Here is a 922,746-nt window from a genome sequence, read left to right on the forward strand (position 1 = left end):
CGCCGACCATGCGGTTCGAAGCCGTGCCTGCGTCGAGACCGATCCATGCTCGGCGGGCAGATCGTCACCGGTGCTGCTGTACCGCGTAAGCGAGATAGATCGTTTCGCCGATCAACGCAGGCTTCTCGCGGCCGCGCACGTCGACGCGTATCGCGACCCGGTACTGTGCTCCGCCGTCGTCACGGAGTGCCGTGCCGGTCACCCGGGCGGACAAGCGGATCTCGGCGCCAATAGGTACCGGGCCGGTGAACCGGAGCCGGTCGATACCGTAGTTGGTGCCGCGCTGTTTGTCCTCGATGGTCAGCAGCTTGCTGAGCAGGCTGGGCACGAGTGACAGGGTGAGATAGCCGTGGGCGATCGTCGTCCCGAACGGGCCGGACGCGGCCCGATCCTGGTCCACATGGATCCACTGGTGGTCATCAGTGGCGTCGGCGAACAGGTCCACGCGGGTCTGATCGATGGTGACCCAATCGGTGACGCCGAGGTCGAACTCGCCCGCGGTCGCCAGTTGTGCCACGGTGATGGTCACTGGGGTCATGTCCGTCCCTTCCGCACGTCCGGCGGCGGTGCGTCACCGATCCGCCCGGCAGCCGCTCGCCAGTCTCACACACGGTGTTCGCTTGCCCCGTTCTCATCCCGGTGAGTTGAACGGCCCTGTCGATCGCTCGGTGAAGTAAGCGGTTCGTACCGCTGAATGGGATGGAGCGGCGACACGGTGCGACCTTGTGCGACGGTCTATTCCGCCCGCGATTGCCGTGTCGATCGCGGGGGTCGGGACCGTGCCTCATAGCCGGGGCGGCGGTGACAGTGCCGTCACCGCCTCGCAGGTGGGGGCAGCGTGACTGTACGCAACGGCGCTTACGGAATCGCGGCGTGGGCTGGTCCGGCGAGCGCCCGTTCGGCTGCCGCCGAGTCGTCTTGCGGATGAGGAGGACGACTCGGCGGCAGGCGCTCGGGATAATCCGGCCTGTCGATACGGCAATCCCGCGTCGCGGCGACTGGCGGCATCGCCGACGGTAGGCGCGTCCCCGCAGCAAGCCGGAGCGTTGCGGCTCGCAGCGTCTCGGCTGGGAAACTGGTGGACGGCGAGAGGAAACTGGTGTACGGCAAGACGACGACTTGGACGCCGCGTACTTCGATTCCCGCGGTCGCTTCGGTGAATTCTCTGTCTCCCTGAAAGTTCGGCGACGACGAGCAACCTCGGGTGGGTGTCGGTGACCGGGCTGCTGACGCTGGAGCCCGGGGTGTGCGAGCGACCCGTCTGTCTCGCTGAGCGGAAGGGGACGGTTCGGTCGAAGCCAGCCTGGCTAGCATCGCGCTCGAGGCGTGGTGCGGGCTGATCAGCTGCGGAGCCGGATGTCACGGTCTCCACGGCAGCGCCGATCTGGCGGACCCGATTATCGCGCAGAACCATCACAGCTATGGCTTCACAGGAGGTGACGTGCCATGACAGCGGGGAAGTGCCATCCGAGCGAAGGTGATGTGCAGGTGCGCATATGGCTGGCCGGGGAGGTCTTCGACTTCGTGGCGACGGCGTCGGCGGCTCGCAGCCTGTTCTGTGACAGCAGGCGGAAAGACTGGTGCGCGATGGAGTTGATCCACACGACCGCCGAAGACCTCCGACTGCTGCCGCGTCTACCCTGTGAACGACTGTTCGCCCCGGTTTGAGCCTTGAAGCGAAGTCGGCGATCTCGAACCGGTTCGACTATCGACCGACCCGTCAGAACAGCGCGCTGCGGAACGCAGCGTGATCCGGGCGACGAACCCGCATGTCCGCAACGCACGCCGCGCGAGCGTAAACCCGACCCGTGTGTAATCGGGTATGACCATCAACGAGTGACATGCCGTTGTAGCGGTTATCTCCGTCGACGGCGATAGGCGGGGCTGAGGAAATGAGCGGAGGCGCCCGCGATGAAGTCCGGTGTGAGGCGGACCGGACCATGTGCGCCACCTCGACACATCCGGACAGCAGTCTGCTGTCAAGGAAATACACGCCGTCTTCGGCCGACCACTTCGCCATCATCGACCAGCGGCCCGTACAAAGCGTTCAGCCGGGCTGACCTCTCGTTCGCCGTGCAATAGCCGCACACACGCTGTCAGTGCTGCGAGATGGTCACCGACTTCATCCCTTTTCGGGGCTGGGGAAATGGCGGGTGCGGATATCGGCGAGCGCAGCCAGTTGCTCGCAGTAGTGATCGGCTGACGTCGCGTTCAGTCCGACGCTGACGATGGTGGCTCCAGCCCGCGCTGCCCGCTCGAGTTGCTGCCTTGCCATGACGGGGTCTTGGAGCGGATCCAGATGCCCGGTGGACAACACCACCTCGAAGCCTTCCGGCAGTTGTCGTCGACTCAACAGGGCGCGCAGTTCATCGAACGCGAGGCCGAAGGGAACCCAGCCGTCGCCCAGCTCGCAGGCTCGGCGCAGCGATCGTGCCGAGCGCCCACCGATCCACAGAGGAACCTTCGGCTGGACCGCGTGCGGATCGACGATCATCTCAGCGAACCTGTAATACCGTCCGCTGTAGGACGGTTGCCGCCCGGAGAGAGCGGAGCGTAGGGCCAGCAGCGCATCGTCGGCGCGGAGACCGCGGTCGTCGAACGGCACATCGAGCAGTTCGAATTCCTCACGAAGGGATCCGACACCCAGGCCGAGAATCAATCGACCGGCACTGATGGCATCGAGAGTCCCATAACGCTTGGCGATCTCCAGCGGATGGTGATAGCCGAGAACCAGAACTTGTGTGGCCAGACGGATTCGGTCGGTCCGTGCTGCCAGATACCCCAGCGTCGACAACGGGTCCCAGTAGGTTCCGCCGCGCGCCTCCGCCAGCGGAGCGGGCACAGCGACGTGTTCGCTGCAGGTCAAGTGATGGAACTCGAGACGATCCGCCGCGGCGGCTATCTGGGCGATTTCCTCGATTCCCGCGCTCGCCTCCCACGGACTGTGGGATCCGGGGAAACGTGTCACCACGGGGGTGTTGATTCCGATTCGCATCGATCCGTCATCGCTCCTGTCGACCGGCGTGTCCCCGCGGTCGCCGCCTGTCTACGGCGTGGTGGTCCGGGTGGCGACGCGGTCTTTCGAATATGCCTCCGACGATCTTGCGTGACTCGAGACTGAAGTTCGTCCCACCGTCCCACTGGGTTGACCATCGACTTCCATTGGCGGTGGAGTTCGGGTGAGCAGATTTCGCGGAGGAGAAGGTGCGACCCACCTTCCCACCCCTGCCGTGCCGTCAAGGGGATTGGGCATTCCATACCCCGGGCAGGTGCTTCGATAGCAGGCGCTGTTCGAGTGGTCCGCTTGCTCCCGCTGAACGGGAAGGCGATACCCGGCACTTCAGGACACTCTTTATCTTCCGTTGTGCCAGCTGCTGGCGATCGAGATCACGAAGGGCCCGCACGGTCCGTCGTTGATGCCGGTGCGAGCGCTGGTGCAGTCATTTCCGCGGTGCCGCGGGTCCGCTGGTTCGACTGCCGAATCCCGACCGAGCAAGAACCGGATGTGCGGCTCGGGAACTCTGGCGAAGCTCCGGGACCCCTCTCGTCTCAGGAGGACAGTCGTGTCCGATCCCTCATCCCGGTTGGCCTCCGGGCTTTCCGGTGGCGAAACAGCCTTCAAATCGACGGCACTGATCGTCACGGCACTGGTCCTCGCCGAATCCGTCAGCGCCTTCGAAGCCGGCATGATCTTCATCGCGCTGCCGCGGCTCGGTGAGATCTTCGCGGCCCCCGCTTCCACCACCGGGTGGGCGGTCACGGCCTACATGCTCGTGGCGGCGACGACGGCCCTGGTGGGAGGCCGTCTCGGGGATATATACGGCCGCAAGAAGATCCTCATCATCGTCATGCTTGTATCGACGCTCGGCTCGCTCATCAGCGTACTCGGTGACTCGATGGCTGCGATCATCGCCGGTCGGGGCGTGCAGGGCGCCGCGGGCGCGATCCTGCCGCTGTGCTACGGCCTGGCTCGCGAGGCGTTGCCCGCTCAGAAGCTCTCGATCGCAGTCGGATTCATCGGCGGTGCCGCTCTGCTGGCCGGTTCGGGTGGCTCCCTGATCGCCGGTGTGCTGCTCGATGTCGCCGACTGGCACATGATCTTCGTCTTCGCCGCGGTGCTCGCTGTCGTGGCTTCCGCTGTGGCCGCACTCGCGCTTCCCGGTTCGCCGAGGTCGGCGGATCCGCCTCGTTTCGACTATGTGGGCGCGGCCCTGATGACGCCCGGACTGACCGCGCTCTTGTACGGCATCACGCAAGGTCCGCGGTGGGGGTGGACAAGTCTCGAGGTGGTCGGGCTGATCGTCGCTGGATTCGGGATCCTGGCGGTGTGGACCATCTGGGAGCTGGGCCGGCGCGAACCCCTGGTCGACTTGCGTGTCCTGGCGAGCAGGCGAATGTCCCTCAACCTGATCGCGGTGTCGGTACTCGCCCTCGGTCCCGTCGGGGCGATACAGATCATCACCCCGATGATTCTGCAGTCGCCGACCTCGTTACCGGTCGGCCTGGGGATCTCGGCGACGGTCACGGGCCTGGTGGCCGGTATCGGAGCTCTGATCGGTTTCGTCGCTTCCCCGATCGCGGGGTCGGTGGCAGGCCGGTGGGGCGGACGAACGGCCTTCCTCATCGGGGCGGCCCTGTTCGCCGTCGCCAACCTCATGATCTTGGTGGGCCATAAGTCGCTGCCGCTCATGATGGGGGTTTTCGCCGTCGGGGCCCTCGCCACGGCGTTCGCTTACACCGGCTATCCGAAAATTGTGATCGAATCCGTCCCCGACGGCGTCACCAGCGTGACGACGGGCGTTCTGAGCACCGCCCGGCAGGCGTTCTCAGCCGTGGGCGTCGCCATCGTATCGGTCATGCTCTCCCTGTGGACCGTTCCAGAAGGGACCGCACCTGCGTTGCCGTCGTTCGACCTCGCGGTGGGTTGGTTCATCGGATGCTCGCTGATCGTGGCAGCCATCTGCCTGTTCATCGGCAGGCCGCAGCTGGCGACGAACGACGACACCGTGCCCGACGAGAAGGGTACGGCGGCGTATGCCGGATAGCCGACAGGGCCGTCCGCGCGACGGCCTCTGGCGACGCTGCGGCGATTCGTTGTCATTCAGCGGGATAGGTCGCCCGGCGCGAGGCCCCGCCGCCTACGCTACGAGCTCGACCGCTCCGCCCAGTCCTCGAACATTGGGCCGGTGAACGGCGATCATGGGTCGCTAGCTCGACCCGGCAAACGGCGGGTGCTGCCTCGGCGGCCGTGGGCGTGCGACGTGAACGACTTCCGGAAAGGACCGGATTCATGACCTCCCAACACATCGGTGACGGCGGCAACGCAGTCCTGCGCAGCTACGGTTGGCCGATCGTCGAAATCGACGGACGGGAGGCGCTGCTGACGACCGAGGGCATCTGCGGCGTCAGCGTTCCCAAGCCTCTCGGTGAACGAGTTCGGGAAAGACTTGCGATCGTCGACAGTTGCGGGCCCATCGTCGGGCATCATCGTCCCTTGCCTCGCTATGTCCTTCTGGCCGAGTCCGACAGTTTCATCGCGCCTGCGGAATTCGCTCGGCGGGGGGCCGCATTGTTGCCGACCTCGACTCCAATCCTGCTTCCGCCGGTACAGAGTCGGGATGGATCACCCTACTGGGTGATCGCCCCGAGCCCTACGAGACGGTGGCTACCGAATCTCTCGACCGTTCTCTGGGCGGTGCTGAACCAACCGGTTCGCTGCTGACCGCCGGATCGGACATGCGTCCGCCGGGCAGCGAGACTCCTACGTGCCAGCAGATCGACCGGCGTAGCCGGGCGTCGTCGTGCCCTGCCCCCAGGGTGGATGGACCAGGCTGAGCTTTCGGTGAACGTAGACAGCGATCGTCCGGCAGGCAGGCGCCGCCGGTACCCGGATGAGTCGTCTCCCGTTCGACCGGGACGTACGTGTGCTCAGGCACGTACAAGGATTCGAAGCTCTTTGCTCGGCAGCAGCCCCCGAACGCTGGGGGCGATTCCTCGACCGCTGGTGAAGAGAATCAATCCGTGTCACCTGGGGCAAGATTGGCACTACGCCTTGGCAGGTCCCGTCGGTGATCCCGCTGAATGTGAGACAGCGACGGCACGCGGGAGGCTCAACGGCCGGAATTGCGGTGTCGGTGATGCTGTCGCTGTGTCGGTCCTGGCCTGAACTCTTCGAGACTGTCATCGGTCGATGCGATTCATCGCGAGGTCCACGCTTGTCCACTCAATGGCATTCCGTAGTCCACACCGCCGGTGCGGGCCTGATCCTGTGACCATGACCGATCATCGGACCTTTTCCGTCGGCGGGACGCGGTGGTAGCGGCCGAGGCGTCGGTTGTGGGCATCAACCCGCAGCAGGAGGTAAGCGGATCGGGTGCCAGAATCGTCGCCGTCCTCGCCGCTTGCGGGATCTTGATGTCGTTGCAGCAAACCATGATTCTGCCGTTGCTGCCCGCGCTGCCCGCCCTGCTGCACACCACGGCAGGCACCGCGTCCTGGCTGGTGACCGCCACCCTGTTGAGCGGTGCCGTCGTCACTCCGCTGATCGGACGCCTCGCCGACATGTACGGCAAGAAACGCCTGATTCTGGTGACCTTGGCGGTCGTGGTGGCCGCGTCGCTACTCGGCGCCCTCAGTGACGCACTGGTCCCGCTCGTCATCGCGCGTGCTGCGCAGGGTTGTGGCTTGTCGCTGATCCCGGTGGCGGTGGCGACTATGCGCGACGTGCTGCCACCGCACCGCATTCCCGGTGCGGTGGCGACCATGAGCGCTTCGCTGGCAATCGGCGCAGCCGCAGGTCTGCCCCTATCCGGGTTGATCGTCACCTTCCTGGACTGGCATTGCATCTTCTGGGTGATGGTGCTCAGTGGCGCGTTACTGGCGACCGCGGTCGCGACAGTGATCCCCACGCCGCCACCGGCGCACCCCGTTCGCGGTGGTTTCGACTACTTCGGTGCGCTGCTACTCGCCGCCGCCCTCACCGCGCTGCTGCTGCCGTTGTCCAAGGGCAGTCAATGGGGATGGACCACAGCTAGGACCCTGCTGTTCGCCGGTACCGGCGTACTCCTGTTCGGGCTGTGGGTGCCGCTGCAGTTGCGAAGCACGAAACCGTTGGTGAACCTGCGCGTCACCACGCGTCCGCCAGTACTGCTCGTCAACGCGTGTGCGCTGTTGATCGGGTTCGCCCTGTTCAGCAACATCCTGCTCACCACCCAGATGCTTCAGCTGCCCGTCGCAACGGGCTTCGGAGCGGGGATGAGCGCGCTGCAGGCCGGGTGGTCGCTGATGCCGATAGCGCTTGTCGGCATCATCGTCGCACCGCTGGCCGGGCGCGCCATCGCACGCTTCGGCGCATCGTCGGTCCTGCTGGTGGCCGCGGCCGAACTAGCCCTGGCGTTCGCTGTCCGGGTGCCGTTCAGCAGCGAACCATGGCACTTGCTCGCCGGCGCCGTCGTGGTGGGCGCCGGCTTGTCCTTCACTATCGCCGCGATTCCCACATCGATCATGACGATGGCACCGATCACCGAATCGGCGTCGGCGACCACCATCGGCGCGCTACTGCAATCGGTGGGAACCTCGACCGCCAGCGCGACCATGGCAGCCACCGCAACTACCTGGAATGTCACCATCGACGGCCACACCTACCCGTCGCTCACAGCGTTCACCGCCATGTTCTGGATCTCGGCGGGCACCACGCTGACTGCCGCGGTCCTGGCGCTGGCGCTCGTGGTGGGTGGCCGGTTGACCGTCGGTGGCGTCAGCGCACCACCGACTGCTCGGTGACCCGTGGTGCTGGTCCCACTCACTGGGCATCAGGAAACCACACGCGTCCGGGGCGGATACATTCCGGCGCTGTACCGCGGGGTTTCGGCTGTCTCGCAGCCGCCTGGAACGATATGGGAGAGGCTCTCATGATCTCGGCATTTGCGATACCGCTCGATCAGCTGTCGCAGGGGCCCGTCACGTCCTACCGGTGCCGGGTCGAAGAGTCCTGGATCGATTTCAACGATCACATGAACGCCATGTACTACGGCATCGTCGTCTACCAGGGGCAGGAGAAGTTCAGCGAGTTCATCGGCATGGGCGCGGACTACACCGACCGGACTGGGCTGGGGAAGGTCATCGTCCAGTCGACACTCGGGTTCGAGCACGAGGTGCGCGGCGACGACGAACTCGAGGTCCGTTCGTGGCTATTGGGGGTCGATGACAAACGCTTCCACGTATTGCACGAGGTGTTCAGCGTCGGGAACGGGCGCCGGGTTGCCGTGGGGGAGCAACTGGATCTGCATTTCGACCTCGAGTCCCGGCGCAGCTGCCCGATGCCTGCCGAACAGCGGGATTATCTGACCCAGTTCTCCCGTATTCAGACCGCGGGCGGGCTGCCGGGGGGGATCGGCCGGATCATCCGCGGCCCGGGACACGCGCCCGAGGCGCATGGCAAGAACTGACACCTGCGAACAGGGCCGCACGATGTCATCGAAGCGCCGTCGGGAGCCGGGAGCCCCTCCCGACGAGCCGCGATGATCGACCCGGGAACCATGTCTGCCACCGGGGTACGGAGGCCGACTTCGTCAGCGCAGGAGTTCGCTCGGGGTTGGCGGGGCAGCCGACGTAACGACGTGGTGCGACGGTCCAGGGAAAGTGTCGCACTATCTCTCGGCGGCACCCGACCGGTCCACCGTCTCCTTACCGCGGATGCCCTCCGACAGCAGACGGTGGGCGAATTCCCTGCCATCGAGTATCCGGCTCGTCCGTCGCTGCACTCGCCACCCGTCGACGGTGCGGATCAGTAACCAGTGGTGGGCAGTGGCCCGGTGGACGCGGAACACGCCGCTGTCGTGGATCACCATCAGGGAGTGGCACACCGCGGTGGCGCGCTCCTCGGTCACAGTGATGTGGGCGGGGCCGAGAAAATGGGCGCATCCCCCGGCGATGAAACCCTGGTGCATTTCCGACCTGACCATCGCGGATATCTGGTCGTGCCCGGCCAGATATCCGCTGTCGACGTCGTACACACCGTCTTCTGTCCACAGCGCGGCCACCTCGTCCGCCGCACCGTCGTCGACGAGCGGGCCGTAGGAAGCGATCAACCGCCGGATCTCGTGTTCGTCTTCGAGGACGCGCAGTCGAGCTTCGAGTTCCGCCAGGCGGTGTTCCATGAGTCCTCCTCGGTCGGCGCCCCACTGCCATTCGAACGATCGCAGCGCAGCAGCACGTCGGTGGGCGTCGGCGTGACGCGGGACCGGAGTTCGTAGTCCGCTCCGGATCTGGCGAGTCTGCACCCTGGCGCTTCCACCGGAGCGGCGGCGTCCCGATCTCCGGAACACCGAGCTGGCTGCCCTCTCACCGTTTTGGGTGACCATTCAGCGGGAGCAGTCGGCGAGGACCCCCTACAACCTTGGCATTGTGACCGCTGTCATCGTCCACCGACCGATCGGAAGGCCGAATGTTCTCGGAGCGAGCGTTCTTCTCCTTTGTCGAACTCACTGATTCCACCATGTACCGGGCATACAACGAGTGGCATCAGCTCGACCATCGGCCGGAGAATCTGTTGCTCCCTGGAGTTGCGTGGGGAGACCGGTGGGCTCGTCCTGCCGAGTACGCCGCTCTGAGCGAACCTCCGTCGGGCGAGTTGGGTGACTTCGACTACGCAGCTATGTACTGGTTCCGTCCGCCATACGAGAAAAGCGTCGCGGCGTGGACCAAGCTGGGCGAGGACTCTTTTCAGTGGGGGCGAGGTCCGCTGCTTCCCGGTGTCCGGCGTCGCCTGCTCGGATTCTTCACGCCTGTCAAAGGTTACGCGGCGCCGCGAATTCGAGTCTCGCCGGACGCGCTTGTCTTCCGGCCGAACCGCGGACTGCACATGTCGGTCACCCATTTCGGCGACTCGCATACCGCCGATGTCCACGAGTTGTTCGGCTGGGAGGACCGCGTCGGTATTCCGGACTTGCTGGAATGCCCAGGGGTGGCCGGTGCGTGGACCTTCTCCCTGTTGGCCCTGCAAAAACATCCGACCCTCCCCGGCCTTCACGACGATCGCCGTGAATTCGGGCCCGGCTCGCTGCGCATCCGGCTTCTCTACCTGGACGCGGATCCGGCTGAAGCCGGCCGTGCTGTCGCCGATGCCGAGCGGGAGCTGGCAGCGAACGGCAGCGGATGCCCGGTGGTGGGCGAGACGCTGTTCCACGGGCCGCTGCGTTCGATCATTCCCTTTCAGGACTGGTGACCCACAGCACGAGGTGATGCAGCTGGCGACGACCGCTATCACCTAAAAGATCATTCGGATCGACTTCGAGGAGCAAACACATATGGATATCGAAAAATACGGTCCCTGGGCCGTTATCGCCGGAGGATCCGAGGGCGTCGGCGCCGCATTCGCCGAACAACTCGCGGAGCGAGGCATGAACCTGGTGCTGCTCGCCCGCAAGGAGGCACCTCTGCAGCAGACCGCCGAGAAATGTCGCGCGCATGGGGTTGAGGTGCGGATCCTGTCGGTGGATCTGCTCGCCGCGGACGCGCTCGAGCGCATCCGGCGGCTGACCGATGACCTCACCGTCGGTTTGTTCATCTACAACGCAGGCGCCAACACGTACGGCCACGAGTTCGTCACCGGTGACCTCGAGCGCTTCCAGGCCGTCATCGATCTGAACATCACCGTACAGCTGAAACTGCTGCAGCATTTCGGCGCTCCCATGCGCGAGCGACGCCGCGGCGGAATCATTCTGGTGGGGTCGCTCAGCGGCTTCTTGGGCTCGGCACAGATCAGCATCTACTCCGCTGTCAAATCGTTCTGCCGCACCTTCGCCGAAGGGCTGTGGCTCGAGATGCGCGATTACGACGTCGATGTCCTCGAACTGGTGCTGGGACTCACCCGCACCCCGGCGATGGCCCGGGCCGGTTTGAAGATGGACACTCCCGGGCTGCTGATTTCCGAACCCGCCGACGTCGCCACACAGGGCCTCGCGAACATCACCAACGGTCCCGTCGTAGTAGTGAAGGAGTTCGAGGCAGCCGTCGTCAAGAACAGCGGCCACAACCGCGCCGAGCTGCTGCTGGAAGCTCGGGAGGCTGCGAAGAAGCTGCTTCCGCCCCCGTCGCAGTGACGCGTGCGCGGCCGCTGCTCTCACCGATTAGGAAGGATGCCCATGAACGACAGTGATCGTCTCGCCGCGCTCGAACGCCGCCTGAGCCATGTCGAAGACCAGTTGGCGATCGGCCGTCTGCTCGCCTCCTACGGCCCCCTCGTCGACAGCGGGGACGCGGATGCGACCGCGGCGCTGTGGGCAGAGGACGGTGAATATGACGTTCCCGGACTGCACATGCGCTCACGGGAGGATATCCGATCGATGGTGCAGTCGCCCGCGCACCGCCGGCTCATCGAGGGCGGCAGCGCGCACTTCATCGGTCCGGCGCAGATCGAACTCGACGGCGACCGAGCGGTGGCCGTGTGCGAATCGATCCTCGTGCTCCGCGACCAGGATTCCTACCGCATCCTGCTCTCCGGAAGCCACCGCATCACCCTCGTGCGAGTCGACGGAGAATGGAAGATCAGGCATCGGATCACCCGGGAGTTGAACGGTGACGCGCGGGCACGGGAATTACTGCGCATCGGGGCCGTCACCGGCGATTGAGGACCCGTCGGACCGGACCGGAACTCGATCTTCTGCGCTGACCGGAGATCAGCGGTCGCACGCACTCGTCGGCCGGGCTGACGCCAAGTGCGTGCTATCCGGGCTGAACGCCACACTCAATACGTGTCCTTGTGGCCGGAGAGGGGTTCACCGGCTGGCCGGCCGGTGGCGGGATTTCTTAGCCGGGATAGTGCCGTCGGCGCTGGCGGAGGCCAAGCGGCTGCGGGGCGCGCCGAGACGGTGTCCTCCCCGGTGGATCAAGCCGCCGCAGCTGCGTCGGTATATTCACAGCTGAATGATCCTGACGCTCACCACGTCACGAGGTGAACCATCCGGGGGGACGATGATGGACCTACACCAGATCGTTATGAGCTCATGGGATTTCACCCTCTGCCGGACCGACGAGGGTGCCCATGTCATGAAGGTCGTCTTCAGCGAGGGCGAGCACAAGATGGATGTCGAACGCTATTTCGCAATCGACAGCCCCTTGAATCCGATCTACCCGATGGACGAGTCGAAGGCACTGTCAGCCAGAATCCGGGCAGAATACCCCGGCACTCACCTGCGGCAACTGAGCAGAGCTGATCTGTCGGCCATCCACACGGCGAAGACGCGCCCCGCACCCGAAGCGGTCCCCATCCGAGTGACCAGACCGACCTCAAAGGTCAACTCGCCATGCCGCTGACAGACATGCCCGTGAACGACGCCGGCGTCCCTGCCGACCTTCGCCCGGGCACAGATCGAGTGGTCATCCTCGACGACACTCCCACTCCCGCCCTGAACCTGCGGGTGCACCCAGTCGGTGATCCCGACCCGCGTACATAGATCACGAGATATTGTCAAGACCTGTGGATCGGTGAGTTCGCCCGAGCCTGAGGTCAGATTCCTGCGAGTGTGGGAACTTGGGCAGGTATTCCCCAGGTGACTATGCGTGGCAGCATTGCCTTGAATTTCGCTAGATCGGTGTCGGGTACCTCGAATCGAACAAGGAGGTGTGCGCCCAGACCGAGGATCTGGGCGTCCTCGGGATCGATCTCGATGACTGCGGTGGAGTCGTCGGTGAACTCGACCTTTTTCAACCCGCCGTAGACGGTCTGGCCCGACCCGACGGTGATGCAGTAGGTGTTGTCGAACAGTTCGGTTTCGTTCGGGTCGCCCTGCCACGGGTCGGGGTCCGAGCGGGTGCGTTGGAACATCACGGCGATCCCCGAGCCGTCGGCGCCTTCGGCGAACCCTGCGCCCAGGTAATCGTCGTATTCGTCGTCCTCGCAGCCCGCTGCTCTGGCTACCAGGTCCATGTGGTTCTCCTATTGGCTGTGGGCCGTTTCGAAGCGATTATGTCGGGCAGGCTCAGGCAACGTCGGTGACGGTGTTGTTTGGTTCGGCTGACGGCGGGGTGATGTCGACGGGACGTTCGAGCACCTTGCCTCTGTGGAACAGAGCGCCGGCGCGGACGAGGGCGACGAGTTCGGGGGCGTTGACCTTGCGCCAGCGGGCTTGTGCGGCCTCGATCAGCTTGTAGGCCACGGCAATTCCCGCCGTGCGCGCACCAGGGCCTTTGGTGACCTTGGTGCGAAGGCGGACCGTGGCGAAGGTCGATTCGATCGGGTTGGTGGTGCGCAGGTGGATCCAGTGCTCGGCCGGGTATTTGAAGAACTCGAGCAGCACGTCGAGATCGTCGACGATCTTCGCGACGGCTTTGGGATACTTTGGCCGTAGTCGAAGTCGAACGCTTTCACCGCGAGTTGGGCCTTGTCGATGTCTTCGGCCATGTAGATGTCCTTCAAGGCCGCGGTCGCGCCCGGGTGTGCCGTTTTCGGTAGCGCGGCAAGCACATTCGCTGGTTTATGGAACCAGCAACGCTGCTCGCGGGTGGCGGGGAACACCTCACGCAACGCTTTCCAGAATCCGAGTGCGCCGTCGCCGACGGCCAGAACCGGGGCGGTCATGCCGCGGCGGCGGCAGTCCCGCAGCAGATCGGCCCAGGATTCGGTGGACTCGCGGTAGCCGTCGGTGACCGCGACGAGTTCCTTGCGGCCGTCCGCGCGCACGCCGATCATCACCAGCAGGCACAGCTTTTCACCTCCGCGCCCGCCACCGCGGCAAAAGCTTCGCGCATGGCGGGTATCACCGCCAACACGGCCACGTCGGTCACCGTGATCTCTCCGTCCGGGCAGGCACGGTCCCGGTGACCGTGACCACCCCGGGCGGGACGAGCAACCCGCTGTCATTCTTCTACGTGGGGGCGCCGTTCAAGGCCGCTTTGTCTCCGGTTTTCGGTGTCACCGCGGGCGGTGACACGGTGACCATCACCGGGACCGGCCTGTCCACGGCCACCGCGGTGGCGTTCGGCGCCAACTCCGCGACCCCGACGGTGGTCAACGACGGCACGTTGACGGTGACCGTGCCCGCGGGCGCGGCGGCCGGTCCGGTGGGTGTCAGCGTCACCACCGCGGGCGGCGCAACTCGCCCGAAGCGACTGACTAAGGCTCTGGAGTCTTTCCGCTCCCCGCGACGATCGAGGTCGGGAGCCGTTCAGCGGGTTCGTGGCTTCAGCAGCCGCCGGCACCGGGGAACCGCCTGGGCCGTGACCGGGGTCCGGTCGCTGCCTGCGTCGGTGTGCGGTTCGGTGGCCTGCCGTTCGGCCAGGACTCGGTCTTGGTGGCGCGGGTGGATCCTTCGCCCAGGACCCGGGTCGCGATCGTCCACACGGCGGGCGTGTCCTTCAGGCGGTCTCGTCGAGCTCGGCGCAGGCCTGTTCTGGGCTATGTCGCGTCGGCAAGGTCCTCGCCGAACCCGAATCCGATACGCCGCATTTTTCGGTCTCGGCAACGCGATGGACAGGCTGGATGGTATAGAGTTACCGGTTGCTCGGCCGTCTCAAAGCGATCCTTGGTCATCCGGATCTTTGCCGCGACTTGAACGATCGCTCCGATCGCGGTGGGCGGTCAGTCGCCGTAATGATCGTGTGTCTCGAACTCGCCGAAGTCGTCCTGTAGCCAGCCCAGGTCGCGCCAGGTCCCCGTGCCGTCGAGAGGGCCCGCGTAAACGATCTCCAGGTAGCTGCCAGGCTGGTCGTCGAGCCGCAGGCGGCGGCCTCGGCTGTACAGGAACACCGACACGCTGATGTCCGGCTGTCCATCGATGTACTGCATACCGAGTACTCCCTCCCACGACACCTGGAGGGACGGACCGGACGGCTCAGGACCTCGGACGAGACAGGAGAACCCGTCCTCGGCCTCGCTCGCGTTGACTACGGTCACCTGCTCACCGAGGTGAGTGGCGAGGCTGGCGGCGAGGACGTCGATCGTCGACCTCCACCGGTTGAATAATGGGTTGTCCTCCAGGCCATTCTCGACCGTCATGGCCAATCGCTCCTTTCCCCGCGCTCCAGTCGGAATTCACTACTTCGTTGCCGTCAGCTGTGCGGATCTCGACATGTTGCGGGCTGTCCGCCCATCGTTTCGGGTGACCGGTCTCGGATTCGGGTCCCTCTTTTCGATCAAACGCCGGTCCTAGGTCATCCGCTCCTCGAGTTGACCATCGACGATGCTGACGTCGATGCGCAGCTGATCGGATCGGTAGGTGCCCACGTGGTGCCGAAGTAATCGAATCGTCAGGCCACGTAGTTCAGAGAACGACGAGGCCCCTGCGTGGAGGCGTGAGCAGCCTGGTGGTGGCGTGGCGAGATGATCCGGATCGACTCATCGGTCATCCGATCCGGCTGATCACAGTAACGGAAGTGTGTGAGTCCGCTGGTGGACGTGTCCAGCATGACCGTTGCGTTCCGGCGGGGCCCAGCCGCAGCGCTGTGCTGCGGGGGCGACACGCCGCGCGGCCGGAGACATGAATCGTGTAGGTCATGGATCGCAGCCGGCCGCGTCCGCGGCCGATACCCTCGTACTCGACCAGTTCGGTATGGATTTCCAGGTCGGGTCGGGCCCAGCCTGTCTGCGTTGTCACCAGGATGGCCTCGTGACTTCGGATCCGAGCGAGCACAGCTCGCGTGCGGCTGGCTGCCGGGGTGATGGGACGGTCGAGCACGACGACGGGCAGGCCGTCGAGCAGGACGGCGGCGACGTCGAGGGGGTCGTCACCGGGGTCGGCGATGTGGGCCAGGCGGGCAAGATTTCCGCCCATTTCCGCGACCGCGAGCAATCCGAGCCGTGGGGATCCGAGGACGGCGGTCCATTCTCCGGCGGCGGTGGCCGCGGCGAGCAACCCGAGTAGGGGGCCGAGGCGTCCGGTGCACGCAATCAGTGATCCGCGTGGTAGCCCACCGGCGGGTAGCGCGTCACCGAGTGCTCCGGGGATACGCGTTCAACAGGTCATCGAAGCAGCGTTGCGCTGCTACCGGCAGCTGTGCGAGACCCTCGCCCCACGGTTCGGAGACACTCTCGGTCATCGTGCGCTCATGCCCGTGCAGTTCTACGGCAACATCGGCTACCACCCCGACCGCAAGAAGGGCCCCTTCGACTACCCAGGCCCTCCCGAGCCCGGACTCAGCTGGATGCTCAAACCCACTGGCACGATCACCAGAGATGGCCGCCGCCGCGGCAGCGACAGCGTCTCGCTCACCCTCAATAACGACAACCGTGTAAGCGAAATCCGCGACGACCGCGACACTCTCTATCGCGGCTACGTCGACTACTTCAAGGCCCAGCCGGCCCTGGAACCGTTCAAACCCTCCTTCTCCTTGCAGGGCGGTCGCTTCGGCATCCTCGACCCGCGGCCCGCCACGAACTTCGCGCTGCGATGGCTGCGCGAAGACCTCAAGAAACTAGGCTGGCTCCCGCGCTGATCCCAAGCTTTCACGCCAAGCTCAAGCCGACGATCCTCGACCTTGGAAGCGTCCGCCGCTCAGGGTGGCGGACGCTTCCCGGGCGAACCCGGCCTTGGCTCACACCAACGTGTTTCGGCCTCGAGTGTGGGTGCCGTAGTGGATCTCGTACACATCGTTTTCAATGTGTACGGAGTCCTCCTTGATCTATTCGCGCCAGCGGTCGGGCCATTGGGTGGTCTGCTCCGACCACCGCAGCCCTTCGAGCGGCACGCCTGCGAGCTCGACTTTCCGCAGGTCTGCGCCGATGAAGTCGTTGAGCATCTGTTCGAGGAAGACCAGATAGCTGGCCAGCTCGGTCAGTGATTCGCTGACACGAGCGGCCCAGTTGATCGACAGCCCGGCCATCACTTCGGCGTCCTGGTCCCCGGATTGCGCGAGCATCCCCTGATGCATCGAGTCGAATGACGCTTCCACGTAGTCGGCAACCGCGTCCCTCCATCGATGCATGGAGCCGAAGTCGAAGACGACGCTGTTGAGGACCTCGACTATTTCGAGCCCGAAGCCCTCGTGCACCTTCCGCATGTCGATGCCGAGGACGGGAAAGGTGACGTTCCCCCGGACGTCGGTGGCGTCCGTGACAGGGATAATCGCGGTCCTGTCCTCCTCTACTAGCAATTCGAAGACGCCTGTGGCCCTGAGAAACGCGTTCTTGTCGTTACCTCCGACAGCGTCAATCAGTGCCTCCTTCTGCTTCTCCGAAAGGCCGTCATCGTTGCGAATTTCTTCAGCAGTCGCGACGCGCCACCATTTTGCAGCAGTTCGGCAGGCCAGCTCGACTGCTCACTCCGCGACAACATGGCAGGGTGTCGATGTCGGTAAACTGCGGGTTCGCCATGTCGTCGCGGCCCGGTCCGGACCCTGGTGCCTGGGCCTGATCGGCGAATCCCGTGATGGTTGGCGCGGCGCTAACCCGGAGGGGACGGTGAGACGTGCCCGAGCCGGAGTTGGCAGCCGATCACCGAGGTCGGAACTGTGGTGCGGATGTCGTGTTCTATCCACTTCAGAGGACCCACGGCGGTGGCGTAGATGCTCGACGCTCGCGCCATTTCCCCGCGTTCGCGATGCGCTTTTATTATCGCGGCGATACTGGTGATCAGTGCGCCGACCAAATTCGATTCGGTGGATGGATCGTGCACTTCCCTGCACAGCTGCGCGAGGACGAACGCTGCTTGTCCCAGATCCGGCACGTGTGATCCGAAGCTGGGCGGTCGTATGCGGCTGCCGGCCGCGAGTGCCGACATCCCGACTTCGTGCGCGGCGTCGGCAAATGGTCCTCTCGCGTCCGGTTCGACCCGCCATGACCAGATCGCCAGCACTCCGGAGACCCGGCTTGCCGCCCACCGCCATGCCGCGCGATCGGTACTCGGAACACGTGCCAGCGTTTCGGTAAAACTACGAACATCAGCGAGGGCGTGTGTCCAGAACTCGGTGTCGCCCGACACCACCGTTTCTCTGGCCGACGGCGCCACCGAACGCGGATGTTTCCATTCGGTTTGTGCGTCGGCCACCGCGTGCGCGTCGGGTTCCCACCCGTCGCGCAGGTCGGGCAGGCTAAGGCCTGCCCCGACCTCGAGGTCGGTGATCGCAGGACCGAGGCGTGCGCTGCGGGGATCACGCCATTGGACGATGTAGCCGGCGACATAACCGTCGACGACACTGACCCGGGGTTGCAGGACGGATCCGGTCGCCCGCATCCGGCGTGTCCATTCGACCTCCGAGAGGCTGACCGCGGCCGTAGCGCGCAGCGTGCGCCGCAGCATCCGATGGTCCGAGCCGTCGCTGTCTTCGCGCCGCTCGATTCCCGCCAGCATCTGCTGCTCGAAACTCACACCAGGCCCGGGCAGCCCCGGCGTCACCGACCGATACAGGCAAAGGTCGCAACCGGTCAACGCGATATGATCCAATCAGTCGACGAACCGACGATCACCGTCGGCCGAGGGGGTGAACTTGCCACATCAAGCATCCAGTCAGCCGAGTTCGATCAGAGGCGCGAAGATCCTCTCGAACACCGGGAGCAGCGGGTCGGTGACCGGGTTCAATTTGAGCGCCACCACCCGGTTGTGCGCGATCAGCTCGTAGATCGTGTCGAGAGGCGCGATCGAGCTGATATGCCCGCCCCGAGCACCGCTGCTATCCCTCCGGTGCGTGTGGGGCCGAGCTGGGCAAGTCCCGCAGACGCCTTCGCAGAAGCCTCGGTGATGCGGGGCTGCAACCACACCTCGGCGCGGAATCCTCTGAGTAGAAGTTCGTCGTACAGGTTCGAGGGCAGCGCCTGCACGGTCACCCTGCCCCTGGCGAATCCGAAACTTCGCCTTCGCGAGTGGGCTGGTCCCCTGTTCGAGCGACTCGAGAGTGCATGAAACCGCCGCCAGACTCGCTGCGAAGACGTAGGGGCCGGACATCCATTCCTCACCGACGAGCGGGGAGGAGGGATCCAGTGCTTTGATACCCACCGCCGCGTCGACCCAGTCCTGCGCGTGCTGTCCGGTGAGCGCGCGCACCCGGTCGAGCAGGGCTCTTCTGCCGGTCAACGACTGACGTGACCATTTCTTCTCCCCCTCGGCGAGGGCTGCGAGGGCGGAATCGATGACCGCGTCTGCGGCGGCGGAATGTTCTGTCTGCACGTGGGCACACTCCCTGGTGAGAATTCGAGCGGAGATCCGCGTTGATGACGACGAGTTCAGGGTCGGTGGTGGCTTTGGCACACGTCGCCGCCAGCGATGTTGTCCCGAGAGCGGAGGGCCTGACCGACTTGACGGGACACGCTATGTGCTGGTATATCCGATTCGGAGTCGCATCCTTCACCTTGCCGCGGGCGCGCTGGCTTGCGCCGTCGGGCGCTGTTTCCGGAGAAGAACTGCTCCAGCACCCAGCGCTGCCAAACCTGCTACGTCGAATGCCGCCACGCGCGCCAATCCCGGGCCAACGGGTCCTCCGGCGAGCACGAGAATGAGAAAGCATCCGAAACTGACCGCATTGGCGCCTACGGCCACCGGGCGTCGCCCGGAACGAAACACCGCCAGCAGCAGGAGGACTCCGAGCACGGCGAATAGGACGGCCCGATGCCGCAAGACGACATCGAGATCGCGGCCCGCAGGAGCGAGCCCGTAGGCGGTGTACATTCCCCGCGGTGCCACCGCACCAAGAGCAGGCGCGGTTTGGAGTAGGCCCGCGAAAACCAACAGGGCTCGTCCGGCATTGCGTCGCATGATTCTCCTCGGGTCGGTGTCCTGCGATCCTCGCCCTGGCCGACACCCCGCGCTTCCGAGAACCTGCTGTAGGAACTAGCGGGTCATAGGGCGTCATTGCGGCGGCGGGCATGGACGGATGCGGAGTTGCTCGCGGCCGCGGTTTGGCGTTGTCGTCCACGACGGTGAGCAGGAGAGCCATAACCGGCAAACGCGCAGCATGTTTTCGGAAGCGGCGGGCGAAGGGATCGTCAACTCTCGACAGAGAGATCGATCTCAGGAGGAATATGAGGATCCGTCAGAGTCGGCGAAGCCCGCTCGTCCTGATGAGAGCGTGTAACAGCGTTCCGGTCGCGGAGGTTGTTGTACGTCATCGCTCGGATGCCGCGGGTGCAGCGTTTTCGAAGGCCGGATGGGGTCAGGAGTACAGCCGATGAGAGAGCTAGTGCTCGCGCTGGCGGCTGTCTTCTTCGCAGGGATGGGTCTCTACGCGCTCGCAGCGTTGGCTGGGCCGTTCGCTCTGACAGAGACGCTACCGCAAGCGCGTTCCGAGATCCGCGCGGTGTACGGCGGCTTCGGTCTGGCGGTCGCAGGCGTGCTGTGCGGGTCGGCATTCGGCGACGACAGACCGCGTAACGGGGCGGCATTGACGGTGGGTGTTGCATTGGCGGGCATGGCCGCCGGTCGTGTGATCTCACGGCTGGCCGACACACGCCAACGGCGTTCTATCCGATTTGGTTCTACTGTCTGGTCGAGGCTGTCGGTGCCGCGGTCATACTCGGTGTCGTGTGAGCGAGTGCGAGAATGACAGTTGTGACCATCGGCGCCGAACGTCGCATCGTGTACCTGTGGCCTGCGCAGGCGGCTTACCTAGGGCCGCCGTTTCACCTGGACAGGCATGCAACACCGGTTCACTGTCTGGCTCTCGGAGTCGACGCACCGTTCACGGTGTCGACCGCAGAAGGCTCCTGGCAGCGGCGTAGCGCCCTGATACCTGCGCGGACGGTGCACAAGGTCGAGGCAGGCGTGGGTCGCATGCTGTTCTACTACCTCGACCCGCGCTCCCGCGACGCTGTCGACGTACGGGTTCGCATGAACGAAGATTTGGGTACGATCACCACCACTCACCGTGACGAGCCTGCGTTACTCGACTACATTCACCACGCGGACACAATCGAGGCCGACCAACTGCGACGGATCGTCGTAGGGGACAGCCGCAGCGGCTTTCCCGATCCGAGGATTCGCACGGCGATGGAGTCGATTCTCGCCGAACCAGCACGAGATCTGGACGCGGCGACGCTCGCGGCTGCGGCCGGGCTCTCTACTTCACGGTTCCTACATTTGTTTTCGACCAACGCGGGAACCAGTTTTCGACGTTTCCGCCTGTGGGCGCGGCTGCTGCATCTGGCTGCTGCCTTGGCCGAGAATGCCTGCCTCACGGACGCGGCGGCCGACGCTGGGTTCGCTTCCGCCAGCCATTTCAGTGACACATTCCGGGCCATGTTCGGCCTCACCGCGACGACCGTGTTGAAACAGGGAACCGAAATCGTCGTGATTCGCAAGTAAACATCCCCTCCGCATGGTTTCACCGCAGGGGGTTGACCCGCAGGAGGCTTTGCGGCAAGGACCTCGCCCCAATGGCATGGATCCGACTCGGCGCCGGCCCCGTCGGTTCAGTGGCGCAACGGTGCGGGCCGTGTAGATCGTCGGCCATGCTGGCACAGCTGTCGCAGACCAGACCATTCCGGATCTCGCACCGCCTGGCTGTGACAGCCTGATTTGGCCCCGGTGTGACGGTCTGAGTCGGCCCCGCTTGCGACGCGCCGGGCGGGTTGTGATGGTTTGATCCGGCCCCACCTCAGGCTCGATTTCGACATGGTCGTTTCCGAGCTGGTGGAAGGGGTCCGGGATGGAGTGTCGGGTGGAGTTGTTTGCTGCCATTCGGCGTGATGCTCGTGTCGCGGGTCCTTCTCCCCGGTTGCCGGCTTGGCGGCAGCATCACTCGGGTCGGCGCAGCGCCGCTGTCCGGTGTCTCAGCGTTCACCTATCGGAGTAGTGAGGCCTGATTGAGCCACGGCCTGACCAAGGTCCTGGGCAGAATTGTGGAAGATCTGAAACGCATGACAAGGAGGGGAGCTGAGGGTGTTGCGGACATGCCCAGAGGCGCAGCTCGTTTTGTCAGGCACGATGTCGATGTGAAGGTGCAGGCCGATCAGCTCGGTGGGCGCGAGGTGGACAAAGCGGGTGAAACGCTGGCAGCGCCTGAACACAGGTGTCGGCTGCCAGGAGGAAGGGACCACTTCGGAGCCGTTTTGCCATGAGCATGGGACCACCCCTTTTGCCACGGATGGGACCGCCTGACTAGTGGTTTTGCCAGTTGTGGGACCACCGGCGTGGCATGCGGGGTGTCTGGTCGCTTGGCCGCTGTATTTGGCGGATGAGCTACCGGGAGACCTCCGATTCTGCTAACTGTCAAGCAGCGGCAGTATTTTGGGGTCAGGAACTGGATCGCCGAAGGCCTTCACCGCGTCGTAGGGCTGGTGGGTTTGCAGGCAGTAGTAGAGCTGTCCGAGCATCTTGTTGAACAGGTGCCGGATTGCGGGTGCGTGGCGGTCGCCGTGCTCGCGGCGACGCCGGTAGTGCTGTTGGCCGGGCCCGGGCAACACGACCATGGTGGTGCCCCAGACCCATCCGACCGCCGCCAGGCGGTCGTTCTTGATCCTCCTGTGGCTGATCGAGATCGTTTTGCCGGATGCTGCGGCTCGTAGGTGTCGAGTAGCTCCTCGCGGGCGCGGGGATCGAACCGATACGCAACCTCATCATCAACACCCTGCTCCTGATGCTAACCGACGACCGGTTCGGCGGCGGCCTGCCCAGCGGCGCCCTGATGACCCGAGACGCACTAGACGAAGTGCTGTTCACCGACCCGCCGATGGCGAACTTCTGCGCCACCTACCCCCGTCAGCCGACCATGGTCGACCGAACCTGGATACCCGCCGACCACCTCGTCCTCATCAGCTTCAGCGCCTGCCATCGCGACCCTGAGGTCGCCGGCGGTGACCTCACCGGCAACCGCTCCCATCTGGCGTTCGGCGCCGGACCACACCTCTGTCCAGCCAAGGACGTGGCCTACGTCGTCGCCGAGCACGCCATCAACCAACTCCTCGACGTTCTCGCCGACGTGCGACTGGCCGTGTCCGTACAACAGTTGACGTGGCGACCGGGTCCATTCCACCGCGCACTGCAGCAACTGCCGGTGACCTTCCCCAGCACAACGCCGCTGGACATCGGCAGTCGATCTGAACTGGACAGCTCACGCACAAGGTGTAGTGAGAGGCCGACGGGTCCCTGACCTGGCGAAGGACGGTTGAGACAACTAGCTCAACTAGCTGCCGTCGCGGCGGACGTTCTCGGCGAAGTCGCCCATCATGTTGCCCGCGGGATCGTAGTTGCACACCGTGTAGGTGCCGCCCTTCTTTCCGTTGAGCGCGCCGGCCTGCGCGCATCCCAGCTTGGTCGTGCCGCGCCACACCACCTGGGTGAAATGGCCGGTCCTGCTCCAGTTCCGCTCAGGATCGTCCCAGGCGACATCTTTGATTTCGTCGTACCAATTCTTGACCGGCGCCGCGCACGCAACCGGCGCGGCGCCGGCGCTGGACCAGTTCCAGGCCAAGTTCTCGCCGTAATTCCCGGCATCGTGAGCGAAGATCTCGGTGGTGGCAAGCTTGTGCGCACGCTTCTTCGCGAACGCGACGAGCGCCGGGTCGGTGACCAGCGCGGGGGCCCCGTGCCTCTTGCGGTAGCCGTTGTGGGCGTGCAGGCAGTCGCGTTGGAAGGCATCGGTCGTGTAATCCTGTGCAGTCGCTGCCCACGCTGGTCCGGGGGCAGTCAGCCCCAGCAAGACCGCGGTCGCCCCGATGAGCACCACCGCACAGCGGTGCTTCCTCGTTACGGCGATCTCCAGCATCGTCGCGGCCGCGGCGGCAGGATTGGTGTGCATGCGTTCCCCTTCGACGTAGGGCGGTCAGCAATTATTCGGAACGGTCGATCTTCCGGACGGCGACCACGGGCGTGGGTTGGCGTTCCAGTGCGCGATCCAGTCCATGACGTCTTTCTTCAGTGCCGCAACACTTTTGTGAACGCCACATCGGGTGAATCGAACGGATTTCAGGCGCGGAACACTAGAGCCTGTCTCGAAGTGATGCCGCAGGTGTGAGACTGATTGGTGGGGCTCAGGGTTTGAGATATGGCGAGGTCTCCGGCGCCGCCATCGACCAATGGCTGTGACCCCGACAGCTAGCGGGATCAGTTGCGGTACGGATGATCCGTTGTGGCTGGCTAATGTTGCCGCACGATCTGCCGTCCGGAGTTCGCGAGTTGCGTTGGTGCCCTGCGTCTTCCCACTGTTGGAGGAAGGTTCTCAGATTCTTCTGAGGTAGCCCCGATACGTTTTGTCCTGTTTGCCCTATGTCAGACAAGCAACTCGGGGAGCTGTATGCCTGCCATGAGCCTCACCGCGCCGCATCGCGCGCTCGTTCTCGCCTACGGATCATTGCTCGCAACTGTTGCGGGCTTCATCAACGCCGTGGCCATCTTGACTTTGGCCGTCCCGGTTGCCAATGTGACCGCGACGACAACGCAGCTGGGGATGGACGCTGCCAGCCCGTGGATGTTCGAAACAAGCCTGCTCGCCGCGATCATCATCGGATTTCTGGTGGGAGCGGCGTCGGCCGGTGCGGTGCTGGCGCCGGCGAAAACACATGCGGGAGCTCGGCACAGCGCCATCATGACCGGTGAGGCGTTGCTGCTGTTACTGGCCTTCACCTGGTCGGGAGACATGCTGTCGATCTTCCTCGCCGCGCTCGCCTGCGGGCTGCAGAACGGAACGAGTTCCAGTTTGCGGACGATGCAGATCCGCACCACCCATTTCACCGGCACCATCACCGACCTCGGCCTGCTGATCGGGCGTTCACGACGGCACCGTTTCGACAGTTGGCGGGCCGCCGTGTTGTCGGCCACGGTCATCACGTTCATCACCGGCAGCGTCGCGGGTACCGTCCTCGGCAGCCGGATCGGCGAGGCGGCACTGCTGTTGCCCGCCGCGGTCTGCGCCCTCATCGCCGTGGCCGGGCTCGCCTACGACCGTCAACGTCCCCTGCTCGCGCCGCCGACCGAATCCGGGCCACGAACCACCGCCGATCGCGACGAGCCGGAACTTCGACGAGCCGGAGTTTCATAACAGCGAACCGGACGATGGCCGGCGTGAAGGAGACGCAGGCCCCGTGTCCGGCGAAGCATGGACAGTGCGGCATGCCGCGATCGAAGCACGATCGCGGCATCCCGGACGAGCGGTTCCTGGGGTTCAATGGTCCGCAACGCTGTTGCCCCAGAGGGGTTAGGGCCGGTGGCAGGGTGGCGGTGCGGATGCCGACGCATCCGGTCGCCCTCGAGCTGCTCGCCGGGACCCGGCCCGGTGGCGGTGTCGAGTGCCGATCGTGTGGCTCACGCCTGAACAAGGTGGTCGATCGTCCGGGCCTCCGCCGACACCTGGCGGTCAGGATTACGCCGCCACGGCATTCGTGCCTCCAAGCACCATTGAAAGCGGACTGGCATCCATCGCGTTGCGAGTACACGATCGTTCGGCTTGGCGCTCGCCTGCGACCGCAGGATGGCTGGTGGTAGGCAACACGGGTGCACACGCTGTTCAAGCCGGCACCGTTGTCGTCATCACGGAAGGCGCGCGCGAGGTCGGCTACTTCCATGTGACCGAAGTCCTGGACACCTCCCTCGACGGGAGCCGAAGCCCACAATCCGCAGTGCTCAATCCGTCGACGCCATCGCTCGATATGCCCCGCTTCTCTCCATCGGTGTCCGTTCCACGGCAACCTTGCGAACCGCGCCCCGACCGGTCTGGGTGCGCCTGGACGCACTGCTGCTCCGCGACCCCGAGATGCCGCGGCACGCCAACGGCGCCGGGGTGGAGATGCGCGGCGAAACCGCCGGCACCCTGACGCACTGGATCCCGACCGTGGACGGCGATTGGCTCGGCCGGGTCAGCTACACCCTCCGCTATGCCGATGGCCGGACGCCGTTGCGGATGCGCGACCAGTTGGTACCCGCCTACGCACTCCGCCTCCGCGACAGCGATTGAGCCTTGCTTCGGCAGCTCCGCTCGCGGTGTGCTCCCGTTCATGGGTGGATTGTCGGACCCCTGAGCTAGCTCTATTCCGAATCGTCCGACTGTCCGCGCTTGTTGCGGATCACTATTGCCGCCACGGAGGTCGGTGGCAGGTCAATCCACCGGTCGTCGTTGGGGGCGATCGGCCGAACTCTGATCCAGCCGCTGTCCTTTGAGACGATACGGTCAATCTTGATGTACGACACATGCTCGTCGTAAGGGTCTTCTTGCGCCATCCCGGTCGGCAGTGCGAGGGAGGCGGGCTTCAGCAAATAGACCACATGCGGCTCTTTTGTCATGGACGTCACAATACGGAGCCCAGCGACATGGGTACGAAGCGTGCTGCAAGGCAAGCAGTTTGGATCATTTCGCAGGTTCATTCACCGGGGACAGGCCACCCCCGCCGAGTATCTGGGGGTGGGGCGTATCTACGGGTGCGGGAGGACTTCGGGTTGAGCCAGGGCTGTGATCGCCTCGACGATGCCGGTGTTGCGGCTGAAGACGGTGTCGAAGAAGGTACGTAGATAGCTTCGTTGCAGGTCGATCTAGCGCTGGGGGTCGATCTTGCCGACTGCTTTCGTTGTTGTTTCTGCCGGGAGCAGCCCGGCGGCGGTCAGCTGAGGCAGGATCGTCTGCTGATCGCAGAAGGACATGTGCTCGGTGCCCGACACCTGCAGGGGCAGCTTTACGCCGGTATTGCTGGGCCAGTAGGGCTCCCAGCCAGCATTGCCGTACCAGGGCGAGGCGCCACCGGCCAGCATGAGCAGCGGATGGTCGGTTCCCTCGGTGGCGACCGATCCCAGGATCGGCCCGTCCAGATTGATCCCGGCGCCGATCCTGGGATCGTCGTGCAGGGCTTGCACCGTGGTCGAGCCGCCGAGTGAGTGCCCGAACATCCCCACTTTCGTCAGGTCCAGGCTCGTAGCCAGCCCTGCGGGCAGGGCTCTGGTGGCTCGAGAGCCGTGCCCGGAGGCAGCGGCGGAGAGTTCGTCGAGCACGAAGCGTGTGTCGGCCACCCGTGTCGGGAGCAGGACATCGCGCAGAACTTCCGGAGGGGAATCCAGCGGAACCGCTGTGTGTTCGATCCGTCCGTCGGGGAAGTGGACCGAGAATGCCTCGTGCGTGTGGTTGATCGCGACCACGACATAGCCGTGGCTGGCGAGGTCCTCGGCTTGGGCAGTGCTCCAGCCGGTCGCGTCGCCCATACCGGGAGAGTTCAACAACACCGGGAACTTGCCGGCTTCTGCGCGTGCCGGTCGATCCGGGTAACTGTGACTCGGGCCGAGCGACCAGCTGCCTTGGGGGACGCCGAGCTCGGCGAGGTAGTCGGCTTGCTCCTGCCTCCCGCCCGGCGGCATCCAGGCCGCCGCCGCGGAAGCACCCGAATCCTGCGCTGGATACCAGATCTGCACCAGCAGCTGCCGATGGCCTCCGGTCCACAGGTCGTCTCGATCGGCGTCGGTGAGAGGAAGCTCGGTCAGCCCGACAGGGTTCTTGCCGGTAGGGGAAGGCAGAGAGATGACCATGGCATCGGCTGACAACGAAGCGGGCGCGGCTGCAGCCGCTGCCACGGTGGTCATGGTTGCTGTCCACGCCACCATGACCATGCCCGCGAATCGTCGTAAACCTCTGCGCGCCATCACAACCCCCGAGTTCAGTCCGCCAACGAACCGATACCCTACAAGACCTCTGTCACCGGGCCCCCGAGCCGCCGACCCCGACGCCGACGCTTTCACCGATCGCCCCGTCAGTCACAGGATTTGTGTGACTCGCAGCGATGAGTGGCGGCGGCGTTTCGCGCTATCGGATGGCACCGAGGTGTTTGAACGTCCGATAATGCCGAGAAGCGCTCGATCTGAGAACGCACGCTTCAGCTGAAGCCGAATTGTGAAGGGTTTGGGGATCTCGGAATCGTGCCTGCGGAACTGGCCGCGACGTGCCGATATCGATGAGGGCGCCCAGGAGGGCGTGACCAGCGCTGAACGTAAGGAACTGGCTGAGCTGCGGCGAAGGACTCGGCAACTCGAACTGGAGAACGAGATGCTGCGTAAGGCTGCGGCCTACTTCGCGCGGGAGAAAGTCCTCCCAAAATGGTGTTCCCGGTGGTCGCGCAACTGGCCGAAGCCGGCATTCCGGTCACGGTGTCATGCCGTGTGCTGCGGGTGTCGACCTCCGGGTACTACGAGTGGAAGCAGCGGGGCGAGTCTGCGCGTGCTCGCGCTGATCGTGAACTCACCGCCACGATCACCGAGGTCCACATCGCGTCGCGCGGTACCTACGGTGCTCCGCGGGTGCATGCCGAGTTGCGGCTCGGTCAGCGGATTCGAGTGGGTCGCGAACGTGTGGCCCGGCTGATGCGCAGCGCTGGGCTGGCCGGAATTTTCCGCCGCCGTCGCGGCTGCACCACGCGAGATCCGCTGGCCAGTCCGCACCCGGACCTGGTCAACCGCCGCTTCAGCGCCGATGATCCGGACCGGTTGTGGTGCATGGACTTGACTCAGCACCGCACCAGCGAAGGCCGGGTGTACTGCGCCGTCGTGCTCGATGCGTTCTCCCGGCGCGTCGTCGGCTGGTCGATTGCAGACCATCTACGCGCCGAACTGGTCGTGTCCGTCAGCGCATCGACCGGAGCAGAACCGCCACCGCGCCAAGGACGGTTGGCAGGCCGGAACGGTAGCCGCGATCCTGCAGAATCCCCGATACACCGGCTACGCGGTGTTCGGGCGTTGGACCAAGCACGAAGAACTCCTCGATCCCGACGACGCTGCCGCCGGTAACGTCACCCGGTTCCGGCGCTCGCCCACCCACCGCATCGTTCGCTCGAAAAGCCCTGCGCATCCAGCCATCATTTCGGTAGAAACCTTCACCCAGGCTCAACTGCTGCGACGCCAGCGTGCCGGCGGCGGCAACCGCACCCGCGCCAAGCTCGGACGCGACAGAGCATCCAGCGGTCTGCGCCCGTATCTGCTGAGCGGCCTCGTGCGCTGCGCTGGCTGTGGTCGAAAGATGCAGGCGGAGTTGGTTGGTGACGCCGTGTACTACCGATGCCGCGCCAAAACCATCGCCCCCGACAGTCCGGACTTGCAAGACCATCCCCGGACAGTGAACCTGCGCGAAGATGTCGTCGTCGGGCCGATCGACAGCTGGCTGGCGAGCCTGTTCGATCGCGAACACCGCGAGAAGACCATCGCGGCGCTCGCGGCCGCCCAAGACACCGATGACACCAACGTTCAGCGACGAACGCTTCGGCAACGGATCACTGACGCTGAGGCCAGACTCGCGCGTCACCTCGCCGCCATCGAGGCCGCAGTCGATCCGCAAGCCCTCGTCACGGCGATGAACACGGCACAGGCGGGCAAAGCGGCAGCTCAAGCCGAGTTGAAGAGCCTGCCCAAGATCAACCTGCTCACAGAAACCGAGATCCGGAAGTTGATCGAATCCCTCGGCGACATCCGCGCGGTGCTCGCTGCGGGAGATCCGGCCGATAAGGCCCGGTTGTACCGAGCCTTGGCCTTAGAAGTGCGCTACCAGCACCAACAGCAACTCGCAATCGTTGGTGCCACCCCCTGTGGGGTTAGCACTGGTGTCCGGAGGGGGAGTCGACCACTACGCACACGCGCTGTACCAGCGAAAAGTTCTGGTCGTGGGTGGCTGACTGTCCCAGGTTGGAGCCCTCGGCGGGGCACACAAAACATGGGCAACTGGAAAACGCCTGGTGATCGTGGGCACGTACTCAATGTGAGGGTTGCGATGATCGCGTCCGGAGAGCCGGTCATTTCCATGTTCACAGCGCCCTCGGCGGGGCGTTGTGAACATGGGAATGGGACGAGCTGCGGTTTCGGGCGGTCGGTTGGCGATCGAAGTCGACCGGCTCGATACCGACGATTGCGGTGAATCCCTGGATTCCTTGCGTGACAACGCAGGTGGCTCCGAGTAACGCTGGTGTGCCCAGATGCGGAGGTCGGCTTCGAACTGGTCGATGACGAAATCGGCCATCGTCTTGCCGTATTCGGTGAGCTCGGGGCTGTCGTCACCGGGTTTGCGGCCGATCCAGTTGCAGCGCTGGCCGGACGGGCCCGTGGTCTCGGGCGCGGGGGCCAGGGCCGCGGCGAGTCGCCGCCCGCGCTGGCTCCGGCGACGACGATACGGGCGGGGTCGGTTCCCGGCTGCTCGGCGATCCAATCCGTCGATGTACGCGAACAACGCGTTCTCCGCGTCTTCTCTTGTGCGCCAGGCATTCCCGTATGCAAGCTCGGTCCTATAGCCTGATCTACTGCCCGAAAACAGGAAGGACGCCCTGTGGCCGTGACCGACCAGCCACGAGCACGCTATGCATTATCGTTCACGAGTGGCGGCCTCTTGGTCCGTGAGGGCGAGGTGATCGCCGAGGTATATCTGGGTTGCCGTTCCTGGGACGAGACTCGCACCCGGATCGTAGAGGGTAACCGGCTACAAGCACGCACGTCCTCATCGAGCACTCGTGTCACCCGCGAGACCGTTCAACGTCTGTCCGTGCTGAGCGACAGTGAGCTCGAGCTGCTCATCGACGCAAGCCCCACCGAGCAGCGTCATCTCATGTGGGTTGCGGCCTGCCGTCGCTACGACTTCATCGGCGACTTCGCCGAAGAAGTTCTCCGCGAACGTTTCCTGCTGATGACCCCCACCTTGAGCACCGAGGACTTCGACCGTTTCCTGACCGGCAAGAGCCTGTGGCACCCGGAACTCGACGAGCTGAAATCTTCGACCAGTCAGAAGCTCCGCCAGACCCTGTTCCGGATGCTCCACGAGGCAGGACTGCGCACCACGAGTGGGGACATCATCCCTGCGGTGCTCTCCGCGCGTGTCGCCGAGCTACTCGGCCGCCGGGCCCCTAGTGACCTCCGGTTCTTCCCGACCACGGCGCCGATCAGCGAGTTCGACCACGAGGTGCAGCTATGAGGACCACCCAACGGGACCTCGTCAGCGACGAGAAGCACGTCTACGACGTGCTGCGCAGTGAGCGGTTCCTGAAGATGGAAGGCCTGTCCAAGGAAGTCCCGTTCTTCATCTACCACTTCCCGCCGTCATGGGCACTCGGCGTCGACGACATGCGTGACCGTGTGCAGACGAAGCTGCAAAGCGACGAGGGGCGCAGTGTCGTGGAAATCAATCTCTACGACCTTGCCGTGGAGCTGTTGAAGGCCCGCGGTGTCTGGGAACGCGTCCTCGACCTCGAGCCAACGATGGACAAGTCGGAGTTCCGTGGCGTGTTGCAGGGCATGCTCGATCCGCACGACCACCTCGCACCTGCCATACGGGCACGGCTCGATGAGCAGCCCAGCGACATGGTCTTCCTCACCGGCATCGGCGAGGTATTTCCCTTTATCCGCACCCACACGGTGCTGGAGAACCTGCAAAGCGTCGTGGTCGGGCGTCCGATGCTCGTCTGGTTCCCGGGCACCTATGAGTTCACTCAGACAGCCGGTCACCAGCTGCGCGCACTGAACCTCGGTGCCAGCGACAGCTACTACCGGGCCAAGGACATTCTGGAGCAAGAAGCATGAGCGTGCGCACGATCAACGAGATCTTCGCCAAGCGGATCGACCGAGCAATCGAGGGTGTCATCAAGGCCGATGACACCTCCCAGCTCGCCACCGAGGTGGAGGAGTATGTCCTCACGAACGAGGCCGCCAAGGGCGTAGAGCATGTGCTGGAGGCCTACACCAACTACACGAACACCAACGGCGTGTGGATCTCCGGCTTCTTCGGCTCCGGTAAGTCACACCTGTTGAAGATGCTCGCCCACCTGCTCGGTGATATCGACGGCCACGAGTATCCACGGGCCCGGGTCTCGGAACAATTCCGGGCCAAGGCCGATGACGCCTTCCTGCCTGCCCTGATCGCGAAGGCCGACCGGATCGCAGCCAAGAGTCTTCTGTTCAACATCGACCAGAAGGCCACGCTGATCTCGAAGGACCAGAACGACGCGTTGCTCAAGGTTTTCGTGAAGGTCTTCGACGAGTCCTGCAGCTACTACGGCAATCAAGGGCACATCGCCCGTTTCGAACGCGACCTGGACTCCCGTGGTCAGTACGCCGAGTTCAAGGCCGCCTTCGAGCGCATCGCAGGGATTCCGTGGTCGCAGGGCCGCGAACAGGCGGCACTGGAAACCGGGAACATCGACAAGGCATTCGCCGAGGTCAACGGCTCCGAGAGCCCGGGCATCATCCGCCAGTACAGCCAGACCTACAAGGTCTCGATCGAGGACTTCGCTGACGAGGTCGCCGCCTGGCTGGGTCGGCAGCCCGAGGGCTACCGACTGAACTTCTTCGTCGACGAGGCCGGCCAGTTCATCGGCACCAACACCCAGCTCATGCTGAACCTCCAGACCATCGCGGAGTCCCTTGCGACGAAGTGCAAGGGGCGCGCGTGGATCTTCGTCACCTCGCAGGAGGACATGGAGAAGGTCGGCGGAGACCGCACCAAGCAGCAGGCCAACGACTTTTCCAAGATCCAGGCCCGCTTCAAGAACCGGCTCAAGCTCACCAGTCAGGATGTCGAAGAAGTCATCCGGAAGCGACTACTCGCCAAGACCGCGTCCGCCACAGGTGAGATTGCGGCGATCTACAGCGCCGAGCACGCGAACTTCAAGACGCTTTTCGACTTCGTCGAGGGACGTCACTACCCGAACTACCGGGATGAGTCCCACTTCGTGGGCACTTACCCATTCGTGAGCTACCAGTTCCCGCTGTTCCAGTCCGCGATCGAAGGCATCAGCGACCACAACATCTTCGAAGGCCGCAACAGCTCCGTCGGTGAGCGCTCCATGCTCGGCGTTGTTCAGCAGGTCGCCACCGAACTGGCCGACAAACCCTTGGGGACGCTCGCTTCCTTCGACCAGATGTTCGAGGGCATCCGCGCCTCGTTGAAGTCCGCAAACCAGCGGGCCATCAACGACGCCGAGCGCAGCCCCTCGCTTCCTCCACTGGCCGTCCGGCTGCTGAAGGCCCTGTTCCTGGTCAAGTATGTGGACACCTTCAAAGCCACCGCCCGGAACCTCACCGTGCTCGTCTATGACCACTTCGGCACGGATCTCGGCCAGCTGGGCAAGGACGTCAACGCGGCCCTCAATGCACTGGAGGCGCAGACCTATATCCAGCGCAACGGCGACCTGTACGACTATCTGACCAATGAAGAGCAGAAAATCGAGCAGGAGATCAAGAATGTCGACATCGACAACTCCGAGGTCTCCGGAAAGCTCAACAAGCTGCTCGCCGAGTCCGTGGTCAAGCTGACCAAGAGCACCTACAAGAACGGGCAGAACTTCCCCTTCGGATACAAGCTCGACGGCACGCCGTATGGCAAGCAGTACGAGCTGTCACTCCACTTCACCAGCCCTGAAAGCGAGTTCAGTCTGGATCAGATCAAGGCCCACAGCGCCGGGCTCGACGAACTGCGCGTTGTTCTCCCGGCAGAGGCCAACCGCATCCTCGGCGACCTGCGCCTGCTGCTGAAGACGGAGAAGTACGTCAAGCGCGCCCAGGGGTCGAGCCGCACGGCGATCGAGCAAACGATCCTGCGAGCGAAGGGAACTCAGAACGCGGAACGGGAAAAGGAAATCGTCGAACGGTTGCGTACCGCGGTCGGCAACTCGACACTGATCCACAACGCCGGCGTCCTGGACGTCAGCTCATCCGACGCGCAAGCCCGGATCAACGAGGGGTTCCAGCGGGTCATCGCTGCGACGTACAAGAACCTCGGGATGCTCGCCGGCAAGACCTTCAATGAGCAGAGCCTGGGTGAATTCGTGAACCCCGCAGGTGACGGCTTGTTCCAGCAGACGGGGAGCATCCTGGAGGTTCCCGGCGGAGACGTGCTCGGTCACCTGGAGCTGCGCCGCAAGCGCCATGAGCAGGTCACCATGCGGCAGCTCATCGATCGATACACGGCGAAGCCGTTCGGCTGGGATCAGTGGTCTGTCGCCGCGGTGGTCGTATACCTTGCCGGGCAGTCGAAGATCGAGATCCAACTGAACGGGAAGGTCCTGGCTCGCACCGAGATCACCAGTGCGCTGCGGAACACACAAAGCTACTCGGCCATGGTCGTCGCGCCGCAGCGGGTGTTCGATGCCAAGATCGTGAATGCGTTCCGCAAGTTCGTCGTGGAATTCACCGATGACGGAGGGGTCACCAAAGACCCATTGGAACTAGCGCGGGCTGGCAAAGAACGCCTGGAAGCCAAACTCGCAGAATTGAAGACGCTGCGTACAGCTTCACCGTTCGCGTTCATCGATCAGCTGGACGAGCCGATCCAGATGCTCGCCGAGCTGTGTGAACACAAGGCGGACTGGTTCATCACCGACTTCAGTGACGCTGATGACCTGCTCGACGCGAAGGGCAACGTGATCGACCCGATCAAGGCCTTCCTGAACGGCAGCCAGTGCGGCATATTCGAAAAAGCCCTGGCCTTCATGCAGAGCAACCAGTCCAACATCGCCTACCTGGTCCCCGGCGCCACCGACGCCGTCGAATCCGCCCTGGAAGACCCACAGATCTTCCGTGGCAACAAGACCCGGCAGCTCGGTGCCGCGGTAGAGGACCTGGAACAGCAGTTGCACAGCTTGATCGACGCGGAACGTACCGCCGCCACCGACAAGATCAACGGCTACTGGCTTCAAGTGCCGCAAAGCAGGGCATACGCCGACGCAACCGATACCGCCCAGCATTCGGTGACGAGCAAAACGCAGGCCGTGCTCGACCGGGTGCGGCAGGAGACACAGATCCCGGCCATCAGGAACCTCGCAGCCCACTTCGCCGACACGATCTACCCGGAGATCATCGACGAACTGGAAGCCGCCAAGGCCGCGCCCGATCCGAGCTCCGAACCGAAACCCCAGCCCGGTACCGACCCCGCCCCGAAACCCGCACCGGCGCCGACCAAGCAGACCGTGTCGATCAAGAAGCTGACGCTGCCCGGCAACGGTCAGGTCCTCGAAACCGCGGACGACGTCGACGCCTACCTCGACAGGCTCCGTGCGACGCTGCTCGCCACGATCAACGACAACAAGCGCATCACGCTCTGAGGCGGAAGAGAAACACATGGATACCAAGCCCCTGGAGCGATTCGCCACCCGGGCCCGCCGAGAACTGCTCGCCGCCGTCGAAGCTCAGGCTTCAGCGGTGCTCGCTGCTGGCTCGGTCGCGCGGAGCGAGCGCGGGAAAACGGTGCAGCGACTCGAAAGGGAGATCGCCGAGCACGGTCGGAAGCACGTGATCGACAAGGTCGCATACACATGGTTCAACCGGCTCATCGCACTGCGCTACATGGATGCCCGCAGCTACACGAGCGCCGGAATCGTCTCGCCGGCACACGGCCACGACCACGGACAGCCGGAGATCCTTGCCGACGCCAAGCGGGGACACCTCGACACCGACGTAGTCACCAACGACCGCATGGCCGATGCGATCCTGGGGCTGCTCGACGGGACCCTTCGCAGTACGGACGCCGAAGGGGAGGCCTACGCGCTGCTCTTGACCGAGTACTGCCGGTACTGGAACAAGGCCATGCCCTTCATGTTCGAGCGTGAAGGCGATCACACCGAAATCCTCGTGCCGTCAGGGCTTCTCGCCGACGGTGGGATTCTGTCGCGTGCCCGCGAGGTGCTCACGGAGGACGTCTGCAAGGACGTCGAGGTGATCGGATGGCTCTACCAGTTCTACATCTCCGAGCGGAAAGACGAGGTCTTCGCCGGTTTCAAGAAGAACAAAAAGGCCGGCGCCGACGAGATCCCGGCGGCAACCCAGCTCTTCACGCCACACTGGATTGTTCGCTACCTGGTTGAGAACTCGCTCGGCAGGCTGTGGATGCTCAACCGGCCGACCTCGCGCCTCGTCGACCAGATGGATTATTACATAGCCCCGGTCGACAAAATAACCGACTTCCTCGAGATCAACGGCCCCGAGGAACTGACGGTGATCGACCCGGCCTGCGGGTCGGGCCATATGCTCACATACGCCTTCGACCTGCTCTACGCAATCTACGAAGAAGAAGGTTACGCCCCCTCGGAAATCCCGAGCCTGATCCTCGCCCACAACCTCCACGGCACCGAGATCGACCTCCGCGCAGGATCACTGGCAGCCTTTGCGCTCACAATGAAGGCACGCGACCGGGACCGGCGCTTCTTCACCCGATCGCAGGTGAAGCCCAAGATCTGCGTCATCGAACCGATCTCGTTCGGACCCGATGAACTGGACCTCCTGGTGACCGCGGACGGCGAGCGGCGCGCGGAGGAGGCGTTCTGGAATCAGTTCCGCGACGCCGACCGGCTCGGTGCACTGATTCAACCGGACGCCGAAGAGGCCAAGCGAGCAGCCAGCGTAGTGGAAGATTTGAAGGAGCAGGAAGGGACGCTCCTTTTCGAGACGCTGGACCAGGCACACAAGGTCGTCGCGCAGGCCGCGATCCTCAGTCGCAAGTACGCGATTGCGGTGGCAAACCCGCCCTACATGGGCAGCAAGAACATGGACGCTCGACTGGTGGATTTCGTTAAGAGCGAGTACGCCGATGGTAAACAAGATCTCTACGGTTGCTTCGTCCTCCGCGCGATGGATCTCGTCTCTCAAGGAGGCATGGTCGGGAAGGTAATCGGCGATACGTGGATGTCGATCGTGAGCTTTAAGGGCCTGCGAGAAGACATCCTCGCAGGCCACTCGTTTGACAGTTTTGTCCACCTTCGAGATGTCTCCAACCACCCTGACGTCTTTGGCGCAAACGCCGCCTTCATTCTCGCGATGACCAACTCGCCGGGACGGCAAGCTCCCTTCGTTCGCTTGACGTCGTTGAATGAAGAAGAGAAATGTCTGCGTCTCATCGAAGCAATCAAAGACCCCGAATGTGAGTGGCGATTTACGGCAACGTCCGAGGATTTCACCAAAGTACCTGGCTCACCGATCGCGTACTGGCTCTCCGACGCCATGCGTGCCGCTTTTGCCAAGGGGCGACCGTTGAAGGAAGTTGCAGCGCCTCGACAAGGTCTGTCGACCGCAGATAATGGTCGGTTTCTACGCTCCTGGTGGGAGGTAGAATTACGCCGAATATTGCTGGGGTGTGAGAGCAGAGCTGAGGCCAGAGAGTCTGCTGCGCGGTGGTTTCCTCACAACAAGGGTGGCGAGTTCCGAAAATGGTGGGGGAACCAAGAACATCTGGTGGACTGGGAAAATGATGGTCGAGAGCTGCTTTCGCTGCGACCAAAGTCGGTTATCCGTAATCCTTCCACCTATTTTCAACCATCTGTCTCATGGTCAAGGATTAGCTCAGGAGATCCCGCCTTTCGCGTGTATCCACATGGGTTCATATACAACGATGTTGGGCCATCGCTCTTCTTTGACGACGCCAGCACTCGGTACTCGTTTGTCTCGCTGGCTAATTCTAGTGTGGCTCACGCTATTTTGCAGGCAGTGGCGCCGACTCTGCATTTTGACGGAGGTCAGATTGCACAGTTGCCTGTATTTGACTCGGGCTCAGCACAACGGGCGAGAATTTCGGAAGGTGCAGTAAAGGTATCGCAGGCGGACTGGGACGATTTCGAGACGTCTTGGAGCTTCACAACTCCATCGTGGATGGCTACGAGGGTATCTGGACAGACGCTGTCCGAACACTACGCTGCGTGGTCGGTGAGACAATCTCAAATTGCTCGCGAGCAACGGGCACGCGAGACAGCGAACAACCGTGTCGTTGCCGAGGCATACGGACTGCAAGACGAGGTGCAGATCGAGGTGCCACTCCACCGCGTGTCCCTGAATCGCAATGTTGAATTCCGGTACGGCCCTGGTAAATCGGACACCGAGTACGAGGCCTTGGAACGTGCTGATTTCGTTAAAGAGTTGTTCTCCCACGCCGTGGGGTGCATGTTTGGTCGCTACAGCATCGACGCGCCGGGTCTGATCCTGGCGGACCAGGGCGCGACGCTTCAGGACTACCTCGCGAAGGTGCCGTCGCCCACGTTCCTGCCGGATGCCGACAATGTCATCCCGTTCGTTGACGACGGCTGGTTCGAGGACGACATCGTCGAGCGGATCCGGCAGTTTCTGCGTACAGCCTTCGGAGCGGAGCACTTCGAGAAGAACCTCCGTTTCGTGGAGGAATCCCTGGGCGTCAAGACGATTCGGGACTACTTCATCGCGAAGTCGAACCCAGCCGGTAAAAATGTCGCGAGGTCGAGGTTCTACGAGGATCACGTGCAACGCTATAAGAAGCGCCCGATCTATTGGATGTTCTCCTCTTCCAAGGGATCGTTCAACGCGCTGGTCTACATGCACCGCTACACCCCGTCAACGGTGTCGACGGTCCTGAACGAGTACCTCCGTGAATACCGAGCGAAGCTCGAGGTCGCGCTCCAGCGCGCTGAGGAAGCCTCTGCCGGTGGCGCATCGGCGAAAGCGCAGAAAGAAGCTGATCGCCTGCGCGCGATCCTCGCCGAGCTGCGCGACTACGAGCATGACGTCCTCTACCCGTTGGACATCCAGAGAGTAGAGATCGACCTCGACAACGGCGTGAGGGTGAACTACCCAAAGCTCTATCCAGCTTTGAGGAAGATCACCGGTCTGGAGGCATCGGATGGGTGACTTGAAGTCCGCCGGTGGACCGAGCGCGGCAGGCCCGTTCGAGCAGGGCTCTGCGCTGATCGAGACGGCCGGGTCGGCTGTCGCGCCGCCAGCGAACGCGGCGTTGGCGCTGATGAATTGGCAAATCAGACACCTGATCGACACCAAGAGGATCCAGCAGCAGCGCGCGGAGTACGGGCTTGCGCGTCGCCAATTCGGCAGCCGCCGAGATGACGAGGACCACGAATGAGCAAGACGCCCACGATCTCCAGCCATCTCGTGGACCGCTTCGCCGGGCAACGCATCGTCGTGTGGCACGACCCTGAGGGCGGATACGCGGCTGACCTTGAGAGCCACTTGCCGAGTGACGTCACCATGCTGCGCATCGAGGACAATGAGTTCGCCGTCAAGCATCGTGTGCTCCGCGAGGATACGACGACTCGATTTCTGCTCTACCGCTCTGGACCCGTCGCTGAAGGGGCAGGGAACTGGTTGCTGGACCTCGAGTTGGCCTATGGACCCGTGTTCACGGCAGATCGTGGTGAGCTCATGCGGGCCGGCCTGGGGCTGACCCAGCCTGGTGCCGACGCGCTCATCGCCGAGCATGCCTCGTTCTTCGCTGACGCCACGTTGGTCGACAAACTGAAGGCGTTGCTCGCTCCGAGTGATGATCTCGTGACGGTGCGGGCGAAGATGTGCGCTGTCGCGATCGGGCAGAAGGAGCACAGCTTCTCCGAGCTCACACGTACCCTGCTGGTTCAACAGGCACAGGACAGCTCGGACGGTTTCGACGCTCTCTCCCAGTATGGGCTCGCCGACTTCCACTGGACCGGCGCGAAGCACATCTATGGGTACCGATCGGAGTCACCGACAGTGCCGGGCTTCATTCTGTGGATGTTCCGGCAGGCTCGCGATGGCTTCGACGTCACCTCGTCGAAGCGTGCCCGCAACCTCGCAATCGATTTCCGTAGCTTCCGGGACTCCAAACGCAGCGCGACCGCGATCAAGGTACTCGCCCGCAAGGCCGAGGAGGACCTCGGCTACCAGGAGGGAGTCGCTGAAATCCCGTGGGACGCGCTCAGGGACGCCGATATCTTCGAAGCCGCTGAGCGGGAGACAATCCGCCGTCTGGTCGATGGGCTCGTCAACCAGACGATGCCGCAGCGCGATGTTCTCGAAGCCATCGGCACCCGCCGTCGTGACAGCTTCTGGTTCGAGGACTACGCCATCCTCTACGAGGCATTGGCGGCAGCCGCCGAGCTTCTGCCCGCGATCCGCACCGGCCGACTGGATTTCACCAGCTTCGACGAGGGGATCACGCGGTACCGTGACGAGCTGTTCCGTATCGATCAGCGCTACCGCCAGTTCACCCACGCGTACCTGACGGCCGAGTTCAAGCAGCCGCTCGATGAGTTGGCGGGCCGGGTCGAGGCTGCCTACGTCACGAACTTCCTGGCCCCGCTCGGCATATGCTGGCAGCAGCAGGTCGACGCGATCGAGCAGTGGCGTACGCCCGCCGTGACCTCTCAATCCTCGTTCTACGACCAGTACGTCGCGCAACTCACCAAAGGTGGTCACAAGAAGGCCGTCGTCGTGATCTCCGACGCGATGCGTTACGAGATCGCCGAGGAGTTGACCTCGAAGATCCGTGGTGAGAACAAGTTCGAAGCCAAGATCGAGGCACTGCTGGGTGTGCTGCCGAGCTACACACAGCTGGGCATGGCGGCGCTCCTACCGCACAAGACCCTGGCGCATTCTCCGGCGGGTGATCCGGTTCTGGTCGATGGGCTGAAATCCGACGGTTCGGCGAACCGCAACAAGATTCTGAACGCAGTGGGGGGCGTCGCTGTCCAAGCGAAAGACTTCGTGGAGATGAAGCCGGCCGAGCGGCGAGAACTGTATTCATCCCACCAGGTACTCTACGTCTATCACGACACGATCGACGCCACGGGAGACAGCGCGAAATCGGAACACCGCACCTTTTCAGCAGTGGCAGAAGCACTCGATCAGCTGGTCGATATCGTGAAGAAGCTCGCCAACGCGAACGCCACGAACATCTTTGTCACCGCGGATCACGGCTTCCTCTATCAGCGCTCCAAACTGGCGCCGCAGTTCAACCTCACCGTCGAGCCGCAAGGTGATGAGATCGTTGCAGAGAAGCGCCGTTACGTGCTGGGCCGTGGTCTGAAGGAGGATGCCGGATTCCGGACCTTCCAACCGGATCAGCTGGGGCTGTCCGGCGATCTCGAGGTGCAGATTCCGAATTCGATCCACCGGATCGTCAAGGCAGGTGCCGGGTTCCAGTTCGTGCACGGGGGAGCATCGCTCCAGGAGATCGTGGTGCCGGTCGTCTCGATCAACAAGAGACGCAACAACACAGTCGAGCCAGTCAACGTCGACATCCACCCTGAGTCCGACAAGATCACCACGGGTCAGATTGTTGTCAAGCTCTACCAGTCGATGAAGGTCGAACCGCACCGCACTGCACGACGGTTGCGTGCCGGGCTGTACTTCGGGGACCAGCTGATCTCGAACGAACAAGAGATGATGTTCGACTCGGCGAGCGACCAGGGGCGTGACCGATTCCAGAGCGTTCGGCTCCTGCTGAGCAAGGACGCGGACGATGCGAACAACCAAGGTGTGGAATTCCGCCTGTTGGAGCCGATTGAGGGCACCGATCAGTGGAAGAAGTACAAGAGCGTGCCGTACACGATCAAACGTTCCTTCACAACGGACTTCGACTTCTAAGGGAGCGACGGTGAGCGAAAACATCGACCTGGACCAGGCCGCGCCCATCGAGGACGTTCTGGAAGCCGAGGCGCCGCACGCAACGGGGCAGCCCAGCGATCTGGATCGCAAGATCAACGAGCATTTCGCTGGCGCCGTGGTCCGCAAGGACCTGGTCAAGGCGGTCAAGGGCAACGCGATCGTACCCTCCTACGTGTTGGAGTACCTGCTCGGTCAGTACGCGGCCTCCGACGATGAGGCCACGATCCGGGCAGGCATCGACAAGGTGCGAGAAATCCTGGCCCAGCATTACGTGCACCGCAACGAGTCCGAACTGGTCAAGTCGCGCATTCGTGAAAAGGGCCGCTTCCGGATCATCGACAAGGTGAGCGTCACCCTCAACGAGAAAGATGACGTCTACCAGGCATCCTTCGCCAACCTCGGAATCAGCGGAGTTCTCGTGGACCCGGGCACCGTCAACGCGAATCAGAAGCTGCTCGTCAGTGGCGTGTGGTGCCTGTGCGACATCGAATACTTCCACAGCGACGACCCCCGTGCCGTGCCATGGATTCTCGGCAGCTTGAAGCCGATCCAGATGTCGAACTTCGACTATCAGAATTACCTGGATGCGCGGGCGAAGTTCACCACGGACGAGTGGATAGATCTGCTGATCCAGTCGATCGGCTTCGACCCGGAGAAGTTCGGCCGTCGCGCCAAGCTACTCCAGCTCATTCGCCTCATCCCGTTCGTTGAGCGCAACTACAACCTTGTCGAGCTCGGCCCGAAGGGAACCGGCAAGTCGCACATCTACTCGGAGTTCTCGCCTCACGGCATGCTGATCTCCGGCGGAGAGGTCACCGTACCCAAGCTGTTCGTCAACAACGCCAACGGCCGCCTCGGGCTCGTCGGTTACTGGGACGTAGTTGCCTTCGACGAGTTCGCGGGCAAGAAGAAGCGCACCGACAGGGCGCTCGTCGACATCATGAAGAACTACATGGCGAACAAGTCGTTCTCCCGTGGAGTCGAGACCCTCGGCGCAGAGGCATCGATGGTGTTCGTGGGCAATACCTCGCACACCGTGCCGTACATGCTCAAGCACTCCGACCTTTTCGACGAGCTCCCCGAGAGCTACCACGACCCGGCCTACCTCGACCGGCTGCACTGCTACATCCCTGGCTGGGAATTCGACACGATCCGCGGCGACATGTTCTCCACCGGGTATGGATTTGTCGTCGACTACATCGCCGAGGTGCTCAAGTCGATGCGGGACCTCGACTATTCCGACCGCTACCAGCCGCATTTCACGCTTGGCTCAGACATCTCGAGCCGCGACCGCGACGGCATCCACAAGACCTTCTCCGGTCTCATGAAGCTGCTCTACCCGCATGAGAAAGCCACCGCTGAGGAGATCGAGGAGACCCTGCGCTTCGCGATCGAGGGACGTAAGCGTGTGAAAGACCAGATCCTGCGTATCGACGACACCATGGTCGCGGTGAATTTCGGCTACCGGCCGCTGGCCGGCGAATGGACGGCCGTCACCACGCTGGAGGAAGACGAGTACCCGGGGCATTATCACCGTGGACGACCGAGTACAGGGGACGTCGATGAGGAAGCTGCGGATCCGGCTACGCCGGCGACCGCGGCTGCTTCGGCTACGGTCAAGGAGGAGTTGTACCAAGGGCAGCGGGACTTCGTCGAGAACCAGCGCGGAGTCTCCTACGAGACCCTTCTCATGCCGTATCTGCGTGGTGCGACGGAGATCGAGTTGCACGACCCGTATATCCGGATGAGTCACCAAGGCCGGAACCTGGTCGAGTTGCTGGCGTTGATCGCGTCGGCGAAGGACCCTGCTGAGGAGGTGTTGTTCAAGCTGTTCACCCTCCTCGAAGATGATCCTGACAAACAGAAGAAGCAGTTGCAGATGCTCCACCAGATCGTTCAGGGATCCGCCCAGCAGGGGATAAAGGTAGAAGTGGCCAAGGACCCCGGGGGTCACGACCGCTGGATCCGCACCAACAATGGATGGCGCATCAACCTCGGTCGTGGTCTGGACATCTTCCAGAAGCAAGAAGGCGGCTGGTTCGACTTCGGTAGTACCCGTCAGGAGTTCCGCCAGGTTCGCGCCTTCGGAGTGACCTACATTCGAGATGAGGTGACGGGACCCCGTTGATAGGTCCATCGTGAGTGTGAGTCGGCTATCGGTGGATGCAGGCAGCAGCGTAGCCTGCGGGGGTTTGATAGCCCAGGGCTGAGTGCCTGCGGTAGTGGTTGTAGTCGTCCTTCCAGTCGCTGATCACGACGCGGGCTTGGGTCAGCGACCAGAAAGGGTTGATGTTGAGGCATTCGTCGCGCAGTCGGCCGTTGAACGATTCGATGTAGCCGCCTGCGCCAAGGCTGTCCGGGTGGGATGAACGCCAAGCCGACGCGTTCACCGGCCCAGTCCCGCATCGCCTGGCATGCCAGTTCCGGGCCGTTGTCGCTGCGCAGCGCGGCCGGGTATCCGCGGCCGGTGGCGATGCGGTCGAGTTCGTCGATGTGAACCGCCCCCGCTTTTCTGCCGCCCCGTTATGGGGTAGCAGGAAGGATATGGGCCATGCCCAAAAAGATCGACCCAGTGCTTCGGAGCCAGGCCGTCAGGCTTGTGCGGGAGCACCGCTCGGAGTACTCGACCGAGCGTGCCGTGCATGTCCAGGTCGCCGAGTCCCTCGGCGTGTCCCGGGAATCGGTGCGGCGCTGGGTGATGCAGGAAGAGATCGACGCGGGCCAGGTGCCGGGTGTGACCAGCGACGAACGCGACGAGTTGCGCCGGTTGCGGGCGGAGAACAAGCGGCTGCGTGAGGTCAACGACATCCTGAAATCGGCGACAATTTTCTTCGCGGGGGAACTCGACCCCCGAAACCGCTGATCGTGGCATTCACCGACCAGATGCGCGCTGCTGGTCACGCCGTCGAGTCGATCTTGATCGCCCTCAGCACCGCTGGGCTCAAGATCGCGGCACGAACCTTGCGGGCCTGGTGTGCCCCGGCTGGACCCGGGAACAGGCCGGCGGCCAGGACCGTGACCGACGCCCTGATCCAGGACGCGATCCGGACCCTGGCGTTCACCACCACCGCAGCCGGGCAGCGTGTGCTGACCCCGGAAGGGCTCTATGGCCGGCGCAAGATGCTGGCTCTCATCCGCCGGACCCTGTTCCCCGACGCCGGGTTCGGGGCCGTCGACCGAGCCATGCGCTCGCTCGGCTTGACCGGTGTCGTGCGTGGTAAACGAGCCAGGACCACGATCTCGAACCCGGCCGACACCAGAGCACCTGATCTACTTGACCGGGACTTCACCGCGGTCGCGCCGGACCGGAAGTGGGTGACAGATTTCACGTATGTGCGGACGTATCAGTCGTTTTCGTATGTCGCGTTCATTGTGGACTGCTTCTCCCAGAAGATCGTGGGCTGGCATGCCTCGATCAAACGGGACGTCGAGCTGGTCGATGTGCCGTTACGGATGGCGCTGTGGCGCCGTGGCCATGAAGGTAATCCGGTCGAAAGAGGTCAGTTGACATGCCATTCCGATGCGGGGTCTCAATACACCAGTATCCGCTTCACCGAGCATCTGCGGATCGAGGGCATCAGCCCATCGATCGGCAGCGTCGGCGACGCCTACGACAACGCCCTGATGGAGACCATAAACGGCCTCTATAAGGCCGAATGCATCCGCACGGCGGTGTTCCACGACGGTCCGTGGAAGACGATCGCCGATGTCGAGTACGCGACCGCGGCATGGGTCGAGTGGTACAACAACCGGCGCTTGCATTCGAGTCTGGGCATGATCTCACCGACCGAGTACGAGGCAGCGCACTACGCTGACACAGACCGATGGGCCGAGTGACTATCGGCTCGTAAAACACCGGCAGGAAAGCCGGGGCGGTTCAATGAGCCGGTCGGCGGTGATGGAGCGTTCGACCAGCCCGCCCAGGCATTCGCGGGTGTGCTCATCGACGATGGACACGATCTTGACTGGACGGCCGTCATCGGTGGCGTCGAACTGGAAATCGACTGCCCACACTCGATTCGGTGCGTCCGCGGTCACCGCCGTGACCGTCGAGTCACCGATTCGTTTACGGCGCCGTCGCTGCGGCACCCGTAACCCTTCCTGCCGCCACAGGCGTTGGATCTTCTTGTGATTCACCGTCCAGCCCTCGCCGCGGGCGTCGTGGTAGGCGCGGCGGAACCCTTGCCGTGGATGGTTGCGTGCCCAGTCACGCAACCATGCCCGCAACGGGGCATCGCGATCCGTGGGCTGCTGCGCGCCCGCAGGACGGCGCTGGGTACTGCGATGCTGCCCGGTCACCCGGCAGGCGAACCGTTCGCTGACGCCCATGAGGCGCATCAGATGCGCTACGGCCGCCCGCCGACGTTCCGGGTCTAGAAGTTTCCCTTGGCGATCTCCTTCAACGCCGCCTTCTCCAACTCCGCTTCGGCCAAAAGCCGCTTGAGCGTGGTGTTCTCGCGTTCGAGGTCTTTCAACCGCTTGGCGTCGTCGGCATTCAGTCCGCCGAACTGGTTACGCCACCGGTAGTAGGTGGCTTCGGTGATCTGCAACGCCCGGCACACATCCGCGACGTCCTGCCCTCGCCGAGCAGCCGATCGGCCTCGGTCAACTTGCGCACGACCTGCTCAGGGGTGTGCCTCTTCCTCGTGGTCATCGCCATCGAGCCTTCCCGTGGGCCGCAAGACCCACACAGCCGATGGACCGACCTCACGGGGTCAGGTCAGAGGGCTGACATCATTCCGAGATCGGAAACAGGACGGGCCTAACCGTGCAGGTTGGCCGTCATCGCTACCGGCTGTCTTTCAACAGATTTCTACAGAAGGCGCGTGATTTGCCGCGTGTTCGGGCTGTTGAGGCGGGTGCCCGGCTGGGCTGATCACGCTCGCCGAACCTCGTCGAGCGTGGTCACACCGGCGACCTCAAGGTGCTGGGCCGTCCCATAAATGAGACCGGACCGACCACCTGGTCCCGGCACGACGATTCGGCCGCTGCTGGTCACGGCGTAGCGCGTGTAGTTGACCGCGTCGGGGCGTGGTTGTCCGAACTCGGTGTCGAACCGGGTGAAGGCGTGTGGAGGTAGGTCCAGAATCGTCCTGGATTCATCGGCGGCCGGGTGGGCACGGCCCGCCAGCGCAGCTCGGCACGCATCTGTTGATCCCCGCGACCGGTACGCCGATCATCACCCTGACCGGCGGCAGTAGCGGATGTTCGGCTGGGCGCTGGGTATTGCGTCCTGCCAGCAGTTCCGGTCCGCACGAACAGCGCAGACATACGGCGCGTCCGTCCGGTCAATCTCCTTCAAGTGGGGCATTAATCTCGACTCGAGATCCGACCGGACCGTCAGGACCGAGATTCCACTCGTAAGCGTGTACGAGCGGTATAGCGCCGCACGCTGCGAGACTCTCACTCGCGGTGAGAATTCGTCTCGCTTGCCCATCATCTTCGACCTCGAATTCAATCCCAGCCGCTTCATGCAGCGAGTCGCACGTAACCAGTGTGTCCCGGAACAGTCGGGGAAGCTGATAGAGGGCGAAATCAGCTCGGTTACTCCGGAACTCGGGCTTGATGGTGGTGAGCACCCCCCGGGTCTCACCCCATCCGTTCCTCATGACTTCGCCCATCGAAAAATGCAGCGACCTACTCGTAGCGCTGTGAAGATAGCGATAGAGAGGCCCTCGGCCGGTTCGCTCCGCGACCCAGTCCGCAGGCGGAGACACACGTTTCCCCCACCCGAGAGCTTCGCCGCGCTTCTTCAGCTCACCCTTCAACTCGCTCTCCTGGTCCGCTACCGTGTCCAAGAATGCCACCGGGTACCAGAGTTGCTGCATCACTTGATCACCTACAAAGTCACGCTGGGCAACCAATGAGCGCACCGCGTCGTATCGACCCAAGTCGAGGAGTAGCTCGTGCGCTGCGGCCTTCGGGAGGTCTTTGATCCAGTCGATCCATAGCAGCTCGTCGAGGGCGGGCCGGATGAACCCCCCGGCCAGATGACCGAAGCCAGACTTCGCCAACACCACAGTGGCTTCAAGAGCTTCGAGTTGACGCCGAATGATGTAATTCACCGCAAGTAGACGAAGGTCTGACGCTACGGCCTCCCACGTCAAGTCGCCGACGACCAGGCCCTGGCGAAGTGACGCGAGCCATTCTTCGACCACTGCGAGCCGCGCCTCAGAGTCGGTTTTGTCACCCATTCGATCAATTTTGCACGCATACCCCTCATGAAGCAGCCAGTTTCTCGCCCCGTCGCGATCATGCCAGCCGCAACAACATGACGGATACCGGAACAGTATTCGGTCCTCTCCGTGCCGAGGCCGCGTGAAATGCACGAACCACGGCATTATGGTGTGTTCGTTGCGCCGCGGCAGTCCGACGTTCCCGCAGCCGCTGCCGGTGTGCAGGCGTCGGGGGAGCGGTCGGTCGCGGTCGGCGGGAACGCCGTTGTGGTCCATACCTACGACAACTCCCCTGCCCGGATCGTGCACCTGCTGGCGGAGATGTGGCAGCCCATAGCGGAGGTCGAAGCTCCACCTGGGATCTGACTGCCCCCGGCCGAGTGGTGCAGGCGGCGCACGGCCTGGGTGAGATGCAGCGCAGCAGTGAACGAGCGCCTGGACGTACTCGTACCCGACGAATCCACCCGCTCGCCGCACCACGGGACTACCTGCAGCTGCTGACATCGTCATTCGAGCCTCGCAATTCGCACGTCCTGTCGACGAGTACGCGGTAGGCGCCGGTCCGTGGGAATCCAAAACCGTAGTTTGAGGTCGACTGGATGCTGCTTGTTCTCGCCGATGAACAGCATCCTGTCTCCTCGCGCCACCACGGCGGAGCGCCATGCAGACTCCGGCGCGGACCCTGAGGCCAGCGCTCCGCCGCAAACGTAGCCCGCGTCCGCTATAAGCGCGAGTATCACCGGAGCTGCCGCTCGTCACCTCCGGGCGCGGCCCGAAACAAGCACCACCAGTGTGGCCAGCACCCCGGTTGCCGTGACCAGGTCGGGTTAGGCTGGTCAACGCCCATCCGCCCGGGGCACCGAATACCAGCATTGCAAGCTGGAACGATTGCCGCGAACACTGATTGTGATCTCCGTGGCGAGTTCCTCGATCGTGAGGGTCGTCCGGCGGCCGTGCTCGATTCAGAGTTGCAGCCAGCTCGATGTGCTGGGACAGATGCGCGGCCGCTCGGTCAAAGGGTCGCGAGGTTCATCCGTCATGCGGCTGGTACAGCAGGCGCACGACTCGACCGCCGCGCACGATCGTGATCGTTGACAAGAGAGTTGACTTGGCTTCCCGCAGGCTCCACGTCGGTACTTGACCGCTTCGCATCCAGTCGGCGAGTACGGCAGGAAGCGTGAAGCTGAGCCGGAAGCCAGCTTCCTCATCTACCGGAACGATCTCCCAGTCCCGGCTCAGTGGCCGGTTGTCGCGGCGGTTACGGGGATACTCAAGATACACCCGGATCTCGCTGTTGCGTGGGTTGTCGAAGTACTCGGCAAACGCGACGGGGTCGTCGACCAGCAGAACGAGAACGAATGGGGCAGAAGGGAAGCCGAGGATGAAGCTATCCAGCATGACCCCACTGAGTCTGGCCACGATCGCTGATAGCTGGTCGGTAGGCAGTTCGCGCATCGGCGGGAAATCGTCCTCGTCGCCTGGCTCAGCCCGTTCTTGCGGCACAGCCAGCCCAGCTTGCGCCCTCTCGTGGGCGACAGCAAGGCCGAAGGTGGGCGTCGGTAAACTCGATTCTCCGACGGATCCGCGCAGCTCGTGGAGGCGGCTGGCGAGGTCGTGGAAGTCCTCGTCATCAACGTTCGCTGGCCAGGTGCCGAGTGCGTGGCGGAGTGCATGCCGAACCTGGTTCAGCGGGAGTGAAGCGAGACCGGTCCGTCCCGCCAGGTCGACGAGCTGGATAGCAACTTCATCTGCTGCGGTCAAGAGCGCTCCGAAACCCGGATTGGACAAATCTATCAACGATATCTGCTGCGCCAGAGCATATTCCTGCGCTGGCCTGGTAAAGCCTGTAGCGGAGAACAGGGCGTACTGGTACTGGTAACGCTTCATCGGGATGCTGTACGCCCCCGGCGTCTGCGTGCCGTAGTGCTCGTTGACATCACGTATAGTTCCGTATGCATTTCGCGTGTGCTCGATGCCTGCTCGGCCATTGCGATATTTGGCCTCGACGAACAGGCGCATCGGCAGCGAGAACGGTAGCGGCAGATCCAGTTCGCCGAGCACATCGACTTGGTGGGTGGTTCCGCGCCCTCGAACCAGTAGGCCACGACCGCTGTCCTTCAGCGCCTCCCGGTCTTGATCGGCCGCAACGAGCAGCCGATAGCCATTGTCCTGAAGGAGCCGGGCAAGCAGTTCTTCAAGCACATAACCCCGCACCGTCGCCACCTTGATCGGCAGGATTCCCCCTCGGTCTCAGTCCATCTGTCCTGCATATGTCATTGCCTCAGTCACTGTACCGAGTCTGATAGAGCGGAGCCTTATTAAAAGTTGGCCTGCAGCAGCTAGTTGTATGAGGTTGAGGACATCGCGGCCGTGTCGATGGCCCGGGGCTTCCACGGTCGCGGCTGTAGGATTGCGAATCCATACCAGGTTCGCGGCGATCACGACCGATGCGGCGACGAGGTCGCCGCTTACCCCAGTGTTGATGTCCAAGCGGAGTCCGACTAGTGTGTCGCGCCTGAAATTCGTTGAAGATATTTAGCGAGTGATTCGAGGATCTCCTCCGCGGTCTTTCGCCAGACGAATGGTTTCGGGTCGGCGTTCCATTGCTCGATCCAGGCTGTGATGTCTTTGTCCAGTGCCGCAACGCTTTTGTGGACTCCGCGGCGCAGGAGTTGGTCGGTGAGGAACCCGAACCAGCGTTCGACCTGGTTGAGCCAGGACGAGCCGGTCGGGGTGAAATGCATGTGGAAGCGTGAATGTTTGGCCAGCCAGGCGTTGATCGTCGGTGTCTTGTGGGTGGACAAGTTGTCGCAGACCAGGTGCACGTCCAGTTCCGCGGGCACAGCCTTGTCGATCGCGATGAGGAATTTCTTGAACTCGGCCGCGCGGCGGCGGGAGTACAGTTTGGAGATCACGGCTCCGTCGGCGATGTCGAACGCCGCGAACAGGCTGGTCACGCCGTGGCGGACGTAGTCGTGGGAGTATCGCTCAGGCATGCCGGGCATCATCGGCAGCACCGGTTGCGAGCGGTCCAGTGCCTGGATCCCCGACTTCTCGTCCACACACAGCACGACCGCCTTTTCCGGCGGATTGTGATACAGCCCGACCACATCGACGACCTTGTCCACGAACAATGGATCGGTCGAGAGTTTGAAGCCGTCGGCCACATGCGGTTTCAGATCGAACTTGTTCCAGATCCGCCCGATCGTCGACGGCGACAAACCACTTCGTTTGGCCATCGAGGTCCGCGACCAATGCGTCGCGCCTGCCGGCTTCTGCTCCAGGGTCATCGTGACGACTTCTTCGACCTTATCCAGCAGGACCGACGGGGGCCGTCCAGGACGCGGCTCGTCGGAGAGCCCCTCGAGACGTTTCTGCGCGAAACGCCTCCGCCACTTACCAACAGTCTGGGCCGTGATACCCAACTCGGCTGCCACATCCTGATTGGATTTCCCTGCCGCACAACTCAATACGATCCGGCAGCGTTCCGCGAGGGCCTGCGACGACTTCGCTCGGCGCGCCCACCGCTGCAACGTCTCACGCTCATCGCCGGTCAACACGATCTCGGCCACCGGCCGCCCACCGCGATCGCGATCGCCCAGTCCCTCCAGACCCTCGGCAGCGAACTGCCCACGCCATCTCGCCGCCGACCCCACCGAGACACCGACAAGCCGCGCGGCACCCGCATTCGACATACCCTCAGCACAGGCCAGCACGATCCGAGCTCGTTGCGCCTCGCGCCGATCCAGCGATTCCGCCATGCGCGCAAGCTCCACACGCTCAGGCTCGGACACAACGATCTCAACAGCAGAAGGCCCACGATGCGACACAGAAACAGTCTAACAACTTAGAGGATGCATTTCAGGCGCGACACACTAGGGAGGTGGCGAGGAGGTGGTGGTCGACGTGGTGTCCTTGCCCGTGCAGCGTTTCGCGAGTAGTGCCGGGTATCGCGGACGCGAGGTGGTCGGCGGCGTCGAGGATGTATGGGGCGCTGGTGGTTCCGACGATCAGCCGGGTGGGCAGGGTGAGCGCGGCGTACTGGTCCACGGCGTGCGGCAGGCTCGCGAGGATCTGCATAGTGGGGATGAGGGTGGGGGCGTGCGCGACTTTCGACATCCACAGCGGGTCGCTGCGCAGGGCGGCGAGTTCGGCGGCGGAGAACCCACCGGCAGCGGGGGTGATGTCCAACAGGAGTTGTTCGTAATCGCCTGCACTGATGCGGTTTTCGAGATGGGTGATGTCCGGGATCGGGTAGGTGATCGGTAGGGGTGGTTCGTAGAGGGCGAGTCGGCTGAAGTGTTCAGGTGCGGCGAGGGCGGTTTCGAGGGCGATGACCGCGCCGTAGGAGTAGCCGAACAGGGTGGTGACCGGTCCGACGGCGGCGGTGACGGCTCGGATGTCGTCGATCATGTGGGTGATGCGCGGGGGTGAGTTGCCCCATCCGCTGGTGCCGTGCCCGCGCAGGTTGATCAAGACGACCTCGAAATCGGCCGCGAGGTGCTCGGCCAGCGGCAGCAGGCTGATCGCGCTGCCGAGCCCACCGTGCACACCGAGCACGACGGGGCCCTTACCGCGGGCGAGGTAGGTGATTGTGGTTCCGTCCGAGGATTTCACTCGACCGCCGCGTACCAGGGTCCGCGGGGACGGTGACCGGCCAGGTGGCGGCGCGGGCTGCAGAGTGCTGGTCATCGGTGAGGTTCTTTCGCAGGCGTGGTGGGGATGCTCGCGGCGGCCAGTAGCGCGGCAGCGGCGGCGAGGGCGCCGAGGATGAGGAACGCGGTGGCGTACCCACCGACCGCGGCGGCCAGGGCGGTGGCGCCGAAGGGGGCCAGGGCCATGGTGATGGTCAGGGGCGCGGACAGCAGGCCGGTGAGCTGGCCGTAGTGGGCGCTGCCCCAGCGGTCGGTGACTGCGGTGGCTTGCAGCAGCGTGAACACGCCGCGTGCCATACCGGCGGCGATCGCGGCCGCGATCAGCGCGGCGGCGGTGGTGAACACCCCGAGCAGGGCGGTAGTGGCGGCGATGGCGAGCAGAATTGCGACGGTGCGGGTGCGGACGCTGGTGCGGGCGGCGAGGGTCGCGTAGCCCAGGCGGCTGGCGACCTGCCCGGCGCCGCCCAATCCGAGCGCGATCGCGGCGACAGTGGTGTCGAGACCGCGTTCGGTCAGCAACGGCACCAGGGTGACCACCACGGCGAAGGAGGCGAACCCGCTGACGCTCAACGAGATCGCCAGCACCAGGAACGCGCGGCTGCGCGCCACCGGTCCGGGGTGGGTGAGATGGGCGTGTTCGGGTTCGGCGGGCGGGCGCGGCGGCCACGGCAGCCGCAGCCCGAACCAGTGCCCCGGCACAGTCACGACCGCAAGAATCACCGTCAGAACCAGATATGTTGCCCGCCAATCCATGTGCGCGACCAGGGCCGCGGTCAACGGGGCGAACACGGTGGAGGCCAAACCCGCGGCCAAGGTCAGCACTGTCAGCGCACGGATCCGGTTCGGGCCGTACCAGCGGGTAAGGGCGGCGAAGGCCGGGGGATACAGCACCGCCCCCATCGCGATCCCTGCCAGCAGCCAGCCCGCGACGAACCACACCAAGGTGGTTGCGGTCGCCACCAGGATCAAGGCGGGTATGGACAGCAGTGATCCGGTGGTCATGATCCCGCGGGGTCCGTGGCGGTCGAGCCAGCGGCCCACGGGGATGCCGGTGACGGCAGCGACGAGTTGCCCGGCGGAGAACGCGGCGGTCAGCGCGGTCGCCGACCAGCCGGTGTCGGTGGTGATGCGCCCGAGCAGCACAGGGAACGCGTAGAACAGGATTCCCCAGCTTGTGATCTCGGTGAGGCACAGCACCACCAGCACTCGTCGCAACCCGGACCCGGTGGCCACTGGCCGCGATGGCGCAGAAACAGCCTCCATCACAACGGGCCGCCTCAGCGGGCGGGCACGGCGGTCAACGGCAGTTCCTGCAACGCCACCGGCCCCGACGACAACACATCCGGCCCGGTCGGTGCGCCACCACCGCAGCCTCCACCAGCTGTGGATTCGGTGGGTTCTTCGGCCGGGGCGTCGAAGACTCCGGAGCCGCCGCAGACACCGGTGTCGGGCAGAGCGAGTTCGACGCGTTCAGCGGCTTCGTGGTCCCCGGCCAGCGCTGCGGCCAGCGAGCGGACCTGTTCGTAGCCGGTCATCGCCAAGAATGTCGGGGCGCGGCCGTAGCTTTTCATCCCGGCCAGGAACACCCCCGGCTCCGGATGCGACAACTCCTTCACCCCATGCGGATACACGGTGCCGCAGGAATGCACATTCGGGTCGATCAACGGCGCCAGCTCCACCGGCGCCTGCAACACCGGGTCCAGGCCGAGGCGGATCTCCGACAGCCACGACAACTCCGGCCGGAACCCGGTCAACACCACCACCCGATCAACGTCCTCGATCCGGCGACCGGTATCCGACACCACCGCGTGCCGGCCGTTGCCCGTGGGTTCGATTGCGTCGGTCCGGAATCCGGTCACCACGGTGAGCAGACCGGCGTCGACGGCGTGTTTGGCGCGCTGCCCGAGCGCGCCGCGAGCGGGTAGCTGATCGGCCTCGCCGCCACCGAAAGTGGACCCGACCTCCCCGCGGCGCAGCACCCATGTCAACCGGGTGCCCGGCTCGTTATTCGCGACCTCGGTCAGGGCGATGATTGCGGTCAACGCCGAATGCCCACTTCCGGCGATCACGGTGTGCTTGCCTGCGTAGCGGGCGCGGACGGTGTCGTCGTCGAGGTCGGGCACCCGGTAGTCGATCACCGCCGCGGCAGCGGTTTCGCCGAGCGCGGGCAGCCCTTCGCCGCCGAGGGGGTTGGGCGCGCCCCAGGTGCCGGAGGCGTCGATCACCGCTCGGGCCAGCACCCGCTCTTCGCTGCCGTCGCCGTAGCGCAGGTGCACCGACAACGGTTCGCTGTCGCGTCCGGCGTTCACGACCCGGTCGCGGCCGCGGCGGGCCACGCCCACGACCTCGGTGTCGAGGACGACCACGTCCTCGCCGAGGGCTTTCGCCAGCGGCATCAGGTAATCGTTCACCCATTCCTGACCGGTCGGGTAGGTGTTCTCGGCCGGGGCGGCCCAGCCGCTGGGCTCGAGCAGGCGGCGCGCGGCCGGGGCGATGAGTTCGGCCCAGCGGGAAAACAGCCGCACATGATTCCACTCGCCCACGGCCGCACCAGCGGTGGCGCCGCGTTCGAACACCAGCGGGTTCAGTCCTCGTTCACGCAGTTCAGCAGCAGCGGCCAGACCGATCGGCCCGGCTCCTACCACCACGACGGGGAGTTCGTTCACCATGAGGGTTCCTTTCATCGACGGTCATCGATCAACTTGATGCAGGACTCTATCGACGTCCGTCGATGAATGCAAGCATCGATGTTCGTCGATATAGTGGTGGTTATGACGTCGTTGGATATGCCGGTCGTGCGCGCCGCCGGTGCGGAGCGGGTGGACGCGCTGACGGTGGGTGATGCCACCACCTACGCGCAGTGGTTCGCCTGCCTGGCCGATCCGACGCGGGTGCGGCTACTGCATCAGGTCGCCACCCGCCCAGCCGGGATCACCGTCGGTGAACTCGCCGAAGCACTGGGGATCGGGCAGCCCACGGTGTCGCATCACGTCCGCAAGCTCGCCGATGTCGGGTTCGTCAGCGTCCACAAGGACCGCACTTCCACCGTGGTGATGGTCAACCCCGCCTGCTGCACCGGCCTTCCTCACGCCGCCGACGCGGTCATGGGTGTGTTGACCCCGCGCCCCTGCTGCCCCGAGGACCTGCCCGCCGACGTCACCGTCCGGCAGATGCGCGCAGACGATTGGGAGGCGGTGCGCCGCATCTACGGCGAGGGCATCGCCACCGGCACGGCGACTCCCGCCACCGAGGTTCCCAGCCGCGACACCCTCGAGGCGCGATGGTTACCGCAGCACCGGTGGGTGGCCGAGATCGACGGCGAAGTCATGGGCTGGGCCGCGCTTCGCGCCGCCTCCTGCGATGAGGGCTACGAGGGCGTGGCCGAGAGTTCGGTGTATGTGGCCGAGCAGATGCGCGGGCGTGGCATCGGGAAAGCCTTGCTGCACCGCCAGGTCATCGCGGCCGACGAAGCCGGGCTGTGGACCCTGCAGACCTCGATCTTTCCGGACAACCGCGCTGCGATCGCCCTGCACCACTCCGCTGGCTACCGCACCGTCGGCGTGCGGGAACGCATCGCGCAACTCGAGGGGCAGTGGCGCGACACGGTCTTTTTGGAGCGCCGCAGCGCGGTGTGCTGACGAGCCCACCGGCGGCCGCGAGTGACCAGTGTTCAGCGCTCGGTGCGAATGTACTGATCGCCGGGTGTGGAATCTTCGTCCGGAAGCTCGTTTTCCTCACCGAGTCGAAGCAATTCCCGAGTTTGGGCCTCGTAGCCCGGTTTGCCCATGTTCTGGAACGGGTTGGACCCCGGCGATGGAAGACGCAACCTATAGGCATCGTTGTTCAGGGTCATTCCGGGCCTGCCGTGCCGCAGAACGTCGAGCGTCGTTTCGTCGAAGCCATCATCACCCATCGCGTTCATGAGCAGCTTCCGGATCTCCTTGATGTTCTCCGGGGACGCCGGCGGGGTCGGCTCGGCGCATTCGGCCTGCTGTTTGGCTTCGATGTGCTCGCCGAGGCGCAGTTGCCAACCGATTTGATGAACACGACCGATGATGTCCCGCAAGCCTTGGTTGTCCACCTCGTCGGAGGGCGACACGATAATGCCTCCCTCGACATCGACGTAAAATCCCTTCTGCTTCATCACATTCTGGTTCTTCGACCATTCTTCGATAGTTCCGAGGATCGCAAGGTTGGCATCAGGGTCGGGAGGTTCGACATCGAACCAGTAGTCCTCCTGAACCAGGAATCTGTGCACGCGGCGCAACTTCTCCTCGTGCCGTCCCCACAGCTGTCGAAGAGGCTGGTCCACGAAGGGTGTGCCCTCCGGTTCGTAGGCCATTTCGACGCGCCGCTGGTGTATCGCGATCGCTTTGCCGGACTCCTCCAGGGCAAGAATAGCCAGCGATCGGGCCAAACCAGCATTGCCCAAGTCGAGCACGGCGATGGCCGACCTCAGCAGGTTGTCGGCGTTCTGCAACAGCGCATCCTGCACCTGGACGACCTGCGTGGGAGTGAGGTCCGATAGACGGGGCGTTGGCATCCGACCAGTGTGAGGCAACGCACCGGCCACGTCATGCCGTCTCCGTACCGCTGGCCGACCACGATGATCCCGCCTCGGACGAGGTGTTGCGACCGGTCGCCGACCGGCATTCACCAGATGTTCGCTTGGCCACTGATTCCATATCTGTCAATATCGATGCATGTCTAAGTCTCAGCTGCCGTTGACGCCGGTCCAGGCGTGCATTGCCGCACCGTTGGTGCGAGAGCCACTGACCGCGCAGGCCGCCGCCGATTTGGCGGGCGTGTTCAAGGCGCTGTCGGATCCGGTGCGGCTGCGGCTGCTGAGTGTGGTCGCCTCCCGCGCCAACCAGGAAGCCTGCGTGTGCGACCTGTCCGAAGGCATCGATGTCTCCCAGCCGACGATCTCCCATCACCTGAAGGTGCTGCGTGAGGCAGGGCTGTTGACCAGCGAACGCCGGGCCTCATGGGTGTACTACCGCGTGGTTCCCGAAGCGCTGCAACGCCTTTCGCATGTGCTGCTGATCAACAGCGGCGACACGTTGGGGGTGGGCGCGTGAGCGTGCGGACCGAACCCGACACTGCTGTCGTCGGCAAGCTGTCGACCCTGGACCGGTTCCTGCCGGTGTGGATCGGCGCCGCCATGGTCGCCGGGCTCCTACTCGGCCGCGTGATCCCCGGCCTCGGGGACGCGTTGAGCGCGGTAGAGATTGACGGCATCTCGCTGCCGATCGCGATCGGGTTGCTGATCATGATGTACCCGGTGCTGGCAAAAGTCCGCTACGACCGCCTCGACTCCGTCACCGGCGACCGCGGTCTTCTTCTCGGCTCCCTCATCCTGAACTGGGTGCTGGGCCCGGCGTTGATGTTCGCCCTGGCGTGGCTGCTGTTGCCGGATCTGCCGGAGTATCGCACCGGGTTGATCATCGTGGGGTTGGCGCGCTGCATCGCGATGGTCATCATCTGGAACGATTTGGCCTGCGGTGACCGCGAAGCCGCCGCGGTGCTGGTGGCACTGAATTCGATGTTCCAGGTGCTCATGTTCGCCGTGCTGGGCTGGTTCTACCTGTCGGTGCTGCCGGGCTGGCTCGGGTTGGAGCAGACCACGATCGACACCTCGCCGTGGCAGATCGCGAAGTCGGTGCTGATCTTCCTCGGGATTCCGCTGCTGGCGGGCTATCTGACCCGCCGTCTCGGCGAGCGCGGCAAGGGCCGCGACTGGTATGAATCCACGCTGCTGCCGCGGATCGGGCCGTGGGCGCTGTACGGGCTGCTGTTCACCATCGTCATCCTGTTCGCCCTGCAAGGCAAACAGATCACCTCCCAACCGCTGGATGTGGTGCGGATCGCGATCCCGCTGCTGGCCTACTTCGCCATCATGTGGGGCGGCGGCTACCTGCTGGGCGCCGTCCTCGGCCTTGGTTACGAGCGCACGACCACGTTGGCGTTCACCGCGGCGGGCAACAACTTCGAACTCGCGATCGCCGTCGCGATCGCTACCTACGGCGCCGCCTCCGGCCAAGCTCTCGCCGGAGTCGTCGGCCCGCTCATCGAAGTCCCCGTCTTGGTCGGGCTGGTGTACGTCTCACTGGCGCTGCGCACCCGCTTCGGCGCCTCCGGCACTGCCGCGACCGTCTCTTCGGGTGTGGCAGAGGAAAAGGTGCTCGAGCGGTGACCGCGAACCCTGCTGTGCTGTTCGTGTGCGTGAAGAACGGCGGCAAGTCCCAGATGGCCGCCGGGCTGATGCGCCACGCCGCCGAAGGACGCATCGAGGTGTACTCCGCGGGCACCGCCCCCGGCGCGAGTCTCAACGCGCTGTCGGTGCAGTCGCTGCTGGAAGTCGGCGTCGACATCCGCAAGGAGACCCCGAAACCGATCGACCCGCGACTGCTGCGCGCAGTCGACCTCGTCGTCACGCTGGGCCGCGAAGCGCACGTCGATCCCGTCGACGGGGTACGGGTCGTGAACTGGGACACCGACGAACCCTCCGAACGCGGTATCGACGGCCTCGAACGCATGCGCCTGATCCGCGACGACATCAACACCCGCGTGCAGCACCTGCTCACCGAACTCCAGCCCTCCGTCTGACCCTGTCACACCACTCAGCATCGGAACACCGCTATGAGCGACAGCCCCCTCGCCCACGCCACCTACGTTCGTGACGACCTGACCATCGACCAGCAACTCGCCCTCAAAACCGCCGCCTCCCGCCTGCAGCGAGAATTCGACGGCACCTTCGGCGTCGAGACCATCGAACGGTTCCTGCACTCCTCCTACGACCAATTCGCCGGCCGCGCCACCGTCATGAACTTCCTACCGCTACTGGCCGAACGCTTCGCCCGCCAACGCCTCAACGCCCTCGCCAAGGTCGAGGGCAAAGCCCACACCGGCAAACCCACCGTGCTGTTCCTGTGCACTCACAACGCCGGACGCTCGCAGATGGCGCTGGGATTCTTCACCCACCTCGCCGCAGACAACGCCGTCGCCTGGTCCGGCGGCAGCGAGCCCGGCGAGCAGATCAACCCCGCCGCTGTCGAAGCCATGGCCGAGGTAGGCATCGACATCACCACCGAATTCCCGAAGCCATGGACCGAGGAAATCTTGCAGGCAGCCGACGTGATCATCACCATGGGCTGCGGGGATGCCTGCCCCCTCTACCCGGGCCGCCGGTATGAGGAATGGGACCTCGACGACCCCGCCGGACTCGACGTCGCCGCCATCCGCCCCATCCGCGAGGAAATCGAAACCCGCGTCCGCCACCTGCTTGCCGAACTCGACATCCCCACCAGCTGAAAGGCCAACTCGCTCATGGCATCCAAGCCCAGCGTGCTGTTCGTCTGCGTCCACAACGCCGGACGCTCCCAGATGGCCGCCGGATTCCTCACCCACCTCGCCGGAGACGCCATCGAAGTCCGCTCCGCAGGCAGCGCGCCCGCCGAGTCCATCAACCCCGCCGCGGTCGAAGCCATGCGCGAGGTCGGCATCGACATCTCCGACCGGTCACCCAAAATCCTCACCTTCGACGCCGTCGAAGCCTCCGACGTCGTCATCACCATGGGCTGCGGCGACACCTGCCCAGTCTTCCCCGGAGTCAGCTACCGCGACTGGGTACTCGAGGACCCCGCAGGCAAAGGCGTCGAGTCGGTGCGCCCGATCCGCGACGAGATCAAGGTCCGTGTCGAGGAACTCGTCGCCGAACTGCTGCCCGCGCGCTTGAACTGAGGACATCGACACGATCAGTACATCTGGCGTCTACGAGAGCGCACCCGAGGCAACGGCGGCGGAGCCGTCGTTCCGGTAACCTGGGTGCGGGAGAATCGGCGGACAGGTCGTCAGGAGACTGTCATGTCCGTGCCTGGTTCATCGCTTCCCTCGTGCGTGCTGCCGAGCTGGTGTTGTTTCCTTCCGACCGAGCGAGTTCGGAGTACGACCATGGGGTCGCGGGCTGCGGTTTCCCGAATCGCAGGCATTGGCGCGGGATTCGAAACACCTTCAGGCGTAGCTGGCATTACCTTCAGCGGAGTGCGCCGCGAGTTCGTAGGCTCGCCACTGGTTGGTTCTGATATCCGCGCCCGTTCAGGTTATTCGAGAGCGCCTCTCAGTCGTGGAGACGGGGTTCGGCCGCATCGTCGGCCACCTTCCGTAATACACCGCAGGACAGAGTGTTTCGCGCTCGGTCGGCTGGCATCGGGTTTCGGTTTACGACCGTGCGCTGCTGCGGGTGGTCCGTACATCCTTTCCGCGGACATGCGCCGAGCCTTCCGCGGCGATCGCGCGCGTTCTGCCATCTTCAGCCCAGCGCAGGGGCTTGAAAGCTCGGGGTCCGAGCATGTCTACTGAAGCCAGCAATCGGGGGGTTAACCGAGAAGGCGATGAGCCTGGCATCATCGGAGTGGTTTGCCCCGACAGCCCACCCGCGCTGACCGACGACGCGGCCAGGGCACTGCTTGCGCTTCTGCTTCGACATTCCCGCGAACACTCCGGCGAGAGGGACGACGATGCCGACCGAACCCAACGAATGGGCCGTCCTCGACGAACTGCTGGGACTGGTCCCCGAAACCGTCGAAAGCACCGATGATCAACGGTTCGCGTTCTACGGGCGCTGCTCGACCGAGGACAATCAGGATCCGGAGACCTCGTATCGGTGGCAGCGAGGCAACGCGGAGAAGTTCGTGTCCGAAGCGTCGATCGTCGCCGATTACTTCGACATCGGCCAGTCGCGGTCGGTGCCCTGGCATCGCCGTCGGGAAGCCGCACGGCTGCTAGCCGACTTGAAGAATCCGGGCCGAGGGTGGACGGCCATCGTTGTCGGTGAGGGCACTCGGTCCTGGTTCGGTAACCAGTTCAGTTTGGTCGCACCACGCCTGCAAGCGCATGGAGTGGAGGTTTGGGTGCCGGAACTCGGCGGGCGTTTCGACCCGCGCAATGTCACGCACTCGATGATGATGAGCATGCTCGGCGGGCTGAGTGAGTCCGAACGCCAGCATGTTCAGCAACGCACCCGCGCCAGCATGGACGCTCAAGTGCTCAACGAAGGCCGACACCAAGGAGGCCGACCGCCCTACGGGTACATGGTGGTGGACGGTCCGCCGCATCCGAACCCTAATCGCGCTTCGGATGGGCTGAAGTTGCGGATCCTTTCGCTCGATGTGAGTACCGCCCCGGTGGTACAGCGGATCTTTCGTGACTACCTCGCTGGCCGTGGCGATAAGGCGATCGCGATCGCTCTGAATCGGGAGGGTGTGCCGTGTCCGTCAGCGCATCGACCAGAGCAGAACCGGCATCGCGCCAAGGACGGTTGGCAGGCCGGAACCGTTGCCGCGATCCTGCAGAATCCCCGCTACACCGGCTACGCGGTGTTCGGACGATGGACCAAGCACGAAGAACTTCTCGATCCCGACGACGCTGCCGCCGGTAACGTCACCCGGTTCCGGCGCTCGCCCACCCACCGCATCGTTCGCTCGAAAAGCCCCGCGCATCCACCCATCGTCTCGGTAGAAACCTTCACCCAGACTCAACTGCTGCGACGCCAGCGTGCCGGCGGCGGCAACCGCACCCGCGCCAAGCTCGAACGCAACAGAGCATCCAGCGGTCTGCGCCCGTATCTACTGAGCGGCCTCGTGCGCTGCGCTGGCTGTAGTCGAAAGATGCAGGCGGAGTTGGTTCGTGACGCCGTGTACTACCGATGCCGCGCCAAAACCATCGCCCCCGGCAGTCCGGCCTTACAAGACCATCCCCGGACAGTGAACCTGCGCGAAGACATCGTCGTCGGGCCGATCGACAGCTGGCTGGCGAGCCTGTTCGATCGCGAACACCGCGAGAACACCATCGCGGCTCTCGTGGCCGCCCAAGACACCGATGACACCGACACCCGTCGGCGAATGCTTCGACAACGCACCACCGACGCCGAGGCCAGACTCGCGCGTCACCTCGCCGCCATCGAGGCCGGAGTCGATCCGCAAGCCCTCGTCACGGCCATGAACGCGGCACAGGCGGACAAAGCGGCAGCTCAGGCCGAGTTGAAGAGTCTTCCCAAGATCAATCGACTCACCGACACCGAGATCCGGAAGTTGATCGACTCGCTGGGTGACATCCGCGCGGTGCTCGCTGCGGGAGATCCGGCCGATAAGGCCCAGTTGTACCGAGCCTTGGCCTTAGAAGTGCGCTACCAGCACCAACAGCAACTCGCAATCGTTGGTGCTACCCCCTGTGGGGTTAGCACTGGTGTCCGGAGGGGGACTTGAACCCCCACGCCCGATAAAGGGCACTAGCACCTCAAGCTAGCGCGTCTGCCATTCCGCCACCCGGACCGGTGTGCTCAGCAAGATTATCGGATCACTACGCGTGGACCAAATCGCGGTTGGACCTGCGGTTTCTCGAGCAGGTCGGGATGGGCGGCGGTATGGGCTCGCCGCGACGTCAACAACTAGATGATGCGTCATCTAGTTGCCCGCACAGGCATCGGTTGCACCCGGGTCGCTCACCAGCGCCCCAGCACGCGCGCCCGGCACCTTGCCCACACCGGCGTAGCCGCTCTTCCGGCCGAAAAGTACCGCCGGAACCAAGCCTTGACACCCCTGTAAGGCTGGGCTAGCCCCTGGTGTCCCAGATCACGATGAGGATCGGGCCGCCGGAACCGCACACGCTGCGGTGCGGCGTCGAATCAGTAGCAGCGCACCGACCGACGCCAGCGGGGTGGTGGCCTTTCCCGCGCCGTTCGGGCCGAGCAGTGCCAGAATCTCGCCCGGCCTGACCTGTGCGTGCAGTTCGCGCCCCGCGGGGACGCCGCCGTAACCGACGGTGAGCCCTTCGATACTCAGGGCGGGTGCCGTCTGCGAGCGCGCCGGACGGATCGCGGCGGGGCTGGTCATTCGTTCTCTCCTGCCCGTCGGTCGACCGTCGCCGGTGGTCGCGCGTCCGCGCCGTGTGCGGCGGTGCCGAGGTAGGCGGCGATCACGCGGTGATCCTCCTGGATCTCCAGTGGTGCGGAGGGACGAACTCGATTCGATCGCCAGGTCACAGGCGCGCAGGACGCTGGACGGTCTGCGCGAGAAGTAACGACCGGATGAGTCGAGCCCACAGGTGGGGGAGAGCGCCGACGACGGGCCCGGCTCGAATAGGATCGGGTCGACGTTGCGTTGGCCGAAGCCGGCGGCCGCGCCGCGCTGTCCACCGAAGAGTCGGCCGAACTCGCGTGCCTGAACATCACCTGGAGACGGTTCGGCTGGTGCGACAAGGCATTCGAGGAATACAGCCATAGGGGGCATGGTGGTACGGAATCGAAGCCTGGCCGGAACCGCGGTGTCGACCAGCTGGGCGGCAGCAATGCTCGCTGTGGGCATCGCGGCATTGCTGTTGCAGGCCGTGCTTGTGCCGTTCACTGCCGCACCGGAATTCGGTCTGCTGGTCAACCAGGGGGATCTGGCGATCTACCGCAACGCCGCGCGCGCAGTGCTCGACTCGCACGCGCTCTACACCGCACCCATACCCCCAGGTGGCTGGTTCACCTACCCGCCGTTCGCAGCCTTGTTCTTCATTCCGTTGGCGGTCGTGTCGTTCGGCACCGCGAAGGTCGTCTGGTTCGCGGTGTCGTGTACCGCTTTGTACGCCACGATCTGGCGCTGCTGGCGGGTGCTCGGTTACCGCGGCGATACCCGCCTCGCGGTGCTGTGCCTCGGGCTCGCGTTTCTCGCAGTCGACGTCGAGGCGGTCCGCGGCACCTTGTGGCAGGGCCAGATCAACCTGTTGCTGATGGCGATTCTGGTCTGGGATCTGACCCGTCCGGCCTCCGCCCGGCTGCGTGGCTATTCGATCGGTCTGGTCACCGGAATCAAGCTGACCGCGATCGTGCTCCTGCCTTACCTGCTGCTCACCCGGCAGTGGCGCGCAGCCGTCATCGCGATCGCCACAGGCATGGTCACCGTTGTCGTGGCCGGGCTGATCCTGCCGGGCGACACCCAGGACTTCTGGAGCGATGTGGCCGGTGATGTAGATCGCATCGGGCCGGTGACCCATCCCGGAAACCAGTCGATCAACGGTGTGCTGTCGAACCTGTGGGCACCGCAGCCCGCACCGAATTGGCTATGGCCGGCGTGCGTGGCTGGTTCAGCCTGCCTCGGCTATGCCGCCGCGGTCATCGGGCACCGGACCGGTCGGCCGTTGCTCGGTTTGGTCGTTGTCGGGTTGATCGGGTGCGCCGTGCCGCCGCTGGCGTGGGGACACCACTGGGTGTGGTCGGTGCCGTTGCTGATCGTCCTGCTGCACTGGACCGCCCGCGCGGACATGCACCGAGTCCCTCGGATCGTCACGACGACAGCCGTGTTCGCGGCCTTCTCGATGTGGCTGACCGGTTGGCTCTATGCCGAGATCCGCGACCTCGGGCTGATCGGGGCGCCCAGCTACGTGCCGGCCATGACCGCCGCGGCCGAACAGATCTCCCACCCGGCCCGGGTCATTGTCTGTGGTGTCCCCGTCGCGGTCTACCTCGCCGTCGTCATCGCGATCCTCACTCGGCACGCGGCCAGACGTCAACGACCGGACTTCGTCGCCGACCGGCCCCGCGTTCGGGCGCACAGCTGACACAACCGACATCGCACCGTGCCCACCCGCATGACATGACCGGACTTCTCGTCCCGGTCGTGCATCGGGTGAGGCCGTAGTGTCACCGACCGGTCGCCGCGTTGTGCGCTGACACCGGACGCCCCAACGCCTGAGCTTTCAGTTGCTCGAATTCCGCGTCGGTGATGACACCGGAGTCGTGGAGGGCTTTGGCGTCGGCGATGCTCTCGGCGGGGGACTTACCCGCCACCTCCCGGATGTACTGATCCGTGGCCTTCTGCGCCTCCGCCTGTGCGCGTTGGGCGCGCAGCGCCATGCCCCGCCCGCGAACGATCAGGTACACCAGGGCCGTGAGGTAGGGGAATATCACCAGGGCTATCACCCACAGCGCTTTGGCGACGCCGGACACGGAGTGGTCGCGGAACAGGTCCACGAGAATCTGGAACAGCACGATCAGGTACGCCACGAAGGCGAACACGAGGATCGTGTACCACACGTAATCCCAGAACGAATCCATGTTGCGAACCTCCTCGGCGGATCTTTCCTGTTTGGTATCAGGCGGTGGATTCCGGCTGTGAAGTAGATCGAACCGCCGGTCGGCCGCTGGGTCGAAAAACAAACTTTCGTTATGACGACAGCTTACGAGCGCAGTTCGAAAATAGGCAGCGAGGGACGTCGGCGCTACAGATCGACGAGATTGTTGAGATTCCGGTACACAAGTAGCGATTCTTGCCGAAATCCAGCGGTCCGGCTGTCCGACTCGGATCGGACATCGGGCAAAAGGGACGATCGTCGCCGAAGCGCCGCTGCTAAAATCGCCGGGTGATACCGGGCAGGTCTGTGGGGTCGGGACCGACTTGCGTCGGCTGGGCGCCACAATTGCAGCGCCGACGCTCACCGCAATCTCTCGATACCGAGTTTGTCTCGGTTCGAACAAGGAGGCCATGAGCCTGCCGGGCAACAGAGCTGAGTGGCCACCGGTCGGCGGTGCGGCCTTGTGGGTGGATCGACCGCCATAATCGCGGCACGGTTCGAGCGGCACCGCTGGAGACGGAGGCGCAGATGACCCAGAGTGAGGAGGATTGGCCCGGGCCGGCGGAGGCCATACCGAGAAAGGGTTTGCGAGCTGGAGCGGCGCCGATACAGGCCCATATTCCCCCGCGCACCGCCAAATTACGACTTCTCGCTCATCGCACGGGTCGAATTCGGTCGCGAGTAGGCGATCCGGACCCCGGAGTGCGGCAGGGAGTTCGAGACCGCGCCGGCCTGGCCCGCTGTGAGGACTGATGGAACGCAGCAGACACCAGCTCTTGCATGGGCCGCTGTTCACCCGCAGCGTTCCGCTCGACCGCCGGAACGCGGCGAGCCGGATCAGCGCATACGTCTACGGCAACGTCCTGATCCTCGCCGCGTTGATCCCGGTCACGCCGTCCGCCGAGCACGTCGGCATCTTGGTCGTCCTCGGGACAGCCCTCTCGACGTTCATCGCGCATGCTTTCGCCGAAGGCGTGGGTCAATCGGTGCGCCAGAGCCATGGCTTGTCGCCACAGGAGCGATGGGCGGACCTGCGGGACTCCGTGCCCATCCTCAGTTCGGCGGTGCTGCCCTGCGCGATCCTGGCTGCCGCGGCGGTCGGGTGGATCGAACCGCGTCTCGCCCAGGTGCTCGCGGAGTCGGCCATGCTGGTGCGGATCGGCGGGATCGTCTTCGTCATCGGCCGACTCCACGGCGAGCGACCCCAACGTTCGACGCTGCTGGGAGCGGTCCTGCTGGTTTGCACGGCCACGACCGTCGTGGCGGTCAAGATCATCCTGACCCACTGATCCCACCGGGGCGCGGAATCGGCACCGCAGCACAGCGGCGTCCACGTGTTCTTCGCCGGCTTCCTCCGGTTGGGTCGCGATCGAGCCGCAGTTACGCGATCCCGCGCACGCGGGGAGTGCGCCCGGTGCAGAATCGCGCATATCCGAGCGGCTCGTCGAGGAAGGGAGCGCATCATGTCCGAGAATTCATCGGTGAAACAGGGAGTCGCGGCAGGAACCTCGATCGGGGCCGCGATCATTCTTGTCACCGTCGGACTACTGCAGTTGTTCCAAGGCATTGCGGCGGTGGCGGAGGACGAGGTCTTCGTCGTAGGCGTCGAGTACACCTACAAGTTCGATTTCACCGCGTGGGGCTGGATCCACATCGCGCTCGGAGCGCTGATGCTGGCGGTAGGGCTCGCGTTGTTCACGGGAGCACGCTGGGCGAGAATTGCGACGATCGTCATCGCGTCGATTTCCATTCTCGCGAACTTTTTGTGGCTGCCGTATTACCCGTGGTGGTCGGTATTGATCATCGCCCTCGACATCGTTGTGATCTGGGCGGTTACCACCTGGAAGCCGGACGTCTCCAGCGAGCCGCGCTCGAGCGAGTTCTCCCACGGTGGGTCGCGGCCATGACCGATCGAGACGGCTCCGCCCGCCGCGGAGCCTGACGTGCGCACACACGCGCGCGACCGATGGACCAGGGCCGAGCGCGCCGAATACGGCAGATCGGCACGGCGCCGGACGCCCATCGACGGGATGGCCGAATTCGAGCGCAGCACCGATCGCGACCCGCTCGGACTCCTCGAAGCCCAGGCCGCGACCCGAATTCCCGAACTCGTTCCCGTGCGCTACGGGCGAATGGCCGCCGCGCCGTTCGCGTTCTACCGCGGCGCCGCCGTGGTCATGGCCGAGGATCTCGCCCGCGCCCCGGCCACCGGCTTGATCACTCAACTGTGCGGGGACGCCCACCTCGGCAACTTCGGCCTCTTCGCGACACCGGAACGCAACCTTGCCTTCGACCTGAACGACTTCGACGAAACCTACCCCGGCCCCTTCGAATGGGACGTTCGAAGACTCGTCGCGAGCCTCGCGGTCGCCGGGCGCGACAACGACCACAGCGGCAAACAACGCAGAAAGTACCTGCGGGCCTGCGCCGCCGAGTACCGCGAAGTCATGAACTCCCAATCCGCGCGCGGAGAACTCGCGGTCTGGTACTCCCATGTCGATGCCGAGACCCAATTCGAAGAATTGCGCGAAATTCTCGATTCCCCGACCAGGAAGCGCATCAAGAAGACGGTCGACAAGTCCTGGCGCCGAGACAGCGTCCAGGCCTTGGCCAAGCTGACCACCGTGGTGGACGGGCAGCCGAGGATCACGAGCATGCCGCCGCTGATCGTCCCTGTCGAGGAGATCTTCACCGGCGCCGACGCCGCACAGTTGAACCGGGCACTGATCGAACGGCTCGGCCACTACCGCGACACGCTGCCGCCCAACTGCCGGGCCCTGTTCGACCGATTCGAATACGTTCAGGCAGCACGAAAGGTCGTCGGCGTAGGCAGCGTGGGCACCCGGGCCTGGATCATCCTGCTCCGCGGGCCGGGCAACGACCCGCTGATCCTCCAGGTCAAGGAAGCCCAGCCGTCGGTTCTCGCGAAGCACCTCGACGGCCCGTCGTTCACCGGCCAGGGCGAACGGGTCGTGGCCGGGCAGCGGCTGATGCAAGCTGCCGGCGATATCTTCCTGGGCTGGCAGCAGGGTGTGGGCGAAGACGGAGCGGTGCGGGATTACTACGTTCGCCAACTGCGCGACGGCAAAGGATCCGCCGACATCCAGACCATGTCTCCCGAACTGATGACTCGCTACGGCAGGCTGTGCGCACGCGTTCTCGCCCACGCCCACGCCCGCGCCGGTGACCGATTCGCGATCGCCGGCTACCTCGGCACGGACGACGACTTCGAGGAAGCAATGTCCATGTTCGCCGAGAGTTACGCCGACCAGAACGCCCGCGATCACGCCGCGCTGCTCGAGGCGATCGATGACGGCACGGTAATCGCCCGACCGGGGGTATAGACCAGTGCACGGCGACCGAGCCGTTCCCGCCGCCGCGGTGCCCCGTTTCCGGCGTCGGTGGGGGCGGACGGCATTCCCCGCGGCCGTCCTCGTGGCGTCCGCAGCGGAGTCGCTATGGGCCACCGGTGAACCAGGATTTGTCCAGGAGAGGAGCGCCCGATGTCGTCGGCGCCGACAGTGAGGTCGAGCAAGCTCGTGCTGGCCGTCTTGGCGTCGGGGCAGTTCTTGATGACGCTCGACAGCTCCGTGATGAATGTCTCCATGGCCACCGTCGCCCAGGATCTCGGTACCACGATCACCGGCATCCAGACCGCGATCACCCTGTACACGCTGGTCATGGCTTCATTGATGATCACGGGCGGCAAAGTGGGCGCCATCCTCGGCCGCCGCCGGACGTTCGGGCTCGGCCTCGTCGTCTACGGCGCCGGTTCGTTCATCACCGGGCTCGCCCCGAACCTCACGACCCTCCTGCTGGGGTGGTCGCTCCTGGAGGGAATCGGCGCCGCCCTGATCATGCCCGCGATCGTCGCCCTCGTCGCCGGGAATTTCGCGCCCGAACGCCGTTCCGCGGCTTACGGTCTCATCGCGGCGGCAGGGGCGATGGCGGTCGCTGTCGGCCCGTTGCTCGGTGGCGCCGTGACGACGTTCGCGTCATGGCGGTACGTCTTCTTCGGCGAGGTCGTCATCGTCGTGTTGATCCTGCTGGTGCTGCGCCGGGTCGAGGACGCCCCCGCGAGCCGGGTCCGACTGGATGTCGTCGGGTCGCTTCTGTCGGTGATCGGTCTGGGCTCGGTCGTATACGGGGTGTTGCGGTCGAGCGAATGGGGGTGGGTGCGGACGGAGTCCGACGGACCGGCCGTGCTCGGTCTGTCGCCGGTCATCTGGCTGTTGATCGGTGGCCTGCTGACCTTGTACCTGTTCCTGCGCAGACAGACGTTTCTGGTGCGGCGGGGCCGCGATCCGCTCGTCGATCCGAGTCTGTTGCGGAACCGGCAACTCGTCGGCGGCTCGAGCATGTTCTTCGCGCAGTTCACCGTGCAAGCCGGCGTGTTCTTCGCCGTGCCGCTGTTCTTGTCGGTAGTGCTCGAACTCAGCGCGCTGGAGACCGGTGTGCGGATCCTTCCGTTGTCGGTCGCGCTCGTCGTGGCCGCGGCGGGCCTTCCCCGGTTCCTGCCACATGCCGACCCGCGCCGCGTCGTTCGGCTGGGTCTGATGGCGATGATCATCGGCGTTCTGATCCTGGCGGCCGGGATGGACCCGGGCGCCAACGCGGGCGTCGTGTCCATCCCGATGCTGCTGATGGGACTGGGTCTGGGCGCGTTGGCCTCGCAACTGGGCGCCGTCACGGTGTCGGCCGTGCCCGATTCGCGGAGCTCGGAGGTCGGGGGACTGCAGAACACCGCCACCACGCTCGGCGCGTCCCTGGGCACCGCGTTGATCGGGTCGATCCTGATCGCCACGCTCACTTCGAGCGTCGTCAGCGGCATCCAGAACAATCCGGCTGTCCCGGCGTCCGTGCGAGAACAAGCCACCACGGAGCTGGCTGCCGGGGTGCCGTTCCTGTCCGACAGCCAGTTGGTGGCCGCGCTCGACAGCGCCGGTATCGATGACGCCACCGCCGATACCGTCCTCGCCGTCAACTCCGACGCCCGCCTCGAGGCTTTGCAAGCGGCGTTCGCCGTTACCGCCCTGCTCGCGATCGCGGCGTTGTTCGGTACCGGCCTATTGCCTCGTCGGCCGGTAGCCCTGCGTGACGGGGAGGACCAGTTCTCGTCAGGGAAAGCCGAGCCGGATGCCGAGCGATGACTGGGGCGGCCTCGGACGTACGCGCCCAGCTAGCGTCGTTCGCCGTCGCCGTTGTCCCGGCCGCGCAGGTAGCGACCGATGGTGGTCTCGTCCAGAGCCAGTGCTTTGACGACCGATGCCGCGCCCACGATCACCACCGACAGCACGAAAAGCCAGCTCACCGACGTGAAAGCCAACCCCAACGGACCGAAATGCTCTTGGGCGTTCGTCGTGATCCGAGGCAGGAGGACCCGGCCCGCCGCGTGCACCGCGGTCAAGCCGATCGCGGTGAGCAACCCGGACGCCCACAACAGCCGCCCGGTCAGCGCTCCCTTCGTCAGCAGATAGGGAGCCAGCATCCAGACGAACACCCAGATGACCACCTCGCCCAGCAAGGCGAGCAACCGACCGGCGTAGCGGATTTGCTCGAGGTCGCGGATCTGCCCCACCAGCCCGGCGGCGAGCGCCACCGCGAGCAGCGCGACCAGCCACCGCCAAGCCTCTCGCGGACCGATCGCGGGAACCTTCCAGACCGCCTCGTACACCCGCGCGAGAGCCCGCGCGAACGAGGTACCGCCGAGCAGGACCATCAGCAGGCCGACCACACCGAACGCGGCTATCGCCGGATCGGCGGACAGGGACCCGCCGTCGGTATACAGCGATCTGGAGTCGAAACCGAACTGGTCGTTGATCGTCTTCGCCGGCGCATGCCAGCCACTGAAGACGGACGCGGCGATCATCACCGGCAATACCGAGGTGAATATCTGGGCGGCGAGCGCCAGCGAGCGATCCACCAGTTGGATCTCGGCCAGCACCTCGATCACGCGGCGCAGCGTCCGTCCGTACGGCGTTCCGCGCAGCCGGCCGGTCGCGGCCTGCGTACGCGCGATGGACACTTCGCGGGCCAATACCACCGACAACTTCACGGACCGCACCGCGCTCACTGTCCTTCTGCTCGTTCGGTCAGGATGTCGAATAGTGCGCAATGGTCTCGGTGGAGACGAAACGAACGCTACGCCGACATCCGGGCAAACACGTCGACTTAGTCGATTCCGATGGCAAGCCGAACCCACCCCGACGAGATCGCCGAGCGCCGCGGAAACGGCACACCGGATGGCCTACCTGTGCTCCGACTCCAGCTGGGCCGCGATGTTGTCGCCGCGGGCCTTCGCCAGCGATTTGGCGGCAGCAGCATTCGAGTCCTGGGCGTAAGTCGTGATCTGTATCTTCGTGTCGTTCCCTTTCAGGGGAATCGCGACTGCTTTGATGATGGAATCGGGGCTGTCCGGGACGGCGGCGCGGCCTCACAGGCCGAGTAGCACCGGACGGCGCGGAATACCGTCGGTGATCAGCGCCTGCAGCAGGGCCGCGAGATCGCGCGGTGCGAACAAATCGGCACCGCGATACCCAGAGATGTCCGGTAATCGCCACCAACGGAATGCCGTGATGTTCTCAGCCGCCAGTTGCTGGTCGGTCAGCGCGCCGCGCGGGGTGAACGACGTGGTCCGGACAAGGTAGAAGTCGTTGACCACGCCGTCGAAACCCGGTGCGTGGCCGGGCGCGTGGACCTCTTGATGCCAGATGTGCGGGGGTTCGGCCTCCACCGTGAGGCCGATCTCTTCGCTCAGCTCACGCCGCAGCGCGGCGAGCGGTTCCTCCGCGGGTTCGATGCCCCCGCCCGGAGCGGCCCACACCACCGTTGCCGCAGACTCCGTCACGGAGTGACCGCACAGGAGGATGCGGTCGTCGGCATCGAGAACGATCGCGCGCACCGCGTGACGCAGACGGGCCGAAGACATTACGACAGACTATCGAGCCCGACCGGTTGCTCCCGACCGCCTGCGGGAAGTCTTCTACCGGCTGCCGTCTCTGCCCTTTCGGCGTGGGTGATGGCCGCACATCGACAGCAGCCGGTCGGCGTCATCGACGACCGGCACCCGACGTGCGCCGCGGCTGACGTCGGCACCGTACTGGGCGAGCGGATCGCCCGGCGTCGGGTTCGTGGTGCGACGGTGTCGGATATCGGCACGCGCAGAACATGTTTCGGCGGCATCGTCCATCATGATGATGACCACGACCCAACACGAAGGTGCGGAGCGGTGAGCCGATGACCACGACGGATACCCTGCTGTACGGCGGCACCCGATGGGACGAGCGCGGCCGCTGGTGCTACGAGCTGATCCGCGCCGACGGCACGACCGAACGTGTGCCCGGTCCCGGCGCGCGCCTGGCATTCCGGGTCCGCGACGTGGCGCGATACTGCCTGGGATACAACGAGTTCGGCAGTTTTCCGGGACGGCGAGCGTGTCCGGATTCCGTGCGAGTCGCGAGCGGCCGACAGTGTCCGCAGTGCCGGGCGCGGGAGGGGTGGACGGCGGTGCACACGCACCGCGGGCCGATTTCCGCGCTGCCCGAGCAGATCCGTGACTACGTGTCGCAGCCGCACCACCTCTATATCGCCTATTTCGGTGACGGGTTGGCCAAGGTGGGCACGGCGTCGGCGGTACGCCGGCATCGCCGCCTGTACGAACAGGGCGCACTGGCCGCACGGTTCGTCGCCGACTCACCGGACGGCTTGCATGTGCGCGAACTGGAGCGGGTGGTGTCGGCACAAGCCGGTTTCCGGCAGGCCGTGGGCAGCGCCGCGAAAACACGCATCTTGACCAAGCCGATGGCTCCGTGGGCGGCAGTGGAGGCTGCGGTAGCCGCCGCAGCCGCCGAGGCGATCGCCGTGCTGCCCGCCGGGACGGCGCGGACCGACACCGCCTGGTCGGGCGGCAGCGAGTTCTACCGCATTGTGGCGCAGCGAGGCCGCTACGCGACCGTCGTCGACTTCGGCGGGGCGGGACTGGGGGAGTACGTCCTCGACGCGGTGACCGCGCACGGGCACACCATCGCTTGCCGGCACGGATCGGAGACCGGAGAACTATTGCTGGTCAACGATGCTCAGCTCATCGGGCGACGTGTCGAGCTCGACGACTCGATCACCGTCGCCCCCGTCGCCGCGCAGACCAGCTTGTTCTGATCCGCTCAGCCGGAGCGGCGGACACCGGTCAGCTTCTCGGACACCTTCAGCGGCCGACGCACCGCCGGACCACTTCGAACTCCGCGCTCGGCGACCGAGTCCTACACGTAGCTGGTACGCGAGCGTGCTCGGCCATGCGTCAGTGGCGAAATGTCGAGAATGCTGAACGATTGCCATTCATGCTCATGCAACAGTAGCCGGGCCGCGATCGGCAATGTGGCAGGTCGCGCTTCGGGCACCGCTAGCGCCAAACGATGATCCTGAGCTGGCCGAAGGTAGGGATTATGTTCAGTCGATACTCGGCGCAGCGACGATCTCGGTGCGATGCCGCAGGCAAGCGGGCCGGAAACGAGTAGTTAGCTACTCGCGTCGCGCAGGGCGGGAGGGGCGAGACTCGACTGGACCTCGAGAGGATGCCGGTCTCGGGGGGAGGCGATCATGAGAAACGACTCGCGAATACTACTGGTCGCGGCGGCCTTGGCAGGACTGCTGGGTGCCGCGCCGGTATCGGGCGCGGCACCGGAGCAGATACCCACCGCACCCGCCCCGCCGCCCAGCACGCCGGGACCGGCGTGGCCGATCACCACGCCGACGGATTTCCGGCTGCCCACCACCGAGGGGCATGATCCGCAAACGACCACGACCACGCAACCCGAGCCGACGACCACGACCACGAAACCCGAACCGACGAGCACGACCACAACGCCGGAGCCGACAACCACCACGACAAAGCCCGAGCCGACAACCACCACCGGGCAACCGCTCACGACAACTCCGCGACCGACAACTGCCGGTACGTCCATCGTTCCGAGCGGAAGTTCCGCCGTGCTTCCCGTACCCACTCTCGTCGCGCCGGCCACCGCCGAACGGGGCACAGTCATCACCGTGCACGGCGAGGGCTGGCCCTGCGACTCGGTGCGTGCTTTTCCGGATTGGTCTGAAACTGTGGACGCCCGGGTCCGTGGCGGTTCGTTCGATACACGCGTCGATGTTCCCGACGGAGTCGAGCTGGGTGTGCACTCCGTTCTCGGCGCCTGCCTGGGTAGCCCTCAGCGCATCGTCGTGAAGGCATCCGTCGAAGTGATCCCCGCGCGGCTGGTGCCGACTACCGGTGAACCCACGACCACTGAGCCGACCGGCGCGCGTCCGACCTTGTCGTCGCAAGCCGATGACCGTGACCAGGACACCGGCGCAGGCGGCATGCTCGGCCTCGGCGGGTTCCTCGTCGCACTCGGTGCCGCAGCGCTGGTCCTGCGCAGTCGCCGGAACCGCCCGAGTGAAGCGCCGCGCAACGAGGACCCGCGTCTACCGCGGGTGCATGTGCGCGTGGTTGCCGACGGCCCCCCATCGATCCACGTTCGCCAGGTCGCCCGCACTCCGGACGTGCGGGTCCGGCTGCGGGCCTGCGAACCGTGGCTGAGTGTCAAGGAGGTGCTCGGATGACGAGTCCAGCGTCGATCAGGGCTCGGACAGTTCTGTTCCAGAACGCCCCGCACGATGTCGGGGTGGGCGAACTGGCGGAGTGCCTACACGAAAGAGGTGCCGAACACTTGGCCCTGCGCCGGGCGCCGGGCGTGGCCCCGATACTGGCGTCGGCGGCGCTGCACGAGGTGGCCGAGACCATCGACGGGCTGCTCCAGGTCGATCTGGGGAGTGTCGCGATCGGAGGTTGGCGCCGCTACGACCTGCTGCGCAGGGCGGCGATGCGCACCCGTGCCGGAGGAGCTGAACAGGTCACGCTGTTGGAGCACGAGATCACCCAGACCTACCGTCCGTGCCTGGACGTCACCATCGACGAAAACCCGGTGGGGGAGTTCACGATAGAACTCTGCGTGGCGATACTGCTCCAGCCGCTCGCCGCCACCGTCCGCAACGGGATGCTGGTGGCGCTCGGCCCCGGCGACTGCACCGTGACCGTATCGATCGGTGCGCCGGACCTGGGCCCGATCATGAAACGCGAACGCACACTGCGTACGGCGACGATGATCGATTTGCGCTGGCCCATACCGCTCGTCGAACAGCCTTCGGCCGCGCCCGGCGGTGTGCCAAGGGTGCGGTCCCCGCAACCACGGTGGGCCGGTGGCTGACGGACTCACCGGCCGCGGAGCCTCCGTAAAAACCTCTTGGCGGAGCACGGCGACCACTGCTACTTTTCCGGGGGCCGTGCGAGAGACCGAGGAGGTGGTACCCGTGAACGCAGTATCGACATGGGTGCTCCACTCTGGGGTCACGGTCGGGCGATAGGTCGTCCGGGAGCGCCGCTCAACAGCACTCCCGAAAGGCACGACTGTGCAATTCACTTCCGAACAGCGCTTCGACGACGGTGTCCTCGAGCGCGAATTCACCCTCGGCGAGATTCCGGGCATCCTGTGGACGCCCGGATCCGCGCCCGCACCGGCGCCGCTGATCCTCATCGGCCACCCCGGCGGACTGCGCCAGATGTATCCCCGACTTGCGTCCCGGGCCCGGCACTCCGCGACGGAGGGCTTCGCCGCGGCCACCATCGAGCTGCCCGGCAGCGGTGACCGACCCCGGTCGGCCGCCGCCGAGCAGGCCCGCGCCGACCTGCGCCGGGCGGTGACGGCCGGGAAGCCGGTCGATGACGAGATCGTCGAGCGGCTCGTCCTCCCGCTGGTCGAGCAGGCGGTCCCGGAATGGCGGGCCGCTCTGGATGTCCTGCTTTCGTTGCCCGAGATCGGCGGCCCGGTCGGGTACTCGGGAGGCGTGATATCCATCGGCCTGCGGCTGGCGGTGGTCGAGCCGCGCATCTCGGCCGCCCTGCTGTTCGCCGGGAGTTACGTCCCCCGCCGTATGTTCGAGGAGGCCCGGCAGGTCACCATTCCGCTGCAGGTCCTGCTGCAGTGGGACGACGAGGGAAATGACCGGCAGATGGCTCTGGACCTGTTCGACGCCTTCGGCTCCAAGGAGAAGACGCTGCACGCCAATATGGGCGGGCACACCGGCGTCCCGCAGTTCGAAGGGGACGCCGGGAACCGGTTCTTCGCCCGGCACCTGAAGTGAGCCCGGCGTCCTGGCCGACAGCAGACGATAGGCGCTGTCGGCCAGGACGCCGCTCATCGAGGACAGCCCCGGCCCCTCGAAGGCGGTGGCCCAGAGGCACAACCGCCCCGAACGGCTACGAGACGGCGATCGTGACCGTCCTGGTCTGCGTCTTGGCGGGCAGCTTGGTGGTGTCGACCATCAGCACCTCGCCCGAGTCCTGCACGCCGTTGACGAGCAGTTTCGCTTTCAGCCCGAACGGTGGCTGGTCGCCGGTGGCTCCCTCGATGCCGAAGTCGCTGTCATTGGCGATGTAGAGGGTCTTGCCGCCATCACGGGTGGCGACACCCTCGATCTTGTCGTGGCCGAAGAACTTGCCGTCGGCGTTCAGACCGTCCAGCAGGCCGCCGAGGTCCAGACCGGCCTTCTTGGCGACGGGGGCGATGCCCGCCTTCCGCAACGCGGCGGCGCCGTCCGCCGTGGACACGGCACCGACGAGAAGTTCCAGCGGCTTGCCGTCGACCAGCAGGCCCAGCTCCCGATCGTATTGCGCGCCCGGGACCTTCGCTTGCGGGCCGATGTCGGTGGCGCCGGTGATGTCGATCGTCCACAGCTTCTTGTCGGCTTTGGGCGGTTTATTGCCGTCGCGCTCGTCGACCAGGAAAGTGGTGTTGCTGAGCGCCGTGATCTCGGAGACCGCGAGCTTCTGCTTCGGCTCCTCCAGCGGATACACGAATTCCTTGACGTCGCGGGTCTTCAGGTCCACGGTGACGATTCGGGTCATGGGCACCTCACGCGCCGAGGCGACACCCGGCGCGCTGAGCCCGCTCTGCACGATGCCGACCAGCGTGCTGCCGTCCGGCGTGACGGTCAGCCCTTCCATGCCCTGGTTGGGCGTACGCAGGGAAAGCTCCTTGGGCAGGCCGCGTCCCGGCGCCAGCCGCTCCAGCTCGGTGCCGTTGGCGTCGAAGTGAACGATGAACGGCCCGTACTCGTCGGATACCCAGAAGCTCCCGTCGGGCATGGCCACCAGACCCTCACTGTCGATGCCGTGATCGGTGGGCGGCAGGATGGCGCCGTCGAGGTCGCGGATGGTCTCGCCGGTGCTTGCGGAGGTGTCGACCAGGCCGTTGAACGGCTGGCCCATCGAATTCTTCAACAGGATGGTGCTTTCCAGCACCATCCTGTTGCCGGCTACTTTGAACTTGGCGATGGCGGGTGTGAAAGTCGGTATGGGATCGAGTTTTTCGTTCTTGCCCTTGCCGTCCACGTTCGGTCCGCGGTCGGTCAGACCGTAGAACTCGTCGGTCGAGCCGGGCACCGGCGTGAAGGCCGACCCGTACCCGCTGCCCTGCAGGCTCACCCCGCCGAACTCGCCGAGCGGTGGAATATCGGTGGTGTACACCTTGACGGCGTCGGTGGTCGTCACGGTGAGGCTGTCGGACCCGGTGTATCCGGCCGCCGACGTGTACACCACCGCACCGTCGGTGCGCCGGGTGATCGTGCCGTGCCGTGGATCGGCGATCCCGACCGCCGCGCTGCCGCCGGTCTCGGCGAGCAGATCATCCAGCGAGATCACCAAGGGCTGATCCCTGGCGGCGGTGAAGTCCGCCTCAGAACTCGATGACGAGCAAGCGGACAGGACGGCGGTCGCGCACACAGCGGCCATGACGAGTGCGCTTCGGGTGTTGCGGTGCGTTCTCACCAGCGATGGGTACCGCCCCCGCCCGACCATCGGCCGGCATCCAGCTGAACATGAACCGTCGATCCCGACAACCATCCGATGATTGTGCCGTGCCACCAGCGATGGTGAGGGTGGGTAGACACCTCTAGTCGCGCCAGACGGGTGGGCGCTTCGCCAGGAAAGCCGCCATCCCTTCCCTGGCACCGGGAAGTTGAGCGGCGGCGGCCATGACTTCCAGAGCGAGGGTGTAGGCATCCGCTTCGGGGCGGTCGATTTGGCGATAGAGGGTGCGTTTACCGAGTGCTTTGCTGGCCCGGCTGCCGCGGGTAGCGCGGGCGAGCAACTCGTCCACTGCGGTATCCAGGTCGGCGTCGGGCACGGCTCGGTTGATCAGACCCCATTGTTCGGCGGTGCGGGCATCGATCGGGTCGCCGGTGAGAGCCAGTTCCATCAGTCGTTTACGGCCCACGGCGCGGGCCACCGGCACCGCGGGGGTGTGGCAGAACCAGCCACCCTTGCCGCCGGGGAGCGCGAAACCGGCCGATTCGGCGGCGACGGCCAGATCGCATGAGGCCACCAGTTGGCAGCCGGCGGCCGTGGCCAGACCGTGCACCCGGGCGATCACCACCTGCGGCACCGACTGGATGGTCGACATGAGCTCGGTGCACAGCGTGAGCAGTTCCCGCACGCCGAGCAGGTCGCGCGCGGCGACGTCGGCGAAGTCGTGTCCCGCGGAGAACACCGGACCGTGCGCTCCGAGCACGATCCCGGTGGCGTCGGTCTCACCGGCGGCCCGGAACGAGGCGAGCAGTTCGGCGAGATGCTCGCCCGACAGCGCGTTGCGCCGCTCCGGCCGGTTCATGGTGATGCGCACCGTGTCGCCGTCCCGCACGACCAGCAAATGCCGATACTCCAAAGCGGTCATATCTCCACCGTAGAACGCGACGACACGTCATGTCGCGATCGCCGGTGGTAGGCGTTCGAGCACCGGACCGCGCCGCGCGAAATGGGACGGCACCCATGGCCGACTCTGCGGAACGTCGACCGAATCGCAGACGCGGGCTTTCCGCCTGGCATGGCTGGTTACGATCGGCAGCAGCCGCAACCGTACCGGTCCGGCACTGCTCTGAAGACCAGGCCGGCTCGCGGCTGTAGTCAGTCGCCGACGGACGAGGGGCGTGACCTCACAGGACGGTGAGGTCACGCCGGGAGCCGCGCCATCGGTCAGCCGCAACAAGTGGCGCCAGAGGCGATCGCTTCCTTCTTCGCCGTCGGGGTGCAGCACGCACCTTCGGCGGCGGCTTCCGCCGTCGTACCACAGCAAGCCTGAACCGCCTCGGCCTCGGCGGGCGTGGCCGCGCCGGTGAGTGCTGGTGCGGTGCCGAAGGTCTCACTGTCGGCCAGTACGGTGTAGACCTCCCAGCGTTCGTCGTTCGGGCCGGTGACCCAGACCTTGTCTTGGGTGGCGAAGCAGCAGGTCGTGGCGATCTGTTCTTCGGTGAACAGCCCCGCCTGCGACAGGCGGGCGATCTCCGCGTGCACCCGGTCGGAGCTTTCGACTTCGACGCCCAGATGGTTGAGGCCGCCGCCGTGGCCGGGGTTCTCGATCAGCACGAGTTTCAACGGCGGCTCGGCGATGGCGAAGTTGGCGTAGCCGGGCTTGCGCTTGGCGGGCTCGGTCCGGAACAGGGTCGAGTAGAACCGCACGGCCTGGTCGATGTCGTCGACGTCGAGGGCGAGCTGGATACGGGACATGACTACCTCCACTTGTGTGACATATATCGAAGAACCGGTTCGACGCCGAGTCTGCCACCTTTTCGACATATGTCAATGCAGCCGGTATGGTCGATCGCATGCCCAAGACGCTGCCCTTGATCGACATGTCCGCCCCGGTCTGCTGCCCGCCGGTCGCCGCCGGACCGGTCGACGACGACGCCGCGCTGGAAGTGGCGCTGCGGCTGAAAGCGATCGCCGACCCGGCGCGGGTGAAACTGCTGTCGCTGCTGTTGACCAGCGCGCCGGGCCAGGAGAACGGCGGCGACCTGGCCGCCGCGGTCGGGTTGTCGGAGTCGACGGTCAGCCACCACCTCGGCCAACTCCGCAAGGCCGGGCTCGTGGAATCCGAGCGACGTGGCATGAACACCTTCCACCGCGCCCGCCGCGACGCCCTCGCGGCATTGTGCGTGGTGCTGGACCCCAACTGCTGCCGCTGACCCGTGCGACCCGGGGCGGATCGCGTTCTCAGGCAGAGTTGGTGAAGCGGGTGGTCACCCTATGGCCTGCTGCATGGCGACTCCGTCGACGTAGGAGTGCTTCTCCTTGACCGCGCCGTCTTCGATCAGGACATAGTCCGCGAGATCGACGTGAACCTGCTTGCCGGTCGCGGAGGTTCCGGTCAGCTGCCACTGCACCACCCAGAAGTCCTCCCCGACACGCAGCGATACCAAGTGGAAGGTCAGGTCGGGAACCAGGGCGAAGGTCCCCGCCGCAGCCTCGCGGATGGCGCGCCTGCCTCGTGCGGGCTCCTGGCCCGAGTGCAGGTGGAAAACCGAGTCGACGGTGTGGAGTTCGGCGATTCGGGCCGGGTCGCGGTCCACCCAGCAGGCGTGGTAGCGCTCGAACAGTTCGCGCGTAGCAGTGGTCATGATGGTGGTCTCCGGTACTCCGTCGTGCGGACCATGTCACCTCAGTGTCGTCGGCGGCTGCCCGTCGCGGCGACAGGCGCATGCCTCCACTTCACCCACTTTCGTTGTGCCCACGCACAATGCACGCTAGTTTGACGGCAGTGACCCAGGACACCCGTCTCGCGCACCCGCGCCTGCTCCGCGAGCTGCGGGCGGACCTGGCTGCGATCTCCGAGATGATCACGGCGAGAATCGAACACGATGAGAAGGACTACGGCGACGCCGTCCTCGCTCACCACGAATTGGCCACGCTCGTCACCGACAGTCTCGCGGCATTGCTGGACGCGATCGCCGGCAGCCGGTACTCGCTCGAACCCGCGCACCGGGCCGGACGCCTCAAAGCCGAGCGAGGCATTCCGCTGGACAGTTTGCTGCACGCGTTCCGCGTCGCGGGCATGGCGTTCTGGGAGGTCATCGTCGAACGCGCTCGGCCCGACGACCGTTCCGCGCTGCCCCAGCTGTCCACCCGGGTATGGGCCACTGTCGACGAGTACTCCGTCGCGGCCGCCGACATCTATCGGCGCGTCGCGTTCACCGGGGGCGATCACCCCGATCAACGGCTGTTGCGAGCACTGCTCGATCCCGACCTCCCACCCGCGCAGCGCGAGGACTTGGGCACACGGATGCGGCTGCCCGCCCGAGGCACGTTCGTCATCCTGGTCGGCGACATTCGCTTGGCCGCGGCCGGAGTGACCACCGTGCGGACGCTGCTCGCCGACGACCGCGTCACCCTCGCCGCCGCGCACTCGCCGCTTTCGCTCGTCCAGGCACTCCACGGCGCGGCCACGCGCGCCGGCGCCAGTAGACCGTTCACCGACCTGGTCTCCGCCCCTGCCGCACTCGACCAGGCGCGCCTCGCGTTCCGGTGTCTGAGCCCCACGGACACCGAAATCCACACCTACGCTTCGTCGCCGGCGCGTGCTTTGATCGCGGCCCAACCCGCGCTTGCCGCCGACCTCTTCGCCGAGACGCTCACCGCATTAGACCGACTCCACCCCAGTGACGCCGCCGCTCTGGTGCAGACGGCTCTGGCCTGGTACGAGCTCGGCGGTTCGACATCGGCGGTGGGGGAGCGCCTGCACCTGCACCGCAACACGGTCTTGCACCGTCTCAAACGGATAGAGCGGCTCACCGGTTCAGCATTCACGGTGCCCGCCGATGCGGCGCTATTGTATCTGGCGCTGCAAGCACGGTTGCTCCGGGCACCGGGCGACCCGTGCTGACGGCAACGCTTCTCACCTTGCACGTCCGCGCGAAGGACGCACGATCAGCCGGATCGCCCGCTACGTCGCGGACGCCGCGATCGTCGGCTCAGTCAGCCGCTCGGTGAATGTCGAACACCGCGCAGAGGCCGTGTCACTGCTCCGGCACTTTCCGCCGGGTGGGTGACGTCCGCGCCGACCCGCGCGGGTCGGCGCGCGAGCGGTCCTCGTCACCCGCGCAGTCATCGGCCCAGCGGAGAAGCGCTCGGTAGAGCCAGAATTGGGCGGCTCCGGAGGTGGTGGCACCGGTGATCTCGGTGGTCAGCGTCCAATAACGGTGGATACCGTGGTGGTTGTCGGTGGCGTTGTCGAGGAGCCTGCGGCGCAGGCGTGGGGTGTCGCGTTCGCCTCGTGCGGTGGCGTGCGCCTCGATGAACCGGTCGAGTTCGGGGCCGGGACCGGGGCGGCGGTGTGCGGCGACGAGCGGATCCACGGTTTCGCAGACTTCGGCAACCGCCGTCACCAGTGCGCATTTGTCGCGAATTCCCCTGGGGTCTGTTCGCCACAGTTGACCTGCCATCGCGACGCTCAATGCGGGATCGGTGACGCGAGCTACGAGTTCGGCGTACGCCACGAGATGCTCGGGCGGCGGATCGGTCGGCAGGTGCGGAAGGTTCATCGCGACGAATCCGTCGAATATCGCCGTCGGCAGGGGAGCCAGCAGTCGCCGCCAGAACGCGATGAGACGGTCCTGCGCGTGGCGACGGTCCTGCACAGCGGCAAGCCATTCCAGCCGAGCGGCGTGTTGGGTGGGTGCCGCGTCCTCGACAGCGCGCAGCGACGCCCGCCGCCAGGCCAGCACGCCGAGTTCGGTGTCCAGCGCCGCCCGCTCGGCGGCGACCGCGTCGGTGATCGACGTGCGGCCGGCGAGGACGTCGACGATCGCCGGCAGTCCCAGGCCGAGCGCACGGAGTCGGCGCAGCAGCAGTACCCGGTCCACCGCGGTCGCCGGATCGAACAATCGGTGCCCGCCGGAGCTACGCCGTGACTCCAGAATCCCTTCGTCGCAATAGAAGCGGAGCGTACGGACGGGCACGCCGGTCGAGCGCGACAGGTCCCCGATGCCGACCAGGCCGTCACGGTGTGTGTTCTCGGTCACGATCGCTGGAACCTCCACCCCGGTGGAGTTCCTACCGTACTGGAACACCCACCAGGACAAGGAGTGACACCGATGACCGAGCACACGACGATGAACACCGAGCAGATCTGGCGGGCAGTTGCCGCGGAGCGGGCCGGTCTGGCCGAGCTGTTGGCGCGACTGCCCGAAGAAGACTGGGACCGCCCTTCGCTGTGCGCGGGCTGGCGTGTGCGTGAGGTAGTCGCGCACGTGGTGCTGTCGGCGCGCGCCGATATCGGCTGGATCCTCGTCAATCTGATCCGCGCCCGCGGCAGTCTGCACCGGGCCATCCGCGACACCGCTGTTCGCCACGCCGAGCGTCGCACGACCGGGCAGTTGCTCGGCGAGCTGCGCGACAGCATCGACGCGCGCGTCACGGTCATCGGCACGACACCGGCGGATCGGCTGATGGATCTGCTGGTGCACGGCCAAGACATCGCGCTGCCGCTCGGCATCTCCCGGCAGATGCCGGGCCCCGCCGCCCGGACCGCGATCGACCGAATCTGGACGACAGGCGCACCGTTCCACGCTCGCCGGAGGTTCGCCGGTTACCGCCTTGTCGCCAGCGACATCGATTGGGCGGCGGGCGAGGGAGCGGTCATCACCGGCCCGATCGCCGCCCTCCTACTGGTCGTGACCGGTCGCCGGGAAGGGTGGGACCGGCTCACCGGCGACGGGGCGGCCTCGGCGGCGGAACATGATCGAGTGTGATCACGGTCGGACCCGATAGCTGAACCGATGCTCCCGGACCCGACAGCGCCGGGGCGGGGAGCATCCGGCCGGACCGGAAGCAGGCGTGGCGGTTGCTCGGGCGACGCGGAGGCCGTCACCGCAGCCGGTGCCGAGCAAACGACAACCACGGGAAGCGAATTCGTGCAGCGCGAGTCAGAGAAGTTCTTCGAAAGTACGTTCGAACCCCAGCGCGCCGCGGCCGTCGGCCACCTGACGGTCGAGAAGGTTTTTCAAAGGCGCGACGAAATCGAGGGCGACATTCGCGTCCCGACTGGCGCGGTTGATCGCGTCGAGCGCGGCTTTGTGAAAGGCGATCGATTGGACGGGGTCGGCATAGGCGGCGGCGTCGATGACAGCGCCCTGATGCGGCAGCGACTCGGTCATCGCGGTGACCCACGCGGCGGCGCGCCGACCGAATTCGGCGGCGGAGACGCCGACGGAGCGCATCATGGCCGCACCGTGCAGGAAACCGCCGAACATGGCGTACATGGTGGCGAGCAGGGCGAAGTCGTAGGTCGAGGCCAAGCCCGCGTCGTCGCCGAAAAATTCTGCGGCGGAGAGGAATTCCAGGGTTTCGCGGTGCGCGTCGAAGATTGCCCGCGAGCCGCTGTAGAGGATCGCGGCGCCGGGCAGGCCGATCATCGGTGGCACCGCCATGATCCCGCCGTCCAGGTAGTCGCAGTCGAGTCCGGCCGCCCACGTGGCCAGTTCGCGCGCCTCGCCCGGGGCGGTGCTGGTCAGGTTGATCAGTTGCCGTCCGGCCAGTCGCTCGGCCACTGGGTCGAGGGTGGCGTGCACCGACGCGTGGTCGAGCAGGACGGCGATGATCGGACCGCCGGCCTCGATCGCCTCGGCGAGCGTCGCGGCCCGGACGGCTCCGGCGGCGAGGAGTTCGGCATCCTTCCCCTGGGTGCGGTTCCAGACGGTCGTCGGCACGCCGGCCTTCAGGAATGTCGCGGCAAGTGCGCGGCCCATCGCACCGAGGCCCAGGATGGTCACGGGGGTCTTCGTGGTCTCCGCCATGGCGGAATCAACTCCTTGGGGTAGAGGAACGTCCTGGTCAGCGCGCTGGGACCAAGATTGCTCGCTGCCCGGCAAGGAGGCAAGTACCTACTATTTTGTCCGGTACTTACCTATTGGTTGGTGAACAGGTGGAGAGGGTGGCGATGGGCGCGAAACGATCAGGGCCGTACTTCTGCGGCATCGACGCCGCGATGGATGTCGTCGGCGGCAAGTGGAAGGCGCTGATCCTGTGGGAGCTGGAGAACCATGGCGTACGGCGCTTCGGTGAGTTGCGCAAGGGACTGCCGGGGGTCTCGGAGAAGATGCTGATCCAGCAACTGCGCGAGCTGGAAGAGGACGGCATCGTCAGCCGGACCGTATACCGCGAAGTGCCGCCGCGGGTGGAATACCGGCTGACCGAGATCGGGGTGGCGCTCAACGCCGCACTGGAACCGCTGGGCGCCTGGGGACGCGCCCGGATCGATCGGATCGGGGCGGGACGCGTGCATCCCCAGCCGTGAGTGAATCCTTCAAAAGTGAATGTTTCACTCGGGCAACATCGTTGAGCGGAAGATCAAGCTACTAGTTGGTAACTTTAGTTACCTTTGTGCATCCGTCGTGTAATTGACGCATAACCGGGCCCGTCGTATGTTCCACGTCACAACTTTGGCAAGATGTGGGTGGCGGCGCGGATGTCGGATGATGGGTATGACCTACGGGTCTTGCTGACGCGGGCGCTCCGCCGAATTCAGGAGTTGGAGGCACGGTCTCAGCGTGAGCCGATCGCCGTCGTGGGTATCGGTTGCCGCTTTCCGGGCGGTGCGGAAACCCCGCAGCAGTACTGGGAACTGCTGTCCTCGGGCCGCGGCGCGATCGTCGAGGCACCCGAAAACCGTTGGCATGTCACGGATTCGGCGCCTCGGCGAGCGCGGCGGCGGGCCGGCCTGCTGACGGGGCCGATCGATGCCATGGATGCCGGGTTCTTCGGGATCGCGCCGCGCGAAGCGGCATCGATGGACCCGCAACAGCGGCTGGCACTCGAAATAGCCTGGGAAGCGATGGAAGACGCGGCACTGCTGCCGGACAGCCCGGCCGCAGCCCGCGCCGGGGTGTTCCTCGGCGTCAGCTGGCAGGAATACCAGCGCACCATCACCCCGGACTGGGTGAAGTCGGTGGACGCGCACACGCTCACCGGGACGATGTCGAGCATCGTTGCCGGGCGGGTGTCCTACGCGCTCGGGTTGCGCGGCCCGGCGGTGGCGATCGACACGGCGTGTTCGTCGTCGCTGGTGGCGGTGCATCAGGCGTGTCGCAGTCTGCGCGCGGGCGAGTGCGACGTCGCGTTGGCGGGTGGGGTGAATCTGCTGCAATCCGAACTCACCTCCGAGGCGCTGGCCCGTATGGGCGCGCTGTCACCGGACGGGCACTGTCGTCCCTTCGACGCCCGCGCGAACGGGTATGTGCGCGGCGAGGGCGCGGGTGTCGTTGTGCTCAAGACGCTTTCGCGGGCGATTGCCGACGGCGACGCGATCAGGGCGCTCATCCGAGGCTCGAGCGTGAACCACGACGGTCGTTCCATGGGCCTCACCGCACCGAATCCGACGGCACAGCGCGAGTTGCTGCGCGACGCGCTGGCCGACGCCGGCTGCACCGCCGACCGGGTCGGCTACGTCGAGACGCACGGCACCGGCACGCCACTGGGCGATCCGATCGAGATCGAAGCGCTGACCAGGGTTCTCGGTGGGCCGCGTCCGGATGGGTCGGTGTGCCTGCTGGGTTCGGTGAAGTCGCAGATCGGCCACCTGGAGGCGGCGGCGGGCATCGCCGGTCTGATCAAGGTGGTGCTGCAACTGCAACATGAACGAATTCCGCGCCAGCACGACTTCGCCACGATGAACCCGAAGATTTCGCTCGACGGCACGGCGCTGGCGCTTCCGACCCGCGATATCGACTGGCCGCGTACGGAGCGGCCCCGGCTGGCCGGGGTGAGTTCGTTCGGTTTCTCGGGCACCAACGCGCATGTGGTGCTGGAACAGGCGCCCGACCCGCGGCCGCGCGCGGTACCGGAAGGCCCTGCACTGCTGGTTGTTTCGGCGCGCACCCCGACTGCGCTCGACCTGGTGTCCCGCCGTTACGCAGAGCAGTTGAGCCGGTCGGAGGTGCCGCTCGCCGATGTCGCTGCCACTGCGGCGCTGGGGCGCACGCATTTCGCGCGTCGGCGCGCGGTGGTGGCGCGTACGGCCGAGGAAGCAGCCCGCGAACTCGCAACTCCATCAGGTCGGTCGACCGACCTCGATGCGGGGAAGCCGCGGGTCGCGATGCTGTTCACGGGGCAGGGCGCACAGTACGCGGGAATGGGCGCGGCACTCGACCGCAAGTATCCGGCCTTCCGCGCGGCGCTCGACCGCTGTGACGAGTCGCTCGGACCACTTCCCGGCGGCATGCGACTGCGATCGGTGCTGTTCGACGCCGACGACGAGTTGCTGACCCGCACCGAGTACGCGCAACCGGCGCTGTTCGCGATCGAATGGGCCTGCGCCGAACTGTGGTCGGCGTTCGGCGTGCGTCCCGACGTGGTGCTGGGGCACAGCCTCGGTGAACTGGTGGCGGCGACCGTCGCGGGAGTGTTCGACCTCGACACCGGGTTGCGTCTGGCTGCCGAGCGTGGCCGGCTGATGCAGGCGGTCGCGCAGCGCGGCGCCATGGCGGCGGTGTTCGCCGCGCCCGCGGAATTCGAGGCGCTGGTGGACGCGCTCGCGGCGACTGCGTCGGTAGCCGCGGTCAACGGTCCCGGACAGTTCGTGGTCTCCGGAGCGGTGGACGCGGTGGACCGGATCCTGCGCGCCGCCGAGGAACGGTCGATCCGCACGGTGCGACTTCCCGGCGCGACGGCCTTCCACTCGCCGCTGCTGGATCCGATGCTGGACGACTTCGAGACCCTGGTCGCCGAACTGGCGCCCGATCCGCGCGCGGCGGCGATTCCGCTGGTGTCGAACGTGACCGGCGCGCGGATCGAGACCCGCATGGATGCCGCGTACTGGCGGGCGCACGCCCGCGGCACCGTCCGTTTCGCCGACGGTGTGCGCTCGGTCGCCGAGCTGGGCGTGGACGCCTACCTCGAAGTGGGACCGCACCCGGTGCTGCTGGAATTCGGGCGGCATGCCGACACCGGCGCTCTGTGGCTGCCGAGTATGCGCCGACGTTCCAGCGACGACGAGGTGTTGCTGACCGCTCTGGGTGAGCTGTACTGCGCCGGTGCGGAAATCGCATGGACCGCGGTGGTGCCCGAAGGCGCACGGCGGCGCAACGACCTGCCCACCTATCCGTTCGAGCGGCAGCAGCTCACCGTGCCGAACGTGGGCACCTCGTCGAGCACCGGATATCTCGCCGAGCATCGGTTCCGGGACCGCGCGGTGGTGCCCGCGGCGGATCTCGCGCTGCGCGCTCTGCGCGCGGCCGGAAACGCAGACCATGAGCTGATCGACTTCGTCGCCGCGCGGCCGGTGCCGCTCGGGGAATTGGCCGAGCCGGTCGTGTCCGAGGCGGGGGATCGCACCGAAGTGCGGTTCCATGTCGAGAACGGCAGTGTCACCGCGGTGTCCGCGGCGGTCCGGGCCGCTTCGGCCCGGCCGCGCGAAGCCGGTGACCTGTCCGCGGCGCGGCGCGCGCTGGGCACCGAATGGGACGTCGCGGACTTCTACCGGCGGTGTGCCGACGCCGGATTGACCTTCGGTCCGCGATTCCGCTGGATCACGCGGTTGTGGGGCGGCGAGGGCAGCGTGCTCGCCGAATTGCGGCGTCCGGCCGAACTCGCCGGTGAACCGGACGCCTGGCTGCCGTGCCTGCTCGACGCCGCGGTGCAGACCGGCCTCGCGTTGGCCTCCAGGGACACCGACGCGGCTCGACTGCCGGTCGGTATCGGCCGTCTGCGGTTGGCCGGCGAAGACGCGGGCGCCGCCGCGTGGGCGCTGGCCGAGCGCACCGGCCGCACAGTTCGCATCACGGTCTTCGATACCGCGGGCGCCGTGTTCTGCGAGATGGAAGACGTATGGTTCGCCGAGTCCGGCATCGCCGGACAGTCGCAGGATCGGGATCGCATGTCCGGCCTCACGCATCGTCCGACCTGGGCGCCCGTCGTGGCGTCGCCGAGCGGACGGGGACCCGCCGCCGCGCTGGTGATCGGCGTCGGTCACCAGGCCGACCGGCTCGCCGCCGCCTTGCGCGCCGCCGGTACCGATGCCGTGGCGGTAGAACGCACAACGGATCTCGCTGTCCGGCCCGACGATGACCGGGCGGTGATCTACCTCGCCGACGTCGAGGCGGACGACAGCGCCGAGGCGGCGCGGCGGGAATCGCACTTCGCCCTGGGTGTGATCCAGCGGATGGCTCGGAGCGTCGCCGACGCACCCTTGTACTTGGTGACCATCGGGGCAACCGGAGCGCTGCCCGGGGAACCGGTGCGCGCTGCTGCCGCGGCGCTGTGGGGATTGGGCGCGGTCGCGCACACCGAACTGCCCGAAGTGCGCTGCCGCCTGATCGATCTGCCCGTGGGCGCACACTGCGACGACCACCGCCTGGTGAGCGAAATCCGCTCGGGGGCGGCGGATCAGGCGGTCGCGCTGCGCGGACACCACCGTTACACGCCGCGAATGCAGCCCTCCGACGACCTCGGCTCCCTGCCTCGGCTCGATCGTGGCGGCGCGTATCTGATCACCGGCGGGCGCGGAGCGCTGGGGTTGTCCGCTGCGCGAACTTTGGCCGAAGCCGGTGCGGGGACTGTCGTGCTGGCCGGTCGCAGTGTCCCCGCTCCGGGAGACGAGCGGGCGATGGCGCGAATCGCGGCCCTCGGCGCGCGCGTCGAGACCGTGGTGGTCGACGTCGGGGATCGAGCGGCGTTGTCGCGTCTGCTCGCTCGCTTCGGTGACGAGCTGCCGAGGCTGTCCGGGGTGGTGCACTGCGCGGGCGTCCTGGACGACGCCCTGCTCGTCGAGCAGACCGCGGGTCATATCGATCGGGTGTTCGCGGGGAAGGTCGCGGGGGCGTGGCACCTGCACGAGCTGACCGCTGACAGGTCGCTGGAGCTGTTCGTGCTGTTCTCGTCGGTCAGCGCCGTGGTGGGCACCGCCGGGCAGGGAAACTATGCCGCGGCGAACGCGTATCTCGATGCCCTCGCTCGCCTGCGCGCGGCGCGCGGGCTGCCCGCGGTGAGCATCGCGTGGGGCCCGTGGGCGAACACCGGCATGGCCGGCGGGCTCAGCGACGCGGCCCGCCGCGCTTGGTTGCGCCACGGCGTCGCCGAATTGGCCGCCGAGGACGGCGCTCGAGCGCTGCGCTCGCTGCTGTCGGCCGAGGGCGTCGTCGCGGTATTCCCGGCTGTCACAGCCGTTGCGGCGCAAGCGGAATCGATCGCCGAGGTGGACGCGCAGGACGCCCGAGCGCCGCGTGAGCCGGCGGAACTGCTCGAACTGGTGCGTGGCCACGCCATGACCGCACTGGGCCGCACGACGGCGATTTCCGATCGCATGCCGCTGCGCGAACTCGGACTGGATTCGATGATGGCCGTCGAACTGCGCGACGCGCTCTCCGCCGATCTGGGCGTGCGGCTGCCGGCGACCCTGCTGTTCGATCATCCGACCGTCGCCGCGGTGTCCGAGGAGATCGCCCGGCTCGGCGCGACGTCCGCCCCTCGCCGCACGGCAGGAGAGCAGGCCGGACCACGACCGATCACGCGCACCTCCGAGCAGCTCACCACCCCCGTGTACCCAACCGAACTCCCGGTTACACCTACTACATCGAACGTGTCGCAGCTCACAACGCACGAAACCGGTTCTGCCACGGACGAGGACGCCGAGGCGATCGCGATCATCGGCATGGGCTGCCGTTATCCCGGCGCGGTCCGCGGGCCTGCCGATTTGTGGCACGTGCTCGCCACCGAGACCGATGCGGTGACCGAGGTGCCCGCGACCCGCTGGGATGCGGACGCCTTCTTCGATCCGGACCCCGACGCCGAGGGCAAGACCTACACGCGCTGGGGCGGGTTCGTCGACGGTGTCGAGGACTTCGACGCCGGGTTCTTCGACATCTCCGTCGGCGAGGCGCGGATGCTGGACCCGCAGCAGCGGTTGCTGCTCGAGACAGCGTGGGAGGCGCTCGAACACGCCGGTTATCCGGCGAGTCGCCTGGAGGGCAGCCGGACCGGTGTCTTCGTCGGATTGATGTCCAATGACTATGCCGAACGGATGGCGCGGGCCGACCTCGCGCCCGATGCCTGGTTCGGTACCGGCAATCTCTCCAGCGTCGCCTCCGGGCGGCTGTCGTACTTCCTCGGCGTGCACGGTCCCAGCCTCACCATCGACACCGCGTGCTCGTCGTCCTTGGTGACGGTGCACACCGCGGTACGCAGCCTGCGCAGCGGCGAATGCGATCTCGCGCTGGCCGGTGGCGCCACCGTGGTGCTCACGCCCTCGCTCGACATCTATTTCGCGCGGGCGCGCGGCCTGGCTGCCGACGGTCGGTGCAAGAGCTTCGACGCGCGCGCCGACGGCGTGGTCTGGAGTGACGGCGCGGGGATGCTGGTGCTCAAACGACTGGCGGATGCCCGGCGCGACGGCGATCGGGTGCTGGGACTGGTGCGCGGATCGGCGGTCAATTCCGACGGCCGCAGTCAGGGACTGAGCGCGCCGAACGGTCCGGCGCAGGAACGGGTCATCCGCGCGGCGCTCGCGGACGCGGCACTCGCGGCGCAGGACATCGATTACGTCGAGACGCACGGCACCGGCACGGCGCTGGGCGATCCGATCGAAGTGAACGCGCTGGCCTCGGTGCTGGGGCAAGGTCGCACCGAAGCGACCCCGTTGTGGATCGGATCGGTGAAGTCGAACCTCGGGCACACCCAGGCCGCGGCGGGGATCGCGAACATCATCAAGGTGATCGAGTCTCTGCGGCACGAGCGCATTCCCGCCTCGCTGCACTTCCGGTCGGGCAATCCGCATATCGACTGGGATTCGGTCGCGATTCGCGTGGTCGCCGAGCAGCGCCCGTGGCCGCGTTCGCGGCGACCGCGGCGGGCGGGTGTGAGCGCGTTCGGTATCAGCGGGACGAACGCGCACGTGGTACTCGAGGAAGCGCCGCAGGCAGCCGAGCCCGCAACCGCTGACGACGCCGGACCCCATCTGCTGGTTCTGTCGGCCAAGAGCGCCGAGGCGCTGCGTGCGCTGGCGGCTCGCTACCGGGATCTGCTGGCCACCCGCCCGGAGACCGCGCTGGGGGATTTGTGCGCGTCCGCCGCGGTGGGCCGAACCCACTTCGGCGAGCGGGTGGCCATCGGCTTCGACACCGCCGCGCAATTGCGCGCCGCGCTCGGGAATGTCGCCTCGGGGACGATCGCGAGCGGGTCGGTCGTCGAGGAGTCGACCGGTTCGTCGGACCTCGCTCGCCGGTACGTCGATGGTTCCGATATCGACTGGGCCGCAGTGCATTCCGGTCGCCGGTGGCGTCATGTCGATTTGCCGACCTACCCGTTCCAGCGCAAACGGCACTGGCTGGAGTTGACGCCGCGTTCGGCGGACGCGCCCTCGTCGCGCACGCTGCGGCTCGCTCCGGAGATGTTCGAAGGACACCGCCTGCGCGGTGTGCCCACGGTGCCCGCGGCGTGGCTGTGCGCTCAGCTGAACGAGATCGGCGCTCGACTGCCCGGGGCGTGGGAGGTCACCGGGCTGCGACTGCTACAGCCGCTGGAGGTCACCGCAGAAACGGAACTGCGGGTCGAACTCGAGCCCGGCCCGGACGGTCATGGCGTGCGTTTCGTTCGCCGCGATGACGGCGTGACCTGCTATGCGCAGGCCACACTTACTGCGGCGGAATCGGATTCCATCGCCCCGCTCGAGGCTGTGGCGCGTGACCCGGAGCCACGGATATGGCCGGACTACTACGACACGGTGGCCGGGCTGGGCCTGGATCTGGGTGCCGAATACCGCTGTGCCCTCGAGTTCCGGCGGATCGGCGACAGCGAAGCCGAGGCCGTGTTCCGGCTGCCCGGTGACCGCGCGACGGCGCTCGATCCGATCCTGCTCGATGCCTGTCTGCACACCATCGTGGTGACCGCTCGGGCCGAGGGGTTGTTCCTGCCGTCCGCTGTGGGCAGAGCTCGATTCTTCGGCGGACCGTCGGCCGGGGATACGACTGTCCGGTGCCGGGTGCGGGTGACCGAACGCGGTGCGCGCGTCATCGTCGGTGACGCCACACTGCACTCGCTCTCCGGGCGACCGCTCGCCAGCGTGCACGGGGTCGAACTGATGGCTACGGGGCCAGGGTTTGCGCCGCACTTGTCTGCCGGCGAATCGGATTCGTCCCGGCTCACGCGTCTGCTGCACCACATGGAATGGGTTCCCGCCGAGAACGGCGCGTTCGAAGCAGGGGAGCCCCCGGGCCGCTGGTTGATCTTCGGTGACGGGCCGGTCGGTGACGCGGTCGCCGCCGAGCTGGCTGCGCGCGGCGCGGACACCGTGGTGGTACGCCCGGACGACGCGGCCGACCCGCTCTCGTCGCCGTTCCGAGGTGTCGTCTTCGCGTGGACCGCGGCGTCCGCCCGGACCCGCATCGAAGCCGTCCTGCGGTTGACGCGCGCGCTCGACGCGGCGGCGCACCGGCCGTCCGCGCTGTGGTTGCTGACCGTCGACGCCCAGCACGTCGCTCCCGCCGACCGGCCGGATCCCGACCAGGCGCTGTTGTGGGGTTTCGGGCGCACACTGAGGACCGAGCATCCGGAGTTCGGGTGCCGACTGCTGGATCTGCCCGCCGAATTCGCCGCCGACAGTATCGTCGACGGTTTGCTCAGCGGGCGCACCGGTGAGTTCGCGATTCGCGACAACCGCTGGCTGACCGCTCGTCTCGCCGACGGCCCCGCGCCGTCCGACGAGTACCAACTGGTCGCCGACCGCTCCGGCGAATTCGACCGGATGCGATTGGCCTCCGGTGTCCGGCGTGCGCCGGCGCCCGGGGAGGTCGAGATCGCCGTCGCCGCCGCCGGTCTCAATGCCCGTGACCTGTGGGTGGCCTCGGGCATACATCCGCAGGGTGTGCTGCCGTTGGGTGCGGAATGCGCGGGCCGGATCACCGCGGTCGGCGCCGGTGTCGACGGGCTCGCGGTCGGTGACCGTGTCGTGGCCTTGGCCAGCGAGAGTCTCGCCAGTCACGTGACGGTCGACCAGGGCATGGTGGCACTGCTGCCGGATCACCTGTCCTTCGCCGAAGGCGCCACCGTGCCCTACGCCTTCACCGCCGCATGGCATGCGCTGTTCGATCTCGGCGGTCTGCGTACCGGGGACCGCGTGCTCGTCCACGGCTCCGCCGACGGCATGGGTATGGCTCTGATCCAGCTGGCCGCGCACGCGGGCGCGCAGGTGTGCGCGCCCGCCGCGCTGCGTCGCTGGGCGGAGCACGCGGGCGTTCCGGTGACCCAGATCGATACCTGGCGTAGCCACGGGTTGGGCGAGAGCGTGCGGGCTGCGACCGCGGGGCATGGAGTGGATGTCGTCGTGCACACCCTGGGTGACGGATTCGCGGCGCACGCCTCCGAACTACTGCACGCCGGCGGCCGAGTCGTCGAGATCGTCGACCCGGTGCAGACCGGCGCGATCGACCGTCAGGGCGATGTCGGTCATCGGGCTTTCGATCCCGCCACCCTCGACCCACGGCAGCTCGGCGCTGCCCTCCGCGAGGTGATGGCGCTGTTCGACCAGCGTGCACTGACTGTGCTGCCGCACGCGGTGCACGGGATCGATCGTGCCGCCGAGGCGTTCCGCGCCATGGCGCAACGCGATCATCCCGGCCGCGTCGTGGTGCTGGCCCGAGACGCCGCCGGGCACGGTGACCGGTTGCCCGAAGGCACGTATCTGGTGACCGGAGGTTTCGGCGGCCTCGGTGCCGCGGCCGCGCGGTGGCTGGCCGGCCGCGGCGTCCGGCACATGGTGCTGGTGGGCAGGCGCGCACCGGACGCGGCGGGAGCGCGCCTGATGGAGTCGCTGCGCGCCGCCGGTGCGCGTGTGACGGCGCGGCAGGCGGATGTCGGTGACCGTGCGGCCGTCGCGGCGCTGCTGCAGGGCATCACGGAATCCGGGCTGCCGCCCCTGCGAGGCGTCATCCACTGCGCGGGAGTGCTCGACGACGGCGTGGTGACCGAGCAGACCTGGCCGAGGTTCCAGACCGTGCTCGGACCCAAATACCATGCGGCGCGCCACCTCGACGAACTCACCCGCGACCAGCCGCTGGCACTCTTCCTCACCTATTCGTCCGTGGCGGGCGTGCTCGGCACACCGGGCCAGTCCAACTACGCCGCGGCGAACGCGGCATTGGATGCGCTGGCCTGGCGGCGGCGTGCCGAGGGACTTCCCGCGCTGAGCATCGGGTGGGGGCCGTTCGCCGACGTGGGTATGGCCGCGGGCCGGGCCGACGTCACCGCGCGGCTCGTGCGACGTGGGCTGCCGCCGCTGTACGAGGGGGATGCGGCCACGGCGCTGGATCATCTCGTCCGGTCCGACAGCACCGCTCCGGGCGTCTTCGACTTCGCCCCCGAACGGTGGTACGCGCGGCGAGCGCCGCACGTCACGGCGGCCGCCCCGCTGCCGACTCGACCGGAGACCGCCGACGCCCCGGCAACACCCGATGATGTCGCGCCTTGGGAGGCGCTCGTCCAGCGCGTCGCGATGCGGGTACTGGATCGAGCCGGTGCGCTCGATCCCGAGGTGCCACTGCACGACACGGGCGTGGACTCGCTGACGGGGATGGAATTGCGTGCGGCACTGGCCGCCGAGGTCGGGATGCCGCTGCCCGCCGGGCTGGTCTTCGACTACCCGACCGTGCGTGAGATCGCGCGGTTCCTGCACCGCAAGGGTGGGTCCGCTCCCACGGCGGCGCAGAACGAGGTCGCCGACCAGGCGCCTGCGCGCGCGTTCGCACCGTCGGAAACGTCGTCCTCGGAACAGCCTGCCGAGCCACAGCTTTCGACCGACACGGACTCCGCAAGCGACCAGCCCGACGACGACCCCATCGTCATCGTCGGCATGAGTTGCCGCTTCCCGGGCGGGGTGCGCACGCCAGAGGATTTCTGGGATCTGCTGTGGCACGGCCGTGACGCGATCACCGAGGTGCCGCCGCAGCGTTGGGACATCGACGACTACTACGATCCCGACCCGGCGGCGCTGGGCACGATGTACACCCGTTGGGGCGGGTTCGTCGACGGCGCCGACGAATTCGATCCCGCGTTCTTCGGCATCGGCGCGGCGGAGGCGCGGGCGATGGACCCGCAGCAACGCCTCCTGCTGGAAACCAGCTGGGAGGCGCTGGAGCGCTCCGGCCGCGCGCCCGGTGCGCTGGCGGGCAGCCGCACCGGCGTGTTCGTGGGGCTGTGTTTCAGCGAGTATCCGGCGACGCCGATCCGGGCCGCCGACCCGACCGCGATCGGCGCCTATTCGGTGATCGGTTCGGCGCCGAGCGTCGCGGCCGGTCGCTTGGCCTATGTCCTCGGGCTGCAAGGTCCCGCGATGACGTTGGACACGGCATGCTCGTCGTCGCTGGTGGCGTTGCAGGCGGCCGCGGACGGGCTGCGCGCGGGCCGATGCGATCTGGCGCTGGTGGGTGGAGTCAACCTCCAGCTGGCCCCGGAGACCACCATCGGCTTCTGCCGTCTGGCCTCGCTGTCGCCCGACGGACGGTCACGGGCGTTCGACGCCGACGCCAACGGCTACGTCCGCGCCGACGGGTGCGGCGTGCTGGTGCTGACCCGATTGTCGCAGGCCCGCCGCCACGGTGATCGGGTGCTGGCCGTCGTTCGTGGCGTCGCGGTCAATCACGACGGACGATCCAATGGCCTCACCGCGCCCAACGGTCCGGCGCAGCAGCGGGTCATCAGCGACGCGCTGGAGCGGGCGGGGCTGCGGCCGGAAGTGGTGGACTACGTCGAGACCCACGGCACCGGCACTCCGCTCGGTGATCCGATCGAGGCCACCGCGCTGGCCGAGGTGTACGGCGCCGACCGTACGCGGCCGCTGCTCATCGGGTCGGTCAAGACCAACATCGGGCATACGGAGGCGGCGGCCGGTGTCGCGGGAGTCATCAAGGCCGTGCTCATGTTGCAGCACCGCCGGATTCCGCCGAGCCTGCACTTCCGGACACCGAACCCGCTGATCGACTGGGCCGGGCTGCCGTTGGAAGTCGTGCGCGAAGCCCGGGAATGGCCGCGCACCGATCACGATCCGGCGATCGGCATCAGCTCCTTCGGGATGAGCGGCACCAACGCGCACGTCGTACTGGCTCAGGGTGACCCGGCGCAGGCGCCGCGCACTGATGCACCGGGCGCGCAGCTGCTCGTCCTGTCCGCACGCGACCGGACCGCCCTCGCCGACACCGCCGAGAACTGGGCAGACGAAATCTCCTCGGAGCGTGCGTCGTTCGGCGATCTGGCCTACACCGCCGCGACCGCGCGGACCCATTTCGAAGAGCGGCTCGCGGTGGTCGCCGATACCGGCGCGGCGGCCGCGCGGCAGCTGCGGGACCACCCGCCGACGCTGATCCACGGCCGCGTGGAACGAACGGCACGGGCGAAGGTGGCGCTGCTGTTCACCGGACAGGGATCGCAGTACCCCCGCATGGCGCGCGAGCTGTTCGACTCCGAACCGGTCTTCCGGGACGCGCTGCGGAACTGCGACGCCGTGCTCGGACCGATCGCGGACGGGATCGGGCTGGTCGAGGCCCTCTACGGCGACCACGGTCCGGAGCTGCTGCGGCAGACGGCGTTCACCCAGCCGGTGCTGTTCGCCGTCGAGTGGGCGCTGTGGGAGCTGTGGCGGGGATGGGGGATCGCCCCGGCCGCGGTGCTCGGGCACAGCGTCGGGGAATACGTCGCCGCCTGCGCCGCGGGCGCGATGACCATGGCGGACGCCTTACAGCTCGTCGCCGTGCGCGGACGGCTGATGCAGCGGCTGCCGGACGGTGGCGCGATGATGGCCGTCGACGCTCCCGCCGAGCAGGTCTCGCCGTTGGTCGCGCGGTACGAGCCCGCGGTGTCGATCGCGGGTTACAACGGACCGGCCCAGGTGGTGATCGCCGGACCGCAAGCCGCGCTCGACCGGCTACGAGACGAACTGGCGGCCAGCGGTTTCCGGTCCGCCGCCCTCACCGTGTCGCATGCTTTCCACTCCGCGGCGATGGATCCGATCCTCGACGACCTCGCTCTCGCGGCGGCCAAGGCGACGATGACCGATCCAGCGATACCGCTCGTGTCCAATCTCACCGGTGCACCGCTGGGGGCGGGTGAACTCACCCCGGAGTACTGGGCACGGCACGCGCGCCAGCCGGTGCGGTTCGCCCAGGGGATGCGGGCCATGGCCGAGCTGGGCATCGGTGACTTCCTGGAAATCGGTCCGCAGCCGACGTTGTCGGCGCTCGGCGGGCGCGTGCTGGGCGACTCGGCACGGTTCGTCGCGTCGCTGCGCCGGGGCCGCGGTGACCGCGAGACGATGATGACCGCGCTCGGACAGCTGTATGTCGCGGGTGTGCCGGTGGATTGGGAGCAGGTGCACCGGCCGCACGAACGACGACGGGTGCTCGCCCCGACCTATCCGTTCCAGCGGCAAAGCTATTGGGTCGAGCAGGGATCCGCCGCCTTCGCGGTATCGGACGCTTCGGCTGCCGGGCGACCGGATCGTGCGATGCGTTCCGGAGACGCACATGCGGGCGTCGCACCCGCACGATCCGGTGGGGTTTCACCACGACCCCACGCTGCGTCGCTCGCTGATTCCAGCACCGTGCTCTCCGAGCACACGACTATCGCGGGTAGCACGCCGTCGGTGTCGGATGCGACGCTCGCCGCGCTGCCCGGAGGTCCGCTCTCGGACCACCGTGGGCAGCCGGGAGACCTCGGCACACTTTCGGAGGGCACTGCCGTCGCCGAGGCGTCCATTCCGGCGCGGCCGGGCGTTCTGCGTGTCCCGAGCGGCGCTGTCCCTCCGCACGGGGACGTTTCAGCGAGACCGGAAGGTGCTGCGGCTTCGACCGCCGACCGATTAGACAGCGGCGCATCGGTTTTCGATCTGACACTCGCCCCGGAGTACCCGAGTTACCTGGCCGACCACGTCGTGGACCGCGCTGTCGTCGTACCCGGCGCATGGTTCGTCGCGACCATCGTCGACAAGGCGCGCTCTCTCCTCACCGGTGAGGTAATCGCGATCGATGACCTCGTGATCACCCACGGACTCGCCCTGACCGGCCCGCAAACGGTGCGCGTGGGCTTCGAGCCGATCTCCAACGGGTTGGCGGTGCGGGTGACGACCGCAGGGTCCGGCACGCACGCGCGCGCTCAGGTCCGTACCGCGGCGCAGCGGATCCCGGACGGCGCGGGCTTGGCGGAGGTCCTCGGCAACTGCCGGGAACACCTCACCGCGGCGGCCTTCTACGAGCTGCTGGCCGGAGCGGGCCTGCCGTACGGACCGGCGTTCCGCCGCGTCACCGACGTGCGCTTCGGCCGGCAGGAGGCCCTGGTCACGTTGGCGGCCCCGGAGACCGAGCCCGGCACCGCGCCGGTGCATCCCGTGCTGCTGGACGCGGCGTTCCAAGCCACCTACGCGGCGATGTCACCGCGCGCCGAGCAGCAGACGTGGGTGCCGTTCGCGGTGGACCAAGTGCTCGTCTCGCTGGCCGCGGGCACCGTTCGATTCGGCCATGTGCGCGTCGTCGAGCAGACGCCACAGCTGTGCGTCGCCGATGTTCGACTGCTCGACGAGGAGGGTAACCCGGTGCTGGTCGCGAACGGATTGCGAGTGATGCCGACCCCTACACCGCACTCGGGCGGGCAGCCGTCCCGCGCGCTGCACGAGCGGTTCCTGGCGGACACCTATCGCGTCGACTGGCAGGAGGCCGACTCCGCGCTCCCGGCCTCGGCGGCCGGACGCTGGCTGATCATCGGCGCGTCCGGTGACTTCACCGACGGGCTGGCCGACGCCTTGCGGGCGCGCGGCGGGGAGTGCGTACTCGCCCGGCCCGGCCACGGTTTCGCGTTCCGCGCGGACGGCGAGTTCGAGGTCGACCTCGGCGTACCCGCGGCGGTGCGCGCCCTGCTGGGCGCGGTGCGCGACGGACGCGCACCGTTGCGCGGGATCGTCTCGGCGATCGCGCTCTCGGCCGACGACTCGCCCGCGCCGGTCGTCGCCGAACGCCTGGTGGTCGGCGCTGTACACCTCGTGCAGGCTGCGGCGGCGGCCGGGGAACCCGCGGTATGGCTGGTCACCCGGCACGGGCAGCGCGTCGGTTCCTCCGATCCGGTGGCGCCCCAGCAGTCCGCGCTGTGGGGCTTCGCCCGCAGTGCGCAGCTCGAGCACCGCGAAATGGGCTGTCGCGTCCTGGATCTCGACCAGATGACCGATGCCGGAACCGTCGCCGAGACACTCGTCGTACCCGACGCCCCACGCCAGCTCGCGCTGCGCCAGGGACGTCGTCGTGTGCCGCGGCTCGTGCCGGTGCGAGCCGTGCCGGACGAGTCGGCTTCCGGAGCGGGACAGACCGTGCTCATCACGGGTGGCCTGGGCGGGGTCGGCTTGCGACTGGCCCGCTGGTTCGTCGACCGGGGGTGGCCGGAGCTGGTGCTCGCGGGGCGCTCGGCGCCGGACGCGCGAGCCCGGTCGGTCATCGCCGAACTGCGGGAGCGTGGCGCCCGGATCCGGGTGCGGTCGCTCGACGTCGCCGATCGCGACGCCGTCGCGGCCACGCTGGCGTGGATCGACCGCGAGCTGCCGCCGCTGGCCGGCGTGGCGCATCTGGCCGGGGTGCTGGACGACGGCGTGATCGCCGAGCAGACGGCCGCGCGGGTCGGGCACGTCCTCGCCCCGAAGACGTTCGGGGCATGGCACCTGCACGAACTGACGGCGGGTCGCTCCCTGCGTTTCTTCCTGTTGTTCTCCTCGGCCGCGGCGGTGGTCGGCTTGCCCGGCCAGTCGAGCTACGGCGCCGCGAACGCCTTCCTCGACGGCTTGGCCGAGTCGCGCGACCTCTCGGGCTCGCCCGCGCTGTCGATCGCGTGGGGTCCCTGGGCGGACACCGGAATGGTCGAACAGCTCGACATCGGCGCCGTACAGCGGCTGGCCCGCCGTGGGTACGGAATGCTGCGCCCCGCGCAGGCTTTGGACACGCTCGCCCGACTGATCGGTTCCCCGGCGCCGGCGGTCACGGCGATGCCGCTCGTGCTCGCGGGAACGACCGGTGTCGACGCGCCGGACGTGCTGCTGGATTTCGCCGCGCCCGTCGAAAACGTCGCCGCGGCAATGCCTACCGCCGATCTGTCCGACAGGATGGAGGCTCTCGTGCGGCGCTGCCTGGGCTTGGCCCCCGGTGACGATCTGGATCGTCCGCTGCACGAACTCGGGCTGGACTCGGTGGCGGCGATCGAGGTCCGCGACGAACTGTCGCGCTCCAGCGGTCACCGCCTGCCCGCCACGCTGGCTTTCGAGTACCCCACCCCGCGCGCGGTGGTCGGCCTGCTGGTGCGGCTCGGCTCCGCCGACAAGCCGTCCGCGCCGCCGCCGGTCGAGAGCCGTGGCGATTCCTCCGATCGGACGGCGGCGCGGACGCCCGCGACGTACTCCGCGGGCACTTCGACCGCATCGAACGGAGCCGTAGCTGCTCGACCGCAGGCTGCGAGCAACGATCTCGCCGCGCACACCGACGGGCCGGGCGCCAATGGTGCGTCGATCGCGGTCGATCGCCCGCTCATGAACGACAGTCCGTCCGCACCCCAGCCGAGGACCCGGCACGCTTCGCACACCCCGGCGGCCCCTGCTGCGGCCGACGCCTCGTCCTCCGGCCACCCCACCGGCCCGGTAGGGGATATCGCGATCGTGGGCGTCAGCGGGCGCTACCCGGGTGCGAAGGGTCTCGACGAGTACTGGCGGGTGCTGGTCGAGGGACGCGACTGCGTGACCGAGATCCCGCGTGAGCGCTGGGATCACACCCGCTATTTCGTTCCCGACCGCAACAACCCGTTCACCGCCTACACCAAATGGGGCGGATTCCTGGACGACGTCGACTGCTTCGACCCGCTGTTCTTCGCGATCTCCCCGCGCGAGGCGGAGATCCTGGACCCGCAGGAGCGGCTGTTCTTGCAAACCGCCTGGGCCGCACTGGAAGACGCCGGGCACTCCCGCGCCGATCTGGCGCGCGGTGGCCTGCGCCCGGAACAGGCCGGTGTGTTCGTCGGCGTCATGTGGGGCACCTACCAGATGTTCGGGGCCGAAGAGTCCCGGCTCGGGCGCGGCACGCTGCCCGGATCGACGTTCTGGAGCATCCCCAACCGCGTCTCACACGCCCTGGACTTCCAAGGGCCGAGCATGGCGGTGGACACCGCCTGCTCGTCCTCGCTGACCGCGCTGCACCTGGCCTGCCAGAGCATCCGCACCGGCGAATGCAGGCTGGCGGTGGTCGGCGGCGTCAATCTGTCGCTGCACCCCTACAAATTCGTCGCCCTCAGCCAAGGGCAGTTCGCCTCCACCGACGGCCGCTGCCGCTCCTTCGGCGCGGGCGGCGACGGATATGTGGCCAGCGAGGGTGTCGGCGCGATGGTGCTGCGGCCACTGGCCGACGCCGAAGCCGACGGCGACACCATCTACGGGGTCATCAAGGGTTCGGCGATCAATCACGGCGGCCGCGTCAACGGGTTCACGGTGCCCAATCCCGACGTGCAGGCGGCGGTGATCCGTTCCGCGCTGCGCGCCGGCGGTGTGGATCCGGCGTCGGTGTCCTACATCGAAGCGCACGGCACCGGCACCGCCCTGGGCGATCCGATCGAAATAGCGGGTCTGGCCAAGGTTTTCGCTCATTCGGGAGTGTCCGAACTGCCGATCGGTTCGGTGAAGTCCAATGTCGGCCACCTCGAGGCGGCGGCCGGTGTCGCGGCGCTGACGAAGGTGCTGCTGCAAATGCGCCATCGGACCATCGCGCCGTCCTTGCACGCCACGCCGCCCAACCCGAATATCGACTTCGCGGCCACACCGTTCCGGATCCCGGCCCAGCCGCTGCCCTGGCCCGGCGGCGATCCGGCGCGACCGCGCCGGGCGACGGTGAGTTCGTTCGGCGCGGGCGGGGCGAACGCGAACGTGGTGATCGAAGAGTATGTCGACCGCAGGCCGGAGACCCGGTTCAGCGGCGGGCAGGTCGTCCCGGTCTCCGCACGCGATCGCGAGCGCCTCGCGGAGTACGTGGCCGCACTCGACGGTTACCTCGCCGCACAGCAGCCGAACCTCGCCGATCTGGCCTACACCATGCAGGTGGGCCGTCAGGCGGGCCGCGCTCGCGCCGCGTTCGTCGCACGGGACCTCGACCAGTTGCGCGCCGCCGTCCGCGCGTGGGTCGAGGACGCACCCGGCGCCAGGGCGTGCCGGGAAGCGGGGGAGGACTCCCGGATCGCGCGCTGGCTCGGCGGCGGCGACATCGACTGGGCGACCGTTCGCGACCCCGGACCTCGACGCCGCATTCCCGCGCCCACGTATCCGTTCGCGCGTGAGCGGTATTGGATTCCGGACGTCACGCCTGCGCCCGAGTCCGATTCCGCGCCGACCTGGCAGAGCGCTCCGAACACGGAATCCGTTGCCGCGCCGCAGGTCACGCCGAGTCGGCAGGCCGGAGCGGGCACCGACCCGGTGGCACAGTCCGCAGTCGAGCAGTCCACGTCCGGGTCCGACCTCACGTCGCTGCCACAACCATCAGCGGCGAATCTCGCCCTCGCGCCCCAGCCTGCTCTCGATCCGAGGTATGCGCGCACGCCGGAATCGCCGCAACTCGCGTCAGGGCAATGGTCCGACGCCGCGCTGCCGCCACTTCCGGCGGACCGGTCGGCAGCGGAACCCGGGTCGCCGCAATCCGCGTCGGCCGGGTGGCCCGCACCCGCTCAACAGCATGCGCCGACCCGGCGAGCCGCCTCGCCGGAACGTCGATTGCTGGTTCCGGTCTGGCGGGAAGCTCCGCTGCCCTCCGGTGACCTGCGCGATCGCCGCGCGTTGGTTGTATACGACACGCGCACCCCGCAGCCGCTGATCGAAGCACTCGTCGCCGCGGTGGGCGATCCCGGCCGTCTGGTGCGGCTGTCGGACTTTCCGGGAGCCCTGCACCGTGACGACTTCGGCGCGGGCGCCGCGCTCGGCCGGGAGCTGGCGGCGCGCTATCCCGGCACCGACTGCGTGCTCGACGTGTGTGACCTCGCCCCCGCGCCGGCGGGCCGGCCCACCGGCGACCTCGGCCGGATGGGGCTGTACCAGGGTGTGATCGAGGCGCGCACCGGTTCGCTCGTGCTGGTGCACGTCGCCGCGGGACATCCCGGCGCCGACGGACCGGAGTCGGCGCCGCTGGGCGGTCTGGTCGCGGCGCTCGCCGAGGAGATCCGGGACGTGCGCACCCGCAGCGTCCACGTGGTCGCCGAGCGCGCGGCGGTGTGCGCCGATCCCACCCGATTGCTGGCGATCCTCGGCGCGGAGTGCGGCGAGGACAGCGCCCCGCGGGTGCGGTACCGCAACGGAAGACGCGAAGCCGTCGAACTCGCCGACGCCACGCCACGCGCCGGTCTCGTGGTGGACCCCGCTCGCACCTATGTGGTGACCGGCGGTACCCGTGGGCTCGGCGCGGAGTTCGCGGCGGCGCTGGTCGAACGCGGAGCACGCCGCTTGGCCGTCCTCGGCCACGAAACGCTGCCGCCGGAACCGGACTGGGACCGGGTCGCCGCAGGTACCGGGCCCGTGGCCGACAAGGTGCGGCGGTTGGTCGCGTTGCGCGATCGCGGCGTCGCGGTGCGGACCTACTTCGGCAGCCTCGCCGACGACACGGCGTTGTCCGGCTTCTTCGACCGCGTGCGGCGCGAGCTGGGCCCGATCGCTGGCGTGCTGCACTGCGCGGGCAGCGTGTCGAGCGAGAGCCCGGCGTTCGTGCGCAAGACCGGACCCGCCGTCGCGACCGTGCTCGAACCCAAGCTGGCGGGCACGGCGGTTCTCGCCGACGTACTGGCCGCCGACCGTCCGGATTTCTTCGTGTTGTTCTCGTCGGTGTCGGCGGTGCTGCCCGGTCTGGCGGTGGGCCTGTCGGACTACGCGATGGCCAACGCGCACCTCGACCGCTTCGCCGAAGCGCAGCACGCCCTCGGACGGCCGTATTTCCGGTCGGTCGAATGGCCGTCGTTCCGCGACACCGGATTCGGCGAGGTGACCAGCGCGGCCTATCGGGCCACCGGGCTGCCTGCGCTGAGTGCCGCGGAGGGATTCGAACTGCTGGACGCGGTCCTCGGCCTGCCGGATCCGGTGGTGTTGCCGTATCGAGGTGCCGCACTGCGGCTTTCGACCCGCACGAGCCGTCCCGCGCCGCAGTCTGCCCCGGCGGCGCGGCCCACGGTGGCGAGCGGATCCGCGGCGGCGTACCAGGAACTGTTGCGGATCTTCTCCGACGAGTTGAAGCTCGCCCCGGCCCGCTTCGAGGGCGACAAGCGGTTCGAGGAGTACGGCGCGGACTCGGTGCTGATCGCCTCGGCGGTGCGCCGGATCGAGCAGGTCATCGGCCAGCCCTTCGACCCGGCGCTGGTGCTGGAATTCCCGACGCTGGACGCGCTGGCGGGCCTGTTGACCGAGCAGTACCCGGAACGTTTCGCGGCGGACCCGGCCGCGGATCCGCAGCGGACGCCGAGCGATCCGCCGCCCGCGGAACAACCACGGGAGTCGCGCCGCACCACGGCCGCGTGGGCCGCTGATGCCCGTCGCGGCCGGGCCGCCGAGCCGATCGCCGTGATCGGCATCGGTTGCCGCCTGCCGGGCGGGGACACTCCGGACGCGTTCTGGCGTCTGCTCGCCGCCGGCGCCTCCGGCATCCGCGAAGTGGACCCGGCTCGCTGGGACCCCGCCCGCTTCTACCGCCCGACCGGCGGGCCCGGACTGACCAACAGCAAATGGGGCGGGTTCGTCGACGGCATCGATCTGTTCGATCCGGAGTACTTCGGGGTCACCGACGAACTGGCCTGGCAGATGGACCCGTTGCAGCGGTTGCTGCTCGAGACCTCGGTGCTGGCCACCACCGACGCCGGATACCGGCGCGAGGAACTGGCGGGCAAGCGGGTCGGCGTCTACGCGGGCAGCCGGGCGGCGAACTACTTCCACCGGATACCGGTCCCGGACCGGCACACCGTCATCGGCATCGGCCAGAACTTCATCGCCGCGCGCATCTCCGACTATTTCGACTGGCACGCGGGCAACGTCGTGCTCGACAGCGCGTGTTCGTCGTCGCTGCTGTCGGTGCATCTGGCCTGCCAGGCGCTGCGTGCGGGTGAGGTGGACGCCGCGCTGGCCGGCGGGGTGGAGGTGCTGCTCGACGAGATGCCGTTCGTCACCCTGTCGGCGGCGGGCGTGCTGTCACCGCACGGACGGTGTGCGACGTTCTCCGAGAACGCCGACGGTTTCGTGCCGGGTGAGGGCGCGGCGCTGCTGCTGCTCAAGCGGCTCGACGACGCGCTCGCCGACGGCGATCGGATCTACGCGGTGCTGCGCGGTTCGGCGATCGGCAACGACGGGCACACGATGGGTATCACCACACCGAACATGCGGGCGCAGATCGAGGTGGTCACCGCGGCGCTCGAGGTGGCGGGCATGTCGCCGGACGCGCTGTCGTACCTGGAAGCGCACGGCACCGGCACCATGATCGGCGACCCCATCGAGCTGAAGGGGCTGGCGACCGTGCTGGGCGACCGGTCGCGCGGTCCGGAGCCGTGCGCGGTCGGCAGCGTGAAAACCAATATCGGACATCTGCTTTCCGCGGCGGGCATCGCCGGAGCGGTCAAGACCATCCTGGCCGTGCACCATGCGGCGCTGCCGCCGTCGCTGCACTGCGACAACCTCAATCCGCGTTTCAAGTTCACCGGTTCGCCCTTGCAGGTCAACCGGGAACTGCGCCCGTGGCGGCCTGCCGACGGCAGGCCCCGCGCGGCGGGCGTCAGCTCGTTCGGCTTCGGGGGCACCAATGCCCACCTCGTCGTCGAGCAGGCGCCCGACGGGTACCGGCCGACGCGCCGTCCCCTGGATCCACCCGCATTCCGCAAGAGGAGCTTCATGCTGCCGAGAACGGTTCCCAGCACATCGACGGAGCCCGCGCCGCGGATCGTGGTGCCGATGACGACGAGCGCCCCCGCACCGTCGTTCCTCCGTGTGGAGCCGCTGGTATGAGCGGGATCGACCTGAACAGCTTCGCCACCACCCTGCGGGCCGAGGACCCGGTGGTGCGCGACCACCGGGTGCACGGTGTACGGATCCTGCCGGGCGTGGTGTATCTCGACATGATCCTGCGCGCGGCGATGGCCGCCGGTTACCAGCCCGGCGACCTGACGATCCGGGAAGCGTTGTTCCAGCGTCCGGTCGCCCTCGCCGACGACGGCGCGGCACGCATCGCGTTCCGGGTCGATCGCCCGACCGGCCGGATCGCCATCGACGTACAGCGTTTGGATGCCGCGGGCGTGCCGGTCGGGGCGGTCGAGCCGGTAGCGGAATGCGTTGTCCAGCAGACGGAATCAGCGGACGAGCCGCAAGGAATCGATGTCACCGGATTCCGTGCGGCGCTGGCGCGCGGTATCGCCGAGATGTATGCCCAAAGCGGGAGCCGGGGTATCGAGCATCGCGCGTTCATGCGCGCCACCGGGCATTTCGCCCGCCGAGACGACGTGGTCACCGCGACGCTGGGTCTCGGCACCGAGGCGGCCGCGCATCTCCCCGGTTTCCTGCTGCATCCCACCTTCTTGGACGCCTCCACGATCGTGCCGTTCATCGACCCGCACCGGCTCGGCGTGGACGACGACAGCGCGTTCATCCCGATCTATTTCGGTGACGTGCGCGCCTGGCGGGCCACTCCTGAGGAGGTCTTCGTGCGGGCCTCGCTGCGCGGTGGGCACGGTGGGGATCTGCTCGAAGCCGAGGTGGCGCTCTACGATCCGGACGGGTCACCGGTGGCGCGGTATCGGCTGACGTCCAAGCGTGTGCGTGGCAGCGCCGACATCCAGCGGTTGCTGACCCAGCCGGAGGCGGCGTCCCCGCAGCGACCGGCCGCGCCCACCGCTGCGTCCGCGGCCGTCCCTCTGGGCGACGCGCGTGCGGTGATCACCGCCGACTTGGCCGCGCTCGTCGCGGGCGAACTCGGCGCCGAGCCCGCAGGCATCGCGACGGACGTGGGGTTCTACGAGCTCGGCTTGGATTCCGGTCGCCTGCTGCGGTTGACCGCGGAGCTGGAGGCGCGGGTCGGTGAGCCGCTCTACCCGACGTTGTTGTTCGAGTACCAGACCATCGAGGCGCTCGCCGGGCACCTCTCCGAGATCGTCGGCGCGAACTACCGGCCCGGTGACACCGCCGTCCCCTCGGCAACGCCTGTTCGAATAGATGCTCACCCAACTGAATCAGTTCCGAACGCAACACAATCGAGTACCAGCGCCAAGACATCGGAAGCAGTCGCCACGCCGGTGGTATCCGCCTCGGTCCCAGCCGTGGACGACCTGATCGCCTTCGGATTCGACTGGGAGCCCGACCCCGCCGCGCACCCACGTCGCGAACCGGCCGCTTTGCTCGTCTTCGATACCGCTGACCACCCTTACCCGCACGGCGCGGCCACGGCCGTCCGCGTTCGCCCCGGCAACGAGTTCGTGGCGGGAACAGACCGGTTCGACGTCGACCCGGCGAACCCAGAACACATGGAGCGGCTGGTCGCTCAACTGGCGTCGCGGCGAGTGCGCTTCGACGCCGCGTTGTATCTGTGGCCCGAAGCGGTGACCGACACCGACCCGCAAGGCTTGATCGAACGGGTGTACCTGCCGCTGCGTGATCTGCTGCGTGCCGCCGCGGCGGCGCCCGAACCGCCGATGCGCCGGATACTCGCTCTCACGCCCGCCACACCCGCAGGTGAATCGACCTGCGCGCTCCTGGGCGGTTTGGCGCGCACCCTGCGGCTCGAGCAGCCACAACCGATCCTGCGGGCCGTCCAGCGCGAGCCCGGCGGTGCGATCGAGGACATCGTGGCCACCGAACTCGGCGTCGACGAACGCGACTCAGCCACCGAGATCCGCTATCTCGGCGGGCGACGCCAGATCCGCCGGTCCCGGCTGCTCGCCGACACCACGCCGAGTTCCGGCGACGCGGTGCCGCGCCCGGGGTCGGTTGTCGTGATCACCGGCGGATTCGGCGGAATCGGCCGGCAGCTGGCCCGCCGCCTCGCCACCGAGTGCGGCGCCCGGATGGTGCTGGTATCGCGCCGCCCGCTCGACGCGGCGGCCGCCGCGCTGCTCGCCGAACTCGGCCATCTCGGCGCGGAAGCGGTGCACGTGCGCGCCGACGTGTCGGTCGCCGCGGATGCCGACCGCGTCGCCGCGATCGCCCACGCCACGTTCGGACCCGTCGAGGTGCTGTATCACGGTGCGGGACAACTGCGCGACGGACTGTTGGCGGGCACCGGCCGTGACGACGCGATATCCGTGCTGGCGCCGAAGGTCTACGGCGTCACGCATTTGACGCGGGCGCTGCCGGAGGTCCGCCTGACGGTGTTGTTCTCGTCGGTCTCCGCAGTGCTGGGCAACCCCGGGCAAGCGGATTACGCGGCGGCCAACCGCTATCTGGACGTCTTCGCCGAACAGCGCGATCAGTCCGGAAGCAGAACCATCAGTGTGGGCTGGCCGCTGTGGGCCGAGGGCGGCATGCGTCCACCCGCCGAACAGATCGCCGCGCTGCGGCGGGCCGGTGTGGGACTGCTGCCGACCGCGACCGGCCTGGACCTGCTGGTGTCCTGTGCCACGCTGAACCGCGCGCACTTGGCCACGGTGTGGGGTGAGCCCGAGGCGCTGCGCGCGCGACTGCAACCGGCAGCCGCACGGCCGACCGCCGCCGTCATCGAGCCCTCGCCGGCTGCACATCGCCGGTCCGTCGCGGAGCCCATCGCGATCGTCGGGATCAGCGGTCGCTACCCGGACGCGGAGGACATCGAGGAGTTCTGGCGGAATCTGCGCGACGGACACGACGCGGTCGGTCCCGTCCCCGCCGAACGCTGGTGGCTCACCGCCGCCGGGGACGCGCCCGGCGCGCCCCCGATGATCGGCGGATTCCTCCGTGACGTAGGCGGTTTCGACCCGCAGTTCTTCCGCATCCCGCCCGTCCAGGCGCCGCTGCTGGACCCCCAGGAGCGGCTGTTCCTGCAGCAGGCGTACGCGGCGCTGGAGCACGCAGGCTACCACCACACCGATCCGGCCGTGCGGGATCGCCGCGTCGGCGTGTTCGTGGGCTCCACCTGGAGCGACTACCGATTGCTCGGGGTCGCGGCCGCCCGCGAGGGCGATCCGGTCGCGGTGGCCTCGATCCCGTCGTCCATCGCCAACCGCACCTCCTACACCCTCGGGCTGCGCGGGCCCAGCCTCACCGTGGACACCGCCTGCTCGGCGTCGCTGACCGCGCTGCATCTGGCGCGGCGCAGCCTGCTCGACGGCGAATGCGACGCGGCGCTGGTGGGCGGGGTGAATCTGCTGCTGCACGAGGACAAATTCCGGCTGCTGCACAGCTTGGGCATGATGTCCGACACCGGACGGTGCCGGCCCTTCGCCGCCGCGGCCGACGGTTACGTGCCCGGCGAAGGAGTCGGCGCCTTGTATCTGAAACCGCTGTCGGCCGCCCGCGCCGACGGCGACACCATCCACGGACTGATTCTCGGCAGCGCGGTCAACCACGGTGGCCAGACCTCCGGATACAGCGTGCCGCACCCGGGCGCGCAGGCCGAGGTGATCGGTGAGGCCCTGCGCGCGGCCGGGGTCGACCCCACCGCGATCGACTACCTCGAGGCGCACGGCACGGGGACCCCGCTCGGCGACCCCATCGAAATCGCGGGGCTCGCTGCCGCTTTCGGGAGGTCCCCCGGAGCCGGGCACTCCCGCGCTCTGGGGTCGACGAAGTCGAACATCGGCCACTTGGAAGCGGCCGCCGGTGTCGCGGGCCTGACCCGGGTGCTGTTGCAGATGCGTCACGGCCGGATCGCGCCGACGCTGCACGCCGAACAGGCAAATCCGGCCATCGCGTTCAATTCGGTGCCGTTCCGCCTGCCGCGCGAAGTGCAGGAGTGGCCGCGCCGCACCATCGACGGCGTCGCCGTGGCGCGTCACGCCGGCATCAGCGCGTTCGGCGCGGGCGGCGCCAACGCCCATGTGGTGCTGGCCGAATACCTCGACGACCGCGTTCGCCCGGCCGCCACGGGTGAACCGGAGATCTTCGTGCTGTCGGCGCGCACTCCCGAGCGACTGCGCCGCTACGCCGAGACCATGGCCCGGCACTTCCGCACCCTCGATCCCGCGGATTTCCGCGACGCCGTGCGCACCTTGCAGGTGGGCAGGCCCGCGCTCGCGCATCGTCTGGCGGTCGTCGCGTCCGCACCCGCCGAGGTGGCCGACGCGCTCGACCAGTTCCGCACCGACCAGCTCGGTCCCGTGGTGACCGGCACCGTCGACGCGCAGACCCGGCCGACGCTCTCCGCGCCCACGTCCGACGACCAGGAGCTGGCCCGCCGGTGGGTCGCCGGCGCGGAGTTCGACTGGCGTGGGCGCGGCGGGCCGCTGCGCCGGATCCCGTTGCCCGGCTATCCCTTCGAGCGCACCGATTACTGGATCATCGCACCACCGCGCTCGGGGTTCGACGCCGCGGTGCAGCGGTTCGAGGCGGCCGTCGAGCCCGCGGGCGTCGTGGAGCCCGGCAAGGCCGAACTCGGCCGCTACGCGGCGATGCGGCTGTTCGCCACGCTCGCCGGCATGGGACTCACGCCGGGGGAGTGGACCGCGCGGTCGGTGGACGCGCGCCTGGGCATACGACCCGAGTTCGACCGGCTGCGCACCAGCTGCCTGGACATCCTGCGGCGACACGAGCTGGTGCGCTCGCAGGACGGCCGGATCGTGGTTCCCGGCCCGCCACCCGGGACCGGCGGGATGCGCGCCGACCTGCTCGCGCGCTTCCCGGAAACTCAGCCGTATGTGACATTGCTGGACGCCTGCCTGGCCGCGTATCCGCGCGTCCTACGCGGCGAGCTGTCCGCGACGGAGGTGCTGTTCCCCGGCGGCGACCTCGAACTGGTGGGCGCGATCTACCGTGGCAACGCAGCTTACGATTTCACCAACGGCTTGCTCGCCGGGTTGGTGTCGGCGGTAGCGCAGCCGCCGGGCCCGGCGCGGCCGCTGCGCATCATCGAAATCGGCGCGGGCACCGGCGGTTCCACGCACGCGGTACTCGACGCGCTCACCGAGCGCGCGATCGCGTTCGACTACCACTACACCGACGTGTCGCACAGTTTCGTCGCGCACGGACGACGCACCTTCGGTACGCGCGAGAACCTGCGTTTCACGGTGCTGGACATCGAAGCCGATCCGGTCGCGCAGGGATTCCCCGCGCATGAGGCCGACCTGGTGCTCTGCGCCAACGTCCTGCACGCGACGCGGTCGATCGGCACGACGCTGCGCAACGTCCGGCGGCTGCTGGCGCCCGGCGGCGTGCTCGCGTGCACGGAGGCGACCACCGACCTCGAGGTCCTCGCGCTGACCTTCGGGCTGCTGGAGGGCTGGCACGCCTACCGCGATCCGGAGGCGCGGCTTCCGCACTCGCCGTTGCTGTCCGAGTCCCAATGGAACACAGCGCTGGCCGCAGCGGGTTTCACCGGGATCCGCTCGTGGGGGCCCGGCCTGTCCACGGATCCGGAGCCGAGTTTCCGGCTGCTGGCCGCCGTCAGCGCCTCCGTGCCCGCCGTCGCGCAGTCTCAGCCGACGGTTGCCGCCGCCGCGAAGCTCCAGCCCGCGGCCGCCGCCGAATTGCACGTCGAGCCTGGGCTCGTCTCCGGTGCGCAGTCCCAGCCGACAGTCGCCGCCGATCCGCAGGTCCAACCCACGGTCGCCGCCGAATTGCAGGTCCAGCCCACGGCTGTCTCCGGTGCGCAGTCTCAGCCGACAGTCGCCGTCGATCCGCAGGTCCACCCCGCGCTCGCCGTGGAGTCGGCCCCCGTCGCGCCGCTCCACCCAGCAGACGCCGCCCGACCAGCGGCCGAGACGCGGACCGAACCCACGGTGGTGACCGTACTTTCACAGCCCGGCACTGCCCAGGCGCTCGAGGCCGAGCTCACCGCCATAGTCGCTGACGGACTCGGCGTGGCACGCAGCGAGGTGCGGGTGGATTTGTCGCTTTCGGAGTACGGGGTCGACTCCATACTCGCGGTGAAGATCATCGACCGGGTCAACGCCCGGTACGGCCTGGCGCTACGCCCGACGGTGGTGTTCGACCATCCGTCGGTACGGCTGCTCAGCGCTCGCCTGGCCCAAGAGGGCGCCGAGGCGACGAGCGCATCCGGGGCACCAGCGCGCGCCCGGACAGCGCCCGTCTCGAACCTGCCGACGCCCGGCACCCGAACCGCCGCCGAGCGGCCCAGCGAGAGGTCGGCATCGATGGACGTCGCCATCATCGGCATGTCCGGGCAGTTCCCGGGCGCGGCGAACCTCGACGAGTTCTGGCGCAATCTCGCCGCCGGGCACGACGCGGTGACCGAGATCCCCGCGACGCGCTGGCCGATCGCCGATCACTTCCGGCCGGCGCCGGCCACACCGGGCAAGACCTACTCCAAGTGGGGCGGCTTCCTCGACGGCGTCGAGCAGTTCGATCCGGCGTTCTTCGACCTGGTGCCCGCCGAAGCCGACTACATGGACCCGCAGCAGCGGTTGTTCCTGGAACACAGCTGGCTGGCCCTGGAAGACGCCGCCATCGACCCGAAGTCGTTGCGGCGCAGCCGGTGCGGTGTGTTCGCCGGGTCGCCGGGGTCGGACTACGCCACCCTGCTGCGCAACAGTGGAACGGTCGGGTCTCATCACCTGTTCACCGGCAACAGCCCGGCCATCCTGCCCGCCCGGGTGGCGTATCACCTGGATTTGACCGGTCCGTGTCTCGGGTTGGACACCGCGTGTTCCTCCGCGCTGGTCGCGCTGCACCAAGCCTGCCGCAGCCTCGCTTCGGGCGAGTCGGAACTCGCGCTGGCCGGTGGTGTCGCGGTGTTCGTGACGCCCGAATACCACCTGCTCGCCTCGTCGATGGGCATGCTGTCGCCGCGCGGGCGGTGCGCGAGCTTCGACGCCGACGCCGACGGTTTCGTGATCGCCGAGGGCGTCGGTGTGGTCGTGCTCAAGCCGCTGGCCGCCGCCGAACGCGACGGCGACCCGATCCACGGGGTGATCCGCGGGATCGGCGTCAATCACGACGGCCGCACCAATGGCATCACCGCGCCGAGTGTGCGCTCGCAAACCGAGCTGGAGCTGGCGGTATATCGCGACGGCGGGATCGATCCGTCCACCATCGGCTACGTCGAAACGCACGGCACGGGGACGCGTTTGGGCGATCCGATCGAAATCGAAGCGCTCACCGCCGCCTTCCGCCGCTACACCGGCGCGGTCGGCGCCATCCCGGTGGGATCGGTGAAATCCAATATCGGGCACGCCTCGCACGCCGCGGGCATGGCGAGTCTGTTCAAGGTGCTGCTGGCGATGCGCGCCCGACAGTTGCCGCCGTCGCTGCACGTCGCCGCGGTGAACCCGCTGCTCGGGCTGGCTGATTCACCGTTCTTCGTCAACACCGAACTGCGCGCATGGGACGGTTCACCCCGGCGAGCCGCGATCAGTTCCTTCGGATTCAGCGGCACCAACGCGCACCTGGTGGTCGACGACGCTCCGGCCGTGGCAGCCGCCGGGCCTGCCGCGCCGGGCGCACCGCAGGTCATCGTGCTCTCCGCGCGCAGTACGACCAGCTTGGCCCGGATGGCGCGCTCGCTGCGCAGGTATCTGTCCGCGCATCCGGATGCGGTGCTCGCGGATGTCGCGCGCACGCTGGCGTTCGGGCGCAGCGGCTTCGAGCATCGCCTCGCGGTGGTCGCGGACACGGTGGACGCCGTCGCGGCCCGGCTCGCCGCCTTCGCCGAGGGTGATCGGCCCGCCGGGGTCTTCACCGGCACGATCGACGCCCCCGCCGAGCGAACCGGAGCCACTGTGCTGAACGACCCGGCAGCGGCGGCACAGGCGTGGGTCGAAGGGGTTCAGGTCGAATACGCGGGCTGGACCGATCCCTCCGCGCGCCGTATTCACCTGCCCGGGTATGAGTTCGACCGGGAAAGGTGCTGGGCGCCGGAGGTGGGTGCGTCTTCGTCCACGCGGCCGGCTGCGGTCGGGCGCTCGCGGCAAGGGGTCTCCCAACCGGCCGACAGCGAAGCCCCGGGCCTCGCCGCGATGCGTGCAACGAGCCCGTCGACCGGCGCGGCACCGCGAAAGCTGCGGGCGTCCGACAGCGCCGAGGGAATGCTTCCCGCCCCGCCCATGGCCGAGCCGGTTCTCGATAACATCTCGGCACCCTCGGAGATTGCCGACAATACACTCGCGACGGCTGCTCCGCCCCACGACAGCGTGCTCCGCAACGAAGCCGACCACGCGGCTCACGGATTCACGCCTGATGCCGGATCCACCTCGCCGGGTTCCCTGCCTTTGCGGCAGTCCGCCGAGACCTACCTCAAAGGTCTGCTCGCCGAATACTGCCGACTCGGCCCGCAACGGATCCGCACCCGTATTCCGTTGCAGGACTATGGCATCGACTCGGTCCTCATCAGCAAGATGAACGACCGGCTGGAAACCGATTTCGGCCCGCTGCCCAGCACCCTGTTCTTCGAATACCAGACCGTCCGCGACCTCGCGGGCTATCTCGCCGACGAGCACGCGCCGCGCCTGGCCGCGCTCACCGATTCGAAGCCGGAGACGACCTCATCCGGCGACGTCGTCGCACCCGCGCACACGGCGGCCTCCACCTCCGCGCCCGACAGCGCGGACGACGCCGAGGACATCGCCGTCATCGGCATGGCGGGCAAGTTCCCGATGGCGGGGGACATCGACGAGTTCTGGGCCAACTTGGTCGCCGGCCGCGACTGCATCGTCGAGGTCCCACCGCAACGCTGGGACCACCGCGAATACCTCTCCGACGACCCGGACGAACCCGGCACCACCTACGCGCGCTGGGGCGGATTCCTCGGCGACGTGGACAAGTTCGACGCCCGCTTCTTCGGCATCACCCCCAAGGACGCCGAGGAGATGGACCCGCAGCAACGGCTGTTCCTGGAGACCTCCTGGGCCGCGCTGGAAGACGCGGGTTACTCACCGGATCGCGTGCGCCGCAGCGCCGCCGCACGCGGCCTGCCCGATGCCGGAGTCTTCGCCGGGGTGGGTTACGCCGAATACCAGGCGTTCGTCGGCGTGCCGATCTCGGGATACTTCGCGGTGGCGAACCGGGTCTCCTACCACCTCGGGTTCAACGGCCCCAGTCTCGCGGTGGACACGGCGTGCTCGGCGTCGCTGACCGCGCTGCATCTGGCATGCGAGAGCCTGCGCCGCGGCGAAGCGGCCTACGCCCTGGCCGGCGGGGTGAACGTGTCGATCCACCCCGGCAAATACCTGCTGCTGGGCTACGGCCGCTGGGCATCCACCGACGGCCGCTGCCGATCGTTCGGAGCGGGCGGTGACGGCTACGTGCCGGGCGAGGGGGTGGTCACCCTCGTGCTCAAACCGCTGCGGCATGCCCGCGCCGACGGTGACCGCATCCACGGGGTGATCCGGGGCAGCACGCTCAACCACGGCGGACGCACGAACGGTTTCACCGTCCCCAACCCCGTCGCCCAAGCTGATCTCATCGGCCGGGCGCTGACCGCGGCGCGCGTCGACGCGGGCGACATCGGCTATGTGGAGGCCCACGGCACCGGGACCGCGCTGGGCGATCCCATCGAGATCGCGGCGCTGACCAAGGCGTATCGCCGCTCGACGGCCGAGCGCGGCTACTGCGGCATCGGCTCGGCGAAATCCAGTGTGGGGCATCTGGAGGCAGCGGCGGGCGCGGCGGGCGTGGTCAAGGCGCTGCTACAACTGCGCCACGACACCATCGCACCCAACCTGCACAGCGACCCGCCGAACCCGGGAATCGACTTCGCGGCGACACCGTTCCGCGTCATCGATCGGCCCACGCCGTGGCCGCGCCCCGATGACGGGGGCCCGCGCGTCACCGCCGTCAGCTCGTTCGGCGCGGGCGGATCGAACGCCCACCTGATCCTCACCGACGCCGAGCCCATCGCACCGACCCCAGAGGACGGACGACCGAGGATCGTGGTGCTGTCGGCGCGCGACGCCGACCGGCTCGCGGAACTGGCCGCCCGCACCGCCGACCGGCTGCGCGACCACCCGCTGTCGCTGCCCGACGTGGCGTGGACGCTGGCCGTCGGCCGGGCCGCGTTCGACCATCGCCTCGCGGTGGTGGCCACCTCCACCGCCGAACTGGTCGCCTTGCTCGACAGCACCGCCGATTCCAGCGCGCCCGCACCCGCCGAGGGGCTGCTGGTCTTCCACGGCGTGGCCCGCACCCACCGCGACCTCGACGAACTGCCCGGCGAGTCGGACGCCGAGCGCGCCGAAGTGCGCGCGCTGCTGCGCTCGGGCAACCTGCCGCGGGTGGCCGAGCTGTGGGCCGGCGGATGGACCGTGGACTGGGAACAGGGCTACGAGCAGCCCTTCGGCCGGATCGTCGGCCTGCCCGGTTACCCGTTCGCGCGGCGCAGGTACTGGATCGTGCCCGAGGACTATCGCCGGCGCACGAACCCGACCGCGCAGGTGGTCGCGAAAACGGTCTTCGCGCAGGAGACGGAAGTGCCGCAGGCGCAGCTGCGCAACGGACATACCACCAATGGCAGTGCGCAGCAGGCTATTCCGAGTGAACCGGTCCAGACGCCTGCGGTCGTTTCCCCCGAACCGGCCGGCACCGAGCCGTCCGGCGACGAATCCGACAGCGCGTTGCGCGATCGGCTCGCCGAGCACATCCGCGACATCTTCGCCGATCTGACGAAGACCGACCCGGACGATCTCGATCTCGACGCCGAGTTCGCCGACTTCGGGTTCGACTCGGTGGCCACCGTCCGAATGCTCAACCGCCTGATGAAGCACTACGACGTCAAGATCCCGGCGGAGTCGACCGAGCTGTATCCGACCATCGCGTCGCTGTCGGGCTACCTGGTGGACGAAGGGATCATCACCGGCGCGGCGCAGGAGGGGCCGCGCCCCACCACGGTCGCCGCGGCCACGGCTGCGCAGCAGGACATCCCCGTAGTGACCATGGACGCCCCGATCCCGGTGCGGTCGGTGTTCATCACCGGCGTCACCGGTGTGCTGGGCGGCAAGCTGCTGCACGATCTGCTCACCCGCACCGATGTGCGGGTGACCTGCCTGGTGCGCGGCAAGACCGTGGCCGCGGCCGAGCGCCGGATCAAGCACTTCCTCGGCACCTACGATCCGGAAGCGACCCTGGACGAGGCGTTCGCCGAACGCGTCACCACGGTGCTGGGCGACGTCTCCAGTGAACGACTGGGCCTGGACGAGGTCACCTGGCGGCGCCTGGCCGACGACGTGGACCTGACCATCCACGCCGCGGGCCGCACCACCTTGGTCACCTTCTACGACGCGCTGGCCCCGATCAACGTCGAAGGCACCCGCCGCGCCGTGGAATTCGCGCTCAGTTCGCGCGGCAAGTACCTGCTGTACGTGTCGAGCTTCAGCGCGCTGGGCGACCGGCTCAACTTCAACAACCCGCCGTTCACCGAGCGCGACCTCGAACTGGGCCAGGGTTACGACCATCTGCCCTATCAGCAGACGAAGTACGAGTCGGAGAAACTGATCCGGGCGGCGAGCGAGCGCGGGCTGCTGTGGGACATCGTGCGCCCGGGCAACATCATGGGCGACAGCCGCACCGGCCGTTACCCGTTCTCCGAGGTCAGCGTCAAAGGCGCGTACTACGACATCCTCAAGACGATGATCGAGACCGGCGAGACGATGCTGACGCCGGTGCACTGGGACATCACCCCGGTCGACTACGTCAGCGCCGCGATGGTGCACATCGCCACGCGGCGTCCCACCTATCGCGAGACCTACCACCTGACCAATCCGGACATCCGCCGCTATTACGACGTGGTGCGCTATGTCCAGCGCGCCGGGTACGAGGTGGAGCTGGTGCCGCTCGAGGAATTCCACCGCAGGGCCACCGACCGGCAGATCTACCGGCTGGGCACCGACGACGTCTACGACAGCCAGACCTTGGAGATGTTCAAGTACGGCATCGAGTTGTTCGGCACGATCCACTACGAGGAGAGTTCCTACGCCGACTGCGCCTACACCCGGCGAGTACTCGGCGCGGCGGGCATCGACTGCCCGCCGACCGAGGAACTGGTGCGGACCTACCTCACGCACTGCGCCGAGGTGGGCTACATCCCCGCGCCGCGCGGGGCCGAGCCGACCGCGGAGGTGCTGCGATGAGCGCCGAGTGCACAGTCGTCTTCCCGGGGCAAGGCGCCCAGCGGACCGGGATGGGAGCGGACTTCTGCGCCGAATTCCGCGTCGCACGCGACACGTTCACCGAGGCGAGCGACGCGGTGGGCGAGGACCTGCTGCGGATCTGCACCGAGCGGGATCCGCGACTGCATCGCACGGAGTACACCCAGCCGTGCGTGCTGACGATGGAGATCGCCGCCTATCGAGTGCTGGCAACCGAATTCGACATCAAGGCAGTGGCTTTCGGCGGACACAGTCTCGGCGAGTATGCCGCGCTGGTCGCGGCGGGCGTCTTCGAACTCGCCGACGGGGTCCGGCTCGTGCGCACGCGGGGCGCGCTGATGCAACGCGCGGTGCCGGAGGGCGCGGGTGCGATGGCCGCCCTCATCCTGCCGGGCATCACCGGCGCCGGGGTGGCCGAACTGGTGGCCGAGGCGGGCGCCGAGGTGGCCAACGACAATTCGACCGACCAGCTGGTCATCAGCGGTACGCGCGACGCGATCGCCGCCGCGCGCATCCTGCTCGCCGAACGTCATCCGGATCTGCGGTTCGTTCCGCTGCGGGTGAGCGCGCCGTTCCATTCCCGCTGGATGCGCGGCATCGAGGCCGAATTCGCCGGGCACCTCGCCGACTGCGCGCCGCGCATGCGCGCCGAGCGCGCGGTCGCGGTGACCTCGAACTACACCGGGCAGTTCCACCAGCCCGAAACTCTCGCCGAGCATCTGGTCCGCCAGATCTCCGCGCCGGTGCGCTGGACCGCGAACATGCGCGCACTACTGCGCGCGAGCACACCGCGCTACGAGGTCGGTCCGTCCGCGCCGCTGTCGAAGTTCTTCGCGACGCTGGATGCGCCGGTGTCCCGGATCGCGACGGTCGGTGATCTGCGTGCCCTCCTCGAGGAATCGGCCCCGACCACCACTGGCGCCGCGACTCCTCCGGATTCGGCGGCACCACCGGCCGTCCCCGGACTCGGAAGCATCCCGGCCGACAACGTCGCCGCACCGGTGACACCTCCGGCCACCATCGAACCGGAACCCGCTGCGGTAGTGATCGCTCCGGCTGCGGTCGCAACGTCGGCCGCCCCCGTCGCATCGCACCCGGCCGAGACGGGCGGGCTGACCATCCACCGCAAGACCGCCGGCGCCCCGGCCCTGCGGTTGTTCTGCTGGCCGTTCGCCGGCGGCAAAGCCGCCGCCTACACCCCGTGGCGGCGCAGCCTGCCCGACTGGGTGGAGCTCTGCGTGATCGAACTGCCCGCCCGGCAGCGGCATCTGGCGCAGACACCGATCCGCCGCTTCGCCGACCTCGTCGACGTCGCGCTGGCCCAGGTGCTGCCCCTGACCGAGCTGCCGTTCGCATTCTTCGGCCACAGTCTCGGCGCGCTGACCGCCTACGAAGTCGCCCGCCGTCTGCCCGCGGGCGTCGCGCCGCGCGCGCTGTTCCTCGGCGGCGCGGTGGCCCCGCACCTACCGAGGCCCGGCCGTTTGTCGCAACTGCCGGATCACGAGTTCGCCGCCGCGGTGGGCCATTACGGCGGGATCCCGCCGGAAGTGCGTGAGACGCCGGAGGTGATGGCGCTGTTCCTGCCCGCGCTGCGCAGCGACTTCGAGATCTTCGACGACTACCGTTTCGCCCCCGCCGCCGCCCCGACGTGCCCGGCCCACCTGTTCGGCGGCCGCGACGACCGCCAGGTCGCGGTCACCCAATTGGAGGCATGGCGCGACGTCCTGCCGGGGCTGCGCTCCACCGAGCTGCTGCCCGGCGGCCATTTCTTTCTCGTCGAGCAGCGCGCCGCGCTGCTCGCCTCGCTCGCGGACAAGCTCGCCGCTGTCCGCCCCGACGCGGTATCCGCCTGATGAAGGGATGCAGTAAATGAAGGTCGAAGTCCTCACCCCGTCGTGCAACCTCGACACCGTCCGCGACGGGCGCGGCGGCATTTTCACCTGGGTCCCGCCCGAACCACTGCTCGAGTTCAACCTGATCTACATGCACCCCGGCAAGGTGCGCGGCCTGCACTACCACCCGCATTTCGTCGAGTACCTGCTGTTCGTCGAGGGCAACGGCGTGCTGGTGACCAAGGACGACCACGAGGACCCGGACTGCCCCGAGGAGTTCATCCACGTCGGCAAGGGCATCTGCACCCGCACGCCGATCGGGGTGATGCACACCGTGTACTCGATCACCCCGCTGACGTTCGTCGCCATGCTGACCAAGCCGTGGGACGAGTGCGATCCGCCGATCGTGCAGGTGGCGCCGCTGCCGCACACCTTGGAAGGCAACGGCGCGTGAACGCCGCGACCGGACAGCGAAGCCACGCAGGAGCATGCCGGCCCGGTATGCCCGGCCCCCGTGCGCGCCGATGGAGTCTCGTGACTCCTGGAAGGGACTCGAGGTGAGCCGGTTACGTGTGGCTGTGGCGGGCGCCGCCGGATACGTGGGCTCCGCGCTGGTGGAAGCGCTCGAGCGGAGCGGCCGGACGGAGGTGGTGCCGGTGCTGCGCGCCGACCACGAACGGCATCGCACGGCAGGTCGCTACGACGTGCTGATCAATGCCGCCTGCCCGTCGAAGAGGTTCTGGGCCGAACAGCATCCCGAGGAAGACCGGCGGGAGACGGTGGACAAAACGCGCTTGCTGCGTGAGCAGTGGCGCTGGGAGCGGTTCGTGCAGATCAGCAGCATCTCCGCGCGCGCCCAGCTGGACACGGTCTACGGCCGCCATCGCGCGGAGGCGGAGCAGCTGTGTTCTGGCCCCGACACGCTCGTCGTGCGGCTCGGCCCGATGTACGGCGGGGACTACCGCAAGGGCGTGCTGGCGGACATGGCCGCCGACCGTCCGGTGTTCGCCAGTGGCCGCTCACGGCAGAGCTTCGCCCCCGTGGACTGGTGCGCCGAGTGGATCACAGGCCACCTCGGCGACACCGGACTGCGCGAGGTCGGCGCACGCACCACCGTGACGCTGTCCGAGGTGCGCGACGCGGTGGGCTCGCACTCGCCCTTCGCCAAAGACTATGTCGACGACCAGTTCCCGATCACCGCCACCGGCCCGGACTGGCCGGAGGCGGCGGCGGTGATCGACTGGCTGGCCGGGCGGAGGGTCAGCGGTGCACCGGCGAGGTGACGCGATGCCTGCTGGGGCGCAGGTACTTCTCCGCGCACAGCGTGAGCAGGAAACGCACGCTGGTCGCCACGTCGCGGGTGCGCATCTTGGACGCGCCCGCGGTGCGGTTGAGGACGTGGATCGGCACCTGCTCGATCCGGAAGCCATTCGTGGCGAGAATGTAGAGACTTTCGAAGAAGAAGGAGTAGCCGGTCGATCGGACGCGATCGAAAACCGCCACCGGAACGGCGTCCAGCCGGTAGTATCGGAACGCGCCGGTGGCATCGTAGGGCATCCGCAACAGTGTCACGGTCAGAAAATGCCCGACCCGGGTGAGGATCTTGCGGAAGGGAGTCCAGTCGGCCAGGCTGTCCTCTTTCAGATACCGCGATCCGACCACGACGTCGAACCCCGCAGCGGCGGCGCGCAATGCCGGAAGATACGACGGCGGATGCGCGAAATCGGAATCCATCGTGATGATGTGCGCATATCCCTGCGCGTAAGCCCAGCGGATACCGGCCTGGTGTGCGGAGCCCACACCCTGGCGACCGGCCCGGTGCAGCACATGGATGCGGGGCGCGTGCTGTCGGGCCAGCTCATCGAGCAGATCTCCGGTGCCGTCCGGGGAATTGTCGTCGACGAACAGGACGTCGAAATCGGAGCCCTGTTCCAGGATCTGAGCGAGCAACGGGCCCACGTTGCGACGCTCGTTGTACGTCGGAATCATTACCAGAGTTTTTTCGGAGGCCGCGCTCATGCAATCGAATTCTAATACCGGCGGCGACCGAAAGATAGGTATTGCCCGCTTTTTTGCGACCCGATAGTCTCGGGGTTGGAGGTTTGATGAGAAAGGCGCTGATAACCGGCATCACGGGCCAGGACGGGTCTTATCTGACGGAATTCCTGTTGCAGCAAGGATATGAGGTGCACGGGATTATCCGGCGTGCCTCGAATTTCAATACCGATCGGATAGACCACCTGTATTCCGATACGCATTCCCAACGCCGGCTGTTTCTGCATTACGGGGATCTCATGGATTCCAGCAGTCTCAACCGGATCCTGGAGGACGTGCGGCCGGCCGAGATCTACAACCTGGGCGCGCAGTCGCACGTGCACATCTCGTTCCAGATCCCGGAGTTCACCGCGGAGACCAACGCGATCGGCACGCTGCGCATCCTGGACGCGATCCGCAAGACCGGCATCGCGACCCGGTTCTACCAGGCCTCGTCCTCCGAGCTGTACGGCGGGCTGCACGACGTGGCGCTGAGCGAGCAGACACCGTTCCATCCGCGCTCGCCGTACGCCGTGGCGAAGCTGTACGCGTACTGGATCACGGTGAACCACCGCGAGGCCTACGGCATGTACACGGTCAACGGCACCCTGTTCAACCACGAATCACCCCGGCGCGGAGAGGTTTTCGTGACCCGCAAGGTGACTCGCGGCGCGGTGCGCATCGCGCAGGGCAAACAGGACAAGCTCTATATCGGCAACCTGGACGCCCGCCGGGACTGGGGATACGCCAAGGAGTACGTCGAAGCGATGTGGCTCATGCTGCAACAGGCCGAACCCGACGATTACGTCATCGCCACCGGCGAGACACACAGCGTGCGTGAGCTGTGCGAGACCGCCTTCTCGGCCACCGGTGTCGAATTGGTCTGGGAAGGAACAGGTTTGGCGGAGAAGGGGATCGACCGGCGGACGTCGCGGGTGCTGGTCGAGGTCGATCCGACCTATTTCCGGCCCGCCGAGGTGCATCATCTCACCGGTGATCCGAGCAAGGCGCGCGAGAAGCTCGGATGGGAACCCCGTACGAGTTTCACCGAACTGGTCGAGTTGATGGTCGCCCACGATATGGAGAACGCGTGACGCAAGCAGTGGCGGTGCAGGCCTGCCGGGTGTGCGGGAACACCCGGCTCGAGTCGGTGGTCGATCTCGGCACCATGGCGTTGACCGGGGTGTTCCCGGCCACCGATCCGACCGAGGTGCCGCGCTACCCGTTGGAGTTGGTGCGCTGCGTGCCCGAGAGCAGCGCGGAGTGCGGGCTGGTGCAGTTGCGCCACACGGCCGATTTCGACGAAATGTATTCCCCCGGCTACGGATACCGCTCCGGGCTGAACCGCTCGATGATCGACCACCTCGCCCACCGGGTGGCCCGCATCCGGCAGCGGGTGCCGTTGTCGCCGCAGGATCTGGTGATCGACATCGGCAGCAACGACGCGACGCTGCTGCGCGCCTACCCCGAAGGGTCGGCGACGATTCTGGGCATCGACCCGCTGGGGGAGAAGTTCCGCCGGTTCTATCCGCCGCACGTGCGGCTGGTGACCGGCTACTTCACCCGCGAACTGGCCGAATCGGTGCTGGAGGGGCGACGGGCCAAGGTGATCACCTCGATCGCCATGTTCTACGACGTGCCGAATCCGCTGGAATTCATGGGCGCGGTGTACGACAGTCTCACCGACGACGGCGTCTGGGTGCTCGAGCAGAGCTATCTGCCCGCGATGCTGGCCACCACCTCCTACGACACGATCTGTCACGAGCACTTGGAGTACTACGCCCTCGACCAGATCGAGTGGATGGCGCGGCGGTGCGGATTCGTGGTGCTCGAGGTGGAACGCAATGCCGTCAACGGCGGCAGCTTCGCGCTCACGCTGGGCAAGCGAGGGGTCGCGTCGGCTGCCGATGCCGCGGTGCTGGACCGGATGCGGCAGGAGGAGTCCGCGCTCGGGCTGCACACCTCCCAGCCATACGCCGACTTCGCCAAACGGGTCGACCAGCACCGCGAGCAGGTGCGCGATTTCTTCGACCGCTCCCGCAAGGCCGGTCTGCGCACGCTCGGTTACGGCGCCTCCACCAAAGGCAACGTGGTGCTGCAGCACTGCGGGATCGGCCCGGAGGACCTGCCGTGCATCGCGGAGGTCAACGACGACAAGTTCGGCAAGTTCACCCCGGGCAGCGCGATCCCGATCGTCTCCGAGACACAGGCGCGGGAGCTGGCGCCCGACCAGTTCTTCGTGCTGCCCTGGCATTTCCGAACCATGATGCTGGAGCGGGAGAGCGCCTTCCGCGCGGCGGGCGGGCGGCTGGTGTTCCCGCTGCCGGAACTGGACGTGGTGTGAGATGACCGTCGTCGTCACGGGCGCGGCCGGGCAGGACGGCACGCTGCTGTCGGACCTGCTCGCCGCGCGCGGCGAACGTGTGCTGCGGATCGGCCGCGCCGGCCCCGTCGACATCACCGACGCGGCCGCGGTCGAGGAACTGATCGCCACCGAACGCCCCGCGCAGGTGTACCTGCTGGCGGCGGTGCAGCACTCCTCGCAGGACGACCACGGCGACCCGCGCGAACTGGCCCGCGCCTCGCACCGGGTGAACACGCTGCCGGTGCACCACTTCGCGGAGGCGATCGACCGGCACCGCACCGGCACCCGGCTGTTCTACGCGGCCTCGTCGCATATCTTCGGCTCCGACGCCGCCGCGGTGTGCGACGAGCGCAGCGGGCTGCGACCGGACTCGATCTACGGCGTGACCAAGGCGGCGGGCCTGCTGACCTGCCGCGCCTACCGCGCCCGGGGCGTCTTCGCGGCGGCGGGGATCATGTTCAACCACGAATCGCCCTTGCGCGCGGAGAAGTTCGTCACCCGCAAGATCGTGCGCGCCGTCGCCCGGATCCAGCGCGGCGAGACCGGCACGGTGGAGGTGGGCAAGGTGGACGCGGGCGCCGACTGGGGATACGCACCGGACTACGTCGAGGCGATGACACGGATCCTGGCCCTCGACGAGCCGGACGACTTCGTCGTCGCCACCGGCGAACACCACACGGTCGCGCAGTTCTGCGCGGCGGCGTTCGGCATGGCCGGACTGGACTGGAACGACCATGTCCGCGAACGTTCCTCGGTGCTCACCCGCGGCAGGCAACCGCTGGCGGGCGACGCGACGAGGCTGCGCGAGCGGACCGGGTGGCGTCCTTCGGTGGATTTCCACGGCATGGTGCGCGCCATGCTCGTCGCCGAGGGCGTGCGCCTGGTGGAGGAATCGAGGCCGGTGCGCACCGGCGGAACGGATGGATGACGTGACCTTGAACGACGAGAATGTCCTCGCCGCCCACTTGATCTCCGTCGCCGACGGCGTCTACGAGGAGACCGCCGCGCGGATCGGCGAGATCGGCACCGAGACCGTCGCCGACGCGGTGCTGAAAGAGATCGCCTGGCGTGCGAACTACGGACCCCGGCCCGGACAACCGGTGACGGCGGTATTCGAGCTGACCCACGAGGGCAAGCAGCTGGACTACCTGCTCACCGTCGGCGCCGACGACCCCGCCGTCGCTCCCGGCACGCTGGAGGATCCGTGGCTGGTGGTGCGGCAGGATCTGGTGGAACTGCTGCGCGCGGTCTACGGCCCGCCCGACGCCGCGCTCGGCACGCGCGCCATCGCGATCAAGGACGAGCCGGGGCCGGGCAGTTTCGCCCCGGACGATCCGTGGCGGCTGGCCCGCGACGCCGCGGCGGTCGCCGCCGACCGTATCGTCACCGCCTGCCGCCCGCACCACTACGACCTCAACGCGCTGTCGCTGCACTTCGGTTCGGACAAGTGGGGCGGGCACTGGTACACCCAGCACTACGAGCGCCACTTCGCACCCCTGCGCGACAGCCGCGTGCGCGTCCTCGAACTGGGCATCGGCGGATACACCGCGCCCGATGTCGGCGGCGCCTCACTGCGGATGTGGAAGCAGTACTTCCGCCGGGGCCTGATCTTCGGGCTGGACTTCTTCGACAAGTCCGGCATCGCCGAGCCGCGCTTGCAACCGCTGCGCGGCGATCAGGGCGATCCGGCGTTCCTCGACGGGCTCGGCAGCTCGCTCGGCCCGTTCGACATCATCATCGACGACGGCAGTCACATCAGCGGTGACGTCATCGCCTCGTTCCAGGCGCTGTTCGCGCACCTGCGGCCGGGCGGGCTGTACGTGGTGGAGGACACCCAGACCTCCTACTGGTCGGGCTGGGGCGGCAGCAGCACCGCCACCAACGATCCGGCCACCACCATCGGCTACCTGAAAACCCTGGTAGACGGTCTGCACCAACAGGAATTCGAGAAGGAATCCGGCCGCGTGGCAGGCGCTTTCGACGACTGGATCGGGGCGCTGCACTTCTACCACAACATCGTGGTGATCGAAAAACGCCGCAATGCCGAGCAATCGGCTCCATCATGGGTGCCTCGGCACACCAATCCGATGGAGTGGATGAAGCCGAAGGAGTGATCGGATGAAGTTTCTTGTCGTGCCGGTGCCCTCGTCGGGTCACCTGCTGGCGATGGTGCCGTTCTGCTGGGCGCTGCGGCTGGCCGGCCACGAAGTGCTGGTCGCCTCGCGCAACGACGTGACGGCCACGGCGCTGCGCTCCGGCCTCAACGCCGTCGAGCTGACCGCGCTGAACGTGCCGATGGACCAGTTGCGCACCCAGGTTAATCCGGGCATGTTCCCGCTTCCGCTGTTCGCCGACCGCGATCAGTCCAGCGGACAGGGCCTGTGGCAGGTCGCCGCGCAGAACTGGCACAACCATGCCCGCCGATACCTCGAGACGTTCGCGGAGGTGGCCACCGACTGGCAAGCCGACGTCGTCCTGACCGATCCGCTGGCCACCGTCGGCCGTGCGCTCGGCGCCGAACTGGATCTGCCGGTCCTGGTGCACCGCTGGGGAATCGACCCCACCGGCGGGCCCTTCACCGAACGCACCGCAGCGCTCGCCGCCGAGGCGGGCACGCGGCTGGCCGATCCGGTGGCGGTGCTCGACATCTGCCCGCCGAGGTTGCAGGCGCCCGACGCCGTGCCGGGCACGCCGCTGGGTTACGTACCGTTCAACGGCACCGGCGCGTTGCCGACGTGGCACCGCGCCGAGCGGGGCCGCAAGCGGATCGCGGTCTGTATGGGCGGCAGCACGCTGGGCCTGACCGGGCCGCGGCCACTGGAGTCGGTGCTCGCGGCGCTCGGCGACATCGACGACGCCGAGGTGGTCGTCGCGCTGTCGGCGCCCGACCGGGCCACGGTCGGTGAATTGCCCGGCCATGTGCGGGTCGTGGAAGAGGTTCCGCTGAACCTGTTCCTGCCCGGCTGCGATCTGCTGGTGCACCACGGTGGCTCGACCACCGGCCTCACCGCGGGGTGGTTCGGGTTGCCGCAACTGGTGCTGCCCCAGATGTTCGACCAGTTCGACTACGCCCGCGGCCTGGTGCGCAGCGGGGCCGGGCTGGCCGCCGAGACGCCCACCGGTCAAGGCGACATCCAAGCGCTGACCGCCTCGATCCGCGCGCTGCTGCGCGAACCCCGCTACCGCGCCGCCGCCGAGCAGATCGGCGCCGACCTGCGTGCCGCACCCGCCCCGGGCGAGGTGGTGGCGCAGGTCGTTCCGCTGCTGGCCGAGCACACCGCAGCAGCGACCAGATAGACCGTCCGCGCGGCCCGAACCGGGCGACGCGGGAACCGAAAGCCGTAGGTGCAGATGATATCCAGGACATGGACCCGGTTCCGGGGTTCACTCGACTACTTCGCCGCGATGTACGCGGTGTTCGTCGTCGGCATTCTCGTCCCCGTCGTGATGATCGCGCTCTCGCTCACCGGCCTACCGGGGCCGGTGACCGCGGTGCTCGGTATCGCGTGCGCGGCGGTGTTGTTCGTGCTGTTCGTGCCGACCGTGCCCGAGGAGTGGCGGCAGGTGATGCGCGGCAAACCGATCGTGGTGCGGGTGCTGTGGAGCGTGGTGATCCTGCTCGTGGTCGCGGTGCTGGCCCGGCTGACGCAGTTCATCCTCGACGCCGACAACGTGGACGCCTCGCTGTCGGCCGACGACGACTTCCTGGTCAAGAAGACCCACCTGTCCGGATACGTCAGCGGCGCGCTCATGGCCGAACACGACCCGGCCGGTCTCTACGACCGTCACCGCTACGAATCGCCCCAGGCGGATTCGGTGCTGCCCGCGGTGACCCCGCAGGATCGCGACGCCTACCTCTACCCGCCGCCGTTCCTGCTGCTGCCGCGGTTGCTGCTGCTGTTCAGCCACGATTTCGCGACGCTGCGCGCGCTGTACTACTCGCTGTACGTGGCGATCGTGCTGGTGGCCATGTTCGCCATCGCCCGCTGGATCGGCGGCAGGCAGGGCGGAGTGCTGGCGGCGCTGACCCCGGTCGTGTGGCTCAGCCTGCCGACGCTTGCGACCTTGCAGATCGGCAATATCCACGTGCTGGTGCTGTACGTCGGTGGCGCGGGGGCCATGGTCCTGTTCCAGCTGCGGCGCAACATCTTCGGCGGCGCGGCGCTTGCATTTGCGATCATCGCCAAGGTGTCCCCGGCGATCCTGCTCGTCTATCTGCTGGTCCAGCGACGGTGGCGGCCCGCGGTGTGGACCGCGGTGTTCGGTGGGCTGTATTCGCTGGCCACGCTGGCGATCTTCGGCTGGGAGCCGTGGCGGCAGTTCCTGTCCGACGGCACCTGGCAGCGGCTGGCCAGCGGGGAATTCCACCAGTTCGTGCTGGTGGAACGGGCCAACCAGCTGGTCAACTATTCGCCGTTCGGGCTGCCGTACAAAGCGAACATCATGGGCTGGGACATCGGCGACCCCGTCGGCCCCGCCCGCGTGATCACCAACGTCTACACCTTGCTGCTGCTGATTCTGGTGGCCGTCACGGCGATCCGCATCCACCGGCGGCTGTCCGCCGGGGCCGAGGGCCCTCGGGTTCGCGCGGAGCAGCTGGCCATCTGGCTGGCGGTGCTGACGCTGGCGTCGTTCCGCGCCCCGTTCGGGCCGTGGGTGTACATCGCCGTCGGCGCGGTGTGGATGCTGGCGGTGTACGCCGGGCTGATGCGCGGCGGCAAACGCACCGTCGCCCTGCTCACCGTGGCCTGGCTGATCATCGCGGTCTACAACGAGAACGTCTACTTCACGCTCGTGGCGCAAACGGTCATCTACGTCGCCTGCTTCGTTGTGGCCTGGCGGGCGAGCGCGGGCACCGAGCCGGAACCCGCGCCGCCGCAGGAAGACACTCCCCGAACCGAACGGGTCGGCGCGGCATGAGCACCTATTGCGTGATCGGCGCGGGCGCGGCCGGTTTGGCCACCGCACGCGAGTTCGCCGCGGCGGGTTTGGATTTCGAGGTGCTCGAAGCGGCCGACGGGATCGGCGGGATCTGGGACGCCCGACGGCCCGATTCACCGGTCAGCCGCAATACCCACGTGATCGCTTCCAAAGGGGTGCAAGCGTTCTCGGGTTTTCCGATGCCCGAGGACTATCCCGACTATCCCGGGCACGAACTGGTGCTGCGCTATCTGCACTCCTACGCCGACGCCTTCGATCTGTGGCCGCGTATCCGGTTGAACACCGCGGTGCGACGCGTCGAGCCGGGCGCGGACGGCTGGTCGGTGACGCTGGCCGACGGGTCGGAGCGACGCTACGCGGGTGTCGTCATCGCCACCGGGCACGACCGTACGCCGCGTCGCGTCGACATCCCCGGCTCGGGCACGGTGCCCGTGCTGCATTCGAGCGAGTACCGCACGCCCGAACAGGTGCTCGGCAAGCGGGTGCTGGTGATCGGGGCCGGGCAGTCGGCGGCCGACATCCTGTCCGACTGCGCGGTCAATGCCGCGCTGACCCTGCACAGCAGCAGGCGCGGGTTCTATTGCATGCCCAAGTACATGCTGGGCCGCCCGACCGACAGCATGCTCCAAGGCCGGATGTGGCGGCCGCTGCGCAAGCGGGCCTTCGAGCGGCTGTTCTCCTACCTGCGCGGCCGCTCCCGCTCGTTCGGGCTTCCGGTGCCCGATTTCGGTGCGGGCATCGTCATCCCGATGCTCGGCGACCAGCTGCACCATCACTACACCCACGGCGACATCACGCCCAAACCGGATGTCACCGCGATCGACGACGACCGGGTGACCTTCGCCGACGGCACCGAGGAGAAGGTCGACCTGGTGGTGCTGGCGACGGGGTTCGTGCCGAACTATCCCGTCGTCGACCGGGCCGAGCTGAACTGGCCGGAGGGCAGCTTGCGACCGGGCTTGTATCTGAACATCTTCCCGCCGCACCCTCGGAACCTTTTCGTGGTCGGGATGGTGCGCCCGATCGGCTCGCACTGGGACGTCTACGAGAAACAAGCCGGACTGGTCGCCGAGTACCTGCGCGCCAAGGCGAGCGATCCCCGCCGGGTCGAGCGTTTCGATCGCGCCGCCCGGGGCCCCCAGCCCGACCTGTATGCCGGGCTGCGGCTCTATCACGCCGACCAGTACCCGCTGGTGGTGGAGAAACAGGACTACGTGAACCAGCTGCGCAAGCACTCCAAGCTCTTGAAGTGAAAGGTCGGACCATGAAAGCACCCGGGCCCGGTCTGGTGGAAACCGGACGCATGCTCCCGAAACTGGCGAAGAACCCGCTGACTACGGTGGGCGCGCTGCTGGACGGCTACGGCGACGTCGTGCGGGTCAAGGCGGGCCCGATGCTGGTCTACCTCGTCGCGGACCCGGCGATGACCGAGTACGTCCTCAAGGACAACTACACCAACTACCGCAAGAGCCCGATCTACGACGAGTTCAGCATCCTGCTCGGCGACGGGCAGCTGACCACCAACAACCTGGAGTACTGGCGTAAACAGCGCAAACTCATCTCCCCGGCGTTCTCCCACTCGCACGTCAAGGGTTTCGCCGACGACATCACCGACAGCGCCGCGGCGATGCTCGACGACTGGGACGCCGCGTCCGGGCAGTTCCGCGACATCTACGACGACTTCGTCAAGCTGCTGCTCGCGGTGACCGGCCGCATCCTGTTCAGCATCGACCTGTCCACCGGCACCACCCAGGTGACCGACGCGATGCGCGCGGCGTTCGCGTTTATCATGAAGCGGGTGAACGCGCCGGTGAAACTGCCGCAGTCGTTCCCGACCCCGGAGGCGCGCCGGGTCGCGCGCAAGGTGGGCGAACTCGACGAGGTGGTGCGCCATCTCATCGATGAACGCCGCCGCGGCGGCGACACCACCGATGTGCTCACCGCGCTGGTGCGCGCCCGCGACGAAGGTGGGCAGGGCATGCGCGAGGAGGACCTGCTCAACGAGATCAAGACCTTGCTCGTGGCCGGGCACGAGTCCCCGGCCAACGCGCTGTCGTGGGCCTGCTACCTGCTGGCCACCCATCCCGAGATCCAGGAGAAACTGGCCGAGGAGGTGCGGACCGTACTCGGCGACCGCACCCCGTCCTTCGCGGATCTGGGACAGCTGAGCTATTGCCGCATGGTGATCGAGGAGACGATGCGGCTGTACCCGCCCGCGTGGATCGTCGAGCGCACGCCCATCGCCGATGACGAGATCGGCGGCTACCACGTGCCGGCGGGCGCGCGAGTCACGTTGTGCATGTACTACATCCACCGCGACAAGCGGCTGTGGGAGGACCCGGAGGAATTCCGTCCCGAGCGTTTCGCCGACGCCGCGGTGGCCGAGCGGCACAAGTTCGCGTTCTTCCCGTTTTCCGGCGGCCCGCGCATCTGCCTGGGCAAGGACATGTCCATGACGGAAATGGTGCTGATCCTCGCCATGACGGTGCAGCGGTTCCGGCTCGAACTCGACGCCACCCACCCGGTGGTGCCGCTGGCGTCGGTGAACCTGCGCCCGGAGTTCGGCATCCGCATCCGCCCGGTCCGCCGCGTCACCGAACCCGCGACGACCTGACGGTGCCGCTGGACGGAGTTCCCGCGCTTGTCCCGCAGCTACAGGTCCTCGAATGACGTCGGCGCCAGCTGGCGAGGAAAGCCGCAGTGCTCACAGCTCGGGGCCTCCGGCGGCGGACAGGATGTCCTCGATGAGGTCAGCGGCGCGCGGCGTGCCGCCCTCGGCCCGGACCGCGGCCTGCAACTGCTTGGATCGGCCGATCCGTTCCGAATCCGTGACCAGGTCGTTCAGCGCCGCGCGGAGGGTCTCGGCGGTCGCGTCGGCGGTGTCCACGCGGCGGGCGACGCCGAGTTCCACGAGCCGGTCGGCGTTCATGAACTGCTCGGCACCCTGCGGCACGGCGATCATGGGGACGCCGGCGTGGAGCCTTCGCCGCAGCCGCCCATGCCGGCGTGGGTGACGAAGGCGTCGGCCTGTTCCAGGATCGCCCGCTGCGGGACCCAGGAGCGCACCTCGACGTTGGGCGGAATGGCGCCGAGTTCCTCCGGGCCGGTGTACTTGCCGATCTGGAGTACGACATGCCAGCCGGGCAGGTCCCCGAAGGCGGCGATGCACTGGCGGTACAACGCCGGTCGGCGGGTGTACGCCGAACCGAGCGAGATCAGCAGCACATAATCTGCGGCCGCCGGACGGGTCCCGCCGCCGGTGTCCGCTCGGCTGTCGAAGCAGGGGCCGACGAAGGTCACCGTGCCGGTGTCGACTCGATCGGCGTGCGGCTGCATCGCGCGCGGGATGAGGGCGATGGCCCGGGCGGGCGGGCCGGAGAACGTGTCCACGTCCGTGGTGGCCGCCCCGCAGTCGGCGAGCCACCGCCCGAACCTGTCCCGGTATGTGTCGGCGCCCGGCAGCTTCCGCAGATGCGCCGCGACTTCCTCCTGGTAGCCGTCCCAGCCGACGAACGTCGGGGACAGCTGCACGAGGGGACGGCCCTGCGCTTCAGCGAGGGCGCGCGCGGCGTAGGCGCCGATGTCGTAGAGGTACAGGTCGGCCGGATCGTCGTCGTAGGCGGCGCGCAGTTGCGGCAGCGCCTGCACGGCGTCGTCGAGGAAGAGGGCCGCCGCGGCGATGGGATCGGTGGGCCAGTCGTTGTCCGCGACGGGCAGCGTGGAGGTGCACGCGACCAGTTCCGCGCCGGTGGACTCGATCCGGTCGGCCACGAACGGGTCGTTGGCGTAGGTGACCCGGTGCCCGCGCGCGACCAGCTCGCGGATGAGCGCGAGGCTGGGCAGGACATGGCTGACGATGGGGATGCCGACCATCGCGATATGGGCGCGGCGAGGGGACATGGGTGACACTCGTTTCTGGCGCGGGACGGGTGCGGGCTCGTTGTCAGGGCCGGTCGATCTCAGCGGCGGCGGCCTCCATGTCGGCGACGGTTCCCGACATGATCGTCCGTATGTGCCTGGTGATGTGCTGCAAAGGCCAGTCCCACCACGCCAGGGCGACGAGCCGGGCGATGTCCGCGGCGTCGTAACGGGTGCGGATGAGCCGGGCGGGGTTGCCCCCGACGATGCCGTAGTCGGGGACGTCGCCGGTGACCACGGCGCCGGCGGCGACGATCGCGCCGTGCCCGATGCGTACACCGGGCATGACCGTGACGCCGTGGCCGAACCACACGTCGTTGCCGACGACCGTGTCCCCCCGACCGGGCAGGTCGGTGATCAGATCGAAGTGCTCTGCCCAGGAGCCACCCATGGTGGGGAACGGAAAGGTGGAAGGGCCGTCCATGCGGTGGTTGGCGCCGTTCATGATGAACCGGGTGCCTGTCCCCAGCGCGCAGTATTTGCCGATGACGAGCCGCTCGGGACCGTAGTGGTACAGGACGTTGCGCGTCTCGAACGCGGTCGGGTCGTCGGGATCATCGTAGTAGGAGAAGTCGCCGACCTCGATCAGCGGCGACTTCACCAACGGCCGGAGCAGGACCACGCGCGGGTGCTCGGGCATCGGGTGCAGCACGGTGGGGTCGGCGGGAACGGGCGGCATCGCGAAGGCGGTTCCTCTCCACTGGATCCTAGAGCGACATCTGTCGCATTAAGATGCTGGCACAGCCATGCCGCCTTGATCAACCGGATACTGATTGCCGATGACAGACTCATGGGACACGACGACCGACCGCCGTCCGGGCGGTCGCACCGCCCGCATCCGCGCCCAGGTTCTCGATGCGGTGCGCGCCGAACTCGCCGAAGGCGGTCACGAACGACTCACGATGGAGGGTGTCGCGACGCGGGCCGGAGTACACCGCGCCACGGTCTATCGGCGTTGGCGCGATGTCGGCGGCCTGCTCGTGGACGTCATCGACGCCGCCGGCGAAATCGACTGGCAGCCGCCGGACACCGGCTCGCTGCGTGGCGATCTGACGGCCCTCAACCAGGAGATTCGGGAATCCCTCGTCGTACAACCGTCGCTCGCTGTCGCCTTGATGGCCGCCTCGTTCCATTCCGAACAGGCCGCGCGGGCCCAGACGCGGCTGTGGACGGACCGGTACGCCCAGTGCGAGATCCTCGTCGAGCGCGCCATCGAGCGCGGTGAACTCCCCGCACAGCACACGGACGCGCAGCGCCTGCTGATCGCCGCCACGGCGCCGCTCTACCACGAGATCGTGCTTCTGCGTGCCGATCCGGACCCGCAACTCCCGGAACGGGCCGCGCAGGCAGCGGTCCTGGCGGCTGCCGCAGGTGCCTTCTGCGTCCGCCGGGAAGGGAGCGTGTGACGGCGCGCCATGTCGTTCGCCGTCGCTCTACGGGAACAGGGCCCAGATGCGCCGACCGGTCATGGGGCGGCGCGGTGGCGGTGACCGGTGCGGTAGCGGCCCGGGGTGGTGCCGACGATCTGGGTGAACGCTGCGGTGAAGCTGCTGGGGTTGGCCCAGCCGCAGGCGTGCGCTACGCGGGTGGTGTCGTGGCCGTCGGCGAGCAACACCAGTGCGTGGTAGATGCGTAGCTGGGTGCGCCACTCGTAGAAGGTCATGCCGAGCTCGTGGTGGAACAGGCGGCTGAGGGTGCGGGCACTGGCTCCGATCGCGCGCCCGATCTCGGCCAGTGGCGTGTTGTCGGCGGGGTTGTCGTAGAGCATCCGCGCGACGGCTCGCAGTCGGTCGTCGCGGGGTTGCGGCAGCACGAGTGGCTGCTCGTGTGCTTCCTGGAGTTCATCGACGAGGACGCGATGCAGGCGAGCGCGTGCGGCGCGGTCGTGCTCGCGGGGGCCGGTGAGGGTGAGCAGAATTTCCCGGGCGAGGTCGGAGGCCAGGAACACGGCGGGATGGCCCGGTACGAGCCGGGCCAGGGAGGGGGTCAGGAAGACGATCCGCATATCGGTGTCGCCGTGCGCGCGGTGATAGTGCGTGAACTCGGCGGGAGTCCAGGCGATGCGATTGGCGGGAACGATCGATGTGCCCCGTTCGGTGTGCACGGACAGGACGCCACGGGCCGCGTACACCAGATGTCCACGGGCATGCGAATGCGCCGAAATCGTTCCCCCCGAAGGCCACAGATGCACCCCTGCCGACGGCATCAGCCGGGATGCCGGACCGGGCCGGGGAAGTTGGCGGCCAACGGGCATGAGTTGGCATTCTATCGGTGGTCGGCCGCACGGTCTTGCGGCGACAGTGGACGCATGCGTGATGTTCTTCGATCAGACGGCGCTGCCGACGCGATGCGGTACGCGACGAGTACGACGATGCGGGCGGCGGTCTGCCTGCGGGCGGGCGGCCCGGAGGTGCTCGAGATCCGTGAGCTGCCGGTACCGGCGGTGCGCGAGGGCTGGAGCCTGGTGCGGGTGCAGGGCGCGGGCTTGAACCGCTCGGAGCTGCGAACCCGTCAAGGGCATTCCCCGAACGTGCGGTTCCCCCGTGTGCTCGGGATCGAATGCGTGGGAATCGTGGCAGCCTCCACCGACCCCTCGTTGCCGGTCGGCGCGACCGTCGCGGCGGTGATGGGTGAGATGGGCCGGGCATTCGACGGCGGCTACGCCGAGTACGCGTTGTTGCCGAATTCGCTGCTGATGCCGGTCACCACCACGTTGCCGTGGGCGGTGCTGGCCGCGCTACCCGAGACATACCTGACCGCGCAGGGCGCACTGGATGCGCTGGGGGTCGCGCCGGATGCCCGGGGGCGGTTGCTGATCCGTGGCGTGACCTCGTCGGTGGGGATGGCGGCCGCGTCGATCGCCTCCGGGTGTGGCATCGAGATCGCGGCCACGACTCGGCGGCACGGCAAGATCGACACGGTGGCCGCGGCCGGTGTCGACCACGTGTTGCTCGACGACGATGGATCGCTCGCGGCGAGCGTGCACGCGGTCTGGCCCGAGGGTCCGGACTACGTGCTGGATCTCGTCGGGGCTCGCACGGCGACGGACTCGTTGCGCCTGGTCCGCCGCGGCGGGACGGTGTGCGTGGCCGGTTCGCTGAGTGGGTGGCTGATCTCGGACTTCGAACCGATAGCGATGATCCCGTCCGGGACGAAGCTCACGGCCTTCCACAGCGACACCATCAAGGGCAGCGCGGGCGCCACCGTGCTGCAGCGGGTGATCCACGCCGTCGAGGCCGGTGTCTATCGACCCAACCTCGACCGCGTTTTCGCTCTGGACGACATCGTCGCCGCCCACCGGTACATGGATGACAACCGAGCCACCGGAAAGGTCGTCGTGGCGCCCTGAGCACTCGCCGGGCTCATAGCCGGTTTCCGGCAGGTCTGTCGGCGAGCCAGCGCCTGGTCGCGGGGGACATGGTGCACAGCAACCCCGTGCAGGAGAACAGCAGGACTGTGCCGACGAAGATCAAGTCGCTGGCGCGGTTGTCGCCGGTCAGGCTCGCGCCCAAGCCGACCAGGCAGACGAGCGTGATGATCCCGGTGCCGAGTGCCACGGCGACGCGGCCCGCTCGCCTGCGCCGGAACAGTCCGATCGAGCCGCCGATCAGCAACAGCGCCATCGTGGTGGCGATGGCAATGGGGGGCAGAAGTTCGAGCGCGGTCTCACGTAGCGTCTGGCGGTGACCGTATTCGATGCGCGGGGTCATCAGCTCATGCACTCCGTTGGCGAGGATCAGGCAGAAGACCAACCCGAACGCGAACGCGATGACGGCGCCGATCCGGGGCACCACGCCGGAGGGCCGGACGGGATCGTGGACGGGCGTGAGCGGCTGCAGCGGCGGGAGCTGCTCGGCGCGCCACCGGGGCTCCGAAGGCTGGTTCAGCATGGTCGGGGCCGAACGCGGCCACGGGTCGATCGCCGTGGCCGGGTGGGCCGAGCGCTGGTTGACGAAAGTCGGCGCGGGTGCCGGGGCGGGAACCTCACCGTGCAGGGCCGCCGCCGCGGCCGCCGCGAAATCGCCGCAGCCGGCGAAGCGTTCGTCGCGGTGTTTGGCCATCGAGCGGGCGATCACCTCGTCGAGTCGCCGTGGCAGCTCCGGCCGGATGTCGCTGAGCCGCGGCACCGGCTTGGCGATGTGTCCGGCGACGATTTGACCGGGGTTGGTGGAGGGGAACGGCGGTTGCCCTGCCAGCATCGTGTAGAGGGTGCAGCCGAGGGAGTATTGATCGGCGCGGTGATCGACCGGCTCACCGGACAGTTGTTCCGGTGAGGCATAGGCCAGTGTGGCGGTGAACGTTCCGGTGGCCGTCAATTTGGTGTCGGCGTCGAGCAATCGCGCGATCCCGAAATCCGTGAGCAGAGCGCGTGTTTCGCGACCCGCTTCCGGCTCGGCGATCAGGATGTTGGCCGGTTTGATGTCACGATGCAGCACACCTCGGCTGTGTGCGTAGTCCAGCGCCTTCGCCGTATCGCCGACGATCTGCAGGACCTGTTCCGGGCGGGTGGACCGGGGATCGAGCCGGGCGGCGTCGGTGCCGCGGACGTACTGCATGGAAATCCACAGGTGCCCGTCGTGCGTGCCGCGATCGTACACGCCCACGATGCCCGGATGTTCCAGGCGGGCAACGACATTGGCTTCCTGCTCGAAACGTCTGCGCAGCTCCTCGTCCTCGGACACCGCGCGATTGAGCAGTTTGAGCGCCACCAGTCGTGGCAGGCGCGGGTGGCGGGCCAGATAGACGGTCCCCATGCCGCCTTGCCCGAGCACGCCCTCGATCAGGTACCCGGCGAACGACTCCTGCTGCCTCAACACCGATGGCCCCCTTCCGATCCCGGCCCACCCGGACCGCAGGCAGCATAACCCCCCGTTTCCGGATCAGCGGCGCTCAGACCGCGATCACGCGGCCGATCCATCGCGTGCGCCTTCTCGGCATACCGGCTCGTCTCGGTCGATCGCTTCCGGCACCCCGTCGGGTGTCGTCACCGGACGCCCGGATGGCCTGTCGACACCTCGACCCGGCGGCGGAGCAGGCAGAATTCGTTCCCCTCCGGATCGGCCAGTACGTGCCACGGTGCGTCGGCGGGCTGGCCGATGTCGACCTTGCGCGCGCCGGCGGCGAGTAGCCGCTCCAGTTCGGCGTCCTGCTCGCGGTCGGTGGGATTCACGTCGAAGTGGACCGGCAGTTTCCCGCGCTTCGGCTCGGTGCTGCGAAGGAACACCACTGTGGGCTGCGGCCCTCCGAACCCGGTTCCGGGTGGCCCGATCTCCAGAGCGTCGCCCTCCCAGCCGAGTTCGACGTAGCCGAGGACTTCGCACCAGAAGTCGGCGAGCCGTTGCGGATCGGCGCAGTCGATGACGAGTTCGGTGATCCTGCAAGCCATGCACGCGACACTACGCGCGCACGGCAGTTCCTTCGGGATGCCAGGCCCTCTCGGTGGCACAGAGCACGCCGGCTGCTCGAGCCCAACCGCCCATTCGAGCTGTCGCGCGACGGTAAGAGGGAGGAACGCCCGCTCACGGCCGCGTCGAGCGCGGCGGCGCTCGCGTGTCGGGCTCAGCCGAGCAGTTCCCGGCTCAACGCCAGCAGTTCCGCGGTCGAGAGGACTTCCTCCGCCCCCGGCGGTCGCTGATCCGCCTCCGGCGCGGCGGGGGCCGGGGACGGCGCCTCCGTCGCCGGGTTCGCCGGGGTGAGGCGGAGGTCGAGCTCAGCCGCCAACAACTCGACGGTGGGGCAGCCCCAGATGACGGCGGCGGGGACGTCGACACCGAGGCGGGCCCCGAGGCGCGCCGACAGCTCCACGGCGTGCACCGAGCCGATCCCGAGCTGCTCGAAGTTCTGCCGCACGGCCACCCGGTCGGGCGCGATGCCGACGACTTCGGCCAGTTCGGTGGTGACCAGGGTGGCGAGCGCCGCGAGACCAGGCGTAGTTCCGTGCTCTCCGGCCCCAGAGGGCGACGCGAGCGCTGCCGGGCGCGGTAGCGAGTCGGCAACCGTCGCGGTGGTCACGATCCTTTCCGGAGTCGTCACCGACGCCACCGCAGGCGACCTTCGAACCGATCCGTCAGGAGAAGCGATTTCGACGAGCGATTCATCCCGCGCAGGCGTCGCGGGCGCGGCGACGCCGAGTGCCTGGTCCTGGGCCTGCGGGTCCGCCCAGTGCCGTTCGCGCTGGAACGGATAGGTGGGCAGCGAGATCGTGCGGCCCGGCGGGTTCACCGCCGCCCAGTCGGGTTCCACGCCACGCTCGAACAGCGTGCCCGCCGCGCGCAGTAGGTCGCGACGAGCCACGGCGCCGGGACGCAGGGCCGCGCTCAGCACGAGGCCCAGCACCTCGTTCTCGTCTGCGTCGGCGTCCTCGGTGGCGCCGTCGAGATAGGCGTCGAGGAATTCCACAACTTGGTCGACATCGTCGGCTACCGTCGCAATGCGCTGCTGGAGAACGGCTCTCGTGGCGAGAGTATGCGCGAGGTCCCCCAAGCGGATATCCGGATGGTCCACGAGATACTCCCGCAGCCGACGTGCGTGCTCCCGCAGCGCGGCTTCGCTGCGTGCGGACAGCACCACCAGCCGCTCCGAGACGCCGCTGTCGCCGACCGGTTCCAACGCGGGCGCGGCTTCGACGAGGACGTGAGCGTTCGAGCCGCCGAAACCGAACGCGCTCACCGCGGCGCGCGCGGGGCCGTCGTGGCGCGGCCACGCCATCGCGGTGTCGGCCACCCGCACTCCGGTCGCGGCGGGATCGAACTCGGCGGGCACACGGTCGAAGTGGAGACTGCGCGGGATCCGCCGACGCGACACGGCAAGCGCGACTTTCACCAGTCCGGCCATGCCCGCGGCCGCCTCGGTGTGCCCGATGTTCGTCTTGACGGAGCCGACGATCAGCGGCTCGCCGAGAGCTCTGCCCGCGCCGTACACCGCGGCCAACGCGGAAAGTTCGGCACGGTCACCGACGGCGGTGCCGGTGCCGTGCGCCTCGACGTAGTCGATCGTCGAAGGGTCCACTCCCGCCCGCTCGCAGGCCCGCCGCAGCAGTTGCCGCTGCCCGTCGGCGCTGCTGGCGGGCATGGAGTGGTGCCTGCCGTTGTTGTTGGTGGCGCTGCCGAGCAGGGTGCAGTAGACGCGGTCGCCGTCACGCAGGGCCTGGCGCAGTGGTTTGAGCACGACGACCGCGCCGCCTTCACCGCGCACGTAGCCGTCGGCGGAGGCGTCGAAGGCGCGGGATCGGCCACCGGCGGACAGCACACCCAGCGCGGACAATCCGATCGCGGTCTCCGGTATCAGGTTCAGTTGCACGCCACCCGCGAGGGCCAGCGCGCTCTCCCCTGCCCGCAGGGCCTGGCAGGCCAGATGCACGGCGACCAGCGATCCGGCGCAGGAGGCGTTCACGGTCATGCTGGGTCCATCGAAACCCAGGACGTACGACACCCGGTTGGCGATCACGCCTTCGACATCTCCGGTGCTGGTGAACGGCGTGATCGCGGTGGCGCCCCTGGCGAGCTTGACGGCGCGATAATCGTTGAACTTGTTGGCGAAGTACACACCGGTGCGCGGCGCCCGATCGGGCCGGATCCCCGCGTCTTCGCATGCCTCCCAAGCCAATTCCAGTGCCAAGCGTTGCTGCGGATCCATGTCGGCGGCCTCGCGCGGGGTGATGCCGAAGAACTCGGCGTCGAAGCCGGCGACATCCGCCAGATACCCACCGGCGACCGACACCGTCTTGCCCGCGGCGGCTCGGTCGGAGCCGAGATGATCCCCCGGCCAGCGGCCGGGCGGGGGCGCGTCGGCGATCGCGTCGGTCTCCTCGATCAGCAACCGCCACAACGCTTCCGGTGAATCGGCGCCTCCGGCGAAGCGGCAACTCATGCCGATCACGGCGATGGGCTCCGCGGCACGCGCCGCGGCGTCGACCTCCGGCTGGGGACGGATGCGCCGCTTGGCCTTCTTCACGCTATTCACCTGCCCGCGATCCACCGGCCGCACACCCGCGCAGCGGGTGAGGCGGTGAATCCGCCGATCTTGTTGTGGGGTAGGGACATGTGCCGGAGACTCTACCTGTGCTGTTTTCCGAACGTCCCGTTTTCGCTCGGGTGACGTCCGCGCTGGGGGGCGAGGCACGGCGTCGAGAACTATTACGTTTCGCCTCTGTCGGTGTCGCCGCGTTCACGCTGGACACCGCGGTTTTCCTGACTTTGAAGAGCACTGTGCTCGAGGCGCATCCGGTCACGGCGAAAGTGGTCGCGGTGCTGGCGGCGATCACGCTGTCGTATGTGCTCAACAAGCAGTGGTCCTTCGACGGGCGCGGCGGGCGGCGCGGTCATCACGAGGCCGCGCTGTTCTATCTGGTCAGTTTCCTGGCCGTCGCGATCAACACCGCACCGCTGTGGGTGTCGCGGTATGTGCTGCATCTCGAGGTGCCCGAGGTCTCCCGCTTCACCCAGAACCTGGCCGACTTCGTCGCCGCGCAGCTCATCGGCACGGCGCTGGGCATGGTGTTCCGGTTCTGGGCATTCGTGCGGGTGGTGTTCCCGGACGAGGTGCAGGGGCCCGGCGCGGCGGGGGAGTTCCGCTCACCCTGACGGCAACCCTGCCATGCGTGATCGCGCACCGTACGGGCCGAATCGCCTCGCCGCGATACCCCGGCCGGACGTCCGCCCGGCCGCGCGGGTGGTAGGAAAGGGAGCGTGTCCGCAACTGGCGAAGGAATCGACCCGAACAGAAGCTCCCGCGCGGTATCGGAAGTGGTGGAGCTGGTCAGTACGCTGATCCGCTTCGACACCTCCAACACCGGCGATCTGGCCACCACCAAGGGGGAGCGCGAATGCGCGCAGTGGGTGGCCGACCAGCTGCATCAAGCGGGATACGTCACCGAATACGTCGAGTCCGGCGCGGACGGGCGCGGCAACGTCTTCGCGCGGCTGGAGGGAGCCGACCGCAGTCGTGGCGCGCTGATGATCCACGGGCACCTGGACGTGGTGCCCGCCCAAGCCGCGGACTGGAGCGTGCACCCGTTCTCCGGCGCGGTGCGCGACGGTTACGTGTGGGGTCGCGGCGCGATCGACATGAAGGACATGGTCGGGATGACGCTGGCGGTGGCGCGCCAGTTCAAGCTCGAGGGCACGGTGCCGCCGCGCGATCTGGTCTTCGCCTTCCTCGCCGACGAGGAGAACGGCGGCAAGTGGGGCTCGCAGTGGCTGGTGGACAACCGCCCCGATCTGTTCGACGGCGTCACCGAGGCGGTGGGGGAGGTCGGCGGGTTCTCGCTGACCGTACCGCGGCCCGACGGCACCGAGCGCAGGCTGTACCTGGTGGAGACCGCCGAGAAGGGCCTGGGCTGGATGCGATTGCGGGCCAAGGCCCGCGCCGGTCACGGCTCGTTCCTGCACGAGGACAACGCGGTCACCATCCTCGCCGAGGCGGTGGCCCGGCTGGGCAAACACACCTTCCCCCTGGTGCTCTCGGATTCGGTGGCCGCGTTCCTCGCCGCCGTCGCCGAGGAGACGGGCCTGGAGTTCGATCCGGCGAGCCCCGACATCGAGGGCCAGCTGGCGAAGCTGGGCACCATTTCCCGCATCATCGGCGCCACCCTGCGCGACACGGCGAACCCCACCATGCTGCAGGCCGGTTACAAGGCCAACGTGATCCCGCAGACCGCCGAAGCGGTGGTGGACTGCCGCGTGGTGCCCGGGCGGCAGGCGGCGTTCGAGCAGGAGGTGGACGAGCTGATCGGCCCCGACGTCGAACGCGAGTGGATCACCAAGCTCGACTCCTACGAGACGACCTTCGACGGCGATCTGGTCGACGCGATGAACAACGCCGTGCTGGCCCACGATCCGCGCGGCCGCACCGTGCCCTACATGCTCTCCGGCGGCACCGACGCGAAAGCGTTCGCCCGCTTGGGTATTCGCTGCTTCGGCTTCGCGCCGTTGCAGCTGCCCCCGGAGCTGGACTTCACCGCCCTGTTCCACGGCGTCGACGAGCGGGTGCCGGTGGAGGCCCTCGAATTCGGCACCCGCGTGCTGGAACACTTCCTACTGCACAGCTGATCCGATCCGGAAGAGAGGTTTCATGACCTACAACCCCTACGACGCGCTTCCGCAGGTGCCGTCGTTCACACTCACCTCCGACGACGTCACCGACGGGCAGCCGTTCAAGAACGAGCAGGTCAGCGGCATCTTCGGGGCGGGAGGCCAGGACATCTCCCCGCAGCTGTCCTGGTCGGGTTTCCCTGCGGAGACCAAGAGCTTCGCGGTGACGGTGTACGACCCCGACGCACCCACCGCCTCCGGCTTCTGGCACTGGGTCGTCGCCGACATTCCCGTCAGCGCGACCTCCCTGCCCGCGGGCGCGGGCAGCGGCGAAGAGGGCGGCGCGATGCCGACCGGTGCGATCACCCTGCGCAACGACGGCGGCTTCCACGGCTTCGTCGGCGCGGCCCCGCCGCCCGGCCACGGCCCCCACCGCTACTTCATCGTCGTGCACGCCGTCGACGTCGAAAGCCTCGGCATCGACGAGAACGCCAGCCCCGCCTACCTGGGCTTCAACTTGTTCTCCCACACGCTGGCTCGCGCCACCCTGGTCGCCACCTACGAGCAGAAGTAGCCCTTCGGCATGACTGTGGCCCTGAGCGAAACGCTCGGGGCCACGGTGCTTTCTCCAGCGCGGTTTCGACGCGGCTTCGGAGCGGGCGTGAACCTGGCGCGAGCCGTGGCCGCGGGATCCTCGCGGCCGAGCGCTGACCGCGACCGATCACGGCTGGCGGAGCACCGTGTGTCGCGCCTCTTTCGTTCCGTATGGCGAGCCCGTAGCCGAGTAGGACCGCATCCGATCCGACCGGTTGGTCTTCCCAGTATTGGTTCGTTTCTCCCGGGCCGCGACCGGCCGGAGGGGCTACGCTGCCGCTGGACAGCCGCCCAATAGGGCGTGCGAGGACTGATGAGGGTACGAACTTGATCATTCGCACGGAAACGGCCTGGGTGCTCTTCTTCGCCGGGCTCATCTTCCTGTGGGCACTGGTGCTCGGGGTATGGAAGTGGCAGGCGATGACCACCTCGCCGGACGGTCTGGCCCACCCCTACGTGGACATCGCTCACCGAGCCGCACTGCTGTACTCCTTCGCGACCGGATTGATCGCGTGGTTCGTCGAATTGTCCGGCTGGCCCACCGCGGTGAACGCCGTCGCGGCGGGGGCCATCATCCTGCTGTTCGTCGTGACGATCGCGAACTACATCCGGCTCGGCTTGCAGCGTGAGACCGACAACCAGATGCGCAATCCACCGCCGTCGATGCGTTTCGTTCTCGCCGCGTTGATCATCGGCGAGATCGGCGGATTCGCCGTGCTGCTGGCCGGCTTCGCCGTGGAACAGTTGGGGTAGCCCCGCCTCGGAGTGCACGGCTCGCGGCGCCGCGTCGAAGCGGGCGACCGCGAGATCGGTCGCTCATCCTCCTTCACTCGACAGGCGCTGGCGCAGGGTTGCCGCCCGCAGGGTGAGGTGGTTGCGCTCGGCCAGGTTGTGCGCCTGTGCGGCGGCCCGCGCGTAGAGCTGCGCTGCCGTGGCGAGGTCTCCCGTGCGCTCATGCAAGTAGGCGGATGAAGCGGTGTATCGCGGCAGCGCCGGGTCGAGGTCGGCGAGCGCGGCCAGCCCCGCCCGCGGTCCGTCCGCCTCACCCACCGCGACGGCGCGATTGAGCCGCACCACCGGGCTGTCGGTGAACCGGAGCAGTTCGTCGTACCACTCGACGATCTGCACCCAGTCGGTCTCCTCGGCGGTCTGCGCGTCGGCGTGCAGGGCCGCGATCGCGGCCTGCGCCTGGTATTCCCCGAGCCGGTCGCGGGCCAGCGCCGCTTGCAGCACCAGCACGCCTTCGGCGATCAGGTCGCGCCGCCAGAGGCTGCGGTCCTGCTCGGACAGCGGCACGAGACTGCCGTCGGCGCGCGTGCGGGCCGCGCGCCTGGCGTGGTGGAGCAGGAACAGGGCCAGCAGGCCCGCGACCTCCGGGTCGCCGGTGGTCGCGGCCAGCTGCCTGGCCAGCCGGATCGCCTCGGCGGCGAGGTCGACATCGCCGCTGTATCCCTCGTTGAACACCAGATACAGCACCCGCAGCACGGTGCGCAGGTCTCCGGGACGGTCCAGCCGGACGCCGGCGACGGTCCGTTTGGCGCGGCTGATCCGCTGGGCCATGGTCGCTTCGGGCACGAGGTAGGCCTGAGCGATCTGGCGGGTGGTGAGACCGCCGACGGCCCGCAATGTCAGGGCAACCGCCGACGCGGGGGTGAGGCTGGGGTGCGCGCACAGGAAGTAGAGCTGCAGCGTTTCATCCACCGCGGTGGTGGGTCCGGGCGGTGGCTCCTCGCAGTCCCGCAGCTCCCGGCGGTGCCGCGCGAGATCGGAGCGGGCGAGATCGAGGAAGCACCGCCACGCCGTGGTGATCAGCCACCCCTTCGGGTCGCCGGGGCGCTGCTTCGGCCAGGTCTCGACGGCCCGGATCAGCGCTTCCTGCACGGCGTCTTCGGCGGTCGCGAAATCCGCCCCGCGGTGGACGAGGGCTGTCAGGACGCCGGGGATCAGATCCCGCAGCTGGGCCTCGTCCACCGCGTCGGCGGCCGTCACTCGGTGACGGTCGGCGCGGCGGTCAGGAACGGCCGCACCTCGAGCCACTCGTGGATCGGCTTGCCGCCCGCGCCGGGCGCCGCGGACAACTCGCCGGCCAGCTCGACGGCGCGCTCGTAGGAGTCGACGTCGATGATCATCCACCCCGCGATCAGGTCCTTGGTCTCCGCGAACGGGCCGTCGGTCACCGGGGGCTTGCCCTCGCCGTCGTAGCGCACCCACGCCCCCTCCTGCGCCAGGGCTTGGCCGTCGACGAACTCGCCGGTGCCTTCCAGGCGGGCGGCGAAGTCGTTCATGTACTCGAGGTGCGCCTCGATCTCCGCGGGCGTCCACTGATCCATCGGCACGTCGTTGACCGCCGCCGGCGCGCCTCGGTAGTGCTTGAGAAGCAGGTACTTCGCCATGACATCCATCCTTCCGGAACCTGCGACCCCGGTTGGTCGCTCACCCCTGGGACGGAGCCGTCACGACGTTCTCGACATCCGCCGCCGAACTTTTTCGCGCCTTCTGGTTTGTGATTGTTCTACGACTGCTCGAGCGCCCCATCAGCCAACCCGGCGGTAAACGCGTCCCACGCCCTGGGGGTGAACACGAGGGCCGGACCGGACGGGTCCTTGGAGTCCCTCATGCCGATCGTCCCGTCCTCCAGATATGCCACCTCGACGCAATCCTGGTTGGGTCCGCTGCGACTGCTCTTGAACCACGCCGCCTCGGCCCGATCGGTACTCACTCGGCATACTCCTTAGCGATCTTCAACACCAGTTCCCTGGTTTCTTCTTCATCCAACGCGGCGGTCTGAATCGCCTTACATGCTGTCTTGTATTGGTCTATTTCACTGGGCTTGTCCAGGTAGAGCGCACCCGTATAGCCCTCAACGTACACCACTGGAGGCTCGGTGAAAGATTGCAGCTCTGGGAACTCCATCAGCGTGAAAGACCCTGTTACCAGCGGCAATACGCGCTCAGTTCGGAGTGGCACCACCCGCAGAGTGACGGTGGGCAGCCGCGAAACGGCCAAGAGATGGTGGAGTTGTTCCGACATAACCGCCGGTCCGCCGATCTGGTATCTCAGCCCTGCCTCTCCGAGAAATACGTTCATGGTGAAGCGGTGACGCGATTCCCGTAAGCGTTCCTGACGCTTGGTCGCAATCTCGATTCGACGCTCGACATCCGAGGTAGGCATACCGGGATACGCACCCCAAATCACTGAACGCCGGTAGCCAGGAGTCTGGAGCAGACCGGGCAGCAGCGTGAGATGGAAGGTCGTCAGCTTCCGGGCAGCTTCTTCGAGCCCGAGATAGAGATCGAAGTAGGTCGGCACCGCATCGCCGTAGGCATGCCACCATCCAGTCCTCTTGGTCTCACGGACAAGGCCCGTCAATGCTGCCGCGTCGTCCTCTGCTACTCCATACAGTTCGCAGAGGGCTTTGATGTAGATGTCCTTCAGTTTCACGCCCTGGCCGCCCTCCAGCCGCCACATGGTCTGCGGGGACACCTCGATGACCTTGCACGCTTGCGCGACGGTCACACCGGACGCCTCGCGTAGCTGACGCAGTCGGCGACCCAACATGCGACGGGGAACTGTGGAGCCCGGACTCTCAGTCATTAGCCAACCTCACGGCGTTGTGTGAATTTGGAAGGATCTGCGGAGCAAGCCTGGAAGATGGGGAGAAATCTAGGCTACTCGCGCCATGGAATATTCCAAAATGCTTGGCTCAGGCGTCTACTGGGAGTGCGCCAGACCGTAGGAGCGGAATGTGAGGTCTCCGTGGGCATCTCCTGCTTACAACGACGGCGGCTACCGCGAAGCTGGCGCACCGCAAACTATTGTGCGATTGAGCAGGGGGTTTGATGCTGGGCCGGACACCTTTCGGAAATACGCCGCTGGCGTGGTGCGCCTACTACCGGCAGGTGTGCGACCTGCCCGCGCAGGTCGATCCACCTCAGGTGGGGCGCATAGTCCTACGCATGGGGGTGGCGTGGGCGGTGATCATGCCCGCCACGTTGGGCCAGGACGTGAAGGTGTGGATGCAGCGGCATCACCACAGGGTCGGGCCGATCATGTCGCATCCCCGGTCGAAGCGGTGGACGTATCTGACGCAGCCCGACCTGCCCGGTGACATCACGTTGTTCGCGGAGATGTTCGGGCTCGACGTCTCGTTGGTGTGCGCGGGCGGAACCGTGGCGTTGCCGGGTCCGGCCGATCGGGGCACCGCCTTTCCCGCCTGGGTTACTCTGCCGGACAGCCCTTTTCGCCCATCCGGAAGCGTCGTCGTGGCCGCGATCCGTGGATGCGTAGCCGAGCGCATCGCCCGCCGGAAGCGTGGCATCGCGTATGCGTGAGACGCCCGAGGCCGAAGAATCACTGCCGCGCCGTGGATCTCCGCTGCCGTCCGAGCCGGATGTGCACTTGTCCGTGTTCTGGCACGGCCTCCGGATGGACTTCGTCGCCTGCGTGACCGCCGCGTGCCTGTTCGTCCAGGAGTGGCGTGCCCGGCACTGGCACGACGCGGTCGAGGTGTCGATGGAGGACACCGACGGGTATCCGCGACTGCCGTGCGAGCGGTTGTATCTGGAGCCGTGAGAGCCGGCAACCCGAACGCTCCGCGGTGGCGGTGGGTAGGCGAATCCGAATAGCGATCCACGCACGCCCGCGGCAGGCGCGGATACCCCGCGCGGTGGCGTGGGCTCAGCGGATGCGCTCGGGTGCGGTGAACGCGGCGACCAGGCCCTCGGCCGTGCCGTCGTATCGGTCTCCGAACAACTCGGCGGATTCGGTGGCGACCTTGGTGCTGCGGGCGAACATGGCTTGCTCGTATTCGGTGAGGGCGGTCTCGATGTCGTCGGGGTGCACGGCGAGGGCGTTGCCGAGTTCGGCGCCGTCGAGTAGGGCGAGGTTGGCGCCTTCACCGTTCGTGGGCATGAGATGGGCGGCGTCGCCGAGCAGGGTCACCCCCGGCACCCGATTCCACCGGTGCCCGACGGGCAGGGTGTAATGCGGGCGCCAGACCGGCGGGATGTCGGTGTCGGTGATCAGCGCGGTGAGTTCCGGCGCCCAGCCGTGGAATTCGTGCGCGATTCGTGCGGTGGCCGTGGCGGCGTCGGTGAAGTCGATGGCGGCGAACCAGTCGTGCGGTCTGGCGAGCACCACGTAGGCGTGCAGGGTGTCGCCCTTTTCGCGGTGTGCGTGGATCTCTCGGCCCGGCGAGGGCGCCGACATCGACCCGCCGCCGACCGCTGCCGCGGCGGCGGGGTGGCGGGTGTCGGCGTCGTACAGGTAGGTCTCGACGAACGACTCGCCGGTGTAGTCGGGTACGGCGGTGGACAGCAGCGGCCGGACCCGTGACCACGCGCCGTCGGCGCCGACCAGCAGGCTCGTGACGAGCGTGCCGCCGTCGGCGAAGGTCACCTCGTGGCGGCCCGCACCGAGAGTACGAACACCACTGAGCTTCTTGCCCCACCGGACGGTGCCGGTCGGCAGCGAGTCCAGCAGCAGTTGTCGTAGTTCGCCGCGCTGCACCTCGGGGCGTCCGCCGGTGCCGTCGTCGGGTTGGTCGAGCAGAACGGTCCCGTTCGGGTCGAGGATCCGCATCGCCTGGCGGCCTTCCAGGATGAGGCCGCGGAATTCGTCCGTCAGTCCGGCCGCCGCGAGGGCGAGTTGGCCGTTGTAGTCGTGGATGTCGAGCATGCCGCCCTGCGTGCGCGCCGTCGGGGTCGGTTCGGCCTCGTACACCGTGGCCGGGATGCCGTGGACGTGCAGGACGCGGGCCAGAGCGAGTCCGCCGAGTCCGGCGCCGATGATCGTTACTGGATTGGTCATGGTGACGAGGGTGCTGGGCAGGGGTTGCACAGCCCTTGCGCCTGGCTTGCACCCTCATGCGTCCATCCCCCAATGGGGTGAATGCCGGCTCGCGACAGAGCCGCCTCCGGCGTGACCTTGCCCCGCCTCCGGGAAACCGCAGCGGCCGGCAGCCGGTAAGTTCGGTGGACCGCCGATCCGAACAGGAGTCAGCAGTGCCCATCGAGCACGAAGCCAAGATCCTCGATATCGACCCGGACGCCATCGAACGGCACATCGTCGACAAGGGGGGCCGGAAGCTCGGCGAGCGGCTCATGCGCCGCTACGTGTACGACGTCACGCCCGGTGATGAATCGAAGTGGATCCGGTTGCGCGACAACGGCGACGGCACCACCCTCGCGGTCAAGCACATCACCAGCGACGCCATCGGCGGCACCCACGAAGTGGAGGTGGGCGTCGACGATTTCGCCGCCACCAACGCCCTGCTCGAGACGCTGGGGTTCACGGCGAAGTCGTACCAGGAGACCGAGCGGATCAGCTTCGTGCTCGACGGCGCGCAGCTCGAGATCGATACCTGGCCGCGGATCCCGCCGTACCTGGAGATCGAAGCCGCGACCAAGGACGAAGTAGTCCGCATCGCCGGACTGCTCGGCTACACCGAAGCCGATCTGACCGGCGAGAACACGATCAAGATCTACGCACGGCACGGCATCGACCTCAACACCGTGCGCGAACTCCGGTTCTGAGTAGTGATCACGGCTCCGCGCCGATGCCGATGCACCTGAGGGGCACGCCTCGGTGCGGTCGCCGGCCGAATACGCTCGCCTTCGTGTGGGCCCGGATGGGCTGGTAAGCCCGCGCACCGATGCGGCGGCGCGCCGCACCGCTGACGATTCGGTCCGGGTCGGTGGTCCGGGATTCGTCGAGCAGGCGACGGAAGCCGGGTCGGTCGATACGCACTACATGCCGGCTACGAGATGGTCCGCACGATTCCCTCGGCCGCGGACTGTTCGATGGCGGCGAGGAGCCGGTGGTGGCGCAGGGCGGTCTCGAAGCTGGGATGCGGTTGCCGGGCTTCGGCGATGGCCTGGGCGACTTCCTGGTAGAGGGCCGCGATGTTGGCCGGTGGGCCGGACCGGACGCCGGCGGGGACGGTGCGATAGGTGTCGGGCACGGGAAGGACCTCGTCGCCGATCCGGATGTCCCAGTCGCCCCAGTGGATGAATGTCCCGGGCTGGGCCGGGGTGGCGGTCAACGTTCCGTCGCTGCCGACGAGCTCGAGCCGGAACCCGTACCGGGCCGGACCGTTGCCGCCGTGCACGGCGACCGACGCGGTGGCGCCGCCGGCCAGCTGTCCGTGCAGCAGCACGTGGCTGGGCGTGGCGTTGGGCACGGTCCGCTCCGTCCCGGTGACGAGCACGTGGTCGTGCGTGCGGGGCAGCCGTGCGGAGACTTCGGTCAGTGGGCCCGCGACTCGTTCGAGTGCGGCCAGGAAGTGACCGGCCATGATGGTCAGGATGTTGGTTCCCTCCGACGGATCGAGGCCGAATACCAGGTTCGGCCATATTCGACTGCCGCCCCAGGGGGCGCCCTCCGCCACCAGCGCGACCGATTCCAGCGCGCCGATCCGGCCGTCGGCCACGAGGTCGGCGGCGAAACGGGCGCTCGGGGAGTGGTGGCCCTGGAGGACGACCGCGTGAACGACGCCCGCAGCGGTGGCGGCCTCGGTCAGCTCGCCCGCTTCGTCGGCGTCGACGCCCAGCGGCCACTCGGACACGACGTGCTTGCCCGCGGCGAGCGCGGCCCGGATCACGGCGGCATGCCCGGAAGCCTTCACCGAGACCACGACCAGGTCGACCTCAGGGTGTGCGATGAGTTCGTCGGCGTCGGCGAAGGCGTGCCGCGCGCCGTGGGCGGCGGCCGCGCGGTCCGCGCTGGCCTGGTTGGTCGTCGCGACCGCGGTCACGTCGAACTCCTCGAGCGCTGCGAGCGCGGGCAGGTGTGAGCTGTTGGCCCAACCGCTGGCCCCGACAACCCCGACTCGGATCATGTACGTCGCTCCTTAGTTATGTACCTTTCGGTATCAAACTAGGCGGCACACCGGGCTCACACAAGAGGTAATGTACCGATAGGTAAAAAACGTGGAGAGAGCATGGAGGGACGGCATGCCCGGAGGACGCCCACGCTCGTTCGACGCAGCCACGGCACTCGACCGCGCGCTGGAGGTGTTCTGGCGGCAGGGCTACGAGGGCACCTCGCTGGCCGACCTGACCGCCGCCATGGGCATCAACAAGCCCAGTCTCTATGCCGCCTTCGGGAACAAAGAGGAACTGTTCGGCAAGGTCCTTGCCCGCTACCTCGACGGTCCCGGCGCCTACGCCGCCGACGCGCTGGACGCGCCCACCGGCCGCGAGGTCATCGAGCGGCTGATCCACGGGGCCATCGACCTGACCGCAGGCGAGAACACGCCCCCCGGCTGTCTGTGCGTCAAAACCGTTCACGCCAGCGGACCCGACGCGCACGCCGCACGCCAGGACGCCGTCGCGGTACGCAAAGCCGGCGAGGCGGCGCTGCGCAGGCGGCTCGAGCAGGCCACCGACCTTCCGTCTCGCCACCAGCCGGCCGCCCTGGCCGCACTCGTGCACACGATCTCCGACGGCATCGCCGTCCAGGCCGCGGCCGGGCGCAGCCGCGACGAGCTGCGGCGGATCGGCACCTCGGCGCTGCGCACACTCCTGGACGAAGGCGCGTAGCCCGCGCCGGGAGCCGAGAAGCGCTGTGAACCCGAAAAGACTTGGGCCACAGCGCTTTCCGTCGGGCCTATTTGACGCTGATGACCTGTTCGGAGGGCTCCTCGGCGTACAGGGCCTCGATCTCGGCCTGATACTTGGCCGCGATGGGGGCGCGTTTGAGCGACATCTTCGGGGTCAGCTCGTCGCCGCCGGGTTCCCAGACCGCGCCGAGGATGGTGAAGCGCTTGATCTGTTCCACGCGCGAGAGTTTGGCGTTGCCCGCCTGGACCGCGGCGAGTACCTCGTCGACGATCTGCTTGCGCGTGGCCAGGGCGGCGATGTCCTCGCCGGTGGCGTCGAGTTCCTTCGCCCGCAGCGCGGCGACGTCGGGGTCGAGCACGATCAGGGCCGCGATGTAGGGCTTGGCGTCGCCGAGGGCGACGACCTGGCCGATCAGCGAGGAGACGGCCTTCACCGAGTTCTCGATATTGCTGGGGGCGATGTTCTTGCCCGCCTCGTTGATGATCAGTTCCTTCTTGCGGTCCACGATCCGCAGGTAACCGTCGGCGTCGAGGGTGCCGATGTCACCGGTGTGCAGCCAGCCGTCGGAGTCGATGGCCTCGGCGGTCTTGTCGGGCATGTTGCGGTAGCCGCGGGTGACGATCGCGCCGCGCACCAGCACCTCGCCGTCGGCGTCCAGCCGCAGTTCCACGCCGTCGGCGGCGCGCCCGACCGAGCCGGGACGCGGCTTGTCCAGTTCGGTATAGGTGCCCACGCCGGTGGTTTCCGACATACCCCACACCTCGCTGACGGTGAAGCCGAGGCCGAGGAAGTATTCCAGGGTCTCCGGCGGGATGGGGGCGGCGCCGGAGGAGGCGACTTTCAGTTGCTCCAGGCCCAGGGCGTGGCGCAGTTTGGACAACACCAGGGTCTCGGCGATCTTGTGCTGCGCGCTGAGCAGGGGACCGCGGCCCTTGCCCGCCAGATCGGCGCGAGCGGCGGCGACACCGGTGGCGATCGCCCAGTTGGCCAGCGCCTTCTTGACCGGGCTCGGTTCTTCGGCGAGTTTGCCCTCGACACCGGCCTTGATCTTCTGCCAGACGCGCGGGACACCGAAGAAGGTGGTCGGGCGCGCGTCGGGCAGGGCGGCGGCGACTTCGCGCGGGTCGGGCACGGTGGTGATCTGGATGCCGGTGAGCAGGTTCAGCGCATGGGCGGAGATCCGGTCGGCCACGTGAGCGGCAGGCAGGTAGGACACCACCCGGTCGTCGAGGCCGACCTGCAACGGGCCGTTGACCAGGACGATGATCTGGGCCAGCACGTTGCGGTGGGTGATCTCCACGCCCTTGGACGGGCCGGTGGTACCGGAGGTGTAGATCAGGGTGGCCAGGTCCTCGGCGCCGACGGCCTGCCAGGCGGCGTCGAAATCGAAGTCGGCGGCGGGTGCGGCCTCGACTTCCTCCAGCGTGACGGCGCCCTCGGCAGGTCCGTCGACCATGATGATGTGCTCGACCGGCACTCCGGCCGCGATGATGCGGTCGAGGAACAGCTGTTCGGTCACCACGACTTTGTTGCCCGCGTTGGTGAACAAGTGGGAGATCTGATCGGGGGAGCTGGTGTTGTAGATGGAGAACGGGGTGGCGCCCAGATGCAGCGCGGCGGTGTCGACGAGATTGAACTCGGGGCGGTTGGTGAGCATGATGCCGACGGTGTCGCCGTGGCCGACGCCGAGGCCGGCCAGGCCGGCGGCGATCGAACGCACCCGTTCGGCGTACTCGCGCCAGGTGTATTCCTGGGTGCCGCCCACTTTGCGCAAGGCGATCTGGTCGGGGCGCAGCCGCGCGGTCTCCTGGAATGCGGCGGGCACGGTGTACACCGTTTTGCCCGACTGGTGCGCGTATCCGATTTCTGTTGTCGTCATATCCCTGTTCCCGGTAGCGCTGGCGTGAACCGGAGGCCGGTCTGCGCCGGCGCCCGATCCGGGACTCGAAGCCCTGACACGGCGCGGCGATGGCGCTGTCAGCCTCTCACGAGTCGGCGCGCCACATGTGGCGCGGCTCACTCATGGTAGCCACAGGCGGGAGGCGGGGTGGGGCAAACTTCAACAATCCTTCAGGCACCGATCAGATCCGGCGCGGAGCCGGGGCCCGGACGGACGTGGTCACCGGGAGTGATCACGACCGGGTCGACGGCCGTCGGCTGTTCGGCCGCGGCGCGGTCGCCGTCGTCCAGTGCCCACGGCGCGGAATCCGTCGGGATCCAGTGCTTGCGCCGGGTGCGCTTGGCCTCCAGATACTCGCGGGCCCGCTCACTGAGCGCCCTGGTACGCAGCGGCACCGCGGTGACCTGTAACCCCTCCTGCCGCAGCGCGTCGACCTTCGCGGGATTGTTGGTCAGCAGCTGCACCGAACGCAGTCCGAGTTCGGCCAGCGCCCGGGCGGTGGCCGAATAGGTGCGGGCATCGGCGGGATAGCCGAGCGTCTCGTAACTGGTGAAGGTATCCGCGCCGGAGCGCTCGCTTTCCCGGTAACCCAGCGCCTTGGCGATCAGCCCCGCGCCGCGGCCCTCCTGCTCGAGGTAGACCAGCACCCCCGAGCCGGCGGCCTGGATGAGATCCAGCGCCTTGTCCAGTTCCGGCCCGCAGTCGCAGTCCTGCGACCGCAGCGCTTCCCCGTACAGGCAGCGCGAATGCACCCGCACCAGGCAGCCGTCGGTGACCGCCCCGAACAACAGCAGGTGCCCCTGCTCACCGCCCCCGCGTAACTCCACCACCCGAACTCGCAGATCTTGCCCGTTGCGACGGAACCGATGCTCGGTGTCGGCAGGATCCACAACGTTGGTCAATGCTCCTCCGTAGCGAGTTTGTAAATTCGCTCGACCTCACTCACCAGTGGCATTGCCCCGGGGACATCCCCGATCGATTGCGTCGCCACCATTGCGGCGGTCGCCCAGACGTAGTCCTTGCGTGCGGCGGGGCGGCGCGTCGAAACGAGACGATATACCAGGGCGGCGGAGAAGGCAGCGTGAGCGCCGACCGAGTCGTCCAGCGCCGTCGGGAACGGCTGGAATCGGTCGCTGAGCTGGTCCGACCACACGGCGCACCGGAAATCCTGGATCGCGCAGACCGCGCCGACCCCGAGTGCGCGCAGCCGGGTGGCGGTCTGCTCCCCGTTCGCGGGAACGCCGTCGGAGGCCATCGCCAGCGCGTGCAGGTCTTTGTCGCCACCGACGAGGTAATCGACCACGCCCAGGTGCTGATACAAGTACTGGGGCCGATCCAGCCGCGGCGCCGGATGCACGACCACCAGGGGCCGCCGCGGCAGGCTGCGCAGCTGCCCCATGACCTGCTCGATCACCCCGGTCGGTTGTTCGAAGGTCAGCAACACCGCCTCCGACGCCGCGATCGCCGAGCGGATCGCGTCGCTGCGTAGATCCTGGGCGCTCAATCGGATTCGCTCGTCCTTGCAGCCGATCGTGCTCGCCGCCCCGGTACCGGCCACGATCACCGCGGTCACCGGCGTTGGGGCGTAGGGCACCACTTTGACCAGTTCGGTGTCGACGCGTTCGCTGCGCAGGTATTCCAGGATGCGGCCGCCGGCGTCGTCGTCGCCGACCGCCGAGATCAGCCGCACCCGCAACCCGAGCCGGGCCGCCGCGACCGCACGGGCGAGCCCCTTACCGCCGGGATGTTCCCGATAACTGCCGCGCGTGGTGCCTCCCGGCCCGGGAATCCGGTCGACCACGTACATGTGGTCGATCACCGCGTCACCGATCACCGTGACCACACCGCGGGAATCCGCCGTAACAGCTTCGGCCGCAACGGTTCGCGCGGGCTCGCGGAAGTCGATGACGTGCGCGCCGTCGAACACCGAGGCCGTGGCCAGCTGCGCGGCCAGCTCGGTGAACGCCCGGCGCTCGGGAGCACCGCGCAGCGAGCGCACCGTCAGCGTGCTCGGAACCGGTTGCGCCCCAATGGCTTCGTGCAGCACCGCCCACCGCTCGGCGAGGTACTCCCGCCGCTCACCCAGATCCCCGGCGTAGAGCAGACCGGGATCCACACCGGCGGGCGGGTTTTCGCGCAACAACCCCAGCGACAATTCCGCGTCGACGACGAGCCGGTCGGTGGGGTCCAACCGCAGGGCCAGATCACGCACCAGCGGCAGCACCGCCTCTTCCCGATCGATGCCCGCGCGCCGCGCGTACTGCCGCACGGCCAGCAGATCCAGCAGGGGCAGCACGTCGATTTCGGTGCTGCGCAACCGATCCGAACTCAGCCCCGACCGTTTGCACAACCGGGTGAGGATATTGCGAACGGCAACCATTGCCGAATCCTGCGCGACCATGGCGATGCCACCCTCCTCTATCGGCGCGATACCGGGGCGTCGCGCGCATGTTGGCCACGCAAATCGGGTTTAGCCAGCGGGCAAATAGTCAATTACCAAACTACAACGGCAATTGCGCGCGGGGAACGGCAAATGCCACACTGGATGTGGCGATCCCCATCGCACCACCAGGCACATCGGGAGGGCTGGTGAGCAGAATGATTCTTCAGATACGGCAGCCGCGACGGCGACGGCGCCACCGCCCCGCCGGATCCGATACCGAGCTGGTGCCGAAGCCGGTGATGGACTAAACGAGCCGCCGCACACCCCGCACGGCAACGCACCCGTCATCGCCCGCTCCACGCCGGCGCGCGAGCACACACCGTCTCGGGCTCGCCCCCTCGGCGTCGCGCCCGCCACGCGGCGGGCTCCACGGATCCGGTCACCCTCATGGCGCCGGCCGTCACACCGATCCGACCGCGCACACCCCGGTCGCCCCTATCCACCCCGCTCGCCCCGCGCTGCGATTCCCCCGACCGCCGCACACCTGCGAGCCGCCCCCTGGACCACCAGGCCCGGCAGCGGAGTTCTCCGCCCGGCCGACCACACCGCCGGCCCCGGCGGAATGCACGATGCGGCGCCCCCACCGCGCCGCACCAGTGGAGGCACGACGCGAGGCATTCGTGACCATCAGACTCAGCGCCCTGGAGCCGGCCTCACTCCACCTGTCGCACCGGAGACCGCGATGACCATCCACACCACCGAATGGACGATGACCAGTGACATAACCCCGGAATCGGCCTACCGCGACACCGACGCGCCCGACAGCTGGCGGCTGAGCTGGCTACCGGACCGGCGGCTGACCCGCACTCAGGCCCTGGCCGGGATGTCGCTGGACGAACTGCTCAGCGACCCCCACGTCGTACACGACCGCATGACCCAGGCCCGCGTCGAGGTCCACGCCGACCAACTGGGCATCCTGCGCGACCACGCGGTGATCCTGCTCGCCAAGGCCATGGCCGCGCGGCTGGGCCGGGAACTGCGACCCAAGGGAGATCCGGCGCCGCCGGGGCACAGTCCGTGGACCCGGCGCGTGCGCACTCCCGAACCGCCGTTCGTGCACGGCTGAGCGCCGCAGTTCAGGCGTGCGCTGTGTGCTCCGCGCCGACGGCCTCACCGAGGCTGCGATACCCCCCGGCGCGCAACCGCTGCGCCAGGCCTCGATGGATGCGGCGCATCCAGAACGGGCCGCCGTAGATGAAACCGGTGTAGCCCTGCAACAGCGTCGCCCCGGCGAGAACGCGTTCCCACGCCTGGTCCACGGTCTCGATGCCGCCGACCGAGATCAGCACCAGCCGATCACCCACCCGCCGGTACAGCCGCCGCAACACCTCGAGTGAACGGTCGGCGACCGGCGGGCCGGACAACCCGCCCGCGCCCATGGCGGCCACCTCCTCCGGATCGGTGCGCAGACCGTCGCGGCGGATGGTGGTGTTGGTGGCCACGATGCCCGCCAACCCGAGTTCCACGGCCAGATCGGCGACCGCGTCGATGTCCTCGTCGGACAGATCCGGAGCGATCTTCACCAGCACCGGCACCCGCACACTGTCCAGTACCGCCCGCAGCAGCGGGCGCAGCGACTCCACCGCTTGCAGATCCCGCAGCCCCGGCGTGTTGGGGGAGCTGACGTTGACCACCACGAAATCGGCCAGCGGGCCCAGCAGGGCGGCACTGACGGCGTAGTCCGCGGCCGCGCCCTGCGGCTCGACGATCTTGGTCTTGCCGATGTTCGCGCCGATCGGCACTCCGCCGCGACGCGCGCGCAGCCGTTCGGCGGCCGCGGCCGCGCCGTGATTGTTGAAACCCATCCGGTTGATCAGGGCGCGGTCGGCGGGCAGCCGGAACAGCCGCGGTGCGGGATTGCCCGGCTGCGGTTGCGCGGTCACGGTGCCGATCTCGGCGAAACCGAACCCCAGCGGCGCCCAGGCGTCGACGCCGTCGGCGTTCTTGTCGAAACCGGCGGCCAGGCCCAGCGGCGCGGGGAACTCGACCCCGAACGCCTCGGCGCGCAGGATCGGATCCCGGGTGACGAGGAGTTTGCTCATCGTCCAGCGCAGCGGCGCGAACCAGGCGGCGAACCGCATGACGGCGAAGACGAGATGATGGATGCGTTCCGGCGCGACCAGGAACATCAGTCGGAGTAGCAGGGCGTACATCGGCTCACATTCCGGGTTCGGGCTGGGGTAGTAGGGCGGATTTTCGCCGCCGCAGCAGCACCCGCCTGCTGCCGTCGGTGTAGGCGCGCACCCGCGAGAGTTCCCAGCCGCCGAACTCGGCCTGGATGGCCAGCCGCATGGACGCGGTCACCCGCGTGACATCCGGCGGCAGCCGCAGCGGCACGTATTCGTAGTCGTCGCTGGTGGTCTCCCAGCCCGCGGGCAGTGCGCGCCCGCGCCCCCGGTGTGCTGCCGGATCGGCAGCTGCCGCGGAATCCTCGCCCGCGCGTGGTGTCCGAGCCATCAGTGCCCTCTCTTCCGATCCTCCGCACCGATCCGTTGCAGACCGTCGCCGGTCGCGGACCCCACGAACAGATCACCGGTGCGTTGCTCGACGGCCACCGAGTTCGGTTGCCGGACGGTGGCGTAGCGGCCCACTTCCTTCGGTATACCAGTCGACAGGTCGAATCCGACGACTTCGTTGCGCTGCGTACACGTCACCCACACGGTGTCGGACCGCTGATCGTAGGCGAGTGCGTAAGGCGAAGATCCTACCGGGAAACGCTGGCGCAACACGAGCGGTCCCGCGGTGTAGACCAGCAGTTCACCGCCCGCGGTGTCGGTGACCACGAACCGGCCGCGCGTGTCGCCGATCAGGCGTGTGGCCCCGTCACCGGCCCGCAACGCCAATCCCGGCCGCCGCTCGCCCGGGTCGAGCTCGAAGATCGCGGTCTGATGCCGGTCCAGCACGGTCACCTCGCCGCCGGCTTCGGCCAGCTCGTCGGCCGACACCAGCCCCGACACCGTGGCGGTGACCGCACCATCGGCCGCCACATCCAGCACCCGGCCGTCGGCGGTGCCGACCAGCAGCCCGCCGTCGGCGCGGGCCAGCACCGACCGCACCTCGCCGTCCACGGCCACCGCACCGACCGCGCCGGAGGACAGTTCCACCCGCAGCACCCGCCCCGGCGCGGCCGCCAGCATCTCACCCGGCCTGCCCGCGCTCAGACCGCGCGCGCGCTCGGGCAACGTCACCGTCCGCACCACCGGCTGGGCCGCGTCCGGGTCGACGACGGTGAGGGTGGCCCCGTCCAGAGCGGCCAGCAACCCGCCGGCGGAATCAGCGGCCAGCTCGGCGACCGGACCGGCGGGCAGCACGCGCCCGGCCGGCGTCGTCGACACCGCCGGCGCGACCGCCGCGGTGGCCGGCTCCCTGGTCGGCAGGTCGGGACCGCCGGCGCCGGAGGAGCATCCCGCCAGCAGCACCAGCACCGCCACACCCGCGAATGCCGAGACGAGCGAGCCGCGAGGGCGCATCGACCGAACTCCTTCTACCGACGAATCTTCCGCAACCTCACCATCTGACCATGATGACGCAACCAACCGACCGACCGGGGTGCCGGCTCGAGCGGAATGTCGGTAACCGGAGTTACGGTGGACACCACACCGTCCGATACAGGGAGATCCGGGTTGAAAGCCGACCATACGTCGGGATTTGTCATCGACGACATCACCGTCGGCGCGTACGCGCACGGCTTCGGCACCACCGCCGACGGCCACCCCTTCACCTTCCGCACCATCCGCGCCACCCTGACGCTCGAGATCTACCGCCGCGACCTCGGCGACGCCGTCCCCGGTCCCGAGGACGTGCTGGCGGTCGCCGAAGCCACGGTCGCCGACATCGACCTCGACGACGAACGCAGTGTCGCGGCCTTGGTGCGGGATATGATCCCCGACGCCGCGACGATCGACGCCGCCGCGGAACGGGACGTCACGACCGTGCGTGCCCTGCTGGGACGGATCAGCTCCGTCATCGAAGGTATGTAGGAAGCGATGACCCACACACGACTCGCCCGCACCGCGCTCGCCGTCGCGGGCCTGCTGACGGCGGTGGCCGCCGCCGCCTGCGACAGCGGCACCGACGAAGCCGCCGTCGACGCCGCCCGCTCCTCGGCGAACGCCTCGCTGTCGTCCTCGATCGCCGCCTCCTCCAGCGCAGCCCACCCGCCGCTGCCCACCGCCGCCGACCTCGACGCCCAGATCAAGCGGGCGCTGGACCCGGCGCTGCCCGACAGCGAACGCACCGCCCTCATCGAGGACGGCGACTCCTTCCGCCAGGCCATCCCCGACATGTACAAGGCGCTGCAGGACAATCCGCGCGCCGTCTACGGGGTGACCGACCCGGTGTTCGACAACCACGACGGCACGCTGACGGCCACCATGCGGCTGGACAAGGACGGCACCGGCGCCGCGGTCCGCACCACCGTCGTACATTTCGTGCTCATCGACGGCAAGTGGAAGATCTCACGCACCGACCTGTGCGGCATCCTGCGCTCGGCCGACTACCGCACCCCGGCCTGCGGCTGACCGGGCGCCGCGACGCGATGCACCGTTCCGGATCACTGCGGTGGGGGCGGTTCGTGCACCGCCACCGCGTCCTCGTGCTCGGCTTCTTCATCCTGTTCGTGCTGGTCTCCGGCTGGTACGGCCGCGACCTGGCCGGACGGCTGACCCAGGAGGGCTGGTTCGACGAGAGCAGCGAATCGGTGGCCGCCGCCGAACTGGCCGACCGCACCTTCGGCCGCGACACCGACAGCGACCTGATCCTGCTCTACACCGCCCCCGACGGCGCCACCGTCGACGACCCGGCCGTCCGCGGCCCGGTCACCCGGCACCTGGCCGGGCTGCTGGCCACCTATCCCGATCGCATCCAGAAGATCGACAGCTACTGGGACAGCCCGTTCTCCGCCCAGGCCACCGACGCCACCCACACCCATGCCTTCGCCAGCGTCGGGTTGCGCGGCTCGGGCACCGCGACGGTGGAGAACTACCTGGCGATCAAGGATCACCTCGGCGCCGGGCGCGCCGGCGGCGGCCCGGGCGGCACGACGGTGCAGCTGGCGGGGTTGCAGCCGATCGTGGAAGGCATCAACACCGGCATGCAGCGCGACATCAAGCGCGCGGAGATGATCGCGCTGCCGCTGGTGGCGATCCTGCTGTATTTCGTGTTCGGCGGCGTCGTCGGGGCGCTGCTGCCGGTGCTCATCGGCGGCATGACGATCCTGGGCACCCAGGGCGGACTGCGGGCGCTGACCGACCACATCGAGGTCAACGTGTTCGCCAGCGCCGTGATGACCTTGGTCAGCCTGGGCCTGGCGATCGACTACGGCCTGTTCACCGTCACCCGTTTCCGGGAGGAACTCGCCGCCGGACGCACCGTCGAGGAAGCCACCGCCCGCACCGTCGCCACCGCCGGGCGCACCGTGCTGTTCTCCGCGGCCATCATCGCCCTCAGCCTCGGCGCGCTGTTCATCTTCCCCAACGGCGTGCTGCGCTCGGTGCCGCTGGGCGGCATCAGCTCGGTGCTGCTGGCCGCGCTGCTGTCGGTCACCGCGCTGCCCGCGGCATTGAGCATCATCGGACGCCGCATCGACTTCCTGGGCTGGAAACGGTTCTCCCGCACCAGAACCGAAGCGCAGATCGACGCCGGATTCTTCTCCCGCCTCGCACTGTGGGCGATGCGCCGCCCCTGGGCGGTCGCGGTGCCGATCGTGCTGGCCCTGCTGGCCCTGAGCATCCCGATGCGCCACATCGAATTCGGCGGCCTGAGCGAACGCTACCTGTCCGACGACAACCCGGCGCGGGTGGCGCAGGAACGTTTCGACGCCCTGTTCCCCAGCTTCCGCACCGAACCGCTGAAACTGGTGGTCCTCGGCGCCGACCCGCAGCAGCTCGGCGACATCCGCTACGCCGCCAACCAGGTCCCCGGCCTGACCGGACGTTTCGAACCCGCCGCACCCACCAAAGACGGCCTCAACGTGCTCGCCGCCGGGCTCACCGACAAACGCGACGCCGACCGGGTGATCGCCGCGCTGCGCGCCATCCCCGAACCGCCCGGCGTGCAGGTGATGGTCGCCGGGGTGCCCGCCCTGGAACGCGACAGCATCAACGGACTGCTCGACGGCCTGCCCGTGCTGCTGGCCATCCTCGTCGCCGCGGCGCTGGCATTGATGTACGCGGCGTTCCGCTCTCTGATACTGGCAGTGAAGGCGGTGGCGATGAGCGCGCTCAGCCTCGTGTCCACCCTCGGCGTGCTGACCTGGGTGTTCGTCGAGGGCCACGGCGCGGGGATCTTCCACTTCACGCCGGGACCACTGATGTTCGCGGTGCTGGCGCTGATCGTGACGGTGGTGTTCGGGCTGTCCACCGACTACGAGGTCTTCCTGCTGTCACGCGTGTCCGAAGCGCGCGCCGCCGGCGCGGACGCGCCCGAGGCCATCCGCTACGGCATCGCCCACACCGGCGGCGTGATCACCTCCGCCGCCGCGATCCTCATCGTGGTCACCGGCGCGTTCGGCTTCTCCGATCTGGTGCTGATGAAATACATCGCCTACGGCATGATCGCCGCGCTGATCCTCGACGCGACCGTGATCCGCATGCTGCTGACCCCCGCGGTACTGAAACTGATCTGGCGGTAGGTCGCGCCGGTCCGCTTCCCCCTCTGCGCCGCCGGCGCCGGCCGCTGGAAGAACCGGCAGCCGAAGCTTCGGGTGCGCCGCGCCGCGAACGGGCGACGCCGACGATCGCCGGTCGGACCACCCGGGCCGCCCCACACCGGGCGGTCGCCGCGGCCTCGGGCACCGGCCCCACGCCCGAGCCGTGACGTCTCCACCGCCGTTCGGCACAGGTCCTCGGCCCGGAAGAGATGACCGGCGGGTCGACTCGATCAGCGGCGGACAGGCAGCACCAGTTGGGCGCCGGTGACCGGATGGTCGAGCACTTCCACCGGGTGCTGGTAGACCTTCGTGAGCAGCTCGGTGGTCAGCACTTCCCGGGGCGGCCCGTCCGCGGCGATACCACCGGCATCCAGGACGGCCACCCGATCGGCGTAGGCGGCCGCGACACCGAGGTCGTGCAGGACGACGACCACGGCCGCGCCCGCCGCGGCGCGCTCGGCGGCCAGACCCAGCACTGCCTCTTGGTGGCCGAGGTCCAAGGCGGCGGTCGGCTCGTCCAGCAGCAGGGTGGCGGTGTCCTGCGCCAGCACACGCGCCAACGCGACCCGGGCACGTTCACCGCCGGACAGGGTGGGGAACGAGCGCGTGGCCAGATGCGCGACGTCGGTGACGGCCATCGCGGCGGCGATCTGTTGCTCGTCGTGTTCGCGGCGTTCGGTGCGCACCCACGGCGCGCGACCCATCGCCACCACTTCCCGCGCGGTGAACGGGAACCCGACGGTGTGGGTCTGCGGCAGCACCGCCCGCCGCCGGGCCATGTCCAACGTCGTCCAGTGCGCCAACGGCCGCCCCTCGAGTTCCACCGTCCCCGCGCTCGGCGCCAGCTCCCCGGCCAGCACGGCCAGCAGCGTCGACTTACCGGCGCCGTTGGGCCCGACGAGCGCCACGACCTGCCCCGCGACCGCCTCGAAATCCACACCGTCGAGCACCCGCCGCGCCTGCCCGCCTCCGCGCCGCTGCACGCTCACCCCCGACGCACGCACGGTCACATCCCCCCGCACCGGCCAGCCGGGCACCTCGTGCACCATCCGCACCCTCACCCCACACCTCCGGTCGAGTGGCACACCACCGACAGCACTTCTCGGCAGTCACCGCAGCCATGTGCCACTCGACGATGCCCGATCACGCCCAGCCCCCGGAGCGGGCTCGGGTGCGGCGCAGCAGCCAGAAGAAGACCGGGCCGCCGATGAGGGAGGTCAGCATGCCCAACGGGAGGTCGGCGTTGTCGACCAGGGAACGGGCGGCGACATCGGCGGCCAGCAGCACCACCGCGCCGACGACGGCGCTGAGCGGGATCAGGATCCGGTGCGCGGGACCGACCAGCATCCGCACCAGGTGCGGCACGATGAGCCCGACGAACAGAATGATGCCGGTGAACGCGACACCGGCGGTGGCCAGCACCGCCACCACCACGATCACGTTGCGGCGCAACCGCTCCACATCCACGCCGAGATGACGAGCCGCCGACTCCCCGAGCGCCAGCAGATCCAGTCGCGGCGCCAGCAGCACCGCCGCGGCGACACCGACCGCGCTCAGCGGCGCCACCACACCCACCGACTCCCACGTGGCCCCGTTGAGCGACCCCAGCTGCCAGAACACGATCTGATCCCGCGCGGCGGGGGAGGCCACGAACAGCAGCAGCGCGATCAACCCGCCCGCGAACGCGTTGATCGCGACACCCGTCAACACCAGGGTGACGACCTCGGTGCGGCCGCCCGAGCGCGCCAGCAGATACACCAGCAACGTGGTCGCCAACCCCGCCACGAACGCCGCCGCCGCCACCGACCACGCCGCCACGAACGCCCCGCCCACCACGATGACCGTGCCCGCACCCACCGCCGCCCCCGCCGACACCCCGATCACACCGGGCTCGGCCAGCGGGTTGGCGAACACACCCTGCAACAACGCACCCGCTGTCGCCAGCGCCGCACCGACCAGCATCGCCAGCACCACCCGCGGGAACCGCACCTCCCACAGCGTCACCTCACCCGCCGGATGCGCGGGCATCGGCCCCAGATCCACCCCGATCCGATGCAGCACACTGCCGGCCACCTCGGCGGGCGTCGTCGGCACCTGCCCGATCGCCGCCGACGCCACCGCCAGCGCGACCAGCCCGGCCACCGCGACCACGAACACCAGCAGCACCCGCGAGCGGCCCCGCGACTTCGGCAGCGGCGGCACCGGCGGCCGCGCCGTCCGCGTCCCCGAAACACTCATGCGTGACCGGTGCCGTACACCGCCGCACTCAACGCCGCGATCACCCGGCCGGTGTTGGGCCCGAAACTCAGCAGCACCGCATCCGACATGTCCACCACCCGCCGGTCGCGCCCCGCCGGGGTCTGCGCGATCCCGGGCACCTTCTGCAAACCCTCCACACCGCCGACGGACTTCAACCCGTCCGACATCACCAGCAGCACATCCGGCGCCGCACCGATCATGGCCTCACTGGTGATCGCGGTGAACGGCTCTGTCAATCCCGCGACGGTGCCCGCGTCCCGCGCACGCAACGCCGCGATCAACGCATCCGCCCCCGACCCCGGCCCGGCCAGCATCGTGATCGCGGTGGACCGCAGATACAGGAACGCGATGGTCAGCTGCGGATCCTGGACGGGCACCGCGGCACTGGCGGCGGCGATCTCGTCGCGGGTGCGCTGCCCCAGCGCCTGCCCCCGCTCCGGCACCCCCAACGCGCCCGCCACCGCCTCGATCTGCGGCACCACACCATCCATGGTGCGCTCGGGATCGAAATACACCACCGTCACCCCGGCCGCGCGCAACTGCTCGCGCACCGCGGGCGCGGCGCTGGTGGTGTCGGTGAGGAACACCGACGGCCGCATCGCCAGCACCGACTCCACATTCAGTGACCCGTTGCCCCCGGCCACGTTCGGCACGTCCCGCACCGCGGGAAACGCCGCCGAGGTGCTGCGCCCCACCAGCTTGGGCCCCAGCCCCAGCGCGTACACGATCTGGGCGAGGGTGCCGTAGCGGTCCACGGCGATGATGCGCGAGGCGTCGGTGACGGTGACCTGCGCGCCGTCGAACGAGCGCACCGTCACCGGCAGCGCCGGGGTGGGCTCCGGCCCGATGGGCACCGGATCCAGATCGGTCAGCGTCGCCGTCGTCGGCCCGTGCCCGCCGTGCGAGGACCCGGCGTCGGCGCCACACGCGACCGTCGCCGCCAGCAGACCCACCGCGAACAACGCCGCGACGGCACGCCACCACCCGGCTCGGACTCCGTTCCCACGCCCACCCCCGGTCGCTGCAGTGCTCATGCGGGCAAGGCTAATCTGTCTCACTCGGCGCGTGCACTGACGTCGTCCAGGGCCGCGGCGATCGCCCGCGGCAACTCCAGCGTCTCCGCGGCCAGCACACCGGTGAGCTGCCCGATGTCGCGGGCGCCGACGATCATGCTCGCGATACCCGGCCGGTCCCGGATCCAGGCCAGCGCCACCGCCAGCGGCGAGGTACCCAACCCGTCCGCGGCGGTCACCAGCGCATCCACCACCCGGGTGGCGCGATCATCGAGACCACTGCGGATCTCCGCCGCGGTCGCCTCGTCGGCCCCGCGCGAATCGGCGGGCACACCGTCGCGGTACTTGCCGGTCAGGATGCCGCCCGCCAACGGCGCCGAGGCGATCACCCCGACCCCGTGGAACTGCGCCGCGGGCACCACATCGGCCTCCGCGTCCCGCGCCAGCAGCGAATACGGTGTCTGCGCCGCCGTCACCGGCGCCACCGCGGCCAGACTGGCCAGCTGCCAGGCCCCGAACCCGCGCACCCCCGCGTACCGCACCCGCCCCGACCGCACCGCCTGCTCCAACGTCGAGGCCACCTCCTCGAGCGGGGTGCGCGGATCCCACACCGCGACATTCCACACGTCGAGGTGATCGGTGCCGAACTCCAGCAGCGTGCGATCCAGTTGCCGCAGCAGCGCCCGCCGCGAGGTGTCCACCGTCACCCGCGCCGCCCCCGGCACCCCGGCATCGGGAAATCCCCACGGCGCGGTCCCCGCGCACCCGCTGAGCACCAGCTCGTCGCGCGAGACCAGATCCCCGAGCAACTCGGCCAGGATCCGCTGCGAAGCCCCGCCCGCGTAGGCGGGGGAGGTGTCCACCAGCGTGCCGCCCGCCTCGACGAACGCCACCAGCTGCCCCGCGGCGTCCTCGGCGTCGGTGTGCGAACCCCAGGTATGGGTCGCCAGGCCCATCCGCGACACCCGCAGGCCGCTACGGCCCACCGTCCGCTGTTCCATCACCGTGTCCGCGCATTCGTCACGGCGCCAAGCCTAGAGTGTGGAGACGCGACTCGACGCCCACCAGCACAGTGGGTCGCGCTCGGGTGCGCGGGAAACCCGCGGACCTGCGCGTCGGCGCAGGCGCAACAGCCGGGCACGCTGCCGGGGCCTCGACACTGTACTGTCGCTGCGTGATTGGGGCGCCAGGCACGACGACACGACCGGACGCCGCGTCAATGCCCAGGTAGCAACCCGTATTTCGGGCGGAAGTGGAGGATGGTTCGTGGTTGGCGAGTCGATGACCTGGGTGCAAGCCTTGGTGCTGGGTCTGGTGCAGGGGCTGACGGAGTTCCTGCCGATCTCCTCCTCGGCGCATCTGCGCATCGTGTCGTCGGTCTTCTTCGGCGACGACGCGGGCGCCTCCTTCACCGCGGTCACCCAGCTGGGCACCGAGGCCGCGGTACTGGTCTACTTCGCCAAGGACATCTGGCGGATCGTCTTGGCCTGGTTCGCGGGTCTGCGCGAACGGGCGACCGCGCGCGGTCGCCAACAGCTGCCCCTGCACGATCAGCCCACCACGAAACTTCCGGTCCTCACCGCCGACCACCGGCACCTGCTCGACGAGCAGGCCCAGCGCGAACTCGACTACCGCATCGGCTGGTATGTGATCATCGCCACCGTCCCCATCGGTGTGCTGGGCTTCTTGTTCAAAGACGAGATCCGCACCGGCGCCCGCAATCTGTGGCTGGTGTCGTTCATGCTGATCTTCTTCGCGCTGGTCATCGCCGCCGGTGAGCACTTCGGCCGCAAGGAACGCCCGATCGAGCAACTCACCACCCGCGACGGGCTGGTCATGGGTTTCGCCCAGTGCCTGGCGCTGATCCCCGGCGTCTCCCGCTCGGGCGCGACCTCCACCGCGGGCCTGTTCCTGGGATTGGAACGCGAAGCCGCCGTACGGTTCTCGTTCCTGCTGGCCATCCCCGCCGTGACCGCCTCGGGCCTGTTCAGCCTGCCGGACGCGTTCGAACCCGCCGGTGAGGGACTCAACGCCAGCGGCCCGCAACTGCTGGTGGCCACCGTGCTGGCCTTCGCGGTCGGTTACGCCTCGGTGGCGTGGCTGCTGCGTTTCGTGGCACGGCATTCGCTGTACTGGTTCGTCGGCTACCGCATCGTGCTCGGCGCGATCCTGCTGGGTCTGCTGGCGGGCGGGGTGGTCTCGGCGACATGATCGCTAGGCTGGCCGCATGACGGTGATCCTGTTGCGGCACGGTGTGTCGACCTCGAACACCGCCCGCACCCTGGCCGGTCGCAGCACCGGCGTCGAGCTCACCGAGCGCGGCGAGGAGCAGGCGAGGACCGTGGCCGAACGACTGGCCGGGCTGCCCATCGAACGCATCGTGCACTCCCCGCTGCTGCGCTGCCAGCGCACGGTCGCGCCGCTGGCGGAAAAGTTCGGGCTGGAACCGGTATTCGACGACCGGCTGCTCGAGGTGGATTACGGCGCGTGGACCGGCCGCCCCATCGCCGAACTACTGGAGGAACCGCTGTGGAAGGTCGTGCAGCGGCACGCCTCCGGCGCGGTGTTCCCCGGCGGTGAGGGCCTGGCGCAGGTGCAGGCGCGCGCGGTCGCCGCGATCCGCGAGCACGACCGCGCCCTCGCCGAACAGCACGGCCGCGACGCGCTGTGGGTGGCGTGCACCCACGGCGACGTGATCAAGTCGGTGCTGGCCGACGCGCTGGGCATCCACCTCGACGGCTTCCAGCGCATCGTCGTCGAGCCCGCCTCGATCAGCGTCGTGCGCTACACCCCGACCGCACCGTACGTCTGGCGACTCAACGACACCGGCGCCGACCTGTCGGCCCTCGCCGCGTCCGGCGGGCAACCCCGCGCGGCCGGGTCGGCGTCGCCGGAACCCGAAACCTCCGGACCAGTCCCCGGTGGCGAACTCGGCAATACCGGGAGTGCGGATAATGGGAATGCGGAGCGCCGAGATTCCTTGTAGACAACCGGACGGTCGTCGGATGGAATCCCCGCACCGCGGGTAGTCGTTCAGGGTCACGTATCAGGAGGTGCATGTGTCACGCGCAATCCATGTATTCCGCACCCCCGATCGTTTCGTCGCCGGGACCGTCGGTGAGCCGGGCGATCGCGCGTTCTATCTGCAGGCGGTGCAGGAGCCGCGCGTGGTCAGCGTGCTGCTGGAAAAGCAGCAGGTCAAGGTGCTCGCCGACCGGATGGGCCTGCTACTGGACGAGGTCGCGCGCCGCTTCGGCGCCGAAGTGCCCCCGCAGGCCGAGGACGTCAGCGACAACGCGCCGCTGGTCACCCCGATCGACGCCGAATTCCGGGTCGGCACCATGGGCCTGGGCTGGGACGCCGACGCGGGCGCGGTGGTGGTGGAACTGCTGGCGATCACCGAGACCGAGGTCGACGAGTCGGTGGTACTCGACGACACCGAGGAGGGCCCCGACGCGGTGCGGGTGTTCCTCACCCCGATCCAGGCCCGCGAATTCGCGTTGCGCTCCACCCGGGTGATCGCGGCGGGCCGCCCGCCGTGCCCGCTGTGCGGTGAGCCGCTCTCCGCGCGCGGGCACATGTGCGTGCGCACCAACGGCTACAAACGCGGTGACATCTTCGGCGCGGCCGAACTAGAGGAGTGATTCGGTGGCCGAGGCCGGGGACGGATTCCACAGCGGCGAGCTGACGGTGATCGGGCGGGTGAGCACCGCCAGCAACGTGACCCTGGTCTGCGACGTCGACGACACCGGCGCGACGCCGCTGCGGGTGGTCTACAAACCCATCCGCGGCGAACGACCGCTGTGGGACTTCCCCGACGGCACCCTCGCAGGCCGCGAGGTCGCCTCCTATCTGATCTCCGAGGCGATCGGCTGGGGCGTGATCCCCGAAACCATCCTGCGCGACGGCCCTTTCGGTGTCGGCATGGTGCAGCGCTGGGTCGTGAGCGTGGACAACCACACCGACCGAGGCGACCGGCTCGACCTGATCGACCTGTGCCCGGCGGGCGCGGTACCCGACGGATTCCGCGAGGTGCTGCGCGCGGTGGACGACGTCGGCAACGAGGTGTCGCTGATCCACGCCGACGATCCGCGGCTGCACCGGGTGGCGGTGCTGGACGTGCTGCTCAACAACGCCGACCGCAAGGGCGGCCACGCGCTGGAAGGGGTGGACGGGCAGGTCTACGGCGTCGACCACGGCATCTGCCTGCACGCCGAGCACAAACTGCGCACCGTGCTGTGGGGCTGGGCGGGTCAGCCCATCGACGACGCGCTCATCGCGGACATCACCGCGTTCGCCAAGCAGCTGCCGGGCGCGTTCGCCGACACCCTCAGCGAGCACCTCACCGACACCGAGATCGACGCGTTGATCGAACGCACCCAGCAGGTGCTCGACGAGCCGGTGATGCCGGTGCCGCGCACGTCGCGCCCGATCCCGTGGCCCGCGTTCTGACCGCGGACCCTGCCGCGGGCGGGGTTTCCTGACACAGTTGAAGCTTCCCGCAGCCGGCGCGACGAGGAGAACGCGATGCCCCACTCCACTCCCGACCGCGCGGCACCGACGGTGCGGATCGTCATCGGCGCACCGACCTACCGCATCGCGTTGCACTACGTGCACCTCTACGACAAGAAGCCCTATCCCGACACCGACCTGCACCTCTACGACAACGGCGTCTACTGGTTGAGTTCGGCGGGGGAGAACCACTTCGGGGTCTACGTCCTCACCGAGGGTTCGGTGGACTCCGGGCGGTTCACGATGCGGTTCATCTCGTTGCCTTCCGCGGACTGGGGCGATACGGTCGCTTATCACGAGCTCGAGTTCGACGTCGCGCGCGGCGCGTTCACCCAGATCGCGCTCGCCGACACCGATCCCGACATCCCGGAACTGGACGGCACCTTCGCGATCACGCCCAATACGATCGCCGATCCCACCGGCCGCGCCGACAGCTGATTCAGCGAAACCGTAAATATTGACATCCCACGATTTGCTGGAAGACGCAGGTCGCGGCGGGCGGCCGCCGCGGCGGGACGGTCGTGGTCACCGGGCCGGGCAACGATGATGTCCACCACACCTTTACCCTCGTAAGCATGCAGTCCTGGTCCGACACCGCCCTCCCCACCGTCCCCGGAGCAGGACCGCCGTTGCGGTTGTACGACACCGCCGACCGTCAGGTGCGCCCGGTCACCCCCGGCGCGACCGCCACCATGTACGTCTGCGGCATCACCCCCTACGACGCCACCCACCTCGGCCACGCCGCGACCTACCTGACCTTCGACCTGGTCAACCGGCTGTGGCGCGACGCGGGCCACGACGTGCACTACGTGCAGAACGTCACCGACGTCGACGACCCGCTGTTCGAACGCGCCGCCCGTGACGGCGTGGACTGGCGCGAGCTGGGCACCGCGGAAACCGATCTGTTCCGCGAGGACATGGCCGCGCTGCGGATCCTGCCGCCGCGCGATTACATCGGCGCGGTGGAATCCGTCGACGAGGTCGTGGAGGTCGTGCAGAAACTGCTCGCTTCCGGCGCGGCCTACGTCGTCGACGACGAGTACCCCGACGTCTACTTCCGCGCCGACGCCACCGAGCAGTTCGGTTACGAATCCGGCTACGACCGCGCCACCATGGAGCGCCTGTTCGCCGAGCGCGGCGGCGACCCGGACCGCCCCGGCAAACGCGACCCCATCGACGCGCTGCTGTGGCGCTCGGCGCGGCCCGGCGAACCGTCCTGGCCCGCCCCGTTCGGCCCGGGCCGTCCCGGCTGGCACGTGGAGTGTTGCGCGATCGCGTTGAACCGCATCGGCCCGGAATTCGACATCCAGGGCGGCGGCAGCGACCTGATCTACCCCCACCACGAATACTCCGCCGCGCACGCCGAGTCGCTCATCGCGGGCCGCCGCTTCGCCCGCCACTACGTGCACGCCGGCCTGATCGGGCTGGACGGGGAGAAGATGTCGAAATCCCGCGGCAACCTCGTGCTGGTGTCGGCGCTGCGCCGCCAGAGCGTCGACCCGGCCGCCATCCGCCTCGGCTTGCTGGCCGGCCACTACCGCCAGGACCGGATGTGGACCGACGCCCTGCTCGAGCAGGCGCAGCGGCGCCTGCGGTTGTGGCGTGACGCCGTCGCCCTGCAGGCGGGCCCCTCGGCCACCGACACCGTCACCCGGCTGCGCACGCATCTCGCCGACGACTTGAACACCCCCAAAGCGCTCGACGCGCTCGACAGCTGGGCCCGCCAGGCCCTCGACTACGGCGGCCGGGACACCGACGCGCCCGCGACGATCGCCACCGCCGTCGACGCGCTGCTCGGCATCCGCCTGTAACGACCCCTTGCCCGCGGCGGCGCACCCGTGATGAGGTTGCCGCGTGTGCGGCATCCCTCTCGGCACGGGCCTGTTCGGTTCCGGCGGCAAACTGGCGACCCTGGCGGCCGGGCGACTGCGGCCCGCCGCCGACTCCACCGATGCGCGCACGATCGCGGCGCGCACCCGATTCTTCGGCGCGGACACCGTCGACCCCGCCGACGGCTCCCTGCGCACCGACCGGGTCGTGCTGTCGTGGGTGGGTTGCACCACCTTCGCGCTGGCCATCGGTGGTTCGGTGTTCCTGCTCGACGCGTGGGTGCCGCGGCTGACCAGTACCGGTTACGTCCCGGCCACCCCGCAACAGCTGGTGGACCTGGCCCCGGCGGCGATCTTCATCGGTCACGGCCACTTCGACCACGCCGGGGACGCCGGCCGCATCGCGCAGGCCACCGGCGCCACCGTGCACGGCACCGCCGAGCACTGCGCCACGGTCGAAGCGCAGGTCACCGATCCCACCTTTCCCCTCGCCCCCCACGGTGACGCCGCCACCGCGATCGGCGCCCGGGAGGACCGCACCGTCGGCGCGGTCGAGGTGACCGTCATCCGGCACCGGCACTCCGCGCGCACCCCACCCGATCCCGTCGGCGGATCACCACGCTTCTTCCCCCGCCCCGAACCAGGCGTCGTGCTCACCCACCCGCCGACGCTCAGCGGTCTGCTGCAAGGCCTGCCGCGACTGCGAGACCCCGAGGGCGGGGTGCTGCTGTATCAATTCCGGGTACCCGGCTTCAGCCTGGTGTGGCACGACTCGACCGCACCGCTGACCGAACGCGCACCGCAGGTGTTCGACGCCTTCGCCGCGCTACCGGCCACCGACGTGCAGATCGGCGCCGTGCAGGGCTACAACCAGATCAGCAACGGCCTGCGCGATCCCCGCACCTACATCGAAGCGCTGCGCCCGGCGCTGTTCGTCCCGAGCCATCACGACAACTGGCTGCCCGGGCTCACCGCGAGCGCCGGGACCTACGACGCGCCGCTGCGCGCGGAACTGGACAAGATCCCCGCCGCGCGACGACCGGAACTGCGTCCCCTGCACGACCCGGCCGACTACATCCGGCCGCAGCGGCTCACGTTCCCGCTGTGAGCGAGTCCGCTCCGCCGACGCGGGACCGCCGCGGCTGGGGTTCGTGCACGGTCGCGGCGAGCTCCTCGGCGTAGAGCAGCGCGATCTGTTCGGCGTATTCGGCCGCGATCGGCCCGCGCCGCAATTTCATCGTCAACGTCACCTCGTCACCGCCGGGCTCCCAGAAGACCGGCAGCACGGTGAACCGTTTGATCTGCTCGACCCGCGACAAGGTGGCGTTGCCCGCGGCCACACCGCGCGCGATCTCGGCGATCACCCCGGCGTCGGCTGCCAGCGCCGCCGCCGAAGCGTCCGGCAGCGCGTGCTCGGCGGCATACAGTGCCGCGGTCTCGGCGTCGATGACGATCAGCGCCGTGTTGTACGGGCGCGCGTCCCCGATGGTGGCGATCGCGCCCACCAGCGGCGTCGCGGCCTTGATCGCGTTCTCGATGTTCGCCGGGGACATGTTCTTGCCCGCCGAGTTGATGATCAGCTCTTTCTTGCGATCGACCACCCGGAGATACCCGTCGGCGTCGACGGAGAGGATGTCGCCGGTGTGCAGCCACCCGTCCTCATCGAGCGCTTCGGCCGTCTGCTGCGGCTGTTTGCGGTAGCCCTTCATCACCAGCGGCCCGCGCACCAGGAATTCCCCGTCCTCGGCGATGCGCCACTGCATCCCGGGCAGCATCCGGCCCACCGAACCCAGCCGCGCCTGCTGCGGCGAGCAGGCGCTGGCCACGCAGGTCAGTTCGGACATGCCCCAGATCTCCGAGATCGGGATGCCGATGCCGAAGAAGAACGCGAGGGTCTGCGGCGGAATCGGCGCGGCGCCCGACATCGCCCACTTCAGTTCGTCCAGACCGATTCTCGCGCGCAACCCCGCCAGCACCAGTTCGTCGGCCCGCGCCCATTCGGCCGCCAGCCGCGTGTCGATCGGTTCGCCGCGCAGCTGGGCGGCGGCTTTGCGCGCCGCGACGCCCAGCGCCCACTCCAAGGCCACGCGGCGGGCGTGGTCGGGTTCGGCGGCGACGGAGAACTCGATGGCGGCCTTCAGCTTCTCCCACACCCGCGGCACCGCACCCCAGATGGTGGGGTGGACGTCGGCGAGCGCGGCGGGCAGCAGCGACCGGTCGGGCACCACGGTGATCTGTGTGCCGTACACCTGCTGCAGATACAGCGAGCAGAACCGGTCGGCCATGTGCGCCGAGGGCAGGTAGGAGGTCTGGCGGTCACCGAACTCGACCGGCAGCACCGCGTGGAACGCCCGCGCCTCGGCCATCAGGTTGGCGTGGGTGATCTCCACGCCCTTCGGGTTTCCGGTGGTGCCGGAGGTGTAGACGAGGGTGAGCACGTCCTGGGGCCGCACGGCCCGCCAGGTCGCCTCGAAGTCGAAATCGGCGCGGCCCATGGCTTTGAGCTCGTCGAGCCCCAGGATGCCCTCACCGGTGGCGTCGAGGCAGACGATGGTCTCGATCGGCGCGCCGCAGGCGCGGATCCGCTCCACGTACTGCTGTTCGCAGATCACCACCCGGTTGCCCGCGTTGGCGAACACGTAGGCCAGCTGCTCGGGGGCGAGGGTGTTGTACACCGAGAACGAGGTCGCGCCGGTGTGCTGCGCCCCGACTTCCACAGGGTAGAACTCCACCCGGTTGCCCATCATCAACGCCACCGTGTCGCCACGGCCGACACCCAGCGCGGCCAGACCCGCCGCGACCGCGCGGACCTGGTCGGCGTACTCGCGCCAGGTGAGCGTCTGCGTCCCGCCGATGGACCGGACGGCCACCGCGTCCGGGTCGATCGCCGCGCTGTGCTGGAATGCGGCGCAGGACGTGTTCGGTTCGGTCATCGCACAACCCCGTTCGGTACACCCGGCTTTGTCAGACCGTAAGTGCCCGAGTGTGCCGCGTGGGGCGTTTTCGCGCGTTTGCCGTGCACGGCCGACAACTCGATCGCGCGCGGAACCGCAACTCCGGCAACAGAATCGGCGGATTATGTCGTGCCGGGTCCCGCTCGCCTAGGCGACCGGGGCGAGCAGTGTGCTGGGGGAAACGAGCTGCTCGGCCCGCTGCGGTCGGTCGGGCGGCGCTGCCGCTACCGGCTCGCCGCACCGCCGTCCTCACACCTCGACGGGCGTCGAACCGTCTGGCGCACAACCCATTTCGATAGCCACCGGAACGGGATTCCTAGGCGGTCAATGCCGCGACGGCGGTGGCGTACATGGTGTTCTTGATCGCGGCGAGGGTGGCGGGGTCTTTGCCGCCCAGCGGGGTCAGCAGCGCGACGGCGGTGTCGGTGACGGCTCCCTCGGCGGCGGTGGCGTCGACGATGTCCAGGGCCGCGGCGTCGGTGCCGCCGAAGCGGCGGCCGGTGGTCATCGAGGCGACGGCGCTGGCGGGGGCGAGTTTGGCTTGGATCAGCGCGGCCATGCCGGGGGTGAAGGGGATGCGGATATCGACTTCGGGGAAGCAGAAGTAGCCGCGGTCGGCGCGCATCACCCGGTAGTCGTGCGCGATGGCGAGCATGGCGCCGGCGCCGAACGCGTGACCGGGCAGTGCGGCGGCCGTGGGCACGGGCAGGGTGAGCATCCGGGCCAGCAATGCCTGCACCCGCCCGACGTACCACTCGGCGCGCTCGGCGTGTGCGCCGAGCCAGTCCAGATCCAGCCCGTTGGAGTAGAACTTGCCGCTCGCGGTGGTGACCAGGCCCTGGGCGCCGTCGGCCAGGGCGGTGTCGAGGTGGGCGCCGACCTGGTCGAGGAACTCGGGGGAGAAACGGTTCTCCTCGCCGCCGAGGTCGAGGACGGCGATCTTGTCGTGGTAGTCGAGGGTGGGCATGGCGGGTCCTTTCGGGTTCGGGTGCCGGGGATCAGAGGGGCGGTGGGCCGACGGCGAGGACGGCGCGCACAGCGCCGCGCAGGTATTCCCGCGCGTGCGGATCGGCCAGCCGGTCGCGGCGCAGCAGCACGGCGGTGGGCAGGTCGACCAGGCACAGCGTCATGACGTCGACGGCGCGGCGGTCGCCGCGCTGCCACAGCCGGCGCGACAGCCGCACGAGCAGCTCGACCAGCACGGCGTCGGTGGCGGCCAGTTCGGCGGCGACGGCCTCGGGTACTTCGCCGAGCAATTCCTCGCGCCGCACGGCCAGCAGCAGCCGGGAGGAGTCCGGGTGACGCTCGGCGAACACCGCGGGCGCCTCGGCGGCCGCGACGACGGCCTCGACGCCGTCGCTTTGCCGCAGCGCCGCGTCGACCAGTGCGGTCTGCAGGTCCAGGAAGCGGCGGGCGGCGCGCAACCAGGTGCGGCCGAGCAGCTCCGCGCGGGATCCGAAGGTGTGGTAGATCGCGCCGTTGGAGATGCCGGTGGCGGCGGCGACCGCGCGTGTGGTGACCGCGGCGGGGCCGGAGCGGACGGCCAGCGCTTCGGCGGCGTCGAGCACGATGCCGGGGTCGTGCGTGCGAGGGCGGGGCATATCGCAACCATAACAGAGCGATTGCTCTGTTATGAATTGTCAGGGCCCCTGGAAGCCGGAACAGACTCGGCGGCTACGTATTTCAGCAGGTAACAGGTACCGAGGAGTCTTCTCGGGGTACGCATCGGTACTTCCCGTGCTCGGTCCGGGCGACGCTACGATGGGGTACTGTTCGGTCCCTTCCCCCTTGACCGAACGAAGAGAACGGCGCGCGTATGTCACGAGTGGTCACCAAGGAGCAGTACTACGACACCGGGTTGGAAGTGCTCGCCGAACTCGGCTTCAAAGGTCTGAACATCGGCGTACTGTGCCGGCAGCTCGGCGTCACCAGCGGGTCGTTCTATCACCACTTCGGCAGTTGGCAGGGCTTCGTCGACGCCCTGCTCGAACACTGGGAGAACCGCCAAGTGCGCATCCTGGGCACCATGCCGTTCAACCAGGGCAATCCCGACGACGACATCCGCGCCATGTCCGACCTCGCCGCCGGACTGCATCACGCCGCCGAAGCCGCCATCCGCGCCTGGGCGGCCAACGACGAATCGGTCAACCTCGCCCTCAAGCGCGTCGACGAATCCCGCAGACGCACCGTGCACAAAGCGATCAAAGGGGTCGTCGGCGACGACGACACCGCCGCCGTGGTCACCTCGTTGGGCATGGCCATGCTCGTCGGCTACCAGCAGATCGCCGCGGGCGGCGAGAACCTGTCACTGGACCAGCTGCTGGCCGAATACGCACGCCTGATCTACTCCCACGCCCAGCGCTGACCCGCCCTCACCCGAGCAGTTCATCGACGAAACACCAGCGCCACGCCTCACCCGGCTCCACACTGCGCATCACCGGATGGCCACTGACCCCGTGATGCTTCGTCGCGTGATTGCCCGGCGAGGAGTCGCAGCAGGCCACGTGCCCGCACGCCAGGCACATCCGCAGATGCACCCACGCCAGCCCCTCCGCGACGCACTCGGCGCATTCGTCGGGCCCGGCGTAGGCACGCACCAGCGGCGCCTCCCGCAGATGCGCGCACGCCTCCTGGGCCGCAGGCGCGGCCAGCGTTTCGACGCGCTCCTCCTCGGCCTCGTCGAAACGATCGATGATCGACTCCTCCAGATCCAATTGCGCCAGCACATGCTGCAGGATCTCGTAGTCGACATGGCCCGAATCGCGCACCCGCAACACCGTTTCGCGTTCGGCTTGCAACATCGCCAACCGCAGCCGCCGGTACTCCGCGGTGGGTGTCACCTGTTCGGACTCCGCCCGCCCGAGCCGCTCCCACGCCGCGTTCGCCTTCCACGAGACCCGATCACGCAACGTCTGCACCACCCCGGGCGGCGTATCCGGTGTGATCTGCTGTTCGAGCGCCGCCAAACCGGCCGCCGTCGCCTGCTGCAACACATTCGCCTTCTGCAACGCGTCCTCGGCGCGACTGGGCGCACGCAACCGCAGCCACCGCACCAGCCACGGCAGCGAGGTGCCCTGCACCAGCAGCGTCCCCGCCACCACCACCAGCGCCAGCAGCTTCAGCACCGCCAGCAACGGCGTGTCCGGCGCCAGCAGCAGCACCGCCGCCAGCGTCACCACACCGCGCATCCCCGCCCACGACACCACCACCAGCTCACGCACGCCCACCGCCGCGCCGCCGCCGAGGCTGCGCGACACCAGCGAGGAACCGAACACCCAGATCGGCCGCGCCAGCATCGTGGTGGCCAGCACCGCCAGCGCCGACCCCACCAGGGTGGCGTGATCGAGTTCGCTGTGCCACGCACCCTCCACGATCCCGCGCACCTGCAACCCGATCAGCACGAACACCGCGCTTTCCAGGATGAACTGGATCGTGCGCCAATTGATGCGCTCGGCGATGCGCGAGGCGGCGCTCTGCCAGGCCGGCGCGTTGTGCCCGAGGATCATGCCGCACACCACCACCGCGATCACCCCCGAGGCGTGGATGCCCTCGGCGGGCAGATACGCCGCGAACGGCGCCAGGAACGACAGCGTCGTGTCCATCACCGGATCGGTGATGCGTCGCCGCAGCATCGCCAGCAGATAGGCCACCACCACCCCGACCGCCGCGCCGCCACCGGCCGCGAGCAGGAAGTCCGCCCCGGCCGCCCACACCGACACCGTGCCCGCCGTCGCGGCCAGCGCGGTCCGCAACGCCACCAGCGCGGTCGCGTCGTTGAACAGCGACTCGTCCTCCAGGATCGTCACGATCCGCCGCGGCATCCCGATCCGGCGTGCCACCGCCGTCGCGGCCACCGCGTCCGGGGGAGCCACCACCGCACCCAACGCCACGGCGACCGCGAACGGCACCGGCAGCAGCCACCACACCACCACCGCCACCGCGAACGTCGTGAACAACACCAACCCCACCGACAACAACGCGATCGTGCGCGCATTCGCCCGGAAATCCACCAGCGACGTGCGGATCGCGGCGGTATACAGCAAAGGAGGCAGGAAACCGAGCAGAATGATCTCCGGCTCCAGGTGGATCTCCGGCACGAACGGCAGATACGACGCCGCGACCCCGCCCACCGTCAGTACCAGCGGTTCGGACACCCCGAACCGACGCGCCAGCGCCGCCAACGCGGCCGCCGACGCGACGAGAACAACCAGGCCGATCGCGACATGCACGGTGGAATTCTCGCAGAGCGCACGATCGGCAAATGGACCGCGCGGTAGATGACACGTGCGCGGTCCACCGAACTACTGTGCCCGGGCGCACCCACGCGCCATGCTTGTCGACGACAAGGAGGTAGATATGGAGGAGTTCGCGTCCTGGCGGGCGAACGGACGACGCCACACTCATCGCGGCCACCAGATCTTCTGGCGCGACGGAGGCGCAGGCGCCGACGGGACGCTGGTGTGCATCCACGGATTTCCCACCGCGTCCTGGGACTGGCATCGCATCTGGCCCGGTCTGTGCGAGCGTTTCGCTCGCGTCATCGCCCCCGACATGATCGGGTTCGGCTGGTCGGCCAAACCCCGCCACTACGACTACCGCATCACCGACCAAGCCGACATCCACGAGAACCTGCTCCGCGAACAGGGCATCGGCCGGTACCACATCCTCGCCCACGACTACGGCGACAGCGTCGCCCAGGAACTGCTGGCCCGCGACGCCGAACGCCGCGCGGCCGGCGACGAATCCCTGGTGATCGACTCGGTGTTCCTGCTCAACGGCGGCCTGTTCCCCGAAGCGCACCGCCCCCGCCCGGTGCAGCGGCTGCTGGCGAGCCCACTCGGCCCGCTGGTCGGTGTGCTGGGCAGCGAACGCACCTTCCACCGCAGCCTGGCCGCGGTGTTCGGGCCCGACACCAAACCCACCGGTGTCGAACTGCACCAATTCTGGCTGCTGTGGTGCAGCAAGCACGGAAAACGCAACGGCCACAAGCTCATTCGCTACATGGCCGAACGACGCAGGCAGCGGCAGCGCTGGGTGGGCGCCCTGCAGCAGGCCCAGATCCCCATCCGGTTCCTCAACGGCGTCACCGACCCGGTCTCCGGCGGCCATATGGCGCGCCGCTACCGCGAGCTGATCACCACCCCCGACGTGGTGGAACTGCCCCGCATCGGCCACTACCCGCAACTGGAAGCACCCGAGCAGACCCTGCAGGCGCTGCTGGAATTCCACGGCAACCGGGTGCACAAGCCCACCGCGTGACCCCTGGTGTTGCGGACCGGCCGAGCCGGTCCGCAACGACCACGCCACCTATGGTAGACGCCATAGTATGGCGGTATGGCAACCACACGTCGATCCCGCAACGCCCAAGCCCCACGTCCCCCCAGGGGCCAGGCACGGCAACGCATGATCGACGGCGCGATCGACTCCCTGCGCGTGCACGGCGCCAACGCCACCAGCGTCGACCGGGTCCTGGCCGCCACCGGCGCCCCACGCGGCTCGGTGTACCACCACTTTCCCGGCGGACGCACCGAGCTGATCACCGACGCCCTCGGCACCGCGGGCGAGCTGATGTCGACCTTCATCGAACGCCTGACCAGCGACAACGAACCCGCCGCCGCGCTGGACCGCTTCGCCGCGATGTGGCGGCGCACCCTGCTCGACAGCGATTTCCGCGCCGGCTGCCCGATCTTCGCGGTCGCCGTCGAAACCAACGACGAAGCCCCGGAGTTCGCCCGCCTCGCCGGGGAGATCTTCGGCCGCTGGCAGCAGGCCCTCACCGGGATGCTGACCCGCCACGACGTGCCCGCCGACCGCGCGCACCGCCTGGCCACGCTGACGGTCGCCGCGTTCGAAGGCGCCATCGCGCTGTGCCGCGTCCACCACGACATCACGCCGCTCGACGACGCTGTCGCCACGTTGCACGAGCTGATGCCCGCCGCGAGCTGAGCCACCCCGCCGCACGGCACGTCAGCCCTTGACACACCGACTATGGTGAATGCCATAGTCGGGAACAGGGCCGCGCCACCCCCGAATAAGCCTCGCGCGGACACGATCTCGCCTTCCGCCCGCTGACACGCGCACCGAAGGAGCCACCGATGCCCGCCGCCGACCTCCACCTGGAAACGATCGAACTCGAACACACCGGGCGGGTACTCACCGCACGCGTCGTCGCACCACCGTTGAATTTCGTCACCACCGCCGTCGTCCGCGACCTCGACACCCTCACCGCCGCCGTCGACACCGACGACACGATCGGCGCGGTCGTGCTCACCGGAGGACTGCCCGGCCGCTTCCTCACCCACGCCGACCCCGCCGCCCTCAGCGGCATGATCGAACGACCCCACCCCTTCGTCCCCGCCCGCGCCGCCGCCCCGTTCCTGCGCGCCGCCGCGGCCGCGCTACGCGTACCCGGCGCCGCCGGCCTGGTCGAACGCCACGGCGGAGGCCTCGGCGCCGGCCTGGTCTGGGGCCACCGCTGGAAACGCACCACCCTGCGGATGAACCGCTCCCGCGTCGCCTACCTCGCCGCCATCAACGGACCCGCACTCGGCGGCGGCCACGAGATCGCACTGGCCTGCGACCTGCGCTACGCCGCCGACGCCGACCACGTACGCCTCGGCCAGATCGAGACACTGGCCAACCTCATCCCCGGCGGCGGCGCCACCCAACGCCTCACCCGCCTGCTCGGCGCCGCCAAAGCCATCGAAATCACCCTCGAAGGCACACCCTTCACCGCCCGCGAAGCATTGCGCCTCGGCCTGGTCCACCGCCTGCTGCCCGCCGCCGACCTGCTCGCCCAGACCCAGGCCACCGCGGCGCGGCTGGCCGCCCGCAACCCCGTCGCCGTCGCCGAACTCAAACGCGCCGTCTACTTCGGACCCGACAAAACCCTGTCCCGCGGCCTGGACGCCGAACAAGCCGGATTCGTCTCCGTCGGCACCACCGCCGCGGCCGCCCGCACCACCCAAGCCTTCTTCCAAGACCTCGACCGTCTCGCCGACACCCCCTTCCTCGCCGACCCGCAACCCTGGCTGGACGGCACCCGCGTCGACCAGGTGAGCCGATGACCACCCCGCCCGCCACCGCCACGTGGCACAAGACCGCCTGCATCCTGTGCGAGAACAACTGCGGACTGCTCATCCAGCTCGACGACCGCCGCTTCGCCAAGATCCGCGGCGACAAAGACCACGTCGCCTCCGCCGGCTACACCTGCAACAAGGCGCTACGCCTGGACCACTACCAGAACGGCGCAACCAGGCTCACCACCCCGCTGCGCCGCGAACCCGACGGCACCTTCACCGAAATCGACTGGGACACCGCCATTTCCGAGATCGCAGCCCGCTTGACGGCGATCAAGGACACCTACGGCGGCGACAAGATCTTCTACTACGGCGGCGGGGGACAGGGCAACCACCTCGGCGGCGCCTACAGCACCGCCCTGCGCCGCGCCCTCGGCAGCCGCTACCGCTCCAGCGCCCTGGCCCAGGAGAAGACCGGCGAAGGATGGGTCGACGCCCACCTCACCGGCGGCCACACCACCGGCGACTTCGAACACGCCGAAGTCTCGATCTTCCTCGGCAAAAACCCCTGGCAGTCCCACGGCGTCCCCCGCGCCCGCACCGTCCTGCAACAGATCGCCAAAGACCCCGCCCGCACCATGATCGTCATCGACCCGGTGCGCACCGAAACCGCCGACCTCGCCGACATCCACCTGCAACTCCGCCCCGGCACCGACGCCTGGTGCCTGGCGGCCCTGCTGGCGATCCTCGTCCAAGACGACCTGCTCGACCACGCCTTCCTCACCGAACACACCACCGGATCCGACACCGTCCGCACCGACCTCGCCCACATCGACATCCCCGCCTACGCCGACATCTGCGGCGTCCCCGAAGATCTCCTGCGCAGCACCGCCCACCGCATCGCCGCCGCGACCAGCGTCGCCACCTACGAAGACCTCGGCGTCCAGCAGAGCCCCAACAGCACCCTCATCTCCTACCTCGACAAACTGCTGTGGCTGCTCACCGGCAACTTCGCCAAACCAGGCGCCATGCAACCGCATTCCTGGATGGCGCCCCTGGCCGGCTACAGCCGCGAAGTCAAACGCAGCCCGGTCACCGGCGCACCCCTGTTCGGCGGCATGCTGCCCTGCAACGCCATCGCCGAAGAAATCAGCACCGACCACCCCGACCGATTCCGCGCGATGATCATCGAATCCGCCAACCCCGCCCACTCCCTCGCCGACTCGACCGCGTTCCGCGACGCATTGCACGCCCTGGACCTGGTCGTCGTCATCGACATCGCCCGCACCGAAACCGCCCGCCACGCCGACTACGTCCTACCCGCCGCCAGCCAATTCGAGAAATGGGAAGCCACCTTCTTCAACCTCGAATTCCCGCACAACACCTTCCACCTGCGCGCCCCCGTCCTCGACCCACTACCCGGCACCCTGCCCGAACCCGAGATCTACGCCCGGCTGCTGCGCGAACTACACGCCGTCGGCCGCGGCACACTCACCCTGCTGCGCACCGCCGCGAAACTCGGACGACGCCCCTACGCCTGGACTTTCGCCGCCCTGCTGGCCACCGACAAATCCCTCGCCGGCCTCGCCCCCTACCTGCTGTACGAAACCCTCGGCCCCACCCTGCCCGACGGCGCGCGCTCCGCGGCCGTCCTGTGGGCACTGGCCCAGCGCGTCGCCAAGGTCTACCCGGCCGCGATGCGCCGCGCCGGACACCGCGACGCCGACGCACTGTTCGACGCCATCCTCACCAGCCGCTCCGGCGTCACCTTCACCCTCGACGACTACGACAACGCCTGGGACTACCTCCCACACCCCGACAAACGGATCCCACTGGCCATCCCCGAACTCCTGCACGCCCTACGCGACCTCGCCACCACACCAGCCACCCACACCACCGCGGAATTCCCGTTCGTGCTGGCAGCAGGGGAGCGTCGCTCCTTCACCGCCAACACCATCTTCCGCGACGACACCTGGCGGCGCCGCGACCCCGAAGGCGCACTACGCCTCAACCCCGGCGACGCCACCCGCCTCGGCCTCACCACCGGCGACCGAGCCCGCATCACCACCCGCCGCGGCAGCGCCGTCGCCACCGTGGAAACCAACGACCGCATGCAACCCGGCCACGCCTCCCTGCCCAACGGCCTCGGCCTGGACCTGCCCACCGGCGACGGCACCCGCCGCACCGGCGTCGCCCCCAACGACCTCACCGACCTCACCTGGCGCGACGCCATCGCAGGCACCCCCTGGCACAAACACGTCCCCGCCCGCATCGAACCCGCCTGACGACCCGGCACCGAATCGCGGTGTACACACCGCATTTCCGCTCGAGCCGCTACCCTGATCGGCCACGGCTACGTGCCCCGACCACCCCGGATGCACCACAATTCCGCACCCACCTGCCCGCACCACCGACGAGATCTGATCGCGCGCCGTCCTCTACCCGGGCACCCCGAGAACGGATGTCGGGTACGCCCGATCGCACAACACGGCATCCGCCTGCAACCCGCACACGGCGCACGCCAGGGGAGGGGAACAGCACAGTAGCAGCGCACCCCACGTCGGCTACCCGATCACCGCGCACACGCGGCACCGGCAGCCGGCGCAACACGGCATCACCCGCACCGCCTCAGACGGTCACCGCGGACACCTTCTCGCTCACCCCGGCGCCCTCGTCGTCGCCGGCAGCCGCACGCGTCACCGTCACCCACGTGTTGTTCACCGCCGCCGTCCCCGAGAACGTGTCCGTCAACGCCGGATCATGCAGCAGATTCACATTCGCCCCGGGCAGCGACGCCGCCACCGTCCACCCGACACCCGGCTCCTGATGCCCCCACCCATGCGGAATCGCCACCGTCCCGGCCCGGATATCGTCGCTGACCTCCAACGGCACCACGATCGAACCGGTCCGGGAACGCACCGTCACCGATTCACCGTCACGCAACCCACGCGCCGCCGCATCCTGCGGATGCATCAACGCCGTGCACCGATCCCGCCCCTTCACCATCGACGGCACATTGTGCAGCCACGAATTGTTACTGCGCAGATGACGACGACCGATCAACTTCAAGTCGTACCCGTCCACAGGCGCGGTCACCGCCTTACCCCGCCGCGCGTCCGCAAGAACCGCACGGGCCGCCGCCACGAAATCCTCCGGCGCCACATGCACCTTCCGATCCTTCGTCCCCAGCAACGACCGCAACCTCGGCCGCAACGGCCCCAGATCGATGCCGCCCACCGCCGCACGCGCCTTACCCACGGTCAAACCCTTACGGCCCCGCCGCAACACCCCATACGGCCCCGCCGCCACCCCGAGCGCCGCGATCCGCACGGGACTGACCCGATCGAACAACGCGTTCAGCACCCGCCCGGTCAACCGGCGCGCCGGCAACGGCACCACCTCGGTGACCAGCCGCGCCATGATCTGCCAATCCTCCAGCCCATCGGCAGGCGGCTCGAACACCCGCGCGTCGAAACGCAGATTGTTGCGCACACTGAACACCGGGAACAGGATGTTGACGTCCTCGCGCTCCAACGGCGAGATCGGCGGCAGGATGATGTCCGCGTGCCGCGTCGTCTCCGTGACGTACATGTCCACGGCCACATAGAAATCCAGCCCGTCCAGCGCCGCACCCAACCGGCCGCGCTGCGGCGTGGACAACACCGGATTACCCGCATACGTGATCATCGCGCGGATCCGGCCCGGCCCGTCGGTCAGCATCTCCTCCGCCAACGCCGCCACCGGCAACTCCGAACGGAACGACTTGTAGGTTCCGGAACTGTCGGTCCACGCCCCGTACCCCACCGGCAGATACTTCGCATACCGCGGCGCATCGATCGGCGGCGTCGCGAACATCTGACCACCCGCCCGATCCAAGTTGCCCGTCACCGCGTTGATCGTGTTCACCAGCCAATGCGTCAACGTGCCGGTCACCTGCTGACACACCCCGATCCGCGCGTACAGCACCGCCGAGGGCGCCGCCGCGTGCTCCCGGGCCAGCCCGCGAATCGTCTCCGCGTCCACCCCCGCGTACTGCGCCATCTGCTCCGGCGACGCCTCGGCCACCAACGCCCGCAACCGCTCCCAGCCCGTAGTCGACGCGCCAACAGCCCTCTCGTCACACAAGTCCTCGGCGACCAGCACATGCAACATCGCCAGCAGCAGATACACATCCCCACCCGGCGCCACCGCGACATGCTGATCGGCCAGCCGCGCCGTCTCGGTCCGCCGCGGATCGATCACCACGACCTTCCCACCACGCCGCCGCACGTCCCGAATCCGCTGCTTCGCATTCGGCATGGTCGTCACCGACCCGTTCGACACCGCCGGATTCGCCCCCAGGATCACCAGCCGATCGGTCCGATCGATATCGGTCACCGGCATCAGCACATTCGAGCCGAACATCCGCCACGCGACGAACTCCTGCGGGAACTGATCGATCGAGGAAGCCGAGAAGAAATTCCGCGTCAACAGCACCGAACGCAACAGCGCCGCGTACAGCACCGACGAACTGTGCGCGGCCGGATTCCCCAGATACATACCGATCGCACTGTTCCCGTGCTCCCGACGCACCTGCCGCAACCGCTGCCCGATCTCGCGAAACGCCTCATCCCAGCCGATCGGCTCGAACGACGACCCCACCCGCCGCACCGGCGTACGCAACCGATCCGGATCGTGGTGCAACCCGCCCATCGCCGTCGCCTTCGGGCAGATGTACCCCTTCGACAGCACGTCCTGCGGATTGCCCTCGATCCGCGTCACCTGATCACCGGAGACCGTGACAAGGATTCCGCAGTGCGCCTCACACAGGGTGCACTGGCGGGCAATGGTGGTAGCGCTCATCAATTTTCACCTTCTGCCGGATCGCTTCCCACAGGCTATCTGGGACAGCTCATTCCGTACAGGTCTCTATGTTGGACGGATGCGGGCATGCAGATGCATGTCATGCCAACCATCCGCGTGCAACCCCGCACTGCGCCGGACACTCTCCGGCGCGAACCCCGCCTTCACCGCCGCACGGCACGACGGCAGATTGCGCACCGAATGCGACACCTCCAACCGATGGAAACCCACCCCGAAAGCCCACCGGGTCACCGCCTCCACCGCCGCAGGCGTCACCCCACGCCCCCGCCATCCCGGAGCTGTCCAATAGGCGATCCCCGCCGACCCATCCGGCGGCGACATCCCCCGCAACCCCACCCGCGCCGCCACCACGTCACCGACCACGACCGCCCACTGCGGACCGTCACCATTGCACCACCCCGCCCGCCAGCGCGCGATCAACTCCAGCGCCTCGCCCTCGGACACGACATCGCGCACATGCCAGCGTTGGATCTCCGGATCCTCATAGACCGCCCGGATCACCGCCGCATCGGCGTTCACCCACGGCCGCAACAACACCGCCTCACTCCGCAGAACGGGTTGAGACCCCGCTGCGAACACGTCGGCGGCGACCACATCGGGCATCAGAGCGGACACACCCGGATTGTCACCCGCACACGCCGCCCGCCGTCACCGATTTCATCGGCACAGTCTTCGATGCCTCGGCGATCCGACCAACCGTTGTAATGATCCGCGATGAGGTCGAATTCAGGCTGCCGGTTACCAGCGGCCCCGTGCGAGCCGGTCGCAAAGTGCGTCTCGCACATCGGGGGTGCTGCGCACCCTCGCTCGGAGCACTCCCTTCCGGATCCGCAACCAGAAGCGTCACAGTGACAATAAGCGACGCGATGAGGGGGAGCAGGGGAGCCCCGGCTACGCGGTCGAGACCTCCACGTCCGCATCGACAACAGGCGCCGGCTGCGGCGCCGCGAATCCCGGCAGGAATCGGTTCACCGCGGGAATCATCATGTGGATCAGCGGGCCGATCCCGAAGGCGTACACCAGCGTTCCGATGCCGACACTGCCGCCGAGCACGAACCCCGTCGTCAACACTGTCAGCTCGATCGCCGTGCGAACCATCCACACCGATCGACCGGTCCGCCGAACCAGTCCAGTCATCAGTCCATCCCGCGGACCCGGGCCCATGCCCGCCCCAATGTACAACACACTCGCCACCGCGTTCAGCACGACCGCGGCCCCCATCGCGCCGACCCGCACCGCGAGCGCATCCCACGACGGCAACCACGCCAGCCCCGCGTCCACCGACACGGCGATCACCACGACATTGCTCACCGTGCCCAAGCCGGGCATCTGCCGCAACGGAATCCAGACCAACAGCACTACGACACCGGTAATCGCCGTCACCGCGCCAAAACTGAGCGGCACATGCCGCGCCACGCCCTGATGGAACACATCCCACGGATCCAGCCCGAGCCCAGCCCGCACCATCACCGCCATCGAAAACCCGTACAACCACAAACCCGCGTACAACGCGACCAACCGACGAACCAGCACCGCCCCAGCGTGCCCGCAACTGGCCACCACAACCAGAGCCAATCACCGATCACTGGACCGGACAGTAGAGCCGCAACCCAGGCTGCAATTCGTCACTGTGACGTTTTCATGCAATCAGATTCTAAGCCAGGGGAGATCAGTATAGAGAAATCCCAAGATTCACCAAGCAAGCCAACAATCACCGAAAAATTTTCACCAACCGGACAAACGCGCCGGGCGTCCCGCCAAATGCGGCAACGACATTCGACCGCCCGAACCTGAGACCGACCCGGGCGCACGGCGAAACAGGCTGCGAAGCAATGGCAAACCAGCAGTAAGCCGTCTCACCGACCCGCGCCGAAATCGCGCCGATAATCGACATTATGTCAACTAGAGACGCACCCGCCCTTCCGGGAAGCAACTCAGCCCTCCCCGGCCTCCAGGTGAGATGTGTCGGCAAGACTGACCATCGCACGATTGCGCCAGTAGTCGTCGTGCCGCAGGTGGGTGATCGCGCCGGGCGAGGTCGCGAACGACACGAAGCCGACCGCCTCCACCGGCAGCATCATCCAGGTGGTGACCACGAATGTCAGCGCGTAGCCGTGCGTGACGACGATATGGTCGTGCTCGGTGTCGGCCATCAACTCACGCACACACGCGCCCACCCGCGTCGCGACCTCACGCCGTGTCTCCGCACCACGGATCGGCCCTCGATGATCGAGCCGATCATGATCCGGTGCGGGAACCTGCCGCTGGGCGAGCCACGCGTTCGGCCGACCGCCCGCTTCCCCGAAACTGATCTCCCGCAGCCGCTGGTCCACCGTCACCGGAACACCGAACTCGGCCGCGACAAGCCGCGCGGTCTCTACACAACGGGCCAGATCCGACGTCGTGACCCGCACCGGCCGCACCACACCGGCACGTCGGCGCACCAACTCGGCCGCGACAAGACAGGCGTCGCGCCGACCCCGCGCCGTCAGTACCGAGTCATACCACCCACCGACGAGATCATGTTCGGTGTGCTCCGCATGCGGGTGACTCACCACGTAGAGGTCCTGCATCCCACTCCCCCCAGTCCACAGAGATCTGCTTGGTCCCCGCCGCGTCACCCTACCGTCGCGCGACTCGAGTCCGCGCCTCGGCGCCGGGCCCAACCCCGAAAACAGGCCCGGCGCCGCGGTCTGGGAACTCAACCCAGCATGTCGGCCAGTTCCGCGTGCAGATCGAGCAACGCGGGAATCTGCTCCGCAGGCCGACGTCCCATGCCGCACTCGGTGGCGATGCCGAAGTCGGCGACCGCGGAACGGGCCGCTTCGATGCGCTGAAGCGCGCCCGCACGGCCGTCCGTGGCATGGACCAAACCGAGGTAGAGATCCGTCTCCGCCGGAAGGGTGAGATCGGCAAGGGGCTTGAAATAGTCTGCGTCGGTCCGCGAACGCGGCACCGGCAAGTGAATCCAGTTCACCGACCGGTCCAGCCCGGCCAGAATCCGGTCGGCGACCGCCGCGAGCCGACCGGTGTCAGCGGGTTCGGCGAAGTGCTGGTGCCCGAAATCGCCGTAGCACAGGTGATAACCGAGCTCGACCGGTTCGGGCACCGCGGCGCCCAACCGGACGAGGCGCTGCCCCACTTCCGCGAGCTGTGTCGCATAGTCAGAACCGAACCAAGACGGGAAGATCCCCTCGAAGATGGCGAACTCGACCGCGGCATCCCATTGCACAGCAAGGTCTTCCGCCGGTATCGCCGCGACTATGGCGTCCAGCTCGTCGAGCAGACGCGCTTCGTATCTGCGTTCCAACTCCCCCTGCGGGCCCGCGACGAACGCCCCGATCACCGCGATCGGCGTCGGCAAGCTCACCTGGAACCGGATGCCCGCCGGGATCGTGCCGTCCGCCCGCAATTCCTGGAATACCTGCCAGGATTCCACCGCCGCCTCCGCGTACCCCAACGGACCGAAGTCGATCGACGCCGGGTCTACGCCGGGCTTGGGCTGCACCCGTTCGCTCGGCCCGTACTCCGGGCTCGGCGGAGGAACGGTTTCCAGGTCGGGATGTGCCTGCATCTTGGGCAGCTGCCACACCACCCAGTTGTCCCGCACCCCGGTCTCGCCGTCCGGAATGCGTTTCACATGCTTCCCGACGCGTATCGCCGCCTCGGAGAAGACAGTCCGCGCATCCGACAGCGGAACACTGCCGCACAAATGAACTCCACGACCCTCACCCACCGCAACCTCCTGCACATGGCCTACCGCTGGTCCAGCCCGCCCGGTATCGAAACCAGGTATTTGCCACACGTTCTGCCCAAGATTCCGACCAACGTGGGCAATCGATCAGCCGAGCTATGCGATGCAGCGTAGGTGGGAACTCGTCGCTCGGATCCCCAGCTTTGGGAAACAGTCAGCGATCTGTTTACTGGCCCGATTCTCGGCGCGCCTCGTCCTGTCCTCTCCGCCACCGGCTCGTGCTCGCGGCCTTGCCGAGCCCGCTGTTGAGCAACAAGAATCACGACACGACGGTCGAGAGGATCGCCGACCCGGTACCGCCGGCCGCTCTGGAGGTTTCGTCACATCTGCGAATTACTCATCATGGTCAACGGCCTACCCGGCTCCGGAAAATCGACGTCGGCTCCCCCGCTGGCACGAGAACTACGCGCCCACCTGATTCGCAAAGACCTCGTCAAGGAGGCACTGGGTTCCGGGCTGGACAGCACCGCTGTCTTGCCGAACATCGGGGCCATCGCGATGGAAGCGGTGTGGGCGCTCGCCGCCGCGTTACCCGGTGTCGTCGTGGTCGACTCCTGGTGGTTCAAGCCTCGTGACATGCGGTACGCCGCCGAAGGTATCGCGATCTCCGGCGCCACCCGCGCCGTGGAGGTCTGGTGCTCGGTCCCGTCCGACGTCGCTCTGGCGCGATTTCACAGCCGCGCCCGCGCGGATCTGTATCAGGACGACGCGCATCTGGCGCAGGACTGGGACCGGTGGGCACGACTGGCCGAACCCCTCGCACTCGCTCCGGTCGTCACCGTCGACACCACTACCCCGGTCGACTACCCCGAGCTCGCGCGCCGGGTGATGGCCGCGGCCACAGTCACCATCGGCGACGTCCTCTAACGGCTGGGTCATCTGCCGCCGATCTACTTGATCTTCTGGAGCCGCGCCGGATCCGCCCCCGGCCTCCATGCTTGTCTGGGTAGATAATCGGGCGGAGTTCGTATGCGGTGGAGAGGCGCTATATGCATATATACGCAAAGGGACGTATCCTAATATTTTCTTCCCCGGGGTCAGTTACATAAGGGTCGCAAAGACTTCGGCCACACCGCGGCACTCGTCCTGTTCGATCTCTATGCCCACGCCACGGATTCCGACCCGCCTGGCCCCGCTGGCCCTCCCCTACCCGCAGATCCACAACTACCCCGGGCGACAACGTTATTCGCAAACCGATAGCAAGCTGAACTAACGTTCGAACGGTGCTTGGACATTCACACGCGACCAGTGGCGCGCTGGCCTGGTCGGCGGCAGCGGCGACGTTGCCGGTCACGATCTTGACGTTTCCCGCCCTCCAGGATGCGACAGGGCACCTGGGCACCGTCGACCTGCTGCTGGGCGTCTTCCTGACCGCCGGGGCGGCACTGCTGCCCGACGCCGACCATCCCGACGGGACGATCTCACATGCCCTGGGTCCGATCACGCACACCGCATGCAAGGTGATCTCATGGGTCTCGGGCGGCCATCGCGGCGCCACCCACTCTTTGGCGTTCGTCGCGGCCGTCGCCTATGGGACGTGGGCCGGTGAGCATTGGCTCGGCCGCTGGTTCACCCTGAGCCTGGTCTTCTTCCTTCTCGCCCTGGCCGTGCGCGCCCTGCACCTGTGCCCGTCCGGCAATAACTTCAAGGCGTGGGGGCCGATCGTGGTCCTCGCCTCCGCGGGCACCTTCGCGATGGAGCATTGGATCGCCGACAAGCCCGTCTGGCTGCCGTTCGCGGTCGGGTTGGGTGCGCTCGCGCATCTCCTCGGCGACTGCCTCACCGAGCGCGGCTGCCGCCTGTTCTGGCCGTTCGGCCTTCGAGTCAGCCTTCCGGTCATCGATCGCACCGGGAACAAGGTCGAAACCTTCCTTGTAGCACCGTTGTTCACGCTCGGCACCCTGGCGATCCTTTGGTACACCATCACCCACCAGCCCTGACAACTCGACGCTGCCGCCGGGGCGTCCCCTACCCCGCCCCGGCGATCGCCGCGCCACAGCGCGTGGGGCCACTGGTGGCAGTAGCCGGGTCTTGGCGGTGACCCCCTCCCCTCCTTGCTGCATTGGTGTGGTGGCTTGTTAGTGAGGTTGCAGATTTTGGCCACATAGTGAGATGCGCATATCTACGTAAGGACATCTTATTCACTACATCGACTCATCGCTTTCGTCACCCATCATCTCCACCCAGCGGGGCCCCCTACCCCGAGCCGTTTCTTCCGAGAACTCCGCACTCCCCCGGCTACCCTGATGCCATGCTTGCCTCGACCATGCAGCCGCAGCGCTGGACGCCGCCGCCCTCCCCTGCTCGGGCGCGCCGAAAGCACAGCACGCCACCCCTTCCCCCGGTCCGGCGCCTCGAGTTGCCCGGCGCGGGGCCCGAGGATGTCGTGCTCTCCCCCGACGGCAGGATCATCGCAGGCATCGCGGACGGCGCGATTCTCAGCATCGATCCGGCTACCGGCGGTGTCCGCGAACTCGCGAACACCGGCGGTCGCCCGCTCGGTCTGCACGCCGACGCCGACGGGCGCGTGCTGATCTGCGATGTCGAGCGTGGGCTGCTGGAGTTGGACACCGACGGAACGCTGACCGTGCTGGTGGACGAGATCGATGGCGAGCCACTGCGGTTCGCCAGCAATGTGGTGCGGGACGCCGACGGCACGATCTACTTCTCGGCGTCGTCGCGCCGGTACTCCCTCGACGAGTACATGGGCGACATTCTGGAGCACTCCGGCACCGGCCGCCTGTTCCGCCGGGATCCCGCGGGCGAAGTGCGGACGCTCATGGACGATCTGCAGTTCGCCAACGGACTGGTGCTGGCGCCCGATCGTTCCAGCGTGGTCGTCGCGGAGACCGGCGGCTATCGGTTGACGCGCTATTGGCTGTCCGGCCCCAAGGCCGGCACGTGGGAGAGGTTGATCGAGAATCTGCCCGGATTCCCGGACAACTTGGGCCTCGGCAGCGACGGCCTGATCTGGATCACGCTGCCGTCGCCACGGAATCCTTTGCTGGATCGGCTTCTTCCGCTGCCTGGCATGCTGCGGCGCATCGTGTGGACGCTGCCCAGTTGGGTGCAGCCGAAACCGGCGCGGACGGTGTGGGTGATGGCGGTCGATTTCGCGGGCGAGGTCGTGCACGACCTGCAGGTGGAAGGCACCGATTATTCGATGGTGACCGGTGTGGTCGAACAGGACGGCGTGTTGTATCTCGGCAGCCTCACAGAGCGGGCGGTGGCTGTCTCGCGCGTGCCATAGGGTTTCGCGACCACTTTCAGTGCACACTTGTACACTGAGGCTATGACAGAGAGCGCACGCCAACGGCAAGCGGAGGTGAGGGCGCTGGCCCGGCTGGCCGGTGACGAACTGGGCGGAGCGGTGGATGGGATCGCGGCCGTGCACCGGGCGATCGCGCACCGGGTGTTCGCCGCGGTGCGGTGGGGTGTGGGACCGGCGGCGGCGCCGGTCGAGCTGATGCACGATGCGATCGCCGAGAGCGTCTACCGTGTGGTCAGCGGATCGGCGGTGGTGGCGGGCATGGTCGCCGAGCGGACGGCGGATCTGCCCGGCGAAGCGCCGTCACGCACGGTGTACGGTTCGGGGTTGCTCGCCGCGCTGCAGGGTCTGATCGGTGACGATCTCGAGCAGACGCGACCGATTCTGGCCGCTCCGATGACGTTCCGGATCGATGGCGCGCCCGTGCGAGCCGAGCTGGTCGGTGCGCGCGTTCAGCGGCCCAGCGCGCATGTCGTGGTCTTCCTGCACGGGTTGGTGGAGAGCGAGCACGCGTGGCGTCTGGGCGGTGGGCCGACTTATGCCGAGCGGCTGGAGGGCGATATCGGTTGTACGGCGCTGCAGGTCCGGTACAACTCCGGGCTGCATATCTCGGAGAACGCGGCGCAGCTCAGCGAGCTGATGCGGTGTTTGGTCGAGCGGTGGCCGGTGCCGATCGAGCGGGTGTCGCTGGTGGGTCATTCGATGGGCGGGCTGGTCGCGCGGGGTGCGTGCTTCGTGGCGAGTGAGGCCGGATTGCCGTGGGTGCGGCTGGTGCGGCAGGTGGTGTGCCTGGGTTCGCCTCATATGGGTGCGCCGCTGGAGCAGGTGGTGCATTTCGCGTCGGCGGCGTTGGTGCGGTTTCCCGAGACTCGTCCGTTCGGGCGTTTGTTGCGTCGGCGTAGCGCGGGGATCCGGGATCTTCGTGACGGCTCTCTGGTGGACGAGGATTGGCGTGGTCTGGACGCTGACGCTCTGCGTCGCCGGGTGGTGCGCGAGGTTCCGCTGTTGGTGGGCGCGGACCACTATTTCGTCACCGCTACCGTCACTCGCAGTCCGCGGCATCCGCTGGGGCGTGTGCTCGGTGATGGGCTGGTTCTCACTCCGAGTGGTTCGGGTCGTGCTCGGACTCGTCGCGTCGGGTTCGACGTAGAGAAGGGGATGCATCTGGCGTCGGCGCATCATTTCACGTTGCTGAATGACGAGGCGGTGTATCGCGCGTTGGGTACCTGGTTGACGTCGGAGGCTGCCGAAGTCTCCGGGTGAGCCCTTCGGGGGCGGGACCGGCGTGGCCGTGTCCCGCCCGGGGTTCAGAGGAGGTCTTCGGGGTCGGCGTCGGCTTCCAGGCGTACGTCTTCGGCGAAGTGGGCTTCGGGGTCGTCGTGGTCGGTGTGGGCGGCGTAGAGCAGCAGGCAGCCGCGGATGCCGTCGAGGAGGTCTTCGAGGAGGTCGAGGGCGGGGCGGGCGGGGTCGAGGCGGCTGATGCGGAAGCCGGTGAGCATTGCTTCGCGGGTGTCGGCGTCGACGCCGAATCGGTGGGCTTGGGTTTCGATTTCGGCGACGCGGGCGACGAGGCTCCAGGGCGCGGGGACGCGGCCTTCGTGCACGGCCATCGCTTCGGCGATGAGGTCGAGGACGACTTCGGTGGGGGTGTCGCCGGCGGCGAGTCGTTCGAGTACGAGGGTGGGGGTTTCCACTTGGAGGGCTTCGATGTCGTCGGCTTCGGCGACGACGTCGGTGGTGGGTACGTTCGCGGATTCTCCGGCGACTTCGGCGGCGGCGTAGAGCCAGTGTGCCGCGGCGACGGAGGCGGAGGCGGGGTCGAGTTCGGTGAACAGTTCGATGCTGCCGAGCGGGTCGGCGCGCAGGAGTGCGTCGGCGGCGTGGACCTGGGCCGGGGATACGTCGGGGCGGGACAGTTCGACGGCTTGGCGGGCGCGGCCGGAGAGGTCGCCGCGTTCGGCGGATTCGATGGCTTCTTGTTCGGTGCGGACTTCGGCGGCGACGGTGTCGAGCAGGGCGGCGTCGTCGATGTCGTGGAGGGTGCGTCCGATGCGGTGGGCGGATTCGACGACGCCGCTGTAGGAGACGAGCAGTCCTTCGTCGGTGGGCAGGTGGGGGGTGCGCAGGCCGGTTTCGACTTCTTTGAAGTTGCGGCGTTCCTCGGCGCGGCGCCATGCTTCGCTGTTGGGGACGTCGGGGTCGCCCGCGGCGCTGGCCGGGTGGGTGTAGGTGCGCCATTGGAATCGCGAGAGGGTGGTGAGGTTCGACGCCAGATCGGTTGCCTGGTCCCTGGTCACCTGCGGGGGCAGGGTGGCCACCGTCTGGGCGAGGTCGCCTCGTCCGGTCGCCCAGGTGGCGACGAGGGCGGCGCGGTCGGCATCGAATGCGTATCTGGTCACCTGGGCAAGTCTGGTCGATCGGCGGCGGTTGCGCTCGGTCAATTGCTTCGCTTGTGTGGGGTTGTGCGGCGTTTCCCGGGGGCGCGCTGGGTGGATGGGGTGGGGCGTGGATTGTGACGGTGGCGCAACCGGCGACACGCGGATTCCTTCGCAGCCGTCAGCAATCTCACAGCTACGCTACGGCGATGCGTATACGGACTCACCGGCGCGGGTTCGCCGCGTTGTCGGCCGCTGCGGCTGTGCTGATGGCTTCGGGTGTTTCCGCTGCTCAGCCGAGCCGGGAGCTGCCTGCGTTCGATGCGGATTTTCTGTGGGGTGTGGCGTCGTCGGGGTTTCAGTCGGAAGGTGATGCGCCGGACAGCAACTGGTCGCGTTTCATCGCATCGGGTGAGACGGCGGATCCGTATCTCGATTCGGTGGACTTCGCCCGCCGCTTTGGCTCCGATATCGATCTGGCGGCGCGTCTGGGTGTGCGGGTGTATCGGGTGGGGATCGAGTGGGCGCGGTTGCAGCCGGCGCCGCATGCGTGGGACGAGGCGGCGTTCGGGTTCTACGACAAGGTGATCGCGCGGATCGTGGCGGCGGGGATGCGGCCGATGCTGACCTTGGATCATTGGGTGTATCCGGGGTGGGCGTCGGACCGTGGTGGGTGGCGCAATCCGGGCATGGTCGAGGATTGGCTGGCGAACATGCGCAAGGTGGTGCAGCGGTATGCCGCGCGTGATCCGTTGTGGGTGACGTTCAACGAGCCCGCGGCGTATGTCGGCACCGAGTTGCGTACCGGGGGGATCAGCGTGGCGGAGGCTCCGGTGATGGTGGATCGGATCGCGCAGGCGCACAACGAGATCTACGACGTCATCCATGGTTATCGGCCGGGTGCGCAGGTGACCAGCAATCTGGGTTATGTGGCGGGCGCGGAGACGGAGGTGAATCAGCCGATCGTGGATCGGATCTCGGCGAAGCTGGATTTCATCGGGGTGGATTACTACTTCGCTCCGTTGCCGCAGACCGGGGAGGCGGCGCAGGGCGGCGCGGAGGGTGGTCCTGCGATGTGGGAGTTGCCGGTGCATCCGGAGGGTATCTACTACGCGTTGCGGCATTACGCGCGCCAGTTTCCGGGGCGTCCGCTGTATGTGGTGGAGAATGGTATTCCGACGGAGAACGGGCAGGCGCGGCCGGATGGCTATACGCGTGCGGATCATCTGCGGGACACGGTGTATTGGTTGCAGCGGGCGAAGGCCGATGGGATGAACGTGATCGGCTACAACTACTGGAGTCTGACGGACAATTACGAGTGGGGTTCGTATGCGCCGCGGTTCGGGCTCTACACGGTGGATGTGCTGACCGATCCGGCGTTGACGCGCCGTGCGACGGATGCGGTCGACGCGTATGCCCGGCTGATCCGTGCGGGTGGCGTGGCGCCGTCTTATCGGCCGACGCGGGCTCCGGTTCCCTGTCTGCAGATCGACGCGGTGGATACCTGCGCCGGGGACGACCCGGCTTAGTGGCGGGTGATGCCGGTTGTCGCCGCGTGGTGGTGGTGTTGCGGTAACGTCGGCGGCGAGCACGTGTCGCGTTCGGGGGTGGTGACGCTCCGCCCGGAAAGGTGATTCATGACCATCGATAGTCACCTGCCGCTCGGCTTGCAGTATCCGGCGGCGTCCTTCTCGGAGTTCCTGCGCCGGTACGCGCCGCAGTTGCTGCCGGCCATGGGTTTCGATGCGGGCGGCGCGGTCGATTTCGCGCCGCACGGTACGACGATCGTGGCGATCAGTTATCGGGGTGGTGTGCTGGTGGCGGGTGATCGCCGGGGCACGATGGCGCATCTGGTGGCGACGCGGGATATGCAGAAGGTGTTCGTCACCGACACGTATTCGGCGGCCGGTTTCGCGGGCACGGTGGGTATGGCGCTGGAGATGATCCGGTTGTTCGCGGTGGAGCTGGAGCATTACGAGAAGATCGAGGGGGCGTCGCTGACGTTCGACGGCAAGGCCACGAAGTTGTCGGCGATGGTGCGCGCGAATCTGCCTGCGGCGTTGCAGGACATGGCGGTGATTCCGGTGCTGGTCGGTTATGACGTGGATGCCGCCGATCCGGAGCGGGCGGGCCGGATCGTGTCGTATGACGCGGTGGGTGGGCGGCGGGAGGAGCGTTTCGGTTACACCGCGGTCGGTTCGGGGTCGGTGTTCGCGAAGTCGTCGTTGAAGAAGACGTATCACCGGGATATCGATGAGCAGGCGGCGTTGCGGCTGGCGGTGGAGGCGTTGTTCGACGCGGCCGACGACGATACCGCGACGGGTGGGCCGGATCTGGCGCGGGCGATCTATCCCACCGCGGTGCTGGTGGACGCCGAGGGTGCGGTGGAGGTTGCGGCGGAGCGTCTGGCGGAGATCGCCGGTGTGGTCGCCGACGCGCGTGCGGCGGCGGAGGGGCGTTGAGGAGAGCCGCTTCGTGCGGTTTCCGGGGAAATCCACTGGGGGGCCGCGGGTTAGCGGATTGCGCGGCCGTGGCGAGCGCGTGGGGTGCGGGTTTGTGACCGAAGTCCCACTGCGCACTTGTTAAGCCTGTCACAGCAATTGGGCGGTGCCCGGGTGCGGCGCCGGACGCTGAAATCGCGAACGCCGAGTTCAACGCCGTGCACGAAAAGTTACTCACCGGTTGGGTCACTCTCGGCTCGTAGGCCCCGGGAGCTGCGGCGATGTGTGGGAGATCGATCACGCTTGCCCGCTGCCGCCGCGCTGCTACGGTGAATTCCGTCGATGGCCGATGACGCCCGATCGAATTACATCTCATTGATGTGCCGCGATTTCCGATCTTCGGGCAATTCCACTGTTATTGCGTTGAGCGTCAGGGAATTCATGCGGCACCGGCGAAACTGGAGCAATGGTACAACCAACCCCTTGGCAGGTAAGCGAAGCGCGAGACGGCCGGAGCCGCGGCTCCGGAGGCAGGGCACGCGGCGCGAGGCCACCACGGGGTGTGGATTGGGGATTCTTGTTCGCTGCGGCCACGAGTGCGGCCGGCTTCGCGTTGCTGTTCCAGCCGTGGCTGTCGGCGTCGGGTTCGGGTGGTGAGGCTCGCGCCGACGCGTTCGGCCGGGTCACCGGGGTCACCCACGGTTTCGACGAGTGGTCGGTGTCGAAATTCCGTGACGTGAACATCAGCGGAGCCTGGGGTCTGCTGGCCGCGGCCGCGATGATGGTCACCGTGTTCGCGGTGGTGGCGCAGGCGCGGTCGCGTACCCGCGTGCTGGCTCACGTGATCATGGGTTCCAGTGTGGCCGCGGCGATGCTGGTGCTCGTCGCGCTGCTGTACCTGAATGCCAGGGCGCCGGAATTGCGGATCCTGGTCGATCCGGGTGAAGGTCTCGGTGCGGGGTTGATGCATCGCTTGTTCGGCGAGGGCGCGTCGGCCACTTCGGATAACGGTGATCGGCGCATGGCCGCTGCCGGGCTGACGCCTGTCGCGTTGATCGCCGGTGTGCTCAGCTGCTCCGCCGCGGTGGCCGCCGTCGCGCAGGGCAGTCGGCGCTACGGTTCGAGCCCGATGCGGGCGCTCGCGTGGTTGGTGACGCCGCTGCCCGCCGAGCCGGCGCAACCTCCGGCTGCCGCCGAGGCACCCCGCCCGGCCGTCGCCGAGGCGCCGCGTCCAGCCGCTGTCCAGCCGCCGCGTCCGGCGGCGCCCCCTGAACCGGACGCGGCCGAGCGGCTGCTGCTGTGGGACGAGTTGGTCTTCGATGACGATCTGGTCGCCAATGTCACCTGGGTGCGCAACACCGAACCACCGCGGCGCGCGACCTCCGGGCACCGGTCGAAGACCTCGACGCCGGTCCTCACCCGCTAGCGGCTGCGGGCTGATCCGGTCCCAGTACGCGTGCCCGCGTTTCGGGTGACCACTGGACGTATTCCAGCTGCGCCCCGTCGGCGTGCCGCACGTACACGAACGTTCCGGTGGCGCTGGTGAGCGGTCCGGCGATCAGTTCCGCCCCGTGTTCGGTCACCGTCCGCAGCAGGGCGTCGAGATCGTCGACGATCACCGGGCCGACCGTGGTCCGGTACCGCTCGACGTCTTGCGCCCGGCCCGCGATGAGCAGGAAATCGCCGACCGCGGCGAGCTCGGCGTCCTCGAAGCCGAAACGGAGATCCGCCTTCGCGCCGGCCAGCCGTTCGTAGATCGGCAGGGCGGTGTCGAGGTCGGTGACGAAGACTCGTGCATAGGTTTTCAGGATGCGCACAGCGTCACTCCGGGAGCGGGGGAAGCTCGAGGTTGTCGCGGAAGGTCGCGCCGACGTAGTCGGATCCGACGATGCCGCGGCGGCGCAGTTCCGGCAGCAGTCCGTTGACGACGAAGTCGCGGGTGCGTTCGTCGGCGAGCCCGCCGAGGGAGATCACGTCGAGAACGCCTGCCCGGTAGCGTTCTTCGACGGCGTCGGCGAGTTGTTCGGGGGTTCCGGCCGCAGCCCAGTGTCCGGTGTCTTTGGCGGCGATGATCAGCTCGCGCAATGTCTTTCCCGCTCGGGCGAAGTTGCTGAAGATCTCCACCCGGCCGCGCCTGCGGTGCACCGACGCCACGTCGGGCAGCAGGTGCTCCGGGAGAGGCTTGTCCAGCGGCAGGCCGGACAGGTCGACGCCGCCGCCGAGCATGTCGGCGAGGGCGGCGCGTCCGGCGTCGAAGTCGGTCGCCTCCGCCTGTTCCCGGGCCAGGCGTCTGGCCTCGGCTTCGGTGGCGCCGTAGGTGGCGTGGAACGAGCTCATGATCAACGGCAGGCCGGGGGCGCGGCCGAGTTCGCTCGCCCGGGCGCGGATGCGCTTGGTGTAGGTCACCGCGTCTTCCAGGGTGGGTAGCGAGGTGAACACCACCTCTGCGAAGCGCGCGCCCAGTTCGATGCCGCCCGCGGACTGCCCGGCCTGGAACTGGACCGGCCTGCGTTGCGGTAGGGGCGGGATGTTCAGCGGTCCGCGCACGGTGAAGTACCGGCCCGCGTGGTCGATGGGCCGGACACGGGTGGGGTCCAGGATCGCGCCGCCGTGCTCGTCGGGGGTCAGCGCGCCGGGCCGCCAGCTGTCGAACAGGGCGTTGACCACCTCGAGGGATTCGGTGGCGCGCGCGTAGCGTTCTTCGGGGCTGGGCAGGTCCTGGTCGCCGTAGTTCTCCTCCCCTACCGAGGAGGTCACCGCGTTCCAGGCGGCGCGGCCGTTGCTGATGTGGTCGAGGGTGCCGAAGAGCCGGGCGAGGTTGTAGGGATGGTGGAAGGTGGTGGTCACCGTCGCGATGAGCCCGACGTGCGAGGTGACGGCGCTCAGCGCGGACAGGAAGATCAACGGTTCTTGCGCGCCGATCGCGCCTTGGGCGCCGAAACTGAGCAGGTCGGCCGCGAAGAGGGCGTCGAATCCGTGTTGTTCGGCGATCTTCGCGACCTCGATCGATGACGCGACCGTGGTCGCGGTCGGATCGATGGCCGCCGCGTATACGCTGACCGCGCCGCTGACTCCCGTGACGGTTTTCAGCGGCCGCCGTCGTCCACCAGCATTGCCCATTGCGGCGACGCTACTGGCGCGCGGCTGCGGGGTAACGGGTTGCGATCAGCGAGATGTTTTCTGCTCGAGCGGGATTCGATGCGGGTGGGTGTGCCCGATCCGCTGCCGAACGGCGGGATGGGCGGCGGTTGCCGAGCTGGAGTGCGAAATCTGCTCGAGCCACCAGTGTCCGGGTGTTCGAACGACGGGGTGACGGTCCTAGGCTTCTCGCTCACGCTGGTCGCCGTGGTCGTCGGCGGTGGTGTGGTCCGTGCGCGGCACCCGCACCACTCCGCTGTCGAGGTCGATGTCGAATCGCGGCGCGTGGGTCTGTCCGTCGCTGTCTTCGCTGCCCTCGTGGGTCAGCTTCTTGCCCGGAAACAGCTCCCCGATGACGCCCATACGATCACGATACGCGTGCGCGGCGGCCTGGACGCCGCCGCGCCGAATGGCTGGTCGCCGCGCGATAGCCGAAGACGGTCCCATTTCGGCACCCGAGGGGCCGCGGCTCGGTTAGCATCATGTTCTGCTCCTGTCGGCTGAGGACCGCGGCACGGGGGGCACTGGGCGACCGACACTTGTATCGAACGACAGATCGGCCACCGCATGGAACAAGACGCCGACCTCGCCCAGGCTCGGGTCTTCTTGGAGTTGCTGACCCGGCAAGCCCGGACCTTGGCGCGGGACATCGAATTCTCCTACCGTGGCGATCCCGCCGTGCGGCACCAGTTGCACAGCGAACTGTGCGTCGTGCGCCGCTATATCGAGCGGCTGCACCGTAGGTTCCCGGAAACCGCCGGGCCACAGGGCGATCGGCGGCTGGTCGCGGTCCAGGGCGTCGGGGGACGCCGGACGCTGGGCTGAGCGGCCGGAACCGTGCCGATCTCAGCGTCCGGGCGCGGTGGCGGCGTGCTCGGGGACGGGCACGGTGAGCATGGCGACGATCATGTCCACGATTTCCGCGGCGTCCCCGGGATGGGCGGTGCGGACTCCCGATTCCAGGGTGCGCTCGTAGTCGGCGATCAAGGCGAACATGACGGTGGCCATGGTCTCCAGGCGCTGCCTGCGCAGCTGCCGCGGCAGGCCGGTCAGCGCCGCGTCCAGGCGGGTGGCGATGATGCGGACCGCGGCGCGGTCGGCGTCCGCGAGGCGGTGCGCGTCGGCCACCACGGGGTGGGTGCGCACGACTTCCAGGAACCGGCCCAGGTGGGTGACCCGGTCGTGGCCGAGCAGTTCGAGGATCGGTGTCGCGAGCATCGCGACGAGGGCGTGCACGTCGTTGGCGCGGCCGTCGGCTTCGTGGGCGGCCAGCAGTTGCATGCGCCGCTGTTCGAGCCAGTTCATCCGGCGTTCGACGATGGCCTCGATCAGGCCGGTGCGCGAATCGAAGTAGTAGTGGACCGCGGAGTTGTTGCGCTGGCCAGCGGCCGCGGCGATGTCGCGCAGCGGCACGTCGACGCCGCGTTCGGCGATGAGGCGTTCCCCGGCGTCGAGCAAGGCGGTGCGCGATGCGTCGCTCGGCATATCCGCACTGTACTAAACACTGGTATTGACGATGTTAAACACAGATGCTTAATTGAACGCGTGGTTGATGTGGCGGTGGTCACCGGTGCCGCGTCCGGTTTGGGCGCCGCGCTGTGCCGCCTGCTGGCCGCACGCGGCGTCGCGGTCGTGGCGGCCGATATCGACGCCGCCGGGCTGGTCGGGCTGGCCGCCGACACCGCGATCCACACCCAGGTCGTCGACGTCTCCGACGACGATCAGGTGCGCCACCTGATCCACGGCGCGGTGGCCGAACTGGGGCGCATCGACTTCCTGTTCAACAACGCGGCCATCCGACTCGGCGGCACCGTCGAGCACATGCCCTTGCCGCAGTGGCAGCGGATCGTGGACGTGAACCTGTGGGGTGTGGTGCACGGGACGCGGCACGCCTACCCGCTGATGCGCGCGCAAGGTTCCGGGCACATCGTCAACATGGCGTCGCTCGCGGGACTGACGCCGGTGTCTCCGTCGGCCGCCTACGCGATGACCGAGCACGCCGTGGTCGGACTGAGCACCGCGCTGCGCGCCGAAGCGGCAGCGTCCGGGGTCAAAGTGAGCGTGGCGGTGCAAGGCGGGGTCGCGACCGACATCGTCGATTCCGGGATCGACCTGCCCGGGTATTCCTATCGGCAGGCGGCGCGCCGGATGCCGATCGGGATGATCAGCGCCGAACGGGCCGCGCGGCACATCCTGCGCGGCATGCGCAAGAACAAACCCTACATCGTGTTCCCGCACTACAACAGGGCGGTGATCGCCGCGCACCGGTGGTGTCCGGGTCTGATGAGCCGTTTCCGGGGGCGCGGATGATCGCCTGCGGTCCGATCTTCCAACTGTGCTGGGTGGTAGCCGATCTGGCCGCGGCCTGCCAGGCGTTCACCACCCGGTACGGGGTGGGCGAGTGGTTCACCATCCCGGAGGTCCACTTCGGTCCCGACGCCGCCGAACTGCGCGGCGCCCCGGCGGAGTACACCATCGCCGTGGCGCTCGGCTATGCCGGTGGCCAGCAGTTGGAGCTGATCGAGCCGCGCGGCGGAGTGAGCCTGTATGCCGAGCATCTGGACCGTCTCGGTCCAGGGCTGCATCACGCCGCCTGGGTGCCCGATGACTACGACGCCGCGCTCGCGGAGGCCGCGGCGGCGGGGATCGAGATCGCCGCGCGCGGACGGTTCGAGGGCGTCGGGATGGAGTTCGCCTATCTCGAGGGCGGGCCGATCGGCTCGCACATCGAATTGCTGCGGTTGTCGCCGGAGATGAAGGCGCTGTTCGACCACTTGATTCCGGAAGGCTTCACCAACCCATGGCAGTAGGCGGTGATCTCCTGGGCGGCCTCGGCAACTGCCGGGGCGGCTCGGGTCCGCTTGCGGCCTTTTCCTCTCCCGTTCCGGTCACGGCCCGCTGCGGCGGGTACCGGCGCCGGGACCCGCGCGGCGCGCTGGACGCGCCAGGAAGGCGAGCATCATGCGTTTCACCTACGCCGAGACGATGACCGATCCGTCGTATTACCTCGCTCTCGCCAAAGCCGCCGAGGAGGCGGGCTACACCTCCATGGCCGTGGCCGACAGCGTGGCGTATCCGAAGGAATCCGACGCGAAGTACCCCTACACCCCCGACGGCAGCCGTGAATTCCTGGAGGACAAGCCGTTCGTGGAGGCGTTCGTGCTCAGCGCGGCGATGGCGGCGGTGACCACCACGTTGCGTTTCACGCCGTTCGTGCTGAAGCTGCCGATCCGGCCGCCCGTGCTGGTGGCCAAGCAGGCCGCCTCGGTGGCCGCGCTGAGCGGCAACCGGTTCGGGCTCGGCGTCGGCATCAGCCCGTGGCCGGACGACTTCGAGATCATGGGGGTGCCGTTCGACAAGCGCGGCGCGCGGATGGACGAGTGCATCGATATCGTGCGCGGGCTCTCGGCGGGCGGCTACTTCGAATACCACGGGCAGTTCTACGACATTCCGCCGATCAAGATCAGCCCGGTGCCGACCGAGCCGGTGCCGATCCTGGTCGGCGGGCACAGCAAACCCGCGTTGCGGCGGGCCGCGCAGCGTGGTGACGGGTGGATGCACGCGGGTGGCGACGGCGCCGAACTGGACCGGCTGCTGGCCGAACTGGACGCGCTGCGCGCGGAGTACGGCACCCGCAAGGATTTCGAGGTGCACGTCATCTCGCTGGACGGTTTCACCGTCGACGGCATCAAACGACTCGAGGACAAAGGGGTCACCGACGTGATCGTCGGCTTCCGGCTGCCTTACACCACCGAGCAGGACACCGAGCCGCTGGAGACGAAGATCGCCAACCTGTCGCGCTTCGCCGAGAAGGTCATCGCACGCGTCAACCGGTGAGGCCGGCCGCGGGTCACGACGCGAGCGCCGCGGCGGCCGCCGCGAGGGTCTGCGCCCGGTAACCGGCGCCGAACAGCACGACGTGCACCAGCAGCGGATGCAACTGATGCAGCGGCGTGCGGGCGCGCCACCCGTCGGCGAGCGGGCGGGTCTCGTGGTAGGCGGCCTGGATGCGGTCCAGGTGCGCGGCGCCGAAAAGGGCGAGCATGGCCAGGTCGGTCTCGCGGTGACCTGCGTGCGCGGCCGGGTCGACGAGCATGGCCCGTTCCGGGGTCCACAGGATGTTGCCCGACCACAGGTCGCCGTGGAGGCGGGCCGGTGGTTCGGGCGGCCCCGCCAGCTCGTCGATGCGGTCGATGACGCGCTCGATCAGGCGGGTTCCCTCGGCGCCGAGCGCACCGGCCGCCCGGGACAGGTAGGGCGCGAGGCGATGTTCGGCGTACCACCGCGACCATGGTCCGTCCGTCGGGGTGTTCGGCAGCGGCAGGCTCGCGATCCAGCCTTCCCACGGCGCCCCGAACTGCTCGGATCCGCCGGCGTGCAGCGCGGCCAGTTCCCGGCCCAGCCGCTCGGCGGCCGTGGGCGTGGGGCCGGTCTCCCGCAGCCATGGCAGCACCAGCATCCGCTCGTCGGCCGCCAGCACCTCCGGCAGTAAGGCGCCGTCGCCTGCCGGGCCCGGCGCGGCGCTGCGCAGCCAGGTCAGTCCCGCCGCTTCGGCCGCGAAGACGGGCGTCGGGCCGTCCGAGGCCTTCACGAAGACGATCCGGCCGTCGGTCAGTTCGGCGCGGTGCAGCGTCCAGGCATGGCTGGCGCCGAGATCGGTGACGGTGCGAATCGGCGCCGCCAGCAGGGCCGACAGGTGGGCGGCGCGGCTCACCGGACGCCCGCGGTGAGCCGTTTCATGGTGTCCTCGTCGGCGGGGAAGAACGATTCGATGGCCAGTTCGGCGACGGTGACGTTCATCGGGGTGCCGAACACCGTCGTGACACTGAGGAACGACAACTCGTCGCCGTCGTGGTCGATCCGCAGGGGAACCACCGCCTGGTCGGGTTCGGGGACGGCGAGTTCCACTTCGCCGCCGGGGTAGGACCGCAGTTCCTCGAGCAGGTCGGCCAGGTCCCGGGATCCGGTGACCTCGGCCTGGCGCGCCAGACGGGCGAAGATGTGGCCGCGCCATTCGGCGAGGTTGCGGATGCGCCCGGCCATGCCGTCGGGGTGCAGGCTCAGCCGCAGGGCGTTCACCGGCGGTTGCGTCAATGCCGGATCGATGCCGGCGATGAGGACGGCCACGCCGCTGTTGGCGTCGATCATCGTCCAGTTCTGGTCGATGGCCAGCGCGGGGTAGGGCTCGTGGCCGGCCAGGATCTGGCGCATCGCGCCGCGGACGGCGTCCATGGCCGGGGTGTCCAGGCCGGGCTGTGCGTAGGCCGGGGCGTAGCCCGCGGCCAGCAGGACGCGGTTGCGTTCGCGCAACGGGATCTCCAGATGCTCGGACAGATGCACGATCATCGTCCGGCTGGGGGTAGCGCGTCCGGTCTCGATGAAGCTGAGGTGCCGCGCCGAGGTGTCGGCTCGTCCGGCCAGCTCCAGCTGGCTCAGCCTGCGTTCCAGGCGCCAATGTCGCAGCAGGTCACCTGCCGTCGGGGTACTCACGCCCCGATCCTACGAACGGCCGCCCGGCGTGGCCATTACCTCGCGGGTAATCGACAGCGCTACCCGGCGGCGCCGTTCTCGACCACGCCGGGCAGGACGCGCGTCACCGGCCGGAATGCTGTTCCGGCCGGATCCACTGTGCGATCAGGCCATCTCGGGGACGCGCAGGTGCGCGAAGGCCAGATCGAACTCCCCCACCTCCAGGACGTTGGCCCCAACCCGCTGGGTCGCCGTCGCCCTGATCCGATTGGTCTGCTCGCGGCTGCCGTCCATCGCCTCCCGGTTCTCCCACACCGTCGCGCCGACGGCTCGGCCGCTGTCCCGGTCGATGAACAGGCTGGCGCTGCAGAACCCGTCGAGCATCTCCGTCTGCGGCAGCACTTCGTTCTTGAATGTGTCGGCCAGCCGATCGAGCTGGCCCGGATCCACCTGAACCCACGTGCACCGGGTGCAGGAGCCGTCGCCGGCCGGATGGTCGCGGTGCATCACCGCGATCTCCCACTCCTCCACCCGCTCGGCCCGCCCGCCGAGCCGCCGGGCCATGCCCTCGCGCAGTGGCTGGACGCGCCCTCTGCTGGCGTGCAGAGCCTCCTCGGTCTCCCACGAGGTCGTGGCGATGCAGCGTCCCGTCGACCGGTCGGCCATCAGGGACAAACCGACCCACCCCTGGATCTCGGGCAGATTCGGCATCAATTCATCGCGCAGATACGCGAGCCCGTCGTCGATCGATGACGGCTGGGCCGCGATGGTGCTGGAACGTGCGTACACGGGCCACCTCCCGCCCTGTCAGGGTGGCGCCCCGGTGGCGCCACCGGACATACTCACCTTCCTCCAGCCCGCGTCCGCACGCAATGCCCGCCTGCACCCGCGGATCGCCTGCCCGAGCCTGCCGTACCCTGGGGCGATGACCGACCCGGTGCCGCTCGAGGATTCCGAGTCGCTGCGGCTGGCGCGCCTGTTCCTCGATGCCACAGTGGATCTCGTGATCGACCGGCCCTACGGAAGCCATCACCCCCGGTGCGGATTCCGCTACCTCGCCAACTACGGCTACGTCCCGCTCACCCGCGCCCCCGATGGGCAGGAACTCGACGCGTACTTCCTCGGACCGGCCGAACCGATGGTCTTCGCACGGGGACGCTGCGTCGGGATCATCCACCGGTTCTACGACGATGACGACAAGCTTCTGATCGTCCCGAGCGCAGATCCGGTCCTGGACGACGCGGCGATCCATCAGGCCGTCGCGTTCCAGGAGACCCCAGGTCACTACGTCCTCGTACGGAGCTGACCGGTGCCGATTGGGCGCGCGGATACCGGGTAGGTCCCGGGCATGGAACTGTTGGTGATTCTCGGACTCGCGGTGCTCGTCGGCGCGGTGATCCTCTATCAAAAGAGGTCCGGCAAACGGCCCGGCGCACCCGAGGTACCCGGCAACGACGGCGAGTAGGGAGCGGCTATGAGCGCGATGGATCCCGATCCCGCGAAAACACCCGATCTGGAACCCGGCGGCGGAGTGCCGCCGGGCGCCACGCCCCCGGACACGCCGCAGACCTCCGGGCTGTCGGCGCCGGAGCCCAGCACCAGACACCACTTCCCCGTCACCGGGGTCGTGGCGATGCTCATCGGGGCGGTGGTGATCCTGCTCTTCGTCGCCGCGGCGGTCGGCATCGTGGTGTCGATGCTGTGACCGGTGCCCCGACGGTCGGCCGCTCGGACGTGCGGCCGACCGTGGGTCAGCGTGCGCGCACTCTCACAGGATCGGCCTGCCCCCGGTGACCGCGATGCGGGCGCCGGAGACGTAGCTGCCGTCGTCGGAGGCCAGCATGACGTAGGTGGGGGCCAGTTCGGCCGGCTGACCGGCACGACCCAGCGGGGTATCGTCGCCGAATTTCGCGACCTTCTCCACCGGCATCGTGGCCGGGATCAACGGGGTCCAGATCGGGCCCGGCGCGACGCTGTTGACCCGGATCCCGCGTTCGCCCAGCAGCTGCGCGAGGCTGGCGGAGAAATTCGCGATGGCGGCTTTGGTCGCCGCGTACGGAGCCAGGGTGGGTGAGGGCATGTCGGAGTTGACCGAGGAGCTGCCGATGATCGACGAGCCGGGGGGCATGTGCGGCAGCGCCGCCTTCACCAGATAGAAGTAGGCGTTGATGTTCAGTTTGACGGTGTGCTCGAATTCCTCGTCGCTGATCTCCTCGAGCGTCTCGTGCGTCATCTGGAACGCCGCGTTGCTCACCAGGACGTCGATCTTCCCGAATTCGCGCACCGCACGGTCGATGACGGCGCGGCAGTGCGCGGCCTCGGACAGGTCGCCGGGCACGAGCACGGCTTTGCGTCCGGCCTGCGTCACCAGGTCGGCGACCTGTTTGGCGTCCTCGTCCTCGTCGAGGTAGGAGATGAGCACATCCGCGCCCTCGCGCGCGTAGGCGATCGCCACCGCCCGTCCGATGCCGCTGTCGGCGCCGGTGATGACGGCGGCTTTGCCGGTCAACTTCCCGGAGCCGCGGTAGCTGTCCTCACCGCAGTCCGGGACCGGGGTCATCCTGGCCTGGATACCAGGGACGTCTTGCTGCTGTTCGGGAAAACCCATGTCGTCTCTTCCTCCTGTGCACTTCGGCGCTACGGGTGATCACGTGTCCTGCTGCTGCCGCCAGTCGCGCACCGCGTCGCGCGTGCGGTCGAACAGCGCCAACGGCGGGCCGGCCAGCAGGTTCGCCGGCGCGGACTCCCCCGCGTGCGGATGCGGGCGGGTGGGCGCCACCGCCTCGGCGGCCCGCACCGATCCGGCCATCCGCTTCAGTTGGCTGCTGGAGAACTGCGCGCGCAGCAGCGGGAACTCCTCGGCTTCCTCGTGCGTGGCGTGCTCGTCGACCGCGGCGGCGAACCGGGCCAGCCGGGCATCGAACTCCGGATGGTCCACACCGAGGTGGTAGAGGTCGGCCAGCGCGCGTTTGGCCGCGTTCTCCTCCGCCAACCGCGGTTGCACGATGTCGGCGTCGGCGCCGAAACGGGCTCGCCCGGCCACCGGGTGCACGACCTCCTCCTCGGCGCTCTCGTGCACGGCCAGCAACCGCACCAGGTCGGTGAACAGATCCTGTTTCGCGTCGGGACCCGCCTGTAGTCGCGCCAGCAGCTCGCGGATCTTCGCGTGCTGGGCGGTGAGCAGGTCGACGACATCCTGGTCGGTCATCGCAACACTCATTTCTGTCGCTACGGAATGAATTCCTGGACTTTGGCTTTCGCGCCCTGCGCGACCAGGTGCCAGGCGTCGGGGTCGCCGCGCAGCACGGCTTCGGCGGTGTCCTTCATCTGATCCCAGGTCGCGTGCGGCGGGATGGGCGGCACGTCGGGGTCGCAGTGCACGTCGAGCACGACCGGGCCGTCGGCGTGCAGGGCGCTGTCCCAGGCCGGGCCCAGCTCCTCGGGGGTCCGCACGGTGATGCCGGTCAGGCCGGCGCTGTGGGCGACCTCGGCGTAGGAGACGTCGGGAAGCGTTTGCGACTGCTCGAATTTCGGCGCGCCGCCCATGGCCCGCAGCTCCCAGGTGACCTGGTTGAGGTCGTTGTTGTGGAAGACGCAGACGACCAGGCGCTGGTCGCGCCAGCGGGGGCGGTAGCGGGCGATGGTCAGCAGTTCGGCCATGCCGTTCATCTGCATGGCGCCGTCGCCGACCAGCGCGATCACGGGCCGGTCGGGGTGGGCGAACTTGGCGCCGATGGCGTAGGGCACGCCGGGGCCCATGGTGGCCAAGGTGCCCGACAGCGATCCGCGCATCCGGCCGCGAAAGCGCAGGCAGCGGGCGTACCAGTTGGTCGAGGACCCGGAATCCGCGGTGACGATGGCATCCTCGGGAATGCGTTCGGACAGCTCCCACACCACCCGCATCGGGTTGACCGGTTCGGCGTCCAGCAGGGATTGGCGTTCGACGGTCTGCCACCAGCGGGCGACGTTCTTCTCGACCCGCTCCCGCCAGCTGCGGTCGCCCTTGCGCCGCACCAGCGGAATCAGCTCCGCCAGCGTCGATTTCGCGTCGCCGACCAGGTTCACCTCGGTGGGGTACCGCATGCCGATCATGGCGCCGTCGAGGTCGATCTGCACCGCGCGCGCCTGCCCCGGTTCGGGCAGGAACTGGCTGTAGGGGAAATTCGATCCGACGATCAGCAGCGTGTCGCAGTCGCGCATGAGCTCGTAACTGGGCCTGCTGCCGAGCAATCCGATCGCGCCCGTGACGAAAGGCAGGTCGTCGGGCAGCACGTCCTTGCCCAGCAGCGCCTTCGCCACGCCCGCGCCGGTGCGCTCGGCGAGCTCGATGACCTCCTCGGCGGCCGCGCGGGCGCCCTGACCGACGAGGATGGCGACCTTCGATCCGGCCTCGAGCACCTCCGCCGCGCGCCGGATGTCCTCGTGCGCGGGCACCACGCGTGTCGAGAGCGATCCCGGTGGGCTCGACGGCACCTGCTTGAAGGCGTGCTGCGGTGGATGGTATTGCTCTTCTTGCAGATCCGACGGGATGATCACCGCGGTCGGGGCCCGGCGCGCGGCCGCGATCCGGAAGGCGCGATCCAGCGCGTTGGGCAGCTGGCTGGCCACGTTCACCTCGACCAGATAGTCCGACGCCACGTCCTTGAACAGACTCTGCAGATCCACTTCCTGCTGATAGCTGCCGCCCATGGCGCTGCGGGCGGTCTGCCCGACGATCGCCACCACCGGGACGTGATCGAGCTTCGCGTCGTACAGCCCGTTGAGCAGGTGAATCGCCCCGGGCCCCGAGGTCGCGGTGCACACGCCCACCTTGCCGCTGAATTTGGCGTATCCGGTGGCCTGGAACGCCGACATCTCCTCGTGGCGGGCTTGGATGAACGCCGGCGTGTCCTCGGCGCGGCCGAAAGCGGCGATCAGGCCGTTGATCCCGTCGCCGGGATAACCGAAGACCTGCTCGACGCCCCACTCCCGCAGACGCTGCACGACGTAGTCACCGACCTGTTGAGCCATAGGGTTCCTCCTGTCCGTGTGCCGGTGGCAGGGTCCGTCGACGGGCGGGTACCCGGGCGGTCATGCGCCAATCAGCGCGGCCGCCGCCCTAGGCGGTCTCTTGCGGGGGCAGCAGCCGCGGGAGCAGCACGGCGGCGGCGGTGGCGGTCGTCGCGCACGTGGTCGCGATCCCCCATCCGACGGGATCCAGCGGGCGGCAACCGAAATAGCCGCACAGCCCCGGCGTCATCACCACCGCGCCGAGCACCGCGCCACTGGCCGCCGTGGTGAGCCACACCAGCGGGCTGCGGTATCCGGAGACCAGCGTCTGCCCGAGCTGCGTGCCGATCAGCGCGACCAGCCCGATGGTCGCCGCGCGCCGCTGCGTGCCGGTCATGCGGCCGAGGGTCCAGGCGACCGACGCGCTGGTAGCCGTCGCGACACCGCGGACGCCGAGCGTGCGCAGCAGGTCCGTGCCCAGGTCGGCGCGCGGGAGTCCGGCCAGCCGCTCTCCGGCCCGCTCCGCCTGCGCCCGCGGATCGTCGGCGTCGTCGGGATCGGCGGTGTCGCGCTCGCGCGACAGCGCCAGCGCCATGGCGGGGAACATGTCGGTGAGCATGTTCACCAGCAGGAATTGCCGGGTGCCCAGCGGCGCCCGGCCACTGACGGCGGTGCCGTACAGCGTGAAGGCCACTTCGCCCGCGTTGCCGCCGACCAGCACGCCGACGGCGTCGGTGACCCGCTGCCACATGCCGCGCCCTTCGACGAGGGCGTGCAACAGCACCAGCGGGTCGGGGTGGGTGAGCACCATGTCGGCGGCATTGCGGGCGGCGACCGAACCCTGTGCGGCCAAGCCGATTCCGACGTCGGCGGTGCGGATGGCGGCGGCGTCGTTGCTGCCGTCGCCGGTCATGCCGACCACGTGACCCGCGCGGCGCAGCGCCGCCACGATACGCACCTTCTGCTCCGGGTCGACGCGGGCGAAGACGGTACTCTGCTCGATCAGCTCCGTCTGCGCGGTCTCGTCCAGACGGTCGAGATCCGCGCCGGTCACCACCTGGCCGGCCTCGATACCGAGCTGGCGGGCCACCGCCGCGGCGGTCACCGGGTGGTCGCCGGTGATCATGCGCACGCTGATGCCGTTGCGTTGCAACGCGGTCACCAGCGGCAGCGTCTGGGGGCGCGGAGCGTCGGCGAGGCCGAGGAAACCGAGCAGGGTGAGCTCCTCGACGGCCGCCTCGACGTCGTCGGGTTCGCCGGGCAGATCGCGGCGGGCCACCACGAGCACCCGCAGGCCCTGCTCGGCGAGATCGCGCACCGCCTTGTCGGCGCGTTCGCGCATGTGCTCGTCGAAGGGATGGTCGGTGTCGTCGGTCCGCACCCGGGTGCAGCGCGACAGGACGACTTCCGGCGCGCCCTTGACGATCAACCGCAGTTTGTGGGCGGTGTGGCCGAGGGTGGCGGCGTAGCCGCGGTTGGATTCGAACGGGATCTCCTCGATCGGATCCCAGCGGCGGGCGTCGTCGCCGAGCGCCTCGGCCGCGGCGTCGACCACCGCACGGTCGGTGGCGTGCGCGATCGGGCCCTCGGCGGGGTCGGGGCAGGCGCGGGCCGCGGCGCGCAGCAGGCGGTGCGCGCTCTCCGAGCCGGCGTCCGGGGACCACTGGTCGTCGAGATCGGCGAGGGTGGTCAGCCGCAGCCGCCCTTCGGTGAGGGTGCCGGTCTTGTCGAAGCACAAGGTGTCCACCCGGCCGAGGGCCTCGACGGTGCGGCTGGCGCGCACCAGCACGCCGTGCCGCGACAGCCTGCGGGCGGCGGCCAGCTGAGCGACCGTGGCCACCAGCGGCAGTCCCTCGGGGACCGCGGCGACCGCGACGGCCACACCGTCGGCGATCGCGGTGCGCAGCGGCCTGCCGCGCAGCATGCCCAGCCCGGTCACGACGCCACCGCCGGTCAAGGTCAGCGGCAGGGCGCGGTCGGTCAAGCGGCGCAACTGCGCTTGCACGCCTGCCTTCTCCGGCGGGATGGCGCCGGCCGCGGCGCGGCCTGCCTGGGTGTCGGGGCCGACGGCCACGACGATCGCCCGCGCGGTGCCGTTGACCACGGTGCTGCCCTCGAACACCATGCAGGCGCGATCGGCCACCGACGTGCCCGGGGTGGCGGGCACCTGCTTGTCGACGGTGATCGACTCGCCGGTGAGGCCGGATTCGTCCATCTCGAGGTCGTCGGCGCGCAGCAGTCGCGCGTCGGCGGGGACCACATCCCCGCCGCGCAGCACGATCACGTCGCCGAGTGCGAGAACGGTGGCGGGCACCTTCCGTTCGCGTGGTTCGCGCGCGTCCAGCTCGGCGCGATCGATCACGCGGGCGGTGAGCCGTTCGCCCTCGAACAGGCGGTGCAGCGCGCCCTCGGCACGCTGCCGCTGCCAGGCCGACACCAGCGCGTTGACCCCGAGCACCGACGACAGCAGCACCGCGTCCGACGGCGCGCCGAGCACGGCGGTGGCGACCGCGCCCACCCCGAGAATCGGGGTGAGCGGATCGGCCAGCTCGCGGCGCAGTTGGCCCGCGAACGACACCGCCGAGGCGAGGACGCGCGCGCCGGGGATGCGGGCGGCGGGACTGGGCGCGGCACGCTCCTCGACGGGCGCGGGCCGCGGCAACCGGCTCAGCACCTCACCGGGTTCGAGGGCGTGCCACGGCAGCAGCGGGGCGAGGGTGGCCTGGGGCTCGGCGCGCGCTGCGCGCCAGCCGGTGTAGGCGCCGCTGAGCAGACCGGTGTAGTGGGCGGCGGTCATCGGCGAGGACCGGCCCGCGCTGTCCGGGGCGACGGCCAGCAGCAACCCGCCCAGCGCGGCCGCCGACAGGGCCAGTGAGCGGCCCCGTTCGCTCACCTGCCGGGCCGGGGCGATGGCGGCGAGCACCCGGTGGGCCTGCCCGAGATCGCGGCAGACCGCGTCGGCGGTCCAGGGCATCTGCAGCGCGTTGCCTTCCCGCACCGCCATCCCGATACCGACATCGGCGAAGGCCAGGGCCTTGTGCGCGCGGGGACTCAGCACCGCGACGACGTGGCCGTCCTGTTGCAGGGTGCGCACGCGTTCGCTGAGCGAACGCGACGGGGAGACGAATTCGTCGGCCATCGACCGCAGTTCGGCGGCGTCGGCGCCCGCGGCGAGGGTCACCCGCAGGCCCGCGCTGCGGGCCCTGCTCAGCAGGGCGTGCGCGCGCCGGTCGAGTTCGCGTCCGACCAGCACCCGTCCCACCGGTGTGCCGTTGTCGTGGAGTTCGCGCCATACCGCGCGGCGGGTGTCGCCGTCATCGGGCCTTCCGGTCGCGGGGTGCACCAGACGCCGGTGGCCGCCGGCCGACAGGTAGCGGTCGGTGTCGTCGGGCAGCAAGTCGTTCTGGGCGCCTTCGCCGGCCTCCTGTTCCCACAGCAGCCGCTGGCTCGCGCTCCATACTTCGGCGACCGACCACCGTGGATCGGTGGCTTCGGCGTCGAGGATCAACCGGCGCGCGGTCAACAGCGACTCTCCGTCGATGACCAGCGCCGACAATCGGTCCAGCCGCCGCCACACGCGCGGGTGCAGCGTCAGTACGCCCGCCCGGCCCAGCATCGTCGAGACCAGCGCCCCGTAGGCTTCGCGGCTGGCCCGCGCCGCCTTGGGCGCTCCCAGTTCCAGCGCGTCGGCGGCGCCGAACAGGCCGCGGCCGCCGAGCACGGAGGTGACCGCACCCACCAGCGCGCCCGCGGCCGTTTCGTCGGCGACCCGCTCGATCGGTCCCTGCGGCATCTCGACCACGCGGGCGCGCGGCGTCAGCGGATCGCAGACTTCCGCCGGGCGGCGGTCGATGTCGGCTTCCCAGTCGCGCCATTGCGCGTACCGGGTCAGCGACTCGGTCAGGGTGAGACCGCGGTGCACCGCGTCGATCACCAGGTTCGCCGTGCCCGCCGCGGCGGTGTTGCCCAGGGCGTTGCCGATGGCGTTGGCCGTGGTGAGCAGCAGGTCGGTGCGGGTACGGCCGAGCTGTTCCTCCAGTGGTTTGCGCAGGCGGGGCTGGGTGTCGACGAAGGCGGCCACCGCGCGCAGCACGCGGGCGGGCTTGCGCAACGGCAGCACCGCGGCCACCGTCGACAGCGCGATCGCGCCCACGTCGCCTGCGACCTGGATCCCGGCCGCCAGCAGCGGTTCCCGATCGCCGGGGTGCTCACAGCCGCGGCTCCAGTCCAGGTCGCCGACCGCGGTGTCGGCCTCGACGGACTCGATGGCCGACACCAGGGCGGGCAGGTCGGCCGCGCCGTGCTCGAGCGCGGCGACGACGCGCCCGGTCACCGCGTTCACCCGCCACCAGCGCACGTCGCGGCGCCGGTCCAGGGTCCGGTGCAGCGCTCGGGTGACGTCGCCGCTCTTGCCGGAGTCCAGTCCGCGCACTTCCACGGTGGCCCGGTCCTCGTAGAGGGCCACCCGGCGGCGGGTGCGCAGCGCATGCGGATCGATCAGCGCCGCCAGTTCGTCGCGCAACTCCTCGTCACGTCCCAGGTTGAGCAGCGACGCGCTCGCTCGCGCGCCCGCCACCACCGCCTGCACCGGCGCCTGTGCCGCTTTCGCGCCCAGACCGACGGCCTTCTCCACCCCTGCGCGGGCCATCTCGGCGGCGACGGAGGTCGGCGCCTCGAGCCACCACGGCGAGACGGCTGCGCGTAGTAAGAAGCTCATACACGGCAGCTACCCAGGCCCGAACAGAGCAAACCGTCCGCCGCCGCGGTCTCGGACGACCGCGGCGGGGTCCGCCGCGCCGGTCAGTTCGTGGCGGTCGGGTCGAGCACGACTTTTATCGCGCCGTCGGTTTTCTGTTGGAAGTCGGCGTAGCCCTGCGCTGCTGCGCTCAGCGGTAGCCGATGGGTGGCGAAGCCGTCCACGCCCAGTGGGTCGCCGTCACGCAGCAGCGGCATGATGTCCTCCACCCATCGTTTGACGTTCGCCTGGCCCATCCGCAGCTGGATCTGCTTGTCGAACAACACCCGCATCGGCAGCGGATCGCGCATGCCGCCGTAGACGCCGATCACCGAGATCGTGCCGCCGCGGCGGACGATGTCGATCGCGGAGTTCAGCGCCGCGAGCCGGTCGACGCCCGCGGTGTCCATCACCTTCTGGGCCACCGCGTCCGGCAGGAACGCCGCCGAACGCTGGGCCACCGACGCGATCGGCGACCCGTGGGCCTCCATCCCGACCGCGTCGATCACCGCGTCGGTGCCGCGGCCCTCGGTCCAGCCGCGGATGATGTCGCCGACCGGCTCGTCGGCGGCGGCGAGGTCGATCACTTCCACGCCGCGCCCGGCCACCCGCGCCAGCCGCTCGGGCACCCGGTCCACGCCGATGACGCGATAGCCGCGCTGCGCCGCGACCCGGCAGGCCATGTCCCCGATCGGGCCGAGACCGAGCACGGTCACCGAACCGCCGTCGGGCACCCCGGCGTACTCCACCGCCTGCCAAGCGGTGGGCAGCACGTCGGACAAATACAGGAAGCGGTCGTCGGCAGGTCCCTCGGGCACTTTGACATGGGTGGCGTCCGCGTGTGGCACCCGCAGATACTCCGCCTGACCGCCGGGCACCTGCCCGTAGAGTTTCGAGTAGCCGAACAGGGCCGCGCCGCAACCGTACCGGCGGACCTGGGTCGTCTCGCACTGGGTGGGCAGGCCGGTCCGGCACATGTAGCAGCCGCCGCAGCTGATCTGGAACGGGACCACGACACGGTCGCCGCGGGACAGCCCGGTGACCGCCGAGCCGGTCTCCACCACCCGTCCCATGGCTTCGTGACCGAGGACGTCGCCGGTGCTCATGTAGGCGCCGAGCAGCTCGTACAGGTGCAGGTCGGAACCGCAGATCCCAGTGGAGGTGACCTCGATGATCGCGTCCGTGGGGGCCTCGATGCGGGGATCGGGCACCGTCTCCACGGCGACTTTGCGTCGTCCTTGCCAGGTCACTGCCTTCATCCGGGCGCTCCTCCGGTCGGGGTCGATAACTGTCCCCGTCCTACCCGGCGGCCTGGCCCCGAAACGACCGCCGCCGGGTTTGCCCGCCCCCCTTCGGGTAGGTGGCGTCTCCCCTTCCATTACGGGTATCGGGATCGCGGGGACGGCACGCACGACCGGGCGGCGAACGAGCTGACCACCGATGTCGACCCCGCGTCCAAGCAGCCGCTGTTCAAGACCGCGGCGGCCCGTATACGACGGGCACCGTAAGCCGCAGGTGTGCCGGCGCCGTTTCGGGGTAGGCGGTAGCCGTGGACCATACACGAGCTCCTCTGCTGGAAGCGCTTGCCGACTATCACCGGCTGGGCCGGTACGGCTTCACGCCGCCCGGGCACCGGCAAGGACGCGGAACCGACGAACGCGTCCTGGACGTGATCGGCCGGGACGCCTTCGGCTCCGATGTGCTGGCCGTCGCAGGGCTGGACGACCGGCTCTCCCGCGGCGGCTATCTGGCCCGCGCCGAGGCGCTCATGGCCGACGCGGTGCGGGCGGAATCGGCGTTCTTCTCCACCTGCGGCAGTTCCCTGTCGGTCAAGGCGGCCATGATGACCGTAGCGGGCGGCCACGACGGCGGCCTGCTCGTGGCGCGGGACAGTCACAAATCGGTCGTCGCCGGGCTCATCTTCTCCGGCGTCCAGCCGCGGTGGATCACGCCGCGCTGGGATGCCGAGATGCACTTCGCGCACCCGCCCTCGCCACAAGAGGTCCGCGAAGCCTGGGATGCCCACCCCGACGCCGCGGGCGCGCTGATCGTGAGCCCCAGTCCGTACGGCACCTGCGCCGACATCGCCGGCATCGCCGAGGTCTGCCACGAGCGGGGCAAGCCGCTCATCGTGGACGAAGCGTGGGGCGCGCATCTGCCGTTCCACGACGACCTGCCGACCTGGGCCATGGACGCCGGCGCGGATCTGTGCGTGGTCAGCGTGCACAAGATGGGCGCCGGGTTCGAACAGGGTTCGGTGTTCCACCTGCAAGGTGATCTCGTCGACCCGATCCGGCTCAGCGAGTGCGCCGACCTGCTGATGACCACCAGCCCCAACGTCCTGGTCTACGCCGCGCTCGACGGCTGGCGCAGGCAGATGGTCGAACGTGGCCAGGAACTGCTCGGTGACGCGCTGCGGGTCGCCGAACAGGCCAGGCGGCAGCTCGCGGAGATCCCCGGTATCCAGGTGCTCGAAGACGAACTGCTCGGCACGGAAGCCTCACACGACCTCGACCGGCTCCAAGTCCTCATGGACGTGTCCGGCACCGGGGCCAGCGGCTATCAGGCCGCGGACTGGCTGCGTGAGCACCGGCGCATCGACATGGGTTTGAGCGATCACCGGCGTCTGCTCGCCACCCTGTCGCTCGCCGACGACAAGGACACCGTCGACACCCTGATCGACGGCATCGCCGCCTGGCGCGACCAACTCGACGACCCCGACCCGCCGAGCATCGACCTGCCCTCGCCGGAAGACCTGCAGCTGGAATCGGTGATGTTGCCACGCGACGCGTTCTTCGGCCCGGTGGAGACGGTGGACGCGCGCGACGCCGTCGGCCGGATCGCCGCCGAGCAGCTCACGCCCTACCCACCGGGCATACCGGTGGTCGTGCCCGGTGAACGCATCGACGGCGCCGTCGTCGACTACCTGCGCACCGGGCTGGACGCGGGCATGAACGTGCCGGACGCCGCGGACTCGCGGCTGCGCACGATCCGGGTCGTCGCCCGCGGCCGAACCGGAAGTTGATGTGGATCAGGAGGTTTCCTTCATGGCCGGACCGACCGCCCTCGCGCTGGTGTGCACGCTGAAGAAGTCACCTGCCGAATCCAGCAGCGACCTCATCGCCCGGCAGGTGCTCGACGAGCTGGCCCAGCACGACGTGCCGGGCACGGCGCTGCGCGTGGTGGACTACGAGGTACTGCCCGGCGTCACCACCGACGAGGGGCCCGGCGACCAGTGGCCGTCGATCCGCGAGCGGATCGCCGCGGCCGACATCCTGCTGATCTCGACCCCCACGTGGGTGGGGCACATGTCGTCGGTGGCGCAGCGAGTGCTCGAGCGCCTGGACGCCGAGCTGTCCGAGACCGACGACGAGGGGCGTCCCGCGATGGTCGGCAAGGTGGCCACGGTGGCGGTGGTCGGCAACGAGGACGGCGCGCACAAGATCGTCGCCGATCTGTACCAAGGGCTCAACGACATCGGATTCACCATCCCCGCGCAGGGCTGCACATACTGGAACGATCAAGCCATGGGCGGCACCGACTACCAGGATCTGGACTCGGTGCCCAAGGCCGTCGCCTCGGCCACCGCGGCGCTGGCCCGAAACGCCGCACACCTGGCCCGGGTGCTGAGCGCCCAGCAGTACCCGCCCGCCGGATGACTTCCGCCCGTGATCGCGCCGGCGCCCCCTCCGGGTGCCGGCGCGATCACGTGGTCAGGCGAGGACGGCGTCGACGGTCTTCTTCAAGGCCGACGGCTGCGCGGGCGAGGTCGGCGCCTTCTTCCTGAGTTCCTGCATGCGCGCGCCGATCTCCTGCAGTTGCTTGCGTCCCAGCTGCTCGCGCACCTTCGGGAACCACTCGTTCTCTTCCTCGTCGATGTGATGATCGACGTTCTCGATCAGCACGGTGGTCTTGGCGGTGAAGTGCTCGTCGTCGGGCTTCATCGTCGCCAGCTCGGTGACCAGCACGTCGGCGACGTGATGCTCCTCGTAGGACTCCAGGATGTCCTCCTCGAGGTCGGGAACGAGTTTTCGCACCTCGGGGTACATGCACTCGTTCTCGAGATAGGTGTGCACGGTGAGCGCCTCGATGATCTTCTTCACCACGTCGCCCTTGGTTTCGACGGCGTCGTCGCCCGCCTTCTCGAACTGGCGGAACAGCTTCCGGATCGCCTTGTGGTCGTCGCGAAGCAGCACGATCGCGTCGGTGGTCATCGCTTTCTCCTTGCATCGGGGGCCGAGTCTTCTGCCGACATTCCCGGCGCCACGCCGCCGAAACCGCGGTGTGCGCCGTGCGGCGCACCTCGTCGCCGGCCGTATGGTGAACAGGCAGCGAACACAGGAAAGGACGAAGATGCCCCACGCGGACGATTACGCACAGGAACTGGCCGAATTGGCGCAGGAGGCGGAGATCACCGTGGCGGTCGCCGAATCGCTCACCTCCGGACGGCTTTCGGCCACTCTGGGCGCCGCGCCGAATTCCTCCGACTGGTTCCGCGGCGGCCTCGTGGCCTACAGCACGGAGGTCAAGCAGACCGTTCTGGGAGTGCCCGACGTGCCGGTGGTGTCGCGAATCGCGGCCGAAGCGATGGCCACGGGTGTCCGGAAACTGCTGAAAGCAGGTGTGGCCGTGGCGGTCACCGGTGCGGGCGGCCCGGATCCGCAGGACGGCCAGCCGCCGGGGTCGGTGTGGTTCGCGATCGCAGGCGAGCAGGGCGTGCGGGCCTGGCACCGTCAGTTCGACGGCGAACCCGCGGACGTGGTGGAGCAGACCGTCGCCTGCGCCACCGAAACGCTGCTCGACACCGTCCGGTCGCTGGGCCGGGATGGCTCGCCGTCGTGACCCGCGGTCACGTCGAGCGGCGCCGCTTGCGGTGGCTGGTGTCGCAGAACGGGTAGTTCTTCGAGCGCTTGCACAAGCACAGCGCCACCACGAACCGGTCGGACCGGACCGTCCGGCCGTCCGCGGTCACGAACTCGACCGGGCCCTCGATCAACGCGGGGCCGTCGGCGGTGAGCGTCACCCGCCGCCACTGCTCATTGCCGGATGCGGTCGGCACGGATCACCACCAGGTCTTCCATTCGCTGACCGGGTCCGATCAACCCGGCCGATTCCAGCCATTCCGCGCGGCGGCGCAGCACCGGCCCGAACGGCACGGTCGCCCGTGCCACGATCGCGGCCTTGAGCTCCCGCTCCCGCAACTGGGCCAACGTCTTGTCGGGATCGCTCAACGCCGAATGCACGATCAACGCGACGCCCCGCGGTTTCAGCAGGGTGGGCAGCGACGCGCACAACTGGTCGAGGATCGCTCTCCCCCCGGCTCCGGCGTCCCACGCGCGGGCGAGGCCGCGGCTGTCGGTGCCCTCGGGAGCGGGCACGTAGGGCGGGTTGGCCAGCACCAGATCGAAACTGCGCCCGCCGAGGACCGCCGCGAAATCCCCGCGCAGCACCTCGGCGTCGATCCCGCGCAGCCGGCAGTTCAACCAGGCGGACACGACAGCGGCGCGGGAGACGTCCACCGCCGTCACCCGCGCGGCTCCCGTGTACGCGGCGGCGACGGCCAAAGCGCCGGTGCCGGTACACACGTCCAACGCATGCCCGCCGTGCGGCACGCCCGCCTCGGACAGGGCACGGACGAGCAACCAGGTGTCCAGCTGCGGCGGATAGACGCCGGGAGGTCGAATCAACATCACATTCAGCGGATAGCCCGCCGAGCGCTGCTTAATCCCGCGCGCCGCCCGGGCCGCCGCCGGTAGCCCGCAACGAGCTGCCACCGCAGCGCCACGCCGCCAGCACATGATCGGCGAATCGGTCCTCCAGCAGGTTCGTCACCTGGATGCCGAAGGCCACCGACTCCGTCAGCGCGGGTTCGCGCCGCAGCAGGTCACCGATCACACCGGTGCGCATGACCTGCTCGTGCACCGCGTCGGCTTCGACGTGTTCGCGATAGAACAGCAGACACGCCGGATCGGCGTCCAACCGCTCCAACGCCTCCACCAGGCGCTGAGCGCCGGGCGGGGAGGTGATCTCCACCGTCGCGAAATGACCGACCAGCGCGCCGCGCCACGAGCGATGCAGCCCGAACAGCGACATCATGTTCACCAGCGCGAGCATCGGCGCGGGAACCGCGTCCAGATAGTGCAGATAGTCCGGGTTCAGCCCGGCGCCGGCCAGCAGATCGGCATACAGCTGCGCGTGCACGCGTTCGCCGCGCCCGCCGCCGAACTCGTCGAACTCGACAGCGACCAGCGACGCCTTGGCTTGGCCCCGCAGCCGGGGAATCACCCAGGCGTAGGGGTCGGCCTCTTTGTGGTGATAGATCGAACGATGCACGAAGTATTCGCGCATCTGCCACCACTCGCCCTCCTCGCGCAGGAAACCGCTCAGTCCCTCCGGCTCGGCCGGGGTGACCAGCAACTGTTCGAGTTCCGCGTCCAGATCCGCTCCCCCCGGCACGTCGTCGCGCAGCGCCCCGAGGAACCGCTGCTCCATCGCGGCTCGCAGACCCAGCAGACCCGGGTCCCATTCCCACCCGGCATCGACCGGACCGAAACCGTGATAGTGCAGCTCGTAGCAGGTGTGCAGGGCCAGATGCAGGTCCTCGCCGTACGGGTCCACCGCACCCAGCCCCGGCACCGGCCCGCCCGGCCTGCCGCGCAGTAGCTCCACCACCGCCTCCGACAGCTCGCCGCGCGGGCGGGGCAGATCTTGCTGCTGGGGGTCGATCATCACCGTCATACCGGTCGCTTACCCCGGCCCGGCGACGTTATCGCTTATCCGTTCGCCTTCTTGTACGCCTCGACGACCTCGGCGGAGATCCGTCCCCGCGCCGACACATCGATGCCGTTCTTGCGCGCCCATTCCCGGATCACCGTGGCCTGTTCCCGATCGTTCGCCGACCGCAGGACCCCGCCGCGGCCGCGGCGCGCACGACCGACCTTGCGGGCATACGGAACCCACTGTTCGAAGAATCCGCGCAACTGGCCGGCATTCTCCGTCGACAAGTCCATCTCGTAGGCCACGCCGTCCACGGCGAAAGACACGGTTTCCTCGGCCTGAGACTTGCCGTCGTAGTCATCGACCAGTGTCACGACGACCTTGCGTGCCATAGAGATAATCCCTTCACGGTTACCGAGCGCGTGCAGTCGAAAAAACATTCGTAGCCAGTAGATAACAGATCAGTTCCGCCCACCGGACGGCGGGGGTCCCCCACCGCGGCACGGAGCGCGTCGCAACCGGCGACGCACCAGCGGCGACCGTCGAGCCTCCACATATTGCCCGCGCACCCGGCCCGGCCGCAAACGGCCCCTCGGCGAATTGCCGAATCCGGCCGCGTCGACGGAGCCGCATTTCACCGGAGCCGGTCCACACTGCTGCCGGTCGAATTCAGTCGGCGACCTTCTGCCACACCGAGACGTGCCCGCGGCTTTCGCCGGTGAACGGCTCCCGCGTCCATCCTTCCCAGCGTTCACGCAGCCGCAGACCGGCCGGCTCGGTCATCAGGTCCAGCTCGGCGGGCCACACATAGCGGAACGGGATCCCGCACCCGGGCACCGTAACGTGCCGAAATCGGTTGTGCCCCCCATTTTTCGGGGCATACCGGCTCCCACCGTTGAGAAGTTCACGACTCCTCTTCCGCCTAGTCTGGACGGCGCCCGGTCGAGGCGGAATACTGGCCTGCGCCGGTTTCGCAGGAACCGACCATGCCGGGTGCGGGTAGCCGGTCGGTTCACGGTTCGGACGAAAGGATCATCTCTCGATTCTGCAGGCAGGCAATCGGCCCGTTGAGGACGGCGGGGGGCCGAGTACCGTTCCGAACTCTGTCGAGCGAGTGGGACATCCGCGGGAGGCGGACCCCACAACGAACCAGATGTCGGCCGATTCACCGAACTCGGCCCGACGAGCCCAGTGCACGAGCGGAAGTCGATAGTATGCGTGTGGCCTTGTTGCCCGCAGGTACCAGGGGCGATCATCAACCGTATCTCGCTTTGGCGCACGAATTCCGCGCCCGCGGGCACGACGTGGCGATCACCGCCACCCGCAATCAGGCGCACATCGTGCGCAACGCGAATTTCGAACCGCAGGTGATTCCCTTCGACGCCGCGGAACTGCTCGAGACGACCGCGGCCAAACGCGCTTTGGCCTCCGGCAAGACACTGCCGTTCGTGCGCATCATGCTCGACACGGTGAAGATCATCGAAGGCGAGCGGGGCGTCGCGATGCACGAAGTGCTCGCGGAGACCTGCGCGGACGCCGATGTCGTCGTCGCCTGCGCGTCCACGCTGCCGTGGGCGATGGAGTTCCGCGAGAAGACCGGGACGCCGGTGCTCGGCTGCCTGCCCTATCCGCTGGAACGCACCGACGAGTTCCCGTCGTCGTTCATGGCGAAGAACATGACCTCCTCGCGGCTGCTGTCGCGGGCGACCTACAGTCTCTTCGAATTGTCCTACACGTTCCTGTACCGCAAGGTCGACCGGCAATTGCGGCAGCAGATGGGTCTGCCGGGCAGGCCGCGCAATCCGTTCCGGCGACTACGTGCCGAGCAGATACCGCTGGTCCACATGGTCAGTCCCGTGCTGTTGCCGAAGCCGCACGATTGGCCGGAACGCGCGACGATCGTCGGCGCCTCCGTTCTGCCGCCCGCGCTGCGGGACGCCTGGGGTGAAGCGGTCGTCGACCCGGAACTCGACGCGTGGCTCGACGAAGGGGAACCACCGATCTATTTCTGCATGACCGGAATGCCCGTGCTCGATCCGGTGGAATGCCGCGAGATGATCGCGACGGTCTGCGCGCGCTTGGGAGCGCGGGCGCTGGTCACGGTGAAAGGCGAGGGATTCCCGAAAGGATTCAGCGCCGACCGCTCCCTGTTGATCATCGATTCGTTCGACTACGACCGCGTGCTGCCGCGCTGCAGCGCCGTCGTGCACCACGGCGGCAGCGGGAACACCCACGACGTGGTGCGGGCGGGGATCCCGGCCGTGGTGATCCCGGTGCACAGCGATCAGTTCTTCTACGGGTGGCGCATCGCCGCGCTCGGCATCGGAGCGACCTTCCCGTATCGCACGATCACCACCGACCGCTTGCATCGAGCGCTGGCGCAGGCCCTGACGCCGCGGGTGCGGCAGCGTGCGGCGGAGATCGGCCGCACGGTCGCGGCGGAGAACGGTGTGCTCGCCGCGGTCGACGCCGTGGAGAAATCGGCTGCCGCGACCACCCGACCATGAGCCGCCGGTCGGCCCGCGGGCGATCCCGGCGTCGTCCGGCGCGCGCACGACAACCGTGACAGTCGAGTTCCGAAGGTTGAACCGCATGACCGAATACCGTTCGTTCGTCGATGTCCTGCTCAGCCGTGGCGACACCCACTCGGCGCGCACGGCTTACCGCTTCCTGCGGACGGGGGATGCCGACGGTCCCGTCGACGAGATCACCTACGCCGCCGTGTCGGTCCGCGCGCGGGCGATCGCCGCCACCTTGCAGGATCGCGGCATCCGCCGGGCGCTGCTGCTGTATCCGTCCGGATTGGATTTCATCGCGAGCTTTTTCGGCTGCCTGGCCGCGAATGTCGTCGCCGTGCCCGCACCGCTGCCGCAGCTGGACGCGCGGTCCCTGCGGCGGTTGCGGCACATGGTGACCGATGCCGGCGTCGACGCGGTGCTCACCACCGGGCAGATCCGCGCCGACGCGGCGGCGGCGGTCGAGCACCTTCCCGAGCTGGGCGCGCCGGCCTGGCTGGCCACCGACGAGATCCCCGACGACGCGGCGGCCGCGTGGCGCAGGCCCGCCGTCGGTCCGGACTCGGTCGCTTTCCTGCAATACACCTCGGGTTCGACGAGCGCGCCGCGCGGCGTCGTGGTCACCCACGCGAACCTGCTGCACAACGAACGCGCGATCGCCACGGCGCTGGGCCATACGCCGGAGGTGCTGGCGTCGCTGCCCGACGCACTGTTCGTCAGCTGGCTGCCGATGTACCACGACATGGGGCTCATCGCGCCCGTGCTGCAGACGATGTTCGTCGGGGCGAACGCGGTGCTGTTGTCGCCCAGGCACTTCCTGGAGCGCCCCGAGCGCTGGCCGCAGGCGGTGTCGGCGTTCGGCGCGCACACCAGCGGCGGACCCAACTTCGGCTACGAGCTGTGTCTGCGCCGGATGACGTCCGAGCAGATCGATCGGCTCGACCTACGAGGCTGGCAGGTGGCGTTCAACGGCTCGGAGACGGTGCGTCCGGCCACCGTGCGCCGGTTCGCCGACACCTTCGCGAGCGCGGGGTTCCGGGCGGAGTCGTTCCAGCCGGTCTACGGTCTGGCCGAGGCGACGCTCATCGTCAGTGCCGCCGAACTCGGCGCGCGGCCGACGGTGCTCCTGCCGCCGGGCCGCTCCGAATTGGTCGGCGTGGGGCGTCCGGCCGACGGACTGTCGATCGTCGTCGTGGACCCCGACCGCCGCACCGAGTGCGCCGACGGCGTCGAAGGCGAGATCTGGGTGTCCGGAACCAGTGTCGCTGCCGGCTATTTCGGCAACGAAGCGGCCACCGACGAGACTTTCCACGCCCGGCTCGACGGTGCTGATCGGGCCTTCCTGCGCACCGGGGATCTGGGTTTCCTGTCCGGCGGCGAGCTGTTCGTCACGGGCAGGCGCAAGGATCTGCTGATCATCGACGGCAAGAACCATTACCCGCAGGACCTGGAGCTGACGGCCGAAACGGCGCACGACGCCGTCCGCGCGGGCTGCGTGGCGGCGTTCTCCGTGGACGAGGGCATCGAGGGGGAGCTGCCCGTCGTCGTCGCGGAGGTGCGCACCGAGGACCCGGCCGAACTCGCCGACGCCGACGACGCGATCCGCGCGGCGATCGGCGCGGAGCACGGGCTCACGCTGCGATCGGTGGTCCTGATCCGGCCCGGCGCGCTGCTGAAGACCAGCAGCGGCAAGGTGCAGCGGCAAGCCTGCCGTGCGGCCTATCTCGACGGCGAGTTCTCCCCGGTGCTGCCCACGGGCGGTGAGTTCGACGAGCTCGGTGCGCCGGCGAGCACGTCCTCCGGCGGGGCGATGACCGCCGAGGAATTGCAGAACTCGCTGGTGGAGATCATCGCCCGGTTGGCGTATCTCGATCCGGCGCGGATCGATGTGCACCGTCCGCTGGTCGAATTCGGCCTGGGCTCCGCGGACCTCGTCGAGCTCGTCGTGGAGTTGTCCGACCGGGTCGGACGGACCCTGGACACCAATTTGTTCTTCGAGCACCCGACCATCGCGCAAGTGGTCGCGGCGCTGCACCGCACCGAAGCCGAGACCGCGCCCGTCGCACGCCAGGAGCGCACCGACGACGCCATCGCGATCATCGCGATGGCCTGTCGTTTCCCCGGCGGCGCCGACGATCCGGAATCGCTGTGGCGCCTGCTGGACGACGGACGCGACGGCCTGTCGGAGGTGCCGCCGGGGCGCTGGAGCGTCGACGGGCTCTACGACCCGGATCCGGCGGCGGAGGGCAAGGCGTACACCTTCCGCGGCGGGTACCTCACCCAGGTCGACGAGTTCGACGCCGCGTTCTTCGGCATCGGCCCGCGCGAGGCGGCGGTGATGGACCCGCAGCAACGGCTGATGCTCGAACTGAGCTGGGAGGCGATCGAACGCTCCGGGCGAGACCCGAGACAGCTGCAGGGCAGCATGACCGGCGTCTACTTCGGGGTGTACAGCACCGGATACCTCGCCGACCCGGCACCGCAGCAGCTGAACGGGCAGGTGGGCACCGGTCTCTCGCCGAGCGTGGCTTCCGGCCGGGTCGCCTACACCCTGGGCTTCCACGGACCCGCCGTCACCCTCGACACCGCGTGCTCCTCCTCGATCGTGGCCATGCATCTGGCCGCGCAGGGCTTGCGCGCGGGCGAGTGCGATCTCGCCCTGGCCGGTGGCGCGACACTGCTGATGGGCCCGACCGCGCACGTGGAGTTGTGCAAACTCGGTGTGCTGTCGCCGTCGGGACGGTGCGCGCCGTTCTCGGCGGGCGCGGACGGCACGGTCTGGGCCGAGGGCGCCGGGCTGGTGTTGTTGAAGCGGCTCGACGACGCCCGGCGCGACGGCGACAAGGTGCTCGCGGTGTTCCGCGGCTCCGCGATCAACCAGGACGGCCGCAGCCAAGGGATCAGCGCCCCCAACGGGTTCGCGCAGGAGCAGGTCATCAATGCGGCATTGCGCTCGGCGGGGCTGACGCCCGCGGACGTGGATTACGTGGAGGCGCACGGCACCGGCACCGCCCTCGGCGATCCGATCGAAGCGCGCGCGCTGGCCCGCGTCTTCGGTCCCGGCCGGGAGCCGGAGCGTCCGCTCGGGGTGGGCTCGCTGAAATCCAATGTCGGCCACACCCAGGCGGCGGCCGGCATCGGCGGGGTCATCAAGCTGATCCTCGGGCTCCAACACGAGCGGATACCGGGGATGGCCCACGATGGGCCGCCTACCGCGCAGATCGACTGGGACGGTAGCGGGTTGGCCGTGCGAACCGAGTCGATGCCGTGGCCTCGCGGCGCCCGGCCGCGCCGCGCCGGAGTCAGCGCGTTCGGGCTCAGCGGCACCAACGCCCATCTGATCCTGGAGGAGGCGCCCGCACTCGACGACAGCTCCGGCGAGTTCGACGACGCGCCGGAGGACATTCGGGTGGCCCTGCTGCCGATCTCGGCCCGCAACCGGGCCTCGTTGCAGGGTCAGGCGCGCCGTCTGCTCGAGCACGTCACCGATGACCCCGCTCTGACGCCCGCACCCGTATCGCGTTCCCTGGCGGTGCAGCGCACCCCGTTCGAATGGCGCGCCGTCGTCGTCGCGGGCGACCGCGACGACATGCTGTCCGGTCTCGGCGCTCTGGTCGAGCAGGGTGCTGCACCCGACGTCGTGGTCGCTGTGGACGCGGCGCTCACCGCGGGCAAGACGGCGTTCGTCTTCCCCGGCCAAGGCGTGCAGTGGGCGGGGATGGCGCGGGACATGCTGGCCCGGTCCGAAGTGTTCCGCGCCGAATTCGCCCGCTGCGACGAAGCGTTCCGCCATCGCACCGGATGGTCGCTGGCGACCGCGCTGTTCGGGCTCACCCCGGCGCAACTGGGCGACTTCACCCTCGTGCAGCCGCTGCTGTTCGCCACCATGGCCGCGCTCGCGGCCACCTGGCGTGCCGCGGGCGTCCTCCCGGATGCCGTGATCGGGCACAGCCAAGGCGAGATCGCCGCGGCCTACGTCGCGGGCGCGCTGACGCTCGACGAGGCGGCGCAGGTGGTCGTGGCCCGCAGCCGACTGATGGCGGGCATCGCCGAGGAGGGCGCGATGGCGATGGTCGGCCTGCCCGAGCAGCGGCTCGCGCAACGCCTGGCCGGGGCCGAGACGGTGTCGGTTGCGGCGGTCAACGTTCCCGGCTCGACGATCGTGGCCGGAGCCCGCCACGCGGTCGAGGCGCTGGTGCGGGATCTCGAAGACGAACAGGTCGAGGTGCGGGTGCTGGCCGCGGGACCGGCGCTGGCGGGACATTCGGCTCTGCTGGAACCGATCCGCGAGCGACTGCTGGACGAACTGGCCGGGTTGACCGCCGCGTCGCCAGTCGTTCCGTGGTACTCCACCGTGCTGGGTGAGCAGCTGACGGACGACTCCGCCGACGGCGGCTACTGGTACCGCAATGCCCGGGAACCTGTCCGGTTCGCCGACACGATCGAGCGCATGATCGGCGACGGGTTCCGGTATTTCATCGAACTGGGCGTGCATCCGCTGCTGACCACCGCCGTGCGGGCCGTCGCGGAGCAGACCGGTCGCGAGGTGGTCGCCGTCGGTTCGCTGGTGCGCGAGCAGGACGGGCCGCGCAGCCTGGCCCGCGCCCAAGCCGCGCTGTGGGTGGCGGGCCGCGACCTCGACTGGTCGCGTCTGGTGCCCGCGCGCGGCCGCGTCGACCTGCCGACCTATGCCTTCGACCGGCGGCGGTTCTGGACCGAATCGGCGTCCGAGGACGCCGCCGCGCTCGGGTTGCAGTCCGCGGGCCATCCCTTCGTCGGCGCCGTTGTGCCGCATCCTGATTCCGGTGGCGTGACGCTCACCGGCCGGATCTCGCTGCGGACCCATCCGTGGCTGGCCGAGCACGCCGCGCCCGCCGCGGTGCTCCTGCCCGGAACCGGTTTGGTGGAACTGGCGATCCGCGCCGGTGACGAAGTGGCCGCGGCAGACGTGCGCGAACTCGTCCTGCACGCCCCGCTGGTGCTTCCGGAGGATGCGGCGGTGCAGCTCCAGGTGACGGTCGGGGACGCCGACGCGACCGGCGGCCGTCCCGTTTCCATCCATTCGCGTCTGGAACGGGATCTGGACACCTCGTGGACGTTGCACGCCCGCGGGATGCTGGCGCAGGAACAGGAAGCCGATGCCGGTCACCTCGACGCCGCCGTATGGCCTCCGGCCGGTGCGGCGGTCGTCGACGTGGACGACATGTACGCGCGGCTGTCCGGGCGGGGGCATCGGTACGGGCCGATGTTCCGGTCGGTGCGAGCGGCGTGGCGGCGCGGCGCGGACGTCTTCGCGGAGGTGGCCCTTCCGCAGTCCGCCCACGGCGACGCCGCGCGGTTCGAGATCCATCCCGCGTTGCTCGACTCCGCGCTTCACGCGGCGCTGCTGCTGAGCGCGGACGAAAGCGATTCGGCCCTGCTGCCGTTCGCGTGGGCCGGGGTGAGTTTGCACGCCTCCGGTGCGACGGCTCTACGGGTCCGCATCTCGAACGACGGCTCCGAGGGGGTGCGCGTCTCGGCGAGTGATCCCAGCGGCCGCCCGGTCGTGTCGGTGCGATCGTTGGTGCTGCGGCCCGCGCCCGCGGCCCGGTTGCTCGACGGGGCGCTGTCCGCCGCGCACCGCACCTTGTTCCGGCCGGAATGGGCGGCCCTTCCGGCACCGGTGACGGTCCGGCCGGTCACCGCGGTGCCCTGGTCGGCGCTCGGCCCGGAACACCACGCCCCGGAGGCGGTGCTCATCGATGTCGCCGAGGGCGATTCGATCGACGCGGTGCACGCGGCGGTACGGCAGACACTCGAAGCCTTCCATGCGGCATTGGACGACCCGCGCCTGGCCGCGGCGACCATCGTGGTGCGCACCCGCCGGGCGATGGCGCTGCCCGGCGAGGACGTCCCGAACACCGCGGGAGCCGCGGTCTGGGGCTTGGCTCGGGTGGCGCAGTCGGAGAATCCGGACCGCATCGTGCTGGTCGACAGCGCTGACGCCGACCTCGATATCGCGACGGTGCTGGCCTCCGGTGCGGCACAGGTTCTCGTGCGCGACGGAGCCCTGTCCGCGCCGCGGCTGGCGCGGCCGCCGATGACCGGCGATGCGCCGGGACGCCCGGAGTTCGGCGACGGCTACGTGCTCGTCACCGGAGCGCCGGGACGGCTCGGTTCACTACTGGCCCGGCATCTGGTGCGGGCCTACGACGTCCGCAAACTGCTGCTGGTCAGCCGCCGCGGCGCCGACGGCCCGGGCGCCGACGAACTGCGCGCCGAACTGACCGGTCTCGGAACGGACGTGGTCTTCGCCCGCTGCGACGTCGCCGATCGCGCCGCGCTGGCGGAGGTGCTGCGTGGACGCACGCTCAGCGGTGTCGTGCACGCCGCGATGGTGCTCGACGACGGCACGCTGGGCTCGCTCACGCCCGAACGGCTCGCGGCGGTGCTGCGCCCGAAGGTGGACGCGGCGCACCATCTGCACGAGCTGACCGAGGACATGGATCTCGCGTGCTTCGTGCTGTTCTCGTCCGTCGCGGGCGTTCTCGGCAATCCCGGCCAGGCGAACTACGCCGCCGCCAACGCCTACCTCGACGCCCTGGCCACGCATCGCGTCGCACAAGGACGCACCGCGCAATCGCTGGCATGGGGTCCGTGGAGCCTGGACATGCACGAGGTGCTGGCGGCGGCCGACATCCGCCGCATGGAACGCTCCGGCGTGCGGGCGCTGTCCGCGCACGACGGGTTGGCCGCGTTCGACGCGGCGCTGCGGCGCACCGAGCCGGTGCTGGCGCCGATGCGGATCGACGCCGACGCGATGCGGCGCGCGCCGTCCGTTCCGGTGCTGCTGCGCGGGCTGATCCGTCCGCCGTCGCGCCGCGCTGCCGTCCATCGCGAGGCAGGCGATCCGTCGATGCGGTCGCGGTTCGCCGAGCGGCTGCGCGGCCTGCCGCCGGGCGAGGCGACCGCGCTCGCGGTGGAGGTGGTGGCGCGCCGGGCCGCCGACGTGCTGGGACATACCGGCGCGGACGCCATCACACCCGATCGGTCGTTGCAGGGGCTGGGCATGGACTCGCTGATGGCGGTGGAGTTGCGCAACCGGTTGCGCGACGACACCGGCATCCTCGTGCCGTTGAGCGAGATCTTCGCCCATCAGAGCCCGGTGGCGCTGGCGGAATACCTCATCGGCGAGGCAGCGCGCACGGACACCGCCGAGCCCCCCGCGCGCCCGCCCGAGCAAGATGTCCCCGAGGTCGTCACCCTGCCCGTTACCCGGGACCTGATGCGGCTGCTGCGCACCGCGCAGCAAGGCGTTCCGAGTGCCGCGCAGACCGGCGGGCTGGCCATGCGCCTGCACCGGGCCGTCGACCACGCCGAACTGGACGCGATCCTCGCCCGCCTCGCCGGGCGGCACGCGGCGCTGCGCACGGTCGTGGTGCCCAGCGCGGAGCACGGCACCCGGCTGCAGGTGCGGGCCAGGCCGGGCGGGCCGCTGCTGCGCTGCACGGCCGTCGATCGGCTCGACCACACCGTCGCGCGCACCAGGTTCGGCGAGCTGATGCGCGAGCCGTTCGACCTGGCGCAGGGGCCGCTGTGGCGGTTCGAGCTGCTGACCTCCGATACCGGCGAGCAGACGCTGATCTTCGGCGCGCACCACGGCATGTGCGACGTTCAATCGATGGCGCTGGTCGCCGCGGAGATCGACGCCGAACTGTCCGGCACGCCGTACCCGGACATCCCGTCCAACAAGGACATGCACGATCTGCTCGCCGCGCAGGCGCCGCAGACCGAGCCCGACGCCGAGTGGCGTGCAGAGTTCACGGGCTGCCGCCGCCTCGACCTCACCCTCGCCCGGCCCCGGCCCGCGCAGCGCAGTCACCGTGCCGGAGAAGTACTGCTGGACCTGCCCGCCGGGCTGGGGGACGACGTGGCGCGGCGCGCCCGCGAACTGGGCATCACGCCCGCGGCGCTGTTCCTCGGCACGCTGACGGTGCTGCTCGCCCGGCGGCAGGACACCGATCGTTTCGCGCTCGCCGTCCCCGTGGACACCCGCATCCACGCCGACGCGCCGACGGCCGTCGGCTATTTCGGTGTGCCGGTGCCCTATCCCGCCACCGTCGAGCCCGGCGAGTCGGTCGACGACCTGCTGCGCCGGACCGGCGACCGGCTGCGCAGGCTGCTGGTCCCCGGAGCCGGGTTCTCCGACGTGCTCGCCGCGCTCGCCGCGGAGGGCCTGTACCGGGACAACGCGCCGCTGGTCGAGGTGTACTTCAACTACCTGCGGGCCGCCGCGCCGAGCCGGCGCGCGGACATCGTCCCGGTGGGAACCGGGTACTCCGATCTCGACCTCATGGTGGCCGTGCTGGCCGACACCGGTCGGATCTGGTTGACCTACAACGCCGACATCATCGACGACGCGTCCTGCACCCGCCTCGGGCACGACTATCTGGCGCTGCTCGGCGAGGTCGTCGAGCAGGCCGGGTTGCCGGTGCGCCCGCAGTCGAGCGCATCGCGTCCCGCCGTACCGCACGGTGTCGCGTTCGGGGCCACGTTCGCGTTGGGCAAGTTGCCGGATCTGTACAGCGCGGCCTCCGCGCACGGCCACGGCGCGGACGGGCCGACCGTCCTCGAAGCGCCCTACCACCACGTCCTGGCCGGACTGCGCGACCCGTCGGGAGTGTTCGCCCAGCCGTCGACCGCGCTGGGCATCGTGCTGGTGCGGGCGGCGGACCTGGAGCGATTCGGCGCCCTGTCCGACGATGCGCTCACCGACCTGGCCGCGCAGTATCCCGCCGCCGTCCGGGAAGCGGCCGAGCGCGCCCGGGGGCCGATCATCGTCGGATTCCTTCCCGCGCCCGCCCTCGACGAGCGACTGGCCCGGTGGGAGCGGCGCACCGCCGAGCGGATGCGGGAGATCCCCGGCGTCGCGGTGCTCACCGAGTCCGACTGGACCCGCGATCACCGGGTGGCGAACCGTTTCGACGAGCGGACCGACGCGCTGGCGCACCTGCCGTTCACCGAGGAGTTCCAGGCCGCGGTGGCGCTGACGCTCGCCGACGTCGCCCGCGTCGCCCTGCTGCCCGCGCCGAAGGTCGTCGCCGTGGACGGCGACGACACGTTGTGGAGCGGCGTCGTGGGCGAGATCGGGCCCGAGGGCGTCACCTTCGACGCACCGCGGCTCGCGCTGGCGCGGCGGCTGCGGCAATGGCGCGCTGCGGGGACTCTGCTCGTGCTGATCAGCAACAACGACGAGGAATCCGTCCACGCGGTCCTGGACCGCTCCGACAGTCCGCTGCGCGCCGCCGATTTCACCGTCGTCTCCACCGGATGGGATGGCAAGGCCGAGCGGCTCGCGCAGGCCGCGCGCGCGTTGCGGCTCGCGCTGGACGACGTGGTCTATCTCGACGACAACCCGGTCGAGATCGCGAAGATGCGCTCGCGGCTGCCGGAAGTGCTCGCGGTGACCTGTCCGCCGGTCGGCGAACTGGAGGCGTTCCTGACCCGGTTGTGGCCGGTGACGCCGGTGGCGGTCACCGCGGAGGACGCCGGGCGGGCGGAGTTCTACCGGCACGAACGCGAGCGCGACATGGCCCGCGAGCAACTGGACTTCGCGCAGTTCCTCGACAGCCTGCAATTGGAGGTGACCGTCGAGCGGCTGACCGACCGCACGCGGGCGCGCGCCGCCCAACTGGTCCGGCGCACCAGCCAATTCGCGATGAGCGCCGGTACCGAGCAGGATGTGGACCACTGGCGCGCGGACGGCGAGGTGTGGACGGCCGCGGCGCGGGACCGGTTCGGTGACTACGGAACCATCGCCGTGCTGGCCCTGCACGCCGACGGGACCGTGCTGCGGGTGCTCGGCTGGCATCTCAGCTGCCGCGCCCTCGGCCGCGGCGTCGAAGAACGCCTGCTGAGCTGGCTGGCGGACCGTGCGGCGGCGCTGGGCTGCGCGACGGTGCGCATGACCGTCCACCGCACCGCCCGCAATGTGCCCGCCCGCCGGTTGGCCGCCGCGCTGGGCGGCGGTGACGTCGACGCCGAGCGGCTGGAGCCCGAGGTGCCGCTGGATCGCCTGCGGACGTTCCGATCCTGGGCGCAATGACCATGTCCGACAAGGAGTTTGCTATGCGCGGCGTGAACGGCGAGTACCCGCGAGCGGATCGGCGCGACCTCGCCGAGGCCATCGAACGCGGCGGCGGTCTGGACGTGGCCTCCTTGCTGGCGCGCGCCGGTGGCGCGGCGCGCACCGCGCCGCCGGCCGTCGAGCGTCCCCGGGAATGGGACGTCGAGTCGCTCACCGCGGCGGTCACCCGGGTGGCGAACCGGTTCACCGCCGAGACCGTCGGGCCGGACACGGACTTCTTCGACGGCGGCGGCACGTCCGTCGCCGCGGTGCAGTTCGTCGCGGCGCTGGCCGGCGAGCTCGGCGTGCACCTCGAGCTGGACGACGTGTTCGCCGACGCCCGTCCGCGCAGGCTGGCCGAGCGCTGGCTGGGCTCCCCGACGACCGGACAGGCCACCACCGTGGCGGCCCCGGAGACCGTGGACGAGCAGCTCGCGCAGATCATGTCCGATGTCGCCGGAGCCGACCGGCTGCCGTTCGTGGACCCGCCGCAGCGCGTCGTCCCGCGTCGCGTGCTGCTCACCGGCGCCACCGGCTTCCTCGGCAGCCATCTGCTGCTGGACCTGTTGCGCGGCAGCGACGCGCACGTCGTCTGCCTGATCCGCGCGCAGGACGAGGCGGCCGCCCTCGACCGGCTGGCCGCGGCGCTGACGCGGTTTCTGCTGCCGTGGTCGGCGGAGGTGCGCAGGCGCGTGACGGTGCTGACCGGCGATCTGCGCGAACCGTGTCTCGGGCTGTCCGAGGAACGCTGGGCCACGCTGGCGGAGGAGATCGACGCGATCGTCAACGTCGGCGCCGCGGTCGACTTCCTGCGCGGCTACCCGTCGCTGCGCAGCGGCAACGTCCTCGGCCCGCTGACCCTGGCGCGGCTGGCGGCGACCGGCAGACCGAAACCGCTGCACCACGTCTCCTCGATCGCGGTGTTCAACGAGCTCGGCATCGCCGCGATGGGCGAGGACGACCCGGTGGCGAACGTCGGCAAACTCGTGATCGGCTACGACCGGACGAAATGGGCCGCCGAGGCGGTGCTGCGGCGGGCACGCGAACACGGTGTGGTCGTCACGGTGCTGCGCCCCGGCGGCATCGGCGGACACCGCGAGACCGGCGCGCACAATCCCCGCGACCTCAACAGCGGCATCATCGCGGCGCTGTCGCGGTTCGGCACCGTCCCCGCGCTGCGCAATCTGCATGTGGCCCCGGTGGATTGGGTGAGCAAGGTCGCGGCGGCGATCGTGTGCGCACCGGACGCGTGGGGCCACAACTACCATCTCACCGGCACGCCGACCACGCTGGAGCAGATGCTCGGCGAGTCCGCGGCGATCGGCCTGGACATGCGGGTGCAGCACTGGGCGGCCTGGTGCGACGAGGTGGTGGAACGGATCCGCACCGAGCCGGTGCCGGAGCTGGAATCGCTGGCGCAGGTGCTGCAGAGCCCCGTCGCCCGGCACCCGCTGGAGACGATGGCCTCCGCGCCCGCCGCAGGGGACGAGCGCACCCGCGCTTTCCTGCGCGCCCACAATCTGCCCGAGCCGGTCCGCTACGGTGCGCAGTCACAACGCAAGACGCTGGAGATGCTCGCGGGCGCCGGCTTGGCGCGGCTGCCGCAGCCGGAGGACACACCCTACCTGTGGTTCACCGAGACGCTGGTGGGCACGCTCGGGCCCGTCGACGCGACCGCCGACACCTCCTGCGCGCTGACGCTGCGGCTGTCCATCGCGAGCACCCACCAGCTGGTGGCCGGACGCACGGTCGACATCAGCGGCGAGATGCGCTGCGCCCGGTTGCACGACGAACCGCTCACCGTGTCCGGAGCGCTGTCGGTGCGTCCGCACGACGGCATTCCGCTGCGGCACGGATGGCAGCATCCGCTGATGCACTACCGGCTGTCGCTGCGCGATGCCGAGGGCGGCGCGTGGTGGCTGTCCGGGTACAAATACGCCGAGGCGCGCCGCACCCTCGTCCGGCAGGCGCGCACGCTGACCGTGGAACTCGGCCGCGCGGGCGAACCGGCGAGCCTCGCCGGCGAGGTCGCCGTCCCGCTGGAGACCTACCTGCGCGATCAGATCGACGGCATCCAGGTGGATCCGCGCTTGTCCGAGCGGCAGCGGCGGACCGCGAAACTGTTGTGGCTGAGCTGGTTCGGATCCCAGCTCGGCAAGGGCCTGCTGGAGCCGGCGTTACGCGTGGGCACCGAGCTGCTGGATCTGCGCCGGAACGCGAAGGAGTCGCGCTGATGCTCACCCCCATCCGCCCGGGCGCCGCGCCCGCCGTGGAGGAGATCCCGTTCCAGGCCGCCGACGGCATCCGGCTGGGCTTGCGCCGTGTCGTCGTCGACGACCCCGACCGGCCCGCAGTCCTGCTGGTCCACGGCCACGGGGTGTCCTCGGACATGTTCCTGCTGCCCGAGATCCGCAACGTCGTCGACGCGCTGCTCGACGCCGGATACCAATCCTGGCTGCTGGATTGGCGCGGCAGCTGCCGCCTGCCCTACAACGCCGCCGGTCCGCGCTTCAGCTTCGACGACGTGGCCCTCTACGACCTGCCCGGCGCCGTCGAGCAGATCCGCGCGCGCATCGGCGACCGGCCGCTGTTCGTGGTCGCGCACTGCGTCGGCGCCCTGGCGCTGTCGATGAGCCTGGCCGCGGGACTGGTACCGGGCCTCGCCGGGGTCGTCGCCCAGGGTGTCTTCCTCACGCCCAAAGTGAGCAACTCGGTGCGGATGCGCGTGCTCGTGGGCGGCGAACTGCTCGGCTCCCGCGTCCACCACGTCGAGTCGGACTTCCGCAAAGTGGGGCTGTGGTCGCGCAAGACGCTGCTCTACGCCCTGCTCACCAGGAAAGGCGAATGCACCGATCCCACCTGCCGGATGGTCCACGGCGGCTGGGGCATGGGCGTGGAGCTGTTCGTGCACGACCATCTCGATCCGCGCACCCACGACCGGCTCGCGGAGCTGTTCGGGCCGATCCCGGTCCATGTCCTTCCGCAGTTGCGGCGGATGGAGCTGGCGCACGCGGTGCAACGCTGGAACGACAACGACGACCGCTACCGCGCGCTACCGGAGAACGCGCTCGACCATGCCGACCGGATCGACTGCCCGGTGCTGCTGCTGTCGGGCAGCCGCAACGAGGTCTGGCTCGATTCGAACAAGCTGTGCCACGACGTGCTCAACGCCCGGCATCCCCAGTTGGACGTCCGCTACGTGGAGGTCCCTTCCTACGGTCATCTCGACACCTTCCTCGGTCGCGGCGCGGCCCTGGACGTGTACGGGCACATCCTCGAATTCCTCGACGACTGTGGGCATCACCTCCCCCGATCGCAGGGCGCCGTGTGAGCGCACCGAACGGCGACGGCCGTGCCCTGCGCATCGCCATGTTCGCGGACTTCCACCCCGCCACCCTCGGTGGCATTCAGACGTCGATGCGCGCGCAGCGCACGGCGTTGGAACGGCTGGGGCATCACGTCACGGTATTCACTATTCCCGCACCGCGATCCATGCCGCCGGACCCGGATATCGTCCTGCTGGCGACCACGGCCGGATTGACGGTGAACGGCTATCCGGTCGCCCTGCCCACCCGCGGGAACGCACGTCTCGTCGACGCGGTGTTCGCCGAGCGCGGTTTCGACGTCGTGCACGCGCAGACCACCTACGGCGCGGGCGTCATCGGGTTGCGCGCCGCGCGCCGCCACGGCCTTCCGGTCGTGCAGTCCATGCACAGTCGCGACGACTCGTTCATCGAACGCAACGCCCCGTTCCCCTACCTCGCCGCGCTCACCACGCGCGTCCTGCACGGTGCGTTCGTCGGCCTGCGCGAGGCGATGCCGCGCCTGCCGGAGAGCCGCACCGCGCGGCACGCCTGGCGGCCGCTGGTCGCCCAGGCGCAAGCCGCGGACGAAGTCGTCGTGCCGACCAGGCATTTCGCCCGGCGGCTGGCCGCGCACGGCGTGGACCGGCCGATCCACGTGGTGTCCAACGGAGTCGACGACGATCTCGTGCGCGCTCTTCCCGAGCACTCCCGCGGCGGCGATCGTGAGCTGCGAGTGCTCTGGTGCGGCCGGTTCTCCGCGGAGAAGCGGCCACTGGACGCCGTCGAGGCGGTGCACCGGGCCGCGGGCTGCACCCTCGACATCTACGGTGCGGGAGCGCTGGAGGCGCGTCTGCGGGCGGCGGTCGACCGGCTCGGGCTGCGCGAGCGGGTGCGGCTGCACGGCGAGGTGAGCCAGGTGGAGTGCCTGGCCGCCATGCGCTCCCATGACGTGCTGCTGTTCCCGTCCGCCGGGTGTGACACACAGGGCATGGTGCTGCTCGAGGCGGTCGCGACCGGCATTCCCGTGCTGCACTGCGACCCCGACGTCACCGAAACCGTCCCCGAAGGCGGGGAATGGCGCGCCCGTGATTCCTCGACCGGCGCACTGGCCGAGGCGCTGCGCGTGCTGACGGAGCAGCCGGACCGGCTCGACGCCATGCGGGAAGTTCTCGCCCGCCACGCCGGCCGGACGCTGCAGTCCCGCTTCACCGAACGCCTGGTGGCGGTCTATACCGAGGCGATCACGGCGGCTTCGTCAGGCCGGTTGCCGTAGCGGCAGGCCCGCGGCCGCGTAGATGGCATCGATGACGGTCATCGTCGCCACCGCGTCCTCCGGCGCGGTGAGCACCGGCTCGCCGTCGCGCACCGCCGCGACGAAGGCGTCGAGCTGATACGCGTAGGTGCTGCGGCGTGAGATCTTCTCCGTACGCCTGCCACGCTCCGAACGCACCCACAGCCTGCGCGGCAATTGCGGCGCCACCGGGTTGAGCAACCGCAGTTCGCCGCGCTCACCCACCACGCGCGCGCCGATGCGCAGCACGTCCGACGACCACATCGAGCAACGCACCCGGCCGGTGTGACCGGAGGGGAAACGCAGCTCGGCGCTCATCGCGCGGTCGATGCGCGGGCCGCGCAGCTTCGCGGTGGCCGTGACGACCTCCGGTTCCTCGCCGCCGAACACCCTCGCCATGTGCACCGCGTAGCAGCCCGCGTCCATCAGCGCCCCGCCGGCGAGCGCGTAGTCGTAGCGGATGTCGGAGAATCGCGGCAGCGGAAAGCACATCGCGGCCTCCACCCGCACCAACTCGCCGAGTTCCCCGGAGGCGATGATCTGCTCGGCCCGCCTTGTCATCGGGTGATAGCGGTAGTGGAAGGCCTCCATGACCACCCGATCCGACCGCACTGCCAGCGCCGCGACCTCCTGTGCCTCGGCGGCGTTGGCGGTGAACGGCTTCTCGCACAGCACGTGTTTGCCCGCGCCGATGGCCTCTTTCGTCCACCGGCCGTGCAGGCCGTTCGGCAGCGGGTTGTAGACGGCGTCGATATCGGGCGCGGCGATCAGCGCGGCGTAGCTGTCGAAGACCTGCTCGATGCCGTGCTCGCGCGCGAACGCACGGCCGCGTTCCGGCTCGCGCGCGGCCACCGCGGCGACCACCACGTCCGGGTGCGCCCGCGCGGGGCGCACGACAGCGGCGGGGGCGATGCGGGCGGCGCCCAGGATGCCGATCCGCAGGGGTTGCGTCATGGGCGCGACTGTAGCAATGAATCCGGTTGTGCGGCCGGGAGTTCCGTCAGCGCTGCGGTGCGTCGCCGTACACCGTCAACCAGATCGCCCGGCCCAGCGCCTCGGCGAGCGCGTCGTCGGTGACGCCCGAGCCGGAGGAGAAGCCCGCGGCGATCGCGCGTTCCACCATCGAGGTCAGCACCACGGCGGTGGCGTGCGGGTCGATCGCCGGGCTGATCCGGCCCTCGGCCCGGTCGGTCTCCAGGCGCGATCGCACCACCCGCACGAACGATGCGACCCGCCCGCGCCAATACGCGCCGACGTCGCGGTCGTAGGCCGCCACCTCGCTCAGCGCCAGCAGCAGCGACCGGTGCTCGCGAAAACCCGCGATCATGGTCCGCACGGCCGCCACCACACCCGCCTCCCCTCCGGTGTGCTCGGCGATCCACCAGCGCTCGGCGGCCTCGAACAGATCCGCCGTGGCCAATTCGGCCATGCGGATCAGCAGTCGGCTCTTGTCCGGGAAATACCGGTAGAACGTCGACCGCGCCGACTGCGACGCGGCGGCGATCCGGTGCACGGCGATCTCGGTGTAGGGCGTGCCGTCGGCGAGCAGGTCCTCCACGGCGGCCAGGACGCGTCGCTCGAACTCCGCGCGCCGATCGTCGACCGGTTTGCGTGCGTTTCTGGGGACGCGGGTCAGCGAGGGCATCCGGCTCCTCTCTGCGGCGCGGGGCCGCGTTGCTCGGCTGTGCCGGGTCGGGTGCGTCTCCCCATTCTGCCGACACGGCACCGATATTGACATTCGGACGGCCACCGCTCACCATCGATCGGACACAGTGTCCGAGACTATGTGACCGAGGTGTTCGGGCATGCGCGGATCCCCCTCTCCGGCAATCGAGTACACCGATGTGGTGGTGGTCGGCGCCCGCTGCGCGGGCTCCGCGGCCGCCATCGCGTTCGCGCGGGCCGGGCGTGAGGTCCTCGCACTGGACTCCGCGCGCTTTCCCTCCGACACCCTCTCGACGCACCTGCTGTGGCCCGGCGGCCTTGCCGAACTGCGCCGCGCCGGCGCCCTCGAGCGTGTTTTCGGGCTCGGCGCGCCTCCGCTGACCACGGCCTTCGCCGACGGCGGCGGCTATCATGTCCGGTCGTCGTTCACGCCGGTGGACGGCGTCGACTACGCGATGTGCGTGCGGCGGACCGGGTTGGACGCCGCGCTCGTGGCCACCGCCGTGGACGCCGGCGCGCGGGTTCGCGAGGGCGTCCTGGTCACCGACCTGCTGTGGTCGGGCGATCGCTGCGTGGGCGTCCGCTATGCCGACGGGGGTGGCGCTCGTGAGGTGCGCGCCCGCCTGGTCGTCGGAGCCGACGGACGTCGCAGCACGGTGGCCCGGCTCGTCGGCGTCACCCGGCCCCGGTTGTCCGCGCCGAGCGGACGGGACTGCTACTTCGCGTACTGGCACGACGGCGCGCCCGACCAGCGCCACATCGCGGCCCAATGGCGGTCCGGTTCCGATCTCGGCACCGCGTTCCCCTGCGACGACGGCTTGCTGCTGAGCCTCGTCCAGCCGCCCGCGCACCCCGGCGAACCGGGCGCGGGGCGCGCCGAACGCCGCTATCAGGAGGCGATCGAGCGGCTGCCGGGGCTGCAGCGGCGCCTGCGGGACTGCCGCAGGGTCGGACGCGTGCGCTCGGCCACGCGCCTGGCCTCCTACTTCCGCCGCTCGACCGGCCCGGGCTGGGCGTTGCCCGGCGACGCGGGCCATTTCAAAGACCCGGTGACCGCGCAGGGCATCCGGGACGCGCTGCGCTACGGCCGGCTGCTCGGCGAACTCACCGCACCGGCCCTCGACGACACCGAGCACCTCGACACCGCATTGGCCGCGTGGGAACAGCTGCGCGATCGGGAATGCCTGGGCGTCTACCAGTGGACCAACCGGCTGGCCCGGGGCACGGCGATGCGCCCCCTGGAGATCGAGCTCTATCGCAGGGCCGCCTCCGACCCCGCGCTGGCCGACGCGGTCACCGAAATCTTCTCCCGCACCGTGACTCCCGCGGATGTCTTCACTCCCGCACGCGCGGCGACGTTCGCGGCGGGCGCGCTGCGCGCATCGTGGCGCGCTCCCTGGCCGGTTCTCGCGGACCTGGTGGGCGAATGCCGCGACGCGGTCGCCGAACGGAGGGAGGCCTGCGCCTTCACGCGCCCCGATCCTGCCGACGCCATCCAGTCCCGGCCGCCGCGGCGCGTTCTCGCGGCATCTTCAGGAGATCGACATGCATGACTCGCGTCCTCGGCCGACCATCGACCTCACCCGCCGCGACCTGCTGCGCGGCACGCTCGCGGCCGGAATGGCCGTCGCCGCCGCGCCGGCGCACGCCGCCCCCGCAGCACGCCGAACGCCAGGGTCGCGCACCGCAGGCAAATCGGTCGCGATCCTCGGCGGCGGAGTCGCCGGGCTGTCGGCGGCACACGAACTGATCGAGCGCGGCTACGCGGTCACCGTGTACGAACCGGCGTTCCTCGGCGGCAAGGCCCGCAGCATGGGCGTGCCGGGCACCGGCACCGGCGGCCGCGCGGACCTGCCCGGCGAGCACGGCTTCCGGTTCTTTCCCGGCTGCTATCAGAACCTTCCGGACACCATGCGGCGCATTCCCTTCCCGGGCAATCCCGATGGCGTCGCGGGCAACCTGGTCCGGGTCGAGGGCACCGTCGCGGGCTTCCGGGGCAGGCCGCCGATCTATGCGCCGGTCGAATTCGGTGGCCTCGACCAGCTCGACCCGCAGCGGTTGCAGAACACCCTGATCGGTGCCTTCGGCTTCGTTCCCGAACTGCCACCGGCCGAACTCGCCTTCTTCGCCAAACAGATGGTCGTCTGGTTCACCTCCTGTACCGAACGTCGATTCGGGCAGTGGGAATACGTGACGTGGGAGCAGATCCTGCGCGCCGAGGGCAAGTCACCGGCTTATCGCGAATACCTGGTCAGCGCCTTGACCCGGATCACCGTAGCGGCCAAACCCCAAGTGAGTTCGGCCCGCACGATCGGCACCATCGGCGAGGCGCTGGTGCTGGCGGGCAGCGGGGCGATCCCGCAGTATTCCGCCGGTATCGACCGTATTCTCAACCGCCCCACCAATGAGGCATGGATCGATCCGTGGGTGACATATCTGCGGTCGCGGGGCGTGCAGTTCGTGATGGGTCAGCGGGCGACGCGGCTGCGGTTGCGCGACGGCCGGATCGCCTCGGTGACGGTGACCGACCCCAGCGGCCGCGCCACCGCGGTCACCGCGGATTGGTATCTGTGCGCGATGCCGGTGGACAACGCGGTCCCGCTGCTGAGCGAGGACATCCTCGACGCCGACCCGCATCTGGCCGGCATGCGGGAGCTGCGTACCGATTGGATGGTCGGCATCCAGTACTACCTCGCCCGTCCCACCGAGCTGCCGGAAGGTCACATCGCGGCGCTCGGCTCGCCGTGGGCGCTCACCGCGTTGCGGCAAGCGCCGATGTGGGTGGGCGATTTCGCCGCCCGCTACGGCGACGGCACCGTGCGGGAATGCCTTTCGGTGGACATCTCCGACTGGGATTCCCCCGGCATCCGCTTCCGCCGTCCGGCCAAACAGTGCACCGCCGCCGAGATCGCCGAAGAGGTGTGGGCCCAGCTCGCCGAATGGCTCAACACCGGAACGGGCTGGCTGCGTCCCGAGGACATCCGCTCCTGGCATCTGGACCCCGGGATCAGCTGGAGCGCGAGCGGCATCCACAACGAGACCCCGCTGCTGGTCAACACGGTCGGCTCCTACGACCACCGCCCGCAGGCGCGCTGCGCCGTTCCGAACCTGTTCTTCGGCGGCGACCACGTGCGCAACAACATCGACCTCGCGACGATGGAGGGCGCCAACGAATCCGGACGCGCCGCGGCCAACGCGATCCTCGACGCCGCCGACGACCCGGCGCCCCGCGTGCCGATCTTTCCGTTGGTGTCCCTGCCGGTGTTCGAGCCGTGGAAACGCATCGACGCCGACCGCTACCGCGCCGGATTGCCCCACCTGCTCGACGTGTGACCGGGCGGCGCCGCGGAATGCCCGTCCGGTCTCGCTCAGGACGCCTCGGCGGCGGTGCTGCTCGTGGTGGCCAGGATCGTCTGCGCGACCAACCGCGGGTCATCGATCATCGGCACGTGACCGGTGTCGGGCAGCACGGAGAACACCGCCTCCGGCAGCCGCACCCGGGCGATCGGGCCGTGGACCGGTTCGGGCAGCACCCGGTCGTGTTCTGCCCAGGCCACGGTGATCGGGCACGGCAACGGGGTGAGCGGAGCGATCTGTTCGTCGGTGCCGAGCAAGTCTGCGGTGACGGTGCATCCCAGCAGGTCGCGTAAGCAGGTCATGGCCTGCGCCGCGCTGAGGCGATCACCGTGCACGGCGATGTTGCGCAACGCGATCCGCCGCACCACCGCGCTGCGCAGCCCCAGCGGGGCGAGGAAGCCGAACAGCTGCCCGGTGATCGCCTCGCGAGCGATGCGGCGAGTCGCGGCCGAGCGGCTGCGGTCCCCGGCCTCCCAGAACCCGGCGGGCGAGAGCGCGCAGACGGTCTCGGCTCGACCGCGACGGGCCAATTCGATCGCCATCCAGCCACCCAGCGAATTGCCCGCGATGTGCACCCGGCGCAGCCCCAGCCCGTCCAGCCGCCGTTCGATATCGTCCACCAGATGCTCGACCCGCGCCGGTCGCCGCAGGGCGGGCGGGCCGCCCCGGTGGCCCAGCGCGGTCGGTGTGATCACCTCGTGCCGGGCGGCGAGCAAGGGCGTGACGTCGTCCCACACCCGTTCGGACATCGTGACACCGTGCAGAAGAACGATCGGGGGCTTGCTGGGCATTGGCGTCCCTTCGATTTCGTAGTGCGGTCCGGAAGGTGGATACCACAACCTCGCCTACGGTGACAGCGGAAAGACCGACTTCACCGATCGATCGGCGATGTTTGCTCGCCGGAACGCTACTCGCCGCGCAGGTGTCGCCGGAACGCCGCGGCGGAGGCTCCGATTCCCGATCACCGGAGTAGGCAAGCGCCGCAAGGCTTTCCATGAAGCAAGCCGTCGGAACACACCGGAACCCGCTCATCGGATGCGCCGAACTCCAGCCGCGCGAGGATTTTTCCGGCCGCGGCGGCTTGCCGGTCAGCGCAGGATGCCCGCCTGCGCGGCGGCGCGCGTCCAAGACGGGAATTCCGACAGCAAGCGGTCGTAGAGCTCCGGATCCGGCACGTGCTCGATGTCGTCGACCGCGAAGAATCCGGTGTTGTCCACGCGCCTGCCGCCGAGGGTGTCGAGGCGTTCGAGCACCCCGAAGCCGCCCGCACTGCCCAGACCGACGAACTGCCAGAAGATGGGTTCGGCCACCGCCTCTCGCAATTGCTGTTCGATCTCACGGTTCTTGTAGATGCCGCCGTCGGAGAAGAACAGCACCAGCGTCGGGACCGGCGCCGGTTCGGCGCGCACGAACGCGCGGACCTCCGCGAGCACCTTCTGCTCCTCGTTGAGGATGCCGACCTTGCGCATGTCGACCTGGCCGTCACGCAAGCCCCTGGCCGGCCTGCGTCCGCCGAACAAGGACAACTGACCGCAGCGCACGTGCAGCTCCAGCCACTGCGGCAGCTCGCCGACGCGCAGATCGGGCAGGCGGGCGGGATTGCTGGCGAACGTCCACGCCTGCATCGCGCCGTTGTCGTCCAGCTGCGCCGCGACGGCGGCCATGCGCTCCACCACGCGGTGCACGACGCCGGACTGGTACAGGCCGGTCATCGACCCCGACGCGTCGAGCACCAGGACGACCCGTGCGGTCAGGCCGCCCAGCCCGTGCTTGTCCAGGCAGACGGCGACCTGTTGTTTGCGCAACGACAGCCGCTCGCGCATGTCGACCGGCAACCGGTTCTCGTCCTCGGTGAACCGGACACCGGGCATCGGCGGCGGGGGCGGGGGCACTTCCCGCACCGGCACCGGCGGTGCGACAGGTTCCGCGTCGTCGACGGTGATGCCGAAATCCGTTGCCAGTCCCGCCAATCCACTCGACCAGCCCTGCCCCACCGCACGGAACTTCCAGGCTCCGGCGCGCCGGTACAGTTCCCCGCACAGCAATGCCGTCTCCGGTCCCGCGGCGATGTCGTAACGCGCGATCTCGGCGCCGGTGGCCGTGTCCAGCAGCCGCAGACGCAAGCCCGCGATCCGCCCGAACGGCGCGCCGTCGGCGGACGCGCACACCACGACGCGGTCGACGCCGGGCTCGATTCGAGCCAAGTCGACCTCGACCGCGTCGGCCGCGCCCTGCCCGCCGAGGTACCGGACGGCGCCGCCGGGGTGTTCGGGTTGGTTGTAGAACACGAAGTCCGCGTCCGACCGGACGCGGCCCGCCGCGCTCAGCAACAGCGCCGACAAGTCGGGCGCGGGCACGCCGGGGCCGGCCGACCATTCCAGGACCGCGCGCACAGCCGGCACGGTGACGGGCGCGTTCGCCCCTTTGCTCAGGGTGGGCACGCCCTCCAGTGTGCCGTCCGCGGACGCGCGGCCGCGAATGTCCGCGCGGTCAGACGGCTTCCGGCCGCCACGTGGCCACCGCCCAGATCACGACGATGTTCAGCGCGATCACCAGGATCGACCACGCCGGGTAGTACGGCAGCCACATGAAGTTCGCGATGATCGACAGGGCCGCCAGGCAGATCGCCACCACCCGCGCCCACGTCGCGCCGGTCATCAAGCCCAGCGCCGCGATGACCAGGAGGATGCCGATCACGATGTGGATCCAGCCCCAGGTCGTGGTATCGAACTTGTAGACGTACTCGGCGCCGACGACGATGAGGTCGTCCTCGGCGACCGCCGAGATGCCCTCGAAGATCGACAGCACACCGACGGTCAGCAGCAGGATCGCGGCCGCTATGGACGTGCCCGCCGCGATGCCACGGCGGACGGGGTGTGGCTCCGGTTCGGTCATGTGCGTCATCGGTCGCCCCCTTTCTCGGGAAGTAGTGGACGGACGCCTTCCGAATCTCCACCAGTCACACCGTTCGGCACTTCACCCGTTTCGGGTGACTCCGATTTTTCGCGGGCTCGCGAAATGAAAATTCCATAACGACGACACATGAGGGGATCGAGCCGACTTCCCATTGGGTAAGTTCCGCTACCGAGGCGCGGTAGTGATCTGTCAGCACACGGCCCGGGAGGCACGGTGACCACCTCGCACGTCCCCGCTCTACGCCGCGTCCCCGCCGCGGCGCAATCCGCCGCCGAGATACCGGCGTTGCCGTTCACACCGATGCCCCGGCCCGAGCTCTACGCCGCCGCCGACCGGTTGTCGTCCGCTCGCGACGGACACGTGCTGCTGATCTGCGCGCCCGCCGGGACCGGGAAAACCGTACTGACGGCCGACTGGGCCGCCCGGCGCGCCGCGAGCGGATCCGACGTCGCCTGGCTGACGGTCACCGATCAGCTCGACGATGCGACGGCCCTGTGGACCGCGCTGCACGCACGCTTCGACATCGCGGTCACCGCATGCCCCGGACCGCCGAGCGCCCAGGCCGCGGCGCTCGTCGAAACCCTGGCGGCACGGACGACGCGGACGGTCCTCGTGCTCGACGACGCTCATATGCTCACCGACCCGCTCGCGCTCGCCGGCCTCGAACACTTCCTGCACCATGCCCCACCGACGGTCACGACGGTGCTGTGCGCCCGCTTCGCCCCGCCGATCCGCTGGCACGTCCTCGACCTGCACGCCCGGCTCACCCGGTGGGGTCCGGGCGAACTCGCCTTCAACCCGGCCGAGATCGACACGCTGTGCCGGGACCACGGTTGCGAACTCACCGGCGCGGAACTCGAGACGCTGTGCACCCTGACCGAGGGCTGGGCCGCACTAGTGCGCATCGCCGCGACCCAGGTGGCCGCCAGGACCGACGACCGCGCCGCGGCGCTCACCGTGCTCGCGCGCCCGGCCCGCGCGATCGCCGACTACCTGACAAGCGAACTCGTCACGGGACTGCCGCCCGCACTGCGCCAGTTCCTCACCTACACCAGCATTCCCGTCGCGTTCACCGAGCAACTCGCCGACGAACTCGTCGGCGGCGGTGCGGGGCATCATCTCTACGAGCTCGATCGCATCGACTTCCCGATCGCCTCCGTCGTCCGCGACGGCGACGTGTGGTTCTCCTGTCATCCGCTGGTGCGCGCACTCTTCCTCGCCGAGGCCCGCCGCCTGGGGCCGCAGCTGTGCGCGGAACTGCACCGCCAGTCGGCCCGCTGGTTGCGCTCGGCGGGGCTGCCCGCTTCCGCGCTGCCGCACGAGCTCGCGGGCGCGGACCCCGACCAGCTCCGCGAATTCCTGTCCACCTGCGCGTTGCGCATGGTCCTCGACGGAATGGGCGCGACGTTGTTCGATCAGCTCGCCCGCTCGGCGCCCGACCTGCTCGACGACCCGTTCCTGTGGCTGGTGCGGGTCGTCGACGCGTTGGTGGCGGGCAGCACCGCCGCCGCGGTGGCCTGCCTGGACACCGCGCGGGCGCGGCGCGCCGCGAAGGTCTCCTTCGCCTCCCCTGAGCGGCTCGACGCGCTCACGCTCGCCGCGACGATCGACGTCGCGGCGACCACCGGGACCGTTCCGTCCCGGATCCCGGACGACGTCGCGCCGACCGGCGACCCCGATCTGGACGCCTACACCGAGATCCAGATCGCCACCGCCTTCATCGCCGGCGGCGCGGTCGAACGCGGCGAACAGCTGCTGCATTCCGGACTCGCACTCGCCGAGCACGCGACCCGTCCCCGCCTGGTACTGCGGGCGCTGACCCGGTTGGCGTTCGCCGCCGACGCCGTCGACGCCGCCACCGCGATGCGTGATCGCGCGGCGCGCGCGCTGGCGATAGCGGAGGAACACGGGCTGCTGGAGACCACCGACGCCGTCCAGGCGACCGCCGTCGCCGCTTACGGCGCCTACCTGCAAGGCGAGACGCCCGACGCGGCTCAGGTCGCGTCCCTCCGCACCGAGCGTGTCGATCACGACGGCTCCTGCGGACCGGTCGCCGGTTGGCGCGGCCACGTCGTGGGCCGATTGCTGGAGCTCGAGCGGGCCGAGGGGCAGTCCGCCGCGGTCGACGCGCTGCGCCGCAGCCTGCTCGCCCTGCTGGAACACCGGGCGGTGCCCGCCGCGACGGGCAGCCTGATCCTGCCGGTGGTGTGGGCGCTGCTGCGCGTGCACGATGCCAGGACGGCGCAATTGCTGGTCGAACGCGCGCGCGGCATCGTCGGGGAAGTCCCCGAAGTGCGGTTGGCCGATGCGGCGCTGCACGCGGTGGCCGATCGTCGCAAGGCGACCTGCGCGGTTCTCGAACCGCTCCTGGATCGCGCCGGCGACCTGCGTCCGGTCAGCGCGGTGACCGGATGGCTGCTGTACTCCGCGGCGCAGCACGAGTCCCGGGCCCCGGCCAAAGCCCTCACCGCACTCGAGTACGCGCTCGGGTCCGCCACGCCGCACCGGCTCCTGCGGCCGTTTCTCGACGTGCCCGCCGCGATGCCGCTGCTGGACAGCTACGCGGGCCGTCTCGGCCGGGCGGAGAGCTTCGCGGAGTCGATCCGGCGGCATCCCGCCGCGCGCCGCAGGCCCGCCTATCCCGCCTTGACCCACACCGAGATGACCGTGCTCAAGCAGTTGCCGTCCGGCCGCACCGCCCAGCAGATCGCCGAGGACCTCGGTGTCTCGGTCAACACCGTCAAAACCCATCTGCGCGGCATCTACGGCAAGCTGGGCACGAATTCCCGGGTCGACGCGCTCGACCACGCGCGCCGCGGCGGCCTGCTCTGAGCTACCGGCGCCCGCGGCGCCTTCCCGCCGCTGAGCGCGGCCTTACGCTGGGATATGGCCCTCTCACGTCGCGAACTGTTCCGAGTCGGCGCCGCAGGGTCGATGGCGGTCCTGGCGGGCACCGCGGCGGCGAGCAGCGCCCGCTTTCCCGCCCCGCGCCGGCTCGGCGACCCGTTCTCCCTCGGCGTCGCATCCGGCGATCCCGCCCCTGACGGCGTGGTGCTGTGGACGCGGCTGGCGCCGGACCCGCTGGCGCCGGACGGTCTCGGCGGCATGCCGGTGGATCCGGTCACGGTCGACTACGAAGTGGCGCACGACGAGCACTTCCGCCAGGTGGTCGCCCGCGGATCCGCGGTGGCCACTCGCGCGCTCGGCCACAGCGTGCATCCGGAGGTGCACGGCTTGGCGCCGGACCGCTGGTATTTCTATCGATTCCGGGCGGGCTCGGCCGTGTCACCGGTGGGGCGCACGCGCACCGCCCCGGCACCCGGACAGGCTCTGGCGCGGCTACGGTTCGCGTTCGCCTCCTGCCAATCGTGGAGTTCCGGCTATTACACCGCCTACGAGCACATGAGCCGGGAAGACCTGGACCTGGTCGTGCATCTGGGCGACTACATCTACGAGCGGGCCTGGCTGCGCGGGCGAGCGGGCGTCGCCATGGGTCCGCATTTCCGCGACGAGGCCGTGGACCTGCCCGGCTACCGGCTGCGTTACGCGCTGTACAAATCGGAGCAACCGCTGCGCGCCGCGCACGCCGCGTTCCCGTGGCTGGTCACCATGGACGATCACGAGGTCGACAACAACTGGGCCGCCGACTCCCCCGGCATCGGCCTGGACATCTGGGGCGTCCCCGCCCTGTTCCGCCGTCGGCGGGCCGCCGCCTTCCAGGCCATGTACGAGCACCAGCCGCTGCGGCTGGCACAGCTGCCGTCGGCCGCGGGGGTCCGGCTGCATCGACGCTTCCGGTTCGGTGACCTCGCGGACATCACGATGCTCGACACCCGCCAATACCGCACACCGCAGGTGTGTTCGGACAGCGTGGTCAGCGGGTGCACCGAGCGGTTCGCGCCGGAACGCACGATTCTCGGTGCAGCGCAACGGGATTGGCTGGTCGACGGGCTGACCCACTCGCCGGCCCGCTGGCAGGTGCTCGGCAATCAGGTGGGCATGAGCCAGAACGACTCCGATCCGGGTCCTGGGGTCGCCGTCTCCACCGACGCCTGGGACGGCTATGTCGCCGACCGCAACGCGGTGCTGGGCGCCGCCGCGGCGCGCGGCGCCGGAAACCTGGTGGTGATCACCGGCGACCGGCACGAGAACCAGGCCGCCGACCTGCGGCGGGACTACTCCGATCCGGGGTCGCCGGTCGTCGCGGCGGAATTCACGGGCACCTCGATCACCAGCAACGGCGACGGAGCCGACTTCGGCGACAAAGGCCGCAGGCTGCTCGCGGCCAACCCGGACGTCAAATTCTTCAACGCCCAGCGCGGCTATGTCCGGGTGGAACTCGATCATCAGCTATGGCGCAACGACTTCCGCGTCGTGCCCTATGTGCGCCGTCCCGGCGCGCCCATCCACACTCGCGCAAGCTATGTCGTCCAGAACGGGATTCCCGGTGTGACCGAAGCATGGAGTTCCGGAAACCCGCCCGCCCCACCGCCCGCGCCCGATGCCGCCAGCCAGGCCGACGCCGATCGCGGCCACCGCTGACTCTAGGCTCGAGCGGCCGCCTGCTCCGAACGCAGGATCAGCACGGTGATCTCACTCGGTGCGAACACCCGCAGCTGCGGCCCCCAGAACCCGGTGCCGCGGCTGGTGTAGAGCTGAGTGCGGTCGCCGTGGCGGCTCAGCCCGGCGACGACGGGCTGTTCGAGGCGGACGAGATAGTGGAAAGGCCAGATCTGGCCACCGTGGGTGTGGCCGGAGATCTGCAGCGCCACACCCGCGGCGGCGGCGTCGGCGATCTGCTTGGGCTGGTGGGCGAGCAGGACGACCGGCGCCTCCGGGTCCGCCCCGGCGAGCGCGGCGGGCAGGTCGGGACCGTGGCCGGGCAAGGCGACGCCGGTGGGGTCATCGATGCCCGCGATCACCAGCCGATCCTCGCCGCGGCGCACGATCTCGTGCCGGTTGTGCAGCGGCTGCCAGCCGAGCGAGGCCATGTGATCGATCCAGCCCTGGGCGTCGCCGAAGTATTCGTGGTTGCCGGTGATGTAGAACCGGCCGAGTTCGGCCTCGACCTTGCCCAGCGGATCCACCTGCGCGTGCCGCTTCGCCACCGATCCGTCCGCGAGGTCGCCCGCGTGACAGGCGATATCGGGACGCTGCTCGTTCACCACCTCCACCACGCGTTCCGACCAGCGCAGCCGATCCAGCGCGGCGTAATGGGTGTCGGTCACCACGACCATGCGCAGTCCGTCCAGCGCGGCGCCGAGCCCGGGAATGCCTACCTCCACCGTGCGCACCCGCGGCACCCGGCGCGCCTCGACCACGCCCCACACCACCAGTACCGTCGTGGCCGCGAGCACGCCGACCGCGACGATCCCGGATCGCGCCGGATCGGCCACGCCCGCGACGGTCAATCCGGCGCGCGCGATATTGCCCAGCACCGACCAGCTGAACAGCACCCACATCACGCCGAGCAAAGTGTCGCCCACGATCGAGGCCGCATCCGATTGCGTGGACCCGTGCCCGAGGAACATCGCCGCGGGCAGGCTCACGAACCCGAGCAGGAACAGCGCCGAACCGAGCCAGAACAGCGGGCCGGATTCCGCGGTGGGCGCCGCCACCAGCGTCCACCAGGGCAGCAGGAACAAGACGGCGGGAATCGCCAGGAACAAGATCAGGCGGGGCACATACTTCAAGAGGGCTCGTCCTCGTGCGCGGGTGTAGCGCGCGGTCCCTCTCCGGCGCCATGGGCGATGTCGACCATAGCAGCGGTCACGCCACACCGAGCCGCTCGGCGGCCACGGTGAGATCCTTGTCCCCGCGACCGGACAGGCACAGCACGATCAGGGAGCCTTCGGGAATCTCGCCACGGTCGGCCATTTCCATCAGATGGCCGAGGGCGTGGGCGGATTCGAGTGCGGCGAGGATGCCTTCGGTGTGGCTGAGTGCCTGCATGCCACGCAGGGCGACCGCGTCGGTGGCGGCTCGATAGGTCACCCGGCCGCTGTCTTTCAGATGGCTGAGCTCGGGACCGACGCCGGGATAGTCCAGTCCCGCCGCGATGCTGTGGGTGCGTGCGATCTGGCCGTCCTCGTCCTGCAGCAGATAGCTGTAGGAGCCGTCGATCTCACCGGGGCTGCCCATGCACAGTGTGGCCGCGTGCTCGCCGGTGTCCACGCCGAGCCCGGCCGCTTCCACGCCGATCAGCCGCACCCGCGGGTCGTCGGCGAACGGGTGGAAGACACCGATGGCGTTGCTGCCGCCGCCCACGCAGGCCAGCACGTAGTCGGGCAGCCTGCCTTCGAGGCGTGCGATCTGGTCCCTGGTCTCCGCGCCGATCACCGTCTGGAAGTCCCGCACGATCCGCGGGTACGGCGCGGGCCCCGCCGCGGTCCCGAACAGGTAATAGGTGGTGTCCACGCTGGCCACCCAGTCGCGGACCGATTCGGTGATCGCCTCCTTCAGCCGCCGCGAACCGATGTCGACCGGACGCACCTCCGCGCCGAGCAGTTTCATCCGCAGCACGTTCGACGCCTGGCGCCGCATGTCCTCGGTCCCCATGTAGATCACGCAGGTCAAGCCGAGCATCGCCGACACGGTCGCCACCGCGACGCCGTGCTGGCCCGCGCCGGTCTCGGCGACGATCCGTTTCTTGCCCATCCGGCGGGCCAGCAACGCCTGCCCGATGGCGTTGTTGATCTTGTGGGCGCCGGTGTGGGCCATGTCCTCACGCTTGAGATACACCCGGACGCCCGGCACACCCAGCAACTCCCCGAAGCGCCGTACCTGATGCAGCAACGTGGGACGGCCGACCCGATCGCGCAGCAGCTCACGGTACTCGGTCACGAAGCCCGGGTCGGCGCAGGCGAGGTGGTAGGCGTCCTCCAGGTCCAGCAGCGCGGCCATCAGGCCCTCGGGGACGAATCTGCCGCCGAACACGCCGAACCGGCCGCGTTCGTCGGGGAACATCTCGTGCCGGGATCCGCGCACCGCCACGTCAAGGTCAATCCTCATCAACACCAACGCTTTCACCGCCAAAGAGCCGACGGGTCAGTCTGTTCCGCTAGCGCTAGCACAACCCCACGGGTTGGCAACGACCGAGTTAACAGACTAAATCGTTCGGATGGCTAAGGTGTTCTCACTGGTGGAGGCGATCCGCGCGGGGCGGCCGCCCGGCCCCTGGCTACCGGTCGGCAGGCATGGTGGCGGAGATCTGGGCCACCAGCCGCCACGGCCGTTCGGTATCGGTCGTGGCCTTGCCGCTGGTGAGGATCGCCCCGGACAGCCCGCGCGCCGGGTCGGCCCAGCCGTACTGGGTGGTCAATCCGCTGCGCCCGAAGTGCGCACCGGTGTCGCGGCCGAATTTCGACCTGCGGCCGCCCAGTTCGAACCCCGCTCGGCTGACGCGTCCGGCGACGCCGGGTATCCAGCGCGCCGGGCGCACCGCTTCCGCCAGCGTCTCCGGCCGGATGATGCGCCGTCCGTCCGGCGCGCCGCGCGTGAGGATCTCGTAGAACCGCGACAATTCCGACGCGGTGGTGATCAGATTGCCCGACGGCAGCTCGGCGGTGAGGAACCCGTCGGTCGCCGCACGCGACGCCCGGTCCATCCGCCCACCCACCGCCTTGCGCGCCAGAAAGCTCGCGGTGCGCGAGGGAGCCGGTCCGGTCTTCACGCTGGGCACGACCTTGTCCAGGTCCTCGGGTCGCACCCCGAAGTTGGTCCAGCGGAATCCGTACGGCTCGAGCACCTGTTCGGCGAGGTGCTCGCGCAGTGGCTTGCCGGTGGCGCGCCGCACCAGCGAGCGCACGATCAATCCGAGCGTCAGCGCGTGGTACACGCGGAACCGTCCCGGCTTCCAGCTCGGCACCAAGTCGGCCAGCGCTTGCACGGCCAGTTCCTCGTCGAGCACCAGATCGACGCCCTGATACGGCGGCGGGACGAAGGGAATCCCGGCCGAGTGCGAAAGCACGTCGCCGATCGTGATCGCCGCCTTGCCGTTGGCCGCGAACTCGGGGATGTAGCGCGACACCGGCTCGTCGAGGGTGAACGCGCCCTGTTCGACGAGCATGAACATCAACGCACCGGCCACGCCTTTCGCCGTCGAGAACCCGCAGAACGGCGTGTCCGGGGTGGCCAGGACCTTGGCCGCGTCCGGCCCGTCACCCGGGGCGTTGCCCCAGCCGTGGCCGATGGTGCGGTTCAGCGCGATCTTGCCGTTCCGGCGCAGGCAGACCTGGATCGCGGGGGTGGTGCCCAGGCGGTACCACGCCTGCACCGACTCCCACACCGCCTCCACGTCGGCGCGGCTGAGCCCCGAGGCCGCGGGATCGTCTTCGGGGCCCCGGGTCGTCACGGCCTCCAGGTCGTCGACGATCGGCACGGTTCCAGCGGTGGGTGCGCTCACCCGGTCAGCTTATCCACCGTCCGCGCCCTGCCGCCGCCGCGCTGCTCGGGCTCGTAGCCGGCCTCGCGTCATCGCCGTCCCGGTCAGCGTCTGGCTGATCGCCGCCCTCGCCTTCAACGCCGACTACCGCGCCGACAACATCTTCGCCCTACCCGACGCCGCCTTCTCCCTGCTGCTACTCATCGCCGCAGCATTACCCACCCGCCCAGCCGTCCCCACCCTCATCACCGGCTTCCTCTTCGGCGCGGGCGTCATCACGGTCGCCGCCCTCGTACTCCGTCGATGCTGCTGCGACAGCTCGGGATCATGGAAGGCACTCGCGAGTTCGATCCGTCACGAGGCCACGCTGCCGTACTTTGCCGCCACCCGATCATGGTTGCTCTGACCGGCTTTTCAACTCCGTTGATCAGGTAGGTAACAGAGCGCGAGGGCTCGGCGATTCCGACACAGTACCCAGAGACGCTCTCGCCGCGAGCAAGTCGTCATCGGAGAAGACTCACAGATGAGGTCAGATGCCCTACGAATCCGCTCCGTTCGTCCGACGACTCGCCGCAAGGCTTCTCGATCTTGTCTTCTGCCTGCTACTGACGTTTTTCGTCGCGATACCCGTCGGCATCCTGCTGGTCCCGGTCACCTTGCTGACGACCGAAGCTCACGAAGCGGTGATCTACGGAATAGCGGCGTGGTTGTGCTACTTCATCGCCTACGTCGGACTGGAGGTCTTCCTACTGATCCGCCGTGACGGACAGACCCTCGGCGATTCCCGCGGGAAAACGCCTAGCCCTGCATGATCTGGCAACTGGCAGCAGGGTGGTACGCGCGGCCGAGCGAAAGATCGACTGGAAGAACGACATCCCCATGGTACTGCCGGGCCGTGTGGACATGCGAAAGCGCCCGTAAGCCACTCTTTTTCGACTCTGCGAATCGCTGAACACAGGAGCGCAGGAAATTCCGTGCCCCAAGCGAAGAACCCGGCCGATCATTCCGGTACGGGCAGATCGGAACACACCTGCTGATACGGAATATCGGGCGAGACCCATTCTCGCCATTGCGCTTTCGTCATGTTCACGGTTAGTTTCGAGCAGAGCGCCTTGCTGATGTCGTCGAGCATTCGCCAGAGCCGCACGGTGTGGTCGCCGCCTGCCGACGCCAGGTACCGACCGTCGGGGCTGAACGCGACTCCGTTCACCGGACCTTGGTGACCGGTGAGTGGCGGACCGAAGGGTTGCATAGTCACTGAATCCCAGAGCTGGATGGTCCCCGACTCCGTGGCGCCGGCGACATAGCGACCGTCTGAGCTGAAAGCGACACCGTTGATCGGAATGTCCCCAGATATCAGAGCACCTATCGATTGTCCGGTCTCAGCGGCCCAGAGCCGCACCGTTTTGTCGACGCCGCTGGAAACGAGCAGTTTTCCGCCCGAATCGAACGCCAGCTGCAATACCGCATCCGTGTGTCCGACAACCGGCTGCCCTACCGGTTGTCCCGTCGCGGGATCCCAGAATCGGATGGTGGCGTCGGCACCGGCTGATGCGAGACGCTTTCCATCCGGACTGAACGCGATATCGAAGACGACCTTCGATCCGAAGCGGGCATCACTGCCGTGCCCCGGCACGGGTGGCCCGCTCGGTCGCAGTGTATCGGCTGCCCAGAAGCGGATCGTTCCATCGCGATTTCCGGTAGCGATGTGGCGTCCGTCCGGGCTGAACTTCACGCTGCCGGCGTCGACCGGGAGCAGACCGGCGAGTTCACCCGTTCCAGCGTCCCAGACCCGAATACTCCCGTCGAAGCCCGTGGAAGCGAGGCGAGCGCCGTCCGGGCTGAACGCCACCTGATCCACGGCACCGAAACCGACCAGCGGGCGACCGATCTCCTGACGCCTATCGACGTCCCATCGCCGCACCGTCTGATCGGCACCGGCGGTAGCGAGCTGCCGCCCGTCCGGGCTGAATCCGAGGTACAGCGCATGGCTGGTGTGCCCGACGAGCGACCGGCTGCCGTAGACGTCCCAAATCCACACCGCGTCACCGGCGGACGCAGCCAGGAAACGACCATCTCGGCCGATGGCTAACCCATCCACCTGTCCGGCGTGCGCCTCGAAGCGCTGGCCGACGGGGCGGCCGGTCGCGACTTCCCAGAACCGGATCGTCCCATCGCCACTCGCCGAGACCAGTTGTTCTCCATCCGGTGCGAATACGAGGCTATTCACGACGCCGTTGTGGCCGACCATCGATTGTCCGCGCAACCGGCCGGTGTGGACATCCCACAGCCAGATGATCCCGTCACCGCCAGCGGCGGCGAGTGTATGCCCATCCGGACTGAAAGCCACCGCGGACAGCATGCTCGTGAAGAGGCCGGGAAGAGGCTGCTCCAAGGCGCGGAGCGTATCCGCGACGAACAGCCAAACCACTCCCTTCCCATCGACGATCGCGACCTGCGCACTATCGGGGCCGAAGGCGATATCGCCCAGCGCCGCGTCACCGGGTATGCGGACCTGGGCGAGCTCCGCACCGGTGCCTTCGTCCCACAGGCGAACGGTGCGTTGGCCACCGATCGAGGCGAGCCGGCGACCATCCGGGCTGATCACGACACGCTCCGCGAACTTCGGATGACTCATCGGCGCCCGATCGAGTTGCGCCCCGGTCTCGGCATCCCAGAGCCGGACAGTGCCATCGGCCCCGGCCGAAGCGAGACGTAGGCCATCAGGGGTGAACCACACACTGTTCACCCCTCCTGATGACCGGTGAGCGAGCGACCGAACTGCCAGCCGGTGTCCACATCCCAGAGCCGGACGGTTCCATCGGCGCCGGCCGAAGCGACACGCCGCCCATCCGGACTGAACGCCGTGTCGCGGACCCCGTTCTGCGAAGCGTGAATGACCCGCTCCAAGGAAAGCCGGTCGTAGATCTCGCGCATGGCCGTCTCGGACCGCCCGCCTATCGCCTGGCCGACGAGCAACTGCTGCACCGCACGCTCCACACCACCGCCTTGTCTACCGTCGATCATCGCGCTCGCCTCGCTCACCAACCGCAATGCCGTGGCCTGGCGAAAACGGGTTTCCGCGACGTCGCGTTGGCGGCGTGCTTCCGCGCCCTGGACGACGGCGGTGACGGCGGTGACACACACCAGTACGAAAGCGGCCATCCGCAGCCGCATAGCAGTACGGTGTATCCGGACGTCGTCACTGTCGAGCCGGGCTTTCGGCACACCGCGGGGGCCCGCGGCAAGCGACGCCACCGCGCTCCGGAAGCCGCTGTGCCGCAACGAACGCTGATTCTCATCGCGCGCGAAGGTCAGATCTACCCAAATAGGCTCCGCGTCGAAATAACCACGCAGGGACCGTGGCAGCGCGGTTGTCTTCGGCCAGTCGAAATCGTCACCGGCCCACGCGATGACCCCATCGGTGAGTGCGATCAGAAAGGTGTCGGGGGCCTTGTTTTCGGTCCAGTACCGGATCTCCTTCCGCACCCACCGCGATGCGGCGGACTGCGGGGACGCGAGCAGCACGAAGTAGCGGGAGCGTCGGAGCGCGTCCTCGATCTCGGCGGTGAGGTTGTGCGCTGCGGACAGGTCGGTGCGATCCCGGAACACCCGCAGCGCGCTGGGCCGCGCCCACCCCTTGGCCAACCGCGACAGTCCGCGTTGCAGCGCGGGGGCGAGGGCGTCGTCGGAGGCGTGACTGTAGGAGATGAACACGTCGATGACATCGGCGGTGCCGAACGAGGGTCGCGGGCCCATCGTCAACGTACGGCGGCTGCGCACAGGAGTCCTTCCCCATCGAGCAACTGAACTGCTTCCCCCTGCTCCAGCGTTCCCCATCCGCCATCCGCAAGACAGCGTAGTGAGCTACCCATGACGCTTATCTCACGTCACACCGGCAACAGCGTGTAGCCGCGGCCACTCACACTCGGTACCGGTTTCATAGCACCGAGCGTCTCTCTACAGGCACCCTCCGCAGCGTGACGCGCCCGATCGACCGCTCGGAGATGATGTCGTCGGCGAGGGTCGAGCTCTCGCCGACATCTCAGTGCTTCGGCGCGGGGTTGATCGTGTCGCCGTCCCAGCTCAGATCCGATTCCTCGGCGATCTCGAAGGCCTCGAAACGATCGTCGGCCACAACCGCATCGATCAGAGCCCGTGAGCCGGCGACGATCGTGGAGTCGAAGTCGATCTCGCTGGCCACGACCCATGCGTGGTCGGCGGGCCAGAGCAGCTGGGGTGTCACTCCGGGGAAGTCGGTCGTCCATCCCAGGCCCGCCGCATGCACCCAGCTGGGATCGGCGAGTTCGGCGAGACTGGTGTCGAACAGCAGGAAGTCGCGCCCCGGCCACCGCAGGAAAGGCCCTGCCTCGACCGCCCGACTCACCTGCGGCGCAACAGAGGCAGCCAGCTCGGCGTCGATTCGAGCCCGCTCACGCTCGAGGTTCTGCGGATCGCCGTCGGTGGACGCGACGAACACCGCGCCCGAGGATGTGTTCAGCTCGCCGAATCCATTCCAAACTCCAGCCGTCACCTCTTCCGGTGCCTCGGTGGCTGCGCGAAGGTGGACAGTGAGCGCGGCCAGCAGGGATGGGTCGAACCATCCCTCGACGGTCTGGCCGACTGTCCAGCCGTCGTCGAACGACATCGCCGCTTCGTCCTCACCGTCGGTGAGGTTGCGCCACTGCACCAGCGGATGCATCACTCTGCCGTTGCGCATGGCGACCTCGGCCCACGGCCACATCGCCTCCGCCACGATCTCGGGATTTCCCCACTCGTCGGTGAGCGTGACGTCGCGGCGGGTCGCCTCGACCGGGTGCAGGATCCGCGCATAAGCCTCGAAGCCGGTACCGGCGACGCCGCCGACCCCGTGTTCGCCGACGCGCGCCAGCAGCCACCCACCACGCTCGACATCCGTTATGAACTCCACCCAGCCAGCCTAGTGAGCCGCGCCTGTCGGGCAGCTCTGTCTCCGTCGGGCTGCGGTAGCCGTTCGAGGATCGACCGCGTCTGCCGCGCGGTGCCGCACCGCCACCAGCAGCTGCACATGGGCTACGGGTTCATCGCCTCGCTACGCGTGAACCGAACCGCCGCGCGATCACCGCGTCCAGCGACCAGCGGCCGGGCCCGACCCACAGCAGGAAGATCAAACCGAGCAGCATCGCGAAATCGGTGCGCGCGTCGTGGGCCATCCCCCAGAAGCCCTGCACGCCACCGAAACCGCCCGGGCGCAGCTCACGCAATTTGGTCAGCACGATCGCCCCGCTGATGTCGATCAGCAGCGGCACCGCCGCCAGCCGGGTCAACAATCCGAGGACGATCAACGCGCCGCAGGCGATTTCGACGACACCGTCGAGATTGGCGAAAAACGTCGGCGCCGGTATCCCGAGCTTGTCGAACCGGCCCGGGCCCAGCGTGTCCGGGTAAAGAAACTTCTGGATCCCCTCGCTGAGGAACACCAGCCCCACCGCCACCCGGATACAGATCACCGCAGCCGGCCCGTCCGCGCCGAGCATCCGCGGCAACGACCCTGTTCCCGTCATCGGCCTTCGCCTCCCGATATCGTCACCCGATACGGCACCCGACCCTACTGGCGAGCGCGCCGCCGCGGACGGATCCCACGCCTGGACGCCACCCATGATCGACGGGCGCCCGATCCCTGTCACCAGCAGCATCGACGGCTGACCGATCGCCATCACCGCCAGCCGCACACTGCGAATATGGGATCTCACGACGATGACTGCCATCGCGGTGCTCGACTGCCCGTCCCGGGAATCGTTCGCTGCCGCCCCGAAAGCGGCGGTCATCGAACACACGCGCACGACCTGCATCGCACCGGAGCGAAAGGACACTCAGTGACTCTCGCGCTGGGGTTCCGTACGATCGAACACTCGAATCGACCCCCTGATGCGAAGGGCACGGTGGAGCGCGGTGAACCAGTCGAGAGCGGATGTGTTCGACGAGAAGTTCGGCGAGTTCCAGCGGTGGCAAGCCAGCCCGTGGGGCCGACTGCGATACACCACCGCAGCCGTGAACCTCACTGCTCATCTACCCGCTGGCCCGCTGACCATCTTGGATGTGGGCGGTGGTAACGGGCTTGACGCGCTCGAACTCGCCGCACGGGGCCATCACGTCACGATCGCCGACATCTCCGATCAGTCCCTCGCCGAGGCGCGCGCCGCGGCCGCACAACGCGGCCTGGAAGACCGTGTTTCTACCCGGCACGCGAGCCTCGATACCCTCGGTGCCGAGTTCGGTCGCGACTGTTTCGACGTTCTGCTGTGCCACAACGTAATCCAGTACCTACCCGACCCGGCCGGAGTGATCGCAGCACTGGCGGTGCCGCTGCGGGCAAGCGGCGTGCTGTCGGTGATCGCGCCCAACGCCGACGCCGACCCGGTGCTGACCGCAGTGCGGGGCCTGGACCCGGACCGGGCATTGCGAATGCTGGACACTGCCTCCCGCTACAGCGTCGCCTACGAAACCACCACCCGCGCCTGCTACCCCGACCACGTCAAAGCCGAACTGGCAGCTGCCGGATTCGAGGTCATTGCTCATCTTGGCATCCGGACCGTTTGCGACTACATCCTCGATGACGAACGCAAATCCGATCCCGAGTTCTACCGCCAGCTCGAACGCCTCGAATTGGTGCTGGCCGCCCGCACGCCCTACATCCATCTGGCCAGGTTCTTCCACTTCATCGCCAAGCGGTCATCCCCACGGTGAGGGGCCGAGCCGGTATCCGGACGATCACCCGCTGGTGACGTCGGGCGGTGCCACACGCTCCGGTGTGCTGTTACAGCGGGAGCATGGCACCGGGCGCCCTACCCCGACGATCTGGCCGACATCGGCCAAGGTTGTGTCTCCCAATGACTTGAGCCATTCGATGATCAGGGCCAGGACGACTCCGGCGCGGTAGGTGATGGCCGACTTGTCATAGCGGGTGGCCACGGCACGCCAGTGCTTGGCCTTGTTGAAGGCACGTTCGATGACGTTGCGACGCTTATAAGTTTCCCGATCCAAATCAGGTGCCCGCCCACCACGGCGACCTCTGCGTTTGCGGTGAGCGAGCTGGTCGGATCGTTCGGGAATGACGGTGCGGATACGTTTGCGCCGCAGCAAGGCGCGGTTGGGGCCGAGGAGTACGCCTTGTCGGCGATCATTGCCTGCGGTTGCGGTTGCGCCGTGGTGGGCCGCCGTCGAGGCGGGGCACCGCGACCGCCTCCAATAACGGCGCGAGCATCGGTGCATCGCCGGCCTGGCCGGTTGTGAGCAGCACCGCCAGGCCACGGCCGTGACCGTCGGCGACCAGATGGACTTTGGTCGTCACACCACCGCGTGAGCGCCCGATAGCGTGGTCAGCAGGTTCGTAACCCTGACACCGAGTCGTGTCTGGCGCCCGCGCCGTGCTGGTGCACCCGCACGATCGTGGAGTCGATCGAGGCCACGCAGTCCCACCCCACAGCATCTCCACACAACACCCACGGAGCCCCCACGACCGCGAGCTATCGTGAGTCGTCATGATCAAGATCCGCCCAATCCCCGCGGCGCTTCTCTATATCCTCGGCTCAATCCTCCTCGGCCCCACCATCTTCCTGACCGGCTTCCTCATCACCCCCGCAAACGGCGACTTCTGCGACGTAGGAGTCCATGGCTCCCGTGAACAACGCGACCGCGATTACACCCTGATCGACACAATCCAAACCACCGGCGCAATGGTCATGCTCCTGCTCGGCGCGCTCGCGCTCGCCTACCTGTGGCTCAACCGCCGAAGAGTAGGCCCGCTCCCCGTGGCAGTGCTCAGCGCCGGGATCCTGATCATGGCCTCGGGCTACGTCCTGATCCTGAGCGCCGCGCAATACGGACACCCGACCTGCTGACCGCAGTGCACCCTCGACTCGAACCCCCGGAAAAGGTCGCGGCGACCACCCTTCCCTCGTCGTCGCATGGCTCAAATCATTGGGAGACACGACCTAGCGCGTTCACCTGATAGGACGGCGGCACTCGCGAAATCCATCGGTTCCGGCGAGAATCGTTCCACCGCACCTTTCCTGCCCGTCCGGCTTGCGACGGCGACAGTTTGCTCGCCGATCGGACGAAGGTCACTCGGCACCACGCAGGCTCCGATACGAGCGTCGATCCTCGATGGCAGGATGCGGGTGTGGGTGACCATTTCGAACGAATCATCGATCTCGACGTAGCCTCGGCCGACGCGAGCGCACTGGCCGAGCACGTGGTGGATTGGATGGTGTCGCGGCGATGGCTGCTTCGGCAGACTTCGCGCGAGGCGATGTACAGCCTCCAGGTCGACGAAGGCTATGTGCCAGGCCCCGACTGGCCGCGGATCACCCAGGAATGGGGCGCCGACTGGATCCCCGGCCCCGTCGCCGTCATCGTCGGCCGCCACGACCACTATCCCGGGCAAGGCGGCATCGAACCGGCCTCCGCGGTATGCCCGCGCTGCCAGGCCACCACCGTGATCATCGACTACCCGCACCGATGGGAGGCCGATCCCGCTGTCTGGCAGCCGTTCTCGGACGCGATCGACGCCTGGAAGCAGACAGGCACCGGCGCAGCAATCTGCCCCACCTGCACCACACCGAGCCCCATCACCACCTGGCAATGGGCAGACGGCTTCGCCTTGGGTGCCCTCGCCTTCGACTTCTGGGGTTGGCCGCCCCTCACCGATGCCTTCGTCACCGATTTCGCCGCCCGACTCGGGCACCGAATCGAACACCACACCGGCAAGTTCTGAACCGAGGCTTCCGACAATCGAGCAGGCACTCCCCCATTCAATTCGTCCAGAATCGCGTTGATCGGCCGGCGTAGATAGCGAGGTCAGGGAAATTCGGCATGTGGGCTCCCCTGATCGAGAAGGTCGTCCTCGGGCGGCGGCGTGCTTCGGGTGCCAGGATGACGCGATGAGCAGCGTGTCGAGACAACCGGTCAGCGAGGAAACCGTTTATCTGTTCATGGATTACGGGCAGTTCCGCATCGACGGCGGCGTCGAGAGTCCGGTCGAGGAGCTCGAACTCCTCGACCGCGCGCTGGCGGCGCATCCGTTCGCCTCCGATGGGCTGGCGGTGGCGGTGTTGAGTCCGCACCAGAACAACTTTCATATGCCGGTGACGGTTCAGGTGTGGAACGAGCGGCCGCCCGGCGATCGTGCCGAGTGGCAGCAGGTGTGTGAGACGAAGTTGCGAGTCGGACCGGAGGGCATACTGTGCCTGTCGTCGCCGACCGACGGCGCGGTCGACTGCCCGGTTCCCGAGGGCCGGTATCTGATCGAGATCAGCGGCCGTGGATTCGTCAACTACGGCTGGCCTGGGTCGACCGAACCCGGCGATGTATGGCGTATCCGGCTCTGGCCGGACGACGGCAGTGAACCGCTACCGGCTGTGCAGTGGGACATGCCCGGATACGGTGTGCCTGAGAATATTCCACTTCCCGATGTCACCACACCGGTCGACGACGCGGAGGAATGGATCGTCGTAGTCGACGACAAAGGGTCTCGCCGCCAGCACATCGACGAACTGCAAGAACAAGCGGCCGCTTTCCAGAGGCGGCGCTGGGGCGGGGACCCCATACCCCGGCTCGAAGATCACCCCGGCGCGGAAGACCTCGCACGCCATGACCGCGCGATCGCCGAGGCGATCGCCACAATGGGTGATCCCGATTTGCGGCGATTGGCGCGCTGGTCGGCGACCCAAGCCTGCGCGAAAACCGGGCTCACCGACCGGCCGTGGGTGCGGCCCGCCTTGGCGGCGCTGCGGGACGGTCGACCGCTGCCGCCCCCGTTCGATGACGTGGACGCGGCCATGACCCGGCTGCACGACGAGGACTTCGGTCCACCGGACGGACACGTCGGCACCATCGAAGCAACGATCGTTCCCGGCTCCGCCGCTGCGGCGGCGAACCCCTTCGATCTGGGCCCGATCCACCGCCCGTCCTTCGCGCTGCCGACCATCATCGACGCCTACCAACCCGACGCCCTCGATGCCGCGATGACGACCCTGTACGCCACCGGATTGGTCTTCGGCCGCGAGGTGGACACACTGTTCGCCGCGGTCAGAGCCGAATTCGGGATCGGCTGAGCCGAAAGGCGGGGACGACCGCCAGGTCGGCGGCGACAAGGGCTACGACGGTGAAGGTCCCGTGCGTTCCGCCTGGGGAACGCTTGGGGTCGACAGCCTGATCAGCACCGAATTCGAAGGCCGGGCCCGCGACGCCAACGGCCAGTGGTGTGACAAGGGGCGCCCCCCACCAACCACCACGGCGACGCCAACCCCGGCAACTGAGCCGCAATCTGCGCTGCGACGGCCGCTTCCTCGCCACGGGCTATGACCACACTGTCCGACTGTGGACCACGAACACCGGTCAGCCCCTACCGAGACCGGGGCGAGCCGCGAAGAGCCCTTCGGCACTCCGGAATGTGCACTGACTACAAATACAACAGCCCCATCCGCCGAACCTCGACCGTCCGCACGCATCAGGTGCCTTCGTTACGCTCCCGGTCATGGCCATGGGCGAGTTCTCCGCGTTGACCGGACTCGAGATCGAACAGATCTGGATCTGGAACTCGTATCTGCGCCTCGTCTTCGATCTCGGAACACCCGACCAGCCCGGAGTTTACGTCGACCTGACCGACTTCTGGTTCAAAGACGCGGCGAACAAGAACTGGGAAGTGCGGGTCGAGGACGATCCGCTCACAGCAGGCCCGGTCCTGGGCCTGCTGAACCATCGGGTGACCACCGCGCAGGTCCGCAACTGGGAACTCACCCTCACCTTCGACACCAGCGCACACATCGTCTGCCCTCCACAAGCACCCCACGAAGCCTGGGCAGCCTGCCTTCCCGGCGAACGCTGGTACTGCCCGCCCGGCGGACCTGAAACCGACTGGCCCCACCCCTGAAACCCACCCCCGATCGACCAAATACCCGATACTCAGCCACCATCGACAACGGCCCCGCGACCGGAACCAACCCGGTCCATCCACATGGCAAACCGGTGGTCCCTTCAGCCTGGAAGGCGACAGCGACCAGCCGTTAGAGCTGGATCTTGTCGCGGGCGGGGCGCCGCGAGATGCCTAGTAGTTCGCGGTGTGCTGTCGGACGCTGAAGCGGTGTGTCGACGCTCTTCGAAATGTAGGCCGGTGGCGCTCGTTGAAGATCGGCCACTTGGTGGTTGTTTAGTCTGCCGTGTTGTCTGTCCGCATGGACGGGAGTGTGTCGATTTCGGTGTTGCGGAGTCGGTAGCTGTTTCCTTTCAAGGTCAGGACGTCGGCGTGGTGGACGATTCGGTCGATCATCGCCGCGGCAACGACGTGGTCGGAGAACACGTCGCCCCAGCGGGAGAACGGCAGGTTCGAGGTCAGGATCAGCGAGGCGTGTTCGTAGCGGCTGGAGACCAGTTGGAAGAACAGGTTCGCTGCGTCTTGTTCGAAGGGGATGTATCCGACCTCGTCGACGATCAGTAGTCCGTAGCGGCGGAGTTTGGCCAGTTCGGCGGCGAGGCGGCCGTGCTGGTGGGCGGTTTGTAGGCGGGTGACCCATTCGACGGCGGTGGCGAACAGGACGCGGTGGCCGTGGTGGGCGGCGGCGATACCCAGCCCGATCGACAGGTGGGTTTTGCCGGTTCCCGGTGGCCCGAGTAGCACCACGTTCTGGGCTTTGGTGATGAACTGGCCGGTGCCCAGATGTGCGATGGTGTCGCGCTTGAGGGCGGGCTGGTGGTCGAAGTTGAATTCCTCGATCGCTTTGCGGGCGGGGAATCCTGCTGCGCGGATCCGGATTTCGGCGCCGGAGGACTCTCGGGATGCCACTTCGCGGGACAGGACCGCGGCGAGGTATTCCTCATGCGTCCAGCCGGCGTCGCGGGCTTGGTCGGCCAGGCGGGCGGCGCTGTCGCGGATGCGGGGGGCCTTCAACGCGTTGGCGTAGTACTCGATCTGCTTGGCGGTATCGGCGGGTGCGGCCATCACGCGACACCCTCGCCGCCGAAGTCGACGCCGAAACAGGTGTCGTAGTCCGCGAGGTTACGCACCAACCCGCCGTCATCGACGCTGACGGTCCGAGATTGTTTGTGTCCGAATGCTTCCCGCAATTGCGCAGCGGTGTGGACATGGGTGGGGTCGGTGATGGTGACCGCTTTCGACCAGGCTCTGCGGTGGGTGGCCACCAGCAGCCCGTCGCAGCGGGCGGTGACGGTATCCAGATCGGCACGAATGTCGATAAACCGTCCGATCACCGTCGGGTCGATCGAGTAGTCGTTGCCCAAGACACGCAGGTAGTAGTCACGCGGCAGCCTCGCGCGGCTGGTGAACCCGACCGCCGGGGCGATCGGCGGCAGTGTCGTCATCGCGGCCCGGTCGATGCCGACCAGCTCCGCTGGGGAACCCGCGATGCGCCGGACGTGTCGAGCGTTGGCGATCGGCAGCCACTCGGCGAGCTGGGTGTTGAAATCTCCTGGTGAACTGAACGACCGGCCGGGCAGGAACGAGGTCTCGAGATAGCCGTTCACGCGTTCGACGATGCCCTTGGACTCCGGGTCGAACGGCTTGCACTGGACGATGCGGGTGGCCAGCATCCCGGTGAACGCCACCACCCCAACGGCCAGGTGTCCGCCCTTGCCGATCCCTGATTCGTTGTCCCACAACAGCCTGCGCGGGACTTTCCCCAACTGCCCCGACAGCAGCGACCACATCCCGGCCAGCAGATCCGCGGTGGTCCGGGTCGGAATCATCATCGCAGTGATGAACCTCGAGAACGAAGCCACCATCACCAGCACCGGGGGTGTCCCGACCTGCCCGGCGCCCAACGGGATCGGTGTCGGTGGGAACCACAGATCGCACTGCGCCTGATCCCCGGGCCGATACTCCAGCCGGTCCGCCGGATCCTTCGGTGCGTACTGCGGCCGCAGGGCCGCGACTTTCTTACGGAACCACGACGGTGACCCCGCCCAGCCCACCCGCTCGGCGATCACCGACGCCGGCATCGCCGGGAACTGCGCCAGCAGCTCCCGCACCAGCGGCTCGAACTCGTCGAACGCCGAGGGACCCGACACCCGCTGGTATCGCGGCGGCGACTCCGAGGCAATCGCCCTCGAGACCGTGTCCCGCGAGATGCCCAACCGGGACGCGATCGCCCGCATCGACAGGCCCTCACTCGCATGGAGATACCTGATCTGCGCCCATTCCTGCACTGAGATCACCCTTCCGATCGTGGGTGGGTGGCCGATTTTCAAAGAGCGCCGGTGGCCGGATTTTCGAAGAGCGCTGACACGGTGGCACCCTGCAGGTGTGCTCCGCTACGCGACAACCTTCTCGTCATCGTCAGCAGAGTCGTCGAGTCAACCCGGTTGACCACGTCTGCTACGGGGTGAGGCCACATTCGCAGGCACGGGCTACGACCAGTCGGCGGGTGCGGCCGCCGGGTGGGGTGATGCGCTGGAAGTGAGTCACTGTCCGGAGGGAACCGGGCACCTCACCTCGTCAGCGGCTTCGCCTGTGGGTGGGGATTTCGGCCAGGTCTGTGGCGCCGGTGATTTGGGCGATACTGGCGGTGTGAACGGGACGTGGGAGGTGTGGGGTCGGGTCGTGGTGGCCGCGGTCGCCGCGATACCGGTAGCCGGTCTCGTGGCCTGGTGGCTGGCTGGGCGGCGCGGGTGGCGGGCGGCGCTGTGCGATGTCGGGATGGTGACGGGTACCGCGCCGTGGTTGTGGATGATTCTCACGCCGACCGGAACGGGTCGTTCGCTGAATCTCGTGCCGCTGCGTGATCTGGCCGAGCAACTGGCCGCCGACCGGGTAATCGAGCAGTTCGGCGGGAATCTGTTGGTCTTCGCCGCACTCGGCTTCCTGTTGCCGGTGCGTCGACCCTGGTTCGCCCGCTCGTACCGCATCCTGTTGGTGGGAGCAGCAGCTTCGATCGCGGTGGAGACTGCACAGTTCGCCCTCGCTATCGGCCGTCACTCGTCCGTCGACGACGTACTGTTGAACGCGGCCGGTGCATACCTGGCGGGCCAGCTCTCACGACATCTGTGGGCGTCGGGCGCCGTCACCGACCGGTCCGAGCCGGCATTGCCCGAAGAGCCGACACCCGGCATCGTCTCCGAGCGAGACGGCGTCGGCCAGCCGACCTTCCCCGAGTAGGGAGATCATCGAGAAGTGCGTGGCGGCCAGGTCGATGCCAGCCATCCCCCACGACCTGCCCCGATCGACAGATCCACACTCGAGACCGATCCCGCTGGATACACGGAAATCGGCATGAACGGAGATCCTGCGCCGCAGTCGATCTCGTGACGCACGGCCACCCGCCCATCGGCACTACCGCGTGTCTCGGCACGTGATAGCTGCTGGGGCCGAGTCCTTGACCTGCTCTCTGCCGTCGGCATTCATGAACATTTCCGACGAGGTGTAGGGCGCGACACGCCGCCAGGATTGGCGAACAACTGACGTCACAGTTCGGATCTGGCCCACTTTTCGTGATGGGCGTGGCCTGAACTCGGAGCATGGTTGGGGTCTTGGGATCATGTCCGGCTGTGTGTTGATCATGGTGTGCAGTTGCTGCTGCCGCACCTGGCCGGGGTGGCGATCGAGAAGGTCGAAGAGGTCGGGGGCGTGATGTACGTCCGCCCTGGCGGCGGCGGTGGCCTGCGTACGCTGTGGGTGCGACGCGGCCAGGGTGCACAGCCGATACGAGCGTTACCTGGCCGACGCGCCGGTGGGCGGACGGCGGTTGGTGATCCGGCTGCGGGTACGGCGGTGGTTCTGCGACGAACCGTCTTGTGGGGTCAGCACTTTCGTGGAACAGGCCGCGGGGGTGAAGGTGCGGCTCGGGCGGCGAACACCACTGCTGCGGGCGATGCTGGGGGTAGCGCGGTCGCGCTGGCGGGGCGGGCCGGTGCGCGACTGGCCTCGGCGCCGCATGCGTCGGCAAGCCGGTCCACTCTGCTGCGGCTGCTCGCGGTGTTACCGGATCCCGCGGCGGTAACGCCACGGATGGTGGGGGTGGACGACTTCGCGTTGCGGCGCGGCCAGAACTACGGCACTGTGCTGATCGACTGCGAGACTGGTGCACCACTGGAGTTGTTGCCGGGCAGAGACGCTCAAACCCTGGCGAATTGGCTGGCCGCACACCCCGGGGTGGAGGTGGTATGCCCAGACCGCTCCGGGTCCTACGCCGAGGGAGCCCGTCTCGGCGCCCCCGACGCGATGCAGGTCGCGGATAGATTTCACCTCTGGCAGAACATGGGCAAGGCCGTCGAGCGCTGCGTGGCTCGCCACCGTGACTGCCTTCGCGCTACCGAGCCTCAGCCGACCGACCAGCTGAGCCTGCGACCTCAGGACGAGGAGCCCGGCGGGCGGTTCGCGCAGCGCGCCCGGCGGCACCACGAGAAGGTGCATGATCTGCTCGCTTCGGGGCACAGCATCCGCGGTATCGCTCGCGGCCTGGGTTGGGGCCAGCGCACAGTGCAGCGCTACGCCCACGCTGCCACCTGGCAGGAGTTGGTCGATGGCAAATGCAAAGGCGCGCGTCCCAGCAAACTCGACCCGTTCAAGCCCTACCTGCATCAGCGCTGGAATCCGGCTGTTGCAACGCCTTACAGCTCCACCGTGAGATCACGAGGGCCGCGTCAATCACATCAAGAGGATCAAAAGGCAGATGTTCGGCCGGGCCGGACTTCCACTGCTACGCAAAACGCGTGCTCCTCACCGCCGCGCGACGATGATGTGAGGCCCGGGGGCCTCCTCAACTCTTGTCCAGCCAGGGGACTTCTGCCCCAGGCTCGAAAAGGGCCGCGTAGAGGGTCACTTCTTCACGTCCTCGAACCAAGGCGATGGGAACACAGGTTTCCAGATGATGGGCGGGTACCAGCGTGAACCCATGGGCGGTGACAACCGAAACGACAGCAGCCTCAGCCGGGCGCATTTGTGGCTGTCCGGAACCGATCAACGCAGTCTTGCCGAAACCGTCCGCCCCGAATGACAAGATCACAGCATAGGGCCCCACCATGGACAGCCTTACGCTCAGAAATTGCTGCTCACCCCGCACAACGAATGTGAAACAGACATCACAGTTGGTGTCGGTATCATCGATCACCGGACCGATCGCTGAGAGGTCCTTCAAAACACCCCCGAAGGGCTGCTGGTCGGTAACGTCCCGGACGAAACGAAACTTGGGCGCAGCGAAGTCGCGATACGACTCCCGGAGCTGGTCTTCGTAGCTCGACACTGTCATTTTCCCGCGGCGCTTGCCCACCAACAGACCCTAACGCCCTCCGCCGTCCCCCAACCACCCACCGCGCTCAGACCACGCCTCTCACGAAAAGTGGGCCAGATCCCACAGTTCGCGGACAGAGCCAGGGAGATCATGACGACAGGTGACACACCGCTGCATGTGGTGCCGGAGGAAGTGAAGGCGGTCGGCAGGTTCGCCTAATGTCGTGGCCGAGCAGCTGAGGTCGGGCTCGGTGTCGTTGGACCGTGAAGTTCAGGCGCTGTTCGGTACCTGGAAGGGCAGCGCCGCCGATGCGTACCGCGCCGGGTGGGACGACATGCAGGACGGTGGGACGCACTCACCGACTTGGCGGGGTGTCGGAGAACCGAACGATTCTCAGACTTACGAGGGTGCCACCGGCACTGCGACGGTCGGTGGCCAATCCTGCGGTTCGACATTGGCCGGCTTCTGGCTGAGGTCCTGATCCCAGTCGAACACCGGTGCCGGCGGCCCCCATTGTTTTGGGGCAACGAACGAAGCAGTCCCGCTACCGAAGCTCACCTTCGTGAACCGGGCATCACCGGTGAAGGTCGCATCGTGGAACGAGACGTCGCCGGTGAAGGTCGCACCTTTGAACGAGACGTCGCAGGAAAAGGTCGCACTGTTGAACCAGGCGCTGTGCGCGAAGGTCACATAGTGGAACCAGATTTTGCCGGTGAAGGTCGCCTCTCCGAACTCGGCGGTGCGGGCGAAGGTCGCCTCTCCGAACTCAACGTCGCCGGTGAAAGTCGCATCGTGGAACCAGGCACCGCTCCTGAAGGTCGCATTCTGGAACCATGCACCGCCGGTGAAGGTCGCACCACCGAACTGGGCTTTGCGGGCGAAGGTCGCGTCGCCGAACTCAGCGACGCCGACGAAGGTCGCGCGGCTGAACTCTGCAGAGCCCTGAAGGTCGCATTGCTGAAATCGACACCTTCCAGGTAGGCATTGCGGAAGTCGAAATCGTTTGCCGACCAGTCGTATTCGGCGGGTGGGCGGAGGTGGTTGGCAATGACACGGAGGATGGTCGCGCGGACTTCCCGGTCGTTCTGCCGGTATTCGATGTGCTCTTCTGTCTCGCCACGGACTCGGCCATGTTCGATCCGGGGGGCTTTGACCACGAATTTGGTGCGCCCGCTGGCGCCGTGCTCGGTGTCGTAGGGCAGGCGGAGATATCCGCACAGCACGTCGATGCATTGCTGGCGGCGCAGACCTTCTGATTCGTCGGCGACGCCGGCCATGGCATAGACCCCAGCGATACGGACTGCGACATCGGGAGCACCGAGTTGGGCGGCTGCGGCGCCGAAGCGTTCGATGAACCGACTTTGCTCGAGGTCGCGCTGGCGGCGGTAGGCGATGACCAGCGCGACGACGCCACCCACGCCGCCGACGACGGTCAAGGCGATGCGGGTGACGTCGATCTCGGCAGCGGTCTTGCTCACGTCGACGGGTGTGATCCACCGTAGAAACCCGTAGGCGGCGACGGCCACGCCCAGGCCCGCAGCGAGGGCGAGTAGAACCGCCGGCAGCAACTGGATCCGTCCCGTGCGGCGCCCGAGCGACGAGCGGAAGTCTTTGATCGACCACCACGTGCGCAACGCGGTCATTCTTGAACCTACCTGCGCGTCAATGGCGCTCACCCGCCCGAACATTGCTCAATTCTGCTCGATACGACGTCGCCTCAACCACAGCGTCGGTCTACTACGCGTTTGTGAAGCGCAGGGCGGCAACGGTTCCACCCCACTCGAGCAGCGATGCGCGGATCTGACGGTGAAGACCCTGGACATGCACGCCGCCTCCGGCGGCACCCACGGTTCGCCGCGGGTCACCGCCGAGCTTCGCGACCGAGGCAAGCCGGTCAGCGCAAACGGTCCTGTCATCATAGCGCTGATCGGGATTCAAGGATTCAGCACGCGCGTTCAGGATGCGGCGACTTGGTCGATCCGGGCGGATCGGCTCGTCATCCCAGAACTCGTCGGGATCGTCGTAGTGGTTGAAGAATCCGCCGGTCATCCGATCACCGCGGTGGCCATGGTTAGCGTCTGGGAGCGTTGACCTGGAGCCTCGCCCACGACCGACTCGCTTCGGTCGTGCACAGCGATCCGAGTTGCTTCCTGGGATGATCGGATCGGCAACACGGGCCGAATCACCTTATGCAACGTCTGTCAGCTCAGCCAGCGGTCGATCGGCCGACGTACCGACCCGAACGGTTCGCAGCTGGGGCGCCGAAGCGAATTTCGTTGGGTCAGCACCCTGCATGTGCATCATGGTGTCGAGCGATCACCATCGGTCCAGATCTTGTATCGGGTCATGGGCGCCGACTATCTGGCCTATGATCGGACGGACTCGATCATGCGAGCTCTGGCTCGTCCCTATGTAGGGTTGGAACTGATGGTGAGTACCGAGCACTCACGGCCTGCTCGACGGCGACAAGCCAATGAGCGCGCAATATATCGTCAACTGCGCGAACAAGATACCGCATTCGGAGATGCAGTTGCATCTCCACATCGGTTGGTCGCAGTGGTCTTCGACAGTGAGCTATCGGAGACCGGGGACCTGACCAGGAAAATCCGAGTAGTGCTCCGGCTGGGAGATTTGCGAGGAGACCCGCCAGAATATCGCTGGCGTATACCACATCCACCGCAGCGTCCGCCGTTCGCTCTCGACATTCGAGTGCTGCCGAGTCCATTACCCTACCGTATCGATCAGGCAGAGGTATCGACCACCGTCGCGCGCACGACCGCCGTATTCGATCTGTCGAGCTGCATGGTCGGCGAAACCATCGAGTTGAATTTCTGCTACTCTCTCGAAAATTCGGTGGACACAACAAGTCGAGGCATCTTGTCGAGAAGGCACACGTTTGTGTGGACGTACACCTTCGTGTCTCGCACCGATTACTTCGAGACCAAATTGAGCTTTCCGAGAGGCGCGAGCCTGAGCGTGGACAGCAATGAAACATCACTGCATGCGTTCGAGCGGACAGCGGAGATAGATGGGCGCGCCGTGTACTCGTATACGACCTGGGAGCCGAGGCAAGGGCAGACGATCAGTGGTTGCGTCACCTACCGGCTCTGGTCGTCTACAATCGAGCCGATCATCGCGATTGCCGGCGGCGCCGTCGTAGCATTTCCGGCGGCATTTGCCACAGATGTGCTTACCGGGGTGACAACGTTCGCACTCGCTGTCTTGGTAACAGGATTTGCCCAGCTCGCAATCGGGCGACTGAAGTAGGCCGCATACGCTATTTCAACCGACTCTGCAACGTTATGGGAGAACATGTCGCGATCTGGGGCTCGGATATTCGACTGGACGACGCTCCCCGCTGCCTATCCGGCGCAGTATGAGCGTCTCAATGAGAGCTACGGGCAGATTTACACCGCCGCGGCGGAACGACTGGTCACGGTTGCGCGAATCCGCCGAGGCAACACTGTGGTCGATGTGGGCGCAGGTAGTGGCTTCTCCACCGAGATCATCGCGCGAGCGATAGGACGGTCGGGAAGCTTATTAGCCGTCGACCCGAGCATTCCGATGCTTGATCGAGCACGCGAAAGAATCTACCCGTGCCCGATCATTTTTCGCGAGGGTCGAGCATCCGATGTCCATTCGATCGCCTACAGCAATGGATTCTCAGGTTGTGATGCAGTTCTGTCGAGTTTTACCTACTATTATACGTTTCACAACAGGCACTCACTACATCGCGCCGTACACGGCGTTTTGAAGCCGGGCGGGAAATGGGCCTTCAACCTCACCAAATATCTCGGCGCGTTGAAGATAGCAGGGAACATATACAATAGGTTCGGTGACGTCTACGTCGACCATCTGAAGTCTATCGCAGTACGCCACGGAATACGTCACGGTGACCAAAATGATGAGGAATTCGACCAGTTCGCCGATACAGATCGGGAAGTGTCAGAGCTGCGGGCCGCCGGCTTCACTGATATCGAGGTCGAGGCCTGGGCGCTACCGATGACACCTAGCGCGGCTTTTCTTCTCACGCTGGACGGATTCTATAGCCACGGATCGCGAGTCACCTTTCTTCCGGCCCTCATGGACGTTCCGATCGGCAAACGCATCGAGATCATGCGGGAGGCGCTGAGCGAATGCTCCGAAGAACTCGACTCCTATCCTCGACCACACATAGCGAATCTCGTTGCGATGCGGCCTTGATTCCAGGTGAAGTTCTAACGATGCTTTCTCTGTAACAGAACGAGTTGTACCACCTGGCAGGCGGGAGGCCAGCTGGTATCAGTGAAAAGTGACGTAGTGGCCCCGGCTGCGTGGTTCATCTCGACCGAGTTCGGGGGATGTGATCGTAGAGTCGTTGGGGTGACGGAGCCCGATTGGTATTGCGATGAGGTGATTCCCCGGCTGGTCGAGGTGGATGTCGTGATCGAGACGGACCAGGTTCTGGCCTTTCGGCCACCGAATCCCGGTTTCGGCGCCGAGCACGTGATCGTGGTGCCGAAGAAGCACGTTCGTTCCCTGCTGGAGCTGGATCCGGTCTTGGGAGCGCGCTTGTTGGAGGTCGTCCAGGCCGTTGCTCAGCGGGTCGTCCATGAGCAAGGCGGTTGCCAGGTCCTGACGACTCTCGGCGACGAGCAGCACAACAGGCATCTTCATATGCATGTAGCTGCCGGAGCGGGCGTGGCCAGATTCGTGGCTCTCAGCAAGCCGCAGAGGTAAGCCCCGCTGGATTTCTGTAGCGGGCTATGGGCGGAACGCCGATCCACGGTATGGCGCGATCACATCGCGGGCGGTCATGCGGGATCGCCGGTCAACGCGGTGGGGGCCAGGGCCGCCCCGATCTCCCGGGCGACGCGGTGACCGGATTCGGCGGCGCCGTCGATGTAACCCGCCCAGCGGGTGGCGGTTTCGGTGCCCGCCCAGTGCAGCGGGCCGATCGCGGGGCGCAGGGCGTGCCCGAATCGGGTGAGGGTGCCCGGCGTGGTGAACGCGCCGTAGCAGCCGCGGCTGTATTCTTCTTCGGCCCAGTCCTTTTCGATGTAGTCGATCGGTGTGCGGGCGCGCGGACCGAAGTAGCCCGCGAGGTCTTCGATCACCTGAGCGCGTCGGTCGGCGAGGTCCGATCGCGAGCCGACGTCGGCGTGGCGGCCTTCCAGGAAACCGACGAGCACGCCGGGTGATCCGCCGGGTGGAGTGTTGTCGAACACTGTCCCCAGCGGTCGATGGTCGCTGTTGGCCTGGCCGCTCCACCCGTCTGCTCGCCAGAACGGTTCGTCGTAGACGACGTTGATCTTGATGACCCGGCCCATCGGCATCCGCTGGACGAGCTGGTCGCGGTCGCCGGGCAGGCCGGGGGTGAAGCGGATGCGCGCGGCCAGCGGCGGCGGCACCGCGATCACCGCGCGACGCGCCCGCACGACGGTCCCGCCGCTTCGTACACGGACACCGGCATCGTCCCAGTCCACCTCCGTGACAGGATTGTCGAGAACCACCCGATCACCGAGCTGCTCGGCCACAGCCAGCGCGATCGCCTGCGTGCCACCGACCACCCGATCCTGCTGGGCTCCGCCCTTGACACCGATCAAGGAGTCGAGCCCACCACCCGCACCGAAGTAGAAGCTCGCCCACAGCGCAGACATGTCCTCCGGTCCGGTGGAGAACACCGCCTCGGTGACCACCCGGAAGAACGCGCGCCCCTGCGCGGTGTGCGTGGCGCGGCGCAGCCAGGTGTCGAAAGTTTGCGAGTCCAGCGCTTCGGCTCGATCCGCCCGCCACGGCTCGGTCCGCGACACCTGCCGTCCGATGCGGTCCAGCCGCAGCTGCGCCTGGGCGATGTCGAGCAAGGCCAGCGGGTTCATCCGGGGAATTCGGCCGGTGTACTCCGAACGCGACGAGCCGAGTTCGGCGATATGGCGGCCGGCGGTATGCGTCGGATGAGTCTTCAAACCCAGCTCATCGATCAACGCCATCGCTTCATGCTGTGTCGGACCGACCCACTGTCCGCCGACCTCGATGGGCTCACCACCGGGCAACTCGGCGTTGAGCAGACGCCCGCCCACCCGGTCACGCGCTTCGAGCACCAGAACCTCGTGGCCGGTGCGCACCAGGTCGCGGGCGGCAACAAGGCCGGCTATGCCCGCGCCGACGATGACGACATCCACTGATTTACCCATCTCGATCCTTCAAGGTCATACGCTGTGAATCTAACATACATCGTGTATGTGATAAACGTACAGTATGGAGTCGCTGCGTGACAGGCACATCGAGAACACCCGCCGGACGCTGCTCGAGACCGCGGCCCGGCTGTTCGCCGAGCGGGAATACGCCGACCTGTCCGCCGAGGAGCTGGTGCGCGCCGCCGGGTTGACCCGAGGCGCGCTGTATCACCACTTCGACGGCAAGAAAGGACTGTTCGAAGCCGTCGTCGACGAGTTGGAAGACCGTGCGGCGCAACGCATCAGGGCTGCCATAGACTCCGCGACGGACCCCTTCGAACGCGTCGACCGCAGCCTGGAGGCTTTCCTCGACGTCTGCACGGAGCCCGACTACCGCCACATCGTGCTGCTGCAAGGCCCGATCGCGCTGGGCTGGCGCCGCTGGCGAGAAGTGGACCAGCGCCATCTCAGCAGCCTGGTGCTCGAGGGCGCCCGCAACCTGCTGGACGCCGGCCTCATCCAGCCCCATCCCCCGGAACTACTCGCCAGCGCCTTCTACGGCGCACTGACCGAGATGTCACTGATCATCGCGGAATCCGCCGACACCGAGAAAGGCCGCGCCGAGGCTGCCGCCTTGGCACGTGCACTCCTGAGCGGGCTCGCCGTCAACCGACGACAAGAATGACGATGCTCCGTCCACCGCAGTAACCGGCTCATCTCACCGTTCCAGAGCAGCCGACGACGACCACAGGCGGCGCAACGAAACGTCGACGACAATCCTCGACCGCGGCGACCGCCACGTCGAGCGCCGACACCGTCGGCAGGCTGCCCCGCCACAGGTCCCGATCGCTCATGTCGGCGATCAACCAGAGTGCCGACGACCTCGCCGATGCCGCCGCGATATCGCGCAGCGCCGACCGGCGGTCCAGCCATCCGCTGCCGGTCCACCTGCGGCAGCCAGGCACTGACCCACTGGTGCGTGAGCCCGCTGCGCGGGGCGTGTGGGCGGATCAGTGCCCGGGCGCGGCCTGTAGTTCGGGCGCGGCGGCGGCCAGCAATGCGTCGCGGTCGCGGCTCAACGGAGGGTAGATACGCCGGGTGTTGATGGCGCGCTTGGTGTTTTTGGCCTGCTCGCCGCACGCGACCACGTGGCGGTCCCAGCCCTCGGTATAGACGGCCCCTGCCGGCCCGAGATCGAGAACCGTGACGTACCAAGGGATCCGCAGCGGCTTCATGGGCTTGCCCAGAAGATCGCCGATGACGTTGTATCCCGCGTACCGGCCCATCGGGCGGCTGTGCTGGCAGGACATCACCGACCTGTGCTCGTCGTCCATTTTCGCGGCAGCGACGTCACCGGCGGCGAATACCCCGGCTACACCGCAGACCCGCAGGTAATCGTCTACGGGGAGTCGGCCCAGCCGGTCACGATCGACCCCGAAATCCGCGGCGAGCGGGTTGGCCCGCATGCCTGCACACCAGACGACGGTGGCGGCGGGCACCACTTCGCCTGACGAGAGCGTCACGCTGCGCTCGTCGACGGCGACGACCCCGACGCCCAACTCGGTCTCGATCCCGGCGTAGGCCAGCGCCGCCTCGATGACCGGTCGCGCCGATACGCCCATGTCCGAGCCGACGAACGGGTTGCGGTCGATCAAGACCACCCGCGGTGCGACGGCACGCGCGGCGAAGGTGTCGGCGAGCATCGCGGGCAGCTCGGTCGCCTCCTCGATCCCCGTCAAACCTGCTCCGACGACGACTACTGTCGCGGCCGCCGGATCGGCGGGGCCCTCGGCAAGCCGGCGCAGGTGGGCTTGCACTCGGGTCGCTGCGTCATAGGTGTCGATGTCGAAACCGAACTCCCGCAGGCCAGGGATATCGGGCTTGACCACCTGGCTGCCCAACGCGAGCACCAGCCGGTCGTAGCCGTGAGCGCCCGCGGTGGATTCCACGGTCCGGGCCGCAGTATTGATCGCCGTCACTTCGCCGATGATGTGCTCGACTCCGACCGGATCGAGTAGAGCGCTCAGCGGGATGCGGGAGGTGCTCAGATCGGTTTCGTAGTCGCGCACGCGAATGTCGTGATAAGGCGTAGCACTGATCATCGTGATATCCACGGTTCCGAGCCCCACCCCGAGTTCGTCGAGCCGCCTGGCAGCCGCGAGCGCCGCCCACAGACCCGCGAACCCGGACCCGAGAACCACGACACGCGGAGCATCGGTCACTGCAAGGCGCCGCACGTCGTCATTCTACGACCGCAGCCGGACTGCGCGCTTCTTGATGATGCTGGTCAGGGCGCTTTCAGGCCCGGGCCACACCGCACGAGATCGCCGGAGCCGAGCCCTTTGTGCCTTGACAAGCAGCGCGACGGCCCGGCACCGGTCGCCGGGCCGTCCGCCGTTTTACTCCGTGCTCGGCCGCCGACCTGCGCCCTACACAGGGTTCAGCGGCGGCGAGGGCGGAAAAACGACCGGCAGTGCGGCCGGTGCCCGATGGAAAGGTCCCGGACGCCGGACGAGTTCTTCGACCGGCACCGCCGGCTCCAGATCCGGGAACGCGTCGAGCAGCAGGTCGTACGGTGTGCCATCGAGGTGAGTGATGCGGAGTGTGGAGTCGAGTCGGCTACAGCATCGCTGCCGGGATGACCGAGATCAGTCCGCCGTCGACGAGGATGTCCTGCCCGTTGATGTAGGACGCTTCGTCCGACGCGAGGAAGGCGACCGCCGCCGCGACGTCCTCCGGGGTTCCGACCCGGCCGGCGGCGACCGTGGTGGCGATCGCGGACTTGACCTCGGCGGATGCTTCGGCTTGGAAGGCCGGGGTGTCGATGTACCCAGGGCTCACGGAGTTGACGCGGATGCGCCGGGGCGTCAGATCGGCGGCGAAGGTGCGGGCCAGACTCTGCACCGCGGCTTTGCTCGCGGTGTACAGGGCTGCGGCGGGTGCGCCGCGGTACGCGGCAAAGGATGCGTTGATGACGATCGCCGCGCCGTCCGGCAGGAGGGGCAGCGTCTTCTGGATGGTGAAGAACGCGGCCTTGAGATTGGTGTCGAGGACTCGGTAGAACTCACCTTCGGTGACCTCGTCGAGGGTCTGGAACGCGCCGATGCCCGCGTTCGCGAACACCACGTCCAGCCGGCCGAACCGCTCGCGGACAGTTGTGGCCAAGGTTTCCAGATCGGTGAGATCGGCTGCGTCACCGGCAATTCCGAGTGCCCGATCGCCGAGTTCGCCGACCGCCGCGTCGAGCCGGGCCTTGTCGCGCCCGGTGACGATCACCCGCGCTCCTTCGGCGATGAGCCGATGCGCGGTGGCCAGGCCCATGCCGCTGGTGCCACCGGTGATGAGTGCGATCTTGCCGTGGTATCGGGAACTGTCGTGCGTCATGGCTCCAGCGTGCCGACGCTGCCCCGGAACAAACAGTGCGCATTTATGGTGGGTGTGGCACCACCACCTTGCGACGTCAGGCGGGCGAGGCGACGCGCAGGCGGTGCAGCCGCTCCAGGCGCTGCGCGGTGGCGGTCTCCGGCCGCGGGTTGTACAGCACCAGTTGCCATTCGGGATGGTCGGCGACCGTCAGCGTCGTCGCGTCGAAGAACAATTCACCGAGGTCGGGATGACGCAGTGCGTTCACCGCCTGCGCCGGCACTCCGACTTCCTGCCGCTCCCAGAGTTCGGCGAATTCCGCGCTCACCGACCGGAGATCGTCCACCACTTTGCGGAAATCGGCGTCACCAGGACAAATGGCTGCGCTTGCCCGATAAGCGGCAACGATGGCCGGTGCGTTCTCCGCCCATATCTCGTCCATGGCGCGATAACGCGGATTGGTGAAATAGGTGAGCAGGCAATTGTGTTCGCCGTCGCCGTAGCCGAACACCACCCGCGCGGTCTCGTTGAAGGTCAGTACATTCCAGTACCGGTCGCGCAGCACCGCTGGCCGCCCGTCCCAGGCATCGATCAACTGCTGCACCTCGGGCGTGACGGCTGTTCCCGGCGCGCACTCGAGAGGAGGCGGATTGAGTCCTGCCAGCAGGTACAGATGGATCCGTTCCGGTTCGCTCAGCAGCAGGACTCGGGCGATCGCATCGAGCACCTCGTCGGAGACGGTGATGACGCGCCCCTGCTCCAGCCAGGTGTACCAGGAGACGCCGACCCCGGCCAGCACGGCGACCTCTTCCCGTCGCAATCCAGGCGTGCGCCGCCGGCCCGTCGCCGGAATACCGACGTCCTCCGGACTCAGCCGCGCCCGCCTGGCGCGCAGAAAGTCACGTAACAACTCGCGGCGTCGCGGCACGGCTTCGCTGGTCATAAGCCACGGTAACAAGCGAACTGCCCGGGGCGGGGCTCCGGCCGTCGCACCGGTCACTGCCGGGCCGCATCGCGACCTCGGCGACGCTCACCGCGCGGCGTCGCTCGATAGGCGCAGTGCGTCCATGAGGGCGAAGTCGGCGTGCAACATGCCCGACGAGCCCTCGTCGCGGTGGGAGGATTCCGCCGCGACACCAGTCGACCGACACGCAACGGGCGCTGGGCGTCGAACGCGGGCGGGCGTCGAACGCGGCTCACAGCGGCGCCGACTGCCACCACTGGTCGAAGAGGTCCTGGCCGGTGTGGTGGTCCCAGGACACGTCCACGACGACCCACGCTCGCGCCGGGTCGTCGAAACCGGCCGTGAGCAGTCCGGTGTTTCCGCCCGGGTAGTGGCTCCAACGCACCCGCCCGGATCCGGACGACCTGCGCCAGGTGTCCTGGCGGGTGGTGTCGTTGTCGATGTCGGTCTCGAACGTCGAGTCCCGTCGCGGGTCACCGCGCCGGAAAGACCATACATACCAGTGGATGCCGTTGTCCTGGTGGCATTCGACCGCAGGAGCTCCGCCGTTGTTGACCACGTCGATATCGGTGCAGCGGGCGCCCTGATATCCGACGCCATCGGGTGTCGCCGGTAGCAGGCCGGGGAACAACGCGACGAGTTCGGCATTGCGCCCCCAGGCAGACGTGGTGACCGCCGTGGTGGTGCTCGCGGGCACCGTCGTGGCAGCGGGTGTGGTAGACGGACTCGCACTGTTGGGCGTCGCCACTCCGGGAACGGTCCCCGCCCGCAGGAGCAGCGCACCGGCGAGCGCGAGCAGCGGCACCAGCACGGCGGCCGCGATCACCAGTGCGCGTGGAGATTTCCGCGCCGCCGGTGCGGGCTGCGGGGGCACGGCAGGCTGTGGGCGCGGCGGCGCGAGCGCCGCTGCCGCAGCGGCGGCCAGTGCGCGGCAACTGTCGTAGCGGTCCGCGGGACGTTTCGCCATCGCGGTGGCGATCACGTCGTCCAGCGCGGCGGGCAGGGCCGGGTCGGTCGCCGAGGGCCGCGGTGGCGGTTCGGCCAGGTGCGCGCGCAGCACCGCCGCGGGTGTCGTGCGCGCGAACGGCATACTGCCGGTGAGCATCTGGTAGAACGTCGCGCCGAGGGCGTACACGTCGCAGCGATGGTCGAGCGGCTCGCCCCGGATCTGTTCGGGGGCCACGTACCCGAGCGTCGCGATCAGGGCTCCGGCGGCGGTCAGCCCACTGGTGTCGTCGCGGCTGCGCGCGATGCCGAAATCGGTGACGAAGACGTGGTCGCGCCCGTCGTCTCCGGCGGTGACCAGCAAGTTGGCCGGTTTGACGTCCCGGTGCAGCAGGCCGCGCCGATGAGCGGCGTCGAGTCCTGCGGCGGCTTGGGCGAGGATATCCACCGCCCGGCGCGGCGGCAGCGCACCCGCGTGGTGCCCGAGCAGCCGTGCCACATCCGAACCGGCCACGTACCGCATCGACATCCACAGCTGGTCGTCCTCGCTGCCGCGGTCGTAGATCTCCACGATGTTCGGATGATCCAGCCGCGCGGCCAGTTCGGCTTCGCGCCGGAACCGGGCGCGGAATTCGGCGTCGGCGCCGGCCGACGGGTCCAGCACCTTCAGCGCGACCGAACGCGGCAGCCGCGGATGACGCGCCAGATACACCGTCCCCATGCCACCCGTGCCGAGCGTGCGCTCGATCCGGTACCCGGCGAACACCGAGCCCGACCGCAGCTTCATGCCCATCCCGTCCCCGGCTCAGATCGGCGCACCGCTCCACCATCTGTCGTACACATCCTGGCCCCCGGCGCCGCCGGAGGCGCTGACGACGCAGAAGCTCCGGTGGTCGGTGAACGCCACGTCCAGCAGTCCGAAACCGGCCAGCCGGTCGGTGGCCCAGCGGACGGTGCCCGTGCCCGACGACCGGCTCCATGGTTGTTCGCGCAGGTCGGCGCGGCCGAGGGTATCGGAGGTATAGGTCAGCGGACGCCGGGACGGGTCGCAGCGAATATTGACGTTGATCCCCTCGTCGGTGGCGGCGGGACAGTGCAACCAGGCGCCGCGGTCGTCGTTGAGGGCGCAGCGCATGCCCTGGTAGCCCACGCCTTCGGGATCGGCGGGCAGCAGGTTCGGAAACGTCTCGACGATGTAGGCGGCGGGTCCCCAGGCCGATGCGGCCGCGGCGGTAGCGGGCGCAGTGGTGGTGGTGGGCTGCGACGCGGTGGACGTGGGCGCGGCGGTCGGATGCCCGCCGGATCGTTCGCCGGTGCGCAGCAGGATCACCGCCGAGGAGGCGACGACGACCAATGCCACCGCCCCAGCGAGCAACGCCGGCCGTCCGGTCCTCGCGCGCGGAGGCGGTGGGCGCAGGGCAGGAGCGGGCGGGACAGGCTGAGGCTCGAGCGCGCGGATCGCCGCGGCCGCGAGCTCCCCGCAGCTGTCGTACCTGGCGGCGGGATTCTTCGCCATGGCCCTGGCGACCACCTCGTCGACGGCCGGGGGCAGCGCCGGGTTCGCCCGTGACGGGCGCGGCGGCGGTTCGTACAAGTGCGCCTGCAGGCTTGCCGCTGGGGTACGGGGACCGAAAGGTACTGTGCCGGTCAGCATTTCGTACAGGGTGCAGCCGAGGGAGTAGACGTCGGCGCGATGGTCGAGCGGAGCGCCGGTCAGTTGTTCGGGCGCGGCGTAGGCCCAGCTGGCCAGCACCGATCCCGTGGTGGTCAGCGACGCGCTCGCGTCCAGCGATCGCGCGATACCGAAATCGGTGATGCGCACCGCGTCGGATCCGTCGTCGGCCGTCGACACCAGGATGTTCGCGGGCTTCACGTCGCGATGCAACAACCCCCCGCGATGTGCGGCGTCCAGCCCGCGAGCCGCGGCGGCGATGATCCGTACCGCGCGCCGAGCGGTCAGCACGGCCGGACCGCGGCGCACCAGCTCCGCGGCGTCCACGCCGTCGACGTACCGCATGGCGATCCACAGCACCTCGCCCTCGGCGCCCCGGTCGTAGATGGACACGACATTCGGATGCTCCAGCCGGGCCGCCAGTTCGGCCTCGCGCTCGAAGCGAGCCCGGAACTCAACGTCCGCACCCAGATCAGGATCGAGGATCTTCAGCGCGTCGCGCCGCGGCAACCGCGGATGCTCGGCCAGGTACACCGCGCCCATACCGCCCGCGCCGATCCGGCGCACGATGCGATAACCAGCGAAGACCTCACCCGGCTGCACAGACACGGCCCGTCCTCCTCCCTGACCGAGGAGGATACCGGTCGATCGCCCAGGTACCCAGCGAGCCCACTTCCACCGCGCACGCGCGGCCGAGGCCAGACCACGGATCACCGCGTCGAGCTCGAGCGCGCGTCGAGCGGCCGAAGACGGACGGAGCGACTTTCCCTGTGCAGCGACATCGGCCTCAGCACCGCCGCCATCCACCAACTCCAGCCCGCTCGCCGACCTCCGCCACCGGCCCACGTCCCCGGATCGGTACAGCTGTGCGCCGTCGCGGTCGAACGGGTTGGCACGAATCCGCCCGCCGTCCGTGCCGGCGCTCCGATGCACGCCGGCTGGGCCACCGGTGCGTGGCCGACGGCGACGCCATGCACGGCGCCGTGGTGGGAGTGCCGTTCATATGCTCGCCGACGCAGGCGGGGTGCACGGACGGGCGCGGCACGGGTGTACCGGACCCGGTATGCGGACTCGCCGCGGGCGATGCCGAGCCGGTGTCAGCGGCCGTGCAGCCAGCTCTCCTTCAGTTTCCAGTGGTTGTCCCACCACGCCTGTACGGCCGCGGGGTCGGCGTTCCACGGCGGCGGCGGAGCTTCGCCCGGGAAGAGGTAGGTGTCGTCCGGAACTGCGGCCGTGGTCGGGGACGGGCCGGGCGGTTCGGGCGAATACGTGGTGGTGGGCGGCCGGTGCCGCTCCGGTGGTGGTTGCGGCTCGAACTGCGGTGGGGCCGGAGGCGGCGGCGGCAGGGGTTCCGCGGCCGGCGATCGAGCCTGGTCGTCGACGGGGTACGGCGCAGGCGCAGGCGGCACGGGCGGTCCCGGATACGGCTCGGGAAGGGCAGCCGGGCCGGGCAGTACGGCGATCGGAGCCTGCTCGCCCGCGGCGACCGGCGGAGCCTCCGCCGGATTGGGGACGACGGGCTGCGCGGCGGAGATCGGCGCTTCCACGGGGCCGCGGCCCTCGACGTCGGCCGGGCGACCCTCCCGTGCCTGCGCGACCGCGATCGCGGCTCCGCCCAGCACTGCGGCCGCGGCCGCCCCGGCCAGGATCACGCGGCCCGGATGTCGGCGATCCGACGCCGCCGGTGCCGCCGATGCGCTCCGGAACGGAGCCGCGGCGACCAAGGCCGCGCCGTAGGCGGCAGCGTCCGCAGGGTCGGGCGCCACGATGACCGGTACGGCGAGCCCGCGCCGCACCGCGGCCACGACGTCCGGGTTTCCCGCCGAGGAGCCACAGAGAACCACAGCATCCGGCGACAGCTCGGCCGCCGCCAGCGCGGGACGGATCCGGCCGATCGCCAGCTCCGCGGTATCGGCGTCGACGACACCGGACGACCACGCGCCGGAGGTGCGGATCTGGTGGCGATCCGGGCCGGTGACGAGATAGGACGTGTGGTATCCGACGACCTCCAAGACCAGCAGGGTGTCGTACCGCGCCAAGCCCGGGAAGTCCTGCAGCAGCGCCAGCAGTGCCGTTTTCGTCGAGACGAGCGACGATGATCGCCACGACACCGATGACAGTTGCGAAACGATAGCTCGCCGCTCGGCCACCGTTCGGTAGGCCACGGCTACGTCGTCGATTTCGGCGTCGGTTCCGGCCTCGTCCGTCAACGCGTCGAGCGCGGCGGCCACCGCGGCGGCGGTCGAGCGCTCGACCGGCTGCGCGATGTCCCGCAGCACTTCCGGCCGGGTACCCCGTGGCGCCGTCGACGTGAGCATCACGCCACGCACCACGGCCTGTTCAGCTGATATTCCGACTGTGGCCCTCATGAGATCACCTCTGCTCGACCGGTCTCGGACGGGATTCGTCACCGCGGCCGCCGACGATCGGCCCGGGTTCGGATCCGGGTCACACGCTCGCCGAACGCCCGCCGCACGAGATGACGCTGTCGAAGACCACGAGGGCAAGCCCTGACCGGTAGGTGCGGGCGTGCTCCGAGGTACCTGGCCTCCTCGGCGCCGCTGGTAGATGCCACGTGTTAGCTAACGATCAGAATACGTCTGTTCCCGCGGTCCGGATACGGCTTCGATGCCGCGTCGGGCGGGATGCGGGAACAATCTCGACGAAGGACTCATCGCCACCGTGCGACGACCGGCGAAGGTCCCGGCGCCATCGGCTCCGACAATCTCGGCGACCTTCCGCGGTCGGCCGCGAATGCCCCGGAATCGGATGCCGCTGCTGTTACCCGGTCGACGCCGCGGTGTGGGCGGCGGCGAGCGGCCCAGACACCGGGACCGTGCCGCCGCTTTCGGGTCTGCGCGGTGGTGAGCGGTGTGCATTCGTCGGCCGGATCGTAGGTCCTGGAGGACCGGACCGGCCACCCCCGTGCCGGGGCTCCGGGCGGCCACACTGCACCCGGATGGTCCTTCCGGAAAGTTGCACCACTATGCCCGCGACTCCGGTGGGACTGTGGTCGGTGTCGCGGCTCCGCAGTCCAGCCTGTACATGCGCCACCCTCGGTCCGCCCCTACGCCGAAACAGCAGCCCGAAGGCGAGACCCGGTTTACCGGCGCGATGGGTCAGCCCGCGGGAGGCGGTGGCGGTGGGGCCGGGAGCGGGATGACGATGCCGAACGGCAGGGTGATCCCGGGCTGAGGCGTCGGCGTGGGGACGGCGTCGGGTACTGGTTCGGGCTCGGGTTCCGGCGCTTGCGGCGTGGTGACGGCCGGTTCGGCGTCGCGCGGTTCGGGGTTGCGCGGTTCGGCGTACCGCTCCGGGGCGCCGGCTGCCGGGCCGGTGGCGGCGTCCGTCTCGGGTTGCGCGCACTCGGCCACGCGGGCGTCGGCGGGTCCAGCGCCGCTGCCTGGATCGCCGGACCCGGCGGGGCTGTTCGCGCCGGGGTTCGGTAGCTGCCCGGGCGCCGCGCCATAGGGTTGCCCCGGCGCGAGCGGGATGCGCGCGATGCCGGGCTGCCCCGGTTGCGGCATCGGTGCGGGAACGGGCTGCGCGACACAAGGATTCACCGGCGGTGGCGGCGGGCAGAAGATTCCGCACGGAATCGGTGGCAGGCCGGGGATCGTGATCATCACCTGCGTCGGCGCTTGCTGCTGCGGCACGGGCACGCGCGGTGACTCGACCGGCGCGGGCACCGCCGTGGTCACCGCCGTCATCTCCGAACCAGGACCCACCGGCGAGAGCGTGCCCGGCGCCACCAGATCCGGCGAGATCCGCACCTGCGTCGGCGAACCACCCGTCCGATACGCCGCCGACCAACTCAGCACATTGGCCGCGTACGCCATCGAGTTGTTGTACCGCAACACCGCCCGCAACTCCTGCGACCCATCCCGCAGATCCAGACCCCCCGAACACAGGTACTTCCCGGCCGCCAACGCCGCATCGAACACATTGTGCGGATCGGCCACCCCGTCCCCGTTCCCATCCGCCCCGTAGGCACTCCACGTGCCGGGCAGGAACTGCATCGGGCCCAACGCCCGCACATACCCCCCGTCCGCCGCCTTGATCACCTCGTTACCCGGCAGACTCCCATCCAACGCCGGACCGAAGATCGGCGCCACCGTCGTCCCCGCCGCATCCGTGCGCCCACCACGGGCGTGCCCCGACTCGATCCGCCCGATCCCCGCCAGCAAACTCCACGACAACCCACACCCCGGCGTCGAGGACGCCAACGCCAACTCCGCGTTCCGATACGCCGCCAACACCACCTCGGGAATCCCCAACGCACCGCCCACACCAGGTAGCGAAACCTCTTGCAAAGGAACCACACCCGCAAACGGCGCCACCCCCGGCGTCACCGCCCGCAACCGTCGCGGACCCTCCGCCGCCACCGGCAACAACCCCACCACCCGCGATTGTTCGCTCTCCACACCTTTGTTCGCCGCCGCCAGTACTTCTGGCGCCCGTGACGCCGACGGTGGCACCGACGCCTGCACCCCCGAACCACTCACCACCGCACCAGCAACAACCAAAGCCGAGACCGTTATCGGAGCAGATACACGCATTCGGCCACACCCAATCCTCGACGTCGTCCGCGTCTCGGGACGGATGCATCCGCACGGGACAACGGAGTCCTTCTGCGGGGCCGCACATTCGGCCCCTGCACGCTCCGGCAGGAGCGAACCTGCGATAACATACGGTACACAATACCGAGGACATCGCGGGTCAGATCAGGGAAACTCGCAGTAACTTAACACTTCTCGCGACAACCCTGAATCCAGGGTACCGGCCCACGCCGCCATCCGCCCGTGCCCGTTTCGCCCGTCGCTGTCTCCGATGACGACCTGCGGGTTTCCTTGACGCACGTCATCTTTCGGACGTGCGGGCTATTTCTTCGCGAAGTAGAGCAGCACCGACGAGGCCGGAACCACGCCGCCGCCCTCGTCGAGATGGCGGTCGGAGCCGTCCTGCGGCCGCAATCCAGGACCGAGCACCCACATTCCGCCCTCGGGAACGGTTCGGTCGAAAGCTTCCTGCCCGATCGGATGGGCCGGATACAGGACTCCGCCGTCGACGGGCGGCTTCCCGTCGACCAGGATCGGTGCTCCGGCGCCCGCGCAGGTGATGCGGTCGCCTTCCACCGCGATCACCAGGGCGATTCGATACTCCGAATCCACAGCGGCCCAACCCGCCCGGGTGCCGTCGAACATCACCGACTCACCGATCTTCGGCCGGTAGCCCTCCGGCGGCACCACACGAGTCACCAGGTCACCAGGTCTGACATGCACGGTCGGGGCGCACGAGAAGAGTTGCGTGCGACAGCCTTCGTGATGCGGATCAGGGCCGTAGACCAGGCAGTCGAACCAGACCCCGGAACGCAGCGTCCCGAACGAATGGCACAGCCGCCAATTGCGGACATCCGCATTGTTCGGCACAATCGCGCGGTCGGCCGGAGACGAGGCCATCAGTGCCATCGACGTGATGTCGGCGCCCGGCCAAGCAGCGGTATGGAACCCGTACCGGCCCAAGCTGTCCACCAACAAGAAGGCCGCGAACGCGCCCGCTCCCACAGTGGCTCGAAGGCCCGTCGGCGGCTGTGGCCACTTCTCTTCCGGCGATCCCGCCCAGGGCCGCGTCTCCCGGTTCCGGTTCACCCGCCGCAGTCGCGGCGCCACCAGCAGCACCGTGAGCGCGACGAGCGCGACCAGTCCCCAGCCGAACGACCACGGCGGAGGCTGGTGCCGCCGCATCAGCTCCTCGGTCACCCAGCTCGGTATGCCGGAGTCCGCCAACGGCAATCGCGCATAGAGGAAGTAGGCCCAGAGCAACGACGGCAACCAGGGCAGCATGAGCACGGCCGCGCCTACCGCGAGGGCGGCGACGGCGACCCGGGGCCGGTCCACCGTCGCGACGACCGGCAACCAGCTGCGTGCCGCCACGTGGAGACAGGCACTCACCGCGACGCAGCACACGGCCGTGACGTAAACCCACTGGGATAGAAATTCCGTGGTCGAGGACCACGTATGGCCGATGGAGCCGTGCGCTACCGGGTCCAATGCCAGCACCCGTCCCAGCGCCAAACCCACCGCCAGAGCCAGGCCGTCGGCGATCGCTACCAGCCAGATATGGGTTCCGGTCCTCCGCATTTCCAGGTTGTCGGGTTGCACACGGACCCACAACGCGGTGCGCAGCGCCGCCTGCGCGAGACCGGCGGTCGCCACCAGTGTGGTCAGTGTCATCCCCACCAGCGGGGCGATCGGTGTGCGCAGCCGGGCCACCGCGGTCACCGCATCGACCAGGTCGTAGGCGAGCATGGCGCTCGATCCGATGACGACCAGGGAAAGCGATCTCGGGGCGAGCAGTCTGCCGGGTTCGTCCAGCATTCGCCGCCTGCTCGCGGCAGACGGATGCAGGCCGAATCCGGCTCGCAGGCCGGAATACCAGGTCGACTCTGGCGGATCACCGAGCTGTCTGCGGAGCTCGACCGGGAACTTCCGCCCGGCCCGCAGATCGGCGTAGTACTCGCGCGCCCGCAGCAGTCCGTTGCGTATCACGAGCGTCGATCCCAGCAACGCGACGATGCGCCAGCCGTAGACGAGGACGCTACCCCGATCTCCGGTCACGAGTTCGACCAGCATCCAGCAACCGAACGGGATGCCACCGAGCAGCACCAGCAGCCGCCACGTCCAGACGGCGACATAGGCGGGATCGAGATCGCGATTGCGGATGTGGGCCAATTCGTGTGAGACCACCGCGTCCACCGCGCCGTCGTCGGCCCCGCGCTGCCATCGCCGCACGAGACCGCGGCTCAGGACGATATAGCGCCGCCCGTACCGGCCGAAGGCCCGGCCACCGACGCGGTAGTCGACCGGATCGAGCAGGAACCGCACGTCGGTGTCCGCGGCCAGAGAGGTCAGTTTCGAGGCCAGCGTGGGGAATTCGCCGACGGGGAACGCGATCAACCTGCGCCACCGGATATGCCGTGACGGCCACAGCCAGTAGGCCAGCGCCGTGCAGACTCCCAGCACGACGACGGCGAGCATCGCGATCAGCGCCGCGGTCGCGCCGACCCGGCTGGAGCAGGACCCGACCGTCGCGGCGAAGGTGGCGCCGTCGGCCGGGGCGGCCTGCACGGCGCTATCGATCTCCGCCTCCGCCCCGCCGAGGGCGGTGACCAGCGCACGGACGCACTGCTCGGTCGCGAGCCGGTACGGCGTGCCGAGCACGGCGCCCGCGATCACCTGCCAGCAGTTCCACATGGTCGCCGCGGCGGCGAGAGCCAGTACCGCGAAACGCAGGGTCGTACCGGAACCGAACGCTTCCGGGGCGGGCCGCATCAGCGCGGCGGATCCTCCGGCGCGGCCAGCTCGCCGATGATCGCGCCCGCCAACAGATTCGCCTGCTGATCGGTCATCCCGTAGGCGAGGATCGCGCGCCGCGCGGCGTCCCGGGTGGTGTTGAGCTGCTCGGCGGTCAGGGGCTCCGACGGCACCGCTTCGCGACGCCGCCGCCATGGCAGCCGGCTGCGCAGACCGCGCGCGGTGCGTTTGCCGGAATATTCCAGCAGCGCGTCCACCGCGCCCTTGGTGGCGGCCAGCACCGCGACCGTCACGACCGCCTCCACCGCACCGACCCCGAAGCCGAGCAACTCGTCGGGACTCGGGCCACGCCTGCGCGCCGCGTACGCCGCGGCGGTGGCGTCGAACAACGGCAACTCCTCCGGCGCGTGCTCGGCGACGACCGACCGCGACACCGCCACGACGTCGATCGGTTCCGCATCCGCGATACTCAACGCACTACCCCCTCGGCGTCGGCTGTTGGTCGAGAACCATTCTGCACGACGGCAGTACCCGATCCTCGTGGCACGCTGTTCTCGCGGCAGGAGAGTCTCCACGCGGCGACTTCCGATAGCCTGCGTCGTCGACGAGGGGTGTGGGGGACGGCAGTCCGAGCTCGAAGACCAACAGCGACAACAGGATGAGTGGGCGACTCGTGCTAATCGACAGTTCTACCGGCCGGATGGTGGCGAGATCCGCGACCGCGGGCACCAGCGGCGACCGACCGGCGCGCGGCAGCGAGTACGCGGTGTTGTTGCGCCGAGTGCGCCATGCCGGGCTGCTGGATCGGCAGTCGCGGTATTACCTCTGGAAGAGCGCGGTCACCGTGGGGGCGTACGTGGCCGGGTGGGCGGCGTTCCTCGTCATCGGCAACTCGTGGTGGCAACTGGGCGTCGCCGCGTTCTTGGCGGTGGTGTTCGCGCAGATCGCCTTCCTCGGGCATGACGCCGGGCACCGGCAGATCTTCGCCGGTCGGCGGGCCAATTATTGGTACGGTGTGATCGCGGGCAATCTCGGTATCGGGGTGAGCATCGGCTGGTGGGTCAGCAATCACAATCGCCACCACGCACACCCCAACACCGAGGGTTCCGACCCCGACGTGATGGGGGTGCTGGCCCATTCCGGCGATCGAGCGCGGACCGGCAGAGGTTTCCGGCGGGTGATCTTCCGCTATCAAGCCTGGCTGTTCTTTCCGATGCTGTTGCTCGAGGCCGGCAGTCTGCACTTCGCGAGTGTGCGTGCGGTGCTGCGCTGGAAGATCCCCCACCGCGGCTGGGAGGCTGCGCTGTTGGCCGCGCACGCCGCCGGGTACCTCGCCGCGGTCTTGCTGGTCTTGCCGCCCGGTAAAGCGGTCGTCTTCATCGCTGTGCAGCAGGGCCTGTTCGGGTTCTACATGGGCTGCACCTTCGCACCCAACCACAAGGGGATGGAAGTGCTGGCCGAAGGCTCATCGGTCGACTTCCTCCGCCGTCAAGTGCTCACCTCCCGCAACGTCCGCGGCGGCCGACTCGTCGACGCCGCCCTCGGCGGGTTGAACTACCAGATCGAGCACCACCTGTTCCCGTCCATGCCGCGACCCAACCTGCGCCGGGCCAAGCCGATGGTCGAACAGTTCTGCGTCGAGCTCGAGCTGCCCTACTGCGAGACCAGCCTCCTCGACTCCTACCGCCGAGCACTGCACCACCTCGACACCGTCGGCCGGCTCGCCCGCCCGCTGCCTGCTGCCGTAGCCGGCAGTGCGGCAGCTGAACAGCGACGTGGCGGCTGAGCCTGGCTACCGCAGCCGGGGGAAGCATGCGGCACCCGGTGATCCCGACGGCCGGACGACAATGGGCCTTGCCGGTGTCGGCAAGGCCCATTTTCCGACCGCTCGATCCGCTATTGCGTCGGCACCGGTCCGCATTCCTTGGCCATCAAGTCGGGCAGGTGAGCCCATCCGGACGTGCAGCTCACGACCTCGCCGCCGTTCACCACGAACGGCTGCGTGATCTCTCCGCTCATCGGCGCGCCATTGGCTGCCGTGCAGTCCATGGCGCTTACCCTGCCCTCCCATACCGGCGAATGGGACGAACAGTTGTAGCTCCACATCTCCTGCGCGGAGACGGTCGGCGGGCAGAACAACAGCGCCGCCGCGGCGGCGAGGAAGGGGGGAAGGCCGAGACGAACGAGGCGTGTGGCATTCATGACGATCTCCTTGTCCTGGTTCCGTGCGGTCTGAATCGGTCACCGTCCCGGACGGGCTGTCCGAGCGGTCGCGAGCAGAAACTGCGTGGTTGCTCAGGAGAGAACGTGCACACTGCGAGTGGAACGATACGCAGGGGTCGCGGGGCCGGGCGCGGAATGCCGACGGCTGTGATCATCCGGATATGCGGCCGCCCATGGACGCCTCGAGCGACGCTTTTCGAACTCTACGTGCGGGTAACACCCGCACGCTATGTAGATATCTGGGATAAAGGTGCACACTACGCGAGACCGGGGCTCACAAGCCTCGCCCGATCGGGCCACTGCTGAGGAGAGGAAGGAACCGGCGAGTGTTCAGCCGCATAGCCATCGTGAACCGAGGAGAGGCCGCCATGCGCCTCATCCACGCCGTCCGAGATCTGGCTGCGGAGACCGCGCTGCCGATCGAAACCGTCGCGCTGCACACCGATGTGGACCGCAGCGCGACGTTCGTGCGGGAAGCCGATATCGCCTATGACCTGGGACCGGCCTCCGAGCGCCCGTACCTGGACCTCAAGGCGCTCGAACGCGCGCTGGTCTCCACCGGCGCGGATGCCGCCTGGGTCGGCTGGGGCTTCGTCGCGGAGGACCCGGCGTTCGCGGAGCTGTGCGAACAGATCGGCGTCACCTTCATCGGTCCCAGCCCGGAGGCCATGCGCAAGCTCGGCGACAAGATCGGCGCCAAGCTGATCGCCGAGGAGGTCGGGGTGCCGGTCGCACCCTGGAGCCGCGGCCCGGTCGAGACCGTGGACGCCGCGCTGGCGTCGGCCGCCGAGATCGGCTACCCGCTGATGCTCAAGGCCACCGCGGGCGGCGGCGGGCGCGGTATCCGGGTGATCACGAACGAGGCCGAACTCGTCGACGCCTACGAGCGCACCCGGCAGGAGGCCGCCCGGGCCTTCGGCAGTGGCGTGGTCTTCCTGGAACGGCTGGTCACCGGCGCCCGGCACGTCGAGGTCCAGGTCATCGCCGACGGCCAGGGGACCGCGTGGGCGCTGGGCGTCCGGGACTGCTCGGTGCAGCGGCGCAATCAGAAGATCATCGAGGAGTCCGCGTCGCCGGTGCTGCGCCCGGAGCAGGCCGCCGAGCTCAAAGCCTCGGCCGAGCGGCTGGCGATCGCGGTGGGCTATCGCGGGGCGGCGACCGTCGAGTTCCTCTACCACCCCGGTGACGAGCTGTTCGCGTTTCTCGAGGTCAACACCCGCCTGCAGGTGGAGCACCCGATCACCGAGTACACGACCGGTTTCGACCTCGTCCGCGCCCAGTTGCTGGTGGCTTCCGGAGGGAAGCTCGAGGGCGAACCCCCGGCCGAGCGCGGGCACGCCATCGAGGCCCGGCTCAACGCCGAGGATCCCGACCGCGACTTCGCGCCCGCCCCGGGCCGCATCGCGCGCCTCGACCTGCCGGCCGGCCCGGGCATCCGCGTCGACACCGGCGTCAGCGAGGGCGACACGATTCCCGCCGACTTCGACTCGATGATCGCCAAGATCATCGCCTACGGCCGTGACCGTGACGAAGCGCTGGGCAGGCTGCGCCGGGCGGTGGCACAGACCAGGGTGGTCATCGAGGGCGGCGCGACGAACAAGAGTTTCGTGCTCGACCTGCTCAATCAGCCCGAGGTGATCGACGCCAGCGCCGACACCGGCTGGATCGACCGCGTCCGCGGCGAGGGCAGACTGGTCTCGCACCGCCACTCGGCCGTCGCGCTGGCCGCCGCCGCCATCGATGCCTACGAGGAGGAAGAGCGCGTCCAGCGGCACCGGTTGCTTTCCACGGCCTCCGGCGGACGTCCTCAGGTGCAGCACGAGAGCGGCAGGCCGCTCGACTTGAAGCTGCGCGGCGCGGGCTACCGCGTGCGCGTCGCGCGCATCGGCGCCCATCGGTTCCGGATCGGGATCGAGGCGGGCGGTGATCTCCGCACCGCCGACGTCGATCTCGAGCGCTTCGATCGGCACACCGGGCACATCGTGGTCAATGGCACCCGCTACCGCTTGACCACCGGCACCCACGGGCCGATCCACCTGATCGACGTCGACGGCGTGACCCACCGGATCAGCCGCGACGAGGGCGGTGTGGTCCGCTCCCCCGCTCCCGCGCTGGTCGTCGCGACACCGCTGGAAGTCGGCGCCGAAGTCGAGGCGGGTGCGCCGGTGCTCGTGCTGGAGAGCATGAAGATGGAGACGGTGCTGCGCGCGCCGTTCCGCGCTCGGTTGAAGGAGTGCAGTGTCTCCGTCGGCACCCAGGTGGAGACCGGTGCGCCGCTGCTGCGGCTGGAGCCGCTCGCCGAGGACGACGAGGCCGAGGACACCGCGGTGACCGAGTCCGTGGAGCTGGACCTGCCCGGCGAGCCCGCGCACACCCAGCCGCACGAGCGCACCGCCCGCGGTCAGCAGGACTTGCGCAGTCTGCTGCTCGGCTTCGACGTCGACCCGCACGACGAGCGCCGGGTGCTCGACGATTACCTCACCGCACGCCGGGCCGCCATCGCGGACAACCGCAGGCCGCTGGCCGAGGAACTCGAGCTCGTGCAGGTGTTCGCCGACCTCGCCGAACTGACCCACAACTGGTCGTGGGACGAGGACGGTGGCCAAGGCCACGTGCACAGCGCCCGCGAATACTTCCACACCTACCTGCAGAGCCTCGACGTGGAGCGGGCCGGGCTGCCGGAGTCGTATCGGACCAAACTCGCAAAGGCGCTCGAGCACTACGGGGTCACCGATCTGGAGCGCACCCCCGACCTCGAAGCCGCGGTCTTCCGGATCTTCCTCGCCCAGCAACGCCCGTCCGACACCGTCGAGGTCATCACCACACTGCTGCGCGAGTGGCTGCAGGAGCCGGTGCCGGACCGGGCGCTGCGCGAGCCCGTCGGTCTCGTGCTGGAGCGGCTCGTGGCCACGACGCAGGTGCGTTTCCCCGTCATCGCCGACCTCACCCGCGGTCTGGTGTTCGCCTGGTACGGCCAGCCGTTGCTGCGGCGCAATCGGGCCCGCGTCTACACCAACGTCCGCAGGCACCTGCGGCATCTGGACGCGAACCCGGGCGCCCCGGATCGGGCCGAGCGCATCTCCGACATGGTGCGCAGCACCGAACCGCTGGTGCGACTGCTCGGCCAGCGCCTGGAACGCGGCTACCCGGACCACACGGTCATGCTGGAGGTGCTCACCCGCCGGTACTACGGCAACAAGGGCCTCACCGACGTTCGCACCCATGAGGAGGGCGGCTGCACGTTCGTGATCGCCGAGCGGGGCGGCTCGAGCCTGGTGTCCACCGCGGTGCGCTTCGACGCGCTCGACACCGCACTGCGCGGGCTCGCCGAGCTGGCCGCCGGCGCCGTGTCCATCGACGCCGACATCTATCTCAGCTGGGAGAAGCAGCCCGGCGACTTCGACGCGATGGCGGCGGAGCTGCACGAGATCATCGGCACCCGCCAGTGGCCGAATCAGGTGCACCGCATCACCGCCACGGTCGCGGGCAGCGGCGGCGCGGTGATGCACCACCACTTCACCTTCCGCCCGTCGGCCACCGGCATGGTCGAGGAGCGGCTGATCCGCGGCCTGCACCCCTACATCGCGCAGCGGATGCAGATGGAGCGACTGCGCAAGTTCGACCTCACCCGGCTGCCGTCATCGGACGACGAGGAGGTCTACCTGTTCCGGTGCGTCGCGAAGGAGAACCCCGCCGACGACCGCCTCATCGCGTTCGCCCAGGTGCGCGACCTCGCGGCCTTGCGCGAGCACGACGGCAGGCTGCTCGCGCTGCCCACGGCGGAAAGCACCATCGCCACCTGCGTGGACTCGATCCGCCGGGCACAGTCGCGGCGACCGTCGGCGAAACGCTTCAACACCAACCGCATCGTGATGTACATCTGGCCGCCGATCGACGTCACCCGCGCCGAGCTGGAGATGCTCGGCGGGCACGTGCTGCCGACCGCCGCGGGCGCCGGGCTGGAGGAGATCCTGCTCATCGCGCGGCAGCGGGACCCGCAGACCGGCGAGCTGACCAAGATCGCCGTGCGCATCTCCTTCGGCGCCACCGGCGCCCCCGAGGTGAGTGTCGGCGAGCCGTCCGACGAGCCGGTCGAGCCGCTGGACGAGTACCGGCAGAAGGTGCTGCGGGCCAGCAGCCGCAACACGGTGTACCCCTACGAATTGACCGCGCGGCTCGGTGATTTCGCCGAGTACGACCTCGATGACGACCACACACTGGTGCCGGTCGACCGGCCCAAGGGGCGCAACACCGCGGCGATCGTCGCGGGCGTGGTCACCACGCCGACCGAGCGGCATCCGGAGGGTGTCACCCGGGTGGTGCTGCTCGGTGATCCGACGAAGTCGCTGGGCGCGCTGTCGGAACCCGAGTGCCGCCGCGTGATCGCCGCGCTGGACCTCGCCGAACGCATGCAGGTGCCGCTGGAGTGGTACGCGCTGTCGTCCGGCGCCCGCATCTCCATGAAGTCCGGCACGGAGAACATGGACTGGGTGGCGGCGGCGCTCAAGCGCATCGTCGAGTTCACCCAGGACGGCGGTGAGATCAACATCGTGGTCGCGGGCATCAATGTCGGTGCGCAGCCGTACTGGAACGCCGAGGCCACGATGCTCATGCACACCAAGGGCATCCTGGTGATGACGCCGGACTCCGCGATGGTGCTCACCGGCAAGCAGGCGCTCGACTTCTCCGGTGGCGTGTCGGCCGAGGACAACTTCGGCATCGGTGGCTACGACCGGGTGATGGGTCCCAATGGCCAGGCGCAGTACTGGGCGCCGAACCTGACCGCCGCGCAGGACGTGCTGATGTCGCACTACGACCACACCTACATCGCTCCCGGCGAGCAGGGGCCGCGGCGATCGCGGACCAGCGACCCGATCGATCGCGACGTCTCCGACTTCCCGCACGTCGCGGCGGACAGCGACTTCACGACGGTCGGCGAGATCTTCTCCGCCGCCAAGAACCGGGATCGCAAGAAGCCGTTCGACATCCGGACCGTGATGCGGGCGCTCTCCGACCAGGATCACCCGGTGCTGGAACGCTGGGCGGGCATGGCCGACGCCGAGACCGCGGTGGTGCAGGACGCGCACCTCGGCGGCATCCCGGTGTGCCTGCTCGGCATCGAGTCGCGGGGGGTGCCGCGGCGCGGCTTCCCGTCCACCGACGGCCCGGACACCTACACCGCGGGCACGCTGTTCCCGCGGTCGTCGAAGAAGGCCGCGCGGGCGATCAACGCGGCCAGCGGCAATCGGCCGCTGGTGGTCCTGGCGAATCTGTCCGGCTTCGACGGCTCGCCCGAGTCGATGCGGAAGCTGCAGCTCGAGTACGGCGCCGAGATCGGGCGTGCGGTCGTCAACTTCCGCGGCCCCATCGTGTTCTGCGTGATCTCCCGGTACCACGGCGGCGCGTTCGTGGTGTTCTCGAAGGCGCTGAACCCGAACATGACGGTGCTCGCGGTGGAAGGCTCGTTCGCCTCGGTGCTCGGCGGCGCCCCGGCCGCCGCGGTGGTGTTCGCCAGTGAGGTCGACACCCGCACCGCGGCCGATCCGCGGGTACGGGACCTGGAAGCGCGCGCCGCGAACGCGTCCGGCACCGAGCGCGCGTCCCTGACCGCGGAACTCGACGAGCTCCGGTCCTCGGTCCGGACGGAGAAGCTCGCCGATGTGGCCGCGGAATTCGACCGCGTGCACGATATCCGGCGGGCGGTCGAGGTCGGTTCGGTCGACGCTGTCATCCGCGCCTCCGAACTGCGCCCGCGCATCATCGAGGCTATCGAGGCGCATCTGGCGGGGTGATCCGCCCCGCCGCGGTCCGTCACGTCCGGCGAGTCCCCACCTTCTGCGTGGGGACTCGCCGGACGCACGGTCGGCGATGAGCGTTGTCAGCCCACGTAGCGGGCCGCCCGGCTACTGGTGCAGATTGCGGTCGAACAGGGCCAGCAGTTCGCGGTAATGCCGCTCGGCGGCCTCGGGGTCGTGGGCGGAGGTATCGGCCTGGGTGTAGCCGTGCTGAGCTCCCTCGTAGACCTCGGTGCGGTGGCGGACGCCCGCGGCCTCGAGTGCCTTGTCGAACTGGGCGATGTGTTCCGCGGTCATGTGGTGGTCCTCGCCCGCATGGGCGAAATACAGCTCCGCCGTGATGTTTCCGACGGTCAGGTGCGGACTGTCCGGAGTGTCGGTGACCAGCGGCCCGCCATGGAATCCGGCCACCGCCGCAACTCGGCCGGGGAACATGGCCGCGATCAGCACCGCCAGCCGCGCCCCCATGCAGTAGCCGGTGAGGCCGACTTTGCCCTCGGTGACCTGCGGTGACGCTGCCAGCCAGTCGAGGTACGCGCCGGCATCCGAACGCAGGAGTTCCGGTGTGAGCTCGCGGATCATCGGGAAGACCTGCTGGAAGATCTCCGGCCGCTCCGCCGGGTCGATGAAGTCCGGCAGCTCGATCACCGGCGCACGCCCGTGCCGGTAATACGCATTCGGCAACAGGACGGTGTAGCCGTGGGCGGCGATACGATCGGCCAGCGACCGCAGGCTGGGTCGCAGTCCGAAACCGTCCTGAATCACCAGCACTCCCGGATGGGCGGCGCCATCGTCGGGGTAGGCGACATACGCGTCGGCGACACCATCGGGCGTCGGGACGTCGACCGACATGCCGTGCACTGCGGTCATCGATGAATCCTCCTGTCGGGTCGAGCTTTTCGAACCTACCGCATGCGGCGTCGGCCGATCCCACGCACCGGTGGGCACGGACGATGCGCGAATCAGCGTGCGTCGGTCCCGGTCAGCACGCGGGAGTCGGCCGCGTCGTCCAGTCGCGCGACCTGCGGGTAGGTCGGATACTCGATGCCCGAGATGTACTGCACCGTCCGCACCACCTGGCACGAGTAACCGAATTCGTTGTCGTACCAGACATACAGAATCGCGGTGTCGTCCTCGACGATCGTGGCGTTGGCATCGATGATCGACGCCGCGCGCGAGCCGATGAAATCGCTGGAGACCACGTCGGTGGCGGCGGTGTAATCGAGGTTTCGGCTCAACGGCCCGGCGAGCGAAACGCGACGCAGGTACTCGAGCACGTCGCTCTTCGTCGTCTTGCGCTCGAGCTGCAGGTTCAGGATCGCGACCGATACGTCCGGGGTGGGCACGCGAATCGAGTTGCCGGTGATCTTGGCCTTCAGATCCGGCAGAGCCTTCGCCACCGCGGAGGCTGCGCCGGTCTCGGTCAGCACGAGATTGAACGGCGCGGAACGGCCGCGACGGTCCGCCTTGTGATAGTTGTCCAGCAGGTTCTGGTCGTTGGTGAACGAGTGCACCGTCTCCACGTGGCCCCGGATGATGCCGTATTCGTCGTCCATGGCCTTGAGTGGCGGGACGATCGCGTTGGTCGTGCACGAGGCGCACGAGAAGATCCGCTGCGACAGGTCCAGGCCGCGGTGGTTGACGCCGTGCACGATGTTCGGGACATCGCCCTTACCGGGCGCGGTGAGCACCACCTTCGCGATACCGGGGCGCAGATGCTGCGCGAGCCCCTCACGGTCACGCCACTTACCGGTGTTGTCGATCAGGATCGCGTCGGTTATCCCGTACGCGGTGTAGTCGATCGTCGTCGGATCGTCGCTGTAGATGAATTTGATCACGTTGCCGTTCGCGGTGATCGTGTCGTTGCCGGTGTCGACCTTGATCGTGCCGTTGAAGTGGCCGTGCACCGAATCCCTGCGAAGCAGCGACGCGCGCTTGGCCAGATCGTCGGGCCCTCCCCTGCGCACGACGACCGCACGCAGGTTCAGCCCGTTGCCGGACCCGGCCTTCTCGATGAGCAGGCGCGTGACCAGCCGACCGATGCGGCCGAAGCCGTAGAGCACGACGTCTCTCGGGCCCGGTGACTGCGCTTTGTTGCCGTCGGTCACGTCGGCCAGCACGGCCGCGGTGAACTCGCGGATCGAGAGGCCGCGATCGTCGGCGCGATAGGACATGACCAACTGACCGAGATCGATCTTGCACGGTCCGAGATCCAGTTCGCTGAGCACTTGCAGGAAGGGCAGGGTCTCGTCGACCGACAACTCTTCGCCCTCGATCTGCCGCGCGAAACGATGCGTCCGCAGGATGCTGATCACCGATTTGTTCACCAGCGACCGGCTGTGCAGCAGGATCGTGACGCCCTTCCTTCGATACAACGTGCCGATGATGGGAATCATCGCCTCAGCGGCGGCTTCCTGGGCGTTCCAGCGGTCAAGGTGTTCGGTAGCCAACGCACGTCCTCGCATTTTCTCGATTTGCTCGCGAATCGATGCTAGTGAGGGCCGTGATATCACCGAGGCCGGATACCCACCGGTGAGGTCGCGTCAGTTGGGGCGGCGGAACCGGATCAGGGCCGTGCCGCCGAGGACCATGCCGACCAGCCCGACCGTCATGGCCACGACGCCCCCGCCGAGACCGTTGCCGGTGCCGAGACCACCGTCGGCGGTGAGCACGACGAACCCGCCGACGACAATGCCGGTCAGACCGGCGACGGCGGCGATGACGGCGTCACTCGCCCGGGTGCCGAACCGACCGACGCGGGCCACGGCCAGCGCACCGACCACCACCCCCAGCACGGCGATCAATGCCGCTGCACTGCCTGCGAGACGACCGGCGCTCAGTGTTGTGACCGCGGCGGCAGCCGGCTGTGCCGATGCGTGCGCGGTCGCCGGGCTGACGAGTGCGAACGCTGCGAGCAGGGCTGCGGCGGAGAGAGGACGATGAACGGACACGAGGTGCTCCTTTTCCTGAATACCGACTTCGCCTCGATCATGTCCGTCGGAGCCGCCCGGGTCGTCCAGCGCAAGGAGACATTTCGTACTGCCCCCGATGTCGTATCCGACTACCTCGGACGTCGTGGCGGCCTGCCGGAGTACTGCGAACGCGGTAGGCGATAGATCATGCGTGCGTAGGAGTCCTCGGCGTGCGGATCCCGCTAGGGTGCACGCATGAGCAGGGAGCGGATCGCGGACTGGGCGATTGCCGTCGGCGTGGCCGCGATCCTGTTGTCCACCGGGCTGTCCCGGCAGCACTCACCCACGGATCTCGACCCGCTGGGCTACGCGTCGCTGGTCGGCGGCGGGCTGGCGCTGGCCGCGCGCCGATGGGCTCCGGTCGCCGTGCTGGTCATCACGGGGGCGTGCGCGCTGGGTTACCAAGCTGTCGGTTTCGACGTGCCTGCGGTCGCGTATCTGTTCGCCGTCTACGCCGCTGTGCGGGCGGGACATCGGATGATCGCGGCGGGGTCAGCGGTGATTTTGCTGGCGGGTCTGCCGCTCGCGGCGCTGGCCTCCCTGCACGACGTGGACGCGGCGTTCGCGCAAGCCAGAGGAGCCCTCGAACTGGCCTGGCTGATCGCGGCCGGTGCGGCGGGGGAAGCGCTGCGGCAAGCCGAACGGCGGGCCGACGAAGCCGAGCGCACCCGCGAGGAGACCGCGCGGCGGCGCGCCGGCGAAGAGCGACTGCACATCGCACGGGAACTGCACGATTCGCTCACCCATCAGATCTCGGTGATCAAGCTGCAGGCGGAGGTCGCCGTTCATCTGGCGCACAAGCGGGGGGAACCGGCGCCGGAGGCCCTGCTCGCGATCCGCGAGGCCGGTCGCGAGGCGGCGCGAGAACTCCGGGCGACGCTGCGGGCGCTGCGCGACGACGGTGAAACCCTCGGGCACGGACTCGATGACGTCCCGGACCTGGTGGACCGTTCCCGGCTGACCGGATTGGACGCCACGCTGACGGTCGAGGGACAACGGCCGGCCCTGCCTACGGCGGTCGACCGGACGGCCTACCGGATCGTTCAGGAGTCGCTGACCAACATCGCCCGGCACGCGGGCGCGGCGACGGCGTCGGTCCGGATCGGCTACCGCCCCGACGCGCTGGTCATCCAGGTCGACGACGACGGGAAAGCCACGCCCGGCGCCGCTGCGGTGCCGGGCGTCGGGCTGCTCGGCATGCACGAACGAGTCACCGCCCTCGGCGGGCGACTGCGGGCGTCGCCGCGCAGCGCGGGCGGGTTCACCGTCCACGCCGAACTTCCCGTGGACCGACCGTCATGATTCGTGTGCTGCTCGTCGACGACCAGCCGCTCATCCGCAGCGGATTCCGTGCGCTGCTGGACGCCGAGGACGACATCGAGGTGGTGGCCGAGGCCGCGGACGGCCGCGAGGGGGTGGCGCTGGCCGCACAGCATCTGCCCGACGTCGCGCTCATCGATGTCCGGATGCCGGTCGCCGACGGTATCGAAGCGACACGGCGCATCGCCGCGGACCCTGCGCTCGCCGGGGTGCACGTCGTCATCCTGACCAACTACGGCTCGGACGAACACGTCTTCCACGCGCTGCGAGCCGGGGCCGCTGGATTCCTCGTCAAGGACATCCAGCCGGAGGACTTCCTGCACGCCGTACGCGTCGCCGCACGCGGGGACGCCCTGCTCGCACCGTCGATCACCCGCAGGCTGATCGACCGCTACGTCACCCAGCCGCCGCAGACCAGCGCCGTCGCCGGATCGAGAGAACTCACCGACCGCGAGCGTGAAGCGGTCGTGCTGGTCGCCCAGGGTCTGTCCAACGACCAGATCGCCGGCCGCATGACGATCAGCCCGCTCACCGCCAAAACCCACGTCAATCGCGCCATGACGAAGCTGCACGCCCGCGACCGCGCCCAACTCGTCGTTTTCGCCTACGAATCCGGCCTGGTGACCCCGCGCGGCTCCGGACCGCTCTGACCGCGGCATCGGCTACCTGCTCGTTGTCGCCGCGCATCGGGAATCCTCTTGCGGTCCAACCGCTTCGAGGGCATGCGGTACTGTCCTGCGGACCCGTGCACCGGTGATCCCGCTGCGCGGGTGGTCATGTCGTACTCCGGAATCGAGGCAGGCTCATGAACCACAAGCTATGGTTGCTCGGCCGGTCGGTCACAGTTGGCGCTCACATCCTGGGCGAGAAGCTGATCCGGCCGAAAGCCCGGGACGTCGAGGACGTTCCGGTGTCCGGTGAAACCGTCACACCGCGGTGGCTGACGGCCGTCCTGTGCCGCGACGTCCCCGGAGCCGAAGTCGTCTCGTTCGAGACCTCGAACGGCAGCCGCGGAACGTCCACTCGCGTCGCGATTCGCGTCGGCTACAACGACGCCGGCACGCAGGCGGGCTTGCCCACCGAACTGTTCGCGAAGACCACGACCGCCTTCTCGCAGCGCATTCTGCTGGGTGGCGGGAAGATGATCGACGGCGAAACCCGCTTCTTCAGAGACTTCCGCCCGCAGGCCGACATCGAGGCTCCGTTCGGCTACTGGGGCGCCGCCGACCCGGCGTCCTGGCGATCGATCGCCCTCATGGAGGACATCGCCGCGACCCGCGGTGCGCAGTTCATCGAGCCGAACGCCCCGATCGCCCGCGATCAGATCGAAGATCTGGTCCGCAACCTCGCCCGGCTGCACCGCACCTTCTGGAACCATCCGTCGATCGCCGACCTCAAGACGACCACCGAGGCGCTGCAGGCATACCTTGCCGCCATCGACATGAAAAAACGTTGCGAAGTCGGTCTGCGCCGCGCCGCGGACGTGGTGCCTGCGACCCTCCACGGACAGGCCGAGCGGCTGTGGGCCGGTGTGGAGCGCGCGATCGACAAAGCGACGAGCGAACTGCCCCAGACCCTGCTGCACGGTGACCCGCACATCGGCCAGACCTACCGAACCGGCTCCGGGCGAATGGGATTCGTCGACTGGCAGGTGGTCATGCGGGGCGGGTGGGCGCACGATTTCGCCTATACCGTCAACTCGGGGTGCGAGCCCGAGGACCGACGCGCCTGGGACCGCGATCTGCTGGCGGCCTACCTGGACGAGCTCGGCAGCCTCGACGGTCACGCGCCCTCCTTCGACGACGCATGGCTGGCCTACCGGCAACAGTCGATGTTCGCCTACGCGGCTTGGGCGTTCACGATCGGCAGGGCGGCGTACCAACCGAAGATGCAGCCCGTGGAGACGTGCTTGACGCTGTTGAAGCGGATCACCACGGCTATCGACGACCACGATTCGTTGGACGCCCTCGGCGTCTGACGCCGGATTCTCGTGGCGGCGCGGCCGGGCAACAGTCCGGCCGCGCGTCCCGGACAGCGTGCCGCGAGGCGTATTCCCTCGCGCGGTGATGGATCGGATCCGTGCGCGCTATACCATCTACCGGTTCCGGCGCAGACCCGGAAACTCGCTCCGGTGCAGTGTCCGGGCAGGGAGCGGTGCTTCAGCAGTCAGCTAGTGCATACGAACCAGTTTGGAGTTTGCTCTTGAGTATGCTGGGATCTCAGGCTCCGGCGCAGTCGTGCCCGGTCGTCCACGGCTCGCCCGTCGATTCCGACGACCCACGGGTGCCCCTGTACTCGGCCGAGTTCGCGGCTGATCCCCACCATGTCTATCGCGAAATGCGCAGTCGCTACGGGTCATTGGCGCCGGTGGAGTTGGCGCCGGGCGTACCGGCCACGCTGGTGATCGGCTACAGCACCGCGGTGCGGATCCTCAACGACCCCGAGCACTTCCCCGCCGATCCACGCGCCTGGCAGCAGAACATTCCCGCCGACTGCCCCATCCTGCCCCTGCTGGAGTGGCGGCCCATGGCCAGTCGCAGCACCGGGACCGACTTCACTCGCTACCGCGGCGCGATCACCGCGGCCATCGATGAGGTCGACCTGTATGCCCTGCACGCCGTCGTGGAGGGCGTCGCCATCCCGCTGATCAACTCCTTCTGCCAGGACGGGTCCGCCGACCTGATCCGCCAGTACGTGTTCCCGCTGGTGTTCGAGGTGGTGAACTATCTGCTCGGCTGCCCCCCGGAGATCGGCGGGCAAGTGGCCGCCGGCACGGCTGCCCTCCTCGAGGGTGTCGACGCCGAGAAGGGCAACCAGATGCTCGGGGAGGCTCTGATGAGCCTCGTGACGCTCAAACGCGCCGAACCCGACCGCGACATCACCTCGGTCCTGCTGCAGCATCCCGCCCGGCTGAACGACGTAGAGGCCTCGCACCACGTGTCACAGGTCTACGGCACCGGGATCGAATTCCAGCTGAACCTGATCGTCAACACCCTGCTGCTGATCCTCACCGACGAGCGCTACGGCGACAGCATTCTCGGCGGCAACCTGTCGTCCCGCGACGCCATCGATGCGGTCTTGTTCGACGACCCGCCGCTGGCGAACCTGCTGATCACCTACCCCCGCCATCCGATCCTCATCGACGGCGTCTGGCTGCCCGCACACCAGCCCGTCGTCATCAGCATGGCCGCCTGCAACAACGATCCCGCGATCCGCGCAGGCGACCTGACCGGCAACCGCTCCCACCTGGCGTGGGGCCTCGGCCCGCATGCCTGCCCGGCGCGGTCCCTGGCCTACCTGATCGCGCAAGAGGCCATCGACCAGCTTCTCGACGCGCTGCCGGAGATCCGACCGAACCTGCCCAACGGGACACCCAGCTGGCGACCTGGGCCCTTCCACAGGGCCCTGACCGAACTGCCGGTCACCTTCCCGCCGACCGCTCCGCTGAACATCTGACGGTCCGCCCCGCAACCGGTCCGACCAGCCTGATGACCTTCTGCTCTGTCGGTGCCCCCGTCGCCGTCGAATGATGATCGACGTAGCGAGCACGCCGCCGGAGTGGAAGGAGACACATCATGACCACCGCGCGGACGATCATGCGGGCCGACGTGCAACACATCAGTGTGCGAGACACCATGGAGGCAGCCGCCCAGCGGATGCGGCTGCTCGATATCGGCGCGCTGCCGATCTGCGACGGCGAAGGCCGTCCCGTCGGCATCGTCACCGATCGCGACATCGTTGTGAAGGTCGTCGGCGTCGGCGCGAATCCGAAGACCACCACCGCCGGAGAATTGGCGCAGGGCGCCGATCGACTGCACACCGTCGAGATCGACACCGAGATGAACGACGCGCTGGTGCTCATGGAGCAGCACCGGGTCCGCCGGCTCCCGGTCACCGACCACGGCGTGCTGGTCGGCATCATCACCGAGGCCGATCTGGCCCGCCATCTGACCGGAGCCACCGTCGGTGAGTTCGTCGAGGCGGTCTGCGCCGCCAACCTGCCGGCGACCGGGAACGCATCGGGCAGCGAGGCTACCCGCTGATCCGCTGCTGCGGGCACAGCAGAGCCTAGGGCTCGTTGTCCTCGCACGGCTCCGGCCCGAGCGGCCCGGTGCGGTTGGCGGTCAGCATCCGCACGGCCGCCGTGCGCAGATCCGGACGCGCACGCCGGGACGTCAGCTCGGCCAAGCAGATCTCACCGACCATGGCGACCTTCATCCGCGAGGCGGCGTCCGGGTCGGGCCACCCGGCGGCGACCATGTCCGGCCGCCCCACCGCGATGAACAGCTCGTGACGGCGGCGGATCTCCTCGCGCAGATCCGGATCGGTGCGCGCCTGGACCATGAACGCCTCGGTGCCACGGGCATCGAGGCAGGCATCCAGGAACGCGTCCAGGCTGGGTGCGATCCGTTCGATGCCCGGCGGTATCCCGGCCAGCGCCGCGGCCACCGACTGTGACAGCGCGTCGAAGAAGCGGCGGTGCAGCGCGATGACGTAGCTGCGGCGGTTGACGAAGTGGTGGTAGAAGGTGCCCTTGGCCATCCCGGCCTCCTCGACCACCGCGTTGATCGAAAGACGGTGCAGCCCTTCGCGTTCCGCTACCACGGTGCCCGCGATGAGCAGTGCCGTGCGACCGGGGTCGGCAATGACTGTCATGTTTCCGAATTCTCCCCACTCTTTCTGAAAAGGCTAGTGTCGGGCACCGGCCGCACCTACGCTGTGACCGATCGGTCGGTCGAAGCCTAACCGGGTTCGGGATGGTCCATCGGGTCATCGAGGACCGATCTGATTCAGGGCGACCCTGGGGGTTCGAAATGTCCGCTGAGTTTAAATTGGCGAGCGGCGATGTGGTGCCACTGACGTCGAACGCGCGTTATCGCGTATCGATCGACGACCTGCTGCCCGCGGACTCGCCGCGGTCGAACGGAGAGGATCGCCGGCATATCGCGCGGCTGGCCGAGAGCGACACCGAATTGCCGCCGATTCTGGTGCACCGCAGCACGATGCGCGTCATCGACGGAATGCATCGGTTGCGCGCCGCGCAATGGCTCGGACGCGAGCACATCGAGGTCGTGTTCTTCGACGGAACACAGGCCGAGGCTTTCCTCCGTGGCGTCGAACTGAATACGACGCACGGGCTGCCGTTGACGCTCGCGGATCGGAAAGCGGCGGCCGAGCGGATCATCGAGACTCTGCCGGAATTGTCCGACCGCGCCATCGCGTCCACCACGGGGTTGTCGGCGCGCACGGTGGCCACGATTCGACAACGTTCGACTGCGGAAATTCCGCAGTCGAACATCCGCGTCGGCGCCGACGGCAGGCGCAGGCCGTTGGACCGCGCCCAGCGCAGACGCCGCGTCGCCGAGCTGCTGGCCACCTCGCCGGACATGCCGTTGCGCGCGCTGGCCGCCGCGGCGGAGGTGTCCATCAGCACGGCGCACGCGATCCGGAAACGTCTGCGCGAGACGGGGTCCCCCGAGCACGACAACGCCGCCGACCAGCCCGAGGGCAGCGCGCTGCTGCTGCAGCAGCTCACTCGCGACCCGGCCATGCGGCACAGTCAGCAAGGCCGCGACCTGCTGCGCTGGTTGCACACCCACTCGATGCAGCGCGAGGTGTGGACCGCGTTGGTGGCCACCGTCCCTCCGCATTGCATCCCGGCCGTCGCCGAACTCGCCAGCCGCAACGCCAAGGAATGGCGGGCGCTGGCCAGCTACATCGATTCCGGCGCCACCGAATAGCGCCGCCACAGCCGCGACGCACGGCCGGAATCCGAGAAGAGGTCATTCATCATGCTTGCTGGTCTCGCACGCCTGGCAGTCGGGCGACCGCGATCCATCCTCTATGGCGCGCTGCTCATCGGGATCGTCTGCGTCGGGCTGGGCTGGTCGGCGCCCGCCCACCTGAAATCCGGCGGCTACCTCCCGTCCGACACCGAATCCGCCGAGGTCGCGACGTTCCTCAGCCGCGAGTTCCCCGGCGCCGCACCGAATCTCGTGCTGCTGGTCACCGCTCCGGAAGGACTCGACGGCCCGGCGGCGCGCACGGTCGGCGAACGTCTGGCCGGGGACCTGCGTGGCCGCAGCGAGGTCGACGCGGTCCAGTCCTACTGGGAACTTCCACCGGATCTGCGGCAGGGCCTGCGCGGCAACGACGGCCGCGAGGGCCTGGTCCTGGCCCACGTCACCGGTGACGACACCGACGCGCCCACACGGGCCGGCGCCATCGCCGATCAGGTGAGCGGCGATTTCGACGGCGTCACCGTGCGGGCGGGCGGCCAGGCGGTGGCCTTCGACGAGATGAGCCATCAGATCGTCACCGACCTGCTGATCACCGAGGCGATCGCGATACCGCTGACGGGTCTGGCGTTGATCCTGGTCTTCGGCAGCCTGACCGCGGCGCTGATCCCGCTGGCGGTGGGCGTGTTCAACATCTTCGCGACCCTGCCGATCCTGCGGCTGCTCACCGAGGTCGGCGACGTATCGATCTTCGCGCTGAACATGATGAGCGCCCTCGGTTTCGCGGTCGCGATCGACTCCAGCCTGTTCATGGTCAGCCGGTTCCGCGAGGAACTCGCCGCCGGACACGACACCGGTTCCGCGGTCGCGCGCACGGCGCGGACGGCGGGTCGTACCGTCCTGTTCTCCGGGGTGGTGATCGCGCTGTCGCTGTCGACGTTGCTGGTCTTCCCGCTGTATTTCCTCCGGTCGCTGGCCTACGCGGGGCTGGCCGTGCTCGGGGCGGCCGTGTTCACCACGCTGCTGCTGGTGCCCGCCGCGCTGGCACTGCTCGGGCCCCGCGTCGACGCACTCGACGTGCGAGCATTGCTGCGCCGCCGGTCGCGTCCCGCTCCGGTGGAAGTCACCGAAACCCGCTGGTATCGCGCGGTGCTGCTGGTGATGCGCCGCCCGGTGGTGTCCGCGGTGGCGGTCGTCGCGCTGCTGCTGGTGCTGGGGTCGCCGTTCCTGTCCGTCCGGTTCGGCGCCGCCGACGACCGGGTCATCGCCGGGGCGTCCAGCCACGAGGTCGGCGACGCGTTGCGCACCGGCTTCCGGGAGAACGCCATGGCCGGAGTGCTCGTGGCCGTGCCCGCATTCCGGGGCGGCGACGCCGAGATCGCCGCCTACGCCGAGCGTTTGTCGCGCGTGCAGGACGTCACGTCGGTGCTGTCCGCGGCGGGCGTCTACACCGGCGGGCTGAAAGTGGCCTCGGCGCCGCCCGGTATGCGCGGCGACGCGGGCACGTATCTGCGCGTGGGCACCCGGCTCGACCCGTACTCCCCCGCCGCGATCGAGCAGCTCCACCAGGTGCGCGCGGTCCCCGCTCCGGGCCGGGCGCTGCTCGGTGGCGCGGCGGCCGAAAGCGTCGACGCGCTCGACGCGCTCGCGGCGAAGGTTCCCCTGGCGATCTTCGTGATCGCGCTCTCGACGGTGGTGGTGCTGTTCTTCTTCACCGGCAGTGTGCTGCTGCCGATCAAAGCGCTTCTGCTCAACACGCTTTCGCTGGCGGCGACCTTCGGCGCCATGGTCTGGGTCTTCCAGCAGGGGCATCTGTCGGATCTGCTCGGTTTCACCCCGACCGGATATCTCGTGCCGACCATGCCGATTCTGATGTTCTGCATCGCCTTCGGCGTCTCGATGGACTACGAGGTGTTCCTGCTGTCCCGGATCCGGGAAGAGTGGCTGGCCTCCGGCGACAACACGCGTGCGGTGGCGACCGGCGTCGCCCGCACCGCGCGCATCTTCACCGCGGCCGCCTGCCTGATGGCGATCGCTTTCGCGGGGATGGTGACCTCGCACGTGTCGTTCATCCAGCTGTTCGGTCTCGGCCTGACCCTGGCGGTGCTGAGCGACGCCACGTTGATCCGCGGCGTGCTCGCGCCCGCCTTGATGCGCATGCTCGGCGCGGCCAACTGGTGGGCGCCGCGCCGGCTCGCCCGCCTGCACGACCGTATCGAAATCCCCGAGACCAGCGCCGTTCTCGAACCAGTACCCAAGTAGTGCGATAGGACGAACATGGCGAAATTCCGCACAGGTGTGATGGATTCCGGTGTCTACACCCGGTTCTCGCCCGATCTGCAATTTCGCGGCAGCCGCTCGGTGGCGATGGCGGGCGGGGCGGACTCGCTCTGGGTGACCGACCATCTGCCCTCGATCCTGCCCGCCTCGATCTGGAAACCGCGGCACGTCGGCATCACCCGGCTCGCGCCGCACGCCGACGGCATCTACGAACCGTGGACGGCGCTGGGCTACCTCGCCGCGCAGAACCGCTTGGCGCGCCTGCGGCTCGGGGTCGGCGTCACCGACGCCGGCCGGCGCAATCCCGCGGTGACCGCGCAGGCCGCGGCCACCCTGCATCACTTGAGCCGGGGCAGGGCGATTCTGGGCATCGGCACCGGCATCCGGGACAACAACGAGCCCTACGGCGTGGACTGGACCGCTCCGGTCGGGCGGTTCGAAGAGGCGCTGGCCACCATCCGGGCGCTGTGGGACTCCCACGGCAGCCTGGTGAACAGGGACTCGCCGCACTTCCCGTTGCGTGACGCGGTCTTCGACGTGCCGCCGTACCGCGGCACCCGCCCGGAGATCTGGGTCGCCGCAGGGGGCCCGCGGATGCTGCGGGCCGCCGGGCGTTACGCCGACGTATGGTTCCCCGGCTTCGCGCAGCGCCCGCACGAGTACCGGCATCGCCTGGAGCTGGTCCGCGCGGCGGCCTCCGACGCGGGCCGCGACCCGTTGTCGGTCGCGCCCGCCGCCGTGTTCAGCGTGCTCACCGCGACCCGCCCCGCGGAGGTGGACGCCTTGGTCGAGAGCGTCGGCGCGCGGGCGCTGACCCTGTGCGCCCCGGGTGAGATGTGGACCAGGCACGGCGCGACCCATCCCCTGGGCGAGGATTTCACCGGCCTGCAGGACTACCTGCCGCAGACGTTGGACGAGCGCACGGTGCTGGACTACGTCGAGAAGGTCCCGCCGTCGCTGGTGCGCGAATTCTGCCTCACCGGGACGCCGGAGGAGATCGTCGAGCAGGTGGCGGACTGGCGCGACCACGGTCTGCGCTACGCCGTGCTCATGAATCTCAGCGCAATTCATCCGAACATCACGCACGGGATGATTTCGAACGCGCCCCTGGTGGCGACATTACGCAAATTGAAGAAACTGTAGTGCAACGCAATTGACGCCCGAGTGGCATGCGCAATAACATGACCATTCGAGCGAAGAAGCTCGTCAGATATTTTTGCTGCTGCGGTCGGGGGGCTCAGCAAGGTCCCGCATTTCAGGCCAGGAGAAACAATGGTCGACATTGCAATAGTGGGTATCGGCTGCCGTTTTCCAGGCGGCGTATTCGACCCGGACAGTTACTGGAATTTCCTGCTCGGCAAAGGCGACGGGATCGTCGATATACCGCCGGACCGATGGAGCGTCGAAAAGTACTACGACCCGGATCCGGATGCGCCGGGGCGTATGTACACCCGGCGCGGCGGATTTCTCACCCAGCCGCTGTGGGATTTCGACGCCGATTTCTTCGGCATCGCCCAGAAGGAGGCCGCCATCCTCGACCCGCAGCAGCGGCTGCTGCTGGAGGTGACCTGGGAGGCGCTCGACGACGCAGGCATGGCGGGCCGGGTCTCCGGTCACCGCGTCGGCGTCTACGTCGGCGGCTTCATCCTCGACAACGTGCTCGGGCGCAGCGGGCCGCTGGTCCGCTCGGCGATCACCAGCCACACCGCGATGAGCGCCTCGCACACCTTGCTGTCCAACCGGATCTCCTATCTGCTCGACCTGCACGGCCCCAGCCTGACCGTCGACACCGCGTGCTCGTCGTCGCTGGTGGCCACGCATCTCGCGGTGCAGGCGATCGCCAACGGCGAATGCGAGATCGCGCTGGCCGGCGGGGCGAACGCGATGCTGCAGCCGGAGACGTTCATCTCGATGTGCAAGGGCCGGTTCCTGTCGGTCGACGGCCGCTGCAAGACCTTCGACGCCGCCGCCGACGGGTACGGCCGCGCCGAGGGCGCGGGCGCGGTGCTGCTCAAGCCGCTGGATCTGGCGCAGCGCGACAACGACCGCGTCTACGCCGTCATCCGCGCGACGGGCGTCAACCAGGACGGCCGCACCATGGCCATCCCGGTGCCGAATCCCGTCGCGCAGGAACAGCTGGCCCGCCAGGTGCGCGACGACGCGGGCGTGGCGGCGCACGAGGTGAGCTATCTCGAGGCGCACGGCACCGGCACCGCGGTCGGCGACCCGATCGAACTGTCCGCGCTGGGCGCGGTGTACGGCGCGGTGGACGGCCGCGGCGAACCGGTGCCGGTCGGCTCGGTGAAGAACAACTTCGGGCACACCGAGGCCGCGGCCGGAGTCGCGAGCCTGATCAAAGCGGCGCTCACACTGCATCACCGCACGGTCGCGCCCCAATTCGAGCTCCGCACACCGAATCCCGAGATCAAGTTCGACGAGCTTCGACTACGGGTTCCGCTCCAGCCCGAACCGCTGGCCGCGGCGCCGGGCAAAGGCGTGGTCGCGGTCAACGGCTTCGGGTACGGCGGCACCAACGCCCACGTCATCCTGGTCGAAGCACCACCGAGGGCCGCCCGGGCCGAGGACGAGCGCCCGGTGCCGAAGGTGCTGCCGATCTCCGGCCGCCACGAGACCGCGGTCCGGGCGCTCGCCGACGAACTCGCGCACGCGCTCGACCGCCATCCCGCCGACGCGGTCACCGCGGCCGCGTGGACTCGGCGCGCCCATCACCCCCTGCGGGTCGGCTTCGCCTACGACGACGCCGACGATCTGCGCGGCCAGTTGCGCGCCTTCGCCGCGGGCGAGGGCCGGGTTCCGTCCCGGGTGATCGGCGACGGCGAGGTCGAGCCGGTCTTCGTCTTCAGCGGTATGGGCCCGCAGTGGTGGGGCATGGGCCGCGAACTGCTCACCACCGACAGCACGTTCGCGAAGGTCGCCAGAGAGATCGACCGCGAGTTCGTCTCCATCGCGGGCTGGTCGATCCTGGACGAGATGCTCGCCGACGAGGCCGGCTCGCGGATCATGCGCACCGCCTACGCCCAGCCGGCCAACTTCGTGCTGCAGGCCGCGCTGACCGCCGAATTGGCCGAGTACGGCGTGTATCCGGCGGTGGTGCTCGGGCACAGTGTCGGCGAAGTCACCGCCGCGTACGTGTCCGGCGCGCTGTCGCTGCGGGACGCGCTCACCGTCAGCTACCACCGCGCCCGGCTGCAGGCGACCACCGCGGGCACCGGCGGGATGCTGGCCCTCGGCATGTCCGAGAACGAAGCGCGGGAGCTGCTCGCCCGCACCGACAGCATCTCGATCGCCGCGGTCAACAGCCCCGGCGCGGTCACCCTCGCCGGCGACAGCGGGGACCTCGAGTTGCTGCGCGACACCTTGTCGGCCACCGGCACATTCGCGCGCAGCCTCCGGGTCGAGGTGCCCTACCACAGCCATTTGATGGACCCGATCCTCGACGATCTGCGCGCGGCGCTGAGCCAGCTCGCGCCGCGGGACGCGAAACTCACCACGTACTCCACGGTGACCGCCGCCGAGATCGCGGGCGCGGAATGGGACGCGGACTACTGGTGCCGCAACGTCCGGGAACCGGTCCGGTTCGCCGACGCCATCGGCGCGCTGGTCGACGCGGGCCACCGGGTCTTCCTCGAGGTGGGCCCGCACCCGGTGCTCAGCGGCAACATCCGCGAGATGCTGATCCATCGCGGCGTGATCGGCGCCGCGGTCACCACGCTCTCGCGCGATCTGCGCGACCGCAACAACGTGCTGCGCGCCGTCGCGGATCTGTATGTCGCCGGCTCGCTGGACGGTTCGACCGTGCCGGGCCGGCCGGACTCGGTCGTCGAGCACCTGGACCTGCCCGCGTACCCGTGGCAGCGCAAACGGGTCTGGCACGACGAACCGGTCACTTTGCTCGATCGCCTCGGCACGCCGGACGGCTACGCGCTGCTGGGCGACCGCACCGCCGCGGCGAACCCGGAATGGGAGGTGCAGCTGTCGGTCTCGCGGTTGCCGTGGCTGCGCGACCACGTCGTGGACGGGCATGTGGTGCTGCCCGGGGCGGCCTATCTCGACGCCGCGCTCAGCGCCGCCGTCGAGCGCACCGGGCGCACGAGCGTCGGCCTGGAGTCGGTGGAGTTCGTCGCGCCCCTGGTGATCGACGAGCACGACGTCCCGGTGCTGCGGGTGAGCGTCGAGGAGTCGACCAAGCGCTTCCAGATCCGCTCGCGCTCGGCCACCGCCGCCACCTGGACGCTCAACGCCCACGGCAGGCTCATCGAAGCCGACTTCGCCGCCGCCGTCGTGGAGGTCGAGGCCCCGGAGCACGCCGCCACCGTCGCGGGACCGGATCTCTATCGCGGCTTGGCGGCTCGCGGCCTGGACTACGGGCCTGCCTTCCAGCGCATCGTGTCGGCCGTCGTCGGCGCGGACGCGGTGGTCGCCTCGCTCGCACCGGTCGAGGAAGCCTCGCCGGTCCGGCACCTGGCCCATCCGGCCCTGGTCGACGCCGCGCTGCAATGCGTCGCCGCGCTGGCCGCGGATACCGACACCGGCGTGGCGATCGTGCCCGCCGCCATCGCCCGGGTGCGGCGGCTGGGCCCGCTGCCCGAACGCCCGCGGGTCGTGGTGACCCGGCGCGGGATGGACCCGCTGCGCGCCGACATCGCCGTCGTCGGGGAGGACGGCGAGGTGGCCATGCGACTGCTGGGCGTCGAATTCCGCCCGGTCAGCGCGACTGTCGATGCCATCCATCAGCTGGAACGCGTGTTCTACCAGCCCATCTGGGAGCTCGTCGAGGCGCCGTCCGGCGCGCGTCCGGCCGAGGCGGAGATCGTGGTCGCCGTGTGCGTCGGCGCCGACGCGGCCGACCGGGCGACCGCGCTGCTGGGCGACCGCGCCGACCGCACCGTCGTGCTCGGCGACCCCGACGCCGACGACAACGACGAGCGCCTGCGGCTGGCGTTGCGCTCCCCCGACGGCGAGCCGATCGCCGAACGCATCCGCGTGGTCAGCGTGTTCGGCGCGGCGTTCGACGCCGCGCGCAACGTCTACTGGCTCGCGCGCGTGGCGAACGCGATCGAGCATCTGCTCGCCGACGCGCCGCACGTCCACGTGCACGGCGTCGTGGTCACCGAGAACGCGCTGTGCACGCCCGCCGACAGCACCGCCCAGGTGTCACACGGCGCACTGGTGGGTGCGCGGCGCGCCCTGCTGAACGAGCAGCCCGCCGCGGGCTGGCGGCTGGTCGACGCGGACCCGCGGGCCACGACGCTCGCCGACCTCGTTCTCGCCGACGACGTGCTCGACGAGATCGGCGTGCGCGGAGCCGACCATTGGGCGGTGCGGCTGGACCGCAATTTCGGCACGCACCTCGAGCAGCGCAACCGGGCCACCCCGCTGCCGGACCCGGAAGCCTCGTTCACGGTGGAGATCCCCAAGTCGCGGCTGATGTCCGACCTGGCCTTGCGCGAAACCGAGCGCATCGCACCCGGTCCCGGCGAGATCGAGGTCCGGATGGAGACGGCCGGGCTCAACTACAAGGACGCGATGAAGGTCATCGGCGTGCTCACCGAAAAGGAGCTCGCGGGCACCTATTTCGGCACGACGGTCGGCATGGAGGGCTCCGGTGTGGTGGAGCGCGTCGGGCCCGGCGTCACCGGCGTCGCGGTCGGCGACCGGATGATGGTGTGCGCTCGCGACATCCTCCGCAAGTACGTGACGATGCCCGTTGACGCGGGGGCCACCATGCCGCACGACCTGCTGCCCGGAGCGGACTACGATCCGCTGACCTGCGGGTCCGGCTTGCCGTTCCTCACCGCCGAATTCGGCCTGCGCACGCTGGCTCGCCTGCGGCCCGGCGAGACCGTGCTCGTGCACGGCGCGGCGGGCGGCATGGGCATGGCCGCGGTGCAGGTCGCGCTGGACATCGGCGCCACGGTGATCGCGACCGCGGGCACGCCCGAGCGGCGGGCGCAGGTGCGCGGGCTCGGCGCGCAGCACGTGCTGAACTCGCGCTCGGCCGACTTCGTCGACGAGATCGCCGAGCTGACCGGCGGACGCGGCGTCGACGTCGTCTACAGTTCGGCGCCCGGCGAGATCCTGCGCCAGAACTTCCGGGTGGCCGCGGAATTCGGCCGCGTGGTCGACATCGGCAAGGCCGACATCTACACCGGCGGGGTCATCGATCTGGAGCCCTTCGACCGCAACCTGACGTTCTTCTCCGTCGACATGGACCGTGCGCTGGCCCACGACCCGGAACTGCTCCGCGCGCCGATGCGGGCCAGCCACGCGGCACTGCGCGCGGGACGGTACCAGTACCTGCCGTACACGGCCTATCCGGTGTCGGAGCTGGCCGCGGCATTCGAGTCGGTCGCCCGATCCGACCAGATCGGCCGAGTGGTGCTCGACCTGCGCGAGGAACGCCCGATGGTGCGCCCCGCGATCGCCCATCCGCGCATCGACCCGGACGGCTGCTACCTGGTGACCGGCGGTTTCGGCGGGTTCGGCTCGGCCACCGCCCGCTGGCTGGTCGCCGAGGGCGCCCGGAAACTGGTGCTCGTCGGCCGCAGCGGAGCCGCCACACCGCAGGCCCGCGAGCAGGTCGCGGCGTTCACCGCGGCGGGGGTGACGGTGATCGAGGAGCGGGTGGACGTCGCCGACTACGCCGCGACCGTCGCGCTGGTGGACCGCATCCGGTCCGTGGGGCCGCTGCGGGGCATCTTCCACGCCGCAGGGGTGGTGAACAACCTGCCCGTCCCGCAGATCACCCGGGAGTCGCTCGACGAGTTGTTCGCGAAAGTCCGCGGAGCGCAGCATCTGGACCGGGCGGTCGAGGCCGCGGGCATCGAGCTGGACATGTTCGTGCTGTACTCCTCGATCAGCGCGCTGGGCTGCATCACCCCGCAGGTCGGCTATGCCGCCGCCAACGCCGCGCTGGACGCGCTCGCGGCCCAGCGGCGGGCACGCGGCGCCGCGGCACTGGCGGTGAACTGGGGCTTCATGAGCGGCGGCGGCATGGCCGACAAGACCGAGGCGCTGGTGGACTACGTCAAGTCGATCGGGTTCCTGCCCATCGACATGGACCGCGCCACCGCCCTGCTGCGCGAATGCCTGACCCTCGACAGCGCCCAGGTCGCGGTGGCCGACATCGACTGGACGGTGTGGTCGCGGGTGGCACGGCCGTCCACCGACACCCGGCGCTTCCGCCAGTTGCTCGCCGATATCGGGGTGACCGGTGAGGCCGGCGGCACGCTGCGCGCGGAGATCCTCGCACTGCCCACCGAACAGCGCGCCGACTTCGTCGCCCAGCGCCTCGCCGACCAGCTCGCGGTGGTGCTCGGCGTGGACACCGACGCCATCAACATCGACGAGCCGGTCACCGACCTCGGCATGGACTCGCTCATGGCGATGGAATTCGGGGCCCGCACCGAGAAGGAGCTCGACGTCAAGATCTCCGCGCTCGAACTCAGCAGGGGCCTGTCGCTGCGCGGCATCGGCGCCAAGGTGGTCACCCAGTTCGCCGAGCCCGCCGACGCGCAGGCCGCGGCATGAAAGGAAGCGACATGTCCACCGAGTTGATCGCCTACGCCGACATCGACACCGTGCTGGGCCACCGGGACGGGCGGTTCTTCGGCGAGGGGTACAAGCGGATCACCCACCGCATCTTCGACATCACCGTCGACCGCGACGCGGAGGACCGTCCGCGGCTGACCGCGACGGCGGGGGTGCACTATCCGCTCGACTGGTCGCGCAAGAGCACCCGGGTGCTGGTCCCCCATGTCAGCAGCATCGACTGCTCGATCTTCGGCTACCGGCTGCTCGAGGTGATCCTGCGCGAGTGCTTCGGGCTCACCGACAGCGAGATCCGGTCGTGCTGGGTGCCTTTCGTCCAGTTCAGCAGCGGAACCATCGCGACGGAGTCGCTGGCGGAATTCGCGATCAGCGCGACGGTCGTCGCGGTGGAGGGCAACACGATCAGCATCACCGGCGCGCTGGGCGGCGGCATGAGCCTGGAAGCCACCGTGGCGCTCCCGGCGCCACCGCGCCCGCCGCAGACGGCGAGCCGCACGGTGCACGAGACCGGGCGGGGATATTTCCACGGCGGGGTGTACGCCCGCGGGCAGTATCTGCGCAACGTCGTCGTCTCCGACGGCGGCAGCCGCGCACAAGCCGATTTCGCTCTCGTGGAGGCGGATCCGGCGGGCCCCTGGCATGGTGTCGCCGACGCCTACCAGCCTTCCGTCACGCTGGTCGACGCGACGGTGATCCTGGCGCAGCTGTCCCAGGTCGTGCTGTACGAGCTGGACAACATCGCCCGCAAGGACAGCGAGACCTTGTGGATGCGCCGGATGACCGCGCGCGCGTCCGCTCCCCCGCCGCCGTCCACCTCCGGCACCGCGACCACGCGCATGGCCCGCTCGATGGTCCTCGCCTTCGGCGGCGGCGACTGGCGCATCTCCAGCTGGGCCTCGGACTTCGCGGGTTGCGAGATCCGCTACGACCTCGCGCACCGTCTGCCGGCCTGACCCGCGCATCCCCGAACACCGAGAAAGGCACTTCCATGTCGGGAAACAACTATCGACGCATCGTCATCTCCGGCACCTATTCGACCGGGAAGACAACGACCTCCACGGCGCTGTCCCTGCTCACCGGCATTCCCCGGGTGGACGCCTCGTCCGCTCGCGAGGTGGTCACCGAGCTCTATCCTGGCATGCGGTTCCAGGATCTGAGCACCACCGAACTGATGGCGCTCGGCTTCCGCAGGCTGGAGTTGCGCATCCAGGCCGAGGCGATCCTCGATGCCCAAGGCGGATTCATCGCCGACGGCTCGGTGCTCAACGAGTGGGTCTACGGCACCACGCGGCTCATCACCGGCCCCAACCCCGGCTCCGCCCGCTGGCACAAAGCCGTCAAGAACACCCTCACGCTGCCCGGCCGGCCGTTCTACCGCCGCTATCTCAACGCCTACGGCGACATGGCCCGGCAGCGGGCCCGGCAGAACTACGACATCTTCTTCCATCTTCCGGTGGAGGTGCCGATGGACCCCGACGGCCACCGGCCGGTCGACGAGCGCTATCGCGCCATCTCCGATCGGCAGCTGCTGCACGCGATCAGCGAACTCGGGCAGCCCGTGGTGACGGTGCGCGGCACCCCGGAACAGCGCCTGGAATCCATCGTCTCGATGCTCGACATCCCCACCGTCATGGACATCGATGTCGCGGTGAAGGAGGCGATGGAGATCGTGCGCAGCAGCCGTGAGCGCGTCCAGGAAACCATCGTCGCCCAGCAACAACCGCCCACTCTCGGCCGCAAGATCAAATTCGCCACTCGCGTTTAGGAGCACGCCATGACCGTCCTGCTGGACAAGACCAAGCGCTACAACCCGATCGACTCGTGGTTCTACGACAACTTCATCTCCGAGGCGGTGCGGGAGATGACCCCGACCCTGTTCGACGACATCGTCGCCCAGCTCGACGACGGTGCGCAGGTGCTCGACGTCGGTTGCGGCGGCGGGCAACTCGCGGTCGGCCTGGCCACCACGGGGACCGCGCTTCGGCTGACCGGTATCGACCTCTCCCCGCAACAGGTGCGCAGGGCGCGCAAGCGCGGCGCGGCGCTGGGCAGCCGCATCCAGTTCCGGGAAGGATCCGCGATGGACCTGCCGTTCCCGGACGGCGCCTACGACGCGGTGATCAGCTCGGGTTCGATCAAGCACTGGCCGAACCAGCGCAAGGGGCTCGCGGAGATGCTCCGCGTCTTGCGGCCCGGCGGCCTGTTGCTGGTGATCGAAGCCGATCGCGGCTGCACCTTCGAGGACGCGCGCGCCTTCGTCGACCGCTGGAAGCTGCCGCAGCCGATGGCGCGGGCCTGCCTGCCGTTCTTCCGCACCTACATCGCCGGCTACGGCCTCGATCTGGAGGACGGCCGCGACCTGGTGGCCGATCTCCCGGTCACCGACGCGACGGTGCGCCGCATCCCCGGCGAGCCGGGGATTCAGATCACCGCGCGCAAACGAGACGAGTGAGCACCGGCCGCCTCGGCGAATCCGGCCGGTAGCCGGCCGGGCGGTGGCACGGCCGAGACGCCGCCCGGCCCGGCTCGGCAGCCAGGACGAACGGATGAGCACCGGCGGGGTGGGCGCTCACGAGCGCCGCGGGCGCAGCGGTTTGCGCGCGGCCTCCTCCAGCACCTGGTCCTGCCGGTCGGCGGGCACGAGGGCGCGGATGTCCTCGCGCGAGCCGATCATCAGTTTCTGCAGGATCGAGGCCATCTGGGCGTCGACGGTCTTGTAGGAGCTGCCCCGCCGGGCGGCGATGGCGGTGTTGGTCCAGCCCGCCGCCGCCAGCACGGCCACGTCCTGTTCGGCCGCCGACAAGTCCTCCCAGTGCGAGGGCCGGTGGCGCCGGACCGGATGCTCGACGGGCAGCCGGTCCAGCGACAGGTTGCCCAGCGCCAGCTGCGCCACCTCGCCGAGTTCGGGACGCAGCAGCGCGCCCTCCCGCTCCGCCTCCGCGAAGACGGTTTCGCCCAGGACCGCGCGGGCGGTGGCGGCGGCGATGTCGGTCTCGACGGCGAACGGGCCGAGATTGGCGATGTCGACACCGATGCGCTCCCGCAGCGTCGCGCCGCCACCGAGCAGGCGCGCGACTTCGCGCGCCTGCTCCGTCACCCCGCCGGAACGTTCGCCGTCGGTGTCGCGGATCATGCGCGCTACCGCCCACGCGCGAACATGAACGGCCCAGACCACGCCCCATTGATCGCGGATCTCCAGCTGGGTGGTCAGCGCCGCCTGCGCCACGGCGAGCGCTTGCCGCGGGTCGCCGTGTTTGGTCAGCGCCATCGCCCGAGCCAGTCCGACCCAGGATGCCGCCCATCGCGCGCCGGAGCGCTCGGCGTGCTCCAGATGCCGCCGGGAGATCTCCAAGGCCTGCGCGGATTCGCCGAGCAACGCGGCGGTCAGCGCTTCGAAGAGTTCGCTCATCGCGGCCCCGCCACGATCCCCTGCGGCGGAGAACTTCTCGCGCGCGCGGGCCAGCACCGCCAGCGCGCGCACATCGCGGCGCACCAGCATCAGCTCGGCGCCTCTGGCGAATTCGACCGGGGCGGGCAGATCGAGATCGCGGTCGTGCTCCCGCCAGCCCGTCCGGGCGGCGGGGTCGGGCACGCACAGCGCGACGCACTCGTCGAGCATGCGATCCGCGTCGTGGTGCAGGCCCTGGCACAGGCTGATCCATGCGATCAGCGACATCGCCGTGACCTGCAGCGACACCGGCTGCGGATCGAGGGCGCGGCTGACGGCCAGCGTGCGCTCGGCCCAACGGCGCGGTTCGCGCAGCGAGCCGGTGAGAAACGGGCTGCGCAACGCGATCAGCCCGGCGGCGATCTCCAGCCCGACGGCGGCCTCCTCCGGCGTGGCGAGGCTGCCCGCCATGGCGCACAGCAGGTTGTCCCAGGCCGCGCGCGCCCAATCCAGCAGATCCTGTTCGCCGGGGCCGAACCATTCGGCTCGGGCCGCGACGACCTTGTCGCGGTAGTAGCGGCGGTGCCTGCGCACCAACCGGTCCCATTCGCCGTCGTGTTCGGCCAGCCGCTGCTGGGCGAACAGGCGGACGCTCTCCAGCAGCGAATACCGCACCGTGGTCGCGGTCAGGTGCACCGAGACCAGCGATTGATCCGCCAGGCGCTCGAGCAGGCCCTCGATCTCGGCGCGGGCCACACCGCCCGGCTCGTCGTCGGCGCAGACCGCTTCGATCGCCTCCAGCTCCGCGCCGACGTCCGCCGCCGCCGGGTCCGCGTTCTCGTGATCGACGTCGTAGCCTGCCGCGAACACCGACAGCCGGTCGAACAGCAGCCGCTCCTTGTCCCGGCACAGGTCATAGGACCAGGCGATGACGTCGCGGATGCCCTGGTGCCGCGCGTCCGCGCCGACCCGGGGACCGTGCGACCAGCGCAACCGCCGGTCGCTCGCCTCACCGCTGAGATCCCGCAGGATCATCGGCAGCGGCTGACGCAGCAGCCGCGCGGCGGCCAGCCGGATGTAGAGCGGATGGTTGTGCACGTGGCGGCAGACCGCCACCGCCAGCTCGGCCTCGTCGTCGGCGACGGTGTGCCCGGTCAGATCGGCGCGGGCGCGAAACAGGGCCAGCGCCTGGTCCCGCGACAGCGCGGGCACCGGCACCAATTGCTCGTCGACCCAGCCGATCGCCTCCCGGCTGGTGGCCAGCACGGTCAGACCCGGCGCCGCTTCCAGCAGATCGGCGATCACCCGCCCCGCGCCGTCCAGGACGTGTTCGCAGTTGTCCATCACCAGGATCGTCTGCAGGGTGCGCCCGACCGCGTCGCGGCGGCGCAGCGTGTCCAGCACCGCCTCCCACGCCGAGCGTCCGGAGAAATCGACGTCGATCAGCGACCGCGCGACCTGCTCCTCGACCGCCGCCGCGTCGGCGCCGCGCGACAGCACTGCCAGGCGCACCCAGTGCACCGGAACGCGCCGGGCCTTGTGAAACCGGTGCACGGCTTCGGTCGCCAGCCGGGTCTTGCCGATGCCGCCCGCGCCGATCAGGGTGACCAGGCGGGTTCCGCCCAGCAGCGCCATCCCGATCTTCTCCAGCTCACGCTCGCGCCCCACGAAATCATTGGCGGTCGCGGGTGGGAATCCCGGACTCGACGCACGTCCTACCGACACAACAGGGCAGCGTAGTCGGGTCGCCCGCGAAGATTCGCAAGTCTCTACCGATGTGCGGCACCCACCTATACGCGGAGCATTGCGCTGGCGCGGTAGTCGATGGCACGGCCGGAAGGACACGACGGTGGGACAGATACTCGTACTCGGGGCGGGCGAATGCGGATTACCCCTCGCCCATCGACTGCTGCGCGGCGGGCGGCCGGTCACCCTGGTGACCGACCGGGACGCCGAGGCGCTCCTCGCCGGCACCGTGACCAGCACTCAGGTCAAATTCTCGCCGACGCAGGACCTCGAAGCGGATCTGGGCCTGGGTTACTGGCGCTCGATCGCGCCGAATATCGAAGGCATCCGGTTCACCATGGCCGTCGACCGCACGACCGTGGTCACCTGGGCCGGACGGTTCACCCGTCCCGCGCAGAGCGTGGATCAGCGGACGGTGTTCGCCCGCTGGCTCGGCGAGTACCTGGCCGAAGGCGGCGACCTGCGCATCGCCGAGCCCTCCGTCGCGGAAATCGAGCAGAGCGCCGCCGACTACGACCTCACCGTCGTGACCCGCGCCGGTCGTGACCTCGCCGGCTGCTTCGAGGCCGACCCGGCGTGGCCGACGCCCGCCGTGCCGCTGCGCCGGCTTGCCGTGCTGTACCTGGACGGTGTCGAGCCGGACCCGGAGGGCCTCGGCTCCTACACCGCGCTCCCCGGACACGGTGAAGTGATCTCCTATCCCGGCCTGACGGGACGGCCGGGGCAGGAACGCCGTTGCGAGATCCTGCTTTTCGAGGCGCTGCCCGGCGGTGTGCTGGACGTGTTCGACCAGCACAGCACGCCCGCGCAGCGCTGGGCACAGGCCGAGCGGCTGCTGGAGGCGCACCTGCCCGCCGAACTCGCCGAGCGCTACCGGCGCGCCCAGCCGACGGATGCCGGGGCGACGCTGGTGGGCGCGGTGACGCCGGTCATGCGCCGTCCGGTCGGCGCGCTGCCGTCGGGCAGGCCGGTGCTGGGCGGAGGCGACGTCGTCTGCCGGATGGACCCGGGCGGCGCACAGGGCGCCAACAACGCCGTGCACTGCGCGATCCGCTACGGCGAGGCGATCCTGCACGACCCGGACGGCACCTATGACCGCGCGTGGATGGAGTGGGCGGCCGCGCCGTGGCTGACGGCCGTCGCCCACCCGGCCGCGCGGTGGACGGCGACGGTGCTCGATCCGCCGCCCGCCATGCAGGAGATGATGCTGGCGGCCCAGCACGAGCCGGCGCTGGCCGACGCTTTCGCCGATACCTTCGCGCGACCGGCGAACCTGGCCCGGCTCACGGCGAAAGCGGCGTCCTGACCGGTTCCCGGCTCAGGGCTACCAGGGCGCAGTCGCGGGGAATACGACCGGCAGCGCGGCCAGGGCGCGGTGGAAAGGCCCTGGCCGCCATGTCAACTCGTGCACCGGCGCGGCGGGCCGCAGTTCCGGCAGCGCGTCCAGCAACTGGTCGACCGCGTCCTGCGCGATGAGGTAGGCCGGGTCGCGGGCCGGGCAGGCGTGCGGTCCGGCGCCCCAGGCCAGATGCGACCGATTGCCGCTGTGGTTGTCGCCGCTGATCGCCGGATCGTTGTTACAGGCGGCGAAACTGATGACCACCGGTTGGTGAGCGGGCAGCCACACGTCGCCGATCAGAATCGGCTGGCGCGGATAGGTGACCGAGAAATTGGCCATCGGCGGGTCGGTGAACAACACTTCGTCCAGCGCGTCGCGGGTGGACAGGCTTCCGCCGAGGACGTCGCCGCCGAACCGGTCGTCGGTGAGGATCAGCAGCAGGGTGTTGACGATCAGGTTCTGCAGCGGTTCGATGCCCGCGCCGTATAGCACGACGAGCTGGTGGATCACCTCGGCGTCGTCCAGGGCCGCCGGATGCCGCAGCAGTCGTGTGGTGATGTCCCGGCCGGGCTCGGCGCGCTTCAGTTCGATCAGACGCAGCAGCGCGGCGCCGAGCATGCGGTTGCCCTCCTCGGCGTTCACCCCGTCGAACACGGCGGCGGTCGCGGCGGCGACCTCCCGGCCGATCTCCGGCGGGCAGCCCAGCAGGGCGTTGACCACCTCGAACGCCAGTGGAAGGGCGTACTGCGACACCAGATCCGCGCTGCCTGCCGCACAGAAGGTGTTGATCAGCTCCGCCGCGGTCCGCTCCACCGTCTCGTGCAGGGCGTGCAGGTCGACGGCATTGATGCTCGCGGTGTTGGCCTGGCGGTAGCGGGCATGCGCCTCGCCCGTGGCGCGCATGGCGTTGGGACGCCACTCCAGCACCGGCAGCACGGGGCAGTCGGCGGGGACGTTCGCCTGCCAGGTGCGCGGGTCTGCGGGAAAGTGCTCCGGGTCGTGCATGATGCGCACGGCGGTGTGATAGTCCAGCACCAACGTCGCGGACACGCCCGGGGCCAGTTCGACCGGCGCCATCGAGCCGTAGCGGGCGCGCATGTCCCGGTAGGCGCGATGCGGATCGGCGGCGAATTGCGGGGAGTACAGCGATACGCGCTCGCCCCGGTGTTCGATGGGCGAACCATGGTGAGCGCCGGGCTGGTTCGTGGTCTGGTCGAGGTTTCGGGGCGTGGTCAACGCGTGACTCCCACAGTAGAAGCGTATTCAGCGAGCGCTGCGCCGCGTCGGCTCGACCGCGCACCGGATCGACACACAGGATGGTCGTGTAGGTAGAGTGCGGACATCGGTAGTAGCGACCCGCCTGCGGTGATGCGGCGACGTGCGCGCTCCCGAACCCCGCTGTGATGCTGGGCATTCGCTATCGGCATCAGGCCGGGCGGGCAGGTCCGATGCACGACGACGGAGCCGACGGCGCGCTCGCATCCCTGGAGGCACAAGCACTTCCAGGTGCAGACGCCTGGTGTATAACTTCCATCGGCCCGGTCGACCTCCACCGACAAGCGATAGCGAGACACGATGCACGGTTACCTGAATCAGGTGTCCCAAGGCACGACCCCCTCCGGCTATCCCACGCGCGAGCCCGAAACCCGCGCGGTCGAGCCGCCCCGCACCGCGGATCTCCTCGTCAGCGCGCTGTTGTGGTTCCTGCCCGCGACGCTGGCCGCGATGTCGACCGTTCTCGCGCCGTGGTTCCTGATGGCGGGCGGCATCTGCGCGTCCAAGCCGGAGTGCCGGGTGGACACCAGCGCGGGCGTCTGGATCATGGTCGGTGGCGGGATCGCCGGATTCGCTGTGGGCGTGCTGCTTTCGGGTATGGCGGCCCGGCAGGGGCGCGCGTTGTTCCCGGGAGCGCTCGTCGGTGCGGTGCTGGTTCTGCTGGCCTGGTTCGCCGCCTCGTTCCTCATGGGTTGAGCCGGGCAGTGCCGGAACGACTGTGGTCGAACAGGTTCCGGAACCGCGCTCGGCGAGGTCGGTGCGCGTCGTAGATGCCCTGATAGTGGGCCAGGGCGGTGGCGCGCACCCGTTCATCGGTCCAGTCCTCGAAGCGTCCGGGGGCGGCGCGCCGGATCGACCGCGAGATCTCCGGTGCCGAGCAACAGATCGGTCCCTGTCACGGGAAACTGGCGCGGGTGTACTATTCGCCGGGATCACACCACCGCGGGAGCTCGGGCACGGCCGGGCTGAGAGGGCGAAACTATACGCGTCGCCGACCGCATGAACCTGTCCGGGTAATGCCGGCGTAGGGAGCGTTTCCGTCATGTCGTCGACCCGCGCGAGCGCGCCGCAGGAAGCGCCGCTGACCCTCGACCAGCCGGCGCCGAAGGTGCTCTCGTTCTGGGACCAGAGCGCGTTCTGGGCCAATCTCGGCGTCAGCCTCATCGCGTTCTCCGGCGCGTACACGGTGCTCGCGCCGAACGCCCAGGGCGCCGCGCAGATCTCGATCGCGGCCGGAATCCTGGCGACCGTCCTCGGCACGCTGGTGGGCGGACTGATGCTGGGCGCCGCCGCGCTGACCGGCGCGCGCACCGGACAACCCGCGATGGTCCTGCTGCGCGGGTTGTTCGGCGCGAAGCTCAGTTACCTGCCCACCGTGCTGAACATCGCCCAGTTGATCGGTTGGGGAACGTTCGAGCTGATCGTCATCGGCGACGCGGCCGAGGAACTGTTCGGCGGCGGCCCGCAGTGGCTCTACGTGGTGGTGGCGGGCGCGCTCACGACGGTGCTCACGATCTGGCCGCTCGGTTCGGTCCGGTTGCTGCGCAGGTTCGTGACCGCCGGCGTAGTGCTCGCGCTGGTCTGGTTCTATGCGCAGTTCTTCCGCGCCGGTCTGCCCGATCTGCGAACGAACCCGGGACCTGAGGGAAACGGGCCTTTCGGCGTCGACTGGAACCTCTTCTGGATCGCCACCGATGCCGCCTTGGCGGTCTCCATCTCGTGGGTGCCGGTCGCCGCAGACTACACCCGGCATGCCCGCACCGGCCGCTCGGCGTTCGGCGCGGCGGCGGGCGCCTACGCGCTCACCCAGATCGTCGCCTACGTCCTCGGTCTGTTCGCGCTGGCGCTCGCGGCAGGCGACGGCGGACCGTACGCACCGTTTTTGCAGGTGAGCCTCGGGGCGTTGTTCTTCTTCGTCTTCGTGCTGCGGGAGGCGGACCAATCGTTCGCGAATGTGTACTCCACCGCCGTGTCGATCCAGAATCTCGCGCCGCGCGTCGACCGCCGGGTGCTCTCGATCGGCCTCGGCGCCCTGATCACGATTCTGGCGCTGCGGTTGGACATGGCGAACTACTTCGGCTTCCTCGGGCTGATCGGTTCGGTGTTCGTCCCCTTGCTCGGCGTGCTGGTCGCCGATTTCTTCCTGCGTGCCCACCGGGAGTGGAACACCGCACCCGACGCGCCCGCGCGATGGGGAATGGTGGTTGCGTGGCTGACCGGATTCGCTGTGTATCAACTGATCAACCCGGGCGACGCCGGGGTGTGGACGGAGTTCTGGGAGCACGCGCGGCGGGCTCTGCACTTCACCCCGCAGGCGTGGATGAGCGCGTCGCTGCTGTCGTTCTCGGCGGCGCTGGCGGTGGCGTGGCTGATCGGGAAGGTGGCGGCGAAGCCCCCCTCCGCGTAGCGGATTTGCCACCATGGAGGGATGGGCCGGATCAGGATCGGGACATCGGGTTGGGTATACCCGCCCTGGCGCGGGACGTTCTACCCGCAGGGCTTGGCGCACAAGCGCGAGCTGGCCTATCTGTCGGAGCGACTCGACAGCGTCGAGATCAACGGCTCCTTCTATTCGTTGCAGCGCCCGTCCAGCTACCAGCGGTGGGCGGAGCAGACGCCGGACGATTTCCTGTTCGCGGTGAAAGGCAGCCGCTTCATCACCCACATGAAGCGGCTGCGTGACGGTGACGACCTGCTGGCCAACTTCTTGGCGTCCGGCCCGCTGGCGCTCGGGCCCAAGCTCGGGCCGATTCTCTGGCAGCTGCCGCCGACCTTCCGCTTCGACGCCGACGTCCTGGACGCCTTCTTGTCCCGGCTGCCCCGCAGCACCGAGCAGGCCGCCGAGATCGCGCGGCGGCACGATCACCGCGTCGACCCCGCGCACACGAGCACCGACGCCGACCGGCCGATGCGGCATGCGCTGGAGATCCGGCACGACAGCTTCGTGACCCCGGCGTTCACCGACCTGCTCGCCCGCCACGGCGTGGCACTCGTCGTCGCCGACGCCGCGGGCAAGTATCCCCTGCTGGAAGAGGTCACCGCGGATTTCGTCTATATCCGTTTGCACGGCCACGACGAGCTCTACGTCAGCGGATACACCGACGAGGGCCTGGACATGTGGGCGGAGAAGATCCGCTCGTGGGCCGGGTCCTGCGACGTCTACACCTATTTCGACAACGACGCGAAGGTGCGGGCGCCGCGCGATGCGATGGCGTTGCGGGAACGCCTGGCGCCGGTCGTGACACCGCGGCCCGCGAAATGAGGACAGAAAGGTGGCGACAGTGCGGCAGGTCGCGGTCTGCGGGCCGAGGGAGTGCACGCGGCAGGAAGCGGAATGGGCGCGCGCGATCGGCGGACTCTTGGCGCGAGCTGGAGTGACCGTGCTCTGCGGCGGCGGTTCCGGGGTGATGGCCGCGGTCGCCGCCGGGACCGCCGAGGCCGGTGGGCTCGTGATCGGCGTGCGTCCGGACACCGACCGCGGCGCGGTGTGTCCCGGGTTGTCGGCGGTGCTGTTCACGAATATGGGTGAGGCGCGCAACGCGATCCTCGTCGAGTCGGCGGACGCGGTGATCGTCGTCGGCGGCTCGTGGGGCACGCTGTCGGAGGTCGCGCTCGCGCGGCGGCGCGGCGGGATTCCGGTGATCTCCTTGGGCGGCTGGGAAGTTCGCGACGTGAACGGTCGATCGGTGACCGCGACGGACGTCGCGGCCGACCCGGCCGACGCGGTGCGGCGGGCGCTGGATGGGGTCGCTGAGGCGGAGCCGATCTGACGTCGCCGGTCGGCTCTGGTCGCCGAGCGCACCGGCCACGACCTCGACACGGACATGTTCCCCCGGATCATGGCGGGGGCCGTCGCAGCGGCACTGTCCGTGGCCATCGACGGATGGGTCGACGCCTCCCCCCGTTCCCGCGCTACCGGTCATCCGCGAGGCGCTGCGGCAATTGTCCCTTCTCCCAGGAGCATTCCCGATGGACGTACCCACTCAGCAGACCCTCGCCGTCCCCGGCGCCACCCTCTACTACGAGTTGCGCGGTGCCGGTCCACTGCTGTTGCTGATTCCCGGCGGCAACGGCGACGCCGGAACCTTCGACGCCATCGCCGAACGTCTCGCCGACCGTTACACCGTGGTCTCCTACGACCGGCGCGGCTTCTCCCGCAGCCCCCTCGACGAGCCACCGCACGATCGCGTGGTCACCGACGGACTGGACGCCGCGGCGCTGCTCACGCACCTCACCGATCAGCCCGCCCACGTGCTGGGCAGCAGTTCGGGCGCGATCGTCGCCCTGGAACTGCTTCGCACCCGGCCCGAACTCGTGCGCACGCTCGTCGCGCACGAACCGCCGCTGGCCACCCTGTTGCCCGAGGGTGAGAAGTGGCTTGCCTTCCTGGACGGCGTCCACGAACGGAGCAAGACCGAAGGCACGTCCGCGGCCATGGCGGAATTCGCCGCGGGCATCGGCCTGCGGGTCGCGGCGCCGCCGGCCGAGCAGCTGCCGCCGGAAGCCGTCGCCATGGTGGGCAGGATCCAGCAGAACCTGGTCTTCTGGATGGAGCACGAGTTGCGTCAGTATCCGCGATACGCGCCGGACCTCACGGCATTGCGTGCGTCGTCGGACCGGCTCGTGCTCGGCATCGGTCGCGAATCGCGTGACACCTTCCCCGCCCTCCCGAACACCGTGCTCGCGAAGGAACTCGACCTCGACCTCGTCGAGTTCCCGGGTGACCACGTCGGCTACCTCAGCGCACCCGACGAGTTCGTCGCCCGGCTCGACGACATACTCACCCGCGACGACAGCTGACGGCAGGCTAAGCCGACTGCCGCAAAGGATGCAGGGCGGCCAGCGCCCGCAGGGCATCGGCGCGCGAAATGGGCTGGTCGTTCTCCAAGGCGGCCAGCTCCAGTTCGATCCAGTCGCGAATGAGCGCCGACATGGTGACGCCCCGCTGCTCGGCGGCCTTCTTGACCCGCTGGTGCAACTCCAGCGGGATGCGCAGCGACGTGGTGACGGTGACCGTGTCCTCGGCCCGCAGCGGCGGGGGCAGCTCGGCCGGGGCGACGGGTGCGTCGGTGTACTCCAAACCGGACAGGAAGTCCCGGACGGCCTCCGGGTTCGTCGGATAGTCAGTCATCGGCGTGCTCCCAACGCTCGAGTTCGGCCACCTGGGCCTCGGTCATCTCGACCGCGCCCAGAATGTCCCACTGCCAGCCTTCGGCGCGGCGGACAGCGACGATGAGCGGCCGGCCCGCCTCGGTCCGGCCCCACACCGTCAGGACCGCGAGCTCGTTCCGGCCGCGCGCCTGCCGAGGCCATCGGCGGGCGCCCATGAGCACCTGCAGCACTTCCCGCGGGTCGATCCCCGCCAGCGACAACAGTGCCCACTCAGGCCAGTTATAACCCACGATCAGCGATAATACAAGTGTATTGCGTGGACGCTCACCGTGCTGCGGCGCGGGACAGATTCCAGCTCTGCCAGGTGTCCTCGTCGAGGTCGGCGCGCAGCCGGCTCCGCAGGTCCGACCGCAGCGGCTCGGGAAGCCGATCGGTCGCGGGCAGAACGTCCGGCGAGAGGGTGCCCAGGTAGTCGATGTCCAGCGCCTTACCGCGCTGCCAGCGATCGATGTTCTGCTGCGCGATCAGCCGCTCCGGATCGAGAACGGCCAGCGCCAGCAGCGTCACCATGGCGGTGCCCAGCACGGCGCGGGGCAGCCACGCCCGGCGCAGCCGCAGGACGGCCACCAAGACCAGCAGGTAGACCGAGCCGAGCCACAGCTCGCAGGCTTCCACGAGCAGGCGCAGCACCGTGAAGCCGTAGGCCTGCTGGTAGGTCCACATCCGGCCGAGCGCGGAGGCGACGATGACCAGCGCCAGCCCGCTCACCGCCGTGAGCAGACCGCGCAACCACCACCGGTCGGCGACGGTGTCCTGAGCCGCCCAGCGCAGCACCACCATCAGCACCGCGAGGGTCAGCACGGTGACGGCCGACAGCTGCCAGAACCCGCTGCGCGCGTACTCGGCGTAGGTCAGGCCCGATGTCTCCTGGACGTAGTCGTCACCGCCGAAGAGCACCACGAACTGGGTCGCGACGAACGCCGCGAACAGGATCGCGAGCGCACCGACCGGCAGCGCCCATTCCGTCCGGCGCAACGTCCGTCCGCCCGCCGCCGCGGTGGCGGGCGGCGGCGGGCCCGCGAGCACGAACAGCGCGCCGAGCGCGCCGAGACAGCCCACCGCGAACAGTGCGGCCCAGCGCAGCACCGTCGGCACGTCCACAGCCGGGGTCACGGTCTCGAGCAACGCGGCGAACATCGCGTCGGCACTGCCGAGCAGCGGCACGAACACCGCGAGCAGCGCGACGGTCACCGCCACCGACAATCCGAGCCGCCACGCCTGTGTCGCGTTCCCGCCGCGCGGCCGGGCGATGCCCGCGTACGCCCACGGCACGGCCGCGGCCGTCTCCAGCCAGACCGCGAGGGTGTCGTAGAGGATGCCGTTGACCGTGCGGCGTCCGACGACCGCCAGCGAAGCGGCTACGCAGGCCGCGACCACGCACAGGGCGAACAGCCACCCCGCCGCGCGAACGGCCCCTACCGCGAGCAAAGCCAGTGTCAGCGCTGCCCACCACGGCCGTCCCCCGTATCGCTTCCAGCGCGGGGAATTGGTGTCCGCCTGCTGCTCTGGCATCGATTTCTTCTGGCCCCCAACATCTTTCGTCGTGGCCGCCACACGCTTGCGGGCATTGCGGTCGACGAGGAAGACCGACGTCGCCGCGACGCAGGCCGCCAGGAGCCAGCCGATGCCCGGCCGGTCCCAGTGGATCAGGACGGCGGCGGCCAGGCCGGAGACGAGCGCGGCGAGCGCCACGCCCGGCGGGCGGGCCACCCGGCGCCATTTCGGCGGACGGGGCACGAACACCGGCCCGGCCACCGGCGCAACGGCGGTCTGCGCGTCGGCCACCGCCGTCCCGAACTGTCCGAGTAGCGCGCGTACCGATGCCCGAGCTGCCGCCTCGCTGGAATCGGCGGCGGATTCACCCCGCGGGGGACGGCCCCTTCCCTCGGCCGCCCGGGTTGACACCGGGTCGGCCGTCGAGGCGGATTCGGGTTCTGGAGACATGGTTCACTCCTTCGATAGGCGTGCGTAATCACCCGGCTCCGCTCTGACGGTCCGGTGGGTTGTGTGACAGGTCAGCGGCCGGGCAGAACCACCCGGATGCGGGAGCCGGGATCGGCGACGGCGATGGTGCCGCCGTGCAGGTCGACCACCCAGCGGGAGATGGCGAGGCCGAGCCCGGTGCCACCGCCCGCCGTGCGACCGCCTCTGGTGAACCGGTCGAATACCCGGGCGCGTTCGGCGAGGGGAATGCCGGGGCCGTCGTCCTCGACGTCGATCACGACTTCGCCCTGCGACGCCCGCACCGCCAGGCGGACTTCTCCGCCAGCGGGCCCGTGGCGAGCGGCGTTGTCGAGCAGATTGAGCAGCACTTGGTGCAGGCGCGCGCGGTCGGCGAACACGCGGGCGGTGCCGGGCAGCACGTCGGTGCGGAAGCGCACACCGCGTCCGAGCGCGGCGGTCATCACTTCCGCTTCGGCGACGACATCGGCCAGCAACGGCGCGATCGGCAACTCCTCGCGATCGAGCCGCAAGGCGCCCGCTTCGATGCTGGACAGGTCGAGCAGTTCGGAGACCAGCAGGGCGAGCCGCTCGGTCTGGGCCAGCGCGGTGCGCAGGGTGGCCGGGTCCGGTTCGGAGACGCCGTCGACCAGGTTCTCCAGCACCGCGTTCAAAGCAGTGATGGGCGTGCGCAATTCGTGCGAGACGTTGGCGATGAGGTCACGGCGTTGCTGATCGGCCGCCGCCAGGTCGGCGGCCATCTGGTTGAACGCCTCGGCCAGTTGCCCGACTTCGTCGCGCGAGCTCGCGCGCACCCGCAGGGTGTAGTCGCCGTGGGCCATCCGCTTCGCCGCCGCGGTCATCTCACGCAGCGGCCTGGTGATGCCGTGGGCGAGGAACTGCGAGGTGACCAACGCGATCACCACCGCGGTGATCGTGGTGCGCGGCGGCAGCCAGCCGATCTTGAATCGGAAGAATCCGAACGCGACACCGCCGGAACACAACATGAGGACGGCGAGCTTCAGCTTGATCGACTTCACCGGGTCCAGTGGCCGCGGCAACAGCTCGGCGACCCGGTCGCTCACCCGCCGCAACCGAGGCCACCCGCCGGGGTCGGGACCGGCGCTCATCGCGCCTCCAGGGCGTATCCGACGCCGCGAACGGTGCGGATCAGGTCGGCGCCGAGTTTGCGGCGCAGCGCCTTGATGTGACTGTCCACCGCGCGGGTGCCCGCCGCGTCGGACCAGTCCCAGACGTCTTCCAGCAACCGCTCGCGGGCCAGTACCGTGCGCGGGCGACGGGCCAGCCGGGCCAGCAGATCGAATTCCAGTGGCGTGAGCAGCGCCTCGACGTCCGCACGCCAGACCCGGCGCTGGTCGACGTCGATGCGCAGGTCGCCGACCAGGATCGTCGCGCCGTCGCGGTCGGCCGCCCGCTCCATCCGGCGCAGCAGCGCGTGCACCCGGGCGGTGAGCACGCGCAGCGAAAACGGTTTGGTGAGATAGTCGTCCGCGCCGACGCCCAAGCCGACGAGCTGGTCGGTTTCGTCGGCGCGCGCGGTGAGCATGAGCACGGGCACCGGCCTGCGGGCCTGAATCCGGCGGCACACCTCCAACCCGTCGAACCCGGGCAGCATGACGTCGAGCACCACCAAGTCGGGGTCGACGGCCTCGGCGGCGATGACGGCCGACGGGCCGTCGTGCGCCAAGTCGACGGTGAATCCCTCCGCCCGCAGGCGCGCCGCGACGGACTCGGCGATGGTCATCTCGTCGTCCACCACCAGGATCCGCCGTGCCGCCTGCGGTGCGCTGTGTTCCATGCACCGAACCCTAGCCACCGGTTGTGGAGGAATCCGGCGTCGATTGTGGAGATTCCGTGTGCATCCGCGCGGGCGGGCGGACGTTCACGGCCGGGGCCACGGACGCTTGTCGATGCGCTCGATGTCGGTGTTGAACCGCTTCAGGAATCCGGCGAACGCGGCGACGTCCTCGGACGACCACTGCGCCAGCACGCTTTCCAGGGCCCGGACGTTGTAGGCGCGTTCGGCGTCGAGCTGACGCCCGCCCTCCGCGGTGAGGCGGAACTTGCGCGCCATGCCCCCGTCCGGGTCCGGGATGCGTTCGATCAGGCCGGCCGCCCGCATGGCGGTCGTCTGGCGGTGCAGCGTAGAGGTATCCAGCCCGAAGGCGTCGCTGAGTTCGCCCACGGACATCGGCCCCTGCACCCGCAGCCTGCTCAGCACCGTGTAGGCGCTGCGGTCGAGGTGGCCGCTGCCCCGGCGGGCCTTGGCGCTGAGGCTGTGCCGCCCCAGCAGCATGGTCTCGAACTCCACCGAAGATACGGGCTTGTCCACACAACGCTCCTGCCGATATTCGCCAGCTACGGGCTCATCTCCGCACCTATATCACACCCATACGGCCCGACCTGCTCATTTGCATAGTGCAATTCTTGTGCATAGTGCAATTCATATGTACTGTGCACATCGATTGAACAGAGAGGGAGATCCGCGTGACAGCACCATCGGCAGCTCGGTCCGAGGGCATCGTCGGCGTACTCGCGGCGGCGGGCATCGTCGCCGCCCTGATGCAAACCCTGGTGGTGCCGCTGATCGGGGACCTGCCCCGGCTCCTGGACACCACCGCGTCCAACGCCTCCTGGGTGATCACGGCGACACTGCTCGCCGGTGCGGTGGCCACGCCGATCACCGGCCGCCTCGGCGATCTCTACGGCAAGCGGCGGATGCTGCTCGCCTGCACCGTTCCGCTCATCGGCGGATCGCTGGTCTGCGCGCTCGCGAGCTCGGTCGTGCCGATGATCGCGGGCCGCGGCCTGCAGGGCATCGGCATGGGCGTCGTCCCGCTCGGCATCAGCGCGTTGCGGGACGTCCTGCCCACCGAACGGCTCGGCACGTCCATCGCGGTGATGAGCGCCTCGATGGGAATCGGTGGCGCGCTGGGGCTTCCGTTGGCCGCGGCGGTCGCCGAGAACGCCAGCTGGCGGGTGCTGTTCTGGGGCTCGGCCGTGCTGAGCGCGGGCGTGGCCACGCTGATCTGGCTGCTGGTGCCCGCCATCCCGGCGCGCGGCGGGGGTGGCTTCGACGTGCTCGGCGCCCTCGGTCTCGGTACGGCGCTGGTGTGCCTGTTGCTCGCGGTCTCCAAGGGCGCCGACTGGGGCTGGACGAGCGGAACCGTCCTCGGCCTGTTCGCGATCGCGGTCCTGGTGCTGCCGGCCTGGGGCTGGTGGGAACTGCGCACCGCGGATCCGCTGGTCGACCTGCGGGTGACCGCGCGCAAGCAGGTGCTGCTGACCAACGCCGCCTCGATCGTGGTCGGGTTCGCCATGTACGCGCAGTCGTTGATCGTGCCGCAATTGCTGCAACTGCCGGTGGTCACCGGATACGGCCTCGGACAGTCCATGCTGGCGATGGGATTGTGGATGGCGCCCGCCGGGCTGGTGATGATGGCGGTCTCCCCCCTCGGCGCCCGGCTTTCGGCCGCGCGCGGCCCGAAGGTGACGCTCATCGTGGGCAGCTTGGTGATCGCCCTCGGCTACGGATCATCGATCCTGCTGATGGGGTCGACCTGGGGTCTGCTCATCGTGACCTCCGTATGCAGCGGTGGCGTCGGCCTCGCCTACGGCTCGATGCCCGCCCTCATCATGAGCGCGGTCCCGCTGTCGGAGACCGCGTCGGCCGACAGCTTCAACACCCTGATGCGCTCGATCGGGACCACGGTCTCGGCCGCGGTCGTCGGCGTCGTCCTGGCGCAGATGAGCACGAGCCTCGGCGGGCACACCATCCCCACCGAGGCAGGTTTCCGCACCGGATTGCTGATCGGGTGCGGCGTCTCGGTACTCGCCGCGCTGGTCGCGCTGGCCATTCCGGTCCGCAAGCCCGCCGTTCCGCCGGTCGGCACCGCCGAACCGGAGCCCGCGGTCGCGCGCGCTTGAGCACCCTGCCGGGCCGGGCGGCAACCCGGCCCGGCGTCGGGTCAGGAGAACAGGCGGGCGACGAACGGCATGCTGTCGGACAGTGAGGCGGCCATGGTGGCGCTGTGGTCCTTGCCCGGATACACGTGCACGTCCGGCCGGACGCCGCGCGATTCGAGATCGGCGACGAGCTTCGCGGTCAGCGGGGCGGGGACGTCGGTGTCGTTGGTGCCCTGCCCGATGAACAGCGGCCGGTCGTACCCCGCGAGCGGGACATCCATGACCGGCCGGGCGGTGGCGACGAACTCACCGTCGGCGAGCGGACGGGAGAACAACTGGCCGACCGAGATGCCTCGCGCGCGATCGGCCAGCGCTTGGAAGCACAACGACTCCGCGGCGGTCGCCAATTGCTTGCCGACGGGGCTGAGGTAGCCGTCGAGATCGAAGGCGGGCCGAGCCGCCTTCAACCCGTTCATCACATACGCGATATAGGCGGTGAGGTGCGCGTTGCCGATCGGCGGCACCGCGGGCCCGAGCAACGAGGCAGCCTCCACGATGTTCGAGGCCGGGCCGGTGGCGACCGCGCCGCGATAGTCGAGCTCGGGTGCGTACCGCGTGGCCAGTGACGCGGTGAACACCGCCGCGCCACCGCCCTGTGACTGCCCGATCGCCACCCATTCCGACGACAGCGAATCATCGACCGCGCGGGCCGCGCGCACCATGTCGATCGCGGCGTGCGCCTCGGCACGCCCGTCCAGATAGGCGTGCGGGCCGGGCGTGCCCAGACCGATGTAGTCGGTCGCGACGACCGCGTAGCCCTGGCGCAGCCAGGTCGCCAGGTAGTCCAGATCGCGTTTGCTGCGGCCTGCGGTCGAGGGCGCGCAGTCGTCGGCGAGGCCGACCGTGCCGTGCTCCCACGACAGCACCGGCCAGCCACCGCTCGGCGGCGTGCCCGCGGGCACGAAGACCGCGCCGCCGGCCAGCGCAGGCCGGTCGTCGGAGGTCCTGGACCAATACGTGAGGCGGCGGGCCGTGCCGGCGCCCTCGATCCAGAGGTGTTCGGGCAGCGCCTCGTCGGTGGCGACCGTGCCCGGCGCTCCCGCACCGGGGTCGGCCACCACCGAACCCATCGACGGCCCAGCGAAAAGCAGTGCCGCCATGGTCACGGTTATTGCTGCACGTCGCACCGACATGGGCGCCACCTCTCGATTCCAGGCTTGGTGTCTCGATGAGACACTGTAACCGGACTTCGGTTGAAGTGTCACTTTGAGACATCAATCAGGGATATCGCGCAGAGAAACGGTGGGCATGACGGGCGTGAACGGTCCGCGCGAACGCGAAAAGGCGCGGGTGCGGCGGGAATTGGTCGACGCGGCCCTGCGGCTGTTCGAATCACATGGGTTCGAGCAGACCACCGTGCAGCAGATCGCCGACGCCGTGCGGGTCTCCCGGCGCACCTTCCACCGCCACTTTCCGTCGAAGCTCGCGGTGGTCTTCAGCCACGAGGAAGATCTGATGGCCCAGCTGCTCGCCGCCCTCGACCGGCGCCCGCCGAGCGAATCGGTGCTGACCGCGCTGCGTGCGGCCCTGCGCGACTTCTTGCTCGACGAACAGGACGCCCCGTCCCGCGAACGCCAGGCGGACACGGCGCGCAGAGCCAGGCAACTGCTGATCGGCAACCCGGAATTGCGCCGGGAGAACTTCATCGGGGCACTGGGCCGCCAGCGCGCGATGGCGCTGAACTTCGCCGCCCGCGCCGGACTGCCCGCCGATGATCTGCGGCCGCAGCTCACCGCCGCGGCCTGTTTCGCGGCGTTCGGCGTCGGCCTCGACCACTGGATGCTGGGCGCGGACCATTCGATCGCCGCCTTGCACCGCATCCTCGATCGCGCGGTGGCCTCGCTCCAGCAGGGCATCGACATCCCGCGCGCGAGCTGAGCACACCGAGATCGGCACAGCCCGCGCCGCAACCTGTTTCACCCGGTCGCATACCATCGCGAAGGTGATCACGGTGGCCACTTGGAACGTTCTGCATCGCGTCCACGCCGAGAACTGGTACGAGGACGTCGCCACCCGCTGGCCGGACGAGGGCGCGCGGATCGCCGCGGTCACCGCGCGGGTGGCCGAACGCACCGAGCGGATCATCGCGTTACAGGAGGTCAGCGGCGATCAATTGGCCAGCCTGCGGATGGCACTGCCGGACCGGACATTCCACGCGATGCGGTACCAGCGGCTGCCGACCCCACGGCGCGTGCCCAGCTCCCTGCTCGACGGCGGCGAGTACCTCGTCGTGCTCACCGCCGAACCGAGCCGGGAAGTCACCGCCGAATCCTTCACCCAGGATCGCGGCAAAGGCGCGCTCGTCGTCGACGCGGGCGGACTGACCGTGATCGCCACCCACGTGACCGGCGATCGGCGGCGCGCCGACCAACTCGCCCGCCTGGCCGAACTCGCCACCGGCGCACCGGCGAACGCCACCGTCCTGCTGGGCGATTTCAACACCGACCGCGCCTCCGTCGCCACCGGACTGGGCGACGACTTCGTGGTCGCCGAATGCGTCGCCGACGCACTGCCGACCCGCCCCCGGGTCTCGGGCACGAAGTCGCAGCACATCGATCACGTGGTCGTGCACGGCGCGACCGTCACGACGGCATCGGTCGACGACGTCGGCGGCGTCTCCGACCACAATCTCGTGCACGCGGGCGTCACGATGTGAGCGTCGCGCCGAACAGGTTCCCCACCCTGCGTCCACCGCAACCGGTGCGCGTACCCCTCATCCGCAGTGATTTCCTCAGAGCCATCCGGCGTTCGGGATCGTCGACGTCGGGTTCCGGGACCCGCGGCCCGGGAATGCCGCCGTCGATGGCGAAACTGCTTCAGAGCGCGCCGATTCGGCCGCCTACCCGTGGCCGAGCAGTTCGAGTCGCGGTCGGCGCAAGGGCCACCGATGCGTTCGAACCGGTGCTCGTCGCCGCTACGACAGTCGGTAGTATGAGCCGGTGCGTAATCCGACGGTAATGGCGGCGCGGGTGCGCGGCGCGTTCGTCGGATCCGCCGCCGGTGCGGTGAGCATCGCCGCGCACGCGCTCGGCGGCGGTGCGCTGTCTCCCGGCGCCGCCCCGGTCGCCCTCTTGCTCGCCTCGTGCGCGGCGGTGGGCGTACTGGTCGGCACGCGACCGCACCGGCACGGGCTCGGCCGGATCATGGCCGCGCTGGCGGTCGGGCAAGCCGTGACGCACGTCGCCTCCTCTCTGTCGGCCGCGCATCACCACGATGCGGGCACGACCCCGGCGATGCTCGGCACGCATCTGGCGGCCGTTCCGCTCGGCGCGGTGCTCATCCGCGCCGCCGAACAAGCTGTGCTGCGCGCGGTTTCCGACGTCCGCCATACGGTGCGAGTACTCGCCGACGGGCCTGGCGCGCCGGTCCGGATCAGCACACCCGCTTTCGGTCATGCCCTCCACCAGCCTCGGCGCCTCCTGCTCGGTTCCGGCTCCGGCCTGCGCGGCCCACCGCTGCCACACTGACGCTTTCCGCGCGCGACGAGCATCGCCTTTCGCGCTCGACGATCCGACGGCCACAGCTCGTGCTCCGGTCGCCACAGACCCCTGCGGCTCGGAGTCGGCGTAGCGGCGGTTCATTCGGCGACGCCGCTTCGATCCACCGCTGCGTCGCGTCGGGCCTGTCGCTGCGCCGCTCGACAGCGCTCGATGCCAGACCGACACCGGTACACCCGTGGATCGGTCGACGCCGAGAGCTGCCCCACGCCCTCGTCGCCGGGGACCACCCCGAACCATACGAACGTCTGGAGTTTCCATGCCTGCCATTACTTTCACTCCGCCGCGCGCCGCTCGCATCCTGCGCGGTGCGATCGCCGCCGCGGCGGTGCCCCTGCTGCTCACCGCGTGCTCGTCGGCCGACAAGAAGGAAGCCGCCACCTCGGCCGCTGCCGTGACCATCGCCGACCAGTGGGTCAAGGCCGCCGACGGCGGGATGTCGGCCGCGTTCGGCGACCTGATCAACAGCGGCGACACCCCGCGCACCGTCGTCTCGGCGACCAGTCCCGCCTCCGGCCGGATCGAATTGCACGAAGTGGTCGCCGACGCGAACGGGACGAAGGCGATGCGGCCCAAGCGCGGCGGGTTCGTCATCCCCGCGCACGGCCGCACCCGGTTGCGGCCCGGCGGTGACCACATCATGTTCATGGACCTGCGCGGACCGCTGCGCACGGGATCGGAGACGTCGGTCACCCTGACCTTCGAGGATGGCTCGACCACCACCTTCACCGCGCAGGTGCGCGACTTCTCCGGCAACCAGGAGAATTACGTGCCCGATCACGCGGGCGGCGAATCCCATGCCGGCGCGCAGACCCCCGCGCACGGTGGCTGAACGGAACCGACCGCGCCCCGCACGGATCAACCGGCGGCGTCTGCTGGGCGGCGGCGCCGCCGCGGCCGGCGTCGCCGGGATCGGGCTCGGCGCGACCGTCCTGCGGGAACCCGATGCGTCGCCCGGGGAGGCGACGGTGCCGTTCTACGGACCGCATCAGGCCGGCATCGATACCGTCCCGCAAGGACACGCGGCCTTCGTCGCCTTCGATCTGAAGCCGGGTGTCGGACGCGACGACCTCGTCGGACTGCTGAAGATCTGGACCGGCGACGCCGCCCGGCTCACCCAGGGCCTGCCCGCCCTCGCTGACACCGAACCCGAACTCGCGCAGCGCCCGGCGCGGCTCACCGTCACAGTCGGTTTCGGGCCTGCGGTCTTCCCCGCCGCCGGTCTCGAGCACCGCAGGCCGTCCTGGCTGCGGCCGCTGCCACCGTTCGTCATCGACCGGCTCGAATCCGCCTGGACCGGCGGCGACTTGCTGCTGCAGGTGTGCGCCGACGAGACGACCACCGTGTCGCATACGGTGCGCGTGCTGTCCCGCAGCGTGTCCTCGCTGGTCACCGTGCGCTGGGTGCAACGCGGCTTCCGGAATGCCGCGCCGGGCAGGACGCCGCGCAATCTGATGGGCCAGGTCGACGGCACGGTGAACCTCACACCGGGCACACCGGAGTTCGCCCGCCTGGTGTGGGACGACGGCGCCACCCAGCCGTGGCTGGACGGCGGCACCTCCTGCGTGCTCCGCCGGATCGCGATGACGCTGGACACCTGGGACCAGATCGACCGGGAGGAAAGGGAACTCACCATCGGACGCACCATCGCCCACGGTGCGCCGCTGACCGGAACCGACGAGTTCGACGAGCCGGATTTCACGGCCGTCGACGCCCACGGCATCCCCGTCATCCCACCGTCGTCGCACATCGCTCGCGCTCATCACACGCACGACGGCGAGCGTTTCCTGCGACGCGGCTACAACTACGACGACACGCCCACGCCGGGCGGGATCTCCAACTCCGGTCTGCTGTTCACCGCCTATCAGCGTGACGTGGACACCCAATTCCTTCCGGTGCAGCGCCGGTTGGCGGAGTTCGACGCGCTCAATGTGTGGACTACGCCGATCGGTTCCGCGGTATTCGCGATCCCGCCCGGTGTCGCGACACCGGGCGGCTATCTCGGGCAACCGCTGTTCGAGGCGTGAGACGTGTTCGGCGCGCCGGGCGCCGGACACCTCACCACAGAGCGGCGACGAAGACGTTGACAATCGCCAGCACGCCCGCCGCATCGGTCAGCCACGGAACCGGCTTGCCGCGCTTCTCGTCGGCGTGCCCGATCTCGGCGAACGCGGCCACCGCGATCGCCACGATCAGCTTCACGCCGATCTTCACCATGTTCGGATCCTTGCCCAGCGCATCGATCGACTCGGCCATCCCGACCAGAATCAATCCCGTGACCACCTGCAACCGTGCGCCCCAGACCATGACCTCCGAGACCCGGGGCCGCCCCGCCGGGTAACCACCCACCACGGCGGCCATTCCGAGCAGATGCGCGACGACTACGACGTTGTAGGCCAACTCCGACACACTCACGTTCCAACTCCCCATCCTTCGGGGCGACAGCCCACGGTCGTGCCCCGAGATATTCGGACACGCCACTGTCGCACACCTCGGTGACGGTGGCCGACGTACGCCCCGTGCCGTTGTGCCGTGGGCCGCCCCAACCCCTGCCGCGTTGCCGCATGGCCGGCGGCCTCGGACCGACCGCGCGGTCGAGTTCGGCGATCAGCTGATCTCGACCTGCGCGCCGTCGGTGAAACTGTGGCCCTTGGAGGTACAGGCCACTCCGGCGCCCCTGGGGAGTCCGCCGATGCAGGTCACGCCCGCGTAGCTGATACGGGTGCCCTGATAGACCGTCCCCTCGGGACGCGGGACGTCGGTGATCCACCGGCTACCCGGACGACCGTGCGGGCCGCCCAGTCCGAACGTCGGATGCGCGGGCAGGAATGGGACATCGATAGCGACGTCGGAGATCGGGACGATGCCCCACAGTGTGCGTCCGGGCGGAAGGTCGCATCCCACATCGCCGTTCGGGTGGATCGCGCAAGTGGTCGACCCGAGCCACCCGGAGAAGTACACCGTGTCGCCGACCATGAAGTCCGCCGGGTCGGCCTGAATCAGATTGGGATTGTTCATATCCGGCGCAGCGGCGGCCACTGTGGTCCCGGTCATTGTGACTCCGACGGCGGCGACGACCGCGCCTAGGCAGATACGTGCGTTCATGATCGCGACCTTACGACGAACGGCAATCCGGGTCGGGCAAGGCACTCGCTCGCTCTGAGAAGACGAGAGAATCCGCCAGGTCGCCACCGCACCCCGGCCATCGCCGAGACCAGGGATTGCCATCGGAGCTATCGGTTCGGCACAGGCATGTGCGGATCCGACCAATACGCGGGATCCCGGCCGTAGTTCGGTGTCCGATAGGCCACGTCCCATGCCGCGCCGGGCGCGAGCAGTTCACGCCAGGGAGCGACTTCGACGTAGAGCACGCGCATCGCGTTGAGGGCCGCGAAGTGCAGGGCGGGCCCGTCGGTGGTGACCGCGTCCTCGGCCACGGCCACTTCGAAGTTGCGTTCCAGCGCCGCGCGGACGGTCGCTTCCACGCAGACGTTGGTCTGCAAACCGGCGACGACGAGCCGGCGGATGTTCATGCTGCGCAGGATCGGGTCGAGTTCGGTGTACGCGAAGAAGCTGTGCCGGGTCTTGTCGAGGACAAGGTCATCAGGCTGCGGAGCCACGGCGTCGATGATCTGCGACCGCCAGTGCCGGTCTTCGGCGGTCAGCTTCGGCACCAACGCGGCACGGGAACGCCTGTGCCGGGCGGACCGCGGGTTGAGGGCCAACATCTTCGCCGTGCTGGGTATCTGCCGTGAGTAGACCACCGGCAGGTGCGCCGTGCGGGCGGCTTCGGCCAGATCGCGGCACTCGGCCACAATCTGGTCGAGCCGCCAGATCGGGGGCCACCCCAGCGCGTCACGCACGTCTTGGACGAGGTAGCTGTTCTGCAGATCGATCAGCAACAGCGCGGTATCGGACATCGGTTCCCCCAACTGACAGCACGATCGGTTCTCGGCCAGCACAGCGTAGGACCTCCCCGACCGCGTGCGCGGCCGTTTGCCGCGCTGCCGAGCCACCACACCGATCCCGTGGCGGCCGATCCCCGTCGACCACACGGCGCTCACCGCGGCTCGACAGTCCCCTCGGTGCGCACGCCGTGCGGGCGTGGACCGATTTCGTGGTGCGCTTCACAAGACCCCCGCGGCACTTATTGGACATCGGCCCAGATTTACCGGAATTCCGAATAGTGGCTTTCGTCACCTCGATATGGTCACCACCGATCATCTTTCGGACTTCGGGCGGCAGGGGGCCACGATGTCGGACGCAGAATTCGCCCTGACGGCATACGATCGTCGCGACTTCCTCAAATACGCGGTGGGTTTCGCGGCAGGCGCGGGTATGGGTTCGGCGCTGCGCCCCGCTGTCGCGGTGGCCCAGCCCACCGGTCCGATCGACGTATTCGTGCTGGACACCATCCGCGCGGTGTGCGTGATGGTGTTCCCTGGCCCCGACGAGTGGTCACGCGTGCAGGGCACACCGCGGCCGGGGCCGGGACCGATCGAGGCAGGCGGCGGCGAGTTCATGGTGGAACTGTTCGATCGCTATCTGGCCGCGGGCGACCAGCTGACCAGGCCGCTGGCCTCGGCGCTCGCGGCGGGAATGAACGATCTGGGTATTCCCGCGCCGCTGCTGCTGGGCGTGTCCGCAGAACAGGGCCGAACCCTCGACCAGGCGCTCGGGTACGCCTATTCCGACCGGGTCCTGCCGTTGTCGGTGCTGGTCGCGCTCGTCCTGACCTTCGGTGCGCTGCTCATCGCGCCCGGAACCGTGATCGGGCCGCTCGGCTCTCCGTTCGCGCGATTGACCCTGCGCGACAAGTGCCGGGTGATCGAACTGATCGAACGGCCGCTGCCGGAGTTGGTCTCGCTCATCGACGGCGGCTTGCCGGGACCGTTGCGTGGCTCGGGTACCGGATTCCTCCGTTTCGCGGGCGGCATCCTGCTGGAGGGCACGGCTTTCGGCGTCCACTCGGAGTTGTCGATGTTCGACCCGGTGACGCGCACCGTCGCGCGGCGACCGCCGTCGTGGGAGCTCACCGGATACCGCCCGGGCGGATTGGTCGAAGGTCATCCGGAGCTGATCGGCTACTACCAGGGCCGCACGGAGGTGCCCGCGTATGCGTGATGTCATCGTGATCGGCGCCGGCGGAGGTGGTCCCGTCGTCGCCGCGGAGCTGGCCGGGCGCGGGCTGGACGTGCTGATGCTGGAGGCAGGGCCGCGGCACGCGGCACCGCGGGAGGAGTGGTCGCACGCGGAGAACGACGCGAACAATCCCAACGACGGCTTTCTGCGGTTCGGACCACAGGATCGCCGCAAACCGGCCTGGTTCCGGGAGTGGGCGAACAATATCTTCGTGTGGGAACTGTCCGGCGTCGGGGGCACCACCGCGCACTATTTCGGCAATTGTCCGCGACCTTTCCCCGGCGTGTTCCAGGGATATTCGGGCCCCGACGCCGCCGCCTACGATCGTCAGCACGAATTCCCTTTCAGCTTCGCGGAGTTCGTGCCGTACTTGGAGTGGGTGGAGGCAACGCTGCCCGTGCAGACGGCGGCGATGGGAACCAAGGAGAGCATCACGTTCCGTGGTTGCGAGAACGTCGGCCTTCCGGTGCAGACCTCGCGCACGACCACCGAGGCATCCTTCCGGCCGCAGCAGAACGCCATTCTGCAACCGGGCGGATACGCCGGGCGCAGCGACCGCACCGAGTTGCTGACCTACCCGGCCGCCACCGGCTGCACCTTCTGCGGGCACTGCTTCCAAGGCTGCTACGAGCCCGTCCACGCCCCGCGCAACCTGTTCGCCAAACGCTCGACCGACAACAGCTATGTGCCGCTGGGGTTGGCCGCCGATGCGGTCCGGCCCGGCGGCAGGCCGGTCGAATTACGCGCCGACTCGTTCGTGCGGTCGATCAACTGGGAGGAGCGCGGCGGCGAGGTGGTGGCGACCGGCGTCAGCTGGCGCGAGAACGGCACCGGCGCGGAATTCACCGAGGACGCGCACGTGGTGGTGCTGGCAGGCGGAACGACCCAGAGCCCGCGGCTGTGGCTCAACAGCGGGCTGCCCAACCCCAACGACTGGGTGGGACGCGGGCACACCGACCACTTCCTCGACTGGGTCATCGGCAGTTTCGACGACTACACCGGCAACTCCAAGGGAGCCAACTCCTCGGCCCGCATCGACTTTCCCGGGCGCGGCGGCATCGAGAACGTCGGCCTGACCCCCGCGATCCAGGCGTTCACGATGTGCCTGTCCGACAGCGGGATCAGAGGTGTGTACGACAACGGCCGCGGTCCGTCCGGCCCCTGGGACGGGCCCGCGGGCCGCATCGTCGGCGAGGAACTGATCGAATTGCTGACCGACGGCATCGACCATCTGCTCAACTTCCTCGTGCTCACCGATGACCACGTCGAGCCACGCAACCGGATCACCCTGTCGCTGTTTCCCGCCGACGAGAACGGCGCGCCCGCCAAGATCGACGTGGCACGGCGGCAGCGCAAGCCGCAGACCATCGCGAACCGGGAGTTCATGGCCGCGCGGGCGGCCGAGATCATGCGCGCGGCCGGCGCCAGGAAGGTGTATCGGATGGACTGGGCGCCGCTGCTGCTCCACGTGCACTCCTCGATGCGGATGGGCGCTTCCCCGACCGACTCCGTGCTCGACCCCGACGGGCAGGCGCGCTGGGTCAAGCGGCTGTTCGTCGCCGACAACTCCGCGCTGCCCAATTCCCTCGGCGGCCCCAATCCGACCTTGTCGTGCCAGGCGCTCGCCACTCGGACCGCCGAGAAGATCTTCAGCGCCTACTTCGGCGGGGACACCTGGGTCGACAAGGAGTCGCCGGTGGTGACCACCGACCCTCGTATCACGGCCCGCATGGACCGACTGGGGTTGTGAGAGCCGTCCTCAGTTGATGTCGATCGTGCCGTCGAACACCGCCGGGGTCGGGCCCGGCTGGCAGTCCCGGAACGTGTTCGTCGGCATGGGCGCGCCGTAGCCGATCATGTTCGGCGCACCGTTCCGGCCCTTCGTGACGGTGACCTGGATCGCCATCTCATCCGGCGCGAACAGCATGACCGGCTGCGAGGTCGTGATCGGGTAGACCAGGGACACCGTGTCGCCGACGACCCGCAGGCAGGTGACGGGGCCGGTGACCTTCAGCGGTAGCGGGGCGTTGCCGAACTGCCCGGTAGCGGCATAAGTGCCGGTCGCGGGACCGTCGCCCTGCGCCTGCGCCTCGACGTGCAGCACGCTGAGGCCCATCACCTGCATATTGCCGTTGATCGAGACACTGGCCGGCGCTGCCGCCGCCGGTCCGGCCGCCATAACCGCCGCCGCCCCGGCCAGCGCCACGCACGCGGCGATGCGAGTCGGTCCAGTCATTCATCCCACCTCCTACGGTCGTCGGACATGCCCGCCGATTACCCGATACGGGAGCGCTCACGCCAGACTGATCAGGACTTCCGCACGGTCCGCCCGTTCGATACCGCGCGCCGGCCGTCAGGCACCGGTGCGCGCCGCTAGGCGGCACCCAGCCCGACCAGCCGCCGGGTGTCACGTCGCTCGGTGAGCGGGTGAGTATGCGAAGTGCACGGCGGACCACTCGGCCGCCGCGCCCGGCCGGTGGCACCCGACGCCGAGGCGTGCGCTCGCCGACCACGTCCCGGCGCCCGGCCACGGGCTGACGATCTGGTCGCCGGGGCCGATCGTGCGCGAACGACAGTCTCGGCGTGCCCGACATCTGGGTTGTGCCACAGGGCAGAGCGTTCCGGTTTTGGGAACTCTCGTAAGCCGTTTCGCGGACGTTGACAGCCGATAGGGCCCACCATAAGTTTCATCGCGCCGACGTGGAAGTGTCGGCGATGCAGCTTGCTCCGCTGTCGTGCCGAGAGGTCGTCGATGTCGACACAATCGTTGGGGGGCCACGGTCGGTTCCTGAGACATCGTCACGATGTCCCCCGTTTCCTGAGATCCGCCCTTGTGACCACCGCCCTGGTCGTCGCGGCCGCCGCACCGAGCGCTACCGCGCAGCCGATCGACATGGAACGCACCGAGATCGCGGTGGTTTCCTCGTCGCCGATCTCTTCGGTGGCGGAATCCGTGGTGAGCCTGCGCATTCCGCTGCCGGAGTCCGCCGGGCCGCATCCGGCCGCTTGTGATCGGCTGTCGTACCTGCGTTACCGGGATGGCGCGGGCCCCGCGCGCTCGGCGGACGCCGACGCGGTTCTGGTGGCGCAGCCGGGGATCTTCGAAGGCGCCGGCGCGTTCGACAGCGTCGCGCGCAATACGGTCGCCGCGGCGGCGCAACTCGGCCGCCATGTCGAGTTCTGGGCCTTGGATCGCCGCTCCAACTGCTTGGAGGATCATCTCGGCAGGCGGGCCGGGTTGACCGCGAACGACGTGCACCTCGCCGTCGACTACTACTACCGCGGCGCGGATGTCGACGGCAGGCGCTTCGGCGGCGTGGTGCCGAACGACCAGCTCGGGTGGCTCGGTCATCTCGGTGTCGCGCAAACGGTGCAGGACCAATTCGATCTGCTGGCCGCCGAGCTGCCGGATCCGGCGCTGCGGAAGCGGAAGACGCTGTGCGGCGGCCATTCCCTGGGTGGAGTCCTCACCGCGTTCTTCGCCGAATGGGATTTCGGCGGCGCCGCGGGCGCCGACCAGTGCGCCGGCTATTTCGCCCTGGACTCCTCCATCGACACCTCGCTGTCCGCGCTCAACGGCATCCCCGACATCATCGACCTCTCCCTCGGCGGCATCGGCGCCACCGCGGTCGAGGCCGCGCTCGACGGAGGCGCGCTCCCCCGGGTGCTGGCTCTGCCCGCGGTCATCAACCCGGAGACGATGAATCTGCTCGGAATAGCCGGGCTGGCAGCCTATCTGGCGCCCGACGCCGAGTCCGATCTGGCGCGGTACGTGCCCGGCAGCCTCAACCAGGAAACCACCTACCGCGTCCTGCTGTCGCGCGATGCGGCGGCCGCCGCGACCGGCTCGCCGTCGGTCCGTGATTTCCGGATCACCAATGCCGCCGCGCTCGGAGCGTTCCTCGACGCCAACTCCCAGCCGCTGGCGTTGCTGCAAGCCGGATTCGGCTTCTTCGACGGGGGGACCGTGACGGGCAAGGACTTCCCGCTTCCCGGCGATGTCGCCGCTGTACCGGCGCTGCGCGGACTCACCGGCATGTTGTTCGGTCCCGACCGCAAAGCGATCCCGGATCAGCCGAACGGCCCGCTCTACACCTGGCGCAACTACGACGATCCGGCCGCGACGGCCCCAGCCGATCGCAACGGCGCGCCGTTCACCGACGCCGTCCACGAGGTCACCGATATCGCGGATCTCGCGCGCAGCCTGGCCGCGCAACCGCTGGACTTCACCGAATGGTACTTCCCGATGCGGCTCGCGTTCGACGTCTTCCAGTCCCAAGCGCCCGAACTCGCGCGGCACCGCACCCACCCCGGCGGCATCCTCGCCAATCCGACCATCAACCTCATCGGCGGCGCCGGAGTCGTCGTCGCCACCAGGTGGCGCGGCCACGGCGAGACTGTGACCGCCCCTGGCTATCACCACATCGACGTGCTCACCGCCGCGGCGAGACAACCCGGCGGGCGGCCGGAGATCGTCTCCACCAATCTGGCGCGCTTCGCCCTCGACCGGACCGCCCGGCCCTGACCGGAGACGTCCGTCCCCGGTCGGGGACGGCTACTCGCTGAGAGCGAAGGCGTGGCCGTCATACCGCCAGCATCTCGCTCGACACCTGCCACAGCCGGGCGGCGGCTTCGGGGTCGAGCGCGTATTCGGCGACTCCGTTCCGGGCGCTGAGCACGCCGACCTCGGCTTCGCCGCAGTCCTCGAAGTAGCGACCGCCGACGCCGTCGAGCAACGGCGACGCCGCGACCAGCACCGAGGTCGCCGCACCCTGCTGCGGCGTCTTCCACACCATGCCGGTCCCGCCCGCGGCCGCGCGGAGCCGCTCGAGTTCCTCGTCGGACACGTGCCGCTGCAGATTGGTGCGGATACCGCCGGGCATCACCGCGTTGACGGTGACGCCGTCGCCGGCCCAGCGCCGGGTCGCCTCGACCGCGAACAATACGTTGGCCGTCTTGGACTGGCCGTACGCCGACCACGGATCGTAGGGCCTGCGCTCGAAGTGGATGTCGTCGAAGACGACCGGTGACCGGTGATGCGCACTGGAACTGACCGATACGACGCGCGCCCCACCGGCCGCGGCCAGCGCCTCGCGCAAGCCGGTGGTCAGCGCGAAGTGGCCGAGATGGTTGGTGGCGAACTGCATCTCCCAGCCCTGCGGGGTGCGCGTCAGCGGCGATGCCATCACGCCCGCGTTGTTGATCAGCATGTGCAGCGGCCCGTCCCAATCTCCGGCGAACGCCGCGACGGACGCTCGGTCGGCGAGATCGAGCGCGGCGACCCGCACCCTCTCGTTCCCGGTCGTCGTGATGATGTCCGCCGCGGTGCGTTCCCCGGCCGCGAGGTCGCGAACGGCGAGGGTCACTTCGGCCCCGGCGGCGGCCAGTGCCCGGGCGGTCTCGACGCCGATGCCGGAAGCTCCGCCCGTGACGACGGCACGCCGTCCGGTGAGATCGATGCCGGCCAGCACCTCCGCCGCGGTCGACTCCGCGGTGAACGGGGTGGTGATGCGATCGGACATGACATGTCCCCTTCTCGGTAGACTAGAACCGGAGGATGCTCCGGTACCAGTGATAACCGGAGGACCCTCCGCTTTGTTCCCGGGAGGATTCGATGACCAACGCACGCCCGCTGCGCGCCGATGCCCGCCGCAACCGAGACCGGCTGCTCGAGGTCGCTGTGCGCGCGTTCTCGCAGGACGGATCGGACGTCACACTCGATGCCATCGCCAAGGAAGCGGGCGTCGGCATCGGGACGCTCTACCGCCACTTCCCCACCCGCGAGGCGCTCATCGACGCCGCCTACCGCAGCGAACTCACCCGGCTGTGCGACTCCGCCGACGACCTCCTGGCCGTCCAGCCGCCGGATCGCGCGTTGCGCACGTGGATGGACCGTTTCGTCGACTACACGACCACCAAACGCGGCATGGGCGACGCCCTGCGCGCACTGATCGCCTCCGGCGGCAACCCGTTCTCCGAAAGTCGCGATCGTCTGACCACCGCCGTCACCACGCTGCTCCGAGCGGGAGCCGAGGCAGGCACGCTGCGGTCGGACGTCGCACCCGACGACGTACTCGTCGGTCTCAGCGGAATCTCGCTCGCCACCGAGAGCCCGGAACGCCGGGGCCAGGCCGGCCGCCTGCTCGACCTGTTCGTGGACGGATTGCGACCCCGCCCCTGAGTTCCGCTCGGCATCCGCGAGCAGGCGGCCGAGAAGATCCGGCCGATCGCGCATTTCGATCTGGCTGACCGTAATACTGGGCGTGCCGGTGCGGGCGTGGTTTCCTTCGAGCCGATCGTCAGGTTCGAGCGAAGGGCCCTGGTATGTTCGCCGATCACCCGGCCGCTCCGAGGATTTGTCCTCCGCGCGCCATCGGGGAACGAACGCGCGGCTTCGATTACTCTTTGACGGCTCGCACGCCCGGGCGACTATGCGCGGACAGGCACCGACAGGTCTTCGGCTGACGAGGGGAATCCCGTGAATTTATGGAGCTACGTCCGCGGGCGGGGAGAGATTCTGGCGTTTCTCACCTATCAGCATGCCTCGCTGGCATTCCAGACAGTTCTGGTCGGGACCGTCGTCGCCGTGCTCATCGCGGTGGCGGTTTATCGGCTGCCCCTGGTGTCGGCGCTCTCCCTGACCTCCAGCCGCGTCGCGCTGACGATTCCTTCGCTGGCACTGCTGGCGATCCTGCTGGTCCCGTTCGGCCTCGGCGTGACCCCGTCGTTCGTGATGCTGGCGTTTTTCGCGGCGCTGCCGGTGATCGGTAACGCGATTGTCGGTTTGCGGTCGGTGCCCGCCGCGGTGGTCGAATCCGCGCGCGGCATCGGCTTTTCGCGATGGCGCATTCTGCTGACCGTCGAATTGCCGATCGCCTGGCCGGTGATCCTCACCGGCATCCGGGTGTCCACCCAGATGATCGTGGGCGTCGCCGCCATCGTCGCCTATGTCCTCGGGCCGGGATTGGGGTCGCTGATCTTCAACGGGCTTTCCCGTCTGGGTGGAGCGAACGCCTTGGAGATGGCTCTGACCGGCACCATCCTCATCGTCATCATCGCGCTGGTGTTCGACGCGCTGCTCGTCCTGCTCGGACGCCTCACGATCGCAAAGGGACTGTCATGACCGATGATGTGAGCAGTCAGCCCGCTTCCGCGCCGGCGGAGCGCAACGTCACCGGCGCCTCCATCAGGCTGGATTCGGTCGTCAAGCGCTACAAGGGCCAGGACAGACCGGCGGTGCGACGCCTCGACCTCGAGATCGAGGCGGGCGACATCGTCGCGTTCGTCGGCCCGTCCGGGTGCGGCAAGACGACCACACTGAAGATGATCAACCGCCTGATCGAGCCGACCGAGGGCCGGATCTTCATCGGAGGTCGCGACGTCACCAGGGAGGACCCCGACAAGCTGCGGCAGTCGATCGGGTACGTCATCCAGTCCGGCGGTCTGTTCCCGCATTGGACGGTCGCCAAGAACGTCGGCGCCATCCCGCGGGTGCTCGGGTGGGACAAGAAGCGGATCGCCGAACGCACCGAGTACCTGCTCGATCTCGTCGGGCTCGACCCGGGCACCTTCGCCGACCGGCTGCCGAAGGACATGTCCGGCGGCCAGCAGCAGCGCGTCGGCGTGGCGCGGGCGCTCGCGGCGGACCCGCCGGTCCTGCTCATGGACGAGCCGTTCGGCGCGGTCGACCCGATCACCCGGGTCCGCCTGCAGGACAGCCTGATCGCGATCCAGCAGGAACTCGGCAAGACCATCGTGATCGTCACACACGACTTCGAGGAGGCCACCAAGCTCGGCGACAAGGTGCTCATCCTGTCCGAAGGAGGTCACGTCGAGCAGTACGCGAGCCCGGAGGAAATCCTCACCGACCCCGCCACGCCGTTCGTGGAGGAGTTCGTCGGGTCCGGCGCGAAGCTGGCGTATCTGACCGTGTCGCGGGTACGTGACGTCGCCTACGACGAGGTGATCACCGCCCGGGTCGGTGAGCCGGCGCGGGAGGTGATCGACCGTGCGAAGGCCGCCGGGCACACCTGGGTCGTCGTCGTCGACCAGGCCGGACGGCCGCGGTCGTGGCCCTCGCTGACCGAGGTGGCGACCAAACCGGAGGTCTCCGACTACCTCGATCGCCGGTTGCCCGTCGTGGCGCGCTCCTCGACCCTCAACGACGCGCTCGACGCCATGCTCGCCACCAGCCAGGGCGCGGCGCTCGTCACCGACGGCCGCGGCGCGGTGCTCGGCTCGCTGAGCATCGGCACGGTCACCGACGTCATCCGGAACAAGCTCGCCGAGGGGCGCGCCGACGAAGCGGAGCTCTCCTACACGACCTATGTCGAGGGCAGCGACCCGGCGCCGACCCCGGTGGTCGCCGCCGACGAGGAACCCGGATCGGCCGAGCCGTCATGAGCCGCCTGCGCCGCGTTCCGCTCGACGTGTGGTTCGAGCCGATCATCATCCTCGTCATCGGCGCCGGATACGTCCTCTGGTACCGGTCGACGACGTTCACGGCCACGGAGAAGGCGTCCCTCGGATGGGACAACCTGCAGACCACGATCCTCCGGCACATCGAGCTCACCGTGGTGGCCACCGTGATCGTGGTCGTCGTGGCGATACCGCTGGGCATCGCCCTGACCCGCCCGGCGTTGCGACGACTCGAACCGATCGCCGTCAACATCGCCAATGTCGGCCAGGCCGCGCCCGCGGTCGGCCTGCTCGTCTTGTTCACCTTCTGGCTGGGAACCGGATTCCGTACGGCGATCGTCGGTCTCGTCGTGTACGCGGTGCTGCCGATCCTGCAGAACACGATCGTCGGGCTGCGGCAGGTCGATCAGCGCACCATCGAGGCGTCGCGCGGCATCGGCTATTCGGCCGCGCGGACGCTGGCGCAGGTCGAACTGCCGCTCGCGGTGCCGGTGATCCTCAACGGTGTGCGCACCGCGCTGGTGATCCTGGTCGGCACCGCGACGCTGAGCACGTTCATCGGGGCGACCAGCCTCGGCACCCTGATCACGACCGGCGTCACCCTCTTCCTCCCCAAACTGCTCGTCTCCGGCGCGATCCTGGTCGGCCTCCTGGCGTTGCTCATCGACTGGCTCGGCAGACTGGTCGAACTGGCCGCGACCCCGCGAGGTCTCTCATGAGATCGCCCCGAGCCCGCTCGGCCACGCTGGTTTCCGCCCTCGTCCTCGCCGCGGCGATGCTCGCCGGTTGCGGTCTGGTGAGCTCGTCCGGAACCTTCCACGACGCGCGCCTGCCGGATCGGGCGCGGCCGCTGGACGGCGCGAAGCTGACCGTCACCTCGAAGAGCTTCACCGAGGGCGTACTACTGGGCAAGATCACCGCGACCTACCTGGCCGCGGCAGGCGCGAACATCACCGACCTGACCGGGGCGCCGGGGTCGGCGTCGTCGCGGCAAGCTCAGCTCAACGGCGACGCCGATGTGCTCTGGGAGTACACCGGCACCGGCTGGGTCAACTATCACAACCAGACCGAGACCATCTCCGACCCGCACGAACTCTGGCAGCGCGTCCACGACATCGAGAAGCGCGACCACGACTTGGAATGGCTGCCGCCGGCCAACTTCAACGACACCTACGCGTTCGGCGCGTCCACACCGACCGCCGAACGCCTGGGAGTTCGGTCGCTGTCGGACGTCGCGGCGCTCCCGGTTCCCGACCGGACCTTCTGCGTCGACGACGAATTCTTCAGCCGCTCGGACGGTTTCATTCCGATGCTGCAGAAGTACGGGATTCCCTACAACGATCCGAACGGCGTTCCGTCCGGCAACGTCACGCGGATGGACGCCGGAGTCGTCTACACGGCCACGGCCAAGAGCGCCCCGTGCAATTTCGGCATGATCTACACCACCGACGGCCGGGTCAAGAACCTCGACCTGGTCGTCCTCGACGACGACGAGAAGTTCTTCCTGCCCTACAGCGGCACGGCGGTCGTGCGAGCGACTGTCCTGGATCGCTACCCGCAGTTGCGTACCCTGCTCGGCACGATCTCCGAGCGCCTCACCGACGAGTTGATGCAGGACCTCAACGGTCGCGTCGACATCGACGGCGAGGATCCCGCAGACGTCGCCTATGACTGGCTGAAGGGTCAGAACCTGATCGAATAGGCCGGATCGGAGGCCGAGAGGGCGACCGCCCGAACGGCCGCGTGGAGGCGCACGCCTCTTTCCACTCTCAATCTATAGCGCACCCCCGGGCTTGCGGCAAGACCCGGGTGATACCGCAGAATCGCTGGCTGCGGCGTTGCTGCTCGACGCGCTCAGGCGACAAACAGTATTCGCGTGACCCACGCGGGACCGTCGAGCCGGGAGAAGGAGGGGCTGTGTCCACTCAGGGGTACGAGGACGAATTGCGGTCCGAGCGGAGTCACGTGACCGGGCTCTACACGCGGCTCGACGCCGAGCGCACGCGGGTGCGGGCCCGCTACGCCGCGGCGTTGCGCGGGAACGGCGGGTCGCCGATGGAACGGGATGCCGAGGTGCGCGCACTGGCCAAGGAGGCGAAGCGGCTGGACGTGGCGGACAGCGGACTGTGCTTCGGCCGGTTGGACACCCTTACGGGCGAGCATTCCTACATCGGCCGGATCGGCATCTTCGACGAGGACGACGAGTACGAACCGCTGTTGCTCGATTGGCGTGCGCCCGCGGCGCGCGCGTTCTACGTCGCCACCGCCGCCAGTCCGGAGAACATGCGCAGGCGCCGCCAGTTCCACACCCGCGGACGGCACATCGTCGATTTCACCGACGAGGTCCTCGGCCGTCCCGGCGGAGGCGAGCGCGGCGACGCGGCGCTGCTCGCGGCGGTCGACGCCCCGCGCGGCGCGGGGATGCGCGACATCGTGGCCACGATCCAGGCCGAACAGGACGAGATCATCCGGCTCGAGCACCCCGGAGTGGTGGTGATCGAGGGCGGACCGGGTACCGGGAAGACCGTGGTGGCACTGCACCGCGTCGCGTACCTGCTCTACACGCAGCGGGAGCAAATGGAACGCAACGGTGTGCTCGTGATCGGCCCCAATCCGGCGTTCCTCGACCACATCGGCCGTGTTCTCCCGTCGCTGGGTGAGACGAACGTCGTGTTCATGACCACCGGCGACCTGGTGCCCGGTCTGCACGTCACCGCGGAGGACAACCCGGACGCCGCCCGGCTCAAGGGTTCTCGGAAGATCCTGGACGTGCTCGCGGCAGCGGTCGCCGATCGGCAGCGGCTGCCCGAGCACCCGCTGCCGATCGAGCTGACGGACGTCACGGTCCGCATCGACGCGGAGACCGCCGAATGGGCCAGGGACGAGGCGCGCGCGAGCGGCCTGCCGCACAACGAAGCCCGCGCGGTGTTCGCTGAGATCGTCACGTGGGTGCTCACCGAACGGGCGATCGCCCGGATCGGCCGGGGCTGGCTGACCCGGGAGGACCGCGGGGCGTGGGAGAACGTGCGGTCGGACCTGATCGCGGAACTCGCGGACAACGACCAGTTCACCGCGGCGCTCGACGAACTGTGGCCGATCCTGACACCGGAAGAACTCCTGGCGGAGCTCTACGTGTCCCCGGAGCGGTTGGCGGCGGCAGGCGCCGACCGGGCGCTGTGGCGCGCCGTCGGTGATGCCTGGACGGTGTCGGACGTGCCGCTGCTCGACGAATTGGTCGACCTGCTCGGCCGCGAGAAGCCGGACGACGGCGCCGCCGTGCGGGAACAGACGGCCCAGGCCGAGTACGCGGCGGGCGTGCTGGACATCCTGGTCAGCCGCGAGGACATGATGGACGACGAGGACCACCTGTTCGCCTACGACCTGCTCTACGCGGAGGATCTGGCGGATCGCTTCCTGGAGCGCGACACCCGTGAACTCGCCGAACGTGCCGCGGCGGACCGGGATTGGACCTACCGGCACGTGGTGGTCGACGAGGCGCAGGAATTGTCCGAGATGGATTGGCGCGTGCTGATGCGCCGCTGCCCCGGGCGATCGTTCACGGTCGTCGGCGATCTCGCGCAACGCCGGTCGGTCGCCGGAGCGACGTCGTGGGACGCGATGCTCGAGCCGTACGTGCCCGGCCGGTGGGTCTACCGGTCGCTGTCGGTGAACTACCGCACCCCGGCGGAGATCATGACCGTCGCCGCCGCGCTGCTGGCCGAGTTCGCGCCGGGCGCGCAGCCACCGGAATCGGTGCGCGCATGCGGTGTCCAGCCATGGTCGAGGCGGGTCGCCGAGCACGAGCTGTCCACCGCGATCGAAGAATTCGTCCGCGACGAAGCCGGTCGCGAAGGCACCAGCGTCGTGATCGGTCCGCCGGAGGTGCCGGGCACGGTGGCGGCGTCGGAGACGAAGGGCCTGGAGTACGACGCCGTCCTGGTCGTGGCGCCGGAACGGATCCTCGCGGGCGGACCACGCGGCGCGGCCGAGCTCTACGTCGCGCTCACCCGCGCCACCCAACGCCTCGGCGTCCTGCACCAGGGCCCGCTGCCGCAGGTCCTGACCGGACTCACCGAAATCGAGGCACCCGCCCGGGCGAAACTCGCGAGCGGATGCGACGAACAGCTCCCCCGGCGGCTTGCACGGCCGACGGTCGATCGGCCGGAAGAGGCGGTCGGGACCAACGACTGCCACTCGTCATCGACGGAGGTCCGCACACACCTCTGAGCGACTCGAACTGCCCGCGACCGCAATGCGGCTAGCGGCTGTGCGACACCGGCGAGATGACCGCCCGGCGAAGATTCACGGCTTCCTACCCTTCCGGATAGAAGACGAACAGCGTGCAGCCGGTCGTGGTGGCGGGCACGTGCCACGACCCCGCCGGGGCGTGCAGGAACGTCCCGGCCGGGTAGTCGCGCGCGCCGTCGTTGAACGTGCCCGCGACCACGTAGACCTCCTCCGGGCCGGGCTCGTGGACGTCGCGGCGCGGCCACGACGTACCCGGGTCCATCTCCAGCACGTTGGCCTGCGCCCCGGACGGCCCGCTCCAGAGTGGACGCAGCCGGATTCCGGGAAAGAGTTCACGGACGGGGGATTCGGTGACGGAGACGGCGGTGTAGCCCTCTTGGGTGAGGATCTCGGGATGCATGCCTCCTACGGTGCCGCGCGCGGGGAGGAGGAGAAAGTGTCCGGTCGGACATCGAAGGGTACTTTTGTGCCATGCATCGTGTGGTGGCCCTGGTGCGGCCGGTGCAGTCGACATTCGAACTCGGTTGCGCGGCCGAGGTGTTCGGCACGCGGCGGGCCGGGGTGCCGCAGTACTACGAATTCGAGGTGTGCACGGAGACGCCCGGCCCGGTGCCGACGACGTCCGGGTACGCACTGTCGGTGTCGCGGGGACTGTCCGCCCTCGCTTCCGCGGACACCGTGCTGATCCCGGGCTGGGCGCCGGTGGAGGCGCCGCTGTCCACCCGGGTGCGCCGCGCGCTGCTGCGGGCACACGCGCGCGGGGCGCGGCTGGTCACCATCTGCTCCGGGGTCTTCGCACTGGCCCGTACGGGCCTGCTGGACGGACGCTCGGCGACGACGCACTGGGCGCGCGCCGCACAGCTGGAGCGAGAGTTCCCCCAGGTGCGCGTGGAGCCGGACGTACTCTACGTGGACCACGGTGACGTCGCCACGAGCGCCGGAGCGGGCGCGGGCATCGACCTGTGCCTGCACCTGGTCCGGCGGGATCACGGGGCGGCGCACGCCGCGCTGATCGCGCGCCACATGGTGATGCCACCGCACCGCGAGGGCGGCCAGGCACAGTACGCGCCACCTCCGCCGCCCGCGGACGCGCTGGACGGGCTGCTCGAGTGGGCCGGCGCGCGCCTCGGGGCACCGCTGTCGGTGCGCGATCTGGCCGCGTATCTCAGCGTCTCGCCTCGCACGCTCACCCGGCGCTTCGCCGATCAGCTCGGCACGAGCCCGGGTGCGTGGCTGCTGTCGCGGCGGGTGGCCGAGGCCCGCACCCTCCTGGAGGAGACCGACCTGCCGGTGGAGACGATCGCGGCGCGCGTCGGCCTGACTTCGGCGGTCAACCTGCGCCGCCGCTTCCGCGCCCAGGTGGGCACGACGCCGGGCGCCTACCGGCGCGCGTTCCGGGGCTCGTGATCCCGGCTCCGGCTGCCGCGTCGATGTCCTCCCGAGCGGGCCGCCTTCCGAGACCGGAACCGTGCCGTCGCCTCGAACGCCGACCACCGGCCGCTCACCGAATTCTCGACCTCGGCCTCGTCCCGCCCCCGCGTGATCCCCGTTCTATGACGGACGGCGCGGAAGCGACCCGGCTCGATCCGCCATACCGTTTACCCAAATCGTAGATCCGCCGGTGCTCGGGCGGGGTGATCTGCCCGGTGGCGAGCAGGTCGCCGGATGCTCAGCCACCCGGCCGCTCGGGCAGGCGGCAGCCCACGGTAGCGGTGACGGTCATCGACCGGGCGTCGGCGAACACCGACAGCTGGGTGTTGCTGTCCCATTTCGCCGCATCCGACCCCTCGAAGGTGACGTGCCGGTCCGGTGACGAGCCGGCGGCGGGCAGCATGTCCGTCGCGCCGACGGACCAGGCCAGAACGCGGGCCGTTTCCTGGAAACCGGGCCATGCATCCGGCGGCAGCGAACCCTCGGCCCGGTGGCGCGGTAGGACGACACGCCTGCCGCCGGTGTGCTCGTATGGGCCGTAGCAGGAACCCAGCGCACGGTCCTCGCTCCGGCTCCACCGCAATCCCGGTTCGATCGCCGACGCGGCGGCGGTGATCCGCTCGACCACCGACTCCACGTCCCGCTCGGCCGCCTCAGAAGACGGCAAGCCAGCCAATTCGGCTGCTGCGGCGGCGATCTCCTCGGCCGAAGGCGGCGGGGCCGGTTCACCTAGGAGGGTCGCGCATCCCCCGGTCGAAGCCGCCACCGCGAGCACGGCAGACCAGCGCAGCGCGCCGCGCGGCCATCGCAAAACGGTCATCGGCGCCTCCCACGCTCCGGCGGCCGCACGGGTGCGAGCTCGCTTCGCGCGCAATCCTATTCGCCGCAAGTCCGGGATCGCGGCGCGTAACCCCCGCGTGCCAACGGACGCGGCCGACGGGATGTGGCGGCGAGCACCGCCGCAACATTGACTCAATGAAACAATCTTTCTAGTCTTGTTTCATGACGGAGCGGGCCGACGGCGTCGACGAGCGGATCATGGACGCCGCGCTGGACCGGATCCTGCAGTTCGGGATCCGCCGGGCCAGCCTCGAGGACATCGCCCGCATGGCCGGGCTCAGCCGGATCACCATCCACCGCCGGTTCGCGGGCAAGGACAACCTGATCGAGGCGGTACTCGCCCGGGAGACCCGCCGCATGCTCGCCGAGGTCACCGCGATCGCCGCCACCGCCGACAGCGTGGACGCCCAGATCGAGGACACGATGCTGTACGTCCTCTTGCAGACCCGCATCCACCGGCTGGTCACCCAATTGCTGCGGGTCGCGCCCGACGAAGCGCTGCGCTTCTCCACCGTGCAGGGCGAACGCTTGGTGTCCATCGGCATCGAGTACATCGTCGGCATCCTCACCCATGCCCGGTCCGCGGGCCTCATCGCGGCGTACGACCCGCACCCGGTCGCCGAACTCGTTGCCCGCCTCGCCCATTCGCTGCTGCTCACTCCAGGCGGAGGCAGCGTCGACTTCACCGACGACGAGCGCGCCCGCGCCTTCGTCCGCACCACCATCGTGCCGCTGATAAAACACGGCATCACCCGCCCCGACGAGGAGCTCACCCATGACCACGTCCGCGACCGTCCCGGCACGGCACCCCGCCCGGCCCCGTAAGGCGCCCGGCCTGGGTCCCTTCTCCGCGCTGCTGGGCATCGGGAAACCGTCTCCGCGGCGCTGGCAGCTGCTCGGCGAATCCCTGCTGGTCGGCGACGAGCCGATGGACCGTCTGGTCGAGTGGATGTACGCCGAAGGCATGGCCGTCACGCGGCCATTGTTCGAGCGAGCGCTCCGGTCGGGCATCGACAGCATCCCCGACGCTCCCGCGCCGCTGCGCGCATTCTTCGGCGTCGTCGAGGACACCCCGGCCTGGGTCGACCCGGCCCTGTTGCGCGAGGGCGAGCGGGTGTTCCGTTCCGGGGGCAACGACGGGCTGTATTTCGCTCGCGACGTCTCGTTCATCGGCGGCTATCTGGCCTCCGGATTCAACAAGACGCTGCTGCGCACCGGCGCCCTGGAGAAGGGCCCTGCCCGCCGGTTCGCCGAAACCCTGCAATGGGCGATGGACGTGTCCACCGAGAACGGCATGGACCGGTACGGCGTCGGCTACCGCTCCACTTTGCACGTGCGGCTCATCCACTCCCTGGTCCGGCGGCACGTCGGCGCCATGCCCGACTGGCGCACCGAGGATTGGGGCCTGCCGATCAACCAGACCGACATGGCCGCCACCTTGGTCGGCGCGCTGCTCGCGCCCGTCGTCGGCGGCATGGCGCTCGGTGTCATCCTGTCCCCCCGCGAACTGACGGCCGCCGCGCACCTAACCCGATACGTGGGCTGGCTCATCGGTGTCGAGGAACAATGGCTGCCCACCGGCTTCCGCGACGGCATCGCCATCCTCGACCACTGCCTGACCGCCATCACCAATCCCGACGAGACCAGCCGCCAGCTCGCCCGGCCCATGGCCGACGATCCGCTGAACTGGTCCTACCCCAATCTGCCCGCGCTGCGGGGCCGCCTGGCCCGCGCCCGGCATCTGTCCGTCAGCAGTGCCTTCCTCGGGCCGAAAGCGATGCGGACGCTCGGGCTGCCCGCCTACGTCCCGCCGTGGTACCCCGCCTTGCGCATTCCCGTCAATCTCGTCCGCACCGCCTACACCCACCTGACCCCCGGCGGGCTCGACCGCGCCGCCGTTCAGGGCCGGCGGCAGCAAGAAGCCTTCCTGCGACGCCTGATCGGCGAAACCAGCGCCACCATCGGCCAGTCCGCGCCGCCGCTGGAACGCACCGCCTGACCTCCCGGCCGGACCGGCGGTCAGTCCGAGAAATTCGCGATCGGCAAGGAGACGGTGGCGTCACGTCCTCATCGGCTCATCATCTGGGGCCCCGGCGACATGGGCGGACGCGCCTTGCGCACGGCCCTCGAGTCAAGCTGATCACGACGACCAAACGAGATCTCTCGATCACCCGTCTGATGCCCGACGACCGGCTTTCCGGCTGAGCGTTCGACGCCGCCGGGGTGGTCGCATCCCGGGCATTCCCGGTTGTCAACACGCCCTGATGCCGACGCCACAGGGAAGGTCCGAGCAGCCATGCCGCACAACCGGTTCACCGCATCGCCGACTGCTGGGTAGACCTGGACGAACAAGCCGCGGCACGCGGCCAGACGGTCATCACACCCAGCAACCCCCACCGGACATTCGGACTGCGGACCGCACGAGTATGCGCGGTTGTCGACAACGCCACCGGTCGCGCTATCTACACTGACAGCGCTGACTACCACCGGGTCGATGCCTTGTCCGAAACCACACTTCGACGGAGAAGCTTATGTCCGGCCGACGAAATCAGAAGCGCAACAGCAGCATACGTCGACCGGACACCGTACCGGCCATCCGGTATCCGGCCCGCTCCGTCCTCGACATGCTGCTGCCCGCGATGATCAGGCGCCGCAGCGGCGCGCCGAGCCTCGACACCGGGCTCGTGCACATCTGGGGTTTCACCGGCACCGGCGAGGACGACTCGGCGAGCGCGGCAGGTTTCGCGGAATTCTCACCCAATGACACCCCCACGGTCGCGGGTTCTCCCATCCTGGACATCGCCGGTCGGATGATGGCGGGTATGCACGGCCGGCTGTGGGGATTCGGGCTGGCGCACCAGGCGGCCGCGGACACCATCGTGCACGGGATCGACAACCAGCCCGATATGACGACCACTTCTCCGGACGGACCCGAGGAACCTGCCACCACCGAGGAAGTCTGGGCCGCCAGCATTTTCGACGCCCGCGGAAGAGAAATCACGCAGCTGCGCTATGTGCACCTGCCCGAGCTCGAGCCCATCACCTTCGACAGCGACACCCTGGACCGGCGCAGCACCATTCACGATTGGATCGACCGCGTCCAGACCGGAGTCATCTCCGCGCACGTCTGGGCCGCGGCGCTGGCCTTGGACGCGCAGCGCAACCGAGCCGTTCTCGCGCAACTGGAGCAGCGGCTGCTGAGCTGACCGCACCGGCGATGCCACCTCACAAAGCCTTCGGGCGGTACGCGACGGCTACGGCGGTCGTTCCGGAGCGGGACCGCAGCCGCCGCGCACTGCCCGGTAGGTGCCGACCTGACGGCGGCACGGTCCGAAACGAGCGTCAGGCGTGGGTGCGAGCGCCGAACCAACGGGCCAGCGATTCCTCCAGTCCGTCCAGGTCGCCGCCTTCGGCAGCCCAGGCAACGCAGCCGTCGGGACGGATCAGGAGGGCCGAGAGTTCGCGCGGCTGAGCCGGTTTCGCGGTGACGACCCGCACTCGCGCGGACCACCCCGCGGCGCGGGAGCGCAGGTCGGCCGAATCGGTGAGGTCGAGCAGGACGGCCTCGGGCCCGGTGAAATACTCGCCGAGGCGGGTGCCGTCGGCCAACTCGATGTCGGGAGTGGCCGATCCGACCAGCGGGTGTCCACCGCCGAGATCGTAACGATGCCGGACACCGGAGATGCTCTTGAACACGCTGGTAGCACCGTCCCGGGAGGCAAGCAGTTCGGCGGCGACGGCGCGCAGGGCGCGGCTGCGGGCATCGGTGCGCATCAGCGCGACCTGCGCCCGCGTCCATTCCAGCACCCATGCGCCGATCGGATGGCGTTCCGCGGTATAGGTGGCGAGCAGACCTTCCGGTGCCCAGCCGCGCACGACGGCGGCCAGCTTCCAGCCCAGATCGACAGCGTCGCCGATACCGAGGTTCAGACCCTGTCCTCCGAAAGGTGAGTGCACGTGCGCGGCGTCACCGGCCAGCAGCACCCGGCCCTTGCGGTAATCGGGGACCTGACGGGTGTTGTCGGTGAAGCGGGTAGCCGAATGCACCGCGGTGACGACCACCGGGACACCGCTCACGGCACGGATGCTGTGCTGCAGTTCGGCGGCTGTCACGGGGGTTTCGCGGTCGGCGGGCGGACCGTCCGGTTCGACGGTGAGAACACGGCCGGGCATCGGACCGTAGGCATAGAGGCCGGAAGCGGTGGTGTTCCAGCCCATCCGGAGATCCTCGGCGCCGGTCATGTCCACGATCGCCTGACGGCCGGTGATCTCCGGGCCCAAGCCAGGGAACTCGAATCCGGCGATCTTACGAACGCCGCTGCGCCCGCCGTCGCAACCGACCAGCCAGCCGGCGCGCACGGTGTGGTCACCGCAATCGACGGTGACGCCCGCACCGTCGTCGCGGAATCCGGTCACCTGCGTCCCGCGCCGGACCTCCACGCCGAGCTCGGCGGCGCGCCGGGCGAGTATCGCCTCGATGGACTGCTGGGCCACCAGGAAGACCTCGGCGGCCGGACCCGCATCGGCGAAATCGGGGTCGTCGAAGTCGACGGCGTCCACGTCCAGCATGATGCCCGCGAAATGCCCCACCGCGGGCCGCCGTCCGGCGCCGATCGGCGGCACACCGCTGTTGCGCCGGAACTCCGCGAACCGGGCAAGCGCGGCGTCCTGCTCGGCGCGCAGTTGCGGAAGCAGCCCGCGGCGATACAGGGCCTGAGCGGTCGGCACATTGATCGCCCCGGCCTTGATGGTGCGGTCCGGGTCCGTGCGGCGCTCCACCACCAGCACATCCACCCCCGCCAGCCCTAGCTCACAGGCCAGCATCAGCCCGACCGGCCCGGCTCCCACGACCACCACTTCACATGTCTCGTTCATGAAAGTCACTGTGCGAGGGACGTATTGCGCCGCCCTTGCAGCTCATTGCATGCCGCTTGCACCGGGCCTCGCGGCCGCTCCCATCGCCCTGTCACAACTGGGGAGGATCACGGCGGACGTCGGTGCCAGGTCATGTGAGAATCGCGAGATGGGCTCCCACTTCGATCCGTTGGAGGCGGATCCTTGGGGGCGGGCTCGATACGGTCTGCTCGCGCTACCGGCCAAGGTCCCGGGCCAGGCACCGGTGCCGGAATCCACCACGGCGGCTTCCTCGGCGATCGCCGATGCCAGGGAACAGATCGCGACTTTGATCGCCCCACCGCAAGCATCCGCCACGGTGCGCGGGGTCATCGAGGTCACCCGCGCCGCATTCGGCCTCATGGTCGATCAACTCGGCACCGGGCACACCCGAGACATACCGGACATGATCGCTCTGCTCGACGAGGCCGACCTGTACGACGTCGCGAACGAAGCCATCGTGACCACGCACTACAACGAGAAGTCCGCGAAGCTGGCGCGGCTCGCCACCGGTCTGAAGGCGCGGGAAAGGGAAATCTCCGGCAAGGTGGGAGACGCGGCCGAAGACAACATCGAGTTCGTCGGAACGATCAGGGACGAAGCGGCACGTCTCGCACCGGTCCTGCAAGCTGCCGCGGTGCTGGTCTCGGCTCGATCGGAGAAATTGACGCCGACCGAGGAGAAGGCGCTGCTGACCGAAGTCGTCGCCGCGCTCGTGCGGGTGGAGACGAAGTTCGCCGCGGTGGCCGGGCACAACGCCGACCGGGCGGGGACCATGGGCCCGATGACTCTGGAGCAGCTGGAGCGCATATTCCCCGGCACACCGCGCGCGACCTTGCGGAAATATCTTCCCTACCTCAACCAGGCAATGCGCGACTACGGGATAGACACCCCGAAACGCGAAGCCGCGTTCCTCGCCCAGCTCGGAGTGGAAACAGACGACCTGAAAACGCTTACCGAATACGGTGACTCGTCGTACTTCAACCGTAACTACGGGCCCGGGTCCAGCGTCGGCCCGAGCCTCGGCAACAAACATCCCGGCGATGGCGCCCGCTTTCACGGACGGGGCGGCATGCAGCTGACCGGCCGCAACAACTACCGGGACGCGGGCGAGGCCCTCGAAGTCGATCTCGTCGGCAACCCCGGACTGGCCGCCGACCCGAAGTACGCCTTCGCCACGGCGGGCTGGTTCTGGGACGCCAAGAATTTGAACGAGCAGGCCGACGAATCGGACTTCGACGCTATCACCAGAACGATCAACGGCGGTTCGAACGGCAGCTCGGAGCGCAATGAGACCTACAACCGGGCCCGCAAAGTGCTCGACGCCGATTGAACGGCATTCCTTCGGCGCGCGGACGTGTGCCGAACCGTGCCCGCGCCGAAGCACGGGATCAGGAGGTCGCCGATTGCGCGGCGACATCGCGAGACGCGGCGGTGACCGTCTACCACGGAGGGTTCACGCCTGTTCGCCGCTCGGGACCAGGCTCGCGGTCAGCACCCCGAACTGCCGGCCGCCGTTCAGGTCGGGTTCGGTCGTGATGAGCGCGAACGCGCCGACGATCTCGAGTACCCGGAAAGCCTGCTGACCGCCGGGGACCAGCCGCACTCTGTCACCGACACGTACACCCATACCGGACAGACTATTCTCCCCACCGGTCCGGAGAATAGTGATCGCCGGTCGTCGGTCACGGCTTATTGCCGTGACGTAAGCCACTGGAGTTTCTCGCCGAGCCGCACCGGGCGCCGAGCCGTCGCATGCGGGTGGTTCCGAGCGGTCAGCCGGTGAAGTCCCCCCTCGCCGGCCCGTGGCCGTGCAGCACCGCGGATTCGGCCCACAGCCATAGCGACACCGGGCCCGCCCAGATCTCCGCCGCCGTGGCGGCGCGTGTCCGCCGATCAGTCTGCGGATCGGCGGATCGGTGCGTTCTCCGGCCGCTGATCATCACGCGGCCTTCAGCGGGCCCGCGAAAGACTTACGCAGCGAGGACGGCCCGACCAGGGGCAGCAGCGCCGCGAGGATCTTGCCTTTGACCGTCCGCGGGGTGCGGGTCAGCTCGACGTCCACCCGGGTGCCGCCCTGGCCGGGGGTGGCCCGGAAGACCCAGCCGCCGCCGGCGCCGAAGAGTTTGGAGTCCAGCGTCGTGATGGTGACGGTGTCGCCCGCCGGATCCCACTGGTAGCGAGCGCGTTCCCACGCGGCCGCGGTGCCCTCGGTGACCTCCGCCCAGGTGTCGCCGCGTTCGTGAACGACGAAGTGCTCGGCGTCGATGGTCGGCCACACCTGGGTGCGGGTGGGTCCGAAATCGGTGAGCGCCTGTACTACCTCGGCCGGGGACAAGGTGGACAGCAGGTGGAAACGGACCGTCGTCATGGAAATGCTCCTCGGGATTCGGCGATGCGAGATGTGTCCGCGGTTCCGGTGCCGTGTTCTCCGGTTCCGGACGCTCATCGAGCATCGCCGCTGCGGGTATCCCGGCGAATCCGTCAGACGACGCTGCGTTGACGTAATCGGTCGCACCGTCCGGGACTACACCATCGGCCCCCGCGACTCAGGCCCCGCTCCATCCCTTGCTCCGGGACCCGGCGTCGAGACTGCGTCGATCTCGTCCGAACTCCTGCCGAGCGTCGGATGACGTAGTCCGTCGGTCGTGCGCGGCGGGAGGGCTGATCCGCATTCCGGTCCGCGGGCCGGTCCGCATCAGCCGGTCGCGTCCTCGTCGGCCGGTAGCAACGCCGCCAGATCGGTGCGCGAGCTGACGCCGAGTTTGGGGAAGATGCGATGCAGGTGGGTGCTGACCGTCCGATGCGACAGGTACAGCCGCTGCCCGATTTCCCGGTTGGTCAGTCCCCGCGCCGCCAGCCGGGCGATGCTCAGCTCGTGCGGGGTGAGCCGATCGCGGGCGTCGGGGTCACGGTTCGGGCTGGACTCCCCGGCACCGCGCAACTCCAGCCGGGCTCGTTCGCTCCACGCGGTGAACCCCAGGGCGTCGAAGATCTCCCGGGCGGTGCGCAGATGGGTGCGGGACTCGACGACCCGGCGCTGTCGCCGCAGCCATTCGCCGTAGGACAGGTGCAGCCGGCCGCGCTCGGCCGGCCAGGCGGTCAGGTCCGCGCCGAGCGCGCCGGTGAAGTGTGTTTCGGCGGCGTCGGTCGACAGGAGCGCGTGCGCGTATCGCCATCCGATGTGCAGAGCGGGCGAGGGCGTGGCAGCCGCGGCCTGCTCCAGGCCGCGTAGCAGTTCCCGCAGCGCATCGGGCTGTCCGGCACGGATCGCCGCGTCGGCGAGTTCGGCCAGGAAGTAGGCGCGCAGCGCCGGCGAGTGCGACGGGTCCCGCGAATCGTGCATGCGGCGCAGATCGGCGAACGCGTCGTCGTAGCGCCCCTCGCCCAGAGCCGCGAGCCCGCGTGCGAGCTGGACCGTCGCCAGCACGGGACGTGCGCCGGAGGCGAGTCCGATCCGTTCGGCCTCGGCCACGAGTGCGGCGGCGCGCGGATAATCCCCGCGCAGCGCGGCGATTTCGGCTTGGACGGCGGTGGCCAGCCCGTGCATGAAGGGCTGACCGGTTTCGCCGGCGAAGGCCGCGGCTTCGGCCGCGACCGGCGCCGCGGCGGCGAGATCGCCGAGCCGGGTCAGGCTCCACGCCTGGACGGTGAGCGCGCGCGGCAGCAGTCCGAGCTGCCCCTCGACGCGAAATCCAGGCGCGGCCGCGCCGGAGAAGTGGGCGGCGAGGTCGAAAGCGCCCACTTGCAGGGCCGCGCTGCCCAGGAATCGGTCGACTTCGGGGTCACGACCGGTGTCCGAGGCAAGGGCGCGCAAGTGGCCGAGGACCCGTTCGCCCCGTTCGAACGGGGCCACGTACGCGGAGACGGCGACCAGGCGCGGATCGTCGTCGGGAATGGGAAGGTCGTCGGCCACGGCGAGCAGCGCCTGGCGCACCCCGAGCCCGGGTTCGGACCAGAAGCAGCGCATCGCCGCACCCCACAGGATGCGCGTCGCCGCGTCGGGGTGCCTGTCGGCGGCGACAGACGCCGCGAGCGTGGCCAACTCGGCTATGCGCGAGGGGTTCTCGCGCACACCGTCGTCGAATCCACTGAGCAGCCAGGCCGCCGTGGCGCGGTGGCGGGGTGTGCTGGGGAGTGCGCGCGCGGCCACGACGAGTCGTTCGGCGATATCACGGCGGCCGGAATCGACGGCGAGTTCGGCCGCCCGCAGCAGCCGGTCCGCGCGCCGTTCCGGATGGTCGCTGAGGTCGGCGGCTCGTTCCCATGCCGCGATCGCGGCGCCGCGGTGCCGCGCCCGTTCGGCGACAGCCTCCAGTTCGCGCGCCACCTGCTCGTCGGGGCCCGCGGTGGCGGCGGCCCGCTGCCACGCCCGCCGATCCGGGTCGGTGAGGACGTCGGCGAGCGCCCCGTGGGCGCGGGCGCGTTCACCGGCCGTCGCCGTCGTGGTCAGGGCCGATCGCATCAGGGGGTGCCGGAAGGTGACGGTGCCGGGACCGAGGACGAGCAGCCGGGCCTCCACCGCGGGCGTGAAGATGTCGGGTTCGGCCCGCGTTCCCAGGAGAAGGCTCGCGGCGGCGAGTATTTCGGTGATCGAGTCGCTGTCGCCGAGTGCGGCGACGAGCAGCGCGGCACGGGTGGGGGCGGGCAGCGTCGTACCGCGCTCGGCGAAAACGCGTTCGAGCCGTTCGGTCAGCGGCAGCGTCGCGGGAAGGTCTTCGAGTTCGCCCACCGCGGTCGGCAGTTCGGTCAGCGCCAGCGGGTTGCCGTGGGCATCGGCCAGCAGCCGACGACGGACCGGTGCGGGCAGGCCGGGCGCGGTCAGGTCCAGCAGCGCGGCGGCATCGTCGTCGGACAGGGGTTCCAGACGCAGGAGGCTCAGTCCCGCGTCCGCGAGCGGCGAGCCGATCCCGTCGCGGAGGGTGACGATCAGCGCGATCGGCTCGGTGTCCACGCGGCGGGCGATGAACGCCAGGACCTGCGCGCTGGCGGCATCGAGTGCGTGCACGTCCTCAGCGACGATCAGGAGCGGTCGCGGGCTCGCCGTATCGGCGAGCAGCGTCAGCGCCGCGAGCCCGACCAGATAGATGGCGGGTTCATCGCCGGAGTCCGAGGTGCCGAAGGCGGCTGCCAGCGCGTCGCGCTGCTGGGGCGGCAACTCGTCGAGCCCTTTCCGCACCGGGTACAGCAGCCGATGCAGCCCCGCGTAGGCATAGTGCTGTTCGGCCTCCGCGCCCGCGGTGCGCAGGACTCGGGTTCCCGCGATGGCGGCTGCCGCGACCGCCTCGTTCACCAGTGCGGACTTCCCGATCCCGGCCTCACCCTGAATGAGAATCCCACTGCGATCCTCGGGTCCGTCGACGAGTGCACGCAGGTCCTTCAGCTCGGCTTCCCGCCCGAACAGCGGCATGGTGCGCACTCCTTCTCCGGCTCGGTCCCGATGGCGGGTCCCGGTGCGACCCTACCGAAGCGGGGTCACCGTGGACGGCGTCGAGCGCGCGGCTGTTATGGTCGACGGACAGTAATCGGAGCGAGGAAGTTCGAACATGGCGGGTGAACTCGACATCTCGGGATAACTCCCGGGTCTGACGGCCACCGGTAGGCGCTATCCGAGCGCCGCCGTCGTGGCCATTTCGTCGTTTCACCATCCTTCCTCGCGCGGCGCCGGTTTCGCGCGCCCGCACGACCTTCGAGGTAACAGCCATGTCCGATGCCTACATCGTTTGCTCGAACCTGTCGTTCTCCTGGCCGGACGACACCCCGGTCTTCGACGAACTGTCCTTCAGCGTGCCCGGCGGCCGGACCGGGTTGGTGGCTCCCAACGGCGCCGGAAAGAGCACCCTGCTGCGCCTGATCGCCGGTGAGCTACGGCCCCGCGGCGGCAGCGTGTCGGTCGAGGGGGTACTCGGATACCTCCCCCAGAACCTGCCGCTGACCGGCGATCTGACCGTCGCCGAGGTGCTCGGCATCGCCCCCGTGCTCGCGGCGCTGAACGCCATCGAGGCCGGGGACACCAGCGAGGAGCATTTCGCCACCATCGGCTCCGAGTGGGACATCGAGGAGCGCACCCGCGCCCAGCTGGAACGACTCGGCCTCGGCCACCTGTCCCCCACCAGGCGTCTGCACACGCTCAGTGGCGGGCAGGTCGTCGCACTGGGCCTCGCGGCGCAACTACTGCGCAGGCCGGAGGTGCTGGTACTCGACGAACCGACCAACAACCTCGACCTCGACGCCCGCCACCGGCTCTACGACCTGCTGGCGGACTGGAACGGCTGCCTGCTCCTGGTCAGCCATGATCGCGCCCTGCTCGAACGCATGGACCGCATCGCCGAACTCGACCGTGGCGAAGTGCGGTTCTACGGCGGCAATTTCACCGACTACGAAGCCGCCGTTCGTGCCGCGCGCGAGGTCGCCGAGAAGAATGTCCGCAACGCCGAGCAGGAGCTCGAGCGCGAGAAGCGAGAGCTGCAACGGGCGCGCGAACGCGCGGCGCGCCGTGCGAGCAACGCCGCACGCAACCTGGGCAACGCGGGCTTGCCGAAGATCTTCGCGGGAACGATGAAACGCAACGCCCAACAGTCGGCCGGAAAGGCGAACGAGACGCACACCGCCCGCGTGGGAGCGGCGAAAAGTAGGCTGGACCAGGCCGAACGCGCGATGCGCGAGGAACAGAGAATCGTGCTGGAACTGCCCGGCACCGACGTTCCGGCCGGACGCACGGTCTTCGCCGGTGAGCGCATCCAGTTCCGCTACGAGCAGCGGACGGTCTTCACCGGCGTCGACCTGGTGATCCGAGGGCCCGAGAGAATCGCGGTGACCGGCCCGAACGGCGTGGGGAAATCGACGCTGTTGCGGATCGTTCACGGTGACCTGGCGGCCGACGGTGGTGTGATCACCCGCGCCGAGGGCCGAGTAGCCTATCTCTCGCAACGGTTGGACCTGCTCGACCCCGAGCGGACAGTCGCGGAGAACTTGGCCGCGTTCGCGAAGACCATGCCCGAGGCCCAGCGGATGAATCTGCTGGCCCGCTTCCTGTTTCGTGGCTCGCGCGTCCATCTGCCGGTAGGCGCGCTCTCCGGTGGCGAGCGCCTGCGGGCCACGCTCGCCTGTATCTTGTTCGCCGAGCCTGCTCCGCAACTGTTGCTGCTCGACGAACCGACCAACAATCTCGACTTGACCGGTGTCGGCCAGCTGGAGAGTGCGCTGAACGCCTACCGGGGCGCCTTCGTGGTCGTCAGCCACGATGAACGCTTCCTCACCGAGGTCGGGGTGCAGCGCTGGCTGCGATTGTCCGAAGACGGGCTCCGCGAAGTCACCGCGCCCGGGCCGATCATCTGAACCGGCGAGATACGCAGCCGCTCGCCACGGGCAGGCGGCTGCGTATCTCCCCCAGGCGGCTTCGGGCGGGTCAGGCTCCCACCACTTCGCTCGGCGCGCCCTCGGCGGTCGCCACGGTGGCCACGGCAGCCCGCTCGGCCTCCTCGACGGTGCACCGGCCGAGCCCGCAGGCCGTCGCCACACCGTACGCGGCCCGCCCCGTGGCTGCTTCGAACAAGGCAAGGCCGCGGATACTGTCTTGCGCTCCCGTCGGCGACACGACCCCGGCGATCACGCGCCAGTCCGGGTCCAGCCGGCGCAACGGCCGGTAGAAGGCCGGGTCCAGCGGGGCCGGATGAGCACCGTAAGCGCACGGAATGTGCGCCGGTGGCAGCGGCACCGCGCGAGCGCGCAGGATTCGTGCGACGGCGTTCAACAGCTCGACCGCAGGCGCGAGGTTACGCGGCGCGAGCAACTCTTTGTGCTGGTAGTCGCCGTAGCAGAGGTGCAGAGTGGTCTGTGCGCCGATGCCGTGCGCCCGCGCGAGGAAGTCGGCCAACTGCCGCGCGACCAGCCGACCGACCGGAGCCCGCACCCCGAACCGCGCCGCCTTCACGAGTGCGAGCTGAGCGATCGGCGACTCGACCTGCCAGGTGATCACGTCGCCGTGATCCGCGACGACCTGGGCCATCTCGGCCAGCACGGCCTCGACGAAAACCGGCAGGTTGCGCAGCGCGGGAAGCACCGTCGGGAAGTGGCGCAGCGCGCGGCCGAGCGGAAGTCCGTCGGCCACCGCGGCGCCGCCGAACACGAACAGCGCCAGGTCGAGCGGATTCGGTTGACTGATCTGCAATCTCGTGTCGGCGAGTTCCGGGTGCCGATCCCGCAGCGCGCGAAAGGCCGCCACGACCGGGCCGATGCGGTCGACGCGGTCCATCGCCACGTGGCGAGGTTCGAGGATGGCGCCCCGGCGTAGGCCGTAGACGCGCATGTCGGCGTAGTCGGCGAAGTCACCACTGCGCACCACTTCGAAAACGTCGTCGTGTTCCTCCCGCGCCCGCAGGTAGTCCACGACCCAGCTGGGATCCAGATCCCGCGGTACACCGGTGAGCCGGTGGCCTCGGCTGCGCCGAACGAACCATTCCAGGACGTCACTGTCGTCGGTCGTCAATGCCGCGGGCAAGCTGCCCACGAAGTGCACCAGTCGCGTCATCGCCTGTCCAACACGTAGTTCTCCCGAACGGATCAGCCGTTCACCCGCTCGAAGCCCGAATCCGACGGCTCCCAAGCAGGATAGGCCGATCGATAGCCAGGAGTTCGCCACTACTGGGAACGTCGCGAGGCCCCTCGGATCGGCCGCTCGACGCCGTCCGCGCCTCGCGCTGCGGGCCGCGCCCGGCGTCGCCTACCTTTCCGGTGCGACCCATACCGTTCAGGCGCTGCGCCGCCGCTCGTCCATGAGCACCGCCGACCGCTGCGGCCGGTGCTCACCACCGAGCGCGCGGATGTCGTTTCATCGCGGCAGCACCGGCCAGTTCAGCTCCGTGCGCAACTGCGCGGGATCCATATCCGGTGCGGGCCGGGTGAGGTAGCCGGAATGAACGGCGGCGCCACGATCAAGATCAGCGCGGCGCCCGCGATCCATCGGTACGCGTGCCGGAAGCCCGGCTGGGCGCCGACACTCGTCTCCATCAGGAGCGCGACCATCGCGATGCCGAACCGGCAAGTTCAATCTAATGTGCGTGCTAGTCTATCGCAGATCAGTTCATGAAACTGAACCAGCCAGGAAAGACGCTGCGCCGGGTGCGCTACACTGCGAAAGTGGCAGAGGTGACATCGCCGGCCGCGCAGAGGGCTTCGCGCGGGCGGATCGACAAGCGGCAGGCGATACTCGACGCGGCGTTCGTGGTATTCGCGCGCCGGGGTTACGCGCAGGCGTGCGTCCAGGAGATCGCCGAGGAGGCCGGCGTCGCCAAGCCGACGATCTACAACCACCTCAACGACAAGGAGACGTTGTTCCGGCACGCGCTGACGGCCGCCGGCGACGCGGTGCTGGCCGAGAATCTGTCGGTGGTGGACCGGTTGCGCAATCCGGGCTCCGACTTACGCGCCACCTTGGCAGACGTGGCGTACCGGCTGATCCGGGCGTGCTGCGCCGAGCGATCCCGATCGCTGCGATGGCTGACCTACGGTCAGGTCGCGCAGTTCCCCGATTTGATCGACATCGTTGTCGGCCGCACGTCCGACCAACTGGCCGAAGCACTCGCCGACCGGCTGGCGCGCCTGTCGCTGTCCGGCCGCCTGCGCGCGTGCGACCCGGCGACCGCCGCGGAACAGTTCCTCGTGCTGATTACCGGCCCGATGGAAGGCCGTTCGCGGCTGGGCACCCGCAAGGTCTCCACCGCCGAGATGCACGCGGTGGCCACAGCGGCGGTCGATACCTTCCTGCGCGCCTACGAAGCGCCGGAAACCGGCTGAGCCCGCGCCGTTTCGCTTCGATGTGATCGCTCTCGCAAACCGGGCCGTCCGGACCCGGAGTGCGGCGGATCGCACCAGATCCGGTCACCCCGGACAGCACCGTTCCACCTTGGGGTGACCGCCCCTACGCCCGAGGCGTGCGTACCGCACGGCGGGATCTCGTCCGCGCGGCCGTCGGAACCAATTCGTTCACCGCCTGTCGCCGTTGGCGACCTTCCGGACGAGGACCAAGCGCACTTCTCGACATAAGGTACCGACTCGAAGCCCACCACACAGGCCGCGCGATCACCCCGTGGTGTCACATCCACCGACACTGCGAAATTCCATTCCGCGCAGGTCACGGAGGTGGGCAAATCGACCGCGCAGCAACATGATCCGCCACTCAGAACCGTCGCCCGGAGTTGGCCGGGGTGGAGACCAGCCCACCGGCAGGATAACTCTGGGTAAACGGCTCGTGGGGCGCGAAGGGCCCCCGTATCCTGAATCCGTAGGGAAAGAGGGGTGATGACCGGACGACAAAGCCCATCCCCGCCTACCTCAGACCTTCCACCTTCCCAGCCTCGGCTTCGATGAGCTGGCGAAATTTACTCCCCCGCAACGGTTCCCACGAATGGCGCGATGTCGGCACCCTCCGACGCCCGCCGTTCGCGCCGCGCGCCTGCGGTCAGCCGAAGTCGTGTCATGCGGGGAATTTGGCAACCCTTCAGCAACGCAGCTGCCCGAAGTCGTACGGTTGCCAAATAGCCTGTGACTATTGAGCTTTCGCTATGAATTGCTACAATCGGACCGTGCACCGTTAGCCTAGCTAATCAGCGGCAATATTTTTCCGGGCGCGCCGAAGACCGCGGCTCGCCCCGGGGGTTCTTCCGTCGCTGAAGCGGGCGCACGATCCTTGTCGGCAGTTCCAGGGAGTTCGCTATGGACAATCCACACGTTCTGGTCATCGGCGGCGGCCCAGCCGGGTCGACCACCGCAGCCCTGCTCGCCAAATCGGGGGTCCGGGTGACCCTCCTGGAACGAGATAAGTTCCCGCGCTACCACATCGGCGAGAGCCTCTTGGCGTCCGTCCTCTCCACCCTGCGCCTCTCCGGCGCCTACGACGCGGTGGCCGCGCACGGCTTCCAGATCAAACGGGGCGGCCACTTCCAGTGGCAGAACGACGACTGGCTGCTGGACTGGTCCAAGCTGGTGGACGCGGAAGCCTGGTCCTGGCAGGTGCAACGCGACGTCTTCGACGAATTGCTGCTGCGCAACGCCGCCGAGCAGGGCGCGCAGGTGATCGAGCAGGCCACGGTCACCAACGTCCTTTTCGAGGACGACCGGCCCACCGCCGTCGAATGGACCGTCGACGGTGACGACCGGACCCACACCACCGAGTTCGATTTCCTCGTCGACGCCTCGGGGCGGGCCGGCGTACTCGCCAAACACCAGGTCATCGATCGCCAGCAGCATCCGGCTTTCCGCAACGTGGCCGTCTGGTCGTATTGGGAAGGCGCACAACTACATCCGGACAGTCCGGAAGGCGCCATCAACGTGGTGTCCACGCCCGAGGGCGGCTGGTTCTGGAACATTCCGCTCTCGGACGGCCGCCACAGCGTCGGCTACGTCGTCTCCGCGCGCAAAGCCGCTCCGAAGCTTCGGGAACAAGGTCGAGAGGCGTACTACCTGGAGACCATCGGCGACAGCGCGGCGATGGGCAAGCTGCTCGCCGGTGCGCGACGGGTCGCGGAGGTCAAGGCGGAGCAGGACTACTCCTACAGCTCCGACCGGTTCTGCGGCCCCGGCTGGGTCGTCGTCGGCGACGCGGCGTGTTTCCTCGATCCGCTGTTGTCCAGCGGCGTGCATCTGGCGACGTACTCGGGCCTGGTCGCCGCGGCGGCGATCGCGACGATCCTGCGCGGCGAACTGAGCGAGTCCGACGCCCTCGGCTTCTATGAGCACGCGTATCGCCGGGCCTACACGCGATTCCTGGTCCTGGTTTCGCGCATGTACGAGCAGTACGTCGGCTCGGAGGAATACTTCGCGCACGCGGGCACCCTGACGACCGGGCACAGCGGCGACACCAAGCAGGCTCAGTTCACCGAGATCATGGCAGGTCTCACCGACATGGACGAGTCATCGGGAGTGCAAGAGCGCACCGCGACCGAGACCATCATGTCCGCGGCCGAACGCCTGCATGCGGAGTCGGCGAATCTCGAATACATGGGTCACCTGGACATGTCGGTCGTGTGGGACCACTGGCGTGATCCGCTGGCGGACACCACGACCGAGCAGCTGCGGATCACGACCGACCCGGTCCTCGGGCTGACCGGCCGGCCTCGGACGGACGCGGAGGTCGCAGCCGTGGCTCGCCCCGTTCTTCCCCCGACGGCTGCCGGCGCCACCACCTCCTAGCACCGGTATCCCAACGGGTTTCCCGTGACAGCCACCGCTCGGAGCCGGTCGTGACGATCACGCACACCGGCCCCGAGCCACCGGGTGATTGCTCGCCCGGTGGCTCGGGTTTCCCGAATCACGACGAAATCGGCCGGTTCGGCCACCCGCTGACCAGGGCGCTGCTGGCGAGCGACGGATTCACCACGCCCGCGCTCGCGGCCGTTCTCGGCACCGACTTGACGGTGCGGGTTCTGCGCCAAGACGAAATCGCCGCGGCCCGGCTGCCGGACACCGTCACCGACGTCTTGCGCGTGTCCGGTACCGATCGCCTCATCATCCGACGCTCGTGCCTGGTCAACGCCGACTTGGTCACCGCATCCGTCAACTACGTCGTCGCCGTGCGCGCGGGCGCGGCCGCTTCCGGCGTGGACGATGTGCGGGTACCGATCGGATCGGGCCTGATCTCCCGCGGGGTGTCCCAACGGCGGCGGCTGCTGCGGACCGGGGTGATCAGATGGCCGGACGGTCGCCTGTGCGCCACGCGGTCCTACGTCATGCTGCTCGGCGATCGACCGGTCTGCTACATCCGGGAATCGTTCAACCCTGACGTCATCCCGCCCGAGTACGCCGCTGCGCCCGATGACGATCCGACGTGGTCGGACGAACCGGAACACACACGGGCGGAATCATTCGATGTGCCGGGAGAGGTCTTCGCGGCGCACGAGCCCAGGGGCGACGACCAGATTGGCGGAGTATCCGCACCACTGCTCGACCGTGCCCAGCGTTCGAGGCTCTTGCCCGCACCGATCCATCCGGCCGAATGCGTCGCGCTCACAGCGGGGTTGGCGAAGGCAGCGCGCGGAGAGGGTTTCGTGCTGCACCTCGGTGGCCGCGACGACACCTCCTGCGGTGGCGAAACCCGGACACTCGCCAACCGCCGGGCGCTGATATATGCCACCGCCGCGGTCCTGGCGCACGGACTGGGAGAAGCGACCGTCACCATCGAACGAGCGCCCAAGCGACACCGCGGATCCGCGCGCGCCGCCGCGACGCTCGACGAGTGGCCCGGCGACCGCCTGCCGATCACGCTGTGCGTGACCATGCTCCGCCAAGCCGCGGATCGGTGCCCTGACCCGATGCGTCGTGATCTGCTCCGCGCGGTCGGCGGACTCTTGCCCGTCGCCGCGATCACGCCACCAGGGGCACACGAACTGCACACTTCGCTGGTGCCGCCGCGTATCTCGCGCGAACCGTCCGCACCGTATGAGGCCGCGCCGACCCGTCAGGAACCGCACGGGGAATGGTGGGACCGTTCGGCGCACATGCTGTGGATCGGCGACCACACCGGCAACCGTGCGCGCGACCGGATGCGGTTGGCCGCGCGTGTCGGCAACCCGGTCGCGGTGGCACTCGGTCCGGCGGCCACACCGTACGACGTCGAACTGCTGTGCCGAGCGCTGAATCCGCGCAAGCAGCCGGGCAAGCTCACTCTCGTCCCGAGGCTGGGCGTCGCGGGCACCCTGGACAGGCTTCCCGCGTTGTTCGCCGCGGCCGCCGCGTGTGGAACCCCGGTCTGCTGGGTGTGCGATCCGATGCCCACGACCCCCGGAATACGGCTCGGTCACCCGCCCTTCCGCATCGACGACGTCATCGACGGAATCCGCGCGTTCTTCCGAACATGCCGGGCCACCGGAACCGCTCCCGGCGGCCTGCATCTCGAATGCGAAGCCGACGTCGTCGAGCCATGGACCGAAAGGGATGCGGGCAAACAGTGCACGGATCGCCGGATTCGCCGCTCCCCCGGACTGGATCCCGTACAGACACTGCACTGTGTCGTCGCCGCGCTCGAGCAGCGGGTCGTCTGAGCGGTCTACCCCGTTGATCCGATCTCGATTGTGACCGGGCTCTGCGACTGCGGCCACAGATCCGGGTCTCGCCACCACGAGCGCGGAAGCGCCGCGGCGAAAAAACAGTTCGGCACCGACCGCCCGGGTGAAGAGCAACGACGCCCGATGCCGGGAAGCCACCGGACGACAGAATGTCGCCAACAGCGGGAAATCGATTTCGAAATCAGCGCTATATCATCACCCGGATCCCGCTCGCACAGGTGCCCTTCCGCTGCGTCGGCATCCAGGCGACCCGTGCGTCATGAGCCGGTCACCGCGCAGCGCGAGCCCGCAACTCATGACATCGAGCCACTTCGAAAAACCAGCAGAACAGGCGGTAAGTTAGCAATAGTGGATCGCTCTGACTCAGAGAGTCGCGAGCCGAACACCTCGCATATCACCAGTGCTGTGCGGGCGGTACGCCGGGAATTGCCCGTCACGCCGTTTCGGCCGCACTCCAGGATGTGCTATGTAACTCAGGAATAATTTCGGTTCACTTGTTGTGGGTCACCAATCCGTGTGATTCGCGATCGAACCGCTACACTTTCGTTATTCTTCGGACGGGTACAGGTGAGGTGCCGCCCGGGTCGGGCGGGGCCGTGTCAGAGGTAGGCATTTTCTAGCCGTGAGCAAGTGGTCTGAGCTACGCGAATCCGCTGTGGGAGTGGTTCGCTCGAGCCGGCGTGACGTCCGTGGCCGAGTGAGCGTCCGGGTGCGCCTGCTGGCGATCGTGTTGATATCGAGCGTCACGCTGCTCACGATCGGTGTGGGCGCCGCAGGTTACCTGGTGCGATCCGCGCGGGCGGCGAAGGAATGGGCGGAGCTGGCCAGCAGCACGACGGTACCGGCCATCCTCATGGTCCAGTCGTTCGAAGAGGAGCGCCGCCTGTCGCTGTTGTATCTGGCCGGCGACACCGAAGTCGCCCGCGGGCTCGCCGCCGCGCGCCAACGCTCGGATGCGGCGCTCGCGGCTGTGATCGCCAAAGGCGATGCCGCTCGCAAGCTGAACCCCGGCGGGTCCGCCTCCGAGATCGAGGGCTACAACAAGCTGTTCGCGCTGGTGCCGACGCTGCGCGGCGGGGTCGACTCGCGACAGGCCGTGCCGAGCGAGGTGTTCGGCGCCTTCAGCCAGATCATCGGCACGATCATCGCCGCGTCGACACTCGCCGCCCGGGTGGCGCCGGAAGCCGACATCGCCATGGAACTGAGCTACGGCGTGGAGCCACTGCGCGCGGCGGAAGCATTGTCGATGGCGGACACGTTGGGCGCGGTGGCGCTGACCGTGGAGGAGCACACGCCCGCGCAACTGACCGAATTCAGCCGCTTGGTCGGGGAATTCCGCAGTCAGGTCGCCTACTCCGCCCAAGTGTTGAAGGGCACCCGCCTCGCCCAGCTCCAAGAGATCACCGGCGGACCGGCCTACCAGAAGGTGATCGCGATGCAGGACGCGGTGCTGCTGCGGGGGCCGGTGGAGGCGGGCGGCGACTCCGACGAGTCCGGCAGGACCCAGAGCGGCCGCTCGACCTCGCGAACCACACCGTTGCCCATGAACGTCGCGGCTTGGCAGGAAGCTTCCGGCCAGGTCGGTTCGGCCCTGCTGAAGTTGTGGGACGACCAGAGCCACGACGCGCACGCCATCGCCCGCGAGCGCGGCGACGAGACCGCGCGGCAGTCCATGCTCGGCGGCGCGGCGGTGCTGCTGGTCGCGACGCTCGCGTTCGTCGCGGCGCTGGTGCTGGCCAATCGCTTCATCGCGCGCATGCGGCGCTTGCGGCGCGACACACTGGAACTGGCCGACCAACAGCTGCCCGAGCTCATGCAGAAACTCGGGCGCGGCGAGAGCCTCGAATCCGAGGCGGAAGTGGCGCGGCTCGATTTCGGTACCGACGAACTGGGCCAGGTGGCCGACGCCTTCAACCGCGCGCATGTCGCGGCTGTGTCGGCCGCGGTCGCGGAGGCGAAGACCCGCGCGGGCGTCAACGCGGTGTTCCTCAACATCGCGCATCGCAGCCAGGTGGTGGTGCACCGCCAGCTCGCCCTGCTGGACCAGGCCGAACGCCAGGAGGAGAACGCCGACCAGCTCGAGCTGCTGTTCCAGCTCGATCATCTGGCCACCCGGGCCCGGCGCAACGCCGAGAACCTCATCATCCTCGGTGGCGAGAAGCCGGGCCGGCGCTGGCGCAAGCCGGTTCCGCTGCTGGACTTGGTCCGCGCCGCCGTCGCGGAAAGTCTCGACTACACCAGGATCCAGACCGGCCGGCTGCCGGAAGCCCAGGTGTCGAGCAACGCGGTAGCCGATGTGATCCACTTGCTGGCCGAGCTGATGGACAACGCGACAGCTTTCTCGCCCCCGCAGGCGCGGGTCGAGGTGACCGGCGTCGTGGTCGGGCGCGGTGTGGCGATCGAAATCATCGACCAGGGTCTCGGCATGTCGGAGGCCGACTTCGCCGCGCGGAACGAAGTGCTCTCCAACCCGCCGGATTTCAGTGTCGTGACCTTGTCCAGCGACACCAGGCTCGGGTTGTTCGTGGTCGCGAAACTGGCTCACCGCCATGGCGTCTCGGTGCGTTTGGGGGAATCGGTCTACGGCGGGGTCCGGGCGGTGGTGCTTGTTCCGAGCGCCCTGCTGCAATCGGAGACGCCCTCGCGCGACCAGAACGACGGCGACCGTGTCGAGCCCGCACAGGCGCCGGCGCCCGACAGCACACCGCCTCGGCCGGCGACGGGACGGTCGGCGTGGTTCACTTCCCCCTCCGATCAGTCCCCGGCACCGATTCCGCACAGCGACACCCACGGATTCGACACGGGCTCCGCACCGCATCCCGACCCCGCTTCCGATACCCGGCCGCCGTTGCCCCGCCGCCGCCGCCAATCTGCCGAGGAGCAGCCGGAGACGGCGCAGCCCGCCGCGGCTCCGGTTCGGCAGCGGTCCGCCGACGAAGCACGCAATCTGATGAGTGCCATCGAGAACGGGACCCGCCAGGGGCGCCGGAAGCGTCCCGACCTCGACTAGTCCGCAATTCCACCCACCTTCGGAAGGCGACGATGACTACCTCCCAGGGAACCGGCATCGGTTGGCTGCTCGACGAGCTGGTCACCGGACTGGTCGGAGCCCAGTCCGCGGTGCTGCTGTCCTCGGACGGGCTGATGATCGGCCATTCGGCTCGATTGGACAAGGCCGATGCCGAGCGGTTCTGCGCGATGGCATCGGCTCTGCACAGTCTGTCCCGCAGCGTGGGCCACCATTTCGACGCGGGCGGGGTCTGCCAGACGGTGGTGGAACTCGACCGCGCGGTACTGTTCGTCACCACGGCGGGCGCCAACGCGTGCTTGGCGCTGCTGGCGTCGGAGACCGCCGATATGGGTATGGTGGCCTACGAGATGAACCAGACGGTGCAACGAGTCGGAACACACCTGTCGGTCGACACGCGCCCGCAGCCTTCGACACAGCCATGAGTGATCAGCACGATTCCTGGTACGAGGAGGACGCCGGACCGTTGGTCCGGCTCTTCGCCATCACCCGCGGCCGGGGTCGTGCGGTGCGCCGGGAACTGAACCTGGTCACCCTGGTGGTCGACGGAGCGCCCGGGACCGCGCTGCGGCGCACCGAACCGGAATACGCGGCCATCATCGAGTTGTGCCGCACTCCGCAGTCGGTGGCCGAAGTGTCCGCGCGACTGCGCCTGCCGCTGACGATGACGAAAGTCCTCATCGGCGACCTGCTCGACGACGGCAGGCTCATCGTCCGGTCGGCGCAGCCCCCGACCGGCCCCGAATCGGATCTGGGCCTGCTGCGCGCGGTGCTCGACGGCATCCGCGCGCTCTGACCGTCCCGCTACCGCTCAGACCAGCTGCGCGGCAAGCCGTTTCGCGTTCATGTAGGCGATCGCCTCGATCGAGACCATCGGGTTGACGCCCGAGGAGGTGGGGAAGCAGGAGGCGTCGGCGACGACGATGTTCGCCGCTTCCCAGGTGGCGCCGTCCGGGTTGGTGGCCGAGGTGTCCGGGGAACCGCCCATCCGGGCCGAACCCATGATGTGCAGCGCGCCGAGGGAGCATTGTCCCGGGCCGTATCCGGCGGCGCGGCACGCGGCGGCGAACTCGGCGTGCGAGCCGCGCCGGCCAGGCTCGTAGGAGACGCCGGCCTGGTGCCCGGAGAAGATGCGGTGAGCGCCCGCGGCCTCCAGAATGCTCGCCGCTCCTTCGAACCCGGTGTGCAGATGGGCGGCGTCGTAGTCGGACAACCGGTAGTCGACGACCGGCTCACCGCTGCGGTCGACCGACACCGTCCCCGAATCACGGTCGCGCGTGATGATGCCGATCGCGTTGGACCGCCCGAAATCGAGCATGGTGGTGCGGTGATTCGCGGCGCCGCGCCAGCTCATGAATCCGGTGGCGAGCCCGGGATGAATCGGGCCGGTCTCGTAGATCACGCCGTAGCCGTTGCCGTCCAGATCGCTGTGCTTCCGGCAGATCCGGGTCTGCAATCCGCCCTCCCACGGCCGGATCTCCTCCTCGAACACACCGAACACCGCGGCCGCCGGGTGCAGGCGCAGATGGCGGCCGATGTTGTCGTTGCGCAATCCCGAGCGCCGCAGCAACGCCGGAGTCTGGATCGCTCCGGCCGCCACCACCACCGCGCGAGCACGCACCTCGATCTCCACGCCGTCGGAGGTGACCGCTGACACTCCCTGCGCGCGTCCGCCTTGCACGGTGATCCGCCGTACGTCGGCGTCCACGACCAGTCGCGCGCCCCGCTCGGCCGCGTCGGCGAGCCAGGTCTTGGTCACCGACTGTTTGGCGCCCAGCCGGCAACCGTAGCCGCATCGACCGCACTCCACACCGGCGTCGCAGGCGTCGGTGACGTTGCGCGGCAGCGTGTCCACTTCCCAGCCCAGCGCTTTGGCGCCGCGCTCCAGCACGCCGTCGCGAGCCGACAACACCGACCGCCGATCGGTGACGCCGAGCCGCCGCTGCACCACCTCGAGGGCATCGTCGAACTCCGTCTCGGCGAACTGGGCGGCGCCCAGCCCGGCCCACTCCGCGCGCACGTCGGGCGGCGTCGGCAACGACGTGCTCCAGTTCACGACCGTCCCGCCGCCCAGGCAGGTGCCCGCGACGAGGGTGATCTGACCTTCGCTGGAGCCGGGCGGGCCCGGCGCGTACAGGTGCCGCAGCCCGCCGAGTTCGCCGGTGCCGAAATCGCGGTCGTCGTAGTAATTCCCGCGTTCCAGGACGACGACGTCGAGACCTGCTTCGGCCAGGACCGCGGCGGCGACACCGCCTCCGGCGCCGGAACCGACGACCACGACATCACACTGGAGTTCGGCGCTCTCGCTGTAGCGCAGCGGAGTCAGGGCGGGTGCGGGCGCCGTTTGCAGCGGGCCGGACGGCGCCGGATACCCGATCTCCTTCCACAGCGGGTTGGTGCCCGACGGGCCGGGGGTGATGTTGTAGGACAACAGCGACGCCTGCTTGAGCGCCTGGAAGATCACCCGCACCGACTCGAAGCGGGAATCGGCCAGCCGCAGCAACGCCCGTTCCCGTTCCTCCTGCGACAGGCGGGAGAAGCGCCGGGGACCGCTGCCGGTGAGCAAGCCGGTCAGCCGGGAATCCCACAGATTCAGCAGCGTGGCCAGTTGCTTCTGCTCGGCCTCGCGGGGGTTGCGGCCCAGCAGCTCGAAGACGGTGTCGACGGCCCCGAGCGCGCTCGCCGACGGTAGCGTCAACCCGTCGCCCGGGTTGAAGGTGTCGCAGATGCTGGTCATCGCCGCGCGTTGCTTGGCTGTTGGTTCCATGTGGAGCAGTCCCCTTCGTGTCGCCAGTGAGTTGTATCACAAGGGATGAACAACCACTAACTAAAGACATGTTTCGCCAGTTGACGGCGGCTTTGGTGAAAGAATGTGGGGCCACATAGCGCTGACCCGATGACGACTCGCCAGCGCCAGCGGCCCCGGCGCGTTCATGCCGGAATGACAACAGCCGCCGCGTGCCCGACCGCCAGGAACGCGTGGACGACCGAGACGAGCGCACCGCCGAGCCGGGCCGTCGGGTCCTCGCCACCGCGCGGCCGCGACAGCGACCACCGGGTGAACGTCCGCTCGGCGTGCACCGCAAGACGCAGCAGTTCGGCGCGATACGACCCGAGCAGCGGCTGGTCGCAGGCACTCAGCGCCGCGGCGGTGAGGTGCGCGCAGCGGCCGATCGTCACCACGATCTCGAGCACCTCGTCCGGCACCGCCGTGACGACGTAGGCGTCCGCGGCAGCCGCCCGCGTCCGCTCGACGACGCGGCCGAGGGCACGTCCGAGTTCGGCCAGTGGCGCGCGATCGGCGACCACGGGCTCGGACGCCAGAGCGGTGGACAGGTTGCCGATGACCACGCCGAGCGCGTCCTCGACCCGGCGCAGCCGATCGAGAATCCCGGGCACGTCGACCGGGGAGCACCCGAAATCCGCCAGGACCGTCGCGGCCTCGACCAGGGTCGCGGCCGCCGCGCGGAAGTAGATCCCGGTTGTCGCGCTCGCCGGTAGCGTGCCCATGCCCACTCCTCGGGTAGGTGACCCTCGATCAGCCGCCGTCGCCTGCCCGCGCCGACCGGACAGCTTCGGCCGGATGGCGTCGACAGACTTGCGCCGCTCCGGACAGCAATCAGCCCGTACTACAACGCTTGATCATAATAGCCCATAACATATCTCTTCAATCCACAGGTAGACAGATGAGCTGTATTGAAACGGTCATTTACTTATGGCTCAGTTGGATCGAAGTTGGACACGTCAGCTACGAGCAGGCACCGGATCCTTCCTGGCACCGCTTGCGGCGGACGGCCGCGGCGAGTCGCTCCCTCCGGCCGCGGTCGCGCGTCTTCGGGGACACCTGACGCGACCGCCGATCCGGCAGCCCGCCGGTCTCTTCCATGACCTCTCCGCGCAAGCGCGATGATGGAGCGAAGCCGATCACCATCGAGAGGACCGACGGATGTACCGTCTGACGCGCTGCCTAATCGCGGTGGTCGTCCTGCTGGGCGCCGCGGGGTGCGCTGACTCCGAACACGAATCGCCGCCTACTCGGGGGGAAGTCGTCTCGACCACGCCCCTGATGGGGCTGGCGGCCGAGGAGGCCGCGACGCTTCTGGGCAACGGCGGAATTCGCACCCCCGTCCGCAACGGTGTCGACGCATTCCGCATCGAATACCGGACAATCACCCCGCAGGGCGAACCGACCACCGCCAGTGGCCTGGTGGTTCTCCCGCGCACCGACTCCCGGCGGCTGCGCGTGGTCAGCTACGAGCACGGGACCATGACGCTCAAGAGCGACGCCCCGTCGGTCGACACCCGCAACCTCCCCGAACGGCTGCGGACGGTCGCCTTCGCGGCCGCGGGCTACGCGGCGACCGCACCGGACTACCTGGGTCTCGGCAACGGTCCGGGGCCGCATCCCTACACTCACGCGCCCTCGGAGGTCAGCGCGTCGGCCGACCTCTTGCGCGCGGCCGGCGCGCTGGCGGCCCAACAGGGCCGGGAGCTGGACCCGGACGTGCTGGTGACCGGCTTCTCCCAGGGCGGCCACGCGGCGATGGCCCTCGGCAAGGCGCTGCACGCCGGAACGATCCCGGGCTTCGGGGTCGCCGCCCTGGCCCCGATCAGCGGGCCTTACGACCTCCAGCACGTCCAGGCGCCCGCCGCGCTCGACGGGCGGGTGGTTCCGGGCGCCGCGGTACTGTTCCTCGCCTACTGGATCACCTCGATGAACCGGATCCACCACCTCTACGACGATCCGGCGGAAGCCTTCCAGCTGCCCTATGCCGACAAGGTCGAAGGACTCTTCGACGGCTTCCACAGCGAGATCACCATCGTGACCTCGCTGGCCACCACCCCCGCGCAACTACTGACCCCGCAGTTCCTCCAGTTGACGACCGAGCCGAGCGGCGCCGCCGCGAAGGCCGTGGCCGAGAGCGACGGCACCTGCGACTGGACGCCGCGGGTGCCCGTCCACCTCTACGCTTCCCGTGGCGACCGCGCCGTTCCCTATCCCAATGCCGAGCATTGCCTGCGAGCTCTCGGCAGCGGCAACGCCACGCTGAGCGACTTGGGCGACCTCGACCACGGCGGAACCGCGCGGGCCGCGCTGCCCGAGATCCTCGGCTGGTTCCAGCAGCAGTTCCCGCCGAGCTGACCGGCGGGCCCTCCCGTGCTCAGTGCGAGGCGGCCGACTCGGTTTTCGCCGCGAGGGGAGAGTTGCTCTTCGCCACGGCGATCCGGATGTCGAGGTGCGCGATCTGGCCGGAGGCGTCGAACTCGGCCTCTCCCGCGAGGCCGTGGCCACCGAATTCCAGCCACCGGTAGTCGTCGAGGAATTCGGTGACCAGGCCCCGCCGCGTCAGGTAGCTGTGCACGGCACGCCGGTGATCGGTCAGCGGCAGCGCCCCGAAACCATAGGCGAGCACGCGAGCGAGGCCGGACGCCGTGGGCGCGGGCAGCTCGAACGCCGGATGCTCGACGAGGAACGCGACGCACGCGCCATCGATGATCCCGCAGTAGGAATTCCAGCGCCCGCACACGATCTTCGCGGCATCCGCCATCAGCCCGGCGACCTGGTAGGGCTCCGGCGCCGCGCCCCCGTGTACCACCGGCAGTTCCGCCGAACACAATTCGGCCACGCGGTACCGCAGACCGAACTGGCGCACCGTCTCGGCGGCACGCAGCAACGACGGCGGGTAATCCCAGGGATTGACCCATCCCCACAGCCACGTCTCGGCGTCGGCCGTGCCGAGCAGGTGGACGTCGGTGCACACGAAGGAGCGCTCGTCGCCGAGGAATTCGAGCCGGCGTCCTTCCAGGTCGACCTCCCACACGTGTGCGCCGAGCACGTCTTCGAGGTGCAGCCGGTGCTCGAGCGACAACAAGCCCGCGTCATCGAGAAGTCTCGTCAGTGGCACGGATTGGGACACCGCGCCAGCGTAGTCAACGCGCGGCCACCGCTCCGCTTCCACTCGGACTTCCGCGGCGAGCGTGTCATCCGGAACGCGGCGACACCGCGCCTACGACGGCTGCCTGCTGGGCAACGGGATCGGCCATCGGCGGTGGGTAAGTTGCTGGTGCCCGGCGGGGTTGTGGTCGATCCCGGCGGCGTTGATCAGCCGCCAAAGCGGGCCCGGACTGCGCGGACACCTCCATGTCGCAGTGTCCACACCTCACCCGGACAGCCGCCACTGCCGTCGTGATCGCCTGCGGACAAGAAAAGCGTCACGGCCAGGTGGCTCCGGAGATCGGCCTGACCGAGGCCTGCTTGGCGGCGGGAGATCACTGCGGCGTCGCAGAGATCGGCAGCTGTCGGCGGAGCCGGCGCGGGCTACTTCAGATCGAGGGGTGCGGTCGGCTTCGTCGAACGACCCACGCTGCGGCGGCGAGCAGCGCTGACCGCCGAGCGGATCTGCACGGCGGGGCCGCTCCCGCGGTCAGTAGATTGGTGGGATGAGTGCCGACGCCTCGATGCAGGAGCGCGGACCCGTGGCCGTGCGATGGTCGGTCGCGGGTCGGCTACGGGCGCTGCCGGGAAGCATCGGCTATTTGCTGGTCGGCGGTGCTACCGGCGTGGCGGCCATGTTCGCCGCGGTCGGCTTGTTCGTGGTCGCGGCCACCAGCCTCGGTGGGGTGGGTATTCCGGCGATTCCCGAATACCTGCGGTTGATCCGGCCGCTGACCGAGTTCGAACGGCGGCGGGCCGGCAAGCGGCTGGGCGCGCCGATTGTGGTGGCGTATCGGCCGATGACCGGCGGCCTACGGCAACGACTGGTCAGCGCCTTCGGAGATCCGGCAAACGGCCGGGATATCGCGTGGCTGTGCGTGCACGGGGTGCCCGGCATGGTGGTGGCGTTGTTCTCGATCGGATTGCCATTGGGGGTACTGAACCAGCTGGCGATTCCGGTCTATTGGCAGATCGTACCGCCGGGCACCGTCGACAGCTTCGGCTTCGTGGTCGATTCCTGGCCGCTGGCCGGGCTCAGCGTGCTCATCGCGATTCCCTTGGCCGTCCTCGTTCTCCGGCTACCCACGGTGGCCCGCTGGCAGGCGCTGCTGGCGCGGACGCTTCTCGGTCCGGCGCCGGGCGCTGCGCTCGCGGTTCGGGTGGCGGAGCTGACCGCCACCCGGGCCGCCGCACTGGACGCGCATGGGGCGGAACTGCGACGCATCGAACGGGATCTGCACGATGGCGCGCAGGCGCGGATCGCGGCGGTCATCATGCAGCTCGGGCTGGCCGATCAATTGCGGGAACGGGACCCGGCCGCATCGTCCGACCTGGTCCGCAAGGCGCAGGACACCGCCGAGGCTGCGTTGGCCGAACTCCGCGATGTGGTGCGAACGGTGTATCCGCCGGTGCTCGCGGATCGCGGGCTGACGAGCGCGATTTCGGCGTTGGCCGCGCGCTCCCCGATTCCGGTCGAACTCGATCTCGACGGCGCCGTCGCAGCGCGCCAGAGCAGGACCGAGGCACCGGATTCGGGCAGATCGAAGACACGGTGGCCGGCGGCTGTCGAAGCGGCCGCCTATTTCGTCATCTCCGAGGCGATCACTAATGCGACTAAACATTCCGCGGCCGAAAATCTTAGGGTATCCCTCGGAGGCGATGCCGGGCTGCTGGCCGTCGAGGTGCGAGATGACGGGATGGGCGGGGCACGAGAGACCGAGGGTGGCGGGCTGGCCGGGATTCGGCGGCGGGCCGAGGCGCTGGACGGGCGGATGGTGCTGAGCAGTCCGGCGGGTGGGCCTACTGAGGTTCGGGTGGAGCTGCCGTGCGGGTTGTGATCGCCGAGGACGACGCGCTGTTGCGGGAAGGGCTGGCGCTGCTGTTGCAGACGGCGGGGATCGAGGTTGTCGCCGCGGTGGACGATGCGGAGGACTTTCTCTCGGTGGTGACCGCCGACCGGCCCGATGCCGTGGTCGTGGATGTGCGTCTGCCGCCCACCTTCACCGATGACGGATTGCGAGCGGCGGTTCGGGCTCGCGAGCTTCACCCCGGCCTCCCGGTGCTGGTGCTCTCGGCCTGGGTCGAGCGCAGCTATGCCGCCGAACTGCTCGGCGACGGCGCTGGCGGGATCGGATACCTGCTCAAGGAACGGGTCGGGAAGGTGGATCGGTTCCTGGATTCGCTGCGGCGGGTCGCCGAGGGCGGGACCGCCATGGATCCGGAAGTGATCTCACAGCTGCTGGTGTGGCGCAAGACCGACGATCCACTCTCCGCGCTCACCCCACGCGAACGCGAGGTGCTGGCGCTCATGGCCGAGGGGCTCGACAATGCGACCATTGCCGAGCGCCTCGTGGTAACCGAAGGTGCTGTGCTCAAACATATTCGGAGCATCTTCGCCAAACTGGGCCTCTTCGCCGACGAGGTGGGGCACCGGCGGGTGCTGGCCGTGCTGGCCTATCTGAATGCCGGATGATCAGTCGTCGCGACAGGTGAGGTCGGCGGCAGGCAGAGTGCCGTCAGCCAGGTAGGTGTTCACAGCGTCGTAGACGCAGGCATTCGGATAGCGGCCGAAGATCGAGTGAATGGCGACGTCTTGCAACGTGACCATACGAGAGCCGGTGAGCGCCCGGTGCATGGCGATGGCACCGCCGTAATTGGTCCGGGTGTCGCCGGTGGCCTGAACGATCAGGTTCGGCACTGAATTGCCGATGGCGGTGGGCGATTCGGCAGGCGGTGCCCAGAACGCGCACGGCGTGATGTTGTTCGCCAAGGCGCCGAAGACCGGCTGGGTGGCGCGGGATGCCTCGATATTGCGCCGGTACCAGTCCAGATCTCGGGGTGCGCCGATGTCCCCGCAGAGGATAGCCATCTGAGGCGACATGTCGCGAGGCTGGGCGCGCAGGATAATAGCGAGCTTGGCCGCCAAGTCCTCGTCCGGTCGTATCGGCTTACCTTCGGCGGCATCGGCGAGCTGCCGGATCTGTTGCACCGCAAGACCGTAGCCGTGGGGCGAATCGAAGGCGATGTACAACACCAGGGGAAGGGAATGCTCGTCGATGTCGTACTCGCCGATCCGGATCGGCTGGGCGGCGGCGCGTTCGACGAGCCGCTCGACCAGACCACGAACGGCCCCACCGGTGGTGCCGAGGTGGTATTCGTCGTCGCGTTGAGCGGTCCAGGCCGCCCAGTCGTCGAGCGCGGCCTCGTTGGGTGAGCCCATGTCCTGCACCATTCCGACCGCGCCGTAGCGGTACGGGTCCACAGCGCCGTCCAGCACCATGCGGTCGGAACGTTCCGGGAACATCTGCATATACACAGCACCCAGGTAGGTACCGTAGGAGGTGCCCAGATAACTGATCTTGCTTTCGCCGAGCGCGGTACGGATGACATCCATGTCGCGAGCGGTATTGCGAGTGGTGAAGTGCGGCAGCCGCTCACCCTCGGCGTCGGCGCAGCGCGCCGCCAGATCGGCTTGGTCGGCGACGGATTCGGCGAATCCCTCGGCATCGACACCAGCGGACTGCAGGCCGAAACCGTGCGGCCAATGACAGTTCACCGGCGAGGAGCGCCCGACACCGCGCGGGTCCATGCCGATCAGGTCAAAGCGGGCGCGGACCTCGGGGGTCATGGCCTGGCTCGTGTCGACGAAGTAGTCCAGGCCGGCACCGCCCGGACCGCCCGGGTTGGAGAGGATGACCCCACGCCGCTGGGCCGGGTCGGCCGCGGCGATGCGAGAGATGGCGACGGTAATCGTAGAGCTTTGCGGCTCAGCGTAATCCAGGGGCACCGTCACATCCGCGCACTGCGCGCCCATGCCATCGAGACCTGGCGCATCGCAGGACTTCCAGGTAAGCGGCTGGTGGTAGTAGCGGTCCAAGGGCTCGGCCGCACCCGCCCGATCGGCGACGGCGGTCGTCGTGAACGCCCCCGCGCCGACGAGCCCGGTGACGGCGAACGCTACCGGAACGCTCAATGCCCGAGGCAGCTTGTATCGAAACACGAATAATCTCCTCATCGTGCGCAGACAGCGGCATCGAACAGCTTCGACACCGCGTCAGAGGCGGCCGTATCGACCGGAAGCTGATTGACGGTCACCACGACGGCGGTGCCGTCGGACGCCACGCCGTTGCGGGTTGCGAAGCCCGGAATGCTGCCGCCGTGGCCCCACACCTCCTTGCCACAGGAGACCGGGTGGTGAATCAGGCCGAGTCCGTAACCGGAACCGGGTTCTCCGCGGTCCCAGGGGATGGTCTGTTTCATCTCGGCCAACTGCGCTGCGCGCAGTAACTTCCCGGTGAGCAAGGCGGTGAAGAAGCGGTTCAGGTCGTCGGGGGTGGAGACCATCGCGCCCGCGGTGCCGGCCCACGAGGAGTCCAGATCGGTGAAATCGATGCGGCGACCGCCGGTTTCGTGATATCCGCGCGGATGCGGCCCCCGGATGCCGATCTCGCGCGCGTCGGGGAAATAGGTGTCGCGCAAGCCCAGTGGTTCCAGGATGCGGCCGGCGATCTCGAGCTCGGCCGAGCGCCCGGTGATCTTCTCGATCAGCATGCCGAGCAGAATGTAATTGGTGTTCGTATAGACCGAACGCGCCCCCGGTTCGAATCGGGGCGGCATCGACAGGGCGATTCGCACCAAGTCCGCGGGTTCGTAATGAGCCCAGCGGATTTCGTCGGCATCGGCCCGCAGCTGCGGGGTGCTCGCGACAGCCGTCAGAGCCGGATCGCCGCCGGCAAGGTAGTCCGGCAGGCCGCTGGTGTGCTGGAGCAGTTGGCGGACCGTGATGCGACTGCCGTCATTGCCATTGCCCTGCACGACGCCCGGTAACAAGCGTTCGATCGGCGCCTCGAGATCGACCTTGCCGTCGGCGACCAGTTGCAGCACGACGGTGGCGACGAAGGTCTTGGTATTGCTGCCGATCCGGACCCGGGCATCGTCGGCGATGGGCACTCCGGTGGCCAGGTCGCCCGCGCCGGTGGTCAGCACCCGGTGGCCATCCGGGCCGTCGATGGTGACCTGCGCGCCTGGGAAGCCACTGCGAACCAGCATGTCGAGGGCCTGAGTGACGGGGCGGTACATCTCGTTTCGGGTTGGTTCACCGTCGCCGGTGTCGGTGCCGCATGCTTGGACTGCGAGCGCGCCCAGCAGCCCGACACCGGCCAGCGCGATCCTTCGGCGATGTCGCCGCATTGCGCTCATGAAGACATTTCTCCTTTTCAGGTCGGGTTTTCGGCCAAATCGAGCGTAGGAATCCGGAGGCGCGCGGCCCATACCCCGCACGCCCGAATCACAGTCGTGCGCGCTACCCGGGCGGAGGTAGCGCCAGCACCACCTACATGCAAGGTCAGTTCTGGGGCCACTGCGCGAGACGCGAGAGTCTTCTCTCCGGCCAGCTCAGCCCGGGCCGGATGCTAAAACTCGGGGCGACAAGGGGCAGGGACGCAACCAGCCTGAACATGTTGACGCCTCCGTAGAGTGAGTGTACAGTCACTCACATGAGCAGGAGCGGAGCCACACTCTCCCGATCGGACCAGCGTCGCGACGCCGTCATCGACGCCGCGATCACCGAGTTCGCCCGGGCCGGTTACCACGGCACACCGATCAGCACCGTGGCGGCGACCGCGCAGATCTCCCCGGCGTATGTCTTCAAACTCTTCCCCAGCAAGGTGACGCTGTTCGTCGCCGCGCTCGAACGATGCTTCGACTCCATCGAGCGGGCGATGTCCTCCGGGGCCGCCCACGTCGACGACGGCGCCGGTCCCGAGCAGATCCTGCACGCGATGGGCGGGGCTTACGCCGAACTCATCAGCGACAAGAGTTTGCTGATGCTGCAGGTTCATGCTCAGTCCGTGGCGGATGTCCCGGAGATCGGCGAGGCGCTGCGCCGCGGCCTGGCCGGCGTGACCGAGCTGGCCAAACGGCGCTCCGGCGCCGACGACGAACTCGTGCAACGATTCATCGCCTTCGGGCAGCTCTGCCACCTGATCACCACCCTCGGACTGGAGGGCGACACCAGCCCGTGGGCCACCATCCTCACAGCGGGCATTCGCCACCCGAACAATTACTGACCCGATCCCACCGCCCCTTCGGGGGCATTTCTTTCACCCATTCAGTGATTGATCAGTCACACACTAGGAGAACAGATGTCCACCATCACCGCCACCGAGATCGTCCTTCCCGGCCGCGTCGAGCCGCGGGGACTGCTGATCACCCACCGCGACCTGCCCGCAGCAGGGCCGGGCCAAGCCCTCGTCCGAGTGGAAGCCAGCGGCGTCTCCTTCGCCGAGCAGCAGATGCGGCGCGGCAAGTACTACGACCAGCCACCGTTTCCTTTCGTGCCCGGCTACGACTTGGTAGGGATCGTGACCGCGGTCGGAGCCGGTGTGGACCCGGCCCTGGTCGGCAGCCGCGTCGCCGCGCTGACCAAGACCGGCGGCTGGGTCAGCCACGCCCTGCTCGACGCCGCGGACCTCGTGCGGGTCCCCACCGGACTCGACGCCGCCGAGGCGGAAACCTTCGTCGTCAACGGCATCACGGCATGGCAGATGCTCTTCCGGACCGCGAAGGCGCGAACCGGACAGACCATCCTCGTGCACGGCGCGAACGGCGGCGTGGGCTCCACCCTCGTCCAACTGGCCCGCGCCCACGGAATCCACGTCATCGGGACCGCGTCGGCGCGCAACGCCGACGCCATCGAAGCCCTCGGCGCGACCTGGGTCGACTACCGAGGCGACGTGGCGCACCAGGTTCGCCTGCTCGCTCCCCACGGCGTGGACGCGGTCTTCGACCACATCGGCGGCCCCGGCATCCGCGACTCGTTCGCCCTGCTGGCACCGCACGGCACCCTGGTCTCCTACGGAACCGCGGCCACCAAGAACGACGAAGGCAACTCACGACTTCCAGTGCTGAAATTGCTCATCCAGCTGACGCTGTGGAACATGTTGCCCAACCACCGCAACGCGCACTTCTTCAACCTGTGGGCGGGCAAACGCAACCTCCCCCGCTTCCGCAGCCGCATCGCCGAGGACTTGGGCAACATCTTCGACCTCGCCGCCAAAGGCGCGCTCAGCGCACAGGTCGCTGCCCGCATCCCCCTGACCGAGGCCGCCCGCGCCATGGAACTCGCCGAGTCCGGCACGGTCGTCGGCAAGGTCGTGATCGTGGCCGACGCCCACCACTGAGCCACGCCTGCTGGCCTCTTCACCACCACGCCCGCCAGACCACGCGACCTGCCACTGCCCCCATAGACCACGTTCCGTCAGTGCGGCCCCGCCGCTGCTGCCGATAACCGAGCATGGTCGCAACCGTGTGCCCAGCCGCGGGGGGCCATGGGCGCCGCGGCCGATGGATGGCCGGGATCCGATTTCAGGCCGTTAGATGAGGCCGGCGACTTCTTGAGCGATGGCGGCGAGTCGGGTTTGCGCGGCGGAGACGACGCCGTGGCGGTTCTTGTGGGCCTCCTCGTAGGCGACGATCGCTCGGATGTCGGCGGGGTCGGTGAGTTCCTTCACCTCGGCGACGGCTTGGGAGACGTTCAGCTCGTCGTAGTCATCGATCGGCAACTCGCCGGGCTCGGGGACCCCGCTGGTGCGGATCGACCGCAGGGCATCGGCGGCGGCGTCGGCGCCTTCGCGGCGCGCGACCTGCTCGGCGGTTTCGAGCGCGGCGTCACGGGACGCGGAGAGGGTTTTGACGGCGACATCACCCGCCCGCGCGCCTTGGGCCAGTAATCCACCCAGCGCGGGTGGGGTGGCACGCACGGTGTCCAAGGCCCGGTCCAGGCCTCGAGCAGACCAGGTGACCGGGAGGTTGAACAGTTTCACCGCGGTCCCGGCCGCGGCCTGCAAAGGGGTGCGGCGCAGCGCGGCCGGGCCGCCGAGGGCGTCCTCGGCCAGGACGGTGGTCAGCCAGTCCACCGTCGCCGAATGCGCGGTGATCAACCGCTCCGCCAACTCCACCACCTCGGGCAACTGGGCGGTGGTCGCGAGAGCCTTGATGTAGCGGGCGCGGTCGACCAGTTGGTGTTCGAGAGTCAGGTCACCGAGCAGGGCCTCATCGAACGGCAGCGCCTGCTCGACCATCGCCTTGACCGCCGCGGCGGCCTGACCCAGGAATGGGCCGACCAACTCCGGGACTCCACCCAGGTCGCGGATGGCGGCCTCGATGGCCTGCGCGCGGGCGCGGGCGTTCTCGGCGTTTTCGGACAGCTCCCGGCGCACCGCTTCGGTGCGGGCTTGGGCGATGCGGGTCTCGGCGACCTGGAGCTCGGTATTGGTCAACGACAGCACCGCGCGCAACTGCGCCAGCAAAGTAGAGGTATCGGGTGTGCTCATGCGAATCTCGTCCCTCCGGTGTGTGACAGCATCGGGTCGGCGCAACGATGCACCACTCCCACGACTACCCACACCTACCGGTCGGTAACACGCTTCATCTCACGAAGAGCCGTCTTCGGCGGTTTCGTGGTGCGGCGGGGTAGGGCCAGATCGCATGCCCGCCCCTTGGAACGTTCGACGCTTACGGCTGCGGGACCAAGAGTGCCACGGTCACAATCGGAGCTCAGTGAACCCATGACTTTGTCGGTCCAGCCTCGCGGCTCCTGCTGAGGAATGCAGGAAACCATACGGCCAATCGAACAAATTTCCCCTAGCGGTTGCCTGGAGTCTTGGCATCTGCCAGAAGTTCGCTTATCCGATCCTCGTCAACCTCGGCCTCGTCAGCGGCGAACATCAGCCCCTCCAGCTAACCGGGGGTGCCTCTCTATGTTGTCAAGTCGCACAACATGGCTCGGCTGGGCTTCGGTGGCGGTTGGTGTCGTCGGCGATCATGATCCGCCAGATGACGTTGGACAGGTGTCGTTTCAGGCAGCGCATGGCCGCGCGTGGGGATGCTCCGGCAGCGATCCTGCGGTCGTAATAGGCGCGGCCAGCGCTGGCGGGCATGCGGACCTGGACCATGGCGATGGTGTGGAGGGCGGCGTCGAGTTGCCGGTCTCCGTAACGGCTGAGCCGATGTACCTGGCGGTCGGCGCTGGCGATCTCGATCGGCGCGGTGCCGTTGTAGGTGGCGTAGGCGACTGCGGTCGCGAACCGTGTCGCCGGACCGGTGCGTCCGATCAGCCGAGCAAGTCGTGGTCTGCCAGCGCCGCGCGGATCGTGGGATCGTCGAAGAAGTCGGCGGTGAGCGCGTGCTTGAACCCGGCAGCGCAGGCGCAATCGGCGCAGAGGTTTCCGGCGTGTTCGACAACTGGGTCAGCGCCCACCACCACCTACTCGCCATGAAAGTGCAGGTCAGATGAAAATCCTGGTCACCGGGGGTGCAGGATTCGTCGGAGCCACCGTCACACGACTGCTCCTCGACGCCGGACACAACGTCACCGTCATCGACGACCTCTCCCGCAACGACGACCGCCAAATCCCCCACGACGCCGAATTCATCAAACTCCGCGTCCACGACATCGCCCAAATCCTCACCCCCACCGCCGGCTACGACGCCGTCCTGCACTTCGCCGGCCTCATCGCCGCAGGCGAATCCATGCACCACCCCGAATGGCACTGGGACAACAACACCCGCGCCTCCCTCGCCCTGCTCGACGCCATACACACCGCCCACGTCAGCCGACTCGTCTTCTCCTCCACCGCCGCCGTCTACGGCGAACCCACCCACCTGCCCCTGCTCGAAACCTCACCCACCAACCCAGTCAACACCTACGGCGACACCAAACTCGCCATCGACAAAGCCATCACCACCTACACCCGCGCCTCCACACTCGGCGCGATCTCCCTGCGCTACTTCAACGTCGCAGGCGCCCACCACTGCGGCGACGGCACCATGATCGGCGAACGCCACAACCCCGAAACCCACCTCATCCCCCTCGCCCTCGACACCGCCCTCGGCCACCACGACAAACTCACCCTCTACGGCGACGACTACCCCACCCCCGACGGCACCTGCATCCGCGACTACATCCACATCACCGACCTCGCCCACGCCCACCTCCTCGCCCTCGACAACATCCACCCCGGCGAACACAAGATCTACAACCTCGGCAACGGCATCGGCTACTCCAACCACCAAGTCATCCAAGCAATCCAAGACGTCACCGGAATCCCGTTCGACATCGAGACAGCACCACGACGACCAGGCGACCCCGCAACCCTCTACGCCTCCTCCCAACTCGCCCAACGCGAACTCGGCTGGACACCACAGAAACCAGAGATCACCGACATCGTGCGGGACGCGTGGAAGTTTCATAGTCGGCGGTCCGCGCCCTGACTACGAGAAGTAGCGCAACGCACTCAAACGCCGGGCCGTAGCGCAGCGTGAGGAATTGCGTATTGCGTCGTCAGCTGGATCCAGCGGAGCCATGCCATCGGCGGCACACCGCACTCGGCCGTCTGGCGCCAGTCGAATACGAGACCATCGTGACCCCCTCCGACCAACCAGGCCGCGTGATCGAACCTGTCACCGGGGCGTGCCGCAGTACCAAGCGCTCGTCGGCTACTTGGGACACGTAGTCGATCCAATCCTCATTGTTCCATGCGGATTCCACGCGACTGGCTCGGCCCCGATATCACCGACGGGATGGACACTGACCATCCGTGCCCAGCTCCACTCGATGTGACGACGAATCCGTCTCGACGCAGTGACTTCCGAGGTGACGGATGCGCGGGGTCTCGCCGTCGGACCGGTAATTGGGCTCGGAATCAACCGGGTCGAAAAGAAGGACTACGAAGAGCGGTGCGGTTCAACCGGCAGGACCACCGGCGATCGGGCCGAGGCGAACCACAGGGGTGAGACCAACTGCGTTGAATACCCGAAACACAACCCGGGCCAACTCCGATAAGGCTGACAGTTCCCGAGTTGCGCACCACGCAGAATCTGCGGGACGGAACCAAAGCCGACAACGCAAGGTGCAATGAGATGACGGTGCGTCATGGCTGCACATCACCTTTCGTCGACGCGGCGGCATGCGCCTGCACTCGGAGATACACCCCTACCTCGGAAAGAGACCATGACATCAACACGACGACATGTTGCCGCCCTCCTTTCGTGCGCGGCAGTGACGCTCACAGCCGCCGCTTGTGGTGCCGAATCCGCATCAACCCCAACCACCACAACACTCGTCTCCACATCAGTCGTATCCGCCGGTCGCACGACACTCCTGCCGCCGACAACCACTGACGTACCACTGCCGCCGACCACACTGGAAACGACCAAAGCCTCCACCTCGCCGCCGGCTGCGGTCGCACCTGTCCCGCCCGCGGCAGTGGTACCGACACCTCCGGCGGCGGCCGTGCCGGTGCCACCTCGACCGGCAGCTCCCAGCGTCTACTACTCCAACTGCGCCGCCGCCAAGGCCGCGGGCGCCGCGCCGCTACGGCGGGGAGAACCCGGCTACAGATCAGAGCTGGACCGCGATAAGGATGGCATCGCCTGCGAATAGGCCGACGATGATGTGCTGGGCGGCACAGTAATTGCAGCGAGGCATCTACTCACCGTTCCGCAGGTCGATCTCTGTGGTTAACGCAGGTTCCGTCCGGACGCCAATGACACGGTGGCAGATTTGCCGCGGACCCGCGTACTCGAGACGACGTTCCGACCAGCGAGCAGCTGCGGGGACCAGACGTACAGTGATTCCACATACGCGACGACTGTTGTAACACCGGCTGCCGGTGACCCGACAAACCGGACATGTCTCTCAATCCCAAGCAGTCGCAACAATTTTCGGCTCGTGCCGGTGTCGTCGCAGCGGTGGCCGCCACCGGGATGGTCGGGTTCGCAGCGCCCTCTACCGCCATACCGCATGACCCAGGCTTTCCGTTCTCGCCGACTCTGACGCGCTTGGTGCCGACGAGTTGCTCCGCGATCATCGACGCGGTCACCGTGCGGCAGGAGAAGGTCGGCACATTCGGTGTGCGGGTGAACGTCACCCAGGCCGGAGAAGGCTGCTCGGACTGGAAGGTTGCGGTGCGCTTCAAGAACCTCGATACCGGGTATGCGGACGGGCAGCAGCACCGCGTCGTGAACGGTGTCGTCCAAGACACGGTGGACGGCGTGATCGTCGGTTTCGGCACGGCGCCGGGCGTCGGCCGGGTGGAGGCTCGAATCGTCGCGCTGGACTCGAACAACCGGGAGATGGAGCAGATCTCGGGTACGGCGACGTTCACACTGAGCTGAGCGCAAGTGCCGTCTCCAGCGATCGCTGGGCACGGCATGCTCGGCGGACCGTTACCGCCAACCGGTGGCGAGTTGCAGGGCCAGGCTGGATATGCCGAGGGTGAGGGCGAGGATCCCGCCGAAGAACAGGGGACGGTGGCCCGCGGTGCGTAGACGCTGCGGCGTGAGGGTGGTCCCGATGGCGGCCAGGACTACGGCGATCAACCAGGCACTGAGGTGGCTCAGGGGCGGCGTCCAGGACGAGGGAATCACGCCGGTGGCGGCCAGGGCCGACGCGGCGACGAACAGCACGACGAACAGCGGAATGGTGCGCCACAGCGGAGTGGCGCCGCCGCCGTCGCGGCGGACTCCGAGATACAGCCCGACACACATCGGAATGATCGCCAGGCTGCGGACCAGCTTGACGATGACAGCGAAATGCGCTGCGCCGGAACCGAAGGCCACTCCGGCGGCCAGGACCGAGGATGTGTCGTTGATGGCGGTGCCCGCCCACAGGCCGAACGCCTCTTCGGACATGCCGAGCAGGTGCCCCAGTGGCGGATAGACGAGCACGGCGACGACGTTGAAGACGAAGATGGTGCCGAGAGCGTAGGCGACGCGATCGCGATCGGGCTTCAGGACGGCGGTGGCGGCGGCGATGGCGGAGGCGCCGCAAATGGTGCTGCCCACCGCCACCAGGACGGCCGACTCCCGGTCCAGCGCGAGCAGCCTGCCGGCGACGACCGCTGCCAGCGCGCCGACGGCAAGTGTGCCGAGCAGCACGAGCATGCTGCTCCGGCCCACGCTGACGACGGCGCCGACGGGCAGGCCGAGCCCGATCATGACGATGGCGGCACCCAGCAATCGCTCCTGCGCGGAGGCCAGGCCCGGCGCAAAACGCTCGTCCCCTGCTCGGCGCGCGAACACCCCGAATATCGCGCCACCGGTCAACGCGAGCACTGGCGCGCCGAGGGCGGGCCACACCGTGCCCGCGTAGGTGGCGGCGGTGGCGATACCGGCCGCCGCGAGAAGACCGGGACCGTGCCGGCGAACAATCGTCATCTTCGAGACGATCGCGGCAAACCGCTCGTTCCGGTAGCTGTCGTGATGACAGCACCTCATAAGCCACGCTGATGGGGCGGCGGATCCCGGGCCGTCGCGACCGCTCATAATCTGCCCATGACGTTGCCGCCGGGGACACCCGATCTGGAGGTGCTGGACCTGCTCGTCTCCGTGGCGGAGCTGGGCAGCCTGGGCGCGGCCGGGCGCAGGCACGGCATCAGTCAGCCGGCGGCGAGTATGCGGATCAGCGCCTTGGAACGGCGGCTGCGGCTACGACTGCTGGATCGCGGGCCGACCGGATCGGCGCTCACCGACTCCGGGCGCTCGATCGTGGAATACGCACGAGCTGTGCTCGACGCGGCGCGGGCCTTCGGTGCGGGCGTGGCCGCCCTGCACGCGGCCCAGGTTCCGCACCTGCGCATCGCGGCGTCGAAAACCCTTGCGGATCATAGGATCCCGCAGTGGCTCGGCGTCCTGCGCGAATCGTATCCCGAGGTGGCGGTGTCCCTCGAAGTGGACAACTCCAGGCAGGTCGCGGAATCGGTCCGGAGCGGTCGGGCGGACGTCGGTTTCGTCGAGGGGCCGCATCCGCCACCCGGCATGGGCAGTCGGGTGCTCGGCGTGGACGAGTTGGTCGTGGTCGTCGCGCCCGGCCATCCGTGGGCCCGGCGCCGCCGTCCGGTGACGTTGCGCGAACTCGCCACCACTCCCCTGCTGTGGCGCGAGCCGGGTTCGGGCACCCGCGACACAGTCTGGGAGATCCTGGGCGCCGCATGCCAGCCTGCCCGTCCCGCCGCCGAACTGGGCTCGGCCGCGACCATCGTCGCGTCGGCCCGGGCCGGGGTCGCACCCGCGGTGCTGAGCCGGTTGATCGCGGCGTCCGATCTGGGCAATGGAACCCTCACAGAAGTGAGAGTGGACGACACCGTCGTACTCACGCGAAATTTCCGCGCTATCTGGCGCCGTCGAACGCCTCCGTCGGGACCGGCGGAAGTTCTGGTCCGATGCGCCTCGGGCGACGGCGACCATGGGGGGCGGTGTCTCTGAGCTTTCGTCTCGCGATGTGTTTCCGCGGATGAGGGGACCGCGAGGACATCGATAACCGGCGGTAGGGCCCGTGCGGCGTCGTTTCGCCGAAGGAACGTTCGACGCATCGCACCCGAGCGGCAACTCCTCACGTGATGGCGGCTCATCGGCCCGCCGCGTGAAGCGGCCGAAACTCGACCGAGTCGTTCGCGACCGGGCGGAGCCGCCCAGGCCGAATGCGCCGCGGCGCCGGTCGCGGCGATGACCGACAGTCATCCGTGTGGCAGCGGCAGTCACCGATTACGTCATCCGACAGACGCGGCGGGATACGGGCGCTGCCTAGCGTCGTCGGTGGTGACCGGATGCGGTCAGGAGCCGGAGCCTTGCGAAGGAGTTGCGATGACCATCAACAGACGATTGTTCGGCGGAGCCCTGGCGGTGGGCGCCGCAGGGGTGGCCGCCGGCTCACTCGCCGCCTGCTCGGCAGCGGAGCCGACGCCCGCCACGGCGCAGGCGGGCGCTGCTCTGCGGGCCGGGGCGGGCGCCCACACGACGCTCGGCCCGGTCCAGCAGATCGAGGCGGGGTTGCTGAACGTCGGATACGTCCAGTACGGCCCCGCCACCGGCACACCGGTGCTGCTGCTGCACGGCTGGCCATACGATCCCTTCAGCTACGCCGACGTCGGGCCGCTGCTCGCGACGGCGGGCTACCGAGTGATCGTGCCCTACCTGCGCGGTTACGGCCCGACAACGTTCCGATCCGAGCGGACCGTCCGCAACGCCCAGCAGTCGGCGATCGCCCGCGACGTGGTCGATCTCATGGACGCCCTCGGTATCGATGCGGCGATCCTCGGCGGATTCGACTGGGGTTCGCGCACCGCCGACATCGTCGCCGCGCTATGGCCGCAACGCTGCCGGGCCCTGGTCTCGGTGAGCGGATACCTGGTCACCTCACTGACCGGCAACCAGCAGCCGCTGCCCCCGCAAGCCGAACTCGGCTGGTGGTATCAGTACTACTTCGCCACCGAGCGCGGTCGCCAAGGCTACGCCCGCAACCGGCACGACTTCAACAAGCTGATCTGGCGCAACGCCTCCCCGCAGTGGGACTTCGACGACGCCACCTACGATCGCAGCGCGGCGGCGTTCGACAATCCCGACCACGTGGACATCGTCATCCACAACTACCGCTGGCGCCTGGGACTGGCGCCGGGCGAACCGCAGTACGACGGCTACGAGCAGCAACTCGCGGCCGCTCCGGCCATCGCGGTGCCGACCATCACCCTGGCCAGCGATTTCGACGGCGCGGCCAAGGACGGCGCCGCCTACCGCGGCAGGTTCACCGGTCGCTATCAGCACCGGGTGCTCGACGGCATCGGGCACAACGTGCCGCAGGAGGCCCCGAAGCCCTTCGCCCAGGCGATCATCGACGCCGACCACTTGTGAGATCCGCGCGTCGAACACCCGTGGTGTTGCTGCACGGCGCGTGGTTGCACGCGTCGTCGTGGCAAGGGTGGTCACGGTGTCTCACGAGCCGGGGGTACGCGGTGAGCGCTCCCCGGTGGCCCGGTGAGCCGGACACTGTGGCCGCGACCCGCGCCGATCCTTCCGGGTGGCGAGGTCTCGGACTGGCGGCACTGACGGCGCATTACGCGCGCGTCGCGCGCTCGTTCGACACTCCCCCGGTGCTCATCGGCCACTGTGTCGGCGGTCTGATCGCCCAGTATCTACTCGGCGTGAATCTGGCTCGGGCGGCCGTGGCACTGGCGCCGATCCCGCCGGGCGATCTCACCCGGCCGGTCCTCGCATGGCCCGCCGTACCGGAATCCCCAGGCACGCCGGCCAGCCTTTCCCGGCGCGAATTCCAGGAGTTTTTCGCCAACGCGGTCGAGGCGAGCGAGGCCGCCGCACTCTTCGACCGGCACGTCGTCCCTATGCCCCGGCGGCTGCTCGGTGACATCGGCGCGCGAAGCGAACCCGGGCAGCCGGACCTGCCGGTGGACACCGGCAACCGGACCCGCGGACCGTTGTTGTTGGTCTCCGGGCAGGAGGACCTCCTGGCGCCCGACTCGATGACGCGGGCGATGTACAAGCGCTATGGCGACTCCGTGGCGGTGAGCGACCTCGCGCAGTTCGCCGATCGCGGGCATTCCCTCGTGATCGACAGCGGGTGGCCCGCGATCGCCGATCACGTCCTCGGCTGGCTGACCGACCACGGCATCCGGGCCTGATCGGTCGGCGCTCAGTCCTGCGGGCTACCCGCCGCACGGACCTCCGGCACGCGGGTGAGCGCGTCGCGGAGTGCGGCGCGGGTCGTGATGCCCAGTTTCGGGAAAATGCGGTACAGGTGTGAGCCGACGGTCCGTGGCGACAGATGCAGCTGTACGCCGATCTCCTTGTTGGTCAGTCCGGCCGCCGCCAGATCGGCGATCCGGCGCTCCTGCCAGGTCAACGTGGCGGGCTCCGCCGCTGCCCCGGCCCCGCTCACACCGAGCGGGCGCAGTTCGGCCCGCGCGCGCTCGGCCCACGCGGGAGCGCCGAGCCGATCGAACGAATCCGCCGCCGCCGACAGATAGTGCCTGGCCGCCGTCTTGCTGTTGGCGTGCCGCAGGCGCAGCCCGTGCGCCGACCGGATCCGTGCCAGCTCGAAGGGGAAACGCGCCGCCGCGGGATGGCTCTCGGCACGAGCCACCATGTCGGCGGCGCGCGCGTCGTCGGCGGTGGTCATCGCCGTGGCGCCGAAGGTGAGGATCGCCAGGCGCGGTGAGATCGCGGGCAGACCGGCGTCCCACGCGGCGGCGGCATGTGCGCGCGCCTCCTCCGTGCGCCCGGTGTGCACGGCGGCTTCGACCAGGTCCAGCAGGCTGCGCGAGGCCTGATAGGCGTACGGCGCGAACTCGCCCGGCGGTGTGATGCCGATGGCGTGCAGATAGGCCGCCTCGAAATCGCCCGCGGTGAGCGCCGCTGTGGTGCCCGCGGCGTCGGCGGCCTGCGTGAGGAATCCGAGACCACGCGGCCTGGCCCAGGAATCGACCACCGCCTGCAGTTCGCGGGCCTCGTCGAGGCGCCCGCGCAGCGCCGCCAGCTGCGCCAGGTAGCCGCGGCTCTGCTGGGCGAACAGGTCGTAGCCCAGGTCGGCGGCCCGCTGCAGCGACCGCCGCCCGGTGTGCTCGGCCGCGTCCCATTCACCGGTCAGCGTCTGATCGAGCATGATCAGGTGCAGCATGACGATGCCGCTGGCCGCCGCACCGGTCTCCAGCTCCCGGTCGACGATCCGCTGCAGGTACGGGCGGTACTCCCCGGCGATGTCCAGATGATAGGACGAGACCGCCAGCCGGGTGACATCCCACGGTTCCAGGTCCGGCAGCCGCGCCGCGGCCGACTGCACCGGCTGCGCCACGCCGGCGCCGTGGCGCACCACATCGCTCCACGAGTCGCGGTAGATCCGCGAACGCGGCGGCAGTCGCTCGCCCAACCCGGCGAGCAGGTCACGGGTCCGGGCCCACATCGCGGCGTTGCCGGCGTACTGACTGATCGCCAGCAGCAAATTCACCAGCCGGACCAGCACCTCCGGATGCTCGCGCGCGCGGTGGGCGGACAACTCCTCGATCGCGGCCGATACCCGCCGGTGCGAGGTGCGTACGTCACCGTCCTCGTACAGCGCCGAGTACGCCGAGGCCAGCACCGCGGCTGGTGACTCGTTCCCGCCCGGGGCCGGATCCGACTGCACGATCCGCTGCGCTTGGCCCAGCCGGGCCGCGTGCCCGGCGACGAAGGCGGCGTCGCCGAGGCGGCGCGAACGGTCCTCGTGGTTCTCGCTGAGCTGGGCCGCGCGCGTAAGCCATGCCACCGCCGCCAGCGCCCCGCCGCGGCGGGTCGCCGATTCGGCCGCCGCCTCCAGCGCCGCCGCCACCTGCTCGTCAGGATCGATGGTGGCCGCCGCCAGATGCTTGGCGCGGCGCTCGACGTCGTCGCGGTGCACCAGCGCCAGTGCGGCATGCGCGGCCCGCCGCTGGTTGGGTGTGGCCTGCTGCACTACAGCCGAACGTACCAGCGGATGCCTGAACGTGAAATCACCTGTGCGCAAGTCTATTTCGAGTAGCCCGAGGCGCACCGCCTCCTCGGCGTCGCGCATCCGGTAGCGGCTCGCCGGCCCCGCGGTCGCGGTGGCGCGCGCGCCCACCCCGTCGAGCGCGCCTTTCAGCAGCTCCGCGCGCACGGTCTCGGGGAGCGCCGCGATCCGCCCGCTGTACAAGCGCTGCAACCGCTTCGGCAGGGGAACCGCGAGCTCGTCGATGACGTCGTCGGGGGTGTCCGCCGCGGCGGCGATGTAGGCGGGCAACTCCAGCAGAGCCAGTGCGTTGCCGCGCGCGTGCTCGAGGGTGAGGCGGCGAGTACGCGCGTTCAATCCCGGGTGGCGCTGATCGAGCAGGCAGGCGGCTGCCTGCTCGGACAACGGCGGAATCGTGGTCTCGGGCAAGGCGGCGGTATCCAGCCGGGCGGGGATGTCGGCACGCAGCGCGATCAGCATCTTCACCGCGCTGCCGGTGAGCCTGCGTCCGACGAAACCGCACACCTCGGCGCTGGCGGTGTCCAGCCACTGGCCGTCATCGAGGACCAGCAGCAGCGGCCGCTCCCGCGCGGCCGCGGCGAGCAGGTTGAGCACGGCGATGCCCAGCGTCATGACCGAGGGCGGATCCCCGGCCCGCTGCCCGAAGACGGCGTCGAATGCGGCGCGAGTCCCCTCGTCGAGGTCGTGCGTGTGCGCCAGTAGCGGATACAGGAACTGGTGCAGCCCCGCGTACGGCAATTCGGATTCGGCTTCGACGCCGGTCACGCGCAGGACCTGGTACTCGGCGCGCTCGGCCAGGTCGGCGGCGTGGGCGAGCAGCGCGCTCTTGCCGACACCGGTTTCGCCGCGCAGGATCAGCGACCGACCGCCCGGGGCTGTCACGAACGAGGAAAGTCGCGCCTGCTCGTCGTCGCGGCCCACCATCGCCGCGGCACATGACTCCATGTCGGGTCGCTCCTCTCGCGCCTGCGGCAAGACTAACCGGTCGGTTCCAGTGCGGCGACGCCTTCGCGCAGCCGCGATACCGAGGTCATTCGACCGCTCGCGCGCCCAGCGCGAACCGCCCAGGCACCGGGGAAGATACGTCACCGCTGCGTCATCCGACGGATTCGGTGCTGTGCCCTCGGCAGCGATGCTCGACAGGCAGCCGGCACCGTCGACCGGCGGCACGGCCCGCCCCACCGGGCCACCGGACCTCGGTGTCCCGCCGGTCCAGACCTCGTATCAACGCCCAGGAGCAACCTCATGACCACGGCCCGCACTGAACGGAGCTTCCGATGACTCGGACCCGCATCGAATTCGACAGCGCCGGAATCACTCTCGCCGGGCACCTGTACTCCCCGGAGACCGGCTCGACCGCACTGCCCGCGGTCGTCGTCGGCCATCCGGGCACCGCCGTCAAGGAACAATCGGCGGGCTTGTATGCCGCACGCCTCGCCGAACGGGGTTACCTGACGCTGGCCTTCGACGCCGCCTACCAGGGTGAGAGCGGTGGTGAGCCACGCGGCCTGGAGGATCCGGCGCACCGCGTCGAGGACATCAAGGCCGCCGTCTCCTACTTGACCACCCGTTCCGAGGTGGACGGCGAACGCATCGGCGTGCTCGGCATCTGCGCCTCCGGCGGCTACGCCCTCAGCGCGGCCGGTGGTGATCGCCGGATCAAGGCGATCGCGACCGTCAGCGGCGTGGACATCGCCCGGCAGTTCCGGCTCGGCGCCGACGGAACCCAGGACCCCGCCGTCTTCCAGGGCATGCTCGACGCCGCGGCGCGGGCGCGCACCATCGCCGCCGCAGGCGGCAGGCCTGATCCGCTCTACCTGTTCCCAGAAACCGTCGAGCAGGCGTACGCGATCGGCGGCGAGCACGGCGCGGAGGGCTTCGACTACTACCGCACCGCGCGCGGCGAGCATCCCCGGGCAGCGCGGTTCTTCGACTGGGCCAGCGTGGACCGGATGGCGTTCTTCGACGCCTTCACCGCGGTGCCGCTCATCGGCGCGCGCCCACTGCTGATGGTCGTCGGCCGCCGCGCCGTCACCGCGTGGATGGCGGTCGAGGCGTTCCAGGCAGCGGTGGGACCGAGACGCATCCACTGGGTGGAGGGCGCCAGCCACGTCGACCTGTACGACGACGAACGCTACGTCGGCCCGGTCGTCGATGAGCTCACCGCCTTCTTCGACCACAGCCTGCGCCTGCCCGCCTGACACATCCGAGAGAGGCCATCATGAAAGACACCCGACGCCGCGGCGTCCGTATCCACCGGGTCGCTCGCGTGGTGACCGCGCTGACGGCCGTCGTGGCCGGGGGCGCACTGGCCGTGGCGTGCACGGCGAGCACCACCACCCACGCCGGCCCCACGCCGGACGCGCCGAGACCGACCATCGTCCTCGAACACGGGGCCTTCGCCGACGGTTCGAGCTGGAACGAGGTCATCGAGCGCCTCACCCACGACCGGTATCACGTTGTGGCGGCGGCGAATCCGCTGCGCGGCCCCGCCGCCGACGCCGCCGCGCTCGAGGCCTTGCTCGGCACCATCGACGGACCCGTCGTCCTGGTCGGCCACTCCTACGGCGGCTCGGTGATCAGCGCGGCGGCAGCAGGCAATCCCCAGGTCGCGGCGCTCGTCTACGTAGCGGCATTCCTGCCCGCACCCGGGGAGACGGCGCTCGACCTGACCGGCCGCTTCCCCGGATCGACCCTGCCCGCCGCCCTGGGCCGGATTCCGATCACCGGGGCCGGCGGTACGCCGGGCGAGGACCTCTACATCCGGCAGGACGCGTTCCACGACCAGTTCGCCGCCGACGTCGACACCGATCGCGCGGCCCTCATGGCAGCTACCCAACGCCCCATCGCGCAGTCCGCGCTCGAGGAGCCCGCCACGGCGGCGGCCTGGACCGACAAGCCCACCTGGGACGTGATCACCACCGAGGACCGCAACATTCCCGTCGCGGCCCAGCGCTTCATGGCCGAACGCGCCCACGCCCACGTCACCGAAGTGGCCGCCTCGCATTCGGTGGCCGTCTCCCATCCCGGCGTCGTCGCCGACGTCATCGAACAGGCCGCCCAGGGTGCGCGCCGATAACCACGAGAACAGGAGAGCCGCAATCGTGGACATGAAACTGGAAGTCGTCGTGCTGCCCGTCGCCGACGTCGACCGCGCGAAGGACTTCTACACCGGGCTCGGGTTCCGCCTCGACGCCGACTTCACGGTGGACGAGGGGTACCGGGTCGTCCAAGTGACGCCGCCGGGTTCGGAAGCCTCGATCATCTTCGGCACCGGCGTGGCGGCCGCGTCGCCCGGCACGCTGCACGGGCTGCACTTGGTCGTCACCGATATCGAGCGGTCGATCGCGGAGTTGCGCGAACGCGGCGTCGAGGTCGAGGGGCCGTTCCGCGATGCCACCGGAGTGTTCCACCACGCGGGCACCGCGCAGCGTGTCCCCGGGGCGCACCCGCAACGCGCCAGCTACGGCTCCTTCGCAGCCTTCCACGACCCCGACGGCAACAGCTGGTTCCTGCAGGAAGTCACCCAGCGGGCACCCGGCCGCTGACGAGCGAGACGAAAGCACTGCCATGACAGACGAGAACTCTCGGACCTACGACGTCGTGGTCCTCGGGGCAGGCCCGGTCGGCGAGAACGTGGCCGACCGAACCAGCGCAGCCGGACTGCGCACCGTCATCGTCGAAGCCGAGCTGGTCGGCGGCGAATGCTCTTATTGGGCTTGCGAACCCAGCAAGGCGCTGCTGCGGCCCGCCTTGCTGCACGCGGAGGCCCGCCGGGTTCCCGGCGTCGCCGCGGCGCTCACCCGGCCCCTCGACGCCGCGGCCGTCTTGGCACACCGCGATCGCATGTCCGCCGACTGGGACGACCGCGACCAGGTCGGCTGGCTCGGCTCCGCGGGCATCGCCCTGGTGCGCGGGCACGGGCGGATCACCGGCGCGCGCCGGGTGACGGTCGAGACCTCGGGCGGCGCGACGCTGGACCTCGAGGCCCGGCACGCGGTGGCCGTCTGCACCGGCACCCGCGCGGCGTTGCCGCCGCTGCCAGGGCTGGACACGGTGCGCGCCTGGACGAGCCGGGAGGCCACCAGCGCCCGCGCGGTGCCCGGCCGGCTGGTCGTGCTGGGCGCGGGCGTGGTGGCTGCCGAGATGGCCACGGCGTGGCAGACGCTGGGGGCGCAGGTGACGGTCGTCGCCCGCGAGTCCCGGCTGCTCCCCCGCGTCGAGCCCTTCGCCGCGGAGCTGGTCGCCGACCGGCTGCGCGCGGCGGGCGCCGAGCTGCGGTTCGGCACCACCATCACGCACGCCGAACGGGCGGGCGGACCGGACGACGGTGTGCACCTCACGCTCGGCGACGGCAGCCGGATCATCGCCGACGAACTGCTGCTGGCGACGGGGCGCGCACCTCGCACCGAGGACATCGGACTCGAGACCGTCGGCCTCACGCCTGGGCAGTGGCTCGACACCGACGACACCTTCACCGTGACCGCGGCAGGCGGGGACTGGCTCTATGCGGTCGGCGATGTCAACCACCGCGCGCTGCTCACCCACCAGGGCAAGTACCAAGCACGGATCGCGGGCGCCGTCATCGCGGACCGGGCCCGCGGACTCGCCCTCGAGACAGGTCCATGGGGGCGGCACACGGGCACCGCCGACCGGGTGGCGGTACCGCAGGTGGTGTTCACCGACCCGGAGATCGCCGCCGTCGGCCTCACCACCGAGGACGCGGAGCGCTCCGGGCGGAAGGTCGACGTGGTCGACTACGACATCGGCCGCGTCGCCGGGGCGGTGCAGCACACTCCCGGCTATCGGGGCCGCGCGCGGATCCTCGTGGACCCGGACCGGCACGTGGTGGTCGGCGCCACGTTCGCCGGCGCGGGCGTGGCCGAACTGCTGCACTCGGCCACCGTCGCGATCACCGGCGAGATCCCGATCGACCGGCTCTGGCATGCCGTCCCGCCCTTCCCCACCATCAGCGAGGTGTGGTTGCGCCTGCTGGAGACCTATCGCGACCAGCGGCGCTGACCCGTTCTCCGCCACCACCGGCCGCGACATGTCCGCGGCCGGTGGTCGACGTTCGGACTCGAAATACCGGCGTGAGTCGCTCTATCGGTGGCCGATCCCACCGGCCCTCGAACCGCCCGCTGAGCCGTCCGAGCAGCAGCCGGGACGAAATGTGCCCTGTGTCACAGCTCGAATCGCCAGTGACGTATTGACCACCGCCGGTCCGTCCAGCATGGTGTCGGGAGGTTAACAAGCGCTCAGTAACTTGCTCGAGAGGTTCGCAGTCATGCCCGAAGCCGTCATCGTCTCTGTCGCCCGGTCACCGATCGGTCGCGCAGGCAAGGGTTCCCTGCGGGATCTCCGGCCCGACGACTTGGGGGCGCAGATCGTCCGGGCCGCGCTGGCGAAGGTGCCCGCACTCGGCCCGAACGGCATCGACGATTTGATGCTCGGGTGTGGCCAGCCCGCCGGCGAGTCGGGCTTCAATCTCGCTCGGGTGGTGGCGATTCTGGCCGGGCTGGATCGGGTGCCCGGCACAACGGTCAACCGGTACTGCTCGTCGAGTTTGCAGACGACCCGGATGGCGCTGCACGCGATCCGAGCCGGCGAGGGCGACGTGTTCCTCTCCGCCGGTGTGGAAACCGTGAGCCGCTACGTGAAGGGCAATGCCGACGGCGTGCCCGACACCCAGAACCCGGTATTCGCCGACGCGGGGCGCCGGACCGAGAAATTCGCCGCGGGAGGCGAGATCTGGACCGACCCGCGCACGGAAGGTCTCCTGCCCGACGTCTATATCGCGATGGGGCAGACCGCGGAGAACGTGGCGCAACTGTGCGGCGTGAGCCGTGCCGAACAGGACGCTTTCGGTGTCCGCAGCCAGAACCTCGCCGAAGCCGCCCTCGCCAACGGATTCTGGGAGCGCGACATCACCGCCGTCACCCTGCCCGACGGCAGTGTCGTCGCCAAGGACGATGGCCCGCGGCCCGGAGTCACCCTGGAGAAGGTCGCCGAACTGAAGCCGGTATTCCGGCCCGACGGGACGGTGACGGCCGCCAACTGCTGCCCGCTCAACGACGGCGCGGCCGCGGTCGTGATCATGTCCGACACCAAGGCCGCCGAACTCGGCGTGACGCCGCTGGCTCGGATCGTGGCGACCGGAGTCAGCGCGCTGTCGCCCGAGATCATGGGCCTGGGACCGGTGGAGGCGTCGAAGCAAGCGCTGGCCCGGGCCGGGATGACCATCGACGACGTCGACCTGGTCGAAATCAACGAAGCGTTCGCCGCCCAGGTCATTCCCTCGGCGCGTGAGCTGGGCGTCGACTTCGACAAGCTCAACATCAACGGCGGCTCGATCGCGGTCGGTCACCCGTTCGGCATGACCGGCGCCCGCATCACCAGCACCCTGATCAACTCCCTGCAGTTCCATGACAAGCAGATCGGTTTGGAAACGATGTGCGTCGGCGGCGGTCAGGGCATGGCGATGGTGCTCGAGCGCCTCTCGTAACCGCTGACTCCACGAAGGGACGCATTGATGAACAGATTCGACGGCAAGACAGCGATTGTCACCGGCGCGAGCCGAGGCATCGGGCTCGGCATCGCACAGCGCTTGGTGGACGAGGGGGCGAGAGTCGTGATCACCGCCCGCAAACAGGACGCCCTGGACGAAGCGGTGAAAACACTCGGTGGGCCGGACCGTGCGCTGGCCGTCGCGGGCCGTGCCGATGACGTCGATCACCAGGCGGAGACCGTGGCGCGCGCGATCGACACCTTCGGCAGCGCCGATCTCCTCGTCAACAACACCGGGATCAACCCTGCGTTCGGGCCGATGGTCGATCTGCCGCTGGACGTGGCCCGCAAGATCGTCGAGGTCAACTGCCTGGCCGCGCTGTCGTGGGTGCAGCAGACGTACCGGGCGTGGATGAAGGACTTCGGAGGCGCGATCGTGAACGTGTCGTCGGTCGCCGGCCTCAAGCCCGCGCCGGGCATCGGCTTCTACGGTTCGAGCAAGGCGATGCTCACGCACATCACCCAGGAACTCGCGGTCGAACTCGGCCCGCACCTGCGCGTCAACGCCGTCGCCCCGGCGGTGGTGAAGACGAAGTTCGCCACCGCTCTCTACGACGGCAGGGAGGATGAGGTCGCCGCGGCCTACCCGCTCAAGCGGCTCGGCGTGCCCGAGGACATCGGCAGTGTGGTGGCGTTCCTGCTCTCCGACGACGCGAGCTGGTTGACGGGGCAGTTGCTGGTCGTGGACGGCGGCGTCACGCTGACCGGTGGGGTCTGACATGGCGCGGATGAAGGCATGGCGAGTCCACTCGCTGGGCGAACCGGGCGCGGTGCTGCGGCTCGATGAGGTGGGAGTTCCGGAGCCCGGCCCGAGCCAGGTTGTCGTGCGGGTCTCCGGTGCCGCGGCGAACTTCCCCGACGTACTGATGTGCCGCGGCCGCTATCAGGTGCGGCCGCCGTTGCCGTTCACGCCAGGCGTCGAATTGTGCGGCGAAGTGGTGGCCCTCGGTGCCGACGTGACCGGGATCGCTGTCGGTGACCGGGTGCTCGGGGGCGCGGCGCTGCCCCACGGTGGTTTCGCGGAATTCGCCGTGCTGGAGGCCGCCCAGACCTTCCCCGCGCCGCCGTCGTTGGATGACGCGCAGGCGGCCTCGCTGTTCATCGGCTACCAGACCGGCTGGTTCGGGTTGCATCGGCGCGCCGGATTGTCAGCGGGCGAGACCCTGCTGGTGCATGCCGCGGCAGGTGGCGTGGGCAGCGCGGCTATCCAGCTCGGCAAGGCCGCCGGCGCCCGGGTGATCGGGGTCGTCGGCGGTGCCGAAAAAGCAGCCTACGCCGAGGAGTTGGGCGCCGACGTGGTCATCGATCGGCACCAGCGGGACTTCGTCGAGGTCGTCAAGGACGTGACCGGCGGTCGTGGTGCCGACGTGATCTACGACCCGGTCGGCGGCGAGGTGTACCAGCGATCCACGAAATGCGTCGCCTTCGAAGGCCGCATCGTAGTGGTCGGATTCGCCGGCGGCGAGATTCAGACCGCCGCATTGAATCACGCGCTGATCAAGAACTATTCGATCCTCGGTCTGCACTGGGGTTTGTACAACACCCAGGACCCGGCCGCCGTCGCCGAATGCCACCGCGCGCTGACCGCACTTGCCGCCGACGGTGCGATCCGTCCCCTGGTCAGTGCCCGGCTGGGACTGGCGGACATCGCCGACGCCGTGCAGCGACTCGCGGACGGCAAGACCGTCGGCCGCGTGGTCTACACGCCCTGAACTCCAGTAATTTCCGATCACATCTTCGAGGAGTATCCATGACCGATCCGACCCAGCGGACCGCGGTCGTCACCGGCGCCGCCCGCGGAATCGGCGCCGCTGTCGCCCGGCGGCTGGCCGCTGACGGTATGGCCGTAGCCGTGCTCGACCTGGACGAGACCGCCTGCACGACGGTCGTCGACGAGATCGAGTCGGCCGGTGGCCGCGCGCTCGCGGTCGGTGTCGATGTTTCCGACGAGGCCGCCGTCACCCGGGCGGTCGATCGGGTGGCCGCCGATCTCGGCGCACCGACGGTGCTGGTCAACAACGCCGGGATCCTGCGCGACAATCTGCTGTTCAAGATGAGTGTCGACGACTGGGATGCCGTCCTGAACGTGCACCTGCGGGGGTCGTTCCTGCTGGCTCGGGCGGTGCAGGCGCACATGATCGAGCAGAAGTGGGGTCGCATCGTGAATCTGTCCAGCACGTCGGCACTCGGCAACCGCGGCCAGGCCAACTACGCGGCCGCCAAGGCCGGGCTGCAGGGATTCACCAAGACGCTCGCGCTCGAACTCGGGAAGTTCGGCGTCACCGCGAACGCGGTCGCCCCGGGTTTCATCGAGACGGAGATGACCGCGGCCACGGCCGCCCGGATGAACATTCCCTTCGAGGAACTCGAGACGGCGATGGCCGCCCAGATTCCGGTCGCTCGTACCGGCACTCCCGCCGACATCGCGCACACCGTGTCGTTCCTGGTGAGCGAGGGCGCCGGATTCGTGTCCGGCCAGGTGATCTACGTGGCCGGCGGCCCGCGGAACTGAACCGAGGAAGGAGAGCTGTGCGGGTATTTCAGGGCCTGTCCGAGCTGGAGTCCGCAGTCGGGACCCACCTCGGATACAGCGATTGGCACGCGGTGACCCAGGAACAGATCGATCGCTTCGCCGATGCCACCGGGGATCATCAATGGATCCATGTGGATCCCGCGAAAGCCGCCGCCGGACCGTTCGGCACCACCGTCGCACACGGGTTTCTCACCCTCTCGATGGTGCCGATGCTGGCCGGACAGGTGTATGCGGTGCGGGGCTTGTCGATGGGCGTCAACTACGGCACCGACAAGGTGCGATTCCCGGCTCCGGTCCCGGCCGGCTCCCGGATCCGAGCCGGTGTCGAGCTGGTTTCGCTCGTGCCGGGCACGATCGGGTCGCAGGCGGTGATCCGAGTGACGGTGGAGCTCGAGGGCTCGGACAAGCCCGCGTGTGTGGCCGAGACGGTCGCGGTGCTGGTGCCGTGATGGCCGATCCGGAACTCGGCCCCAATCTGTTCGGCGAACAAGAGGAGATCACGTGACGACTACCCAGCAGGTGCGGCTGGCGAAACGGCCTTCGGGGCTGCCCGACGCGGGCACATGGAACCTGACAACCGAGGAACTGCCCGCGCTGTCCCCGGGCCAGATCCTGGTCAAGGTGGACTTCATCTCGCTCGATCCGGCCATGCGCGGGTGGCTGAACGACGTGCGCTCCTATGTCCCGCCGGTCGGTGTCGGGGAGGTCATGCGGGCGCTGGATATCGCGACCGTCGTCGAGTCGACGCATCCGGACTTCGCCGTCGGCGACGCCGTCAGCGGAACTTTCGGCGTGACCGAATACGCCATCCATGACGGCCGGGGGGTGCACAAGGTCGATTTGCGTTCGGCGGGCGGTCCGACCTGGCTGGGTACGCTCGGAATGCCGGGAATGACAGCCTATTTCGGCTTGCTCGAGGTCGGCGCACTGCGAGCCGGAGACACGGTGGTGGTCTCCGCGGCCGCAGGTGCCGTCGGCAGCATCGCCGGTCAGATCGCGAAGATCAAAGGTGCGAGAGTGATCGGGATCGCCGGCGGGGCTGAGAAGTGCCGGATGCTGACCGAGGAACTCGGCTTCGATGCGGCCGTCGACTATCGGAGTGAGAACGTCCTGCTGCGCCTGCGGGAGGTCGCTCCGCAGGGGATCGACCTCTATTTCGACAACGTCGGCGGTGACATCCTCGATGCCGCGCTCGCCAACCTCCGGCGTGGCGCCCGCATCGTCATCTGCGGTGCGATCTCGGCCTACAACGCGGAGAAGCTCCCTCCGGGGCCTTCGCGGTATATGTCGCTGCTGGTTCACCGGGCGTCTATGACGGGCTTCGTCGTTTTCGACTATGCGGATCGTTACGGTGAGGCGGTCGGGGAGATCTCCGGTTGGCTGGCCGAGGGCAGGATCAAGAGCAGGGAGCATGTCGTGGACGGCGGCGTCGCCCGCTTCGGTGAAACCTTGAACATGCTGTTCACAGGTGCCAACACCGGCAAACTCGTGCTCGCCGTGTAGCGCCATACTGTCCAGGTGACCGATACAGAGGACCGCTCGCGCGCGGACCAGACCCGTGCGCGGCTGCTCGAGGCGGCGGTGGTCGCCTTCGCCGAACGCGGCTTCCACGGCTCGACGACGCGCGACATCACATCGATCGCCGGAGTGAGCACGGGGGCGATCTACGTGTACCACCGTTCCAAGGAAGAGCTGCTCTACCAGATCTCGCACGCCGGTCACCTGGACACCCTGGAGCGCGTCCGCGCTGCCATCGCTTCGGCACAGGACCCCGCCGAGCAACTGGTCGCCGTGATGAGGGAGTTCACGATCCATCACGCACGCGCCCATACCGTCGCCCGGATCATCAACTACGAGCTCGCCGCTCTGAGCCCGGAACATCAACAGGAGATCAAGGAAACCCGGCGTGCGATCGAGGGAGAGGTCCGGAGCCTGATCGAGCGCGGGGCGGCCGCCGGGGTGTTCGAGAACTCGAACATCCATATGGCCGCGACCGCTCTGCTCTCGCTGGGAATTGATATCGCGCGCTGGTATCACGAGGGTGGTTCCTGGTCACCGGAGGACATCGGCGACTACTACGCGGACCTCGCGCTACGAATCGTGGGCGGTCGGCGGCCGGGTCACCCCGACTCCGCTCGATCGTGACGATCTCAGGATGATCACCTCCGGAGCGCAGCTACTGCCCACTAAATTTCTTCGGACGTCGGCTCGGAACCGGCCCCGAGGGGATTCGCCGCCATCCTGGCGGCGAGGCCGGACTGCATCGCACGGGCGGCGGAGCTGCCGGTCTTCCGGTCGGCTTGGGCCTGGAAGCAGGCAAGGAACTCGTCGGCGAGCCCGAGGCGGGGGTACCGCTGGAGTACTTCGGCACGGAACGCGGGGCTGAAATCATCGATGTTCATTCCCACGATGTCCACCGCAGCCGCCCGCGACAGCAAGTGACCCTCAGGGTCGTCGGCCACGTCCACGTCAGGCTCCATATGTCTGGCGATGACTTCGCCGAGGCGTTCGCGGCGCTCGCTCGGCCAACCGGCGCCGGCGGCGAACACCCGGGCGACATGGCCACCGGCCTCCTCGAAGGGGACGGTGTGGCTGTCGAACTCCGGCACCAGGCCGATGTCGTGGAGCATCGCGGCCGTGAACAGCAACTCGGCGTCGTATCGGATGCCCTGCCGGCTGCCGTAGGCAGCCGCCCAGACGTAGACGCGGCGCGAGTGGTTCAGCAAGGCGGCGGACTGGTAAGCGGAGACCACCTCCAAGGCAGCCGATGACGCGGCCGTGTCAGGCATCACGAGATCGTCCAGAACGCCCATGCTTCGACAATACGGCGTTTCACAACATCGGGCACGGCGGATTCGGGGGGTCGAATACCCCCGACAGCGGTGCCCGAATAGTGAAAACCGCAAAGAACTGCCTGATCGATATTCGACACAAAGGCAGCGAACTGGTCTTCTGGGCGGTTTTGTCGACAGCATATTCCGCCCGCCATTTCAGTTCCGGCGGTCGCTTGATCCCGGCATCCGAGGAGCGCATCATGGATCGTAGCGGACATGTTGCTGAACCGGCCGGGCTGAGGCCGCCTCGAGAAACAGCCCCAGCGATGGCCTTCGAATGAACGACGTCGGCAGCACAGAAGGGTGGAGACAATGGCATCCAAGCGTCAGCCCCGGAGCGAAGTGCACGAAATTGATCCCCGCTGGGCCGAAGCCCTGGAAGCGTCGGATGAGAGACGCCTGTTCCGCGAAGCGACCCCTGTTCCCATGCCACGGGTGTCGGAGGAAGAACTGGCCGAGATCACGAAAGAGGAGCCAGAGGAGCAGTCCGAGAACGAGAGTTCGAGTAGATCCTTCATCGGTCCACGCACGGCGCCGACAGAGGCCGATTTGGCGGTCTCCCCATATCGATATGGCGGGATACTCGTCTTCGAGGATTACAGTGACGGTCAGACACGCTACGGCACCGCACAGTTTGTCGCCGAACTGAATATACTGCTTACCGCCGCCCATAATGTACGAGACTTCAAGACCGGTGGGTGGAATAGTAATCTGGTTTTCTACCGTGGTTACAAGAACGGCAACTACGCAACGAAGTACGCGATCACCTACGCGGGCACTATGGATCTCTGGGTCGGTGGAACATCGCCCAGGCTTCAGTATGACTATGCATTTCTCAGGACAGCCGGTTCCAGCGAGGGGGCGTTGGGCATGAAGACGTTGGAGAGCGAGCCCGGCTGGACGAGTATGGGCTATCCCAAAGGATACGCCATGGGGCAAGTAATGCACCGGGTCGATGGCACGAGGGGCACGAAGTCGGGCGGCGTCATCCAGATGCTCGGTAATCCGATGGATGGCGGTAGCAGCGGTGGAGCCTGGACTGTCGGCAGTATCGTCATGGGCAACAATTCCGCCAGGTACGCAAGCAATCCGGACGCGCAATGGGGGCCGGTCTTCAACAATTACACATTCGATCTCTATAGAGCGGTGAAGAACGCCTGACGAGCTGCTACGCCTTATGTTCCAGGAATGAAGATGCTTCGGCATCCGCCGATCCCTGATAGAAACTGATCTGGAGTGGTTCATCACTTTGTAAAATTTTCAGCAGTGGGCCGAGGAGTTCCGGAAGCACATCCATGATGACATAACGGCTGTCTCCGAGAGCGGGACCGAACAGGGGACGCTGGATGTAGATGTAGCCTGCGGTCGTATTGCCATTCACTAGATGAATCCATCCAAGAAAGTCCGCGTCGCGGCCTGCTCGGTACAGCGAAGTACGGTAGCCGGTGACAGGATTGACTTGCCGGAGCGGGTAGTCGGCCGCCGAAACGTGCAGCCTGCGATCGGCACGCAATTCATCCGGCAGTAGCGCGGGATCCATCGCACAGTCCTTTCGTTGATTCACATCGCGGTCACGGACCGAGCCGTCGATCTGGTGAGTACGGTGCGTCCGCGGCCAGTCGAATGAGCGTGTGACTTGTGTCGGGATCGTTGCATTTGATCGTTTGCCGGGCGCTCGCACCATCTTCCGTAACGATCGCCCAAGTAAGCGTGCCGGTTCCGCCGGGCTCTACGCGATCAGGGTCGACATTTTCGAGCATGTACTTACCCTCGGCCCCTGGGGCATTGTCCTGATCGATGACAAGAGTTCCGGTGCCCCAGTTGCAGAAGTGGACGCTGACGCCGCTGGGAATCGACCGCTCGCAACTCTCTGCGATCCGAAACTCCTGCGACACTGCGATCCAAGGCCGCATCGCTTCATCATCGGTGCCCGCGGCTACCGCGTTCATACTGACTGGGGCGTCGCCGGTGTTGTCGACCGAAAATATCCACTGCCGGCCGGCGCGGTTGAGTTCTATGAAAATGCGGTGGACACCATGACTCTCGTCTTCAACGAACGCGGTCCCGGCTGGATTCTTTGTATCTGCGCCGTCGAACAGTTCGACAGGAGCGTCGGATAGCTCGACCAATCGGCCGCCGTCGGCCCGAACCGACATCGTCAGCGCCGACGAGCCCGCCGGCCGCACCGCCACCCGCACATGTAATGTGTCGCACCCCCGCGCGGTGAACGCGAACTCGGCGGTGCCTCTCGCCGGTATGCTCCACGGGGCGTTCCAGCCTTCTGGAAATAGTTCGACAGCCATGACAGATCTCCTACGTTGCCGCACCGCCGGTCGAATGACGGCGGTCTCACCGCAGCTTTGGGTCTTCGGGATCGCGGTGCAGCGCCGACTCCCACAGGCGGGGCCGGCGAACCACGGTCAAGAATGAGCGATCAGTTTGTGGCGGCAATACTCCCTCTCGCAAAGGCTATTCAAGCTGATGGGATCGCCGAGGAACGTGCTGCACTTCGGTTGCCCTGGGGGGCGTGAAATGCACGTATTACACGGGCCCCACGGCTGCGGAGGTGCTTTCGGTTCCTCTCGCTCGATTTGGATTCGTCTGTGACCGTCGTCTTTGTCATTACATTCGATTTTGTGGTCGAGCAGTCCCACTTTGCCGTCCAGCACTCGGAAGACGAGCTTCCCTTCCTCTCCGGGCTCGACAACATCGGGCTCGACGGATTCGAGCTCGAATATGTCGCCCGGTAGTGGCTGACCTGGACTCTGGGTAATCTTGAGCGTGGCGGTTCCGCAGTTGCGGAACCGAATCTCCGCACTCTCCGGCGCAGCCTGAAATCCGTGCGATTTCAGGATTATCTTCCCTTTGGGCAGATCGATCCATGGCCGTAGGGTGTCACTATCGGGATCGTCGGTGCCGGCAGCCGCGACATTGATGCTCGCGCTGGTGTCGGCAGAGTTTTCTACGAACAGCGTCCACTGCTGGTCTTGGACGTTGAAGATGATCTCGATGTGGTAGACCCCGTGCCCCTCATCGACCACGGAGGCCGTGCCCGCCGGCTGATCCGGATCTTCGTTCTCGTCGAGCACGTCGACGGTGGCTCCCGCACTCAACTCGAACAGTGCGCCCACGCCGGCCTGTAGGGAAAGCGTCATCAGCTCGGGATCGACGTCACGCACCCCGATCCGGATGTGGATTACTCCCATCGGTGCTCTTGCGGGGAAAACGACTGAAACACTGTCTCCGGCAGGTAATTCCTTGGGACTGCTCTGCCAGTCGTCGGGGAATAAGATGAACAAGATATCCATCGCTGGCCTCCCATGTCTCGGGGGATCATCAAGTCTTCGCGGTCACGATTCGATGCGGCAGCTCTGAGCGGGTTTCGGACAATCCGTCTGTTTCGTCGGAGCTTTCACAGGTGTTCGGTGCCTCCTCCTATTCACCGAAATGAGTGTGTGGGTCATGCCCACAGTTCCGGCACCTTGTGGGATCCCCCCAGACGCCACCTGGTTCATACTCGCGGCAGTCACACCCTGGAGCGTGGCATTTGTTGTGCGGCAGCTCTGGTTCTACCAGCAAGATCGTGAGTAGTGTGTGCTCCGGATCGGTGTCGTTGCACTGCAACTGGTGAGTGATCACCGGTGGTCCGTGGGGGTATGCGATTGTCGGGAAGCCGATAACGCATTCCACCTCGAGGCTGCCCACAGCGCCCGGCTTCAACTCGGAGGGCCGATCGCGTAGCACATACGGAGAGTCCGGCATGCCGAGAGGCGCTCCGATGGGCTCATCGATCCACAGAGTGGCGGTACCCGAATTGATGACCGTAGCGGGTGGCAGATTGGGGTTGATGAATCCGCGTTCGCCTACCAGGTGGAGCCAAGGCACCGACGTCGCGTGCTCGGAATCGCCTGCGACCGCACTGACCGAAACCACGTTTTGGTCGGTGTTATCGATCGTCAGGGTCCAGTCGAGTCCGGTGCTGTTGGGTTGGATCTCGATGAGGTGCAGTCCGTTGTCCTCGGCGGTGACCGAAGCCTCCCCCGCTGGTTCCGGGTATCCTTCCTCGAACACGTCGACCCACTGCCCTTCGCCCAGTTCCACCGGTTCCCCCGATCCGGCCTGTAAGCGGAATGTGAGGACGTCGCCCCGGTCAGGGCGCATCGCGACCCGGACGAAATGGGATCCCTCTTCGGCTGAGACGGTGAAGGTGAACCGAGCCGAATGCTGGCTTGCCAACTGGTGTGGTGTGGTCCAGCCGGCCGGGTAGAACTCAGTCGACATGGCTGATGTTCCTTGTGTCGAGTTGGCCGCTGGGGCCGATGGCGATGATGTCGGCGTAGATCAGCCGCGCCGGCCCGTCTACGGGGGATCCGGAATCCGGTGGGGGCGGATAGCTTTCGGCTTCGGTGAGCACGATGCGACGGGGCCGTCCGCCGGCGTCGGGGACGTGGATGCCGAAGGTGTTGTTCAATTTGTCGCTCGCGGTGACCACGGTGATCCACCCTGGGCTGCCGATCACCTCCGAGGCGGCTTGCCCGGACGGCGGTTGCCCGGAATCGTCGTCGTAGACCTGCACTTCGGCGGTGACGACGCTGCGGTCGCGTGGCGCCACCGGGCCCACCCCGGTAAGCCGAAGCTTCAACTGCTGGTTTGCGGTGTCCGGCGTGATCTCCAGCTGCCGATCGGGCAGCAATTGAATCGGCTCGGTTCGCGTCACCTCCGAAAGCGCCAGTTTCCTCGTGTCCGTGGTGCGGGCCTGGTAGCGGGCCAATGCCAATCGGACGAACGGGCAGTACGCTCGGCCCGGGTAGGGCGACAGGTCCACGTCGGCGTACCAGCGCCGGGCCGCGCTGTCGGACTCCACCGGGTAGGCCGCACCGGGGTGGGCAGGGCTCTGGGCGCTGTCGGCGGTAAAAGTCACAGGCGCGGAGAGGTGTTGCGCCATCAATAACGTCGGGATGGCACTTCCCAGCCACACCGGGTCACGGCCGACGAAACTACAGTCGGGGGGCACCTCGACGCCCGTCGTAGAAAACGGGCTGATCAGGACCGCCAGCATCTCCTCGGCGCCGGTCACATACCACGGTGGTCGCAGGTATACCCGTATACGCCCACCGCGGCGCAGCCGACGCACCTTGCCGTCGGCCGTGACATCGGTCGACCAGTGGAAGGAAGGCACACAGTGCGAGACATCCGGCGCCGGAGGGCGCGCGGTGCTCGGCACATCCACCTTGAATGGTGCGACCACCCGGCACGCCGCGGCGGATGCGCCGGGGTAGCAGTCTTCGAAACGCGACACCGCGGTCACCGTGTAGGTGATTTTGCGGCGCCGGGTATCGGCGAACTCGTGCCTGATCACCGGTAAAGCCTTGTCCCGCAGTGTTTGCCCGACGGTGAAGCTACCCAGCGCGACGGTGCGAGTCGTGCCGCCGGGGCCTTGGCCGGGGGTCTGGTCGGGGTCCGTCCAGGCGGCGCTGATCTCCAGGCGCCCGGTACTCGGGATATGCACGTTGAGGCCCGAGGTAACCAGCACGGCGTCGGTGCCCGCCGTGGTGCGCCGTGCGTCCAAGTTCCCGGTCGGTGCGGCGAGCGGCTTCTGTACCGCGTGCACCACAGTGAGTTCGCGGGGCGGGGTCACCAACGCGTTCCCGTTGTCTGCGATGCCGCGCGCCACGTCGTCCTCGGCAAGCCCGGCGCTGATCCAGCTCGCGATGCCGAACTTGCCGACGTCGTCCGGGTTCATCGTCGAGAGAATGTTCAATGTGAGCTGCTCTGCGCGGCCCAGCTCCACTCTGACAACCCTGTGGTCCGCTGAGGTTGTTGCCTTGCAGCCGGATTCGACGGCCACGAGATCCAACCGAATGGCCGGCCGATCGGGCCACGAAGCCCACACCGGCCGGGTGGGGATGCCGTGAATGACAGGCAGCGGATCGCCGTCCGGATCCGGCGGACGGCGTTTCACCGCGATGACCACGCGCTGGGCGCCCGGATCGGGCAGCCATGGAGCGTTCATCGTGTCGCTGGGGACCACGACGTAACGAGCATCTCCGGTTCCCTCCAGACGAGCGCCCGGGATATCTGTCGCCGTCTTATCCGCGCGCGTGGCGATCGCGAAGAATTCGTCGATTTGCTGGTCGGTGGCCTGCGGACCCAGCGCCGCATCGAAGACGGAATGCTGCAGCGCCAATTCCAGCGACGCGGACGGGCAGACCAGGTGACGGCGTGCGGTGGTACGAGTGACGTCGACGACCATCCTGTCCAGCGCCTCTCCAGCGGCCAGGCCGGCACCGGGAAGGATCTCCGGCGGTGGGATGGGTTCGAATCGCTGGTGTGGGAATTCCAGTGACTGTACGTTGTCCGCGGGCAGCAGCTCGTTCGGCCCGAGACCTCCGCCGGCGAGGTCGGCGATGCGCACGCGCATGTGGTACCTGCGGCCGAACCGCAGTCGCGGCAGGCTGCCCGGCTCGACCTTGTCGCTGACTCGGAAGGGCGGATCAGCCGGCGTGGGCGGCATCGAGTCGCCGGTAGGTACCGCGCGGCCGGGCCGCTGCACGGCAGTGCTGTATCCGTCCCATCGCGCCACCAGTTCATGGACGTACAACGCGTCGTGTGGACCGCCACCGGTGGTCAGCGCGTCAGGGCGGATGTAGCCTTCCTCCAGTACCGCTGAGCCCAGGGGTTGCCCGCCGACGGTGTAGCTCACGCGCCGCTGACAGGTGGACAACCACGTGGCGGCGTCCTGGATGTCGATGCGGTACCCGCCCACCAGGTCTCCGGCCAGCAGGGGCTGCGCAAGCAGATCCGCCGATGTTGCCGCGCTGCGACTCATTCGTTCGCGCATGGCGCTCGCACGGCCCCGGTCGACCAGCGCCACACCTGCCGATCGCAGGGCCGGCAGATTTCCTGCCACAGCGCGGGCGTCGCGGCGATCGGCGCGGCCCGCACCGACCATGCGCAGCGCGGCACCGTCGATGTCGAACGCCAGTGATGCGAAGCGGGCTCCGGCCTCCTCGGCGAGTCCGGCGCTTCCGATCGCCAACACTCCGTTGGCGATCGGGCTGCCGGTGGGGTCGGGGACGAAGCGCGTACCGGTCACGACGTATGCGGTGGACGGTGAGAGGTCCGGCCGTGTGGGATCGTCCGCAAGGCCGGTATTCGTCCACCCCGGAGGTTCGGCGGTCGACCACATCGGGCGGACGCTGAGAACCTTCTGCCCGTTTAGCACGGTCGCGTCGATGCCGAAGTCCAGTAGCAGACCCAGCGCCCGCAGCAGAACTGGATGGTCAGCTAATTGCGCCACTGTGGTGTGGAATTCGCGCTGGTCGTCGACCGTGTCCAGGCGCGGCTCCAACGGCGTTACGTCGCGATCACGCTGGTAGAAGGCGAATGCCTGATCGAGCGCCGAGGACCGCACTCTCCCGCCGTCCTCGGTCTCGTCGGCGGCCAGGCTGCCCTGCCATTCCGCCGTCGCTTCGGCCAGCGCGCGGTTCAGCTGCTCTTCGCTGCCGGGCGCCGAATACCGGGCATAGGCTCTGCCCGTGGCGCGGTAGGCATTCCGAACTTCCGTCACCGCAGCCGCCGCCGGGAAAACACGGATCGGCCTCCCGGCATAGGACGCGGCCCGATACGGTCTCACGGTCATACTCGCGCCGAACACCGCGGTCCACGCCGACAGCTGTTGCTGGAGGGTGAAGCCGTGCGGAATGCGTTGCACCTTCCCGGGCTCCACCTCAGCACCGCCGCAGGTGAACGCAAAGCCGGTGTTGTCGAGCCACTTCGGCCATGTGTCCAGCCCGAAGCTTTTCAATGTCAACGGTGCGCCACTCGGCCCGGACAAGCGCGGGGTGAGCAGCACTGACACCACCCCCACCTGTCGGCCCAGGCGTGGAATGATGCGGCCCGCAGGAATTGCGGTCCAGACGAACTGTCGACTCAGTACGACGGCAGGCTCCATGTCATTCTCCTGCGAACGCCCGGCAGTATGTCCGCCAGGGATAGGAATTTCCCACCGGACCCAGCGTGGCCGCCACTGACGACGCCGGTGACGCAGCAATGGCGACTCGCTCCGGCGCCAGCATGTCGGGGCCCGCGAAGCTCTTGCGGCAGGTGAGTTCGAAGCTTGCCGACCACAGTGTCAGGTCGATGACGACAACGAGTTTGGCGGATCCTTCCAGCCTGTTCGGGGTGTAGGTGAGGCTGAGGGTGAGTTCCACGGCCACCCTGGCCAGCCCGAGCAGGTCGATGCTGCCGCCGATGCGCAGGTATCCGGTGATGCTGACGCGACCGTCGTAGACGAACACGATCCCACCGAAGACGTGGACTTCGGCTGCCACTATGGCGAAGTCCACCGCGACACTGGCGCCGAACTCGATGCCTCCTACCAACTTGGTCAATCCATCTGGTTGACCACCGGCAGCCACTGCCAGCTCGAGGTAACCGCCGCCCCCGAGACCCGACACCGTGACCAGGAACGGCCGCTGCCGGGTAGCGAACTTGAAATCGATGGTGAGCGGCTTGTTGACCAAAGACAGCGTGACACCGGCCTCGATCGCCAGATTCGTCAAGTTGAAGACCCCGACCGAGACGGCAGGCACGGCCGCCACATAGCGCACCGCGACCGCTGTCGGCAGAACCGAAACTTGTGGTCCAGCACCGGATTTCAACATGAACGATTGCAGCGTCCGAACGAAGCGCAAAGCGCCGTCGAGGCTGACTCTACGCACGTCGACGGTGACGGTGGGTCGTGCGGTCGGACCAGCCGACCGGCTTGTGAAGGCTACTTCGTTCAGCTCGATGACCACGACCTGTCGTGCGCGATCGGGAATGTTCAGCGAGAAGTCCGTCACACGGCCCTTGGTCTCATCCGGGCCCGCGTCAAGGCTCAACGTCGAGGTAGGGCCCGGTACGAACGGGTCGACCGGTTTGGCCGCCGCGCCGTACAGCTGTTGGGACCAGTGCAGCCGGGGCGCCCCGTTGCGCCAGCTGATGGCGGGTTGATCGGTGACCGCCTGGATCAGCTTGTTCAATTTGATGACACCGAACAGGGTGGCGTCGTCGCTGAACAACGCGGCAGGGCTCGGATAAGGTTTACCGGACGGAGGCTTGACAATCGGTCCGCGGTCGCGGGCGACGCCGTTCACGGCGGGCATGGTTGGTGTGGCCACCGCACCGGTCGCCGCGCCGGCATCGGCGAAGTCGATCTTCGGGGTGTCCACAAGGTCGAGCAGGACGGTCGCATTGGGGTCGCTCAATACCTGTGCGCTCAACGTCGCGCGGATTTCTCCCGGCGCCTTGGCGCCGATCAGCTTCTGCAGAGCCGGCAGTGCCACCTTCAGCTGGGAGACCTTCGGATGGGTGCCGTTGGGTGCCTGGCCGATGCCGAACTCGGCAGTGAGCACATGCTGAATGGAGTCGCTCACCGGCTCATGGCCGTTGGCGCCGGAAGTCACCAGCAGCGGAATGGCGCGGTCGATGCGCGCCGCCGGTCGTCCTGGCACGTTCGGGGGTCCTTGCTTGTACTCGTCGTCCAATTTCTGGACTCCTGCCGGAGTCCCGTCGGTCACGAACAGCAGCGGCAACGTGGCCTCGACGGTCTCCCGCCCTGCCCGCAGGATCAGTGCGAAGTAGATCGGGTCGCCGTATTGCTGCGGCCAGAACATCTGTTTGCCCTCCGGCGGGCCGTCGACTTCCCATGTCAGCTGGCCGGCGAAGCTCACCTGCTGGAATGGGAACGCCCGCTCGTGGCTACCGCCCGCACCGCCGCCGAAGTCGCGCACCGGCTCGGTGATGACCAACGTATGCTTCACCTGCAGCGCCGCGGGGTGACTGGTCTGATCACCGAGCATGTCGGGTCTGAAGACACGCTCGAATGTCTCGATATGCACGACACGGTGCCCGAATGGGAACAGTCGCCCGCTTTTGACGACGCGGACGTAGTAGTCGCGGCCCATCGCCGCGCGGTGGCTCCATTTGAGTTCCGGAGCGCCGCCGAACTCTGCGGTCAGCGAGAACCAGGCGCCCAGACTACTGAGGATCAGCCGGTTCGCAGTGACCGGCAGTTGGGCTGCCCTCTCCACGATCCTGTCCACCGTCTCGTTACCCGCATCCAACGGCGTTTTCTGAAAGGTGTTCTGGCGGTGCAGGGCCCGGAACGGGCGCAGGGACACCACCGGACCTCCGGCTCGATTGAGGATCTGGCAGTGCCACAACCCGGTAACACCGCCTGCGCTTTTCACCGGCAGCGGTGCCGGGGCGCACCTACCTCCCGAGGGCAGCGTCATCAGCAACCGCCACGGCAGTTCCAGCACCGAACCAGAGTCCGGTTGACCCTCTGGGGGCGAGAGTTCGCGGGCGGTCATCGTGTCGAGCACGCCTTGCACAGACAGGGGTACGACTGTGCCTGGAGCAATTTTGAACCGCAGCCGTGACGGGCCGGCTGAGCGCGCTTGACTGGCCTCGCTGGCCTCTTCGGCCATGTGCTGCGGAGGGAAATCGACATCCAGACGGGCGTTTTCCTCTGCGATCAGCTCCGGCGCGCCGTGCCCGTTCACGCCGCGTCGGAAACCACTGTCTTCCACGCGGACATGCAGCAGGTCGTCGGGCCGCAGCAGCGTGTACCCGGCGAGTGGGCCTGCCCAGGTATCCACCAGCTGCCACGGCGACCAGGCACGCGAATCATGCAGATCCCCGAGCGCGGAATCGTAGCGGCGATGCACCAGACCCGCCGGGGCCCACAAGGCGAAGATGTCGGTGCGTGTACTACTGGTGGCCGCGGCGGCGAGGATGTCGTACCGATCGCCGTCGGAGGTGATGATGCCGCCCATGTCCCGCCACAGAGCGGTCGCAACCGTTCGAACCCACAGGCGCTGGTCTCGGCCTGGGGCCAGCATCAGTTGATTCGCCGACGCCGCGAAGGTGTCCGAGAACGGGCGATCCAACAGGGGAGGAGCGTCCAGATCCGACGGCGTCCCCCAAGACCCCGTGTACCGCCTACGACGGTAACGACTTCCGGGCGGATTGGCCGGATTCGTCACATACAGCTCGAATCCGCCCGAAATGGGTATCGTGCGCAGCCGCCGCGACGGTCCACCTTGCATCCGGATACGCGAATTGTTCTCGAGTCGCCAATGCACGACCTCCGCACCGACGGTGTAGATGATGTGAAGGTCGTCGGGATCCGTCGCTGCCGTCGCGAATCCGGACGTAACGTTGTTGTCTGGGAGAGTCCGGGATGTCCAGTTCGGGGTCCAGGCGCCGCCGGCGAATCGCCGGTGGTACACCTTCGCCCCGGAACGGGCGAACAGCTCGATGCGATCCGTGCCCGAGGAAGTGACGCTGAGCCAGTCGGCTCCGGGTGCCGCCGTGCCCGGCATCGGCGGCCGACCGAGCTGCACCCAACTACTCCAGATCGGTTGAGAGGTAGCTGCCTCGACACGCCCAGGGCGGTACCAGATCACGCCCTGCTCGTCGCCTACAAACAAGTCGACCGTACCCGGCTTGCGGCAGCAGGCGGCCAGTGCATCGATCGCGTGTTTCATCATGAGGCCCCACTGCTCCTAAATTGCAGCCCTACCGGCTACTAATCAGCAACAGTATGAGTCCGCTGATGCACGAGGCATCGAGAAGTCGCCTACTCGAATTCGCGATTGCCTACCGAACCCCACCTCGTTCGTCGACGACCGGCGCGGCTCGGCCGCACTACAACGGCTCGACGTCGACGTACGTATCATCCACCGCGGTGGCGGGGCTCTGCTGCCGGGCTGCGGTCGCAATCTTGGTGCTTGCGCAGTCACCGCTCGCCAGCACACGGATCCGCACATCGAGCAAGAAGCCGAGACGGCCAGTCAGTGAAGTGCCGAAATTTCACCTGAGTATCAGACTACTCATTTTGTCAGTAAGCAACGTTCTGGCAAATAGGGTAGCAAGCAGGCTGGCACCCGCGCTGGGCGCAGAGGAAGATGATAGTCGACGCGGATCATGGTCCGGCTATCCATGTGGACGCACCACTGGCGGAGAGACTGCGATGTCTGATATCTCGATCGGAGAGGGCACCCTCAGGATGCATGGCGCTTCGCCAGATGGTCGAAAAGGTGCTGGCCGATGTCCAGCACTGTGAAATCACGGTCCGCATGCTGGGCAGCGGATCCCTGTGGAAAAGGAGCACTGCGATGAGCGACGTTTACGCACCTGAAGAAAGCAAGCATTCTTCCGTGCAAGACGCGGTTGAAGAGAAGAAGCGCACAGTGGCACTGAGGCTCGCCAAGACTTGGCACGTATTGGGACCCTATAACGACTTGGGCCCTCTGGTTACTCTTGCAAACAGTGATCCGATCTCGCAAGCGGGAGAATTCGTAACCGCCGCACAGAATGGCAAGTTCTGGGGGTTGTTGTTCTACTGACCGACGATCGGAGTCGCTGCTGCCCGGTAGCCATCCGTTGCAGCGACGCGCGGTCGCAGGGCCAGGCGCGTTCGGCTGCAACACAGAGCGCTCCGAGTGACCGCGATGGTGCTTCATCCATGGCCGAACCGGCAGCAGCGGCCATTCCGACGCCTACAGCCATAGGCAATAGCGTGCGCCGCGGAGTGGTATCGAATCGCTACGAGCACCGCGCTTGCCGAACGCCGAGTCCGGCCAGGGACTTCGACCGGTGCCGATGGGGCAACCTCGGTGGAACCAGCCGATTCGGCATCCGAGGACGTAGGTGCCCGGAGAGCGGATCCGGTGCGGGGAGTGGTCAGGGTGACCGCCATGGCGGCTGCGATGGCCGCGGCGGCGAGGGCGGCGGTGGCGGGCCAACCGAACCAGCCGACGGCGGCTGCGCCGGACGCGGCGCCGAAGCTGCCGCCGATGAAGTAGACGATCATGTAGGCGCTGTTGAAGCGCGCTGGGGCGCCCGGGTCGATGGCGAGGACCGTGCTCTGGTTGGCTACCTGGGCCGCGAATAGTCCGGCGTCGAAAAGACCGAGGCAAACGAGGGTTACGACGGTATTCGACAGAAAAGCGCCCAGCGCTGCCGAGGCGGCGATGGCGAGCACGAGCCCGATAACGATCACTCGCCGCGCGCCGATGCGATCGGTCCACGCCCCCGAGATGCGAGTGGCGGCGACACCGAGCAGTCCGGCGAAGGCGTACAGGCCGATCCGTTCGGGTGAGTACGAGAACGGCGGCTGGGACAGCGCGACCGGGAGTCCGGCCCAGATCGTGCAGAAGGCGAAGAACCAGAGGGCACCGCGACCGGCCGCCAGGCGCAGCGTCGGATATCGGCCGTGTAACCCGGGAAGTCCGCGCACCGTCGCCAGATAACCCCCGGTCGCATTGCCCGCTACGGCGGGCAGCGTGAACCAGGCGGTGACCGCGACAACCGCGCATGCCACTGCGAACGCGAAAAGCGTTCCGCGCCAGCTGATCGCATCCGTCATCCACCCGCCGACGATCCGGCCCGCGAGGATCCCCGCCGAAATGCCCGCCGTCACGACTCCCAGAACCGAGGCCCGCCGCCGTGGTTGCGCGAGACGTCCGGCGATCGAGCTCAATTGCGCACCGACCGATGATCCCGCTCCGATCAGGCCGACTACCAAGCCGAGCAGCCAGGCCGAACCGACCATCGCGCCCGCCGCCAGAGCGATGGCAAGGGTACCGAACTGTGCCGACAACACCCTCCGCGGCGGGAACCGGTCGACCAGCGGTACCAGTAGCGCCAGTCCCACCAGATAGCCGAGCGACCCGCACGCCAGGGCCGTGCCGACCACCGTGAGTGAGGCGTGCAGCGAACCGGCGACTTCCGCGATGGCCGGTTGCAGCGGATAGATTGTGGCGGTGCCGAGCGCGGCCGCCAGCGCCATGAACCAAACGACGGGTGTCCGCAGCGCGGCGCCCTGTGCGTCTGGCGTCGGATCAGTTTCCATCGCACCGACGCTAGGAGCACCGCGCCCAAGAGTCCGGCGGGAAAACGACGCGATCGTCGCCGTCGTCGGGGGCATCCATGGTGCGGGCAAGCGCGAAAATTTGATCTCGCACCGTGTCGAGTGGGACCGCTCCGAGTGCTGGAGCGCGGCGCACGATCGTAGCTCTGGGTGCCGACGATCGCATGCGGCGCAGCGACCTCGATGGCGCGGCGCTGATTCCTACGCCGGGTGGCGCTGGTCGCGTCGGCGCACCGTGCGCAATCCGCAGGCTTGGCCTACGCTCGCGCCTTCGAGCAGGTACTGCAGCCCGATCACCACGAACCCGAACAACCATCGTGCGACCGTCTGCCATAAACGTGGACGCCGGCCGTCCTTCCATCGCACTACCCGCATTCCGAACAGCAGTTTCGCGAAACTGCCACGCAGCAGCAGTGTGCCGAGTACGTGGTTGGCGAACGACACCGCGAGCACGCACGGAACGAACGCGCCCAGGAATTCCGCGACACCGTCGAAAGCGTGAAAGACGCGTTGCGACAAGGCGAATCCGATGACCAGCGCTATCAAGGCGTCGGTCGTCGCGGCCAGGGCGAGGCGGTTCTCCCCCGCCTCGTCCGGAACAGCGGCCCGCGGCGCAGGCGCCTGGTCGCGGGATCGGCTTCGGTCAGGACCGGGGCGTGTTGCGTTCACGCGACGTATTGTGGCCCAGCTCGCCGACTGTCCCCAGTAGTGCGATGCCGCCCCTCCACAACGGGACTTCGTTGCGGTCCGTCGCATAAGCCGCCGATGTGGATCCCACCCTGGTGAATTACTACTTCACCAACAAGTCGGGACTGCTGAAGGCGGCGCTGGAGCCGCCGGAAGCCTTCGGTGCCGACATCCCCTCGGAGCAGGTCGTCCGCCTGATCGCGCCGACTCTGCAGCACTACCTCACCGGCGCCCTGGGCGAGGATCTCCCGGCGAACGCCTGATCGGCGGCGGCTCCAATCACGGCACCTCGCCGACCGCTCACCCCGCCAACTCCAGGACCTGGGCGCCCCCGCGGCCGTCATCGAGGCCTGCGCCAGCGACTTCCGGGCGCCGCGCGGTTACGCCCATGTCATCGCCGACCTGCGCGGCACGGTGGGCTCCGGCGGCGTCTACACCTATGCGGGAAGCGTTGCAGCCCATGCCTTGTCAGCGACTGTGGCGATGAACGACCGTCTCCGTAGATCGGCAACACAACGGCAGGTGATCTACCGGCGCGGCCTCTTACGGACGCCGAGGGGATTGTTCTTGGCATCGGAAAGGAGAGTTCCGCTTGGCGCGAACAAGCTCCTCGAGCACCCGGGGGGAGCACGCCGTTCTCCGGTACAGTGCATTCATGTTCTCTTCATATGACCGAGGACCGAGGCGCCCGTGACCAGCCTGGGCGAGAATCCGGCATGGAAGCAGCGCGCCGTCGAGCGCTCGCTACGCACCGCAAAGCTGCGCGCCGAGGAGCGTGTGCAGCGGTTCCTGGACGCCGCCCAGGCGATCATCACCGAGAAGGGCAGTACGGACTTCACGGTGCAGGAGGTCGTGGACCGCTCACGACAATCGCTGCGCAGCTTCTACTTGCAGTTCGACGGCAAGCACGAGCTGCTGCTCGCCCTTTTCGAGGACGCCCTGAGCCGCACGTCCGAACAGCTGCGCGCCGCCGCCGACGGGCGGACCGACCCGCTGGACAAGCTCCAGGTGGCCGTCGAGCTGCTGTTCGAGCTGTGCCGGCCGGACCCTTCCGCGCAGCGGCCGTTGTTCACCGATTTCACATCGCAGCTGCTGATCTCGCATCCCGACGATGTGAGGGTCGCGCACGCGCCGATGCTGGCACTGTTTACCGAGCTCATGGACGCGGCCGGGGAGGCAGGCCAACTGCGCCCCGAGGTCGACTCGCGCCGGACGGCGGCCATGGTCATCCAGACCGTCATGTGCACCGCGCAGTCCGCGGGAGCGTTCGACGAGGAGCCGCAGCATCCGATCACCGGGTCCGAAGTATGGAATTTCTGCGCACGTGGTTTCGCCCGCAGCTGACAGCGACAACGGCGCATTGCGCTTCCCGCCGTAGTAACCGGCGTCGCGGCGAGCGAACCCGACCGGCCGCCCGCCTCGCGCCATCGCTGCCCGGTTCGTCCGGCCCGGACGCGACACGTGACGACCCACTGCGCCGGGGATCGATTCCGCTGGTTCTACACTGACCCCGCTCGGTGAATGACGTTTAAGCTGGAATCGGACGGCTTATGCCCTGGCAATAGGGAGCGGATGAACATCGCCAAAGCGCCTCAGCCGGAATACCGGCAGGCCTGCTTCGCCGATCTCGACGACATCGCGGCCATCGAGGCCGAGGTGTTCGCCGAGCCGTACCTGTATCTGATGCTGCGCCAGCTGTTCGACCTGCACGGATCCGAATGGCTGGTCGCGGAGCTGGGCGGGACGGTGATCGGGTACGCGCTCACCTTGGAGAAGAAGGGCCGGGCACTGCTGTTCACCTTCGCGGTGGCCAAGCGGTACCAGGGCGGAGGATATGGGCGCGGCCTGCTGAGCCGCACGTTGCAGACCTGCCGGGAGGTGGGAGCCGAAGTGGTGTACCTGACCGTGCGGCCGGACAATCAGCACGCGAGCAACCTGTTCAAACGAGCGGGATTCGAATTCGTCGAGCACGACGACAGGTACTTCGGCCCTGGGGAGCCGCGGGACGTTTTCGAATACCGGCTGAGGAGCCGCCCGCTAGACTCGTGACATGGGGGAGCTCTCACCCTTCGTCGCATCCGTCTCGACCCGGATCACCAGGCGCGCAGACGAATACACCGCCGAGATCGATCGGGGCGGCCGTTCCGAGCAAGAAGAACTCGAGCAGTTCACCGCCCATGTCGAGGCCATCCTGGCCGACTACGACCCACCCAGTACCCGGCGGCACTCCGACTCCCTGGTCTTCCGGCACCTCTACACCGCCGCACGGCAACCGGCGCCCGACGAAGCGGGCTGGCGGGTGCCGAGCGCGATCCCGGCGGCACTGCTGGCGGCCGAGATCGAATTCCGTGGTCCGCTGCGGCTGAGCAGCAGGCAGAACACCATGCTGGCCGAGGAATACGAGCAGTTGGGCGCGCAGCTCTGGGCGGCGGGGTTGCCCGCGCACGCGGCGCTGGCCTACCGGAGAGGCGCCGCGCTGTATCGGATGAACGAGGACGACGAGGCTCAGGACCGCTGCGGTCTGCGCTTGGCCCGTGCCCGCACTCTCGCGCTGCCGTCCGGCCCGCGGCGCTGGACGGGACAACTGTCCTACGTGCTGTGCGGCCACGGTTACCGGCCGTCGTGGCTGCTCGGCTGGGTGGGCGTGCAGTTGCTGCTGTTCACGACCGCCGCTTTGATCTGGAGCGGCGATCCCTCCCCGGCCGCCACCGTCTACACCTGCGTGACCGCCTTCATCAATCCGCTGGGGCCCGGTGACACCGAGAGTCTGCGCCCGGCCGCCCGGCCGCTGTTCGCGGCGGAAGCGTGGATGGGCACCGTGTCGATGTCGGTGTTCTTCGCGCTGCTGGTGCGCAAATGGTTCCGGATGTAGCCTCGGCCGCTACCACTCGGTGTCGAAAGCTTTGTGCTGCAACGCGTGCAGGGTCGCGACCGCGATGCGATCCCGCAGCCGTGCGACCAGGGCGCTCCACTGGCGGGACAACCCGGGATCGACCTGCAGATCCCGCCACAACGCGCGCATCGATGCCGGAGTGTGGGCTCCCGGCATCCACAGCCCGGTGAGGTCTTCCAGCACCGGAGCCAGCAGGTCGGTGCGTTCCCGGCTGTGCGACGGGAAGCGGTCGGCCTCGGCCAGCGCGTCGGCGACCACGGTCAGCAACCAATCGTGCGCGGCCAAGTCCTCGCAGAACCGTTGCGCCGCATCCAGATCCGCTTCGTCGCGGACGATCATCCGGACCGTGCGGAGAGCGGCGTCGTCGAGGTACAGCGCGGCGGCGGGACCGGCGCTTCCCCCGATCCGCGCGGTCCAGCGCAGCCGGGTGGTCCCGGCTCGCACCGGCGGCTTCTGGTCCAGCCTGGTGTCGGCGCGCAGTCGAGCCAGCAGGCGTTCACTGATGGAGGCCAGGTCCAGCGTGTCGTCGCCGACCGGCCCGGTGAGATACCCCTCGGCCAAAGCCTCGGCGGCGGTGGCCCTTTCGGGAATGCGGCTGATCACCTCCGTCACGCCCTTCCGGCTGAGGTAGTGCGACCAGGTCTGTCTGCGCCGACTGCCCGCACGGATCACCTGAGTACGCGCGGTGGACTGCAGCACGCGTCCACCGCAGAGGACGGCACTGGTCGCCACCGTGCCGACGATGTGCGCGGTCCGCTCGCCCAACGACAGGTCGCAGTCGACGCCCACCGCGGTGGTCGGCGACACCGCCAGCGTGCCCGGCCGCTCCCGCCACCGCACCGTGCAGCCGGGCATCAGCGCCAGCAAATCGCAGGCCTCCGCGCCGGTCAGCGCGGTCGCCGACGGCAGCAGGCAGGTGCGCACCTCACCGAGGACGGCCAGAGGCGTGGTCGCGGCCATATCAGGTCCCGTCGAGCAGCAGGTGGGAGAGCCGTTCGCTGACCTGGCGCGGCACCGGCACCGGCGGAACCTCCTCGGCGCCGCGGCCGATGATCTGCTCGAGCACGTCGTCGTCGAGATCGAGGTGGTCGAGCACCAGCCGCACGGCGTGCTCGATACCGATGTATCGCTTGGGCAGCATCGACAGGGTCTTGTAGGCGGCGAAGGGCGCCGCGGCCGGGTTGAGCTGCACCACCGGCGGGATGTCGTGCCAGCGGCGCGGCGTGCGGTCTTCGCGGTGCCATGGTTGCGGATCCACCACGGCCTCACCGTGATAGCGCAGCATGCCGAGTCGCAGCAGATGCCAGACGGCGGCCAGGAAGGGGCACGACCACCTCGTCACGGTCACCCCGTCGACGACGTGCTTGCTCCACAATTCCACGTCGAGAAAGATCGAGTGCTCCCGGCGGCCGAACTCCTCCGGCGGCTGATAACTGCGCTGGCGCATGGCTTGGCCGCGTTCGTCCTCCGACGACCGGCGGCCGTTGCACAACCACCCCGATTCCGCGGTCGGCGGCCTGCGGCCGGTGCTCGGCGGCGCGGGCTCGGCGACGATGCGCGCGGCCACCAGCTCCGCCACCGGGATCGGCTCACCGAACGCCACACCGTCGACGAACCTGGCGGCGCGCCAGCAACCGGACTCGCGCGCCAGATAGTCGATGACCAGCCCGGACTCCTCCGCGGCGGCCAGCAGTTTGGCGAGGATGGCGGAGGGGTCGGTGTCGGGCTGGAAGTAGTCGTCGATCAGGTAGCAGGTGCTCACCCTGGCGTTCGGACCGTACTGCACCTTGGCCGACTCGACGAAGGCCGCGACCAGCGGGACGATGCGGCGGAACTCCGCGCCGACCCGCTCGATATCGGAGGTGATGTCGTTGGGATAGAAATGCCCGACCTCGATCGACAAGTGCGACAACGGGATGGAAGCGATTCGGGGCTCCTCGGTCGCCTCGCTGTAGCCCTGTGTATCCCGCATCTACAGCCTCTCCCACGTGGCGATGTCGATCAGCCGGCGAGCCAGTTCGGCATAGGCCAGGGCGGTGCCCTCGTTGGCGATCTGTGCGTTGACGTCGGCGTCGAGGATGAGCTGCTCGCGCCGCTGCAACACCGGCTCGATCGGGGTCGAGCCCAGGACCGCCGTGGTGCCGAGCCGTTTGGCGGTCGCCAGCCGCCGCAACGCGGTGTCCTGTTCTTGCAGCCACGCCGCCTGCGCCGGGCGCTGGGCGACTCCGTCCCAGTTGGCGTCGGGCACCGCGGTACGCACGTAACGCACCGAGCCGAGCAACTCCTCCGGGTCGTGTCCGCATTCGGCGCCGGCCTTCAGCAATCCGTGCGAGCCGTACACCAGGCCGGCGGCGGCCAGGATGTGCTGGCGAGTCCAGCGGTGGAAGATCAGCCAGCGCGCGGTGCGCTCGCGCAACTGCGGCAGGGCGGTGGCCTGCAGCGCGATCTGCAGCGCCGCGGAGCGTCCCGCGCTGAGATCCACGATCACGACGCGGAATTCCTGATCCAGCGCCACCAGCAGTTCGGCGCACCGCTGCACCACCGCGTCGTCGTCGGTGAGGAACTCGGCGCCGCCCTCGTCTCCGGGCAGCAGCACCAGCCGGCCCGAATTCGGGCCGATGCGCCGCAGTTCCGGCCGATCGGTGGCCGCGCCCACGTCGACGCGGGCCACGGTTCCGCTCTCTCCGAGCAGGTAGGAATGCACGCCGCCGCGCGGCACGCCGCGTTCGGTCGAGCTGATCTCGAACAGCGCACCGGCGGTGGGCGAGCCGAGGTCGAAGTCGGCGTAGGCGACGTTGAGACCGGAGCGGCACAGCCGGTAGGCGATGTTGCAACTGGTCACCGACCGCCCGGTGCCGCCCTTGTCGGAGGTGGAGAACACCAGCACCATGCCGCCCCTACCGTGTCGCGTCCCGGCGGGCGTACGCCAGTTCGTCGAGCTGGACCAACGCCTGTGTGGCCAGGCTGTACGCGGTGCCGGGGCGATCGCGCAGCACGCGCCGGGCCCGGTCCAGCGATTGCCGGATCCGGTTCACCGCGGCCTGTTTCGGCGACAGATCCTGGCCTTCGACCTCCAGTTCCTCCTGATTGAGCAGATGCTCGGCCTCGCTGAGCAGATCCACCGCGCGGGCGACCATCGCCTGGGGCGCCAGCGGGGGTTGCTCGAACGTGCTGTACGCGATGACCAGGCACTCCATCACGCGCTCGGTGACAAACCAGGACGGCCCTTCCGGCAAATCGTCCGCCGTGCCGACCACCCGGCCGATGTCGTCCCACAGCCCCACCACCGGCCCGTCTCGCAGCACGCGCTGGTCGAGGTGGTCCATCGCGGCTTCGGCCAGCGCCATCAGCTGGTCACGGGTGTCCACGTCGGTGCGCAGGCGTGCGGCTTGCAGGCAGCGTTTGAGCAGCAGAGTCGCGAAATCCGGGACGTACCAGACCAGTTGCACTCCTTCGGCGACCTCCTCGCTGCCCGTCAAGCCCAGCCGCACGCCCGGATAGTGCAGCGGCGCGGCCGGATCATCGACGGTGAACCGGCTGGTGATGCGCCCGCGGCGGCCGAGCTGGTCGAGCACGGCAACCGTGCGCGCCAGATCCTCGGTGCTGTCCCGGTAGACCAGGTCCTGGATGAGCATCGCGGTGATCACGAGACTGAAGTACTCCGATTCCTCGCCGTCCGCGGTGCGCCACGGGATGTCCTCCAGCGGCCAGCGGCCACTGCCGAAGCGGGCGACCCTCGACCAGTAGTTGCGCGTCAGCTCCAAACGCAGTTGCAGCGCGTCGGCGAGGACGCGCTGCTCGTCGGTGAGCAGATCGAGTTCCCGGATACGCTGCGAGGACAGGTCGAGGATGCCGTCCAGGGCGACGGCGGTGAAGTACAGGTAGGGACGGGATTCGGCGTGCCCGGCCACGCTGCTGGTTCTCCCGGGCACCAGGTCGATGGGTTCGGCGCTGCGCACGATGCCCCAGCTCCATCCGCATTCGAACAGCCGTCCGTCGTCGGCGATATCGATCTCGGTGGTCTGGCTGAGCCTGACCTCGTTGGCCGCCTGCACCCGCAGGCGTTCCAGCTGCGTGGACAGCCGTTCGATGATCTCGTCCGGCGACGTACGGGTCTGGTTGAGCATGTAGACGATCGACTGCCCGAACTCGGTGTGCGGCTCCGGGGTGTGGATGACGAAACTGCGGACCAAGCCCGCCATGGCGGCGGTGAGCCGCGCGCTGATCTGCTCGATCACCACCGGAATCCGCTCGCGCAGTTGCCGGGCCTCCCGGCGGACCTCGCCGCTGACGAATCGCAGGAATCCGCGCAGGAACCGCAGCGCCGCGATGCACAGGCTCAGCGACATCGAGTAGGAGTCGACCACCTCCACCGCCGATTGCGCCGCGCTGAGCGGGCTGCCGTCGCCGCAGCGGAGATAGGAGCCGCTGGCGAAGATCGGTTCGCCGTCGGGTCCGGTGTAGCGGCGCAGGTAGTCCTCCACCAGATCGACCAGCACACCGCCGATGCGGGTCTCCTCGCCGAACGGGGCGAGCGCGGCCTTGACGTCGGAACTCATGTCGTTCGGTTGGTCCAGCGCGAACGCTTCGATCTCGGTCGCCGGATACAGCAAGCACAGCAGTTGTTCGGCGTCACTGATGGAATTGGCGCCGTCGCGTCCGCCCCAGACCCACTTTCCGTCCGGGTAGGAACAGGCGAGCACCGCTCGCCACAGCTCGAGCAGCTGCTGCCTCGGCCGAATCCTCATGTGCTGTCGGACCTCGCCCCCGCGTTCGACCGGCTGCGCCGGACGTCGTTACTTAGAGTGTGCCCCGGGAAGGATCACTTAGCCAAGCACCGTTTACGACGCGGCGTTTGCTACGAGATATCCGGCCGCGCAGGCGCTTCCGCAATTCGAAGACGAGGTGCCGCCTCGGCGGTGACTGCGATGCGGCGCACGGAACTGCGGCGGGGCCGACCGTATTCGCGAAGCGTCGCTCAGGATGCTCTGTGCGCGGCTACAGAACTGTTCACGCGTCGGCCTGAGCGAACCGAAGATCCGCGCACTCGAGCCGGTGGCGTCGTCGGAGCAATTCGGGCAGTCACGCGGCCGCCGGCGAAATCCGAGCGCACCCCGAAATGACGTGCGCTCGGACTCGGAGGGCGACGGCTGCGTCAGTCCTGCCGCGAGAAGCGCCGCGAGGCGAACTCTGCCACATGATCGGAGGACAGAGAGCCGAACGCGGCAGGCGCCCGATCGTCTCTCCCGTGCTCGGCCCCGCCGTGTCCAGCTGTGGTCAATCGGCACTGACCGTCGGCGCACGACCGCTGCAGGCGGCCCCGCGAGACGGTCTGCATCAGTCCGATCAGCCAGCAGGTCGGGCATCCGCGCAAGGCGAGGAATCCGACCGGTGCGAGCAGCAAGCTGAACGCCCCGACGACCGGCATCAACGCGATGGCGCCGATCAGCGCGCCGAATCCGATGACGCCGCGGGCCAGGTGCCGTGGCACCGAGGCGCTGGCGAAACTTCGCTCGTCAGTCATGTACCTCGCTCCTTTCCGGAGTCGGCTGCGGTGTATTCCGCAGCTCGTGCTGGACCGCCGCTCGGGCGCGGTGCAGACGTGATTTCATCGCCGCGACGCTCGAGCCGAGCATGTGCGCGACCATCCGGCCGCTGTATCCCTGGACGTCGCGCATGATCAGCACCTGCCGCTGGTCGGCGGGCAGGGCGGCGATCACCGCCGCCACCCGGCGCGCTTCGAGCCGCCGCACGGCCTCCTCCTCGGCGGACGCCACGGCGGAATCCGGGATCGGTTGGAAGTTCCGGGTCACCATGCGCCACTGCCGCAGGCACTCGTTGCGGACGATGCGGAACATCCACGACGCCAGCGCGCCGGAGGCCCGCAACGTCCCGATCTTGCGGTAGAGGATGATCAGCGCCTCCTGCGCGGCGTCCTCCGCGTCTTCGGCGGACGCGCACAGGGTGTGGGCGAACCGGCGAACATGCGGGTAGGAACCCGACACCAGTGCGGTGATGGCCGCGACGTCGCCCTCTCGGGCGGCGGTGACCAATTGCTCGTCAGGCCAGACGCGGTCAGTCACGGGAACGGCTCCAGCGGCGGAACAGGGTGACGCTACACCAGCCGACCAGCAGAACGGCGACGGCGATGGCGGCAACGATCACGACAACCTCCTCGATCCGTGCCGGCCCGGTTGCCGGCACAACTATGAGAGGACCGGACGTCGTCAAAGGATTCACACCGAATCTCAGCACACCGCGCCGGGCTCGAAGCAGCGCTCCCCGAACCGGTCCTCGGCTCGGCACTCCCCCGGCGCGAAATATTCGGATGTTCCCTTCGATTCTCCGGTTGTAGCGTCGAGCGATGGTCGATATCGCCGAACGGCGACAAGTGCTCGGCGCGGTGTCGCGCGCGGCTCGGGCTCGGCCTCGGTCGGCGATGGCCGTCGGTGCGCTCGGCGTCGCCACATCAGGGATCTTCATCGGCTTGTCCGGCGCCTCGCCGGCCACCGCCACGTTGTTCCGATGTCTGCTCGCGCTGCCGTTGCTGTGGCCGCTCGCCCGCGCGGAACGTGCCACAGAAGGGGCGCTGCCCTGGCGGCGCGGTGCGATCGCGGCGGTCGCCGGGGTACTGTTCGCCGCCGACGCGCTGCTGTGGACGCAAGCGATCGCCGAGGTCGGCGCCGGGTTGACCGCGGTGCTGGTGAACGCGCAGGTCGTCATCGTTCCCGTGCTGGCCTTACTCATCGACCGCGAGCCGGTCCCGCGCGCGTTCCTCGTCGTGCTGCCGTTCATGGCGGCGGGCATTCTGCTCACCGGTGGCCTCTTCGAGACCGGAGCCACCGGCAGCGCCCCAGCCTGGGGCACGGCCCACGCCCTCCTCGCCGCCTTGTGCTATTCGGCGTTCCTCTTCCTCCTGCGGCGCGGTGGGCACGGCGGACAGGTGGCGCAGTCCTACCGGGTCGTGCTCGCCTCCGCGGCCGTCGTCGGGGCAGTGTGGCCGGGCGTCACCTACACGCCTGGCTGGGGGCCGCTGGGTTGGCTGGCCCTGACCGCGGTGTGCGGGCAGATCGGTGGCTGGCTCTTGATCGCCCTGGCCACCTCGCAGCTGAGCAGCACGGCGAGCGCGGCCATGCTGCTGCTGACCCCCGTCGGCGCGATCGGCCTGGCCGCTGTCGTCCTCGGCGAACACCCCACGATGCCGCAGCTGCTCGGCTGCGCCCTGATCCTCGCCTGCGCCTACGCGGCATCCACATCCGGCTCCGCGCGGCGCCGGATCGTCGTCACCGTCCGGAAACGGCTGAGCGTCCTTCGGGGCCACGCCATGTGAAAGCCCGCTTATTCGTCCGCCTTTCACGGCCGACGGCCGCGCTGGTGACCGGCCGCGATCACAGTGCCCTTGCCCCTTCGGGCGAGCCCGCGACCGGCTCGTCACGGGCGCGGGCTCGGCATGCAACATCAGGTTCCCTGCGGTCACGGTCGCGCTGCGGCCGGGCGGACGCGTGCAGCCGGTTCAGGAGGTGAACCCGCCGTCATTCGACAGCTGTCGAATGACGGCTCCGCTGGGCGTGGGCAGAACGATATTCAGTCGATGGTGCAGCCGGAGACAGGCTTTCCGGCGAGGCGATCCAGCAGATAGGTGATCGCGTTGTCGGGACCGAATCCGTCGATCATCTCGGGTCCGAAATGGTTCGGAACGGTGGCGCCCGGCAGGATCGGCGGCAGGTCGTTGGTGCGGAAGGTGACCGTAGCGCCCTTCGCGCACCAATCCTCGGCGAGCCGGCGCGCCTGGCCGTAGGGGACGGTGTCGTCGTTCAGGCCACTGGTGATCAGCACCGGCGTCACCGGAGTGCGGTTGCCGACGCGCATCTCGGCCAGAACGGGAGCGGCTTCGGGAATCGCGGCCAGATGCTCGGTCAGCGAACGGCCGTCGTTGGTCATCGCGCCGGTCCTCATGAAGGCGTGCCGGGTGATGATGTCGCCGATGCATTCGTCGCTGAGCGTCTCCAGCATCGCGCGCCCAGCGGGGCTGGTCACCCGGTCGACGGCCTTCTGCAGTTCGGGATAGCGGGCGAGCAGACCGTTGATCGCGAATCCGATGGCGCCACTGATGAGCGAGCCGTCGATGCGCTCGAGGATCGCGGCCAGGTCCGCGACCGGCCCGCCGGCCCAGGTCCCTTTCAGGGCGAGTTCGGGCGCGTACTCCGGTTGCAGCTCCGCCGCGGCCGCGGTGGCCCCGCCGCCTTGGGAATAACCCCACAACACCAGCGGTGTCTCGGGACCGACTCCAGCGAGGTTGTTGGCCGCGCGGGCGCCGTCGAGGACGGCATGCGCCGACTCGATCCGGTTGGCGTAGGTGTGGATTCCCGGTGTGCCCAGACCGATGTAATCGGTCACCAGCACCCGTGCGCCCAGACCGCTCCACACCACCGAGGCGGGCAGTTCCTGATTGGCCGACAGGCCCGGCGAGGGGTCGGTGAACACCGTGACCCCAGTGGAGAAGGCCACCGACATCGCGCAGCGGTCGCCCTGGCCGGAGGTGCCCGGGCCGATGACCACCGTCGGGCGCGGCCCCGGCCCCTGCCAGGGACCGGTGGCGTCGATGAAAGTTCCGGACACCGCGACCGGCGACCCGTCCTGCAGCCGCGAGGTGTACATGACGTGCTGCGCCTTGCCCGGCCATCCCTTGTCCGTGGGCAGCGTCGCGAACAGCGCCATCGGCGCGGTCTTGATGATCGCGCCCGGTTCCGGCGGGATCTGCGCGGGCGGGACGTAGAAATCGCCCACCGGGGCGGCCGCGGCCTCGCGCGTGTCCATCCCCACCCCGGTCACCACGGCGACGCACACCGCGGCCACCGCCACCGCCACCGGAGCGGCCCAGCGCCGCAACGCCGCCCGAGAACGCCCATGCTGTCGATACATCGATCAACTCTCCGTGAATTCCACCCGGCACCGTCGCCGGAGTGACCTCAGCCGCGATAGCCGCTGGACATGAGACATGTCACAACCGCAGGCCCACCGTAGAGTAACACGATTACTACGCCTATGAATCCAGTTGGTGTCAGATTTTCGCTCAGCGCGCCGACCTACCAGCTCGCCGGCAGCTCGTACAACCCGTAGGCCACCCGGTCGTGCTCGAGCTGCACTTCTTCGAAGGAATCGCCAAGCGCAGGACGGGAATTCGCCGCACCAGCGCCCGGCCGACGATTGGCGATTCCGCCCGGGCGATCCGCTGCCCCACACACTGCCGCGGCGCCCACGGCATCACCGGCGGGCATACCCCGACCCCGGTGGGAACCTGACCGCCGCGTACACCCCGGCAAGTCGGTGCGCATCGCGAACTCGCTGCTCACGGAATCGGGAGTAATTGTCGCGCAAAGCTTCTCGCCGGTCAGCGGCCTGGCGGCGCGTCGGCTCACCGGGTAAAGTGATCGTTGTACTCTTCTCGTGGCAGCCTGGTCGCCGCTTCGCGGCACCGCACACATGCAGGAGGAATGCCGGATGGTCCTCCCCGAAGTACCGATCCCACGACGCGAACCGGGCGACGCGGCAGCGCATCCGGGCGACTCGGCCGACCGATCGTGACGACCCGGGACGTGGCGGTGCACCGCCGGTTGCGTTCGGACAAGCGCGCTTCCATCTTGCGAGGAGCCCGCGCGGTGTTCTGCCGCGACGGCTATGCCCGCGCCTCTGTCGATGCCATCGCACGCGAATCCGCGGTTTCGACGCGAACCATCTACAAGCACTTCGCTGATAAGAAACAGCTGTTCACCGCGGTGATGGTCGACAGCGCGGCGCACGCGCGCGCCAGTCGATGCGCTGCGATCGAACACCACCTCGGCGAGATGGTGGACCTCGAGGCCGATTTGATCGCCCTGGGCCGGGCGTTTGTCGTCGGTGGCGACGAGCACCACTTCGCCCTTGTCCGCCAGATCCGCGCCGAGGCCGATCACATTCCCGGCGCGGTCCTCGACGTGTGGCTCGACTCCGGCCCGCGCGCGGTACATGCCGCGCTGGCCGAGAAATTCGCCCAGCTGGCCGCGCGGGGCGTGCTTCACCTCGATGATCCCCAGCGCGCGGCCGTCCACTTCGTCCTGCTCGCCGCGGGCGAGGCCAACGACCGAACCTTCTGGGGCGCCGTAACTGCCGAGCCCGGTGTCGTCGAAGCCGACGTGACCTCAGGCGTCCGTGCCTTTCTCCGCGCCTATGGAGCCGCTTCCACCCATTGAACCGGGCGCAGCGCGGCCGCCGGGGCGACGATGCCCTGCCACCTCGATCGCCGACGATACGAAAGGACCCGATCATGTCCCCAGTGGATCTGGCGTCCGCCAGAGTGCTGCTGACCGGCGCCACCGGCGGTCTCGGTCACGCGGTGGCGCGTGAACTCGCCTCCCGCGGTGCGGCTCTGGTGCTGACCGGCCGTCGCGCCGACACCCTGTGCGCGCTCGCCGCCGAGCTCGACGCCACGGTGATTCCCGCGGATCTGTCGCAACACGAGGACCTCTCGCGCCTGCTCGACCAGGCCGGGCCGGTGGACGTGCTCATCGCCAACGCCGGTCTACCGGCAGGCGGGCATCTTCTCGACTTCTCCGCAGCCGACATCGACCGTGTCCTCGAGGTCAACTTGCGCGCGCCGATGCTGCTCGCCCGTCAGTTCGCCGTGCAGACGACCACCCGCGGAAAGGGGCACATCGTCTTCATGGGCTCGGTCGCGGGCCTGCTGCCCGCACCGCGCGTGAGCCTCTACAACGCCACGAAATTCGGCCTGCGGGGCTTCGCGCTCGGCCTGCGGCACGATCTGCACGACGCCGGAATCGGCGTGTCCATCGTCGAGCCGGGATTCGTCCGTGACGCGGGGATGTTCGCCGAGAGCGGCAGTCGGCTTCCACCCGGAATGCGAACGGCCACGCCGCAGCAGGTCGCCGACGCTGTCGTCCGCGCCATCCGGGAGAACGTCGATGAGATCGTCGTCGCCCCGATCGAAACGCGACTGCTCGCCACGGTCGGATCCATCGCCCCGAGGTTGGTCGCTCCCGTACATCGCTTCCTCGACTCCGAACGCCTCGGCACCGATCTCGGCAGCCGATTCCACCACGAAAGCTGATTCTCACCACCATGTGGTGACTTCCGAGAAGGAGGTCGGGTGTGCGTCATCACCAGGTCGTCGTGGTCGGCGCGGGTCCGGTCGGATTGTGGCTGGCGGCGGAACTGCGCCTCGGCGGCGTCGACGTGCTCGTGCTGGAGGCGCGCGCCGAGCCGGACCCGAACTCGAAAGCGCTGGCGATCCACCCTCGCACTCTCGAAATGCTGGCGTCGCGAGGGCTGCTCGACCGATTTCTCGCCGAAGGCAGCCGGATTCCGAGCGGGCACTTCGCCGCGTTGGCCACTCGGCTGGATTTCCGGCTGCTCGACACCCCGTACCAGTTCACGCTGTCACTTCCGCAAGTGCGCACCGAACAACTCCTGGAAACGCACGCTCGCTCGGCCGGAGCCGACATCCGGCGCGGGCGTCGCGTCGCGGGATTGACCGCGCGAACCGAGTCGGTCGTCGTACACCTCGATGAGGGAGCCGCCATCGAAGCGGAATGGGTCGTGGGATGCGACGGGGTCCGCAGCACGGTACGGCAGGCCGCGGGCATCGCCTATCCGGGAACCGAATCCACGATGCTGGGCTGGCTCGGCGATGTGGAACTCGCCGACCCACCACCGCAGCCCGTCCTGAGCGAATGGACCGAGGCGGGCCTGCTCATGGTTGTGCGGCTGCCCGGTGGCTGTTATCGCCTGATCGGTATCACGCCCAAGGATCTGCGCACCGATCGGCCCGGCGCACTCACCCTCGACGAATTGCGGGCGAAGACCCTGGCGATCGCGGGCACCGAGTGGGGGATGCACTCCCCCACGTGGTTGTCCCGCTTCGGCAACGCCTCGCGGCAAGCCGAACGCTACCGAGCCGACCGGATATTGCTCGCCGGTGACGCGGCACACCAGCACATGCCCGCGGGCGGGGTCGGAATGAATCTCGGCCTCGCGGACGCGATGAATCTCGGCTGGAAGCTCGCCGCCACCGTATCGGGGCGAGCACCCGAAGGCTTGCTGGACACCTATCACACCGAGCGGCACCCGGTCGGCGCCCGGGCATTGCGCAGCACCCAAGCCCAGGCGGCGCTGATGACTTCCTTCTCGTCGGACGGCAGGCAGTTGCGCACCCTGTTGTCCGACCTCATCGGCAACCGACCCGAATTCGCTCGCACGCTCGCCGAGCAGCTGTCCGGACTGTCGGTGGCCTACCCCGCCGCACCCGGCGCGCACGCCCTGACCGGTCACCGCGCCCCGGACCTGCCGCTCGACGACGGCCGGTCGCTGTTCACGGCTCTCACCGACGCACGCCACGTCCTGGTCGACATCGCCGGCGGCCTGGGGCCGGTCGGTGAGCTACCGCTCGCGCGGGCGGTTCCGATCCACGACCGACCGGAGTGGGCAGGGGTGACAGCGGCGCTGGTGCGACCCGACGGCTACCTGGCCTGGGTCGGCAGCCACGACACCGGACCGGTCACCGCGGGCCTGGTCTGATGGCGACATAAACCACTGCACCACAATCCGTTTCGGCGGCGCGTGCTGCCAGGATGGAGGAGTGCTCGCGCAGAATACGCTGAACTCGGTACGGACGAGAGTGTCCTCGACCTACGTGCTCGCCGCGCTGATCGTCCTGGCGGTGGGCCTGCAAGCTCCCCTGGTCCGCGTAGTCGGGTCCTCGGCGCGGTGGCAGACCGCGGTGACGGTCTTCGCCGGCGTGTTCGTGCAGGCGGTGCCGTTCTTGGTGCTGGGGGTCCTGGTCAGCGGCGCGATCGCGGCGTTCGTCTCGCCCGCGATGCTGCGGAGGGTGCTGCCGCGCAACGAGTCCGCCGCGATCGGAGTGGCCGGCCTGGCCGGTATGGCGCTGCCGGGCTGTGAGTGCGGGGTGGTGCCGGTCGCGCGGCGGCTCACCGAGCAGGGAGCGCCGGGTTCGGTGGCTCTGGCCTTCATGTTGTCCGCGCCCGCGATCAACCCGGTCGTGCTGATCGCCACCGCGGTGGCGTTCCCCGGCGAGCCGGGTATGGTCGCGGCGCGGTTCACCGGCTCGCTGGCCACCGCGATGGTGATGGGACTGATCTGGTCGAGGATCGGACGGCCGGCGTGGCTGCTACCCGGCGGCAGGCACGACCACTGCGCGGTGGGCCGCACCCGCTGGGAGGTCTTCACCGAAGCCGCTCGCCATGACCTGTTGCAGGCGAGTGCGTTTCTGGTGCTCGGCGCCGCGACCGCCGCCGCGCTGCACGTGCTGGTTCCGCCCGCCTGGTACGAGCACCTGGCCGGTCGGATGGTCTTGGCGGTTGTGGTGCTGGCGGTGCTGGCGATCGCGCTCGCGCTCTGCTCGGAGGCCGACGCGTTCGTCGCGGCGAGCATGTCGGCGTTGCCGCTGCTGCCGCGACTGGTGTTCCTGGTGGTGGGCCCGGCGGTCGATGTGAAGTTGTTCGCCATGCAAGCGGGCGCGTTCGGGCGCTCGTTCGCGCTGCGGTTCGCTCCGTTGACTTTCGTGGTGGCCGTGCTGTGCGGCACGATCGCCGGATACGTTCTGCTGGGAGGCGCTCGATGAGGCGGGAGACGCAGAATCTGCTGTTGCTGTTGATCGGCGGCGCGGTCTTGTGGACCGCGCTCGACGGCTCGTACCTGCGCTATGTGAAGCCGAGCCTGTATCCGTTCCTGGTGGTCAGCGGCGTCGGATTCATCCTGCTGGGACTAGTGGCCATCGGGCGCGACATCAGGCACGGCGCAGCGGCGGCCGCCGACGAGCACGACCACGCGCACGGCAGCGGCCGGGTCCAGTGGCTGCTGTTGCTTCCGGCTGCCGCACTGCTGCTCATCGCTCCGCCCGCCCTGGGCGCCCAAGCGGCGGTGACCAGCAGCCGGGTCCAGGTCGTGTCACGCGAATCATCCAGCGCAGGACCGGAGCAGCGGTCGTTTCCGCCGCTGCCCGCGGACGCGGTGCCGACGCTGCGGCTCGTCGAGCTGGTGAACCGGGCGCTGCTCGACGCCGATCGCTCTCTGGACGGCAGGGAGGTGCTGGTCAGCGGATTCGTCATGCGGCCCGACGATCCCGGTCGGCAACGACCCGGCACGCCCGACGCCGACCTCGCCCGAGTAGTCATCACGTGCTGTGTCGGCGATGCCCGATACGTGCAGGTCCACTTGGCCGGGATGACCGAAACGATCGAGGACGACGCGTGGCTCGAGGTCCGCGGTTTCGTCGAGCCGGGGAGCGCACAACACGATCCCGACCTCGTACCGACCCTCCGCGTCACCGGCTATCAGAGGGTGGCCGCGCCGGAACACACCTACGAACAGGATCGATGAAGCGCCCGCGACAAGGATCACCTCGTGTACACGGTGGCGGTGGCGCCCGCGAAAACCGCGACATCGTCGCGCTGCGCGGTGAGCGATATGGTCGCCCGCCCGGTGGCGTCGTCGACGGATCGGACCACGCCGCCGATGGAGATCTCGGCCACGCTGTCGGACGCCACCGGAACCGGGCTCGCGAACCGCACGTAGTAGCCGACGACGCCGTCCGCGACGCCGAGCCATTCGCTCAGGCACGCGGCGCCGAGACCCATCGTCAGCATGCCGTGCGCGGTCACCATGCGCAGACCCGCGTGCCGGGCGGCCTCGTCGCTCCAATGAATCGGATTGACGTCGCCGGAGACCCCGGCGTAGTGCACGAGTTCACCGCGGGACAAGCGGAACACGCGGTCGGGGAATCGTCGTCCCACTGTCAATCCCGGCACGGCGATGCGGGCGTTCCCCTCCCTCGTGAGCGAGGTCGACCGCACGGCTTGCGGCGCGAGCCGGGCCGCCGCCGGTACCGGAAGGTCGAGCATCGCGAGGGCCCGCACGGTCGGTGCCAGTTCCTGAGCGCGCCCGGCCAGGGTGGTGTGCACGGTCTGCACCGGGTTCGCCATCCCGTCGCGGATGACGGTGGTGACGGCGATGAGGTCACCACTCGGTGTGGACCGCCGGGAATCGACGACGACCTCGTGCGTCAGCCGATCTCCCGCGACCACCGGGCGGTGACAGCGGATGTCCTGATCCACGTGGAGCAGCTGCGCCGGGTCGTAACCGTCGAGCGCGGCCCGCATCTGCGACCGTTGCGCGAGAGAGCCGACCGCCGACGCGAAGGTGATCGGCGCGACCAGGCCCCGATGACCGAGCGCGGCGGCGCTGGAATCGTCCCAGTGCGCGGGATGCGAATCCTGCACGGCGCGAGCGAATTCCCGGATCTTCTCCCGGGCCACCTCGTAATGGTCCGAAACGCCGTGATCATCGGTGACGGCATGGCGCGGGAACATGACGGACTCCTCGGGTCACCGTGGGGCGCGAGCGGCGAAGACCCGCTGGCCGTGCGCGGCCAACGCGTGTTCCGGCCCGGGCAGAACCAGCCGGGCGGGCAGATCGGCCGCGACGAGCGCGGCACGCCACTGGGTTTCGGTCAGAAAGATGCGGTCGGTCCCCGCACGCACGTCATCGCGACCGGGGCGTACACCGCCGGGACGGGCGGACATCAGGAAATGCATGGAGGTGAGCAACTGGCAGTGTTCACGGCAGGACTCGATGACGACGAGGTGCCCGCCGGGGCGCAACACCTCCCGCAGCCCTCCCAACATCGCGCCGCAGTGGTGGGCGTTGTGCAACACGTTCGCGGCCAGGATGACGTCGAAGGATCGCTTCGGCGGCAACTCGGCATTGAGATCGAGCAGGCCGAACCGTAGCCAGGGGTAGTGCGAGAAGCGCGCCCGGGCGGCATCGAGGAAGAACGACGACACATCGGTGAAGTGGTATTCGACGGGAAGACCGTCGAGCACCGGGAGAAGGTCGGCGGTGGTGCCTCCGACACCCGCGCCCAGTTCGAGGATGCGGACGGGGTGGCGATCGGCGGCGAGTGCGTCCACGGCGCGGGTGACGATCGCGCCTGCCGCCGCGTTCAGATATCGGTTCACCGGATTGTCCCGGTACGCGGCCTCGGCGGTGAGCAGGTCGGCGTCCGGGAACAACAGCTCCTGGGCGAGCACTCGGTCCCGTAACAGATCGAGCGCATGGCGATTGGCTGCCGCGAAGAAGCGCGCCAGCTGCGGGGAGAACCCCAGGTCGGCGCACACTCGATCCAGATCGGCGCGACGCGGGGCAGCGGCCTCCCGCAGGGACGAGTAGGTTTGTCCGTCCTGGTGTTCCAGCCATCCGTGCGCGGTGAGCACGCCGAGCCAGCGCCGCAGCAGCCACCGATGTCGTGGTGCGACGTCCAGTGCTGCCGCGATGTCGTCCTCGGTGCGCGCCGCACCGCCGGACAGCGCCGGTCGCAGTGCGGCGGCCATGGCGCGCAGGCCGAACAGATCGAGGTCGTCGCGGGCGGAAAGGCAATGCCGCGCATCGAAATCGGCGACCGCCGCGGCGGCGTGCGCAGCGATGTCGATGGCCTCGCCGGCGGTCATCGCGCCTCGTTCAGCGGCGGGATGTTGTGATTGCAACGAAACAGGTTGTCGGGATCGTAGCGGTGTTTGAGCTGTTGCAGTCGCGGATAGGAATCGCGATGGTAGGCGCGGCGCACCCGTTCCGGTGAGGCGGTGTCGTCGAGGATCCCGATATACGGCCCGCCCGCCGAACCGTCCTGCAGCGCGGCCACGACCTCGGCGATCCACCGGCGTGACGGGTCCAGATCCGTCCCGGCCGGCCCACCGGAGAACATGACCGCGTGGTAGGCGGCGTCGTGGTAGCCGAACGCGGTCGCGTCCACCGGCACACGGCGCAGCGCGCCGCCGAGTTGATGTACCGAGACCAGCGAATAGGGGGTGGGCATGTCGGCCGCGAGGTCGATGAGGGCGTCGATGGCGTCATCGTCGAACGCGCGCAGCCATTCCGTTCCGGTCGCGGTGCCGTGGCCTTCGTGGAATGCCTGCTCGGTATTGCGTTGCAGCTGCGGGTAATCCAGCCGCCGGATGAGGTCGAGCTCCGGTTCGCCCAGGCGCTTCAGTCCGGCCAATGCCGCGCGGGCCCGGTCGTCGGGCCCGAAGTACGCGACCGTCACCGCGGCCATCGCAGGCCCCTCGGGCGCGGTGGGCGGCCAGTGCAAGAGGGTCGCGCGCAACGCCAACTCGTCCGGGGCTTGGGCACAGAGCTCCCGGAACTCGCGGAACACGGCGCGCCCGGACTCCAGCCGGAACAGCAGCGTGCCCGCGTGCACGGAGCCGATCGGATGCAGTTCGAACTCGACCGACACGACGACACCGAAATTGCCGCCGCCGCCGCGCAGCGCCCACAGCAACTCGGGGTGATGGTCCTGGGTAGTGTGCACCAGTCGGCCGTCGGCCAGCACCACGTGAGCCGAGCGCACGCTGTCGCAGGTGAAGCCCGCCATCCGCTGCAGCCAGCCGCTGCCGCCGCACAGCGTCGAGCCGATCACGCCGACCGTGGACACGTCCGCTCCGGTCACGGCCAGGCCGTGCCGGTGGCAGGCGCGATCGAAATCCGCCCAGGTGACGCCCGCGCCGACGGTGGCACGCCGGGCGATCGGATCGATGGTGATCGTGCGCAGCCGCGACAGATCCAGCAGCAGCGCGCCGTTCGCCGCGGGGTGACGCGCGACTTCGTGGCCGCCCCCGCGCACCGAAACGACCATGCCGTGCCGCCGCGCACTCGTGACGGCGGCGCGGACGTCGGGAACCCCGGCGCAGCGTACGACGGCGGCGGGCCGCTGGTCGACGGCCGCATTCCAGCGCTGCCGGGCCAGGTCGTATCCCGCATCGCCCGGCGTCAGGACGGCGCCTCGACAGGTCGCGCGCAGGTCGGCGAGATGGTCCGTCGATCGGATAGCGGTCATGTGGCGGCGAACTCCTCGGATACGACGATGGAAGGCGATGCCGTTGCGCCGCGGAGCAATTCGAGATAGTCCGCGAGGACCTCCGGCATCCGACGGCGCACATAGCGTGTGAACGGGTCGTTGCAGGCGACCAGCGCTTCGGCGTCCATCTCGGCCTGGTGGTCGGGGCGGCCTGCGGCCAGCAGCCGCGCGTCGGCCGAGTCGAGCAGGACCGCGCATTCCGGCGGCAACGCCGCCGCGAGCGCAGCGGGCGCGACCGCGTCCGCGGCGTCGGGGACGAGCAGCGCGTTCGGTATGCCGGTGACCATGGTCGCCTCCCGGCGCACGGTGTCGGCGAGCGCGGCGATCCGGTCGGTGGCGTCGCGGCCGGGAAGCTCGCGCCAGGCGACGGTACGGTGCGGGCCCGGCGGTGGCGCGTCCACGGTGAGCACCACGTCGTAGCGGTATCGGGTCAGCTCGGTATCGTCTCGCATCGGTTTGGCGTAGCAGGCGACCCGCACCGATCGAGGATGCCGGCGGGCGATCCGGGTGAAGAGGCGAGGATCGCAGAGCAGTTCTTCGTCCGCGTCGAGCCGGGCGGCGGCCCGCCGCGCCAGATCGTCGGCACTCAGGCCGGGATCGCGAGCCAGTTCGAGCCAGCTAGCGAAATCCCGCGCCCCGAGGAGATTGCGGATGTCACCGACGACGACAGCGCCTCCGGGCGCAACCACGTCGAGCGCGTCGTCGAGTACGGCGGTGAGGTAGCGCTCGTCCGGGAAGCACTGGGTCACGCTGTTGAGCACCACGCAGTCCGGCCGCCCGCTCGCGTCCAGCGCACGCAATGCCGCGCGCACCCGGTCGGTGCCGAGCTCGTGCGCGGCGGCGCGCAGCACCGAGACGCCCGGCAGGCGTCGATCGCGCAGTCTTTCCACCACGGGCGCGGCCGGGTCCAGGCCCACGTAGCCGCGCGTGGACGGAGCCAGACGGTGGACGAGAAGCCCGCTGCCGCAGCCGATCTCCAGCACCGTCCGGGGCCGACCGCGCCGCATCAGCCCGACGGCGTGATCGATCCACTCCAGCATGTGCTCGCGCGGGAACGCCGCACCGGTGTCGGAGGCGCGCCATCCGGACAGATCGAGATCGTCGCCGTGGCGCAGCTCCTCGGAGGAGTAGACGAACTCGTACACGTGCCGCCAGTGCTCGAGATACTCGACGAGCAACGCGCCTGGCCCGGGTCGCACCGCGACGGCCTCCGGGGCGGGACGCACCACGAGCGCCGCGCGCCGCTCGTCCCACCGCGCCGAGTCGACCCACGGGTGCCGTCCGAGTACGGCGGCCAGCTCGTCGGTCACGGCTGGTGCGCCTGCGACACGGCCGCGAGCTCGGCCGCGGCGAACATACGGTACACGCGCTCGGGATCGTTGGCCGCATGCGCTCGGCCCCCGTGCACGTCGCGCCAGAAGCGCTGCACTGCGCTGTCGGGGCGCAACGCCCGGCCGCCGGAGCTTTCGAACAGCCGATCCATGGCGGCCACGGCGCGCTCGGTGCCGCGGACCTGATCGCGGCGCAACCGCAACCGATCACGCGGTCCGATGGGCCGGTCGGCCGCCGCCAGCGCGTACATGTCGTCGATGTTGCCGGTGAGCTGACGCCAGGCGGCATCGATCTCGGTCGCGGCGAACGCGATCCGCTCCAGTGTGGCCGGGTCGTCGCGGAACTGGTCACCACGGTAGCCGGTGTCCTTTCGCGCGTCGCCGGGCAGCGCCGCCCGCACCCGGCCGCTCTGCTGCTCGAGATACGCCCGGTAACCCCCGCGCGCCATGCCGACGATGGCCGCGGTGATGGCGCTGGTGTGCAGGCAGCCGAACGGGATCCGGTACAGCGCACCGCCGTTGACCTGCTGGCCCGGTGTTCGGCACGCGGTCACCGCATCCGAGGAGAGCGCCCGGTGGGCGGGCACGAACACCTCGTCGACATGGATGTCGTTACTTCCGGTGCCGCGCAGACCCACCGCATGCCATACATCCGATACGCGATAGTCACCGGCGGGCACCAGGAAGGTGCCCGAGTCGACCGGCTCGCCGTCGACGATCACCCGCGCGCCCAGCAACGCCCACCGCGCGTGGTCGCAGCCGGAAGCGAAACCCCACGTGCCGCTGAGCTGGTAGCCGCCCTCGACGGGAACGGCGGTGCCGGTCATGGCGTACGAGGAGCACAGGGGGACGTCGACGCCCGATCCCCACACCTCTTCCTGGGCGCGACCGTCGAACAGTGCCAGGTTCCACGGCGACACACCGAGGACAGCGGCGACCCATCCGCTCGAGCCACATGCGGAGGCCAGTTCGGCGGCCGCGGTGTAGAAGACGGCCGGATGCGCCTCGAGCCCGCTGTAGCGCCGCGGGCGCAGCAGGCCGAAGAATCCCGTAGCGGTGATCTCTTCCAACGATTCGATCGGAATCCGTCTGGCCAGCTCGGTGTCCTGGGCACGCTTGCGCAGCGTCGGCAGCAGGTCGCCGACCGCGGCCAGCACCGCGGCGGTGGCGTCGTCGGTCATTACGTTGTCCTCCATAACGGGTCGAGTGATCCGGTCGGCCGTCGCCGTTCGTTTGCGGGCGGCACGGATGCCGCGATCGGTCAGCGGGTGAAGCGCAGCAGCCCGGTCGCCGAGTCCACATCGGCGGGCCGCAGCCCGGCCGTGCGGGCCTCGGCGGTCAGGCGGTCGACGTCGGCCGGCCATACGCGGTGCTCGGTGCGCACCTCCTGCACCAGCTGGTCGCCGTCGTAGGCGCGGTAGGTCATCCGCCAGACGAGCGACTCCGCGTCCACCGGGTCGGCCCGGCTCCAGCCCTCGTACCGCAGGTCACCGGCCTTGGCGGTGGTGTATCGGCGTTCCGCCGACGGCTCGACGCGCCCGGGACGCTGCACCTCCACCACGGCGTCGGCGCCCGGGGCGAGGGCGTCCGCGACGGCGCTCCACACCCGGGGCCGGGTGGCGGGATCGAAGTGCCCGATGACGCCCAGCGCGACCACCGCCGCACACCCCCTCGGCAGTCGCGTATCGAGGAAACCGCGGGGCAGCACGGTGATCCGCTCGCGCAGGTCCTTGCGGGCGGCAAGTCGCGACAGCAGCACCGCGCGCATCGGCGCCGCCGGTTCCACCGCCACGATCCGCGCGTCGGGCAACGCGTCGGCGACCAGCATCGTGGACAGGCCGGTGCCCGCACCGATATCGACCACCGGTCCGGCGATGGTGTCCACCTCGGCCAGCAATCTCGCCAGCACGGGTTCCACGGTGGCCACATACGGTGTGGCCATGAGGTCGTAGAACTCCGCGGCGGCGGCATAGTCGTCGGTCACGGCTTCTCCGGATCGTCCAGGCTCGCGAGCAGTTCCGACACCAGATGGGCGACCGTCGAGACAGCGGGCGGGCGCAGCAGCGCATAGTGGTGGGCCGCGACCGGCCGGGTGTCGATGACGACGTCGGTGTGCGCTGCCCATCCGAGGTCCTGGAGATCGGAGCAGTCGTCGACTCCCATGCCGACCCCGGAGTTGTGCGGCGCGGGCAGTTCGGCGCGCACCAACAGGACCTCGAGCCCGTCGCCGTCGAGGTGACCCGTGTGATGCGCGCCGAGCGCGCGCAGATGACGCCGGAAGATGTCTTCCTTGACCCGCTGGTCGGCCGGGTCGCCGCGCTCGACGAGGCCCGCGTCGGCCAGCAGGCGCCGGATCTCGTCGCGCTGTTGCTCGTCCGGATGCCTGTCGAAATCAGCACCGGGCGTGCCGGTTTCGAGATCGAGGTAGGCGGCGAGCGAGCCGAGGTAGCGGGTCCAGAATCCCCGTCCGTCGACATGGTGGATGCGATCGGCGATGTTCGAGTCGAGGAGAATCAGCGCCTCGACGATGTCACCGGCCGCGCGCAGCCTGCGTGCCACCTCGTGCGCGATGATTCCGCCCATCGACCAGCCGCCGATCCGGTAGGGGCCGGTCGGCTGGTGCGCGCGCACGACGTCCTCGTACACCCGCGCCAGCTCGGCGATCGTCTCCGGGCCGGGAGCGCCGGCCAGTTGCGGGTCCTGTATCCCGATGATCGGTATGCCGGTGTCCAGCGTGCGCGCCAGATCGACATAACAGAGCACGTCGCCACCGGTCGGGTGGATGAGGAACAGCGGCCGTCCGGCGCCGTCGCGCAGCGGCACCAGACAGTCACCCGGGGCCGACGGCTCCGGGGCCTCGCGCCGCGCGGTCGCGGCGACCGCGGCCAGGGTGGGGTCGGCGAGGAATTCCCGGGGTGTCAACGTCAAGCCGAGCTCGGCGCGCAGCCGATTCAGCATCCGGATGGCCAGTACCGAGTCGCCGCCGAGGGCGAAGAAGTCGGTGCCGCGGTCGAGGTCACCGGCGACGTCCGTCATCCCCTGCCACAGCCCGGCGACGGCGCGCTCGGTGTCGGTGGCGGGCGGGCCGCTCGCCACCGCCCGGACCGGTGCGGCGACGATGCGCGCGGGTCGTTCGGCATCGGGCACGTCCACCGGCGCCGTCCAGGTGCCCGGCCGATCCACGAGCGCGGTGATCATGTCACACACCTGCGCGAACAGCGCGTCGAGCACACCCGGGGGAAACAGTTCCGCGACCGCGTCCAGGTTCACCACCACCGAGTCGTCCCAGTCCCACTGGAACACTTGCATGTCCAAGGCCACCTGCGGCGTGCGGACACGCTGATAGAAGTCGCGGACGACGACCGTGTCGGGGGTGCCGCCGGGCGGATTGAGCCCGAGGGTGCTGTGGAAGACGACGGGCGCCTGCGGCGCGGTGTCGCGCCTGCGCCGTGCCAGCTCGCGCAACACTTCGACGCCGGTGACCTGTCCGTGGTCCAGCATGGTGGCGACGGACTCCTGCACGGTCCGGGCGGCGGTCAGGAACGTCGGCCGCGCGGGCAGGGCGATGTCGAGCAGCACCGTCCCCGCGTAGGGACCGATGGCGTGATCGAGGTCGCGCGGCAGGTGCAGGCGGTTGAGATAGAGCACGTTGAGCAGGAAGCGGCGGTGCCCCGCCATCCGGGCCAGCGCCGCGGCCCAGCAGGTGGCGAACATCGTGGTGGGTGTGATGTTGTACTCGGCGCAGCGGTCGCGCAGGACCGCCATCTGCGCGCCGGATACGCGGAATTCCCGTCGTTCCAGCGTGTCCGGACGTACCTGATCGAACGGCACCGCCAGGGGTAACGCGGGAGCGGGCGGAAGATCATCGATGCGTTCCCACCACCAGTCGCGCTGTGCTCGCCATTCCGGTTCGCCGCGCTGGCGTCCGATGGTCTCCACGTAGTCGCCGAAGTGGGCGGTGAGCGCGGGCAGCACCGTATTCGGTTCGTCCAGGTAGGTGAACAACTCGGTGAACATCAGCTGCACCGACCACCCGTCGGCCACGAGCAGGCTGCACACGATGTGCAAGCTCAGCTCGTCGTCCGGAAGCCGGACGGCGGTGACGGCGAACGGCCACGGGTTCAGCCGTGGACCGGTGCGCTGCACATCCGCGCGGATGGCGGCCAGCCGCTGGTCGATGTCCTCGGCGTCGGCCGAGCTCAGGTCGAGATGGATGATCGGGAGCGCGGCCAGCCGCGGATCGTCGACGGGCAGCACCTGCTGGGTGCCGTCCGGCAGGAAGATCGCCCGCAGCATGGGCTGGCGTTCCACCTGCCGACGCACCGCCTCGTCCAGCACGGTCGGATCTATCCCGCTGAGCCGGAAGTCGACATAGTTGTGCGCCGAGTCGTAACTGAGTGCGTATCCGTGCTGCTGCCCCACCCAATAGGCCTGTTGCAGCGGGGTGAGCGGGAACGGCGCCGCCGGGTCGGCCTGCCGCGCCAGTTCGACAGCCGCCGCCGCGATCCCGGAACGGCGCTGCGCGATCAGCGCGACGAGATCGGCGAACGAGAGATCCCCGACCAGTTCCGCCACGGGCACCGCCACGCCCAGCCGTGTGCGGACCATGGTGGCCATGCGCACCGCCAGCACGGAATCGCCGCCCAGACCCACGAAGGTGGAATGGGGTTGCACGGCAGGGGTTTCGACGCCGAGGACCTGCGTCCAGATCTCGGTGACCGCGGCGGCCACGTCTTCGTCGCGATCACCGCCGCGCATCCCGGAATCCGCTGCGGTCCACGCTTCCGGATCACCGGCGAGGCGGCGCAGCCACGCCACGTAGGAAGCGAACGCCGTATCCGCGTCCGCGGGATCGAGCACGGTCTCCAGGACGTCCCACTGCAGCTGCACTCCCCCGGCATGGACGAACGCCTGATGGTCGAGCCATACCTGCGGTGTCTGGCTCACGCCGTGCGCTATTCTGCCCGCCCACTCCAGATCCGGGGCGCCGTCCACCAGGTGAGCCGCATCGAGGGCACTGGTGAACACCACCGGCAACAGCCGGCGCTGCCCTGTGCGGGTGGACAGCTCGGCGAGCACGTCCAGCGCCGAATACTCGCGGTGATCGATGTCGTCGAATAGTCGCCGCTGGGTGCGGGCGACGCGCTGAGCGAAGGCGCCGCCCTCGGTGCGATCGACTTCGTGAGCCAGCAGCGTGGTGAAATCCCCTACCGCGCGGTCGATTCCCGGCAGCGCCACCGGTCGGTCGATCAGGGTCAGCGACAGGGTGAACCGCTCGTCACCGGACCAGGCGGCGAGCACGTCGGAGTACGCGGTGAGCAGTACGGCGGACGGCGTGACCCCGTGTTCTGCTGCCAGCCGCCGCAGCCCCTCCCATTCTCCTGGCGCGAGCCGGGCTTCCCGGCGGGCGAACCACGGCTGGGCCTGGGTGCGGGTGCGGGTCGGCAGAGCGGGCGCGCCGGGCAGGCTGTCCATCCGGCTCTGCCAGTAGTCGATCGCTCGCCTGCGGTCGGCGGACTCGGCGCGGGCCTCGATATGCGCGACGTAATCGGCGAAGCGTGTCCGCAAGGGCGGCAACACGGCGGCCGGGTCGGTGTAGAGCAGCCGCAGATCGCGGTCGAGGACGAGGAAACTGCCCGCATCGCAGATCAGCGCATCGATGCCGACGAACAGCCGGGTGGTGGTGTCGTCCAGGAGCGCGGCCCGCACGTCGAACAGCGGCCACCGGTCCGGGCGGTGCACCCGGTGCGACAGACGACGCCGCAGGTCCGACAGCGTGCCCTCGCGGGCCTCGGCGGCCGAGCCGGTGAGGTCGTGGCGGCGGATCCGGAATCGCGGCACCTCGGGGAGGATGTGGTTGCGCCCGTCCTCGGTGATGACCGCGCGCAGCATCTCGTGCCGGTGGATCGCCTGGTTCCACGCCTGCTCGTAGCGATCCAGATCCAGCTTGTCACAGTCGTATTCGAGATAGATGTGGCACGACACGTCACTCAATCCGAATGCGCCCGACCGGCCGACCCAATACGCGTGCTGTACCCGGGTGAGCGGGAACGTCAAGTCCAGGTTCGCCTCGTCTCGCGGACGGACGATATCGGTCGCAGGTGGCTCGGGTGGCACCGATGCGGCGGCGGGCGCCGCCGGGCGGCGATCTCGCAGCAGCGCCGCGAAAGCGGCAACGGTCGAGTGAGTGAGCAACTCCCGCATGCGGATATCGGTGTGCTCGCCGTCGTTGAGGATGTCGAGCATCCTGGTCGCCAGCATGGAGGTGCCACCGAGTGCGAAGAAGTCGGCCTCGGCGTCGACGACCGGCTCGCCCAGCAACTCTTCCCAGAGTGCGGCGATCCGCTCCTCTTCCGCACCCGCGAACCTCGGCGACGCGGCAGGCTCCGGAAGGGGCGCCGTCGTCTCCGGCTTATTCTGCGCGACAACAGGATCAGCGGACAGAAGCCCCGTCGCCGGTTGCGTGCTGCCGTTGCGCGTCGGCGCTTCGGGACGGATCGACTCCGTCTGGACCGGCCGACCGTCGGGCATGACCGGTGCATGGGTGGGCGATACCGCCGACCGCTCGACGGCCGCGGGAGCCTGCGCTACGGACGGTGCGCGCACCACCGCGGGCGTCTCGATCCGTCCGGCCGGGCTGGGCTGCGGACCATCGCCGTTCGGTGCCACGGCCCGGGGCGCGGGCTCGGTCGGCACCGTCTCGGTGGGCGGGTCGATCCAGAGACTGCGGCGTTGAAAGGGGTAGGCGGGCAGGCGAGTGCGGCGGCGGCGACGATGCAGGGCCTCGACGTCCACAGCCGCGCCCGTACACCACAGCTGACCGACGGCCGTGAGCAGCGCCGCCCGATCCGGGGCCGGGCCATCGGCCCGCTCCCCGGGGTCCGCGAGGGTGGTCAGCGCGGCGGTCAGCGTAGGCGGCGCGTTGCGGCGCGCGAGCGCGGCGAGGGAACTGCCCGGACCGACCTGGACCACGGTTGTGGGGGCGGCGGCCGTCGCGGCCTGCAGCGCGGCCGCGAAGCGCACCGGTTCCCGCAGATGCCGTGCCCAGTGCTCGGCGTCCACGACACGAACCGGCCGACCGGTGCGGGTGCTGTAGAGCGGCAGCGCGGCCGGAGCCGACCGCACCTCCGCGGCCGCGGCGCGCAGCGGCGCGACCGCCGCGGCGACAGCGGGAGAATGCAGGGCGGCGTCGACCCGAAGCCTGCTCGCGGGGATCCCGGCGCGACCGAGAGCCGCCGACAGCGCCTCGATGGCGTCGACCGGTCCCGCGACCACACAGGCGTCCGGGCCGTTCACGGCGGCGAGCGCGATCTCGGGGTACCGGGACACAGCGGCGCGCACATCCTCCTCGCCGAGGGTGACCGCCAGCATCGCTCCGGGCGCGGTGTCCGCCAGCGCGCTGGACCGGACCGCCACCAACCGCGCGGCGTCCGGCGGACTCAGCACCCCCGCGACGACGGCGGCGGCGTATTCGCCCAGACTGTGGCCGATGACGCCGTCGGGCTCGATTCCGTAGTGGCGCAGGGTCGCCGCGGTCGCGAGCGACACCGCGAACAGGGCGGGCTGTCCGTAGCGCACACGGTCGACGTCGTGCCGCGCGGCGCGGCCGCTCACGATCTCGCGAATGTCGTAGTCCAGCAACGACCGCATCGCTTCGGAGCATTCGTCGATCTGAGCGGCGAACACCGGCTCGTCGCGATAGAGCCCGGCCCCCATGCCCGAATACTGTGCACCGGCACCTGGAAACGCGAAGACGATGTCCGGTCGCTGGGACGGTACCCGCCCGGCGGCGAGGGGCCGTGGCTTCGGATCGTCGCCCGACAACAGTGCGGCGGCACGCCACCCGGACTCCGGATGCGCCCCCCGCGAAACCGTGTAGGCGTAGTCGGCTCCGGTTTCGGCCGTCATATCGTCGGCCTGCGCGATCTGTTCCCGGCAACCGGCCTCCGTGACCGCCGAGACCAAGAGCAGTTGCGGGCGCGGATCGGGGTCGCTCGACTGGCTGCGCACGGGGGCTTGTTCCAGCACCACATGGCAATTGGCGCCGCCGATACCGAACGAGCTCACCCCGGCGATCCGGGTGCCGTCCCGTTCGGGCCAGTCCCGGGTGTGCTCGATGACCTCGAACAGGCCGCGGTGGCGTTCCAGATCCGGATGGGCCGGACGCGCGTGCAGCGTCGCCGGAATGCGCCGATGGTCCAGGGCGAGGGCGGTTTTGATCAGCGAGGCGATGCCTGCGGCACTGTTGGTGTGGCCAATGTTGCTCTTGACCGATCCCAGCGCGATCGGCTGGGGAGCCGTCCGGTCGGCGAACACCGCGGCCAGCGCCGACAGCTCGATCTGATCGCCCAGTGCGGTGGCCGTGCCGTGCGCCTCGATCAGGTCGACCGCGTCGATGCCGATATCGGCGACCGCCAGCGCCTCGGCGATCGCTCGCGCCTGCCCGGCCGCCGACGGCGCGGTGAATCCGGCCTTGCCGCCGCCGTCGTGGTTCACCGCGCTGCCGCGCACGATCGCGTAGATCGGATCGCCGTCGGCGAGCGCGTCCGCGAGCCGCCGCAGCACCACCAGGCCCACGCCCTGACTGTGCACCATGCCGGTACCGCCGGCTCCGAACGCCCGGGTCCGGCCGTCCGCGGAGAAGACCGCGTCGGGTACATGCAGGTAACCGCGTCCCTGGGGCACGATCAACGACGCGCCCCCGGCGAGGGCGGCATCGCATTCCTCCGACAACAGCGCCTGGGCGGCCAGATGTACCGCGACCAGCGAGGTCGCGCAGGCGGCCTGCACCGCCACAGCGGGGCCGGTGAGGTCGAGCCGGTAGGCGATCTGCTGGGGGAAATAGTCGGTGAGCGTGCCCGTCTCCGCCTGCAACCGGCCGATCGGATCCCGTTCGGCATTCAGGCGATAGGCCGCGAGGTTGTGTTCCAGATAGTCACTGCGCGAGGCCCCGGTGAAAACGCCGACCGCGCCCAGGCCCGCGCCCGCGCGGTATCCCGCGTCGCCGAGCGCGTCCCAGGAGCATTCCAGCAGCAGCCGCAGCTGTGGATCCATCAATTCGGCATCGCGCGCCAGGATGCCGAAATGCTCCGGTTCGAAACGGTCCTGCCCATCGATCACCGCGCCGACGGGCACGTAATTGCGGTGCGCGCGCAGTTCGGCGGACACGCCACGAGCGGCGAGCTCCGCGTCGTCGAACCGGGTGAGGCCTTCCCGGCCCGCGGCGATCAGGTCCCAGTAAGAGGCCAGATCCGGTGCGCCCGGAAACCGGCACGCCATTCCGATGACGGCTACGGCGTTGTCTTCGTTCACGATTCGATCTCCACTTCCGAGTCCACCGCCAGTTGTCCGCGCATCATCGCCAGCACCGGGCACGAGGCCTCGACGAGCCGATGCAGGTCCCGATATCGGTCCGGTGCGTCCGGGCCGTCGATCCGGACCCGCACGCCGATGCGTCCCGGCTGGGCCGGGTCCGTGAGCCCGAGGACGGGACCGAGGTCCACCTGGGCGGTGACGTCCACCGACAGCGAATCGATGGCGATGCCCAGCCGGGCCGCGTGGAAGCGGTAGGTGACCGCCTGACAGGTGCCCAGTGCGGCCAAGGCCGTTCCGATCGGGTCGGGGCCCGCGTCACCGCCCCCGGCCGCCACGGGTTCGTCGACCACGAGGCTGTGGCGTCCGATGCGCACCCGCATCTCGGTCGGCGTGCCCGAGCGGTGTTCGGTACGAACAGTGAACCGCTGTCTGCGGTCGGTTGCGCGGCTCGCAGCCGAACGCAACCGGAATACCGTGTCAGCGAACGACATCCGCGAGCCTCACTTTCGATCGATGCGCCCGCCTGCGGCGTCCCCGCGCCGCGGCGCCGGTGAGATCGATCGGCACGGCACCGGATCGGCTCCTCGACGGGTCCGGTGCAACGCGGTCGGCGATCCAGTCCGCCAGTCGCCGGACGGTGCCGAGCCGGAAGATGTCCGGGACCGTGAGCGCCGGGGTGAGGTGCCGCAGTCTGCGATGGGCGCGAACCAGGGTCAGGGAAGTCGCGCCGAGATCGTGGAACGGCGTGGTCATCGCGATGCCGGGGCCGAGCAGATCGCTGAACACCTCGACGATCACCGCCTCCACACGTGCGCGGGCGGCCGAGGCGGTCGAGGCCGGGGCAGTGAGGACGAGTTCGGCCGCATCGCCGTACTGCGTTTCGGCGGTGAGCCCGGCGGCCGTGGCCGAGGCGTGCAGTCGGCCGACCCACTCCGCGGCGTGGTCCGCGGCGGCGCCATCGATGGGTTCCACGCGCAGCGTCAGCGTCAGCCCGAGCGCTTCGGCCTGTCGCGCCGCGTGCAGCAGCCAGTCGTCGACCGGTGTCGACGCCTGCTCCCGGTCCGGAACTCCGGCCGACGCGGCTGCTACCTCGTCGGCCGCGACGACGGTTGACCGCACCAGACCTGTTGCCGGCGCGCGCTTCTCGACCGCGGATCGATCATCGTCCGCTGCTGATGCCGCTCGACGGTCTTCGGCGGGTATCCCGGACGCCGCACCGGTCGCGTCGCGACGGAACGGGTTCGGCAGCCGGGCATGGTCGACCTTGCCGTTGGACGTCAACGGCAAGGCGTCCAACGGCACCCACCGGGACGGCACCATGTATTGCGGCAGGTGCCGCGCCGCGTGGTCGGCGAGTCCCGTGGTGTCCACCGGTGCATCGGCGCCGGTTACGTACGCTACGAGCTGCGGCCGATCGTCCGCCCCCGGCACCGCCGCCGCCACACAGCGGCGCACGCCCGGATGCCGGGCCAGCACGGCCTCGATCTCTCCCAGTTCGATGCGGTGGCCGCGCACCTTGACCTGCCGGTCGACGCGGCCGAGAAACTCGATGGTCCCATCGGGACGCCACTTGCCCAGGTCGCCCGTTCGATACAGCCGGAGGCCGAGCCGGTCGTGGCGGACGAAACGACGCGCGGTCTGCTCGTCGTCGCCGACATACCCGCGCGCCAGACCGGCTCCTCCGATGTGCAGTTCACCGGGCACGCCGACCGGACAGGGCCGGCCCTCTTCGTCGAGCACGAGGAAGAACTGCGCGCGCAGTGCCGTGCCGTAGGGGATGCTGGTCCATTCGGGCCGCACCTGCCGGATCGGGTGGCAGATCGACCAGATCGCGGCTTCGGTCGCGCCGCCCAGACTGATGATGCGCACATGCTCGCCGATCACCGCGCGGAGCCGGTCGGGCAGCGACAGCGGAATCCAGTCACCGGACAACAGGAATACCCGCAACGAGCGCAACCGCGCCGCGGCCGCCACATCCGCCTCGGCGTATTCGACGAGCATCTCGGCGAGCGCGGGCGCGGTGTTCCACACCGTGACCTCGTGCGCGGCGACGAGGTCGCACCAGTGCCCCGGATCGCGCAGCCGCTCGGCGTCCGGCACGACCAGCGCCCCGCCCGCGCCGAGCACGCCGAAGATGTCGTACACGGACAGATCGAAACTCAGCGCCGAGAGGGCCAGGACGCGATCGCTCGGGCCGACGCCGAAGCGGTCGTTGATGTCGTCGATGGTCGTGCGCGCGGCGCGATGTTCGATCGCGACGCCCTTCGGCTCACCGGTCGATCCGGAGGTGAAGATGACGTAGGCCAGAGCGTCGTCCGCGGCCGCCATCGGCTGATCCACGCTCACCGCGCCGGACGTGGCCTCCAGCGGATGCGCGGTGACGTTCGAGGGCAGTTCGACGCCGGGCGCGGCCACGGCATGGGTGATTCCGGCACGGCGACAGACCGAGGCGATCCTCGCCGCGGGCCACTCGGGCTCGACCGGCACGAATGTCGCTCCCGCCCAGAGCACTCCGTAGACGGCGACGATCTGGGCCGCCGACTTCGGGGCTATGACCGCGACACGGTCGTCCGGACGGACCCCGGCCGCGATCAGCCGCCCGGCCAGCGTGCGCGCCCGCGCGGACACCTCGTCGTGCGTCAGCGTCTCCCGGCTGGACAGCACCGCCGCCGCCCCGGGCCGCGCCGCCGACTGCTCGCGCTGCGGGTCGATGAGCAGCCCGGCGCCGAGCCCGGATGGAAGCGGCTGCGTCTGCTCGAAATGCGGATTCCAACCCAGGTCGACGGCTTCCCACGCCTCGTCGTCCTCCGCCAGGCGACGCAACAGGCGGGCATGGGCGCACAGCATCCGGGCCACGAAGTCGGCCGGGAAGGCCGCTTCGACCGCGTCCCAGGCCAGCCGGAGCCCGCCCGCCTCGTCCCACACGATGTGGTCGAGGGTCACCTGCGGGGTCTGCGACACGCCGAAGATCTCGTCGCCCAGCCATCCCGCCGCCGCCCCGTCGGCCTGGCCCAGCCCGACACCGCTGGTGAAGACCACCGGGTAGCGCGGTGCCAGGTCGGGGACCTGCTCGCGCTGGACCTCGACACCGCTGTAGGAACGGTGCTCCAGATCGGCCCAGAACCGCGCGTTCACGCGGCGGGCGAAATCGGTGAAGCCCTGCCACGACTCCGGGTCCGGCGACGGCATCTCGACCAGCGCGGTGGTGCTGAAATCCCCCACCACCCCGTCGATGTCCACGTGGTCGGGACGATCGAAGAGGGTCGCGTTGAGGCAGAACGCGTCGGTGGCGCCCCAGCGGGACAGGGTCAGGCCGAAGGCGGCGAGCAGCACGGCGGTGGGACTGAGTCCGCGCCGCGCCGCGTGGGCGGTGAGCGCCGACCAGTGAGCTGGACTCAGCCGTTCCTCATGGCGGCGGAAACGGGCGGTGCGAATGGTTTCCGGCGCGGCGGCGTAGGGCAACCGGGGACCGGGCGGCAGCGCGGCCAGGCGGTGTCGCCAGTACGCCTTGTCCCGCTCTCGCCGCTCTGTTTCGGACGCCCGGCGTGCGCGCAGTACGCGAAGGAACGTGGTGGAAGGCGCGCGCAACGCGGCCTCGGGATCGGCGAGGAACAGTCCCCACTCGCGCATGAGCTGGATCCAGCTCGCCATGTCCAGCATCATGATGTCGAAGCCGACGAACAGCCGCATCGCACCGGACGGCAGGAGTGCTGCGTGGATGTCGAACAACGGTCCGGTCGTGGCATCGCGCACCTGATGCGACTTCTCCTGCCGCAGCCGCGCCAGTTCGGCGGAGGCGTCGCTTCCGTCCCGTAGATCGGTGATCCCGATGCGGTAAGGATCTCCCGCCGGTAGCACCCGTTGCCTGCCGTCGTCGGTGACGACGGCTCGCAGCATGTCGTGACGCGTGACGACCTTGTTCCACGCCGCCTCGAGGGTGGCGACCTCCGACCACGCGTCCGCCGCCACGAACCGTTCCGGATCGCGGTCGAACTCGAAGTAGTAGAACGTGGCCACCCCGCCCAGTGGCATGCCTTCCTCGCGGCCGACCCAGTAGGACGCCTGGATCGGAGTGAGCTCCTCCTCGTCGACGGCGTCGGGCACCTCGGCGGTCGGCGGCTCGGCATCGGGGCCGGGCGGGTGATCGGTTGTCCCGCCGCGCTTCTCGACTTCGGCGGTCAGGGTTTCGATCGTGGCTCCGACGAAGGAGGCGAGCGGAACGCGGACCCCCGTGCGTTCGGCCAGGCGCACATGCAGACGGGCGGCGAGGAACGAATCCAGTCCGAGCTCCTGCAACGGCCGCCGTGCCTCGATCTCGTGCGCGTCGATTCCCAGAACCGTTGCAGCGCAACGGCGAACTTCATCCACGGTGGTCGCCATCTCCAGCCCTTGCTCGGCAAATCCAACGCGCTTACACTAACCAGTAATGACAATCTTTTTCAACAATGCGTTGGACTGCTACCGGTTGCTGGGTCGGTCGGGACTGCGCGTATCACCGATGGCGTTGGGTACGTTGACCTTCGGATCCGCCTGGGGATGGGGAGCGGACAAAGGGGAAGCCCGGCGAATCTTCGACGCGTATGTCACCCGCGGCGGCAACTTCTTCGACACCGCGGGCAACTACACCGGCGGCACCGCCGAGGAATGGCTCGGCGAGTTCGCCTCGACCGACCGGGACGCCCTCGTCCTCGCGACCAAGTACTCCGCGCTGCGACGGCTCACCGACCCGAACTCCGGCGGCAACCATCGCAAGAACATGATCGCGTCGGTCGAGGCGAGCCTGCGCCGCCTGCGCACCGATTATCTCGACCTGCTCTATCTGCACCTGTGGGACGACCGGACACCGGCCGAGGAAATCCTGCGCGGCATGGACGATCTGGTGCGCACGGGCAAAGTGCTGTACGTCGGCATCTCGAACACCCCCGCCTGGCAGATCGCCCGCATGCAAACCATCGCCGATCTGCGCGGCTGGACGCCGATGATCGCCGTTCAGCTCGAGTACAACGTGGCCGAGCGCACCGCGGAGCACGACATGCTGCCGATGGCGCGGGAACTCGGCCTCGGCGTCGTCGCCTGGTCGCCACTGGCGGGTGGCGTCCTCACCGGCAAGTACACCCGCGCCGACCTGCCGCCGGACGCACGCAAGCCGACGCTGGGCACCTCCCGCAAGGACCTGATCGTCGCCGGCGAGGGTCTCACCGATCGAAGCTTGGCCATAGCCGATTCCGTGCGCCGCGTCGCCGCGGAACTCGGCCGCTCACCGGCGCAGGTGGCCCTCGCGTGGACGCTGCGGCACCCCGATGTCACCGCGCCCGTCCTCGGCGCACGCACCCTCGCGCAACTCGAGGACAATCTCGGCGCGTTGACGGTGCAGTTCGACGAGCACCATCTCGACCAGCTCCGGGAAGCGTCTGCCATCACCGCGGGCTATCCGCACAACGTCCTCGCGCGCCCCATGGCGCGCCGGACCCTTGTCGGAGACATGCGCGTCGAAACGCGCTCCAGGTCCTGACACCCAGCACCGACACCCCCGAGGAAACGATCTTGGCTCTCTTCGACCTGTTCGTCGACCACCTGCTGCGCCGACCGCGAGGGCCGCTGGCCCGGCGGATGTGGCGGGACATGAAGTCCCACCACGACATCTTCCGGGACACGCTGGCGGCGCTGCACCTCACCCCCGACGACCGGCTTCTCGAAATCGGCTGCGGCGGCGGCACCTTCGCCGCACGAGCGCTCGAGTCGGGCTGCCGGACGACCGCGGTGGATCACAGCGCCGACATGGTGGCGCTCACGAAGTCGGCGAACGCGGACGCCGTGCGCGAGGGCCGGCTCGAGGTCGTCGAGGCGGCCGCCGAATCGTTGCCTCTGCCGGATCGGCACTTCACCTGCGCCACCGCGATGAACGTGTTGTTCTTCGTCTCCGTGCCCGCCATGCTCGCCGAACTGCATCGCGTGCTCGCGCCCGGCGGACGCCTCGTCCTGCACACCGTCGCACCCGAGCCGCCGCGCTCGGTCATGCCCGCGCCGCTGGCGGGACGCGTGCGCTTGCACTCCGACACCGAACTCGTCGCCATGCTCGAGGCGGCAGGCTTTCACCAACCGCGCGTCGAGCGGGTCGACGGCGCCTACCAGCTCGTCACGGCCTCATGTCCGCCCTGAAGTCCCCGCGGGTCTCGGCGTGCTCCTTCACCGGGCGCGCCACAGCGAAACGGCGAGCGTCGAGACATCCAGCGCCGTCTCCGAGATCGAGATTCTCCCTATAGGAGAATACTTGTGCGGAAGGACCCCGCACACGACAGGGATTTCGGTGACCCCTTGCGGCGCGCACCGATGAGCGAGGTAATCGATGAGTGCGGGGTTCGTATCCCGCCCCGTCGCCGGATCGCTCGCTCCGGCGGCCTGAGCATCCGTCGACAACCGAAACGGCCGGGCAGGGAGGCGCCCGGCACGACGACAGCGAGGTTCGTCATGAACAAGAAGTTGCACGCCGGGGTGGTCGCGCTGGCGCTAGCTCCCGCCATCGCCGCCGCTTCCGGCACGGCCACCGCCGAATCCGCGCCCGCTCCCGGCACGGAGCAACGACACGAAGCCATGGCCGGGTTCTCCGCCCCGCCGTGTTTACCGTGGATCCTTCCGCCCGCAGTGAACGTCAACGCGTTCTTGATCTGTCTCGCGTGACCCCGGTATCAGCCGGAGGGCGGCGTGTCCGCACCCGCACGGCGCGCGCGGGCGCGCCGTTTACCCTCGTGCATCGCCTGCACCCGGGCCACCGGGATGGTGTGGCCCTCGGCGATCAAATCGTCCGGAAGCCGTTGCGGCGCGGGCATTTCGGTTCGCCAAGGATCGCGGTCCGCCAGCCGGGTCAGCGCGGGTCGCAGAGTGAAGTCCGTCGGCGTCACCTCGTCGAGCTGCGACCACGTGAGCGGGAAGGACACCGGCGTTCCGGGGCGGATACGGGGACTGTAGGCCGCGACCACAGTCGCGCCACCCGCGCGCGTCGAGTCGAGGAACACCTTCCCCGCACGGTCTTCTTTGATGAACGCCGTGGTGGCGAGGTCCGGGTCCAGCCGCTCGGCTCGGGCCGCGATCGCGCGAGTGGCCGCGGCGGCATCCTCGACCGGCGTGCCCGGCTCGACCGGGACGAACACGTGCACGCCTTTCGCGCCACTGGTCTTCACCGCACCCGCCAAACCGTCGTTCGCCAGCGCCGTACGGATCAACTTCGCCGCGTCCGCGGCGTGCCGGAAGGTCTGCCCGGGTGAGGGATCGAGGTCGAGCACCAGATGTGTCGGACCGAGAGCATGGTCGGCGGGCAGCAGCGTCGGGTGGTACTCCACCGCGCGCTGATTGCCGAACCACAACAGGGTGCGCACGTCGTCGCACAACGCATAGGAGATCTCGCGCCGGGAACTCTCTGCCCACACCGTCACCCGCCGGACCCACTCCGGCGTGTACTTCGGCAGGTTCTTCTGCATAAACGCGGGCTGACCAGGCCGGATTCGCACCACCGACAGCGGCCGGTCGCGCAATACAGCGACCAGCCGCTCCCCGACCGCCTCGAGATAGTCGATCAGATCCCGCTTGGTCGCCTCCGCACCGTCGAACAGCGGCTGATCGAGATTGGACATCGCCACACCGTGGCGCACCTCTTCCTGGCCCACCGGGCCACCATGCCCGCCCACGCCACCGAGGTCAACCCGCCACACGCGGCGATGACGCGGCCGCGATCTCCCGCGACCTATGCCCGCGCGGTATCGCCGTACTCCACCATTCCGGAAGTCGTCGGATAGAGCCCGAAATGCCGGTTTCTGCTCGACGCCGTATCCGTCGATCGAGCCACCGACACAGCCATGAGGGTGACGAGGACGGCCAGCACCACAGCGACTGCCACGCCGATCGCCCTGCGCGGGACCGGATCCGAGACGGGGACCGGCGGCGGCAAACCCCCGAACCCGCCATAGGGCCGGTAACGTTTCACCGACTCCAGCACATATTCGCTTCCGCCCGAATATCGGTCGGTGGTGAAGGAGATGGATCCGCCGTCTTTACCTGCGTTACGGTAGGCTTCCACTTTCAGATCGCAGATGAGCAGTTGTCCCGTTCCGCTGTCCCAGCGAGGCCAACCGCTGGCGTGGCTGTACTTCCGCTGTATCAGAGGGTCGACCATCCGCGCGACGAGGAAGACGCTTTTCCCGGTGGGATATATCGCCAACCTGTCGATATCGCGCCACGAGAAGCGATGGACGACGCCGACTTTGCGGACCTCGACGCCGCCCGCATCGATCGCCAGTTTGTCACCGCGGCTGATCATGTAGAAATGCCCGGAGACGACGGAGACGCCGAAGAGCACCGAGAGCAGATCGCGCAGTTCACCGTGCACTCGGAATACGAACCAGACGAACAGCGGGATCGCGATGCCAGCGATCGCCACGTTGAGATACGTGCTGGCGCTCTCGCCGGTGTCGGGAAACACGGTGCCGCTGTCGGTCCTGCGCTCGGGGACGGATTGCGCGACGAGACCATCGACGATGCGGACCAGCCTGTCCGTATCGTCGTCGTAAACCTCGGACCTGATCCGAACAGTGTTGTGCTCGAGCAAATTCCGGATGCTCGGTGGCAACTCGTCCGGGTGGGGCAGTCTGGCATCGTCCACCAGAAGCGGGAGTATCACCTTGCCCAGGCTCAGCGCCGTCTCGATCTCCATGCGTACCGGGTCGTCGGGTGCGTGCAATCGGCTCTTGTTGTGGGCGCTGAGCCACTCCGACCCGATGACCACGATGACCACAGCCGATCCGGCGATGGCTTGGACAATCGCCTGACGAAAGGGAACCCCGACGTCGATCGAGTCCCGGTCGAAGAAAGTCAGGTCGTCCGGGAGCTCCTTTTCGAAGGTGGCGCGCAGCCGACCGACGAAGTGGTGAGTGCCGTCCCGGCGATAGCTGAGAAATATCCGATAGCGATTCATGTACCCCCCTCTTTCCCCGAACGAGACTTCTGACGAGCCTCGATGCGTCGCGAGATCTTGAACGGCATTATCGCGTCGACTTCAGCGAAAAGTCAGCCGATGGAGATTCTCCTCGCCGATCCCCGGCAGCACGAAACCAGAACCGCGCTCCTCCCTTGCCGGGCGGTAAAAGTCCGGTTGCCACCCTTGCCAGTACCACAGACCAATAGGTCTATTCGTCGTTCCCGCCCTGGACGCCAAGCGCGACCCGCAGGAGATCAAGGACTACGTCAAAGCGAACCTCGCCCGCCACAAGGTTCCCCGTGATGTGGTGTTCCTCGATGAACTGCCACGCAACGCCACCGGCAAGCTGGTGCGCCGCCAACTGGAGCAGGCCGAGATCTAGCGTCGGGCGACGATCCGCCTCGACCCGGCCGTCGAGGCGGAGAACCGGCGGCGCACACCGCGCCTCGTCGCCCGGGGCCGGTCAGGGGCCGGTTGCTTCGATGAGGCGTTGCCGCAGCCAAGTCAAGGGCGTCGCGGCATCCGGGCCGATGGCGTACGAGGGATAGCTCTGGTGGATGCCGGATCGCAGGAAATCATCGATCTGCCGCTTCCTTTGTTCGTAAGCGGAGGCGTTGAGTTGATCGGACAAGAGGCCGAGCCCGCCCGCGGCCAGTGCGTCGCCGATGATTTCGGTCGCCTGTTGCTGGTAGCTGCCCAGCTGCGCGGGATCCGGATTCGACAACTGGACGAAGAAGCCCGCGATCCGTCCGGCGAAATCGCCATCCGGCATCGCGCAATACAGATCACCCGCGACGCAGAAGGTGTAGGTCCGCGCGGCGAGCCGGCCGAATCCGCCGATCCGGGGACCCGCCGCGCCCGCGCCGGGGACGGGCGGACCGATCAGCGTGTCACCGGGCGAGCGACGAGGGTCGGAGATCAGCCCCACCAGAACGACCCGATGCGGCGGCACCACGCCCCGCCCGGTACCGATCTCGGCAGCGAGATCACCTGCGGCATCGGCACCTTGGCTGTAGCCGAGCAACGCGATCCGGGTCACGTCACACGCTTGCGCCATGCCCGAGACCAAGCCACGCGCTTTGTCGATAGCCTCCTGTTTGGAGCGGCCGTACACTTCGCTCTCCCAAGGGAAGGCCGTCGCCGCGTAACCGACATAGTCGACCTCGACGTCACCGGGCAGATCGTTCAGGCTCACGGCGAGCATTCCTTTGCCCGCGCCGGTGCTGGACGTCTCCCATGTTCCGGGGATCGCTACGGCGTACAACGCCGGGCAATGGGGCGGTGCGCCCTCGGCAACGGATACGACACCGAGTTGGAGACTGGTGGTCACCGCCGCCGCAAGGCATACGGCGGCGATCGTCTTCCATGCTCCGCGCAGGACGAGTTCGTCCATATCTGCGCCACTCCTCATTGAGCCCGAGCACTGATCACGGAGACCGCGAGAGCGCTCATCACATCAGAACGATTATTAACATAACAGACGTTGCGCTTCCCGTTCCACCACTTCCGTCGTTATCGACAACCTTGGTCCACCGCCATGCCTCCAGCTGGGCATTTCTGAATACTGCTTACCAGCATGGCTTTCACGCTGACATCAACGCGGTGGAGCCACAGGCCCACCGAACAACCGGCCGAAGCAGACAGCAGGGCTCATGCCAAGGATTATCGGTGCATGAGAGAAATCAGCAGTCACATAGTGCAATTTCAGGCAGCCCTGCGACCGATTCGCGAGAGGCGGCCGCACACCTCCGGGAGCAGACTCGGACAGATTCATCGCTTCCAGATGTATCTCTCACAGATCATTTTGGTGCGGTGAGGCGCGTGAACGGCAGGCAGCTCTATCGCCTGGCTCGGCGGCTGACCGAGCTGTCGCGTCAGGCCGACATCGCTCCCGGCGACCGCCTTCCGTCCCCGGGAGAGATGGCGATCCTCGGCGAGGTCGCCGAGTATCCGGGCTGCTCCATCCGCCAGTTGTGTGAGCGCACGGGGTTCGTCCAGAGTCACGTCTCCACGATCGTGGCCGGGCTCGCCGAGCGGGGTCTGCTCGTCACCGACACCGATCCCGCCGACCGTCGCCGCACCTTGGTTCACCCGGGTGAGCAGCTCACGCGAGGTATCGACCGTCGCCGGCGGCCCATCGACGACACCCTCGCCAGCGCCCTCGGCGACCCCGCCGCCGCGCGGCGTGCCGCGGCACTACTCGAGGAACTCGCCACGCTGCTGCTCGACGAACATCGACCCACGGTGGCGCCACGGCCGTCCACCCCCACCGACCGAAAGGACCGTCCATGACCGACACCAGCGAGCAGCCGGTCACCGTCGTCACCGGCGCGGGCTCGGGCATCGGCCGCGCCATGGCTCAGGCTTTCGCCCGGGCCGGACACCGAGTCGTGGTCGCCGACGTCGACGCCGACCGCGCGAACCAGGCCGCCACCGAGATCGGCGAGCATGCCCGGCCGTCGCGGCCGACATCTTCGACGCCGAGGCCGTGGACCGGTTGGTCGAGCTCATCCTCGACGCCTACGGCCGCATCGACGTGCTGTGCAACAACGCCGGGATCATGGACAGCATGGCGCTGCCCGCCGACACCTCGCTCGAGCAATGGAACCGGGTCATCGACATCAATCTCACCGGCACCTTCCTGGTCACCAAAGCGGTGCTGCCCCACATGCTCGAACGCGGGAGCGGCGCGACCGTCAACACCGCCTCCGAAGCCGGAATCCGCGGCGGCGCGGCCGGAATCGCCTACACCGCGTCCAAGCACGGCGTCTCGGCATCACGCGCAACATCGCCTGGGCACACGCGGGCGACGGCACCCGCTGCAACGCCATCCTGCCCGGCCCCACGATGACCGGCATCGCTTCCGACTTCGACCCCGAAGGCGTCGCCCCGCTGCGACCGATCATCGAACTCAACCAGCAACGCCTCGCCACGCCCGAACAGATGGCCGCGGTCGCGGTGTTCCTCGCTTCCGACGCCGCCTCGTTCGTCAACGGCGCCATCGTGCCCGTCGACGCCGGATGGTCGGCCGGATGACCTGAGCCCGACGATCGCTGTCGACGGACGGCTCGATGTCTTCCGCGAGCAACTGGCCGAGGCCGCGACCGGTCTCGTTCTCGCCGTCGCGGTCGACCACCGAACGCGGCATGCTCGGTCACATCCCGATGGCGTCGGACGCCTCGAGCCGAGCGCGGCGGCTCGCCGTTCACCGGTTCTTCATCCGAGCGTGACCACCCGGCGGCAGGATGACACGATGCGGCGAATGTGCGTGGTGGGCGCGGTGGCGGGGATGCTGGCAGCCGGTGGTCTGACGGCAGGCGCGCAGCAGGCGGCGGCCGACGGTCCGGCCGCGTTCGATCTCGAAGCCCATCGCGGCGGGCTGGGGCTGGTGGCGGAGAACACGCTGCCCGCCTTCGCGAACGCGCTGGAACTCGGGGTGAGCACGCTGGAGCTGGACGTGCAGATCACCGCGGACGGGTACGCGGTGGTCACCCACGACCGCGATCCGAGTCCGGCGAAGTGCGTGGACACCGCGCCTGACGTTCCCGGCGACCCGAAGTTCCCCTATGTGCCGGGGAACATCTTCATTCGCGATCTGACGCTGGCTCAGGTGCGGACGATCGATTGTGGTTCGGTGCCCTCCACCGACCAACCCGGACAGCGCACCGCGCCGGGAGCGCGAATGCCTCTGCTATCGGAGGTTTTCGACCTCGTGCGCGCGTATCACGCCGATCAGGTGATGCTGAACATCGAGACCAAGGTCGAGGCCGCCGCCCCGGAACAAACCGCGCCGCGTGAACAGTTCGTCGACATCGTGGTAGCGGAGATCCGCCGGGCGGGCATCGCGCGGCAGGTCACCATCCAGAGTTTCGACTTCGCCACCCTGCGGCGGCTGCGCGAGGCGGCGCCCGACCTACCGGTCGTCGCGTTGACCGATGGCCAGCCGAAGTTGCGAGCCGGAGAAGCCGGCGCTTCCCCGTGGCTGGGCGGAATGGACATCGACGACTTCCCGGGAACGCTGCAGGAGAAATACGTCGCGGCCGCGGCCGCCATCGGCGCCGCGGCGGTCTCGCCGGTCCACGGCACGCCACAGAACGCCCCGATCACCGATCCGGCTTATCAGCCGTTCACCACCAGAGAACTCGTTCGCGCCGCGCACCGCCGCGGCATGCGGGTGGTGCCGTGGACGGTCGATGACCGTCCGACCATGACCGCGCTGCTCGACCTCGGGGTGGACGGTCTGATCACCAATCGCCCTGACGTGTTGCGTGCCCTGCTGTCCGACCGCGGTTACCGCCTGCCACCGTCGTATCACCGCCCCTGAGCTCGGCGGCCGAAGAAGCAAGACGCCATCGAGTCCCGTCGCGCCGCACCCGCTGACCTCGGGTTCGCGAATATTCCTGTTTCACTTTTGTCGCCCTGCGGCCGCCCAGGCGCGCCGCTGGTCGGCGAGGCGCCGGCCACACAAGGCCATCCTCCTCCTGACCTGCGCTTGCGCGCGGGCCATACTGGACCGGTGACTGAAATGGGACAACGGGAGCAGGAGACTGCATCCGAATTGCTGGGCGGTTGCCCCAACATCGGCAGCTTTCGCTTCCGGTTCGCCGACCAGCGGTGGGAATGGTCCGACGACGCTGCCGCGATCTACGGGTACGCACCGGGCGAGGTCGACCCGTCCGCCGAACTCCTGCAAAGCCACCTGCACCCCGACGACCGCGTGCGCGTCGCCGAGGCGCTCGCCCACGCCATCGAGACCGCCACGCCGTTCTGCACCCGCCAGCGGATCATCGACACCGAGGGCGAGACGCACGACGTGATCGTCATCGGCGATCAACTGTTCGACGACGACGGCACGGTGGTGGGCTCCGCCGGTTACCTCATCGATGTCACCGAGACGCTCGAGGACACTCTGCAGGAAGCCCTCGATGACGTGCTACCCGACGTGATCGACGCCCGCGCGGTGATCGAACAGGCCAAGGGCGTGGTGATGTTCGTCTACGGCGTCAACGCCGATCAGGCGTTCCGGGTGCTGCGCTGGCGCTCGCAGGAGACCAATATCAAGATCCGCGTGCTGGCCGAGCAACTGACCGCCGACGTCGTCGCGATGGGCGGCGCGCTGGTGCAGCAACGCACCCGTTTCGATCATCTCCTGCTGACCCTGCACGAGCGGGTGACGCCCTCGGAACCCGTCATGGACTAGCCGGCGGTGCGACCGCTGCGGCCGAACGAAGTAGCAAAAGGTGGTTGCGGACTCGAACTGCCTGCCCACCGTGTGCCCTGCGTCTACCGTCCGGCAACAGAAATCGCGCGGTAGACGAATACTTCCAGTTCTTCGGCTGCGGCCCGCAGATCGAACTCGGGTTCGGTCAGCCATCGGCCGACCAGACCGTCGATAGCGGCGCTGATCACCACCGCGGTCGTCTCGACGTCGAACGCGCGGAACCGGCCATCCGCCTGCCCCGCGGCCAACAGGTCCGCCAGTACTCGCCAGCGCGAGGAGTCCGCGCGGATCGTGCTACGGCCTGCGGCCTCGCCGATCGCGATGGCCTCGGTGAGCGCTCGGATATGGGACGGGTGGGCGCTCAGATGGCCGAGCATCGCCCGGATGTACGCGCCGACCGCGTCGGCGGGCGTGCCCGCGGCGCGCACCGCCGCCTCCACGTGCTCGACCAGGCCGCCGAGCACGCGGTCGAGCACCTGATCGAGCAGTTCCTCTTTGTTCTTGAAGTGGTACAGCACCGCGGCTTTCGAGACGCCCGCCTTCTCCGCGATCCGCGACAGCGAGGTACGAGCATGTCCTACCTCGGCGATAAGGGCGATCGCACTGTCGACGAGCTGCCCACGACGCACGTCGGCGGCCGATTCTGCGGGGTCGACTGTCACGATGTTCTCCTTCGTCTCCACTGAGATCAATACGGTCCCGCAACGCGTTCAGGACCGCGAAATGGCCACCGCAGGGGAGTACATGCCGGTCAGATCACGGGTGAACTCGAGGACGGTGTCGCTACCACGCCTGCGGACCGTCACCGAGCTGCCATCCGCCGCCAAGGTGCCGGTGGATCCCGGAAGCGACAGTGCCTTCAAGGTGACCTCGCGCCCCTTCGGATAGCCGACCACCAGGACATGGACGGCAGTGCTGTCGCACGTCAGCCGGACAGGCAGCCCCTCGGCCGTCTCGCCCGCCGCTTCGTTCCAGGGGCTGGTGCCGTAGATCGCCGAGCCGTTGACCCGCAGCCAGTCGCCGAACGCCGCGAGCCGATCGAGTTGCGCCGCGGGAATGACGCCCGCGCCACCGCTCGGGCCGACATCGAGCAGCAGATTGCCGTTCTTGGCGACCGTGTCGGCGAAAGCCGGGAAGAGATCGTCTTCGAAGGAGGCGTAGTCCGCGTCGGTCTCGTCGCGGTTGAAACCGAACGAGTTGCCGATACCCCGGGTCGCCTCCCATTCGACCGACTGAATCGTGTCGAATCGGGTGTACTCGCGAGTGGTGAAATCCGCGTGCGGAACCGCCTGCGGCGCCGCGTTGTGAAGGAGGTCCGGGCGCGCGGTGAGCAACTGCTTCATCAGCAGATCGAAACCGGCCCTGGCCGGTTTCCAGCGCATCACCTTCCTGACCCACGAGTCGATCTGCCAGCGATCGTTGACCACACCGTCGGGCACCACGTCGTAATAGTCGGCGAACAACGAGAGCAACTGTTCCCGGCCGGTCGGCCACGAGATGTCGTTCCACAAGATGTCCGGCCGATAGCGGGTCACGAGTTCACGCATCTGGGCGTCGGCGTAGGCGGGGTAATCGCGGCCGTGCGGGGAGTAGATGTAGTCCCCGAGGGTCTTCATCGTCTTCGGCTGGAAGGTCCAGTCGATTCCGCCGGAATAATAGACACCGAATCTCATCCCGCGCCCGCGCACCGCGTCCGCGAGTTCGCCGACCAGGTCGCGCTCGGTGCACCATCCGGCTTTGTGCGGGTTGCGTACACCGGTCGGCCACAACGCGAACCCGTCGTGGTGCTTGGTGACCATCACCACGTACCGGGCTCCTGCCTGCTGGAACGTCTCGGCCCACGCGTCCGGGCGCCAATCCTCCAGCCCCTGCTCGAACATCGTCTTGAAGCCGTCGTACGGCAGATCGCCGAAGTGCCGCCGATGGAACGCGGCGGTCGGCGAGCCGGGATCCTTCATCGCGTTCAGGTATTGCTCGGCGTAGGGATTCCTGGTCATGGCGTGCCGGTAATCGTCGCGCAGCACATCGGTATAACGGCCCCTCGGCGCGAAGCCGGGCACCGAGAACAATCCCCAATGGACGAAGATCCCGAACTTGGCCTCCCCGAACCACGTCGGTTTCGGGCGCGCCGGTGATCCCAGCGAAGGCTCGTTCACTCCACCCGCGAGCTGCTTCATCCTGCCCCTCTTCTCGTGTGCGTGCAGGCCAAGGGTAGCTGACCGATCGGTCAGCCGCTGCACGCCGGCGAGGACCGGATGCGGAACTCCCCGCCGCATTCACCCCGGACACTCATCTGGTCGCCCTTATGCTGTAGTAGTGAGCGTCGTTGTGGCTGAGCGCCTTTCCGGATGCGCACGTGTCGGGGTCTGATGTCGCAGCCGGTGCGTATGCCTGGTTTCGACGAGCGGTAGACGAGATAGATCCGCGGATCTGGGAGTCCTGGTGGACCTCGCTCGAGCGGCGGGTGAACGACGGAACCGACGTGATGTGGCACGAACCGTGGCCGCACGACTACTGGGTTGCCCAGGGGGTCCGGTACTCCGTGATCGGCTTCGCGATGCAAACCTGGAGTCAGCGCGGCCCCTTGGACGACTGGCCGCTACTGGAAGCCGAGCCGACGGGTTTGGTTCCACCCGGCCTCGGCCGGACATCGAACTCCGCTGCCCTCGACGAGGTGCTCACCGGCGCGGAGCCCCTCGCCGACCGGCGGGCGGAGTGCCTCACTCGGCTCATTCCGATCCTTCGCGAAGAGCCAGGTGCGGCCGGACAACCGTCACAGCGGCTGCTGCAAGCGGAGTTCGTTCGCGCCTGGCTGAGTTCGATCACCGGTAGTGCGCTCACAGGCCTCCTCTTCGCCGAGACCACCGACGCCGACCTGCTCTATCGAGCGACATTGCAACGACTCGAACAAGTGCTGGACATCGTGGAGTGGACAGACCAGCCGCAGATCGACCTCGCCCGCGCCGTCGAGGCCTGGTATGCGGCGGAATGGCGCGACCAGCAACCGAATCTCGTTCCCACGCAGCAGGGACAACCCATCTGGTGGCAGGACCACTGGTACTGGTTGGGTCAGACATGGGAGCACGACGCCCTGCGCGCGGCCATACGCCTCGTCGCCGAACTCCTGGTCTGTCCGCCGATCGTGGCCGCTGTCGGCTTCGTGGCCACCAGGGACGATCCCGTGCAGGCACTCGGCTTGTGCGTCCTGCGCCGTTACGCCCTGGGACTGCGGGCCCTGGCCTGGCTCGAGGAGGCGATCTCGCATCCGTGGCAAGACGTCCGGCCGGCAGACGTCGTCCTCTACGCATTCAGCGCTGTCGCCCCGTGGTGGCCGCGCCCCTCGCTAGCGCTCAGCCACAGATCCGGCGATGTCAAACCGACGCTGATGACGCTCGGCCTCTGGGGCGCCGCCCACGTGTCCATCGACGCGGTGACGGTCCCGGCGGGTGAAACCAACACCGCAATGGTGTGGCGCCTCTTCGCCGCAGCACCGGTGATCGCTCGCGTGCGCTCGGAGCGATACGCCGCGAGTCTGTGGTGCAGACGTGAGGCGGAGCTGACGCAATATCTCCGGGATCGTTCCGACTTCCTCCGCGGCCGTGTCGTCGCGGATCTCACCGTCTCCGGCTTGACGGCGGTCGATCGCGAATTCGCGGCCCGGCAACTGCTCTCGGTGCGGTCGGGGCGGCGAACGCCCGACTTCCCGCCCAACACCCTTGTACTGGATGTACCGAGTCTTCCGCGCGTGCTCATCGACGTATTCGCGGCAGTGAGCACCTTACGGCTGCTGATCGGCCTCCTCCGCGACGTGGATACGGTCAATCGCATCGCCGACGACTTGTTCACCGATCAGCTCATCACTCTTCCGGCGCCGACCAACCACCCGATGGGTTGGGCGATGCACCGCGCGGCTTTTCGGGCATTGCCGCGGTACGGACGCAAGCACCAGCGATCGCCGGTGCGTCTGACCCGGGGCTATCCTCCTTCGGAGTTCGCGCTGGACTTCGCCGAGGTCGTCGACCGAGTACCCGATCTGAGCCGGCGCCAGAACGCAGATACCGACCTGTTGGCCGCGTTGGAGTGGAACCGTGAGATCCGCCGCTGGTTTTCGGACCGTTGGCAATCGCAGCGCGTGGTCATCGACTGCCGACCGCTGGACGCGAGAACATTCGCCGACGACCCCAGCCACGCCATCAAACGCGGCATGCTGCAACTGCGCACCGAGGCCATCGTCTTCCTCACCCAGCACGCCGACCAGGCGGCGGACACCTGGCCCGCGATCAGGGATGTCGACCTACCGATCCTCACCGTCTACCTGCCCGACCAACTGAGATGGCTCGGCCAGGCATTCATGCTGCCGACATGGATCGCCGCCTACTGCTCCCTCCCCACCCTCGAGTTCGCGCCAAGCCTCGTCGACGCGATGTTCACCGCCCTTGCCGACCAGTTCGCGGCCAACCCCGGCCTGCCTGCGCCACAACACTATTCCGACGTCTTCGCGGTCGATGCCGGGCCGGGCAGCCCGCTGTACGAAACAGTGGAACTCGCTCGCGAACTCGACGAAGAGCCACCATCCTGACCGAAAATCGGGCACCCTCACCGACCCCGCAACCGGGTAACAGCTCCGGCTCAGGCGCACAGCGCCGAAGTGTGGCCCAGCAATACCGCACGTCCGACGCTTCACCTGAATCCCGCAATCGCTCTACGTGCGGCTCTGCACCAGGTGCGGGCTGAATACCGGCGGGAAGTTGTCACCGATGTCCGCGCGCTCAGCGAGCGGTCCGGAGGATCGGCCTTGATGCCGCCGCTGGTGCTGGGCCCGGCTTCGGTGTGGCACGTCTGCCGGTGGATCGATTTCGCCGCTCCGGTGTTCCCCACGGTGCGGGGCGTTTCGGGTGGATTCTCATGGTGCGTGGGGCGAGGCGGTCGGCGAACGCCCTGCCGGTGAGCGTGGTGTCAGTCGGCAGTGAAACGCGGGGCATTGTCGGCGGCCCAGCGGGCGAAGGTTGTCGCGGGTCGGCCGGTGACATCCTGGACGCTGGTGACGGGCAGGGCCTGAGGAGGCACGTCGAAACTGGTGAGGACGTTGTCGACGTACCACGTTGCGGTGTCGCCCATGGTGGGGGTAAGCGCAGCGATAGTGTCCTCGCGCGTGGATTGCCGGAACGTGATGTCGCGGCCCAGTGCCTCCGCGAGGTGTCGGACGAGATCGGTGCGGGTGAGGATCTCCGGTCCCGCCAGTGGGTAGGCCCGGCCGAGATGAGTGTCGCTCAGCAGGGTGGTGGCGGCGACGGCGGCGATGTCGTCCATGGCGATCGGTGCGCTCGCGGCGTCGGGCCGCGGCTCCAGCACCGCACCGGTCTCGCGGATCTGGCGCGACCAGATCAGCGTGTTCTCCATGAAATCGCCGGGCCATAGATGAGTCCAGGCCAGGCCGCTGTCCTCGACAGCCGTGCAGACGCTGCCCCACCAGCTCTCCGGTTCACCGGACAGGTCGACGACGTGCCGCACACCGGCCGCGCGGGCCAGCGCGAGCACCTCGGTGACGCTGTCGGGTGTGGGCGCCAGATACATCCGCTCTACCCCTGAAAGCGCGGCGGGCAAGGTGTCCGGTCGCCGCAAGTAACCCTCGGCCACCTGCACCGCGGCCGGAAGCGCGGCCTTCCGCGGGTTGTTGGTGAGCGCGCGAATATCGGTGGCTCCCAATTCGAGCAGGTGGTCGACAACCTTGCGGCCGATGTTTGCGGTGGCCCCGGTTACCAGGATGGTCATCTGCACCCTCTCCGGTGTGGATCGCTGAACAACCCATCCTGCACCCTGAGGCGCCCAGGAGCCGCGCCGCCGGCGTCGATGTCTGCCCGGGCTCCGGTTTCGGCACAGGCGGCTAGGCGCGTTGTTCGACATCCAGGACGTACTCGAGGTCGCGGATGCGGTCGGCGGCTTCCGACGAGCACAAGATGACGACGCGATCGGCGCCGCAGAGTTCGACGGGCTCGGCGTCGACGGTCTGCAGCCAGTCGAAGAACGCGCCTCGAACCCCCTTCGGTGTCGCACTTTCGTCGCGTAGGCAGGGGTCGAGACGAACGAGGTAGGTACGGTGTCGCGCCGCCATGACGCTCTCCTCCCATCCTCCGGGCCGCTGCCATGTCGCAGTGGCGTACCGCGATTTCCGAACGCTCGCCTTTTGCGCTGCGCAGACGTGATACCCAGTTCGGGCGGTCGCACGCCAAGAAAGCTGTCCTGGGCCTACTGCCGCTCGGTGTGGTGGTGCACCGCGGGCGCCACCCAGGTGGCGAGGTTGCGGCGTAACCCGGCACCGGAGCGGGGCGGACGGCCGGGGTCGATGACGAAGGACTGCACGATGCGCGGCATGTGTTCGACGAGTTCATCGAGGCGGTCGTCGTCGATGCCCGCCCTTGCCCAGTCCACGGCCATGTTCGAGCACGGCGCGGCACACTCGTCGCGGCCCCCGAACTGATCGCAACCGGGGGCACGTGGCCGACACGAGGGCGGAGGGCGGTCGCGCCGTGCCCGCTCGGTTGATCCATGGGTCACCGAGCCGGTCTCCCGGCGCTAACCGATCGGCAGCACGCTCAGGATCGGGTGGTAGGCCCAGTTCAACATGCGCTCGGCGTCGTCCTTCGCGGCGACGTCGCTGTCGGCCGAGCTGTGCAGAACCACACCGATCAGCGGTATTCCCGCCCTGACGGTCTCGAACAACAGGCACGTTCCCGCGGCGTCGGTCCATCCGGTTTTGATGCCGACTGTGCCGGGATAGTCGCGCAGCAGCCGGTTCGTGGTCTGCCAGAGGTGAGCGCGGTTGCCCGGTCCGGCGGGCACGTGATAGCTCTGCGCGCTGACGATCTCACGAAACACCGGCAGACTCATCGCGCGCAGGCCGAGTGCCAGCAGGTCCGCCGGGGTGGAGTAGGTGGAGTGGTCGGTGGGGATGGGAAGTCCGCTCGGATCGGTGAAATGTGTTCCTGCCAGGCCCATGTGAAGCGCGGTGTCGTTCATCTCGGCGATGAAGCCGTCTTGGCCGGGCCCGTAGGCTTCGGCGAGGGTGTAGGCGGCGTCACAGCCGGACGGCAGCAGCATCGCGTACAGGAGTTGTCGTGCGGTGAGCACCTCGCCGAGGACCAGGCCCGCGTTGCTTCCGTCGTGCTCGGTGCAATAGGCGATGGCTTCACGCGGCACGGTGATGACTCGGTCGAGGTCGCCGGCATTGATCACGACCAGTGCCGTCATCACCTTCGTGATACTGGCTATCGGGACCGAGGTGTGCGGCTGCCGGGACCACAGCACCGTGCCCGTGATCCCGTCCGCCAATATGGCTCCCGACGCCCGCACTCCGTCCGGCTCAGAAGTCAGCCAGGGCAACCGAAGATGGACCTCTCCTGCGGCGGGAGCGGCCACGACGCTGTGACCGGCCACCACGATCAGCGCCCCGAATACGACACACCGCAACAACCGGGCAAATGTACGCATAGCCGCATTCTGCCGTGTGCCTCCGCCGATCAGCGGGATTTCACCGTCCGAATTGAGGTGCCGCTCCAGCGACAGCATGCAACCGGCTAATCCAGCATCCTCGGGACCGGAGGGGTGTCGCGTGGGGCCGCTCCCTCGGCATGACGAGGTGTTCGCAGTACCCGTGCCGGGTGATGTTCCCGGCTTACCGGCAGGTGCTGGACTGCGCCGCGAATCCCCCTTCAGGTGGAGGAATTCGCGCGGCCAGGTTACCGGAGTTCATACCATCTCGGGCGCGCGTCGGCAGTGGAAGAATGTCTGGATCACCGTGCGCACCAGGCCGAATAGCGTCCACAAGCCGACCAACCGAGCGTCGCCGAGGAACGCGAACGGATCGCGCTGCGGGGGTGCTGGACCGGCAGCCCACCACAGACTGTTGGCCGGCCGCTCCGACACCCTGGTGTCCGCCTCGGATGCGTAGCCGCAGAAGCGGGGGTTGCCGGGCGCATCCGATCGACGAACTTCGGGCCGGGGCTTCGTTTCTCACGTAGGCATCGGTAGGCAGAGAGACCGCGGCGGCCGGTCGCGGGCCAACTTGGAGCAAATCCTGGTCGCCGACCGCCGCCGAGCTTTAGAGTTATCGGCTATGGGTGGTAGGCATCGGAAGGATCGGGAGCGGAGCAGCATCGACTTCGCGGCGGTCGCTCGTGTCGCCGCCGCGTCGCGGCGTGATCCGGAAAGCCCGACCGCGCGTGCAGGATTCGCTGTTCGTGCGCTGGCCGCACAGCCGGAGGTTCCGGGGTGGATCGTGTGGCTGTATGAACACGCGGGTGAGCAGTTGGCGCGGTTGGAATACCAATCGCATTACCCGCTGGACTACGGCGGTCCGGGAGTTCGCACGAGCGAGGAATGGCTGATCACGCAACGCGCCTATCTCGCCGAGCGGTCGGCTCGCGCGGTGGAGCGGGCGCGCCGCTTCCACGGGGACCGTCCCGGCGTCGTCTACGCCCATGGTCCGGAATTGCCCGATGACGAGGAGTTCTACGCAGCCCTCGAGGCAGGGCGGGAATGGACCGGGCATTGGTATTCCCGCGACCCGGTGGAAGCGTGGGACTGCGCGGGGGTGCCGGCCTGACCGAATCGGTGCAGGCCGAGCCCACATGAGCCCCTTTGGGGCCCCGGGGGGTGGAGGGCGCCCACCCCCCGGGTGGGTGGGCACCCGCAGGGGGTGGGCACCGTGCACCCAACTCGGACCGTAGCGCCTTCGGGTCGGCTACGAGGCGATTCGACAGCGGCGTCAAGCGGGGCACGACGTTGTCCTTACCTGATCTCACGAACGTAGGTCGCCACTGCCTGCGGAAACGACCTCCATCAGCCACATCCGCCCGTCGTACTCCACCACAGTGACCGGGTTGCGCCGAGCCAGGCCGGCTCGGCGCCCCCGCTCAGGCTCTCCACCACCGTTCACGCCGTCGATTTACCGCTGCTGCCAGTGGGCTGGAATCGGATACAGCCAAGTCAGTGCCGCGAGGCTCTTGTCGAGATACCTCCGCAGCCCGTGCTCGAGCCCGTAAGCCATATCCTCCAGCACGCTGCACCTGGCATAGAAAGCAGCACGCGCCCGGATCGCCCGCAAGGCGTGCGCACTGGTCCGGTAATTGTCCAATGCCATGTCCAGAGCGCGACGTTGTCCTCCCCCTCCCCGAGCAGCGCTACCGAGTCGATCCGATAGTCGGGCAGTTGCGCGGCCACAACGTCCCGGACGTCTACGGCACGATCGCCGTCGCGAATTCCCATGGCACGACTCTAGAACCCTCGAATCCGCCCTCCTCGGGCCCGGATGTTCCGCGATCCGCCAACCGGCACGGCTCGCCGAGCAACTGCCTCGGCTTCGAAGAACGACCGGCGGGGGCTGTCGGCCTCTCCAGCCGAGGGCTCCTGCATCCGTCCATCACCGGGAAGACGAGCACCGATGTTCGGTGTCGCGCGGCTCGGCGCAGACGGTGAACACGGGAAACCGGTCTTCCCGGGGATGCGGCTGGAAGTGGACGCGCACCGTGTCTCCCTGGATCGGGGGGATGTCCCCTTCGATGGAGGTGTAGACCCACGGGCCCTCGTCGAGTTCGACGATGGCGATCGTCAACGGCACCAGTTCGCCGCGCCGGTCGGACGGAGCCCGATCCACTACCCGCCACGACACGATGGAACCGCCGCCGGACGACGGTACGCGCACGAGGTCGTCGGATCCGCACGACGAGCACCCGGCCGTGATCGGCGCCAGCAGCTTGTCGCAGCTCGCGCAGCGGCGAATCATCAACGTGTCATTCGCGCGCTCGGCGATGCCGTCGCCGACGACGGTCGCGCCGTCCTTCGTATCGTGTGCGTACATTGCGATCCTCCGCGAAAGAGTGCCGGTAGGTTTCCCTCCAGAGTGGTCCGGTCGGCGCGTCGCGGCGACGGTCGAATTACCTACGACATACCTATTTTTTTCCGGGCGCCCGCCGCGGCACCTAGCGCGCGGGTGGCATTTCCGCCCACTGACCCGGGGTAATCATCTCGGCGCCCCGTCAGGGCTCGAGATCGACCACACCTTTGCCGCTCGGGATATCGAGCGGCACCGAGACCTGGTCGTGGGCGATCAACCAGGTGCCGTCGATCCTCCGCATGCCGTAGGTGACCCGGACCCACATACCGGTCGTTGCCGCTCCGTCTTGCAGTGTGCCGCTCAGACGAGCGAAGGCGTGCCCGAATGCCACGTCACCGCCCACGGTGAACGTCAGATCGCGAACCTCATAGGTCACACTCGCGAAGAACAAGAACACTCTCGCCCAGTTCTCCAGTTTCGCCGCTATTCCGACATGCTGGAGTGGCGGCTCGACATCGAAGGACACGACGTCGGCTGTGTAGCACTGCTTCAGTGTTTCGAGATCCTTGGCTCGCAGTGCTTCGACCACCTTGTCGATTTGCCGGCGGAGCTCGGCGTCATCCGCCTCGATGCGGTCGGCGGGTGATTGGAAGTCGTCGGATTCGGTCATGGTCGGCTCCTCAGGAATCGATGAGCGTGGTTTCGGCGCCCGCCCGCAGCGGCGCGAGCGCGGCGCTCCAGGCGAGGACCTGATCCAGCGTCTTGTGCAAGGCCGCGACATGGTGGTCGCGCGGTGTGAAGGTCGTGTGGTTCTCGAAATCGGTGAGCACCGAGAGCGCGACCTGATAGCCCACGTCGGCCATGCCCAGCGTGCCGCATACCGTCCGCAGCTGCACCACGGCGCGGGCGCCGCCGCTCACGCCGTAGGAAACGAAGCCGACCGCCTTGTCGGTCCATTCCGCGAACAGGTGGTCGATGGCGTTCTTCAGCACCCCGGGGGCGCCGCCGTTGTATTCCGGGGTCACCATCAAGAAGCCGTCGAACGGGGCGATCCGCTCGGCCCAGGCGCGGGTGTGGTCATGGGTCGATGGACCGAACATCGGCGGCACGGGCTCGTCCAGATGGGGCAGCGGGTGGTCGCGCAGATCGACCAGTTCGAACTCGGCGTCGCCGCGCTGCGATGCCGTATCCAGCACCCACTGCGCGACCTGCGGGCCTTTGCGGTTGGGCCGGGTGCTGCCGAGGATGATGCCGATTCTGGTCATTTTTCCCACTCCTGCTTTGCTGACAGTGTCACGACCTACCGACGACACAGCTGTCCGGAATGTCAGGCCGCCTCACAAATCGGGTCGCTGATTCGTCGATTTCGGTGAGCGCCCACAGACCGAAGGAGCCGAGCATGACCGACCCGCACCTGCCCGCGGTGATCAGCGAACGTCGTCAGCTGATCAATCTCGCCTACCGGCTGCTCGGCTCCCTGGCCGAGGCCGAGGATGTGGTGCAGGAGACCTACGCGCGCTGGTACGCATTGTCCGAGCGGCAGCGGCGGGAGGTGGCGGCGCCCGGCGCGTGGTTGACGACGGTCGCCGGCCGGATCTGCCTCGATCTGCTCGGCTCGGCGCGCGCCAGACGGGAACAGTACGTGGGCGAATGGATTCCGGAGCCGATACCCGGCCGGTCCGAATGGCTCGACGGTCCCGCCCCCGTCGATCCCGCCGACCGGATCACTCTCGACGAGTCGATCAGCATGGCCTTTCTCGTCGTGCTGGATTCCATGACGCCCGCCGAGCGGGTCGCGTTCGTCCTGCACGACGTGTTCCGCTACTCCTTCGCCGAGGTCGCCGAGGTCGTCGGACGTACCCCCGCGGCCTGCCGTCAGCTCGCCTCCTCCGCCCGCCGCCGCATCCGCACGGCACAGGGTCCGTCCGCAGTCCAGCGCGCCGAGGTGGTCAGGAACTTCAAACGGGCCTGGGAGACGAAAGACATCGAGGCGCTGATCGGCCTGCTCGATCCACGGGCGACCGCGACGGCCGACAGCGGCGGCCTGGCACCGGCGTTCCTCGCACCGATCGACGGCGGCGAGCAGATCGCCCGCGCCTGGATGGAAATCGCGGCGCGCGGCCCCGCGGTAACCCTGCTGGAGCGCACCGTGAACGGCCAGCCCGGCCTGGTAGCACAGCTCGACGGCACCATCGTCTCGGTCTACGCCTTCGACATCGCCGACGGCCGGATCACTCGCATCTGGGCGATCCGGAATCCGGAGAAACTGCGGCTATGGGTGGGCGCCACCGGATAGCCAGTCGGCCCACGGGATGCTCCAATCGCCGTTCTGCCAGATATCGAGGGGGTCGCCACCGGTGTTGCGGACCTCGACCACGTCGCCGGGGATGACGAAGTCGTAGAACCATGCGGCGTCGTCCGGGGAGAGGTTCAAGCAGCCGTGTGAGACGTTGGTGTTGCCTTGAGCCCACATGCTCGCGGCCAACGCGTGCACGAAGATCCCGTCGTGGCTGATGCGGACCGCGTGGTCGATGCTCGTGCGGTAGCCGAGCGCGGAGTTGGTGGGCAGGCCGTAGGTGGCGGAGTCCATGATCACCGGGTTTTTCTGGTCCAGCACGGTATAGATGCCGGGGCGAGTCCAGAACGACATGACTCTGCCGCCGACCACCGCGGTGCCGCCCATGCCCATCGAGGTCGGCATGGTGCGCACCAGGTTTCCGTTGTCGAAGACCTCGATCTGTTTGGAATTGTCGTCGGCGATCGCGACGTGCGCGGGCCCGATCATCACCGAAACCCGTCGGTCACGTGCGCCGTAGCGGCCCTCGCCGAGCGCGCGGCCGAACAGTTCGGCCTCGATCGTGATCCTGGTTCCGGGGGCGTGGTAGTGCTCCGGCCGCCAGTGCGCGTTCTGATCGTCGAGCCAGTACCAGGCACCGGTGACGGCAGGCTCGGTGGTGATCTTCAGGTGGCTTTCCACGGCGGCTCGATCGACGGGTTCGTCGAAATGCGCGACGAGCACGAAACCCACTCCGTAGGTGTCGTTTTCGGCCAGCTCGACGAGGTTCGCGGAGCGGAGGGAGACGTCGACCAGCTGTCGTGGTCGCACCGTTGTGCAGGTCGTCGTCGCGGTGACGTCGCCGGTGTCGCCGTGAGCCACGGCTTTCGCGGTGTAGGTGTGGCCGTAGCCGAGTGGTTCGGTACTGGTCCAGGTCCGATGGTCGGGTGCCGATGCGCCCGGCAGCGATCTGCCCGTCTCATCGATCCATTCGACCGACCGCAGCGTCCCGTCGGTGACGGTGATCGTGCCGGGGCTGCGCGCGTCGACATCGTGGGTCCCGGGTGGGGGATCGAATCGGATTGTGGCAGGTTCGGGTGGGGGCGCGACTTCTCGCGACCACCCCCATCCGGCCAGGGCGAGACCACCCGCACCCGCGAAGCCGATCAGCAGCCGACGACGTCCCAATGCCACCGTCCATCTCCCTTCGCCGGGTGCTGGGTCGACCTCCGTCCGTCAGCATGCGGCAGCTGCAAGTCCCCGTGACACCGACGACCAGCATCTCCACCGATCCGCCGCACAACCGATACCGTTCCTCGATCGATCCGGATGCTCCCGAAACGGCCGTCGGCGGTCGGCAAACCCGCGCGATCCGGTGACGCGACCGGCTGATTGTGATTTCCATCACACCCTGTCAGAAATCGGCGGCCCGAACTGTCTTATGGGCAGCCGTCGTCGTCGACCGGGAGGTCTTGCCAGTTATGAGCACCGTGCTACGGGGCGCAGATGCGGCGGATCAGCGTTACCGCGCTTCCGCCTTCGTCAAGCGCTCGATCAACAAGGTCTTCCCGACCCACTGGTCGTTCTTGCTCGGGGAGATCGCGCTGTACAGCTTCATCATCCTGCTGCTGTCGGGCGTGTATCTGACGTTGTTCTTCGACCCTTCGATGACCGAGGTCGTCTATGACGGCGCGTACCAGCCCCTGCGCGGGGTGACCATGTCGCGGGCCTACGAGTCGACGCTGAATCTCAGTTTCGAGGTCCGCGGCGGATTGTTCGTACGGCAGGTACATCATTGACCGCGTTGCTTTTCGTGGCGTCGATGATCGTGCATATGTGCCGGATATTCTTCACCGGCGCGTTCCGCCGCCCGCGCGAGATCACCTGGGTTATCGGCTCGCTGCTGCTGATCCTCGCGCTGTTCGAAGGCTTCTTCGGCTATTCGATGCCTGACGATCTGCTGTCGGGTACCGGTCTGCGCGCGGCCTTCTCGGGTATCACGATGTCCATTCCCGTAGTGGGCACGTGGCTGCACTGGCTGATCTTCGCGGGCGATTTCCCCGGCGACATCATCATCCCCCGTCTGTACATCACGCACGTCCTGCTGTTCCCGGCGATCATGGCCGCGCTGGTGGTCGCACACATCGGAATCGTCTGGTATCAGAAGCACACCCAGTTCCCCGGACCGGCCCGAACCGAGAACAACGTCGTCGGCACGCGGATCGTGCCGGTGTTCTCCCTCGACCAGGGCGCATTCTTCATGTTCACCCTCGCGACAGTGTCGTTCATGGGCGGGGTGTTCCAGATCAATCCGGTCTGGAACCTGGGTCCGTACAACCCGTCGCAGGTGTCGGCGGGTTCGCAGCCGGACTTCTACTTGATGTGGACCGACGGCATGGCCCGGCTGATGCCGCCCTGGGAGCTGTACATCGGCAACTACACCGTGCCCGCCGCCTTCTGGGTCGCGCTGGCGATGGGGTTGGTGCTCGTGGTGCTGATCGTGTACCCGTGGATCGAGAAGCGGCTGTCCAGGGACACCGCGCACCACAATCTGCTCCAGCGCCCGCGAGACGTGCCGGTGCGCACCGCGATCGGCGCCATGGCCCTCACTTTCTACGTGGTGCTGACGCTGGCGTGTGTCAACGACATCATCGCGTTGAACTTCCACATTTCGCTCAACGCGACGACCTGGTTCTTCCGCATCGCGGTGCTGCTGGGCCCGCCGATGGCCTACTTCCTGACCTACCGGATGTGCCTGGGCCTGCAGCGCAGCGATCGCGCGGTGCTCGCCCACGGCATCGAGACCGGTGTCGTCAAACGCCTACCGCACGGGGAATACATCGAGATGCACCAGCCCTTGGGTCCGGTCGACGACCACGGGCACCCGGTTCCGCTCGAGTACCAAGCCGCCCCGGTACCGAAGAAGATGAACAAATTGGGGTCGGCGGGCAAGCCCGGACCGGGCTCGTTCCTGCGACCGGATCCGGCGCCCGAAGCGGAACACCTCGTGACGACCGCGCACACCGAAGAACGCAGACAACTGGCCGTTCTCCGCGAATACCAGCGGCGCCGCGACGGCGAACGATGAGACGGCGCCCGGTCAGGCACGCCGACGACTACGGCCTGCTGGTCCCCGCGGCCACCGTTGCCAGCGATTACGCAGGTCACGTGGTCAGAGACACCCTGCGATCGAACGGGATCCGTTCGACTGTGGGATGGACCCACCGGCGCGGTCGGCGCCATCGCCTGCTTGTTCTGGTCTTCCCCGAGGACGCCGTCCGGGCCTACGAGGTGATCTGCGCCCACACGAGGCCGCCCGATCCGCGAGCCGGAAAGTAGGCGTTGTCGCGCCTGCCGATCGGCCGCTCATCGAACACAGCCATCGGTGGCTACAACGTTGCCGGCAGCCCGGCTCGGCGCTGGAATGCCGACCGTGGTCGGTACGGTGACCTGGGTTTCGTGTGAGAATCAGCCGGAGAACGGCCGTTCTCTTTCGAGAGGTTCAGCGGCCGGACCTGCGGTGTCGCCGACGCTGCAGCCGAGCGACACAGGTGATTCGATGGACGAGACACATGCCGATTTCACCCGCAGGGAGTCGTGGGAGCGGACGACCGGCATTCCCTTGATGGTGCTGGCCGTCGCGTTCCTCGGCGTCTACGCCTGGCAGGTTCTCGATACCGGGGCCTCACCTCGTCTGGACGCCTGGCTCACGCGGGTCGACGTGGTGATCTGGGCAGCCTTCGCGCTGGATTTCGCGGTGCGGTTGGGGCTGTCGGGCAACCGTTCGCGATTTCTGCGTACCCACCCGGTCGATTTGTTGATCGTGCTGTTGCCACCGCTTCGCCCACTGCGGCTGTTGCGGGCGGCCATGCTCGTGATCGGCACCTTGAACCGGAACACGACGACCAGAGCCAGGCTCGCGGTGTTCGTCGGGGCGAGTTCGCTGCTGCTTCTGCTGCTGTGCAGTCTGGCTTTCTTCGACGCCGAATTCGGGGCGCCCGACAGCAAGATTCACAATTTCGGTGACGCACTGTGGTGGTCGATGGTCTCGGTAACCACCGTCGGCTATGGCGATGTGTATCCGGTGACGACCGAAGGCCGTTTGATCTCGTTGATTCTGATGACCTTGGGCATCGGGCTGATCAGTTTCGCGATCGGCACCACCACCAGCTGGGTGATGGATCAGCTCAAAAGCGTCGAGACGAATGTGGAGAACACCGACCGCGAGATCACCGAACTCGTCGCGGAGATCAAAGCGTTGCGCGCCGAAGTGGCCGCTCTGCGCTCCACGGCGATCGGGCCGGAGACCGTGCCGGCCGAGTGAGCAGCGGATCACCGAGCCGGTTCACAGGGGTCCGGACCGCCGCGCTCGGCGCACTGTCGCACCGGCCTTCCTGCCCGGATCGCGAGGATCGTCCCGAAATTCCTCCGAGGTGAAGATCAAATTGTGTTACTTGCCCACAATATCTTGTTAGCTCATTATTAACGGTGATTATTCACACAAGGAGAGAAGTGGCTTTGCTGATTTCTTTTTCCTAACGTTGCTGGTGCACGTCGTGATGGCGTCGTTATCCAGCCGTGAAAGGAAGCTCCGCATATGTTCTCTCGCAAGGCCCTTGCCGCCGCAGGCACCATCTCCGCCGCCGCCCTGTTCTTCGGCCCGGTCGCGGTGGCCTCCGCCGCCCACTCCCCCGCCACCGGCTCCGCCGGCGTGGCCTCGGGTTCGGCCGACGGCGGCTCGTCCACGGGTTCGGCCGGCTCGTCCTCCGGTTCCGCCATGCTGGACTCCGGTAGCTCGGCCCTCGACGGTGGCACCTCCGCCATCGTCAACATCATCGATGCGATCACCGGCGTCCGGGACTTGAACCAGCCCCAGCCCGCCGCCTGATCCGGCCTCGAGAGATCACCGCTTCGCCCGATTCTCCCGGGTACGGATTTCTTCTGTGCCGCTGCGCAGTAGCGTGCTCTCGCTATTGCAGTGAAATTGCCGGATTCAACTATCCATTCGCTGTAGTGGGGTAGCTATGGCGATGAACCCTGATGATTCCGTCTATCTTTCTGCGAGGAGATAGCACGCCGCGCTCTGCGTGCGCGGCTTCCTCGAACACCAGCTTCGTGCCGTCCGGCGATCCCGCCGGACGGCACGACAGCCGGGCCCACCGCCTCCGGGACGGTGTATGGCCATGCCGCCGCGGACCGGGAGTGGCTGGCTTTCGGGCTGTTCGACCGCCACGGATGGTTTCCCCGGACGGCGGCTTCGCGCCCCGCCCGCTGAACCGGCTGGCCGACGACGAGCACAGGCCTCCCGGTTATGCGTTCGCCACCGCCTGTTCTTCTTCCGCCCGAAGGGCGGTGATCGTGGCGCGCACGGACTCCAGGGTGGGTGTGGGCTCGATGCCGAACGCCGCGGTCGCGGCGGACGAATCGATGACGAACGGGCGATCGAACTGGTAGCGCAACTCACGCATCTCGCGGGCGTTGGGCTCGAAAAGCCCCGCGGCCCACAGCACCGCGGCGGGCATCCGGCTCACTCGCGCGGGCGGCGCGCCCGCCACCGTCGCGGCCATCCCGGCAAGTTCGCGGATGGAGGTGGGCGGCGCGGTCGGCGTGTGCCACGCTCGCCCCCAGGCCGTCTCGTCGTCGGCGACCGCGACCAGCGTCCGGGCGGTGTCACCGACGTCGGTCCAGCTGTGCGCGGCGTCCGGATCCGCCGGGAACCACACTCGGCGACCTGAGAGCACGGCAGGCAACGCCACCATGGTGAAAGCCGATTTCGCCCCCGCGCCGAGGTAGTCCGATCCGCGCACTTCGGCGACGCACACGCGGCCTGCCTCGTGCGCGCCCAGCGCCTCAGCCCATATCCGCGCCCGGACCCGGCCCTTCACGCTGTTGGGCCGCAGCGGAAGACGCTCGCTGATCGGGTCGTCGACCTGTCCGTAGCCGTAGAGATTTCCGACGCTCAGCAGCACGGCGCCGGTCGCTTCCGCCGCTCGCAACGCGGCGGCGGCCAGCGGTGGAAAGTCGGTCGCCCAGCGGTGATAGGGAGGTTGGGCGCACTGGTAGACGACATCCGCGCCCGCACAATGCGAAATCAATGCCGCGGCGTCGGCCGCGTCGGCGGCGACGCGCTCGATCAGCGGGTGGTCTGGGCCGGATCCGCGCCGGGTGATCGTGCGCACCCGGATCCCCCGTGTGGCGAGCAGTTGGGCTGTGGCCGATCCGACCGGACCGGCTCCGACAACGACGTGCAGGGACATGGCAATCCAACCTGTTTGGCGCGACTTTTGGAGAACATTGCTCTCTTTCGAGACTCGAGCCTAAGCCAGAACACCTATCCGAGTCAAGAACACTGTTCACAAACGGGTACTTCGTTCTTGCACTCGTCGCCTGTTCCCTAAACTGGGAGACATGTCCGCCCAGTCACTGCGCGCCCGCGTCCGCTCCGAGATGATCGAGGAGATCAAGGCGGTCGCGCGCAAACGGTTGGCGGTGGATGGCGCGAATCTGTCCCTGCGCGGGGTCGCCCGCGATATGGGCATCGTCGCGTCCGCGCTCTACCGGTACTTCCCGAGCCGGGACGACCTGCTGACCGCGCTGATCATGGAGGCGTACCAGGCGCTCGCGGCCGAGGCCGAAGCCGCGGACGCGAAACCACCCGCCGCCGATCTGCGTGGCCGATGGATTGCGGTGTGCTCGTCCGTCCGGGAATGGGCGCTGTCCCATCCGGCCGAATACGGCTTGCTCTACGGCAGTCCGGTGCCCGGCTACGCCGCGCCGGAGGACACGATCGCCCCGGCCGCGGCCGTGGTCCTCCGGCTGGCCGCCATCGCGCGGGCAGGTGCGAAAGAACTGACCCCACTGCCGCTTTCGACGCCGCTCCCCGCGCCCGTCCACGCCGACTTGCGCCGGCTCATCGAGCAGCAGTCCTCCGACCTGCCCGAAGACGTGCTCGACCGGGTCTTCGTCGGCTGGACTCAACTGTTCGGCCTGATCAACTTCGAGATCTTCGGCCGCCTGCACGGCCTCATCGACGCACGCGCCGACTACTTCGGCCACCACATGAACGTCATGGCCGATCTGGTGGGCCTGCCGTAATCCGGCTTCCGGCCGTCACCGCCTGGTTACGGTCCGGCCGGCTCCTGCGTGACGTCGGCACGGCGGCGTGTCCGCACCGGAGTGCGGCTGCCGCGCGCCCGGCGGCGCTACGGTGACAGCACCGAGATTCTCCGCGTTCCATTCGCCCGACGGACATCACTCATTCGTGGAGGAACATTGCCGAGCTCGTTCACTCGCCGGGGATTTCTGACCAGTGCGGCCACCTCGGCGACAGCCGCGGCCGCCGTGTCCACCGGGGCCGCTCCGGGCCGGGCGCGGGCGGACACCGATCCGGACAAGCCCAACATCTTGGTGATCATCGTGGACGAGATGCGCACACCCGTCTGGTTCCCGGATCAGCAGACGCTGGACGCCGTTCTGCCGAACATCGCCCGGATCCGCCGGGGCAGTGTGTCGTTCGAGAATCACTACACGGCGGCCAACGATTGCACGCCCGCACGCGGCTGCCTGCTGACCGGCCTCTACGCACAGCAGACCGGGGTCATGGTCGTGTCGGAGTCGACATTGTCGCCCCTGTTCCCGACGTGGGGTTCCATGCTGCGCGACCACGGCTACGACACCACCTACTGGGGTAAGTGGCATCTCGGCAGCTATCCGGACCGCACACCCGGAGCCCTCGAAGCCTACGGTTTCCACGGTGGCACCTATCCCTCCCCGAACGGTGCGCCGGGGCAGGGCTTGCAAGCGGATCCGAAGATCGTCGATCAATTCGCCGATTGGTTCCACAACGACTCGGGCAACGCGCCATGGTGTACGACGGTGTCGCTGGTCAACCCGCACGATATCCAGTGGTGGCCGCGCTGGACCCGGCGCGACCAGTTCAACGCCGACATCCCGCGGTGGATGAACGAGTTGCCGCCCAATTTCGAATCGCTCGAACAACTGTCGCGCAAGCCGCGCTTGCAGATGGCGTTGGTGGAGGTCTCGGCGGTGGCGTTCGGCGCGGCGCCCTACGGGACGCCGGAGGCCTTGCAGGCCTGGATCGAGATGCGCAACCTCTACCTGTGGGCGCAGCAGCAGGTCGACATCCAGATCGGCCGGGTGCTCGACACCTTGCAGTCGCGTCCCGACGTCGCCGCCAACACCGTCGTCGTCTTCACCTCCGACCACGGCGACTACGCCGGTTCGCACGGCCTGCACGGTAAAGGCGGCGCGGCCTACGACGAGGCGCTGCGCGTCCCGCTCTATGTCCACGACCCGCGCGGCTACCTGAGCCCGGTGGACGGGACGAGCACCAGGGATCAACTCACCTCCAGCGTCGACTTCACACCCCTGCTGCTCACCATCGGCACCGGCGGCGATGACTGGCGCAGCGACGGACGGTACGAACATCTCAGCGGACGTCTGGACATCGCCGCGCTCTGCCGTAACCCGGGGGCGACCGGCAGGCCGTGGGTCGCCCACACGACCGACGAGGCTTCGATCGAAGAAGCCGCGATCCTGTTCAACCAGGACGCGCCCGGTCATGTCGCCATGGTGCGCACCGCCGACGCGAAGTTCGCGTCGTATTCCCATTGGGTGCACGGCCGGATCCAGATCGATCCGGCGCGACAACAGGAATTCGAACTCTACGACTACAGCACCGACGGCGGCCGGCTCGAACTCGACAACCAGGCCGCGACCGGAAATCCGCTGCGGGGCGAGATGGAGGCGCTGCTGGACAACGTCATCCGCACCGAGATCCAACAGCCGCTGCCGCCGTATCTGCAGGCGGCCCAGGAACAAGGCATCGGCGACTACATATCGGCGCAGACGAACATCCTGGTCCAAGCCGAACGCATCGCCAACGCCCTGCTGGATGCCGTGCCGCGACCGTCCTAGCTCCTACACCAAGCCGCGCAGCCGCAGATCCGTGACGTATTTCTCGATGAGTTCCCGGGAGATCTGCGGAATATCCTGTTCTGGACCGATTTTCGCGCTTCGGACCGCAGAGCGGAATTTCTCCGCGGGCAGGGCCGAGCCGCGTACGGCCGGGGCCGGTCGCCGATAGGCGTGCAGCAAGGGCAGGACGGATGCTTGGCGCTGTCGTTCCGGAAGCGCCCGCAGGGCGGTCTCGAACCGGGTGACCCACTCGTCGTAGTCGGCGATCCGCTCGATCCGATGGCCTGCGGCGATCAGCCAGTCGACGAACTCGTCGAGCGAGCGGCCGTCGTCGTGCGGGTTGAGCACATCGAAACTCTGGAAACCGGTCGCTGCCGAGGCGCCGAGCACGGTGATCGCCTCGGCGGTGAAATCGACGGGCAGGCCGTCGTAGTGGGCGCGCGAGCGGTTGCCGCCCGCGTCGGTGCGGTAGAAGGAGAACGGCGCGATACCCGTGACGATCAGACTCAACAGGAGCCGGGTGAAGATATCGGGCACGTTGAGCTGACCCGCGTAACGGCGGTCGGCGAGGATCATGTCCGACCGGAACACCGCGACCGGCAGCCCACACAGGTCGTTGGCCTGGCGCAGGAGCACTTCGCCCGCCCACTTGCTGTTGCCGTAGCCGTTGGCGTAGCTGTCGTCCACCGCCCGCACCGGGCTGATCCGGCGAATGTCGCCGTCCTCGGCGAAGACGGCCGGATCGATCTGCGCGGCCACGGCGACCGTGGACAGATATGTGAACGGCTTGAGCCGCGTGGTGAGGGCGAGCCGGATCAGTTCGGCGGTGCCGACCACGTTGGGGCCGAACAGTTGCCGGTAGGGCAGCACATGGTTGACCAGCGCGGCGGGATGCACGATCACATCGACGCGTTCGGCCAGCCGCTGCCACGTCGCGTCGTCCAGGCCCAGGTTCGGCTCTCCGATGTCACCGGGGATCACCTCGAGATGCTCGGCGGCCAGTGCTCGGAAATCGCGGAGCAGCGCGGGGTCTCCGGAGTCGAAGGCGCTGTCGAGGCGCCGGCGCGCCGCGCCCGCGTCCGAGCCGCGGACCAGGCAGACGAGGGTGCCCCCGCTGTCGTGCATGCGCCGCAGCCACTCCAGGCACAGGAAGCGCCCGAGGTAACCGTTCGCGCCGGTGAGCAGCACGGTGCGCGGGCTCGCGGACGGGCGTGGCAGAGCCGGTGCCTCGGCAAGTGTGCGGGCGTCGAGGAACTTGTCGAGCGTCAGGTCGGCGGCGCGGACCTGCGGGCCGTCGCCGTGCACCGCGGCGTAGGTAGCGCCCCGCCCGCTGGAAGCGCGCTCGGCCGCGATGTAGTCCGCCACCTCGCGCAAGCCGTTGGCCGGGCTGATCACCACCGACACCGGCACCTCGACCTGGAAGATCTCGTGCAGCAGGTTCGACAGCGACAGCGCCGAGAGCGAGTCGCCGCCGAGATCGGTGAAGTGCGCGTCCGGGCGCAGGTCGGCCTCCGCGCAGCCGAGGACGGCCTTCGCCGCGCGGCTCACCGTCTCCAGCACGGGCCGATCGAGCGCGGTGTGGCGCAGGTCGAGCAGCTCGTTCGCCTGCCCGGCGGCCAGCTCGTCGTACAGCTCCCGCAACCGCGGCTCGTAACGCTCTTTCAGCTTGGGACGCAGCAGTTTACCGATGCCCGAGAGCAATCCGTCGGCGGCGGTGAACGGCTCGGGCTCGATCAGGAAGTCCCGGGGGATCTCGTAGGACTGCAGTTCGGCGTCCTTGGCGAGCTGTCGCAGCGATTCGCTCAACGCCGTCTTCATCTTGTCGGTGTCACCCCAGCCCAGCACGTCCTCGGTCGGCACGATCACGGCGAGGAGGTAGGCGCGTTCACTGCTGCCGTACACGAAGATCTGCCGGATCAGCGGACTGGTCGCGTAGACCGCCTCCAGACGCGAGATCGCGACGAATTCGCCCTGGGACAGTTTCAGCACGTTGTTGCGGCGGTCGACGTAGACCAGGTGGTCCGGGGCGAGCTCGGCGACGATGTCGCCGGTCCGGTAGAAGCCCTCGGAGTCGAAGATCTCGGCCGTGAGCTCGGGCCGCTTGTAGTAGCCCGAGATCAAGGTGGTGCTCTTCAACAGCAGCTCGCCGCGCGGATGGGGTTTGTCGGTGCGGAAGTAGCCCAGCTCGGCGACGTCGGCGAGCTTGTAATCGAGCACCGGAGGACGCTGCACCCGTCCATCGATGACGACCACGCCACCCGCCTCGGTGGACCCGTAGCCGTCGTGCAGCTCCAGGTCGAGCACCGACTCGACGAACGATTTCATCTCCGCCGACACCGGAGCGCTTCCGCAGATCGCCACGACCATGCGCCCGCCCAGGAAATGCTCGCGCAGTTCGGTTCTCACCTCTGCCTCCAGCGCGGCCCGGTCGATGCCCGGTGCGTCGCGCCGCTCCACCTCGCTGCGGAAACGCTGGAAGATCATGTCGCACACGCGCGGAACGAAGAACAGCTCGGTCGGTCGCGCGAGCGCGATGTCGTCGAAGAGCGTCGACATGTCGCTCTTGGCCGCGAAGTACGCGGTGCCGCCGCGCGCCAGCACGCCGGTCAGCGATCCGCGACCGGCCACGTGGCTCATCGGCATGTAGTTGAGGTTGATCGCGGCGACCTCGGGCCGGTTCACCCAACTCCGGGCGACCAGCCGCTGGGTGTACATTGCCCCTTTGGGTGTTCCGGTGCTTCCCGAGGTGTAGATCAGCAGCGCCAGCGGGTCCTCGCCCGGCTCGGCGGCGAACAGCGGCGCCCGCGGCAGCGACCTGCCGCGCGCGAGCACCTCGTCGAGGGTGTCGACGACCACCGGGCTGCCCGCATCGGCCAGCCGGGCGCGAGCCGCGTCGAACGCCGCGCGCTGGTCGTCGTCTCCCGGGTGGTAGTCGAAGACGACCAGCCGTCGCGGTCCGGACTCCGCCAACGCACAGGTCACCGCGGCGTCGAGCAGTTCCGGTGTCGCGGCGAGCACGCGGGGCGCGGTCTCGCCGACGATCGCGGTCAGCTGAGCGACGGGCGCGCTCGCTTGCAGTGGAACCGCGACCAGGCCCAAGTGGATGCACGCCAGATCGAGTGTGGTGTAGTCGCTGCTGGTGAAACCGAGGATGGCCACGAAGTCGCCCGCCCGGAGCGGATGGCCGGCGTCACCGTGCCACGCCGCGGCCACCGCGCGTACGCGCTCCCACAGTTCGCCGTAGGTGATGGTGTCGAACTCGGGCAGCAGCGCCAGCGTCGTGCGGCCGGTCTCGCCGGTACGCAGTTCCGTCGCGCGCCGGCCGAGGGCGGGCCGGTCGGCGTAACCGACCATGACCGTCTCGATGATCTTCGCGAGCCCCACGCCGGATTCGCGAACCTTCTCGGTGACCTCCGCACGCGGTGTGGCGTTGCGGATGTCGTCGTATTCGGCGTACAGCCGCGCGATGCGGCGCAGGAGCCGCTCCCTGCGTGTCTCAGATGCCACGACGACCTCCTTTGGTCCGGGAACGCGCCTTCCCCAAACACGTTAGCTCGCCTAAGTACTTCGGTCAGGTGATAGCCGCCGCATGTGTCTGTGACACTGGACACAATGCCGGAAATGTCCCAAAGGTTCCGCAATTCCCTTGCGGGACACCCTCAGCCTGGTGCTGCCGGTACCAGTGTCATCGGGCTCCTGTTACCGGTGCCCGGCGCACCGCAGCCTCGATGCATGACACAGACCATATCGCCGGGGCCGGCGGCGGCAACGACGCCCGCCGCGACTCCGGCCGCTCCGCCCGCCGCGCTGGGAGCGCGGCGTTCGCTGGCCGTCCTCATCGTCATCCTCACCGGCCAGTTCATGGCGGTGCTCGACTCCTCCATCGTCAACGTCGCGATCCCCTCGATCCGCGGTTCGCTGCACACCAGCGGCGCGGCCCTGCAGCTGATCGTCGCCGGGTACGTCATCGCCTACGCCGTCCTGCTGGTCACCGGCGCACGGCTCGGTGACCGGTTCACCCAGCGGCGCGCGTTCGTCGCCGGGCTGGCGCTGTTCACCGTGGCCTCGCTGGCCTGCGGTCTGGCCTGGAACGAGACCGCGCTGATCGTCTTCCGTTTCGCCCAAGGCGTCGGCGCGGCGGCGATGGTGCCGCAGATCATGACGCTGATCCAGCGCACCTTCACCGGTGACGCCCGCGCGCGGGCCCTGAGCGTCTACTCGGCGATCATCTCCGGCGGCATGGTCGCCGGGCAGGTGCTGGGCGGTCTGATCGTCAACGCCGATCTGTTCGGCAGCGGCTGGCGCGGGGTGTTCCTGGTGAACGTGCCGATCGGGCTCGCGCTGCTCGTCGCCGCGCCGCGCATCCTGCCGTCCTCGGCCCAGCGCCTCGAGCGCAAGCTCGACCTGCCGGGACTGGCCACCCTCACCGCGTCGGTGTTGCTGCTGGTGCTGCCGCTGGTGCTCGGACGGGAGCTGGATTGGCCGTTGTGGTCGTGGATCGCGTTGGCCGTCAGCGTGCTCGGCTTCGCATCGTTCGTGGTGATCGAACGGATCGTCGCTTCCCGTGGCGGCGAACCCCTCTTCGCGCGGCCGGTACTCACCGCGCCCGGCCTGGTCCCCGCCGCGGTCGCGCTGTTCGTGATCATGGCGACCTTCGGCGGCTGGATGTTCGTCATGGCGATCCATCTGCAGAGCACGCTGGGCTACAGCGCGTTGCACGCGGGTCTGCTGTTCGTTCCGCTCGGTGTGGCCTTCGCCGTCGCCAGCCTCAACTGGGAGCGCGTCCCGGCCCGGTTCCACGCGACGATGATCCCGCTCGGGCTCGTACTCGGCGCGGTGAGCATGGTCGCTCTCGGCGCACTGCTGCGCGACGGCGCCGAGCTCGGGCCGCTGGCCCTGACCCTGCTCGGCCTGTGCGGCGCGGGCAACGGCATCGCCTTCAGTCCGCTCATGACCCGCACGCTGGCCAAGGTGCCGATGACCCTGGCGGCCGACGCCAGCGGCATCCTGGTGACCAACGTGCAACTCGGCATCGTGGTCGGGATCGCCACCTTCGGGTCGCTGTTCCTCGGACTGGCGGGCAGCACGGTGACCAGCGCGGCGCACGCCCTCGGCGGCACGGCGATCGCGGAAGGCGTCACCGTCCTCGTGGCCGCGGCGTTCGCGGCCCGCGCCGCGCGGTAGCCCGCCTGCCATTCGACAACCTTCGAATCATCGCGACGCAAACCATCGCGTATCGCCGCCCCGCCGCGCATGCTCGCCAGGGGTGCGCCACCGGTGGCCCGAGCCGGATCGTGCCCGGCTCGGACCACCGTTGTCGCGCATGGTTCGCGGGATGAAAGAAGGTGCGGGATGGGCGTTTTCGCGCTCGGCGTGGAACTCGACGGAGAGGGATTCCGCCCCGAGGCGTGGCGGCGGGCGGCGCACGCACCGGACCGCCTGCTCACCGGCGACACCGTGCGCAGGCGGGTGGCCGCCGCCGAGAACGCCGGATTCACCCTGGCCACTTTCGCCGACTCGATCCTGCCGGGACACGAGATATCCGGCCGCATCGACGCGGTGACCCGGGCGTCGTTCGTGGCGGCCACCACCAGCACGATCGGGCTGGTTCCCACCGTCGCCACCACCTACGCCGAACCGTTCCACACGGCATCGCAGGTGGCGTCGCTGGACTACGCCTCGCGCGGGCGGGCCGGCTGGATCGCCGAGCGCGTCGACGACGCGCGAGCCGCCGCCGCGTGGGGGCGTACGCCGGTCACTGGAGACGCCGAACTGGCCCGCGAGCAACGGGATTCGATCGAGGTGGCCCGTCGCCTCTGGGATTCCTGGGAGGACGACGCGGTCATCCGCGATTACCCCAGCGGCCGCTTCCTGGACCGGACCAAACTGCACTACATCGACTTCGAGGGCGAGACCTTCGCGGTGAAAGGACCGGCCATCGTGCCGCGCCCGCCCCAGGGCCAACCGGTGGTGTTCGGCGCGGAAGGGGAGGTCGACGTCCGGTTCGTCGCCGCCGATTCGGTCGCGGCGGCGGTCGAGGCCGGGACCGCGGTGCGCTCGGCGGAGGATGCGCTGGTCTTCGCCGAGGTCGAGGTCACCTTGGACGTCTCCGGTGTTCCGGCCGCGCGGCGATTCGGCGCGGCCGCTGATTCCCCCGGCCGGCTCGCGTTCTCCGGTGCGGCGCCGGAACTGACCGCTCTGCTGACCGAGCTCAGCGCCCACCTCGACGGGGTGCGGCTGCACCTGGCCGTGATCGATGAGGACCTGCCCGTGCTCGCGCGCGAGGTCCTGCCCGCCTTGTTGCGCACCGGGGTCGCGCACCGGCCCGTTCCCGGTTCCACACTGCGCGCCAATCTCGGTCTGCCCCGTCCCGCCAACCGCTACGCGACCACGCGCTGATCGTCAGGAGATCGTTTCCGTGACCGACTTCCCGCGTCCCGACGCCCAGGTCCACTTCGGCGTCTTCTTCCAGGGCGTGAACCACACCACGATCTGGTCCGACCCGGCCAGCGGCTCGCAGATCGACTTCGAAACCTTCCGCCGGGTGGCGCTGACCGCGGAGCGCGGGCTGTTCGACGCGTTCTTCCTCGGCGAGGGCCTGCGGCTGCGCGAGCAGGACGGCGCGATTCTGGAACTGGACATCGCGGGCCGCCCCGACGCGATCACCCAGCTCGCCGCGCTGGCGGGCATCACGCGGCACATCGGCCTGGTCGCGACCCAGAACACCACCTACAACGAGCCCGCCGACCTGGCGCGCAAACTGGGCAGCCTGGATGTGCTGTCCGGCGGCCGCGCGGGCTGGAACGCGGTCACCACCGACAACGCCTGGACCGGAGCGAACTTCCGGCGCGGCGGATTCCTCGACCACGCGTTGCGGTACGAGCGCGCCGCGGAGTTCGTCGCGACGGTGCGGGCGATCTGGGACGCCTGGGACGACGGCGCGATCGCGACGTCGCAGCAGAGCCCGGCGTGGGCGAGCGCCGAGGCGATCCACCCGGTCGTGCGCACCGGTCCCCACTTCGACGTGCGGATCACCCCCACGCTGCCGCGCAGCGCCCAAGGGCATCCGGTGATCTTCCAGGCGGGCGATTCACCGGCAGGTCGCGATTTCGCCGCGGCGCACGCCGATGTGATCTTCTCCCGGCACGGAACGCATTTCGACGACGCGCTCGCCTTCGCGACCGACATCCGCGCACGCCTGCGCGCGGCGGGCCGCCCGGAGGACGACATCCGGATCCTGCCCGGCACGCAGATCATCCTCGCCGAGAAGGAATCCGAGGTCGAGGAGAAGGTGCGCTGGGTGAAGAACGGCCAGTACACCGGCCAGACCGCGCTGTCGCTGGCCGGCCAGATCTGGGGCCGCGATCTGTCCGGCCTCGACCCGGACGGCCCCCTGCCCGCGGACGACCCGCAGCCGCGCCCGATCTCCGAAACCCGTGGCGCACCGCGCTCCGGCCAAGACCCGGCCGCCATCGCCCGCGACTGGCGAGCCAGGGCGGAGGCGGAGAATCTTTCCCTCCGCGAAGTAGTGATCGCCTCCACCGAACGCTCCGGCTTCGCCGGCACCCCCGCTCGAGTCGCCGACGAACTGGCCCGCTGGGTCCGCCACGGCGCGAGCGACGGTTTCAACATCTCCCCGTACCTGGTCCCGACCGGCCTGGACGAAATCGTGGACTGGCTCGTCCCCGAACTCCAGGAACGCGGTGTCTACCGCACCGAGTACACCGGCACCACCTTGCGCGAGCACCTCGGCCTCCGTGCTCCCCTCACCCACCGCTCCTGACGATCCCGCGAGTGGCACACCATCGAGAGGCTTACTCGCAATTCGCCGCAGCGATGTGCCCCCTCAACCACTTGGCGATCGAAGATGACGAGGTTCGTTGCCGGCATTCGCCGCTGAACAAAGCCGCCGTCTCGAGCGGACGGCGGCCCCGGCTGTTCGTCGTGACTACCTCAGAGCACGGATTCGATGGCGGCGACCAGTTCCGGCGCGTCCGGGGTGGTGCGCGGGCGGAAACGGCCTGCGATCTTGCCCTCGCGGTCGATGAGGAATTTCTCGAAGTTCCATTGGATGTCGCCCGCGCTACCTTCGGCGTCGGGGGTTTCCACCAGCTGCTGGTAGAGGGCGTGGCGCTGCTCGCCGTTGACGTCGGTCTTCTCCAGCAAGGGGAAATCGACGCCGTAGGTGGTGGAACAGAATTCCTGGATTTCCTCCGCCGTGCCCGGTTCCTGGCCCATGAACTGGTTGCACGGCACGCCGACCACGCTGAAACCGCGGGGGCCGAAGGACTTGTGCAGTTCGACCAGCCCGGAGTACTGCGGCGTCAGTCCGCATTTCGAGGCCACGTTGACCAGCAGGACGGCGCGGTCGCCGACCAGGTCGGCCAAGGTCGTCGGCTCGCCCGACAGCGTGCGCAGCGGAACTTCTCGAAGGCTCATAGGTATCCGTTCTCGATTCCGTGGACCCACCCCGGCGGCCACGCTACCGGATCGGCCGGGCCAGTGACCGTCGTCGGTCGGCGGCGGGAACCGGGCTCAGCGCAACCTGGTGCGGCGCATCAGCCGCAGCGACAGCAAGGTCATCTTCAGCTGCTTGTCGTAGGGCTGGCCCGCCCGTGCGGCGAGTACCTGCTTCTTGAGCACGCCGACGTTCACCGTGTCGGTGTACTTCAGCAGGCCCTGGTCGCCGTGCCGGGTGCCGACGCCGGACTGCTTCACGCCACCGGAGGGCGTGCCCTTGGCGGCGTAGGTTGCGACGAAACCGTCGTTGATGTTGATGTTGCCCGCCTGCAACTGCGCGGCGACACGCTCGCCGTGCGCCAGGTCGCGGGTCCACACGCTGGCGTTCAAGCCGTAATCGGTGGCGTTGGCCAGGCGCACCGCCTCCTGCTCGTCGTCGAACGGGTAGACGGTGACTACCGGGCCGAAGGTCTCCAGCGTCGCGTGGGTCATCTCCGGGGTCACGCCGGTGAGCACGGTGGCCTCGTAGAACGCCGGACCGACATCGGGACGCGCTTGCCCGCCCACGTGCACGGTGGCTCCCTTGGACCGCGCGTCCTCGACATGGGCGGCGACCCGTTCCAGCTGCTGCGGGGAGACGAGGGATCCGAATTCGGGGACGTAATCGTAGCTGCCGCCGATCTTTCCGTTCAGCTCCGCCGCCGCGGCGACCAACCGGCGCAGGAATTCGTCGTGGATGGAGCGGTGCACATAGATCCGCTCGATGTGCATGCACGCCTGCCCCGAGTTGGCGAACGCCGCGAACACCGCGCCGGGAATCACCTCGTCCAGGTTCGCGTCGGCGAGCACGATCATCGGATTCTTGCCGCCCAGCTCCAGGCTGCACCCGATGAGGTTGCGCCCGGCCTGCGCGCCGACGATCCGGCCGGTGGCGGTCGAGCCGGTGAACATGACGAAATCGACATTGTCGATCAGGGTCGGGCCGATATCGGGTCCCTCACCGCACACCACCTGGACCAGCCCGCGGGGCAGCCCGGCCCGGTGCAGCAACTCGACGCCGAAGAGCACGCACAGCGCGGTCTTGTTGTCGGGCTTCAGCACGACGCCGTTGCCCGCCATCAGCGCGGGCATGGCGTCGGACAGGGCGATGGCGAAGGGGAAGTTCCACGGGGCGATCACGGCGACGAGCCCTTTGGGCCGGTGCTGTTCGGTCGACGTGGTCAGCAGCGGCATCGGCCCGCCGCGCCGTTTCGGCCGCAGCACCCGGCGCGCGGTCTTGAGGTAGTGGCTGATCACCATGGGCACGTCGCAGGATTCCTCGACGGCCATCCGGCGGGTTTTGCCGCACCCGATCTGGATGAGGTCGGCGATGGTCTCCACTTCGCCGAGGATCAGCTCGTGCAGCCGCTCGAACACCCGCAGCCGTTGCCGAAGCGGCAGCGCGGCCCACTCGGCCTGCGCCGTCCGGGCGGCGGCGCACGCGTCCAGGACATCCTGCGGTGTCGATTGCGGAAGCGCACCGACCGGAGCGCCGGTGTAGACCTCGAGCATCTCGAACGGCGCCGCGCTGCCGTCGGCGGCGACCGCACCGGTCAGCCGGGTGATCAGCTCTGCGGTGATCCTGGCGGGCAGCGTGCCCGCCGCCTTCTCGGTGTGTGCTGTGCTCATCGGATCTTCTCCATGACGTCGGGCATCCCCGCAGGTACCGGGCCGGGCCGTGCGACTGAATTAGAACACGTTCCGGTTTTGGATTCATCGTATTCGCCCCGGCCCGCCCTGCCTACCGTGCCGCCGGTGCGGAATTCCGGTTCACTCGTCGGCTCACTCGTCGGCGACGATCGACAACGCCTGAGTCGGGCAGTAGCGGACGGCGCGCTGGACCTCGGTCTGCGCGGCGGGGTCGGCGGCCGCGTCGAGAATCTCCACTTTGCCGCGCTTGGGGACGTGGAACGCCTCGGGCGCCTCGTCCTGGCATACGGCATGCCCTTGACACAGATCCAGATCGGCCCGCACTCGCATCGTCGCTCCCTACTGTTCGTTCGATCCCGCCCCGTCGGCGAGGGGACGGATCGGCGCCTCGGGTTGCACCTCCACCAGCACCAGATGTGAACCCCGCGGCGTGGCCACCACCGCCACCACCGCCGCGGCGAGGTCGCTCGCCCGCAGCATGTACGGGTGCCTGGCGAATCCCCAGGCCTTCCAGTCCTCCAGGACCGGGCCGACGACCTCGGGCGTGGAGTTCATGCCCATACCGGTCAGGGTCGGGCCGGGGCGGACCAGCGACAGGCGGACGCCGCTGCCTTCTAGTTCCATGCGCATCTGCGCGGCCATCGCTTCCAACCCCGCCTTGGCGGCGCTGTAGGCGCCCGTGCGCGGCCGCGGTTCGGGCGCGCAGTCCGAGCTGATCAGCACGATGTCGCCGCGTTGCCTGCGCAGCATGCCGGGCAGCACCCGGTGCACGAGGCGCTGCGCACCCACGAGATGGACTTGCACCTGGCGCACGAACCGTTCCGGATCCATCGCGTGCGCCTGCCCGAATTCGATGTCGCCCGCGCTGGAGACCAGGATCTCGGTGGGGCCGAGCGCTTCTTCGGCCGCGCGCACGAATTCCTCGACCGAATCCGGTTCGGTGACGTCCAGGCGGTGCGCGAACGCCTCGCCGCCATCGGCGCGGATCTTGTCCGCCAGTTCGGCGCACTGCTCGACGCGGCGCGCGCCGAGCGCGACCGGGTGGCCGAGTTCGGCCAAGGCCACGGCGGTGGCCGCGCCGATCCCGGAGGAGGCGCCGGAGACCAGCGCGGGCCTGCGCTCCGGATGGGGTGTGAATCTGGGCATTATCGGCTCTCCACGGTACAGGCCGGCCGGGCGAAACCAGAGGAAATCGAGAACACGTTCCGCCGGACGCCATGACTGCGGCCTGCGCGTGAAGACAGATAGCTGGACATGTGTCCGGACACTACCACCGCCCCATCGCCTCCGACAATCATTCGCTCACCCTGTTTCGCCGATTCGATGCCGCCACATCGCAAGCATCCGACCGCCATGCCACTCCGGGCGCCGACGTCGGCGAGAATGGCAGAGTTAGAACCTGTTATTGCAACCGATCATCGCCCCGGACTATATTCCGTACACGTGTCCAGACAGTATCGGAGTAATCCATGAGCAGCCTCCTGCCCGCCGACGGGTCCCGCCTGCTGATCGGCGGCAAGCTGGTCGAGGGCGCCGACGGTGTCTTCGCGACGGTGAACCCCGCGACCGAGGAGGTCCTCGGCCTCGCCGCGGACGCGAACGCGGCCGATCTCGACGCGGCCGTCGAGGCCGCGCGCACCGCGTTCGACGAGACCGACTGGTCGCGCGATCACGCCTTCCGCGCCCGCTGCCTCGAGCAATTGCGTACCGCGCTGCAATCCCACGTCGAGGACCTGCGCGAGATCACGATCGCCGAGGTCGGCGCGCCGCGAATGCTCACCGGCGGCCCACAGCTGGAAGGCCCGGTCGCCGACCTCGCCTATGCGGCCGGGCTCGCCGGAACCTACGACTGGGAAACGGATCTGGGCGTCGCCGAGCCGATGGGCATCAAGACCCGCCGAGTCCTGCGCCGGGAACCGATCGGCGTGGTCGGGGCGATCACGCCGTGGAACTTCCCGCACCAGATCAACTTCGCGAAGCTGGGACCCGCGCTGGCCGCGGGGAACACCGTCGTGCTCAAACCCGCCCCCGACACTCCCTGGTGCGCGGCGGCGGTCGGCGCCGTCATCGCCGAGGAGACCGACATCCCGGCGGGCGTGGTGAACATCGTGACCTCCGCGGACCACGCGCTCGGCGCCCGGCTCACCGCGGACCCGCGCGTCGACATGATCAGTTTCACCGGGTCGACGGCCACCGGCCGCGCCGTCATGACCGGCGCCGCCACGACGCTGAAAAAGGCGTTCCTCGAACTCGGCGGCAAGTCGGCGTTCATCGTGCTCGACGACGCCGACATCGCGGCGGCCTGCTCGGTGGCGGCGTTCTCGGTGTGCGTGCACGCCGGGCAGGGATGCGCGCTGTCCACCCGGCTGCTGGTTCCCCGCGCCGCCTACGACCAAGCGGTGCAAGCGGCCGCGGCCACACTCGGCGGGATCCGGCCGGGCGATCCGGCCGACCCGCGCACGGTGTGCGGGCCGCTGATCTCCGAACGCCAGCGCGCCAGAGTGGAACGCTACATCGACATCGCGCGCGCCGAGGGCGGGCGCATCGTCGTCGGCGGCGGGCGGCCGGAGCGCGAGCGCGGATTCTTCGTCGAACCGACGTTGATCGCGGACGTCCCCAACAGCTCGACCGTCGCCCGCGAGGAGATCTTCGGCCCGGTGCTGGTGATCATTCCGCACGACGGCGACGAGGACGCGGTCCGCATCGCCAACGACTCCCCCTATGGCCTCTCCGGTTCGGTGTGGGGAACGGACCCCGAACGCATCCGGCGCGTCACCGAAGGCGTGCGCACCGGGACGCTGAGCGTGAACGGCGGCATCTGGTACTCCGCCGACGTTCCGTTCGGCGGATACAAGCAATCCGGCCTCGGCCGTGAGATGGGCATCGCCGGTTTCGAGGAGTACCTCGAGACCAAAGTCATCGCCACCGCGGCCTGACCGCCGCGGGACAACACAGAGGAGCTGAACTCCATGGCCCGTTTCACGGGAAGATCCGCCATCGTCACCGGCGCCGCCCAGGGCATCGGCGCCGCCTACGCGCAGGCGCTGGCCGCCGAAGGCGCGAACGTCGTCGTCGCCGACAAGAACGCCGAGAGCGGGGCGGCGGTGGTCGAGAAGATCGTCGCCGACGGCGGCACGGCGGTATTCGGTCAGGTCGACGTGGCCGATCCCGAATCCGCCACGGCGCTGGCCGATCTCGCCGTCGCCGAGTTCGGCGGCATCGACCACTTGGTGAACAACGCCGCCATCTACGGCGAGATGAAGCTGAACCTGCTGCTGACCGTGCCGTGGGACTACTACAAGAAGTTCATGAGCGTGAACATGGACGGCGCGCTGATCATGACCCGCGCCGTCTGGCCGCACATGTCCAAGCGGGGTAGCGGATCGATCGTCAACCAATCCTCCACTGCCGCATGGCTGTATTCCAGCTTCTACGGCCTGGCGAAAGTGGGCGTCAACGGGCTGACCCAGCAACTGGCCTTCGAGCTCGGCGGGTCGAACATCCGCGTCAACGCGATCGCGCCGGGTCCGATCGACACCGACGCCACCAAGGCCGTCACCCCGGAGGTGATCGTCGACGACATCGTCAAGCGTCTGCCGCTCAAGCGGATGGGCACGCCGCAGGACCTGGTCGGCGCCTGCCTGTACCTGCTGTCGGACGAGGCGAGCTGGGTCACCGGGCAGATCTTCAACGTCGACGGCGGACAGATCGTGCGGTCATGAGCGCTCGCATCGGATTCCTCGGCCTCGGCAACATGGGCGCGCCGATGGCCAAGCGCCTGCTGGACTGGCCGGGCGGGCTCGCGGTGTGCGACATGCGGCCGGAAGCGGTCGAGCCGTTCCTCGCGGCCGGCGCCGACGCGGTCGCCTCCGCCGCCGAACTGGCCAGGCAGGCGGCGATCATCTCGATCACCGTCGTGAACGACGCCCAGGTCCGCGACGTGATCACGGGCCCGGAAGGCGTGTTGCGGACCGCCGCGCCGGGCACCGTGGTCGCCGTGCACTCCACGATCAGCGACCGCACCGCCGAAGAACTCGCGGCGGTCTGCGGCGAGCGCGGCGTCGAACTGGTGGACGCGCCGATCAGCGGCGGCGCGCCCGGCGCGACCCGCGGCGCGCTCGCGGTCATGGTCGGCGGCAGCGCGGCGGCGTTCGAGCAGGTGCGCGAACCCTTCGGCTGCTTCGCCGATCTGATCGTGCACGCCGGGCCGATCGGCGCGGGCACGCGCATGAAATTGGCGCGCAACCTGCTGCACTTCGTCTCCTTCACCGCGGCCGCCGAGGCGCAACGGCTGGCCGAGGCGGCCGGTCTCGACCTCACCGCGCTCGGCAAGGTGGTGCGGCACTCCGACGCGGTCACCGGTGGGCCGGGCGCCATCATGCTGCGCGACACCACCGCCCCGATCCAGGACGGCGACTTCTGGCTGCCGATCCTGCGGCACGTGCGCGACCTCGGGGAGAAGGATCTGAGTCTCGCCCTGGAACTGGGTGAGCGGCTGGGCACCGCGCTGCCGCTGGCCGCACTCGCCCTCGACCGGCTCGGCCCCGGCCTCGGCGTCGGAACGGGCACCTTCGCAGCGGAAAGGCAACCCTCATGAGCGACAACGGATCCGGTGATACCGTGCGGCAGCGCGGTCTGGCCAGGATGGCCGAGGTCTACGGCACGGAATTCCAGGAGTACCCGGGCGCCCACTTCGCCGTCACCGCCGACCACCTCTTCGCCGACATCTGGTCGCGGCCCGGGCTCACCATCCGCGACCGCAGACTGCTGCTGCTCGGCGCACTGGCCGCACAAGGCGCGATCGACACCGCGGGCATCCAGATCGGGGCCGCGCTGCGCAACGGCGAACTCACCGAAGACCAGTTGCACGAGATCGCGGTGTTCCTGTGTCACTACGTGGGTTGGCCGAACGGCACCAAACTCGACATCCTGGTGGGCACGATCGTGGCACAGCAGAAGAAGGCCGCCCGCGCGCAATCCGCGTCCGCCGAGCAGTGAAGGATTCGTTGACCATGTCCGACGCCACCACCATTCGTCCCCTGCGCGCGAGCCGGGTCGAGACCTGGGATCACCGGGCCGACGTCGTCGTCGCCGGATACGGCATCGCCGGGATCTGCGCCGCCATCGAGGCCGCCCGCGCCGGTGCGGACGTGCTGGTCCTGGAGCGCACCGGCGGCTGGGGTGGCGCCGCCGCCCTGGCGGGCGGCTTCATCTACCTGGGCGGCGGCACACCGCTGCAACAGGCCCTCGGCTTCGAGGACACGCCCGAGAACATGGAGACCTTCCTGCTCGCCGCGCTCGGCCCCGGCGTGGACAAGGCGAAGATCGCCGACTACTGCCGCGGCAGTGTCGAGCACTTCACCTGGCTGGTGTCGTGCGGCGTGCCGTTCCGCGAGGCGTTCTGGGGCGAGCCGGGGTGGGAGCCGCCGCACGACGAGGGACTGATGTACTCCGGCGGTGAGAACGCCGCGCCGTTCAACGCGATCGCGAAACCCGCTCCGCGCGGGCATGTCCCGCAGATGGCCGACAAGCGCACCGGCGAGAAGGGCGGCGGCTACATGCTGATGAAGCCGCTGGCCGACACCGCGCAAGCGCTGGGCGTGCGCGCGGAGTACGACATGCGGATCGCGCGGCTGATCGTCGACGACGACGATCGAGTGGTCGGCGTGCTCGCCCGCCGGTACGGCAAACCGGTCGCCATCCGCGCCGAACGCGGCGTCGTGCTGGCCACCGGCAGCTTCGCCTATCACAAGGAGATGATCGAAGGCTACGCACCGCGGCTGATCGGCAGGCCCGCCGCGGCGATCGAGGAACACGACGGCATCGGCATCCGGCTGGCCCAGGCGCTCGGCGCGGAACTGGCGCACATGGACGCGACCGAGGTGGCGTTCTTCGGCGACCCGCAGCTGCTGGCCCGCGGCATCCTGGTCAACGGGCGCGGCCAGCGCTACGTCACCGAGGACACCTACCCCGGCCGGATCGGGCAGGCGACGCTGATCCAGCAGGACAACCAGGCGTACCTGGTGATCGACGAGGCGTCCTACGAGGAGGCGCTCACGACCGAGACCTCGACGCCGTTCTTCCGTCAGCCGCCCACGTGGGCGGCGGAGACCATCGCCGAACTGGAAGCCGAGATGGGCCTGCCCGGCCAGGCGCTGCAGGCCACCGTGGAGTGCTACAACCTGCACGCCGCCAACGGCGAGGACCCGTTGCTGGGCAAGAAGCCGGAATGGGTGCGCCCGTTGCGCGGACCGGTGGCGGCGTTCGACATGCGCGGCTTCACGGCGGGTTTCACCTTGGGCGGACTGCGCACCGACCTCGACTCCCGGGTGCTGCACGTGTCCGGGGAGCCGATTCCGGGGCTGTTCGCGGCGGGCCGGTGCACCTCCGGCCTGTGCGCGGGCGGGTACGTCAGCGGCGCGTCGCTGGGCGACGGCAGTTTCTACGGGCGCCGGGCCGGTATCGCGGCGGCCAAGAACTGAACCGTTCCAGTCCGCCTAGTAGGATCCAGACACATGTCCGAACCCGATTCCGTCATTCTCGAGGCGACCCGCCGCAGGCTCTCCGGCAAGCAGGCCGACACCGTCGACAAGCTGACCCGCGCGGCGGTGGAAGTGCTCGCGCGGGAAGGGTTCGCGGGCATGACCATCCGGATGGTCGCCGCGGCCGCCGGCGTCGGCACGGCCACGGCGTACACCTACTTCTCGTCGAAGGAGCATCTGGTCGCGGAGATCTTCTGGCGGCGGCTGGTCGCCTCGCCGTCGCCGGTCAGCGAGGACCCGGACCCGACCGTCCGGGTGGTCGCCGAACTGCGCAACATCGCGATGCTGGTGGCCGACGAGCAGGAGCTCTCCGGCGCGGTCACCAGCGCGTTGCTCGGCCGCGACCCCGATGTGGAGCATCTGCGCGGACGCATCGGCGCCGAGATCCGTAAACGCATCATCCGCGCGCTCGGTCCGGATCCGGACCCGGACGTGGTCGAGTCGCTGGAATTGCTCTACGCGGGCGCACTGGTGCGCGCGGGCATGGGTTACGGGTCGTACTCCGAGATCGCCGACCGTATCGAGGCCTCGGCGCTGCTGATCCTGCGGTAGCGCGGACAACGCCGGACGACTTCGGGCCGGTTACCCGAAACCGGACCGCACGGCGCGTGCTTGCTCGTATCTTTGCCGTAGTCGGTGCAGATCGGAGTGGGAAAAGTGCAACCTGGTGAGCTTTCCGCGGACTACGTCGTCGTCGGCTCGGGATCGGCGGGCGCGGTGGTGGCCAATCGGCTCAGCGCCGATCCGGGCACCACGGTGGCGTTGCTGGAAGCGGGCCCGCCGGACAAGAACAAGTTCGCGCACATCCCCGCCGGCTTCGCGAAACTGTTCCGCTCCGAAGTGGATTGGGACTACCTCACGCAGCCGCAGCCGGAACTGAAGAACCGCGAGATCTACTGGCCGCGCGGCAAGATGTTCGGCGGCTCGTCCTCGATGAACGCCATGATGTGGGTGCGCGGGTTCCGCGCGGACTACGACGAGTGGGCGCTGCTGGCGGGTGCGGAGTGGGGCTTCGCCGCGGCCGTCGAGCAGTTCCGGCGCATCGAACGCGTGGAGAACGCCCAGTATCCCGACGAGGGCACCGAAGGTCCGCTGCACGTCTCCCGCCAGCGCAGCCCGCGCGGCCTCACCGCCGCCTACCTGGCCGCGGTCCAGGAGGCGGGCTACCAGGTGGAGCCGCCGAACCGTCCGCAGCCGGACGGGTTCAGCGAGACCATGGTCACCCAGCGCGGCGGCCGCCGCTGGAGCACCGCGGACGCCTACCTGCGGCCCGCCCTGCGCCGGCCGAACCTCACCGTGCGCAGCGACGCGCTGGCCACCCGAGTGCTGTTCGACGGCACGCGCGCCGTCGGCGTGGAGTACCGCCGCGGCGGCGCCACCCACACGGTGACCGCGCGGCGCGAGGTCGTGCTGTGCGGCGGCGCGATCAACAGCCCGCAACTGCTGATGCTCTCCGGCATCGGCGACAGGGACGACCTGACCCGCCACGGCATCGAGGTCCGCCACCACGCGCCGGAGGTGGGCGCGAATCTGCAGGACCATCTGGTCGCCGGGCTCGGCTACAGCGTCGCGGGCGATTCGTTGTTCGGCGCCGAGAAGCCGCGCCAGCTGCTGGCCTACCTGATCCGCCATCGCGGCATGCTCACCTCGAACGTCGGCGAGGCGTACGGCTTCATCCGCAGCCGGGCCGATCTGGAGTTCCCCGATCTGGAGCTGGTCTTCGCGCCCGCGCCGTTCTACTACGAAGGACTGCAGGACCCGACCGAACACGGCGTCATCCTGGCGACGGTGCTGCTGCGCCCGCAGAGCCGGGGACGGATCGCCCTGTCCGGCGCCGACCCGGCCGCCAAACCCGTGATCGATCCGCGCTACCTGTCCGACAGCGCGGGCGCCGACCGCGCCGCCATCATGGCCGGACTGCGCGTGTGCGCCGCCATCGCCGCGGAACCCTCGATGAAGGCGGTGCTCGGCCCGCTGATCTATCCGCCGCAGGCGCCCGCGGAACCCGAAGCCGTACTCGAACTGACGCTCAACTCTTACGCGCACACGCTCTACCACCCCGTCGGCACCTGCCGCATGGGCACCGACGCCGCCAGCGTCGTCACGCCGCGGCTGGAAGTGCGTGGCGTGCAGGGACTTCGGGTGGCCGACGCCTCGGTGATGCCGCTCATCATCCGCGGGCACACGCACGCACCGGCGGTGTTCATCGGCGAGCAGGCGGCCAAGTTCATCCTTGCCGGGTAAGGGCGGTCCGCCGGCTCGCGTGCACCGGCGCGATGGCGGGACTGCCCCGCGCCGGTGTGCGACGGCAACGTTCATAGCGCCCGTCGATGCGCGTTCACGACGCGACGAACAGCCCGAGTGAAGCGGCGGCCAGCAGAAGATATGGCAGCGGGTATCCGATGTGCGTATAGAAACGCGCCCGGACGACGGTCAGCACCGCGCCGACGAAGTAGAGCACCAACCCGGCCGCCGCCGCCACGCCGATCGGCGGAAACGCCAGACCGGCAAGCAGCGCGGTCCCGCCGAGCGCCTTGACGACGGCCAGCGGCGTCAGCCACGACTCCGGAACCCCGTAGGCGCGCATATTCGTCCGCACCCACTCGGCGCGGACCACATCGATGCCCGCCGCGAGCAACGCGGCCGCGGCCGCCAGCACCGTGGTGACGACGTAGGCGATGTCCATGGCAATACCCTTTCGTCAGGTGCCGCACCCGGTCCGGATGCCGGTCACCTGTGAGCTGTCGAATCCGTCATCCCGATGACGGACCCCGGAGCGGAAAGGTGACCGATGCCCACCGACGACGGCTTGGCGCGAGAATTCGAGGCGCAGCGCGGCCACCTGCGCGCGGTCGCCTACCGCATGCTCGGCTCGCCTAGCGAGGCCGACGACGCGGTGCAGGAGACCTGGCTGCGGCTGGCCCGCCACGATGCCGAAGACGTACGCAACCTGCCGGGCTGGCTCACCACCGTCGTGTCCCGCATCTGCCTGGACATGCTGCGCGCCAGGTCGGCGCGGCGCGAGGAACCGCTCGGCCACCCATCCGGGCTGGAGGACGGCGCCGAGGAGAACGAACCGGAGCAGGAGGCGGTCCTGATCGAGTCGGTCGGCCGGGCGCTGCTGGTGGTGCTGGACCGGCTCGGCCCCGACGAGCGGGTGGCGTTCGTCCTGCACGACCTGTTCGCGGTGCCGTTCGACGAGATCGGGCCGATCGTCGGCCGCACGACACCGACCACCAAGAAACTGGCCAGCCGGGCCCGGCACCGCGTGCGGGGTGTCGATGCCGCGGCCGCACCGGCACTCACCGCGCAGCGGCATGTCGTCGACGCCTTTCTCGGCGCGGCGCGCAGTGGCGACCTCGATGGGCTCCTGGCGGTGCTCGCGCCGGATGTGGTCCGCACGGCCGACGCCGCCGCGCTTCCCGCCGGCATGGCCACGATCGTGCGCGGCGCGTCCTCGGTGGCCGGGGAAACCGTGCTGTTGCGGCGGCGGGCGCAGATGGCGGCGCTCGCGCTGGTGGACGGTCAGCCGGGCATCGTGGTCGCGCCGCACGGCCGACTGCGCCTGGCGCTCATCGTGACGGTGCGCGACGACCGGGTGGCGGGATACCGCGTGATCGCCGACTCGTCCCGGCTGCATGATCTCTCGATCACTGTGCTGCCCAACTAGTTTCGGGACACCCGTTCAGGGCGACGGCACGGGCTCCCGCGCCTCGCCCGGCTCGGCGCGCTCCGCTGATCTGCGCCGCCGGAACTCCCGCGGCGTCTCGCCGAAGCGCGCCTTGAACGCCGCGGAGAACCAGGCCGGGGTGAATCCGGCCCGGACCGCCAGCTCACGGATGGGATCGTCCTCCCGCGCCGGATCCTCGAGCAGAGCGCGCGCGGCCCGCAGCGCCTCCTCCCGGCGCACGTCGCGGTAGGTGGTGCCGGCCTGCTGCAGTACCGAGCGCAGTTGCCGAGGCGACCAGCCCAGCGCGTGCGCCACCGCGGGCAGCCGCACGTCGCCCCGGCCGACGTTGGCGCGCACGAACTGCCGGATCTGCGCGACGACGTGGGCGTGGTGGGTACGCTGCGGCTCGGTGTCGCCCAGCGACATCAGGCTCAGCAACTCGGCGATCCGGTCGCAGACCGCGTTGAACTCGCGATCCGACAGATTCGATTGCTCGGCGTGCGTGCTGCGGATCATCGCCTGGGTGATCCGGCCGAGTCCGGAATTCAGATCGATCGTCATGCCGCGCTCGGCGAGCGGTCCGGCGCGATGGTCGAGTTCGGCCCGGGGCAGCTGGATCGCGTAGGCCGACAACAGCGGGATATGGATCTGGCACAGGTCGTCGAGGGCGGTCACCGCCGCCTGATCGGGCTGCGCGCGCGTCTCCTCGCCGCGATAGCGCACCGAGTACACGCCCCGCTCGGGGATGACCACCCAATAGAAGTCGTCGCACGGACCACGGCGGATGTTCGTCCGGGTGCGGTAGGAGGTGCTCGTGCCACGCTGTTCCCAGCGCAACAACCGGTAGGAGGCCGATTCCTGCACCGTCAGGCCCGAATACCACCGTTCGGGATCGCCGTAGCGGTAGTCCATCGGAACGAAGCCGTTGGCGATCGCGGTCCACGAATCCGCATCGTTGGCGGTCACGCCGTAGCACTGCATGGTGACAACCTATCGCCGCCCGATTTCACCGACACCGTATTGTCCACCAGAACGATCCGGCTCCGGCGGGATACTCGCGCCGGTGGGAAGCCTCGGCCGCGGACCCGGCTCGGACGCCGGATTCCGCTGGTAGGAAGAACATTACGTGTTCACCCGGAAATCAGCGCGCGGGCACCCGGGCGAATCCGAGCGGCGGCGTGGGAGCGGGCCCCGTGCGCAACACGGGACGGAAATCGGGGAGCACCGGAAGGACGTCGGCATTACGTGCGGCGTAGCAGCGCACGGTGGGCAGCGCACGCGACACCTCGGCGCGCTCCACCGGCTCGTGGTCGATGAAACCCACGGTGTCGAAGCCGAGACCGAGCGTGCGCGCGATCCGCACGATCGCCGAAGACTTGGGACCCCAGCCGATCTCGACGGCCGAGAACATCTCGTAGACGCCGTACCGGTACAACTTGTCCAGCGTCCACTCGCGCTCGCCGCGGCTCGCCACGGCATGCCAGATCCCTCGCTCGCTGAGCACGCGCAGGGTGCGCAGCGCGGCAGGCCGCAACGCGCCGACGGTCGCGTCGCACACGGCGCCGTCCCACAAGGTGTTGTCCAGTTCCCAGACAAGACATCTCAGAGCCGGTGCCATCGCCTGCCCCTATCGTCGCGCCATCACTGCCTTCCGCCGTGGCGTGCGCGGCGGAAGGGCACTGCACACCATCCGGGACACGACACGTGCCGGACAAGACCCTCGTTACATGGCCATGGCCGGCGCGGGTGATCCTACCGGCATGTCGGCCGCGCCTCGCGGCGACAACGGACCCGACCCAGGACCCGAGGCCGACGACCTCGGCCTCGCGGTGTGCCGGCCGCCCCCGAGAATCGGTCATATGTCCAGCTGCTGTGAGCGCTCACAAGCGCGCCTCGACCGGTCTCACCTGCTCTCACAGAACCCGTCGATCGGGTCCGCGAAAGGGATCGACGGATTAGTGTAAATGCGCTGCACAGCAATCGTGGGCGGAAGGGAGTCGCCAATGTCCGTCGACAGTTCGGCCCGGCAGAGCCTGAGCCTGTCGGGGAAGCCGATGTCGTCCCCGCTGAAGGACGTTCGCGGGCTATCGCGTCAGATGGTCGGGCACTTCGTCGAGAACGTCATCCCGTGCGGCACCCTACCGGGTGACGCGATCGCCGGAGACGTCACCACCATCACCCGGGTCTGCCTGGAGCTGGCGGTGAGCATGCTCGACGGAAAGGACCTCCCGGAGAAACTCCAGCGACTCGGCGACGCCGCCGCGGGATGGGCGCGCGAGGGAGTGCCGATCGACACCATCCACCACTCGATCCACGAAGGCTTCAAGATGGGCCTGGAGCTGGTGGTGTCCGACGCGACGATGAAGGACTACGACGACCTCGTCGACGGCGCCAAGATGGTCGTCGAGATGCTCGACATGATCAACTCGGCGGTCTCCATGGCCTACGTCCGGGAACTGCGCGCGGTGGTCAGCGAGCACCACACCGCCGTGCACACGCTGACCTCCGCGCTGCTGGGCGGGCACAGCACCTCCACCATGGCCCGCGAATGCGGCATCGCCATCGCGTCCTCGTACGTCGTTCTGGCCGTGGCGATTCCGCCACACCGCGAGGAACGCAACCCGATGGTGGACGGCAAAGTCGTCGCCCGCCGGAAACTGCGCCGGGTCCAGGCCGAGCTCGCCACCCGTTGCGGCGAGGCCGCGCTGTCGCTGCTGAGCGTGGACGGCGGCACGGTGCTCATCCCGTCCGGCCACCTGGACAACGAGCAGCTGGACGCGCTGGTCACCCAGCTGTCGCACGCCGCGCAGGTGGGCGTCACCGCGACCATGGTCGAGGCGACTCCGGAGAAGATCCCCACCGCCGCCGACCAGGCTCACGAACTGCTCGACATGGTGCAGCGATTGCAGGCCGTGGCCGGGCTCTACCGCTTCGACGAGCTGGCGCTGGAATACCAGCTCACCAGACCGGGACCCGGCCGCGAGTACCTCGGCTCGCTGCTGGACCCGCTGGACGCGCACCCGGAACTGCTGGAGACACTGCAACGGCACATCGCCAACAACCTCAACCGGCAGCGCACGGCACGCGTGCTGCACGTGCACACCAATACCGTGGACTACCGGCTCAAGCGGATCGGACAGCTCACCGGATTCGACCCGTCCCAGCCCTCGGGCTTGTGGTATCTGCGCTCGGCACTGGTGGCCCGCACGTATCGCACGACCTGACCGCTCGCCGAGCAGGTCCCCGTCCCCTCGGCCCAGCGCGGCGGGACCGCGTGCCGCTCGTTCCCATGCCCGGGAACGGCGGCTGGTCATTGTGGCCGCCCACGCCGACGATTACCGTGAGCGGCGAGTCTCGACGGCCGGTAGCGGTGCAACGTCGGTCGTCGCGACCTGAGGTACCGAGGAGACAGCGATGACATGGGCGGGCGCGCCTGCGGCCGAGATCGCGGCGGGAGTCCAGAGCCGGACGGTGTCCCCGCTCGAGGTGGCCGACGAGCACCTGGCCCGCATCGCGGCCCTCGACCCACGGATCAACGCCTTCCGCATCGTGCGGCACGAACAGGTCCGCCACGAAGCTCGCGCGCTGGCCACCCGCGGCGATCTCCGCGACCTCCCGCTGGCCGGAGTTCCGGTGGCGGTGAAGGACAATCTCGACCTCGCCGGCTGCGTGACCGGCAACGGATCGCGCGCGGCGCGGCAGACCGCCGCCGACTCCGACAGCGAGCTGGTCGGCCGGTTGCGCGCCGCGGGCGCGTTGCTGATCGGCAAGACGAATGTGCCGGAGCTGTGCCAGTGGCCGGTCACCGAGAGCGCCGCGCACGGCGTCACCCGCAATCCGTGGCACCTCGCGTACACCCCCGGCGGCTCCACCGGTGGCGGCGCCGCGGCGGTGGCCGCCGGAATGGCCGCGCTGGCAATCGGTTCCGACGGCGGCGGGTCGATCCGCATCCCGTCGTCCTGCTGCGGGCTCGTCGGCCTGAAACCGGGTGACGGCGTGCTGCCACGTCCCGCCGAACTCGGCTCGAATTGGCTGGGCATCTCCACCTTCGGCCCGCTGGCGACCACGGTGTCCGACGCGGCCCTGCTCCTCGCCGCGCTAGCGGCCGACGACCGTTACCGCGCCCCCGCCGCGCCCGAGCGGCCGCTGCGGATCGGCATGACCACCCGGCCACCGGTACTCGGCGCGTCCGTCGACCCGCAGGTACGTTCGGCGATGCTGGCCGCGGCCGAGGCGCTGCGCGAAGCGGGCCATACCGTCACCGACGCGCCGCCGCCGTGGCGGCCGCAGGACGCGCTCGGCTTCCTGGCGCGCTACTTCGCCGGCGTCGCCGAGGACACCACGAATCTCAGCGCAGACCTGCTGGAACCGCTGACCCGCAAGGTGGCCAGGGCCGGACGGGTGCTCACCAGGGTGCGCCCGGTGCCCGACGCTCCCCCGGCACGGCAGGCCGAGCGATTCGCCGCCTGGTTCACCGAGCACGATCTTCTGCTCACGCCCACGCTGGCGACCCCGCCGGTGCCGGTCGGAGCCTTCGCCGGGCAAGGGTTTCTGCGGACCTTGCGCGACGTGCCCCGCTTCATCCCGTTCACCCCGCCGTTCAACACCGTCCGGTATCCGGCGATCTCCGTTCCCGCCGGGCTGTCCGACACCGGCCTGCCCATCGGCGTACAGCTCGCCGCGGCGCCCGGCGGCGAGACCACGCTGCTGGCGGTCGCCGCGCAACTGGAGCGGATCCGTCCCTGGCGACGGCACGCTCCCCTCGACGACGCGGCTCTTCGGTAACAGACCGCTACACCGGGCGGACGGCGACCGGGCGCGACGCGCGCACCGACCCGCGAGAACGTGTCGGCCTCGAATGAGTTCGGCTTATCCGGTGGTTTTCCGTGCCATCCGCCGCGGCAACGCTCGCTCGCCCATCTCCCCGTACATGCGCCGTTAATGCCGTGTTTACGATGTCTCGGTGCTTGTGAACGACGTGCGAGGAAGCTTGACCCCACCGGGCGAGCGAGTGGGTATCGAAGAGCTTCCGGAGCGTCGGTTCCGGCCGGTGACCGTATGGTGCGGCGTCGCGGCCATCGTGCTCGCGCTGGCCTGCGGCGAGCTCATGGCCGCGCACATCGGGGCGTTGGGGCCGCTGACCAGCCTGTTTCGGGACTATGCCGGTACGCCGAAGTCGGCGACCACACCGTGGGCCGGGTTCCTGCTGGCCTTGGTCGGGATCACGGTGCGCGCCCGCGTCGGCGCCGTCGCCGCGGCGATCGCCATCGACCTGCTGTTCGTGGTGATCAGGACGGCCGAAGGACGGCCGTTCACCGTCGGCAACGGTCCGACCATCGTGCTCACCGCGCTGGCGGTGCTGGCGTTCGTGCGGTGGGACGGGCAGCGCCGCCGTACGGCGTTGCGCACCATCGCCTTCGGCGCCCTGCTGATCTGCGCGACGAAGATCAGCGAGATCTGGTTGGACATCACCGCGTGGGCGTGCCCGATGGTGCTCGATCCGTACGTGCAAGTCGCCGATCGCGTCCTCGGCAGTCCGTCGTGGCTGGCCGGGCAGGCACTGGACGCGGCGGGGCCGGTGGCGTCGGGCGTGGTGCGCTGGGTCTACTTCGAGCTTCCGCTGGCGGCCGTCCTCGTCGCGGCCTGGCAGTTGCGCGGCGTGACGACCGGTGGGTGGCCACGGCACTACCTGGTGCGAACGTTCCTCACCCTGGGCCTGGTCGGGCCGATCTGGTACGTGGTCTTCCCGGTGGTGGGGCCGGTGCTCGCGTACGGACCGCAGGGACTGGGCTTCGAGATCACCGACGTCTGGCCGAATGTCGTTCCTGAGGTGCCCTCCTCGATCGAGGCGCTGCGCTTCGACGCCATCACCCCGCGCAACTGCATGCCGTCCCTGCACACCGCCTGGGCGCTGTCGCTGTTCATCCACTCGCGGCGCGGCCCGCTGTGGCTGCGCTGGGGCGGCGCGTTCTGGCTGGTGTGCACACTTGTCGCGACGCTCGGCCTGGGGGCCCACTACGGCGTCGACCTGGTCGTGGGCGCGGCGTTGTGCCTGACGGTCGAATCCGCGCTGCGCGATCCGGATCGCGGCTGGGATCGCTCGCGCGTCCGCCTCGTGGCCATGGGCGTCGCCGTCTGCGCCGGGGTCCTGCTGTGCATTCGCTTCTTCGCCCTGCAGATGGCCGCGCACCCGCTCCCGTCCGGCATCGTGCTCCTCGGAGCCCTCGGTGCGCTGGTGATCACGTTCTACGCCACGTGGTTCGGCTCGGCGTCGGTGGAGCCCACAGCGGCGAGTGCGGACTCGGCGGTCCAGCGAGAAGAAGACGACATCCAGCCGGAGCAGCTGACCCGCTCCGCGACGGGAGACCACAGTGACGACAGCGGGCATACCAGTTCCCTGCGCGCGATGCCGTAGCACCGAGTCGGCCGGCGCACGCGTGACGAATCCCGCGTGCGCCGACGACGAATCACTCGCCTTTCGTAGTCAGCGCCCGGCCCCGCCACGGCGCTGCGCGGCCAGCGTCTCGGCCAACGCCGACCGATCGAGCTTCCCCCGCGGTGTGCGCGGCAGGCTGCCCACGATCGCTACCTGCACCGGCATACTCGGGCTCGGCAGACTCGCGCGCAGCCGCCGCCAGATCTCCTCGAGAGCAGGGGCGCCCGCGTCTACCACGATCGCCGCCGCGGGCGCCTCCCCCATCCGCGCGTCGGGCACGCCGATGCAGGCGGCCTCGGCGACACCCGGAATCGCCGTGAGCGCCGCTTCGACCGCGGCGGGTTCCACGTTGAGACCCGCCCGAATCAACATCTCGCTCTCCCGGCCGACCAACCGGAGACGCCTGCCGGTCACCTCGCCGCGATCGCCGACGGTCATCCAGCCGTCGACCGGACCGCCGACCACACCGTCGGCGGTGAGGTAGCCGTCGAACAGCATGTCACTGCGCACGTATACCAGTCCGCCGCGAATATCGGCATCGACACCGTCGAAGAGTTCGCCCGCCGACTTCTCGTCGGTGCTGCCGAGCCCTCGGTCGAAGGACACGAAGCTCAACTCGGACGCACCGTAGAAGTGCACGAGCGAGGCGTTGGGCAGCGCCTCCTGCAACGCTCGCCGTCCCGGGCGCGGCCACCGGGCCGCCGAGGACAGCACTTCCCGGACGCTGCCGACCGGACCGATCCCCGCACGCACCACGTCCCACGCGATCGTCGGCACCGAATACAGCTGCGTCGCGCCATCGTTCAGCGCATCGGCCACCGGCCGCAGGTCGACCGTCGCGCCCCGGGTCAGGGCGTGCAACGCGCCGTACAGGAAATGCGTGTGGTCCAGCACGCCGGGTACCGACACCCGATCGCCGGCGCCGATGTCGAAGGTGTGGTCGGAGCGATCCAGCGTGGCGGCCCACGACCGGTGGTCGCGCACGAAGAGCTTCGGCTCGCCGGTGGTGCCGGAGGTGATCCCGACCAGCAGCTCGGCGCCCGGGTCCACCGGACGCACCGAGCCCGCGGATTCGAGGGCGGCGGCGGTCCGCACGGTCGCGTCGAATCCCAGGCGCCGCAACCGCCGATGCTGGTGCGGCGCGGCCACGACGGCTGCCGGCTCGGCCAGCGCGAGCACCCGGCTCAGCTGGGCGGGCAGCAGATGGCGATGCAGCAGGACGACGCTCACCCCGGCGTGCATCGCCGCCGTCACCACGACCAGCGATTCGACATCGGAGGTGGGGAGCACGGCCACCCGCCGCATGCCGTCGAGCCCGGCGGCGACACGAACGACCTTCGACCAGAACCGCTCGTAGCCGACCCGTTCGCGTCCCGAGATCACCGCGGTCACCGCCGGATTCGCCGCGGCCTGCCGGGCGATCCGCGCGGCGAGCAGTTCAGGCATCGTCCACTCCCCGCGCGGCGAGGGCGTCGCCCATCGCGTCGGCGGTCCGCAGCGCCCGTACCAGCACCGGCGTGACCAGCGCCGTCATCGACCATTGCAGGCCGCGAGCGCGCCGCGCCTCGGCGACGTCGTGCACGATCCCGGCCAGCAACGGGACACACCGGATGGCCAGTGCCAGCAGCAGTCCGATCCGCTCGGGATCGACACCCACGCGGCGCAGGGGCCGCAGCCACCGGGTGACCGCGTCCAGCATGTCGCTCACCCGCGTGGTGAGCGTGAACAGCGCCGCGAGCGCCACCGAGATCACCAGCACGCCGCACACCACCGCGGCCCGCGCAGGCGAGGTGACCAGCACCTGGAACACGGCTATGAGCAACAGCATCCACACCAACGGGCGCAGTTGCGCCAGCGCGACTCGCCACGGGATCCCGGCCACCGCGAACAGGCCCGCCACCACCCCAGCGGCGACGGCCACCTGCGGCGGAGTCCGCAGGAACACCGTGGCGGCCACGATCGACACCAGTAGCAGCACCAGCTTCACCCCGGCGGGCAGCCGGTGCAGCGGGGAATCGCCGGGACGGTAGAGGCCGATCATTCGACCGCCGCCCGGTAGGCCGCGACGGCGTCGCCGGGCGTCCCGTCGAACGCCACCGCGCCGTCATCGATCACGATGACGCGTTCGAAACTCTCCAGCAGCGACAGCTGATGGGTCACCACGATCACCTGCTGGTCCACGGCGTCCAGGGCGCCCGCGACGATCCTGGCGTTGCGCAGGTCCAGCAGCGTGGTCGGCTCGTCGGCGACGATCACCTCCGGCCGCCGGATCAGGACCGCGCCGAGGGCGAGCAACTGTTTCTGGCCGCCGGACAGCAGATGCGAAGGATGTTCGGCGTGGCCCGCGAGCCCGAATCGCTCCAGGATCTCCCCGACGCGCGCCGCGATCTCCGGCCTGCTCAACCCGCTGCGCCGCAGTGAGAACGCGAGATCCTCGGCGACCGTGGGCATCACGATCTGCGTATCGGGATCGGTGAAGACGAACCCCACCTTCCGCCGCACCAGCGCGCCCTTGCGGGAGGCGTCCACGCCGTCGACCGTGACCGTCCCGGAACTCGGCGCCAGCAGGCCGTTGATCATGCGCGCCATCGTCGATTTGCCGGAACCGTTGGACCCGATGACGCCGACGCGGCGTTCGGTGATCCGCAGGCTGATGTCGCGCAACACGTTTCGCTCACCGAAACGGTGGCTCACCGAGTCGAAGACGATCTCACTCACGACGGCACCTCGCTGAGGATCGGTCCGGCCGTGCGCGACGGCGCGCTGTGTTCACCGCTCACCCGCCGACGCTCGCTCACGACACGCGCTCCACCAGTACGGCGATCCCCTGGCCGCCGCCGATCGCGCAGGCCGCCAGCCCGAGTTCCGGGCCGTCCGCGCGGAGCATCTGGCTTGCCAGCCGCACCAGCAGGATGGCTCCCGACGCACCCCAAGGGTGCCCCATCGCGATGGCACCGCCCTGCGGGCAGATCATGGACTCGTCCAGGCCCAGTTCGTCCGCCACCGCCAGCACCACCGACGCGAACGCCTCGGTGATCTCGACGACGCCCAGGTCGGCTAGGCCGACGCCGGTGCGGCGCAGCAGTTTACGGATCGCGGGAACGGGACCGAGGCCGGGATACGCCGGGTCGGATCCGGCGACCGCGCAGCCGAGGATCCGCAACGCGGGCAGACCGGCGGCCATCGCCTCGGTGGTGACCGCCATGACCGCGGCTCCGTCGGAGATGCCGCAGGAATTTCCCGCGGTGGCGGTGCCGTCGACGCCGAAGCTGGGGCGCAGGCGCGCGAGCCGGGCCGCGGTCATCCCCGCCCGGATGCGTTCGTCCCGGTGCACGTCGCCGATCGGCACGATCTCCGCGGCGAAGTCGGCGGCCGCGGCGCGGGTGTGCGAGCGGGCCGCGTAGGCGTCCTGCCGCTCCCGGCTGATGCCCCGCGCTCGCGCGAGATCGTCGGCGGCCGCGCCCATATCCGGATCAGGAAAGCCGGGTGGCGCGAAGGGAGCGCGGGTGTAGCGCACCGGGTCGGCGTCGCCCACGGGCGGCCAGAATCGCCACGGGGCGGTGCTCGCCGATTCGACCCCTCCGGCGAGGACGAGGTCGTCCGCGCCGCTGCGCACGCGCAACGCCGCCTGCATCACCGCGTCGAGGCCCGAACCGCACTGCCGATCCACGGTGACGCCGGGAACGTGCACACCCAGTCCCGCCGCCAACGTGGCGACCCGGGCGGGATCGCCGCCGGGTCCGAGGCAGTTGCCGAGCACCACGTCGTCCACCTCGGCGTCGACGCCGGCGCCGCGCAGCGACGTCAGCACCGCGCGCAGCACGGGAGCGGCCAAGTCGGTGGTGGTCAGGTTCGCGAATCCGTGTCCCGCGTTGCCGATCGGCGTGCGGTACGGCGCTACCAGAACGGGGACCGGGTTCATGTCAGCAAGTCTTTCAGCCGCCCCCTGGCCACCTTCCCGGCCGCGGTCCGGGGCAGGGCGGGCAGTGGCACCCAGCGGCGCGGCATCGCCTCCTTGGCCAGCACGCGACGTGCTCGCGACCGGATCTCGTCGAGACCGGCACCGTGGTCCAATTGCACGGCGGCCGTGACGGTTTCGCCGAACACCGCATGCGGCGAGCCGATCACGGCCACCGCGACGACGCCGTCGAGCGATTCCAGCACGCGTTCCACTTCCTCGGCGACCACCACGGTGCCGCCGACGTTGATCGCGCAGTCACCCCTACCGAGCACGGTCAACTCGCGGCCCGGACCGAGCTCCGCGAGATCGCCGACGCCGAACCAGTCGGGCGCGCCCAGCACACGGTAGGGCGACCGGACGAAGAGCAGTCCGTCGCGCACTTCGGCCTCGACTCCGTCGAGCAGCCGCATCGGCTCGGGTACGCGCCGCGCCGCCACGAGCGAGACCTCCGCGGAGCCGTAGTACTCGACGACGTCGACGCCGGCGGCCGCCGCCAGCGCACCGTCGTCGAGCGCGATGCCCGCGACGATCGCGGTGCGCAGGCGCGGACAGGTCCGCACCACCTCGCGCAGTACCGCGGGCACCGCGTGCACGACGGTCGCGCGCGCCGGGTCGTCGGTGACGCACGCGCCGCGCCACAGCGCGTGCAGCGCGCCGAACAGGTGCATGGTCGCGTGCAGCGGCCCGGTGATCAGCACGCGGTCGGCCGGTGCGACGCCGGTGATCGCGGTGAACGCGGGAAAGCTGTCGTACCAGGAGGCGGCCGTCCGCGCGAGCGGCCGGGGACGACCGGTGGAGCCCGAGGTCGCCACCAGCAGAAACGCCCCGGGCGGGATGCCGGTCCGGTGCGGACGAGCGGCGGGGTCCTCGACGAGGACCGGGATGCCGCGCCGGGCCGCGGCGCAGACGCGGATCAGCGCGTCCGCGACCGGGAGGTCCGACGCGTCGTACACCGCCGCGTCCGGATCGCGGTCGATGCACTGCTCGATCGCGCGGTCGAGGTCACGGTAGGTGTAGCTCCTGCCGCCGACGTCGACGGCAGGCGCGTCGTCCGCGCCGCCGAGTTCGGGACTAGGCACGGATCAGACCGGGGTATGCGCGGTGCACTCCCTTGGCCACCACGCTCGCGACGACGACTTTGAGCAGGTCGCCGGGAATGAACGCCCAGTTGGTGGCGACGGCGGCCCCGACTCCGAGATCGGTGCGCAGCAGCAGGCCCACGGTGCCGAAGAGGTAGATGATCACCAGACCGCCGACGGCGTTGATCAGCAAGCCGAGCGCGATCGGGTATTTCGGCAGGACGCGAGCGGTGCACAGGCCGATGAACAGCGCCGCGGGAACCCAGCCGATCAGGTATCCGGCGCTGGGACCCGCCAGCGCCGTCAGGCCGGTGCGGCCGCCGGACAGCAGCGGCAGGCCGATCATCGTCAGCGCCAGGAAGACCAGGACCGCCGCCGTGCCCTTGCGCGCTCCCAGCACCGCACCGGCCAGGATGACACCGAGGGTCTGCACGGTGATCGGCACCCCGCTGAATCCGACGGTGATGGCGCCGGGCAGACCCAGCGCCGCGATCAGCGCCGCGAAGACGGCGATCTGCGCCATGTCCCGCGCCGAAACAGCGACCCTCGGCTTCCGAGAGTTCTCGACACCTTCCACGACAACCCTCCGCATAGAACTTGAACGACGTTCAAGGTAGCAGGCCGAATGCGGTACCGCGCGAGACGGCCTGCCCGGTGCACCGGGCGGCAGCCTGCGGCGGTCCCCGGCGACCTAGCGATGGGTCCAATCAGGTTGGGTGAAGTGCGCGACGCGGGCGGCGGAGGGGCTCGTGCCGAGCAGGACGACTTCGCGGAATTGCCACAGCAACGCGCCGGTCGGCGCGTGAATGGTCATCTTCGGGCCGAGCCGCATCTGCAACAGGCCGGCCGCATCGGCCGACGCGGCGTCGTCGCGCAACTCCGCCTGCCGCACCGCGTCCTCAGGCCGGACCCAGCGCGGGGTGTCCTCGGCGGCGAGCCGGGCGAGGTCGACGAAGTGGACGGAATGGACCTCGTCCGGGTTCGGCCGCAGCCGCGTGGCGTCGGTCAGCGCCAGGACCAGCGGCGTGATCGCGAAACCGGACGCGGCCGGGAAGTCGTCGAGCGCGCCGAGCAGATCTTCCGGCCGCGCGTGCAGGCCCAGTTCTTCGTGCAGTTCACGCAACGCGGCTCGCTCGGCGGTCTCGCCTTCGTCCAGGCGGCCGCCGGGCAGTCCCCACTGTCCGGCGTTGCGGCCCCGGTAGGCCCGCTTGATCACGATCACCGACAGCGGTCCATCCGGCTGCTCCACCACGCACAGCACGACCGCGGCGCGGCGCGTACCGGGCGCGCCGGCCACTTCGACGCGCGGGAATCCGGCCAGGCGGGAGTGCGCGAGCACGCGGAACTCATCGATGCTCGTGGGCAGCGGCACGCGCTGGGTCGGCTCCATGGCTTCGATCTTGCCCGACCGTCGCCGCCGACGTGCGCCGAGGGAAGTCGTTGACAGCGACTGTCGTACCTGCCACCGTATCGGGAACCTCGGGGCTCCGACCGTGGCCCCGGCGTTCTCGATCGGAGCGTGCTTGATGGGGTTTCTCGAGCCCGACCTGCCGGTGGTCGACATGGCCGAATGGAGCAAAGGCACACGCGGCGAACGCATCCGGCCCATGGCCCGGCACTGGGCCGAGGTGGGCTTCGGGACGCCCGTGGCGCTGCACCTGTTCTACGTCGGGAAGATCTGCCTCTATGTGCTCGGCGGCTGGCTCGTCGTGCTGACCACCGCGGGCATCGACGGATTCACCGACGTCGGAGCCTGGTGGTCGGAGCCGATCGTCTTCCAGAAGATCGTGCTGTACACGCTGCTGTTCGAAGTGGTGGGCCTGGGCTGCGGATTCGGCCCGCTCAACAATCGGTACTTCCCGCCGTTCGGCTCGATCCTGTATTGGTTGCGCCCCAACACCATTCGGCTACCACCATGGCCCGGACGGGTACCGTTCACCACCGGTGAAAACCGCACGCCGGTGGACGTCGCCCTGTACGCGGCGCTGCTGGCGATGACGATGGTCACCTTGCTGTCCGACGGCACGGGTCCCATCCCCGAACTGGACACCACCGTAGGATTGCTGCCGCACTGGCAGATCGCCACGATCCTCGGCCTGCTGGCGGTACTCGGCCTGCGCGACAAAGTCATCTTCCTTGCCGCCCGGGGCGAGGTCTACGCCACCCTCGCGGTTGCCTTCCTGCTCCCGGGAGCCGACTCGATCGTCGCCGCGAAGGTCGTCTTCGTCGTCATCTGGATGGGCGCGGCCACGTCGAAACTCAACAAGCACTTCCCGTTCGTGGTTTCCACGATGATGTCCAACAGTCCGGTGTTCCGGCCGAAACCACTCAAGCGCGCGTTCTTCGAACACTTTCCCGACGATCTGCGGCCGGGGCGATTGTCCCGCGTCTTCGCCCACGGCGGCACCGCCATCGAGCTGTGCGTTCCGCCGGTGCTGTTCTTCTCCCACGGTGGGTGGCCGACCGCGACCGCGGCACTGGTGATGGTGTGCTTCCATCTCGCGATCCTGACCGCCATACCCATGGGCGTGCCGTTGGAGTGGAACGTCTTCATGATCTTCGGGATCGCCGCGTTGTTCGTCGCTCACGCCGACCTCGGTCTGGGCAGCGTGCGCAACCCGGTGCCGGTGGCGGTGCTGTTCGTCGTGGTGGCGAGCATCGTGATCGCCGGAAACTTGTTCCCGCGCAAGATCTCCTTCCTGCCCGGCATGCGCTACTACGCCGGAAACTGGGACACCACGATGTGGTGCCTCAAACCCTCTGCCGCGGAGAAGATCGGCAAACACATCGTCGCTATCGCGAGCATGCCGCAGGCGCAACTGGAACGGTTCTACGGCAAGGATCGCGCGCAGATCCCCCTGTATCTCGGATACGCCTTCCGGGCCATGAACACCCACGGCCGCGCGCTGTTCACGCTCGTCCACCGCGCCATGCCGCCCGGTCGCGAACACGAGTACACCATCACCGACGGCGAACGCATCTGCAGCACCGCCATCGGCTGGAACTTCGGCGACGGCCATCTGCACAACGAACAACTCATCGCCGCCATGCACCGGCGCTGCCACTTCGAACCCGGTGAGGTACGCGTGGTGCTCCTCGACGCCCAGCCGATCCACCAGCAGACCCAGCAATACCGCCTCGTCGACGCCGCCACCGGCGAGTTCGAACGCGGAGAAGTGCGCGTCGCCGACATGGTGACCCGCCAGCCCTGGGCCGACGACGTCCCGGTGCGGGTGCACTACACAGCAGGCGGATCCTACTGACGGATCATCACCCCGGCGCCGAGGCAACTCACGCGTCGACCCGCGCAACGCCCTCGGCGTTGGACGGTTCGGGTTGTTTCGGCGCGGGCGGCACCCATCCGCGCAGAGGCTGCACCACCGATCCGTAGAAAGCATCGGTCGCCGCGGTCACGCTGGCGATGAAGGTGGCAGCGGTCCCGGAACCGGATCGTCGGTTGCCCATCGGAAAAGTCTTCTCCAGCGAGAACGACACGATCTCACCCGCACGTCCCTGCGTGAGCACCTTCGGATTCCCGCGCACCGTGTCCAGGTGCTCACACGCTTCGTTGCCGCGCACCGAGAAAACGGCCTCGACCTGCACGTCACCAGGAGCGTCCTCGAGTTGTCTGAGCAACCACGACAACCGACGACCCGCACCGCCCTCGCTAGGCGCATCGAGAGTGGTACGGCAGCGAATCCTGTTGGTTCGCACGTCCGCGATCACCATCAGGTCGCCGGCGGTATCAGGAATTTGCAGAACCGCCTCGAAGGTTCCCTCGCCTGCAAGCCTCTCCGCGACAGCGGCAGTGCGTGCGGAGGGATCGGTGCGGTGCCGACGGGGCAGGATGTGCTTGACGGTGACGCCGAGCTCGGCCGTCAGTCGCAGTGCGAGATGACGCGACAGCGACGTCCAGGCATCCGCGACAGTGAGGACCTTCTGGTCGCCGGCCCGAAGGGTACCTGCGACCACCGAGTCACGAACCGCTACCCAGTGACGACCCATGTCGACCAACTCGCTGGCCCCGGAGCGGGGATGGACCAGGTACCGCAGAAACTCACTCGAGATCCAGCTTTGCAGATCGTCGTCTATACCGCCGTGCGACAGAAGCATCCGCGCTTCGTGCATCACCTCGGCCCATGAGAGGTGCCGCAAGGCGACCTTCGCGAGCTTGCGGCGATCCACCTGGACGGGAAGCTCTCCCGGACCCGCAGGCACGTCGTTCGACAGGCTGACCACCGCGTCGTACTTGTTCCTGCGAGCAACTTCGAGGTAGCTCTCGAGCTGATCGCGTTTCAGCTTGGCGTTGCCCGTTTTCACTTCGAGCAAGCCGGTCCATACGCGACCTCCCCGAACAACTTTCAGCACCGCATCCGGAATGACGGTCGACTCCCCCTGGTGGTACTGCACCTCAACGTACCCCTCGAAAGCACCAGCAGGAGCCCCCATCCGGGCGCACAATGCCCGCGCGAACGGGCGCACGGCTTGCATCGTAGCGATCAAAGCCGATGTGGCGCGTCGTTCCTGTTCCTCTCCGGCGCCGACCCCGAACACCGAGAACAACCGTGCCGGCTGCCATGCCTCGTGTTCGGCGAGCTTGAATTCCATCGGTTTCGCTTTTCTCGCTACCCGTTCGCAGTACGCACCCCGCTACTCCGCCTCGTCGGCATATCCGCTCGGGCCGAGGCTTTGCCGTTGGCCTCCGGCACGTTGCTCTCGGCAGGGCTCACGGTTGCCGACACGATGACTTCCGGCTCCAGCATCGGTGCGTCCCGGAGTGGCTGCTCAACCGAATCCTGCTCGGCATCGTCGTCGACATCGACACCGAAATCCGTCGCCAACCCGGCCAGGCCGGATTCCCAGCCCTGACCTACAGCCCTGACCTTCCACTGGCCACCACGGCGGTAGACTTCGCCGAACACAAACGCCGACTCGGTCGTCGCATCCGCGGTGACATACTCCGCGAGCGAATGCCCCGCGCCATCGACGACACGAAACGCGAGTTTGCCGAGTTGCCCGAAAGTCCCGGTGCCGATGCTACCGGCCAGTGCGATCGCGTGAATGGTGTCGGAGACTACCGACAGGTCGATCGCGATTCGGGCTTGTGCCCCCTCCTCCGTCGCACTAGTGCCCAAGAAACGCACCGAGCCATCGGGCGATTCGGGCTGATTGTAGAAGACGAAATCGCCATCGGAGCTGACTTTTCCATCCGCCTTCAGCAATAAGGCAGATGCGTCGACTTCGATCTCCGCCTCCGTCCACCCGAGCACGACGTCGATCCGGACCACATCGTCCGGCAGCGACATGTTCTGCCCCTTGGCGAGAATCGACGACATCCAGGCTCCATCCTTCTCTATTCCGAGACGCGCAGTCACAGGCAAATCCGCGTTCAGCCGGTCGAGACCCGGCCCCCTAGTGCATCGCAGGCAAAGGAGATGCGACTCACTGCTATTCGGGGAGAGCGTTCTCGCTGTTACAGGTCTTGTCGGATGGCAACCGGGGCATCGAGTTAGATGCGCATATCCATATATCACCTTGGATCAGGTATCGTCTTCGAGGCCGCAGTGAGAACCACGCGGTGGGTGTCTACCTGCCTCTCGGGCGGACGCTCAAAACGAAGTGACTATTCGTCGCAACGTCCGAGATCACCGGCCGCTGGGCGGTTCGCCGCTTCGCCGACACGGTCCTCCACCCAGGACAGGAAGGCTCGGACGTCTGTGCTGGGCAGCGGAAGTGCCGCCGAGCGGGGGCGCTGGAAGCTGCGCAGCGCCGTTTCGATGAGGGGGCGGAACTCCGTCTCCTGCGCCGCGATCAGTTGTGCTGCGTGGCGTTTGGCCAGCCAGCGGTTCGTTCGGCTGAACGCTGCCGTCCGGCAGCCGTTGAGTACTCGATTGTCGCCGAGATGACCCTCTCCCCCGGCGTGCTCCCGGATCGATGCCTGCAGCGCGGCGTACAGGTCGCGCTGCGACGGGGCTGCCATGACCTCCCGCACGGGCTTGCCGTGCAGGAGACGGCCGGCCTGGTGAGCGATGGAACGATCGATGACATACCAGAAAGCCGAGGATTCCGACGGATCGAAGCTGACCCGGTTCGGCAACAACGGACCGGTGTTGAGGTCCATGAGGTAACCGGCCGCGCCGGACGGTTCGGCGACGAAATCCGCCCCGTACACCACCAGTTCCAGCCCGGCCGCGGGGCAGGCCAGGCCAGGGTGTGCGAGCGCCTCGGCCAGTTCACGCAGTGCCTGTGCGGGCAGTAGCGGGTCGGCGACCATCGCCACGTCGACGTCGCTGCGCCCGTGCCGGTAGTCCCCGAGCGCGATCGACCCCACGGCGAAGACACTGACCAGATGCGGTCCGCAGACCGCGCGGGCGCGTCGCGCGAGAGCGTCGAGGTACGGACGCAAATCAACCGGAAGGGATCGGGAGTCCACCAGCGCGTGGGTCATACGGGCCAGTATCCGCCCACGGCCGTTCCGACCGGCCGCGCGATTCAGTGCGGCAGGCGCAATCCGTCGGCCAGCACCGGCCACGAATTCTTCAGCGCTTCCTGCCAGTAGCCCCACGAATGGGTGCCGGTGGGCTGGAAGTCATAGGTGGCGGGAATGTCGAGCGCGTTCAAGCGGTCCCGCATGTTGTGGGTGCACCAGTTCACCGCCGCCTCGATGACGCCACCGAGCACCAGCTGGTTGAGGTAGCCGCGCGGCCCCGGCTGGGTGTAATCGCCGTTGTAGACGTCGTACATGCCCGGGACGCCGGTTCCGGTGGAGAGGAACAGGCGGATGCCGCGGAGTTGGTCGGCGTGCAGATAGGGGTCGTTCGCGGCCCACATCGGGTCCTCGGGTGGGCCGTACATGTTGTCGGTGTCGCCGCCGCCCCAGCTCTCGACGGCGAGCTTCACGAACTCCCGGCCGATCGGGTCGCTGACTTGCGCGCAACCGCTGTATGCCGCGACCGCCTGATACAGGCCAGGTTTGGCGATAGGCAGTTGCAAGACCGAGGTGCCCGAGGTCGACAGGCCCGCTATGGCGTTCACTCCAGTGGTGCCGAACTCCGCATCGATCAACGGCGGCAGCTCCTCGGTGAGGAACGTCTTCCACTTGTAGACACCGAGTTTCGGATCAGGTGCGCGCCAGTCGGTGTAATAACTCCAGCGCCCGCCCACCGGCTGCACCACATTCACGTCCTTGCCGGCGAGGAAGCCCAGCACGTCGGTGTTCTTCTGCCAGGTCGCGCTGTCCTGCCCGCCGCCACCACCGTTCAGCAGGTACAGCGTCGGCCGTGGCACCGAACGGTCGGCCGGGCGCAATACCTTCACCATGATGTCCTGGCCCATCGCCGCGGAATGCACCCGTAGCTGCACGGTCCGGTCGCCCTCCGCCCACGACCCGGTGATCGACGCAGCATCTGCCCTCGCGGGCGATGATGCCGTCACCACACCGGTGGTCACGGCGAACACCGCCGCCAGGACGACGAGCGCGCGCCCCATCGAGCGGCATAACAGTCCGGATCCGATGCGTACTCTTGCCGAATCGCCAACAGGCGCAAACGCACGTCCCGGACCGGCGTCGGAACTTCGTTTCATCGCTTGCACTCCTCCAACATCACGTTCGCCTACCCGGCACCGACTCACCTGCTCGACGCAAGTCCGCCAACGCTAAAACAGAAGAAGGCAGCGTACTTTCCCGGTCCGATGGGTCTGGACACCTCACGAATCGGCCCGGATGCCACTGAGGGCGCGACACAAGCAGAGGCAAGCCCACGCATCCGTTCCTGGATGGATCGCCCTACATCGAGGCAACCCAGAGTCCTGCTCGATCCGCGCCCCGCGCCAAGCTACCCGCCGGACCCCGCCGAGCGCATCGGCGTCTCGCGCCAGATCCTGTCCACCCCTTCGGCATGCCTGCGAGGGTGCGGTCCGGCCGTCGCGGTCCCCGGAAGCCCGACGCTCGCGCTACGAGCCGACCGGCGCCCGGGTCGGCTGCACCCGCGTCGGCCTGTGTCGAACCATGCCCACCCAAGCCCGGCGGCCTGGTGAAGTCGGCCGCACGCATTCATCGCCGCACCGGAGGCAGCGCCATCGCGAGTTCACCCCGCCGGGCAGCGCGCCACCACCGCTGCCCGGAGTCGATGCCACGCCGGATCTTGCGGACAGTGGGCGCCTGTGTGAGCAGGTGTAGCTGGTACCGCCACGGCACTTGTGGCCCGTGCCGAGCCGCCATCGCATAGGCGAACTGCACGGCGCTTCGGTCGAGATACCGGTCGGCGTGTTCGAACCAGATCATGCTGGTACGGGCGGCGGCCTGGATCGGGCGCAGCGCGGCCCGCCGCTGCGCATCGTAGTTCTCCAGCGCGTCGGCCACCTCCGCATGCTCGTACAGGTTCTGTGCGAGCACGACGGCGTCGACGATCGCCAACCGGGTGCCCGAACCGATGGTGAAGTGCGTCGTGTGCGCCGCATCGCCGAGCAGTACCACGTTGTCGTGATACCAGGTCTTGTTGGTGACTTCGGGAAAGCGGCTCCACCTCGCGGGCTCGCCTCGTGTCTTGCTGATCAAGGAATGACCGTCGAGAAAGCGCGTGAATATGTTCTCCAGAACACGCAAGTTCTCGAGGCTGTCCATGGAATCGAACCCCAGTCCCTGCCAAGTCCGCGATTGGCACTCAACGATGCAGGTGCTCATTTTCTCGGCAACCGACGGGTAGGCGTGGAACCAGATCCAACCGGCCGAGGTGTGTTCGAAGGCGAAGGTGAATCGGGTGAAGACCTTGTCCGTGCCGAGCCAGATATATCGATTCGCGCCGAGTGTGACGGACGTGCCGAAGCGGTGGTTACCCAGCTGCCGTACCCGGCTGTTCGCGCCGTCGGAGGCGACGATGAGATCGGTGTCGTCGAAGCCGGACAGATCGTGGACCTCTCGCCCGTGCTGGACATCGACGCCCAAGTCGCTCGACCGCCGGGATAGTACGTCGAGCAATGCCGCGCGCCCCATACTGAACCCGTAGCCCCCGAAATACGCGGTTTGGTCGTCGCGCACATGGATTGCCTGTTCACGCCATAGGACCGACCCAGCACGCACCGCCTGGGCGCTGTCGGGGTCATTCCGATACAAAATGTCGAGCAGGTCGTCCCAGTACACGACGCCCCAGCCATAGGTGGACCCGAGGGGATCACGGTCGATCACCGTGATCTCATGGGCCGGGTCGCGCCGCTTCATCGAAATAGCGAAATACAACCCGGCCGGCCCGCCACCGATACATACGATCTTCATCTCGTCACCAGCTCCAGCCCGGTGGGTCGAACCGGGATCGGTACTCGACGCGACCGAGCCCGGCACGCTGTGCGTGTCCGGGCTCGGTCACCAGCGCTAGAAGCTGCCCCAGCCACCCCAGCCGGGTGGGTTCCACCAATTCCACCAGCCGGGGTTCCCTCCCCAGCCGTTACCCCAACCGCCGCCGCGACCCCAGCCGTCGCCGCGACCCCAACCCCAACCGCCCCCACGACCCCAACCATCCCCACGACCCCAGCCGTCGCCGCCCCAACCGGGGTTGTCGACGAGTTGGGTTGCGGACGTGGGCGTCGTTGCGTGCGCACCAGGCGCTTGCGCCGCGGCTGCGACGACCGGAATCGCGGCAACAGCGGCTATACCGGTGGCGGCCGCCAACCGGGCGAACTTCGTGTGTGAATTCTTTCTCTCGAACATGATAGGGCTCCAGATACAGTCCCGACCTGCCCGAATTCTACGCGTTTTCGTCGAACTCCAGAAGTCGCCGCGTCGACTAATTTATCGTGCTTGCCACATTTCCTACCGCCGCCCGCTCCGAGGATGCCCGCGCACTCCGTGGCAGAGGCAGCAGGTGGCGAAGGTAGCCCACGCCGACGGCGGCGGGGTTAATCCTCTAATCCGCAAACTCGGCCCGGACAATCGGTGATACGAAAAACGTCGTCCGGATTTTCGATCGCAGGCCGAGGAATTCATCAGCCGCATTGTGCACCCGGAACGGACAGCCCGCCCGGCGTGGCGCACCGACAGCCACGGGGACTACATCTTCGCCGCAGGACCCCAACACCGGGATCCCCGTACCGGCGCCTCGACAACGAGCGCCGATTCTGTTGCCGCAGTGGCCGACTGGACCCGCTCAGCCCACCCGCGCCGGGGCTGCCGACTACCACCCCGCATACCCCTCCCTCCCGGCAGGACCATCGGACCTTCCGGCCGGGGTCATCGGACCCTAGGCGAGCCGCCGGCACCGGGACGACGCTGGTGTCATGTCCCCTACCTACCAGCGACTTACCCGCAGCGTCCGTGCGCATCGCGCGTTCGTGGCTGACCGCCGCCGCCCGGACCGTCACCGAGCTGCCGACACGCCTGCGCTCGGCGCTGCCCGGCGCCGACCGGATCGCGGACGCGGACGCCATCACCGAAAGACTCGACGACCTGGAACACCGGGTGCTGTTGCTCGGTGACACCATCGCGGTGCTCACCCGCGGGCTCGAACAGTTGCCGAGCAGTGAGATCGATGACCGACGCCGCGCCGATGCGGCCCAGCAGGCGCACCGCATTCTGATCGCCGAACACCTCACGACCGGGTCCGCGCCCCAGTAGCCCTGGCGTCGACGGCTCGCCCGGCGCGTTCGCGGCCACGCACCCAACCGATCGAGCGCGTCGACTTCGCGACAACCACGCCCTGCTTCTCCGGCAGTGGGCGCGAATCCGAATTTCCTTGCCGCCATTGATTGTACCGTCATGTAACGGTACATTGTAGGCGTGACGATTCGGGTAGCCGCGCCGCGGTCGGTTCATCCGGAAACCTCTCCGGCGCGGCGTTATCCGGGAGTCGCGCAGAGCGGCGGGCAGCACGAGGGAACGTTCCCGCGCCGCCGAGATGTTTCGTCCGGAATCTCACGACGCGTGGTCGGCGCGCTCCGCGCGCACGGCCGTTCACCAGGGACTGAGCATGCAGAACCACGAGGCCATCCAGATCAGATATGTCGTCCGACGACTCGTGCAGTGCCATCCGCAGGTTTCCCCCGATGCCGTGGCATTGGTGGTGCGACGAGCCCACGAGCGCTTCGGGCACGCGTCTGTGCGCGAGTTCGTGCCGTTACTCGTGGAACGCCGCGCGGGTAGAGAACTCTCCGAGACCGGGTGGGAGGAACCGGTGGTGCAGAACCACGCGGAGCGGGCTCAGGCGGAGAAGTTCGTCGACCTGCTCATCGCCGAGGCGGACGAACTGGACTCCTTCATCGCGGCCATGACGCGCACCGGGGCGTCGAGCCAGCTGGAACAGGCCACCGAGTTGCGCAGGCTCCGAAACGAACTGAACGAAGTGCTCCGCTGCATCACTCAGCTACGCCGCCGATTTCCCGGAGTCGCCCCCGGCGGCTCGCTGCCGGCAAAGGAAGCCACCGCCCGCGGTGGCAACGATCCGGTGCCCGCACCCGGCTGAAGGCCTATCCCGCCGCCCGGACAGATCCGGGCCCGGCCACCCGCCTCAACCGGAAGCGACCCCGAGGCGGCTGTCGTCCGGACGGACACGAAACATGTTCTCCCACTGCTGGTCCAGCCGCTGTTTGGCTTCGGTCAGCGGCACCGCGCCCAGCGTGCCGTGCTCGTGTTCGATGAGCAGATCGTATGCGCGGAGCCTGCGAAGCCCGTCGCGGATCCGGAAGTCGAAGGTCGTCCCCCACCACCGACTGAACCAGTCCTCGACCCGCTGATCGAGTTCGGCGGCGGTGAGCGGCCGGTCGGCCGTGCGCAGGAAGTGGTAGGCGAGAACGGCTTCCTTCACCTCCGATTCCTCGGCTGCGCCGAGCAGATGGTGGAACACTCCCGCGTCGTTGTCGAGATTGCGGAAGTAGAGATGTTCCGACAGCGTCTTCATCAACTTGATCTTGCGGTTCTTGAACTTGGAGAACTGCCGCACCAGGTAACCGCCGAAGGCCGCCAATCCGGCGCCCAGGGTGATCAGCGTGGCCTGATCCAGCCGTACGGATTCCTCGCGCAGCCCGGCCCAGAACGCCAGCAACAGGACAAGCGGCCCCAGCGAAGCCACCAGCTTGGTGACGACCACGACTATTCCGGAGGCCACTGCCGGCACCCCGATCAGCAGCTTGTCCACCGATCGCATCCGCACCCGAACGCTCGGATACAACATCTCGAGATCGTTGCTCGGAACGTTCCCGAACAGCTTCAGCAGCACACCGCCGTTGGGTCGATCCGCCACCGCATCCGGGCGCTCAGCGAACGCCACGTACACGAGAACCTTGCTATAGCTGGTGAATTCGACGCTGCGGCGTCGCAGACCGAACAGCCATCGGACCTGTTCGGTACGCTGCGCCACTCCGCGCCGGAAGAACATCGCCGTCTCGATGTCGTCCTCGTCGATCTCCAATCGCACCTTCACCAAGGAGTGCTCGGCGAACGCCCGCTCGATCTCGGTGGCATCGATGCGCGTGAAATCCGCCGCCTCGGCAAGCGCGACCAGTTCCCGCTCCACCCGCGCCCGCGCCGCGGCCCGGTCCTCGGGCGTAGCGGCACGGATCACCCGCTCATCCTCCGCGGGATCGACCACGTGATAGGCGTCGAGCACCGCCTCACCCCGCATATGGAACTCATGGTGCACCATGGCCGCCAGCAGACGCGCGAACTCGGCGAACGACGCGCGTTCCGCATCGGGAAGCTCGTCGGCACATAGCGAGATCACCGCGCTCTTGCGGAACGGCAGGAAGTGTTCGGCATCCATCGGCAACTCCTCTCGACGGACCGGCCCGTCGGCCCCAACCCTATGGGGCGGATGGGCACGCTCGACGCACCCGCATGCCGCTGCGCGAAGACCCCGGGCTGGGCAGAGGCTACCGCCCGCCGGCGAACGATTGCGTCGGAGTGATGGTTCGGATGCGCAGAACGATGTCGAACCAGTCACCCAGGCCGGCACCGGTGATGTGGTGATCGGTGTCGTGGGTCGGGTCGTAGGTTCCGATGACGAGGCGGAGTTTCCCGGGTCGACGCAGCCACCGCTGAACCGCGCCCGCGGGAGCGGTCCGTAGATCGAGCAGGTAGTTCCCGAGGCCGGGTTGGTCGAGCACGCTGTCGACGAAGTCCGCCGACGGCGCGGGCACGGCGAGCCCGGCACGGACGCTGCCGTGATGGAAGGTGATCGCGACGGACAGGTAGCCGGATCCGAAGTGTTGTCGCAGCAGGAATCCCGTGCTCGGAAAGCTCTGTGCCATGGCGGCCACGGTGAGCTGCCGCGCGACGGCGGTGTTGGACACCCCTTCCCAGAACACGACCCGCTGTCCGGTGCGGTCGTGCCAGTCCGCGATGCGGCGAGCGGCATCGGCGGACTCGGCGGCGAAGTCACGGCGGCCCGAGGCGGTGCTGTTCGCGTGGTATCGCACGATCAGGCGGGCCGCGTCCAGGACCCCGGGTGCGTCGGCGGCGCCAGGCAACGACTCGACCAGGGTCAGTGCTTCTGCGGCATGGTCGGAGAACGGGCGCCCGGGGTGGGTGCCGTTCGCGCGCTGGATGTGCTCACCCACCTGATGGGCCGTGACGATCGGATCGTAAGCGGAGCGCAGATCTTCGATCCGATGCGGTGCGACCGTTCCGACGAACCGTGCCACGTGCTCGTAGTGCGATGGCTTGGCGGCCTCGGGAACCAAGCCGAACAGGCGCAGCGGATCGTGCGGATGCGCGACGTTGAACCGACGCGCCCACTCCAGGACAGCGAGCGTCTCGGCGGTCCGCCACGGCACCCACGCCTCGCCCAGGATCGCCCGTGGGTCACCGGCACCCGTCCGCGCGTAGTCGTCCATGGCCGCGACGACGGATTCGTCATCCAGCAGGGCGAGCGCCCGGAATCCCAGTGTCTCTACCGACAATCGCAGTAGGCGATGCGCAGTCGCGGACAGTTCGTGCCCGGCGCGGGTGGTTGTTCCGATTCCGACGACGACAGCGTCACCGGCCCGGTCCGCCAACGCCGCCAGATCCGCGAGCGGCCCGTCGGCACCGACCGGCGCGAGCGGGTGCGCGAAGTCACGGATCCAGCGCGCCGCGTCCGCGGCGTCGTGCGACTCGTGCGACATGATTGCCCTTCGGTGAGCGACCGCCACTCGCCGAACCGGCGTGGGCGTCGGAGACGGTAAACTACCTTTGTAAACAAAGATAGTTTGCTTTGATCGCAAAAGTAATTGAGGGAGCGGCGCGTGTCAACCACAGCCGGACAGGGGAACCGGCTGCGCTCGGACCATGCAGGTTCCTGCAGCGCGGTGTGCAACCTCTGCTCTTCCTCGAACAGTGCGGCGACGGCCATTCTGTGCCGTATGGATCGCCTGGATGTCATCGAAACGTGCACGCGGATGGCGTGGTACGCCGATCTCCGCGAGTGGGACAAGCTCGCGGAGGTGTTCGCCGAGACGGTGACGCTGGACTACACCAGCCTCAACGGAGGCGAGCCGGTCGTACTCACTCCCGCGCGGATCGCGACCGCGTGGCAGCAAGCGCTCGGTGGTTTCGCGGCGACCCAGCACCTGCTCGGCAACCACCTGGTGAGCATCGAGGGCGACAGCGCGGTCTGCACCGCCTCCTTCCAAGCGACCCATCGCAAGTCGGCCCCCTATGGCGCGTCCCTGTGGACGCTGGGCGGTTCCTACCGTTTCGACCTCGTGCGATCCACCGATGGCTGGCGGATCACCGCGGTGGTGATGACGGCGCTATGGGGCGACGGCAACCGAGCGCTGCCGTGAGGGTTCGCGCAGCGGCCGGTGTGCCGGTGGGAGCCGATTCGAAACGCTACGAGGAGAGATCGAGGTTATGAAGGTCGAATTCGACAGTGCCGGAGTGCGACTCGTCGGCAACCTGTACTTGCCACCGGGCCAGGACCCGGCGCCGGGCGTCGCGGTGGCCGGGACCTGGACCAGCGTCAAGGAGTTGATGGCCGACCGGTACGCCGAGCGGTTGGCGGCACACGGTTACGCGGCGCTGTCGTTCGATTTCACCGGCTTCGGCGAATCGGCGGGCGAACCGCGGGACGTCGAATCGCCGGAGCGGAAGATCCGGGACATCCACAACGCGATGACCTTCCTGGCCGCACACCCGGCCGTCGACGCCACGCGGCTGGGCGCGCTGGGCATCTGCGCGGCGGCGATGTACATGTCCGCTGACGCGGCGGAAGACGCGCGGGTGAAGTCGCTCGCACTGGTGGCGCCTTGGCTGCACGACGCGGCCATCTGCGCACAGGTCTACGGCGGAGCCGAGGCGGTGGCGGCCAGAATCGCGCTCGGCGAGCTGGCGCGGTCACGATTCGAGGAGACGGGTGTGGTCGACTACGTGCCGGTGGTCAGCGCCACCGACGAGCGCGCGGCCATGCCCTACGACATCGACTTCTACCTCAACCCCGCCCGTGGCGGAATACCCGTCTGGCCCAACCGGTTCGCCGTCATGTCCTGGGTCGACTGGCTCACCTACGACGCCATCGCACTGGCGCCGAAGATCTCCCAGCCCACGGTGCTCGTGCACAGCGAGCAGGCCGCGATCCCCGACGGTGCGCGCCGCTTCCACGCCGGGCTGGCCGGACCCAAGGACATCGTCTGGACTCCGGGCACCCAATTCGACTTCTACGACCAGGAACCACAGGTCACCATCGCGGTCGAAGCCGTCGCCGCCCACTTCGCCCGGACGCTGTGATCCAGCGGGACACTCGCTTGGGCGCGGCAAGATGATGGACATTCGCCGATTCGAGTCGGTGTTCGTGGCGGTCGCGGAAGGCAAGCTGGTCGGATATCCGACAGGCTGAGGTCAGAGCCAGTTGCGTTCCTTGGCCAGCAGGGCGGCCTGGAATCGGGTTCGTGCGCCGAGCCGGTCCATCAGGTCGGCGACATGGGCGCGGAACTTGCGCACCGAGACATTGAGCGCACGCGCCGCCGATTCGTCGGTGTCGTAGCGGGTCAGCGCCCGCAGGACCCGCCGCTCGTCGGGTGAGACCGGGAGTTGGTCCAGGTCGCGGGCGCGGTCCCAGATGCCGTCGAAGACCTCCGCGAGTATCCGGACCACACCGGTACGCCGGATCTGGAGCACACCCGTCTCCGGTGCGGAGAGATCGGCCGGCACGAAGGCGACCGACCGGTTGACCAGGGTCAGCGGCCAGACCGGTTCCGCCGTCACCCGGTGCAGCTCGCCGAGCGCATGCTGTCGGCTCGCGTGGGCCGCCTGCCGGGGATCGTCCAACGCGTGCGCGGGAAATACGGTGCGACTGCGCAGCCCGGCGATCAGTAGGCGGCCGTGCCGGACGGAGGCGAGCCGCGATTCGTCGTGCAGCACGTCGGTCCGCAGCGCCGAGAATTCGCCGGGACGATCCGTCAGCAGTGCGTTGATGCGCCGCGCGGTCTCCGGCCCGTTCGACAGCAGCTCGATCAAGCCCGCGGGCCGGCCGGTGCGCTGTTCCTCGCTCAGTTCACGCACCGCGTCCCAGGCGGCGGCGATGCCCTCGAACTGTTTCTGCGCCTGTGTGATCCGCCGCCGCACCAGAAGATCCACCGCGGCCGCCGGTGGCACCGCGGACAGGTTCTCGTCCACCAGGCCCAGCAGACGCAGTTCGGTGAGCACGGGCCCGACTGCGCCCGCCCCGCCCGCGCGCGAGGAGACGCTGGGCCGGGTGCGCAGCAGCTCCCGGTAGACGCGCTCCTGTTCGGCGGTCAGCCCTAGTCCGGTCAGGCTCATGCTCGGCGCGCGCCGGTGGAGACGAGTTCCGCGCGCCGGGGCGAACGTCCGCGTTCGAGCCACGCTTCGGCGATCAGCAGCGAGAGGGTCCATCCCAGCCAGGTGCCGATGCCGGCGATGGTCTGCGTCAGCAGTGTCTCGTCGCCGTGGAAGGACGTCTCCAGTCGCGGGCTCAGCACAAGCAGCAGGACTCCACCGAGCAGCCGGTTGAGCACGATCGACAAGGTCAGCGCGAAACTGCGGATCATCCAGCGGCGATGCTCGGCGAAGCGGCGCCGTCGCGCCATGCGCCAGCCGATGAGCGTGGTGATCAGCCACAAGGCCGCCAGCATGACGTTGCTGACGCGCGCGACGGGACCGAACGGACTGGTCGCCCCGACCACCAATCCGGCGAGCCCGGCGGGCAGCACGCCGGCGAAGACATACCAGCGGCCCAGCCGCCGATGGGCCGCCGGATGCCTGCGGCGGAACCACGGCCACACTTGGAAACCGCAGACCAGGATGGCGACCGAGCCGCAGATCACGTGCACGACCAGCATCGGATAATGCGGGGCGAACCCCGGGTCCGGTACCCGCGACCGGCCCGGATCCAACGTGAGATACGGCGGCAGAGAGAAGGCGACGAACGCGAACGTGAGCACCAGCAGTGGCCCCACCCAGGGGCGCTGCCACCACCGTGGTCGATTCGGCTCGGACACGACGGAATTCGAAGGTCTGGCAGGAACTGCCATGGTGAACCACCCCGGACATCGGAGACGACGTAGTACTGCGTATCATATACGCATTGCGTAGGCGATACGCAATTAGATCGCTAGGAGCGAACATGGCTGACGAACTGCCGCCGGTGGCGCAGCTGCTGTGGGCCGGCGGCCGGCGGTCCGGCCGCGGCCCCCGGCCGGCACTGAGCCTGGACCGGATCGTCGGCGCCGCCATGGCCGTCGCGGACGCGGACGGCATCGGCGCGCTGTCGATGCAGCGGGTGGCCAAGGAGCTGGGCGCGGCCACCATGTCGCTGTACAGACACGTGCCGGGCAAGGACGAACTCGTCGCCCTGATGCTCGACGCGACCATGTCCGAACCGCCCGACCTGCCGCGCGGCGACTGGCGCGCGGCGCTGGAACTCTGGGCGCGCCGTACCCGTGAGCTGTACCTCCGTCACCCGTGGGTGCTGGCGGTCGGCACGAGCAATCGCTGCATGGGCCCGAACGAGGCCGCGTGGGGCGAGGCCGCGATGGCGGCGCTCATCGAGGCCGGGCTTCCCCCGCACGACATCTTCGAGATCACCCTGTCCATCAACGCTTTCGTCGGCGGCGCCGCCCGTCTGGCGATCGATCCGACCCGAGGACGCGACGCGGCCGGGCACATCGGCCCGATCCTCGACCCGGCGATGATCCACCGGTACGGGCAGCCCGAGCGCTACCCGGCCATGCTGGCCATGCTCGCCGCAGGTCCCCCCGACCACCGGGACACCGGCGATGTCGCGGAAGGCGTCTTCGAGTTCGGGCTGAGCAAACTACTCGACGGCATCGCCGCACATCTCACGGGGTGATTTCCCGCCGGCCGAAGGGCAGCGGCTGCACAGTGTGCTGCAGGAAGCTGCAATGGCCGGGCCAAACCGGCCGAGTACTGCAAAGATCGGCGAAATGATCCTCGTGACAGGAGCGACCGGCAATGTCGGCGCGGAAGTTGTGCAGGCCCTGGCCACAACGGGAGAACCGGTGCGCGCGCTGGTGCGCGATCCCGCGCACGCCGTCGTGCCACGAGGCGTGACAGCCGTGCCGGGCGATCTCACCTCACCCGATAGCCTGAGTTTCGACGGGGTGCGCGCGGTGTTCCTGCTGCCGGGTTATCCGGGGGTCGCCCAGGCGGCCGCGAAGGCGGGCGTCGAGCACATCGTGCAGCTCTCCGGCGTTTCCGCGGGTACCGGGGACACCTCCAACGCCATCACCCGCTACATGATGGCCTCCGAGCAGGAGACCACCGAATCCGGTGTGGCCTGGACGATTCTGCGCCCGTGCGCCTTCGCCTCCAACGCTCTGCGCTGGCTTCCCCAGCTTCGCGACGGAGACGTGATTCGCGCACCGTTCCCCGAGGTGCGCACGGCCGCTCTCGATCCGCAGGACCTCGGCGCGGTGGCCGCCGCCGTCCTGCGTGACAACGGCCGGCACGGCGAAATCCTCTGGCCTACCGGGCCGGAGCCGCTCACGCCCGCCGAGCAGGTGGCGATCCTGGCCGAGGCCACCGGCCGCGACCTGACCTGCCAGGGCCTCACCGACGAGGAGGCCCGCGCCGACATGCTCCGGACCACTCCCGTCGAGTACGTGGACGCCTTCTTCGACTTCTACGTGCACGGGGCGATCGACGAATCCATCGTCCGCCCGACGGTGGAAGAGATCATCGGCCGCGCGCCGCGCACCTTCGGGCAGTGGGCCACCGCGCACGCGGACGCCTTCCGCTGACGCCCAGCGCCGCGGACAGCCGGTGACGACGTCGCCACCGCTGTCCGCGCCGGTCGGCGTAACTATCTGGAAACCCGGCATTTCGCTGCCCGCAACCCCGCATTACGATGCTCGTCCACCCTGTTGACGATTCTTACCGGCAGCGTCGCCTACCAGAAAGAACGTGCGCAATGCGCAGTATGCAGGACCGTCTGGACGAGGTTCTCGAAGAATTGCAGCAGCTCGATCGCGCCGCCGACCTCGTCGTGATCGACCGGATCCGATGGCGGGTGGAACGACTCGAGGACGAGTTGCAGATCCAGGTCGCCGATCACACCCGCCGCTTCGAGTTGTTCGCGGTCATCCGGCAGGCGCGAGCGCTGATCGATGACGCGCAATTGCGCGCCGAACGCAGCCGGTGAGCAGCCGCGATCGGCGCGGGAGTCCCGCGATCAGTCGACCGGCAAGAGCAATCCGGTCTCCGGGTCGTACCAGCGGCATGCCGCGGGCGGCAGGTACAGACTCGCGGCCTCGCCCTCGGCGGCGCGGAATCCGGGTGGCGCTTGCACTTTCACCGTCTGCCCGCTGACGCGGGTGGTGAGCAGGGTGGACGAGCCGAGCGGCTCGAGCACTTCGAGTTCGCACCGCACGGTCGCGTCCGCGGGTCCCCGCTCCACCACGATGGCCTCGGGGCGGATGCCGAGCCGGATCGTGCGGCCCGCGAAGGATGACAGTGCCTCCGGCACGGCGAGCGATTGCCCGCCCAGGTCGATGCGCGGCCCGCTCGCTCCAGCGGAAACCGGGCCGGTGAGGAAGTTCATCGGTGGACTGCCGAGGAACCCGCCGACGAATTCCGTCGCCGGGTCGTCGTAGACCTCGGTGGGCGGGCCGCACTGGACGATCGCCCCGTCACGCAGCACGGCTACCCGGTCGCCCAGCGACAGCGCCTCGACCTGGTCGTGGGTGACGTAGATGGTCGTGGTGCCGAGTTCCGCGACGAGTTTTTTCAGCTCGGCCCGGAACGACAGCCGCAGCAGCGCGTCCAGGTTGGACAGCGGCTCGTCCATGAGCAGCACGTCGGCGTCCATCACGATCGCCCGCGCCACCGCCACCCGCTGACGCTGCCCGCCCGACAACCGCGCCGGATAGCGGTCCAGGTACGGCGTCAGCTGCAACAACTCCGCCGCCCAGGCGACTTTGCGACGGATCTCGTCGGACGGCACGCCGTGCACGCGCAGGCCGAAGCCGATGTTGTCGGCGACCTTCTTGTTGGGGAACACCGCGTAGGACTGGAACACCATCGACAGGTTGCGCCGTCGCGGCTCCAGATAGGTGACGTCCTTGCCGCCGATCACGATCTGTCCCGAGTCGGGTAGTTCCAATCCGGCGATCATGCGCAGCAGGGTCGTCTTGCCGCAGCCCGACGGCCCGAGCAGCACCATGAACTCGCCGTCGGCGATCTCCAGCGACACCTCGTCGGTGGCACGCGCCGTGCCGCCGGGATAGGTCTTCACCAGATCCCGGACCACCACCTCAGCCATCAGCCAACCCCTGTCATCGCAGCGTCGTCCCCCACATGTTCACCAGGTAGCGCCGCATCACGAAGATGAACGCCAGCGCCGGGATGATCAACGCGAAACCGCCGGCGAAGCGGTAGGCGGTCGACGCCTCGTCCAGCGCCGTCAGCACCTGCGCGGGCAGAGTGCGGTGCCCGAGGGTCACGATCGTCGCGCCGAGGATCTCGTTCCAGGACAGGACGAAGGTGAAGATCGACGACGCGGCCAGCCCCGGCAGCGCGAGCGGCACCACGACCCGGCGCGCGGCCTGCCATCGACCGCACCCGAAGACCCGCGCCGCCTCCTCCAGATCGGGCGGCACCGCGACGAAGATGCTCGCGGTGATGAGCACGGTGGTCGGCAACGCGAGTGTGGTGTGCACCAGCGTCACGGCGAAAACCGTGTCGTACACGTCGATGCGCAGGAACATCGTGGCCAGCGGCACCGAGAGCACCACGATCGGCAAGGCCCGGACGAACAGGATGAAGACCTGATAGGTGTCCTTGCCGCGAAAAGCGTGCCGGGCCAGCGCATATCCCGCGGGCGCGCCGATCACCAGGGACCAGAACACCGTGTAGAGGCCGACCAGCACCGAGTTGCCCAGTGCCGCGACGGTCCCCGTGGCGCGGAAGAAAGCGACCAAGGTCTCGGTGGAGAACTCCTTCGGCACGAGCGGCTTCGGGAACTCGTTGAGCGCTTCCCTCGAGGACACCGCGGCGAGTCCGATGAGAACGATCGGCAGCGCCATGAACAGGCTCACGGCAATGCAGGCGAGCTGCACCCACACGGCGCGCCTGCGGCGCCGGCGCAGTGGTGCGCGATCGATCGGCGGCAGCACGCGCTGCGCGGGCGCGTCGGTTCGGTTCATCGCGCTCCTCGCCTCCTGCGATGGCTCATCGGGCCTGCTCCGGCTGCCGGACCGCCCGCAGGTAGAACACGGCGGTGGCGAGCGAGATCGCCAGCACGATCAGCGAGACGGCGCTGGCGACCGCCGGGTTCTGCAGATTCGCGTACCACTCGTAGGTCTCGCCGACCAGCAGCGGGAAGTCCCGTCCGGTCAATGCCTGCGCTACGGCGAAAGCCTGCAACGCGAGGATCGTCCGCAGGATCAGCGCCACCTGCAGGCTGGGCCCCAGCAGCGGCAGCGTCACGTGCCGCAGCCGCTGCCAGAGATTCGCGCCGAACACCTGCGCGGCCTCGTCGTAGTCGCGCGGGATCATCTGCACGCCCGCCACCACGATCACGAACACCAGCGAGGTCGCGCGCCAGATCTCGGCGACCACCACGGCGAGCAGCATCGTGCCCGGGTTTTGATAGCCGAGCCACTGCACGCCGTCGTCGGAGAGCCCGAGGCCGACCAGCAGGGAGTTCAGATAGCCGCGGTTGTCGAAGATGGCCAGCCAGACCAGCCCCGCGGCCAGTTCGGAGATCGCCAGCGGCAGGCACCACAGGTAGAAGTGGCCGCCGGCGAACCGCGGCCGGGCCTGCATGAGCAGCGCCATGCCGACGGCGAGGACGAGCTGGACCGGTACGACGATCACGATCAGCAGCAGCGTGTTGCGCAGGGCGGTGAAGAGGTACGGATCGTCGAACAGCCGGTCCCAGTGGGCGAGGGTGAATCCGTCGTCGCCGCGGAACGCCGCGAGCACGCCCTGTACGAGCGGCCAGCCGAACAGCGCCGTCAGCAGGACGATCGAAGGCAGCAGCAGGATCCACGGGGAGCGCGGTCTCGACCTCACGGCTATCCCACCCGGCAGAGGTCGGCGGCCGGGTCGGGAGCCCAGCACGGCACTTTCAGGTCGTCGAGGATGCCTTGCAGCACCCGCGCCTGCTGGTCCAGCGTGGCGCGAATATCGGCCCGGTCGAGCACGATCGAGCGGAAGCTGTCTTTGAAGACCTTGCTCACCTCCCCTTCTCGCTGGCCGAGCCCCACCGGCGGCAGAGAGAGGATGGCGCCGGGCGCCTCCTGCTGCCTGCGCACCGCGTCGGCCTCGAGCCGGATGGCCGGCGGCAGGTCGTCCGGGATCGCCGTGTCGATCGCGGGGAAGAACCCGTTGGAACGCAGCAGCCGCAGCTGGGTTTCCGGGCGGGTGAGCGTGCTGATCGTGCGCTGCGCCAGTTCGGGATCCGGACCGCCCTTCGGAAGCGCGAGCCCGGCGAGCACAGCCATGTAGCCGAGGCCGTGCGAGCCGCGCGGCGCCGGAAGCATCCGCCAGTTCCGCGGGTCGCGCTCGGGCGCGTGGACCAGGCGCACGACGTGGTCCCACGCCAGACGCACTTCGCCGCTGTCGAGCGGCTCCTGCATGAAGTCGAAGTTCGTGCTCGACGGCACGCAGTTCGCCCACAGCTCACGCAGATACTGCCACGCCGTCACGGCCTCGTTCGAGCGGAAGGTGGTGATCTGGCCGCCGGTGAACGAGGGCAGCAGGAAGCCCTGCACGAACCGGTGCAGCAGACCCTTGGGACCAGCGGGCAGGCCCAGCACGGGGCGATTGCCATTGGCGCGGCGCGCGGCGATCGCCCAGTCGAGGAGCTGGTCATAGGACAGCGACGCGGCGTCGACGCCGGGCGGCAGATGCTCGAGCGCCTCCGCGTGTGCCGCGAGGACGTAACTCGCGGTGGCCCACGGGATATACCACGTGCGGTCGGTGCCCACCCTGGCCAGGTCCAGATAGGCGGCGGGCCAGCCACGGGAACCGAGGTCGGCGAGCAGGCCGGTGAGGTCCTGCAAGTAGCCGTCGGCGAGCGGCGCGAGGTCGCCGTGCAGGCCGCCGAGCAGGCCGATCCGGGTCGCGCCCGCGTCGACCTGGCTGCGCACCTGGCTCGCGAACGGGCTCTCCTCGATGGTCACGTAGCCGACGCCGGGTGCGGCGGCGGCGAGCAGGCCACGGAACCGCTCGGCCTCGTCGGCGGGACGGAACTGCGTGGACAGGAAGACCATGCCGCCGTTGCCGCTGGTGGCGAATCCGGTGCAGGCCGCGGCGGAAAGGGCCGCCGCGCCGGAGCCCACCGCACGCAAGAAGGACCTGCGCGTCGAACCGGATACCAGCATGCATGGCTCCTGTTCGCGCACAATGTGTTTCACATTCTGGTAAGGCTGGTCAACCTAGGTGCGCCGAGGAAGATTGTCAATACTCGTCATCCCGGTGCTGGGAACGACGCGGCCCGATCGCCGGAGCGGGGGCTGTTCGCGAAACCGGCGGCGAGGCCGGTCCCGGGAGGTGCGAGTTGCCGGCTTGTCGCCCCTGGCCCGGAGCGCTGCCGGCGTCAGCCGTGCACCGCTGATGGCATGGGCCGCCAGCGATTGCGGAGGCGGGTAGCTGCCGTTAGGTTCATCCCATGAGTTCCGCCTTTCCTCATTTGCTGTCGCCGATCGAACTGGGGAGGGTGCGACTGCGCAACCGAGTCGTGATGGGCTCCATGCACACCGGCCTCGAAGACCGGGCCTGGCACATCGACCGGCTGGCCGCGTTCTTCGCCGAACGCGCACGCGGCGGGGTGGGGCTGATCGTCACCGGCGGATACTCCCCCAGCCGCGACGGATGGCTGTGGCCGTTCGCGTGCGCCATGCTGGACGAGACCGACGCGGAGCGGCATCGCGTGATCACCCAGGCCGTCCACGAGGCGGGCGGCAAGATCGCCCTGCAGATCCTGCACGGGGGACGCGATTCGAACATCCCCACCAATCTGGCTCCCTCGGCGGTGGCGTCGCCGCTCACCGCGTTCGAGCCGCGTGCGTTCACCGAGCAGGAGATCGAGACCACGATCGCCGATCACGTGCGCTGCGCGCGGCTGGCGCGGCTGGCCGGTTACGACGGTGTCGAGATCATGGGCGGCGAAGGGTTCCTGATCAACCAGTTCCTCGCGCCGCGCACCAACACCCGCACCGATCGCTGGGGCGGATCGGCGGCGAACCGGCGGCGGTTCCCGGTCGAGGTCGCCGCCCGCACCAGGGCCGCCGTCGGGGACGACCTGCTCATCATGTTCCGGATGTCGCTGGCCGAATTCGTCGAGGACGGGCAGACCTACGCGGAGATCATCGATCTGGCCAAGGAATTGGAAGGCGCCGGGGTGGACGTCATCAACACCGATATCGGCTGGCACGAGTCGCGGGTGCCGACGATCGTCACCTCGGTGCCGCGGGCCGCGTTCGTCGGATACACCGCGGCGCTCAAAGAGCACATCTCGATTCCGGTGTGCGCGTCGAACCGGATCAACATGCCCGAGGTCGCCGAACAGATCCTGGAGCGCGGTGAAGCCGACCTCATCTCGCTGGCGCGGCCCTTGCTGGCCGATCCGGAGTGGGTGAACAAGGCCGCCGGATCCCGCGTGGACGAGATCAACACCTGCATCGCCTGCAACCAAGCCTGCCTGGACCACACCTTCACCCGGCAGACGGTGTCCTGCCTGGTGAACCCCCGCGCGTGCCACGAGACGCTGCTGCGACTGCTGCCCACCAGACGGGCCAAGCGGGTGGCGGTCGTCGGCGCCGGTCCGGCCGGGCTGTCGGCCGCGATCGGGCTGGCCGAGCGCGGGCACCGGGTGGAGCTCTTCGAAGCCGAGGATCGGATCGGCGGTCAGTTCGACCTCGCCCGCCGCATTCCCGGCAAGGAGGAGTTCGACGAGACGATCCGGTACTACCGGCGCAAGCTGGAACTCACCGGCGTCACCGTCCATTTGAACGCCCGCGTCACCGCCGCACAGCTCGCGGCGGGCGACTGGGACGACGTGGTGCTGGCCACCGGCGTGCGGCCCCGCGTGCCCGACATCCCGGGAATCGATCACCCGATGGTGCTGTCGTATCCGGAGCTGATCCGGCGGGAGAAGCCCGTCGGGGACCGGGTGGCCGTCATCGGCGCGGGCGGAATCGGATTCGACGTCGGCGAATTCCTCACCGCGGGTCATCAGGGGACGCTGCCGCTCGATCAATGGCGCGACGAGTGGGGTGTCACCGACGACATCCACGCTCCCGGCCAGTTGCGGACCCGCAGGCCCGCCCCCGGAATCCGGGAAGTCACCCTGTTGCAACGCAAGTCGGGGCCCTTCGGACTGACTCTGGGGAAGACGACCGGCTGGATCCATCGCGCCGCCCTGGAGGCACGCGGTGTCGAGCAGATCGGCGGAGTCAACTATGAGCGGATCGACGATCGCGGCCTGCACATCAGCTTCGGCCCGCAACGGCAGGGCCGCCGGGTGATCGAAGTCGACAACGTCGTGGTGTGCGCGGGCCAGGAATCGGTTCGCGACCTAGGCGACCAGCTCGAATCCCTGGGCGTGCGCGTGCATGTCATCGGCGGAGCGGACGAGGCGAAGGAACTCGACGCCAAACGCGCCATCCAGCAGGGCACCCAGCTGGCCGCGGAACTCTGATCCCGGACAACGGTGGGCCCGGGGACTCGATCCCCGGGCCCATCGGCAGTCACCCGTTCCCGCCGCCCATTCGCACGAAGGTCGCGGTGGCGGTCGCGTAGACCTTGCCGTGGGCATCGACGAGGCGGCTCTCGGCGGTGGCCGTGGTCCGGCCGACGTGCACCGCCTCCGCTACCGCCTGCAACGCACCCTGGTTGTGCGACACTCCGCGCACCAGATTGGAGGTCATGCTCACGGTCGTGAGCATGGACTTGTCGTCCACCGACAGCTGCACCGCGCCCCACATCGCGACGTCGAGCACCGTGCCGACAACACCGCCGCCGACCACGCCGAGGAAGTTCACATGCCGCTCGTCGGGGGTGAGGCTCAGCGTCATCCGCCCCGGCTCGGCGTCGACCACCTCGATATTGAGCAGTTTGGCCAGCGGCGGCAGCGGCAGGGCGCCGGTGCGGATGCGCTCGACGAGTTCGTCACGCGAGAGCTGGATCATGCCGAGCACGGCGATGCCGGGATCTTCCCACTCCAGGTGCAGCGAGCGCACGCCATCGGTCATCGCGATCGCCGACACGTCGTTGTGTGTCATGAGCTTTCCTCTACTTTCCGGAGATCTGCTGGTCGATGAGAGCGAACAGTTCGTCCGCGGTGGCGGCCGCCTCGACGGCGTCCCGGCCCTGCGCGGCGGCGGGTTCGGGCTCGGGTTCCTCCACGGCCTCGGTGAGCGCCGCGCGGATCCGTTCGGCCAGCCGGGCCTTGTCCTCCGCGGACGGCAGAGTCGCGAACAACGCGGTGAGCGCGTCGATCTGGTCGTCGATCGCCGAGGTGGTCGCGGTCGCCTCCCAGTGCGACCGCAGCAATTTCGCCACCGCGCTCACCGTCGGGTAGTTGAAGACCAGCGTCGAGGGCAGACGCGTACCCGTGCCCTCCGACAGCCGGTTCCGCAACTCGACGCCGCTCAATGAATCGAAACCCATTTCGTTGAACGGTGTTTCGGGATCGATGGCGGCCGCGGACCGGTATCCCAATACGGCCGCGGCGTGCTCGCGGACGAACCCGAGCACCAGCGCGTCGCGTTCGTCCTCCGGCGCCGCGGCGAGCCGGTCGGCCAGCAGACCGCCGGACGCGCGCGTGGCCGCGACTCGCCGCGCACGGCTGGGTACCAAGCCGCTCAGCACCTCGGGCAGCAGTCCGGCACGTGCCTGCGCGGCCAGAGCGGGCTGGTCGAATGCGACGCAGGCGACCACCGCCGCGTCCGTGGCGAGCGCCGCGTCGAACAGCGCCGTCCCGTCCGCGTCACCGAGGATCCGCAGACCCATGCGCTGCAGCCGCGCCAGCGTGGCGCGGTCCATCTCGGCGGTCATGCCCGTGCCCTGGTTCCACAGCCCCCAGGCGACCGACAAGGCGGGCAGCCCTTGTGCGCGGCGGGCATGCGCGAGCCCGTCGAGGAACGCGTTCGCGGCCGCGTAGTTGCCCTGCCCGGGCGATCCGAGAATCGCCGCCGCGGAGGAGAACACGACGAACGCGGCCAGCTCCTGGTCCCGGGTGAGCTCGTGCAGGTGCAGTGCGCCGTCGACCTTGGGCGCGAGCACACGATCGAGCTGTCGTTCGGTCAGCGTCTCGATGGTGGCGTCATCGATCAGGCCCGCGGAATGGATCACCGCCGTCAGCGGGTGCTCGTCCCCGATCGACTCCAGCACGGCGGCCAGACCGGCGCGATCGGCCACGTCACACGCGGCGACCCGGGTGCGCGCGCCCAGCCCGTCCAGCTCGGCGACCAGCTCCGCGACCCCGTCGGCGGTCGCGCCGCGGCGCGACACCAGCAACAGATGCCGGACGCCGTGCGCGGTGACCAGGTGCCGGGCGAGCACCGCGCCCAATCCGCTGGTACCGCCGGTGACGAGCACCGTTCCGTCACCGAAAAGCCCTGTGCTGAGGGTTGTTTCGGGCATATCGGTAGGGGCCAGGCGCGGCAGGTGGAGTTCTCCCCCGCGGACCGCCACTTGGGCGTGCCCGGATTCGATCACGCCGAGCACCGTCGTCGCGTCCAGGTCCCCGTCGTGGTCCAGGAGCACGACGCGGCCCGGTTGTTCCGACTGCGCGCTGCGGACCAGGCCGGTCACCGCCGCGGCGGCCAGATCGATCGGCTCCCCGGGCAGGCCCGCCGCCCGGCGGGTCGCCACCACGAGCCGAGTGTCCGCCAGCCGCTCGCTCGAAAGCCAGGACCGCAACAACTCCCATGCCGTGCGGGTAGCGCGCCGCACCGTCCCCGGCTCCACCGGGCCCGCGGGTCCGTCGCCGGGCGACCACACGACAACTTCCGGAAGTCGTTCGGACGCAGCCACTTCGGTGACATCGGCGTAGTGGCGATCGACGCCGGATACCCGTGTCCGCCCCATCGTCGCCACGCGGTCGGGCACGGCCCGCAGCGCGGGTAGCTCCGCGCGCGTCCAGCGCAGGTGCAGGGGCGCCGCACGACGTGCCGCGGCTATGGGCCCCAACGCGTCGGCCGCGATCGGGCGTGCGGAGACCGCATCGATGCGCGCCACGAGCGAGCCGGTCTCGTCGGCGATGTCGATCGCGACCTGTCCCTCGGCATCGCGGACGACGCGGACGCGCACGGCGGTGGTTCCCGATCGCCACAACCGCACACCGGCGAACGAGAAGGGCAACGGCACCTGCCCGGCGGGCAGGTCGTCGATCAGATCGCCGAGCGCCGCGTGCAGGCAGGCGTCCAGCAGCGCCGGGTGGATACCGAACGGGGCCGCCGCGACGGTGACGGATTCGTCCAGGGAGACTTCGGCGAACGTCTGCTCGCCGCGCGACCACAGCGCGGTCACGCCCTGGAACACCGGACCGTAGTCCAGGCCGCGCTCCGCCAGCCGGTCGTAGAGCGACCCGTCCGACGGCTCGGCATCGGAAGGCGGCCGGAACCGCTCCCCCCAGACCGGCGCGGGCTCGTCGTCGGCCGTGGTCAAGACCCCGCTCGCGTGCTGCACCCACGCGTTCGCGTCGGCCGCGTCCGGGTCCGCCGGGCGGGAATGGATGGCGAAACCGCGCCGCCCTTCCTGGTCCGGCACACCGACACTCAGCTGCACATCGATCTCGACGCCCGCGTCGAGCACGAGGGGAGCTTGCAACAGGAGTTCCTCGACCACCCCGGCGTCCAGATGCGCGCCCGCGGCCAGGGCCATCTCCGCGAAGGCCGTCCCGGGCAGCAATACCGAACCGAACACCGCGTGGTCGCCGATCCAAGGCTGGGTACGCGTGGAACACCGGCCGGTGAACAACCATTCGTCCTTCCCGGCCAGCGGCACCGCGCTGGTCAGCAGCGGATGCCCGAACGAACCCGGCACGGCCTCGGGCGCGGGCTGCACCCAGTAGCGGCGGCGCTGGAACGCGTACGTCGGCAGCGTCACCCGCGCGTCTCCCGCGGGCAGCAGGGACCGCAGGCGAACCGGCACGCCTGCCGCGTAGGACTGGGCGAGGAGGGTGACGACCTGGGTCACCTCCTCGACCGACCGCCGCGACGACGCCGCCACCAGCGACTTCGCCGCCACCTCCGGACGCTCGGCCAGGCATTCCCCGATCATCGCGGTGAGCGCGGCGTCCGGCCCGACCTCGACGAAACGACGCACTCCGGCGTCGAGGAGACTGCGCACGCCGGGAGCGAAACGCACACAGCTGCGCACCTGCGCCACCCAGTAGCCCGGATCGCACACCTCGTCACCGGCCTGCGCGCCGGAGACGTTCGACACGATCGGCACGGCGGGCTTGCGATAGGTCAGCCCCTCCGCCACCGCGCGGAATTCCTCCAGCACGGGCTCCATCAGCATCGAATGGGACGCGTGCGAGATACGCAGCAGGGTGTTCTTACGTCCCCCCTCGGTCAGCCGCCGCTGCATCTCGCCGACGGCGTCGGCGTACCCCGAGAACACCACCGACTCCGGCCCGTTCACCGCCCCGAGCGCGAGCCGGTCACCGAGGCCGGTCAGCAGTTCCTCCGCTTCCGTCTCCGACACCGCGGCCGCCAGCATCGCCCCACCGGAGGGCGCTGCTCCCATCAACCGTCCCCGCGCCGCCACCAGGACACAGGCGTCGGCGAGCGACCAGACCCCGGACACGTATGCCGCGACGAGTTCGCCGAGCGAGTGACCCGCCAGCACATCCGGTACGAGACCGTGCGATTCCAGCAGCCGGAACATCGCCACCTCGAACGCGAACAACGCGGGCTGCATCCGGTCCATCCGGTCCAGCACCCCGGCCGCGTCGGTGAACATCACCTCCCGCAGCGAACCGCCGAGATGCCGGTCGAACTCCGCGCAGACTTCGTCCAGCGCGGTCGCGAAGACCGGGAACGCCCGGTACAGGTCCGCGCCCATGCCGACGCGCTGCGCGCCGCCGCCGGTGAACAGGAAGGCCGTGGCACCCGGCACCGCCTGCGCCTCGACCGCGTGCGGCGACCCCGCGCCCGCCGCCAGCGCGGCCAGCCCGGCCAGCAGTTCCCGCCGATCGCGTCCGACCACCACGCCGCGGCGATCCAGCAGTGCGCGCGAGTCGAGCAGCGCACTCGCCACCCGCCGCGAGTCGATCTCCGGCGCACCGGCCAGCCAGGAGCGCAAGCGTTCGGCTTGACCGCGCAGCGCTTCGGAGGTTTTCGCGGAGACCACGAGCGGCACCGCGCCGCCCGCCACCGGATCGGTGTCCGCCGCCGAACGCTCGTCGCGCGCGGACGGGGGCGCTTCCTCGAGGATCACATGCGCGTTCGTGCCGCTGATGCCGAACGACGACACCCCCGCGCGCCGTACCCGGCTGCCGGCCGTCCACGGCTCGGCGTCGGTCAGCACCCGCACCGATCCGGCCGACCAGTCCACGTGCGGGGAGAGTTCGTCCACGTGCAGGGTTCTCGGCAGCACCTCGTGGCGCAGCGCCTGGACCATCTTGATCACGCCGCCGACACCGGCCGCCGCCTGGGTGTGGCCGATATTGGACTTGAGCGAACCGACCCGCAGCGGGCCTTCCGGACGTCCCTGCCCGTAGGTGGCGAGCAACGCCTGTGCCTCGATCGGGTCGCCCAAGGTCGTTCCGGTCCCGTGCGCTTCCACGGCATCCACGTCCGAGGGGCCGAGCCCGGCATCGGCCAGCGCCGCCGCGATCACCCGCTCCTGCGACGGGCCGTTCGGCGCGGTGAGGCCGTTGCTGGCGCCGTCCTGGTTCACCGCGCTGCCGCGCACCACAGCGAGCACGTTGTGGCCGAGTCGCCGTGCGTCCGAAAGTCGTTCGACCACCAGGACGGCCGCGCCCTCCGCCCAGGCCACCCCGTCGGCGGCGGCCGAGAACGATTTGCACCGCCCGTCCGCGGCCAGACCGCGCTGGCGGGAGAATTCCACGAACACCGTGGGCGTGGCCATCACCGTCGCACCGCCCACCAGGGCGAGCGAACTCTCCCCCTGCCGCAGCGCCCGGCACGCCACGTGCAGCGCCACCAGCGAGGACGAGCACGCCGTGTCCACCGTCATCGCGGGGCCTTCCAGGCCGAGCGAATACGCGATGCGTCCCGAGACCACACTCGCCGCCGAGCCGGTCCCCACGTAGCCTTCGGCCTCGGGCCCCGCTTTGCGGGTCAAGACCTCGTAGTCCTGATACATCACGCCCGTGTAGACGCCGGTGTCGGTGCCCCGCAGCGACATCGGATCGATACCGGCGTGCTCGAGCGCTTCCCACGACACCTCCAGCAGCAAACGCTGCTGCGGGTCCATCGCGTTCGCCTCCCGCGGGCCGATTCCGAAGAATCCGGCGTCGAATTCCGCCGCGTCCGTCAAGAACCCGCCCTCTTTGACGTAGGAGGTTCCCGGATGCTCGGGGTCCGGATGGATCAGGCGATCCAGATCCCAGCCGCGATCCGCCGGGAACTCGGTTATGGCATCCGTACCCGAGGCAACCAGATCCCAGAGTTCGTCCGGAGACGTGACTCCGCCGGGGTACCGGCAGGCCATGCCGACGATCGCGATCGGTTCGTCGGCTCGCGTGCGTTGCTGCGTCCGGCGGATTCCCGGCCCGGCGCCCTCGATCCGGGAACGCAGCAGCCGAGCGACGGCGGCCGAGGTCGGGTGATCGAAGGCGAGGGTCGACGGAAGACGCAGACCGGTGGCCTTGGTGAGGCGGTTGCGCAGGTCCACCGCGCCCAGCGAGTCGAATCCCAGCTCGCTGAACGGTTTGTCGGCCTCGATCAGGTCGCCCGTCGCGTGGCCCAATACCTCGGCGACCTGCCCGCGAACGAATTCCAGCACGATCGCGTCGTGCCGGTCCGGCGGCGCCGAGGCGAGCCGCTCCGCCAGCTCGCCGCCGCCCCCTGCGGCGCGGCGCGGCACCGCTACCAGCGAACGCAGCGGCGGCGGCAGCAAACCCGCGCGGGCCTGTGCGGACAATGCCGCGGTGTCGAAGTCCACGGCGGCGACCAGCGGCGTGTCCGCGCCGACGGCGCGGTCGAACAGCGCGAGCCCGTCGGACTCGGTCAGTGGCCGGAAACCCATGCGGGACAGACGTTCCAGACCCGCACGGCCCAGGTCGGCGGTCATCCCGCCGTGCTGGCTCCACGGACCCCAGGCCATCGAGACCGCGGGCAGTCCCGCCGCGACGCGGCGGCGGGCCAGCGCGTCCAGCACCGAGTTGGCGGCGGCGTAGTTGCCCTGACCCGCGGAGCCCAGAACCGCGGCGATCGACGAGAAGAGAACGAACGCCGACAGGTTCCGGTCGCGGGTTAGTTCGTCCAGGTGGAGGGCGGCGTCGACCTTCGGCGCGAAGACCCGTTCGATCCGGTCGGGGGTGAGTGCGTGGAGCGTCGCGTCATCCAAGACGCCCGCGGCGTGGACCACGGCGGTCAGCTCCGGACCGTCGGCCAACTCGTCGAGCAGGGCGCGCACCGCGGCACGGTCGGCGACGTCGCAGGCCAGCACCCGCGGCCGAGCACCGAGTCCGGTCAGTTCGGCGACCAGTTCACCCACACCGTCGGCCCGTTCGCCGCGGCGTGACACCAATACCAGGTCGCGCACACCGTGCGTCGCGGCCAGGTGCCGGGCCACCAGGGCGCCCAACCCGCCGGTGCCGCCGGTGATCAACACCGCGCCCGAACCCAGGGTGACCGGCCCGCCGGTCACCTGGCCGCGCCGGGTGAGCCGGGGCGCGAGCAGTTCGCCCCCGCGCGCCGCCAGCTGCGGTTCGTCGGTCGCGAGGGCCGCCGAGATCAGCTCGGGCCCGACGACCGCGTCACGCTCGGCGTCCACCAGGACGATCCGGCCGGGATGCTCCGATTGCGCGCTGCGCAGGAGTCCCCAGGTCGCCGCGGCCGCCAGGTCCTCGCCGTGCTGTCCGGCGCCGTTGCGGGTCACCACGACCAGCCGGGTGTCGCCGGACTCGGGCAGGCGCAACCAGGACTGCACCATCGCCAGCGCGGTGTTCGCGCTGCGGCGTACCCTGTCGGCCTCGGCGCCTTCGGTGTGCCCGGGTTCGGATTCCGCGAACCACACCACCGCGTCGGCCTGCCGGGCGTTCGAGGTCCCAGCGGCCGCGGTCAGCGCGGCCATGTCCGGATGGTGTTCGCCGAAAGCGGATCGCGCCGGTCCGCCGACCGCGGCCAGCCGCACCGCGCCGGACGGCGCACCGGATGCCACTGCCACCCACTGCACGTCGTAGAGACCGTGAGGTGCGGCCGAGCGCGTGTCGCGCACCGCGTCACTGTCGACCGGACGCGCCTGTAGCGCGTCGATCGTGAGCAGCAACGCGTCCATGTCGTCGCGCAACTCGACCCGCACTCCGTCCGCGCCCACGGGCCGGATCAGCGCCCGTGCCCCGCTCGCGCCACCGCGATACAACCGCACACCGGTGAAGGAGAACGGCAGCGGCGCGTGGTGCGCGGGCGCATCGGCGGCCAATACATCGACCGCGGCGTGCAGTGCGGCATCCAGCAGTGCGGGGTGCACACCGAAACGCGAGGCGTCCGGGGTCGTCTCGCCGAGGCGCACGTCGGCCAGGACGGAGTCGTCGCGGCGCCACAACCGGTGCACGCCTTGGAATGCGGGTCCGTAATCCAGGCCACGGGCGGCCAGGTGGTCGTACAGCGCGGCTCCGGTCGTCGCGTCCTCGTCCGGGGACGGTCCGTCCGTACCGCCGGATGCCCCCGCGCCATCCGTGGCGGGCGCGAGCACACCACGTGCGTGCGTGGATCCGGCGGTCCGGTCGCCGACCGTCCGCGAGGCGATGACGAAGCGCCTGCGTCCCGCGTCGTCGGGCGATTCGACGCTGATCTGGAGATCGACCTCGGTTCCCTCGTCCAGCCGCAGCGGCGCCTCCAGCACCAGTTCCTCGACCGTCGCGGCGTCCAGTCGCGCGCCGACCGCCAGCGCGAACTCCACGAACGCGGTGCCCGGCAACAGCACCGTGCCGAACACCGTGTGGTCGGCCAGCCACGGCTGCGACAGCGTGGACAGGCGGCCGGTGAACAGCCACTCGTCCGTACCGGCCAGGGCCAGCGCCGCGCCGAGCATCGGGTGGTCCATCGCGGTCAGACCGGCGCGGCTCACATCGCCGATCCCGTCGGCCGGCGGCAACCAGTACCGCTGACGCTGGAAAGCGTAGGTGGGCAACGGCACTCGGCGCGGCCGGGTGTCGGCGAACAGCGGGCGCCAGTCCACTTCGGCGCCCGCGGCGTGCGCGGCGGCCAGGAAAGCGGTGAGCTGCCCGGCCTCGTCCGCGCCACGCCGCACGGCGGCGACCACCGTGCAGCGGGCCTCGACATCGGGTTGTTCGGCGAGACATTCCCGGGTCATCGCGGTCAGCACCGCGTCGGGACCGACCTCCAGGAATCGCACCACCCCACTCGCGGCCAGTGCCCGGATGCCCGGTGCGAACCGCACCGCCGACCGCACCTGACGGACCCAGTACTCGGGATCGGTCAGCTCGTCGCCTGCCGGTGCGCCCGAGACATTCGAGACGATCGGGATCGTCGGCCGCCGGTAGGTGACGCCGGAAGCCACGGCCCGGAACTCCGACAGCATCGGTTCCATCCGCGCCGAATGGAAGGCGTGGCTGACGCGCAGCCGGTTCGTCCGGCGACCTCGCTCGGCGAAGAGCCCCTCGATCTCGGCGACAGCGTCGGCGTCACCGGACAGCACCACCGACGACGGGCCGTTCACCGCGGCCACGGAGACCCGGCCGTGGTACCCGTCGAGCGCGGCCGACGCCTCTTCTTCCGGGACCGCCACCGCCAGCATCGCGCCGCCCGCGGGCAGGCCGCCCATCAGCCGGCCCCGCGCCGCCACCAGCGCACACGCGTCCGGCAGCGACCACACTCCGGCGACATACGCCGCCGCCAGTTCACCGATGGAATGGCCCAGCAGCACGTCCGGTGTCAGACCGAAGGACTCGACGAGCCGGTACAGCGCCACTTCGAACGCGAACAGCGCGGGCTGGGTGAACTCGGTCCGATCCAGCGGTCCGGGCGCGCTGTCGCCGTCCGGCGACTCGGTATAAAGGAGGTCTTTCAGCGAACGTCCGAGCAGCGGATCGAATTCGGCGCACACCCGGTCCAGTTCCGCCGCGAACACCGGGAACGCCGCGGACAGTTCCCGTCCCATTCCGGCGCGCTGCGCGCCCTGACCGGTGAACAGGAACGCCGTGCGGCCCGAGCGCGCCCGGCCCTCGACCACGCCCGGCGTGGAACGCCCTTCGGCGAGGGCCGCCAAACCGGCCAGAAGGTCGTCCCGGTCACGACCGACGACCGCGCCGCGCCATTCCAGCCGGGCACGGGAGGTGAGCAGCGAATGCGCGATATCCCGCGGATCCGCCGCCGGGGTGTCGGTCATCCAGCGCCGCAAGCGGTCGGCCTGTTCCCGCAGTGCGGCGCCAGAACGCGCGGACAACAGCAACGGGAGCACCTGCGGCGAAGGATGATTCGCTGCGACAGGCTCGGTAGGACCGGGCTCGGATTCGGTCTCGGTGGGCGCATCGGCGGGCGCTTCCTCGAGGACGACGTGGGCGTTGGTACCGCTGGCGCCGAACGACGACACGCCCGCGCGCCGGACCCTGGCGCCGGTGGGCCACGGCTCGCTCTCCCGCAGCAGCCGCACGGTGCCCGCCGACCAGTCCACATGGGGAGTGGGCGCGTCGATGTGCAAGGTCTTCGGCAGCATCTCGTGCCGCATGGCCTGCACCATCTTGATCACGCCCCCGACGCCCGCCGCGGCCGAGGTGTGACCGATGTTGGATTTCAGCGATCCCAGCCGCAAAGGCGCCTCGGGTTCCCGAGCGCCGTAGGCGGCGATCAGGGCGCGGGCCTCGATCGGGTCGCCCAGCATCGTGCCCGTACCGTGCGCTTCCACCACGTCGACGTCGGCGGGCGCCAAGCCCGCGTCGCGCAACGCCTGCCCGATCACGGCTTCCTGCGACCGTCCGTTCGGCGCGGTCAGCCCGTTGCTCGCGCCGTCCTGGTTGATCGCGCTGCCGCGGACGACCGCCAGCACGGTGTGCCCGAGCCGCCGTGCGTCGGAGAGCCGTTCGAGCACCAGCACGCCGAGTCCCTCGGAGAAGCCGGTTCCGTCCGCCGCCGCCGCGAATGCCCGGCACCGGCCGTCGGGCGAGAGGGCGCGCTGCCGCGCGAACGCGATGAGCAGCGACGGATCCGACATCACGGTGACCCCGCCCGCCAGCGCGAGGGTGGCGTCGCCGTTGCGCAGCGCCCGGCACGCGAGATGCAGGGCGACCAGCGACGAGGAGCATGCCGTGTCGATCGAGACGGCCGGACCCTCCAGCCCGAGGGTGTAAGCGATCCGGCCCGACAGCACACTGCTGGAAACACCCAGATAGGCATGGCCTTCCGTTTCGGCCGTGATATCCGGGGAGCCGACGCGGGGCCCGTAGTTCTGGTGGGCCACCCCGGCGAACACGCCGGTGTCGCTCCCGCGCAGCGACAGCGGGTCGATGCCGGCGTCTTCCAGGGCCTCCCAGGCCGCCTCGAGCATCAGGCGCTGCTGCGGGTCCATCGCGGCGGCCTCGCGCGGGCTGATGCCGAAGAAGCCCGCGTCGAAATCGGCCACACTGTCGAGGAAACCGCCTTCCCGCGTGTAGACCGTCCCGGGGACGTCCGGATCGGGATCGAACAATCGCTCGAGGTCCCAGCCGCGGTCGGAGGGATACCCGCCGACGGCGTCCACGCCCTCGGCGGCGATGCGCCACAGGTCCTCGGCGGACCGGACGCCGCCGGGGTATCGGCAGGCCATCCCGACGATGGCGATGGGCTCCCGCGTCCGATCGGTGAGTTCGCGCAGGTGTTGTTTGGTCTCGTAGAGTTCTTTCGCGGTCTTCTTCAGATAGCGGCGTAGCTCGTCGGTGTCGGCCATCGGTGGGGCTCCTGATCGTGCGCGTTCAGCTGAGGTTGTCGATGAACTCGAAGAGTTCGTGATCGTCCGCGGTGTCGAGGTGGTCGGCGTCGCCGCCCGGATCGACGGCACCGGCGTCCCTGCCTTCGAGCTCACGCAGCAGGGCGGACAAGGTGGTCGCCAGCGACGACCGGTCGGCGGCCGACAGATCGGCGGAGGCGACGCTGCGGCCCAGCGCTTCGACGTCGGCGGCGATCCGTTTCGCGGGGTCCTCGATCGGAGCGATCTCCTGACGCAGGTAGCCGGCCAGTTCCCGCGGAGTCGGGTAGTCGAACATCGCTGTCGCGGGCACCGGGACGCCGGCGGCCGATTTCAACCGGTTGCGGAATTCCATGACACCGAGTGAGTCGAATCCGATATCGGTGAAAGGTTTGTCGGCGGGGATCGACTCGATGTCGCTTCCGAGCACGGCCGCGGCCTCGCCGCGAACCAGATCGAGGACGACGCGATCCTGCTCGGCGGTCGGCAGGCCCGCCAGGCGGTGCACCGGTTCCGGCGATGCGCTCCCCCTGGTCTCGGCTCGGCGCGGGGTGGGTCCCAGCAGGTCGCGCATGATCGGACGCGGGTCGTGATCGGCGATCTCCGTGAGCACGACCCGGGCCGCGACGAACGCCGCTCTACCGTCGGCCAGTGCGGCGTCGAACAGAGCCATCCCCTCTTCCTCGCCCAGCGGCGGGAAACCCTCCCGCCGCAACCGGGCGAAGTCGGCGTCGCCGAGCGCTCGCGTCATGCCGGTGTCCGCCTGCCACGGGCCCCAGGCGATCGAGGTCGCTGGTAGGCCGTGCACGTGCCGGTGCTGCGCCAGGGCGTCGAGGAACATATTCGCCGCCGCGTAATTCGCCTGTCCGGCATTGCCGATCACACCCGCGATCGACGAATACAACACGAACATCGACAGATCCATGTCCCGCGTCGCCGAATGCAGATTCCACGCCGCGTCCACCTTCGGCCGCAACACCTCCGCGATCCGCTCCGCCGTCAGGTTCTCCAGGAGCGCGTCGGCCAGCACCCCGGCGGCGTGCACGACGCCGGTCAACGGATGCTCCGGCGGGATCGCCGCCAGTACCGCGTCCAGCGACTCCCTGTCCGCCGCATCACAAGCGACCACGTCCACGTGGGCGCCGAGGGCGACGAACTCGTCGCGCAACTCCGCGGCACCGGGTGTGTCCGGGCCGCGTCTGCTGGCCAGCACCAGCCTGCGCACCCCGTACTCGGAGACCAGGTGCCGCGCCGCCAACGCACCCAAACCACCGGTACCACCGGTGATCAACACCGTGCCCTCCGGCCGCAACGGCCTCGGCACGGTGAGCACGTTCTTGCCGATATGCCGAGCCTGACTCATGAAGCGCAACGCCTCAGGGAGATCCCGCATGTCCCAGGCGGTCAGTGGAGACGCGGTGAGCACACCCGCCTCGAAGAGGTCGACTATGCGGGTCAAGATTTCGTGGAGCCGGTCGGGGTCCACGTCCATGAGCATGAAACCGCTGTAGGTGACCCCGGGGTATGCGGCGGCTACCTGGGCGGGGTCGCGCCGATCCAGCATCCCCATCTCGACGAACCGGCCACCAGGCCCCAGCAGCCGCAACGACGCGTCAACGAACTCCCCCGCCAACGAATCCAGCACCACATCCACACCACCGGTCAGCGCACCGAACTTCCCCTCGAACTCCAACGACCGCGAATCACCGATTTCCTCATCACCAAAACCCAAACCCCGCAACACACCCCACTTCGACCGGCTCGCCGTCACCAACAACCGCGCACCCAACCAACGCCCCACCTGCACCGCCGCCAACCCCACACCACCCGTCGCCGCATGCACCAACACCGTCTCCCCGGCACGTACCCCGGCCACATCGACCAACCCGTAGAACGCCGTCGCGAACACCGCAGGCACCGCCGCCGCCTCCGCGAACGACCACCCCGCGGGAATCGGCACCACCGACCGGGAATCAACCACCACCAACGACCCCACACCCGTCAAGAACCCGAAAACACGATCACCGGGCGCGAGTTCGGTCACTTCCGAACCCACCTCGACCACCACACCCGCACCCTCGACGCCCAGCACGGCGTCCGGGTCGGGGTAGGTGCCGAGCGCGACGAGCACGTCCCGGAAGTTCAGGCCGACCGCCATCGTGCGCACCCGCACCTGCCCCGGAGCCAGTGGCGCCCAGGCGGCCGGAAGTTCACGCAGCTCGAAGTTGTCCGCGCTGAGCGTGCCTTTCCCGATCGGCGCCAGTCCCCATTCGCGGTGGTCGGCGGACCCGGCGGCGCGCAGTAGCTCCGCGCCGCGCAGGCCGGTGTGCCCGGCACGGTGCAGTCGCGGTGCGTGCGGGACGCCGCCGCGGACGGCGAGTTGCGGTTCGACCTCCAGCGTCAGCGCCGATACGACGCTGCGCCGCAGGTGATCCCACTCGTCGACGTCGACGAGGACGAGCCGGTCCGGGTGTTCGCTCTGGGCGGTGCGCAACAACCCCCACGCCGCGGCCGCCGCCGGATCCACGGGCTCTCCGGTGTGGATCGCCACCGCCCGCCGGGTCACCACGACAACACGGCCGTCCCGTTCCAGCAACTCCCGCACGCGCGTAGCCGTCGCGGTCACCACCGCGCGCACGGTCACGGGCACCGCCACCCCGTCGACGGCGGTTTCGACCCGGGCCACCGTCACGTCCCGGCCCGCGACGTGCACGGTTTCGAGGTCACCGGCGACGTCCCAGATCCCGGTGGCGCTCGCTTCGACTGCGGGCAGCGCCGTCCAGTCGAGTCCGTAGCCGACCGTGCGGTGCCGCGCCGAGGCGAACGCGCCGGTCGCGAGACTGCGCAGGCTCAACGCCCCGATCTCGGCCACCGGCCGTCCCGAAGTGTCGGTGAGGGTCACCGCGATCCGGGTTTCTCCCGCCGCCGCGCCGGACACGGCGGCATGGACCCGCACCGTGGTGGCTCCGGCCGCATGCACTCCGATGTCTTCCCAGGAGAACGGCACAGTCACCGCACCGGCCACCGGCTCGGGCGCCAGCCCCCCGACCAGGACGGAGTGCAGCGCCGCGTCCAGCAGCGCCGGATGCAGGCCGTACCCGCCGGCCTGGGCGCGAGCGGACTCGGGCAGGACGACCTCGGCGAAGACTTCGCCGTCGCCGCGCCACAGCGCGGTCAGCCCCCGGAAGGCCGGGCCGTACTCGTAGCCGAGTTCCTCCAGATCCGCGTAGGCGCTCGTCAGTTCCCGTGCGGTCGCACCGGCCGGCGGCCAGCTCGCCGCCGTCGGGGCCGACGGGCCATCCGCCCGCGCGGTCACCGTCGCAGTCACGTGACGCACCCATGGAGCGTCGGCATCGGGCTCCTGGCGGTCACGCGACCGCGAATACACCGTGACCGCCCGTGCACCGGATTCCTCCGTCCCGCCGGCGACCACCCGCAGCTCGACCGCACCCGTCGCGGGCACCGGCAGGGGCGCTTCGATCACCAGCTCCGACACCGCTGGACAGGCCAGAACCGTACCGGCGTGCAGGACGAGTTCGACGAAAGCGGCGCCCGGGAACACGACCGCCCCGCCGACCGCGTGATCGGCCAGCCACGGATGATCCGCTGTGGACAATCGCCCGGTGAACACCACATCCGGCGAATCCGGCAACCGCACCAGGGCGCCCAGCAATGGATGACCCGCGTCGTCCAGACCCGAGTGCGCGACGTCCGCCACCCGGACCGACGGCAACCAGTACCGCCGACGCTCGAACGCGTACGTGGGCAACGCTACCCGCGCGCTCGCACGGCCCGCGAACAACGGCGTCCAGTCCACCGGCACACCTCCGGCGGCGGACTGCGCCAGCGCGGTCACGAACCGATCCGGCTCGTCGGTCGAGCGCCGAGCGGCCGCGACCACGATCGACTCCCCTTCGGCCGCGGGCATTTCGGCCAGACACTGCCGGACCATCGCCGCCAGCACGGCATCCGGGCCGACCTCCAGGAATCGCCGGACGCCGTCGTCGATCAGGGTCGCGATACCGGGCGCGAACCGGACACACCCGCGTACCTGGGCCACCCAGTAGTCCGGGTCGGTCACTTCGGCGTCGACCAGAGCGCCCGACACATTCGACACGATCGGGACGGACGGCCGGTGGTAGGTCAAACCTTCTGCCACGCCGCGGAATTCGCCGAGCATCGGATCCATCGCCGCCGAATGGAACGCATGGCTCACCCGCAGCCGCGAGGTCCGCACATTCGCCGTGGCCAGCCGACCGGCGATCGCGTCGATCGCGGGGGCCGCGCCGGAGAACACCACCGACTCCGGCCCGTTCACCGCGGCGATCGAAACCCGGTCCGCGAACTCGCCGAGCACGTCGACCGCCCGGTCCTCGGGCATCGCCGCGGCCAGCATCGCGCCGTCGCCGGGCAGTGCGCCCATCAACCGCCCGCGCGCCACCACCAGCGCGCACGCATCCGGCAGCGACCACACTCCGGCGAGGTAGGCGGCGGTCAGTTCGCCGATCGAATGTCCGATGAGCACATCCGGAACGACGCCGAACGATTCCAGCAGCCGGAACAGCGCCACCTCGAACGCGAACAACGCGGGCTGGGTGAACTCGGTCCGATCCAGCAGCCCGCCGCCGTCCGGGTCGAAGACCAGCTCCCGCAGCGACCGGCCGAGCAGCGGGTCGATGTGGGCGCACAGTTCGTCGAAGGCCGTGGCGAACACACCGAACGCCGCGTACAGACCGGCGCCCATCCCGGCGCGCTGCGCGCCCTGACCGGTGAACAGGAACGCGGTGCGGCCGGTCGTGTTCGCCTTCGCCGCGATCGCGCCCGGGGCACCGGCGGCCAATTCCGCCAGCCCCGAGAGCAATTCGTCCCGGTCATGTCCGACGACGACGCCACGCCACGGCAGCTGTGCGCGGGAGGTGATCAGCGCATGGGCGGTATCCCAAGGGGCGGCGTCGGGATGGTGGATCGACCACTGCCGTAGCCGCTCGGCCTGCGCCCGCAGACCTGACTCGGAGCCGGCCGACACCAGCCAGGGCACGACCGTCTCGAGGCGCGGCCCGGGCGCGGGCACGACCGGCGCCGGCGCGGGCGCCTCCTCCAGGATGGCGTGGGCGTTGGTGCCGCTGACACCGAACGACGAGACGCCGGCGCGACGCACCCGGTCACCGGCGGGCCAGGGCTCCGGCTCGGTCAGCAACCGCACGTCGCCCGCCGACCAGTCCACGTGCGGGCTCGGCTCGTCCGCGTGCAGTGTCTTCGGCAGGGTTTCGTGCCGCAGCGCCTGCACCATCTTGATCACGCCACCGACACCCGCGGCGGCGATGGTGTGGCCGAGATTGGATTTGACCGACCCGATGAACAGCGGGCGACCGGCGCGGTCGCGCCCGTAGGCATTGATCAGGGCCGTGGCCTCGATCGGATCGCCCAGCGTCGTACCGGTGCCGTGCGCCTCCACCGCGTCCACGTCCGCGGGTGTGAGCCCCGCGTCGGCCAGCGCCGCCGCGATCACCCGCTCCTGGGACGGACCGTTCGGCGCGGTCAAGCCATTGCTCGCGCCGTCCTGGTTGACCGCGCTACCGCGCACGAGAGCGAGAACAGGGTGCCCGAGGCGCTGGGCGTCGGACAGCCGTTCGAGCACGAGCACCCCGACGCCCTCGGCGAAACCGACGCCGTCGGCGGCGGCGGCGAACGATTTGCAGCGTCCGTCGGGCGCCAGGCCGCGCTGACGGGCGAAGTCGACGTAGAGATACGGCTCCGCCGCGACCGTCACACCGCTCGCCAGTGCCAGCGAGGTCTCTCCGTCGCGCAGCGCGCGGGTGGCCTGATGCAGGGCGACCAGCGACGACGAGCACGCGGTGTCCACGGTGACGGCGGGACCCTCGAAACCGAAGACGTAGGCGACCCGGCCGGAGATCACGCTGTGCGTGGTGCCGGTGAGACGGTAGCCCTCCAGGTCTCCGGTGATCCGGTCGCCGTAGCCGGACGAGCACGCTCCGGCGAACACGCCGGTATCGCTGCCGCGCAACGCGGCCGGGTCGATCCCGGCGTCCTCCAGTGCTTCCCAGGTCGCTTCCAGCAGCAGGCGCTGCTGGGGATCCATGGCGGACGCCTCCCGGGGACCGATGCCGAAGAATGCGGCATCGAAATCGCCCGCGTCGGGGAGGAAGCCGCCGCGCCGGGTGTAGGAGGTACCCGGTTTGTCGGGATCCGCGTCGAACAGTCGCGCGAGATCCCAGCCGCGGTCGGCGGGGAAATCGCCGCTGGCGTCCGTGCCCGCGGCCAGCAATTCCCAGAGGCTCTCCGGTGAGGTGACTCCGCCGGGGAAGCGGCAGCTCATGCCCACGATGGCGATCGGTTCGTCGACCGGGCGGCTGCGCGGCGCCTGCTCGGCGGGTTCGGGCGCGTCGCCGGGCATCGCCAGGGAGCGCACCAGCTTCGCCATCGCGGCGGCGGTCGGGTGGTCGAAGACCAGTGTCGACGGCAACTGGAGACCGGTGACTTCGGACAGCCTGTTGCGGAATTCCATGACACCGAGTGAGTCGAATCCGATCTCGCGGAACGGTGTGTCCGCCGGGATCGACTCCGCGCCGGTGTGCCCCAATACCGCCGCGGCTTGGGCGCGGATGAGTTCGAGCACGACGCGGTCCTGCTCGGCAGCCGAGCGACCCGCCAGCCGCGCGGCCAATTCCGGGCGTTGCGCCACGTCATCGGCGACGCGGCGGCGGGACGGACGCGCCAGATCGCGGGTCAGTGCGCGAGGTTTCGTTTCGGCCAAGGCGTCGCGGTCGACGCGGACGGCCACGAACCCGGACGCGCCGCTCGCGAGTGCGCCGTCGAACAGGGCCATCCCCTCTTCCTCACCCAGCGGCGGGAAACCCTCCCGCCGCAACCGGGCGATGTCGGCGTCACCGAGCGCACCCGTCATGCCGGTGCTGCGACCCCACAGTCCCCAGGCGATCGAGGTCGCGGGCAGACCTTGCACATGCCGGTGCTGGGCCAAGGCGTCGAGGAAGACGTTCGCCGCCGCGTAATTCGCCTGCCCCGCATTGCCGATCACACCCGCGATCGACGAATACAACACGAACATCGACAGCTCCATGTCCCGCGTCGCCGAATGCAGATTCCACGCCGCGTCCACCTTCGGCCGCATCACCTCCGCGATCCGCTCCGCCGTCAGGTCGGTGAACAGGCCATCCGCCAGCACGCCCGCGGCGTGGACGACGCCGGTCAGGGGATGCTCGGAGGGGATGGCCGCGAGCGTCGCCGCGAGGGCGTCCCGGTCCGCCGCGTCACAGGCGACGACCTCCACGTGCGCACCCGAGGCCACGAGTTCGTCACGCAGTTCGGTCGCACCGGGTGTGTCCGGGCCGCGTCTGCTGGCCAGCACCAGCCTGCGCACCCCGTACTCGGAGACCAGGTGCCGCGCCGCCAACGCACCCAAACCACCGGTACCACCGGTGATCAACACCGTGCCCTCCGGCCGCAACGGCCTCGGCACGGTGAGCACGTTCTTGCCGATATGCCGACCCTGACTCATCAGCCGCAACGCCTCCGGCGCCTGCCGCAGATCCCATGCGGTGAGCGGGGACGGCGTCAGGGTTCCGGCCTCGAACAGCTCCACGACCGTGGTCAGGATCTCCCGCAGCCGTTCCGGCGCCACATCCAGCAGGACGAAACTCTCGTACCGCACGCCGGGGTGTTCGGCGGCTACTCGCTCGGGGTCACGTCGATCCAGCAACCCCATCTCGACGAACCGCCCGCCAGGCCCCAGCAACCGCAACGACGCGTCAACGAACTCCCCCGCCAACGAATCCAGCACCACATCCACACCACCGATCAGCGCACCGAACTTCCCCTCGAACTCCAACGACCGCGAATCACCGATCTCCTCATCACCAAAACCCAAATCCCGCAACACACCCCACTTCGACCGGCTCGCCGTCACCAACAACCGCGCACCCAACCAACGCCCCACCTGCACCGCCGCCAACCCCACACCACCCGTCGCCGCATGCACCAACACCCTCTCCCCAGCACGCACCCCGGCCACATCGACCAACCCGTAAAACGCCGTCGCGAACACCGCAGGCACCGCCGCCGCCTCCGCAAACGACCACCCCGCAGGCATCCCCACCACCAACCGCGAATCAACCACCACCAACGACCCCACACCCGTCAAGAACCCGAAAACACGATCACCGGGCGCGAGTTCCGTCACTTCCGAACCCACCTCCACGACCACACCCGCACCTTCGACGCCCAGCACGGCGTCCGGGTCGGGGTACATCCCCAAGGCGATGAGGGCGTCGCGGAAGTTGAGACCGACCGCCCGCACCGCCACCCGGATCTCGCCGGGGCCGAGTGCCCGCAACGCCTCCGGCGTCTCGACCAACGTCAGGTTGTCGCCGGACAAGGTGCCCTTGCCGTGGTGGGTCAGCGCCCACGCCGGTGCCCGCGTCGCCACACTCGCGTTACCGACATCTCCTGCGGCCCGGTGCAGGCGCGGAACATGCGCAACGCCGCGGCGGACGGCGAACTGCGGTTCGGAGGTCGTGGTGATCGCGAGGGCGACGTCGTGCCGGTAACCTGCCCAGTCGTCGACGTCGACGAGGAGGATCCGGTCCGGATGCTCGCGCTGAACGCTGCGCAGCAACCCCCACGCCGCTCCCGCGGACAGATCGACCGGCTCGCCGGGATGCGCCGCCACGGCCCGGCGGGTGACCACGACGATGGTGTCTTCCCCATCCAGCAGTCGCTGAATCCGGGTGGTCAGCGCGGTCACCACATCCCGCGCCGATTCCGGCACAGCGCGGTCGGCGTCCTCGTCGAGCCGGATCACCGTCGCCGCCCGGCCCGCGAGACGCACGGTGTCGCCGTCCTCGCCTTCGCTCCAGACTCCGGTGTCCGCGATCGCGTCCATCTCGGGCAAGGCGACCCACTCCACGCGATAGCCGAGCCCCTCGCCGGGCGGCCGGGACCGTCCGAGTGCCTGGACCGGAATCGGACGCATGGTCAACGCGCCCACCTCGGCCACCGGCAGACCCGATGCATCGGTGAGCGTGACCGCGATCCGCCTGGCTGCGGCGGAGGCGCCGGATACGGTCGCGTGGACCCGCAGCGTGGTCGCTCCGGTCGCGGACAACTTGACGTTCTCCCAGGAGAACGGGACCGCGACCGTCCCTTCCGGCACGTCGGATATGAGTCCGCCCAGCAGGATCGGATGCAGTGCCGCGTCCAGCAGAGCAGGGTGCACCCCGAATCCGGCGACCCCGGCGCGGCCGGGCTCGGGCAGGGTCACTTCGGCGAAGACTTCGCCATCACCACGCCACAGCGCGGTCAACCCTTGGAACACCGGCCCGTAGTCGTAACCGCGTTCGGCCAGATCCGCGTAGGCACCGGCGATATCCACGGCGGGCACACCGGCCGGTGGCGCGACGGCCACGGCCGGGGCCACGGCGTCCGCTTCGGCGGTGATGGTGGCGGTGACGTGGCGGACCCACTGCGGTGCGCCCGCGCTCTGATCGACCGGACCGCGCTCGGCGCGAGACGCCCCGTCCGACCGCGAATACACCGACACGGAACGTGAGCCCTTCTCGTCCGGGGCACCGGCCACCACCCGTAGTTCGACGGCTGCTGTCGACGGCACCACCAAGGGCGCCTCGAGCACCAGTTCGGACAGCAGCGTGCACTCGACCACCGCACCGACATGAAGGACGAGTTCCACGAAGGCGGTTCCGGGCAGCACGGCCACGCCCGCGACCGCGTGATCGGACAGCCACGGATACGCCGAACGCGACAGCCTGCCGGTGAACACCGCCTCGTCGCCGTCCGGCAGACGCACCATCGCCGCCAGCAAGGGATGCGCCGCCTCGTCCAGGCCCGACTGCCGGATATCCGGCGCACCGCCCGGTATCAGCCAGTGCCGCCGGTGCTCGAACGCGTACCTCGGCAGGTCCACCCGGGTGGCGACGGGAGCCAATGCCCGCGCCGCGACGTCGACACCAGCGCAGTGGGCGCGCGCCAGCGCGAGCGACAGCTGCTGCGGCCCACCCTGATCGCGTTTCAAGGTGCCCAGGACGGCCACCCGGCCGGACGCGCCCACGGCGTCCGCCGTCAACTCGATCCCGACCGTGAGGACCGGGTGCGGGCTGACCTCGATGAAAGCGTTCACACCCGCTCGCCGCAGCGCGTCGACCGACTCGGCGAACCGGACGGGCTCACGCAGGCCGCGATACCAGTAGGCGGCGTCCAGCAGCGCGGTATCGACATAGTGCGCGGTCACCGTCGAGAAGAACGGCACCGAACCGGATCGCGGCGCGACCGCAGCCAGCTCCGCCAGTACCCGATCGCGGATGGCCTCCACCGCGGCCGAATGCGACGCGTAGTCCACCGGAATCCGTTTCGCCCACACGCCGTCGGCCGCGCAGGCCGCGAGGAATTCGTCCACGGCCGAGGTCTCCCCCGAGACCACGGTTTGCGCCGGACCGTTCACCGCCGCCACGGACAAACGGTTCCCGAACCCGGTCAACCGGTTCGTGACCGCGTCCACCGCCAGACCGACCGACGCCATGCCACCGGCTCCCGCCAGTTCTTCGGCGACGATCCGGGACCGCGCGGCGACCACGCGCGCACCGTCGGCGAGCGAAAGACCGCCCGCGACCACGGCCGCCGCGATCTCACCCTGCGAATGTCCCACGACCGCGGCGGGCTCCACCCCGCTCGCCCGCCACACTCGCGCCAGCGACACCAGCACCGCGAAGAGCGCGGGCTGCACCACGTCCACCCGGTCCAAGGACGCCGCGCCCGGTTCTCCGCGCAGCACCGCGGTCAGCGACCAGTCCACGAACGGCGCCAGCGCCGCCTCGCATTCCGCGATCGACGCCGCGAAAACCTCGTGTGTGGCGAGCAGTTCGGCGCCCATCGCGGGCCACTGACTGCCTTGACCTGGGAATACGAACGCCACCCTGCGTGCCGCGGCCCGGCCCGTGACCACGGCGTCGTCGTCGGCGCTCGCGGATCCGGCCAGACCAGCGAGCCCGGAGCGCAGATCGTCGAGGTCGCGCCCGACGATCGCGGCGCGGAATTCCAGCTGCGCGCGGTGCCGCAGCAGGGTGTGCGCCACATCGTCGGCGTGCAGGTCGTCTCGCGCCGTCAGCCATTCGGTGAGCCGAAGGGCCTGCGCGCGCAGCGCTTCCTGGGTGCGCGCCGACACGGTCCACGTCCGGACGCTCCGATCACCGGACTCGTCCGCGGCACCCGTGGTTGCGGCCGGAAGCACCGACGGCGGCGCCTCCTCCAGGATGAGGTGCGCGTTGGTCCCGCTCATCCCGAACGACGACACCCCGGCACGACGCACCCGGTCGCCGGCCGGCCAGGGCTCCGCCTCGCTCAGCAGCCGCACGGAACCCGCCGACCAGTCCACATGCGGGCTCGGCGCATCGAGATGCACAGTCTTCGGCAGTGTTTCGTGCCGTAACGCCTGCACCATCTTGATGACACCACCGACACCCGCGGCCGCGACGGCATGACCGATATTCGATTTCACCGATCCGATCCGCAGCGGTCGCGCCCGCTCGGCGCCGTAGGCCGCGATCAGCGCCTGCGCCTCGATCGGATCGCCCAGCGCGGTGCCGGTTCCGTGCGCCTCCACCGCGTCCACCTCGGTGGGCGTCAGTCCCGCGTCGGCCAGCGCCGCCGCGATCACCCGCTCCTGCGACGGACCGTTCGGCGCGGTCAGGCCATTGCTCGCGCCGTCCTGGTTGATCGCGCTGCCGCGCACGACCGCCAGAACCCGGTGCCCGAGGCGACGGGCGTCGGCGAGGCGCTCGACGACCAGCACGCCGACCCCCTCCGACCAGGTCACGCCGTCGGCCGCGGCGGAGAACGGCTTGCACCGCGCGTCCGCCGCCAACCCCCGCTGGCGCGCGAAGTCGACGAACAGCGCCGGACTCGCCGAGATGCTCACGCCACCGGCCAGCGCGAGGGAGGTCTCCCCCTGGCGCAGCGCCTGACACGCCAGATGCAGCGCGACCAGGGACGAGGAGCACGCGGTGTCGACCGTGACGGCGGGGCCTTCCAGGCCGAAGAGGTAGGCCACGCGGCCGGAGATCACGCTGTGCGATGTCCCGGTCAGCCGGAAGCCTTCGTACTCCCCGGTCACGCCCTCCGCGTAGCCCGAGGCGCAGGCGCCGACGTACACGCCGGTGTCCGTACCGCGGAGCGCGGCGGGATCGAGGCCCGCGTCCTCCAGGGCTTCCCAGGCGACCTCCAGCATCAGCCGCTGTTGCGGATCCATCGCCGCCGCCTCGCGTGGGCCGATCCCGAAGAACCCGGCGTCGAATTCCGCCGCGTCGGGGAGGAAGCCGCCCTCCCGGATGTAGAACGTGCCCGGCTGGTCCGGATCGGGGTGGAACAGCCGCTCCAGGTCCCAGCCACGGTCCTCGGGGAACGGCGAGATCGCGTCGGTTCCGGAAGCGACGAGACGCCACAGGTCCTCGGCCGATCCGACACCGCCGGGGAAGCGGCAGCCGATCCCGACGATGGCGATCGGCTCGTCGGATCGGCCGCGGCGCACCGCGCGCGGCGCGGCGGGATCCACGCCTTCGAGGCGCGCGCGCACCAGCCGCGCCACCGCGGTGGGCGTCGGATGGTCGAACATCAGCGTCGCGGGCAGCGTCAGCCCGGTGGCGGCGGCCAGCCGGTCGCGCAACTGGACGCCGCTCAGCGAGTCGAATCCGAAGGCCGTGAAGGGCAGGTCGGCGGGAACGGCCTCGGGCGACTCGTAGCCGAGTATCGCGGCGGTCTGCTCGGCGACGACCCGCCACACCAGCGCGTCTCGTTCCGGCTCCGGCACGGCGAACAGCCGCGGCGCCAGCGGGCCTTCCACGGTGGCACGCCTCCTGCGCACCGGAGCGGGCGCGGACGCCGTGGACTCCGCCACCCGCTCGACCATGCGCATTCCCAGCGAGCTGACCGTGAGCACCGGGTCGCCGTCCTCGGACACGGCCGTCACTCGCAGGGTGTCCGCACCGATCAGTTCGACCCGCACCCGGGCCGCGGCGGCCCCGGCGCGATACAGCCGAGCGCCCCTGGCGGACAGCGGCATCGGCGTCCGAGGGGCTGCGTCGTCGGCGAGCAGATCCGTCGCGGCGTGCGTCATGGCGTCGAGCAGCGCGGGATGGACGCCGAACCGGCCCGGATCGCCCACCGACTCATCCAGCGACACCTCGGCGAACACCTCGCGACCGCGCCGCCAGGACGCCGTGACTCCCTGGAAAGCCACGCCGTAGCCGAGCCCACGGCCGGCCAGCCGGTCGTACAGTTCTTCGGCGGCCACGCGCTCGGCCCCGGCGGGCGGCCATTCGATGCCCGGCCGGGCGGAGGTCTCGTCGCGGTCCACGGCCAGCACGCCCTGCGCGCACCGAGACCAGTCCGCAGCGGCGTCGGCGGTGGCGGGCCGGGCGTGGACGGTGAACGTCCGCCGCCCGCTCTCGTCGGCCGCCGCGACGCGCACCTGGATCGCCCACGGCAGGTTCGCCGGGAGCGGCGCCTCGATCCGGAGGTCCTCGATCTCCGGAGCGCCCACCCGAGCGCCCACGCTCCACGCGGTCTCGAGCCACACCGCCGCGGGCACGGCGAGAGCCCCGAAGACGAGGTGATCCGCCAGCCAGCGCTGGTCGTCCGGGGCCAGGAGCCCGGTGAACAGCCATTCGTCGCGCTCGGCCACCGGCACCGCCGCGCTCAGTACCGGATGGTCCGGCGCGAGCAGCCCGGCGCGGCGCAGATCCGCGGCGCCCGCGCCGACCTGCGGTGTCCAGCACCGGCTGCGCTGGAACGCGTAGACCGGAAGGTCGACCCGCGCGGCGGGGGGAGCCAATTCCGCCACCACCGCGTCGATACCCGCGCAGTAGGCCCGGGCCGACGCCACGGCGAACTCGTCGGGTCCCCCGTGGCCACGACGCAATGTGCCGCACACCGCCACCCGGTCGGCCGCGCCCAGCGCCTCGGCCACCAGTTCGATCGCCGAGGCGACCACCGGATGCGGGCTCGTCTCCACGAACGCGGTCAACTCCGCACGCAGCAACGCCTCGATCGACTCGGCGAAGCGCACCTGCTCGCGCAACCCGCGATACCAGTACGCCGCGTCCAGTCCGGCGGTGTCCACGAACTCGGCCGTCACCGTCGAGAAGAACGGAACAGCACCGGTTTTGGGCTGGATCGAGGCCAGGTCGGCAAGCACCCGGTCGCGAATGCGTTCCACCGCCGCCGAATGCGACGCGTAGTCCACCGGGATACGTTTCGCCCAGACCCCTTCGGCCGTGCAATCGGCGAGGAACTGCTCGATCGCGTCGGCCGCACCGGACACCACGGTCTGGCCGGGAGCGTTCACCGCCGCCACCGACAACCGGCCGCCGAAGGCCGCCAGCCGGTCCGCGACCGCCTCGCCCGGCAGACCGACCGACGCCATACCGCCCGAGCCCGCCAGCAGTTCCGCGACCGCGCGCGAGCGCAGGGCCACCACGCGCGCCCCGTCTTCCAGCGACAAGCCACCGGCCACCACCGCCGCCGCGATCTCGCCCTGCGAATGCCCCACCACGGCGGACGGTCGCACACCGGCGGCCTGCCACCGCCGCGCCAGCGATACCAGCATCGCGAACAGGACCGGCTGCACCACGTCGACGCGATCCAGCGAGGCCGCTCCCGGCGTCCCGCGCAGCACCTCGGTCAACGACCAGTCCACGAACGGCGCAAGCGCCGCCTCGCATTCCGCGATGGACGCCGCGAAGACCTCGTCGGACGCCAGCAGTCCGGCGCCCATGCCCACCCACTGGCTGCCCTGACCCGGGAACACGAACACCACCCGGCGCGACGCGGCACGGCCGGACACCACCGCGGGATCGCCGACGCCCGGATCGGGCGCCCGCTCGGCCAGGGCGGCGAGCCCGGCACTCATCCGCTCGGCGCCGGACCCCACCACGGCTGCCCGCCACTCCAGCGGCGTCCGGGTGTGGGCGAGCGAGTACGCCACGTCGGCGGTACCGGCTTCCGGGTTCTCCGCCAGCCACTCGCACAGACGAACGGCCTGCTCCCGCAATGCTTCTCGGCTCCGAGCCGACAGCACCCACACCGCGGGCCGGGGCTCGGCGGTCGCCGCCGCGGCCGCCGCCGCGGGCGCCTCCTCGAGGATCACGTGCGCGTTGGTTCCGCCCATCCCGAACGAGGACACACCGGCCCGGCGACGCGCGTCGCTCGTCCACGGCTGCGTGCTGGTCTGCACCCGCAGCCCCAGCTCGTCCAGCGGGATCCGGGGATTGGGGTTGCGGAAGTTCAAGCTGGGCGCCAGCTGCCCGTGCCGCAGGCACAGTGCGGTCTTGATCAACCCCGCGATTCCCGCGGCGCCTTCGAGATGCCCGATATTGGTCTTGACCGAACCCACGGCCAGCGGCTGACCCGCCGGACGCCCCGCGCCGTAGATTTCACCGAGCGCCGCCGCCTCCACCGGGTCGCCCGCCGGCGTACCCGTGCCGTGCAGCTCCACATACTGCACCGAGGGCCCGTCGACCCCGGCCGCCGTCAGGGCGGCCCGGATGACGGCGGCCTGGGCAGCGGCGCTGGGGGCGCTCAGCACCTGCCGTTCGTTGCCGTTGTTGACGGCGCTGCCACGGATCACGGCGTAGATCCGGTGTCCCGCGGCGATCGCTCGCTCCACCGGCTCGAGCACGATCATGCCGCCGCCCTCGCCGCGGACCGTACCGTCGGCCCGGTCGTCGAAGGTGTGGCATCGCCCCGTCGCCGAATGCGCGCCGAACTGTTCGTATCGTTCGCCGCTCAACGGGGACAGGATGAGATTCAGCCCGCCCGCCACGGCCACGTCGCACTCGCCGTCGCGGATCGCCGCGCAGGCCAGGTGCACCGCGACCAAGGAGGAGGACTGTCCGCTGTCGACGACCATGCTCGGCCCGGTGAACCCGTAGTAGTTCGAGATCCGGTTGGCGGTGACTCCTCGCCCGACGGCCCACAGCGAGTGCCTGCCGATGCCGGGTATGCCCTGGGTCGCCACGATTTCGGCGAAATCGGTGCCGGTGCAACCCAGGAACACGCCCGCCCGCGAGCCCGTCCCGGGACCGAGACCGGCGTCCTCCCACGCCTCCCAGCTGAGTTCGAGCCCGAGCAGCTGATGCGGGTCGAGAACGTTCGCCTCGTTCGGCGGGACACCGAAGAATCCGGCGTCGTATTCCGTAGCCGAGTCGAGGAATCCCGCGGTCTCCTCGACACCGGGCCGGTCGGCGGGCGCGGGCCCGACGGCATCGCGGCCCTCGCGCAGCAATCGCCAGAACTTCTCCAGGTCGGAGGCGCCCGGCATCCGGCACGACATTCCGACGATAGCGATGTCACTCGCTGCTTCGACCATGGGATTTCCTCTGTCTCGCCTCTTCGATGCCACGTGTCACGCCCGCCCGGCGGTCACCGCGGAGCACCGTCACTGCCTGCCGCCGAGCGCGCGAGCGCCGGCTCCGTTTCATCGAGTTCGCCCAGCCAGCGCCGTATCTCGGCCGCGACGGCCGAGGTGGCCGCGCCGATGATCGAGAAATGGTCGGCGTCGAGCTCGACCGTCTCGCCGGTGTGCAGCCAGGCCGGCACCGGCTCGGCGAGGTCCAGCCCCGGCAGCGGCGTCGCGGCCCGCAGGTCGAACGTCGGCGCGGTGATCGGCAGCGGCAGGCGTTGCTCGAACAGCCGCGCGTATTTCGCCATGGCGACCAGGCCGTGATCCCCGATCTCGGTGACCTCGTGTCCGAGGTCGAGCACCGAGCCGATCGCGCTCAGCAACACCCGGCGGTTCTGCTCCGGATCGTCGGGTGAATACGTGTCCAGCAGGATCACCGCGGCCGGGCCGCGCCCGTCCCGCTCCAGCCGATGCGCGAGCGCGTGCGCGATCGCGCCGCCTGCCGAATAGCCGAGGAGCACGACCGGCCGCTCGTCACCGCGGTTGCGCACCGCCGCCGCCAGGTGATCCAGCAGCACCTCCCAGGATTCGGGCAGCGCCTCGCCCGGCTGCGTGCCGGGCAGGCGCAGCGCCGCGATCGTCCGGTCGGCACCGAGTTCCCTGGCCAGCCGGGCGAACTGGTGCGGTCCGGTGCCGACCACGAACGACGGGACACAGAGCAGGGTCGCCCGTCCGGTCCCCCTGCTCAGCGGAATCGGCGCCGTGCCGGCCACATCGGTGAAGGTGTCCACGAGTTCCGCGCTCTCCAGCAGCATCGGTATCGCCGCGCCGACCCGGCCGCGCCGGTGCGCGGCCAGCACCAGTTCGGTGAGCGCGCCCCTCGCCCCGGTTTCCACGGGCACTACGGCCGCGGGCGCGTCGGTGGTCACGTCCGCGGGCGCCATCTCCGGGATCCGGGAAACCAGGTACGCCGCCAGGGCCTCGCCGGTGGGATGGTCGAAGACGAGGGTCGACGGCAGCGTCAGCCCGGTGGTCTCGGCCAAGCGATTGCGGAACTCGATGCCCGCCAGAGAGTCGAATCCCAGCTCCGTGAACGGAGCCCGTGGATCGATCGCCTCGCCCGAGGTGTGGCCGAGGCTCGCCGCGATGTGCTCGCGCACGGCGGCGAGCACCACGCCGGGGCGCTCCGCTTCGGCGGTCGCGGCCAGTTGCCGTGCCAGCGACCGCGCTCCGCCCGCCCGGCGCGGCGCCGCGGTGACCAGGGCGCCGAGCATCCTGGGCAACGCGCCCGCCGCGGCGAGGGCGTTCAGCACCGCGGGATCCAGACGCGCGCCGACACCGGTCGGCTCGCCTCCGGCTATGGCGCTGTCCAGCAAGGACATTCCGTAGTCGTCGTCGAGTGGCATCAGACCCTCGCGGCGCATCCGCGCGATGTCGGTGCCGGTGAGGGTGCTCGTCATTCCGCTCTCCGCGCGCCACGGTCCCCACGCGAGCGAGGTGGCGGGCAGTCCGCGGTGGTGCCGGTGCTGCGCGAGCGCGTCGAGGAAGGCGTTCGCCGCCGCGTAGTTGGCCTGTCCCGGGCTGCCGATCGTGCCCGCGAACGAGGAGAACAGCACGAACATCGACAACTCGAGATCGGCGGTGGCTTCGTGCAGGTACCAGGCCGCGTCCGCCTTGGGCCGGAGCACGGCGGCGAGGCGCGCCGGGGTGAGGTCGGCCAGGAGTCCATCGGCGAGTGTTCCCGCGGTGTGCACGACGGCGGTCAGCGGATGTTCCGGCGCGATGGTCGACAGCAGCCGGTCGACCGCCGCCCGGTCGCTCACATCACAGGCCACCACCTGCACGTGCGCGCCCAGTCCGGCCAGTTCCGCCGCCAGTTCCGCGGCGCCCGGCGCGTCCGGGCCGCGCCTGCTCGCCAGCAGCACCCTGCGCACACCGTGCGCGGCGACCAGATGCCGGGCCGTGAGCCCGCCGAGGCTTCCGGTGCCGCCGGTGATCAGCACCGTGCCGTCGGGATTCGGTCGAGGAGCGGGCCTTCCGTGCTCGCCGGCCGCGCTCCGGCTCAACCGGGGCACGTACACGGCACCGTCACGCACGGCCGCCTGGGATTCGTCGGCCATGGCCAGCAGCGTCGCGACGGCACGGCGGTACCCCGCCCAGGCCGCCACGTCGACGAGGAGGATCCGGCCCGGGTTCTCGTGCTGTCCGCTGCGCAGCAGCCCCCACACCGCCGCTCCGGCGAGGTCCACCGGTGCTGTGGGTGTCACGGCGACCGCTCCGCGGGTGACGACGACGACACGGTTGTGGCGGGTCAGGAGTTCGGTGATCCCTTGCGCCGTATCGGTGAGCCGGGTGCGCAGCACATCGGGCACATCGCTGTCCGCCGGTGTGTCCTCGATCCGGAGCACCGCGACGGAACCTCCGTCTACGCGCACGATCTCGTCGTCGCCGACAAACGCCCAGTCCTCATCCACGACGAGTCCGGCGCGCTCCCCGGCCGGCGCGGGCACCCACCGGAGCCGATACGGGTCGTGCCCGGTGCGGGCGGCGCCGGCGGTCCGCAGCGCGTCGATCGGGATCGGGCGCATGGTCAACGCCGCGACCCGGAAGATCTGCTCTCCGTGCGCGTCGGTGAGCGTCACCGCGATCGGCTGGTTGTCCCGGTCCCCGGATCGGGGCTCGGCCGCGGCCAACCGTACCCGCGCCGCGCCCGCACCCACGGCGTGCAGGTCCACGTCCTCCCACGAGTAGGGGACGTAGATCTCGTCCGCGGCGGGCTCCCCGGTGAGCCCGGTGAACCGGATCGCGTGCAGCGCCGCATCCAGCAACGCCGGATGCAGCCCGAATCGGTCGGCCGCCGAATGCTCTTGTCCGGGCAGGCGCACCTCCGCGAAGACCTCGTCGCCGCGCCGCCACAGTGCGGTCAGCCCCTGGAACAACGGCCCGTGCCCGTAGCCGCGGTCGGCGAACTCGGTGTACATATCGCTGACGTCCACCGGCAGCGCCCCGGCCGGCGGCCAGGGTTCCGTCATGGGGGTCGTCTCGGCCGTCGTCGTCTGCGGGACAAGGGATCCGGTGGCGTGCCGGATCCATTCCGCCTGTTCCGGCGTGCCGACGCGATGCGGACGCGAATACACCGACACCGCACGCGCGCCGGTGTCGTCGGGGCCGTCCGCCAGCACCCGCAATTCGACCGAGCCGTCGGCCGGGACCGCCAGGGGCGCCGTCACCACGAGCTCGGCCAGGCGCGGATTGCCGGTCATCGCGCCGAGGTACAGCGCCAGCTCGGCGAAGGCCGTCCCCGGCAACAGCACGGTTCCGCCGATCATGTGGTCGGCCAGCCACGGATGGCTCGCCAGCGACAGACGGCCGGTCGCCACCACACCGCGGGAGTCCGGCAGCCAGACGGCGGCGCCGAGCAGCGGATGGTCGACCTCGTCCAGACCGGAGGACCGCACGTCGGGGGTGTGTTCGGTGGCGGTGAGCCAATACCGCTGATGATCGAACGCGTACGTCGGCAACGAAACTCGGCGCGCCGCGCTGCCCTCCCACAGCGGTTGCCAGTCCACCGCCAGCCCGGCGACGTGCGCGCGGGCCAGGAAGGTCACGAAGTGCCGCGCTTCCGCACCCACGCGGCGGCTCGCGGCGGCGGTCAGCCATCCGTTCGCGGCCTCGTCCCCGAGGCAGCCGCGGGTCATGGCCGTGAGCACGGCGTCCGGACCTATCTCGAGGAACCGGCGCGCGCCGGTGTCGGCCAACGCCCGGATACCGGGCGCGAACCGGACCGCGGCGCGGATCTGCCCGACCCAGTACTCCGGGTCGGTGAAGGTATCCCCCACGGCCCCGGTCACATTCGACACGATCGGCACCAACGGTTGCCGGTAGGTCAGTTCTCCGGCGACGGCGCGGAACGCGGCCAGCGCGGGTTCCATCCGCGCGGAGTGGAACGCGTGGCTCACCTTCAGTCGCGTCGTCTTGTGCCCCTGCGCCGCGATGGTCCGTTCCAGTTCGCCGATCGCGTCCTCGTCACCGGAGAGCACCACCGCCTCCGGTCCGTTCACCGCGGCGATCGAGGCGCGATCCCCGAAGCCGGTGAGCAGTGGCAAGGCATCGGTTTCCGGAAGGGACACCGCCAGCATGGCGCCGTCCTCCGGCAGCGCACCCATCAACCGTCCGCGCGCCGCCACCAGAGCGCACGCGTCCGGCAGCGACCACACCCCCGCCGCATACGCCGCCACCAGCTCGCCGATGGAGTGCCCGATCAACACGTCCGGGAACACGCCGAACGACTCCACCAACCGGAACAACGCCACCTCGAACGCGAACAACGCGGGCTGCGTCCACTCCGTCCGATCCAGCACACCCGACGGATCGGCGAACATCACCTCCCGCAACGACGGCGCCGGATCGCCGGTCGGGGCCGTCTGCGCCGCACCGGCGGCGTTCTCCCGCAGCCGGTCGAATTCGGCGCACACTTCGTCGAGCGCCTGGGCGAAGACGGGGTAGGACGCGTACAGCTCGGCGCCCATGCCCACTCGCTGCGAGCCCTGGCCGGTGAACAGGAACGCGGTCCTGCCCGAGCCTGCCGTCCCCTCGATCACACCGGACCCAGGACCGGCCGCCAATTCCGCGAGTCCCGCCAGCAATTGCTGCCGATCATCGCCGACGACGGCGCCGCGCCACTCCAGCTGCGCGCGGGTCTGCACCAGCGAGCGTCCGATGGAACCGGCATCGGCGTCCGGATGCTCGACCGCCCACGCGCGCAGCCGCTCGGCCTGCGCCCGCAGACCGGCCTCCGATTTCGCCGAGACCACCCACGCGATCACGCGGTCCGGCTCGGATCCGCGGTCGCGCACGGCGGGCTGTCGGTCGCGTGCGGGCGCTTCTTCGACGACGACGTGCGCGTTCGTCCCGCTGATCCCGAACGACGACACCCCCGCACGCCGTACCCGCTCCCCGGCGGGCCAGGGCTCCGCCTCGGTCAGCAACCGCACCGACCCCGCCGACCAATCCACATGCGGCGAGGGGGCATCCACGTGCAGCGTCTTCGGCAGCATCTCGTGCCGCAGCGCCTGCACCATCTTGATCACGCCGCCCACGCCCGAGGCCGCGACCGAATGGCCGATATTCGACTTCAGCGAGCCGACCCGCACGGGTTCGCGCCGACCCTGACCGTAAGTCGCGATCAAGGCCTGCGCTTCGATGGGATCGCCCAGCGGCGTTCCCGTTCCGTGTGCCTCCACCGCGTCGACGTCGGCCGGTTCCAGGCCCGCCGCCGCCAGCGCCGCCGCGATCACCCGCTCCTGCGACGGACCGTTCGGCGCGGTCAGGCCGTTCGACGCGCCGTCCTGGTTCACCGCCGAACCCCGGATCACCGCCAGCACCTCGTGGCCCGACCGCCGGGCGTCCGAAAGCCGTTCCAGGGCCAGCACGCCGACCCCTTCCGACCAGCCGACACCGTCCGCGGCGGCGGCGAAGGATTTACACCGCCCGTCGGGGGCCAGCCCCCGCTGCCGCGCGAAGTCCACGTACAGCTCCGGGCTGCCCGACACGGTGACTCCGCCGGCCAGCGCCAGCGACGTCTCCCCGTTCCGCAGCGCCTGGCAGGCCAGGTGCAGGGCCACCAAGGAGGACGAGCACGCCGTGTCCACCGTCATGGCCGGACCCTGCAGGCCCAGGACATAGGCCACCCGTCCCGAGGTGACGCTGTCGGAGTTGCCGGTCATCCGGAAGCCCTCGTACGCGCCGACCACCCGCTCGGAATAGCCGGACGGGGTGGCGCCGACGAAGACTCCGGTGTCACTGCCGCGCAGCGCGGTCGGATCGATGCCCGCGTCTTCCAAGGCTTCCCAGGCGGCCTCCAGCATCAGCCGCTGCTGCGGGTCCATGGCCGTCGCCTCACGGGGGCCGATTCCGAAGAAGGCGGGGTCGAACGCGCCCGCGTCGGTGAGGAATCCGCCCTCGCGCACGTAGGTGGTGCCGGGCTGGTCCGGGTCCGGATGGTACAGCCGATCGAGGTCCCAGCCCCGGTCCGTGGGGAACGGCGTGATCGCGTCCGTACCCGAGACCAGAAGCTGCCACAGCTGCTCCGCCGAACTCACGCCGCCGGGATACCGGCAGCTCATTCCGACGATGGCGATCGGCTCGTCGACCCGGGTCCGTGGCGTCATCCGCGCCGGGCGTGGCCGCGCGGCCGGAGCGTCGCCGATCCTGGACACGAGGAACTCCGCCACCACGCGGGCGCTCGGGTGATCGAACACCAGGGTCGAGGGCAGCGATAGTCCGGTGGCCTTGGCGAGGCGGTTCCGGAATTCCACACCCGCCAGCGAGTCGAAACCCAGCTCGGTGAACGCGGTCTCGGGGTCGATCGCCTCCGCCGAGGCGTGTCCGAGTACCGCGGCCGCCTGTTCCCGGGTGACGGCGAGGGCCACTTCGGCGCGGTCGGCGGGCGTGGCCGCGGCCAGCCGTCCGACCGGCTCCCCGCCGGTGCGGCCCGGCCGCGCCGACGCGGGGGCCAGCGCACTCAGCAGTGCGGGCAAGGCTCCCGCCTCGGCCTGCTCCGCCAGCCCCGATCGATCGAATTCCGCGCCCACCACCAGCGCCGACCCCGCGGTGAGCGAAGCGTCGAACAGCGACAGCCCCGTTGTGTCGCCGAGCGGGCGGAAACCCAAGCGCCGCAGCCGTTCCAACCCCGCCGGACCGAGGTCGGCGGTCATCCCGGTGCCCGCGTTCCACGGACCCCAGGCCACCGATACGGCGGGCAGGCCCGCGGTACGGCGCATCCGGACCACCGCGTCGGCGAACGAGTTCGCCGCCGCGTAGTTGCCCTGCCCGGGGGATCCGGCCAGCCCGGCGACCGACGAGAACACCACGAAGGCCGAGACTTTCGCGTCCCGCGTCGCGTCGTGCAGCAGCCAGGTCCCGTCCACCTTCGGGCGCAGCACGCGGTCCACCTGCGCGGCGGTCAGGGTCTCGACCGTCCCGTCATCGACCACACCCGCGGCGTGCACGATGCCGGACAACGGGAATTCCTCCGGTACCGCCGCCAGGACCGCGGCGAGGTCGCCGCGATCCGCGATGTCACACGCCTGGACGTCCACCTGGGCGCCCAGCGCCGACAGGTCCGCGACGAGTTCGGTGACCCCCGCGGCGTCAGGACCACGTCGCGAGACCAGCAAGAGTCGCCGAATCCCGTGCTCGGACACCAGATGTCGCGCGATCAGCGCGCCCAGACCGCTGGTGCCGCCGGTCACCAGCACCGTGCCCGTCCCGAACGAGATCGTCCCCGTTCCCGGTGCCGCCGCGATCCGGCGCACCCGGGGCACCGACAACCGGCCGTCGCGCACCGCGACCTGCGGTTCGCCCGCGGCCAGCGCCGCCGACACCGCCCCGGCGTCGATGTCGCCGTCCCGATCGATGAGCACGATCCGGCCCGGATGTTCCGCCTGCACGCTGCGCAGCAGACCCGCGACGGCAGCGGCCGCCGGGTCGGGCGATTCACCCGGCAACCCGAGCGCGTTACGAGTGACCACGACCAGCCGGGCGCGGTCGTACCGCGTATCGGTGAGCCACGACCGCGCCAGTTCCACTGTCCGCGTGACCCAGTGCCGGGCCGCTTCAGCCGGATCGGCGTCCACCGCTTCGGCGGTCTCGACTGCCCAGACGATCGTCGCCGCGTCCGGATCGCCGCCGTCCGGTTCGCGCGGGTCGGTGACGCGCAGGTCGATTCCCGCCACGCTGCCCGCGCCCAGCATCGCCATCGTTCCCGCCGGCCCGGCGTGGCCGGTGGACACCGGCACCCACTCCAGCCCGTGCAGCGGCACCGGCGCCGTATTCGACCGGACCCGATCCACGGTGCGCCGCTCGACCGGATGCACCACCAAGGAGTCCACGCTCAGCACCGGTGCGCCGTTCTCGTCCACGACATCCATCCGGATCCGGTAACCGCCGGACAGCACCGCGCGAACCCGCACCGGCCCGGAGCCCGACCGGACCGTCCGCAGCCCACCGACCGTGACCGGCAGCGGCACCCGTCCGGCGGGCAGGTCGTTCATGACGAAGTCGAGCGCGGGGTGCAGACAGGCGTCGAACAACGCGGGGTGGATACCGTAGCCCGATGCCCGCGCGGCGGTGACGTCGTCCAGCGATACTTCCGCGAACACTTCGTCGCCGCGTCGCCACGCCGCGCGCATGCCGCGGAAGGCGGGACCGTATTCCATGCCCAGGTGCGCGATCCGGCGATAGATCGCCTCTTCGTCGAGCTGTTCCGCGCCTGCGGGCGGCCAGATCCGATCCCAGCCGGTGGAGTGGCCGGGGCCGGGGTCGGCGGCGAGCACGCCACCGGCATGGGGGACCCACGCCTCGGCGTCGTCGAGGTCCGCGGTGCGGGAGTAGAGGGTGAAACGCCGCCGTCCGTCGGCTTCGGCCGCACCGACCGCCACCTGCACGTCGACGGTGCGCTCAGCGAGGGCGAGCGGGATGTCCAGTTGCATCTCCTCGACCGAGCGCGCTCCGAGCCGGTCGCCGATCGCCGACATCAGTTCGAGGTAGGTGGTCGCCGGGACCACCGGTGTACCGAACACCACGTGGTCGGCGACCCACGGATGCCGGGCATCCGACAGCTGTCCGGTGAACAGCCATTCGTCCTTGCCCGCCACCGGCACCGCGTCCAGCAGGATCGGATGATCGATGGAGCCCGCCGCGACCGGCCGGACCACGTCCAGCCAATAGCGCCGTCGCTGGAAGGCGTAGGTGGGCAACGCGAGACGCTTCGAAGACCGGCCCGCGAGCAAGGGCTCCCAGTGCACCTCGATGCCGCTGTTGTGGGCGTGGGCGAGGAAGGTCAGGAAATGCCGCACCTCGTCGACGCCGCGCCGTCCGGCCGCCGCGACCAGTGATCGGGCCCCGACCTCCTCGGGCAGGCACTGCCGCGTCATCGCGGCCAGCACGGCGTCCGGCCCCAGCTCCAGGAATCGCCGGACACCCAGGTCCACCAGGGTGTCGACACCTCGGGCGTAACGGACGGTGTCGCGCACGTGACCTGCCCAGTACAGGGAGTCGGAGAACGCCTCGCCGCCGACGACCCCGAACACGTTGGAGATCACCGGCAACAGTGGACTGCCGTAGGTGATTCCGGCCGCCAACGCCTCGAATTCCGGCAGCATGGGTTCCATCAGCGCCGAGTGGAACGCGTGACTGACTCGCAACCGGGTTGTCTTGACCCCCTCGGCGGCGAGTTCGAGTTCGAGTTCGGCGATGGCGTCCTCCGTGCCGGAGAACACGATCGCCGACGGCCCGTTCACCGCCGCGATGGACAGCCGCCCGCGGAATCCGGCGATGGCTTCGGCCGCCCGCTCCTGTGGAAGCGCGGCGGCGAGCATGGCGCCGCCTTCGGGCAACCCACCCATCAACCGCCCCCGCGCCGCCACCAACGCACACGCATCAGCCCTCGACCACACCCCCGCCACATACGCCGCCACCAACTCACCGATCGAATGACCGATCACCACATCCGGAACGATCCCGAACGACTCCACCAACCGGAACAACGCCACCTCAAAGGCGAACAACGCAGGCTGCGTGAACTCCGTACGATCCACCAAACCCCCACCCCCCACCCCGAACACAACATCCCGCAACGAAACCCCCAACAGCGGATCGAACTCCCCACACAACTCATCGAAAACCGCAGCAAACACCGGAAACGCCGCATACAACCCCGCCCCCATACCCACCCGCTGCGCACCCTGACCCGTGAACAAGAACGCGATCTTGCCGCCGACCGAAGCGCCTTCCGCCACCCCCGGTGACGAAACACCCGCCGCCAGGTCCGCCAGTCCGGTCAGCATGGCCTCGCGGTCGCCCGCGATGACGACGCCGCGCCGATCGAACCGCGTGCGCGTGGTCAGCAGGGTGTGCGCGACATCCGCCGGGTCCGCCTCCGGATGCGCCGCCACCCACTCGCGCAGCCGGGCGGCCTGCGCACGCAGTCCCGCTTCGGTTTTCGCCGACACCACCAGCGGCACCATGCCCGCGCCCGCGGCGGGACCGTCCGTGGTGACCGGCGCGGCGGCGTGCTCCGCGCCCGCGGCGGCCTCCTCGAGGATCAGGTGCGCGTTGGTGCCGCTGATCCCGAACGAGGACACACCGGCCCGGCGCACCCGGTCCACCGACGCGGGCCACGGCCGTTCCTCGGTGAGCAGCCGCACCGCGCCCGCCGACCAATCCACGTGCGGCGACGGCGCGTCCACGTGCAAGGTCTTCGGCAACGTCTCGTGCCGCAGCGCCTGCACGATCTTGATCACGCCGCCGATCCCCGAGGCGGCTTGCGAATGACCGATATTCGATTTCAGGGATCCGACCCACAACGGTTCCGCGCGCCCTTGTCCGTAGGTCGCGATCAGCGCTTGTGCCTCGATCGGATCACCCAGCGGCGTCCCGGTGCCGTGTGCCTCCACCACATCCACATCCGCGGGCGCCAACCCCGCCGCGGCCAGCGCCGAAGCGATCACCCGCTCCTGCGACGGACCGTTCGGCGCGGTCAAACCATTGCTCGCGCCGTCCTGATTCACCGCCGAACCGCGAATCACCGCCAGCACCTCGTGCCCCGCGCGCCGCGCGTCCGACAAACGCTCCAGCACCAGCACACCGACACCCTCGGACCAGCCCACGCCGTCCGCCGACGCCGAGAACGCCTTACAGCGCCCGTCGCGCGACAACCCGCGCTGACGGGAGAATTCCAAGAACATGAACGGCGTCGACATCACCTGCGCGCCACTGGCCAGCACCAGCGAACTCTCCCCTTGGCGCAGTGCCTGACAGGCCAGATGGATGGCCACCAGAGACGACGAACACGCCGTATCCACGGTTACCGCCGGACCTTCCAGACCCAGCGTGTAGGCGACCCGGCCGGAGAGCACGCTGCTGGTCGAGCCGGTGCCGACATAACCTTCCGCGATCGCGCCCGCGGCTTTGGCGATCTCCTCGTAGTCCTGGTACGACACGCCGGTGAAAACGCCCGCGTCGCTGCCGCGCAACGACGCCGGGTCGATGCCGGCGTGCTCCAGCGCTTCCCAGGACGCCTCGAGCAGTAAGCGCTGCTGGGGATCCATGGCCGCCGCCTCCCGCGGCCCGATCCCGAAGAATCCCGCGTCGAACTCCGCGACGTCGGAGAGGAAGCCGCCGTACCGCAGATACGAGGTCCCGGAATGGTCGGGATCGGGATGGAACAGCCGGTCCAGATCCCAGCCGCGGTCGGCCGGGAACTCGCCGATCGCGTCCGTTCCGGCCGCCACCAGCTCCCACAGCCCGTCGGGTGAGCTGACGCCGCCCGGGTACCGGCAGCTCATGCCCACGATCGCGATGGGCTCGTCGGTGCGGACGCGGCGTTTGACGCGGGCGGCGCGGCCCGCGTCCGCCTCGTCCCCGTCACCGACCCGGGAGCGCACGAACGCGGCCACGGCCGCGGCGGTGGGATGGTCGAACACCAGCGTGGACGGCAGCTGCACGCCGGTGGCCTTGGCGAGGCGATTGCGGAACTCCACCCCGGCCAGCGAATCGAAGCCGAGCTCGGTGAACGGCGCGGCGGGGTCGATGGCGTCGCCGGAGATATGGCCGAGCACACCGGCGACCTGTTCGCGCACGACGTCCAGCACGATCGCCGCACGCTCCTGTTCCGGCGCGGTGGCCAAGCGCCGCGCCAACGTCCCGCTCGTGTCGGCGGCCCGCCGCACGGGCACCGCGACGATCGACTGCAGCAGCCGCGGCAGCGCCCCTTCGCGGGCCTGCACCGCCAGCGCCTCGGTATCGAACTCCGTCGCGATCAGGACCGGCGACGGCGCGGCGAGGGCGCGATCGAACAGCGCCAAGCCGTCCGCCGTCGTCAACGGCCGCACGCCGAGCCGGCCCATCCGCGCCATCGCCGCGCCGCCCAGACCGCTGGTCATGCCGATGCTCTGGTTCCACGAGCCCCACGCGATCGATACCGCGGGCAGGCCCGCCGCGCGCCGCCGGAACGCCAGCGCGTCCAGGAACGCGTTCGCCGCAGCGTAGTTGCCCTGGCCGGGAGCGCCGACCGCACCCGCGACCGAGGAGAACAGCACGAAGGCCGCGAGGTCGCGGGTCAGCTCGTGCAGATGCCACGCGGCGTCGGCCTTCGACGCCAGCACCCGATCGAGCTGCCCGGCGGTCAAGGTCTCGATGGTGGCGTCGTCGAGCACACCCGCGGAATGGATCACCGCGCTGGGCGCGAATTCGCCGGACAGTCCGGCCAGCAGCGCCGCGACCGCGGCCCGATCGCTCACGTCGCAGGCCGCCACGCGCACCCGCGCGCCCGCGGCGGTCAGCTCGCCGACCAGCGCGGCCACCCCGTCGGCGTGTTCACCGCGCCGCGACACCAGCACCAGTCGCCGCGCGCCGTGCGTGGCGACGACGTGCCGCGCCACCTCCGCTCCCAGTCCGCCGGTGCCGCCGGTGATCAGCACCGCGCCCGGGCCGAACGAATCGCCGTCCGCCGTCACCGCCGCGTGCTGCTTGCGCAGCCGAGGGACGCGCAGTCCACCGCCGCGCACGGCCAGCTGCGGTTCGTCCGACCGCACCGCCGCGGTGACCACCTCGGCGGTGACGTCGTCCTCCGGAGCGGCGTCCAGGAGAACGAACCGGCCGGGGTGCTCGGCCTGGGCACTGCGCACCAGGCCGCACACCGCCGCGCCCGCCGGGTCCGGCCGCTCGTCCGGCAGGCCGGCGGCTCCCCGCGTCAGGATCACCAGTCGCGCCTCGCGCCCGCGTTCCCCGGCCTGCCACGCCCGCAACAGCTCCAGCGTCGCCCGCAGCCAGGCTCGCGTCCGTGCCGGCGCGTCGCTCCCTGCCCCGGTGGGCGACCACACGACGATCTCCGGCGCCTGGTCGCCGAGCAGATCCGCGAGTTCCTCGCCGCGGCGCTCGGCACCGGCCACCTCGGCGTCGCCGAGCAGCGCGACCGTCGCGGCCGTCCCGCCCGGGGCCGCAGGCACCGGGACCCATTCGATGTCCGACAAGGAGGCGCGCCGCCCGGCCCCGCGGCCGAGCGCCTCGGCATCCACCGGGCGAGCGGTGAGCGATTCCAGGCTCAGCACGGGCGCACCGGTGTCGTCGACGGCGGTCACCCGAACGCGTCCGGCGCCCGAGCGCTCCAGCCGCACCCGGACGGCGGCCGTCCCCGCGCGGTACAGCCGGACCCCGCCGAACGAGAACGGCAGCGGCAGCCTGCCCGCGGGCATGTCCTGGGCCAGTTCGGTGATCGCGGTGTGGAAGGCGGCGTCCAGCAGGGCGGGGTGCATCCCGAAAGCCGGTGCCTGATCGCCCGATTCGGCTGGCAGCGACACCTCCGCGAGCAGGTCGTCACCGTCACGCCAGGCCGACGTGACGCCCTGGAACACCGGGCCGTAATCGAACCCGAGGCGCGCCAACCGGTCGTAGAGCCGGTCCACCGGCACGGGTTCGGCCTCGGCCGGCGGCCATTCCGCGTCCTCTGCCGAGGCGGACCAGCTCGATTCGACCCACGCGGGAACACCTTCCGTCCCGGGGGCGAGGACACCGTTGGCATGCGGCACCCACTCGCCCGCATCGGCATCCTCGGCCGCGACCGCGCGCGAATAGATGACGAACCGGCGCCCGCCCGCCTCGTCGGCGGGTTCGACGGTCAGCTGGACGTCGACCGCCGTGTCGTCGGCGAGCAGCAGCGGCGCCTCCAGCAGCAGTTCCTCGACGAGATCGGTGCCGAGCCGGGCGCCCGCGGTCAGCGCCAGTTCCACGAAGGCGGTGCCCGGCAGCAGCACCGACCCGAAGGCGACGTGGTCGGCCAGCCACGGATGCGTCCGCACCGACAGCCGGCCGGTGAACAGCCATTCGTCCCGCCCGGCCAACGGCACGGCGCCGGTGAGCATCGGATGATCCGATGACTTCAGTGACGCCTCGATCGCGAGCGGTTCCAACCAGTACCGCTGTCGTTGGAACGCATACGTCGGCAGGGCCACGCGGGTCAGCGGCCGGCCGGCGAACAGCGGCCGCCAGTGCACGTCGATACCGGCCGTGTGGGCGTGCGCGAGCATGGTGACGTACTGCGTCACCTCATCGGCCGAACGACGTGACGCGGCGGTCACCATCGACTCGGCTTCCACCTCCGGATGTTCGGCCAGGCACCGGCGTGTCGTCGCCGCGAGCACCGCGTCCGGGCCGATTTCGACGAAGCGGCGGACGCCGGCGGCCACCAGGGCGTCCACCCCCGGCGCGAACCGCACACAACCGCGCAACTGCTCGACCCAGTATCCCGGGTCGGTCAGTTCGGCCTCGGCGAGCACGCCGGAGACATTCGATACCACCGCGACCGTGGGCGTCCGGTACGTCAGCCGCTGGGCGACGGCGCGGAATTCGGCCAGCATGGGGTCCATCCGCGCGGAATGGAACGCATGGCTGACACGCAGCCGGGATGTCTTGACGCCCGCATCCGACAGCTGTCGCTCGACTTGATCGACGGCGTCCGCGTCACCGGAGATCACGACCGACGACGGGCCGTTCACGGCTGCCACCGACAGCGCGTTCCCGTGCGCGGCGATGAGCTCGACGGCGCGCTGCTCGGTCACCGCGGCGGCGAGCATGGCGCCGCCTTCGGGCAACCCACCCATCAACCGCCCCCGCGCCGCCACCAACGCACACGCATCAGCCCTCGACCACACCCCCGCCACATACGCCGCCACCAACTCACCGATCGAATGACCGATCACCACATCCGGAACGATCCCGAACGACTCCACCAACCGGAACAACGCCACCTCAAAGGCGAACAACGCAGGCTGCGTGAACTCCGTACGATCCACCAAACCCCCACCCCCCACCCCGAACACAACATCCCGCAACGAAACCCCCAACAGCGGATCGAACTCCCCACACAACTCATCGAAAACCGCAGCAAACACCGGAAACGCCGCATACAACCCCGCCCCCATACCCACCCGCTGCGCACCCTGACCCGTGAACAAGAACGCCGTCTTCCCCGGTAAGCCGACACCGTCGAGCGCACCATCTGCGGCGCCGGCCGCCAGCTCCGCCAATCCGGACAGCAACTGGTCTCGATCGCCGCCGACCACCGCGGCGCGGCGGTTCCATTGCGCCCTGGTCTCGATCAGCGCGGACGCCACGCTCCACGGGTCGGCGTCCGGATGTCCGAGCAGCCACTCGTGCAACCGGGCTGCCTGGGCGCGCAGCGCCTCCTCTGTCTTAGCCGACACGAGCAACGGCACGGCGTCGGCCGCGCAAGCGGGCCCGGCGTCGCGGTCCGCCGGCTCGTCGCCGGATACCGGCGCGGGCGCTTCCTCCACGATCACATGCGCGTTCGTCCCACTGATCCCGAACGACGAGACACCCGCCCGGCGCACCCGTTCTCCGGCAGGCCACCGCTCCGCCTGCGTCAACAACCGCACCGAACCCGCCGACCAATCCACGTGCGGCGACGGCGCGTCCACGTGCAAGGTCTTCGGCAACGTCTCGTGCCGCAGCGCCTGCACCATCTTGATCACGCCGCCGACACCCGCCGCCGCCTGCGAATGACCGATGTTCGACTTCAGCGAGCCGATGCGCAGCGGCTCGTCGCGCTGCTGTCCGTACGCGGCGATCAGTGCCTGCGCCTCGATCGGATCGCCGAGCGAGGTGCCCGTGCCGTGTGCCTCCACCGCGTCCACGTCCGTGGGCGTCAGCCCGGCCGCGGCCAGCGCGGCCGCGATCACCCGCTCCTGCGACGGACCGTTCGGCGCGGTCAATCCGTTGCTCGCGCCGTCCTGATTCACCGCAGATCCACGAATCACCGCCAGCACCTCGTGCCCCGCGCGCCGCGCGTCCGACAAACGCTCCAGCACCAGCACACCCACGCCCTCGCCCCAGCCCACGCCGTCCGCCGACGCCGAGAACGCCTTACAGCGCCCGTCCGCCGACAACCCACGCTGCCGGGAGAATTCGATGAACAGGAACGGCGTCGACATCACCGTGACGCCACCGGCCAGCACGAGGGATGTCTCGCCGCGGCGCAGGGCCTGGCAGGCCAGGTGGATGGCCACCAGCGACGACGAACACGCTGTATCCACCGACACGGCGGGGCCTTCCAGGCCCAGCGTGTAGGCCACCCGGCCGGAGACCACGCTGCCCGTCGAACCGATTCCCGCGTAGCCCTCCGCGATGGGTCCGGCCGCTCTGGCGGTGTGCTCGTAGTCCTCGTACATCACGCCCGCGAATACGCCGGTATCGCTGCCGCGCAGCGAGGTCGGGGCGATACCGGCGTTCTCCAGCGCTTCCCAGGAAGCCTCCAGCAGCAGCCGCTGCTGCGGGTCGGTCGCCGCCGCCTCCCGGGGACCGATGCCGAAGAATCCCGCGTCGAAGTCGCCCGCGTCCCGCAGGAAGCCACCCGAACGCGTGTACACCTTTCCGAACCGGTCCGGGTCCGGGTCGAACAGCCCCTCCAGATCCCAGCCCCGGTCGGCCGGGAACTCGCCCACGGCGTCCACTTCCGCCGCGACCAGCTCCCACAACTGCTCCGGCGACGCGGCCCCGCCCGGATACCGGCAGCTCATGCCGACGATCGCGATCGGTTCGTCGATCTTCTCCCGCAGCTGGGTCAGATCGTCGCGCGTCGTCATGAGTTCGACGGTGACCTTCTTCAGGTACTCCAACATGCGGTCGGACGAGTCGCCAGCGCCGTTGTCCACGTTTCACATCCCGGGTATCGCAGGGTCGACAAAGAAACCCGGCGGCGCGAGCAGCGGCGCGGGTTCGCAAGAACTACCGAGTGGTTCGGTCAGGTATCGGTGCCGAAGCAGCCGGTCGAGGCGCCCGCGAGCGGCAGACGAGGCCGGCGCGCGTCGCGACCGCGTATTTCCACGGAGGAATGTTTCTCCGCGGTTATCGAGATGGACATCTCGACGTCACCCTCAGTGACGGAAAAGCCGACACAGCGGAACATCCTGTGTACCACGGATCTTTATCCGAGGCGAGCACCTTACTTCCCAGAGCTGAGAAGACGAATCCATAGCACATTTGCAATCTTTCTTCGGCAGGCAAAGCGCCAGGACAAGCGTCCAGTCGCGTGCTGAGCGTTAGCCTGCCAGCCGTTCCGCTTTCCCGCAAGTGATCCGCGAACCGCTCGTTCGCGCAAAGATCCGGCGCGCGTTCCCAGGCCCCCGAGGTCGAATCAGGGAGGTCCCTGCGGCCTCGAAGCGGCCGCGCGAATGCACCGCACCGGACCGATTGCCGCCATGGCATGTGCGAACGCCGAGCGTGCACGCCACTTCACCGGACGAGCAAACCACGGACCAGAACCCCCGCGGCGCTGCGGATCAGCGGCCTGAGCCGTGCCGCGTCCGAGCGAAGCACACCGGCCGACTCCGGCCCGCGCCGCGCAGCGATGCGACAGAACCGTTTGCTGAAAACCTCGACTACTCGGCTCTCACCGAGGGCCCCGATAGGAAACACTGCGAAATCGACTTCTCGGCGAATACCTGAAAAACACGCCGCAATACGGTTGCGGCCGCCCGTCCGGGCGAAATTCGCCTGAGTGCAGATACCGGCGCAGCGAGATTCAACCCATCTCGACCGCACTTCGCGCTTGCAAACCGATCCGCAACGGATACAGCGCACAGTTCTCCACCTAGCCGGTTTACCGTCATTTTATAACGATCATTTTGTTCACGCCATTGAACAAAACTCGATTCGGCTTATTCTACGAATATTCGGCAGAGGCGAACGGTTGGCGTCCCGGAGAATTTCGGCAACGGGTCGGATGCCATACCGGACTACCGGGCGAGCCGGCAGTTCCGATCGAGGGCGTGCCTCTCGGCGGATGCCCTCACCCACCGGGGGCGCACCCGGCTAGAGAAGATCTCGGATCCAGCCGACCCACGCCGGACCAACTGCGGCCCCGAACTGTTCGGAGTCACGGCGCTGTGCAGGCAACGGCTGCGTGCAGGCGGAAACAACGCCGAGCGGATCGGCGGTGGCGGCGAAGCCACCGGAGCACTTCCTTCGGCTGCCCTCGAAAAAGTCTGAGCCGGTGGACTTCTCGGCTCGTCACAGCAGACAGCGCCGACATCCGGGACCGTGGCGGTCCCGGATGTCGGCACTGAAAAGGTCCAGAAACCCCGATGCCCACCGAGCAGCGGGTGCGAGGAGCCGCTCGGTGGGCATACCGCCCGCGCAGGGGACGTGCGCGCCGGACAGAGGCGGGTTGAGGGATCCCGTCCGGCGGGCAGCACGCGTGGCGGTCGGTGCTCCCGTCGAGCGGCGGACGGAGTCGGGGCACGAGCCACGCCGCTCGACGGGAGCAGGTCATTCGGTGATCACAGCGAGCCTCCGCCGCCGAGCAACCACGGGTTGAAGGTGCAATCCAGATTCGGATGTCCGGCCGGGTCCAGTGCGCGCAGCGCGATGGACAACGCCCGCGGCGAATACATCATCGTGAGGTGGTCGGACACGTCTTGTTCGCATCCGTCCTGCAGCGTGATGTTCTGCACCGTCACACCGGGCGCCGGCTTCAGGAAGGTCAAATCGTAGGGATTGGTGATTTCGTCATAACGGGTGCCGACGACGGTGTAGTCGACACCGGAAATGGTGTCGCCGCCCTCGTTGAGTTTGTTGACGAAGTCCGAGCCGATCGTCTGCTGGATGCCGGCGTGGCCGACGAAGATCTCGATGAAGCCGAGGATGTCGATACCGAAGTTGTTGATCGCCCGGCCCAGCGCACCGATGCCGTCCAGACTGGTGCCGTGATGCGTGGCGCCGTAGGTGATCAGGTTCTTCACCTTGGCCGCGCCGCCCTCGAACTTCGTGTACCAGTTCGACATCGACCCGCCCTGGGAATGCGCGACGAGGTCCACCTCCGACGCCCCGGTAGCGGCCAGCACCCGATCGACGAAGGTGGCCAGCTGCTTGGCCGAGTCCTGGATGTACCCGGTGCCCATCACGCCCGGCAGCACCGAGCCGAGACCACCGCCCTCGAGCAGGTTGGACCGGCCGTAGTTGAAGGTGAAGGTGCAGAAGCCCGCGTCCTTGATGGGCTGCCCCATGAAGGCGAAGCCGTTGTAGGCGTTCATCCAGGTGCCGTGCACCAGCACCACCGGGCGCGGATGCTCGGCAGTCGGCTTGCAGTTCCAGTCGTTGGCCCCCGGCGGCGCGACGTCCGGATGGGTGAGCCCGTAGCCGAACGCGGCCAGCCACGAGGTCATCGGCGGACCGTAGCCGACGGTGTCGCTGGCGTAACCGCCGGAGGACCCGGAGCTGCTGCCCGACCCGCCGTAGCAGTCGCCGGAACCGTTGCCCGAGCCCGCGCCACTGCCCGAGGTGCATGCCGAGCCGGTGCCCGCGCTGCCCGAATCCGCCACCGGCGCCACCTTGCGGCCCGCCGCGATGTAGTCGGCCAGCTGTTGTTCGGTGGGTTTCGCCTCCGGCGCCGCGTTGGCGCCCGAGGCGCCGACGGCGAGCACCGACACGCTCAACAGCACCGCCGCCAAAGACGAGCGCCCGTAGGTACTTCGTTTCATGAGTTGCCTTCCTGCAGAACCACGGTGTTCGACCACCGGCGCCGTTTTCGCTGGTCATCGGCACCGAAGCTGCGCCAACGCTAAAACCGCCGAACGCGGCGTCCTATGCGGAACGGCTGGGTCTGGAGAGCTCACGAATGCGATTTGTCCCGGCTAGGGATGCGACACAAAGGGCGCGTAAAGGGCGATCCCGCAATTCCTCCGATAGGGCAGACGGCACAAGCGGGCGGTGCGGGAACGGTGAATTATCCAGATCACCAGGCGATTACGGTTCCGCAACGACCGGCGGCCGCATCATGGATGGACGCTGCACCCCAGCCATCGGTGGCCATCCGATGGCTAACCGCTTGGAGATCCCTTGTCCGCCAATCCGGTTCCCCTCGCCCGCGCCGTGCTGGGCGCGCTCGCGGTCACCGCCGCGCTGATCCACCTGCCGCACGCCCACGCGGACAACTCGGGATCCGCCGACGCCGAGCCCGCGAGCGCCGCGCCCTTCGCCCTCCTCCCCGGGCCGTCGCCCACGGTGCACGGGCCGGTTACCGCCATCGTCGTGCTCGGCTACGGGCTGCTGCCCGACGGCGGCATGCGCCCGGAGCTGATCGACCGGCTGCGCGCCGGATACCTGCAGGCCCTGCTGGCCCCGGTCTCGCCCGTCATCGTCACCGGCGGCAACGCGCGCAACGGCATCACCGAGGCACGGGCCATGGCCGACTGGCTGATCGCCCGCGGCATCCCGGCGGCGCGGATCCACCTCGAGCCGGAGGCCGACACCACCGCGCAGAACGCGGCGCGCTCGGCCACGATCATGCGCGCGATCGGCGCGCACGACGCCGTGGTGATCACCTCCGCCGACCACGTCGACCGGGCGGTGGGCACCTTTCACGACGCCGGGGTGGACGTCGTCGGCACCGTCACTCCCGAGCAGCTGCCGTCCCGGATCTGGCGGTTCGGTCCCTTCGCGTGAGCGCGAGCCCACAGCGATCCACCGTTTTCGCAATACAGGAGCAATCATGAACGACATCGCGGTGCATCCGGCCGATCAGGCGAGGTCGCTGGTCGACCACCGTTACCGTTCCACCTTTCGCTATGAAGTGGAACGGGAAAAGATCCGCGAATTCGCCCGTGCCGTCCAGGATTCCCATCCGGCACACCGGAGCGAGGCCGCCGCGGCCGAACTCGGCTTTCCCGGACTGATCGCGCCCGCGACGTTCAGCGCGATCATCCTGACCAGAGTGCACCGCGAAATTCTGGACACGCTGATCACCGGTTACGACCCCACCCGGATCCTGCACGCGGACCAAGTTTTCGACTTCGGCAGGCCGTTGGTCGCGGGCGACCGCCTGACCTGTGACATCTACTTCGAATCGTTCCGGCACTTCGGCGATTACGACGTCCTCGCGATCAAGAGCGTGCTGATCGACCAGCACGGCGCGGTGGTGCAGACCGGCTCCAGCGCGCTGCTCGCGCGCGTCGGCGGGCGCGATCCGGGGTTGGCCGACGCCGTCCGGAAAGTCGCCATGGGACAGCGTTTCCCGGACGCGACGGCCCGCGGCAGCGCGGTGGTCCCGGCCGCGGCGGACCATCTCACGCCGTCACCGGCCCGCCGCACCCCACGGCCGCGCATAGCGTTCGCCGACTTGTCAGTCGGCACGGAACTGCCCGTCCGCACCATGCGCCTGTCCCGGGGCGACTTGGTGAACTATGCCGGAGTGACGGGCGAGTCCAATCCGGTGCTGTTCGACGAACGGGTCGCCGTCGCCAGCGGCCTGCCGACCGTGGTCGCGCCCGGCATGCTGAAACTCGGCATGGCCACCTCGTTCCTCAGTTCCTGGCTCGGTGACCCCGCCGCGGTCACCCGTTTCCGTGCGCAGTTCGCGCACAACACCCACCACCTGCGCATTCCACCGCTGGGGGTGGGCACGATCCAATTCCGCGGCCGGGTCACCTCGATCGATCCGCGCAAGCGGCGGGCGACCATCGCGGTCGACGCCCGCGCCGAGGGACGCAGGCTGTTCGGCTACGCCGCCGCCGAGGTACTTTTCCCGTAGCCGGCGGCCGTCAAGCGGCGGTACCGGCGCGCGCCCCGGCTCGATCGCCCGCGCCGCCACGCGGCAAGCCGGCGAGCAGTGCCAGGCGGCGATGCGATTCCAGCCGCGCGGCTCGATCGTAGGTGCTGGTGTGCACGAGGATCTCGTCGGCGCCGGTCCGGCGCACCAGCCGGGCCAGTTGTCCGGCGACCTCGTCCTCGGTGCCGTACAGTTGGCCGCGCAGCCCGTCATCGACGAGCCCGCGCTCCCGATCGGTCATGCCGTGCGCCTCGATCTCCGCGGGCGGCAGCAGGGGCGGGAACTCCCCACGGGTACGCGCGTACGCGGCCGACCACGCCTCCGGCAGCAAGAGCCGATAGGCCTGCGCGGTGGTGTCGGCGATGACGACCGAACCGGACACTACGACGTAAGGGGTGGCGCCCGCCGGACCGGGGCGGAACTCGGCACGATAGCGCTCGATGGCCTCGACCATGCGGTCCTCGCCGCCGACCGCGGCGATCACCAGCGGCAACCCGAACCGGGCCGCCCGCTCGGCGCCGGACCCGGTCGCCAGCAGGAAAGCGGGAACACGCAGCCCCTGCGCGGGCCAGGCGTGCACACCCCGCCTGCCTTCGCCGAAGTACGCCAGGAGTTCGGCGAGCTGGGCGTCGAAGTCCTCCGCGTCGCCCTTGTCGTGCCCGAGCGCGCGCCGCACCCCGTCGGTGAATCCGACCGAGCGGCCCAAGCCCATGTCGATGCGTCCCGGGTACAGCGATTCCAGCACGCCGAACTGTTCGGCGACCACCAAAGGCTGGTGGTTGGGCAGCATCACGCCGCCCGTGCCGACCCGGATCCGCGCGGTGGCCGCCGCCACCGCGGCCGCCAGCACGGTCGGCGCCGACCCGGCCACTCCCGGCACACTGTGATGCTCGGAGACCCAGAAGCGGTGATAACCCCATTCCTCGCTGAGCCGCGCGAACTCTACCGTCTCCCGCAATGCGGCCGGATGGCTCTGACCGCGCCGGACGCGCGAGCGATCGAGGACGGAGAACCGGACAGTGGACAGCGCCGAGGTCATATCGGTGTCAACGCGAGCGCGCCGCGCTGATTCCGCCCGCGGTCAGGAGGACGCGGGCACCCCCAGCGCCTGCGCCAGCACCCGCCACGCCCGCGGCAGCTGCGCCTGGAAATCCGGCCACGTGTGCATGCCCTCCGCGGTGTACTCCACGGTGGCGGGAATGCCCAGTTCCGACAGCCGGCCGGCGAACCGCTCGGTGCAGGCGCGAGCGCCCGCCTCCAGCGCCGCGCCGCCGCCCGCGGTGCGCAGCGCCTCCGCGACCGTCGGGGAATTCGCGATCGCCACCAGGTCGGCGCCGGTCGGCAGACCGGCGGCCGCCGAGAGGTAGATCGCGGTGTCGCGCAGGCGTTCGGCGTGCAGCAGGCTGTCGTGCGCGGCCCATTCCGGCGAGCTCGGCGGGCCCCAGAGGTTCTCGACGTTGCCGCCGCGTGAGGCGACCGTGATGGTGGTGACTGCGTGCCCGAGCGGGTCGGCCGTGGAATAGCACCCGCTCATCCCGGCGACGGCGCGATACCAGCCGGGGTGGCGCTGGGCGAGCATCATCGCCGCCTGCGCGCCCATCGAGACCCCCGCGATGGCCCGGCGCCCGTCGGTGCGCAGCAGCGATTCCACGATCGGCGGGAGCTCGGTGGTGAGAAAGGTCTCCCAGCGGTTGAGCCCCAGCGCGGCGTCCTGCCGCATCCAGTCGCTGTACATGCTGCCGGTACCGCCGCCGGTGAGCACCACGTCGACCGGTTTGCCCGCGAAGAATTCGGCGGCACCGCCCTTGGTCAGCCACGCCGACGTGGCGTCGCCGTCGACGCCGTCGAGCAGATACAGCACCGGACGCGGCCCGTCGCCGCTGCCGCGCAGCACATCGACGGTGATGATCCTGCGCATCGCCGCGGAGGCGATCGACAGGCGTTCATGACCGGCCCCGGCCTGCTCGATCGAGAGCAGCCCGGTCCGCGTCATGGCCGGGTCCACCGCGGGTGGCGGGGTCGCGGGCACCGGATCGGCGAGCACGGGCGCGGCGCCGACGGCGGCGATGAGGGCCATCGCCGCCGCGGTCATCGGCACACGCGGGCTCATCCTGCCGCGGCGGCCCGCTCCGCCTGTCTGGCCGCCGCGCGTTCGCGCTGCTCCTCGAACCGCCGCGCCCGGATCTCGAGCTCGGTGAGATAGGTGTGCAGTTCGTCGCGCGCGCGTTCGCCGTCGCCGGTCAGATCGGTGCGTTCGAAGACCTGCCACGCGCGCAGCACCGGACGCACCACCACGTCGAGATGCTGGCGCAGGTCGTAGATGCCGTGCTTGGCCAGCAGCACCGCGTTGCGCCGGAAGTTCGGCTGGGTCGCCCCGGGCATCTGGAAGCGGGTGACCACGGAGGTGATCGCGCGCAGCGCTTCGTTCGGCACCAGGTCCAAGGCCGCGGCGCTGATGTTCCGGTAGAAGATCATGTGCAGGTTCTCGTCGGCGGCAACTCGCTGCAGCATACGCTCGGCGAGCGGTTCCTCGCAGGCCGCTCCGGTATTCCGGTGGCTGATCCTGGTCGCCAGCTCCTGCAAGGTGACGTAAGCCACCGAACGCAGGAACTGCTGTTCGCTATCGGGTTTGGCGAACCCGGTCGTCATGTGCGCCATCCTCGCCTGCTCCAGCGACACCGGATCGACCGCGCGGGTGACCACCAGATAGTCGCGCATCACGATGGCGTGGCGGTTCTCTTCGGCGGTCCACCTGCCCACCCAGGTACCCCACACGCCGTCCCGCGAGAACGAGTCCGAGATCTCCCGGTGATACGACGGCAGATTGTCCTCGGTGAGCAAATTGGTGATCATCGCGGTCTGCGCGACCTCGGACAGACGGGATTGGCCCGGCTCCCAATCGATTCCGCCGAGGGCGGCGAAATTGCGGCCGTCGTCCCACGGCACGTAGTCATGGGGATTCCATGATTTCGCCTTGCGCAGATGGTCATTGAGCAGGCGTTCGGCAGTCGGCTCGAGTTCGCGCAGAATATCGCGATCGGACAATGCGGTGGTCACTCGCACTCCTTTGCTCACCCTCGACATCAGGGCACACTCGACGATAGCGGGGGAAAATCAGGCCGAACGACCGATCACGCGATCGTTGGGCGAGGTGACGATGGCCATATGGCCCGGCTGGGGCAGTTCACAACCCGGCGTCTCCCCTGCGTCGGCCACCCGATACAGCCCTGGAGCCCTGCCCGCCGCGCGCACCCGGTCCAGCAGGTCGTGGGCACGACCAGCCAGTTCCGGGATGCGCGCGGTGCGCCCGGTAGCCACCGCCGCGGTCAACGGCACCTCGGCGGCCGCACCGACGATGGCCAGCACATCGTCGGTCATGGTGAAGGTCCCAGTGCGGGCGGGCACGTCGTCGAGCGGGACCAGCACCGTGCCGCCCGCGGCGGAGAGCACCGACAACGCGCGTGAGCCGAGCGGATCGGCCAGCGCGGCCTGCACGCGGCGCAGCTTGCGCCGGGCCGCCTCGGTGCCCGTGTGGGGTCTTCGCTCGTCCGGATGCGCCGGAATGCCCAGCGCCACGACCTGGTAGGACCGGGCGATCGGAATACCGGTGGCCCGGGCGAGCTCGCCGACGGCGTGGCCGCCCAGCAGCGCGGAGACCAGCGTCTGCGCGGCGGTCTGATGTTCCCGCGCGACCGCGCGATGCTCGTCCACGTAAGCCGTGGACGCCGCGACGGTCACCATTTCCAGCACGTGGACCGCGAGCCGCGCACCCGCGAGAAAATGATCGGCCCGCTCGTCGGTGGCCTCGTCGGCGAGAAATTCCAAACCGTCGCGTATTTCGTCGTGATACGCGCCGAGCACCGTTTCCAGCGCAATGCCCTCCCGTGCCCAGCGCGAGGCGGAACCGGCGATTTCCGGGGGTCGCGACGCGGGGGTCGCCCGTCGCGGAACCAGCCGTTCGACGGCGGCCGCCAAACAGTTACGCGCGGTGGTCGCCACATCACCGGACGTGTCGTGACCGGAACGCTCGGCCAGATGTTCGACGAGTTTCGACGCCCACGTCTCGGTACTCGTTCTGGGCTGCCTGTCCATCATGCCTCCCAAAGGCTAGCGACGGATCGTGATGGAATCGAGATATGGCGCCCCGCATCGGGTAAGTCATCAGCGGCCGCCCGGCTCGTTGGGCGCGATCACAAGCGTTCGAAGGGATTTCGCGACAGCGGCAGGCTGCTACGGCGAGCACGGCCGCGCCATCCTGGGCGGAACCCGCCGGCGCCGGCGCGGGGCCGCCGATTTCCGGAATATGTGACGCAGCGCCGTCCGCGCATTTCCGGCGCTGCGTCGAGATCACCCTAGATCCGTGGGCGCCGCCTGAGAAGACCTCCTCGGTGCTGTGAGGACGGTTCAGCGCCGGCCGCGGCCACGATTGGGACGTCGCACAGTTCGTGTCGTCGCAGTGGACCGGACCGACGCGTGCTATGAACCCAGGAATCGAAACGCAAACCTGTGAGCTGTTCCATGACATATTCCGAACCGCTGTGCCGCGGATCGCGGCGCCGATAGCATCGAGCGCCGCGTTGCCGTACGGCGTCGCGACGAGTATCTAGGGGCTACACCACATATGAGCGGTACCCGAGAAAAACTGGACGAGCTGCGGGGGATCTTGGAGCTGGCCGAGGAGCCCGCAGGCGAGAACGGCATCGCGAAGCGCAAGAGCAAGGGCATTCCCAGCGCGCGGGAGCGGGTGCGGGCCCTTCTCGACCCTGGGAGTTTCGTCGAGATCGGCGCGCTGGTGCGCCAGCCGGGCACTCCCGGAGCGATGTACGGCGACGGCGTGATCACCGGGCGCGGCCGGATCGACGGCAGGCCGGTCGTGGTGATCGCGCATGATCAGACCGTCTTCGGTGGCTCGGTGGGTGAGATGTTCGGCCGCAAAGTCGCCGCCGCACTGGATTTCGCCACCACGAACGCCTGCCCGGTCGTCGCGATCAACGACTCCGGCGGCGCCCGCATCCAGGACGCGGTCACCTCGCTGGCCTGGTACGCGCTGATGAGCCGCCGCCAGGAACGGCTGTCGGGCTTCGTACCACAGGTCTCGATCATGCTGGGCAAATGCGCGGCGGGGGCGGTCTACGCACCGGTGAACACCGACGTCCTGATCGCGACCGAAAAGTCGTACATGTTCGTCACCGGTCCCGAGGTGATCAAGGAGGTCACCGGCGAGGAGGTGACCATGGAGGAACTGGGTGGCGCGCAGGCGCAGGCGGCCACCGGCACGGTCCACCATGTCTCCGCCACCGAGCAGGACGCCTTCGACTGGGCGAGGACCTATCTGAGCTATCTGCCGTCGAGTTGCCTGGAGCCGGGCCCGGTCGTCAACCCGGGCCTGGAGCCGCACATCACGCCGCACGATCTGGAGCTGGACACGATCGTTCCCGATTCCGATCGGCAGGGCTACGACATGCACGAGATCTTGCTGCGCCTGTTCGACGACGGCGACTTCCACGAGATCAGTGCGGCCACCGCGCAGAACCTGATCACCGGCTTCGCCAGGGTGGACGGGCGCAGCGTCGGGGTGATCGCGAACCAGCCCTTGGTGCTCGGCGGCGCGATCGACGCCAAATGCTCGGACAAGGCGACGCATTTCATCCGATTGTGCGATGTCTTCGGGTTGCCGCTGATCTTCGTCGTGGACACCCCCGGCGTGCTGCCCGGCGTGGAGGAGGAACGCAGCGGGGTGATCAAACGCGGCGGGCGGTTCTTCCGCGCGGTGATCGAGTCGACCGTCCCGATCGTCACCGTCGTGGTCCGCAAGGCTTACGGCGGCGGTTACGCCGTGATGGGCTGCAAGCAACTCGGCGCCGACGTCAGCCTGGCCTGGCCGACGGCGCGTATCGCCGTGATGGGCGCGGAGAGCGCGGTGAGCATCGTCGCCAAACGTCAGCTCGCCCAAGTGCCCCCGGAGCAACGGGCGGCGTTGCGCGACTCCATGATCGAGCAGTACAACGCCACGGTGGCCACGCCGTGGATCGCCGCCGAGCGCGGTTACATCGACGCGGTGATCGAGCCCTCGCGGACCAGACTGGAGATCCGCCGGGCGCTGCGCCTGCTGCGCGAGAAGGAGGCGAGCGCTGAGCCCAACCCGCGCAAGCACAGCCTGTTTCCGGTCTGAGGCGATCTCCGACTCCGGTTATGGTGTGTCACAACGTAACCGGATCTATGTGGTGGGATCTCCGGCGATCGGCGCCGAATCCGGCCGCCCGGCACGCCGATGCCTTACTCTCGGGTCAGTGCCGGGTCGCTTCGTTCGCCGCGTCGCGCCGGCACGCGACGTGCCCGCTGCGCCTGTTCCCTACCCTCGCCCGGCGGGCACGCCGCACCACTCGGCTCAGCCGTGGCCCCAGGTGAGATCCGCAGCGATCCATTCGGTCTCCCATCGGCGCAGCCGTCGGCGATCCAGTCCGCGCCGCACCAGCAAGTAGCTGCCCGCGAACACGACCGAGACGCCGAGCACCGCGCCCGCGGTGAGCATCACCGCCTTGCTGGCGGGCTGGCTCGCCGAGGGCGGCTCCACGATCGCACCGCGCTCGTTCAGCCAGATCGGCACGGTGGAGCCCGGCTCCACCACCGTGGTCGACTGATAATCGCCGGTGTGGGCTACGCCGTCGGCGTCCTTCCAGGACACCCGGGCCGGCACCACCGGCGCGTACAGCGGCGCCTTCCCGGTCTCGACGACGGTGGCGTCCACCTGACGCAATCGCGCCGTCTCGGCTTGCACCGCGGCCGTTTCGGTGCGGTACACCCGGCCGCCGACGGTCACCGCCAGCACGGGCACGACGATCAGGAAGACCAGGGCCAGCAGCACCGCGACTCCGGTCTGCACTCGGTCTTCCCTGCGGCGCAGCGGGTTTCGATCCAGGCCGACGCGTCGGCACGTCCGGTGGTACATGTTCACCGACCCGGTAGACATGACGGTGACTCCTCGGTGCGGAATTCGGTGGTGAGGGTGACGAGGGTGTCGAAGAACTCTTCGACGAGGCCGGGCAGGCCCATGGGATCCGGGCCCGCCGCCCAGCTCTGCAGCGCCGCGAGCAGCATGCCCGCGCCCGCGCCCACGGCGGCGGCCGGACGCGGATCGGTCAGTGGATCCACCCCCAGGCGCGCCGCGATGATCCGGACCGATTCGCGCTGCCCGTCGATGCGGATGCGCTGATAACCGGCGAACAGCCCGGGCTCGTCCTCGAAGCGCTGGAACAGGACCCAGCGGCGGGCCAGCAGTGCGGCGCGTGCGCCGCCGTACTCGGCGGCGAGCCAGTCGTGGACGGCGTTGCGGTAGGCGATCAGGGGCGACTCCGCGGGCGGGCGACGGCACAGCGCCTCGTTGAACAGGTGGACGTCCTGATCGACATCGCCCAGGATCGCCTCCTCGATGGAGGCGAAATGCCTGCTGAACGTGCGCCGGGTGACCCCGGCCCGCACCGCGATGTCCTCGACGGCCACCGCCTCGAGCCCCCGCTCGGTGAACAGGTCGAACGCCGCGCGCGACAACGCCTCGCGGCTGCGCCGAGTGCGCAGCCGACGGCCGTCCAGACCGACACCGTCGTCGCTCATACCCAGAGCATACGCCCTATTGTCCCAATGGGACAATACTTCGCCCTTCCCCGGCATACGGATCACCTCGCACAGGAGATGCCCGATTCGGGCGCACTGAATCGCCGTTCAGATCAGGCGGAGGGGAGCCGGGCCGCATGCCCGGTCCCCGGGGATGCGCGGCCGTGTCCAGCCGCGCGGGAGCCGGTCACCGGCTCGGGCGGTCCACCGGTTCGTCGACGGTCGGCGGGACGCCGTCGCGCAACACCTCGATCAGCCGGCGGGAATGCGCAGGCGAGGGAGCGAGCAGCGAGAGCTGGTTCAGCACCGCGTAGTACACGTCCAGGTCGGCGATTTTGTCCAGGTACAGCGCGCTGGTGAGCTGCTGGAGGTAGACGATGTCGGGCAGATCCGCTTCGGCGAAACGCAAGATCGTGAACGCACCATCGGTGAGCGCCGGGCCGCCCACCGGATCGGCCAACACCTGAATGGTGACGTTCGGCTGCGCCGCCACGCGCAGCACATGGTCGAGCTGGGCACGCCAGACGGTCGAGCCGCCGATCCTGCGGCGCAGCGCGGCTTCTTCGATGATCATCCACAACTGGGGCGGGCGCGGACCGGCGAGGATGTCCTGCCTGCGCATGCGCAGCGCGACACGGCGCTCGATCGCTTCCTCCGGCTCGCCCGGATGCGAGAGGGTGAGCAGCGCACGAGCGTACTCCGGGGTCTGCAGCAGTTCGGGGACGGCCCGCGGCTCGTAACTGCGGATCAGCCGCGCCGCCTGTTCCAGCCCGAGGTAGGTGTCGAACCACTTGGGCAGCCAGTCGTTGTCCCGCGCCCACCAGCCCGACGCACTGGCTTGCCTGGCCAATTCCAGATACCGCTCGCGTTCCGCGGGATCGGTCACCTCGTAGAGGTCGAGCAGGTCCACCAGGTCACGTTCCCGGCAGCCGGTGCGCCCGAGCTCCAACCGGCTGATCTTCGAATGCGACCCGCGGATGGCCTCGCCCGCCGCTTCGCGAGTGATACCACGGGCCTCCCGGAGACGACGAAGCTTGCCGCCGAGCACCATACGAAGGACCGTCGGACCGCCGCCGGACACCGGATCAGCACCGAGTCCGGGCGCGTCGGCAGGCTGTCGTACGTTCGAAGGACGCATGCCCCGAGTCTGCCATGACGACCCGATCGTGATCTACGGCCGAAAGTCCCTGTACACCCGGCTATTCATGGTCGCCCGGGTACGGCAGGGCGTCAGGCGGAACCCGAGGGCAGGTCCACGATCCGCGGCTCGCGCTCGCGCAGCGCCGCGACGAGGTCGCGGGTGTACTCGGGCGGCGCGGCGTGCACCGACAGCAGATTCGCCACCGCCCGGTAGGCCGCGAGATCGGCGTCCTTGTCCAGGTACAGCGCGCCGGTGAGCTGCTGGAGATACACGATGTCGGGCAGATCCGCCTCGGCGAAGCGCAGCATGGTGAACGCGCCGTCGGCCAGCGCCGGGCCGCCGACATGATCGGCGAGCACCTGCACCGTGATGTTCGGCGCGTCCGCGGCCCGCAGCATGTGCTCGAGCTGGTCCAGCCACACCTGCGATCCCCCGATCCTGCGCCGTAGCGCCGCCTCCTCGACGATCAGCCACATCTGCGGCGGATCGGGCCTGGTCAGTATTTCCTGGCGGCGCATCCGCAGGGCCACCCGCCGCTCGATCGCCTCCTCGTCCTCGTGCGGATGCGCGAGCACGAACAGCGCGCGGGCGTAGTCGGGCGTCTGCAGCAGCTCCGGGACGACTCGCGGCTCGTAAGAGCGGATCAGCTGCGCGGCCTGTTCCAGCCCGAGGTAGGTGTCGAACCACTTCGGCAGCCAGTCGGTGTCGTGATGCCACCACCCCGACGTGTTCGCCTGCTGGGCCAGCCGCTTGAACTCCGCGCACTCCGCCTCGTCCGTGACGCCGTACAGCGCGAGCAGATCCACCAGGTCTCGCTCGCGAAAGCCGGTCCGTCCCAATTCCAGACGGCTGATCTTGGAGTGCGACCCGCGGATGGCCTCGCCCGCTTCCTCGAGCGAGATGCCGCATGCCTCCCGCAGCCGCCGCATCCGCCCGCCGAGGATCATCCGCAAGGCGGTCGGGCCGCCCTCAGCGGCGGGAGCCGTTCCACGAGCGATGGATTCGTTGTGAGGCCGCACTACCGAAGCACGCATGCTCCGAGTCTCGCACGAGCATCCCGCACACTCCAGCACCGAGCCCCGCCCAGCGCCGCGAATGCGCAGGTGTAAGCACATCCGCAAGATCGTTCCCGGGGTAGCCGGGGGCCGCTCTTTCGAGCACAGGACGGCCGTCGCGCGAAACGACGCGGTTCAGGAGGGATCGGCGCACCGCGCCTGGCGGTACGCGGCTCCGGGATCGACCGCGACGAACGCCCCGCGACGCAAGCGAAAGCCGCAGTCGCGGGAACCTCCCGGCGACGAGGGGTCGCCGACGGCGGGGCACCGTTCGCGCCGTGAGCGGCGCTCGCTTCAGCGCAGCAGTACGTCCGCCGTCGCGCGACCGAACAGCTTGCGCTCCCCGCAGGTCGCCGTCAACGCGATGGTCGCGGCGCGGCGATCCGGATCCAATTGCTTGACCCGGCCCCGGAATTCGATCTCGCTCGCCTTGGTGGCCGGCACCGGGGCGAACCCGGCGAACCGTACCCCGTACCGGGTGACGGCGGCCGGATCACCGAGCCATGAGCTGAGATACCCGGCGCCGAGACCCATCGTCAGCAGTCCGTGCGACACCACGTCGGGCAATCCGGCGCTGCGCGCGACCACGTCGCTGAAGTGGATCGGATTCGAATCGCCCGACACACCGGCATAGTTCACCAGATCACCACGGGAGAGCAGCACCGTGCGCGGGGTGATCTCCATGCCGACGGACAAGTCCTCGAAAGCGGGAGCGGTGCGGGGTGTTCGGGGCTCGTCCGATGTGTCCGGCCGCAATTCCTCGTCGAAGCTCTCGACCAATCCGCCGTCGTCACCGGCCTCGCGCGCGGCCGCCGCGTCGGTGCGGTCGGCGGCCGACTGCCCGGTCATGATCACGCCCTCGACCGCCGCACGCAGATCGGCGGCGAGATCGACCCCGGTCTGCGCCACCGCCGTGGTGTGCGCGGTCTGCAGCACTTCCTTGTACTGGTTGCTCAGCACGTTCCTGGTGACCATGAAATCCTTGTCACCGAACTGCCGGAACGACTCGATGTACGAGTCGCACCGCACCTCGTCGCCGGCGACGATCGGCCGGTGCACCTGGATCGACTGCTCGGTCTGCAGCACCTGGCCGAGGTCGTAGCCGGTGAGCACGGACTCGAACATCTTGCGCTGCACCAACATCAAGACGATGGAGGAGAACGTCAGCGGCGCGACGAGCCCGTCGAAGCCGAGTCCCGCGGCCGCGTCCTCGTACCGGTGCGCCGGATGACCGTCCTGCAGCGCTCGCGCGAATTCCCGGATCTTCTCGCGCCCGACCTCGTACGAATCGGTCAGGCGGTAATGCCGTCCCACCAGCGCCTTGGCTTGCTCGGACGCGGTGGTGGTGATGTCGTTCATGTGCCTCTCTCGCAATACGGGCGTCACCCGCCCGGACCGGCCCACCGTACCGAAGCCACGACCACGCCGCGGGAAGGCCCTCGCCAACTCTGGGCATACGGTCCGAAGGGGACACCGTCTTGATCGCGAACGCAGGCACACCGCGTTACCGGATCCGTTCCGGCGCCGTCCCCTGGTCAGCACTCGTCGGGCGCCTGGAATCCCCGCAGCCGGTCGTCCAGCCAGATCATGGCGTCCGGATAACCGAGCGCACCGGCGATGATGTGCTCACCGAGCACACTGCGGTACACCGCGGGCACCCCTAGCCTGCACTGCTCCCGGTAGAGATTGCGCGCGCCCTCGGCCGGGATCCAGAACTCCTGTTCCCCGTTGTAGATGAACAGCGGCGTGGCCGACCTCATGCCGGCCATCTTGGTCACCCGATAGATGTCCGCGGCCAGCGCGGAATGCAGCGGATCGGGGAAATTCGCGGCGATGTCGATCGGGAGCATCAGCACGCCGATCGCTCCGAAGCTGCTGCCGCACATGTTCTTCACCGGTGACGTGGCCACCCACTGGGCCAGATTGTTCATCCCGGCCAGGATCTCCGGCCGCTCGCGTCCGATCCCGAACACCGCGCCCATGAATATCGCCGAGGCGAGGTTGCCGTTCATGCTGCGCGCCAGGATCTCGAAGTCGGCGGGCACGCCGCCCAGCGCGGCGCCGACGATCACGTCCGTCAATTCCGGTGCGTAGCCGTCGATCAGCTTCACCGCCCCGTGGGTGGCGATCGCGCCGCCGGAGTATCCCGCGAGCCCGAACCGCGCGGCGCCGAACTCCTCCGGCAGCAGGGCGCGCACCGCCCGGATCGAGTCGAGCACGGCGTGTCCGGCCACGATCGGTTCGGCGTAGGCCATCGAAGGGCCCTCGTGGTCCGGGATCAGCACGGCGTAACCGCGCAGCGCCGCCACGTGCGTCGTGGGCGGCAGGAAGTCGGTGGTGCTGGTGTCGGGGTTGAGGCCGTGCGCGAGGGTGTATCCCGGCGTGCAGGTACGGCCGAGGGCGTCGATGGGTAGGTTGTTCACCACCACCGGCCGCTGCCCTGGCCCCGGCCATGGTGCGGCGGGAACGATCAGCGTCGCAGTGGCGTACGACGGCGCACCGTGGGCGTCCGTCGTCCGGTACTTCACCAGCAGCGCGCGCTCGATGGGCAGCAGCATCAACGGCGCTGCGGTCGGGCGCACGTCGCGGACCTCGATGACCTCACCCGCGGCCAGTTCGCCGAGATTCGCGGGCCATAGGTCGAACATCGGGTCGCCGGCGGGCGCGGGCAGCGTGGCCGTGCGCAGCGCCGCCAGCGACGGCGACAGCGTGGTCGCCTCGTGCGCGGGGAAAGCCGGCTCCGGCAGCGGCGCGATCGGCGGCGGCGGGATCACCTGATCGATGAGTTGTTGCAGCCCGGGCAACAGTCCGCCGGGCGGGAAGACGCCGGACACGCTGGCCGGCGGCGGGGCGGGCGGTGGCTCCGCGGCGGCGGGGACGGCCAGCACGGAGCCGGCGGCGAGCAATGCCACAGCAATGGCAGGCGAGATTCTCATGGCACACGCCTTCGGGTGCGGAACGGCAACGTCGTCTGGCACCCGGGCGCACTGGCCTCGACCCCCGAAATGTCCCCTGTCAGACCGGGAGCCAGGACGTCAGGCTACGTCAGCGCCCCGGACTGGACGCAGTAAAGCGTCCGAGTTGTGTTGTCGTGTATCCATATCGCAACAACCGGACCGAGACCCGTATCCGGACAACGGGTCCCGGTTCGGCCGTCCGCGTATCGTCGCTCAGCAGTTGCTCGGCGCGGGCTCCCCTCGGAAACGGGCGTCCAGCCAGTTCAGTGCCGCGGGAATGCCGAGCACCGCCGCGGTCAAATGGTCCGGAACCGGGATCTCCTCGGTCTGCACCCTGGCGCCCGCGGCACACCACCGCTTGTCGGTGTTGACCACCGCGTCGATCGGGATGAGGCCGTCGATCGGCGAGTGCCATTCGAACACCGGTGTCTTCGGCACGCCGTCGTAGAGTTCGAGGCTGTTCTCCTCGACCACGGCGCGCGCGGTGTCGTCGTTGATCATCGAGGTGGTCTTGGCGAAGTCCAGCGCGCCGCGGCCCGCTCCCGTGGCGAGGATGTCGTTGGTGCAGCTGTTGGCGATCTGCGCGCGAGCGGCCAGACCCCGCTCGTTCAGTTGATCGCTCAGCGGGAACCGAGTCGGATACTCCCGCTCCAGCCCGAATCCGGCGGCGAACGCCAGACCGAACACCGGATGCGGATTCAACCCCAGTCCCTCGAGCATCTTCACCAGGTTCATCGGCACGCCGCCCATGGCCGCGCCCGCGATGTCGAGTTCCGGCGCGTACTTCGGCTGCAGAGCCGCCGCCCACGCGGTGGCCATTCCGCCGCCGGAGTATCCGACCATCGCCACCGGGCTGCGCTGCACACCGAGTTCTGCGACCTGCTTCACCGCGCGGATCCCGTCGAGCGTGATCTGCCCGCCGAGTTTCGCGGCGCCGTAGGCGAAGTTCGGGCCGAGGTGGTCGGGCAGCGCGACGCTCCAGCCGCGGGCCAGCAGGACGTTCCAGCCTGGCGCTTCCCGCACGACCAGATTCGGATCACCGGTGTAGAGTACCCGGGAGACCGAGCACTCCGAGCCGAGCCCGTTGATGATGTGCTGGAACGACAGCAGCGGGCCGTCGGCGCGATGCGCCTTCGGCGTCAGCACCGTGGTGGTGGCCGCGATCGGTTTCCCCTCCGAACTCGTCGACCGGAACCGGATGACGGTCACCGTGGTCTCCGGGAAGATCGCCAGCGGCGGCATCACCTTGGTCGCGATGACGTCGCCGGGTTTGCGGTCGGCGATATCCGCGGGTGTCGCATAGAAGGGATCCGGATCGGGCTCGGGGTACAACGGCGTGCCGACCGCCGCGCCGGCCATGCTCGCGACCAGCACCAGGCCCGCGGCCATCGCTCCGATCGCACGTGCGAGACGTCGTCGCCCCACTCCCCTACCCAACGAACGTGGGCCCTGACTCATCGACGTGTGCCTCCTGAATCATTCAACGCTGTGCTCATCCTCGGCAACATCACCGCACCGGAACACCGCCCGCCGCGAACATGTTGACAGTTCACAACTTTCGAGCGCCCGGACGGTGCCGGCCGTGCGCCTCGGCTGGTGACTGTACCCCACGGCGCGAGGTCCGTTCTGTGACATTTCCAGCCGATAACCTGGAACATGTTCTCAGCAGTGGCGGCCCCTTACCGTCAGACCTACCGGCGCGGCTGCCGCACCGGCAGGAAGGAGACGGTGGCATGGACGGCACTGCGCGCAGACTCGCCGACCGCGACGACATCCTGGATCCGCCGAACCAGCGGATCACCGTCTACTTCGACGGTCCCACCCCCGAGGACGCGCTGGTCCTCGAATACGCGGCGACCAGGACCGAGGCATGGGAGTTCACCTCGGCCGCTGCCCACGCCGGGCTCACCGTCACCGTCGACGGCCAGGTTCGTCCCGGCCTGCGCAGGCTACCGTGCCGATCGCTCTGGCGCTGAGTGAGCGGACTCAGGGCCGGTCGAGCACACCCTGGAGGAACGCGAGCGCGTCGGGGAACGCTTCCCGCGCCGCACCCAGATGATCGCCGGGATACCAGCCCACCCGCAGATCGGTGCCGGAAGAGCGCAGTTCCGCGATCAGCTCGAGCGTCAGGGGCGCGGGCACTTCCAGATCGGTGAGGCCTTGACCGAGATACAGCGGCACGGTGTAGCCGCTCGTCGGCACCTTCAACATCGCGCGCACCGCGGCCAGCAGGGCGGGGTCGTCCAGCGGCCGCGACAGCATGGCGCCGATGCCGATCCCGGACACCTGGGCGTCCGCCTCGGTGGCGCAGTCCTGCTCCACGACGCGCAGCACGTCCCGGCCCACCGGCGTCAGATAGCTGTCGATGTCCAGCTCGGGCGCGCCGGCCCGCAATCCGGCCAGCAGCATGGCGAAGTAAGTCGTCGTCTTCTGCAACGGCAGCCGCGGCAACCAGGGGCCGGCCAGCGGGAACACCGCGTCCAGATTCGACGGCGTGCCGGTCGCGGCAGCACCGCGCAGATCGAGTTCCGGGGCGTCGCCGGGTGCGAGGTGGGCAGTGAACAACGCCGCGTGCCCACCCTGCGACTGACCGAACACCGCCCAGCGCGTACCCAGTGTGGGGGCGACCGCCCGCGCGGCGCGCACGCCGTCGATGATGCTGCGGGCCTGGGCGGGGCCGTCCAGATAGGGATGCACGCCGGGGGTGCCGAGTCCGACATAGTCGGAGATCACGACCGCGTATCCGGCGCGCAGCAGGTCCGGGTACACCGATGTCAGGTAGTAGTCCCGTGGTCGCAGCGTGAACGCGCATTCGTCGGCGATCCCGGAGGTGCCGTGCGCGTAGGCGACGATCGGCCAACCGCCCTCCGGCGGAGTGCCTTCGGGCAGGTACAGCACCCCGGTGCTCTGCATCGGCCCGCGCGGGCCACGCGACCAATACGTCAGCCGTTCGGCGGTCGTGGCCCCCTCCACATGCAGCCGCCCCGCCAGCTCCATCAGATCCGTCACGGTGCCGGGCGCTTCGCCCACCCGGGCGCCCGCGGGCCCGGCCAAGGCGACCGTCACCGAGACCACGACGCCTGCCGCCCCCACCATGATCCGTCCACATCGCACCGACCGACTATCCCCACCCCGGGCCCCACCGGCAAGCCACCACAATCGGTGGCCTCGCCGGGGGAACCTCGCCGCGGCGGCGCGGGCTCGCTAGGCTCGGATGAGCACGCCGGAAAGCGGTGCCGAGGAGAACACAGGAGGTTCGACCGTGGCGCAGCGGTACCCGCAGGGCCTCCGCACCCGGCGGCGCGCGGCCGTTCTGCTCGCGGCCGGCCTGCTACCCGCGACGGTCGCCTGCGGAGCCGACGCGTCCGGGCCTCCGGCGGGCCCGACGACCACGACCTCCAGCGCGGCGCTGTCGCCGGTCTCCACGCCACTGGCCGCCATCCCGTCCGTCGACCCATACGCGGGGCAGCCGCTGATCGATCACGTCACCTGGACCGAGACGATCGACGGGCCGCGACTGCTCGTCTTTCCCACGCAGGCCGGTCGGCGGACCACCTTTCCCGGCTCGGACGAACGGGCGTGGCAGGAGGTCGTCGACCGGTCGGCGGACGCCGAGGCTCCCGGCATGCGCGATCAGTTCGTCTGCCATTGGGCGTGGGCGCGGCTGGTCCAGCCGGACAAGCCGAGCTGGAACCTGGAACCGTGGCGCCCTGCGGTCGGCTACCAGGCCACCGTCGAGGCGCGCTGTAATCCCGGCGGCCCCGAGCGCTGAGCGCGGGCGCCGCCCCGACCGGAAGGAGCGATCCATGCGCGTCGTCATCGCAGGCGGACATGGGAAGATCGCCTTGCTGCTGGCCCCCTCGCTCACCGGGAGCGGCCACGAGGTCGCCGCCCTGATCCGCAATCCCGAGCACGCGGACGACGTGCGCGCCACCGGTGCCGAGCCGGTGCTGTGCGATCTGGAGAATGCGGGCGCCGACGAAGTGGCGGACGTGGTAAAAGGCTGCGACGCGGCGATTTTCGCCGCGGGCGCCGGGCAGGGCAGCGGTGCCGACCGCAAATACACCGTCGACCTGGGCGGCTCCGTCCGGCTGGCCGAGACGGCGGAGCGAACCGGGGTGCGCCGCTTCTTGCAGATCTCCACGATGGGCGCAGGCCGGCCCCCCGCTCCCGGTACCGACGAGGTGTGGGCCGCGTATATCGACGCCAAGACGCAAGCCGAAAACGACGTGCGGAGCCGGGATCTCGACTGGACCATCCTGCGGCCCGGCCGGCTGATCGACTCCCCTGGCACCGGGCTGGTGACGCTCGCCCCGCCCCCGGTCGGGCGCAGCGATGTCCCCGCGCCGATGTCGCGGCGGTACTGGCCGGACTGCTGCCCGCCGTGCACACCTCCGGGCAGACCCTCGAACTTGTTTCGGGTCACACCCCGATTAGCCAGGCAATTGCGCAACTGGCCGACTGAGGCGCCGCGCAGCCCGTTACCACCCTTGCCGATCGACCGCAACGGTCACGATGGGAGAACAACCGTGTTCAGTCGAATCGTCTCGATGAAGATCCGCCCCGGCTCCCGCGCCGAGTTCCTGGCGGCCATATCCCGCAGCGCCGACGCCTCCGTACGGACCGAGCCCGGCTGTCTGCGCTTCGACGTCTGCGCAGATCGGGTGGACCCGCACCGCTTCTTCCTGTACCAGCTCTACACCGACGACGAGGCGGCGGAAGCGCATCGTTTCACCGAACATTTCCTCGCCTGGCGGGCCGCGGCGGACCAATTCGTCGAGCCCGGTACACAGATCGACTACAGCACGGACGTTCTCTTCGGCCGCGACTGAATATCCCGCGGCGGGCACCGCATCCGCAAACTTCCGGCCGCGAAATACGGCTTGCGCACGTGCAATCGATCGTGCAGATGTGCTTGCATGTGAAAGGTACAGCGGCATAAACTCGGTCCCGCAACGCTTTACAGGGGACCACCAGGGGAGGCCGCGTGGGCGAGCCGAAGGCCGAAGCCGCCATGGGTTTGCCGCCGCCAGACAAAGCAGGGGCGTTCGAATGGAACATCCACTTACCGGCGGTCGGTTCGGATCAACCGACACCGCACTGGCCGACCAGCCAGCGAACGGTAGACATATGAGCACATTACCGGCCCACAGCGGCCACACCGATACCGAATATTCCCGGGAAACCGCCGTGGCATACGTCATCGATGCCGTCGAATCCACCGGGGCGGCCACTCGGCACGATTTCGATATCGACCGGATCGTCACCACCGCGCACGCGATGGCCGACGACTGGGATTTCGAGGCATTGCAACCCGCTACATTCTGGCGAATCGCCTCCAGTTTCATCAAGCAGTAGACCGTCCCGCCGTCCGAGTCCGGCGGGGTCACTTAACACTTTGTGCCACGAGCACATTCTCCGCGTCATCCGACGCCGGTGGACAGCCACCACCATGTCGCCGACGTCGGGCGCCGACCGGAAAACCAGTATTTCCGGCGGTTACCCGCCGCCGAGCGATTAGACAGCAAAGTAAACCGAGCGGCCCCCTCCGATATCGGAGGGGGCCGCTCGGTTCGTATCACGCGATCTCAGTGCCCGTCGGCGTACTTCTGCATGATCTCGATCGACTTTTCCGGACGCTCGGCCTGCACGCTGAGCCGGTCCATCACCGACAGGTACAGCGCCAGATCCTGCCTCCGCTCGAGATACAGCGCGCTGGTCAATTGTTCGAGGTACACGATGTCCGGCAGTTCCTGCTCGGCGAAGCGCAGGATGCTGAAAGAACTCCCCGCCGCGGCGTGCTCACCCGCGGTGAACGGCAGCACCTGGATCGTCACGTTCGGGAGCTTCGCCAGCCGGACCAGGTGCAGCATCTGCTCTCGATGCACCTGCGGGCCGCCGACGGGCCGCACCAGCGCGGCTTCGTCGAGCACTGCCCAGACCACCGGCGGGTCCGGGCGGAAGAGGATCTCCTGCCTGCGCTGACGTACCGCGACCCGCCGATCCATGTCGCCGTCCTCGTACCCGAGCGCCACGACGGCCCTGGCGTATTCGGGTGTTTGCAGCAGGCCGGGAACAAGATGCGACTCGTAGGTGCGGATCTTGCTCGCGGCCTGCTCCAGACCCAGGTAAGTACCGAACCAGTGGGGCAGCAAGTCGCTGTAGCGATGCCACCAGCCGGGCTCGTTGGCCTGCCTGGCCAGTTCGAGGAACGACTCGCGCTCCTCCGGATCGTGGACGCCGTACAGGGTCAGCAGGTCGCGGATGTCACGTTCTTTGAAGCCGGTACGGCCCAGTTCGAGACGACTGATCTTGGCGTGCGATCCGCGGATCGCCTCGCCTGCCGCCTCGCGGGTGATGTTCCTCTTCTCCCGGAGCTTGCGCAGCTGGCCGCCCAATGCGATGCGTAGCACGGTCGGACCACGTTCCGCGACAACGGATTGCACATGACCATCGTCATCGGGTTCAGCGATCATCGAGTTCGTCTCCGATACTCCGGGGGTTGCCCACAGTGTGTCACAACCACCTGTTGCGAAACACACCGCACCGACCGCCAATGTTACCGCTCAGCTAGTCAAATAGTCGAACTCCCCGGCCTTCGCGCCACGGACGAACGCATCGATCTCCGGACGGGTGTAGATCAGGACCCCGCCTTCCGGGTCCCGCGAGTTACGCACTGCTACCTGGCCGTTGGCCGTTTCGGCCACCTCGACGCAGTTGCCGCTCGCATTACTGAAGGAACTCTTGCGCCAAGTTCCGACGATCTCGTTGGTGGATGTATCCGACATCTTCCCCACTCCTCGGTTACCGCAGTTAGGCGATTCGGTTCGTGCAGATGCACGTTCAAACGTTCTTGCATCTGCACCAACACCGGACGATAGCACGAAGTTCGCCCTCCGTGCGGCCGCCGATCACGACCGGCGGGCCGAGGATGTGAAACACGCCCGCCTCGCCTGGAGAACACCGAGATCAGCTCACCGATCCAGCCCGCTGGACACGAGTGAATCTTGTACTGTCACAGTGCACATCGGATGTACCAGTCATTCGCGACGCACCCACGCACCCACCAGCACGGCAGTGTCGCGGACACATTTTTGCCGAGGAGTACAACCCCATGCCCGAAGACCACAGCCCTCTCATCCGGACCGACATCCCCCACTCCGCGCGCATCTGGAACTACTGGATGGGCGGCAAGGACTACTACGAGATCGACCGCATCGCAGGCGATGCCGGCATCGAAGTCGATCCGGACATCACCACCATGGCCGTACAGTCGCGCCAGTTCCTGATCCGCGCCGTGCGCTACCTCGCCGGCGAGGTCGGCATCCGCCAGTTCCTCGATATCGGGACCGGCCTGCCCACCATGCAGAACACCCACGAGGTCGCCCAGAGCGTGGCGCCGGAGTCCCGGATCGTCTACGTGGACAACGACCCCTTGGTGCTCACGCACGCGCGTGCGCTGCTCACCTCCACCACACCGGAAGGCGTCACCACCTACATCGATGCCGACTACCACGATCCCGAGCGGATCATCAACGACGCCAAGCACGTGCTTAACTTCAACGAGCCGATCGCCGTGATGTTCATGGGCGTGCTCGGCCACGCCAAGAGCTACGACGAACTGCTGCGGATCGTGCACACGGTGCTCGACGCCGTGCCCTCGGGCAGCCATCTGGTGATGTGGGACGGCACCGACGACAGCAAGGCGTACGTCACCCTGTGCGAGAACTACACCGGCACCGGCGGCACTCCTTATGTCCCCCGCCCGCAAGCGCAGATCAAGGCGGTCTTCGACGGCCTGGAGCTGGTGGAGCCGGGCTTCGTGTCCATCACGCAGTGGCGCGCGGGCGACGCGGAGGTGGGCGAGTCCCGGCCGATCTCCGCCTACGGCGCGGTCGCTCGCAAGCCGTAAGGCCCCTGGACACCAAACCGCAAGCGGCACAGCGGCGGGCGCCGGTCTCGCACCGGCGACCGCCGCCGCGTTTTCTAGCGGCCGATCGTGCAGATGTACTTGCATTTGCAAGCGACGGAGGCATAGACTCGAACTCGAAATCGGGGAGGTACGCAGGGAGTTCGAGCTTGCGTCGCCAGCACGTCGACCTCCTCGCCGCACGTCGGACGCGAGGGGTTGTCGAATGATCGAGCCATTTCGAACTTCCCCCCGGGTTGCCGTCATCGATGGCGGCGGCGCCGAACCTTTGCGCCAGTACCCGGCACCGGAGTTCGCCATGTCCGATTGCGGGGTCGAGCCCCGCGGCCTCACCTACCGGCAGGCGCGCGACATTCTCTCCGCGCACGAGGTCCACGGCCCGCAGTGCAGGCAATGGCTGGCGGCCGCCGCCTACTTGTCAGCCGGGCTGGACGACGAGTAGATCCACCCTTCGCTCGGCACAGAAGCATTCGGCGCAGCGCGCATCCCCTTCATCGCAGTGACGGGACCGCGACATTTCGCCCCCTCGGCAGCTGCGCGAATCAGCTCGGTCGCGGCAAAGCGCCGAGTGCCGGACGATCTCACAGATCACTCCCCCTGCACACGCCCCTTTCGTATAGTGATCGATCGACCCGGGCGCGATATCTCGCACGCCTGGCGTGGCATTGGGAGCGAACTCGTAATGACCTACTCCGCGTTGGATCTGTCCACCGACTCGTCCGACCCGGTGCTGGAAATCGGCGGACAGCCGGCTTCGGTGCCCCTGCAGAACACCGACAGCGTGGCCTCGCACATGGTCGGATACTTCGAGAACGTCATGGCTCCCTGCCGCACCCTGCCCGGCGAGCAATTACGCGGGGACGTCACGAAACTCACCCGCAGCTGCCTGAACCTCGCCGCCGAGATGTTCGACCGCCGCACCGTGCCGGACGAACGCCAGCTCGGCCCGGTACGCGCGGCGGCCGCCCGCTGGGCGCGGGAAGGCGTGCCGCTGAGCACCATCCTGCGCGCCTACCACGAAGGACTGCGCATGGCCTTCGGTCTGGTCACCGCGCCGGCCGAGGCCGACGACGTGGAGGAGGTCCTGGTCGCCGCCGATCTACTGCTCGAACTGCTCGAGGCGATCACCGCGGCGGTGTCCGACGCCTACGTCGACGAGCAGCACCTGGTCGCCAAGGAGCACCAGACGGCGGCGCAGACGCTCGCCTCGGCGCTGCTCAGCGGTCGCGGCAGCTCGGCTCTGGCACGGCAGACCGGCATCCCGATCGCGGAGTCCTATCAGGTTGTCGCCCTGTCCATTCCGGAGCATCCGGACGAACGCGACCCGCGCGTCGACGGAAACGTCGCGGCACGCCGCAAGTTGCGACGGCTGCAGTCCGAGCTGGCCACCGTGTTCGCCTCCCGCGCGCTCGCCCTGCTCAGCGCCAAGGGCGGCACACTGCTCATCCCGCTGGGCGAGGAGGCCGAGACCACCCTCACGGCCGCGACGCTCGAGCTGCTGGCCGACGCCGCCGAGGTCCCGCTCACCGCGACCGTCGTGCCGACCGACACCGATCAGATCCCCGAATCCGCCGACCAGGCGCACGAGCTGCTCAACCTCGTGCGCGTCGGCGTCCGGCCACCCGGTCTCTACCAGATGTCGGATCTGGCGGTGGAATACCAGCTCACCCGCAGCGGCCCGGCCACCCGGCGGATCGCGACCATCCTCGACCCGCTCGACGCCCATCCCGAGCTGTTCGACACCATGCGCGCGTATCTCGGCAACGACATGAACCGGCAGCTCACCGCCCGCCAGCTCTACGTGCACCCGAACACCGTCGACTACCGCCTGCGCCGCATCGCCCAATTGACCTCGATCGATCTGGCGACCTCGGCGGGCATCTCCCAGGCGGCGATCGCCCTGCTGGCCCGGGATCTGGACCGCAGTGTCGCGCGCCGCCTCTGACCTCCGCCCCGTGACCGAACCGCGACCTGTAACGGATTCGTGCTGGTCACCGGAGCGCTGACTTGCGATCCTGGTAGTGCCGCGACGTCTGGATGGTGAAATATGCGAATTTCGGAGATCCTGCGCAGGAAGGGCAGCGACGTGGCCACGGTCGCGCCCGAGACTACGGTACGCGCGCTGCTGGCCACCCTGGCCGAGCGGAACATCGGCGCGGTCGTCGTCTCTCCCGATGGGGCCACGATCGCGGGCATCGTCTCCGAGCGCGACGTGGTGCGCAGTCTGCACGCCCGCGGCGCGGAGCTGCTGGACACGCCGGTCTCGGCGATCATGACCGCCGCGGTGCGCACCTGCGCGCCGGAGGACCGGGTCGACGGACTGCGCCGCACCATGACCGAGCACCGCATCCGGCATCTGCCGGTCGTGGACGCGGGCAGGCTGGTCGGCATCGTCAGCATCGGCGACGTGGTCAAGAGCGCGATCTCCGAATTGGCGACCGAGCGCGAACACCTCGTCGACTACCTGCAGGGCAGGTACTAGAGCGTGCTCGGGTCGCCCAGATCGGCCGACAGCCAGTGCTCCGGCCGCAGGTAGACGGCGACCTGCTCACCGTAGGCCTCGGCCGCCTTCAGGTAGGCGTCCACCGATTCGGCCGGCAGGTACCGCGCGGCCATCTCGCGGTGCAGCTCCTCGGTCATCGGGGCGGTCCGGACGACCGGGCCCTCCACGCTCACGTACCGCACCGTGGGCTCGACCTGCTGCACCATCAGACTGAAACGACCGGTCTCCCGGAGGTAGCGCATCTTCTGCGACTCCGGTCCGGTCAGGAGCCATACCTCGCCCCCGGGGCGGTACTGATACCAGATCGGGACGGTGAGCGGGCCGCGCGCGGGGCCGGCGGCCACCGAGAATGCCGCGACATGCGGCTGCGCGAGGAACTCTTGACGCTCTTGCACGGTCAGAGGCATACGTTCCAGGTTAGTCGTGAAAGACCTTGTCCGCGACAAGCGTTCGAAGTCCGTACCGATAATGCGTATCGTGGGTGACGTCCGAGTTACCCGGTGAAGGGAGCGTCACGTTGCGGTCCCCTGCCCCGAGATCGCCGGTGACGCGGACGGCGGAGCCTTCCCGGTTCGCCCCGGCCGCGGTGCGGTCGATGTTCCCGGCGCTGGCCGGCGCCGCCGAGGTCTACCTGGACAGCGCCGCCACCACCCAGAAGCCGCTGCCGGTCATCGAGACCATCCACCGCTATCACAGCAACGGCACGGCCAACGTCGGCCGCGGCACCTACCCCTGGGCCACCGGCCTCACCGCGCGGATCGCCCGGATCCGGGAACGCACCGCCGCGTTCATCGGCGCCGAGCACCCGGACGAGGTGGTCTTCACCGCGGGCGCCACCGCCGCGCTCAACGCCGTCGCGCTGTCGTGGGGCCTGGCGGCGCTCGCGGACGGCGACGAGATCTTGTACAACGCAAGCGATCACGCGTCCAACGTCTATCCGTGGCAGCATCTGCGCGGACTGCTCGCCCGCTTCGGCCGACGCATCCACCTGATCCCCTACCGGGTGACCGCCGCCGGCGAGGCGGACACCGACGACATCCTCGCCAAGATCACCCCGCGCACCCGGCTGATCACGACCGGGCACCTGCATCACGTCTTCGGCGGCCTCAGCACGCTGGAGGAATTGCGCGGCCGGATCGACCCCGCCATCCTGTTGTGCTTCGACTGCTCGCAGAGCGGCGGGCATCTCCCGGTCGACGTGACCGCGCTGGGCGCGGATTTCGCCGTCTTCGCCGCGCACAAGATGTTCGGTGCGCCGGGCACCGGCATCCTGTACTGCCACCGGCGCGTGCACGACCGATTGGCGCCGTTCCTGCCCGGCGGCAATTCCGGCGTCGAGCCGGATCCGGACGGATTGCGGCCGGGGCCGATGCCCGCGCTGCTGGAAGGCGGCACGCCCGACATCCCCGGCATCCTCGCCCTCGGCAGTGCCATGGACGTACTGGAATCCTTCGGCCTCGACGTCGTCGCCGCGCACAACCGCGCCCTGACCCTGCGCCTGATCGAGGGATTGCGGCCGGTCCCCGGCCTGGAGTTCCTGCCAGGCCCGGCGCACGCGACGTGCGAGGTCGGCTACGGCATCGTCTCCTTCACCCTGGACGGGATCTCGGCCACCGACGCGGGATTCGTCCTCAGCGAACTGGGTTTCCTGGTGCGCACCGGCGCGCACTGCGTCCCCGCCGATACCGACGACGCGGGCTCGGTGCGGGTCAGCACGCACATCTACAACACGCCCGACGAGATCGACCGATTCGTCGCGTGCGTGCGAACCATCGCCGAGGAGGTCACGTGAGCAACGACATCCCCCGCTACGACCGGCGGGCCGCGTCCAGGGTGCTGGCCGACTTGGCGCAGCCGGGGTTGTTCACCGAGCCGGTCCCTCCGCCCCCACATCGCCGATTCGAATTCACCTGTGCCGCTTTGCGACCCGAGCCAGGGAGCCATCTCACCTACTCGCAGCGGCTGTATCTGGAGCGGTTCATGCGCCCGTGCCGCGCGGATCAGGTGACCAGTGCGACGCACCGGATCGCGTGGACCGACAGCGACGGTATCCCGAATACCGGGCACTTCCGCGCCGGCGGGCTGGGCCCGGTGGTGCCGATCGCGATGCGCGAGACCGTCCTGGCCCTGTGGCGCCAGCTGGACACCGACACCACCTTCGCCGCGCGGATCGCGGCACTCGGAGCGGACGAACGCGCCGTTCTGGCGGGCACGACCACCGACCACGATCCACGCGACATCTTCCGGGTCGGCATCGAGGCGGCGGGACGCGTGCTTGCCCAGCACGCGCTGCTGGCCGGCCAGACCCCGCACCGCGATGCCGCCGCGTTCGCCGAGGCCCTGCGCGCGTCCGGGATCTTCGCCGCGGTGGCCACGCGATGGTTCTGGGAGTTGCAGGCCTCGACCTATCGGCGGGGCATGATCCCGGTGACCCTCGCCGCGCAGCCCGACGGCACGCTGCGCTATTCGGCGGAGACGGTGGCCACCCTGCGCGCGATGAAGGAGGCCACCATCGCCGACGCGCACACCGTGATGGAGCGCGCCACGACCACCGAAGGACTGACGGTCGCCGAGGCGATCGCCAAATACCACGACGATCTCGACCTGATCTCCCGGCAGTACGCGCTGCTGCCCGCGGGCAGCCATCCGGCCTGCCCGGCGGCCACACCCCATCAGCTCGACAACGGGCACTTCAGCATCCTCCCGCAGTTGGTGGACCGATTCGTCGCGACGTTCACCGCGATCGTGGGCCGCTGCGCGGTCGCCGAGGTGAGCGCCGCACTCGACGAAGCCACCGCCGACCGGGCCGCCACCGCCGAGGATCAGGTGTTCTACGTCCCCGATATGACCTGCAAGCACTGCGTCCGCACGATCGGCGGAGTGCTGGAGTCGATGGACATCCGCGTGGTCGAGATCGACCTGGACAGCAAGCGTGTGGTGGCCGAGTTCCGCAGCCCGCGCAACCGGGCCCGGGCCTTCGAGGCGATCCGGGACGGCGGCTACAACCCGGTCGCGGAACGCCCCGACGACGCGACGCGAGCCGAGGTCACCGAGTCGTCGGAAGCCGTCGTATGACGCCGTGGCCGCCTGCGCTGCCCGCGAAGGTGCATCCGGCCGTCCGCGCCTTTCTCGACACCCCCGGTCTGGCGACAGAGACGCTGACGCGCTTCGGATCCCCGGCGCATCTGGTGTTTCCCGAGGTCTACTCGGAGAATCTGCTGGGTCTGCGCGCGGTGCTGGAGCGACGGGTTCCCGGGCACCGCATCTGCTACGCGCACAAGGTGAATCAGTCCAGCGCGTTCGTCCGCACCGCCGCACGCGAGGGCATCGCCATCGACGTCGCCTCGCCGCACGAACTGACCGGCGCGCTCGCCGCCGGGTTCGGTCCGCCACGCATCGAGGTCACCGGTCCGAAAGGCGAGGCATTCCTGCGCGACCTCGTCTACCGCGGGGTGACCATCAACGTGGACAACCTGTGGGAATTGGGCCGCATCGCGGAACTGGCCGCACCGGGCGCGGAAGTTCCCGTGCTGCTGCGTCTTTCCGGTTTCGACGCCGGACAGGTGAGCAGGTTCGGAATGCCGCTCGCGCACGTGGGGCAGGCTTTCGATTTGTTGTCGGCACAGCGCGGGCGGGTCGCCTTCCTCGGGTTCGCCTTCCACCTCGACTCCGGTGACCTCGGCGAGCGCGTCCGGGCGATCGACTCCTGCCTGCGATTGATCGAGCGAGCCTACGAGCGCGGGCTCACCCCTTCGGTGCTCGACATCGGCGGCGGGTTCCGGCAGGTGTTCACCGCCGACGCCGAACGGTTCGACGCCTATGTGCTGGCGCTGCGCGAATCGCTGCTCGGCCGCGGCGAGTCGATGAGCTGGGGCAGCAACACCTTCGGCTATCACGTCGCGGGCGGCGCCGTGCACGGCACACCGGTGTTCCACAAGTACGGCAACACCGTCCCCGCCGACCGCATGCTCGCCGATCTGCTCGACGCCCCGCTGGAGCGGCACGGCGGGCGCACGGTGGCGCAGGTGACGGGCGACAATCTGCTGGAGTTGTGGCTGGAGCCGGGCAAGGCGCTGGTCGACCACGCGGGCATCACGCTGGCCACGGTCGAGTTCGTCAAGGAGGTCGCCGACGGCAGCGTGCTGGTGCACGTCGACCTCAGCCGCGATACGGTGACGCCCGCTGATCAAGAGGTCATGGTCGATCCGATCCTCCTGCCGTGCGCGGGCGACGGCCACGCGACCGGCCCGGTCGGCGTCTACCTGGCCGGACGGCTGTGCCTGGAACGCGACCTGATCACCAATCACAAGGTGTGGCTGCCCGCTCGACCCCAGCCGGGGGATACGGTGGTGTTTCCCAATACCGCCGCCTACCACATGGACCTGTCCGCGGCGACGGCATCCATGCATCCGCTCCTGGCGAAATTCGCGGTCACCCGGGGGCCGGACGGATTCCGGATCGTCCCCGACGCGGAGTACGAACCCGACTTCCCCGTCGCGCCGCACGCCGCCGATGCTGCCACCGGCCCGATCCGATCCGTCGAGGCGCACTGAATGCGATACGACCACATCACCGAACTCATCGGCAACACCCCGCTGCTGCGGCTCGATCCCGCGGTGCACGGACTGCCGAACGTCGAGCTGTACGCGAAACTGGAGTCGCACAACCCTTTCGGCTCGGTCAAGGACCGGGTGGCCTGGGCGATGCTGCGCGATGACCTCGCGGAGATCCGCGCGGGCGGGCAGACACTCATCGAAGCGTCCAGTGGGAACACGGCCAAAGCGCTGCGCGTCCTCGGCGCGGTGTACGGCATCGACCTGCGCGCGGTCACCAACCGCATCAAGGTGAGCGAAGTCCGTGATCTGTTGCAGCTGTTGGGGACCGAGATCGTCGAACTGCCCGGGCTGTCCGAGTGCCCCGACCCGACCACGCCGAACGACGTCTACTCGGTGATCGAGTCGACCATGGCGCAACAGCCCGGCGCGTACCGGCATCTGTCGCAGTACACCAACGAGAAGAATATCGAGGCGCACCATTACGGCACCGGACGCGAGATCCACGAGGACCTGGCCGCCGACGGCATCACCAGGATCGACTATCTGATCGGCGGGCTCGGCACCACCGGCTCCACCAGGGGGACCGCCACCTACCTGCGCAAGCACAATCCCGAAATGCGCACTGTCGCCGTGGTTTCGGAGCGGTCCGACTTCGTTCCCGGCATCCGGTCGGAGACCGAGATGTGGGACGTGGGGCTGTTCCAGCCCGACTTCTACGACCGGATCGTCACCGTGTCGGCGGGCGATGCCGTGGACGCGACGCTACGCCTGGCCACCGGGTACGGCGTGCTGGCCGGACCGACCAGCGGGGCGGGCTACGCCGCCGCGCTGGAGACGCTCGCCGCGCTGGATCTGTCCGCGATCGATCCGGACGACCCGATCGTCGCGGTGTTCATCGTCTGCGATCGGCTCGAGCCCTACCTGTCCTACATCAAGAAGCGCAGACCGGAATTGTTCGGCCGCGCCGAGCGCGACGCGGCGCCGACCGAGGCCGAGCTGGCCGCGGTGCCGCGGCTGTCGCCCGAGCAGCTCGACGAACTGGACCGGACCGGCCGGCCGACCATCGTGGACAGCCGTGGCGCGATGGCCTACCGGATCGGGCATGTGCCCGGCGCGTTGAACATCCGCGACGACCAGCTCGACGACATGTTCGGTCACGGCATCCCGTTCCCGCGCTCGCGCCCCGTCGTCTTCGTCTGCCCCGTCGGGGAGCTGTCGGTGCGGTTCGCCGCACGCGCCCGCCGAGCCGGATACGACGCCGCGAGTCTGGCCGGGGGCGTCGTCGCCTGGCGCGACGCGGGACTGCCGCTGGAACGAGGTTGACGCCGGGATGTGCCGTCAGGTCCCCGGCTCGGCGGGAAAGCCCGACAGCAACGGAGCGACCGGACCGCGATAGCCGGTGGCGAGCAACCGGCGATTACCACACCGTGACGGCGCGGGATCCATTTCGGCACGACCCCGGGGGCCGGAGCGGGCGGCGTCGGGGGTGCCGCCAGGCATTATCGTGGGGCCGTGCAGACAGGTCAGGAAGCAGACGACGACGGGGGCCCGCGGATCTGGGGTGGGACCACGCTCACCGAGCGCAGGGAGACGCGGCGGGCGACGCTGCTGGAAGCGGCGCTCGACCTGATCGGGGAGTCGGGCGCGAGCGGGGTCACCATGCGGGCGGTGTGCCGCAAGGCCGGCCTCACCGACCGTTACTTCTACGAGAGCTTCGCCAGCCGCGACGAGTTGCTGGACGTGCTCTACCGCCAGGTCGCCGACGAATTCCTGGAGCCCATGACGGCCTTCGCGGCCACCGACGACCCGTCCCGCGACCGCGCGCTGTCGGAGATCCTGGTGGACAAGGTGCTCGCCGACCCGCGCAAATCGCGGCTGTTCCTGGTCGAGCCGTATTCCAGCACCGGACTCGGGCAGACCACCTTCGCGGTGATGCCGGTCTTCACCCGGGTCATGCAGGACCATCTGTTCGGCCACATCGACGACCCGGTCAAGCGCAGGCTGGCGGCCGTGACCATGGCCAGCGGGAACGCGGGCATGTTCTCGGCGTGGCTGAACGGCTCGCTGCGCGCCACCCGCGAGCAGATCATCGAGCACTGCCTCGCGATGCTCACCGTGTATCGCTCGCTCTACCGGTCCTGACTCCCACCGCGCACGGCCGAGCGGTCAGTCCCCGGCCTGGCCGCGCCAGTACGCCAGAGTGTTCTTGGTGCGGATGGTGGCGGCGTGATTGGGGCCCAGCGCACGCAACTCGGCGACCAGCAAGACCTCCAGTTCCGCGACCGCGCGGGTGAGGTCGCCATGCCGGGCGCGACAGCCCGCGAGTTCGTTGCGGGTGGCGAAGGTATCGGGATGATCCGGGCCGAGCACCCGCAACCGGTCGGCGAGCAGTTTCTCCCAGTCGCCGATCGCGCCAGCGAGGTCGCCGCTGTCGGCGCGGTATCCGGCCAACCGCCCGCGGGTGAGCAGCGTGTCGGGGTGGTCCGGGCCGAGCACCCGCAGGCGGTCGGCGAGCAGCCGGGTGAACTCCGCGCCTGCCCCGGCCAGATCCCCGCTGTGCGCGCGGAACGCCGCGAGGTTGTTGCGCGCGCCGAGTGTGTTCGGGTGGTCGGGGCCGAAGACGCGCAGATAGTCGGCCACCAATTGTTCGAACTCGGCGCGGGCGCCGGCGAGATCACCGCTGTCGGCCCGCCAGTACGCCAGGCTGTTGCGGGTGCGCAGGGTGTCCGGATGGTCGGCGCCCAGCACACGGGCCCGGTCGATAAGCAGCCGCTCGAATCGGGTGATCGCCCCGGCGAAATCGCCGACGTCGCCGCGGTTGGACGCCAGATTGTTCCTGGTGCGCAGGGTTTCGGGATGGTCGGGGCCGAGCAGGCGCAGCTGGTCGGTGAGCAGTTGCTCGAATTCCGCGCCTGCGCCGGAGTAATCACCGCAGCGGGCTCGGTAGCCGGCCAGGTTCTCGCGGGTGGCCAAGGTGACCGGGTCGTCGGCACCGAACACCCGCAACCGGTCGGCGAGCAAGTGCTCGAAATCGGCGACGGCGCCGACCAGGTCGCCGCTCTCGGCGCGGTGATAGGCCCGCCGCTGCCGCGTGGTGAAGGTGTCGGGATGGTCCGGCCCCAGCGCCTCGACGAAGTCGGGCGCCCACGCGGCCCACAGATCGCGATCGTCGGCCGACCTGCCGGTTTCCAGTTTCATCAGGAAGTCGATCGCCAAGGCGGAGTCACCGTAGGCCAGGCAGTGGCGCACGGCCGCGCCCCGCGCGTAATCGGCGGCCCGGTCGGTGTCGTCGGCCTGGATCGCCGCGACCAAGGCGCGGTGCGCGTCCGCGATGCGCACGCCGAGACGGTGGCATTCCGCGGCCAGCGCGGCCAGGAACGCGCTGTGGGTCACGCCGAGCGACTCGCGAACGGTACCGGGATGACTGCGGGTGACCAACGCGCCGAGATTCACCGCGATGTCGCGGATCCGGGCGGCGCTCAGGTCGACGCCCAGCGACGACAGCGCCGAGTCCAGCAACTCCAGCGGCAGCACGGGGCCGACACCCGCCGCGACCAGTAGTCCGAGCAGAGCCGCCGTGTCACTCGCGGTCGCGGGGTCCACCCCGCGCAGCGCGGTCTCGACCCGCAGCGCGATGACCCGGTCCAGGCCGATCCCGGAGGCAACCGCGCCGTCGGTCAACCCGGACGCGACCTCCAGCAGGATGCGCGCCACCAGCCAGCCGCCGGAGACCACGCGCGAACCGCTCGCGTCGGTCGGCGTCTCGGCCAGCAGCCGTTGGATCCAGCCGATCCAGTCGACCGGGCCGACCGGCGCCGTTCCGCGCGCCGAGTCCACCACGGCGGCGATGTCGTCGGCCGCCGGTTCGGCGACATCGATGCGGTACATGTGCGCCAGCCCCGGGTCGTCCTCGACGCCGGTCCCGGGCCGGATGCCGACGATCACCCGCACGTGCCGGAGGTCTTCGCGGCGGGTCAGATCGGCGATCGCCGCCACGAGCAACCGCCTGGTCCCCTCCTGCGGCTGATTGAGTCCGTCGAATACGAGCGTGACCCGGCGTCCGGCCGTGGACAGGCGCGCCAGGGGGCGGCGGACCAGGATGTCGAAGATGTCGAACTCGTCGCGGGGCCGATGCGCCCGCGCCGCGCGCGCCGCTTCCGGGAAGCCGGGCAGGCGCGCGTCGAGCTGTGCGGCCAGTTCCGCGGCGACCGACTCCACCGAGCTGTTGACCGTCAGGAACACCGCGGCGGTGATGTAGTCGGGGGTGACGGCGAGCCCGTCGACCAGGCTGGGACGGATCAGCATCGCCAGCAGCGTGGACTTCCCCACGCCCGCCGAGCCAAGCACCGCCCGCAGCCGGTGGCTGCCCGCGTCGACGATCGCGTCCAGATGCTCCCGCACATCGGGCGTCAGCAGCAGGCTCCGGGTGAGCTGGTCGACGAACCCGGCCGCGGAACGCCCGCTCACCGCGTCGCGATGCCGCGCGGTGTTCGGCACCAGCCACAGGCCGGGGTCGACGCCCTGCGTGGTGGACACCGCGCCGGAACTGAAGGACAGATGCTGCGGCTGTTGGTGGGTGCACTGCGCGGCGATCGGATCGACCAGGTCCGACGGCAGCAGGTTCTCGCCGCGCAGCGGCAGGCCCAGGTCGAAGGTGGCCAGCATGGTCCGGGTGAAACATCCGGAGTAGGCGGGCCCGTCACCCGAGGCGACCAGCAGCTCCATCCGGCCGCCCGACTGCGCCAGCAGATCGGTCCACCGGCGCGCGGCCCCCTGCACGCCCTGTCCGGCCTCGCAGGCGTCGACGAGCAGCACCAGCCCGTCCAGCGCGGCGCGGTCGAGCCGCTCGCGGATCTCCTGGGTCAGATGAAAGGCGTTGTGCGAGGTGGGATCCGCGGGGGAATCGTGGCCGAGCAGGTAGAAGTCCTCGGAGGTCGTCGCGACGCCGTGCCCGATGAAGCCGAGCAGCAGGGTCGCCTGCCGCTGCGACGCCGCCTCGAACGCGGCGTCCACGGCGGCGATCAGTTGCGGGACAGTCGGATTGAGCACCGGTCCGTCGAGGTCGATCGCGGGCCGCCAGCCGCCCGCTTCGGTCAGGCTTCCGTACAGACCCTGGGCGAGTTCGTCGGTGAAACCCAATTTCCCCAGCGCTGCGCATTCCGACCCCACCACCAGCGCCAGCCGACCTCCCATGCAAGAAACATACCCGCGCCGTCGCGGCCGTCCTCCCCGGCCGATATCGAAAGACGCTGTGCGGGACGTAGGGTGACGGTCGGGGAGCCGGAAGAAGGAGATCGCGGGATGACCGACCCCGTGGTGGGTTTGACGGGTACGCTCACATCGCCGATCCGAGGTGCCGGGACGCTGAGCGAGGTCCTGGTCGCGATTCGCGGGGGAACCGAGCTGTACATCGCACAGTCCACCGAGCCGATTCCGGCCGGTGCGGCCGTGCTGGTCATCGCGGTCCATCCGGGGCGCGTCGTCGACGTCGTCCCGTGGATTCCGCTCACCCCGGATCCGGCCGGAGAAACCTGAGACAGTAAGGGAGACAGACGTGCTGGGTTACCATGTGCCGGACCCGGACGAGGCGATGCTGGTCAGCGGCGGCAAGAGCCGGGACAACGCGCCGTTCAAGGTGATCATCGGGCGCGGCGCCTGGGTGGTTCCACTGTTCCGCAAGGTGCGCTACCTGTCGCTGGCGATGTTCGAATCCGAGATCAAGGAGCGGTGCGTCACCAAGCAGGCCATCCAGCTCGACGTGCGCGCGGTGATCGCGTTCAAGGTGGCCAACGACACCCAGTCCATCGTGAACGCCGCCCAGCGGTTCCTCTCCGAGCAGGAGCGGGAGATGTCGGTGCTGACCGGGCGCATCTTCTCCGGGCACCTGCGCTCGATCGTCGGCTCGATGACGGTCGAGGAGATCATCCGGGAGCGCCAGAAACTGGCCGACGAAGTGCTCGTCGCGTCGAAAGTGGAGATGAGCAATATCGGCCTGTGGGTGGATTCCTTCCAGATCCAGTCCATCGACGACGGCAACCTCGGCTATATCGCCGCCCTGGCCGCGCCGCACAATGCCGCCGTGCAGCGCGACGCGCAGATCGCGCAATCGCAGGCCGCGCAGGCGGCGGCGCAGGCCGAGCAGGAATCCCAGCGCAGGCAGGCGGAATATCAGCGCGAGACGGCGATCCTGCGCGCGCAATACCAGCGCGATATCGACAAGGCCAACGCCGAGGCCGCGCAGGCGGGCCCGCTCGCCGAGGCGATGGCGCTGCAGGAGGTGCTCACCGCCCAGGCCGAGCAGGCGCGCAAGGAGGCCGAGCTGCGGGAGCAGCAATTGCAGGCCGAGGTCGTGAAACCCGCTCAGGCCGAAGCGGATCGGGTGCGCATCCTGGCCGAGGCGGAGGCCGACCGCACCCGCATCCAGGCCGCGGCGGCCGCGTCGAACAATCGGATCGCGCTGGATCAGTTGTTGATCGAACAACTTCCCGAAATCGTGCGGCAGGCGTCGAACGGGTTGGCGAACGCGAATCTGACCGTGCTGAACGGACCCGACGGAGTGAGCGAACTGGTGAACGGAATGGTCGGTCAGGGACTGACCGTTTTCCATTCGTTGCAAAAGGCTCTTTCCTCCGACGACGGCGAAAACGCGAGTTAAAGTTGCCGGGTAGCGACGGCGACGAGGAGCGGGTGTTGGTGTCCATCGGGAAATTGGTGTCGTTCGACAGCTCTCGCGGATTCGGATTCATTCGGCCGGAGGACGGTGGGCCCGACGTGTTCGTCCACGTCAACGACATCGGCCTGGACGAGGACGAGTTGCGGCAGGGGCGGGTGTTCGAATTCGAGGTGACCGAAGGCGACCGCGGTCCCAAGGCGGTGAACCTCACGGTGGTCGGCGGGTCGCCCGCGCCGCCCGCACGGCACAAGGGAAAGGACCGGACGGGTTCCGGACAGCTCACCGTCGCCGAGCATAAGCGCCTGATCACCGAGCTGCTGTTGGACGCCAGCCCCGCGCTCACCGCGGGCGAGATCCTCACCATTCGCGACCGGCTCACCGCGTTCGCCGACCAGCACGGCTGGCTGGAGAACTGAGCGGCGGGTTCCACGATCCTGTCGGGGCCCACGCCTACGATCGAGCCGCGGCCGCATACCGATGAGTTCGCTTCGCGCGCGCCGTCGGTATGGGTGAGGATCGAACCCGAGGAGGATCGCGTGGACCTACCGGTGATGCCGCCAGTGCGGCCGATGCTGGCCAAATCCGCGCCCGCGGTGCCCCGCGAGCCGGGCCTGAGCTACGAACCGAAATGGGACGGCTTCCGCTGCATCGTGTTCCGCGACGGCGACGAGGTGGAACTCGGCTCGCGCAACGACCGGCCCTTGACCAGGTATTTTCCCGAGGTCGCCGAGTTGCTGAAGCAGGCGCTGCCCGAGCGCTGCGTCGTGGACGGCGAGATCGTAGTGGTCACCGAGCAGGGCCTGGATTTCGACACCCTGCAGAACCGCCTGCACCCGGCCGCGTCCCGGGTCGCCAAGCTGGCCGCGGAGACGCCGGCCAGTTTCGTCGCCTTCGATCTGCTCGCGCTCGGCGACCAGGACCTCACCGGCGCGCCGTTCACCGAGCGCAGGCGGCTGTTGGAGACGATCCTGGACACCGCGCTCGCGCGCGTCCACCTCACCCCGCTCACCCACGACCCCGACGTGGCCGAGGACTGGTTCACCCGTTTCGAGGGCGCCGGATTCGACGGCGTGATGGTCAAGTCCGACGACCTCGCCTATCTCCAGGACAAGCGGGTCATGCTGAAGGTCAAGCACGAACGCACCGCCGACTGCGTGGTGGCGGGCTTCCGCTGGCACAAGGACGGGGCCGGGGTCGGTTCGCTGCTGCTCGGGCTCTTCGACGACGAGGGCCACCTGCATCACGTCGGCGTGGCCAGCAGTTTCACCGCGGCGCGGCGCACGGAACTGGTCGAGGAACTCGCGCCGCTGCGGGAGAACGCGCTGGACCACCACCCGTGGCGCGACTGGGCCGACGCCGCGGCGCAGGCCGCCGCGGACGGCAAGATGCCCGGCGGCGTCAGCCGCTGGACCGGCGGCAAGGATCTGTCCTGGGAGGCGCTGCGGCCCGAACTGGTCGCCGAGGTGCGCTACGAGCACGTGCAGTCGGGGCGGCTGCGCCACGGCGGCAGGCTGGTGCGGTTCCGGCCCGACCGGACCCCGGAGTCGTGCACCTACGCGCAGCTCGACGAAGTCGCGCCCGCGGAACTGAGCACGCTGTTCGGCGAAGGCGCGGCGCGATGACCGAGTCCGTCGACATCGAGACCGACGGCCGGACCGTCACGATCAGCAACCCGGGCAAGGTCTATTTCACCAAGCGCGGCGAGACGAAACTCGACCTGGTGCGGTATTACCAGGCGGTCGCCGAACCTTTCCTGAACGTGGTCGGCGGGCGGCCGCTGCTGCTGGAGCGCTACCCCGACGGGGCATCGGGCAAATCCTGGTTCCAGAAGCGGGTGCCGAAATCCGCGCCGCAGTGGCTGCGCACCGTGGAGGTGTCCACGCCCAACGGCACCACCAGCGACGCCCTCGTCGCCCACGATCTCGCCCATATCCTGTGGGCGGTGAACCAGGGGTGCCTCGGATTCCACGTCTGGCCCAACCGGGCCGACAATCTGGAGATCGCCGACGAGCTGCGCATCGACCTCGATCCCTCGCCGGGCATCACCTTCGCCGATCTGCGGCACGCCGCCGTCCGCACCAGGGATCTGCTCGCCGAACTCGGCATCGAATCCTGGATCAAGACTTCCGGCTCCCGCGGCCTGCATCTGTACTCCGCGCTGGAGCCGAAGTGGGACGGCTATCAGGTGCGGGCGGCCGCGGTGGCGCTGGCCCGTGAATTGGAGCGCCGGTATCCGGAGGACATCACCGCGCAGTGGTGGAAGGAAGAACGCGGCAACCGGGTTTTCATCGATTTCAATCAGAACGCCCCGCACAAGACGGTATTCGGGGCCTGGTGCGTGCGGCCGAAGGTCGGCGCGCAGGTGTCGACGCCGATCAGCTGGTCCGATCTGGATTCGGTGGTGCCCGACGAGCTGACCATCGCGACCGTACCCGCCCGCTACGCCGAATCAGGCGACCCGTGGGCCGACCGCGCGCCCCAGTCCATCGCCCCGCTGCTGGAGATGTCCGAACGAGACATGGCGGCCGGCCTCATGGACGCGCCGTGGCCGCCGCAGTATCCGAAGATGCCGAACGAACCGCCCAGAGTGCAGCCGAGCCGCGCCAAGAAGACCGAATAGCGCGCTACTCGGTCCACAACACCCAGGTGCCGCTGCGGCCGCTGAGTTCGCACACTAGGGCTCGGCCGTCGGCGGTGCGTCCGGTCTTCGGCCCGGATGCGTCGCACTTCGAACCCGCCTGCTGCACGGCGGTCGCGACGACGTGCGGTCCCGCCCACTGATAGCCGCCGGAGGTGGTGAGACAGATCAGGGTGCTCCCATCCGCGGCGCTGCCGATCTGGCCGAGCTGCGCCTCGGTGCACGACGAACCTTTCGTGACCGGTCCCTGCGGTGCCGAAGGGGTGGTGGTCACGGCAGGGCTCGGCGCTGCCGCCGTTGTCGTCGCCACCGGACGCTCGACGGTCGTGGGCACGGAGGCGACGGGCGTGGGCGCGATCACGGATTGGCGGTTCATCACGTCCGGCAGCCAATTGCCCGTCAGCAGGACGAACCCCGCCACCGCGGTGATCTCCGCGACGCCCAGCAGCAGCGCGAACATCGCCATGACCCGGCCGCGCGGGTGGCTGAAGGCGATGAAGCCGAACACGATGGCGACCGGGAACAACCCGAGCAGTGCCGCCACCAGGGCGACGATCGCGTACGGATTGACGATGGGCGGGACCTCGACCCGCAGGCGTCCGGTCCGGCGACGGCTCGGCGGCTGCTCGGGCCAGCGCTCGTCCTCGTCGTCCTCCCAGCGGCCGTCGGGCTCCGGCTCCGACCAGCGATCCCCCGGCTGCGCCTGCGGCCAGCGATCCGTATCACGCCGTTCTGCCCGTGTCATTCAGGTTCCCTCTCCACACCAACACACCGCGCAGGAACCTCGGACTGCCCGGACCCGCCCCGATATACCGACACAGAATAGGGCGCGCGACGCGAAAAGTTGATCCGAAGTATCCAATATTTGTGATCGGGCCGTGATAACAAACTCGGCGCAACGCTCGCGGATCTGTTAGCCGAGACGGATGCTGGTCCACAGGCGCCCCTGCGTGACCGCGGCCCTTCGGAGGAGGCGTCATGTCCGATACGGCGACGTCGAGCGGCCGGGACACCCGCACCGGCATGCCAGGGCCGGCGATTTGCTCGGCGACAACTTCGATCTGCCCGGCATCGTGTTGTGCGCGCTCGCGGTGGCGGCGGTGGCCACGGCCGCCACGGTCACGAACCAGGCGGCCTGCGCCCGGTCCGCTACAGCGGCGAGCGGTGATCCGTGGTGTCGGGCCACTGCCTGCTGTCGACCTTGGGCAGCGATTCGGTGACCAGTGTCAGCAACATGTCGCACAGCAGTTCGTGCACCTGCTCGCGGGTGAGCGTGCCGCGGGTGATCCATTCCCGGCCCGCGACCTTGACCAGCCCGCCGTAGGCGCGCACCATCGCGCGCAGTTCGGCGTCGTGTGCCGAATGGGCCAGTCCGACCATCAACAGCAGGCGTTCGGCGGCCGCGTCGTCGGCCGCGTCGAGGATCTGCTGCACCTCCGGATCGTCACCGACCCCTTCGTGGCTGGTCACCTTCACCCAGGTGCTGCCGTGTTCGGCGATGGTGTCCAGCAGCCAGCGCACACTGGCGTCGACACGCTCGCGCCAGGTGCCGGTCGGCACGATCATGTCGTCGAGCTTGGGCAGCGTCACCATGCGCCGCACCACCGCGAGGTAGAGATCGCGCTTGTTGCCGAAATAGTGGTTGATCAGACCGCGGGCCACGCCCGCCCGCTGCGCCAGCTCGGCGGTGGAGACGGCCGCGTACGGGCGTTCGCCGAACATGTCGATCGCGCAGGCGAGGATCTGCGCGCGCCGCTCGTCGGGTTCGAGCCTGCGGCGGCGCGGTAGCGCCGGATCGGCGCCACCGTCCGCGGTCGCGCTGGTGGTGTCAGAGAGACCGGGCAATGAGATCCTTCATCACCTCGTTGCTGCCCGCGAGGATGCGCAGGACGCGGGCGCCGGTGTAGAGCTGGGAAATCGGATACTCCGTCATGTAGCCGTAGCCGCCGAACAATTGCAGGCAGCGGTCAACCACGATACCGAGCTGATCGGTCAGCCAGTACTTCGACATGGCGGCGCTGGGAATATCGAGTTCACCGCGCAGGTGCTTGTCGATGCAGTCGTCGAGGAAGGTGCGGGAGACTTTGGTGATGGTCGCGCACTCGGCGAGCTCGAACTTCGTGTTCTGCATCGCGAACAGCGGCTTGCCGAACGCTTCGCGGCCCTTGGTGTAGTCGACGGTGAGCTGTACGGCCTTCTCCATCATGGCGACCGCGATGATCGCCGTGACCAGGCGCTCCTGCGCGAGCATCTGCATCATCTGGTAGAAGCCCTGGCCCTCGGCGGCGCCGAGCAGGTTGGACGCGGGCACCCGCAGGCCGTCGAAGAACAACTCGGCGGTGTCCTGGGCCTTGCCGCCGATCTTGTCGAGGATGCGTCCGCGCTTGAAGCCGGGGGTGTCGTCGCCGACTTCGGCGAAGATCAGCGAGACGCCGGCCGCGCCCTTGGTCGGGTCGGTCTTGGCGGCGATGATGATGCCGTCGCACAGCCAGCCGTTGGTGATGAAGATCTTCGAGCCGGTGATGACGTACTCGTCGCCCTCGCGCACCGCGCGGGTCTTGATGTTCTGCAGATCCGATCCGGTGCCGGGCTCCGTCATGCCGATCGAGAGCACGATCTCGCCGCCGGCCGCCTTGGGCAGCACGCGCCGCTTGAGTTCCTCGGAGCCGAACTCGTAGAGGTACGGCGCGATGATCGAACTGTGCACGGGGATGCCCATCGATCCGTCACCCGCGCGCGCCTGCTCCTCGATGATCGCGGCCTCGTGCGCGAAGGTACCGCCACCACCGCCGTATTCGGCCGGGATGGCGGGGCACAGCAGGCCGAGTTCACCCGCCCGGTTGTACAGCGCGCGATCGGGGTGCCCCTGGGCGACGAATTTCTCCTCGTGCGGCACGACCTCTTTCTCGAAGAAGGTCTTCGCCAGGTCGCGTACCGCCTCGACCTCGTCGTCACTCCACGCCGCGCGTGCCATCGCTGGATCCTTTGCTCGCTCCGGTCCGGCGCTGTCTGCCGGTTCCGCCCCAGGTTCCCGAACTATTGGCGAGTTGTCAACAAGTGGTCCGCGCCGCTGCCGGAGCCGCCCGGCGCCGAGCCGGATCGCCGGTGCCCGCGTGCGGATTTCGAGGCCCGGACCCAGGGCATCCGGCCGCCCACGGGCTCACTCGGCGGCGGTTCGGCATCCATCTCACGAGCCCGGTGGTGACCTGCGCCATATTCGGGCGTTTTACCTTTCCCTTGATGGGTCAATTCTTCGTACTGTCCGTATCGGAATTAATTACTGACGTCGGGCACGACGGCGACGTGCCATCGGATCGGTAGCCGGAGCGAACGAGGTAAGGACATGGCCGAACTGCTCGACACCACCGAAACGCCCAGCCCGGACCGCACCTGGACGGTCGACCGGGACGGCGCCGAGCTCGCCGTCTACGAATGGGGTGACGCCGCTGCCGACCCGCTGGTACTGGTGCACGGACTCACCGACACCCACCGCGTCTGGTCGACGGTCGCGGCCCTCTTGGCCGACGGCTTCCGGGTCATCACCTACGACGTGCGCGGCCACGGACGTTCGACCGCCCCCGCGGCGGTGTCGGACTACCGCCTGGGCCTGCTCGCGCAGGACTTCTACGCCGTTATCGATGCCGCCAGCCCGGGCAAGCCGGTGCACACGTGCGGCCACGGCTGGGGCGCGGTTCAGCTGTGGGAGGCCGTCTGTGACGAACGGGCCAACACCCGCATCGCCTCGTTCACCGCGATCTCCGGACCGAACCTCGATCATCTCGGCCTGTGGTTGCGTGCGCTGGCCCCCCGGGCCGGGCGCGAACTCCGCGACCTGGGCTGGTGGCTGCACGGCGCGCGCTGGGCGCTGACACCCGGTCCGATCGCCCGCAGGCTCTGTCCCCCGCGGGTGCGCGGGTTGATCGTCCATCGGCTCGGCGGCGTCACACCGCTGCCCGCGCGCGTGGCCCGCACGTGGCGTACCGATCTGGTCGCCGGAGCCCGCGTCGCACACGCCAATCTGCTGCACCATCTGGGCAAACCACGCGTGCGGCGGACGGCCGTCCCGGTCCAGTTGCTGGTCGACACCACCGATCCGTTCGTCCCGGCCGCCATCTACGACGCCTCGGCGCGCTGGGTCGACAAGCTGTGGCGCTGCGCCGTCCCGGGGAATCACTGGTTGCCGATCACCGAGCCGCTGCTGGTCGCCGAGGCGATCGCCAACTTCGTCGACGATCTGCGTGCCGATCGCGCGGCCATCACCCCGCGCAGCAGCTGACCGCGCCTCCCCGCCGGAGCGCGGGGTGGCGGGTTTGCGACAATGGGCCGGTCGTCTGCCCAGCTCGATGAAGGATGTCCCCTGCCGCGATGGCCGAAAGCATGATCGATCCCGAGGATCTCGCGACCTGTCTTCGGGTCCTGGAGCACGCCGGCGCGCTCGACAAGGATCATCCGGATTCGGTGGCCGTCCAGCGCGCGGTCGGGCACATGTTCAAACGGCTCAAGCAGCGCCGCCGCTCCGAAGCGCGCGCGGCGGTCTCGGCCGCCGACCGCGCGGTGGTCGCCGCCACCGCGACCGGCTCGCCGAACCGGATCGATGACGAGACCGCGGGCATTCCGATCAGCTCGACCACGAGCGGAGCCAGCGCGGGCACCCTGATCCGCCCGCGGCCCTGCTACATCTGCAAGCAGCGCTACACCCAGGTCGACGCCTTCTACCACCAGCTGTGCCCGGACTGCGCGGCGAGCAGCCACGCCAAGCGGGACGCCCGCACCGACCTGACCGGACGGCGGGCGCTGCTCACCGGCGGCCGCGCCAAGATCGGTATGTACATCGCGCTGCGGTTGCTGCGCGACGGCGCGCACACCACCATCACCACCCGCTTTCCCAACGACGCCATCCGGCGTTTCGCGGCGATGGACGACAGCGCCGACTGGCTGCACCGGCTGCGCATCGTCGGCATCGATCTGCGCGACCCCGCGCAGGTGGTCGCCTTGGCCGACGACGTCGCCGCGCAGGGCCCGCTGGACATCCTGATCAACAACGCCGCGCAGACGGTGCGCCGCTCCCCCGGCGCCTACAGCGCCCTGGTCGAGGCCGAATCGGGACCGCTGCCCGCGGGCGCGCTGCCGGAGGTGGTCAGTTTCGGCAAGACCATGCAGGCGCACCCCACCGCGCTGACCGCTTCGCTCACCCCCGCGCTGACCGCCGCCGACGTCGCGGAGCTGGCCTTGGTCGCGGGATCTGCGACGCCGGAACGCATCGCGCGCGGCGTGGCGATCGACGCGGGCGGCCTGGTGCCCGACCTCGCGCACACCAACAGCTGGGTGCAGACCGTCGCGGAGGTGGACCCGACCGAACTGCTCGAAGTGCAGCTGTGCAACTCGGTCGCGCCGTTCATCCTCGTCTCGCGCCTGCGTCCGGCGATGTCGGCCGCGCCGGCGCGCCGCAAGTACGTCGTGAACGTCTCGGCCATGGAGGGGCAGTTCTCCCGCGCCTACAAGGGCCCTGGGCATCCGCACACCAACATGGCCAAGGCGGCGCTGAACATGTTGACCCGCACGAGCGCCCGGGAGATGTTCGAGCAGGACGGCATTCTGATGACCGCGGTCGACACCGGCTGGATCACCGACGAACGCCCGCACTACACGAAACTGCGCCTCGCGGAGGAGGGCTTCCACGCGCCGCTGGACCTGGTCGACGGTGCGGCGCGGGTCTACGACCCCATCGTGCAGGGGGAGAACGGCACCGATCTGTTCGGCTGCTTCCTCAAGGACTATCAGCCCTCCCCCTGGTAGCGGCCGGGCCCCGATCCGCCGCGCGCCGGAAGGCTACTCTGGAAGCGTGCTCTACCGGCTGACGGCCGACGCCACCGCCGTCACGCATTTCGCCTTCGTGGCCTACGTGGTGGTCGGCGGGTTCCTGGCGTGGCGCTTCCCGCGCACCATCTGGCTGCACCTGCTCGCGGTCTGCTGGGGTTTCGGCACGATCGTGGTCGGCTTCGACTGCCCGCTCACGTATCTGGAGAATTGGGCGCGCGAGCGCGCCGGGCAGCAGCGGCTACCGTCGACCGGGTTCATCGACCACTACCTCACCGGCGTGATCTACCCCGAGGACGCGCTCGGATTGGTACGGGCGCTGGCGGCAGCGGTGGTGGTGGCGTCCTGGATCGGTTATGCGTGGGCGGTGCGCCGACGGAACGCCCCGGCCGCCGGTGTGCACGCGCCGCACTGACCCGCCGCGGATCCGTCAGACGCCAAGGTGGCGCGCGACGAAACCGGCGACCTCCGCGCCGCGCTCGTCGAGGTAGAAATGCCCGCCGGGGAACGTGGCCCGATCGAATCCGCCGCTGGTGTGCGCGCGCCATCCCTCGGCCTGCTCCGGTCGCATCGTCGGGTCCTCCGTGCCGACCAGCGCCGCGATATCGGCGCGCAGCGGCTCCCCGGCTCGGTGGCGATAGGTCTCGACCGCTTGGTAATCGGCACGCACGGCGGGCAGCACCAGTTCGGCGAGGCCCGGCTCGGCGCGCAGCAGTTCGAGCGGAGCGGGATCCGAGGCCAGCCGCACCAGGTCATCGATGAGGTCGTCGTCGGAAGCCAGGTGCAGCCGTTGCGTCTCCTCGAATTCCGGTGCGGGACGGCCGGAGACGAACAGCGTGGCCACCGGTTGCCCGGCACGCTCGAGCCGGCGGGCGGTCTCGAACGCCACGGTCGCGCCCATGCTGTGCCCGAACAACGACAGCCGCTCCAGCGGGCCCTGCGCGAGCACCTCGCGGGCGATCCGGTCCGCCAGTGTCACCAGGTCGGCGATCAGATCCTCGCCCACCCGGTCCTGCCGCCCCGGGTACTGCACCGCGAACACCGCGACGCCCGCCCCGAACCGCTGCGCGAGGTCCCGAAAGGCCGTCGCCGATCCTCCGCCGGGCGGAAAGCACAGCAAGTGGTGCCGCACGACCGCCTCGGATCGCAACGTCCGCAACCACGCCGAGTCGGTGATGCCGCCTGCCACGTCCACTCTCCCTTCGCCGCCGCCGTCCCGCCGCGCAGGGCGGACCAGACCACGGTAGTCGGCCGCGGTCGCCAGGTCCGGGCGACCGCCTCAGCCCTCGCACATCAGTCGCGACGATGTGGCCGGGTCGACGCGGCGGCGATGAACTCTCGACGGCGCAACCCGCCGATGATTCGCGGCCGGTTGCGGGCGAGCGAACGCGGTCGGCGCTCGTCCCGGATGTCCAGGGCTCGTAACCGGCCCGGTCCGATGGGGCGGGTTCCTGCTCGGCGGCTCAGTCGAGCCGAAACGCGCGTCCGCATCGGATTCGTAGCTCCCGGCCGGTGGATGGACCGGGCGTTACAGGGCCGAATCGGGATGCGCAGCATGGGTTCGCTGCACTCCGAGCGCACAGCGCCACCGAACGATCGGTGCGCGCGCACCGGGACCGGTCAAGGCGTGAAGGTCTGGAGATGATCCACGGTGACGAAGGTGCTGTGCGGAGCGGCCGCGGCCACCGCCGCCCGCAGCGGCTCGAGGCCGCCCCAGTCGCGAGCGGGTTCGGTGAGCGGGTGATCGAAGTCGTCCCAATGGGTGGGCAGCACGTAGCGCGGGTTCCCGGTGGCGCGCAGCAGGCGCGCGACGTAATCCTGGATCTTGCCGCCTCCGGCGGGCAGCAGCAGCACATCCGGGCGTAATCCCGCCACTTCCGACTCGATGTAGTTCGAGCCGCCGAAGTCCAGCACACTCACCCCACCGCCGCTCACCTCGTAGGCGAGCGTGCCACCCTCGACCAGATCGCGAATCACTCTCGGCTGCGGCAGATTTCCCGTCCCGAGGCCGGGCCGGGTGCCCGCGAAAGCCACCGTGGCGCGCGGCCCCGACGCGGAGTGCAGCGAACGCAGCACCCGGATGGTGTACCCGTCGAAGCGGAGGAACTCGCCGCCGGTGGCCAACGCGAGCTGCTGTTCGGGGGCGCCGAGCGCGGCCATCAGGTTCAGGTGCGTCTCGGTGCCGAGCACCGTCGCTCCCGTCTTCTTCGCCAGGTACGGCACGTCGGCGAGATGGTCGTAGTGGCCGTGGGTGACCAGGATGTGATCGGCCCGCAGTTCGCCGCTGTCGACGTAGCGGTCGATCAGCGCGGTGTCCACCGTGATCGGTGTCTGCGGGTCCGCGCCCTCGGCGGTGTAGGTTCCGGTATGGAACCTGGTCAGCCACGGATCGATGAGTACGACCTTGCCTCCGGGCAGGCGGATCTCCCAGCTGTTGTTCCCCCACCACCGCAGCGTCACCCCGCCGGACGACCCACCCGCCGACACCGGTGCCGCCGCCTTCTCGTTCGCGGAATCCTTTGTGCTGCAAGCAACTAGACCTGTAAGTGCGGCCGCACCCGCGGTCGCGCCGAAGAATTCCCGCCGTCCGAAACCTCTCATGCGGGCACCACACCATACGCGCGGCGTCCCTGTCCAAGACCGCAGTTCGCGGTCGGCGATATCGGAACGGATATCGTCGCAGCATGGACCAGCTGCGTCAGCTCCGGTACTTCGTCGCCGTCGCGGAGGAATTGCATTTCGGACGGGCCGCCGAACGCCTCGGCATCGCCCAGCCGCCGCTGAGCCAGCGCATCCGCCGACTCGAGACCGACCTCGGCGCGCGGCTGTTCGACCGCGACAGCCGCCGGGTCGAGCTCACCGAGGCCGGGCAGATCCTGCTCGCGGAGTCGAGGGACCTGCTCGCCCGCTGGGAACGGACGCGAACGCTGGTCGCCAAGGCGCATCGCGGCGAGATGGACGCCGTGCGAATCGGTGTGCCGCCCGAACTGGCCGGGCGAGTGCTCGCCGCGCTGCTCACCGCGTTCGAGACCAGGGACGTCCGGGTCGATCTGCAGGAGCTGACCACCGCCGAGCAGGTCCGGCTGCTCGCCGACCGGCAGCTCGACGCCGGGTTGCTGCAACACCCGGTCGACGTGGTCGGCCTCGAACTCGGGCCGGTGGTGGAGACCCCGCTCGGCGTGGTGCTGCCGCGCGATTCGCCGCTGGCCGCACGGTCGGCCCTCGCACTGGCCGACCTGGCCGGGCACGGCTTGGTGATCTTCCCGCGGGCCGCCGCGCCGGGACTCTACGACGCCACGCTGCGCCGGTGCTGGGAACACGGTTTTCGCCCGACCTCGGTACAGCACGCGCGCAATCCGGAATTCGTCCTCGGGATGGTGCTCTCCGGCCGCGGGGTGGCCTTCGACCAGGGCATGGTGGCGCAGAAAGAACCACGCGTGGTCTGGCGTCCGCTGCCGGAGGGAGCACTGAGCCATCGGCTGTCGCTGGCCTGGCCGGTGGGCGGGGCGCATCCGCTGGTGCGCGAACTGGCCGAACTGGTCGTGACGGTCGTGCAGGGCGACGGCGCGTCCCGGCCGAGCACGGTCGCCGAACCGCGACAACGGCCGTGGAACGTCGTCTACGGCTCGCCGTGAACGATGCGGTCGATCGCCTCGACGGCGGCGGCGCCGATGGCGCGGTCCACCTCCGGCAGCCGCTGCACCAGCGTCGCCGCCCGGGTGAAAACCGCCACGGCGTAACGCTTTCCGTCCGGATACTCGACGACGCCGATCTCGTTGCGTACCCCGGGCAGCGTCCCGGTTTTCGCCCAGACCTGCACCTCCGGCGGGAACGCGGCGGCGAGCCGATACCAGTTCACCTGCTGGCGCATCAGGTCACGGACCCACCGGCACGCCTCGGGCGCACCCGCCTGGTCCCGGGCGATCAGGGTGAGCAGCCGCACCATCTCACGCGGAGTGCTCGCGGTGGTGCGCCGCGGATCCAGCGCCCGGGTGCGCAGCACCTGCCCGGCGCTCAGCGCGGGGAACCGGCGGGCGAACTCGGCCGCGTCGGCGGCGCCGATGTCCTCGGCCATGGATTGCACGATCGCGCGCGGCGGACCAACGACCCGGGTGGCGGCGAGACCCAGTTCGCGCAGCAGGGAGCGCACGTTGTCCAGCCCCACGCGGTCGAACAGCAGGTCGGCGGCGGTGTTGTCACTGACGGTGAGCGCGAGATACGCCGCGTCGCGCAGGCTGAGCTCCACGTCGTCGGCGCAACCCGCGGTGCCGACGCCGCCCAGCCGATCCGCCGCCCCGGCTCGCACCCGGTCGGTCGGGTCCAGTTGTCCCGCCGCCACTTGCCTGGCGAACTCCAGGACCAGCGGCACCTTCACCACCGAGGCCAGCACCACCGGCTCGTCGGCCCGAGCGCCCGCCTCGGCGCCGCAGTCGACACAGCGGGCATGGATCCACCCCTCGACGCCCACCGCCCGGAAGATCTCCTGCACCGATGCAGCATCCCCGGCCCTGGCGGCGCGGGCGGCACCGGGGTCGCCCGGACGGATCCAGGCGGTTCAGGACTCGCCGGGACCGGTCTGCGCGAGCCGCTGTTCGAGTTCGGCCACCCGCCGCCGGTAGTCGGCCAATTCGTCCAGGCGAGAGTACATTTCGTCGGTCAACTGGGCGATGCGGCCGAGATAGCGGTGCGCGGGACGGTCGGCCCAGTAGGCGCCCGCGCGGCCGTATTCCACCGCCCGATCGACGTCCTCGGCCGCGACTCCGGCGGCGGCCGCGTCCGCGGTGGCCGCAACGAGGGCGGCCTCGAGCCGGTCCACGCGCAGTCGCGTCGCCTGGTCGTGACCGGCCGTTCCGAGTGACGCGCGCTCGGCGGCGAGGTCCTGGACCTCGCGCAGGTACCCGGCGTTCTGGGCGTCCTGCACCGCCAGCAACTCGTAGTCGTGTGTGATCGGGGCGCGGCGAACCCGGTCCGGCAGCAGAGCGGCGCGCGGCTGCATGTCGATACCGAAGACCGGAACGCGCTCCCGCGCTGCCCGGTCCTTCTTCGTCCGGGTCACGGGCACCGTGTATTCCGCGCTTCCGGGGTAGACGTCGGTCATCGTCGTTCGACCTCACATATCGTGCCGCCCGGTGTTCCAGTGCGGCCGGCCATGCTCTGCGCCGCCGTCCGCACGCGGCGGACCTGGCCATCGAATCCGCGCCGATCGCTGCGGTGCAGCACGAGGACATCCTCGCCAATTTCTCGGGTCGAGCGCGCGGCACTGTCCTCACTGGCGAGAAGGCTGCTCGGGCAGATAATTTCGCGCTCCGGGATACTCGGATGCGACGCCCCGGATCGTCCTTCGTGACAGGCCGAATCGGGGCGGGATCGTCAGCACTTCATCCGCAATCTCCGCGCGACGGCTCCACGCTCGCGCGGTCACCGCCCGAGCGCCCGCGATCGACCGATCCGGACGAACGCGATCTCCGGCCCGCGATCGCCCGCCGCGGCGAGCCCTGGCGTGCCCGCGCGCGGTCCGCGCTTCGCTCCGCGCCGAATCGGCGCAGGTGACGTCGGGGGACGGCCACACGGCCCGCAGCCGCGGACCGTTCCGCAGGGACCACGACACCCGACTTCTCCAGGCCGGCAACTAGGCTGAAGCGAGTGAACACGCACGCACGGCTCGTCCAGGACTACGAGGCCGGTATCGGTGTCACCGCCTCGCGCATCTCCCCCGCGCCCGATCCGGGTAGCAATCTCGCCGCGACATTACCGGTCTGGGCGCTGGCCGCCGGTTCGGTCGCGGCCCTGACCGCCGCCGCGAATCGCATGCGGACCGCGCGCGGTCTCCACCCGGTGGCACACCGCCTCGATCCGGCTCGCATCACCGCGGCCTTCTCCAGCGAGCGCCTGTTGAGTATCGCCGGCCGCGGGCCGACACCGTTCGCCGACCTCTCCGGATTCTTCCCCACCTTCGACGGATGGGTTCGCACGCACGCGAACTATCCGCACCACCGGGCCCGGCTGTTCGCCACGCTCGGCCTGCCCGACTCCGCGCCGGTCGATCTCCTCGTCGCCCAGATGGCCATGATCCGCGCCTCCGACCTGGAGGAGCGGGCCGCCGCGCAGGGCGCCATCGCCGTCCGAGTCCGCACCGAGGAGGAATGGGCCGCCAGCCCGGAGGGCCAGGCCGCGGCGTCCGGTCCGTTGGTCGCGATCGACGACCGCGCCGATCGCGGAGAGACCGGATTGCCCGCGGGCGCGACGCCACTGCAGCCGCTGCGGGGACTGCGCGTTCTCGATCTGACCAGGGTGATCGCGGGACCGGTCGCGACGCGGGCGCTGGCGTTGCTCGGCGCCGAGGTGCTGCGCGTCGACCCGCCGCAGCTGCCCGAGATCCCCTGGCAATTCGCCGACACCTGTCAGGGCAAACGATCGACCTTGGTAGACCTCCGCACCCGCGGCATCGATGATCTGGTCGCCGCCGCCGACGTGCTGATCACCGGGTACCGGCCGGGCGCGCTCGAACGCGCGGGAGTGCGGGCGGCCGCCCGTCCCGGGCTGATCCACGGGCGGGTGTCCGCATGGGGTGAAGCCGGTCCGTGGGGTGAGCGCCGCGGCTTCGACAGCATCGTGCAGGCCGCGTCCGGCATATCGACCATCGAGGGTGCGCCGTCCGTGCCGGGGGCATTGCCCGCGCAGGCACTGGATCACGCGTCGGGTTACCTCCTCGCCGCGGGCGTGATCGATGCCCTGGTCGCGCGCGCCGGCGACGGCGTCGGGCGGGACGTGCGGGTGGCTCTGGCCCGTACCGCCTCCTGGCTGCTCGACGCGCCGGACCGCACACCACGGCACGGCAAGGCCGCGGCGCCGAGCCCGGCGCAGGCGGTCCGCCACGGCCAGGTCGTCACCGCGCCGCCCGTGCTCGCCGAGTACCCGGACTACGCCTGGCCCGCGCCCGCCTACGGCGCGGACCGTCCGGCCTGGCCCCTGCCGACGCACTGACCGTCACGCCGGGACGCCGGGAGAATCCCCAGCGGCGTCCCGCGCTTCATCCCCCGGTGAGCTGTCGAGCGAGCACTAACCTTCGGTCCCGGCGAGCGCGGCGACCGCCTGCGCCAGGCGGTCGCCGTCCGGGAGGTCCGCCTCCGGAGCGACGGTCTGCAAGACGCCGAGACCCTGTACGAGCACGAAATACAGTTCGGCGATCGCCTCCGCCTGGTCGTCACTCAGCCGGGGATGCGCTTGCCGCAGCGCGTCCGCCATGTCCCGGTAGGCGCCGGGCAGGCTCTGGGCGAAGAATCGCTGCGACTCCGGCGAGCGCGCCACGCGCACCAGGTTCTCCAGGCTCGCCAGCATGCTGTCGCGGTTGTCGGTGAACACCGCGGGCATGCCGTTCCACATCGCGGCGAACGCCGCCAGCGGCGCGACACCGCTGCCCTCGCGGATCTTCGCCTCCATGCTGTCGCCGATCGCGGTACCGAGGGAGTCGGCCAGGGCCTCGGTGATCAGCTGATCCTTGGAGCCGAAGTGGTACCCGATCGCCGCCAGGCTCACGCCCGCCGCCGAGGCGATGTCGCGGGCGGTCGCCTTGGCGATGCCACGCTCGACGATCACTTTCCGTGCCCCCGCCAGCAGATCCTCGCGATTTCCCATGACCACAGGCTACAACGTCTCAGACAAATGTACTAGACGTATGTCCTACACGCTGCGACCACCGAGCTATCGGCACCTCGCCGTCGCCCCGGCATCCCGGCTCGCTAGTCTCGTGCCGTGCGGCAGAAGATCATCCTGGACGTCGACACCGGCATCGACGACTCCCTCGCGCTGCTGTACCTGCTCGGCTCGCCCGAGGCCGAGATCGCGGGCATCGCCGCCACGGCGGGCAACGTCGCGGCAGCACAGGTAGCGGCGAACAACCTCGCCTGGCTGGACGTCTGCCGCGCACCGGAGATCGAAGTGGCGCTCGGCGCCGCGGATCCCTTGGCCATCCCGCTGCGCACCACGGAGGACACGCACGGACCCCAGGGCATCGGATACGCCGAGCTCCCCACGTCGGCACGCCGTCTCTCCGCGCGATCGGCCGCGCGGATGTGGGCCGAGCTGGTGCGCGCGCATCCCGGCGAGATCGTCGGGCTGTGCACCGGACCGCTGACCAATCTCGCCCTCGCCCTGCGGATCGAACCGGAGCTGCCGCTGCTGCTGAAGCGTTTGGTCATCATGGGCGGGGCATTCAATCATCCGGGCAACACCACGCCGACCAACGAATGGAACGTGCACGTCGACCCGGAGGCCGCCAAGGAAGTCTTCGACGCGTTCGCCGCCGCACCCGCACAACGCAGGCCGATCGTCTGCGCGCTGGACATCACCGAGACCATCGAGATGCGGCCGGAGCATCTGGCGCGCCTGGCCGAGCGGGCGAAAAGCTTCCCGGTGGAGGTCGTCTCGCCGGACGATCCGCCCGGAACCCGCTCGGGCGCCGGCAATCCGATCGTCCGGCATGTCACCGATGCCGTGCGGTTCTATTTCGATTTCCATCACGCCTACGACCTGGGCTACCTGGCCCACATGCACGATCCGTTCGCGGCCGCGGTCGCGCTGGACCCGGCGCTGGCCCGCACCCGCCCGGCGACGGTGGACGTGGAGTTGGCGGGCACCATCACCCGCGCGACCACGGTCGCGGACTGGGCGGGCATGTGGGGGCGGGAACCGAATGCCGACATCGTGATCGGCACCGACCCCGAGCTGTTCTTCGAACGACTGATCACCCGGGTCGGCGACTTCGCGCGAGCCGTGCACCCGCCCGTGGCACAGGAGGCCCGGTGACCGGCGCCGACGACGCGACCTATCTGTCCGCCTTCCGTGCCGGGCTCGGGCTGGCCGGCATCATCGACGTCCACACCCATTTCATGCCCGACCAGGTGATGCGGAAAGTGTGGGCGTACTTCGACGCGGCCGGACCGCTGATCGGCCGCAGCTGGCCGATCACCTACCGCGCCGACGCGCAGGTGCGGTTGAAGACCTTGCGGGACTTCGGTGTTCGCGCGTTCACCGCTCTGGTGTATCCCCACAAACCGGACATGGCCGCGTGGCTCAACGAATGGACCGCCGATTTCGCCGCCCGCACCCCGGACTGCCTGCACACCGCCACGTTCTTCCCCGAGCCGCAGGCGGCGGACTATGTCCGGGAGGCCGTCGAGCGTGGAGCCCGCGTCTTCAAGGCGCATGTTCAAGTCGGCGGCTACCATCCGGGCGACCCGCTGCTGGACCCGGTATGGGGCCTGCTGGAGGACGCGCGCGTTCCGATCGTCATCCATTGCGGTTCCGGCCCGGCGACCGGAACGTACACCGGCCCGGAGCCGATCGCCGGTGTGCTGCGGCGCTTTCCGCGGCTGCGCCTGATAGTCGCGCACATGGGCACGCCCGAATACTCCGAATTCCTCGATCTCGCCGAGGAATACCCCGAGGTGCGGCTGGACACCACGATGGTGTGGACCGATTTCTCCGAGGCCGACGCCCCGTTTCCGGCGCACGAGCACGACCGGCTGCAAGCCTTCGCCGACCGCATCCTGTTCGGCAGCGACTTCCCGAACATTCCCCACTCTTATGGTCATTCGATCGAAGCGCTCGAACGACTCGATCTCGGTGACGACTGGTTGCGCCGGGTCTGCCACGACAACGCCGCGGAGCTGTTCGGCCTCCGGTGACCGGTCCGGTTCGGGATGCCTCGACTCCGAACCGCGCGCACCGTTGCGCCAACCGCTCCGGCTCGCACGAGCAGCGCTCCCACGAGATCCTCCATATCGGCCTCGCAGAACGTGATCTGATCCGCGCAAGCCCTGGACGATCGCGCGCAGTCCGAATCCGGCGTTTCGCGCGGGGTCGCGCCACCGGCCACCCCGGCACGGTCGAGCCGGCGGTTCCCCTGACGACCAGACGACGCACCCGGGCACGGCCTGAGCGACCAGCACCGCGGTGCGCGGGCATTTTCGCGCCCCGGGCGCAGGTCCGGCCGCGACACCACCCACCGCCTCGGAGCGGCTCACCGGCCGGAACACCCGCCCGACCGTCGCATGTAATGTGCGGCCGGTGTATTCGCGCGCGCTGTCGAAACCGGTTCGAGCCGGGGTGTATCTGCTCGCATGGATTGCGGTCCTCGTGGCAGCCATCGGCGTCACCTTGCACTACACCGGCTCCTCGGCTCGGGTGCTGGTGCTGGCGGCTTCGGGGGCGCCGTATCTGATGGGCTCCGCGCTGGTCGCGGCGGTGACTTTCCTCGCGATGCGGCGGTGGCGCGGTGTGGCGGTGGCGGTCGTCGTCCTGGCGACCGGGATCTGGACCCAAGCGCCGCTGTACGTCGGGCACTCCGGCCACGAGCACGGACCAACGATCACGGTGATGCAGGCCAATCTGCTCTTCGACGGAGCCGATCCGGCGGCGCTGATCGAGCAGCTGCGCGCGCGAGACGTCACCGTGCTCACCGTCGAGGAACTCACGCCCGCGGCGATCGAGGATCTCGGCCGGGCGGGCATCGACCGGTTGCTGCCGTACCGGTACCTCTCCCCGGGGAGGACGGCGGCCGGCACCGGCATCTGGAGCCGCCATCCCTTGTCGGAGACCGCCGAGTACGACGGCTACGTGCTGAACCAGCTCTCGGCGACCACCGACATCCCGGGCATCGGGCCGGTCGCGGTCTACGCCTTCCATCCGGTGCCGCCGGTGTACGGCACGCAGGTCTGGGCCGACGAATTGTCCCGCCTGCGGACGATTCTCGAACGATCACCCGCCGATCGACCGGCGATCGTGGGCGGAGACTTCAACGCGACCTACGATCACCGGCAGTTCCGCGCGCTGCTCTCCGGCCGCTTCGCCGACGCCGCCGAGCAGGCCGGGGCAGGACATCTGGTCACCTATCCGACCGACAAGCGCTGGCCACCTCTCGTCGGCATCGACCACATCCTCGTCGCGGCCGGTCACGCGGTCGCGGCGGAGACCGTAAGCCTCCCGGGAGCGGATCACCGCGCGCTGGTAGCGCAGGTCGGTTTGCACCGCGAGCAGCAGTAAGGCGCAGCGGGCCGACCGGATCCGAAACCGCCGCGGGCCCGCTGCTCGAACGCTTCGCGAAGAGTCGAAGTGTCCGGCGGGCGCGGCGAGGCCCGCGAGCACGCTGCCGCACGGCGCGGCGTTCGCCTGCGGCGGTGACGCCCGCATCAGCGTCCGTCGAAGGCGCGCAGCAGTTCCTCGGCGGCGAGCGCGGCGGTGAGGGTGCCGTCGCGAACCTGCTTCTCTACCTGCGCCCGAATGGCTTTCACCTGCGGGTTGTCCGCCAGCCTGCGCAGCAGCTGGTCGTGCACCATGGTCCAGGTCCAGTCGACCTGCTGCCGACGGCGCTTCTCGGCGAACTCGCCGGCGTCGGTGAGCACGCGGCGGTGCTCGAGCACCGTGTCCCAGAACCGGTCCAGCCCGACGCCTTCCAGACCGCTCATGGTCAGCACCGGCGGACGCCACAGCGCGTCGTGCGGATGGATCAGGCGCAGCGCACCCGCGAGTTCCCTCGCGGCGGACCGGGCCTCGACCTCGTGTTTGCCGTCGGCCTTGTTCACCGCGACCAGGTCGGCGAGTTCGAGCACGCCTTTCTTGATGCCTTGCAGCTGATCACCGGTCCGGGCCAGGGTCAGGAAGCAGAACACGTCGACCATGTTCGCGACGGTGACCTCCGATTGCCCCACCCCGACGGTCTCCACGAGGATGACGTCGTAGCCCGCCGCTTCCAGCAGCACGATGGTCTCGCGCGTCGCCTTGGCCACGCCGCCGAGCGTGCCCGCCGTGGGCGAAGGCCGGATGTAGGCGTCGCGTTGCACCGACAGCCGCGCCATCCTGGTCTTGTCGCCGAGGATCGAGCCGCCGGTTCTGGTCGAGGACGGGTCCACCGCCAGCACCGCGACGCGGTGCCCCTGCCCGATCAGGTACATGCCCAGCGCGTCGATGAAGGTCGACTTGCCGACGCCAGGAACGCCCGTGATGCCGACGCGGTTGGAGGGCGCGCTGCCCGCGCCCGCCTCCGGCGAAACCTTCAGCAGCAGTCGCTGCGCCAGCGCCCGGTGATCGGCCCTGGTCGACTCGACCAACGTGATCGCCCGCGCCAGGGCGGCCCGCTCGTTGGCGCGGACCGCCGCGGCGAGGGCGTCGACGTCGACGGTCCGGCGCGCGGCCGCCGCAGGGGTGGCACGCGCCGCGGAACCCGCTTCGCTCATTCCGTCGCGGCGGAATCCGCGGCGCCGCTGCCGAGTTCGTGGCCGAGTTCGGCGCCGAGCTTCTTCAGCAGGTCGATCGCCGCGTCCGCGATCACCGTTCCGGGCGGGAAGATCGCCGCCGCGCCCGCCTGATAGAGCTCGTCGAAGTCACCGGGCGGGATCACGCCGCCGACGATGACCATGATGTCGGGACGCCCGACATCGGCCAGCGCCTGCCGCAGGGCGGGCACCAGCGTGAGGTGGCCCGCCGCCAGCGACGACACACCGACGACGTGCACGTCGTTGTCGGCCGCCTGCTGCGCCACCTCTTCCGGGGTCTGGAACAGCGGGCCCACGTCGACGTCGAAGCCGAGGTCGGCGAAGGCCGTGGCGATCACCTTCTGGCCCCGGTCGTGGCCGTCCTGACCCATCTTCGCGACGAGGATGCGCGGCCTGCGGCCCTCGGCCTCGGCGAATTCTTCGACCAGTTCGCTCGCCTTGGTGATGTTGGTGACCTTCCCTGCCTCGTCGCGGTACACACCGGAGAGCGTACGGATCTCCGCCTGGTGCCGTCCGTACACCTGCTCCAGCGCGTCGGAGATCTCGCCGACGGTGGCCTTGGCCCTGGCCGCGTCGATGGCCAGCGCGAGCAGGTTGTTCGCCATGCCGCCCTCGGAAGAGGCCGCCGCACGGGTCAATTCGGCCAGCGCCCGGCGCACCGCGTCGGGGTCGCGCTCGGCGCGCAGGCGTTGCAGCTTCTCGATCTGCTCGGCGCGCACCCGCGAGTTCTCGACCTTGAGGACCTCGACCTGCTGGTCCTCCTCGACCTGGTACTTGTTGACGCCGATCACCGGCTGCTGGCCGGTGTCGATGCGCGCCTGGGTGCGCGCCGCGGCTTCCTCGATGCGCAGTTTCGGGATGCCCTCGCCGATCGCCTGCGCCATGCCGCCGTGCGCCTCGACCTCGGCGATGTGCGCGCGGGCGCGGTTGGCCAGCTGGTGGGTCAGCCACTCGACGTAGTAGGAGCCGCCCCACGGGTCGATCGGGCGGGTGGTGTTGGACTCCTGCTGGATCAGCAGCTGGGTGTTGCGGGCGATGCGCGCGGAGAAGTCCGTGGGCAGCGCCAGCGCCTCGTCGAGCGCGTTGGTGTGCAGCGACTGCGTGTGGCCCTGGGTGGCGGCCATCGCCTCGATGCAGGTGCGCGCGACGTTGTTGTAGGCGTCCTGCGCGGTCAGCGACCAACCGGAGGTCTGCGAGTGGGTGCGCAGCGACAGCGATTTCGCGCTCTTCGGGTTGAACTTCGCGACCAGCTCGCTCCACAGCAGACGCCCCGCGCGCAGCTTGGCGACCTCCATGAAGAAATTCATGCCGATCGCCCAGAAGAACGACAGCCGCGGCGCGAACTTGTCGACCTCCATGCCCGCGTCGATGCCGGCGCGGATGTACTCGACGCCGTCGGCGAGGGTGTAGGCCAGCTCCAGGTCGGCGGTCGCGCCGGCCTCCTGGATGTGGTAGCCGGAGATGGAGATCGAGTTGAACTTCGGCATCTTCGCGCTGGTGTAGGCGAAGATGTCGGAGATGATCCGCATCGAGGGCTTCGGCGGGTAGATGTAGGTGTTGCGGACCATGAACTCCTTCAGAATGTCGTTCTGAATGGTTCCGGCCAGCTGCTCGGGCGCGACACCCTGCTCCTCGGCGGCGACGACGTACAGCGCCAGGATCGGCAGCACCGCGCCGTTCATCGTCATCGAGACGCTGACCTGGTCCAGCGGGATGTGGTCGAACAGCTGGCGCATGTCCAGGATGGAGTCGATGGCCACGCCCGCCATGCCGACGTCACCTTGCACCCGCGGATGATCGGAGTCGTAGCCGCGGTGGGTCGCCAGGTCGAACGCGACCGACAGGCCCTTCTGGCCCGCCTGCAGATTGCGCCGGTAGAAGGCGTTCGAATCCGCGGCGGTGGAGAAGCCGGCGTACTGGCGGATGGTCCACGGCTGGTTGACGTACATCGTGGGGTACGGCCCGCGCACGAACGGCGCGACGCCGGGCACGCTGTCCAGCGGATACCCTTCGGCCGCGACCGCGTCCCGATCCGCCTTGGTGAACACCGGCGGCACGTCGATGCCTTCGGGCGTCGACCACACCAGCTGCTCGGGTGCGTACCGGTTGGCCGCCGCGGCCGCGCGCAGATACTCCGTCACCTGCGCCGCGTCGACGGCGGCGGGCTCCGGCGCCCGCTCGGCCAGCGGCACGTCGGCGAAACTGCCGATCACGTGCTTGATCTCACGAGTAGTCATCAGGCTCCCACCTTCTCCAGCAGGCCGGACAGCGCGGCGACGGCGTCGATGCGCGCGGCGAGGAATCCGTCCGGGCGCTGCGCGTCGTCCAGATCGGCGACGGCTTTCGCCGAGCCGGCCAGCAGCACCGTCGCCACGCCCGCGGCACGCAGTCGCTCCACCGCCGCACCGGCTTCGGATCCGTAGCGCGTATCCGATCCGCACAGCACCGCGATCGGCGCCCCGGCGTCGGTGGCCGTCGCGGCGATCGCGTCGACCGTGAGCGGTCCGGGATTGATCGACTCGATGCCGCCGGAAGCCAGCAGGTTCGCGATGAAGGTGACCCGGACGTTGTGCTCGGCCACCGAGCCGAGCGGCACCAGCAGCGCTTTCGGCCGCGTCCCGTGTGCGGCGAGGTAGGCGTCGGAGCGGTTGCGCAGCTCCTCGAACGCGGCGCCGTAGCGGGCGACCCGTCCGGACTGACGCGCCGCCTCCGAGAGCGGCTGCTCGGCCAGGTTCGGGAATTCGTTCACGCCGGTGACGGCCGTCTTGCGGTGCGCGACATCGGCGTCGCGGGCGGTCTTCGTCTCGGCGACGCGCTCGGCGAGCAGCCCGGACTCCAGCGCGGCGAGGTAACCACCCGCCGCCTCGATCTCCTGGAGGAATTCCCACGCCTTCGCCGCCAGCGCGGCGGTGAGGTCCTCGACGTACCAGGAGCCCGCACCCGGGTCCAGCACGTGGCCGAGATGCGATTCCTCGAGCAGCAGCAGCTGGGTGTTGCGGGCCATGCGGTCGGCGAACGACTTCGAGACGCCGAGTTCGCCGGGCGGCAGGGCGGAGTCGAACGGCAGCACGGTCACGGTGTCGGCGCCCCCGATGCCCGCGCCGAAGGCGGCGAGCGTGGTGCGCAGCATGTTCACCCAGGGATCGCGCTGACTCATCATGGCGGCCGAGGTGACGGCGTGCTGCGGCGCGCCGCCGAAATCCGGTGCGCCGCAGACCTGCGCGACCCGAGCCCACAGCTGCCTGGCGGCGCGGAACTTCGCGATGGTGGCGAACTGGTCGTCGGTGGCCGCGAAACGGAATTCCAGCTGGCTCAGCGCGTCGGCGAGATCCAGGCTCTCGGTCAGCGACCGCAGGTAGGCCAGGCCCGCGGCGACGGCCGCGCCCAGTTCCTGGGTGTCGGACGCGCCCGCGTCGTGGAAGACGGTGCCGTCCACGGTGATCGCGCGAACTGTTTCCGGCCGCCCCGCCGCCCGTCCGGCCAGCGCGACCGCCTCGGTGAGACCGATATCGGACAGATCGGCGAAACGGCTGGTCAAGGGGGCGGCACCCAAGGCGATCCAGATGTCCTCGCGAGCCGGTGCGGCGTAGCCGTCGAGCACCGCGAACACTTGCGCGGCCGCGTCGGCGACGTCGCCGCCCGCATCCAGCGTGAGCGGGGCCAATTCGAACAGCAGGCCGTTCAGCGCGGCGGGCAGGTCCGGCACCGGCACACCGCGTTCGCCCGCGCCGAGCCAGACGGCGCTGATCCCGTTCTCCAGTCCGGCCAGGATCTCCCGGTTGGCCGCGGCGGCGTCGCGCTGGGCGACCTGCGCGCTGACGAACCAGCCCCGGTGCACGTCCCGGGTGGCGTCCCGGCCACGCACGAAGGGAAAGGTTCCCGGCAGCGGCTGTTCCGGCAGCTCGTCGCGCCGAGTGTAGAGCGGGGCGATGGTCAGCCCGTCATAGGTGGTCTCGTCGAGCAGTCGCTCGGGCTCCTCGGGAAGTTCGCTGACCTCGACGCGGCGAGTCTTCGCCAGCACCCCGGCAACGCCCTTGCGCCATGCACCGTATTCGGGCACCGGGTCGGCCCCGGGATCTGAAGCAATCGGCATAGCTTGCTGTTCCTCTTCCTCACCACGGGCGCACCGCCAGTGCGCGCCCGATACCCTCACATTCGCCCAGCTCAGCGACTACTTCGGTTAACGGGCATTCGTCCCGCTTCCACTGATGCTAGCGGGCGCATTCCCAGCCGTTGACCCTGCCCGCCACTACCAACCGGTAACCTGTCGCGGTGATCGACCGCAGCACCGAGGGGCCCGAGGCAGCCGAGCGCAGGCGCGGCGGCGTCTCGGCCAGGCTGATCCGTGACCCGCGTTTCGTCGCGCTGCTCGTCGGCGCGGTGGCCTTGTTCGGCACGGCCCTGCTGATTCCGCTGCCCTCTCCCCGCCAGGTGCAGGAGTGGGCGACGTCGGTCGGCCCGGTCTTCCCGCTGGTGTTCTTCGTGGTGCACGCTCTGGTGACGGTGGCGCCGATTCCCCGCACCGTTTTCACCGTCAGCGCGGGGCTGCTGTTCGGCCCGCTGCTGGGCATCACGCTGGCGGTGAGTGCGACGACCGTGAGCGCGGTGCTGGCGATCCTGCTCGTGCGCGCACTGGACCGCGAGCAGGTCGCCGCCCGGCTCACCCATCCCGCGGTGCGCGCGATCGATGAGCGTCTCGCGCGCCGGGGCTGGCTGGCGGTCGGCTCACTCCGGCTCATCGCGGCGGTGCCGTTCTCGGTGATCAATTACTGTTGCGGGCTGTCCTCGATCCGGTTCTGGCCCTACCTCATCGCCACGGTGCTCGGCGTGCTGCCCGGCACGATCGGCACCGTCGTTCTCGGCGACGCGCTCACCGGCACGACCCATCCGGCGATGCTGGCGCTGTCCGGCGTCTGCCTGGCCATCGGCCTGGCGGGTCTGGTCGTCGACGCACGCTGGAGGACGGCACCGCCCGCCCCGGTGGGCATCCCCGAGCCCGTCCGGGCCGCCGACTGACGACGCTCAGTCGGCCACCAGTTCCACCGGAACCGCGATCACGTCCACCATCGCCCCGTTGCGCAGCACCGTGACGGGCAGCTGCACGCCGATCGCCTCGGCGAACAGCTGCCGCTGGATGCCCTGGGCGTCCCGCACTTCCGACCGCGCCACGCTCAGGACCAGATCACCGCGGCGCAGGCCCGCTTCCTCGGCGGGGCCGCCGCGGATCACCTCCACGATGCGCACCCCGGCCGCCTGCCCGGTCCGCGCGGCGACCGGCTCGGGCAGCGGCGCGGGCACGCCGACCAGGCCCAGGTACGCGCGCCGCACCCGTCCCTCGGTGTGCAGCGTGCCGATGATCCGGCGCGTCGTCGCGTTGATCGGGATGGCCAGGCCGAGACCGATCCCGGCGACCGCGGTGTTGATGCCGACCACCCGGCCCGCCGAATCCGACAGGGCACCGCCGGAATTGCCCGGATTGAGCGCCGCATCGGTTTGGATCACGTCTTCGATCACCCGCCCGGCGCGGCGCGACGCCACCGGAACCGCCCGTCCGAGCGCGCTGACCACGCCCGCGGTGACCGAGCCCGCCAGACCGAGCGGACTGCCGACCGCCACCACCAGCTGGCCGACCACCAATCGATCGGCGTCCCCGAGCGGCACCGCGTCCGGCGCGCCGTCGCGGGCGCGCAGCACCGCCAGATCCGACAGCGGATCCACCCCGATCACCTGGAATCGGGATTCCACCCCGTCGGCGAAGACCACCTCGCCCTCCCGCGCCGCGCCGAGGACGTGCGCGTTGGTGAGCAGGAATCCGTCGTCGGTGAAGACCACCGCCGATCCGCTCCCCCGCCTGGTCCGCACACTCGCAACGTGCGGCGTCACCGACGCCGCCACCGCGATCACCGTGCGGGAGTAGGCATCCATCGCGGCGTTGTCCACGCCGACCACCACCCTGTTCGCCAGAATCGCACTACTGCGTCCAGGATGCCCCCGCGGCGCCCACGACGCACCGTGTTCGCCGCAGGCGCAAACGGGCTCCGGTGCGCCGGGCTGTCGCGGACCGGCCGGCCGCTAGGCCGACGGCACCCGGTCGAGAAAGCCGTGCACACTCGTGATCCGGCCGTCGGACCCGAGGGTGATCACGTCCGAGCCCGCGACCGGGGCGCTGCCGTCGGCCGCCGAGACCAGCTCCCAGGAGAAGCGGGCGATGTCGTGGTGGCCGTCGACCGCGCCGAGGCGGCGGAACTCGAAGCCGGGGAACTGCGCCTGCACGCCCCCGATGGCCGCCGTCAGCTGGGCGTGCCCGCTCACCTCCGCGAGCGGATCGGTGTACGCGCCGTCCTCGGCCCAGGCGGCCGCGACCGCGGCGGCCCTGGCGTCCTCGTCGGTGGCGTTCCACGCGGCGAAGTACCGATCGACCGCTTCCTCGTAGCGCGACATGTTGAACCTCCTGTGCTGCAATGCTTTTCGTCAAGCCGAATCGCGTTCTCCGATCGGCTGTCCCCAACCTTGCCGTGCCGCGCGCCCCGCGTCGATTACGCGCGAGGTAATGATTGCCGGACCGGAGCGAGGGACTCAGCCCAGCAGGCCCTTGTTCTTCAGGTAGGCGAGTGGAATCAGCGCCGCCGCAAGCGTCAGCAGGCAGGTCACCAGAAGACCGGTCTGCCAGGACAACTCGGAAATCAGATCCACGGCGTAGCAGGTGGCGATGAGCGTGGGTGGCAGAGCAGCCGCGGTGACGGCGAACGCCTTGACGATCTCGTTCTGCCGGACATCCAGCCCGGCCAGCGCGGACTGCTGCCGGTACCGAACCTTGTCGTACGCCACGCCCGCGCGCTGTCCCACCCCGTCGATGTCCGCGAGCAGCACGCCGATCGCCCCGTCCAGCTCGCCGCGACCGGACCGTGCGTCGGCCCGCAGGTGGCGTGCCGCGCGGGCCAATTGCAGTTGCGTCTCCCGGGTGCGCGCGATGATTCGCTCGGTCGCGTTCATCCGCGACAGTGCGCCGCGCACGTCGGAAGTCGCGAACTCCCGCTCCCGCCGGTCGTGGGCGGAGATCGCGCGCTCGATTTCCTCGTGCGTCGCCTCCAGCGCGTCACCGGTGTGGTGGAGCACCCGCTCCGACGCCTCGTTCAGCGCCCACAGCAGCGCGTACATCACGCCGTGCGCGGAGCCGGCGAGTTCCGGGTTGCGGCGCATCTTCGCGACCGCCTTGTCGAACGGGACGAAATGCTCGGACGGCTGCAACGTCACGAGGAACTCCCCGCCCAGGGCGAAGACGATCGTCGCCCGTTCGATGGTCTCGCCGAGCTGATAGTTGGCGACCACCGGCAGATAGAGGAAGTTGCCCGCCTCCCAGACCTGGTTGTGCGCGGCGGTGAAGTCGATGCCGAGCCGTTCCCGGAGCACTGCCGCGGTGTCGGCGTCGTCGGCGGCGAGGGGAATCCAATGCTGCTGAAGCACTTCCGTGTCGAAGTGATCGGCGGTCACGGCGCTGAGAAAGGTCGTCATCGACTACCGCTGCCCGGAGAAGGGTCGCACGGGCGAGTCCGAGCGAAAGCCGGTCGGCTTGTGCTCCGGGCCCGGTGGGCGAGAGGATGTTTCGTCTTTCTCGGGCAGTGTGGCCATAGCGGGGGCTCCAATACTTACTATCGTGCGGGTGGTGGCGCACCCCTCCTGGACAGAGGAGGCGCACACGGGCGGGGCGGCGTCGATCCGCGACGAGACCATCGGCGCGGACAAGACCACGCATCGGTCGAACCCGCACGCGCGGCCTTACGCGTCGAAATAACGAAGGTGGAAATACGTGCCGTCGGCCGATCAGGGCGCCGTTGCCCGGTCGCCGATCACACACGCGGATCAACGACGCGGCGGCGCAACCCGTTTCTCGAGGGTGGCCCGGCTGTAGATGTCGATATTGTCATCCGGCATCTGCCGCTCACCTCGCTTCGTTGGTCGACCGGCGCACGAATTGCGCCATCCATCATTAGAAACCCGCCGATCGGGGTACGTCAATCAGTTGCGCAAGTATTCGACAGCGCGCCACCCGGTGGAAATCTCGCGGCACGAAACGAGCCGGACGCGCGTGCAGGACAGCGGTTTTCGGCCCGATGCCGCGCGGGCCGGTCACCGGCGGCCACATGGTTGCACAGCCGGACACGGCCGTGTCACCCTACCGACAGCTATGGAGGCGGACGTGACCCAGCAGGGCGAGCCGCCGGGCCCCATCCCGGCGGACCGATTACAGGACGCGGCGGCCGTTTTCGGCATGCTCGCGGCCACCGCGCGCCTGCAGATTCTCTGGCTCCTCGCGCAGGGCGAGCGCGACGTCGGCTCCCTCGCCTCCGCCGTCGGCCAGTCCGTGCCCGCCGTCAGCCAGCACCTGGCCAAACTGAAACTCGCCGGTCTGGTCCACGCCCACAAGGACGGCAGACGGCACGTCTACGCGATCGCCGACCCGGACATCGCCGACCTCGTCCGCCTGGCCTTCCGCCACCACCGCGCCCACCACGACTGACCCGGCCGCACTCCGCCGCGATCGCCGATTCCTGGTGCGGCTCACCGACTCCGGTAATAGTCGGCGAGGGCGTCGAACGCGGCCTTGGGCTCCCAGGGGAGATCGGGGTAGGTGTCGCCGGTACGGTCTTCGAGCACCTTGACCACGCCGTAGCTGGCCAGGTCCAGATCGTCGCGCGGGTCGCCGCCGGGGCGGTGCACATGGTCGTAGAGCGCGAGGACGAAGACGAATGCGCTGTCGACACCCTCGGCGTCGAAGATCTCCAGCAGCTCGCGCAGATACCGCGCCTGCCCGGCCTCGTCGCGCGCGTACTCGCCGTTCAACCGGAGTGGCCCGCGGGTGTCGTCGTATTCGACGATCTGCAGGCCGTGCGCTCCGAGATCACCCGCGCCCGCGAAGGTCGCCGCACCGAACTCGGTGATCGCGAGCGGCTTTCCCCCGGTGGCGAAGGTACGAACGCCCGCACCGAATCGGTCGGCGATCTCGGCCGTCCGGTACAGGTCCACCGACACGATGTCGAACGGCGTCCAATCGACGCGCTCGAGCGGGACGGACGCGTAGGTGACCGGGCCGCCGAAACGCTCGCGAACGGTCATCACGGCCTTGTCGAGGAAGTCGTTCACGCGCCTGCTCGCCTCGACGACGGATTCGCCCAGGTCATCCGGCCGGGCGGTCAGCCACCGCACGCGTTCGTCGATGCTGTCGCCCGGGAGGAACCCGGAGTGCATCAGGCTCAGCTCGGCGCCGGTCACGAAGACCACTTCGGCTCCGCGCCGCCGGATCCGCTCGGCCCGCTCGGCGCAATCCGCGAACAGGGCCAGCATCTCCGCCACAGTCGAATCAAGAGGGTACGGCGAGAACCATATCTCGAGGCCGAGATCGGCGGCGATGGCAGCCGCGAGTTCCAGCCGTCCCGGATCGCCCCCGATGACGCGAACCGCGTTGCAGTGCAGGTCGTCGCGGATGACGCTCAGTTCGCTGGCCACTGTTTTGGGGTCGAACTGAACGCGGGAGAATCGTCCGTCATGAACGAAACCAGTCTCGTAGCTGATGCCTTTGGCGCGCATCGACTCCGCCCTTCCATAATGAGATAGAGTACGTGTCGTATCTTATAGTTCCCCGGTTCGACCGAGCAAGCACGCCCGGCAAGTAGGATCGGCGGCGATTACGGGAAGGGGCCGAAGTGGAAGATGCGGTCCGGCAGCCGGGCGCCGGGCAGACGCGCCGACGTGGGGCCGCTCTCGAAGAGGCGATCCTGCGCGCCGCGGCGGACGAACTCCTCGAATCCGGATACGCCGCGCTGACCATGGACAAGGTCGCCGCCCGGGCCGGAACCAACAAGAACGCCATCTACCGCCGGTGGCCGAACCGCTTGGCACTCGGCATCGCCGCCTACCGCCAGCTGGCCACGACCACACCACCGCCGGACACCGGCAGCCTGCGCGAAGACGCGCTGGAACTGCTACGGCGCGTCAACCGCCATTGGAGTTCGTCCTCGGGCGCGATCCTGCGGGAACTCCTGGCGGCCTGCGGTGGCGCAGCCGAATTCCTGGCACAGCTGCCGGATCAGACCGGCGACGCCGCCGCGGCGCCGTGGCTCACCTTGCTGGGCCGCGCGGTCGCCCGGGGTGAAGCCGCTCCCGAGGCGCTGCATCCGCGCGTCGCCACCGTGGCCCTGATCCTGCTCCGCAACGAATTCGTCGTGCGCGGCGCGCCGACCGCGCCCGACGACGTCCTGATCGACATCGTGGACGAGGTCTACCTGCCGCTGATCCGCAGACGCGATCCGGCCGCGCGCTGAGCGCGCCACACCGCCGGCACGTTGCTGAAGTGGTCGCCTGTCCAACTCCGGTCACCGGGATCGGGCCGGTTCGCCGCGTCGAGCGGCCCCCTACCCGCTTCCCGCGCAGGTGGCAAGCAGATTCCCGTTAGCGCAGCACAGCGGACCAATAGGTACCGTTCGCACCGCACCGCCGGGCCGCCGGGACCGAACCCGCCAGTAGGGTTGACCATGGCGTTGCCAGGCCGGATGCTCTTGGTTGGCCGAACAACTCGAAACCGGACATTCGAACGATCCCCATCGTCGTAGCGTCGAGTTGTGGCGGCGACGACGCCGGCGCGGACCCGCCCCGGCGTCCGGAACTCGAGGGGAGATTTGCGTGACCTACCGCCTGACCGATATCGATTGCGTGAGTGCACGGGGGCACTCCGCGCTAGGGGGAACCCTGGCGATACAGGCGGTCTGGCGTTACGACCGTCCGGTGGACATCGCGGCGCTGGAGCGTTTCCACGAGACGTTGCGCCACGGCAGCCTGGGCAGGGCGGTCGCGCCCGCGATGATCCCCGCCGCCGGTGACCGCTGGACCACCCGAGTCGAATTCAGCCCGCTCGAGGTCGCGGACGAGCCCCTTCCCGCCGGCGCTCTGGAGGCCTGGATCGCCGAACAGGGGCATGCCGAGTTGCGTACCTTCGGCGGGCCCGCATGGCGGCTGGCGGCGACCCACCTCGACAACGGGGAAAGCGCGGTGTCGCTGCTGGTTTCGCACACTCTCGCCGATGGCCACGCGTTCTGCGCGGCGGTCACGGACGCGGTCGCGGGAAAGCGGCTCGACTTGGTGTATCCGAGCGACGGATTCGGCCGGATGCGCTTGCTCGCCGACGATCTTCGCTCTGCCGCGCGGCGAGCCCGGTCGTTCCCCTCGGCGGCCGGTTTGGCGCTGCGGTTGGCCACCGCAAGGCACGGCGGGCCCACCGGCGACGCACCGAACTTCCGCCTGCCGACGATCACCGCGACAGTCCCGGCGCAGCCCTGGCATGCGGCGGCCCGGGCGCGAGGCGGCACCGGCACCACCTTGGCGGTGGCGATGATGGCCGCCATCGCCACCGAGCTCGGCCGCATCGACGAGCAGGGCCGGGTCCGCATGATGATGCCGGTCAGCACCCGCACCGCCGATGATCTCCGCGCGAACGCTCTGACCTCGATCGCCTTCGAGCTGGACGCTCACGAGGGCGAGCCGGCCGATCTCGCCTCGCTGCGCGCGGTGATGAAGGAGAAGCTCACGGAGGCCGCGGCGAGCGGGCAGGACGTCCCGCCGCTGGTCCCGGTCGCGGTGGCGCTGCCGCGCGGGCGCTACGCCCACCTGGCGCGCCAAGCCGCCACCGACCCCATCTCCACGGTCTGTTCCAGCCTCGGCAAGCTCGACCCGGAGATCCTCCGCATCGACGGCCGCCCGGCCTCGGCGATGATGCTCGGCTTGGTCAATCAGAGCTTGAACTCGCGGACCGTCGTGACCGAACGCGGCGGCACCCTCTACGTCGCGCTGATCGAGGCCGCGGAGACGATCACGCTGCGCGTCATGGGTTACCACCCACCGACCCTGCTCGACGCCGAGCGGCTCACCGAGCTGGTGCGGTCCGCGCTCGCCGAGTACGAGCTCTCGGCGACCTTCTGGTAGCCCCGGGCATCCCGCGAGAGGCGCGGGCCGGGATCGGCCGCTTGTCACCGCGATGTGGCACCATCTGGTGAGTGACCAGTAGACCCGCCGCGGCGCAGCACCTGCACGACCTCGCGCGGCTACGCAGGGTCCGCGACCGCATCGATCGGGAGTACGCGCAGCCCCTGGACGTGGAGGCGCTCGCGCGCGACGCGCACATGTCGGCCGGGCACCTCAGCCGCCAGTTCCGGCTCGCGTATGGCGAGTCGCCGTACTCCTATCTGATGACCCGGCGCATCGAGCGTGCGATGTCACTGCTGCGCCGGGGCGACCTGAGCGTCACCGAGGTCTGTTTCGAGGTCGGCTGCTCCTCGCTGGGCACGTTCAGCACGCGCTTCACCGAGCTGGTCGGCGTGCCGCCCAGCGTCTACCGGCGCGAGGCGGCGCGCGCGACGGCGGGGATGCCGTCCTGCGTGGCGAAACAGGTGACCAGACCGATCAGGAATCGAGAAGCGCCGGTTACCGAGCCGCAATTAGCCTGACTGCCATGGACATCACCATTCACGCGAGCTTCCTGCCGCACGACGATCCGGACGCGGCGCTGGCCTTCTACCGTGACCTCCTCGGCTTCGAGGTCCGCAACGACGTCGGATACGAAGGGATGCGCTGGCTCACCGTCGGCCCCGTCGGACAGCCCGGGACCTCCATCGTGCTGCACCCCCCGGGCGCCGACCCCGGCATCACCGACGACGAGCGCCGCACCATCGCCGAGATGATGGCCAAGGGCACCTACGGCGGCATCCTGCTGGCAACCAAGGACCTCGACAGCGCCTTCGAGCGGCTGGTGGCCGGCGACGCGGAGATCGTCCAGGAACCCACCGAGCAACCGTACGGGGTGCGCGACTGCGCCGTCCGCGATCCCGCGGGCAACCTGATCCGCATCCAGCAGCTGCGCTGAACCACCCGGCGCGCTCAGCCGCGACCGCGCACCGGTCCGATAGCCATCGCCGGCCACGGCAGAAGCGGCTGGCCGCCGGGCGGCCCGCAGACAAGTCGACCTGGTTGGATCGAGCCAGGCGACGCCGACCCAGGACCGCCCACGCGGCCCCGCCCGACAGAGGGAGACCCCATGAGCACGGCCACGACGACGGACACGCAGTCGCCCGCGCTGCACGCTGCCGACAGCCACGATCTGATCCGCGTGCACGGCGCGCGCGAGAACAACCTGAAGGATGTCAGCATCGAGATCCCGAAGCGGCGGCTGACGGTGTTCACCGGCGTCTCCGGCTCGGGCAAGAGTTCGCTGGTGTTCAGCACCATCGCCGCGGAGTCGCAGCGGCTGATCAACGAGACCTACAGCGCCTTCGTCCAGGGCTTCATGCCGACGCTGGCCCGGCCCGAGGTCGACGTGCTCGAGGGCCTGACGACCGCGATCATCGTCGACCAGCAACGCATGGGTTCCGACCCGCGTTCCACGGTCGGCACCGCCACCGATGCCAACGCCATGCTGCGGATTCTCTTCAGCCGGCTCGGTAAACCGCACATCGGCTCGCCGCAGGCGTACTCCTTCAACGTCGCCTCGATCAGCGGGGCGGGTGCGGTCACGACCGACCGCGCCGGGAGGACGGTGAAGGAGCGACGCACCTTCAGCATCACCGGCGGCATGTGCCCGCGCTGCGAAGGCAGGGGCTCGGTCTCCGATATCGACCTGACCCAGCTCTACGACGACTCCAAGTCGATCGCCGAGGGCGCGTTCACCATCCCCGGCTGGAAGTCGGACAGCTTCTGGACGGTTCGGGTCTACGCGGAGTCGGGCTTCGTCGACCCGAACAAGCCGATCCGCGAGTACACCAAGAAGGAGATGCGGGACTTCCTCTACAAAGAGCCCACCAAGGTGAAGGTCGAGGGCGTCAACCTCACCTACGAGGGGCTGGTCCCCAAAATCCAGAAGTCGTTCCTGGCCAAGGACCGGGAGGCGATGCAGCCGCACATTCGGGCGTTCGTGGATCGAGCGGTCACCTTCACCACCTGTCCCGAGTGCGACGGCACCCGGCTCACCGAGGCGGCCCGCTCCTCGAAGATCGCGGGCATCAGCATCGCCGACGCCTGCGCGATGCAGATCAGCGACCTGGCCGAGTGGGTGTCCGGTCTCGACGAGCCGTCGGTCGCGCCGCTGCTGGCCGCGCTGCGGCACACCCTCGACTCGTTCGTGGAGATCGGCCTGGGCTACCTCTCGCTCGACCGGCCGTCCGGCACGCTGTCGGGCGGCGAGGCGCAGCGCACGAAGATGATCCGTCATCTCGGCTCGTCGCTCACCGACGTCACCTATGTCTTCGACGAACCGACCATCGGCCTGCACCCGCACGACATCCAGCGGATGAACAACCTGCTGCTGCGGCTACGGGACAAGGGCAACACGGTGCTCGTCGTGGAGCACAAACCGGAGGCCATCGTGATCGCCGACCACGTCGTCGACCTCGGCCCCGGGGCCGGCGCGGCGGGCGGCACCGTGTGCTTCGAGGGCAGCGTCGAAGGGCTGCGGGCCAGCGGCACCGTGACCGGCCGCCATTTCGACGACCGTGCCGCGCTCGAGGAGACGGTGCGCAAGCCCCGAGGCAAGCTGGAGATCCGGGGCGCGAACGCGAACAACCTGCGCGACGTCGACGTCGACATTCCGCTGGGAGTGCTCGTCGCCGTCACCGGTGTGGCCGGGTCGGGCAAGAGTTCCCTGCTGCACGGGTCGATTCCCGCGAGCGAAGGCGTGGTGTCGGTGGACCAGGCGCCCATCCGTGGCTCACGGCGCAGCAACCCGGCGACCTACACCGGCCTGCTCGAACCCATCCGCAAGGCGTTCGCGAAGGTCAACGGCGTCAAGCCCGCGCTGTTCAGCGCCAACTCGGAGGGGGCCTGCCCCACCTGCAACGGCGCGGGCGTCGTCTACACCGACCTGGGGATGATGGCCGGCGTCGCCACCACCTGCGAGGAGTGCGAGGGGAAGCGGTACCAGGCCTCGGTGCTGGAATACCACCTGGGCGGACGCGACATCAGCGAGGTGCTCGCGATGTCGGTGCTCGAGGCGCGGGAGTTCTTCGGCGACGGCGAGGCGCGCACGCCGGCCGCGCACGCCGTCCTGGGCCGGCTCGCCGACGTCGGACTGGGCTATCTCAGCCTGGGCCAGCCGCTCACCACGCTGTCCGGCGGCGAGCGGCAGCGGCTCAAGCTGGCCACGCACATGGCCGACAAGGGCGGCGTCTACATCCTCGACGAGCCGACCACCGGCCTGCATCTCGCCGACGTCGAGCAGCTGCTCGGTCTGCTGGACCGGCTCGTCGACTCCGGCAAGTCGGTCATCGTCATCGAACACCACCAAGCGGTGATGGCGCATGCCGACTGGATCATCGACCTGGGCCCCGGCGCGGGGCACGACGGCGGCCGGGTCGTCTTCGAAGGCACACCCGCCGACCTCGTCGCCGCACGCTCCACCCTCACCGGCGAGCATCTCGCGGCCTACGTCGGCGCCTGATCCGCACGTCGCGCCGACAGCATCGTCACCCGTGGTAACGATGCTGTCCACGGCCCGTGCCGCCGCGAGCGGTGCGGAGTCCGATGTGCCAAGCGTCAATTCCAGTTGTCGATCTTGACGTCGTAGGGGTCCGGCGCGCCTTTCCCGGTCTCGACCAGCGACTTCAAGCTCAGCAGAAAGACCGCCCACTTCGTGCTGCAGTGGTGCATGAACTCCACCGGCTCCTTCCAGCCCCGGTGCGCGAAGAGCACGACGGTGTAGTCGCCCGCCTGATCGAGGGTCCAGTCCACCTCGGTGCCGATCCACTCGTCGGGCCCGCCGACCACCTCCCACAGCACGCGCTTGCCCGGGTCGAGCGCGCGCACTCGCATATCGAATCCGCCCGCGCCGAACCGGAACTCGATCAGTCCGCCGAGTTCGTCGCTCGTGCCGCGCGTGTCGCTCGCCCACCAGCCGGCCAGCCCCTCGGTGGTGGTCAGGGCGGCGTAGACCTCGTCCACCGGCGCTTCGATGCCGACTCTGTGCAGGATGTCCACCATTGTCGATTCCTTTCCTCGGTTGCTTTCGATTCACTGCTGGTCTCGACCACGCTCGATCGCCTCGGCGATCCGCTTGATACGGCGGAGCCTGGCGTCCCACGCCGCGCCCACGGAAGACAGCTGGGCGACCGCTCGGGCGAGTTGCGCCTCGTCCACGCGGTACCGCCGCTCCCGCCCGGCAGGCGTGGCGTGCACCAAGCCGACGCGATCGAGCACGCCGAGATGTTTCGCGACCGCCTGCCGTGTCACGGGCAGCTGCTCGCTGAGACTGGTGGCGGTGCCCCCGCCGTCCACCAGGAGCAGGTCGAGCATCCGCCGACGGGTCGGATCCCCGATGGCGGACCACAGGTCGTCGTCGACCGCCGCGGTCACGGGGCCGACACCAGCCGGGCGATGTATTCCCCCAGCCGGGGAACGTAGGTGTCCCATCCCACGGTGTGCTCGCGGTATTGCTCGGCCAGCTTCGCGGCCTCCCAGCCCGTCTCCCGGAAACCGGTCTCGGTGAGCCGGATCCGGGTCCCCGCACCCGAGGCAACGAGTTCGAAGGTGACCAGCAGCGAGCCCGCGGAGTCATCGACCTCGCCGTCGGGGTAGCACCAGCGGAAGGAGAACACCCGAGGCCGCTCGGCCCGCACCACAGTGATCGGAGCGACCTGCGCGCGGTCTCCCCAGACGAGTTCACCGACCGCACCGGGAGTCACGTCGAAGTCGGCGTCGTCGCTCCACCACTGCGAGATGTGCTCCGGGCTGCTGACAACCTCGAACACCACCTCGGGAGAGGCGTCGACGTAGATCTCCCGTTCGATGCTGCCGTACTCCATACTCGTCGCCCTTCCATCATATGCAACATTTGGTTGCACATCACGCTAGCCCGCCACCGGCCGAAGCGCAACCATTAGTTGCATATTCGCCTGCGGACCGTCGTCGGCGCGCGATCTCCACGCCCGCCCGCCGGTTTACCGAGATCACTGCCCGTCAGCCGGATCGCCGGTCGCTCACCGGTCCGGGCGACCGATCGCGCGGCATGCGCCGCACGCTGGAGCATGCCGTGGAGGAACAACGGCGCGGGACAGCCGGTCCACTCAGCCCGCCACAATTCGTAGGCGTTGGCCGCCTCCGCGATATCCCGGGCGCGAGCGACGTTGTCCCGGGCGGCGGCCGCGAAGTTCGCGTCGGCACGGGCGAGACCGCACGCACCGGCCGCCGCGTCCGCCCGTGCCGAATCGGCCAGACCGCGGGCAACGACAGAGCTATTGCAACGGAACACCTTTCGCGACCGGCGAACCGCCGGGTTACCCGCCGGGGTTGCCGACCTGATCCGGAATGGCCGGACTCGGTGTCACCGTGCGGCGTCGTCGCCGAGTGTGAAGGTGATCACGACCGGTCCGCCCGAGGGGCAGCGGTTGGCGTCGCGCCCTTTCGAATTCCCGACAATTGGATGTCGGCGCTACGAGAACGGCGTTACGCCCGGGATTTCGGGGCTCTGTCCGGGCCCCGGTGCACCGCCCCGGAGAGCCACGTCACGGTAAGGCGCCGGAATGGCATGGGAGGGCACGTTTCGCGACGTTCGCGATCGGTAATGTCGGACGGGTGAGTAGCTGGGTGCGCCGGAAGTTCCACGGCATCGGACGAATCGATCGGGCGATCGGCGGCGCGGTCGCCGAACTGCCGGCCTCGGTGGTCGACCACGGCCTCTTGCGGCTCACCAACAGTGCCGATTTCAGCGGCTTGTGGCTGGCTCTCGCGACACTGCTCGCCACCCGCCAGGGCGCACCGCGCCGGGCCGCGCTGCGCGGTGTCGCCTCCGTCGCAGGAGCCAGCCTCGTCGTCAATGTGGGCCTCAAGTCGCTCATCGCACGACGCAGGCCCGCCGCCGAACTGCTGCCGGTGTACCGGCGGCTCACCCCCGCCCCGAGGTCGTCGTCGTTCCCCTCGGGACACAGCGCCTGCGCCGCCGCGTTCGCCACGGCCGTGGCCATGGAAAGCCCGCGCACCGCGCTGGTGGTCGCCCCGCTGGCCGCCACCGTCGCCTACTCGCGGGTGCACACCGGCGTGCACTGGAGTTCCGATGTGGTCATCGGCGCGGCCGTCGGTTCCGGTGTCGCCTTGGCCACGCGACGCTGGTGGCCGGTGCGCGAATCCGATGAGGCGCAGGCCAGCCCGGTCCCCGCGGTGCCGACGCTGGTGGAGGGCAAAGGCCTCGTGGTCATGGTCAATCCGATTTCCGGCGATCCGAATTACGACCCCACCGACGACGTCGTCGAGGCCCTGCCCGCCGCCACCGTGCTGCGCACGCAGCCCGATGTCGACTGCGCCGACCAGCTCGAGCGGGCCATCGCCGACCACGGCGAACCGGTGCTGGCGGTCGGTGTCGCCGGTGGCGACGGCACGGTGGCGGCCGTGGCCGCGGTCGCGTTGCGCCACGAACTGCCGCTGGTCGTCATCCCCACCGGCACGCTCAACCACTTCGCCCGCGACCTCGGCGTCTACGACCTGCGCGAAGTGATCGATGCGACCGGCGAGGGCGAGGCGGTCGCGGTCGACATCGCCAGCGTCGAATGCGAGGACGAGACCGGTTCGCGCACCAGGCATCTGATCAACACGGCCAGCCTCGGCGCCTATCCGGATCTGGTGCAGCTGCGCGAACAATGGCAGTCACGCTGGGGCAAATGGCCGGCGTTCGCCGCCGCGCTCGTGGTCACCCTGCGCCGGGCCGAGCCGATCGAGATCTGCCTGGACGGACGCTGGCAGCGGGTCTGGTTCCTCTTCGTCGGCAACGGTCCCTACCATCCGCACGGCGCGGTGCCCGCTTTCCGCGACCGGCTCGACGCCGGACTGCTCGACGTGCGCTGGCTGCGCGCCGATCTGCGCTGGTCGCGCACCCGTGCCGTGCTGGCACTGCTGCTGGCGGCGATCGGCCACAGCAAGGTCTACGGCGAGCGGCAGCTGCCCGAACTCTTCGTGCACCTGCCCACGCCGGAGGCGCTGGCCACCGACGGTGAGGTGATCGGCAAGGCCACCCGGCTGCACTTCGCCATCGCGGGTCAGCTCGCCGTCTACCGCCGGGACGAATCGAATCCCCTCTGGGCCGACCGCAGCCGCCCCCACCACCGCCGATCGCCCTGGCTCCGCGACGCCTTCCGTGCCCGCCGACCGTTTCAGCGACGTGCGGGCGAAGACTGACCCACGGCCGCGCCCTACTTCATGTAGCGCAGCAACCCGAGGTCCGGCTCGAGCGCGCCGTCCTGGCCCAGGGACAGGAAGTCCGCCTCGACGGCGTCGCGCTCCAGCACCCCGGCCCGCACCGCGTGGTAACGCACGACCGACCAGAGGAAGATATCGAGATCGTCGAAACGAGTGCCGCCCTCGACGACTTCCTCCTCGTGGAACCAGATCGCGACCTGTCCGTTGGTGAGCACCAGGTACAGGTTGCCGCCGCCGTCCGCGCCGATCGAGTACACGTCGTCGTCGGTCAACTCGGTCTCGTAGTCGGAGTCCATCAGCCCGCAGTCGTTGCCGGCGAAATCGAAACCGTAGGACCAGGAATGGATGTCCAGGAACTGCGGCATGCGCCCGGATCGCACCCGGCGGTCGAAGGCCGCCAGAGCCGCCGCGGCCGCGGGCGCCAACCGGTCCAGAAAGGGCGCCACGGGCCGGGTTTCTTCCGGCACGATGACCGGCGGCCGGTCGGCGAACCATCTCGCCAGATCGGCGTCCAGGTCGCGCTCGACATAGCCGGCCAAGTCGTCACGAGTAAGTGTCACCGCCGAATCCTAGACGGGGGCAGACGCATTCGCCGGCTTGCGCACGTCGTACTGCACCTGTCGCAGCCGCACTGCACGTCCGCCGCCGTCCCTGCGCGGCCGCATCCGGTAGCCCAGCGTTAAGCTGCTGCACCTATGGCACTCAGCGCGACACTGCACAGCTTCGCCGTCCACTTGGCCGACGTCGACCGCGGCGTCTATCAGGAGCTGGAGTTGCGGGTGGCGTGTCACCCGTCGGAATCCGCGGAGTTCATGCTGACCCGCGTGCTGGCCTACTGCCTCGAGTACGAGGAGGGGATCGCCTTCAGCGACGGCGGAGTCTCGTCCACCGACGAGCCCGCGGTGCTGGTCCGCGACCTCACCGGACGGCTGACCGCGTGGATCGAAGTCGGCGCGCCGGACGCCGAGCGGGTGCACCGGGGCAGCAAGCTGGCCGAACGCGTCGCCGTCTACACCCATCGCGACCCGGTGAAAGTACTGGCGCAACTCACCGGCAAACGCATTCATCGCGCCGACGCGATACCGCTGTACAGCTTCGATCGCGACTTCATCGATGCCGCCGTCGCCGCGGTCGAACGACGCAACGCTGTCACCCTGTCCGTCACCGAGCGTTTGCTGTATCTGGACCTCAACGGCACCGGACTGAGCACTTCCGTGCACGAGCACCGGCTCACGTAGCGTTCTTCGATCCGGACCGTTCGCGATAGGCCGGCGACGCCGGTCGTCATGTTGCGCACGGGGTGTTGTCCCTGGCCGACCGAAGCGGTTTTTCGACCTCCCCCACGGAACCGGCGCGGCGTTCGAGTCCCAGCGGAACCACCCGAACGGCGACCCACCGTCTACTGCGAGGTGGGGAAGGTTCGTGACGCGCGGCTCACCGCATCCGGCGTTCGCACTCCTCGAATTCGGCTCCCGTTGCGAAGCAGTCGTCGAGGCCGCTCTGCACGTCGCCACTGGTGGGCGGCTCACCGCAGAGGATTCCGCAGCGCTCGTAGTTCGGGACGGCAGTGCCGTCGGGCCGATGGCAGGCGTCGCTGTCACAGGCGTAGCCGCGCGTGTGGGGATCGCGCGGGATCGGGTTCCGGCTATAGGACCACACGAACGCGTCGGTGTTCTGTACCTGTGTGCAGTAGACGGTCCGACCGTCGGCGAGGTGGCCAACCGCGCCGGGATCCTGGCAATAGTCGTTCAAGGTGACCGTGGAACCGTTCGACGGTCCGGCCGACCCACTGCCCGACGGCAGCGGCGCGGCCGCCGAGGTCGCGAACATCGCCGCCAGGAACGTCACCCCGCCGACAACCCCCACGACAATCCTGTGCACCACCCCTCCCTCAGCGAGCCCACCCATACTTCCCTCCCTACTACTTCACGACCGAGCCCCGGACTATACGCTTTCCACCAACACGAGTGGCACATGAGCGTGAACCCTTCTCGCGCTCCGCCACGACCATGTGCCACTCGCAGAGTTGGCCTGTTTGCCCGTGTTCGGCCTCGGAGGGTAGGGCCGTTGCACTCGCCGTGCATGTGCGGCTTCCGGTCCACGAGTGTCCATGGTTGCGAGCTGGCACGCTCAGGCGAATCGCCGGCGCTCAGAACAGGAAATAGCGCTGCGCCATGGGCAATTCGGCAGCTGGTTGTTCGCGCCAGACCTCGCCGTCGATGCGGACGGTGAAGGTGTCCGGGTCGACCTCGATGCGCGGCATGGCGTCGTTGTGCGGCAGATCCGTCTTCGTCACGCCCCGCACGTTGCGGACCGGCACCAGCCTGCGCCGCACCCGCAGCCGGTCGGCGAGGCCGTCCTCGATCGCCTGCTCGGAGACGAAATGCAGCGAGGTGGCGGCGGCGGTCGCCGGGGCGGCGCCGAACATGGGGCGCGGTAGCACCGGCTGCGGTGTCGGGATGGAGGCGTTGGCGTCGCCCATCGCGGCCCAGGCGATCGCGCCGCCCTTGAGCACGGCGTGCGGGCGAACGCCGAAGAACGCGGGCTCCCACAGCACCAGATCGGCGAGCTTGCCCACTTCGACCGAACCGATCTCGTGGTCCAGGCCGTGCGCGATAGCCGGGCAGATGGTGTATTTCGCGACGTACCGCCGCACCCGTGCGTTGTCGGCGGCGCCGTCGCCCGGCAGGGCGCCGCGGCGGCGCTTCATCACGTGCGCGGTCTGCCAGGTGCGCAGTACGACCTCACCGATGCGGCCCATGGCCTGCGAGTCGCTGCCGATCATCGAGATGGCGCCCAGATCGTGCAGCAGGTCCTCGGCCGCGATGGTGGACGGGCGGATGCGGCTCTCGGCGAAGGCCAGGTCCTCGGGGATCGACGCGCTCAGGTGGTGGCACACCATGAGCATGTCCAGGTGCTCGTCGAGCGTGTTGATCGTGTGCGGGCGAGTCGGGTTGGTCGAGCTGGGCAGCACGTTGGGATGGGCGGCGACGGTGATGATGTCGGGCGCGTGCCCGCCGCCCGCGCCCTCGGTGTGGTAGGCGTGGATGCCGCGCCCGGCGATCGCCGCGAGGGTGTCCTCGACGAAACCCGCCTCGTTCAAGGTGTCCGAGTGCAGCGCGACCTGGACCCCGGCCGCGTCGGCCACGGTGAGGCAGGCATCGATCGCGGCCGGTGTGGAGCCCCAATCCTCGTGCAACTTGAATCCCGCCGCCCCGGCTCGCAATTGCTCCCACATGGCCTCGGCGCTGACGGTGTTGCCCTTGCCGAGCAGCACGATGTTCACCGGCCAGCCGTCGGTGGCCTCGAGCATCCGCGCCAGATGCCACGCGCCGGGCGTCACGGTGGTCGCCTTGCTGCCCTCGGCCGGGCCGGTGCCCCCGCCGATGAGGGTGGTGATGCCGCCGCCGAGCGCCTCCTCCAGGAGCTGCGGGCAGATGAAGTGCACGTGGCAGTCGATCGCGCCCGCGGTGAGGATGCGGCCGTTGCCCGCGATGATCTCGGTGGACGGGCCGACGACGAGATCGGGGTGCACCCCGGTCATGGTGTCGGGATTGCCCGCCTTGCCGATCGCGCTGATCCGTCCGTCACGAATACCCACGTCCGCCTTGACGATTCCCCAATGGTCGACGATCACCACGCCCGTGATCACGGTGTCGGGAGCGCCTTCGGCGCGCGTCGCCCGGGATTGGCCCATCGATTCGCGCAGCACCTTGCCACCGCCGAACACGGCCTCGTCGCCCGCGCGCCCCGGTCCCCCGCTGCGGTCCTCGGTGATCTCGATCAGCAGATCGGTGTCCGCCAATCGAATCCGGTCGCCCGTCGTCGGCCCGAACAGTTCGGCGTACCGGGCCCGGCTCAGCTCACTCATCGCGTCCTCCTGCCCGGCACTTCCCGGGGATCGGCCGGGCCCATGCACTAGTCATCGAGACGCCCGGGTGGGGTGCGGCTGATCCCGTGGACCTCGCGTGCGCCGCCCAGCGGCACGAGCCGCACGCGTTGCCCGAGACCGGGTTCGAAGCGCACCGCGGTCCCGGCCGGGATGTCCAGGCGGTGTCCGTGCGCGGCCGCCCGGTCGAACCGCAGCGCCGCGTTCGCTTGCGGGAAGTGCACATGGCTGCCGACCTGCACCGGCCGATCACCGGTGTTCAGCACGTCCAGTTCGAGGCGCTCAGCGCCGGGATTCAGCTCGATGACGCCCTCGGCGCAGAAGTATTCGCCCGGGATCACGCCGGGCCTCGCTTCGCCTGGGCGGCGTTCGAATACCGCATGCCGCCCGCCTAGCCGATCGGATGGTGCACGGTGACGAGTTTGGTGCCGTCCGGGAAGGTCGCCTCGACCTGGACATCGGGAATCATCTCCGGCACGCCTTCCATCACGTCGTCGCGGGCCAGGACCGTGCGCCCCGAGGACATCAGCTCGGCGACGGTACGGCCGTCCCGTGCGCCTTCCAGCACGTGATCGGTGATCAGCGCGACCGCCTCGGGATGGTTCAGCTTGAGTCCGCGCGCCCGCCTGCGCCGGGCCAGCTCGGCGGCGTAGCTCAGCAGCAGGCGCTCCTGCTCGTGCGGTGACAGTCGCATCCGGGCTCCTCACCGGTTCACAGAGGCGGGTGACGGCCATTCTGGCACGCCCGTTCCGCCCTCGCCGGGCGACGGTCAGGAACGATGGGGCAGATTCTGCAAGCGCACCTGGCCGCGGGCCACGGTGCGGTTCTGCTCGTCGGTGATGACGACCTGCCACAGCTGCTGCAGTCTGCCCCGGTGCAGCGGCGTCGCCTCGCCCGACAGCGTGCCCTCGCGCACCGCGCGCAGGAAATCGGTGTTGTTGTTCACGCCGACCACCGTGCCCTGGTCGCCGAACCAGATGCCGCCTGCGATGCTGGCGAGCGTCTCGATGACGGTGCAGTACACACCGCCGTTCTGGATGCCCGCGGGCTGGTAGAGATGCGGTTTGACGACCCACTCGCCGCGCACGCGGTCGGGGCTCAGCTCGGTGTAGCGCAGGCCGATCAGGTCGGCGAAGGTGCCTTCGCTGTAGGCGTTCATCTGCTCCGGCGTGACGCCCGCCAGCGAGCCGAACCGCTGCGTTTCCTGCTGTGTCATGTATTCACTGTCGCACAGCCCCCACCGCCCGCCGGCGCGGCCTCATCCGCCGGCCAGCGTGACCGACCGGCCGTTCAGCGGCTGGGTCGGCCGGTTGCTGTGGGCGAACAACGCCCGGTAGCGGTCGGCGTCGGCGGGGGCCACCGCGACCGGACTGCCGAGCACCGTCCACGAGACACCCTCGCTGCACGGCGGGGTGGTGAGTGAACCCTGATAACGGTACTGATCGGTGGCACCCGGCAACATCGAGCGCAAGTCGATCGGGCCCGGCACGACCGTCTCGGCGTCCACCGCCCGCGGCGCGACCGAGAGGATCGGCGCGAAGCCCGACGGCCCCGGTGCGGCCCGCAGCAGCACACCGAGCACAGCCACCTGACCTGTCGCGCTCTTGTGCACGAAGTGCGCTTCCATCGTGGTACCCACGCCGTCCACGGTGTGCTCGCTCGGCAGGTGGAAATGGAATTGCACGAGCTCGAACGGCACGTCGTCGACCACGATCCGATTTCCGTTGTGCGGCGGGAGATTCGCCTGCACGGTGTGCCCGTTGTTCCGCAGCGTCACCGTGGGCACCGAGTGGTAGTCGACGGTGGTGTGCTCGTGCGGCTCGAGGCGGGCGTGACCGGGCAGATCGACGGGTGACTGCTGATGGCCGCTCTTGCAGGTCAGGAAGTCCCGGTCCAGGTCGGCCCAATGGTCGGGGCCCTCGGCGTCGTAATCCCAGTGCGGCGCGTGGTGCGTCGACGGTTCGCCCGTCGGTCCCCGCTGCCCGCCCGAGCCGCAGGCGGGCAGCACGAGTACCGCGACCGCGGCCAGGACCGCGGCGATCGATCGGGGACGGAACGGTGTGCTGGTGGGCAAGCTGACAACCCCTCGAACTTCCGGAGAGCCACCGTGAAAGCCTGTGCGGGAGGGCAAGCGGGCGTCATCGACGACTCGGACCAGGCGCGCGACGGTGCGCACCGATGACCGCGACACGGCACCGGGCCGAATCCGCGACGCGGCGGTGACCCGCCGAGGACGGCCGGACCACGAATAACCCTGTCGTGCAGCGGGTTCGGGCGTTCGTGTCGGCGTCAGACTAGATCCGTGCCCCGGCGGCACGCCAGAGCGGGCGACGCAGGTCACAGGGAACAGAGCGGCGGGCCCCACCGGAGGTGGAGCCCGCCGCGGCACGGGATCGGGGGTCACCGCAGCCCTCGGGACTCTCGCGCGATCCGTACGCCGAGATAAGTATAGGTCAGGCTTACCTAACTAAGCAAGATCCCGACCGTCGCACGGGGAGCCCGCGCTCGGCCATCGCCGCCAGCAACGCCTGGCCGCGCCGCGCGCCGGTCGCCGAATCGGTTCGCGCGAGGTCGGGCACGTAAGTCGAAGCGCCCGCGACCGATTCGCCCACGAGGGACCAGAACCGCCGGGCACTCAGACCGGAGCAGCGGGCCAAGCTCTGCTGGACGACCGTCAGCGCGGACTCGCAGCGATGCGCGAGCCAGACGTACATCGCTTCCGGGCACGGCAAGGCGACCACACCCCGTCCACCGGCCAGCGGATCCCCGTCGACCACGCGAATCGTCGTGTCCGACAGGCCCGCCCAGTCGATCCCGCCGTCGTTGTCGGTATGGATCCAAAGGTTCTCCAAGCCCGGATCCCAGGCCCGCCCCTCCGCGACGAGCAGCGCGACCACGCGTCCGACGATCGCGTGGATCAGCGCGGTGGCAACGACTTCCGCCGCGATATCGGCGCTGATCATCTCCGCGGCGTGCCGCCGGTACATGAGTTCGACGCGTCCCTCGCGCACGCCGTCGGCCAGTCGCCACCAGCGCCGCTTGCCCTGCTCCGCCATCGACGCCACGGCGTAGACCCGCGGATGTTCCGGTTGCAGCGCGCGAAGCCGGGCACAGGCGCGTCCGAACGCCGTCGGCGAGCGATGTGGCGTGGTGATGAGCTCGGTCATCGAACCTCCTCGGGGATCGGCTCCGTCGCGCGGCGCGGCGGACACTCGGCCATGCCCGTCTGTACCGAAAGATAGGTTAGGCTTACCAGACCTAGCAACCGTATCGCTGATTTCAGGAGCAGCTCGTCGCCGTGACCTTTCTTTCCACCGTGAGGCGGCGCCGTCTTTCCGGACTGCTCCTCTCGACCGCCCTGCTCATGCTCGCCGCGCTCGCCGGTGTCGCGGTCGGCGCTCGATCGCTCCCGCCCGGCACCGTCTACGACGCCGTGCACCATGCGCTCACCTGCCCCGGCGGACCCTTCACCTGCGCCGCCGGATCCACGGAGGAACAGATCGTGCGCGGCCTACGGCTGCCGCGCACCGCGTTGGCACTGGTCTGCGGGGCGGCTCTGGGCATCGCGGGCGCGCTCATCCAGGGCTACACCCGCAATCCGCTCGCCGACGCCGGATTGCTCGGGCTCAACGCGGGCGCGGCATTCCTCGCGGCCCTGAGCGTGTACCTGTTCTCCTACAGCGCGCCGGAACAATACATCTGGTTCGCGCTCGTCGGAGCGCTGGTCGCCGGGCTGGTGGTGTTCGCGACCTCGTCCGTGGGCGGCGGCAAAGCCAGTCCGCTGAGCCTGGTGCTCGCGGGCGCGGCGATCACCGCGTTCCTGCAGGCGATGACGAACGCCGTCGTGCTGTTCGACGCCGCCGCGCTGGACACCTACCGCTTCTGGGTGATCGGCACGGTCGCGGGCCGGGACGCCGAGGTGTTCTGGCAGGTGCTGCCGTTCCTGGCGGCGGGCATACTGCTGGCGGTGTCGGCCGCGCCCGGACTGAACCTGATCGGCCTCGGCGACGATGTCGCGCGCGGGCTCGGCGTGCACGTGGGCCGCAACCGCGCGCTCGGGCTCGCGGCCGTCGTGCTGCTGGCGGGCGCGGCGACGGCGGCGGTCGGACCGATCGCCTTCCTCGGCTTGGTCGTCCCGCATCTCGCGCGCACGATCACCGGACCGGACCATCGCTGGCTGATCCCCTATTCCGGGCTGTTCGGCGCGTTGCTGCTGCTCATCGCCGATATCGCAGGCCGGGTGGTGGCCCGGCCCGGCGAGCTGGAGGTCGGGGCGATGCTGGCCGTGCTCGGGGTCCCGTTCTTCCTGGCGTTCGTGCGTCGGCGAAAGCTGGTGAATCTGTGACGATTTCGCTGCGAACCACGACCGGGCGACCCGCGCTGCGCGTCGGGCCGGTGTCGACGGTGCTGCGACCGCGGATGGTGGTGCTCGTCGCGCTCCTGATCGCGCTGGCCCTCGGACTGTTCTGTCTGGACATCGCGGTGGGCGAGTCGCATCTGCCGCTCGGGCGCGTGCTCGACGTGCTGACCGGCGGCGGCACCAAGGCGCAGCGGTTCATCGTGCTGGAATCCCGGCTGCCGCGCGCGCTCACCGCGCTCGTGGTCGGCCTCGCGCTCGGGCTCTCCGGCGCGATCACCCAGTCCATCCTGCACAACCCCCTGGCCGCGCCGGACATGCTCGGCATCACGTCGGGGGCGAGCCTCGGCGCGGTCGCCGTGCTGGTCGGCACGGGCGGCGCGAGCACCGGCCTGGCCGCCTCGGTCGGCGCGCCGATGGCGGCGCTCGCGGGCGGCCTGCTCACCGCCCTCGCCATCTACGTGCTCGCCTGGGGACGCACTGCCACCGGCACGTACGGCGCTACCGGTCTTCGGCTGGTCCTGATCGGCGTAGGTGTGAACGCCTTGTTGACCGCGGGCATCGGCTGGCTGCTCACCCGCGCCAGCCTGGTGGACGCCCAGCGCGTGCAGCTGTGGCTGACCGGGTCGCTCAACGCGGCCGACGCCGCGCACCTCGTTCCCGCGACGATCGCCGCGGGAGTCGCCGCCCTCGTCGCGCTCGCCTCGGCCCGCACGCTCGCCGCGCTGCGCCTCGGCTCCGACACCACGCGCGCGCTCGGCGTGCGCATCCAGACCCAGCAGGCCATCCTGATCGGAGCGGCCGTGGTGTCCGCCTCGGTGGCCACCGCCGCCGTCGGGCCGGTGGGATTCGTCGCCCTCGCCGCGCCGCAGATCGCACGGCGCGTATTGCGCACGCCGGGCGAACCACTCGTCGGCTCCGCGCTGGCCGGGGCCATCCTGGTGGTCGGCGCGGATGTCGCGTCCCGCACGGTGTTCCCGGTCGACCTGCCCGTCGGCGTCGTCACCGCGGCATTCGGCGGGCCGTTCCTGCTGTACCTGCTCGTGCGTATGAACCGGAAGGCGACGCTGTCATGACGATCGCAGACATCACCACTCCCGACGCCACGGAGCGGGCGAGCGCTCCGGGGCACCGGCTCGGCGCCGAGAACGTCACGCTCGGCTACGGCGACCGGGTGATCGTCGACGGGCTGAGTGTGGCCATCACCCCCGGCGTGGTGACTACCGTCATCGGACCGAACGGCTGCGGAAAGTCCACCCTGCTGCGTTCACTCGGCCGGTTGCTGCGACCGCGGGACGGCCGAGTCCTGTTGGACGGCAAGGCGATATCGACGATGAGGACGAAGGACGTCGCCCGCATCGTCGGCATGCTGCCGCAGTCGCCGGTGGCTCCGGAAGGACTCACCGTCGCCGATCTGGTCGCGCGCGGACGCCACCCCCACCAGTCCTGGTTCCGGCAGTGGTCGGGCACGGACGAGACCGAGGTGACGTCCGCGCTGGAACAGACCGGGATCGCCGACCTCGCCGACCGACCGCTCGACGAGTTGTCCGGCGGACAGCGGCAACGCGCCTGGATCTCGATGGCGCTGGCCCAGGGCACCGACATCCTGTTGCTCGACGAGCCGACCACGTATCTCGACCTGGCACACTCCATCGAGGTGCTGGACCTGGTGGACCGGTTGCACGCCGATCTCGGGCGCACCGTCGTGATGGTGCTGCACGATCTCAATCTCGCGATCCGCTACAGCGACCAGCTGGTCGTCATGCGCGACGGGCGTGTCGTGGCGGCGGGGGCGCCGGGCGAAGTCGTGTCGGTGGAGCTGCTGCGCGAGGTGTTCGACCTGGACGCCACGGTGCTCGAGGACCCGGTGTCGGGACGGCCGATGATCGTGCCGATCGGCGCCAGGCACGTGCGCGGAAAAGTGGGCGGACCCGCTGCCGGGGAGCCCGAATCCGCGCCCTATGAGAAATGACACACCAGCTACTTCATGGTTACGACACCCTGTAGTACGCATCTTCGTCGTTGAGTACCTAAAATTGTGGAATGGCAGGTCTTGGTGAACTCGAGAAAGCGGTCATGGACCAGTTGTGGTCGGCCGACGAACCACAAACGGTCCGGCAGGTGCACGAGGCTCTCGCCGCACGCCGCGAGCTCGCGTACACCACGGTGATGACCGTGCTGCAACGCCTCGCGAAGAAGAACCTGGTGGTGCAGCGCCGCGACGACCGCGCGCACCGTTACGCGCCCGTGCACACCCGCGACGAACTCGTCGCCAGCCTGATGGTCGACGCGCTGCAACAGGCCGACGCGGCGGGCAGCCGCGCCGCCGCGCTGGTGCACTTCGTGGAGCAGGTCGGCAAGGACGAGGCTGCCGCCCTGCGCGAAGCACTCGCTAAGCTCGAAGCTACCGAGGACGAGGACTCGGCGCCGCCGCCGCAGTAGACTCCTCGGGCGCCCTGGCCCCACAACGCAGTGAGCTGAGTCGATGAACGCAACCGCGCCGGTCTTCGCCGGACTCGCATTGCTTCTCGCGGGGCCTGCCCCGGCCTTGCTCAGCCGGGCGACCTGGACCTACCGGACGCCCCGAGCAGCGCTGGTGCTCTGGCAGGCCATCGCGCTCGCCGCCGTGCTCAGCGCGTTCGGCTCCGGGCTGGCCATCGCCGCCGAGCTGCTCGTGCCCGGCCCCGACGGCCGCCCGACCACCGCACCGACCAGGGAGATCGACGCGCTCGGCCTGCCGCTGTGGCTGGCCTACGTCTTCGTCTTCGCGCTCACGCTGCTGGTCGGCGCCCGGCTGATCTACGCGATCATCCGGGTCGGCGTGCATACCCGCAGGCGGCGGGCGCGTCACCGGATGCTGGTCGACCTGCTGGACCAGAGCGGTCCGCATCGGCGCGCGGCGGACATCCGGGTGCTGGCCGCGACCGAGCCGATCGCCTACTGCCTGCCCGGCCTGCGCCAGCGCGTTGTGCTCAGCGAAGGCACCCTGACCAGTCTCGCGGACGCCGAGATCACCGCCATCGTCAGCCACGAACGTTCGCATCTGCGGGCCAGGCACGATCTCGTGCTGGAAGCGTTCACGGCGGTGCACGAGGCGTTCCCGCGGGTGGTGCGCAGCAAGGCCGCGCTCGGCTCGGTCAAACTGCTCATCGAGTTGCTCGCGGACGACTCGGCGGTCAAGGTCACCGGGCCCAAGCCCCTGGCCCGCGCCCTCGTCGCGTGTGCGAAATCCACCGCGCCGCAAGGCGCGCTGGCGGCGGGCGGCCCGACCACGCTCATCCGCATCCAGCGGCTCAGCGAGCGGATCGGTGACATTCGCATCGCCACGGCCGCCTATCTCGGCTCCGCCGCCATCCTGGTGGTGCCGACGCAGGCCGTGGCCGTACCCTGGCTCGTGGAACTGAGCCGGCTGTTCCACGGCTGAGTCCCCGGCCCGTATCCTGGAGGTTCGGCCCGCCTCCGGTCGGCCGCACCCTCTCGTTCCACCCGGCGCGCGTCATCGCCCGCGCCGCAGCGCGGTGAACCGCATCGTGCACCGCCCTCCACCCCACCGAACAGCGCGTTCCGCTGGAACGCGCCGTGCGACGAAAGGCACATCTTCCTCGTGACCCCCTCGACCCCCGTCGCCGCGGCGCCCACCGCGACCTTCGCGGATCTGGGCCTGCCCGCCGTGCTCGTACAGGCACTGCGACGCGACGGCATCGAGACGCCGTTCCCGATCCAGGCCGCCACGGCGCCGGATGTCCTGGCCGGTAAGGACGTGCTCGGCCGCGGACCCACCGGTTCCGGGAAGACGCTCGCCTTCGGCCTCCCGATGCTCACCCGGCTGACGGGCGCCTCGGCCAAGCCGGGCCGCCCGCGCGGGCTCGTCCTGGTGCCGACCCGCGAACTCGCCGCGCAGATCGAGCGGGCGCTCGACGAACCGGCGCTCGCGCTCGGCTTGCGGGTCACCTCGGTGGTCGGCGGCGCGCCGATCAAGCGCCAGGCCGACCGGCTCGCCCGCGGCGTCGACCTGCTCATCGCCACGCCGGGACGGCTCGCCGACCTGCTCGCACAGGGGTCCGCCGATCTGTCCGACGTGCTGATCACCGCCCTGGACGAGGCCGACCACATGGCCGACATGGGGTTTCTGCCGCAGGTGACCAAGCTGCTGGACCGCACCCCCCGTGACGGACAGCGCCTGCTGTTCTCGGCCACGCTCGACGGCGAGGTCGACAAGCTGGTCAAGCGCTACCTGCGCGCCCCCGTCACGCATTCCACCGCACCGCCGTCGGCGTCGGTCACCACGATGTCGCATCACCTGCTGTACGTCGGTGACAAAGTGGCCAAACGGGCGGTCGCCACCGAGATCGCCGCCCGCGAGGGACTGACCATCATGTTCGTCCGCACCAAGCACGGCGCCGACCGGCTCGCCAAGCAGTTGCGCGGGGCGGGCGTCCCCGCGGGCGCGTTGCACGGCGGCAAGGCGCAGAACAACCGCACGCGCACCCTCGCGGCGTTCGCCGACGGCTCGGTGCCGGTGCTGGTCACCACCGACGTCGCGGCGCGTGGCATCCACGTCGACGGGATCTCCCTCGTCGTGCACGTCGATCCGCCGCCGGAGCCGAAGGCCTATCTGCACCGGGCCGGGCGCACCGCCCGCGCGGGCGAGGACGGCGTGGTCGTCACGCTGGTGATGGACGAAGAGCGCCGCGACGTCGAGGCCATGGCCCGCAAGGCGGGTGTCGAGGTCGACGGGGTCGCGGTCCGTCCCGGTGACCGCACGCTGATCGAGATCACCGGCGCGCGCCGCCCGTCCGGCGTTCCCGTCGCCGCTGCCGCACCGGTGGCCGCGCCTGCCGCTGCCCCCGCGAAACCCGCACGACGCAAGACCGGCAGGCGCGATACGCCCGCGGCGGCCGGTGGCCGGGGCGCGGCCAAGCAATCCAGGAGCCGGTCGGCCGCCGGGGCCGGCCGCGGCAGCGAATCGGTCGCCGCGCCCGCGCGCCGCCGCGGCGACGCGAAACCCGTCGCGAACAACACCGTCGGCCGCGGCGCGGGTTCGGGCAAGGGCACGCCCGCTCGCACCGGGGGCACCGCGGGCGGGTTCTCCGGCCGCGCCGCCGCGTCCGCATCCGGCGACACGGCGGGCCGGCCGCGGCGACGCGCCGTGCGAGCCCAGCAGTCCCCCACTCGAGGCAATCGGGCAGCAAACTAATCGGGTGTCGACCCACTGGGCAGCCGCCGTCCTCTGCGCCTTGCTCGCCGCGCTGCTGTTCGCGGTCGCCGCGGTCGCGCAGCAGAGCGCGGCGGCCGCGGTGCCGGAGAGCGAGTCGCTGATCCGCTCGCTGCTGCGCACACCCCGCTGGTGGGCGGGCGTCGTCGGAGACGCGGGCGGTTACGCCATGCAGGTGGCCGCGCTCGCGCTGGGCGCGGTGCTGCTGGTGCAGCCGATCCTGGTGAGCGCGCTGGTGTTCGCCCTGCCGCTGTCCGCCCGCCTCAACGATCGCCGCGTGGCCCCGAGCACGTGGGCGACCGCGCTCGCGTTGACCGCCGCGCTGGCCTGTTTCGTGCTCGTCGGCGATCCGACCGAAGGTGATGCCGGTGCGCCGCTGCGCGATTGGCTGCTGCCGCTCGGCCTGCTGGTCGGCCTGATCGCCGCCGCCACGGCCGCGGGAATCGCCGCACGCGAGCCCGCATGGCGCGCGCTGTTGCTGGGCGCCGCGAGCGGCTCGCTGTACGGGCTGGCCGCCGCACTCACCGACTACGTCACGGGGTTGTTCGAACACGGTGTGGCAGACGTGCTGGGCGGCTGGCAGACCTGGGCGCTGGTCGCGGCCGGCGTCACCGGCGTCTACCTGCAACAACGCGCCTATCAAGTGGGCCCGCTGACCGCTTCGCTGCCCGCCGTCACGGTCGCCGAGCCACTGGCCGCCGCGTTCATCGGCATCGCCGTGCTCGACGAGCGGTTGCGCGCGGGCACCGCCGGGCTGGTGGTCACCGCGGGTGCGGTGGTCGTCATGGTCGCCACCACGATCGTGCTCTCCCGCTCCGAAGCCGTCGCCTGAAACCACAACCGGACCAGCCGGCGCGGGGGACACCGGCAGGACCGGCATCGGCGATCCGTCGGGCCCGACGGACGTCGGCATCGCCCGGCCGCGGTTACGCGGTCACGGTGCGAGCGTCCCGCGCGGCCGGCCATCGCTACGGCGCAGCCGTGCTCGGCGCCCGAAGCCGCGCGGGCGGCGTTCGCACGAGGTAGCGGGGGAAATGCGGCAGCACCTCCGAGAGAACGGCGCGCACCGGTCGGCGCCCGGATATCATCGGTCGAGTGCGCTTTCTCCCCGGTCATCAGCCGCCGTACGACCTGACCTACGACGACATCTTCCTCGTCCCGAATCGGACGGACGTCGCGTCGCGCTTCGACGTCGATCTCTCGACGGCCGACGGGTCAGGCACCACCATCCCGATCGTCGTCGCGAACATGACCGCCGTCGCCGGGCGCAGAATGGCCGAGACCGTGGCCCGTCGCGGCGGTCTCGTCGTCCTCCCGCAGGACCTGCCGATCACCGCGGCCGCCGACACCATCGCCTTCGTGAAGAGTCGTTCGCTCACCGCCGACACGCCGGTCACCCTCGACCCCGACCGCTCGGTCTCCGAGGCCGTGGCCCTGATGCACAAGCGCGCGCACGGCGCGGTCGTGGTAGTCGACGACGGCCGCCCGGTCGGTGTGGTGACCGAGGCCGCCTGCGCCGACGTCGACCGCTTCGCCCGGCTCCGTGAGGTCGCGGCCACCGATTTCGTCCGGGCCCCCGCCACCACCACGCCGCGCGACCTGTTCGACCTGCTGCACGCCGAGCACGCCGACTTCGCCGTGCTCACCGCCGAAGACGGCACGCTGGCGGGGGTGCTGACCCGCACCGGCGCGGTGCGCGCCGGCATCTATCAGCCCGCCGTGGACGCCGCGGGCAAACTGCGCGTCGCCGCCGCGGTGGGCATCAACGGCGACGTGGCCGCCAAGGCCAAGTCCCTCGTGGATTCGGGCGCCGACCTGCTGGTCATCGACACCGCCCACGGTCACCAGACCAAGATGCTCGAAACCCTCACCGCGGTGCGCGATCTCGGGCTCGGTGTCCCGCTGGTCGCGGGCAACGTCGTCTCCGCCGAAGGCACGAGGGAACTCGCCGAGGCGGGCGCGGACATCGTCAAGGTCGGTGTCGGGCCCGGCGCGATGTGCACCACCCGCATGATGACCGGCGTCGGCCGCCCGCAGTTCTCCGCGGTGGCCGAATGCGCTGCCGCCGCCAGGGAAATCGGCGTGCACGTCTGGGCCGACGGCGGCGTGCGCCATCCCCGCGACGTGGCGCTCGCGCTCGCCGCCGGCGCGTCCAACGTGATGATCGGCTCCTGGTTCGCCGGCACCTACGAGTCCCCCGGCGACCTGCGCGTCGACCGCGACGGCAACGCCTACAAGGAGAGCTTCGGCATGGCGTCCAAGCGGGCCGTCGCCGCCCGCACCGCCTCCGACAGCGAATTCGACCGCGCGCGCAAGGCGCTGTTCGAAGAGGGCATCTCCAGCTCCCGGATGCGGCTGGACCCGGAGCGCCCCGGCGTCGAGGACCTCCTCGACCACATCTGCTCCGGCGTGCGCAGCGCGTGCACCTACGCGGGAGCGCGGACGCTCACCGAGTTCCACGAGAAGGCCGTGCTCGGCGTGCAGTCCGCGGCCGGGTTCGCCGAAGGTCGCCCGCTGCCCAGCGGTTGGTGAGCGCCGACACGCGCCCCGAACCGGCACCGGCCCACGCCGCTCGGCGCGTGGGCCGGTAGCATGGTGGTTGCCGGATATCGGCACCACGACTCATTTGCGAAAGGATCCAGTTGTCACCCGCGTCCGAGGGCGCCACTCAGGAGGGCTCCTCTACCGAGCCGGGTGACCGACCCGGCGTCCTCCTCCCCGCAGCAGTCCCACTCCGCACAGGCCGTTCCGCAGCACCGTCCAGGTGGTGCTGACCATGTCCGTCGCGCTCACCGCGCTCAGCCTGATCGGGTTCATCGCACTCACCGTCGGCACGGCCCTGTTCGTCGCCGCGGAATTCTCCCTCACCGCCCTCGAGCGCAGCACCGTGGAGGCGCACGCCCGCTCCGGTGACGTCCGCGCTCGCATGGTCCGCAGGGCGCACCGCACCCTGTCGTTCCAGTTGTCCGGCGCTCAGCTCGGCATCACCATCACCACGCTGATCACCGGTTACATCGCCGAGCCGGTGCTGGCCCGGCTGCTGGATCCGGTGTTCACCGGACTCGGGCTGAGCGACGCCGCCGCGAGCGGCGTCGCCCTGACCCTGGCGCTGATCCTGGCCACCTCGCTGTCGATGATCTACGGCGAGCTGGTGCCCAAGAACATCGCCATCGCCAAACCGCTGGCCACCGCCCGCGTCACGGCCGGACCGATGATCGCGTTCTCGGTGGTCTTCAAGTGGATGATCCACTTCCTCAACGGCACCGCCAACTGGGTGGTCCGCAGGCTCGGCGTCGAGCCCGCCGAGGAGTTGCGCTCGGCCCGCTCACCGCAGGAGCTCGGCTCCCTGGTGCGCACGTCCGCCTTGCGCGGCGCGCTGGACCAGCCCACCGCCCAGGTGATGGACCGTTCGCTGCAATTCGGCGAGCGCAGCGCCGAGGAACTGATGACGCCGCGGGTGAAGATCGAATCGCTCGACAAGGACGACACCATCGCCGATCTGATCGACGCGGCGGGCCGCACCGGCTACTCCCGCTTCCCGGTGATCGACGGCGACCTCGACAACACCCTCGGCTTCGTGCACGTCAAGCAGGCGTTCACCCGCCCGGTACACGCGCGCCGGACCCTCCCGCTGCACCGGCTCGCCCAGCCGGTCCCGATCGTGCCCGCCAGCCTGGACGGCGACGAGCTGCTCGAACGCGTCCGCGCCGACGGCATGCAGGTCGCCTTGGTCGTGGACGAGTACGGCGGTACCGCGGGCCTGGTCACCATGGAGGACATCATCGAGGAGATCCTCGGTGACGTCCGCGACGAGCACGACGAGGAGGAGCGCGACGTACGGCGCGTCTCCGACGGCTGGGACTGCTCGGGGCTACTGCGCATCGACGAGGTCTCCCGGGCGACCGGATACGACGCGCCCGAGGGCGAGTACGAGACACTGGGCGGCCTCGTGCTGACCAGGCTCGGGCGCATCCCGGTGACGGGCGACGAAGTCGTGCTGCCGAATCCCCGCTCACAGCAGTGGACGGCGCCCGAGAGCCATGGCACGGGCGGCTGGATCGCGCGCGTGGAGCGCATGGACGGACGGCGCATCGATCGGGTCCGGCTGATCCCGGTCGACGCCGACGCCCTCGCGACCAAGGAGCACAGCCATGGGTGACCTGTTCGGCGTCCTGCTCACGGTCGTGCTGCTGGGCGGCAACGCCTTCTTCGTCGCCGCCGAGTTCGCGCTCATCTCCGCCCGCCGCGACCGGCTGGAAGCGCTCGCCGCGCAAGGCAAGCGCAATGCGAACACCGTCATCCGGGCGGGCGAGAACCTCTCGATGATGCTCGCGGCCGCGCAGCTGGGCATCACCATCTGCTCGATCCTGCTCGGCCGGGTCGGCGAGCCCGCCGTCGCGCACCTGCTGGAAGGCCCGTTCGAGCTGCTCGGCCTGCCCGAACAGCTGCTGCACCCGGTGGCGTTCGCCCTCGCGCTGACCATCGTGGTGATCCTGCACATCCTGTTCGGCGAGATGATCCCGAAGAACATCGCGCTGGCCGGGCCGGAGCGCAGCGCGCTGCTGCTGGTGCCGGCACACCTGATGTGGCTGCGGCTGGCCCGTCCGCTGATCGCGCTCTACAACCTGGCCGCCAACCTGTCGCTGCGCCTGCTGCGGATCGAGCCGAAGGACGAGCTCGAGGCCACCGTCTCGACGGTCGAGCTGGCCGAGATGATCGGCGAGTCCCGCTCGGAGGGGCTGCTCGACGAGGAAGAACACCGCCGCCTGACGCAGGCGCTCGGCACCAGCGACCGGGTGGTCGCCGACGTGATGGTGCCACGGGACGCCACCCGATCGATCCCGCTGCGCGGCAACGGGACCACGCTCGGCGACATCGAGTCGGCTGTCGCCGAGACCGGCTTCTCCCGGTTCCCGGTGCGGGCCGACGACGGCTCGCTGGTCGGCTACCTGCACGTCAAGGACGTGCTCGACAAGGTCGCCGACGAGAGCGCCGGCCCCGGCACGCCGATCCCGCGCACCGATATCCGCCCGCTGCCGACGGTCGGCATGAACACCACGCTCTACGAGGCGCTGGCGCGGCTGCGGCGCACGAACAGCCACCTCGGGCGCGTGGTCGACGACCGGGGCAACACCACCGGCATCGTCGCGCTGGAGGACCTGGTGGAGGAATTCGTCGGCACCGTCCGAGACGGAACGCACCGGGTGGGCGAATGACGACCTGGGCCGCGCGTAACACCGAACCGCCCGGAGCGCGGTGAGCATGCGGGTGTTGTCCGGCGCGCAGTGGCGGGCAGCCGCCGCCACGCACCGGGCCCGGCTGGACGGACTGGTCGGGCCCTATCTCGAACGGCGGGCGCAGGGTTCGTCGCACCCGGTGATCGACTTCTTGTTCACCTATTACGGGCACAAACCCGCCCAGTTGCGGCGCTGGCATCCGGGGTACGGCCTCGCGCTGGCGGACGCCGCCGAGTACCAGGGCGCCCATGGGTATCACCGCGTCCGCGCCGACCAGTCGAATACCGGACAACGGGCGGCGGACGTCTACACCGCCGATCCCGCCTACCTGGAAAAACGCCGCGATACCCTCGTTTTCGTCGCGGACCTGTTGCGTGCCACCGCTGCCCGGCCGGCCCAGCTCTCCTGCTTCGGCCTGCACGAATGGGCAATGGTGTATCGCACCGACGACGTCCGCCACCAGAAGGTGCCGCTGCGGCTCGGGCGAGCGGGCACGGATGCCGTGGTCGACTCGATGTCGCTGCGCTGCACGCATTTCGACGCCTACCGCTTCTTCACCCCGGATGCCGTCGGACGCAATGCCGAACCACTCACCCGCGCCGATCAGCTGCACCGCGAGCAGCCGGGCTGCCTGCACGCGAACATGGATTTGTACAAGTGGGGCTTCAAGCTCGTGCCGTTGATCTCCTCGCAGTTGCTGCTGGATTGTTTCGAGCTGGCTTGCGCCGCCCGCGAACTCGACATGCGCGCCAGCCCCTACGATCTGTCCGCGCTGGGCTACGAGCCGGTGCGCATCGAGACGCCCGCCGGACGCGCGGAATACGTTCGCGCCCAGTCCGCGCTCGCCCAGCGCGCCGCCGAACTGCGACGCACGTTCCTCGGCGTCTGCGACGATCTGCTGGCCTCACATACCGGTGGGGACGCGGCTCGACGCACCGAACCGACCCATCCACGCTGACGCCTTCGGCTGGAAAACTTCGCGAATCCGGCTGTGATTCGGCGAAACTCCCCCTCGCGACGCCGGGAAATCACTACCATGCAGTGACTGTCCCAGTCACCCTGGACAGCCAAGCTCGACGACGAAGTTGGGGGTCGCGACGATGCGCCCACTGGCCGGACTGTGCCGCACCAAACCGCTGGCTCTGCTCACCATCGGCGTGGTCACGGCCATGCTGCTGCCCGCGAGTGCGTCGGCCGATCAGCAATCGGATCTGCCGAGCGCCGTGCGGGAGTTCCTCGACGTCGGGCGCACCTCGGTCCCGCGCGCCGACTGCGGGCCCGGCGCCGCACCCGAGAACGGCCTGCAAGGCGATGTCACCGCCGCCGACCGCGACAGCGGGCGCAGCACCCTGGGCTACCGGTGCAACATCTCCTTCGTCGGCGGCTACGCGGGGCGGGGGGCGGGCATCACCTCCACCAGCTTCGAGCACTGCGCCTACCTCGGGTCGTTCTTCCCCGGCGACCTGCTCGGCGAGGGGCGCGGCGTCCAAGTGCTCGACGTGTCCGATCCGGCGCATCCGCGCCCCACGGTGACCTTGACCGAGCCCGCCATGCTCGCGGGCACCTGGGAGAGCCTGAAGGTCAACACCGAGCGCAAGCTGCTGGTCGGCACCGGCGTTCCGGTCGGTGAAGGCGTGGGCTACCTGTCGGTCTACGACGTCTCCGATTGCGCGCATCCGCGACTGCTCAATCCCGGCCCGGGGTCGAATCTGCTGATGCCGCTGCCGATCACCACTCACGAGGGCGGCTTCTCCCCGGACGGCAACACATATTGGGCCTCGGGGATCGCACCCGGTTTCGTGAGCGCCGTCGATTTGACCGATCCGGCGAACCCGCACGTGATCTGGCAGGGAGTGACCGGCATCGAGGCGCACGGCTTCGGGATCAGCCCCGACGGCAACCGGATGTACCTCTCCGCACTCGGCGGATTCACCGTCCTCGACATCAGCGCGGTGCAGCGCCGCGACCCGAATCCGCAGGTGCACCACCTCGGCCGGGTGTTCTGGACGGACGGCTGGGCCACCCAGCACAGTGTCCCGGTCAGTTACGACGGCAAGCCCTACCTCTACACCGTCGACGAGGGCGGCTCCGGCGGCGTCAAACTCATCGACATCTCCGACGAGACGGCGCCCAAGGTCGCCAACAAGATCAAGCTCGAGATCAACCTGCCTCAGCACATCGACAGCAATATCGGCTCCTCCATGGGCGGTTCCGCCTTCGCCTACGAATCGCACTACTGCGCCGCCGACCGCCGGGTGAACCCGACCGCCCTGGCCTGCGGGTGGATCTCCTCCGGCATCCGGGTGTTCGACATCCGCGATCCCTACGGCATCCGCGAGATCGCCTACTACAACCCGCCCGCCCGCACCGGTCAGAACCTGAGCCTGTGGAACTCGCCGCACGCGCTCGCCTCCCTCATCGGTGTTCCGCTGATGAGCGCGCCCTCCGCGGTGCGCGCCGTGCTGGAGGGACAGTTCGACCCGTTGGATGCCACCACCCCGCGCACCGGCAGGCTGGCCTTCGGCGACGTGTCCACCGATTGGTGTCTCTCGCCGCCGGAATGGCGCGGGTCGCAACTCTACGTCGCGTGCTCGGACAACGGATTCATGGTGCTGCGATTGGACGACGAGGTGTACTCGCCGCCGGCGGACCAGCGATCGATCGTCGGGTCGTAGCGATGCCGCACTGGATGCGCGTCGCGGCCCTGACGTCGGCGGCCTTCGCGCTGCTCGTGCTCGGCGCCGCGCTGCGGCCGCTGGTTTTTCCCGAAAGCCGTTCCGCCGATCCCGTTCTCACCGAGGTGGAAATCGCTTTCGCCCAGGACATGACCACCCATCACCAGCAAGCACTGCTCATGGTGCAGCGGCTCGATCGCTCGATCGATCCGGCGATCGCCCGGCTGGCCGAGCAACTCGACCGGACCCAGCGGCTGGAGATCGGCACCATGCTCGGCTGGCTGCGCCTGGCGGACGCGCCGCCCGGTGCCGCACACCCGATGGCGTGGATGCACAGCCGGGACGCGTCGCATCGGCATGCGACAGCGGTCGCGCAGGCCCCGCCCCCGATGCCAGGGATGGCGAGCACGGCGGAGCTGGACGATCTGGCGGCGGCGCGCGGCCGGCCTGCGGAAATCCTGTTCCTGCAGTTGATGTTCCGCCACCACCAGGGCGGAATCGCGATGGCCGAGGCGGCCGACGGCCTGCTGCGCTCCGGACCGGTCAAGGAGATCGCCCGTGCCATGATCCACGGGCAGAGTCAGGAAGCTGGGGTGATGGGCATGCTGCTCACCCAGCGCGGAGCCGCGCCCTTGCCGTGACCACTCGGTCACGACGCCACATGCAGCGCGAATCCGCTCGCTCCCCGCTCCTCGCGACCCGGCACCAGACGCAGGCTGCGGTCGTAGTCGCCGCCGCCCTGCGGCCGGTATCGAATGGGCTCCAGTTCCGGCAGTTCGGACATCCGCCGCCGCAACTCGTGTGCGACGTCGTCGAAGCGCTCGGCGCCGAGCCGGATCGTGTCGTGCACCACGAACGGCGGCAGCACGTCCATGCCGGTGTAGTACAGGATGCCGTGGTGAATCGGGAACAGCAGGTCGTCGACGGGGCCGTTGATCCCGCGATCGGAATACGACGGCTGCTTGCCCCCGACGGAGACCACGAGCATCGCCCGCCGCCCGGCCAGGACGCCCGCCCCGTACCTGGGCAGCGCCTTGCCCCCGGCCCCGTAGGCGAAATCGCAGGTGAGAACCCGGTCCACCCAGCCCTTCATGATCGCGGGCATGCCGAACCACCAGAGCGGGAAATGCAGGACCACGGCATCGGCCCACAGCAATTTCTCCTGCTCGGCGCGGATGTCGGGACTCAGCGTCCCGGCGCGGTAGGCCACGCCCGAGGCCAGCATGAAATTGGGTTCGGCGACCGGGCCGAAATCGTCGGTGTCGGCAGCGGCCTTCCAACCCATCGCGTAGAGGTCGGTGATCCGCACCTCGTGCCCGTCCGCCCGCAACTGCCGCACGGCCACGTCTTTCAAAGCGCCGGTGAGTGAGTCCGGCTTCGGGTGGGCGTACACGACCAGTACGTTCATTCCTGCTTTCGTCACGTCTCGGCGCAACAGCGTTCGCAGGAAGAGATATTCCGCCATCGCCTCGACCTGCGCGGAGCTCGCGGCACACGGCTGCCTCGCGGGCGTGCGATGCCCGGGGTACGCCACGTCGCCCACGAGGCCACCGATCCGGCGGTGCAGGGCGTCACACAGTGGAGGACCAGCGCGTGAAGTCATCACCGGCCGAGGTACCCGATGGGCCGCAATCCGCGCTCGCGGTCGCCGAGCCGGGGCGGCGAGCGTTGTGTCGCCGCCTGCGCGTCGCCGGGCGAGGTCACCCGACCGGCGCCTGGTCGCGGCAAGCGTGCGCGCCGAGGTGACCACCGAGACGGGGCGCTGCCGTTGTCCGGGGCGATCGGCCACGGCAGCGGCAGGCGGATGACCGGCGGCCCGGCGACGGTCCGGCGATGGGGCGGCGGGTATGGTCGGCTGAGCCGGTCATCAGCGTCGGCCGGGAGAGGTTCAGCGACAGATGATTCGGACCGATTCGCTCACGGTGCCGGGGCACGTGCGTGGTTATCCGGGCGTGGCCTTCGGCGGGTACGTGGCCGGGCTGCTCGCCGCCGCCAGTGGTGCCGCGCAGGTCCGCGTCGACTTCCGGCGCGCGGTTTCCGTGGACACGCCGGTGGTGCTCGCCGCCGACGGCTCCGGCGGCGCGTCGCTCACCGACCTCGACGGCGCGGTGCTCGCCGAAGCATCCGCGTCGGCGCTCACGGTGACGCCGCGGCCCGCGCCCACGTGGGCAGCGGCACGAGCGGCGAGTGCGACCGCCGACGTGCTGCGCAAGATGAGCCACTGCTACGGCTGCGGCGCGGCGTGCGCGCCCGGTCGCGGGTTGCGCTTGTCGCCCTGGGCGATGTCCGCCGACGACATGGTCGTCGCCGCATGGACACCGGATCCGCTCCTCGCCGGACCCGACGGCTTCCTCACCACCGAAAACGTCTGGGCCGCCCTGGATTGCCCCGGCGGCTGGGCCGCGATGGCCCTACGCGATCTGCGGCCCGGAGCAGTCACCGCCGCCCTCACCGCCACGCAGTTCGAACCGGTCCGCGCCGGCGACTCCTACCTCTCCTACGGCTGGCCGGTCTCCGCGCAGGGCCGCAAACACACGGTCGGCGTCGCCTTGGCCCGCCCCGACGGAACGCTCTGCGCCCTCGCCGAAGCCCTCTGGATCGAGCCCCGCCAACCACTGCCGTTCGAGTGGTGATCCGCCTCACCCGGACTTGTCGGTGGCTATAGGTAGGCCTGCACCGATCATGCGCGCCGCACGGAATGGATAACCCGAGCCGCGACGGCGACCGCACTCGACGAGGTCTTCGGTATCAGAGGCACAGTGACCGAAGCCGTTCGCGACCGCGGTCAGTGCGTGTCGACGAAGCGGTACCACTGCCCGTCGAAGGCGGAGTATTCGATGCCGTTGGTGGCGGGTGGGCCGAGGTGGGGTGGGGTGGCCGGGTCGCGGAAGAAGGCGAAGCCTTCGGTATTCGAGTCGCCCTTCTGCGTATAGAACAGGCAGCCGCCATCCCGGGGCGTGACGAAGGTGATGGTGTAGACGCCGAGCCGGTGGCGCTGGCCGGGGTGGGCGCACTCGGCGGCCTGGTCTTCGAGGATGCCTCGGGAGAGCCGCCAGCCGGTGTCCTGCGGAACGTCGTAGAGCGTCAGCGCCACCAGGACACCGATGAGCACGGGCGAGGCGAGACTGTGGAAGAAGGCGCGGTAGCGCAGCAGGCCGAGCAGTCCGAACAGGACGGCGATGCCGCCCAGCACGCCGAGGACGGCCCAGAGCACGACGAGGGTCGGGAACGAGCCCTCGGCGGCGAGTTGCCAGAACAGCGCCGCGCAGCAGATCGCGACCAGCGCGGCCACCAGCCCCATCCACAGTACGAACCAACGAGGAACACGAGACCGTGTGCGCGAGGACCCTGCGGAGTTCACGTGTTCAAGATACGAGGCGCAGGAGCTTCGCGCTCGGGATCGACAGCGAAAACGCCCTGCTCCCCGGCGATCACGACGACGCGCTATAGCACTGCGAACCGCGACTGGACGTCCACGTAACCGGTGTACGGGCTAATTTCGCAAGCCGCGCCCCGAAGTTCCCATACGCCGAATCCGGCAAGGTCCTCCGAATTCCGGCGCACCAGGCGCGCGTACGCGCCCCGGAGCGCGGGCCGCCGGTGTGAAAACAAACATTTCGGAACGTTTCTCGATTCCGCGCCGAACCGCAAAATCCCCCGGCCAGTAGGACTGACCAGGGGATTCGCTACTCGAAACAGCTCGTGCACCGCACGCTCACAGCGGCGGGAAGCCCGCCGATCCGGTGGCCATCCAATTCCAGAACATCGCCGCGCGATTGGCGAGCAATGCCACGATGTCGAGCACAACGCTTCCCATGAATCTTCCTCACAAATCGACCGATTCCGTGCGGCACCCAGGGTAACGGACCGATAAACGGGAGTCGAAACTCGCGTTGCCCAGAAAGCGCGAATCCCCCGGCCGACGGGACCGGGGGATTCGCGACACGCGCAGGCTAGACGCAGGCCAGCGCCTTCGCCTCGCGGCGACGGCGGTGCAGGATCGGCTCGGTGTACCCGTTGGGCTGCTTGGTGCCCTCGAGGATCAGCTCCTTGGCCGCCTGGAACGCGATGCTGCCCGCGAAGTCCGGCGCCATCGCCCGGTAGTTCGGGTCACCCGCGTTCTGCCGGTCCACGACCGGGGCCATCCGCTCCAGGCTGGCCACCACCTCGTCGGCGGTGACGATGCCGTGGCGCAGCCAGTTGGCCATCAGCTGGCTGGAGATGCGCAGAGTCGCCCGGTCTTCCATCAGCGCGACGTCCTTGATGTCCGGCACCTTGGAGCAGCCGACGCCCTGGTCGATCCAGCGCACCACGTAGCCGAGGATGGACTGCGAGTTGTTGTCCAGCTCCTGGCGCTTCTCCTCGTCGGTCCAGTTCGGCGCGGCGGCCAGCGGGATCTCCAGGATCTCGTCGACGGTGGCGCGACGGCCGCCCTTGGCGATCTCCTGCTGCCGCTTGAACACGTCGACGAGGTGGTAGTGCGTCGCGTGCAAGGTGGCGGCGGTCGGCGAGGGCACCCACGCGGTGTTGGCGCCCGCGCGCGGATGGCCGATCTTCTGGGCGAGCATGTCGGCCATCAGGTCCGGCATGGCCCACATGCCCTTACCGATCTGCGCCTTGCCGGGCAGGCCCGCCGCGAGGCCGGTGTCGACGTTCCAGTCCTCGTAGGACAGGATCCACTGCTGGGACTTCATATCCGCCTTGCGGACCATCGGCCCGGCCTCCATGGAGGTGTGGATCTCGTCGCCGGTGCGGTCCAGGAAGCCGGTGTTGATGAACACCACCCGCTCGGCGGCGGCCTGGATGCAGGCCTTGAGGTTCACCGTGGTCCGGCGCTCCTCGTCCATGATGCCGACCTTGAGCGTGTTGCGCTCCAGCCCGAGCACGTCCTCGATCCGGCCGAACAGCTCGTTGGTGAAGGCGACTTCGTCGGGGCCGTGCATCTTCGGCTTCACGATGTAGACGGAGCCGGTGCGGCTGTTCTTCAGCTTCGCGTCGTCGGCCAGGCTGTGCTTGGCGATCAGCGAGGTGATCAGCCCGTCCATGATGCCCTCGGGCACCTCGTTGCCCTCGGCGTCGAGGATCGCGTCGGAGGTCATCAGGTGGCCGACGTTGCGCACGAACAGCAGCGAACGGCCGTGCAGCACCAGTTCGCCGCCGTCCAGCGCGGTGTACACGCGGTCGGGGTTCATGGTGCGGGTGAAAGTCTTCTCGCCCTTGCTGACCTTCTCCGCGAGGTCGCCCTTCATCAGGCCGAGCCAGTTGTGGTAGCAGAGCACCTTGTCCTCGGCGTCGACCGCGGCGACCGAGTCCTCGAAGTCCATGATCGTGGTGACCGCGGACTCCAGCACGACGTCCTTGACGCCCGCGGTGTCGGTGCTGCCGATCGGGGACTGCGGGTCGATCTGGATCTCGATGTGCAGGCCGTTGTGCTTCAGCAGCACCGAGCTCGGCGCCTCCGGGTCGCCCAGATAGCCGACCAGTTGCGAGGCGTCGGCCAGGCCGATGCTGGTGCCGTCCTCCAGGCCGACCTCGAGCTCGCCGTCGACGATCTTGTAGGACGTCGAGCCGATGTGCGAACCGGTGATCAGGGTGACCGAGTCGTCGAGGAAGTTGCGCGCCCACTCGATGACCTTGTCGCCGCGCACCTTGTTGTAGCCGGTGCCCTTCTCCGCGCCGCCCGCCTCGGAGATGGCGTCGGTGCCGTAGAGCGCGTCGTACAGCGAGCCCCAGCGCGCGTTGGCGGCGTTGATCGCGAAGCGGGCGTTCATCACCGGCACCACCAGCTGCGGGCCCGCGGTGGCGGCGATCTCCTCGTCCACGTTCTGGGTGGTGATCTGGAAATCGGTGGGCTCGGGGCGCAGGTAGCCGATCTCGGTCAGGAAGTTCTTGTAGGCGGCCTTGTCGTAGTTCGCGCCAGGGTGCTCCGCGTGCCAGGCGTCGACCTTGCCCTGGATCTCGTCGCGTTCGGCGAGCAGAGCGCGGTTGCGCGGAGCGAGATCGTTGATGACCTGCTCGGCGCCGGCCCAGAACGCGGCGGAGTCCACGCCGGAACCGGGGAGCGCCTCGTTCTCGACGAACTCGTGGAGAACGCGTGCCACCTGGAGCCCGCCGACCTGAATCCGCTCTGTCATCTACTGCCTCACTTCCGAGAAAGCCGAGTGGGAAAACAGTGCCATGTTACCCGCGGGTAGTGGGGTTGCCGCGCGCCGGGTCGTCCAGGGCCTGTGCCCGAATCCGTCCGCCACGCCGGTGTGCGCTGGTCTTTCACCCGGCGGGTCCTCGCGCCGTCGACGGTCGGCCGGACAGCCCCTTGATCCTAACCCCCGGCCGATTTAATGTACTGATCGGAACATTTCTAGACATGCAGGAGTTCAGGTGCCACTCACCGACAAGGTCGCCGTCGTCACCGGGGGAAGCCGAGGGCTGGGCAAGCAGATGGTGCTCGCGTTCGCCGGAGCCGGCGCGGACGTGGTGATCGCCAGCCGCAAACTGGACGGCTGCGCCGCCCTGGCCGAGGAGGTGACCGAGCGGTTCGGCCGCCGCGCCTTGCCGGTGGCCTGCAACGTCAGCGACTGGTCGCAGTGCGACGCTCTGGTGGAGACCGTCTACGACGCGTTCGGCCGGGTGGACGTGCTGGTCAACAACGCGGGCCTGTCGCCGCTGTACCCGAGCTTGGACCAGGTCACCGAGGCGTTGTTCGACAAGGTCATGGGAGTGAACCTCAAGGGACCGTTCCGGCTGTCTGCCCTGATCGGCAGCCGCATGGCGGCCGACGGCGGCGGCTCGATCATCAACGTCTCCTCGATCGAGGCGAGCAGGCCGGAGCCCTTCGCGGTCCCGTACTCGGCGGCCAAGGCGGGACTCAACGCCCTGACCGGCGGGCTGGCCCAGACGTTCGCGCCGAACGTCCGCGTCAACACCATCCAGTGCGGCCCCTTCGACACCGACATCGCCACCGCGTGGCCCGACGAGTTGCGCGCGGCACTCACCGAACACAACGCCCTGCGCCGGGTCGGCAAGCCGGCGGAGATCGTCGGTGCGGCGCTGTTCTTCGCCACCGACGCCTCGGCGTTCTGCACCGGCGCCACCCTCGCGGTCGACGGAGGCTGGCGATGAAGGCGCTGACTTACGAAGGCCCGCGGCAGATCTCGTACCAGGATCGGCCGGACCCGGCCCTGCCCGGACCGGACGGCGCGATCGTCCGGGTCACCGCGGCCGGCATCTGCGGCAGCGATCTGCACATCTACGCCGGGCACGGATTCGTCCCGGGCGCCGGCTACGGCGTCGGGCACGAAGCGGTCGGCGAGATCGTGGAGCTGGGCCCGCAGGCGCGCGGGTTCGCCGTCGGTGACCGCGTGCTGGTCGCCGCCTCAGCGGGCTGCGACAGCTGTGCGCAGTGCCGCGCCGGGATCGTCACCGCGTGCGCGCGCCATCCGCTGCCCGTCGACGCCTGCTATGGGCTCGGGGGCTCGCTGGCGGGATGCCAGGCCCAGTTGCTCGCCGTCCCGCACGCCGCGGGCAACCTGGCGAAGTTGCCCGACGAGGTGAGCGACACCGCCGCCGTCGTGCTCACCGACAACGCGCCCACCGGGTGGTACGGCGCCCGGCGCGCTCGGATCGCGCCGGGCGACACCGTGGTGGTGATCGGACTCGGCCCGGTCGGTCTCATGGCGGTGCAGTCCGCCTTCGCGATGGGAGCGGCACGCGTGCTCGGCGTGGACCTGCTCGCCGAACGCCGCGAACGCGCCGCCGAGCTGGGCGCGGAGCCGGTCGACGCGGACGATCCCAAGCAGGCGATCCGCGACATGCTGCACGGCGGAGCGGATGTCGCGATCGAGGCGGTCGGGGCCGACGCGACCGTCAAGCTGGCGATCAGCGCCGTCGGGCACGGCGGCCGGGTCAGCGTGATCGGCGTGAGCCACAACCGCGCCTATCCGTTCCATTTGATGGCGGCGCAGGTCAAGGACCTCGAATTCCACATCGGGCTGTGCTCGATCCAGTACGAGCTGCCGGCCCTGCTGAAACTCACCGCGGGCGGCAGGCTGCGGCCCGAGGCGGTGGTCACCCATCACCTGCCGATGTCCGAAGGGCCCGACGCCTACCGGATGTTCGCCGAGCGAGCCGACGGGGTGGGCAAAATCGTCCTGGACCCGTCGCGATGAGCGCGCCGTCCCGCAGGCGCGGCCGCCCGCCCGCCGCCGAGTCGACGGCGAGCGACACCAGGGCGCGCATCGTGCGGGCGGCGATCGACCTGTTCGCCGAACAGGGCTTCCACGGCACCGGCGTGGCCGAGATCGGCGAGCGCGCCGATGTGCAGCGCGGCGCCCTGTACTACCACATCGGTTCGAAAGAGGAACTGCTCTGGCAGATCCTGCGCGACTACATCCAGCCGATGCTGGCCGAGGCCGAAGCGATCGCCGACGGCTCCGACGATCCGGTCACCAAGCTGCGCAAGATGATTCACAGTCACGTCCGGCTGATCATCCGTCATCAGCGCGAGGTGGCCATCCAGCTGCGCGACGTCGGCGCGCTCACCGGCGAGCGCGCCGCGCAGTTGCAGGAGCTGCGCGACCGGGTGCAGCACTGCTGGCAACGCGTCATCGACGCCGGTCACGCCGAGGGGCTGTTGCGCACCGACGACCACGTGGTGACCAACAGCATGCTCGGCATGGTGAACATGGTCTCGTTCTGGTATCGCCCGCACGGCGACCGCTCTCCCGGCGAGATCGCCGACATCCTCGCGACCACATTGCTCGACGGCGTGGTGACCGGCACCGCGCGGGATACGAAAGGCTGACCATGGCTTGGGATTTCGAGACCGATCCGGAGTACCAGCGGAAACTGGACTGGGCGGCGGAGTTCGTCCGCACCGAGGTGGAGCCGCTGGACCTGCTCTACCCCAATCCGTACGACCGCACCGACCGCGAGGCCACGGCGCTGCTGCGGCCGCTGCAGGAGCAGGTCAAGGACCAGGGCCTGTGGGCCTGCCACCTCGGACCCGAACTGGGTGGTCCCGGCTACGGTCAGATGAAGCTGGCCCTGCTCAACGAGGTGCTCGGCACGTCGGTGTGGGCGCCGTCGGTATTCGGTTGCCAGGCACCGGATTCCGGCAACGCCGAGATCCTCGCGCACTACGGCACGCCGGAGCAGAAGAAGACCTACCTCGAGCCGCTGCTGGCCGGTGAGATCGGTTCCTGCTACGTGATGACCGAGCCGACCGGCGGTTCGGACCCGACGCTGTTCCGGACCCGCGCGGTGCGCGACGGCGACCACTGGGTGATCAACGGGGAGAAGTGGTTCAACTCCAACGCGCAGTTCGCCGCCTTCCACATCGTCATGGTGGTGACCGACCCCGAGGTGAGTCCGTATCGGGGCATGTCGATGTTCATCGTGCCCGCCGACGCTCCCGGCCTGGAGATCGTGAAGAACTATCACGTCGCCGGATTCAGCGAGCACGAGGGCCATCTGCGGTTCACCGACGTCCGCGTCCCCGCCGATCACCTGCTCGGCGCGGAAGGCGACGGCTTCGTCGTCGCGCAGACGCGGCTGGGCGGCGGCCGCGTGCATCACGCGATGCGCACGGTCGCCATGGTCCGCAAGGCGTTCGACATGATGGCCGAGCGAGCGGTCTCTCGTCCGATGCGCGGCGGGCCACTGGCCGGGTTGCAGATGACCCAGGAACGCATCGCCGACAGCTGGATCGAGATGGAGCAGTTCCGGCTGCTGGTGCTGCGTACGGCGTGGCGCATCGACAAGGAGCAGGACTACAAGAAGGTGCGCAAGGACATCGCCGCCATCAAGGTCGCCATGCCCAAGGTGATGCACGACATCGCCCAGCGCGCGCTGCACCTGCACGGCGCACTGGGCGTCAGCCAGGATCTGCCGTTTGTCGACATGCTCACCTACGCCGAGGTGATGGCCATCGCGGACGGCCCCACCGAGGTGCACAAGATCACGCTCGCGAAAGAGGTGCTGAAGGACTACGCCCCGGCCGACCCGGTGTATCCGAGCGGATACCGGCCTGCGCTGCGGGAGAAGGCGCGCGAGCTGGTCGCCCGGCGCCTCGAGCACGTCGTCGGGAACCTCTGAAGTCGGCGCGCGGGTTCAGGACGCGCGTCGGGCCGTCGCGCCCTTGTGCGAGGTGTCCACGTACCCGGCCACCGGGCTGAGCCGCAGCACCGACGGCATCCGGCGGGTGAGCGCGGGCGGGCCGGTGAACGTCACCCGGCCCGTCCGCAGCGCGTGCGCCAGCGGCAGCCGCCCCAGCCACACCTGGTAGAGCGAGGCGACGTCGGCACCGATCGCGACGTCCACGGGATAGCCGGGGTCGGACTCGCACACCGAGGGCACGCCCGCCTCGACCACGATCCAGAAGCGCCGCGAGTCGTCGGTGAAGCGCACCAGCAGGACGTGCCGACGCCCGGGGAACGACGAGGTGTCCACTCGTGTGTGCATCCACCACGCCAGCAGGGCGGGGTCGCGCTCGTCCGCGCGCGGCGCGCCGAAACTCCAGCGCGCGCCCCATTCGCCGAGGCCGAACAGGATCGGCTCGAGCTCCCGCCCCGCGTCGGTGAGCAGGTATTCCCCCGCCGGCCTTTCCACCAGCCCGGCCCGTTCGAACTGCCGCAGGCGTTTGGCGAGCAGGCTGCGCGACAGACCGGGCAGGCCGCGCGCGAGGTCGTTGAACCGGGTGGTGCCCAGCAGCAGGTCGCGCAGGATCAGCAGCGACCAGCGCTCGCCCACCAGGTCGAGCGCGCGCGAAATCGGGCAGTACTGGCCGTAACTCGGCGGCGGAGTCGTCATGGCACCTCGCGGACGGGGTCTCGTTTCTGGACCGGCGAGGTCCACTTTCTGCACTATCCGGTTATCGCGGCCGTTCTTAGTTTCGAAACATGACCGCTACAGCTCCTGCCAGCACCGACACCACCGCCATCGACTGGATCGCCCGCGCACGCCGCGTCGGCGAGACCCTTCGTCCTGGGGTCGCCGAACGCGACCGCTCCGGGGAGATCTCGCTCGCCGCGTTCGACCTGCTGCGCGACAGCGGACTGTCCGCGGCCCTCGTGCCCGCCGAGTTCGGCGGTGGCGGCGTCACCCACCGCGAGATGGGCGAGATCCTGCGCGAACTGGGTCGTCACGACCCCTCCACCGCGGTCGCCTTCGCGATGCACACCCACTTGGTCGCCGCCCAGGTGTGGCGGCACAACCACGGCATCGACGCCGCACCGCTGTTCGCCAAGGTGCTCGCGGGCGCGATCCTGGTCAGCACCGGCGCCTCCGACTGGGTCGGCTCCAACGGCCGCGCCGAGCGCGTCGACGGCGGCTACCGGGTGCACGCGCGCAAAGCCCCGGCCAGCGGATGCGAGGCGGGCACCGTCTTGGTGACCAGCGTGCGCTGGGACGACGCACCGGAAGGCCCGCAGGTGCTGCACTGCGCCGTACCGTTCGCCGCCGACGGCGTGCGGATCGAGCGCACCTGGGACACCCTCGGCCTGCGTGCGTCCGGTTCGCATACCGTCGTGCTGGAGGACGTGTTCGTGCCCGACGCGGCGGTGTCACTGGCCCGTCCCGCCACCGTCTGGCCGCCACTGCTGAACGTCGTGCTCGGCGCCGCCATGCCGCTGGTGATGGCGGCCTATCTCGGCATCGCCGACGGCGCGGTCGACCTCGCGACCACGCTGGCGGCGGGGCGGGCCGACGCGCCGACCGTCCAGCTGGCGGGTGAGATGGCCACCGCGCACACCGCCGCGGGCGACATCGTCGACGCGATGTTCGCCGCGTCGGAGAACCTGCGTTTCGCCGATACCGATCAGCACGCGAGCCGGACGCTCAGCCGGAAGACCGCCGCGGCGGACGCGCTCGTGCGCACCGTGCGCTCGGCCATCGAAACCGTCGGCGGCCTGGGTTATTCCCGCACCTGCGAACTCGAGATGCGCTACCGCGACGTGCACGGCTGTCTGTTCCACCCGTTGCCCCGTGCCAAGCAGACCCACTTCACCGGCCGCGTCCTGCTCGGCCGGTCCCCGCTCGGATGACGCCGATCCGTTCCGTCGACGCCGCCACCGCTTCGCCCCCATAATCGGACGGGGGCGAGCACCGGCCCTTTCGACGACGCTCCGAGGAGAAGCCATGGCGTCCGCACGCGGAATCGCTCGATCGCCGATCACGTGGGTCTTCGCGGTGCTGCTGGTGGCGGCGCTGGGCGTCGGACTGGCCGTGTTCCAGCCCTGGCGGCTGTTCACCGACACCACCGTCGAGGAGGCCGCGCCGTCGGTCGCCGCGACGCCCGCGCCGGGCGGCGCTGACGCACAGCCCCGCACGCTCGCCCAGGGCACGTTCGTCTCGCACGAGCACGCGACCTCCGGCGGCGTGGTGATCCTGCGGCTGCCCGACGGCAGCAGAGTGCTGCGCGTGGAGAACCTCGACACCTCCGACGGACCCGACCTGCACGTGTGGCTCACCGACGCGCCGGTGCGCGAGGGCCGCGACGGCTGGTTCGTCTTCGACGACGGCCTCCACACCGACCTGGGCAAGCTCAAAGGCAACCGGGGAAGCCAGAACTACGCCATCCCCGCCGACGCCGACCTGGCCCGGCTGACCAGCGTCGCGATCTGGTGCGACCGGTTCAACGTCTCCTTCGGCGCCGCCGAGCTGCGACCGGCCTGACCCCGCGTACCCCTGCCGCGCACTGCCGAAAAATGACCCGACAACGGCGGGTGCGCTGTGCCACCATGTGTTTCGGCACCGGCCACCGCCTCGAGGTGGCCCCCGAGCAGTGAGAGGAGGGCGGCAGTGAATTCGAAGACGACCAAGCGAACGGCGAGCTGGGCGGCGCAAGCGTCGGCCACGGGCGGCACGTTCGGCAGGCCGATGCGCGCACGGCACGGCGAATCGGATCACAGCCGCCTCCAGGCCATCGGCTGATCGCCGTATCCCGTTCTCCTTCGCTCGATTCCGCATGAAACATGGTGATTCCCATGACGTTCCTCCGTGCCGCCGACCAGGCGGCGATAACCGCCGACAACTGGATACACACCGGGGTCCTCGTCCTCAATGCCTCCTACGAGGCGCTCGACGAGGTCAAGGCCGACCGGGCCGTGGTGCTGCTGGTCGCCGGAGCCGCGGAGTCGGTGGCCGACCGGGAGCCGCACTTCCCCATCCGGTCGCGACACATGGAAATCGCGCTGCCGCAGACGATTCGGCTGCTGCGCTACGTCTACCTGGAGCACACCGTGCTGGTACACGACGAGAGCAGGGCCACGCTGGCGGGTGTGCTGCGCCGCGACCGGAACCGGTGCGGCTACTGCGCCGGGTGGGCACGCACCGTGGACCACATCCGGCCCCGGTCGCGGGGCGGCCCGAACACCTGGAGCAATCTCGTGGCCTGCTGCGCGCCGTGCAACGCGGCCAAGGCCGACCGCACCCCGGAAGAGGCGGGCATGCGCCTGCTCTGGGAACCGAAGGCCCCCACCCATCAGGTCAGGCAGCAGCGCCGGATCTGGAAGCAACTCGCCGCGACCTGACCACGACCCGAGAAAGGAGACGATCGCGATGACGCGCACCGAGACCACCGCCGTCGCGGAGCTGACCCTGGCCGACCTGCTCCCGCTCTCGGATTCCCGAGGGTGGCACCGGGCGGCCTGCCGCGGCGACCCCAACCACGAAGCCTGGTTCCCGTACCCGTCACAAGACTTCGATTACGCCCGCGAAGTGTGCGCACGCTGTCCGATCCGGGACGCGTGCGGTGACTTCGCCGCGCGCACCGGGCAGTCGGGTGTCTGGGGAGGGCACGAGTTCGACCGCGGACGAGTGATCCGCCACTGAAGTCCCGCCGTCGCGCCGTTCCGGGTGCGACGGCGGCACTCCCGGATGCGGTTCCCGCGCGTGCCGGTCGGGGGAAGCCTCGCGGAATTCGCGCCGAGCGGGTGACCATACACTGAGCGCGTGGGCACTCATCGCAGCGGAACCAGGTCCCGGGGCGTCAGCAAAGGTCCGGTTATCGCGGTGGTTGCCATTGCGTTACTGGCCGCGATCGTCGTCGGCTGGTTCCAGCTGCGTGATCGCGCGGCGGATCAGGACAGCGCGGCGGCAGCCGAATGCGTGGAGGGTCCCGCGACGCTCTACGTGACGGCCGATCCCAGCATCGCGGCGCAGGTGCGGGCCGCCGCGGACGGCTACAACGCCACCCAGCCGAAAGTGCGCGACCACTGCGCCAAGGTCGAGGTGACCGCGCGGCCCTCCGCGGCGGTCGTCGCGGCGTTCACCAGCGGCAAGCCGTGGGACCAGGCGCTCGGCCCGCAGCCGGCGCTGTGGATCGCCGATTCGACCCGCTCGATCGAGTCCATGCGCGTCCCCGGCCTGATCGAGGGCACGCCGGTGTCCATCGCCGCCAGCCCGATCGTGCTCGCGGTGCCGGAAGACCTGCGGCGCGCGCTGGAGCAGGCCGACGTGTCGTGGGCGGATCTGCCGCAATTGCAGCAGGGCTCACTCGGCGAGATCGGGCTCAGCGGGTGGGGCGGACTGCGGATGGCTCTTCCCTCGGGTGACGCCACGCTGGCCGCGGCCGCGGCGGTCGGATCCGCGGTCTCGGGCGCCGAGCCGCTGAGCGAGCAGGCCGCACAGTCCGGTCAGGTGGTCGCCGCGATCTCCGGACTCGCCGCCGACGCCCCCGAGTCCGCCGACACCGCGGCCGCGCTGGCGGAGATCACGACACAGGACGCGCCAGTGCACGCGATTGCGGCAACCGAACAGCAACTGAATGGTGTCGCCGGCGTCGCCGCCTTCCACCCCGCCGGGTCCGCACCCGTGGCCGACTACCCGGCCGCGCTGATGTCCGGCGCCTGGGTGGACAAGACGCAGAACCTCATCGCCGGACGGTTCACCGACTACCTGCGCAAGCCCGAGCAGGCGCAGGCCTTCCTCGCGGCGGGCTTCGGCAGTGCGCCGCCGGCCGCCGCGGCCGCCCCGGCGCGTGGCGCACTCGACAAAGTGCGCGCCACGCTGGCGAATCCCGTGCTCGGTGTGCAATCGACCGTCCTCGTCGACGTGTCCGCGTCGATGGGAACCGCCGAGGGAACGACGACGCGCTTGGCGAACGTCCTCGCCGCCCTGAACTCCACGATGACGGTGATGCCGCCCGACTTCGGCCTCGGCGTGTGGACCTTCGGCAAGAACCTCGACGGCAACACCCCGTACCGGGTGGCGGCCGCCACCGCCCCGCTCGGTGCCGACCAGCGGACGAAGATCAGTACCGCGCTGACCTCGGTGCGCCCGAGCGAAACCAAGGCCGACCAGGCGTATCCTTCCCTGATCGCGGCGTACAAGAGCGCGGTGGCCGGGTACACGCGGGGCCGCACCAATTCGGTGCTGCTGATCACCGATGGACCCGACGACGATTCCACGGTCACCGGCACCCAACTCGCCGCGGACATCACCGCCGCGACCGACAGCGCCCGCCCCGTCCGCGTCGACGTGATCGTGCTCGGCGGCAGCGGCACCCAGACACTCCAGGCCCTGGCGCAGCAGACCGGTGGCCACTACACCCGGCTGGCCACCTCCGATGACATCGGCTTCGGCAACGCCGTGGTTCAAGCGCTCACCACACCGTAGTCCCGGCCCTTTCGACCGCTACCGCCGGAATTCACATACGTCACTCGCCCGGCGTCGTAGACATTCCGCATTGGTAAGTTTAGACTTACGGTTCGTGGGGACTTACCGAGATGCGGCACTGGACGCACTGGGCGATCCGACGAGGCGGGCGATCTTCGAACGCCTCGGCAAGGGGCCGTGCGCGGTAGGACAGCTGGCCGAGAGCCTGCCGGTGAGCAGGCCCGCCGTCTCCCAGCACCTCAAGGTGCTGGAACAGGCCGGATTGGTGACCCACGAGGCGGTCGGCACGCGCCGGGTCTATCGCTTGAATCCCACCGGCATCGACGCGCTGCGCGCGTATTTCACGCACTTCTGGACGGCCGCCATGTCGGCTTTTCAGGACGAAGCGAACCGGCGGGCCACCGAAAAACGAGCCACCAGCGAGGAGCAGTCATGACACAGCAGGCCAGCGAGAAGGACGTGCGCGTCGAACTCGTCATCGACGCACCCATCGAGACCGCGTACGAGGTGTTCACCGCCGGCATCGACAGCTGGTGGCCGCGCGAGCACCACATCGGCACCGGCCGGCTCACCGAGGAGGTGATCGAGCCGCGTGTGGGCGGCCGCTGCCTCGGCCGTGAGGAGGACGGCACCGAATGCCCGTGGGGAACCGTGCTCGTGTGGCAGCCGCCCACCCATTTCGCGTTCTCCTGGGAGATCGGGTTGGACTGGAAGCACGAGCCCGATCCGGAGCGCGCCAGCCGCGTCGATGTCACTTTCTCGGCCCTCGCTCCCGAGCGAACCGCCGTCACGCTGGTGCACTCAGGTTTCGACAAGCACGGCCCCGGCTGGGAATCCATGCACGACGCGGTCGGCAGCGCGGGCGGTTGGCCGGACCTGGTGAACACCTACGCGAAGGCGGCTGCCGCGGGATGACCGCGGGGTACGCCCCGAGCCGGCGGTTCAGCCCGCGTAAGCCTCCAGCGGCGGGCAGGCGCACACGAGGTTCCGGTCGCCGTAGGCGCCGTCGATCCGGCGCACCGGCGGCCACACCTTCGCCCGGGCATGCGCGAGCCCGCGCGGATACACGGCGACTTCCCGGCTGTAGGGGTGCTCCCACTCCCCCACCAGCGACGCCGCCGTGTGCGGCGCGCCGCGCAACGGATTGTCGGTCACCGGCCACACGCCCGCGGCGACCTGGTCGATCTCGGCGCGGATGGCGATCATCGCCTCGATGAAGTCGTCCAGCTCGGCGAGGTTCTCGCTCTCGGTGGGCTCGACCATCAGGGTTCCGGCGACCGGGAAGCTCATGGTCGGCGCGTGGAATCCGTAGTCCGCGAGGCGTTTCGCCACATCGTCGACGGTGACGCCGGTCTGCTTGGTGATCTCGCGCAGGTCCAGGATGCACTCGTGGGCCACCATGCCGTGCTCGCCGGTGTAGAGCACCGGGAAGTACTCGTCGAGCCGCCGCGCGATGTAGTTCGCCGAGGCGATCGCCGACAGCGTGGCGCGGCGCAACCCGTCGGCGCCCATCATGCGAATGTAGGCCCAGGTGATCGGCAGAATCGAGGCCGAGCCGTACTTCGCCGCCGACACCGCGTGCGATCCCGCTTCCAGCGGATCGCCGGGCAGGTAGCGTGCCAGGTGCGCACGCACCGCGACCGGCCCGACGCCGGGACCGCCGCCGCCGTGCGGGATGCAGAAGGTCTTGTGCAGGTTCAAGTGGCTCACGTCGCCGCCGAACCGGCCCGGCCGGGCCAGGCCGACCAAGGCGTTCAGATTGGCGCCGTCCACGTAGACCTGGCCACCCGCGTCGTGCACCAGCGCGCACAACTCGGCCACCTCGTGCTCGTAGACGCCGTGCGTGGACGGGTAGGTGATCATGATGCAGGCCAGCCGATCGGCGTGATCGGCGATCTTGGCCCGCAGGTCGTCGAGATCGACGTCGCCGTTGGCGCGGCACTTGACCACCTCCACGCGCAGCCCGGCCATGGCCGCCGACGCCGCGTTGGTGCCGTGCGCGCTGGACGGGATCAGGCAGGTGTCGCGATGGGTGTCACCGCGGTCGAGGTGATAGCGGCGGATGGCCAGCAGCCCGGCGTACTCGCCCTGGCTGCCCGCGTTCGGTTGCAGGCTCACCGAGTCGTACCCGGTGATGTCCGACAGCCAGCGTTCCAGGTCGGCGATCACCTTCAGCAGGCCGGGCGCGTCCTCGACCGGCGCGTAGGGATGCACGCGCGCGAAGCCCGGCCAGGTGATGGCCTCCATCTCCGCGGCGGCGTTGAGCTTCATGGTGCACGAGCCGAGCGGGATCATGCTGCGATCCAGCGCGATGTCCTTGTCCGACAGCGCGCGCAGATACCGCAGCATCGCCGTCTCGGTCCGGTACTTCGTGAACGCGGGGTGGTTCAGGAACTCCGAGGTGCGGTTCTCGATCGCCGCGACCGGCGCGGACGCACCGGACTCGGTCGACACCGCGGTGCCGAAAGACTCGAGCACGGCCGCCACATGCGCCTCGGTGGTCGCCTCGTCGCAGGCGATGCCGACGTGGTCGGCGTCTACCAGGCGTAGATTGATGCCGCGCGACTTGGCTTTGGCCACAACGGCTTCCGCGCCTCCTGGCACATGCGCGAGCACGGTGTCGAAGAAGCTGTCGTGCACAACCGCGCCGTCCAGCCCGGCCGCGATCGCCGCGGCGTGCCCATGCACCCGGCGGGCGATCGCCCGCAATCCGCCGGCGCCGTGGTAGGAGGCGTACATCGCGGCCACGATGGCCAGCAGCACCTGCGCGGTGCAGATGTTGGAGGTCGCCTTCTCCCGGCGGATGTGCTGCTCGCGGGTCTGCAGCGCCAGCCGGTAGGCGACCGCGCCGTCCGCGTCCACCGAGACGCCGACCAAGCGGCCGGGCAGCTGGCGGGCCTGCGCCTGCCGCACCGCGAGGTATCCGGCGTGCGGGCCGCCGAAGCCGAGCGGGACGCCGAAGCGCTGGGTGGTGCCGAAGCACACGTCGGCGCCCTGCTCACCGGGCGGCGTGATCAGGGTCATGGCCAGCAGATCCGCGCCGATCGCCACCAGCGCGCCGCGCTCGTGCGCCGCCGCGATCAGACCGGTCCGGTCCAGGACGCGACCGGAGGCTCCCGGCGTCTGCGCCAGGACACCGAAGAACTCGCCGTCGGGCAACTCGCCGGTGGACAGGTCCGCCTCCACGATCTCCAGGTCGAGCGGCTCGGCCCGGGTGTAGAGCACCGTTCTGGTCTGCGGGAACAGATCCGTGTCGATCAGCAGTCGCCGGGACTTCGCCTTGCTCGCCCGACGCAGCAGCGTCATCGCCTCGGCGGCGGCGGTGGCCTCGTCCAGCATGGACGCGTTGGCGACGTCCATGCCGGTCAGCTCCGACACCATCGTCTGGAAGTTCAGCAGCGCCTCGAGCCTGCCCTGGCTGATCTCGGGCTGATACGGCGTGTATGCGGTGTACCAGGCGGGATTCTCCAGCAGGTTGCGCACCAGCACCGGCGGGGTCAGCGTGTCGTAGTAGCCGAGCCCGATCATCGAGGTGGCCACGGTGTTGGAGTGCGCCAGTTCCGCGAGTTCGGCGAGCACCTCGTGCTCCGAACCCGCCGCGGGCAGCCCGGCCAGGCCCGTACCGTCCAAGATGCTCGCGGGCAGCGCCGCCGCGGCCAGGTCGTCCAGCGACGCCACGCCGACGACGTCCAGGATCCGGGCCAGTTCCTCCCGGTCGGGTCCGATATGGCGGTCGGCGAATGAGCGAGTCACAACAGCTCCCAAGGTCGGGCGGGGTCGGCCAGGCGGTCGACGGGTACCGGCCCTCCCCCTCTGTCGTGGCGCCTGAGAGATTCGGGTGCCGCGACCGGTGGCCGAGACCCTTTCCCCATGGGCGGGCAGCTCGAAGCCACCGCTTTCCAGAGGCGCCGAAGCCCGCACGGTCCTTTTGCCTGAGAGATTGACGGGGAGGTGCTGCTCCTTCGGCGCTCGGGCTCTTTTCGAGACCGAGACTCTCCCGCACGGCGGCGACGCACCGTCAGTTTATGCCGACGCCACGCCGCAGCGCGCCACGGGACCCCGCCCGCGCCGTGTTGTTCTGGTCACTCGAGCGACCAGCGCCGTCAGATCGCCAACCCCGCCCGCAGCCTCGTCGCGGCCAGCATGATCGACTCCGCTTGAATGCCCACCAGACGAGCCAGCGGCACCGCGACACCTGGTGCGTTCTGCTCCACGTCCGCGCACCATTGCTCGAAGATCGCGGCGAACCGGTCCCGTTCGGCTGCCAGCACCGGCGCCGCGCCGCGCGCGTATTCGTCCTCCAGCAGGCGCAGCAGCATGCCGCCCAGCCGCAGACGCAGCATCGCGGTCCAGTCGTACTGCCCGACGAAGATCTCGCCCCTGGTCGCGATCCGATCCCGTTCCGGCACAGTCTGTCTGCTCACCGCGAGACCCGGCAGCCCGGCGACCAGCGCGCGCACCGACCGCTCGAACGGGCTGCGGCCGCTCAACTCGCCCTCGACGCGGGCGAGCACCTCCGAGGCGACCTCGGCCATGGCTCGATAATCGGCGGCCGTGGCGTCGAGCAGGTCGCCCAGCACGCGGTCGCCCGCCGAACCGTCGCCGATCCGCGCGTCGACCCACAGCGGCAGTTCGCACACCAGGATCGCCGTGCCGTAGCGCGCCGCGTAGTCCCGGCAGCCGCCCCCGCCCAGCGCGGTGACCGCGTCCAGGCCCTGGGCCGCGAGCAGATCGGCCATCGCCTCGAAGCGCGGCAGTTCGAAGACGCCGGGGGCCAGTGTCCTGGCGCCCGGCGCATCGGGTTCGCCCTGGTAGATCGGCACATCGGCGGCGGAGAGGCGGGCCGTCAGCGCGGACCAGTACCCGGGGTCGCCGCCGGAGGTATAGAAGAAACCACCGCCGAATTCCGCGTTGTGCAGCGAGGCGATCAACGCCGGCCGGGTCCGATCGATCAGCGACATCATCGCCTCGGTCTCGGGAAGCGGCACCCCGACGCGCCGGCCGTGCCACTCGGTCGGGAAGCACCATTCGGGCTGTTCGACGGCGGGCGGCCGGTAGAAGCCGCGCGCGACGCGGGTCCTGGTGTGCGGCCCGGGAAACCAGCCCTCGTTCAACCGCGTTCCGTCCGGGTCGACGCACAGCAGGAAATGCCACGTGGCGCCCACGGTCACCGATTCGTCGGCGGCCATCCGGCCCAGCAGGTGGCGAATGGTGGCCATGCCGATGGGCTCGTTCGGGTGCGGATTGCCGAAGACCAGGATGTGGCGGTCGCCCGATCCGACGGTCACCTCGCGGATCGGACCGCCGCCACGAGACCGGCCGAGTTCGGTGATCGAGACCCGGTCGGGATGACCCGCGGCGAGCGCGTCAGCGAACGCGTCGAGTTCGTCGACGGTCGGAAACGCGTCGATCCGGCCGATCGGCCCGACCAATCCGGTGATGTCGCCTGCCTGCACGGCGCCCCCCTTCTCGCTGCCCGCCCCTCGTCCCGCCGCCAACGGCGCTGTCGCACACCACGGCCGGGGCGGCTGCCCGCCTCACCCGGCCGTGGAAGCGTTCGTTCCCGGTGTTTCCCGCTGGACTGGGCGAATTCTAGCCCGTCTTGCGGTTCATCCGCGCCTTCCGACGGAACGACAGCTCGTCCTCCGGGCGTTCGGTGATCGCCGACGCGCGCTCCGCGGGGAAATTGGCGATGGCGCCCGTCAGTTCGCGCATGGCGCCGCTGACCGCGATTCCGAAGACTCCCTGCCCGCCCTGCAGTAAATCGACGACCTCCTCGGCCGAGGTGCACTCGTAGACCGAGGTGCCGTCGGAGAACAGGGTGATGCCCGCGAGATCCTGGACGCCGCGGCTGCGCAGATGATCGACCGCGATCCGGATGTTCTGCAGCGAGATGCCCGCGTCGAGCAACCGCTTGACGATCTTCAGGACCAGGATGTCCTTGAACGAGTACAGCCGCTGACTCCCCGAACCCGCGGCGCTCCGGATGGAGGGCACCACCAGACCGGTGCGCGCCCAGTAATCGAGCTGCCGGTAGGTGATTCCGGCCACCTGGCACGCACTGGGAACGCGATAGCCGACCAGATCGTCAGGTACCGAATCGTCGGGGAACAGGCCTGGCTGTACCACATCCTGCGATTGCTCTGCCACTGACCACTCCCTTGCTTCGCCGACGCATTCCCAGCCTCATCGATGACCCGGCTCCGTCACCGACCGAATCGGTGCGGATTCGGCCGAAACGGTCGTGGCCCAACTGTCGAGATTACTCCCCACGATTGTCCAGGGAGCGGCGTCATCGAGCCAAACGCGACGCGCGGGGAAAGTCTCGACCTCTACTTCAGCTATCGGTCGCCTTGAAGTCGTCGGGGGACACCGACTCGAGAAACTCCTTGAACTTCTCCACCTCGTCCTCGCGCTCATCCGGCATCACGAGGCCGGCTTCCTCGAGCACCGACTCCTCGGCATGGATCGGGCAACCCACCCGCAAGGCAATCGCAACCGAATCCGACGGCCGCGCCGAAATCCGCAGATCGTTCTCGAAGACGAGATCGGCGTAGAAGGTGCCCTCCTGCAGATCCACGATCCGCACCTCCTTGAGGGTGTGCCCCAGCTCGGTGATCAGGATCTTGATCAAGTCGTGCGTCAGCGGGCGGATCGGGGTCACCCCCTCCTGTTCCAGCACGATCGCCGTCGCCTCGGCCTGCCCGATCCAGATCGGCAGATACCGGTCACCCGCCACTTCCCGGAGCAACAGCACGGGCTGGTTCTGTGGCTGCTCGACACGGATGCCGATCACGCGCATTTCGCTCATCGCACTGCCTCCCATACTCGCCGCCGGCCCGGCATGACCGCTGCAGAGCTCGCCGTACCACGAGTCTAGGCGAACCCGCACCGGTCCAGCGATCCGTCTGCACAGCCGAAATCACCGTGTTGGGTCGCCGAAACCTCCGGACCGGAGGCCCGCCGGGAGTCAGCCCCCGAGCGAGCCCCGGACCGAGGACTTCACCAGACAGGTGTGCAAGGTCAGCGACAGCGCGGCCAGTTCGCGCACCGTCTCCTCGGCACGGGCGCGCGCATCCGCGTCCCGGCTCTTCGCGATCGGAGCGACGATCTGCGCCACGAGCGCGGCCTCCCGGTCGGCGGCCAGCTTGAACGCACGCAGATGCCGTGCCTCCAAACCGAATTCGGCCATCGCCCGGGCGGTCTTGGCCAGCGTGACCGCGTCCGCGTCGAAGTACCCCGCCGGACCGGGCGTGATCAGGCCGGCCCGGATGAGGTCGTTGAGGAACTTCTCCTCGATCCCGGCCTGATCGAGCAGATCGGCCCGGGTGATCCGGATTTCGTGATCGAACCGCAGATCATCCGGGGAGATCTCGCTCGGCACGACGCCGAGCCGGCGAGGCGCGGCCACCGGGCGCACGCCACGATCGGAATCCGGTGCGGCCGGTCCGGCCTCCGGCGTGCCGCGCCCGGAATCCGGCGCCCCGGACCGGACGGAATGCGCTCGGGCGCGGGCTTCCCGCACGCCGAGCGTCGCCGCACCGCTGTCGATTGCCTCGAGCTGTTCCTTGATCACCTTCAACGGCAGGTACTGATCGCGTTGCGCGGTCAGTACGAAGCGCAGCCGTTCCACATCGGCCACGGAGAACCTGCGGTAGCCCGAAGGCGTCCGCTCCGGCCGGATCAGGCCCTCCGCTTCCAGGAAGCGGATCTTGGAGATGGTGACGTCGGGAAAGTCGGGGCGCAGCAGGTCGAGCACGGAGCCGATCGACATTCCTCCGCGTGCCCACTGCGCCGCACCGGTCACAGCGCTGGGTCCTTCATGACTCCGAGCCTTTCATGAGTGGGCGCGACCCGGCGCCGACGCTGTCATAGACTCCCCGCGCCCGCCGACGAGTCGGTCACCTGGGCGCGCGGCCCGGTGAGGAACACCAGCCGGAACTTGCCGATCTGGACCTCGTCACCGTTCTGCAGTTCCGAGGAGTCCACCGGCTCCCGGTTCACATACGTGCCGTTCAGGCTGCCCACATCGACGACCTGGAACGAATCGTCGTCCTGACGGAACTCGGCGTGCCGACGGCTGACGGTGACGTCGTCGAGAAAGATGTCACTGTCGGGGTGGCGCCCCGCCGACGTGGTCGGCTGATCCAGCAGGAACCGCGAGCCCGCGTTCGGGCCGCGCTTGACGACCAGGAGGGCCGCGCCAACGGGCAGACCCTCGACCCCTTGGACCGGCTGCTCGCCGGTCGGCTCTCCGGAGCGCGACGCGTCGACCTCGTTCAGGAAATCCGCGCGGAAGACCGACGTCGTCTCGGCCGCGGTCTCCCCGTAACCCGGGTCTTTGTTCTCGCTCACCGTTTCTCTCCTCCTCGAACCTGATTATCCCTGCAAGCAGGTGATACCTCTGGTACCACGACCTGCCGTCGAGTCTCTAGATTCCCGGCACGACCGCCGGGTGCATCTGTTGGCATTGACCGTACCCTGCCGGGCCGCACCCGTGCAGGTAGAACTGGGAAGGCTGCTTCAGCCCCCGATAACTCCTTGATAACCTGCGGCATCCAGCAGTTCACCGAGTGTCACGTCGAGACTCGCCGCGTCAGCCACCTCCAACTCGAACAGCCACCCGTCACCGTAGGGATCGGTGTTCAACGTCTCCGGCTCCGAGTTCAGCAAGTCGTTCACCGCAACGACTTTCGCGCTCAGCGGGGCGTAGATGTCGGACACGCTCTTGGTCGACTCGACCTCCGCGATACTGTCCGCGGCGGCCACGTCCGCGTCCGCCTCGGGCAGCTGCACGAACACAACGTCACCGAGTTGAGACTGGGCGTAGTCGGTGATGCCCACCCGCACCCGGGTCGGTGCGATCCGGCGTACCCACTCGTGCTCCTCGGTGTAGCGCAGATCGTCGGGGGTCTGGGTCACAGGCCGTCCTTTCGTTTGAACGTTGCACGCAAACTCTATCGGCTACGCCGTCCGGTGCCCCACAGCCGGTATCGCTCTTGCGATCGCGATGGCTCTGCCGGTATAGAGCACGCCGGTCCAGAGATAGACCGCGGTGCCCCAGATCAGCAGTGCCCCGCCGAAAGCCCGCCCGAAACCGGCGGCCGCCCAATCCATCTGCCCGGCCAGCAGCCAGGGCAGCGCGGACATCAGCGCGAAAGTGGCCGCCTTGCCCAGATAGATCACCTCCGGCGGGGGCAGTTCGCGGCGTTTGTACACCGAGAGCGTGGCGGTGAGCACGAGGTCGCGGACGACCAGCAGCGCCGCCACCCACCACGGCATCAGGCCACGGATCACGAAGGCCGCCAGCGTGGTGACCAGATACAGCCGGTCCACGAACGGATCCAGCAGCGCCCCCAGCCGCGAGGACTGGTCGAGCAGCCGGGCGAGCTTGCCGTCCAGGAAGTCGGTGACGCCGCTGGCGACCAGTAGGGCGAACGCCCAGCCATCGGCCCGCTGGATCAGCAGCAACCACAGGAACAGCGGAACGCCGAGCAGCCGCAGCACGCTGAGCACGTTCGGCACGGTCAGGACGCGGTCGGCGAACACGCCTCGCCCCGCGCCGTCGGCGGCGCTCTCCTCCGGTTGCGCTGTGCCCGAGTCGGTTGTCACGACCCGTGCATACCCCACCGACCCCGGTTCCCGCCATCTCCACGCGCCGATTTTCCGCACAGCGGCGCGGCGCGCCCATGCGAGGATGGTTTCCGCCACAGCGCGGCGGTGACAGAATGATATGAAGAATTTCTCACCGTGTGGCCGGTGAGCGAGAGGAAGTCATGTCCGCATTCGACTACGACGTGGTGGTGATCGGTTCCGGCTTCGGCGGCAGCGTCAGCGCCCTGCGGCTCACCGAGAAGGGTTACCGGGTCGGCGTGCTCGAGGCAGGCCGCCGATGGCGCCCCGAGGACATCCCGCGCACCAATTGGAATGTGCGCAAATCGATCTGGGCTCCACGCCTCGGCCTGACCGGGCCGCAGCGGATCAGCCTGCTCGGCAAGTGCGCCGTGTTCTCCGGCGCCGGCGTCGGCGGCGGCTCGCTGATCTACGGGAACACGCTCTACGAACCGCTGCCGAACTTCTACACCGATCGGCAGTGGGCCCACATCACCGACTGGCGCGCGGAGCTGGCGCCGTACTACGACCAGGCCAAGCGGATGCTCGGTGTCGCGCCGAATCCGCGCACGACCCCGGCCGACGAGGTGATCCGGGAGATCGCCGAGGACCTGGGCGTGGCCGACACCTACCACCCGACCGAGGTCGGCGTGTTCTTCAACGAGAGTGATCCCGGCACGGAAGTCGACGACCCGTACTTCGGCGGCGCGGGCCCGCGCCGCACCGGCTGCGTGCACTGCGCGCGCTGCTTCACCGGCTGCCCGCACAACGCCAAGAACACCACCACCACGAACTATCTCCACCTGGCCGAGCAGGCGGGTGCGCAGGTGCACCCGCTGACCACCGCCACCGCCGTGCGGCCGCTGCCCGGCGGCGGGTACGCCGTGGACACCCAGCGGCCGGATCGCTGGATCCGCAAGCAGAGCAGAACCTTCACCGCCGAGCAGGTGGTGTTCGCCGGGGCCGCGCTGGGCACCCAGAAGCTGCTGCACAAGATGCGGGACGACGGTGCGCTGCCGCACTTGTCGCCCCGGCTCGGCGAACTGACCCGGAGCAACTCCGAGGCCATCTTGAACGTGGTCAGCCGCGCCCGCCGTGATTTCGCCGAGGGCATCGCGATCACCTCCTCGATCCACCCGGAGCCGGACACCCACGTCGAGGTGTGTCACTACGGCAAGGGCCAGAACGCCCTGTTCCCGATGTCGGTGCCCATCGTGGACGGCGGCGCGTTCCGCTTCCTGCGGTTCCTGCTGGCGATCGTGCTGCACCCCCTGGTGTTCCTGCGCAGTCTCGACGCGCGGCACGCCTCGGAGAAGTCGGTCATCCTGCTGATCATGCAGTCGCTGGACAACTCGCTGACTTCGTACCGCCGGCGCGGGCGGCTGCGCACCAGGCAGGGCACCGGCGAGCCGAACCCGACCTGGATCCCGCTGGCCCACGACATCGGCCGGCGCTTCGGCGCGAAGGTCGACGGCGACACCCACGGGCTGATCATGGACGTGTTCGACATTCCAGCCACCGCCCACTACATCGGCGGCTGCGTGATCGGCGACAGCCCGCAGACCGGCGTGGTCGACCCGTACCAGCGGGTCTACGGCCATCCCGGCCTGCATGTGGCGGACGGCTCGGCGGTGACCGCCAATCTCGGCGTGAACCCGTCGCTGACGATCACCGCGCAGGCCGAGCGCGCGATGGCGTTCTGGCCCAACCGCGGCGAACCCGATCCCAGGCCGGAACCGGGGTCGCCCTACCGGCGCATCGCTCCGGTGGCCCCGGCGCATCCCACGGTGCCCGCGGCGGCGCCGGGCGCGCTGCGCCTGCCGATCGAGCCGGCGCCGCCCCGCATTCCCGCGCAGTGAGTGCGAGACCACACCGCGAGACGGGACCGCACCGGCTAGCCTGAGCCGTTGTGTCAGACAGTGGTATCGACCTGCGCTCCTACGTGCCGGCGGAGGAGATCCTGGCCCGCGGACGGGCCTTGCGTCAGCGGGTTCCGGTCATCGTCAGGGACCGGGAGGCCACGAGCGTGCGGCGCCCCGGGGTGCTCGACTTCGTCGCGGCGAGCAACGCAGGCCGGCTACCGCACCTGATCCCGCTGCGGATCGGGCGGATGATCGCCTCGCCGTTCACCTTCTACCGGGGCGCGGCGGGTCTCATGGCGGCCGATCTGGCCGGTGGCCCGGACAGTGGGCTCACCGCCCAGCTGTGTGGTGACGCGCACGCGGCGAACTTCGGCCTGTACGGCACCGCACGCGGCGAGATCATCATGGACATCAACGATTTCGACGAGACCGTGCCCGGCCCGTGGGAGTGGGATCTGGAGCGCCTCGCGGCCGGCCTGGTGCTGGCCGGGCGCGAGGCGGGCGCCGACGAGGACGAATGCCGCACCGCGGCGCGCGACGCCGCCCGCTCCTACCGCCTCGCCGTGGACGAACTGGCCGCGATGCCGTTCATGGCGTCCTGGTGCGCGCTGCCCGACGAGTCGGTGATCGCCCGCGCCAAGGCCGACGCCCTGCTCGACGACTTCAAGAAGGCCGCCAAGAAGGCGCGCAAGAACACCAGCGCCAAAGTGGTCGCCAAGTGGACCGAGCACCTCGAGGATCACCAGACCGGAATCCGCAAGCACCGCTTCGTCAGCGATCCCCCGATTCTCACCGCGGTGGACGAGCACGTCGCGGAAGCGGTGATCGGCGGGCTCGAGCGCTACGCGGGCACCCTGCCCGAGTCGCGGCGCACCCTGCTGACTCGATTCGCGGTGTCCGACGTCGCCTTCCGGATCGTCGGGACCGGCAGCGTCGGCCTGCACAGCTACCTCGCGCTGCTGCACGGCAACGACGGCGAGGCACTGGTCCTGCAGGTGAAGCAGGCCGCCCCGGCGGCGCTCGCCCCGTTCCTGCCCGCCCCCACCGTGCGGCACGAGGGTGAGCGAATCGTGCAGGGCGCCAGGCTGGTCCAGGCCGAGTCGGACATCCTGCTGGGCTGGACCTCCCTCGATCCGACCGGCGACGGCACCGAACTGCCGTTCATCGTCCGGCAATTCCGCAATATGAAGGGCAGCATCGATCCCGCCGAACTACCCGCCGACGATCTCGACGACTACGGACGGCTGGCCGGCGCACTGCTGGCCCGGGCCCACTCCCGTTCGCTGGATCCGCGGCTGCTCTCGGGATACCTGGGCGGCGACGAGCGCTTCGACGCCGCGGTGGCCGCGTTCGCGGTGCGCTACGCCGACCGCACCGAGGCCGACCATGCCGAACTGGTCGAGGCGGTGCGGGCGGGCCGGATCGAAGCCGCGGACTCGGAGTAGCGCGTCCGCCGGGCCGCGTCCGACACGCCGCCGCTCGGCACGGGCGCGGCGAATCCGTTGCGGCACCTCGTATCCTGTCCACTGTCGAGTGTCGACGTGAAGGGTGGCCGCCAATGCTCGTGCGAGTCCAGAACGCCGCGGGAACGAATGCCGAGCGCACGCTGATCGATTGGCTGCGCACCTGGAAGGACTCCTCGAGTCCGCACGGTGTCGCGACGATCACCTGCGGCCTGTTCCACAAGGATCGGCTGCACCAGTTCGACGCGGTGATCTGGACGCCGACCAGCTGCGTGGTGATCGAAGCCGACGCGCTGGTCGCCCGCCAGGACGGGGTCCTCGAGGTCCCCTTGAACGGCGAGTGGACCATCAACGGCGAGCCGGTCGCGACCGAGAGCCGTGATCGCCGCACACCGCTGGACAAGTCGCGCGAGCACACCTTCGCGTTGCAGGAATGGCTGGCCGCCCGTGGTCTGGGGCAGCGCGTCGTGCACGGCGTCGCGCTGCTCGTCCCGTTGCCGGGCGCCCAGCTGCAGCTCGAGCAGCGGTGGGCCGATCCGAGTTTCGACGTCATCATCGGCGACGATCCGGGTCGGCTGCGGCACTACTTCGACGCGCTCGCCACCGAGGAGAAGTTTCTCTGGACGGCCAACGACGTCGCCGTCGCGTTCCGCGGCCTGGGTATCCTGCCCTATCTGCCCGCGCCGCAGGAACTGCTCAACGAGGGCTTCCTCGGCCCGATCGACATCACGCTCTGGCACGGCGGCCCCAACCAGGCCCAAGCGGAGGCCTACGCGGAGGAACTCGCGCAGGCCGAGCGCGAGGCGCAGGCGTCCCGCTTCGTCGTCCGCGCGCCGTGGTACAGCCCGTGGAAGCTGTATCCGCGGGAGTCCGGCGACCTCGACTTGGGCCGCGCGGTGATGCGCACCGTCCTGGCCATCGGCATGGTTATCGCCTTCGTGTGGGTGCTGTGGTTCCTGGTCACCGCGCTCGGGGCGTACGGACCGGGCTGATCGGCCGCGAACGCGTGCGACGGCCCGGCCGCTACGACGAGGCCGGGATGGGCTGGGCCCGCTGGAAGACGCTCGCGTCATCGAGCATGGCCGCGCGCAGCATCGGCTCCGGCACGCCCATGGCCTCTACCAGCGTCAGCGCGTGCGGGCGCAGCCGGTCGACCAGCTCGTTCACGCCGCGGCGCACTGCCTTCGCCCGATCCACCGACATGAACCGGTGCATGATGTACCAGGCCTGGTTCTCCTCGATGGTGGTGTAGACGAACAAGTCGCACATCCAGTCGGCGAGTTCGCGCGCGTCCGGATCCTCGATGTCGGCGATGCCCTCGATGAACGCCTCGAGCACCAGCCGGTCGATGTGCGCGGAGCCGGCGGCCAGGATGTGGTCCTGGGCGTTGTTGAAGGCCTCGAACGGACCGGTCTCCTCCGCCCTGGCGCGCAGCCGGTGCGCCGCGGTGCGGACCAGGTAATCCTCGCGGTCGGCGAACAACTGCAGCTGGACCGCCCGGCGCGACAGGTCGCCCTCGTCGATGGAGTCGTCGCCGCGGTCGCGCAGGGTCTGGATCAGCTGGCGCACGCCGGACCGCTTGCGCACGACGTCTCCGGCCATGGTCGCGGCGAAACGCACCCAGCCCAGTGCGTCCAGGTCACGCACCTCGTCGGCGTAGGACGTGAGCAGTTCCTTGGCGACCAACTGGGTGAGCACGACGTTGTCGCCCTCGAAGGTGGTGAACACGTCGGTGTCCGCCTTCAACGTGACCAGCCGGTTCTCGGTCAGATAACCCGCGCCGCCGCACGCCTCGCGGCATTCCTGTATCGCGCGGGTGGCGTGGGCGGTCTGCGCGACCTTCAGACCCGCGGCGCGCTTCTCCAGCGCGCGTTGCGCGCCCGCCTCGAGGTTCTGACCGGTCTGCACCAGATGCATCCGGCGCACCAGGTCGTTCTGCGCGAACGCGAGCGCGTAGGACTTCGCGACCAGCGGCAGCAGACGGCGCTGATGGCTGCGGTAATCCAGCAGCACGGTCTCCACACCGGTGTCCGGGTCGGAGAACTGGCGGCGCTGCAGCGCGTAGCGCACCGCGATGCTCAGGGCGACTCGCGCCCCCGCGGCCGCGGCGCCGCCGACGCTGACCCGCCCGCGCACCAGGGTGCCCAGCGTGGTGAAGAACCGGCGGCTGGGGTTCTCGATCTCGGAGCTGTAGGTGCCGTCCGGTGCGACGTCGGCGTAGCGGTTGAGCAGGTTCTCCCGCGGCACCCGCACGTGATCGAACACGATGCGCCCGTTGTCCACTCCGGGCAGGCCGCCCTTGAGGCCGTCGTCATAGGTGGTGACGCCGGGCAGGTCGGCGCCGTTCTCGTCGCGGATCGGCACCAGCAGGCAGTGCACGCCCTTGTTCTCGCCGCGCGTGATCAGCTGCGCGAACACCGCGGCCATCCGGGCGTGCTCGGCCGCGCCACCGATGTAGTCCTTGCGCGCCGACGGCGTCGGCGAGTGCACCACGAACTCCTGGGTGTCCGGGTCGTAGGTCGCCGTGGTCTCCAGGTTCGCGACGTCGCTGCCGTGGCCCGACTCGGTCATGGCGAAGCAGCCGAGCAGATCCAGCGAGATCAAGCGCTCGATGTACTCCCGGTGCCGTTCGGTGCCGAGGTTCTCCACGGCGCCACCGAACAGCCCCCACTGCACCCCGGATTTCACCCACAGCGACAGGTCGGCGTACGCCAGCATCTCCAAACCGACCACCGCGGCGCCAGGCTCACTGGTACCGCCGTTCTCCCGGCGGAAGCCACGCTCGGCGAACCCCATCGTGGAGATCGCCTTCATCTGCTCGAGCACCCGCGCCCGAGCGGCCTTGTAGTCCTGATAGGGATCGGCGGTGAACTCGTCCCCGGCCAGCAGCGTCCGGGCTTCCTCCCGGACGGCCGCCCAGGGTCCGTCGAGTGCTGCGCGCAGATGGTCCGCCGTCGTTGCCGTGCCGCTAGTCATGTCTCGACGATAGCCCCGTACACGCGCGGCAAACCGTGACGCAGGACAAGTCGGCGTGCGGGTCTTGCTCGACCGCTGAACGAGTGTTTAATATACTGAACATGTGTTTAACCAACAGCCCGTTCCGCAAGGATCCGCCGAGGATCTGACCACCGCGGCGCGCATTCGCGATACCGCGATCGAGGTGTTCGGCGAACACGGATTCCAGGTCGGAGTCCGCAAGATCGCCGCCGCCGCCGGCGTCTCCCCCGGGCTGGTCAACCATCACTTCGGTTCCAAGGACGGCCTGCGCGCCGCCTGCGACGACCGAGTGTTGCAGTTGATCCGCGACGAGAAGGTCAAGGCGATCACCGCGTCGTCGGTGAAGGCGGGCATGCTCGACGCCCTGGCCGAAGTGGAGGCGTACGGGCCACTGGTCGCCTATATGGTGCGCAGCCTGCAGGCGGGCGGACCGATGGCGGAATCATTGTTCGAGCACCTGGTCGCCGATGCCGAGGGTTATCTCGAGAAGGCGGTCGAGGCGGGCAGAATCAAGCCGAGCCGCGATCCGGCGGCACGCGCCCGCTATCTGATGATGCTGAACGTCGGCGCGACCATGCTGTACATGCAGATGCGCCAGCACCGCGACGAGACGATCGACTATCGCAAGGCGATCCGCGAGCTCACCGAAGAACTCACCCCACCGGCCCTGGAGTTCTACACCCAAGGGCTGTTCACCGATCCCACGATCTTGGACACATTCACCAAGGAGAAGTGATGTCCGACATCATCGAAGTCCGCGATCTTCGCAAGACTTTCGGTCACGTCAACGCTCTGGACGGCCTCGACCTCACCGTCGCCGAGGGCGAGATCCACGGCTTCCTCGGCCCCAACGGAGCGGGCAAGTCCACCACCATCCGGGTCCTGCTGGGGATTCTGCGCGCCACCGGCGGGCAGGCCCGGCTGTTCGGCCGTGACCCGTGGGCGGACGCGGTCGCCCTGCACCGCGAATTGGCCTATGTGCCAGGCGATGTCACGCTGTGGCCGTCGCTGTCGGGTGGCGAGACCATCGATCTGCTGTCCCGGATGCGAGGTGGTCTCGACGAGCAACGGCGCGACGAGCTGATCGAGCGCTTCGACCTCGACCCGCGCAAGAAGGCGCGCACCTATTCCAAGGGCAACCGCCAGAAGGTCGCGCTGGTCGCGGCGCTGGCCTCCGACGCCCGGCTGCTGCTGCTCGACGAGCCGACCTCGGGCCTGGATCCGTTGATGGAGCAGGTCTTCCGGGAGTGCGTGCAAGAGGCGCAAGAGCGCGGCGCGACCGTCCTGCTGTCGAGCCACATCCTGTCGGAGGTCGAGGTGCTCTGCGATCGGGTGACCATCATCCGCGCCGGGCGGACGGTGGAGAGCGGGTCGCTGGCCGACCTGCGCCACCTGTCGCGCACCTCGATCACGGCCGAATTGACCGGCGACGCGGGCGATCTGAGCCGCATCCCGGGCGTGGAGGACATCGAGCTCGACGACCACACGCTGCGCTGCCAGGTCGACAACGAACACTTGGGCGAGCTGATCCGGGTACTCGGCGACGCCGGCGTGCGCAGCCTGACCAGCACGCCGCCGACGCTCGAGGAACTGTTCCTGCGGCACTACCACGTCGACGGTCACGGCGCCGAGTCCGCCGCGGACACCGGGGAGAAGGTGCGAGCATGACCACCGCCATCGCCGGCCGCGCCGCGGCGGCGCCGGCGTTCGCCGTATCCGGCGACTTCGCGGGCACCGGGCAATTGCTCCGGCTGTACCTGCGGCGCGACCGGATCGTGCTGCCGCTGTGGACGCTGCTCATCGGCCTCATGCCCGCGTTCCAAGTCGTCAGCATCAAAGATCTCTACGACAACCAAGCGTCCCTGGACAGCTTCGCGCGCACGACGGCCGACAGCCCCGCGCTCATCGCCATGTACGGCCCGGTGTTCAGTTCGGCTCTGGGTTCGATCGGCACCTGGAAAGCCGGCGCCATGTACACCATGATCGCCATCGCCACGGTGCTCACGGTGATCCGGCACACCCGGGTCGAGGAGGAGACCGGGCGCGCGGAACTGGTGGGCGCCACCAGCATCGGGCGTTTCGCCGGTCTCACCGCCACCCTGATCATGACCTATGCGGGGGCGTTGCTCGCCGGCGTCGTGTGCGCCTTGTCGCTCTATGGCACCGATCTTCCGCTCGCGGGATCGATCGCCTTCGGCTCCGCGCTCGCCGCGTCGGGCCTCGTCTGGGCGGCCGTCGCGGCGGTCGCCGCGCAAGTCAGCGCCGGTGCGCGGGTGGCGCGCGGCGTGGCGTTCGGCGCCCTCGGGGCGGCCTTCGCCCTGCGTGCGGTCGGCGACGCCGGAAACAGCGTGCTGTCCTGGTTCTCGCCGATCGGATGGTCGCTACAGATCCGCCCGTACGCCGAGGAACGCTGGTGGGTGCTGCTGCCCTTCGCCGCGCTCGCGGTGGGAGGCACCGTGCTGGCGTACGCGTTGCTCGGTAACCGCGACGTCGGTTCCGGACTCATCGCGGAGCGTCCCGGGCCGCCCACGGCGGCGGGCTTCCTGTCCGGCCCGGTCGGGTTGGCCTGGCGATTGCAGCGCGGCACCCTGCTGGCGTGGACGGTCGGCTTCGCCCTGTACGGCCTGCTGATCGGCGGCGCGGTGAACAGCGTCGGCGACATGCTCGACGGCAGCGCGTCCATCCGGGACATGGTCACCCGGATGGGCGGCTCCGAGCAGTTGCAGCAGTCGTTCATCACCTACGCGATCACGATGCTGGCCGCGGCCGCGTCGGCCTACTCGATCTCCGCCGCCCTGCGGCTGCACGACGAGGAGACCAGCGCCCGGGTCGAGGCCACGCTGTCCGGCGCTGTCGGCCGCGTCCGCTACGCGCTCAGCCACATCGGCTTCGCGCTGCTCGGCCCCGCCGCGGCACTGCTGATCTCCGGTGTGGCGATCGGCATCGTGTACGGCGCCACCGGCGGCGACGTCGGCACGAGACTCGGCCAGTCGATCGGCGCCGCCGCCGTCCAGGTGCCCGCGATCTGGGTCGTCACGGGCATCGCGGTCGCCCTCTACGGTGTCGCACCGCGGTTCGCCCCGGTCGCGTGGGGCGTGCTCAGCGCCATGGTGGTGATCTTCTTCGTAGGTTCCCTGGACGGGCTGCCGCAGGGGGTGGTCGATCTGGTGCCGTTCGTGCACCCGCCGAAGGTGCCCGGCGCCGAATTCCAGGCACAGCCCCTGCTGTGGCTGCTCGCGATCGCCGCACTGCTGCTCGCCATCGGCGTCACCGCCTTCCGCAGACGCGACCTGCGCTGACACCGCCCTCCGGCCCGCGCGAATCCGCTTCGCGCGGGCCGCTTCTCGTTCGGAGGGCAGCTCGGCCCGGTCGTAGCAGGCATGCTCGCGCGTCCGCTGGTCACCCGATTCGTCGCCGCACCCGATGGCGCGCCGAACGGGTCAGCCGCTGTGCTCGATCCCGAGCTTCCCGGCCAATCGCGCGAGGTAGGCCCGCACGTCCTCGGTGGGACGATCGGGCAATCCGAAGACCGCCTCGGTGACACCGGCTTCGGCCCAGCGCGCCAGCTGTGCCGCGTCGTGCCGACCGGCGAGGGCGACGACCTCGGGACTGTCCGCGCGCCCGTGCTCGCGCCAGATCCGGCGCAGCAGCGCGAGCTTCTCGTCGAGGCCGTCCTCGGTCGGCGTGGTGATCCATCCGTCGGCGTGCTTCGCCAGCCAGATGAAATTCTTCTCGGTGCCCGCCGCGCCGAGCAGCACCGGAATGCGTTTCTGCACCGGCTTCGGCCACGACCAGCTGGCGCCGAAGGTGACGAACTCGCCGTCGAAACCGGCTTCCTCTTCGGTCCACAGCACCCGCATGGCCTCCAGATGCTCGCGCAGCACCGTCCTGCGCTTTCCCGCGGGCACGCCGTGGTGGGCCAGTTCGTCGGTGTTCCAGCCGAATCCGACACCGAGACTCACCCGGCCGCCGGACAGGTGGTCCAGCGAGGCGATGGTCTTGGCCAAGGTGATCGGATGGTGTTCGGCGGGCAGTGCCACCGCGGTGGACAACCCGATGCGCTCGGTCACGGACGCCGCGGTCCCGAGCGCGACCCACGGGTCGAGCGTCCGCAGGTACCGGTCGTCGGGCAGGCTCGCATCGCCGGTGCGCGGGTGCGCCGCGGCCCGCACCACCGGGATGTGAGTGTGCTCTGGCACGTAGAACGTGTCGAATCCGGCACGTTCGGCGGCCAGCGCCGCATCCGCGGGGGTGATGCCCCGATCGCTGGTGAACAACACGATTCCGTACCGCACCGCACGCGCTCCCATCGCCAAAATTAGAACAAGTTCTATCACGATTCCTTCGCGCCACCAAGGGCGCGGCGCAGCCGGCACGCCCGTCGCGACCCGCGCGGATGCCGAGCAGTCATCGGATGACTAGGTTCGCGTCCATGAGTCCTGACGCAACTTCCGTTCGAGATGTCACCACCGCACGGGTGGACCACCTCGGCTGGCGTCGCGGGCTTCGCCTGCGGCGCGCCCGGCCCATTCCCGTCGTCACCCAGGCCGTCGGCCTGCTGGTGGCCGACCGGCAGGCGACCGCGGACACCATCGTCACCGCGCCGACGCCGTTGCAGCCGATCGACCTCACCGACGACGCCAGGGTCGCCGAAGTCCTCGAGCTCGCGGTGCGCGTCGGCGAGGTGGTGCTCGCCTCCGGCACCGGCGTGGTGGACACCACCACGACGGTGCGCTTCATCGCCGCCACCTACGGACTGTCCCGCTGCAGCATCGACGTCACCTACGACGCCATTCGCATCTGGGCCGACCGCGGACCCGCGCTGCCGCCCGCCAGCACCATGCGGATCGTGCACTACCGCGCCCTGGACTTCACCCGGCTCGCCGCCGTGGACCGGCTGACCCGCCGGATCCGCAACGAGGTGGTCCCGCCGGACCAGGCCCGCGCCGCACTGGACGCGATCACCTCGGCGCCGCACCCGTATCACCGGTGGACCGCCACCGCCGCGTGGTCACTGATGGCGGCGGCGATCGCCGCGCTGCTCGGCGCGGGCGCTCTGGTGGCCGCGGTCAGTTTCGCGACCACCGCGGCGATCGACCGCACCAATCGCATCCTCAATCGCTACGGGCTGCCGTTCTTCTTCCAGCACATGGTGGGCGGCGCCATCGCGGCGATCCCGGCCATCGTGCTGGCGAGCCTGGCCGCGCGCCTGGGGATCGACGCCGACCCCACGCTGATCATCGCGGCCGGAATCACCGTCCTGCTCAGCGGCTTGCAACTGGTCGGCTCGGTGCAGGACGCGATCACCGGCGCCCCCATCACCGCCACGGCCCGCATGCTCGAGGTGATGATGATGACCGGCGGCATCATCGCGGGCATCGCGCTCACCCTGCGCATCGCCGACCTCCTCGACGCCACGGTGCCGCCGGTCTATCTGACCTCCGCCCGCGACATCACCGACCTGCCGGTGCAGATCCTGGCCGGTGCGGTGGCGGCCCTGGCGTTCGCGCTCGCCTGCTACGCCGAACGCCGGGCGCTGGCCGCCGCCGCGGGCAGCGGCGCCGCGGGCATCATCTGCTTCCTCCTGGTCCAGGAGGCGGGTTTCGGCCCGGTGATCTCCTCCGGCGCCGCCGCGACGCTGGTCGGCCTGGCCGGTGGCCTCATGGCTCGCCGCGCGCTGACTCCCCCGCTGGTCGTCGCCGTCGCGGGCATCACCCCGCTGCTGCCGGGGCTCAAGGTCTATCGCGGGCTGTACGCCTTGCTCAACGACGAACTGCTGATCGGAGGCAACCAGTTGCTGTCGGCGTTCGGCATCGGCTGCGCGCTGGCGGCCGGAGTGACCCTCGGCGAGTGGTGCGACCGCACCGTGCGCAGGCCGCGGATCCTGCGCCGGTTCGGATCCCTGCGCCGCCCGATCGTCCGGCGTCGCCGCCGATCGTCGCCCGCCCACTGAGCCGCGAGGCGCATGCGCGCCGCACGGCCGCCCGGTAACCTCTTATCGGACTGGTCAGGGCGCCGCGCTCGGTGGCGGCCCCGGTGTGAGGTGAGGTGGTTCGGACATGTCGGAAGCAGTGCCGTTCTCGACGCAGATCCGCAGCGCCACCGCGCAACAGCATGCGGAGGCGGAGAACTCCCGCTTCATGAGTGAGATGCTCGGCGGGTCCCTCGGCGTCGACTCGTATCACCGCTACACCGGTCAGCTGTGGTTCATCTACCGCGCTCTCGAACAGCGCTGGGAAACGTTGTCCGACGACCCGGTCGCCGGGCCGTTCATCCGGCCCGAACTCGCCCGCACCGCCGAACTCGAGCGCGATCTCGCGCATCTGCTCGGTCCGGACTGGCGCGCCGGACTGGAACCGCTGCCAGCCACCGCGGCCTACGCCGACCGCATCGACGAGTGCGCGCGCGACTGGCCGGCCGGGTACATCGCCCACCACTACACCCGCTACCTCGGAGACCTCTCCGGCGGGCAGGTCATCCGCGGCACCGCCGAGAAGCTGTGGAACCTGCCGCATCGCGGCGACGGCGTCCGCTTCTACGTCTTCGACGGCGTCGGCAACCCCGCGGCTTTCAAGCGGGAATACCGCGGCCTGCTCGATCGGCTGCCGCTCGACGATCTGGAGCGCCGCCGCGTGCTCGACGAAGGCAAGCGCGCCTTCACGATGAACACCGCGGTCTTCGAGGAACTGGCCGAGGAATTCCCCGCCGCGCAATAGCCGGATCGAACACCACGCATCGCCTGCCGCACGCGGCATTTCGGCCGTCGTGCGCGAGCGCCGCGGACATGGGACAGTCATGGTATGAGAGCGCGCCGTCGCATCGCCGTGGTTCTTGCCGGTCTCGTCGGTGCCGGGCTGGTGGGAGGTTGCGGCACGACGTCCGATCCCGGCACCGGACCCGGCTCATCGACCGCGGCCCGGATCGTGCCCTTGATCTCGACGAACGACCTGCGTCCGGCGCAACCGGACGAAGTGCACCTGTTCGGCTTCAACGATCTGCACGGAAACCTGCAGCCGCCGAGCGGGTCCAACGGCAAGATCGCCAATTACGACGCGGGCGGAGCCGCGTATCTCGCCACTCATCTGGCACGACTGAAGGCCGCCTATCCCGCCAGCGCCGTGCTCGCGGCGGGGGACAACATCGGGGCCAGCCCGTTGATCTCCAGCCTGTTCCACGACGAGCCGACGATCACCTTTCTCGATAATGTCGGAGTCGCCGCATCCGCGGTCGGCAATCACGAATTCGACGACGGCGTAGTGGAATTGGCACGCCTGCAACAAGGCGGATGCGCGGTCGACGGATGTTCGCCCGGCGCCCCGTTCGCCGGCGCGAAATTCCCCTATCTGGCGGCCAACGTCACCGACGCGCAGGGCAACTTGCCGCCCGCGCTGCGCCCGTGGACGATGCTGGAAGTGGGCGGGCACCGGATCGGCGTGGTCGGCACGGTCACGCCCGACACCGCGAATATCGTGCTGCCCGAAGGCATCCGGGGCTATCTCTTCGGTGACCAAGCCGCCGCGATCAATCGCCATGTGCCGGAATTGAAGGCGGCCGGCGCGGAAGCGATCGTGGCACTGGTGCACGACGGCGGCTCCCAGCGGCCCGAGCGGGGCGCGCCGGTGGACTACAACGGATGCGCGAACGTCACGCCGAACGTGACGGGGCTGGCCGAGCGGATCGACCCCGCCGTCCGGGCGGTGTTCACCGCGCACAGCCATCAGCCCTATGTGTGCACCGTCGCGGGCAAGGTGATCACCCAGGCATCCTCGTATGGACGGCTCATCACCGACGTCACGCTGCGTTTCGGTGGCGACGGCGTGCAGGCGTCGGCGGTCAATCGCGTCGTGACCCGCGAGGTGACGCCGGACGCCCCGACGACCGCGCTGATCGACTTCTACACCGAGCAATCGCGGCCGCGCGCGGGCCGCGTCGTCGGCGCGACCGCGAACGCCCTGCCGCACGATCCCGGCCCGGCGGGCACCTCACCGCTGGGAGACGTGATCGCCGATTCCATGCTGTCGGTCACCGCGGGCCCGGCCGCCGCCGTCGCCGCCTTCATGAACCCCGGCGGCGTGCGCGCCGATCTGAAACAGGGGCCGATCACCTACGGCGACCTGTTCACCGTTCAACCGTTCGGCAACCAGGTCGTCACGCTCACCCTGACCGGCAGCCAGATCCTGCGCCTGCTGGAACAGCAGTGGACCATCGCCGCGGGCAAACCGACGATCCTGTCTCTCGCGGGCATCAGCTACGCCTACTCCGACACCGCCCCCACGGGCGCGAAGGTGATCGCCGACAGCGTCCGCATCGCAGGTCAGCCGCTGAATCCGGTCGCCACGTATCGCGTGACGACCAACAACTTCCTGGCTTCGGGCGGCGACGGATTCACCGTGTTCACCGAGGGCGCCGATACTGCGGTGGGCCCGACCGACCTGGACGCCTTCGAGGCGTTCTTGCGCGACAAGCCCCCGCTGCAGGCGCCGCCCGCCCGGGTCGAGAAGAAGTAGCGAGACCGGACGCTGCCAAGTTGCTGGACACCCGACCAGAACGCGGGTAACTGGAAATCTTTGTAACACATACCGTTTGACCTGCACAGACGGTGACCAGCCCCACAGCCCGAACGGGTCATGATCGCTTGCCGGGCCCACGCACGGTCGGTTACTGTTCAGTAATAAGTCAGGACGAAGGTGTTCCTACTTTCGGCCCGACGTCTGTCGCTGGGGGCCGAATCACGCTGTCCGCATCCATTGCCGCATGCCGGATGACTTGTGCGACAACAGGTTCGAGTGAACAGCAGGAGTATGCGATGGCCACTTACATCGTGACGGGCGGAACCGGATTCTTGGGCAGGCGGGTCGTGCAGGACCTGCTGGATCGCGACGCGGACGCGATCGTCCATGTGCTGGTGCGCGAGACGTCGCTGGCGAAATTCACCGACATCGCGGCGGGCTGGCGCGGCGCCGAACGGGTCTTCGCGCTGATCGGCGATCTCACCGCCGAGGGCCTCGGGCTGGCGTGCGAGCCGCCGCAGGCCGACCACATCGTCCATCTGGGCGCCGTCTACGACATGACGGCCGACGAGGACACCGCGCACGCGGCGAACGTCAGCGGCACCCGCTCGGTGCTGGCCCTGGCCCGCGAGGTCGGCGCGGTGCTGCACCACGTCTCCTCCGTGGCGGTGGCGGGCGACCACAAAGGCAAGTTCTTCGAGGAGGACTTCGACCTCGGGCAGCGGCTGACCTCGCCGTATCACCGCACCAAGTTCGCCGCCGAGAAGCTCGTCCGCGAGTCGCGCGGCGTGCGCTGGCGGGTGTACCGGCCCGCGATCATCGTGGGCGATTCCCGCACCGGCGAGATGGACAAGGTCGACGGGCCGTACTACTTCTTCGGTGCGATCGCGAAGCTCGCCGCGCTGCCGTCGGATCTGCCCTTGCCGCTGCCCGATCTCGGCGCCACGAATATCGTTCCCGTCGACTATGTTTCGGCCGCCATGGTGGAACTCATCCGCCGACCCGGCCTGAACGGACGCACTTTCCACCTGGTCAACCCGGAGCCACAGCCGTTCGGCGAGGTGTACCGCGCGCTCGCCGCCGCGGCGGGCGCGCCGACCGGCGTGGGCACGGTGCCCGGCAGCGGGCTCGCGCTCAGCGGCCTCGCGCACCTGCCTGGGGTGACCTCCGTGCGCGATTTCCTGCTCGAACAGGTGGGCATCCCGGCCGAGGTCGCTCCGCACACCTCGTTCTCCGCAGAGTTCATCAGCGACTCCACCCGCGCCCAGCTGCGCGGCACCGGGCTGACCGTGCCGTCGTTCGACAGCTACGCCGAGCGGCTGTGGCAGTACTGGCGCGACCACCTCGACCCGCAGCGCGGACGAGTGTCCGTCACCGGCGACCCGCTCGCCGGCCGGGTCGTGCTGATCACCGGAGCGTCCTCCGGCATCGGGCTGGCCACCGCGCACGCCGTCGCCCGGCGCGGCGCCACCGTTCTGATGGTGGCCCGCGGTCACGACGACCTGGCGGCCGCCGCCGAGGCCGTGCGCGCGGAAGGCGGTGTCGCGCATACCTATCCGTGCGACATCACCGACTCCGAAGCGGTCGAGAAGCTCGTGCAGTGCGTCCTCGACGACCACGGTCGCGTCGACTACCTGGTGAACAACGCCGGCCGTTCGATCCGTCGCTCCGTGCTCAACTCGACCGACCGCATGCACGATTTCGAGCGCACCATGGCGGTCAACTACTTCGGCGCCGTGCGGCTCATCCTCGGATTGCTGCCGTCGATGCGGGCGAACCGATTCGGCCACGTGGTCAACATCTCCTCGATCGCGGTGCAGACGAAGGTGCCCCGGTTCGCGGCGTATGTGGCCAGCAAGTCGGCGCTGGACAACTTCAGCGAGATCGCGGCGGTGGAGAACCGGGATGCCGGAATCACCTTCACCTCGGTGCGGATGCCGCTGGTGCGGACCCCGATGATCGCCCCGACCGACCTGTACCGCTCGCTTCCGGTGCCCGATCCGGAGCAGGCCGCCGCGATCGTGGTGCGCGCGCTCGAAGACCGGCCGCATCGCATCGACACGCCGGTCGGCACCTTCGCCCAGGCGGTGGAACTGCTGATGCCGTCGGTGAAGCGTCAGATCATGCACCAGGGCTTCCGGCTGTTCGGGGAGTCGCACGCGGCGCGCGCCGATTCGGAGCGTCGTCCGGCCGATTCGTCGCCCGCCCCGGCTCCGGCGCCGGGCGGCCCGTTGTCCGTTCTGGCCCCGGTGATCATGCCGCTCATGGCGCTGCCCACGCCCGCAGCGCGCATCGCCCGCGTCGTCCCGGGCTTGCAGTGGTAGCTGCGCACGACCAGGGGTGGGCCGAACTGTCGGCCCACCCCTGGGTTTCCCGGTCTCGCGACCTCACACCCGGTTCACCGTGAACTCCACCGCGGGCCACATGGCCCACCGGTAGTCCGTGTGCGCGGCCGGTCGGATGCCGCCTTCGCAGACGGGATCGCCGCTCGCGCAGTAGTTTCCGGTTCGCCAGGCGTAATGGTCCGGCACATTCCAGCCGATCAGCCGGATCGGGTCACCGAACAACAGCACCGCGGCCACCCGGGAGGACAGATCGGCGGGCAAGGTGTACATGCCACCGAGCGCGGTGACGATGCCGGTGCCGAGCACCCCGTGCGTCACGATGGCTCCCTGCGAAAAGCCGACCAGGATGAACCGCTGGTCCGGGCACCTCGCCGCTTGCCACAGCACATGAGCGGTCATGTCCTGGGTGCCGCGGCTGATCGAGGACGGATCGAGCAGATCGGCCGGATAGTCCACCCGGTAGGCCTGCGAATCGACCGGAAGCGCCTGCCACAGCGCGTCGTACAGCGGATCGCCCACCACCGAACCCAGGTACCCGGGTTCATGGGTGCCTCTGGCGACGACGACGTCGACTGCCGCACAGGACGTCGCCCATGCGTTCAACCCCGTCGCCGCCCCGAATCCCGCGACGAGCAGTAGCACGGCGAATGCCCTTACTACACGCCACTTTTCGAAGTGAATTACCTTCCGGTTGGCCATCGTACTCACCTACTCACGCCGTTGTGAGACAGCCGAGCGACACTTGTCAGTGACAATTCTCGGCTATATCCGCGAAGGTAAGAACGGCTCCGAGGGCCGTCAAGGAACTCCATCCGACCGATACGGAGTCAGCGCCGAATCGTGTTCTACGGCAGGAGAACCGCCGCGCCGGCAAATCGTCCGTGCGCGAGATCGGCCAGCGCACGATCGGCCATGTCCAGGGAATACCCGTGCGTGGTCAGATGTATTCGGTGCTCCCCGGCGAAAGCCAGGAATTCGCGGGCGTCCGCGCGGGTATTGGCGGTCACCGAGCGAATCTCCCGCTCCTGGAACAGGTGCCGCTGGTAGTTCAGCGCGGGAATGTCGCTGAGATGAATACCGGCGACGGCCAGGATTCCGCCGCGATCGAGGGCCGCCAGGGCGGGCGGCACGAGGTCACCGACCGGTGCGAACAGGATCGCCGAATCCAGCAGTACCGGAGGCGGATCCACCGCGCCCTGCACCGAGGCGGCACCGAGCGCGGTCGCGAGTTCGCGCGCCGCCGGATCCCGGGTCATCACGTGGACTTCCGCTCCGCGGGCTGCGGCTACCTGGGCGGCGATGTGGGCGCTGCCGCCGAAGCCGTAGATCCCCAGCCGCCCGCCCGGCGGCACGGAAGCCCGCAGCAGCGCCCGGTACCCGATGATGCCCGCGCACAGCAGCGGAGCGGTGTCGGCATCGGCGTAACCGGTGGGCAGGCGTAGCGCGTACGCCGCTGGCACACAGGCGAATTCGGCGTAGCCGCCGTCGGCGTCCCAACCGGTGTAGGCCGAGTACGGGCAGAGGTTCTCCGCTCCGCGCAGGCAGAACTTGCACTGCCCGCACGTGTGCCGGAGCCAGGCGATGCCCACCCGGTCCCCTACCCCGAAACCCGCCCCCTCCGCACCCTGGCCGATCGCGACGACCGCACCGACGACCTCGTGTCCCGGCACCACCCCGGCGCGATGCACCGGAAGATCGCCTTCGGCCACGTGCAAGTCGGTCCGGCACACGCCGCAGGCGAGGACACGCACGGTCAACTCGCCGGGGCCGGGTTCCGGGACCGGTGCGCGCTCCGCGTCCAGCGGCCCGCCGTCGATCGGGCCCGGCCTGCGCACCCGCCAGCACCGCATCGAATTACCACCGCCGCGGATCTCGCTCATCGTCGGATCACCTCGCACCGGTCGGATCGACACGCACCGGGCATCCCGATCGCGTCGTGTGTGCCGGGATCACCCTACTCGGTCATTTCGGCCACGCCGCGCACCGCGTTCTGATACGTTTCTGTATCCAGTACATTTCTGTATCCGGAAATGATCGAGGCGAACCGAGGAGGCGCCCCTTGGCACACGATGCCGCGCAGGCCGCGCCCGCCCGGGTCACCCGCCGTCGTGCCGAGACCAGGAACCGGCTGCTGACCGCCGCCTACGAGGCGTTCGCCGAAGAAGGCTTCGGGCGCGCCACCGTGGAGCGGGTGTGCGAGCGCGCCGGATTCACCCGCGGGGCGTTCTACTCGAACTTCAGCTCGCTGGACGAGCTGTTCCTGGCCATGTGGGAGCAGCGTTCGACGGCGATGCTCACCCAGGCGAGCGCCATCCTCGACGACATCGCGGCCGACGGCGCCGAGGACGTCCGCAGCGCGGTCCGGCGACTGGAACGGGCGGTCCCGGTCGACGAGGGCTGGTACCGGATCACCGCCGAATTCACCGCCCACGCGCTGCGCACCCCCGCGCTGCGCCGGGTGATGGCCGCCCGCGAGGAGGCCATCGTCGCGGCGCTCATGCCCACCATCGTCGCGGCGCTCGCGCGCGGCGGCCGCACCGTGCCGGACCCGGAGGCGTTCGGCCAAGCGCTCATCGCCGTCCACGACGGCACCAGCGTGCAGGTCCTCATGGAGCCGGACAGCCCCGCCGTGCGCGAGCGCCGCACCGAACTCTTCCACCACGTCGTGCTGGCCTACAGCACCGCAACCGAAGGATGAACATGTCCCACAGCAGCCCCGAGGCGGACGTCCTCGTCGTCGGCGCCGGGCTGGCCGGCCTGGTCGCCACGCACGAACTGGTCAAGGCCGGCCGCACCGTGCACGTACTGGACCAGGAGAACCGCAACAATCTGGGCGGCCAGGCGTTCTGGTCGCTGGGCGGCCTCTTCTTCGTCGACAGCCCGGAGCAGCGGCGCCTGGGCATCAAGGACTCCTACGAACTGGCCCTGCAGGACTGGCTCGGCTCGGCCGGGTTCGACCGCGACGACGAGGACAAGTGGGCCCGGCAGTGGGCGCAGGCATATGTGCGGTTCGCGGCCACCGAGAAGCGCGAGTACCTGCGCGAGCTCGGCTTGCGGGTGACGCCGCTGGTCGGTTGGGCCGAACGCGGCGGCGACCGCGCCGACGGACACGGCAACTCGGTGCCGCGTTTCCACCTCACCTGGGGCACCGGACCCGAAGTGGTCCGGGTCTTCGCCGAGCCGGTTCTGGAAGGTGAACGGCGCGGACTGGTCCATTTCGGGTTCCGCCACCGGGTGGACGAACTGATCGTGGAAGACGACGCGGTGGTCGGCGTGCGCGGCGTCGTGCTCGAGGACACCGACCTCGACCGTGGACGCGCGTCGTCCCGGACCGTCGTCGGCGAGTTCGAATACCGTGCCCAGGCCGTCATCGTGGCCTCCGGCGGCATCGGCCACAACCACGAGCTGATCCGCCGCAACTGGCCCACCGAACGGCTCGGTCCGTGCCCGCAGACCATGATCTCCGGCGTGCCCGCGCACGTCGACGGCCGGATGCTCGCCATCACCGAGGCCGCGGGCGGCGCCATCGTCAACCGGGACCGCATGTGGCACTACACCGAGGGCATCGTCAACTGGGATCCGATCTGGCCCGACCATGCCATCCGGATCATCCCCGGGCCGTCCTCGATGTGGTTCGACGCGAACGGAAAGCGCCTTCCCGCACCGTGTTTCCCCGGATTCGACACCAACACGACGATGAAGGAGATCCTGAAGACCGGCTACGACTACTCCTGGTTCGTGCTCACGCAGTCGATCATCGAGAAGGAATTCGCGCTGTCGGGCTCCGAGCAGAACCCGGACATCACCGGCAAGGACCTCAAGCTCACCCTGAAAAGCCGCGTCGCCAAGGGCGCGCCGGGGCCGGTCGAAGCGTTCAAACAGCACGGCGTCGATTTCGTGGTGGCGGACACGCTGCGGGAGCTCGTCGCGGGCATGAACAAGATCGCGCGCGGGCCGGAGCTGGACTACGACGACCTGGAACGCCAGATCGTCGCGCGCGACCGGGAACTCGCGAACAAGTACAGCAAGGACAGCCAGCTGATGGCGATCGACAACGCGCGCCGGTATTTCGGCGACAAGGCGGGCCGGGTCGCCAAACCGCACCGGATCCTCGATCCGGACGCGGGCCCGCTCATCGCCGTGCGACTCAACATCCTCACCCGCAAGACGCTGGGCGGCTTGCAGACCGACCTGAACTCCCAAGTCATCCGGCCGGACGGCACGCCGTTCCCCGGCCTGTACGCCGCGGGCGAGGTCGCCGGATTCGGTGGCGGCGGCGTGCACGGGTACAACGCGCTGGAGGGCACCTTCCTCGGCGGGTGTATCTTCTCCGGCCGGGCGGCCGGGCGTGCGCTGGCCGCGAAACGGAGCTGATCGCTACCGCCTGCACCCCGACGCGACGGTGGCGGGCTCCGTCGCCGTGACGAGCGACGGCGACGACGTGAACGACGGAGCGCCGGAGTAGAGCCGGGTACCCGCCGCGTACCGGCCCGGCTCGACCTGCACCCCGGTGATCTCGGCCTCGTTGCCGAAGACATCCGTCACCCGCGCGGTGAACGGGCCCCGCCCGACGCCGGAGAGGGTCCAGTAGTTGTCGGCCCGTCGGGCGAGCGGTCGCCATGGCCCACCCCCCGCGGGGCGGACAGCCGCCTCGCGCAACGGATTGCCCGTGCCGCCGAACAGGATGCCGAACCAGGACGCGGACGAATCCGGCTGCACCTCGTAAGTCAGCTCCTGCGCCGGCTGCGGATCGCGGACCAGGCGGTAACCGACCCGCGCCACCCCGTCGTGCGGTTCGGCGATCCGCTCGAACGCCGCCGCGCTCAGAGCCAGTTGTCCCGAAGCGCAGGCCGGGCAGTGTTCGACCACCAGCGCCCGGACCGTCCCGCGCGGACCCGTGATGTCCAGATACGCGCCGCAGAGGTCGGCGCGGCCGTAGTCGGGAGTCGACAGCCCCGCGTAGTAGCCATCCGCCGCCAGCTCGCGGAAGGAACACGACACCTGGGCGCCGAACACGAAATAACGTGCCTCGGCCGACGTGTCCGGCCCGAGAGGCGCGAAAGTCACGACGGAAACCGGTAATCGGGACGGCGCGGGCGCCTGGGGAAGCGGGTTGGCCGCACCGCAGGTAGGCGCGGACGGCCGCACCAGCCAGACGACCACCGCGACGGTGGCCAGCACGCCTGCCGCAAACCATAGCCATTCGGAACGGAATGGCCGCTCTCGGATCGGTACCCGGTGCATCGCTTCCCCGACTCCGGCTCGCCGACTGTCCATCCTGACCTCATCAGGAAAGCAGCCCAGCCGCTCGCGCGCAGCGCGAACGGAAATTCTTCACGTCAACGTCGGCGCGCCTGCCGAGGGAAGAGGTTTCGTCCCGCCTCCTGAGCGACCTCGGCCAGCGCGCGGGCCAGCCGCGCGGTGTCCGGCACCACACGATCGGCACCGGCCCGGCCCGACAGCGACACCGCGGCGACCGCCACGCCACGTCCGCGGATCGGCACGGCCACGCACGCGAGACCGGGCACGGACTCCTCGTTGTCGACGGCGACGCCTTGGCGGTTACGGATGCGGCCGAGTTCGCGATGCAGTTCGGCCCGGTCGGCGAGCGTGCGCGCGGTCAGCTGCGGCAGGCGATCCCGGAAGGACGCCTCCACGACGCTCGGGTCCAACGTGGCCAGCAGCGCTTTGCCGAGCGCCGTGCTGTGCGCGGGCATCCGGCCGCCGAGCCGCGTGGGCACGCTCGCGGCGACCCGGCCGCCCACCTTGTCCAGATACAGCACGTCGCGCCCATCCAGCACGCCGAGATGGCCGACCATTCCGGTCTGCTGGCACACGTCGTGCAGGAGCGGGCTCACCGCGTCCCGGATCTCGTTGTGGTCGGCGGCGAGCCCACCCAGCTCCAGCGTGCGCAGGCCGAGCCGGTAGCCGCCGGGGGCGTGCGCCAGCCAGCGCAGCCGGATCAGCTGGTCGAGGATGCGGTGCACGGTGGAGCGCGGCAGCCCGGTGCGCTCGGACAGTTCGATGAGGGTGAGCGCAGGCGTCGCGCCGTCGAACGCCTCCAGGATCAGCGTCATCCGCTCGATCATCGACGCCGGGGGCCGGCCCGGCCGTGTTGCCTGTCCGGATCCGGTGGATAACTCCCCCGGCTCGGGATCGGTCATCACCTCGACCGTCAATTCCAACCTCCACGCGTGCTCGCGTAGAGCTTAGAGGTCGCTACGCGGACCCGTGCGCGGAATCCGCGAGGCCGGCCAGCCACTCGCGGGTGTACCGCTCGGCCAGCAGCGGCAAGAAGTTCGCGATGGTGGCGTTGTCGGCGACATGGTCGTACGACGACTGCAGATGGTCCTCGATCGCGGCTTCGCTTGCCACGCCGTCGAATTCGTTCTCCAAGCGCTGCGCCGCCGCTTTCAAGGCGAGTTCCTGGTCGAGTGCTGTTTCCTGATTCGGCTCGTGGGTGGCGGGACGGTCGGTCATCGCAGATTCCCCTGGTCGTGACGAGATCGGTACCCGGGCGCCGTCGTGGCCGCACGTCGGCGCCCGTCCTCCGGGTACCCGGTCGAGCCGGTTCGACACCCACCGAGGGCTCCGGTCGGACAGCCGCGCCTGCCCGCCACCCGCTCGGATCACCGGGCCAGGCCGAAAGTAGAACACGTTCTTGTATGTCGCCGCCGGGCGTGCCAGGCTCTATCAATGGATCTCGACGCCATCGAAGCCGTCCGCCAGCTCAAGTACCGGTACTTCCGGACACTCGACCTCAAAGCGTGGGACGAGTTCGCCGACACCCTCGCCGTCGACGCTCGGGGACGCTACGGCACCCACGCCATGGGCGAGCCGCTGCACCTGGACGGGCGCGACGCCATCACCGCGTTCATGCGGGAGAATCTCGGTCCCACACTCGTCACGGTCCACATCGCCAACCACCCGGAGATACGCGTCGAGGGCGACACGGCCACGGGGTCGTGGGCCTTCGAGGACACCGTGCTCGCGACCGAATACGGGGTGCTGATTCGTGGGGCCGGATACTACACCGACACCTACCGCCGTGACGCCGACGGCGATTGGCGTATCGCGTCCACCGGGTACCGCCGCATCTACGAGTCCATGCAGTCGCTGGCGGACACCCCCAGCTTCAAATTGCTGTCGAACATGTGGACGCCGGAGACGTGATCGCGGGGCGCCGGGTCCGAAATCGGTCCACTATCGGCCCGGTGGCGCTGGACGATCCGGCGCGGCCCGGCGGATGCTGCGACCATGCCCTCCCTAGCGCCTGACGAATTCACGCCCGAGACCACCTACCTGAACACCGCTTCCTTCGGCCTGCCATCCGCCCGGGCCCTGGCCGCGGTGCGCGACGCGAGTGCGAGCTGGGCGTCCGGCCGCGGCGCGCCGACATCCGAGGTGGATCGACTGGCACCGACCCTCCGCGCCGGATTCGCCCGCCTGCTCGATGGCGCGACCGCCGACGACATCGCGCTCGGAAGCGGTGTGGCGGGCCTGATCGCCCCCGTGGCCAACGCATTGCCGTCCGGCGCGGAGGTCCTGTTGCCGGAAGGCGAATTCGCCTCGGTCTCCATGCCTTTCGTCTACCGGGACGACCTCGTCGTGCGCTTCGTTCCGTTGGCGGAACTGGCCGCGCAGGTGCGCCCGGAGACGGCGCTGGTAGCGGTGAGCGTGGTCCAATCCGCGGACGGCCGCGTCACCGATCTGGCCGAACTACGCGCGGTCACCCGGGCCAACGGCGCGCGCCTGCTCGTGGACGCCACCCAGGCCGCGGGCTGGCTGCCCCTGCGCTTCGCCGACGCGGACTATTGGGTCTGCGCCACCTTCAAATGGCTCATCGGCGCGCGCAGTGTCGCGTTCCTCGCCACGCCGCGCGAGTTCGTTCCACTGCTGCGTCCGATCGGGTCCAGCTGGTACGCCGCCGAGGACCGCTGGGCCGAGCTGTACCGCCCCACCGCGTTGCCCACCACAGCCCGCCGCTTCGACACCACACCCGATTGGCTCGGCGTCGTGGCGGCGCTGCGAGGACTGTCGCTGATCGAGGAACTGACGGTCGACAAGATCGGCGCGCACGACCTCGAACTCGCCGACCGATTCCGCGACGGACTGCGCGAATTGGGTTTCGAACCCGTCTCGGCGCGCTCCCCGATCGTCTCCGTCCCGGGCGCGGCGGACCTGGCGCCCCGCCTCGAGCAAGCCGAGGTGATCGCCTCGGCGCGCGGCGGCGGTCTGCGCTTCGCCTTCCACCTCTACAACAGCGCCGAGGACGTCGAACGGGCGTTGTCGGCGCTGCGGTCCGGATAGTCCGTCGCGGCCGCACGCCCGGCCAGAACAGGGCGGGGGCGTGACGACCACCGGAACGCCGAGCACGCACTGTCAGCACACCGAGCCGACTCCCTTCCGGCCCCCGCACGGGCAGCGGATCGTTCGGAACGTGTACCCACACGAATCGGTCGCTGATGAGCGCCGATCTGGTACCCACGCCATCGAGGCGCGGTCGGTTCACCGACCGGGCCGTTGCGCGGGTGCGGTGATCAGCGGCAGATCGAGCGCGGTGAGAATTCCGGCGGGAGCGGAGACCACCGCGGGAACCGCGTTGACGATGCGCATACCGGTCGCCAGCAGGGTCGCGTGGTTGTGGTCTCCGTTGCGGCTCGAGGTCACCAGGTCCATCGCGTAGCTGGGCTCGCCGGTGATCTCGACCCGGTAGGACCCCTCGGGGTGCGCGGGCTGCGGCCACTCCGGGCACAGGTCCTGGCGCAACCGCGTCACGTGCTCGAGCACCGTGACGGGCACATCGCCGACCATGCCCCGCACTTCGAAACGCAATGCCGCCGCGGTTCCCTCGGCGATGTGCCCGGTCGCGATGTCGAACGACTCCGGCGCCGGGACCCGCTCGTAGGTCTCGGTGACCGCATCCAGGGTGACCCCGATCCCCGCCGCGAGCTGGCGGACCGTGCCGCCCCAGGCGAGGGAGAGCACCCCGGGCTGCAACAACATGGGGATCTCGTCGAGGGGCTTGCCGAAGCCCATGATGTCGAACATGACCTCCCGGTTGTCGTAGCTGGCGTAGTCCACGATCTCCAGGCAGCGCACTTCGTCGATGCGCAGACACGTCCCCGCGAGTGCGAGCGGCAGCAGGTCGTTGGCGAAACCCGGGTCGATGCCGTTCACCCACAGCGACGAATTCCCTTGCGCGGCCGCCTCCTGCACCGGCTTCAGCAGGTCGTCGGGCAGCACGCCGTAGGGGTACTGGAAGAACACCGGCGCGCAGGCGACGACATTGATTCCGGCGGCCAGGATGCGCTGGAGGTCCTGCACGGCCTCGAAGAGCCGGTTGTCGGTCATCGAGCAATAGACGACGCAGTCCGGGCGCGCCGCGAGCAACGCGTCGGCGTCGGTCGTCGCGGTGACCCCGACCGGATCGAGTCCTGCGAGGGTTCCCGCGTCCTTTCCGTCTTTGGCTGGGCCCGAGACCCACACGCCGGTCAGCTCCAATTCGGGATGGGCGATGACGCCGGCCAGGGCATGCCTGCCCACATTGCCGGTGCCCCAGTGCACTACGCGATATGTCATGTCACAGATCCGGGATCGGGAGGTCGAGATTCGGGATGATCAAGCCGCCGTCGGGCTCGAGAATCTTGCCGGTGAGGTATTTGCCCGCGGGCGACACCAGGTAGAGCGCGGCCGCGGCGATGTCCTCGGGTTCTCCGATGTGGTGCAGCGGCGTCTTCGACTCCAATTCGGCACGCATGGCGTCGTTTCCGGCGACGATCTCCAGAGCGGAGGTCAGGATGGAGCCGGGCGCGATCGCGTTCACCCGGATACGCGGATTCAGGTCGAGAGCGGCGAGTTTGGTGTAGTGGGCCAGCGCAGCCTTGGCGGTGCCGTATGCCGCGAACGCGCGCCCCGGCAGCCGCCCCATCGTGGACGTGATGTTCAGAATCGAACCGCCACCGGCGGTCTCGAGCATGCGCGGCACCGCGGCCCGGACGAGGGCGTGCGCGTTGGTGACATTGAAGTCGAACGCGTCCCGCAGCGCCTGCGGCGTCGTGTCCAGCAACGGGCACGGCAGCGCTCCGCCTACGTTGTTGACCACGATGTCGAGTCGCCCGAAGCGGTCGACCGCCGCCGCGGCCAGCGCCGCCGTCGCCTCGGCGTCGCTCAGGTCGGCAGGCACCACGTGCGCCTGGCGTCCGGCGGCGGCGACGCGCTCGGCGACCTCGTCGAGCTGACTCTTGGTCCGTGCGGCGATCACGACGTCCGCGCCCGCCTCCGCGAACGCGACGGCGATGGCCGCGCCGAGGCCGCGCCCTGCGCCGGTGACTATCGCGACCTGATCGTCTATCCGGAACCGATCCAGAATCATTCGGGCTCCCTACCCGTCGACCGTCGAATATTCGACAGTGTCTGATGTAATATTCGTCATCGTAAGTCGCTCACCCGAGCCGGGACAAGGGGTTGCCGCCATGCCGGACCGATCCGCGTCGCCGCCCACGCGGCGCGTCGTCGACATCGTGTCGCTGCTGGCGACGTCAGGGGAGCCGATCAGCGTCGCCGGCATCGCCGAGCGGCTCGGCATCGCCCGCGCGACCGCGACCGCCATCCTCGCCGAACTGGACGGGGCGGGGTGGGTCGTCCGTGATTCGGCTCGTGGCTACGGCATCGGGCCTGCGCTCGCCGGACTGCACGGCGCCGCGCTTCCCCAAGGGGTGGGCGAGCTCCTCGTCGGCCTGGCCGCGCGGACCGGGTACGGCGCCACCTTCAGCCGCATCGAGCCGGACCGGCTCACCGTGCTCGACGTCCGGCACGGCGTCGACCGGGTCGTGCCCGGAATCCCGGTGGGGCATCGCATTCCGCTGCAGTTCCCCGCCGGTGCGAGCGTGATGCCGTGGCGGTCCGCGCAGGAGCAGAACACTTGGCTGGCTACCGCGACCGACGCCGACCAGCGCATCGCCGGTGCGCTGCTGGCGCTGGTGCGGGAGCGGGGGGTCGCGGTTTTCCGTCCACGGGCCGACGACGCGGGCATGGTCGATCTGCTCGCCGATCTGCTCGGCGCGGTCGGATCCGAACTGCTGCGACCGCATCTGCGTACGCGCGCGCTTCGCCAGCTCGCCGCGCTCACGTCCCGGCCTTTCACCCGGGCGGAGCTGGATTCGGACGAGATATTGCCGCTGAGTTATCTGGCGGCGCCGGTTTTCGACGCGAGCGGCACCGCGGCCTACGAAATTCAGCTGGGACCGTTGCGCGCCGCGACGACGCGCGTGGAACGCGAGGAATTCGTAGATGCGACGCGTAGCGCGGCGCGTGAATTGACGACCGCGCTCACCGCGGGCCGGCACGGCAAATAATTGTCCGAATGAATGGCGTCAGCCATCGACGATGATTGTCGAGCAGGTGCTCAAATGCCGATAGGGGACCCAGTAACTGGGTCCCCTATCGGAAAGGATGTTCCGGCGGTGTCCTACTCTCCCACACCCTGTCGAGTGCAGTACCATCGGCGCTGGCAGGCTTAGCTTCCGGGTTCGGAATGGGACCGGGCGTTTCCCCACCGCTATGGCCGCCGTAACTCTATGAAACTATCCACACCACCAACTCCCGACCACACCACCCCGAACACGGGATCATGCCGTCGATCATCAGCAGTCTCTGTGTGTTGTTTCAGATACCGCACAGTGGACGCGTAGCAACCTTTGTTGGTAAGTCCTCGGCCGATTAGTACCGGTCACCTCCACACGTTACCGTGCTTCCAGTTCCGGCCTATCAACCCCATGGTCTATAGGGGGCCTTAACCACTCGAAGGTGGTGAGAAACCTCATCTTGGAACAGGCTTCCCGCTTAGATGCTTTCAGCGGTTATCCCTTCCGAACGTAGCCAACCAGCAGTGCCCTTGGCAGGACAACTGGCACACCAGAGGTTCGTCCGTCCCGGTCCTCTCGTACTAGGGACAGCCTTCCTCAAGTTTCTGACGCGCGCGGCGGATAGAGACCGAACTGTCTCACGACGTTCTAAACCCAGCTCGCGTGCCGCTTTAATGGGCGAACAGCCCAACCCTTGGGACCTACTCCAGCCCCAGGATGCGACGAGCCGACATCGAGGTGCCAAACCATCCCGTCGATATGGACTCTTGGGGAAGATCAGCCTGTTATCCCCGGGGTACCTTTTATCCGTTGAGCGACACCGCTTCCACATGCCGGTGCCGGATCACTAGTCCCGACTTTCGTCCCTGCTCGACCCGTCAGTCTCACAGTCAAGCTCCCTTGTGCACTTGCACTCGACACCTGATTGCCAACCAGGCTGAGGGAACCTTTGGGCGCCTCCGTTACATTTTGGGAGGCAACCGCCCCAGTTAAACTACCCACCAGGCACTGTCCCTGAACCCGATCAGGGTCCGAGGTTAGAAGTCCAATACGACCAGAGTGGTATTTCAACGACGACTCCACGAACACTGGCGTGCCCGCTTCACAGTCTCCCACCTATCCTACACAAACCGTACCGAACACCAATACCAAGCTATAGTGAAGGTCCCGGGGTCTTTTCGTCCTGCCGCGCGTAACGAGCATCTTTACTCGTAATGCAATTTCGCCGAGTCTGTGGTTGAGACAGCAGAGAAGTCGTTACGCCATTCGTGCAGGTCGGAACTTACCCGACAAGGAATTTCGCTACCTTAGGATGGTTATAGTTACCACCGCCGTTTACCGGGGCTTAAATTCTCAGCTTCGCCACCGAAGTGGCTAACCGGTCCTCTTAACCTTCCGGCACCGGGCAGGCGTCAGTCCGTATACATCGTCTTACGACTTCGCACGGACCTGTGTTTTTAGTAAACAGTCGCTTCTCTCTGGTCTCTGCGACCACACCCAGCTCAGACCGCAAGGATCGTCACCAGACGTGGTCCCCCTTCTCCCGAAGTTACGGGGGCATTTTGCCGAGTTCCTTAACCACAGTTCTCTCGATCGCCTCGGTATTCTCTACCTGACCACCTGTGTCGGTTTGGGGTACGGGCCGTGTACCAACTCACTAGAGGCTTTTCTCGGCAGCATAGGATCACTGAATTCGCCTCAATCGGCTACGCATCACGTCTCAGGCACATGAGTGACGGATTTGCCTACCACTCGCCCTACACGCTTACACCAGGTACTCCATCACCTGGCCCAGCTACCTTCCTGCGTCACCCCATCGCTTGACTACTACAGCAGGGGTCGTGCGCAGCCGCTTCAAGCTTCCCGAAGGAAGTCCATCCACATTTGGGCACTTAGCACCACTGATTCGCCACTGGGCGCGGATACACGGGTACGGGAATATCAACCCGTTGTCCATCGACTACGCCTGTCGGCCTCGCCTTAGGTCCCGACTCACCCTGGGCGGATTAACCTGGCCCAGGAACCCTTGGTCATTCGGCGGACGAGTTTCTCACTCGTCTTTCGCTACTCATGCCTGCATTCTCACTCGCACAGCCTCCACCACTAGGTCACCCTGTGACTTCCACGGCTGCACGACGCTCCCCTACCCACCCCAACACCTGGCTCGAAAGCAGGCGCATGTTGGAGTGCCGCGGCTTCGGCGGTGTACTTGAGCCCCGCTACATTGTCGGCGCAGGATCACTTGACCAGTGAGCTATTACGCACTCTTTCAAGGGTGGCTGCTTCTAAGCCAACCTCCTGGTTGTCTTCGCGACCCCACATCCTTTTCCACTTAGTACACGCTTAGGGGCCTTAGCCGGCGATCTGGGCTGTTTCCCTCTCGACTACGAAGCTTATCCCCCGCAGTCTCACTGCCACGCTCTCACACACCGGCATTCGGAGTTTGGCTGACTTCGGTAAGCTTGTGGGCCCCCTAGGCCATCCAGTAGCTCTACCTCCGATGTGAAACACGTGACGCTGCACCTAAATGCATTTCGGGGAGAACCAGCTATCACGGAGTTTGATTGGCCTTTCACCCCTACCCACAGCTCATCCCCTCAGTTTTCAACCTAAGTGGGTTCGGGCCTCCACGACGTCTTACCGTCGCTTCACCCTGGCCATGGGTAGATCACTCCGCTTCGGGTCCATGACATGCGACTCAAAACGCCCTATTCGGACTCGCTTTCGCTACGGCTACCCCACACGGGTTAACCTCGCCACACACCGATGACTCGCAGGCTCATTCTTCAAAAGGCACGCCATCACCCCACCCCAAAGGGAAGGCTCTGACGGATTGTAAGCGTCCGGTTTCAGGTACTATTTCACTCCCCTCCCGGGGTACTTTTCACCTTTCCCTCACGGTACTAGTCCGCTATCGGTCACCAGGGAGTATTCAGGCTTACCGGGTGGTCCCGGCAGATTCACAGCAGATTTCACGGGCCCGCTGCTACTCGGGCACCCACTACAACAGAGCACGCATTTTCGCCTACGGGATTCTCACCCTCTACGACAGGCCGTTCCAGACCACTTCGACTAACACGCACTTTTCTGACTGTTGCCTACCACGGCAGTGATAGGAAAGTGAGCCCCACTACCCCACACGTGCAACACCTGCCGGCTATCACACACGCATGGTTTAGCCTCATCCGCTTTCGCTCGCCACTACTCACGGAATCACAATTGTTTTCTCTTCCTGTGGGTACTGAGATGTTTCACTTCCCCACGTTCCCTCCCAACCGCCTATATATTCAGCGGCAGGTGACACGACATCACTCGTGCCGGGTTTCCCCATTCGGAAATCCTCGGATCTCAGCTCGGTTGACAGCTCCCCGAGGCTTATCGCAGCCTCCTACGTCCTTCATCGGCTCCTGGTGCCAAGGCATCCACCGAACGCTCTTAAACACTTACAAACAAAGATGCTCGCGTCCACTGTGCAGTTCTCAAACAACACACCCACCCGAACCCTCACGCAAGACCAGCACCCTCCCAAGAAGGCCGGTATCAAGCAGATCCGAGCAGATCGTTATCTCTTGCCTGGAAAGAACGTCTGTTCTTTCAGGACCCAACAGTGTGTCGACTACATCCCCGAACCAGAAGCACTGAAGACTCCCAGCATCACGAGGCACATGTCAGCGTTCCACCCATGAGCTCCACCGGACTACATTCGAGTCCGTAATGGCTCTGCCAACCCCGAACCACCTGCGTGGCACAAGAATTGGAGAATGCTCCTTAGAAAGGAGGTGATCCAGCCGCACCTTCCGGTACGGCTACCTTGTTACGACTTCGTCCCAATCGCCGATCCCACCTTCGACGGCTCCCTCCCACAAGGGGTTAGGCCACCGGCTTCGGGTGTTACCGACTTTCATGACGTGACGGGCGGTGTGTACAAGGCCCGGGAACGTATTCACCGCAGCGTTGCTGATCTGCGATTACTAGCGACTCCAACTTCACGGGGTCGAGTTGCAGACCCCGATCCGAACTGAGACCGGCTTTAAGGGATTCGCTCCACCTCACGGTATCGCAGCCCTCTGTACCGGCCATTGTAGCATGTGTGAAGCCCTGGACATAAGGGGCATGATGACTTGACGTCGTCCCCACCTTCCTCCGAGTTGACCCCGGCAGTCTCCTGCGAGTCCCCGGCATAATCCGCTGGCAACACAGGACAAGGGTTGCGCTCGTTGCGGGACTTAACCCAACATCTCACGACACGAGCTGACGACAGCCATGCACCACCTGTACACCGACCACAAGGGGGCCTACATCTCTGCAGGTTTCCGGTGTATGTCAAACCCAGGTAAGGTTCTTCGCGTTGCATCGAATTAATCCACATGCTCCGCCGCTTGTGCGGGCCCCCGTCAATTCCTTTGAGTTTTAGCCTTGCGGCCGTACTCCCCAGGCGGGGCGCTTAATGCGTTAGCTACGGCACGGATCCCGTGGAAGGAAACCCACACCTAGCGCCCACCGTTTACGGCGTGGACTACCAGGGTATCTAATCCTGTTCGCTACCCACGCTTTCGCTTCTCAGCGTCAGTTACTGCCCAGAGACCCGCCTTCGCCACCGGTGTTCCTCCTGATATCTGCGCATTTCACCGCTACACCAGGAATTCCAGTCTCCCCTGCAGTACTCAAGTCTGCCCGTATCGCCTGCAAGCTCACAGTTGAGCTGTGAGTTTTCACAGACGACGCGACAAACCGCCTACAAGCTCTTTACGCCCAGTAATTCCGGACAACGCTCGCACCCTACGTATTACCGCGGCTGCTGGCACGTAGTTGGCCGGTGCTTCTTCTACAGGTACCGTCACTCACGCTTCGTCCCTGTCGAAAGAGGTTTACAACCCGAAGGCCGTCATCCCTCACGCGGCGTCGCTGCATCAGGCTTTCGCCCATTGTGCAATATTCCCCACTGCTGCCTCCCGTAGGAGTCTGGGCCGTGTCTCAGTCCCAGTGTGGCCGGTCGCCCTCTCAGGCCGGCTACCCGTCGTCGCCTTGGTAGGCCATTACCCCACCAACAAGCTGATAGGCCGCGGGCCCATCTCGCACCGATAAATCTTTCCACCACCAACCATGCGACCAGTGGTCATATCCGGTATTAGACCCAGTTTCCCAGGCTTATCCCGAAGTGCGAGGCAGATCACCCACGTGTTACTCACCCGTTCGCCGCTCGTGTACCCCGAAGGGCCTTACCGCTCGACTTGCATGTGTTAAGCACGCCGCCAGCGTTCGTCCTGAGCCAGGATCAAACTCTCCGTTGAAGACTCACGAAACACCCCCGAAGAGGTGAATCAGAAATATCTAAACTAGAGTCCGAAAACCTAGCAAAACAATCGCCAGCCGGAAAATTAGCTGACAAAAAATGCCCGACCCTCCACACGGGGAGCGGAAGAGCCGGAACCAAAAAAATTTGGCACTGACATTCATCGACACACTATTGAGTTCTCAAAGAACACACGCACACACCATCGCCCCGGATTCTCCGGAACTTCAGTGAGGCAACTTTTCCAGCCTAGCCCATTCGTTCACCCGATCAAAACCGGGCTCCCGATCGAGCCAGTGTGATCGTCAGGCGCTCCTCGTCCTACCTCGTTTCCCGGTCCTTCCGCTCAGCGTCTCCGCCTTGCTTCTCGGCTCCGGGTCGGTGTCCGTGTCGCTCTGACCTGGAATAAGTTACGCGGCGTCGAACGCTTCGTCAAATCGCCTGCCCAGCGCGCGAATTCGCAGGTCAAAGGCGTGCGATCCGCGTGATCACGACCCGAATGACACAAGTGTGATTCAGACCACGACAAGATCGATTCGGGCCTAGCCGGCGTTCCCCGATGCCCGGAGCAATTTGGCGCCGAGTCTTGCGAGGAGGTCTTTCATTTCGGTGGGTTCGACGACCTCGAAGTCCAGGTTCAGGTGCGCGATGCGAAGGGCGGTCCACTCCAGTGAATCCGCGGAGGTGCGCAGGAGACAGGTCCGCTCGTCCAGCGGTTCGATCTCCTCCGAGCGCACACGGAACGCCTCCACCAAGACCTCCGCGGAGGCATGGACCCGCAGGACCACGTGGCGAACCGGCCTGGAGCGCGCCAACTGGCTGGTCACGAAACTCGCCGCGTCTTCGGCGGGCAGGGGCCGGGGCGCGCAGCGTATGCCGGTCGGCTGCGGTGAGGTCAACCGGTCCACGCGGAAAGTGCGCCAATCGGCGCGGTCGACGTCCCAGGCCACCAGATACCAGCGGCGGCCCGCGGAGACGAGACTGTGCGGTTCGGCCAGACGGCTGCTGTCCGCGTCGGTCTTGTCGCGGTATCGGAATCGGATTCGTTCGCTGTCGCGCGCGGCGGCGGCCAGGGTGACGAGCACCTCGGGATCGATCATCGGGCCGGCGGCCGGTCCGCCGAGGGACACGGTGGTGGCGTCTATCGCGTCGACCCTGCGGCGCAACCGGGACGGCAGGACTTGCTGCAACTTCACCAGGGCGCGGGCGGCCGATTCCTCGATCCCGATGACCGCACCCTGGGCCGCGCCGCGCAGTCCGAGTGTGATCGCGACCGCCTCCTCGTCGTCGAGCAGCAGCGGTGGCAGCGCCGCACCCGCTTCGAGGCGGTATCCGCCGAGGGCACCGAGGCCGGCCACCACCGGATATTCCAGCTCGCGCAGGCGCTCGACATCCCGCCGCACCGTTCGCACCGTGACCCCGAGCCGCGCCGCCAGTTCGGGGCCGCTCCACTCGCGGCGGGTCTGCAAGAGCGAGAGCAGTTGCAGCAGGCGCGCGGCGGTCTGGGTCACGGTCCCAGTATGGCCGCGAAGGAGGACAGATCCCGACCTCATCGGCCCCTAGCGTGACGGTCGTGCAAGCTCATCGAGACTCCATCACGATCGTCGGCGCGCGCGAGAACAACCTCCGCGACGTGTCACTGACGATCCCCAAAGGCAAGATCGTGGTCTTCACCGGCGTCTCCGGATCGGGTAAGTCGTCGCTCGTCTTCGGCACCGTCGCGGTGGAGTCGCAGCGGCAGCTCAATGAGACCTTCACCTGGTTCATCCGCAACCGGCTGCCCAAATACGAGCGGCCGGAGGCCGATGCGATCGACAATCTGGCGCCCGCCGTGGTCGTCGACCAGAAGCCCATCGGCGGCAACTCCCGGTCGACGGTGGGAACCATGACCGATATCCAGTCGATCATCCGGGTGCTGTTCTCCCGGCACAGCGTGCCGAGCGCGGGTGAGGCGACTCGCTACTCGTTCAACGATCCGCTGGGCATGTGCCCCGCGTGCGGCGGCCTGGGCCAGGTGGTGCGCCCGGATCTGGACAAACTCCTCGATACCGGCAAGTCGCTCAACGAGGGCGCGATCACCTTCGGGCCCTTCGCGGTCGGAACATTCCAGTGGCAGCTCTACGCCGAGTCGGGGCTATTCGATCCCGACAAGCCACTGCGGGACTTCGATCCGGAAGAGTGGCAGTTGTTCCTGCACGGCAAGGGATTCCGGGTGCCGCGCAAGAACCGGAACGGCTCGGCGGGGAACAACGCCTACGAAGGTCTGCTGGAGCGGTTCGATCGCCTGTATATCAAGCGCGACCTCGCCGCGTTGTCGGACAAGAATCGGGCAGCCGCCCGCGCGGTGGTCACCGAGGAGGTCTGCCCGGACTGCGGGGGCGCCCGGCTCAACGCCGCCGCGCTGGCGAGCCGGATCGATGGACTCGGCATCGCCGACTACGGCAGGCTGGAGGTCACCGACCTCATCGAGGTGCTCGCCGGCCTGGATGATCCGGTGGCTCGACCGATCGCACAGGCGGCCATCGCCCGGCTGCGCCGGATCGAGGAGGTGGGGCTCGGCTATCTGTCGCTCGATCGGGAGACCGCGACCCTGTCCGGCGGCGAGGCGCAGCGGCTGAAAGTCGTCCGGCATCTGGGCTCCAGCCTCACCGGCATGACCTACATCTTCGACGAGCCGAGCGTCGGCATGCACCCCCGCGATGTGGGACGCCTCAACACACTGTTGCGGCGGCTCCGGGACAAGGGGAACACCGTGCTGGTGGTGGAGCACTCCCCCGATGTGATCGCCGTCGCCGACCACGTGGTCGACATGGGGCCTGGCGCTGGTTCGCACGGCGGACAGGTCGTGTTCCAAGGCACGGTCGATCAGCTGCGGGTCGCACGGACACCCACCGGTGCGGGATTGCGCCGCGTGCGGCGGGTGAAGGAAGACGTCCGTGAGCCGACCGGTTGGCTCACCGTCACCGATGCCGACGCCTACAACCTCAAGAGTCTGACCGCACGGTTCCCGACCGGCGTGCTCACGGCGGTGACCGGCGTGGCCGGGTCCGGCAAGAGCACGCTGGTCTCGGGCGCGTTCGTCACCGCGCACCCACAGGTCATCGCGGTGAACCAGTCCGCGATCGCCGCCTCGCGACGTTCCAGCCCCGCCACCTATCTCGGCATCATGGACCCGCTGCGTCAGCTCTTCGCCAAGCGACACGGCGTCCGGCCGGGCTTGTTCAGTTTCAACTCGGACGGCGCCTGCGGGGAATGCGACGGCGCGGGAGCGATCTTCACCGACTTGGCATACATGGACCCGGTCACCACGGTCTGTCAGGCCTGTCACGGGCGCAGGTACCGGCCGGAAGCGCTCGCCTACGAGATCCGCGGAGCGTCGATCGCCGACGTCCTGGAGATGTCCGCCGAGGACGCGCTGGATTTCTGGGCGGAAGACGGGGACCGGCGCATTCGCACACCGTTGCGGGCGCTGCTCGACGTCGGTCTCGGCTACCTCACCCTCGGTCGCGCGCTCTCCTCGCTGTCCGGCGGCGAACGCCAGCGCGTCAAGCTGGCCGATCATCTCCAGCGGCGCGACGGCGCCGGGGTATACGTGCTGGACGAGCCGACCACCGGGCTGCACATGGCCGACGTCGACACGCTGGTGGGGCTGCTGGATCGGCTGGTCGACGCGGGCAACACGGTGATCGTCATCGAGCACGACCTGGACGTCGTCGCGCGCGCGGATTGGGTGATCGATCTCGGCCCCGACGGTGGAAAGCACGGCGGCGAGATAGTTTTCGCCGGGACCCCGGCGGCCTTGCTGGCAGATCACCGGTCGCTGACCGCGGAGTACCTGCGGCGCAGTGTCGCCGCCCGAGTATGACCGCCCGCAAGCAGCTATCTCGCCGTTTCCGGCGGACGATGTCCAATGCCGAGATCCACTGATGTCCGCAGGACGGCACAGGGGCGCATGCCGCGGCGCATGATGAACCTATGACGACACGGGAGGTGGTTCGGGCGGGAGCTTTCGCACGGATCTACGACCCGAGCGCCGGTGAAACGGAACAGTGGTACATCAACGACCACACGATTCTTCGCGACGACGCCGGACGGTGGCATCTTTTCGGAATCACCCATCCGGAACCCGCGGACCCGTTCGACGAGACCGAGTTCGCCCACGCCGTCGCGGACCGGCTGCACGGGCCGTGGACCAAGCACGATTGCGCCCTGCGAGTGGACCGGGACTACGGCGAAACGCATCTGTGGGCGCCTTACGTGGTCGGCGCCCGTGGGCAGTACTACATGTTCTACGCGGCGGGCGGCGCCGACCGCACCGGCGCGGCGATGAACCTGGCGACCTCGCCGGACCTGTTCCGCTGGACCAGATCGCCGGCGGGCCCCCTGTTCCACGACGGCTACGACGCGCGCGACCCCATGGTGGTGCGCGTGGGCGACCAGTGGGTGCTGTACTACTGCGCGACCAGCGCCCCGGCGGGGGGTCATCACGTCGTCGCCTACCGCACCAGCACCGACCTCGTACACTGGGGCGAGCGGCACATCGCCTACACGGACCCGGCCAAAGGCACCGAAGCGGGCAATACCGAATCTCCTTACGTCGTCCGGCATGACGGATGGTGGTACCTGTTCATCGGCCCTCGCCCGGGTTATGTCGGCACCGATGTCTTTCGCAGCGACAGCCCTTTTCGCTTCCGCATCGGAGACAAGGTCGGCCACATCGCCGCGCACGCCGCCGAAGTGATCCACGACGACGGCCGGTGGTGGATCACCAGCGCGGGCTGGGGTCAGGGCGGGGTCCATCTGGCGCCGCTGCGCTTTCCGCAGTCGCGCGTCGTCAAAACGGTTCCGCGCTAGGCGGACCGGCGAGCGCGATTTCGGCGAAACGCGTCTCCGGTCCGGCCGCGGCTGGTATCTGTTGATCGAGTCGAACTCTCCGATCACCCCACCTACGGGAGGGACCGGCATGGCCCGTATCGGCGTTATCAGCATTTCCGATGGCCGCGACTATGTGCATGCGGGCATCGCCGATTTCATCGCCTCCAGCGAGGACCGGCTGGTGGCCGCGCTGGAGCAGGCGGGCCACGACGTGGTCCGCGGCGCGGCGCCGGTCAGCGACAACGCGCTGGCGAGTTCGGTGGCGCGCACGGTCGCGGCGGCGGGCGTCGATCTGACCGTCCTGCACTACGCGGTGTGGGCGTTCCCGCACTTCACCATGCTCGCTGCGGGCGCGATACCCGGGCCGCTGCTGTTGCTGTCGAATATCGACCCGGTGCAACCGGGCATGGTGGGCATGCTCGCCGCGGGTGGCGCGTTGGATCAGATCGGACGCAAGCACAGCAGACTGTGGGGTGACCCGTCCGATCCCGAGCTCATCGAGGCCATCGGCGTGCGCGCGCGAGCCGCGGCGGCCGTATCCGGCTTGCGCGGTTCGACGTTCGGGCGCTTCGGTGGGCGGCCGATGGGCATGAACACCGCGGTCGCCAATACCGATCAGTGGCAGCGGCAGTTCGGCATCGACGTCGAGGAAATCGATCAGTGGGAGATCGTGCGGCGCGCCGAGCTGGCCGACGCCGGCGAGGCGAGGGCCGCGCGGGAGTGGCTGGAGCGGCACACCGCGGGCGTGCACTACGACGGCGTGAAACTCACTCCGCAGCTGCTGGAACGCCAGATCCGCTCCTATCTAGCGGTCCGTGAACTGATCGCCGAATGGCGGCTGGATTTCTCGGGGATCAAGGGGCAGCCCGAACTCACCCAGTATTTCGCCACCATGGACGTCACCGAGGCGTTCCTCAACGATCCCTACGACTGGAACGGCCCGAAGGAACCGCACGTCTGCGCCACCGAAGCGGACATGGACGGCGCGCTGACCATGCAACTGCTCAAGCGGATCGCGGGCACCCCGGTGCTGTTCGCCGACGTCCGGCACTACCACGCCGATCGCGACATCTGGGATCTGTGCAATTCCGGCCAGCACGCCACCTGGTTCGCCGCGCGCAGCGCCGATCCCGCGGAGAACCTCGCGAAGGTGCACCTTTATCCGGAGGTGTTCTTCTTCCCCGCGGGCGGAGCCTCGGTGCACCATCTGGCCGCGCCGGGACAGATGACCCTGGCGCGGCTCACCCGTCTGGACGGCGCCTACCGCATGCAGCTGATGCTCGGCGAGTTCGAGCACTACGACCAGCAGACCAACGACGCGCTGATGAAGCAGTCGACCTGGGAGTGGCCGCACGCGTTCGCCCGGCTGGACGCGCGCGCCGAGGACTTCCTGAACCGCTTCGGCGCCAACCACATCCACGCGGTGCCCGGTGACCACCGGGCCGTCCTGCGCGCGACGTGCGAGCTGCTCGACGTCACGCTGGACGAGTTCACGCGGTGACGATGTTCCTCGGCATCGACATCGGGACTTCGAGTTCCAAGGGCGTGCTCACCGATGCCCGCGGCAGCATCGTCGCCAGGGCCGAGCGGGCGCACGAGGTGTCCATGCCGCATCCCGGCTGGGTGGAGCACGACGCGGAGACGGTCTGGTGGGCCGACTTCGTCGCGCTCGCCCGCGAGTTGACGACGGCTACCGGCGGCGTCGCGCTGGAGGGTCTCGCGGTGTCCGGGATCGGCCCGTGCCTGCTGCCCGCCGATGCGCAGGGCAGGCCGTTGCGCCCGGCCATCCTCTACGGCGTCGACACCAGGGCCGGCGCCGAGATCGGTGAACTGAACGCCGAATTCGGCGCACGGGCCGTGCTCGACCGCGCCGGGTCACCACTGACCAGCCAGGCGGTCGGCCCGAAGGCCCGCTGGCTGGCCCGGCACGAGCCGGACGTCGCCGCACGCACCGCGATGCTGCTGATGGCGAGCTCTTTCCTGGTGTACCGGCTCACCGGTCGCTACGTTCTCGACCACCAATCGGCCAGTCAGTGCGTACCCCTGTACGACCTGCGCGCACGTGCGTGGGCGGCGGACTGGGCAGAGCGGATCGTGCCGGGCTGGGCATTGCCGGAGCTGGCGTGGCCCACCGAGATCGTCGGCCGGGTGAGCGCCGACGCGGCGGCCGCCACGGGGCTTCCGGCGGGGCTGCCGGTCACCACCGGGACCATCGATGCCTGGGCCGAGGCGGCCAGCGTGGGCGTCCGCGCTCCGGGCGACGCCATGATCATGTACGGCACCACGATGTTCCTGGTGCAGGTGCTCACCGACCCGCGCCCGCATCCCGGTCTCTGGGGCACCTGCGGCACCTGGCCGGATACGTACACACTCGCCGCGGGTATGGCCACCTCCGGCGCGGTGACCGACTGGCTGCGCAAGCTCGTGGGCGGGGAGTTCACCGACCTGGTCGCGGCGGCGGCGGACGTGCCCGCGGGCAGCCGAGGGCTGCTCGCACTGCCGTATTTCGCCGGGGAGCGCACTCCGTTGTTCGACCCGGACGCGCGCGGCGTCGTCGCGGGACTCACCCTGGGGCACGGACGGGCCGAGCTCTACCGGGCGGTTCTGGAGGGCATCGCGTACGGGGTACGGCACAACCTGGAGGCCATGACCGAAGCCGGCGGGCGGGCGGGGCGTCTGGTGGCGGTGGGCGGCGGCACCAAAGGCGGGCTGTGGACCCGGATCGTCTCCGATGTCACCGGGCTGCCGCAGCAATTGCCCGCCGACACCGTCGGCGCGAGCCTGGGCGACGCTCTGCTCGCGGCCGAGGCGGCCGGGGTCGACACCTCGGGGTGGAATCCCGTCGTCGATACCGTGCGGCCGCACCCGGAACACGTCGCGAAATATGAGGAGTACTACCGGCACTACCGAGATCTGTACGATCGCACGACGGATATCGCGCATTTCCTTGCGGCCGAACAGCACCGTGCCGGCGCGTCTTCCTGATCGCGGATGCCCGTGCGACGATGCAGAGTCGGTTCGCGGAACGATACGAGGATTGCATGCCCACGATCACTCTGACCCAGGACAATTTCGACTCCGTCGTCGCCTCTCATCCGATCGTGCTCGGTGATTGGTGGGCCGGCTGGTGTGGGCGACTGGCCGCGGCGGGCGGGACGGAGACCGCGCGGCGAGTCGGGCTCGCGCCGACCGCGCCCCGATACGGGTGGCCGGGATTGTGACCGCGCCGGGCGGTGAGCTGTGGCGGCTGGACGGCACGCGAACCCGGTCGGTCAGCGCCGAGAATCCGACGGGCGCGCCGGGCGCGGGCGCGCGGGCGACCGACGGCACCGGAGCGCATGCGGCGCGGCTGTTGGGCCCGGGCTGGAAGGTCTCGCCCTCCATCGCGCTCGCGCACGGCGAGACCGCCACACTGGCCGACGTTTCCGGCCCCGGAGTGTTCCGGCATTTCTGGTTGACCACCGAGCGTTCCGTCCTCCGCGGGCTGACGCTGCGCATGACCTGGGACGACGCACCAGCGCCCGCGATCGAGTCGCCACTCGGCGACTTCTTCTGCAACGGCTGGGGCGAGACGGCCCTGCTCGGTTCGGAGATGGTGGTCGTCGCGCCCGCCGGTGGCTTGAACAGCTATTGGCCCATGCCGTTTCGGCACCGTGCGCGCATCACGCTGGAGAATCGTTGCGGGCGCGAAGTTCCCGTGTACTACCAGGCGACCTACACCGAAGAGGACGTGCCGGACGACGCGGGGTATCTGCACACACGATGGACGCATACGACCGGCGTGGGGACTCCGGCGGTTCACACGATTCTCGACACGGTGCCAGGACCGGGCCGTTACGTCGGCACCTACCTCGCCATCCGCCCGTGCGCCCCGGGATGGTGGGGCGAAGGCGAAGTGAAGTTCTTTCTCGACGGGGACACCGACCATCCCACGATTTGCGGCACGGGTACCGAGGACTATTTCGGCGGGGCCTGGAATTTCGACCTCGACGGGACATACCGCACGTATTCCACGCCCTATCTCGGGCTGCACCAGGTACTGCCGCCGGAGCAGATCTATCGTCCGGAGCAGCGGTTCGGCATGTACCGCTGGCATGTGCGCGACCCCATCTGTTACGAGCGCGAGCTGCGCGTCACCGTGCAGGCTCTCGGATGGCAGGACGCGGCGACCTATCTCCCGCTGGCGGACGCGGAGGTGGCGACCACCGCCTGGTGGTATCAGGGCTGATCGAGGTCGTCCGCATCCGGCGGCAAGTCCGATGCGAGCAGTTCGTCGGCGCGCGCCAGTACGGCGTCCATGCCGGCGGTGAGATCATCCATCACGGTGAGGCCGTCCAGCAGTCCGGTGAGCTCGTCCTGCACGGCGCGCAGTTCCGCGATCGCCGGGTCGACCGGAAACCACGCGACCGCGTCGCGCCACCACGGATCCTCGGAGAGCCAAGCCCACAGCACGTCGCGCACCAGCACCGGGTCGGAGGTGTACATCTGGAAGGACTCCGTCGCCGAACCGGCCTGGTGCTCCAGCTCGTAGACGCCGTCGGGCAGCAACCGGGCCCGGATCTCGTGCAGGTCGGCGCGGCTGAGCTCGAGCACGGCGTGTCCAGGCGCGGCCGGTTCGTCGAGCAGGTCGCCGAGCGCTTCCTCGGTGAGTTCCGGAAGCTGCGTCCCGTCTCCCGTGCGGATGCGCACGTCGGTGGGGTCGATGCTCATCGCGCCAGTCTGCCCCATGCGGCGGACGCATACGCGATATGCGCCGGTGCGGGGCGGTCCGGGTGCAAGGTGGTCGGTATGGGTGTGCTCGGAAGGATCGGACGGTTCGCCGCATCACACGGCGGGTCCGTCTTCGGCAAGCGGCAGGCTTCGTGCGAGGCCGCCTTCATCGGCCCGCGTCCACCGCGCCATGGCTGCCGTGGCGGCGATATCGGCCGGATCCGCCGGGGGTGGGCGGGATGACGACGGTCGCGGGAATCGACAGCTCCACCCAGTCGTGCAAGGTGGTGGTCTGCGACGCCGACAGCGGTGCGGTTCTCGGACGCGCGCAGGCCCCGCACCCGGAGGGGACCGAGGTGGACCCGGCCGCCTGGTGGGACGCGCTGCGGATGGCCGGTGCGGGATGGCTCGACGACGTCGACGCGATCGCCGTCGCGGGGCAGCAGCACGGCTTGGTCGCGTTGGACGCCGCGGGTGTGCCGGTGCGAAAGGCTCTGTTGTGGAACGATATTCGCTCCGCAGGCGCGGCGGAGGATCTGATCGATGAATTCGGCGGGCGGCAAGCCTGCGCCGATGCGGTGGGCAGCGTGCCGGTAGCGGCCTTCACCGTCACCAAACTGCGCTGGCTGGCCGACCACGAGCCGGAACTCGCCGACCGCACCGCGCACGTCGTGTTGCCGCACGACTATCTGACCTGGCGGCTATGCGGCGGTGGACCGGGACGCATGCTCGAGCCGACCACCGACCGGGGCGACGCCTCCGGCACCGGCTATTGGTCGCCCGCCGACGGCGGCTATCGCGAAGACTTGCTCGCCCTGGCCTTTCGTGGACGTCGCCCCGCCCTGCCCCAGGTACTCGGACCGGCCCAGCCCGCCGGGCGCACCCCGTCGGGCGCACTGGTCGCCGCCGGAACCGGGGACAATGCCGGGGCCGCGCTGGGCTTGGGCATCACGGAGGGCGACGTGGTGGTCTCGCTCGGCACCAGCGGGACGGTCTTCGCTCGTGCCGACCGGCCCGCCGCCGACGCGACCGGCGCGGTCGCCGGGTTCGCGGACGCCACCGGCGCGTTCCTGCCGCTGGTCTGCACGCTGAACGCCGCCCGCGTCCTGACCTCGGCCGCCGATCTGCTCGGCGTGGATCTGCCGACGCTCGAATCGCTGGCCGCGCAGGAGCCTCCGGGCGCGGACGGCGTGGTCCTGCTGCCCTATCTCGCCGGTGAACGCACGCCCAACCTGCCGCACGCCGCGGGCAGCTTGCACGGATTGCGGCCGGGGGCGATGCGCCCGGGCACGGTGGCGCGCGCCGCCTTCGAGGGTCTGCTGTGCCATCTCGCCGACGCGCTCGACCACCTCACCGCGAGTGGGGTGACACCGCGGCGCGTGCTGCTCATCGGCGGCGCCGCGCGCTCACTGTTGGTCGCGGAGACCGCCGCGCAGGTGTTCGGCGTCACGGTGACGATCCCGGAACCCGACGAGCACGTCGCGCTCGGCGCTGCCCGCCAAGCGGCCTGGGCTCTGGCGGGCGCGCCCCGGCCACCCTCCTGGCCGGGGCGCTCAGTGGCGGAGATTCCGGCCCCGGCCGATGCCGCGCTCGGGCGAGAGATCCGTGACCGATACCGGAGCACGCGCCAGGCACTGTATGGCTGACCACGGACTTCGGGCCCGGCGGCGCGCCCCGCGCGCCGGGACCGGGATCCTCGTCGGCCACTTCCCGGGCCGCTGATTTTCGTCGCCGGGTGGCGCCTCGACGGCGTGCGGGGTTGGATCACCCTCGTCGAAGAGAGGTGGACGAATGACCGATACCCAGGTGCGAAGGGCGGTGGCGGCGGAACGGACGGAACTCGCCGAACTCTTGGCCGGGCTGGATGCCGCGGGCTGGGACGCGCCGACGCTGTGCGCGGGCTGGCGAGTACGCGAAGTGGTCGCGCACATCACCATGCCGTATCGCCTGTCGAGTGCACGCTTCACGCTGGGGATGCTCGCGGCGTTCGGGAATTTCAACCGCATGGCCGACCGCACCGCCCGCATGGACGCCGCCACGCTCAGCACCTCGGATCTGCTGAAATCGCTGTGGGACAACGTCGATCACCCGTGGCGGCCACCGGGCGGCGGACTGTCCAACGCGTTGAGCCACGACGTCATCCACGGGCTGGACATCACCGTGGCGCTGGGGCTGGATCGCCGCGTGCCCGAGGACCGGATGCGTCTGGTGCTGGACACGATCGAACCCAGGACCGTCAAGCTGTTCGGCGCCAAACTCGGCGGCGTCGAATTGCGCGCCGACGACCTGGACTTTCGCTACGGCTCCGGCACGGTGCTCTCCGGCAGCGCCCAAGACCTGCTGCTGGTCCTATGCGGGCGCAAGCTGCCGCCCGGACACCTGACGGGCGAACCCGCCGAGCGGTTCACCGTGCCGGGATGACCTGGGGAAGGAGCGGCACTCACTTGTCTGCCGCTGGCTTGCGCAGGTAGGCGGCCGTTTCGTCCACCTGATGCGGTCGAGGCACCGGACCCGCCGGCGCCTAGACCGCATCTGTCGTCCCGATCCGAGCCGCCGGACCGGCCGCCTTCGAAGGGCATCAATCCGCGGTGGGCTGATCCCGATACTGGTCGACGAGATGCTGGTAGAAGCTGTTCTCCGGCGATTCCAACGAGATGGCCCGCAGACCGACGGTGACCGTCCGGCCGACGACTGTCGAGTATCCGTCCTCATCGATGCCGAGATCGGCTACGACTGCCGGTACCAGTTCGTCCAGTTCCTCATCGGTCACATAGACGGCGAGACGGCATTCGACCGGGACGCGCGCCGGGTCGTACGCGTCCCCCCACGCGCGCTGAGCGAACTCATCGACCGCAGTGACCGGTCCGAAGCTGGTAAAGCACGGGATACGGTTCACCCCGCGGATCCGATGGGTGCTCTCTTCGAGCGCCAGCGCGACCGGGTGGATTCCCTCACCGTGGAGGGCGCCGGGCCTGGTCGCGTCCGGCAATCCGAGTCCTACCGCGAACTCCCATACTTCGTGTTCGTCGTCGTCCACGTACAACCTTCCTGTTATTTCTTCGACGAGCTCTCGACGCGGCAGTGCTGTCACCGAGGCCGCCGGACCGGCCACGTCAGACGTTCATCGGTGCGCCGGACGTGCGGCGGCGCGCACGACCGCGGCCAGTGCGGCCGCCACGGCGGAATCCGCTCGGCCGCAGGACCAGCCGGTGTGTTCGCCGCTGCGGTACTCCAAGTAGGCGATCTCGGATCTGTCGTCGTCTCGCCCGATCGACTGCGGGGTCAGTCCCAGCACCTCGATCGGATATCCGGCCTCGGCCAGCGCCTCGGTCAGCACTTCGAGCGGACCGCCCGTGCGCCGCGTGCGGTGGGTGACCCCGTCGACGATCAACGTGAGCTCGGTGCTCGGCTCGTCGCCGCTGGTGCGCCAGTCCTTCAGGGCCAACCCCGAGGGGTCCTCGAAATAGACCGCCTCGAAAAGATCGCGCAGTTCGGCGGCGGTGATCTCGGCTCCGGTGTCGTCGGCGAGCGCCTGCACGTGCCGGGCGAAATCGATCTGCAGGCGCCGCGGCAGGTCCATGCCGTATTCGGTGTGCAGCAGATAGGCGATGCCGCCTTTGCCGGACTGGGAATTGACCCGGATCACCGCGTCGTAGCTGCGGCCGAGGTCGGCGGGATCGATGGGCAGATACGGCACGTGCCAGTCCAGTACGCGCTGCGCCTTGCCCGTCGCGGCCGCCCGAGCCCGGTGCTCGGCCATGCCCTTCTTGATCGCGTCTTGATGGGTACCGGAGAACGCGGTGTGCACCAGGTCGCCGACGTACGGGTGGCGTTCGTGGATCGGCATGCGGGTGCAGTACTCGACGGTGCGCCGGATCTCGTCGATGTCGGAGAAGTCGATCATCGGATCCACACCCTGCGCGTGCAGGTTCAAGGCCAGCGTGGCGATGTCGACGTTGCCGGTGCGCTCGCCGTTGCCGAACACGCAGCCCTCCACGCGTTGCGCGCCCGCGAGAATTGCCAGCTCGGCGCACGCGATGCCGGTGCCGCGATCGTTGTGCGGGTGCACCGACAGGATGACGCTGTCGCGCCGGGCGAGATTGCGGTGCATGTACTCGATCTGGTCGGCGTAGACATTCGGGGTGGCGACCTCGACGGTGGCGGGCAGGTTCAGGATGACCGGCCGCTGCGCGGTGGCGTCCCACAGGGTCGTCATCCGGTCGCAGATATCGAGCACGTAGTCGGGCTCGGTCAGGTTGAACACCTCGGGCGAGAACTCGAACCGCACGTTAGGCAGGTCCGCGGCGCAGTCGAGCACGGCGCGGCCGCCGTCGAGGATCAGCTCGCGCAGCGCCGTGCGGTCCTTGCCGAGCACGATGTCACGCCATGCGGGCGCGGTGGCGGTGTACATGTGGATCACGACGTCGTTGGGGAGGCCGCGGATCGAGGCGACGGTGCGCTCGATGAGATCCCGCCGTGCCGGGGTGAAGACGGCGATCGTCACGTCCTCGGGTGCGAGATCGTCCTCGGCGAGGAGCCGGACGAAGTCGAAGTCGGTCTGGGAGGCCGACGGGTAGCCGACCTCGATCTCCTTGTAGCCCATAGCGACCAGCAGCTCGAAGAACCGCCGTTTGCGCGCCGGGTCCATCGGTTCGGCGAGCGCCTGGTTGCCGTCGCGCAGGTCGACCGGCACCCACAGGGGCGCCTGCGTGATCCTGGCTTCGGGCCACTTCCGTTGCGTGAGCGGGACATCTACGCGCTGGTGGATGTCGCGGTAACGATACGAGGGCATCTGCGAGCGCCGCTGGCGATTCCACGCCGGAGCCTTGTCCGGTATCTCGCCCGCGGGAGTGTCGATGCTGGGAAAAGCGGTGCTCATGGGTCTGCTTCCTGGCCATTGCGGCCGTCACGACGAACGGTGACCGGCCACGACGCAGCCCCACGGCGGGCGGCCGGTCGTTCAGGCCCCGCCGTGGCGGCTAAGCAGAAGCATGGTGCGCATGATGGCTAGACTGTACACCACTCCTCAGACAAGCAGAGAGGTATCGGATGATCTCGCAGGTACGGCGCCATCCGCTGGCCGCGCAGGCGGCCGAAGTGCTGCTCGCCCGGATCAAGGCGGGCGAATGGCCGCTGGGTCATCGCCTGCCCGGTGAGACGACGCTGGCCGCACAGCTCGGCGTCGGCCGCTCGACGCTGCGGGAAGCCATCCGCGAGCTCGCCGGGAAAGGCGTGCTCGACAGCCGCCAAGGCGCGGGCGTCTTCGTGACGGCGCTGGAGGTGACCGAGGAGTGGGACGCGGTGCTGCGCCGCGCCACCATCGCTTCGGTGATCGAAGCGCGCATCGCGATCGAGGCCGAGGCCGCCGCCCTGGCCGCGCAGCGGCGGACCGCCGCCGACCTGCGGGCGATTCGCCGGGCACTGGCCGCCCGGGAGGCCCACGGCGAACCGGTGGCCGAGCATGTCGACGCGGACATGGCGTTCCACCGGGCGGTCATCGTGGCCGCCCACAACGACGTGCTGACCCAGCTTTTCGACACCTTCCTCCCCCGGCTGCGCCTGGCGATGATCGACATGCTGAAGATCCGGCCGGTGCCGTCGGAATCCGCCGATCACGCCGCGCACCAGCGGCTGGCCGACGCGATCGCCGCCCGCGACCCCGCCGCCGCGGCGGAGTACAGCCGCGCCCACCTCACCACTCTGAAAGAGGCTTTCACGTGACCGATCCGGTCTTGCAACTGACCGACGTGACGTTCCGCCGCGACGGCAAGAAGATCATCGACGGAATCTCGCTGACCGTGCGCGCGGGCGAACGCTGGGCGCTGCTGGGCCCCAACGGCGCGGGCAAGAGCACGCTGCTCGGCTTCTGCGGCGCGGTCACCTTCCCCACGTCCGGCTCGGTCCGCGTGCTCGGCGCGGAACTCGGCCGCGTCGAATTGCAGCGCTTGCGCCGGGGCATCGGTCAGGTGAACCCGCGCCACCCGCTGCGCTCTCCGCTGACCATTCGCGAGGTCGTGCTGACCGGCCTGACCGCGACGATCGACACCCCCATGCGCTGGACACCGACGCCCGACCAGCTCGACCGGGCCGACGCGATGATCGACACCGTCGGCTTGACCGGGAAGGCGAAGGAGGTGTGGCCCACGCTGAGCCAGGGCGAGCGCGGCCGGGCACTCATCGCCCGAGCGCTGATCGCCGAACCGCGGCTGCTGCTGTTCGACGAGCCGTCCACCGGGCTGGACGTCGCCGCGCGCGAGCAGTTGCTGGACACCCTCGACACCTTGGACCGGACCCACCCCGACGTCGCCTCCATCCTGGTCACCCACCACTTGGAGGAACTGCCCAGCACGACGACGCACGCGTTGCTGATCGCGGACGGTCACGCCGTCGCGGCGGGCCCCGCGCCGGAAACGATCACCACCGAGAACGTCACCGCCGCCTTCGCACACCCCGTGGAGGTCCGGCACGACGACGGTCGCTGGACCGCGCGGGCGGCCCGCAAACCCTCCGCGTGGCCGTCGATGCCACGACCAGCGTCCTCGTAACCGACCGCGCCGAGGTAGGACTTCGGCGCACTTCCTTCGCCGGTGACCGGCTGCACCGCACCACGGTGGTAACGCCGCTGTAATCGCCACACCGCAAACGCGTGTGAGTATGCAGCGAAATCGACTACCACCGAAGGGAATACGGCTACGTGTGGCAGCTCTACCGAGCGGTACTCCGCACCGACGACCATCGTGTACTCGGCTATGTGGACGTGGGCCCGAGGCTCATGGAACACGCCAGGATCGGCCACCACCTGGTCCAAGGGATCGAACGACTGCTCACCGAGCCCACTCGGGTCACCTGGGCCAGTCGCGACGCGCCACTGCCCCGCCGCGGCGAGAACCTCTATCGCGCAGCGGGTTCGGTTGCCGCCTTGGTGCCACCCGAGCACGGCGCGGTCGGCCGCTACGTCCTCAATCACGACCTGCGGCTTTTCGTGGACAAAGCGACCGTGCTCGAGAACGAGAACCGCCACCGCATCCACCCGCTGCCCATACTCACCGCCGAACCGACGCCCAGACCCGGTCGCACGGCGGGCGACCGGACACTGCTCGGCTCGTGGGCGCACGCACTGATCTCGGTGCGCGACACCGTGCCGAGGGGATTCGACCAACGCAAGTTCGATCTGGTGGAGCGATGGCCCTGAACGAACCACGCCACCGGGCGGGCTCCACCTTCGAATACCGACCGGGCGCGCACGAAACTGTCCAACGGCTGGCCTACCGAGCCGCACGCGGAAGACTCAGCATTTCGACGAGGGCGGCCCCGCGGATCCGCGACTCGAATCTCGCTCCCGGGCAGAGATGACGATCCCACTTCATGCTTCCTTCGGGATGTCGAACATGCTCAGGATCGTTTTACGATGGCGAGAGAGGCCGCGGGAGTTCGAGATATCGGTTCCGCTCACGAAATCAGCCGACTGAACCTCCCTGCGAACCGGCGTGATGTTCGGCTTCGGCGAGTTCTTTCAGCGTCAGCAGTTGCTTGCGCATCATGAGCAGGTCGCCGAGAGCGAGCGCCACGGCGACGAGTTTCGGTGCGCTACAGCGGATCCGGGCCAGGAGCCGGGTTCCGGCGCCTTCGGGACGGACCGCGTAGGTGACGCACACCTTGTTCGCGAGCAGGGTGATGTGCCTGCCCAGAACGAAGGAGACGAGTTCGAACTGGGACATGAACCGCTGTCCCACCGCGAGTTCGGTGAGCACCGGGTCGCGACGGCGCGGACTGCGCCGGCCGAAGTTGTCCAGCAGGTCGTAGCTGTAGGGAGCGACGCGCAGTTGGCACAGCCAGGCGTAGACGAGGGCGGGCGGCGCGTCGATGCTGATCGCGCGATCGGCCTGTAGACCGCCGGGCTGCCGGTCGTCGCACGGCAGGGGCGCTTCGCGCTCGGCCTCGGTGGCGCCCCACACCGTCCCGAGGATCATGCCGCCGCCGCGATTCGGCGCAGCATCCGGCGCACCACCAAGCGGTGACCGCCTGTCCCCACAACCAGCGCACGGTAGATCCGGCCGTGGAGACCGGGAAAGTCGCCATAACTGCGGGCGCGGACGCGGGTCCGGCTCGGCCCTTCCTCGTCCAATTCGAAGATCAGCGCGTACTTCGAGAACCAGTGCTGTCCGTGCAGCGCCAGACGCTGCGGTTCGACCACGGAATCGAAATCGAAGCCGGTCGGCGCGGTCGGCTCGTGCGGGTCACGGCAGACGACTCTCAGCAGCGCTTTCCACGCCCGGTCGCGGTTCGCGTCGATCGATCTGGCATGCTCATCTATATAGGACAAACGCTCCATATAGAAGGAACGTACTAGTACATGGCGCCACCCCGCAAGCACGACACCGACGTGATCCTCGACGCAGCGCGCACCCTCGTGCTCGCCGAGGGACCCCGCGCGGCCAGCGTGTCGGCCATCGCCGAGGCCAGCGGAGCCCCCGTCGGCACCCTGTACCACCGCTTCGGCAACCGCAACGGCGTGCTCACCGCGGCATGGCTGCGCGCGCTGCGCCGCTTCCAGGACGGCACCCTCGCGGCCGCGGACCAGCCGGACCCGGTGGAGGCGGGCGTCGGGATGGTCCGAGCGGCCCTGCGGTTCGGGCGCGAACTACCCGACGACGCCAAACTCCTGCTCCAGTTGCGCCCCAGCGACTTGCTCGACGGCGGTCCGGACGCCGAGTTCCGTGCGACCCTGGCCGCCATGAACGCGCCGCTGATCGACCATCTGCGGCGCATCGCGCACGCTCTGTTCGGCCGGGACGGCGAGCGGGAGATCGATGCGGTCAGCCGCGCGATCGTCGATCTGCCCTATGCGGCGCTACGCCGCCACGCCAACGCTCCGGAGTTACCCGGCTGGCTCGAGGACGACCTGACCGGCGCCGCCCGCACCCTGCTGACCTCTTACCACGCCTGAGCCAGGAGTCACCCGGTGATCAGCGCAGGAGTGAGTTCGTCCAGTCCGGAGATGACTTTGGCGGCCAGGCCCAGCGCATCGGCGGCGGGCGGGTACTCCGGACGCGGCGCCGCGATCACCCGCATCCCCGCCGCGTGGGCCGAGCGCAGGCCGTTGCTGGAATCCTCCACGGCCACGCAGTCGGACGGCCGTCGACGCAGGAACGTCGCGACCGTCACGTAGACGTCCGGCGCCGGTTTACCGCGATCGACCTCCTCGGTGGAGAAGGTGACGGAGAAGTACTCGATCAGCCCCGTGCGGCCCAGCACCGTGTCGATGAGTTCGCGTGGCGACGAGCTGGCCAGCCCCAACGGCCACTGCTCGCTGATCCGCTGCACGGCCTCGATCGCACCCGGCAGCAGCGGCACACCCGCGTCGTAGCGCTCGGCCATCCGCTCGATCACGTCCCGGGCGACGGTCTCCGGTGGCTCGCCGACCCCGAGTTCGCCGCTGAGATAGGCCGACCACTCACCGGTGCTCATCCCCATCAGCCGCTGCTGGGTGTCGGGCAGCCACCGGCCGCCCTTCTCCGCGACGTAGCCGCGCCGCACCGCTTCCCAGACCGGCTCGGAATCGATCAGTACGCCGTCCATGTCGAACACGACCGCGGTGATACCCATGCGCACAGAGCCTTTCGCCAGCCGAAACGGTCAGAGGTCGCTCAGGGCCGGGTCGCGCGCCCGGCCGCCGGAACCGTGCCGGTACCGCCCGGAAGCAGGCGATATTCGGTCGCGCCCCAGCCTAGGCGGTGACGGTCCGTGACGACGGACACAGCACCCGCGCGGCGAGCATTCGCCGGGCAACCGATAACTTGTTCTTATGAACGAACCGCAGGCCGGCGACTCGCTGCCGAGCAAGGAGCACCACGAGGGCGGGTTCCGGCCGATGACCGAGCTGGTCGCCGCCCACGAGGCCGCCAAGGACGACATCTCCCGCGGCGGGCCGCACTACGGGCAGTTCATCGAGCAGGTGCGCGGCCTGATGGACCGGGTCCGGCTCGCCTCGCCCTCCGACGAGCTGGCGGTGGAGGCGATCGGCATTCTGAAGGAGCTGAACGACAAGCTCGACGCCGCCCGGGTGGACGAGTGGTCGACGCCCAACTGGACCCGCTTCGACCTGCCTGCCCGCGGCAACATCACCCTGCCGCCGTTCTTGATCGATCACGTCGACCCGGAGCGGGGCGTCGACGCGCGCCTCACCTTCCGCACGTTCCATCTCGGCGGCAACAGCGCCGCTCACGGCGGCCAGATCGCCATCGCCTTCGACGACCTGCTCGGCATGGCGGCGGCGGTGCGTTCGGGCTCGGTGACCAGGACGGCGTCGCTGACCGTGGACTACCGCTCGATCACGCCGCTGAACACCGAGCTGAAGGTGCGGGCGTGGGCCGAACGGCAGGAGGGGCGCAAGGTCTACGTGCGGGCCACCCTGCACGACGGCGACCGGCTGTGCGCGGAGGCCAACGGCCTGTTCATCGTGCTCAAGCCGGGGCAACCCTGACCCACGGCGCTCGCCCCCGAACGAGGAGCATCGGCCGGTCCGGCGCCCCGGCCGCTGAAGTTCGATTGATGGCGTCGAGTCGGAACGGGCAGGCGTGTGAGCCGAATGGCGGCCGCCTGAGCGCACGAAATGCCTTCGCCGCCAGGGCAGCCCGGTGCTCGCCGGCGCACTTGCGACCGGCGAGCGCCGACCGATCACCGCCCCGGGAAATGCGCTTCCCGGTACGCGCCGAACCGGGCGTCCACCTGCTCGGCCGTCAGCCCGAAATCGTCGAGGGTGTAGCGGTGCGCCGGACGCGCGGCGCCCGAGGTGCTCTCCGCGTGCAACGCGGTCATCGCCGCACTCGCCTCGCCGGTCAGCGGCAGTCCGAAGTGCCGGTAGATCGACTCCACCGTGCCGATCGGGTCGGCGACGAACTCGTCGTAGTCGACGTCGCAGAACTGCGCCGCGTCGTGGCGCTTGCGATCGACGAGGAACCGCTCCGCGCCGCGCGCCCACAGATCCAGCTGGGCCGCGCCGACCACCGGGCCGCGGAACTTCTCCGACCAGCCCGCCGACGCCTGCTCGTTCAAGCTGCACACCGACGCGATGATGGTGCGCGGATCGCGGTGCATCTGGATGATCAGCGCGTCCGGATACACCTCGAAAATGGCGTCCAGCGCGAACAAGTGGCTCGGGTTCTTCAGCACCCATCGCTTCTGCGCGTCCGGCAGCCCGATCAGCTGGAGGTTGCGGCGGTGCCTGCGGTAGGCGGGCGTCCAGTCCCGGTCGCGCAGCCACTCGGAATAGGTGGGCAGGTAGGCCAGGCACTCGTAGGACACCGACATGGCCGACTGCCGCAGCAACTGCCAGCACTCCTCGACCTGATCGGCCGAGATATGGTGGACACCCATGAATTCCGGGTGCTCCACGTGGTGCTTGTCGTAGGCGGCCGCGAGCCGCTGGTAGATCGGGTTGCTCGCCCAGGTCTCGCGCGGCGGGCGCGGTTGCGGCATCTCGGTCAGCCACATCTCCAGCCCCTGGTGCGCCGGGTCGGCGTTGAGCAGGCGGTGCACCGCCGTCGTGCCCGAGCGCGGCAGGCCGGTCACGAAGATCGGCCGTTCGATCGCCACGTCGGCGTGCTCCGGAAACTGCCGCCAGGCGGACTCGCTGAGCAACCGGGCGATCAAAGCGCCACGCAGGAAGGCGCGATTCACCTTGTTGCCGAACGGGGTGAGTTCGGCGTCTTTGGCATAGGACTCCAGCAGCACCCCGAGTCCCTCGCGGTAGTCGTCGGTGCCGAAATCGTCCAGCCCGACCACCTTCGTGGCCGACGCGTGCAGATCGTCGATGGTTCCGACGTCGTCCCTACCGATCACGGTCATCTCCTAGTGGTGGAATTCGCCGGCGTTGACGTCCAGGCACGCGCCGGTGATCGCGCGCGCCATGGCGGACGCGAAGAACACGACCGCGTCGGCGATCTCGTCGGGTTCGGGCAGCTTGCGCAGGTCGGTGGTCTTCGCGGTCTCGGCGTAGACCTCCTCCGGGGTGATCCCGCGTTGCTGCGCCAGGTAGTTGAAGTACCACTTCAGGTTGTCGGCCCAGATATAGCCCGGCGCAACGGAATTCACCCGAATACCCTGCGGCCCCAGTTCGGTGGCCAGGCTCTGGGCCAGCGCGAGCAGGCTGGCCTTGGCCATCTTGTACGGGCCGAAGGTCCGCCGCGAGTGGTGCAGCACCGCCGAGTTGATCATCACCACCGACCCCTTGGCCTCGGCGAGGGCGGGCACGAAAAGTCTGGTCAGGCGCAACGCGGCCAGCACGTTCGTCTCGAAGCCGGCGCGCACCTGGTCCAGGTCGACGTCGGCGAGATCCACGATGGGCGGGATGGCGAAGGCATTGTTCACCAGCGTGTCCACCTTGCCGAACGCGCTGTGCGCCGTCTCCACCAGGTTGGCGGCCGCGGCCTCGTCGTTGATGTCGGTCGGCACGACCACCGCGCGCCTGCCGAGCTCGGTGATCTCCTTGGCCACCTCGGTCAGCCGCGACTCGGTCCGGGAGGCGAGCACCACGTCCGCGCCCGCCTTCGCGCTCTGCACGGCGATCGCGCGCCCGAGCCCCGGCCCCACGCCGGAGACGACGACTACCCTGTCCTGCAACAACATCAGCCGAGCATCCTCTCCGCGACGGCGATCTGCCGGGCCGCGATCCGGTCGCGCCACTGCTGCGGCGTGACCCTGGCCTGGTCGTAGAACGGCAGGCGATTCGGCAGGTCCGCGACGGAGACGAGTTCCACGGTCGGCCCGTCGTCGGGCTTCATCTCCCGCGACAGCCGCTGCCAGCGGAACTGCAGGTAGCCCCTGGCGTGCCCCGTCCGCTCGATCCAGTTCGCCAGCCCCGGGTCGCGCTCGCTGACCACCAGCCGGATCATCCCGTCCGGGTCCACGTGCGCCTGGTCGGCCGTGAGGCTGGTCTGGTGGTTGATGTAGTCCAGCGACAGGTACCACATGCTGCCGAGCTGGAAGCCCTGGTAAGGCGCGTCCGACTTGGGCACCGTGATGATCATGGCCTGGTCGTCGTCCAGGTCGTAGTGACCCACCGAGGAGAACTGGGTGCTGAGCCCGCCCGGTGTCTGCCTCGGCTCGGTCAGCGTGTTCACCGGCAGATTGAGATAGAACCACTCCGGGAAGGCGAGGAAGGTCTGCAACCGCGACACCAGCATCTTGCCCGCCACGCCGTACCGCTTGGCCAGCAGGTCCTTGGTCGGCGGCGGCGGCGCGTCGCCGATCCGGTCCACGCGCTGGATGCGGATCGTGCCCGCCTTCTCGGTCGCCCAATCGCTGTGCACTTCGCGCACCACGAGCATCGCCGCGTCGCCGCCGAGGTGGACGTAGCCGGGGCCCGCCTCGCCCGGTCCGAAGCGGATCTCATAGGTGCCGTCCGGCCGGATATCGAGCTCGCGGTCGTCGAAGGCGGTGAGGCTGTCGGGCACGTCCACCGGCGAGTAATTGCCGTTGAGCACCTGGAAGCTCAGGTCGCGGGTGGTGCCGCGGGTGCCGGTCACCACGTATTCCGCGTCCGGCCGCAGATAGGAGTGGTAGTAGAGGGTGTCGGGGTTGTCCAGGCCCATCTTGGTGTACGGCCCGGTGGACATGACGAAGAACGGGAAGTCCCGCTCATAGGCCCAGGCCATCTGCAACGACGCGCGGATGCTGCCCGCCAGATAGTCGTAGCCCTCGACGAGGTCCTGTTCGGTGCGGATGTGCGCGGCTCCGGTGATGATCTGCTCGGCGGCGGCGATGGCGTCCGCGAACGGCTGTGTCAGCAAGAGGCTCTCTCCGGTGTTCCAAATATGTACCACTCTGGTACATTTCGATAGGACAAAGATTAGAACGTGTTCTAGGAGTGGTCAATGGTCGGCCGTCGGTCCGCGCCCACCGCACGCGTGGTGCAGGTCCTGGATTTCTTCGTCGAACAGCGCGGGAAACGCTTCGGGCTCTCCGAGCTCGCCCGCGAACTCGACCTGGCCAAACCCACCTGCCTGGGCATCCTCACCGAGCTGACCGCGGGCGGTTACCTGATGCGCGACGCCCAGACCCGCACCTACGGACTCGGACCGGCGCTGATCGCGGCGGGCCGGGTGGCACAGGACAGCTTCGCCATCTCCGCGCTCGCCCGCGTCGAGCTGGAGAAACTCTCCGCGCGCTACCACACGACCTGCACCGCGTCGGCGGTGGTCGGCGAGCAGATCATGGTGCTGGAGAGCACCGGGCCCGGCCTGGTGAAGGTGGGGGCGGCCTACCACTTCGCACCTCCGGTCGGCTTGATGTACGTGCTCTGGGACACCGACGCGGCTTTCGACGCCTGGCTGGCCAAGCCGCCGGCGGTGCCGCTGCGACAGGACGAGGCGCGCCTGCGCCAGGTCGTCGCCGAATGCCGCGAGCGCGGATTCCTGGTGGAGAGCATGACCACGGCCGGGCGGCGGCTGTACTCACTGCTGGCCGGTGTCGCCGACCGCGATTTACCTCCCGAGCTGCGCGAACTGGTCGCCGAACTGGTGACAAGCCTGGGCGAGCGGGTGTACCTCGGCGCGGATCTGCGGCCCCGCAAAGAGCACGCCGTGAGCCTGCTCGCCGCACCGACCTACGACGGCGACGGCAGGCAGAACATGGTGCTCACGATGTACGTCGGCCGCTCCATCACCGGGGCCGAGATCGCCCGCCGCGGGGGCGCGCTGGTGGCCGCCGCCGATGCCGTGACGGCGAACTCGGGCGGCCGCAGACCATTGACCGACGACCGAAACGTGTTCTAGTTTTGCGGTGTGAGCCAGTACGCGAAGTCGACGGCGAGCACCTACGAGCTGCCCCATTTGGACGCGCTCGAGGCCGAGTCGGCGCACATATTCCGTGAAGTGGCAGCGACATTCGAGCGCCCGGTGTTGCTGTTCTCCGGCGGCAAGGATTCGGTGGTGATGCTGCACTTGGCGGCCAAGGCCTTCTGGCCCGCGCCGCTACCGTTCCCCGTGCTGCACATCGACACCGGGCACAATTTCGACGAGGTGATCGCCTACCGCGACGAGACGGTGGCGCGCCTGGGGTTGCGCCTGGTGGTCGGGCGGGTGCAGGACGACATCGATGCCGGACGCGCGGTCGAGGAGACCGGGCCGCGCGCCTCCCGCAACCGGTTGCAGACCACGACGCTGCTGCGCTCGATCCAAGAGGGATCCTTCGACGCGGTCTTCGGCGGTGCCCGCCGCGACGAGGAGAAGGCCCGCGCCAAGGAGCGAGTGTTCAGCTTCCGCGACGAGTACGGCCAGTGGGATCCGCGCAGACAGCGCCCCGAGCTGTGGAACCTGTACAACGGCAGGCACCGGGCCGGCGAGCACATCCGGGTGTTCCCGCTGTCGAACTGGACCGAGCTGGACATCTGGAGCTACATCGCCGCCGAAGACATCGAACTGCCGCCGCTGTATTACGCACACCGCAGGCCGGTGGTGCAGCGCGATGGAATGCTGCTGGCACACACGCGTTTTCTCCAGCTGCTCGACGGCGAGGAGCCGTACGAGGCCACGGTGCGTTTCCGCACGGTGGGCGACGCGACCTGCACCGGCTGCGTGGAGTCCACCGCGGCCACGCCCGCGGAGGTGGTCGCCGAGGTCGCCGCGGCGCGGGTCACCGAGCGCGGCGCCACCCGAGCCGACGACCGCATCTCCGAGGCGGGGATGGAAGACCGCAAACGCGAAGGCTACTTCTGATGACGACCACACTGTTGCGCCTGGCCACCGCGGGCAGCGTCGACGACGGCAAATCCACGCTGATCGGCAGGCTGCTGTTCGACTCCAAGACGCTGTTCACCGATCAGCTCGCCGCGGTGGAGCGGACCAGCCGCGACCGCGGCGACGACTATCCCAACTTGGCACTGCTCACCGACGGCCTGCGCGCCGAACGCGAACAGGGCATCACCATCGACGTGGCGCATCGCTATTTCGCCACGCCCAAAAGGAAATTCATTATCGCCGACACCCCGGGGCACGTGCAGTACACCCGGAACATGGTGACCGGCGCGTCCACCGCCGACCTGGCGCTGATCCTGGTGGACGCCCGCAAAGGCGTGGTGGAGCAGACCCGCAGGCACGCGTTCCTGGCCAGTTTGCTCGGCATCCCACACCTGGTGTTGTGCGTGAACAAGATGGACCTGGCGGACTGGTCGCAGGACCGGTTCGAAGAGATCCGCGAGGAATTCGCGCGTTTCGCCTCCAAACTGGACGTCTCCGATCTGACCTTCGTGCCCGTGTCGGCGCTGCACGGTGACAACATCGTGCACCGGGGCGCGAGCATGCCGTGGTATGAGGGCACTCCCCTGCTGCACCATCTCGAGGAGGTGCACATCGCCTCGGACCGCAACCTGATCGACTCGCGCTTCCCGGTGCAGTACGTCACGCGCAGCCACGCGCAGGATTTCCGCGGGTACGCGGGCACGGTGGCGGGTGGCGTCTTCAAGCCGGGCGACGAAGTGGCGGTGCTGCCGTCCGGCTTCACCACCACGGTCGAGGCGATCTGGGGTCCTGGCGGCGCGCCCGTCGCGGAAGCTTTCCCACCGCAGGCGGTCACCATCCAGCTCGCCGACGAACTGGACATCTCCCGCGGCGATCTGATCTGCCGCCCGAACAACCGCCCGACCGCGGGGCGCGATCTCGACGCGATGGTGTGCTGGTTCGCCGAGGACACCCAGCTCACGCCCGGCGCGACCTACACCATCCGGCACACCACCCGCGCGGCCACCGCAGAGGTGCGCTCCCTGGACTACCGGCTGGACGTCAACACGCTGCACCGCGACGAGCACGCGGAGTCGTTGTCGCTCAACGAGATCGGCCGCGTCCAGCTGCGCACCCGCCAACCCTTGCTGTTCGACCCGTACCGCCGCAACCGCGCCACCGGCAGCTTCATCCTCGTCGACGACACGACGAACAACACCGTCGCCGCGGGCATGATCACCGGCCCCAGCCTGCCGTCCTCCCGGGTGGTCTGGCACTCCACCGCCGTCGAGCGCGACGAGCGCGCCACCCGCGGCCTCACGGTCTGGCTGACGGGGTTGTCCGGCTCCGGGAAATCCACCGTCGCTGTCGAATTGGAGCGCAGGTTGGTCGCCGCGGGCCGTCCGGCGTTCCTCCTCGACGGGGACAACCTGCGCCACGGCCTCAACTCGGATCTCGGGTTCAGCGCGGCCGACCGCGAAGAGAACGTCCGCCGCGTCGGCGAAGTGGCGAAATTGTTCGCCGAAGCCGGTGTGGTGGCGGTCGTTTCGCTGATCAGCCCCTACCGCGCCGACCGCGATCGCGTTCGCGCCGCCCACGAGGCGGCGGGCATCCCCTTCCTGGAGGTTTTCGTGGACACGCCACTGGCGGTCTGCGAGGCCCGCGACCCCAAGGGCATGTACGCCAAAGCCCGCGCGGGCGAGATCCGCGGTTTCACCGGCATCGACGACCCGTACGAAGCGCCGACCGAAGCCGAGATCGTGCTACGGCCCGACCACGGGGATCCGGCGTCGATGGCAGCGACGATCATCGCGCGGTTGAGCCGAATGGACTGAGCCCCGCACCTCGAAGGGCAGACGGCGCTCGTCCGTCTGCCCTTCGACTTCCCCGAATCGGTCGCGCCCGTTCGAGCCCGGCTTCGTGGATCGGCTATCCCCTCCACAGTCGATACACCGAAGCCGGTTCGTGGCGACATCGCCGTAGTCGGTTCGGATACGAGCGTAGAGCGATAGGATCTGATTGTAAAGCGCTAGATACCTAGCCCATGCGCTCTGATCCTGTACCGCCGGATACCATGTTTCCACGGTGTGGGGCTGAATCGGGAGGTTGGTGGCACAGGTCGTGTCTGGGGACGGAGAGGACGTCACCGAGGAGCCGACGGAGGACGCCGGTCCCATCGCGCGGCACCTCAATCGGGTGATCGCCGCTGCCCAGCAGCGGGATGCACGGGGCTACTCCAATAAGGACATCGCCGAACGCTCGACCGCGCTCGGCTATCCACTCAGCCCGGCTCAGGTCTCGCATATCCGGCTCGGACGTGTCCGCAATCCCAGTTTCCGCACCATCGAGGGCATTTCCGTTGCGCTGGGCGTGGACGTGCGCGAGTTCCTCGACGGCGCCGCCGCACAGCAAGCCGACATCGACTCACGGCTGGCCGCGCAGCTTTCCGAGGCGGGCGTCGAGGCGATCGGCTTCCGCCTGTCCGAACTCAGCACACTGAACGAACTGGGCAGGTCGACCTTCGGGGCCATAGTCGGCAACATCCTGCGCGATCTCCAGCAGCACGAACTCTATCGCCGACCGGCCGCTACGGGGGAAGACGAGGGGACCTCCGGCTGAGCGATCGGCTGTCGCCATCAGAGCCGCAGATCCGCCGCCGAGATCCGCGGCGCAGCGCCAGGCCGGAAGGTCGCTTGCGCTATCGGGCGGCGCACTTCGGTATACGAATCCAGCGCAGCGGCAATGGAGTTCGCACTGCGCAGGGTCTTCGCCAAGACGATCGCGTCCTCGATGGCAGAAGTCGCCCCTCGTCCCGCCGCCGGTGAAACAGCGTGCGCAGCGTCGCCGATCAGCACGGTGTCCGCGTTGTGCCAGCTTCCCTCGGGTTCGAGTTCGTACAGTGCGATCGGCGCGCTCACTTCGGAGCGCTCCAGCACTTCCACGACCGGCGTGACCCGCAGCGCCTCGAGGAACACGTCGGGATCGATCGTCGTGGCCGCGGACGCGACGTTTCGTCTGCTGAACCAGAACGATCCGTCGCGATCGTCCCCCACGTACCCCACCACTCCTTCCGGATGCGACCAGAAGTGCAGCACGTTCGTCGGCAGCCCACGCACCGGAGCCGGGAAGTGCCCGTACCGGATCACCTGGCCGGTGTAGGTGGGCTCGCGGCAATCACCGAGCATGCGCCGGGTAGCCGAACGAGCGCCGTCCGCGCCGACCAGCAGATCACCCGTGCGCTCACCGGGCTCGGCCCGAGTTCCGTACGCGCAAGGAATATCCGCTCGGTCCAGGCCTTCGCGCAACACGGCCAAGAGATCCCTGCGCCACACATGGGTACTGGACCAGCGATGACCGGGCTCGGTACGGGCGAAGGAACTCGTCCGTCCGGTGACCGTGTCGACGGTGCTGACGCTGACCACCGGGAATCCGGCCGCCCTGACCTGCTCCCCCAGTCCGATCTGGTCCAGCGCGGTCGACGCCGCGGGGCCGAGCGTGACCCATCCGCCCACATCGGCCGTGCGCGTCGCGCTCTCGTAGACCTGCACCGTCGCACCGACTTTCGCCAGCGCGAGCGCGGCACATGCCCCTCCGATACCGCAACCCACGACTTCGGCTCGAAACATCAGCTCACACCTTCGCGGCGGGGCGGAACCATCGACGACGCACCCGAATCATGTCTTCCCCCAGGCTGGCCGCCAAGGCCACGAGCAGTTTACGGTCGGCGTCGAACGTATCAGCCTTGTCCACGGCCGCGCGGTGCGGCTCGCCGTACAGCACCGGCCGCTCGCGATTGGCCGTGGCGACGCGCTGGAGTTCGCGCGCGTACCCGGAAAGGGTCGCGGTGGATGTCGGGTCGACTTGGGGACTGAGCAGCATCAGGGCATCGCGAATGTCGACCATCATCGCTTGACGCCGCTCGAGGACGGCCGCCAGGGGTTGCCGGAGACGGAAACCGGGGTTCGGCCGTTCCGGAAGGAACCGGGTGATCACACCGACCGCGAAACGCCACAGCCGCCAGAGCAGCAGAACGTCACGCAGCGCCCCGAGGCCGACGACCACGGCTCGGATCCGCATCACCAAGCCATACCACGACACACCCAGAAGGAAGATGAACTGCCCCAGATAGACCTCCCATCGACCGAGCACGACGAGCGCTCGCGGTGGCTTCGCCGATGCGGCGTAATACCCGAGCTGAATCGTGAACGCCACGGTCGCGGCGAGCATCAACACCGCGCCTATCACTGCCAGCATGATCCCGTGCGCGGGCGTCCCCGACAGCAGGCGCAGGTATGCGACACAGTAGAAAACGATCAACACCCCGATCGGCACGGTGATCACTTTCTCCCCGAGCGAGAAACCGATCACGGCAGGGTCGGTGAACCCATAGGGCTTCGCGTCCGGGCCTGCGGCGACAGCACACACCGCCAGCACGGCGATGGAGGCGAGCAGCGGAACGGCGATGGCGATCAGGATCTTCTTCGTCTGCGCGGTGTGCCGCGCGGCCAGTACGAAGAACGCCACGATGCAGACCTTGCCGCCCACCAGCAGCACGGTGCCGATGAACTCGTATTCCATCGCGGTCAGCAACCACGGGTCCGAGCGATCCTGGACGTACTCTCCGAAGGAATATCCCGACGCGAGGAAGAAGAACGCCCCGACCACCGCGAGCAGAGCGACGTCCTTGTTGCGGCGGTACTGATTCGCCTTCCAGATCATGGCCACGGTGAATGCCGCGATGAGCCACCCGTGCGGTATGTAGATCACAGCCAGCCCATTCTCTCCTGCAGCGGCAGGGACAGATCTTCGGTCCGCTGCAGCGGACGCAGGGCGCGTTGCCGATCGAGTACCCGGCCCACCTGGTACGCCCACCGCGCGAGCAGGTTCGCCGTGTACTCCGCTTCCCATTCCCGCTCCGGGGACATCGCCGAATGTCTATGCACGCTTCCGGTCTCGTAGTGCCCGGCGATGATGTGCCCGAACTCGTGCCCGATGCCGTGGTCCTGATGCCAGGCGGGTGTCGCCTTCTGGTACGCGATGACGTACGTGTCGGGCGGCGCGGAGAGTTTCAGCGTCATCGCGAAGAAGCAATCGACCGGCAGCAGCCTTTCTTGCAGAAGCACCGTCGCGCCGGTGAATTCGCAGTAGCGCTCGATCAGCTGGCGCATGGTCAGCAGTTCACGCACCTCCATGCGCTGGAGCAGCAGCCGGGTGCGATGTTCGATCTCGCGCACCATCGCGGGGTTCGGGACGAAGCGCGATCCCGCGTCCTGTCCGTTTCCGGCCATCGCCGCCGTATCGGCAGTCGCGCGTCTCACGCGCCCGCGCCACACGGGAATCATCAGACGTCACACTCCGCAGCCCCCACCGCCCGACCTTCGGCAACCGGTGCGTCGAACGGTACGAATACGATGCCGAGCGCCGCGCCTGATCGACCGATGTCGTCCCAGAGCCCCCGTGCCCGGCGGTTCGGCGTTCAAAGTACCACCACCGCGACCGGACAGCATCAACCCGAATCGTCTGTGGCAAACGTCGCATTGGCGGTGGATCGGTCGTCATCGCACGGCTCGGCGCGAGACTGTTTCGCTCGGCCGGACGGGACTAGTGCCGCGTCAAGCAACCTTCGGTAGGTAATCAGGGTGCCGGATCTTGGAGTTGACGGCGAAGTCGCGTTTGGGTCGGGCGTGCTGGTTGTACCAGCGGATGTAGGCGCCGATCGCGGCGTCTTGTTCGTCGTGGCTGCGGTGATCGGTGCCGTTCAACGCGAAGTAGCGTAGAGCCGCGAATTCGGACTCGATCCAGTTCAACCACGACGAATAGGTCGGTAGGAACACCAGTTCCACGTCGTTGACCGCGGCCCAGGCGCGCACCTCGGCTCGCTTGTGCGGGGAGAAGTTGTCGACGATGACGTAGAGCCTTTCGCCAGGCCAGCGCGCCCGCAGCGACTTCAGCAACGACAGGAACTCTTGCCACCGTTTACGGTCCCGGATCCGATAGTGGAGCTTGCCGGTCGACAGGTCCAAAGCACCGAGCAGGTGCCGCACGCCCTGGGTGCGCCGGTAGGTCGCCCGCAACCGCCTCGGGATCCGTCGCGGGAACCAGCCACGACCAGCGCGGGGTTGCAGGTTCAGCGGCCCGAACTCGTCCACACAGACCACCCGCCCATCGGTGGGCCGATGGTCGTAGAGGTCCAGGACGCGGTTCATCTTCGCGGTGAACTCCGGATCGGTGCCCGCCTTCCAAGTCTTGACCGCTTGCCACGACACCCCCTCGGCTTTGAGGATCTTGCGCAGAGTTTCGCGGCTGATCTCAACGATTCCGTTGGTGAGCAACACTTCTCGCAGTTTCGACAGACTCCACACCGAGAACGGCCAGCCCAGATCCCGCGGGCAGCACCGAGCGATGCAGGCGATGCGTTCACGCGTCGCCCGATCCACCTTCTTCGGCCTGCCCGCGCTCCATTTTGGGTCCAGCGCGTCGAACCCCCGCTCGTTGAACTCGTGGATCACCTGCCGCACATACGCCTCGCTGACCTGCATCAACCTCGCGATCGCGGGCACCGGCTGCCGCTGCGCCGAGGCCATCACCACGATCGCTCGTCGCGTCCTGATCGGCTGTTTGCTCGTCTTGGTGATCTTCTGCAACCGGCGCCCCTCCTCCGGGGTCACCGCCCGCACAAACACTTCCGGCCTCCGGGCCACCGACACCACCTCCACCGGCAGCATCACCGGACACGCGCCCACGATCAACCCGACACCCGGTTACCGAGGCAACCTACTTAGACGAGGCACTAGCCCGTGTTCTCCCCGCGCGGCGGGCCAAGAGCGGCGCGGACCGTGTCACGTAACCAGCGCTGAGCCGGGTCGGTGTTGTGGGCCTCCGTCCCGAGGTCGATCACCGTCGCGTCACCGAGTTGTTCGATGAGGGTCACACCGATCTCCACCGGCGCCGGATAGGCCGAATCCGGACCGAGGTCGTCAGTTGCGCCGAAGATCGGCAGCTTGTCGATCAAGCTGTGCGTCACGCCGTCGATGTCGGTGAATTCCACCTCGATGATGCCCGGCTGGTAGTCCGACACCCATCGGACGGCTTTCCCCCAAATAATCGCCATTACGTCAATATGCCAGCCGACTCGACGCTCTGCCCAACGCGCAGCCACCGGTCGCGCTGGCACCACCGGCAGCCCACCAGCGGAGACCGGTGCTTCTACCGCTGACACTCCGCCATGCCGAGGAAGTCACCGGCCCGTCGCGACGATGGGCCGGTGTTCCGGCGATTCCAAACGCTCGTGACGATTGCGACCGACAGGTCAATGGCGGCCTGGTCGGCGCGGGTACGTGGAAGGACGCATCCGGCCGGTGATCCGGAGTGTCTCTTTCGCCGCGCATTTCCACGAGCATTCGTTCGCATCGCACTCCAAATGCACCTGCATGAGCGCGTGCGCATCACCGAGAGCGAATTCCGGGCCGTCCGTCGGCTCTACCGCAGGCCAACCCAGCGGCGGCCAGCCCAGCAGGCACAGTTGCTCATGACCGACACGTTCGGCGATGTGATAGACGCTCGGGCCGCGCAGCGGTTTTCGCCACCATCTGCTCGCGGCGAAGAAGACCGTCAGCAGTACCGCGACCGCTGCCGCCCCCACCATCAGGGCCGCGCTGAACTCGGACCAGCCGGACATCAAACGCCCACCCCGCTCTCCGATGACCCGAACGGCGGCCAGCGGTGCCCGCGCTCCCACATCTGCTCGGGCGCGACGACGATGAGCGCCACCTCCTCGGTGAGCCCACGCCGGGCGGTCCAGATGTGCTCCCGAGTCGGAGCGATGACGGCCGAAGCGCCCACCCGGCGGATCGCCTGTACGAGCAGCAGTGTCGGCATCAGCGCATCGCGATCCACGACCAACACTTCCGGCTCGGGATACCCTTTTCGCGCGGCTAGCGCCCGAATCGCGCGCTCCTCACCTGCGTGATCGTTGCCGGACTGATCCAGCCTGATGTAACCGAGCGCGATTTCCGCCATGTCCGCCCCTTATCCGTCGATGTGGTGTGGCAACCGGCGCCGGGGATCCCTGGATCCTGGGAACGCAATCGGTGCCGGGATGAGAGATGTACTCACCCGGTGCCGAGGCCGGAACAGACTGTGACCGACGGACAAGACAGCGAATCGGCAAAACATTTGTCACCCTGGGGATAACGAAGTCTGTGGAATGGAACCCGTGATGACGATGACCCAGGAATCCGGTGTCGGCGACAAAGTACGTGTCGCAAGGAAGCTAGCGGGATGGAGCCAGGAGAAACTCGCGCGGGAAGCGAACTTCTCGGCGAGCTTGGTCCGCAAGGTCGAACGCGGCCGGGCGCCCGCGTCTCCGGCTTTCGTCGCGGCCTGCGCCCGCGCGCTGCGGGTGAACCTCGCCGACCTCCTCGAGCAGCCCTACCCGCGCCAGACTCGCGACGAACAGCAAGTGCACGCCGGAGTACCCGAGATCCGCCGTGAACTGGCCGCGTACAAGATCGAGCCGGACGGCACGATGAACTCCCGACCCGAAGCCGAACTCGCCGCCGACGTCGCAAAGGCGTCCGCAATGCGTCACTCGGTCAGCCTCGGTGATCTCGGCACGCTTCTGCCCGGCCTGCTCGCGGACCTGCGCGTCGCCTGGCACTCCGCGACCGGAGCGGAGCGCGAGCGCCTCTTCGGGCTGCTCGCCGAAGCGTTCGCCGCGACCGGGCAACTCGTGTACAAACTCGGCTATATCGATCTTTCCTCGCTGTGTGTCGAGCGGTACGAATGGGCAGCCGCGCGATCCGGTGATCAACTGGCCGTGCTCGCGGGCGATTATCAGCGCGCGGGCGAGCTGATCTGCACGGCCGAGTGGTCGACCGCCCTCCGCTTCCTGGAAGCCAGCCGGTCCACCATCGAATCCGAGATCGGCGGCAACGATCCGGCCGTCCTCAGTATGTGGGGCAATTTGCACTTGAAATCCGGTCTCGCCGCAGCTCGTGCGGGTCGGCGCGACGTAGCCGACCAACACCTCGCCGAAGCGCGGGAGACTGCCCGCCGCCTCGGTGGCGACCGAGACGATTACCGGCTTTGCTTCGGCGTCACGAATGTCGACATCTGGTCGGTCGGGCTGGCCGTAGAGATGATGGATGGCACCGAGGCGGTGAAACGTGCCGAGCACGTGCGTCTTCCGGTCACGACGCCCCGGGAGCGCGCAGGCCACCATTACATCGACCTGGCCCGCGGATTCCTGCTCCACGGCGACCGCACAAAAGCCCTTACCTCGCTACGGAAGGCCAAGGAGATCGCACCGACGCAAACCCGCTACCACCCCATGGTGCACGAGACCATCCGCGTCCTCGCCCGCGACGACGCACGAAGCAACGAGAGCGTGCGAGGCTTCGCCGCTTGGTGCGGGATCAATCGCGGTTGAGGAGTTCGACCGTACGGCGATACGTTCACTCCTTGCTCAGCTGGCTCCCCAGCGGCCCTGCGCTGCTCGAGGACCTGCACAGCGGGTGCTCCTACAGCTGACGTTCGACCCGATGGCAGGGATCGGGTCACATCGCGGCAAGCCGCTGGTCGAGTCGGCGTAACTCCATGCGCCACAGGACGAATCCGGTGAGCAGCAGTAGAACACCGAGGACGACGCAGATGTGGGCCAGCGGTTCCGTGTAGCGGCCTCCGGCGGCGGTGATGCCTACTCCCGTCGCTGCTGTCCCGGCGAGGATCGGCGCGAATCCCGACGACACTCCGGCACGGCGTGCGACCACGCATCTGAGGAAGATTGCGATACCCGCGACGATGCCGACCGTTGCGATCGCCGTCGAGCTGGGCGCGAACACCGAGCAGATGCCGACGACGATCAGCCCGACGCCGGGCGTCACCATTGTGTCGGTGAGCAATTTCCCGTACGCCCGGGATCGATTGCCGATCGCGCGGACTCGGCTCTCGATCTCCTGCGATTCCGCGTGTGCATCCGCTACGAGTTCGCGGACCTCGGCGTGCAGGTCCAGGAACCTTTTACCGAGCGCCTCCACTTCGGCCATGATCTCCGCGGAGTCGGCGACGTCTTGGTCTCCGCGCTGCGGGAACCAGGGCACGAACTCGGCGGGGGCTTGGCGAAGCCTCCGGCCGAGTTCCGCTGTCACCGTGATCGGCTGACTGTGCAGGACGACGAAGATGCTGTCGCCGCCCGAGACCACTTCGATGTCGTATCCACCGTTGCTTCCCTCGACGAGCGCGATACGTTCGGCCACCCGCTGCGTTTTCCCCACGGTGAAGCCTTCGGCGGTGAGGACTTCCGGGACGGCGTCCAAGAAGGCCGGTGGCGTGGCGGCTTGGCCCGCGATGAGAACAACCCTCGCCCGTACGCGGTCGCCGTTTCGCTCGGTGTACCAATGGCGCCAGACCTTCGACGGATTCGGCAGGTTACCGGTAAGACGTGGCCACATCGCGGACAGCACTGCGGCGACAGCCTGGGCGGCGATTCCGGGAGTGACTCCAGGATGGTCGTAAGAGTCGTTCATGGCCCTCGAAAATCTTTGTGTCCGGCCAGTTTAGCCGAATCCACAGAGCAGGGCAGACGGCGTCGACCGTCCGCCCTACGGTGGCGAATCAGACAAGCGACCGGAAGAACTCGCGGACGTCGCCGATCATCAGCTCGGGCACCTCCAGTGCCGGGAAATGGCCGCCGGAGTAGAACTCCGACCAGTGGGTGACGTTGTGGGTGCGTTCGGCGAAGCGGCGGATGGCATAGTCGCCGTCCTTGAAGACCGCGACACCGGTCGGCACGGTGCCCTTGGGTTTCGGGGCGAACATGGCCGCGTCGTGGAAGCGCTCGTAGTACAGGTTGGCGACGCTGCGGGCGGTATCGGTGAACCAGTAGATGCTCACGGTGGTGAGCAGGCGGTCGAGGTCGACGGCCTGTTCGGGCAGGTCGTGCGATCGGTCGGTCCACTCCTGGTACTTCTCGACGATCCAGCCGAGCTGGCCGGCCGGAGAGTCGGCGAGCAACTGGGCGATGGTGTTCGGGCGCGAGCCCTGCAGATTCATGTAGGCCGAGCCGTCGTCCTGGAATTTCTTCATCGCGGCGAGCCGCGCCTTCTCCGCGTCGGTGAGGGAGGCCATGTCGGCTGGGTCGCCGGTCGGGAAGGTGACCAGCGCGTTCACGTGCACCCCGAGCACGTGATCGGTGTCTATCCGCGCCAGGGCCGGGGCGATGAACGCACCGTGGTCGCCGCCCTGCACGCCGTAGCGGTCATAACCGAGGCGGGCCATGAGTTCGGCCAGCGCCGCCGCGATCCGGCCGTCGTTCCAGCCCGTCTCGGTGATCGGCCCGGAGAAACCGTGGCCGGGCAGCGACGGGATGACCAGGTGGAAGGCGGGTGCGTCCGGGGCGCCGTGCGCGGCGGGGTCGGTGAGCGGTCCGATCACGTCGCGAAAGTCGGCCACCGAGCTGGGCCAGCCGTGCAGCAGCAGCAACGGGGTGGCGTTCTGCCGGGCCGAACGCACGTGCAGGAAGTGCACGTTCTGGCCGGTGATGGTGGTGGTGAACTGCGGGTAGGCGTTCAACTCCGCCTCGGCCACGCGCCAGTCGAACTTCTCGACCCAGTACCCGGCCAGCTCCTTCAGGTAGGCGGTCGGCACGCCGCGTTCCCAGCCGGCACCGGGCACATCGTCGATCCACCGAGTGCGGGCCAAGCGCAAGCGAAGGTCATCCAGGTCGGCTTGCGGAACGTCGATACGGAAGGGGCGAATCTCTGTGTTCGTCATGCCATTGATACTTCGGGTAAAGAGGCGCCCCCCGAATCACTCGAATTCGTTATTCCCCGATTCACGCATCCCCCGACAAATATCGAACACCACCGACTCCACCCCACCTCCTGAAGTCCGCGAGTGGCACACCACTGCGGCATCGGCCGAGAAGACCTCACGCTGGTGTGCCACTCGCGAACTTCAGGTCGGTGGTTGGCGCCGAGCGCGCGGGGCGGGCATGATCGCGCCGTGGTCAGCCTTCCGGTACGCGGCGCCTTCGTGGGGCGGGCCGCCGAACTCACGGCGTTGCAGGATGCTCACCGGGATCCGGCGGTGCATACCGTGCTGGTCGGGGGTGAAGCGGGCATCGGCAAGTCGCGATTGGTGGCGGAGTTCGGGACGCGGCTCGATGCTCGCACGGCGGTGGTGTCGGGACGGTGCCCGGAATTCGGTGCGAAGGGAGTTCCGTTCGCTCCGTTCATCGCGGTCATGCGCGCACTGCTGCGCGACAAAGGTGTGGAGGCTCTCGCGGCGCTGCTTCCGGCGCGACCGGCCCTGGCGCGCTGGCTTCCCGGACTGGCGGCGCGGTCTGACGGGGCGGAGGTCGACACCGACAGGATCCGGTTGTTCGGCGAGATCTTGACCGTGCTGGAACAGTTCGCCATGACCGAGCCGCTGGTGGTGGTGCTGGAAGATCTTCACTGGTCCGACGACGCCGGCCTGGACTTGCTCGCCTTCCTGGTGGCCAACATCGCCGAAGGGGATCTGTTCTTGGTCGGCACTTACCGGCCCGCCGATTCCGGGCCGCTGCGCAAGCTGGTCACCGGCCTGCGCCGAGACCCGAGCGTCCGCCTGCTCTCGACGGCGCCGCTGACCAAGCACGAGGTCGGCAGGCAGCTGGCCGCGCTGCGCGGCAGAGAACCGGAACCGGGGACGATCACGCGCGTCTTCGAACGCAGCAGAGGAATCCCGCTGTTCGTGGAGGCGCTCGGCCCCGCACCCGAGGACACGCCCGCCGAGCTGTCCGAGCTGTTGCTCGGTCCTCTGTCGGACCTGCCCGCTCAGGCAGCATCGGTGCTGCGGCTCGCGGCGGCGGCCGGGTCACCGGTCCGGCACACCGTGCTGGCGGCGGCTTCCGACCTCGCCGAGGACGCGCTGACCACAGCGTTGCGGCTGCTGGTCGACCAGCAGCTGCTGGTGCCCGACGACACCGGTTACGCGTTCCGGCACGTCCTCATCCGCGACGCCGTCTACGCCGACTTGCTGCCGGCCGAACGAAAACGATTGCACAGAAGCATTTCTCGTGCACTGATCGCGCTCCGCGAACGCGATGCGGGCCAATGCCCCTCCGGCGAGCTGGCCTCTCACGCGTATGCCGCCGGAGAATTCACCTCCGCAATCCAGGCCGCCTGGGAAGCGGCGGCGGAAGCGAGAAGTGTCGGGGCGCACCGTGTCGAGGTGCGCCATCTGGACCGAGTGCTCGAATCGTGGGATCAGGTGGCGGAAGCGGCGAGCCGAGTGGACGCCGAGCGGATCGAGGTCGTGGAAGCGGTCGTGGCGGCATGCTATCGGGGCGGCGTCATCGAGCGCGGGATCGCGGCGGCCGACGAGGCGCTGGCCGCCATCGATGCGGGGACCGAGCCGGAGCGTGTCGCCCGGCTGCGCTACTACCGCGCCGGACTGCGCAATCAGAGCAGTGGCGGCGGCGAAGACGACCTGCGCGCGGCATTGGCATGTCTTCCGTCGAACCGTCCGACTCTGCTACGCGGCGAGGTGCTCGCCGAGCTCGCCGCGGCACGGGCGTTCAGCGGCGCGGCGGCCGCGGCCGAGCACGACGCGCGTGCCGCCGTCGAGGTAGCCGAACAGTTGCGTGATGTCCCCACCGCCCACGACACCTCATCGGTCACGGCTACGGCACTCCGCCCGCCGGGCGTGATCGAGGAGGCGGCCGGTGCGGATGTCGCGACCGCAGTGAGCCACTGGCGGCGTTCGAGCGTCCTTCGCGAGGACCGGAGCGCCGCGTCACTGGCCGCGCGTGCCCACGCCTATCTCGGGCTGGCCACCGCGGACCGTCCGGACGTCGCCATGGCCCATTTCGAGCAGGCGCATGCCGCCGCGAAGGCCGCGGGAGATCCGGGCACCTTGGTGACCGTGGTGCTGTGGGAAACAGCGCTGCTGGTGTCTGCGGGCGCCGACGAGGCGGCCATCGCGGCGATCCAACAGGGGTTGCGTGCCGCGCACGAGAGCTACCGATTCGCCGAGGCCGCGCCGATTCTGCTGGTCAAATGGGCGCAGGCGCTCACCGCCCTGGGCCGCTGGAACGAAGCGCTCGATCTGATCGACGAATCGCTCACCGAGCAGTTGCCCCCGTTGAGCACCGCCGCGCTGCTGCTGTGTCACGCGCGGATCATGCTGGCGCGTGGCGACGACGAGGCCGCGACGACGAGCGCTGCGAACGCCCAGCCCTTGCTCGGAGATCGGCGCTGGGCCAGGCAATATCAGATCCAGCTGCACACCGTGCAGACCGAGATCGCGCTCGCAACGGGCAATCCGCAGCGCGCCGCCGAGATCGGCGCAGCGACGCTCACCGCGGACGATCTGGCCGCGCACCATCACGAGGCATGGGCGCTGGCCGATGCTGTCGCCCGAACTCGCTGCGCCCCATTGGTTCTCCACTCCGTAACGGAAAGGCTGCCGGTGACCACCGCGGTCGACGCCGCATACCGGAATTCCTGCCACGCCGTGCGCAGTGGCCGTCCCGCCGACTGGACCGCGGTAGCTTCTTCCTGGCGAACCCTGCGCCGGCCATTCGAGCTGGCCCGCAGCCTGCTCGAATCCGGCACAGCGGAATTGGCCGCGGGTGATCGTGTGGCAGCGCGCAGCGCCCTGCGGTCCGTTCTCCGGCTCGCGGACGAGGTGGCGGCGGCGCCACTCGCCGAGCAGGCCAGGCAGCTGGCCGATCGCGCCGGGATCGAACTCGCCGACTCCGGTAGCCAGCCTGCCACGGCCCGGCCGGCGAACACCTCTGGCCTGACCCCGCGTGAACTCGACGTGCTACGCCTGGTGGCCACGGGCGCGAGCAACCGTCGGATCGCGGCCGAGTTGTTCATCAGCGCCAACACCGCGGGCGTGCACGTCTCGCGGATTCTCACCAAGCTCGATGCGTCCAGCCGCACCGAGGCGGCCGCGATCGCGCGAGAACGCGGATTGCTCGTCTCCGGGTGAGGACGCGCGGCGACTGCCTGCCTCCGCGCATGAACCGACGCCGCAGAGCGGCGAACGCGGCCGGGCAGCGGGCGGCGAGACTGCCGAAGCCGAGGCGGGGACTACCGGCCCCCTGTCTCACCGCCGCATCGTAAGATACAGTAAGTCGAACATGTCTCGAAAGGACTGGTTGATGCGGTCGACCCTGCTGTCCCGGCGCGATCTCGATTTCCTGCTCTACGAGTGGTTGGACGTCGAGGGACTGACCAAGCGCGCGCGGTACGCCGAGCACTCGCGGGAGACCTTCGACGCCGTGCTCGAGCTCAGCGAGCAGCTCGCCACCAAGTACTTCGCGCCGCACAACAAGCTCAACGACGCCAACGAGCCCACCTTCGACGGCGAACGCGTGACCATCATCCCGGAGGTGGGCCAGGCGCTGGCCGCCTTCGCCAAGGCCGGACTGCCCTCGGCGGCAATGGATTACGAACTGGGCGGCGCACAGCTGCCCGCGACCGTCGCGCAGGCGAGCTACGCCTGGTTCCAGGCGGCCAACCCCGGCACCGCGGGCTACCCGTTCCTCACCGTCGCCAACGCGAATCTGCTCATCGCGCATGGACCCGAGCACGTCGAGAAGTTCGTCGAGCCCATGCTCGAGGGCCGCTTCTTCGGCACCATGTGCCTGTCGGAGCCGCAGGCCGGGTCGTCGCTGGCCGACATCGTCACCCGCGCCGAACCGCAGGACGACGGTACGTACCGCCTCTTCGGCACCAAGATGTGGATCTCGGGCGGCGATCACGAACTCGGCGAGAACATCGTCCACCTGGTGCTGGCCAAGATCCCCGGCGGGCCCGCGGGCACCAAGGGCATCTCGCTGTTCGTGGTGCCCCGGTTCCTGGTCGGCGACGACGGTTCGATCGGCGAGCGCAACGACGTCGCGCTGGCCGGGCTCAACCACAAGATGGGCTTTCGCGGCACGGTCAACACCGTGCTGAATTTCGGCGAGGGTCGCTGGACGCCGGGCGGCGCGCCCGGCGCGGTCGGCTACCTGGTCGGCGAGCCGCATCGCGGATTGACCTACATGTTCCACATGATGAACGAGGCGCGCATCGGCGTCGGCTTGGTCGCCACGGCGCTCGGCTACACCGGGTATCTCGAGTCGCTGGACTACGCGCGCACGCGCACGCAGGGCCGGGCCAAGCTCCCCGCCGACCCGTCCTCGCCGCAGCGGCCGATCATCGAGCACGCCGACGTCAAGCGCATGCTGCTGGCACAGAAGTCCTATGCCGAAGGCGCTCTGGCGCTGGTGCTCTACTGCGCGCGACTGGTCGACGACCAGCGCACCGCCGAATCCGAGGACGAACGCCGCGCGGTCACCCTGCTGCTGGACATCCTCACCCCGATCGCGAAGAGCTGGCCCTCGCAGTGGTGCCTGGAGGCCAACAGCCTCGCCATCCAGGTGCTCGGCGGCTACGGCTACACCCGCGAATACAACGTCGAACAGCATTACCGGGACAACCGGCTCAACCCGATCCACGAGGGCACGCACGGCATCCAGGGCTTGGACCTGCTGGGACGCAAGGTCACTCAGCAGGGCGGCGCCAGCCTGCTCGCGCTCGGTTCGCGCGTCGACGCGACCATCACGGCCGCACGCGCGTCGGGCGGCGAAGCGGCCGAGCTCGCCGCTGAGCTGGATTCGGCATGGCGGCGGTTGGTCGAGGTGACCGCCGGACTGTTCGCCACCGGTGATGTCGAGGCCGCGCTGGCCAACAGCTCGGTGTATCTGGAAGCGTTCGGGCACACCGTGCTGGCCTGGATCTGGCTCGAACAGTTCCTCGCCGCTGGGGAGCGTTCCGGTGATTTCTACGATGGGAAGCGGCACGCGGCCCGGTTCTTCTATCGTTTCGAATTGCCGAAGACCGCACCGGCGCTGGATCTGCTCGCCAGGCTGGACCGGACTACTCTGCAGATGCGCGACGCCTGGTTCTGAACGCGGCCCGTTTCGATACACTCTCTCGAAGATGTATCATTCCGCGGTGATCGATTCCAGCCAGCGGACCACTCGCCCTCCCGGCCGACCGGCCTCCGCGACCAGGGAACAGGTCATCGAGCACGCTCGCCGGGCGTTCCTGGCCGGTGAACGCGTGGACATCCAGGCGATCGCCGGACAACTCGGGCTCAGCCGCGCGTCGGTCTACCGCTGGTTCGGCTCCCGCGACGGGGTGCTCGGTGCGGTCCTGGCCGGGGAGTTCGAGGCGCTGCTCACCCGCGCCGACGCCCGCCGCCGCTCCACCGGAGCGCGGCGCATCCTGGACGTGCTGTACCGGGTCAACCGGTGGATGACCGACAACGAACCGTTCCGGCGCTACTTCGAGAACGAGCCGCTGTCCGGGCTGCGCATCCTCACCGCGGGCGACGGACCGGTGCAACCGCTGGTCGTCGGCACCGTCCGCGAGCTGATCATCCGCGCCACGGAGGAGGACGGCTACACCCCGCCGCTGGAACCGGCGCTGCTGGCCTACGCGCTGGTCCGGCTCGGCGAGGCATTCCTGTACAACGACAGCGTCGCGGGCATCCGCGGGGACGTCGACCGGCTGCACGAGGTCCAGGCGGCGCTGCTGGGCATCCCCGAGGCCATCACGCCGTAGCGCACCGCGACCCCGAGGCGCATCCCGAGACCTTCCGGGTTCCGGATCCGCTGATCCGCGGCGGCACGACGGGCGTCCGGCCGGGCGCGCGAGCACCCGGCTCGACCGGGCGGGCAGCGCAGGACGACGCTCGCTCCGGCGTGCATCACCGTCCCCGGCCGATGAACGGACTATCTACGGTTCGCCTCCGTAGATTTCGGCCCGCACCTGCCCCGACGGCGTAATTCGAATCGGCCTGATCGAAATGCGCTCCGCGTCGCGCGGGTGGCGTAATGCCCGAGCGTTGCCGCATATCGCCAGGTCGGGCCGGGAAGCGCCCGGCGCAATAACATCCCCTGATTTCCGTCGGCGGTCAGCGTGGCGCCGACCCGCCCGCGACCCCGTTATCGTCGCTATTCGTGCAGGTCAGCGATGGAAAGGCGGAGACGGTGGCAGCGGAACCCACGCCGGTGCGGCAGTTGCGCGCCGATCAAGCGCGGCGGGTGGCCGACATCTTGCGCCACCAACTGCACGCGGGCGCGTTCGACGGCGCGCTGCCGAGCGAACAGGAGCTCGCCGCCGAGTACGGCTCCTCCCGCAACACCGTCCGCGACGCGTTGGCACTGTTGAAGGACGAGGGCTTGATCGACCGGGCGCCCAAAGTGGGCACCCGGGTGGCCACCCGCAAGTACGACCATGGCCTGGACGCGCTGCTCGGCTTGCAGGAGACGTTCAAGGGCCACGGCACCGTACGTAACGAGGTGCGCGCGGCGATGCACGTCGCCGCTCCGCCCGCCGTCGCCCGCAGGCTCGGCCTGGCGCCGGGCGAGCGCGTGGTCTACCTGGAGCGGCTGCGCTACCTCGCGGATCTGCCGCTGAGCCTCGACCTCACCTACCTCGTGCCCGACATCGGCACCGAGGTGCTCGGCCACGACCTCGAGCACACCGACGTCTTCGTGCTGCTCGAACGCATCAGCGGCCACTCGCTCGGCTCGGCCGACCTCGCCCTGGAGGCGGTGCCCGCCGACCCGCACACCGCCTCCACCCTCGACGTCCCCGGCGGCGCGCCGCTGCTGATGCTGGAACGACTGACCCGGCTCGACGACGGCCGCCCGGTGGATCTGGAGTACATCCGCATGCGCGGCGACCGCATCACCATGCGCGGCAGCCTGACCCGCAGCACCCCCGAATGGAAGGTCCTCTAGATGGCACTCGTGAACCAGCGCGCCGACATCCCCGTCACCATCGATGAGTCGCTGTGCATCCAGGGCTGCACGCTGTGCGTCGAGATCTGCCCCCTCGACTCCCTGGCCATCAACCCCGAGAACGGCAAGGCCTTCATGCACGTGGACGAGTGCTGGTACTGCGGTCCCTGCGCGGCCCGCTGCCCCACCGGCGCCGTCACCGTCAACATGCCCTACCTGCTCCGCTGATCTGGAAGACCGATGAAAGTGAAATTCGCCCCCGTCCTGCTCGCCGCCGCGCTCGCGCTCGCCGGGTGCTCGCTGGAGCAGAGCGACGACACACCGGCGGGCACCGTCAAGGTGGTCGTCGGCTACCAGTCCAAGACCATCAACACCGTCACCGCGGGCACTCTGCTCCGCGCGCAGGGTTACCTCGAGCAGCGGCTGCAGAAGATCACCGAAAGCGGCGGGGCCAAGTACCAGGTCGAGTGGCAGGACTACGACACGGGCGCGCCGATCACCGCGCAGATGGTGGCCGAAAAGATCGACATCGGGTCGATGGGTGACTACCCGCTGCTGATCAACGGCTCCCGCACCCAGGTCAACGAGCGCTCGCGCACCGAGCTGGTGTCGGTCACCGGGTACAACCCCAAGGGCGCGCTGAACATGGTCGTGGTGCCGAACGATTCGGCGGCCACCGGCATCGCCGACCTGGCCGGACAGAAGATCTCGGCCAGCGTCGGCTCGGCCGGGCACGGCACGCTGGTGCAGGCGCTGTCGCGGGCCGGGATCGATCCGGCCAAGGGCGTGGAGGTGCTCAACCAGCAGCCGCAGGTCGGCGCGACGGCCTTGGAATCCCGTCAGGTGGGCGCGCTGTCCCAGTTCGTGGCGTGGCCGGGGCTGGTCGTCTTCCAGAACAAGGCCAAGCTGCTCTACGACGGCGCCGAACTCGGCGTGCCGACCTTCCACGGCGTGGTCGCCCGGCGCGCCTACGCCGCCGAGCACCCGGAGGTGCTGCAGGCGTTCCTGGCCGCGCAACTGGACGCCACCCGGTTCCTGCGGGAGAAGCCGTTCGAGGCCGCGAAGATCGTCGCCGACGGGTCCGGACTGCCGCCGGAGGTGGTGTACCTCTACAACGGCCCCGGCGGAACGAGTTTCGACACCACGCTCAAGCCGAGCCTGATCAACGCGCTCAAAGGCGATGTGGCATATCTGAAGTCGATCGGCGACTTCGCGGACCTGGACATCGACCGGTTCGTCGACGACGGGCCGCTGCGCAAGGCGTACGCGGAGACCGGCGGCGGCGACTACGACCGTGACCTGGCGTCCACCGCCAACCCGGCCCGGGTGAGCGGCGCCGACCCCGTTTGCGGCAAAGCGGCGGAGAATCCCGCGCTGGCCGGCGAGCTGTGGGTGGACGGTGCATCCCAGCCGCAACCGGCCGCGGATCCGACCTGCCTGCTGCGCGCCGTCCAGGCCGCGAAGGCGCAGGGCAAGACGATCCGGGCGGCCTATGTCCCGGACACCGAACTGGGCACCCGCTGGTTCGCCGACAAGTCGATCTGGCTGCGCGACGGCGCCGCCTACCTGCCTTTCACCACCCCCGCGGCCGCGCAGCGCTACCGGCAGGCGCATCCGTCCGCCGCGCCGGTCACCTACGACCAGGCCGTCACGGAAGTACGCGGATGACCAGCGAACTCGCCGCACCGGCGGTGCCGGTCACGGCCGAACCCACCGTCACCCGAGCGGCGGCCACACCGACGCCGCGCTCGGCTTGGCGCTCGCGCCTGCTGCGGGTGGCCTCCGTCGCCGTCGCGGTCGGTCTGTGGCAGCTGCTCACGGTCAACAACGTGCGGGCGGGCCTGCGTTTCGACACGCTGCCGACCGTCACCGAGATCGTCGCCGAATTCGGCACGCAGCTGCGCGCCGACCAGTACTACCTGGACATCGCGCAGTCGCTGATCCGGATCGTCACCGGCTTCGGGCTGGCGGCGGTGATCGGCGTCATCGCGGGCATCGGCCTGGGCCGGTCGCGGCTGCTGGCCGACACCTTCGGCCCGTTGGCCGAACTGGTCCGGCCGATCCCGGCCATCGCCCTGGTCCCGGTCGCGATCCTGCTGTTCCCCAGCGACGAATCCGGCATCGTGTTCATCACCTTCACCGCGTCACTGTTCCCGGTGCTGGTGAGCACCAGGCATGCGGTGCGCGCCCTGCCGACGATCTGGGAGGACGCGGTGCGCACGCTCGGCGCGTCCCGGCTGGACGTGCTCGCGCGCGTGGTGTTCCCCGGCATCCTGCCCGGCGTCTTCAGCGGACTGTCCGTCGGTGTCGGCGTGGCGTGGATCTGTCTCATCTCCGCGGAGATGATCTCCGGCCGCCTCGGCGTCGGCTACCGCACCTGGCAGGCCTACACCATCGTGGACTATCCGGCGGTGTTCGTCGGCATGATCACCATCGGCGTCCTCGGTTTCGCGACTTCGGGGCTGGTCGAACTGGCCGGCCGCCGCATCACCCGCTGGCTGCCCAGGGAGGTCGAAGCATGACCACAGTGATCGAAGCACCGGCATCGACCGGAATGCGCCTGAGCCTGACCGGCGTCCGGATCGCCTACGGCGGCGAACCGGTGCTCGACGGCCTCGACCTGTCGATCGCGCCGGGGGAAATCCTCGTCGTGGTCGGCAAATCCGGCTGCGGCAAGTCGACGTTGCTGCGCGCGATCGCCGGACTGCGCGCGCCGGAAGGCGGAGCCGTGCTGGCCGACGGCGACCCCGTCACCGGACCCGCGGCCGACCGCGCCCTGGTGTTCCAGGACGACGCGCTGTTGCCGTGGCGCACCGTACGCCAGAACATCGAACTCGCCCTGCGCCTGCGCGGAACCCCCCGGGCCGAGCGCAGAGCCACCGCGCTGCACTGGGTGGACGAGGTCGGGCTCACCGGGTACGCCGACTACCTGCCGCGCGACCTGTCCGGCGGCATGCGCCAGCGCGTGCAGCTGGCGCGCAGCCTGGCCGCCGCGCCGCGCGCTGTGCTGATGGACGAGCCGTTCGGCGCGCTGGACACCCAGACGAGGGAGACCATGCAGCGCCTGCTGATCCAGACCTGGCGAGCCCACCCCACCACCATCGTCTTCGTCACCCACGACCTCGATGAAGCCCTGCTGCTCGGCGACCGCATCGCCGTACTCGGCGGCGGCACGCTGCGCGCGCTGGTCCCCGTGCCCAGCCCGCGCGAGGCGATCGACCGGTCCGCGACGAAGGCCGAGATCCTGGAGAGACTGTGAACATTCCGCCCCTGTCGGAACGGATTCGGCTGGATTGCGACGTGCTCGTCATCGGCGGCGGCACGGCGGGCACGATGGCCGCGCTCACCGCCGCCGAGCAGAGCGCGAACGTGCTGCTGCTGGAGAAGGCGCACGTGCGGCACTCCGGTGCGCTGGCCATGGGCATGGACGGCGTGAACAACGCCGTGATCCCGGGCAAGGCCGAACCGGAGGACTACGTCGCCGAGATCACCCGGGCCAACGACGGCATCGTCGACCAGCGCACCATCTATCAGACCGCGACGCGCGGCTTCGCCATGGTGCAGCGGCTGGAGCGCTACGGGGTGAAGTTCGAGAAGGACGAGTACGGCGAGTACGCGGTGCGCCGGGTGCATCGCTCCGGCTCGTACGTGCTGCCGATGCCCGAGGGCAAGGACGTCAAGAAGGCGCTGTATCGCGTGCTGCGCCAGCGCAAGATGCGCGAGAAGATCCGCATCGAGAACCGGCTGATGCCGGTGCGCGTGCTCACCGACAACGGGCGCGCGGTCGGCGCCGCCGCCCTGCACACCCGCACCGGCGAATTCGTGGCCGTCGGCGCGAAAGCGGTGATCCTGGCCACCGGACCGTGCGGCAGGCTCGGGCTGCCCTCCAGCGGATACCTCTACGGCACCTACGAGAACCCCACGAACGCGGGCGACGGCTACTCGATGGCCTACCACGCGGGCGCCGAACTCAGCGGCATCGAATGCTTCCAGATCAACCCGCTGATCAAGGATTACAACGGCCCGGCCTGCGCGTACGTGGCCAATCCGTTCGGCGGCTACCAGGTCAACGCCGAAGGCGAACGCTTCGTCGACTCCGACTACTGGTCGGGCCAGATGATGGCCGAGGTCAAACGCGAGATCGAATCCGCGCGCGGCCCGATCTATCTCAAGGTGTCGCACCTGCCCGACGAGACGCTCAGCACACTCGAAGGCATCCTGCACACGACCGAGCGCCCGACCCGCGGCACCTTCCACGCCAACCGCGGCCACGACTACCGCACCCACGACATCGAGATGCACATCTCCGAGATCGGCCTGTGCGGTGGGCATTCCGCCTCCGGCGTGTGGGTCGACGAGCACGCGCGCACCACGGTGCCCGGCCTGTACGCGGCGGGCGATCTGGCGTGCGTGCCGCACAACTACATGATCGGCGCGTTCGTCTTCGGTGATCTGGCCGGCACGCACGCCGCGTCCACCCTGGCCGAGGTCACCGCGCCGGACGAGCTGCCCGAGGACCAGCTGGCCGCGGCCCACGAGCTGATCTACCGGCCGCTGCGTCAGCCGGACGGGCCGCCGCAACCGCAGGTCGAATACAAACTGCGGCGTTTCGTGAACGACTATGTCGCGCCGCCCAAGACGGCGACCAAGCTGGCCATCGCGGTGGAGACCTTCGACCGGATGCGCGCGGAGGTCGACGGCATCGGCGCGCGCACCCCGCACGAGCTGATGCGCGCGGTGGAGGTGTCGTTCATCCGCGACTGCGCCGAGATGGCCGCGCGCAGTTCACTGACCAGGACCGAATCCCGTTGGGGCCTCTACCACGAGCGCGCCGACCTACCCGAACGCGACGATGTCGAATGGCGATACCACCTCAACCTGCGCAAGAACCCCGACGGAACCATGGCGTTCCTGAAGCGGCCGGTGGCGCCGTACCTGGTTCCCGTGCCCGGGCTCGACGACCTGCCCTCGGCCGATGCCGAGGCGGTGCCGGTGCACCAGCCGCACCAGCCCGTCGGCCGTGCGCCGCACACCGGCGTCGGCGCTGAGCACGACCGGACCGAAGCCGGTACCGCGCAGCCCGCCACTCCCCCGTCACCGCGCATCGTCGCACTGCTCGCGCTCGACGAGCCCACGGTGACGCAATTGTCGGCCTACCTGACTGATCCGGACGCGGGCGTACGGGCCGCGGCGATCTCGGTGCTGACCGAGCACACACCGGAGGGCTTCGCCACCGCCCTGGGCGGGGCGTTGGACGACGAGGCGGCTTCGGTCCGCCGCGCCGCCGCGGCCAGCCTGCGCGAACTCGTCGAGGTGCTGCCCTCGGCCGCGGGACTCGCCGACCGGCTCGGTTCGCCGGATCCCGTCGTGCGGTCCACCGTGATCGATCTGTTGCGCGCGCTGCGGGCGGGCGAGGCCGCGCAGTATCGCGCCGCGCTCGCGGATGGGGATCATCGCGTCCGCATCGAGGCGGTTCGCGCGCTCGTCTCGCTGAACGATCGCGACGGTGTCGCCACTCTGGCCACCGACGAGAACCGGGAGGTGCGGATCGCGGTCGCTCAGGGCCTGGCCGCCATCGGCGACGGCGGAACCGAGGTGATCCGCCGCCTCGGCGACGACCAGGACCCGCTGGTCCGCGCCGCGGCGCTGACCGCGTTCGCCCAGCTCGGCGCCGAGCCCGCGGACGTCGCCGCGCTGGACGCCGCCCTGCGCCACTCGGCCTGGCAGATCCGGCAGGGCGCGGCGCGCGGACTCGCGGGCGCCGACCCGGACCTCGCGGTGCCGATTCTGGCTGCGGCGCTGCACGACCCGCATCTGGACGTCCGCAAGGCGGCGGTGCTGTCGCTGTCGGCATGGCCGGACCTGCCCGCCGCGCACGACGCGCTGCGCGCCGCGATCGACGACACCGATGCCGACGTGCGCGCGTATGCCCGGCGGGCGCTGGCCACCCAGCCCACGGCGTAGAGCGACATGGTTGCCGCAGCTCGAATCGCTGATTAAATTAGCGGCTCGACCGTTGCCGACGCGCTAACCAGGGTATAGCCGGGTGACGGGGCGGCCGACGACGAGTCCGTCGCCGTTCTCCATCAGCAGCGACGGGAGTGTGGCGTTGACCGTGCCGAACGGGCTGGATCTCGCCGTGCTCGCCGCTCTCGCGGTCGCCGCGGTGCTCGGCTGGCGCCGCGGCGCGATCGTAGGACTGCCCGGGTTCGCGGGTGGTCTGGCGGGGGCGATCCTCGGCGCGGCGCTCTCGGCCGCGACGCTCGGCCAGTTCGCCCCGGGCCCCGTGCGGCTTCTGCTCGCGCTGACGGTGATCGCCGGAATGGTCGCGTTCGGCGCGATCGCCGGGCATCGGGCCGGACGAGCCGCGCGCGCCGCGGTTTCCGGTCCGGTCACGCGACGCGCCGACGCCCTCTGCGGGTGCCTCGTCCACGCCCTCGCGGTCCCGCTGGTGGTGTGGTTGTTCGCCGCACCGCTGGAATCCGCCGCCTTGGTACGTGATTCGACGACCGTGCGAACCGTCGACGGCGTCGCGCCGTTCTGGCTGTCCGGACTGTCCGAGGTGCTCACCGGGCCGATCGTGGACGCGGGCATCGGCCGCCCGCTCGCGCCGCCCGATCCGGGCATCACCGAGGGTCCGATGCCCGCAGCACTGCGGCCGAGCGTCCTGCGTGTCCAGGATCTCGCGCCGACCTGCGGGGTGCGCCAGTCCGGTTCCGGATTCGTCATCGCGCCGGAGCGCGTGCTGACCAACGCGCACGTCGTCGCCGGATCGAGCAAAGTCTCCGTCGACACCGCGACCGGAGCGCTCGCCGCGACGGTCGTGCAGTTCGATCCGACCATGGACATCGCGGTGCTCGCCGTCCCCGGTCTCGCCGCGCCCGCCCTCACCGTCGCCCCCGAACCCGCCGGTCCCGGCACCGACGCCATCGCGCTCGGCTATCCCAGGGGCGGGTCCTACACCGCGTCCGCCACCCGGGTGCGCAGCCGCGCCGCGCGCCAGGTGCGCGACATCTACCGCACCGGTCTCGGCGAACGTGAGATCTATACCCTGGACGGCGCTATCCAGCACGGCAATTCGGGCGGCCCGCTGGTCGACCGCGACGGCCGTGTGCTGGCCATCGTGTTCGGTGTCGACGAGAACAACAGCAACGTCGGGTTCGCCACGAGCCTGCCCGAGGTTCTCGACCGGCTCGACCACGCCTGGCGTTCGGACCGGCCGGTCGACACCGGCCCCTGCGCCGCCTGACCGCCGTCAGGAGGCGTCGGCGACGATCACCACACCGCTCGAGGCGTCCAACAGCGGAATCGTCCGCTCCGCGGCATCATCGACGTGCACGCGCGGGTGCGTGGGCAGTTCGGTCTCGTAATAGGTGCCCGGCCCGTAGAACTGGCCGTACTTCACCACCACGCCGTCGACGCCCAGCACGGCCGCTTCGTGCTCCTGGATCACCGCGCCCCGGCCCGCGGGCGGTTCCCACGCGATGCTCTGCGCCAGAAAACGTTTCGCACCGGCCGCCCGCGCGGCGGCGATCAAGTTGCGGGTGCCCTCGGTGCGAATGCGCGCGTTCGCCTCGGCTCGCTCCGGCAGCAGCGCGGCGTCGTCCGGCAGGTCGGTGAGCTGGTGCATCACCATGTCGGCTCCGAACCGCACCACGGCGGCGGTCAGCGCGTCGGCGTCGTAGACATCGCACACCACCGGCTCGGCGCCCGCCGCCCGCACCCGGTCGGCCTTGGCCGCCGAGCGGGTCATCCCCGCGACCTCGTGCCCCGCCTCGACGAGCAGCGGAAGCAAGCGGACTCCGATCACGCCGGTGGCACCGGCCAGGAAGATGCGCATGGTGTCGATTTTCCAGCGCCTGCGGCGCCGGGTGTGCGCGGCCCCTTCATCGCTCGCGTTTGCGCGACTGTGGCGTAGGCGACGAAGTTCGGTCGCAGCGCACCCAGGCGGTGGCCGCGTCGCCGTTCACGGTCCATTCGATGCCGCGTGCGGCCAGGAGGCGCAGGACGGCGGCGTTGTCCGTCGTCGTACTCACGAAGAGTTTCGTGTAGCCCTCGGCGGCCGCCCGATCGATCAATCCGGCGAAAACCGCGGTGCCGATGCCCTCGCCCCGGCGGGAGCGGCCGATCCAGACTCCCGCCTCGGCAGCGTCCGGCGCGTCGGGAAGCGGACACAGTCGTGCCGCTCCGACCACCTCGCCGTCCACTCGGATGCCGTAGGTCGACTCGATCGGCGGACTGGCCAGGGCGCGGTGGCGGTGGAACGCCCGGAAGCGCTCTTGCTGGTCGGTATTCCAGCCGCCCGGCCCGTCGACCGGCATCACCTCGCCCGGCTCCGCATCCGCCACCGCCGCATGGAGCAGATCGGTGAGGCATCGCTCGTCGAGCGGTTCCAGGGTGACATGGGTGGGCACAGCGCCGATCGTGTCACCCGGACCGTCCCCGGCGCGACCGTATTTCCTCCTGCTCAGACCGGAGTGATGGGCAGTCGCAGCGCGCCCGGCGCGGCGACCGGGACCGCCGGGTTCTTCGGTTCGATCGGCGCGAGCCTGCGGTAGGCCGTCCCGAGGGGCGGGCGCGGGTCGTCCTCGCCCTTGTTCGGCCACAACGCCATGGCCCGTTCGGCTTGGGCGGTGATGGTCAGGGAGGGATTCACGCCCAGGTTCGCCGAAATGGTCGAGCCGTCGGTGATGTGCAGGCCGGGGTATCCGTAGACCCGGTGATACGGGTCTACGACGCCGGTCTCGGCCGAGTCGCCGATCGCGCAGCCGCCGATGAAGTGGCCGGTGATCGGGATGTTCGCCAGTTCGGTCCAACCGCCCTGCGGGAGGCCGTCGATCTTCTCGGCGATCCGCCTGGTCACCTCGTGGCCCTCCGGGATCCAGGTGGGCGGGGCGGCGCCGTCGCCGAGCCTGGTCGTCATCCGCCTGCCGAAGAAGCCGCGCTTGGTGTAGGTCACGATCGAGTTGTCCACGTTCTGCATGACGAGCACGCCGATGACGCGCTCGGACCAGCGTCGCGGATTGTGCAGGCGCAGCAGGTGACGGCGCTGGGCCACCAGCGCCCGCACGCCCAGCCGCCAGCGGGCCCGGCCTTCCTGACCGTCCACGAGCACGGTGGCCAGCAGACTCATCGCATTGCTGCCCTTGCCGTAGCGCACCGGCTCGATGTGGGTGTGCTCGTTGGGATGGATCGACGAGGTGATCGCGACGCCCTTGGTGAAATCGGTGTCCTTGCGCAGCGAGCGCGCGGCGAGCACAGCCTCGGAGTTGGTGCGGGCCAAGTGTCCCAGCCGCGCGGAGACCTGCGGCAGACTGCCGCTGTCGCGCAACCGGTGCAGCAACTTCTGGGTGCCGAGCGCGGCCGCCGCGAAGATCACCTGGTCGGCGGTGAAGGTCTGCTCCGCCTTGCGCACCCACCGCCCGGTGCGCACCGTCCGCACTTCGTAGCCGCCCTCGGCCCGTGGGCGCACGTCCGTGACGGTGGTCAGCGGATGGACCGTGGCCCCGGCCTGTTCGGCCAGGTAGAGGTAGTTCTTCACCAAGGTGTTCTTCGCGCCGTGCCGGCAGCCGGTCATGCATTCACCGCAGTGGGTGCAGGTCGAGCGTGCCGGTCCGGCGCCGCCGAAGAACGGGTCGGCGACCTGCCGGCCCGGCCGGGAGTCGTTGTCCGCGAAGAGCACTCCCACCGGCGTGCGGCAGTAGGTGTGGCCGATGCCCATGTCCTCCGCGACTTCGCGCAGAATCCGGTCGGTCGGGGTGGTCGCCGGATTCTCGGTGACTCCGAGCATCCGTTTGGCCTGGTCGTAGTACGGCGCCAGCTCGTCCCGCCAATCGGTGATGTGCGCCCACTGCTTGTCGCGGTAGAACTTCTCCGGCGGCTCGTAGAGCGTGTTGGCGTACACCAGCGAACCGCCCCCGACTCCGGTCCCGCTCATGATGAAGGTGTCGTTGAGCAAGGTCATCCGCTGGATGCCATAGCAGCCGAGTTTCGGCGCCCACAGGTACTCGCGCAGATGCCAGGAGTTCTTCGCGTACTCGTGGTCGGCGAAGCGCCGGCCCGCCTCGAGCACGCCGACCCGGTATCCCTTCTCGGTCGCGCGCAGCGCGGCGACGCTGCCGCCGAAGCCGGAGCCGATGACGAGCACGTCGTAGTGGCTGTCCATGCGCTCGAGCGTATGGCGGCAAACGCGCAGGCCGGACGAGAGATACGGACGCGATATCGATATTTCCGGCCATCTTCCCGCCCGCTTCCCCGAGCAACCGCCGGAAACCCTGCGGTTACTCGTGAGCACACCGGTCAGGAATCGAGAAGCGCTGCTCATCGCCCCGGACTTAGCGTCACTGGCATGAACCTCACCACTGATCGAACCGCTATCGAATCCGTCATCCTCGAGGCGCCCGACCCCGCCGCCGCGGAGGCTTTCTACGCCGCCGCGTTCGACCTCGGCGACCGAGTGCGCGTCCGCGCGACCGAGACGCCGACCACCGGATTCCGTGGCTACATCCTGTCGCTGGTGGTGTCTCAGCCGAGCACCGTCGACAGCATCGTCGGCAGCGCGCTCGACGCGGGCGCGACGACGCTGAAGCCCGCCAAGAAGAGCTTCTGGGGCTACGGCGGGGTCGTCCAGGCACCGGACGGGGCGATCTGGAAGGTCGCGACATCATCGAAGAAGGACACCGGCCCGGCCACCCGGGAGGTCGACGATTTCGTGGTGCTCCTCGGGGTCGACAGCGTCAAGGCGACCAAGCGGTTCTACGTCGATCGCGGCCTGACCGTGGCGAAGAGCTTCGGCAGCAAATACGTCGAGTTCGCCGCCCCGCCTGCGTCGGTCAAGCTGGCGCTCTACGGGCGCCGTGCCGCCGCCAAGGATGCCGGCGTCGCTCCGGAAGGCACCGGGGCGCATCGGATCGCCTTCAACGGCACCCTCGGGTCCTTCTCCGATCCGGACGGGTTCGCCTGGGAGACCGCGGTCTGAGCCGATCCGGCGACCGGTCGGTCCGCCCCGGACAACGCCGTTCCGAGCCGGCCACCGCACCGGCCGGCTCGGCGTCGCGGGGAGGCGGTTGACAAGGAGCCACACCCTCCATATTCTCTTCTTTAACGAAGAGACATCTTCTGAGCAGATAAGTCTTTCGAGAAGATAAATAGGGAAAGGGTTCCCCATGACATCGGCCATCGCCGACACCGAACCGACCATGCCGCGCCAGAAGCGACGCCGCACCGCCGTGCGAGCGCTCGGGGTCGCCACACTGACGCTGGGCGTGGTCGCCGGCGGCGGATATCTGTGGCTGGATCGGACCTCCGGCGTCCGCGACGCAGGCGTCGCCGAGTGCACGCAGCTCACCCCCGACGGCGGCAATGCCGACGACCTGCGCGCAGTGTGCGGAACCATCGCCGCGATGACCGCGGCGTGGGACCGCAACGACGCCGACGCGTTCGGCGCGACCTTCACCGAGAACGCCACCTACACCACTTTTCTCGGCACCCACTACGCGGGCCGCCGGGATCTCACCGAGGCGCACCGCGCCTTGTTCGCGGGATTCCTGAAGGGCACCGAACTCGCCGACTCCTTCCTCGGCGTGCGCTTCTTCGGCGACGACGTCGCCATCGTCACCAGCCGGGGCGACCGCTACGAGGACGACCGCCCGGCGGAGCTGTCCAAGACACAGACCTACACGCTGGTCCGGGAAGCCGACGATCAGTGGCGGATAGCGAGTTTCCACAACACCAAGCGGCAGCCGGTCATGGAGCGCGTCTCGTTTCTGTTCGACCCGGCGACGAAGCCGGAAGCCGAACGGTGAAGGCACTGGTGACCGGCGCCAGCGCGGGAATCGGGCGCGCCATGGCGACAACTCTCGCCGCACACGGCTATTCGGTGACCGCCGTGGCGCGCGGCGCCGAAGGGCTCGAGACCTTGCTCGCCGAACTCGGCGACGGCCACGACTATCTCACCGCCGACCTGGGCACCGAAGAAGGGCTGCGGGCGGTCGCGGAGCGGCTCCGCCGGGGCGGATACACGCTGCTGATCAACAATGCCGGAACCGCCGAGCACGGCGATTTCGCCGCGCTCCCGATCGAATCATCGCTGGCCACTGTGGATCTCAACTGCCGGGCGGTGCTCGTCTTGGCTCGCGCCTTCCTCGGCGCGGCCACGCCCGGGTGCGTGCTGGTGAACGTGTCCTCGACGCTCGGTCACATACCGAAACCCGGCCTCGCCGTCTACAGCGCGACGAAGGCTTTCGTCACGGCATTGTCCGAAACCCTCTGGCACGAACACCGCTCACGCGGCGTCCGGGTACTGGCCCTGTGTCCCGGCGTCACCGCCACCGCCGCGCAGACCGCCACCGACGTGCCGCCCTGGCTGATCCAGACGCCCGAGCAGGTAGCCGAACGCGCGCGGAAAGCGCTGTCCGGCGACACCGGCCCCGTCGTACTCACCAGCCCGCTCAACCGGGCATTCATCGCCGCCGCGCGACTGCTCCCGCGCCGGGCCGCCCTGGCCCTGCTGGCCGACCGAAGGAGATCGCAATGACCACCACCGACACCGCCGCCATCCGCGCCCTCCTCGAGCGCAGCCGGGAGGCCTGGAACGCCGGCGACGGCGCCGCCTACGGCGCCTGCTTCACCGCGGATGCCACCGACGTCACCTATGTCGGCACCGTCTACCGAGGCGGCGCGGAGATCGGCCGCGCGCACCAGGCCTTGTTCGACAGCTTCCTGAAAGGCACGCGGTTGACCCTCGATATTCTCGACATCCGCTACTACGGCATGGATACCGCGGTCGTCGTGACGCGCGGAGAATCATCGAAGCGAGCGCCGAAGAAACTGGGCAAACTCGCGACTTACACCGTGGTTCGCGACACCGACGGGCAGTGGCGCATCGCGGCCGTGCAGAAGACCCAGCGCAAACCGGTCATGGAAGCGGTGTCGTTCCGGTCCCAGCCCGCCACCCGTCCCGCCGCGCACTGATGGCCGCCATCGCGGTGCTCGGCGCCACCGGACGCACCGGGCGCATCGTGGTCGACCGGGCCCTGGCCCGAGGGCATCGCGTCACCGCGATCGTCCGCCGGGCCACCACCGCGGCTCCCGCGCAGGGCGCGACCGTCGTCACGGCCGACCCGTGCGCTCCGGGTGCGCTCACCGGACTGCTCGACGACCACGACGCGGTGATCTCCGCACTCGGCGCGACCGGACGCGGCCCCACCGCCGTCTACTCCACCACCACCGCCGAGCTCGTCGCCGCGCTGCGGCCGGACGCGCGGCTTCTGGTGATCTCCTCGGCGGCGCTGGACGTCCCGGCGGAGGCGGGAGCGAGCACCAGACTCCTCGCCGCCGCGTTGCGCAAGGTCATGCGGTACACCTACGCCGATATGGCCCGCATGGAACACCTTCTGGCGCAGAGTGATCTGCGCTGGACAGTCGTCCGCCCCACCCGATTGACCGATGCGCCCGCCGGCGGCGGTCCGCGCGTCTCGCCGGGCGCGCGCCGGAAGGTCGGCCCGCGCACCGCACGGGCGGACTTGGCAGACTACCTCCTGGACGCCGTCGACGACCCGCACACCTATCAATCCGTAGTCGCCGTCTCGTCCTGATCCGACCGGGCGTCCGAGTCCGGACGATGCCCGTTCGCCGGATGACAGGAGCCGGTCGGCGACACGCCGTGGTGCCGGTCGGTCCCGGAGGCGGGTCGCGGACAGTTGTTCGGGCTACTATCTGGCAAGGTCGCTCACCAACGTTTCCGGCCGGCATCCCGGGACGGCAGCATCGATCACCCGGTACCAGGAGCCACCGGCACATCGGGCCCGGGCTTCCCATGCCTGACTGCGACGACGCCGGGGCCCTGCCGTGGCGCAGCTAGGATGTGCTTTCCGATCCCGGGTGCGGCGGGCCCGAGTGTGGAGAGTGCGAATTGCTCTCGAGGACAAGCGAATCGGAATTTCCCGGTGACCGAACACGGTAGGAGGTATGCGGGTGGGCGCGCCAGCGCGATCCGGAAAGCAGCGAATCATGGAGAAGGCGGGCGCTGCCGTGGCGACGATTGTGCTCATGTCGTCGATCGGCGCGACCGTGGCCACCGCCGCGCCGATCCACGCACCGATCTCGCGCGCCAGGGCAGGCGGGTACACGGATCTCTTCGTGCCCTCCAGCATGGGACCGATCAAAGTGCAGGTGCAGTGGGCGGCGCGCGGCGGGAGCGCGGCGCTCTACGTGCTCGACGGCCTGCGCGCGCCGGCCGATCACAGTCAGTGGACGACCGATACCGACGCCCTGCGCCAATTCGCGGACGACAACGTCACCCTGGTGTTCCCGGTCGGCGGGCATTCGAGCTTCTACACCGACTGGTACCGGCCGAGCAGTACGAACGGTCAAGAGACGACGTACAAATGGGAGACCTTTCTCACCCGGGAACTGCCTGCCTATCTGCAGCGGTACGGCGTATCGCGCACGAACAACGCCATCGTCGGCCCCTCCATGGGAGGCAATGCCGCCCTGACGCTGGCCGCCCATCACCGCGACCAGTTCAAGTTCGCCGGCTCCTTCTCCGGATTCCTGCACCCGACTTTCCCGCTCTGGAACGAAGCAATGCGCGCCGCCATGTGGGACGAGGGCAAATTCAATGTCGACGACATGTGGGGGCCGGCCGGTGACCCCGCCTGGAGCCGCAACGACGCCACCGAGCAAGCGGAACTGCTGCGCGGACTGCCGATGTACGTCTCCACCGGCAACGGCCTGCCCGGCCCGCTCGACCTGCCGTTCGGCCTCGGCAACACGGTGAACGCGATGGGCCTCGAGACGATGACGATCGCATCCGCGCAGATGTTCCGTGATCGGCTCGCGGCACTGGGAATCACCGCCCGCATCGACGTCCTCGACGGAACGCACACCTGGCCCTACTGGCAGCAATCGCTCGCGACGGCGCGTCCGATGATCCTCGACGCGCTCGGCGCACACTGACCTTCCGTCCCAACAGCGTTGCGGCTTCTCGGCGAAACGCGTCCGGGCCCGTCCCGGGCGTGTGGTCCCGGACATCGGCTGCGGCACCCGCACGCCACGACCCGCAAGTGCCTCGTTTCCGCTCCGGCAGGCGCGGGTAGCTCCGACAGGTGGCCGGCCGACGATCCGACCGGCCGACGTGTTCCGAGCAGTGAGGAGACGGTCGGGTGTCAGAGTTGTGGGCTGCGGGCGGGTGGGGATTGCTGGCCGGATCCGCCTTGCTGATCGGGGCTTTGGTGGGGTTCTTCGCCCGGATCCCGGCGAAGATCGTGGCCGCCGTGATGGGCTTCGGCAGCGGAGTGCTGCTCTCGGCGGTGTCGTTCGAGTTGATCGCCGAGGCGCACGAACGTGCCGGATTGCCGCCCACCGCCTTCGGCGCGGTGGGCGGTGCGGTGATCTACACCCTGGCCAACATCGCCCTGGCCCGCCGCGGCGCCCGTCATCGCAAGCGCTCGGGAGACCAGCAGCCCAGCGAATCCGAACAAGCCGGCTCCGGTATGGCCATCGCGCTGGGCGCTCTGCTCGACGGTGTACCGGAATCCATCGTCATCGGCTCGAGCCTGCTGGGCGGCAAAGCCGTCAGCGCCGTCACGGTGGCCGCGGTATTCATCAGCAACATCCCGGAGGGCTTGTCCAGCGCGGCCGGTATGCGCCGCGCGCAGCGCCACCCCCGCTACGTGTTCGGCTTGTGGGGCGGTATCGCGCTGATCAGTGGTGTGGCGGCGATGGCGGGTTACGGACTGCTCGGTGACGCCGCGCCCGCCGTACTGGCCGCCATCACCGCCTTGGCCGCCGGCGCGATCCTGGCCATGATCACCGACACGATGATCCCGGAGGCGTTCGAGAACGCCCATCTGTGGGTGGGGTTGATCACGGTGTCCGGTTTCCTCACCGCGTTCGCCCTGTCCCAGCTCGATCACTAGCGCTGTCCCCCAACGCTTTTCGGCGCGGCTCACACGACGGGAGGGACCGGATCCGCTCCGGTTGACTTCGAGCGCGCTCCAGGTCTTAGCGTCCGTCGTCATGACAGCAACATTGATCACCGGTGCGAACAAGGGTCTCGGCTTCGAATCCGCTCGCCGACTCGTCGCCGCGGGCCACACCGTCTACCTCGGAAGCCGGGACGCCGACCGCGGTCGCCGGGCCGCGACGGAACTCGGCGCGCGGCCGGTCCAGCTCGACGTCACCGACGACAACTCCGTGGCGGCCGCGGTCGAGGCCATCGAGGCGGACGGCGGGCTGGACGTACTGGTCAACAACGCCGGTATCGCGCCGGAGTGGGGTGTCGCCGACGCTGTGATCGGTGCCGCGGACCTGACCGCCGAGCTGATGCGCCGGACATTCGAGACGAATGTCTTCGGCATGGTGCGGGTCCTACACGCGTTCCTTCCGCTGCTGCGGCGTTCCGCCGCTCCGGTCGTGGTCAACGTCAGCAGCGGGCTCGCCTCATTGGCCCGGATCGCCGACCCGGGCACCCCGGCGCATGCCTACCCGGGCGTCGCCTATCCGGCGTCGAAAACGGCGGTGAACGTGCTGACCGTGCAGTACGCGAAGGCGTTTCCGGCCATGCGGATCAACGCGGTGGAGCCCGGATTCACCCGGACCGACCTGAACGGGAACAGCGGCAGGCAAACCGTGGAGCAAGGCGCCGAAATCATCGTGCGAATGGCGCAGGTGGGGCCCGACGGCCCTACCGGAGGCTTCTTCGACGCCGAAGGCGTCCTGCCCTGGTGATCACGGGGCACGCTCCGTCCAGCTGCGACGCCGACCGGGGCCGGGACTATCTGCTGCTCGGTTGCTGCTCTGTCGCTGCCGGTGAACGGATCGCGTGCGCTCGCGCGATGACCTCGCGCAGCCCGTACCCGTTGATGACGGGTATCCCGTAACGGTGCTGGAACCTGCTGCGCAGTTCGATGCGGGCAGGGGCCACGCAGCAGAGGGCGAAGCGTACCGACGAGGCGTCCGTCCGCATCCGGCCGGGCAGCTCGGACAGCGCCGCGTACAGACCGGGGACCGCGGAGAAATAGGTCGGCCGGATTCGCTCGATCCGATCCAGGAACGACCGCGGGCCGAGGTGGCTCGCCATGGTGGCGCGGCCCCCCACGGCCAGCGGCGACAAGGCGCCCAGCAAAATGCCGCTGATCTGCCGCATCGGCAAGGTCGACAGACTGTGGTCGGCATCGGTGAGGGCGAGCACCTTGATCACCAATTGGCACATGGCCCCGAGGTGGCGGTGGTCGAGCATCGCCCGGTCACCGCCGCAGTAGGTGATCAGCGCCAATTCCTCCGCACCGGGCCGCGCCGGATCGACGACTTCGCGTTCCGCCGCGGTGAGCGTGACGACCGGAACCGAAAGGCCGGCCCCCGCGGGGCGGGCGGCGGCGATGATGACTGTCGAACCGGAGTCGGATATCCGTCGGCCCGCTTCCGCGTCGTTCACCATCGGGTCGATCACGGCGGCCGCGGCCCCCAGACGCCACGTCGCGAACAGCGACACCACGAGTTCGACGGCGCTGGGCAGCATGATCGCGACCACGTCGCCGGTCGTGACGCCCACGGCCTGCAGACCGGAGGCGGTCCGCTGGACGGCGGCCAGGAATTCGCTGTTGTTCAGTTCGGTGCCGTCATCGGCAAGGGCGGGTGCGTGCGGGGCGGCTTCGGCGCGGCGGTCCGGGAGGGTCGAAAGCGTCATTGCGATCTCCTCGGCAACGGCGTTGGGATTCGATGACAACGGTAGAAAGCGTGGCTGGGCTGCACACCGTCGTTCAACGCTCAATTTCTTCACCCGTTTTGTCGCCCGAGGACAATATCGACCTCGCGATCGGCCGCGATCGCGCAGGCCAGGCAACTACGATCGGCTGGTGACGAATTCTCGTCGCGACCACGCTGTCGAGATAGAGCGTTTTGTCGGGAAAATCGCCGCCCGCATGAACGAGCAGGTGACGGATATCAGCGCGAGCATCCATCGCGGCCTCGAGGAGGAAATAGCCGAATTACGCGCGGATGTCCATACCGTCGACCTGCTCGGGGCCAGTGTGCAGGGCAATGTCGATACCGTGCTGCACGCACTGCGCCACGACATTCCCGCCGCGCGCATCCACCTCCCCGCCGCGGCCAGCGAGTACACCAGGCGGCTGGCCCAGCACGGTGTCCCGCTCAACGCCCTGGTGCGGGCCTATCATGTCGGCCAGCGGCTGGCGACCGAACGATTCTTCGCCGAACTGGCGGTCGCCGACCTCGCACCGGCGGATCGTTTCCTCGTGGCCCGGACCATCGCCACCCGGCTGTTCGGGTACCTCGACCGGATGATCCAGCAAGTCGTCGCGGTGTACGAAGGCGAGCGCGAGCAGTGGCTGGAAACGCGCAACAGTGTCCGCGCGCTGGGCGTGCGCGAGATTCTGGAGGGCAAGAGCGCCGTCGATGTCGACGCCACCACCGAGAAGATTCGTTATCCGCTGCGGTGGCACCATCTGGCGCTCATCGTCTGGTATCCGGATTCCGGCACGCACGGCGACGCACTGGGCCGGCTGCAGCGGTTCGTCCGCGGCTCGGCGGAGCCCGCACGAGCCGACGCGACTCCCCTGTTCGTCGCCGACGATCAACTGAGCGGCTGGGCCTGGCTCCCGTACCGCTCGGCGCGGCCCGACGCGATCGCGGGCCTCCGCGGTTTCACGGCCGCGCTGAGCGACGCGCCGCGGGTGGCGATCGGCGCGATGGCCCCCGGCGTCGCGGGATTTCGCCGGTCGCATCGCCTGGCCCGGAGCGCGCGATCGGTCGCGCTGGCGCGAGGAGACGCCGGGGACCGAGTCGTCGCGGCCGACGATCCCGGGCTACCGGTGGCGGCCCTGCTCGGCGGACACGGGACCGAAGTCCGGGAATGGGTCGGCGAGGTGCTCGGCGACCTGGCCTCCGACACCGGTAACGACGCCCGCCTGCGCGAGACACTCCAGGTGTTCCTGCGCACCGGATCGAGTTACAAAGCGGCCGCCGAGGAACTGGACTTGCACGCCAACTCGGTCAAATACCGTGTCGGGCGCGCTATTTCGCGACGCGGCAGGCCCATCGCCGACGATCGGCTCGACGTCGAACTCGCCCTGCTGATCTGCCACTGGTACGGCCCTCCGGATCCGCGGCCGGAAACGGCGTGAGTTCGCCGCGCGCCGGATTCGGCCGTTCCTGGGCTGCGTGCCCATATGTCACAGCCCTGCACATCTCTCTCGGCCTGACCCACCGGACACACCGCGGATCGAGCGCAGCAGGCGCGGTCGTACAACCGGCACAGCAGATCCGCACTGCCGCCGCTCGACGTCGAACGCACCTCCGGTGGCGCCCCTTCGGAACGATCAGGAATCGAGAAGTACTGGTGACCGGACCTCGCTAGCGTCTTCACCACCGACGTCCACCCGGCGATCACCGGGGGTGCTCATACGTAGAGGAGGACTCATGGATTGGAACAAGCGGATCCGGCAGACCCACCGGTGGCTGGCCGTCATCTTCACGGTGACTTTGCTCGTCACGGTCGCCGCCTTGGCGTTGCAGGGCCCGGTCTGGTTGTCCTACGTGCCACTGCCCCCGCTCGCCCTGCTTCTGTTCTCCGGTCTCGGCCTACTCGTGTTGTGGTACACCGCGAGGCGGCGCGACCGAGCAGCCGCGAACACCGCACCCCGGCAGGGCGTGGCAGCACAGGTCCCCGGACCCGCACCGCGAGTCCGGCGGCTGCACCGTTGGTCGGGCATCGTTTTCCTCTTGACCGTGCTCGCCACATTCGTCGCCTTGGCACCGGAGGATCCGGTCGTCTGGGTGTCATACCTGCCGCTTCTACCGCTCGCCGTGCTGCTGTTCTCCGGGCTGTACATGCTGGCACTGCCGTTCGCCGCCAAGCGCCGCGCCGCGGCGACCGACCCACGGCCGGGATTGCGCACCACGTCGTAGTCCCCGTGCGGGCGGCGCCGAGCCCGGCCATCGCGGGGCGGGTTCGCCGGTACGGCAGAGGGCGATATGGTCGGAGCATGCGATCCCGGCCGCTGACTTTGATCCAGGACGACCTCATCGACTACGACAAGGCCATGGAGCGCATGGGCGAGCTGGTCGACGAACGCCATAGCGGCGCGCGGCCGGATACGCTGTGGCTGCTGAGCCATCCGCCGGTCTACACCGTCGGGCGCAGGACGCCGCTGGAGCACCTGCCCGATCCGGCTCACCACATCCCGGTCGTGGAAACCACTCGTGGGGGCCAGCTCACCTATCACGGCCCCGGCCAGCTGGTCGGCTATCTCATCGTCCGGCTCGACTCCGGCGAAGGGGTTGTCGACTACATCCGGGAGGTCGAGTTCCGCCTGATCGAGGCACTCGGCCGACTGAACGTCCCTGCGGAACGCCGCGACACCCCACCGGGCTCGGAACTGCTCACCGGGGTGTGGACCACCCGCACCGCCCGCAAAATCGTCTCCATCGGGATGCGCCAGAGCCGCGGGATCACCAGTCACGGCTTCGCGCTCAACGTGAACGGCGACCTCGAACCGTGGCACTGGGCCGTCGCCTGCGGGCTTCCCGACGTCGACATGACCTCCGTGGCCCGCGAGACCGGGGCGGCCACCATGGAACAGGTGCGCCCGATCGTGGCCGCCGCGTTCGAGGCCGGCTGATCGTTCGGCACGCCGGGCGATCAGGCACCGCCACCGCCGATCCGGAGCGACTCAGGACGGCGCGCGAATGCCGTCGAGCACAAGCGCGACCACCGAATCCAGCGATGGCGGGTCCGCGACGGGCCGCGCCGCCAGCAGGGCGGACAAGACCTGGTCGTGGCAGATGCCCGCCAGCACGGCGACCGCGGCGTCGACCCGGGCGTCCGGCGCGAGGCGGCCGAGATCGCGTTCGGCGTGCAGATAGCCGGCCAGCCGATGCCGCCAGTCTCGCCGGGCATCCGATTCGGCGAAGCGGGCGAGTGCCGCGGGTTGGGCGAGCAGTCCGGCGATCACCGGCACGATCGCCCGGTGCAGGGCCAGCCCTCGGTCGAGGTAGACGCGCAAATTCGCTGCTACCGCACCGGTTCCTGCCTGCGGCAGCAGACCGAGTCCGCGTTGCACCTCGTCGACGTGCGCGCGCAGCGCGGCGGCGAGCAGTTCCTCCTTGTCGGCGAAATGGTTGTAGAGAACCCCGGTGGCGACCCCGGCCGCCCGCGCGATGGCACGGACGGTGAGACCGGCCGAACCCTGCTCCACCATCATCCGCTCAGCGGTCGCGATCAGATGAGCGCGTAGATCGCGGTCGTCGTCGCGATCGCTGAGGGCTGCGGCCTTTCTCGGTGCCATTCGGCCTACAGTAGCGGCGCCGACGCCGTGACCAGCCAGGCGGTGCCGCGCAGCCGGACGCCATCGGGTCGGTCGAACGGCCGCAATGCCTCGCGCAACGTACGCCGGGCATCCGCCTCGACCGTGGGGTCCACGAGGCTCAGCTGATGACGGATCGGGCCCCAGCCCAAGAGGAACTCGGCCGCGTCCGCGATGTCGCGGCCCCAGATGCCGTCCGCCTCGACGCGCGCGCAGCCGATGTCGTCGAACCCCGCGGCCGACAGCACCTCGCGAACCCGCCCCGGATCGGAGAACGAGGTGGGGCCGTGGCCGTCCTCCGGCCCGGCGTACGGGAAATGCGTGGCGAGCGCACCGAATACGGTGCCGAGATCCGTTCCGCCCAGTGCGGTCATGGCCACGAACGCGAGGCGGCCCCCGGGTCGCAGCGCGCGGGCGATGTTGGTGAAGGCGGCGATCGGGTCGGCGAAGAACATGATCCCGAACCGGCTCATCACCACGTCGAACGCGGCGGCGGGGAACGGGTGCACCTGCGCGTCGCCTTGCCGGAACGACACATTCGCGATGCCCTCTGCCCGCGCGCGGTCGCGGGCGCGGGCGAGCATCGGACCGGACAGGTCGAGACCGGTCGCCGATCCGGAGCCTGCCCGTGCGGCGGCCAATCGCGTCAATTGGCCGTTCCCGCAACCGATGTCCAGCACCCGATCGCCGTCCCGGATGTCCGCGGCGGCCAGCAGCGGCTCGTTGAACCCACTGTTGACCGCGTCGTATCGGCCGTCGTGCTCGGCCCAGTGCGCGCCTTCGTAACCGTTCCACGCCTGCGCCTGCGCGATGTTGACGATCTCGGTCATCGAACCTCCTCGAACATTATGAACACACGTTCATGAACATGCGTTCATAATGACTCCTAGCGCCGCCGAGGTCAATGCGCTGGCCCTATCTCGGGGCGGGCGGCAGGTTCTCGGAAACGAAAACGGTCACCTCGAGCGCGTGCCGCGGGCCCCGAACGCGCGCGCGGCGCCAAGGCGCGCATGCCCGCCTTCACGACGTTCGCGTAGGCGGTGGTCGCGGCCCGATCCGTGCGCCCGCACTGATCCCTCGACCACATCCTCGCTTTCGCGCATCGACATCCGAGCCTTGCCGCCCCTCCGTTCGCGACACTATGCGTTACCAGACGTATCCCAAACGCAGGAGCCAGTGGTGCTGGCCCAGCACAGAATCCGCGCGTCGATTCGCGCGGGCCGCACGGCGTGTGAAGAATGCTCGCAATCGCGAAAGTAATTGTCCGCCTGGGGATAACGTGCCATATGGAGCGGACGGGAATGACTGGAGAAATATCGGTGGTATTGCTGTGGGTGGCGATCGTCGGCATCGTCGTGGTTCTGCTCGGCGGTGCGGCCGCGGCCATGGTGTGGGATCCGGATTCCCGCCGCAGAGCCCGGGCAACCCGCAAGGGCGTCGCCCTGCCGTTGACGAGCATGCCGTCAGCGGGCGACAGGTGGCCGCGCAGGCCCTGAGACATCGTCGGCCGACCCCGGGCATGCCTTTCCGCCGGGTCCGGCCAGTTGAGCGGCCCGCAGCGGAGCCAGGCAATGTTGCCGGACAGTTGCCAATTCTGTCGCATGTCAGGCTTCCGAGGGCATGTGCACCAGGTACGGTGCGGGATACGAGCACTGCGCTGGTCATTCGCGAGCACCTGCGCGCGGCACCGAGTACCCCGAACGAGACGGAGGCGCGGCAGTGACAGAAGCCACGACCGGGCCGTGGCCGGCGTTGCGGGTGGACGACTGGACGCCCACGCGAGAGACGCTGCACATGTGGACGCAGATCGTCGGCAAAATCCGGCTCTCGCACGCTCCGCTGGTCAACCATTGGTGGCAGGTCACCTTCTACGTCAGCCCGAGGGGACTGACCACCTCCGCCATCCCGCACCCCACCGGGTGCTTCGACATCGAATTCGACTTCCTCGATCATCGACTGCACATCCGGTCCAGCGACGGCCGGAACCGGCAGGTCGCGCTCGAACCCAAGCCGGTCGCGGCCTTCTACGCCGAAACCGTCGAGGCGCTCGGCGAACTCGGCGTGCCGGTGCACATCCAGGCCAGGCCCAACGAGGTCGAACCCGCCATCCCGTTCGCCGAGGACTACGAGCATCGCTCCTATGACGCGGCGGCCGCCACGTTGTTCTGGCGGCAACTGCTCGCCGCCGATCGCGTCATGCACGAGTTCCGTTCGCGCTTCATCGGCAAAGTGAGCCCGGTGCACTTCTTCTGGGGAGCGATGGATTTGGCGTGCACCAGATTCTCCGGGCGAGCAGCTCCTCGGCACCCAGGGGGCGCACCCAACTGCGGCGACTGGGTCATGGTCGAGGGCTACTCGCACGAACTGAGCAGTTGCGGCTTCTGGCCTGGCGGCGGAGCGGAAGGCGCCTTCTACGCCTACGCGTATCCGGAGCCCGAGGGATTCGCCGAGTACCCGGTCGGTCCGCCGGACGCCTTCTACAGCCGGGAGAACGGCCAATTCCTCCTGCCCTACGAGGCGGTTCGCACGTCCGCGGCGCCTGAGCGCGCACTGCTCGAGTTCCTCGACACGACGTATGCGGCCGCCGCCGAACTCGGCCACTGGGACCGCGCCGCGTTGGAGGCCGACCCGGACCGCTGGCAGCGCGAACGCGGGTCGCGCGGCCCAGCCGAGACGCGACGGTAACCGGCTCAGCCGGGTGAACGATGCGGCCTCGACGGTCGCGCGTCGCCAATCCAACAGGCCGGTCGCCCTCTTCGCATGCGTGGCACGCGGACCGGATGCGCTCCGCATGGTTTGAGGCGCACACTCTCCGGTTACCTGAACAACGGCACGTTGCACAGGTCAAGATCGAGCGCGCAGCCATGTAGTACTCGATTGACGCAGGTAGAGCGCCTTTGTTCCCATGAGTGGGAAAAATCAGTGCCAACGACTCACTGATCAATGTATCGTTATATGACGGCACGTTAATCGACGGGATGAAACTAATGCACAACACGAGGAAGCGCGTGACAGTGCGTCGAGTGGTGGCCTCGGCGCTGATCGGTGGGTCGGTCTTCACGGCGGCGGCGGTCGCTTCGCCCGAACCTTTTGTCACCACCACAGCGGACCGGTACTCGCACAACCCCGCCGACAAGCGCGGTTCCGGTGTCGGCGAGCGGTCCAGGAGCAGCAACCACGGCGGATACCGTGGACGCAACGAGCGTCCGTGCCAGTACACCCCGGAGGGTTACTGCACCGGCGGGCGCTGATTCCGGCCCACTCGCCCTCCCCGCGGCGAGCCGGGATCGCTCGGGCGGCCCGAACGGGCCGCCCTTCCGCGTGGCATCAGACCTCGGCGGGACCGTAGTCCAAGTGGACGACGCCGTTGGCGTAGACCTCCTGCTCTTTGAGCGCGAGCTTGGTCGCCTCGACGCCGTCGCCCCACAGCCGCTTGCCCTTGCCGAGCGCTATCGGGTACACGAACAGGTGCAGGTCGTCGACCAAGCCGTCCGCGAGCAGCGCCCGCACCAGCGTGCCGCTGCCACTGACATAGATGACGCCGTCGACCTCGTCCTTCAGCTTGCGGATGACATCCGGGTCGTAAGCGCCCAGACGGGTGCTGTTGGCCCATTCCACCTGCGGCTCCCGCGCACCCACCACATACTTGATCGTGTCGTTGAAGAACGGCGCGCCCGGGTCGTCCTCGGCGGTGCGGGTCGACCAGGCCGGGGCGAACATCTCGAACGTGGTGCGGCCCAGCAGGATCGCCTTCGACGCCGAGGTGATCGCGCCCAGGGTCTCCCCCATCTTCGGGTCGAACCCGTATTCGAAGGTCCAGGACGGATCCTCGTACACCCCGTCGAGGGCGATGAATTCGTGCACTGCGATGGTGCCCATCGGTTTCCTTTCACGTGCGGCGGTCGCCGGGTGCGGCCGGTCTCGGTGTCGAGAACGACTCTGCTGGCACCGCCATACGATTTGTTTACGGTCGGTCCGTCACCGGCGCACCGACTCGGTTCGCGGTTGCTTTCTACCGCACGAACGGCGATTCGGCCCGTTCCGCGCGCAAGGCGCACGCCCACCACAAGAGCTGGGTGGCCAGCTTCCGTCGCTCGCGAAGCGCTGCCGGGCCTTGGTGATGGTCACGGTACGCCGGATGGGCACGGCGTTCAGTTCGCCGAAAACGTGCGGTATGAGCGGCGGCGTGACCGCCCGTGGCGAGCTCTCTTTCCGGCACTGGAACGGCACGCGCGCACGGCCGCGCGGCTGTTCGCCGAGCGATCCCGCGCGATCCTGCGGCCGAGGCCGTACTGAGCATCGCCGCCACCTGACGCACACGTGGAGCGCCGCTGTCCGGCGGCGCAGTCGGCGCGGACAGAAGAACACCGGCCCGACGGTGAGCGTCGAGCCGGTGCGTCACGAATCCGCGCCGTGGGTCAGCCGATGATCGCGTTCATGATCGTGCCCGCACTCGTCGCCACCGCGCCGCCGGCCATCGCGCTGGCGACCATCTTCGGCGACTGGAGAGTGCCGCCGTTCCATTTCTCCCACGCGAACCTGCCGCCCCCGTAGGTGATCGCCGTGATTCCGGACAACTGGACCAACCAGGTGAAGTAACGGCCCATCTGCATCAGTTTGTCCGCGAGCGGCGGCTCTTCCGCGGTCGGATTTTCGAACTGCGCGATCACGGTGTCGTGCAGCGCGGCGAGAATCATGCTCACGTTCGTGCTCCTTTTCGCATGCCGAGGTGATGCCGGAGACAGATTCGAGCGAAAGAACCGCGCCACCGAAGAAGTCCGGCGCGCGACGGGCACTGCGACGCCCACGGCCGCCGATTCGGCGGTCCCGTGTCGTGTCCTGCTTTCCTGCCGGGAAAGTGGAGACAAGATCAATTAGACCGCACGGCGCGAATGTATTCCCCGCGACACACCGCGCCACGCATGATCGAACTCACAGCCGACTGCCCTGCCGGAGGAGGCTGCGACGACTACGATTTCACTAGGTGCGGGACCGACATGTCGGTGCAGTGCGGCGCCGAACCTTCCGCTGAGATCACCGTGACCGCGGGGAGGGCACAATGCACACCGCTTTCTTGATTCCACTGCTCATCACGCTGTTGATCGTCACCGCGACGGCCGTCGTGGCCGGTTACGCCACCGCTGTCGCCGCCTATTGGTGCGAGCTGCGCTCCACCGAAAGGCACGGCGGCCGGCCGAATATTTCGCCGCGCTGACGTTTCCTCGAACACGCCGAACGGGCCGGGTATCCCGCGGCACCCCGGCCCGCCGTTCGTCCGATCAGACCGTTACGCCGGATTTCGCGGTGACCGTCTCGCCGATCCACGGCAGCACCGCGTCCCGCACCCGCACCGTCCGCGGCAGCAGGCCATTGGCGGCCAGCAGATCGGCCGCGTGCTGCTGTTCGTCGAGGAATTCCGCGGAGACGGGTTCGACGCCGAAGGGCCTGCCGCGCAGCGCGGCCTCCCACGCGTCCAGGCTCGCGGTCCCGCCGCGAGCTGTCACGTCGTCGACGAAGTACCTGGCGGCCGCGCGCGGGTTGTCCTTGATCCACGCGTCCGACTGCTGCAAAGCGGTGATGATCGCCGTGAGCGCCGCGGGATCGCCTTCGGCGAAGTCCCGGCGGGTGAACCACAGCGAGGGGTGGCTGAACAGCGACTCGGTGTCCACGAGCGTCCGCAGGTCGGCGGCCGCCTCGATCGCGGCCAGACCCGGATAGGCGCCGACCCAGGCGTCCAGATCGCCGCGCAGCAGCGCCGCGCCGCCGTCGTGCACGTCGGTGTCCACCGGCTCGACGTCCTTCCACGCCAGGCCCGCGCGGTCCAGTGCGAGCAGGGCGAGGGTGGTCTGCCAGGAACCGTGCGCGATGCCGACCCGCTTGCCCTTCAGATCCAGCACCGTCTCGATGCCGGAATCGGCCCTGGTGACCAGGCGGCCGTTCTCCACCCGCGGCCCGGAGATGCCGACGTAGACGATGTCGCGTCCGTTCGCGAGCGCGGTCAGCGGCGGCGTGAAGCCCGTGCCGATGAAGTCGTAACCGCCGTCGAACAGATGATCGGAATGCAGCGACGGAAGTCCCGACCGCGGGTCGACCGGCGCGGGGCGTGGCAGGTCGCGCAGGTCGACCCATTCCACGTCGGGCAGCAGGTTCTCCAGGATGCCGCGGTGGCGCAGGACGAACAGGGAATTGTTGTGCGGGAAGTAGCCGACACGAATGGTCATGATCGCTCCTCGATTCGGATGTGCGGCGCCGGTCAGATCAGGCCGCGGCGGCGGGCCTCGTCGGCGAGGCCGGTGCGGCTCCACTGCACCGCGAGGTTGGACGGATCGAAATCGACCGAGCCGCCGAGCGTTTCGGCGATCGCCTGATACTGCGCGCCCTCCTCGAGCAGCACGACGAACTTTGCCAGCTCCAACAGCCCAGCCCGCCCGATGACGTTCGCACCACCGTTGGCCTCGAAGATCGCGACCAGGTCCGGGTCCTCGACCAGCTGGGACAGGATGAAATCGCCCGCGCCGACGCTGCGGTCGATGTGCGGCGGGACCGCCCGGGACAGGGTGAGCCGCTGCGCGGCCGCGTAGCGGATCGGGAGCGTGCGATGGGTTTGCGCCCACCCGCCCAGCCACGGGGTGTGGATGTGCACCACGGAAGTGATCTCCGGATGCGCGCGGAACACCTTCGCGTAACCGGTGACGAATCCGGCGGAGCCCGTCCCGGACAGCACCTCGCCGTCGAAGGTGGCGACCACCGGCGCGATGGTGCGGTCGTCGGCCCACGGCCCCGGCTCGTTCAGGGCGACGGCGATCTCCTCGCCGGGCACGCGTTCGACGAAGTTGACGGTGCCGTTGCCGGAGACGGTGCCGGTCTCCCGGAACACTCGGAAGGCTTTCTCGGCGTCGCGGGTCGCGGCGGCCACGAACGCGGTGACGGACTCCGGCAACCGGGTCTCGGTGGTGGTCATGGTCTCTCCTGAATCAGCGTGCGGGGGAAAGGGATGCGGCGGGAGTGGAGGCGGTGAGCCGGGATCGGCCCAGCAGCGGGAGCACTTCTTCGCCGACGCGGTACGCCTCCTCCAGATGCGGGTTGCCCGCGAGGATGAACGCGTCGACACCGAGGTCGATCAGCTCGTCGAGCCGCTGCGCGACCTGCTCGTAGCTGCCGACCAGGCCGAATGCCGGGCCGCCGCGGATCAGGCTGAAGCCGCACCAGACGTTGGGCTGGACTTCCAGGTCGCGGTAGCCGGTGATGGTCTCCGGCACCCACCCCTGGATGCGGGCGGCGCCGACCGAGTCGCCCTTGGCGGCCCGCTCGGCGGCGCCGCGGTCGACGAAGGCCCAGCCCTTCTCGATCTCCGCCCAGGCCGCCTCCTCGGTGTGCCGGGCCAGGATGTCGATGCGGACGGCGAACTTCGGTGTGCGGCCGATCGTTCCGGCGTGGGCGCGGACGCCGTCGAACTTGGCGCGCAGGTCGGCGAACGGCTCCAGCCAGGACAGGTAGTAGTCGGCGTGCCTGCCCGCCGCCCGCACCGCGGCGGCCGAGGACCCGGAGAAGTACACCTCGGGAAACGGCTGGCCGGCGATGCCCGGGGCGAGCGCGGCGCCCTCGGTCCGGAAGAACCGGCCGTCGTGGTCGTAGGGGTCGCCGTCCCACACGCCGCGCAGCACGTCGAGGAACTCGCTGGTGCGGGCGTAGCGATCGTCGTGCGCGACCTTGTCGCCCCACCAGAGCTGGGCGGGCCCGCCGCCGCCGCTGATGATGTTGTAGACCAGCCTGCCGCCGGTCGCCCGCTGCAGGCTCGCCGACATCCGCGCCGCCTGTACCGGGTGCAGGAAGCCGGGCTGGAAGGCGACCATGAAACGGTAGGTGGTGGTCTCCCTGGCCAGCGCCGCCGCGACCGCCCACGGGTCGTCGGTCACCGGGAACGACGGCAGCAGACCGCCGAGGAAACCGGCTGATTCGGAGGCCCTCGCCACCGCCGCCATGTGGTCGATGTAGCCGTAGCCGTCGAGGGCGCCGCCACGGATGGCGGGGGCGATATTGCCCGGTCCGTAGCCGTTGGCGTGGCCGCGGTTGTAACGGCGTGGCGTGCGCAGCGACGCGTGGTCGCCCTCCATGCCGATGCGCCAGTAGATGTCGATGGTCATGCGGTTGCCTCCTGCGCGGTCATGGTGCGGCCGACCGGGTCGGCGAGGAACAAGAGGTGCTCGCCCGCGCGGTGCAATTCCTCGATGTGCGGGTGTCCGGACAGCACCACGCTGTCGATGCCCGCTTCGGCATAACGCGAAAGCTGCTGCGCCACTTGTGCGTAGCTGCCGACGAGGCCGATGGCTGCGGCGTAGCCGAGGTCGGCGAATCCAGCCCAGCGGCCGTCGCCCAGATCGTGCTCGCGTGCGTCCGGGCCGTCCGGGTGCACCTCGCGCCACTGCCGATCGACGCGGGCCCAGGCCTCCTCCTCGGTTTCCCGCGCGATCACCGGCAGTTCCAGCCCGGCGCGTACCGTCCGTCCCACCGCCGTCGCGCGTTCCCGCAAGGCGGCGATCGCGGCGCCGACGCCCGCCGCGGTCTCGGTGAACACGTGGACGTCGCCGTGTGCGGCCGACAGTTCGAGCGCGGCGGCGGAATCGCCGGTCAGGTAGACCGCCGGGAACGGCAGCCCGGACAGGATGCCGCGGAAGCCGCCGTCGATCACGTCGTAGTGCGCGCCTTCGTAGTGGAACCCCGTGCCGGCGAATCCCGCCGAGGGCACCGGGGCCTCGTTCCATACGCCCCGGGCGACGGTGAGGAACTCCGCGGCCCTGGCGTAGCGGTCGTCTCCGGTGACGCGATCGCCGCGTGCCCGCGCGTCGGCGGGATCGGTGTCCACGGCCAGTTGCCAGGCCAGGCGTCCGCCCGAGATGCGTTGCAGGGTGGCGGAGATCTTCGCCGCGTAGACGGGGGTGCCGAACGCGGGCTGGAATTCGACGACGACGCGGGAGTGCCGGGTGCCGCGCAGCGCGCCGCCCGCCACGATCCACGATTCCTCACCCTGCGGGTCGTAGGGGGCGAGCACCCCGTCCAGCCCGGCCAGCTCGGCGGCATCGATGATCTGAGCGAGGTCGTCGAACGGACCGAAGTGTCCCGGCCGCAGGTCGGTCGCCGGCGTCAGCGGCGCGGGTCCGCCGAATCCGCCGCGATTGCGTCGTCCAGCAGGGGCATGACGGCCGTCACCACGGGAAGGCAAGCGCCACAGGAACTCCGTCATGCGGGGACCTTTCCCGACTCGACGAGCTCCCTGGCCCGGGCCAGCGGCTCGTGCGTGACCCACGAGGCCAGGTCGAAGTCGGCGGCGAGGAAACCGTGCGTGTAGAGGAATTGCTTCTGCACGCCGAGCAGCTCGATCCGCTCCTCCGACAACGACGGATGCAGATCGCGGTGGAAGTTCTCGCCGTACGCCGCGACCACGCCCTCCGGGCCGGACAATGTCTCCCGCTGGAGCACGTCGCGGACACCGGCCAGGTTGCCCGCGGCCCAGTCGGCGGCGCGCAGGCTCTGCGCGAGGAATTCGACGACCAGCTCGGGGCGCGACTCCAAGAGCTCGGAGTGCACGGTGATCGGTCGCGGCGTGCCGTTGTTGACCCGGAAGCGTTTTGCTTCGGTGGTATCCAGGTCCACCGCGACGCGCAGGCCGTGTTCCCGCGCGACCTCTTGGGCCCGAGCGCCTTTGACATAGATGGCGTCCACCTCGCCGCGCAGCAGTTCCTCGACACCCCAGGTAACGACGCGGCGGTTCACCTGGACCTCCGTGCGCACCTGCGGATCGCGCTCCACACCGATCTCGACCACGCGCACGTCGGCGAGCGTGTGGCCACCGAGCCGCAGGGCGTTCGCGAAACCGTGCAGGGCCATCGCGCGGGGGAAGCTGCGCGCCTGGTCCTGCGCCCACGCCGGCACGCCGACGCGCAGCCCGGCCAGCTCGGCGGGGCCGCCGACGGAGGAATGCGGACCCACCAGGATGGCCTGCGCCTCATCGACCCAGGTCAATCCGATCAACCGGGTCGGCGAGCCCTGGGCGCGCGCCGCCAGGGCCGGGACGTTGCCGCCCTCCCGGATCAGTCCGGACAGATCGTGCAGGAAGTGGTGGCCGGCCAGCTCCGGCCCCGCGTCCTGGAGGACGCCGAACTCCAGCCCGGCTCGCGCCGCGGCGTCGCCGAGCCAGCCGAGGCTGTGCGCGAGCCCGCTCGCGGTGGGCACCGGGCAGCGGGTGTACCAGAGGGTGTCGGTCATGAGGCACTCCTTGGAGCGGGCGTGGTGCGGTCCACGCCGAGCTGGGTGAGGAAAAGGGACTGAAAGCGCAAGGTTTCGGGGTCGGCGCGGTCGCGCGGGCGGGCCACGTCGATGGCGACGTCCACGGCGAAGCGCCCGTGGTCCAGGATCAGCACGCGGTCGGCCAGGCGGATCGCCTCGTCGACGTCGTGGGTCACCATGAGCACCGCCGGACGATGCCGGGCGACCAGGTCGCCGACCAGATCCTGCATCTGCAGGCGGGTCAGTGCGTCTAGCGCCGCGAAAGGCTCGTCCAGCAGCAGTAATTCGGGTTCCCGGACGAGGGCGCGGGCCAGCGCCGCGCGCTGCGCCTCGCCACCGGAGAGCGTGGCGGGCCATTGCCGGGCTTTGCCGTCGAGGTTGACCTCGGCCAGCGCGCGCAACCCGGCTTCGCGGTGCTGCCGGGAACGGCGCTGCCCCACGATGACGTTCGCCAGCACCCGTTTCGAGGGAATCAGCCGCGGTTCCTGGTAGACGGTGGTGCGACGGCCGGGCACGAGGATCCGCCCCGCGTCCGGCGCTTCGAGGCCGGTGAGCAGGCGAAGCAAGGTGGTCTTGCCGGTGCCGCTCGGCCCGAGCAGGACGACGAACTCGCCGCGCCGGATGGTCAGGTCCACGCCGTCGAGCACCGTCTTCGCGCCGAACGACTTGCGCAGGCCCGAGATCGAGACGGCGACCGGTTGCTCCGTCGCCGGCGCGGTGGTCACCTCGGCTCCGGGTTCGGTGACGGCGGTCATCGGATCGCCACCTGCCCGCGCCAGGGCATCGCGAACCGCTCCGCAACCCGCACCAGTCCGTCGAAGACCAATCCGAGCAGCGCGTACAACACGACGCACAGCACCATGTAGTCGGTGCGGTTGTACTCCTGGGCCAGCGTGACCAGGTAGCCCACGCCTTCCCTGGTGCCGACCTGCTCGGCCGCGATGAGACCGGTGATGCTGATCGACAGGCACACCCGCAGCGCCATCAGCACGCCGGGCAGGGCCGAGGGCAGGATGACCTCCAGCACCAGCCGCGGGCCGGTGAGCCCGAAACTGCGCGCGGCCTCGACCATCTTGCGATCGACGTTGCGCACGCCGAGATAGGTGTAGGCGTACATCGGCGCCACCGTCGCGACGGCGATGAGCAGCACCTTGTACAGCTCGTCGATGCCGAACCAGGCGATGAACAGCGGCACCAGCGCCAGGAACGGCACCGCGCGCAAAATCTGCATCGTCGAATCGACCAGTTCCTCACCGAGACTCGACAGCCCCGACAGGAGGCCGAGCGTCAACCCGATGGCCACACCGATGCCGACGCCGAAGGCGGCGCGCGCGAACGACGCGACCGCGAAGTCGAGCAACTGGCCGGTGCCGAGCAGTTCGGTGAACGCCGTCCACACCGCGGGCGGGCCCGCCAGCACGCGTTCGGAGAGCGCTCCGGTCGCCGAGCCCACCCACCAGCCCGCGACGATCAGGGCGGGAAGCAGGAACCGCAGCGGCACCGAAAACCAAGTGGACCTGCGCTTTCCGGCGCGACTACGGGGCGGGGCGAGTTCCGTGGGCCCCGCCGCGGGGATCACCGCCATCTCAGCTGCCCGCCTGGAGCGAGGCCAGCTGCTCGGGCGTCAGCCGGGACTTCAAGTCGTAGAAGATGTCGGCGGCGGTGATCTTGCGGGTGATGACGCCGTTGTCGAAGAAGGTGTTCACCACGTCGGCCAGGGCGGTGGCGTCCGCCTCGTTCGGCAGGTGCGGCACCGTGGCCTCGCCGCCCACCCGGTAGGCGTCGGCGAGTCGCGCGCCCGACAGTGCGCGCGGGCCGGTCTTCTCGAAGACGTTCTCGAAGTCGGTGGGGTCGGCGCGCTGCTTCGCCGTGAGATCCTGCAGCACGTCGAGGTACTTCGCCGCCACGTCCGGGCGCTTTTCGAGCACCTCGGTGCGGAACACGACGACCGTGTTGTCGTTGGAGCCGATGCTCTTCTCGGTGGCGATCTCGACGCCGCCGTTGGCCTTCGCCTCCTGGTAGGGCACCAGGAACGACGCCCAGCCGTCCACCTTGCCGGTGGCGAACGCCGAGGCGGCGTCCTTCTGCTGGAGCGGCACCCGGGTCACCTTGTCGGCCGGGACGCCCGCCTGCGCCAGCGCTTTCAGCAGGATGTACTCGCCCTTGGCGGCGGGATTCACCGCGACGCGCTTACCGGCCAGGTCGGCCACCGAGTGCACGCCCGATTCCGGGGTGACGATGATGCCGCTCTGATCCTTGCCCGCCGGATCCTGCACCGCGACGATCCGCACACCGACGTCCTTGGACAGCGCGCCTACCACGGGGCTGAACGCCGCGCCGGAGACGTCGAGTTCCTTGGTGTTGAACAACTTCAGGTTGGAGCTGAAGCCGGGGGTGATGGTGACCCACTCGATCTTCGCGCCGAGCGGCGCCAGCGCCGCGTCGAAGGTGCCGTCGCGCTTGCCGACCGCCAGCGGACCGGAGTTCCCCGGGTCGGCGACCTTCAGCACGAAGGAGGCGCCCGCGCCGGTGTCGCCGCCGGTGTCCGAACCACACGCGGCGACGAGTGCGACGAGGGGAACGATCGCTAGCGCGATGCGCATGAGGGCTTGCCGCCACATCGTGAGGACTCCTTGTCCGTTGTCGATCAATGCCCTCGGAGAGTAGGGACGGCGGCGCGGCGTCACGAGGTAATGCTTTCCGTAGATCGGAAAGCTTGACATATCGAGTTCGCCGTACTGTGCGACTTCGATGCGCGATCAACAGCCTCCAGCCTTGAAGGACAAAGTCACTGTCCGCATCATTTTCCGCATATTGGAAAGTCCAAACCTTATGGCCCACACCGCTGTGTTACCGTCACAGTCGTGGAACCCTCCGGCGTGCAGACCGTCACCCGCGCCCTGTCGGTCTTGGACTGCTTCCGCGACGGCCGGGAGCGCGGCGTCTCGGAGGTGGCGCGACAGCAGGGTCTCGCGGTCAGCACCACCCACCGGCTGCTGGCCACGCTCGTGCAGGCGGGGTTCCTGGAGAAGAACGCCGAATCCAGCCGGTACAGCATGGGCGGGGCATTGGCGGAGTGGGGGCAGATCGCCTACCGCCAGCACCGGATCTACCTCGCCGAGCCTTGTCTGGAACAGCTCGCGGGCACCACCGGGGCCAGCTGCTCGGTCGCCACCCGCCACGGCATCCACGCCGTCCTGCTCGGCACCAGCCGGTGGCGGGAGACCGACGGGCACGCACTGCAGGGCGTGCGACTGCCGTTGCACGCCAGCGCGCTCGGCAAGGCCCTGCTCGCCTGGTCCGAGACCACCGATGAGCAGCTGCGCGAACTCCCCTACGACGAGGGCACCGAGCGCTCGGTGTCCGGGCCCGGCGAGCTGCGCACCGAACTGGTGATCACGCGCGAGCGCGGATACGCCTACAACGACGAGGAACTCGATCCCGGTTTCCGCACCATCGGCCTGCCCATCCTGGATCCGGCAGGCCGGTGCCGGTTCGCGCTCGGCCTGCGCGGCCCCACGACGCTGATGATCCCCGAACGCGTGCCGTTCTTCGTCGAACTCGCGAAGGTCACCGCGCAGGAGATCGCGGCCAGGTTCGCCGCTGCGGAGTAGCTGTCCGGAAAAGGGACGATCCGGTCGAAAGGCCCCAGGCGCGAATACGCCACCCTATTCTTGACGCGTAATGCACAGGGCGGGTCCTCATTCGGGGGCGACAGCAGCCCACGCCGGTGACGGCCGGCGTTACCGGGGAAGGGAGTCGCATGCCGAACGGTCAGGCGCGGGCGCGCGCCGGGGTCTCCAGCAAGCTCGACACCAGCCTCGCGCACGAAGCGCGGGTCTACGACTACTGGCTCGGCGGCAAGGACAACTACCCCGCCGATCGCGCGCTCGGCGACACCGTCGCCATGCACATCCCCGCCATCCGCGACATGGCCCGCGCCAATCGCGCGTTCCTCGGCCGGGCGGTGCGGCATCTCGCCCGCGACGCGGGCATCGTCCAGTTCCTCGACATCGGCACCGGCCTCCCCGCCGCGGGCAACACGCACGAAGTGGCCCAGCGGATCGATCCGGCCGCGCGCGTGGTCTACGTCGACAACGACCCGCTCGTGCTCGCCCATGCCCGGGCCCTGATGGCGAGCACCCCGCAGGGCAGAATCGACTTCCTCGACGCCGATCTGCGGGATCCGCACGCCATCCTGGACGCGCCGGCACTGGCCGACACCTTCGACCCGCAACAGCCCATCGCGATCCTGCTGGTCGCGGTCATGATGTTCTTCGACGACAGCGAGGATCCGCGAGGTGTCATCGGCCGGCTGCTGGACGCGGCGCCGTCCGGCAGTTATCTGGTGCTCACCCATTTCACGGAAGATTTCGACGCCCGGGCCACGGCGCGCGCGGTGGCCGCCGCCCGGCAGGCCGGGATCGCGTTCCGCGCCCGCAGCCGTGCGGAGACCGAATCCTTCTTCGCCGGAACCGAACTCGTCGAGCCGGGTGTCGTTCCGGTCGACGCTTGGCGTCCGGACGCGGACGCGACCCCGGCCCAGGAACGCTCCGCCTGGTACTGGGCCGGCGTCGGGCGCAAACCCTGAGGGGCGTTTGAGCCGACGTCGTTCGGCAATCACGTTGGGGAACCGGCGGACGGCGAGGTGGTGGACACATGGTCGAAGACGTCGAGAAGCGCTGGCGCGATCCGCGTGGATTCCGCCGCGCGGCGACCTACGTCGCCTCCGTGCTCGCCACCGCCGGGCTGGTCTTCCTGCTGAGCGTGCTGTGGGCCGCGCAGCGGGAGTGCGCGGACGCGGACCGGTTGCTGTGCGACAGCGCCGCGCAGCTCGCCGTGGTGCTCGGTCCGGCGGTGGTGCTGCTGATCGGCGGCATCGGCGCCTTCGTCGAGACCTACGTGCAGTGGCGCCGGGGCCGGACCTGGCCCATCTGGCAGGGCGCAGGCTGGTTCCTGTTCGTCCTGATGGTCATCTACCTGGGCATCGGCGGCGGCGCGGCCGCCGGTTGATCAGTCGGCGACCCGCACGACCACCTTGCCGAAATTGCGGCCCTCCAACATGCCGATGAACGCCTCGGGCGCGGCGGCCAAGCCGGACACGACGTCCTCGAGATAGCGCACCCGACCGTCGGCGACCCACTCCCCCATCTCGCGCAGGAACTCCGGGTAGAGCTCGCGGACGAATTCGGTCTGGATGAAGCCGCGCACGGTGAGGCTCTTGGTCAGGATGCGGCCGTAGAAGGCGGGCAGCCGGTCGGGGCCGTCCGGGGCGCCGGTCGCGTTGTAGTTGGCGATCAGCCCGCAGACGGGCACGCGCGCGTAGGAGTTCAGCAGCGGGAAGACCGCGTCGGCCACCGCGCCGCCGACGTTCTCGAAGTAGACGTCGATGCCGTCGGGAACCGCCGCCGCCAGCTGGTCGGCGAAATCGGGGGCGCGGTGGTCGAGCGCGACGTCGAAGCCGAGTTCGTTCAGATAGGCGACCTTGCGCGGGCCGCCCGCGATGCCCACCGTGCGCGTGCCGCCGATCTTCGCGATCTGGCCGACGGCCGAGCCGACCGGCCCGGTGGCCGCGGCGACCACCAGCGTCTCGCCCGGCTGCGGTTTGCCGATCTTGCGCAGTCCCGCGTAGGCGGTGAAACCGGGCATGCCGAGCACCCCCAGCGCGGTGGAGACCGGAGCATTGCCCGTGTCGAGCTTGCGGACCCCGCGCGCCGGGGTGACGTCATGGGTCTGCCACCCCGAATAGGCCAGGACCACATCGCCTTTCGCGACCGACGGGTCCCGGGATTCGAGCACCTCGGCGACGGTGCCGCCGACCATCACCCCGCCGATCTCCACCGGATCGGCGTAGGACTCGGCCGTGCTCATCCGGCCGCGCATGTACGGGTCCAGCGACAGGTACAGGGTGCGCAACAGCACGTCGCCCTCGGCCGGAGCGGGGAGTTCCGCGGTCTCGGTCCGGAAATTGTCGGGGGTGGGAGCACCCACCGGCCGGGAAGCAAGCACGATTCGCGTCGACTCGACCATGCGCCCACCCTAGCCGCGGGTGCGGGCGCCGGACGCCCGCACCCGCCCGTGTCCGGCGATCACCAGGACGGCGATTTCGGCCCGAGGAACAGGCCGCCGTTCACCTCCAGGGTCTGACCGGTGACCCAGCGTCCGTCCTCGGAGGCGAAGAAGGCCACCGCGTCGGCGATATCCGAGCCGCGGCCGACGCGCTCGAGCGCGGTCATGTCCGCCACACCGGAGATCGCGCCGTCGTTGGTGTGCAGCCAGGAATTCATGTCGGTGTCGGTGATGCCGGGCGAGACCGTGTTCACCGTGATCCCGCGCGGTCCCAGGGTGTTGGCCAGTGATCGGCCGAGCACGTTGAGCGCGCCCTTGGTCATGCCGTAGACGACCTCCGGCGTGGCGAACCAGGTGACGCCGGAGGAGATGTTAACGATGCGTCCGCCGTCGCGCAGCAACGGCAACGCCCGCTGGACGATGAACAACGGCGCCCGCACGTTGACCGCGAACAACCGGTCGAAGTGCTCGGGCGTGGCCTGCTCGACCGTTGCGTCGTAGGCGATGATCGCGGCGTTGTTGACCAGGATGTCCAGCGGCCGGTCACCGAGTCCTGCGGTGAGTTCGCCGAACAGTTGGTCGACGTCCCCGTCGACGCCCAGTTCGGCGCGCACCGGAAACGCCCGGCCGCCCGCGCGCCGGATCGCCGACACCGTGGCTTCCGCCGCCTCCACGTTCGTGCCGTAATGCACGGCGACTTCGGCGCCGTCGGCGGCCAAACGCTCGGCGATGGCCCGGCCTATCCCCCGCGAGGCGCCGGTCACCAGGGCGGTCTTTCCGTTCAAGTCGGTCATTCTGTACTCCCGCATTGTTGTTATGTAACGTTCCCTAACATCGCTGGAGCGCGCTACGGTATTCCCGTGGGATCGAAACGCCGCGCCGCCGCGGACACCAAGGAGCACATCCTCGCCGTCGCGCGGGAGCTGTTCTATCAGCACGGAATCCGCGCGACCGGCGTGGACCGCGTCGCCGCCGAGGCGAACGTCGCACCGCCCACCCTCTACCGCATCTTCGGCTCCAAGGACGATCTGGTCGCCGCGTATCTCGAGCGAGAGGACCACCGGTACCGGGAGTGGTTCCGCGCGGCGGCGGCCGGGAACGGGTCACGCGAGCGCATCCTCGCCCTGTTCGACGCGCTGGCCGAACAGGTGCGCCCCGACTCCTGCCGCGGCTGCCCCTTCCTCATCGCACTCGGGGAATTGCCCGACCACGACGCGCTCGGTCACCGGCGCGCTGTCGCGATGAAGCACTGGGTGCGGGCGCAGCTCGGCGCACTGGCCGATGAGTTCGCGGCCACCGCGCCGATGGATGATCCGCAGGCACTCGCCGACCAGCTGATGCTGGTGATGGAAGGCGTCTACGCGACGACACAGGCGTTCGGCCCGACCGGCCCGGCCGCTCGGGCCCGCTCGCTGGTCGAGGCACTGCTGCCCCGCCAGCCGGCCTGATCCCGCGACACGCTTGCCACGCCCGCGCGCAGGCGACCGCCGGTGGAACTACACGCCGCGGTCGCGCGCGATTCGGCGCCGACCGTCGGCCATTCGTGCCGAGTGACGGAAACCGCTATCCGAGAACACCTTCGCGACGAGCGTACGGAACATCGACTCGAGCGAGCGGGACATTGGCGCGGACGCCGCGGATTCGTAGCGTCGGAACCATGACCTTGGACATCGGCATCATCCTGCCCACTTCGACGCCCGATCCCGCGCAGCCCATCCTGGGTGACGTGCGCGCCGCCGCCCGCCTCGCCGAGCAGAGCGGTCTCGACTCGGTGTGGTCCACCGACCATCTCGTCGCCAGCGCGCCGATCCTGGACAGCACCGTGGTGCTGGCCACCGCCGCCGCCGCGACCGACCGGATCCGCATCGGGTACGGCGTGCTGCTGCTGGCGTTGCGGCCGGTCGCCTTGGCCGCGAAGCAGATCGCCACACTGCAGTACGTCTCCGGCGACCGGCTGATCCTCGGTGTCGGCACCGGCAACCCCGCACACGGGGATGTCGGTTGGCGCGCGGCCGGTGCGTCTTTCGCCGAGCGCGGCCGTCGCACGGACGAGGCGCTGCGCGTACTGCCGGACCTGGTCACCGGGCGGCCCGCCACCCTCGCGGACGGCACCGAGGTCACCCTGGCACCCGGTGCGACCATGCCGCCAGTGCTGGTCGCGGGCGACGGCGAACGGGCGCGGCGCCGTGCCGCCGCCTTCGCCGACGGCTGGGTCGCCATCGGACTCGAGCCGCACCGGATCGGCGCCAGGGTGGACGAATTGGCTTCGCTCGCCGAGGAATACGGACGACCGCCGCTCACCGTGACGGTCGTGGCGCCCGCGCTGGCGGCCGATCCCGGCCAGGCGGCCGAGCAGCTGGCCGCCTACGCCGAGGCCGGCGCGGCGCGCGTCGTCCTCGCCCCATCCGGGCCGCAGTGGGAGGCGGGCTACGAGTTCGCCGCGAAGATCAAGGCGCAGCTCTGATCGCGGTGCTCATCCGCCGCACAACAGTCCCACTCCGAGGCCGAGCAGCACCGCCGCGATCGCCGAATCCAGCACCCGCCAAGCCCGTGGACGGGTGAACAGCGGACCGAGCAGGCGCGCACCGAAGCCGAGAACGGTGAACCAGAGCACGCTGGCCAGCATCGCCCCCGCGCCGAGAAACCAGCGATCCGGGCTCGCATAGGTGCTGGCGAAGGAACCCAGCAACACCACGGTGTCCAGGTAGACGTGCGGATTGAGCCAGGTCAATGCCAGGGAGGTTGCCACCGTCGCGCCGAGCGCCGCGGTTGCCCGCCCCGCTTCGGTGCGCAGCGCCGCGGCGCCGAACGCCCGCCGGACCGCCAGGACCGCGTAGCCGATCAGAAATGCCGCGCCCGCGTAGCGGGCCACCACGAGCACCGCGGGAGCCGACTCGACAACCACGCCGAAGCCGCCGACCCCGGCCGCGATCAGCACGATGTCGGACACCGCGCACACCGCCACGACCGCGGGCACATGCCTGCCGCTGATCCCTTGACGCAGCACGAACGCGTTCTGCGCGCCGATCGCCACGATCAGCGACAAACCGAAGCCCAAACCCGAGGCGGCGGCCAGCGCCGCGGAGGAAACGCTCACGTCCAGCGACGCTAAGGGCGCGGATCATACCCAGGCAAGCTAAAGATTCTTAAGTATCATTAGAGTTTCTTGATATGGATCTGCAACTCGACCAGCTTCGCGCACTCGACGCCGTGATCACCGAGGGCACTTTCGACGCCGCGGCGCGGCGCTTGAGCGTGACGGCGTCGGCGGTCAGCCAGCGCATCAAGGCGCTGGAAGACGCCGCGGGCCGGATCCTCGTGCAACGTACGAAGCCGGTGCGCGCCACCGAATCCGGGCTGGCCGTGCTCCGTTTGGCCAGGCAGATCCAGCTGCTGTCGGGGGACGCCGCGCGCGAACTCGGCGGCGAGGCCGCCTACGGTCCGATCCGGGTGCCGATCGCGGTCAACGCCGACTCGCTGGAGACGTGGGTGCTGCCCGCTCTCGGCCGCGCGCCGCGCGGCGTGTGCTTCGAGATCCACCGCGAGGACGAGGAACACACCACGCGCCTGCTGCGCGACGGCACCGTGATGGCGGCGATCACCTCGACCGCGCAACCGGTGCAGGGCTGCAAGGTCGAGCGGCTCGGCGCGATCCGCTACCGGCCGATGGCCAGTCCGGAGTTCGCCGCCACCTGGTTCGCCGACGGCGCGACCGCGAAAGCCTACGCCGCCGCTCCGGTCGTGCTGTTCGACCGCAAGGACGACCTACAGGATCGCCTGTTGCGCAGACGCAGTCGGAAACCGCTGGATCCGCCGCGCCATTACGTACCGTCCTCCACGGGATTCGCCGAGGCGGTCCGGCTGGGGCTCGGCTGGGGCATGCTGCCCGACCTACAGACCCGCGAGGACCAAGCGACCGGCCGTTTGGTCTGCATCGATCCCCGCGCCGTCATCGACGTCCCGCTGTACTGGCAGCAGTGGCGGCTGGACTCCCCCGCCCTCGGCGCCGTCGCCGCCACCATCGCGGCCGAGGCGGCGGACGTGCTGCGCTGAACACGAGGCGCCTTGCGCCGCAGCACATTCCGGTTCGTGACTCCGCCGGGCCAGTGGTGTGAGCACCCTGACCCGGCGGCGCCGTATCCGAGAAGGTGCGACCGTGGGCACGGTAGCACCGCCTGTTTGTTCGGAGCATCGAGCGAGTTGGATGGGCCACTCTCCGCAACCCGTCTCACGCGGCGCATCCGACGCGGCGATTCGCTGCCGCGCGTTGCCGAACGATTCGGCTCCGAGACTGCGAAGGCGCGGTGCAGTCCCGCGAAGATGCTTCGGCCCATACCGACCCGTGCGCCGACGATGGCCCCGGGCGCTGTCCGCGGACAGCGCATCGCACGACATCAGGACATCCGGGTACCTCGTATCCCTCCGCATCGGGACGAGGGGAGGTAATTTGATCTTCGCAGGCCGACCACAGCTTCAGCTCCATCCCGCACCCACCCGAGATGCACAGGAGTTCACTTTGGCACGGCACCGTCGCCCGAACCGCTCGCGCACCCGCGGGGCATTCGCCATCGCGGCCGCACTCGGCACCCTGCTCACCGGCATCGGACCCGATGCGGCCGCACGCCCGATCGGCCCCTACGACGTCGGCGGGCAGATCGAAGCCGAGTACGACCAGGCCGGTGGACCGGGGTTCTTCGGCGACCCCGTCACGCCCGAGTCCCCCGCCGCCCGCGGTGGCCGCTACCAAGCGTTCGAGCGCGGCTCCTCCATCTACTGGCACCCCGACACCGGCGCCCACCAAGTCGGCGGCGCGATCCGCGACAAATGGGGCGACCTCGGTTACGAGGGCGGCGCACTCGGCTACCCCGTGGCGCGGGAAGGGGCGACACCGTCGAAACCGGGCAGCTACAGCGTCTTCCAGAACGGTTCGATCTACTGGTCCGTCGGCACCGCCGCGCATCAGATCAGTGGCGTGATCCGCGACAAGTGGGGCTCCTACGGCTGGGAGAGCAGCCCGCTGGGGTTCCCCATCACCGACGAATCGGCGGGCCGCGCGGGCAACGGGCGTTACAACCTCTTCGGCGGCGGAGCCATCTACTGGTCTTCGCGCACCGGCGCCCACGTCGTCTGGGGCTCCATCCGGGAGTCCTGGGAAGCCGCGGCGGGCGAAGCCGGACGCTACGGCTATCCCACCAGCGACGAATACGACTTCGAGAACGGCAAAGCCCAGGACTTCGAGGGGGGCCGCATCACCTGGTCCCCGTAGCCGGACCACCGATCGCCGCCGCACGCGCTGCACCCGAATCGACCGACACCGTGAACTTTCGGCAATCCGGATATCGTCGCGGTGTGTGACGGCTCCGCCGGCGACCCCAACTCGCGTTGGGGCCGCCGCGGCCGAACCAGCCTGTGCCCGAGTCGATCCTCAGACCCCGACCTCGACAGGGATCCTGCCACATCACAGCCGCCCCGTCGCATCGGTGATCGTCCATCGGTACGTACATGCGCGTGTGCATGTGCATTGGCGCCACCGGTCGTGAAAACCTCGAAAATCGAGGTGACCGAGCGCCAGTTGGTAACAAATGCGCATCGGCCACTGCTCTGCGATATAGAACTGTTACCTAATGGGCCGTGCGTTTTGCCGAGTTATTCGTGCTGCCAACGACTTTCACGACTCGCAAAGCAGATTCGATTCGCAGGCTTCGAGCCGGACCTCGATCGAGCCGGCCGTCCGGTTCCCGCCCGCTCCGCGGCAGGTCCGCCCCCGCAGCGGGCGACACCGCCGATACGGTGGCGTGCCACCTGTTCGGCAAACTCTTCGCACGGAAAGATGGGCACGCCCGTCGAGTACGGGCACCGCACTTCGCCGCCCGGACGCGTCCTATTCTCCCGGGTGCATCTCGGTGAGTAGATCGTGCAGGAAATCCACGCTGTCGGCCGGCGACAGCGCCTCCACGCTGAGCCGGTTCATGACCGACATGTACAGCTCGACATCGCGCTGCTTGTCGAAGTACAGCGAGCTGGCGAGCTGTTCGGTGTAGACGATGTCGGGCAGCTCGGGTTCCGGGAAACGAAGGATGCTGAACGGGCCGCCCGCGGCGGAGTGCCCGCCCGCCGCGTACGGCAGGACTTGGATCCTGATGCTGGGCCGGTCGGCCATCGCCGCCAGATGCTCGATCTGCTCGCGCAGGACCACCATCCCGCCGACCGGTCTGCGCAGCGCGTTCTCATCGATGACCGCCCACAGCGTAGGAGCGGCGGCACGGTAGAGGATCCGCTGGCGGCGCATCCGGATGGCGACGCGGCGTTCGGTCTCGTCGGTGTTGCCCAGCTGGATCACCGCGCGCGCGTAATCGGCGGTCTGCAGCAGACCAGGGACGAACTGCGCCTCGTAGGTGCGGATGGTGGTGGCCGCCTGCTCGAGACCGATGTAGGTCTCGAACCATGCCGGAAGCAGATCGCTGTAGTGCTGCCACCAGCCCGGGTCGTTGGCCCGGCGAGCCAATTCGAAGTACGTTTCCCGTTCAGCGGGGTCGACAACGCTATAGAGATTCAGCAGGTCGTGCAGATCGCGTTCCTTGAACCCGGTCCGGCCCAGTTCCAACCGGCTGATCTTGGCGTGCGATCCCCGAATGGCGTCGCCCGCGGCCTCCCTGCTGATCCCGCAGCCCTCGCGCAGCTGACGCAACCGGCTGCCCAGCGCGATCCGCAGGACGGTCGGACCGCGTTCCGCCGCAGGGAATTCCGCGTTGTCGCCACTGTCCTCGTCGTTGGTCATGCCTGCCTCCGGCCGATCGGGGGTGAGACCGCGGGGCCCAGTGCCTCCACCATCACAGCTGTCTGAAACGTCGGCTGAAGATCCTACTCGGCCGTACCTCGACACCGGCCCCGACGCGGACGCGTGCCGCGAATCGCGCGCGCAAGTATGGATTCGCAAGAGCGCCAACGCAATATCTCGACCGCATTCCCGAGCGCGGCCGGGCGGCTGTGCGTAGAGTCGCCCCCGACGGTGGCCATGCGGAGGAGGAGCGCCATGACGTCGGCAGAGGCATCGACCCGACTAGCGGGTGTGGATCCGGACGTACCCAGCATCGCACGCGTGTACGACTATGCCCTCGGCGGGACGGACTGGTTCGAGTCCGACCGGCAGGTGTACCAGCACCTGAAGAAGGCGGTGCCGCATCAGGACGACGTCGGCGCCGCAAACCGGCGCTGGCTCGAGCGCGCGGTCCGGTACGTCACCCGGTCGGCGGGCGTCGACCAGGTCCTCGATCTGGGCAGCGGCCTGCCCACGCGGAAGAACACCCACGAGATCGCCCAGGAACTCGGCGCCGAGGTCGCGGTGGTGTACGTGGACAACGACCCGGTGTGCGTCGCACGCGGACGGGAACTGCTCGAAGCCAACGAACGCACCCACTTCCTCGACCTGGACCTCACCCGGCCCGCCGAGGTGCTGGACGACCCCGCCGTCAACCACTATCTCGATCTGACCCGGCCGGTGTTGCTGATGCAGTGCGGCACCTTGCATCACGTCGACGACGAGCAGGACCCCGCGGGCATCATGCGGCGGTACATCGACCGGCTCGCGCCGGGGTCCTACGTGATGATCAGCCACTTCTACGATCCGGCCGACGAGAACGAACACCTGCACGCGCTGGCCAGACTGGCCGAGCGGGCACTGCACGACGAGGGCCTCGGCACCGGGCGGTGGCGCACCCGCGCGGAGATCCAATCGTTCTTCGACGGGCTGGACATGGTTCCACCGGGATTGGTCGAGCTGCACGAATGGTGGCCCGGCGGCCCCGCGCTGCGCACGCCGTGGCCCGACGAACGTCTCATCCTCGGCGGCGTCGGCCGCAAAGCATGAGACCTCTTCCACCACGGAGCCCGACATGACCTCGAACGAAGTGCAGATCACCGATCAGGACATCCGAGACGCCCGTGATCCCCCCGTGAACACCGCCCGGTCCCCATGCTCGGCCCTGGCCGAGCACACCCGCGCTGGATCCACGAAAACAGCACTGGCCGAACGCATCCGCACGGATTGCTCGCCGATTCGGCGGTCTCTAGGCTGGTGAGCCAGGCGACGGAAACTAGAGAGAGGTCTCCATGTCCGATCCCGCTCCCCAGACCGGTGTCCGCGCGCCGGTAGGCGTGGACACGACACGCGCGAGCATCGCCCGAGTCTACGACGCCACCCTCGGTGGCAAGGACAATTACGAGGTCGATCGCTACGTGCGCGACAAGGTCGCCGAAGTCGCGCCGCGGCAGAGTGATGTGGCCCGGATGAATCGCCGCTGGCTGCATCGCGTGGTGCGCTACCTGGCCGGTACCGCCGGCATCGACCAGTTCCTCGATATCGGCGCCGGACTGCCGACCGTCGGCAACACCCACGAGATCGCGCAACAGCAGAATCCCCACGCGCGCGTGGTGTACGTCGACAACGACCCGGTGTGCAACATCCACGGCCGCGTCCTGCTCGAGCGCAACGCGTACACGCATTTCGTGCCCGCGGACCTGACCGAGCCCGACACTCTGCTGGCTCACTCGGAGGTCACCCCGCACCTCGATCTCACCCGCCCGCTGGCGCTGATCCTGTGCGGCATCCTGCACCACGTCGACGACGACCTCGATCCGGCCGGGATCATGCGCCGGTACATCGATGCGCTCCCGGCCGGGTCCTACGTCGCGATCACGCATTTCTACGATCCCGCCGACGGCGGCGAGGCGCACGAGATGGCCATCGAGCTGCAACGGCGTTTCACCGAGATGGGTCTGGGTTCGGGCTGGTACCGCACTCGCGAGCAGATCGCCTCGTACTTCGGTGATCTGGACCTGATCGAGCCGGGGCTGGTCGAACTCGACGACTGGTGGCCGATGGGGCCCGCGCTCCGTCCGCGGCTGACCGAGGAGCGCCTGCTGCTCGGCGGCGTCGGCTACAAGTCCGGATCGTCGAACGGCGTCGTGACCCCCCTGCGCCGCCGGGCGACCGAGCCCGGCCTCCCGGAATCCGCCGTGCGCGACACGGCTGAAAGGTGACTCCCGCGATGACCTACGACGACCTGAACGGCCCCGATCTGCGCGCAGATCGGTGGCGCTTCCTGGAAGTCCCGCTCGGCCCGGACCAGACCTGGCGCTACGCCGACCCGGCCGCCCGCACCGAGGTCGGCGAGGGCGCCGTGTCGGTCCGGATCGACGCCTTCACCCGGTCGCACGCCGAGGTCCAGATCCTGGACAACCCGAAGCATCTGCTGGTGTCGACCGAGACGTTCGATCTCACCGGTGGGCCACGGACTTTCGCGGTGGAGATGGCGGCGGAGAACATCGGCGCCACCGGCGAGGACTACCGGGACGGCTTCGCCGCGTTCAACGTCCTCGACATGAGCAGCGCGCAGGTCTTCGACCTGATCGCGACGAGTAAGCACGCGTACGCGATCCACGAACGGTTGTTCGTGCCGGGCGTCGTCCCCGCGGCGGAGGCGTTCACGCACGTGGTGCACGCGCCGCTGGCCGGGGTGGGCATCAAGCCGGGCGAGTTCCACCGTTACAGCGTCACCATCGACCGGGCCGCGGGCACCGCGGGCTGGTACGTCGACGACGCACCGGTATACACCACCAGTGCGCCACAACTGCCGGAGACGGTGCAGATCGGTTTCGGCATCATCACCCTGCATCCGATCGAAGACGGGCGCAGCACGTCGCTGCGCGGGCAGGGCCTGCACGCGGCGTGGCGCAACTTCACCGTGGTGTGACCGAGCGCGGCGAAAGCCGTCGAAAACACCGATGCCCAGCCGCATTCGGCTGGGCATCCGGTTCGTTCACCGCCCGCGGGCGGCCGGTTCGCGCCGGTCAGACGCTCTCCTTGCGCGGCCACTCGACGCTGCGCGAGCGCGCGTACTCGTCCGGCGCGGCGTCATCTCCGTCCATGCCGTACTCGTAGTCGTACTCGTCCAACTCGGTACGACGGCGCGGATCCCACACCATCGCCACGGCCGACAGGGCCAGCAGTGCGATGACAATGGCCGCGATGACTACATAGAGCAACGACTTCCACCCTCCTGAAGGAAAAAACCGAACAGCACACAGCCGTGCCGGATACTCAACGCGCACAGCTTCTTTCACGCCGCAGGCATAGTACGGCGCGGCACTGGAAATCGGACATCCCGGCGCGGGTTACCGACGGGTCGGCATCGGATCCGGCCCCGGCGGCAGCGCCGACCGATTCGACGGAAACTCCCCCGCGAACCCTCAGCGTCGCATAGGCTCAGCACCGTCCCGGTGGCTCCGGGACTTCCAGCGCGGCACCGGCATGCCCAAGCCGACCGCGATCGCTGGTGGTAGCGGTGGGGTTCACCCGATTCGATGAACCTCGCCGTCCCCCATTTCCGGTGAAATCGTAGGGACATTCGCGCGGAATCACCCGCATCCGGCATCCTTCGAGCTACCGTCTTCGGTCATGGACGACATCGAACTGCAGCCACCGACCGTCGCCTCCGCCAAGCAGACCGGACTGGTCCTGGACATCGCCGCGCTCGACATCCACAACCCGCTCGCCCAGCCGGGCGAGATCACCTACCCGTACGTTCGCTGCACCGACCATCGGATCCTGCGGCTACCCGAGCCGTTGCACCGATGGGCCACCGAAACCATCGCGCTCAATCACAGCAAGCACGCCACCGGCGCCCTGCCGCTGTTCCCCGGGCAGGTCGAATTCGGCATCCTCGACGGCACCATGTACGCCGAAGTGCTCTGATCCGGATCCGCGACGAAAGCCCGGTCGACCCGGCCGGGCTCACCCGCGTTGTGGTGCCTCGCCGCCCCGGACGGATGCGAGGCCGCCGCGCCGCATCGCCAGTTCGTCGCCGGCATCGCCGAGGAGCGGCAGAGTCGCGGTATCGGACCGGCGGCGCCTGCCGCGACAGAGGCACCGTCACCGACGTGATCGGGTATGGGGATGATGCGCCTCCCAGCCCGGCGATCACGGCACGAAGCCCCTGGTGACTGCGTGGACCCGGTACGCCTGTGGCGCGGGTTGCGGGCACACGACACACTGGAGCCCGTGAATCGCATGTCAACCCGACGACGCCGCCGCGGATCGGACGGCCTGCCGTGACCGACCTCGCCCGCGGTGAGAACCGCCCCGCGCCCGGCGATCGGCTGACGGTGACCGTCACCTGCTCGGCTCCCGTCGACGTATCGGCGCTGTTGCTGAACGCGGCGGGGCGGGTGCGCTCCGACGCCGACTTCGTCTTCTTCAATCAACCGGTCGCCCCCGGCGTCACCTACCGGCACGGCCAGGGCGCGGGCGATGTGGTGGACATCCAGACCACGGCGCTGCCGGGCGACGTGGACCGCGTCGTCGTCACCGCGAGCCTGGACGGCAACGGCCCGCCCACCTTCGCGGCCGCGGGTTCGCTGCGCGCGACCATCGCCGCATCCTCCGGCACGCTGGCCTTCCCGATGACGGGCCTGAGCACCGAGACCGCCGTGGTGTGCGTGGAGATCTACCGTCGCGGCGGCGGATGGAAGGTGCGTGCGGTCGGTCAGGGGTACGACAACGGACTGGCCGGCATCGCAACGGCTTTCGGCGTGAACATCGATGACGAGCCGTCCCCGCCGCCCGCTCCGGCTCCGCCACCGGCACATCAACCGCCTCCGGCGTACCCACCAGCTCCCCCGCCGGCACATCAACCACCCCAGGCGTACCCATCGGCTCCGCCACCGGCGTACCAGTCCGCGCCCCCGCCTTCCTACCCACCGCAACCGGCCTATTCCGCGCAGCCCGCCGCGGTGCCGCCACCACCGATGCCCTCACCTCAGCAAGGAGCACTGCCGATGCAGAGCGATCTGTTCGCCCCCAGCCACGCCGAAGTCACCGGCGCGGGCATCCAGAAGCAGGGCGGCAAGATGATCAAGGTGGCCGTCAGCGGCGAGGTCATGGCCCGCGCCGGATCGATGGTCGCCTACCAGGGCGATCTGCATTTCCAGGCGCTCGGTGCGGGCGGGATCGGCCGGGCGATCCAGCAGCGGTTGACCGGCGAGGGCGTGCCGCTGATGAAGGTGTCCGGGCACGGCGACCTGTTCGTCGCCAACGGCGCCGCCGACGTGCACACGATCGACTTGGACGGCACCGACGGCCTCACCATCAACGGCGCCAACGTACTGGCCTTCGATTCCACCTTGCGTTACGACATCCGGATGGTGCAGGGAGCCGCCGGCTTCGCCAGCAACGCCGGATTGTTCAACTGCGTCTTCACCGGCCGCGGCCGCATCGCCATCACCACGCACGGCACGCCGGTGGTACTCAATGTCGACCAGCCCACCTATGCCGACCCGCAGGCGGCGGTCGCGTGGTCGTCGAGCCTGCAGACCGGCATCAAGCGCAACGATTCGTTCGGACTCGGCCGGCTGATGGGCCGCAGCACCGGCGAGGGCATGACGCTGTCGTTCTCCGGACGCGGTTTCGTCATCGTGCAGCCGTCGGAGCTGCCGCCCGGCGGGTTCGTCGGAGGCACCGGCGGCGGACAGGAAGCCGGCCAGAGCGGTGGCGTGCTGGGCGGTTTGTTCGGGTGAGGTGACGGCGACCGGCGCGGTCACGCCTGGAGCGAGACGAGTTCCACGACGGTGATGTCCGACGGTGCGCCCACCCGCACCGGCGGACCCCACGCCCCGGCCCCCCGGGAGACGTACAACTGGGTGTCGCCGTACCGCTCCAACCCGGCGACGGTCGGATTCGCCAGGCCCGCAAGGTAATTGCCGGGCCAGAGCTGGCCGCCGTGGGTGTGGCCGGACAGCTGCAGGTCGACGCCGTGCGCGACCGCGTCATCGATCAGCACGGGCTGGTGCGCCAGCAGCACGGCGGCGCGGGCGCGGTCGCGGTCACCGAGCGCCTTGCCGAAGTCCGGGCCCTGCCCGGTTCGTTCGCCCTGCACGTCGTTGACGCCCGCGAGATCGAATCCGGGCAGTTCGGTGCGCGCGTTCGCGAGTAGGTGCATGCCGAGTTCCTGGACGTGCTGCACCCACTGCTCGGCGCCGGAGAAGTACTCGTGGTTGCCGGTCACGAAGAACGCGCCGTAGCGGGCGCGCAGCCCGGCCAGCGGCTCGACGGCCGAGCGGAGATGCTCCACGCTGCCGTCCACCAGATCACCGACGACCGCGATGAGGTCTGGCCCGGTGTCGTTGACGGTCGCCACCACGCGCTCCGCGAAACCGCGTCCCAGGATCGGGCCGAGATGCACGTCGCTGACCACCGCGATACGGAATCCGTCGGCCCCGCGCGGCAGCTTCGCCAGCGGCACCGCGACGCGCTTGACACTGGGTCCGTTCAGGACTCCGTGAGCGCCGACGCCGACGGTAGTCGCCGCGGCGGCGACAGCCGCGCCGCCGATCACCCGCGAGACGAAGACGCGACGCGGTAGCCGAGCGGGCGAGGACGCGGCCGTATCCGGCGAGCTCTCGGGTGTGAACCCGGTCCCCGCCCGGGACTCCGCCGCGGAACCGCCTCCCGCCGGCGACTCCGGCCCGGACCTGTCTCCTCTGGGGGCCTCCTGCACGCCCTCGCTTTCGACGGCAGGCTCCGCCCCGGAACCGCTTCCCACGCGAGACTCCTGGACGACAGCACTTTCGAGGGCAGACTCCGAGGGGAAACCGATATCCGCACGAGAGTCCGGCTGCCGTACCGCTCGGCCCCGAACCGACCTGCGCAGCGCCAGGATCCGGATCGGCTCGCCGATCGCCAGCGCCAGCAGGAGGTACACGAACAGCGCGCCCCACAGATAGCCGGGCCAGGCGATGATCCGGACCACCGCGAACGGCGCCGACGCCAGCTCCGCCACCGTCGTCCCCAACAGCAGCAACGGACCCGCCAGCATGGTGGCGGTGCCGACCCGTCGCGCGCGTGTTCCCGCCGCGGTCGTGTCCCGCACGAGTCGCCGCCAGACATACCAGTGGGCGCCGACCACCGTGAGCACGACGACTCCCACGAGAACGAGCACGGCGACACCGATCAAAACAATTTTCACGACCACGCGGCACTCTCTGTGAACATTCGGCTTGCGCCGCATCAACTTACGTCACGGCGCAGGCCGCGCACGGGATACGGACTTCCCGCGGCCGGTTATTCCGTCCGTTCCAGCACGCCGCGCAGAAACGCGGCTTGACCCGCGTGCTGCAGATCGTCGGAGATCACGCTGACCAGCCGCACACCCAGCGTCACCGGTGGGTCCCATCGGGTGTCGACGACGCGGTCCAGGTCGCCGTCCCGCAGTGCCCGGACGAAGCGCAGCGTCTGGTCGTGCACCGCGTCGTAGTACCCCGCGAGCAACTCGGCCGAGGCCTGGACGACCGCCACATCGGCGGGGCGGTCACCGTAACCGGTCGCCCCTTTGTCGAGCGGCAGGCCGAAGCGCTCGTACCAGCCCTGCGCGGTCCAGACCTGCTCGAGGCCGGCCACATCCGCGATGTGATCGTCCTGCACGCGGGTCAAGTGCCAGATCAGCCAGGCGATCGAGTTGGCGCCCGGATCGACCCGGTGGGCGAGGGCGTCCTCCCCCAGCCCGTCGACGGCTTCGTGCACCACCTCCTTGATCCGCTCGTAGGCGTCGGTCAGCACATCGGCACTGGTAGCCATCGGTCGACTCCTTTTCGAATGGTCCGCTGCCCAGACGCTACCGAGCACGCCTGCCCGGCACGAGCGGCGACGTGCCGACCGGAGAAATCTCGCACGATCGAACCACATTGAATGTGCCGTTATTCAACGGTACGATATGCATCGGTGAGATTGGTCGATGGCCATCGAATCGGTCACCGACCGGACGAAGACGTACCGAAGTGAGGAAGTACCGATGATGCACGACGCCGACACCGGCCGCGCCCGGCAGGCGGTTGTCCGCCTGGCGATGATCGCCGCACTCGCACTGACGCCCGTCGCCGCGGTCGCCGCGCCCGCGGTCGCCGCTCCTGCGGTGGCCCAGCAGCCTGCCGTCACTCAGACGAGCCAGGCAGAGGAGATCCACGGCGGCTGGCACCGCCACGGCGGGTGGGGCCGCCACGGTTACGGCGGCTGGGGCGGCTACGGCGGCTGGGGCGGCTACGGCTACTGGGGTAGTCCGTTCGGCTACTGGGGCGGCCCGTTCGGCGCCTGGCCGGGCATCGCCTGGCTGCTGCCCGGCACCGGAAGCGCGTTCTGACCAGAAAGGTTCTCGCACAGTCCGCCAGGTGATCTCCGGCTCCGCGCGATCGTTCCGGCACGCGATCGCGGTTGCGCCCACACGCGGGGCGATCCCGGAATCACCTGGCTTCTGGCGGGTTCCGGTACCGAGGTAGGAACCGGAACCGACCCCCGTCACGAGTGCCGCAACCCCACAGCGGTCGCTGATCACCTTCCCGCGCAAAGCGACCCCCAGCAGGAGAGCCGAGCGCCCTCCGCCCGAATCGAGCCGGGGCGCTCTCAGCGTCCCCACAGCGCTGGTCTATCGAAGACGCGCCGATTCGTACCGCCGTCCTGGCAATTTGGATAATTCCGTGCGCACTGCCGGTCTAATTCCGGGATCAGCTAACGCAATTCAGCACACATTCCGCAATCCGCTGGAATCGGACAACGAAACTACCGCTGCGAGTGCGCAATTCAGCCATGTCCGCAGCGCTATTTTCCGTGAAATTCGCAGAACGATTGCTTCGAGAAAGCGCTGCGGCCAGAATGGGTGGGGCCGACAACCGGCATCTTGGGGATCCGTCGGCACTCGTGGCCGACACGACTAAGTGGGGAAATACGATGAGAGTCAACAGATTCGCCGCAACCGCCCTGCTCGCGGTCGGGGCCACCGGAATAGCGACGGGCGTCGCGCACGCCCAGCCCGCGGCACCCGCGCAGGTCAGCGTGCACGGCGTCGAGCAGGGACTCGGTTTCACCTCGGCTCCCGCCGCCGACGGCACCGGGGTGGTCACCACCCTGGACGCGGGCAGCTTCGCGTTGACGACCGACGCGACGGCGGTCGAGCTGCGCAACGAAGCGGGACAGGTCGTCGCGACCCTGCCCCTGGCGTTCCAGGCCTCCGGCGCGGCGCACGGGCTGGCGCCGGCCATCTCCGATTCCGGACGCACCCTCACGGTGACGCCGGTGGGCTCGCCCGCCGCGACCGAGCGCCTGAACCAGTTCGTCGGCGAGGACGACACGCTCGCGCGCAAGCAGTACAACGCCGGTATCGGCGCGCTCATCGGCGCGGGGATCGGCGCCGTGATCGGCTTCTTCCTCGGCGGGGTCGGCGCGCTGGTCACCATTCCGATCGGCGCGGGCATCGGGGCGCTGATCGGGTTCTCCACGCCGTAATCGGCCGGGGCGGTGTGCGGCCGCCGCGAGACGACCGCACACCGCTCGCCGGTCGCACGGCCGTTGCTTCCGGGCAGGTACACGCTTCCTACGCCTCGCGGCCGCGACGGACGCGGCGATCCGACCGTCTTCGGCCGATTCGTCCAGGCCCGTAGCGCGCACGCCGAAACGGAATGCCCGGCCGTGCGCTGGGGCATGATGAGAGGGCACGAAGACGATCGGAGCGAAGACACAGGATCCGCGAGATGGCACAGCGTAGTTCCCTCTCGCAGCGACGCGCTGCACTGGAACAAGAGTGGTCCCGATGGATACCCGCCGGGACACCGCAGGGTGATTCCGCGCTGCGCAGCGAGGTGGCGCAATCGTGGCTGCGGTCGCTGCGCACCGTCGACCCGGCCTGCGAGCACGCGCCTCTCGCCGAAGCCGACGTGGCCGCCCGCTGGGCCGAATCCCCCTTGCGCACCCCGGTTTCAGAGCTGACCGATCAATTGCGCGACATCACCGAAGGCGCGGGCTACGTCGCGGCGATCACCGACGAGACCGGCACCATCCTGTGGTCGCACGGCGGTCCGGTCATGCGGCGCCGCGCCGAACAGGTGAACTTCGCGCCGGGCGGCCGCTGGGACGAGGCGCACATGGGCACCAACGCGCTGTCGCTGGCGTTGCGCACCGAACGGCCGCACACCGTGTTCTCCGCCGAACACTTGGTCGCGGCTCTGCACGGCTGGGTCTGTTACTGCGCCCCGATCCGCGCCGCGAACGGCCGCCAACTGGGCGTGCTCGACCTGTCCACCACCTGGGACCGCGCGCACCCGCTGGCCATGTCCACCGCACGCACGCTGGTCACCGCCATCGAAACCAAGCTGCAGCACCGCATGACCGCGCCGGGAGTCCGGCTGACCTGCCTCGGCGCCGCCCGCCTCGTCCGCGACGGCGCGCCCGTGCGGCTGCGCCCCAGACAACTCGAGATCCTGACGCTGCTGGCACTCGAGCCCGAGGGATTCACCCACGAACGCCTGCATTTCGCGGTGTACGGCGACCGGCCGGTCGGCGCGAGCACGCTCAAATCGGAGATGTCCTACCTGCGGCGCGCCACCGGCGGCGACATCACCAGCCGGGTCTATCAGCTGGTGAGCCCGCTGTCCTGCGACGCCGTGGACGTGCTCGCGGCGCTCGAAGCGGGCGACACCGCCACGGCCGTCGAGTTGTATCGCGGGCCACTGCTGCCGGACTCGGATACGCCGGGGATCGTGCAATGGCGCGAGTATCTGGAGGTCGGCGTGCGCACCGCGGTGCTGGCCGGCGGGAACGTCGAGCACGCGCTGCGCTACGGCGAGCGTGCGCCGCACGACGTCGAGGTGCACGAACACGCGCTGGGCCTGCTCCCCGCGGGCGACGGTCGGCGTGCGCTCGCGGCCGCGCGGCTGCACGCCGCGCTGCGTGACTGAGCGCGCGCGCCTCAACGTTTCGTCAACCCTCGCCCGGCATAGTGACCCGCATCACGGCCGTCGCGCCGTGTGCATCAGGTCCGCAACCAGCGAGGAGTCACCCGCCATGAGCTACGCGAAGCCGGGAACCGAGGGCAGCGTCGTCGAATTCGCCACGCGCTACGACAACTTCATCGGCGGTGCGTGGACCGCCCCGGTCGAAGGCCGCTATTTCGAGAATCCCTCCCCGGTGGACGGCCAGACCTTCTGCGAGGTGGCGCGGTCCTCCGCCGCCGACATCGAGCTGGCCTTGGACGCCGCGCACCGGGCGGCCGACGCGTGGGGCGCCACATCGACCACCGAGCGCGCCAACATCCTCAACAAGATCGCCGACCGGATCGAGGACAACCTCGAGGCACTGGCGGTGGCCGAGACCTGGGAGAACGGCAAGCCGGTCCGCGAGACGCTGGCCGCCGACCTGCCGCTGGCCGTCGATCACTTCCGCTATTTCGCCGGGGCGGTCCGCGCCCAGGAAGGCGGCATCAGCGAGATCGATGCCGACACCATCGCCTATCACTTCCACGAACCACTCGGCGTCGTCGGGCAGATCATCCCCTGGAACTTCCCGATCCTGATGGCCGCATGGAAGCTCGCGCCCGCCCTCGCCGCGGGAAACGCGGTGGTGCTCAAGCCCGCCGAGCAGACCCCGGCCTCGATCCTGAAGGTCGTCGAACTCATCGCCGATCTGCTGCCCGCGGGTGTGCTCAACGTGGTCAACGGCTTCGGCGTCGAGGCGGGCAAGCCGCTGGCGGCCAGCCCGCGCGTGGCCAAGGTCGCCTTCACCGGCGAGACCACCACCGGCAGGCTGATCATGCAGTACGCCAGCGAGAACATCATCCCGGTGACGCTCGAGCTGGGCGGCAAGAGCCCGAACATCTTCCTGCCCGACGTGATGGCCGCCGACGACGCCTTCCTCGACAAGGCGGTGGAGGGCTTCGTGATGTTCGCGCTCAACCAGGGCGAGGTGTGCACCTGTCCGTCCCGCGCGTTGATCCATTCCTCCATCTACGACGAGTTCATCGCCCGGTGCGTCGAACGGACCAAAGCCATCCGCAGCGGCAACCCGCTCGACGAGGCCACCATGATCGGCGCGCAGGCCAGCAACGACCAGTTCGAGAAAATCCTGTCCTACATCGATATCGGCCGCCAGGAAGGCGCCGAGGTGCTCACCGGCGGCGGCCCGCGCAAGGTCGACGAGTTCCCCGGCGGCTTCTACGTCGAGCCGACGATCTTCTCCGGCCGCAACGACATGCGCATCTTCCAGGAGGAGATCTTCGGACCGGTGGTGTCGGTGACCACGTTCGACTCCGTCGACGAGGCGCTGAAGATCGCCAACGACACCCTCTACGGGCTCGGCGCCGGCGTGTGGACCCGCGACATCAACGCCGCCTATCGCCTGGGCCGCCAGATCAAGGCGGGGCGGGTGTGGACCAACTGCTACCACGCCTACCCCGCGCACGCGGCCTTCGGCGGCTACAAGAAGTCCGGCATCGGACGCGAGAACCACCGCATGATGCTCGACCACTACCAGCAGACGAAGAACCTGCTCGTCAGCTACTCGCCGGACAAGCTCGGATTCTTCTGATGCCGGATCCGGTCCAGCGCGTCGAGTTCACCGGGCCCGCGGAAGAACTGCTGCGCAGGCTGATCGAACAGCACGGTCCGGTCATGTTCCATCAGTCCGGTGGCTGCTGCGACGGCAGCTCGCCGATGTGTTATCCGCGCGGCGAATTCCGGGTGGGCGCCTCGGACGTGCTGCTGGGGCATCCCGCGGCGGACACGCCGTTCTGGATGAGCGCCGACCAATACGAGTACTGGCGCCACACCCACCTCACCGTCGACGTGGTGCCGGGCCGGGGCAGCGGATTCTCTCTGGAAGCGCCCGAAGGAGTGCGGTTCCTGATCCGGTCGCGACTGCTCACCGACCAGGAACTCGCCGTCCTCGATGCCGAACCGCCACCCACGGGGGCGGAGCTGTCCCACTGACCCGGAGCATGGGCTGCGCACCGGAGCACCGGTGCGCAGCCCTTTCCCGATTCGGTGACGAAAAAAATTCCATGCGGGAATAGCTGCGCGGCGGATACGGTCGTTCGAGGTGGTTAGACAGGCGAACGAGAGGGGCCGCGGTGGCGACCGAGACTGTGCCGGCGTCCGTTGGATTCCGCTCCGAGCGCGGCGCCATCCTCGGCTCGCTGATGCTGGCCACCGCGCTGGTCGCGCTCGATTCGACGGTCATCGCCACGGCGGTGCTCACCATCACCGGCAGTCTCGGCGGCTTCGCGCAGTTCCCCTGGCTGTTCTCCATCTATCTGCTGGCGCAGGCGGTGACGGTGCCGATCTACGGCAAGCTCGCCGACACCGTGGGGCGCAAACCCGTGATCCTATTCGGAATCGCGATGTTCGCGCTGGGTTCGCTGCTGTGCGGCGTGGCGACCAACATGCTCGGCTTGATCATCTTCCGCGCCGTGCAGGGCATCGGCGCGGGAGCGATCCAGCCGATGACGATGACGATCGCGGGCGACTTGTACACGCTGTCGGAGCGTGCCAGGGTCCAGGGCTATCTGGCCAGCGTGTGGGCCATGTCGAGTGTGGCGGGCCCGCTGCTGGGCGGCCTGTTCGCCGAGTACGTCAGCTGGCGCTGGATCTTCCTGATCAATCTTCCGCTCGCCGCGCTGGCCGGCTGGATGCTGGTGCGCCATTTCACCGAGAGCGCGCCCCGGCGCAGGCAGCGCGTCGACTACCTGGGCGCGGCCCTGCTGACGGTCGGCGCGGGCGCGTTGATCCTCGGGCTGCTCGAAGGCGGCCAGGCGTGGGCCTGGTCCTCGCCGGTGAGCATCGGCATCTTCGCGGGCGGCGTCGTCCTGCTCGTGCTGTTCGGCCTGGTGGAACGCCGGGTACGGAATCCGATCCTGCCGCTGTGGGTGTTCGGCCGGCGCGTGGTGATCGCCAGCAGCCTGGTGTCGGTCCTGATCGGCGCGGTCGTGCTGGGCGCGACCTCCTACGTGCCGACCTTTACCCAGGGTGTACTCGGCACCGGCGCGCTCGTCGCGGGCCTGACGGTCGGCGCGCTGACGCTGGGCTGGCCGCTGGCCGCCTCCCAAGCCGGAAAGGTGTATCTGCGGTTCGGTTTTCGCGCGACGGCTCTGCTCGGTAGCGGTCTGGCGACGGCCGGCGCCGCGAGCACCCTGCTGATCACGCAGCACTCGGCGCTGTGGCAGATCGCCGCGTCCTGCTTCGTGATCGGCACCGGCATGGGCCTGGTCGCCACACCGACCCTGATCGCCGCGCAGACCAGCGCCGAATGGTCCGAGCGGGGTGTGGTCACCTCGGCCAATATGTTCGCGCGCTCGATCGGCAGCGCGGTGGGCGTCGCGGTGTTCGGCGCGATCGTCAACGCACGGGTCGGGCACACCGATCACCCGTTGCCCACCACCCTGGCCTCGGCGGTGCATCTGGTCTTCGTCGCCATCGCCGCGATGGCCGCGGCCATGGTCGTCGCCGCGGCCATGATGCCGCGGCGGGCGGCCACCGACTGACCCTCCTGCCAGGCGGAGTTCGCGGCGGCGCACGAACCAGCCACACCGGCGGGCTTCCGGTGAGTGTTCAGCCGCCGGTGCGAGGCTGTCCCGGCGGACACAGCGACGCTCGAACACCCGGTGCCCGGCGCGGCTCGCTGACGCCCGAGGCGGTCCGGACGACGACGCGATGCAGCGGGTTTTCGGAAGCGTCCGGTACCGGACGTGCCACAAGCTGGGCTTCCCAACCGAACCGGAATATGGAGGTCGCAATGGCACAGGCCGTATGCGGGATCGTCGGCGTTTTCTTCCTGGCTATGGGTGTGTACGCCCTCGCCGCACCCACAGCCCTGATCCGGCCGTTCGGCATCCGGCTCACCGAAGCGAGCGCCCGATACGAAGTGCGCGCCGTCTACGGCGGATTCGGGCTGGCGATGGCGGCCGTGCTCACGGTGGCCGCGCTGGACCTCGGATCCCTTCGCGGCGGAATCATGGTCGCGGTCGGCGCGGCCCTGGCGGGTATGGCGTTCGGACGGGTGGTGTCGGCCGTGCTCGACGAGCGAGCGGCTTTCTATCCCACCTGGTTCTACGGCGCGGTCGAGGTCGCCGGCGCCGCCGCGCTCGTCCTCGCCGCTTAGCGGAAAGCGCTTGTCAGCTGGTGTGCACGGTGCCGGACGCCGCGCCGAGTTTGCGCAGCGCGAAGTACCCGGCCGACACCAGCGCCGCCCACACCACGCCGACGACGATCGCGGTGCGCCCGCTGTCGGTGAACAGCAGCAGCACGACCACCAATCCCAGGAACGCGAGCGCCAGCACGGTGGTGTAGGGAGCGGCGGGCAGCCGGTAGTCGCTCGCGGGGAGCTCACCGCGGGCGACCTTGGCCCGGTAGATCAGGTGGCAGACGAGGATGACGCCCCAGACGAAGATGATGCCGATGGTCGACACCGAGGTGATGTAGGCGAAGGCCTTGTCCGGCGAGATGATGTTGACCACCACGCCGATCACCATCGCCGCCGCCGACGCGGTGATCCCGGTGTAGGGCACCGCGTTCGCGCTCAGCTTGTTCAGCCGGGCGGGCGCCTCACCGCGCAGCGACAGCGTGCGCAGCATCCGGCCGGTCGAGTAGATCCCCGAGTTGCACGACGACAGTGCCGCGGTGAGCAGCACGAAGTTGACGATGCCCGCCGCGCCGGGGATGCCGATCTGCTCGAAGACCTCCACGAACGGGCTCTTGCCCGCGTGGAAGTTGCGCCAGCTGGACACCGCCATGATCACCACGAGCGCGCCGACGTAGAACAGGCCGATCCGGAACGGCAACGTGTTGATCGCCTTGCGCAGGGTCGTGCGGGGTTCGCGCGCCTCCCCGGCCGTGACGCCGACCAATTCGACGCCGACGTAGGCGAACAGCACGATCTGCAGCACCAGCAGCGACTGGCCGATGCCGTTGGGGAACACGCCGCCGTCGGCCCACAGATTGGTGACGGTGGGATCGGGCGCGTGACCGAATCCGAACAGCAGCACGCCGATGCCGAGCAGGATCATGCCGACGATCGCGGTCACCTTGATGGTGGAGAACCAGAACTCGCCCTCGCCGAACAGCCGCACCGAGATCAGGTTGGCGCCGAACATCACCGCGAGCACCACCAGCGCGGTGACCCACGGCGCGATGTCGAACCAGTACTCCACGTACTTGCCCGCCACGGTGATCTCGGCCATGCAGGTGGCCACCCATACCGCCCAATACGACCAGCCGGTCGCGAATCCGGCGAAGCGACCGAGGAACTCGTGCGCGTACTCGGCGAAGCTGCCGGAGATCGGCCGGTAGGTCAGCAGTTCGCCGAGCGCGCGCATGATCACGAAGATGGCCAGGCCCGCCGCCAGGTAGGCGAGGATGAGACCGGGGCCCGCCTGCTCGATCGCGCCGCCCGCACCGTAGAACAGGCCCGTGCCGATCGCTCCGCCGATGGCGATCATCTGGATGGTGCGCGGGCTGAGGCCCCGGGCGTATCCCTCCGAGTCCCCGCCGTCCGCCGGAGCCGACGGTTCCGCGTCCTGCAGGTGCCGATCAGAGGCTGTCATACTGCGGTCCTTCCCTCGCTGGGCAGCGGCGCCGGTCGCCCGCCGGTGCGCCGTGCACACGATGTCGGATCGTCGCACGGCCGCCCGGCTCAGGGCGTCACGCTACCGCCCCGCCCGCACGCGCGTCGTCTCCGGGCCGATCCCGGCTACCGGTCCGGCGCCGGGCATGCCATCATCGGAACCCCTACCGATCGGCTTGCGTCATGACCGAACTCTCCCCCCGCCGCAGACGACCCGCACGTGCCGCGCTGCGCGCTCTCGTGGTCCTGCTCGCGGTCGTCGCCGTCCTGGTCGGCGCGGCGTTCGCGACGACGGCGGTCTTGCACATCCCCGGGCCGCCGACGCTGCTGCGGCTGCTGACCGATCCGCCGTCGGCGCAGGGCGCGCTGTTCGAGAGCCGGACGGTGGCCGCCTCCCCTGTCCCGCGCCCCCTGCCGAGGACGCCGCGGCCGCTGCCCGGCCAGGTGCCGTGGAAGGGCTCGACCGTGTCGATCGCCGAGTTCCTCGACACCACGCACACCAATTCGTTCCTCGTCCTGCGCGGCGGCGCCCTGACCCACGAGTGGTATCGCGACGGCTTCACCGCGACCACCCGGCAGTCCTCCTGGTCGGTGGTGAAGTCCATCGTGTCGCTGCTGACCGGCCGAGCCGTCGCCGCGGGGAAACTCGCCGAGGACGACCGCCTGGTGCGGATCCTGCCCGAGCTGGCCACCGGCGGCGCGTACGACACCGTCACCATCCGCGACCTGCTCGACATGGCCTCCGGCGTCGACGTCGCGGAGAACTACAACAAGTACCTGCCGCTGACCGGCACGGCCCGCATGTACCTCACCGAGGACCTCGACGGATTCGTCCGGGCGCACCGCGGCCTGCGGTTCCCGCCGGGCAGCGCGGGCGAGTACCGCAGCGTGGACACCCAATTGCTGGGGATGGCCCTGGCGCGGGTCGAGGGCCTGCCGCTGGCCCAACTGCTGGAGCGTGAACTCTGGGCGCCGATCGGCGCCGAGGACGAGGCGCTGTGGAATCTGGATCGCGCCGGTGGCCAGGAGAAGGGTTTCTGCTGCCTGAACGCGACCGCCCGCGACTTCGCCAAGATCGGCGAGCTGGTGCTGGACGGCGGACGCGTGGGCGAGGCGCAGATCGTGCCACCGACCTGGATCGATCGCATCCGCACCCCGGCCCCGCACCGGGTGGGCGAGTGGCCCTACGGGGCGCAATGGTGGCATCCGACCGGTGGCGACGGCGCGGACCTCACCGCCGTCGGCGTCTACGGCCAGTACGTCTACGTCGACCCGCCCAGCGGCACCGTCATCGTCAAACTCAGTGACCACGGCACCACCCAGGACGAGCAGGACACCATCGAGGTGTTCCGGGCGATCGCGCGCGGCTGAGCCGGTCGCGAAATACCGCGGGCACGCGTGGCGTTGGCAGTGGAGATCGCCACTGTGGAGGAGACCCATGATCGACGTCCCGCTGTCCGTCCTGGATCTGGCGCCGGTGCAGTCCGGCCGCACCGTCGGCGAGGGGCTGGAGGCGACCACCGAATTGGCCAGGCGCACCGAGGCTTTGGGCTATCACCGGTTCTGGGTGGCCGAACACCACAACATGCCCGGCATCGCCAGCTCGGCGCCGAGCGTGCTGCTGGCGCATCTGGCGGCCGCCACCTCGACCATCCGGGTCGGCTCCGGCGGGGTGATGCTGCCCAATCACGCGCCGCTGGTGGTCGCCGAGCAGTTCGGCACCCTGCACGCGCTGCATCCCGGACGGATCGACCTGGGCATCGGGCGCGCGCCGGGCACCGACCAAGCGACCGCCCGCGCGCTGCGGCGGACCGCGGACGGACTGTCGGCGGAATCGTTCCCCCAGGAACTCGCCGCTCTGCTGGGCTACTTCCGGGGCAGCGATCCCGGCGGCATCGCCGCGACGCCGGGCCGCGGCGAGGAGCCGGACATCTGGCTGCTGGGGTCCAGCGGCTACAGCGCCCAGGTGGCCGCGGTGCTCGGGCTTCCGTTCGCGTTCGCCCACCACATCAGCCCCGACAACACCGAGCCCGCGCTCGCGCTCTACCGCGAGCACTTCCGGCCTTCGCCGCGCCTGGAGCGTCCGCACGCGATGGTGGCGGTCGCGGCGATCTGCGCGGACACCGACGAGCGCGCCGAGGTCCTCGCCGGTCCGCGCGACCTGGCCTTCCTGAACCTGGTGCGCGGCACGCCGCAGGCGCTGGCCACCCCGGAGGAGGCGGCCGCGTTCCGTCCGTCGGAGCAGGAACGCGCGTTCATCCGGCAGCGCCGCGCCGGGCAGTTGCTCGGCTCGCCGGAGACGGTGCGCGGGCAGCTCGCGGACCTGCTCGAGCGCACCCGTGCCGACGAGCTGATGATCAACACGCTGGTCTACGACATCGACGACCGTGCCCGATCGTTCGAACTGCTCACCGAGAAGGTCGCGGCCTGAGGCGGCGGATCAGTGCAACCGGAAGCCGTGGTTGGTCAGCGATTCACGCAGCCGATGCCGACCGTCGAGCGCTGCCGCCGAGGCCAGCCGGGCCAGGACACGTTCGGTCCAGGAATGCGAAAGCTGTTGCTCGGCATAGAATTCGGCGATGCGGGTCTCGTACGCGGCCACATGCGCCCGCTGCGCGTCCAGATCGTAGGTCTCCCGGTGCAGGACGGCGTCCTGCGGCAGGCGCGGCTTCACTCGCGCGTCCTCGGCGGGGTCGGGGTGGCCGACCACCAAGCCGAATACGGCGAAGACCTGCGGCGGCAGGCCGAGTTCGGCGGCGACTTTCTCCGGCTTGTTGCGCAACGCGCCGATGTAGACGGTGCCGAGCCCGAGCGATTCCGCCGCCACGACCGCGTTCTGCGCCGCGAGCGCGGCGTCGATGAAGCCGACGTAGCTGGATTCGAGATAGTCCGCGCCTTCCAGCGGCGCGCTCCGGTCGTCGGCGAGCTGGCGCAGACGCGCGAAGTCGGCCGTCCAGACCAGCAGCACCGGTGCCTGCACGATGTGGGCCTGGTCGCCCGCGAGCGCGGCCAAGCGGGCTTTGCGCTGCGGGTCGCGCACCGCGATGACGCTCCAGACCTGCAGGTTCGACGAGGTGGGCGCGGACTGCGCCGCCGAGATCAGCAGGCGCAGGGTGGCGTCGGGTACCGGGTCGGACAGGTAGCGGCGCACCGAGCGATGCTCGTGCAGCACCTGCAGGACCTGGTTCCACTGCGCGGGCTCGACCGGTCGAGGGTCGCGGTAGCGCTGTTGCACGGCGTGGGTCGGTGTCGGCACGGACTGCGTCATGGACATCATCCTCTCGGCCGCCCGGCGCGCCGTCAGCGGTTGACCGCAGGCTGAGCCGAACACGGGTAGGGTAAGTAAGGCAATCCTAATAACATTTATCGGAGGTTCCCTTGGCACGTCCCCGCACCACCCTCACGGTGCAGCGCACCGAATGGCTCACCCCGCACCTGATCCGCGTGCACCTCGGTGGTCCCGGCTTCACCGCGTTCCGGCCCAGCGAGTTCACCGACTCGTATGTGAAGTTCATCTTCGCGCAGGACGGGAACGAGGTGCTGCGGACCTACACCGTCCGTTCGGTCGACCCAGTCGCCGGAGAGATCGCGGTGGACTTCGTCTACCACGGAGCGGAGGGCATCGCGGGACCGTGGGCGGCCGCGGTCGAGCCCGGCGCGACCATCGACGTGTACGGTCCCGGCGGCGCCTACTCGCCGCGCGCGGATGCCGATTGGCATCTGCTGGCCGGTGACGAGGCGGCGCTACCCGCCATCGCCGCCGCGCTCGAGGCGCTGCCCGCCGACGCGACCGGGCTGGCGTTCGTGGAGGTCACCGGTCCGGACGACGAACTGCCGGTGCGGAAACCCGACGGCATCGAGCTGACCTGGCTGCACCGGGGCGTCCGGTCCCCGGGCGAGGTGCTCGCCGAGACCGTCCGCTCCGCGCCGTGGTCGCCGGGGCAGGTGCAGGTCTTCATTCACGGGGAAGCCGATGCGGTCATGAAGGATCTGCGCCGCTACATCCGTAAGGATCGCGGTGTCTCCGCCGAGTGGGCCGCATCGATCTCCGGGTACTGGCGTCGCGGCCGCACCGAGGAAGGCTTCCGGCAATGGAAGGCCGAACTGCGGGCGACCGAGGAGGCCAATGCCTGACCGTCAATCACCCCACCCGCTCATCGCCACGATCGCGTCCCAGGTGAGCGTCGGGTATTCGGGGTGACGCTGCTGCAGGATGGCGCCGGCCAAGCTCGCGGGTGGCGCCTTCCGCGGGTTCGCCGCCGCTTGGGCTTCGATCGCCGCACCGAGCGCGCGGCTGCCGCCCAGCCGCGGATAGGCGGTGTGCACCAGGGCGGCGAAGCCGGGCGGCAGGTCGGTCGGCGCGCCGCCCACGTCGACGCCGATGCCGTCCACGGCGATCCACGTCTCCGGCGGCCTGCGGCGGCGCCAGACCGGCGAGTCGGTGTATCCCGCGGTGTGCGCGGCGATGGCGTCCCAGATCGCGTCCACCCTGGCGTCGGTGACGCCGTTGTCCTCGAGGAATCGCGCGGCACGATCGGCGCCGTCGATCTCGAACTTCTGGTCACCGGTCGCGCCGTCGGCCAGACCGAGGTCGTGCAGCGCGCAGATGAGGTACATCGTCTCCTCGTCGTAGTCGGAGCCGGGCCGCAGACCTTGCCGCTCGGCGACCGCGCGTCCGAAGAGGAAGCCCCGCACGCTGTGGTTGCGCAGCATGGGCGAGAGTTCGGCGGCGATGAGTTCGTCTGCTTTGCCGGTCAACAAGGTCTGCGGGTGTTGTAGTGAAAATTGCTGCGCCCCGGCAGTTTTCGATGCGACAGCGAATACGCTCGCGGCGATCCCCGCGCTCAGCGCGGCACGACGAGACAGCGACATGGTCGAACTCCTGGTGAGTGTGCGAGGTGTGATCAGCGCGCGGGCGCGCGGAAGCGCCTGCGGTAGTCGCTCGGCGAGACGCCGAGCAGTTCGAGAAAGGTCCGCCGCATCGTCTCCTCGGAGCCGAAGCCGCTGCGGCGGGCGATCGCCGACATCGGTTCGTCGCCGGATTCGAGCAGCGCTTGCGCAGCTTCCAGTCGCGCCTGTTTGACGTAACGTCCCGGCGTCATCCCGATCTCCTGCCGGAACAAGCGACTGAAGTGGCGTTCGCTCAGCGCGGCACGGGCGGCCATGGCCGCCAGGCTGTGATCGGCGCACAGGTCGGCGATCACCGCGTCCACGGCGTGCCGCAGACCGGCGGTGCGCGGCGCCGGAATGCTCGTGCGCAGGCTGAACTGCGACTGGCCGCCGGGCCGGTGCAAGAACACGACGAGGTGTTTGGCCAGTGAGCGCGCGAGATCCGCGCCGTGCTCCTCTTCCACCAGCGCCAAGGCCATGTCGATGCCCGCGGTGACTCCAGCGGAGGTGATGATCGGGCCGTCGCGCAGATAGATGGCGTCGGCTTCGACGCGGATGCTCGGAAAGCGTTGAGCCAGAACGGAACACGCCAGCCAATGCGTGGTGGCGCGCCGCCCGTCCAGCAAACCGGCCTCGGCCAGCACGAACGCGCCGGTGCACACCGAGGCCACCCGCCGCGCCGCGCCACCGGCCACCCGCACCGCGTCCACGAGCTCGCCGGGCACGCGATCTTCCGGGGGGTAGCCGGGAACCAAGAGCGTATCCACCGTTGCGCTCAGCTCGCTCAGCGTCCCGTCGACACCCAGGGGGACGCCCACATCGGTGCGGACCGGGGCGCCGTCCGGCGAGGCGAATCGAATGCGGCGCCCGGCCCAGTGCAGCACCTGCGCGGGTCCGGCGACGTCGAGCATCAGCACTCCGTCCGCCACCGCCACCACGACGTCACCGCTTGCCCGCATGCACCCAGTCTCGAGCCGGCGCGACGGGTCCGCAAGGACACGTAACCCACAGAACCGGACACGCTCGGGCGGTCCAGCCGGCGCGCCCCACCGTCAATGCTCGGCGTTCCAGAAGCCGATGAAGACAGCTCCCCACCAGCAGATCTGGGAGATCACGCCGGTAGCGGCCGCCCAGACCAGCACCCCCGTGGACAGCTGGGCAGAAGGGCGGCGACCGAGTCGTTTACTCAGCATCATGGCTTGGATTCCGTTGACTGTGAGGACGAGAACCAAGACCAGTTTGGTTCGGGTCAGCGTCGATGCGAGATTTGGTTCCAGGACGCAGCCGCTGACGATCAGCCCCACCAGCCCGGCCCAGATCGGCGCGTGCAGCCGGTCGGCGCCGTCCAGCGCTTCCGCGAAGGTACTACGTCCCACGAGCCAGCGCAGCGCCAGATAGTCCGCCATCAGCACACCGCCGAAGCCGATTACCAGCGCGGACAGGTGCACGAACAGCCCGGCGGTGTGCAGGACCGGATGGACGGCCAGGTGGCCGGAGATCCAGACGGCCACCGCCAGTGCCGCCGCCGCCAGCACGCCGGCGGCGGCGACGGTCCACCACGAATCGTGCACGCGCAGGGGCTTTTCGGGTTCCGCCACCGGCCACCGCCTGCTACCGCGGACCGACCATCCGCCGGGATGGTGCTCGCCCCACCGCACGGTATCGGCACGCGGACCCGGCAGCACCACGATGACGGGCGCGACGGCCATGGGGCCGGGAGCGTCGGCGAGCGGGATACCGGTCACGGATTCCTCCGAACAACGTGATGCGAATAAATAAGTTAGGTCAGGCTAAACTATCTTGTCGGGTCGGTAAAGGTCGTGCCGGATGAGGGACGGCACGACCTGAACACGATGGGAATGGGTTATGTCATGTGGTGTTGGTTTGAGCGTCGGCACGGTGAACTCGGTGGCGGCCGTTGTATCCGGCGGAGTCGAGCAGAGGATACGAATTTGCCGCACCCGGTCCGCGCCACCCGGCACCGACGATAATTTGCCGTTCACGGCCAGCATCCATGATTCCGCTGCTGAAAGCAGTGCGCAGCCGATAGCCGGGCCGCCCATCCTGCCCGACGCCGAAGTCATCGCGACGATGACGAGTTATTTGACCGATGCGATGGATTCGGACGCCGATATCGTATTGGCCTGTCCTGCAATATATTCCGTTCAGGAATTATCCGGGCTGCGGGAGCTGCTCGATGCCGCCGGGTTGGCGCGAATCGCGTTGACACCGGAACCGGTCGCCGCTGCGGCTTGGCTCGAAATGCACTGCGAGTCGGCGAAATCCGCTTCTATCCTGGTCTACGACCTGGGTGGCGGCGGTCTCGACGTCACGGTGCTCCGGTCTGGATCCGATGGCGGCGCCCGGATCGTCGGCCGTCCGGTGCGCTCGTCGGCGTTCGGCGGACGGGCATTCAGCGCGCTGCTGGCCCACTACACCCACGATCTGACCGCCGACACCACCTCACCCGGCCTGCCCGGGGCGCTTCCGGACGCGGAGGTGGCCGGGTTACGGGCCGGATTCGTCCGGTCATCGGTACCGCTGCTGCACGAGTGCATCCGGGCCGCGGGACTGACCGCTGCGGATATCGACCGAATCCTGCTGGTAGGCGGGGCGTCCCGGCCGGCGGAGGTCGCCCAGGTGCTCACGGACGAACTCCGCTGCCCGGTCGTCACCGCGCCCCATCCAGCACACTGCGTCGCCATCGGCGCCGCGGCCCTGGCCGCGCGCGGCCTCGGCGGGGCCGAGTTCGTGATGCCGCCACCACGGACCGGACATCCGGCAAAGCGCATCGCGGCGCTGGCCGGAGCCGCTGCCGTTCTGGCGGCGGTGGGCGTGTCGGCGATGTACGGGGACCTCGGCGAACAGCCCGCGACGCAGGCGCAGGCGCCGGGTGTGGGAACTGTGGCCCCGCTCGGACCGCTCCTTCCCAACCGCGCGGAAGAAGGAAGTGAGCATGCGGACCGCCCCGGCTCGCCCCAGCCGCATGCCGCGCGCTGGAGCACCACCGATCATCCTGGCGGAGATCGGAATTCGACACTCTTTGCGGCGGATGTCGCAGCCTCTCCACGAGCGGACGCGACGCTCGGACCGCCGCATTCGATGCCGGGCACGACCATCGTGGAATCATCCCCTTCTCATCCACCGCGGATGCCGGTCCAGCGGGTGGACACATCGGGATCCGGGGGATCGCGACCGAGAACCGGTGAAGCCGTTGCACTCCCCTCCGACCTCGCCGTACCGACGGCCGGGAGTCTTCGTCCACCAGATGCACCCAACACGTTCGACTACGGAACGATGAGCGGCACAGGGGCATCGATCGATTCCACGACGAACCCGTCCGGTCGGATCGGGGTTGGTGAACCCGTGAGCGCATCGAGCACTGCCGGGGCGGGGGCCTGGAGCCACCCCGCCGTGAGCGCATCGCGCCGATCCGGGCCGAGCACGGGAAACGACTCCGCCGCACGGGCATCGAGCCGAACCAGCGGCAGCACAGCAAGCGACTCCCGCGCAGGAACATCGAACCGGCCCACCGGGAGCACAGCACGCGGCCCCCACGCTGACGCAGCGAACCGGACCGGGGACGGCACGAAAACCGATTCCGACGCGAGCACCGGCAGCCGCTGCGGCCCGGGTGCGGCGAGCCGGGCGGGCGGAAATACGGGCAGCCATGTCGGCGACCGCGCCGGAAGCGATTCAGCGGGAAGTACCGGGTCCCGCCCTGGGTCTTGACGAGCGGGTCGTCCTAGCTCAGGAGACCGACGATGGTGGCGGACAGGAAGCTGACCAAGGTGGCGCCGTAGAGCAGGCGAAGGCCGTTGCGCGCGATCACTGTTCCTTGCTTCTCGCTGAGGCTGCGGACCGCGCCGGTGACGATGGCGATGGTGGAGAAGTTCGCGAACGACACCAGATAGGTGGACACGATCGCGACGGTGCGGTCGGACAGTCCGCCGTGCTGCCGGTTCAGCTCCTGCATGGCGACCACTTCGTTGGACACCAGCTTGGTGCCCATGAATCGGCCCGCGGCCGCCGCCTCGTCCCACGGGATGCCGGTGAGCCAGGCGGCGGGGGCGAAGATGTGCCCCATCACATCCTGGAACGTGGTGCCGTGGAACAGCGCGGCGAAGATTCCGTTGACCATGGCCAGCAGGGCGATGAATCCGATCAGCATGGCCGCGACGGTGAAGGCGACTTTGAAGCCGACCAGGATGTACTCGGTGAGCATCTCGAAGAACGATTGCGGCTTGCGGCTGTCGGCGATCTCCTCGCCGAGCAGCCGGGCGTCGTCGGCGGCGGTGACCGCGTACGGGTTGATCAGCGAGCACACCACGAAGGCGCCCAGCATGTTCAGCATGATGGCCGCGATCACGTACTTCGGGTCGATGAGCTGCATGTAGGCGCCGAGGATGCCCGCCGAGACCGTCGACATCGCCGAGGCCGCCAAGGTGTACATCCGCTGTGCCGGGATGTCGTCGAGCATGGCGCGCAGCGAGATGAACACCTCGGACTGGCCGAGGATGGCGGAGGCGACCGCGTTGAACGATTCGATCTTGCCGAAGCCGCTCACCCACGCCAGCAGCAGGCCGAGATATTTGATGATCCAGGGCAACACCCGCAGGTGCTGCAAGATGCCGATCAAGGCGGAGACGAGCACGATCGGCATCAGCACCGCGAAGAGGAAGGCGGGCCCGCTGCTGCCGACTCGGGGCAGGTCGCCGAACACGAACGCCGTCCCCTGGGCGGCGTAGCCGAGGATGTGTTCGAAGGTGTCGCTGATCCCCCCGATCACGGTGCGCCCGATCCCGGTCTTCAGCAGCAGGAAACCGAGCGCCACCTGCAGGATCAGCAATATGCCTATGCGCGGCAGCCGGGCGGCGGCGGCGCGGCGGTCGGTACTGGGCAACCATGCCAGCAGCAAAAAGCACACCAGCCCGAGGAACCCGATCAGATAGTGCACGCGCACCTCGGCTGCGGCGGCGTGCATCGGCTTGTGGGAGCACCTCTCATGTCGGTTTATGGTGCGGTGTCTCCAGAGTTGAGAAGATCGACGGCGGCTCCGGAACTTAGGTACGCGAAGAAGCAGTGACATCGCGCAGGTGACAAGGAATGATCGGTGTGCAGACCGGTCGCCACAATCTCATCCTGATGACCTTCCCGATCGACCCCGGGGTCGGCGCACCCCTCCGAATCGAAGGTGAGGTGGCGGCGGTGGCGCGAGCTTCGGCAGACCAGGCCGACGAGGATTCCGTCGAAATCGGCGGCTACCGGCAGGAGCTGAAACGAACGCTCGGCTCCTTCCAGGTGTTCGCGATCTCGTTCGCGTTCATCTCGGTGGCGGTCGGCATCTTCGCGACCTACGACGACGTGCTGCGCAACGCGGGTCCGGTCGGTATCTGGCTGTGGATCCTCGCGGCGGTGGGCCAGGCCCTGGTGGCGCTGGTGGTGGCGCAGTTCGCGGCGCGCATCCCGCTCAGCGGCTCCGCCTACCAGTGGGCCTCACGACTGGCGAACCCCAAGATCGGTTGGTGGTTCGGCTGGGTGACTTTCTGCTATCTGGCGATCGCGGTGGTGGCGGTCGACAACGCGCTCGCGAGCCAGGCGTTCATGCCGCTCGCGGGCCTCGAGCGGGACGAGGAGACCGCCCGGGTCATCACGCTCGTGGTGCTGTTCGTCCAAGCCGTGCTGGCCATCGCCTCGACGCGCATCGTCAGCATGATCAACACCGCCGCGGTGGGACTGGAACTGGCGCTCGTCGTGGTGCTGGCGATCGCGCTCGTCGTCGCCGTGGTGATCACCGGCCGTGGGGCGACCGGCAATCTCACCTCGCGCGGTATCACCGAGAACGCCTCCGGCTATTTCGCCGTCGGCGGTGGGTTGATGCTGGCGATGATCATGGGCCTCGGCACGCTGGTCGGCTTCGACGCGGCGGCCAACCTGGCCGAGGAGGCGAAGGACCCGCATCGCAGCGTCCCTCGCGCGATCGTGGGATCGGTCGTGGCGGCCGGCGTGCTGGGGTTGCTGTTCCTGATCGCGCTCACCGTGGCGATCGATGACATCCCCGGGGTCAGCGCCAGCGGCTCGCCGGTCGCGGCGATCATGCGCGACCAACTCGGCCCTGTGATGGAAAGGGTCCTGCTCGCGGCGATCACGTTCGCGTTCTTCGGCGCGGGGATGGTGGTGCTGGCCGCCTGCTCGCGGCTGGTTTTCGCGATGTCGCGCGACGCGCGCTTCCCCGCCCACAAGCTGATGCGGCGGGTCGACCCGCGCACGCGCACCCCGGTGCCGGCGACGATCCTGATCTTGCTGCTCGGCGTCGTCCTGATGGTCGCGCTACCAGGTGACGCTCTGCTGGAACTGATCACGGCCTCGACCATCCTGCCCGCCCTCATCTACGGCGCGACGATCGTTCTCTACCTGGCGGTGCGCAGGCGGTTGGACCGCAGGAAAGGCGCGTTCGATCTCGGGCGCTTCGAGTTGCCGATCGCCGTCGCAGCGCTGGTGTGGTCGGCCGTCGCACTGTTCGTGCTGGTCACGCCCGCGGACGCGACGGTTCCCGTCGTGATCGTGGCCGGTTTGCTGCTCGTGGGCGGGCTGTTCTTCCTCGCCGTGCTGACCTTCGACCGGCAGGCGCTGGAAACGGAACCCGGTGACGTGAGCGTCTTCGAACACTGACCGGGAGACGCCGCGCCGCCCGGAAGCGTCGTGGCTTCCGGGCGGCGCGTAACGGGTACCGGGCACTGCTACTGGCGCGGCGCGCGCAACACCTCCTCGACGAACTGCGTGGTGTAGGTCTTCGACAGATCGATGCGATCGCGCACGGGACGCACGTTCCTCGAGTACTTGCCGAGAATGTCCAGCACGTTCTGCGCGCCTTCGGGTTTCATCAGGCCGTCGCCGTTGAACATGCCGATGGAGTCGCGGATCGACTGGACGTAGAGGTCCTTGCCCGCGCTCGCGTACTGCGGCGGCATCTTCGCGGCGATCTCCTCGGGCGTGTGCGTCTGGATCCACTGCAGCGTCTGCACGAACGCGGCGGCGAGTTTGCGCACGATCTCCGGGTGGGCGTCGATCGTCGCGCAACTCATGTACAGCGACGTCGCCGGATACAGCCCGCCGAGCGCGGCCCGGGTGCCCGCCTCGGTGCGCAGGTCGACCAGAATCCGCGCATCGCCGGAGTTCACCATCTGGGCCACGGTGGGGTCGGTGGTCATGCCCGCGTCGATGCCGTCGTGGTTCATGCCCGCGATGAACGTCTGTCCCGCACCGACTTTCACCCGGGTGTAGTCGGCGGTGCTCATGCCGACCTGGCCGGTGAGCGCCTGGGTGAGGAAGTCGGTGGAGGAACCGAGCGAGGTCACGCCCAGTTTCCTGCCGCGCAGATCGGCGACCGAGGTGATGTCCGGGTCCGCCCTCGACACCAGTTCCACCTCACCGGGCACGTCGGACATCTGCACCACCGAACGGATGCACTGATCCTTGGCCTGCAGGTCGATGGTGTGGTCGTAGAACCCGACCACGCCCTGCACGTCGCCGGTGAGCAACGCGGTCTCGGCGGTGGCGCCGGACTGCTCGCCCAGCAGTTTCACATCGATGTCGTTGCGCTCGAAGAATCCGAGTTGCTGCGTGAGCATGGCAGGCAGATAGATCACCTTTTCCAGCCCGCCCACCATGATGGTGATCTGCGGCCTGCCGTCGGCCATCGGAATGGTGCGCGAATCCCGGCATCCGGTGGCCGTCAGCAGCGCCGCGATCGCGACGGCGACGAGCGCCAAGTGCTTGCGATACCTCATGATCAGATCCCGTGGTTCGACGACGCTTGCGAGGGCCGCCACTTCAGCAACCGGTTCTCCGCCATGCCGATCCCCCATTCGGCGATCAGCGCGATCACGGTGATGACGATCATGCCCGCGTAAATGCCCGCCGAGTCGAAGGTGCCTTGCGCGTTGCTGATCAACAACCCCAAACCTTTACTCGCTCCCGCGTATTCGCCCACGACCGCGCCGATCAGCGCGAAGCCGAAGGCGGTGTGCAGGCTGGACAGGATCCAGGTGGTCGCGCTCGGCAGCACGATCGACACCAGCACCTGCCCACGGCTCGCGCCGAGGATGCGGGCGTTGTTGATCACATTGCCGTCCACCTCGCGCGCGCCGGTGAACGCGTTGAAGAACACCGCGAAGAACACCAGCACCACCACGGTCGCGACCTTGGAGCTCAGCCCGAGTCCGAACCAGATGATGAACAGCGAGGCCAGCACGATGCGCGGCACGGCGTTGAGCGCCTTGATGAACGGCGCGAGCACCTCGGCCCAGTACCGGCTGCGACCCAGCAGCACGCCCAGCACGACGCCGGCCACCGTGCCGATCACGAAGCCGAGCACGGCCTCCTGCACGGTGGTGTAGATCTGCAGCCAGATGGAGCCGAACTGCGTGCCGTCCGTGAACCATTCGATCAGCCGAGCCCAGATCAGCGACGGCTTGGAGTAGAAGAACGGGTCGATCCAGACCGTGGCGGTGAGTTCCCACGCGCCCAGCCACAGCGCCACCAGAGCGGCGCGCAGGCCCCAGGTGCGGATCCGTGCGCGCCGCGCGGTGGTGCGCACTCTGGCCAGGATCTGCTCTTCGGTCTCGTTCTCCACCACGGGCGCGGCGGCGTCGGGCACCAGCACGTCATGCGACACGGGAGACTCCCTTCGCGCGCGCCGCCTCGACCTGGTCGCGCAGCGTCTCCCAGATCTCCTGGTAGATGTCGCGGAACTCGGCGGTCAACCGCACTTCCTCGACACTGCGCGGCCGCGCCAAGCCGACGGGGAAGTCCCCGCAGACGGTGGCCGGGCTCGCGGTCATGACGACCACCCGGTCGGCGAGCACGATCGCCTCCTCCAGATCGTGGGTGACGAAGATGACCGCCGCGTTGGTGCCCGCCCAGACCCGCAGCAGTTCGTCCTGCATGAGCTGGCGGGTCTGCACGTCCAGCGCGCTGAACGGCTCGTCCATCAGCAGGATCTCCGGCTCGTTGACCAGCGTCTGCGCCAGCGCCACGCGCTTGCGCATGCCGCCGGACAGCTGGTGCGGGTAGTACTTCTCGAACCCGGCCAGACCGACCTTGCGCACCCAGCCCGACGCCTGCGCGCGCGCCTCGGCTTTCGACGCGCCGCGCAGGCGCGGGCCGAGCGCGACGTTGTCCAGCACGCTCTTCCACGGCAGCACGGCGTCCTGCTGGAACATGTAGCCGATGCCGTCCGGGATGCCGTCGACATCTTTCCCGCGCACCAGCGTCCGCCCGGCCGACGCCGGTTCCAGACCGGACACCAGCGACAACGTGGTCGACTTGCCGCATCCGGTCGGGCCGACGACGGCGACGAATTCGCCGGGGGCCACCGTGAGGTTCAGATTGCGCACGGCGGTGTGGATGCCGCCGCCGGTGCCGGGGAAGCGCTTGGTCGCGCTCCGCAGCTCGATGAGTGATTGCGTCATTGCTTCCTACTCCTGCGAGATCGGGTAGGGCGAACGTACGTGGCGCCGGTCACATGCCGGAGCTTGTGCGCACAACCGCCACAAACGCGGGATTCGCAGGTTTTGCGCATTCTGCTCATGCACCGTGCGCGGTGGTCTACGCCTATGCTGCGGCCATGGCCACTGAGGGCGCGCGGGCCGTGCGGTTGCGGACCCAGGTTCTGCTGTCGCAGATCCTGGTCGTCGCGCTGACGCTCGGTGTGGCGTTCGCGGTGTTCGGCTACCTCAGCGATCAGCGGCTGCGCGACGCCTACGGCCAGCGGGCGCTGGCCATCGCGCGCACCGTCGCGGCCGACCCGGTGGTGCGCGCCGAGGTGGCCAGATACGCGCCGGGCGCGGTCGCCGACGATCCCGGCGTGCGCCGCGACCTCGCCGCGGGTCCCCTGGAACGGCTCGCGGTGGACGCCACGCAGCACAACGGCGCGTTGTTCGTCGTCATCACCGACGACGCGGGCATCCGCCTCGCACACCCGGACGCCGGACGGCTCGCCGAACACGTCAGCACCGATCCGTCCGAGGCGCTGGCGGGCCGCGAGTCGATCACCGAGGAACGCGGCACGCTCGGCGACTCGGTGCGCGCGAAAGTGCCGGTGCTCGCGCCCGGCGCCGATCGTGTGGTCGGCGCGGTCAGCGTCGGCATCGCCACCGACGCGGTGCACGAGCAACTGCTCGGCGATCTGCGCACCGCGGGCGGGCTGGTCGCGGTGGCGCTCGCGGTCGGCATCGCCGGATCGATCCTGCTCGCCCGCCGGTGGCGCGGGCTGACGCTCGGGCTGGAACCGGACGAACTGGCCGAGCTGGTGCGCGGCCAGGCGGCGGTGCTGCACGGCATCGGCGGCGGCGTGCTCGCGGTCGACGCCTCGGGGCGCACGACGTTCGTCAACGACGAGGCGCGCCGGTTGCTCGGCATCGCCCCCGACATCGGTCGCCCGGTGGACGAGATCGGCCTGACGCCGCGGGTGCTGGAGGTATTGCGCGAACCCGACCAACCGCCCGCCTCGGCGACGGTCGGCGCGAACATCGTCATCGTCTCGGCGCGGCGGGTGAGTCGCGACGGGCACGATCTCGGCGCGGTGCTCACGGTGCGCGACCGCACCGACGTGGAATCGCTGACCCGGCAGCTGGACGCGGTGCAGTCGATGAGCACGGTGCTGCGCGCGCAGCGCCACGAGTTCTCCAACAAGATGCACCTGGTCAGCGGGCTGCTGCACAGCGGGCGCGTCGAGGAGGCGGCGCGCTCGGTCGACGAACTGGTCGGGGCGGGCCCGCTCGGTCCCGCGACGCCGGGCATCGACGCCATCCACGACGCGTACCTGCAAGCCTTCCTGGCCGCCAAGGCCGCGCACGCCAGGGAGAACGGGGTCGAACTCGCGCTCGGGCCCAACACCTGGGTCGAGGGCGACCTCACCGATCCGGTGGACGTGACCACCGTGCTCGGCAACCTCCTGGACAATGCCATGGAGGCGGTCCGCGACCGGGACCGGCCGGTGCGCCAGGTGGAAGTCGAACTGGTGCAGGAAGATTCGACACTGCACATCACCGTCGCCGACAGCGGCGACGGCGTCGCCCCCGACCTGGTCGACACACTGTTCGCCGAAGGTGTCTCGACCCGCGACGATCGCGGTGTCCCCGGCGGGCGCGGGGTGGGCTTGGCCTTGATCCGCCAGATCGCCCGCGCCCATGGCGGCGATGTGCGCCTGTCGAGTCCCGGCGGCGGCCGTCCGCCGCTCACCGGCGCGGAGTTCATCGCCCGCATCCCGGGGGTGCTCATGGAAAGCGAGGTGTCGTGGCCACGCCGACCTTGACCGTCCTGGTCGTCGACGACGACTTCCGGGTGGCGAACCTGCACGCCGGGATCGTGCAGGCCATCCCGGGTTTCACGGTGGCGGGTACCGCCAACACCCTCGCGGCCGCGCGGGAACTCGTCGCGGCGGCGCCGATCGACTTGGCGTTGGTGGACGTCTACCTCCCGGATGGATCCGGCATCGACTTCCTCCGCGAGATCCGCTGCGACGCGATGATGCTCACCGCGTCGACGGAGAGCGACGCCGTGCGAGCCGCCGTCGCGGCGGGTGCGCTGGCCTACCTCGTCAAGCCGTTCCCGCACACCGAACTGGCCGCCCGGCTGGCCGCCTACGCCCGCTACCGGCGCATTCTCGCGGTGCCGCAGGTCGACAACGCCCGGGTGTCCGCAGCGCTGCACGCGCTGCGTCCCGCGGTCACCGCGAGCCCGGCGGCGACGGTGTCCTCCCCGACCAAAGAGGCTGTCCTGCAAGCGATCATCGATGCGGGTGCGCCGCTGTCCGCGGGCGAGGTGGCGAGCGCCATCGGCGTCTCGCGCGCCACCGCCCAGCGCTACCTGGCCGGGCTCGTGGCGAGCGGCACGGTGCGCATGAGCCTGCGCTACGGCACCACGGGACGGCCGGAACAGGAGTACTCCGCCGGACCGCAACGCTGAGCAGGCGGTGCCGACCGCGCCCGGCGGGATGCGGCCCCCGCGCGGCACCTCCGCGCGCGCCGGGATGTGGCCCCGCCCGCGCTGCCTCTTGCGACTACCGGGCCGCCCCTTCCGCGCGCGATAATATGCCGCCTCGGCGAGCTGACGCCTCCGACCGAGCTCGCCAGTATGCCGCCTCGGCGAGCCGGCTATTCCGCGCTCGGCGGCGTGCGATCTCGACGGGCAGGCTATCCCGCGCCCGCCGGGATGCGGCCCTGGCGAAGTGACCCCTTTCGATCGCGCTGACCGGTATGCAGCCCCGGCGGCATGCCCTTCCGCGCCCGGCAGCATGCGGCCCTGGCGGTCTCCTCCTCCCGCACTCGGCGATGCACAGTCCACAGTCCCAGCGGCTGCCCCTCCCCAGCCGGCGGTACACAGACCCAGCAAGCTGCCTGCCACGCCCGGCGGCGTGCAGTCCCGGCGAGGTGACGAGTCTGCGCCCGGCGTCGGCAGGCCGACCCTCCTGCACCCGCGGTACGCGGTCCCACCGGGGGCCTGACTATTCCAGCGCGGACCACTACGAACGTGGCGATGCCTGCCGCGGTCGCCGGGCGGTAGCGTCGGGGCATGAGCATCGTCGAGGTCGCCGTTCTCGGGTACGGCCTGGCCGGGTCGGTCTTCCACGCTCCGCTGATCGCGGCCGAGCCTCGGATGCGGGTCGCGGCCGTGGTCACCTCCTCGGAAGAACGCGCGGGCCAGGCGCGCGCCGAACACCCCGGCGTGCGCGTGGTACCGCGAGCCGAGGAACTGTTCGCCGCGCCGGACGGCATCGATCTGGTCGTGATCGCGACGCCGAACCGCACGCACGCGCCGCTGGCCGGGCAGGCGCTCGCGGCCGGGCTGCCGGTGGTGGTCGACAAGCCGTTCGCGGTCGCGGTGGACGACGCCGAAGACCTCGTCGCACGTTCGGAACGGACCGGCCTGGCGTTGTCGGTCTTCCAGAACCGGCGCTGGGACGGCGACTTCCGGACCGTGCGCGAACTCGTCGAGACCGGGAAGCTGGGGCAGGTGCGGCGTTTCGAGTCGCGGTTCGAACGGTGGCGTCCGGTGCCGAAGGGCGGCTGGCGGGAGATCGGCACCGACGAGGAAGGCGCGGGGATCCTGCTGGATCTCGGCAGCCACCTGGTCGACCAAGCCGTCACCCTGTTCGGCCCGGTGGCCTCGGTCTATTGCGAACTGGACCGGCGGCGCGCGGGGATCACCACCGACGACGACGCGTTCGTCGCGCTCACCCACACCGGCGGCGTCCGCTCCCATCTGTGGATGAGCGCCGTCGCGCCGCAGCTCGGACCGCGCTTCCGGGTGCTCGGGTCGGAAGCCGGGTACGTCACCTACGGACTGGACCCGCAGGAAGACGCGCTCCGGTCCGGCCGCCGTCCGGGCGATTCAGCTTGGGGCACCGTTGATTCCGACCGCTGGGGCATGCTGGGCGCGGAGCCCGGATTCGCCCCTGTGCCGACCCTGCCCGGCGCGTATCCCGCGTTCTACGCGGCGATGGCCGCGGCGCTGCTCGACGGCGCACCCGTGCCGGTCGACCCGCGCGATGCCGTCACCACCCTGCGCCTGCTGACGAAAGCGCGAGAGTCGGCGGCCCGCGGTGTGACCGTCACCGCCTGACCCGGGGCTGGCCACCTCCGCCGCGACTCGATAACGTCGGAGCCCGGGATCGGCCGGTCCGGTCGCTCGGCGGAGAGGAGACCCGAATGGGTGCAACGGTTTTCGCGGTACTGCTGCCGCTGGCGCTGGCCTTGGTGATGTTCGGGCTCGGATTGACCCTGACCACCGAGGATTTCGCCCGCGTACTGCGGTATCCGAAAGCCGCGATGATCGCGCTGGTGTGCCAGATGGTCGTGCTTCCTGCCCTGTGCCTGGGCCTGATCTACCTGTTCGGCTTGGAAGGCGCCCTCGCCGCGGGCATGCTGCTGCTCGCCGCGTCCCCGGGCGGAGCGTCGGCGAACCTGTTCAGTCACATCGCCGGAGGCAATGTGGCGCTGAACATCACGCTCACCGCGATCAATTCGGTGCTAGCCGTGTTCACCATGCCGGTGGTGGTGGCGCTGTCCTACGCCTTGTTCCTTGACAGCGAGGGCTCGGTCGGACTGCGGCCGGAGAAATTCGCGCAGGTCTTCGCCATCGTGCTCGTGCCCGTCGCGATCGGCATGGTGGTGCACCGGCGGTTCGCGGAGTGGTCGCGCCGGATGCGCGGCGCGGTGAAGATCCTCTCCGTCGTAGTGCTGGCGCTGGTGGTCGCGGCCGGGGTGGGCTCGAACCTGGACACGCTGTCGGAGCACATCGGCGAACTGTCCGCGATCTGCTTGTCCTTCGCCGTGATCAGCCTCGCGGTCGGCTATTTCGTGCCCAGGGTCTTGCGCGTGGAAGCCGATCAGGCGATCGCCTCGGCCATGGAGATCGGCGTGCACAACGCGGCGCTCGCGATCGCGGTCGCCGCTTCGGTGCTGGACAACGAGACCATGGCCGTGCCGGGCGCGGTGTACGGGGTCCTGATGAACATCCCGGCCGCGATCGCGGCGTATCTGCTGGCCAGGCGGGCGCGGCGGGAGCAGCCCGAGGCCGAGCCGAGCGTCGCGGGTTAGCGGGGCAGTGAGCTGCGCGGACAGGGACGCCGGGCGATGAGTAGCCTCTCGGAGGATCGACCTGATTCGAAGGGAGCCAGCTGCGCGATGCAACCGCTCGGCACGAACGATCCGGCCCGGATCGGGGACTACCGTCTGCTCGGCGTGCTCGGTGCGGGCGGCATGGGCCGGGTCTACCTCGGCCGGAACGCGGGCGGGCGCACCGTCGCGGTCAAGGTCATCCGGCCCGACATGATCGATGCCGAGTTCCGTCAGCGCTTCCGGCGCGAGGTCGCCGCGGCGCGCCGGGTCGGCGGACAGTTCACCGCGCCGGTCATCGACGCCGACGTGGACGCCGATCCGCCGTGGCTGGCCACCGGGTACGTGGCCGGATTCGCGCTGGCCGACGCGGTCGACCGGTACGGGCCGCTCACCGAGAACGCGCTGCTCGTGCTGGCGCACGGACTTATCGAGGCGTTGACCGCGGTCCACCGGGCCGGGGTGGTGCATCGCGACCTGAAACCGTCCAATGTCCTGCTGGCCCTGGACGGCCCGAAGGTGATCGATTTCGGCATCGCCCGCGCCGCCGACGACAGCCGGCTCACCACCACCGGAAAAGTCATCGGCTCCCCGGGATTCATGTGCCCGGAGCAGGTGACCGGCGATCCGGTCGGCCCACCCGCCGACGTCTTCGCCCTCGGTGGCGTCCTCGTGTTCGCCGCGACCGGCCACGGACCGTTCGGCGTGGGCGAGACGATGCAGATGCTGTGGCGGGTGGTGTACGAGGAGCCGCAGCTCGACGGCGTGCCCGAACGGCTGCGCCCGCTGGTGGCGGCCTGCCTGACCAAGGACGCCGCCGCACGTCCGACCGCCGACCAACTGCTCACCCAGCTCACCGCCCTCGGCATCCCCGACCGCGGCGGCTGGCTGCCCGCCCCGGTGCTCGAGGAGGTCAGCCGCCGCGCGGTGGAGCTGCTGAACCTGGATTCCGGCGCGTTCGACCACGTGACTCGGCCCGCACCGGCCGATCCGGCGCGCACCGCCGACACGATGGTCGGCCCCGCCGCCTATCCGAACACGCACAGCGACCCCGGGCGATCGGTGCCCACGCGGATGCAGTACCTGGGCTCGCCGCAGTCGTCTCCCACCTTCGTGGGACACCAGACGTACCCGCCCGCGCATCAGAGTTCGCCCCGGCTCGGCGCGGTCGCCGCTCCACCTCCCGCGCCCCGCCCCGGCCGCGCCCTGCTCGTCGTGGGCGCCCTGGTCGTCGCCGTCGCCGTCGCCGTAGCGGCGTTCGTGGTCGGCGCACAGTTACGGAACGACGACGCGGACCGTTCGATCGCCCAGACCACCCGAATCGACAGCGCTCCTTCGACGGCTACCGCCACGCAGGCCGGTGACGCGATCACCACCACCAGCGGTCCCTCCGGCACAAGTGTTCCGAAGGCGTTTGTCGGCGAATGGAAAGGCGTGGCCCGTGACGTGCTCGCGTCCTTCGACATCGTGCTGACCATCAGAGACGGCACGGTCGGCGAGGAAGTCGCGCAGTCGTCGAACACCGGCAAACTGGGGGGCGAGCGCTGCGAGCGCACGGAGACTCTCACCGGCGCCACCGACAACGAGCTGTCTTTCGTCGCGCGCCTCTCCGGCGGCTCGCCCACCTGCTTCGACAACGGCTCCACGTCGACGGTCAGATTGCAACCGGACGGCTCGGTGGCCTACCGCCTTTCCGGCGTTCTCGGCAACATCGAAGGGGTCCTGCACAAGAGCTGAAGGCCGGACGCCGGCGTCGCGCCGGGTGCCGTGCGCGGGAACGCACGCCCGAGCGCGGTCGGCGGCGGGCGGTTAAGGTGCGGCGGTGGACAGAGCGGAATTCTTCGAGCGCGGCGCCTCCATCGCCGATCGTCTGACGACGACGCAAGCGCAACCGCCGTGGTGGCTGGTGGTGGCGGCCGCCGTGGTGGCGCTCGCGCTGGTGGGTTACACACCCGTCTGGCGGCTGACCCGCAATATCGTCACCATCGCGCACGAAGGCGGGCACGCCCTGGTCGCGTTGCTGACCGGCCGGAAGCTCAACAGCATTCGCTTGCATTCGGACACCTCGGGTCTCACGGTGTCGAGCGGAAAACCGTACGGGCTCGGGATGATCCTCACCACGATGGCGGGCTATCCCGCCCCGCCGCTGCTCGGTCTCGGCTTCGCCGCGCTGCTGGGCGCGAGCCGGATCACGCTGATGCTGTGGACCGCCATCGCCCTGCTCGCCGCGCTGTTGATCAAGATCAGGAATGTCTACGGCGGCATCACGGTGCTCGGCCTGGGCGCGGTGGTCTTCGTCGTCTCCTGGTTCGGCACGGACACGCTGCAAGCGGGATTCGCGTATCTGGGCGCCTGGTTCCTGCTGTTCGCCGGGGCGCGGCCGGTGCTCGAGCTGCAGCGCAGCCGCTCCCGGCAGCAACGTGCCCGCTATCAGGAGGTCGATTCCGACGCCGATCAGCTCGCCCGGCTCACCCGGCTGCCCGGCCTGCTCTGGGTTCTCGTGTTCGGCGCCGTCGCCGTGGGTTCACTGCTACTCGGCGCGTGGCTGCTCGTCTCCGCCATCGCCGAGGTCTGCCTGCCCGGCACGCCCTCCGGCTCCTGCTTCGAGGCACGCTGACCGCCGCACCGCCGGATCGGCTCGGTTAGGCTTCGATCCCGACCTGCGCCATCGCCTCACCCGCGGCCGCGGCGCATCGCCGAGCTCACCCCTATCGGCTATCCCGACACCAGATCGCGATTCACGACCTTCGGAGCCAGCATGGCGGACATTCTCGCGCGCCCATCGCATGCCCTTGCCCGGCACAGTTTTTCGGCATTGACGTCGGCCGTCGCAGTGCTGCTCGCCGCAATAACGCTCTCCCCGACCGCCTTCGCCGCACCGGCTGGCACGGCCTGCGGCACACCGTTGACTCCGGCCGAGACGGCCACGATCACGGAACTGTCCGACACCGGGACGCTGACCGGTTCCTCGCTGACACAACTAGAGCAGGCAGTCGACCGGCACCGGCGAATCACCGAGATCCTGGTCGCCCACCGCGACCTGCGCGGTGTGTTCGCCCTCGGCCTCGACGCGGTCGAGCATGCCGCCGTGCTGCCGCTGCAACGCGATCCCGCGTCGTTCGACGACCCGGAATGGGCGCACCGGATCAGCCTCGAGCTGCTCTCGCGCTTCCTGCACACGGTGCATGCCGAATTCACCGGGGCGCCCGCCGACCCGCACTGGGCGCACTACTTCGCACTGACCCGTCGCTGCGAACTGTCCCCCGCGCGCGTCGCGATGGCCGGTTACAACGCGCATCTGACCGTCGACCTGTCCTACTCGGTCGCCGCGGTAGGCAGCACGACCGCCAACGCGCGCGACTATTACCGCATCGTCGACGCGATCGCCCAGCACGGCGCGCTGATCGTCGAGGCGACCAAAGCCGTCTACGGCGGCGACCTCGGGCCGCTGTGGCGCTTCTACTTCGTCGGCGAGGGCTTGGACCTGCTGCTGGGCCGGGGCGTGGCGACCGGTCCGTTGCTCCGGCTGGCCGACGCGGGCGCCAACGTCGTCATCTTCGCCAACGGCTTGGCGCTACAGGATCCAGCCGCGGCGCCCGCCGCCGTCGCCGAGATCGACGCGTTGTGGCGCGCACTCGATCCGGCTTTCCAAGCCCTTTCGGATATCGGCGCGCTCTAGCGAACGCCTCCGGAGGCAGCGCTCACTCGTGCAGCGCCGCCACGGCTTGCCGGATCACTTCCCGGTGCGGTCGGGTCGCATCGACGGTGCGGCCGTACTCGTCGGGATCCAGCGGCTCCAGGGTGGCCAGTTGCGAAGCGAGCAGGCCCGGCGGCATAAAATGTCCCCGGCGCGCGGCCACGCGACGCTGGAGTTCGTCCCGGGGCACGTCCAGGTGCAGGAAGAACGCGTAGGAAGCGGACGCGCGCAGCCGGTCGCGATAGGCCCGTTTGAGGGCGGAGCAAGCGACGACGCCTCCCTGTCCGGATCGCTCGGCCATCCACGCGGCCAGCGCGTCGAGCCAGGGTTCCCGGTCGGCGTCGTCCAACGGGATCCCCGCCGCCATCTTCGCGACGTTCGCGGGCGAGTGGAAATCGTCGCCCTCGGCGTACTCGACCCCGAGCGCCTCGGCCAAGGCGGTGCCGACCGTCGTCTTTCCCGAACCCGTCACGCCCATCACGACGATCACCGGCACCTCGTGCACTGGAACCTCCTTCCCGTACGGCGGCGGATCAGTTCTGCGCGTGGACTTGTCCCCGGCGACAACCTACCCGCAGGCCACTTCGTCCACCCGTGCGGTGACGATCGCCGCACCCGCCCGACAGATTTCGAATGCCGAGACAGTGCGATCTCGCAGAACTCCAAAAATATTCTGCGACAAGTGTTTCGAGATAGCACGGACGACTGGACAGGAATTACCGAATGTTTGCGACGACGCCAGACACGGACCTGGTCCGACATCCGGACCGCGACCGCGGGCACGCCCCAGGCGCGGCCGGGCGCGGAATCTGAGCAGCGGCATGCCCCGCACACGGAGCGCCGCCCCCGCCTCCGGCGAACTCGTCCCGGCCACCGAGCACATCGTGCGCCACCTGCTCGGCATCATCCCCCGGCGGCACGTCGAGCGCGGGAACCTGCTGCGGGAGGAGATCCGCGCCACCGTCGCGCACTGCCTGTCGACCATCGGCTCGAGCGCATCGGCCGCCTCACCGGCCTGGACACCGCCGCTCCGCACGCGCTCTACCGGTTGCGGGCCGCGCTCATCGCGCGGACCTACACGCGGCCGGAGCCCCAAGCGCCGCCGGACGAGCGCCGATCTCCGCACCGCGCGTGAGGCCCGGCCCACCGGCTAGGGTCGTCGACATGGAACTACGCATCTTCACCGAGCCGCAGCAGGGTGCCAGCTACGACACCCTGCTCACCGTTGCCAAGGCCACCGAGGACTTGGGATTCGACGCGTTCTTCCGCTCCGACCACTACCTGAGCATGGGCGGCGCCGACGGACTGCCCGGCCCCACCGACGCCTGGATCACCCTCGCCGGACTGGCCAGGGAGACCAAGCGCATCCGCCTGGGCACCCTGGTCACCGCCGCCACCTTCCGGCTGCCAGGACCGCTGGCGATCCAGGTGGCGCAGGTGGACCAGATGTCCGGCGGCCGGGTCGAATTCGGCTTGGGCAGTGGATGGTTCGCCGAGGAGCACGCCGCGTACGGCATCCCGTTCCCCGCCGACAAGTTCGCCCGGCTGGAGGAACAGCTGGCCGTGATCACCGGGCTGTGGGCCACCAAACCCGGCGACACCTTCAGCTACGACGGCAAGCACTATCAGCTCACCGACTCCCCCGCGCTGCCCAAACCGGTGCAGGACCCGATCCCGGTGCTGATCGGCGGGCAGGGCGCCACCCGCACCCCGCGGCTGGCCGCGCAGTACGCGAGCGAATTCAACATGCCGTTCTCCTCGCTCGAGGACAGCGCGCGGCAGTTCGACCGGGTGCGCGCCGCCGCGGAGGCATATGGCCGCGCCGCCGACGACCTGGTCTACTCCAACGCGCTGGTGGTCTGCGTCGGCGCGAACGACGCCGAGGTGGCGCGCCGCGCCGCGGCGATCGGACGCGAAGTGGACGAGCTGAAGGCCAACGGCCTGGCCGGTTCGCCGGCCGAGGTGGTGGACAAGATCGGCCGGTACGCCGAGATCGGCACCGGCCGCGTCTACTTGCAGGTGCTGGACCTGAGCGATCTCGCCCATCTGGAGCTGATCTCCGCGCAGGTGCAGTCGCAACTGTGAACTCGTGTGGGTCGCCTGTCCGGCGACCCACGTCAGGGTTCAGCCCAGCGGGCGGTTGGTCGGCACGATGGCGAAGCTCGGCGCCGACGGATCCAGCTTCAGGTGCTGCGGCTTCAGTTGGGTGTTGTTGAGCATGGGCCGGAAGGCCAGCGCCTTCGGCGAGTTGCCCGCGAAGACGTCGATCCGCAGCCGGTGGCCGGGTCGCAGCACCGCCTGGGTGGGAATGACCGCGATGTCCAGCGCCACCGGCTCCCCGGGCACGACCGGCTGCACACTGTCCAGGGTGAGCGGATTGAACGGTTCGGTCAGGTCGCCGGCCGGGGTGCGGCTGCTCTTCTGCTCGTCGACGGCGCGCAGCGAGGCGGTCAGCTGCCCGGTGGTCAGCACCTTCGAGGACCCGTCGGGCGCGACGTCGTTCAGCGTGACGCTCCAGTAGCCGTCGGTGGCGTCGTGCACCGTGTTCAGGTGCACGTTCACCGGCCCCGAGATGACAGTGGACTCGGTAGTCGGGGCACTGGTGAAGGTCAAAGCGTTGCGCTCGGCGATGCGTGAGTCCTTCGCGCACACGTCCACCACCGCGGCCATCCCGGCCGAGCCCTGCGCGGTGTCGCGGGAGCACGCCGCGGCGAGGCCGGGGGCCACGGTCAAGGTCTGCCGCTCGCCGGGGACGACCATCGTCAGCGACCCGTCGTACACAGCCTTCCCGGCGGTGCCGCTCGGTTCGGCCGACAGATACACGCGGCGATGGTTGAGGTCCTGCTGCGGGAACTGCCCGAGGGTGATCCAGCCGCCGCCCTGTTCCCACACCGTGATCGGGCCGAAATCGCCCAAGCCGTGATCGACGTCCTTCAACCACTTGTCGAACCACACGCGCTGCAACACGTCCAGTCGCGGCGGTGCGCCCGGAATCCCGGTCCCGGCACCGGGATTCGCGTGGTAGGTGTCGCCGACGATCAACTGCTTGCGGCCCGCCGGCAGCGGGATCGCGTTGTACAGCTTGGTCGCGCTGTTGGCGAAGATGTCGTGCCAGCCGCCGTAGACGAAGGTGGGGACGGTGATGCGCTCCGGATGACCTTCGATGCCGCGCCGGAAATAGCTGTCCTCGTCCAGCGCGTCGGCCAGCGCGGGCGGCACGTGGTCGAGCGAGGGCGTGAGCAGCGCCTGGGCCAGCAGATCGACGTTGCTGGCCGGATCGGACATCCGTTCCTGCAGCCACGCCCAGTCGAAGGTGCCCCGCAACATCGACTGCACGTCGGGAATCAGCTTCAGCTGGTTGACCGTGCTGAGCCACAGCGGAAGGAACGTCGTCCCCACGCCGCCGCCCGGCGCGACGACGTCACGCATGAGATCGCTGCCCGGTTCCACCGGGAAGATCGCCTGCAACGGCGCCGGAGCGTTCTCGGCGGCGCGCAACTGGTTGATGCCCGAATACGAGCCGCCGCTCATGCCGATCCGGCCGTTCGACCACGGCTGCGCGGCCGCCCACTCGATCACCTCGCGGGTGTCGAGTTGTTCCCGCTCGCCGAGGGTGTCCCAGGCGCCCTGGGAGAAACCGGTGCCGCGCACGTCGGCGATGACTTGCGTGTAGCCGGCCCGGATCAGGTTGCGATCGAGCCCGAGCACGGTCTGCATGGTGCCGCCGTCCACGGCGTGCAGCAGATCACCGAAACCGCTGACCGGCGTGCGGGCCAGATTCACGCGGTTGACCAGGCGCACGGTCAACGGCTGCAAGCCGGGCACCGCGAGCGCCGTATCGATGAGATTGGTCATGAGCTTGGTGTAGGGCGTGAGGTTCACGACGGTCGGCAGCGGCTGCTGCTCCACCTCGCCGCCCTGCTTCACCGGCCGGTAGACGTTGGCCTTCAGGACGACGCCATCGCTCATCCGGATCGGGACGTCCCAGTCGATGTGCACGTCGGCGTACGGCTGGGGACCGTCGTGCAACGCGGTCCATCGCACGCTGTGCGCGTCCACCGACGGCTCCGCGGCCGCCGGCGCCGACACGAATCCCGTCGCCGCCAGTACCGCGACCAAGGTGGCCATCCGGATCGCCCTGATCGTCGTTCGTCTCACGCCACGCCCCGCTGCCATCTCGCTCCCTCGACCGGTGTGCGGACCGACCATCGATCGCCCGATTGAGCGCCAACGTAGCAATCGTCCGGCGAACGTCGTGGGAGGTGCGGTCGGGCCGGTTTGTCGCGGGCGAACAGGCGGTGAACGCCGCGCGCCCGCCGACGATCCGGCTTATCGTGGGGCTCATGACGCCGTTGCAGCGCTACATCGCCGAGGAGATCGCGGCGGATCACGCCGACGGCCTGCTCACCCGGCGGGAGGCGCTGCGCAGGCTGGGCCTGCTCGGGCTCGGCGCCACCGCCGCCGCTACGTTGCTGGCCGCTTGCGCGAGCACGGGCACCGAAAGCTCGGATTCCGCGCCGTCGCCCACGGCGCCCTCGACGCCACCGGGTTCCGCGGCCGCCCTTCCGACCACCGCCGTCACCTTCGACAGTCCCGGCGGGGCGCCGCTGCAAGCGGCGTGGGCCGCGGCGCCGCAGCCACGGGGAGGGGTGCTGGTCGTGCACGAGAACAAGGGCCTCACCGATCACATCCGTTCGGTCGCGGGACGTTTCGCGGGCGCGGGCTACTCCGCGCTCGCGGTCGACCTGCTGTCCGCGCATGGCGGCACCAGCGCGTTCACCGATCCGGCCGCGGCGACCGCCGAGCTGAGCCGCATTCCACCGGAACAACTCGTCGCCGATTTGCGCGCCGGGCTCGACGAACTGCAGCGTCGAGTGCCGGGAAAGAAGCTCGGTGCCACCGGTTTCTGCTTCGGCGGCGGCCTCACCTGGCTGCTACTGGCCTCCGGCCCGTCGCCGCTGGCCGCCGCGACGCCCTTCTACGGGCCGTTCCCGGACAACGGCGATCTGTCCGCGTCGAAAGCCGCGGTGCTCGGCGTCTACGCGGCGGCCGACGCCCGGGTGAACGCCTCCCGGCCCGCCGCGGAAGCGGCACTGGCGCGCTCGGGCAATCCGCATCAGATCTTCACCGCTCCCGATGCGGACCACGCTTTCTTCAACGACACCGGTCAGCGGTACAACGCGACGGCGGCCACCGAGGCGTGGCGTCGCGTAACCGACTGGTATGGAACGTATCTCGGCTGATGCCGACCGAATCCTGCCGTCGCAGCGGAATCCGGAAGCCTCCCCGGGGCTCGGATTCCGACCGGCGGTCCCGATCGGCCGTTCGACGTCCACGCACTCGCGAGGTCGGGCGCGGGGAATCGACTCGGTCGCACGGGCAGCGCTCGGCGATCGCGGCGTTCCTGCTCGCGGTGGTGCTGACAGCCTGCGGAGCCGAGAACTCGACCGGGCCGGATAGCACACCTCCGGCGGCGGGCACCGTCGCACCGAGCGATCCCGCCGGTCGGCCCGACCTCGATGCCGCCGAGGGCGTGGCCGAGGATCTCGACGTGCCGTGGGGGCTGGCCTTCCTGCCCGACGGCGCGGCACTGGTCGCCGAGCGCGACTCCGGACGGATTCTGCGAGTCGGCGCGGGCGGTGCGCAGGAACAGGTGTATCAGGTGCCCGGCGTCGCCGCGCGGGGCGAAGGCGGACTCCTCGGGCTCGCCGTCGCGCCGGACTACGCCGAAAGTGGCTACGTCTACGCCTATTTCACCTCGGAGACGGACAATCGCATCGTCCGGTTCCGGCTCGACGGTCCGCCGGAGGTGCTGGTCAGCGGAATCGCCGAGGCAGGCAACCACAACGGCGGACGGATCGCGTTCGGGCCGGACGGCATGCTGTACGCCGGAACCGGTGACGCCGGGGAATCCGGACGATCGCAGGATCCGGCGAGCCGCAATGGAAAGATCCTCCGGTTGACCCCGGAAGGCCATGCGGCTCCGGGCAATCCGTTTCCCGGCTCACCGGTCTACAGTCTCGGCCACCGCAACGTGCAGGGACTGGCGTGGGATCGGGCCGGTCGCCTGTTCGCGGCGGAGTTCGGGCAGAACCGGTTCGACGAGATCAATCTGATCGAACCCGGCCGCAACTACGGCTGGCCCGGCGTCGAGGGCACGGGCGGCGCCGGCCGCGGCTTCACCGATCCGCTACTGACCTGGACCACCGCGGAAGCCTCACCGTCGGGCATCGCCATCGCCGGGGACACCTTGTACGTCGCGGCGCTGCGCGGCGAGCGGCTGTGGACGGTGCCACTCGAAGACGGCCGCGTGGGGGCGCCGCGCGCCGAATTGCGCGACCGGTACGGCCGCTTGCGCACCGTGGAGGTCGCGCCGGACGGGGCGTTGTGGCTCACCACCTCCAACACCGACGGCCGCGGCGACCCCCGTGGCGGCGATGACCGCGTCCTGCGTTTCCCGGTTCGCTAGCCCGGCCGAACCCCTGCGGCCGGTCGGCATCGCCGCCTCCCGACACTGTGACGAGCACGACCACACGTTTATGTTGTGCACAACCAAATTGCCCACTACATTGTTGCTCATGACCGATCACCTCACCCTCGACGAGCAGCTCTGCTTCCCGCTCTACGCGGCGTCCCGGGCGATGACCGCGGTCTACCGCCCGAAGCTGGAACGACTCGGGCTCACCTACCCGCAGTACCTGGTGATGCTGGCGCTGTGGGAACGCGACGAACGCAGCGTCGGCGACGTCTGCCAGGCGCTCGATCTGGATTCCGGCACGCTCTCCCCGCTGCTCAAGCGGCTGGAGGCGGCGGGCCTGCTCGAGCGGCGGAGATCGGCCGCCGACGAACGCCGCGTCGATATCCGGCTCACCGACCGCGGACGCGCCCTGCGCGCCGAAGCGGGCGACATCCCGGCCCAGATGGCCGAGGCCAGCGGCCTGTCCATGGACGACGTCACCGCGTTGCGCGACATCCTGCACCGACTGACCGACGCACTGAAGTCACAGCTGAACGAAGGAGAGTAGACATGCAGATCCTCTACACCGCCGAGGCCCTGGCCACCGGCGACGGACGCAACGGCCGCGCGCGCAGTACCGACGGCAAGATCGACGTCGACCTGTCGGCGCCCAAGGAGTTGGGCGGCAACGGCGAGGGCACCAACCCCGAGCAGCTGTTCGCGGCCGGCTACGCGGCGTGCTTCCATTCGGCGCTGCGCCTGGTCGGCAAGCAGGCCGAGGCGAACATCGACGACTCCGCGGTCGGAGCCAAAGTCGGCATCGGGCCGAACGGCGCGGGCGGCTTCGGCCTTGCGGTTACCCTGGAGGTGTCGCTCCCCCACCTGTCCAGGGAGGACGCGCAGGCGCTCGCCGACAAAGCACACCAGGTGTGCCCGTATTCCAACGCGACCCGCGGCAACATCGACGTCCAGGTCCTTGTCGCCGACGACTGATCGAGAAGGAGCGGATATGCGTGCCGTAGTCATCGAACGATTCGGTGAACCGAAGGACGTGCTGGCCACGGCCGACCGCCCGATCCCGGAACCGGGGCCGGGTGAGGTGCGGCTCGCGCTGATCCTGTCGCCGATCCACAACCATGATCTGGCCATCGTGCGCGGCGTGTACGGCTACCGGCCCGAGTTGCCCGCCATTCCGGGCAGCGAAGCGGTCGCGCGTGTCGACGCCGTGGGTCCCGGAGTCACCGAGATGTCGGTCGGACGGCGCGTGACGGTGTCCGGTGCGATCAACGTGTGGGCGGAGTACTTCGTGGTCCCGGCCCGTCAGGTCATCCCGCTGCCCGACACGGTCTCCGACGAGACCGCGGCCCAGTTGCTGGCCATGCCGTTGAGCGCGCTGATGCTCATCGACGACCTCGGGCTGCGGCCCGGCGAGTGGCTGGCGATCAATGCCGCCAACGGCGCTGTCGGCAGGCTGGTGAACGTCTTCGCCCGGCAACGCGGGCTGCACGTGCTGAATCTGGTTCGCGGTCCCGGCTCCGTGGCGGCACTGCGCGAACTCGGCTACGAGCCGGTGCTCGATACCGAGAGCGAGGGCTGGCGCGAGCAGGTCGAAGCCGCCACCTCGGGTGCGCCCATCGTCCGGGCCGTCGATCAGGTCGGCGGGCGCGCCGCGGCCGACGAATTGGCGTTGCTCGCGCCGGGCGGGCAGCTGATCTCCTTCGGCGCGCTCTCGGGTAAGCCGCTGTCGCTCGACGCGGGCAGTCTCATCTTCGGCCAAGTCGCGGTGAAGGGCTTCTGGGGCGCCAAGCGGATCGAGGAGATCGGCGCCGACCAGCGCGGACGGCTCATCGGCGAACTGATCGATCTCGCGGCCCGCGGCGAGCTGCGGCTCGACATCGAAGCCGCCTACCCCCTCGAGGCCGCGGCCGACGCCGCTGTCGCCACCGAGACGCCGGGGCGCGCCGCGAAGATCGCGCTGCGGGCTCAGCCCGCCTGACCGGCGGCGAGCACGGCCATCGCGGCGTTGTGCCCGGGAATCCCACTGACGCCGCCGCCCCGGATGGCGCCCGCGCCGCACAGGAACACGTTGCGGTGGCCGGTCGCCACGCCCCACCGGACGGCGGGGTCGGCCGGGTCGGCGTCCTCCGGGAGGTAGGGGAAGGCCAGATCCCGGTGGAAGATGTGTCCACCGGGCAGGCCGACCTCGCGCTCGAGTTCGATCGGCGTCTTCGCCTCCAGGCAGGGCGCGCCGTTCTCGTCTTTCGCCAAGCAGTCGGCGATCGGCTCGGCTAGTACCGAGTCCAATTGGGCCAGGGTGGCTTTCACGAACTCGGCTTTGACCGACGCGTGGTCGGCGGCGAAAAGCTTCGCGCGAGCATGCAGGCCGAACAGGGTGAGGGTGTGCGCACCCTGCGCAGCCAGATCCGGTGACAGGATCGTCGGATCGGTCAGCGTGTGGCAATAGATCTCGGCCGGCGGCGCGGACGGGATCCGGCCGATCGCGGCCTCGCCGTAGGCTCGGTCGAGCTGGGCGTACGACTCGCCGATGTGGAAAGTCCCGGCGAATGCTTCCCGGGGATCGACTTCGGCGTCGCGCAATCGTGGGAGGCGGCGCAGCAGCATATTGATCTTCACCTGCGCGCCCTCGGGCTTCGGCGGCGGGGACTCGCCGAGCAACCCGGCAAGGGTGTACGGTGCCACATTCGCCAGGACGTACCGCGCTCCGATCTTGCCGTCCGCGTAACCGACTTCCGCTGTCCCGCCGTCGGTTTCGATGCTCGTCACCTCGCGCCCGGTGACGATCTCCGCGCCTGCCGCGCGCGCGGCCTCGGCCAGCGCGTCGGTGAGCGCGCCCATGCCGCCGATCGGCACATCCCAGTCGCCGGTCCCGCCGCCGATCACGTGATACAGGAAGCAGCGATTCTGCCGCAGCGACGGATCGTGCGCGTGGGTGAACGTGCCGATCAGCGCATCGGTGAGCACCACGCCGCGCACCGTGTCGTCGGCGAAGGTCGACTCGATCGTCTCGCCGAGCGGCCGCTCGAACAGCGCCTCCCAGGTGGCCGCATCGTCCACGATGTGCCGCAACGCCTCTTTCGACGGAAGCGGCAGGGTCAGCGTCGGGAAGACCCGCCGGGCCAGCTGCCCAGTGGACGCGTAGAACCGCCGCCATGCCCGGTATTCGCTCTCCGAGCCGGTCGCCCGCGCGAAACTCGCCTCCGTCCGCGCGGGCGCCGACGAGACCAGCAAACCCCCTGCCCCGACCGGTGTGTAGGACGAGACCGCCCGCCGCCGCGTCTCGAACCGTAAGCCCAGATCCGTCACGATCGACCGCGGCAACAGGCTCACCAGATACGAGTACCGCGACAACCGGGCGTCGACGCCCGCGAACACCCGCTCGGACACCGCCGCACCACCGACATGCGGTTGCCGCTCCAGCACCAGCACCGACCGCCCGGCCCGCGCCAGATACGCGGCGGCCACCAAACCGTTGTGCCCGCCGCCGACGATCACGACATCGTAGAAGGAGCGCGTCGGCGTCATCCGTTCTCGATAGCACGAATCGGCGCCGGATGGACAGCGACGCCGCCGACAACGGCGAGGAATCGATTCCGAACCGACCACGGCCGTTGCGACGGCGATCGGATGACGCGGCCCTCCACCCTGGCCGCCGATGGCCTCTTCCGGGCGTCCGACCGGCGCGGTACAGGTAAACGGTCGGCGGAATATCGATGGTGGCCTGGGCGGATGAGAAATTCGGGCTGCTGCACCGACAAGGCGTGATAGCTTATGCGGCAAGGGGAGTCTTGATTGTGGGGGGTACTCAATTGGTTACCGACCATGCTCGACCGGGGCTAGTCGATGTGCGCGCGCCAGCGGCGGATGCGGTGAATCGCCGGTCTCGAAGGAACGCCGACGAACCGGTGTTGCGGCTTCGGAGGAACGCTTTCTACACAGCTGCCGATGACCGGCTCGCGGTTCTGTCGCACCGCGGATTCGTCACGAGAACCGTTCCCGATGCCGAAGGGTGGATGACCCTTCTCGCCCCACTGCTGGACGGGCACAACACCTTGCGTGATATCACTCAGCCGTTCCCGCAGCAGCATCGATGTTTCGCGGAGAAGCTGATATCCCTGTTGGTCGATCTGGGCGTGGTTCAGCAGAAGTCGGCCGACGATCCCTACCCGGATGACCCGGAAGCCGATCTCATCGGCTACTCCGTCGCGGACCCAACTGCCGCGCTCGCTGTGCTACGGGGCGCGCCGACGGTCGTCATCGGCACCAGCCCGCTGGCCGAGGCAGCCGCTGCGGCCCTTCGGGACTCCGATATCGAGACGACATGCATCGACCCCGCCGCCCTGGAAACGGTCCAATTCTCGGCCTGCAACGCGGTCGCGTGCCTGGCGATCACCGATGTCGGCCGCATCGCCGCGGTCGAGCAGTGGTGTCTACGCAGAAACGCGCCCTTGGTGCTGGCGGCACTCGGGCAGTCGTCCGTGTGGATCGCGCCGCCGGGCGTCACCTTCACCGAAGTGCGTCCACGCTTGGATGCCATCGACTCGGCAGCTCCTTTGGCCGATTACGCGGCCGCTGCCCTTGCGGCGGTTGCCGCCTATCTGGCCCGAACCTTGATCCAGTGCGCGACCACGATCGATGACGGCAGTACCGATCGACGACTTGCGCGCATAGACACCGAAACCTTGGCGACGACCACACATCGTTACCTACCCTTCCGGCGAACGCCGCGACCACCTGATCCGGAATCATTTCTGCGGCGTCTGGCTACCGCACGATCGACGGCTTCGTTGCAAGATGCAGACTTTGCTCGCCGAGCCGTCGGAATCACGGATGACCGAGTGGGCGTCATCAGCACGGTCAGCGAGGGACCATACGCGCAGCTGCCGCTACGCGTCGCCGAGTCGGTGGTTGCCGATCCGGCCGGCGAAATCCAAACGAAGATCCGGGCCTTCGGGGTCGGCAAGAACACCGCCTCTGCACGGCTGTCCGCGGCGCGTGCCGCGTTGCGCACATCCGCGGCGCTCGCGGCTCCACGCGACGGATCCGTGTTCGGCTACAGCCTCGATGATCGCACGCCAGTCGCGATGAGCGCGGCCACTGCTTTCGAGATAGCAGCGATGAAAACTACGTATGGGCTGCCGGTCGGCACCGCCTACGGTGACAGCCTCGACCAGGCGGTCCTGGCCGGCCTGCTCGATCATTGTCGTTCGATCACCGTCTCGACGGTGCGAGGTCGAGCCGGGTACCTGTTCCCGGAGATCGATGCTGCGGCATTCGTCGGCGCGCTCGGCCGTTACTGTCTGTCGGCGCTGGAGGCGATGCGTGTCACGGTGCAGCTGTTCGCCCTCACCGAGGTTCTGGGCGCACCGGTCGTTGCTGTCTTGGTCGACGGGGTCACCCTGGCCTACGGGTGCGGGGTCGACCTCGCGGGTGCGGTCGAGGACGGAATCATCACCGCGACCGTGTGCCAGCAGTCGCTGTACCACGACGAACCGGACTACCGTCCTGCCCCGGTGCCCGAACTTCCCACCAGCGTACGTGGAACTCGTGGCGAACCCCCGAGGGCAGCCGTGCGGCAGGGAGAATTGGTTCGGTCTTTGCATGCGCGGGGCTATACGTCGTCGTTCGTGTTGCTCGATGATGATCCGTGGATCAGCGCGATCATGCCTCATGTGGTTCGCGTCATCGTAAGGAAGCGTTCGTGAAGAGGGCGGATCGAGCCGAGGAACCTGCCCTTTGCGACGAGTCGGCTTACTGGGCAGCGATATTGCTGCAGTACGCCTTGTGCGCCCCGGCCTGGTTGGTCCGATCATCCGAACCGGATCCGGCTGAGTACGTCGATACGTTCGTGTGGTCGCCTCGTGAACAGGACACGCCGGGGTGGCGAGCACCGTTGACGGCGTTGACGATGGCGATCGTGCGAGCTCGGCCTGCGCGTGGAGGGGAAGGGCCCGCGGAGGCATCCATCGTGCTGAACATCCCGACTGCGGACGACCTCCGCACCGCCGATACGGCCGCTCGGTTCGGCGATGTCACCACGTTTCCGGCGAACCTGGTCTTGGAAGGTCTGGATGTCGCCGCGGCCTTCCGAGGTCGCCTGCATGCGGTCCGCTCGGTGATCGACGAGGTCGACCGCCAACTCGACAAGGTTCCAGCCGCGGGCGCTCGGTACCGGCGATTGCGGGATGCCGATACCGCGACGGGTCCGATCCTGCGATCGTTGCCGGAGCCCCCGGTGTCGTACACGTACCAGCACAAGCAGGTGCCGCACGAGCGCGCACGGAATGCGGCGGACAAAGGCGGCCACGCGGAAAAACCCGCCCCCGTCATCGACTTGAGCGTGACGATGAACAGCCGGGTCCAGGAGATGACCGCGCGTTGGACGATCGACCGAAATGTAATCTCCGAGAACGACATCGCCGCGATCAGGTCGGCGTGGCGGCTGGCGCTGTCGCGGATCGTCTTCGAGAACTCGAGCACGCACGAACCGGCAATCGGAGGATGACCCACAGCGATGATCAAGGCACGTGAACTCGAACAGATCTTCCATTCTCGACGGCGTCGCGGGCGTACCGCTGAGCGGGTGCACGCGGTGAAAGGGGTCACCTTCGATGTTGCGGAGGGGGAGATCGTGTCCTGTCTCGGCCCGAACGGCGCCGGGAAGACGACGACGTTGCGGATGCTGACCACGCTGCTGCCGCCGACATCGGGGGAGGCGCTCGTCGCCGGATTCGATATCGCGACCGATTCCCGGCAGGTCCGCCGCAACATCGGGTACGTATCCCAAGCCGGATCGACAAACGCCGCGGCGACGGCGCTCGACGAGGTCACCGATCACGGGATGCTGTACGGGCTTTCGAAGAAGGAGGCGCGCCACCGCGCAGGGATTTTGTTCGAGCAACTGGACCTGATGGGGCTGGAGAGACGGCAGTGCAAGAGCATGTCCGGCGGGCAGCGCCGTCGGCTCGACCTCGCCATCGGGATGGTGCACGATCCCCGGTTGCTGATTCTCGATGAACCGTCGGTCGGGCTCGACCCGCAATCGCGTGCCAACCTGTGGGACCACATCCGCCGGCTGCGCGCTGATCGCCAAGCCACCGTGTTGTTGACAACCCATTACTTGGACGAGGCGGACGCACTCAGTGATCGCGTGATCGTCATCGACGATGGTCGAATCATCGCTGATGACACACCGGAATCGCTGAAGGCCCGCTATGGGGAAGAGACGTTGGACATGGAGGTGACCGACGTGGCGATGGTTGCGAGCACCGTCGGGGAGATACGCATACTCACCGAATCCGGCGATGACATCCGGGTCGACGGGTGTCGGGTGCGGGCCAGTGTCGGTCACGGCAAAACGAATATGCAGCAGCTGATGCGGCAATTGGAGCGCGCCGAAGTCGAGTTGCGGTCGGTCTCGATCCACTCGCCGTCCTTGGATAACGTCTTCCTCGAGCTCACCGGCCGCTCCCTGCGGGAGGACCGTAGCGGAAGTGGTGCGGTATGAGGTTCGCGCGTGAATGCTTCATCGTCTACCGGCGGCAGATGCGGATCATGTTGCGCTATCCAGGGTGGCTGTTGGTCACCATGAGCAATCCCGCGTTGTACCTCGTTGCGTACGGGCCGTTGCTGTCACCATTGGCCGATCGGATCGGGACAACCGACACAAACGCGTTCTTCGTGCCCGGGATGCTTGTCATGCAAGCGCTGTTCGGCGCTACCTTCGCAGGCTTCCTCGTGATAACGGAATTGCATGACGGTGTCATCGAGGCCGAACGGGTGACGCCTGCCAGCCGTACGGCTCTGCTGGTCGGACGGATACTGCGGGTAGTCACACTGGTGGCTGCCCAAGCGTTGGCGCTGATCGCGATCGGCTATGTGATGGGTATGCGACCGGCCTTCGGTGGTGTCCTCGCGGGGCTCACCCTGGTGCTGTTGCTGGCTGGAGCGCTCACCGCGGCCTCCTGCGCTCTCGGGCTCACGATGAAGGACGCCAACGCGATGTCCCCGATCACCCAGGGCCTCAATATGGTTCTCCTGCTTCTGTCCGGCATCTTCCTGCCGATGACGATCGCTCCGACCTGGCTGCAGGTGATCTCCGACTTCGTGCCCACCAGGCACATAGTCGATGCCGTCCGTACCTGTTTCGACGGGTCCTTCGATCTCGCAGTGATCGCCCGAGGGGGCACGTTCGCCGTGGTGATCATGGCCGCCGCGTTGTGGTGGGGAACGCACACGTTCCGTAAAGCGGCTGCTTGAAACGTCAATCGTCACTCTTCAAGACTGATGGGGCCGTTGTGCGCGGCACCAACCCCAACAGCGGCAACTCCGTCGGATCGTTACCGCCGAACACCGTGGTCTCGACGTCGAGCCAGCCGGTGGAGAAGTGCGGCGGCACCCCGATCGGGCCGGTTTTGCCGTTCGGAAGTCGCGGCAACTTGTCCATGCTTACGGCTTCTGGGTCGTCAACGATATAGATTGCCCCCCACACACCGGTGCTCTCGTAAGACACCCACGTCTTCAAGCGAACGCCTGGGAATCCGGTGAAGTCACTCCGCGCTTTGTCCGCCACCCACTTTCGGAGTTCATCGAAAGTGACGGTGTGGTCGAGTTTGTGCAGCTTCCAGCCGAGAAACATGAAATACATCGCGGTCCTTCTGTCATGCGAACGGGTGCGGGTCCTGGTTAAGTTCGGCCGTCGTGAGGGGGCGTGCGGTGTACCCGAGGCGATGCGGGACCGAAAGAAGCCGCGGGATGCCCTCGACTCGTCGATTGGCGTGGCCGAACGCGAGGGGGACGGCACCGGTGACGACGGCTCGCACACAGCACAGGTCGGCGGCGGTGTGCTCCGGCCCGGTGAGATCGACGATGACTGATTCCATCCCACTATCCCCGAGCATCGACACGATGGTGGTGAGCGCTTCGCTGATGTCGGTGATGGCGTCGAACCGTGCGGGCGTTTCCGGCACACGGCGTAGCGCGGCGCGAGTTTCGGTCAGGAAGCGCAGCCGGTCGAACGCTTCAGGCGCGAAGTACATGTTGGCGTGATCGATCAGCAGACGCACCGAAGAGGGGTTTGCAGCCAGATCTGCGCACCGCTGCCGGTACTCGGGCTGCTCGCTCGATTCTGAGTTGTGCGCGAGCATCGCACTGACTTCGGCTAGTGCGGCTAGTACGGCCGTACCAGGCACAGGATGTGCCGCGGCGGCGACCGCGGCCTTGGGCCAGTCTGTCTCGACGTTGACGCCGAGTGCGCAGACGCTCGGTACGCCGTGCTCCATGGTGGTGTCGAATACCCGGGCGTCGAAGCCGCGCTCTCGCAAGCCGGCGACGATCAGGCGTGCATCGGTGGAAAACGTGTCGACATCCAGTTCCGGCACGGGTAAGGAGCCGTACCACGTGATCAGGAACGCGTCGCGTTCGATCACTTCGAGCAAGGCGTGCAGCGCGGCTTCTTCTTTGCTGGCTCCGAGCGCGGTGCCATTGGACGTTTCGTGGACGAAACGGGTGTGCGTCGCCGGTGGTAAGCCGAAGTAGACAAGAGTCTCGGGGACCAGAATCGGCCGACGCTGGATCATCGAGAATCCCCAGACCCAAGTACAAGGGGTGTCCGGCGTGAAGGGCTGCAGCTTGTCGTCGGCGTCGTACGCGGCCTGCGCGGGAAGGCCGGTGCTGCGGGGGTCGAGAGCCACTGACGCCAGCTCGGCGTAGCTGCCGCGAACGGTGGTGCGCCTGCCGCGCGGACACAGGTTGGCGTACCGCTCGAGGGCCTCGAGAATGGCGACTACTTCGGTATCCGGGAATCGCCTGCCGCGACCGGCAGCAGACTCCAAGGCTCCGTTGGGGCGGCGGAACTGTGCGCTGGTGCGAGGCAGCACGTCGGTGTAGGTGCGGCGTAGTACAGCTATGAGACCGGTCTCGCTGTCGACGTAGGTGGACTTCAATCGCTCCCTGTCAGTCATGATGTTGCGCGTCCGGAAAGCGCCAAGCCCGACGAAGGGCTCCGATCGCGCGGTTATTTGTGTCACCTCTGGGGTGTCGACAGGAAGCGGATGGCATGCGCAGCCGGGCACCGGCAGGAACGGGTGGCGGGAGACCGTGAGGTCGGCCAAATCGATGATGAGCAAGGCACGGACGGTTCTCGGCTGTCGCCCGGTCGCGCAGCGTTGGTACTCGTCTGCCACGAGGACCGCCACGAGCTTGCCTGCTTGCCGCGTCAGCCATCGCGAGGGCTGGTCTTCCAGCGCGGCTCGGTGTTCCCGGATCAGACGCGCATAGATATCGCGCTCGACCCTGGCTTCGGTCCGGCGCACGTCCGCACAACGCGGACACCCCGGTTCACCGGGCAGCTTCATTGGGCCGATGATGACCCGGCCGAGTTCGGTGTGAACCCCGAGTTGGGGTCGGTCGCCGGCAGCGTCGAGGTGTGTGCTCGCCCATTTGTCGCTGACTGTGAACAAGACCGAGGGCGATGCGACGTTCATCAAATCGGCGAGCTCTGCGCGGACCGCATCGGCGAGCACCCCGTCGCCGCGGACCTCCGCTACGAGCGGTGAATTTTCCGTGGTAACAGGGTTCTTCATGTCGAATTCTCCCGAGATCGTTGTGCGGTGCCGACGACCATGGAACCGATGCCGCACAACTGCCATGGAGCGCGGCGCGTGGCTTCGGCGAGCGCAGCGATGTCGACCGGACCCCATGCCAAGGCCCCCAGCCCGAGCGCTGTCGCTACGAGATACAGGTTCTGTGTCAGAACACCGGCATTGCGGAGCATCAGGGAGTAGCCGATCTGCGCGTATTTGCGCAGTACGGAATCCTCTGCGGCGACGATCAGCAGCGCCTGCGGCGTGGCCCCACCGATCGTGGGGCCGATCGGCCGGAGAAACTGCGCGAGCGCAGGGTGCTCGCCCGTTGTGACCGGACACAATGTGTGATCGACCGGACGGTAGTGATAGATGCCTTGCTCAATACCGGTGACCGCACGCGCCACCAGGTAGATCTCGATCTCGTAAGCCGCGCCGCCGGACGGGTAGGGGCGGCTGAGCTGAGCCGTCCGCGTGCGGTCGCGGGCTCCTGCAGCTCGAAACAGTAGTTCGCCGAGCTGGGTCACCGTGACCGGGTGCGCGTCATCGAATCGGCGGCACGATCGGCGATCCTCGAGTGCTTCGGTCAGCGTCATATCGAGCTCTCGCAAGGACCGTAGATCCGGTTCGTGCAGCTTGATCGACTTATCCGTGGCGGGCGGTGGCCGAACCGGCTCCTCGCGTGCCGACGTGGTCGCGGCGAATGCTTCGGCATGCCAACCACGCCCGCTCAAGGAACTGCGGTGATGGAACCACAGTTCGTGAGCGCTCCACGGGGGCTCGTCCGAGGACGCGTCCGCCTCTGATAGCCGCGGACGGAGATGCTTCGACCAGGCGAGGTCGGCGCGGACATGATCGGCGACCGGAGCCGGGATCCCTGCCCGCGACGGAAGGAGCAGCAGTGCCGCGATCCGTACATCGTGTAGTCGGATATCGCACCAGGACGTCGGATTCTCCGAGACCAGATGCTCATGGTGGCGTCGCACGATGGTGTATTTCGACAGCTCGAGTTCTTCGGCCCGGGGCCGGAATGCGGAGGGCCGATCGAACGGCACCATGGTGTACAGCGGTGCACCCTCCCAGTCGACGGTGACGGCGAGAAGCCCTCGTGCCCAAAACGACCGGAGGACTGCTCGGACCTCCGCACCGTGCATGCGGGTGAGTTCGTCCACTGTGTGCGCGCCATGGGCGAGGGTGCGCAGCACTTCGGTTCGTGCGCGGACCCCAAGCGGAAGTGGGTGGATTCGTGGCCACGCGATCAGCGCAACAATATCTCCGCTCTTGTTGCCGGCGGACAACCCGGGGCGCAAGCAGTAGCGCTCACGGAGCTCAGCGGCGAACGGGCGGTCGGTGGCTGTCCATCCCGGAGAAGGTGCCGTCACGAGCGAACTCCCACCAATTCGCCGAGCAACCGCTGGACCAGATGTCGCAGATAATGTTCCTCGTGGGGTGCCACGCCGATGCGGTTGCAAAACAGGTGCGCGCAGACATCGAGGATCGGCAAGGCTGCGCATGACGTGGTCGCGGACACCGGAAGTTCCAGTGGTGCAGCGGCTTCTATCGCGGTCAGGTCGGCGGCGAGTTCGGTGACGGTGTCCCACCAGCGAGGAAGGGTGGAGCCGGGGGCAGCGATGACGTCGCGAACCACCTCGATGAGCCTGCCCCGCTGTCCGGTGTACCGTTCGTGGAGCAGTGCGTCATAGTCGGCGGCGACAGGGCGGAAGCTATCCCACGGATGGTTCACCGCCCATGCGTGCAGGCTGGTGGCGTCGCGGGTCGCGGCGAGCCACGACTGCAGAATCGCGACCAAGGCGACCGCGTTGAGCTGCCCATCGGACGGAGCGGCGCTCACGATTGCTGTCGCGATTCGGCTGGATCGGCCGAAATGCTGCTCGACCGCGACGATGGCTCGTCCGGTGCCGTACCTGTCGTGTTCTCGTGCGTACTCGATGAACCGCACCGATTGATTGGGAAACAGTGTGTCCGAGAAGGTTTGCGCGCCTTCACGGGCCGCGAGCCGGTGCGCGTACGAGCGGTAGTCGCGCTGGGACAAGTGAGTGCGCGACGGGTTGACTTCGAAGAAGGTAGTCGCAGCGGAGAGAACGCCGCGGCGTATCGGGCCGGCAGCGACGCCGTGGGCAGGCAACAGCCGCAAGCGCACATGCGGACCGCCATCCCAGTAGCGGAGATAGAACCAATCCCTGATCGAGCCACCGCTCGAAAGCTCCTGGGTGAGTGGAGCGACGAGATCGGTGAGAACCGTGGTCAACGAGCCGTGATAGAAGATGTGCGCACTGACCCACGATGACGCCGCGGTTCGATCTGCCGAGAACAGTCGGCTTGTCATGGCCGGGGCCCAGCGGTAGGGAGTTCGATGACGTACTCCATGACGTGCCGCAGTTGAGAGTTCGCCAGGGGCAGGGGATCTGGAAGGGCTTCCTCGAGAACGATCTGCGGCGAATCGGGAAGATTCCGGAAGGCGTCGAGGGCGGCGATGATATTGCGGACGTCGATGTACAACGGTTTGCGGCGCTTGTCGAATACCTGCTCGGTCGTGAGATATGCCCGTACGAAGAACCGCTCGGGAAGCGCCAGTTCGTGCAGCCAACCGGACAGACGGAGCAGGAATTGCGCGTCGGTTTCGGTGCGGTGGGGGCGCGGCACGAGGCCGGTATCGATGACCCACGCCTGCCGGCAAAGGACCACTGATCCGATGCTGACTCGAGGATGCCGGCGCACGCCGGGAGCGATCTCCCGGCCGAAGGGAGCGAACGGCGTGACGACGGATGCCCGAAAGGAGTGGAAGGCGCCGAACCACAAACACAATGTCCGCGCTGCGGACGGCAGCAGCCGCGTGTCCATCATGCCGTTGTGGACCGGAAGCACCTGAGTGCGCAGCGCAGCGGAGTGCAGGGTCAACCGGCGGGCGTCCAACCGAATCTGCAGATCGGACATCGGGATGCACTGCTCGGCACTGCGGCGCGGCGTCACGCCGGGGTAGGCGATCGCGTACGGAGCCGCTGGAGTGCACTGATTGAATGCTGCTCCGAATATTCCTTCGATTTCCGCGAAGACGACGCCGTCCGGGTTCTCGGGGCTGACCAGCGGCCGCGGATGGTGCCCGGCGCGCTCACGGAGGTGGTGGATACGCGAGCGGTTCCGCCCCCACCCGGGGTGGATTGCGTTCAGCACGAATCGGCACTTGCCTCCCGTGTGGTCCGGCTGGACGTAGTAGGCCACTGACGCCGATCCAGCCATCTCTTCAGGCCATTGGGACGCGGAGGCGTACACCGTCTCCGGCGAGAGTTCGATGCCGCCGGGAGTCTGCCCGGCGCGCAGTGCGGCGAGCATCTGCTGGCGCACTGAATGCATATGACGCAGCCTCGGATGCTGCCAGGGTGTATCGGGGCGGAGCAGCAGGTCGACCTGACTGCGTATCGACGGCGCTGTGACCATCAGCCGGAGGTCCGCCTCGGCGGCACTGTCGATGTCACCTCGCTGCAGGATCTGTTGCAGGTGCAGGTGCGCTTCGACGAAGGGAACACTGCGATCATCACCGAAGGCATCGCACAACAGCTCATGTACGCAGACCCGGGTGACAGTCAGCGGATCAAGAGCGGTGACAACGCGGTTCACCGCTAGGAGATCGTGCAACGGTTCGTCCCACTCCGCTGACGACGCCGGTACGGCCGTTGCGAGCACCGCTGTTTCGTGCACCGGGGACGAGGTGAGCACCGGCTCGATCGGCGGCAGGTGTAATCGGTTGCGGATTGCTTCCACACACTGGGCGGTCCGGTATGACCATCGCCGATGACCGATTACGTCACCCGAGGCCGGTGGACTGGCGAGCAGCCGCGCCAGCGCTTGCAACTCAGCGGTCAAATCCCAAGTGGGATGATGTACCGACAACCACGACGACAGAGCCGTGACCGGGTCCACTGTGGTATCGGCTGCCGGGCCGTCCAGTATCAGCACATCGGCATCGATGAGCTTGCCGAAGAGCGCGGCTGCGCTGGAGCGGTCGATGCCGAGATGGTTCGACATATCCCGCACTGCCGCGTCGAGCGGACGTGCGGGGCGCGTCGCACCGAGTTCGGATACCACGGCGTCCACCAGCGGAGTCACCCGAACGGAGACGACCGCCTCCCGCTGTGTGACAAGGAGGATGTGCTCGCCGACCCGGGTCGCTGTGGGGTTGACCCGCACAGTCAGGTGCGGCCTGACCCGCGGGTGATCCGCTACTCTTGCCGCGATCGAGCCGATCAGCCGGGCTTCCAGGTCGACGACGAAAGCCGGTGCGAGGTTTTGGACTGGAGATGCTGTGGCGTCGCCGGTCCAATCGACCTCCGCCGCAATGGTGAAACCACTGTAGAGTGTTGTTTTCGTCGCCGCACGGACGACGAATTTGCAAACGCGTTCCAGTTTACGGCGTTTGGGCGCTATGCCTCTGGCAAGCCAGAGTTCGACCTCGGCGGCAAGGGGCTCGCTGCTGGCCGCGATACCGCGGCGAACACAGTCGTAGCCGGCCAGTCGAGCAAGCACCGTGCTCAGCCGCTCCCGCTCCGCCGCGACGGTGTTTTCCAGTTTCGAGAGGGCATCATGCAGCTCACCGAGCGTTTGCTGCCAGAGCTCGACCTCGGCCACGAGTCGCGCCGGAATCGCAGTCCGAAGCTCCGGATTCCATTCGTCCCCGCTGAGTCGTCGCTGATTGTGAATCGACCGTCTCAGGCCGATGAGTCGGCGACGACGAATGTCGCTCGGGGGCAGCACGCCTATGACCTCGTACAGCTGGTCGCCCAGCACTACACCTCGGCCGGTGAGCGCCCTTTGCAAGCCGTGAATCTGTGCGAGCGCAGCGTAGGTGGCGTTCGAGCGGAGGCCGGTGAGCGCCTCGGCAGGCAATGCCGCGATCCTGGCGATCGCCAGTGGGCGAAGCGTCGCGGTTCCGCCTCGAGTGGACCTCGAAGGTTGTTCGCGCACCTGGAAAGACATGATCGCCCCGTCCTCATCGCTCAGATGGAATTCGTACTCGGTGCCGTGACGAAGAAGTAGCAAGTCGGCAGACCCGGTCCCGCTTCGCGAGCGGGACCGGGCTTCGATCTCGGCTGCTCTTACGAGCTGCAGCCGCCACCGGTGTTTCCATCGACCGAGGCGACCGGCTGGCTGCCGTGCGGCGCGGCGTCGCTGGTCAGGGTCTCCACCTGAAGCTCGTCGAGGAGATCGACATCGGCGGACAGGCGGCTGAGGTTGTTGTGTGCGGGCATGATTTCACCCCCTCTTGCGTCTACCGCAGCGGTGACACACGGCAGGGCCGTGAGTGGGCATTGGCTACGTCATGCTGCAGATCTTCTGCCGCCCCCGCTGCTATTCGATAGCATGACATTTCATATGCTATAGCATAGAGCGCCGATTGGGAACCCCCGGCGATGCAGGACCGGACATCACTTCGGGCACCCATGCGGTCACTCGCCTAGGATTCGACCGCGGCGAACGCTTCCGCTGTCGAACTCCGACCGATGCGCCCACGTCTCGGGAATCACAGGCCCTGCGCAAGAATGGACATGACATGCCGGTCAACGAACATCCGACAGAGAGACCCGGTTTCGCCGAGCGACTGAGAGTGCTCCTCGATCAGTCGGCCACCGACCCCGAGGCGCGGATCACCGTGAAGGAACTGTCGCGACGCACGAGAGCGGCAGGCGCTCCCGTGTCGGAGCCGTATCTGTATCAGCTTCTGGACGGCCGTCGTAAGAACCCATCGCTGGCCGCTGTGCGCGCGATCGCAGCGGCGCTCGGGGTGCCGGCCGCTTACTTCGTCGACAGCGCCGAGCCCGAGTCGTTACCCCGCCAACCCGCGAGTAGCGACCTGGCCGATCTGGAGGATGAACTCCGACAGTTGAACCCCGAAAACTTCCGTCAGGTACGCGAATTCGTCGCTTTCCTCCTCGCCAGGCAGCGACTTCGAGACTGAGCTGGCCGAGGTGCGGATTCGAGGTTGCATGCCGAACTACGCCGCGGCAGTGGCGGCCGTTCGCGTCCGCTCGCCCTAGGCTCCGATCAGCGGCTCGCCATCCGGCGCACCGGACAGGTTCGGCCGCCCCGGACAGGACTCGGCAGCGCCTATCGGGAGCCGCGCCGAGGCGGGGAGACTCCGGTTCATGTTCTGTCGAGGGACGCGCGGGCGCGGAGGTGCGCGACAGCGGATTCCGGGTCCTCGGCGAAGTAGCGGAAGGTGCGAGCCTGCGCCGGCTTGCCCAACGGCCGGCTGAAGGTGACCGGTTCGGTCAGTGACACGGTGACCGTTGTCTGGCCGGACACGGCGAGATCCGCCGCGTCGCCGTCCACGGCCGCCAGCCGGGTGTCGGGGTAGCGGCGGTGGACGCGGACGGACGCGATGCGCTCAGCGGGGATGTGGATGTCGAGAAGCGCTCCGTAACGCAGCCGCAGCGAGCCGTCGGCGCCGACGACGTGCGGGCGCACGACACAGGAGGCATGCAACGCGACGACGAAGAAGACGCCCCATACGTCGACGACGAGGACGATCGCGTGCACCGGCGGCCAAGGGATGACGTACGCGAGAGCCGCTGTCTCCACGACACAGACGACGAGGAAGCCGTACATGACGGCCGCCTGCCCAGAGGCGTACGGCACCGCCACGTCGCCGTCGCGCACACCGTGGGGCCCGCGACGAATCACCCAGCGCAGAAAGCTGGTGACGAGAGCGAACTCGTGCGCGATGAGCTTGCGTACGACCGCGGGAACCAGATCCGCGACGGCAGCCGAGACCGCCTGACGCCAGGTCAGTGCGGCGCGGCGGTGCCGGTAGGAGTCCAGGACCAGCAGCGCGGCCGCGGCCGTCAGCACGGCGAACACCGACAGCTCCACGGCCACCCGCACGGGCGGTGCGAGGGAGATCCCCGACACCAGGCAAACGACAAGCGCCGATTCGCCGGGCAGCACCGCCGCGAACGACCACCGCACGGCCCGGCGCAGGGCCCGCAACTCCTTCATCGTCCCCGCTCCTGCAGCAATGCGATGACGCGACGCATCGCCGCCGCCTGCGCCGGTGCGAAGTCCGCGAAAAACGCTTCCGCGAAACCATTTCCGCCTGTCGTCTCCGGCTGCTGATCGCCAGGAACACGCAGCGCCTCCAGCATCCCGTCCGGCATGCTGCCGACAACGGCCCGGGCTGCCTCCTCCACCCGAGGATCGTCCTCGGGTACTCCCGACAGCTCGTCGAGCTGGGCATAGATCTCGTACGCGCGCGTCATGGCCGCCGGATCGGACCTCAGCGCGCGCACCATCCCGTCGAGCCAACCGTCACCGATCGGTGCGCTGGTCTCCAGCAGCGCCAACAGTTCACGTTCCTTGACCGCCATCGCGGGCTCCGGCCCGGGACGCCCGGCGCAGGCACGGGCCATGTCGTCGAACAGCGCGGCGAGCGCCGGGGAGACCGGCGCGTCGGCGGACAGCCCGCCGCCCTCCTCCGCCTGCCGCAGCAGCTGCGCCAAGCGGGCGCGCCGCTGCCGGAGGGACGCCTCTTGGCGCGCCAGGTCGGCGTCCAGTTCGACGAGCACCTCCACCAAGTCCTTGCCCGCGTCCTCGGCCAGGACGTCGCGGACCTCGTCCAGGCTCAATCCCAGCTCGGTGAGCCTGCGGATGCGGGCGAGCTCGACCGCGTCGCGCAGGGAGTACCGACGGTAGCCGTTGGGTTGGCGCGGGGGTTCCGGAAGCAGTCCGATGCGGTGGTAGTGCCGCACGGCGCGGGTGGTGATGCCGACCGTGTCGGCGAGTTCTCTGATCCGCATGGCATCAGTGAAAACGTTGTCGTCGCGACAATGTCAAGCGAAGGTGCGCGCACCGGTGCACCGCCGTGCGATCCGGCGTGCAGAGGACGGCGGGTGCCCGTTCAGACGACCTCGAAGACTCGATAGGCGATGCCGCCCTCGACCGGATATCCCGAGCCGACGCACACGACATCGTTGAGCCACCGATAGTCTCGAGCGCCGGTTTCGAACACCGGGGTGGTGCGGAAGTAGTAGCTTCCGGGATCGACGAGATGTCGCGTGGCCGGATTCCCCATCCGGTCGCGCACCGATTCCGGAATGGTCCACCGTCCACCGTAGGTCATCTGCACCAGGGCGTCGTCGTCGGTGCGCAAGGTCAGCCGGACATCGAGCGTCATGCTCCCGTCCTGCCGGAACGTCGCCCAATCGCCGCCGCCCGGCAACACCGCGCCGCGTAGCTTCGGACCTTCGAAGGACCCGCCTACCGCACCGAACAGTACCCGGCCCCGTCCGATGTTCAGCGGCGGCGCCAGATCCACCACGACGTCGAACAGCTGCCTGGTCTCGATCCCGGCGATGTCCTCGACCCGTGCGTCCATGTCATCTCCCTCCGAACAGCTTCTGCCGTACCGCGTCGGTGGAGACGCCCGATTGGGCGCACAGCTCCGACAGGTCGAAATGGAAGTACTCTCCTGCGATCAGCCCGTCGGCGAACGCGAAGCGAAGGAACACCGGTAGCTCCGCCCGCCGGCCGTTCGGCTCGACGCCGAATCTGTTGCCCGTCATGGTCATTCGCACCGTGCCCCAGCAGGCCAGCGTCTCCCCGTCGGCTGCGTTCCCGCCCAGCTGGACGTCGTAGTCCGGAAACGAGGCGAAGAAGGTTCGTAACGCCGCCTCGTTCGCGTCCAGCCCGCGCGCCACCGTCCCGAACGCCGGTGCTTCCAAGACCATTTCGTCGTGCATGAGCCGCAACGCCGCAGTGACGTCCTGCCTGCTTTTGACCACCGCGAGTTCCGTCGCCAGGTCCATCATCCAACCACCGCCCATGACTTAACTATACGTTCGACCGTATTTATTGTCTACATGCGAGCACGACCCGAGCGTTCGGCTCGGAGACGAGCGTTGGCCCGGAAATCCCGAAGACGGCGACTACTCCGCGCCGAAGCACCTGTGCCAGGGGTGAGTTCGGCGATCAGCTCGAAGTGCTCGGTGAACTCGACGTGCGGCGAGGTCGCGCAGAACACCGAGATATGGCACGCTGATAATTCGACTCGATTCTTTTCGCGCAGGGGGAATTTCGGTGAACGAGCCGTCGCGGACGCAGGCCGTCGTCCTGGACCCGTGGGATGTGCCGTCGGCTCGCGCGCTGGCAGCGGCCCACGGCGTCGAGGTGCAGGAGTTCCCGCGCCGCGGGATCGAGCCGGTCACGACCGTGACCCTGCTGCTGATCGGTGCGGCGGCCGCCGTCGGCGCGGTCTTGCACATCTTGGAGCAGCGCAAAGGCGGTCAGGTGATCGACCTGCGGCCGGG

General features: G+C 68.9%; 749 protein-coding genes, 1 tRNA gene, 3 rRNA genes, 20 pseudogenes and 2 riboswitches (1 of these 775 cut by a window edge). Of the genes and pseudogenes, 418 read left to right on the forward strand and 355 right to left on the reverse strand.

The features are described 5' to 3' along the window. Positions 1-64: 64 nt before the first annotated feature. Positions 65-538: a MaoC family dehydratase gene (locus QMG86_RS15455; RefSeq protein ID WP_281880329.1), complete on the reverse strand. Its 474-nt coding sequence runs from the start codon at positions 536-538 to the stop codon at positions 65-67. Between the two features lie 908 nt (positions 539-1,446). Between QMG86_RS15455 and QMG86_RS15460 the strand changes: the two genes are divergently transcribed. Continuing rightward, positions 1,447-1,668, forward strand: coding sequence for a hypothetical protein (locus QMG86_RS15460; RefSeq protein WP_281880330.1), 222 nt, complete (start codon positions 1,447-1,449; stop codon positions 1,666-1,668). A 454-nt stretch (positions 1,669-2,122) separates the two neighbouring features. On the opposite strand, the gene QMG86_RS15465 is transcribed toward QMG86_RS15460, so the two are convergent. Then, positions 2,123-2,995, reverse strand: coding sequence for an LLM class F420-dependent oxidoreductase (locus QMG86_RS15465; RefSeq protein ID WP_281880331.1), 873 nt, complete (start codon positions 2,993-2,995; stop codon positions 2,123-2,125). A gap of 568 nt (positions 2,996-3,563) precedes the next feature. Between QMG86_RS15465 and QMG86_RS15470 the strand changes: the two genes are divergently transcribed. The 4 genes from QMG86_RS15470 to QMG86_RS15485 all read left to right on the forward strand — a co-directional run bounded on the left by QMG86_RS15470 (position 3,564) and on the right by QMG86_RS15485 (position 8,447). After that, positions 3,564-5,045, forward strand: coding sequence for an MFS transporter (locus QMG86_RS15470; protein ID WP_281880333.1), 1,482 nt, complete (start codon positions 3,564-3,566; stop codon positions 5,043-5,045). A 245-nt stretch (positions 5,046-5,290) separates the two neighbouring features. After that, complete coding sequence (locus tag QMG86_RS15475) at positions 5,291-5,722, forward strand: hypothetical protein (RefSeq protein WP_281880334.1); 432 nt, start codon at positions 5,291-5,293, stop codon at positions 5,720-5,722. A 692-nt stretch (positions 5,723-6,414) separates the two neighbouring features. Next, on the forward strand, positions 6,415-7,782 hold the full coding sequence (locus QMG86_RS15480) for an MFS transporter (protein WP_281880335.1): 1,368 nt from the start codon (positions 6,415-6,417) through the stop codon (positions 7,780-7,782). A 128-nt stretch (positions 7,783-7,910) separates the two neighbouring features. Beyond that, positions 7,911-8,447, forward strand: a complete 537-nt coding sequence (locus tag QMG86_RS15485; protein ID WP_281880336.1) for a thioesterase family protein — start codon at positions 7,911-7,913, stop codon at positions 8,445-8,447. A gap of 201 nt (positions 8,448-8,648) precedes the next feature. Here the strand turns inward: QMG86_RS15485 and QMG86_RS15490 are convergent, their stop codons facing one another. Then, the gene (locus QMG86_RS15490; protein WP_281880338.1) at positions 8,649-9,158 is read right to left on the reverse strand and encodes a nuclear transport factor 2 family protein; all 510 of its coding nucleotides are present in this window, start codon (positions 9,156-9,158) and stop codon (positions 8,649-8,651) included. Positions 9,159-9,631: 473 nt separating this feature from the next. Here QMG86_RS15490 and QMG86_RS15495 point away from each other — a divergent pair, with 473 nt between their 5' ends. From QMG86_RS15495 to QMG86_RS33720, 5 genes are all read left to right on the forward strand, one after another. Continuing rightward, positions 9,632-10,225: a hypothetical protein gene (locus QMG86_RS15495; protein WP_281880339.1), complete on the forward strand. Its 594-nt coding sequence runs from the start codon at positions 9,632-9,634 to the stop codon at positions 10,223-10,225. An 82-nt stretch (positions 10,226-10,307) separates the two neighbouring features. Next, on the forward strand, positions 10,308-11,102 hold the full coding sequence (locus tag QMG86_RS15500; protein WP_281880340.1) for an SDR family NAD(P)-dependent oxidoreductase: 795 nt from the start codon (positions 10,308-10,310) through the stop codon (positions 11,100-11,102). A gap of 42 nt (positions 11,103-11,144) precedes the next feature. Beyond that, entirely contained in the window at positions 11,145-11,630 is a 486-nt protein-coding gene (locus QMG86_RS15505) for a nuclear transport factor 2 family protein (protein ID WP_281880341.1), read from the forward strand. Positions 11,631-11,925: 295 nt separating this feature from the next. Then, the gene (locus tag QMG86_RS15510) at positions 11,926-12,315 is read left to right on the forward strand and encodes a hypothetical protein (protein ID WP_281880343.1); all 390 of its coding nucleotides are present in this window, start codon (positions 11,926-11,928) and stop codon (positions 12,313-12,315) included. 5 nt (positions 12,316-12,320) lie between these two features. Next, complete coding sequence (locus QMG86_RS33720) at positions 12,321-12,455, forward strand: DUF7161 family protein (RefSeq protein ID WP_434086206.1); 135 nt, start codon at positions 12,321-12,323, stop codon at positions 12,453-12,455. 53 nt (positions 12,456-12,508) lie between these two features. On the opposite strand, the gene QMG86_RS15515 is transcribed toward QMG86_RS33720, so the two are convergent. Then, a complete protein-coding gene (locus QMG86_RS15515; protein WP_281880344.1) occupies positions 12,509-12,928 on the reverse strand; it encodes an Imm10 family immunity protein in 420 nt (139 codons plus the stop codon). A gap of 52 nt (positions 12,929-12,980) precedes the next feature. Continuing rightward, positions 12,981-13,711 (reverse strand): annotated as a pseudogene (locus QMG86_RS15520) (IS256 family transposase); the annotation flags it as partial. A gap of 221 nt (positions 13,712-13,932) precedes the next feature. On the opposite strand from QMG86_RS15520, the pseudogene QMG86_RS33565 reads away from it, so the two are divergent. Next, a pseudogene (locus QMG86_RS33565) lies at positions 13,933-14,037 on the forward strand (IPT/TIG domain-containing protein); the annotation flags it as partial. A 541-nt stretch (positions 14,038-14,578) separates the two neighbouring features. On the opposite strand, the gene QMG86_RS15530 reads toward QMG86_RS33565, so the two are convergent. Both QMG86_RS15530 and imuA' read right to left on the reverse strand, forming a co-directional pair. Next, positions 14,579-14,995: a hypothetical protein gene (locus QMG86_RS15530; protein WP_281880346.1), complete on the reverse strand. Its 417-nt coding sequence runs from the start codon at positions 14,993-14,995 to the stop codon at positions 14,579-14,581. Positions 14,996-15,341: 346 nt separating this feature from the next. Beyond that, a complete protein-coding gene (imuA', locus tag QMG86_RS33785; protein WP_491565757.1) occupies positions 15,342-15,944 on the reverse strand; it encodes a DnaE2-dependent mutagenesis accessory factor ImuA' in 603 nt (200 codons plus the stop codon). Positions 15,945-16,044: 100 nt separating this feature from the next. Here imuA' and QMG86_RS15540 point away from each other — a divergent pair, with 100 nt between their 5' ends. Further along, positions 16,045-16,431, forward strand: coding sequence for a hypothetical protein (locus tag QMG86_RS15540; RefSeq protein WP_281880348.1), 387 nt, complete (start codon positions 16,045-16,047; stop codon positions 16,429-16,431). A 186-nt stretch (positions 16,432-16,617) separates the two neighbouring features. Here QMG86_RS15540 and QMG86_RS15545 read toward each other — a convergent pair whose 3' ends face one another. The 3 genes and pseudogenes from QMG86_RS15545 to QMG86_RS15555 all read right to left on the reverse strand — a co-directional run. After that, entirely contained in the window at positions 16,618-16,995 is a 378-nt protein-coding gene (locus QMG86_RS15545) for a hypothetical protein (RefSeq protein ID WP_281880350.1), read from the reverse strand. A 383-nt stretch (positions 16,996-17,378) separates the two neighbouring features. Continuing rightward, positions 17,379-18,362 (reverse strand): hypothetical protein, encoded by a 984-nt coding sequence (locus QMG86_RS15550; RefSeq protein WP_281880352.1) that lies wholly within the window; start codon positions 18,360-18,362, stop codon positions 17,379-17,381. Positions 18,363-18,443: 81 nt separating this feature from the next. After that, positions 18,444-19,097, reverse strand: a pseudogene (locus tag QMG86_RS15555) (aldehyde dehydrogenase family protein); the annotation flags it as partial. Positions 19,098-20,139: 1,042 nt separating this feature from the next. Here QMG86_RS15555 and QMG86_RS15560 point away from each other — a divergent pair. Further along, positions 20,140-20,469, forward strand: a complete 330-nt coding sequence (locus QMG86_RS15560) for a DUF4345 family protein (protein ID WP_350356409.1) — start codon at positions 20,140-20,142, stop codon at positions 20,467-20,469. 5 nt (positions 20,470-20,474) lie between these two features. Then, positions 20,475-21,227 (forward strand): helix-turn-helix domain-containing protein, encoded by a 753-nt coding sequence (locus QMG86_RS15565; RefSeq protein ID WP_281880354.1) that lies wholly within the window; start codon positions 20,475-20,477, stop codon positions 21,225-21,227. An 899-nt stretch (positions 21,228-22,126) separates the two neighbouring features. Here QMG86_RS15565 and QMG86_RS15570 read toward each other — a convergent pair. Continuing rightward, positions 22,127-22,333: a hypothetical protein gene (locus QMG86_RS15570; RefSeq protein ID WP_281880356.1), complete on the reverse strand. Its 207-nt coding sequence runs from the start codon at positions 22,331-22,333 to the stop codon at positions 22,127-22,129. A 167-nt stretch (positions 22,334-22,500) separates the two neighbouring features. On the opposite strand from QMG86_RS15570, the gene QMG86_RS15575 reads away from it, so the two are divergent. Continuing rightward, on the forward strand, positions 22,501-23,013 hold the full coding sequence (locus tag QMG86_RS15575; RefSeq protein ID WP_350356393.1) for a cytochrome P450 family protein: 513 nt from the start codon (positions 22,501-22,503) through the stop codon (positions 23,011-23,013). 33 nt (positions 23,014-23,046) lie between these two features. Here the strand turns inward: QMG86_RS15575 and QMG86_RS15580 are convergent, their stop codons facing one another. Next, a complete protein-coding gene (locus QMG86_RS15580) occupies positions 23,047-23,661 on the reverse strand; it encodes a CAP family protein (protein ID WP_281880358.1) in 615 nt (204 codons plus the stop codon). Between the two features lie 495 nt (positions 23,662-24,156). Between QMG86_RS15580 and QMG86_RS15585 the strand changes: the two genes are divergently transcribed. Beyond that, positions 24,157-24,900 carry a YoaK family protein gene (locus tag QMG86_RS15585; RefSeq protein WP_281880359.1) on the forward strand — a complete coding sequence of 248 codons (744 nt, stop codon included), beginning with the start codon at positions 24,157-24,159 and terminating at the stop codon, positions 24,898-24,900. A gap of 648 nt (positions 24,901-25,548) precedes the next feature. Further along, positions 25,549-25,812, forward strand: a complete 264-nt coding sequence (locus tag QMG86_RS15590) for a hypothetical protein (protein WP_281880362.1) — start codon at positions 25,549-25,551, stop codon at positions 25,810-25,812. Between the two features lie 71 nt (positions 25,813-25,883). Here QMG86_RS15590 and QMG86_RS15595 read toward each other — a convergent pair whose 3' ends face one another. Together QMG86_RS15595 and QMG86_RS15600 are read right to left on the reverse strand one after the other, a co-directional pair. Beyond that, the gene (locus QMG86_RS15595) at positions 25,884-26,138 is read right to left on the reverse strand and encodes a hypothetical protein (protein WP_281880363.1); all 255 of its coding nucleotides are present in this window, start codon (positions 26,136-26,138) and stop codon (positions 25,884-25,886) included. A 246-nt stretch (positions 26,139-26,384) separates the two neighbouring features. Then, positions 26,385-27,446: an alpha/beta hydrolase family protein gene (locus QMG86_RS15600; protein ID WP_281880365.1), complete on the reverse strand. Its 1,062-nt coding sequence runs from the start codon at positions 27,444-27,446 to the stop codon at positions 26,385-26,387. 483 nt (positions 27,447-27,929) lie between these two features. On the opposite strand from QMG86_RS15600, the pseudogene QMG86_RS33570 reads away from it, so the two are divergent. Both QMG86_RS33570 and QMG86_RS15605 read left to right on the forward strand, forming a co-directional pair. Next, positions 27,930-28,391 (forward strand): annotated as a pseudogene (locus QMG86_RS33570) (IS3 family transposase); the annotation flags it as partial. A gap of 25 nt (positions 28,392-28,416) precedes the next feature. After that, positions 28,417-29,733: a recombinase family protein gene (locus tag QMG86_RS15605; protein ID WP_281880367.1), complete on the forward strand. Its 1,317-nt coding sequence runs from the start codon at positions 28,417-28,419 to the stop codon at positions 29,731-29,733. 9 nt (positions 29,734-29,742) lie between these two features. Here the strand turns inward: QMG86_RS15605 and QMG86_RS33725 are convergent. Continuing rightward, positions 29,743-29,892 (reverse strand): annotated as a pseudogene (locus QMG86_RS33725) (Rieske 2Fe-2S domain-containing protein); the annotation flags it as partial. Positions 29,893-30,138: 246 nt separating this feature from the next. Between QMG86_RS33725 and QMG86_RS15615 the strand changes: the two are divergent. The 7 genes from QMG86_RS15615 to brxL are packed head-to-tail and all read left to right on the forward strand — an operon-like array spanning position 30,139 to position 43,317. Then, complete coding sequence (locus QMG86_RS15615; RefSeq protein WP_281880369.1) at positions 30,139-30,777, forward strand: DUF1819 family protein; 639 nt, start codon at positions 30,139-30,141, stop codon at positions 30,775-30,777. After that, entirely contained in the window at positions 30,774-31,382 is a 609-nt protein-coding gene (locus QMG86_RS15620) for a DUF1788 domain-containing protein (RefSeq protein WP_281880371.1), read from the forward strand. Before QMG86_RS15615 ends, QMG86_RS15620 begins: the two co-directional genes overlap by 4 nt. Continuing rightward, positions 31,379-34,900 (forward strand): BREX system P-loop protein BrxC, encoded by a 3,522-nt coding sequence (gene brxC / locus QMG86_RS15625; protein ID WP_281880373.1) that lies wholly within the window; start codon positions 31,379-31,381, stop codon positions 34,898-34,900. Before QMG86_RS15620 ends, brxC begins: the two co-directional genes overlap by 4 nt. Positions 34,901-34,916: 16 nt before the next feature. Then, complete coding sequence (pglX, locus tag QMG86_RS15630) at positions 34,917-38,441, forward strand: BREX-1 system adenine-specific DNA-methyltransferase PglX (RefSeq protein WP_281880375.1); 3,525 nt, start codon at positions 34,917-34,919, stop codon at positions 38,439-38,441. A 1-nt stretch (position 38,442) separates the two neighbouring features. Further along, the gene (locus QMG86_RS15635; RefSeq protein WP_281880376.1) at positions 38,443-38,670 is read left to right on the forward strand and encodes a hypothetical protein; all 228 of its coding nucleotides are present in this window, start codon (positions 38,443-38,445) and stop codon (positions 38,668-38,670) included. Continuing rightward, the gene (pglZ, locus tag QMG86_RS15640) at positions 38,667-41,168 is read left to right on the forward strand and encodes a BREX-1 system phosphatase PglZ type A (protein WP_281880378.1); all 2,502 of its coding nucleotides are present in this window, start codon (positions 38,667-38,669) and stop codon (positions 41,166-41,168) included. The genes QMG86_RS15635 and pglZ overlap by 4 nt, the downstream gene beginning before the upstream one ends. A gap of 10 nt (positions 41,169-41,178) precedes the next feature. After that, entirely contained in the window at positions 41,179-43,317 is a 2,139-nt protein-coding gene (gene brxL, locus QMG86_RS15645) for a BREX system Lon protease-like protein BrxL (protein ID WP_281880380.1), read from the forward strand. Positions 43,318-43,342: 25 nt separating this feature from the next. Here brxL and QMG86_RS15650 read toward each other — a convergent pair. Continuing rightward, positions 43,343-43,679: pseudogene (locus QMG86_RS15650) on the reverse strand (integrase core domain-containing protein); the annotation flags it as partial. A 61-nt stretch (positions 43,680-43,740) separates the two neighbouring features. On the opposite strand from QMG86_RS15650, the gene QMG86_RS15655 reads away from it, so the two are divergent. After that, a protein-coding gene (locus tag QMG86_RS15655) for an IS3 family transposase (protein ID WP_281873976.1) occupies positions 43,741-45,026 on the forward strand; the annotation gives its coding sequence in 2 pieces (ribosomal slippage) (positions 43,741-44,014 and positions 44,014-45,026; 1,287 coding nt in all). Between the two features lie 45 nt (positions 45,027-45,071). Here the strand turns inward: QMG86_RS15655 and QMG86_RS15660 are convergent. From QMG86_RS15660 to QMG86_RS15690, 7 genes and pseudogenes are all read right to left on the reverse strand, one after another. Continuing rightward, a pseudogene (locus QMG86_RS15660) lies at positions 45,072-45,843 on the reverse strand (IS3 family transposase); the annotation flags it as partial. Between the two features lie 634 nt (positions 45,844-46,477). Continuing rightward, positions 46,478-47,383 (reverse strand): hypothetical protein, encoded by a 906-nt coding sequence (locus tag QMG86_RS15665; RefSeq protein ID WP_281880381.1) that lies wholly within the window; start codon positions 47,381-47,383, stop codon positions 46,478-46,480. Positions 47,384-48,394: 1,011 nt separating this feature from the next. Next, positions 48,395-49,579: a PDDEXK family nuclease gene (locus tag QMG86_RS15670; protein WP_281880382.1), complete on the reverse strand. Its 1,185-nt coding sequence runs from the start codon at positions 49,577-49,579 to the stop codon at positions 48,395-48,397. Positions 49,580-49,866: 287 nt separating this feature from the next. Beyond that, positions 49,867-51,195: an IS630 family transposase gene (locus tag QMG86_RS15675; RefSeq protein ID WP_281880383.1), complete on the reverse strand. Its 1,329-nt coding sequence runs from the start codon at positions 51,193-51,195 to the stop codon at positions 49,867-49,869. A gap of 31 nt (positions 51,196-51,226) precedes the next feature. Further along, entirely contained in the window at positions 51,227-52,057 is an 831-nt protein-coding gene (locus QMG86_RS15680; RefSeq protein WP_281880384.1) for an alpha/beta fold hydrolase, read from the reverse strand. Next, positions 52,054-53,283, reverse strand: a complete 1,230-nt coding sequence (locus QMG86_RS15685; RefSeq protein ID WP_174377918.1) for an MFS transporter — start codon at positions 53,281-53,283, stop codon at positions 52,054-52,056. Before QMG86_RS15685 ends, QMG86_RS15680 begins: the two co-directional genes overlap by 4 nt. A gap of 14 nt (positions 53,284-53,297) precedes the next feature. Then, on the reverse strand, positions 53,298-54,686 hold the full coding sequence (locus tag QMG86_RS15690) for an FAD-dependent oxidoreductase (RefSeq protein ID WP_281880977.1): 1,389 nt from the start codon (positions 54,684-54,686) through the stop codon (positions 53,298-53,300). A 105-nt stretch (positions 54,687-54,791) separates the two neighbouring features. On the opposite strand from QMG86_RS15690, the gene QMG86_RS15695 reads away from it, so the two are divergent. After that, complete coding sequence (locus tag QMG86_RS15695) at positions 54,792-55,658, forward strand: metalloregulator ArsR/SmtB family transcription factor (protein WP_043737618.1); 867 nt, start codon at positions 54,792-54,794, stop codon at positions 55,656-55,658. Positions 55,659-55,690: 32 nt separating this feature from the next. Here the strand turns inward: QMG86_RS15695 and QMG86_RS15700 are convergent, their stop codons facing one another. Further along, complete coding sequence (locus QMG86_RS15700; RefSeq protein WP_281880386.1) at positions 55,691-56,563, reverse strand: AbiV family abortive infection protein; 873 nt, start codon at positions 56,561-56,563, stop codon at positions 55,691-55,693. 160 nt (positions 56,564-56,723) lie between these two features. On the opposite strand from QMG86_RS15700, the gene QMG86_RS15705 reads away from it, so the two are divergent. The 6 genes from QMG86_RS15705 (at position 56,724) to QMG86_RS15730 (ending at position 62,285) form a co-directional block, all read left to right on the forward strand. Next, the gene (locus tag QMG86_RS15705) at positions 56,724-57,101 is read left to right on the forward strand and encodes an ArsR/SmtB family transcription factor (RefSeq protein ID WP_043737611.1); all 378 of its coding nucleotides are present in this window, start codon (positions 56,724-56,726) and stop codon (positions 57,099-57,101) included. After that, positions 57,098-58,216 carry an ACR3 family arsenite efflux transporter gene (gene arsB, locus QMG86_RS15710; RefSeq protein WP_281880388.1) on the forward strand — a complete coding sequence of 373 codons (1,119 nt, stop codon included), beginning with the start codon at positions 57,098-57,100 and terminating at the stop codon, positions 58,214-58,216. Before QMG86_RS15705 ends, arsB begins: the two co-directional genes overlap by 4 nt. A 53-nt stretch (positions 58,217-58,269) precedes the next feature. Beyond that, a complete protein-coding gene (locus QMG86_RS15715) occupies positions 58,270-58,629 on the forward strand; it encodes an arsenate-mycothiol transferase ArsC (protein WP_280410882.1) in 360 nt (119 codons plus the stop codon). Positions 58,630-58,662: 33 nt separating this feature from the next. Beyond that, positions 58,663-59,334, forward strand: coding sequence for an arsenate reductase ArsC (locus QMG86_RS15720; RefSeq protein WP_281880390.1), 672 nt, complete (start codon positions 58,663-58,665; stop codon positions 59,332-59,334). Positions 59,335-59,349: 15 nt separating this feature from the next. Beyond that, the gene (locus QMG86_RS15725) at positions 59,350-59,763 is read left to right on the forward strand and encodes an arsenate reductase ArsC (RefSeq protein WP_281880391.1); all 414 of its coding nucleotides are present in this window, start codon (positions 59,350-59,352) and stop codon (positions 59,761-59,763) included. 776 nt (positions 59,764-60,539) lie between these two features. Then, a complete protein-coding gene (locus tag QMG86_RS15730; RefSeq protein WP_281880392.1) occupies positions 60,540-62,285 on the forward strand; it encodes a recombinase family protein in 1,746 nt (581 codons plus the stop codon). On the opposite strand, the gene QMG86_RS15735 is transcribed toward QMG86_RS15730, so the two are convergent. After that, positions 62,264-62,351 (reverse strand) — tRNA-Leu (locus tag QMG86_RS15735). The two genes, QMG86_RS15730 and QMG86_RS15735, sit on opposite strands and share 22 nt — an antisense overlap. A 300-nt stretch (positions 62,352-62,651) precedes the next feature. Further along, positions 62,652-62,912, reverse strand: a complete 261-nt coding sequence (locus tag QMG86_RS15740; RefSeq protein WP_434086184.1) for a hypothetical protein — start codon at positions 62,910-62,912, stop codon at positions 62,652-62,654. Positions 62,913-63,342: 430 nt separating this feature from the next. On the opposite strand from QMG86_RS15740, the gene QMG86_RS15745 reads away from it, so the two are divergent. Beyond that, positions 63,343-64,620 carry a glycosyltransferase 87 family protein gene (locus QMG86_RS15745; protein WP_281880394.1) on the forward strand — a complete coding sequence of 426 codons (1,278 nt, stop codon included), beginning with the start codon at positions 63,343-63,345 and terminating at the stop codon, positions 64,618-64,620. Positions 64,621-64,702: 82 nt separating this feature from the next. On the opposite strand, the gene QMG86_RS15750 is transcribed toward QMG86_RS15745, so the two are convergent. Beyond that, positions 64,703-65,116 carry an SHOCT domain-containing protein gene (locus tag QMG86_RS15750; protein WP_281880395.1) on the reverse strand — a complete coding sequence of 138 codons (414 nt, stop codon included), beginning with the start codon at positions 65,114-65,116 and terminating at the stop codon, positions 64,703-64,705. A gap of 769 nt (positions 65,117-65,885) precedes the next feature. Here QMG86_RS15750 and QMG86_RS15755 point away from each other — a divergent pair. The 4 genes from QMG86_RS15755 to QMG86_RS15770 all read left to right on the forward strand — a co-directional run bounded on the left by QMG86_RS15755 (position 65,886) and on the right by QMG86_RS15770 (position 70,283). Further along, complete coding sequence (locus QMG86_RS15755) at positions 65,886-66,422, forward strand: hypothetical protein (RefSeq protein ID WP_281880396.1); 537 nt, start codon at positions 65,886-65,888, stop codon at positions 66,420-66,422. A gap of 174 nt (positions 66,423-66,596) precedes the next feature. Continuing rightward, positions 66,597-67,040: a DUF7144 family membrane protein gene (locus QMG86_RS15760; protein WP_281880397.1), complete on the forward strand. Its 444-nt coding sequence runs from the start codon at positions 66,597-66,599 to the stop codon at positions 67,038-67,040. 36 nt (positions 67,041-67,076) lie between these two features. Further along, positions 67,077-68,477: a DUF2252 domain-containing protein gene (locus QMG86_RS15765; protein ID WP_281880398.1), complete on the forward strand. Its 1,401-nt coding sequence runs from the start codon at positions 67,077-67,079 to the stop codon at positions 68,475-68,477. A gap of 159 nt (positions 68,478-68,636) precedes the next feature. Further along, a complete protein-coding gene (locus QMG86_RS15770) occupies positions 68,637-70,283 on the forward strand; it encodes an MFS transporter (RefSeq protein WP_281880399.1) in 1,647 nt (548 codons plus the stop codon). A 29-nt stretch (positions 70,284-70,312) separates the two neighbouring features. On the opposite strand, the gene QMG86_RS15775 is transcribed toward QMG86_RS15770, so the two are convergent. The 3 genes from QMG86_RS15775 to QMG86_RS15785 all read right to left on the reverse strand — a co-directional run bounded on the left by QMG86_RS15775 (position 70,313) and on the right by QMG86_RS15785 (position 72,337). After that, positions 70,313-71,197, reverse strand: a complete 885-nt coding sequence (locus QMG86_RS15775; RefSeq protein WP_281880400.1) for a hypothetical protein — start codon at positions 71,195-71,197, stop codon at positions 70,313-70,315. A 369-nt stretch (positions 71,198-71,566) separates the two neighbouring features. Then, positions 71,567-72,061 (reverse strand): NUDIX domain-containing protein, encoded by a 495-nt coding sequence (locus QMG86_RS15780; protein WP_281880402.1) that lies wholly within the window; start codon positions 72,059-72,061, stop codon positions 71,567-71,569. A gap of 54 nt (positions 72,062-72,115) precedes the next feature. After that, a complete protein-coding gene (locus QMG86_RS15785; RefSeq protein WP_281880403.1) occupies positions 72,116-72,337 on the reverse strand; it encodes a hypothetical protein in 222 nt (73 codons plus the stop codon). 32 nt (positions 72,338-72,369) lie between these two features. Between QMG86_RS15785 and QMG86_RS15790 the strand changes: the two genes are divergently transcribed. After that, the gene (locus tag QMG86_RS15790; protein ID WP_281880404.1) at positions 72,370-73,287 is read left to right on the forward strand and encodes a hypothetical protein; all 918 of its coding nucleotides are present in this window, start codon (positions 72,370-72,372) and stop codon (positions 73,285-73,287) included. 356 nt (positions 73,288-73,643) lie between these two features. Here the strand turns inward: QMG86_RS15790 and QMG86_RS15795 are convergent, their stop codons facing one another. After that, entirely contained in the window at positions 73,644-74,090 is a 447-nt protein-coding gene (locus QMG86_RS15795; protein ID WP_281880405.1) for a hypothetical protein, read from the reverse strand. Between the two features lie 82 nt (positions 74,091-74,172). Here QMG86_RS15795 and QMG86_RS15800 point away from each other — a divergent pair, with 82 nt between their 5' ends. The 3 genes from QMG86_RS15800 (at position 74,173) to QMG86_RS15810 (ending at position 76,308) form a co-directional block, all read left to right on the forward strand. Next, positions 74,173-74,730 carry a hypothetical protein gene (locus QMG86_RS15800; RefSeq protein WP_281880406.1) on the forward strand — a complete coding sequence of 186 codons (558 nt, stop codon included), beginning with the start codon at positions 74,173-74,175 and terminating at the stop codon, positions 74,728-74,730. After that, positions 74,727-75,374 (forward strand): hypothetical protein, encoded by a 648-nt coding sequence (locus QMG86_RS15805; protein ID WP_281880407.1) that lies wholly within the window; start codon positions 74,727-74,729, stop codon positions 75,372-75,374. Before QMG86_RS15800 ends, QMG86_RS15805 begins: the two co-directional genes overlap by 4 nt. A gap of 202 nt (positions 75,375-75,576) precedes the next feature. Further along, entirely contained in the window at positions 75,577-76,308 is a 732-nt protein-coding gene (locus QMG86_RS15810; protein ID WP_281880408.1) for an alpha/beta hydrolase, read from the forward strand. Positions 76,309-76,423: 115 nt separating this feature from the next. Here QMG86_RS15810 and QMG86_RS15815 read toward each other — a convergent pair whose 3' ends face one another. The 3 genes from QMG86_RS15815 to QMG86_RS15825 form a co-directional block, all read right to left on the reverse strand. After that, positions 76,424-77,992, reverse strand: coding sequence for an esterase-like activity of phytase family protein (locus QMG86_RS15815; RefSeq protein ID WP_350356394.1), 1,569 nt, complete (start codon positions 77,990-77,992; stop codon positions 76,424-76,426). 124 nt (positions 77,993-78,116) lie between these two features. After that, entirely contained in the window at positions 78,117-78,896 is a 780-nt protein-coding gene (locus QMG86_RS15820; protein WP_281880409.1) for an enoyl-CoA hydratase-related protein, read from the reverse strand. A 299-nt stretch (positions 78,897-79,195) separates the two neighbouring features. Further along, entirely contained in the window at positions 79,196-79,726 is a 531-nt protein-coding gene (locus QMG86_RS15825; protein ID WP_281880410.1) for an ArsI/CadI family heavy metal resistance metalloenzyme, read from the reverse strand. Positions 79,727-79,824: 98 nt separating this feature from the next. Here QMG86_RS15825 and QMG86_RS15830 point away from each other — a divergent pair, with 98 nt between their 5' ends. Beyond that, positions 79,825-80,184, forward strand: a complete 360-nt coding sequence (locus QMG86_RS15830; protein WP_281880413.1) for an Rv2640c family ArsR-like transcriptional regulator — start codon at positions 79,825-79,827, stop codon at positions 80,182-80,184. 54 nt (positions 80,185-80,238) lie between these two features. Here the strand turns inward: QMG86_RS15830 and QMG86_RS15835 are convergent, their stop codons facing one another. Beyond that, positions 80,239-80,616 (reverse strand): ester cyclase, encoded by a 378-nt coding sequence (locus QMG86_RS15835; RefSeq protein ID WP_281880415.1) that lies wholly within the window; start codon positions 80,614-80,616, stop codon positions 80,239-80,241. A gap of 140 nt (positions 80,617-80,756) precedes the next feature. Here QMG86_RS15835 and QMG86_RS15840 point away from each other — a divergent pair, with 140 nt between their 5' ends. Further along, positions 80,757-81,878, forward strand: a complete 1,122-nt coding sequence (locus QMG86_RS15840) for a PucR family transcriptional regulator (RefSeq protein ID WP_281880417.1) — start codon at positions 80,757-80,759, stop codon at positions 81,876-81,878. 133 nt (positions 81,879-82,011) lie between these two features. On the opposite strand, the gene QMG86_RS15845 is transcribed toward QMG86_RS15840, so the two are convergent. After that, the gene (locus QMG86_RS15845) at positions 82,012-83,016 is read right to left on the reverse strand and encodes a MerR family transcriptional regulator (RefSeq protein ID WP_281880419.1); all 1,005 of its coding nucleotides are present in this window, start codon (positions 83,014-83,016) and stop codon (positions 82,012-82,014) included. A 72-nt stretch (positions 83,017-83,088) separates the two neighbouring features. Between QMG86_RS15845 and QMG86_RS15850 the strand changes: the two genes are divergently transcribed. Beyond that, positions 83,089-83,745, forward strand: coding sequence for a maleylpyruvate isomerase family mycothiol-dependent enzyme (locus QMG86_RS15850; RefSeq protein ID WP_281880421.1), 657 nt, complete (start codon positions 83,089-83,091; stop codon positions 83,743-83,745). 174 nt (positions 83,746-83,919) lie between these two features. Here the strand turns inward: QMG86_RS15850 and QMG86_RS15855 are convergent, their stop codons facing one another. Next, positions 83,920-84,789 (reverse strand): NAD(P)-dependent oxidoreductase, encoded by an 870-nt coding sequence (locus QMG86_RS15855; protein ID WP_281880422.1) that lies wholly within the window; start codon positions 84,787-84,789, stop codon positions 83,920-83,922. 143 nt (positions 84,790-84,932) lie between these two features. On the opposite strand from QMG86_RS15855, the gene QMG86_RS15860 reads away from it, so the two are divergent. The 6 genes from QMG86_RS15860 (at position 84,933) to QMG86_RS15885 (ending at position 122,321) form a co-directional block, all read left to right on the forward strand. Beyond that, the gene (locus tag QMG86_RS15860; protein ID WP_281880980.1) at positions 84,933-85,289 is read left to right on the forward strand and encodes a winged helix-turn-helix transcriptional regulator; all 357 of its coding nucleotides are present in this window, start codon (positions 84,933-84,935) and stop codon (positions 85,287-85,289) included. 234 nt (positions 85,290-85,523) lie between these two features. Further along, the gene (locus QMG86_RS15865; protein WP_281880424.1) at positions 85,524-106,997 is read left to right on the forward strand and encodes a type I polyketide synthase; all 21,474 of its coding nucleotides are present in this window, start codon (positions 85,524-85,526) and stop codon (positions 106,995-106,997) included. Next, positions 106,994-119,188 carry a thioester reductase domain-containing protein gene (locus QMG86_RS15870; protein WP_281880426.1) on the forward strand — a complete coding sequence of 4,065 codons (12,195 nt, stop codon included), beginning with the start codon at positions 106,994-106,996 and terminating at the stop codon, positions 119,186-119,188. Before QMG86_RS15865 ends, QMG86_RS15870 begins: the two co-directional genes overlap by 4 nt. Further along, entirely contained in the window at positions 119,185-121,059 is a 1,875-nt protein-coding gene (locus QMG86_RS15875; RefSeq protein WP_281880428.1) for a thioesterase domain-containing protein, read from the forward strand. Before QMG86_RS15870 ends, QMG86_RS15875 begins: the two co-directional genes overlap by 4 nt. A 16-nt stretch (positions 121,060-121,075) precedes the next feature. Further along, a complete protein-coding gene (locus QMG86_RS15880; protein ID WP_039798180.1) occupies positions 121,076-121,492 on the forward strand; it encodes a cupin domain-containing protein in 417 nt (138 codons plus the stop codon). A gap of 103 nt (positions 121,493-121,595) precedes the next feature. Continuing rightward, positions 121,596-122,321, forward strand: a complete 726-nt coding sequence (locus QMG86_RS15885) for an NAD-dependent epimerase/dehydratase family protein (RefSeq protein ID WP_281880431.1) — start codon at positions 121,596-121,598, stop codon at positions 122,319-122,321. Here the strand turns inward: QMG86_RS15885 and QMG86_RS15890 are convergent. Next, positions 122,299-123,027 (reverse strand): polyprenol monophosphomannose synthase, encoded by a 729-nt coding sequence (locus QMG86_RS15890; protein ID WP_281880432.1) that lies wholly within the window; start codon positions 123,025-123,027, stop codon positions 122,299-122,301. The two genes, QMG86_RS15885 and QMG86_RS15890, sit on opposite strands and share 23 nt — an antisense overlap. A gap of 116 nt (positions 123,028-123,143) precedes the next feature. On the opposite strand from QMG86_RS15890, the gene gmd reads away from it, so the two are divergent. From gmd to QMG86_RS15930, 8 genes are read left to right on the forward strand one after another with little or no spacing between them, the layout of a single operon-like run. Then, positions 123,144-124,166, forward strand: coding sequence for a GDP-mannose 4,6-dehydratase (gene gmd / locus QMG86_RS15895; protein ID WP_350356395.1), 1,023 nt, complete (start codon positions 123,144-123,146; stop codon positions 124,164-124,166). Next, positions 124,163-125,416, forward strand: coding sequence for a class I SAM-dependent methyltransferase (locus QMG86_RS15900; RefSeq protein ID WP_281880433.1), 1,254 nt, complete (start codon positions 124,163-124,165; stop codon positions 125,414-125,416). The genes gmd and QMG86_RS15900 overlap by 4 nt, the downstream gene beginning before the upstream one ends. A gap of 1 nt (position 125,417) precedes the next feature. Beyond that, positions 125,418-126,365 (forward strand): GDP-mannose 4,6-dehydratase, encoded by a 948-nt coding sequence (locus QMG86_RS15905; RefSeq protein ID WP_281880435.1) that lies wholly within the window; start codon positions 125,418-125,420, stop codon positions 126,363-126,365. 1 nt (position 126,366) lies between these two features. Then, complete coding sequence (locus tag QMG86_RS15910; protein WP_281880437.1) at positions 126,367-127,551, forward strand: class I SAM-dependent methyltransferase; 1,185 nt, start codon at positions 126,367-126,369, stop codon at positions 127,549-127,551. Positions 127,552-127,555: 4 nt separating this feature from the next. Beyond that, the gene (locus tag QMG86_RS15915; RefSeq protein ID WP_281880438.1) at positions 127,556-128,734 is read left to right on the forward strand and encodes a nucleotide disphospho-sugar-binding domain-containing protein; all 1,179 of its coding nucleotides are present in this window, start codon (positions 127,556-127,558) and stop codon (positions 128,732-128,734) included. Positions 128,735-128,788: 54 nt separating this feature from the next. Then, a complete protein-coding gene (locus tag QMG86_RS15920; protein WP_281880440.1) occupies positions 128,789-130,357 on the forward strand; it encodes a glycosyltransferase family 87 protein in 1,569 nt (522 codons plus the stop codon). Continuing rightward, entirely contained in the window at positions 130,354-131,631 is a 1,278-nt protein-coding gene (locus tag QMG86_RS15925) for a flavin-containing monooxygenase (protein WP_281880441.1), read from the forward strand. Before QMG86_RS15920 ends, QMG86_RS15925 begins: the two co-directional genes overlap by 4 nt. A gap of 11 nt (positions 131,632-131,642) precedes the next feature. Next, complete coding sequence (locus QMG86_RS15930) at positions 131,643-132,992, forward strand: cytochrome P450 (protein WP_281880442.1); 1,350 nt, start codon at positions 131,643-131,645, stop codon at positions 132,990-132,992. Positions 132,993-133,082: 90 nt separating this feature from the next. Here QMG86_RS15930 and QMG86_RS15940 read toward each other — a convergent pair. Together QMG86_RS15940 and QMG86_RS15945 are read right to left on the reverse strand one after the other, a co-directional pair. After that, positions 133,083-134,278, reverse strand: a pseudogene (locus tag QMG86_RS15940) (macrolide family glycosyltransferase). Between the two features lie 43 nt (positions 134,279-134,321). Continuing rightward, the gene (locus QMG86_RS15945) at positions 134,322-134,975 is read right to left on the reverse strand and encodes a CatB-related O-acetyltransferase (protein WP_281880446.1); all 654 of its coding nucleotides are present in this window, start codon (positions 134,973-134,975) and stop codon (positions 134,322-134,324) included. Between the two features lie 100 nt (positions 134,976-135,075). Between QMG86_RS15945 and QMG86_RS15950 the strand changes: the two genes are divergently transcribed. After that, positions 135,076-135,702 (forward strand): TetR/AcrR family transcriptional regulator, encoded by a 627-nt coding sequence (locus QMG86_RS15950; RefSeq protein ID WP_281880448.1) that lies wholly within the window; start codon positions 135,076-135,078, stop codon positions 135,700-135,702. A gap of 59 nt (positions 135,703-135,761) precedes the next feature. Here QMG86_RS15950 and QMG86_RS15955 read toward each other — a convergent pair whose 3' ends face one another. Then, positions 135,762-136,550 (reverse strand): helix-turn-helix transcriptional regulator, encoded by a 789-nt coding sequence (locus QMG86_RS15955; protein ID WP_281880450.1) that lies wholly within the window; start codon positions 136,548-136,550, stop codon positions 135,762-135,764. 54 nt (positions 136,551-136,604) lie between these two features. Here QMG86_RS15955 and QMG86_RS15960 point away from each other — a divergent pair, with 54 nt between their 5' ends. Then, positions 136,605-137,645, forward strand: a complete 1,041-nt coding sequence (locus QMG86_RS15960) for a zinc-binding dehydrogenase (RefSeq protein WP_281880452.1) — start codon at positions 136,605-136,607, stop codon at positions 137,643-137,645. A 13-nt stretch (positions 137,646-137,658) separates the two neighbouring features. On the opposite strand, the gene QMG86_RS15965 is transcribed toward QMG86_RS15960, so the two are convergent. The 3 genes from QMG86_RS15965 to QMG86_RS15975 all read right to left on the reverse strand — a co-directional run bounded on the left by QMG86_RS15965 (position 137,659) and on the right by QMG86_RS15975 (position 142,249). Beyond that, entirely contained in the window at positions 137,659-139,113 is a 1,455-nt protein-coding gene (locus QMG86_RS15965) for a serine/threonine-protein kinase (protein WP_281880453.1), read from the reverse strand. Positions 139,114-139,280: 167 nt separating this feature from the next. After that, on the reverse strand, positions 139,281-139,682 hold the full coding sequence (locus QMG86_RS15970; RefSeq protein ID WP_281880455.1) for a VOC family protein: 402 nt from the start codon (positions 139,680-139,682) through the stop codon (positions 139,281-139,283). Between the two features lie 173 nt (positions 139,683-139,855). Next, on the reverse strand, positions 139,856-142,249 hold the full coding sequence (locus QMG86_RS15975) for a beta-ketoacyl synthase N-terminal-like domain-containing protein (RefSeq protein ID WP_281880457.1): 2,394 nt from the start codon (positions 142,247-142,249) through the stop codon (positions 139,856-139,858). A gap of 107 nt (positions 142,250-142,356) precedes the next feature. Here QMG86_RS15975 and QMG86_RS15980 point away from each other — a divergent pair, with 107 nt between their 5' ends. From QMG86_RS15980 to QMG86_RS15995, 4 genes are all read left to right on the forward strand, one after another. Then, complete coding sequence (locus QMG86_RS15980) at positions 142,357-142,878, forward strand: GtrA family protein (protein WP_281880459.1); 522 nt, start codon at positions 142,357-142,359, stop codon at positions 142,876-142,878. A gap of 105 nt (positions 142,879-142,983) precedes the next feature. Beyond that, positions 142,984-144,345 carry a M20/M25/M40 family metallo-hydrolase gene (locus tag QMG86_RS15985; protein ID WP_281880460.1) on the forward strand — a complete coding sequence of 454 codons (1,362 nt, stop codon included), beginning with the start codon at positions 142,984-142,986 and terminating at the stop codon, positions 144,343-144,345. A gap of 22 nt (positions 144,346-144,367) precedes the next feature. After that, positions 144,368-144,901 carry a YbhB/YbcL family Raf kinase inhibitor-like protein gene (locus QMG86_RS15990; protein ID WP_281880461.1) on the forward strand — a complete coding sequence of 178 codons (534 nt, stop codon included), beginning with the start codon at positions 144,368-144,370 and terminating at the stop codon, positions 144,899-144,901. 353 nt (positions 144,902-145,254) lie between these two features. After that, the gene (locus tag QMG86_RS15995; protein WP_281880982.1) at positions 145,255-145,674 is read left to right on the forward strand and encodes a hypothetical protein; all 420 of its coding nucleotides are present in this window, start codon (positions 145,255-145,257) and stop codon (positions 145,672-145,674) included. 63 nt (positions 145,675-145,737) lie between these two features. Here the strand turns inward: QMG86_RS15995 and QMG86_RS16000 are convergent, their stop codons facing one another. From QMG86_RS16000 to QMG86_RS16015, 4 genes are all read right to left on the reverse strand, one after another. Further along, on the reverse strand, positions 145,738-146,910 hold the full coding sequence (locus QMG86_RS16000) for an RNA polymerase sigma factor (RefSeq protein ID WP_281880463.1): 1,173 nt from the start codon (positions 146,908-146,910) through the stop codon (positions 145,738-145,740). Further along, complete coding sequence (locus QMG86_RS16005; protein ID WP_281880464.1) at positions 146,907-147,314, reverse strand: YciI family protein; 408 nt, start codon at positions 147,312-147,314, stop codon at positions 146,907-146,909. The genes QMG86_RS16000 and QMG86_RS16005 overlap by 4 nt, the downstream gene beginning before the upstream one ends. Before the next feature lie 119 nt (positions 147,315-147,433). Continuing rightward, positions 147,434-147,640 (reverse strand): DUF397 domain-containing protein, encoded by a 207-nt coding sequence (locus QMG86_RS16010; protein WP_281880466.1) that lies wholly within the window; start codon positions 147,638-147,640, stop codon positions 147,434-147,436. Then, on the reverse strand, positions 147,637-148,437 hold the full coding sequence (locus QMG86_RS16015) for a helix-turn-helix domain-containing protein (RefSeq protein ID WP_281880467.1): 801 nt from the start codon (positions 148,435-148,437) through the stop codon (positions 147,637-147,639). The genes QMG86_RS16010 and QMG86_RS16015 overlap by 4 nt, the downstream gene beginning before the upstream one ends. A 323-nt stretch (positions 148,438-148,760) precedes the next feature. Here QMG86_RS16015 and QMG86_RS16020 point away from each other — a divergent pair, with 323 nt between their 5' ends. Both QMG86_RS16020 and QMG86_RS16025 read left to right on the forward strand, forming a co-directional pair. Next, positions 148,761-149,252, forward strand: coding sequence for a DNA-directed RNA polymerase subunit beta (locus QMG86_RS16020; protein WP_281880469.1), 492 nt, complete (start codon positions 148,761-148,763; stop codon positions 149,250-149,252). Then, positions 149,245-149,493, forward strand: a complete 249-nt coding sequence (locus QMG86_RS16025; RefSeq protein ID WP_281880470.1) for a hypothetical protein — start codon at positions 149,245-149,247, stop codon at positions 149,491-149,493. Before QMG86_RS16020 ends, QMG86_RS16025 begins: the two co-directional genes overlap by 8 nt. Before the next feature lie 105 nt (positions 149,494-149,598). Here the strand turns inward: QMG86_RS16025 and QMG86_RS16030 are convergent, their stop codons facing one another. Then, on the reverse strand, positions 149,599-150,729 hold the full coding sequence (locus QMG86_RS16030; protein ID WP_281880472.1) for an FAD-dependent oxidoreductase: 1,131 nt from the start codon (positions 150,727-150,729) through the stop codon (positions 149,599-149,601). A 194-nt stretch (positions 150,730-150,923) separates the two neighbouring features. On the opposite strand from QMG86_RS16030, the gene QMG86_RS16035 reads away from it, so the two are divergent. Then, positions 150,924-151,454, forward strand: coding sequence for a class IV adenylate cyclase (locus tag QMG86_RS16035; RefSeq protein WP_281880474.1), 531 nt, complete (start codon positions 150,924-150,926; stop codon positions 151,452-151,454). Between the two features lie 224 nt (positions 151,455-151,678). Here QMG86_RS16035 and QMG86_RS16040 read toward each other — a convergent pair whose 3' ends face one another. Continuing rightward, positions 151,679-152,758 carry a Gfo/Idh/MocA family protein gene (locus QMG86_RS16040; protein ID WP_281880476.1) on the reverse strand — a complete coding sequence of 360 codons (1,080 nt, stop codon included), beginning with the start codon at positions 152,756-152,758 and terminating at the stop codon, positions 151,679-151,681. Positions 152,759-152,873: 115 nt separating this feature from the next. Here QMG86_RS16040 and QMG86_RS16045 point away from each other — a divergent pair, with 115 nt between their 5' ends. Further along, positions 152,874-153,461 (forward strand): TetR/AcrR family transcriptional regulator, encoded by a 588-nt coding sequence (locus QMG86_RS16045; RefSeq protein WP_281880477.1) that lies wholly within the window; start codon positions 152,874-152,876, stop codon positions 153,459-153,461. 67 nt (positions 153,462-153,528) lie between these two features. Here the strand turns inward: QMG86_RS16045 and QMG86_RS16050 are convergent, their stop codons facing one another. From QMG86_RS16050 to QMG86_RS16060, 3 genes are all read right to left on the reverse strand, one after another. Further along, positions 153,529-155,361 (reverse strand): AMP-dependent synthetase/ligase, encoded by a 1,833-nt coding sequence (locus tag QMG86_RS16050; RefSeq protein WP_281880478.1) that lies wholly within the window; start codon positions 155,359-155,361, stop codon positions 153,529-153,531. A 191-nt stretch (positions 155,362-155,552) separates the two neighbouring features. Next, entirely contained in the window at positions 155,553-156,284 is a 732-nt protein-coding gene (locus QMG86_RS16055) for a GTP cyclohydrolase II (protein WP_281880480.1), read from the reverse strand. Continuing rightward, complete coding sequence (locus QMG86_RS16060) at positions 156,281-157,762, reverse strand: carbohydrate kinase family protein (RefSeq protein ID WP_281880482.1); 1,482 nt, start codon at positions 157,760-157,762, stop codon at positions 156,281-156,283. The genes QMG86_RS16055 and QMG86_RS16060 overlap by 4 nt, the downstream gene beginning before the upstream one ends. Before the next feature lie 745 nt (positions 157,763-158,507). On the opposite strand from QMG86_RS16060, the gene QMG86_RS16065 reads away from it, so the two are divergent. After that, on the forward strand, positions 158,508-158,891 hold the full coding sequence (locus QMG86_RS16065) for a hypothetical protein (protein WP_281880483.1): 384 nt from the start codon (positions 158,508-158,510) through the stop codon (positions 158,889-158,891). Between the two features lie 10 nt (positions 158,892-158,901). Here QMG86_RS16065 and QMG86_RS16070 read toward each other — a convergent pair whose 3' ends face one another. From QMG86_RS16070 to QMG86_RS16080, 3 genes are read right to left on the reverse strand one after another with little or no spacing between them, the layout of a single operon-like run. Then, a complete protein-coding gene (locus QMG86_RS16070) occupies positions 158,902-159,978 on the reverse strand; it encodes a quinone-dependent dihydroorotate dehydrogenase (protein WP_281880485.1) in 1,077 nt (358 codons plus the stop codon). 4 nt (positions 159,979-159,982) lie between these two features. Next, the gene (locus tag QMG86_RS16075) at positions 159,983-160,282 is read right to left on the reverse strand and encodes a DUF5703 family protein (protein WP_245676123.1); all 300 of its coding nucleotides are present in this window, start codon (positions 160,280-160,282) and stop codon (positions 159,983-159,985) included. Next, positions 160,282-161,295 (reverse strand): YncE family protein, encoded by a 1,014-nt coding sequence (locus QMG86_RS16080; protein ID WP_281880488.1) that lies wholly within the window; start codon positions 161,293-161,295, stop codon positions 160,282-160,284. Before QMG86_RS16080 ends, QMG86_RS16075 begins: the two co-directional genes overlap by 1 nt. A gap of 153 nt (positions 161,296-161,448) precedes the next feature. Between QMG86_RS16080 and QMG86_RS16085 the strand changes: the two genes are divergently transcribed. From QMG86_RS16085 to QMG86_RS16095, 3 genes are read left to right on the forward strand one after another with little or no spacing between them, the layout of a single operon-like run. Next, the gene (locus QMG86_RS16085) at positions 161,449-161,805 is read left to right on the forward strand and encodes a hypothetical protein (RefSeq protein ID WP_281880490.1); all 357 of its coding nucleotides are present in this window, start codon (positions 161,449-161,451) and stop codon (positions 161,803-161,805) included. A gap of 6 nt (positions 161,806-161,811) precedes the next feature. Continuing rightward, positions 161,812-162,345 (forward strand): WKL family lipoprotein, encoded by a 534-nt coding sequence (locus QMG86_RS16090; protein WP_281880491.1) that lies wholly within the window; start codon positions 161,812-161,814, stop codon positions 162,343-162,345. Next, positions 162,297-164,456, forward strand: a complete 2,160-nt coding sequence (locus tag QMG86_RS16095; RefSeq protein ID WP_281880492.1) for an MMPL family transporter — start codon at positions 162,297-162,299, stop codon at positions 164,454-164,456. Before QMG86_RS16090 ends, QMG86_RS16095 begins: the two co-directional genes overlap by 49 nt. Positions 164,457-164,704: 248 nt before the next feature. On the opposite strand, the gene QMG86_RS16100 is transcribed toward QMG86_RS16095, so the two are convergent. The 4 genes from QMG86_RS16100 to QMG86_RS16115 form a co-directional block, all read right to left on the reverse strand. Further along, positions 164,705-165,523: a heme ABC transporter ATP-binding protein gene (locus QMG86_RS16100; protein ID WP_281880984.1), complete on the reverse strand. Its 819-nt coding sequence runs from the start codon at positions 165,521-165,523 to the stop codon at positions 164,705-164,707. 94 nt (positions 165,524-165,617) lie between these two features. Then, positions 165,618-166,712, reverse strand: a complete 1,095-nt coding sequence (locus QMG86_RS16105; protein WP_281880493.1) for a FecCD family ABC transporter permease — start codon at positions 166,710-166,712, stop codon at positions 165,618-165,620. Then, entirely contained in the window at positions 166,709-167,767 is a 1,059-nt protein-coding gene (locus tag QMG86_RS16110; RefSeq protein WP_281880494.1) for a heme/hemin ABC transporter substrate-binding protein, read from the reverse strand. The genes QMG86_RS16105 and QMG86_RS16110 overlap by 4 nt, the downstream gene beginning before the upstream one ends. Before the next feature lie 20 nt (positions 167,768-167,787). Then, the gene (locus tag QMG86_RS16115; protein WP_281880496.1) at positions 167,788-168,747 is read right to left on the reverse strand and encodes an aldo/keto reductase; all 960 of its coding nucleotides are present in this window, start codon (positions 168,745-168,747) and stop codon (positions 167,788-167,790) included. A gap of 280 nt (positions 168,748-169,027) precedes the next feature. On the opposite strand from QMG86_RS16115, the gene QMG86_RS16120 reads away from it, so the two are divergent. The 7 genes from QMG86_RS16120 to QMG86_RS16150 all read left to right on the forward strand — a co-directional run bounded on the left by QMG86_RS16120 (position 169,028) and on the right by QMG86_RS16150 (position 175,195). Further along, complete coding sequence (locus QMG86_RS16120; RefSeq protein WP_281880986.1) at positions 169,028-169,957, forward strand: undecaprenyl-diphosphate phosphatase; 930 nt, start codon at positions 169,028-169,030, stop codon at positions 169,955-169,957. Between the two features lie 16 nt (positions 169,958-169,973). Further along, the gene (locus tag QMG86_RS16125; RefSeq protein WP_281880498.1) at positions 169,974-170,732 is read left to right on the forward strand and encodes a histidine phosphatase family protein; all 759 of its coding nucleotides are present in this window, start codon (positions 169,974-169,976) and stop codon (positions 170,730-170,732) included. Between the two features lie 73 nt (positions 170,733-170,805). After that, positions 170,806-171,390, forward strand: coding sequence for a DUF3090 domain-containing protein (locus QMG86_RS16130; RefSeq protein ID WP_039798216.1), 585 nt, complete (start codon positions 170,806-170,808; stop codon positions 171,388-171,390). A gap of 4 nt (positions 171,391-171,394) precedes the next feature. Continuing rightward, entirely contained in the window at positions 171,395-172,198 is an 804-nt protein-coding gene (locus QMG86_RS16135) for an SCO1664 family protein (protein ID WP_281880500.1), read from the forward strand. Positions 172,199-172,273: 75 nt separating this feature from the next. Continuing rightward, complete coding sequence (locus tag QMG86_RS16140; protein ID WP_281880501.1) at positions 172,274-172,696, forward strand: hypothetical protein; 423 nt, start codon at positions 172,274-172,276, stop codon at positions 172,694-172,696. Positions 172,697-172,833: 137 nt separating this feature from the next. Then, positions 172,834-174,069 (forward strand): cysteine--1-D-myo-inosityl 2-amino-2-deoxy-alpha-D-glucopyranoside ligase, encoded by a 1,236-nt coding sequence (gene mshC / locus QMG86_RS16145; RefSeq protein ID WP_281880502.1) that lies wholly within the window; start codon positions 172,834-172,836, stop codon positions 174,067-174,069. Between the two features lie 43 nt (positions 174,070-174,112). Continuing rightward, positions 174,113-175,195, forward strand: coding sequence for an MBL fold metallo-hydrolase (locus QMG86_RS16150; protein ID WP_281880504.1), 1,083 nt, complete (start codon positions 174,113-174,115; stop codon positions 175,193-175,195). On the opposite strand, the gene fadD11 is transcribed toward QMG86_RS16150, so the two are convergent. The 3 genes from fadD11 to QMG86_RS16165 all read right to left on the reverse strand — a co-directional run bounded on the left by fadD11 (position 175,179) and on the right by QMG86_RS16165 (position 178,642). Beyond that, entirely contained in the window at positions 175,179-177,020 is a 1,842-nt protein-coding gene (gene fadD11 / locus QMG86_RS16155) for a fatty acid--CoA ligase FadD11 (RefSeq protein ID WP_281880506.1), read from the reverse strand. The genes QMG86_RS16150 and fadD11 overlap by 17 nt on opposite strands. A gap of 337 nt (positions 177,021-177,357) precedes the next feature. After that, positions 177,358-178,008, reverse strand: coding sequence for an enoyl-CoA hydratase-related protein (locus QMG86_RS16160; RefSeq protein WP_281880507.1), 651 nt, complete (start codon positions 178,006-178,008; stop codon positions 177,358-177,360). A 31-nt stretch (positions 178,009-178,039) separates the two neighbouring features. Beyond that, positions 178,040-178,642 carry a TetR/AcrR family transcriptional regulator gene (locus tag QMG86_RS16165; protein WP_281880509.1) on the reverse strand — a complete coding sequence of 201 codons (603 nt, stop codon included), beginning with the start codon at positions 178,640-178,642 and terminating at the stop codon, positions 178,040-178,042. A gap of 215 nt (positions 178,643-178,857) precedes the next feature. Here QMG86_RS16165 and QMG86_RS16170 point away from each other — a divergent pair, with 215 nt between their 5' ends. Further along, positions 178,858-179,406: a TetR/AcrR family transcriptional regulator gene (locus QMG86_RS16170; protein ID WP_281880511.1), complete on the forward strand. Its 549-nt coding sequence runs from the start codon at positions 178,858-178,860 to the stop codon at positions 179,404-179,406. Between the two features lie 7 nt (positions 179,407-179,413). On the opposite strand, the gene QMG86_RS16175 is transcribed toward QMG86_RS16170, so the two are convergent. Then, a complete protein-coding gene (locus QMG86_RS16175; RefSeq protein ID WP_281880513.1) occupies positions 179,414-181,270 on the reverse strand; it encodes a Na+/H+ antiporter in 1,857 nt (618 codons plus the stop codon). 127 nt (positions 181,271-181,397) lie between these two features. Here QMG86_RS16175 and QMG86_RS16180 point away from each other — a divergent pair, with 127 nt between their 5' ends. From QMG86_RS16180 to QMG86_RS16195, 4 genes are all read left to right on the forward strand, one after another. Then, entirely contained in the window at positions 181,398-182,300 is a 903-nt protein-coding gene (locus QMG86_RS16180) for an alpha/beta fold hydrolase (protein ID WP_281880515.1), read from the forward strand. 75 nt (positions 182,301-182,375) lie between these two features. Continuing rightward, the gene (locus QMG86_RS16185; protein WP_281880516.1) at positions 182,376-182,987 is read left to right on the forward strand and encodes a TetR/AcrR family transcriptional regulator; all 612 of its coding nucleotides are present in this window, start codon (positions 182,376-182,378) and stop codon (positions 182,985-182,987) included. Positions 182,988-183,136: 149 nt separating this feature from the next. Further along, the gene (locus tag QMG86_RS16190; protein WP_281880517.1) at positions 183,137-184,108 is read left to right on the forward strand and encodes an enoyl-CoA hydratase/isomerase family protein; all 972 of its coding nucleotides are present in this window, start codon (positions 183,137-183,139) and stop codon (positions 184,106-184,108) included. Next, positions 184,105-186,345, forward strand: a complete 2,241-nt coding sequence (locus QMG86_RS16195) for a molybdopterin-dependent oxidoreductase (RefSeq protein WP_281880520.1) — start codon at positions 184,105-184,107, stop codon at positions 186,343-186,345. The genes QMG86_RS16190 and QMG86_RS16195 overlap by 4 nt, the downstream gene beginning before the upstream one ends. A gap of 343 nt (positions 186,346-186,688) precedes the next feature. On the opposite strand, the gene QMG86_RS16200 is transcribed toward QMG86_RS16195, so the two are convergent. From QMG86_RS16200 to QMG86_RS16220, 5 genes are all read right to left on the reverse strand, one after another. Further along, on the reverse strand, positions 186,689-188,902 hold the full coding sequence (locus tag QMG86_RS16200; protein ID WP_281880522.1) for a molybdopterin oxidoreductase family protein: 2,214 nt from the start codon (positions 188,900-188,902) through the stop codon (positions 186,689-186,691). 66 nt (positions 188,903-188,968) lie between these two features. Continuing rightward, positions 188,969-189,538, reverse strand: coding sequence for a GNAT family N-acetyltransferase (locus QMG86_RS16205; RefSeq protein ID WP_281880523.1), 570 nt, complete (start codon positions 189,536-189,538; stop codon positions 188,969-188,971). Between the two features lie 276 nt (positions 189,539-189,814). Continuing rightward, on the reverse strand, positions 189,815-190,399 hold the full coding sequence (gene yczE / locus QMG86_RS16210; protein WP_281880987.1) for a membrane protein YczE: 585 nt from the start codon (positions 190,397-190,399) through the stop codon (positions 189,815-189,817). A gap of 458 nt (positions 190,400-190,857) precedes the next feature. Beyond that, complete coding sequence (locus QMG86_RS16215; RefSeq protein ID WP_281880524.1) at positions 190,858-191,496, reverse strand: histidine phosphatase family protein; 639 nt, start codon at positions 191,494-191,496, stop codon at positions 190,858-190,860. Between the two features lie 128 nt (positions 191,497-191,624). Next, entirely contained in the window at positions 191,625-192,563 is a 939-nt protein-coding gene (locus QMG86_RS16220) for a uroporphyrinogen decarboxylase/cobalamine-independent methonine synthase family protein (RefSeq protein ID WP_281880525.1), read from the reverse strand. A 456-nt stretch (positions 192,564-193,019) separates the two neighbouring features. Between QMG86_RS16220 and QMG86_RS16225 the strand changes: the two genes are divergently transcribed. The 4 genes from QMG86_RS16225 to QMG86_RS16240 all read left to right on the forward strand — a co-directional run bounded on the left by QMG86_RS16225 (position 193,020) and on the right by QMG86_RS16240 (position 197,208). Next, on the forward strand, positions 193,020-193,544 hold the full coding sequence (locus QMG86_RS16225) for a P-loop nucleotide/nucleoside kinase family protein (RefSeq protein ID WP_281880526.1): 525 nt from the start codon (positions 193,020-193,022) through the stop codon (positions 193,542-193,544). A 356-nt stretch (positions 193,545-193,900) separates the two neighbouring features. Beyond that, a complete protein-coding gene (locus QMG86_RS16230; protein WP_281880529.1) occupies positions 193,901-194,617 on the forward strand; it encodes a metal-dependent hydrolase in 717 nt (238 codons plus the stop codon). Between the two features lie 311 nt (positions 194,618-194,928). Next, positions 194,929-195,927 (forward strand): SMP-30/gluconolactonase/LRE family protein, encoded by a 999-nt coding sequence (locus tag QMG86_RS16235; protein ID WP_281880532.1) that lies wholly within the window; start codon positions 194,929-194,931, stop codon positions 195,925-195,927. Positions 195,928-195,969: 42 nt separating this feature from the next. Beyond that, positions 195,970-197,208 (forward strand): lipase family alpha/beta hydrolase, encoded by a 1,239-nt coding sequence (locus QMG86_RS16240; protein ID WP_281880534.1) that lies wholly within the window; start codon positions 195,970-195,972, stop codon positions 197,206-197,208. Positions 197,209-197,252: 44 nt separating this feature from the next. Here QMG86_RS16240 and QMG86_RS16245 read toward each other — a convergent pair whose 3' ends face one another. Then, a complete protein-coding gene (locus QMG86_RS16245) occupies positions 197,253-198,344 on the reverse strand; it encodes a hypothetical protein (protein WP_281880536.1) in 1,092 nt (363 codons plus the stop codon). 185 nt (positions 198,345-198,529) lie between these two features. Here QMG86_RS16245 and QMG86_RS16250 point away from each other — a divergent pair, with 185 nt between their 5' ends. The 3 genes from QMG86_RS16250 (at position 198,530) to QMG86_RS16260 (ending at position 202,187) form a co-directional block, all read left to right on the forward strand. Further along, positions 198,530-199,849: a family 1 glycosylhydrolase gene (locus QMG86_RS16250; RefSeq protein ID WP_281880537.1), complete on the forward strand. Its 1,320-nt coding sequence runs from the start codon at positions 198,530-198,532 to the stop codon at positions 199,847-199,849. Positions 199,850-199,957: 108 nt separating this feature from the next. Beyond that, positions 199,958-200,782, forward strand: coding sequence for a proteasome subunit beta (prcB, locus tag QMG86_RS16255; RefSeq protein ID WP_281880538.1), 825 nt, complete (start codon positions 199,958-199,960; stop codon positions 200,780-200,782). A 556-nt stretch (positions 200,783-201,338) separates the two neighbouring features. Beyond that, the gene (locus QMG86_RS16260; RefSeq protein ID WP_281880540.1) at positions 201,339-202,187 is read left to right on the forward strand and encodes a hypothetical protein; all 849 of its coding nucleotides are present in this window, start codon (positions 201,339-201,341) and stop codon (positions 202,185-202,187) included. On the opposite strand, the gene QMG86_RS16265 is transcribed toward QMG86_RS16260, so the two are convergent. The 3 genes from QMG86_RS16265 to QMG86_RS16275 all read right to left on the reverse strand — a co-directional run bounded on the left by QMG86_RS16265 (position 202,177) and on the right by QMG86_RS16275 (position 204,262). Continuing rightward, positions 202,177-202,578 (reverse strand): VOC family protein, encoded by a 402-nt coding sequence (locus tag QMG86_RS16265; RefSeq protein ID WP_281880541.1) that lies wholly within the window; start codon positions 202,576-202,578, stop codon positions 202,177-202,179. The genes QMG86_RS16260 and QMG86_RS16265 overlap by 11 nt on opposite strands. A 4-nt stretch (positions 202,579-202,582) precedes the next feature. Beyond that, positions 202,583-203,881: an NtaA/DmoA family FMN-dependent monooxygenase gene (locus QMG86_RS16270; protein ID WP_281880542.1), complete on the reverse strand. Its 1,299-nt coding sequence runs from the start codon at positions 203,879-203,881 to the stop codon at positions 202,583-202,585. Positions 203,882-204,079: 198 nt separating this feature from the next. Next, positions 204,080-204,262, reverse strand: coding sequence for a hypothetical protein (locus QMG86_RS16275; protein ID WP_281880543.1), 183 nt, complete (start codon positions 204,260-204,262; stop codon positions 204,080-204,082). Positions 204,263-204,466: 204 nt separating this feature from the next. Here QMG86_RS16275 and QMG86_RS16280 point away from each other — a divergent pair, with 204 nt between their 5' ends. Beyond that, a complete protein-coding gene (locus QMG86_RS16280) occupies positions 204,467-204,724 on the forward strand; it encodes a hypothetical protein (RefSeq protein ID WP_281880552.1) in 258 nt (85 codons plus the stop codon). Positions 204,725-204,745: 21 nt separating this feature from the next. Here QMG86_RS16280 and QMG86_RS16285 read toward each other — a convergent pair whose 3' ends face one another. After that, a complete protein-coding gene (locus QMG86_RS16285) occupies positions 204,746-205,384 on the reverse strand; it encodes a TetR/AcrR family transcriptional regulator (protein WP_281880553.1) in 639 nt (212 codons plus the stop codon). Between the two features lie 60 nt (positions 205,385-205,444). Here QMG86_RS16285 and QMG86_RS16290 point away from each other — a divergent pair, with 60 nt between their 5' ends. The 3 genes from QMG86_RS16290 to QMG86_RS16300 all read left to right on the forward strand — a co-directional run bounded on the left by QMG86_RS16290 (position 205,445) and on the right by QMG86_RS16300 (position 207,736). Next, positions 205,445-206,209 carry an SDR family NAD(P)-dependent oxidoreductase gene (locus QMG86_RS16290; protein ID WP_281880554.1) on the forward strand — a complete coding sequence of 255 codons (765 nt, stop codon included), beginning with the start codon at positions 205,445-205,447 and terminating at the stop codon, positions 206,207-206,209. Then, on the forward strand, positions 206,206-206,709 hold the full coding sequence (locus QMG86_RS16295; RefSeq protein WP_281880556.1) for a VOC family protein: 504 nt from the start codon (positions 206,206-206,208) through the stop codon (positions 206,707-206,709). The genes QMG86_RS16290 and QMG86_RS16295 overlap by 4 nt, the downstream gene beginning before the upstream one ends. Positions 206,710-206,860: 151 nt before the next feature. Beyond that, the gene (locus tag QMG86_RS16300; protein ID WP_281880557.1) at positions 206,861-207,736 is read left to right on the forward strand and encodes a TIGR03619 family F420-dependent LLM class oxidoreductase; all 876 of its coding nucleotides are present in this window, start codon (positions 206,861-206,863) and stop codon (positions 207,734-207,736) included. A gap of 13 nt (positions 207,737-207,749) precedes the next feature. Here the strand turns inward: QMG86_RS16300 and QMG86_RS16305 are convergent, their stop codons facing one another. The 3 genes from QMG86_RS16305 to QMG86_RS16315 all read right to left on the reverse strand — a co-directional run bounded on the left by QMG86_RS16305 (position 207,750) and on the right by QMG86_RS16315 (position 210,157). After that, the gene (locus QMG86_RS16305; RefSeq protein WP_281880558.1) at positions 207,750-208,613 is read right to left on the reverse strand and encodes a fructosamine kinase family protein; all 864 of its coding nucleotides are present in this window, start codon (positions 208,611-208,613) and stop codon (positions 207,750-207,752) included. Continuing rightward, entirely contained in the window at positions 208,610-209,389 is a 780-nt protein-coding gene (locus tag QMG86_RS16310; protein ID WP_281880560.1) for a helix-turn-helix domain-containing protein, read from the reverse strand. Before QMG86_RS16310 ends, QMG86_RS16305 begins: the two co-directional genes overlap by 4 nt. 144 nt (positions 209,390-209,533) lie before the next feature. Next, positions 209,534-210,157 carry an antibiotic biosynthesis monooxygenase gene (locus QMG86_RS16315; protein ID WP_281880562.1) on the reverse strand — a complete coding sequence of 208 codons (624 nt, stop codon included), beginning with the start codon at positions 210,155-210,157 and terminating at the stop codon, positions 209,534-209,536. 136 nt (positions 210,158-210,293) lie between these two features. Between QMG86_RS16315 and QMG86_RS16320 the strand changes: the two genes are divergently transcribed. Next, positions 210,294-210,674 carry an inorganic diphosphatase gene (locus tag QMG86_RS16320; protein ID WP_281880564.1) on the forward strand — a complete coding sequence of 127 codons (381 nt, stop codon included), beginning with the start codon at positions 210,294-210,296 and terminating at the stop codon, positions 210,672-210,674. 168 nt (positions 210,675-210,842) lie between these two features. After that, on the forward strand, positions 210,843-211,073 hold the full coding sequence (locus QMG86_RS16325; RefSeq protein ID WP_281880565.1) for a DUF6480 family protein: 231 nt from the start codon (positions 210,843-210,845) through the stop codon (positions 211,071-211,073). Positions 211,074-211,136: 63 nt separating this feature from the next. Here QMG86_RS16325 and QMG86_RS16330 read toward each other — a convergent pair whose 3' ends face one another. The 5 genes from QMG86_RS16330 to QMG86_RS16350 form a co-directional block, all read right to left on the reverse strand. After that, positions 211,137-211,976 carry an SDR family oxidoreductase gene (locus QMG86_RS16330; protein ID WP_281880567.1) on the reverse strand — a complete coding sequence of 280 codons (840 nt, stop codon included), beginning with the start codon at positions 211,974-211,976 and terminating at the stop codon, positions 211,137-211,139. 39 nt (positions 211,977-212,015) lie between these two features. After that, positions 212,016-212,576 (reverse strand): hemerythrin domain-containing protein, encoded by a 561-nt coding sequence (locus tag QMG86_RS16335; protein ID WP_281880568.1) that lies wholly within the window; start codon positions 212,574-212,576, stop codon positions 212,016-212,018. A gap of 20 nt (positions 212,577-212,596) precedes the next feature. Next, entirely contained in the window at positions 212,597-214,378 is a 1,782-nt protein-coding gene (locus tag QMG86_RS16340; RefSeq protein WP_281880569.1) for a thiamine pyrophosphate-requiring protein, read from the reverse strand. Positions 214,379-214,466: 88 nt separating this feature from the next. After that, on the reverse strand, positions 214,467-219,074 hold the full coding sequence (locus QMG86_RS16345; protein WP_281880570.1) for a cation-translocating P-type ATPase: 4,608 nt from the start codon (positions 219,072-219,074) through the stop codon (positions 214,467-214,469). An 83-nt stretch (positions 219,075-219,157) separates the two neighbouring features. Then, positions 219,158-220,351, reverse strand: coding sequence for an alcohol dehydrogenase catalytic domain-containing protein (locus tag QMG86_RS16350; RefSeq protein WP_281880572.1), 1,194 nt, complete (start codon positions 220,349-220,351; stop codon positions 219,158-219,160). Between the two features lie 290 nt (positions 220,352-220,641). On the opposite strand from QMG86_RS16350, the gene QMG86_RS16355 reads away from it, so the two are divergent. Beyond that, a complete protein-coding gene (locus QMG86_RS16355; protein ID WP_281880573.1) occupies positions 220,642-222,117 on the forward strand; it encodes an aminotransferase class I/II-fold pyridoxal phosphate-dependent enzyme in 1,476 nt (491 codons plus the stop codon). A 22-nt stretch (positions 222,118-222,139) separates the two neighbouring features. Beyond that, a complete protein-coding gene (locus QMG86_RS16360) occupies positions 222,140-222,751 on the forward strand; it encodes a flavodoxin family protein (protein ID WP_281880574.1) in 612 nt (203 codons plus the stop codon). A 54-nt stretch (positions 222,752-222,805) separates the two neighbouring features. Here the strand turns inward: QMG86_RS16360 and QMG86_RS16365 are convergent, their stop codons facing one another. Further along, the gene (locus tag QMG86_RS16365; protein ID WP_281880575.1) at positions 222,806-223,306 is read right to left on the reverse strand and encodes a hemerythrin domain-containing protein; all 501 of its coding nucleotides are present in this window, start codon (positions 223,304-223,306) and stop codon (positions 222,806-222,808) included. Positions 223,307-223,445: 139 nt separating this feature from the next. Between QMG86_RS16365 and QMG86_RS16370 the strand changes: the two genes are divergently transcribed. Then, positions 223,446-223,934, forward strand: coding sequence for a CinA family protein (locus QMG86_RS16370; protein ID WP_281880576.1), 489 nt, complete (start codon positions 223,446-223,448; stop codon positions 223,932-223,934). A gap of 7 nt (positions 223,935-223,941) precedes the next feature. Here QMG86_RS16370 and QMG86_RS16375 read toward each other — a convergent pair whose 3' ends face one another. Genes QMG86_RS16375 through QMG86_RS16390 form a run of 4 tightly spaced genes read right to left on the reverse strand, consistent with a single transcriptional unit; the run spans position 223,942 to position 226,201 of the window. Beyond that, the gene (locus QMG86_RS16375) at positions 223,942-224,151 is read right to left on the reverse strand and encodes a CDGSH iron-sulfur domain-containing protein (protein ID WP_281880578.1); all 210 of its coding nucleotides are present in this window, start codon (positions 224,149-224,151) and stop codon (positions 223,942-223,944) included. Next, positions 224,129-224,782 (reverse strand): HemK2/MTQ2 family protein methyltransferase, encoded by a 654-nt coding sequence (locus tag QMG86_RS16380; protein WP_281880580.1) that lies wholly within the window; start codon positions 224,780-224,782, stop codon positions 224,129-224,131. Before QMG86_RS16380 ends, QMG86_RS16375 begins: the two co-directional genes overlap by 23 nt. Before the next feature lie 31 nt (positions 224,783-224,813). After that, complete coding sequence (locus QMG86_RS16385) at positions 224,814-225,830, reverse strand: iron-containing redox enzyme family protein (protein ID WP_281880581.1); 1,017 nt, start codon at positions 225,828-225,830, stop codon at positions 224,814-224,816. A 35-nt stretch (positions 225,831-225,865) separates the two neighbouring features. Continuing rightward, on the reverse strand, positions 225,866-226,201 hold the full coding sequence (locus QMG86_RS16390; protein ID WP_281880583.1) for a histone-like nucleoid-structuring protein Lsr2: 336 nt from the start codon (positions 226,199-226,201) through the stop codon (positions 225,866-225,868). Between the two features lie 822 nt (positions 226,202-227,023). Here QMG86_RS16390 and QMG86_RS16395 point away from each other — a divergent pair. From QMG86_RS16395 to QMG86_RS16415, 5 genes are all read left to right on the forward strand, one after another. Then, a complete protein-coding gene (locus QMG86_RS16395; protein WP_281880584.1) occupies positions 227,024-228,316 on the forward strand; it encodes a glycosyltransferase in 1,293 nt (430 codons plus the stop codon). 85 nt (positions 228,317-228,401) lie between these two features. Beyond that, positions 228,402-238,409, forward strand: coding sequence for a hybrid fatty acyl-AMP ligase/type I polyketide synthase (locus QMG86_RS16400; protein ID WP_281880585.1), 10,008 nt, complete (start codon positions 228,402-228,404; stop codon positions 238,407-238,409). Then, positions 238,406-240,664: a thioester reductase domain-containing protein gene (locus QMG86_RS16405; protein WP_281880586.1), complete on the forward strand. Its 2,259-nt coding sequence runs from the start codon at positions 238,406-238,408 to the stop codon at positions 240,662-240,664. The genes QMG86_RS16400 and QMG86_RS16405 overlap by 4 nt, the downstream gene beginning before the upstream one ends. Further along, entirely contained in the window at positions 240,664-241,761 is a 1,098-nt protein-coding gene (locus tag QMG86_RS16410; protein WP_281880588.1) for an alpha/beta hydrolase, read from the forward strand. Before QMG86_RS16405 ends, QMG86_RS16410 begins: the two co-directional genes overlap by 1 nt. Beyond that, positions 241,758-243,008 carry a glycosyltransferase gene (locus tag QMG86_RS16415; RefSeq protein ID WP_281880589.1) on the forward strand — a complete coding sequence of 417 codons (1,251 nt, stop codon included), beginning with the start codon at positions 241,758-241,760 and terminating at the stop codon, positions 243,006-243,008. Before QMG86_RS16410 ends, QMG86_RS16415 begins: the two co-directional genes overlap by 4 nt. Here the strand turns inward: QMG86_RS16415 and QMG86_RS16420 are convergent. Together QMG86_RS16420 and QMG86_RS16425 are read right to left on the reverse strand one after the other, a co-directional pair. Continuing rightward, a complete protein-coding gene (locus tag QMG86_RS16420) occupies positions 242,991-243,980 on the reverse strand; it encodes a Gfo/Idh/MocA family protein (protein WP_281880591.1) in 990 nt (329 codons plus the stop codon). The genes QMG86_RS16415 and QMG86_RS16420 overlap by 18 nt on opposite strands. 46 nt (positions 243,981-244,026) lie before the next feature. Continuing rightward, positions 244,027-244,671 (reverse strand): TetR/AcrR family transcriptional regulator, encoded by a 645-nt coding sequence (locus tag QMG86_RS16425; RefSeq protein WP_281880593.1) that lies wholly within the window; start codon positions 244,669-244,671, stop codon positions 244,027-244,029. 160 nt (positions 244,672-244,831) lie between these two features. Here QMG86_RS16425 and QMG86_RS16430 point away from each other — a divergent pair, with 160 nt between their 5' ends. Beyond that, a complete protein-coding gene (locus tag QMG86_RS16430; RefSeq protein ID WP_281880595.1) occupies positions 244,832-246,244 on the forward strand; it encodes an NAD(P)/FAD-dependent oxidoreductase in 1,413 nt (470 codons plus the stop codon). After that, positions 246,237-248,024 (forward strand): hydroxysqualene dehydroxylase, encoded by a 1,788-nt coding sequence (locus tag QMG86_RS16435; RefSeq protein WP_281880596.1) that lies wholly within the window; start codon positions 246,237-246,239, stop codon positions 248,022-248,024. The genes QMG86_RS16430 and QMG86_RS16435 overlap by 8 nt, the downstream gene beginning before the upstream one ends. A gap of 35 nt (positions 248,025-248,059) precedes the next feature. On the opposite strand, the gene QMG86_RS16440 is transcribed toward QMG86_RS16435, so the two are convergent. The 3 genes from QMG86_RS16440 to QMG86_RS16450 all read right to left on the reverse strand — a co-directional run bounded on the left by QMG86_RS16440 (position 248,060) and on the right by QMG86_RS16450 (position 250,952). Further along, positions 248,060-248,797, reverse strand: coding sequence for an alpha/beta fold hydrolase (locus QMG86_RS16440; protein ID WP_434086185.1), 738 nt, complete (start codon positions 248,795-248,797; stop codon positions 248,060-248,062). A gap of 339 nt (positions 248,798-249,136) precedes the next feature. After that, positions 249,137-250,489, reverse strand: coding sequence for a VWA domain-containing protein (locus QMG86_RS16445; protein ID WP_281880599.1), 1,353 nt, complete (start codon positions 250,487-250,489; stop codon positions 249,137-249,139). 49 nt (positions 250,490-250,538) lie between these two features. Next, the gene (locus tag QMG86_RS16450) at positions 250,539-250,952 is read right to left on the reverse strand and encodes a DUF7144 family membrane protein (RefSeq protein WP_281880600.1); all 414 of its coding nucleotides are present in this window, start codon (positions 250,950-250,952) and stop codon (positions 250,539-250,541) included. 225 nt (positions 250,953-251,177) lie between these two features. On the opposite strand from QMG86_RS16450, the gene QMG86_RS16455 reads away from it, so the two are divergent. Beyond that, positions 251,178-253,796, forward strand: a complete 2,619-nt coding sequence (locus QMG86_RS16455) for a LuxR C-terminal-related transcriptional regulator (protein ID WP_281880601.1) — start codon at positions 251,178-251,180, stop codon at positions 253,794-253,796. 54 nt (positions 253,797-253,850) lie between these two features. Beyond that, a complete protein-coding gene (locus QMG86_RS16460) occupies positions 253,851-255,506 on the forward strand; it encodes an alkaline phosphatase D family protein (RefSeq protein WP_281880602.1) in 1,656 nt (551 codons plus the stop codon). A gap of 2 nt (positions 255,507-255,508) precedes the next feature. Here QMG86_RS16460 and QMG86_RS16465 read toward each other — a convergent pair whose 3' ends face one another. The 3 genes from QMG86_RS16465 to QMG86_RS16475 all read right to left on the reverse strand — a co-directional run bounded on the left by QMG86_RS16465 (position 255,509) and on the right by QMG86_RS16475 (position 259,368). Further along, the gene (locus QMG86_RS16465) at positions 255,509-256,657 is read right to left on the reverse strand and encodes a metallophosphoesterase (protein WP_281880603.1); all 1,149 of its coding nucleotides are present in this window, start codon (positions 256,655-256,657) and stop codon (positions 255,509-255,511) included. 76 nt (positions 256,658-256,733) lie between these two features. Next, positions 256,734-257,975 carry a tryptophan synthase subunit beta gene (trpB, locus tag QMG86_RS16470; protein WP_281880604.1) on the reverse strand — a complete coding sequence of 414 codons (1,242 nt, stop codon included), beginning with the start codon at positions 257,973-257,975 and terminating at the stop codon, positions 256,734-256,736. 169 nt (positions 257,976-258,144) lie between these two features. Then, entirely contained in the window at positions 258,145-259,368 is a 1,224-nt protein-coding gene (locus QMG86_RS16475) for a serine hydrolase (RefSeq protein WP_281880606.1), read from the reverse strand. On the opposite strand from QMG86_RS16475, the gene QMG86_RS16480 reads away from it, so the two are divergent. Together QMG86_RS16480 and QMG86_RS16485 are read left to right on the forward strand one after the other, a co-directional pair. Next, on the forward strand, positions 259,355-259,753 hold the full coding sequence (locus QMG86_RS16480) for a hypothetical protein (RefSeq protein ID WP_281880608.1): 399 nt from the start codon (positions 259,355-259,357) through the stop codon (positions 259,751-259,753). The genes QMG86_RS16475 and QMG86_RS16480 overlap by 14 nt on opposite strands. 127 nt (positions 259,754-259,880) lie before the next feature. Beyond that, on the forward strand, positions 259,881-260,159 hold the full coding sequence (locus QMG86_RS16485; protein WP_281880610.1) for an RDD family protein: 279 nt from the start codon (positions 259,881-259,883) through the stop codon (positions 260,157-260,159). A 188-nt stretch (positions 260,160-260,347) separates the two neighbouring features. On the opposite strand, the gene QMG86_RS16490 is transcribed toward QMG86_RS16485, so the two are convergent. The 4 genes from QMG86_RS16490 to QMG86_RS16505 all read right to left on the reverse strand — a co-directional run bounded on the left by QMG86_RS16490 (position 260,348) and on the right by QMG86_RS16505 (position 264,863). Next, positions 260,348-262,096, reverse strand: a complete 1,749-nt coding sequence (locus QMG86_RS16490; RefSeq protein ID WP_281880611.1) for a WD40 repeat domain-containing protein — start codon at positions 262,094-262,096, stop codon at positions 260,348-260,350. Beyond that, on the reverse strand, positions 262,093-263,130 hold the full coding sequence (locus QMG86_RS16495) for a toll/interleukin-1 receptor domain-containing protein (RefSeq protein ID WP_281880613.1): 1,038 nt from the start codon (positions 263,128-263,130) through the stop codon (positions 262,093-262,095). Before QMG86_RS16495 ends, QMG86_RS16490 begins: the two co-directional genes overlap by 4 nt. Before the next feature lie 262 nt (positions 263,131-263,392). Then, positions 263,393-264,277, reverse strand: a complete 885-nt coding sequence (locus tag QMG86_RS16500; protein WP_281880614.1) for a hypothetical protein — start codon at positions 264,275-264,277, stop codon at positions 263,393-263,395. Positions 264,278-264,407: 130 nt separating this feature from the next. Continuing rightward, positions 264,408-264,863 carry a DoxX family protein gene (locus QMG86_RS16505; protein WP_281880989.1) on the reverse strand — a complete coding sequence of 152 codons (456 nt, stop codon included), beginning with the start codon at positions 264,861-264,863 and terminating at the stop codon, positions 264,408-264,410. A 436-nt stretch (positions 264,864-265,299) separates the two neighbouring features. Here QMG86_RS16505 and QMG86_RS16510 point away from each other — a divergent pair, with 436 nt between their 5' ends. Next, on the forward strand, positions 265,300-266,073 hold the full coding sequence (locus tag QMG86_RS16510) for a methyltransferase domain-containing protein (RefSeq protein WP_281880615.1): 774 nt from the start codon (positions 265,300-265,302) through the stop codon (positions 266,071-266,073). 24 nt (positions 266,074-266,097) lie between these two features. On the opposite strand, the gene QMG86_RS33730 is transcribed toward QMG86_RS16510, so the two are convergent. Both QMG86_RS33730 and QMG86_RS33735 read right to left on the reverse strand, forming a co-directional pair. Next, a complete protein-coding gene (locus QMG86_RS33730; protein WP_434086186.1) occupies positions 266,098-266,469 on the reverse strand; it encodes a hypothetical protein in 372 nt (123 codons plus the stop codon). Between the two features lie 37 nt (positions 266,470-266,506). Beyond that, positions 266,507-266,677: a hypothetical protein gene (locus tag QMG86_RS33735; RefSeq protein ID WP_434086187.1), complete on the reverse strand. Its 171-nt coding sequence runs from the start codon at positions 266,675-266,677 to the stop codon at positions 266,507-266,509. Between the two features lie 190 nt (positions 266,678-266,867). Here QMG86_RS33735 and QMG86_RS16525 point away from each other — a divergent pair, with 190 nt between their 5' ends. The 4 genes from QMG86_RS16525 (at position 266,868) to QMG86_RS16540 (ending at position 270,259) form a co-directional block, all read left to right on the forward strand. Further along, on the forward strand, positions 266,868-267,227 hold the full coding sequence (locus QMG86_RS16525; protein ID WP_281880616.1) for a hypothetical protein: 360 nt from the start codon (positions 266,868-266,870) through the stop codon (positions 267,225-267,227). 281 nt (positions 267,228-267,508) lie between these two features. Then, complete coding sequence (locus tag QMG86_RS16530) at positions 267,509-268,102, forward strand: hypothetical protein (RefSeq protein ID WP_281880617.1); 594 nt, start codon at positions 267,509-267,511, stop codon at positions 268,100-268,102. A gap of 166 nt (positions 268,103-268,268) precedes the next feature. After that, positions 268,269-269,441 (forward strand): hypothetical protein, encoded by a 1,173-nt coding sequence (locus tag QMG86_RS16535; RefSeq protein WP_281880618.1) that lies wholly within the window; start codon positions 268,269-268,271, stop codon positions 269,439-269,441. 422 nt (positions 269,442-269,863) lie between these two features. Beyond that, a complete protein-coding gene (locus QMG86_RS16540) occupies positions 269,864-270,259 on the forward strand; it encodes a DUF6188 family protein (protein WP_281880620.1) in 396 nt (131 codons plus the stop codon). Between the two features lie 276 nt (positions 270,260-270,535). Here QMG86_RS16540 and istB read toward each other — a convergent pair whose 3' ends face one another. Next, a complete protein-coding gene (gene istB / locus QMG86_RS16545) occupies positions 270,536-271,324 on the reverse strand; it encodes an IS21-like element helper ATPase IstB (RefSeq protein WP_281873984.1) in 789 nt (262 codons plus the stop codon). Further along, a complete protein-coding gene (gene istA, locus QMG86_RS16550; protein ID WP_434086196.1) occupies positions 271,324-272,547 on the reverse strand; it encodes an IS21 family transposase in 1,224 nt (407 codons plus the stop codon). Before istA ends, istB begins: the two co-directional genes overlap by 1 nt. 361 nt (positions 272,548-272,908) lie before the next feature. Between istA and QMG86_RS16555 the strand changes: the two genes are divergently transcribed. The 3 genes and pseudogenes from QMG86_RS16555 to QMG86_RS33585 form a co-directional block, all read left to right on the forward strand. Then, positions 272,909-273,496, forward strand: a complete 588-nt coding sequence (locus QMG86_RS16555) for a VanZ family protein (RefSeq protein ID WP_281880621.1) — start codon at positions 272,909-272,911, stop codon at positions 273,494-273,496. A 532-nt stretch (positions 273,497-274,028) separates the two neighbouring features. After that, positions 274,029-274,337, forward strand: a complete 309-nt coding sequence (locus QMG86_RS33580) for a transposase family protein (RefSeq protein ID WP_350356396.1) — start codon at positions 274,029-274,031, stop codon at positions 274,335-274,337. Positions 274,338-274,345: 8 nt separating this feature from the next. Beyond that, a pseudogene (locus QMG86_RS33585) lies at positions 274,346-274,588 on the forward strand (ISL3 family transposase); the annotation flags it as partial. Positions 274,589-275,096: 508 nt separating this feature from the next. Here the strand turns inward: QMG86_RS33585 and QMG86_RS16560 are convergent. Beyond that, positions 275,097-275,606 (reverse strand): hypothetical protein, encoded by a 510-nt coding sequence (locus QMG86_RS16560; RefSeq protein ID WP_281880623.1) that lies wholly within the window; start codon positions 275,604-275,606, stop codon positions 275,097-275,099. A gap of 211 nt (positions 275,607-275,817) precedes the next feature. Here QMG86_RS16560 and QMG86_RS16565 point away from each other — a divergent pair, with 211 nt between their 5' ends. Continuing rightward, positions 275,818-276,048, forward strand: coding sequence for a WXG100 family type VII secretion target (locus QMG86_RS16565; RefSeq protein ID WP_281880990.1), 231 nt, complete (start codon positions 275,818-275,820; stop codon positions 276,046-276,048). Here the strand turns inward: QMG86_RS16565 and QMG86_RS33740 are convergent. Further along, positions 275,967-276,257 carry a pentapeptide repeat-containing protein gene (locus QMG86_RS33740; protein ID WP_434086207.1) on the reverse strand — a complete coding sequence of 97 codons (291 nt, stop codon included), beginning with the start codon at positions 276,255-276,257 and terminating at the stop codon, positions 275,967-275,969. The two genes, QMG86_RS16565 and QMG86_RS33740, sit on opposite strands and share 82 nt — an antisense overlap. A 54-nt stretch (positions 276,258-276,311) precedes the next feature. Continuing rightward, positions 276,312-276,800, reverse strand: a pseudogene (locus tag QMG86_RS33745) (pentapeptide repeat-containing protein); the annotation flags it as partial. Between the two features lie 89 nt (positions 276,801-276,889). Here QMG86_RS33745 and QMG86_RS33595 point away from each other — a divergent pair. The 5 genes from QMG86_RS33595 to QMG86_RS16595 all read left to right on the forward strand — a co-directional run bounded on the left by QMG86_RS33595 (position 276,890) and on the right by QMG86_RS16595 (position 280,286). Then, the gene (locus QMG86_RS33595; protein WP_350356398.1) at positions 276,890-277,069 is read left to right on the forward strand and encodes a hypothetical protein; all 180 of its coding nucleotides are present in this window, start codon (positions 276,890-276,892) and stop codon (positions 277,067-277,069) included. 109 nt (positions 277,070-277,178) lie between these two features. Further along, the gene (locus tag QMG86_RS16580; protein WP_281880624.1) at positions 277,179-277,658 is read left to right on the forward strand and encodes a hypothetical protein; all 480 of its coding nucleotides are present in this window, start codon (positions 277,179-277,181) and stop codon (positions 277,656-277,658) included. Positions 277,659-277,913: 255 nt separating this feature from the next. Beyond that, the gene (locus QMG86_RS16585; RefSeq protein ID WP_281880625.1) at positions 277,914-278,834 is read left to right on the forward strand and encodes a hypothetical protein; all 921 of its coding nucleotides are present in this window, start codon (positions 277,914-277,916) and stop codon (positions 278,832-278,834) included. A gap of 45 nt (positions 278,835-278,879) precedes the next feature. Next, positions 278,880-279,770 carry a class I SAM-dependent methyltransferase gene (locus tag QMG86_RS16590; protein WP_281880627.1) on the forward strand — a complete coding sequence of 297 codons (891 nt, stop codon included), beginning with the start codon at positions 278,880-278,882 and terminating at the stop codon, positions 279,768-279,770. Positions 279,771-279,929: 159 nt separating this feature from the next. Further along, a complete protein-coding gene (locus QMG86_RS16595) occupies positions 279,930-280,286 on the forward strand; it encodes an HIT family protein (RefSeq protein ID WP_281880629.1) in 357 nt (118 codons plus the stop codon). 74 nt (positions 280,287-280,360) lie between these two features. Here QMG86_RS16595 and QMG86_RS16600 read toward each other — a convergent pair whose 3' ends face one another. Further along, entirely contained in the window at positions 280,361-281,740 is a 1,380-nt protein-coding gene (locus QMG86_RS16600; RefSeq protein ID WP_281880630.1) for a flavin monoamine oxidase family protein, read from the reverse strand. 64 nt (positions 281,741-281,804) lie between these two features. Here QMG86_RS16600 and QMG86_RS16605 point away from each other — a divergent pair, with 64 nt between their 5' ends. After that, the gene (locus QMG86_RS16605; protein ID WP_281880631.1) at positions 281,805-282,407 is read left to right on the forward strand and encodes a TetR/AcrR family transcriptional regulator; all 603 of its coding nucleotides are present in this window, start codon (positions 281,805-281,807) and stop codon (positions 282,405-282,407) included. Between the two features lie 28 nt (positions 282,408-282,435). Here the strand turns inward: QMG86_RS16605 and QMG86_RS16610 are convergent, their stop codons facing one another. The 10 genes from QMG86_RS16610 to QMG86_RS16660 all read right to left on the reverse strand — a co-directional run bounded on the left by QMG86_RS16610 (position 282,436) and on the right by QMG86_RS16660 (position 296,452). Further along, positions 282,436-282,576, reverse strand: coding sequence for a hypothetical protein (locus tag QMG86_RS16610; RefSeq protein ID WP_281880632.1), 141 nt, complete (start codon positions 282,574-282,576; stop codon positions 282,436-282,438). Positions 282,577-282,732: 156 nt separating this feature from the next. Further along, positions 282,733-283,944, reverse strand: a complete 1,212-nt coding sequence (locus QMG86_RS16615; protein ID WP_281880992.1) for an NAD(P)/FAD-dependent oxidoreductase — start codon at positions 283,942-283,944, stop codon at positions 282,733-282,735. 397 nt (positions 283,945-284,341) lie between these two features. After that, positions 284,342-285,106 carry a glucose 1-dehydrogenase gene (locus QMG86_RS16625; protein WP_281880633.1) on the reverse strand — a complete coding sequence of 255 codons (765 nt, stop codon included), beginning with the start codon at positions 285,104-285,106 and terminating at the stop codon, positions 284,342-284,344. Positions 285,107-285,182: 76 nt separating this feature from the next. Then, on the reverse strand, positions 285,183-286,028 hold the full coding sequence (locus tag QMG86_RS16630) for a helix-turn-helix transcriptional regulator (protein WP_281880635.1): 846 nt from the start codon (positions 286,026-286,028) through the stop codon (positions 285,183-285,185). 253 nt (positions 286,029-286,281) lie between these two features. Next, positions 286,282-287,781 carry a serine/threonine-protein kinase gene (locus QMG86_RS16635; protein WP_281880636.1) on the reverse strand — a complete coding sequence of 500 codons (1,500 nt, stop codon included), beginning with the start codon at positions 287,779-287,781 and terminating at the stop codon, positions 286,282-286,284. Positions 287,782-287,799: 18 nt separating this feature from the next. Then, on the reverse strand, positions 287,800-289,275 hold the full coding sequence (locus QMG86_RS16640) for a serine/threonine-protein kinase (protein ID WP_281880637.1): 1,476 nt from the start codon (positions 289,273-289,275) through the stop codon (positions 287,800-287,802). 488 nt (positions 289,276-289,763) lie between these two features. Beyond that, entirely contained in the window at positions 289,764-291,035 is a 1,272-nt protein-coding gene (locus QMG86_RS16645) for a DUF7159 family protein (protein ID WP_281880638.1), read from the reverse strand. A 750-nt stretch (positions 291,036-291,785) separates the two neighbouring features. After that, entirely contained in the window at positions 291,786-293,171 is a 1,386-nt protein-coding gene (locus QMG86_RS16650) for a lytic murein transglycosylase (protein ID WP_350356399.1), read from the reverse strand. 375 nt (positions 293,172-293,546) lie between these two features. Continuing rightward, entirely contained in the window at positions 293,547-295,997 is a 2,451-nt protein-coding gene (locus QMG86_RS16655; RefSeq protein ID WP_281880641.1) for a M48 family metalloprotease, read from the reverse strand. Next, the gene (locus tag QMG86_RS16660) at positions 295,997-296,452 is read right to left on the reverse strand and encodes a hypothetical protein (protein WP_281880643.1); all 456 of its coding nucleotides are present in this window, start codon (positions 296,450-296,452) and stop codon (positions 295,997-295,999) included. Before QMG86_RS16660 ends, QMG86_RS16655 begins: the two co-directional genes overlap by 1 nt. Positions 296,453-296,682: 230 nt before the next feature. Between QMG86_RS16660 and QMG86_RS16665 the strand changes: the two genes are divergently transcribed. Then, entirely contained in the window at positions 296,683-297,765 is a 1,083-nt protein-coding gene (locus QMG86_RS16665; RefSeq protein WP_281880644.1) for a fatty acid desaturase family protein, read from the forward strand. A 110-nt stretch (positions 297,766-297,875) separates the two neighbouring features. Here QMG86_RS16665 and QMG86_RS16670 read toward each other — a convergent pair whose 3' ends face one another. Then, a complete protein-coding gene (locus tag QMG86_RS16670) occupies positions 297,876-298,181 on the reverse strand; it encodes a hypothetical protein (protein ID WP_281880645.1) in 306 nt (101 codons plus the stop codon). Between the two features lie 347 nt (positions 298,182-298,528). Here QMG86_RS16670 and QMG86_RS16675 point away from each other — a divergent pair, with 347 nt between their 5' ends. After that, entirely contained in the window at positions 298,529-303,994 is a 5,466-nt protein-coding gene (locus tag QMG86_RS16675) for an ATP-binding protein (RefSeq protein WP_281880646.1), read from the forward strand. A gap of 111 nt (positions 303,995-304,105) precedes the next feature. Here the strand turns inward: QMG86_RS16675 and QMG86_RS16680 are convergent, their stop codons facing one another. The 3 genes from QMG86_RS16680 to QMG86_RS16690 all read right to left on the reverse strand — a co-directional run bounded on the left by QMG86_RS16680 (position 304,106) and on the right by QMG86_RS16690 (position 306,948). Beyond that, positions 304,106-304,867 (reverse strand): dienelactone hydrolase family protein, encoded by a 762-nt coding sequence (locus tag QMG86_RS16680; RefSeq protein ID WP_281880647.1) that lies wholly within the window; start codon positions 304,865-304,867, stop codon positions 304,106-304,108. 92 nt (positions 304,868-304,959) lie between these two features. Then, positions 304,960-306,393, reverse strand: a complete 1,434-nt coding sequence (locus tag QMG86_RS16685; protein WP_434085691.1) for a glyceraldehyde-3-phosphate dehydrogenase — start codon at positions 306,391-306,393, stop codon at positions 304,960-304,962. A 147-nt stretch (positions 306,394-306,540) separates the two neighbouring features. After that, the gene (locus QMG86_RS16690) at positions 306,541-306,948 is read right to left on the reverse strand and encodes a DUF6223 family protein (RefSeq protein ID WP_281880649.1); all 408 of its coding nucleotides are present in this window, start codon (positions 306,946-306,948) and stop codon (positions 306,541-306,543) included. On the opposite strand from QMG86_RS16690, the gene QMG86_RS16695 reads away from it, so the two are divergent. The 6 genes from QMG86_RS16695 to QMG86_RS16720 all read left to right on the forward strand — a co-directional run bounded on the left by QMG86_RS16695 (position 306,937) and on the right by QMG86_RS16720 (position 312,332). Then, entirely contained in the window at positions 306,937-307,113 is a 177-nt protein-coding gene (locus tag QMG86_RS16695) for a hypothetical protein (RefSeq protein WP_281880650.1), read from the forward strand. The two genes, QMG86_RS16690 and QMG86_RS16695, sit on opposite strands and share 12 nt — an antisense overlap. A 51-nt stretch (positions 307,114-307,164) precedes the next feature. Continuing rightward, positions 307,165-308,271, forward strand: coding sequence for a sensor histidine kinase (locus QMG86_RS16700; protein WP_281880651.1), 1,107 nt, complete (start codon positions 307,165-307,167; stop codon positions 308,269-308,271). After that, positions 308,268-308,939 (forward strand): response regulator, encoded by a 672-nt coding sequence (locus tag QMG86_RS16705; RefSeq protein WP_281880652.1) that lies wholly within the window; start codon positions 308,268-308,270, stop codon positions 308,937-308,939. The genes QMG86_RS16700 and QMG86_RS16705 overlap by 4 nt, the downstream gene beginning before the upstream one ends. Before the next feature lie 155 nt (positions 308,940-309,094). Beyond that, complete coding sequence (locus tag QMG86_RS16710) at positions 309,095-310,267, forward strand: aminoglycoside phosphotransferase family protein (protein ID WP_281880653.1); 1,173 nt, start codon at positions 309,095-309,097, stop codon at positions 310,265-310,267. Between the two features lie 230 nt (positions 310,268-310,497). Then, the gene (locus QMG86_RS16715; protein ID WP_281880654.1) at positions 310,498-311,745 is read left to right on the forward strand and encodes a cytochrome P450 family protein; all 1,248 of its coding nucleotides are present in this window, start codon (positions 310,498-310,500) and stop codon (positions 311,743-311,745) included. Positions 311,746-311,864: 119 nt separating this feature from the next. After that, a complete protein-coding gene (locus QMG86_RS16720; protein ID WP_281880655.1) occupies positions 311,865-312,332 on the forward strand; it encodes a CBS domain-containing protein in 468 nt (155 codons plus the stop codon). Between the two features lie 25 nt (positions 312,333-312,357). Here QMG86_RS16720 and QMG86_RS16725 read toward each other — a convergent pair whose 3' ends face one another. Then, positions 312,358-312,945, reverse strand: a complete 588-nt coding sequence (locus tag QMG86_RS16725; RefSeq protein ID WP_281880656.1) for a TetR/AcrR family transcriptional regulator — start codon at positions 312,943-312,945, stop codon at positions 312,358-312,360. Between the two features lie 158 nt (positions 312,946-313,103). On the opposite strand from QMG86_RS16725, the gene QMG86_RS16730 reads away from it, so the two are divergent. The 7 genes from QMG86_RS16730 (at position 313,104) to QMG86_RS16760 (ending at position 326,331) form a co-directional block, all read left to right on the forward strand. Then, a complete protein-coding gene (locus QMG86_RS16730; RefSeq protein ID WP_281880657.1) occupies positions 313,104-314,030 on the forward strand; it encodes a ParB/RepB/Spo0J family partition protein in 927 nt (308 codons plus the stop codon). A 51-nt stretch (positions 314,031-314,081) separates the two neighbouring features. After that, positions 314,082-316,289, forward strand: a complete 2,208-nt coding sequence (locus tag QMG86_RS16735) for an MMPL family transporter (protein ID WP_281880658.1) — start codon at positions 314,082-314,084, stop codon at positions 316,287-316,289. 15 nt (positions 316,290-316,304) lie between these two features. Continuing rightward, the gene (locus QMG86_RS16740) at positions 316,305-317,450 is read left to right on the forward strand and encodes an LLM class flavin-dependent oxidoreductase (RefSeq protein ID WP_281880659.1); all 1,146 of its coding nucleotides are present in this window, start codon (positions 316,305-316,307) and stop codon (positions 317,448-317,450) included. Positions 317,451-317,579: 129 nt separating this feature from the next. Further along, the gene (locus QMG86_RS16745) at positions 317,580-323,858 is read left to right on the forward strand and encodes a type I polyketide synthase (protein ID WP_281880660.1); all 6,279 of its coding nucleotides are present in this window, start codon (positions 317,580-317,582) and stop codon (positions 323,856-323,858) included. A gap of 11 nt (positions 323,859-323,869) precedes the next feature. After that, entirely contained in the window at positions 323,870-324,832 is a 963-nt protein-coding gene (locus QMG86_RS16750) for an AvrD family protein (protein WP_281880661.1), read from the forward strand. Positions 324,833-324,867: 35 nt separating this feature from the next. After that, positions 324,868-325,644, forward strand: a complete 777-nt coding sequence (locus tag QMG86_RS16755) for an ATP/GTP-binding protein (RefSeq protein ID WP_281880662.1) — start codon at positions 324,868-324,870, stop codon at positions 325,642-325,644. Between the two features lie 9 nt (positions 325,645-325,653). Further along, positions 325,654-326,331, forward strand: a complete 678-nt coding sequence (locus QMG86_RS16760; RefSeq protein ID WP_281880663.1) for a class I SAM-dependent methyltransferase — start codon at positions 325,654-325,656, stop codon at positions 326,329-326,331. Positions 326,332-326,448: 117 nt separating this feature from the next. Here the strand turns inward: QMG86_RS16760 and QMG86_RS16765 are convergent, their stop codons facing one another. After that, positions 326,449-328,992, reverse strand: a complete 2,544-nt coding sequence (locus tag QMG86_RS16765; protein ID WP_281880664.1) for a helix-turn-helix transcriptional regulator — start codon at positions 328,990-328,992, stop codon at positions 326,449-326,451. A 124-nt stretch (positions 328,993-329,116) separates the two neighbouring features. On the opposite strand from QMG86_RS16765, the gene QMG86_RS16770 reads away from it, so the two are divergent. After that, a complete protein-coding gene (locus QMG86_RS16770; protein WP_281880665.1) occupies positions 329,117-330,319 on the forward strand; it encodes a styrene monooxygenase/indole monooxygenase family protein in 1,203 nt (400 codons plus the stop codon). A gap of 18 nt (positions 330,320-330,337) precedes the next feature. Here QMG86_RS16770 and QMG86_RS16775 read toward each other — a convergent pair whose 3' ends face one another. Beyond that, on the reverse strand, positions 330,338-331,588 hold the full coding sequence (locus tag QMG86_RS16775) for a cytochrome P450 (RefSeq protein ID WP_281880666.1): 1,251 nt from the start codon (positions 331,586-331,588) through the stop codon (positions 330,338-330,340). Between the two features lie 339 nt (positions 331,589-331,927). Between QMG86_RS16775 and QMG86_RS16780 the strand changes: the two genes are divergently transcribed. From QMG86_RS16780 to QMG86_RS16800, 5 genes are all read left to right on the forward strand, one after another. Beyond that, the gene (locus tag QMG86_RS16780) at positions 331,928-332,323 is read left to right on the forward strand and encodes a hypothetical protein (RefSeq protein WP_281880667.1); all 396 of its coding nucleotides are present in this window, start codon (positions 331,928-331,930) and stop codon (positions 332,321-332,323) included. Between the two features lie 236 nt (positions 332,324-332,559). Next, positions 332,560-332,676, forward strand: a riboswitch (TPP riboswitch). Next, complete coding sequence (locus QMG86_RS16785) at positions 332,670-334,034, forward strand: purine-cytosine permease family protein (protein WP_281880668.1); 1,365 nt, start codon at positions 332,670-332,672, stop codon at positions 334,032-334,034. Its footprint overlaps the riboswitch before it by 7 nt. Positions 334,035-334,055: 21 nt before the next feature. Then, positions 334,056-334,889, forward strand: coding sequence for a DUF72 domain-containing protein (locus QMG86_RS16790; RefSeq protein WP_281880669.1), 834 nt, complete (start codon positions 334,056-334,058; stop codon positions 334,887-334,889). Positions 334,890-334,899: 10 nt separating this feature from the next. Next, entirely contained in the window at positions 334,900-335,397 is a 498-nt protein-coding gene (locus QMG86_RS16795; RefSeq protein WP_281880671.1) for an SLOG cluster 4 domain-containing protein, read from the forward strand. A 199-nt stretch (positions 335,398-335,596) separates the two neighbouring features. Continuing rightward, entirely contained in the window at positions 335,597-336,427 is an 831-nt protein-coding gene (locus tag QMG86_RS16800) for an alpha/beta hydrolase (protein WP_281880673.1), read from the forward strand. 7 nt (positions 336,428-336,434) lie between these two features. Here QMG86_RS16800 and QMG86_RS16805 read toward each other — a convergent pair whose 3' ends face one another. The 6 genes from QMG86_RS16805 to QMG86_RS16830 form a co-directional block, all read right to left on the reverse strand. Further along, positions 336,435-336,758, reverse strand: a complete 324-nt coding sequence (locus QMG86_RS16805) for a ribbon-helix-helix domain-containing protein (RefSeq protein ID WP_063022683.1) — start codon at positions 336,756-336,758, stop codon at positions 336,435-336,437. Further along, positions 336,751-337,029, reverse strand: coding sequence for a hypothetical protein (locus QMG86_RS16810; RefSeq protein WP_159846910.1), 279 nt, complete (start codon positions 337,027-337,029; stop codon positions 336,751-336,753). The genes QMG86_RS16805 and QMG86_RS16810 overlap by 8 nt, the downstream gene beginning before the upstream one ends. 34 nt (positions 337,030-337,063) lie before the next feature. Beyond that, positions 337,064-338,743, reverse strand: a complete 1,680-nt coding sequence (locus QMG86_RS16815) for a DUF4153 domain-containing protein (protein ID WP_281880674.1) — start codon at positions 338,741-338,743, stop codon at positions 337,064-337,066. 71 nt (positions 338,744-338,814) lie between these two features. Beyond that, the gene (locus tag QMG86_RS16820; protein WP_281880675.1) at positions 338,815-339,870 is read right to left on the reverse strand and encodes a HAMP domain-containing sensor histidine kinase; all 1,056 of its coding nucleotides are present in this window, start codon (positions 339,868-339,870) and stop codon (positions 338,815-338,817) included. Further along, a complete protein-coding gene (locus QMG86_RS16825; RefSeq protein WP_281880676.1) occupies positions 339,867-340,559 on the reverse strand; it encodes a response regulator transcription factor in 693 nt (230 codons plus the stop codon). The genes QMG86_RS16820 and QMG86_RS16825 overlap by 4 nt, the downstream gene beginning before the upstream one ends. Before the next feature lie 84 nt (positions 340,560-340,643). Continuing rightward, positions 340,644-341,093 carry a MarR family winged helix-turn-helix transcriptional regulator gene (locus QMG86_RS16830; RefSeq protein ID WP_281880678.1) on the reverse strand — a complete coding sequence of 150 codons (450 nt, stop codon included), beginning with the start codon at positions 341,091-341,093 and terminating at the stop codon, positions 340,644-340,646. Between the two features lie 155 nt (positions 341,094-341,248). Between QMG86_RS16830 and QMG86_RS16835 the strand changes: the two genes are divergently transcribed. Then, complete coding sequence (locus QMG86_RS16835) at positions 341,249-342,688, forward strand: MFS transporter (RefSeq protein WP_281880680.1); 1,440 nt, start codon at positions 341,249-341,251, stop codon at positions 342,686-342,688. Positions 342,689-342,729: 41 nt separating this feature from the next. Here QMG86_RS16835 and QMG86_RS16840 read toward each other — a convergent pair whose 3' ends face one another. Next, positions 342,730-343,860, reverse strand: coding sequence for a lipase family protein (locus QMG86_RS16840; RefSeq protein ID WP_281880681.1), 1,131 nt, complete (start codon positions 343,858-343,860; stop codon positions 342,730-342,732). A gap of 115 nt (positions 343,861-343,975) precedes the next feature. Here QMG86_RS16840 and QMG86_RS16845 point away from each other — a divergent pair, with 115 nt between their 5' ends. From QMG86_RS16845 to QMG86_RS16865, 5 genes are all read left to right on the forward strand, one after another. Then, positions 343,976-344,605: a TetR/AcrR family transcriptional regulator gene (locus QMG86_RS16845; RefSeq protein WP_281880682.1), complete on the forward strand. Its 630-nt coding sequence runs from the start codon at positions 343,976-343,978 to the stop codon at positions 344,603-344,605. A gap of 73 nt (positions 344,606-344,678) precedes the next feature. After that, positions 344,679-345,383 carry an endonuclease/exonuclease/phosphatase family protein gene (locus QMG86_RS16850; protein ID WP_281880683.1) on the forward strand — a complete coding sequence of 235 codons (705 nt, stop codon included), beginning with the start codon at positions 344,679-344,681 and terminating at the stop codon, positions 345,381-345,383. 283 nt (positions 345,384-345,666) lie between these two features. Then, a complete protein-coding gene (locus tag QMG86_RS16855) occupies positions 345,667-346,194 on the forward strand; it encodes a hypothetical protein (protein ID WP_281880685.1) in 528 nt (175 codons plus the stop codon). Between the two features lie 289 nt (positions 346,195-346,483). Continuing rightward, complete coding sequence (locus tag QMG86_RS16860) at positions 346,484-347,056, forward strand: copper chaperone PCu(A)C (protein ID WP_281880686.1); 573 nt, start codon at positions 346,484-346,486, stop codon at positions 347,054-347,056. Continuing rightward, a complete protein-coding gene (locus tag QMG86_RS16865; RefSeq protein WP_281880688.1) occupies positions 347,022-348,251 on the forward strand; it encodes a Dyp-type peroxidase in 1,230 nt (409 codons plus the stop codon). Before QMG86_RS16860 ends, QMG86_RS16865 begins: the two co-directional genes overlap by 35 nt. A gap of 31 nt (positions 348,252-348,282) precedes the next feature. On the opposite strand, the gene QMG86_RS16870 is transcribed toward QMG86_RS16865, so the two are convergent. The 3 genes from QMG86_RS16870 to QMG86_RS16880 form a co-directional block, all read right to left on the reverse strand. Further along, on the reverse strand, positions 348,283-348,585 hold the full coding sequence (locus tag QMG86_RS16870; protein WP_281880994.1) for a hypothetical protein: 303 nt from the start codon (positions 348,583-348,585) through the stop codon (positions 348,283-348,285). A 246-nt stretch (positions 348,586-348,831) separates the two neighbouring features. After that, on the reverse strand, positions 348,832-349,278 hold the full coding sequence (locus tag QMG86_RS16875) for a hypothetical protein (RefSeq protein ID WP_281880690.1): 447 nt from the start codon (positions 349,276-349,278) through the stop codon (positions 348,832-348,834). A 179-nt stretch (positions 349,279-349,457) separates the two neighbouring features. After that, complete coding sequence (locus tag QMG86_RS16880) at positions 349,458-350,144, reverse strand: cysteine hydrolase family protein (protein ID WP_281880692.1); 687 nt, start codon at positions 350,142-350,144, stop codon at positions 349,458-349,460. A 334-nt stretch (positions 350,145-350,478) separates the two neighbouring features. Here QMG86_RS16880 and QMG86_RS16885 point away from each other — a divergent pair, with 334 nt between their 5' ends. Together QMG86_RS16885 and QMG86_RS16890 are read left to right on the forward strand one after the other, a co-directional pair. Beyond that, positions 350,479-351,348: a hypothetical protein gene (locus QMG86_RS16885; protein WP_281873164.1), complete on the forward strand. Its 870-nt coding sequence runs from the start codon at positions 350,479-350,481 to the stop codon at positions 351,346-351,348. Further along, positions 351,341-353,116: a GMC oxidoreductase gene (locus tag QMG86_RS16890; RefSeq protein WP_281873169.1), complete on the forward strand. Its 1,776-nt coding sequence runs from the start codon at positions 351,341-351,343 to the stop codon at positions 353,114-353,116. Before QMG86_RS16885 ends, QMG86_RS16890 begins: the two co-directional genes overlap by 8 nt. A 9-nt stretch (positions 353,117-353,125) precedes the next feature. On the opposite strand, the gene QMG86_RS16895 is transcribed toward QMG86_RS16890, so the two are convergent. Next, positions 353,126-353,602, reverse strand: a complete 477-nt coding sequence (locus QMG86_RS16895) for a hypothetical protein (protein ID WP_281873172.1) — start codon at positions 353,600-353,602, stop codon at positions 353,126-353,128. 597 nt (positions 353,603-354,199) lie between these two features. On the opposite strand from QMG86_RS16895, the gene QMG86_RS16900 reads away from it, so the two are divergent. Further along, positions 354,200-355,891, forward strand: a complete 1,692-nt coding sequence (locus tag QMG86_RS16900; protein ID WP_281873175.1) for a hypothetical protein — start codon at positions 354,200-354,202, stop codon at positions 355,889-355,891. A gap of 58 nt (positions 355,892-355,949) precedes the next feature. Here the strand turns inward: QMG86_RS16900 and QMG86_RS16905 are convergent, their stop codons facing one another. Continuing rightward, positions 355,950-356,888 carry an SDR family NAD(P)-dependent oxidoreductase gene (locus QMG86_RS16905; RefSeq protein ID WP_281873178.1) on the reverse strand — a complete coding sequence of 313 codons (939 nt, stop codon included), beginning with the start codon at positions 356,886-356,888 and terminating at the stop codon, positions 355,950-355,952. Between the two features lie 92 nt (positions 356,889-356,980). Between QMG86_RS16905 and QMG86_RS16910 the strand changes: the two genes are divergently transcribed. The 6 genes and pseudogenes from QMG86_RS16910 to helR form a co-directional block, all read left to right on the forward strand. Next, the gene (locus QMG86_RS16910; RefSeq protein WP_281873180.1) at positions 356,981-357,547 is read left to right on the forward strand and encodes a TetR/AcrR family transcriptional regulator; all 567 of its coding nucleotides are present in this window, start codon (positions 356,981-356,983) and stop codon (positions 357,545-357,547) included. 297 nt (positions 357,548-357,844) lie between these two features. Then, positions 357,845-358,489 (forward strand): ABC transporter permease, encoded by a 645-nt coding sequence (locus QMG86_RS16915; RefSeq protein ID WP_281873183.1) that lies wholly within the window; start codon positions 357,845-357,847, stop codon positions 358,487-358,489. Continuing rightward, entirely contained in the window at positions 358,486-359,769 is a 1,284-nt protein-coding gene (locus QMG86_RS16920) for an ATP-binding cassette domain-containing protein (protein ID WP_281873186.1), read from the forward strand. Before QMG86_RS16915 ends, QMG86_RS16920 begins: the two co-directional genes overlap by 4 nt. Next, entirely contained in the window at positions 359,766-360,503 is a 738-nt protein-coding gene (locus QMG86_RS16925; RefSeq protein ID WP_281873188.1) for an ABC transporter permease, read from the forward strand. Before QMG86_RS16920 ends, QMG86_RS16925 begins: the two co-directional genes overlap by 4 nt. Next, positions 360,500-361,486 (forward strand): glycine betaine ABC transporter substrate-binding protein, encoded by a 987-nt coding sequence (locus tag QMG86_RS16930; RefSeq protein WP_281873191.1) that lies wholly within the window; start codon positions 360,500-360,502, stop codon positions 361,484-361,486. Before QMG86_RS16925 ends, QMG86_RS16930 begins: the two co-directional genes overlap by 4 nt. A 215-nt stretch (positions 361,487-361,701) precedes the next feature. Next, a pseudogene (helR, locus tag QMG86_RS16935) lies at positions 361,702-363,861 on the forward strand (RNA polymerase recycling motor ATPase HelR); the annotation flags it as partial. A gap of 235 nt (positions 363,862-364,096) precedes the next feature. Here the strand turns inward: helR and QMG86_RS16940 are convergent. Next, positions 364,097-364,432 carry a cupin domain-containing protein gene (locus QMG86_RS16940; protein WP_281873193.1) on the reverse strand — a complete coding sequence of 112 codons (336 nt, stop codon included), beginning with the start codon at positions 364,430-364,432 and terminating at the stop codon, positions 364,097-364,099. Between the two features lie 71 nt (positions 364,433-364,503). On the opposite strand from QMG86_RS16940, the gene QMG86_RS16945 reads away from it, so the two are divergent. Then, positions 364,504-365,439: a GlxA family transcriptional regulator gene (locus QMG86_RS16945; RefSeq protein ID WP_281873194.1), complete on the forward strand. Its 936-nt coding sequence runs from the start codon at positions 364,504-364,506 to the stop codon at positions 365,437-365,439. A gap of 262 nt (positions 365,440-365,701) precedes the next feature. Here QMG86_RS16945 and QMG86_RS16950 read toward each other — a convergent pair whose 3' ends face one another. Then, positions 365,702-366,283, reverse strand: a complete 582-nt coding sequence (locus tag QMG86_RS16950) for an LppA family lipoprotein (RefSeq protein ID WP_281873196.1) — start codon at positions 366,281-366,283, stop codon at positions 365,702-365,704. Positions 366,284-366,465: 182 nt separating this feature from the next. Between QMG86_RS16950 and QMG86_RS16955 the strand changes: the two genes are divergently transcribed. The 3 genes from QMG86_RS16955 to QMG86_RS16965 all read left to right on the forward strand — a co-directional run bounded on the left by QMG86_RS16955 (position 366,466) and on the right by QMG86_RS16965 (position 369,509). Then, entirely contained in the window at positions 366,466-367,128 is a 663-nt protein-coding gene (locus tag QMG86_RS16955; RefSeq protein WP_281873198.1) for a TetR/AcrR family transcriptional regulator, read from the forward strand. Further along, complete coding sequence (locus QMG86_RS16960; RefSeq protein WP_281873200.1) at positions 367,079-368,302, forward strand: oxygenase MpaB family protein; 1,224 nt, start codon at positions 367,079-367,081, stop codon at positions 368,300-368,302. The genes QMG86_RS16955 and QMG86_RS16960 overlap by 50 nt, the downstream gene beginning before the upstream one ends. A 532-nt stretch (positions 368,303-368,834) precedes the next feature. After that, positions 368,835-369,509, forward strand: a complete 675-nt coding sequence (locus tag QMG86_RS16965) for a hypothetical protein (RefSeq protein ID WP_281873201.1) — start codon at positions 368,835-368,837, stop codon at positions 369,507-369,509. Between the two features lie 136 nt (positions 369,510-369,645). On the opposite strand, the gene QMG86_RS16970 is transcribed toward QMG86_RS16965, so the two are convergent. Further along, positions 369,646-371,178 carry an FAD-dependent monooxygenase gene (locus QMG86_RS16970; protein WP_281873203.1) on the reverse strand — a complete coding sequence of 511 codons (1,533 nt, stop codon included), beginning with the start codon at positions 371,176-371,178 and terminating at the stop codon, positions 369,646-369,648. 148 nt (positions 371,179-371,326) lie between these two features. Between QMG86_RS16970 and QMG86_RS16975 the strand changes: the two genes are divergently transcribed. Then, positions 371,327-372,529, forward strand: a complete 1,203-nt coding sequence (locus QMG86_RS16975; RefSeq protein WP_281873208.1) for a glycoside hydrolase family 19 protein — start codon at positions 371,327-371,329, stop codon at positions 372,527-372,529. 123 nt (positions 372,530-372,652) lie between these two features. On the opposite strand, the gene QMG86_RS16980 is transcribed toward QMG86_RS16975, so the two are convergent. From QMG86_RS16980 to QMG86_RS16990, 3 genes are all read right to left on the reverse strand, one after another. After that, positions 372,653-372,826: a hypothetical protein gene (locus tag QMG86_RS16980; protein WP_281873209.1), complete on the reverse strand. Its 174-nt coding sequence runs from the start codon at positions 372,824-372,826 to the stop codon at positions 372,653-372,655. A gap of 312 nt (positions 372,827-373,138) precedes the next feature. Beyond that, complete coding sequence (locus QMG86_RS16985) at positions 373,139-373,567, reverse strand: hypothetical protein (RefSeq protein ID WP_281873212.1); 429 nt, start codon at positions 373,565-373,567, stop codon at positions 373,139-373,141. A gap of 327 nt (positions 373,568-373,894) precedes the next feature. Next, on the reverse strand, positions 373,895-376,606 hold the full coding sequence (locus QMG86_RS16990) for an ATP-binding protein (RefSeq protein WP_281873214.1): 2,712 nt from the start codon (positions 376,604-376,606) through the stop codon (positions 373,895-373,897). A gap of 293 nt (positions 376,607-376,899) precedes the next feature. On the opposite strand from QMG86_RS16990, the gene abc-f reads away from it, so the two are divergent. After that, on the forward strand, positions 376,900-378,534 hold the full coding sequence (gene abc-f / locus QMG86_RS16995) for a ribosomal protection-like ABC-F family protein (protein ID WP_281873217.1): 1,635 nt from the start codon (positions 376,900-376,902) through the stop codon (positions 378,532-378,534). Between the two features lie 70 nt (positions 378,535-378,604). On the opposite strand, the gene QMG86_RS17000 is transcribed toward abc-f, so the two are convergent. Next, positions 378,605-379,726 (reverse strand): P-loop NTPase family protein, encoded by a 1,122-nt coding sequence (locus tag QMG86_RS17000; RefSeq protein ID WP_281873219.1) that lies wholly within the window; start codon positions 379,724-379,726, stop codon positions 378,605-378,607. A gap of 608 nt (positions 379,727-380,334) precedes the next feature. On the opposite strand from QMG86_RS17000, the gene QMG86_RS17005 reads away from it, so the two are divergent. The 6 genes from QMG86_RS17005 to QMG86_RS17030 all read left to right on the forward strand — a co-directional run bounded on the left by QMG86_RS17005 (position 380,335) and on the right by QMG86_RS17030 (position 389,080). After that, positions 380,335-380,991: a TetR/AcrR family transcriptional regulator gene (locus QMG86_RS17005; RefSeq protein ID WP_281873221.1), complete on the forward strand. Its 657-nt coding sequence runs from the start codon at positions 380,335-380,337 to the stop codon at positions 380,989-380,991. A gap of 918 nt (positions 380,992-381,909) precedes the next feature. Beyond that, positions 381,910-383,385 (forward strand): NAD(P)/FAD-dependent oxidoreductase, encoded by a 1,476-nt coding sequence (locus QMG86_RS17010; protein WP_281873223.1) that lies wholly within the window; start codon positions 381,910-381,912, stop codon positions 383,383-383,385. A gap of 50 nt (positions 383,386-383,435) precedes the next feature. Further along, complete coding sequence (locus tag QMG86_RS17015) at positions 383,436-385,232, forward strand: 3-deoxy-7-phosphoheptulonate synthase (RefSeq protein ID WP_281873224.1); 1,797 nt, start codon at positions 383,436-383,438, stop codon at positions 385,230-385,232. Between the two features lie 721 nt (positions 385,233-385,953). Beyond that, the gene (locus QMG86_RS17020) at positions 385,954-388,266 is read left to right on the forward strand and encodes a sensor histidine kinase (RefSeq protein ID WP_281873226.1); all 2,313 of its coding nucleotides are present in this window, start codon (positions 385,954-385,956) and stop codon (positions 388,264-388,266) included. Between the two features lie 32 nt (positions 388,267-388,298). Continuing rightward, positions 388,299-388,709, forward strand: a complete 411-nt coding sequence (locus QMG86_RS17025; RefSeq protein WP_195089227.1) for a roadblock/LC7 domain-containing protein — start codon at positions 388,299-388,301, stop codon at positions 388,707-388,709. Beyond that, on the forward strand, positions 388,706-389,080 hold the full coding sequence (locus QMG86_RS17030) for a DUF742 domain-containing protein (protein ID WP_281873231.1): 375 nt from the start codon (positions 388,706-388,708) through the stop codon (positions 389,078-389,080). Before QMG86_RS17025 ends, QMG86_RS17030 begins: the two co-directional genes overlap by 4 nt. A gap of 15 nt (positions 389,081-389,095) precedes the next feature. On the opposite strand, the gene QMG86_RS17035 is transcribed toward QMG86_RS17030, so the two are convergent. Continuing rightward, positions 389,096-391,051, reverse strand: a complete 1,956-nt coding sequence (locus QMG86_RS17035; protein WP_281873233.1) for a GMC family oxidoreductase — start codon at positions 391,049-391,051, stop codon at positions 389,096-389,098. A 164-nt stretch (positions 391,052-391,215) separates the two neighbouring features. Beyond that, positions 391,216-391,794: a hypothetical protein gene (locus tag QMG86_RS17040; RefSeq protein ID WP_281873235.1), complete on the reverse strand. Its 579-nt coding sequence runs from the start codon at positions 391,792-391,794 to the stop codon at positions 391,216-391,218. A 436-nt stretch (positions 391,795-392,230) separates the two neighbouring features. On the opposite strand from QMG86_RS17040, the gene QMG86_RS17045 reads away from it, so the two are divergent. Continuing rightward, entirely contained in the window at positions 392,231-393,427 is a 1,197-nt protein-coding gene (locus tag QMG86_RS17045) for a hypothetical protein (protein WP_281873238.1), read from the forward strand. Between the two features lie 19 nt (positions 393,428-393,446). Here QMG86_RS17045 and QMG86_RS17050 read toward each other — a convergent pair whose 3' ends face one another. Next, positions 393,447-394,202, reverse strand: coding sequence for a DUF6882 domain-containing protein (locus tag QMG86_RS17050; RefSeq protein ID WP_281873240.1), 756 nt, complete (start codon positions 394,200-394,202; stop codon positions 393,447-393,449). 523 nt (positions 394,203-394,725) lie between these two features. On the opposite strand from QMG86_RS17050, the gene QMG86_RS17055 reads away from it, so the two are divergent. Together QMG86_RS17055 and QMG86_RS17060 are read left to right on the forward strand one after the other, a co-directional pair. Next, positions 394,726-396,057 (forward strand): sensor histidine kinase, encoded by a 1,332-nt coding sequence (locus tag QMG86_RS17055; RefSeq protein ID WP_281873242.1) that lies wholly within the window; start codon positions 394,726-394,728, stop codon positions 396,055-396,057. After that, on the forward strand, positions 396,045-396,692 hold the full coding sequence (locus QMG86_RS17060) for a response regulator (protein ID WP_281873244.1): 648 nt from the start codon (positions 396,045-396,047) through the stop codon (positions 396,690-396,692). Before QMG86_RS17055 ends, QMG86_RS17060 begins: the two co-directional genes overlap by 13 nt. Here the strand turns inward: QMG86_RS17060 and QMG86_RS17065 are convergent, their stop codons facing one another. Then, positions 396,693-398,096 carry an alpha/beta hydrolase gene (locus QMG86_RS17065; protein ID WP_281873245.1) on the reverse strand — a complete coding sequence of 468 codons (1,404 nt, stop codon included), beginning with the start codon at positions 398,094-398,096 and terminating at the stop codon, positions 396,693-396,695. It lies immediately after the preceding gene. A gap of 134 nt (positions 398,097-398,230) precedes the next feature. Continuing rightward, positions 398,231-399,418 carry a serine hydrolase domain-containing protein gene (locus tag QMG86_RS17070; protein ID WP_281873246.1) on the reverse strand — a complete coding sequence of 396 codons (1,188 nt, stop codon included), beginning with the start codon at positions 399,416-399,418 and terminating at the stop codon, positions 398,231-398,233. 296 nt (positions 399,419-399,714) lie between these two features. Here QMG86_RS17070 and QMG86_RS17075 point away from each other — a divergent pair, with 296 nt between their 5' ends. Together QMG86_RS17075 and QMG86_RS17080 are read left to right on the forward strand one after the other, a co-directional pair. Next, positions 399,715-400,287 carry a TetR/AcrR family transcriptional regulator gene (locus tag QMG86_RS17075; RefSeq protein ID WP_281873248.1) on the forward strand — a complete coding sequence of 191 codons (573 nt, stop codon included), beginning with the start codon at positions 399,715-399,717 and terminating at the stop codon, positions 400,285-400,287. A 75-nt stretch (positions 400,288-400,362) separates the two neighbouring features. Next, complete coding sequence (locus QMG86_RS17080) at positions 400,363-401,400, forward strand: medium chain dehydrogenase/reductase family protein (protein ID WP_281873249.1); 1,038 nt, start codon at positions 400,363-400,365, stop codon at positions 401,398-401,400. A gap of 192 nt (positions 401,401-401,592) precedes the next feature. Here the strand turns inward: QMG86_RS17080 and QMG86_RS17085 are convergent, their stop codons facing one another. From QMG86_RS17085 to QMG86_RS17095, 3 genes are all read right to left on the reverse strand, one after another. Next, positions 401,593-402,552: a ferritin-like domain-containing protein gene (locus tag QMG86_RS17085; RefSeq protein ID WP_281873251.1), complete on the reverse strand. Its 960-nt coding sequence runs from the start codon at positions 402,550-402,552 to the stop codon at positions 401,593-401,595. Positions 402,553-402,984: 432 nt separating this feature from the next. After that, a complete protein-coding gene (locus tag QMG86_RS17090) occupies positions 402,985-403,335 on the reverse strand; it encodes a transposase (RefSeq protein ID WP_281880996.1) in 351 nt (116 codons plus the stop codon). After that, complete coding sequence (locus QMG86_RS17095; RefSeq protein ID WP_281881289.1) at positions 403,332-403,478, reverse strand: hypothetical protein; 147 nt, start codon at positions 403,476-403,478, stop codon at positions 403,332-403,334. Before QMG86_RS17095 ends, QMG86_RS17090 begins: the two co-directional genes overlap by 4 nt. A 32-nt stretch (positions 403,479-403,510) precedes the next feature. Here QMG86_RS17095 and galE point away from each other — a divergent pair, with 32 nt between their 5' ends. The 3 genes from galE to QMG86_RS17110 all read left to right on the forward strand — a co-directional run bounded on the left by galE (position 403,511) and on the right by QMG86_RS17110 (position 406,396). Next, positions 403,511-404,491, forward strand: a complete 981-nt coding sequence (gene galE / locus QMG86_RS17100; protein ID WP_281873254.1) for a UDP-glucose 4-epimerase GalE — start codon at positions 403,511-403,513, stop codon at positions 404,489-404,491. Between the two features lie 739 nt (positions 404,492-405,230). Next, positions 405,231-405,662: an excalibur calcium-binding domain-containing protein gene (locus QMG86_RS17105; protein WP_281873256.1), complete on the forward strand. Its 432-nt coding sequence runs from the start codon at positions 405,231-405,233 to the stop codon at positions 405,660-405,662. Between the two features lie 398 nt (positions 405,663-406,060). Beyond that, positions 406,061-406,396 carry a hypothetical protein gene (locus QMG86_RS17110; RefSeq protein WP_281873258.1) on the forward strand — a complete coding sequence of 112 codons (336 nt, stop codon included), beginning with the start codon at positions 406,061-406,063 and terminating at the stop codon, positions 406,394-406,396. 51 nt (positions 406,397-406,447) lie between these two features. Here the strand turns inward: QMG86_RS17110 and QMG86_RS17115 are convergent, their stop codons facing one another. After that, a complete protein-coding gene (locus tag QMG86_RS17115; protein WP_281873260.1) occupies positions 406,448-407,437 on the reverse strand; it encodes a YeiH family protein in 990 nt (329 codons plus the stop codon). Positions 407,438-407,554: 117 nt separating this feature from the next. On the opposite strand from QMG86_RS17115, the gene QMG86_RS17120 reads away from it, so the two are divergent. The 3 genes from QMG86_RS17120 (at position 407,555) to QMG86_RS17130 (ending at position 410,691) form a co-directional block, all read left to right on the forward strand. Further along, positions 407,555-408,484, forward strand: a complete 930-nt coding sequence (locus QMG86_RS17120; protein WP_281873261.1) for a LysR substrate-binding domain-containing protein — start codon at positions 407,555-407,557, stop codon at positions 408,482-408,484. A gap of 378 nt (positions 408,485-408,862) precedes the next feature. After that, the gene (locus tag QMG86_RS17125) at positions 408,863-409,906 is read left to right on the forward strand and encodes an alpha/beta fold hydrolase (protein ID WP_281873262.1); all 1,044 of its coding nucleotides are present in this window, start codon (positions 408,863-408,865) and stop codon (positions 409,904-409,906) included. A gap of 23 nt (positions 409,907-409,929) precedes the next feature. Next, positions 409,930-410,691, forward strand: a complete 762-nt coding sequence (locus QMG86_RS17130) for an alpha/beta hydrolase (RefSeq protein WP_281880997.1) — start codon at positions 409,930-409,932, stop codon at positions 410,689-410,691. Positions 410,692-410,702: 11 nt separating this feature from the next. On the opposite strand, the gene QMG86_RS17135 is transcribed toward QMG86_RS17130, so the two are convergent. Beyond that, on the reverse strand, positions 410,703-413,477 hold the full coding sequence (locus tag QMG86_RS17135; RefSeq protein WP_281873264.1) for a helix-turn-helix transcriptional regulator: 2,775 nt from the start codon (positions 413,475-413,477) through the stop codon (positions 410,703-410,705). Positions 413,478-413,809: 332 nt separating this feature from the next. Here QMG86_RS17135 and QMG86_RS17140 point away from each other — a divergent pair, with 332 nt between their 5' ends. From QMG86_RS17140 to QMG86_RS17190, 11 genes are all read left to right on the forward strand, one after another. Further along, positions 413,810-414,733 carry an alpha/beta hydrolase gene (locus tag QMG86_RS17140; protein WP_281873265.1) on the forward strand — a complete coding sequence of 308 codons (924 nt, stop codon included), beginning with the start codon at positions 413,810-413,812 and terminating at the stop codon, positions 414,731-414,733. Between the two features lie 20 nt (positions 414,734-414,753). Then, a complete protein-coding gene (locus QMG86_RS17145; RefSeq protein ID WP_281873268.1) occupies positions 414,754-415,611 on the forward strand; it encodes an alpha/beta fold hydrolase in 858 nt (285 codons plus the stop codon). A 31-nt stretch (positions 415,612-415,642) separates the two neighbouring features. Beyond that, positions 415,643-416,080 carry a VOC family protein gene (locus QMG86_RS17150; RefSeq protein ID WP_281880999.1) on the forward strand — a complete coding sequence of 146 codons (438 nt, stop codon included), beginning with the start codon at positions 415,643-415,645 and terminating at the stop codon, positions 416,078-416,080. Between the two features lie 22 nt (positions 416,081-416,102). Further along, positions 416,103-417,554, forward strand: coding sequence for a dihydrolipoyl dehydrogenase family protein (locus QMG86_RS17155; protein WP_281873271.1), 1,452 nt, complete (start codon positions 416,103-416,105; stop codon positions 417,552-417,554). Positions 417,555-417,819: 265 nt separating this feature from the next. Next, positions 417,820-419,037: an acetyl-CoA C-acetyltransferase gene (locus QMG86_RS17160; RefSeq protein WP_281873273.1), complete on the forward strand. Its 1,218-nt coding sequence runs from the start codon at positions 417,820-417,822 to the stop codon at positions 419,035-419,037. 24 nt (positions 419,038-419,061) lie between these two features. Continuing rightward, on the forward strand, positions 419,062-419,817 hold the full coding sequence (locus tag QMG86_RS17165) for an SDR family oxidoreductase (RefSeq protein ID WP_281873274.1): 756 nt from the start codon (positions 419,062-419,064) through the stop codon (positions 419,815-419,817). A 10-nt stretch (positions 419,818-419,827) separates the two neighbouring features. Next, positions 419,828-420,811 (forward strand): NADPH:quinone oxidoreductase family protein, encoded by a 984-nt coding sequence (locus QMG86_RS17170; RefSeq protein WP_281873275.1) that lies wholly within the window; start codon positions 419,828-419,830, stop codon positions 420,809-420,811. 38 nt (positions 420,812-420,849) lie between these two features. After that, positions 420,850-421,611, forward strand: coding sequence for a 3-oxoacyl-ACP reductase FabG (gene fabG, locus QMG86_RS17175; RefSeq protein WP_281873277.1), 762 nt, complete (start codon positions 420,850-420,852; stop codon positions 421,609-421,611). Between the two features lie 17 nt (positions 421,612-421,628). After that, positions 421,629-422,081, forward strand: a complete 453-nt coding sequence (locus QMG86_RS17180) for a MaoC family dehydratase (RefSeq protein ID WP_281873279.1) — start codon at positions 421,629-421,631, stop codon at positions 422,079-422,081. A 52-nt stretch (positions 422,082-422,133) separates the two neighbouring features. Continuing rightward, on the forward strand, positions 422,134-423,135 hold the full coding sequence (locus QMG86_RS17185; protein ID WP_281873280.1) for an NADP-dependent oxidoreductase: 1,002 nt from the start codon (positions 422,134-422,136) through the stop codon (positions 423,133-423,135). 15 nt (positions 423,136-423,150) lie between these two features. Continuing rightward, positions 423,151-423,777 (forward strand): TetR/AcrR family transcriptional regulator, encoded by a 627-nt coding sequence (locus QMG86_RS17190; protein WP_281873282.1) that lies wholly within the window; start codon positions 423,151-423,153, stop codon positions 423,775-423,777. A gap of 41 nt (positions 423,778-423,818) precedes the next feature. Here QMG86_RS17190 and QMG86_RS17195 read toward each other — a convergent pair whose 3' ends face one another. Next, positions 423,819-424,445, reverse strand: coding sequence for an HD domain-containing protein (locus QMG86_RS17195; RefSeq protein WP_281873284.1), 627 nt, complete (start codon positions 424,443-424,445; stop codon positions 423,819-423,821). A 333-nt stretch (positions 424,446-424,778) separates the two neighbouring features. Between QMG86_RS17195 and QMG86_RS17200 the strand changes: the two genes are divergently transcribed. After that, positions 424,779-425,627: a trypsin-like serine peptidase gene (locus QMG86_RS17200; protein WP_281873286.1), complete on the forward strand. Its 849-nt coding sequence runs from the start codon at positions 424,779-424,781 to the stop codon at positions 425,625-425,627. Between the two features lie 7 nt (positions 425,628-425,634). Here the strand turns inward: QMG86_RS17200 and QMG86_RS17205 are convergent, their stop codons facing one another. From QMG86_RS17205 to QMG86_RS17230, 6 genes are all read right to left on the reverse strand, one after another. Then, positions 425,635-426,006, reverse strand: coding sequence for a hypothetical protein (locus QMG86_RS17205; RefSeq protein WP_281873288.1), 372 nt, complete (start codon positions 426,004-426,006; stop codon positions 425,635-425,637). 31 nt (positions 426,007-426,037) lie between these two features. Continuing rightward, the gene (locus tag QMG86_RS17210) at positions 426,038-426,769 is read right to left on the reverse strand and encodes a hypothetical protein (protein ID WP_281873290.1); all 732 of its coding nucleotides are present in this window, start codon (positions 426,767-426,769) and stop codon (positions 426,038-426,040) included. A gap of 117 nt (positions 426,770-426,886) precedes the next feature. Beyond that, positions 426,887-427,774 carry a hypothetical protein gene (locus tag QMG86_RS17215; protein WP_281873292.1) on the reverse strand — a complete coding sequence of 296 codons (888 nt, stop codon included), beginning with the start codon at positions 427,772-427,774 and terminating at the stop codon, positions 426,887-426,889. 127 nt (positions 427,775-427,901) lie between these two features. After that, positions 427,902-428,747 (reverse strand): hypothetical protein, encoded by an 846-nt coding sequence (locus QMG86_RS17220; RefSeq protein WP_281873294.1) that lies wholly within the window; start codon positions 428,745-428,747, stop codon positions 427,902-427,904. Then, positions 428,737-432,327 carry a hypothetical protein gene (locus tag QMG86_RS17225; RefSeq protein WP_281873296.1) on the reverse strand — a complete coding sequence of 1,197 codons (3,591 nt, stop codon included), beginning with the start codon at positions 432,325-432,327 and terminating at the stop codon, positions 428,737-428,739. Before QMG86_RS17225 ends, QMG86_RS17220 begins: the two co-directional genes overlap by 11 nt. Before the next feature lie 94 nt (positions 432,328-432,421). Then, a complete protein-coding gene (locus tag QMG86_RS17230; protein ID WP_281873297.1) occupies positions 432,422-436,006 on the reverse strand; it encodes a PLL family lectin in 3,585 nt (1,194 codons plus the stop codon). Positions 436,007-436,528: 522 nt separating this feature from the next. Between QMG86_RS17230 and QMG86_RS17235 the strand changes: the two genes are divergently transcribed. Further along, positions 436,529-436,864: a hypothetical protein gene (locus QMG86_RS17235; protein ID WP_281873298.1), complete on the forward strand. Its 336-nt coding sequence runs from the start codon at positions 436,529-436,531 to the stop codon at positions 436,862-436,864. 113 nt (positions 436,865-436,977) lie between these two features. Here QMG86_RS17235 and QMG86_RS17240 read toward each other — a convergent pair whose 3' ends face one another. Both QMG86_RS17240 and QMG86_RS17245 read right to left on the reverse strand, forming a co-directional pair. Further along, the gene (locus QMG86_RS17240) at positions 436,978-438,372 is read right to left on the reverse strand and encodes an MFS transporter (RefSeq protein ID WP_281873299.1); all 1,395 of its coding nucleotides are present in this window, start codon (positions 438,370-438,372) and stop codon (positions 436,978-436,980) included. A gap of 219 nt (positions 438,373-438,591) precedes the next feature. Then, on the reverse strand, positions 438,592-439,059 hold the full coding sequence (locus QMG86_RS17245) for an RDD family protein (protein ID WP_281873301.1): 468 nt from the start codon (positions 439,057-439,059) through the stop codon (positions 438,592-438,594). 98 nt (positions 439,060-439,157) lie between these two features. Between QMG86_RS17245 and QMG86_RS17250 the strand changes: the two genes are divergently transcribed. The 5 genes and pseudogenes from QMG86_RS17250 (at position 439,158) to QMG86_RS17270 (ending at position 441,949) form a co-directional block, all read left to right on the forward strand. Beyond that, a complete protein-coding gene (locus QMG86_RS17250; protein ID WP_281873303.1) occupies positions 439,158-439,340 on the forward strand; it encodes a hypothetical protein in 183 nt (60 codons plus the stop codon). A 40-nt stretch (positions 439,341-439,380) separates the two neighbouring features. Continuing rightward, positions 439,381-439,518, forward strand: a pseudogene (locus QMG86_RS17255) (hypothetical protein); the annotation flags it as partial. Between the two features lie 249 nt (positions 439,519-439,767). Continuing rightward, the gene (locus tag QMG86_RS17260) at positions 439,768-440,421 is read left to right on the forward strand and encodes a TetR/AcrR family transcriptional regulator (protein WP_281873304.1); all 654 of its coding nucleotides are present in this window, start codon (positions 439,768-439,770) and stop codon (positions 440,419-440,421) included. Positions 440,422-440,649: 228 nt separating this feature from the next. Beyond that, positions 440,650-441,126 carry a GNAT family N-acetyltransferase gene (locus tag QMG86_RS17265; protein WP_281873305.1) on the forward strand — a complete coding sequence of 159 codons (477 nt, stop codon included), beginning with the start codon at positions 440,650-440,652 and terminating at the stop codon, positions 441,124-441,126. Position 441,127: 1 nt separating this feature from the next. Continuing rightward, positions 441,128-441,949, forward strand: a complete 822-nt coding sequence (locus QMG86_RS17270; RefSeq protein WP_281873306.1) for a hypothetical protein — start codon at positions 441,128-441,130, stop codon at positions 441,947-441,949. A 9-nt stretch (positions 441,950-441,958) separates the two neighbouring features. On the opposite strand, the gene QMG86_RS17275 is transcribed toward QMG86_RS17270, so the two are convergent. From QMG86_RS17275 to QMG86_RS17300, 6 genes are all read right to left on the reverse strand, one after another. Next, the gene (locus QMG86_RS17275) at positions 441,959-442,930 is read right to left on the reverse strand and encodes an SCO2521 family protein (protein WP_281873307.1); all 972 of its coding nucleotides are present in this window, start codon (positions 442,928-442,930) and stop codon (positions 441,959-441,961) included. Between the two features lies 1 nt (position 442,931). Further along, entirely contained in the window at positions 442,932-443,942 is a 1,011-nt protein-coding gene (locus tag QMG86_RS17280) for an SCO2522 family protein (protein WP_281873308.1), read from the reverse strand. Next, positions 443,943-444,860, reverse strand: a complete 918-nt coding sequence (locus QMG86_RS17285; protein WP_281873309.1) for an SCO2523 family variant P-loop protein — start codon at positions 444,858-444,860, stop codon at positions 443,943-443,945. Between the two features lie 7 nt (positions 444,861-444,867). Beyond that, positions 444,868-446,718, reverse strand: coding sequence for an SCO2524 family protein (locus QMG86_RS17290; protein ID WP_281873310.1), 1,851 nt, complete (start codon positions 446,716-446,718; stop codon positions 444,868-444,870). A gap of 407 nt (positions 446,719-447,125) precedes the next feature. Continuing rightward, positions 447,126-447,494, reverse strand: coding sequence for a hypothetical protein (locus QMG86_RS17295; protein ID WP_281873311.1), 369 nt, complete (start codon positions 447,492-447,494; stop codon positions 447,126-447,128). Beyond that, entirely contained in the window at positions 447,487-448,053 is a 567-nt protein-coding gene (locus QMG86_RS17300; protein WP_281873312.1) for an RNA polymerase sigma factor, read from the reverse strand. The genes QMG86_RS17295 and QMG86_RS17300 overlap by 8 nt, the downstream gene beginning before the upstream one ends. A 281-nt stretch (positions 448,054-448,334) precedes the next feature. On the opposite strand from QMG86_RS17300, the gene QMG86_RS17305 reads away from it, so the two are divergent. Next, a complete protein-coding gene (locus QMG86_RS17305; protein WP_281873313.1) occupies positions 448,335-449,300 on the forward strand; it encodes a DMT family transporter in 966 nt (321 codons plus the stop codon). 254 nt (positions 449,301-449,554) lie between these two features. Here QMG86_RS17305 and QMG86_RS17310 read toward each other — a convergent pair whose 3' ends face one another. Then, complete coding sequence (locus QMG86_RS17310) at positions 449,555-450,892, reverse strand: lipase family protein (RefSeq protein ID WP_281873314.1); 1,338 nt, start codon at positions 450,890-450,892, stop codon at positions 449,555-449,557. A gap of 164 nt (positions 450,893-451,056) precedes the next feature. Further along, positions 451,057-451,217 (reverse strand): annotated as a pseudogene (locus QMG86_RS17315) (cytochrome P450); the annotation flags it as partial. A 349-nt stretch (positions 451,218-451,566) separates the two neighbouring features. Between QMG86_RS17315 and QMG86_RS17320 the strand changes: the two are divergent. The 5 genes from QMG86_RS17320 to QMG86_RS17340 all read left to right on the forward strand — a co-directional run bounded on the left by QMG86_RS17320 (position 451,567) and on the right by QMG86_RS17340 (position 456,361). Beyond that, the gene (locus QMG86_RS17320; protein ID WP_281873315.1) at positions 451,567-452,199 is read left to right on the forward strand and encodes a TetR/AcrR family transcriptional regulator; all 633 of its coding nucleotides are present in this window, start codon (positions 451,567-451,569) and stop codon (positions 452,197-452,199) included. A 74-nt stretch (positions 452,200-452,273) separates the two neighbouring features. Continuing rightward, positions 452,274-453,074 carry an SDR family NAD(P)-dependent oxidoreductase gene (locus QMG86_RS17325; RefSeq protein WP_281873316.1) on the forward strand — a complete coding sequence of 267 codons (801 nt, stop codon included), beginning with the start codon at positions 452,274-452,276 and terminating at the stop codon, positions 453,072-453,074. 41 nt (positions 453,075-453,115) lie between these two features. Next, on the forward strand, positions 453,116-454,540 hold the full coding sequence (locus QMG86_RS17330) for an FAD-dependent monooxygenase (protein WP_281873317.1): 1,425 nt from the start codon (positions 453,116-453,118) through the stop codon (positions 454,538-454,540). A gap of 61 nt (positions 454,541-454,601) precedes the next feature. Further along, positions 454,602-455,603 carry a permease gene (locus QMG86_RS17335; RefSeq protein ID WP_281873318.1) on the forward strand — a complete coding sequence of 334 codons (1,002 nt, stop codon included), beginning with the start codon at positions 454,602-454,604 and terminating at the stop codon, positions 455,601-455,603. After that, complete coding sequence (locus QMG86_RS17340; protein ID WP_281873319.1) at positions 455,600-456,361, forward strand: TIGR03943 family putative permease subunit; 762 nt, start codon at positions 455,600-455,602, stop codon at positions 456,359-456,361. The genes QMG86_RS17335 and QMG86_RS17340 overlap by 4 nt, the downstream gene beginning before the upstream one ends. A 17-nt stretch (positions 456,362-456,378) precedes the next feature. On the opposite strand, the gene QMG86_RS17345 is transcribed toward QMG86_RS17340, so the two are convergent. The 9 genes from QMG86_RS17345 to QMG86_RS17385 form a co-directional block, all read right to left on the reverse strand. Next, on the reverse strand, positions 456,379-457,350 hold the full coding sequence (locus QMG86_RS17345; RefSeq protein ID WP_281873320.1) for an FAS1-like dehydratase domain-containing protein: 972 nt from the start codon (positions 457,348-457,350) through the stop codon (positions 456,379-456,381). Positions 457,351-457,365: 15 nt separating this feature from the next. Next, on the reverse strand, positions 457,366-458,487 hold the full coding sequence (locus QMG86_RS17350; protein ID WP_281873321.1) for a class I SAM-dependent methyltransferase: 1,122 nt from the start codon (positions 458,485-458,487) through the stop codon (positions 457,366-457,368). Next, positions 458,484-459,872, reverse strand: a complete 1,389-nt coding sequence (locus QMG86_RS17355) for an FAD-binding oxidoreductase (RefSeq protein WP_281873322.1) — start codon at positions 459,870-459,872, stop codon at positions 458,484-458,486. The genes QMG86_RS17350 and QMG86_RS17355 overlap by 4 nt, the downstream gene beginning before the upstream one ends. After that, positions 459,869-461,203: a class I SAM-dependent methyltransferase gene (locus QMG86_RS17360; RefSeq protein WP_281873323.1), complete on the reverse strand. Its 1,335-nt coding sequence runs from the start codon at positions 461,201-461,203 to the stop codon at positions 459,869-459,871. The genes QMG86_RS17355 and QMG86_RS17360 overlap by 4 nt, the downstream gene beginning before the upstream one ends. Beyond that, positions 461,200-462,405 (reverse strand): 3-hydroxy-9,10-secoandrosta-1,3,5(10)-triene-9,17-dione monooxygenase oxygenase subunit, encoded by a 1,206-nt coding sequence (gene hsaA, locus QMG86_RS17365; RefSeq protein WP_281873324.1) that lies wholly within the window; start codon positions 462,403-462,405, stop codon positions 461,200-461,202. The genes QMG86_RS17360 and hsaA overlap by 4 nt, the downstream gene beginning before the upstream one ends. 80 nt (positions 462,406-462,485) lie before the next feature. Then, positions 462,486-463,208: a class I SAM-dependent methyltransferase gene (locus tag QMG86_RS17370; protein ID WP_281873325.1), complete on the reverse strand. Its 723-nt coding sequence runs from the start codon at positions 463,206-463,208 to the stop codon at positions 462,486-462,488. Beyond that, entirely contained in the window at positions 463,205-470,536 is a 7,332-nt protein-coding gene (locus QMG86_RS17375) for a type I polyketide synthase (RefSeq protein WP_281873326.1), read from the reverse strand. The genes QMG86_RS17370 and QMG86_RS17375 overlap by 4 nt, the downstream gene beginning before the upstream one ends. Then, the gene (locus QMG86_RS17380; RefSeq protein WP_281873327.1) at positions 470,533-471,030 is read right to left on the reverse strand and encodes an OsmC family protein; all 498 of its coding nucleotides are present in this window, start codon (positions 471,028-471,030) and stop codon (positions 470,533-470,535) included. The genes QMG86_RS17375 and QMG86_RS17380 overlap by 4 nt, the downstream gene beginning before the upstream one ends. Continuing rightward, a complete protein-coding gene (locus QMG86_RS17385; protein ID WP_281873328.1) occupies positions 471,017-474,919 on the reverse strand; it encodes a non-ribosomal peptide synthetase in 3,903 nt (1,300 codons plus the stop codon). The genes QMG86_RS17380 and QMG86_RS17385 overlap by 14 nt, the downstream gene beginning before the upstream one ends. A gap of 46 nt (positions 474,920-474,965) precedes the next feature. Between QMG86_RS17385 and QMG86_RS17390 the strand changes: the two genes are divergently transcribed. From QMG86_RS17390 to QMG86_RS17400, 3 genes are all read left to right on the forward strand, one after another. Beyond that, positions 474,966-476,051: an aldo/keto reductase gene (locus tag QMG86_RS17390; protein ID WP_281873329.1), complete on the forward strand. Its 1,086-nt coding sequence runs from the start codon at positions 474,966-474,968 to the stop codon at positions 476,049-476,051. Positions 476,052-476,083: 32 nt separating this feature from the next. After that, a complete protein-coding gene (locus QMG86_RS17395) occupies positions 476,084-476,698 on the forward strand; it encodes a class I SAM-dependent methyltransferase (protein ID WP_281873330.1) in 615 nt (204 codons plus the stop codon). A gap of 309 nt (positions 476,699-477,007) precedes the next feature. Beyond that, on the forward strand, positions 477,008-477,217 hold the full coding sequence (locus tag QMG86_RS17400; RefSeq protein WP_281873331.1) for a hypothetical protein: 210 nt from the start codon (positions 477,008-477,010) through the stop codon (positions 477,215-477,217). A gap of 8 nt (positions 477,218-477,225) precedes the next feature. On the opposite strand, the gene QMG86_RS17405 is transcribed toward QMG86_RS17400, so the two are convergent. Next, positions 477,226-478,167 (reverse strand): DNA polymerase domain-containing protein, encoded by a 942-nt coding sequence (locus QMG86_RS17405; RefSeq protein ID WP_434086106.1) that lies wholly within the window; start codon positions 478,165-478,167, stop codon positions 477,226-477,228. Positions 478,168-478,277: 110 nt separating this feature from the next. Then, positions 478,278-479,504: a toll/interleukin-1 receptor domain-containing protein gene (locus tag QMG86_RS17410; protein ID WP_281873333.1), complete on the reverse strand. Its 1,227-nt coding sequence runs from the start codon at positions 479,502-479,504 to the stop codon at positions 478,278-478,280. Between the two features lie 214 nt (positions 479,505-479,718). Here QMG86_RS17410 and QMG86_RS17415 point away from each other — a divergent pair. Then, positions 479,719-479,889, forward strand: a pseudogene (locus QMG86_RS17415) (AMP-binding enzyme); the annotation flags it as partial. An 81-nt stretch (positions 479,890-479,970) separates the two neighbouring features. On the opposite strand, the gene QMG86_RS17420 reads toward QMG86_RS17415, so the two are convergent. Continuing rightward, a complete protein-coding gene (locus QMG86_RS17420; RefSeq protein ID WP_281873334.1) occupies positions 479,971-480,900 on the reverse strand; it encodes a cutinase family protein in 930 nt (309 codons plus the stop codon). 419 nt (positions 480,901-481,319) lie between these two features. Here QMG86_RS17420 and QMG86_RS17425 point away from each other — a divergent pair, with 419 nt between their 5' ends. The 4 genes and pseudogenes from QMG86_RS17425 to QMG86_RS17440 all read left to right on the forward strand — a co-directional run bounded on the left by QMG86_RS17425 (position 481,320) and on the right by QMG86_RS17440 (position 484,707). Beyond that, positions 481,320-481,799: a MarR family winged helix-turn-helix transcriptional regulator gene (locus QMG86_RS17425; protein ID WP_281873335.1), complete on the forward strand. Its 480-nt coding sequence runs from the start codon at positions 481,320-481,322 to the stop codon at positions 481,797-481,799. A 62-nt stretch (positions 481,800-481,861) separates the two neighbouring features. Beyond that, positions 481,862-482,543 (forward strand): annotated as a pseudogene (locus tag QMG86_RS17430) (SDR family NAD(P)-dependent oxidoreductase). Between the two features lie 190 nt (positions 482,544-482,733). Beyond that, complete coding sequence (locus QMG86_RS17435; protein WP_281873336.1) at positions 482,734-483,831, forward strand: glycerophosphodiester phosphodiesterase family protein; 1,098 nt, start codon at positions 482,734-482,736, stop codon at positions 483,829-483,831. Between the two features lie 201 nt (positions 483,832-484,032). Further along, positions 484,033-484,707: a PAS and ANTAR domain-containing protein gene (locus QMG86_RS17440; protein ID WP_281881001.1), complete on the forward strand. Its 675-nt coding sequence runs from the start codon at positions 484,033-484,035 to the stop codon at positions 484,705-484,707. A gap of 83 nt (positions 484,708-484,790) precedes the next feature. On the opposite strand, the gene QMG86_RS17445 is transcribed toward QMG86_RS17440, so the two are convergent. Continuing rightward, positions 484,791-485,390: a TetR/AcrR family transcriptional regulator gene (locus tag QMG86_RS17445; protein WP_281873337.1), complete on the reverse strand. Its 600-nt coding sequence runs from the start codon at positions 485,388-485,390 to the stop codon at positions 484,791-484,793. A 48-nt stretch (positions 485,391-485,438) separates the two neighbouring features. Beyond that, on the reverse strand, positions 485,439-486,905 hold the full coding sequence (locus QMG86_RS17450; RefSeq protein WP_281873338.1) for an alpha-L-fucosidase: 1,467 nt from the start codon (positions 486,903-486,905) through the stop codon (positions 485,439-485,441). A 287-nt stretch (positions 486,906-487,192) separates the two neighbouring features. On the opposite strand from QMG86_RS17450, the gene QMG86_RS17455 reads away from it, so the two are divergent. Beyond that, positions 487,193-489,307, forward strand: coding sequence for a hypothetical protein (locus QMG86_RS17455; protein ID WP_281873339.1), 2,115 nt, complete (start codon positions 487,193-487,195; stop codon positions 489,305-489,307). Positions 489,308-489,684: 377 nt separating this feature from the next. Here the strand turns inward: QMG86_RS17455 and QMG86_RS17460 are convergent, their stop codons facing one another. From QMG86_RS17460 to QMG86_RS17475, 4 genes and pseudogenes are all read right to left on the reverse strand, one after another. Further along, the gene (locus QMG86_RS17460; RefSeq protein ID WP_281873340.1) at positions 489,685-490,500 is read right to left on the reverse strand and encodes an NAD(P)H-binding protein; all 816 of its coding nucleotides are present in this window, start codon (positions 490,498-490,500) and stop codon (positions 489,685-489,687) included. Between the two features lie 112 nt (positions 490,501-490,612). Next, complete coding sequence (locus QMG86_RS17465; RefSeq protein WP_281873341.1) at positions 490,613-490,840, reverse strand: hypothetical protein; 228 nt, start codon at positions 490,838-490,840, stop codon at positions 490,613-490,615. Positions 490,841-490,974: 134 nt separating this feature from the next. Beyond that, positions 490,975-491,157 (reverse strand): annotated as a pseudogene (locus QMG86_RS17470) (TetR family transcriptional regulator); the annotation flags it as partial. A 144-nt stretch (positions 491,158-491,301) separates the two neighbouring features. Then, positions 491,302-492,216 carry a D-alanyl-D-alanine carboxypeptidase family protein gene (locus QMG86_RS17475; RefSeq protein ID WP_281873342.1) on the reverse strand — a complete coding sequence of 305 codons (915 nt, stop codon included), beginning with the start codon at positions 492,214-492,216 and terminating at the stop codon, positions 491,302-491,304. Between the two features lie 625 nt (positions 492,217-492,841). Here QMG86_RS17475 and QMG86_RS17480 point away from each other — a divergent pair. Continuing rightward, positions 492,842-493,330: a hypothetical protein gene (locus QMG86_RS17480; protein WP_281873343.1), complete on the forward strand. Its 489-nt coding sequence runs from the start codon at positions 492,842-492,844 to the stop codon at positions 493,328-493,330. Positions 493,331-494,146: 816 nt separating this feature from the next. Here QMG86_RS17480 and QMG86_RS17485 read toward each other — a convergent pair. The 3 genes from QMG86_RS17485 to QMG86_RS17495 form a co-directional block, all read right to left on the reverse strand. Further along, entirely contained in the window at positions 494,147-494,584 is a 438-nt protein-coding gene (locus QMG86_RS17485) for a Zn-ribbon domain-containing OB-fold protein (RefSeq protein ID WP_281873344.1), read from the reverse strand. 178 nt (positions 494,585-494,762) lie between these two features. After that, on the reverse strand, positions 494,763-495,230 hold the full coding sequence (locus tag QMG86_RS17490; RefSeq protein ID WP_281873345.1) for a YybH family protein: 468 nt from the start codon (positions 495,228-495,230) through the stop codon (positions 494,763-494,765). A 10-nt stretch (positions 495,231-495,240) separates the two neighbouring features. Beyond that, the gene (locus QMG86_RS17495; protein ID WP_281873346.1) at positions 495,241-495,825 is read right to left on the reverse strand and encodes an NADPH-dependent FMN reductase; all 585 of its coding nucleotides are present in this window, start codon (positions 495,823-495,825) and stop codon (positions 495,241-495,243) included. Between the two features lie 134 nt (positions 495,826-495,959). Here QMG86_RS17495 and sigJ point away from each other — a divergent pair, with 134 nt between their 5' ends. After that, entirely contained in the window at positions 495,960-496,856 is an 897-nt protein-coding gene (gene sigJ / locus QMG86_RS17500; protein WP_281873347.1) for an RNA polymerase sigma factor SigJ, read from the forward strand. On the opposite strand, the gene QMG86_RS17505 is transcribed toward sigJ, so the two are convergent. Continuing rightward, a complete protein-coding gene (locus QMG86_RS17505; RefSeq protein ID WP_281873349.1) occupies positions 496,833-498,029 on the reverse strand; it encodes a L,D-transpeptidase in 1,197 nt (398 codons plus the stop codon). The two genes, sigJ and QMG86_RS17505, sit on opposite strands and share 24 nt — an antisense overlap. Before the next feature lie 287 nt (positions 498,030-498,316). Between QMG86_RS17505 and qcrB the strand changes: the two are divergent. From qcrB to QMG86_RS17520, 3 genes and pseudogenes are all read left to right on the forward strand, one after another. Beyond that, positions 498,317-499,923, forward strand: a pseudogene (gene qcrB / locus QMG86_RS17510) (cytochrome bc1 complex cytochrome b subunit). 471 nt (positions 499,924-500,394) lie between these two features. Further along, positions 500,395-501,159, forward strand: a complete 765-nt coding sequence (locus QMG86_RS17515) for a potassium channel family protein (protein WP_281873350.1) — start codon at positions 500,395-500,397, stop codon at positions 501,157-501,159. Between the two features lie 273 nt (positions 501,160-501,432). After that, positions 501,433-501,723 (forward strand): hypothetical protein, encoded by a 291-nt coding sequence (locus QMG86_RS17520; protein ID WP_281873351.1) that lies wholly within the window; start codon positions 501,433-501,435, stop codon positions 501,721-501,723. Between the two features lie 421 nt (positions 501,724-502,144). On the opposite strand, the gene QMG86_RS17525 is transcribed toward QMG86_RS17520, so the two are convergent. Beyond that, on the reverse strand, positions 502,145-503,092 hold the full coding sequence (locus tag QMG86_RS17525) for an NAD-dependent epimerase/dehydratase family protein (protein ID WP_281873352.1): 948 nt from the start codon (positions 503,090-503,092) through the stop codon (positions 502,145-502,147). Positions 503,093-503,243: 151 nt separating this feature from the next. On the opposite strand from QMG86_RS17525, the gene QMG86_RS17530 reads away from it, so the two are divergent. Together QMG86_RS17530 and QMG86_RS17535 are read left to right on the forward strand one after the other, a co-directional pair. Continuing rightward, a complete protein-coding gene (locus QMG86_RS17530; protein ID WP_281873353.1) occupies positions 503,244-503,930 on the forward strand; it encodes a TetR/AcrR family transcriptional regulator in 687 nt (228 codons plus the stop codon). A 330-nt stretch (positions 503,931-504,260) separates the two neighbouring features. Beyond that, a complete protein-coding gene (locus QMG86_RS17535; RefSeq protein WP_350356411.1) occupies positions 504,261-505,772 on the forward strand; it encodes a sulfatase-like hydrolase/transferase in 1,512 nt (503 codons plus the stop codon). Positions 505,773-505,775: 3 nt separating this feature from the next. On the opposite strand, the gene car is transcribed toward QMG86_RS17535, so the two are convergent. Continuing rightward, positions 505,776-509,279, reverse strand: coding sequence for a carboxylic acid reductase (gene car, locus QMG86_RS17540; protein ID WP_281873355.1), 3,504 nt, complete (start codon positions 509,277-509,279; stop codon positions 505,776-505,778). Between the two features lie 225 nt (positions 509,280-509,504). Between car and QMG86_RS17545 the strand changes: the two genes are divergently transcribed. The 3 genes from QMG86_RS17545 (at position 509,505) to QMG86_RS17555 (ending at position 513,555) form a co-directional block, all read left to right on the forward strand. Further along, positions 509,505-510,956, forward strand: a complete 1,452-nt coding sequence (locus tag QMG86_RS17545) for an MFS transporter (RefSeq protein ID WP_281873356.1) — start codon at positions 509,505-509,507, stop codon at positions 510,954-510,956. Between the two features lie 168 nt (positions 510,957-511,124). Continuing rightward, positions 511,125-512,171, forward strand: coding sequence for an LLM class flavin-dependent oxidoreductase (locus tag QMG86_RS17550; RefSeq protein ID WP_281873357.1), 1,047 nt, complete (start codon positions 511,125-511,127; stop codon positions 512,169-512,171). Between the two features lie 19 nt (positions 512,172-512,190). Next, positions 512,191-513,555 carry an NtaA/DmoA family FMN-dependent monooxygenase gene (locus QMG86_RS17555; RefSeq protein WP_281873358.1) on the forward strand — a complete coding sequence of 455 codons (1,365 nt, stop codon included), beginning with the start codon at positions 512,191-512,193 and terminating at the stop codon, positions 513,553-513,555. Between the two features lie 170 nt (positions 513,556-513,725). On the opposite strand, the gene QMG86_RS17560 is transcribed toward QMG86_RS17555, so the two are convergent. From QMG86_RS17560 to QMG86_RS17575, 4 genes are all read right to left on the reverse strand, one after another. After that, positions 513,726-514,211 carry a glutathione peroxidase gene (locus QMG86_RS17560; protein WP_281873359.1) on the reverse strand — a complete coding sequence of 162 codons (486 nt, stop codon included), beginning with the start codon at positions 514,209-514,211 and terminating at the stop codon, positions 513,726-513,728. 96 nt (positions 514,212-514,307) lie between these two features. After that, positions 514,308-515,900, reverse strand: coding sequence for a succinic semialdehyde dehydrogenase (locus tag QMG86_RS17565; RefSeq protein ID WP_281873360.1), 1,593 nt, complete (start codon positions 515,898-515,900; stop codon positions 514,308-514,310). A gap of 153 nt (positions 515,901-516,053) precedes the next feature. Further along, positions 516,054-516,251: a ferredoxin gene (locus QMG86_RS17570; protein ID WP_281873361.1), complete on the reverse strand. Its 198-nt coding sequence runs from the start codon at positions 516,249-516,251 to the stop codon at positions 516,054-516,056. Between the two features lie 9 nt (positions 516,252-516,260). Next, positions 516,261-517,067 carry an SDR family oxidoreductase gene (locus QMG86_RS17575; protein WP_281873362.1) on the reverse strand — a complete coding sequence of 269 codons (807 nt, stop codon included), beginning with the start codon at positions 517,065-517,067 and terminating at the stop codon, positions 516,261-516,263. Between the two features lie 323 nt (positions 517,068-517,390). Here QMG86_RS17575 and QMG86_RS17580 point away from each other — a divergent pair, with 323 nt between their 5' ends. The 7 genes from QMG86_RS17580 (at position 517,391) to QMG86_RS17610 (ending at position 524,707) form a co-directional block, all read left to right on the forward strand. Beyond that, positions 517,391-518,857, forward strand: a complete 1,467-nt coding sequence (locus QMG86_RS17580) for an aldehyde dehydrogenase (RefSeq protein WP_281873363.1) — start codon at positions 517,391-517,393, stop codon at positions 518,855-518,857. A gap of 33 nt (positions 518,858-518,890) precedes the next feature. Beyond that, positions 518,891-519,643 (forward strand): SDR family oxidoreductase, encoded by a 753-nt coding sequence (locus QMG86_RS17585; protein ID WP_281873364.1) that lies wholly within the window; start codon positions 518,891-518,893, stop codon positions 519,641-519,643. Then, entirely contained in the window at positions 519,640-520,518 is an 879-nt protein-coding gene (locus tag QMG86_RS17590; protein WP_281873365.1) for an NAD(P)-dependent oxidoreductase, read from the forward strand. The genes QMG86_RS17585 and QMG86_RS17590 overlap by 4 nt, the downstream gene beginning before the upstream one ends. Then, positions 520,515-520,919, forward strand: a complete 405-nt coding sequence (locus tag QMG86_RS17595) for a carboxymuconolactone decarboxylase family protein (protein WP_281873366.1) — start codon at positions 520,515-520,517, stop codon at positions 520,917-520,919. The genes QMG86_RS17590 and QMG86_RS17595 overlap by 4 nt, the downstream gene beginning before the upstream one ends. A gap of 14 nt (positions 520,920-520,933) precedes the next feature. Further along, a complete protein-coding gene (locus QMG86_RS17600) occupies positions 520,934-522,403 on the forward strand; it encodes an FAD-dependent oxidoreductase (RefSeq protein WP_281873367.1) in 1,470 nt (489 codons plus the stop codon). 33 nt (positions 522,404-522,436) lie between these two features. After that, a complete protein-coding gene (locus tag QMG86_RS17605; RefSeq protein ID WP_159849259.1) occupies positions 522,437-523,015 on the forward strand; it encodes a TetR/AcrR family transcriptional regulator in 579 nt (192 codons plus the stop codon). Between the two features lie 105 nt (positions 523,016-523,120). Then, positions 523,121-524,707 (forward strand): GMC family oxidoreductase, encoded by a 1,587-nt coding sequence (locus QMG86_RS17610; protein ID WP_281873368.1) that lies wholly within the window; start codon positions 523,121-523,123, stop codon positions 524,705-524,707. A 94-nt stretch (positions 524,708-524,801) separates the two neighbouring features. On the opposite strand, the gene QMG86_RS17615 is transcribed toward QMG86_RS17610, so the two are convergent. Continuing rightward, positions 524,802-525,149 (reverse strand): DoxX family protein, encoded by a 348-nt coding sequence (locus tag QMG86_RS17615; RefSeq protein WP_281873369.1) that lies wholly within the window; start codon positions 525,147-525,149, stop codon positions 524,802-524,804. 105 nt (positions 525,150-525,254) lie between these two features. Here QMG86_RS17615 and QMG86_RS17620 point away from each other — a divergent pair, with 105 nt between their 5' ends. Next, the gene (locus QMG86_RS17620) at positions 525,255-526,133 is read left to right on the forward strand and encodes a sigma-70 family RNA polymerase sigma factor (RefSeq protein ID WP_281873370.1); all 879 of its coding nucleotides are present in this window, start codon (positions 525,255-525,257) and stop codon (positions 526,131-526,133) included. 15 nt (positions 526,134-526,148) lie between these two features. Here the strand turns inward: QMG86_RS17620 and QMG86_RS17625 are convergent, their stop codons facing one another. Together QMG86_RS17625 and QMG86_RS17630 are read right to left on the reverse strand one after the other, a co-directional pair. Then, positions 526,149-527,099, reverse strand: coding sequence for a helix-turn-helix transcriptional regulator (locus QMG86_RS17625; protein WP_281873371.1), 951 nt, complete (start codon positions 527,097-527,099; stop codon positions 526,149-526,151). Between the two features lie 175 nt (positions 527,100-527,274). Further along, positions 527,275-527,751 carry an HAD-IIIC family phosphatase gene (locus QMG86_RS17630; RefSeq protein ID WP_281873372.1) on the reverse strand — a complete coding sequence of 159 codons (477 nt, stop codon included), beginning with the start codon at positions 527,749-527,751 and terminating at the stop codon, positions 527,275-527,277. 385 nt (positions 527,752-528,136) lie between these two features. Between QMG86_RS17630 and QMG86_RS17635 the strand changes: the two genes are divergently transcribed. The 3 genes from QMG86_RS17635 to QMG86_RS17645 all read left to right on the forward strand — a co-directional run bounded on the left by QMG86_RS17635 (position 528,137) and on the right by QMG86_RS17645 (position 532,548). Continuing rightward, positions 528,137-529,357: a PucR family transcriptional regulator gene (locus tag QMG86_RS17635; RefSeq protein ID WP_281873373.1), complete on the forward strand. Its 1,221-nt coding sequence runs from the start codon at positions 528,137-528,139 to the stop codon at positions 529,355-529,357. A gap of 190 nt (positions 529,358-529,547) precedes the next feature. Beyond that, complete coding sequence (locus QMG86_RS17640; RefSeq protein ID WP_281873374.1) at positions 529,548-530,918, forward strand: amidase; 1,371 nt, start codon at positions 529,548-529,550, stop codon at positions 530,916-530,918. 178 nt (positions 530,919-531,096) lie between these two features. Beyond that, positions 531,097-532,548, forward strand: a complete 1,452-nt coding sequence (locus QMG86_RS17645; RefSeq protein ID WP_281873375.1) for a phosphatase PAP2 family protein — start codon at positions 531,097-531,099, stop codon at positions 532,546-532,548. Positions 532,549-532,617: 69 nt separating this feature from the next. Here QMG86_RS17645 and QMG86_RS17650 read toward each other — a convergent pair whose 3' ends face one another. From QMG86_RS17650 to QMG86_RS17680, 7 genes are all read right to left on the reverse strand, one after another. Further along, entirely contained in the window at positions 532,618-534,015 is a 1,398-nt protein-coding gene (locus QMG86_RS17650; protein WP_281873376.1) for an AMP-binding protein, read from the reverse strand. Continuing rightward, positions 534,008-534,610, reverse strand: coding sequence for an energy-coupling factor transporter transmembrane component T family protein (locus tag QMG86_RS17655; RefSeq protein WP_281873377.1), 603 nt, complete (start codon positions 534,608-534,610; stop codon positions 534,008-534,010). The genes QMG86_RS17650 and QMG86_RS17655 overlap by 8 nt, the downstream gene beginning before the upstream one ends. Beyond that, positions 534,607-535,287 (reverse strand): energy-coupling factor ABC transporter ATP-binding protein, encoded by a 681-nt coding sequence (locus QMG86_RS17660; protein ID WP_281873378.1) that lies wholly within the window; start codon positions 535,285-535,287, stop codon positions 534,607-534,609. Before QMG86_RS17660 ends, QMG86_RS17655 begins: the two co-directional genes overlap by 4 nt. Positions 535,288-535,363: 76 nt before the next feature. Then, entirely contained in the window at positions 535,364-536,491 is a 1,128-nt protein-coding gene (locus QMG86_RS17665; RefSeq protein WP_281873379.1) for a thiolase family protein, read from the reverse strand. Next, positions 536,488-537,609: an AMP-binding enzyme gene (locus QMG86_RS17670; protein WP_281873380.1), complete on the reverse strand. Its 1,122-nt coding sequence runs from the start codon at positions 537,607-537,609 to the stop codon at positions 536,488-536,490. Before QMG86_RS17670 ends, QMG86_RS17665 begins: the two co-directional genes overlap by 4 nt. Then, positions 537,602-538,186, reverse strand: a complete 585-nt coding sequence (locus QMG86_RS17675) for a biotin transporter BioY (protein ID WP_281873381.1) — start codon at positions 538,184-538,186, stop codon at positions 537,602-537,604. Before QMG86_RS17675 ends, QMG86_RS17670 begins: the two co-directional genes overlap by 8 nt. Positions 538,187-538,300: 114 nt before the next feature. Beyond that, a complete protein-coding gene (locus QMG86_RS17680; protein WP_281873382.1) occupies positions 538,301-538,999 on the reverse strand; it encodes an NUDIX hydrolase in 699 nt (232 codons plus the stop codon). Positions 539,000-539,135: 136 nt separating this feature from the next. Between QMG86_RS17680 and QMG86_RS17685 the strand changes: the two genes are divergently transcribed. Next, positions 539,136-540,872, forward strand: coding sequence for a DUF3556 domain-containing protein (locus tag QMG86_RS17685; protein ID WP_281873383.1), 1,737 nt, complete (start codon positions 539,136-539,138; stop codon positions 540,870-540,872). Positions 540,873-540,900: 28 nt separating this feature from the next. Here QMG86_RS17685 and QMG86_RS17690 read toward each other — a convergent pair. From QMG86_RS17690 to QMG86_RS17710, 4 genes and pseudogenes are all read right to left on the reverse strand, one after another. Next, positions 540,901-542,945, reverse strand: a pseudogene (locus QMG86_RS17690) (TerD family protein). 287 nt (positions 542,946-543,232) lie between these two features. Continuing rightward, positions 543,233-544,057, reverse strand: a complete 825-nt coding sequence (locus QMG86_RS17695) for an aminoglycoside adenylyltransferase domain-containing protein (RefSeq protein WP_281873384.1) — start codon at positions 544,055-544,057, stop codon at positions 543,233-543,235. Between the two features lie 44 nt (positions 544,058-544,101). Then, a complete protein-coding gene (locus QMG86_RS17700) occupies positions 544,102-545,097 on the reverse strand; it encodes an alpha/beta hydrolase (RefSeq protein ID WP_281881002.1) in 996 nt (331 codons plus the stop codon). Between the two features lie 565 nt (positions 545,098-545,662). Continuing rightward, positions 545,663-546,880, reverse strand: a complete 1,218-nt coding sequence (locus QMG86_RS17710) for an FAD-dependent monooxygenase (RefSeq protein WP_281873385.1) — start codon at positions 546,878-546,880, stop codon at positions 545,663-545,665. Positions 546,881-547,915: 1,035 nt separating this feature from the next. Here QMG86_RS17710 and QMG86_RS17715 point away from each other — a divergent pair. Together QMG86_RS17715 and QMG86_RS17720 are read left to right on the forward strand one after the other, a co-directional pair. Continuing rightward, the gene (locus tag QMG86_RS17715) at positions 547,916-548,215 is read left to right on the forward strand and encodes a hypothetical protein (protein WP_281873386.1); all 300 of its coding nucleotides are present in this window, start codon (positions 547,916-547,918) and stop codon (positions 548,213-548,215) included. Between the two features lie 352 nt (positions 548,216-548,567). Further along, complete coding sequence (locus QMG86_RS17720) at positions 548,568-549,059, forward strand: three-helix bundle dimerization domain-containing protein (protein WP_281873387.1); 492 nt, start codon at positions 548,568-548,570, stop codon at positions 549,057-549,059. Between the two features lie 45 nt (positions 549,060-549,104). Here the strand turns inward: QMG86_RS17720 and QMG86_RS17725 are convergent, their stop codons facing one another. Together QMG86_RS17725 and QMG86_RS17730 are read right to left on the reverse strand one after the other, a co-directional pair. Then, positions 549,105-550,355 carry a TMEM143 family protein gene (locus QMG86_RS17725; RefSeq protein WP_281873388.1) on the reverse strand — a complete coding sequence of 417 codons (1,251 nt, stop codon included), beginning with the start codon at positions 550,353-550,355 and terminating at the stop codon, positions 549,105-549,107. A 109-nt stretch (positions 550,356-550,464) separates the two neighbouring features. Further along, on the reverse strand, positions 550,465-551,697 hold the full coding sequence (locus QMG86_RS17730) for an erythromycin esterase family protein (RefSeq protein WP_281873390.1): 1,233 nt from the start codon (positions 551,695-551,697) through the stop codon (positions 550,465-550,467). 237 nt (positions 551,698-551,934) lie between these two features. On the opposite strand from QMG86_RS17730, the gene QMG86_RS17735 reads away from it, so the two are divergent. Further along, positions 551,935-552,357, forward strand: coding sequence for a nuclear transport factor 2 family protein (locus tag QMG86_RS17735; protein WP_281873392.1), 423 nt, complete (start codon positions 551,935-551,937; stop codon positions 552,355-552,357). Between the two features lie 67 nt (positions 552,358-552,424). Further along, positions 552,425-553,297 carry an alpha/beta hydrolase gene (locus tag QMG86_RS17740; protein ID WP_281873394.1) on the forward strand — a complete coding sequence of 291 codons (873 nt, stop codon included), beginning with the start codon at positions 552,425-552,427 and terminating at the stop codon, positions 553,295-553,297. Between the two features lie 111 nt (positions 553,298-553,408). On the opposite strand, the gene QMG86_RS17745 is transcribed toward QMG86_RS17740, so the two are convergent. Next, on the reverse strand, positions 553,409-554,329 hold the full coding sequence (locus tag QMG86_RS17745) for a helix-turn-helix domain-containing protein (RefSeq protein WP_281873396.1): 921 nt from the start codon (positions 554,327-554,329) through the stop codon (positions 553,409-553,411). Beyond that, positions 554,326-555,027, reverse strand: coding sequence for a DUF2306 domain-containing protein (locus QMG86_RS17750; RefSeq protein ID WP_281873397.1), 702 nt, complete (start codon positions 555,025-555,027; stop codon positions 554,326-554,328). Before QMG86_RS17750 ends, QMG86_RS17745 begins: the two co-directional genes overlap by 4 nt. A gap of 125 nt (positions 555,028-555,152) precedes the next feature. On the opposite strand from QMG86_RS17750, the gene QMG86_RS17755 reads away from it, so the two are divergent. The 3 genes from QMG86_RS17755 (at position 555,153) to QMG86_RS17765 (ending at position 557,189) form a co-directional block, all read left to right on the forward strand. Then, on the forward strand, positions 555,153-555,878 hold the full coding sequence (locus QMG86_RS17755; RefSeq protein WP_281873399.1) for a TetR/AcrR family transcriptional regulator: 726 nt from the start codon (positions 555,153-555,155) through the stop codon (positions 555,876-555,878). 94 nt (positions 555,879-555,972) lie between these two features. Beyond that, positions 555,973-556,788: an NAD(P)H-binding protein gene (locus QMG86_RS17760; RefSeq protein WP_281873401.1), complete on the forward strand. Its 816-nt coding sequence runs from the start codon at positions 555,973-555,975 to the stop codon at positions 556,786-556,788. 170 nt (positions 556,789-556,958) lie between these two features. Continuing rightward, positions 556,959-557,189 carry a hypothetical protein gene (locus QMG86_RS17765; protein WP_281873403.1) on the forward strand — a complete coding sequence of 77 codons (231 nt, stop codon included), beginning with the start codon at positions 556,959-556,961 and terminating at the stop codon, positions 557,187-557,189. A gap of 30 nt (positions 557,190-557,219) precedes the next feature. Here QMG86_RS17765 and QMG86_RS17770 read toward each other — a convergent pair whose 3' ends face one another. The 4 genes from QMG86_RS17770 to QMG86_RS17785 are packed head-to-tail and all read right to left on the reverse strand — an operon-like array spanning position 557,220 to position 561,375. Beyond that, positions 557,220-558,308, reverse strand: a complete 1,089-nt coding sequence (locus QMG86_RS17770; RefSeq protein ID WP_281873405.1) for an ABC transporter ATP-binding protein — start codon at positions 558,306-558,308, stop codon at positions 557,220-557,222. Between the two features lie 13 nt (positions 558,309-558,321). After that, positions 558,322-559,191, reverse strand: coding sequence for a carbohydrate ABC transporter permease (locus tag QMG86_RS17775; RefSeq protein ID WP_281873406.1), 870 nt, complete (start codon positions 559,189-559,191; stop codon positions 558,322-558,324). A gap of 25 nt (positions 559,192-559,216) precedes the next feature. Continuing rightward, positions 559,217-560,062: a carbohydrate ABC transporter permease gene (locus tag QMG86_RS17780; protein ID WP_281873408.1), complete on the reverse strand. Its 846-nt coding sequence runs from the start codon at positions 560,060-560,062 to the stop codon at positions 559,217-559,219. 2 nt (positions 560,063-560,064) lie between these two features. Beyond that, the gene (locus QMG86_RS17785; protein ID WP_281873409.1) at positions 560,065-561,375 is read right to left on the reverse strand and encodes an ABC transporter substrate-binding protein; all 1,311 of its coding nucleotides are present in this window, start codon (positions 561,373-561,375) and stop codon (positions 560,065-560,067) included. A gap of 287 nt (positions 561,376-561,662) precedes the next feature. Here QMG86_RS17785 and QMG86_RS17790 point away from each other — a divergent pair, with 287 nt between their 5' ends. Further along, positions 561,663-563,693 carry an NADPH-dependent 2,4-dienoyl-CoA reductase gene (locus tag QMG86_RS17790; protein WP_281873411.1) on the forward strand — a complete coding sequence of 677 codons (2,031 nt, stop codon included), beginning with the start codon at positions 561,663-561,665 and terminating at the stop codon, positions 563,691-563,693. A 49-nt stretch (positions 563,694-563,742) separates the two neighbouring features. Here QMG86_RS17790 and QMG86_RS17795 read toward each other — a convergent pair whose 3' ends face one another. The 5 genes and pseudogenes from QMG86_RS17795 to QMG86_RS17815 all read right to left on the reverse strand — a co-directional run bounded on the left by QMG86_RS17795 (position 563,743) and on the right by QMG86_RS17815 (position 611,098). Then, complete coding sequence (locus QMG86_RS17795) at positions 563,743-564,276, reverse strand: PaaI family thioesterase (protein WP_281873413.1); 534 nt, start codon at positions 564,274-564,276, stop codon at positions 563,743-563,745. A gap of 10 nt (positions 564,277-564,286) precedes the next feature. Further along, positions 564,287-575,068, reverse strand: a pseudogene (locus tag QMG86_RS17800) (type I polyketide synthase); the annotation flags it as partial. A gap of 37 nt (positions 575,069-575,105) precedes the next feature. Further along, positions 575,106-591,509, reverse strand: coding sequence for a type I polyketide synthase (locus tag QMG86_RS17805; protein WP_281873417.1), 16,404 nt, complete (start codon positions 591,507-591,509; stop codon positions 575,106-575,108). Positions 591,510-591,562: 53 nt separating this feature from the next. Continuing rightward, complete coding sequence (locus tag QMG86_RS17810; protein ID WP_281873419.1) at positions 591,563-608,272, reverse strand: type I polyketide synthase; 16,710 nt, start codon at positions 608,270-608,272, stop codon at positions 591,563-591,565. A gap of 1,626 nt (positions 608,273-609,898) precedes the next feature. Then, positions 609,899-611,098, reverse strand: a complete 1,200-nt coding sequence (locus tag QMG86_RS17815) for an esterase/lipase family protein (protein ID WP_281873420.1) — start codon at positions 611,096-611,098, stop codon at positions 609,899-609,901. A 358-nt stretch (positions 611,099-611,456) separates the two neighbouring features. On the opposite strand from QMG86_RS17815, the gene QMG86_RS17820 reads away from it, so the two are divergent. Both QMG86_RS17820 and QMG86_RS17825 read left to right on the forward strand, forming a co-directional pair. Continuing rightward, positions 611,457-612,062, forward strand: coding sequence for a YdcF family protein (locus QMG86_RS17820; protein WP_281873421.1), 606 nt, complete (start codon positions 611,457-611,459; stop codon positions 612,060-612,062). 46 nt (positions 612,063-612,108) lie between these two features. Beyond that, positions 612,109-613,146: a fused (3R)-hydroxyacyl-ACP dehydratase subunits HadA/HadB gene (locus tag QMG86_RS17825; protein ID WP_281873422.1), complete on the forward strand. Its 1,038-nt coding sequence runs from the start codon at positions 612,109-612,111 to the stop codon at positions 613,144-613,146. A gap of 10 nt (positions 613,147-613,156) precedes the next feature. On the opposite strand, the gene QMG86_RS17830 is transcribed toward QMG86_RS17825, so the two are convergent. From QMG86_RS17830 to QMG86_RS17845, 4 genes are read right to left on the reverse strand one after another with little or no spacing between them, the layout of a single operon-like run. Continuing rightward, entirely contained in the window at positions 613,157-614,203 is a 1,047-nt protein-coding gene (locus QMG86_RS17830) for an LLM class flavin-dependent oxidoreductase (protein ID WP_281873424.1), read from the reverse strand. Between the two features lie 42 nt (positions 614,204-614,245). After that, the gene (locus QMG86_RS17835) at positions 614,246-615,256 is read right to left on the reverse strand and encodes an alpha/beta hydrolase (RefSeq protein WP_281881003.1); all 1,011 of its coding nucleotides are present in this window, start codon (positions 615,254-615,256) and stop codon (positions 614,246-614,248) included. Between the two features lie 14 nt (positions 615,257-615,270). Continuing rightward, on the reverse strand, positions 615,271-616,221 hold the full coding sequence (locus QMG86_RS17840) for an acyl-ACP desaturase (protein ID WP_281873427.1): 951 nt from the start codon (positions 616,219-616,221) through the stop codon (positions 615,271-615,273). A gap of 57 nt (positions 616,222-616,278) precedes the next feature. Next, positions 616,279-617,259, reverse strand: coding sequence for an RsbRD N-terminal domain-containing protein (locus QMG86_RS17845; protein WP_281873429.1), 981 nt, complete (start codon positions 617,257-617,259; stop codon positions 616,279-616,281). A 526-nt stretch (positions 617,260-617,785) separates the two neighbouring features. On the opposite strand from QMG86_RS17845, the gene QMG86_RS17850 reads away from it, so the two are divergent. Next, on the forward strand, positions 617,786-619,336 hold the full coding sequence (locus QMG86_RS17850) for an acyl-CoA carboxylase subunit beta (protein ID WP_281873430.1): 1,551 nt from the start codon (positions 617,786-617,788) through the stop codon (positions 619,334-619,336). A gap of 216 nt (positions 619,337-619,552) precedes the next feature. Here QMG86_RS17850 and QMG86_RS17855 read toward each other — a convergent pair whose 3' ends face one another. The 7 genes from QMG86_RS17855 to QMG86_RS17885 all read right to left on the reverse strand — a co-directional run bounded on the left by QMG86_RS17855 (position 619,553) and on the right by QMG86_RS17885 (position 627,317). Next, positions 619,553-620,134 (reverse strand): Rv1733c family protein, encoded by a 582-nt coding sequence (locus QMG86_RS17855; protein ID WP_281873432.1) that lies wholly within the window; start codon positions 620,132-620,134, stop codon positions 619,553-619,555. Continuing rightward, positions 620,116-620,775, reverse strand: coding sequence for a TetR/AcrR family transcriptional regulator (locus QMG86_RS17860; RefSeq protein ID WP_281873433.1), 660 nt, complete (start codon positions 620,773-620,775; stop codon positions 620,116-620,118). The genes QMG86_RS17855 and QMG86_RS17860 overlap by 19 nt, the downstream gene beginning before the upstream one ends. 187 nt (positions 620,776-620,962) lie before the next feature. After that, the gene (locus QMG86_RS17865; protein ID WP_281873435.1) at positions 620,963-621,913 is read right to left on the reverse strand and encodes a Sco1979 family transcriptional regulator; all 951 of its coding nucleotides are present in this window, start codon (positions 621,911-621,913) and stop codon (positions 620,963-620,965) included. Between the two features lie 92 nt (positions 621,914-622,005). Continuing rightward, positions 622,006-622,950 carry a Sco1979 family transcriptional regulator gene (locus tag QMG86_RS17870; protein ID WP_281873437.1) on the reverse strand — a complete coding sequence of 315 codons (945 nt, stop codon included), beginning with the start codon at positions 622,948-622,950 and terminating at the stop codon, positions 622,006-622,008. A gap of 315 nt (positions 622,951-623,265) precedes the next feature. Beyond that, the gene (locus QMG86_RS17875; protein ID WP_281873439.1) at positions 623,266-624,330 is read right to left on the reverse strand and encodes a fused (3R)-hydroxyacyl-ACP dehydratase subunits HadA/HadB; all 1,065 of its coding nucleotides are present in this window, start codon (positions 624,328-624,330) and stop codon (positions 623,266-623,268) included. Between the two features lie 176 nt (positions 624,331-624,506). Beyond that, on the reverse strand, positions 624,507-625,907 hold the full coding sequence (locus QMG86_RS17880; protein ID WP_281873441.1) for a lipase family protein: 1,401 nt from the start codon (positions 625,905-625,907) through the stop codon (positions 624,507-624,509). Between the two features lie 234 nt (positions 625,908-626,141). Further along, a complete protein-coding gene (locus tag QMG86_RS17885) occupies positions 626,142-627,317 on the reverse strand; it encodes a lipase family protein (protein WP_281873442.1) in 1,176 nt (391 codons plus the stop codon). 344 nt (positions 627,318-627,661) lie between these two features. On the opposite strand from QMG86_RS17885, the gene QMG86_RS17890 reads away from it, so the two are divergent. After that, positions 627,662-627,904 carry a hypothetical protein gene (locus tag QMG86_RS17890; RefSeq protein WP_159849641.1) on the forward strand — a complete coding sequence of 81 codons (243 nt, stop codon included), beginning with the start codon at positions 627,662-627,664 and terminating at the stop codon, positions 627,902-627,904. Positions 627,905-627,914: 10 nt separating this feature from the next. On the opposite strand, the gene QMG86_RS17895 is transcribed toward QMG86_RS17890, so the two are convergent. Continuing rightward, positions 627,915-629,024: a lipase family protein gene (locus tag QMG86_RS17895; RefSeq protein WP_281873445.1), complete on the reverse strand. Its 1,110-nt coding sequence runs from the start codon at positions 629,022-629,024 to the stop codon at positions 627,915-627,917. A 166-nt stretch (positions 629,025-629,190) separates the two neighbouring features. On the opposite strand from QMG86_RS17895, the gene QMG86_RS17900 reads away from it, so the two are divergent. The 4 genes and pseudogenes from QMG86_RS17900 to QMG86_RS17915 all read left to right on the forward strand — a co-directional run bounded on the left by QMG86_RS17900 (position 629,191) and on the right by QMG86_RS17915 (position 631,286). After that, positions 629,191-629,700: a DUF2599 domain-containing protein gene (locus QMG86_RS17900; protein ID WP_281873446.1), complete on the forward strand. Its 510-nt coding sequence runs from the start codon at positions 629,191-629,193 to the stop codon at positions 629,698-629,700. 34 nt (positions 629,701-629,734) lie between these two features. Then, a pseudogene (locus QMG86_RS17905) lies at positions 629,735-630,393 on the forward strand (SDR family oxidoreductase). Positions 630,394-630,478: 85 nt separating this feature from the next. Next, positions 630,479-630,760 carry a putative quinol monooxygenase gene (locus QMG86_RS17910; RefSeq protein WP_281881004.1) on the forward strand — a complete coding sequence of 94 codons (282 nt, stop codon included), beginning with the start codon at positions 630,479-630,481 and terminating at the stop codon, positions 630,758-630,760. A 298-nt stretch (positions 630,761-631,058) separates the two neighbouring features. After that, on the forward strand, positions 631,059-631,286 hold the full coding sequence (locus QMG86_RS17915) for a hypothetical protein (RefSeq protein WP_281873447.1): 228 nt from the start codon (positions 631,059-631,061) through the stop codon (positions 631,284-631,286). Between the two features lie 230 nt (positions 631,287-631,516). Here the strand turns inward: QMG86_RS17915 and QMG86_RS17920 are convergent, their stop codons facing one another. Then, positions 631,517-632,404 carry a Sco1979 family transcriptional regulator gene (locus QMG86_RS17920; RefSeq protein WP_281873448.1) on the reverse strand — a complete coding sequence of 296 codons (888 nt, stop codon included), beginning with the start codon at positions 632,402-632,404 and terminating at the stop codon, positions 631,517-631,519. A gap of 90 nt (positions 632,405-632,494) precedes the next feature. Beyond that, positions 632,495-632,716, reverse strand: coding sequence for a DUF397 domain-containing protein (locus QMG86_RS17925; RefSeq protein ID WP_063019990.1), 222 nt, complete (start codon positions 632,714-632,716; stop codon positions 632,495-632,497). Positions 632,717-633,042: 326 nt separating this feature from the next. On the opposite strand from QMG86_RS17925, the gene QMG86_RS17930 reads away from it, so the two are divergent. From QMG86_RS17930 to QMG86_RS17945, 4 genes are all read left to right on the forward strand, one after another. After that, complete coding sequence (locus QMG86_RS17930; protein WP_281873452.1) at positions 633,043-633,840, forward strand: SAM-dependent methyltransferase; 798 nt, start codon at positions 633,043-633,045, stop codon at positions 633,838-633,840. Positions 633,841-634,063: 223 nt separating this feature from the next. Further along, on the forward strand, positions 634,064-634,300 hold the full coding sequence (locus QMG86_RS17935; RefSeq protein WP_281873454.1) for a hypothetical protein: 237 nt from the start codon (positions 634,064-634,066) through the stop codon (positions 634,298-634,300). 240 nt (positions 634,301-634,540) lie between these two features. Then, positions 634,541-635,803 carry a PucR family transcriptional regulator gene (locus QMG86_RS17940; protein ID WP_281873456.1) on the forward strand — a complete coding sequence of 421 codons (1,263 nt, stop codon included), beginning with the start codon at positions 634,541-634,543 and terminating at the stop codon, positions 635,801-635,803. 102 nt (positions 635,804-635,905) lie between these two features. Further along, positions 635,906-636,340: a CBS domain-containing protein gene (locus tag QMG86_RS17945; protein ID WP_281873458.1), complete on the forward strand. Its 435-nt coding sequence runs from the start codon at positions 635,906-635,908 to the stop codon at positions 636,338-636,340. Here the strand turns inward: QMG86_RS17945 and QMG86_RS17950 are convergent. Continuing rightward, complete coding sequence (locus QMG86_RS17950; RefSeq protein ID WP_281873460.1) at positions 636,337-636,768, reverse strand: pyridoxamine 5'-phosphate oxidase family protein; 432 nt, start codon at positions 636,766-636,768, stop codon at positions 636,337-636,339. The two genes, QMG86_RS17945 and QMG86_RS17950, sit on opposite strands and share 4 nt — an antisense overlap. A gap of 137 nt (positions 636,769-636,905) precedes the next feature. Here QMG86_RS17950 and QMG86_RS17955 point away from each other — a divergent pair, with 137 nt between their 5' ends. The 5 genes from QMG86_RS17955 (at position 636,906) to QMG86_RS17975 (ending at position 643,059) form a co-directional block, all read left to right on the forward strand. After that, the gene (locus QMG86_RS17955) at positions 636,906-638,153 is read left to right on the forward strand and encodes an aminotransferase class V-fold PLP-dependent enzyme (RefSeq protein ID WP_281873462.1); all 1,248 of its coding nucleotides are present in this window, start codon (positions 636,906-636,908) and stop codon (positions 638,151-638,153) included. Next, positions 638,150-639,436: a heavy-metal-associated domain-containing protein gene (locus tag QMG86_RS17960; RefSeq protein WP_281873464.1), complete on the forward strand. Its 1,287-nt coding sequence runs from the start codon at positions 638,150-638,152 to the stop codon at positions 639,434-639,436. The genes QMG86_RS17955 and QMG86_RS17960 overlap by 4 nt, the downstream gene beginning before the upstream one ends. Continuing rightward, on the forward strand, positions 639,433-640,914 hold the full coding sequence (locus tag QMG86_RS17965; RefSeq protein ID WP_281873466.1) for a type III PLP-dependent enzyme domain-containing protein: 1,482 nt from the start codon (positions 639,433-639,435) through the stop codon (positions 640,912-640,914). The genes QMG86_RS17960 and QMG86_RS17965 overlap by 4 nt, the downstream gene beginning before the upstream one ends. Next, a complete protein-coding gene (locus QMG86_RS17970) occupies positions 640,915-642,240 on the forward strand; it encodes a pyridoxal-phosphate dependent enzyme (protein WP_281873468.1) in 1,326 nt (441 codons plus the stop codon). 189 nt (positions 642,241-642,429) lie between these two features. Continuing rightward, the gene (locus QMG86_RS17975) at positions 642,430-643,059 is read left to right on the forward strand and encodes a TetR/AcrR family transcriptional regulator (protein ID WP_281873470.1); all 630 of its coding nucleotides are present in this window, start codon (positions 642,430-642,432) and stop codon (positions 643,057-643,059) included. A gap of 24 nt (positions 643,060-643,083) precedes the next feature. Here the strand turns inward: QMG86_RS17975 and QMG86_RS17980 are convergent, their stop codons facing one another. Then, the gene (locus tag QMG86_RS17980; RefSeq protein WP_281873471.1) at positions 643,084-646,110 is read right to left on the reverse strand and encodes a tetratricopeptide repeat protein; all 3,027 of its coding nucleotides are present in this window, start codon (positions 646,108-646,110) and stop codon (positions 643,084-643,086) included. Positions 646,111-646,218: 108 nt separating this feature from the next. On the opposite strand from QMG86_RS17980, the gene QMG86_RS17985 reads away from it, so the two are divergent. From QMG86_RS17985 to ligD, 5 genes are all read left to right on the forward strand, one after another. After that, a complete protein-coding gene (locus QMG86_RS17985) occupies positions 646,219-646,452 on the forward strand; it encodes an NfeD C-terminal domain-containing protein (RefSeq protein WP_063020111.1) in 234 nt (77 codons plus the stop codon). A gap of 19 nt (positions 646,453-646,471) precedes the next feature. Further along, a complete protein-coding gene (locus QMG86_RS17990) occupies positions 646,472-647,572 on the forward strand; it encodes an SPFH domain-containing protein (RefSeq protein ID WP_281873475.1) in 1,101 nt (366 codons plus the stop codon). A gap of 32 nt (positions 647,573-647,604) precedes the next feature. After that, positions 647,605-648,006 (forward strand): cold-shock protein, encoded by a 402-nt coding sequence (locus QMG86_RS17995; protein WP_159849674.1) that lies wholly within the window; start codon positions 647,605-647,607, stop codon positions 648,004-648,006. 120 nt (positions 648,007-648,126) lie between these two features. Beyond that, entirely contained in the window at positions 648,127-649,212 is a 1,086-nt protein-coding gene (locus QMG86_RS18000; RefSeq protein WP_281873477.1) for an ATP-dependent DNA ligase, read from the forward strand. Then, the gene (ligD, locus tag QMG86_RS18005; RefSeq protein WP_281873479.1) at positions 649,209-650,210 is read left to right on the forward strand and encodes a non-homologous end-joining DNA ligase; all 1,002 of its coding nucleotides are present in this window, start codon (positions 649,209-649,211) and stop codon (positions 650,208-650,210) included. Before QMG86_RS18000 ends, ligD begins: the two co-directional genes overlap by 4 nt. Before the next feature lie 4 nt (positions 650,211-650,214). Here ligD and QMG86_RS18010 read toward each other — a convergent pair whose 3' ends face one another. The 3 genes from QMG86_RS18010 to QMG86_RS18020 form a co-directional block, all read right to left on the reverse strand. After that, a complete protein-coding gene (locus tag QMG86_RS18010; protein ID WP_281873481.1) occupies positions 650,215-650,973 on the reverse strand; it encodes a DUF4190 domain-containing protein in 759 nt (252 codons plus the stop codon). A 404-nt stretch (positions 650,974-651,377) separates the two neighbouring features. Beyond that, on the reverse strand, positions 651,378-652,073 hold the full coding sequence (locus tag QMG86_RS18015) for a TetR/AcrR family transcriptional regulator (protein WP_281873483.1): 696 nt from the start codon (positions 652,071-652,073) through the stop codon (positions 651,378-651,380). Then, positions 652,057-653,202 (reverse strand): acyl-CoA dehydrogenase family protein, encoded by a 1,146-nt coding sequence (locus QMG86_RS18020; RefSeq protein ID WP_281873484.1) that lies wholly within the window; start codon positions 653,200-653,202, stop codon positions 652,057-652,059. The genes QMG86_RS18015 and QMG86_RS18020 overlap by 17 nt, the downstream gene beginning before the upstream one ends. Before the next feature lie 369 nt (positions 653,203-653,571). On the opposite strand from QMG86_RS18020, the gene QMG86_RS18025 reads away from it, so the two are divergent. From QMG86_RS18025 to QMG86_RS18035, 3 genes are all read left to right on the forward strand, one after another. Beyond that, positions 653,572-654,504, forward strand: a complete 933-nt coding sequence (locus QMG86_RS18025; protein WP_281873485.1) for an alpha/beta fold hydrolase — start codon at positions 653,572-653,574, stop codon at positions 654,502-654,504. 89 nt (positions 654,505-654,593) lie between these two features. Beyond that, positions 654,594-656,024 carry an SDR family NAD(P)-dependent oxidoreductase gene (locus QMG86_RS18030; protein WP_281873487.1) on the forward strand — a complete coding sequence of 477 codons (1,431 nt, stop codon included), beginning with the start codon at positions 654,594-654,596 and terminating at the stop codon, positions 656,022-656,024. Positions 656,025-656,070: 46 nt separating this feature from the next. Then, the gene (locus QMG86_RS18035; protein ID WP_281873488.1) at positions 656,071-656,460 is read left to right on the forward strand and encodes a DUF2784 domain-containing protein; all 390 of its coding nucleotides are present in this window, start codon (positions 656,071-656,073) and stop codon (positions 656,458-656,460) included. Between the two features lie 15 nt (positions 656,461-656,475). Here QMG86_RS18035 and QMG86_RS18040 read toward each other — a convergent pair whose 3' ends face one another. Then, positions 656,476-657,234: a thioesterase II family protein gene (locus QMG86_RS18040; protein WP_281873489.1), complete on the reverse strand. Its 759-nt coding sequence runs from the start codon at positions 657,232-657,234 to the stop codon at positions 656,476-656,478. 431 nt (positions 657,235-657,665) lie between these two features. Continuing rightward, positions 657,666-658,646: an MBL fold metallo-hydrolase gene (locus QMG86_RS18045; RefSeq protein ID WP_281873491.1), complete on the reverse strand. Its 981-nt coding sequence runs from the start codon at positions 658,644-658,646 to the stop codon at positions 657,666-657,668. Between the two features lie 83 nt (positions 658,647-658,729). On the opposite strand from QMG86_RS18045, the gene QMG86_RS18050 reads away from it, so the two are divergent. After that, positions 658,730-659,680 carry a LysR family transcriptional regulator gene (locus tag QMG86_RS18050; RefSeq protein WP_281873492.1) on the forward strand — a complete coding sequence of 317 codons (951 nt, stop codon included), beginning with the start codon at positions 658,730-658,732 and terminating at the stop codon, positions 659,678-659,680. Here QMG86_RS18050 and QMG86_RS18055 read toward each other — a convergent pair. Together QMG86_RS18055 and QMG86_RS18060 are read right to left on the reverse strand one after the other, a co-directional pair. After that, positions 659,665-660,534 (reverse strand): serine hydrolase, encoded by an 870-nt coding sequence (locus QMG86_RS18055; RefSeq protein ID WP_281873494.1) that lies wholly within the window; start codon positions 660,532-660,534, stop codon positions 659,665-659,667. The genes QMG86_RS18050 and QMG86_RS18055 overlap by 16 nt on opposite strands. A gap of 66 nt (positions 660,535-660,600) precedes the next feature. After that, positions 660,601-661,143 carry a hypothetical protein gene (locus QMG86_RS18060; RefSeq protein WP_281873496.1) on the reverse strand — a complete coding sequence of 181 codons (543 nt, stop codon included), beginning with the start codon at positions 661,141-661,143 and terminating at the stop codon, positions 660,601-660,603. 545 nt (positions 661,144-661,688) lie between these two features. Here QMG86_RS18060 and QMG86_RS18065 point away from each other — a divergent pair. Then, positions 661,689-663,029, forward strand: a complete 1,341-nt coding sequence (locus QMG86_RS18065; RefSeq protein WP_281873497.1) for a CoA transferase — start codon at positions 661,689-661,691, stop codon at positions 663,027-663,029. A 75-nt stretch (positions 663,030-663,104) separates the two neighbouring features. Here the strand turns inward: QMG86_RS18065 and QMG86_RS18070 are convergent, their stop codons facing one another. Beyond that, positions 663,105-663,680: a TetR/AcrR family transcriptional regulator gene (locus QMG86_RS18070; protein ID WP_281873498.1), complete on the reverse strand. Its 576-nt coding sequence runs from the start codon at positions 663,678-663,680 to the stop codon at positions 663,105-663,107. 117 nt (positions 663,681-663,797) lie between these two features. On the opposite strand from QMG86_RS18070, the gene QMG86_RS18075 reads away from it, so the two are divergent. The 3 genes from QMG86_RS18075 to QMG86_RS18085 all read left to right on the forward strand — a co-directional run bounded on the left by QMG86_RS18075 (position 663,798) and on the right by QMG86_RS18085 (position 667,088). Next, positions 663,798-664,850 carry a nucleoside hydrolase gene (locus tag QMG86_RS18075; protein ID WP_281873499.1) on the forward strand — a complete coding sequence of 351 codons (1,053 nt, stop codon included), beginning with the start codon at positions 663,798-663,800 and terminating at the stop codon, positions 664,848-664,850. Further along, positions 664,847-665,731, forward strand: coding sequence for an amidohydrolase family protein (locus QMG86_RS18080; protein ID WP_281873501.1), 885 nt, complete (start codon positions 664,847-664,849; stop codon positions 665,729-665,731). Before QMG86_RS18075 ends, QMG86_RS18080 begins: the two co-directional genes overlap by 4 nt. A 451-nt stretch (positions 665,732-666,182) precedes the next feature. After that, entirely contained in the window at positions 666,183-667,088 is a 906-nt protein-coding gene (locus QMG86_RS18085) for an endonuclease/exonuclease/phosphatase family protein (RefSeq protein ID WP_281873503.1), read from the forward strand. Between the two features lie 146 nt (positions 667,089-667,234). Here QMG86_RS18085 and meaB read toward each other — a convergent pair whose 3' ends face one another. The 3 genes from meaB to QMG86_RS18100 are packed head-to-tail and all read right to left on the reverse strand — an operon-like array spanning position 667,235 to position 672,410. Next, positions 667,235-668,278, reverse strand: a complete 1,044-nt coding sequence (gene meaB, locus QMG86_RS18090) for a methylmalonyl Co-A mutase-associated GTPase MeaB (protein ID WP_281873504.1) — start codon at positions 668,276-668,278, stop codon at positions 667,235-667,237. Further along, on the reverse strand, positions 668,275-670,554 hold the full coding sequence (gene scpA, locus QMG86_RS18095) for a methylmalonyl-CoA mutase (RefSeq protein ID WP_281873505.1): 2,280 nt from the start codon (positions 670,552-670,554) through the stop codon (positions 668,275-668,277). The genes meaB and scpA overlap by 4 nt, the downstream gene beginning before the upstream one ends. Then, a complete protein-coding gene (locus QMG86_RS18100; RefSeq protein WP_281873507.1) occupies positions 670,554-672,410 on the reverse strand; it encodes a methylmalonyl-CoA mutase family protein in 1,857 nt (618 codons plus the stop codon). Before QMG86_RS18100 ends, scpA begins: the two co-directional genes overlap by 1 nt. 245 nt (positions 672,411-672,655) lie before the next feature. Between QMG86_RS18100 and QMG86_RS18105 the strand changes: the two genes are divergently transcribed. Beyond that, on the forward strand, positions 672,656-673,333 hold the full coding sequence (locus tag QMG86_RS18105; RefSeq protein WP_281881006.1) for a TVP38/TMEM64 family protein: 678 nt from the start codon (positions 672,656-672,658) through the stop codon (positions 673,331-673,333). 6 nt (positions 673,334-673,339) lie between these two features. On the opposite strand, the gene QMG86_RS18110 is transcribed toward QMG86_RS18105, so the two are convergent. From QMG86_RS18110 to QMG86_RS18120, 3 genes are all read right to left on the reverse strand, one after another. After that, positions 673,340-674,242 carry a S1C family serine protease gene (locus tag QMG86_RS18110; protein ID WP_281881008.1) on the reverse strand — a complete coding sequence of 301 codons (903 nt, stop codon included), beginning with the start codon at positions 674,240-674,242 and terminating at the stop codon, positions 673,340-673,342. Between the two features lie 147 nt (positions 674,243-674,389). After that, positions 674,390-674,758, reverse strand: a complete 369-nt coding sequence (locus QMG86_RS18115; RefSeq protein WP_281873509.1) for a nuclear transport factor 2 family protein — start codon at positions 674,756-674,758, stop codon at positions 674,390-674,392. 135 nt (positions 674,759-674,893) lie between these two features. Continuing rightward, positions 674,894-675,829 (reverse strand): CorA family divalent cation transporter, encoded by a 936-nt coding sequence (locus QMG86_RS18120; protein ID WP_281873511.1) that lies wholly within the window; start codon positions 675,827-675,829, stop codon positions 674,894-674,896. Between the two features lie 148 nt (positions 675,830-675,977). Here QMG86_RS18120 and QMG86_RS18125 point away from each other — a divergent pair, with 148 nt between their 5' ends. After that, positions 675,978-676,109 (forward strand): hypothetical protein, encoded by a 132-nt coding sequence (locus QMG86_RS18125; RefSeq protein WP_281873513.1) that lies wholly within the window; start codon positions 675,978-675,980, stop codon positions 676,107-676,109. Positions 676,110-676,514: 405 nt separating this feature from the next. Then, entirely contained in the window at positions 676,515-676,835 is a 321-nt protein-coding gene (locus QMG86_RS18130) for an ArsR/SmtB family transcription factor (protein WP_281873515.1), read from the forward strand. Between the two features lie 41 nt (positions 676,836-676,876). Here the strand turns inward: QMG86_RS18130 and QMG86_RS18135 are convergent, their stop codons facing one another. Further along, entirely contained in the window at positions 676,877-677,902 is a 1,026-nt protein-coding gene (locus QMG86_RS18135) for a glycoside hydrolase family 113 protein (protein WP_281873516.1), read from the reverse strand. Positions 677,903-678,018: 116 nt separating this feature from the next. Between QMG86_RS18135 and QMG86_RS18140 the strand changes: the two genes are divergently transcribed. The 5 genes from QMG86_RS18140 (at position 678,019) to QMG86_RS18160 (ending at position 683,792) form a co-directional block, all read left to right on the forward strand. Continuing rightward, a complete protein-coding gene (locus QMG86_RS18140) occupies positions 678,019-678,636 on the forward strand; it encodes a TetR/AcrR family transcriptional regulator (RefSeq protein ID WP_281873519.1) in 618 nt (205 codons plus the stop codon). Positions 678,637-678,994: 358 nt separating this feature from the next. Next, on the forward strand, positions 678,995-680,290 hold the full coding sequence (locus tag QMG86_RS18145) for a hypothetical protein (protein ID WP_281873520.1): 1,296 nt from the start codon (positions 678,995-678,997) through the stop codon (positions 680,288-680,290). Positions 680,291-680,361: 71 nt separating this feature from the next. Beyond that, the gene (locus QMG86_RS18150; protein ID WP_281873522.1) at positions 680,362-680,811 is read left to right on the forward strand and encodes a helix-turn-helix transcriptional regulator; all 450 of its coding nucleotides are present in this window, start codon (positions 680,362-680,364) and stop codon (positions 680,809-680,811) included. A gap of 5 nt (positions 680,812-680,816) precedes the next feature. After that, positions 680,817-681,227 (forward strand): VOC family protein, encoded by a 411-nt coding sequence (locus tag QMG86_RS18155; protein ID WP_281873523.1) that lies wholly within the window; start codon positions 680,817-680,819, stop codon positions 681,225-681,227. Positions 681,228-681,398: 171 nt separating this feature from the next. Continuing rightward, positions 681,399-683,792: an ATP-binding cassette domain-containing protein gene (locus QMG86_RS18160; RefSeq protein WP_281873524.1), complete on the forward strand. Its 2,394-nt coding sequence runs from the start codon at positions 681,399-681,401 to the stop codon at positions 683,790-683,792. 95 nt (positions 683,793-683,887) lie between these two features. Here the strand turns inward: QMG86_RS18160 and QMG86_RS18165 are convergent, their stop codons facing one another. From QMG86_RS18165 to QMG86_RS18175, 3 genes are read right to left on the reverse strand one after another with little or no spacing between them, the layout of a single operon-like run. Then, a complete protein-coding gene (locus tag QMG86_RS18165; RefSeq protein ID WP_281873525.1) occupies positions 683,888-684,331 on the reverse strand; it encodes an SRPBCC family protein in 444 nt (147 codons plus the stop codon). Positions 684,332-684,361: 30 nt separating this feature from the next. Then, entirely contained in the window at positions 684,362-684,703 is a 342-nt protein-coding gene (locus tag QMG86_RS18170; protein ID WP_281873527.1) for an ArsR/SmtB family transcription factor, read from the reverse strand. After that, a complete protein-coding gene (locus QMG86_RS18175) occupies positions 684,700-685,152 on the reverse strand; it encodes an SRPBCC family protein (RefSeq protein WP_281873528.1) in 453 nt (150 codons plus the stop codon). Before QMG86_RS18175 ends, QMG86_RS18170 begins: the two co-directional genes overlap by 4 nt. Before the next feature lie 769 nt (positions 685,153-685,921). On the opposite strand from QMG86_RS18175, the gene QMG86_RS18180 reads away from it, so the two are divergent. Next, entirely contained in the window at positions 685,922-687,514 is a 1,593-nt protein-coding gene (locus tag QMG86_RS18180) for a bifunctional phosphatase PAP2/diacylglycerol kinase family protein (protein ID WP_281873530.1), read from the forward strand. Between the two features lie 14 nt (positions 687,515-687,528). On the opposite strand, the gene QMG86_RS18185 is transcribed toward QMG86_RS18180, so the two are convergent. Continuing rightward, a complete protein-coding gene (locus QMG86_RS18185; RefSeq protein ID WP_281873532.1) occupies positions 687,529-688,095 on the reverse strand; it encodes a hypothetical protein in 567 nt (188 codons plus the stop codon). Positions 688,096-688,230: 135 nt separating this feature from the next. On the opposite strand from QMG86_RS18185, the gene QMG86_RS18190 reads away from it, so the two are divergent. Beyond that, positions 688,231-688,773, forward strand: coding sequence for a YaeQ family protein (locus tag QMG86_RS18190; protein WP_281873533.1), 543 nt, complete (start codon positions 688,231-688,233; stop codon positions 688,771-688,773). 196 nt (positions 688,774-688,969) lie between these two features. On the opposite strand, the gene QMG86_RS18195 is transcribed toward QMG86_RS18190, so the two are convergent. The 7 genes from QMG86_RS18195 to QMG86_RS18225 form a co-directional block, all read right to left on the reverse strand. Next, positions 688,970-689,416, reverse strand: a complete 447-nt coding sequence (locus QMG86_RS18195) for a hypothetical protein (protein WP_281873535.1) — start codon at positions 689,414-689,416, stop codon at positions 688,970-688,972. A gap of 268 nt (positions 689,417-689,684) precedes the next feature. Beyond that, on the reverse strand, positions 689,685-691,406 hold the full coding sequence (locus tag QMG86_RS18200; RefSeq protein ID WP_281873537.1) for an urease subunit alpha: 1,722 nt from the start codon (positions 691,404-691,406) through the stop codon (positions 689,685-689,687). A 47-nt stretch (positions 691,407-691,453) separates the two neighbouring features. Next, on the reverse strand, positions 691,454-691,765 hold the full coding sequence (locus QMG86_RS18205; RefSeq protein ID WP_281873539.1) for an urease subunit beta: 312 nt from the start codon (positions 691,763-691,765) through the stop codon (positions 691,454-691,456). 50 nt (positions 691,766-691,815) lie between these two features. Then, complete coding sequence (locus tag QMG86_RS18210; protein WP_195090954.1) at positions 691,816-692,118, reverse strand: urease subunit gamma; 303 nt, start codon at positions 692,116-692,118, stop codon at positions 691,816-691,818. 75 nt (positions 692,119-692,193) lie between these two features. Continuing rightward, positions 692,194-692,640 (reverse strand): PaaI family thioesterase, encoded by a 447-nt coding sequence (locus QMG86_RS18215; RefSeq protein WP_434086107.1) that lies wholly within the window; start codon positions 692,638-692,640, stop codon positions 692,194-692,196. Between the two features lie 42 nt (positions 692,641-692,682). Continuing rightward, positions 692,683-693,498 (reverse strand): carbonic anhydrase, encoded by an 816-nt coding sequence (locus tag QMG86_RS18220; protein WP_281873542.1) that lies wholly within the window; start codon positions 693,496-693,498, stop codon positions 692,683-692,685. Between the two features lie 385 nt (positions 693,499-693,883). Then, on the reverse strand, positions 693,884-694,591 hold the full coding sequence (locus QMG86_RS18225; RefSeq protein ID WP_281873543.1) for a hypothetical protein: 708 nt from the start codon (positions 694,589-694,591) through the stop codon (positions 693,884-693,886). Between the two features lie 149 nt (positions 694,592-694,740). On the opposite strand from QMG86_RS18225, the gene QMG86_RS18230 reads away from it, so the two are divergent. The 13 genes from QMG86_RS18230 (at position 694,741) to QMG86_RS18290 (ending at position 709,549) form a co-directional block, all read left to right on the forward strand. Beyond that, on the forward strand, positions 694,741-695,769 hold the full coding sequence (locus QMG86_RS18230; RefSeq protein WP_350356330.1) for a FecCD family ABC transporter permease: 1,029 nt from the start codon (positions 694,741-694,743) through the stop codon (positions 695,767-695,769). After that, positions 695,766-696,857 (forward strand): FecCD family ABC transporter permease, encoded by a 1,092-nt coding sequence (locus QMG86_RS18235; protein WP_281873545.1) that lies wholly within the window; start codon positions 695,766-695,768, stop codon positions 696,855-696,857. The genes QMG86_RS18230 and QMG86_RS18235 overlap by 4 nt, the downstream gene beginning before the upstream one ends. Beyond that, the gene (locus tag QMG86_RS18240) at positions 696,854-697,753 is read left to right on the forward strand and encodes an ABC transporter ATP-binding protein (protein ID WP_281873547.1); all 900 of its coding nucleotides are present in this window, start codon (positions 696,854-696,856) and stop codon (positions 697,751-697,753) included. Before QMG86_RS18235 ends, QMG86_RS18240 begins: the two co-directional genes overlap by 4 nt. Positions 697,754-697,824: 71 nt before the next feature. After that, complete coding sequence (locus tag QMG86_RS18245) at positions 697,825-698,223, forward strand: BlaI/MecI/CopY family transcriptional regulator (protein WP_040866505.1); 399 nt, start codon at positions 697,825-697,827, stop codon at positions 698,221-698,223. Positions 698,224-698,266: 43 nt separating this feature from the next. Further along, a complete protein-coding gene (locus QMG86_RS18250) occupies positions 698,267-699,205 on the forward strand; it encodes a M56 family metallopeptidase (protein ID WP_281873548.1) in 939 nt (312 codons plus the stop codon). A gap of 180 nt (positions 699,206-699,385) precedes the next feature. Continuing rightward, positions 699,386-700,978, forward strand: a complete 1,593-nt coding sequence (locus QMG86_RS18255; RefSeq protein WP_281873550.1) for a DEAD/DEAH box helicase — start codon at positions 699,386-699,388, stop codon at positions 700,976-700,978. A gap of 4 nt (positions 700,979-700,982) precedes the next feature. Further along, positions 700,983-701,828, forward strand: a complete 846-nt coding sequence (locus QMG86_RS18260) for a DMT family transporter (RefSeq protein WP_281873552.1) — start codon at positions 700,983-700,985, stop codon at positions 701,826-701,828. 263 nt (positions 701,829-702,091) lie between these two features. Then, positions 702,092-703,528: a GuaB1 family IMP dehydrogenase-related protein gene (locus QMG86_RS18265; RefSeq protein WP_281873554.1), complete on the forward strand. Its 1,437-nt coding sequence runs from the start codon at positions 702,092-702,094 to the stop codon at positions 703,526-703,528. A gap of 244 nt (positions 703,529-703,772) precedes the next feature. Further along, the gene (locus tag QMG86_RS18270) at positions 703,773-705,155 is read left to right on the forward strand and encodes a hemolysin family protein (protein ID WP_281881010.1); all 1,383 of its coding nucleotides are present in this window, start codon (positions 703,773-703,775) and stop codon (positions 705,153-705,155) included. After that, positions 705,148-706,212, forward strand: a complete 1,065-nt coding sequence (locus tag QMG86_RS18275) for a hemolysin family protein (RefSeq protein WP_281873555.1) — start codon at positions 705,148-705,150, stop codon at positions 706,210-706,212. The genes QMG86_RS18270 and QMG86_RS18275 overlap by 8 nt, the downstream gene beginning before the upstream one ends. Positions 706,213-706,258: 46 nt before the next feature. Further along, on the forward strand, positions 706,259-707,191 hold the full coding sequence (locus tag QMG86_RS18280; protein WP_281881012.1) for a 3-methyladenine DNA glycosylase: 933 nt from the start codon (positions 706,259-706,261) through the stop codon (positions 707,189-707,191). Between the two features lie 142 nt (positions 707,192-707,333). Next, complete coding sequence (locus tag QMG86_RS18285; RefSeq protein ID WP_281873557.1) at positions 707,334-708,908, forward strand: LVIVD repeat-containing protein; 1,575 nt, start codon at positions 707,334-707,336, stop codon at positions 708,906-708,908. Between the two features lie 2 nt (positions 708,909-708,910). Beyond that, positions 708,911-709,549 carry a DUF305 domain-containing protein gene (locus tag QMG86_RS18290; RefSeq protein WP_281873559.1) on the forward strand — a complete coding sequence of 213 codons (639 nt, stop codon included), beginning with the start codon at positions 708,911-708,913 and terminating at the stop codon, positions 709,547-709,549. Positions 709,550-709,557: 8 nt separating this feature from the next. Here QMG86_RS18290 and QMG86_RS18295 read toward each other — a convergent pair whose 3' ends face one another. Then, complete coding sequence (locus QMG86_RS18295; protein ID WP_281881014.1) at positions 709,558-710,316, reverse strand: NAD(P)H-dependent oxidoreductase; 759 nt, start codon at positions 710,314-710,316, stop codon at positions 709,558-709,560. Between the two features lie 490 nt (positions 710,317-710,806). Between QMG86_RS18295 and QMG86_RS18300 the strand changes: the two genes are divergently transcribed. Then, the gene (locus QMG86_RS18300) at positions 710,807-711,541 is read left to right on the forward strand and encodes a PaaI family thioesterase (protein WP_281873562.1); all 735 of its coding nucleotides are present in this window, start codon (positions 710,807-710,809) and stop codon (positions 711,539-711,541) included. Between the two features lie 152 nt (positions 711,542-711,693). Here QMG86_RS18300 and QMG86_RS18305 read toward each other — a convergent pair whose 3' ends face one another. Together QMG86_RS18305 and QMG86_RS18310 are read right to left on the reverse strand one after the other, a co-directional pair. Beyond that, a complete protein-coding gene (locus QMG86_RS18305; protein ID WP_281873564.1) occupies positions 711,694-712,209 on the reverse strand; it encodes a hypothetical protein in 516 nt (171 codons plus the stop codon). 652 nt (positions 712,210-712,861) lie between these two features. Beyond that, positions 712,862-715,042 carry a malate synthase G gene (locus tag QMG86_RS18310; protein WP_281873566.1) on the reverse strand — a complete coding sequence of 727 codons (2,181 nt, stop codon included), beginning with the start codon at positions 715,040-715,042 and terminating at the stop codon, positions 712,862-712,864. A 304-nt stretch (positions 715,043-715,346) separates the two neighbouring features. Here QMG86_RS18310 and QMG86_RS18315 point away from each other — a divergent pair, with 304 nt between their 5' ends. Genes QMG86_RS18315 through QMG86_RS18330 form a run of 4 tightly spaced genes read left to right on the forward strand, consistent with a single transcriptional unit; the run spans position 715,347 to position 719,000 of the window. Beyond that, on the forward strand, positions 715,347-716,027 hold the full coding sequence (locus QMG86_RS18315) for an SDR family NAD(P)-dependent oxidoreductase (RefSeq protein WP_281881016.1): 681 nt from the start codon (positions 715,347-715,349) through the stop codon (positions 716,025-716,027). Beyond that, positions 716,024-717,073, forward strand: a complete 1,050-nt coding sequence (locus QMG86_RS18320) for a zinc-binding dehydrogenase (RefSeq protein ID WP_281873568.1) — start codon at positions 716,024-716,026, stop codon at positions 717,071-717,073. Before QMG86_RS18315 ends, QMG86_RS18320 begins: the two co-directional genes overlap by 4 nt. Continuing rightward, the gene (locus QMG86_RS18325) at positions 717,070-717,708 is read left to right on the forward strand and encodes a TetR/AcrR family transcriptional regulator (RefSeq protein ID WP_281873569.1); all 639 of its coding nucleotides are present in this window, start codon (positions 717,070-717,072) and stop codon (positions 717,706-717,708) included. The genes QMG86_RS18320 and QMG86_RS18325 overlap by 4 nt, the downstream gene beginning before the upstream one ends. Before the next feature lie 2 nt (positions 717,709-717,710). Further along, positions 717,711-719,000, forward strand: coding sequence for an acyl-CoA dehydrogenase family protein (locus QMG86_RS18330; protein ID WP_281873571.1), 1,290 nt, complete (start codon positions 717,711-717,713; stop codon positions 718,998-719,000). A 15-nt stretch (positions 719,001-719,015) separates the two neighbouring features. Here the strand turns inward: QMG86_RS18330 and QMG86_RS18335 are convergent, their stop codons facing one another. After that, positions 719,016-719,714: a winged helix-turn-helix transcriptional regulator gene (locus QMG86_RS18335; protein ID WP_281873572.1), complete on the reverse strand. Its 699-nt coding sequence runs from the start codon at positions 719,712-719,714 to the stop codon at positions 719,016-719,018. Between the two features lie 89 nt (positions 719,715-719,803). On the opposite strand from QMG86_RS18335, the gene QMG86_RS18340 reads away from it, so the two are divergent. The 8 genes from QMG86_RS18340 (at position 719,804) to QMG86_RS18375 (ending at position 725,435) form a co-directional block, all read left to right on the forward strand. Beyond that, positions 719,804-720,946, forward strand: a complete 1,143-nt coding sequence (locus QMG86_RS18340; RefSeq protein WP_281873574.1) for an acyl-CoA dehydrogenase family protein — start codon at positions 719,804-719,806, stop codon at positions 720,944-720,946. A 94-nt stretch (positions 720,947-721,040) separates the two neighbouring features. Beyond that, the gene (locus tag QMG86_RS18345) at positions 721,041-721,577 is read left to right on the forward strand and encodes a DM13 domain-containing protein (protein WP_281873575.1); all 537 of its coding nucleotides are present in this window, start codon (positions 721,041-721,043) and stop codon (positions 721,575-721,577) included. A gap of 126 nt (positions 721,578-721,703) precedes the next feature. Next, on the forward strand, positions 721,704-721,835 hold the full coding sequence (locus tag QMG86_RS18350) for a hypothetical protein (RefSeq protein WP_281873576.1): 132 nt from the start codon (positions 721,704-721,706) through the stop codon (positions 721,833-721,835). Between the two features lie 53 nt (positions 721,836-721,888). Beyond that, the gene (locus tag QMG86_RS18355) at positions 721,889-722,434 is read left to right on the forward strand and encodes an HNH endonuclease (RefSeq protein WP_281873577.1); all 546 of its coding nucleotides are present in this window, start codon (positions 721,889-721,891) and stop codon (positions 722,432-722,434) included. A gap of 28 nt (positions 722,435-722,462) precedes the next feature. Continuing rightward, the gene (locus QMG86_RS18360) at positions 722,463-722,735 is read left to right on the forward strand and encodes a WhiB family transcriptional regulator (RefSeq protein ID WP_063019924.1); all 273 of its coding nucleotides are present in this window, start codon (positions 722,463-722,465) and stop codon (positions 722,733-722,735) included. Positions 722,736-722,915: 180 nt separating this feature from the next. Further along, positions 722,916-724,520 carry a VWA domain-containing protein gene (locus QMG86_RS18365; protein WP_281873579.1) on the forward strand — a complete coding sequence of 535 codons (1,605 nt, stop codon included), beginning with the start codon at positions 722,916-722,918 and terminating at the stop codon, positions 724,518-724,520. Positions 724,521-724,614: 94 nt separating this feature from the next. Then, positions 724,615-724,956 (forward strand): ArsR/SmtB family transcription factor, encoded by a 342-nt coding sequence (locus QMG86_RS18370; RefSeq protein ID WP_281873580.1) that lies wholly within the window; start codon positions 724,615-724,617, stop codon positions 724,954-724,956. Then, on the forward strand, positions 724,953-725,435 hold the full coding sequence (locus tag QMG86_RS18375; protein WP_281873582.1) for an SRPBCC family protein: 483 nt from the start codon (positions 724,953-724,955) through the stop codon (positions 725,433-725,435). Before QMG86_RS18370 ends, QMG86_RS18375 begins: the two co-directional genes overlap by 4 nt. A 27-nt stretch (positions 725,436-725,462) precedes the next feature. On the opposite strand, the gene gcvP is transcribed toward QMG86_RS18375, so the two are convergent. The 8 genes from gcvP to QMG86_RS18415 all read right to left on the reverse strand — a co-directional run bounded on the left by gcvP (position 725,463) and on the right by QMG86_RS18415 (position 734,132). Next, positions 725,463-728,273 carry an aminomethyl-transferring glycine dehydrogenase gene (gcvP, locus tag QMG86_RS18380; protein WP_281873583.1) on the reverse strand — a complete coding sequence of 937 codons (2,811 nt, stop codon included), beginning with the start codon at positions 728,271-728,273 and terminating at the stop codon, positions 725,463-725,465. A 157-nt stretch (positions 728,274-728,430) separates the two neighbouring features. Then, positions 728,431-728,530, reverse strand: a riboswitch (glycine riboswitch). 93 nt (positions 728,531-728,623) lie between these two features. After that, complete coding sequence (locus QMG86_RS18385; protein ID WP_281873585.1) at positions 728,624-729,976, reverse strand: M14 family zinc carboxypeptidase; 1,353 nt, start codon at positions 729,974-729,976, stop codon at positions 728,624-728,626. 136 nt (positions 729,977-730,112) lie between these two features. Beyond that, entirely contained in the window at positions 730,113-730,670 is a 558-nt protein-coding gene (locus tag QMG86_RS18390) for a MerR family transcriptional regulator (protein ID WP_039797830.1), read from the reverse strand. A gap of 187 nt (positions 730,671-730,857) precedes the next feature. Continuing rightward, a complete protein-coding gene (locus QMG86_RS18395) occupies positions 730,858-731,331 on the reverse strand; it encodes a bifunctional nuclease family protein (RefSeq protein ID WP_040866482.1) in 474 nt (157 codons plus the stop codon). A 159-nt stretch (positions 731,332-731,490) separates the two neighbouring features. Next, positions 731,491-732,294, reverse strand: a complete 804-nt coding sequence (ftsR, locus tag QMG86_RS18400) for a transcriptional regulator FtsR (RefSeq protein WP_281873589.1) — start codon at positions 732,292-732,294, stop codon at positions 731,491-731,493. 95 nt (positions 732,295-732,389) lie between these two features. Then, positions 732,390-732,875 (reverse strand): oxoglutarate dehydrogenase inhibitor Odhl, encoded by a 486-nt coding sequence (gene odhI / locus QMG86_RS18405; protein ID WP_043690204.1) that lies wholly within the window; start codon positions 732,873-732,875, stop codon positions 732,390-732,392. Between the two features lie 168 nt (positions 732,876-733,043). Then, on the reverse strand, positions 733,044-733,442 hold the full coding sequence (gene gcvH / locus QMG86_RS18410) for a glycine cleavage system protein GcvH (RefSeq protein WP_281873591.1): 399 nt from the start codon (positions 733,440-733,442) through the stop codon (positions 733,044-733,046). A 42-nt stretch (positions 733,443-733,484) separates the two neighbouring features. Then, positions 733,485-734,132 carry a CDP-alcohol phosphatidyltransferase family protein gene (locus tag QMG86_RS18415; protein ID WP_281873592.1) on the reverse strand — a complete coding sequence of 216 codons (648 nt, stop codon included), beginning with the start codon at positions 734,130-734,132 and terminating at the stop codon, positions 733,485-733,487. Positions 734,133-734,296: 164 nt separating this feature from the next. Between QMG86_RS18415 and QMG86_RS18420 the strand changes: the two genes are divergently transcribed. From QMG86_RS18420 to QMG86_RS18430, 3 genes are all read left to right on the forward strand, one after another. Further along, on the forward strand, positions 734,297-735,991 hold the full coding sequence (locus QMG86_RS18420; protein ID WP_281873594.1) for a GMC oxidoreductase: 1,695 nt from the start codon (positions 734,297-734,299) through the stop codon (positions 735,989-735,991). 50 nt (positions 735,992-736,041) lie between these two features. After that, the gene (locus QMG86_RS18425; RefSeq protein ID WP_281873596.1) at positions 736,042-737,439 is read left to right on the forward strand and encodes a DUF2252 domain-containing protein; all 1,398 of its coding nucleotides are present in this window, start codon (positions 736,042-736,044) and stop codon (positions 737,437-737,439) included. Between the two features lie 113 nt (positions 737,440-737,552). Then, a complete protein-coding gene (locus QMG86_RS18430) occupies positions 737,553-738,449 on the forward strand; it encodes a nuclease-related domain-containing protein (RefSeq protein ID WP_281873598.1) in 897 nt (298 codons plus the stop codon). Positions 738,450-738,480: 31 nt separating this feature from the next. On the opposite strand, the gene QMG86_RS18435 is transcribed toward QMG86_RS18430, so the two are convergent. Continuing rightward, positions 738,481-740,433, reverse strand: a complete 1,953-nt coding sequence (locus QMG86_RS18435; RefSeq protein ID WP_281873600.1) for an acyl-CoA dehydrogenase family protein — start codon at positions 740,431-740,433, stop codon at positions 738,481-738,483. A 103-nt stretch (positions 740,434-740,536) separates the two neighbouring features. Here QMG86_RS18435 and QMG86_RS18440 point away from each other — a divergent pair, with 103 nt between their 5' ends. Genes QMG86_RS18440 through QMG86_RS18450 form a run of 3 tightly spaced genes read left to right on the forward strand, consistent with a single transcriptional unit; the run spans position 740,537 to position 743,753 of the window. After that, positions 740,537-741,190, forward strand: coding sequence for a TetR/AcrR family transcriptional regulator (locus QMG86_RS18440; protein ID WP_281873601.1), 654 nt, complete (start codon positions 740,537-740,539; stop codon positions 741,188-741,190). Beyond that, positions 741,190-742,122 carry an ABC transporter ATP-binding protein gene (locus tag QMG86_RS18445; RefSeq protein WP_281873602.1) on the forward strand — a complete coding sequence of 311 codons (933 nt, stop codon included), beginning with the start codon at positions 741,190-741,192 and terminating at the stop codon, positions 742,120-742,122. Before QMG86_RS18440 ends, QMG86_RS18445 begins: the two co-directional genes overlap by 1 nt. After that, positions 742,119-743,753 (forward strand): ABC transporter permease, encoded by a 1,635-nt coding sequence (locus QMG86_RS18450; RefSeq protein WP_281873604.1) that lies wholly within the window; start codon positions 742,119-742,121, stop codon positions 743,751-743,753. Before QMG86_RS18445 ends, QMG86_RS18450 begins: the two co-directional genes overlap by 4 nt. 141 nt (positions 743,754-743,894) lie before the next feature. Here the strand turns inward: QMG86_RS18450 and QMG86_RS18455 are convergent, their stop codons facing one another. Next, positions 743,895-744,749, reverse strand: coding sequence for an LLM class F420-dependent oxidoreductase (locus QMG86_RS18455; RefSeq protein ID WP_281881017.1), 855 nt, complete (start codon positions 744,747-744,749; stop codon positions 743,895-743,897). Between the two features lie 137 nt (positions 744,750-744,886). Here QMG86_RS18455 and QMG86_RS18460 point away from each other — a divergent pair, with 137 nt between their 5' ends. The 4 genes from QMG86_RS18460 to QMG86_RS18475 all read left to right on the forward strand — a co-directional run bounded on the left by QMG86_RS18460 (position 744,887) and on the right by QMG86_RS18475 (position 751,288). After that, positions 744,887-746,407: a threonine/serine exporter family protein gene (locus QMG86_RS18460; protein ID WP_434085592.1), complete on the forward strand. Its 1,521-nt coding sequence runs from the start codon at positions 744,887-744,889 to the stop codon at positions 746,405-746,407. A 106-nt stretch (positions 746,408-746,513) separates the two neighbouring features. Then, the gene (locus QMG86_RS18465; protein ID WP_281873606.1) at positions 746,514-747,170 is read left to right on the forward strand and encodes a biliverdin-producing heme oxygenase; all 657 of its coding nucleotides are present in this window, start codon (positions 746,514-746,516) and stop codon (positions 747,168-747,170) included. Positions 747,171-747,254: 84 nt separating this feature from the next. Further along, entirely contained in the window at positions 747,255-748,961 is a 1,707-nt protein-coding gene (locus tag QMG86_RS18470; protein WP_281873608.1) for a bifunctional metallophosphatase/5'-nucleotidase, read from the forward strand. A 299-nt stretch (positions 748,962-749,260) separates the two neighbouring features. Beyond that, entirely contained in the window at positions 749,261-751,288 is a 2,028-nt protein-coding gene (locus QMG86_RS18475; protein ID WP_281873610.1) for an SDR family oxidoreductase, read from the forward strand. Positions 751,289-751,351: 63 nt separating this feature from the next. Here QMG86_RS18475 and QMG86_RS18480 read toward each other — a convergent pair whose 3' ends face one another. Beyond that, entirely contained in the window at positions 751,352-751,951 is a 600-nt protein-coding gene (locus QMG86_RS18480; RefSeq protein WP_281873612.1) for a cutinase family protein, read from the reverse strand. A 203-nt stretch (positions 751,952-752,154) separates the two neighbouring features. Continuing rightward, positions 752,155-753,159, reverse strand: coding sequence for a zinc-binding alcohol dehydrogenase family protein (locus QMG86_RS18485; RefSeq protein ID WP_281881019.1), 1,005 nt, complete (start codon positions 753,157-753,159; stop codon positions 752,155-752,157). Positions 753,160-753,368: 209 nt separating this feature from the next. Here QMG86_RS18485 and QMG86_RS18490 point away from each other — a divergent pair, with 209 nt between their 5' ends. Both QMG86_RS18490 and QMG86_RS18495 read left to right on the forward strand, forming a co-directional pair. Further along, on the forward strand, positions 753,369-754,007 hold the full coding sequence (locus QMG86_RS18490; RefSeq protein WP_281873614.1) for a TetR/AcrR family transcriptional regulator: 639 nt from the start codon (positions 753,369-753,371) through the stop codon (positions 754,005-754,007). Further along, the gene (locus tag QMG86_RS18495) at positions 754,004-755,683 is read left to right on the forward strand and encodes an FAD-binding dehydrogenase (protein WP_281873615.1); all 1,680 of its coding nucleotides are present in this window, start codon (positions 754,004-754,006) and stop codon (positions 755,681-755,683) included. Before QMG86_RS18490 ends, QMG86_RS18495 begins: the two co-directional genes overlap by 4 nt. A gap of 3 nt (positions 755,684-755,686) precedes the next feature. Here QMG86_RS18495 and QMG86_RS18500 read toward each other — a convergent pair whose 3' ends face one another. The 3 genes from QMG86_RS18500 to QMG86_RS18510 form a co-directional block, all read right to left on the reverse strand. Then, on the reverse strand, positions 755,687-756,490 hold the full coding sequence (locus QMG86_RS18500; RefSeq protein ID WP_281873616.1) for an expansin EXLX1 family cellulose-binding protein: 804 nt from the start codon (positions 756,488-756,490) through the stop codon (positions 755,687-755,689). 158 nt (positions 756,491-756,648) lie between these two features. Then, positions 756,649-757,386 carry an IclR family transcriptional regulator gene (locus QMG86_RS18505; RefSeq protein ID WP_350356332.1) on the reverse strand — a complete coding sequence of 246 codons (738 nt, stop codon included), beginning with the start codon at positions 757,384-757,386 and terminating at the stop codon, positions 756,649-756,651. A 142-nt stretch (positions 757,387-757,528) separates the two neighbouring features. Beyond that, entirely contained in the window at positions 757,529-757,789 is a 261-nt protein-coding gene (locus QMG86_RS18510) for a three-helix bundle dimerization domain-containing protein (RefSeq protein ID WP_281873619.1), read from the reverse strand. A gap of 216 nt (positions 757,790-758,005) precedes the next feature. Here QMG86_RS18510 and QMG86_RS18515 point away from each other — a divergent pair, with 216 nt between their 5' ends. Both QMG86_RS18515 and QMG86_RS18520 read left to right on the forward strand, forming a co-directional pair. Continuing rightward, entirely contained in the window at positions 758,006-758,482 is a 477-nt protein-coding gene (locus QMG86_RS18515) for a nuclear transport factor 2 family protein (protein ID WP_281873621.1), read from the forward strand. An 84-nt stretch (positions 758,483-758,566) separates the two neighbouring features. Further along, positions 758,567-759,619 carry an aminotransferase class V-fold PLP-dependent enzyme gene (locus QMG86_RS18520; protein WP_281873622.1) on the forward strand — a complete coding sequence of 351 codons (1,053 nt, stop codon included), beginning with the start codon at positions 758,567-758,569 and terminating at the stop codon, positions 759,617-759,619. Positions 759,620-759,817: 198 nt separating this feature from the next. Here the strand turns inward: QMG86_RS18520 and QMG86_RS18525 are convergent, their stop codons facing one another. Continuing rightward, positions 759,818-760,891 carry an NAD(P)H-dependent amine dehydrogenase family protein gene (locus QMG86_RS18525; protein ID WP_281873623.1) on the reverse strand — a complete coding sequence of 358 codons (1,074 nt, stop codon included), beginning with the start codon at positions 760,889-760,891 and terminating at the stop codon, positions 759,818-759,820. A 1-nt stretch (position 760,892) separates the two neighbouring features. Further along, the gene (locus QMG86_RS18530; protein ID WP_281873624.1) at positions 760,893-761,684 is read right to left on the reverse strand and encodes an SDR family oxidoreductase; all 792 of its coding nucleotides are present in this window, start codon (positions 761,682-761,684) and stop codon (positions 760,893-760,895) included. A gap of 100 nt (positions 761,685-761,784) precedes the next feature. Between QMG86_RS18530 and QMG86_RS18535 the strand changes: the two genes are divergently transcribed. Then, positions 761,785-762,666 (forward strand): helix-turn-helix domain-containing protein, encoded by an 882-nt coding sequence (locus QMG86_RS18535; protein ID WP_281873625.1) that lies wholly within the window; start codon positions 761,785-761,787, stop codon positions 762,664-762,666. A 100-nt stretch (positions 762,667-762,766) separates the two neighbouring features. Here QMG86_RS18535 and rrf read toward each other — a convergent pair. The 4 genes from rrf to QMG86_RS18555 form a co-directional block, all read right to left on the reverse strand. Continuing rightward, a 5S ribosomal RNA gene (gene rrf / locus QMG86_RS18540) occupies positions 762,767-762,883 on the reverse strand. A 127-nt stretch (positions 762,884-763,010) separates the two neighbouring features. Further along, positions 763,011-766,124: ribosomal RNA gene (locus tag QMG86_RS18545) — 23S ribosomal RNA — on the reverse strand. A 323-nt stretch (positions 766,125-766,447) separates the two neighbouring features. After that, positions 766,448-767,966, reverse strand: a 16S ribosomal RNA gene (locus QMG86_RS18550). The 16S, 23S and 5S rRNA genes sit together here, the layout of an rRNA operon. A gap of 544 nt (positions 767,967-768,510) precedes the next feature. Further along, entirely contained in the window at positions 768,511-769,479 is a 969-nt protein-coding gene (locus QMG86_RS18555) for a helix-turn-helix transcriptional regulator (RefSeq protein WP_281873626.1), read from the reverse strand. 53 nt (positions 769,480-769,532) lie between these two features. Between QMG86_RS18555 and QMG86_RS18560 the strand changes: the two genes are divergently transcribed. The 6 genes from QMG86_RS18560 (at position 769,533) to QMG86_RS18585 (ending at position 777,071) form a co-directional block, all read left to right on the forward strand. Then, positions 769,533-771,833 (forward strand): ATP-binding cassette domain-containing protein, encoded by a 2,301-nt coding sequence (locus tag QMG86_RS18560; protein WP_434086108.1) that lies wholly within the window; start codon positions 769,533-769,535, stop codon positions 771,831-771,833. A gap of 110 nt (positions 771,834-771,943) precedes the next feature. Further along, positions 771,944-772,822 (forward strand): glycoside hydrolase family protein, encoded by an 879-nt coding sequence (locus QMG86_RS18565; RefSeq protein WP_281873630.1) that lies wholly within the window; start codon positions 771,944-771,946, stop codon positions 772,820-772,822. Between the two features lie 109 nt (positions 772,823-772,931). After that, on the forward strand, positions 772,932-774,344 hold the full coding sequence (locus QMG86_RS18570; protein ID WP_281873632.1) for an L-fucose/L-arabinose isomerase family protein: 1,413 nt from the start codon (positions 772,932-772,934) through the stop codon (positions 774,342-774,344). A gap of 2 nt (positions 774,345-774,346) precedes the next feature. Further along, a complete protein-coding gene (locus tag QMG86_RS18575) occupies positions 774,347-775,828 on the forward strand; it encodes an FGGY-family carbohydrate kinase (RefSeq protein ID WP_281881020.1) in 1,482 nt (493 codons plus the stop codon). 56 nt (positions 775,829-775,884) lie between these two features. Then, on the forward strand, positions 775,885-776,064 hold the full coding sequence (locus tag QMG86_RS18580; protein WP_281873634.1) for a YbbN family protein: 180 nt from the start codon (positions 775,885-775,887) through the stop codon (positions 776,062-776,064). Beyond that, on the forward strand, positions 776,061-777,071 hold the full coding sequence (locus tag QMG86_RS18585) for a glycoside hydrolase family 172 protein (protein WP_281873636.1): 1,011 nt from the start codon (positions 776,061-776,063) through the stop codon (positions 777,069-777,071). Before QMG86_RS18580 ends, QMG86_RS18585 begins: the two co-directional genes overlap by 4 nt. On the opposite strand, the gene QMG86_RS18590 is transcribed toward QMG86_RS18585, so the two are convergent. Beyond that, positions 777,062-777,553 carry a hypothetical protein gene (locus QMG86_RS18590; RefSeq protein WP_281873638.1) on the reverse strand — a complete coding sequence of 164 codons (492 nt, stop codon included), beginning with the start codon at positions 777,551-777,553 and terminating at the stop codon, positions 777,062-777,064. The genes QMG86_RS18585 and QMG86_RS18590 overlap by 10 nt on opposite strands. 239 nt (positions 777,554-777,792) lie before the next feature. Between QMG86_RS18590 and xylB the strand changes: the two genes are divergently transcribed. After that, positions 777,793-779,199, forward strand: coding sequence for a xylulokinase (xylB, locus tag QMG86_RS18595; RefSeq protein ID WP_281873640.1), 1,407 nt, complete (start codon positions 777,793-777,795; stop codon positions 779,197-779,199). Positions 779,200-779,344: 145 nt separating this feature from the next. Then, positions 779,345-779,974, forward strand: coding sequence for a maleylpyruvate isomerase family mycothiol-dependent enzyme (locus QMG86_RS18600; protein ID WP_281873643.1), 630 nt, complete (start codon positions 779,345-779,347; stop codon positions 779,972-779,974). A 157-nt stretch (positions 779,975-780,131) separates the two neighbouring features. Here QMG86_RS18600 and QMG86_RS18605 read toward each other — a convergent pair whose 3' ends face one another. Both QMG86_RS18605 and QMG86_RS18610 read right to left on the reverse strand, forming a co-directional pair. Further along, positions 780,132-780,590, reverse strand: coding sequence for a hypothetical protein (locus tag QMG86_RS18605; protein WP_281873645.1), 459 nt, complete (start codon positions 780,588-780,590; stop codon positions 780,132-780,134). 84 nt (positions 780,591-780,674) lie between these two features. Continuing rightward, on the reverse strand, positions 780,675-782,345 hold the full coding sequence (locus QMG86_RS18610; RefSeq protein ID WP_281881022.1) for a 2-isopropylmalate synthase: 1,671 nt from the start codon (positions 782,343-782,345) through the stop codon (positions 780,675-780,677). A gap of 257 nt (positions 782,346-782,602) precedes the next feature. Here QMG86_RS18610 and QMG86_RS18615 point away from each other — a divergent pair, with 257 nt between their 5' ends. The 3 genes from QMG86_RS18615 to QMG86_RS18625 all read left to right on the forward strand — a co-directional run bounded on the left by QMG86_RS18615 (position 782,603) and on the right by QMG86_RS18625 (position 784,745). Beyond that, entirely contained in the window at positions 782,603-783,274 is a 672-nt protein-coding gene (locus tag QMG86_RS18615; protein WP_281873647.1) for a FadR/GntR family transcriptional regulator, read from the forward strand. Continuing rightward, complete coding sequence (locus QMG86_RS18620) at positions 783,271-784,098, forward strand: ABC transporter ATP-binding protein (protein WP_281873648.1); 828 nt, start codon at positions 783,271-783,273, stop codon at positions 784,096-784,098. Before QMG86_RS18615 ends, QMG86_RS18620 begins: the two co-directional genes overlap by 4 nt. Before the next feature lie 149 nt (positions 784,099-784,247). Beyond that, the gene (locus QMG86_RS18625) at positions 784,248-784,745 is read left to right on the forward strand and encodes a hypothetical protein (protein WP_281873649.1); all 498 of its coding nucleotides are present in this window, start codon (positions 784,248-784,250) and stop codon (positions 784,743-784,745) included. 265 nt (positions 784,746-785,010) lie between these two features. On the opposite strand, the gene QMG86_RS18630 is transcribed toward QMG86_RS18625, so the two are convergent. Further along, entirely contained in the window at positions 785,011-785,523 is a 513-nt protein-coding gene (locus QMG86_RS18630; RefSeq protein ID WP_281873651.1) for a hypothetical protein, read from the reverse strand. Then, entirely contained in the window at positions 785,520-785,885 is a 366-nt protein-coding gene (locus tag QMG86_RS18635) for a hypothetical protein (RefSeq protein WP_281873653.1), read from the reverse strand. Before QMG86_RS18635 ends, QMG86_RS18630 begins: the two co-directional genes overlap by 4 nt. Positions 785,886-785,906: 21 nt before the next feature. Here QMG86_RS18635 and QMG86_RS18640 point away from each other — a divergent pair, with 21 nt between their 5' ends. Further along, positions 785,907-786,500 (forward strand): TetR/AcrR family transcriptional regulator, encoded by a 594-nt coding sequence (locus QMG86_RS18640; protein ID WP_281873654.1) that lies wholly within the window; start codon positions 785,907-785,909, stop codon positions 786,498-786,500. A gap of 8 nt (positions 786,501-786,508) precedes the next feature. Here the strand turns inward: QMG86_RS18640 and QMG86_RS18645 are convergent, their stop codons facing one another. After that, positions 786,509-787,159, reverse strand: coding sequence for an HAD family hydrolase (locus QMG86_RS18645; protein WP_281873656.1), 651 nt, complete (start codon positions 787,157-787,159; stop codon positions 786,509-786,511). A gap of 199 nt (positions 787,160-787,358) precedes the next feature. On the opposite strand from QMG86_RS18645, the gene QMG86_RS18650 reads away from it, so the two are divergent. Continuing rightward, entirely contained in the window at positions 787,359-788,036 is a 678-nt protein-coding gene (locus QMG86_RS18650; RefSeq protein WP_281873658.1) for a PaaI family thioesterase, read from the forward strand. Positions 788,037-788,230: 194 nt separating this feature from the next. On the opposite strand, the gene QMG86_RS18655 is transcribed toward QMG86_RS18650, so the two are convergent. The 3 genes from QMG86_RS18655 to QMG86_RS18665 are packed head-to-tail and all read right to left on the reverse strand — an operon-like array spanning position 788,231 to position 791,343. Further along, positions 788,231-789,394, reverse strand: a complete 1,164-nt coding sequence (locus QMG86_RS18655) for a sulfotransferase family protein (RefSeq protein WP_281873660.1) — start codon at positions 789,392-789,394, stop codon at positions 788,231-788,233. Between the two features lie 9 nt (positions 789,395-789,403). After that, entirely contained in the window at positions 789,404-790,180 is a 777-nt protein-coding gene (locus tag QMG86_RS18660) for an SDR family oxidoreductase (protein WP_281873662.1), read from the reverse strand. Continuing rightward, the gene (locus QMG86_RS18665) at positions 790,180-791,343 is read right to left on the reverse strand and encodes a hypothetical protein (protein ID WP_281873664.1); all 1,164 of its coding nucleotides are present in this window, start codon (positions 791,341-791,343) and stop codon (positions 790,180-790,182) included. Before QMG86_RS18665 ends, QMG86_RS18660 begins: the two co-directional genes overlap by 1 nt. Before the next feature lie 84 nt (positions 791,344-791,427). Between QMG86_RS18665 and QMG86_RS18670 the strand changes: the two genes are divergently transcribed. From QMG86_RS18670 to QMG86_RS18685, 4 genes are all read left to right on the forward strand, one after another. Beyond that, positions 791,428-792,327: a helix-turn-helix domain-containing protein gene (locus QMG86_RS18670; protein WP_281873665.1), complete on the forward strand. Its 900-nt coding sequence runs from the start codon at positions 791,428-791,430 to the stop codon at positions 792,325-792,327. Between the two features lie 9 nt (positions 792,328-792,336). Beyond that, positions 792,337-793,269 (forward strand): sulfate adenylyltransferase subunit CysD, encoded by a 933-nt coding sequence (gene cysD, locus QMG86_RS18675; RefSeq protein ID WP_281873667.1) that lies wholly within the window; start codon positions 792,337-792,339, stop codon positions 793,267-793,269. Next, entirely contained in the window at positions 793,269-795,104 is a 1,836-nt protein-coding gene (gene cysC / locus QMG86_RS18680) for an adenylyl-sulfate kinase (RefSeq protein ID WP_281873669.1), read from the forward strand. The genes cysD and cysC overlap by 1 nt, the downstream gene beginning before the upstream one ends. Positions 795,105-795,390: 286 nt before the next feature. Further along, positions 795,391-795,888 (forward strand): helix-turn-helix domain-containing protein, encoded by a 498-nt coding sequence (locus QMG86_RS18685; RefSeq protein WP_281873671.1) that lies wholly within the window; start codon positions 795,391-795,393, stop codon positions 795,886-795,888. A gap of 17 nt (positions 795,889-795,905) precedes the next feature. On the opposite strand, the gene QMG86_RS18690 is transcribed toward QMG86_RS18685, so the two are convergent. From QMG86_RS18690 to QMG86_RS18720, 7 genes are all read right to left on the reverse strand, one after another. Next, the gene (locus QMG86_RS18690; protein WP_281873673.1) at positions 795,906-796,895 is read right to left on the reverse strand and encodes an FAD-dependent oxidoreductase; all 990 of its coding nucleotides are present in this window, start codon (positions 796,893-796,895) and stop codon (positions 795,906-795,908) included. A gap of 4 nt (positions 796,896-796,899) precedes the next feature. Next, positions 796,900-798,036: a hypothetical protein gene (locus QMG86_RS18695; protein ID WP_281873675.1), complete on the reverse strand. Its 1,137-nt coding sequence runs from the start codon at positions 798,034-798,036 to the stop codon at positions 796,900-796,902. Continuing rightward, positions 798,033-798,587: a hypothetical protein gene (locus QMG86_RS18700; RefSeq protein ID WP_281873677.1), complete on the reverse strand. Its 555-nt coding sequence runs from the start codon at positions 798,585-798,587 to the stop codon at positions 798,033-798,035. The genes QMG86_RS18695 and QMG86_RS18700 overlap by 4 nt, the downstream gene beginning before the upstream one ends. 294 nt (positions 798,588-798,881) lie before the next feature. After that, positions 798,882-800,012, reverse strand: coding sequence for an IS630 family transposase (locus QMG86_RS18705; RefSeq protein WP_281873679.1), 1,131 nt, complete (start codon positions 800,010-800,012; stop codon positions 798,882-798,884). 47 nt (positions 800,013-800,059) lie between these two features. Then, positions 800,060-800,380, reverse strand: coding sequence for a hypothetical protein (locus tag QMG86_RS18710; RefSeq protein WP_281873681.1), 321 nt, complete (start codon positions 800,378-800,380; stop codon positions 800,060-800,062). A gap of 198 nt (positions 800,381-800,578) precedes the next feature. Then, positions 800,579-800,947, reverse strand: a complete 369-nt coding sequence (locus QMG86_RS18715) for a hypothetical protein (protein ID WP_281873682.1) — start codon at positions 800,945-800,947, stop codon at positions 800,579-800,581. Then, positions 800,947-801,288 (reverse strand): hypothetical protein, encoded by a 342-nt coding sequence (locus QMG86_RS18720; protein ID WP_281873683.1) that lies wholly within the window; start codon positions 801,286-801,288, stop codon positions 800,947-800,949. The genes QMG86_RS18715 and QMG86_RS18720 overlap by 1 nt, the downstream gene beginning before the upstream one ends. A 199-nt stretch (positions 801,289-801,487) precedes the next feature. Here QMG86_RS18720 and QMG86_RS18725 point away from each other — a divergent pair, with 199 nt between their 5' ends. Continuing rightward, entirely contained in the window at positions 801,488-802,699 is a 1,212-nt protein-coding gene (locus tag QMG86_RS18725) for a helix-turn-helix domain-containing protein (RefSeq protein ID WP_281873684.1), read from the forward strand. Between the two features lie 127 nt (positions 802,700-802,826). Here the strand turns inward: QMG86_RS18725 and QMG86_RS18730 are convergent, their stop codons facing one another. Next, a complete protein-coding gene (locus QMG86_RS18730) occupies positions 802,827-803,795 on the reverse strand; it encodes a spectrin repeat-containing protein (RefSeq protein ID WP_281873685.1) in 969 nt (322 codons plus the stop codon). A gap of 88 nt (positions 803,796-803,883) precedes the next feature. Beyond that, positions 803,884-805,041, reverse strand: a complete 1,158-nt coding sequence (locus tag QMG86_RS18735) for an epoxide hydrolase family protein (protein ID WP_281873686.1) — start codon at positions 805,039-805,041, stop codon at positions 803,884-803,886. Positions 805,042-805,272: 231 nt separating this feature from the next. Here QMG86_RS18735 and QMG86_RS18740 point away from each other — a divergent pair, with 231 nt between their 5' ends. The 10 genes from QMG86_RS18740 (at position 805,273) to QMG86_RS18785 (ending at position 819,305) form a co-directional block, all read left to right on the forward strand. Continuing rightward, the gene (locus QMG86_RS18740; protein ID WP_281873687.1) at positions 805,273-808,248 is read left to right on the forward strand and encodes an ATP-binding protein; all 2,976 of its coding nucleotides are present in this window, start codon (positions 805,273-805,275) and stop codon (positions 808,246-808,248) included. Positions 808,249-808,420: 172 nt separating this feature from the next. Continuing rightward, complete coding sequence (locus QMG86_RS18745) at positions 808,421-810,214, forward strand: acyl-CoA dehydrogenase (RefSeq protein ID WP_281873688.1); 1,794 nt, start codon at positions 808,421-808,423, stop codon at positions 810,212-810,214. Between the two features lie 46 nt (positions 810,215-810,260). Further along, positions 810,261-810,872 carry a QsdR family transcriptional regulator gene (locus QMG86_RS18750; protein WP_281873689.1) on the forward strand — a complete coding sequence of 204 codons (612 nt, stop codon included), beginning with the start codon at positions 810,261-810,263 and terminating at the stop codon, positions 810,870-810,872. 428 nt (positions 810,873-811,300) lie between these two features. Next, the gene (locus QMG86_RS18755) at positions 811,301-812,056 is read left to right on the forward strand and encodes a GntR family transcriptional regulator (RefSeq protein WP_434085594.1); all 756 of its coding nucleotides are present in this window, start codon (positions 811,301-811,303) and stop codon (positions 812,054-812,056) included. After that, positions 812,057-812,284: a 4Fe-4S dicluster domain-containing protein gene (locus tag QMG86_RS18760; RefSeq protein WP_039797742.1), complete on the forward strand. Its 228-nt coding sequence runs from the start codon at positions 812,057-812,059 to the stop codon at positions 812,282-812,284. A gap of 12 nt (positions 812,285-812,296) precedes the next feature. Continuing rightward, positions 812,297-813,724, forward strand: coding sequence for an ABC transporter substrate-binding protein (locus tag QMG86_RS18765; RefSeq protein ID WP_281873691.1), 1,428 nt, complete (start codon positions 812,297-812,299; stop codon positions 813,722-813,724). Continuing rightward, complete coding sequence (locus QMG86_RS18770) at positions 813,721-814,578, forward strand: ABC transporter permease (protein ID WP_281873692.1); 858 nt, start codon at positions 813,721-813,723, stop codon at positions 814,576-814,578. Before QMG86_RS18765 ends, QMG86_RS18770 begins: the two co-directional genes overlap by 4 nt. Next, entirely contained in the window at positions 814,575-815,315 is a 741-nt protein-coding gene (locus QMG86_RS18775) for an ABC transporter ATP-binding protein (RefSeq protein ID WP_281873693.1), read from the forward strand. Before QMG86_RS18770 ends, QMG86_RS18775 begins: the two co-directional genes overlap by 4 nt. Next, positions 815,312-818,020 (forward strand): fumarate reductase/succinate dehydrogenase flavoprotein subunit, encoded by a 2,709-nt coding sequence (locus QMG86_RS18780; RefSeq protein WP_281873694.1) that lies wholly within the window; start codon positions 815,312-815,314, stop codon positions 818,018-818,020. Before QMG86_RS18775 ends, QMG86_RS18780 begins: the two co-directional genes overlap by 4 nt. A gap of 151 nt (positions 818,021-818,171) precedes the next feature. Next, positions 818,172-819,305 carry a MarP family serine protease gene (locus tag QMG86_RS18785; RefSeq protein ID WP_281881024.1) on the forward strand — a complete coding sequence of 378 codons (1,134 nt, stop codon included), beginning with the start codon at positions 818,172-818,174 and terminating at the stop codon, positions 819,303-819,305. A 6-nt stretch (positions 819,306-819,311) separates the two neighbouring features. Here the strand turns inward: QMG86_RS18785 and QMG86_RS18790 are convergent, their stop codons facing one another. The 3 genes from QMG86_RS18790 to QMG86_RS18800 are packed head-to-tail and all read right to left on the reverse strand — an operon-like array spanning position 819,312 to position 822,221. Further along, a complete protein-coding gene (locus QMG86_RS18790) occupies positions 819,312-819,896 on the reverse strand; it encodes an NAD-dependent epimerase/dehydratase family protein (RefSeq protein ID WP_281873695.1) in 585 nt (194 codons plus the stop codon). A gap of 46 nt (positions 819,897-819,942) precedes the next feature. Next, positions 819,943-820,470, reverse strand: a complete 528-nt coding sequence (locus tag QMG86_RS18795; RefSeq protein WP_281873696.1) for a GNAT family N-acetyltransferase — start codon at positions 820,468-820,470, stop codon at positions 819,943-819,945. Positions 820,471-820,523: 53 nt separating this feature from the next. Then, a complete protein-coding gene (locus QMG86_RS18800; RefSeq protein ID WP_281873697.1) occupies positions 820,524-822,221 on the reverse strand; it encodes a GMC family oxidoreductase N-terminal domain-containing protein in 1,698 nt (565 codons plus the stop codon). A gap of 183 nt (positions 822,222-822,404) precedes the next feature. On the opposite strand from QMG86_RS18800, the gene QMG86_RS18805 reads away from it, so the two are divergent. The 8 genes from QMG86_RS18805 to QMG86_RS18840 all read left to right on the forward strand — a co-directional run bounded on the left by QMG86_RS18805 (position 822,405) and on the right by QMG86_RS18840 (position 828,787). Next, a complete protein-coding gene (locus tag QMG86_RS18805) occupies positions 822,405-823,034 on the forward strand; it encodes a VOC family protein (protein ID WP_281873698.1) in 630 nt (209 codons plus the stop codon). A gap of 187 nt (positions 823,035-823,221) precedes the next feature. Then, positions 823,222-823,860: an SgcJ/EcaC family oxidoreductase gene (locus QMG86_RS18810; RefSeq protein ID WP_281873699.1), complete on the forward strand. Its 639-nt coding sequence runs from the start codon at positions 823,222-823,224 to the stop codon at positions 823,858-823,860. Then, positions 823,857-824,591 (forward strand): SDR family NAD(P)-dependent oxidoreductase, encoded by a 735-nt coding sequence (locus tag QMG86_RS18815; RefSeq protein ID WP_281873700.1) that lies wholly within the window; start codon positions 823,857-823,859, stop codon positions 824,589-824,591. The genes QMG86_RS18810 and QMG86_RS18815 overlap by 4 nt, the downstream gene beginning before the upstream one ends. Further along, the gene (locus QMG86_RS18820) at positions 824,588-825,028 is read left to right on the forward strand and encodes an SgcJ/EcaC family oxidoreductase (RefSeq protein WP_281873701.1); all 441 of its coding nucleotides are present in this window, start codon (positions 824,588-824,590) and stop codon (positions 825,026-825,028) included. The genes QMG86_RS18815 and QMG86_RS18820 overlap by 4 nt, the downstream gene beginning before the upstream one ends. Next, entirely contained in the window at positions 825,028-825,651 is a 624-nt protein-coding gene (locus tag QMG86_RS18825) for an NAD(P)-dependent oxidoreductase (protein WP_281873702.1), read from the forward strand. Before QMG86_RS18820 ends, QMG86_RS18825 begins: the two co-directional genes overlap by 1 nt. A gap of 373 nt (positions 825,652-826,024) precedes the next feature. Continuing rightward, positions 826,025-827,014 (forward strand): alpha/beta hydrolase, encoded by a 990-nt coding sequence (locus tag QMG86_RS18830; protein ID WP_434086109.1) that lies wholly within the window; start codon positions 826,025-826,027, stop codon positions 827,012-827,014. Positions 827,015-827,220: 206 nt separating this feature from the next. Further along, positions 827,221-827,976, forward strand: a complete 756-nt coding sequence (locus QMG86_RS18835; RefSeq protein ID WP_281873704.1) for a ZIP family metal transporter — start codon at positions 827,221-827,223, stop codon at positions 827,974-827,976. A gap of 100 nt (positions 827,977-828,076) precedes the next feature. Further along, a complete protein-coding gene (locus tag QMG86_RS18840) occupies positions 828,077-828,787 on the forward strand; it encodes an SDR family NAD(P)-dependent oxidoreductase (RefSeq protein WP_281873705.1) in 711 nt (236 codons plus the stop codon). Between the two features lie 46 nt (positions 828,788-828,833). On the opposite strand, the gene QMG86_RS18845 is transcribed toward QMG86_RS18840, so the two are convergent. Beyond that, complete coding sequence (locus QMG86_RS18845; RefSeq protein WP_281873706.1) at positions 828,834-829,745, reverse strand: class I adenylate-forming enzyme family protein; 912 nt, start codon at positions 829,743-829,745, stop codon at positions 828,834-828,836. A 169-nt stretch (positions 829,746-829,914) separates the two neighbouring features. Between QMG86_RS18845 and QMG86_RS18850 the strand changes: the two genes are divergently transcribed. From QMG86_RS18850 to lipB, 3 genes are all read left to right on the forward strand, one after another. Continuing rightward, positions 829,915-831,201: a PucR family transcriptional regulator gene (locus QMG86_RS18850; RefSeq protein ID WP_434086208.1), complete on the forward strand. Its 1,287-nt coding sequence runs from the start codon at positions 829,915-829,917 to the stop codon at positions 831,199-831,201. Between the two features lie 295 nt (positions 831,202-831,496). Beyond that, a complete protein-coding gene (locus QMG86_RS18855; RefSeq protein WP_281873707.1) occupies positions 831,497-831,985 on the forward strand; it encodes a hypothetical protein in 489 nt (162 codons plus the stop codon). A gap of 77 nt (positions 831,986-832,062) precedes the next feature. Further along, positions 832,063-832,698, forward strand: a complete 636-nt coding sequence (gene lipB, locus QMG86_RS18860) for a lipoyl(octanoyl) transferase LipB (protein ID WP_281873708.1) — start codon at positions 832,063-832,065, stop codon at positions 832,696-832,698. 51 nt (positions 832,699-832,749) lie between these two features. On the opposite strand, the gene QMG86_RS18865 is transcribed toward lipB, so the two are convergent. Together QMG86_RS18865 and QMG86_RS18870 are read right to left on the reverse strand one after the other, a co-directional pair. Further along, complete coding sequence (locus QMG86_RS18865; RefSeq protein ID WP_281873709.1) at positions 832,750-833,364, reverse strand: TetR/AcrR family transcriptional regulator; 615 nt, start codon at positions 833,362-833,364, stop codon at positions 832,750-832,752. 5 nt (positions 833,365-833,369) lie between these two features. Next, the gene (locus tag QMG86_RS18870) at positions 833,370-834,212 is read right to left on the reverse strand and encodes a class I SAM-dependent methyltransferase (protein ID WP_281873710.1); all 843 of its coding nucleotides are present in this window, start codon (positions 834,210-834,212) and stop codon (positions 833,370-833,372) included. Positions 834,213-834,683: 471 nt separating this feature from the next. On the opposite strand from QMG86_RS18870, the gene QMG86_RS18875 reads away from it, so the two are divergent. The 3 genes from QMG86_RS18875 to QMG86_RS18885 all read left to right on the forward strand — a co-directional run bounded on the left by QMG86_RS18875 (position 834,684) and on the right by QMG86_RS18885 (position 836,633). After that, the gene (locus tag QMG86_RS18875) at positions 834,684-834,878 is read left to right on the forward strand and encodes a hypothetical protein (protein WP_281873711.1); all 195 of its coding nucleotides are present in this window, start codon (positions 834,684-834,686) and stop codon (positions 834,876-834,878) included. A 298-nt stretch (positions 834,879-835,176) separates the two neighbouring features. Then, on the forward strand, positions 835,177-836,067 hold the full coding sequence (locus QMG86_RS18880) for a DUF5996 family protein (protein ID WP_281881027.1): 891 nt from the start codon (positions 835,177-835,179) through the stop codon (positions 836,065-836,067). Positions 836,068-836,390: 323 nt separating this feature from the next. Next, the gene (locus QMG86_RS18885) at positions 836,391-836,633 is read left to right on the forward strand and encodes a hypothetical protein (protein ID WP_281873712.1); all 243 of its coding nucleotides are present in this window, start codon (positions 836,391-836,393) and stop codon (positions 836,631-836,633) included. Positions 836,634-836,709: 76 nt separating this feature from the next. On the opposite strand, the gene QMG86_RS18890 is transcribed toward QMG86_RS18885, so the two are convergent. After that, positions 836,710-837,261 (reverse strand): dihydrofolate reductase family protein, encoded by a 552-nt coding sequence (locus QMG86_RS18890; protein ID WP_281873713.1) that lies wholly within the window; start codon positions 837,259-837,261, stop codon positions 836,710-836,712. 539 nt (positions 837,262-837,800) lie between these two features. Next, positions 837,801-838,079, reverse strand: a complete 279-nt coding sequence (locus tag QMG86_RS18895; protein ID WP_043736702.1) for a hypothetical protein — start codon at positions 838,077-838,079, stop codon at positions 837,801-837,803. Between the two features lie 362 nt (positions 838,080-838,441). On the opposite strand from QMG86_RS18895, the gene QMG86_RS18900 reads away from it, so the two are divergent. Then, on the forward strand, positions 838,442-838,597 hold the full coding sequence (locus QMG86_RS18900; protein ID WP_281873714.1) for a hypothetical protein: 156 nt from the start codon (positions 838,442-838,444) through the stop codon (positions 838,595-838,597). Between the two features lie 64 nt (positions 838,598-838,661). Here the strand turns inward: QMG86_RS18900 and QMG86_RS18905 are convergent, their stop codons facing one another. Genes QMG86_RS18905 through QMG86_RS18940 form a run of 8 tightly spaced genes read right to left on the reverse strand, consistent with a single transcriptional unit; the run spans position 838,662 to position 846,287 of the window. Next, positions 838,662-839,603, reverse strand: coding sequence for an ABC transporter substrate-binding protein (locus QMG86_RS18905; protein ID WP_281873715.1), 942 nt, complete (start codon positions 839,601-839,603; stop codon positions 838,662-838,664). 32 nt (positions 839,604-839,635) lie between these two features. Beyond that, complete coding sequence (locus QMG86_RS18910) at positions 839,636-840,343, reverse strand: class II aldolase/adducin family protein (RefSeq protein ID WP_281873716.1); 708 nt, start codon at positions 840,341-840,343, stop codon at positions 839,636-839,638. Between the two features lie 13 nt (positions 840,344-840,356). Beyond that, the gene (locus tag QMG86_RS18915) at positions 840,357-841,526 is read right to left on the reverse strand and encodes an LLM class flavin-dependent oxidoreductase (protein ID WP_281873717.1); all 1,170 of its coding nucleotides are present in this window, start codon (positions 841,524-841,526) and stop codon (positions 840,357-840,359) included. Next, a complete protein-coding gene (locus QMG86_RS18920) occupies positions 841,523-842,623 on the reverse strand; it encodes an LLM class flavin-dependent oxidoreductase (protein ID WP_281873718.1) in 1,101 nt (366 codons plus the stop codon). Before QMG86_RS18920 ends, QMG86_RS18915 begins: the two co-directional genes overlap by 4 nt. Next, positions 842,620-843,645 (reverse strand): ABC transporter substrate-binding protein, encoded by a 1,026-nt coding sequence (locus tag QMG86_RS18925; RefSeq protein WP_281873719.1) that lies wholly within the window; start codon positions 843,643-843,645, stop codon positions 842,620-842,622. The genes QMG86_RS18920 and QMG86_RS18925 overlap by 4 nt, the downstream gene beginning before the upstream one ends. After that, positions 843,642-844,421: an ABC transporter ATP-binding protein gene (locus tag QMG86_RS18930; RefSeq protein WP_281873720.1), complete on the reverse strand. Its 780-nt coding sequence runs from the start codon at positions 844,419-844,421 to the stop codon at positions 843,642-843,644. The genes QMG86_RS18925 and QMG86_RS18930 overlap by 4 nt, the downstream gene beginning before the upstream one ends. Then, positions 844,418-845,251 (reverse strand): ABC transporter permease, encoded by an 834-nt coding sequence (locus tag QMG86_RS18935; RefSeq protein WP_281873721.1) that lies wholly within the window; start codon positions 845,249-845,251, stop codon positions 844,418-844,420. The genes QMG86_RS18930 and QMG86_RS18935 overlap by 4 nt, the downstream gene beginning before the upstream one ends. A 1-nt stretch (position 845,252) precedes the next feature. Beyond that, the gene (locus QMG86_RS18940) at positions 845,253-846,287 is read right to left on the reverse strand and encodes an NrtA/SsuA/CpmA family ABC transporter substrate-binding protein (protein WP_281873722.1); all 1,035 of its coding nucleotides are present in this window, start codon (positions 846,285-846,287) and stop codon (positions 845,253-845,255) included. A gap of 243 nt (positions 846,288-846,530) precedes the next feature. Here QMG86_RS18940 and QMG86_RS18945 point away from each other — a divergent pair, with 243 nt between their 5' ends. From QMG86_RS18945 to QMG86_RS18955, 3 genes are all read left to right on the forward strand, one after another. Then, a complete protein-coding gene (locus tag QMG86_RS18945) occupies positions 846,531-847,280 on the forward strand; it encodes an IclR family transcriptional regulator (protein WP_281873723.1) in 750 nt (249 codons plus the stop codon). 149 nt (positions 847,281-847,429) lie between these two features. Then, positions 847,430-848,257 carry an SAM-dependent methyltransferase gene (locus tag QMG86_RS18950; protein WP_281873724.1) on the forward strand — a complete coding sequence of 276 codons (828 nt, stop codon included), beginning with the start codon at positions 847,430-847,432 and terminating at the stop codon, positions 848,255-848,257. Positions 848,258-848,325: 68 nt separating this feature from the next. After that, on the forward strand, positions 848,326-848,679 hold the full coding sequence (locus QMG86_RS18955; protein WP_281873725.1) for a hypothetical protein: 354 nt from the start codon (positions 848,326-848,328) through the stop codon (positions 848,677-848,679). Here QMG86_RS18955 and curA read toward each other — a convergent pair whose 3' ends face one another. Beyond that, complete coding sequence (curA, locus tag QMG86_RS18960) at positions 848,680-849,696, reverse strand: NADPH-dependent curcumin/dihydrocurcumin reductase (protein ID WP_281873726.1); 1,017 nt, start codon at positions 849,694-849,696, stop codon at positions 848,680-848,682. Between the two features lie 59 nt (positions 849,697-849,755). Further along, positions 849,756-850,529: an SDR family NAD(P)-dependent oxidoreductase gene (locus QMG86_RS18965; RefSeq protein ID WP_281873727.1), complete on the reverse strand. Its 774-nt coding sequence runs from the start codon at positions 850,527-850,529 to the stop codon at positions 849,756-849,758. Between the two features lie 66 nt (positions 850,530-850,595). Here QMG86_RS18965 and QMG86_RS18970 point away from each other — a divergent pair, with 66 nt between their 5' ends. Both QMG86_RS18970 and QMG86_RS18975 read left to right on the forward strand, forming a co-directional pair. Beyond that, a complete protein-coding gene (locus QMG86_RS18970; RefSeq protein ID WP_281873728.1) occupies positions 850,596-851,183 on the forward strand; it encodes a TetR/AcrR family transcriptional regulator in 588 nt (195 codons plus the stop codon). A 209-nt stretch (positions 851,184-851,392) separates the two neighbouring features. After that, entirely contained in the window at positions 851,393-852,199 is an 807-nt protein-coding gene (locus QMG86_RS18975; protein ID WP_281873729.1) for an LLM class flavin-dependent oxidoreductase, read from the forward strand. Between the two features lie 9 nt (positions 852,200-852,208). On the opposite strand, the gene QMG86_RS18980 is transcribed toward QMG86_RS18975, so the two are convergent. Further along, positions 852,209-852,832 carry a LysE/ArgO family amino acid transporter gene (locus tag QMG86_RS18980; RefSeq protein ID WP_281873730.1) on the reverse strand — a complete coding sequence of 208 codons (624 nt, stop codon included), beginning with the start codon at positions 852,830-852,832 and terminating at the stop codon, positions 852,209-852,211. A 74-nt stretch (positions 852,833-852,906) separates the two neighbouring features. On the opposite strand from QMG86_RS18980, the gene QMG86_RS18985 reads away from it, so the two are divergent. Continuing rightward, positions 852,907-853,788, forward strand: coding sequence for a LysR family transcriptional regulator ArgP (locus tag QMG86_RS18985; RefSeq protein ID WP_281873731.1), 882 nt, complete (start codon positions 852,907-852,909; stop codon positions 853,786-853,788). A 463-nt stretch (positions 853,789-854,251) separates the two neighbouring features. Continuing rightward, on the forward strand, positions 854,252-855,001 hold the full coding sequence (locus QMG86_RS18990; RefSeq protein ID WP_281873732.1) for an LGFP repeat-containing protein: 750 nt from the start codon (positions 854,252-854,254) through the stop codon (positions 854,999-855,001). Between the two features lie 615 nt (positions 855,002-855,616). Here QMG86_RS18990 and QMG86_RS18995 read toward each other — a convergent pair. Beyond that, complete coding sequence (locus QMG86_RS18995; protein ID WP_281873733.1) at positions 855,617-856,513, reverse strand: Sco1979 family transcriptional regulator; 897 nt, start codon at positions 856,511-856,513, stop codon at positions 855,617-855,619. Between the two features lie 255 nt (positions 856,514-856,768). Between QMG86_RS18995 and QMG86_RS19000 the strand changes: the two genes are divergently transcribed. The 3 genes from QMG86_RS19000 to QMG86_RS19010 all read left to right on the forward strand — a co-directional run bounded on the left by QMG86_RS19000 (position 856,769) and on the right by QMG86_RS19010 (position 859,487). Beyond that, positions 856,769-857,602, forward strand: a complete 834-nt coding sequence (locus tag QMG86_RS19000; protein WP_281873734.1) for an SAM-dependent methyltransferase — start codon at positions 856,769-856,771, stop codon at positions 857,600-857,602. A 242-nt stretch (positions 857,603-857,844) separates the two neighbouring features. Beyond that, positions 857,845-858,774, forward strand: a complete 930-nt coding sequence (locus tag QMG86_RS19005) for an SAM-dependent methyltransferase (RefSeq protein WP_281873735.1) — start codon at positions 857,845-857,847, stop codon at positions 858,772-858,774. An 8-nt stretch (positions 858,775-858,782) separates the two neighbouring features. Continuing rightward, positions 858,783-859,487 (forward strand): DUF6081 family protein, encoded by a 705-nt coding sequence (locus QMG86_RS19010; protein ID WP_281873736.1) that lies wholly within the window; start codon positions 858,783-858,785, stop codon positions 859,485-859,487. A gap of 97 nt (positions 859,488-859,584) precedes the next feature. On the opposite strand, the gene QMG86_RS19015 is transcribed toward QMG86_RS19010, so the two are convergent. Beyond that, positions 859,585-859,779 (reverse strand): hypothetical protein, encoded by a 195-nt coding sequence (locus QMG86_RS19015; RefSeq protein ID WP_281873737.1) that lies wholly within the window; start codon positions 859,777-859,779, stop codon positions 859,585-859,587. A gap of 412 nt (positions 859,780-860,191) precedes the next feature. Between QMG86_RS19015 and QMG86_RS19020 the strand changes: the two genes are divergently transcribed. Together QMG86_RS19020 and QMG86_RS19025 are read left to right on the forward strand one after the other, a co-directional pair. Further along, positions 860,192-860,488 carry a hypothetical protein gene (locus tag QMG86_RS19020; RefSeq protein ID WP_281873738.1) on the forward strand — a complete coding sequence of 99 codons (297 nt, stop codon included), beginning with the start codon at positions 860,192-860,194 and terminating at the stop codon, positions 860,486-860,488. 356 nt (positions 860,489-860,844) lie between these two features. Continuing rightward, positions 860,845-862,308, forward strand: coding sequence for an AIM24 family protein (locus QMG86_RS19025; RefSeq protein WP_281873739.1), 1,464 nt, complete (start codon positions 860,845-860,847; stop codon positions 862,306-862,308). 20 nt (positions 862,309-862,328) lie between these two features. Here QMG86_RS19025 and QMG86_RS19030 read toward each other — a convergent pair whose 3' ends face one another. Next, positions 862,329-863,762 carry a metallophosphoesterase gene (locus QMG86_RS19030; protein WP_281873740.1) on the reverse strand — a complete coding sequence of 478 codons (1,434 nt, stop codon included), beginning with the start codon at positions 863,760-863,762 and terminating at the stop codon, positions 862,329-862,331. An 89-nt stretch (positions 863,763-863,851) separates the two neighbouring features. Next, positions 863,852-864,364, reverse strand: a complete 513-nt coding sequence (locus tag QMG86_RS19035; RefSeq protein WP_281873741.1) for a mycothiol transferase — start codon at positions 864,362-864,364, stop codon at positions 863,852-863,854. Positions 864,365-864,578: 214 nt separating this feature from the next. Between QMG86_RS19035 and QMG86_RS19040 the strand changes: the two genes are divergently transcribed. The 7 genes from QMG86_RS19040 (at position 864,579) to QMG86_RS19070 (ending at position 871,702) form a co-directional block, all read left to right on the forward strand. After that, entirely contained in the window at positions 864,579-864,923 is a 345-nt protein-coding gene (locus QMG86_RS19040; protein WP_281873742.1) for a hypothetical protein, read from the forward strand. Between the two features lie 584 nt (positions 864,924-865,507). Then, on the forward strand, positions 865,508-866,062 hold the full coding sequence (locus QMG86_RS19045; RefSeq protein WP_281873743.1) for a DUF8020 domain-containing protein: 555 nt from the start codon (positions 865,508-865,510) through the stop codon (positions 866,060-866,062). 245 nt (positions 866,063-866,307) lie between these two features. Next, complete coding sequence (locus tag QMG86_RS19050; RefSeq protein WP_281873744.1) at positions 866,308-867,510, forward strand: helix-turn-helix domain-containing protein; 1,203 nt, start codon at positions 866,308-866,310, stop codon at positions 867,508-867,510. A 106-nt stretch (positions 867,511-867,616) separates the two neighbouring features. Beyond that, positions 867,617-869,134: an acetaldehyde dehydrogenase ExaC gene (gene exaC / locus QMG86_RS19055; protein WP_281873745.1), complete on the forward strand. Its 1,518-nt coding sequence runs from the start codon at positions 867,617-867,619 to the stop codon at positions 869,132-869,134. Further along, positions 869,134-869,535: a DUF779 domain-containing protein gene (locus tag QMG86_RS19060; RefSeq protein WP_281873746.1), complete on the forward strand. Its 402-nt coding sequence runs from the start codon at positions 869,134-869,136 to the stop codon at positions 869,533-869,535. The genes exaC and QMG86_RS19060 overlap by 1 nt, the downstream gene beginning before the upstream one ends. Before the next feature lie 140 nt (positions 869,536-869,675). Next, on the forward strand, positions 869,676-871,085 hold the full coding sequence (locus tag QMG86_RS19065) for an MDR family MFS transporter (protein WP_281873747.1): 1,410 nt from the start codon (positions 869,676-869,678) through the stop codon (positions 871,083-871,085). Between the two features lie 251 nt (positions 871,086-871,336). Further along, on the forward strand, positions 871,337-871,702 hold the full coding sequence (locus tag QMG86_RS19070; RefSeq protein WP_281873748.1) for a DUF4345 family protein: 366 nt from the start codon (positions 871,337-871,339) through the stop codon (positions 871,700-871,702). A gap of 13 nt (positions 871,703-871,715) precedes the next feature. Here the strand turns inward: QMG86_RS19070 and QMG86_RS19075 are convergent, their stop codons facing one another. Then, a complete protein-coding gene (locus QMG86_RS19075; RefSeq protein WP_281873749.1) occupies positions 871,716-873,143 on the reverse strand; it encodes an amino acid permease in 1,428 nt (475 codons plus the stop codon). Between the two features lie 203 nt (positions 873,144-873,346). On the opposite strand from QMG86_RS19075, the gene QMG86_RS19080 reads away from it, so the two are divergent. Both QMG86_RS19080 and QMG86_RS19085 read left to right on the forward strand, forming a co-directional pair. Continuing rightward, positions 873,347-874,534, forward strand: coding sequence for a serine hydrolase domain-containing protein (locus QMG86_RS19080; protein WP_281873750.1), 1,188 nt, complete (start codon positions 873,347-873,349; stop codon positions 874,532-874,534). Between the two features lie 67 nt (positions 874,535-874,601). After that, complete coding sequence (locus tag QMG86_RS19085; protein WP_281873751.1) at positions 874,602-875,594, forward strand: LLM class flavin-dependent oxidoreductase; 993 nt, start codon at positions 874,602-874,604, stop codon at positions 875,592-875,594. A 9-nt stretch (positions 875,595-875,603) separates the two neighbouring features. Here QMG86_RS19085 and QMG86_RS19090 read toward each other — a convergent pair whose 3' ends face one another. Continuing rightward, positions 875,604-876,431 (reverse strand): NADPH-dependent oxidoreductase, encoded by an 828-nt coding sequence (locus tag QMG86_RS19090; RefSeq protein ID WP_281873753.1) that lies wholly within the window; start codon positions 876,429-876,431, stop codon positions 875,604-875,606. A gap of 110 nt (positions 876,432-876,541) precedes the next feature. Between QMG86_RS19090 and QMG86_RS19095 the strand changes: the two genes are divergently transcribed. Continuing rightward, complete coding sequence (locus QMG86_RS19095; RefSeq protein WP_281873754.1) at positions 876,542-877,297, forward strand: siderophore-interacting protein; 756 nt, start codon at positions 876,542-876,544, stop codon at positions 877,295-877,297. A 3-nt stretch (positions 877,298-877,300) separates the two neighbouring features. On the opposite strand, the gene QMG86_RS19100 is transcribed toward QMG86_RS19095, so the two are convergent. The 3 genes from QMG86_RS19100 to QMG86_RS19110 all read right to left on the reverse strand — a co-directional run bounded on the left by QMG86_RS19100 (position 877,301) and on the right by QMG86_RS19110 (position 879,798). Further along, the gene (locus QMG86_RS19100; protein WP_281873756.1) at positions 877,301-877,921 is read right to left on the reverse strand and encodes an HD domain-containing protein; all 621 of its coding nucleotides are present in this window, start codon (positions 877,919-877,921) and stop codon (positions 877,301-877,303) included. Positions 877,922-878,067: 146 nt separating this feature from the next. Continuing rightward, on the reverse strand, positions 878,068-879,012 hold the full coding sequence (locus QMG86_RS19105; protein WP_281873757.1) for a GlxA family transcriptional regulator: 945 nt from the start codon (positions 879,010-879,012) through the stop codon (positions 878,068-878,070). A 93-nt stretch (positions 879,013-879,105) separates the two neighbouring features. Further along, entirely contained in the window at positions 879,106-879,798 is a 693-nt protein-coding gene (locus QMG86_RS19110; RefSeq protein ID WP_281873759.1) for a hypothetical protein, read from the reverse strand. Between the two features lie 139 nt (positions 879,799-879,937). On the opposite strand from QMG86_RS19110, the gene QMG86_RS19115 reads away from it, so the two are divergent. After that, positions 879,938-881,785: an Hsp70 family protein gene (locus QMG86_RS19115; RefSeq protein ID WP_281873760.1), complete on the forward strand. Its 1,848-nt coding sequence runs from the start codon at positions 879,938-879,940 to the stop codon at positions 881,783-881,785. Positions 881,786-881,798: 13 nt separating this feature from the next. Here the strand turns inward: QMG86_RS19115 and QMG86_RS19120 are convergent, their stop codons facing one another. After that, on the reverse strand, positions 881,799-883,037 hold the full coding sequence (locus tag QMG86_RS19120; protein ID WP_434086110.1) for a NupC/NupG family nucleoside CNT transporter: 1,239 nt from the start codon (positions 883,035-883,037) through the stop codon (positions 881,799-881,801). Between the two features lie 224 nt (positions 883,038-883,261). Here QMG86_RS19120 and QMG86_RS19125 point away from each other — a divergent pair, with 224 nt between their 5' ends. After that, on the forward strand, positions 883,262-884,725 hold the full coding sequence (locus tag QMG86_RS19125; protein ID WP_434086209.1) for an APC family permease: 1,464 nt from the start codon (positions 883,262-883,264) through the stop codon (positions 884,723-884,725). A 68-nt stretch (positions 884,726-884,793) separates the two neighbouring features. Here the strand turns inward: QMG86_RS19125 and QMG86_RS19130 are convergent, their stop codons facing one another. From QMG86_RS19130 to QMG86_RS19140, 3 genes are read right to left on the reverse strand one after another with little or no spacing between them, the layout of a single operon-like run. After that, positions 884,794-885,843 carry an ABC transporter substrate-binding protein gene (locus QMG86_RS19130; protein ID WP_281873764.1) on the reverse strand — a complete coding sequence of 350 codons (1,050 nt, stop codon included), beginning with the start codon at positions 885,841-885,843 and terminating at the stop codon, positions 884,794-884,796. A gap of 2 nt (positions 885,844-885,845) precedes the next feature. Beyond that, entirely contained in the window at positions 885,846-886,730 is an 885-nt protein-coding gene (locus tag QMG86_RS19135; protein ID WP_281873765.1) for an ABC transporter permease, read from the reverse strand. After that, positions 886,720-887,526 carry an ABC transporter ATP-binding protein gene (locus QMG86_RS19140; RefSeq protein WP_281873767.1) on the reverse strand — a complete coding sequence of 269 codons (807 nt, stop codon included), beginning with the start codon at positions 887,524-887,526 and terminating at the stop codon, positions 886,720-886,722. The genes QMG86_RS19135 and QMG86_RS19140 overlap by 11 nt, the downstream gene beginning before the upstream one ends. A 155-nt stretch (positions 887,527-887,681) precedes the next feature. Between QMG86_RS19140 and QMG86_RS19145 the strand changes: the two genes are divergently transcribed. From QMG86_RS19145 to QMG86_RS19175, 7 genes are all read left to right on the forward strand, one after another. Continuing rightward, the gene (locus tag QMG86_RS19145; protein WP_281873769.1) at positions 887,682-889,370 is read left to right on the forward strand and encodes an ATP-binding protein; all 1,689 of its coding nucleotides are present in this window, start codon (positions 887,682-887,684) and stop codon (positions 889,368-889,370) included. Beyond that, positions 889,352-890,023 (forward strand): response regulator, encoded by a 672-nt coding sequence (locus QMG86_RS19150; protein WP_281873770.1) that lies wholly within the window; start codon positions 889,352-889,354, stop codon positions 890,021-890,023. Before QMG86_RS19145 ends, QMG86_RS19150 begins: the two co-directional genes overlap by 19 nt. A gap of 606 nt (positions 890,024-890,629) precedes the next feature. Beyond that, positions 890,630-891,679: a Gfo/Idh/MocA family oxidoreductase gene (locus QMG86_RS19155; protein ID WP_281873772.1), complete on the forward strand. Its 1,050-nt coding sequence runs from the start codon at positions 890,630-890,632 to the stop codon at positions 891,677-891,679. Positions 891,680-891,765: 86 nt separating this feature from the next. Next, entirely contained in the window at positions 891,766-892,656 is an 891-nt protein-coding gene (locus QMG86_RS19160; RefSeq protein WP_281873774.1) for a bile acid:sodium symporter family protein, read from the forward strand. 87 nt (positions 892,657-892,743) lie between these two features. Then, positions 892,744-894,411: a serine/threonine-protein kinase gene (locus QMG86_RS19165; RefSeq protein WP_281873775.1), complete on the forward strand. Its 1,668-nt coding sequence runs from the start codon at positions 892,744-892,746 to the stop codon at positions 894,409-894,411. Positions 894,412-894,496: 85 nt separating this feature from the next. After that, positions 894,497-895,291 carry a M50 family metallopeptidase gene (locus QMG86_RS19170; protein WP_281873777.1) on the forward strand — a complete coding sequence of 265 codons (795 nt, stop codon included), beginning with the start codon at positions 894,497-894,499 and terminating at the stop codon, positions 895,289-895,291. 141 nt (positions 895,292-895,432) lie between these two features. Then, a complete protein-coding gene (locus QMG86_RS19175) occupies positions 895,433-896,353 on the forward strand; it encodes a DUF5995 family protein (RefSeq protein ID WP_281873779.1) in 921 nt (306 codons plus the stop codon). Positions 896,354-896,375: 22 nt separating this feature from the next. On the opposite strand, the gene QMG86_RS19180 is transcribed toward QMG86_RS19175, so the two are convergent. Next, positions 896,376-896,849, reverse strand: coding sequence for a gluconokinase (locus tag QMG86_RS19180; RefSeq protein WP_281881029.1), 474 nt, complete (start codon positions 896,847-896,849; stop codon positions 896,376-896,378). Positions 896,850-897,192: 343 nt separating this feature from the next. Here QMG86_RS19180 and QMG86_RS19185 point away from each other — a divergent pair, with 343 nt between their 5' ends. Together QMG86_RS19185 and QMG86_RS19190 are read left to right on the forward strand one after the other, a co-directional pair. After that, positions 897,193-897,525: a hypothetical protein gene (locus QMG86_RS19185; RefSeq protein ID WP_281873780.1), complete on the forward strand. Its 333-nt coding sequence runs from the start codon at positions 897,193-897,195 to the stop codon at positions 897,523-897,525. A gap of 10 nt (positions 897,526-897,535) precedes the next feature. After that, positions 897,536-898,456 carry an LLM class F420-dependent oxidoreductase gene (locus QMG86_RS19190; protein ID WP_281873781.1) on the forward strand — a complete coding sequence of 307 codons (921 nt, stop codon included), beginning with the start codon at positions 897,536-897,538 and terminating at the stop codon, positions 898,454-898,456. Positions 898,457-898,495: 39 nt separating this feature from the next. Here QMG86_RS19190 and QMG86_RS19195 read toward each other — a convergent pair whose 3' ends face one another. Next, positions 898,496-900,499 (reverse strand): CocE/NonD family hydrolase, encoded by a 2,004-nt coding sequence (locus tag QMG86_RS19195; protein WP_281873783.1) that lies wholly within the window; start codon positions 900,497-900,499, stop codon positions 898,496-898,498. A 215-nt stretch (positions 900,500-900,714) separates the two neighbouring features. Between QMG86_RS19195 and QMG86_RS19200 the strand changes: the two genes are divergently transcribed. The 5 genes from QMG86_RS19200 (at position 900,715) to QMG86_RS19220 (ending at position 904,824) form a co-directional block, all read left to right on the forward strand. Beyond that, complete coding sequence (locus QMG86_RS19200; RefSeq protein WP_281873784.1) at positions 900,715-901,614, forward strand: dienelactone hydrolase family protein; 900 nt, start codon at positions 900,715-900,717, stop codon at positions 901,612-901,614. A gap of 170 nt (positions 901,615-901,784) precedes the next feature. Continuing rightward, on the forward strand, positions 901,785-902,840 hold the full coding sequence (locus tag QMG86_RS19205; RefSeq protein ID WP_434086111.1) for a PQQ-dependent sugar dehydrogenase: 1,056 nt from the start codon (positions 901,785-901,787) through the stop codon (positions 902,838-902,840). A 109-nt stretch (positions 902,841-902,949) separates the two neighbouring features. Further along, positions 902,950-903,396, forward strand: coding sequence for a MarR family winged helix-turn-helix transcriptional regulator (locus QMG86_RS19210; RefSeq protein WP_281873786.1), 447 nt, complete (start codon positions 902,950-902,952; stop codon positions 903,394-903,396). Positions 903,397-903,398: 2 nt separating this feature from the next. Next, positions 903,399-903,821, forward strand: coding sequence for an organic hydroperoxide resistance protein (locus QMG86_RS19215; RefSeq protein WP_281873787.1), 423 nt, complete (start codon positions 903,399-903,401; stop codon positions 903,819-903,821). 16 nt (positions 903,822-903,837) lie between these two features. Then, on the forward strand, positions 903,838-904,824 hold the full coding sequence (locus QMG86_RS19220) for a zinc-binding dehydrogenase (protein ID WP_281873789.1): 987 nt from the start codon (positions 903,838-903,840) through the stop codon (positions 904,822-904,824). Here the strand turns inward: QMG86_RS19220 and QMG86_RS19225 are convergent. Next, the gene (locus QMG86_RS19225) at positions 904,812-906,371 is read right to left on the reverse strand and encodes a phytoene desaturase family protein (RefSeq protein WP_281873790.1); all 1,560 of its coding nucleotides are present in this window, start codon (positions 906,369-906,371) and stop codon (positions 904,812-904,814) included. The two genes, QMG86_RS19220 and QMG86_RS19225, sit on opposite strands and share 13 nt — an antisense overlap. A 188-nt stretch (positions 906,372-906,559) precedes the next feature. Here QMG86_RS19225 and QMG86_RS19230 point away from each other — a divergent pair, with 188 nt between their 5' ends. From QMG86_RS19230 to QMG86_RS19245, 4 genes are all read left to right on the forward strand, one after another. After that, positions 906,560-908,551, forward strand: coding sequence for a YcaO-like family protein (locus QMG86_RS19230; protein ID WP_281873791.1), 1,992 nt, complete (start codon positions 906,560-906,562; stop codon positions 908,549-908,551). Positions 908,552-908,763: 212 nt separating this feature from the next. Then, positions 908,764-909,351, forward strand: a complete 588-nt coding sequence (locus QMG86_RS19235) for a hypothetical protein (protein WP_281873792.1) — start codon at positions 908,764-908,766, stop codon at positions 909,349-909,351. 9 nt (positions 909,352-909,360) lie between these two features. Further along, positions 909,361-910,353 carry an ATP-binding cassette domain-containing protein gene (locus QMG86_RS19240; protein WP_281873794.1) on the forward strand — a complete coding sequence of 331 codons (993 nt, stop codon included), beginning with the start codon at positions 909,361-909,363 and terminating at the stop codon, positions 910,351-910,353. Further along, the gene (locus tag QMG86_RS19245) at positions 910,350-911,105 is read left to right on the forward strand and encodes an ABC transporter permease (RefSeq protein WP_281873795.1); all 756 of its coding nucleotides are present in this window, start codon (positions 910,350-910,352) and stop codon (positions 911,103-911,105) included. Before QMG86_RS19240 ends, QMG86_RS19245 begins: the two co-directional genes overlap by 4 nt. Before the next feature lie 4 nt (positions 911,106-911,109). Here QMG86_RS19245 and QMG86_RS19250 read toward each other — a convergent pair whose 3' ends face one another. The 6 genes from QMG86_RS19250 to QMG86_RS19275 form a co-directional block, all read right to left on the reverse strand. Next, a complete protein-coding gene (locus QMG86_RS19250; protein WP_281873796.1) occupies positions 911,110-911,493 on the reverse strand; it encodes a hypothetical protein in 384 nt (127 codons plus the stop codon). Between the two features lie 13 nt (positions 911,494-911,506). Continuing rightward, the gene (locus QMG86_RS19255) at positions 911,507-913,429 is read right to left on the reverse strand and encodes a TOMM precursor leader peptide-binding protein (RefSeq protein WP_281873798.1); all 1,923 of its coding nucleotides are present in this window, start codon (positions 913,427-913,429) and stop codon (positions 911,507-911,509) included. After that, entirely contained in the window at positions 913,426-914,025 is a 600-nt protein-coding gene (locus QMG86_RS19260) for a SagB family peptide dehydrogenase (protein WP_281873800.1), read from the reverse strand. The genes QMG86_RS19255 and QMG86_RS19260 overlap by 4 nt, the downstream gene beginning before the upstream one ends. Positions 914,026-914,807: 782 nt before the next feature. Continuing rightward, entirely contained in the window at positions 914,808-915,776 is a 969-nt protein-coding gene (locus tag QMG86_RS19265) for a lantibiotic dehydratase C-terminal domain-containing protein (RefSeq protein WP_281873802.1), read from the reverse strand. Continuing rightward, entirely contained in the window at positions 915,773-918,421 is a 2,649-nt protein-coding gene (locus tag QMG86_RS19270; RefSeq protein WP_281873804.1) for a lantibiotic dehydratase, read from the reverse strand. Before QMG86_RS19270 ends, QMG86_RS19265 begins: the two co-directional genes overlap by 4 nt. Positions 918,422-918,540: 119 nt before the next feature. Beyond that, positions 918,541-918,693 (reverse strand): hypothetical protein, encoded by a 153-nt coding sequence (locus tag QMG86_RS19275; protein ID WP_159839920.1) that lies wholly within the window; start codon positions 918,691-918,693, stop codon positions 918,541-918,543. A 302-nt stretch (positions 918,694-918,995) separates the two neighbouring features. On the opposite strand from QMG86_RS19275, the gene QMG86_RS19280 reads away from it, so the two are divergent. Next, the gene (locus QMG86_RS19280) at positions 918,996-919,400 is read left to right on the forward strand and encodes a helix-turn-helix domain-containing protein (protein ID WP_281873806.1); all 405 of its coding nucleotides are present in this window, start codon (positions 918,996-918,998) and stop codon (positions 919,398-919,400) included. 185 nt (positions 919,401-919,585) lie between these two features. Here QMG86_RS19280 and QMG86_RS19285 read toward each other — a convergent pair whose 3' ends face one another. The 4 genes from QMG86_RS19285 to QMG86_RS19300 all read right to left on the reverse strand — a co-directional run bounded on the left by QMG86_RS19285 (position 919,586) and on the right by QMG86_RS19300 (position 922,263). Next, entirely contained in the window at positions 919,586-920,440 is an 855-nt protein-coding gene (locus QMG86_RS19285) for a hypothetical protein (protein ID WP_281873807.1), read from the reverse strand. Next, on the reverse strand, positions 920,437-921,237 hold the full coding sequence (locus QMG86_RS19290) for a MerR family transcriptional regulator (protein ID WP_281873808.1): 801 nt from the start codon (positions 921,235-921,237) through the stop codon (positions 920,437-920,439). The genes QMG86_RS19285 and QMG86_RS19290 overlap by 4 nt, the downstream gene beginning before the upstream one ends. 101 nt (positions 921,238-921,338) lie before the next feature. After that, positions 921,339-921,815: a DUF3237 domain-containing protein gene (locus QMG86_RS19295; RefSeq protein WP_281873809.1), complete on the reverse strand. Its 477-nt coding sequence runs from the start codon at positions 921,813-921,815 to the stop codon at positions 921,339-921,341. A 1-nt stretch (position 921,816) separates the two neighbouring features. After that, the gene (locus QMG86_RS19300; RefSeq protein WP_281873811.1) at positions 921,817-922,263 is read right to left on the reverse strand and encodes an ester cyclase; all 447 of its coding nucleotides are present in this window, start codon (positions 922,261-922,263) and stop codon (positions 921,817-921,819) included. A gap of 253 nt (positions 922,264-922,516) precedes the next feature. Here QMG86_RS19300 and QMG86_RS19305 point away from each other — a divergent pair, with 253 nt between their 5' ends. Next, positions 922,517-922,746, forward strand: partial view of a hypothetical protein gene (locus QMG86_RS19305; RefSeq protein WP_281873812.1) — the start only. The gene runs 274 nt beyond the window's last position; the window shows 230 of its 504 coding nt (coding positions 1-230); it begins with the start codon at positions 922,517-922,519; the stop codon falls past the right edge of the window.

This window comes from Nocardia sputorum, assembly GCF_027924405.1.
Classification (GTDB): Bacteria; Actinomycetota; Actinomycetes; order Mycobacteriales; family Mycobacteriaceae; genus Nocardia; species Nocardia sputorum.

Excerpts from the sequence above, each read along its gene's own strand:
- QMG86_RS15805 (WP_281880407.1), top strand. The coding sequence starts at position 74,727 with ATGACGAGTCCAGCGTCGATCAGGGCTCGGACAGTTCTGTTCCAGAAC.
- QMG86_RS18720 (WP_281873683.1), bottom strand. The coding sequence starts at position 801,288 with ATGGCGGAAATCGCGCTCGGTTACATCAGGCTGGATCAGTCCGGCAAC.
- QMG86_RS18470 (WP_281873608.1), top strand. The coding sequence starts at position 747,255 with ATGAGAGCGCGCCGTCGCATCGCCGTGGTTCTTGCCGGTCTCGTCGGT.
- QMG86_RS17620 (WP_281873370.1), top strand. The coding sequence starts at position 525,255 with ATGCCCACCGACGACGGCTTGGCGCGAGAATTCGAGGCGCAGCGCGGC.
- QMG86_RS16395 (WP_281880584.1), top strand. The coding sequence starts at position 227,024 with ATGCGTGTGGCCTTGTTGCCCGCAGGTACCAGGGGCGATCATCAACCG.
- QMG86_RS17720 (WP_281873387.1), top strand. The coding sequence starts at position 548,568 with ATGCAGAACCACGAGGCCATCCAGATCAGATATGTCGTCCGACGACTC.
- QMG86_RS18315 (WP_281881016.1), top strand. The coding sequence starts at position 715,347 with ATGGTGCTCGCGTTCGCCGGAGCCGGCGCGGACGTGGTGATCGCCAGC.
- QMG86_RS18210 (WP_195090954.1), bottom strand. The coding sequence starts at position 692,118 with ATGCGACTGTCACCGCACGAGCAGGAGCGCCTGCTGCTGAGCTACGCC.
- QMG86_RS18465 (WP_281873606.1), top strand. The coding sequence starts at position 746,514 with ATGTCGGAAGCAGTGCCGTTCTCGACGCAGATCCGCAGCGCCACCGCG.
- QMG86_RS18025 (WP_281873485.1), top strand. The coding sequence starts at position 653,572 with ATGGCCGAACTGCTCGACACCACCGAAACGCCCAGCCCGGACCGCACC.
- QMG86_RS15930 (WP_281880442.1), top strand. The coding sequence starts at position 131,643 with ATGAAAGCACCCGGGCCCGGTCTGGTGGAAACCGGACGCATGCTCCCG.
- QMG86_RS18615 (WP_281873647.1), top strand. The coding sequence starts at position 782,603 with ATGATCTCGCAGGTACGGCGCCATCCGCTGGCCGCGCAGGCGGCCGAA.
- QMG86_RS15665 (WP_281880381.1), bottom strand. The coding sequence starts at position 47,383 with ATGGGTGACAAAACCGACTCTGAGGCGCGGCTCGCAGTGGTCGAAGAA.
- QMG86_RS18610 (WP_281881022.1), bottom strand. The coding sequence starts at position 782,345 with ATGCCCTCGTATCGTTACCGCGACATCCACCAGCGCGTAGATGTCCCG.
- QMG86_RS17785 (WP_281873409.1), bottom strand. The coding sequence starts at position 561,375 with ATGCTGGTATCCGGTTCGACGCGCAGGTCCTTCTTGCGTGCGGTGGGC.
- QMG86_RS16390 (WP_281880583.1), bottom strand. The coding sequence starts at position 226,201 with ATGGCACGCAAGGTCGTCGTGACACTGGTCGATGACTACGACGGCAAG.
- QMG86_RS17585 (WP_281873364.1), top strand. The coding sequence starts at position 518,891 with ATGGCCCGTTTCACGGGAAGATCCGCCATCGTCACCGGCGCCGCCCAG.
- QMG86_RS16840 (WP_281880681.1), bottom strand. The coding sequence starts at position 343,860 with ATGTCGGTGCGACGTGCAGCAATAACCGTGACCATGGCGGCACTGCTT.
- QMG86_RS15825 (WP_281880410.1), bottom strand. The coding sequence starts at position 79,726 with ATGTCCCGTATCCAGCTCGCCCTCGACGTCGACGACATCGACCAGGCC.
- QMG86_RS19090 (WP_281873753.1), bottom strand. The coding sequence starts at position 876,431 with ATGACGCAGTCCGTGCCGACACCGACCCACGCCGTGCAACAGCGCTAC.
- QMG86_RS17940 (WP_281873456.1), top strand. The coding sequence starts at position 634,541 with ATGACCTACTCCGCGTTGGATCTGTCCACCGACTCGTCCGACCCGGTG.
- QMG86_RS17275 (WP_281873307.1), bottom strand. The coding sequence starts at position 442,930 with ATGGCCGCGACCACGCCTCTGGCCGTCCTCGGTGAGGTGCGCACCTGC.
- QMG86_RS17490 (WP_281873345.1), bottom strand. The coding sequence starts at position 495,230 with ATGACCGAATCCGACGACTTCCAATCACCCGCCGACCGCATCGAGGCG.
- QMG86_RS17795 (WP_281873413.1), bottom strand. The coding sequence starts at position 564,276 with ATGACACACAACGACGTGTCGGCGATCGCGATGACCGATGGCGTGCGC.
- QMG86_RS17405 (WP_434086106.1), bottom strand. The coding sequence starts at position 478,167 with ATGTCCAATCTCGATCAGCCGCTGTTCGACGGTGCGGAGGCGACCAAG.
- QMG86_RS16655 (WP_281880641.1), bottom strand. The coding sequence starts at position 295,997 with ATGCGGCCCGCCCCGGAAGCGTTCGGTTCCGGTACGACCCTGCGTTTC.
- QMG86_RS18810 (WP_281873699.1), top strand. The coding sequence starts at position 823,222 with ATGACATCGGCCATCGCCGACACCGAACCGACCATGCCGCGCCAGAAG.
- QMG86_RS18895 (WP_043736702.1), bottom strand. The coding sequence starts at position 838,079 with ATGATTCTCGCCGCGCTGCACGACACCGTGATCGCGCAGTTCGAAAAT.
- QMG86_RS17495 (WP_281873346.1), bottom strand. The coding sequence starts at position 495,825 with ATGACCAGAATCGGCATCATCCTCGGCAGCACCCGGCCCAACCGCAAA.
- QMG86_RS17525 (WP_281873352.1), bottom strand. The coding sequence starts at position 503,092 with ATGTCCCTGCACGTCGTTGTCGGAGCCGGTCCGGTCGGATCGGCCACA.
- QMG86_RS17465 (WP_281873341.1), bottom strand. The coding sequence starts at position 490,840 with ATGGCGGCGCGACACCGTACCTACCTCGTTCGTCTCGACCCCTGCCTA.
- QMG86_RS16090 (WP_281880491.1), top strand. The coding sequence starts at position 161,812 with ATGACCCACACACGACTCGCCCGCACCGCGCTCGCCGTCGCGGGCCTG.
- QMG86_RS17755 (WP_281873399.1), top strand. The coding sequence starts at position 555,153 with ATGGCTGACGAACTGCCGCCGGTGGCGCAGCTGCTGTGGGCCGGCGGC.
- QMG86_RS16300 (WP_281880557.1), top strand. The coding sequence starts at position 206,861 with ATGCGTTTCACCTACGCCGAGACGATGACCGATCCGTCGTATTACCTC.
- QMG86_RS17070 (WP_281873246.1), bottom strand. The coding sequence starts at position 399,418 with ATGAGCGCAATGCGGCGACATCGCCGAAGGATCGCGCTGGCCGGTGTC.
- QMG86_RS16345 (WP_281880570.1), bottom strand. The coding sequence starts at position 219,074 with ATGAGCTTCTTACTACGCGCAGCCGTCTCGCCGTGGTGGCTCGAGGCG.
- QMG86_RS17965 (WP_281873466.1), top strand. The coding sequence starts at position 639,433 with ATGACGCCGTGGCCGCCTGCGCTGCCCGCGAAGGTGCATCCGGCCGTC.
- QMG86_RS15870 (WP_281880426.1), top strand. The coding sequence starts at position 106,994 with ATGAGCGGGATCGACCTGAACAGCTTCGCCACCACCCTGCGGGCCGAG.
- QMG86_RS15925 (WP_281880441.1), top strand. The coding sequence starts at position 130,354 with ATGAGCACCTATTGCGTGATCGGCGCGGGCGCGGCCGGTTTGGCCACC.
- QMG86_RS17740 (WP_281873394.1), top strand. The coding sequence starts at position 552,425 with ATGAAGGTCGAATTCGACAGTGCCGGAGTGCGACTCGTCGGCAACCTG.
- QMG86_RS17270 (WP_281873306.1), top strand. The coding sequence starts at position 441,128 with ATGGGGGAGCTCTCACCCTTCGTCGCATCCGTCTCGACCCGGATCACC.
- QMG86_RS18910 (WP_281873716.1), bottom strand. The coding sequence starts at position 840,343 with ATGACCACCACCGAGACCCGGTTGCCGGAGTCCGTCACCGCGTTCGTG.
- QMG86_RS17985 (WP_063020111.1), top strand. The coding sequence starts at position 646,219 with ATGACCGACCCCGTGGTGGGTTTGACGGGTACGCTCACATCGCCGATC.
- QMG86_RS19080 (WP_281873750.1), top strand. The coding sequence starts at position 873,347 with ATGACCGAACTCTCCCCCCGCCGCAGACGACCCGCACGTGCCGCGCTG.
- QMG86_RS16140 (WP_281880501.1), top strand. The coding sequence starts at position 172,274 with ATGCCCCACTCCACTCCCGACCGCGCGGCACCGACGGTGCGGATCGTC.
- QMG86_RS18520 (WP_281873622.1), top strand. The coding sequence starts at position 758,567 with ATGCCCTCCCTAGCGCCTGACGAATTCACGCCCGAGACCACCTACCTG.
- QMG86_RS17685 (WP_281873383.1), top strand. The coding sequence starts at position 539,136 with ATGGGGTTTCTCGAGCCCGACCTGCCGGTGGTCGACATGGCCGAATGG.
- QMG86_RS18325 (WP_281873569.1), top strand. The coding sequence starts at position 717,070 with ATGAGCGCGCCGTCCCGCAGGCGCGGCCGCCCGCCCGCCGCCGAGTCG.
- QMG86_RS19175 (WP_281873779.1), top strand. The coding sequence starts at position 895,433 with ATGGCGGACATTCTCGCGCGCCCATCGCATGCCCTTGCCCGGCACAGT.
- QMG86_RS17770 (WP_281873405.1), bottom strand. The coding sequence starts at position 558,308 with ATGGCTGAGGTGGTGGTCCGGGATCTGGTGAAGACCTATCCCGGCGGC.
- QMG86_RS16440 (WP_434086185.1), bottom strand. The coding sequence starts at position 248,797 with ATGTCCGAACGGGTGTGGGACGACGTCACGCCCTTGCTCGCCGCCCGG.
- QMG86_RS17345 (WP_281873320.1), bottom strand. The coding sequence starts at position 457,350 with ATGTTCCCGCGCCATGCCGTCACCGATGATCACGGCGTTTCGGACCAT.
- QMG86_RS17160 (WP_281873273.1), top strand. The coding sequence starts at position 417,820 with ATGCCCGAAGCCGTCATCGTCTCTGTCGCCCGGTCACCGATCGGTCGC.
- QMG86_RS18530 (WP_281873624.1), bottom strand. The coding sequence starts at position 761,684 with ATGATTCTGGATCGGTTCCGGATAGACGATCAGGTCGCGATAGTCACC.
- QMG86_RS17945 (WP_281873458.1), top strand. The coding sequence starts at position 635,906 with ATGCGAATTTCGGAGATCCTGCGCAGGAAGGGCAGCGACGTGGCCACG.
- QMG86_RS17440 (WP_281881001.1), top strand. The coding sequence starts at position 484,033 with ATGGGACAACGGGAGCAGGAGACTGCATCCGAATTGCTGGGCGGTTGC.
- pglZ (WP_281880378.1), top strand. The coding sequence starts at position 38,667 with ATGAGCAAGACGCCCACGATCTCCAGCCATCTCGTGGACCGCTTCGCC.
- QMG86_RS17290 (WP_281873310.1), bottom strand. The coding sequence starts at position 446,718 with ATGAGGATTCGGCCGAGGCAGCAGCTGCTCGAGCTGTGGCGAGCGGTG.
- QMG86_RS18355 (WP_281873577.1), top strand. The coding sequence starts at position 721,889 with ATGACGTTCCTCCGTGCCGCCGACCAGGCGGCGATAACCGCCGACAAC.
- QMG86_RS19005 (WP_281873735.1), top strand. The coding sequence starts at position 857,845 with ATGTCCGATCCCGCTCCCCAGACCGGTGTCCGCGCGCCGGTAGGCGTG.
- xylB (WP_281873640.1), top strand. The coding sequence starts at position 777,793 with ATGACGACGGTCGCGGGAATCGACAGCTCCACCCAGTCGTGCAAGGTG.
- QMG86_RS17920 (WP_281873448.1), bottom strand. The coding sequence starts at position 632,404 with ATGATCGCTGAACCCGATGACGATGGTCATGTGCAATCCGTTGTCGCG.
- QMG86_RS15830 (WP_281880413.1), top strand. The coding sequence starts at position 79,825 with ATGCCCAAGACGCTGCCCTTGATCGACATGTCCGCCCCGGTCTGCTGC.
- QMG86_RS15920 (WP_281880440.1), top strand. The coding sequence starts at position 128,789 with ATGATATCCAGGACATGGACCCGGTTCCGGGGTTCACTCGACTACTTC.
- QMG86_RS18245 (WP_040866505.1), top strand. The coding sequence starts at position 697,825 with ATGGCAGGTCTTGGTGAACTCGAGAAAGCGGTCATGGACCAGTTGTGG.
- QMG86_RS17930 (WP_281873452.1), top strand. The coding sequence starts at position 633,043 with ATGCCCGAAGACCACAGCCCTCTCATCCGGACCGACATCCCCCACTCC.
- QMG86_RS15955 (WP_281880450.1), bottom strand. The coding sequence starts at position 136,550 with ATGCCCGTTGGCCGCCAACTTCCCCGGCCCGGTCCGGCATCCCGGCTG.
- QMG86_RS17135 (WP_281873264.1), bottom strand. The coding sequence starts at position 413,477 with ATGGAGTCATGTGCCGCGGCGATGGTGGGCCGCGACGACGAGCAGGCG.
- QMG86_RS16740 (WP_281880659.1), top strand. The coding sequence starts at position 316,305 with ATGGCGAAATTCCGCACAGGTGTGATGGATTCCGGTGTCTACACCCGG.
- QMG86_RS17000 (WP_281873219.1), bottom strand. The coding sequence starts at position 379,726 with ATGACGCGACTGGTGCACTTCGTGGGCAGCTTGCCCGCGGCATTGACG.
- QMG86_RS15705 (WP_043737611.1), top strand. The coding sequence starts at position 56,724 with ATGTCTAAGTCTCAGCTGCCGTTGACGCCGGTCCAGGCGTGCATTGCC.
- QMG86_RS19045 (WP_281873743.1), top strand. The coding sequence starts at position 865,508 with ATGAGAGTCAACAGATTCGCCGCAACCGCCCTGCTCGCGGTCGGGGCC.
- lipB (WP_281873708.1), top strand. The coding sequence starts at position 832,063 with ATGCGATCCCGGCCGCTGACTTTGATCCAGGACGACCTCATCGACTAC.
- QMG86_RS16910 (WP_281873180.1), top strand. The coding sequence starts at position 356,981 with ATGACCAACGCACGCCCGCTGCGCGCCGATGCCCGCCGCAACCGAGAC.
- QMG86_RS17700 (WP_281881002.1), bottom strand. The coding sequence starts at position 545,097 with ATGGGGCGCGCGCTCGTCGTCCTGGCGGCGGTGTTCGCCGTGACCACC.
- QMG86_RS16240 (WP_281880534.1), top strand. The coding sequence starts at position 195,970 with ATGACAGAGAGCGCACGCCAACGGCAAGCGGAGGTGAGGGCGCTGGCC.
- QMG86_RS18915 (WP_281873717.1), bottom strand. The coding sequence starts at position 841,526 with ATGACCATCGACATCTACTGGCGCATCGGCATGGAGGGCGACCACGCG.
- QMG86_RS16670 (WP_281880645.1), bottom strand. The coding sequence starts at position 298,181 with ATGAATGCCACACGCCTCGTTCGTCTCGGCCTTCCCCCCTTCCTCGCC.
- QMG86_RS17125 (WP_281873262.1), top strand. The coding sequence starts at position 408,863 with ATGACCATCAACAGACGATTGTTCGGCGGAGCCCTGGCGGTGGGCGCC.
- QMG86_RS18460 (WP_434085592.1), top strand. The coding sequence starts at position 744,887 with ATGAGTCCTGACGCAACTTCCGTTCGAGATGTCACCACCGCACGGGTG.
- QMG86_RS17980 (WP_281873471.1), bottom strand. The coding sequence starts at position 646,110 with ATGGGAGGTCGGCTGGCGCTGGTGGTGGGGTCGGAATGCGCAGCGCTG.
- QMG86_RS15570 (WP_281880356.1), bottom strand. The coding sequence starts at position 22,333 with ATGGTCGTGTTGCCCGGGCCCGGCCAACAGCACTACCGGCGTCGCCGC.
- QMG86_RS16285 (WP_281880553.1), bottom strand. The coding sequence starts at position 205,384 with ATGCCGAGCGACGCATCGCGCACCGCCTTGCTCGACGCCGGGGAACGC.
- QMG86_RS17450 (WP_281873338.1), bottom strand. The coding sequence starts at position 486,905 with ATGAAGCAGCTCGCGGGTGGAGTGAACGAGCCTTCGCTGGGATCACCG.
- QMG86_RS17590 (WP_281873365.1), top strand. The coding sequence starts at position 519,640 with ATGAGCGCTCGCATCGGATTCCTCGGCCTCGGCAACATGGGCGCGCCG.
- curA (WP_281873726.1), bottom strand. The coding sequence starts at position 849,696 with ATGGTCGAGTCGACGCGAATCGTGCTTGCTTCCCGGCCGGTGGGTGCT.
- QMG86_RS18690 (WP_281873673.1), bottom strand. The coding sequence starts at position 796,895 with ATGTTTCGAGCCGAAGTCGTGGGTTGCGGTATCGGAGGGGCATGTGCC.
- QMG86_RS19050 (WP_281873744.1), top strand. The coding sequence starts at position 866,308 with ATGGCACAGCGTAGTTCCCTCTCGCAGCGACGCGCTGCACTGGAACAA.
- QMG86_RS19085 (WP_281873751.1), top strand. The coding sequence starts at position 874,602 with ATGATCGACGTCCCGCTGTCCGTCCTGGATCTGGCGCCGGTGCAGTCC.
- QMG86_RS18905 (WP_281873715.1), bottom strand. The coding sequence starts at position 839,603 with ATGACCATTCGTGTCGGCTACTTCCCGCACAACAATTCCCTGTTCGTC.
- QMG86_RS15545 (WP_281880350.1), bottom strand. The coding sequence starts at position 16,995 with ATGCGGAAGGTGCACGAGGGCTTCGGGCTCGAAATAGTCGAGGTCCTC.
- QMG86_RS16295 (WP_281880556.1), top strand. The coding sequence starts at position 206,206 with ATGATCGCCTGCGGTCCGATCTTCCAACTGTGCTGGGTGGTAGCCGAT.
- QMG86_RS16270 (WP_281880542.1), bottom strand. The coding sequence starts at position 203,881 with ATGGGCAATGCTGGTGGACGACGGCGGCCGCTGAAAACCGTCACGGGA.
- QMG86_RS18855 (WP_281873707.1), top strand. The coding sequence starts at position 831,497 with ATGGATTGGAACAAGCGGATCCGGCAGACCCACCGGTGGCTGGCCGTC.
- QMG86_RS17665 (WP_281873379.1), bottom strand. The coding sequence starts at position 536,491 with ATGAACCCGGTCCCCGTTCTGGTAGCGCCGTACCGCACGCCGATCGGC.
- QMG86_RS15600 (WP_281880365.1), bottom strand. The coding sequence starts at position 27,446 with ATGGTCATGGTGGCGTGGACAGCAACCATGACCACCGTGGCAGCGGCT.
- QMG86_RS18340 (WP_281873574.1), top strand. The coding sequence starts at position 719,804 with ATGACCGCTACAGCTCCTGCCAGCACCGACACCACCGCCATCGACTGG.
- fabG (WP_281873277.1), top strand. The coding sequence starts at position 420,850 with ATGACCGATCCGACCCAGCGGACCGCGGTCGTCACCGGCGCCGCCCGC.
- QMG86_RS17635 (WP_281873373.1), top strand. The coding sequence starts at position 528,137 with ATGTCCGTCGACAGTTCGGCCCGGCAGAGCCTGAGCCTGTCGGGGAAG.
- QMG86_RS18890 (WP_281873713.1), bottom strand. The coding sequence starts at position 837,261 with ATGGGCACCATCGCAGTGCACGAATTCATCGCCCTCGACGGGGTGTAC.
- QMG86_RS18285 (WP_281873557.1), top strand. The coding sequence starts at position 707,334 with ATGCGCCCACTGGCCGGACTGTGCCGCACCAAACCGCTGGCTCTGCTC.
- QMG86_RS17350 (WP_281873321.1), bottom strand. The coding sequence starts at position 458,487 with ATGACCGCCGGCGAGGCCATCGACATCGCTGCGCACGCCGCCGCGGCG.
- QMG86_RS18900 (WP_281873714.1), top strand. The coding sequence starts at position 838,442 with ATGCACACCGCTTTCTTGATTCCACTGCTCATCACGCTGTTGATCGTC.
- QMG86_RS16040 (WP_281880476.1), bottom strand. The coding sequence starts at position 152,758 with ATGATCCGAGTCGGGGTTGTCGGGGCCAGCGGTTGGGCCAACAGCTCA.
- QMG86_RS17280 (WP_281873308.1), bottom strand. The coding sequence starts at position 443,942 with ATGCGGGATACACAGGGCTACAGCGAGGCGACCGAGGAGCCCCGAATC.
- QMG86_RS16805 (WP_063022683.1), bottom strand. The coding sequence starts at position 336,758 with ATGACTGACTATCCGACGAACCCGGAGGCCGTCCGGGACTTCCTGTCC.
- QMG86_RS15455 (WP_281880329.1), bottom strand. The coding sequence starts at position 538 with ATGACCCCAGTGACCATCACCGTGGCACAACTGGCGACCGCGGGCGAG.
- QMG86_RS16700 (WP_281880651.1), top strand. The coding sequence starts at position 307,165 with ATGAGCAGGGAGCGGATCGCGGACTGGGCGATTGCCGTCGGCGTGGCC.
- QMG86_RS15685 (WP_174377918.1), bottom strand. The coding sequence starts at position 53,283 with ATGGAGGCTGTTTCTGCGCCATCGCGGCCAGTGGCCACCGGGTCCGGG.
- QMG86_RS16065 (WP_281880483.1), top strand. The coding sequence starts at position 158,508 with ATGACCATCCACACCACCGAATGGACGATGACCAGTGACATAACCCCG.
- QMG86_RS18985 (WP_281873731.1), top strand. The coding sequence starts at position 852,907 with ATGGATCTGCAACTCGACCAGCTTCGCGCACTCGACGCCGTGATCACC.
- QMG86_RS16100 (WP_281880984.1), bottom strand. The coding sequence starts at position 165,523 with ATGGTGCACGAGGTGCCCGGCTGGCCGGTGCGGGGGGATGTGACCGTG.
- prcB (WP_281880538.1), top strand. The coding sequence starts at position 199,958 with ATGACCATCGATAGTCACCTGCCGCTCGGCTTGCAGTATCCGGCGGCG.
- QMG86_RS16050 (WP_281880478.1), bottom strand. The coding sequence starts at position 155,361 with ATGACGACAACAGAAATCGGATACGCGCACCAGTCGGGCAAAACGGTG.
- QMG86_RS16360 (WP_281880574.1), top strand. The coding sequence starts at position 222,140 with ATGGCCGGACCGACCGCCCTCGCGCTGGTGTGCACGCTGAAGAAGTCA.
- QMG86_RS17520 (WP_281873351.1), top strand. The coding sequence starts at position 501,433 with ATGTTCTCTCGCAAGGCCCTTGCCGCCGCAGGCACCATCTCCGCCGCC.
- QMG86_RS16645 (WP_281880638.1), bottom strand. The coding sequence starts at position 291,035 with ATGAGGGCCACAGTCGGAATATCAGCTGAACAGGCCGTGGTGCGTGGC.
- QMG86_RS17850 (WP_281873430.1), top strand. The coding sequence starts at position 617,786 with ATGAGCGGTACCCGAGAAAAACTGGACGAGCTGCGGGGGATCTTGGAG.
- QMG86_RS15620 (WP_281880371.1), top strand. The coding sequence starts at position 30,774 with ATGAGGACCACCCAACGGGACCTCGTCAGCGACGAGAAGCACGTCTAC.
- QMG86_RS17615 (WP_281873369.1), bottom strand. The coding sequence starts at position 525,149 with ATGGACATCGCCTACGTCGTCACCACGGTGCTGGCGGCCGCGGCCGCG.
- QMG86_RS18935 (WP_281873721.1), bottom strand. The coding sequence starts at position 845,251 with ATGGCGGTGATCCCCGCGGCGGGGCCCACGGAACTCGCCCCGCCCCGT.
- QMG86_RS17080 (WP_281873249.1), top strand. The coding sequence starts at position 400,363 with ATGTCCACCATCACCGCCACCGAGATCGTCCTTCCCGGCCGCGTCGAG.
- QMG86_RS18800 (WP_281873697.1), bottom strand. The coding sequence starts at position 822,221 with ATGGACAGCCACTACGACGTGCTCGTCATCGGCTCCGGCTTCGGCGGC.
- QMG86_RS18190 (WP_281873533.1), top strand. The coding sequence starts at position 688,231 with ATGGCACTCAGCGCGACACTGCACAGCTTCGCCGTCCACTTGGCCGAC.
- QMG86_RS16680 (WP_281880647.1), bottom strand. The coding sequence starts at position 304,867 with ATGACCGCAGTGCACGGCATGTCGGTCGACGTCCCGACGCCCGATGGT.
- QMG86_RS17235 (WP_281873298.1), top strand. The coding sequence starts at position 436,529 with ATGGCGCTTCGCCAGATGGTCGAAAAGGTGCTGGCCGATGTCCAGCAC.
- QMG86_RS18635 (WP_281873653.1), bottom strand. The coding sequence starts at position 785,885 with ATGGAGCGTTTGTCCTATATAGATGAGCATGCCAGATCGATCGACGCG.
- QMG86_RS17970 (WP_281873468.1), top strand. The coding sequence starts at position 640,915 with ATGCGATACGACCACATCACCGAACTCATCGGCAACACCCCGCTGCTG.
- QMG86_RS18930 (WP_281873720.1), bottom strand. The coding sequence starts at position 844,421 with ATGACCGCCGTCACCGAACCCGGAGCCGAGGTGACCACCGCGCCGGCG.
- QMG86_RS18215 (WP_434086107.1), bottom strand. The coding sequence starts at position 692,640 with ATGACACAGCAGGAAACGCAGCGGTTCGGCTCGCTGGCGGGCGTCACG.
- QMG86_RS17220 (WP_281873294.1), bottom strand. The coding sequence starts at position 428,747 with ATGTCGACTGAGTTCTACCCGGCCGGCTGGACCACACCACACCAGTTG.
- QMG86_RS19230 (WP_281873791.1), top strand. The coding sequence starts at position 906,560 with ATGGTGGCCTGGGCGGATGAGAAATTCGGGCTGCTGCACCGACAAGGC.
- QMG86_RS18600 (WP_281873643.1), top strand. The coding sequence starts at position 779,345 with ATGACCGATACCCAGGTGCGAAGGGCGGTGGCGGCGGAACGGACGGAA.
- QMG86_RS15950 (WP_281880448.1), top strand. The coding sequence starts at position 135,076 with ATGACAGACTCATGGGACACGACGACCGACCGCCGTCCGGGCGGTCGC.
- QMG86_RS15855 (WP_281880422.1), bottom strand. The coding sequence starts at position 84,789 with ATGGCGGAGACCACGAAGACCCCCGTGACCATCCTGGGCCTCGGTGCG.
- QMG86_RS18115 (WP_281873509.1), bottom strand. The coding sequence starts at position 674,758 with ATGTCGCGCTACGAGGAAGCGGTCGATCGGTACTTCGCCGCGTGGAAC.
- QMG86_RS16340 (WP_281880569.1), bottom strand. The coding sequence starts at position 214,378 with ATGGCTCAACAGGTCGGTGACTACGTCGTGCAGCGTCTGCGGGAGTGG.
- QMG86_RS16925 (WP_281873188.1), top strand. The coding sequence starts at position 359,766 with ATGAGCCGCCTGCGCCGCGTTCCGCTCGACGTGTGGTTCGAGCCGATC.
- QMG86_RS16420 (WP_281880591.1), bottom strand. The coding sequence starts at position 243,980 with ATGACGCAACCCCTGCGGATCGGCATCCTGGGCGCCGCCCGCATCGCC.
- QMG86_RS17915 (WP_281873447.1), top strand. The coding sequence starts at position 631,059 with ATGAGCACATTACCGGCCCACAGCGGCCACACCGATACCGAATATTCC.
- QMG86_RS17855 (WP_281873432.1), bottom strand. The coding sequence starts at position 620,134 with ATGTCTACCGGGTCGGTGAACATGTACCACCGGACGTGCCGACGCGTC.
- fadD11 (WP_281880506.1), bottom strand. The coding sequence starts at position 177,020 with ATGACCGAACCGAACACGTCCTGCGCCGCATTCCAGCACAGCGCGGCG.
- QMG86_RS17340 (WP_281873319.1), top strand. The coding sequence starts at position 455,600 with ATGAGGCGGGAGACGCAGAATCTGCTGTTGCTGTTGATCGGCGGCGCG.
- QMG86_RS16020 (WP_281880469.1), top strand. The coding sequence starts at position 148,761 with ATGCTGGGCCGGACACCTTTCGGAAATACGCCGCTGGCGTGGTGCGCC.
- QMG86_RS16880 (WP_281880692.1), bottom strand. The coding sequence starts at position 350,144 with ATGTCCGATACCGCGCTGTTGCTGATCGATCTGCAGAACAGCTACCTC.
- QMG86_RS17485 (WP_281873344.1), bottom strand. The coding sequence starts at position 494,584 with ATGTACGCACACGATACGAAGGACGGCGCGACCGTCGTCGGCGACGGC.
- QMG86_RS15720 (WP_281880390.1), top strand. The coding sequence starts at position 58,663 with ATGAGCGACAGCCCCCTCGCCCACGCCACCTACGTTCGTGACGACCTG.
- QMG86_RS18320 (WP_281873568.1), top strand. The coding sequence starts at position 716,024 with ATGAAGGCGCTGACTTACGAAGGCCCGCGGCAGATCTCGTACCAGGAT.
- QMG86_RS18290 (WP_281873559.1), top strand. The coding sequence starts at position 708,911 with ATGCCGCACTGGATGCGCGTCGCGGCCCTGACGTCGGCGGCCTTCGCG.
- meaB (WP_281873504.1), bottom strand. The coding sequence starts at position 668,278 with ATGAGCGAAGCGGGTTCCGCGGCGCGTGCCACCCCTGCGGCGGCCGCG.
- QMG86_RS18710 (WP_281873681.1), bottom strand. The coding sequence starts at position 800,380 with ATGGCGATTATTTGGGGGAAAGCCGTCCGATGGGTGTCGGACTACCAG.
- QMG86_RS15835 (WP_281880415.1), bottom strand. The coding sequence starts at position 80,616 with ATGACCACTGCTACGCGCGAACTGTTCGAGCGCTACCACGCCTGCTGG.
- QMG86_RS17145 (WP_281873268.1), top strand. The coding sequence starts at position 414,754 with ATGAAAGACACCCGACGCCGCGGCGTCCGTATCCACCGGGTCGCTCGC.
- QMG86_RS16635 (WP_281880636.1), bottom strand. The coding sequence starts at position 287,781 with ATGAAGCTGCGGTCGGGCTCGGTGTTCGCCGGGTACCGGATCGAGCGC.
- QMG86_RS18725 (WP_281873684.1), top strand. The coding sequence starts at position 801,488 with ATGACGATGACCCAGGAATCCGGTGTCGGCGACAAAGTACGTGTCGCA.
- QMG86_RS15890 (WP_281880432.1), bottom strand. The coding sequence starts at position 123,027 with ATGATTCCGACGTACAACGAGCGTCGCAACGTGGGCCCGTTGCTCGCT.
- QMG86_RS17380 (WP_281873327.1), bottom strand. The coding sequence starts at position 471,030 with ATGTCGTTCGCTGACACGGTATTCCGGTTGCGTTCGGCTGCGAGCCGC.
- QMG86_RS17115 (WP_281873260.1), bottom strand. The coding sequence starts at position 407,437 with ATGACGATTGTTCGCCGGCACGGTCCCGGTCTTCTCGCGGCGGCCGGT.
- QMG86_RS19240 (WP_281873794.1), top strand. The coding sequence starts at position 909,361 with ATGATCAAGGCACGTGAACTCGAACAGATCTTCCATTCTCGACGGCGT.
- cysC (WP_281873669.1), top strand. The coding sequence starts at position 793,269 with ATGACGACCACACTGTTGCGCCTGGCCACCGCGGGCAGCGTCGACGAC.
- QMG86_RS16430 (WP_281880595.1), top strand. The coding sequence starts at position 244,832 with ATGCGCGGATCCCCCTCTCCGGCAATCGAGTACACCGATGTGGTGGTG.
- QMG86_RS16400 (WP_281880585.1), top strand. The coding sequence starts at position 228,402 with ATGACCGAATACCGTTCGTTCGTCGATGTCCTGCTCAGCCGTGGCGAC.
- QMG86_RS18120 (WP_281873511.1), bottom strand. The coding sequence starts at position 675,829 with ATGACGACCTTTCTCAGCGCCGTGACCGCCGATCACTTCGACACGGAA.
- QMG86_RS18225 (WP_281873543.1), bottom strand. The coding sequence starts at position 694,591 with ATGACCGAGCTCATCACCACGCCACATCGCTCGCCGACGGCGTTCGGA.
- gmd (WP_350356395.1), top strand. The coding sequence starts at position 123,144 with ATGAGAAAGGCGCTGATAACCGGCATCACGGGCCAGGACGGGTCTTAT.
- QMG86_RS17730 (WP_281873390.1), bottom strand. The coding sequence starts at position 551,697 with ATGTCGCACGAGTCGCACGACGCCGCGGACGCGGCGCGCTGGATCCGT.
- QMG86_RS15695 (WP_043737618.1), top strand. The coding sequence starts at position 54,792 with ATGACGTCGTTGGATATGCCGGTCGTGCGCGCCGCCGGTGCGGAGCGG.
- QMG86_RS18875 (WP_281873711.1), top strand. The coding sequence starts at position 834,684 with ATGACTGGAGAAATATCGGTGGTATTGCTGTGGGTGGCGATCGTCGGC.
- QMG86_RS19255 (WP_281873798.1), bottom strand. The coding sequence starts at position 913,429 with ATGAAGAACCCTGTTACCACGGAAAATTCACCGCTCGTAGCGGAGGTC.
- QMG86_RS19280 (WP_281873806.1), top strand. The coding sequence starts at position 918,996 with ATGCCGGTCAACGAACATCCGACAGAGAGACCCGGTTTCGCCGAGCGA.
- QMG86_RS17205 (WP_281873288.1), bottom strand. The coding sequence starts at position 426,006 with ATGGATCCCGCGCTACTGCCGGATGAATTGCGTGCCGATCGCAGGCTG.
- ligD (WP_281873479.1), top strand. The coding sequence starts at position 649,209 with ATGACCGAGTCCGTCGACATCGAGACCGACGGCCGGACCGTCACGATC.
- QMG86_RS17480 (WP_281873343.1), top strand. The coding sequence starts at position 492,842 with ATGGGTGGTAGGCATCGGAAGGATCGGGAGCGGAGCAGCATCGACTTC.
- QMG86_RS19225 (WP_281873790.1), bottom strand. The coding sequence starts at position 906,371 with ATGACGCCGACGCGCTCCTTCTACGATGTCGTGATCGTCGGCGGCGGG.
- QMG86_RS19035 (WP_281873741.1), bottom strand. The coding sequence starts at position 864,364 with ATGGCTACCAGTGCCGATGTGCTGACCGACGCCTACGAGCGGATCAAG.
- QMG86_RS19185 (WP_281873780.1), top strand. The coding sequence starts at position 897,193 with ATGCCCCGCACACGGAGCGCCGCCCCCGCCTCCGGCGAACTCGTCCCG.
- QMG86_RS16170 (WP_281880511.1), top strand. The coding sequence starts at position 178,858 with ATGTCACGAGTGGTCACCAAGGAGCAGTACTACGACACCGGGTTGGAA.
- QMG86_RS17310 (WP_281873314.1), bottom strand. The coding sequence starts at position 450,892 with ATGTATCGACAGCATGGGCGTTCTCGGGCGGCGTTGCGGCGCTGGGCC.
- QMG86_RS15945 (WP_281880446.1), bottom strand. The coding sequence starts at position 134,975 with ATGCCGCCCGTTCCCGCCGACCCCACCGTGCTGCACCCGATGCCCGAG.
- QMG86_RS17950 (WP_281873460.1), bottom strand. The coding sequence starts at position 636,768 with ATGCCTCTGACCGTGCAAGAGCGTCAAGAGTTCCTCGCGCAGCCGCAT.
- QMG86_RS19245 (WP_281873795.1), top strand. The coding sequence starts at position 910,350 with ATGAGGTTCGCGCGTGAATGCTTCATCGTCTACCGGCGGCAGATGCGG.
- QMG86_RS19220 (WP_281873789.1), top strand. The coding sequence starts at position 903,838 with ATGCGTGCCGTAGTCATCGAACGATTCGGTGAACCGAAGGACGTGCTG.
- QMG86_RS16980 (WP_281873209.1), bottom strand. The coding sequence starts at position 372,826 with ATGGGTGTACGTGTCGGTGACAGAGTGCGGCTGGTCCCCGGCGGTCAG.
- QMG86_RS16025 (WP_281880470.1), top strand. The coding sequence starts at position 149,245 with ATGCGTGAGACGCCCGAGGCCGAAGAATCACTGCCGCGCCGTGGATCT.
- QMG86_RS18375 (WP_281873582.1), top strand. The coding sequence starts at position 724,953 with ATGACACAGCAGGCCAGCGAGAAGGACGTGCGCGTCGAACTCGTCATC.
- QMG86_RS19140 (WP_281873767.1), bottom strand. The coding sequence starts at position 887,526 with ATGACGCAATCACTCATCGAGCTGCGGAGCGCGACCAAGCGCTTCCCC.
- QMG86_RS19155 (WP_281873772.1), top strand. The coding sequence starts at position 890,630 with ATGAGCATCGTCGAGGTCGCCGTTCTCGGGTACGGCCTGGCCGGGTCG.
- QMG86_RS18880 (WP_281881027.1), top strand. The coding sequence starts at position 835,177 with ATGTGGACGCAGATCGTCGGCAAAATCCGGCTCTCGCACGCTCCGCTG.
- QMG86_RS18505 (WP_350356332.1), bottom strand. The coding sequence starts at position 757,386 with ATGACGCTGATCCTGGAGGCGTTCGACGGCGCGACGCCTGCGCTCACC.
- QMG86_RS18565 (WP_281873630.1), top strand. The coding sequence starts at position 771,944 with ATGACGACACGGGAGGTGGTTCGGGCGGGAGCTTTCGCACGGATCTAC.
- QMG86_RS18770 (WP_281873692.1), top strand. The coding sequence starts at position 813,721 with ATGACCAGCGAACTCGCCGCACCGGCGGTGCCGGTCACGGCCGAACCC.
- QMG86_RS19075 (WP_281873749.1), bottom strand. The coding sequence starts at position 873,143 with ATGACAGCCTCTGATCGGCACCTGCAGGACGCGGAACCGTCGGCTCCG.
- QMG86_RS17630 (WP_281873372.1), bottom strand. The coding sequence starts at position 527,751 with ATGGCACCGGCTCTGAGATGTCTTGTCTGGGAACTGGACAACACCTTG.
- QMG86_RS15680 (WP_281880384.1), bottom strand. The coding sequence starts at position 52,057 with ATGACCAGCACTCTGCAGCCCGCGCCGCCACCTGGCCGGTCACCGTCC.
- QMG86_RS16005 (WP_281880464.1), bottom strand. The coding sequence starts at position 147,314 with ATGGCGAAGTACCTGCTTCTCAAGCACTACCGAGGCGCGCCGGCGGCG.
- QMG86_RS18060 (WP_281873496.1), bottom strand. The coding sequence starts at position 661,143 with ATGACCGACGTCTACCCCGGAAGCGCGGAATACACGGTGCCCGTGACC.
- QMG86_RS16335 (WP_281880568.1), bottom strand. The coding sequence starts at position 212,576 with ATGACCGACCAGGATGTCGTCGACCTGCTCACCGCCCAGCACGCGAAG.
- QMG86_RS16960 (WP_281873200.1), top strand. The coding sequence starts at position 367,079 with ATGACCACGTCCGCGACCGTCCCGGCACGGCACCCCGCCCGGCCCCGT.
- QMG86_RS15575 (WP_350356393.1), top strand. The coding sequence starts at position 22,501 with ATGCTAACCGACGACCGGTTCGGCGGCGGCCTGCCCAGCGGCGCCCTG.
- QMG86_RS15585 (WP_281880359.1), top strand. The coding sequence starts at position 24,157 with ATGCCTGCCATGAGCCTCACCGCGCCGCATCGCGCGCTCGTTCTCGCC.
- QMG86_RS15500 (WP_281880340.1), top strand. The coding sequence starts at position 10,308 with ATGGATATCGAAAAATACGGTCCCTGGGCCGTTATCGCCGGAGGATCC.
- QMG86_RS15990 (WP_281880461.1), top strand. The coding sequence starts at position 144,368 with ATGACCTACAACCCCTACGACGCGCTTCCGCAGGTGCCGTCGTTCACA.
- QMG86_RS18820 (WP_281873701.1), top strand. The coding sequence starts at position 824,588 with ATGACCACCACCGACACCGCCGCCATCCGCGCCCTCCTCGAGCGCAGC.
- QMG86_RS15725 (WP_281880391.1), top strand. The coding sequence starts at position 59,350 with ATGGCATCCAAGCCCAGCGTGCTGTTCGTCTGCGTCCACAACGCCGGA.
- QMG86_RS17600 (WP_281873367.1), top strand. The coding sequence starts at position 520,934 with ATGTCCGACGCCACCACCATTCGTCCCCTGCGCGCGAGCCGGGTCGAG.
- QMG86_RS16600 (WP_281880630.1), bottom strand. The coding sequence starts at position 281,740 with ATGGGTAAATCAGTGGATGTCGTCATCGTCGGCGCGGGCATAGCCGGC.
- QMG86_RS17120 (WP_281873261.1), top strand. The coding sequence starts at position 407,555 with ATGACGTTGCCGCCGGGGACACCCGATCTGGAGGTGCTGGACCTGCTC.
- QMG86_RS16125 (WP_281880498.1), top strand. The coding sequence starts at position 169,974 with ATGACGGTGATCCTGTTGCGGCACGGTGTGTCGACCTCGAACACCGCC.
- QMG86_RS17150 (WP_281880999.1), top strand. The coding sequence starts at position 415,643 with ATGAAACTGGAAGTCGTCGTGCTGCCCGTCGCCGACGTCGACCGCGCG.
- QMG86_RS18310 (WP_281873566.1), bottom strand. The coding sequence starts at position 715,042 with ATGACAGAGCGGATTCAGGTCGGCGGGCTCCAGGTGGCACGCGTTCTC.
- scpA (WP_281873505.1), bottom strand. The coding sequence starts at position 670,554 with ATGACTACTCGTGAGATCAAGCACGTGATCGGCAGTTTCGCCGACGTG.
- pglX (WP_281880375.1), top strand. The coding sequence starts at position 34,917 with ATGGATACCAAGCCCCTGGAGCGATTCGCCACCCGGGCCCGCCGAGAA.
- QMG86_RS16425 (WP_281880593.1), bottom strand. The coding sequence starts at position 244,671 with ATGCCCTCGCTGACCCGCGTCCCCAGAAACGCACGCAAACCGGTCGAC.
- QMG86_RS19010 (WP_281873736.1), top strand. The coding sequence starts at position 858,783 with ATGACCTACGACGACCTGAACGGCCCCGATCTGCGCGCAGATCGGTGG.
- QMG86_RS18660 (WP_281873662.1), bottom strand. The coding sequence starts at position 790,180 with ATGTTGTTGCAGGACAGGGTAGTCGTCGTCTCCGGCGTGGGGCCGGGG.
- QMG86_RS16525 (WP_281880616.1), top strand. The coding sequence starts at position 266,868 with ATGATCAAGATCCGCCCAATCCCCGCGGCGCTTCTCTATATCCTCGGC.
- QMG86_RS19145 (WP_281873769.1), top strand. The coding sequence starts at position 887,682 with ATGGCCACTGAGGGCGCGCGGGCCGTGCGGTTGCGGACCCAGGTTCTG.
- QMG86_RS18590 (WP_281873638.1), bottom strand. The coding sequence starts at position 777,553 with ATGAGCATCGACCCCACCGACGTGCGCATCCGCACGGGAGACGGGACG.
- QMG86_RS16695 (WP_281880650.1), top strand. The coding sequence starts at position 306,937 with ATGAACGGACACGAGGTGCTCCTTTTCCTGAATACCGACTTCGCCTCG.
- abc-f (WP_281873217.1), top strand. The coding sequence starts at position 376,900 with ATGTCCGATGCCTACATCGTTTGCTCGAACCTGTCGTTCTCCTGGCCG.
- QMG86_RS16215 (WP_281880524.1), bottom strand. The coding sequence starts at position 191,496 with ATGCAGGACCTCTACGTGGTGAGTCACCCGCATGCGGAGCACACCGAA.
- QMG86_RS18965 (WP_281873727.1), bottom strand. The coding sequence starts at position 850,529 with ATGACCGACTTGAACGGAAAGACCGCCCTGGTGACCGGCGCCTCGCGG.
- QMG86_RS18510 (WP_281873619.1), bottom strand. The coding sequence starts at position 757,789 with ATGACCGACCGTCCCGCCACCCACGAGCCGAATCAGGAAACAGCACTC.
- QMG86_RS16605 (WP_281880631.1), top strand. The coding sequence starts at position 281,805 with ATGGAGTCGCTGCGTGACAGGCACATCGAGAACACCCGCCGGACGCTG.
- QMG86_RS15875 (WP_281880428.1), top strand. The coding sequence starts at position 119,185 with ATGAGCGCCGAGTGCACAGTCGTCTTCCCGGGGCAAGGCGCCCAGCGG.
- ftsR (WP_281873589.1), bottom strand. The coding sequence starts at position 732,294 with ATGTCGATCGGCTCCGTGCTCGACCTGCTGCGCCCCGACTTTCCCGAC.
- QMG86_RS18305 (WP_281873564.1), bottom strand. The coding sequence starts at position 712,209 with ATGGGGCTGGTGGCCGCGCTGGTCGCGATCTGCTGCGCGGCGCTGTTC.
- QMG86_RS17890 (WP_159849641.1), top strand. The coding sequence starts at position 627,662 with ATGGACGGCACTGCGCGCAGACTCGCCGACCGCGACGACATCCTGGAT.
- QMG86_RS15760 (WP_281880397.1), top strand. The coding sequence starts at position 66,597 with ATGTCCGAGAATTCATCGGTGAAACAGGGAGTCGCGGCAGGAACCTCG.
- QMG86_RS15850 (WP_281880421.1), top strand. The coding sequence starts at position 83,089 with ATGACCGAGCACACGACGATGAACACCGAGCAGATCTGGCGGGCAGTT.
- QMG86_RS18475 (WP_281873610.1), top strand. The coding sequence starts at position 749,261 with ATGGCCACTTACATCGTGACGGGCGGAACCGGATTCTTGGGCAGGCGG.
- QMG86_RS16940 (WP_281873193.1), bottom strand. The coding sequence starts at position 364,432 with ATGCATCCCGAGATCCTCACCCAAGAGGGCTACACCGCCGTCTCCGTC.
- QMG86_RS18175 (WP_281873528.1), bottom strand. The coding sequence starts at position 685,152 with ATGGAGTACGGCAGCATCGAACGGGAGATCTACGTCGACGCCTCTCCC.
- QMG86_RS16540 (WP_281880620.1), top strand. The coding sequence starts at position 269,864 with ATGGCCATGGGCGAGTTCTCCGCGTTGACCGGACTCGAGATCGAACAG.
- QMG86_RS15530 (WP_281880346.1), bottom strand. The coding sequence starts at position 14,995 with ATGACGGTCGAGAATGGCCTGGAGGACAACCCATTATTCAACCGGTGG.
- QMG86_RS16685 (WP_434085691.1), bottom strand. The coding sequence starts at position 306,393 with ATGATTCCCATCATCGGCACGTTGTATCGAAGGAAGGGCGTCACGATC.
- QMG86_RS18745 (WP_281873688.1), top strand. The coding sequence starts at position 808,421 with ATGCGGTCGACCCTGCTGTCCCGGCGCGATCTCGATTTCCTGCTCTAC.
- QMG86_RS17325 (WP_281873316.1), top strand. The coding sequence starts at position 452,274 with ATGTCCCCAGTGGATCTGGCGTCCGCCAGAGTGCTGCTGACCGGCGCC.
- QMG86_RS17285 (WP_281873309.1), bottom strand. The coding sequence starts at position 444,860 with ATGGTGCTGGTGTTCTCCACCTCCGACAAGGGCGGCACCGGGCGGTCG.
- QMG86_RS16895 (WP_281873172.1), bottom strand. The coding sequence starts at position 353,602 with ATGACTGGACCGACTCGCATCGCCGCGTGCGTGGCGCTGGCCGGGGCG.
- sigJ (WP_281873347.1), top strand. The coding sequence starts at position 495,960 with ATGACCGACCCGCACCTGCCCGCGGTGATCAGCGAACGTCGTCAGCTG.
- QMG86_RS18450 (WP_281873604.1), top strand. The coding sequence starts at position 742,119 with ATGACCACCGCCATCGCCGGCCGCGCCGCGGCGGCGCCGGCGTTCGCC.
- QMG86_RS18250 (WP_281873548.1), top strand. The coding sequence starts at position 698,267 with ATGAACGCAACCGCGCCGGTCTTCGCCGGACTCGCATTGCTTCTCGCG.
- QMG86_RS16370 (WP_281880576.1), top strand. The coding sequence starts at position 223,446 with ATGCCCCACGCGGACGATTACGCACAGGAACTGGCCGAATTGGCGCAG.
- QMG86_RS18515 (WP_281873621.1), top strand. The coding sequence starts at position 758,006 with ATGGATCTCGACGCCATCGAAGCCGTCCGCCAGCTCAAGTACCGGTAC.
- QMG86_RS17650 (WP_281873376.1), bottom strand. The coding sequence starts at position 534,015 with ATGCCTGAACTGCTCGCCGCGCGGATCGCCCGGCAGGCCGCGGCGAAT.
- QMG86_RS19265 (WP_281873802.1), bottom strand. The coding sequence starts at position 915,776 with ATGACAAGCCGACTGTTCTCGGCAGATCGAACCGCGGCGTCATCGTGG.
- QMG86_RS17875 (WP_281873439.1), bottom strand. The coding sequence starts at position 624,330 with ATGAACGACATCACCACCACCGCGTCCGAGCAAGCCAAGGCGCTGGTG.
- QMG86_RS15580 (WP_281880358.1), bottom strand. The coding sequence starts at position 23,661 with ATGCACACCAATCCTGCCGCCGCGGCCGCGACGATGCTGGAGATCGCC.
- QMG86_RS18865 (WP_281873709.1), bottom strand. The coding sequence starts at position 833,364 with ATGGCACCGAGAAAGGCCGCAGCCCTCAGCGATCGCGACGACGACCGC.
- QMG86_RS17550 (WP_281873357.1), top strand. The coding sequence starts at position 511,125 with ATGGGCGTTTTCGCGCTCGGCGTGGAACTCGACGGAGAGGGATTCCGC.
- QMG86_RS18495 (WP_281873615.1), top strand. The coding sequence starts at position 754,004 with ATGAACATGTCCCACAGCAGCCCCGAGGCGGACGTCCTCGTCGTCGGC.
- QMG86_RS18925 (WP_281873719.1), bottom strand. The coding sequence starts at position 843,645 with ATGACCGACACCCTCTGGTACACCCGCTGCCCGGTGCCCACCGCGAGC.
- QMG86_RS33720 (WP_434086206.1), top strand. The coding sequence starts at position 12,321 with ATGCCCGTGAACGACGCCGGCGTCCCTGCCGACCTTCGCCCGGGCACA.
- QMG86_RS18240 (WP_281873547.1), top strand. The coding sequence starts at position 696,854 with ATGACGATCGCAGACATCACCACTCCCGACGCCACGGAGCGGGCGAGC.
- QMG86_RS18335 (WP_281873572.1), bottom strand. The coding sequence starts at position 719,714 with ATGACGACTCCGCCGCCGAGTTACGGCCAGTACTGCCCGATTTCGCGC.
- QMG86_RS16945 (WP_281873194.1), top strand. The coding sequence starts at position 364,504 with ATGCATCGTGTGGTGGCCCTGGTGCGGCCGGTGCAGTCGACATTCGAA.
- QMG86_RS19020 (WP_281873738.1), top strand. The coding sequence starts at position 860,192 with ATGGACGACATCGAACTGCAGCCACCGACCGTCGCCTCCGCCAAGCAG.
- QMG86_RS18295 (WP_281881014.1), bottom strand. The coding sequence starts at position 710,316 with ATGAACGTACTGGTCGTGTACGCCCACCCGAAGCCGGACTCACTCACC.
- QMG86_RS17085 (WP_281873251.1), bottom strand. The coding sequence starts at position 402,552 with ATGAGCACACCCGATACCTCTACTTTGCTGGCGCAGTTGCGCGCGGTG.
- QMG86_RS16875 (WP_281880690.1), bottom strand. The coding sequence starts at position 349,278 with ATGACCGGGACCACAGTGGCCGCCGCTGCGCCGGATATGAACAATCCC.
- QMG86_RS16590 (WP_281880627.1), top strand. The coding sequence starts at position 278,880 with ATGTCGCGATCTGGGGCTCGGATATTCGACTGGACGACGCTCCCCGCT.
- QMG86_RS16780 (WP_281880667.1), top strand. The coding sequence starts at position 331,928 with ATGCACGGTTACCTGAATCAGGTGTCCCAAGGCACGACCCCCTCCGGC.
- QMG86_RS18045 (WP_281873491.1), bottom strand. The coding sequence starts at position 658,646 with ATGAGAGGTTTCGGACGGCGGGAATTCTTCGGCGCGACCGCGGGTGCG.
- QMG86_RS15795 (WP_281880405.1), bottom strand. The coding sequence starts at position 74,090 with ATGGACGTACCGGCAGTTGTCGGTCGCGGAGTTGTCGTGAGCGGTTGC.
- QMG86_RS16380 (WP_281880580.1), bottom strand. The coding sequence starts at position 224,782 with ATGTTGATTCGACCTCCCGGCGTCTATCCGCCGCAGCTGGACACCTGG.
- QMG86_RS17595 (WP_281873366.1), top strand. The coding sequence starts at position 520,515 with ATGAGCGACAACGGATCCGGTGATACCGTGCGGCAGCGCGGTCTGGCC.
- QMG86_RS19275 (WP_159839920.1), bottom strand. The coding sequence starts at position 918,693 with ATGCCCGCACACAACAACCTCAGCCGCCTGTCCGCCGATGTCGATCTC.
- QMG86_RS17195 (WP_281873284.1), bottom strand. The coding sequence starts at position 424,445 with ATGGGCGTTCTGGACGATCTCGTGATGCCTGACACGGCCGCGTCATCG.
- QMG86_RS17230 (WP_281873297.1), bottom strand. The coding sequence starts at position 436,006 with ATGATGAAACACGCGATCGATGCACTGGCCGCCTGCTGCCGCAAGCCG.
- QMG86_RS16965 (WP_281873201.1), top strand. The coding sequence starts at position 368,835 with ATGTCCGGCCGACGAAATCAGAAGCGCAACAGCAGCATACGTCGACCG.
- QMG86_RS18200 (WP_281873537.1), bottom strand. The coding sequence starts at position 691,406 with ATGAGTGAGCTGAGCCGGGCCCGGTACGCCGAACTGTTCGGGCCGACG.
- QMG86_RS18110 (WP_281881008.1), bottom strand. The coding sequence starts at position 674,242 with ATGGATGCCTACTCCCGCACGGTGATCGCGGTGGCGGCGTCGGTGACG.
- QMG86_RS17215 (WP_281873292.1), bottom strand. The coding sequence starts at position 427,774 with ATGGATATCTTGTTCATCTTATTCCCCGACGACTGGCAGAGCAGTCCC.
- QMG86_RS17530 (WP_281873353.1), top strand. The coding sequence starts at position 503,244 with ATGTCCGCCCAGTCACTGCGCGCCCGCGTCCGCTCCGAGATGATCGAG.
- QMG86_RS17475 (WP_281873342.1), bottom strand. The coding sequence starts at position 492,216 with ATGCGTACATTTGCCCGGTTGTTGCGGTGTGTCGTATTCGGGGCGCTG.
- QMG86_RS18300 (WP_281873562.1), top strand. The coding sequence starts at position 710,807 with ATGATTCGGACCGATTCGCTCACGGTGCCGGGGCACGTGCGTGGTTAT.
- QMG86_RS15510 (WP_281880343.1), top strand. The coding sequence starts at position 11,926 with ATGATCCTGACGCTCACCACGTCACGAGGTGAACCATCCGGGGGGACG.
- QMG86_RS17895 (WP_281873445.1), bottom strand. The coding sequence starts at position 629,024 with ATGGTGGGGGCGGCAGGCGTCGTGGTCTCGGTGACGGTCGCCTTGGCC.
- QMG86_RS17460 (WP_281873340.1), bottom strand. The coding sequence starts at position 490,500 with ATGACCATCCTGGTAACCGGGGCCACCGCAAACATCGGCCGCAAGGTT.
- QMG86_RS16800 (WP_281880673.1), top strand. The coding sequence starts at position 335,597 with ATGGACGTACCCACTCAGCAGACCCTCGCCGTCCCCGGCGCCACCCTC.
- QMG86_RS16845 (WP_281880682.1), top strand. The coding sequence starts at position 343,976 with ATGACGGGCGTGAACGGTCCGCGCGAACGCGAAAAGGCGCGGGTGCGG.
- QMG86_RS15790 (WP_281880404.1), top strand. The coding sequence starts at position 72,370 with ATGACCACGACGGATACCCTGCTGTACGGCGGCACCCGATGGGACGAG.
- QMG86_RS17695 (WP_281873384.1), bottom strand. The coding sequence starts at position 544,057 with ATGACCCACGCGCTGGTGGACTCCCGATCCCTTCCGGTTGATTTGCGT.
- QMG86_RS17355 (WP_281873322.1), bottom strand. The coding sequence starts at position 459,872 with ATGACCGCTATCCGATCGACGGACCATCTCGCCGACCTGCGCGCGACC.
- QMG86_RS18650 (WP_281873658.1), top strand. The coding sequence starts at position 787,359 with ATGAACGAACCGCAGGCCGGCGACTCGCTGCCGAGCAAGGAGCACCAC.
- QMG86_RS18420 (WP_281873594.1), top strand. The coding sequence starts at position 734,297 with ATGTCCGCATTCGACTACGACGTGGTGGTGATCGGTTCCGGCTTCGGC.
- QMG86_RS16970 (WP_281873203.1), bottom strand. The coding sequence starts at position 371,178 with ATGAACGAGACATGTGAAGTGGTGGTCGTGGGAGCCGGGCCGGTCGGG.
- QMG86_RS18940 (WP_281873722.1), bottom strand. The coding sequence starts at position 846,287 with ATGTGGCGGCAAGCCCTCATGCGCATCGCGCTAGCGATCGTTCCCCTC.
- QMG86_RS16460 (WP_281880602.1), top strand. The coding sequence starts at position 253,851 with ATGGCCCTCTCACGTCGCGAACTGTTCCGAGTCGGCGCCGCAGGGTCG.
- QMG86_RS16745 (WP_281880660.1), top strand. The coding sequence starts at position 317,580 with ATGGTCGACATTGCAATAGTGGGTATCGGCTGCCGTTTTCCAGGCGGC.
- QMG86_RS17055 (WP_281873242.1), top strand. The coding sequence starts at position 394,726 with ATGAGTGCCGACGCCTCGATGCAGGAGCGCGGACCCGTGGCCGTGCGA.
- QMG86_RS18955 (WP_281873725.1), top strand. The coding sequence starts at position 848,326 with ATGGTCGAAGACGTCGAGAAGCGCTGGCGCGATCCGCGTGGATTCCGC.
- QMG86_RS17040 (WP_281873235.1), bottom strand. The coding sequence starts at position 391,794 with ATGGGCACGCTACCGGCGAGCGCGACAACCGGGATCTACTTCCGCGCG.
- QMG86_RS17935 (WP_281873454.1), top strand. The coding sequence starts at position 634,064 with ATGATCGAGCCATTTCGAACTTCCCCCCGGGTTGCCGTCATCGATGGC.
- QMG86_RS16825 (WP_281880676.1), bottom strand. The coding sequence starts at position 340,559 with ATGGAACACAGCGCACCGCAGGCGGCACGGCGGATCCTGGTGGTGGAC.
- QMG86_RS15860 (WP_281880980.1), top strand. The coding sequence starts at position 84,933 with ATGGGCGCGAAACGATCAGGGCCGTACTTCTGCGGCATCGACGCCGCG.
- QMG86_RS17565 (WP_281873360.1), bottom strand. The coding sequence starts at position 515,900 with ATGAGCACAGCACACACCGAGAAGGCGGCGGGCACGCTGCCCGCCAGG.
- QMG86_RS16715 (WP_281880654.1), top strand. The coding sequence starts at position 310,498 with ATGCTGGGATCTCAGGCTCCGGCGCAGTCGTGCCCGGTCGTCCACGGC.
- QMG86_RS16870 (WP_281880994.1), bottom strand. The coding sequence starts at position 348,585 with ATGGCCGCCGTGGTGGGTGGTTACCCGGCGGGGCGGCCCCGGGTCTCG.
- QMG86_RS18995 (WP_281873733.1), bottom strand. The coding sequence starts at position 856,513 with ATGACCAACGACGAGGACAGTGGCGACAACGCGGAATTCCCTGCGGCG.
- QMG86_RS19165 (WP_281873775.1), top strand. The coding sequence starts at position 892,744 with ATGCAACCGCTCGGCACGAACGATCCGGCCCGGATCGGGGACTACCGT.
- QMG86_RS17910 (WP_281881004.1), top strand. The coding sequence starts at position 630,479 with ATGAAGATCCGCCCCGGCTCCCGCGCCGAGTTCCTGGCGGCCATATCC.
- QMG86_RS16405 (WP_281880586.1), top strand. The coding sequence starts at position 238,406 with ATGACCATGTCCGACAAGGAGTTTGCTATGCGCGGCGTGAACGGCGAG.
- QMG86_RS18630 (WP_281873651.1), bottom strand. The coding sequence starts at position 785,523 with ATGATCCTCGGGACGGTGTGGGGCGCCACCGAGGCCGAGCGCGAAGCG.
- QMG86_RS15715 (WP_280410882.1), top strand. The coding sequence starts at position 58,270 with ATGGCCGCCGGGCTGATGCGCCACGCCGCCGAAGGACGCATCGAGGTG.
- QMG86_RS17640 (WP_281873374.1), top strand. The coding sequence starts at position 529,548 with ATGACATGGGCGGGCGCGCCTGCGGCCGAGATCGCGGCGGGAGTCCAG.
- QMG86_RS15595 (WP_281880363.1), bottom strand. The coding sequence starts at position 26,138 with ATGACAAAAGAGCCGCATGTGGTCTATTTGCTGAAGCCCGCCTCCCTC.
- QMG86_RS19295 (WP_281873809.1), bottom strand. The coding sequence starts at position 921,815 with ATGGACGCACGGGTCGAGGACATCGCCGGGATCGAGACCAGGCAGCTG.
- QMG86_RS16115 (WP_281880496.1), bottom strand. The coding sequence starts at position 168,747 with ATGGAACAGCGGACGGTGGGCCGTAGCGGCCTGCGGGTGTCGCGGATG.
- QMG86_RS17765 (WP_281873403.1), top strand. The coding sequence starts at position 556,959 with ATGCGCAGTATGCAGGACCGTCTGGACGAGGTTCTCGAAGAATTGCAG.
- QMG86_RS18580 (WP_281873634.1), top strand. The coding sequence starts at position 775,885 with ATGCCCACGATCACTCTGACCCAGGACAATTTCGACTCCGTCGTCGCC.
- QMG86_RS16080 (WP_281880488.1), bottom strand. The coding sequence starts at position 161,295 with ATGCGCCCTCGCGGCTCGCTCGTCTCGGCATTCGCGGGTGTGGCGGTG.
- QMG86_RS16630 (WP_281880635.1), bottom strand. The coding sequence starts at position 286,028 with ATGACCAGCGAAGCCGTGCCGCGACGCCGCGAGTTGTTACGTGACTTT.
- QMG86_RS17835 (WP_281881003.1), bottom strand. The coding sequence starts at position 615,256 with ATGACCGCGGCGGCGATGGCCCTCATCGCCGCCGTCGGCGCCGCGCCC.
- QMG86_RS18525 (WP_281873623.1), bottom strand. The coding sequence starts at position 760,891 with ATGACATATCGCGTAGTGCACTGGGGCACCGGCAATGTGGGCAGGCAT.
- QMG86_RS17420 (WP_281873334.1), bottom strand. The coding sequence starts at position 480,900 with ATGGACGAACTCGTCCTGCGCGGAGCATGGAAGACGATCGCCGCCGTA.
- QMG86_RS18445 (WP_281873602.1), top strand. The coding sequence starts at position 741,190 with ATGTCCGACATCATCGAAGTCCGCGATCTTCGCAAGACTTTCGGTCAC.
- QMG86_RS16950 (WP_281873196.1), bottom strand. The coding sequence starts at position 366,283 with ATGACCGTTTTGCGATGGCCGCGCGGCGCGCTGCGCTGGTCTGCCGTG.
- exaC (WP_281873745.1), top strand. The coding sequence starts at position 867,617 with ATGAGCTACGCGAAGCCGGGAACCGAGGGCAGCGTCGTCGAATTCGCC.
- QMG86_RS17725 (WP_281873388.1), bottom strand. The coding sequence starts at position 550,355 with ATGGATGCCGAACACTTCCTGCCGTTCCGCAAGAGCGCGGTGATCTCG.
- QMG86_RS17105 (WP_281873256.1), top strand. The coding sequence starts at position 405,231 with ATGACATCAACACGACGACATGTTGCCGCCCTCCTTTCGTGCGCGGCA.
- QMG86_RS17410 (WP_281873333.1), bottom strand. The coding sequence starts at position 479,504 with ATGAATCGCTATCGGATATTTCTCAGCTATCGCCGGGACGGCACTCAC.
- QMG86_RS18135 (WP_281873516.1), bottom strand. The coding sequence starts at position 677,902 with ATGCGCGCCAAAGGCATCAGCTACGAGACTGGTTTCGTTCATGACGGA.
- QMG86_RS16350 (WP_281880572.1), bottom strand. The coding sequence starts at position 220,351 with ATGAAGGCAGTGACCTGGCAAGGACGACGCAAAGTCGCCGTGGAGACG.
- QMG86_RS16075 (WP_245676123.1), bottom strand. The coding sequence starts at position 160,282 with ATGGCTCGGACACCACGCGCGGGCGAGGATTCCGCGGCAGCTGCCGAT.
- QMG86_RS17400 (WP_281873331.1), top strand. The coding sequence starts at position 477,008 with ATGAACAAGAAGTTGCACGCCGGGGTGGTCGCGCTGGCGCTAGCTCCC.
- QMG86_RS18535 (WP_281873625.1), top strand. The coding sequence starts at position 761,785 with ATGCCGGACCGATCCGCGTCGCCGCCCACGCGGCGCGTCGTCGACATC.
- QMG86_RS16250 (WP_281880537.1), top strand. The coding sequence starts at position 198,530 with ATGCGTATACGGACTCACCGGCGCGGGTTCGCCGCGTTGTCGGCCGCT.
- QMG86_RS16720 (WP_281880655.1), top strand. The coding sequence starts at position 311,865 with ATGACCACCGCGCGGACGATCATGCGGGCCGACGTGCAACACATCAGT.
- QMG86_RS18575 (WP_281881020.1), top strand. The coding sequence starts at position 774,347 with ATGTTCCTCGGCATCGACATCGGGACTTCGAGTTCCAAGGGCGTGCTC.
- QMG86_RS15750 (WP_281880395.1), bottom strand. The coding sequence starts at position 65,116 with ATGGATTCGTTCTGGGATTACGTGTGGTACACGATCCTCGTGTTCGCC.
- QMG86_RS17075 (WP_281873248.1), top strand. The coding sequence starts at position 399,715 with ATGAGCAGGAGCGGAGCCACACTCTCCCGATCGGACCAGCGTCGCGAC.
- QMG86_RS17390 (WP_281873329.1), top strand. The coding sequence starts at position 474,966 with ATGACAATCTTTTTCAACAATGCGTTGGACTGCTACCGGTTGCTGGGT.
- QMG86_RS17925 (WP_063019990.1), bottom strand. The coding sequence starts at position 632,716 with ATGTCGGATACATCCACCAACGAGATCGTCGGAACTTGGCGCAAGAGT.
- QMG86_RS15475 (WP_281880334.1), top strand. The coding sequence starts at position 5,291 with ATGACCTCCCAACACATCGGTGACGGCGGCAACGCAGTCCTGCGCAGC.
- QMG86_RS16060 (WP_281880482.1), bottom strand. The coding sequence starts at position 157,762 with ATGGTTGCCGTTCGCAATATCCTCACCCGGTTGTGCAAACGGTCGGGG.
- QMG86_RS15540 (WP_281880348.1), top strand. The coding sequence starts at position 16,045 with ATGCCCGTGCAGTTCTACGGCAACATCGGCTACCACCCCGACCGCAAG.
- QMG86_RS18765 (WP_281873691.1), top strand. The coding sequence starts at position 812,297 with ATGAAAGTGAAATTCGCCCCCGTCCTGCTCGCCGCCGCGCTCGCGCTC.
- QMG86_RS16885 (WP_281873164.1), top strand. The coding sequence starts at position 350,479 with ATGTCGGACGCAGAATTCGCCCTGACGGCATACGATCGTCGCGACTTC.
- QMG86_RS16790 (WP_281880669.1), top strand. The coding sequence starts at position 334,056 with ATGGGCCGGATCAGGATCGGGACATCGGGTTGGGTATACCCGCCCTGG.
- QMG86_RS18070 (WP_281873498.1), bottom strand. The coding sequence starts at position 663,680 with ATGGGAAATCGCGAGGATCTGCTGGCGGGGGCACGGAAAGTGATCGTC.
- QMG86_RS18715 (WP_281873682.1), bottom strand. The coding sequence starts at position 800,947 with ATGTCCGGCTGGTCCGAGTTCAGCGCGGCCCTGATGGTGGGGGCGGCA.
- istB (WP_281873984.1), bottom strand. The coding sequence starts at position 271,324 with ATGGCCGCACCCGCCGATACCGCCAAGCAGATCGAGTACTACGCCAAC.
- QMG86_RS18825 (WP_281873702.1), top strand. The coding sequence starts at position 825,028 with ATGGCCGCCATCGCGGTGCTCGGCGCCACCGGACGCACCGGGCGCATC.
- QMG86_RS17385 (WP_281873328.1), bottom strand. The coding sequence starts at position 474,919 with ATGGCGACCACCGTGGATGAAGTTCGCCGTTGCGCTGCAACGGTTCTG.
- QMG86_RS16105 (WP_281880493.1), bottom strand. The coding sequence starts at position 166,712 with ATGAGTGTTTCGGGGACGCGGACGGCGCGGCCGCCGGTGCCGCCGCTG.
- QMG86_RS15490 (WP_281880338.1), bottom strand. The coding sequence starts at position 9,158 with ATGGAACACCGCCTGGCGGAACTCGAAGCTCGACTGCGCGTCCTCGAA.
- QMG86_RS16110 (WP_281880494.1), bottom strand. The coding sequence starts at position 167,767 with ATGAGCACTGCAGCGACCGGGGGTGGGCGTGGGAACGGAGTCCGAGCC.
- QMG86_RS16750 (WP_281880661.1), top strand. The coding sequence starts at position 323,870 with ATGTCCACCGAGTTGATCGCCTACGCCGACATCGACACCGTGCTGGGC.
- QMG86_RS18830 (WP_434086109.1), top strand. The coding sequence starts at position 826,025 with ATGCGGGTGGGCGCGCCAGCGCGATCCGGAAAGCAGCGAATCATGGAG.
- QMG86_RS16045 (WP_281880477.1), top strand. The coding sequence starts at position 152,874 with ATGCCCGGAGGACGCCCACGCTCGTTCGACGCAGCCACGGCACTCGAC.
- QMG86_RS17830 (WP_281873424.1), bottom strand. The coding sequence starts at position 614,203 with ATGACCTCGGCGCTGTCCACTGTCCGGTTCTCCGTCCTCGATCGCTCG.
- QMG86_RS16410 (WP_281880588.1), top strand. The coding sequence starts at position 240,664 with ATGCTCACCCCCATCCGCCCGGGCGCCGCGCCCGCCGTGGAGGAGATC.
- QMG86_RS17880 (WP_281873441.1), bottom strand. The coding sequence starts at position 625,907 with ATGAGAATCTCGCCTGCCATTGCTGTGGCATTGCTCGCCGCCGGCTCC.
- QMG86_RS15740 (WP_434086184.1), bottom strand. The coding sequence starts at position 62,912 with ATGACCAGCCCCGCCGCGATCCGTCCGGCGCGCTCGCAGACGGCACCC.
- QMG86_RS17010 (WP_281873223.1), top strand. The coding sequence starts at position 381,910 with ATGGACAATCCACACGTTCTGGTCATCGGCGGCGGCCCAGCCGGGTCG.
- QMG86_RS17805 (WP_281873417.1), bottom strand. The coding sequence starts at position 591,509 with ATGGTCGAAGCAGCGAGTGACATCGCTATCGTCGGAATGTCGTGCCGG.
- QMG86_RS17210 (WP_281873290.1), bottom strand. The coding sequence starts at position 426,769 with ATGGCTGTCGAACTATTTCCAGAAGGCTGGAACGCCCCGTGGAGCATA.
- QMG86_RS17035 (WP_281873233.1), bottom strand. The coding sequence starts at position 391,051 with ATGGAACCAACAGCCAAGCAACGCGCGGCGATGACCAGCATCTGCGAC.
- QMG86_RS18570 (WP_281873632.1), top strand. The coding sequence starts at position 772,932 with ATGGCCCGTATCGGCGTTATCAGCATTTCCGATGGCCGCGACTATGTG.
- QMG86_RS15820 (WP_281880409.1), bottom strand. The coding sequence starts at position 78,896 with ATGACCGCTTTGGAGTATCGGCATTTGCTGGTCGTGCGGGACGGCGAC.
- QMG86_RS16450 (WP_281880600.1), bottom strand. The coding sequence starts at position 250,952 with ATGACGCACATGACCGAACCGGAGCCACACCCCGTCCGCCGTGGCATC.
- QMG86_RS16710 (WP_281880653.1), top strand. The coding sequence starts at position 309,095 with ATGAACCACAAGCTATGGTTGCTCGGCCGGTCGGTCACAGTTGGCGCT.
- QMG86_RS16190 (WP_281880517.1), top strand. The coding sequence starts at position 183,137 with ATGCCCGCCGCCGACCTCCACCTGGAAACGATCGAACTCGAACACACC.
- QMG86_RS18670 (WP_281873665.1), top strand. The coding sequence starts at position 791,428 with ATGGTCGGCCGTCGGTCCGCGCCCACCGCACGCGTGGTGCAGGTCCTG.
- QMG86_RS17515 (WP_281873350.1), top strand. The coding sequence starts at position 500,395 with ATGGACGAGACACATGCCGATTTCACCCGCAGGGAGTCGTGGGAGCGG.
- QMG86_RS17745 (WP_281873396.1), bottom strand. The coding sequence starts at position 554,329 with ATGAGCCTGACCGGACTAGGGCTGACCGCCGAACAGGAGCGCGTCTAC.
- QMG86_RS16235 (WP_281880532.1), top strand. The coding sequence starts at position 194,929 with ATGCTTGCCTCGACCATGCAGCCGCAGCGCTGGACGCCGCCGCCCTCC.
- QMG86_RS16865 (WP_281880688.1), top strand. The coding sequence starts at position 347,022 with ATGCCGGCGCGCAGACCCCCGCGCACGGTGGCTGAACGGAACCGACCG.
- QMG86_RS18020 (WP_281873484.1), bottom strand. The coding sequence starts at position 653,202 with ATGGCACGCGCGGCGTGGAGTGACGACGAGGTCGAGGCGGTACGCGAC.
- QMG86_RS19160 (WP_281873774.1), top strand. The coding sequence starts at position 891,766 with ATGGGTGCAACGGTTTTCGCGGTACTGCTGCCGCTGGCGCTGGCCTTG.
- QMG86_RS19000 (WP_281873734.1), top strand. The coding sequence starts at position 856,769 with ATGACGTCGGCAGAGGCATCGACCCGACTAGCGGGTGTGGATCCGGAC.
- hsaA (WP_281873324.1), bottom strand. The coding sequence starts at position 462,405 with ATGACCGACGACGCCACCGCCGCGGTGCTGGCCGCGGTCGGCGACCTG.
- QMG86_RS15915 (WP_281880438.1), top strand. The coding sequence starts at position 127,556 with ATGAAGTTTCTTGTCGTGCCGGTGCCCTCGTCGGGTCACCTGCTGGCG.
- QMG86_RS16860 (WP_281880686.1), top strand. The coding sequence starts at position 346,484 with ATGCCTGCCATTACTTTCACTCCGCCGCGCGCCGCTCGCATCCTGCGC.
- QMG86_RS16165 (WP_281880509.1), bottom strand. The coding sequence starts at position 178,642 with ATGCCCCGCCCTCGCACGCACGACCCCGGCATCGTGCTCGACGCCGCC.
- QMG86_RS17790 (WP_281873411.1), top strand. The coding sequence starts at position 561,663 with ATGAGTTCCGCCTTTCCTCATTTGCTGTCGCCGATCGAACTGGGGAGG.
- QMG86_RS17870 (WP_281873437.1), bottom strand. The coding sequence starts at position 622,950 with ATGCGTGCTTCGGTAGTGCGGCCTCACAACGAATCCATCGCTCGTGGA.
- QMG86_RS19195 (WP_281873783.1), bottom strand. The coding sequence starts at position 900,499 with ATGGCCACCTTGGTCGCGGTACTGGCGGCGACGGGATTCGTGTCGGCG.
- QMG86_RS18790 (WP_281873695.1), bottom strand. The coding sequence starts at position 819,896 with ATGCGCATCTTCCTGGCCGGTGCCACCGGCGTGATCGGAGTCCGCTTG.
- QMG86_RS18275 (WP_281873555.1), top strand. The coding sequence starts at position 705,148 with ATGGGTGACCTGTTCGGCGTCCTGCTCACGGTCGTGCTGCTGGGCGGC.
- QMG86_RS19200 (WP_281873784.1), top strand. The coding sequence starts at position 900,715 with ATGACGCCGTTGCAGCGCTACATCGCCGAGGAGATCGCGGCGGATCAC.
- QMG86_RS17885 (WP_281873442.1), bottom strand. The coding sequence starts at position 627,317 with ATGGCCGCGGGCCTGGTGCTGGTCGCGAGCATGGCCGGCGCGGCGGTC.
- QMG86_RS19285 (WP_281873807.1), bottom strand. The coding sequence starts at position 920,440 with ATGAAGGAGTTGCGGGCCCTGCGCCGGGCCGTGCGGTGGTCGTTCGCG.
- QMG86_RS16280 (WP_281880552.1), top strand. The coding sequence starts at position 204,467 with ATGGAACAAGACGCCGACCTCGCCCAGGCTCGGGTCTTCTTGGAGTTG.
- QMG86_RS18100 (WP_281873507.1), bottom strand. The coding sequence starts at position 672,410 with ATGCCGATTGCTTCAGATCCCGGGGCCGACCCGGTGCCCGAATACGGT.
- QMG86_RS16930 (WP_281873191.1), top strand. The coding sequence starts at position 360,500 with ATGAGATCGCCCCGAGCCCGCTCGGCCACGCTGGTTTCCGCCCTCGTC.
- QMG86_RS18155 (WP_281873523.1), top strand. The coding sequence starts at position 680,817 with ATGGACATCACCATTCACGCGAGCTTCCTGCCGCACGACGATCCGGAC.
- mshC (WP_281880502.1), top strand. The coding sequence starts at position 172,834 with ATGCAGTCCTGGTCCGACACCGCCCTCCCCACCGTCCCCGGAGCAGGA.
- QMG86_RS19130 (WP_281873764.1), bottom strand. The coding sequence starts at position 885,843 with ATGAGGTATCGCAAGCACTTGGCGCTCGTCGCCGTCGCGATCGCGGCG.
- QMG86_RS15730 (WP_281880392.1), top strand. The coding sequence starts at position 60,540 with ATGCCGACCGAACCCAACGAATGGGCCGTCCTCGACGAACTGCTGGGA.
- QMG86_RS15970 (WP_281880455.1), bottom strand. The coding sequence starts at position 139,682 with ATGGCTTGCAGGATCACCGAACTCGTCATCGACTGCGCCGATCCGCAA.
- QMG86_RS17655 (WP_281873377.1), bottom strand. The coding sequence starts at position 534,610 with ATGATCGGCCTCTACCGTCCCGGCGATTCCCCGCTGCACCGGCTGCCC.
- QMG86_RS19270 (WP_281873804.1), bottom strand. The coding sequence starts at position 918,421 with ATGTCTTTCCAGGTGCGCGAACAACCTTCGAGGTCCACTCGAGGCGGA.
- QMG86_RS17570 (WP_281873361.1), bottom strand. The coding sequence starts at position 516,251 with ATGCGAGTGCGGGCCGATCTGGATCTGTGTCAAGGGCATGCCGTATGC.
- QMG86_RS19210 (WP_281873786.1), top strand. The coding sequence starts at position 902,950 with ATGACCGATCACCTCACCCTCGACGAGCAGCTCTGCTTCCCGCTCTAC.
- QMG86_RS18030 (WP_281873487.1), top strand. The coding sequence starts at position 654,594 with ATGGCCGAAAGCATGATCGATCCCGAGGATCTCGCGACCTGTCTTCGG.
- QMG86_RS16735 (WP_281880658.1), top strand. The coding sequence starts at position 314,082 with ATGCTTGCTGGTCTCGCACGCCTGGCAGTCGGGCGACCGCGATCCATC.
- QMG86_RS17845 (WP_281873429.1), bottom strand. The coding sequence starts at position 617,259 with ATGATGGACAGGCAGCCCAGAACGAGTACCGAGACGTGGGCGTCGAAA.
- QMG86_RS16820 (WP_281880675.1), bottom strand. The coding sequence starts at position 339,870 with ATGAGCGCCGGTCCCGACCCCGGCGGGTGGCCTCGGTTGCGGCGGGTG.
- QMG86_RS15485 (WP_281880336.1), top strand. The coding sequence starts at position 7,911 with ATGATCTCGGCATTTGCGATACCGCTCGATCAGCTGTCGCAGGGGCCC.
- QMG86_RS16385 (WP_281880581.1), bottom strand. The coding sequence starts at position 225,830 with ATGACGGTGATGATCGACCCCCAGCAGCAAGATCTGCCCCGCCCGCGC.
- QMG86_RS17605 (WP_159849259.1), top strand. The coding sequence starts at position 522,437 with ATGTCCGAACCCGATTCCGTCATTCTCGAGGCGACCCGCCGCAGGCTC.
- QMG86_RS19215 (WP_281873787.1), top strand. The coding sequence starts at position 903,399 with ATGCAGATCCTCTACACCGCCGAGGCCCTGGCCACCGGCGACGGACGC.
- QMG86_RS18640 (WP_281873654.1), top strand. The coding sequence starts at position 785,907 with ATGGCGCCACCCCGCAAGCACGACACCGACGTGATCCTCGACGCAGCG.
- QMG86_RS16585 (WP_281880625.1), top strand. The coding sequence starts at position 277,914 with ATGGGCGCCGACTATCTGGCCTATGATCGGACGGACTCGATCATGCGA.
- QMG86_RS17140 (WP_281873265.1), top strand. The coding sequence starts at position 413,810 with ATGACTCGGACCCGCATCGAATTCGACAGCGCCGGAATCACTCTCGCC.
- QMG86_RS18730 (WP_281873685.1), bottom strand. The coding sequence starts at position 803,795 with ATGAACGACTCTTACGACCATCCTGGAGTCACTCCCGGAATCGCCGCC.
- QMG86_RS16975 (WP_281873208.1), top strand. The coding sequence starts at position 371,327 with ATGGGCTCCCACTTCGATCCGTTGGAGGCGGATCCTTGGGGGCGGGCT.
- QMG86_RS16325 (WP_281880565.1), top strand. The coding sequence starts at position 210,843 with ATGAGCGCGATGGATCCCGATCCCGCGAAAACACCCGATCTGGAACCC.
- QMG86_RS19105 (WP_281873757.1), bottom strand. The coding sequence starts at position 879,012 with ATGCGGGCAAGCGGTGACGTCGTGGTGGCGGTGGCGGACGGAGTGCTG.
- QMG86_RS17295 (WP_281873311.1), bottom strand. The coding sequence starts at position 447,494 with ATGACTGACGAGCGAAGTTTCGCCAGCGCCTCGGTGCCACGGCACCTG.
- QMG86_RS16505 (WP_281880989.1), bottom strand. The coding sequence starts at position 264,863 with ATGCTCGGCGCGGACGGGCCGGCTGCGGTGATCTGTATCCGGGTGGCG.
- QMG86_RS18950 (WP_281873724.1), top strand. The coding sequence starts at position 847,430 with ATGCCGAACGGTCAGGCGCGGGCGCGCGCCGGGGTCTCCAGCAAGCTC.
- QMG86_RS16195 (WP_281880520.1), top strand. The coding sequence starts at position 184,105 with ATGACCACCCCGCCCGCCACCGCCACGTGGCACAAGACCGCCTGCATC.
- QMG86_RS17710 (WP_281873385.1), bottom strand. The coding sequence starts at position 546,880 with ATGAAGATCGTATGTATCGGTGGCGGGCCGGCCGGGTTGTATTTCGCT.
- QMG86_RS18395 (WP_040866482.1), bottom strand. The coding sequence starts at position 731,331 with ATGAGCGAAATGCGCGTGATCGGCATCCGTGTCGAGCAGCCACAGAAC.
- QMG86_RS17775 (WP_281873406.1), bottom strand. The coding sequence starts at position 559,191 with ATGAACCGAACCGACGCGCCCGCGCAGCGCGTGCTGCCGCCGATCGAT.
- QMG86_RS15505 (WP_281880341.1), top strand. The coding sequence starts at position 11,145 with ATGAACGACAGTGATCGTCTCGCCGCGCTCGAACGCCGCCTGAGCCAT.
- QMG86_RS18775 (WP_281873693.1), top strand. The coding sequence starts at position 814,575 with ATGACCACAGTGATCGAAGCACCGGCATCGACCGGAATGCGCCTGAGC.
- QMG86_RS16705 (WP_281880652.1), top strand. The coding sequence starts at position 308,268 with ATGATTCGTGTGCTGCTCGTCGACGACCAGCCGCTCATCCGCAGCGGA.
- QMG86_RS18485 (WP_281881019.1), bottom strand. The coding sequence starts at position 753,159 with ATGCGGTGCTGGCGGGTGCGCAGGCCGGGCCCGATCGACGGCGGGCCG.
- trpB (WP_281880604.1), bottom strand. The coding sequence starts at position 257,975 with ATGAGGATTGACCTTGACGTGGCGGTGCGCGGATCCCGGCACGAGATG.
- QMG86_RS16815 (WP_281880674.1), bottom strand. The coding sequence starts at position 338,743 with ATGTCTCCAGAACCCGAATCCGCCTCGACGGCCGACCCGGTGTCAACC.
- QMG86_RS16365 (WP_281880575.1), bottom strand. The coding sequence starts at position 223,306 with ATGACCACCGACGCGATCGTGCTGCTTCGCGACGACCACAAGGCGATC.
- QMG86_RS18735 (WP_281873686.1), bottom strand. The coding sequence starts at position 805,041 with ATGACGAACACAGAGATTCGCCCCTTCCGTATCGACGTTCCGCAAGCC.
- QMG86_RS15755 (WP_281880396.1), top strand. The coding sequence starts at position 65,886 with ATGGAACGCAGCAGACACCAGCTCTTGCATGGGCCGCTGTTCACCCGC.
- QMG86_RS16435 (WP_281880596.1), top strand. The coding sequence starts at position 246,237 with ATGCATGACTCGCGTCCTCGGCCGACCATCGACCTCACCCGCCGCGAC.
- QMG86_RS18975 (WP_281873729.1), top strand. The coding sequence starts at position 851,393 with ATGACCTTGGACATCGGCATCATCCTGCCCACTTCGACGCCCGATCCC.
- QMG86_RS18805 (WP_281873698.1), top strand. The coding sequence starts at position 822,405 with ATGAACCTCACCACTGATCGAACCGCTATCGAATCCGTCATCCTCGAG.
- QMG86_RS15560 (WP_350356409.1), top strand. The coding sequence starts at position 20,140 with ATGGGTCTCTACGCGCTCGCAGCGTTGGCTGGGCCGTTCGCTCTGACA.
- QMG86_RS19060 (WP_281873746.1), top strand. The coding sequence starts at position 869,134 with ATGCCGGATCCGGTCCAGCGCGTCGAGTTCACCGGGCCCGCGGAAGAA.
- QMG86_RS18920 (WP_281873718.1), bottom strand. The coding sequence starts at position 842,623 with ATGACGGAGTTCCTGTGGCGCTTGCCTTCCCGTGGTGACGGCCGTCAT.
- QMG86_RS16955 (WP_281873198.1), top strand. The coding sequence starts at position 366,466 with ATGACGGAGCGGGCCGACGGCGTCGACGAGCGGATCATGGACGCCGCG.
- QMG86_RS18870 (WP_281873710.1), bottom strand. The coding sequence starts at position 834,212 with ATGACCGAGATCGTCAACATCGCGCAGGCGCAGGCGTGGAACGGTTAC.
- QMG86_RS16485 (WP_281880610.1), top strand. The coding sequence starts at position 259,881 with ATGCCCTACGAATCCGCTCCGTTCGTCCGACGACTCGCCGCAAGGCTT.
- QMG86_RS16160 (WP_281880507.1), bottom strand. The coding sequence starts at position 178,008 with ATGCCCACCCTCGACTACCACGACAAGATCGCCGTCCTCGACCTCGGC.
- QMG86_RS19070 (WP_281873748.1), top strand. The coding sequence starts at position 871,337 with ATGGCACAGGCCGTATGCGGGATCGTCGGCGTTTTCTTCCTGGCTATG.
- QMG86_RS15780 (WP_281880402.1), bottom strand. The coding sequence starts at position 72,061 with ATGTCTTCGGCCCGTCTGCGTCACGCGGTGCGCGCGATCGTTCTCGAT.
- QMG86_RS18430 (WP_281873598.1), top strand. The coding sequence starts at position 737,553 with ATGCTCGTGCGAGTCCAGAACGCCGCGGGAACGAATGCCGAGCGCACG.
- QMG86_RS16180 (WP_281880515.1), top strand. The coding sequence starts at position 181,398 with ATGGAGGAGTTCGCGTCCTGGCGGGCGAACGGACGACGCCACACTCAT.
- QMG86_RS16200 (WP_281880522.1), bottom strand. The coding sequence starts at position 188,902 with ATGAGCGCTACCACCATTGCCCGCCAGTGCACCCTGTGTGAGGCGCAC.
- QMG86_RS16185 (WP_281880516.1), top strand. The coding sequence starts at position 182,376 with ATGGCAACCACACGTCGATCCCGCAACGCCCAAGCCCCACGTCCCCCC.
- QMG86_RS17580 (WP_281873363.1), top strand. The coding sequence starts at position 517,391 with ATGAGCAGCCTCCTGCCCGCCGACGGGTCCCGCCTGCTGATCGGCGGC.
- QMG86_RS16985 (WP_281873212.1), bottom strand. The coding sequence starts at position 373,567 with ATGACGACGGTCCGTTTCCACCTGCTGTCCACCTTGTCCCCGGCCGAG.
- QMG86_RS18435 (WP_281873600.1), bottom strand. The coding sequence starts at position 740,433 with ATGACTAGCGGCACGGCAACGACGGCGGACCATCTGCGCGCAGCACTC.
- QMG86_RS16535 (WP_281880618.1), top strand. The coding sequence starts at position 268,269 with ATGAGCAGCGTGTCGAGACAACCGGTCAGCGAGGAAACCGTTTATCTG.
- QMG86_RS18845 (WP_281873706.1), bottom strand. The coding sequence starts at position 829,745 with ATGACGCTTTCGACCCTCCCGGACCGCCGCGCCGAAGCCGCCCCGCAC.
- QMG86_RS18760 (WP_039797742.1), top strand. The coding sequence starts at position 812,057 with ATGGCACTCGTGAACCAGCGCGCCGACATCCCCGTCACCATCGATGAG.
- QMG86_RS17825 (WP_281873422.1), top strand. The coding sequence starts at position 612,109 with ATGAACGACATCGCGGTGCATCCGGCCGATCAGGCGAGGTCGCTGGTC.
- yczE (WP_281880987.1), bottom strand. The coding sequence starts at position 190,399 with ATGGCGGTGATGGTGCGGGCTGGGCTCGGGCTGGATCCGTGGGATGTG.
- QMG86_RS16725 (WP_281880656.1), bottom strand. The coding sequence starts at position 312,945 with ATGACAGTCATTGCCGACCCCGGTCGCACGGCACTGCTCATCGCGGGC.
- QMG86_RS18360 (WP_063019924.1), top strand. The coding sequence starts at position 722,463 with ATGACGCGCACCGAGACCACCGCCGTCGCGGAGCTGACCCTGGCCGAC.
- QMG86_RS16990 (WP_281873214.1), bottom strand. The coding sequence starts at position 376,606 with ATGCCGCTGTTCGGGCGGGAAGCCGAGCTGAAGGACCTGCGTGCACTC.
- QMG86_RS18160 (WP_281873524.1), top strand. The coding sequence starts at position 681,399 with ATGAGCACGGCCACGACGACGGACACGCAGTCGCCCGCGCTGCACGCT.
- QMG86_RS16785 (WP_281880668.1), top strand. The coding sequence starts at position 332,670 with ATGTCGTCGACCCGCGCGAGCGCGCCGCAGGAAGCGCCGCTGACCCTC.
- galE (WP_281873254.1), top strand. The coding sequence starts at position 403,511 with ATGAAAATCCTGGTCACCGGGGGTGCAGGATTCGTCGGAGCCACCGTC.
- QMG86_RS18270 (WP_281881010.1), top strand. The coding sequence starts at position 703,773 with ATGTCCGTCGCGCTCACCGCGCTCAGCCTGATCGGGTTCATCGCACTC.
- QMG86_RS17200 (WP_281873286.1), top strand. The coding sequence starts at position 424,779 with ATGGCATCCAAGCGTCAGCCCCGGAGCGAAGTGCACGAAATTGATCCC.
- QMG86_RS19040 (WP_281873742.1), top strand. The coding sequence starts at position 864,579 with ATGATGCACGACGCCGACACCGGCCGCGCCCGGCAGGCGGTTGTCCGC.
- QMG86_RS17560 (WP_281873359.1), bottom strand. The coding sequence starts at position 514,211 with ATGAGCCTTCGAGAAGTTCCGCTGCGCACGCTGTCGGGCGAGCCGACG.
- QMG86_RS17865 (WP_281873435.1), bottom strand. The coding sequence starts at position 621,913 with ATGCGTCCTTCGAACGTACGACAGCCTGCCGACGCGCCCGGACTCGGT.
- brxC (WP_281880373.1), top strand. The coding sequence starts at position 31,379 with ATGAGCGTGCGCACGATCAACGAGATCTTCGCCAAGCGGATCGACCGA.
- QMG86_RS17680 (WP_281873382.1), bottom strand. The coding sequence starts at position 538,999 with ATGGAGCCGACCCAGCGCGTGCCGCTGCCCACGAGCATCGATGAGTTC.
- QMG86_RS18050 (WP_281873492.1), top strand. The coding sequence starts at position 658,730 with ATGGACCAGCTGCGTCAGCTCCGGTACTTCGTCGCCGTCGCGGAGGAA.
- QMG86_RS16730 (WP_281880657.1), top strand. The coding sequence starts at position 313,104 with ATGTCCGCTGAGTTTAAATTGGCGAGCGGCGATGTGGTGCCACTGACG.
- QMG86_RS15480 (WP_281880335.1), top strand. The coding sequence starts at position 6,415 with ATGTCGTTGCAGCAAACCATGATTCTGCCGTTGCTGCCCGCGCTGCCC.
- QMG86_RS18280 (WP_281881012.1), top strand. The coding sequence starts at position 706,259 with ATGCGGGTGTTGTCCGGCGCGCAGTGGCGGGCAGCCGCCGCCACGCAC.
- QMG86_RS16625 (WP_281880633.1), bottom strand. The coding sequence starts at position 285,106 with ATGACGCACGACAGTTCCCGATACCACGGCAAGATCGCACTCATCACC.
- QMG86_RS15960 (WP_281880452.1), top strand. The coding sequence starts at position 136,605 with ATGCGTGATGTTCTTCGATCAGACGGCGCTGCCGACGCGATGCGGTAC.
- QMG86_RS16225 (WP_281880526.1), top strand. The coding sequence starts at position 193,020 with ATGGTCAACGGCCTACCCGGCTCCGGAAAATCGACGTCGGCTCCCCCG.
- QMG86_RS17860 (WP_281873433.1), bottom strand. The coding sequence starts at position 620,775 with ATGAGCGACGACGGTGTCGGTCTGGACGGCCGTCGGCTGCGCACTCGG.
- QMG86_RS19190 (WP_281873781.1), top strand. The coding sequence starts at position 897,536 with ATGGAACTACGCATCTTCACCGAGCCGCAGCAGGGTGCCAGCTACGAC.
- QMG86_RS17575 (WP_281873362.1), bottom strand. The coding sequence starts at position 517,067 with ATGCCCAGATTCACACCCCATCCGGAGCGCAGGCCCGCGCTGGTCTCC.
- QMG86_RS17760 (WP_281873401.1), top strand. The coding sequence starts at position 555,973 with ATGATCCTCGTGACAGGAGCGACCGGCAATGTCGGCGCGGAAGTTGTG.
- QMG86_RS19120 (WP_434086110.1), bottom strand. The coding sequence starts at position 883,037 with ATGCACGCCGCCGCAGCCGAGGTGCGCGTGCACTATCTGATCGGGTTC.
- QMG86_RS16320 (WP_281880564.1), top strand. The coding sequence starts at position 210,294 with ATGACCGACCCGGTGCCGCTCGAGGATTCCGAGTCGCTGCGGCTGGCG.
- QMG86_RS15465 (WP_281880331.1), bottom strand. The coding sequence starts at position 2,995 with ATGCGAATCGGAATCAACACCCCCGTGGTGACACGTTTCCCCGGATCC.
- QMG86_RS15905 (WP_281880435.1), top strand. The coding sequence starts at position 125,418 with ATGACCGTCGTCGTCACGGGCGCGGCCGGGCAGGACGGCACGCTGCTG.
- QMG86_RS18330 (WP_281873571.1), top strand. The coding sequence starts at position 717,711 with ATGGCTTGGGATTTCGAGACCGATCCGGAGTACCAGCGGAAACTGGAC.
- QMG86_RS19180 (WP_281881029.1), bottom strand. The coding sequence starts at position 896,849 with ATGGGCGTGACGGGTTCGGGAAAGACGACGGTCGGCACCGCCTTGGCC.
- QMG86_RS17045 (WP_281873238.1), top strand. The coding sequence starts at position 392,231 with ATGTACCGTCTGACGCGCTGCCTAATCGCGGTGGTCGTCCTGCTGGGC.
- QMG86_RS17240 (WP_281873299.1), bottom strand. The coding sequence starts at position 438,372 with ATGGAAACTGATCCGACGCCAGACGCACAGGGCGCCGCGCTGCGGACA.
- QMG86_RS19250 (WP_281873796.1), bottom strand. The coding sequence starts at position 911,493 with ATGTATTTCATGTTTCTCGGCTGGAAGCTGCACAAACTCGACCACACC.
- QMG86_RS17305 (WP_281873313.1), top strand. The coding sequence starts at position 448,335 with ATGGTCGATATCGCCGAACGGCGACAAGTGCTCGGCGCGGTGTCGCGC.
- QMG86_RS17545 (WP_281873356.1), top strand. The coding sequence starts at position 509,505 with ATGACACAGACCATATCGCCGGGGCCGGCGGCGGCAACGACGCCCGCC.
- QMG86_RS16070 (WP_281880485.1), bottom strand. The coding sequence starts at position 159,978 with ATGTACGCCCTGCTACTCCGACTGATGTTCCTGGTCGCGCCGGAACGC.
- QMG86_RS17030 (WP_281873231.1), top strand. The coding sequence starts at position 388,706 with ATGAGTGATCAGCACGATTCCTGGTACGAGGAGGACGCCGGACCGTTG.
- QMG86_RS17815 (WP_281873420.1), bottom strand. The coding sequence starts at position 611,098 with ATGAAACGAAGTACCTACGGGCGCTCGTCTTTGGCGGCGGTGCTGTTG.
- QMG86_RS18645 (WP_281873656.1), bottom strand. The coding sequence starts at position 787,159 with ATGGGTATCACCGCGGTCGTGTTCGACATGGACGGCGTACTGATCGAT.
- QMG86_RS19260 (WP_281873800.1), bottom strand. The coding sequence starts at position 914,025 with ATGACGCTGACCGAAGCACTCGAGGATCGCCGATCGTGCCGCCGATTC.
- QMG86_RS17025 (WP_195089227.1), top strand. The coding sequence starts at position 388,299 with ATGACTACCTCCCAGGGAACCGGCATCGGTTGGCTGCTCGACGAGCTG.
- QMG86_RS17735 (WP_281873392.1), top strand. The coding sequence starts at position 551,935 with ATGGATCGCCTGGATGTCATCGAAACGTGCACGCGGATGGCGTGGTAC.
- QMG86_RS19290 (WP_281873808.1), bottom strand. The coding sequence starts at position 921,237 with ATGCGGATCAGAGAACTCGCCGACACGGTCGGCATCACCACCCGCGCC.
- QMG86_RS17155 (WP_281873271.1), top strand. The coding sequence starts at position 416,103 with ATGACAGACGAGAACTCTCGGACCTACGACGTCGTGGTCCTCGGGGCA.
- QMG86_RS17265 (WP_281873305.1), top strand. The coding sequence starts at position 440,650 with ATGAACATCGCCAAAGCGCCTCAGCCGGAATACCGGCAGGCCTGCTTC.
- QMG86_RS15460 (WP_281880330.1), top strand. The coding sequence starts at position 1,447 with ATGACAGCGGGGAAGTGCCATCCGAGCGAAGGTGATGTGCAGGTGCGC.
- QMG86_RS16760 (WP_281880663.1), top strand. The coding sequence starts at position 325,654 with ATGACCGTCCTGCTGGACAAGACCAAGCGCTACAACCCGATCGACTCG.
- QMG86_RS16905 (WP_281873178.1), bottom strand. The coding sequence starts at position 356,888 with ATGTCCGATCGCATCACCACCCCGTTCACCGCGGAGTCGACCGCGGCG.
- QMG86_RS15880 (WP_039798180.1), top strand. The coding sequence starts at position 121,076 with ATGAAGGTCGAAGTCCTCACCCCGTCGTGCAACCTCGACACCGTCCGC.
- QMG86_RS16920 (WP_281873186.1), top strand. The coding sequence starts at position 358,486 with ATGACCGATGATGTGAGCAGTCAGCCCGCTTCCGCGCCGGCGGAGCGC.
- QMG86_RS15515 (WP_281880344.1), bottom strand. The coding sequence starts at position 12,928 with ATGGACCTGGTAGCCAGAGCAGCGGGCTGCGAGGACGACGAATACGAC.
- QMG86_RS16610 (WP_281880632.1), bottom strand. The coding sequence starts at position 282,576 with ATGAGCGATCGGGACCTGTGGCGGGGCAGCCTGCCGACGGTGTCGGCG.
- QMG86_RS18840 (WP_281873705.1), top strand. The coding sequence starts at position 828,077 with ATGACAGCAACATTGATCACCGGTGCGAACAAGGGTCTCGGCTTCGAA.
- QMG86_RS16330 (WP_281880567.1), bottom strand. The coding sequence starts at position 211,976 with ATGGGTTTTCCCGAACAGCAGCAAGACGTCCCTGGTATCCAGGCCAGG.
- QMG86_RS15700 (WP_281880386.1), bottom strand. The coding sequence starts at position 56,563 with ATGCCAACGCCCCGTCTATCGGACCTCACTCCCACGCAGGTCGTCCAG.
- QMG86_RS17535 (WP_350356411.1), top strand. The coding sequence starts at position 504,261 with ATGCGCACACCCGTCTGGTTCCCGGATCAGCAGACGCTGGACGCCGTT.
- QMG86_RS15770 (WP_281880399.1), top strand. The coding sequence starts at position 68,637 with ATGTCGTCGGCGCCGACAGTGAGGTCGAGCAAGCTCGTGCTGGCCGTC.
- QMG86_RS16275 (WP_281880543.1), bottom strand. The coding sequence starts at position 204,262 with ATGGGCGTCATCGGGGAGCTGTTTCCGGGCAAGAAGCTGACCCACGAG.
- QMG86_RS18010 (WP_281873481.1), bottom strand. The coding sequence starts at position 650,973 with ATGACACGGGCAGAACGGCGTGATACGGATCGCTGGCCGCAGGCGCAG.
- QMG86_RS16030 (WP_281880472.1), bottom strand. The coding sequence starts at position 150,729 with ATGACCAATCCAGTAACGATCATCGGCGCCGGACTCGGCGGACTCGCT.
- QMG86_RS16120 (WP_281880986.1), top strand. The coding sequence starts at position 169,028 with ATGACCTGGGTGCAAGCCTTGGTGCTGGGTCTGGTGCAGGGGCTGACG.
- QMG86_RS19300 (WP_281873811.1), bottom strand. The coding sequence starts at position 922,263 with ATGGGCGGTGGTTGGATGATGGACCTGGCGACGGAACTCGCGGTGGTC.
- QMG86_RS17170 (WP_281873275.1), top strand. The coding sequence starts at position 419,828 with ATGAAGGCATGGCGAGTCCACTCGCTGGGCGAACCGGGCGCGGTGCTG.
- QMG86_RS16890 (WP_281873169.1), top strand. The coding sequence starts at position 351,341 with ATGCGTGATGTCATCGTGATCGGCGCCGGCGGAGGTGGTCCCGTCGTC.
- QMG86_RS18165 (WP_281873525.1), bottom strand. The coding sequence starts at position 684,331 with ATGGTGGACATCCTGCACAGAGTCGGCATCGAAGCGCCGGTGGACGAG.
- QMG86_RS16755 (WP_281880662.1), top strand. The coding sequence starts at position 324,868 with ATGTCGGGAAACAACTATCGACGCATCGTCATCTCCGGCACCTATTCG.
- QMG86_RS18345 (WP_281873575.1), top strand. The coding sequence starts at position 721,041 with ATGGCGTCCGCACGCGGAATCGCTCGATCGCCGATCACGTGGGTCTTC.